This is a genomic window from Pseudocolwellia sp. G5-9 (assembly GCF_055808995.1).
Map to the genome: position 1 here is coordinate 3,171,931 of NZ_CM147893.1, position 922,746 is coordinate 4,094,676.

The window sequence follows — 922,746 nt, forward strand, 5'->3', positions numbered from 1 at the left end:
AAGCTTATCTTGACGACTTTAGACCAGCAGTAACAGCTGGTGAAGCAGTTAACCCTAATGAATTATATTTATTTGAAGGTGACGATCTTAATAACTGTATCGGATTAACAGCAACGGCTGGTTCACCATTCGATAAAAGTTTACCTATTCCTCTTTCAGATGATTTAGGTTTGTTATGTGATGAATATAATATTAATAAACGTATTAATGGTGACGGTGCTGAAATTACGGGTGTAGAGCTTGGTTACTCTCAAACGTATGACTTTTTACCAGGGGTTTTCAGTGGTCTAGGTGTATCAGCTAACTATACATATCAAGACAGTAGTTATGATGCTCAGATCGGCTCAAATGGCGAACCTTTACCTGAGTACCCAGTTGCAGATACACCTAAGCATTCTTATAACTTAACTACATTCTGGGAGAAGAATGGTCATCAAGTTAGGTTAAGTTATCGTGGTACTTCTGATTCATTGGTAGGAACTGATTTTAACACTGGTCAAAGTGGTAGAACTTGGAACAGAGGTAGCCTTTGGAATGAAGGGCGTAATTCACTAGATTTATCAGCGTCTTATAAAGTTAATGACGCAGTAACAATTAGTTTTCAAGCAGTTAATTTAACTGATGCCGAGTTTAGAACTTACTTTACAAGTAGAACGTTAAACGTGGAACGCGTTGCAGCTGATAATCTAGAGGGCTTCGAATATGTTGAATATAACGAAGGTAACCCATTAGAAGGTGATGCAACTAAATCGCGTACTTATACTCGATTTAAAACAGGCAGAACGTTCCGTTTAGGTGTACGCGCTAACTTTTAAAATTAATTAAAATAGGTGTGTAGCTCTGTGAAGTTTATACACCTTTTTAAAAAAAATGGTAATTTACTATGAAAATTATAAAAAAATCTTTACTAATTGGTGCTATATCTACAGCACTGTTTGGTTGTGGTGATGAATCCTATAAACCAGACGTAAAAACTTCAAATGTGGCTCCTGTTGTTTCAAGTAACATTCAATTTACCGCTCATGAAACAGATGATGGTGAACGAATTTATTTATTAGGGACTGCATCAGGAAAAGAGGCAAATACTAATAACGGCGCTGCAGGTGTTACTGACGCAGATGGTGACGTGTTATTTGTGACTAATTTTACTGCAGATACAGATGATTTGACTGGCTTTGAATTTTTAGGGAATGCAATATTTGTACGTCCTTCTGCGTTGGCTAGTACATTAGATACTGGTGAAACAAAAACTGTTGTATTTTCGTATGATGTTTCTGATGGAACTGAAACATCAACTCGAACAGCAACACTGTCTGTGACAGGTGAAGATGTCGCACCTATAATTATCGGTGATTTAGTGGGTAATTACACTAAGGATGCAGGTACTGGCACTTTAAACTTATTAATAAATGCTAGTGATGCTGATGGTGAGCCACTAACTGCATCTAACCTTGTCGCAAGTGCAGATAACCGCTTTGTTTTGCCTTCGTCACTCAATGAAAATAATGAGTTGGTGCTAGATATAGCAAGTATTGCTAGCCAAGTCGCAGATGGCGAAAAAGTAACACTTAATTATACATATCAAATTAGCGATCATAATCACGATTTAACTCGAAACTTAATGATTAATATTTTGGGTGTTAAAGATGTTCCTGGTGCACCATTAATTAGTAGTTATTTTTTAAATGATGAGTTAAACGAAACAGACACATCAAAAGTTTATGATCTAGTTGCTGATGTAGTTGACCGTGAAGGTGACGCTATAATAGTTAAAAACGTTAAATTAAATGGTGCTGAAGCTTTGATGTATGGCGCTAAATTAGAGGGTAATAATTTAACCTTTACTCCTAATGCATTTTTAACCGATATTGCAGCAGGCGCTAATATGTCGTTTGAATTTACTTACCAAATTGAAGATGCAAATGGAAACACTTCTGATGGTGAACGTTCATTAGCGATTGTCGTTAATGGTGTAGAGTCTAATATTTTAGTTAATAATGGCGCATCAGTAGATTTTGAAGGTTTACCAGCAGGTAATTTACCAAGCAATATTGGTTGGAGAAAAATCACTTATGATGGAGTGGTAGCAAACCCAGTTGTATCAACTAATTCAGCTCATTCAGGTTCTAATAGTATTTTTCTTGAAAAAGGACTGGGCCTTGAAATAAATTGGCCAGCTACGGCTGACCGTATTTATTACTACGGAGGTTGGACCCAAACAACTGAAGACATCAATGCTAATTTCCTTCATTTTAATGTTTACGGTGGTACTCGAGCATGGTGGCAAGCTGGGGTTAGACAGTGGGTAAATGACTCAACTCAATGGCTTGAAACGACAAAAGTATTCACAACGTTTGATTGGGATTTAGGGACTATTGTGCCGGATGCATTATTTCAATCATTAAATGGGCCAACTTGTTGTTCTGATAGCGATGCTTATGTAGATGATCTACGTATTGTTGATATTACTGATATCGACGGTTATGCCAATAACATGTTAACTATGAACGCCTCTTCATTTGAAGATGGTGTCGTACCTACTAACAATGGTGTTGGTGTTATTGGTGTTACTGATACGGCTACAGAGGTTACTAGTGGTACGTATGCTTTAACTGTTGATACAACGGATAATGCATCTGCCTCTGAAGTTGTGTTACCTGTTCAAGCAGGAGCTGTGAAAGCAGGTGGTCGTTACATGTTGCAATTAGACATACACCCAACTAATGCACCTGTTGATGTAGCTACAGGTTTTGAAGTTAAATTAGAAACAGCATCTGGTGAGGTTTATAACTTTTCTGCAAGTACATGGAGCAACACGGTAAATAGTGCTGTACGTGTAATGCTTAATACAGATAGTGCAACAGGTACACCTGATTGGGAAAACGAAGATGTTTCTGTTCGTTTAAGATTCCAAATAGCTGGTATTGTCTATCATATCGATAACCTAGCATTGTTTGCTATTCCATAATAAATACAATTGCTATTTATATTAAAAAAGACCTATCAATTATGATGGGTCTTTTTATATATAGACTGTATTATTAGTTTTTATCTCTATTTAGTAATGAGTTAAAGGAGTACTAATTATGAGTAACATAGTTAAATCTATCGTTATTGTTGGTGGTGGTACTGCCGGTTGGATAACAGCGAGTATTTTGGCTTCGCGTTTTCAAGCTAGAGTCGCTAATAATGAACTTGAAATTACACTTTGTGAGTCACCAAATATTCCTATTATAGGAGTAGGCGAAGGTACATGGCCTACAATGGCTGCAACATTAAAAAGTATTGGTGTTTCAGAAACTGATTTTTTTAAGGAATGCGAAGCTTCTTTTAAGCAAGGTTCAAAGTTTGTTGGTTGGGATAACGATCAAGGTGAAGGGTTTTACAGCCATCCTTTTGATGATCTAAAGCATTCAGTAGATGGTGTTTTTGCTGAATATTGGCTTGATCAATCTATTGAAGAGCCCTTTTCAAAGCATTTTTCTGTACAGCATGAAATTTTTGAGCAATCTTTAGCACCTAAAAAAATAACAGACCCTGAATATAAATCATCAACTAATTATGGTTACCATTTAAATGCGGGGCTATTCGCTGTTTTTTTACAAAAGCATGGCGTTAAAAATTTAGGTATTAAGCATGTATTAGCTGAAGTAGAGAAAGTGAATCAAGATGACAATGAAAATATCACTTCAGTCACTTTTGATAATGGTAATAGCATTGAAGGCGATCTCTTTATTGATTGCACTGGCTTTAAATCTTTACTATTGGGGCAAACATTAGGGGTTAAGTTTAAGAGTGTTAATGATATTCTTTTTGCTGACACTGCATTAGCTGCTCAAGTTCAATATACTGATGAAAATGCTCCTATCGCTTCTTATACGCAATCTACAGCGCAAGATGCAGGTTGGATATGGGATATAGGGCTACCAAGCCGGCGAGGTGTAGGATACGTATATTCTAGCAAACATGCTTCTAAACAGCAGGCAACAGACGATTTATTATCTTATATAAAATCTACAGGTGGCAATACTGACAACCTGTCTATAAGAGAGATTAATTTTAAATCAGGTTATAGAGAAAAATTTTGGCATAAAAACTGTGTAGCTGTCGGTTTATCTGCGGGTTTTCTTGAACCCTTAGAGGCTTCTGCATTAGTTTTAGTTGAGTTATCAGCTATGTTCATTGCTGAACAATTACCACTCACTACAAGTGTAATGGATATATCAGCCAAACGTTTTAACGATAAGTTTACTTATCGTTGGGGAAGAGCGATTGATTTTCTAAAATTACATTATATTTTAAGTAATCGAACAGCGCCTTTTTGGCAAGATAATAAAGCAGAAGCTTCTATACCTAAACGCTTGCAAGAATTAATGGTTTTATGGAAAAACAAAATACCTAATGGACATGATTTTGAAGCGACAGGAGAGCTTTTTCAAGCGACGAGTTATCAATTTATATTATACGGTAGTAAATTTCGTACTAAAGCATTGTTTGAACTTGAACCTTATATAAAAAATTATGTAAAGCAGCAAGTAATGCTTAATAAAGATAGGGAAAAACAGTTATTATCTACTCTACCTACAAATCGTGACCTACTAAATAAAATTTATAAATATGGTCTTTCAAAAATTTAATTCATTGAGATAAAGATGACAAAAAATACTATTGAATTACTCGATACGGTGAAGCATCGTAATATTAAAATTAATACATTATTAGTTGATGTTCCTGAGAATCAGATCAATACAGCTTACGTAACTGTAGGTGAGTTAAGTACACTTGTTCACGAGTACGCTATTTTTATAACAAAAAACCCTAATACTGGGCAGTTTCTTATGAATGCTTTATTAGGTATAGAATCAGCTGAGAACCTTTATATACAAAAGAATGTTTGGCAAGCAAGATATTTACCTCTTGAAATATTACGTAGGCCTTTTCATGCGATACTTTCAGAAGAAGGTGACTTTTCTGGTGGTCGTATTGCTTTGGATGTCGCTAATCCGCTAGTTCAAAAAGAGTTAGGTGAAAAAATATTTGATGAAAAAGGGCAAGCTACAGGGTATTTACAACGTATTCAAAATACTTTTGCTCAGCTAATGGCAGGCACGCAGCAAACGAATAAAATACTAGAAGCATTATCTAAATATGATTTATTAGAACCTATAACATTAGAGCTTGATTTAGGGGCTGAATTTCCTTCTAAAATGAATGGATTATACACTATCAATAAAGACAATTTAGCGAAGTTGAGTGGTGAAGCACTTGAAGATTGCCATCAAAAAGGGTTATTGCAAGTATGTCATTTAATAATGAGCTCAGGCGCACATGTTGAAAAGCTTGTTCGTTGGTCTAAAGAAAAGCATTTGTAGATGAACTTCTAAGAATAAAAAAGGCTTCGTAAAGTTAATTACGAAGCCTGAAACTGCTAAATACTCATTTGTATTAATAACATGCTTTTAATAAAGCGCCTTACGAAAGTTTACGCTCAGGCGATGTTTTAACATGCGTTAAATAAAGAGGTAAACCGACTAATAATAACCCACCCGCTAAATTACCTAAAACCGTCGGAATTTCATTCCACAATAAATAATCGTAAACGGTAAAGTCGCCACCCATTATCATAGAAAACGGGAATAAAAACATATTCACAATAGAATGCTCAAAACCCATAAAGAAGAACAGCATAACAGGCATCCACATAGCGGCCATTTTAGCACCGGCAGAAGTTGAAATCATCGCGCCAACCACGCCCATAGACACCATCCAGTTACACAACATACCGCGAATAAAAATCGTTAACCAACCACCAATACCATGTTCTTGATAGCCTAAGGTTCTCGATTCACCGATTGAAGCGACTTTAGCAGCAATAGCACCACCATCAGCCGAATAACCATAGGTTAAAATAAACGACATAAAGAAAGCGGTGGTCATCGCACCGGCAAAGTTCCCCACAAACACCAAGCCCCAATTGCGCATAACGCCGCCAAAGGTAACACCAGGTCGTTTATCCAATAAGGCTAAAGGCACTAACGTAAACACACCGGTTAATAAATCAAACTTCATTAGGTACAACATAATAAAGCCAACAGGGAATAAACAAGCGCCTAAAATAGGGCTGCCAGTTTTAGTGGCTACGGTAATAGCAAAAATAGCGGCTAAGCCAAGAATAGCGCCAGCCATAAAGGCACGAATAATAGTGTCTTTGGTAGACATGTAAACTTTCTGCTCACCAGAATCGACCATTTTGGTTACGAATTCACTGGGTTCAATATAAGCCATGATTATTTCTCACTTAATTTAGTTTTATTATTAATGGTTAGTAAGTTTTGTAAGGTAAAAACTTCCCGCTTAATAGAATTTGAACCCTATCGCCGTTCTCGTTAGGTTCTCGTTTTAAGTCCATATTAAAATCGATAGCACTCATGATGCCGTCGCCAAATTCTTCATGAATAAGTTCTTTAAACGTGGTGCCGTATACGTTAATTAATTCGTAAAAACGGTAAATAAGTGGGTCTGTAGGTACTGCAGTTGGTAATGAACCTTTATATGGAACCACTTGTAGTTGAATAATGGCGTCTTCAGGTAGGTCGAGCACTGCGCCGATTTTTTCAGCTTGATCCGCTGTTAATGTCATCTGGCCTAGCAAAGCGGCTGTTGTCCATTCTTTACTTAAACCGATTACTTCTGCTAAATCTCCCCACGAAACTTTTTTATAAAGCTTTTGAGTCACAATTAATTCGGTTACTTCGTTGCGTGTCATCGTCATGGTATTTCCTCGCTAAGTTTAAAATATGTATTGTTTGAATTTTTACCTAGATGCTTTTATTGATGCGTTGCACTTATTTAGAGCAAAACTCTTGAAATGCTATTAGCTTGGCTAATTTTTTCAAACATAAAACAAACCGTTAACCTGATATAGCGATAACTGTGCCATAGCATTTGTTTTTCTATTCATTTGATTGTTAAGGTAAAAAATTAAAAGTCATTGATTTTGAAGTCAACGATATTTCGTTGATAACGATTTTTCGTGGTTCGAGTAACGATAATTCGTTGTTTGGCCTAACAATTGTATAAATGACTAAGAAGTAATACTGAGGTATAAAGAAAATGCGAGATCATTTGTTTAGCAACGCCCCCACAGCCATGTTGTTAATAGACCCAACTAATAACCAAATTTTGCAAGCCAATAGCAAAGCCAAAAGGTTATTTGCTTTAAATAATAATAACTTAAAAAACTATAAGGTCACGCAGTTCTTTCATGAATGTTTAGAGCAGCTGATACATTTTACTCAGCAAGTACTTATTCAAAAAGATGCATGGTCGAGCGATTTAAGCATTAAAGTGAACAGCGAGATTATCCATTTAGAAATCAACGCAACGCAGATTGATGAACATATATTAATGAGTTGCCAAAAAAGTGTAGAAAGCTTTGCTCGTTATCATCAGGCCATTGTTGAATCTAATTACCAATCAGGTTTAGCGCATTGGCGTCAAAACGAAACCGCTTTTGAAGAAATAGAACGACAAAATCAGCTGTTATTAACCGCGGTAGGCGATGGTATTTATGGTGTTGACGATCAAGGCAATACAACCTTTGTAAACCTAGCGGCAGAAAAAATAACGGGATGGAAAAGAGAAGATATTATTGGTAAAAAAATGCATGAAGTGATTCACCATACTTATCCTGACGGAAGTCATTACCATGCGCACGATTGTCCTATTTACGCGGCATTTAACGACGGTGAAATACATAGCGTTGATAACGAAGTGTTTTGGTCAAAAGAAGGGAAACCTATCCCAGTAGAATACACTAGTACGCCAGTAACTGAACACGGTATATTAATTGGTGCGGTGGTAATTTTTAGAGACATTACCGAGCGTAAACGTATTCAACAAAAACTACTTAATGCTATGGAAGAAGTTGATTCATTAAAGCGTCGACTAGAAATGGAAAATGCTTATTTATTAGAAGAGCTAAACGCCGATTTTAATCATCACCAAATTATTGGGCAAAGTGCTCAAGTGCAGCATATGGTACAACAAATTGAATTAGTTGGGCCAACCAACGCCAACGTGTTAATTATTGGCGAATCGGGCACAGGTAAAGAACTTATTGCTCGAGCAATACATGAAGTAAGCGAACGTAAAGCGCGGCCACTTATTCGTGTTAACTGTGCGGCTATTCCTGCTGATTTATTTGAAAGTGAATTTTTTGGCCATGTAAAAGGAGCTTTTTCAGGTGCAATATCTGATCGAATAGGGCGCTTTGAATTAGCTGATGGAGCCACTATATTTTTAGATGAAGTGGGCGAAATACCGATCCAGTTACAAGGTAAATTACTGCGAGTTTTGCAAGAACAACAATACGAAAGAGTTGGCGACTCTCGTACACGAAATGTTGATGTTCGGGTTATTTCTGCCACCAATCAAGACTTAAGAGCCCTGATAAAAGAAAACAAATTCAGAGAAGATTTATACTATCGGCTTAATGTATTTCCTATTCAATCCCCAGCGTTGCGTGATCGTATCGACGACTTACCGCTACTCGTTAAACACTTTATTAATAAGGTGTGCCGACGTATTAACAAACCACAGCCTAAAGTCTCATTAGCGCAAATGCAGTTGTTAGAACAATACACGTGGCCGGGCAATATACGCGAGTTAGAAAATATAATTGAACGACAAATAATTTTAGCTAAAGGCGATAAAATAACCTTCGATATTTTAGCCAAGCAAACTAACAATATTCAGGTGCCAGTAAAAACAGTAGCGCTATCAGAACTCATGAGCGCAACACAACATAAAGCATTAGAAAAAAGTAATATTGAAAAAGCGTTACAGCAATGCAAAGGTAAAATTTATGGTAACGACGGCGCGGCAGAATTACTCGGTTTAAAACCAACAACACTCTCCTCTAAAATAAAGAAGTATGAGATCAGTCGACATGGGTTTATGTAAATATTACAAAAAACAATAAACAAAGATGGTAGACTTTTTATATTAGTATTACTTATCAGTAACTTACCGTGTGGTCTAGTACTTGCACCTTATTGAATATCGATTCTTAATAAAGGAACATATTCATGGCTATTCATTTTTATTATATTGCCTTAACGCTAATTTTTGCTGTATTGGGCTACTACAGTACATTTTTCATCTCATTTATTTTTTATTGGGCAAGTGCTTCGTTTTTAATTATCTCAACTGCTTATTTAATAAAGCAGCCAGAAATTTTTAGAAAAAACAGTGATGGCAGAATTCCTCTCTATATCAACATTCTATTATGGCCTTTTATTTCAGGCGTTTATGTTTATAACGCGGTTGCAAGACGTTTAGATAAAACCGATAAAATGCACAAAATAGATAAAGGTTTATACGTTGCTACTCGGTTAAACACGCAAGATTTTACCTCAGCTAATATCACCAATATTCATGCGATTGTAGACATGACCGCAGAGTTTAGTGCTTTAGATTGGGGGGCTTCAGCATTAGCGCTAGACTACTTAAATGTGCCAACGCTTGATCATCAAACACCAAATATTGAGTCTTTACGCGAAAGTGTTACATGGATCGATAATCATATTAAGCAAGGGCATAACGTTGTTGTACATTGTGCTTTAGGAAGAGGGCGCTCGGTATTTGTTGCAGCAGCTTATTTGTTAGTTAAATACCCTAAGCTAACGGTAAGAGAAGTACTAGAAAAAATAACCCAAGTACGTACCCAAGCAGGGTTGAACCCTTCACAGCTCAAGCAGTTAGTAAAGTACCGTGAAAATAATGAAATAGAAATTTATCCTAGCGCATGGTTAATTGTGAACCCTGCTGCAGGCGGCGGAAAATGGAAAAAAAACCAAGATAAGGTTATCAATCAGCTTTATAAACATTTTTCACTTACCATTAAAGAAACCACTTTAGAGCTGTCAGCTAAACAATTAACCCAACAAGCGTTATCAAACAATATTAAAACGGTTATTGCTGCAGGTGGCGACGGTACATTAAGAGAAGTTGCCGAGCAAGTGGTGAATAAGCCAATTAATTTTGGTTTTATCCCTATGGGAACAGCCAATGCGTTAGCTCATAATTTATATGGTCATCTTTCTAAAATTAACCCTGTAGAGCTAGCGTTATCGCATTTATGTAGCAAGCAAACCATTAAAATAGATACAGCAACCTGTAATGGAAAAACCGTATTGTTATTGGCTGGCATTGGTTTAGAACACGACATGATCAATTATGCAGACAGAGGTGTAAAAGACGACTTAGGACAATTTGCCTATTTAAGTGGCTTTTGGAAAGCTTACACCCAAGGCAGAGCTTACAAGCTTAATGTCGCGTTCGATAATAACTCTTTTGAAGTTATAGATACCACGAGCTTTATCGTGGCTAATGCAGCTCCCTTTACGAGTGTGCTTGCTCAAGGCAATGGCACGCCTAACTGCCAAGACGGTTTTCTTGATGTTACTTGGATTAACACGATAGAAAATGGTAGCAATAAACTGATGGGGTTGGGCGAGCTTATTTCAGCAGGCTTAAATATAAATAGCTCCAGTAACGCTAATAGTGAATTAACGTCTGTAGATCAAAACATACAAACTCAACGAGTTAAGAAAGTTACTATTAAAAGCGACGAGTTGATTAACTATGTGATTGACGGTGAATTATTTAATAGCGAAGAACTGGTTATTGATATTAATCCTAATGCCTTAACCACGTTTTTAAAACAGTAATAGTATGAAATTATCATAATGAATAACTAACAATTTATTTTGTAAAATTTACTCTATAGGGACATAAAGATAGTTTGAAATAAAATAAATCACTTATACATCAATAACCTATGTTTAGGCGTAAATGTTGCAACATCCATAATATTATTTTGATCGTAGAGGTAACTATGGATTTATTAAACATGGAGCTATTGAATGTAGATAAATATTGGGAGCTTATTGGAAGCAAACTCAGTCGCTGGTTAGAAACAGGTGTACAACACATACCTAACTTAATTGTTGCGCTTGTTTTTATTATCTTCTTTTCTTTTTTTGTACGTATAGCGGGCAAGGTTATACGTAATGTTTTAAGGCGTACATTCGATTCTCGACAAATAGCTGATTTATTATCCGCTATTATAAAAAGCTGTTTAATCATGCTGGGTATCTTTATATGCTTAGACTTTATCGGCTTAAAAGGTACCGTAACCTCGTTACTTGCTGGTGCAGGTATTATCGGCCTTGCTATTGGTTTTGCCTTTCAAGACATGACAGAAAACCTTATTGCTGGCATTGTGATGGGCATCAGAAAACCCTTTAAAATGGGCGATGTTATTGAAGCTAATGGTGTATTTGGTAGCGTTCAAACCATTAATTTAAGAAACACACTGGTTGAAACTTTTTCGGGTCAAATCGAAGTTATTCCAAACAAAATATTATTTCGTAATATTTTAACTAACTTTACTATTTTGGGAAGGCGGAAGGTCGAAGTACCCGTATCTATATCTTATGCCGATGACCCTGATGAAGCGGCTAATGTTATTGTTAGCGCATTAAATAAATGTGATTTTGTTATTAGAAAAAATGAAACCGCTGTTTTCGCTGAAAGCTTTGGCGACAGCGCTATTAATCTGCTAGTTTGGTTCTGGATAGATTACCCCGGCGAACCAGGTTATATGGCGGCTAGGCACGGGGCTATCTCTAGTATAAAAAAATCATTAGAAACAGCAGATATCTTAATTCCATTTCCTATTCGAACACTCGATTTTGGTGCTAAAGGCGGTAAAGAGCTAAGCACAGTATTAACCGAACAATTTCAAACAAAAAATCAAAAAAGCGAATCTTAATCATAATTTCTACATAACTAAGGGGGCAACATGTTAAAAGCTCACAAGAATAATGTTTGTGGTGATGTTTACGTAAAACTTATATACGTAGGTATGGTGTTTTGTTTTTTACTGTTAACTGCATGCTCATCAACCGAATCGATAAATCATAAACAAAACCTAGCTGTAACTCATAGTGTTCAAACGGCTGAAGTGCAAAAAGGGCCGTACGAAACCGAGGTGATGAATCAACCCAGCGTTGTCAGTTACACGGCTCCTGAAGATCCACTAAGATTTATTAACGAACCTATTTTTTCTTTTAACAACGCGGCGTACGAATATGTACTAAGCCCAGTAGCGGCGGGTTATGAAAAAATAATGCCTGAAGTGATTGATCAAGCCATTACTAATTTTTTCTACAATCTGCGCGAACCCCTTTACGCCTTAAATCACTTACTACAGGGTAACTTTGCTGAAAGTTGGGAAAGCATAAAGCGTATCATTATTAATAGCACGGTAGGCATTGCAGGGCTATTTGATGCCGCTGACGACTTAATGGACATAGAAAGAAACAAAACAACCTTTGGTAATACATTGCAATCTTATGGTGTGGGTTATGGCGCTTATATTGTTTTACCTTTACTTGGGCCGTCAGACTTTAGAGACACAGGTTCATTAACATTCAATTATTTTACTCATCCATTAAATTTTATTAATGATGAAAGTGCCGCTCAGCAATTATTAATAGTTGATGGTGTGCACGAGCAAGTTCCGGTGTTATCAAATTATCCGAAAGTGCTTGAAAACGTTGATAACCGCTATGAATTTGTTCGCAATTTATATATGCAAAACGTACAACGTGATGGACAAGAAATACGTAAAGAAGCCTTTAGCGTAAACAATAAAGGTGGCAAGTAATGTTTAAATTTTCTTTAAAAACCTCTGCGTATTTTATATGTATCGCTTTTGCCGTAATTACAGTGGCGTTAGCTTGGCAAGCGAAAGATTTTGAAATTAACGCCTCGGCAGATACTTTATTAGTTGACGATAATAAGCACTTTATTGCGACGCAACTTGCCGACCAGCGTTATGGTTCAGAAGAGTTTATTCTTATTGCTTATCAGCCTAAAACTGAAAGTGTTGTTGACGAAAAAACGTTACAAGCGGTTTCCGAAATAGGTAAAAAAATAGCGACTATTACACGTGTTAAAAAAGTAAATAGCATTGTAAATGTGCCTATTTTTACTGCGGCTAAATCGTTTATTGCTGAGGTAAACACCTTAACGTGGGAAGAGCAAAAATTTTCTAAAAATACGCTTTTACTCAGCTTAAAAAATCATCCCCTTTACGAAGATTTATTAATTAATAAAGAGCAAACGGCTTTATCGTTACAAGTTGTTTTTAAAGCTGATCCTGAACTCACACGCATTAATAACGACATTATTGATATTAAAAAGCACGTATTAACACGAGAGCTTTCTAAAAAAGAGCGAACTCAGCTTAATCAATTAAAAGATCAAAGTGCTCAACTCAATAAAAAATTAGAAACAAAACGTATTAGCGAAATTGAAGAAATACGTTCGATATTAAAGCCTTACCAAAACACAGGCGACTTTTATTTAGGTGGTAATAACTTACTTACGTACGAACTGATCAAAATAATACAAAACGATTTAGTGCTGTTTGGCTCAGCTATTTTTTGTTTAATTGTAATTATTCTTGCGTATTTATTTCGTCAAGTAAGTTGGGTGTTACTGCCTATCATTGGCTGTGCATCCAGTGTGGTTATTACGGTAGGTTTATTAACGGCGCTGGCGTTTAAAGTTACCGTTATATCAGCCAATGTATTTGCACTCCAAATCATTTTGTCGCTCGCCATGATCATTCACTTAATTGTGCATTACCAAGAGCTCGTGAAAAAGCATCAAGACTGGTCGCATCAAGCACTAGTCATAGCGACAATAAAACAAAAAATTAAGCCGTGTTTTTTTGCCGGCCTAACCACCACTATTGGTTTTGGTTCGCTTATTTTTAGTGGTGTACAGCCTGTTATTAGTTTTGGTTGGATGATGGTTGTTGCCATGCTGGTTAGCTTTATTGTGAGCTTGGTGTTTTTCCCTGCATTACTTATCGCTTTTTTTAATAAACAAACCTACGTGACCGAACACAAAGTGGTTGAAAAAAGTATGCAATGGTTTGCTCGTACGGTTATTCATAAACCTAAGCGCATTGTGGTGAGTTCGGTATTGCTAACGGTAATTGGTTTAGGCGGTTGTTTGTTATTAACGGCAGAAAATAGCTTTTTAAATTACTTTGACGAGTCTACCGATGTACGCAAAGAATTAACTTTTATCGACCAGCAATTTGGTGGTTCTACGCCATTCGACCTTTTGTACAATATTCCTGAAAACGAAACAAAAACCGATTTAGTTATTTCAGCCGATACCGTAAAAACCATTACGAACATTCAAAACATGTTGGTAAAAAACGAAGCGATTGGCGCCATAACATCGGTTGCTGACTTTACTAAAATAGCCCAAGTGGTTAATGGTAAACCGTTAACCGAATACGAGTTAACGGCATTGTATAACAGCCTGTCGCCTGACTTACAAAAAGACCTTTTTGGTGCGTATTTCTCTGAAAGCGATAATCAAGCACGTATTTCAATGCGAGTGCAAGACAGCACCGAAGGATTAAACAGGGCAGACCTACTGGCAAATATTCATAAAGAATTAAACACATTAGGCGTACAAAAAGATCAATACACATTAACCAGCTTATTCATATTGTACGAAGACATACTATCGCGCTTAGTTAATTCGCAAATTGTTACGTTAGCCATTGTGTACGGTGCAATGGCAATAACGTTAATGATCATATTTTCATCTTTTAAAGTGGCGATTATTGCCCTGATCCCTAACTTTATAACAACAGCCGTTATTATGGGAGTAATGGGGATTTTTTCGATACCACTCGATTTAATGACCATTACAATAGCAGCCGTCGCGATGGGGATCTCGATGGACGATACCATACATTATGTGCATCGTTATTTGGCCGAATTAAAAAGCAGTAACAACGACAATATCGACACCGAGAACAAACCGAACATTGTGCTAAAAACCAATAGTTCGGTAGGTTATGCACTTATCTATACCACCACGGTTATTGTTGTTGGCTTTGGCTCACTAGTATTCTCAAACTTTGTTCCTAGTATGTTGTTTGGCTTACTTACCAGTATCGCCATGATAGTCGCGTTAGTGACCGACATTACTATTTTACCTGTGCTTTTAAAAAAATATGTTAATGCGCAATCAGGTAAATAGAACTTGATGATGTAAGTAAAGCTTAGTTCGGCTCAAGTAATTCATTAAACGCCATTGTTGTAGCAACAATGGCGTTTTTATTTATCTAGTAAATACGAATGTAACTTTTACATTATGGCTTGTAAAAAGCGCTATAAATAATAACCTAACAAATCGCCAAAAATTAAATATCCTTTAAAAATCAATTTGTTATGGTTTGGCATGATAGTCGCAACAGTTAAAGTGAATTAATTTAAAGGAGAATATTATGAAAAACTCAATTCGTTCTATTGTTACAGTAACGTTATTAACTCTTGGTTCAACTGCAGCTTATGCAGACAACACATGGGAAGATAGATCTAAAGATGCATGGTTAGACGGTAAAGCCGAAAGCACTTTACTATTTAACGGTAACTTAAATTCCTTTGATATAAACACAGACGTTCAAAGTGGCGTTGTTATTCTTACTGGTAAGGTTGATAGCGAAGTAGATAAAGCCTTAGCTGGCGAGTTAGTTGAAAGCTTAGAAGGCGTAAAGTCAGTAGAAAACAAGCTTACCGTACTAGAGAAAGACAACGGTGAAGACGCGCAAATTTTAGTGTCGTTAACCGACTCGAAAGTTGAAGCGGTTGTTAAAACCAAACTGTTACTAGAGTCAGAAGTAAGTGGTACTAACATCGAAGTAGAAGTTGAAAACGGTGTAGTAACACTAATGGGTGAGGTGGATTCAGACAGCGCTAAAGAATTAGCCGTAGCCATTGCTACCAATACTAAAGACGTTAAGTCGGTTATTAATAAATTAGAAGTTGCATTAAGTTAATTTATTAAGCTTTTTAAAAAAGCACACTTCGGTGTGCTTTACTTTATTTAATGCTAAACCCAATACAACTATTCGTGATGAAGCTGATATAATGAGCAAGCGAACATTTTTACATTAAGGAGAATATAAAATGAAACGCCAAGCTTATTTAAAAGAGGATGTTTATCAATTGTCATCTACTCAAAAAAAACTGCATTTAGTATCAAGCACTGAAACTAAAACAAAGTTAACGCTATTGTTAGTGCACGAGTTTGAGCAGCAGTTAAATCAGTGGGTTGATATTTTTGATAATGATTACACCGTAAAAACGGCAGTTGATGCCATAGGTGCTTTAAAAATAATTTTAGATGAGAAAATTGATTTAATTCTATCATCTACCCATTTACCCGACATGTCAGGATTAGACGTGTGTAAATTTGTCAAACAACACGTTACCACCCAACATATTCAAGTTATTTTTGTGAGTGATCACTACAGCGAATTTGAAGAAGAAAAAGCCTTATCATTAGGCGCAATTGACTACATATCAAACGAAACAGGTTCTAATATTTTATTTAAACGTGTAAAAAATCACATGAAATTAGTAAAACGCAGTAAAGAGCTTGAGCAGGTTTCCAAAACCGATGCACTAACGGGTCTAGCCAATAGAATGTCGTTCGACACACAATTAAAAGAAGAATGGCAAGCCGCTATACGAGGCGAAAGTTCAGTTGCACTTATTATGATTGATATAGACAACTTTAAGTTTTACAACGACGAATTTGGCCATGTAAAAGGTGATGAATGCTTAGCACAAGTGGCACAATGTTTAGCCAGCACTAAACACCGTTCTAAAGACTTTGTAGCCAGATTTGGCGGCGAAGAATTTGTTATGTTATTGCCTTTTACCGATTTAGAAGGCGCGAAAAAAATCGCTAAAAATATTGTTGAGTCAGTTAACAACTTAAATATTCTTCATTCACCGAAAGCGCAACATCGCAATGTAACCATTAGCGCTGGCGTTACAGCCTATTCTCCAACCTATAAAAACAAAGCCGATTTAAACCCGTCAGACTTTATTAAAAAAGCAGATATAAAACTGTATCAAGCCAAAAAATATGGCCGCAATAAATACTGTTTTTAAGGTAAGTCATAAAAAAAACAGTAAACAATAATTAATAGAACACATCTAGAAATCCCCTCCAGCAGATCACCTCATTATATTTAGCTTGCCCATTAATTACATGGGTAATGCTGAAACCAATATTATGCCCTCGTAATCATCAGTTAAGTTTTTAAGCTTGGTAATTTATCAGATTGAATTTACTGTGATTTCTGGTAAGTTGTTAGATATGGAAGTGGGCGTTGCATTGAAGCGTTTATATAAGTTGTTGTGTGTCTAAGGAATTTCGACTATGGATTGTCCAAAGTGTAAAGAAAAAGCGATCAAGTTTACTGATTGGATTCGAGCTAAAAATGCATTCTCAACAAGCTGCACTAGCTGTGGTATTAATTTGAAAGCTAATAATTTTGTCTATCTCAACTTTATAATAACTTTACTCGTTATGTGCTTATTATTTCCTTATGTTGAAGATGTTTTAAGTTATTTAGATATACACATTGAAGTTTCAAAATTTAAGATTGTAGTTTTGCTACCTGTTATTTTTATTGGAGGTGTTTTAGGCTGGTGTTTTGGCGGGTACAAAGTTAAAACTTAACATGTTATTACAAAGGAAGGTGGTTGGCTTTTACTTCTTCGTTTCTAAGATTAGCTAACAAGTTTTTTGATTAACAATATTGTATAAGTCATAGGAAATAGGCTCTTGGAATTATATATTATAGTGATTATTCAGTTTTTAATTTTAATGGGTATTGGAAGTCTTTTTTTCTTTAGGAAATTTTTATTCTCTTACTCATCAGAAAAAGGTAAAAATTTAGCTACAAAAGAAGATATTGAAAGTATTACTAAAAAAATTGAGGATGTGAAGTTAGTTCATGCGAAGCAGTTAGAATCAACTAGAGCTGAATTATCCTCTCAAATCAATACTCACGGCTTCAGATATGAGAAAGAATATGAAGTTTTAGCAGAACTTTCAGCTCTTTTAGTGGACGTTCGAGATGCGAGTTTAAGTTTACGTCCAGCATTGGACTTTGTTGTTCCAAATAAGACGGACGAAGAAGTAAAAAAAGAAAGATTAACTCGATACTTTGATGCTTTAAGAGCGCTTTATGTCATTCGTGAAAAGAAAAGACCTTTCTATCCTAGCGAAATATATCAATCAATAAGAGCTATAGAAAAAGAGAGCCGATCGGAGTCTATAGCTTATCAATACGATGATCCAAATGAAGGAAATAAACAGATAGCTTATTGGGATAAGGCAAAAGAAAACCAAGATAAAATTACAGAATTGGCTGAAGATTCTATGGGTAAGATTAGGGAAAGAGTCACTAAGTGGGAAACTTTGACAAGTGGTTGATAACCACACATTCATAAGAACTTTTTCTACGTAGTTTTTAAAGGCTTAGTAAAGCATTACAATACTACTTAAAGGATTAAGGATAGTGCCACATATCGATGAATCGTCACCACGCATAGCCAAATCATCAATATCCCTAAATAAACTCGTTTTGTTGGTTTGTTTACTTGTGATTGCATACTTTGGGTATGACAGATTTACTTTGCATCAAACAGAGCAACAAGAAACCGCAGTTTATATTTTAGAGCCTCAATTTAATGATATTTATTTTTTAGATTTAAGGTTACTCAATGGTAAATTAGATCTTAAAAACAAATATCAATTAGCTAAAGTTGTTCGTGTTAGTGAGGACAATGTAGCTATAGTTTATGGAAAGTTTTTCTATCAATGGCAATATTAGTATTCGGTATGGTGATCTAAGTAATAGTAACTATTTTACGTTAATACCGGATTACATTCCTTTGAATAAAATCAAAGAAATGAAGAATAATGGGTCTATTTATTTAGTTAAACGACCTATTGGAAATAAACTCTATGGTCACGCTGTTAGTCATTAATAAAGCACAAGATAACACTGAACTCCAATCTAAAATTATCGTTAGCTTTTTTGTTATTTAAACCTCCTCAAAAACATAACCTCCCGTCTACATTCTTTAACGTTAATCTCTTCCGTGTAAATCTTTCACGTAGGGTGTGTACATCTTACGTCTGCAATTTATTGTTTTTTCCTATATTTTAATAATCCTCATGTTTTCAAGTGCTTACGTTTTTATTTTAGTTGGTACAGATATTGAACCTTATTAAGTGAACATTAAACGTTTAGGCGTAACGAGCGGTAACAAGGTATGGCATTTAATACTGACGTGGTTCGTTATTATTCTGAAATATGTACATTTTGTTGTTACCTAAACGTGAGAGATATTAGCTGAGTACATACAGGCTTATGACTTTAAACAAACGACTTGTAGGAGACCACATGAAGATATTTGAAGCATTACGTAATGATCACGATAAACAAAGGGCACTTATTAAATTGTTGCTAGACACTCATGGTGATTCAGACGTTAGAGCCGAATATTATCAACAGCTTAAAGCTGAATTAGAAACCCATGCCGTAGCGGAAGAAAGACATTTTTACGCGCCATTGATGCAATTAGACAATACGGTTGATCTGTCTCGACACGGTGTTGCCGAGCATCATCAAATTGATAAGTTTATTGCTGAGTTAGATGCGTTAGATATGAGTTCGCCACAATGGTTATTAACATTTAAAAAATTAGCTCACAAAGTAGATCACCATTTAGAGGAAGAAGAGCAAGAGTTCTTTCAGCAGGCAGGTAGAGCATTGTCTGATGGTGAAAAGGAAAAACTAGCGGATCATTATCTTACTGAAATGGCGTCTTAATACGTTATTGAACGAGCTTAAAAATACTTAATTTAATCTTAATTACATTCAACAGAAAAGGATAATTAACATGGCACAGTCAAAACAAGAAACTAAACCTGTAATCAAAAAAAATGTAGCACAAGAGCATCCAGTAGCGGATAAGTTACAAGGTACTTTACATGAGTCGGTAGACACTTTAGCCGAGAAAGTAGGCTCAGCAGAAGACACTTTGCGTGCAACCGCTCAAAGCAGCTCAGCAACGCTGGCGCAAAAGCAAAGTGAATTAAAAGAGAAATGGGATAAATCTGGCGTTAAGCAATATGCTATCGAAAATCCTGTTGCTACCGCGGGTATAGCGTTTACCGTAGGTATGCTGGTGTCGTCACTTTTAAAAAGAAGATAAGCGAGGCATAAATTAGCATGAGCATTCCAAAACAAGAGCATACCGTTAAAGAACATCACGAAGAGCGCATGGAGCAAAGTGCTTCTTTCAAGAAAACCTACGACAGTATTGAAGCTTTATTTGGAAGTAAAATTGCCAGGCTAATCGCCTCTAAAAACCTTGTAGTTGCTGAGGCTAAGCTTAGCCTTAGCGCTATTTTGTTATCGTTTGCTATTAGCTTAACGCTTGTTGTTATAGGAGCGGTAATATGGATACTGTTAAATATTGGCATAGGTTTAGTGGTTTATAAATTTATTGATTCTATAAGCCTGTCTATCATTCTGTTACTCGTTGTTAATACGTCTTTAGGTTTATGGTTATTTAAGCAGTTAAAAAGTATATGGAAATTAGTGGGATTCCACTCGACGGTTGCGCAAATTGTAGAAGGTAACTAGCATGAAATTTATTATTAAAGATGAAATAAAAGAGGTAGAAAACGCGAAGCAAATTTACACCGCAGCTTGTGCGTTTGACCAACATACCAGCTTAGTCGCCAAATCAAATATTAATACGTTATTAGCGTCTGAAGAAGGAATAGCCGCGGCTTTTGGTGCAGGTGTTGTTAAAGGAATGGTAAGCGATACAGGTACGTCTTCTCATTCTTCTTTATCTGGATTAATGCAGTTATTAATGAAGCTGTAGCGTTTTAGTTACCACGAATTTTTAACTCAGCACCATATTTTATAGTGCTTGCGATATCAATAATTAATAACCCAAAAAGCACCCGTAGGTGCTTTTTTAGTTTTTACATTTAATCAATAAGGTTGAATGAACTGGCGTTGATTTGGTGCTTTAGGCGCGGTTTTAAACGTTAGTGTTTTACTGTTTTGGCTGTTAGTATTTCATCTTCACGAAGGGTTAGTACTTCATAACCCGTTTGGGTAACTAAAATTGTATGTTCCCATTGAGCAGAAAGCTTTTTATCGCGAGTTACAACTGTCCAGCCGTCTTTTTTGGTTTTTATTTTTTTTGAGCCTTGGTTGATCATGGGTTCAATAGTGAATGTCATGCCTGCTTCTAATACCAAACCTGAATGAGGTTTTCCATAGTGCAGCACTTGAGGATCTTCGTGCATTTCTTTACCAATACCATGACCGCAATATTCTCGAACGACGCTATAACCAGCCGATTCTGCATGTTTTTGAATTGCATAACCAATATCGCCGAGTGTCGCTTTAGGTTTTACTGCTTTAATACCTTTCCACATAGACTCGTAAGTCGTTTTAACCAAACGTTTAGCTTCTGGGCTTGCTGCACTTAAAATATACATTTTACTTGAGTCACTGATAAAACCATTTTTTTCTAAGGTGATATCAACATTTAAAATATCTTTTGCTTTCAAAGGGAATTTATCATTGGGAACACCATGGCATACCACATCATTTACAGAGGTATTGAGTGAATACTGATAACCATATTGTCCTTTACTGGCGGGTCGGGCATTTAATTCATTAACAATATAACTTTCTACTTTAGTGTCAATCTCTAGTGTTGTTATACCTTCACAAATAAAGTCATCAAGCATTTTAAATACCTGGGCTAAAAGCTTGCCAGATTCCCTCATAAAATTAATTTCTGCATCAGTTTTTATCATGGTTTTATTCATGTAATAACTCTGCAATAGTAAGATTTTCTTTTAGTAATTGATTTTTAATTATTTCATGAAAAGTGAGTGTTGGGTTTAACTCGGCAAGCATTCCCATTTTGATCCAAAATTCAGCCTGTGAATTAATAGATCTAGACATTACATTACTCGATTTTCTGATTTCATCATGTAATTCGTCAGATATTTTAACTATTCCCATTATACGTTCCATATATGATTAATATACGAATCATATAGTCCATAATAGAAGATGTCAATTCTGACTCCTTGAATATAAAAAAGGGTATAAATAGTTATTAACCTATTTATACCCTGTGTTCTTATGGTTTATAGCTGTTTTGTGTAGCTATTTTTCAACCACATTTTTGGTGGTTGTTTCTATTTGAGCAACAACACGACGGTTTGCTTTATGGTCGGCAGCTGTATTGCCTTGAGAAAGAAGCTGAGTTTCTCCAAAGCCTTTTGCAGTTAGGCGGTTAGCACTAATATTGAAGTTATTAATCAATGCGTTTTTTACTGAATAAGCGCGTTTTTCTGATAAGGCTAAGTTGTAGTCTGCTTCGCCTGTTGCAGAGGTATGGCCTTCAATAACAACATCGGTATTTTTGTATTCTTTCATGAAGTCGGCTAAGCGTTGAATTTCTATCATTGAAGCAGGGCTTAATGCTGCGCTTTCCAAAGGAAAATTAACGTTTAATTTAATAGATACACTTTCTTCTGCATATAACGTACAACCTCTAGAATCTACTTTTACGTTTGCTGGCGTGTCTTTACACAAGTCATTTTTGTCAAACACACCATCTTTATCGCCATCTAGCTCTGTTTTCACGATAGGTTGAACATTTGCCGTTTTAACGGGTTTGTCTATTTTTGCAGGTGTGCTTTTTTTGGTGTCGCCAAAAGCATATTTATAACCCAGTTTGAAACCTTGGTCTGTATAGCCATAATCAACATCGCGATATACAACGGCTTCAGTATAAAATGAAGAACGATCACTTAATTTGAAGTTATAGCCAACACCAACATTAAGGGCGTTGTAGCTTTCTGCATTGTTGAAGCGTTTTACACCAGTAAATAGGTACATGTCAGAGTCTTCAGGTGTATAAATAGCGTCAACACCGTAACGATTACCATAAGATTTATCTGTACCGTTAAAAACATCGTAGCGAGTACGAGCAAGTTCTATTCTTACTTTCCAAAAGTCATTAACGGCTTTTTGTAAGTCAATACCTATTGATTTACCTGCTTCCATTTGTTGCCAATCTATTGAGCTTTCTTTAGCGGTACTTGATTTAATATAGTCGCCAAAAACACCTAATTCCCATGTTTTATCAATAGTTTCTTCTGCCATTGCTGAAGTACTTATTATTGCTGTTAAAAGAGATATTTTAAAAAATTTCATATGAATTCCTTGTATGAATTAAAAATTACTCTATGTATAAAGCAAATCACAGGCCAATTAATAAATCCTTATTATTCAATTTGTTATCTGTTTTTGTGTGTTTTGTTTTAAATAGAAAATTGTAAAAAAAACAGGGTGTAGGTAAATTTTACAATTACAGTGAAGTTTGATTATCAGGTATTTTTTCCGTAGTGAGTAAGTTTAAACAACTTATTAAAAAAAACTATTTACACCCCACATAGCTAAAATGATCATCGTTAAAACAATCATTGTTTTGGTTTTATGCTTACGGATGAGTTTTTCTGCTTTATCACCCGCGTAATAAACGATTATGGCTAAACCGAAATAACGAATAGAGCGGGCAATTGTTGCGGCAATTAAAAAAAGTGTCAGTGAATATTTAGTAGCACCGGCAGCAAGCATAGCGATTTGAAATGGAACAGGAACAATGCCTAAAGTTATTACAAACCAGAAGCCTTGGTTTTCCATTTTTTGCTTGACGCCTTCAAACTGTTCTGACGTTGAAAAAGTATTAATAATCCAATCACCCACGGCATCAAATAGATAATAACCTAAGGCATAACCAAATAAAGCGCCAATAATACAACCCAGTGTTGCCATAAGTGCAATAAGCCATAGTTTTTCACGGCGTGCTTGCATTAAAGGCACTAAAATAGCTTCTAGCGGAATGGGGACTATAGTTGATTCTAAAAAAGATGCTACGGTAAGGCTACTGAGCATATGTTTAGATTTAATGAATTTTTTGGTCTTTTTTTTAAGCTTTTTTTGAATAGACATAACCCTTCCTTCGTATACCTGTTATCAATAAATAGGCTGAAAACTTTAAAGTTAAGTGTTTTAGTTAGGCTTGCGGGTTAGGTGTAAAAAGAGCCCTAATGCGGTTAACAAAAGTGCCGTGGAAGTTATTATGGCTACTGGGTAGTATAGGTTACCTGCAAGATCTAGCTGGCTATATTTTATTACCATTATTAATCCTTCAAGCGATAAAGCAACGCATACCATACCTATAAATCTAGGCAATGTTCTTCTTAATACGGTAATCGCGTCATCTTCTTTTTTATCTGGCGTATTATTTACATATTCTTTATTTATCACGAGAGCGAGTTCAAATACCGCTAATCCAATGACTCCAGTATTTATACTACTTAAAAACATTTCCATAATATCGGAGCCGTTCAATATAGCCGTAGATATATTAATCACTAAAGAGAATAAAATGGCTGCAGCTAACCCTAAAAATATAAAGGTGAATAGGGTGGCAAAAGTGTTTTTAATAAGTAGGCTGACTGTATTGTTCATGAGTTATATTCCTGTTACTGATCAGGTGTTTGGTATGAACAGTGTGTTTTTAATGAAAAACACACTATGACCTAAAGGTGATAGTGTGTTTTAGGATGAAGCTAAAATTAACAGTCTTGATCTTTAGCTTTTAAACCTTCTTTTACATTTTCACAAGCATCTTCAATCGCGTTACCTGCATCTGTTGCAGCGTCTTTAATTGAGTCGCCTGCATCAGAGGCTGCATTTTTAGCGTCTAAAACTACTTCATCAACTTTTTCACCTGCTGTTTCTGCTTTTTGCTCTGTACAAGCACTTAAACCTAAAGCCGCGATAATTGTTAATAATAGTAATGATTTGTTTTTGTTAATAGTCATAGTCATTCTCCGTTAAAAAATAAATGTGTTTATGTTTAATATATTCAGTTAATACGTTACTTAAGCTTTTGGTGCTTTACCTCGTATAGCATTGGAAATTAATGAGATAACCAACAATACGACAAAAATAAAAAATATAATTTTTGCTACACCAGCTGCTGCTCCTGCGATGCCGCCAAAACCAAAGATAGCTGCAATAATTGCTATAACAAAAAAGGTTAATGCCCAACCTAACATATGTTTCTCCTTTTAGATTTGTTAATAAGTGTTTTCAATAATGATAATGCGAGAGTTATGCCAATGGTTAAGTTGTTGTTTTTTTAGCTGTTTTTGTTTTTATTTTGACGTGGCGTGAATATATAAAAGTAAACTTTACAGGGTGAAAATGTATAATTTTCACAATTGAGGTTTATTGGTGAATGAAGGGGGAGTTTTAAGTTATTTGTTTAAGCATAGTTAAGTTGATGGGTTTAAGCAGTGCTTGATCAATTGAAAATTCGGTTAGTACGTCTTGGCTGATTGCGTTGCCACTAATAATGGTGATTTTACTGTTAGGTGAGAGTATGCGTAATTGTTTAGACAAGGCTAAACCATTAGCGTCGGGTAGGTTTATATCTAATAATATTTGGTCGTATTGGTGGTTAGATAGCCCTTCGTTTTGTGTTAAAAGTGTTGTTGCTTCTGCTGCGCTGTGGGCAATACTTGCTTCAATATTTAAGTTATTAAGGAGTAAGGCGGTAACTTGTGCGGCGTCTTTATCGTCTTCAATAATTAAAAAATGTGTTGAGGGCGATGCGGCGTTTTCTGTTGCATTAGATACATTGTTTATCGGTTGTTCAAGCGATTTTATTTGCACTCTTGCATTTTTATTATTCGCTAAGCTTTGTGTTAACGATTGATATAAAACGTGTTTATCTATCGGTTTTGCAACTACGTCGTTAAAACCTAAGCTTTTCAGTTCTTGATGTACGCCTTTCATTGTTGCTGCTGTAACGGCAACTATTTGTGTGGTTATGCCCATTTCTCTTAGTTTTAAAATAGTACGTTTACCATCTAAAACAGGCATATGAATATCCATAAGTATGCTGTTAAAAGGGTTACCTTGTTCTTGAGCTTCTAAAATTTTAGTGATGGCATGTTCGCCATTAACGGCAAACGAGGTTTTTAAACCAAACGATCGGCAAATAAAACCAATAAGATTTCGAATATCTTTTAAGTCGTCAACAATTAATACGTGTCCGGTAATTTGAGGGAAGTTTTCTGTTGTGGCTTGTGAGTGTATTCGGTTAAAAGATAAAGGCGCAACGGTGGTATGAGATATATCGCCTAACTCAAGGGTAATAATAAATTTGCTGCCAACATTTTCTGTTGATTCTACCTCTATTGTTCCATCCATTTGTTTTAATAGTTCACAACAAATAGCTAAACCTAAGCCGGCTCCTTCTTCGTTACGTGAAACAATATCTTCCACTTGTTCAAAAGGTTTAAATATTGTGGCAAGTAAATGTGTAGGAATACCAATACCTGTATCGGTAATTGTAAAATGTAAGGTGTTTTTATTGTTGCTACGCTCTAACCATATATCTACAGTAACTGAACCTTTGTCGGTAAATTTTATAGCGTTATGGATAAGGTTAATAAACACTTGTCTTAATCGTATTGCATCAGCATTAATGTGTAGCGGTAGTGGTGTTTTAGCATTTATTTTTAGTACGATACCTTTATCTTGAGCGGTTACTGACATTAAGGCGTACAAGTCAATAATGAAGTTGTCTAATGCGATATGGGTGTAGTTGAGTTCAAGCTTATCGGCGGCAATTTTTGAAAGGTCGAGTACGTTATTTAATAAACCTAATAAATGTTTGCCATTGTCTAAAATAGTGCTTAATTCAGCATGAATATGGCTGTTTTCTTTATTGAATAATAAGAGCTCGGTATAGCCTAAAATAGAGGTTAATGGTGTACGTAGCTCATGACTAAGATGGGCAACAAATTTGTCTTTAGAACGACTACGGGTTTCGGCTTTAATACGCTCTAAGCGTTCGTTTTCAATTTCTTTTCGAGACAGTGCATAGCGAATAGCACGATGAAAACGTGTGGTGTTAAGCTCTGATTTTACAACGTAATCAACAGCCCCAGCATCTAGGGCGTCGTTATCAAGTTGATTGTCGGATTGGCCGGTTAACATAATGATAGGTATGGTACAGCCGGCATTAATCGCTTGTTTTAGTACCGACAAACCATTAATTGAGCCTAATTGATAGTCAAGTAGGCAGATGTCGTGCTTATTTTGTTTAAGTAACTCTAGCGCTTCAACGGAGCTGTCAGTCCATTGAATATCAAATTGATAGGTTGAAACTTGTTGAAGATAATCACTGGTTAATAGGTAATCGTCTTCGTCATCTTCTACTAACAATACGCTTTTTATTGGGTTATTCATAACTGATCATTATCGCCAAGTGGTTACTTAAATTGTTTAATTTATTACTTGTCTTCCGATACGGGAAACTCGACAAATTCAATCCAATATTTACCTAATGTTTTCATGAGATCAACTAGGCCTTCAAAATTAACCGGTTTGGTAATGTATGAAGCTGCACCTAAGTTGTAACCTTTAACTTTATCTTCTTCTTGCTTTGATGTGGTTAATATAACAACGGGAATGCCTTTTAGTTCTGGATTACTTTTTATTTCTTTTAACGCTTCTCGCCCGTCTTTACGTGGCATATTTAAATCAAGCAAGATCAGATTGGGCCTAGGTGATAAGGTTTTATCTTGATATTTTCCTTCTCGATTTAGGTATTCAAGTAGTTCTACGCCATCTTCAACGCTGTATAGCGTATTCAGTACGCGGCTTTCTGTTAAAGCGTCTTGTGTTAATAGCCTATCGTCTTCATCGTCGTCCGCTATTAAAATGGTTATTGCTTTAGTATTCATATTCGTGCTCTTAGCTGGTTGTGGTAAACGTGAAATTATGTGGGACTTTTATAGTGAATTCAGTGCCTGAATTTATTTCACTTTTTACGGATATCTCGCCGCCATGGCGTTCAACAATTCGTCTACATATTGCTAGGCCTATACCTGTTCCTTTGTATTGACTACGTGTGTGTAGTCGTTGAAACGGGATAAATATTTTGTCTTCAAACTCTTGTGAAAAACCAATGCCATTGTCTTTTATGGTTATTTCGTACCAGAGGCTGTCTTTTTTTAATATGGAATCGAATACAGAGTTTTCTTTATAACTGATGCTAATAATAGGGGGCGTATCGTCTTGTTTAAACTTAATAGCATTACTTAATAAGTTTAAAAACAACTGATTAAGCTGTGTTATGTCGCCATTAATCTCCGGTAAATGAGTTGTTTGAATGGTGGCTGAACTTTCATCAATGGCAACTTCTAAATCGTCTATTACATCGTGTATGACTTGATCAAGAGATACAACAACAAAAGCTTTTCCTCGCGTATTTATGCGTGAGTACTCTAACAAGTCGCTGATTAAGTTAGACATACGTTCGGCGGCATTATACATGCGTTTTAGGTAGTCTTGCCCTTTAGGATCTATCGTTGATGCGTAGCTGGTCATTAACCGGTCACCAAAAGCTCTTATTTTGCGTAACGGTTCTTGTAGATCGTGCGAGGCGACAAAAGCGAAGTCTTCTAATTCACGGTTACTACGTGCTAGCTCTTCTGCGTATAAGGTAAGTTCTTTGGTGCGTGCTTTTACTTCGTCCGCTAGTTTTATATTTTGTTCTTCTAAGGAGTTTTTGTATTGTTGTTCTGTTTTGTTGTTAACTCTAACCAACACCCATAAACCAAGCAATAATAAAAAACTGGTAATAGCTGATATGCTAAAAGTAAATTTTGCTTCTTTTTCAATAAGTTCTAGTTTTTGGTATAGATGATTTCGGTGTTTTATTTCAGCATTTTGTAATTTATCGAAATGGGCTTTTATTTCATTATAAAAGTTCTTTCCTCTTCCGGTCAGTACGGCACTAAGCGCGCGTTTTTCTTTATCGTTTAAGGCTAAATCAACAGTAAAGCTGAGCTCTATTAATTTTTGCTCAACTAAGCTTAGTAATTCAATTTGTTTGCTTTCTAGGCCAACCATATCTAAACGAAGTTTTTTAACTTCTTTGATTTGATTCATAACTTGAGAAATGGCTTCTTCGTAGGGCGCTAAATAGTCTTCGTTTTCAGTTAATAAGTAACCACGTTGCCCTGTTTCTGCCGATAAAACAAGAATATGTAACTTGTCTAAAGCCAAAATAACTTCGCCCGTATTGGTTAGGCCTTTTTGGGTTTTGGCTAGTTCGTCAATGGTTTTAATAGCAAGGGTTACATTAATACTAATAACCCCAATAACGATAACAAAAACTAACGCCCATGAAACCTTTTTATTATCTAATAATTGTTTGATGGTTGACATGTAAATACCTATTTAATGTGTATTACTTGTTTGAAATTTGTTCTAAGCATTGGCTACATTCTTGGCACGAGTCAATAATTTTATTGGCAGCTTCTAATGCTTTTTCAGGCGGCATTCCGTTTTCAAGTACCAATTTAATGAGTTCGGCTTGCATTGATATTCTATTCAACGGAGCTCGAGCATCATGAATAAGCTCGTTAATATTCTTTGATTGTACTTCGTTGTTTTGACTCATTATTAATACCTTTAATATTACTCTTTAAATTCGCCGTAAGCATGTAAGCGGTTGTAGAGTGTTTTAGTGCTAATGCCTAACATTTCTGCGGCTAAGGATTTGTTGCCGTCAACATCGGCTAGAGTAACTTTTATTAACTCTTTTTCAACATCTTCAATGGTTTGGCCCGCGGTTAAGCTGTGTTTTTGTTCGGATATTGAAGAGAAGGGCGAGCGGAAGTCTTTAGGTAACTCAACTGATGACGATTGTGGTTCAGACATTATAAAAGCACGATGAATAGTATGACGTAGTTCGCGTACGTTACCGGGCCAGTCGTAATCAACAAGTCGTTGTAATTGCGTTGCATCCCATTGATGGTTTCGATCGTATTCGTTATTCAATTCGTTTAAAAAGGTGTTGGCTAATAAGGGAATATCTTCTTTACGTTCACGTAGTGCAGGAATTGAAATAGGAAAAACAGCAAGTCGAAAATAAATATCTTCTCTCAGGTATTTTTTTTCAGCGATTTCAGCAACGGACCGATTAGATGCTGAAATTACGCGACAATTAACGTCTATTTCTTTAGTGCCCCCAACAGGTGTTACTTTTTTATTTTCGAGTACACGCAATAAGTTAGGTTGCAGGTCTATTGGCATTTCGGTGACTTCGTCTAAAAATAAGGTGCCGTTACCTGCTCGTTGAAAAACACCTTCTTTTTTCGCTATAGCGCCAGTGAATGCGCCTTTTTCATGGCCAAACAATTCGCTAGTAATAAGATCTTTTGAAATTGCCCCACAGTTGCTAGCGACTAGTTGATGTTCACTATTATTAGCTTTGTTGGTCGCGTAATGTATAGCTTGTGCTACTACCTCTTTACCTACGCCACTTTCACCCATCAGCATTACATTGGCTTGAGTTTGTGCTACACGCTCTACCATGGTGTAAAGTTCTTGCATTGCTTTTGACTCGCCAATTAAACAATCAAAATGCTTAGTGGGCATAGATGAATTATTTTTTTTGCTAGGGATTTTTTTAGCTTTATGCGATAGGGCTTGCTCTAAATCTTCGCGTTGTAATGGTTTAGCTAAATAACCGATTTTTGGACCACATAAACTACTGAGCATACCTTTAACAAGTGGATGCCCTGTGATTAGGGTGATATAGGGTGACTTTTCTGATTTGTTGATGTGATCAATTAAGTGTAAGCCACTCCCATCGGGTAGCATAAAATCTAAAAATATATGGTCAAAATCGTTAAATTCTAATACCTGATAAGCCTCTTCTAAAGAACTTGCCGTTGAAGTGTCATGACCTAGAAATTCAATAATGTGACATGCGACGTTGGTAAATTCCTCATCGTCGTCAACCAGTAATATATTTAACACGAGCATCCTTTTTTGTGGTTTAGCTTAATGCATTGGTTCACTCTATTTGCAGGGTGTTCAATTGGTATTAATACAATAAATATATAATACAGTGTTTAGGAAAAAAACGATCACTTATTCTTTTTGAAAGGTAAAAGTTTATGTCTTCTGAAATAATTTTAGGGAGGAAGCGTAATAGGAGATGGAAGTCGTGACGGTTTGTTGAGGCCGCCACGATGAACTTGTCTTGTTTTTATAAGTTAATATCTTCAGGCGCTGATATGTAACCTTGGTAGCCATCAGCTCTTAATGAGACAAAGTGTGCAAGTTGCTCTTGGTCTTCAATTCCTGTGATGATCACCTCAATTTTTAAGCCTTTAGCCACACTCATTAAGGCACGGCATAGTTCGTTGTTTTGATTTAACTTTTCATAAAAAGCAAAAGACTGATCTAATTTAATATAGTCAGGTTGAAGTTTACGTAAATAATCGAGAGAGCCAATTTGACGGCCACATTGATCTATTCCAACTTTTGCGCCTGCCGCTTTTATTATTTGGGCGATGTAATTACATTGGTCAAAGTTGTTGAGCAGAGCAGACTCGGGTATTTCAAATAAAATACGATCAACATGAGATGATTCTTTAAGAAACTCACCCAGCCATTGTGCAAAACCGGTGTCTAAAAGACTGTCGTGGGTTAAGTTTATAGCTACAGGTTGTTGAGATAAGCTTAAAATATTTTGTTTTTCAATGGTTTCTAGCAAGCACTTGTCGAGTTGGCTACCCAGTGATAACAATTCAATAAAGGGCATAAACTCTGCAGCGCTAACTGTTTGATCATCTATGTTTAGCCGACAATAAATTTCGCGTTGAATAATATCTTTCGCGGGCATGTTACATATTTTTTGCCACTGAAATACGAAGTGGTTGTTGTTAATGGCATCTTCTAATTTATTACGCCATTGTTCGCGACTATATTTTTGTGTTTGTTGCGTATCGATCCAGTGACTGATTTTATTCTCGCGGTGCGCTTGTTGTAGTGCATTATCTGTTTGCGACATTAAGTCTGAAGGTTGCATGTTTTCTATACGTTCACTAATACCTAAGTAAAAGTCAGTATTTGGCAAACAGCCAGCTTTGGTAATTTCTTGATTGATCAGTCGAATGAGTGTTTGCAGGTATTTTTCAATTTGGTGATGCTCGGCTTTGGTGATCAAAAATGCAAATTCGGTATTGGTAACACGCGTAATTATGCTGTCTGCAATTTCAGGTAACTCTGTTTTCATTCTATTAGATAACACTCTAATAATTTCATCGCGCCCCTGATAACCGTATTTGCTGTAAACCTCTTCTAACCAATCAAATTTCGCTAAAATAAGGCCGCCGTAACCAGGCTCGTTAAGCCAGTTATTCAGTTGGGCAGATAGGTATTGGCGGTTAGGTAGTTGAGATACTTGATCAATGAGCTTGTCTTCTTTTAGCTCGCTGACTTCTTGATCGAGTGTTGAAAATACTTGCTGTAGCTGAGATGACATTGAGTTAATTGCAATAACAAGTTCTTGTAATTCGGCAGTTTTAGGAAGTTTTATATCTTGGCCAAATTTTCGTTGTGCTATTTCTCTTGCTTGAACCGCAACACCATTTAATGGTTTTAAAATACGGTTTAGTCTGAGTCTTAGAGCAAAAATAGAAACGATAAAGAGGAAAGATAATACCATGATGGTATCATTCATTATGCGCCATAATTCTTGGTACCCATGGGCGGGGTGAGCTTCTATTTCAAGCTTGGCGAGTTGCATCCAGCCTGAGGTTATAACACTTTCTTTTTTTTGTACTTTAAATAAATTTAAATCAACAAACCATTGAGGTACGCCTTCAATAACGATAGGGTTTTCCCATACTTGCTCTTTACCATCAACTAACCATGTTAGGGTCACTTTACGATAAAACCCGCCTTCAAAAATAACATTAACGAGCGTTTCCGCAGATACCATATCGCCTGTTTCTATATGGGGTTGCAGCATCAAACCTAATGATGTCATGGTGTTATTGAGATCTGAGGCCATTTGCTGGCTCATAAAGTCTTTGGTTTGGTTAAACTGGAAGTAAACCAAGCTGGTCATTACTAAGAGAAATAATCCAAACAATAATGAGTTTATTTGTCTAAATAGGGTCATTGCTTTAAAACTCCAGCTTTAGCTTAGGTTGTTTAAGGGTTGAAGTATTTATACGTTGACGAAGATCGCGCCATCTTTTAAGTCGTGAAGATGTACCGCTAAGTACGCCACGACCTTTTTCTTTATTGAGCCATAACTGACTACCATTAAAACTGTATATTGGTACTAAGTCGTTACGTTGCGTTGCCGGCTTTATTCGTCCGTCAATATTATCTAAAATTAATGGGACAGAGCTGGGTGTATCGTAATAGGCTAAAACCATATGATATTGATTAAGGTTTACGGCTTTAACCATAGTGATCTTCATTTTATCGTCGGGAATACCGAGTTCCAGCAGTGTAAAATATTTAGCAATAGAATAATCTTCACAATCACCACCATTTACACCAATAAATTCGACAGGAGTCGCCCAATAATTTTTAACACCCCATAGTTTTATATCATCAATAAAGTGAAATAAATTAAAAAAGTTGTTCACCTTTTTTAATCGCTCTATTTCAGATTGATCTGGTGTTGGCGTCATTAATTTCATCCATGCTTTGCCGCGCTTTCCTGCTCGAGTTCCGTAACTTTTTTCTAAAGATTGTACGATTTTTTCACCGTCTAATGGCGCTAGAGGAGCCGCATAGAGCATAGATAGCAATAGCATACTAAAGAGTAATACTTGAATGAACTTTGATAACATTGCTGTTAAAAAGCAGCTTATCTTCATATTACTCTCAAAGGGTTACAATGCTTGATTAACGGTATAAATTGTCCATTTCATATCGTCAATACGTTTAACCGTGTTTACTTTTGCCATAATACGACGGTTAATAGCATGTGCTTCGGGCGTGTCTCCTTCTACTTCTAATCGATTAAAACCATAACCGAAAGAGGCAACACGTTTCTTATCAATATTAAATTCATTCACTAACACAAGTAGAATGGCGTTTGCTCGGTTTTCTGATAGTGTTTGATTAAGATCTTGCATACCCACTTTGCTGGTATGTCCTTCAATAACTACGTTAACATCTTCATTTTCAGTTAAAAAGTCAGCTAACGCTTTAATTTTACTATAGGCTGTTTGAGGTACTTCGTAAGAGTTATTGGCAAATTTGATATCAATATTTAAAGGATCATTGAATTGTTTTTGTGTGCCACATCCGTAATTATCGATACTGGCCCCCAATACGGTGTCAGCACATTTATCACGTGCTTCTATTACACCATCACTGTCATAATCATCTAAATTTTTTAGTTGCTTAACAGGGTCTTCTATAACGACTATAGGTTGAGTAGCACAAGAGGTTATCAACATTAGCGCTAACGACGTAATAAGCAGCTTGAGTGCGTTGTTGGATTTACTATGTATTGTTGTTAGCTTATTCATAGTTGTGCTCTCCTTGCCATGCTATTGAGCGTGTTACTCGTAGTGAATCAAGTAATTGGCCGGTAACATTGAGTAATCTATATTGCGCATTTAATTCATTAAAGTCAGCGTCTAGGTAGTCTTTTCTTGCTTCGAATAATTCGTTTTCTGTATCAAGTAAATCTAATAAGTTTCTTTGGCCTAAACTAAACTGATCTTGGTAGGCTAATTGTGTTTCTTTCGAGGTAATTATATGTTGTTTAATATATTTTTTTTGTAAAGCTAACATTTCAAAAGCATTCCACGCAAGTTCATAGCTTTCAGTTACTTGGCGATGAGCGCTGTAGTTTATTTCTCTTGCTTCACTTATTTTATAGGCGGCACTGCGTTCTTGTGCAACATCTTTACCACCTGAAAAAAAGTTATATTTTAAGCGTAACATGGCACTAACTTCATTACGGTGCCCACCAACATTAGGACCAAAACGGTTTAAGCCACTTTCGCCATCAATGTCGTTATATGAATTAGCGCCAAGTTCTAAAGCTAATTCAGGGTAGTAACTGGCTTTAACTGACTTTTTAAACGATTGTGCTGCGTTAATATCTTGCTGTGCAGATTTAATAACAGGATGGTTTTCAATGGCAAAGTCTAATCCTGTGCTTTTATCTTTAGGCAGCATGTCTGCATCTGGCACTGGAAGCACTAAGTCTTTAGGTAGATCATTGGTTAATCGAATAAATTGAGCTCTTGCATCTAATTGATTATTACGTGCTGCAATTAGGTTTGATTGAGCGCGAGCGACTCGGCCTGTTACTTGTGATAAATCAGCTATGCTGCCTAAACCTGAGTCGGTACGCTCTTTTATACGTTCATATATTTCTTGATGAGAAACTACGTTTTTTTCTGCTAAAGCGATCATTTCATCAGCTTTTAAGTAATTTATATAAGCTTTTGTTACTTCTAAAGCGAGATCTTCAGCTGTAGCTACTAATGCCCATTTTTCAGCATTGGCTTCGTGTTTGGTGCGATCTACTTCACTGCTGGTAAACATGCCATCAAAAATAACTTGTCTTAAGCTAACGCCAATTTCGCCACGTTTTAATTCTGTTTTTCCATCATCAAAATTAAGGGCGCTTCTACGATTTCCTGGGCTGTCGGTGTATTCATAACCGTATCCTGCGGTTAAATCTATTGTGGGTAAATATCCTGCCGATGCGCGATTAACATCTTCTTCTTTCGATTTAAAACGGGCAAAAGATTGGCGAATGTCAGGATGAGAATCTAATGCATGCGCAACGGCTGACTCTAAACTTTGGGAGTTGACTTGGAGAGAACATAATGTAGATAAGCTAATTAAACTTATAATGCCTACTTTGCTCATACTGAACTTGTTTATTTTCATAAATGTTCCATGTTATTAATGATTACCTATCGTTCTCGTAATGCTGATTGTTTTGCTCGTAATATAGGATTCAATATATATTCCAATACTGTACGTTTCCCGGTTATTACATCTACATCAGTCATCATGCCTGGAATGATAGGCATGTCTTCGTTATTGCTATTTTTTATACTTGAGGCATCAGTTTTTACTCTGATCAAATAAAAACTGTTACCTTCTTCATCTTGTGTGGTGTCTGCACTAATATGTACGACTTCTCCAGTTAAACCGCCATATCTTGCAAAATCATAAGCGGTTATTTTAACTACAGCGGGTAACCCAGGATAAATAAAAGCGATATCTCGAGGTTTTATTTTTGCTTCAACCATTAACATATCTTCGGTTGGTACTATTTCCGCAATAGTTTCTCCTGATTTTACAACACCCCCTAGCGTATTAATATGTATAGTTTTAATGGTACCTACAACGGGGGATACGATTAATGCTTTTGTGACTTTGTCTTGAGCGCCAACTTGCGATTCATTAATTCTAGAAAGTTTATTTTGTAGTTCATTAAGTTGAGCTCTTGCATCAGCACGATATTTTAATGCTGTTTCACGACGGTTTAAGATAGATTCTTGTAAAGAGGATTTTAATTTAGGAGAAAGTAAGCGAATGGCGCTTAATTCACCTTTTAACTCGTTTACACTGCGTTCTAATTTATATAATTCTATTTTAGACACTATGTTTCTTTCTGCTAATGGTCGAGTGAGATCAAGTTCTTTGGTGGCTAAATTATAGCTAATTTCCATGGTTTCTATTTTAGAGTCTAATTCGGCTATTTCTTGTTCTCTTTGTTGTATCTGTTGGCTTTGTATAGCGAGTTGATTGATTAGGTTGTCAAGTCTTCCTGTATATTCATCTTGTTGTCGTTGAACCATAAATTCGGCGTTAAGATTAAGATCTTCCGGATATTGTGGCACTTGTTTTTTTAAGTCTATTTGCAATCGCCAGTCGTCGTTTGTGCCAATAATGATGCTTGAAAGTTCGGCTCTTAAACGAATAATGTTGGCTCTTAAGCTATCAACTTCTTGTTTTTGTTCGGCAAAGTCAGAACGAAATCGGGTATCGTCAATTCTGGCTATAGGTTGACCTTTGGTTACTTGCATACCTTCTTGTACAAATAGTTTTTGTAATACGCCACCATCTAAACTTTGAATAATTTGTAGCTGAGACGAAGGTATTACTTTTCCTGAACCTGAGGTAACTTGTTCTAATGCCGCAAAATTTGCCCAAACAATAAAGCTAAAGAGTAAGCCAGCCATTGCCCAAATTGTTAATCGATGCAAACTGGGTACTTCAGTTAATAGTGCGCCGTATACATCGTCTGCCATGTCTAAATCTTGTTGGCTTACTTTCTTCAAAGTGAAACCTCCTGATCTATTTTTCCGCCTTTAAGTTGCTCCAATACAGTATTTTTAGGGCCATCAATCACTAATTTACCTTTTTCTAAAATAATAATACGGTCGACTAAGTGTAATAGATCCATTTTATGAGTAATGAGTAGTAATGTTTTGTCTTTTGCTGTTGCTGCAATTGATTGGATAAATTGTTTTTCGGCTCGAGCATCAAGGCTTGCGGTGGGTTCGTCTAACAATAATATTTGTGGTGCATTTAAAATGGCTCTGGCTAAGGCTATTGATTGGCGTTGTCCACGAGATAAAGCAATACCGTTTTCGCCTACTTGACGATCAAGCCCTTGAGATTCATTATCAGTAAAACTGCTGACTCCTGAAAGTTGCACTGCCCTGATCAGCTGATATTCGGTCACTTGTCGTGTGCCAAATAATATATTGTCGCGAACGGTACCATGAAAAAGTGTGATGTCTTGAGGTAAATAGCCAAAATTTCTACGTAAGTCACTTGGGTGAATTTGCTGATGGTTTAAACCATCGAAACGTATGCTTCCAGATGTAGTTTGGTAAAGGCCTAATAATAATTTAGCTAAGGTGGTTTTACCTGAGCCATTTCGACCCACAATGGCAATTTTTTCACCTTGTTTAATGTTAATCGATAATTGTTGTAATGCTTCATGATCAGCCGTTGGGTATTTAAATGCTATGTTTTCTGCTGATATATTTCCTGACAGTTTTGTACGGCTAGGTAGATGAGCTTTATCTTCAAACTCACCTTCTTGATCCATTAAGGTGGTGAGCTGCCTTAGTGCGCTGATGGTTTGATTAGAACGTGTCATTAAGCCTGCGAGTTTTGCTATAGGGGAGATTGCTCTACCTGTTAACATTACTGCGGCAATAATTCCCCCCATAGATATCAGGTTATCTGAAACACGATATACGCCTAAAACTACGACTGCTACAACCGAGATTTGTAAAATAAAGCTGGCAAAATTAATAACTGAATTTGTGATTATTTTTGATTTAAGTAACCAGGTTGATGTGTGGCCGATCATTTGTTGCCATGCGTTTTGTACTACACCTTCTGCACCATTGGCTTTAATTGACTCTAAGGCGCTAAGACATTCAACTAAGTGTCCGTGGCGTAATCCAGAAAATTTGTTACTTTCTTCTATGGCAGCTCGTAATTTAGGTTGCTTTATAATGGTGTAACCAATAATTAATATGGTGGCAATAATAGGGAAGAGCACAAGGTCTCCAGCAACTAACCATATGCAAAACATAAATAAAAAGGCGAAGGGTAAGTCAACTAAAGCGGTAATAGTGGCGGATGATAAAAACTCTCTGACGTTGTCAAATTCACTGAGTTGCTTAGCCATTCCACCAACACTTGGTGATCGCTTTTCGAGTGGGATACCAATGACTTTTGCAAAAAGTTTAGATGAGACTTCAATATCAATTTTTTTACCGGCTACATCAATAAGGTAGCCACGTAATTGTTTTAATATAAAGTCAAAAATATAGGCAATCCCTGCACCAATGGCGAGTACCCACAGTGATTCAAAAGCTAAGTTAGGCACCACTTTGTCGTAAATATTCATCACAAAAAGCGGTGAAACTAAAGCAAATATATTCACCATGATAGAGGCAATAATCACATCGCGATATATTGGAGCAGCCGCTTTAAGATGTTGTAATAGCCAATGTTCTGTAGAGTCGCTGATATGAACATCAAAATTTCGGTCACCACGATATTGTTGTTTAATTAAGAACAAATAACCAACAAAATTAGACTCTAATTCTTCAATGGTAAGTCGTTCTTCTCCACCTGTTTCAGGTAAGGTAACAATCGCTTTATTTTCTTCAATATTGAGTTCTTGTAAGACGCAGGATTTTTTATCTTTTAGCATTAAGATACAAGGCAACAACATTGATGGTAATTCGTTCAAACCTTTACGTACTAATTTTGCACTGAGTCCCGCTCTTGAAGCTGCTTGTGGAAGTAGCTCTGGAGTTATGTGATTACTGGAGAGGGGGAGCCCTGCAACGAGTGCTTCAGGAGAGCATGGGTTACCAAAATGCTCGGTAAGTAATACTAAGCTATCAAGCAGTGGATCAGAATTTAACCGCTGTGAGGCATTTATAGTCCATTGCGATGAAGGTTTAGCAGAGGGTTGCACTGAATTTACATTCCTTAAAACATAATCAGCAATAGGGTAAATACATTCCCTATTGCTGATTTTAATGGTAATTACATAATGTGAGTAGCTGTAATTTAACTATAAAATATCACTTGAATCTAGATCTGCAAGCGGAATTGTTGTTGGGGCTGTGTTATCGCTGATGATAACAGCCCCATCAACTAATAGGCCATTAGTTATACTTTGGTGTTCGGTTTTTTCTAGTACTACTTGTTCTATGGATTCAATTTGTTCATCTACTGGAGTTGGTTCTGTCGTTATTTCTTCATCTTCATTAGCAAATTGTAAAAATTGATCGATGCTGTTTGAACTTCCATCACTGATTAAATCACTTAAATCAAGTTCGTTCGTAGGAGCCGCTGTTTCTTCTTGTGTATTGAGTGTATCGATAGCACTGACTTTTTGTAAGTTGGATGTATCGATAGTGGCCGATTTACTAAAAGAAGCTCCTGCAATATCGTTGATGTTATTTATCAATAAAGGGCTAGGTGCTGGCGTAGGTACAGGATCAGGTACATCGATATGAATAGTTAGTGTTGTTGTATCTGAATCAGGCTTAACGGTATCACCATCTTGAATGGTATAACTAATAACATCACTAACGTCATTTGCGGGGAGTAACATACCGCTTTTACTTGTGTAAGTGTAAGCACCACTATCTTTAACAGTAAATGTGCCGTATTCAGCAACAATCTCAAAAGATGTATTAAGGGAGTTAAATATATAATCTGTACCGTTATAACTTACGTGAGTTAGCGTTATTATGCCATCAGGTGAGGTGTCGTTAACGTCACCTGAACTTCCTCTTGCTATTAAATTTCCTTTTACTCTGCTTACTGCAGCTGTTCCACTATCATTTTCCATTAATGTAATAAAATTATTGTCCGCGTTTGCAGTAGGGGCAGTATGAGAAACTTCAATGCTCACTGTTGCTGTGTCGGTGTCAGTACCATCACTGAGCGTATAATCAAAACTTGGGTGTATTACGGTACCACCTGTAAATCCGCTATTTTGGTAGGTAAAGTTACCTTGTGCGTTAATACGTAAAATTCCATCCTGAATGGCTATGGTTGCATAGCCATCAGCGGGATCAAATATTAAATTATTACCATTAACTTGTGTTACTGATAATGCCGCTCCATCACCACCGTCGGAATCAACTTTGCCATCGCCATCATTGTGTGTGATTACATTGCCAGAAACCATTTCACCTTCATGAACCGTAAAGCTGTCGTTTTCGGCAGTAGGAGGAATGTTTACTGATGGCGTTACGTCGATATTTAAGGTAGACGTATCAGTATTCACACCATCTGAAATGGTATAAACCACTTCAGGCACCGGACCGTTGTAATCAGCGGTTGGCACAAAGGTGAAGGTGCCATTTGGATTAATGGTTAATTCACCTTCCGCTAACCTTGTAGTTGTACCTAGTGGATCTACCGTAAAGGTATTGCCGCCCACCGTAAATTCCGTAATAACTGGTGTGCCGTCGGTGCTTGAAGCGTTTGTGAGCAAGTTACCGTTGAGCGTATTATCTTCACCGATCGTTAATGTTTCATTATCATCCGTTAAATCAGATTCCGGTGTTACGTCAATATTCAAGGTAGACGTATCGGTATTGACCCCATCGGAAATCGTATAAACCACTTCAGGAACAGGTCCGTTGTAATCAGCTGTCGGTACAAACGTAAACGTTCCATTTGGGTGAATGGTTAACTCACCTTCCGCTAATGTAGCAGTGGTACCCAATGGATCTACAGTAAAGGTATTGCCGCCTACCGTAAATTCAGTAATAACCGGCGTGCCGTCGGTGCTTGCTGTATTGGTAAGCAAGTTACCGTTTAACGTGCCGTCTTCTGGCACACTGAGTGTTTCATTGTCATCGGTGAGATCCGATTCAGGCGTTACGTCAATATTCAAGGTAGACGTATCGGTATTCACACCATCGGAAATGGTATAAATCACTTCAGGAACCGGACCGTTGTAATCAGCGGTCGGCACAAACGTAAACGTTCCATTTGGGTGAATGGTTAATTCACCTTCAGTAAGAGCCGTGGTGGTACCTAGCGGATCTACCGTAAAGGTATTGCCGCCTACCGTAAATTCCGTAATAACTGGTGTGCCATCAGTGCTTGCGGCATTGGTAAGCAAGTTACCTGAAAGATCTGTATCTTCAGCGGTGGTTAATACTTCATTGTCGTCGGTGAGATCTGACTCAGGTGTTACGTCGATATTTAAGGTAGATGTATCAGTATTCACACCATCTGAAATGGTATAAACCACTTCAGGCACCGGACCGTTGTAATCAGCGGTTGGCACAAAGGTGAAGGTGCCATTTGGATTAATGGTTAATTCACCTTCCGCTAACCTTGTAGTTGTACCTAGCGGATCGACGGTAAAGGTATTGCCACCGACGGTAAATTCCGTGATTGTTGGTGTACCGTCAGTACTTGCGGCATTGGTGAGCAAGTTACCTGAAAGATCTGTGTCTTCAGCGGTGGTTAATACTTCATTGTCGTCGGTGAGATCTGACTCAGGTGTTACGTCGATATTTAAGGTAGATGTATCGGTATTGACCCCATCTGAAATGGTATAAACCACTTCAGGCACCGGACCGTTGTAATCAGCGGTTGGCACAAAGGTGAAGGTGCCATTTGGATTAATGGTTAATTCACCTTCCGCTAACCTTGTAGTTGTACCTAGTGGATCTACCGTAAAGGTATTGCCGCCCACCGTAAATTCCGTAATAACTGGTGTACCGTCGGTGCTTGAAGCGTTTGTGAGCAAGTTACCGTTGAGCGTATTATCTTCACCGATCGTTAATGTTTCATTATCATCCGTTAAATCAGATTCCGGTGTTACGTCAATATTCAAGGTAGACGTATCGGTATTGACCCCATCGGAAATCGTATAAACCACTTCAGGAACAGGTCCGTTGTAATCAGCTGTCGGTACAAACGTAAACGTTCCATTTGGGTGAATGGTTAACTCACCTTCCGCTAATGTAGCAGTGGTACCCAATGGATCTACAGTAAAGGTATTGCCGCCTACCGTAAATTCAGTAATAACCGGCGTGCCGTCGGTGCTTGCTGTATTGGTAAGCAAGTTACCGTTTAACGTGCCGTCTTCTGGCACACTGAGTGTTTCATTGTCATCGGTGAGATCCGATTCAGGCGTTACGTCAATATTCAAGGTAGACGTATCGGTATTCACACCATCGGAAATGGTATAAATCACTTCAGGAACCGGACCGTTGTAATCAGCGGTCGGCACAAACGTAAACGTTCCATTTGGGTGAATGGTTAATTCACCTTCAGTAAGAGCCGTGGTGGTACCTAGCGGATCTACCGTAAAGGTATTGCCGCCTACCGTAAATTCCGTAATAACTGGTGTGCCATCAGTGCTTGCGGCATTGGTAAGCAAGTTACCTGAAAGATCTGTATCTTCAGCGGTGGTTAATACTTCATTGTCGTCGGTGAGATCTGACTCAGGTGTTACGTCGATATTTAAGGTAGATGTATCGGTATTCACACCATCTGAAATGGTATAAACCACTTCAGGCACCGGACCGTTGTAATCAGCGGTTGGCACAAAGGTGAAGGTGCCATTTGGATTAATGGTTAATTCACCTTCCGCTAACCTTGTAGTTGTACCTAGTGGATCTACCGTAAAGGTATTGCCGCCCACCGTAAATTCCGTAATAACTGGTGTACCGTCGGTGCTTGAAGCGTTTGTGAGCAAGTTACCGTTGAGCGTATTATCTTCACCGATCGTTAATGTTTCATTATCATCCGTTAAATCAGATTCCGGTGTTACGTCAATATTCAAGGTAGACGTATCGGTATTGACCCCATCGGAAATCGTATAAACCACTTCAGGAACAGGTCCGTTGTAATCAGCTGTCGGTACAAACGTAAACGTTCCATTTGGGTGAATGGTTAACTCACCTTCCGCTAATGTAGCAGTGGTACCCAATGGATCTACCGTAAAGGTATTGCCGCCTACCGTAAATTCAGTAATAACCGGCGTGCCGTCGGTGCTTGCTGCATTGGTAAGCAAGTTACCGTTTAACGTGCCGTCTTCTGGCACACTGAGTGTTTCATTGTCATCGGTGAGATCCGATTCAGGCGTTACGTCAATATTCAAGGTAGACGTATCGGTATTCACACCATCGGAAATGGTATAAATCACTTCAGGAACCGGACCGTTGTAATCAGCGGTTGGCACAAACGTGAAAGTGCCATTTGGGTGAATGGTTAATTCACCTTCAGTAAGGGTAGCTGCTGTGCCTAGTGGATCGACGGTAAAGGTATTGCCACCCACCGTAAATTCAGTAATAACTGGCGTGCCATCAGTACTTGCGGCATTGGTAAGCAAGTTACCGTTTAACGTGCCGTCTTCTGGCACACTGAGGATTTCATTGTCATCGGTGAGATCCGATTCAGGCGTTACGTCGATATTCAAGGTAGACGTATCGGTATTCACACCATCGGAAATCGTATAAACCACTTCCGGTACGGGACCGTTGTAATCTGCTGTTGGTACAAACGTAAACGTTCCATTTGGGTGAATGGTTAACTCGCCTTCAGTAAGAGTCGCTGTTGTGCCCAATGGATCGACGGTAAATGTATTGCCACCCACCGTAAATTCAGTAATAACCGGCGTGCCATCAGTGCTTGCTGCATTGGTTAATAGATTGCCTGAAAGCGAACCATCTTCTGGCACACTGAGTGTTTCGTTGCCATCTGTTAATTCAGAGGTAGGCGACTCAGGTGTTACGTCAATATTCAAGGTTGACGTATCGGTATTCACACCATCTGAAATGGTATAAACCACTTCAGGCACCGGACCGTTGTAATCGGCTGTTGGTACAAAGGTAAACGTTCCGTTAGGATTAATGGTTAATTCACCTTCCGCTAACGTTGCGGTTGTACCTAGTGGATCGACGGTAAAGGTATTACCACCCACGGTGAATTCCGTGATTGTTGGTGTACCGTCAGTACTTGCGGCATTGGTAAGTAAGTTACCGTTTAACGTGCCGTCTTCTGGCACACTGAGTGTTTCATCACCATCGGTGAGATCTGACTCAGGTGTTACGTCAATATTGAGTGTTGATGTATCGGTATTCACACCATCGGAAATCGTATAAACCACTTCAGGCACAGGTCCGTTGTAATCGGCTGTCGGTACAAAGGTAAACGTTCCGTTAGGATTAATGGTTAATTCACCTTCTGCTAATGTAGCCGTTGTACCTAGCGGATCGACGGTGAACGTATTGCCGCCTGCCGTAAATTCAGTAATAACCGGCGTGCCATCAGTACTTGCTGCATTGGTTAATAGATTGCCTGAAAGCGAACCATCTTCTGGAACACTGAGTGTTTCATCACCATCGGTGAGATCTGACTCAGGTGTTACGTCAATATTCAAGGTTGACGTATCGGTATTCACACCATCGGAAATCGTATAAAGCACTTCAGGAACAGGACCGTTGTAATCTGCTGTTGGCACAAAGGTAAACGTTCCGTTAGGATCAATGGTTAATTCACCTTCCGCTAACGTTGTAGTTGTACCTAGTGGATCGACGGTAAATGTATTGCCACCGACGGTAAATTCAGTAATAACCGGTGTACCGTCAGTGCTTGCGGCATTGGTAAGTAAGTTACCGTTTAACGTGCCGTCTTCTGGCACACTGAGTGTTTCGTTGCCATCTGTTAATTCAGAGGTAGGCGACTCAGGTGTTACGTCAATATTCAAGGTTGACGTATCGGTATTCACACCATCGGAAATCGTATAAAGCACTTCAGGAACAGGACCGTTGTAATCGGCTGTCGGTACAAACGTAAACGTTCCGTTAGGATTAATGGTTAATTCACCTTCCGCTAACGTTGTAGTTGTACCTAGTGGATCTACGGTAAAGGTATTGCCGCCCACCGTAAATTCAGTAATAACCGGCGTGCCATCAGTGCTTGCTGCATTGGTTAATAGATTGCCTGAAAGCGAACCATCTTCTGGCACACTGAGTGTTTCATCGCCGTCTGTGAGATCCGATTCAGGCGTTACGTCAATATTCAAGGTAGACGTATCGGTATTGATCCCATCGGAAATGGTATAAACCACTTCAGGCACCGGACCGTTGTAATCAGCTGTAGGTACAAACGTAAACGTTCCGTTAGGATTAATGGTTAATTCACCTTCCGCTAACCTTGTAGTTGTACCCAATGGATCGACGGTGAACGTATTGCCGCCCACCGTAAATTCAGTAATAACCGGTGTACCGTCAGTGCTTGCTGCATTGGTAAGCAAGTTACCGTTTAACGTGCCGTCTTCTGGCACACTGAGTGTTTCATCGCCATCGGTTAAGTCAGACTCAGGTGTTACGTCGATATTTAAGGTAGACGTATCAGTATTCACACCATCGGAAATGGTATAAACCACTTCAGGCACCGGACCGTTGTAATCGGCTGTCGGTACAAACGTGAAAGTGCCATTAGGATTAATGGTTAATTCACCTTCCGCTAACGTTGTAGTTGTACCTAGTGGGTCGACGATAAAGGTATTACCATCTACCGTAAATTCAGTAATAACCGGCGAACCATCAGTGCTTGCTGCATTGGTTAATAGATTGCCTGAAAGCGAACCGTCTTCTGGCACACTGAGGGTTTCATCACCGTCTGATAATTCAGAAGCCGATGATGTAGGTATTACAGGAGCGTTAATTTCGGTATTCTGAACGTCAGGGATTATAAAATCATTGGTTAACTCGATTGTGTCATAACCAGCTTGGGCGATTGTTTCTTCTGCATTTCTTGTTAATGTAGTAAAACTGCCACCACTATTGTTAAGAATATCTCCAGCGGCAGTATCTGGAAGTTCAACATCGTCGCCTGACTCAATGAGTTCCTGAATGGCATTAATATCATCGAGTACAGCATTTTGTGAATTGGTATCTGGTGTCTCATTACCTTCAGCACTGTTAATATCACCTTCGATATTTTCAATACTGAGAGTATCGCTTGAAACACGCTGTTGACTTCCGTCATTGAAAGTAAGGGTTATCTCACTATTTTCTGAAAAAACAATTTCGGTACCTGCAGTTATGTTATCACCAACATTCAACGGAATATCTGTACCTGAATCGATGTGAACGATTCCTTTGATATCAGTTATTTTTGCATTTTTTGAGGCTACAAAATTGTTCATGAACTACATCCCGAATAATTTATTTAATTAGTTGTTAAATGGTGATTTTTTACACTTGCAGTGGCGAACGAACATTATTTTTCTATCAATTGATGTGCAATTTATTCACGCAGTAAATACTTATTATAGATGACTATAACAGTATATGGAGGACTCATCTAGATAATCCATGTTTGTCATTATTTAGTAAGGAGTTTTAATATTAAGAGGAAAATAAAAAAGGCGATATTTTAAAATATCGCCTTTAAATAGAATTAAATATAGTACTATTTTCAGATACGAGCTTTAAAGCGTCGAGCGCTTAAGCCACACAATGCAATTGCAAAAATAATTAATGTTGAAGGTTCTGGAACATTAGCTACCTTTTTGAAAATGTAATTAATATAATCACCACTCAGAGCGCGATCATCAACCCAAACAGAAACATCTGCATTGCTATCGTATTTATTGTCGCCATTAGCATCGGCTGTAACATTTTCAGCAAGTCTTGATACCGCATTTAGGTTTCCATCATACCAAGCTAAATGGTTTACAATATTTGCACCTGCACTTATTGTTGATATATCAAAAGATAATGCAAAGGCTGCTAAAGCATAATCACTAGTATTACCACCTAAAAAGTAAACTGCTGCCTCTAATCCATTCACAGGGTCAGCATCGCTCCAATGAGGAGACTCTTCACCTTTTGGGTTATTGTTACCCACTAAATCAAAAAGATTTACGTATTCCCAACGTTCACCAGCTCCGTCTAAATAAACTTCTCCTGATATTAAATTTGCATGTACGTTACTTGCGGAAAATAAAACAACAATAGTCAACGCTATGCTTAATAATTTAGAAATCATGTTACTTCTCACTTTCTCAAATTTTATGGAAAAAATATTCCAACAACTAAATGTATACTAGCATAAAATAAGCCATAAAAATAAAAGCTTTTATTAACAATGATATATGAGCTTTTCATCTATTGAGTCAAATTGTTGCTGTAAAAATAGTTGACGTTCCATTTTAATAAGTCGTTAAGATTAAGTTAATGCAATGGGCTTTTTTTGTATTGTTAATCAAAAGCCTGTCTTAACCATGCTCTGCTCTGGCGTCCTGAAACTCGCACCTTGAGTGGTAACGGGTATCTATCTATAGAAGGATAAATATGACCGCTCGAGAAAATAGATAACCAGAATTAAGATTATATAGCTTATTGTTGAAGTACTGATTGTCGTGATTTTTCCCAAAATTTTTTGATAAAAAGGCATTAAAACCAATGTAAAGGTAAACTTACAACAAGAGAGCGATATATACCCGTAGCCAATCAAGCGCTTCTTCGATGGGTCTAAAAACAATTTATACTTCGTTATTAACTTTAGTCAGGTTCCTACATGGATGTAGGACATTAGGGTAACGCAGGAGCAGTTACCGAGAATAACCATGACGTAAACTTAATGCCTTGCATACATGGATGTAGACCTTAGATTTTGTTTGGAACGTAAAATCTGTGCCTAAATTGTTTTTAGTTCCCACTGAAACCTGCATCTTGAATGGTTACGGGTATAGAATGAAACATTTTGAAATATATAATTTAACTACATTTAAATAAAAAAATGATTTACTAGTCATTCAACTTAATAGTTACTGGAAATGATGATGTTAATGTATAAAAAATTGCTAAGCATACTTTTATTAAGCTCTACGTTTAGTTCAGCATTCGCGTTTGATAGATTAAATAACATTCAAATAAATGAACTACTATCCAATAAAAATAGGCCAACAGAAGATTTAGAAAAAGATCCGATTAGAAAGCCAGCAAAAATTATACATTTCACTGATATTGCAAAAGGCGATGTAGTTATCGATTTATTTGCAGGTGGTGGATGGTATACCGAATTGTTCTCTATGGCTGTAGGACCTAATGGCAAAGTTTATGCTCAGAATGATAATGTTATTTGGCAGTTTGCTAAAAAAGGTTTAACCGAACGTACTAAAAACAACAGGCTTGAAAATGTAACACGTTTAGACAAAATTGAAATTGCCGATATGGCAATGGCAGATAAATCCGTAGATCTTGTTTTTACTGCATTAAATTATCATGACATGTTTTTTACACACCGTATTAATGATGGAAAAGTTATACAAGTTAGAGAGCAGGTAGTAGATCATAAAAAGGCGTTAGCCAATATAAAGCGTATCTTGAAAGATGACGGACAAATCGTGATTATTGATCATGTTGCGCTAGCAGGCTCTGGATTTAATGCACCAAACGACATTCATAGAATTGATCCAAATATTGTTAAGTATCAAATGCAAGAAGCAGGCTTTGAATTAGTAGAAGAAGCTTTCTACTTACGTAATAGCCATGATGATTTAAATACCAGTGTATTCGCACCTAGTACAAGAGGAAAAACAGATCGATTTGTTTATAAATTTAAAAAATTGAAAGAATAAAAACTCTACAGTGTTAACTTGAACAGAGGCTGTTAATCAATTTCATACGCCTTAATTATTTTTATATTAAGGCGTTTTTATCATTGTACGTTTACGATTACCTTGGTTTAATTGTAAGTAAAATATGAATTATTTTTATCAATTATGCTCCATTTTTTATGACTCTATAAAAACTTAAGTCCCGATCCTTCAAACTAGCAAGATTATATATAGAACCCAAAAATCACCAGTAAAGTTAATTGTTAACAATGTAGCTTGTATCGTGTATTATCGACTAGATAAGAATTTTAGGGATTGATGAAGTAACTTTTTTCTTAAATTAATCCTTTGTCCGTTGATACTTGGCTAAACAGAGTAATCGATCTAACACTAAACGGAAGATTTATATGTCGTTTTTTGTTTTGTGAATTTTAAATTAGGTGAATGTATATGAAAATGACGTTACTAAAAGCTACCTTATTAGGTGGTGTATGTCTCAGCCAGATTGGTTGTGGTGATAACAAAGAAATAGAAGCAGCGGCAGCTCCAATTGAGCAAAAAACGCCTAGTTTTACTGATGTGTCACAGCAAATTGGTTTGATCACAGAAGCTCGTTGGAAATATGGTGGACCATCAATATCAGATATTAATAATGATGGGTATTATGACTTTTTATTAACTAATCATAACGCTACACCTGTACAGTTATACTTATCAAACGCAGATGGCACCTATGCAAAAAATCCAGATATTTTTCCTAAGGTAGACTTACATGGGATCGCTTCTGGCGATTACGACCAAGATGGCGATAACGATATTTTATTATCTGTTGGTGGCGGTAATGGCTTAAAACCATCACCACAAAGATTACTGAGAAATGACAACGGAAAATTTGTTGATGTAACGGTTGAGGCAGGAATCTCTGAAATGGGAGCCCGTGGTCGATCGGTGCGCTGGGTAGATTTAGATAACGATGGTGACTTAGACTTTCTTCAGCAAAATGCAGAAAAAATGATCAATGAAGAATTACCTAGAAACATCATTTTTGCAAACAACGGAGACGGCACATTTACTTATGTACCAAGCCCATCATTTGAAGAAATAGATTCAGAACGCGTATTAATTACCGATTTTAACAATGATAACATCCCTGATCTCTTCGCCTTCAATAGTTATGCTAAATCGGTATTATTAATAGGTAATGGCGATTTTAGCTTCACTAATGCGACAGACGATATGTTTCCAGCAGATTCAAATAATTACCCTGGAGTTATTTCTGTTGCACAAGCCGATATTGATAATGATGGCGATCTCGATTATTACTTAGCTAGAGGCAAGTTATACTACACTATTGCGGATAACAGTATTTCTTTTAATGAAGAGAAAGGTCGTTTAGATCTTCGAGACCAAGGCTCAAAAAGCCATGATGGTATTACTTTACTAGCAGATAAAGATATCGGCTTAACAGACTTCTATCATTTTCCATTCGGTAAAATTATGGACGCTATGCCGGTATTTATCGGTAAAAATAAAACACCACTTAAAACACCTACTGAAGAGGTTAAAATTACTCAAGAGCAAGGAGCTGGTTTCCCTGAAGAAATTACAGATACAGGTTGGTATTTGGGTTACTTAGGTGAAGGAAAATGGCGATTAGAGTGGATGCTGACAGAAAAATTAGCGTGGGATATTCGTTCTTCTATCACTGGATTAAGTGGATACATTCCAGACTGGACACCACAAAATAGAGGTATTCCTGATGTATTACTACGTAATGATAATGGTAAGTTAGTTAATCTATCTAATCAACTACCACCAGAAGCATTGAGTAACAACTGGGGAGTTACACCGGGCGATTTTGATAATGATGGCAATACAGATTTCTTCGTATATCGTTTTGGTGAGTTAAGAGAGCGAGTAGCTGATGTTATGTTACTAAACAACGGTAAAGGTGGATTTAAAACCGTTATTGAACATGGCGCTACAACCGAAATTGGCTTAGATTCACACGGCGATATGGGTACAGCATTTGACTATAACTTAGATGGAAAAATCGATATTTTAAGTGGTGATGACGACAATGGAAAATGGCACATGTATCGTAATGATATCGCATTAACCGATAGCAGCCATTATCTTCTTACTCATATTGGCTACTCTGAAACTGGAATAGACCCACTAGGAGCTAAAGTTACAATTACTACGGCTACAGGCCAACAATTTAAATTAATTGGTTCTTCTAGCGCATCACATTCACAAAGTGTATTGAATATTGCTCATTTTGGTTTAGGTAAAAATCAACAAATTAAATCAATAAAAGTAAGATGGCGTGACGGTACTGAAAGCATAAAAGAAAATGTTAAAGCCGATCAACTTATTGTTATTGGTAAAACAAAGTAATATCAAAGATATAACACCTATATTGCACAGTATAAAATGGCGCTAATTTAGCGCCATTTTTTTGATTTATTGAATACCTTAACTAGAAAGGGCTAGTTTTTATTAAGTGATATTTAAAGAAAGCTTACTCTTTTGCTGGTTTTGCGTTTTTTCTAAAGGCATCAAGGTTTATTACATTACTTGAATTACTCTGTAATGATTGCTCTGTTTCCTCAGTATCAATCTCTGTTTCTAATTCGTCATTTTTTAAAGCTTGTTGATAAAAATCGAATTCGTCTTGCTGAAATTGGTTGATTTTTTGGGTTATTTCTTTATCACTACAGTCTGAATAGTCAACTAGCCAGTTACGTAAAAACTCATGGTGGGGAGAAAAGTAATCTTTCTGATTTTTGTTTTTTCTTAATAGTTGATTAACAAAACCATCAAATTTGATTAACTCGTAGTCTTGTGGAATATAATCGTTTTCATCAACATTATTGTCAAAATACCAAGCAACATCATTAGTGGTTGCTTGTACTGATCGGTCACCACGTTGATGAAAAGTACATCCTGAATGAGCCGCGGCATAATGGTCTAAGCTCTCTTCAATATAGTCTTCATCATCAATAACCATTTGCATTAGTTGTTGAACATGCAAACCTAAATGATGATCAAACATATTCAAAAAGGCAATTTCATCGCCTTTTTTTAATCCGGTAAAAGTCATCGAAAAACGTGAGTGATAATCCATTACAATAATTGTTTTTTTACGTTTTACGGTAATTACATGCACTAACCAATGCCAATCTTTAAGGTTGCTGCCCACTTCTATTTCTTGCTGCTGTGCCTGTATTGATGCCTCTATCGTTTTATGTGTTGCAGGTTCAATAGGAGAGTATTTTTGACCTTTGATTGTTCGAATAAAAAACTCAGTTGCTGATTTAGTGCAATTAAAAATTAACATTTTTGTGTAGTGACAATTAAGTTAGCCCTCAACCTCTAATATTTCCCTTAAAGTTTGCCCGTAAGAGGGCTAGTCATCTTTAGGCCACCTTAAGTATGGTTCAGCGTATGCAAATTTTGCATGTTCTAAAGCTACTTTATACTTTCTATAAAAGTCCTTTCCCTTAAAGTCTGATAAAGCTTTCATCTTTTGTTTTAAAGACATTTTGTTAATAATCTTCTGACGCTTGCTATAGTTTGAAATGCCCATCTTTTCTAGATAATCCAACAATATCCATCGATTAACTTCGCACCTCTTTGTTAAGCGCTCATCAGATCTTGTGGGGATAATTGCTAAATTGGAGAAACAACGTAAATGCTTACAATTTTGGCAGTCTACTTTAGTGCTTTTATATATTTCTTCGGTTATTGTTTTGCGGTTTATAACTCCAGTATATATGTGTTTAATTTCTGCAAAATTATTCCAGAAATCTCTGAATTTCTTATATTTACTTTTTTTGGCTGATTCGTAGATTTGATTCATCATGTAAGGCTCAGTGAGGTAACTTTCTGATGCATAATTTTTATCTAACAGACCTTTAGGAAAATTTTTCCAATTTGCTTTTATGAACTCTTTAAGGTCGTCGGTTAAACAAGGAGCAATATAATCGCACTTTTTTTCATGCTTATATTTCCTAAAATCATGAAAATATTCGCTTCTATATCTAGGCCCTTCGTAAACTTTAGGGTGAACGCCCCTATAGATGTAACCTAGAGCTACAATAGCTTCATTACGGTTTGTGGGCTTGGCGATGTAAAGGTCAGTTTTGTGAATGGGACAAAAAGAGTTATGAGACCATGTAACATTGATTATCCCATAACCAAAATCCTGAATATGCTTTTTGATACACTTAGGACAATATTTTATTGATGAGCTACTTGTACTATTTCTTTTTTTATCCTTGTTTTTCCCAAAAAACCTCTCTAAATCATCTCTGTAAGCAACAGGTTCATCGAATGTTTTGTCTGTAATTTTTGCAAGTCCAATATCCCTTAGTAAATTAAGAATGATTGAATCTTCAATTGGCTTATATAAATGAATAGTATTATTTAAAATCTTAGGGAATGAAGCCCAGCCACCTTTAGTTGTAATAATATTTGAAAAATCAGAAACGCCATTAATAATATGAGTACGATAAATAATACTGTGGATAGATTCATCTTCTTGTACTTTTAACAACTTAATTATCCACTTTACTTATTATTGTATTAATTATTTAGTGTCGTATTGGTATTTAATACAAAAGGCCAGCGGCCACAAAAGTGACGGCTGGCTTTTCTGCCCACCCTATCCCGTATCACATGTTATTATTCGGCTAATCAGCAGTACCTTTGGCCTAGCTTAATTCAAAGCAATAACGATATGCTCCTCAAATTGTTTGAATAGCGCTGTGGTAGCGAACTGGCTATTCACAGGGCTTACCGAAATTGGTGCTTCAAACGGTTGTGGTTACCCACATGTTTTGGCGTTAAGGTGCCAACTTCCTATTTGGGTTTCTTAAACTTACCAAACAGCAGGGTATTCAACAACCCCATTAACTGCAAAGCCATGATTTAGTAATGCTTGTCGGGTTATGAATGGTAATGTGTTTGCGTCACTTGGATATTCAGCTAAGGATTTTTCCGCATAGTTATCAATAACATTAAGCAACTCAGATAATTCATACTGTTTTGAAATGATTGAACCCCAAATTGCATCTTCAACCATTGATTCTAACTCTAAATTGGAATTTTGAAATGCTAGGCGGCTCTGATAAATAATTCTAAACTTGTTTTCACCTTGATGATGAACTACAAGTTTTTGTTTTGGGATCTTCTTAATTAATTTGTACCCTGATCTTCTAGGATCATAAAATACTTGGTTTATAACAACCTTCCCTTCAACTTTATGGAAAGTCTTTTTCTTGGTTTCTGGATCAATGCACCAATAAACTCGAAAAGAATTTCGTCGTAATTTATGACCGTAAATTTCAAGAAGTGGCTTGAGCGCTTCCTCTGTCCCAAGCTTTGTTCCTTTACTCCATGCACTTACAACAGACTGTTGAGTCCTACAAGCATCTCTGATTTCGTTTTGAGTCCAACCATCATTTAACGCCAACCTTACTAACTGCTTGGTCTGTTTAAATTTCCGCTTACTCTTTTTGGGATTTGCTGTTGCTTCCATAATTATCCTTAAAATGAAGCAGGTGAATAACCACCTGCTTCTCCATTACCAGTTACTTTTTCTGGTTGGGGTTCATTTGCTTACCTTTATTACCATGTACTTTAGCATTGGCAGGGTTATTTCCTGAAGTGCCTTTATTATTATTTCCTTGATTAGCTTTGTGATTATTATTTTGAACAGACATTATTTTACTCCTAGTTGATTGCCTAATTGAATCTTATGAAAGGAGCAGAAAAATAAAATTGATATTATTATGATAAAACGTGATATCCAGTGATAAGTTATTTATTCATTTTAAATCAATAGGATACCAAACAAAAAAGATACGGCCATAAATTCGTATGGCCAGTACGATATAAAATAATTTCAAAAACTACTTGCGTAGTATTAAGCTAATAGTCTAATATCACCCCAACAAACAGATCGTACAGCAAAAACGAATGGAGGTAATAATGAAAACTATCGAACTATTATGTAAGGAATTAATAACAGGTGCAACAAATGCTCTTTTTGAAAAGAGTGAGCAGCAGGATGAAAATATAATTCACCTGTTAACAGGAAGCTCTTTAAACCTAAATGGTGAAATTGTTGAGCAACAACTTAGCAACGTTACCATCAAAGAGGGCAAAGATATTCAGCGTTTTCAATTAGAAGAAGGCGATGTTGTACTTCTTTCAAAAGGTAACTCAATCCGAGCAGGTTATGTTACGGCTAAAATAGCAAACCTCAATGTTATCGTCTCTACCAACTTTATTTTATTAAGACCAAACAAAGACAAATTAGTTGGAGAAGTATTAGTAGCCTACTTTAACTCCCCGGAAGGTCAAAATTTGCTTGATAGCATCAGCAGAGGTGCAGCAATAAAAAACATCAGCCTATCAAGTATTAAGAATCTTGAAATTGAATTACCTACATTGGAGAAGCAACAGGAGATCGCAGAGTTGTTCCATGCAAGTAATCAGGCTTATAAATCTACTCTAGACTTGGCTGCACAACAAAAGAAGGTTGCCACAGCTTGTATCAGCCAACTAATGCAAGGAGCAGCATAATGGAGAACTTAGAAAAACAGTTATGGCTTGCTATGCAAGAGTGCCGTGGCTCGATGGATATAACACACCTGATTGAGTTATTTTCCCATGTTGCTTTTATTGCAAAAGAGGCACCTGAATTATTTCAAACAATTGTGAATACAGGTCAAGCAAAACAGTTCGAAATGTTGATAGAAGCAGGAAGATCTCTAGAAGATAAACATCCAATAGAAATATGTGCTGCTCCAAATCAGTATCGAGTTGATACCCGAGTGCTCAGTGTAGCTATTTCGTTTATAGCAGAAGTTTCTGATTTAAATTTGCTTGCCAAGTTATTAAGAGGCTTTACTAATGATGCAGGAAAAATGGGAGTGGGAATTGCATCCAATCTTAACATGGAAAGAATTTTTACATCGCTAGTGGGTGACTGTAGTGACAAGTCTCTGTATGACGGAGTCTGCGGTTTAGCTAGAGTTGCTTCAAATTTAAATGCAGGAAAGTTCTACTTAGAAGAAAAAAACCAAAACACTTGGATTACGGCTTATCGCTTATTAACCATAGAAGATAAGTATTTTGAGCTAGTTTCTGGTGATTCGCTTTTAGAATCAGGCTTTGGGTATAAGCAACATTTTGATCTAGTAGTAATGGAGCCACCAATGGCTCTAAAATTTGGGGCTGAAGATCGTCGTAGACTTGCTGAATCACCTTTTATTACTGTACCAACAGGCAATACAGTATCTGCCAACTCTGGTGATAGTTTATGGATCCAACAAGCATTAAGTAACCTTAATGATACTGGTAAAGGGTACATATTGTTACCTCAAGGGCTTTTATTTAGAGGCGGTTACGATGCTAAGGTTCGCGAATACTTATTAGAGAATGAGTTATTAGAAGCAATTATTGGCTTACCAGCATCAATACTGGATTTCACCGGAATTTCACCCGTTATATTAGTGCTTAATAAGAATAAACCTGCTGGCTCCCCTGTAATTTTTGTCGATGCAAGTGAGATAGGCACACTTAATAGAAACAACATCGAGATATCAGAAGAAGATGCAAAGTTAATAGCAGATTTAGCCTCAGGTAAGCTTGCTGATGATGAACGCTACAGAGCAGTATTTATACCTGAAATTAGAGTTAACAATAACGAATTAAATATCGCTAAATACATTCATAAGAATATTGAAGTTGAAAAATTCGATATGGCTGAAGAGCTGAAAAAATTAAATAGCTGCCAAGTAAACTTTGAGCAGTCTCAACAAAAGTTAACATCGTTACTGAATAAATTTCAATAAGTTAGTAGTATAAGCAACTTATAATGTTGCTTCTCATTAATTAGTAACGGAACCAAATAAAAAGGACACAATACAATGACGCAACATGAAAAATTAACTCTCGAAAAATTAGAAACCTGGTTATGGGACAGCGCAGATATTATGCGCGGCAGCATCGACAGTTCAGATTTTAAAAACTACATCTTTGGCCTTATCTTTTTAAAACGCTTAAACGATGTTTTTCTTGAGCGTATTGCGCAAGAAATGGAAAAAGAAAATTGTACTGAAGCTGAAGCCATTGCAATTATTGAAGAAGATTACGCGAACGAATTTGTACCTGTAGATGCCCGTTGGGACAAAATTGTTAAAAAGACTGAAAACATTGGTGAAAGTATCGATGAAGCTTTTGCAGAAATTGAAGCACAAAACCCTGACTTAGAGCGTGTTTTAACGGCAATTAAATTTGGTGATAAAGAGCGCTTAAGCAACGATTTACTACAACGTTTATTACGACATTTCAACAAACATAAGTTAGGCAATAACAATTTATATAAAGCTGATATGTTAGGCGATGCTTATGAATACCTAATATCTCAGTTTGCTGATGATGCAGGTAAAAAAGGCGGTGAGTTCTATACCCCACATGGTGTGGTAGAGCTAATTGTTAAACTAATAGACCCTCAGCCTGGTCATGAGATTTATGACCCAACATTTGGTTGTGGCGGTATGTTGGTTGAAAGTGCCCGTCACATAGCTGAAAAGCCAAATGGCACATTATACGGCAAGCCAAACTGTGTGCTTTACGGACAAGAGCGAAACCTCGGTACTTGGGCGATAGGTAAACTGAATCTATTCCTCCATAACATGAAAGCCAAGTTAGAGCGTGGCGATACTTTAGTAGATCCAAAACACAAAGACGGCAATAGCATACTTTCGTTTGACCGAGTGATCGCTAATCCGCCATTTTCAGCCCTAGATTGGTGGACGCCATTAGAAGCGAATAAACAAACAAAAACGGATAAAGACGGTAACGTAAAAGATATACCACCTAAATACAATGAAGAGCTAAAAGATCCATATGGTCGCTTTAGCTATGGTATTGCACCACGTAAAAAGGCAGATTTTGCTTTTGTGCAGCATATGGTTTCAAGTCTTAAAGAAGATGGTCGTATGGGGGTGGTTGTACCGCATGGTGTGTTATTTCGCGAAGGCGCTGACGGTAAAATCCGCAAAGGAATGCTTAAAGGCGTTAATGATTTTAAAGGTGATTTAATTGAAGGTATTATCGGCTTACCAACAGGCTTGTTTTACAACACAGGTATCGCTGCCGCAATAATCTTAATCAACAAAAATAAACCTATAGGACTTAAAGATAAAGTGGTATTTATCGATGCTAGTGAAAGCTTTGAAGAAGGTAAAAATCAAAATAAACTGCGCGATACAGACATCAAAACTATTACCTCTCGATTCAACAAGGCCGTAGAGCAATTAGTTGAAGCAGGTGAACAAACGCAAGAGCAAACTCAAACACTATTAGAACAAATTGAAGTTAAAAAATATCTTCGTATTGTTGAAATGGGTGAAATTGAAAAAAATGACTTTAACTTAAACATCAGCCGCTACATTGACACCTCTGAACCAGAAAAGATCATTGATGTTAAATCTGTATTAAAAAGCCTTCAATTAATCGATGAAGAAATAATTGAGCTAGACAAAATATTAAAGCAGCACTTATCTGCAATCAACTTTAATGAGGAGAGCAGCCATGCTGGGGAATAATATTGAAAATATTCCTGAAGGTTGGATTGTTGCGAATATTGAAGACATTGCGGATATAAAAACAGGCTCCGGTGACACTCAGGACAAAGAAGAAGGCGGTAAATACCCTTTTTATGTTCGTTCAAATACCATTGAAAGAGTTAACAGTTATTCCTTTGATGGGGAAGGAGTCCTTACCTCTGGTGATGGTGTTGGCGTAGGAAAAATTTATCATTACGTAAATGGTAAAATTCATTACCACCAAAGGGTTTATAACATTCATAACTTTAAAGATAATGTTTTAGGTCGCTACTTCTACGAATACTTTAGACACAATTTTTACAGCCGTGTCATGCGCATGAGTGCCAAAGGTTCTGTAGATTCTGTTCGCCTCGACATGATTGCTAAAATGTCTGTACTTATTCCATCTATTGCTGAGCAGGAAAAGATTGCTGATATACTTTCTTCTATTAGTCAGAAAGTCGATTTAATTGATAGAAAAATTAAGAATACACACAAGCTAAAAAAAGGTTTAACACAAAAGTTATTCTTAGAAGGGGTTGGGTCTCAGAATGAACAAGGCGAGTGGATTTCTCATCTTGAGTTTTGTAAAGAAACAGGAAAGCCTGCATGCTGGAAGACAGGAAACCTTATTGAATTTTTAGAATTAAAAAGAGGATATGACTTACCCACTAAAGAAAGAAATGCAGGAAAAGTTGAAATTATTGGTTCAAATGGTGTTGTTGGAACACATTCTGAATCTATGGCCCAAGGGCCAGGAATAATTACAGGACGTTCTGGCACCATAGGTAAGGTTATCTTTTCTAAAGGCGAGTTCTGGCCTCTAAATACATCACTTTATGTAAAAAACTTTTACGGGAATGATGCTAAGTTTTGCTTCTACTTTTTAGAACAATTCGGACTAGCTAAACATGGAACAGGGACAGGGGTTCCGACTTTAAATAGAAATGTTGTACATAAAGAGCAAGTTAGTTTCCCAAATAGCATTAAAGAGCAAGAAAAAATCGCATCGATTTTAGATACCGTAGACCAGACGTTATTTCTTCTGAGAAAGCAAAAAGAGGAATTAACTGTTTATAGCAAAGGTTTGATGCAAAAGCTGTTATCTGGTGAATGGCGTGTCAACCTGAATAAGGCCGCATAAGGGCAAGCCACTATTGAAGCATAGTTAAAAGGAATGGGTTACAAATATGGAACAAGACGAATCACAACAAAGCAATAATCAACCAGAGTTAATTGGTGTTGAAAAACCTGCTATCGCATGGTTGGTTAAATTGGGCTACACCCATTTGCAGGGTAAAAGCATAAATCAGGAACATAGAACTGATGCTCCAATATTAGAAGATGTGCTGTCTAATCGCTTGCTTATGCTCAACCCTTGGTTGGCTGATATTACCAATGGAACAAAGCTAGCGATTAATCTGCTAAGGGGCATTTGGCTTGATGAAAGTTCTAATCTAATGTTGGCTAATCAGGCATTTTGGTTAAAAGTTTTGTTTCATAGTGATCTACAACTTAAAGATAAAGATGGAACCCATAAGAGTATCCGTTTTATTGATCAAGCATCGGCATCAGAAAATGACTTCCATGTTATCGATCAATATGTTGGTAAAAATGCTAACGGTGACCCGTTTAAGCCTGACCTTTTATTATTCATCAACGGCATGCCCTTAGGTGTTATTGAATGTAAAAAAAGCAGTATTAAGTTAGAAAAGGGAATTGCGCAAATTGATGGTTACATTAATACCTTCAAACCACACTTTGCCTTTAATATGGTATGTGCAGCCATAAATCGTACCGCTGCAAAATACGGTGCAATCTATGCACCAGAGCAATTTTACCTAACCTATAAGTTTGACCCTAAGCGCCCTGAAGAAAAGAAAATACTAGATGAAATTGAGGCCAAATTAGGTAAACAACCTACCGAACAAGACAAGCTTATTTGGGCACTGTTTGAGCCTGCCCGCTTTCTACGTTTAGTGTGCTTCTATCCTATATATGAACTAGAAGATGGCACTGTCATCAAAAAGCTGCCTCGTTATCAGCAATGGCGAGCCGTTGAAAAAACCTTAAACAGACTGAATGGCAAAGATCCTAAACATCCTAGTGAGCAACTAGGCGGAACTATTTGGCATACCCAAGGTAGCGGAAAATCGCTTACTATGGTTATGTTGGCAAGGTTACTAAGGGCTGAAGCTTCAGGGTTTGATAATCCTAGTATCCTCATTCTTACTGATAGAACCGATCTAGATAATCAAATATTTAACACTATTGACCATGTAGCTGGCATAACAGCGAGTAAAGCAAACTCGGTATCAGGCTTAGAAACTTTACTTGGAAATGACTATGGCATGGTATTTACCTCGACTGTTCAAAAATTCCAAGAGCGTGATGGTAAACCCATTAAGGCGGCTCAGGAAACAGAAAGTGCTGACAGTATTGAACGTCTAAAGTCGCGAGTTCGTCGTGTTTTAAGAAAAGATGATAAAGGTCGAGAAAGCTATTGGATAATTAAAGAAAATAACGAAAACATTGGTAAATTTGCTGACGATGGAGAGCCGTTAAAAGCAAAGTGGAAAGCAATAAGTGAAGAGCAAGTTGACTTTAAAGTGCTCTCTACCAAACACAACTTTATCGTGATGATTGATGAGGCACATCGCTCACAATATGGCTTCTTAGCTGCATTTATGCGAGCGAGTCTACCAAACGCCAAGTTCCTCGCTTTTACTGGAACACCTCTTGCGAAAGATGATAAAAACACCCTAAAAGAGTTTGGTGGTAACGACTACATTGATACTTACCGACTCGATGAGGCAGTGGCTGACGGTGCAACATTGCCGATTAAATATTTAGAAGGCATGAGTAACTGGTTTAGTGACGGAAACTTACAAAAAGAATTTGATGATAAGTTTGGTCAAGAGCCGCCTGAGCGTAAAAAAGCACTTAAACAACAGCTACTGAAAAAACGTCGAGGTGCAAAAGAGCGTATTACTGAAAATGCTAAACATTTAATTGAGCATTTTTTAACATCAGTAAAAGCACGTGGTTTTAAAGGGATGCTAGTGTGTGATGGCCGTGAGCAGGCTATCAAATACAAAGACACTCTTGATGTCTTGATGGAGGAAAGGGTTAAAGGCGGATTACCAACGTTTGAAAGCCGTGTTGTTATCTCACTTAATAGCATGACTGAAAAGCGCACTGGGGCGAGTGAGCAACAAAAAGCTGATAAAAAAGGTCTTAAGAAAAAGTTAGAGACTATTGAAGAGCGCGTTAAGCGTGAAGTGAAAGAAGGAAAAACTCCTGTTTGTGTACCAATGGATGATATTTCTACGCTAGTTAATGAGCTGTTTAAATTGCCTTATGGTGATGAGAAAGAAAATAAGGAAGATGAGAAAGCTAAAGTAAACAATATTGGCTTAATTATCGTTTCAGATATGCTATTAACAGGTTGGGATGCGCCTATTGTTAATACACTATTTTTAGATAAATCTCTTAAAGAACACACCTTATTGCAAGCAATAGCGCGGGTTAATAGAACGCGTAAAGGTAAGAAAGCAGGTTACATCATGGACTACTACGGCATAGTAGAAGCGCTTGATGAGGCTTTAAAAATATTTGCTGGTGATGTTAAACGCGAACAGGTGTGGACAGACGTAGAAGCAGAGCTACCAAAGCTAAAAGCCGCTATGCAAAAAGTGCTAGATATTTTGCCAAAGAAACACAACTTAGTTAAACAAGCAGAAGCTTATAAAGAAGATGCTGATCTATATTTAGACCCTGACACACGCTTAGATATCGTTGAAGACTTTTTAGCGGCTCTGGCCGAGTTTAACAGTAAGCTTGATATTGTGTTGCCCGATCAAAGAGGTGCTCCATACAAACCTTACTTTGCTGTATTTAACGAAATCAAATTAGCACTTCGCCAAAAGTTACCTGAATTTGCAGATAAAGCACGTGTAACAGAAGCTGAAACTGCCATTTTAAAAGAGCTGCTTGACGAACATATAGAAGCTAGCCCAGTAAAAAGCTTACTAGATAGAGAAATCTCTATTCTAGATGCTGCTGACATGGACTTACTGAAAAAGCAAAAAGGTGTAGGTAGTGCTGCTTTGGTAATGAAAAACCAACTTAAGCACACCATTAACACAGGTAAAAACAAAGACCCTGGTTTCTTTGGAGATCTGGAGAAAGAGTTAGAAAAGCTACTTCAAGATGAAAAGGAAGGCAGGATTGAACAAGCACAGTTCTTAGAGCAACTTGAGCTTTTCTCTCAGCGAGTTAGGAATAAAGATGCCCAAGCTGGAGATGTCGGGTTTACAACCGCAAGTGAAATAGCTGTTTTCAACTACCTAAAAACTCAAGTAGAAAATGCTGAAGCAGAAGCATGGACAAAAGGCATTTTTAAAGATGAAGAATTAGCAGAAGTGCTAGTTTCTAATCTCTGGAAGAAACAAGATGATATTCATGCCGCCATGAAAAAGTCTGTTCGTAGCGTACTTCGTGGGTTAGCGGGTTGGGACATGACAGTAGCAAGGCAGCATACTAATGAAATATTCAAAATTATGCTGAATAACTAAGGTCTAATAAAAATGCCTGTCTTTAATTATGGTGAAACAACAATAGAGTGGCTTTTTAAGCTAGATAATACGCTAAAAAGTCACTATATCACCGTAGAACGTGATAAAACCACTCTGCTCAGAGGCCCTAATGCTAGTGAACAACAGCAGAAAGAACTGATTAAGCAACGTGCTAGGTGGATTAAACAAAAGCTTGCTGAAGTCAATCAACCAATTAAAGAAGAGATCGTAACAGGCAGCAGAGCTGTGTATCGAGGGCGTTCCTATTATTGTGAGCTAATTCATGATGATTCGATTAAGCGAGTTGAGATTAATTTTAATCACAGTAAGTTTTATATCCGGTCACCCAAAAAAGGTCCTATTCCTTTAGCAGATTTTAAGCTTGAACTAGAACGCTTTTACTCAAGAAAAGCCTCTCAAAAATTGGGCACTAGAATCCGCTATTGGCAGAGAGAAACTGGCTTAGAAGCTCTTACTCATAAAATTAAAAAACTTAAAAGCAGATGGGGTAACTGTACTGAGAACAACGTTATTGAGTTTAATCCTAAAATTATGGAATTCTCAGGAAGCGTTATCGATTACATCATTATCCACGAACTTTGCCACACAGTTGAAAAAAAACACAATAAAGAATTTTGGAACCTAGTTGCAAGCCATTGCCCTGATTGGAAGAAACGCCATGAAGAAGTAGAACAAGCTGGGAAAATGGAATTATAAATAAGGAGGTAATATTGAAAACTATAGGAATGAGAGTTTCTCCGTCTGAAGTTACGTTTAGTATTTTCGACACAGTTGAAAACTCAATAATAAATATTGAAGAGATAGCTATACCCAACGCATTAACAGTCCCTGAAAGGCTTAAATATATACGTTGTAATATTTTAGATGTTCTGCGCGAGTATGAAGTTGAAAAAGCAGGAATTCGTCTTTCAGAGCCTTCAGCAAGGCAATTGAATATTGACAGAGTACAAATTGAGGGCGTTATTCAGGAAGCTTTTGCAAGTAGCAATTTAGATAACTATTACTATGGAGCTATCAGCACCATCGCCGCCAAAAACAATTTAGACCGACAAAGCATTAAACCGTTAGTTAAAGGTGATGTGAACCACGATGATATCGAAAATTGGCAAGAGTTGTCAGAAAAAGAAAGGGAAGCAGTATTAACTGCGATAGGTGCATCGAATGCTTAGTGTTAATACAGTTGCCGAGATTGAGTTTGAACTTAGAGAGGAGATAGGGCAAGAAGGGCGTAACTCACAAGTATTTAGGAGTTTTGATCAGGCTTTAGATGCTGAACTTGTAATAAAGAGAATTAATAAAAATAGTGTTGCTGATGCTCTGTTTGATGAAGCAAAGTTATTATATAAAAGCACGCACCCTTACGTTGTTCCAATAAATTACGCTTGCCAAGATAGCGATTTCATATATTTGGCTATGCCATACTTCCCTAACGGTTCACTAGCCCAACTAATGGAGCAGCGCTTTTTAACCGTAAGAGAAATAATAAAGTTTACTTGCCAATTTGTAAGTGGGCTTCACAACATACACTCTAAAGGGCTTATTCACTTTGATATAAAACCTGACAATATTTTACTAAGCCACCGTAGAGAAGCACTACTTTCAGACTTTGGGTTAGCTAAACATACAAACTCCTTAGGTTTGGCCAGGCCGAATCAAATGTATGTAAAACAGCTACCTCCAGAGTGCTTTGCGGCGAATGAATATACAACAGCATTTGATGTTTACCAAGTAGGGTTAACTCTATATAGAATGTGTGTGGGCAATGGAGAGTTCAATCGTCAATTTATGAGTTATGTTGTTGCTGGCACTTTTGATCGTGCTAGGTTTGTAAGTGCTTTAAGAAATGAGGCGTTTCCGAATAGAACAGCATACCCTGAACATATTCCTGAAAAGCTTAAACAAACAATTACCAAATGTTTGAAACCTTCCCCTGATGATAGGTTCTCAGCAGTGTTGGAAATAACTAATGCTCTTTCTTCTATTGATGAAAAACTATTAGATTGGCAGTTTGAATTGAACGGAAATCAAAAAAAATGGTCAAAAGAATTCAATGGTGCAATTAAGTACATTGCCATTGAAAATGGAAATTCAATCGCAAAACGCGTACCATCGACTGGCAGAGAAACGAATATTAACCAATACTGTACTAATAATATTGGAGTTAGAGACCTAAAACGGTTCTTCAAAATCTAAATGAAAAATAAAACAACTGTAAACAAAAAAAGTTTTAAAGGCAGAGCTTCTTTGACACAGAAGTCTGCTCAGTTGTCGTATGAAGAAAAGTTAAAGAAGTCTAAAACATCTCGACCCGCGTCAGACTATGACCTGGAGATCGACTCTAACTGGTATGGCTCATTTGTTTTAAAGAGCTAATTTACTTCTTAGCGCACTAGTTCTTTTTTAGAGCTAGTGGGTATAACTTTATCTTGCCTTCAGATTATTAAACACAGCCATTGTTAAAGGTAGTTTATGTTGCATGCGTATAAGCCAACCATGACCGCTAATCTCTTTATCTAATCTAATCAGAGATATAGTTCCATTATTACTTTTCATGACAGTACTAACTTTAACTGCTAACTCCACATCTCTTTTTCTCCAGTCTACCTTATAGCGAATTTGGGGTCTTGTTGGAGTAGGTAATGTTGATTTTAGCCAAGTTTTTTCATGAGTGTTAAGCCAATGAAAAGCTGCATAGCAAGATTGTTTAATTTCTTGTTTTATAGCTGATGGCTTTTCTTGCAATGCTCTTAATATTTGTACTTTATACCTGCGCCTTTTGGATTCAAATTTATATTGCCTTCTTAACTTAACCAAATTTGGTACGGATGATATTATTTGCTCTACGCTTCCTGTTGAGATATTGAAACGACTTGCGATAACTTTACGGTGAAAGCCTTTGTGGGCCATAGAAATAATAATGGCTATTATTTTATCTTTAATAACTCTGGGTTTTTTTGAGGTAGGAATATGCTTTTTCATTGCAATTGATTTTATATAACACCTGCTCTTACCTGTTAACCTACTAATTTCAGCCAAAGACTTTCTTTGTTTTAATAATCTTTCACATTCTTTTTCTATATTTTCTGATGTTTCTAAGTCTTTATTATTAAGATATTTTTTGTTTGCAGGAGGGGGTGGGACTTGGTTGAGCCAGAAATTAATAAGTAGGTATTTAAAAGGGTGTTGAGATACTTTTCCTGATAGTAGTTTTGACAAATATGTGTAGTCGAACTCAGAGTATGGTAATAGATTCATATCTATGTGCTCTAATCGTTTTGTGAAATTAAATAGATCGGATGTTAGCTCACTTCTTTTAAACCTTTTATCACTATACATATAATTATTATTACGTATTTTTGTTAACAAATCATTTTGGTTAAATGATTTGTTGTTGTAGATGACTTCCTTTAGAAAATTACTTGTGTAACTTGAAAACTTATAACTAAGATCTGAGCAGACTTTAGACTCTTGATACGTTATTGGTAATAGGCCGGGTTTAATGTGAGGTCTTTTTGGTAACTCTTTATGATAAAGCCATGTTTTATGTAAATGACAGGCTTCAATACCAGGTATTTGATGTGTTAGGTGCCAATAGGAAACACCATAACATTTAATATCTTCTTGGACACATATAGGGCAAAATTTTAGAGATAATACTTCTGATTCTTTATAGCTAACCAACTGACATGCACGAAATGCTACATTACCATCATCAGCAAGTATCGATCTATAAATGTCGCTTTCTCTATGTGGCATAAAATAAGAAAAGAGCCTACCTAACGTTTGTTCTTTAAATATCTTTAATGGGCTATTTTCTGATATTTCTGATGCTCTTCTGATTCCTATCGTTAAATATGGGTGAATACTGGCACGTGGTTTATTAAGTAATAATTTTAAGTAATCTTTTTCCTTCATACCTAAAATAGTCATATGCCGTACATATCGACTAAATAGAGTTTCATCAGGTAATGCGTTAGGGAGTTGCATCTTTGCACCAATAAAAATAATTAAGCATTTGGCTTATATTTTAGACTATCCTATTTGAACTGTTCTAAAGGGTCATTACACAATACATTATTATCTTTGAAATATTTCAGCGGATTCTTCTCATCTATTGCCCTTCGCAGTAGATCTGGATCGTTAATGCGAAGAGGTAAATCAACAGCATTGAGAGTGTCTCGAAGTTGATGTTCAAATTCGGGATGCTGAGGTCTAGTGATATCACCGATAATCATTTGATCAACTTTTTTTTGTTCTCTATTAGCTGTTGAATTTAGAATATCTGCTTTTTTATTTCTTCTGGGTAATGCATTTTCTTCGCGAAGTTGTCTAACTTCTTCAGTTTTAGATGATAGGCCACAAGCTGAAATGTGAGCTTGTTCTAGCACTGCGGTTGACATCCGTTCATCCCCAGACCCTATCACTAGCCTTTGGGCATCTCGATATATTCGATGTGCCATATCAAGATTTCCAACAGATAATTCAAACAATTTATCATTCAATTCAACACTTAGCTCTGTAGTAACATTTGTCCAATGTAAATCCCATAATTCGTGAACAAAACAATCCCAACCTTTACTATCACGAGTTAAAGTCTTCATCTTAAAATATCCGCCACTTTCAGCTCGTCTTGCTGCTTTTAAGGTCTTGGCAAGAGTGTCATTAAATGGAGGATTAGCACAGAAAAAAAGTGGAACCCCCAACTTGTTTACTAAGCTGTGTAAGAAGTTAAGTAAGTTATTCTCACCTCCTGTTCGCTTAAATTCAAGGCGCTGCATTTCATCGATCACTAATATACCGAGAAAGTTTGCCTTTATTTTTTGTTCTATTTGGCGAGTAAGTTTACCAATGGTTGGTTCAGGCTTTGTACGTTGATCCCCAATAGCTTGATCTAACGTTGCTAATATTTCTTCACATAAATCTCTAACGCTTGAATTATTAGGACAATCAACTTTTAGCCAAACAATTTGATTCCTATGCTCCATGATTTGACCGTTATAGTTATCATGCCCTATTACATTAGGAAAATAGTTTAGCACCTGCTCAAGCATACTGGATTTCCCGACACCACTTTCACCAACAAGCGTAATACCGTCACCCTTAGGTTCAAAATATCCAGTATGAGGCGGTATATCAGGTTTTTCATCTACAGGGTAATGTAAAAACTGTGCTGTTGTCGGGCTTAACGGGTTTTTAGCTGAGTATCCCGTTTTAATTGCCGTTTCAATAGCTCTGAACACTTTAAAGTATAACGGTAATGGTTGTCGTAAACTTTTAAGTCGTACCGTATATTCTTCTCTTACTAATGGGTCTACGTGCTTTCTTATTTCTTCATCTAATTCAGGATAATAGCTAAACGCTTCCATCACCTCTTCTTGGCTCGCTTTGGGTCGTAGAGCTTCAATGAATGGATTGCCTTGGTACTCTGGCAATATGGCCTTAGTGTATTTGGCTTTTTCTTTTCGCATTTGTTAATTACCTTTTTTAGGTCTTCTGCGAGGTAAATAAACAACTTCGCTTGATTTTACTTTTGGCTTGGGATGACCGCTATCCTGGCGTATTGGGCTAGTAATTTTTTCTACTTTACTAGCGTTAGTTTCAATTTCAATCTTGCGATGTTCTCGTGTATTCTTGGTTTTTTCAATAAATGTCAGGTCATCTTTTTTAGCTCTTAATTTCGCCTCTTTTTCTACACTTTTTCTTCTAGCTTTACTGTCAATAGACTCTACAGTAATAGGGGTTGCTTCATGGTTTGAGTCAAGCCAATCTAAAACGAATTCAGATTCATGCATTGGGTAACTCTTCAGCATATGACTTTTTCGAAGTAACTTACACTTAGTGAAGCCTTCACCCTTATTAAGTTTTACGTAAATATAGTTGGTCGTATTTTCATTTATTCTTGCATCCAACTGCCATTGTCCATGCGTCCTAGCTATTGAAGCCAGATTTTCTCTTACAACTCGATCACAAGAGTAATACATGTTGTTATGTTCTATGCCATCACGGGTCATACTAACTTTTGCAGGTGGGTATAAACGACTGATAACATCATCATAGTCTGCAAGTTTTAATGCATGCTTATGCTCAGATATGTGAGCCTTCCAGAAATTCAAAGGAGTGGGAGGTAAGTTCTTTTCGATTAAAAGAGGACTAGAAGTTGCCAGGCTATCATAGATAGAACGGTTCAATTCAAGCACTGCATCAATCAATAAAGTAGTAAATTCTTGTAAAGTATAAATTGCATCTTTTCTAGGATCTTTGTCCCCCCGAACCACTTTTCCACCTCTTGTAGTTCCGAGGAGTTTATGCACTATTTCATCGTTTAATAGACCATACCTTCGCTCAACCATTGCTTTAAAATCAGGTCTATAAGGAGGGGATAATTGTAACTCTGTAAGAGGAACTACTAATTTTTGAGGCTGTAAGCCTATCATTTCACCGTTGTCACACATTAACCGTAGAGGGATATGTGAGGAAGGCCAGTCAGAATCCTGGATATCAACATTAAACTCTTTACAGTATTCAGATTTAGGTAGAAATGCATTAGCTAATGCTTGTCTCGCAGCTCTCCATGATGCGTGATAAAGGGAAACATTTAACCCCACTATCAAAGCACTAGCTCGGTCAACGATAGAGTATATTGTTGGCCTGCCTAGTACATACTGCTTACCAAAGCTTGAAACAATGTGAACGTCAGCAACAGTTGCATCTATTTCAAAGCAACTACCAGGTACAGGCCACTTTTCTGTAACATTGCCGAGTAAAGCTCTTTTGTTTAGCAAAAAATCACGTTCTGTAGTTGATTTTTTTACAATTTCTTCTGGTGTAAAAAGTTTCCTCTTCCACGATAAAACCTGCTTATAACTTGGAACGTAGGGTAATTCACCTAAAGCTTCAGCTCGTTTTACTTCATCAGAATAATATGTTCTCAGTAGTTCTTTACGAGTTTCAGTTAAGCTTTTACCGTGGGGCTTTAAATGGTGTGTCTCAAGTGCCTTTCGAAGATTTTCTTTATCTATATCAGTAATTATAAATGTTTTCGACCTATTAATAGCTAAAGTTCTTGTAGTTTTAGGCGCCCCAAAAGGCTTGTCACTAATATTACGTTGCTTACCTGAACCTCCGCTATATTGATATGCAGGCAGTAAGGAATTTTTATCCTGCCCAAAGCGCCAAAAAGTGTCTAATAACCTTGCTATACTTTTTCGATCTTTTCCTTTTTTTTTCGCATAGTTAGCAAGAGTTGGTACTCTACTTTTTGTTGCATAATCAAATATAAATTCAGAATTATTAGCGATGCTCTTAATTAATTTATAATTTTGATCTCTTTTTAGTAAATGACTTTTATCTATCTCTTCTTCACTAAAAAATAAGTGCGGAGGTAACTTGAACTCTCCTTTGGATATTACTTTCTGTTTTATACCAAGGTTGAATTTTTGTAAGTCTATTGCTGCTGGCCTACTTAATCCCTGATTATTTTCAAGGTAAAAAATGACCAAACAAGATATTTCATCAAATATCTTAATAACACGGTAAAGCCCAGGCTTAATACCCTCAAAATTTTCAATTTTCCAGACACTATTATTAAGAATTTCCAATTGCTAAATCCTCCTGAGCAGTTTCTATACTTAATATGTTTATAAAATCAGAATTCTCTAATGGATATGAAATATCAACAATGAGTCTTTTTTCTCCAATAAGGCATCTCAAAATGTTGAGCGCCTCATCGTGTGCCACATTCATTTCACTTACAAAAAGGTTACAAATATCTCGTATAAAATGTTTACCTAGTGTCATAAGAGATAATGCTTCCTCTAAATTATTTGAATTGTAAGTATTACTCTCTGTTCGCAACGGATGAGTTGCCCAGTTGATATTACTACTTTGTACTTGTGTTAATTCAGTTCCCACAAAATAGGAAAACTTTATTCCTAATAGTTCCCACCAAACGCGTTCTATTTCTAATTTTTCCAAGACTCGGAGTTCATCCGATACATCTTCTGTCTTAACAGAAACAGCCTCAAAAACTATTTCGCCATTTATGATTCTAGTTAGAAGGAAATCTGTTGTAATAATTATGGGTACGTCTGTTTCTGGATGCGTCGGATGATCGACACCTAGGGCTTTAGCAATTTTGATAGACAAATTTATAGGGAAAAGAGGAAATTGCTCTCTAATATCAATTACGGAATCACAGTTTTCTGCGAGATAGAAAAACTCTGTTTCTATAGAGGAGAGGGTATGATGGATTCGCTCTGTTTTTAGGCCAAGTATTTGAGAACGAACTCCCCTAGATTTAACATCTTGAACTCGAAGCCAGGGTTTGTATGATTTACCTTCTCCTAAACCATATTTGTTTTTTAAAGATCTTTTAAAGTCTTCAAATGTCTTAAGCTTCCTTCCCGCCATATTTGTTACTCGTAAGAAAATATTGATTAAAATTATAGTCAATAAAAACATTACGGGCAAACTTTAAGGGAAATAAGACTGGTTATGGGCAAACTTTAGTAGCTACGGGCGAACTTTATTGTCACTACACAATTTTATACCTCCAACCCACACGCTACACCTGCAGCCCAACAAAAGGCAAAATTGTAGCCTCCTAACCAGCCAGTAACGTCGATTACTTCACCAATAAAATACAGATTAGGTACTTTTTTCGCTTCAAAAGTTTTTGAGCTAAGTTCGTCGGTATCAACACCTCCTAGCGTAACTTCGGCAGTTCTGTAGCCTTCAGTACCATTAGGTTTGATTATCCAAGTATGTAGGTATTTACCTACTTGTGTGATTTCTTCTTTGTTCAGCTGATTAATGGCTTTGTCGGTTATTTCATTTTTACTTACCATGGCTTCAATAAAGCTTTTAGGTAGTAAGGTGGCTAGCATGTTTTTAAGTGATTTTTTCGGGCTGTTTTCACGCCATTCTTCAATAAGCGAAGTGATTGATTGGTCTGGCAATAAATTTAATGTAACTGCTTGGCCAGCTTGCCAAAATGACGATATTTGTAAAATAGCGGGGCCTGATAAACCTCGGTGAGTAAAAAGAATATTTTCTTTAAAGGTAATGCCATTTTCGCTGGTAACTTCGGTAGGAATACTAATGCCTGAAAGTCCGTCGAAGCGTTCTTTGTCAAAATCGTGCAGGGTAAAAGGTACTAAAGCTGCGGTTGTCGGTAATACTTTTAGGCCGAACTGTTCTGCAATTTTATAACCTATTGGAGAAGCGCCCAGTTTAGGCATGGTTAATCCGCCAGAAGCGACAATTAATGAATTACATTGATATTGTTGGCTGGTGGTTGATACTAAAAAACCTTGCTCGTTTTTAGTAATGCTAGAAACTTCACTACGTAAATGTACTTCTACACCGGCCCAATCACATTCGGTCATCAAAACGTCTACAATGTCTTGTGCGCTGTTGTCACAAAACAGTTGGCCTAATGTTTTATGATGATATTCAACACCATGGCGCTCCACTAATTCAATAAAGCTTTGAGAGCCGTAACGGCTAAGGGCTGATTTTACAAAATGCGGATTGCTACATAAGTAGTTTTCAGGTGTTGCGTTTTCGTTCGTAAAATTGCAACGGCCGCCACCACTTATTAATATTTTTCTACCGGGCTTTTTACCCATATCTACAACAATCACTTTTTTGCCGCGATATCCCGCTGTAGCAGCAGCCATTAAACCTGCGGCACCAGCGCCAATAATAAGTACGTCAGTAGAAATCAAAATACAGCCTAATTAAGTGTTCAAAATTTTATGGCTTTATTATAAGTGAGAACAAGCCGTATAAGCGAATAAAGTTACTCACTACTTGATGTAACCATGTGTATCATTATTGTGAATAAGTGTAATTATTACATGTGTTTATAATCGTTTTTAGCTTTTAAAATTTCGGTAAATAATTAGCGGTCAGTTTATCGAAGTTAATCAATTTAAATATTTTATTGAGATTTGAAACGGATATTAACGCAGGGTTGGGTTATAGCGTAAAGCAAACTCAATAATACCATTGTAAATTCTGCTCGTAATTTAACGTTTGTCTTATATATTTCTTTGCATCTTTTAGCTAAAAATTATTTATTGGAAAAACAAAACATAGTGCATTGCTATACCAATACACTATGTTTTTAAGTCTCAATATGAATTTAACGATTAACCCAAGTTCAGGTATTCCAATATACAAACAAATTTATGATCAACTTGAACGTATGATTATTAATAAAAGTTTAGCCGCTAATAGCTTTGTACCTTCTGTTAGGCAGTTGGCTCTTGAATTAGAGGTTAATCCTATGACTATTTCGAAAGCATATAGTTTGCTAGAAGAGCGTGGTTTTTTACTTAGACTACGAGGAAAAGGCATGGCTGTAGCTGTAATTAATAACGTACAAAATCATGAAGAAAAACTTCATATTGTGAATAAAAATATTCAGGATTTAATTATAGAAGCTGCACAAATGGGCATTTCATTAAATGAATTACAACAACTGATAGAAAATAAATTAATAGATGATAGCAATGTCGTTTTATTTGCTAAGGGAGATATCTAATGAGTAAAACATGTATTCAAATAACTAATTTATGTAAAAGTTACGAAAGCGTACCCGTTCTTGTTGATTTGAATTGGACCATTGATCAAGGCGATATCATTGGTTTGTTAGGGAAAAACGGAGCAGGTAAATCAACATTATTAAATGCCATAGTGAATGTACACCCTGCAGACAGTGGTAGTGTAACCATTTTTGATCAAAACAATACGCAATTAACCGCAAGCCATAAAGCTAGAATAGGTTATGTATCACAAATAAATGACGAAGTTTCTTGGTTGTCGATAAAAGAATTAATCGCTTTTAAAAAGCAGTTTTATACCACATGGAACGACGAAAAAGTTAATGAGCTATTACAACGTTGGCAGTTAGATGTAAGCAAAAAACTAAACCAACTCTCGGTTGGCCAAGCACAGCGTATACAAATAATATTAGCCTTAGCACCAGAGCCAGACTTGATTATTTTCGACGAACCAGCGGCATCACTTGATCCTGCAGGTCGTCGAGATTTTTTAAGAGAGTTAGTGAATATTGCGAGTGATGATAATAAAACCATTGTTTTTTCTACACATATAACGTCAGATTTAGAACGCGTTGCTAATAAGGTGGCCATTTTACATGAAGGTAGAATTTGTCGTTTTGAAGAATTAGATGTTCTAAAAGAAGAGTCTCTACAAAGCCTAGAGGACATCTTTTTAGAGGTTATCGCATGATACTTTTACATGTGTTAACTAAGGGGAGATTGTTTCGTGTTTTTGTTATTTTGATCTTATTACTCACTATTTTTATGAGGGTTAAGATTTCAAGCAATAACAATGTTTTGCATATCGTAGGCGTATTTATTTTTTTTATAACACTTCTTTATTATTTAAAAATAGCTTTTCGGTTTTTCATTTTAATGCATGTGGATCAGGCTAAGTTAATTCCTCATTATTTTTTACAGCTAAAAAAAACACTAGCAGTTTTGATTATTTGTAGCTTAATACCTAGCTTATTACTATTACCAAATGTTCAAGCGGTAGCCACTTTATGGTCGTGGCAAATGGCGTTTGTGTTGTTAATAATGCTGTGCTTTAGGTATCAAAAAATAGCTTGGGCTTTAATTGTTATCCCTATTGTAAATATGATAGCTAATTCCTTGAATATAACGTTTCCGAAAGAACTTATCTTGTATGTATTATCAGATGTAATGACTTATTGTTTACCCGTGTTGTGTTTCTGTTTGTACTGGGCTGTCAGTCGTATTGAACAATTTACTATATCTCCAATACGTGTGAATAATATTATAAATTTATATGAAGCTAATATTCTTAAAACAAAAATAAGCAATATAAATTCTGACAAAAAACATGAAAACAATTGGATTAAAAATGTTTTCCAGCCCGATCATCAACTTGCCCAATCAGTAATAAGCAAGTTAAATAATTTACGACAATTATCTAAAGTAGAGTTGTTATCTATTGCTGGCGGAAATAGTTTAATGAATGTTCGTGGTGCAATTAATGTTATAGGCTTAAATTGTGTGATGTTTTTCGTGTTTTTTCAGTTAAAAGGCCTTGAATTCTCAATTATTATTCTTTTTCTAGTTCATAGTGGGGGTATTTTATCATTATTGATGTCGAAGTCTGTTATTAACTTTACTGCGAGTAAAAGTTACTTAGCGCGTTTACGACTTACACCGATATTTGAAAATGAACAACAATTTAATATGGCTTTATTAGGCGGATATTTACATCAGCAATTAATGGGTGCTGTTGTATCGTTGAGTATCGCGTTTATTTTTTTATACATCAACAATACAATGTCTCTAGACTTATTTTGGCAATTGATTGTTGCGAATGTATTATCATTTTCGGCATTAACAACTGTGTTGTTGTGGGGATTTTTTCAAGCTAATCCATCACGAAAATATATAATTTCGGTGCAAATAATTATTAGTTTATTTATTGGCATATGTAGTGCGGCAAGATATTTTGAAAATGATTTTTTAAGTAACCAAACATTAATATTCATTAGTGTGGGTATAATTATTAGTGCTTTAATTAGCTTATTTGTATGGATGAAAAAAGGCATTAATTGGAGTGTTGGCTAGATGCTTACACAGCAGAATTTATTTTTTCCCCAATAATTTCTTTTGATATTGTAGCGGGCTTAAGCCCGTTACTTTCTTAAATAATGTACTAAAATAACTATAGTTTTTAAAGCCAACAGCAATGGACGTTTCATTTACTGAATGTTCTTTTAATAAATCTTGTGCCAGCTGAATTCTATAGTTTGTAATATATTGGTGTGGAGTTTCACCCATCACCTTCTTAAATGTTCTAATTAAATAAGAGTCGCTAACATTACTATGTAGAGCTATTTCAGAAAGCTCTATATCTTCATGATAATGGTTTTCTATGTAGTTAATCGCTTTATCAATAAGCTCTTTATTGCGCTTTGTTGGTCGAATACCGTTGTTCGGTGAGGTTTCTAATGGATCATTTGTTTTTACGAGATCAATTTCATTAGTATTTTGATGAAATGTAAATACATCTGCTGAAATACTTTCTTTTTCTTTATTAGTTAATATTTGTTGTAACTCATTTTTTAGTTTTTTTGTCTGAGTTTTCATTTTCTTGATGTCTTGATAAATGATCCAATACCAGCATGAAACCGTAAGATAAGAAACAATATATAAAGGCCAAAATTGCTTGGAAAGTTCGCCGCCAATAAAGGATAGCCCAAATACAAGCGAGTGAATTAAAAAGAGTAATGTAGGTACCTTTTTCTCTTTTTTTATTAATTGATGATAAATAAGGTAGCTGTTGGGGATAACTAACAAGATGAGAGTAACAAATATTAATACATCGCTGTACGTTGTATCTGTAATCATGAGAGGCAAGATATAACCATACTTTACATCAACAAGAATTTGTAAGGTAGAACCATCTTTAACCACAATAAAAAGTAACGAACCCACTAAACCCACTAAATATGCGGATAGCGTAGTAACGCGATTTATCGTTATATTACAACAGAGTAAATTAACGATTAACATAGACGGAATACCAATAGAAAATAAAATTAAAAACCGAATATACATAATGGAATGAGCGGTATTGATATCACCGTAAAGCTGTAATTGACGGCCAATTAACCATATTGCAAAGCTGACTATTGTAATGGCATGAAGTGAAAAGTGACTAATAATATGTCGACGAACTACAGAGAAATATACCAATACCAACAGTAAAAATGGCCCTGTGATCATTGGCGTAATAGTGTAAAAAATTGAATCTAGGGGAATTGAAAAAAACATCAGCGTATTAAAAGCATGGCGTAAAGAACATGCTTATTTATCATGATAAACATATTATTTTTGCTTTTGAGGTAATAAGTGAAAAAAGTGTTTTTATATATGTCCATATGCCTAGTTTTTTGAATGAATCTATCTTATGTATAGCAAAGTAACTTCGTTGTGGTAGCCAATATCATCAAATTATTCTATTAAAAATAGTTTTTATCTGTATTTATGTCTGTGGATTAAATAACCCAATCAGTTCAGTTCATCCATTAAGTTGTTCTAATTTATCAATCTGAATTCCTTCTTCAAGATAGTAAATTATTTTCAATAAAATATCTCTATAAAAAGTGAACATTAAATTGTTAATTATGAACAAAAACATTATTTTTTTTGAATTTAAAATAGTGTTTTATGTGTTTTTATTTAATTAAGATGTTGTTATTTAAAGTTTAATTTTGTTTGTTCATTTTTGTTGATGAAATGAGTTATCTACTTTTATTGTATCTGTTTTTCACGTTTACTTTGATTTTTATTTAATGTAGTTTGACAAAAGACTGTTAGAAAATGAGTTAATAAATATCTTTCTGATGACCTGAAATTGATTTATGTATGATTATTTTTTGTATCGTATTTTTGTTTGTAAAAACATTTTTGTATAAAGAGACATAACTTATTAACTCTAAAGTAAGCGTATAAAGTTACTGTAGAGTTAACGATAAATAACCTGAGAGTTTTCAACTTAATTTGAGATATAAAATAAAGTGAAAATAATAAATATTAAAGTAACTGTTTTTGCTATTTGTTTGTTGTTACTCGTAGTAGCGAATACACAAAGCAATGCTAATGCCCAAATTGAGGTAAAGCAGCAGGTTGGTGTTGCTACAATTGAAGAAGAGGTTAAGGGTTATTTAACACTTATTGATGAAACTTCTCATATAAATACCACCTATATATCAGGTAAAACAATGTACGTATCCGTGGCTTTTGAAGCGGGTAGTGGTAATCAGGTTGATGGTTCGGGTATACAGTTTTTTTTACGTGAAATGACACCTGCTTGGGAGGTGGTTCATGATATTAACATTCACGATTCAACAGTTATTGGTGATCAAAATGGAACGTCAACTGTTGCAATTTCATTAAACGGCATTAAGCCTACGGCTGATCTCTCGGCGGGTAATTTCTATTTTTTATTTGCCTCATTTATAAGTTCAGATGGTATTACTCATAGTATTGATGGTGTTGGTAACATCAAAATTGAAGCAGATCCTACTATCGTATTAGCATCATTAACGCTAGATAATAAATATAAATATTATAAGCGCTACACGACTGATGGCACTATTGATGTTGTGGCTAATTATAATGCGGGTACCGGACATACAGTCGCCAATGTAAATGGTGGTGTACGTTTTATGTTACGTGAAATGACACCCGATTGGTTGGTGGTTAACGACTTCGTTGTGGCTGATAGCCACACTATAGGTACTCAGTCGGGCATTGCAATGGCGAGCATATCATTGGCAGGTGTAACACCAACAGCTGATTTACCTGATGATAATTTCTATTTAATATTCTCGGTGTTCAAATCTACAGATGGAAACTTATATAGCATTTCAGGTGTAGCACCTATTTATATTGTTGCTGGTGATGGTCGTTCAGACAATAAAATAGTGGAGCCGTTATTATCTCTTGATAACAATAATAAATACTATCAAACCTACCATACAGATAAGACGATTGATGTCGTAGCTCACTATAATGCAGGTAAAGGTCATACGGTAATGGGCACTCATGGTGGCGTGAGTTTTATGTTACGTGAAATGACATCAAATTGGACCGTTGTTAAAGATGTTGTTGTGAATGATATGCATGCAGTAGGCACTCAATCAGGTACAGCAAAGGCGAGTATTCCATTGAACAAGTTAACTCCCACCGCTTATTTACCTGCAGGAAACTTTTACTTTTTATTTGCTAGTTTTGAATCTTCAAATGGTAATAAATATGACATTCCTGGTATTACTCCAATTAATCTTGTTTCTGATAATGGAGATCATACTCCTTCGCTAACACTCAATGATAAGTACAAATATTATCAAACCTATTACACCGGCGGAACAATTGATGTTGCTGCTAAATATAATGCAGGAGAAGGACATAAAGTTACTAAAGCACGTGGTGGTGTACGGTTTTTATTACGAGAGATGACGTCGAGCTGGGTCGTTGTTAACGACATTGTTGTGGATGATAGCAGTGCTATAGGCAATCGCTTAGGCACAGCAAGAGGTAGTATTCCACTAGTGGGCGTAACACCTACGGCTAACTTACCTGAAGGCAACTTCTACCTTTTATTTTCTATTTTCGAATCAACAGATGGTAAAAAATATAGCATTTCAGGCATTACCCCAATCGAAATTGAAGCAGAAACTAATAGCCTCAAGCAGTGAGGTTAGCGATTAAGTATTTATTTAAAAAGAGTTTCATGACTCTTTTTATTAAAGGTCATTATTTTTTAGTGCGGTTACACTTTTAAGGAAACCGAGAGTAGCGTTTGATATTTTGTAGTTATTAGATCACCCACTGATTATTAATGAAATATAACTGATAGTTTTCATAGCTATGAATAAGTGTTTGTACCATAAAATAAATAGTTAACAATTAATTGTTAACTATTTGGTGTTTGTATTTAAATACGGCTAGGTAAAACTATTCAATAATAACGATAATTAAAATGATAAAGGTGTTATATGAAAAGGAACTATATAAGTCAGTTGATCATAGCTTCCTCATTAGGTTTTACTGTGAGCTCAATCGCAGTGGAATCTGTGAAAGTAGATATCAACTTAGATATTAAACATGAAGTTAGAGGTGTATCAGATTTCAATCGTAAAAAGCATATTACGGTACATGCAGCATTAACAGAAGGTGATTGGAAAGGCGAAGCTGACACCATGAACTACTTAATGAACGACCTAGATGTTTACTTTGGTCGTGATAACGGTATGGCATCGTGGATTTTTAAGGCTACAGGCCAAGATCCTAACAATCTAGGTAAGCCTGATATTGCTGATCTGAAAAATTTTGGCCAATGGCATAAAGATAATATGTACGACAATTTGCCAGAATCCATACGAGCATATGAATCTCGTTCTAATGAAATGATTATGGGTATTACCCCACATGGTCCATTTCCTACACAGTCATATTGGCCTAACGATTTAGCAGGTAAAGATGATGAAGCAGGTAAGTATGTACTTAGGCATATTGCCGATGGCGCAGAATGGGTGGGTGAATACCTAGATCAATTTTTTCGTAAAAATGGTGAAAGCAGCGGTGTGTTAATGCCTAAATATTGGGAAGTGATTAACGAACCTGATATGGATATTAACGTAGGTCGTACTTTTGTGATGTCGAGTTTTGAGCAACTTTTTGAATACCATAATCTTGTTGCTGAAGAAATTAAGAAAAAATTACCTGAGGGTCAACGTCCGCTTGTAGGAGGTATGACATGGGGACTTCATGATTTAGAGCAAGGCGATTTATCAGAACGTTTCCCTACGCAAGAAAGAGCCGTGAGATCTCGTTATGCATTTGAAGAGGGAGATTTAGAAGACTTTTTACAATCGATAACGTCTTCAAATTACTGGGCTACCCAAGATGAAAAATATTTTCAGTGGGATGCCATTTGGAAAGGCTTTATGGATGCTTCAGGCGAAAATATGGATTTTTACTCAATCCATTTATACGACTGGGCTCAAATGGGTGATAACCCACGACAAGGCAGTACCTTCCGTCGAGGTATGAAAACTGAAGCTATTTTAGATATGGTGGAATGGTACGACGCGCAAGTTAACGGTAAAGAAAACTTAAAACCTTGGGTTATTTCGGAATATGGTGCAATAGCATCTAAACATGCCAAATTAGAATTTATTGGTAACGATTATCGTTATGCCGATTGGCTGCATTTAAGAACATTTAACCAAATGTTCATGCAAATACTAACGCGTCCATCTCAAGTGCTTAAATCCATGCCATTTTCACCAATCAAAGGGGCGTGGGGGTTATTAACAGGTCCTAACGGTGAAGCTATTCGTTATGAAGCATCATTAATGCAAACCGATGAAGCGCTTGCTGAAAATTATGACAATGCTGATTGGTATGTAACTGATAAAATTCAATGGTATGAATTATGGTCAGACGTTAAAGGTACTCGTGTTGACACTCACTCAAGCGATCCCGATGTACAAGTTGACGCTTATGTTGACGGTAATCACACATACTTAATTCTAAATAACCTTGAATGGTACAACATTCCTGTAGATTTATCGTTCATGGGTAACAATAGCAATTCAGTAAAAAGTGTGAATATGAAACATTCATATTTAGCTGAAGGACTAAGTGCTGTAAATTTAGGTCGTCCAGTCTTGGCTAAAGCTACGCTAGATGGCTTGCCTGAAAGCGTAACATTAGAACCTGGTTCAACGATCATTTTAGATATTGAATACAATCAAAATGTATCAATAACATCAACAATGGTTGAGGAAAAATACTACGGAGAAAGTTTAGCTGGTGCAGGAAAAGGCGCTGCTGCTAAAGGTCAAATCCATCGTATTACTGGCACAAGTATGACGGGTAACATTAACGATGTGCCTGTACCTACAAATGGTGAAGCTACATTAAGAATTGCTGCTGAATTTTATCCATTTCATGCGTCAAAGCCCACTAATAATAGCTTTACCATTAACGGACATACACTTGATGTTCCAACGCAAATTAATCCAAATGCTAGCGGTGTAATGACCGAACATTTCGATTACATGGGACCTGAAGTTGATGAAGGTAGCGTATCATTAAATTTAATTGAGATACCTGTACCATTAGAATATTTATCTGAAGATAACGTAATTACGGCCAATGTAGCATCTGCACGAGCATTTACAGCAATAAGCCTTTCTTTATGGACTACAGATAAAAATCTAAACAGAACGACTCCTGAAAGTTGTGACCCTTGTACTATCGCAACTGATTTAACCATATCAGGCGAAAGTAATGTCTTTATTAAAGAGACTATTGCATTAACGGCGAACATTTTACCTATCGATGCGCAAAGTAAAACCGTTAACTGGACAAGTTCTAACGTTAACATTGTAGCGGTTGATCAAAACGGTCTTGCAACAGGTACAGGCGCGGGTACAACAACAATAACAGCAACAACTGCAGAAGGCGTATTGATTGCAGAGCATGAAGTTACTGTAGTTACGATTGAACTGAGCAGTGTTGATATTAGTGAAGAGAGCGCTGATTTAGGTCTGAATGAAACACTACAGCTTAATGTAAGTGTAGCGCCATTTAACGCAACTAATAAAAAGGTTACATGGTCTTCATCTAATGATGCTGTTGCTACTGTATCTACCAATGGATTAATTACAGCAGTTGGTACAGGTAATGCCATTATTAAAGCTGAAGCCGTTGGCGGAGGTGCTAGTGATACTGTTAGCGTTAATGTGACCAGTGTTGCGGTAGAGGCTGTCGACTTACCAAGCATCGGTGTAATTGTACTGCCAGGTAGTTATCAAGCTAATGTGAGCTTTACACCAAATAATGCAACAGATCTGTCTGTTAATTGGAAATCAGCGAATGCTGGTATTGCTTCAGTAGATACCTCTGGGCTTATTTCAGGCGTTTCTGCTGGCGCAACAACCGTTACGGTTACGTCAAACGATGGTAGTCATGAAGACAGTATTATTGTTAACGTGATTGATGAAATCGATGTTACTGCGACACCTGTAGAAATTGAAGCTGAAACTATGAGCAATACCGGCGGTGCATTTGCTGGATTTGTTGCGAGCGATGAAGGCATAAATACTAACCAAACGGGTGATTGGGCTGAATTTGAGGTTGAGTTTGAACAAGCCGGAGTTTACCGTTTTATTCTTGATGCAGGTACGCCTACTGCTAGCGGTACGGGCGTAGAAGTATTCATTAATGGTGTTTCTTCAGGATCGGCAGATATTCCTTCAACCACTAGCTGGGATATTATGCAAAGCACGATAGTGACTAACAATCTACTTGTACCTACTGTGGGTACGCATACTATCCGTATTCAAAGTATTGGTGAAGAAGGTCTGTGGCAATGGAATGCTGACAAAATAGCGTTTGTATTACTGAGTGGATTAAATCCCGCGCTAGACCCTGACGGAGAACCGACAGATCCAACTGACCCGTCTGATCCATCAGACCCTGCAACCCCATCACTAACCCTTGATGACGCCGCTAAATATTTATCAACCACTTATTATGTTGATGGTACGCTTGATGTAGCTGCTAATTTTCAAGCAGGAACAGGACATAGCGTAGAAGGTGAATTGAATGGTGTTAAGTTTTTCTTACGGGAAATGGACGCAAGTTGGGCAGTCGTTAAAGATACGTTAGCGTTTGATGCAACAACCGTAGGTAAACAATCGGGCACAGCTACCGCAAAAATATCATTAGCGGGTCTTACACCAACTGCTGATTTACCTACAGGTAATTTCTACTTCTTATTTGCCGCGTTTAAATCAAGCGATGGCATTACCTACAAAATTGGTGGTGTACAACCTATTACAATCAAAGCCGAAGCCACTCCTGTTGAAGCATCATTAACGCTAGATGATGATAATAAATATTTAACAACCACATATACAACTGGTGGAACACTGCCCGTAACGGCTAACTTTGAAGCAGGTAGTGGTCAAACGGTTGCAGCTGACTTGAATGGTGTTAAGTTTTTCTTACGGGAAATGGACGCAAGCTGGACATTAGTTAAAGACGTATTAGCCTACGATGGCACTGCTATTGGTAAACAAAGTGGTGTTGCGAGCGCGAATATCTCATTAGTGGATGTTTTACCTTCAGCTGAATTACCTAGTGGTAACTTCTACTTTTTATATGCCGCTTTTCAGTCGACTGACGGTACGTTATATAAAATTGGAGGCGTTCAGCCAATCAATATCCTTGCTGTTGATGAACCTACAGAGCCAGAAGAACCTGTGGATAATGGAGAGCCGGGAGTTACGGTTGATGATGTAAACCAATACATTAGTACGGTATATCCAAAAGGTGGAATATTAACATTAACCGCTAAATTTGAAGCTGGCGCTAATAATACCGTGGTATCAAGTTCATTTGCAGGTGTAACAGGTGGTATTCAGTTTATTTTGCAAGAACTACGAGAAAATGGTTCTCAAGTAAAACGCGTTGTTGTGGGCGAGTCATCTTCAATTGGCCAACAAAATGGCTGGTTAACAGTTGATATTCCATTAGTACATCCAACTCAAGGCGACTTAAAAGCGTCAGACGAGCTGAACGCCGGCCACTACTACAACCTAACTGCACGTTTTAAATCGTCTAATGGTAGTACTCAGTTTTTAAGTAATTTATCTCCTATTACTATCTCTGCAAATGTAGAGGTTTTAGGCGATATGGACAACGATTCTGATGTAGACACCTTAGACGTACGTTTGTTTACGACAATGGCCAGAAACAACGAAATAACAGATTTACGTTACGACTTTAACAACGACGGTGTTGTAAATACGCGCGATGTTCGTGGTATTACCGCGTTATGTACACGTAGCCGATGTTCAATTAATTAAGGGTATAGATAATGAAAAAAGTAATATTAACATTTTTAACGTTGTTAGCGTTCAACGTTAATGCAGGTTTAATCACCACCACAAGCGACCAAGTTACCTATAATGCAGGTGATACGGTATTAGTTGATTTATTTATTAATGAGGCTAATCCGAGTATTGATTGGTTACAAGTTGAATACTTGTTTAACAATACAGAATTGTCATTCGAAGGTTTTAGTATCACAAATGAAGTATTTGATAATACATACTATGACGATATTTTTGCCGATGTAGATTTACTCACCATTCAAGTCGGTTTTTTAGCTGACTGGAGTAACTTTTTAGGTACGTCATTCCAGTTAGGTCAGCTTGAATTTACGGCATTAAGTAGCAGTGTTAGTGCTGATTTTACACTGGCGGATGTTTTTGCTGAAGATAAAGACTTTAATCCTGTATCGGTACAAGCCGTGCCAGAGCCATCGGCAATTGCTTTATTTGCTTTAGGGTTATTGGCATTGCGTCGTTATCGTGTAAAAGGTTAATGATTAATAAGTAATGATTAATCATTCATTAAAAGGAGCCGTTAAAATGGCTCCTTTTAATCGTTATTTTTGTAGGAAAAACAATATCAAAAGATAGACTTGTTATTTTATTTAAAATTGATTGTATATTGTTGATTTTTTACTATGTAAGGCAAGTAAACACTAATAATCATTTAAGTTAAATAAAGAGATATAGTATGTTAAATAGTCGTTTTTTAGTTCAGTTGCTAGCGCTTAGTAGCTTGTTTTTTTCCTCATTTTATTCAATAGCAAGTGATGAACGACCGAATATTATTGTGATTTTAGCAGATGATTTAGGTTACAACGATGTGGGTTTTACTGGAAAAACAGATATACAAACCCCTAATCTTGATAAGTTGGCGAGCGATGGTGTTATTTTTAAAAATGGTTATGTTACTCACCCATACTGCGGGCCTTCAAGAGCAGGTTTAATAACGGGTCGATACCAAGCCCGATTTGGTATGGAAAATAATGTGTCGTACTCACCTAACGACAAATACATGGGATTACCGTTAACAGAAACTACATTTGCTAAACGTTTACAAAAAGTGGGTTATAAAACGTCTGTTTTTGGTAAATGGCATCTCGGCGGAGCACCTAAATTTCAACCGAACAAACGTGGTTTCGATTATTTTTATGGCTTTTTAGATGGCGGCCATAACTATATGCCAGAGCAAGTTCATGTAGGCGGAGATGGTTATTCACTACCTATCATGCGCAACCACAAGCCTGCTGAATTTGATGAATACTTAACTACAGCATTAAGCCGAGATGCCACGCGCTTTATCGCTGACAATAAAGACCAGCCATTTATGATGTATTTGTCATACAATGCGCCGCATTCTCCGCTGCAAGCACCTGAAGAAACAATCAAAAAATATAGCCATATTAAAAATCCAAAGCGTCAAATTTATGCAGCAATGGTTGATGAAATGGATCAGGGCATTGGTATGATTATCGATGCGTTAAAAGAAAGTGGTGAGTTTGATAATACGCTAATATTTTTCCTTTCAGATAATGGTGGCTTGTATCCTGATACTTGGTGGCCAACGTTTGATTGGGCAGATAATTCACCGTTTCGTCACGGTAAAGTGGCCTTGTTAGAAGGTGGTGTACACGTACCATTTATTGCGCATTGGCCTAACCAAATTAAAAAAGGTCAGGTTTTTGAAGGCCTAGTTTCTTCGTTAGATATTGCTGCAACTTCAGTTGCGTTAGCCGGCGCAGATGATTCTGATGGTTTATTAGATGGTGTTAATCTAGTACCTTTTGTTACAGGACAAAATAAGGGTACTCCACATAAAGCATTGTTTTGGCGTTTAGAAGAAGCTGATAATATTTGGGCTGTACGTACGCTTACAGGAAAATATATGCAGCAAGGTTTACCTGGTGTAGATCGCGCTTATTTTGATATGGTTGAAGATCCCACTGAGCAGCATAATATTGTTGATCAACGTCCTGATGAGCAAGCTAAGCTTGCCGTATTATGGAACGAATGGAATAAAAAGAATCAAAATAACCTACTGCATCAAGCAAACGAATATAAAAAAGCACGTGATGCTTTTTACGAACAACTTCATCAAAAAAATATTGCTGATGCTAAAAATCAAAAAATTTATACCATTAAATAACTGATAAATAATAAAGATAAACCATTTATTGAATGGCCGTAATCCTATTAGGTTACGGCCATTTTTTATCACCAAATTTTTATTAATAAAAAATTATTTAGATAAAAAATTCACATGCATGCTTATTGATGAGAATATAGTAAACAATTAACAATATTTTATGTGAATTATAATAAAGGTTATAAAATGAATAACTTTCAAAATAAAACGTGGCGCTATTATTCAATATTGCCCGCGACTCTAGTTTTAGTTACTGCATGTAATCAGCCAGACAATACACTTGTTCAAAATGCCACTATGCCTGAAGAAGTTAAGTTAATAGACTTTGAAGATGGAAAAATACCTAGCTACATTAAAGCTTATAACGGTAGCAGCGAATTAACCTCAGGTAATAAAGGCATCGCGGGCGATTATGCTTTAACTGTAAAACTATCTACCCAAGAAAATAAGAATGCAGGTTTGTCGTTAACACCTGAAAAAGCATGGGACTGGAGTCAATATAAAGATTTTCATATTGCTTTTGATGTGGCTAATTATGGCGATGAGTCTACAGAGCTAACCCTTGGTATGAGTGATATTAAAGGACAATCTTACAGCCGTGTAATGGTAGTGCCTGTTGGCGAGGCTATTACGGTTTACGCTAAAATGGACGGTCATGATCAATTTGACCCATCGTGGGGTGGTAAAAATGAATATAATTTTGAATCAGGTTTTCGTTCTAATCCTGTAACTTGGCAATCTAACGATCAACAAGTGGCTTCTTTATGGGGTAAAAAACATTTAGACCTAAGTGGTATTAAACGTATTTCTTTTAGCGCCAATGGCTTAAGTAGCGACCGACAATTTACGATTGATAATATTCGCCTCAGACCCAACCCTAAAATGGATACGGAATTTTTAACCGGCGTTATTGATAAATTCGGACAAAATGCAAAAGTTGAATACGAAGGTAAAGTGCATTCAGAGAAAGAGCTAATTGCCCAACGTGATAAAGAATTAGCCAGCCTTAAAGGTGAGTTAATGTCTGACCGTTCTAAATTTAGTGGTTGGAAAGATGGCCCTCGTTTAAAAGCGACAGGTTTCTTCCGCACAGAGAAAGTAGACGGGAAGTGGTGGTTAGTTGATCCAGAAGGTTATTTATACTTATCAACAGGTATCGATATTATTCGTTTATCAAATTCATCTACGATGACAGGTTACGATTTTGACCAAAAGCTTATTCCTCAACGCACCGCTGATATGTTGTTAGGAGAAGATGATCTACCACTAAACCCAGCACCTAAAGAAGCTTTACCCACAAGGCATATTGCTAACGAAATTCGTGCAAATGTTTTTGAATGGTTACCAAATTATGATGATGATTTAGGTAATCACTTTGGTTACCGCCGAGAAACACAATCAGGGCCATTAAAGCATGGTGAAACATTTAGTTTTTATAGTGCCAACTTAGAACGTAAATATGGTGAAACCACAAAAGAATCCTATTTAGACCAATGGAGAGAAGTTACCTTAAAACGCATGGTTGACTGGGGATTTACTTCGTTAGGTAACTGGGCTCAGCAAGAACTATACAGTAATACCCAAATTCCATTTGTAGCGTTCGCTGATATTATTGGTGATTTTGATACTCTATCAAGTGGCTTCGATTTTTGGCATGGCGTACCGGATCCATACGACCCTAAATTTAAAGAACGCTCTCTTGCTGCTGTTAATCATGTAGCGTCACAAATTAAGAACAGCCCTTGGTGCATGGGAGTTTTCTTAGACAACGAGCAAAGCTTTGGACGTAGTGATGGCGGCGAAGGTCAGTACGGTATTATCATCAATACATTAAAACTAGATGCTGAAAAAGTTTATGCGAAAGCCGCATTTACTGAAATAGTTAAGAAAAAATATGAAACGATTGATGCACTAAATACTGCTTGGAAAAAAGACATTGCGTCATGGGAAGCTTTTGCAAAAGGGATTGATTCAAGCTTTACCACAGAGCAACAAAAGCAAGATTATAGTGAATTACTTTATGCATATGGCGATCAATATTTTGATACGGTAAAACGCGCATTACGTTCGGTATTACCGCATCATTTATATTTAGGCTCTCGTTTTCCTGGTTGGGGACGACCTATTGAAATAGTTAAATCGGGTGCTAAATATATGGACGTAATTACCTACAATACATACGACGAAGGTTTAGTACCAAGCGAATGGGCATTTATGGAAGAAGTTGATGCTCCGGCCCTAGTAGGCGAATTTACCTTTGGTGCAACCGATGCAGGGCATGTACATGGTGGCCTTTCGTTAGCGGCAAACCAAGAAGATCGCGGCCTTAAATTAAAAAACTATATTTATTCAATCGCTGACAATCCTTATTTTGTTGGAGCACATTTATTTCAATATTCAGATTCACCTATTGCAGGGCGAGCTTATGATGGCGAAAACTATAATAATGGTTTTGTTAGCGTAACCGACATACCTTATAAGAGCATGGTTGCCGCTGCAAAAGAGATGCATCAAAATATGTACAAACGCCGTTATTACGGTAAAGACGCCATGAAAAATAAATAAGAAATTAAATAAACCTGAATTTGGTAACGGGTATAAACGTTATGGCTATGGAGATATAAACTTCATAGTTATAACGTTTTTTTATTTTCGTCGCTAAAAAATTAGCTCAATCGTTGTTCCTGTATTAGGCGTAGACTTCACAGAAATTTGTCCGCCATGTGCATGTATAATCTGCCTTGTTAAACTCATGCCAATTCCTGTTCCATTGCGTTTGGTCGTAAAAAATGGTGTGAATATGTGCTCTAATACTTTGTCTTCTATACCACTACCATTATCTTTGATCGCGATAACTATATGGTTATTACGCATAGTTGCTTTAATATTAATAATACCTATTGTGTTATTTTTACAAGCCTCTGCCGCGTTATTAATAACATTAATTAGTACTTGTTCTAGTTGTTGCTTATCTGCTTGCACGTTTAAATTTTCAGGGATGACTTGCGTATGCATTGTGATATTTAAATCAGTAAGCTTAGGTTGTTGTAATAGGGCTACGGAGGTTAACAACTCTGTTAAGTTAATGGTTTGAAGGGTAGGTGTTGGCAGCTTACTCAGTTGTCGGTAGCTATCAACAAAATCCATTATACCTTGGCTACGATTGGCTATAGTGTTTAACGCTCGCTTGGTGTCATCAAGCTCTTGCTCAAGTGTTTCGGCTGGTAAGGTCAGCAAATTGGGTTGTGTTAATATATCGCGGCAGTTATCCGCTAACGAAACAATAGGCGTTATCGAGTTCATCATTTCGTGGGTGAGTACACTAATTAAATTTCGCCATGCTAAATATTCTGCCTGATTAATTTCCTTGCCAATATTTTCAATAGTTACAATGGTTTGAGTTTTATTTGCTAACATAATTTGATTAGCGGATAGTTTTAAATTGTAAGCAACACCTTCGCGATACATTTTATGCAACGCATAATTATTATCAGCTAGGCTTTGTAATAACGGTGGTAGTTCGCTAAAACTTATGGCTAAGTCGTGAATAGTGGAGGGCGACTTAATTGCTAATAATCGACTTGCTGTATGGTTAAAAAGGGTTAATCGCTGCCTATCATCAAAAGCTAAAATAGCGATAGGTGCCTGCCTGATAATGCTTTTTAAAAAACTATTTTCTGTTTGTTCGTTAACACGATTTTTTTGAAATGTATCAACTATGGTGTTTAAGCTAGCGGCTAATTCTTCACTAAGGCTATTACTAGTATAGTGCTGAGAAAAGTCTTCATGACTGGCAGCTTGAAAAAACACTTCAAGTAGTTTTAATTGCTTTTCCCAAATATAAATTATGGTGATAATTAATAAAACCGCAATACCAATCAAAACAAGTTGGCTGAAATAATATTGAGGTTGTTGAACCAAGGTATATATTGCTAATAATACTAATGAATACAGTGTTATTAGACTGAGTAATTTTACGCGGTAACGCCAGCGGAATTTTAGTTTCATAGATTATACTTCTTAATGCGTCGGTAAAGAGAGGTGCGAGTAATACCTAGTTCATCCGCTGCATGGCTTATATTGCCACCGTGTTTTTCTATTGCGTGATTAACTGCAGATTTTTCGATACGCTCAAGGTTGCAGTCGGAAAAGCTGTCTTTATTTAAGGTTTTGTTGTGAGCGGTTAATAAAAAATCTTGTTCAGTAAGCTCTGAATTTTCAGACAAAATAAGTGCACGTTCTACCGCATGGGCAAGTTCTCGTACATTGCCCGGCCAACGATAGCGTTTTAGGTTTTTAAGGGCTTTAGCATCAAGTGATTTTTTGTCAAGTTGATACTTACGCGTATAGCGCGAAATAAAGTGTTGAAGTAAAAGCGGAATATCTTCTTGGCGTTCACGTAAAGGTGGTATTTGTAGTTGTACGGTGTTGATACGATAGAATAAGTCAGCACGAAACAAGCCTTCATCTACTAATTGTTGTAAAGGCATATTGGTAGCGCAAATAAGTCGTACATCCACTTTAATGACTTTGTTTGAGCCTAGCGGTGTTATTTCTTTTTGTTCAATAACGCGTAATAGTTTGGCTTGTAAATGTAAGGGTAGGTTGCCTATTTCATCAAGAAATAAGGTACCACCTGCAGCCGCTTGAAAACGGCCTGCGCGATCACTATTTGCGTCAGTAAATGCACCCTTCACGTGGCCAAATAATTCACTTTCAAATAAATTTTCGGGCACTGCGCCTAAATCAACACTGAGCATAAGATGGTCAGCTCGGTTTGAATGACGATAAATCTCATGGGCGATAACTTCTTTACCAGCGCCATTTTCTCCTAAAACCAGTACGTTAGCATCGGTTCTCGCTGCTTTTTTTGCAATCGTTAATAATTGCTGCCATGCGGGAGATTGGCCAATAACGTCTGGATTTTTTTGTTGCTGCTCTCGTTGAAGCGCTTGTTGGCTAATATTTAGCTGCTTAATTTGCTTTTTAGATTCACTCAGTAATAAGGCAGAATTTAAGGTGGCGAGTAGTTTAGTGTTTTTCCATGGCTTTAATACAAAATCAGCAGCACCTTGTTTTATTGCTTTAACTGCAAGTTCAACATCTCCGTAGGCGGTCATCAAAATAACAACAGCGTTTGGCTCAATGGTTAATATTTTATTAAGCCAATGTAAGCCCTCATCACCCGTATTTAAACCGATAGCAAAATTCATGTCTAACAGAAAAATATCGAATGGGGTTTCATTCATGTTTTTTTCTATTTGGTTTGGATCTGTCAGGGTAACTATTTTTTGGTAATGGCGTTTTAAAAATATTTCAGCCGCCAATAAAATATCGGGGTCATCATCAATTACCAAAATATTAGCCTGATTTTTATTCATTATGTTCCTTACTTATTTTATTAAAACCTAAAGTTGCTTTCTGAAAAATTAAGCTTTAAATAAGTGTACGCTATCGTACACATTACTGTATAGCTAGCGTACACTTTTTTAGATTTAAAAATAATATCTTGTTGATATTTAATGTTATTTTTAATGGCATGTTATTCGCTTTGTTACTTGCTATCTGGCTTATATAGTAAATAAATATGAATTTATTAGATTGTTTTTTAGGTATGAATGTAGGTAATAAAGCTTAGCATTATGGATAAAAAAATTGAAAAATCTAGCTTTGCTTCTTGGAAAATACTGATTATAGCTTTCATTGTTGCTTTATTAATTGGCGCATTTTGGCGAACTGAAACGTCATTAAAAAATGTTGTAGTCACACGAGAACGTATTATTACTTCGGTAGTAAGAAAAGCATCATTTGATGATTACATTCCTTTACGTGTAAGAGTTGAGCCCTTTAAAAGTGTTTACTTAGATGCAATAGAAGGCGGACGAGTAGAAGAGGTACTGGTTGAAGAAGGCGACATTGTAACTAAGGGGCAAGCGTTACTACGCTTAAGCAATACTAAATTACAGCTCGATCTTATTTCTCGAGAAGCTCAGGTGAGCGAGCAATTAAACAATTTACGTAATACTCAGTTAGATATAGAGCGTAATCGCTTGAGTTTGAAACGAGATTTAATTGAATTAGATCATCAAATAAAACAGTTAAACCTACAGCTTAAACGTCGGAAAACAATGGCTGACTTTATCGATCAAGAACAGTTAGAAACGTTAGGTAATGAACTGCATTATTTAACACAACGCCGAAACATAACATTAGAAAGCCAAGTGCAAGAAGAAAAAATGCGTTTAGCGCAAATTAAACAACTTGAAAGTAATGTATCTCAATTAGAAAAAAATTTAAAAATAGCACGCAGTAATTTAGACAACTTATTAGTAAAAGCTCCCCGTAGCGGTAGGTTAACCTCGTTTGATCTTGATGTCGGCGAAAGTAAAAGTGGTGGTGAGCGTTTAGGGCAAATTGATGATGTTGAGCAATTTAAAGCGACAGGTTTAGTGAGTGAGTTTTATTTAAATCGCTTAGTTATCGGACAACAAGCAATAGTGAATATTTCAGGCGAGCAATACACCTTAGTGTTAAGAAAAATTTACCCACAAGTAAAAAATAATGAGTTTGAAATAGACCTTCATTTTATTAACAAAACACCAGAGAGCATTCGCCGTGGGCAAACATTAACACCGCGTTTAATGCTGAGTGATAGTGAAGAAGTACTGCTTTTTGATAATGGGGCTTTTATGCAAGAAAGCGCAGGTACATGGGTGTATGTGCTTGACCCAACAGCAAGTTATGCGCAGCAGAGAAAAATAACTATTGGCAGACATACACCTGCCCAAATTGAAATATTGAGTGGTTTAAGTGCAGGCGAAACGGTACTTATTTCTAGCTATAGCAACCTTAAGAGTGCAGAAAAAATAACAATAGAGGACAAATAATGATTCGCTTACAAAATATTAATAAAGTGTACCGCACAAGTGATGTTGAAACATATGCATTAAAAGATGTAAATGTGCAAATTGAAAAAGGAGAATTCATTTCTATTATGGGGCCTTCAGGTTGTGGAAAATCAACCTTGTTAAATTTGTTAGGTATGCTCGATTCACCCACATCAGGTGACTATTTATTTAATGATGTAAACATTAGCCAGTTATCAGAAAGTCAGTTAGCCCAAAAGCGTAAAGGCCATATAGGTTTTATTTTTCAAAGTTTTAATTTAATTGACGAACTCACCGTTGCCGAAAATGTTGAACTGCCGTTGCTGTATCACAAAATCCCCGGTAGCGAGCGTAAGGCACGTGTAAATGAAGTGCTTGAACAAATGAATATTAGTCATCGTGCCAATCATATGCCGCAGCAATTATCAGGTGGCCAACAGCAAAGGGTGGCAATTGCTCGGGCATTATCAACCAAACCTGCGGTAATTTTAGCGGATGAACCCACCGGTAATTTAGATTCAAAACATGGTGATGAAGTTATGGAACTATTAAAAGACTTAAATGATAACGGTACGACTATTTTGATGGTAACGCACTCGGCTTACCATGCTGAATATGCCAGCCGTATTATTCATTTATTTGATGGTCAAATAGCGACACAAAATAATACGGTTGAGGCGGCTGAACATGCTTAAAAATTATTTGTCTATTGCGTTACGTAATATTTTAGCCAATAAGCTTTTTAGCGTAATTAATATTGTTGGCTTGGCCTTGGGGTTAGCCATTTGCTTTCTTATTTTAATTTTTGTTCGCTATGAAAGTTCGTTTGATGATTACTACAAAGAGGCTGATCGCACATACCGAGTTACTCGCCATTACAATGCTGACGATATTCATAGTGCTGGTATTGCTCCACCTTTTAAAGAAGCGCTTCAAAGTCAGTTTAGTGATATTGAAGCCATAAGCTTAATGGGGATGGGCTGGAAATTTACCCTTGGTAACGAAGAAACCACCGTAGTTATTGACGATATGCTAATGGCCGAAAGTGACATTTTCGATACCTTTAATTTTAAGGTATTAGCTGGTGATAAAGATAATGCCCTAACAAGACCTTCAACACTGGTGTTAACAGAGTCAATAGCGAAAAAATTTTTTGATGATAAAAACCCTGTCGGCGAATATATATTATTCAATAGTAATCCTATGGAGATTACCGCTGTTATTGCTGATCAGCCTGAAAATACGCATCTACAATTTAGGGTGTTGCTTTCGCTTGAATCAATGCGTCAGTGGACGCCTGCCGATTTAAAAAACTGGGATTTAAACTATTACTACATTTATTTACGTTTACAAGAAGGGGTTGATGCCAAGCAGTTAGAAGCAAAGTTTCCTGCCATGATGCAGCAATTAGGCGAAAATGTTACCGATACGCAATCACTAAAATTACAGAAAATTACCGATATTCACCTGTTTTCTGATTTGTCTTATGAAGTTACGACTAATGGTAGTTACCTTATTGTTTATAGTTTTTCCGTTATAGCGCTAGTTATTTTGCTTATTGCCTGCATTAACTTTATGAACTTAAGTACGGTACGTTCAACGCAACGAGCCAAAGAAGTGGGTGTGCGTAAAGTATTAGGCGCAAGTAAAGCACAGCTTGCTAGTCAGTTCTTAGTAGAATCTATTTTAATGACAACTATTGCCATGATATTAGCTTGTGTTTTGGTAGAAATAAGTTTGCCATGGTTTGCGGCTTTTATTGATCGCAGCTTAAACTTTGAGAGCTTTTATACTGCTGAAGTAATCGTGGGGAGTATTTTAACCACAATGTTAGTGGGTAGTTTTGCTGGTAGTTATCCAGCTTTCTATGTATCGCGTTTTGAAGCGGCGCAAGTACTAAAAGGTGCACTAGGACAAGGCCAAGGAAAAGGCGCTGTTTATTTACGTAAGGTTTTAGTGGTATTGCAATTTACTATTTCAATTACTTTAATTATTGCGACTCTTGTGGTGATTAAACAAACGGAATTTGCTCGACAAAGTAACCCCGGTTACGATCGTAATAACAATATTGTGCTCCCTTTAAGTAATGCTAAAGGCTTTGAAAGCCGCAATGCATTATATAAACACTTCCGTGAACGTTTGTTAGAACACCCTGGTATTCTTTCGGTAACCGCGGCACAACAATTACCCACTACACCATTGCGAGATATGTGGTCTTACGTGCGTGAAGATCAAAATATTGTTGCTGAAAACTTAGTAAGTTTACCCACTCTTAACGCCAGCTTTGATTTTTTTGAGCACTATAAAATACCGTTATTAGCGGGGCGTTATTTTTCACAATCCCAGGGTGATAATTATGTCATTGTGCCGACATCTGATAATCCAGTAGGCAGTGGTACTGCGGTGATAAGCCGTACGTCAGCAAAAATATTAGGTTACACACCAGAAGGTGCGGTAAATAAGGTTATTAAAATTCCTTTTCCGCCCGGTTATACCAATTACAAAATTGTTGGTGTGGTGGAGGATATTCATATGGGATCTTTACATGAAAACAAACAGCCACAGGTTTATCATCTTGTAAAAGGCGAAGAGCGCTATGTGAGTGTTCGTTTTGATCCGAATATGTTATCGCAAGTGCTTGAACATATTGACGCACTTCATTTGGAGCTTATGCCAACCATACCGAATGCCCGAACGTTTTTAGACGAAAATTTCTATGCAATGTATCAACAAGAAGACAAGCAAGCGCAAGTGTTTGGTTTTTTTTCGGGCTTAGCTATTTTAGTGGCTTCATTAGGATTATTTGGCTTAGCCTCTTTTACCGCAGAACGTCGACGTAAAGAAATAGGCATCAGAAAAGTGATGGGAGCTTCAGTGTTTGACATTGTATGGCTGCTCACTAGTGAGTTTTCGGTATTAGTTATACTCGCTAATATATTTGCGTGGCCTATTGCCTATTTTGCAATGAACACATGGCTAGACAGTTTTGCTGATTCAATAGAATTAAGTTTTGGATTATTTTTAGTTGCCGGTTTATTTCCATTGGTATTGGCGTGGTTAATTATTGCAACACAAGCAGCGTACAGTGCTACGGCTAAACCGATCACTAATTTAAGGTATGAGTAATATAGAACTAAGAGATTCGTTCACTACGAGTTTAGTAATATGGACTTTACTTTAGATAGTAACAGGGATGTTACTTTTTATTTATTGATGTTTATGCTCGTTACCAGTCAATATGCGTATTTCAGAGTACTTGAGTGATATCAATTCAAGGCAAGGTTTTGTAATAATGGTCGTGTCTTATAAAAAACTCACTGAATATGCTTTAAAGCAAATTCAGTGAGCTTTTAAAAATATAATCCAGCTTAAACTTAAGCGTTAGCTGGCGACATAATACTTGGTGAAGTGCCTGATTTTGCCATTTCAGCTAAATCTTTATCAACAAAGAATAATGCGTGTCCGTCGTGTCCTACTAAGTTAATTTTGTCTAATATACTTTTGAAAAGTGTTTCTTCTTCATGTTGCTCGGCGACATACCATTGTAAGAAGTTAAATGTTGAGTAGTCTTGATTGGTAAAAGCTTCATGCGCTAATGAATTAATACGCTCGGTAATTAAACATTCGTGCTCGTAGGTTTTTTCGAAAATGTCAGCTAAAGATTTAAATTCATGTGGTGGCGCATCAATAGCACCTAAAATAGGTAATGCACCTGTTTCACTTACGTAAGTGAATAGACGAGTCATGTGATCCATTTCTTCAGTAGCATGTTTACGCATAAACTGCGCAGCACCTTCAAAGCCTTTTTCTTCACACCAAGCGCTCATTTGTAAATAAAGGTTTGACGAATAAAATTCTAAATTAATTTGTGTATTTAGTTTTTCAACCATTGGAGCTTTTAGCATGATGTTTCTCTAGTGTTTTAAAGTTGAGTGGATCTTGCCTTGTTTAAGTTAATACTTCAAGTGAAAAGGAAAAGAAAACCATAATAAAAACAGTAACATATAATGATAATGGTTTTCATTTTCTTTACTAACCTGAATAGTGTTAGTATCGCTTATAAGCTCGCTAATACTGTTTCAGCTTTACTCGCTTCAAATTCTTTTGGTTTTTCAACAAGTAAGTTAGTTACTACGCCGTTGTCTATTACCATAGCGTAGCGCTGAGAACGTACACCACCAAAAGCTGCGGTATCAAGTTCTAAGCCGAGTAATTTTGTATAGCTAGCGTCGCCGTCTGCAACCATAGTTATGTGTTCTGCATTACTTGCTTTGCCCCAAGCGTTCATAACAAAAGCATCGTTAACTGATAAACAAACAATTTGATCAACACCTTTAGCTTTTAATTGGTCGGCTAATACAACATAACCCGGTAAATGTGATTCTGAACAGGTTGGTGTAAATGCACCTGGTACAGCAAACAAAACCACTTTTTTGTTAGCAAATAGCTCGTCGGTATTGTGCGTGATCATACCTTCGCTGGTTAATTCTTGTAGTTCGCCCGTTGGCATTTTTTCGTTTTGCTTGATCATGAATAGTCCTTAAGATTATTTAATTAGATAATGGTAATTTGACTGGTTTACAAAGAAACCCTTTGTCATGTGCTGCTCTTGCGCAATCTTTACAGACAAATCGGGGTTTATCAACAATATGTGCTAATTCATGAAGTCCTTTTTCAATTTCCCTTTTTTTCCACTTACATAAAGACTTACTCATTGGCTTGGCCTTCTCTGTGCTATCAATTCATTTTAGATGATTATGAGAGAGCTTGCCTAGCGGTAATTCATAATTTATTTGTTTTAGGATACTAATATCAAGTGATTACTTGATTGACGAGTGAGGGATAATTAAAAGGTATATACCCGTTACCATTCAAGATGCAGGTTTCAGTGGGAACTAAAAACTTCACAATAAATGGCTACGGGTATAATTGTTTAACTTTTTGTTAAAGCTTAATTACAGCTACTAATTAATGTCCATGAACCATCACTACCAGGTGTAGTACTTGTATACCAATTTGCTTCATATAGGTTACCTTGGTATTGCATTTTGTCATCAGCATTATTATGTGTAAACGGACCTGCAGGATAATCTTTTCTAACCCAATTAGGGTAAGTGTTAATATTACTACAATCGATACCGCTTGTTACTATACAGCCAGTAGCATCTACATTGGCTCCTGCTGGAGTATTTGGGCACTGGTCAATATTATCATTAACGCCATCAGCGTCGCTGTCTGTAACAGCACAGCCAGTAGCATCTACATTGGTTCCTGCTGGAGTATTTGGGCATTGGTCAATATTATCACTAACGCCATCAGCGTCGCTGTCTGTAACAGCACAACCAATAATGTCTACAGTTGTACCCGATGGAGTATTATCGCACTGATCAACATTATCATTTACGCCATCACCGTCGCTATCTAAAACAACAACACTACTCTGCCAGCCTTGAATAATTTCTTTAACTTTAGTGCCTGATGCTGTTAGAGAGTTCCAGCTGCCACCAGGTGTAAAAGTTGATGCACCTTCATTTTTATCATTAATTGACCAATTAGCGTGACTAATATTGTTTGCTTTAAAAAATGCCATCCATGCATCTGTTTCGTTAATGTTGACACTACCATTACCATCAGCATTCACTGCTCCCCATTCTGTGGCAAATAATGCTATGCCATTATTTAAAGCTGTTTGTGCTTTATTTCGCAACGAAGCTCCGTGAGTGCCGGCATAAAAATGAATGGTATAAGCTATATTGGCGCGATCTATTGGATCTGTAGATGCAACGTCTACATCTTGTGACCATGTAGGTGTGCCTACAACGATGAGATTGTCGGGGTCAATCGCTCTAATGGTATCAATAACAACTTCTGCGTAGGGTTTTATGTCATTAGCCCAAGAAATTTGTAGGGGTTCGTTATAAATTTCATAAATAACATTATCGTATTGACCATATTTAGTTGCTACTTCTTCAAAAAATTTAATAGCATTGGCTTGATCTGTATGTGCTTCATGGCTATGAAAATCAATGATTACATACATATCTTGTGCAATAGCAGCATTTACCACGGTATCAAGGCGATCCATGTTACCGTCCCAATCAAAATTCAAGCTACCACTTGTATTAACACCATGGCCTATTGCAGCTCTGATAATGGTTGCACCAAATTCTGATTTAGCACTGGCAACAGTTTCAGCAGTGTAAAATTTTTCAGCTCCCCAACCTGTATTACTCCAAAATAAGCTCGTACCCGCAAAGCTGGTGCTTTGTCCACCTGCTAATATCTGATTACCACTTACATTGAGTGGCTGAACTGCTGCATTAGCAATTGTTGAGCAGCCTATTAATAAAGCTAGATTTAGTGCCTTGAGTGTTCCCTTGATGTAATTATTTATATCGTTATTCATAATATTTCCTTGAGTTAAAGTTTGTAATGGCAAACCCGTAGCTGGGCGTATGAAATAGACCTGTAAATGATAATAAGTCTTATTCACTAATTTAGCGTAGCAGACTTTAATTAATATGAAAGGAACATATAAATAAAAACATTAGGGTGTGTTGAGTTTTTGGGTATAAATTTTCTTTAAATGAACCTGTAAGGTAGGGCTAGTTTGGCATTGATGCTGCGTTATCGCTTTCTTGAGTCGAATAACGACATATTAAAAACGCAGCCCTGCATAATGACTAAACGAGTTATTACACATTACAGAGATATACCAAGCGTATTATTAATATCTTTCACTTGTTCTGTAACGTCGTTAACAATAATTTCAGCGAGTTGTTTGGATTGTTCGACTTGTTGATTTACTTGATACATGGCTTTTTCAAAAATTGTGTACTGTTCACGCTGCAGTGTTATTTGGCCTAATGCGTCTTGCGCTACGGTTGCAGAGGCTTTTGCATGTTCTGATACTTGTATTGCATTACTTTGTAATTGAGTGGCAATGTTTTGCTGTTTGTTTGAGGCTAATTCAATACCTAAAATTGTTTCTTCAATGCTTCTACTCGCCGACTGTAGTTGTGTAAGGCGACCACTAATTTGTAATAAAGAATCTTGAGTTTTACTAGCAAGTTGCCTGACTTCGTCGGCTACTACCGAGAAGCCTCTCCCGTGTTGGCCTGCGCGAGCGGCTTCAATGGCTGCGTTTAATGCTAATAAATTTGTTTGATCTGCGATTGAGCTTATCACTTCAACAATACTACTTACGCTATTCACTGATTGAGTCAGTTTTAGAATTTCATTTTTACTTGTTTGCGCGGCAATATTGGTTAATTCGCTGGCTTTAATGACTTGTGACACATGTTCTTGACTGGAGGTCATGGCGTGTTGTGTATTGTTGGCGTTGTCTACAACTTGTTTTGACAGCTCATTTACCATGTTGGTTGCCTCACTCAGTGTTGCCATTAGGTGTTGTGCATTTTCAACCTGTTGGCTTGCTTCTCCTGATGTGTTGTTGATGGCAGTGGCTTGATTTTGCATGGTATGTAAAGCGTTAGATACTAAGCCAAGTTGCTCGGCTTTTTGCGTATCTTGTTTGTTGAGTATGCCAACCAGCTCGTTAAAGCTTGTAGATATTTCACCCAGCTCGGTTTTTTCATTAATGCCAGTAATATTATTTACATTGCCTGTTTGTACGAGTTGAACAAAGCTATTTCTTAAAAGCTGCAAAGGTTTTAGCACAATACGTTTTTGTAAAATAAAGTTACCTAATAAATAAACAAGTAAACCAATGACTAACCCGATGGTAATACGTTGCGTGTGTTGTTCGGTTGTTATTTGCTGTTCAACGATATTTTGTTCGCCACTTTCAACGATATTTTTTAGCTGGCTAAGCTGGCTTGAAAGTTGTTTTTTACCGTTAATTTGTTCAGCTTGATTGGCAAGGGTAGTGTTTAATTCATTTTTATACCTGTTGGTCAGCGATAGTAGTTCATCTAATACTTCTTCACTTAAATCTGTGGCATCGTCATCTTCGTCGAAACTTAATTCGTCATCATCTGTGCTCTTTTCAATAATGCCCAGTAAAGGAAAGGTTTGCAGTTTTCGGCTGCTGGTAGACAAATCGTCAATCGCTAAATCAACTGAGCTACGTACAGCATTATTCACCAGCACTTTTTCTCTAAGATTAACTAAGGTAGTTAACTCGTTAGAAAGGGTAAGTAATATATTGGTATATTGTTCTTTTTGATTCGTGGTAATGGTGTTTGAGTCATCTACATATTTTTTTAAATCAATAATAATAGCGTTGATGGTTTGTTCGTTATTACGTAAAAGTGCGGCAGGATCGCCACTGAGTTTACCTAACGCTCTTATTTTTGTAGAAAGCAGTAATTGTAGCTCTATCACTTTATTTTCAATATCTGACGATATGCCTGTGCTTGACATATTTTTTGCGTTGGTGATGATTTCTTCTAATGTGATATCTGCATCTGTAAGTAGCGTGGCATCACCTGTTTCTAAATAACGGGTAATAATATTGTTGAGTTTAATAGACACAAGATTTTTTATTATTTGATACTCATTACTGATCAATCTACTGGTTTTATAAGTATTTAAAACCCAGTACAAGGTGGCTGTAAAAGTTAATGCAAAGGCAAAAATGGTGATACTTGATAGTCTAAAAAACGAGGAAACACGCATGTTATTTTCTTAATTAATAAGTGTATTCAAATTATCGCATATGCAATGTGACGTTTTTATTACAAACCATTGTTAGAGCGTGTTATGTAAAGGTGACGTTATTGTATTTAACCCTTCTTTAACAATGCGCGTTAAATATAAATTTAATTTATTAATAGTTTGATTCTTTAAATTTGATAAAACTATAGGTGTGATACAAAATGAAATACTGAAAGTTTTACTGATTTATATTTTGGAGAACAAATATCATGTCGGGTTTTAATAAAGTGGTAAACAGCTATGAAGAGGCTATGTCTGGCTTAGAAGACGGCATGACACTGATAGCTGGTGGTTTTGGTCTTTGTGGTATTCCAGAAAATTTAATTAAAGAAATTAAAAATAAAGGTACTAAAAACCTTACTGTTGTATCAAATAACTGCGGAACAACAAATCATGGTTTAGGTATTTTGTTACACGACAAGCAAGTTAAAAAAATGGTGGCTTCTTACGTGGGTGAAAACGAAGAATTTGAACGCCAAATGATGAGTGGTGAGTTAGAAGTAGAACTAACACCACAAGGTACTTTAGCTGAAAAAATGCGTGCGGCAGGTGCCGGTATACCAGCCTTTTTCACGGCAACAGGCTACGGTACTCCCGTTGCTGAAGGTAAAGAGTCGCGTGAAATTAATGGCAGGCATTACATTTTAGAAGAATCTATTAAAGGCGACTTTGCCATAGTTAAAGCGTGGAAGGCTGATACATACGGTAATTTAGTTTTTCGTAAAACTGCACGTAACTTTAACCCTATGGCTGCAACGGCCGGTAAAATTACCGTAGTAGAAGTGGAAGAAATTGTTCAGCCTGGTGAGTTAGACCCAGACCATATTCATACACCAGGCATTTATGTTGATCGAGTTATTAAAGGTAGCTTCGAGAAAGTAATTGAACAACGTACTACACGTCCTTCAGCTTAAGGAGCATATATTATGGCTTTATCAAGAGAACAATTAGCGCAACGCGTGGCACAAGAATTACAAGATGGTTTTTACGTAAATTTAGGCATAGGTATCCCAACTTTAGTGGCGAATTATGTTCCTGAAGGTATTGAGGTAATGCTTCAATCTGAAAACGGTTTATTAGGTATGGGGCAATTTCCGACAGACGAAGAAGTGGATGCTGACTTAATAAATGCAGGTAAACAAACGGTAACCATGGCAACAGGTGCGTCGTTATTCGATAGTGCCGAGTCTTTTGCCATGATACGTGGTGGCCATGTAGACTTAACCGTTTTAGGTGCCTTTGAAGTGGATTGCCAAGGCAACATTGCTTCATACATGATACCCGGCAAGTTAATTAAGGGGATGGGTGGCGCTATGGACTTAGTTGCTGGCGCAGACAATATTATTGTAACCATGACGCATGCTTCAAAACATGGTGAATCAAAACTTTTAGCAGAATGCACCTTACCGTTAACAGGTAAAGGTTGTATTAAAAAAGTACTGACTGATTTAGCTTTTCTTGAGATTAAAGAAGGTAAGTTTCATTTGCTTGAACGCGCACCCGGTGTTTCAGTTGAAGAAATTGTTAAGCTAACCGCTGGTGAACTTGTAGTACCTAATCACGTACCTGAAATGCAATTTCCTGCTTAAATTATTGTAAAAAATGAACAAAGCCCTCAATACTACCATAATAGTATTGGGGGCTTTTTTTGTTTGAGGGCCTGTTGATCTTTTGGGTATAAATTAAACGCGAGTTAATTTAGGCGTTGCGATTATGGCCTAGTCATTCTATGTAAAAGAGCAACAACGAGTAAATTACGTTTAAATGAATAGCCCATATCCTTTTTAATTGTATAATCAAGCTATAGCAACTAAAGTATTAAATAATCTGAATTTGGTATAGCTATTATGCCTAATATTGCCATTTAATCACCTAACGTTGTTGCCTGCATGTACTTGGATTTTTCGAGAATAAAAAAGCCTTGTTAGGCGAATAAATTTCAACATGAGGAAACAATTAAAGTGTTATTTGAATAGCATTTATATTTATCATCTTTTATTAATAAATCAAAAGATTACAAAATTCATCATCCCGAATTTGGGTTAAATACTTTACCTTTTAAATGCACAAACGGAGTTTAAACATGAGTAAACCTGCGCCTGAAAAAAACGCACAAAATGAAACTACACAGTGGGTAAAGTTTAGCTTAAACGGTGAAAATTACGGTATTAGAGTGCTAAAGGTACAAGAAATTCAGCGCTACAGTGAAATATCTCCTATACCTGGTGCGCCGAGTTACGTCTTAGGTATTATTAATTTACGCGGTAATGTGATCAGTGTTTTAAATACACGTGAAAAATTTGCTTTGCCAGAACTCGAAGTTACTGACGATACGCGTATTGTTATATTAGAAGTAGGCACACAAGTTATTGGGATTTTGGTAGACAGTGTTGCTGAAGTTATCAGTATTCAATCAAAGGATGTTGATGTAGCACCTAATGTTGGCAACGATGAAACAGCGAAGTTTATTGATGGTGTTTATAATAAGGATGGCGAACTGCTTATTTTATTAGATGCTGAAAAAATTCTTAACGAAGATGAATGGCAAGATCTTAGTCATTTATAAACTTAATTCTACATCTCTTTTTAGGAGTAAAACGATAACCTATCGTTTTACTCACCTAGCTCATGTCGTGTTCTATACCCGTAACCATTCAAGATGCAGGTTTCAGTGGGAACTAAAAACAATTTAGGCACAGATTTCATGTTCCAGACGAAATCTAAGTACATACATCCATGTATGCAAGGCATTAAGTTTACGTCATGGTTATTCTCGGTAACTGCTCCTGCGTTACCCTAATGTCCTACATCCGTGTAGGAACCTGACTAAAGTTAATAACGCGGCATAAATTGTTTTTAGACCCATCGAAGAAGCGCTTGAGCAAAATCACTTCATCGTTAATGCTTTTTATAAGGGAACAACCATTATTACAAAGCATTGCCTTGAATTGATATTGCTCAAGTGCTCTGAAATACGCATCTTGAGTGGTTACGGGTATAAAGCGTTATTCTCTATTTGTTTCTTCACTACTTACCTGCATAGGGTCTATCTCTAATACCGGTGCAGCGTCTAAATCGTCAGCGTCCATCATAATAGCAATACGTTGCATCGAAGAAAGCAGTAACGACTGTTCCCATTCTTCTAAGCGGCAAAAATTCTTAATAAAGTGTTCTTGTAATGGCTTGGGAGCATCAATTAAACATTCTTTGCCTGCATCAGATAAAAACAAACTCACTCTTCTTTTATCTTCTGAGCTACGTACACGTTGAATTAAGTTTCGGCTTTCAAGTCTATCAAGAATATTAGTGACAGTTGCAGCACTTAAATTAATCGTTTTAGCTATTTGACTGGCGGTAATCGCTTGGGCTTTTTCAATTTCTAGCATTATCAATAATTGAGGGCCCGTTAAGCCAGAAGATTTAGTTAATTGCTTAGAATGCAGATCAATTGCTCGAATAACCTTTCGAATTGATATTAGTAGTTCGTCATATTTTTTCATTTAAATTTACATTATCTACACATTATTGAGCTAGTTTACCACTTTAGATATAGCTGTGAGTAGTCAGATACAGGATAAACTTTAATTAACTATTTTTTGATAAGTTTATAATTTTTTAGTTAATGTTTAACTTGTTGTTTTTTATTTAGATAAATTTATATTTCAACATTGAATTAGTCATAAAGATTAAACCCGAAAATTCCTTGTGGTGCTTTATAAAATTATTTTTAAACTGAAATATTAAGATAATAAGTAAAAGCTAGAATAGCTCTTAAGAGGTTATAATTGAAAAATTTAGTTAGAATTGATACTATTTCAATTCAAATGATTGGTTCGCTTTTTATGAGAAGGTTTTGTGAGTATTAATAATTGTATTTTTGAAGAGTATGTGAAGACCGCTGGTATTGAGTTTATACACGACAATATTGCAAACACATTAATTATTGAAGATGTCGGTAATACAGATTTAAATAGTTTTGTGCCGTTAGTGAAAGATTATGCGTTTAAGCGACAAATTGCCAAAATTAGTATTAAAGTAAAAGAATCGAGCGCGGTGTATTTTTTTCAACATGGCTTTAAAGTAGAGGCATCTATAATGGCTTACTACGGTTTGCAAGATGCCTTTTATATTGTTTATTATTTAAAAGATTCCTACCTAGAAAATCAGTTTGAAGAAGAACACGATGCTATTTTAGATGCTTCTTTTATCAACAATGATGAGCATCAAATTAATTTAGACAATAGTGATATTACAATATCGTCTGGTTCTATTGAGCCGTTAATAGAAGATAAAAAGCAGTTAGTTTATTCAGGCAGAAAGATTCCAACCCCTAAGCATAATGAAAGCAATCAGTTTTACGCACAAATAAATAATGAAATTGCTGCTACAGTTAATGCTTACCATTGTAAAAAAAGAAATGTTGTCGAGTTTTCAAATTTTACAGTAAATGCTGAATTAGAGACGAATGATGTTATTACCCATTTATTAACAGAAATGGAAAATCATTATGCTTCTATCAATTGTAAAACAGCATACACAACAGTGCCCGCGAGCAGTTTAATGATTAATGCTACATGCGCTGCAAATGATTTTGAGTTTGGAGGCCGACTGATGAATGAGTCGTTTTTTAAAGGAAAATTAGACAGTTTAAATGCTTGGTCTAAGCAATTATAAGAGATAGCCCAAATGTCTTTCGTTTCAAAAGAAACATCTGGAGTTGAATTACGCCAATATATTGCTAATTACACTCAGACACTAAATGAAAAATTTCATACTGACTCGATTCAATCTTTGCTGGAAAAAAGAGCTGAATTTTTTGATGAATTATTGATTTCACTCTGGATTTCGTTTGAATTACATAACTCACCTTTATCTATTAATGCAGTAGGTGGGTATGGCAGAAAAAGATTACATCCTCAATCAGATATAGATTTGGCGATTATAAGCGAAGGCGATATTTCTCAAAAAGTTGAAGAAACACTTTCTTGTTTTTTAACTAAACTTTGGGATTTAGGTACTGATATCGGCCATTCAGTCAGAACAACTGATGAATCTATTCAACTCTCACAAAAAGACATCACTATAGCAACAAACCTCTTGGATTTAAGACCTCTTCATGGTCCTCAAGATCATGCAAAAAAAATCAAAGAAGCGCTTTATGGCGACAAAATACTAACGAGTAAAGTGTTCTTTCAAGAAAAAATGCTAGAACAAGAAAACCGTCATCAACAAGCCAAAAATACCGCGTTATATTTAGAGCCAAATTTAAAAAATAACCCCGGCGGTATGCGCGATGTACAAACTATTCAATGGATAGCACAAAAACATTTTTTGACCGACACCGCCAGTACAATCAAATCTACCGGATTTTTAACCGCAGACGAAACCTCCGAGTTATTAGAGTCTTATGATTTTGTTTGTCGTGTTAGATGGGCATTACACTCAGTTGTTAATCGTCCTCAAGAAAACCTATTATTCGATTATCAATCGGCAGTCGCTAGGTTCATGCGTTTTGGTAGTGGTGAAAATACACAACACGCCATCGAGAGTATGATGGGCTTTTTGTTTAGGGCCATGACACGTATCCGCGAGCTTAATCAAATGCTCAAAGACTCTTTCCTGTTTGACATATTAAAGCATCAGCCTAATCAGCCAGAATGTATTATTGATGAGTATTTTTCTGTTTGTAATCACCTTATTCAAGTACGCTACGACGAAGCTTTTATTGATAAAAGACAGGTAATAAGACTCTTTTTATTGATAGCTGAACACGATAATATTCATGGAATTGCCCCTGAAACCATTCGCTTATTAAGACAAACGAGACGACGTTTATTAGGTGAACTTAGCTGTTACCAAGGCTGCCAAGAAGAATTTATTGCATTATTACAGCATCCGAAAGGACTTAAAACCGCGCTGAGTTTAATGCATAGATACGATATTTTAGCGTCTTATTTCTCCCATTGGGAACGTATTCAAGGCCAAATGCAATACGACATGCATAATGCTTACACAATAGACGAACATACTTTTAAAGCCGTGCAAGCTATTGATAGCTTTAGCCATGAGTTTGATAAAAAGAGCTTTGTTTATATTGTTAATCAATATGTTAAAGATAAAAACGCTTTGGTTATGGCGACACTTTGTCATCATATTTCAGGTAAGCAAGTTGGCGATGATCATCAACTGAGTGCTGTAATTGCTAAAGAATTTGCAGAATTACATCAACTTAAAAGCTCAAGTATTAAACTCATTTATTGGCTTGTTACGCATCAAGAGTTACTGATCACTACCATACAAAGTCATGACATTGCAGATCCTGAAATTATTAAACGCTTAGCCAAAACAGTCGGTTCAGTTGATAAACTTAACGCACTTTTTGTGTTTACAGTAGCCGACATGATCGCCACCAACGAACAATACTGGAATGAATGGCAAGAGTGCCAGCTAAAACAACTTTACTTATCAACCCGAACGGCTTTAAAGCAAGGTATAGAAAACATATTTGAATCGCGTACCTTAATTAGAGAAAACAAAAGTGAAGCCAAGTTATTACTCGCTAATATGAATGTAGAAGAAGCCCGCATTACTTCGTTATGGGCTAATTTACCTAATCATTTTTTCAGTAGTAATAGTGTTGATGAAATTGTATGTATTAGCGATCAAATATTAAATCATTCAGTAAATAATAATGTTGTTTATATACCAGAGGGAGTGTCTTCAGGTTCAACTAATTTAATTGTTTACACAAAAGACAGGCCTAAACTTTTTGTAGATATATTCAACGTATTAGCTGGCGCAAAACTCAGTGTAAAAGATGCGCAAATAATGCAAACTAAAGACGGGAATGTATTAGAAATTATTAAATTACTCGACAATAACAACGAACCCATTGTTGAAGAATACCGTTTATCTCAAATTGTTAAACGTGTTGAAAAGTCTATTCACAATGAAGTGTCTAATCACAATTTAACAACCCCAAGGTTTGTAAAACATTTTGAAAACACCACAGCTGTTGAGTTTTTAAAGTCGAGTAAAAAGAATAAATCATTATTAAAAATAAATACCTTAGACGACCCCTGTTATATGGAAAAAATCTGTTTGGTATTTTCGCAGCTCAACTTAACTATTCATTCAGCAAAAATAAGCTCGCTAGGTGAATCGACAGAAAATGTATTTTTAGTCTCTAAAAATGGTGACGAGCAATTATCGAATGAAGAACAAGGCGAGTTAACAGATCTTTTGGTAGAGCGTACCGCTTAATAGTCTTGTATACCCATTGCAACCAACATATGGAAGATTGCAACGGGGATAGAATCCACAGGTTACTTTTTCAATAATTTCATCACCACTTATAATTATTCTTACTTCTCTTTTGAAGAATATGCTCTAAAGTAAAAATAAAGTACCTAACCCTAAAAAGGCAACAAACCCGACAATATCAGTTACGGTTGTTAAAATAACCGAACCAGAAAGCGCAGGGTCAATTTTTAGTTTATCTAAAATAACGGGTACAAAAATTCCAGCGCAAGCTGCTGCAATAATATTTAATAAAATGGCAATGCCTATCACCATGCCTAGTAAAGGGTCTTTAAACCAAGCTACAGCTACTAAGCCTATTACTATTGCCCATATAATTCCGTTAAGACTACCCACTTTAAATTCTTTAACTAACAATATTTTAAAATTGGCAGGGTTAACTTGTTTTAGTGCTAACCCACGTATCATTAAGGTGAGTGTTTGGCTGCCCGCTATGCCTCCCATACTTGCCACAACAGGCATAAGAACAGCTAAAGCAACAACCTGCTGTAACGTAGCTTCAAACATACCAATAAAAGCACTGGCTAAGAATGCTGTAAGTAAATTAATACCTAACCAAATAGCACGACCTTTGGCACTTTTTCGCACAGGAGAGAATAAATCTTCATTCTCATCCATACCTACGCTACCCATTAATTGCCTTTCATTGTGTTCAAGCAAAAGTTCTGACGCGGTTGTTACATCTATTCGCCCGAGTAGCTTTTGATTTTCATCTACTACAGGTAATGAGCCAAAGCCGGATAACTGAACGTCTTTAGCTACAAGGTCGCATTCAGCGTTTGCCGATATCACTAAAAAATCATCTAATGAAATATCTACCAAGGGTAAATGTTCTGGTAATCCATATAGTTTAGCGATTGGCACGGCTTCAGAAAAATGCCCTGAACGGTTAACTAAAAAAATCATATCTGTATGTCGAGGTACTTCTCTGCGAATTAGTCGCATCGCGTCTCGCACTCTAGCATTAATAGGTAATACTAAAAAATCATGAGAAATCCAGTGACCTATTTGTTCTTCAGGGTATTGATTCGCTCGGGTAAAGTATTGTTTTTGTTTCCTATCCATTGCTTCATAGGCGCGTTCGACTAACTCAACAGGTAAAGAGTCTGCTAATTCGAGCAGGTCTTCAGAATCAATACCGACAAATAATTTATCCCATTGTTCTGGATTCGTCTCTTTAATAAGGACTTCTCTGGGATCACAACGCATCTGTAATAAAGTATTAAGTTGCTTATGTTCAGGAATTGTTTGCCATAAAATAATCCGTTCATCTATTGGCAAAGATTCTAATAATAAAGCCACTTCGTCTTCATTGGCTTGAGCAATAAATAATGAAGCATTATCTATATCTGCATTGAGATCAGAATGGCTAATAACCTCTTCAATTAAATCAGGTAAGGGTTCTGACATATTATGCACTCCAGCGGGTGGGTTGATTATTGGGTTATTTTGTACGAGTTATATTTTGACGAGAGTTATAACGTAAAAGTCACAATAAAAATATATTAATTTTTTTGTGACTTTTACGTTTTTGTATTCGTCTATAAGAACAATAACGTAAAAATAGGTTTACCGTGTGGATTAAGTCTGCAGGTTATTGCAAAAAGTTATTGCAAGAAATGAGTCAATTACAGGAAGAGAGTATAGCCGACGCATTGAAATGCTTATTTTTAACTTAAACAAAGCTCATACTTGAGAAACGAATAAGCGCTAAAATTAATAAAATTTAATCATAGGATACATAAATGAATTTAGATGAAGACGAACTTAAACTGATGTGGCAAGAAACAATTCCCACGACTAATGAAGATAAAGCCTTGAAGAAAGTGTTAGAAAAATCTTCAAAAGTAACAGCCGCTAAAGATGTTACCGGGTTATTTTTGGGTTGGATTTGGGTTGTATTCTTAGGTTTTGGTGCATCTATGTATTCTGCAAAACGCAAGTTTGATTTACATAATCAAAGCACGTTAAAAAAACGAAACGTAATAAAACAATCAACTACCACAAAATATGTAACTCAGTTAAATACTAATACCGGAGACTTAAAATGAATTTAGACGTTTGGACACAATCATTTAGTAACGCATTATCCAAATTTTGGACAGAAATAGCGGGCTTTTTACCTAATTTATTAGCGACCATTTTAGTTGTTCTGGTGGGATTATTTATTTCTAAAATAATAACTAAGTGGGTTGCTAAAATTATAGAAAAATTAGGATTCGATAAGCTTTGTACAAAATTGAATGTAAGTAAAATTTTAAAAACACTTGGACTCACATCTACTCCTTCAGAAATGATAGGACGTTTACTTCATGTATTTTTCGTTTTAATTATTCTTGTTGCCGGTTCTGAAACACTAGGTTTAGATAGGTTTTCAGCCATTTTAGATACCTTTGTTCAGTATTTACCTAAATTATTAGGCGCACTTGTTATTACTTTGCTGGGTTTATTTATAGCCAAATCAGGTAAAAGTAAAGTTGAAATCTCACTGAATAATATGGGTGTAGAGTATGGTTCGTCAGTAGGTCGTGTATTACAAATACTTGTTTTAGCTATTACTTTTTCGTTAGTGATAGCTCAACTTGAACTTGAAACAGAGTTATTAAATACAATTTTTACCGTGTTAATTGCAAGTTTAGGTATAGCACTTGCTTTGGCTTTAGGTTTAGGTACGAAAAGTATTGCGAACAGTATTGTTTCTGGTATTTACGCCAGAGAGCAGCTGTTGCCGGGCGACGAAGTAGAGTTTGAAGGTTTTGTTGGTAATGTTATCGCTGTAAGTACGGTAAATACATTACTTGAAAACAAAGAAGGTCGTAGATTAAGTGTGCCTAATCAAGATTTATTAACCCGCAAGTTTATTGTTACACCAATGAATGACTCGATTAAATAAAGTACTAACAATGAGTTAACTATGAAAACACCAGAGAACGAGAAAAGTCTTGTCTCTGATCGGTTATCACAATTAGATGATTTGGAGTTAGTACGTATTGCGAGCCTCCAATTACCCTATGTGACAACAGCTTACGAAGTGCTTTTTCATCGATATCATAGCAAGTTAATACAAGTATGTTATCGATACTTAGACTCGAAAGAAGAAGCAGAAGAAGCTGTTAATGACACCATGCTAAATGTTTTTAACAACCTTAAACGCTTTGAACAACGAGCGAGTTTTAAAACATGGATATACAGAATTGCCTACAATCAGGCGTTAACTAGGTTAAGAAAAAAGAAATTAGATCAAGTCGATTTAGATGAAGCTGAAAATGTAATTTTAGAAGAAGCCTCAGAAGATTTGACTGAGAGAAGTAGCCAACTTAATCATATGTTGGCTCGACTTAGCTTAGAAGAGCGTTCGATAGTTGTTTTTCGTATTGCTGGCGATCTTGAGTTTAATGATATTGCTCTCATAGTAGAGCAGAAGTTAAGCACAGTGAAGATGCGCTATAAACGAGCATTAGAAAAAATGGCTGGCAGTGTAAGCACTGACGATCAAGAGATAGATAGTGGTTAATTAAGTGGGGTGTAAGTTTTATTATAATGATTTTTAAGACTTACACTCAAAAAATAGGTAGATATAGATGATAAGTACTTTTAAAAAAAATATAACATTAGCAATCGGCTCATTTGTAAGTGTACTGGTGATCTATTTATTTGTATCAGATGATGGCCCAATACCGTTAATATCTGTTGCCAAAGCAAAAAGTTACGACAAGTTAAATAAACTGCCTGACTTTTCAAAAATAAAGGACGTAAAGGAAAAGAAAGAGCTCTTTTTTAATACGTTATATCCCATTATTAAACAAGAAAATGAACATGTTTTAAAGTTAAGAAAAATCGTTATTTTGTTTCAAGACGTACCGGCAGAAGAACTTTCTCATAAACAAAAGGTATGGCTAAATAAAGTGGCTACTCATTACAAGGTGGATGGTGAAAATGTAGATAAACATTTTTTCACTAATCTACTTGAAAGGGTAGATGTTATTCCTCCTTCTTTAGCTTTAACACAGGCGGCAATAGAGTCTGGTTGGGGATCTTCGAGATTTTCTAAACAAGGAAATAATATTTTTGGGCAATGGTGCTTTTCAAAAGGTTGCGGTATGGTGCCGTCTTCCCGAGATCTACAAAAATCACATGAAGTGGCTAAGTTCTCGTCTATTAATGAATCGGTTAGATCTTACATAAGAAATTTAAACACCAATGCATCTTATAAAGCCCTACGAAAAAAACGTGGGCAACTTCGCCAAAAAGAAGAAGCTGTTACAGGGCTGTTATTAGCACAAACTCTTGATAAATATTCTGAAGAGGGTCACTTTTATGTAGCTAAAATAAGCCAATTTATTAATCAAAATAAACTTCAACGGTTTACTGCACAATTTAATTAGTCACTTGGGTTGTAAGGTAATCTGAACATGTATTTTACGAATTAATAGCCTTTATTAGTTCGTAGGTTATACACAAACCTCCTTTTTTACATTGTAAAAATAACGTTGCCATTCCTCATATGTAACATACCTTCTTTTTTATACCCGCGACCAATCAATAATAAAATAATGAACTTAAATGTGACTTTTCAAGTATTGATGTCGTCTATCTTTATGAAAATAGTTTTATTAACTATATACCCGTTGTTATTCAAGATTTTTGAAATAAACACCCGATTGATAATGGGTATATAAACATGAATTAAAAGGTGAAGTTAAAATGAAAAAGAAATTTGTTGCATTAAATATGCTTGCTCTTATGTCGCACGGTGCAATTGCTGCTGATAACTCTGTAGATAAAGAATCTTGGTTTGGTGGTTTTGCTGAATATTACAATGCAGACAATGAGAAGTTTCTTCCTGCTCCTCAGTACAACGATGGTTTAGGTTTAGGTCTTGAATACGGTATTCGTTTTAGTCCTTCTTGGGCCGGTCGAATTGAATGGTCGCATTTGAATTTAGATACTAAAGGGCCAAAACAAACAATTGGCGGAGATAGAGGAGGTATTGATGTTCTATTTTTCCCTCAACAGTCTGATTACTACGTATTTACAGGATTAAAAATAGAAAAGTATGATGAAACACAGCGTCTTGTTAATGTGGGATTAGGCCGTCATTGGGAAACTAATTCTAATTTAAAAATAATAACTGAAGTTGCTGCTCATCACGATTTTGGTGAAGGTTTTAATGATTACAGCGTAAAACTAGGTTTTTCGTATGCTTTTGGAGGAGAGAATAAACCTACTCGTTCAGTAGCTCGAGTTGAAGATACAGATCAAGATGGCGTTCAAGACAGTAGAGATTTATGTCCTAACACGCCAGTAAATAGCCGTGTGGATAACACAGGTTGTGTTGTTTCTCAGCCGGTTGTTGCAGACAGTGATAATGATGGTATTCCAGATAATAAAGATGCCTGTGCTAATACACCGTCAATCGATAAGGTAGACAGTAAAGGTTGTAGTATATTTGAAGATAAAGAAGTAAGAATGCAGCTAGATATTAAATTTGCTCATAACTCTAGTATTGTTAATAAAAACGATATGTCTCAACTGGAAGAGTTTTCAACGTTTCTGAAACGCTTTTCTAATACGGAAGTCGTGATAGAAGGACATAGCTCGTCATTAGGTGATAAGCAATATAACGTATGGTTATCGAAAAAAAGAGCAGAATCAGTGAAAAATATACTGGTTAATCAATACAATATTAACACCGATCGTATTGATGTTGTGGGCTACGGAGATACTAAGTTAATAGATAACAGCGGTACGATTAAAGCACATACAATAAACAGACGGATCATGGCTAATGTATCGGCTATTGAGCGCAAAAAAATAACCAAATAAAAGATATGACTTAAGGGAGCAAATAGCTCCCTTTATTATTTTTAGGAAAGTAAATGAATAAATTGTATAAGAGTCTTATACTTATCTTGTTGGTATTGGTTGTAGTCTTTATTTATTCAAAATATGGAAGAAGTGAGCGTTTCTTTTTTATTTTGGGGATTTTCGATACCACGCGCAGTGTTAATTTGTTTGGTATTGTTTATACCCGCTACCACTCAAGATGCGTATTTCAGAGCACTTGAGCGATATCAATTCAAGGCAATGCTTTGTAATAATGGTTGTTCCCTTATAAAAAGCATTAACGATGAAGTGATTTTGCTCAAGCGCTTCTTCGATGGGTCTAAAAACAATTTATGCCGCGTTATTAACTTTAGTCAGGTTCCTACACGGATGTAGGACATTAGGGTAACGCAGGAGCAGTTACCGAGAATAACCATGACGTAAACTTAATGCCTTGCATACATGGATGTAGACCTTAGATTTCGTCTGGAACGTAAAATCTGTGCCTAAATTGTTTTTAGTTCCCACTGAAACCTGCATCTTGAATGGTTACGGGTATATAGGTTTGGCGTTAGGTTTTTTATTAAGTAATCGCCGTAGAGCAACGTTCAAAAAATAGGAAATACAAAAAGTGTTCTTTATTAATAAATGCACCGTTAGGGTTGTTTTCATTATTAACATTTTTTTTATTACTGCTGTAAAAGCAGACACAACCCCGCATAAAAATGTAATAGTTAACGATCCTCAAACGAGTCGTCATGCTGTATTTGAACATACTCAATCAACTCATTCAGAGAAAGCTTTTGGTTGGGATTTTCATATTTTAACTGAGAGTGATTACATTACTGAGGGCAGAGATAATTTGTCTGGTAGTGGTCTTTATTCAATATCTACCGAGTTTAACTATGGCGACTTTTATATAACGCCCTGGCTAGCTAAAGGTATAAGTGCCGATTATTCAGAGGTTAACTTTAATGTTAATTACGGGATTTATGCTTTTGATAAATTAGAGGTGTTTGTTGGCTATGGTTATTTAAAATCTTACGAAGATGATATTGGCGCTACAGACCATGAAGTGAATATCGACTTCTCTTACGATTACAGTAACGATATTCAAATATTAGCGAGCATCTATCATTCGTTTGATGCCGGTGGTTTATTTTCAGAAATTGCTTTTATAAAAAGTTATAAGTTTAACGAAGCCTTACTTGTAGATTTAAGTAGCTCATTTGGATTCAATTCAGGCTATATAGTAGACGGTCATAATGGCCTTAATTATGCTCAGTTGCGTATGCAGTTGTCATATCTTCTTAAAAATACAATAGAGTTACATGCTTATACCAGCTATAGCTTGGCAATCAACAAAAACGGCGAACGCTTTGCTGGGGATGAGTCGTTATCAAATTTGTTATGGGGTGGGCTTAAGTTACCGATTCTAAATAACCAGAGTTTAGGTTAAGGCTAAATAGTAAGAATAATAGAGAGCTGTTGATTTTATATGATTTTGCATAATCTGCCTACCTATACCCGCTACCATTCAAGATGTTCTGAAATAGCCTCTCGATTGGTTACGGGTATAAATATTGTTACAGGGTTTTATTATAAGGTTGCTGCAGATTGATCCAGTCTCATCTTTTGGCTATTACGAATAAAGTTAGTGCCTTGTTCAACCATTTGACGACCTTTTTCTATTTGTAGTTGGCCTTCACTTTCCGTCTTTTTAGATTGCGTTATCGCTTTTTTACCTTTGTTTACATTTGAAATTGCTTTTGCCCATTTTTCGCCAATAGCCTCTAAACGCTCAGCTTCGTATTCCACTTCTTGTGGGGTTGTTGATCTTCCTGATTTTGCTGCTTCTAATTGGTAATCTTGTCTTGCTCTTATTATCGCATCATTACTTGATTGAATAAGTGCTTCCCCTTTATTAGCGCTAATACGTGCATCTTCTATGTTTTTTTCACCTTTACTAATCAGTGCTTCACCTTTTTCTGATAATTTTTTACCTTCTGACCACATGCCATTTGGGTTATTGGCATAGTCTTCTAATTTTGATGTTGATGTACAACCCGTAAATAAAAATGCTAAACATGTAATAAGTAGTATGTGCTTCATATGTATTCCTTAATGTTAATTCTACCCAATTTTTGGGGATAAAACGTTACTGATTAATTAGATGCGTTGATAGGAGGAGAAGTCACAAAATATTTAAGTTATTTATTTTGTGACTTCTGGTGAGTTCAATCGTCTAACTCTTTTGAATATGAATAATACTTGCGGGTATTAGTAAATTTTGATTGGGAGATAACATGAAAACTATATTAAAGACGATTCTATTTTTTTTGTGTGCATTGTCAGTATTTGTTATTTTTCATAATGAATCGCTTGTAAACATAGCTTTATTTAAATGGTCTATTGAATTACCTATAGCCGCTATTATATGTTTTGCACTTTCAATGGGCATTAGTATTGGTATTGTATTATCAAACCCCGATGCGTGATCGAGGTTGAATATTTTGAATAGGATGTATTTGTTGTCTAACTTATTTTGTGTCGCTGTCAGCAAAGTATGGTTTCAGCGACATTAGCGACAAGTAGAGCCATTACGCTAAAGCTTTGGAATACCTTGATTCACATAAACGTCGAATCTGTTTTTTTTCATTTTAATACTGGTAGACGGCTTTTTATTGGCTAACGGTGGCGCGTAAGTTGGGCGTTTTACTACCACTCGGTATTTCGCTATTGCTAATGCTGGCGCGAGTAATGCGTCGGCATCTAAGTCTTCACCAACGAGGGTTTGAAATACTCGCATTTCCTTTTTTACAGCTGCTGATTTTTCTCTGTGTGGGTACATAGGATCTAAATAAACCACGTCAGGTTGTAGGTGTTCAAAGCTATTTTGGGTTAAACAACTGTGCACTAATTCCATTTTGCTAATAATATCTGCTACTTCGGTGTTTAGCGTTGCACGTGCTAAACCGTCTTCTAATAAGGCGGCTACAATGGGCATGCGCTCTATCATGGTCACTTGGCAGCCTAAAGATGCTAATACAAAAGAGTCGCGCCCGAGTCCGGCTGTGGCATCTAATACATGTGGGGTAAACCCGTGTTTTAAGCCTACGGCTTTGGCAATGTCTTGACCTCTGCCTCCACCAAATTTACGTCGATGTGCGGCAGCACCTTCTACAAAGTCGACTTTAATGGCGCTGAGTTTAGGTTCGTCTATTTTAATTAATTCAAGGGTTTGAAAATTAACTTGTAGCAAAAAGGTAAGTTGTGGGTGTTTGATTACTGACGCAACGTCGCCTATGTATTGTAGTCGCCATTTTTGCGCAATTTTTTTGGCTAATTCGGTATCGGTATTGTCTACATAACCAACGGCAACATGGGCAAAATTTTCATTTAATTCGGTCATTTAACTTACTCATTTTTGATTTATTCATGTTGCTAGGTTTTTGTATTAGGCAACTTGTATGTTGTTATCGCCAGTTGCATAAGCAACGAGTCGGCTTAATTGACCCAACGATAAATCGCATTCGGTTTGCCATTGGTTAAAACTGTCTTGGATAGCTTTTAAGCTCGATTTTGTTTGAATGCCGCCAGTTACAATGTCGTGGGCACGAAAGTAGGCTTCAATATCTCGCGTTAATAAAAAGGTGTCTATACCTAAAGCTCTTAATGCATAAGGGCCGGTGTTTCCACCTAAGCGTGCGCCATTTTGTTTAAGGTAAGCCCATAAACCAATGATGTTATCGGCGGGCCAATTAACCATAAACTCAATAAAAGAATGACCATTTTGTTGCTCGTTAAACATCATTTGAGCATTAGCTTTAATGGTTTTTACTTTGTTGTAATTACGAATTATTTTAGGATCTGTGGCTTTTCTCTCCATCATTTCTTCAGGCATCATTAATATTTTTTCTAAATTAAATTGGAAAAAACTTTCTTCAAAGTTATCCCATTTATTTTCAACTACACGCCATACAAAACCCGATTGAAATATTTTTTTGGTAAAGGCTGACAGTACTCGTTCATCAGTTAGCGTGTTTTTCAATTCAGACTTACTGAAGGGCGCAACATCAGATAACAAAAGATTCAGTGCTTGCTTACCACCTTTTCGGTCTGCGGCTCTTTGGTATAACGCTTTAAATGATTCTAATTTGTCCATGGAGTGAAATGGGTCTTGTTAGTTAAATGAAAAATGCACTGGCCAAAAAGCCAATGCATTTAAGTTTTGTTAGTATACTAAAATTTAACTTTTAGCGCGTACCTTTAAAGAATACCACTATGACGAAGTAGCGCGTCGATACTTGGCTCTCTACCTCTAAAAGCTTTAAATAGTTCGCTAGGTTCTTGTGAACCACCTTTTTCAAGAATATTAGTTAAAAAGTCGTGTCCTACTTGTTGGTTGAATACGCCTTCTTCTTCAAACCTTGAAAACGCATCAGCAGATAATACTTCAGCCCACTTATAGCTGTAATAGCCTGCAGCGTATCCGCCACCAAATATATGACCAAAACCATGTTGAAAACGATTAAAGCTAGGAGCTTTTGTTACTGAATATTCGGCCCTTACTTCATCTAAAATGTTTTGAATGTAGTTGGTGTTATCTTTTGAAGCATCAAAGTTTAAATGCATTTTAAAATCAAATAACGAGAATTCTAATTGACGAAGCATTTGCATAGCCGATTGAAAGTTTTTAGCGGCTAGCATTTTGTCTAACATTTCTTTTGGTAAGGGTTCGCCTGTTTCATAATGACCCGACATAAAGGCGAGTGCTTCAGGTTCGTAACACCAATTTTCTAAAAATTGACTAGGTAATTCTACCGCATCCCACGGAACGCCGTTGATACCCGATACGCCACTAGCATTAATTTGCGTAAGCATGTGGTGAAGGCCATGACCAAACTCATGGAATAAGGTGACTACTTCGTCGTGAGTGAATAACGCCGGTTTATCGCCAACAGGTTTGTTAAAGTTACAGGTTAGGTAAGCGACTGGGAGTTGAATGTTACCGTTAGGCAACTCTCTACGACCTATGCAGTCGTCCATCCAAGCGCCACCACGTTTTTTAGCACGTGCGTATAAGTCTAAATAAAAGCTACCGCGTAAGTTGTTGTTTGAATCAAACACGTCATAAAACTTAACGTCTTTATGCCAAGTATCAATATTGTTACATTCGGTAATAGTTAAACCAAATAGTTTGTGAACCACTTGAAATAAACCAGCAACAATTTTGTTTTCAGGGAAATAAGGGCGTAATTCTTCGTCGGAGATTGAGTATTTTTCTTGTTTGAGCTTTTCGCCGTAATAGGCTAAATCCCACGCTTGAAGATCGGTTGCTGATGCATCAACCGTTTTAGCAAACTCGGTAAGTTCAGCAAGTTCGGCTTCGCCTTGGCTTTTAGATTTAGCGGCTAAGTCTTCTAAAAATTGAATAACTTGGCTGGTTTGTGAGGCCATTTTAGTTTCAATAGATTTTTCAGCGTAGTTATTAAAACCTAATAATTGGGCAAGTTCATGACGAAGGTTTAATATTTCAAGCATATTTGAGCTGTTATCAAATTCTCCCGCATTGGGTCCTTGATCTGAAGCTCTGGTAGCAAAAGCTGTGTATATTTTTTCACGTAATTCGCGGTTGTCGCAGTAGGTCATTACTGGTAAATAACTTGGAAAATCTAGGGTAAACAACCAGCCAGATAAATTTTGTTCAGCGGCGAGTGCTTTGGCTGCTTCTTTCGCACTTTCTGGTAATCCTGAGAGCTCCTCTTCGTTAGTTATATTTACGGTAAACGCTTGGGTAGCATCTAATACGTTGTTACTAAATTGTGAGCTTAGATCTGACAAACGTGTGGCAATTTCGCCATAACGTTTTTGTTGTTCATCTGCTAATGCGATACCTGATAATGTAAAATCGCGTAAAGCATTATCGATCACTTTTTTTTGAGCTGTATTCAGGGTTTTGTAGTGCTCACTGTTGGCCAGTTGTTGGTAAGCTTTATAAAGAGGTTTGTGTTGACCAACAAAAGTACCGTATTCAGATAGTAAAGGTAAACATGATTCATAAGCCTCTCTGAGTTCATCACTACTGACTACAGAGTTCATGTGCGAAATAGGTGAAAACAATTTACCTAAGGTATCGTCAACATCATCAATAGGTTCAACTAAGGTTTTCCACGTGTATTCTGAGGTTGAGGAGAGCACATCTTCAATCACTTTTTTACAATTGTTGATGGCTTGTTCAACGTTAGATTTAATGTCTTTTGGTAAAATTTCTGAGAATACGGGTAATGAATGTGCCATAAGTGACGACCTATGTGATTAGTAGTAGGGTATATGTAATTACTCGAGGAGCATATTTCAAGGTTTATAACAAAATTTAAAACTTTGAATATAGAGCTAAGTATATACCCGTTACCACTCAAGCGCTTCTTCGATGGGTCTAAAAACAATTTATGGGGCTTATTAACTTTAGTCAGATTCCTACACGGATGTAGGACATTAGGGTAACGCAGGAGCAGTTACCGAGAATAACCATGACTAAAGTTAATGCCTTGCATACATGGATGTATGTACTTAGATTTCGTCTGGAACATGAAATCTGTGCCTAAATTGTTTTTAGTTCCCACTGAAACCTGCATCTTGAATGGTAACGGGTATATTCCCATTACCAATCAAGATGTGTATTTCAGAATGCTTGAGCGATATCAATTTAGGGCAACGGGTATTGATAATTTTGGTTTTTTTTACATTGTGGTTTGCTATAAAAAAGAATTGTGTGGTAGAAAGGAGTAAGTCATTTCGAAGTCTTTATTAAAAATTATTTTATTTATTTTGGGAAATGGAATTTTTTATAAATACTGACAAAATATGGGTTGTATGCTGAAACATTTAAAAACACGTTATTTTTTATTTATTATTTTAATCATCAATGGTTTATTGCCTAATGAACTATATGCGAATGTTAAAAATTTAAGTTTGTCTCAGCTAAGTGTTGATGAGGGGTTATCACAAGGTACAGTTAATTCTTTGTTGCAAGATTCTAACGGTTTTATGTGGTTAGGAACCGAAAGTGGCATAAATATTTACGATGGTTATTCTTTTAAAACGTTAAAAGGACCTGAAGGGGATTTTGATTCATTTGAAATAAGAGTGCTACTTGAAGATTCAGCAGGGCTTTTATGGATAAACGTATTAGACCAAGGTATTTATACTTACAACTCTAAAACCAATCAATACCAGCTTATTGTTGCTCAATCTTTACTCAATAAAAATGAATATATCTCTCATGTACTTGAAGACGACAATACGTTTTGGATCTCTTCTTCTAAAAAAATATTTACCTTTAAAAAAACAGAAAATAAGGCCGTAGAGGTATTAGACCTGTCGCTTGAATTAATCAATGAGAATTGGATACATCACATAGTTATCAATAATGATTATTTATTTTTAGCGACTGATATGGGACTTTTTGTTTATCACACTATTCAAAAACGATGGAAAAAATTACCAGATATTGGTAGTAAAGGACAAAGTGTAGCCGCCACGAAAGAGTCACAGGTTTATCAGTTACATGCTCATCAAAACAAGCTATATATAGGCACTTATATAAGCGCTTTAGTGCTAGACATTAGTAGTATTGATGCCTTTTTTCTGCAAGATGAAGATTTACCTTACTATCAGACATTAGCTAACGGAATATCAATATGGCAGTTTTATCAAGATGGTGAACAGCTCTATGTAGCTAGCCACCAAGGTTTGTCGGTTATTTCTTTACAAGAAAATAAGCTGAGTCACTTATTTGGTTTTACGGAAGCATTTGATTATGCTTCCGACAATATTATTCGCTCTATGACCAAAGACCGTAATGGTATGTTTTGGTTAGGTACTAATTCTTCGGGGGTGTATTTGTGGAACCCGTCAACAGAGTTAGTCACTAATTATCGTTATAATCAAAAGGATCTTGAAAGTTTAAGTTATAACGAAATATGGAAAATATTACCGCATCATGAAAATAAAGATTTGTTTTGGGTTGCCACCAGTAATGGATTAAATTTAGTTAATGATGCCACTAACAAGGTGACATCTTATTTAGCAGTACAAAATCGAAAAGAACTTTATGGCGAAAGTCATATTTTTCAAATGGCCTATTTTAATCACTATCTGATACTTGGCACTTTTCAAGGGGTAAACGTATTTGACGTTGCAACGCGTGAAATTGTACCTAATGCTTTCTCAGAAGAAATAAACAACTTGTTTAATACTGAAATAGTTAATTTTTTCGTAGATGAAAAAAATGTACTATGGCTAGCCAATCAGCAAGGTATATTTAAAGTTGTTATTGATGAATTAATGGTAGAGCAAGTTTTTGATGTAACTTTAGATAAACATTATAAAAGCGTGAAGCAGGATGTTAATAATCTGCTGGGTTTTTTACCTAATAGCACAATGTTGTTATTTTCAAATAATGATTCATTGTGGGCGTTTGATATAACCACCAGACAATCTCAGCTACTTTATCAACACCCTAGAACCAATATTTCAGAATGGTCTTATATTGATAATTGGGTTGTAGATAATAATCAAACATTGTGGCTAAGCTTTGTGGGTAAAGGTCTTATTGGTTTATCGCTTCCTGATTTTAAGTCAACTTACCATTATTCAAACAGTAATTCCCCCATTGATAATAATATTTATAATTTACAAATAGATCTCGATGGTGATATTTGGTTCTCAAGCCATGATGGTCTTTTTTTAATGGACGGAAAAGATCATTATTTTAGAAATTTTGGCGTAAAAGATGGCTTGGTAAATAAAGAATTTAATGGCGGTGCTGGCAGTATTGTTAAAGAAAACATGTTCGCTTATGGTGGTATGTCAGGCGTAAGCCTTTTTGATCCTTTGGAATTTAAAAAAGTACAATCCCATGATTCTTTTCAAGTGAGAGTCACTCATGTAAACGCCTTATCAAGAGAATTAAATGTACCTTTAATTGTTGAATCTAATCAAGAGATCTCCCTAAATTATGACGACGTAGGTATTAGAATAGATTTTTCAGCGTTTACGTTTGGTAGAAACAACGATATTAAATACCAGTTTAAACTGATGGGGCATGATGATGTTGAGTACCCACTTACTAGCGAAAACAGTATTACGTTTCCTACATTAGTTTCAGGTACTCATACGCTTGAGGCAAGAGTTAAGTCATCCGTAACTGGGCTATATTCAGAACCAACACGTATTGTTTTTTCAGTGAGTTATGCGCCTTGGGCATCGCCTTTAGCTTATTTTATTTATGTTATTTTGAGCTTAGCGTTTATTGGTGTGTGGTTATTTAAACGCAAAAAACAAAGAATAGAGCTGCTTAGCATACATGAAGAAGTTAAATATCGAGAAAACCGGTTACAGTTAGCGCTGATTGGTAGTGATAGTGAAGTATGGGACTGGCAAGCATATAACAATTTAATCTTTGCGAAGCGGGCGGTTCAAGAGTTGGGATTAGAAAACTACAGCGATTCGTACTCGTTTGACGAGCATGTTGCTCTTATTCATCCTGATGATCAAGAAAACTTTGTTGCGCGCTGGCAGTTATTTTTAAATCAAAAAAGCCCTGAAAATAATTTCAATTGTACTTACCGACTTAAAAGTGAAAGTGGTCAATGGTTTTGGTATAAAGACTTAGGGAAAATTGTCGAATTTTATAATGATGGTACGCCTTGTCGGGTAACAGGGGCATATACAAACATTACTGAAAGTAAAGCTGCAAAAGAACGTGCACTTTATTATGGCGACGCCTTTAAACACACCAAAGATTGGGTGCTTATTATCAGTGAAAACTTTAGCAGAGTAACAGCAAATCAATCATTATGTGACGTTTTTGGTTGGGAACAAGATGAATTTGATTTTAATAATGAACTCTTTGGTTTTAATAAAGATCAGCAGAGAAAATATCGAGAAGTTTTTACATCATTAAAAGAAGGTGAGCATTGGAGAGGAGAAGAACGAATCTCGATAAGCAACCTTGTAGACTACCATGTTATTTTAAATATAACGGTTAGCCGAAATGAAACGAATAATCAGCTTCACTACATTTGTGTTTTTACTGATATTACCGCACAAAAAACGGCAGAAAAAGAATTACGCTATTTAGCTAATTACGATCATTTAACCAATTTACCGAATAAGTCTTTTTTATTAGAGCGTATTCAAAATGCAATGGATTACTCACAAAAAAAGAAAACATCTATCGCACTTTTCTTTATTGATTTAGATAAATTTAAGCAGATAAATGATAGCTTAGGTCATGATTACGGAGACCTGTTACTCAAAGAAATTACCATAAGACTCAATTCTATTTTAAGAGCAAAGGATACTGTTGCACGTATAGGTGGAGATGAATTTGTGGTTTTACTTGAATATTTTAAAGGAGCAGCGCAACTTAGCCAAATTGCTCAAAAAATGATAGCAACCATTGGTGAGCCTGTTAATTTGAATGATAATATCGTGAGTGTAGGAGCGAGTATAGGTATTGCTTTATACCCAGACGATGCGAAAAATTCAGATGAATTATTCCATCATGCTGATGTTGCAATGTACTACTCTAAACAGTTAGGTAGAAATACGTATCAGTTTTTTACTGAGCGAATGAATCAAGAAGCTACAGCAAGATTACAGGTTGAGTCTAATTTAAAACAAGCAATATTCAATCAAGAGTTAATTAATTATTACCAACCTATTATTAATACATTACTTGATAAAACAATTGGTTTAGAGCTGTTAATGCGTTGGCAAAGTAAAGATGGCCTTATTTCACCTTTAGTTTTTATTCCCAAAGCAGAAGAGTTAGGCTTGATTATTGCCATTACAGAACAGGCTGTTGAACGTGGTTTGCGAGAATTAGTAGCGTGGAGAAAGCAAAGCAAAGATCTTTTTTTATCAATAAATATATCTCCATATCATTTTGTAAATGATGATTTATATTCATTTATTAAAGCGCAACTTCAAAAATACGATTTACCGCCAAGTGCAATAAAATTAGAAGTTACTGAAAGTGCATTAATCGCTGAACCTAAAAAAGCGATAAATACAATGAACGCTTTATCGGATTTAGGGATTTTAATGGCCTTAGATGATTTCGGAACGGGCTACTCATCACTCTCTTATCTCAAACAACTGCCACTACAAGTTATTAAAATAGATCGTTCATTTATTTCTGGTATTGGCGTAGACGATAAAGATGAAGCGATTGTAGATGCAACAATAGTGTTAGCTAAACGACTTAACATGACATGTATTGCTGAAGGTGTTGAAACAAAAGAACAACTCAGTTATTTAATCATGCATCAGTGTCATAATATTCAAGGGTATTTATTTAGCCGACCTATGGATGAAGTGGGTATAACTCAATATTTATTAACACATAATGGTCGGCAATGATGTTAAGAAATATAGAGTACTTGAATATTTTACATAACGTACCCATTTACCTTATACCGTGTAACTGATTCTAATTGGAAAGTGTTTTCTTATTTTTTCGGTCTGCACAGTTTACTTATTTAAATTTACTTATCGAGGCACTCATGACTCAACATTTTGATTACATTTCTATTGGTGGCGGCAGTGGCGGTATTGCATCTGCTAATCGTGCAGCAAAATTAGGCAAAAAAGCGGCGGTTATTGAAGCCAAATATATTGGTGGAACTTGTGTCAATGTGGGCTGTGTGCCTAAAAAAGCCATGTGGTATGCAGGACAAATTGCTGATGCACTTAACTATTCAGCAGACTTTGGTTTTAAAGCGCCATTACAAGGCTTTGACTGGGCTACACTTGTTAAAAATAGAGAAGCTTACATCGAACGTATTCATGCCGCTTATCAACGCGGTTTTGATGCAAATGATGTTACCGTAATTGATGGTTTCGCGAAGTTTGTTAATAAAAACACCGTAGAAGTTAATGGTGAATTATACACAGCCGACCATATTACTATTGCAACAGGTGGTCGCCCAAGTATTCCAAATATTGAAGGTGCAGAATACGGCATAGATTCAGATGGATTTTTTGCATTAACAGAACAACCTAAAAGCGTTGCTGTAATTGGCGCAGGTTATATAGCCGTTGAGCTAGCTGGCGTTTTTCATGCATTAGGTACAGATGCCCATTTATTAGTAAGAAAAGAAAAACCACTACGCGCTTTTGATGAAATGCTAAGTGATACTCTTGTTGAACAAATGGCGAAACATGGACCAACATTACATATCAACAGTACACCGAGCCGAATTGAAAAACATGACGATGGCCAAATTACCGTTCATCTAGAAAATGGTAAATCAGTTGGTCCTGTAGAAAAACTGATTTGGGCGATTGGCCGCGAACCTGCAACCGACAATATCAACATTGAAGCGACAGGAATCGAATTAGACAAGCGTGGTTTTATACCAACTGACAAGTACCAAAATACCAATGTAAATGGTATTTATGCCGTAGGCGATAACACAGGTCGTGCTCAACTTACTCCTGTTGCTGTAGCTGCAGGTCGTCGTTTATGTGAACGTTTATTTAACAACAAGCCCGACGAGCATTTAGATTATTCAAACATTGCTACGGTAGTATTTAGCCATCCGGTTATTGGTACTGTAGGTTTAAGTGAAAAAGAAGCGATTGCTGAACATGGCGAAGCAAACGTAAAAGTATATAACTCTCAATTTACAGCTTTATATCAGGCGATCACTGAAGACTACCGCGATCCAACACGCATGAAGCTTGTTTGCGTAGGTAAAGAAGAAAAAATTGTCGGTATTCATAGTATCGGTTTTGGTAGTGATGAGCTATTACAAGGCTTTGCTGTAGCGATGAAAATGGGCGCAACTAAAGCTGACTTTGATAATACTATTGCAATACACCCTACCTCTGCCGAAGAATTTGTCACTATGTAGCTTTTTAGAAAGCTAAACGGTAGTTTTTGAAATTTGGATGAATTATTACAAATTTAAAAGCCAGTTACTTATGTAACTGGCTTTTTAACTTTCGCTAAGTGATAAAAATTTAATGGACTTGGTATATACCCGTTATCATTCAAGATGCACTCTGAAATAGCCTCTTGATTGGTAACGGGTATAAAAGTGTTAAGCCACTTTTAACGCTAACTTTTTTAATAATAAAGGTTCACATAGCACTTCCATTAATTCTTGCTTAGTAAACCAATCAAGCGCTTCTTGCTGTAGGTTTGCATCATTAATTTTATATTCAGCACTTATTTTATTTATATTAGGTTGGCCTCGTTTAGGTTCGGGTGCCTGTCCTACCATATTAAAATGTGCTTGTTGAAGATCGTTATTATTTAGTAATGCAGCAATATCAAGATGTTCAATATTTTTTTGTAAAGCTTCAGAAAATTTATCGCGCTGCAGCATAATAGGTAACTCTTTCACTTCTTCTGGTATATTTAAAATACCAAAGAAACGAAACATTTTTGCTAATGTTCTACTACCACTTAGCGCGGATAATGGAATAGAAAAAACTAAGCCAATTACCGTAGGTGATAACCACACGAGCAACATAGGTGAGTAATAATACAAAACAGCGGTAATACATACCCCTATAACGGTATGCCAAAAGTGCTGCTTACATAACAACCCCCAAGGCGCTCCTTTGTATTGTCGTTGCTGAGTAGCCCAGCCTGAATCACGGCCTCTAAAAATATCATAAATATGTTTACTGTGAATCAGCATAAAAATAGGGGCATAGAGAATTGAAAAAAACATTTCAACAATAGCGCCTAGCGTAAGCCTAATAATACCAAGAGGTTTACGTAACGGGCTATGAAAAAAAGCTCTTAATAAGCCTAATGCTTTAGGTACTAATAATATACCCATAGTAAACATAAACAGTAAAAGCATGCGTTCAGAATCAAACAGCGGCCAGTTCGGAAATAGCGAATATTCGTCGGTAAAGTATTCAATATTGACATAGTGTATTTGTATTGCCATAACAATACCGACTAAAATTAGTGCTAACCAAAATGGCGAGGCCATATATCCCATAACGCCTGTTATCATATGAAAACGATTAGGCCAGCGAAGTCCTTTAGCTTTTAATACGGCTAAATGCTGAATATTTCCCTGTGCCCAACGTCGGTCACGAATAGCAACATCAGATAAACTAGGCGGGCTTTCTTCCCAAGAGCCTTTTAGTTCAGGCAGCATTCTCACCGACCAACCCGCTCTTCGCATGAGCGCAGCTTCAACAAAATCATGAGATAAAATATCACCTTTAAAAGGTTTAATACCGCCCAGAGTGGGTAAGCCGGCTGTGTCAGCAAAAGCTTTTACACGAATAATCGCATTATGCCCCCAATAATTACCATCGTCTCCTTGCCAAGCCGTTACGCCACGCGCCACAATGGGACCATAAATAGTCCCCGCAAACTGTTGTAATCGTGCAAACAAGGTATCACCACGATATAAGCACGGTAGGGTTTGAATAATACCGCTATTGTCATCAGTGGCCATTTCTTCCATCAACGTTTTTAATGTATCTACAGAGAGTAGGCTGTCTGCATCAAGCACTAACATATAGTCGTAACGTGCGCCCCAGCGGCTAACAAATTCATGAACATTGCCCGCTTTCTTGGCTTTGTTATCATGACGTCTTCGATACCAAACATTAACTTTACCAGCCAAAGCATTTTTTAACCGTTGAACAGCGGCCGTTTCTTTAACCCATACATCAGGGTTATTAGAATCAGAAATGATAAATATTTCAAACAAATCTCCTAGTCCTTCTGCTGCAATATTTTCACCCATACTATATAGAGCGGCACATGTTTCACTAGGATCTTCATTATATGTAGGCATTAAAAGAACCGTTTTTTTACCGGAAATGCTCGCTCTTTTTTTAAACTGAGATTTACCAGAAAAAACAAAGCCACACACTGCAGCACATGCCGCTAATGCAATCCAAACAAATGTTATAGCAAACAAACTTACCATCGCCCATTGAAGTGCGGTAACCATTCCTTCAGAAACAATTAATACCATTTGATAAGTTGCGTATCCGGTTAACGATAACGCGCCGCCAAAAGTGATAAGTCGAGCTACAATAGCTCTCCATCCCTGCCAGCGATGTTTCACATTAAGGTTTTTTTTAAAATCTTGTGCTGGCATATTTAGTTTTGCTTCGGGTGGTATCGCTTGGTCTTTCAAGTTTATCGTGTCCATCGGTAAAGCCATGTTTCACCCCATTGCTTATCTTTATTTGTTAACGAAACTCTCAGTTCAGAAACGTCTTGTTCACCGGCTTCAAACTTAACAACTACTCTTAAATGACCATTTTCAGGAATGACTTTACTGATAGTCCCTACAATTTTTCCGGTACTACTTGAAGCATTTATGATCATATCTGTGGGAATGTTTTTTCCTTCATAATCTATAACAAAGTCACGAACAGTATTAGAACCAAGAGCACGCCCAGAAGCGGTAGCTACAATTCGACCGTCATGTAATTCTGCTGGCACTGAGTTTCCCCAAGATACTTTGTAAGAAAAAGAGCGTTCTTCACCTGCTTTTAAAGGTTCTTTAGGTTGCCAAAAAGCCACAATGTTATCGTGAATTTCCGCATTTGTTGGAATTTCAATTAATTCAACATGACCTTTACCCCAATCAGATATAGGAGTAACCCAAGCCGATGGTCTTTTTTGATAATGTGCTTCTATATCTTCAAAGTTGGTAAATTTACGACTGCGTTGCATTAACCCAAAACCTTTAATAGCATCATCTTCAAATACGGATACTTCTAAACGACGAGGGTTTGCTAGTGGTCGCCATAATTTTTCGCCGTTACCTTTTATCATAAACAAGCCATCAGAATCATGAACCGCTGGGCGAAAGTCATCGAATCGAGTGGTATTGATAGGGTTAAATAAAAACATAGAGGTTAATGGTGCTACACCAAAAGAAGGTATGTCTTTACGAGGAAAAATAACGCTTTCTACTTTTATTTCCGTGTTTTTCCCTGGAGATGCGGTAAAAGTAAAAGCGCCAGTGGCAGAGGGGCTTTGCATTAAGGCATGAACAATTAAATATTTGTTCTTTTTACTCGGGCGCTCAATCCAAAACTCAGTAAATTCTGGAAACTCTTCACCAGACGGTTTTGCTGTATTAATTGCTAAACCCCGCGCAGATAATCCATACCAATTTGACTCTCCAACCGCTCTAAAATACGTGCCTCCTTGAAAAACCATAAATTCATCCCACTTTGTCGGTGTATTTATAGGATGAGTAACGCTGAAGCCTGAATAACCTTTAGCTTCTGATTTTTTAATATCTTGAAGTTCGTCATTGTAATTAAAAATATCGGTTGTATATAAAATGCGGCGAGAAATACCACCAACGACTAAATTCAATTTAACGGGAGTTTTAAACAAAAAACCTGGATGAAGAGGTGTAAGCCTAAAATTACGATCTTCACGAGACCATATAGTCGCACCACGTTCAAACTGTATTTTTTTATATTCGTCGTAACTCATTTTACTTAATGGGTTATCTTCAGGTATCCGTTGTAATTGATAATCTTGAGACGCAAACTCTTTTGCTTTATTTTTGAGCCATTCTCGGTCAAAGCGATAAGTAGGGCGTTCTTGTTTCTGTTTAGCTTCTTGAACTTTATTTGTATCGTTTTGTGCCAATACATTATAAGAGGACGTTATTGCTAGTGCGGCTAGTGCCGCTAACAAATTGATTCGCTTTTTCAAAGTTATTCCTTTTTACATTGATTAACTGATATTGAGTTGATAAATATTATTTAATTGTCAGTACGTAATAATAAATCAACCCGAACTCGGGATAATAAATTGCAGTAATTTACTGATTTATAGATAAAAGGTCGCAAATATAAAGAAATATTATCTAAATAACACGTTAATTATTTTTTAATGTTGAAATTTATTCGCATAACAAGGAATTTTTACTGCTAATTGCAGTATCAGTAACGACGTTATCCTTTATGATAACGGGTATATATCTTGATAATGCAGAACTTGTACCGATATTAACCATAAGATAATTATTAGGGAATAACTCGCTTAGTCCCCTTATTTTCGCTGGCGATTGATGTGTGGTTAAGTCATGTAGGTTTGTATTTTGTGGAGATTTTCTGTGTGTAACTGGAGCAATGGTTGAGTATGTTTTTCATAACTATGTGAAATATTTACACACTACTTTCTTTTAGGACGGGTAAGCGCTAATTATCTGGAACATGTTTCCTGACTTGCCTAGCAAAAATAATGAACACTTTAACATAGCTCGTTATACGCTTTATTCGATTGACTGAATAATGCAAAGAAGTGGCCGGTTAATTACTCTTCGATAAACAGTTGAAGTAAAAGTAATCTTTAGATTCTATTGTTTAGTATTAACTATCATTCATTTCTACATTATTAGGAAATTCTACCGAAAAACAACAACCTTCGCCGAGTTTTGATTCTAATGACACTTTGCCTTTATGTTTGTCCATTATGGTTCTTACAATGGTTAGCCCAACACCTGTTCCTTCATTTGTTGAAAGTCTTTCAAAAATACCAAAAACAAGTTTGTGATATTTAGGATCAATACCCGTTCCATTATCTTTTATATGTAGGGTTGTTGTGGCTTTTGCTTGCGTAGTATAAATATCAATAATTAATTGCTGAGTAGGTTCTCTGTACTTTAAGGCATTACTTAGTAGGTTTAATACGACTTCTGAAAATAGTCGGTAATTTGCGTTAATTGTATGTAGGTTATCGGCAATATTAATAATCGCCTTGTTTTCAATAATAGTGCTTTCAAGTACTAATAATTGTTCTTCTAATACTGTATTTACATCAACATCTTCTAATATTATTGCTTGTTGCACTATTTTTGATAACTCTAATAAGTCACCTAAAAGAGTTTCCATATTGTTAACATTTTCTATTATTCGCTTGAATCGGTACTGTTGTTTTTCTGTTAATTGTGCGGATAGTTCTGTTGCTAGGTTATTAGAGAAACCAGCAATTGTAACGAGGGGGGATTTAAGATCATGGGATACGGTATAGATAAACTGCTCCATTTCTTTATTTTTATTTATTAATTGCTCATTGAGTAGAGATGCTGCTTTTTTTTCGTTGTCAATATCTTGCATAATATTGAGTAAAACTTTTTGAGAGCGTTCAATATCAAGTTTATTATTGTGTAGTTTTTTGTTTAATGCTTTGCTTTTTATTAGTGCTACTCGTTGATCTTTAATCCAAAAATGCACTATAGCAATTAATGTCACCATTAATGCAGCTAGAATAATAAAACCACTTCTTAGACTATTGTTGAATATAGTTAAGGATTTAGCGTTTAAAGCAACAGAGAGCTGTTTTGAAACGGCTTCTATTTCGTCACGGGAAGGAATATCGTTGTATTTAACGTATTTGTCTAGTTCACGAGCAGAGACATTTTTTTGTATTAATTCAGGTAAGGTATCTAACCTATTTTTATAGGCGAGTAACATACCTTTTGTATGGGGCATTGCTAACTTACCTAAAATACTTGTTCCAAGTGTTTCCAGTGTATCTACTTGTTTTGATGCTCGCGAATAGTTTTCTATCGCGTTGTCTCTATATTCAGTATTTTTTGGTCTTAGCATGTAGTTTTTAAAATTATGAATAAGACCAACGTAACCAATTTGATTTTGTAATTGAAGGATTGTTTGATATACCTTTGCTCGTGTTTTATCCAACTCTTTTTCTTGAGCAATAAAGTCAAAGGTGATGAGTACTTCAAGTGTGAAGAAAAATACTAATATCGTCCACAGTAATATGTTTTTGGTTTTCATTGTTTAATCAAAGGCATAAATACCTACTTATTTTTGTTAAAAATAGTGTTTAAGTTGAATATCGTGCGTCACGACCAAGTTCAAGCATGAGTTTGTTAACTTCTTTTTTTAACTCAATAATATTTTCTTCTCTGTTAAGTGTTACAGAATAAATAGAGCTCATTAATTCATTTTGTTTTTTTAACGTTTTTAGTTCGGCTAAATTTTGTTGGTAATCTTCCTCAACACTTGATAGTCGAATAAGTTGCGGAAGTTTAGGAGCAAGAACAAATGCGGTTAATATTGAGGTAAATGCAGTTAGGGCTTTCAGCCATCCTTGATATTCGTACATAGGAAACCAGGTAACGTATATTTGTACAAAATGTGTGGTGCCACAGAAGAAAATAAACGCAATAAATAGCGCAAAAAGTTCTTTGTGAGGTAAAGCGTTCTTTCTTTTGTAAATTAAAATAGCTAACACGAGGGGGATCAGATAGTAGGCTATACCAATTGCAGCATCAGATAAAACATGTGTCCATAGTATATCTGAACGCCATAAATAACAGTGTCCATGTGGCATGAATGAAGGATTAATAAATTGTTGTAACCAATCGTGCATATCTGTTCCTTAATTAACATTTATTGGCTTATTGTGATTTTATCAACTACAAATAACTATAGAAGTTTTTAATTCTATTTACTAAATTCGATGCTAGGCTAGTGCGCATATTATCTACAATAAATATATGAATTTTTATAATAAAAATTATATTCAAGACCATATCTTGTTATTAAAGAGAGTCATTACTTTGAATGATTTCAAGTATAGCTTACTTTAGTTTTAATGAGGTTAATTGAGCTAGGCACCTTTTATTTAAATGAGTAAGTTATCTCGACAAGGAATACCATTTTGAAAGTACTTATTATTGAAGATAATCCAGATCATCGAGAATTGATCGAAGATGCTTTGAATTTAATAGAAGATGTACGCGTTAAAATATCGTCAGCCGATACCGCACAATTGGGTAAATCCATGTTGTTGGATGGAGAGTTTGATGTTTGTTTGTGTGATTTGCAATTACCTGATTCGAAGATAGAGGAAACGATAGAATGGTTAGGTTCTAAACATTTTTCTCTGCCTATTATTATTTTGACCTCGCTTAATAATTTACAAATTGCCAAAGACTTATTAAACCAAGGTATACAAGATTACATTCCTAAAAATGATATATCACCCCCGTTGTTATATCGGACTTGTCGCTATGCAATTGAAAGGTGGCGGCATCAGCAAAGTATTGAAGAGCATAATAAGAATATGAAGGCATTTTGTGCTAGCCTTTCTCATGACTTTAATGGCCAAATAAATCATATTAAATTGATTTCTGATATTTTAAAAACTGATTTAGAGGCTAGAGTTACTCTAACACCTGATGAAAAAAACTGGTTTAAATATTTAAATACCAGTACAACGGCCATTCATCAATTGATCTATAGCCTTCAGCAGTATTTATTAGTGGGTTCTGCAAAAAAATCTTTTGAATTGATTGACTTAACCGAGATAGTAAATGGCGTCGCTGAATCACTAAAGGAGTCAACAGAGACCGATTTTATACTTAACATCGATAATCCTCTTCCGGTTATTCAAGGTAATGCAGGTTTAATTCATCTTCTTTTTCATAACTTGATCAATAATAGTATTAAGTTCAACGAAAGAGTTCCTAATATCACCTTGTCCTCAATAGAGAACGGGCGTATTGTGAGTATATCTATACAAGATAACGGTATTGGTTTCGACCCATTAAAAACAAAAGAAATGTTTACCCCTTTTACAAGGCTTGCAGATAAAAGTAAGTACCCAGGTTCTGGCATAGGTTTAAGTATTGTGAAACAGGTGATAGAACACCATCGTGGGAGCATACAGGTTGAATCAGAGTTAGGCGTAGGGAGTCGTTTTATAATTAATTTTTTAAGGGATGGTTAGGGTCTGTTGACCTTGTAAGTCTGTTTTGTAGTAATGATACTAAGTTGATTAATTAACAGCTCATTTTTAATATAAGGGATATATATTGAATAACTTAAAACCTATTTCAGCGTTAATGGTTGAAGATAATGTAGATCATGCGCAATTAATGATGGATGCATTTCATGAATTTAACATCAAAAACTCCATTGAACATGTAATGGACGGTGAGCAAGCCATTAGTTATTTAAGAAATACCCCCCCCTACGAAGATACTAAAAAATATCCACGACCAGATATTGTTTTTTTAGATATTAGAATGCCGAGACAAGGCGGAATTGAAACCTTAAAAATAATTAAAAATGATGAAAAACTTCGTGACATACCGGTTGTTATGATCAGTACATCAACCATCACGCCAGATATTCAAGAATGTTATCGGTTCGGCGCAAGTGGTTATGTGATTAAGCCTTTACAGTTTGAAGAATTTTCTAAAAAAATGAAAGAATTAAATTATTATTGGGTGCTGACTTCAGAGTTACCAAAGTGATAATTTTTATATCAAAGTAATTCGAGTGTTTTCACATTATTTCAATTAGTATTAGAGCGTGTTGAGCTTTTGGGTATAAATTGTATTTAAATTAATCGCGCTTAAATGAATCTGTAAGGCAACGCTGTTTAGAAATTTCTGCTGCGTTATCGGTTTTAAGTAGAATACTGCATATTAAAAACGAAGCCTTGCACAATGACCAACTAGCTGTTGTAAAAAGATACCGCAAAGGTCTACACGCGCTAGGTGTTTAATCAATTAATTTGATTGAATCGTCTAAATTATTGCGTTAGCAATAAAAACAGTTCTTATTACAATAGCACTTTAATTGTTAGTAACAATTCAACATCATTCAAGAGTACACAGCGTGAAAAATAAATCTAATATGACACTTAATGGCTTAACTCTAGCTTTTATCTTATTGAGTATTTTTATTGCTACGTTAGCCTTAGCAGATGCAAACAATGAACCTGATAAGCAAGTTAAAGTAGCGTTTGGCACAATAGAACAAGAAATTATTCAGTTAAAGAGTCGTAATGAGTTTAATAACACTCAAATAAAAAAAATACTTAATCAACACTTATTACCTGAAATAAATACCCGTTATTTCGCTTTAAAGTCTTTAGGTAAGTACGCTAAAGATATGTCTGAAGAAATGAAGCTAAGTTATATCCAAGCATTACAAATTCAGTTGATCAATAGCTATGCGAATTTATTAAGTAACTATAACAATGAAAAAATTGTATTTAATAAAAACTCAATATCTGAAAGTGGTAAAATAGCGCAAGTGTATTTGAATATTGAAAGCCGAAATAAAACAAATACCGCAGTAATTAAATTAATGAAAATAACCGATGATGATTGGAAAATATTCGATATTGTTATTGAAGGGATTAGTTTAGTACAAACCAAACAAGCAGAATTAAGTTCAAGTATTACTAAAGTAGGTCTTGTTGGCACATTAGAAAAACTGCAAACTATTAATGCAAAAATAGAGTCAACTCAATAGCGTTTAAGGGTGTTTAGTCAAGTGTTTGATATGTTGTTATCCACAGGTTCGAATATTAGTTCAATAGTTGAGGTACTAATAGAAAACAAAGCTGTACTCTCTATCGGTTTGATTTTACTGGTTATGCTCACTAAGTATAGTTTAGTTAAACTTATTAAACGCAAAGATAAACAAAACAAACGATTAAAAATCAATATGGTTAATAATGCGGTTACCGTATTTATTATTATTGGTCTTTTTAATATTTGGTCGCTAGAAATTCAAAAATTCGCTTTTTCAATTGCAGCGTTTGTGGTTGCTATAGTTTTAGCAACTAGAGAATTTATTCAATGCTTCATCGGTTTTTTATATATTATTTCTACACGACCATTTCGTATTGGTGATTGGGTGCAAGTAGGTGACCATTATGGCGAAGTACATTCTACAGATTGGGCAAAATTAACGTTATTAGAAATTAATATTGATGCTTATGAATACACAGGTAAAACGCTTTATTTACCCAATAGTCAGTTAATAACCTCAGCGATTAAAAACTTAAACTTTTTAAAACGTTATGCTATGCACCATTTTACGGTGACTAGAGATGGCAGCGTAAATCCGTTTATTTTTTTAGACGAACTACATAAAAAAGCTTATGAATACTGTGCCGATTTTAAAGAAGTTGCCATACGCTATAATCAACTGATTGAAAGCCGCTTAGATATAAATATTGCAGGACCAGAGCCTCACATACACATAGCTACTTCAGATGTAGGTAATACGCAAATATTGTTTACTATTTTTTGTCCAACAGACCGAGCAATGGCTATAGAGCAAAAATTAACGGCTGACTTAATGAAGTTTTGGTTTGATCAGCAGCAAAAACAACTAAAGTAAATTCAAAATAGGGAGGTAAATGATAGCTCCCTTATTCTTTTTTAACGAATACCAATTGCAATAACTCCCCCAACAAGCAAGTGATTAAATTTATTGTTCGATAAACACTTTATTATTTGTTGGACTTTAATCTCATAGCTCCTTAAATTCCACTTCACGATTTATCTCTAGATAGTTAATACTATCATTACGTAATTATACAATTTGGAACATTCAATGAAAGAATACAATTCTCTCGATGCAGTAAGAGCATGCTACAACGTACGTCATTGGAGTCAGGGGTATTATGGGATTAACGATAAGGGTAACGTTTATGTTGCACCTATTAATGACAGTCCTGAAATTACAGCTGATTTGAGTGATATTGTAGAAAAAATTCAAGAGCAAGGGTTAACTTTACCTGCTTTAGTGCGTTTTCCTCAAATCTTACATCATCGTGTTCATAGTTTGTGCGACGCCTTTAATCAGGCGATTAAACGTTATAATTACGACGAAAAATATTTATTGGTATACCCAATTAAAGTGAATCAACAACGTGAAGTGGTTGATGAAATTATTTCGAGCCAATTTAACCATGAAACCAAGCAATTGGGATTAGAAGCCGGTAGCAAGCCAGAGTTATTAGCTGTATTGGCATTAGCGCAAAAAGCGTCTTCAGTTATTGTTTGTAATGGTTACAAAGACAGAGAATATGTGCGTTTAGCACTTATCGGTGAAAAGCTTGGGCATAAAGTACATATTGTTTTAGAAAAAGTGTCTGAATTAGCAATGATTTTAGCCGAAGCTAAAGCGTTAAACGTAGAACCAAGGCTTGGTATACGTGTACGACTTGCGTCGCAAGGGAAAGGAAAATGGCAAGCAAGTGGTGGTGAAAAGTCAAAATTTGGCTTATCGGCTACTCAAATTTTGCATGTAATTAATACATTGAAAGAGGCTAAGCAACTACATACATTGAAACTCGTGCATTTTCACTTAGGCTCGCAAATTGCCAACATTCGCGATGTTAGGTTAGGAGTGAGTGAAGCGGCGCGTTTTTATTGTGAATTAAGAGAATTAGGCGCTGAACTTTCATGTATGGATGTGGGTGGTGGATTAGCGGTTGATTATGACGGCACAAGAAGCCAGTCTCATAACTCTATGAACTATAGCCTAGCGGAATACGCGAATAACATCGTGTACACCATTGGTGATATTTGTAAAAGCTATGATCAACCTATGCCGATGATTATTTCTGAATCTGGACGTTCGTTAACAGCGCATCATGCTGTGCTTATTTCAAACGTTATTGGTGCTGAATGTTATGAGCCTGAAGAAATCGCTAAGCCTGTAAAAACAGTACCGTTGATACTCATTAATATGTGGGAGTCGTGGCAGCAATTACAAGAGCGTAATGATGACCGTGCACTAATTGAAATATATCACGATACACAAAACGATATTAGCGAAGTACATAATCAATTTGCGTTGGGTTTAATTAACTTAGAGCAACGTTCGTGGGCTGAGCAAGTTAACTTACGTATTTGTTTTGAATTGAATCAACTTATGGATTCTAAAAATCGTTTTCATAGACCAATTATGGATGAATTATCTGAAAAATTAGCCGCTAAGTTTTTTGTTAATTTTTCATTGTTTCAATCGTTACCAGATTCTTGGGGTATTGATCAGGTTTTCCCTGTGTTGCCACTGAATCATTTAGACAATGAGAAAAAACAACGCGCGGTTTTACTTGATATTACTTGTGATTCAGATGGTGCTATTAACCATTATGTTGACGGACAAGGTATTGAAAGTACTTTGTTAGTACCTGCTTGGACAGAAGACAAACCATATTACATGGGATTTTTCTTAGTAGGCGCTTATCAAGAAATACTAGGCGATATGCATAACCTATTTGGTGATACCCATAGCGTTGTTGTTAACCTAGCTGAAGATGGCAGTATTGACATGTCAGAGATTAATGAAGGCGATAGCGTTGAAGAGATGCTGGATTATGTGCATTTAGATGCTGAAATGTTTAAAGAAACATACAAAGAATTAGTAGACAGCAAATTACCAAGCCATGAACGCGATAGTATCTATAAAGAACTTGTTGCGGGCTTGAAAGGTTATACCTATTTAGAAGAGCTATAAGTGAGTACGAATAAAATGGCAGGTGTTTTTAACCAAGTAGATAATTCAATCTACTCTAATGCGATGACGTTTCTACGTCAGCCATTAGTGGTTGATCCAATCAACAGCGACTCAGACATTGTTGTATTGGGTTTTCCGTTTGATATGGCGACTACAGGACGTTCTGGGGCTCGAATGGGTCCCACTGCTATTAGACATGCGTCAGTGAATTTAGCGTGGGAAGGTAAGCGTTTTCCGTGGCCTTTTAACTTAACTAAGCATTGTAAAATAGTGGATGCTGGCGATTTGGTTTATAACTGTGGCGACTCTGAAGCGTTTTGTCAGCAAGTTGATGCCGCAGTCAGTACGTTATTATCAGCTGATAAGACGATATTAGCTTTAGGCGGCGATCATTTTATTACCTTGCCGCTATTAAGAGCGTACGCTAAAAAGTTTGGCAAAATGGCGTTAATACACTTTGATGCGCATACTGATACTTATAGTAATGGCAGCCGTTATGACCATGGCACTATGTTTTATCATGCACCTAAAGAAGGGCTTATTGATAAAGATGCATCAGTGCAAGTGGGTATACGTACAAACTACAAGCAGAAAGATCATGGTTTTAAGGTGATAAATGCCTCAGAAGCGAATGATATGCCGACAGATGACATTGTCTCTATTATTCGTGAAAGAGTGAAAGATATGCCTGTGTATTTAACTTTTGATATTGATTGTTTAGATCCTGCTTACGCGCCAGGCACAGGAACACCGGTATGTGGTGGATTAACCACAGATAAAGTATTAAAGATATTACGTGGTCTTTCAGGCATTAATATTGTAGGAATGGACGTGGTAGAAGTTGCACCTTCCTATGACAATAGTGAAATTACGGCGTTAGCTGCAGCCACTATAGGGTTAGAACTTATGCACTTATGGGCTGCTAAACACCTTTCAATCTAAAGTATTTAAATATCAACCCCGTTGTCTTGAAATAAGGCAACGGGGTTATTTTACTCAACAACCTTTTTAATCATTAACGAACCATCAATATGAACATCTCTTTGCGGAAAGGCGATAACAATATTATGTTGCGTAAATAATTCGTCAATCTGAAATCTTACTTCACTTCGAGCTGTTCGTAATCCTCCTTCAACATTAGAGTTTATCCAGAATATAGCTTCAAAAATTAAGGCATTGTCACCAAAGTCTTCAAAGGTAACGATAGGTTTAGGATCACTAAGAATGTTCTCTTGGTTATCAATAACTTGTTGTAGTAACTGAGCCACAAGTTTTGCTGATGTACCATAAGCTACACCTATACGCACAGAAGTACGTACAAGTCGGTCAACTAATGTCCAGTTTACAACGGTATTTTCTAACAGCTTACTATTCGGAATGAGTAAATGTACGCCATCTGTTCTTCTTATGCGTGTTGAACGCGTATTAATTTTTTCTACAATACCTTTTGCATTATCTACTTCAAGAAAATCCCCTATACGAATGGGTTTTTCCCACATTAATATCCAACCACTAATAAAATTATTAATAATATTTTGTGCGCCGAAACCAAATCCAATAGCGATGGCACCTGATAGAAATGCAAAGGCTGTAATAGGAACATTGATTAAGTCGAGTATGGTGATGACCAATATGGTAATAGCAACAACATAGAATAGACGTTGTAAAAGATGGATAACATTAGGATCGGTATGTCTTGATACTAAACGTCTTGAGATAAACTTAATCAGAATTTTGGTTAGCCATAAACCAAGCATTATCCAAACAGGTATGAGAATAATGCTTTTCAAGGTAAGAGGTTGTCCGCCTATTACTAAAATGCTTGTATTGAGGAAGGTACTTGCTTGCTCTAACGTCATAGGTTCTCCATTTATTTTAAGAGCACTTAACTATTTTTATTTTAGGTGCTCTTATATATTTTATTTTTTAGTTATTGTTTGTAAAAAAACAAGAGAAGGGTCAACTAAAAATTGATCGCCTAGCGCTTCTCTACCTAACAACATTAAATAGTTCATATCAGATCTATCGGTTAAGGTAATTTCAATCGCCCATGTTTTGTCACCGAGTGTTATTGGTGTTTTTATAACGTAGCGTTGTTCAGCTTCACCATTAGACGATTTTACTTTTCTGATATCGCTTAAAGGCGCTGTACAAGAAACCAGCCGGCTAACATTATGAATGTCAGGATGAATATCAAAAGTAACGTAAGGTTTACCTTTTTTCATTAATCTAACAATGTTATCCACATGCAGCGACGAAGTTTTTGCGCCGGTATCAACTCTTACTTGTAAATCAGTAATAGCAAGATCAGGTAAGTCGATCGACTCTAATCGGCCGATAATCGTTTTAGTATCACTATTCATAATATTCTCTAAATTGTCTTTATAACTAATAATGATTTATGTGTTAAAGGTATAAACCACTTTCAGGTAGTAATAAATCTTGTACTGTTTCTATGTGCTCAGCAATTTCTTCATCACTTTCTTTAAAGTAAGCGATATGAAACATTGCTTCGCCTTCTTGTACTAAAGGTATATTTTGTTTACCAATTAATATGCCTGAACGTGACGCGGTTACAACGCCCAACACATCACCATACGGGCTACCAATTTCGGCTAATAATTCACCTTTCGTTATTTGGTCGCCTAAATTGACTTTGTTATTTACTATGCCACTGGCATTGGCTCTATGCCAACCACTGCTATTAGCAATATAAGGGTCTGTTGGTTTCTTTTTACGTGGTTTTTTACGCATTAGACCTAAATGTTGTAATACATTTTCAATACCTCTTATACCTGCTCTAATAGAAAACTCATCAAAACGTAAGGCTTCACCGGCTTCGTAAAGTAGTACTTTGGTGTTGTTTTTAACTGCAGCATCTCTTAATGAGCCGTCAATAATGGTTGAGTGTAAAACAACGGGTACGCCAAACACTTGCGCAAGTAACTTTGTTTCTTCGTCTTCCATATCGCCTCGAATTTGAGGCAAGTTAGAGCGATGAATTGCACCCGTATGTAAATCAATACCATAGTCGCAATGTTTCACTATTTCGTTCAAAAATATATGTGCAACACGCGCAGCTAATGAACCTTTAGCTGAACCTGGAAAACAGCGGTTTAAGTCTCTGCGATCAGGCATATAGCGACTTTGGTTAACAACACCATATACGTTCACCATAGGAACAGCGATAACAGTTCCTCTAATAATTTTGAAATTCTTTTGGCTAATTAAACGTCTAATAATTTCGATACCATTTAATTCATCGCCATGTACAGCAGCACTGATAAATATAGTTGGACCGGGTTTTTTAGCGCGAATGATGTGAATGGGTAAAGAGACATCCGCGTCGGTATATAACTTAGCTACAGGGAGTTCAATTTTACGTTGTTCTCCGGGTAAAATTTCAAATTCACCTATTCGTAATACATCACTCATTGTTGATATTATCCTTGTCCGCGTGTTTTGTTATTCGATGTATTGTTTTCATTTTTTTCAATGAAGTCAAAAACCATACCGGCAATGTTTTTACCTGTCGCCGTTTCAATACCTTCAAGACCTGGAGATGAGTTAACTTCCATTACCATAGGCCCGTTAATTGATTGTAATAAATCTACACCACATACATTTAAGCCCATTGCTTTTGCAGCATTAACGGCTGTTTCTCTTTCAGCTTTACTTAATTTAACTACTTCGGCTGAGCCACCACGATGTAAGTTAGATCTAAACTCGCCTTCAGCACCTTGTCGTTTCATGGCTGCAACAACGCGTCCGCCAATCACTAAACAGCGAATATCAGCACCGCCAGACTCTTTAATATATTCTTGTACTAGTATGTTGGCTTTTAGTCCCATAAAGGCTTCGATAATACTTTCAGCGGCTTTAGCTGTATCAGCAAGTACAACACCTATGCCTTGAGTACCTTCAAGTAGTTTAATAACTAATGGTGCGCCACCTACATTTTTAATTAAATCTTTAATATTATCTGGCTTGCTCGCAAACCCAGTTCTTGGTAAGCCAATACCTTTTCTTGATAATAATTGTAGTGAGCGTAATTTGTCACGAGAGCGACTGATTGCTACTGATTCGTTAACATTAAATGTTCCCATCATTTCAAATTGACGCGCTACAGCGGTACCGTAAAAAGTAATAGAAGCACCAATACGAGGAATAATAGCATCGTATTTTGGTAACTCTTTACCGTGGTAACGAACTGTTGGACGACTACTCGTAATATCCATATAGCAATGTAATGTGTCTATAACATCCACTTCGTGGCCTTGTGCTTCACCTGCTTCTTTTAAGCGTCGAGTAGAGTATAGGTTTGGGTTTCTTGATAAAATGGCTATTTTCATGTTGTTCGTCTTCCTAATAAAAGTAATACCAGCTTCATTAATGAAGTTGGAATAAAGGGACATTCAATAGTAAGCGTGACACTAACAACCGCCGAAATGCATTAAATGCCTTAATGTGTGCCGCAGTGTATACACTACAAACTGGACAATAAAACTAAATATTTTATACTGTTTAACAAATATTTTTGATTAGACTGGTTTAAGCGTAGACGATGAAAATTGAATTGCTAAAAACATTTCTCGAGGTCAGCCGAACCTTACATTTTAGAGTTGCTTCTGAAACTTTATTTATAACCCAATCTGCCGTAAGTGCCAGAATAAAATTACTCGAAGATGATTTAGGTGTTTTGTTATTCGATCGTAGTCAAAAGCATTTAAAATTAACACCAGAAGGGCATAGGCTAATTAAACATGCCAATGAACTTATTTTTATGTGGCAAAAAACCAAACAAGATGTAGGGATTGCACAAAGTAATACAACTCAGTTGGTGATTGGCTCTATGATGTCTATTTGGGATATAGCCTTACAAGATTGGTTACAAAAACTGCATAAAAATATGGATGATTGTAGTTTATTAACGGCTACATATAGCCCTGTAGAATTGAGAAAAAGCCTGTTAAATCGGGTTATTGATATTGCTTTTTTATTTGAACCTTCTTTTGTTGAAGATTTGATCACAGAAAAAGTTGCGACAGTACCTCTGCATTTAGTATCAACTAATCCGAGCGATATAGATAATTCAGATCATCTTGAAAATTTTATTATGGTTGATTATGGAGAGTCGGTTAACGTGAAATATATGCGAGACTTTCAACATGCTCCGGCTGCTAAGCATCATATGAATCAACCGATTGTTGCTTTAAATTTTATACTTGATGTAGGAGGTTGTGCTTACTTACCAAGGCAAATGACTTTTGAATATGTGCGTAAGAAAAAGTTGTATATAGTGGAAAATTCGCCTGTTTACTCACGTGATATTTACGCAAATTATTTGGCTAAAAGCCAAAAAGTAGAAATGATCGAACAAGCTATTGAGTTGTTTCCTTTTGTAAAACTATAACTCATCTTATCCTGTCAGCTTTTTCAAACGAACAAAATAAAATGAGTTATTTAAATAAACTATCGAGTAGATTTTACTTCTCAAATATTGATTATTTTGCTGAAGGTAACGATTTTACTTCGTTATAACCATTCGATACTAAATCATCATTTACACACTCAAGTAAGTAAGCTTTTAACTCTTCGCTTGCTACTTCATCTTCTGCCGCGTCTTGTTTACACATTGCGAGAACAGATTGAATATAAGAAGCAGAAGCTTGCTCTGAACTTTCGTTGTCTTCATCAGCAAAAGTAAATGTGCTAACGGCTGTTAATAGAGTGATTAAAAGTAATTTTTTCATTTTGTTATCCTAAAATTAGTGTTCCCATTCGTCAATTAACGTGTTGGTTTCTTGATCTAACCAACGTTTTTCACGAAGCATATCAAGCCTCTTTTTTACAATAAGCTTATGTTTTGTTTTTTTCTTAATGGCGGTCTTATTTCCAGAACCATAGGCTATTTCAAAACCTGAAATGCCTGAATTAAAATACGAATCATCGTCTAAGCTTATATCTTCATCTAAGCTTGCGTCATCATATTCACTAACGTTCATTAATTTTTCCTCTAAAAAATTCACCATTGAATTTCGCTAGATATTGAGTTGAAAATAAGAATAAGAAAAGCTAAATGTTTTTGTTTCGAAGATAAAAAATTTTGATGAATAGAGGGAGGGGGGATATACCCGTTATTATTCAAGATGCAGGTTTCTGTGGGAACTAAAAACAATTATTAGTGACTCTGTATTTTAGTGTGACTGATGTTACTCACCATAAAAATTTTTAATGCGTAGGGTAAAAATTTAACGTTTTAATATTTCACCTTACCTAATATAGAATTTAACAATAGAGAAATATAAGTTAATCATCATTATGTTAATGCCTAAGCTACAGCCTTTCCCAATTAAAACCCAAAAACAGAGCTTTTTAACAAAGCTATTTAAACTACTAATACGCAAGCGTCAATGGCAAGTTATTGAAGATTGGCGTTATAAGTTACCGAATAACCGAACTATTATTATTCCCAAAGGGTTTGTGTTTGATGGTAGTTCATACCCTTGGATTGTTTGGCTGTTTTTTTCACCAACAGGTTTGTTGTTAGTTCCTGTGATCATTCATGATTTTTGCTTTAAATATAATTATTTATGGGCTATTCAAGATGAAAAAGTGTTTAAATTTAAGCAGAATAATGGCTTTTTTAATTGGTGTGCATTAATTAGAAATATTGGTATTAAAAGAAATGAATTAATGATGATCGATTATTTTATTTGGTTATTAACGCTATTTTTTGGTTGGATAAATTGGCTCTTGTTAAGAAGAGTAGAGCACAAAGAGATATGTCCACAAGGGCATCTAACCTCAGATAATTAATTGACCATATTAAGAGGAATAGGTCAATTAATTTGGTTACACCTATACTGTAAACGAATCAGCAGTTTATGCTTATCGCTAAATTTACTTGTAAAAAGGGATGTTTTTACAAGTATTTTACCCACCATTGAGTTGTTCTTTTTTTATAAAGAGAAAAGGCTTTCGTCGGAAAATAAAGTAATACAGCTAAAAGTAGTGCTGCCGCCCAAATTTGCCAAACAAAATTAAAACCTAAAATATCACCATTATTTGGCCCTACCAAGGTATAAAAAATGCGGTAACCTATCAATAATATATACAGGTGCACTATGTAAAAAAACATAGGTGCGGCACCAAACGATTCTACAACTTTACTGTACTTATTATCTACGTTCTCTAAACAACCGAGTAATAACCATGCAATACCTAGAGTCAGTAATAAATAGTTTAACGATGGTGGGTATTTACTGTAATTAACAAAAGACTTAATGGTTTCAATTGTATTTATACCTGTTGTCCAATCAAGCGTTTCGCCGTATAAATTAAACCCTCGTAGTATTATTAATAGTATTAAAGCGCTAAAGCCTGCGACGAATAATGTTTTTTGGCGCTTGGTTGACGATATGGCTTGTGAATATAAAGGGCCTGCGAAATACCCTAAGCAAATAACACCAATCCAAGGTAATACGGGGTAAGACGCTTTTACTTTAACCAAACCATCTGAAATAAGGTAGCCACGGTCGTGTAAAATAGTCCAAAGGGTATAGCCAAATTCATCAGGCGCAAAGCTAATTGGAGTTAATGCGTTATGACCAAATATAATCGCTAACCCCATAAAAGCAATGAGTTTTATATTCATTTTTACCGCAAGAGAAAGCACTATCATGCTCACTCCTATTGCCCACATTACTTGTAGATACAAAATATTGTATGTACCAAACCATGAAAAATTGATCAGTGTGCATTCAATAAAAATAATAAATAAACCGCGTTTAAATAAAAATGAGCTTGCTGAACGGGTAGGGTTATTATGTGGATGGGCATATAGCCAAGCCGAAAGTCCCGTTAAAAATACAAAAACAGGCGCACATAAATGAGCCGTCATTCGAGTAAAAAATAACTCTGTACTGGTTTCATTTAATGTCATTGGATCGGTAACATTTTGATGATAAAAAAAGCGCTCTCTTACATGATCTACCAGCATCAATAACATAACAAAACCACGTAATATATCGATAGAGGCAATACGTTTTTTAATCGTATCGCTTTGTGAACTTTGTATAGTCGTATTTACTTGAGTGTTATTTATAGTCATATTGTTAGTACATTAATTGATGTGAAAATATTATCGTGTCTAGTGATTAAAATTGATAATATACAGAACTGTGCAGCGCACTTCTTGTATTTTTTGTTTACTTGCCTCTTACTACTCATTAATAACTACCTTTGAAATACTAGATCAAATTTGATCATAGTATTTGGCTGTCACGACATATCTTAATTCGCTCTCACTTTTGAAGATATGTGTATAATCTTAAATGTTAATAAAAAGTAAAATAATACCATTAGCTGCTATTATTATTGATTGAAATCCTTCAAAATAGCGCCAGTGAAATTGATCAATCCTATTTTAGGGGAACGACATGGCAATGACAGAATCAACAATGATGGCGTTAGGTACTAAAGCTCCAGCATTCGCATTAAAAAATACTGAAGGCACAATGACATCGCTGTCAGACTTTGATAACGCGAAAGTATTGGTTGTTTTATTTATTTGTAATCACTGTCCTTATGTTATTCATATTGCACCTACATTAGCTGAGTTAGCTGAGCAATATAAAGAACAAGGCGTTCAATTTATTGCAATAAACAGTAACGATACAGATACCTACCCAGCTGACAGCTTTGATAATATGGTGAAAGAAAAAGCTTTACGAGGTTATTCATTCCCTTATTTATTTGATGAAACACAAGCGGTTGCTCAAGCATTTGATGCAGCATGTACACCAGATATTTTTGTGTTCGATCAACAACAGAAGCTTGCGTATAGAGGGCAATTTGACAATACACGCCCAACGCGAATTTCTTCAGGTAATTATGACTCAGGTAAATCACCAGCAACAGGCGAAGATTTAAAAGCAGCAATAAATGGCTTATTAGCAGGCAAGACACTAAGTGAAAACCAAATAGCTTCTATCGGTTGCAATATAAAATGGAAACAAGGTAACGAACCACAATATTAATAGAGTGAATTATTTCAGTAATACACTGGAAGCTCTCTGTTTTAACAATTCAAAGTAAATACAATTAAGGAATAACATGAAATTACGTACAATTTTAGTATCGTCATTATTAGTAACAACGTTTTCGGCTAACGCATTTGATTTTTTAGATACCATTAAAGAAGCTTTAGGTATGGGCGAAAAGCAATCAACTGAACAAGTTCAGACTGCAGCTGACGCAAAAGCAAAAGTTGAAGAGGTTAAAGAAGAGGCTGCGCAAACAAGTAATGATCTTGTAGGCTATGCATCTGAGAAATTAGGTTTATCTAAAGAAATGACATCAGGCGCATTAGGTGCTCTTTTTAAAGTCGCTAAAGATAATTTAGGTGATAACTTTTCTTCAATAAGTGAAGCTATACCGGGTGTAGAAAACTATATTCAAAATGCTCCTGAAGCGGCTAAATCTTCATTGGGTGGCTTAGCTTCTTCTTTAGGTAAAGGCAGTGAAGAAGGTCAAGCAGCTTTAAGCTTGGGTTACTTAGATTCAGCATTTAAAAAATTAGGTATTCCAAAAGAAACAGTTTTACCATTAGTAGATACGGTAACGAGTTATTTAGAACAAAATAATTATGGTACTGCTGCTGCAATGTTGAAAGAAGGTGTTAACTTTTTATAGTGCTTGCTAAAGGTTAGTAAGTCCTAATCTTGAAATGAGATTTTTGTATTTTATCGATTGAATAATGCACTTCATCGTAAACTACAAAGTCTCATTTTTTTATGTGAATTTTTTGTTAAATTAATTTGAACGAATATAAAATATCTACAAGCCTTATGTTTACTCGCTTATGTTTTTTTGTTATTTAAGCATGTCATATTTCTTTCAAAATAGTTTAATAATTGTCTGGTAATCATCAATAATTCTGGTAATCTTTTGTCACAATTAATTAGGTAGTTCACAAATTGAACAACACATTTAAAGCCTAATAATAAGTTTATCCACATAACGTATAAAAAAAATAATAAGTTAATCAAAGCCAATCTTTATTGATTTTGTTAATTAAAACATGAGTTTAACTATATTTTAGCGTATCGGTCATCAGATCCTTATGCGAACTCTCGATGTTTTCAACAAAGTTATCCACAATTAAAACTGACTTTTTACGTAATTTACTTCATATAGGTAGAGAGAATTAGCGGAATATGGCATTCTTGTTTCAAATTGTCTGTCAGTAAAAGATTATCATGCCAACATCATCACTATCTCCACTTATTTTAGTGGATGGTTCTTCCTATTTATTTCGTGCGTATCATGTTCCTTATTTACAAGCCTTGTCTACTTCTGATGGGCAAGCAACAGGTGCAATAACCGGTGTATTAAACATGCTAGGTAGCCTGAAAAAAGATTACCCTAATGGAAATATCATCGTTATTTTTGATGCAAAAGGAAAAACCTTCCGTAACGACTTATACCCAGAATACAAAGCAAATCGTCCACCAATGCCCGATGATTTACGCACCCAAATAGCGCCACTACATGAAATCGTGGAAGCCATGGGATTACCACTACTTGTTATTGAAGGCGTAGAGGCCGATGATGTTATTGGTACTTTAGCCCAACAAGCGAGCAACGCCGGAATAGAAACCGTAATATCTACCGGTGATAAAGACATGGCTCAGCTTGTTACCGAGCATGTGCGCTTAATTAACACTATGACTAACGTAGAGTTAGACGTTGAAGGCGTAAAAGAAAAGTTTGGTGTTCGACCTGATCAAATTATCGATTATTTAGCCTTAATGGGCGATAAGGTAGATAACATTCCCGGTGTTGAAAAATGTGGCCCTAAAACCGCCGTTAAATGGTTACTTGAGCATGAAACATTAGACAACGTAATTGCAAATGCTGACAGTGTTAAAGGTAAAATTGGTGAAAATCTACGTAATGCATTAACACAACTGCCATTATCTTATGAATTAGCAACAATAAAGTTAGATGTTGAATTAGACGTGAGTGCTACAACGTTAGCGCCTAAAGAGCGTAACGTTGAAAAGCTAACAGAGCTTTATACTAAATATGAGCTACGTCGTTTATTAGCCGATCTATCTAAAGGAGACACAAAAAGTAATGCAGGTGCTTCCACAGATGCAGTTGAAGCCGAAGAGCTTGTAACGGCATCAGATATTAAATCAGAATACGATACCGTATTAACTAAAGCTGCTTTTGAAGATTGGCTAAGCAAGCTCAAATCAGCAGAGTATTTTGCCTTTGACACTGAAACCACCAGTGTTAATTACATGAAAGCAAAATTAGTGGGCTTATCATTCTGTGTTGAAGCAGGCAAAGCGGCTTACGTGCCACTTGCGCATGACTATGAAGGTGCTCCAGAGCAACTTGAATTAGACTGGGTATTAGCTCAACTTAAACCATTATTAGAAGATAAACACCTTGCTAAAATAGGGCAAAATTTAAAATACGACGCCAATGTACTTTCTCATTATAATATTCAAATGCAGGGTATTAAATTCGATACCATGATTGAATCGTATTGCTTAAATAGCGTAGCAACACGTCATAACATGGATGCATTGGCCGATAAGTACTTAGGTTATAAAACCGTACATTTTGAGGATATTGCCGGTAAAGGTGCTAAACAGCTAACCTTTAATCAAATTGATATTGAAAAAGCCAGCCATTATGCTGCTGAAGATGCCGATATTACGTTAAGGTTACATCAAGCTATTTATCCTAAGTTAAGTCAATCTGCCGATCAGCTTAAAGTATTCAATGACATTGAAATGCCGTTATTACCTGTATTAGCACGAATGGAACAACATGGTGTATTGATTGATAGCTATTTGCTTGACGAGCAAAGCCATGCGCTAGGTATGCGTTTGAATGAATTAGAAATAGAAGCGCACAATATAGCCGGGCAAAACTTTAACTTGAGTTCACCTAAGCAATTACAAAAAATATTGTTTGAAGAGTTAAAAATTCCCGTTATTAAGAAAACGCCAAAAGGTGCTCCTTCAACCGCTGAAGAAGTGTTACAAGAGTTAGCGCTTGATTATCCTTTACCTAAAATAATTCTAGAAAACAGAGGATTAAGTAAACTTAAATCGACTTATACAGACAAATTACCTTTATTAGTTGGTGAAAAATCAGGGCGTGTACATACCTCATATCATCAGGCAGTTACCGCAACAGGTCGTTTATCTTCAACAGATCCAAACTTACAAAACATCCCGATTAGAAGTGAAGAAGGGCGTAAAATTCGTCAAGCCTTTATTGCGCCTGAAAATCATAAAATTGTCGCAATCGATTATTCTCAAATAGAATTACGTATTATGGCGCACTTATCTGATGATCCAGGCCTAGTGTCTGCTTTCAGTAAAGGGTTAGATGTACATAAAGCAACGGCGGCTGAAATATTTTCAGTACCATTAGATGAAGTAACTACTGACCAACGCCGCAGTGCTAAAGCGGTAAACTTTGGTTTAATTTATGGAATGTCGGCTTTTGGTTTAGCTAAACAACTTGATGTTCCGCGCCATAAAGCACAAGAGTATATGGACACTTATTTTGAACGATACCCTAATGTACAAAACTATATGGAAGATACTCGTCAAAATGCTACTGAAAATGGTTACGTAGAAACCTTGTTTGGCAGACGTTTATACCTACCGGATATTAAGTCTAAAAACGGTATGAGACGAAAAGGTGCTGAACGCGCAGCAATAAATGCACCTATGCAAGGTACAGCGGCTGACATTATTAAAAAGGCTATGCTAAATGTTGATGCTTGGATTGAAGAGCAAAATGATCCCCGTATAAAAATGACCATGCAAGTACACGATGAATTAATTTTTGAAATTCATCAAAATATTGTAAAAGAAACTACTGAAAAGCTTGTTCAGCTTATGAATGACGCGGTTAGTTTAAGTGTTCCATTGATTGCCGAAGCGGGTATTGGTAATAACTGGGACGAAGCACATTAGCTAAAGACTATAAATGGATTGATTTGGTGTAAAAGTACAAAAATGTAATTTATTTACATTTTTAGCTTTACTTATATAGAGCTCTTGCTCTATAATTCATTTTGTTCCCGATGTGAACACTTGTTGTAATAATTGTAATTTTAAGCTTTCCTCATAGCTACTATACCGATGACTCTGTTGTCGGTTTTTTTTTGCCTAAATTAAAGTTATATAAAGAAGTAGTCTGAATTAACTTTTATTTTTTATTCTTATTTCTCACTAGGCTTCTGTTTTTATTCGTTATAATTTATTTAGTTCCTTTTTCATAAGCCTAAGCTCTAGTGCTTCTATAAGTAATAAAATGATTTCTGAGTAATTTTTTATTTTGTTATCAATGAAAAATAAAGGGATAATTTAGCGATTCAAAGTAAATAAAATCGTCTAAGAAGTTAAAAAGAATAAAAATATACAATATGTAATAAAATTTCATAAATGGTGTTTTATTAGTTTTTGAAGAGGGAGTTAATTACTTTTTATGTTTCTGCCTTTCATTGCTTTTTATTTAAAATTAAAAAGCAATACAGTTACAGCGTGTTTTTAATAGCTATTTAAAATTTTCAATGCAGTGCAATGTAAAAAACTGAGTGATATCCAGAGAGGTTAATTTAGATTATTTATCGCTTACAGGATCTACAATAGGGGTTATTGTTGGGGGTTTAGATCGACCTGATTTACGTAGAGCATCTCGTAACACATATTCAATTTGCGCATTTAAACTACGTAGTTCATCGTCCGACCAACGTTGCATAGCATCTAAAATTTCTTCATTTATTCTAAGCGGGTACGCTTTCTTTGCCAAAACACATTCACCTTACGTCGACTAACGTCTTATACCAATCGCAATACCCCATTTATTCTTCGTATAAAATAGGTCCATTCGTTAATGCCTTTGGTATTATTTATTTCGATAGCGCTTTTAAATCTTAAGTAATATTTATAAAGTAATAAAAGCGCTATAAATTAAGAGTTAACAAAATACTTAGTACAAGCTACCAGCGTTAATTACAGGTTGTGCTGCATCATCGCTACATAATACAACAAGTAGGTTACTTACCATAGCGGCTTTACGTTCTGTATCTAATTCAACAATATTACGCTCTGATAATTTTTGTAGCGCCATTTCAACCATACCAACAGCTCCTTCAACCACTTTTTTACGAGCTGAAATAATTGCCATTGCTTGTTGGCGACGTAGCATAGCGTTAGCTATTTCTGGTGAATACGCTAAGTGACTAATACGTGACTCTATAACTTTTACACCTGCCTTTTCGAGTCGATTTTGTACTTCTATTTGTAAAGCATTTGAAATTTCTGCAGGGTGACTACGTAATGTTAGACCTTTATCATCTTCATCTTCATGATTCTCATAAGCATACGTTGTTGCTAAATTTCGTAATGCAGATTCACTCTGAATGGAGACAAAATCTTCGTAGTTATCTACCTGAAACACAGCTTCAGCAGTATCTACTACTTCCCAAACAATAATGGCCGCTATTTCTATTGGGTTACCATTTTTATCGTTGACTTTTAATTGGCCACTTTCAAAGTTGCGAACACGTAAAGAAACTCGCATTTTTGTATAAAAAGGGTTAGCCCATCGTAACCCTGGCTCATGTACTGTGCCAGCATACTTGCCAAAGAACTGCATAACTCGACCTTCTTTGGGGTTAACCATAAAAAATCCAGCCCAGCATATACCTATAATAATGTTAGCTATTACGCCAAGCAAAACAAGCAGAGCATCGGCATTTTTTAATGCAAAAAATGTTAATACCAATGCTGTTACTTGTAATAGTAGTAAAACAAAGATCATAGGGATCCCGCTAGGTGCTTTAATTTCATTTTCAGTAATCATAACTCTTCCTTAAAACCAAAAGTGATATCATAATGATATCACTTTTGGTTTTTGTCAATAATAGTTTTGAAAAGAAATTGCAAAAGTTTTAAAACTAAGTATTGGAAAATAAAGAAGGATGTTATTGCAAATTGAGCCTCACAAGGCTATTAAGAGGAGGGCATTTTTATTAAACAAGTAATTGTAAATAAAAATGTCTACTACTGGTTAATAGTGTGCTTTTCGGTTTTAATAAAGCTATTGCTATTCAAATCTCATTGATTGTTCTCTTTAGGAGCTTTAACGTTGAAAAAATGGACTCTGCCATTACTTATTACTTGCTTAGCCGCTTGTGAAAGCACATTACCTTATTTAGATTCAAAAACTGACAGCCACAAAGTTGCAGGCATTACCTTCGTTGAAGAAGTAAAAAAATCTGGTCATGAAACCGTGATCCCATATGAGAAATATATTTTAGATAACGGTTTAACATTAATTCTTCATACTGATAAATCAGACCCATTAGTGCATGTAGACATGACCTATCACGTAGGTTCAGGTAGAGAAGAGGCGGGTAAATCAGGTTTTGCTCATTTCTTTGAACACATGATGTTTCAAGGTTCTGAACATGTAGCAGACGAACAGCATTTTAAGTTAGTAACTGAAGCGGGCGGTACCATGAATGGTACAACTAATAACGACCGTACTAACTACTTTCAAACGGTTCCAGCCAATCAGTTAGAAAAAATGTTATGGCTAGAGTCTGATCGCATGGGCTTTTTAGTGGATGCAGTTACGCAAGAGAAATTTGAAGTACAACGCGAAACGGTAAAAAACGAACGTGGTCAACGTGTTGATAATCGTCCTTATGGCCGTGTAAATGAACGTATTTCACAAGCGTTATATCCAGAAGGGCATCCGTATTCTTGGCCTGTTATTGGTTATATGGAAGATTTAGATCGCGTTAACGTAAACGACCTAAAAGCTTTCTTTTTACGTTGGTATGGCCCTAATAACGCAACCTTAACTATTGGTGGCGATATCAATACTACCGAAACATTAGCATTGGTCAAAAAATACTTTGGTAGTATTCCTCGTGGGCCTGAAGTAAAAATGCCAGAAAAACCCACTTTTGAAATAAAAGAAGACCGTTACATTTCAATGGAAGATAATGTTCATCTGCCACTTATATATATGTCGTATCCAACGGTTTCAGTACGCGACGAAGATGAAGCGCCACTCGACTTATTATCAAGCATACTTGGTGGCGGTAAAACGTCATTGTTCTATAAAAACTTAGTTAAAAATCAACTCACGGTACAAGCATCGGTCAGTCATCCTTGTTCAGAGCTTGCCTGTACTTTTAATTTGTATGCTTTGCCTCATCCAGCTTCAGGTAAGTCGTTAGCGGATATAGAAAAAGTAATGAGAGACACATTAGTAGAATTTGAATCACGTGGCGTAGAAGACGATGATTTGATCAAAGCAAAAGCAAATATGGAAGCGAGCTTTGTGTTTGGCTTACAAAGTGTGCAAGGAAAAGTGAGTCAATTAGCTGCCAATCAAACCTTTAAAGGTAATCCTAACTATATTGAACAAGATATTGCTCGCTATGCTGGTGTCACTAAAGCTGATGTTATGCGTGTGTATAAAAAATATCTTAAAGGGAAGCATGGCGTAATTATGAGTGTTGTACCTAAAGGTAAGCTTGATATGGTTGCAGCACAAGACACCTTTAAACCAAAAGAGAGAACTTTTGATCGAACAGCCACCACTTCGGCAGACGCTATTAAAGTACGTAAGGTTAAAGACAACTTTGACCGGAACCTTATGCCTATAGCTAAAGCCAATAAACCTGTTGATGTTCCGCAAATGTGGCAAAGGGAATTAGCTAACGGCATTAAAATATTAGGTACTCAAAGCACAGAAACGCCCACCACATCGTTATTACTTAAAATTCCTGCGGGTCATTACTTTGAGTCTAAAGATAAAGCCGGTTTAGTAACGTTATTAGCCGCTATGTTAAATGAATCAACCACCACGCGTAGTGCCGAGGATATGAGTAACGAGTTAGAGAAATTAGGCAGTTCAGTTAATATTTCCTCAACGGATCATTACTTAACCATTAGTGTAAATGCATTAACTAAGCATTTAACTGAAACAATGGCGTTAGTTAATGAAAAGCTGATGCAGCCAGCCTTTATAGAAAGCGACTTTGTACGTAACCAAAATAATGCGATTCAAGGCGCTATAAACAATAAAAAAGATGCGGGTTACTTAGCTGCAACGGCTTACCGACAGCTGTTACATGCAGACAATATAGCAGCCACACCAAGTGGTGGTTCTGAAGCTAGCTTGAAAAACATTACTTTAGCTGACGTAAAAGCGTTTTATAACAAACAAATAAAACCTAAAGACGGGCAAGCTATTGTTGTATCTGACTTACCTGAAAAAGACATACTTAAAGTATTCGATGTATTTAAAACATGGCAAGGTAAAGGCGAAGAGCTTGATTTGACGTTACCTATATCTGATACAAAAATGGGCGTTATTTACCTTGTTAATAAAGACGATGCGGCACAATCCGTTATTCGAATAGGTAAGCGCTCAATTACTCAAGACATTACGGGTGAGTTTTATAAATCGTACTTAATGAACTTTCCTCTAGGTGGTGCTTTTAATAGTCGTATTAACCTAAATTTACGTGAAGATAAAGGCTATACCTACGGTGCTCGTTCATACTTCAGCGCAGACAAACTAGCCGGTGCTTATACAGCCAGTGCTGAAGTAAGAGCTGATGTTACCGACAAGTCGATTGTTGAATTTGTAAAAGAAATTAAAAATTACGCTGAAAACGGTATTACAGCAGAAGAGCTCGCTTTTATGCGTAAAGCAATAAATCAAAAAGATGCCTTAAAGTATGAAACCCCTCATGCAAAACTAGGCTTTTTAGCGCAAATTTTAGAGCATGATTTAACGCCAGATTTCGTAAAAAAACGTACCGAAATTGTAGAAAATATTACAGCTGAAGAAATTAACGCCTTAGCTAAAAAACACCTTAACCTGAAAGAAATGCTGATGGTGGTAGTAGGTAATGCTAGCGTATTAAAACCGCAACTTGAAGCATTGGGGTATGAAGTGATTGATTACGATATTTGATGGAGTGATTAAGTTAAATATTAAATACGTAATAGCTCAATTAAAAAACCTGCAATAATGCAGGTTTTTATTTATATAACAGTAAATTAACATCTATAAAATCGCATACCATGGAAAGTATATGCAGCATCGGTAACTTTATATGTCACATCAAATAGAATGCCTATGTTCATTATACTGCGCATCTAATATTCCACTATAAGAAACAAGGTTCCCCAAAAGAGGGTAAGTAAATGCAACATGGAATTTGTATTTCCCATTTTCAATCGTTTTAAATGCTTTAGACTTGGGGATTAGCCATAGTGGTATTGGAATACCAAATAATGAAATATGTAAACAACGCCAATACCAACCACCATTAATAATGTCTACTGTTAGTTTCATTGTTATAGGTCCTGTTTTTTCTAACCAATAGCCATTGGTAATATTATTAACAGGGGTAAATAATGATGCTACAAGGTTATTATCATTAAACCTTCTGTTCCAGTGTAGACCTTTCTTTGAGTGTGAAATAGCAACACGTAGTTTATGTACTCCTTGTTCAGGAAGTTCCATTTTTTTAGCTAATCGCTTACCTATAAAACCTGATAAGCCGGTGCCATAGATTATATCAACATCACCTAATAACTCTCCTCCAAATACATGAAGCTTCTGTAAAAGGGGATCTAAATTCACAAAATCTTTATCAAACCAGTGACTGACTATCTTGTTTTGCAAATGAACCTCTGAAACGGTAAATAACTAGGAAATATAAAAGGGTATAGAAACGTGAAAATGCGAACAACATTTATTTTTAATAAAATGTTTATACTGTCCATTTTTTTTACACAAATTTCATAATAAATAAAAAAGTATATTGAATACAATGCATTACAGTGTGGCTTGATTTGTGCTTTATATTTTATAAATACAACAAATAATTGGAACATAAACATGAAAAAATATTTAGCATTGATAGCTATGCTTATAATTTGCGGAACAGCAAATGCAGGACTAATAACTTTGTCTGAAACTCAATCACAAACAGTTGCTGGAGAAAATTTTGTTTTTAATTTTTCTGCTTTAGCGCCTTCTGATGGAAGTGGTGGTGTATTGGAGTTCTTAATTAGAGGTGATTTTACTATTGGTGCTACCCTTGGTGAATCCTTTGATTTTGATGTTGAATCTGTTCTAAGTGGTTCTGGAATTCAAGCGACAGCAAGTAATTTGGTTACAAGTTTTAGTAGTGATGATAATTTATTTAAAGTGTCTCAGAGCATATCTGCTGCAGATTTAAATTTATTGTTGAATGACTCTTTAATAGTTGTAAATGTGGATTTTGCAAGCGGTGTTAACCTAAACCTAAGCACAGCATTTATTACAACTAGTATTCAATATAACGACACACTTACATCTGTCCCTGCGCCAGCATCACTAATATTATTTGGTCTTGGTTTAGTTGGATTTGCTTTATCAAGAAGAAAGTAATTAAGATAAATTAAATATGTTATTTTTTAATAGGGCCAATTGGCCCTATTTTTATACATTATTTATAACTTTCTACCTAATCGCTTTTCTATTTGTTTTTTTTCCCATTCAGGGCTGAAAAAATTGAATACTTCAAATACAGAAAGCCCGTGTGAAACAATACCAATACCCCAGAAAATAGCGGTCCATATAAACCATATATGATTTGGGTTTGTAAACATATTCACTAAAAACAATCCCACGATTACACATACATAGGTAACTAAATGGGAGTAAAAGTCTTTAATATCTTTTACATGTTTAATGGCGCTTTCTTCTTCGTGTGAAATTGACGCATGGCCTGCTGCTGATTGTGGTTGAGCTGTATCGTTGTTCATATCGTTCTCCTGTGTTAAATCAGTTATCTCTACTTCAAAAACAGCAGCTAAAGACTTTAAAGATTCAACACTGGCATTTTGACCTCGTTCAATTCTCTGAATGGTGCGAATACTTAACCCGCTAAATTCAGATAATTGCTCTTGAGACCAGCCTTGTTGTAACCTTAATTTTCTAACTATCATTATTTCTTCCTTAGCTGTTATCTGTTTCGTAGTTTGACTGATAAATGATGCTTTGCACCACGTCACTAACACGTCAGACATATGACAATACTTTAATATCAATAAGTTACCATTTATCTGTGGCAGGTTAAAGTCATGTTTATTATTGTAAGTATTAAACAAACCATATAACTTTTTCAATATGTTGCATGTATATTGGTTTGCAAAAAGGATATTTTATGAAGTAAGTGTGACTTTATTGTTGGTATAAATAAACCACAATTAAATGTGTGCCTGTTAGGCTCGCGAAGATATTGTTTTGAGTTTGGCAGGCCGGCTGTATTTTTAATAAGTGATCCGCAGGTAATTTAATTACTTCTTTTGTATCACTAATGATCAACTCAGCATCACGATATAAGCTGTAAACAAAACATAAATCGGCTTGTTCTAGCGGATAATTAACTAGTTTATGTTCAGCTATTACGTTGGTATTAAAACCTTCTGTACGGGTAATAACATTAAAATCGGTAATGTCGCCTGAATGTAAATTACCTACAGTTTTATCGTCACCGTTAAAGGTAGCCATATCGAGTAGGTTATTTAGCTTATCTATTTTACTGTCGTTGTGCTGTAGGTTAATACCGTTACCGTCAATTAAAATTAGGTGACGGGTATAGCCAGCAAAGTTTGAAAATACGCCATCTTCAATCACACTGGCTATACTTAAACACCAATCAAAATCATCTAATGTTCCCCCTACATTTATCGCCAGTTCAGTGGTTTCACCTAAGCCGTTTTTCCACGGAACTGTTTTAAATTGTTTAGGGGGAATAATTTCTATCACATGTTTCTCAGTAAACTCATTAGATAATGTGTTTAGCATGAAAACGTAAATGGTTTTCAATAAAGCTGGCGATAAAAAAGTAGCTGTGATCATAGCCCTCATGCTGATTTAGCGTCAGGTCGTAGTTAACACTTTTCGCTGCTGCTAATAAGTTTTCAGGTTTAAGCTGTTCTACTAAAAAATTATCAGCTAAGCCTTGTTCAACTAACATGGGTAAGTGTTGTGCAGATTTTTTGATGAGTTCACATGTGTCGTATTCTCGCCAAGCTTCTACATTGTCACCTAAGTATGCTGTTAATGCTTTTTGACCCCAAGGGCAGTTAATAGGATTAACAATAGGGCTAAAAGCAGATACCGACGAATAGCGTGATGGGTTTTTAAGTGCAATAGTTAATGCGCCATGGCCGCCCATTGAATGTCCGCTAATGGATCGTTGTTGTGAAACAGGAAAATTAGCTTCAATTAAACCAGGTAACTCGTTTACCACGTAATCATACATTTGGTAATGATCCGCCCAAGGTGCTTGAGTTGCATTTACATAAAAACCAGCACCTTGTCCTAAGTCGTAACCTTCATCATTGGCGACATCTTCACCACGCGGGCTAGTGTCCGGACATACAATCGCCATGCCTAATTCAGCGGCAATACGCTGCGCTCCGGCTTTTTGTACAAAGTTTTCATCAGTACAGGTTAAGCCTGAAAGCCAGTATAAAACAGGAACTTTATTAGTTTCGCTGGCTTGGGGTGGCAAGTAAATAGCAAATTGCATAACACAGTTTGTGCTACTTGATTGATGAGTAAACTGCTGTTGTTTACCTTCAAAAATTTTAGTTTCGCTCGTTTTTGTTAAAGTAGAGTCAGTTAACATAATATTATTTTCAGCCATTTTATTTATGATCAAAGTGAATTACGCTGCGAATACTCTTACCTTCATGCATTAAATCAAAAGCATCGTTAATGCCTTCAAGAGACATAGTATGAGTAATAAAGTCGTCTAACTTAAATTCGCCCGCTAAGTAACGCTCTACATATTCAGGTAACTCAGTGCGGCCTTTAACCCCACCAAATGCTGTACCACGCCATACTCGACCAGTTACTAATTGGAAAGGACGTGTTGAAATTTCTTTACCTGCCCCCGCTACACCAATAATAACCGACTCGCCCCAACCTTTATGGCAACACTCAAGAGCTGAGCGCATAATGTCAACGTTACCAATACATTCAAACGAGTAATCTACGCCGCCATCGGTTAATTCTACGATAACGTCTTGGATCGGTTTGTCGTGATCTTTCGGATTAATACAATCCGTTGCGCCTAATTTCTTAGCAAGTTCAAATTTGCTTTCGTTAATGTCTATAACAATAATGCGTGAAGCTTTTGCCATGGTTGCGCCAATAACGGCTGAAAGGCCAATACCACCTAAACCGAAAATAGCAACCGTATCGCCTTCTTCAACTTTAGCGGTATTCATTACTGCGCCCATACCTGTAGTAACACCACAACCTAATAAACACACTTCTTCAAGTGGTGCTTTAGGATTTACTTTAGCGAGTGATATTTCAGGTAAAACGGTGTACTCAGAAAACGTTGAACAACCCATGTAATGATAAATAGGTTGGCCGTCTTTATAAAAGCGTGTAGTGCCGTCAGGCATTAAACCTTTACCTTGCGTTTCACGTATTTGCTGACACAAATTAGTTTTACCCGACAAACAGAATTTACACTCACGACATTCAGGTGTGTAAAGTGGAATAACGTGATCGCCAACCGCAACGCTAGTTACGCCTTCACCAACTTGTTCAACAATACCACCGCCTTCATGACCTAAAATAGCAGGAAAAATGCCTTCTGGATCTTCTCCCGAGAGGGTAAATGCGTCGGTATGACAAACACCCGAAGCAATAATTTTAACTAATACTTCGCCTTTTCGTGGCAGCATTACATCAACTTCTTCAATACTTAAAGGTTGATTAGGGCCCCATGCTATGGCGGCTTTTGATTTAATAAATTGGTCTGTCATGATTAATACCTTTAATCTGCTTATTACCTAATATATTTAATGTATTCACATAAAAATTAGGGTCTATGGTAATTGATGGATCTGCTGTTGTTAATTCAATTTCAGCCCACTCAGATGTAGGCGTGATCCATTTTTCTTTATTATTAATAAATATTTTAACAGGCATATTAAAATCTTTAACGGTATTACTCCATTTTATTTTTAATATTTTATCTTTAACAAAAAACTCAAAGGTAGGAATTCGTACATCTCTTAAGTATTGGTTAAATACTTTAGAAAAATCTAGGCCAGTATGCTCATTAATATAATGTTCTACTTGTTGAGTAGTCACCGTTTTATGGAAAAATTCTTTATTCAAACCGCGTAATAGATTACGCCAAGTGGTATCGTTATTCACGATTTGTCTTATGGTATGTAACATATTGGCACCTTTGTCGTACATATCGCTTGAACCTTCTTGATGAACATTATACTTGCCAATAATTGGGCTCGTATTTTGAATATTCAACCGTTGGCCTCTAACATATTCAAAGGCTTTTTCTTTGCCAAAATGATATTCAACAAATAGGTTTTCTGAGTAGCTCGTAAAGCTTTCATGTATCCACATGTCGGCAATATCAACACTGGTTATATTATTGGCAAACCATTCGTGTCCTGTTTCATGCACAATAATAAAATCAAACAGTAAGCCAACACCTGTTTGACTACGGTCTGAACCTAAATAACCGTTTTTATAGCCATTGCCATAAGTCACAGAACTTTGATGTTCCATACCTAAATAGGGCGCTTCAACTAGCTTGTAGCTATCTTCATAAAAAGGATAAGGACCAAACCAATATTCGAGTGCTTCAATGGTGCGTTTAGCTTCTGCAAATTGCTTTTTGGCCTTGGTTAAATTATCGCGTAAAACATAATAATTCATATCAAGTTTGCCGTTTTCGCCTTGGTAAACTTCATTAAAATTAACGTAATCGCCAATGTTAATATTTACGCCATAATTATTTATTGGATTAGTTACTTTCCAGTGATAAGTTTTCGTTTTAGCGGTTTTGTTATGTTCAATTTTAATTAATCGACCGTTAGATACATCAAACAAATGCTCAGGCACTTCAACACTTATTAATACGCCGTTATCAGGTTCGTCGTAGGCATGGTCTTTATTAGGCCACCAAATACTAGCACCTAAACCTTGGCAAGATGAAGCAATAAAATCGATATCGTTTTCGTCTTTATTCCACGTAATACCTCCATCCCAAGGTGCTTTTACCGCTTCTTTTGGAATACCTGAAAAATGCATCACTACTGCATATTCTTTACCTATTTCGGCATTAGGCTGAGTATTAATAAAATACGAATAACCTTGTTGAGTAAATTTTAAAGCTTGGCCATTTTGTGTGACTTTTTCTAATATCAAAGGTTGCTGAAGTTCTATTTGCAGAGGTTTTTGTTGGCTTAATACACGATACTTCATGGTGTTAGTGCCTGAAATAGATTTACTTGCAGGATCAACGTTAATATCAAGATGGTAATGAGTTAAATCCCACCACGCGCGTTCTGGTGTAATAGAACCACGTAAAATATCTTGTTGCGAAACTTCATCGGCAGCAGAAAAAAGTTGTTTGGCAAAAGCTTGTGGTGCAAAGCATAAAATAAAAATGAGCAGCGAGCTAAATAGAGTAGTTATTGTCATAGTTGTTACATATCAGTTGTTATCCTTTCAAGATAATATCAACGATATTGGGCATTACAACACCATAACCGTTGAAATAACATTTGCGTGCGCTTAAGTGTTCACGTTAGAATCATGCTACGTTTAGCTTAGGCTAACGTAGAAAACTTGTCGGAGTGCCAAAGGGCTGAGATCGCGAAAGCGGGAACCGTAGAACCTGATTAGATTAACATCTGCGAAGGGAACAAGTACAAACATCGAGTATCTATTGCTTGGTGTTTCACTCGTTTATACCAAAAATATACCCAATACAGCTCCGCCTATTTTTTATTGATTATAATTAAATAAGGTGAGAGAAATGACAACAGAAAACAAACCACAAACCAGACGCGAAAAACGTGAAGCTGCTGAAGCTTTTCTAAAAAACGTGTCAGATCAATCGTTTCCTAATTCAAAAAAAGTGTATGTGCAAGGCAAAATTCACGATATCAAAGTGGGTATGCGTGAAATTACCTTAACAGACACTTTATTGCCTGGTAGCGCAAAAGATAATCCTCAGTACGAAAAAAATGCGCCACTATGTGTTTACGATACCTCAGGTTTTTATACGGACGAAAACGTAGAAATTGATGTACACAAAGGTATTCCGCGTTTACGTGAAAGCTGGATTGAAGGCCGTAACGATGTTGAAGTACTTGATTCAAAAACATCGGTTTATACTCAGCAACGTTTAGCTGATGAAGGTTTAGACCACCTACGTTTTGAACATTTACCTAAAGTACTACGTGCTAAAAAAGGTAAAAACGTTTCGCAAATGCATTACGCCAAACAAGGTATTATTACGCCAGAAATGGAGTATATCGCCATTCGTGAAAACCTTAAGCGTGAAGAAGTTAAAGACGAAATGTTACTGCAACAGCACAAAGGTCAGTCTTTTGGTGCGAGCATTCCTGAGCAAATTACCCCTGAATTTGTACGTGATGAAGTGGCTCGTGGTCGCGCAATTATTCCTGTAAATATTAACCACCCTGAATGTGAGCCTATGATTATTGGTCGTAACTTTTTAATTAAAGTAAACGCCAACATTGGTAACTCAGCGGTAACTTCTTCCATTGAAGAGGAAGTTGAAAAGCTGGTTTGGTCAGCTAAATGGGGCGCTGACACCGTAATGGATTTATCAACAGGGCGTAACATTCATGAAACTCGTGAGTGGATTTTACGTAACTCGCCAGTACCAATTGGCACCGTACCTATTTACCAAGCGTTAGAAAAAGTAAACGGTGTAGCTGAAGACTTAACGTGGGAAATTTTCCGCGATACCTTAATTGAACAAGCTGAGCAGGGTGTTGATTACTTTACGATTCATGCCGGCGTATTATTACGTTACGTACCTATGACGGCTAAACGTGTAACAGGTATTGTTTCGCGCGGTGGCTCTATCATGGCTAAATGGTGTTTAGCGCATCATAAAGAAAACTTTTTATACACTCACTTTGAAGACATTTGTGAAATTTTAAAACAGTACGATGTGTCATTCTCATTAGGTGATGGTTTACGTCCCGGTTCGGTGGCAGACGCTAACGACGAAGCACAATTTGCTGAACTACATACGCTAGGCGAATTAACTAAAATCGCTTGGAAGCATGATGTTCAAACCATTATTGAAGGTCCAGGTCACGTGCCATTGCACATGATTAAAGCTAACATGGAAGAGCAACTTGAACACTGTGGCGAAGCGCCATTTTATACCTTAGGCCCATTAACGACTGACATTGCACCGGGTTACGACCACATTACTTCTGGTATTGGTGCGGCTAACATTGGTTGGTATGGCTGTGCCATGCTGTGTTATGTAACACCTAAAGAGCATTTAGGTTTACCCAATAAAGACGATGTAAAAGAAGGCTTAATTACTTACAAAATAGCGGCTCATGCTGGCGATTTAGCGAAAGGTCATCCGGGTGCTCAAATTCGTGATAATGCGATGAGTAAAGCGCGTTTTGAATTCCGTTGGTACGATCAATTCAATATAGGTTTAGATCCTGAAACAGCTAAGTCTTACCACGATGAAACCTTACCGCAAGAATCAGGAAAAGTAGCTCACTTTTGTTCAATGTGTGGCCCTAAATTCTGTTCAATGAAAATATCTCAAGAAGTGCGTGATTACGCCGCTGATTTAGAGTCAGGTCAAAAGATTGAAATTCAATTATTAGATGAAATGATTGTATTAGACGCATCTGCAGCAGCCCAATCTGAAGTAGAAAAGGGCATGGCAGAAAAATCAGCTGAATTTAAAGCCACAGGTAGTGAAATTTACCACCCTGCAAAAGCGTAATAATTGTTGTGAGCATTAATATAGCCATTATTGGCGCTGGCTTAATGGGAAGACTTATAGCCCTGTCGTTAATGCGACAAGGTTATAAGCCAACCTTGATAGATAAAGACGACACCAATGCACGTAATAGTGCAGCTTACGCGGCTGCAGGATTACTTACGCCACTAGGCGAAGCTATGCATTGCGAACCTAATATTGTTGAAATGGGGTTGGAATCTCTCAAGTTGTGGCCAGAGTTTTTAGCCACACTTGACGAGTATACTTTTTTTCAGCATGAAGGGGCTATAATGGTCAGCCATACGCAAGATCAAGGTGATTACTTACATGTGGCTCGTTACCTTAAAAACCATTACCCACAATACCCAACACAAGCATTAAATCGACAACAGCTTGAATCTCTTGAACCTGAATTAGGTCGTTCGTTTAACCAAGGACTGTATCTTCCACAAGAAGGTCAAATAGGTAATCGAAAGCTGTTAATTGCCTTAAAAACCCAATTACAACAATCATCCGTGCATTGGTTAAGTGAAACCGAAGTGGTTGATATTGAAAATGTTGAACGGGGTTGCCTGTTAACTTACCGATCTGTAAAAACTAAGGATGCTAAAGCAATTACGCAAACATTCGATTTAGTCATTGATTGTCGAGGTACAGGGGCAAAGTCGTTGTCGAGTTCGGCTAGCGGTAATAATAAAAGTAATTTGAAAGATTTACGTGCAGTACGTGGCGAGCTATTTCAGTTGTTCGCACCTAACGTAAATATTTCTCGACCTATTCGGTTGATGCATCCACGTTATCAATTGTATATAGCACCTAAAGGCAAAGGGTTTTATGTTGTAGGAGCAACCGAAATTGAAAGCGATGATACTTCTCCAATGACGGTTCGTTCAGCGATGGAATTACTGAGTGCAGCTTATAGTGTTCATCCGGGGTTTGCAGAAGCCAATATTCGACAGCACGTTAGCCAGTGTCGTCCAGCTTTTAGTGATAATCAACCTAAAATTATGACCAACCAGCGTCTTATTCAAGTAAATGGCTTATATCGTCATGGTTTTTTAATCGCTCCTGTTGTACTTAAGCAGCTTGAGTCTTTGATTAGTGTTTTAAAAGAAAGCTATAGCAAGGGTGAAGAACCTAATGAAAGTGAATACTCACATTTTAAGTATTCACATTTATTGCCTATTACTTGTAGTGAGCAAAGTCGGGTAAATGAGATAGAGAACATAATCTAAGATGAATATTTTTATTAATGGTGACCGATTTACCATCGAAAATAGTGAACACAGGAACGTTTTTGTTGCTAACGCATTGCAGCAATTTTTAAATGAAGATCAACAACAAACAACTTTTGCCGTAGCGCTGAATAGCGACTTTGTCGGTAGGGGTGATTATGGCAGAACCCCGCTTAAAGAAGGCGATAGCATTGATGTGCTATTTCCTATTCAAGGTGGATAACGCGTTAGGTATTAATTTATGTCATTAACAATTTACGGACAAACATTAAATAGTCGGTTACTTATTGGCAGCGCGCTGTATTCGTCGCCTCAAATAATGAAAGACGCCATTTTAGCCAGTGGTTCGCAAGTGGTTACTTTGTCGTTAAAAAGACAAAATCCAGCAGATAACTCAGGCGTTAAAATTTGGCAATACATACAAGATATTGTTGCCCAAACTAACGGATTTTTATTACCGAATACGGCTGGCTGTAAAAGTGCGAAAGAAGCCATAACACTCGCCAAAATGAGTCGAGAAATTTTCGATACTGACTGGATTAAGCTCGAAGTTATTGGCGACGATTACAATTTACAGCCAGATCCCATCGAATTATTAAAAGCAACCGAGCAACTGATTGCGGATGGCTTTAAAGTGTTACCCTACTGTACTGATGATCTAGTACTTTGCCAAAGGCTGAGTGATTTAGGTTGTGAGGTGGTTATGCCTTGGGCCTCGCCAATAGGAACAGGTAAAGGATTAATGAATCCTTATAACCTTGAAACTATACGTTTGCGCTTACCTAATACCACGCTGATTTTAGATGCTGGTATTGGTAAACCGTCTGACGCATGTTTGGCTATGGAAATGGGTTACGACGGCGTACTACTCAATAGCGCAGTAGCTTTAGCGGATAATCCGGTAGCGATGGCAAAAGCGTTTGCTTTGTCGTTACAGGCAGGGGAGTTGGCCTATGTAGGTGGTGTTATGCCAGAGCGACAGACAGCTCACCCATCGACACCGACATTAGATACGCCGTTTTGGCACCAAAATAGCTCATAAATACTGCGATAATTGACTATTTTGTTGGCTCACTACTTGCTGTATCAATTAATTAGAGTGATATTTTTTATTATAAACATTAAATAATTTGAGAGTTGAATATATGATGACATCTAATAAACCGATTGTTTGGACTATCTCTGGCAGCGATTGCTCTGGTGGCGCTGGAATAGCAGCTGATATTAAAACAGGTCATGCGCTTGGGGTTGATGTTTGTCATTTAAGTACAGCGAATACGGTGCAAAACTCTCAAACTTTGCTGTCGGTTAATCCTGTCGATGTAGACATTTTAGCGCAACAAGCACAGTTATTATTAAACGATAAAATGCCAAGTGTGATCAAAATAGGTTTGCTGGCGAATATTGAACAAGTTGCTTGGTTGGCCGATTTTTTGGCGACGTTAAAGCAACATCATCATTCCATTAAAGTGGTGTACGATCCTGTTGGTCATGCTTCGGTAGGTGGTAAGTTTTCTAATTTATCTGTAGTGGAACTTGCACCCTTATTGAGCGTTATCGATGTTATAACGCCTAATAGTCAAGAAGCACAATGGTTAGCAGGTTTAAATAGCGACAACATAAAAAATTTAGCTGAACGCATTATTGGATTAGGTGTAAAATCGGTCATCATAAAAGGTGGGCATCCATTAACAAAGTGTGTACCTAATAATATTTCTTGTTTAGATTACTGCTTACATACCTTAACAGATGTCGACTTAAGTAAAATGAGTCAAGACAAAACCATAGAGTACGGTTTACGCTCAATTAAAGTTGATACTGATTATAGCCATGGTGGCGGTTGTAGTTTTGCGAGTGCATTCGCTGCTTTTGTTGCTCATGGTCATTTGGTACGAGATGCTTTTACTTTGGCTAAAGCTTTTATTAATAAAGGGTTAAGTAAAAACAAAGGTAAACATGATCACTACGGCGCTTTTGAACAAACCACTTGGCCGATTCAAAAAGAGTATTTTCCCGTAGTTTCAACAGATATTAATGACAAATACTGCGAACTTAGCGCATTTAAATCGTTAGGTTATACACGAAACAAACAAAAGTTAGGTTTATATCCGGTTATTGATTCACTTTATTGGTTAGAGCGTTTGTTGCCGCTGGGGTTACATATTGTTCAGCTACGCATAAAAAATAAAACTGAAGCCGAGTTAGATGCAATTATTGCTCAAGCGGTCGAATTAGCAAAAAACTATCCTGATACTCGCTTATTTATTAACGATTACTGGCAGTTGGCAATAAAACATGGTGCTTATGGCGTACATATTGGTCAGGAAGATTTACAAACCACGCCGCTTGATCAAATACATAAAGCAGGTTTACGTTTAGGTATTAGCACCCATGGTTGTTACGAGTTTTTATTAGCACAACAGTTAAAGCCCTCGTACTTGGCGATTGGCGCTATTTATCCAACTAAAACTAAAAACATGACAGGGCAAATTCAAGGCGTTGAAAACCTAGCTGATATTTTAGCGTTAAGCACTGATATTCCAGTTGTTGCGATTGGTGGTATTAATCATGAAAGAGCGCCTGAAGTTTTAGCAACAGGCGTAGATAGTATTGCGGTGGTTACTGCTGTTACAGAAGCTGAAAGCCCTGAAAATTCAGTAAGATTCTTTCAAAATCTATTAGCCTAATAGGATTTATTATTAAGGAACTAACTGATAAATATTACCGCTAGCATAATCTGCTGTATATATTTCACCTTTGGAATTTAGTGCGAAAGTTGAAAGGTTAATACCTGTGGCATCAAATAGTTTGATCGGAGTGGAAAAATCCGGAAATCTTGTCGCCCAAACACCACCTAAAATAAAATCAGCATATATATAATGGTTGTGTAATTCAGGTATCAATTTGCCTGTATATACATAGCCGCCAGTAATCGATAGACCATCTTTATGTGTGTAAGTTACTTTAGGTAAAGTTAAACCTTTTTGGTTACAATCTTTTTCGGGTTTAAAGCATTCATCACCTTCCATTGTATTCCAGCCAAGGTTTTGTCCTTTTTCAACAACAGAAATTTCTTCAATTTTACTTTGGCCTACATCAGCAACAATTAATGTGTCGCCAGCAAATGAAAAGCGCCAAGGGTTTCTTAAGCCATAAGCCCATATTTCTGGCCTAAAGTTAGCCGTTGCAATGAAGGGATTATCTGTAGGAACAGCATAAGGGACTTTGTCACTGGTATTAATATCAATACGTAACATATTGCCGAGTAAGGTTTTAGTATTTTGACCATGCCCTTTTGGATCTCCGCCTGCGCCACCATCACCCATGCCAATATATAAAAAATTATCAGGCCCAAAAGCTAGTTGTCCGCCATTATGGTTTTGATAGGGCTGTTTAATTTCTAAAATAATTTTTTCGTTAGATAAACTATAATTTTCAGCGTTTTTGTTTAAAGTAAATCGAGAAACTCGAGTTCTACGTTCACCTTCTTTTGGAAAGTAGTTAATAAATAAAAAATTATTTTTTGTGTGATCGGGATGAAATGCTAGGCCTAATAGCCCCATTTCAGTGTCACTTTTTACAGCGAACTCATGTACGGTATGTATTTTTTTAGTTAATAGATCCGTAAATATTAGTTTTCCTTTTTTTTCTGCTATTAATAATTCTATATTTGAATCAGGAAAAAATTTTACATCTGTAGGTTGCTCTATGCCTGTTATCACTTCTTTTAACTGTACTGCTTGGGTGTAAAAAGAGATAAATAAGACGATAAAAATACTGAGTTTCATTTTTATTTCTTTAACTGTATGTACGGTGATTTGATATTACAGATAAAAAAAACATAAATAAAATATATATTGTTAATGTTCAACAAAAATGGTTTTTCATCATATTAAATTACTTAACCTCAACTCGGGTTAATGAATGTTAGATAATGAATTAAAATTATTATTTATCAAAACCTTAACCTGTACCGTTGTTTTCCTAAGTTATATTAGTCTCTCAACATTGATATTTTTGTGTATAACAAGGCGAATTTAGCATAAAAATAGCTTGTTGAGTAACTTTGCTTATCCCGAGCTGAGGTTACTTATTATTAATTACATACAGCTTAGCGAAACGTGGAACTTAAGGCTTCTAAGGCGTTAGCATTTTCATTCACTTTAATACTGCTTTCGTTAACATTTTCTGCACTTTCTGTGTTTTGTTTTGAGATAATATCAATAGCATGGATGTTTTTATTAATTTCATTGGCTACAGCACTTTGTTCTTCAGCGGCGGTTGCTATTTGAGCGGTAATATTACTCACGTTATCAATCATAGATTTTATACTATTCATGCTTGATTTCGCTTCGTTCGTGTTTAACACACAGTTGTTGGCATCATCACGACTGACAAGCATTATATTACTCCATGAAGTTAATGTGCTTTGTAATTCAACTACTGAGTTACGAATATGCTCAGTGGCTGATTGGGTTCGACTAGCTAATGTTCTTACTTCGTCGGCAACAACAGCAAATCCTCTACCTTGCTCTCCTGCTCGCGCTGCTTCAATAGCTGCGTTAAGAGCAAGTAAATTAGTTTGATCGGCTATACCTTCAATTTCATCCATTATTTTGGCTATATTGGCAGCATCTTGAGTTAAACTTTGCGCATTCGATGCAGCGTTTTCGACTTCTTGTGAAAGCTTACTAATTTTTATTTCGCTTTCATCAATCGTATTTATTGATTTATCACACTGTTCAACAATATCTACCACTTTATCATGCGCTTCAGCAGTACTCTTACTTACTTCATTTATTGTGGTACTCATTTGTGTAATGGCTGTAGCTAATTGATCAAGTTGATTATTTTCTTCAAGTAAACCATTTAATGTTTGTTCTGATGACTGAGAAAGTCCTGAAGCTAAACCGGTTAATACGGTGCCAGAGTCATGGCTGCGACCTAAAATAGTCCTCACTTTGGCATGTTGTAAAAGAGATGGGTAATTTAATAATGCGCCAATACCTTTACCTGCGAATAATAAGCGTGAAGGGCTGTCGTATTTTTCTTTAATATTTTTAACATGTTTGGGTAATACGAGCATTTCCTCAGTAAAAATAGCGATAAACAAAATAAAGCTAATAAGCTGAATGACTGCAGCTGAAACACTGTAATTTATACCTATAAACACGGTACTGAGTGTAATAAGTATTAAAGCGATAAGGCGTTTTAACGGAATGTTTATAGAGAATTCAACCGATATTTTTTTGTTATTTAATTTGTCGTACAATTTAGTCGCTGCAATTTTCTGTGCTTGACTAGGGCAGGTGCGTACAGACTGATAACCAATAATTGTATCGTTTTCATATACAGGTGTAACGTAGGCGTCTACCCAGTAATAATCTTTTTTGTTTTTACAAAGGTTTTTTACCATGCCTCGCCATGAATCACCTCGCTTTAATTTCGCCCATAAGTCTTCAAAGGCTGCTTTCGGCATTTCAGGATGGCGGACTATATTGTGATGCTGACCAATAAGCTCTTTGGGCGAATATCCCGATATTTGAGAAAAGTTGTCATTAACGTAGGTAATATCACCCTTTAAGTTAGTCATAGAAATTAATTGTTCTGATGATGCAAAGGTGACTTCATTGCCGAGTCCATTCATAAAAAGGGATCCACGTTTTGTGATGTATAAGGTTATTTTCTTAATACATTAAAATTATAGGGTTATCGTATAATACTAGCAGTTTTAATGGGGGTAGTATAAAATTGGAAAAATTTTTTTAATAAAAACAGTATGGTTTTGTAAGATAAATTTTACTTATAAAAAAACCACTATAAATAGTGGTTTTAATGTTGGTTGTGTTAGCTGTTTTACTTTAAAGAAGCAATATATTGCGTTAGTGCTTCAATATCAGCGTCTTCAAGTTTCATAGCAATATTGCGCATCATTTTTGCTTTGTCGTTTGCGCGTGTACCCGTACGGAATTTTTCAAGCTGAGATTTAATGTAAGCTGCACTTTGTTGGCCAATAACAGGGAAACCTGCTTTATCCATACCTTGACCTGTAGCACCATGACAAGCAACACAAGCAGTAATTCCACGAGAGGCATCACCACCTAAATAGAGTTTTTTGCCCTTTTCATTGGTTGTATCTGAACCAACAGCCATTTTTTGTGAAGCAAAGTATGCACCTAAGTCTGCCATGTCTTGTTCTGATAGCGCCATTGTCATACCACCCATGATTGGATCTGCACGACCTTCTTTACCACCCGACGACATACCTAATTTAAAATCAGCAAGTTGTTTAGCGATATAAGCTGCACTTTGTCCTGCTAATTTAGGGTATATGGCAACTGCTCCATTACCGTCTACGCCATGACATGCTGCACACATAGCTGACTTGCCTTTACCTGCGTCAGCGTCGCCTTCAATAGCTGATGCCGTGTTAAGTGCACCTAGTCCTAATAATAGTGTCAAAAGTATTTTTTTCATAAATGACTCTCTGTTTAACGCTAATAATTAGCGTGTCATGGGTTAAGTAATTCGATTGGTATCGCTAGATGAACGCATTTTACACTAATTTAATGATTGTTAAATATATTACCTTGTATATTCAACAAAATTAATAAAAATAGCGAGCGGCAAAGGCAAGTTGTCTTTCGGTTAAATTTATTGGGTTGTTGGTATACATTCGCCCTGGGCGGTAGCTATCAATCCAGGTAAATTCAGTAGATAAAAACCAAGGTTTTGATAAGCGATAGGTGTAGTTTAAGGTAAATGCTTTACCGCGTTCGGTGTTGTTGTCGCCTATTGTTTTATCGTTATCTTTTATGTTGAATCGTTCTATACGTGAGGTGATTCTATGGGCTTTAATGCGTTTTGAAAGGGCAATATAACCATTAGTGTAATCGTTATTTACAACATCGGTTTTTAAAGGGCTTTGCATGAGTGTATCACCATGTAATAATTGACTCGTTAGTACAATGCCTTGTGGTAATAACCACGTTAAATCAACATGAGTAAAGCGAGTTTTCCACGCATATTGACCATTGTCTACAATATAAGGTTTGCCGTTGTTGTTGTAATAGCCTGCAGAAATAGCGCCTTTGTTATGGAATTTAATTTCAGCTCGAACATGTCCTCCAACTCTATCGTCTAATTCTAAAAAAGGATCTGAGCTTGAGGCTTGTTCGTATAAGTCGTAGCCTTGCATTCTTGCTTTAAAGTATGGGAGTTGTATTTTTTCCGAGTAAAGGGTTTGCCGATTACTGATGGTCCAGCCATGCCAAGAGAGCATGCTGCCTGCGGGGTCATTATTTACAAAAGCGCTTACGGTTAACGATAAATCGAATGGGTCTTTATTTATTCTTCCTAAACGGGTCAGGGTAATTTCGTTACCTAACACTCTAATTTCTTCACCTATCCATGTATTTAAGCTTGATGAGTTTAAGGTGTTTTTACTGGCCCATGCGTATGCATTGTTTTCGAGAGATATTTTAGGATAAAACACGCCTAGTTTTGATTGCCACCGATAACCAGAAGCATTAGGTAAACCTGAATATTTAATATAGCCTTCGGTTAAGCCTAGTTTAAATTTGCCATTGTTTTTATAGGCGTTAGCTACGGCATGAACACTTAAACCATTATCCCAGCTTAAGGCTATTTCGCCCCCCGCTTGTGCAAGAGAAAGGCTTTCTCCGTCATTTAATGCAAACTTTCCGTAACCACCTTGTGTATAACTGCTTGTTAAGGAATCGGTTGCTGTTGCTCTTAAGTCTAGTACCCCATGAAATGTACTTTCCATTTCATAAGCGCTTGCTTGGTTTAGTACCGCTAAGCTTAAGGTAAATAAAAGAGTAATAAAGTGTTGTTGCACGCGTTAGCCTTTTTCAACGCTCAATACGTCTTGTTTTTTCATCCAAGTAGTAAAGTCGTTTGTGGGTTTAGGTCTGCTAATAAAATAACCTTGTCCAAGTTCACAGCCTTGTTTTGCTAACCAGCGTAATGCGAAGTCGTCTTCAATTCCTTCTGATACTACAGATAGGCCCATGTTATGAGCTAATTCAATGGTTGATCTTACAATAATTCGGTCGTCTTCATCTTCATGCAAATGTTGCACAAAAGACTTATCTATTTTTAATTCGTGTACAGGTAGCTGTTTTAACTGAGCTAACGATGAATAGCCTGTGCCGTAATCGTCTATCGATATTTTTATGCCAGCGTCTTTAAAACGTTGTAGTAGCATAATGGCAGATTCAGGATTATCAACAACTGCGCTTTCGGTAACCTCTAAGGTAACTTTATTGGCAGGCACTTTATTTGCTGCAATGGTGTTGCAAATAAATTCGTAAAAATCAGACTCTTTTAAATTTTCAGCTGAAATATTAACAGCCACGTTAATATCTATACCGTCTTCTCGCCAAATGGCTGATTGGCTAAGTGCTGTAGCAACAACCCAACGGGTTAGGCTGTTAATTTGACCTGTTTGTTCGGCAATATGAATAAAATTGTCTGGCGGTATCATGCCTAAGGTGGGGTGATACCAACGTACAAGGGCTTCAGCATGAGTAACAATATTGGTTTTTAAATCAAGCTTGGGTTGGTAATGCAATTCTAGTTGGTTGTCAGAAATAGCGTGTTTGAGGTCGTTAATTAGGTTCAGGCGTTCAACGCTATTTACATCTAACGACTTATCGTAACATTGGTAATTTTTATTGTTTTTTCTGGCATTTTGTAAGGCCGTGTCAGCCATTTGTAGTAGTGTTTTATCTACGTTGCTGTGTTCAGGAAACGACGAAATACCAATACGTACTTGCAGTTGTAAGTTAATTCCACCGTAGTCGCAGTGAGCTTCTAATGCGGTGTTAATATTTTTAACGAGTTCAGCAATTGAATGTTTATCTTGTTTTTCAAAAAGTAAAATAAATTCGTCGCCACCAAGGTGACACAATAGGGTGAATTGCGAGAGCTTTTTTAGTCTGTCAGCGGTTCGCTGAATAAGCCAATCACCTACGTCATGCCCGAGGGTTTCGTTTACGTCTTTCAATCGACTTAAATTAAGATGAAATAGCTGAAAGCTGGTTTTGTCGTTAATTAATTGGTTTAACGTTTTAACTAAAATATTTCTGTTGGGTAATTCTGTTAAAGGGTCGTGATTAGCTCTGTGTGTAAGTTCTTGCTCACGCGTAAGTACGGCTTGTTGCATGAGGTTAAATTCGTCAGCAAGCTGTCCAAGTTCGCTACTGTCTTTTAATTCGATTTTTTGTTGATAATCACCACGGGCGATCATTTTAGCTTGTTTTACTAAACGTTTAATGGGCTTGGTAATAGAAGCGGCAATAATATAAGCACTTGTTAATGAAAGTAATAGGGTGATGAAAGTAAGAATTAAAAACTGCCACCATTGTTCTTGCAGTAATTTAACAATATCGGCTCTTAAACCGTACATAGCTAAACCAAATTGTTGATCGTCAAACTCAGTAATTAACTCACCAATGGCTATGTATTGCTCAGGGGTTTGTCCGTTAACAATGTTTTTAGCAAAGTTAATGTCGGCATCAGGATTTGATGAGGCAATAAGTAACCATTGATTATTTTGGTTAAGAATAAAATCAACTTCTAAACGCGTAATGTCTAAAAAATGAGTCGCTAATGTTTGATTAATTTCAAAACCAAAAGCTAACCAACCAATAGTGCTAGTGCCTACAGAAAGTGGCGATAAACTTAATTGATACAAGATACCGTCAAGCATATACAAGTGCGATTTTTCTTGGCTTTCTAACCAATCAGTATGTTTAAATTGGCTACCGAGTTCAGAACCTTTTTGAACTTTAGTTTTTGCATTATCTAGATGAGAAACTTGTAGTTGGGCAGTTATGTCGCCGTTTGCTGAAATAGCCATAGCAAGATCGGCATTAATACGCTTACGGTGGTTATTTAAAGCAAATAGCAGGCTGCGTGTATCGTCTTCAAATACGTCTTTTATACCGTAATCTTTTGCGGCAGTTTCAGCAAAGGCCGCTAAATAATCGCGACGACTATTAAACTGCTCTGTAAATATGGTTTTAGCCGTAGTAAGCCTATTATTAATTTCTTGTTGTTCTTGTGCATTATTACCTTTAATTAAGGTCCATAATGCAATCGACTGCACGAGTAACAGTAATAAAACAAAAAATAAAAATATTTTTGTTTGTAAGCTTTTCACATTAAGCATAATTGCTTATCCCTAATTCGGGTTGTTTAATAATCAGACAAAAAATCGAAGTCGTCTCCATTTTGTTGGCTAGGAATTTCATCCATAGGTTTTGATAACTGCATCGTTACCGCCATAGAACTATCTAAGTTAATCGTTTTAGTTATTCTATTGTTAACCTCTGTCATTTGTGGATGCCAAACTACCACTTTATATTGACCTGATTTATCAATAACAATTTCAGTATTACCGTTTTTATCTGATTTTGCGAAAAAAGGCGTGTCCACAATAAGCATATAACCACTCATCCAGTCATGAATGTTGCACCCCATGGATACTTCGCCCGCTTCGTTAAAGTCGTTTTTTATCACTTCTTGACCTGAACGAATTTTAACTGAAAACTTATTGTCACCAACGGGTGAATAGATATGGTGGGTAATATTGTCTTGGTTATTAAATTTAACTTTACTACCCAATTGCATAACACTGATGTAAGGAATAAAGGCTTTATTTGCTTGGCCTATTTCTAAAGTGTTAGTGTTTTTTAATGTGGCTTGATGGCCAATCGGCTCAACATATACCACCATGTTTTCTAATGGTTTTTGGTTAGTATCAACAATGTTAACCGTAAGAGTGTTGGTAGCATTAGCAAAAAAAGAAGGCGCACAAATAATAAAAAAGCTAATAAATAAGAATTTTATTTGAATAGGTAACTTATTAAACAACAGCTTATTCCTTGTGGTTAAATAATTAAAACAGGTAAAGCAAATTATAGTAACAATACGCAGATAAATAACAACAAAGATTAAATATATAAATTTTAGGCATAAAAAAACAGCATATAAAATGCTGTTTTTTTAAAGTGAGAGACGCTTTATTTTAATGTAGCAATAAACTGCGCTAACTCATTAATGTCTTTTTCAGATAAGCTCATTGCAATGTTACGCATCATTTTTGATTTGTCGTTTGCACGCTCGCCTGACTTAAATTTAGTTAATTGAGACGTAATATACTCAACACTTTGGTTTGCTAATGAAGGGAAACCAGCGTTAGCCATGCCTTTACCCGTAGCACCATGACAAGCAACACAAGCGGTAACTGATTGGTTTACGTGGTTAACTTTACCACCGTAATAAATTTTACTACCAAGTTCAGAGCCTTTACCGTTTCCAGCCAATGGTTTTTGTGCTGAAAAGTATGCTGCTAGTTCAACCATGTCTTGCTCAGAAAGAGGAGCAGCCATACCCGACATAACAGGATCTTTACGGTCACCATTTTTAAGCTCTGTTAATTGCTTAACAATATAACTTGCATGTTGGCCAGCTAACTTAGGATAAATCGCCACTGTAGCGTTACCACCTGTACCATGACACGCTGCACATACAGCCGCTTTCTTTTCACCTGCTAATACTTCTTCAGTAATTGCCGCAACAGTAACCTTTTTCGGTTTAATGTTAGCAACAGCCTTTGTATCAGCGAAGTAAGCGCCAATATCTAAAATTTCTTCGTCAGTCATTTGGCCAGCAAATTGATTCATCGGATAGTTAGAACGATTTTCATTTGCTTTAAAGTTATGTAATTGTTTTTGAATATACTCAGGATGTTGTTTAGCAAGATTAGGGTAAATAAGTACTTCACTGTTACCGTCTTTACCATGACAACCAATACAAGCACCAATGCTACGAGATGCATCACCTAATTCGTATAAACTTTTACCTGCTACAGCATCAGGTTCGTATTTAGCTACTGGAGCTGCGGCACTTGCGCCTGCGTCCCCACCTGCAGCACTCGCGTCAGCTGCTGTACGAGGTAAACTATTATAATATGCACCAATGTCAGCCATGTCTTGTTCAGACAAACCTGCAGCCATAGGCCCCATTACAGGATCGCTACGGTCAGTACTATTTTTTAACGCTTTAAGTTGTTTAACAATGTAGTCAGCATGCTGACCCGCAAGATTAGGGTATGCGTCACTCGCACTAATACCATTTGCACCATGACATCCAGCACATAAAGCAACCTTGCCTTTACCTGCTTCAGCATCACCAGAAGCAACGGCAACATTCATACCTGTAAAAATTATTAATAGTGAAAAAATAAAACGTTTCATTGAATAGATCTCTTCTTGCCTTAACTAAGCAACTTACCTAATTAAAAAAAAGTGTTTAAAAAAACTGGCAGTATTTTACACAAATAATTGCACCGTGTAATAAACATAGTAAAAATAAGGTGATATTTTATCTATTTTTTGAATATAAATGAAAAAAATAGATATAATGGCGATAATTATTACAGTATTTGGAAACTACCTTGTCATCATCAAGCATAAATTTACACAGAGCGACGTTTACACTTAGCGCGCCAGACATTCGTCGGTTGCCTGATGATACGGGGATAGAAGTCGCATTTGCTGGTCGATCTAATGCCGGAAAATCGAGCGCTTTGAACACCTTAACTAATCAAAAAAGCTTAGCTAGAACCAGTAAAACACCTGGAAGAACACAGTTAATTAACGTGTTTGAAATTGCAGAAAACAAACGTTTAATCGATTTACCTGGTTATGGTTTTGCGCAAGTGCCATTAGAAATGAAAAAGAAATGGCAAAAAGCACTAGGCGAATACCTAGAAAAACGCGAATGCCTAAAAGGATTAGTGATCTTAATGGATATTCGTCATCCGTTAAAAGACTTAGATAAAGATCTTATTCAATGGGCTGTAGATAGCGAATTACCTATTTTAGCTCTATTGACGAAGTGCGATAAATTATCTTTAGGGCAAAGCGCGACTGAAGTACTTAAAGTGAAAAAAATACTAAAAGAACATAATGCTGATATTACTGTTCAAGCATTTTCATCATTAAAACGCACTGGTTCAGAACAAGCGACTGCGGTTATTCAAGCATGGTTTGAAGGCGACCTTAATGAAGACCTAGCGCAAGACGAACTTATTAAAGATTAGTTTGAGCATAATTAAACAATAAGGAATCATTAAAAACCTTATTAACACCAAAGCCTTGCAATAATACTGCAGGGCTTTTTTATGTCTTGCTTAAAGCGGGAATGATAAAGATAATTTTTATACCTACTTGATATTAAATAGAAAAAACTAAATTTTAGGCAAAAAAAAGCCGATAACAATAAGTACCGGCAAAATAAGAATAAGTTATGGGGAAAACTTACAATTCAATAAACTGTTCGCTAAGAACCCTCGCATTATAGAGCATGTACTCTAGTAAAGTAAAGCTTTTACTCTAAATAAAGGAGGGATTTGTGGAAATATGATTTAATCAGAAGTATTCAAGCATAAGTTTAAATGACTTAAATAGTTAAAAAAGCAAATAAATACTATTTTTATATGCAGCCATCGAGAAATTCTTCTTTCTACAAGAAAGCGGGATTAGATCCGCCTTTTACACATCCATCAGTTGTGTCTATATTTTTAAGTCATTGATCTAATGATAACAATCACGTAATGTCGATGTTAATTATAAATTAAAGGGATTAATGGCCTTTGTAGAAAGGCGGATTACATCCTCATATTAAACTTTTAGGCTTTTGACCAATACAAGGAGTTAAAATTGGAATTTGATTACGCAAAAATACTATTTGTGGTCGTTACTACAGTTGTAACAGTAGCAATTACTTTTTACCTTAAAGATTTCCTTCAAAAGAAAAATGAATATAAAAAGTTAAAAAATAAGCTTGAAGCAGTGGCTGGGAGAAACGCTTATATTGTATATACAGGTGCTGGCAGTGGAGTAGGATCTAATTTATATAAAATAACAGATATTGATGAAGGTGGTATTACGTTAAAAAATTCATTGCAGACTATTTTCATCCCACCTTTATTGCTTTTAAATTCACCAATGGTTGTTCCTGATGAAAATTATGAAACTCTTAAAAAGGAACATCAAGCTCGGGAAGTTGAAGCTGTTGCTCAATCAATGTTTCAGCCTTTACTTGATAAAATGATTGAGGGAATTGAAACTGATCTTAGTGATGATGAAGGTGAGTTAAGTTCACGAATAGAAGTTAGAGTAACTCAGATTTTAGAATCTAAAGGTGTTTTGTCGCAAGTTTCAACAGCGGAATTAAATAGACTTAAGCAATTAGCAAAAAAAGCCTAATAAGAAAATCAACTAGGACTAAAAACAGTGGGCTGTTCGCTCCGCTCCATTTTAGCCTGTTATTTAGGCGTTAGCCGTTTTGCAAATTTTGGAGGTAATCCACTAACTCGTGAATATGAGTTGAAGGGTTATCAGTAAAATTATTTTCGACTTCAATTAAAGCTCGTAGTGCATTTTTCTTAGCAAATTCAAGTTGTTGTAGTAATGTACAAAATACTTTTTCATCTCCTTTAGAATATTCAGGCATTACTTTTTTTAATTCTTTTAATACTTCGTTAGAAATACTTGAGTTACCTGAGGCACTGAATGGTTTCGTTGTATATTGAAAGTGGAGTAATAACCAATATTCAAAACAAGGAATTGAAACAATATGAAAAAATAACCCCGCTGGTTTTTTTAATGCTATTTTAGCTTTCGTTTCTTCATAAGTTTCATGGGAATCTTTATCAAAAACACAGTAAATTCGATCATAGCCATCTCCCTTATCTTGTTCAGTCTTTGCTAACTTTTCAGCTCTTCTAAGAACACTTTTAGGGCTAGAGCCACATGAACCATCAATTTCAACATTTGCAGAATTTAGTTTGTAATAATTTACAAGCTCAGTGAAGTAATTTGGTTCTGTTTTTTCACCTTCACAAACGATAAGTACTTTGTCGTATGAAGAACGTCTAGAAGCTCTACGTTTTAGATCTCGAGTAGCTTTCGCTTTCCTTTTATGGTGCAAATCTTCCGACCCCATTTTACGCTCCTAATTTATTAATGTTCTTAATAAATGGTAAAGCGCCATATCTCCCTGAGAGATAGCTCACTTCTAAATTTTCACGTTCTTTCCTAGGGCTAAAATCAGTTAAAGGGTAAATAGAAGTTTCTTGATGTTTATTTTTTTCACAAAACCAGATTTGATCGCGTCTAAACACATCTTGATTTAGAATAGATGTTTCATGAGTTGTAAAGATCAATTGAGCATTTTTAGGGTTTGTTTTGGTGCTGTGAAAAAGGTTCACTAAATATTTAACCATCTTAGGATGCAAATTATCATGTAGTTCATCAACAATTAAAATATATCCGTTTTGAAGGATATCGATCCAAGGACCAGCAAAAGAAAAGAACTTTTGTGTACCATCAGATTCTTCTGAAAAGTCTAAAGGAACTCTCTTACCTGATTTTGTTTTATGTACTGTCTTAATATCAATTACTTCCTTTCCTTTCATCTCTCTTGAGATTTGTTCTTTTACAATATCTGGTAATTCATCAGGAAGAGATTTAGGATCAAACTTCTCAGATTCAATTTCGATATCATCAATATTAAAATCAGCAGACTGTAAAAAATCTAAAACTTGTTTTTTTGTTTCATCATTTTCACACAAAGATGCGGTATAACTAGGCCCCCAACCACTAACATTAGTTGGACGTAATTTTTCTTTAAACCAATTAAAAATAGGTTTAAGTTGCTCACTATTTAATTGAACAGCAGTGGATAAAAATAATGCATTAGAGCGGGTGGAATTCATCCACACACTTTTTGTACCTAACAAGTGCTCACTAAATTTATAATCATATTGACCATTTTTTGTATCAAAAACTCTAGAAAACCATCTCTGAGGTCTAGCTTTAGGATATGCAATTAGCCACTCTTCTAACACTTTATATTTTGTAGCCGAAAAACCATATTGGAACTTAATCCCTTCACTAATAAAAATGACTTCAAACTCAGAAGCTTCATTCATTGTTTCTTCGTCAAAAAGGTAAGGCGTGATTGGTAAAGAGTCTCCTTCTTGGATATTAGAAGAGGAGTTTCTAACAATAAACTCCATTTCCATTAATGCTCGGATTATGTTTGATTTGCCAGCAGCATTCGCACCATAAATAACAGCCGAACGAAGTAGATAAGTATTAGTGGCTTCTGGCAAAAAAGAGTTATCTTTTTCTAACTCATCACCTTTTGCTTTTACCATGCTAAATACTTGCCTCTCTTTAATAGAGCGATAGTTTTTAACTGTAAATTCAATTAGCATTTTTAGGGTATTCCATAGTAATATTTCTAAAGTCATGGTAGCACTAATTCGTAATAGCCTTCCAGTTTTATGTGTTTTTTTGACAATAAAATACAAAATATCGACTTAAAGCGGCTAACAAGTTGCTTAAACGGAGAAAAAACAGTTGGCTTTTGCTCGTCCTTCGCTAATTTTAGCTAACATATTATTTGCCTATTAACAAGGCGCTGGTTCGAGGTAATTGAGTATATGGAAGCACTCATTAAATTTTCTAAAAATATTAGATGTATATTTGAAAGTAAAAAAGATCAAATTGATCTTCCTTTTTTCTATAGTTTTCCGAAAAATTCATGTCAAAGTGCAACCTGTTTCCACGCAATACTTGTTCGAGAAAAATTCCAACATATGCAAGTGGTGCATGGTTATAATCGAGAAGGGGACGAAAATCATTATTGGTTAGAGGTGGAGGGCTTAGTTTTTGATATAACATGTGATCAATTTGAAACAATCTCTATTCCAATTTATGGTGTGAAAGCACACCCAATGGCAGCTTACTTCAACCATGTCAATCGATTTTCGGTAGTTAACTTTGTCGTAAATTATCTTGAAAATGTTGCGGATATTGAGTTGTTCTATAAAAGCAAAATAAACATTCTGAGCTGGCTTGAAACAAACGGATAACAAGTGACTTTAACTTAAAGTCTTAATGATCAATCTATTTTAGCAACAATTAAATACTATTTTTAGTGTCACAATAATTATTTTCAGCGTCTGCTTTAGATCTGGTGTTGGCATAAAATCATGGAAAAATCGACAGGCTGCTTTGAGCTCAGACTGTGTGAAAACTATTTTTAATTGGCGTAATTCAATAATATCAGAGAGAAAATACTCTGTAGATTAAATCCTGTTGTAAGTTTGGTGCCAAGTTACTTATTAATTTACGTAGCGTGACATAAAAAATTTACGCAGGGAGTTCTCACACAGCCTGAGCTTAAACTAGCCCCATAGGTATGTAGTGAATTTGGGTTAGAATTGTCCTTAATATCATCATGGTTTCACAAAAACTTAATGACCGCTTATGGCTAGTTGAAGAAGTATCTAATGATCACTAGCTTAATGTTAACAAAGATACGAAAGCGGACATTAGTATCGATAGTTTTTTGGTCTATTTGCCAGTGTTAAGAATACGTTGAATAATACGCATTAAATAGCCGTTGTAACTTTACATGAAATTAGTTTGATAATATCCTATCGGTAATGGAATCAACTTAAACGGAACTTAGTATGTCTTGGACAAAACTCAATAAAAATATTACCCCTCATTCACTGATGGCATTAGATGCCAACACCTGTAGAGATTATGGGGTAAAATTAGATCATAACTTTCCTTTTCAAAGAGTTAAATTTACCTGCCAAGCTTTGGCAATGCTCGCCCAGTTAAACGATTACGACCAACACATGGTGGTAAGGGATATAGAGCAAATTTGCGCACACCCTAATGCTAAAAATTCATTAAAACACAGCCGCAACCCGTTACGTCGGTTATGGCGTACTAAGTACCCTTTTCGTAATTATCATTATTTGATTCAATACGATTTAAAAGATAATCAAATTAATATTGGTGATATCCTTTTTGATGAGCAATTACAGGGGAGAAAAAGTACCTTTTCGGCCGAGCGTACCATGCTGTATGAAGTAACACGAGAAACCTTAGCTACTTATGATAAAGCTAAGGACAAAGCAGGAATAAGGGAACTACAAGGCGCTTGGACTAATGAACCTCAAGCAACCACGCAGGTGAAGACTGCCCATGCTGCTGTTAATGGTATGCTAAACGATGTAGTAAAAGCGGCATGGTTAATGGGTACCCATTTAGATACTGCCTACCAAGGTGATGGTATAAAAGCCTACACGCTCTTTCATAACCCAACTGATAATATGGCCCTAGATGCTGCTGAATGTGTGTTTGATAAACGCTTAGGGCGTAAATCACATAATGCCCAACATTTAGCGGCGGTATTGGCGCAAAATAACCAGCAAGGTAAAAAAGTGAAATGGGTTGCCCATAGCCAAGGGGCTATTATATTTTGTGCGGCGTTAGAGCATTACCGTATTAAATACGGTAAACCTTTAACCACTCAACAATTAGCTATACATGGCTCGGGCGCTAATCTTGACCGACTTAAACGCATGGCGAACGGTGCAGGTTTAACTATTAACAACATACGCAATAATCCTTTTGACCTAGTACCAAATATTACTAACGATATTTCATCAAGTAGCTTAGCTCGTTCAGTTAAATTTATGGGATTGACATTTGGCGACGAAGTAGGCGCTAGCCCACATACCTTACCCTTTTTAGGTCTTGAAACGTATGCAGACCAACTACAGTTGCTAGGCAATATATCAAAAGCAACCACGGTAAGAAAATTTATTAAAACGCTGCCTAAAGGTGACAGTAGAATATAATGAATATCTTCAAATTAATGAAAGCTTATTGGCGAGGTTTTGTCGGTGGGCCTGATTTTGATCGTGACGTTAACCATCGCTTTATTTTAGAAGACAAGCAACTAAGTATTAAAGTGCCTGATAGTAATGTAGTGGCTTCTCCTAGTGATATGAATATGATTTTTCCGCATTCTTCAAAAAGTTGGTTTGCTGAAAAAGCTAAAAAATATCGTCAACATTCTTATGTACATATGATGACCGAAAACTGGATGTACATGCCACCTATTACCATATTCCCTAGTAGCGAATATGGCATGTTAAGTTGTCAATTACGCATTAAACAAGTTAATCACATTAATGTTTTAGATAAAGCTGCATTATCGCATTATGTGACGCAATCTTATATTGATTATCATAATGCCCCCAAGGGCGAAAATACGAAAATTCGTACTAGGGTTGAAGAACGATTAAAGAAAAGCCCTTACACTTGGTCTCAAGATGAAATAGAAGCAGAAATTGCAATGGTCATTGATCTTCATGGTAACCAACCATTAGCACCAGCCATCATTAAAAGCTTTAATAAAACCGATTGGGTATTTTATAGTGAAGTCAGAAACAACAGCTACTATCACAATGACTTTTATTGTTTGCCCCTAGGTGAACATAGCTTTTTAGAAGTGGAATTTGCGCACCGCGTTGACCGGTCTGATAAATATAAAAAATGGAAAAAAGATGCCTTAGCAGCACAAGAGCGTATTATAGCCTCAGTTTATCTTGATGATTTACCGCAAGAACCTTCGATTGAGCATAGTATTGATTAAACTCATTAAAGCTTATTGGCGTGGTTTTGTCGGTGGCCCTGATTTTGATCGTGACGTTAACCATCGCTTTATTCTAGAAGATAAACAACTAACCATTAAAGTACCCGACAGTAATGTAGTTGCTGCACCTAGCCCTGTCGATGTTAGTTTTCCGCACTCTTCAATTGACTGGTTTACTAAACACGCTAAAAAATACCATCAACATTGCTATGTACATATGATGACTGAAAATTGGATGTACATGCCACCCATTGCCCTATTCCCTAGTAGCGAATATGGCATGTTAAGTTGTCAATTACGCATTAAACAAGTTAATCACATTAATGTTTTAGATAAAAAAGCATTATCGCATTATGTTACGCAATCTTATATTGATTATCATTACGGCCCGGATGGCACCAACACAGAACTTCGAAGAAGAGTGGTAGAAGAATCGAGTAGGATGGCAATGCCATATGAACCAGATGAATTAGAAGAAGAAGTTGCAGAATATATTAAGCTTCAGGGTCGACAGCCATTAGCACCTGCCATCATTAAAAACCTCAATCAAACGGATTGGGTATTTTATAGTGAAGTCAGAAACAACAGCTACTATCACAATGACTTTTATTGTTTGCCCTTAGGTGAGCATAGCTTTTTAGAAGTAGAGTTTGCACACCGCGTTGACCGGTCTGATAAATATAAAAAATGGAAGAAAGATGCCTTAGCAGCACAAGAGCGTATTATTTCCTCTGTTTATCTTGATGATTTACCGCAAGCGCCATCTATTGAGCATGGCTCGGTCTCTAAATTAGAGGCTAAAAGTGATCATCAAGGTTGTTGACTGAATATCAGGTATTATGATTGAAAAACAAAAAATTAATAAACTCTCATTGTCTTGCATAAATACTAAACAAGCCATTGCAAAAATACAGTAAAGGTCACACGCTCTACTGTAATAAATAAAATGGCTAACAGCCTCATCTTTATGAGTAGAAATCAATATTTAACGTTTTTGAACTGAAGTCTTATAAAACCTGCATGTTAATGCACGTGTATAGTGTTAGATGAATGATGTGGATGAAAATTATCTAAATAACCTAAACTTGGCTTAATAAATGTTCTTCTAGCCGCTATTTTTAGTCACTTCTGCGTTAAATTCACTTGCAATAGGCCAGCTATTGACGCGTAAATTTTCCTTGAATTAAGTAAAACTATCAAGCTAGAAGCAACCGAGTTTTTAGTGATTACTTTTCAATGAGTTAACTATATCTTAAACCGAACTCAGGTTAAATAATACGCGCCATTCTGTAGGAGATTTTCCATTTAAACGCCTGAAAGCTGCAGAAAATTTACTTGGATTTGAATAACCTACTGCCATGGATATTTCGGTAACCGTATAACCTTTACCTAGCAGCTCTTTTGCGACTTCCATTCTGCGCATGGTTAGATACTCAAAAGGAGCATAACCCGTTGCGGCACGAAAAGTACGAGTAAAGGTACGAACATCTAAGTTTACTTCTTTGGCAAGGTTTGCCACACGTAAATTAGAATCTAACTTATTATCAATGAATTCAAGTGAGCGCTTCAAACGATTTCCAGAAAGCGGACTTACCGGGCGAGACAGTACAACTTTTTTACGGTAATTAACTAATTGATTAAAGATGACTAACAAGCCTTGTTCAAAAAAGGCACTGGTTAAACCGTTCATTTCAGCGTCTCGCCAAAGCGCTGTCATCACTGAAGTAATGAGGGGGTTTCTATGAAATTCAGATGCTGCAGGCAATAAGTCATTAACAGCTATTTTTTCCCCAACAACTTTTTCAAAAAGGGGTAAATCCACCGCAATACCCAACATTGATATAGTTGAATAGTAACCTGTTGCCTTTGAATGAGGGAGCGCAATCAGGGCATCACCTGCACGTATAATCCCCTCAAGATTAGCTTCGTCTGAAAACCTACCCAATTTAGCAACACCGCCAGTGCATAGATTTAGCATTAAACGCGGAGATGCTTCAAAGTTACCTTCAAAGGCATCGAATTGCCCATGGGCGATTTGCAACATGCCATTTGGATCGCTCATAGATATAGAAGGCGTTACACCCAAATTAGTTAACCTAAGATTAAAATCTGCATGTTGTTGTTGCCAAGTTTTAATATTCTCCAAAATAGACTCCCAAATAATACGCTAATGGAGCTACAAGCCCTCAATTGGAGTGGCTGGTATAAGACTCAAACAATACAATAAATACGAATCATTCTCAATTAAAATTAGTCACGTCACTCGTGTAGGAAAATTAAAATGAAGTTATTAGTGTTTGTAAATGTTTGTTGTGTCGCGACCACAATGTGCGCCTCTTTCGCATATTCTCAAGAGAATATCGTTACTGACAAGCCACAAACAATCGAAAAGATCACCGTCACAGGTGAATTACTTGAACGTACATTATTTAAAACAGCAAATAGTGTAGAAATATTAGATGAGGAAATACTAAGGAATCGTGCGGGTTTAAACACTCTGCGCGACGTTTTAGATTCTGCCGCCAATATATCTGTGGTAACCGGAACAGGTAAAGGTCCAAGTGTTCGGGGAATTGACGGAACAGGCGCAGCCGAAAATGCTAATGCATTTTTTGCTGGCAGTCGTTCACGATTAAGTTGGCAAATTGATAATCGTCCCGCTAGTTATAGTGAGGTGGTTTTTGGTGATGTTGGAGTGTTTGACTTAGAGCGGATTGAAGTACTGCGAGGTTCACAAAGTACTTTAGTTGGTCGTAATGCCATTGCTGGTACCGTTATTGTTAAGACTAATGATCCGACTTTTAATAGTGAAGGGGCTGTGCAAGTAGCAACGGGTAATCATCAACAGAGCCGAAGATCTGCCATGATTAACGTGCCCCTTATCGAAGATCAAGTCGCATTGCGTTTGTCAGGTGATTTATACAAACGTACATCAGTAGTTAATTACACAGCTTATGAAGGAGTTAGTAATCCAGCTGAAACAGAAGCACTTACATTACGTGGAAAAGTGTTACTTACCCCTGATTTTGCACCGAAAAGTAAACTACTTTTAACACTATCGCATACTGATTATACCAGCCCGAATAGTGAAATTATTGTTCAGCCTTTTGCTGAACATGTATCAAACTTTCCAAATCAACCCGTGCATAACCCAAAAACTACGTCTGTAGCGGCTGATTTTGAAACTGCATTGTCTGATACCATGCGCTTAACCCTCAATACCTCTACTACCAAGTTTAAATTTAAGCGAATGGCTGTGCCAAACTCAAGCAATGCCACTATTGATACTACAGACATTATTATAGAACCGCGTATTTATTATACCGGTGATACTGGGTTTTCTATGGTTAGTGGTTTGTATTATTATCAGGCCGATCAAGATGAATATATTGAATATTGGGGTGGCCAAAACTTTGAAGATAAATCAAACACTTTCGCGGCGTACTCTGAAGGTTTAATGCCATTAAGTCATGATTTTGATTTATCTTTCGGTTTACGTTACGAGCGAGATCATCATCAACGTAATGGTGGTGATGCAACTGGCGAACTGGTTCAAATTTCTAGCGACGAAACCTATACCGCACTTTTACCTAAAATAGGTATTAATTGGCAACAAACTAAAACAACGAGCTGGGGAGCGCAGATATCTCGAGGTTACAACGCAGGTGGTGGCGGAATTACATTCACATTCCCAATTGTTAATTATGAATACGACGCTGAGTACGTATGGACATCTGAACTATACGGTCGCCAAGAATTACTAGATGGCAAACTGTCCTTAACTCAGAATATTTTTTATTCTAATTATAAAGATATGCAATTACCTTTCGACCTAACGCCTGATGACTCTCGTGATGAAGCCTTTGTAGTGCGTAACGCTGATCGCGTAAACACTAGCGGTATTGAGTTAGGCGCCACGTTAGAGATCACATCAGACTTAAATGCTTTTATCAATCTCGGCTTATTAAATACAAAAGTTAGTGAATATTCTGATTCGGGGATTGAAGGTAATCAATTATTAACAGCTCCAAGCGTTACTTCAAGCATAGGTTTAACGTGGACTCACAATAACTGGTCAACAAGCTTAGTAACTCGTTATACCAGCGGTTACTTTACTGATGTTAATAACCGACCTGATGGTAAAACAGATGCTTATATTATTGGGAATGCAAAAATTTCTTATGACTTCGAACATTTACGTATTTATGGATCTATCAATAATATTGGTAATGTTGAAAAAGCCGTTGCCCGTTATCCTGGTAGCGCACCTGAAGGAAGCACAGAAGATGACAGCGCCTTTGATAATGCAGTATTAGTACAACCAAGAACATTCCTAATTGGTCTTGAAGCGAGGTTTTAATACTCATGTCCAATAAAAAAGTTCTAGCATGGTTACATGGCTGGTTAGGTGTGATTTCAGGTTTTTTTGTCATCCTTGTGGCTGGCTCAGGTGCTATGCTCGCTTTTGTTGGCGATCTGTTTCTTGTGCAATACGGAGATGTACTCAAGGCAACACCCAGCACGCCTAATACTCCAATGGTTAATGTCTCCACGTTAATTGCATCAGCGGTTAAAGGCTATGAGGATAATTTTCAAACGGTAGGGGTACTAATGCCCCATAGCCGTGTTGAAGAAGTAGAAACTGCCATGGTGTTTGTTATGCCCACTGGATCACAAGCCAGCGAAGGCATACGCATGTTAAGCGTTGACCCTTGGAATGCTCAATACAAGGGCGACTTTCCTTTAAGTGGAGCGTTTGCGCATGAATTAATAGATTTTCATCATTCATTATTGTTGGGTAATCCAGGCATTATTTTTGTTTGTGTGCTCTCTATATTACTAATCTTCTTTGCGTTGACTGGATTGTATTTATGGTGGCCAAAACACAATAATATTTGGCGTAAAGCAACCACATTAAATTTTCATGATGGAATAAAAAAGACATGTTTTTCATTACATGCATGGTTTGGTGTTTGGAGTTCATTATTAGTTATATATTTTTGCCTGACAGGCCTAGCGTTAGCAAAACCTGACTGGTTTAGCCCTTTATTATCACCACCTAGTTACGCACCTCCCACTAGCGCGGGTTTTGCAAAACAATGTGGTAATAATATTACACCTAGTGATGCTGAAGCTGCGGGTAATAAATATTTTCCTAATAAAAAACTAGCCACTTTTTTTATGCCTAATACAGAAAATGGCCCTTATATGCTGACTTATAAGTCTAACGACGATGAAAACAAGCGTGATGGTGATGGACGGATTTACGTTCATGCATCATGCAGCGATTTAGTACATATAGAAAGAGCAGAGTTGTCAAAAGCATCGGTGAGAATAACAGGCATGCTATTGTCATTACATGGGGGATACACTTTTGGTAAACCTATTGGCAATATGCTTGTGCTATTAACAGGTCTTAGCCTTATTATTTTGGTAGTAACTGGTATGGTGAAATTTTTCACTCGTACTAAAAGTAGAAGACGAAAAATATTACCTACTTCTCAATAGTAAAGCTTTGTCGATATAGTGAGGTTAGTTAATTCGTATACTTAGTTGTGACTTATTGCCTATTAGGGAGTAATACCAAGTCCATTAAGTTTTTTCCCACTCAGCGAGAGTTAAAAGGCTTAGAGGCAAGGCATTAATTGAAGAGAGTGGTTACTCCCTTGTCAAAACCAATAACGCCGCATATAAGCCTTTTAAAGTCGCCCTTGGGAGCTCATTAGCAAACTTATAACGACACAAAATTAATGAAATATAGAATAACTATGTTTAAATAATTTTGCTTGTTCTAAGCTCGCTAATGTAGCTCTGAGTTGAGAACAAACTGAATGGAATTGGTATAAGTCAATTTCTAATATGGATAGAATAATAACTGCTAGAGAAGCATTTATTTAGCCGAGTTCAGGTTATTTACTTTAAAATAAAAACATTAAGAATAGACTATGGCTTAAATAGTCAATAATATCTCGGTGCTTATGTCTATAAGTAGCCCAATATGGAATCCATTTACCTTACTAATAAGGACATTTATGAAATATCTTTTATTAACTATTAGTCTATTCATGCTGAGCGCTTGCGGCGGAGGAGATTCTGACGAAAAAGCTCCCGATACCAACAATCTTCCAGGTGATACAAATAGCTTTACCTTACAAAATATCAGATTTGATGCAAAAGATTTTTATGAAGGGGAGCTGGTTACTGTTACAAAAGGTACTAACTTTGAAGTTCAGTGGGTATCGCCTTCTTCAGCATCCTACAGAATAGATTTATATTTATCGGCTAACGGCGCAGAACATTCTGACAATAATAAAATAGTCGGTCTTAAATGTGGTGGCGCTTCTCTTTCACTTTGTCCGAACGCTACGGGTGAAGTTCAATGTGGAATTGATGATAACAAGTTATCTTGCTCTATTGGGAGTGACTTTTTAGGCAGTGAGAACTTTCTGGAGCAAAATATATCAAGCCTAAAGTTTATTATAAAAGGTTGTGATGCCAATAGTAACTGTGATGTAAAAACGTTTGATTTGTTGGTACAAAATAAAACAGATGATTAAGAATACTGTTGTTAAATATAGTTGTTGAAAAGTGAAACCTAATAAGCAACAACTATGAGTGGCTAGGGTGTCTTTCATTACTTCAATTCGTTATGGCATTAGCATCAATACTTCTGATCCCTAACGATCTATTTCGTAAGGTTTGGCTAGAATTACTCGATGTACCTGTGCTAGGTGCTAAACCCGGAACTAGAGTTGCCAGCAATGTTTGTAATTCATGCTAGAACTTTTTCAACAATTCAACTATCTGTAAGCATAATACGTTCTATATTCCTTTCATGAATATTTTCATCATTTGTAAGTGTTTCTGCACTAACACTCTGCACAATAAGTCGAGTGAGTAAGCTCAATCGAGTTTTAATCATTATCAATCCGTTAGAAAGTTAAAGGGCCGGAGGAAATATATTGATACAAATAATAATGCGAATAATTATTATTTGTAATTATTTTTGTGTGTATTATCTTGGGTAAAAAGATAGAGTTTTTTATAGATTTAGTTTTTCTAATTAATCTATTTATCACCCCAGTGGTATTCCTGTAAGCCTTGTTAAATATGGGATGTAATTATTTTAAATAAATAGGATATTACGAATTAATAAATATTTTTTCCTCCTGTAATTTAAAGTCTTCATGTGCCACAAATTATACGAAGTTAAGAAAATCCGACAATAAACTAGTTGACAATATCTACCAATATAAATATAGTAGATTTTATCAACTAGTTTATCGGGTTTTGTTATGTCAATTAAATTAAAAAATGTACCTATTATGCTTTCCTTTATGTTGCTGATGGTTGGCACCATAACGGCTATTATGACACTCATTAATTTGCAGCCTTCTCAGAGTTTTTTAAATACTTGGGTTGACACTTTTACTTTTGCATTTCTCGTTATGTTACCGGTAGGCGGGGCTATATTTATAACGATCAGTAAGTGTATTAATCAATTTTTTTCTACATGGTCAAGTCTGCAAAAAAACCTATTACAAGGTATTTTAATGGCGGTAATTATGGAGTCTTTAATGGCTGTGGTTAGTATATTAAATAGCCATAGTTATGAGTCAATTACTGAGTTTTCCGGTTACTTTTTGAATACATTACTTTATGCGTTACCTGTAGGTTTAGCCTTATCTTGCTTTATGTCTTTGGTTGTAAAACCAAAACTTGAAAAGCATTTAACAAAAGTTTCAGCTTAAATATTTAAACAACAAGAGGAAGTTATTATGGGTCCAACTATGCGTATGACACAGGTTTTATCAGTGTGTGATTTATCTCCGCACATGAAACGAATTGTATTAACGGGAGATGATCTTTCAGACTTTCCTGAAAAAAAGGAAGGGGGTCATGTTAAAGCTATTTTCCCTAACCCAGCGTCAAGCGATCAAAAGCCTAAGCTTGGCATGTACTTTGGTTTTAAAAAATGGATGCGTTCTTATACAATTAGATCGTTTGATAAGAAAAATTTAGAACTGACTATCGACTTTGCTGTAAATGATCACGAAGGATTAGCGAGTAATTGGGCGCTTCAAGCTAAAGTGGGAGATTATCTTGGTATAGCTGGTCCAGGTGAACCAAAGCACACTGATTTAGTTATAGATAATCATTTGTTTTTGGGTGATATAACGGCGCTACCGGCTATTGCAGCTACTATAGAAAAGTTGTCTGATACTGCTAGCGGGCATGCATATATACAAGTGCCAAACAAAGAAGATATTCAGTCATTAAAAACGCCAGAAGGGATTGAGGTTCATTGGCTTGTAACACCCAATAAGTTAACAGATGATTTTTTAAGTAGCCTTGAATCAAGAGGAAATAACTTGAATAATACGGCTATATTTATAGCGGCTGAAGCAAGTGTTACTAAACAACTAAAAGGTCACCTGAATGATAACTGTGATTATGATAAGTCAAAACTTTATGCTAGTGCTTATTGGAATCAAAAAAGGTAATGGCTTAATTTAACGATTAATGTTTGCTAGAAAAACATGAGTATAGCGTTTTATTATCATTTATTATTACAGGTAAACATTAATACAAGGTCAAGGTTTATGTCAGATTGGAAACAAAGCTTACAAAAAACACGTTACGTAATGGATGCACTATTACTTATTAGTTTTATGTTGGTTTCGGCGCCACAAGCTACAGGTGTTCCGCTACATGAGTGGTGGAGTTTAGTTTTTATTATCCCGTTTATTATCCATCTTTTATTGCATTGGGATTGGATCAAAAAAAGTGCAAGCCGATTAGTCTCTAAAATATCTGCAAGAGAGCGTTTTAATATTATTTGGGATTATTTAATTTACTTAATGATGTTATTGGCTTTTGTTAGTGGATTTTTGGTTTCTGTTGCGTTATTACCAACTGTGGGAATAGATCTAAATATTCAAGATTTTTGGTCTAAAATACATCACGATTCAGCTACGTTATTAATGCCTATGTTAGGTATTCATTTGGCTTTAAATTGGAATTGGATTATTCAATTATCAAAGCGCATGTTTGCTAGAGAGGAAAAAGCATGAAATATTTACAATATCGTTGGCAGTCTCGATTGTTTGTTGTTGCGCTAGTTTCATGTTTGCTAAGTGTTTTACTGGTAGGTTTAGAGTTTACAGGCTGGGCTGAGCAGATAAATCAATTAGGGTATTCTCATGGAGAAAATGAAGGAGGTGAACGTAATATTCCTGCTGCTATGATGTATATTCTACCTTTTATTAAGGAGTTTGTTTTAATTGGAGTACCGTTGTTGCTGACACTTTTATGGATTAAATTGTTTAAAAAGCGCAAGATGTAGTAAAAATACTTAATAGATGTTGTATTGCTTTTAATAATAACGGGTATAGAAGTTTTGTTTATAAGCGTTTAACCCGTAAAATCTTTCTTATTAACGTCAAACATTATTTTTAACCATCTTAGGTTTTCTGGACCAAGGTGTGCTTGTTCATGTAAAGCAGGGTTTTCGTAAGCTTCTTTGTAAACATGGCATATTGCAACTTCGGTTAGTTCTCGCCATCTTTCATCATCTAGTTCAGGAATACTACCATCTGCTAAATTAGGACCTGTTAATGGGTCATGTTGATATTCGCTTGTGCGTAGAGTTAGTTCTAATTCTTGTAAAATAGGGTTAATTACCTGAAGGGTATTGGCGTCTTCAAACTCTTTAGCTATATGCTCTTCGGCGTCTTTTATTGATTTATCGAGCTGATATTGGCTTAATTTTTCTCCGGTTGGTTTAAGGCCATATTTATTTAGAAGCCCGCCCACACTAGGTAATATTGCTTTAGCTGCAATGCCTGCGCCGAGTAGCGGATTTACTATAGCTGCTAACCCGCCAACCAATAACATGCCATAAGTTAATTTTTTATCGAGTGAGTCAATTTGGTTTGCTAGAGATTCTAAACTGCTTGGATTGTTATTTTTGTTTTTTCGAGCCATTTCTTCAGCCGATTGGCGCATATAGCCTTTAAGCATTTCTTCTGAATGTTCATTTGGAAAGTGAAAAATACGGCGTTTGGGTAGATTATTAATTTCGGGAATTGCATTAGGTAAACAACGCATAGTGTGCAGAGCAAATTTATACTCTGAAAGCTCGTAAGGTATAACAAAGTAATGTTTTTCGTCATATTGAATCCCCTTATATTTATCTGACTTTTCAGCAGAAACAAATATTGGTAAGCCATCTAGTTTTTCTTTTACGATGGCGTAATTAGAAGATAATTCCTCTGTTGCTTTGTCTGTTAAAGAACGCGCAGCATTAATTCCTTTTTTGAAGAAGTTTTGCATGAGTGATCGATTTCCTTTGCTTAGTCATTATAAATCAAAATAATATAAAACCCGTTAATCCGAGTTCAGACCATATACGAAAATGAGTAAAGTGATAATGTTTATTTATAACCTTCGCTCAAATACTCAGAATTACGCATACTGCTTGATGCAAGGTAAAGGGAGCAAATATTAAGTGTAGATAGTCGAGTTAATTCGTTTAATGTTTGACTACCAAGTAAGCGATAAAGATAATACGCGTTTTTAACTCTGGGTTAATTAATTTCATCAATGGTAGAAAATCTAAATCAGCTAAATAGTCATTATGAAGAGCAAGGTTATTTTGTGATTCGAAACTATTTTAATGTCACTGAAATGTCGTCTCTTAGAGAGGTGATATTAACGTTTCATGAGTGCTGGAAAAAAGACAATGCTGAGTTTTATCAGACGGAAGCGTTTAACTCTTCTTTAATTACTGGCAGCCAATATTTAAGTTTTGATGACCGAATAAAACTTTTTAACTTTATTAGCTCAAAAAAAGTAATGGATATTGTTAATTGTGTTCTCCCTATTAATCCTGCCTTTATGAATACTCAGTTGTTTTTTAATCCTGTTAACCCTCAACAGAAAGACTTTTGGCATCGAGATTGTCAGTATGATCATGATGTTGAATCACAAAAAAAAGTGATTCATGAAGATCAGGTTTTACATCTTAGAGTACCTTTATTTGACGAACTAGGCATGGAGTTAATTCCTGGTACGCATAAGCGCTGGGACAGCGAAGAAGAATTTAATGTACGAGATGAAAGAAAGGGCAGGTTGAGTAGCGATGATTTATCTAACGGTAAAAAAATTGAGTTAGCCGCGGGTGATTTACTCGTTTTTTCGGCTGACATGATACATCGAGGTTTGTATGGTTTAGACCGATTAGCGTTAGATATTTTAATTTTTGATTCAGCAGCGGATTATGTTGACTACGTAGATGATGATTGTTTACCTGATAGCACAATGCTGGATAAAATCAGTGACCCAACACTATTCATGAATACCATGCGTTTAAAATCGCTAGCACGTTAGTTATTATTTATCGGTACTATCTATCAGTATGAATCACAGGTACTAGCGAACGGTAAGCATCAATTATATGTTGTACTTTGCTGGTGTCACCTTGCTGAATGCGTTGGTAATGATTCAGCGTTTTATGTAAATAGCTTTCAACTACTTTAGCTTGTTGCGGTGAGTGTGCCTGCCATATTGTTTCGCCAACGGGCGTTATCGGCTTATGCTTGTTATGGGCAGATGAAACCAATAAAACTTCATAAAAACGTTTGTTATCTTCCACCAATACTTCTTGCTGCAAACTAAAGTTAAGTTCTATTAGCTTATGGCGTAATGCAAATTGGTGATGCACAGGGCATAGTAAAAAATCTATAGCTAGATTTTGGTGCTTTTGGTAAATAGCTTCAACAAACTGGATCATTAAATCGCCACCCACTCCGGCAATAATCACAAGGTGATTACCTTGGTATTTTTCTAAAGGCAATGTTGCTACATCAAGGCAATGTGTTTCCCATCTTGAAACCGCGTTTGAATAAAAGCGTTGTAGTTTAGTGTCTAGTTCAGCCATTAACTCAGGCACAATATCAACAAAATGAATATGAGTATCCGTTTGTCTATTTAATAGCGCCGCGCCCAAAAAGCCATGATCGCAACAGCAATCCCAAATGTGGGAATACTGTGCGCTAACCATTTTATCTATTTGTTTTAGTCTTTTACTGAGCTTCAAGAAAATGCCTGTTAGTGATTAATCCGTTTGCAATATCGTAAGTTTATTACAAGCCGCGCTCGGATAAACCAACGCTTTGGTTATTTTACCGTGCTGATATTTAATTAAAGGTCGGTTGAGGTAACCTTCAAACTTTCTAAACTGCCACTGCTCTAGCTGGGTGGGCGTTGTCGTTAAATTGGCAATAAACCCCGTACATTTCTGTGCTTTTACTTTGTTTTTCTTAAATATATTGTTATCGGTTTTATCAATAGGTGTTGCGGCTGCAAAGCTTTTTTCGCGACTCGCTGCCACAATGCAAATACGGTGCTCTGCGGCTTTAGCTATTAAGTTATATTCTACTTCGCACGGCTCTTGAATATCAAAAGGAACCAGTAATACGTGAATGTTATTTAACGCTGCAAGGCTAACTATTTCGGGTATGTTGGCATCGTCGGCAGTTAACATGGCTACGTTAATATTGCCTTGTTCTAAGGGTAATTGAATAATCTGTAAGTTATTTCCTAGCGCACTCCACGAATATCTTTGGCAATAATGCAATTGTTGTTGTGTAGCAAATACCCCTTGTTCGTTGATTATGACGGCTTGATGTATTCCTTCAATCACTAAGCTTGTACATACGTATTGAAACGGTCTGAGTTCAGCGCTTATTTGACTAATTAGTTGTGTACTTAAGTTTTCTATTTCAGCGAGTTGTTCGGTGTTATGAGTAATACTTTTATCTGCAATAAAAAATAACTCAGGTAATTGAATAATATCGCTGAGGTTATTTTCAATGTAATGGCATACATCTTCAATCGCTTGTTCGTTAGATTTATAGGTGGCGAATAGTGCAACATTAGCGGTTGCTGGAACCTTGTTATTATCTGTAGTTAAGGGTGTTGTTTTTATTTGTGATTGTAGCGTTTGATAAAGTTGAGGTCGTCGTTGTTCAATAATATTTGTTTCATCGGGTCGTAGTTTTTTAAGGGCGCCTTCCAAGTCTATATCAGCAAAAACAAAGCCTGTTTCATTGTGCGTTATTTTTGCTAATAACTGACCATTAGGGGCTACTACTTGGCTTTGACCAAGGCTAACAAGCGGTTCGTTTGTCTGCTTAGTTCCAGTTAAAAATGGCCCAATTTTATTTGCTGAAGCTAAAAACACCTTATTTTCACAGGCGCGAGCAGGACCATGAATATTATGTTGATCAAGTGAAAACGTGTTCATTGAATGGCATAACAACTGTGCGCCTTGCAAAGTTAAACCACGCGATGCTTCAAAGCTAGTATCTTGGCTGTTCGATAAAAGCCCAATTTTTCCCCAAGGTGTCGTTAATGCTTGTTGTTCTGCGGGATAAATAATTTCACCTTGCGGTGATAATAAGCAAGAAGTCGGATGCTTTTTGCTTGGCTGAATTAGGCTAAGAGTAATATAACAATGATGTTTTTTAGCTTGATCGACTATTTCTTGTAAAAAAGAGATGTTACCCAGTTCAGGAAGAACAATAAGTGATGGTTTACACGCTGCGGTTTGGCTTATTACGTTAATACAATTTGCTAAGGTTTCTTGCGGATCAGATGAAGTGGCAAGCTGAGTAACGGCTATTCGCATGATGTGTTTTTCCAGTCACGAATGATCTTTGAATTGAAATATGAAAGCATAACGCTTAATTGATTAGGCTATTATACCTAATCAATTTCAATGTGCGTGACTTATTCCTTTCAAATACTACGGGATAAATGCTCTTAGGATAAGCTATCGGGTCCAACGCGAACCACTAATTTACCAAAGTTTTTACCTTCAAGTAGGCCAATGAATGACGATACGGTGTTTTCAATACCTTCAACCAAATGCTCTTTGTATTGAATTTTTCCTTCTGTAATCCATTTCATCATAGCTTCGCTAAATTCATTATAACGATGGCCATAGTCATCAAATACAATAAAGCCTTGCATTTTTATACGTTTAACTAATAAAGCGCCCATTAAAGACGACATTCTGTCGGGACCGCTGGGTAATTCAGTCGCATTATATTGCGAAATTAAGCCACATAAAGGAACACGAGCACTTGAATTTAGTAGGGGTAATACAGCATCAAATACTTTGCCACCTACGTTTTCAAAATATACATCGATACCTTGAGGACAAGCTTGGCTAAGTTGTTCTGCTAAATCGCTTGAGTGGTGATCTAAACAGGCATCAAAACCGAGTGTTTCAACAGCGTATTGACATTTTTCAGCACCACCGGCTATACCAATAACTTTACAGCCTTTAATTTTTGCAATTTGCCCAACTAAACTTCCTACTGCACCAGTAGCTGCGGCTACTACAAGGGTTTCGCCTGCTTTGGGTTGTCCTATATCTAATAGGCCCATATAAGCGGTTAACCCCGGCATACCTAAAATACCTAAGGCATAAGAGGGGTTTGTTAAGTTATTGTCTAATTTAAGTAAGTTGACTCCGTCAGATATGCTGTAGTCTTGCCAGCCGCCAAAAGCAACAACCCAGTCGCCTTGTTGATAGTCAGCATGGTTTGACTCTTCTATCCGACAAACACTGCCCCCCACCATGACTTCATTTAATGCGACAGGATCAGCGTACGACTTTGCATCATTCATTCGTCCTCTCATGTAGGGGTCAAGCGATAGATATACTGTACGTAATAATACTTCGCCTTGTTTTGGCGTTGGTCTATCTGTTTGTAATAAGCTAAAGTTTTCGTGAGTAGGTGCACCAAAAGGTCGAGATGCTAATACAATTTGTCTATTGATTTTAGTCGTTTGTGTCATAATGAATTCCTTATTTTTTCTGATCCATAAATTAGATCAACTTATTCATAAAGCGATTAAGGCAATTTTAGTCTCAGCTCAAAGACAGTGGCTATTTTACTCTCGAATTGGTTTATTTAGAGTAACGAACTTACACACATTCTGCTTTATTAAAGAGTAAAATAGCCTATTACATAAAAATAATACAAAGGTCAGCAGGCCCTAATTATTTGGGTTTAATTGGCTTAGTAATTTTTTGGCTACTAGCGTTGAGCTTGCAGGGTTTTGTCCCGAAATAATAAGGCCATCTTGCACGGCAAAAGCATTCCAATCTTCAACTTTTTGATAATCGCCACCACGCTTAATTAACTCGTCTTCAAGTAAAAACGGTACGATATCGGTAAGCTCTACAGCGGCTTCTTCTGTATTGGTAAATCCTGAAATAGCTTTACCTTTAATGGCGTATTCACCAACGCTGTTTTTAACATTTAAAAAAGCGGCTGTTGCATGACATACCGCAGCTACAGGTTTGTTGCTTGCTAAAAAGCGCTCTATTAATTGAATAGAAGTCGTGTTTTCAGTTAAATCCCATAATGGTCCGTGACCGCCAGGGTAAAAAACGGCATCAAAATCATCTGCGTTTAATTCAGCTAAAACGCGTGTGTTAGCCACAAGGTTTTGTGTTTCTGGATCAGCAAAGTATTTTACCGTTGCTGGCGTTTGAAAATCGTCTAGTTCACTCTTCGGATCGATAGGTGGTTGTCCGCCAAGAGGCGACGCTAACGTGACTTCAATACCTGCATCTTTAAAGGTGTAATACGGAGCGGCAAATTCTTCTATCCAAAAGCCTGTTTTTTCGCCTGTGTTACCTAAATCAGCATGAGATGTTAATACCATTAATATTTTCTTTGTATTCATTTTATACCTCGATAATTTCAATTTGTTACATGTATTTTGCTAGTTGGGAGCAGTTTACTCTTGTTAGTTATAGCTAACAATGCAGACAAAATTGATATCATTGTATTAATAAATGATACAATGGCGATGTGTGTTTTTTAAAGCTAAGTCGAGTAAGTGATGGATATTTCATTTGAACAACTCAAAAGTATGGTGGTATTCGCGCAAGTCATTGAGCAAGGTACATTAAGCGGCGCAGCTAAACGTCTTGGCTTGTCGCGTGCGGTGGTGAGCTACCATATTAAGAAGCTTGAAGCGCACTTAGAGATAAAGTTACTCAATCGTTCAACCCGTACTATTTCTCTCACCGAAGCGGGTAGCGATTATTATCAACATTGTCGTGTTATTGCCGAGCAAGCGTCTGCGGCTAATCAGCAAATTGAAAACTTAAAACATGAACCTGTTGGCTTACTCAAAATTACTTGCCCAGTAAATGTTGGCTTACAAACTATTGTGCCAGCACTTAACGAATTCAGAACCCTTTACCCTAAAATTGAACTTGATGTGATGCTAACGGACGAGGTAGTTAATATCATGAAAGAGGGGATTGATTTAGCTATACGCGGCGCGCCATTAGCGGATTCCGGCTTACAAGCAACCAAGCTTTCTACGCTAGGCACTTGCCTTTGCGGCGCACCCTCGTATTTTGAAAAGTTTGGTGTACCTACTCATCCGACAGACTTAAATAAGCATCAATGGGTGGTGTATAAATTGACCTCGGGTACGCTTGAGCTAACAAAAGGCACTCGTTCGTTTAGTATTGAAATGAAAGGCACTATTACCACGAACAATGCCGCAGCACGCACAGCTTTTGTTGAAGGTGGACATGGTTTAGCAAGAATTCCAGTTTACGATGCCAAACCTAAAATTCAGCAAGGTACTTTAGTGTCGGTGCTTGATGACTATAAAATGAAAGACATTAATGTGTATGGCGTATTTCCCCCAGGTGGAGCAGAGTCTAAAAAGTTACGTTTGTTAATTGATTACTTAAAGGCGTATTTTGTAAAACCACGCCTTTTGTTAGATTAAAGGGATAGTTACCAGCAAAAGTATTATTACGCTGGCGATAAATTAAATGTCTGTTATTTTAGGGAGCGCTGCAAATGCACCTTTTTTCTGACAAGTAAACGCACCACATTTTGCAGCAAATAATATGGCAGCATAAATATGGTCAGGTTGTTCTATAACATCAAATAGTGTTTTTTTGTTTTCATTACTGTAAGTTTCTTGCGCTAAATAAAACAGAAAGCCTGAAATAAAGCTGTCGCCTGCACCTGTTGTGTCAATTGGTATTATTTTAGGCACTTCATGCATGGTTGAAAAATACTTACAGGTAGCCTGTACTGCATTTGAACCGTCGGTTACTACAATAAGTTTCGCGCCTAGAGATATTAAAGATCGTATGTAATCTTGAACATCAAGTTGTTGAATATTTGCTAAGTACTCCGCTTCGTCTTTACTTAATTTTATAATGTCGCTTTGCTTAATGCAGGCTTCAACTCTTTCAGGTAATAAAGCAAGGTCGTTCCAGAGTTGCTGGCGTAAATTTACATCAAAACTTATTAACACATTGTTAGCTTTGGCCTGTTTAATGGCATAAAGGGTGTTATCGCTCATTGATTCACTGGTTAACGTGTTTGAACAATAGTGAAATAAGCTAATGCCTTGCCACTCAATATTATCGATATGTGCTTTTGTATATAAAGTATCGGCTGTGTTGTGGCGATAAAAGTTAAAGTCTCTTTCGCCGTGCTCGTCTAAACTGACTAATACGAGAGCGGTATTAGCATTTTTTATTTTTTGAGTAAAACAGGTATTAACGCCTTCGCTTTCTAGTTGCTGTAGAAGCATATTACCAAAATTATCTTCGCTGATACCTCCAGCAAAGTAACTTTCTCCACCTAGTTTAGCGAAAGCTACTGCAACATTAGCAGGAGCACCTCCAGCAAGTGGAATATAGTTTGGGTTGTTGATTGAGGCGGGTAAAAAGTCGACTAATACTTCGCCATAACTGAGTAAAGAACACATAAATTCACCTTAAAAAAAGCCCATAAAAATGTAATGCCGTTCACTTAAGGTGAGCGGCATTTCTTTTTTTAACAGGGTACCTATTCTTAGAACACTTCAATTCTCGCGGATAACTCCGCTCTCTACGTGCTGGCAATACAAACTGTTTGGCACTTTTGGTTATATCCATAACAAATTTTGACACATTTCCTGGCGAACAAAATGGCAACATAGTCAGTTGATAAATTATGTGCATTGAAGCACCATGAAAACTTAATTGGTTTGGATGTATTGAATCGAGTGACTTCGCCATTAATACCATTTGATAACGGATCAGATTATAAGCGAGTAATATCCCCCACAACTCTTGTTTTATAAGCTCAGGTTGATTACTACGCAAGGTAAATTGGCTATCAAGTAGTGACTGCTTCATTTCTCTAAAACCAAGTTCTATCTCCCACCGATGTCCGTATAAATCGACAATATCAGCGACAGGAAACTTCATTGCATCCGTCATAGACGTTAACACTTCGCACGCTTTACCATTAACCTTTCTCGATACTAATCGAGCTTCAATTGATTCAGGTAATTCAGGAAACTTCTTTCGTGCTTGGGGACAGGCGGTTAAACGAACTATTTTATCTTGGCGTCCTAATGAACGAACAATGTCATATTGTACGTTCTTTTTTAGCGGTATCAGCCAATGACGTGATATTCCCGTGGATTGCCAACGATAAAGTAATCCAAGCGAGTAGAAGCCTCTATCAAATAGTGTCAAGCTATGATCTGGTGTTGTTTCAACTAGCGAGCCAGCTAATTTCATTTCGTTAATATCAACACTATCAAAAGCACTTTGTGTTAATAAATGACTTGTTAATTCCATCTGGCATACCATGCGCACTTGGGGGTAACTTGCCTTGCCATGAGAGTTTCCTGTACGTGCAAAATATTCATTATTTTCTTTTGAGTCAGGTGTTCGCCATACAACGCCATCAACACCTAATAGTGTCAACCCACACCATGTTGGGTGAGTAGACTCCTCATGCCATAGCGATTGTGTTTTATTAAAAATAGATTCTATTGCTTTATGACCAAGTTTCTTTCTTGCTTGTGTTACGGCACTAGGTGCAACATAGGGGTCACCGTTAGGTAGAATGATATCAAGCTGATTAACTAATTGGCGGATAGACATTTTACGAAATAAAGCCATACCAATAACAGCCCACACCATTTGCTCCATAGGAAGCTTGCGCTTCCTTATGGTCGCAATACCTGACTGAGCCAACGCTTCATCAACGATGCTTGGGTCTAATAATTCACTTAATCCTGTAAATTCAGTAAAACTATTTTGTGAAACTTGTGATAAGGCGGTAGAGAGTTGCAAAAGAAAAGGCTCCTGAATAAATTCAGAAGCCTTTATATACTAACCAGAAGATCGGTCAATGGATCGTTAAACATTTCTTAACTGATCGGCATTACCATAAAAATGGGCTTTTGATTGCTTTGACTAGAAAAAATTAAAAATCGTATTTAAGAGTAATACTGCTGGTTCTACCGTTAATTGTTCTAGCTCTGATAATGTCATTTACAGGAACAGTACCTTCTTCAGCTTCGGTAATACCTGTAGTATCAAATAGATTGTTAATGTTTAAAGCAACACTAAATGCGTCGGATAAATAATATTGAGCGAATGCATTTACTTGCGTGTATCCGTCGAATTTAAGAATATTATCTACACTTTGATCAAGGTTATCTTGAGCATAAGCATCAGTCGTTCCTATTAAACTAATACCTGCAGAGCCTTCGTCGAAGTTATAACGTGTTGTTAATGAATAAACTAAGTCAGCTTGTCTTCTTGGTGTATTGCCTACTTGATCTGGGTTTTTATTGTCTTTCGTAATTTCGGCGTCAGTCCATGTAAAGTTACCTCGAATATCAAAGTCGCCAATGTAGTAAGCGGCTTCAACCTCAACACCATACGACTCATATACTCGGTCAGTAAATCGTTGACTGCTTGCTTCAAAGTTTTGCTCTTGAGTTTCAGCAAAGAAAGCCGTAGCAAATACCGAAAGTCTGTCTTGACGATACTTAATACCCGCTTCGAATTGGTCAACTTCATCAACTGCATCTTCATCATTTACACTACCGTCAGTAGCAATTTTACCAAAGGCTAAACGGTCAGCGTTTGCTGTTCCACCATGACTTAAGCGAGCAAATACAGCCATATCATCATTTAGAATATAGTTAGCACCTAAAGAGTAAGAGGTGTAACTCCAATCGTAATTTACATAAGAAGGATTGCTGTTATCTAATACCGAAACACTTTGTTCAGCAACTGAAATTGTACCGTCTCTGTTCATATCTAATTCAGCTTGTACTGCACCCGTATAAGTACCGGTTGCTTCTCCGCTGTCATGACGAACACTTGCATCAATAGTTAAATCACCAAAGATTGAATTAACCGCAATATAAGGTGCGGTTACATCGTATTGAAGATCATAGTTACGTGTACAACAGTTGCCCCAAGCTGGCACACCATAAGCAATTAAGCCGTTATCAGAAAAACGAGTACCGTTAGCTGCGGTTACATCAACAAGTGCGGCGTTGTCGCCTTTAACTTCTTGCAGGTATGAATTCCAAAGCCAAGTTGTTTCAATGTTTTGTAATGACTTGTAGTAACCAAAAGTTACATTGGTATCGCCAAATGATTTTAATATTTTTAAATCATTAACCATAAAATCTAAGTTATTCATTTCAACATCAAACGTATGAATACGCATTAAGTTGTTACCCGTATAGGCTTGTCCTTCAGAAGGGCCGTTTGCGTAACTCAAGGTTGCACCTGTACCCGCTAAACTTTCAGCAAGTGTTTGGCTGTTTTGAATACTTTCAGGGATAGGTGAAGTAAAGCCACCTTTAGTGCTTGATGTTCTAAATCTGTTTTCAATAGACCAATCGTTGCCTAAATCAAATACGGCTTCAACACCTACAGAATCAACTTCTGGGCTCATGCCGTCGCGCATGTCTGAACGACGTAGATTGTTGTTAGCATCGGTTGTTAATAACGACGTAAAATAAGCTGAGTGTGGAGTATCAGAAGAAGGGTCAAAACTACCTACTGATTTGCCTTTTGATGTTGCCGGCATAGGTAAATATGCAATAGTTTTATCGTCTAAATGTTTGTAATAAAGTCTTACGTAGCCTTTATCAAACTCTTTAGTAATATTCGCTTTTATCTGCCCGCCTTGATTACCCGTGTAACCAGCTTCTCTTGGGCCTTCGCCTTGACGGTAAAAACCACCAATATGAAAATACAGGCTATCGCTAATTTCGCTGCCGTATTCAAAATCGGTACGCGTATGATCGTAATCTAGGCCAATGGTTGTTGCTACACTACCTGATTCAGATTCACCTGTTTTACTGATGATATTAATAATACCACCCGGTGAGTTGGTGGCTAAGGTTGAGGCAGAACCACCACGAATTGATTCGATAGATGCCATGGTGCTGTCTAATCTTAAAAAGATATCAGCGTTACCAAAAGCAATATCACCAAATTGTAAAAGTGGTAAGCCGTCTTCTTGAATTTGTAAAAACTTTGCACCACCAGCAGCAACGGGTAAACCACGTACTGCAATATTGGCATTACCTTCGCCACCAGAAGACTCTGATCGAATACCTGGTATAGATCTAAATGCTTCAGCTGAGCTTCTTGGTGTACTCACTTCTATTTGATCTGAAGATAAGCTACTGACTGAAACACTTGATGCCATAACGGTTGCGCCTTTACCCGCCGAACCTGTTACCACAATGCGTTCAAAGTCTAAGCCTTTCTTTTCTACTGCTTCTGATGTGGCGGTATCTGCTGCGCTTACGCTAGAACATATCGCCATGGCTAACGTGCTTAGTATTAATTTCTTATGTGTAATGTGTTTCATGTGTTCACCCCGTGTATCTATTTAGTATAGTTATTTTTAACTCGAACTTAATCGATTAAGTTAATGTTTAACTAAACGAGTGCATTTTGCAAATATTTTTTTTCTTAAACTGTGTTTCTTCTATTAATCTGATGAAAAATAAAACGATTTAGTTTGGATTTATATACAAAATTAATGTGCCACAAGACTGTAAATAACAAATAGGGCGTTAATAAACCCTAAAAAATCACTTAATAACATTGAGGCGCATAGTAAAAAATACATTACTTAGTAAAAGTGATGTATTTTTTGCAGAAACAATTCAGGTTAATTACGGCGCTGGGCCAAATCATTTTCAATCTGAGTTAATTGCGCCCGATCAATTTTGTAGAAGAGTATAAGAATAGCACCGAATAAAAAGAAAACGCCGGGTAATATGTTAAACATATAGCGAATACCTTCAATAGACTCTGGCGTTTGGGTTTCGTTAGCTATAAACCCGAAGGCTGCTAGTATAAAGCCAGGTAGTGCGCCACCCACAGCAGAACCAAACTTTAATGAGAACATAGAGGCGGATACCGTTAAACCGGCGCTATTATTACCTGTTTTCCATTCTCCATATTCCACACAATCGGTATACATAGTAAAGAGTAGAGTAATTGCTATACCAAAAGTAATAATGCCTAAGGTATGCACAATAATTGTCAGGGCAAGGTTGTCTGGGGAAATAGTAAATGCGAAGAAGAGCAATAATGCATGAATTAAATTAATGGTGAACATCAATTTGTGTTTTTCAAAAAGCGTTACTAATTTAGGGGTAATAAGTGCGCCAAATAGTTGACCGAGTAAACCACATGAAATAATTAATGTGGTTTCATCCATCCACAAGAATATATTAGTACCGTCGTCACCCATATAGTATTTAGTGTAATAGGCAATAGATGCAAAGCGAGCCACTAAGCCAACCACAACGAATATCCCGGTAAATACGAGTATTATCCACGACTTATTTTCTATTAAAGTAGCGAAATCTTCTTTAATACTCGATTCATGCTTTTTAGGTGTAACGCGTTCTTTAGTAACAGCAAAGGTATACCAAAATACAGCGACAGACAGAATAGCAAATAAAATAATGGTTAAGCGGAAACCTAATAACTCATCGCCGCCACCTAAATAATCAACCAAAGGTTTGGCTGAGGCTCCTACGACTAAAGATCCTACAGATGCAAAAATAAACCTAAATTGTGCCGCTTTTGTTCGTTCACCAGATTGTGGATGAATAACAGCCATCAAACCAGAATAAGGAACATTAATGGCAGTATAAGCCAGCATAATTAACGAATAAGTAATATAAGCAAAAATTAGTTTTCCGGTATCACCAAACTCAGGGCCTAAAAATAGAAGGTAACCCAGTAGTGCGTAAGGAATCGCCATCCAAAGCAAATAAGGACGATACTTACCCCATTTAGTTGTGGTTCTATCAGCAATTAATCCCATAGCGGGATCACTTACCGCATCAATAATTTTTGTTACTAATAGCATGGTTGCTGCAGCCGCAGCAGAAATACCATAAACATCGGTGTAGTAATACAGCAGAAATAGTGAAAAGAACCCCATGTAGAAGTTAGACGCCATATCTCCCATGCCATAGCCGACTTTTTCTTTGAAGGATAAGGGTGGTGAATTATATTTCGTTGTCATTTTGTTTTCCCCTGACTACATTCTATATATACCATGCACTTTGAGTTGATATAGATATATTACAATTTAAGCATGATTTAATTTTTATTATTGATTTATTCTTACTCACTTGAATGGCTATAAAAATAGTACTTTATAAAGCTGATAACTAAAGAAATTCTACCTTTTATTTCGCTCTGTTTTTCTTTCTTATTGTTTTACTAACTTAAATAAAATATAAAATTATTCTTGATTAAAATGAGATTGTATATAAAGATAGTTCTTAATCGATTAAGATGCAACTTAAAATTATACGGTAAACTTATGAAAAATAATGTTCAGCTAATGACCTATATAGACAGGTTAACGGGTTCAAATACTCAAACATTAAACAATCTTTTAAATGATCAGCTTGCTGACTTGTTTTCAGGTGTTCATTTGTTGCCATTTTATTATCCAATAGACGGCAGTGATGCAGGTTTTGACCCGATAGATCATACACAGGTTGATAGCCGATTAGGCGACTGGAATGACGTAAAAGCGTTAGGCGAGGGGCATGAGTTAATGGCCGACCTGATTGTAAATCATATGTCTGCGCAGTCTAAAGAATTTAAAGATGTACTTAAAAACGGTAAAAACTCTGCATTTTGGGATTTATTTTTAACCAAAGAAAAAGTATTTCCAAATGGGTTAAGTGAAGAACAGGCTGAAAAAATATACCGACCTCGTCCAGGAAGTTGTTTCACTGAATTTTCATTACCCAATAATGACAGTGCAAATTTTTGGACCACATTTACTGATAATCAAATAGATATTGATGTTACTTCTGAAATAGGCAAAGAATATTTATCACACATTTTAAAAACCTTTTCTGAAAACAATATTAAGATCATTCGTTTAGATGCTGCAGGTTACGCGCTTAAAAAAGCCGGAACCAGTTGCTTTATGCTTGATGAAACCTTCAAATTTATTGATGACCTTAGCAAAACCGCGAACGATTTAGGTATTGAAACCCTAGTAGAAATTCATTCGTATTATCAAACACAAATAGAAATAGCTAAACGTGTAGATCGCGTTTACGATTTTGCCTTACCTCCTTTAGTGTTGCACAGTATTTTTAGTCAAGATTTTACGGCTTTGACAAAGTGGTTAACTATTGCGCCAAGAAACTGCATTACCGTGTTAGACACACATGATGGTATTGGCATTATTGATGTAGGCCCTATGAATGGCAAAGCGGGATTACTTAACGAAGAGCAAATAGATAAGTTGGTTGAAACTATTCATGTGAATAGCGCTGGCGAAAGTAAAATGGCTACCGGCGCAGCGGCAAGTAATGTGGATTTATATCAAGTAAATTGCACATATTATGATGCACTTGGACAAAACGACTTTGATTATTTAGTGGCAAGAGCTATTCAATTTTTTGCTCCTGGTACGCCACAAGTTTATTACGCGGGTTTGCTGGCTGAAAAAAATGCCATGGAATTGTTATCAAAATCCAATATAGGAAGAGATATTAACCGACCTTATCTTGATACAAATAGTATTGAACAAGCGTTAAACAAGCCTTTTACTAAAGCGTTAATTCAGCTGATTAAACTGCGTAATAATTGTGATGCATTCAATGGTGAATTCACCATAACTAGTGGCCAATCTACTTTGAAAATGACATGGAAAAATAACGAACAAATGGCGACTTTAATTGTTGATTTAACCAATAGAAATGCATTGATCGAAATAAAAGAAGGCAACAACATCAGCACGACTAAATTAGATAAGCTTTTAAACAAGGCTTTAAATTGATTAGCAGGCGTAATTTTATCAGTTTAAGTGAGTAATTTGTTGATATTAATTAGTACTTAGGCCAAAGTAACCTTACTGAAATTAGTGTTATTTAAAAGCGCTTTCATTTTATATAAAGAACATATAAATAAAGTGTAATTTAAAAATCAATTTCATAATATTCAGATACTTTAGATAAATAAGAATATGAAAGGTGAACATGACAGATACAAAAGCTTGGACGCTAAAAAGTGTAGCAAAAGAACTCGGTGTTTCAAACGCTACCGTTTCTAATGCATTTAACCGACCTGATCAACTATCTAAAAAACGTAGAGATGAAATTCTCGCCTCGTGTAAAGAAATTGGCTATTCAGGTCCAAATCGAGCAGCTCAGTCTTTAAGAAAGGGGCATTTCAATATAGTTGCCTTAGTGCTGCCCGACAGTGTTGAATATATGGTTACCGACCCTGTTGCCAGTAATTTTGTAAAAGGCGTTTCGTCTGTATTAGAAAAAAGCAAAGTCAATTTATTATTGTTTTCAGGTGCTTCAGATAATATAAATTCAGTGGCTGACTTTGTTGATGGCTTTATTTGTTATGGCAGCCCGCGTAATACTGAATTAATTGAGCAGCTAAGAGCTACAAATAAAAAAGTGGTTACTGCTGATTTTGATATTGATCGTAAAGCATCCGTTGGCATTGATAACGAACAAGCCGCTTACGAAATAGCAAAACTTGCCTTGCATTCAAAAGACGATGCAGTGGCTATTCTCGGCTTAAGGCTACTTGAGTCAACTGTTACCTCACGTGTTTATGACTTACCGAGTTTAGATTATCAATGTTCTATTTCACACAAACGTTTGAATGGTTACAAAAGAGCGATAGAAGAAATAGGGGTTGATTTACGAGGCGACCGCGTGTGGAATATACCAGAAAACAAACATCATTTTGCTTTGATTGCCGCACGAGAAGCTCTAACCTCAATTCCACGTCCGAATGTTTTACTGTGTATGAGTGACCTTATTGCTTTAGCATCTATACAAGAAATTAATGCTATGGGGCTTAAAATTCCTGAAGATATAAGAGTTGTAGGATTTGATGGTATCGACGAAGCATTAAGATCTTCACCTAAACTTACCACCATACATCAAAATAATGAGAAAAAAGGTATTAAAGCTGCAGAGCTCTTTATTGAAAGGGCGATTGAGTCAGTCATCATCCCATTTCATATTGAACATGGCGAAACTAGCTAGTTTCACCATGTTCTATACTTAGGTTATACTCTAAGCATTGAGCTGTTAAGATTAGTCATAATGAATAACATAAAAATTAGAAATAACGTTAAAGTTTCAGGTAATAAAAATGCTCCAACCTTAATGCTTGCGCATGGATTTGGATGTGATCAGAATATGTGGCGGTTTATGCAACCCATATTAGAAAAACATTACCAAGTTGTGCTTTTTGATTATGTGGGATCTGGTAAGTCATTATTGACAGATTATTCGACTGAAAAATACGGAACGTTAGAAGGTTATACTGAAGATATAATCGATATTATCGACGAATTACAACTCACCAATGTTACTATTATTGGGCATTCAGTTAGCTCAATTATTGCTTCAATTGCCTCAATCAAAATTCCTGAAATAATTACTAATCTTATTATGATTTGTCCATCACCTTGCTTTTTAAATGTTCCCCCTGATTATGAAGGCGGGTTTGAACGAAGTGATTTAGAAGAGTTAGTTGAACTCATGGATAAAAACTATATTGGTTGGGCGAATTATTTAGCGCCACTTGTTATGGGAAGCTCTCAGTCGCCTGAATTGATCGCCGAGTTATCCGGAAGTTTTTGTAGTACAGATCCATTAATCGCGAAAAACTTTGCTAAAGCGACTTTCTTCTCTGATTACAGACATATTCTAAACGACATTGCATGTCCTTCACTTATTTTGCAAAGTGCATCTGATTCATTGGCAAATGTGCAAGTTGGAAAATACATGGCTGAAAATATAAATAACTGTGAACTTGAAGTGATTAATGCAGAAGGACATTGTTTACACATGACCAATCATGAAGATATTGTTCCTATTATTCTCCGCTTCATTTGAAAACATTAAATGCTATGAGTGCCACTCAAGATCTTAATGATTTTTGTTCAGGCCACATAATTGTTAATAAATATCGCAAGATTATTTTTTGTAATGACTATATTTGCAACTTAAGTTTTAAACCTAATAATGAATTGATTAATTCATCCATATCTACATGCTTTACTAAAGCGTCAAATATTTTTATTGATAGTTATATTTACCCACTTTTACTCGTTGAAGCCGTAGCACAAGAAATTCAGCTATCTTTTGTTGACCATAATAAACAAGTGGTACCGGTTGTTGTAAATATTAAATTAGGAGAAGAAGGCACATCTTATTGGTCGTTATACGAGTGTACCAATCGGAATAAACTTCATTCTGAATTAATAAAAGCTAAAAATAAGTTAGAAGAGCAATCTAAAGCGCTTTATCAGCTTGCTATAACTGATCCCTTAACCGGTTTAATGAACAGGCGCGAACTACAAAATCAGATAACGAGAATCATTAACTTGGTTGCTCGAAACCCTTCTACCTTTGCATTATTGTCAATTGATGTCGATTTTTTCAAACAGGTTAACGACACTTATGGTCATCACGTTGGCGATAAAGTATTAAAGCACTTAGCAACTATATTGCAAGAAGACCGCAGGGCAAACGACCTAGTCGCTAGAATTGGTGGCGAAGAGTTCGTATTACTATTACCTGACATAGATGAAGCTAATGCTTATAAATTAGCAGAAAATTTGAGAAAAAAGATTGAAAATGAAGCAATTGATAACATAAGCATTACGGTAAGTATCGGCTTGGTTGTTAGCCATAAAAATGAAAAAAACAGTTTGGATGCCCTTTTAAAATTGTCTGATGATGCACTTTACCGTTCGAAAAATGCAGGTCGAAATCAAACAACCGTGGCGCATTTATAATTGTTTTTTAGCGTGATAAACCAGAAAGTTAAGTAATACTAATGCTTTAAAAACGTTAAGGCGAGTTGCTTTGCTTTTAATGCAGCTTCTTTATCACCCATTACATAAGCGCAGTTAATAACGCCTTCTTTAAGCTGTAACAATAAATCAGTTAAACTATTTACTTGTTTTGTATCACTAATATTTATAGACAGTTGTTGTTGAAAAAACTGCTTAATATTAAGTTTATGCTGCAAACATAATTGATAAATTTCACTACCTGTATCGCCATATTCAGCAGCGGTATTGACAAAAAAACAGCCATCAAATTTTTCTAAAATCGTTTCGCGATTATTAATCCAATCATTCAATGCATTAAACAGATGTTCAATAAACTCAGCAGTAGACTTTGTATCGCTACAACGTGCTGTAAACCATTGCATAAAGCGTTTGTCGCGCTCTATTACACACGCTTGTATCAAAGCCTCTTTACTCGCAAAGTGGTTATATAAGGTTTTTTTAGCAATGCCTGACTTAGCCAATATTTCATTAATACCAATAGTATGAATACCTTGCTGATAAAACAGCTGTAAGGCGGTGTCAACTAATTGTGTGCGTTTATCATTGGCTTGTGCTACAGACATAAATTAATTCCAATTAAGGAGGGCGGTAAATAAAAATGTTGCGTAAGTATACAAAGTTGTCTACCATAACTCAATGGGTAGACAGAGTGTTCTACTTTTTGTTTTATTAATTTACTATTTGGAATGATTGCTATGGAAAATTCACGCCCACCTTTACCACCCTTTGATGCTGATAGCGCAAAAATAAAAGTAAGAGCCGCCGAAAATGGCTGGAACAATAAAGACCCGCTTAAAGTTTCTCTCGCTTATAGCGCAGATAGCCAATGGCGCAACCGCTCAAGCTTTATTAATGGCAGAGACGAAATCGTTGAGTTTTTAACAAGTAAATGGCAACAAGAGTTAGACTACAAGCTGATCAAAGAGCTATGGGCATTTACCGAAAACCGTATTGCAGTACGCTTTGCTTACGAATACCGAAATGCCGAAAACCAATGGTTCAGGGCTTACGGTAACGAAAACTGGGAATTTGACGAATTTGGCTTAATGCGTAAACGCTTCGCGTGTATAAACGACTTAGCTATTACTGAAAAAGAACGATTATTCAAATGGGAAGGCGCAGTTCGACCGGATGATTTTCCAAGCTTGTCTGAGTTAGGTTTGTAGGTTGCCTCTATATAATGCTAGTGCTAACATCTGTGTGTACAGTATTAATTAAAAGGTAACTTACGATGGACACTCGTATTCAATTTAGAGTTGATGAAGAAACTAAACGTTTAGCGCAGTTAATGGCTGAAAGCCAAGGCCGAACATTAAGCGAAGCATGCAGAGAGCTTACTGAAAGCTTAGCTGAGGAACAGCGAAAATCTATAAGTCATGATGTATGGCTATCAGAACAAATAAATGCTGCATTTAATAAATTTGATAGTGGTGATGCTCGTTTTGTCGAACATGACGATGCTAAACTTCAGATGGAAGATCGTAAAATGAAGATCCGTAATAGATGATTTTTTGGGAAGAAGAATCGTTAAATGACCGAGAGAAGATATTTGAATTTCTTTTTGATTTTAATCCTAGTGCTGCTGAACAAACGGATCAAATTATTGAAGTTAAAGTTAAAAGTCTACTCGAACACCCATTAATGGGTGTTCAAAGAGATCTATTTCGAGGACGATTATTCATTATTCCTGAAGTTTCAATGATTGTATCTTATTGGGTTGATGGAAAAACAATCCGAATTATGCGTGTTTTACACCAGAAGCAAAAATTTCCACAAGGATAATATTGTCAATTCAGACGTAATGGCTGATATCCACAAACCTTAGCTTGGCGGATCAATATTATTCGCGATACTGTTATTCAACCTAAACCAGCCGGCGATAGAATAACGATCTCTATTGGCTGGTAGTACTTCGTGTGGAAAGTCTTCACTTAAAAACACCACGATAGTACCAAAATTAGGGGTTACTTTAATCACGCTGTTATCAATAATTGTAGACGCTTCGGCTTGTTTATCGTAAATCACTAGTTCGCCACCATCGTCAGGCGACCAAAATTGATTAAGGTAAACCACCACCGATAACATGCGGTTATCTTCGCCTTTAAAAGCGTCTTTATGCTTTTTGTAAAAGTCGCCTTTGGCATAATGTGCAAAATGACTTTCAAACGAAAACAATCCAAGAAACAAGCGCTTGTTTAAAAAAACACGTAATGACTCTGTCCACTTTATCCAAGCGCTACCAGCTTCACTGTTACCTGTTATCCAACATATTTCGTCAGTGCGAACAAAGTCGTTAACGGTATGATCTTGAGCACGACCAATACCCGCACGTTTAAAATTTTCGTCAGACATAACCGTAACGTGTTGCAGTAACAATTGAGCTAAATTTTCAGGTAAAGCATAAGGGCGAATGCTATAGCCCTTATCAATAATATCGTTTGTGATTGATTCAAAAAGCGATGTTGTATCGCCAGAATGAATGGTATGAAGTAAGCTCAACAGCAGCCTGTCTTAGGTATTAAAACTAACATGAGTAGATAATTTAAGAGAATGTAATAGCTTATAATATCACTATAATGTTTTTAGTCATTATCATTATTTTCTTTGTATTGTTATAAATGAAGATTGAGTGTTTTTAAGTTATGGAATGACAACTTTTTCATTATACTTTTCTTTTTAATCGCCAACTCATCACAAAGTATATCGCTGCTCCTAATAAACCACTATACATGCAAATTTTATGTAGCATTTGCACGGTAATTAAGCCTAAAAATTGATTGTTTAATGTAAATGGGAAAAAAGGCTCAACGTCTGAGTGCATAATACTATCAAGTAATACATGGCTAAAACTGCCGATAAAAGCGCTGAGTAAAACTACCCACCATGCAATATTGATGGGATGCTCTTTTTTGGATAAACCTATTATTTTAAGCCCCAACTCAGATAGGTATTTACCCGTTAATGCTGCAAACAATGCAATCAATATTGCGCCAACATAAGTATGAGTAAAACCGTGCAGATGTCCCTCGCCGGAGATCAACACAATAAGTGGCTGAATATCCATAACGATTTGAGTCCAGCCAAATACCATTAAGCTAAAGCTACCTTGCAGTAGCGCTTTTATGAGTATTCCTGGACCCATGTGTATTGGTGTAAATGGCATTGAATAACCTTTTGCAATCAAAACTTGAAGATTACAATGTGTGTTTGGTGTTATATTAATTGTATATTGAAAGGCGCGTAAGCCACAGGAAAATAAAAATTTAACGGAGTATTATCTATGCACAAAGCTTGTAAATTAATTTTAAAGCTAGTTTTATTGTTGAGTATTTCAACTTCAGCATATGCTGAACAAGAAGAGTTAACCTCTACTCAAATTAAAAAATTGAAAAAAGGAATATTTGAAGTTGTTACATTGAAGTTAGAAGACAACGCGGTTTATAAAGAAGAATTCCCCAAAAATTTAATCCCATTTCATATTCGTAATGATAAACATCATAGTTTAGGTACTGCTTTTTTAATTAAAGAAAACACCTTAGTGTCAGCAGCACATGTTTTTGGCATTGGCAATTATTCGCTTTTTTCTAATAACTACGCGATACGTGACAGCAAAGGCAATATATTTAAAATTACTAAAGTTGAAAAGTATTCAAATTACCGCGATTTAATTCAATTTTCGGTTGAAGGTGATACTTCTAAATACCATAAGTTTGAATTTGCCCAAGACTACGAAGAAGGCGATGTAGTGTATGCCGCAGGTAATGCGTTGGGCGAAGGTGTTATTTTTAGGAAGGGTTCTTTAACTTCGTTTACCTATGAACCTATAGACGGACAATGGAAAAACATACGTTATTCTGCGGCAGCGTCACCGGGAAATAGTGGCGGGCCATTATTGAATTTAAATGGTGAAGTTGTTGGTATAGTTACGCAAAAATCGTCTAATGAAAATCTTAATTACGCATTACCAATAAAAGTGTTTTCTGATTTCACCTCTGAAACCGCTGAGTTTTATACAACTCAAATGGCTGAAATAGAGTCTTTACAAAGGTTAATGTATGAATGGAAATTTAGTGCAAAGTTACCACAAGATATTTTAGCGCTAAGAAAAGTGGCAGAAAAAAGCTTTTATGCGCGTTTTGTTGATGCGAGAAATGAATTTACGACTAAATTTGATAAAGATATTTTTCCTCAACATAAAAATGTAGATAAATATTTAAGAAACCAACCCAATAAAGAGATGCTGTCGATTATTGATATTAATGGTAATGGCGAGTGGTTGCTACATTACCCTGAAAACGAGCGTAGCATTACCATAACTAAAAACCAGTCGCTGTATTATGGTACTAATAAAAGCATGATGGGCAGTTATCAATTTATTTTAGATAAGCCTGAAAACGTTAAATTAGATGATTTTATTAAAGATAAAAAAACTATTTTAGACACGTTTTTTACTTCAGTTCAGTGGAACAGAAAAATATCAGGTACACCTGTTTATATATCGTCATACGGAGAACCTGTATACGAAGAGCAGCATGAAGATAAATACGGCCGAGTATGGCAAATGGCAACTTGGAATGATCAATATTCAGACCGCTCTGTTATGCTTTATTGTTTACCTATTCCAAGAGGTATTGCTTGCGACATGGTTGAAACAAGTGTCGGATGGCTTGAAGTACAGAAAAAAGCGTATAAAGATAACCTTCACCGAATGTTAATGTCTTATTCAGGTAAGTTAAGTGAATGGAAAGAATTTGTAGAGCTGCCAGATAAGTTGTTGCCTAAATATTTTCGTGATGCCTCGTTTGATATCACGAAAGGTAAGCTTGGGTTTAAAGTTGATGGTTTTTCTGGAAAGCTCGAAAACATAAAATTAACTAACGACAGTAGTTTATATGCGGCAATAGAAATTAACCCTGAAAACACAAATGAATTATTAGTTGGCTCGGTAGATTTTAGCCCTAATATGAATGAAGACGGAACTTTCTATATCTCTAAATATTATGATTTAGGTGACGATGCGACAGATAGCTATAAAGATTTTTGGAAAAAGTTTACTTCGTTAGAATCTCCTTATAATTTTGAGCTGTTAAACGAAGGTAAGTTAATAAGCAAATATACAAACCTAAGCGCTACCTTTAAAACGAAAAAATTAACCAAAGAAACTCCGAAAGGCGCAGCTTATTTAGTGGGTTGTCAGCTTCAATCAGAAGTTAAAGTAGAAGAGTTTAATCAGTCGTGTGATGCTTTTATTAAAGGTATTGATTAGGTATTCACAAAGCCGTTTATTAAACACTACTTTTGAAGCAACCCCCAATTATTGGTTAACTGCTCTGTAATAATATTCATCAGGGCAGTTAACTTATTAGTCCTTCAATAGGTAAGGGTAGGACAATAATCGGTGTCGCTTAGTATTACCATTTGGAATAACCATAACGGTAGAGCAAGCAATTGAGCATCAACTAGGCAGGCGGTATTTTCATAAAATACACAAATGAATATAGTCTGTTGAGTATTTGTGAGATAATTGCAACAGAAGAAACACACCAATGGTTAATTATGAAACTTTTAGTTCGTAACCTTTCTCGTTCAACCACTGAACAAGAAATTCGTATTTTATTTACTGCTCATGGTTCTGTTACAGAATGCACACTTGTTTTAGACCAAGAAACGGGTAAATCAAAAGGTTTTGCTTTTGTAGAAATGCCTAATGAAGGCGAAGCAAAAAAAGCATTATCTAGCTTGCATGAAACAAGAATTGCTAATAACAGAATTAGAGTAAAAGTCGCTCAGTAACCTTTAAAGTTATTGTGTAACGTTAAAGCCAGCTGCCATTAAGGTATATGCTGGCTTTTTTGTTTTCAGCTAATTGATATTACTGACTGTTAGTAAATAATTGTCTGAATTCATTGATCAGGTTTTCGTTAATATTGTTTTTTCGGTACACCATATAAATGGGTCTTTTAATTTGTATAGGGCTTTCAATTAAGTAGAGTTTCTTCTTTTTAACTAAGTCTGCAACAAATTCGTTAGGTAAATAGGCAAACCCGCCTTTTGATAAAATAACTTCTAATGCAATCATCGCCGTTGACGATTTAAAGCTTGGAATAATTTTGTGATGTAAAACATGTTCCTTTTGAAACGTTATTCCCCAATCTATTAAAATATAATCAGTTAATTCAGCGTCAAATTCAGGGCGAGAACCGACTAACGATAGATCAAAATGACCAATAAGCTCGTTGGTAAAACCATCGTCTTTAATGGGATCTGTGAGTAAACCTACATCCAGTGTTCGGTCATCAAGTTTGCGTTGAATCGCTTCTCTAACTGATATTTCTGTACCGAGCATCAAATTTTCAAAAAGATTAAGAGTGTCTTTAATTCTTGAACTAAAAAAAGCATCCCAAATATTAGGTGTTGCAGCAATGTTAAAACTGATTTTTTGTTGATTAGCGATAGACAGTGCCACTTTAGATTGCTCCATTTGACTCACCATTAAATGAGCATGAGAAAGCAAAGTTTCACCAGACGGCGTTAACCTAAGATTGTTTTTATCTCTTATAAGTAGTTGTGTAGAATAGAATTCTTCTAGTTGCTTAATTCTTGCGCTTACTGCTGCCTGCGTGATATAAAGCATTTCTGCTGCACGCCCAAAGTGTTTATTTTCTGCTACGGCAATAAAGGTTTTAAATACTCGGATATCCATCCAAATTCCTAATAATCGGTTATAACAATACTGTAAATAAATCTTATCTTATCGACAAATATTTTTTGTTTTTCAAATGGGAAAATATTTCATAAATTCAAGTAGCAAATACTGCGTAATAGGAATTTTAATGAAAACTATACCTTGTTTACTACTTTTAAGTTTGATTAGTTTTGGCGGGTATTCAAATGACCTTGAATCGCAGTTAAGTGAGTCAACGCCTGATTTGGATACTGTGCTTAATATTTACAACTTTTGTGTAGAAAAACAGTACTCAGACCAAGATGACTTTAATATGGAAACATACTTATTAGATTGCGTTAATGTAGATTTAATAACGGCAGCTTATCAAACTTTTAATTCATATAACGGTTTAATTGAATTTATCTCATCAGATAAAGGGGAATAGTATGAATACAACAATTCGTAAAGGCACTTTATTTTTTTATGGCGATCGAACGTTTGCTCGTGGTTTTTCTCGAAGCGGTTATTTTAATAAGCGTGAGTCGCTAGAACTTGAAGAATACGGACATACACTACAAGGCTTAGCTAATGGTTTATTACAACCAGAAAACGAAGAAGAAGCGCAATTTGTGCGTGATCTAGAATCAGTTCATGCGAGTTCTTTATATCCTGTGGCATTATGGAAGAAATATCTTGCGGCAGTGGAAAAAAGCAAAGTTCATCACGGTTTCGCTAAAAGCAGCCCAAGAAATAACGAAAACTTTAGCATGAGTGCGTAAGTTAATTTACCCATTTAAGCTAATTCACAGCATTAAATAATAAACATCAAACAATATGTAAACAGAGAGCTGAAACTCTCTGTTTATTTCTTCTATAAAAAAAAATTAATTTCACAAAAGCATAGCTGAAAGATCAACAGACCCTATTATAAATTTAAGGTAAACTCTCCTTTTCTTACTTTCTTTATCTTAAATTTAAGCTGATATGTCTACGTTAACTCAACCTGAAACTTATGTTGCTCAATCAAAACATAAATCTTTTTGGCAAGGTGTTATTGCCACGCTTCCGCTGTGTATCGCTGTTATTCCGTGGGGAATTTTAGCCGGTTCTTATGCCATTGAAGTTGGCTTAACATCGTTAGAGTCGCAAGCTATGTCGGCCATTGTTTTTGCGGGCGCTGCTCAGTTAGTTGCATTAGGCATGATCAAGGCAGGTATTGGCTTAACCAGTATTTTACTTACCACGCTGTTAATTACCTCTCGGCATTTGCTTTATAGTATGGCGCTAAGAAAAGACATCAGCCCTTTACCGCTAAAATGGCGTTTATCGTTAGGTTTTTTATTAACAGACGAACTCTTTGCCATAGTTACAACACGAAAAACACCTAATAAACAGCATACATTTGATCGCTGGTATGCATTTGGAGGCGGGTTAAGTTTTTATGTCTTTTGGAACATAGCTACGCTCATCGGTATTATTGCCGGACAAACCATTCCTAATATGGAAGAGTGGGGGCTCGACTTTGCTATCGCCTCTACTTTTATCGCGTTAATTATTCCTATGATCAAAGCTAAATCAATATTGGTTTGTGTATTAGTGTCGTTGGTAGGTTCGGTAGTATGTAGCGTGTTAAATATTGAAGCAGGTTTATTAATTTCAGCCCTTATTGGTATGGCATGCGGAACCTTATACGCCCAAATGACAGGTGAAGCATCATGATTTGGTTAACGTTAGGCTTAATGACCCTCATTATATTTATCAGCCGTTATTTGTTTTTAGAGCCCAAGCTGCCACTTAAATTAAACAAAAGCACACTACAATTTTTAAGTTATGCAGCACCGGCTGTACTTACCGCTATTATTGCGCCTTTAGTGTTTGTAAAAGAACATGCGTTATATATAAGTATTCATAACAGTTATTTAGTCGGTGCTATTATCGCCTGTTTGTTGGCTTACTTTACGCGCAATACCTTGTTAACCGTTGTAGTAAGTATGGGGATTTTCTTTTTTATATTATAAAAAATAGCTTATACCCGTTTCATTATTAGATCAGCTTAGCGCCATTAGGTACATTAAATTCAGGCATGGCTAATGCTATCGCGCCATTGCTGTCGTAAAAACCGGTGACTAAACATTCCGACATAAAAGGCCCAATTTGTTTAGGCGGGAAATTAGTCACGGCAAGTACTTGCTTACCTAATAAGTCTTCTAAGTTATATAACACCGTAATTTGCGCGCTCGACTTTTTAATGCCGACTTCTTCACCAAAGTCTATTTTCATTTTATATGAAGGATTACGTGCTTCGGGGAATTCGGTTACTTCGATAATAGTGCCAATTCTTAAATCGACTTTCTGAAAATCATCCCAGTTTATTTGCATTTTTTCGCCTTATATTTTTAATTGAAAAGTTTGTAATCGATTGAATACTTATGTTGGATATTAGCGCACCTAACAGTATTAAGCTTAACGAAATCAGTATATTTGAAGACCACATGTTAAGCCCTACAACGGCTAAAATAACAGAAGATATTAGCGGAGTACAAAAACTCAAAGACGCTAATAGCTTTTTGTTACCTTGTTTTAATGCAATATCCCATAAGTAAAAAGCACCGCCAACAGGACCTAAACCTAATAAAATAATACTTAACCATTGTTTACCCGTAAACTGCCAATTTAATGCGTTTAACGGATCACTCGCCTCTAATTGAAAATGTGCGATAAGAGAAAGCACAGCAACAACCAACGATAACCAACCAATATTATCAACCGTGTTAGTAGAATTGCTTTCTGACTTTGAAAAATACCAAGAATAAGTTGACCATAATAAGGCGCAACAAGCGGCCAATGTATAGCCTTTTACATAGGCGGGGTTATACATAAGATCAGCGTCACCCACTATAATAAAACTCACACCAATAAAACCGACTGAGCTACCTATTAATGCTTTAAATCGAGTCGCTTTAGTTGCTAAAAATAGCGCTAAAAGCATTGGCCATAAATAAGCAATTAGGCTAACTTCAATGGCTGGAGCTACTTTCAGCGCAGCAAAATAACAGTAATGAAAACCGAATAATCCAGCAATACCTACTATCCACTCCTTAATAGCTAAACTGGGTTGAGCAAATAAACGTTCTTTTAAAATGAGTCGCTTAATAAACATTAATAAAGCTGAAATAGCAAAGCACATCGACAACAACTGAAATGCTGGAATATCAGCGGTATTAACGCCTAATAAAGCTAAGCAGCTCCACATAATAATAGCTAAAATGCCAAAAAATGTTGCCATAATAATACGACTCAAAGGGTTTTATAAAAGATCTATTATCTGACTATTTATAAATTAAAGTGTGCAGAAAGGACGCTTTTTTTGTTTGAGAAGACGGGGTTATTAATGACTATTCTTTTTTAACCTTACCAACCTCTGTGGTTAATATTCAGTTTTTTCTACTTCCAACGACTAAACGCCTTTGGCGAATTACCAAAATAGGCTTTAAATTTTCGACTAAAAGCAGAAGGGCTTTGATAACCCACTTGCTCTGCAATTATGGCAATAGGTGTGTCGGTATGAGTCAGTAGCGTTTTAGCTTTGTCCATTCTTTGTTGAATGATGTATTGCTGAGTGGATAGCCCTATGTTGTCTTTAAATACTTTTTTAAATTGTGTAACGCTAAGAAAGGCGAGTTGCGCTAGCTGTGTATTGGTGATCTCTGTTGTTAGATGTTGGCTAATGTAACTGAGCACTTTGTTTAGACGTTTATCTATGTTGTTCGATAGCGGTTGTTGCGCTAAAAGCTGATAAAAAAACTGAAAAGTAAATGCTTCAATTTCTTGGTTAATATGATGATTTAATTGCGTTTCAATAAATTGTATAAAGGCGAGCAGCGGGGCGTTAATTGATACTTTCTCGTTAGGCGAAGCTGTAATGTTTTCAGGCAGAATGTGCGTATCTACCACAATAAATCGAGCATTTTCGTGCGCTTTAAATTGATGAGTTTCGCCCGATTTTATAATAACGCAATCACCCATACTCACTAAGCCAGAAAATTCACCCACGCTAATATCAATAGAACCATGCAAGGGTAACACGAGTTGATGATAGCTATGTGCATGGCTCTGAATGTTATTGGTGTAAGAGCGTATTGAAATACGGCTAATGTGATTCATTTAGCGGTACATCAATATGTCTGTTTAGGTTTATTTCGTTTTCTATTCCCTTAGCTATTTCATCATTCAACTTCATTTTACTGACCAGTTTTTGATACCAAAAAGACGCAGCTAAAATAAAGATACCAATCCCCATAAATAAAATAACTTTTTGCCAAAGTAGGGCGTTTGCAGCGTCTACTAAAGCGAGCTTACCTATACCCAATAATATGAGGGTGAAGCTGTATTTTACTGTGGTTATATGTCTGTTTTTCAAAAATAATATTGCAGCGCCATGTATGGCTAATGCTGGCGCAATAAATAACTCAAGTCGATATTGGTATAACGCAGTGAATAGCGATAAGTAAGTTATTACCCCTACAGAATGAAGTAATAAATGACTGTTGTTTTTGGTGAACTTAGTCATAAATGATTGCTGAGCAAAGTAACGTTGTTGGTACACCATTACGATTAAAAACAGCGCGGGTATTATGGTATATAGCGGGTCGAGTTGCGTTAGCACCCAACCTGATACCACCAACAAGCAGTTAATTATATAAACCAATGTTTGGTTGTTTTTTATGTGATCTGAACGGCGAGTAAGTGCTAAGCAAGCTGTCCAATAAATTATAGCGGTTAGTAAGGCCAGTAATAAGCTTTCGGTATGAAAACCTACGGCATTGGGCAACGCAAAACCTAATGAAACGAGTCCCCAAGTACAAATAAATTGATAGATCGGAGTGGTTTTTTTTCTATGTAATAAATAACTTACGCCATAAAAAGCGGTAAAGCCTAATAATGCTAATACACTGTTTATTAAACTAAGTTGACCAATAACCCCCATAAATAAAACGCTGGCTAAAACCGTTAATACTTTGGTTTCTTTGATCAGTAAATGATGTTTTATTTTTTGTGCAAAAAACAGTGCAAGTGCTGGCGATAGCCATAAAATAAGCAAAGCATTTTCGTCTAATTTACGTATCGCTGAGCCAACCCAGCAAATAGGGATCAGTAAATAAAAGAGGACTCTGGCGGCTTCTGCAATATTTTTGAGTGAGCTGTTAGGGTGATATTTTCGATAGAAGGCCGACCATAACCACAGTTGTGAAAATACTGAGATAACGGCTAACTTGGCAAATAAAGGTAAAGCTGAAAATCGGTAGCTGTCTACCAATAGTGCACTTTGTGCGATATAAAATACTGGAACGGCTATTAACAATGCGGCAAATAATTCAATAGACACTTGTTTACAGTAGCGTGCTCTAAATAATATAAAAACTTGTAAGCTTATTGTTGCAACGCCTGTCCAATCACCCAACCAAACAGAACTACAAGCAATAATTAATACCGAAAGCCAAACCACTTCAACTAACTGTAATAACGGCTTTATATGGTGTTGAGAACGTAGATCAAAACCTTGCGTGGCAATCATGCGTTGCCATATGGCGATTATTAATATGATTGCGGTTGAAAGTACCCAGCCGTCTACCGACTGTAAGGCAGGTACTGGGAAATACGGCGCAATAGCTGCCCATGAGTAGATTAGCGCGATAGCCAGTAAAGCTTGTGCTTGGTTACTAACAAAGCTAAGCGCATATTTACGGCCTACATATAATAGTAAAAGCCCTTCAACTGCCCACGATATTCCCCAATAAGCATTACTAATAGCGCTAATTATAGCGAGCACTCCCCAAAGGGCGGAAAGTAATATGATGAAAGGTGTTACGGGGTGTTTTACTTTATAAAAAAGTACCGCGGTAGCCACAGTAAGTAGCGCGTTAAACGTAAAACATACGCTCATTTGTGTGGTAAATAATTCGCTGGCTTGAAAAAACATTAATACGGTAGAACCTACTAATGCGGCAATAAAAAGTAAGCTTTTTTTAGCTGAAGGGGCTAGTAGGTTTTGCTGTAATTCTGCCTCAGATTTATTACTTAATTCTTCATTGTGTTCTTTGTCTGAAAAGAGCATTAATGCCCCGTAGATAAAGAAAATAATATAAAACAGGTTAACTGCCCAAGCTGATATTTGAATGCTTTCAACACCTATAATCCATTCTACCGAAGCAAGGGTAAAGGCAAGTGTTAAATTAGCGAGCCATTGTTCTTTGTTTTTAAAAGCAAAAATTAGGCTGCTTATTGCGACAAAAGACAAAGATAATAAATAATAAAGCGGTTCAATTTGTACGGTATTCGACATGTTATTAGATAAGATAGGCATAGTAGCAACACCGATAATGCCTAAGCTTGAAACAACTTTAGTGTCTAACCATTTGGCGATACCATGACACAGCAAAGCAATACCGAAATAGAGTGCGAGTACAACTAGGCTCGGCAATATACCGTAAACACTACCTGCAAAATATACGGTGCAATACGACAATAATATGCCTAAGGTAACAATTGCAGTGGCAAATTCATTAAAACGTGTTTTTATTTTTAGTCCTATACCTATGCCCATAACGAGTAGGGCGGCAAAACACATAAGTAATGATTTGGATCCTGCGCCTAGTTGGTCTATTAGCAATTGCATTAAATAACCAAAGCCTGCTAATACCAGCGCTATACCAGCAATGGTTAGAATGAAAATACCTAACATGCCTTTTTCTTTGTACGACTTATACATATTAGCCACAGGCGTTAGCCATTCAAACATCATCGACAATATTGTTTGAATAAAAGACTGTAAAAATAAATTGATAGCAGAAGGTTTAGCTGGTTTTAGTTTTTGAGGTTTATGTGTTTTATTTTGAGTCGTGTTTTGTGTTTTATTTGGGGCAACACCAGAACTAACTCCAGCAATGCTATATTCGTTAACTGCTAATGGTGGTTGTTCTAGCGGGTTATTTTCTTCTAAATAAAGTGTTTCTTGATGCGCTGTTACTGAAGCATCGTTTTTAGTATCACTTATTTCACTGGCACTATGTGGCTGTGACTTAGCCTGCTCAACTAAGGTGTTTAAGCGTTCTTCAACCTGATTTACACGCTCGCTAAACTGGAGTTTAAGTAATGCTAACTCCGACCTTAGTAGCTTAATTTCATTATTCATCCATAAACCCTAGCTAAAGAATATTTTTAGGTACAACTCTACGTAACTTTACTTTGATTCGTTTTAACAAGCCAACTTCGCCATCAGGGTTCCAATCTAATGTAGTTTGCCATGCGTTTTGTGGCTCCATCTCTTCAAGCATACCTTTTTTTACATCTTTGGTGACTGCTTTTGAAGGGATGATGGTAATACTTTCGGTATTTAAATTAGCGCTACGTGGATCTAAATTAAAAGTACCAATAACAGTAATTTCGTCGTCTATCACCATAGATTTCGAATGTAAGCCGAAAATAGGTGGTGTGGTCAGTTGTTTATCCATAACTTCCGACATGATTTTTTGTCGGATAGCTGCATCGGGTTTAAATTCGTAAATTTTAACGCCTGTTTTGAGTAACTTTTCTCTGTCGCGTTGGTAGCCACTAAAGGCTTCTAAATTGTCGTTAGAGGCTAAACTATTGGTGAGTATTTTTATGTCTACACCTTTATCGGTAAGTTTTTTAAATAAATTTCTACTGAGTTCTGTTGTTACTAAGTAAGGGGTTTGAATGATCACCGACTTTTTCGCATTACCCACTAGTTCAATAAGTTTGTCAGTAGAAAGTCCGCTACCACCTAAAAATTCATCTTTGTCATTTTTACCCGGAATATCGGATATGTATTCAACATTTTGTAGCCAATGTACTTTACCGTTTGCCGCTTGTTGTAAAAATGCTTCAGGAATTTTATTCATTTTTGCACGTACAGATGGAACATAATTTTCTGGATTACAAGCGTATTGATGAAGTGTATCGTAATTACCAAAATCAGAGTCAGCTTCATCAGTATAATCAAACTCACTTTTAACCAGTTCAGTTACGGGCACACTTAACGGATCATTCCAAAATTCTTCGAAAGATGATTCAATCGAGCTAACAGAGCCGCCGAGTAATAGCACATCGCGATCTCTAAAATTATATGCGTGGTCGTAACCAAAGTATTCATCGGCAACATTGCGGCCACCGGTTATTGATATTTTTCCGTCAACGGTAAAGGTTTTGTTATGCATACGCTGATTAAAACCATGAAAACTAGTGGTGAGATTGGCTATTTTTTGTAGAATATTTTTACCAATATTTGCTAGAGGGTTATATATTTTTATTGATAAATTTTTGTGCGCGTCGAGTTTTAATAGTTCATCACCCTCAGCGTCTACCATTAAGTCATCTACCAACAAACGTATTTTTACGCCTCTGTCAGCTGCTTGTATTAAGTAGTCAGCAGCAATTAATCCAATATTGTCAGCTGAAAAGATAAAGTACTGAATATCAATTGTTTTTTCAGCCTTATGAGTTAGCCAACCACGAGATAATAACGATTCAATACCTTCTTCAAGCACGTAAACACCTGTGCTGTTTTTCATTTTCTTTGAAAAAGGTGCTAAATGCTCAGATAAAGGTTTTGGATCTGGTTTATTGAGGGCTGCGCAAGATTCTGTGCTGATTGTATTCGTATTCTTAGGAGTATTTACTTGTAGCACGCTAGGCTGTGCAAAGGAGCAGGCAGTAATCAATAAGGTAAAGCTTAACGTGGTTGTTTTTATTACGCATAGAGCTTGTTTTTTTAATGATGAGGGTATTGAGAGTTTATTTATCATAAATGTTGATGATCCGTCAGGGGAATATACGGTGAATTTTAATACCTTCTCTTTGTATTATGAGAATAACGCTGCCGAAACGTGTTGAGCAGCGTAGTGAATAATAATGTAATGCAATTGGTATGGCTACCAATCAATTTTTTTACCATTTTCATCAAGAAACTTACCGCTATTTTCCATTGATAACATTTCTATTGTTTGAGTTAAGGTGCTAACCGCTTCGGTAATGGTCGCGGGAGCTTCTGGTCCGCCCATATCGGTTTGTACCCAACCAGGGCTAATGGCATTTACAATAATATTTTTATCAGCAAGTTTAGAAGCTAGTCGTCTAGTTAGCATATTAATAGCGGCTTTACTCATGCAGTAACCATCAAATCCTTCGAGGGGATTTTGGTTGTTGGAAATTGAGGCTAAGCCAGAAGATAATTGAATAACCTTTGAATGCTGGTTGAGCTGAGACGATAACGCTTGTGTTAATAATGCAGGCGCTACACTGTTTACTTGAAAGTTATTGGTTAAAGCAGCTTGTGACCATTCACCAAATACTTCATGTTCGGCCACACCTGCATTATTAATGAGTAAATCAATGCCGTTACACAAGTTGTTGATGCTTTTAGCTGTATTATTAATGCTTGATTCATCGAGTAAGTTTACTGTTAGGTGATGAAAGCATTCATCTATGTTGCGATTTAATGTTGCTTGATCAATAGCACTACGTGATAAGGCAATAACCTGCCAACCATTTGATAAATAATAATTTACAAAACCTAAGCCTATGCCGCGATTTGCTCCTGTAATAACAACCGTTTTCATGTAGTTTCCTTGTAATAAGCGTTTTTATAATAATAAACAATGTACAGATAACCTCCTAGTACAATTATTGTCAGTGAATAAGAAATTAGGAGAAATGAATACTTTTGATAGAAAACTCGGTCTTTTGTGCATAAGCTTGAATTTATATTTATTTTAGGACCTGTTGTTAGCGAACTTTATGAATAAAACCAATGAAAACATTTCCGATTTACGATTAGCGTCGCTACTACCAGATACCTTATTAGGCAATATATTAAGGCCTATTTCGCCCTTGCTAGATAAAATATTAGGTATTGATAAGCTTCATCAGCTTTATGTAAAAGGTGATTTATGGGGATTAGAAAAACAAGAATTCTCTGAGCGACTATTAAATCAATTAGGCGTTCAAATTGTTGGTGGCGCTGGTGTTGTATCGAAAATTCCTAAAGAAGGGCGCTGTATTGTTGTATGTAATCATCCTTACGGCATGGTAGAAGGTGTGATTATTGCTAAAATTTTAACTGCCTTTCGAGCTGATACAAAAATAATGGCGAATTTGGGATTAAAAGTTTTTAAAGAAATTGAAGATTATTTTATTTTTGCTAACCCGTTGAAACCTAAATCACCTATAAATACCTCTGCAATAAAAAAATGCTTTAAACATATTGAAAACGAAGGTTTGTTAGTGGTGTTTCCAGCAGGAAGAGTATCGTTTTTTCAGCCTGAAAAACAACGTATTGCTGACGCAGAATGGAACCGAATTGCCATTCAAATAGCTGTTAAAAAGCAAGCGCCAATTTTACCTGTATTTATTTCAGGTACTAACAGCAAACTGTTTCATAAAATGGGGCAAATTTATTACCGTTTTCGTTTGCTCATGCTAGCGAGAGAGATGGTAAAACTTCAGCAAGACCCAATTAATTTAGTAGTAAATAACTTAATTACGCCTGAACAGCTTAACGCATTTAGTGGTATTAAACGTATGAACGAGTTTGTAAGATTACAATGTTATTTAAATGACGAAACCTATTTAACACCTTGGGTAGAAGACGATGAAGTAACAGAATTTAAAGATATTATTCCTATGTCAGACCAAAGGTTAATGTCAAAAGAGTTAGCCGAATTACCTGAAGAACAACAATTAGTTAAGTTTAAATCGTTTACCGTGTATTACGGTTATCAGCATCAAATACCTACCTGTGTGAAAGAAATTACACGTTTGAGAGAAATAACCTTTCGAGAACTTAATGAAGGTAGCGGCGAAGCGTGCGATACCGATCACTTTGACGCAACTTACATGCACTTATTTATATTCGATCATCAAAATGAAGAAATTATTGGCGCTTACCGTATTGGCCAAACTGATTTGCTTCAAAAAGACGCGGATGTGTCTAAGCTGTATTTATCGCAAATGTTTAACTTTAAACCTGAGTTTATTAACCAAAATCAGCCGTGTTTAGAAATGGGGCGTTCGTTTATTGTTGCTGAGCATCAAAACAGTTTTCATGGCTTGTTATTACTTTGGAAGGGCATAGGCGCTTATGTGTGTAAAAACCCTCGATATAGAACCTTATACGGCACAGTATCGTTAAGTAAATTGTACGATCCAAGATCAGTAGCTTTAATTGACGAAATTGTGGTGACCAAACGCGAAGGTGTTGAAGCTAAAGCTCCGTTTAAAGGAAACTTACACCCTGAAGCACAAGATTTTTTACATGAAAATACTGTAAATTTAGATCAGTTATCAGCATTAGTTGAAGGCATAGAAGCTGACGGGAAAGATATTCCAGTATTGTTAAAACAATACTACAAGCTGGGAGCTAATTTCCATTGTACGGGGATAGACCTCAACTTTAATCACACACCGGGGTTATTGCTAAGTGTTGATTTACCTAACGCACCAGACAAATTGTTGAAGCTGTATTTGGGTAAAGACAGAGAAGCTTATTTAAGTTATAAGTCAGAGTAAATAACATTGCGATGAGTTATTTATAACTACTGAGCTACAGTGTTTTTCTCACGTAAATAAGTAGCGGTAGCTGGCGCAATACCAAATGCGGTGTTGGCGGTAGTGCTTTGTGCGAAGGTAATTTGGGTGATCATTGCGTAATGATGAACAGCATGACTACCTGCAAAAATAAGCTCTCTTGCCACAGTAGTTTGTACTACTTGTACTTTTTTATTGCTGGTACTTACTTCTGTTGATAAAGGAATCATACGGTTTAAATCGCTATTTGTTAAGTTTTGCATCCAAGCAGCTATTTCATCTAGTTTGTTAATAGCTAATTGCGGATTTTCTTCCACTTTGCTACCACGTAAACGTAAGTCGTAGTCGATAAGATCGGTTTCCATTCCCGTAATAACGGATTGGTAATGATCAATAATATGACGGATATGAGAACCTGCTGAACTGATAAAGTTTGGAGAAATAATTTCTACATAATCTTCTTGTGTAACACTGTTCAGATATAAGCGTCCTTGCTCAAGAATTTCTAATTGGCTAGTAAGCATGTGTATGGTTATTCCTCGTTATTTATGTAATACCTTTTTATGTACTTTTGAGATCATTCTCTCAAAGGTCTGTAAATAAGACCGCCTATCTTAAATAAATATTCATAATTTTTTACAATAGTTAATTTACTTGTATTTTAAGTCATCAACATGAAGTTAAGGTGACAAGTTTTTATTCTAAATTACCTTATGTATATCTATAGCGCTTGAGCGATAACAATAATAAACAAAATTACGCTTATGCCTTGCCAAAACATTACTGGATCTCGTTCCATTAAAGGAGGTTTAGTTTTAGCTAAATAGGTTTTATTCGGGTGACGAATATCGTGAATAAATTCTGATAACTCGGCATAACGTTTTAATGGGTTAATGTGTAGTGCTCGTTTTAAAGTGTAGTCTAACCATAAAGGAAGCTCTGAGTCTTTAGTGATCAGGCTACGATAAGTTAGTCTTTCTTGAGCCGATAGACTATTTGCTTGTGCAATGGCATTCCCGTAGGGGAACTCACCCGAGAGCATTTGATAGGTGATGGCTGCTAGTGAGTATATGTCTGATTGTTGCGTGCCTAGCTGCCCTAAAAAGTACTCGGGAGCTGAATATCGAATGGTACCGCGCATTACGTCTTCGGTGTTTGCATCGGTCACTCCTGCAATAAACGTTGAACCAAAATCAATGATTTTTACCGTATTGCTGCTATCAATCATGATGTTGTTAGGACGTAAATCTTGATGGATCATTTCTTGGCGATGGAAAGCCTGTAGTCCTTTTGCTACTTGTTCAATAATGTCGCGAACTTGCTCTAACTTTGGCTTAGGGTTGTCTATCATCCACTGGTTTAGCGAAATACCTTCAATGTATTCTGTCACTAAATATAGATAGTTACGCTTACGTTTGGATTCAATCGCTTTAGCTACATTGGGATTATTTACCCGTTTGGCTATCCATTCTTCCAACATGAATCGTTCTAAATATTTTGTGTCGTTTCGTAGTTCGGTTGAGGGGGTTTTGATAACAACCGTTTCGTTGGTGTCTTTATCGCGAGCTAAAAATACGTGGCTGCGGCTACTAATGTATATTTCGCGCAGTATTTCATAACCATCAAACTCCATTCGTGGCGTTAATCTTGGCGGTAACGGCAGCATGGTAAGTTGATGAACTTCGTCTAGCTGATATTCAGGTATGTTTTCAACACGTGCTATTTGTATACTGAGGTTGTCGTCGCTACCTAGTTGAAGGGCTTTATCAAGAATTAATTGTGCCGCGCTGTTTAACGAATCAGTATTGTTAATCGCTTGTGTAATATCAGAACTTTTAATGAATTCGTATATGCCATCTGTCGCTAAAACAAACGTGTCACCTTGCTCTATGGTGAGGGATTGGTAATCAATTTCTAAGGTTTGATCTATACCCAAAGCGCGCGTTAAATAAGTAACATCTGCCGACACTATACGACGGTGATCTTCAGTAAGTTGTTCTAAATTATCACCTGATAAACGATAAATACGGGTATCGCCTGAGTGGAATAGATGCGCAGTATTTGATTTAAAAACCAAGGCGCTAAAGGTGCAAATATAGCCTTTGTCTTTATCGAATCGGTAAGGGCTATTGCGTGTTTGTGCATAAAGCCAAGAATTAACTGACTTAACCACTTTTTGCACTGAGCTTTTAACTGACCAAGAGTCAGAGGTGCAATAGTAGTCTTGTAAAAAACTTGCTACGGCTGTTTCGCTAGCTATTTGACTTACTTTACTCGAACTGATGCCATCGGCCATAGCCAGTGCAATACCTTTAGCACTGAGCAAAGGTTCTTTAGGCGAAACACTACCTAGAAAATCTTGATTAACGGCTTTTACGCCCTTGTCGGTTGCCCCACCAATACTGACACTCAGTGATTTGCTCATGTATTATTCCTGAAGAAGATGGCTTAGTTTACCAGAGTCGCTTTGTTGTAAAAGATAAAATAAAAAAGGCTTCGTAAAGTTAATTACGAAGCCTGAAACTGCTAAATACTCATTTGTATTAATAACATGCTTTTAATAAAGCGCCTTACGAAAGTTTACGCTCAGGCGATGTTTTAACATGCGTTAAATAAAGGGGTAAACCGACTAATAATAACCCACCCGCTAAATTACCTAAAACCGTCGGAATTTCATTCCACAATAAATAATCGTAAACGGTAAAGTCGCCACCCATTATCATAGAAAATGGGAATAAAAACATATTCACAATAGAATGCTCAAAACCCATAAAGAAGAACAGCATAACCGGCATCCACATCGCCGCCATTTTAGCCCCAGCAGAAGTAGAAATCATCGCGCCAACCACGCCCATAGACACCATCCAGTTACACAACATACCGCGAATAAAGATAGTTAACCAACCACCAATACCGTGCTCTTGATAGCCTAAGGTTCTTGATTCACCGATTGAAGCGACTTTAGCAGCAATAGCACCACCATCAGCCGAATAACCATAGGTTAAAATAAACGACATAAAGAAAGCGGTGGTCATCGCACCGGCAAAGTTCCCCACAAACACCAAGCCCCAATTGCGCATAACGCCGCCAAAGGTAACACCAGGTCGTTTATCCAATAAGGCTAAAGGCACTAACGTAAACACACCGGTTAATAAATCAAACTTCATTAGGTACAACATAATAAAGCCAACAGGGAATAAACAAGCGCCTAAAATAGGGCTGCCAGTTTTAGTGGCTACGGTAATAGCAAAAATAGCGGCTAAGCCAAGAATAGCGCCAGCCATAAAGGCACGAATAATAGTGTCTTTGGTAGACATGTAAACTTTCTGCTCACCAGAATCGACCATTTTGGTTACGAATTCACTGGGTTCAATATAAGCCATGATTATTTCTCACTTAATTATTAATATGTTGGAAGGTATAGTGAGTAATAGAGCAATTCTAATACCAAATGATTAACTAACTGTTTTTATTGGAAAAGTTTATTTCATGATAAATGTAATGAAGGTGGATGCATTAAAATAGACGGAGGAATATCAATGTTGCACTAAAGCGGAACATAAAATAAGTGCCTTTATCTTTTTATGACAGATAGATAAAAGCATTTATTATTTGTTGCTATCGGTTTACTGGTATTTTTGAACATAGCGTTAAGTTTTTGTTTAATGCATTTAAAATGTCGTGTCTTGTTAACGTACCGATCAATTGTTTATTTTCAATGACTAAATATAAGCTTGATGTCTCTTTCAATAATTTAATGGCAATGTCTGATATACCGTGGTCAGGATTAATCGCTACAAAATTCGTATGTTGAATATCACCAACTGATACTGGATTATCGCAATGATAGCTGCTCATTAGCATGGCTTTATGACAATCATAATCAGAGATAAACCCTGTTACTTCATTTGTCTCATTAACCACAGTTAAACCGGCTAATTTCTTATTTATTAACAATTCAACCGCAATCACTAAAGGCGTATTACCTTTGATTGTTAGTGGATGCTCTAACATAAATTCTCTTACCGTTACTTCAGCCATAATATGTACCTCGTTTGTTTTAGTACGGTTATCATATGGCTTACTGTGGTATAGTTAAAATAGATTGATTTTATTTATGTGATAGGATTTAACTATCAATAAAGGCCGTTTTTAAAGTTGGAGCTACTATGATTAAAATTCGTGATTTAGAATACTTAGATGCTATTGATACACATAGACATTTTGGCCGTGCGGCAGAAGCATGCTTTGTTAGCCAACCGACGTTAAGTGGTCAAATTATGAAGTTAGAGGAGCAGCTTGGACTTGTTTTAGTTGAACGCCAAACCCGAAAAGTAATGTTAACACCCGCAGGTGAGCGTTTAGTGGCTGAAGCACGTAATGTATTAAGAGCCGCACAAAGTTTTGAAGCTTCAGCGAAAGCTTTGTTAGATCCCTTTTCAGGCGATTTACATATTGGGTTAATACCTACATTAGCGCCGTATTTATTGCCTCATATCATGAAAGATTTAAATGAAAAACTGCCGAAAATAAATTTTTATTTACATGAAGATAAAACCAAAAATCTTTTAAAATCGCTAGACGACGGCAAGCTAGATTTACTTATTTTACCTTGGTTAGACGAGATGGATAAGTTTGATAGATACGACTTATTTGAAGAACCTTTAGTTTTGGCTACTTCAAATGAACATCCATTGTCGGCTAAAAAAACGGTGAGTTTAGATCAATTAACTAATTACGAAATACTCACACTAGAAGATGGCCACTGCTTACGCGACCAAGCTTTAGGTTTTTGTTTTACTGCTGGCGCTAAAGAAGACCATAGATTTCAAGCCACTAGTTTAGAAACCTTAAGACATATGGTTTCAAGTAATATGGGGATCACCTTGCTACCAGAGCTGGCAACAATAAATACAGACTCAAACAGCACAATTAACTACGTACCTTTTACTCATCCTAAACCTCATCGACAAATATCGCTTATGCTTAGGTCTGGTTATTCAAGAATGGAATGTATTCGAGCGGTAGTGAGTAGCGTTAAAGCATCAATGAAAGGGGTGATATAATAAGAGTAAATAGGGTCTGCTTATTTCATTAAACAGACCCTAAGATATTTTGCTATTGGCTAAAGCTAGCTATTATCGATTTCTACCGTTACATGAGAAACATGTGGTAAAAATTTTAAGATGAGTTTCTTAAAATCTTGAGTATCTATAATTTCGGTAGAGCTCACTGTAAGAATGGCAGCTTGGTGCGATGTCGCTATTTTCCAAACGTGAAGATCTTTAACAATCGCATTTTTTTCACTTACGGCTTCGGCTATTTTTTCTAAGGTAGACACCTTAACTGATTTGTCTAACAGCACAGAGCTTGATTCTTTGATCAAACCGAAAGACCAATGAAAAATAACCAAGGCACCCACTATGCCCATTAAAGGGTCCATCCAAGTTAAGCCAATGTATTTACCAATTAATAGGGCAACAATGGCAAGTATTGAAGTTAATGTATCTGCTAAAACATGGAAGTAAGCCGCTTTGATATTGTGATCTTGGTGGCCATGTTTGTGGCCATGTTGATGAGCGTGATGGTCATGTCCGTGTTCATGGTGCTCATGGTCGTCATGATCGTGCCCGTGGTGGTGATGATGGTGATCATCTTTAAGAATAAATACTGATAGCACATTAACTGAAAGGCCAATAATAGCTACAATAATTGCTTCGTTAAAATGAATATTGTGTGGTTCGATAAGTCGTTGAACAGACTCAATAACCATCATAAGTGCAACAATGGCTAAAGCCACAGCACTGGCAAAACCACCTAAATAATTAACTTTACCTGTGCCGAAACTAAACGACTTATTTTGCGCATGCTTTTTCGCGTAGGTATAAGTAAAAATAGTAATAAGAAAAGCTGCTGAGTGAGTACCCATGTGCCAACCATCGGCAAGCAAGGCCATAGAACCTGTCCATGTGCCGGCGCCAATTTCGAGGAACATAACCACAGTAGTTAACCAAAAAACGATTTTAACTTTGTGCATGTTTTGTGAATTATTTACGCCAAGATCATGAGAATGACAGAATTGTGTATTAGACTCGCTCACTCTATTTCTTCCTTTATTTACCAATTAAAATAGCTAAGTTGATTAATGTTTAATGAAAGAAGTATACTACCCCCCAGTATATAATCATAGAAAATATATTATGGCACATACTCATAATCCAGCAGAAAACAAGAAACTACTCACGCGTATTCGAAAAATTAAAGGACAGTCGATTGCTCTTGAGAATTCGTTAGAAAACACGCCTGATTGTGTGGCTTTTTTACAACAAATAGCGGCATTAAAAGGTGCGGTTAATGGCTTGATGAAAGAAGTATTAGAAAGTCATTTACGAGAACATTTAGGGGCTGAAGATATAACTCCAGAGCAACGGGGAGAAGAGGTAGAACAAGTGATCTCAATTTTAAAAAGTTATATGAAATAATAGAAAATTTATTTAGTTCATTATTACTTACATTTGTTATTCATATTTTTTAAAACTTCTTGAACAATCATTCAAGAAATAATGTTAGTATTCTCACACATTTATTTTGTTTAATAATATTTACCCTGAGGTTTTATGAGATTACGTTTTTTATCGGTGCTAGCAACCGCTTTTTTTATGTTAAGTAGTAATGTGTTAGCCAATGATAACAACAAATTAGAGGCACAATTAGTTAAACCTAAAGTGATTATTTTTGATGTTAATGAAACACTATTAGATCTTGAAAATATGAAAGCATCAGTTGGCAAAGCGCTAAATGGTCGTGAAGATTTATTACCCTTATGGTTTTCAACTATGTTACATCACTCTTTAGTGGTTTCTGCTACTGGAGATTATCAAACGTTTGGTAATATCGGGGTTGCTTCATTACAAATGGTTGCTGAAATTAATGATATTACTATTACTAAAGAAGAAGCAAAAAATGCTATTTTAACACCACTACGTTCGTTACCTGCGCATCCTGATGTTGAACAAGGCTTAGCAAAATTAAAAGCGCAAGGTTATAAGTTAGTTACGCTAACGAACTCGTCGTTAAAAGGGGTTAAGCTACAGCTTAAAAATGCTAATTTAAGTCAGTATTTTTCTGAAAATTTAAGTATTGAATCTGTTGGTGTATTCAAACCACATTTAACTACTTACCAATGGGCAATTAAAAATTTAGGAATTAATGCTAATGAAGCATTAATGGTTGCTGCACATGGTTGGGACATTGCGGGTGCTGAAAAGGCGGGCTTGCAAACGGCTTTTGTACGTCGCCAAGGTAAGGTGTTATTTCCTCTGGCTGAAAAACCTGACTATAGCGTGCTTGATATAAACGAGCTGGCAAGTATTGTTAGTAAGTTTAAATAATAGTAATACTAAGGAAGCTTTTTAATTAAAAACTTAAGCTGTTTTATTCGATGAACTAAACCGCTTAAGTTTCCTTCTCCCCAACTATTTTATCTGCTGAATTCGAATAGTAAAAAATGCCAAGCATTAAGTGCTGTTGTTTACTTTTTATAGCGTAAATAAAATCGATTCTGGTATATATGATTAATGTTGGTATGCCTTTATATTTAAACCCGCGCTAAGCAATGGTTTTGCAATTAATTTGCATTTGAAATATTTGTTACTATATACTCGTTGCTTCACAAAAAGGACCTCTTTTTTAAGGATAATATTCTCAGATGCTCGTATTAAATCAGCGTCATTCTCGATTGTTTTTAGTTCTTTGTTTTATTCCCGTCGTTATATTTGCTGTTGTACATTTCATAAAAGGGAATTTTCTATTAGCGTTTTCATTAGTGAGTACTTCAATTGTTTTTGCTATTAACTTTAAAAATATTAAAGATAATAAAATAAGTAATAAAAATCTCACTAGCATTATTATTTCGATGTGGTGCTGCTTAGCATTAGCTAGTTATTATGTTGGTATCCATGGTATTTTTTATACGTTTCCGTCAATTGTAGGGCTTTTCTTTTTAGTTTCTATTCGGTTGGCGTTATTAATTTCAATACCTTCTATATTTGTCTTTTTGGCGCTGACTATTTTGCATGGGGAGGAGCTTGATACCTTAAAACTTGCTTCGTCTTTTATGTTAACTATTATTTTTACAGCATATTCTGCTTATTTTTCAAGGCATCAAAAAGATGCACGAGACCAAGAATCCAAAAAAGATCCGCTAACAGGTGTAGCCAATCGTCATGGGTATAATGAGTGGCTAGATGAATGTCATGTAAATACCAGCATTATGTCTATTACATCTATTACTTTAGATATTGATAATTTTCGTATAGTTAATGATACTTTTGGGTTTGATACAGGAGATAAGTTGATTCAGCAACTTGCAGGGAAATTGCTGAATATCATAGAAAAAGAAGCAACAATTCAACGCGCGAAATCACAATGTATAGCAAGGCTTTCTGGTGATGAATTTATCATTGGTTTAACCAACTTACCTGAAGAACTAGACATCATTCCACTTGTTGACGAGCTAAAATTAGCCGTTAGTCAGTTGTCAATTATGTCAGAGAACCCAACTAAAATTTTTGCTTCTGTTGCTGTTGTACGAACAAACCGTTTAAATGGAAAGTTTACGAATATCATAGATAACTTAGATATGACCATGAGACATGCTAAGCAGCTTGGTAAAAATAACGTACAAATATTTGAGGAGTCTTTAGGTCAACAGTTTGTAGAGCAAAAATATATAGTTAAGGAATTAGCTCAAGCACTTAAAAACAACCAGTTTCATATGGTTTTCATGCCAATATTTAGTAGTACTAAAAAAATTTCTGGGGCTGAATTGCTTCTTAGGTGTGATAGAGCAGAGCTTTCTGAATATGGTCCCGATATATTTATTCCTGTAGCTGAGTCTTATGGTTTAATAGAAGAAATAGATTTTTGGGTACTTAATGAATCATTTAATATTATTACTAAAATCGATGTATTAAAGTCATCAAACATTGATTTTTTCTCGATCAATATTTCATCCAATCAACTGCGCAATAAAGAGTTTGTACCTCGAATAAAAAAATTGGTTGACCTATATAGCATTGACCCATACAAAATAGAGTTGGAAATTACTGAAACGAGCCTAGTAGAGACTGATTTACAGGTAATAGAAATATTAGTATCGTTAAGAAGAATAGGCTTTAGGCTCTCTTTAGATGACTTTGGTACGGGTTTTACTTCGTTTAATCAACTTAAAAAATATCCCTTAAATTGTTTAAAAATAGATAGAAGCTTTGTGAGTGGAGATATGGAAAATTTATCTCCGCTTAGAGGAATGTCTGATGTTATTTTATCTATTGCTAAGCTTCATAATTTTGATGTAGTAGCCGAAGGTGTTGAGACGGAACAACAATACATTGAGTTGAAAAATAATGGCTGTTTGTACTTTCAAGGATATTGGTTTTCTAAACCGCTAACCGAACAAGATTTTGTGCATTTTCTCGTACATGCTGATACTTAATAATTATACCCGTTATCATTCAAGGTGCTCTGAAATAGCCTCTTGATTGGTAACGGGTTATATACCTTACTTCCATTAAAATAACGTTATAGCTATTGATTCCTTAGCTTAACTGAGCGAACTTAATTAAGCTGCTTGAGTTTCTTTTTCAATCACTATTTTTTCAGCTGCATTTGGCGTTCTAATTAAGTAATCAAAAGCGCCTAGTGCTGCTGTTGCACCACTTCCCATTGCAATAATGATTTGCTTGTAAGGTGTGTGAGTTACATCACCTGCCGCATAAACACCTGCAACGCTTGTTTCTCCATGGCTGTTAGTAATAATTTCGCCACGAGGTGTTAAATCTACCGTATCTTCTAAAAACTGCGAGTTAGGCACTAAACCAATTTGTACAAATATACCCGCTAGCTCAAGGCTTTTGGTTTCATTGGTTTGGCGGTCTAAATAGTTAAGGCCTGTTACATGATTGCCGTTACCTAATACTTCGGTGGTTTGTGCATTCATAATAATTTCCACGTTGCCTAATGATCGGGCTTTGTTTTGTAAAACCGCATCAGCTCGTAAACTTGAATCAAACTCTAAAACCGTTACATGGCTTACAATACCCGCTAAATCGATTGCGGCTTCTATGCCTGAATTACCACCACCAATGACCGCAACTGATTTACCTTTAAATAATGGGCCATCACAGTGTGGGCAATAGGCTACGCCTTTACCTTTGTACTCTTGCTCGCCCGGTACGTTCATTTCTCTCCATCTTGCACCTGTGGCAATAATGGCCGAACGAGTTTGAAGAATGGCGTTGTTTTCAAGCTGAATTTGGAGCAGTCCTCCCACTACATCACTTTTAATGATCTTTTTAACGCGTTGACCATTCATAATGTCTACGTCGTATTCTTTAACGTGTTCTTCTAAGCTGGCAACCAGTTTTGGACCTTCGGTTGCTTTAACCGAGATAAAGTTTTCAATGGCCATGGTGTCTTGTAGTTGTCCGCCAAAACGGTCGGCTACTACACCTGTTTTTATCCCCTTACGAGCGCTGTAAATAGCTGAAGATGCACCCGCTGGACCGCCACCTATCACTAATACATCTAATGCTTCTTTTTTATTAATAGCGTCTGCTTGGCGCGAACCTGCATTTACATCAACTTTGTTGAGTATTTCTATCACCGACATTCTGCCTTGAGCAAACGGCTGTCCGTTTAGATAAACCGCAGGTACAGATAAAATATCTTTACTGTAAACTTCTTGTGAGAATACAGAACCATCTATCATTACATTGGTAATTTGTGGATTAATTGCTGACATCATATTGAGTGCTTGCACAACATCAGGACAATTTTGACAGCTTAACGATACGTAGGTTTCAAAGGCATATTCGCCTTCTAAATTACGCACCTGTTCTATAATTTCTTCACTTAATTTTATTGGGTGTCCGCCACTGTGTAATAAGGCTAATACCAGTGAGGTAAATTCATGTCCCATTGGGATCCCAGCAAAACGTATTTCAGTGTTGTTGGTTACGGACCTTACTAGCATTGACGGAGCACGTTCGTTGCTACCATCGAGTTCTACTAGTTGGATAAGAGGTGACATGGTTGCTATTTCTTGCACTAATTCGTTTAATTCTTTTGATTTTGCGCCGTCATCTAGAAACACTGCTAATTCAACTGTCGACGTTAAATTTTGTAGGTAGTTCTGTAATTGGGCTTTTAATTTTGTATCTAACATGTTGAAAATCCTTAGCGAATGTTGCTATGTAAAGTAAAGATTCAAACCTTGTTTTACACACAGTAAACAAGGTTAAAACAAGGTTTGTAATTATTGGAAAAAAGACTAATTAAATTTTTCCAACTAAATCTAAAGAAGGTGCTAATGTTTCTAAACCTGGCTCCCAAGCTGCAGGACAAACTTCACCGTCGTGCGCTGCAACATATTGCGCTGCTTGAATTTTACGAACTAATTCTTTAGCAGAGCGGCCTATACCTAAGTCATGTACTTCAGCAATTTTAATTTCGCCTTCGGGGTTGATTACAAATGTACCGCGAAGTGCTAAACCGTCTTCTTCAATCATTACACCGAAGTTACGTGTAATTCTTCCTGTTGGGTCACCAATCATTGGGTATTGAATTTTGCCAATAGTGTCTGAGCTGTCGTGCCATGCTTTATGTGTAAAGTGTGTATCAGTTGATACTGAGTAAACTTCAACGCCCATTTCTTGAAGTTGTGCGTAATGGTCAGCCATGTCGCCTAATTCTGTAGGGCATACAAAGGTAAAGTCAGCAGGGTAGAAAAATACTACTGACCATTTTCCTGCTAAGTCAGCGTCACTTACTTCAATGAAATCACCGTTGCTATAAGCCGTTGCTTTAAATGGAAGTAATTTTGAGTTGATAATTGATTGAGTCATGTTGCTCTCCAAAGTTAATGTAAGTTTGAACGTTTTGTTCAGTGCTTTTGTTTAAGTTGGGATAAGTATATGGAATGATGTTTGATAGGTATAATTGAATAAAACAATATTAACGATAGTTTTTATCTATCGTTAAAGGAGTAACGAAGATAAAACCATTAGTAATGAGCTGGCCGTCATTAAATTAAAAATCTAGCCTTCTGTAGTTCTATTTTTAGCAAAGATTTAGTGAATTAATATAAGTTTAAGGGGCTTTTCTTTAATTGAGCTTTAGTGGTATGGAGCTAGCTCTTTGATATAGATATAAGGTGAGAACTCAACAGGCAAACGAGTTTGTTTGCCTGTAGGTTAAATAGTTTTTAAAATAACCAACCACTAGGGGCCGAAATTGCATGAAATTCTTGAAACGCGATGATACCTTCATAGCCTAAATTGCGACCAATACCACTATGTTTATGCCCTCCAAACGGAGCACGGCCATCTTGAGCTAATGGGCCATGGCCATTGAGGTAAGTATAGCCAGCTTGAAGTAAAGGTGCTATTTCAAGTGCTGTATTGCGATCTTCTGTCCAAATTGATGAACATAATCCAAATTCAGAATCATTAGCTAAACTGATGGCTTCTGCAATAGTGTCAAAGGGTATAATAGGTACAGCAGGACCAAATTGCTCCTCTTTGACTATACGTAAATTAATATCAGGGTTTAATACTAAGGTTGGTTTTTGAAAGTAACCTTTATTATATAGTGCTTGATCAGGTACTTGACCCAATTCAAGCACTTCTGCGCCAGCATCTTTCGCTTCTTGTATCATACTTGTAACAATACTATATTGTTTCTTATTATTTAATGGCCCCATAGTGGTTTCAGGCAAAGTACCATCACCAATAACCTGTTTAGAAGCAATAGCCGTTAAGCCATCTACCAATTCTTGATAGCGAGAACGATGAACATAGATACGTTTTAGCGCCATACAAATTTGTCCAGCAGACATAAATGAAGCAAGATACATTTTAGTTAAAGCCTCAGTATCTAATTTAGCATCTTCTAAAATTAATCCTGCATCGTTACCTCCTAGCTCTAGTGTGACTGGAACTAAGTTTTCTGCAGCAACTTTCATGACATGTTTGCCTATATTTATACTACCAGTAAAGTTGATCGTTCTGATCGCTGGATGACTTAATAGTGGGTCTCCAATGTTTTCAGAAGAGCCTGTAAGTAGATTAATAACTCCTGGTGGTAAAATTTCAGCCATTATACCTATAGCTTTGGCTGGAGCCATTGCTGCTTCTTTCGATAGTTTAATTACTACAGTATTACCTGCAATTAACGCTTGTCCTAGCTTGGCACCTAATATGGAAATTGGCCAGTTCCAAGGTACCACTAAAGCGGCTACACCTCTTGGCTGGCGCGTAATGATTGTATCAAAAGGAGGACCTGATAATTTTTCATCTTGGGATAAACGATCTGCGTAAGCTGCTACTTCTCGAAAACGGTCGCTAATACGAGTCATCTCTAAACCAGCTTCTTTAAGTATTTTACCGTGTTCTCGGGTAAATAATTGAATTCGATTTTGTAATTCGTTTTTATCAGCCATTAGCCTATCTGCTATTTTTAATAGGTAGTCAGCTCGTTCGTGATAGCTTAAACGCGCCCAAGTAGGCATAGCTGTTTCTGCTGCTTTACATGCTAAATTAACGTCTTCAATACCTGCACTTGCAACATGACCTACTAATTCATCAGGTTGCGCAGGATTATAAATTTTATATGTTTCACCTGAAATAGCTTGTGTGTACTGCCCGTTTATATACAGCTGGGTATGTGTTGTTTTTTGATTTGAAGTCATTATTTATCCCCTCTATTTATTATTCAACATGATTTTTATGTATTTTAGTAAGTAAATTTTTTTGGTCGTTTTATTTTTATTATCAAGGTAATAACAGTTTGTCTGAGAGTCCAAAATATCGTTCTCTTAAACAATAGAAGTTAAATATTAAATTTAAATAAACTCCTTTAATTAAATTAAAGTTAAACATTATTATTATTTAATGTCAATTAATAGACCTAGGTCCGCATGGTGGACCTTTTCTTTTTTTAGTATATAATTAAGTACGCTTAGATGTTTAAGTAGAATATGTCGAGTATATTTTTATAAAATAGCACGTGTTCTTAATGTCCTAGTTGTAAGGTACTCCTTAGAGTAAATAATATGTTGTATTATAATTTAAAATATTAATTTAATTTATTATTTGTTTTTTATTTCAATTATTTATGTTTTTCTTGGTGTGCTTTTAGAGTGATGTTTTTTAAATGAAAAACACTTTTTATCAAGAGGTTTTTTATTTGTATGTTCGATAAGTACCAATAAAATAATCATTGCTGCATTATTTTTAAAACTCTTTATTGCAATAATAGAGATATAATTAAACAACAACTGTACGGTGAAATATATGAAAAAGTTAAATACAAAAGTCGTCATAATTGGCTCTGGTCCAGCGGGTTTGTTCCTAGGACAACTATTACAAAATCAAGGTATTGATAACATAATTATCGATAATAAAAGTCAGGATTACATTCTTGGACGGATCCGTGCAGGTGTGCTTGAACAAAGTACGGTTAATATTGTTAGGGAAGCAGGTGTTAATCAGCGTATGGATCATGAAGGCTTGATTCATGAAGGTTTTACTATGGTCTGGGGAAATGATAACCAAAGGCAAAGAATACCTTTTACTGAGCTTACTAACGGTAAAATTATGATGGTATACGGCCAAACAGAATTAACTAAAGATTTTTTAGATGCCCGCAATGCCAGTGATGCTATATCTTTTTATGACGCTGAAAATGTTACTCCAGATAATATATACGGAGATACGCCAACAGTACGCTTTACCCATAACGGCGAAGAGTATGAAGTGAGTTGTGATTATATTGCCGGCTGTGATGGCTATCATGGTGTATCACGTCAATCAGTTCCAAGAGAAGAAATAACAGAATATGAATATGCTTATCCTTTTGGTTGGCTTGGTATTTTGGCTGATGTTCCGCCAGTAAGTCATGAGGTCTTATATCAACATCATGAAGATGGTTATGTTCTCTGTAGTATGCGTTCAAAAACCCGTAGCCGATATTATATTCAAGTACCTTTAGATGAAAAAATAGAAGATTGGTCAGCAGATAGGTTTTGGACAGAATTAAAACGACGATTACCCGATGATATTGCTGATAAAGTGGTTACTGGTCCTGCACTCGAAATGAGTATAGCGCCATTACGCAGTTTTGTTTGTGAGCCTCTTCGTTTTGGTAATTTATTTTTAGTAGGAGATGCCGCTCATATAGTTCCACCTACAGGTGCTAAAGGTCTGAATTTAGCAGCGAGTGATGCAAAAGAACTATTTGACGCATTGGTCGTACGTTACCAAAAAAATGACGCATCACATTTAGCTCAATATTCTGCTAAAGCATTGGATCGTATTTGGAAGGCAGAACGCTTTTCTTGGTCTATGACTAAATTGTTCCATCGACTTGATGAAAACCCTATTACCATGAAAATGCAATTAGCTGAAATTAGTTATTTGGCGAGCTCAAAAGCAGGCCAAACCACGATAGCAGAAAACTTTGTTGGTTTAGATTAATTGAACTAATATACCCTCCATTCTTAAGTAAATTAAGATAGTTTATCTTCGTTGCCAACATCATCATTTATATGATGTTGGCGCCTCACTTTAACTTTAAATTTTTTTGGGGTTATGCCCGTTTGTTTTTTAAAGAAACGTGAAAAATAGCTAACATCTTCAAATCCTAAGCGATATGCGACCTCTGATACAGATTGAAATGTATAAGCTAAATTTATTTTGGCTTCACTGATAATACGGATATGAATCACTTGTAAAGCCGACTTTCCTGCAATAGCTTGACAGATCCTATTGAGATGGGTTGCTGAAATTCGAAGTTGTGCGGCATATTCCGGTACTGATTTTTTTGCGACAAGAGGATAGCCAATCATATTTTGAAAACTTCGATAGAGCCACAGGCTTCTATCCTCTTGATAGGCGCCTTTATCATTATGAGCTCCTTGAAGTATTAATCGAGTTATGCGAGTTAAAATAAGTCCGAGTAAACATTGAATTGATAAGCTTCGATCTGGTTGACGACCAGAATATTCTGCTCGTAATTGTCTAAATAAGGGGGCAATAACCTCACTTAATTCTGGTTGTTCATCGTTATTAATATAGGAAGGTTGATCAAGTATTTTTTGACTTGATTTTGCATTAACTAACAGCTGATCCATATATATTTTTGATATTGTTATCATGATACCTTCAATATCATTTTGCACATTAAAGCGGTGCACATCGCCCGCAGGAATAATACAAAAACTTGGGGAGGTAATAGTGTAATTATTCCCGCGTATTTGCATTGAACCGCCACCTGAAAAAAAATAGCCTAGGTGGTATAGATCATCGTGGCGATGAGGTTCAATAATCCAGTTATTAAGCGCTGATGAGCTTTTAATATCATCAATATAAACAGGGTTTAACGAAAAATCGGTGTCAAAATCACCATAAATACGGTAGTTAGGAATGGCCTTTTGCATTTGACTCGCCTTTATTAAAAACTTTTAATATTAACACTAGTTCATTAGCGGGGGGAATTAAACGAGATGCAAGAAGTTAAATTAAGATTCTATTACATGATTATTAGTTGTCACAACAGGAGCTAAATTCATTATGTTACCGTGTTGGCTAAATAATCTAGAAATTTCTAGCGCTGTTTTACGTAACTGAGGTAAAAGAAAATCATTAAGTTGTTCTTCAGATACTGCATCACGAAGATATAAAATAGCTAAAGCGCCAAAAGGCACATTATCAGTAACTAAAGGGATTGCTGTTGCTCTAATTCCATCAATAGGAGAATGATAATCGGCTATTGCATAACCTCTCTGTTGAATGATCTCTATTTCTTGAACCGCCTTATCTACTAACTGTTTTGCTTCATCATCTGTTTTCATTAGAGAAGCGACCGCGTTTATCATTTTTTGTCTTTTAGTTATTGTTGTTGCTGATAAATAAGCTAGACCACTAGCAGATGATAATAAAGAAAAACGCCCTTGTTCGAATCGTTTTAGATAAATAGGTGCCGTATCTCTATTTGATGCTTGTACAACCATAGCAGCACCTTCCAGTATAAGAAGATCAGTCGGCCACTTCACTGTTTGAGCAAAATCATTGAGGTAATTTCTAGCGGCAACAGCAAAATTATTATCAGCAATCATAGGGCTGGCAAGAAGGCGAACTTTAGGTAGTGGCTTATATCCCCCAGCGGTGCGATCCATAGAGATATACCCTTCATTGCTAAGTGTTTTTAGTAAACGAATAACGGTAGCTTTTGGTAGACCAGTACTTGCAACAATTTGTGTTACAGTAGCCGGTGTTTTTTCATTTACAACTACTAAGATATTAAGTCCGCGAACTAAAGATTGTACACTTTTAGATTGTAGTTTTACGTTTTCATCTAATGTTTCAGTGTTTAGCTGATTGCGATCTTTTATCATTGCAATTTGATCTTTTTTAATTAATACAGTGAGCGCTATTATGCCTTTCATATTTTTTAATTTCAAACTAGAGTTGTTCTAAGTAGCTACTTTTCATATAAAAATATCATTGCTTATGAAATTAAAAAGAAATAGGTTTTGGGCTAGTAAATTGTGGGCTTAACGATATTTTTTTAACTTTTGGCTTGCTAATAAATCTGTTTTAAAAAGTAGTCATGGTTAGTAGTACAATGTAATAATTTATTCATTTAATTTTTTATTGAAATGTATTGAGTTATCTTAGAGAGTTTTACATAATTATTTTCATCAATCTTAGTGGAGATTAATATGAATGAATTTAATATTGAAAAGGTTGATTTAAACTTGTTAAAGTCATTGCAGGCTCTACTATCTGAGCGACATGTAGGTCGGGCTGCTAAACGTATGCATTTAAGTCAGTCAGCGATGAGTCATACTTTAAGTCGATTACGCAACACCTTTAATGATCCATTGTTTGTTCGAACGGCGAAAGGATTAGAACCTACAGCGCGGTTATTAGCTCTTTCTGGTGACCTCAATTCTATACTCAGTGATATAAGTACTTTGTTAGCGCCGAAATACTTTGAACCATCGAAAGTAAATAGTGTTTTTAGGCTGCAAACTCATAGTTTTATTATTTCTAGCTATTTAGCTCCTTTTTTTAAAAGGATCAATAAAGTTGCGCCTAATTTGATTTTTGAAACTCATGCTATTTCAGAATACAGTTATCAGCAGTTAGACAAAGGGGCTGTGGATTTAATTGTTGCCGCAGGGCATCAAGCACCTAACCAAATGATGCAACGTAAAATTGTAACAGAAGATCGTGTTTGCTTGGTTGATAAAAACCATCCTGCGATCTCTCATTGGAGTATCGACAATTTTTTAAAGTATCGCCATATAAAAAATACCTTATTAGAAGAGAAAGATGACCCTATTTCAAAAGCACTCAGTAAGTGTAAATTACCCGCTAGAGTGATTGGTTTTTATGCCGATGATATGCTTGCTCAGGGGGTTTTCCTAAAAGATTCTGAATTGATTGCTACCATTCCGCGTACTTTAGCTCAAATAGAGCAAGAGCAAAATGGTCATGTTATTCTACCATGTCCATTAGAAACTGATGCAGTAACAATCAAAGCAATTTGGCATGAGAGGAGCCAGAACGAACCACTACATCAATGGTTGCGAAACGAATTGGCTGCTATTAATTTTTCAGTTTAATTTGAAAAGCGTTTAATACTTATTTTGGTTTTTAAGTTTGTCCGACAGAATGCATGCAGAAAACATGTCTTCTCAGAAACATCGAGAATATTTTGTGCAAACTCATCAGATTCACTACTTTCTAAATATACATGGGTTTCTAATGGATCTGCCTGACCCAGCTTTCCGGTGCCACCGGAAGCACCTCCCAAAGTAAAATGTGAATCTTGCATAATACGGTAAGCACTAAGGTCTTTTTTATTCATTTTTGCATAGCGACCAAACTGGGTCATAAAGCAAAAGCCAATACCTGCGGAAATATAGCTTGTGGCATCAGGTGCTCTCCCTTGCCCCCCGTTTTCTGGGCCTTCTTCACAGAGTAAAGTAAATACAGAGCCATGTGGATTATAAAGGTACTGTACTATTTCTTTAATACCGTCAGGGCGTATAGTACATATACCTCTTAAATGTAATAACCGCTGTTGTTTATCTTGCAACGAAGCGCTTTTACCCGTAACAGAATGTTGATGTTTTGGTGTCATCGGTCCTTTAACACAATGCTTAGACCAATCACCTTCACAGGGGGTCACAATATCTAAGGTTACTCCCGGGTCTGGTTCGGCAGGTTGGCCCATAGTTAAAGCATTTTGTGTTTCTATTTCACTACCATTGTGAGATAAGGTGAATAAACTTTCATGCTGACCTCTCATTAAGCCATTTAATGGAGAGGCTGCCGTTGCATCTTGAACCAAGCGGAACAAGGTATTTTGATCAACATCGCTGTCTATTTGAACTTCCAAATCAACGTCATGTGCACTGGCTTCCATAGTACCTTTTACCATACTACCATCCATTCGATAATAATTGTCTTGGATTAATCGAATATTGTTGATGGTAATATCTCTAATTTTTGCTAGTGCGGTTATTTCGTTCATATAGGAGGCAACCATTCCAACAGTGAGATAACACAGTGGAGCAGGGGCCGTGTCAGTGCCGTCTAAATAGGCCCCTTCATCGCTGGCCATTCTCCAAGTATTGCCGGTTCGAGCAGAAGTTACTAAAGCTTCTTTTTGAAAAATTGTCATAGAATTTACTATAGTACGGAGATCTTCACCTAAGCGTGGTTCAGCAGCTTGCAATCCAATTTCTTCAGCATTGGATACTTTAAAGATTAGTGGTTTACCACATTCCAATAAAAGATTCTTCACCTTGTTTGACATGATTTTCTCCAAAGGTTTTAGTGTTTTTAATTTGATAAAATTTTACTTAAATAAGGAAATATAAAGTTGTTAATGTTTTACGTTAGACAACTTTATATTTAAGGCTTTATTATGTCTAAATGTTATTCGAAACTATAAGACAAGGTCACACCAAATTGGCGAGGGGCATTATAGGTAACAAATTGTTGTCCGCCACAACCTTCGCAATCCATAAATCCAATACCGCGTAAAATATTACCTTCTTGAACTTCGTCAGTTAGATTAGTAATATATAATTCAACTTTGTATTGCTGACTTGGACTGAACCAGAATAAACGAGCGTTAACGTTGTTATAGTCATCTGCTTTATCACCTGGTCTATTGGCAAAAGAGTAATATATTTCGTCTGTATATGAGGTTTCTAAACGGGTTCTAATAGCTCCACCATTTTCTAGGTCCCAATTACCAGTTAAGCTCAACGAATATGTTAATTCAGGAGAACGAGTTAATTGGTTGCCTGAGTAGTCAACACCATCGAAAATAAGATCTTTGTACTCGCTATCCATATAACCTAAACTGCTATCTAAGACCCAGTTATCGCCTAATAGCGCCACTACTTCCATTTCAATACCATTAACGGTAGCTTTACCAGCATTACCTGCAGCAGGACCGCTATTTTGGAAAATTTGGAATTGTAAATCTTCATAATTATTAGAGTAAACAGCTGCATTAAAACGAATGGTATCTTGCAAAAATTGGCTTTTAAACCCCACTTCAAAAGTGTTTACATACTCAGGATCATAAACCGCTTGGCGACCAGCTTGCACAATAGCCACTTGATTAATACCACCACTTTTATAGCCTCGTGCATATGAAGCATAAAGCAATGAGTTTTTTGCGTAGTTCCAATCTAGAGCAAATTTTCCAGTCACTTCTTGGGAATCTGTACCCACAGCGTCTTCAAATAATGGGCCAAATAATATATTTCTATTTGTGCCTTCTTTTTCGTCATCGGTATAACGTAAACCCAAGGTTGCAGATATATCGTCAGAAAAGTTATAGGTGCTTTGGGCAAATGCGGCCCATGAAGTGGTGGAGACGTCGCCACCTAATTTAACTCCTGCCTCTGTACCATTTACTGCTGCTAGTATATCAAAACGGCTTTCGAAAAAGGTGGAATACCTCTCCCCATCCTCGGTGAAATAATATAAACCCGCTAACCAGCGTAATTCGCTATTAGTCTCAGAAATAAATTGAATTTCTTGAGAGAATTGATCTGCTGTTTCAGTTAACACTAATTCACCAAGTGCTTTAGGTGAGCTATCAGTGTCTTGATGTGATTCATACTCAGACTCAGCATAAGCGGTGATTGACTTAATAGAAAAATTTTCAAATTCCCAATCGAGTGTACCTGATACTAAGAGAAAGTTGTTCTCTTGGCTTTCTTTAACATTTTTTCCTTCTTTAAAAGGACTAAGGTCATTTTCCAGCTTGTTACCATCAACAATAAAGTTATTGGTATCAGGTATTGGAGGACCGGAAAGCTCATCTGGGAACGGTGAGCGTACTTCGGCTTGTGTGCCAACTCCGCCATTTTTCACATAACTTGCACTTAGAGTGAAATCAAGTGAATTGTTAATATCGAAATAGAGGTGACCACGAAAACCACTAGAATCAGCGTCGTTGGCTTCAGTACCGCCAGCTACACTATTTTCAGTAAAACCATCACGATCTTCAGTAAAAGCAATAAAACGTCCTTGTACAGAGTCACTAAAAGGTAAGTTTACTGAAGCACGAACACGTCGCATATTATAATTACCTACCGTTGCATCTAAAGTACCACTTAAATAGTCTTGGGGTTTTCTGGTGATTAAGTTAATCGAACCGCCTGTAGCGTTTCGTCCGTACAGTGTGCCTTGTGGGCCTCTAAGAACTTCGACTCTTTCGGTATCAAATGCAGTAAATAATGTGCCGACAGGTCGACCAATATAGACACCATCTAAATGCATAGCGACGCCAGGATCTCCACCAGCAGTGGTATTTTCCATACCTATACCACGAATGGCGACAAAGGCGACGGGACCAAAGTTACCAAATTGTAATGAAGGCACTAAAGTACTTAAGTCACTAATACCGTCAAAACCGCTGTTTTCAAGATCTTCTTCACTTAATGCACTGACGGCGATAGGGATTTCTTGTAAATTTTCCGCTCGCTTTTGAGCGGTAACATTAATGACTTCAATTTTTTTATCTTCTGAGTCTTCTGCAAAGGCAGGAAGTGCGAAAGCTAGGCTAATAACGCTACTATATAGTGCAGTACGTATACCTGTTTGAACGGCACTTCTGATCATGTTTTTATTGTTGTTTGAACGATTGTTGTTTTGATTATTCATATTTCCCTCTTCAATTACTATTTATTGGTTTAAGTGAAAACCTTATATTTTATTTTTAGCATTGTTCTAAATCACCATATAGGAACAGTTATATTAGTTGTAATGAACAAATGTCCAACTCCATATGCATGATATTAATAATTAAGATATTTTATTATTTTTCAATTGCTTGTGTTTAAAATATAAGTGGTTAGACCCCTTTAAATATATAATTTCAATAGTTTGTTGGTTCTTATGGTGGACCTTGGTTCATTTATGTGGAATTATATATTCAGATAACAATATTATTGGTGGCGTCATAATCACACCTTTTGTATTTGAATATAAAAGATATCAGCACAGTAAAAATTCGCGTTATTGGTGTTACTTCAGGTCCTTGAATCAATAATGCTCTATTACCTGTTGAGTATGATGCTGCTTTGAATGCCAAAATGAACAAATGAGCATTTAAAATCAACGAAATAGATTAGGTAAGTATTATGAGTAAAAAAGTAGAAAACCTCCTAAGAGATAGTGGCAAACCTTTATTTTATAAAGTGGATAGTAATTCTGAATTAAACCTCAAAGCACCAGAGAAACGATTAGGAGAAGATTTACGGACTGCGGTGCGTTCATTAACTATTTTCCAAAAAGAAGCATTAGTTACTTCAGCAAAAACAGGGCAAACGTGGCGCTTAGCCAGCGATGAAGGTGCTTATCTTAATGGTACAGATTATGCCCCAGCACCATTATGTTTCTTAACCGTTGGTATGATTTCTTCTTATATGAATGAAGTCATTGCTCTTGCAAAAATACGCAATATAACGATTAAAAATATTCGTCTTATTCAAGATAATTATTACAGCATGGAAGGAAGTATGGTGCGTGGGACCATGATAGCCAGCGCTCATGATGTTGATTTAGAAGCTCAAATTGAATCTGATGCAAGTCGCAAAGATTTAATGCAATTGATGATGGATGCGATAGCAGCTTCACCACTTAATGGATTAATGAGAGGTAAGCACGAAAGTTTATTTACTCTTAGTCATAATGGTGAAGAGCTAGAACCTGAAAAAGCATTACCTATTGGTAAGCCTGTCTTGGTAGATCCAAAAGTATCAATGGATGAAGCGTTACCTGCTCAAGGTGACTGGAATGACATGTGTATAAAAGGAGGTCTGACACCTGAACATAAAAATTCTGTTAGTGGCGCAGGCTCTAGCCTTACTGATCACCAATCCCGACTACTGCATTTAAGAGCTTACTGTACATTACGAGACGATGGGATCAAAGAGATCACACAACACCTTTATAATCCACATGGTTCTGTTTTTACATTGTTATCTGAAGAAGGAGAAGGTAATGGTGGTAAAGGGCGTGCGCCAGATGCAACAACCTATATATCAGCAGGTATTGGTTTTTGTTTTATGACCCAATTTGGGCGTTACGCGAAAATGAATAATAAAAACCTCACGGATTATCGTATTGTGCAGGACTCCCATTTTACTTTAGGTGGTGCTTCAGGTGGTACGGGAGTCGCTGGTAAAGCAGATCCATTAGAGACACATGTTTATTTAAATAGTAGTGAAGATAATACCTTTGCTAAAAATATTCTTGATGTATCTGAGCAAACTTGTTTCTTACATGCCTTTTGTAAGACTGACTTAAAAACAAAAATCAAACTAGGTGATTATACACAAAGCAATACTGATTAGCTGCTAAGGAAAGGGGCTTATTCTATTTTCATTAAGATAAATTTAATCCAGATCCATTAACGTATTCTGGAATATTTAGGAGAATAATATGTTAGATAATAAAAAGATAGTTGTTACTGGTGCCGCATCAGGCATAGGAGCTAAAACTGTTGAACTTTTAAAGCAGCAAGGGGCCACTGTTATAGGTTTAGATATAGTTCCTGCTGCTAATGTTGATGAATTTATTCAGCTAGATTTAACAAGTAAGAGTTCTATTGATGCTGCAATTGATAAACTAGAAGGAATTGATGGTCTTTGTAACGTAGCTGGTTTACCACCTACCCAAGATAAAATAAAAGTAATGACAGTTAACTTAGTCGCATTACGTTATTTAACTGAAGGTGCTATTGCCAAGATGAATAATGGTGGCTCTATTGTAAATGTGGCTTCATTAGCTGGTATAGGATGGCCGAATTCAGTGGACGCTATTAAAGATTCATTAGCTAACATGAATTTTAATAATATCGAAGCATATTGTGAGAAACATGAAATTGTTGGACCACAAAGTTATTTCTTTAGTAAGGAAGCATTATTAGTTTGGACCATGTTAAATCGTTGGACTTGGCGCGAGCGTGGTATTCGTATGAATTGTGTAAGTCCCGGCCCTGTAAATACCCCTATTTTGAAAGACTTTATTGAAACACTTGGCGAGCGTGCTGAAGAAGACATGAAAGTTATGGATAGAACAGGTACACCTGAAGATATCGCCCCTGTAATTTCGTTTTTATTAAGTGACGCTAGCGCTTGGCTGCGTGGCATTAATATTCCTGTTGATGGCGGAATGTCATCTCATGTTATGGAAAAAATGCATGATCTAGCTTAAGTGAGTATCGCGCTCAATTTTAGCCTCTCTTATAAACTAATTATCAAGTAATAAGGCGAAAAATATGTCTAAATTAAGTATTAAAACTCTTATCAGCACTATTGTTGTCATGCTTTTTACTGTTGAAGGTAACGCTAGTGTTGAATCTGAAGCTACGCAATTATTAATTAAGCGTAATGCGGAGTTTGAAAAACAGATCATTCAACTTAGCGATAATATATATACCGCTGTTGGCTATGGTGTATCGCCTATCAGTATGATTGAAGGTGCAGATGGTATTATTATTATTGATACTGGAATTGATGCGAATATAGGTCAGCAAGTAAGGGAAAAATTTCGAGAGATTACCGTAAAGCCAGTAAAAGGTATTATTTTTACTCATGGACATGGAGATCATACAGGTGGAGCTATTGCCTTTAAAGATAATACAGATGTAGCTGTTTGGGCTCATCATGGATATGGACATGAAGCTAGCTTTGCTCATAAAGCTGGTCTTACTATTCAGCAGAAACGTGGAGCTAGGCAAGGTGGCTTTTTGTTATTACCTGAGCAACGAATCAATAATGGCGTTGCGCAAGCTTATTGGCCAAAAAGAAAAGGAGGCGCATTTGACGCTGCAAGCGACACTTACCCCACAGATTGGTTAAGGGATAACCGACAAACTATATCTATTGCAGGAATTGAACTTCAACTTGTTGCTGCTGCTGGCGAGACGGATGATCAGCTTTATGTATATTATCCTGGAAAGCGTGCTTTATTTTCTGGCGATAATTTTTATAAATCGTGGCCAAATATATACCCTATTAGAGGTGTTGCATATCGTGATGTTGGTCAGTGGATAAAATCACTTGAAGATATGTTAAAAGAGAAACCAAGTATATTAGTTGGCGGACATACTAGACCAATACTAGGTACAGAGAAGGTTGCTGAAACACTTAGCAATTATCATGAAGCAATCTCATTTTTATTTAATAAGACTATTGAAGGTATGAACTTAGGTTTAACACCTAACCAATTAGTTGATTATGTAATTCTTCCAGATAAATTCAAAAATGTAGACTATTTAAAACCATACTACGGTCACCCTGAGTGGGCTATTAGATCAATATTTAATGGTTATTTAGGATGGTTTGATGGTAATCCCAGTAATTTATTTCCACTTTCAGATAAAGAATTAGCCACTCGTACTGCTGAGTTAGCAGGTGGTGTGGATGTATTAATCAAGCGAGCAGAACAAGCATTACTGAAAAATGATCCGCAATGGGCTGCTCAGTTATGTGATCATATTTTGGCACTAGAACCTAATAATAAAGAGACTTTACAAGTAAAAGCTAAAGCCTTAACTAAGCTGGCTGAAAGCCTATTAACAGCCACAGGTAGAAATTATTACCTAACAGTTGCCAAAGAGCTAATAAATAAGGCGAATAAACTATAACAACTAAAAAAATATAACAATAAAGGGGAGAGGTTATGATTATATCTAAACCAACAATTAAAGTAAGCGACATATCTATTGCAGTAGCACTTTCTGTAAGTACATCATTTCCAGCATTGGCAGAACTGGAAATTATAGAAGTTAGATCAACAAAAAGGGTTGAATCTGTTCAATCTGTACCAATTGCCATGAATACACTGAGTGGTGAAGAGTTAGTTAAAAATGGTGTAGATGATATTAATGACATTACTACATTGTTTCCCAATATTAGTGTGTCATCTAACTCACAAGTTGTTGCTCAATACAGGATCCGTGGTGTTGGTACATCTAACTTTCAATCAAACGCGGTAAGTGCTGTTGGTTTATATTATGATGAAGTAGTACTACCCACACCATTCTCTAGTTCTATAGGAATTTATGATTTAGAACAAGTTGAAGTGTTAAGGGGTCCGCAAAATACTTTATTTGGACGAAATACCACTGGTGGTGCTGTTAACTTTATATCTAAAAAACCAGACGTAGGCACGGGAGAGGTTGAAGGTTATAGTCGATTGACGGTAGGCTCATTTGATAAGCGTGATTTTGAAGGTGCCGTAAATATACCGTTAGGAGATGACTGGGCTGCTAGGATTTCGATGCAATCGAACAACCGTGGAGATGTTTTTAAAAATTTAGTAGCAGAGCAGGATGACGTTGGCGGTATTGAACGTCATTCAGGTCGTATTCAACTTATATGGGAGCCTTCTGATAATACTAATTTATTGTTCAATATTCATTCTGGAGTAAATCGTAGTGATGCCGGTTATGGTAAAGCAAATGGTATTGTAGATCCTAACGGCGGTAATTGTTTTGAAAACGGGTTAGTTACCGTTTTACAACTTGCAGATTTTGAATCAGAAAATTCATGTGTGACACAGATTTCTGGTCCATTTGGTCCAGGTGAGCAGGCAAACACTTCTACTGATGATTGGCGTTCGCTGTATAGCGTTTCTTCTAATACCGGAAATATAGATATATTTGGTGGTTTCGTAAAACTTAAACATAATTTCAATGATATGTCTTTCACTTCTATTAGCTCATACGACAGTACCGAAGTTTATTTCCGTGAAGATGAAGGTGCCGCTCCTTTTGATACTTTTCATCCAACTCAAGATGTAGAGTTTGACTCATATAGTCAAGAGCTTCGTTTACAATCCGATGGCGATGGCCCATTTCGCTGGATGGCTGGTTATTATTATTTTTATGATAAGTCTGAACAGATGGTTGCAGCTACAGTCGCATTAAAAAGTGGCTCATTAGAACCTCTGCATACATCATTGAGCGCTGTTGTACTTGAACAAAAAAATACGGTGAATTCACTTTACGGTAAATTTGACTATGAATTTTCTCCAAAATGGGATTTAAGTTTTGGTTTACGTTGGACTGATGAGGAAAAGGAAGGAGATAGAACAGGTATAGTTACTGGTCCTGGTGTAGGTACAGGGAATTTTGGACATGATTACACACTTAATGAAGTATTGGCATTTGATAAGGTTATACGTACCGACTCTAATACACTTGTAAATGAGAAAGTAGGTTATAACTTAATGCTTACATATCAAGCGAGTCGAGATGTCATGTTATACGGTAGTATGGCAAACGGTTTTAAAGCAGGAAGTTTTGATATAAGAGCTTTAGCTATAACGACTTGGGGTACTGAAGATGAACAAGAAGTGCAACCTGAAACTCTCGATTCAATAGAAGTCGGTTTTAAATCACTATTGCTTGATCGAAACTTAAAGCTGAATGTTTCTTATTTTATGTACGACTTTCATGATTTACAGGTGTTTGCAGTACAAAATGGTATTCCTGGCCTATTCAATATACCTGAAACTGAGTTATCTGGCTTTGATGTTGAAATCACATATGTACCAGATCCTGATTGGCAAATTAATGCAGGGTTAGGTTATCTTGATTCAGAAATTGTTGATAATGGTAATATTTCAAGCTTCGAAGAAGGAGGAGAATTATCTCAATCACCAAAATTTACGGCTAATATGCAAATAGTTAGAGATATTGAGCTTGATTCTGGGTTGATTCAATTACAAGCTACATACCGTTATGTAGGCGAGCGTTTGAGTCAATTACCTGATACGGGTGTTGGTGATTTAGACAGCGAAAATTGGTTGAACTTACGAGGTAGTTATATTTTTGGTGATGATAGTCAATACGAACTGACATTATTTGTAGACAATGTAACAGGGGTTAAGTCCTGTAGTGAGTCACAGGCACTTAGTGGTCCATCAGGTGCAGGAGCCGGTGAACCAGGTCCAACTTGGGTTGTTAAGTGTACCCCTAATGAAGGTGAAGCCTTGTGGGGGATTTCGGGAAGTATAAACTTTTAAAGATAGTGATATCAGAAGGCAAACTGATAACCACTACGTTCTAAGTTCTATCGTGTTTGGGCATCTTAAATAGATGTCCAAGTTTCGTTATTCAATTTCTTTTGGTACTTTATTATGCAGACTTATTTTAATAAATGGCTATTATTATGTTTATTGTCCACATCATTTGGATGTTTATCTTATGAGAAGGAAAATACCCAGAAAAAAAATATAAAATCACCCAATATTATTGTCATCATGGCCGATGATTTAGGGTTTTCTGATATTAAACCATATGGCGGAGAAATTAATACGCCTTCTTTACAACAATTGGCTAACGATGGTGTTAAATTTGGTCGATTCTATACTTCGCTAACTTGCTCACCTTCGCGTTCAATGTTGTTAACAGGAAGCGACAACCATATCGTTGGATTAGGGAATATGGCCGAAACCATTGCTGATAACCAAGTGGGGTTACCTGGCTATGAGACACATTTGAATTTTTCAGCCAGTACGCTGCCCGAAGAGCTCAAAAAACGCGGTTATAATACTTTTATGGCAGGGAAATGGCATTTAGGATTAGAAAAAGCGTATAGTCCTACGGCGAGAGGCTTTGATAAGACTTTTGCTTTGTTATTTGGAGGAGGTAGTCATTATCAAAATGGATTTGGTATAGATATTTATCGTAAAAAATCACTATATAGGGAAAATGGACAATTAATCGAAAAACTACCTGAGGGTTTTTTTAGTTCTGATTTTTATACAAATAGAATTATAGAAAACATAAAAGCTGATCAATCTAGTAATAAGCCTTTCTTTGCGTATCTAGCGTTTACAGCTCCACATTGGCCTTTACAATTTCCACCTGACTATAATGGCAAATACAAAGATACATATACGCAAGGATGGCAATCAATTCGTAGCAAACGTATTACACGCCTTAAAAAATTAGGTTTATTGGCAAATAATATTGATCACGCAGCCTTATCATCTAACTTACCTAATTGGCAGTCATTAACCGAATCAGAACGTAAGCTCGCAGCAAAAGATATGGAAATATATGCAGCAATGGTTGATAACATGGATGTTAATATAGGTAGGCTGACTGATTTTTTAAAGGAAATAGGCGAATATGAAAATACTGCGATACTTTTTCTTTCCGATAATGGTGCTGATTCATGGGGCGCTAAAAAGATCCCTAAAGAAATAGAAGAGTTTGCTGATACTTTTGATAATTCTCTGGAAAACAGAGGAAATATAAATTCTTTTGTACTTTATGGCCAGCATTGGGCAAGAGTGAGTAGTACACCATTTAGAGCATTTAAAGGAAATACAACAGATGGTGGGATGAGAGTTCCAGCTGTTTTAAAGCTACCTAATAAACAAGTGGGTCTATATCAACAGTCTGTTGGTATTGAACAGATAAAATCTCTTATGCTGACACTTTCAGAACAGCCAGATATCACATTAAGAGAAGCTCTTTCGGTTAACCATAAAGTCAAGTATTTAGGCCGAGAGCTATGGGGGAAAGTCGGAGTGATAGATGAAAACTGGAAATTAATTAAGTTGCCACCACCAATAGGTTCAGGACAATGGCAATTATTTAATACCGATAATGACCCGAGTGAACTTAATGACTTATCGAAAATTAAGCCAAAAAAGATGAAGGAAATGTTAATGCTTTGGCAAGAATATATAGATGAAACTAAGCTCGTATTACCCCAAGGAAAGTTTAAAATTAGAGCAGGAGGCGAACTCCCTAAAGATTAATTATGCTAAGTTGGTTAATTATGTGAGCACTTAGCAATAATTAAAAGGTTATAGAAACAGGCTTATTTTGAATGTGAAGTTTGTACCTGACTAGCTTAATATCAAGTTGATGAATTTATTAATCAGCTTGGTATTAGCTTATTTCAAATCAGTGTATAAAGTTGTAAGCCATTTTTCTTCAGTGATGAAATTCCAATTGAAGCTTTTATACTTTTCGCCAATGCCTTGTTGGATTACTTGTTCTAACGTTAATTTATCTGCAATCGCTTTTTCTACACGGCTAATGCTAAATTCAAGCATGGTTATTAAGTCTTTTAAGCCGTTCATATCTGTTAAATTACCATGACCTGGAATAATTTTAGTGGTTTTAGGGAAACGATTTAAAATACTTTTTGCATTCGCTAAGTAGCCTTTAACTGAGCCACCATTGCTTAAATCTATAAACGGGAAACGACCTTGAAAAAATAAATCGCCCATATGTAATACATTCGCTTTTTTAAAATACACAACCGTGTCGCCATCGGTATGTCCGCTAGGGTAGTGTGATAGCTCAATTGTTTCGTCGCTTAAGTGAATAGTAATACCGTTTTCATAGGTAATCACAGGAAGTGAGGCCTGGTCATGATCACTTTTACTTGATAAACGCTTTCTTACATTATGGTGAGCAAATATAGGTGCATGATGTGAGAAGTAGCTATTACCTCCCGTATGGTCGTCATGCAAATGAGTATTTACAATATATTTTAAAGGCTTATCAATAATATTTTGCATGGCTGATTCTATTTTTTCAGCCAAGGGCTCAAATTGATCATCAACCATAAGTAGGCCTTCGGGGGTTGCCAATACACCTATATTACCCCCAGTTCCTTCTAGCATGTAAACATTGCCAGCGACTAATTGAGTGTTAATTATAACTTTGTCGAATTTATTTGCTTGAACGTTATAGCTTGTAAGATTGGTGATTAATAAAGTGATACCTAAGATAAATATTTTCATTTTATACCCGTCGATTATGCTTTTTATTGAGGTGATATAGTAAACGAGTAAAAGCTTTTATCAATACTGTTATTTAGTATATGACTTACAATATAAGCTTATATACCCGTAGCCATTCAAGATGCACTTTAAAATACACATCTTGATTGGTAACGGGTATAGATTAAATTGTAATTTAATGTAAATAGTGTATCTATCAATATACATAATCGATTACAATATTATGTATAAAGCTAACAACAGATTTGTTTTTAAAGTGGTACGGATAGATATATTCGTACAATAAAACATAATGTTTAATCTAAAGCTATTTACGGATGAATACTAAATCAATATTCCCTTCTAAAATTGTACACTCGAAAAATATTATTCGAGAACCTATAGTCGATCATCGTCATAATATCTTTGCTTACGAATTATTACCTGTACATTTAAGTACGAATATAGAGACCTTTCCTACTTTATCTGCTTCAGATGATCTTGAACATCTTAATAAATTAATGGTAAGTGAAATTGAAAAAATACCTGAGCATCTTGTCATTTTTACTCATTTTCCGGCGAGTTCATTTTTACATGTTCCTGCAATAGCTAATAGAGTCGTTGAAGAAGTGGAGTTTATAAATAGTTTCAAGTCTTTCGGCGATTCAATAACACGATTAAAAAGGTCACAAATAAGGTTTTGCAGTGATCATGATGTAAGCGCTTCCTCTGAAGTTGTTACCTATATAAAGTTCAAAGCAGAGCTACCTATTATTAGAACTTTGCTCAAAATAAAAAAGGTAAAACATAGCTACCCTAAAAGCAAAATCGTTGTGTCAGATATTGCAAGTGATAATGTTTTTTGTCAGTTACAAAATGCGGGATGTGATTATTTTCAAGGCAAGTACATATCTCGACAATTACTCAAAAAAGCAAAGAGCGAAGATAAGTCGAGCAATGTAAGCTTTAATTTACTTGTATTAGTATTAGATAAACAAGTGAGTTTTATTTCAGTTTTAAAAAAAACTATACAAGATACAGATTTAACGTTTAAGTTCTTACTGTTAATAAATGCTTTATTTAAAAAGAAAAAAATTGAATTTACTACACTAGAGCAGGCATTAAACCGTCTTGGGGAAAACGTACTTAGAAAGGTTGTTTTAATTACGTTGATGAGTGAATTAGATCATGAAGACATTAAACCATTGTCTATCACTAGCTTAACTCGAGCACATTTTATATCGGCTATGCTGAAAGCAAAACGTGTGAAATATGCTGGGAGTGGCTATTTAACAGGGTTACTTTCTTTGTTAGATAGTATGTTAGATGAAGATATAGAAACCATTGTTTTTCAACTACATTTACCTTCAGATGTTATGCGAGCTTTACTTGACCATCATGGTATTTTAGGAAATTTACTTTTAATTTGTAAAATGATGGAAAGTCATAAGTGGTTTGATGTGAACAAGCTGTGCCAAGAATATGATTGGTGTGTAGATCAAGTGATAAATAAGTACAGTAATGCGTTAAATTTTTCCAACGGTGTTTTTATGTACAAAAACATACTTTAAAGAGATTAAAAATTATTTGATAAATGTTAACAATGTAAATAAGTTGTTATCAGGTTTTTATATTTTAACTATTTGAAATATAGAATAAAGTTAAAGTTTTTTGTTTTGCTAGTAAAAATAAAGAGTAAATAAATATTTTGTAAATTCTTGTTTATGGGTTGTTTGTTTTTTATACTTTTGTCGGTTGGTAAATAGCATAAAATATACACTATGCGCAACATTTCAGTCAGAGTAATATTTTTTAAGTGATCCAATAATTAAATATGGTGTAATTAATCATCATATAAATTTTAATTATTAGCTGATAATGGAAGATCCACTAAATTTCACCCACTGCTTAGATACCCAATATATTGCTAGGCAGCGAATTGTTGATAATCAAAAAAATGTGTTCGCTTATGAATTACTGTACAGAAACTCTGAAAACAACTTTTTTCCATCATATTTAAGTGATTGTGTGGCGACGAGTCGCTTACTTTTGAATTCTTTACTAATACAAGAGGTTGAACGTATTTCAAATGGTGCGTTAATTTTTATTAATACCTCTAATTATTATTCTTTAAACCATATAGCAAGTACGTTAAACGTTGATAACCTTGTTGTTGAAATCGTTGAGCGTACTGAAGATATTGATAGTATTCATCATTCGGTTAAAGAATTAAAAAAGAAAAATGTTCGTTTTGCGTTAGATGATTACGACGGCACAGAGAAGTGGGATGCTGTTTTAGAAGATGTTGATTTTATTAAATTAGAGGTAGAAGATCCTCTTATTCGCACTATTTTTAAGATCAAAAAATTAAAGTATAAATATCCTAATAAAAAGATCATTGTAGAGCGCATTGAAAATTTTAAAACTTTTCGTCAACTTAACAATGCAGGTTGTGATTATTTTCAAGGATTCTTTTTTGAGCAACCTGAAATGTTGAAATTGAACAACATTATTCCCTCTAAAGATATCATGCTTGAGCTAGTTAATTTAGCAAAGAATAAAAACATTAACTTTCCACTCATTCATAAAAAAATAGCGAAAGACGTTGGTTTAACAACACGATTATTAAGGATCGCTAATAATGTATTAAAAAATAAAGACATTAATTTTAATTCTATAGGCCATGCAATTGCTTACTTAGGTGAAGACGTTATAAAGCAATTTGTGATGGTGATAATGATGAGTGAACCCGGCGGAAAAGACGTTTCACAATTGTCTATTTTGAGCTTAGCTCGCGCCAAATTTATTATTGAAATGCTTAATGATGAGCATGACGAATATGCAGACACGGGTTATTTAGTGGGATTAATTTCATTGTTAGATGTTATGTTGGAAACTGATTTTGAAACCTTGCTTTTTGAATTGAATCTATCATCCGATTGCGCTCGATCATTACTTTATCATCAAGGCGTTGTGGGCAATTTATTATTAATTTGTAAGATGATAGAAAAAAACAAATGGTTTGATGTAAGTAGTCTTTCTCGAGTGTATTGCTGGAACATGGACAAAATAATTAAAACGTTTGATAAAGCGTCAAAATTCTCTAATGAGGCTTTAAAAGTTAGTGTTTAAATGATCAGGAGCTTTAGATTTAAGGGATGATGCCAGGTATGGTTAGATGATTATTACATTCAAAAACAACTCTATTGAAAGTTATCAAGAGATGTTGAAGCAAGTAAAAATACAAACACTCGAAGTATTACAGCTATCCAATGGATTTTATAAAGATCAAACGTCCTGTCTTGTTTTACCTAATATGCGTTTAGCTATTCAAAGTAAAAACGAATGTACTATTTTACATAAAGGGAAGTTTTCTGACGATGAATTTGTAATACCTTTACGTATTGAAGGGCCATTACACGTTGTTAATGGAATATGTGTACATATTGATGGTCTTAATCTTATTGGTCCGGGTGAGTATGTTTATACGCAATCTTGTTGCGCACGTACAATTGCGACAATTGGTATATCAAAAAATCATTTAACGAGTTACTTAGGTGAAGAGAAGATAAGTCAGTTACTTGACGGACTTACTTTGATCCGCGATGGCAAAATAGAATTTTGCAAAATGAAAAAAATAAAAATAGAACTGTATCGTTATATCGTTAAGCTATTCCACAGGAAAGAAGAGTTTAGTTTACAATCGGTCATTGATATTGAAGAAAAAATATCACTAATGATTTGTCAGTTGTTAGAAATAAATTCAGACAAGCTTATACCTCAACCCTGTTTTAATCATCGTTTGGTTATTGTGCAAAGAGCCATTAATTATATTGATTCGGAGTCTAATATTAATATACCTATTCCTCGAATACTTGATTTTTCACATTGTAGTTTACGAAGTTTAGAGTATGCTTTTAATTCTATTATTGGCATTTCACCACAGCGTTATTTGAAAATTCGTCGCATGCATTTGATCCGCAGAGAATTAATACATAGGCAACAGTGCACTATTAAAGATGTGGTTTCTAAATATGGGATTGTAAATATCGGTCGATTTTCTCATGACTTTTATACACTATTTGGTAAATATCCAAAGGAAATGTAGATCACAAAAAACCGAGCACTCAGTAAGAAAGTAAGTACTCGGTGCCAACTTTTAGGCAATTCATGGAAATTTGTTCATATTCCATTGGTATTAATTTTGAGGTAATACTACTTGGTTGATGGTGTAATTAACCGCATCGCAGGCTTCACCCCCTGAATCTACAAAATATTGTTTTGGTGCTCCAATATCATGAAATGTGGGGGCTAATTTAGGGGTACTTGCGTGTAAGCCCGCTTCAATTGGTGTTAGCTCTAACTGTAAGTTAAGCGTTTGAAATAATTCATCTATAGTCATGTAATTATCGATATTAGTCAGAAACGTTTCGTTATCAATATCGTATACCGTATCAATGGCGTTGTTACTTACGGTGATTTTTACATTGGGTGTTGGGGCAAAGCTGGGGCAATCACTGTAACTCATGTTAAATTCAAACTGATAGTCTGATGCTTTCTTCGCTTTCCATGTAGTGTATTGATCGCTAAGTTGATTGATTAAGCCGTATTTTCTTACGTCTGAGATTACTTTAAATTCACATTGCTTATCAAGTTGAGCATCTGGTAAGTCAGACAGTTGAGAAAAACCTAAAGACTCTGCCTTGTGTAAGTCTTTAGTGTGTATGGTAAATATATTAATTGAACCGGTTTCTGAACCACATGACTCTGTATATGCCATGCCGTCATGGCCCTTTTGCGAGCAATGAATTTCAATATGTTCATCAACCAATAATTTACCATGAGTCGCTACAGAGACTTGTCCTGTATCTTGGCAAGCAATAGCTTTATCGTCTTGATATACCCGTACATGCTGCTCATTTTTTAAATCAATAATGTCGTTATCGCATGCGCTTAAACACAGGAAAACTAATCCTAGTGTTATTGCCGAATGTTTTTTCATTGTATTGCCCTCATCAGTCAATCAACAGTAAAGAAAGTGGATTAATTATAAGGGGGGGAATAAGGATATTCTGTTGTTAATTGATAATGAATGTAATCAATTGTAATGGAGTTATTGTGGCGTGTATCTCGCTGTTCTAATACTACCTTAAAATGCAAAACTCGTATTTTAAGGTAGTAAGATAATAAGGTGCTGTTAAGGTTCTGTTATGTTTCTTTGATAGTAAATTCACTAATATATTGATTTAATCGGACTTCTGTATCTTTCAAGTCATGTGCTGCTGAGACAGTGTCGTTTGTTTTATGAGTTATTTTATCTGCATCGTCTCTAATGGCATGTATACGCTCATTTATTTCATTTGAAACGCTAGTTTGTTCTTTAGAGGCTGATGTGATTTTTGCTGCCATTTGCATTATGTTATCGAGTTCGGCTTTCATTGTGTTAACGGCTTCAGCCCCTTCAATTACAATATTTACAGCTTTATTCCCCTCAATTTGTAAGCCTTCCATATTCATGGTGGCTGCTTCAGCGCCTTTTTGTAAGGCTTCAATTTGATGGCGAATTTGTTCGGTAGACTCTTGTGTACGTCCAGCTAAACTTCTTACTTCATCGGCAACTACAGCAAATCCTCTGCCCATTTCACCAGCACGTGCAGCTTCAATAGCTGCGTTTAAGGCGAGCAGGTTGGTTTGTTCTGCAATACCTTGAATAACATTTAAGACATTACCAATAAGATTACTTTCTTCATTAAGTGAATTAACAACTTGGCCTGTGCTTCCTAATTCAAGCGTAAGCTTCTCCATCATATCTCGGCTTAATACTGCATTATCTGAGCTTGTAACTGATATGTTGTAAGCCTTTTGAACCGCTTCTGATGTATGATGAGCCATGTTCTCAACGGCTTCTATTGTTGTTGTCATTTGGTTAATGGCCACTGAAATATTATCGGTTGCTTGTAGTTGATTGTTTGATAAAGCAAGCGATTCGTTCATTGAAGTTGTGACATCATTGGTAGTGCCATTAATTATTTTTGCTTCTTGTTTTACATGACTTAAGGTTGTGTTGAAGCTACTTAATAAACTATTAAAGGCGATACTTAATTCGGTAAGTTCATCTTTTCCTTTTTCATCAAGTTTTATTGTCATGTCTTTATTTTGAGCTAATTGGCTAAATGCTTGCACAATACTTTTAAGTGGGCTAGTTATGCTACGACCAATTAAATAAGACACAATGATAATCATAATAAGTAATATCAACATGATTGCCATAGTTTGATAAACTTTGTTTTGAGCTTCGTCAGCTAACTGGTTTTTAGTATCAATCAATTGCTTTAATACAATCGCTATGGTTTCTTGGTAGGTTTTAAATACTTTTGCCGTTGTGTCTCCCCAATCAATATCGTCGCTAATAACCAGTGGTTTGTTGACTGTGTTATATATATTACTGCGGGCTTGTAGTGCTACTTTATCAGCTTTAATAAAGAAGTCTTTTGCTCTCATATTGTCGTATGCGGCTCTGGCTTCCTTACTTGCATAACTAAAAAATAAGTTTCGGTGAATATCTGTTCTTGTTGCGCCGCTATATATTTCGCCAAAGATGTAGACATCTAAACTGTTATACATGGCGGTATAAATAAAACTATAGTGAAAAGTATTTTCTGTGTTGGCAGCTACTAGGTTGTAGTAGGCATTGGCCATTTTTCCTAACTCTGGGTTTTGTCCAGATAAAACGACGATTTCACTTAATGTAATAACGAGCTTTCTAATTAATACGCTCATTTCATACATAATATGTATATCGTGACCGTATTGTTTTGCGTACTGTGTTGAAATATGCTTTTTATTTAATACGCCTTTACGTACATATTCAAATTTCTTAATCATATTACGAAGAAAGTCTATATAACTATTTAATATGGTAAACTTTTTTAACGCTCCTTCATTTTTAGTAATAAAATCTATAAATTCTTTCTCTTTTTTAATGGACTCTTTTTGAGCGTCTTCCATTTTTTTACGGTATTGGCTTTCTGTGTCTGGAGTGCTGTCTATATAAAGTCTTGAGTAAAATGATTCATTGAGCATACTTGATATATAAGGAGAGGCAACATTACTGTAATCAAGAACGATATTGAGTTTTTCTAAATTTTCTTGCTCTGTATGAGCATTGTTTAGGCGTTCAGCGGATAATAAAAAAGTGACAAGGAGTGGGATCAAAACTAGAATAATAATACGAGTTCTTATTTTAATCCGATTAAGAAATAACATAATAAATTTACCCCGTCGATATAATGAATTGTTATAATGTTTATTGTTAACTATAGTGCAAGATGTTAATACTTAATACAATTAATTTAAGTAAACTCTTTTACACGAGTTCAATTTAACGAAATTTTATGTTATTCATCTCATTTTAATCCGCTAAATTACAGGCTTTATAGTTGCTGAAAAATATTAATTAAACTGAAAAATTTTATCCCAATGTTGATCTAATACAATTTTTGACGAGTTTACATCAATAGCTTGATAAACGTTTTCTTGTGATAACACTAAACCTAATTTTTCTAATTTACTTAAAGCATCATCCACTTCAAAATCTAAAGTACATTGATATTTATTTTTAAACCAAGCTTCTATTTCGTGATCTAACGCTTGTTCTGTTAGTCCATTTGGATGCTTTAATAAAAAGGTGTAAGCGATAAGGGCTTCTTTAAAGTCTTCTTCTTCGGCTTCGTTCACTAAGGTATGAAATACACCAGCGTTATTATCTAAATTTTTGTAATATAAGTTATCAGCAAGGGCCTTCATAAATTTAATTTTTCGATTCTTAAACTTACTCCATTCTTTAAAGATAAAACTACCAAATACGCCTACACCTAAAGCTAGCGCGATAAGTTGTTTTTGGTTAATTTCTACCGACTGGTCACTCATGCCTATCCAAAAAGCGAAAAGTGTTGCCAGTAAAATGAGTGACGCACCTAATTTAGTAATTAATACCACAGCACCGCCAACAATAGCTGAAGCGCCAATAATAACTTTATCGATAGGACGCATACGTATTTCACTATTAGGAAATAGCATTTCTAAATCAGCTTTAGGTACATTTTGAAATAACTTGATCACAGTTGCACCCGCTTCAAAACCTACGGGTAATTGTTTATTGATAAAGTGTTCTTTGTCTTTAAATTTTATATAAACAGCAACTCGGTCGTAATTGGTGAAAGTGAGTGACTTTTTCTTTAGCCCACAAAATTGGCGTAGCACTTCAGTTTTTTGAGATTCGCCACGGCGATAAAACACAATTTCGTCAAAGTCGTCGAAAGCAACCTCAAGCCTTACTTTAAATAACGACTCTTCATTTAGCGCTGCTTGAATATCGGCTTCTGTTATTTTTTCAAAATTCGCGGCGTTTAATACTTTTTCAAAGTTGTTGGCAAAACTCTGTTGATGCTCAGCAATTTGACTATCAGATAAGGTAATAAGCTGGCGCGTATCTGCATTGGGATCGAATGGCGTATATGAACGTTTAAGGTTTTCAAGCAAGTCGTGGTATTGAAAATGTAACAAGCTCGATAATATTTGGCATACCTGTGTGAATGAATCAACATCGTAAGAAGTACTTTCAGTGATTTCACGCGTACATAAAGTAATAACATCTTGCTTAGTAAAAGGAATAAATCGTTCTGCAGTCATAAGGTTTAAGTCGTGTTTTTTTCCATAGTACGGAGTTTACTTCTATTTTTAAACGTGTTTTTTCGTGATAAAGGGGAAATATCATCGGACTTAAAATGTTTTTATTTGTTTAGATATTATTAAAGTATTTTTTATTTTAACATTTTATTTACATTTGACGGATTTGCAGGCAAGTTGTTTACTGAATCTTCTTTATTACTAATAGGATAATAAAACCATGAATAAATTAGTGCTAATTATACTTTCAATCTTACTTCCACCTTTAGCTGTTTTTTTAAATAACGGTGCAGGTAAGCATTTATTGATTAATATTTTACTATGTATATTTTTCTATATACCGGGGATATTGCATGCTTTGTGGTTAGTTACACGAAAGTAGATAACTCTGTTTATACTGACTTAAAAGAAACACGTATAGTTGTTATTAATTTAGCAATATGTATGTGCTTTTTTGTTTTTAACCGTCTCTTAATAATAATTAACCTGAGTTCGGCTTAATAAATGTTCTTCTAGCAGCTACTTTTACTAACTTCTGCGTTAAATTCACTTGCAATAGGCCAGCTATTGACGCGTAAATTTGCCTTGAATTAAGTAAAGCTAGAAGCGAACCGAGTTTTTAGTGAGTACTTTTCAAGGTGTTAACAATATCTTAAACCGAACTCAGGTTAATTAATTTTTTGAAAGGGTAAGTAAATACATGAATAATAGTTGATAATATAGCGACAATATCAACTTACATATTTCAATATTATAAAGCACTATGGATTTAAATAAGCTACTCGCGAAAAAAAATACCACAGTACATCAGCAAAATGTTGATGGGCATATGCTAACGGTTAAAGAAACCGCAGAATACCGTTGGTTTGAATATGGCGGGCAAGCGGTGCAATCGTTAATGAATTTGCAAAACCCTGAAGAACTTGTTTTACCTATTCCTCAATCTATGTTGCTGTTTCTTTTATGGAAAAAAGCCCCATTAAAAGTACTTAACTTAGGCCTAGGTGGAGCGGCGTTTGAGCGTACATTGGCAACGATTCCTAGTGTGTTACTAACATCTATTGAAGTATCGAAACCTGTTCTTGATATTGCAAAAAAGTATTTTAAACTACCGCAAAAAGTACACGCACAATGCCAAAGTGCAGAACAGTTTATTGCTAATACACAAGCTAAATATGATGTTGTTTTGTGTGACATGTTTGTTGAAGAAAAAAGCCCGAGCTTTTTGTTTAACGAAGCGTTTTATCAGCGCTTAAAAACGATAACGTTAGATAAAAGTGTGGTGCTATTAAACATGTATGTAGAAACCGATGAGCAGTTATTGCTTGCCTTACACGAAATTAAAAAACATTTCCCTTACATTGCTTTGATTGATTTTGATGGGTATAAGAACGTTGTTGTTGTATGTAGTTTAAATATAATCCCTCCTCGAGAGGAGCTATTAAAGCGCTTCGTTCAATTTAATAAAATTAATTTAAGTGAGTTAAAACAGATCATTCCTAGAATTCGTTATATACCTTATAAAGCTTAACTTTCGCCGTATTAACTTTGTGGCAGATCACTAAAATTTGCCAGTAAAAACAACGCTGAGCTATTACTTACACAACACCTTAAAAATTTAGGTAAGTAATTCGCTTGAGCGATTAATTTTTCTGCTTCTGGACTGGTTGAACTAATTAGGTTGATTAAATGTTTAGGTACAGCAATACGAGTAGCAAGCAACATTCTATAGCCATGGCGTTGATGGTAAATATCTTCTAAAAAGAACATATCGTAGTAAATACCGGTTCGAGCCACTCTGTCGGGTGTTAATATGTATTCAGCTAATGCGATTGCAACAAAGGTAAATTTGGTTTTTTTATCTAGAGTAGGATTTAAAGAAATAACGGGTTTATCTTCCTCTCCTTCTAAATGTATTTCACATAAGTTTTTTAACTTTGGGCGAATGGCAATATTTACACCTAAAGCTTCACAAAAGGCTTTAATGTCAATGTGATCTTCTCGGGTACAACTTTCTATTAATTTTTCAACAAGGGATGGAAGCATAAAGTTATAAGTACATTTATCTTGAATGGTAGGTGTATATTTAATTGATTATAACGGAAATTTTTATTTCATCTACTTATCTCAATAATAGAATGGATATCATATGTTAAAAGCACATAAATTTATTGTGACTTGTTATATTAGTTTTTTCTAATATAATGAGTTCAACCCCATAAAATTGAAAGAGTAGATCATGTTAAAATCAATCCCTTTATTAGTTGATACCATAAAAGAAAGTGTTACCACAATAACAGCCAGTGCTGCTTTTAATGAAAGCAAAACCAATAATGGCATTGTTATTGATGTGCGAGAACCAGCTGAAATAATAGAAAGTGTTGTGCCAGGTGCTGTAAATATTCCAAGAGGGGTATTAGAAATGAAAATATTGCAGCTTTATCCTGATGCAACTCAACCTATCTATATTCATTGTGCTTCAGGTGTTAGAGCTTTATTTGCCGCTGAACAGTTACAGCGCTTAGGCTATGAAAATGTAAAAGCGATTTCTTGTACCATTACTGATATTCAAAAAGCCTGTATTTAATACCTCTTCTTATTCTCTATGTTGTAAATTTTGTTGTGAGTAAAAAAAACATTTGACCTTGGAGTAAAGACTAAGGTGTACAGTAGGTGTATTATCAACAAATAGTGCCCTGAGTTTATATTGAATTTTGGGCTGAGACATAGGCGAGTAATTATGTATCAAATAGGTGAGTTAGCAAAAAAACTGTCTGTAACAACAGATACATTAAGATATTATGAAAAGCATGGGCTGCTTTCACCGTGTTCTCGATCTGATACGGGCTATCGTTTATATAACGACGGTAACTTACGTAGTTTACAATTTATTATTAGCGCGAAAAAATGTGGCTTTACGTTAAATGATATTCAAGATCTTTTGTCTATTCAGGTAGATAAAAGTAGCCATAGTTGCCATGAGGTTAAGTCGTTTACTGAACACAAACTACAACAGGTTGAAGATAAAATAAGTGAGCTGGTTGCTATTCAATCTTCATTGAAAAAATTGGTTGAAGCTTGTTGCGGCGGTAACGAAAGTGCAGCACATTGCTCAATACTTTCTACCTTGGAGGATGATAATGGAATTACTCACTAATTTTGGTCAATTATTTTTAATATCAGCGCCTTGGTTGCTATTAGGTTTATTTATTGCCGGTTTAATTAATGTGTATTTACCTAAAGATTTTTTACTTAAACATTTAGGTGAAGAAGGCTTTTTAACAACCGTTAAAGCCGCTTTAATAGGTGCACCAATGCCATTGTGTTCTTGTGGCGTTATACCTGCGGCATTGGGATTAAGACGAGCCGGAGCGTCAAAAAGTGCGACTACGGCTTTTTTAGTTTCTACTCCTGAAACGGGCGTTGATTCTATATCCGTATCTTATGTGTTACTGGGCCCGTTTATGGCGATTATTCGTCCTATTGCTGCCATATGTAGTGCTATTGTTGCGGGTGTCTTGGTCGGTAGTGAAAAAATAATACCTGCTGAGCATAAAGATAGTAGCGGGACAACTGAAAGCACTTCTTGTTGTAGTAGTTCAAAGCCAGAACCTGTAGCACAATCTTGCTGTAGCAAAGAAATACCTGAACCTGTGAAAAAATCGTGTTGTGCTAAATCAGACATACCTTATCACACAGGTAAAAGTCATTGGAACAAGTTTAGCCAAGCGGTTGTTTACAGCAGTACGACTTTATTAGCCGATACGGCAAAATGGTTGATGGTTGGGTTATTTTTTGCGGCCTTGGTACAAACTTATATACCTGCTGATTTCTTTCTACAGTGGGGTAGTGGCATATTAGCTATGGTAGTAGTTATTTTAGTGAGTATTCCTATGTATATTTGCGCTACTGCCTCTACACCTATTGCTGCAGGGTTACTGTTGTCGGGAGTATCGCCCGGAGCTGTATTAGTATTTATGCTAGCAGGGCCGGCAACAAATATTGCTACCTTAGGCATAGTGGCAAATGAACTCGGTAGAAGAGCTGTTGTGGCTTATTTAGTTGGCGTTGTTGGTGTTGCGGTACTGTTTGGTTTATTAACCGATTATTTAGTTGAGCATTACCATATTCAAGTGGCTCCTATGTTGGGTGAACATCATGAAGTATTACCACTGTGGTTAACTTACTTAACGTCTATAATATTAGCCGTACTCTTATTACGTTTAGTGTTTGTTTATATCAGTGGTTTTAAAGCTAAAGCCGCCCATGTTCATGGTTGATTAATAACGGCTAAAGGTGGCAGTTTCCACTCTTCTAAAATGCCGTCGCTAGTACTACTTAGCACGGTATTTTCTTTAAAGGCGACACTTAAAACTGAAGCGCGTTTTTTAAGGTGAGTTGTTTGCCATTGTGCGATTAGTTTTCCGTCAGCTATACGCCAAAGTTGAAGGGTTTGTTTAGGTGAGGCAGTAAGTAATAAGGTTTTGTCTGCGGAAATTTCAGCGTCGTAAATTACCTTAAAGCGTTCGATTGAATCTAGCTCAGAGATAAGTTCACCCGTTTTTAAATTCCATATATTTTTGTCTTTAATCCCATCAATTGAAAAACCTACGCTGTTATCTGCACTGATTGCAACATGATTAACACGCGACATATGATTAAAAGTATGAATAGTTTCGCCTGTTAATGTACTCCAAAATTTAGCCGTTTTGTCGCTTGCTCCAGTAAAAGCCACCATGCCATCGTCAGAAATACTCACCGAATTAATATCAAGTTTATGTTTTTGATAAGTTGCCATTGCTTTAGTAAATGGATTAATTACGCTCACTTTTCCGCTTCTAAAGCCTAATAAAATAACATCAGAATTTTTAGATAAGGCTATGTCGTTAATGATGTGATCTTGCAGTGACCATTCACCCACTAATACACCAGTTCGTAATGAATACAAACGAACAGACACGCGATTAGAGGTAATAAAGTATTGATTGCTTTTAGCAATTTTTACTATTTCTATGTAGTCTTTTGCTTTGCCGACTAAGCAATTTAATTGCAGTTTTCGAGTAAGGTTATTCCATAAACATACGTGCTTATCGTCGGCAATAAGTGTGTATTTACCATCATAAGAAATATCAGACGTTTCAACTAATGTATCAGTTTGAGGCGTTGATGATAATGCCTCCGAAGTGTAAGTATCAGAGGCACCACAGCTTGCTAGTAGTAATAAGAATAAATAAACACTTGGTTGTTTCATGCCGCTGTATTCTATTTTTTAAGCACCGGAAAATTAACATGTACAATACCTGCTCTTTCAAATTCAAAATGAATTGTAACCGTTTCATTTTCGACTAAAGGCTTTTTGATACCCATTAACATTAAATGATAGCCACCAGGTTGTAGTATCAATTTTCCATTGGGTGGAATCGTTGTATTGTCGGCTTCTAGCATTTTTAAAAGGCCGTCCACCTCTTTAGTTTGATGCACAGATACACCATTTATAGTCGGGCTCCATACACTTAATAGCTTATCTGCTACCGTGCTTGAATTGTTAATTTCAACATACCCAGCGGTGCTCATTACGGTAGGAGGAAGTAGTCTTATCCAAGGTTTGGTAAACGTAATATGATCATTGTTGGGGTTATTTTCGGCGTGTGAATATGAACTAATAATGGTCAGTAAAAAAAACAATACAATTGTACTTATGTGAAATAAAAGCGGTTTAGTCTTGCGTTTGTATGTACCAAACATTTGAATACCTTATGACTGAATAAATTTTATAGTGTGTTGCAATAACAGCCTTCAGAGTTTGCCATTATCAGTTGAGCATTAAAACCTTTTTTATAATTTGATAATACTAAATCAATTATACCCTCACCTTTCCCACAAGCTAAACCTTCAGAGTAGGGGCCAAAATAAATAAGTTCGCTGTTATGATCTAATGCTAATACGGAAGGCGTTGAAGGGATAATACCGTTAAAGCGAGTCGGCAAAGTTATATTGATTACGGTCATATTATTGTTAATTGCATTGCGTTTTACATCAGCTAAATGCTCTCTGCTAATACGATTACAACGACAACCCTCATCAATAATATTGATGAGGGTATTTGGTAAATATTTTGGTAAATTTAGTTCCTCCAAAATATTTTTAACTAACATGCGTTGAGTTAAATTAGCGAGTTTCTCTTGAGGATCAAATAGCGTTAGGCGATCGCGAATGAAATAGCTTGCAGTAAAAATGGTAAATATTAACCAAATACAAATAACACCATAATGATACTTAGTGGCTTTAGCATTATGTGTTATTGAGTTATTTAAAGTTGGCAACACTCACACCCATTGCTGCTGCTGAGTCATTAATTTTTTCCGCCTCGTTAGCTAATACTATTACCTTTTCCGAATCTTGATGGCCCATTGCATTTAAGTTTTCTGTACTTTGAGCAATACTATTTGTAGTGGCTGATTGTTCTTCTACCGATGCGGCTAAATTAATTGCAATATTACTAGAGTCAGAGACGAGGCTAGATGCTTGATTAATTATTTCACTTACTTCTTGAGTTCGCGCAATAATAATATTAATTGCACTAATACTCATATCCATAGAGTCTGTAGAGCGTTTTGAATAAGATGATAGTTTATTAACAGTATCAGCTATTTTATCTGTACTTTCTTTAGTTCTATTGGCTAAAGCTCGCACTTCATCAGCAACAACAGCAAACCCTCGCCCTTGCTCACCAGCCCTAGCTGCTTCAATGGCTGCGTTTAATGCTAATAAATTGGTTTGTTCTGCAATGCTAGTTATTTCAGATAACACAGTAGCTATATCAGCACTAGAATTGACTAATTCACTAATTTCCTCGTTCGTTTTTTGTAATGAAGATGTTAGCTCTGAATTATTAATATTTACTTCACAGATTTGTTTATTCGCATCTAGTGTAAGAGTGTTTGCTTCTTGCATCTGTTGACTCAGTTGAGAGGCGTCTTGTGCAATTGATGCCACTGTTATTGACATTTCTTCAGCGGAAGTTGCAATAATTTCAGTTTCGACTTGGCGTTGTTTTATTGAATGATGTAATTCATTTTTAGCATCATTTAAAGCATAAGCATTTTTTTCGAGATCATTTGATATGTTTTTGACTTGGATGACCATAGAACTAAAAAGTGAGAGTAGTTTGTTAAAGTTAGCTAAAATCGCATTTGATTTTGCTTCTGCGCGAACATGTACGTCAATCGATTCAGGGTTATGAGTTATTATTTCAGAAACGTATGATAATTGTTTACCCACATAACTTTCGTCGTACATTAATTTTGCAACATAGCCTGCAATAAACGCTTCAATGACTGCATAAACGGCATGAATTAATACCGTACTGAACATAAGCCTATCTTGATCAAATATATAAACGCCGTAATTTTCTGTTTGTAAAAAATAGAAAGATAGGTGGTGCACAGCCACCAAACCCACTGCAGAAATAAATACGGTCCAATTACTAAATACAATGAGAAAGGCCATAAGTATAAATATTTCAAAGTGAATTTCTATTAGGCCACTTAATTGATGTATATGTAAGCAAGCAAATATCATGGTTGCTAATGCTGCGGTATGTTGAGTTAAAGATGAATTTGGGAGTTTTTTAAACATCCATATTGGTATTAATAGGCTAGGGAGACCAATAACAAAGGCTTCAGCGAATGTCTCGTTAATAGAAGCAAGTGCTAGTGACTCAATAAATAAAACGATTAAGAGGTAAGTGAATAATTGAGTTACTTTTGACATTTTATAGTGATCCTAATAAGAGAAGTAAAGCGCATAGAAAATATTGTTAAACGATTAATTTTATGATGACAGTAGAGTCGGCTTTTTTTAGTTAAACTTTAATAAATATAAGTAAAGTTTTTAATTGTGAAGACATAAGAGACTTATAAGTAAAATGTTGTTGTTAGTACGAGCAATGCCCCCGTAGTATAGCTTTTTTCTAAATTAAACCTTATTTTTGTATTGTAATATTTTGTAATCTCAAGTGTTATTTATATATAAATTAATAATTTTATGGTTAAGTGGTGTGTGATTGAAATAAATATGAGATGGGTTATGTATTATCATTTAATTAATAAGAATAGGATGTTAAATTTTTTAACGTGCTTACTGTTTTGTTGTACTTTAGTTTCTCATGCTGAAGATCTGATTCCCTTTCCATTTGATATGCCTGATAAAAAACCTGATATCCCCCTTAGCAAAGCAATGGAAAGAGCTTATAGCCAATACGAAGCTCCGTCGTATCGTGAAAATGAACTCCATAGCTTATTTCGTTACACACGTTTAAAAGGATTTGATTACAAACAAGGTAACGGAACCATTAGTCGTCGTGATCCCAGTAAAATTATCAAAGTAGATGGTGAATATTATGTTTGGTATACAAAGCGTGACACTCCTATACCGCCACGAGGGGCTAAAGGCGCTAGTGATGTTATTCCGTCTAGCGATTGGGATCTTGCCGAAGTATGGTATGCCACGAGCAAAGATGGGTTTACTTGGAAAGAACAAGGCGTAGCTATTAAGCGTCCTGATAAACCTAATGTGGGCTGGCGCTCTGTTTCTACACCTGATATTTTAGTGTGGAAAAACAAATACTACCTTTACTATCAAGCTTTTATGGAAATGTCAGGTAAGCGAGGAGATGATTGCCCTGTAACGGTTTCTGTAGCAGATTCACCTACAGGGCCTTGGACACCTACTCATAAAATTGTTATTCCTAATGGACCTGAAGGCGCTTGGGATTCAAAGTCTATACATGACCCTTATCCGCTAGTACATAATGGAAAGATTTATTTATATTATAAATCTGACTTCGGACAAAACAGTCAATTATATCGTGCGCAAGGTTTAGCAATTGCCGAAAATCCATTAGGCCCTTTTAATAAGCACGAACTAAATCCTGTATTAAATTCAGGTCACGAAACTACACTGTTTCCATGGAAAGAAGGTATAGCAGCCTTAAGTATTAGACACGGTAACGAGAATAACACGATTCAATACGCACCAGACGGCGTAAATTTTGAAGTAAAAAGCTCAGTGTCATTAATGCCTGTTGCCGCAGGCCCATACATACCAGATGCTTTTACTGATACCAAAAATGGCAAAGGAATTTTATGGGGACTTTCACACTTTGCTCATCAAGGTAGTCGACAACATAGGCACAGTATTTTGGCTCGATTTGATTGCGATCTTCACCAAGAGGTAAATGAACCCTCAATGAGAGATACAGAGTACTTTCTTAAATCTGATGTGTATTTTTCTCAAGGATTAGGCTCTGCTTTTGAAAAGCGTAAAAAAATGTCGACCCTTGATTAAGTTTAAAACTATCTAATAATTTGTACTTTACCACTTGCCAGTAACGATATTTTAATAAGGTAATAACGAGATTTTTCACTCATTATTATCTTATTTTTTTTCTCAAATAAAACTTCTTATAAAAAAGTTAAATTTATTTAACCCCTTTCCTGAATCCCAAACGTTATATACCTGAACATGACGGAACATGTTTACTATCAATTGTTGTGTGATCACACCTCTTTCATGTTTTATACCCGTTACCACTCAAGATGCGTATTTCAGAGTGCTTGAGCGATATCAATTCAAGGCAATGCTTTGTAATAATGGCGTTCCCTTATAAAAAGCATTAACGCAGAAGTGATTTTGCTCAAGCGCTTCTTCGATGGGTCTAAAAACAATTTATGCTTCGTTATTAACTTTAGTCAGGGAATAACCATGACGTAAACTTAATGCCTTGCTTAAATTGTTTTTAGTTCCCACTGAAACCTGCATCTTGAATGATAACGGGTATATAGAGGACTTAAAATGAAAAAATTACTGAGTGTTATATCGTTAGCGAGTATTGTTACTTTTAGTTTATTTGTATTTATGGCGTATTTAGTTAACAGCGACGAGGTTAATATTGTTGACCCATTACCTGATGTAATTGTTGACGTATACCAAACCAAACCTGAGAAACCTGTCATTGAAAGAAAGCCAGCATTACCTGAACCACCCAAAGCACCAGAGCCTATGCCTAAAGTAATGACTGAAATTGATCCAACTTTACCCACAGATGGAATAGGTGAAATACTTGTGAATGTAAAAGTACCATCAACAACATTAGGAACAGGAGATATTTTTACAAAGCCCGATCACGATGCTCGACCTATTGTACGTATTAGTCCTAAATATCCGATAACAGCAGCGCGAGATGGTATTGAAGGTTGGGTTAAGTTAGCATTCGATATTAACAAAGTAGGCGAAGTGGTTAATATTTCAATACTTGACTCTTATCCTAAGCGTACATTTGATAAAGCGGCCAAACAAGCATTAAAAAGATGGAAATATAAAGCAAAATCAGTGAACGGAGTAACCGTGTATCAAACACATCAAACGGTGCAATTAGATTTTAATATGGACCAACAAATTTAGATTGTTGACTTGCTAGGGAATCATTTGAATTTACCTTCAAAAATTAGAGGCTGGTTTAATTCTACACAAACCAGCCTAACAAATGTAGATATGAGCGCTAGCCCTGAAAAGGTGATGGCGAAATATATTACGACGGGTAAAAAACAGTACTTAAGCTTATTAGTAGCGGAGTTTAATCTTGCTCTGTATCACTATTTATTAAGCCAGTCAGACAAAGCGACTGCAGAAGATGTCGTACAAATAACTTGGCTTAAAGTCATGAAAACGCAAAGCTCGGTTACCCCAACTCACGTTAAAAGTTGGTTGTTTACCATAGCGAGAAACACCTTAATTGACGAACTACGTAAACAAAATCGATGGCAACATATAGAATTTGAAGACCAAATAGCCACTGAAAACAACCCTGAGCAACAACTTGAAAATCAAGATAAATTAGCACAATTTAATCACGCCTTAGCAACACTTCCTTTTTTACAAAGAGAAGCGTTTATATTGCAACAAGAAGGTTTTTCGTTATTACAAATAAGTGACTTAACGAGCGAGTCGCAAGAAACCATAAAAAGCCGATTACGATATGCACGTAATCATTTAAAAAATAAAATAGGAACCACATCATGAGTACCGAAAAGGGTAGCGATAAGTTTGATAAAGATATCGACGCTCTTTATTTACAGCGAAAAAATAACATTCAAGCACCTGATATAACTTTTGAAGGAGCTGTGGCAGACAATTCACCTAAAAAAAGGTATCGAATGAAAGAGGTTGTTTCGATATTAATGTTAGGAGGTGTTGCTTCGTTTGGAATTTTTGCTGTAATTAATCATTTAGCACAGCTTCCCGAAAATACACAACAGCCACCAAACGAATCAATAACACTTGTTGAAGTTATTGACATAGATAAATTTGATAAAGCCAATCAGCCTATTAATTTAACGCCGCCGAAAGAGCAAAAAAAGGTACGACAAACGCTAGCCGAGCAGCCAACAAGAAACTTTGAAATTAATACCGGCATTCAAGTTAAACCTAAACCTGCCAAGGCAATAAGCATAAACAGCCTTAATGTTGAAGCAATAGCCTTAGTGCCAAATAAATTACAGCCTCATCGCGTGCACCCTACATTTAAGGTGATGCCTGACTTAAGCCGACATAGTGCATCACGTCAGTCAGGAAGAGTTAAACTTACGTATACTTTGTCTGATGAGGGCACGGTAGAAAACATAGCTGTGGTAGAAAGTAACGTGAACCGAGATCTAGAAAGATCAGCTCAAGAAGCGTTATCACAATGGCGCTATGCTCCTAAATCTTCTTTAGGTAAAGCATTACAGGTAGAGTTTCAGTTTAATCGAAAATAATTGAAGGAAAAAGATGAACAAAGCCTGAATGAAATGTACAAATTGATACAATTGTTAAATGAATTCTAGGTTATAAAATAAGTCATAATTTATAAGATATTTAAGCATTAATAAAAAGGAAACACTATGCGATATTTACTGCGAAACACCATCATGCTTTTAGGTTGTATGAGCTTTTTTACTATGGCAGCTTCATTACCCAATGTGCCACATTTTTACGTACAAGGTACGGGGAAAATTACCGTAGTGCCAGATACGGCAAAAATATCCTTTGCAATTACTACGCGTGATAAAGACCTGATCAAAGCCAAAAAAGAAGCCGACACTTTATCAGCTAAAGTGATCAAAATAGCGAAAGATTATCGCCTTGATAAAAAAGACATTTCAGCGTCTGAGTTATATATTCAACGTGAAACTCAATACGACAACATAACACGTAAACAAGTATTTATAGGCCACAAAGTCACTCGTTCAGTTCAGCTATATCTTAAAGATTTAGAACGTTATTCACACCTAGTACAAAGCTTAGTGAATGCCGGTGTTACCGAAATGCATGGCGTACAACTTATTGCTTCTAATATGGAAGCGCTTAATAAAAAAGCCTCGCTACTGGCTATTGCTGATGCTAAACAGTCAGCAAAAGATCTAGCAAAAGGTTTTGAAGTAAACTTAGGGCAATTATATCGCGCATCAAAAGAGCCTATTCAAGGCGAAGCACCGTATTCAAGTAGGGGGATGATGGAAATGGCGAGCTTTAAATCGGCTCCAGCTAATGTTGTAGATGACGCATTCGAGGCCGGTTCGATTGATGTGGTTCAACATATCTATGCTGTTTATTTGATTGATTAGGTCATTCAAACCGTTTTTAGATTTAAAAAATCTATTTCATTAATTGAATGAAAAAGTGAGACATTTTGTCACATTTCAAATAGATCATAAGTAGATAACATAGCGTTAACTTTTTATTTCTCGTTAACTTGGTGTTGTTTACTTATAAATCAATCATTTAAACTCTTGTCGCTGTCTCTTATCCTTGTTCCATTATCTTTCTCTACATTGGCTTATGTTTCACCTAGTTATTGCTGATACCAATAAAACCAGTCAAATTGAGCGATTGACTGTTACGTCAAACCGTAAATAAATGTTAGATACAGACTTAGATCAAGAAACGGTGATAAAGCGCAATTTAATAATAAGTTGTAATTTATTTGTATTTTTTGGCGTTAATAACATTTATTCGTTTCGCTTTAAATTGCATAGGAAGTTAGGCTGTTATATGACTAAGTATTTTCTTTGTGTTTATATTTGATGTGTTTATTTAATATATAAAATATCATACAATCAATGAATCATTGAACTGTATTTTATATTAAAGAGATAACATGTATAGCCAAATAGTTTCATCTTTATTCAAACATATTAGACGCAAATTTCAATCATATAGTATTGTTATTATTTATTTTTTAACTTTTCTATTCTCTATTTCATTGTCTGCTGGAGAATTAATTGGTGTTAAAGAAAGCTTTAACTATGGTTGGATGTTTTCAAAAGGTACACAAGCGGGGGCGCAATCTCCCGCATTCGACGATAGTCATTGGCAAGCCGTTACTTTACCGCACGATTGGTCAATAGAAGGACCTTTTGATAAAAAATATAACGCAAGGAATGGCGGTTTACCTGTTTTTGGTGACGGTTGGTATCGTAAGAAATTTACCTTACCTAAAAGTGCGCAAGGTAAATATGTATCGGTAACATTTGATGCCGCAATGGATCATTCAAAAGTGTATATTAACGGACACTTATTGGGCGAACGCCCCTACGGATATATTGCTTTTGAGTACGATTTAACTCCGTATTTGTACTATGGGGAGAAACAAAATGTTATTTCAGTTAGCTTGTCGCCTAAAAATTTATCGGCTCGTTGGTATGCTGGCTCAGGCTTATATAGAAATACTTGGCTTGAAATTAACGATGCAATTCATGTGGCCAAATGGGGTACAAGTGTTACCACACCTAAGGTTTCAAAAGCTCAAGCCACCGTTAATTTAGACACAACCATTAATAACTTATCTGCTGAATCTACATCGGCAAAAATTACACAAACTATTCGTAATGCTAAAGGCAATATAGTTGCAACAAGTAGTAGTGAAGTTAATCAGTTATCAGCAAATAGCCAAAAACAGGTTAATCATCAGTTTACTATTAAAAATCCTATCTTATGGGATATTGAAAACCCACATTTATATCAAATAGAAACACAAATAGTGCGTAAAAATAAAGTGGTGGATCAATATTTTACACCACTAGGTATTCGTCATATTGAATACAAGGCGGATGACGGATTCTGGTTAAATGGTCGTAGAGTACAAATACAAGGTGTTTGCCTACATCACGACAATGGACCATTAGGCGCCATAGCTAATAAACGCGCGATTGAGCGTAAATTGCAAATAATGAAAGATATGGGGGCTAACTCTGTACGCACATCTCATAATCCACCATCGCCAGAGTTGGTACAACTGGCGGATGAAATGGGTATTTTATTACAAGTTGAAGCGTTTGATGTATGGAAAATAGAAAAGAAAACCGTGGTTAACGGCTACCAAAATCATTTTGATGAGTGGCACGAGCGTGACTTAAGCGACATGATTATTCAAAATCGTAATAGTCCATCTGTTATTATGTGGAGTATCGGTAACGAAATTATTGAACAATCAGACAAAAATGGTGGCAAGGTTGCTAAAAAGTTAACAGATATTGCGAAAAAAACAGACCCAAGCCGATTAGTTGCAGCAGGTTTTAATAATCCTACCGGTGCGATTAATAATGGTTTAGCAGACGCTGTTGAAATTGTTGGTTTAAATTACAAACCATTAAGCTATGAAAAACGACATAAAGACCACCCTACATGGCCACTCGTTGCGAGTGAAACCTCATCAATTACTAGCACACGTGGCATGTATCATTTTCCTATTGATAAATACAAAACACACCCATCACGTTATGTGACCAGTTACGACATTATTGGTCCGGTTTGGGCATATCCTCCTGATATTGAATTTGAATATTTAGCTAAAACACCTGCTGTTATGGGCGAATATATTTGGACTGGATTTGATTACTTAGGTGAGCCAACGCCATATGGTGGGCGTGATCACAGTGAAGACGGTTACTGGAATGGCGATTGGCCAGTAAGAAGCTCTTCTTTTGGTGCAGTAGATCTTGTTGGTTTTCCTAAAGATAGATTCTTTTTATACCAAAGCCAATGGACGAAAAAGCCGATGGTGCATGTATTACCTCATTGGAATTGGGAAAATAAAATAGGTGAAACTATTCCTGTATTTGCTTACACCAATGCCGAACAAGTTGAGTTGTTTGTTAACGGAAAATCAATGGGTGTAAAAACCAAAGGAGTTGATAAAGCTGAAATTCCTATCGACTTTTTACGTTGGAAAAAAGAAGAACGTAAAAATTATAAAACGCCTTACCGTTTACGTTGGGATGTTAAATATCAACCCGGTGAATTAAAAGTAGTGGCTTATACAAAAGGGAAAAAAGTTGCGGAAAAAATTATCAAAACAGCATCAAATCCAGCCATTGTTGAACTCGTGCCTGATCGCACTGAAATTACTGCCGATGGCGAAGATTTATCTTACGTTAGCGTACTGATCAAAGATAAAAACGGAAACATAGTACCAACAGCAGACAACCTTGTACGCTTTTTTGTGGAAGGTGCCGGCGTAATAGCCGCAGTAGGTAACGGCGATTCGGCAACGATAGCACCTTTTAAAGCAGATTATCGAAGAGCTTTTAATGGTAAAGCTATGTTAATTATTCGCAGTAAAAAAGGCGAGCGAGGGGCTATTAAAATATCAGCATATTCAGAACAACTGGAAAGCAACGAGGTTGTTCTTCATGCTAAATAAATTCGTGGGAACTAAACACATATTGAAAAGAGAGAGTACAGTGAAAATTATTCCTATTATATTGACTGCTGCTTTTACGTTGGTGGGGTGCTCAGAGCCAAGTAATACAAACGCTGCTAATGCTGAAAAAACGTCAGAGTTAAGTAAAGTGCCAAGTAAATCAACAAAACCGAATATTTTGTTTATATTTGCTGACGATCAATCGCCTAAAACAATAGGTGCGTATGGTAACACCGAAATACAAACCCCTAACTTAGATAAACTCGCGCAAAAAGGCGTTAACTTTACTAATGCTCATAATATGGGGGCTTGGAATGGTGCGGTATGTCAAGCATCGCGTACCATGCTAAATTCAGGTCGTTCAGTATGGCAAGCCCATAAAATGGACAAAGAGTTTAACCAAGGTAAAGGGATAGATAAAACATGGGCAAAACTGCTTGAAGCACAAGGTTATAATACCTACATGACCGGCAAGTGGCATGTTGCAGCAAAGGCAGACAAAGTTTTTAATACCAGCACTCATGTTAGACCAGGCATGCCAAAAGACCACTGGGACCATTATAAAATGGTGCAACTGTTTAGAGATTTTTATGCTGGAAAAACCCAATATAAATCTGTAGAAGAATTTATGCCGGTTGGATATAACCGACCATTAGGGCCTGAGGATAACTCATGGTCACCTACCGATACAACGCAAGGTGGTTTTTATCAAGGTGGTAAGCACTGGAGCGAAGTACTAAAAGATGATGCAGTAGCTTTTATTGAGCAAGCGGCCACTAAACCTGATCCATTCTTTATGTATATAGCTTTTAATGCGCCTCATGATCCAAGGCAAGCTCCGCAAGCGTATCAAGACAAATACACAGCAGCAGAGTTATCACTACCTAAAAGCTGGCAAGCCAATTACCCAGAAAAAGACCTAATAGGTAATGGGCCAAGCTTACGTGATGCTGCTTTAGCGCCATTTCCTAGAACGGAATATGCAACTCGTGCACACCTAAAAGAATACTACGCACTAATTACACATTTAGACACACAAGTTGGCGAGATAATGGCGGCTCTTAAAGCCAGTGGAAAAATGGATAATACTTATATTATTTATACCGCCGACCATGGTTTAGCGGTAGGCGAACATGGCTTATTTGGTAAGCAAAATATGTATGACGAAAGTATCAGAGCACCTTTTATTATTTGGGGGCCAGGTATTGAAGGTGGACAAAAAGTTGATGCCAATATTTACCTACAAGACGCAATGGCAACGAGTTTAGAACTCGCAGGAGTTGAAAAACCAGACTATGTATTTTTCAATTCAATTATTGATTTAGCTAAAGGACAAACTACAAAAAGTCATTACGACGCTATTTATGGCGCATACGTAAAAAGTCAAAGAATGATCAAAAAAGACGGATTCAAACTGATTGTTTATCCTGATGCTAATAAAGTTAAGTTATTTGACTTGAAGGCAGATCCTGACGAAATGCAAGATCTTGCTAATAACAATATGTACTTATCAAAAGTTAAAGACCTGTTTTCAGAATTGTTGAGATTACAAAACAGTTTTGAAGATCAAGTCGATTTAACGCAAATGTATAAGCAATACGTAAAATTTTAATTGTTACCTCTAAAAACAACCCTTACTAAGTTGTTGATATGTAATATTAATTGTGTTTTTTGTGTAAATAATTTTTTAGAAATAAAAAATCCGATGGGCTAAGGCTCATCGGATTTTTTCACATTAATAGTTAAAGGTAGTAATTACCCATGTAGTGTATCTTTAAAATACACGGTCAATAGCTTGTTTTGCTGCGGTGTATAAGGTTTTTATCATTAAACCTAATACCCAACGAATAAACTTAGCACTCATTTCAGTAACCGCTTGGGTTCTTTTTCCTACAAACACTAACATGTGTCCTAAAACTCCTCTTAACTCTTCGGCAACTTCAGGTGACTTAGCTATAGATTCATGTAAACAACGTGCGAGAATGTCGTAAAACGACAAGCCAACACCTAGAGCTGCTTGTCCAGCAATAACCCCATATTGGCCTGTTGTTTTTAATAGTGTTAATAATGCATCAGTAATAATTTGCTGCCAACGCTGTGAAAATGAAGTGTTGTAACGTTGTTCGTATTTAAGCACTGTATGATTATGATGTAAGGTTTTAAATGAGCCCCCATGCTAGTGTAATCTTTATAAGCTTTTACTGTATTAACATAACCCGGTGTTGATTTTGTCATAGAATGAGCTCCAAGACTAAAAGACGCACCACTATTCATTGCTGTTTGATATTCGCCTACCGTATGAGTAAAGGGCCAAACAGGTACACTGGGTACGGGATCTGCCCCATGAGTTACACGGTAATGCTCAATATTCATCGCTGCTCTGTGAACTGAGTTACTAAGTACTACGCGTGGGGAACCAAAGGTATAGAGCTTTGTTTTAATGCCCGATTCACTTGCCCAAATAGCCGTTAATTCAGCAATAGCACCACCTAAACTATGCCCAACAACGTGCAAGCAACGGGGTTTGTGTTGAGTTATATATTGATTAAATGCAGGGCGCATACTACTGAATGCTTTATGAAACCCAGCATGTACGGCTAAATTTTTAGGTCCAAGGGTAACTCCTACGTTTAAGTTAGTTAACCAGTCAGCAGGGGCGGAAAATTTAGTCCCGCGAACACCAATAATATGGTGTTTTTTAAATTGTGATGAGGTGCCTTCTGCGGTTAACGCAAACCCTGTACTACGATTTAATAGTTGGTTAACTAAGCCACCACTTATGCCTTGTATTTGATTATTAGTGATTTTGAAATTATTTTCAAAATCATTGTGAAAAACCTCGTTATAGCTTGTCGATTTTCTGATGTCATAGACTCTATCAGCAACGCTCGCTGCAGTGCTGGGTGATATTACTCCATTCATAATTTAACTGCCTTCCCTGTGCCTTGTTCTGTTAGTTTATTAAAATTACCATCATGGATGCGGTATTTTGTTTCATTATCAATATGTAACCAAGTTGGTATATAATCCTCATCCCAACGGCAAATGCTAGAGGCTGTATGGTTAAGGTGCTCATTCTTATTATTTTTGAACTGAAAACTCACGCGTTTATTGCTTAATTCGCAATTTAAAAAAGTGAGCTTTTTAGTAAATTCTGGTACTTCTTTATAATCCCGAGGAGTTGCTATCCAAAGGGGAATGGGAGCTCCGTCACGATCAATAGTAATTTGTTGCGATACCCTATCTTCTGAAAAAGGTTTACTCGGAATGGAAGAGCGAATATTTTTTTGTGGAAAATAAAAATGCCCTTTATTATCCGTAATAGCCGTGTCTATATGATCTTTGCCATCGATATACATTAACGAACGTTTAATCTCAATACTAGCAACAGGCTCACCATTTTCGGTGACTATGCCATTGACTTCAGAACATAAAAATACGTCTTGTTTTTTAAACCAACCAAACATATCAACTCCTTGACTTATAATAGGAAAAGCAAGCATACATGGAATAAGTAATAACAAGATAAAACGAGGGCGAGAAAGAGAAGTGCGTTTTCTGCGTTTATTCATTTGCTATCCTTGCTGAATATTTGCCGATATCTTATCCAAGAGATCCAAAGAAGTAAATATGGCTTACTTTATTTTACCTGACGTAGCTTTATAACAAAGACACTAATTTCACTATAGATTTGGCGTCTTATCTATAACCTGCCGCTTGTTTAACAAAGCTAAAATGGGTTAACACTTCTTCAAGTTCTAATTTTATTTGAGCGCGTGCTTTTTTAGTATCGTTTTGGGTATTTGAAACAATCGCCATGGTAGTTGGGTGCACTAATAAGTCTTTAGCGTAATAACAAATAGGTGAGTCAACTTCGGGTAGTTTACCGTCAGAATGATAATCGCGCTCAATGTCATCAAGCGAGATGGTGAGCATTTCATCAGAGGCAGATAAAACCGCAGATAAGTAGTTTTTACATGCACTTTCTTTATTCATAAATTCAGGTAACAGTTGCTTAGAAAGCTCAACAAGTTCAATGCTTTTTTCGGCTAATGTTTTAAATGAAGCACTTGCTATATTTACTTCAATTGTTTCTGCAAGCTGTTCGTATTGCTCCCAGTTATTTGTTTTAGTTGCGTTTGCACTTAAGGTAAATAACGCTGTGGATAAAGCAACAATTAATAAGGTCTTCATTTTACTTCCTGTAAAGTATTTAGTGATTTTTAAACATAAGCTTAAATAACAGGGGTAAACTATATCGTAATTGTACTTTTATATAAACGAATACCATCTTGAGAAATACTCATATCACCTCATAAAAAGGGTAATATTATTTATTTTTAACAAAGCTTTAAATTACTAACAGGAAGTGAAAATGCGCTTAAAAGGAAAGTTAATAAAATGGAATAACGACAAAGCGTTTGGCTTCATTGCACCTAATGGTGGTGGAGAACACGTTTTTATTCACAAAACTGCTTTTTCAAATCGTCAGCGTGATCCTCAAATAAACGATGTTATTACTTTTTCAATAAGTAAAGATAAGCAAGGCCGCTATTGCGCAGACGAAGCAACATATGCAGGTGAAAAGTTAAAGAAAAAACAAGCTAAAAGTATTAGTAAGTTTTCTATCTATTTATCGGTTATTTTTTTAGCAAGCATAGCATTAGCTTTAATGATGGGATATTTACCTGAAAATATTGTATTTATATATTTAGGTATGAGCTTTGTTACCTTTTTTGCGTATGCGCTTGATAAGTCTAAAGCAAAACGAGGGGCGTGGCGTACTCCAGAAAGCACCTTACACATTTTAGCTTTAGTTGGTGGCTGGCCAGGTGCTGCAATTGCACAACAAATGCTTAGGCATAAATCTCAAAAAAGAGACTTTAGAATTGTTTTTTGGTTAACGGTTATTATTAATTGCTGCGCGTTAGTATGGTTGGTGTCGTTTAATGGCAAACTTATTTTTTAACACTACACTAAGGTATAACTGCTAGTATTTAGCTTTTATACCCGTTACCAATCAAGATGCGTATTTCAGAGCACTTGAGCGATATCAATTCAAGGCAATGCTTTGCAATAATGGTCGTTCCCTTATAAAAAGCATTAACGAAGAAGTGATTTTGCTCAAGTGCTTCTTCGATGGGTCTAAAAACAATTTATGCTTCGTTATTAACTTTAGTAAGGGAATAACCATGACGTAAACTTAATGCCTTGCATACATGGATGTATGTACTTAGATTTTGTTTGGAACGTAAAATCTGTGCCTAAATTGTTTTTAGTTCCCACTGAAACCTGCATCTTGAATGGTAACGGGTATATACACCATCGAGCTAGCTAATCTTCCACGCTTTAAATATCGACTCGGTTACTCCCAAGCTTACCAGAGCGCCAGAATGTAGGGTTTCAATTTCTTGTAATACCATAGTAATAAACTTATCTGGCGAGGCTATATTATTTTCGTGACAATAACGTGTGATGGCAGGTTCAATTTTACTACCCTGAATTCTGCTACGAATGATTTGTGCAATCACTTCTTTTCGTTCGGCTCTGTACTGAATTCGGTAGCTGTCTATCTCTCCTAACGAGTCTTTAACTACATCATATTGCTCGCACGACTTTATATACGCCCATTGAAAAAGCTCTAACGCGGGAAGAACATCATTCATTCTTTTCATAAAAGTTACACAAACCCCAACAAAACCAACAGGGTTGCGTTTATTTACAGGCTGTATATACTAACAGTTATCACTGTTGAAAAACACAGGTTATAACCTAAGGAATATAATGCGCCCATTAACTCCCAGACAAGAACAAATATTTGATCTGATTAAAGAAAAAATATCTGAAACGGGTATGCCACCTACACGTGCTGAAATAGCTGACTTTTTTGGTTTTAAGTCGGCTAATGCTGCTGAAGAACACCTTAAAGCGTTAGCTAAAAAAGGTTATATAGATATGCTACCGGGCACTTCTCGTGGTATTCGACTTACTGAACAATTTGTAGAGCAAGATGGCTTGCCTTTAATTGGCAGGGTTGCTGCTGGTGAGCCAATTCTTGCGCAAGAGCATGTTGAAGAGCATTACAAAATTGATGGCACTATGTTTAAACCGTGCGCCGACTATTTACTCCGTGTAAATGGTGAGAGTATGAAAGATATTGGTATTCTTGATGGCGATTTACTCGCTGTGCATCAAACCACTGATGTAAAAAACGGACAGGTAATTGTAGCAAGAGTCGAAGATGATGTTACGGTTAAGCGTTTTAAGCGTGAAGGTAATGTTGTGTATTTACATGCTGAAAACGAAGAATTTTCACCTATTGTTGTTGATTTAACAACGCAACAATTTAATGTTGAAGGTATTGCTGTTGGTGTTATTCGTGCCGCTGATTGGATGTAATATTTATTTGTGTTTGTTACACCAAACTACTTAATACCATGAACACACAGAGTTTACTTTTTAAGCGTTTTTAATTTAAAGTAAATTCTGTTTTATCTCCTTTTAGTCCTATTTTTAACTTTAGTTCCTCGTTTTAATACTTCAATTCTCTCAATTCAGGTGATTGCTCACTCTTTGATCAAAAAATAATCACTTTGCTTTTCTTGAAATAAAATTATTAATTGTCTTAAATAATAGGGCTGTTTAAAAATAAAACAATCTTTAGCCTCATTACCTATAAGGCTTTCAGCATCTTAGAGTTGTTACTCTATTGTATTTGTTAATATTTATTAATGTAATAACTCTAATTTAAAATTTGACCTAGATTAATATTTGAGTAATTCTAGAATGGAAAGTATACAAAATGATATTGAGTTGAAGTTTGATACTTAACACTCGTAGAGCGAATAATAATAAATATAGAATAGCGAAAACGTTCAAAGTATGACTGTTCATTGAACAGGTTTTGCCTTTTTTGCGTTAACAGAGGAGTGAGGGAGATGTCGAGTTATGAGACGTAACCTATGTTGGCTGAGCTTGGGAAGTTTATTTTCGAGCTCAGTATTAGCAGATATGCAGTTAAATTTAACCAAGGGTGTAACTGAGGTAAGTAGAGATGTTTATGATCTACATATGTTGGTTATGTATATTTGTACTGTTATTGGTATCTTTGTTTTTGGTGCCATGTTCTGGTCAATGGTCTTTCACCGAAAATCTAAAGGCGCAAAGGCCGCATCTTTCCATGAAAGCACTAAAGTAGAAATACTTTGGACCGCTATTCCAATCGTAATTCTAATTGCCATGGCTATTCCAGCCACTAAAACGTTAATTGAAATGGAGAATAATGACGATTCAGACGTTACCATTCAAGTGACTGCGTCTCAGTGGAAGTGGCATTATAAATATTTTGATCAAAACATTGAATTTTATTCTGTTTTATCAACTCCACGCGATCAATACGAAAATCAATCAGGTACTTCAGCAGCTAAAGGCGAGAATTATTTACTTGAGGTAGATAAGCATCTTGTTATTCCTGCTAATAAAAAAGTACGTTTTTTAATTACGTCTGACGATGTTATTCATGCTTGGTGGGTGCCAGCGTTTGCTGTGAAGCAAGATGCTAACCCCGGTTTTATCAACGAAGCTTGGACAAATGTTGATAAGCCAGGTATTTATCGAGGCCAATGTGCAGAACTTTGTGGTAAAGATCATGGGTTTATGCCGATTGTGGTTGAGGTGAAATCTGAAGAAGATTATGCCAAATGGCTTGATGAGCAACATGAGTTACTTGCACAAGCTGCTGAAGCTGAAAAAGCCTCGTTAAATGCCTCTGTTCCTATGGAAGAGTTGATGACGTTAGGTGAAACAACTTATGTCGCTTATTGTGCTGCGTGTCATCAAGTGGCTGGTACAGGTCTTCCTCCTGCATTCCCTGCACTTAAAGGTAGTCCTGTTGCTACAGGTGATATAGCGACTCATATTTCAACGGTTTTTAATGGTAAAGCGGGTACTGGAATGCAAGGTTACGGCAAGCAGCTTTCGTTAAAACAAATTGCTGCTGTGGTTACTTATGAGCGTAATGCTTGGGGTAACAATACGGGTGATGCTGTGCAAGCGGCTGATGTTCAAGAGGCGGTTGGCGGTTCTACTGATAACGCAAAAGAAGCGGTTGCTGTAGTTGAAGACAAAGTTGCTGAAATAGCAGCGGTTGTTGAAGAAGCGGCTCCTGCAGAAGACCTATCAAAAGAATATTCCAAAGACGATTTGATGAAAATGGGCCAAGAAGTTTATACAGCTTCATGTGCTGCTTGTCATCAACCCACGGGGTCTGGTATTCCTCCGGCATTTCCTGCCCTTAAAGGTAGTGCTATTGCCCTTGGCGACGTAGCGGTTCATATCGATATGGTTGTTAATGGTAGTAAGAAAAACCCAGCGATGGCCGCGTTCGGTAGTCAATTAACTAAAACTCAAATTGCTGCAGTGGTCACTTATGAGCGTAATGCTTGGGGTAACGACACCGGTGATTTAGTGCAACCCGCAGCAGTTGATGCTGCCAGTGCGAAGTAGGAGGTAGACATGACAACAGAAAATATAACAACAGAACAGTCTGATCACGATTCGCACGACGAGCATCACGATCATAAAATGACGGGGATAAAACGTTGGTTGTATACCACTAACCATAAAGACATAGGAACGCTGTACTTATGGTTCTCGTTTATTATGTTACTTACGGGCGGTGCGTTAGCTATGGTAATTCGAGCTGAGTTATTTCAGCCCGGGTTGCAAATTGTTGAGCCTGACTTTTTCAATCAGTTAACGACGGTACATGGTTTAATTATGGTGTTTGGCGCCATTATGCCGGCCTTTACTGGTTTTGCTAACTGGATGCTACCTATGATGATCGGTGCTCCAGATATGGCTTTACCTCGTATGAATAACTGGAGCTTCTGGATATTACCTTTTGCTTTCGCTATTTTATTGAGTTCGTTTTTTATGGAATCAGGTGCGCCAAACTTTGGTTGGACTTTCTACGCTCCATTATCAACAACGTATTCAAATGGTAGTACAGCATTCTTTGTTTTTGCTGTTCATATTATGGGTATTTCATCCATCATGGGGGCAATCAATATTGTTGTAACCATAATGAATTTACGTGCTCCGGGTATGACTTACATGAAAATGCCATTATTTGTTTGGACATTTTTCATCACAGCTTATTTATTAATAGCGGTAATGCCGGTGCTTGCCGGTGTGGTAACCATGCTCTTAACCGATACTTACTTTGGCACCAGCTTCTTTGATGCTGCAGGTGGTGGTGACCCCGTAATGTTCCAACATATATTTTGGTTCTTCGGTCACCCTGAAGTTTATATTATGATCCTGCCAGCGTTTGGTATTGTATCTACTATCATTCCTGCATTTTCACGTAAAAAGCTGTTTGGTTATGCGTCAATGGTGTATGCAACCTCGTCTATCGCATTACTCTCTTTTATCGTGTGGGCTCATCATATGTTTACAACAGGTATGCCGTTATTTGGCGAACTGTTCTTTATGTATTGTACTATGCTGATCGCAGTTCCAACGGGTGTAAAAGTATTTAACTGGGTAGCAACTATGTGGCGCGGTTCATTAACTTTTGAAACGCCTATGTTGTTTTCGCTGGCTTTTGTTATTTTATTTACGATTGGTGGGTTTTCAGGGTTAATGTTAGCTATGACTCCTGTTGATTTTCAATATCACGATACCTATTTTGTTGTTGCGCATTTCCATTATGTATTGGTTACTGGTTCGTTATTCTCTATTTATGCAGGGGCTTATTATTGGTTACCTAAATGGACTGGGCATATGTATAGCGAGTCGTTATCTAAATGGCATTTTTGGTGCTCTCTTATCTCTGTAAATTTACTATTCTTCCCAATGCATTTCTTAGGTTTAGCGGGTATGCCACGTCGTATACCTGACTATGCTTTACAATTTGCTGATTTTAACAAGTGGGTAAGTATTGGCGGGTTCGCCTTTGGTTTATCGCAATTAATATTCTTAGCTGTTGTTATTAAGTGTATTAGAGGCGGAGCAAAAGCCGAGGCTAAACCGTGGGATGGAGCAGAAGGACTAGAATGGACTGTGGCTAGCCCAGCGCCATACCACACGTTTTCAACACCACCAAAAATTGATTAGTGATTGTTTGAATAGTAATTGATAAAGGTATTAATGTGACTGTAGAGCAAACTGAACAAAGTAAAAATAACAAGAAAGTATTATCTAAATTAATGCTTATTGTTTTTGGTATGTTTGGTTTTGGTTTTGCGTTGGTACCTTTATATGATGTTTTTTGTGACATTACAGGACTAAACGGTAAAACCAATGAGTCGGCAGCAACTACGTATACCGATGGTATTGATACAAGCCGCACTGTTAATGTGCAATTTATTAGTAGAACCGCTCAAGGTATTCCTTGGAAGTTTGAGCCGGTTCAACGAGAAATTACTGTTCATCCTGGTGAAACGAAATTTGTAAAATTTTACGCTAAAAATGAGTCTAATCGAGATATTATCGGGCAAGCTGTTCCTTCTGTATCACCGGGGTTGGCTGCGGCATACTTTCAAAAAATTGAATGTTTTTGTTTTACCCAGCAACCGTTAAAAGGTAATGAAGAAGTAGAAATGGGATTACAATTTTATGTGGATCCTGAATTACCTAAAGATATCTCAACGCTTACCTTGTCTTATACTTTGTACGATGTAACAGGCAAAGTTGACTCATAAAAAGAATATTGCGTTTTACGCATAAATGAGGGGAAATTTAATGACTAACAAAGAATATGAAAGTTATTACGTACCATCGCAAAGTCATTGGCCAATAGTAGGTGCTGTTGCGTTATTTTTGATCGCTATTGGTGCTGGTAATTACGTATCAACACTTAATACGGCGGAAGGTGGAATAGGTGGTTATCTGTTACTTGCTGGCATCTGTTTAGTTATTTACATGCTGTATGGCTGGTTTAGTAACGTGATAAATGAATCTATGGCGGGTAAATATAGCCATCAAATGGATAATTCGTTTAGGCAGGGCATGAGCTGGTTTATTTTTTCAGAAGTTATGTTTTTTGCAGCTTTTTTTGGTGCCTTGTTTTATGCACGCACATTGTCGGTGCCATGGTTAGGCGGTGCAGGTAATAATGAAATGACAGGCGCTGTGTTATGGCCTGAATTTACTGCTGCATGGCCATTACTTAAAACGCCTGATGGAACTGAAACGACTCAAATGGGTTGGTATGGTTTGCCATTAATTAATACTATATTGTTATTAACATCGTCTATAACAGCTCATTTTGCTCATTCTGCATTAGAAAAAAATAATAGAAAGGGTTTGAAAATTTGGTTGGGTTTAACCATTTTGTTAGGTGTAACTTTCTTGTTTTTTCAAGTACAAGAATATGCTCATGGCTATTCTGAAGAAATGAAACTGTACATGACCAGTGGTATTTATGGTTCAACGTTTTATTTACTAACGGGCTTCCATGGTATGCATGTAACCCTTGGTACTATTATGTTGATTGTGGTGTTTTTGAGAGTATTAAAAGGGCACTTTACATCAACTAACGCGTTCGCCTTTGAAGCGGCTAGCTGGTATTGGCATTTTGTTGATGTAGTTTGGGTAATGCTATTTGTGTTTGTATATATTTTATAAACAATTTTTATTTTAAAAACAAAGTACTTACTTGTTTCAAGTAGGTACTTTTTTAGTAAGGTGCAGGGTTAGGGGTAATAAGGCCAGTCATAATGCCTACCAGCATTAGAATAACAATAAATGCTGAAATCATAACTCTACGACCTATAAATTTAGACATTGAAGGCTGGTTAGGATCGTTTTTATTCATAATAAACAAAGCTCTAAAAAGGTTGTACACCATAAAAATTAAACAACCAACGAGTATTATTTTAATGATCAATGGTAAGTCTCCTGATCTTTTGCTGTAAGGAAGTAGTTGTTTGAAACATGTACTATCAAACATTCGTTTACCTTGGTTAATCTTTACCCTACTGGTTTTTTCTGCATTAGTAAAATTAGGGTTTTGGCAAAGTGCTAGAGCTGTCGAAAAAGAAAAACGCCTTCACAATATTACTCAACTGAGCAAAACTACCGCGATGTCTTTGTCAGAAATACAAAAGTTTCCGATAACTGATATTAATGATTTTCCTATTAAGCTTAAAGGTGAATTTGAAAAAGACGCGTTGTTTCTGTTAGACAACCAAACCAACAATGGTCAATTGGGTTATCGTGTTTATCAAATATTTAATGCGAATAATCAATCATTATTAGTGAATTTAGGTTGGATTGTAGGTTCAATCAATAGGAATGAATTACCTAATGTTAAAGCTATTACTGGTTCTTTTGAATTGAATGGGCATATACGTTTGATTGAAAAAGGGATACTGTTGATGGAGCAGCAATTTAATAACGTGTCGTGGCCGTTAAGAATACAACAAGTTGAAATTGATAAATTGTCGGTTGTTGCCCAAAAAACACTTTTACCTTTTGTTGTTTATGTTAATGAAGATGAAAGCTTAGGATATAAAAAAAATTGGCAGCCTATTGTTATGCCACCAGAGAAACATAGAGCTTATGCTTTTCAGTGGTTTAGTTTAGCCATAGTATGGTTAATATTGATGTTTTGGGCTTCAATTAAATTTAATAAAGCTGATAAAACCGATAGTAATAAAACAAAGAGTGAAAATAATAATACTAAGGATTTAGATGTATGAGTGAAACGCAAAAATCAAAATCTCGTCGTAATTTATTGATGGTATTAGGGGCGTTTGTGCTACCCATTGTTTTAGCCAAGCTCGCATTAACTCAAAATTGGCTAGATTATGGGGTTACTAATAAAGGGACGTTAGTTGAAAGTGAGTTAACCTTAAAAGATATAGGCATCAATAACTCTGAACTTGATAATAAATGGCTGATTTTATATGTGTTACCTGATCGTTGTAATGAGCAATGCGAACAAACACTACTGAGTGTAAACAATACTTTTATTGCTTTAGGGCGAGAAATGCCAAAAGTGAGAAACGTAGCCCTTTATAAAGCGCCTTTATTAGAAAAACAGTTAAGCCACTTAGAACCTTCAAAATGGTCAGTTATCCCATCGCCAAGTAATCCACATTCTCTTATTCAGCAACAAAAAGTTTTAATTGTAGATCCTCTCGGCAATATTATTTTAGAGCACCAACCCCCAGAATTATTTGAACAACAAACACTGTTTGGAAAAAACATTCTGGCAGACATGAAAAAGTTATTAAAGTATTCAAAAATTGGTTAAACATTAAAGTGGTTAAATAAGAATTTAGTTAATTATTAAGAAGTGGATAACAGTGATGAGTCGTAACATTAAAAATATAAGAAAATTAGTGTTGGTTAGTATTTTATTAGCGATTGTAGTTGTTAGTTTAGGTGCGTACACACGATTGACTCATGCAGGATTAGGTTGCCCAGATTGGCCAGGGTGCTATGGCTTTCATGATGTACCTCATACGAGTGAAGAAATTTTAAAAGCTCAAACGGCTTTCCCAGATAGAATCGTTGAGCCAGAAAAAGCGTGGAACGAAATGATCCACCGATATTTTGCTGGTACTTTAGGATTACTGATACTCGTTATTACTTTTTTATCGATTAAAAATAGGGAGGTTGGTACACCTGTTTTTCTGCCCATATTGATACTCGGAGTTGTTATTTTTCAGGCCGCATTAGGTATGTGGACGGTTACAATGAAATTAATGCCTATTGTTGTAATGGGGCATTTACTTGGTGGATTAACGACTTTAAGTTTATTATTTCTCTTATATTTAAGACTTAAACGCTTTCATGTACGAGAAGGTAATACTAGTTTAAGAAAATTTGCAAAATTTGGCTTTATTGGCATTGTTATATTAACAGGACAAATTGCGCTAGGCGGTTGGACATCTTCTAATTATGCGGCACTTGTTTGTACAGAGTTACCTATTTGTCAAGCAGGATGGGAGCAGGAGTTGACGTTTGAAGACTCATTTGATCTTATTCCTCCAGAGCGTGACACCTATGAATTTGGTCATTTAAATCATGCTTCTCGGCTCACTATTCATGTTATGCATCGCTTTGGTGCTATCGTAACCGCTGTATATTTATTATGGCTTGCCTTTACTGTTATGCGCAGGGCTTCTTCACAATTTTTTCAGCAGGCATCTTTAGGACTTATTACAGTTTTATTTTGTCAAATAGGCTTAGGTGTTAGTAACGTGTGGTTTTCATTACCACTTGGAGTAGCTGTTGCCCATAATGTTGTAGCAGCATGTTTAATGCTAACCTTGATCCTTCTCACGTTTGGCTTACAGCGCAAAATATAGGAGTTAATATGAACACAGCAACGTCCGACTTAGGTGCTAAACTTTCCCATGCTACATGGCGTGATTATTATGATATTACTAAACCAAAAGTTGTCGCCTTACTTGTTTTAACTGCCTTAGTAGGTATGAGCTTGTCTGTGCCGGGTACCATTCCGTGGCAATTATTACTCCCATCTATGTTAGGTATTGGTTTGCTCTCTTCAGCCGCCGCGGCCATTAACCACATTGTTGATGAAAAAATAGATAGTGAAATGGGGCGAACTTATAACAGGCCGTTACCCAATGGGCGTTTAACCTCAAAAAATGCCATTATTTTTGCTGTAAGTATGGCAGTCATCGGTTTTGTTGTTTTATATGGTTTGGTTAACCCGTTAACGGCTTGGCTTACTTTGTCGGGATTAGTTGGTTATAGCTTTGTTTATACTATGTACTTAAAGCGAGCGACTCCGCAAAACATTACAATTGGTGGCTTAGCCGGAGCAATACCACCCTTGCTAGGTTGGACAGCCATGACTAATGAAATACATCCTCATGCCTTATTATTGGTTTTACTCGTTTTTACTTGGACACCACCACATTTTTGGGCATTAGCTATCCATCGTAAAGATGAATACGCTAAAGTAAATATTCCTATGATGCCAGTTACTCATGGTGTAAGTTTTACCAAAACTCAAATATTACTTTATACCGTTTTGCTGTTTATAGTGGGCTTATTGCCTTATTTGGTTGGTATGTGTAATTGGTTGTATTTGATAGGCGCCGTAACGTTAAATTTAATTTTCTTTATGTACGCATGGAAACTTAAGTTTAATGCCGATGAAAATACCGCTATGGATACTTTTAAATTTTCTATCATACATTTAATGTTACTTTTTATTATTTTATTAGTAGATCATTACATGTTACCTATATCATAACCTTGATAATTTACTTAAAAAACATGACGAGAACTCGATAAGTTATGAATAAAATTTTATATGTTGTGGTTGCAGTTGCGGCTTTAATTACTGGTGTTTTATTATTTTCCCAGTTCAACCAACAAGCTAAGCCTGAACATGCTTTGTTTTATGAACAAGCAAGAGAAATAAAACCGTTTATTATGACAGATCACAACGGAAATGATTTTTCTAATGATAACTTTAAGGGCAAGTGGTCGTGGGTGTTTTTTGGATATACTTCTTGTCCTGATGTTTGTCCAACCACATTACAAGAGCTAAATTTTGTTTACGATGATATGAAAAACATAGCTAAAAATACGCAAGTTATTTTAGTTTCTGTAGATCCTAAACGCGACACAACAGAAAAACTAGCCGGTTATATAAAGTATTTTAATAAAGAATTTATTGCGCTGAATAGTGGGCATGAAGTGCTATTTCCATTCGCTCGTAACTTAGGGCTTATGTATGCCATGAATGATGGCGAGCGAGCAGAAAACAACATGTACACAGTAGATCATAGTGCGTCTATTGTATTAATTAACCCCAACGGAAATATTGCTGCAATTTTTCAGCCTCATCAAGTGCTAGGAAGGTTACCAACAGTTGAAGGTGATGACTTAGTAAGTGACTTCGCTAAAATAGTTAACCTGAGTGGTTTTAACGTTAATTAATTTATTCCCATCTTGCATAATTACAACGGATACCACGAACCATCGGTATTTAAAATAAACCAAGGTTGTGAAAACCAATAGTACCTTTCGGGGTTATTAATACTTGGGGCCGTACAATTACTACGTACTCGGCCGATAGGTAATGGCCCTGAAAATTCAATACTAAAACGTTCTTGGTTTAGCCATTTTATTTTTTGTTTTCCTAACCCTGATACATAGCAATTTAAAGATTTTGGATAAAAGTCTTTAGTTTGTACATCAAAGTTCACACTACTTATGGTGTTGTAACGTGCAATTGTTTTTGTTTCGCTTATTTTATTGTTAATAGTCTCATTAATAACCGATATGTTAAGGGGTAATGAATATAACTTATCTTTTAAGGTATCTAATTGATCGTAAGGTTGAGATGCCGGAAAGCGTGGAATAATAGTTAAGTCGGTATGTAAACCAACAGCACCTGATTGCTGAGTAAAAGCAGTAAACTTATTTTCTCTCAGCCATGTTTGTAGCTCTAGCGTATATTCACCGTAAGGGTAAGCGAATAATCGCCATGTTTGGCCTGTGTGTTTTTCGATGAGTTTTTCAGCTAGTAGTAAATCTTGCGTTTGTTGTTCAAACCATTCTTTATGAGTTTTATTTTCTGGTTTTCTTGCAAACGAATCATGGATTAAACCGTGGTTGGCTATAGTTACTTGTTTGTTTGGAAGCTTTGTTAATGAGGTTATTTGCTGCCAAGACAAATTATGGTTAGAGGTTTCATTAATGAGTTTAGGGTTGATAAAAATAGTGTAAGGGAAGTTAAACTTATCAAGCAGGGGTTTAGCTTGCGATACAATATCGCTGTATGCATCGTCAAAGGTAATAGCAACGGTTTTATCTGGTAGAGCTTGTTTGTTTTTAAGTGCATCAACTAAGCTAGGTAAAGAGATCACATTAAACTGATGATCGGTTAAGTATTGTAAATGACGTTCAAATTGTTCTGGTGAAATAGAGGTGCTTTTAGGTGTTGTATCACTAACGTGGTGATATTGTAAAATTACCGCAGCTTCACATGTTATAAGCAATGAAAATAATACTGAAGATATAAAAACAACGAATGTAGGTACTTTTGTGAACATGATTATCTCAGCTGGTAAATAAGAGGAAATACCTTTAAATTATATTACATATGAGTGGGACTTTTATATAAATAAACGTTACAGTTTATTTTCTTAGTATGTCAAATCTACATAATCTAATTAAGGAATGAAAATGGAAGTAAAGCTAGCTGATAGTCATTCAGATTTATATGGCATTGCGGTTGTTTTACAACAGTTACGTACTCAATTTCCCGTTGCCTATATTAAAACGCAAATTACTGAACAGATGAAAGAAGGTTACCAAATAGCCTACATTGAAGAAGATAACGAAGTAGTTTGTGTAGCAGGGTTTAGATTTGGACAAAAACTCGCTTGGGGTAAGCACATTTACGTTGATGATCTTATTACCAACGAACATACACGCTCTAAATCTGCAGGGGCTACTATTGTTAAGTGGCTTAAAGAACATGCTAAAGCGAATGGTTGTCAGCAATTACATATAGATTCAGGTGTGCAGCGTTATATGGCGCATAAGTTTTATTTACGTGAAGGCTTTATTATTGCGAGTCATCATTTTTCTATGAGTCCGCTATAAAGGAGTTATTACTATTTTTTTCTTTGAAAAATATTAAGCAGTCTATTGGCAAACATTCCTATGTATCCATAAGCGGCTAATAATATGGCAGGTACTAAAAAGCACAGTCCTAGTATTTGCCAGTAATAATGAAAGTAGTAACCAACAAAAATAAATAATGCGCCAATAGCAAAAAGGCCAAGCCCACGCATAAAAAATGACAAACTACGTTGTGGGTGTTGGCCTAATTTTTCTAATAGCTTGTTCAATGATATTGACAAGTTAATTAATGGTTAATAGTAAGAATGATCACCACGTTCGTGTTCGGTCATATCTTTAACACCTTTAATCTCACCAGCCATCATCTCGATTAACTGTTTTTCAATGCCGTCTTTTACCGTTACATCAATTTGGCTACAGCCATTACAACCACCACCAAACTGTAATACCGCATAACCGTCTTCGGTAATTTCCATTAACGTACATTCACCGCCGTGGCCCGCTAATTGAGGATTAACCTCTGCTTTTAAAAAGTAATCAACACGCTCAAATAATGGAGCGTCATCACTTACTTTACGTAATTTTGCATTGGGTGCTTTTAATGTAAGCTGAGATCCCATTTGGTCGGTAGTAAAATCTATTTCGGCATCTTCTAGGAAAAGTTTGCTATCGCCGTCTACATAAGCAGAAAATTTTTCAAAGGGTATTTCAATATCTTCAGGTTCGATAGCATCAGCAGGACAATAAGACACACCACATTCAGCACTAGCAGTTCCAGGATTTACAACAAATACACGAATACTTGTGCCTTCAGCTTGTTGTGATAATAGCTTAACAAAATGCTCTTGAGCGGTTTCAGAAATATTGATCATAACAGTGTTCTACTCTCTACATATACGTTAACAAAAAAGGTAAAAATACCCGAGTAAATTACTCAAGTATGTATATTTTACTCTTCAAAGGTGATTGGTGCTAGTGGTAGATTAAAATAAAAGCTCTAATTTAGTTTTTAGTTCTAGTTTCAAGGCTAATAGTTTGGTATTTTTATATAAACCCGTTACCAATCAAGATGCGTATTTCAGAGTACTTGAGTGATATTAATTCAAGGCAATGCTTTGTAATACTCAACTCTATAAAATTTGCGTTGAATAGAAACAACTTTATACACCTTCTATAAATACCACTTTAGGATAATTAGATGTCTTTTTTTCGAACCATTATATTAATGTTCACCCTCTTTTTTGTTTATTTTTCTCAAGCGGCATCAGTTACAACTTATCTTCCTGAAAATCATACATACAATAAAATAGTTCCTACCCCTAAAAGTATTATAGGCTTTGGTTTAGGTGACAGACATGTGCGTTACGACCAACTGTTAAACTATTTTGAAGCGTTAGATGATAGCTCTAAACGTTTAAAAATAACCTCTATGGGGCAAACGCATCAGCTAAGAAATCAAATACTGGTCACTATTTCAAGCGAAAAAAATATTGAGAACCTCAGTAGTATTTTAAATTCACGTGATAATTTATCGAGTAAAAATAACGATGAACCTCTCGTTATTTGGCTAGGTTATAGTGTACACGGTGATGAATTAAGCGGCGCTAATGCAGCAATGGTGGTAGCTTATTATTTAGCTGCAAGTGAAGATAAAAAAGTAAAGGCATGGCTAGATAATACCGTTATTGTACTAGAGCCGAGCATAAATCCAGATGGAATGGATCGTTTTGCCAGTTGGGTAAGCGATAATAGAGGAACAGCTCCTAATGCTGATCCTAATCATATTGAACACCACCAAGATTGGAGAACAGGGCGATCAAATCATTTTGGTTTTGATTTAAATCGTGACTGGTTACCACTTTCGCAAATTGAAACAAAAAATAGAATGGCATACTTTCAACGTTATCAGCCACATGTTGTTGGCGATTTTCATGAGATGGTGTCAGACAACAGTTATTTTTTTCAGCCAGGCGTTGCTACTCGTAACAATCCTTTAACGCCTAAAAACAATATTAAATTAACGCACTTACTCGCTACGTACCACGCCAAAGCTTTAGATAAAGAAAATCGTTTATATTTTAGTGAAGAAAATTTTGACGATTTTTATTACGGCAAGGGCTCTACTTACCCAGATATTAACGGTAGCGTAGGTGTTTTGTTTGAGCAAGCTACTAGCCGAGGTATGCAAACCGATACCATTAATGGTTTGTTAACGTTTGAATATGGCATAAAAAACCATGTATTAACTTCTTTATCGACAATAGAAGGGGCATGGAGTAATAAAGAACAATTTATTGAGCATAGAAAAACATTTTACAAAAATGCTAAAAAGCAGGCGAAAAAAGAAAATTTTAGCGGATATATCATTACAGAGAAAAATGATCATTACCGTTTAAATGCGTTTTTAGACAAACTGAAACAGCACAAAATAGAAGTCTACGGCTTAACGGAAAATTTTAAATTTAAGTCGAAAGAGTTTAGCCCATCATATAGTTATTACATTCCACTAGAGCAGCCAAAATATAAAGTAATTAAAGCGTTATTCGATACACCCAAAGAGTTTAAAGATAACACTTTTTATGATGTTTCTGGTTGGACATTACCTTTAGCAATGAATATTGAATATCATCAAGTTGATAGCACTTGGGGGTTAGAGTTAAGTAAAAATGCTTGGGATTTTAAAACAGAAGAACATCCTATCACTCAAACTGAAAACGACTATAATGCTTACGCTTATGCCTTTGAATGGCATGACTTTTTAGCGCCAAAGCTATTAAATCAATTACAGCAAAACAATATTAAAACCAAAGTTACTACGAAAAACTTCACGATTAAAGTTGCAGGAAAAGAGCGAGAGTTTAAAGCCGGCACAATTATTATCCCAACTAATATTCAAACACAAAATTATTGGCAAAAGCAGACGATAAACATAGCTCAAGAAAACAATATTGAGCTTGTTGCTTTATCGTCTGGTTATACAAGCCAAGGTGTAGATTTTGGTAGTCCGTCTTTAAAAATAATTCCCCCTGTTAAAGTGTTAATGATAGGAGGCAAAGGTGTTTCTGAATGGGAAGCCGCAGAAGTTAAATTTTATTTAGATGATACGCAGCATATACCACTTACAGTCGTTGAAAAAGATCGTTTAGGTGTTATCGATTTTAATACTTACACACATATTGTAATGGTAGATGGTAACTATCAATCACTAAACCCAAGTGTGGTTATTAAATTAGAAAGTTGGTTGAAGCTAGGCGGTGTTGTATTTGCCCAAAAACATGCCGCTAAGTGGTTGGCTGAAAAAGACATATTACGAGCCTCTTTTGTGAGTAATAATCAACTTCGTCAGTTATTTGATAGCTCTAATTTAAGTTATGAAGATAAAAGTGATTTGGCTGCTAGGCAGCGCATCGCTGGGGCAATTTATGAAACACAACTTGATATAACACATCCATTAGCCTTTGGTTTTTCTAAAAAAACATTACCTGTATTTAGAAATAATACTTTAATCATGGAACCACTTCATTACCCTTTTACTAACGTGGGGACATACTCGGTAGAGCCTTTATTAAGTGGGTATACCGACAAAAACTTAATTAAACGAATTGCTAATACCTCATCATTAGTTGCGCATAATGTGGGTAAAGGTCGTGTTATTGCTACCACTGACAATTTAGCTTTTAGAGGTTATTGGTACGGTAGTGTAAAAATACTAGCAAACAGTATATTCTTTGGAAAAGTTTTTAACGCTCCGGCAACACGATAAATGTTATCTTGTAAATAAAACAAGGCTTTAGATCGTTTCAGGTAATGCAATAGTGACACTCAGTACACTAACTGTTTGTACGCCATGTTTTTTTAGTAAAGATGAAATTTCATTAACCGTTGTGCCTGTTGTGACTACATCGTCAATTAATATGACATGTTTAGGTAACTTTATCGTATCGAGTTTTAAATCGAACGCATTTTTCATGTTGTTGCGTCGTTGGCTTCCCGATTTACCCACTTGGCTTTCAGTTTCTAATATTCGGCTAATAATATTATGTTGATAGTGAATACCACTGTATTTTGCGAATTTTTTGGCAATTAAATGCGCTTGATTATAACCACGATATTGCCATTTAGTTAAATATAAAGGCACTGACAATATAAGTTCTGGCATAGTGTTTTTTTCAAATGTATCTATGTCTTCAGAGCCTTTTTTCCAACTTTCATAAAGTAATTTACCTAATAAATCGGCAAGCTCAAATCGGCCTTTGTATTTTAATGAAGATATCCATTGTGTATAAGGCCAAGTATGGGGAGATAAGCTATGAAGGTGGTCGAATGATTTTATGGGGATTATTTTATTAATGGCTGGCCAATTAAGTAAGTCAGCTGAAATAAGTTGATAATTAAATTTTGGTAAATCACGTAAGCAAAATTGGCAAAGTAGGGGATGTTCTTCACATTGATTTCCACATAAGTCGCAAGACGATAAAGCGAGCTTTGAGGTATGAATCAGTTGTTTTATTTTATCTAAAAAGCTAAACGCGCCATGCTTAATATTTACAGCATCAAATTCCATTTCTAAGATCCTTCAAGTAAACTTAATTCCATTGTTAATCAGTATAGAAATAAAATGAGTAATTCGCTAATTACTAAACAATATATATCAGGAAATAATAGCCAGAAGGAAAAAAAAATTCCTTTAGTGTTGATTCATGGTTGGGGGCTTAATTCTGCTGTTTGGGAACCAAGCATTAAAAAATTACAGCAACATATTGATATTATTACCGTTGATTTACCCGGTTTTGGGCTAAACATAAATAAGCCACTGACAAATTATTCGTTAATCAATGTGGTTAACGAAATTCAGTCGACTATTAATACTCCTGCGATATATTTAGGTTGGTCTTTAGGTGGCTTAGTTGCCACACAATTAGCTTATAGTTTTCCTGAAAAAGTGGTTGCTTGCGTTACAGTGGCAAGCTCTCCCTGTTTTTTAAACAAAGCTGATGAAGAACCAGTATGGCCTGGAATATTACCTAACGTATTGAAAATGTTTTATCAGCAACTAGCACAGAATACACAAAAAACCCTTGAGGGCTTTTTAAAAATTCAAGCCATGGGTAGCCCTCATGTTAGGCAAGACATAAAAACTATTCGTGACTTAGTGATGCAACACTCGTTACCCACACAACAAACGTTGGCTGATTCGTTGCAATTATTAGAAACCGTTGATTTACGTGAGCAGCTACCATTACTAAAAATGCCTTTTTTACGATTATATGGAAAGCTCGATAGTTTGGTGCCTAAATCGGCAATCGAACCTATTGATGCTTTATTGCCTAATAGTCAAAAGCATATTTTTCCTAAAGCATCGCACGCCCCCTTTATTTCTCACCCTGAAGAGTTTAATGAGGTGCTTTTAGGATGGCTGGATCAACTGTAATACATCAAAAAATTAAATATTTTTTGGTTAAGGGCATTAATTATTGCGTTGCTTATTTGATAATTAGAACAGCGAGTTAGTTAAACAAACGCCTGTAGTGAGTGATTTTACCAGCATAATATAGGTTTTGTTTAATAAGGAAACGGGTTTAATTCATTTACTTTTTATCATATATGGTCAATAATTAAACATTAGCTTATATGTTTGTTTTGAGTGTTTAACACTCATGTTGTACGAAGGAGATAACCGTGGAAATTCAATCTGCATTTAACAGTGGAATACAAGGTTTTCAAAAAGCGACTGAAGACGCCAGTCAAGCAGCGTCTGATATAGTATCAAGTACTATTCTTGATCAACAAGCGGCCACTGAAAACCAACAAGCTATTCAACCTAGCTCTCAAATTAACTCACAACAAAGTACTCAACCTAACTTAACCGAATCTGTTGTTAATTTAAAAGTGGCGGAGCATCAAGCGAAAGGCTCTGCTGAAGTTATAAAAACAGCTGATGAAGCTTTAGGCACGCTATTAGACGTTAGAGTGTAAAATGAACATCACGCCGCATATTCAAAATTTACCTGTTGCTACAGCGGTTAATCCGCCAACAGATAACTTGCGTCGTGAAAATATTCAGCGACCTATCATTACTGCCCCCACAGCAACAAGTGGATCACCGGCAGAAAAAAGTACAGCAGAGAAAGAAAAAGCCTCAGGCCAAACGGGTGACCAATTTAACTTTGCTGAATTACAAAAATCTGCAGAAAAAAATGCTAGCCAAATAAATGGTAATGCAGAACAAGAGCATCAAGAAAATAATGAGCATCAACAACATGCTCAAGAAAGTGAGAAAAAGAGTAAGGAAGGAGATGGAGCAGAAAAAACATCTCCTGAACCTAATAGTTTAGAAGCCTTTCAGCATGAAAAAGAAATTCAGCAACTCAAACAACGTGATCAAGAAGTACGTTCGCACGAGCTCGCTCATGCTTCTGTTGGTGGAGCATCTACGGGGGCACCGTCGTATGAATTTCAAGTAGGACCTGATGGTAAAAAATATGCTGTAAACGGTGAAGTGTCTGTTGATTTATCTCCCGTTGAGGGAAATCCTCAAGCGACTATAGCTAAAATGCAGAAGGTGCACGCAGCAGCTTTAGCCCCAGCAAACCCTTCAGTTCAAGATACTAAAGTCGCAGCGAAAGCCGCAGAGTTAATTACTCAAGCACAAAGAGATTTAATTGCTTTGGGTTTAGAGTTTTCTGAAAGTGAAAATCAAGCAAGTGTATCGGCTCCATATAACGATGCCAGCGAAGTGTTTAATAAAGAAAAAAACACGAATGTACAAAGTAAGTCGTTTGATGAGCAAATAAATCAAACATTAAAAGCACAAGAAGAAATAGCTCCGTCAATTTCTAATGACGTAAAAGCAAGGTCTCAACGCATTGAAGGGTTTTATTCAGGAATAACGCAAGCCTACGAGAAACAAAGCTCGTATCAATTTGAATTAACCGCTTAGTACAATATTATTATTTATATAAAAAGAAACCCGCTATCTAGCGGGTTTTTTATTAGAAGTTCCGGTTAGTTAAATAACCTGGTCTCGGTTTAAGAAATAGTTAATTCCTTGAAAAATAAACATTAAAATTCGACTCGCTTCTAGTTTGATATTTCTACTTAATTCAAGGCAAATTTACGCGTCAATAGCTGGCCTATTGCAAGTGAATTTAACGCCGAAGTGACTAAAAATAGCAGCTAGAAGAACATTTATTAAGTCGAGCTCAGGTTAAATACCGTAGTTTTCTCTGTATTGCTTAATGTTATTTAAGCTATCAATTAAACTAGGCGTTTCCGTTACTTTTTCTTCTAAATAACTAATAAGATCCGCTAAGGTTACAATCGAAATAACTTGTGTTCCAAAGTCACGTTCAACTTCTTGAATAGCGGATAACTCACCTTGGCCTTTTTCTTGGCGATCTAACGCAATAAGTACACCTGATAATTCAGCTCCGTGATCTTTAATAATTTCCATTGATTCACGAATAGCTGTACCTGCCGTAATTACATCATCAACCAACATAACTTTACCTTGCAGCGGAGAACCAACTAAAGAACCGCCTTCACCATGTGTTTTAGCTTCTTTACGGTTAAAACAGTACGGTAAATCCATATTATGATGATCGGCTAATGCTACTGCTGTGGTTGTTGCAATAGGAATACCTTTGTAAGCAGGGCCAAAGAGTAAATCAAACTCAATGTTTGAATCAGCTAATGCCGAAGCATAATAACGGCCCAGCTTTGCTAAATCGCCACCCGTGTTAAACAAACCTGCATTAAAAAAATAAGGGCTAGTACGGCCAGACTTTAAAGTAAATTCACCAAAGCGTAATACATTTTTAGCTAAAGCAAATTCGATAAATTCGCGTTGATAGTTTTTCATGAATATCGTGTCCTAGTTAATTTAAAGCGGCTTTTTGTGCGTCAAATAATTCGTTAATGCCTGCTTTAGCAAGTGCTAGCATTTCTTGTAACTCATCAAAGCTAAACGGTTCTTCTTCTGCGGTACCTTGTACTTCAATCAGCTTACCTGTATCTGTCATCACTACATTTAAATCAGTTTCAGCGGCTGAATCTTCTGGGTAATCTAAGTCGGCTACGGCTTCGCCTTTATAAATACCAACTGATACAGCGGCAATCATATGTTTTAACGGATTTGTTTTAATAATATCTTTAGCGCGCATGTAGTTAAGGGCATCAACTAATGCCACACAAGCACCGGTAATAGACGCTGTACGTGTACCGCCATCAGCTTGAATAACATCACAGTCAATACTAATTGTATTTTCACCCAAGGCTTTTAAATCAATCGCTGCGCGTAATGAACGGGCGATTAAGCGAGAAATTTCTAACGTGCGACCACTTTGCTTACCGTTTGCAGCTTCTCTTCTCATACGCGTATGCGTTGAACGAGGTAACATACCGTATTCAGCAGTAACCCAACCTTTACCTTGGCCTTTTAAAAAGCGAGGAACACCTACTTCAACTGAGGCAGTACAAATAACTTTAGTATCGCCAAACTCAATTAAAACTGAGCCTTCAGCATGAGTAGTAAATTGACGAGTAATGGTAACAGGACGAATTTGCCCTAGAGTTCTGCCGCTTGGACGCATGTTTAAATTCCTAACATTAAATAATTGCTGGGCATTATAATCGTTCAATTAGAATTTTGACATAATGACGGTTAAGTATTTTCGTATATATAGAACTCAGTGGTAAATAAAAGTAAATTCACGCAAAGCTTATGTAAGGGTATAAAGCCTATGATTGCTAGGGATAACTGAGTTTTTCTTTTTTTACTGTGATTTTTGTAACCACATGAACATTATTAATGGTATAGGTACATTTGAATTTATCGCCACATTTTATAGTGTTTGATAGATCTGTTATTAGCGTTAAAGTGAGTTCTTTTTGTCTGAACGAACCTGAAGTCACTTGAGCAGCAGAAAAATCAAAGTATTCCCCTATATTTTTATATAAGGCTTTAAACAGGCTTTCTTTTGCTGAAAAAATAACGGTAAGGGCCTTATTCAGAGGTAAATGAGGTATCAAGGATTCATATTCTGAGCTAGCTGTAATTATAGAACTTTCAATATTTTGGCGATCATTTTCTGATATCCAATGTTCGATATCTAGGCCAATATATTGATAATATTTATTCTCGCTAATTATACACTGTGCAATATTTGATGAATGAGATATTGAGCCTATAATACCGCTTGGCCAAATAGGCTCTCTATTTTCACCAATAGGTATATGCCAAAAAGGCTTTCCCATTGTTTGTAATGCTACTTTAGCTAAATAACGGCCAGCTAAAAATTCAGCTTTCCTTTTAGGTACCGCTCCTTTCAAACTTTCGGGTAATTTTATATTTAAAAGCTCAAAATTTCCGTCATTAAATAGCTCAGGAAAAAAAAGGCACTCAGTGGTAATCAAGCCATTGTGACATTGAATAATTGTTGACTTTAAATCTACACAATGAGTGTTTGAGTTTACGTTAAATTTTAAATTATTAGCTAACATATTTATTAAGCCGAGTTCAGGTTACTTACCTAACGTAGCGCCACCATCAATAACAATGTCTTGTAATGTGATATGACTTGCGTTTGGCGAACATAAAAAAATAACGGTATCGGCTATATCTTCAGGCGTTGCCAATTTTCCTAATGGAATGCCTGGTTTAAATTGTTCAGGAAAACCATTAATGGTTTGTTCTTCTCCTTGAGAGTCATTCCAAAGCGACCATTGCATTGGTGTTTGTGTAGAACCTGGCGATATTACATTACAACGAATGCCATATTTGGCTAGTTCAATGCCTGCAACTAAAGTGAGGTTAGTTAAGGCTGCTTTAGATGCACTATACGCGCCCATTGACATGCGAGGCATATGAGTAGCATTTGACGATATATTAACGATAACGCCTTCTTTGTTTAACTTCATTTGAGGAATAACTTGTCGCATAAGATGAAAAGCACCTGACACATTCACATTAAATGAAGATGTCCATTGTTCGGTAGTCAAATCCATAATATCGCCCATTTCTAGTATCCCAGCAATATTGACCAAAATATCGACTCGACCATAATATTTTAATAATGATTTACAAGTATCTGTAATGGCTATTTCATCACTAATATCTAAAACTACTTGAGTTATTTTATGGTTAGGTAAGCTAAATTCTCGGTCAAAACCAATAACTTTTGCACCTAATTGCTGAAACTGTTTGGCTGTTTCTGCGCCAATTCCTTGATTAGCTCCAGTAACCCATACTATTTTATTTTGCCAGTCATTGTGGCCTGATAATTTAGAATACATATTGATCACACGTTTTGTTGTTGATTAGGATTTGATAGGATCGCCCAAAAACCATTAATACTTGGAGATTTAGCGAGCTCAACAAAAGTTACATTAATCCCTTGTTTTTGCCATTTAGACATTAAAGTCATCACTGAAACAGAATCTAACCCAAAATCTATTAAATTATCGTCATCATCTAAATCTTCAGCATCTTCAATTAAAGGCAGTATTTGTGAGCGAATGGTGCTTTTTGAGAGTAAGTTAATGTTAACAATGTCGTCTTTACATACGACTCGTCCTGCATTTTTTGAAATATATTTCAGTGCCATTAAATGGTCTTCTAAACTAAAGTCAGCAATTGCATCGGCAATTAAAAATGGCTTAATGTCATTCATAAAAGCATCTACGGCTGTTTGCATAACACCAATATGACCGTAAATTCCGCAAATTAAGAGTTGGTTCCTATTTTGTGATTGCATCATTTCGGCGAGCGGTGAACGACAAAATGCACTATAGCGCCATTTGGTTAATACAATGTCATGCTGATCAGGTGCTAGCTCAGAGATAATAGATTGCTTTTCTGGGTATTGTGGTAGTCCTTTCCCCCACATGTCGTTTAATAAAGCTCTATCTTCATCCGATTGTTCTTTAGGTTGAGCTGTATAATAAACGGGGATGTTGTGCACTTTACAAAATGATTTAAGTTCAACAATATGTTGAATGACCTGTTCAATTAACGGGTTGTTTTGGCCGTAAAATTCAATGAAATATTCCTGCATATCATGTATTAACAATGCCGATTGGTTTGGTTCAAAGTCCCAAGAAACTTTGTTTTGTGGGATATCAATTGATGACGGTAATTTGTAAGCTTCTAAAGATTTAATAGACATAATAATCCTGTTAACAAGTGCTTTCTGTGATAAGTGAATTACGTAGGCAGCGTTTGTCTATTTTGCCTACGGCTGTTTTGGGTAAGGTATCAACCATTGTGATGTGATCAGGTATTTTAAAACTGGCCACTCCATGTTCTCTGAGGAATCGACGAATATCTTTTTTCTTTATTAGAGAATTGCATACAACAAAAGCACAACTGCATTCACCCATAATGTCATCGGGTATTGCGACTAAAGCGACATCTATTATTTCGGGCATATGTAAGAGTAATTCTTCTATTTCTTGTGCATCTATTTTTTCACCACCGCGATTGATTTGATCTTTGTTTCGACCCATAACAATAAGGTGTCCTGATGGTGTTTGTTTAACAAGATCACCTGTACAGTAAAATCCATCTTTATCGAATGCTCGTTGATTGGCGATAGGGGAGTTATAGTAGCCTCTGAAAGTGTAAGGTCCTCGTGTCCATAACGCGCCGGTTTCCCCCATCGCAACAGGGGCCCCTGATTCGTCTACTATTTTTATTTCATCGCCGGGCGACATTGGCTTTCCTTGAGTGTTGTTAATATGCCAAATGTCATCGGTATAGTGTGTATAATTGACTAATCCTTCCGCCATACCAAATACTTGCTGTAGCGTACAATCCAGTTCGCTATTAACTTTTTCAGCAATAGCCGAACTAAGCTTTGCGCCGCCAACCTGTATGGTTTTTAATGTGTAAAGCTGCTGTCTTTGATTGTGACCATTGTGTCTATCAGCAATACTATTTAACCAAAGATGTAGGGCAGGCGGGACTAATGCTGTAAAAGTAACGTTATGTTGATAAATTAATGGGAAACAAATCGTAGGGCTAGGGTCTGCTGCTGTGACGACTGTTCCTCCAGCATAAAATACACCTAAGGCACCTGGCGAACTTAACGTAAAGTTGTGCGGTGCTGGTAAGGCACATAAATAAATAGTGTTGTTTGAAAGTTGGCAGATTTCAGCACTTTGTTTGACGCTATAATAGTAATCGTTATGAGTTCTGGGTATGAGCTTAGGCGTACCGGTACTTCCACCTGATAGTTGAAAGAATGCAACCTTATCTGCAGTCGTTTCTTCTTGAACTTTTTTACATTGATTATGTTTCCCAAATATAAACGCGGAATTTTCGTTAGCCCAATAAATTGGAGCTAATGTATTCTTATGTGGAGTATCACCCACAATAAGAATGTTTTGAGGCTGTTTACAGTTAGATTTAATTTTATCAATAAATTGAGTGTCGTCATTAGCAAGTAAGGGGTGCTGGCTTGATAAAATAACCAAAGAAGGTTTTACCTGCTGGCTAAATGAAAGTAATTCATATGAGCTATGATTAAATAATGCATTAATAGGGGCTATACCGCATTTTAATAAGGCAAAAAATACAATGTAAAATTCCGCACTATTAGGCAGGTGTACTAATGCTATGGCATCATTATCAATGTTCCGCATTAATAACTGCGCTGCGAGTTGGTTGCTAAGCACATCAATATCTTGATAGGTAAACGTTCTGTTATTACAAATTAGAGCAATTTTATTTGCATTGTTTGACAGTTGTTTTTGGATAATATGGGTTAAAGGTTTATTTATCCAATACCCACTATCTATATAGTGTTGCGCAATATCATTTGGCCATTGTGTAAAAGGAATACTCATGCGATATGTTCCACTTGTTTGGCTACATTTGGTTTTATCTGCTGAGACTCTAAGCCTAACGCTTTTAGCATAGTATTGAGCTTAGCTTCAGTTTCGTTAAATTCAGCTAAGGGATCAGACCCATCCACAATACCGGCTCCCGCATAAAGACGAATTTTATTTTGTTTAATAACACCACATCGAATGGTAACAACCCATTCACCGTTACCTTCTGAATCCATCCAACCAACGGCTCCACAAAATTGATCTCGCTCGTACCCTTCAATATGCTGAATAACTGATTTAGCAAGATCCGCCGGGGTACCACATATCGCAGGAGTTGGATGTAAAGCATATGCCAGCTCTAATACATTGGTGTTTTTAGATATGAGTGAGCCGTTAATTTTTGTTGATAGGTGTAACATGGTTGGTGTTTCAATAATTGATGGTTCATTAGGGGTATTTAGTGTTTGGCAGTATGGGGTAAGGCCACTCGATACCGCATCAGCGACCAATTTATGTTCGTATCTATCTTTTTTACATTGAAATAAATCGTTCGCAGATTCTTTATCTTTTTCCAGATAATTTACCCGTTTTCTTGAACCAGCAAGAGGATTGCTACTTATTTCAGAGCCTTGCTTTCTTACTAATAACTCTGGACTTGCTCCAATTAACGTAGTGCCGTTTGATTGTGGAATTGAAAAAATAAAAGCATTAAGGTTTTGCTGATATAAAGTGGCGGCCATGGTACTTGCATTAAGTGCAATATTTGTTTCAACATCAATAGCCCTTGATAAAACGACTTTATTTAAACCTGTATGTTTAGATAGAGAGAGGGCTTTATTTACTGCCACTTTAAAGTGATTTTCTCCAGTAACTTCTGAGATGGAACTTAACGGATTTACACCTTTGTATTTAGGTGAATTTAATCTTAGAGATGAAGAAAACTGAGTCTGTTTGGGTATAAATAACTCGGTTTCGCTTGATGTATCAAAAGGGATAGAACCAATGACAATAGGATTTTCATGCCCGCTTAATTTTAATGTATGTAAACGAGATTTTATCGTTTCTATAAAGGCGCTTTGACTAAGACCTTTATTTGATATTTTGCATTCAATTCCGTAGGCCGTTAATGATTGGCCTTTAGATGTAAAAATAAACTCAGGTTCTGATTTTAAAGAATATTGTTCTTTAATCGTATCGTTATTGCATTTCATCTTGAAGCTCCCTTTATAAATTAAAATCCAGATGAGATATATTCGCATGAGAATTATTTAAAAGTCAATATAAATAACAATGATTATCATTTGTGTTTATCTGGTTGATGTGTACAATTGCTCTATCGTAATTTTTGAGAGATTAAACGGCTCTCTATTTTTATTTCACAATGTCTCAGGAAGAGAATATGACTTTACCTAAAACTGAACAGTCAGCTCCAAATAAACTTGTTATTAGATTAGCCTTTTTAATAAATATTATTTCACTAGGTGGATTTATGATGGTTGTCCCGCTGGGACCCGACTTAGTTGACAGTATTAATTTTAACCCCGCACATATTGGCTATCTTATAGGTGGAAGTATGTTTGGTTCAGCATTAATGACGTGGTTACTAGCGGGGCATATTGATAAATATGACCGTAAAAATGTGCTGGTGATATTTCTGTTATTACGTGGTGTATGCTTAATTGCTTGTGGGTTTGCTATATCACCTCTGATACTTATTTTACTGTTTACATTATCAGGGTGTTTTACGGGGCCAGCGTCATCTGTATTAATGGCATCGGTTATCGATGTAACTCCACCGCCTCATAGAGGAAGAGTTATGGCTTTTCTAGGTAGTGCTTTTTCTATTGCTGCAGTTATTATGGTACCCATATCTTTGTGGATATCTCTTTATTTTTCTTGGCAAATAAACTTTTGGTTTTTTGGTTTATTAGGATGTGCGCTTGCTTTAGTGTGTGTCTTGATCTTCCCGAAAATGACCTCTCATATTCAACCACAAAAAAATGAGGTGAAAAATATTTCAGTTGTTCGTCAATTATTTTCTCAATTCAAAGTGAAAGTGGCGTTTTTAGTGGTTGGTTTACAAATTTTTGCGCATTTTCTTATTATTAGTAATTTTTCAGCTTACTTTCAGTTTAATTTATCATTCCCACGAGAACATATGTCGGCCTTATATTTTAGCGGTGGGTTAGCCAGTTTTATCATGCTGCAATTTTCTGGTAGGTTATTCGACCAAGGTATGCGCCATCAATTACATCTCGTGAGTGCTTTGTTAGCTGTTGTAACTATTTACTTTATTTTTATATCTACTCCTAAAACAGAATATTTATTTGTTCTTTTTGCCTTAATGATGACATTTAGTACTATTCGTACCAGTGTTACGGGAAGCATTGTTAGTCACTTACCTGCACCACCTCAACGAGCTGCGTTTATGTCTTTAAATAATACCGTGAGTAATATTGCATCAGGCGCAGCGGGTTTTTTATCTGTAGCCGTATTATCCGTAGATGAAAACAGCAATATACTGGGCATGGATGTCGTCGCCATGGTGAGCATTATTCTTACGGTTATTTCTCCTATTTTATTGTGGAAGTGGGTTAATCATAAAATGTTACTACCTAGCGCCAAACCTTGTTGATTGTATGAATACAGGTATTTGACTGCTATTGATAATAAAAAACCACCTTTGTTACAAGGTGGTTTTCTTAAACGTTCTTTCAAGTTTTAAAAAGTACTTTTGTTGTGCTTGTTCACACTTTATTTAATAACGGGTTGCAGAGACCATACGCTATCAGGCTCTCCATTTATTGCTCTTAACTTCGCTTTTTTAGTTAATACCAATAACACAATGCCTGTTATTAACGCGGTAATATCGACTCCCAATGTTGAATTGGAGAGTGATGACCATATAGGCAATAAATCGAACCAAGCGATAATTGATGTAATCGGAATAGCAAATGCTGCTATTGCGGTAAGGTAAAGTAATTCTATCCCTGCTCGGGCTGCACCCCTTATAAAAGCCCAACAAACAGCACTAATGAAAAAGCTATAATACAAGCCATAATAGTAATGATTTATGTTGTTTACATGCAGGTATAACCATTTGCCAACTACCATGGTTAATAACACGGCGGTTAAAGATCCCAAGCAAACGCCTACCGTAGCACTTGCCATGTTGTAGCAAGCTCTTGATTGCACAGGAGTAGGGGAGTTAGCCTTTTGTTTTATTCGACGTTTTTCTAACCAAAGAATATTCCCTGAATAAAATAAGAACGCACCGCTAATACCAAGAAAGAAATAAAGCCAGCGCACTAAATCACCTCCGTAGCTACCAAAATGTAAGGCAAAAAAAGTGGCGACAATTCTATTCCATAGCCCTTCGGGTGTAGGATTTAATGTACTGTTGAGTATCATGCCGTTGTACGGATGAATGAAAATATAATCGGTAATAGGCCCTCTCATTACATAGTCAGGGTTATAAACACCTAAGCGAACAACGGCTCTATCTCCTTGTAAACCTGTAAACATCATATTAGTTACTTGAAAATCTGGTGCGACAGACTTTGATTTTTGAAGTAACTCTTCAACGGATAATAAATTTTGAATTTCAGCAGGTACTTCTATTTTGGATACAGGTCGTGAAAACATAGGTTCTTCACCGTATACCATTGTTTGTAATCCGCCATATAAAACATCATGAAAGGCAAAAACAACAACGGTGACACTCATAATGATATGAAAGGGTAAGCTAGTTAGCCCAACAATATTGTGAGAATCAAGCCAAAACCGGCTCGTTGATTTGTTTTTTCTCAATGCTAAGAAGGTTTTTACTAAAGAAGGCAGTAAAAATATAACACCTGAAACTAACGCTAAAAAATATAAAACTGACGCGACACCTAGGATTAAAACGCCGAGTTCTTCATGGCCTACTTCTCCTGGAATTCCCGCTGTTCTATGTAACATATCAATTAGCTCAGCTAATACCGATGGTGTAACTTGTTGCGTTACTAAGTCACTAGCCTCGTTTAGTGTACCGTGCCATTGTGTTGTTTCTAATGTTAAGCCTCTACTTTGAGGCGTATCATGCCAAATAATAGGGGACTGATTTAATTCTTTAGCATTAAAAAATAATGTAAAACCTTGGTGAGCTGCTGGTTTTTGCTCAAGCACTTTATCCACTAACTGCTGATATTGCATTGCAGGAATGGGGGATAATATTTCAGCAGGGGGAGCCATCCAGCGATCTATGTTGGGTTTAAACATAGTTAACGAACCAGCATAAAACGCGATAAATAAAACAAGCCCAGTGACTATACCAGTCCAAATATGTATAGACTGATAAATTCTGAGAATATCACTACGTACTTTCATTTTTTTTCCTTACATTGATTCGTATCAATTAAAATTTAAGCCAAGTTAATATTAATCCTGCCACTATATTGCAGCTGCATAACCATAAAAAGGCTTGCTTCCCTGAAGGAAATAAATAGGTAAAACTCAGTATAAGAAGCCAAATAGGTGAGATGATCCACATAACAAATTGCACTTTATTTGGTGCTGTTATGCCTTGGTAACCCGCCCATGCAAAAATACCGCTGAGTAATATAGCTAACGACAATCCAAGTATTGAGCCTGACAAGCTTTTACTTAACCAGTCAGGCTTTATTTTTTTGTTTGTATTCACTTTATTTTCCTTTTGGTTTTATTGACGATAAAAATGGCAATAAGCCTAAAACGAACATTAATAGAGAGATACAGGTAAATATTGCTGTATTAGTTGGGTAAAGCGTTAAAAATCCAATAAAGGATATTATCAGCACCATATAACCAATGTAGCGCCAAGGTTTTATCAAAGGTTTTTTAAGCCAGTTTTGATGTTTTAGTGTGATATAAAATAGGCAACAACTCATAATAAATATGATGATTAATGTAATTTTCATTTTAGTTAAATTATTTAATAACTTGAGCTCGGTTTAATAGATATTTAACAAGTTGAAATATAAAAAATGATTTCATTGAAGCCCTAACTTGATATTTTTTCTTAATTCAAGGCAAATTTCGCGTCAATAGCTAGTTAGTCTATTGCAAGTAAATTTAACGCAGAAGTTAGGAAAATTAGCCGCTAGAGAAACATTTGTTAAGCCGAGTTCAGGTTTAATAGTCTTACGGAAAAAGGGACTCAAGTAATGAGTCCCTTAACGTTTTATATACTTTTTAGCAAAATGCTCATTAATTAAAAACTAAATGTGCCACCAATAAATAATGAACGACCTTGTAAAATAGCTTCTGAAGTGGGCTCATCTAAAACAGGCTGTTCATCTGTTACGTTAGCCATACCAGCTCTTAGTTGAATAGCATTACTCACTTTATAATTAACACCTAGATCAACCAGTGAGTAGCCAGACATTTCTTCTGTTCTGCTATTTAAATGTTCACCGTAATAATTAACATTGGTGTATAACGAAACTGAGTCAATGACTTGCCAGCTTACTTTTACATTCCCGGTATTTTCTGGACGATAAGGTAAAGATTGGCCATTTTCATCTTCAGTGGTTAAATAAGAGTAATTTAGGTCAACAGAAACTGTTTCGCTTAAAGCAGCAGAAGCCATAAGCTCTAAGCCTTGTAAGTCTACTTCTGTGCTGTTGAAATACAGTCGTGATGGGCTAACGCCATCCCAAGCACTTACTGCTATTAAGTTTTTCACTGTGTTATTAAAGATAGTGGCAGACATAGACCAGTTTTCTTTATTCACTAAAACAGATAATTCTGTATTAGTACTCGTTTCTTCTTTTAAGTCAGGGTTACCTTGAACTGTACAAGCCCCAGCACAACTTACTGAGCCAAATGATTTTGATGATTCAAATAACGTAGGTGCTCTAAAGGCTTTACCAACTCCACCTTTAATAACAACATCATCGTTGATTGAATACACTAAGTAAGCGCGAGGACTGGTATGTGTGCCATATTCTTCACTGTTTTCTATGCGGGCACCAAGGGTTGCTATTAATGATTCACCTAATTGGATTTCATCTTGTGCAAACACTGACGTTAAGCTAATGCTATCTCCACCGGTTTCAGGGTATTGAACTGGATCATCTATCTCTGTATCTAAATATTCAGCGCCTAATGTAATGTCGTGTTTATCTAATGGTAGAAAAACGGTTCCTCGAGCGGTTGTAAATGTTTCTTTTATGTCTCTACCCAGTGGAGGTTGAAGGTTGTAGCGAGAATTATAATCGTATAAATCCGCTTCAGAACGGTTAATTAAAACTTGCGTTCCGCCCCAATCAAATTCAGCTTTATGGGTTATACCAAAGGTAAGTCTGTCGATTGATTGTTCTCTAATCGCTCCACCATAATTAGTGGGTGGTACTTCATCTTCATCTTTAGAAAGATCGAAATCAATAGATTGATTTTTAGATATATTCCATTGAAGAGAGGTTGAAAATTTTAAGGTTTCGCGTTTTTCTATGGTGTCATGATTTGGTGTAACCTTGTCGTAATTCCAGAAATCTTGTTCTGCTTTTTCAGCAGAAAAAGTCAGTGACAATTCATCATTAATTTGTCCGCTTGTGTATACGTTAGCGCGGTAACGATCACCGCCATCACCTTTACTCATAAAGCCAGATTCAGCACTGACTGTTGTTTTCCACTCTTTAGAGGGTGACTTAGTGATGATGTTTATAACACCGCCAACAGCATCTGAACCATAAAGTGCAGACATTGGACCGCGAACAACTTCTACACTGCTGATTGATGATAATGGAATTGAAGTATTGTCAAAATTACCTCCTCGCCATAATCCATTACTTGAAGATACACGCTTACCATCTACTAGCATTAATACATAATCTTCGTCCAAGCCACGTAAATTAATTTCATTTCGTCCACCAGCCCAGTTGGTAATAGATACACCCGCTAAACCTCTTAATGCATCGCCAATGTCTTTAATTGGCATTCTTTCAATATCTTCAGGTGTTAGAACTGAAATGGAAGCAGGCGCAGTAATGGCAACGTGTTCATTACCTGTTGCCGTTACCACCATATGTTCAATATTTTTATGTTCATCAGCTAGTGCTGAAAATGAAGATATACCGCAACCAATTGCTATAAGAGTTTTTAGTGGGTAATTAGATTGATTGTGTTTTCTATGTTTCATGAAAGTCCTTTATTTTATTTTTTAAAAACATTTTTCTTAGTTATGCTAATCTTAACAATAATGATTCTTATTTACAATAATGTTTGGTTCTATTATATTATTAATCGCAGCTTATATTTTTAAATTTTTAGCTTAAGGAGGTTCTTTGTTGTTAAAAGGGAATGTTGGACATGATACTTGGTGGAAAAATATCGCAGAGATGGGAACGCCAATTATCGATTGTAAAGGCGATAAATGTACTGTCACCTTTTTTTGGCGAGATCCTGAAGGTAATGAAGAGAGCTCTTCAACATCAGCGGTTTATATTGAGGTTAATTGTATAACTGATCATCATAAATCTGAACCTGAGACTTTAACAAGGGTTACTGGTACAGATGTATGGTATTGGCAAACAGAGCTTTTATCTGACTGGCATGGAACCTATCAATTTATTCCTGTTACGTCTGATTATTTGCCTCCCGTTGTTCAAGTGAGCGGTACAAGTTATAACATTCAACAAATGAAACAAAATCACCGTCAATGGTGGCGTTCAATCTTACCTTTTTCAGTCGCAGACCCTTTTAATATATTAAGTCCTAAATATTGTATATGGGGGCAAAGTCGATCTCATTTATATCTTCCTAATGCTGAGTATTACAACATATGGAAAATATGGGATGCATCAGAAACAGACCAAACATTGCCTTATAAAAATAATTGTTCGTTGTTAGCGTCTTTGCAGTGGAAAAGTCAATTGCTTGGAAACGAACGCACGGTATGGGTATTTGAAACTCAAAATTCACACTCAGATTTACAAGGTGATAAGCCTTTAGTTTTATTACTTGATGGAGAGATTTGGGCGGAGTACATGCCAATTTTTTCTGCGTTACAACAGCTTACTGAAGAAAGAAAGCTGGCTCCTGCATTTTATGTTTTTGTAAATAATACGTCGCCGTCAAATAGGCAAGTTGATTTTGGCTGTAATTCTTTGTTTTGGCAGGCAATAAAAGATGAGCTTCTTCTTGATGTTAATCAGCGATTTAACCATCGAGTTTCATTAAAAAAACGTGCCGTAGTAGGGCAAAGCCTAGGAGGTTTAGCTGCCATGTATGCAGGGCTAAGTGGCCTTGGTATGTTTAGTCATGTGTTATGTCAATCAGGTTCGTTTTGGTGGCCTGACTCATCTTTAATGTCTCAATGGATGAAGGCAGATAAAAGCGTCAAGGAAGATGGTTGGTTAACTACGGAAGTATTAAACAGCAACATAGCTAATGTAAATACGCATATTGTTATGCAGGTAGGTGATCAGGAAAAACGGTTACTTGCACTGAATCATCATTTTTTTAAATCGCTAGTAAAAACTCATCATAAAGTCAGTTTCACCGAATATTGCGGTGGACACGATCAAATTTGTTGGCGAGAGGGGCTGGTTTCTTTTCTCTTGCAGTACCTAACTGTACCAACATTAATAGCAAATAAGAGAACAACTATTTTGTAAATCATAACGCAACTACATCGTAATTAAGGATAAATAATGAGCGAATACCAAAATCCATTTGATAATACGGATCACCAATTTTTTGTTTTAATCAATGAAAAGGCTCAACAAAGTTTGTGGCCAAATTCTATTCATATTCCCGATGGATGGAATGTTGTATTTGGTCCTGATGAAAGAGAGAACTGTATTACCTTTTTAGCTGAATGATATGTAATTTTTGATTGAAAACATGGCAATACATAATTCATTTAATAATGAAATAGGTATTGCATTTTACGCCACTTAATTAAAGGATTTACCTGTGCCGCATACTATTCTTACGTCTTCTTCTACAATAGAAACTTTCCCTATTATTGGTCCGCAGTTAGGTATTTGGTTAGCTGATCAATTCGCAACAGAGCAAAATACATTTACCGTAGCCCAATATGTTGAACTACGCGGTGATATCGACATAAAAACGCTACAAAAAGCCATTAAACTGGGATTATCCGAAGCCGACACCGTACATAGTTCATATAAAAATAAGCCAGAAGGTTCAATTCAAATTATACCTTCATTACCTGCTGTCGAAAAAATTGCTGATGTCGCGTTTGTTAATTTATCTAGCGTTCAAAATGATAAAGAAGAAGCTTTATTGTTAATGCAAAAAGATATACATCAAGCAAAAAGAGCAAGCGACTCCATCTGTTTGTATAAACATAAAATTTTTATGTTAGCGCCTAAAGAGGGTGAAAACCGCTTCTTTTGGTATCAACGTTATCATCACTTAGCGATAGATGGTTTTAGTTTTACTGCCTTAACGCAACGTATTGCCACTATTTATACGGCTTTAACTTCACAGCAACCCATAGGGAATAGCCCTTTTACAGCTTATGCTAATGTAATTAATGAATACATGGCGTATGAATCGTCAGAAAAGAAAGAAAAAGATAAAATTTTTTGGCAAAACTATTGTCAATATATTCCTGCTCAAGAATCTTTATCGTACCGTAAGTCATTAAATAATGATGGTTTAAATACCTCAGTTATCAGGCACAAACTTTCAGTGCCCACTGATATTGTGAAGCAAATAAATAGTCGAGTTAATTTATCTATTGCTGATATTACTAGTGCAGCAGTACTTGTTTATATCTCTAAAATAACTCAACAAAAAACCGTATGTATAGGATACCCATTAATGAGACGAATGGGGTCTGAAGCACTAAGTACATTAGGGACTACTGTTAACGTATTACCGTTAAGTTTGGAAATATCTCCTGAAAGCACGCTAGACGATATTACAAGGTTACTTAAAAATGAGATAAGAAAAATACGTCGCCATCAAAGGTATGAATCTGAACAAATTCATCATGACTTAGGAAGAACAGGCGGCAATAAGCGATTATATAGCGCCACATTAAACTGTAAATTATTTGATTATACACTCGATTTTTCTGGTGTTATTGGCAATACACATCAGCTTGCAACAGGACCCATTGAAGATATTGAATTTGGTGTGTATGTAAATCAAGGCGAATTATCTATTGAATTATCGGCCAACTCATCTCGCTATACAAAAGATGAATTAAATTTACATGGAGAACGCTTAACTCACTTGCTCACACAATACTGTATTGATAGTGCAAGCAACATCCAATCGTTATCGTTAATAACACCAAAAGAAATACAAAAAATAACCAAATGGTCTAAAGGAAATGACTTAAGCACTGCGCAGTATGGCTCTTCAATTATAGCGTTACTAGAAAATCAGGTTGAACATAATGCTTATGGAACAGCTGTTGTTTTTGGAGAAAACGAGCTTACTTTTGCTGAGTTATCTTGCCGTGTTAATCAATTAAGCCGCTTACTCTTAACTTATGATGTTAAACCAGGTGACTTAGTTGCCGTGGCTTTACCGCGCAGTATTGATTCTATTATTTCAATATTTGCAATTATGGCTGTTGGTGGCGTGTATTTACCTTTAGATTTAAATCATCCACCTGAACGTTTAGCTATGATGTGTGAGGATAAAGTACCTAGTATTGCGCTAACATTAGATGAACAACAACACTTATTACCTAACACTATTGAATGTGTATGCTTAAATAATAGCTATATTATTGAATTACTTAACGCATGTTATTCATCTCACTTAAAAGATTATACGGCTTTAATTGAAAAAAAAGATATTGCGTATGTATTTTATACCTCAGGTTCTACAGGTCGACCTAAAGGCGTAACGGTATCTCATGGCGGTCTCATAAATTTAGTTGCGGCCTTAGAGGAAGCTGTTTATTCGAGTGTTTATAGTCAGCAAGATGACAATGGTAAGTCTCTGGTGAATAAACAACTTAATGTCGCTTTAACTGGATCGTTATCATTTGATACATCATGGGATCCTATAATACTTATGCTGTTAGGGCATACATTGCATTTATATGCAGATGAAGTAAAACAAGACGTTTTTGAATTATTAAATTTAATTGAGAAAGATAAAATCGATACTATGGCCGTTGCGCCATCTTTAGCAACTCAATTAATTCAAGCGGGTTTATGTGAAAAAACTCAGCATAAACCCTTACTGATGACTATATGCGGCGAACCTGTCTCTCCCTTTCTTTGGCAAGCATTACAGCACTCGTCTATTTCTGCGCATAATATTTATGGTCCAACCGAGTTCACGGTTTATGCAACCTCTAAAGAAATTACACCGCAATCTTCAGAGGTTTTGATCGGTAAACCATTCGCGAATACTTATGCATATGTACTTGACCAAAATTTAAATTCGGTTCCTATTGGTATGAATGGGGAGCTTTATTTAGCGGGCGATAACATGTCATTAGGTTATTTAAACAGACCAGAAATAACAGCAACAAAATTTGTAGCAAACCCTTTTGTCGCTGGCGATGTTATGTATACCACGGGAGATATTGTTCGATGGTCTACAGAGGGCGAATTAGTATTTGTAGGCCGGTGCGATAATCAAGTTAAAGTTAGAGGATACCGTATTGAACTAGGTGATGTTGAGGCTGCGTTATCATGCCTTAACGTAATTAATGAAGTGGCTGTTATTGTAGATGAAACAGAAAATGGTAATAGGCTTTTAGCTTATTGCACAACCAGTGAGCATACTCTGTCAAAAGAAGAGGTGGTTGAATCTATTTATGACCAATTATCGGCGACACTACCCGCCTACATGGTGCCCGCTATTGTGACTGTTTTGGCTGAAATGCCGCTTACCGTAAGTGGGAAAATTAATAAGAAAATGTTGCCCAAACCAGAAGTTACGAGTGAAAGTTTATCGTTACCAACAACACACGAAGAAATTGTGTTGTGTGAAGAAATAGGCAATATTTTAGGGCTTGAAAGCGTAGGTATTGATAACGACTTTTTTAAAATGGCGGGAGATAGTATCAGCGCAATGAGGCTGAGTATTGCTATGCGTAAAAAAGGATTTGAATTAAAAGCCCAAGATATATTTTCTGAACGAACGCCCAAAAAAATGGCGAGTTTGATGAGTGACCTAAGCTTAAGTACAGAGCTTGATATTAATGCGCAATCTAATATAAACATGCCAACGTCTGATGAAGTAAAACTACTTGTAGAAAAGTATGGCGAACAATCAATTATATTGCCGACACTACCGTTACAAGCAGGCTTACTGTTTCATACACAATATGCAGAAGAGGGCAGCCAATATAGCTTTACCACTAAAATAACGTTAAAAGGCCAAGTCGATCCAAGTCAGCTGCAAAATGCTATTGCACATTTAATTGTAAAATATCCTCAATTAGCCGCTAAATTTGATGTTGATATCACAGGTAAGCCACTTCAGCTCATACCCAATATGTCGTTAGACGATGCGTATCACTATTGTCGTATTACCGAGCACGATTTTCGACATTTGGAACAAGAGCCAAAACAAAAAGCGCTACATGCTATAGAAATGAAAGAAGCTTATAGAAACTTTAGTTTTAGTCATAAAAAATACACACCTGACACAGATGAAGGACGTTTATTTTTTGTTAACTTAGTTAGAATGAGTGAGCTGCAATATGAGGTTGTGATCACCGCTCATCACCTTATTATTGATGGTTGGTCAACGCCTATACTATTACGTGATCTATTCAGTGCTTATCAACATATTGAAAGCTTAAAAACAAGTACTGAAAATGTATATCAAGACATTGTTTATCAAATGGTAAACCGAACAACGCAGCACGCAGAGCAGGCATGGAAAAAGGCTTTAGCGCAGGTAACTCCTACTATTGTGTATCCAAACAGCAAGCACTCATCACATGTTAGCGAGTTACATTGCCAACTTGATACAAACTTAACCACGAAAGTTAATGAATATTGTCAAGCGCATGGTATTACGTTAAATACATTAATCCAAGGTGCTTGGGCTGCGCAATTAGGGTCACTAACCAGTCGAGATAATGTTGTGTTTGGTAGCCCAGTATCAGGGCGATTTTCTGACATTAATGGTATTGATGAACAGGTGGGATTATTTAGTAATACATTACCCGTTAGCGTAAAACTAAATACTACAGAAACGATACTCTCTCAATTAATTAATTTACAGAACCAGCAAATTAATTTGATATCGCACGACTGTTTAGGCTTAGGCGAAATACAACGTTTGGTCAATACGGATAATTTATTTGATACCTTATTGGTTGTTGAAAACTACCCAGTACAAGAATCTTTATTAAGTCAGTCTTTTAACGGTCTGAGTATTGAACATGTAGAGAACAGGGGATATACCCACTACCCATTAACTATTCTTGTTTTACCCGGTGAACAAATTAGAGTTTTATTTGAATATAAAGAGGTTGTTACTGAGCCGAAAGGTCTAGCTGACGCTTTTATACAGATTATCGCGCAAATAGTAAATGAACCATCGTTACGTCTTCAGCAGTTAACTATGCAAACAGACTACGACACAGAAATCATTAATACCGCTAACGATACTTTTAGAGAAATACCTACTGATTCTTTACGTGACTTACTGCGAAATCAAGCCGCGCAATCACCTTCAGCTATTGCATTAAAAGATAATACTAAACATTTTACCTACCAAGAAATGCGCCATGTTGTTGAACATGTAGCATTACAGTTATTAGCGGATACGCCATTATCTGACAGTATTATCGGTGTTTCAATTCCACGAAGTTGCGAGCTAAGTATCGCCTTACAATCGGTTATAGAAGTTGGTGCTGCATATTTACCGCTGGATAGTACTTATCCGGATGAACGATTAGCTATGATGCTTCAAGATGCAAAAGTGAAGCTATTAATAACAACTCGCGAACAATTATCTCGTTTTACTGAAGGCGAATTTTCGCAACTTCCCATGAAAGTTATATTGATAGAGTCTTTAATCAATAATAACTATGAACAAGCTGCCTTAAATGATGTTTCGCCACTCACAGAAAGAGTAATTTCTGCAAGTACGCCAGCTTATGTTATTTATACCTCTGGCTCTACAGGACGACCTAAAGGTGTTGTGGTATCTCATCAAAGTATCGTTAATCGATTATTGTGGATGCAACATGAATATAACTTAGCGAGTAGCGATGTTGTTTTACAAAAAACACCATCAAGCTTCGATGTTTCTGTTTGGGAATTTTTCTGGCCACTTATTCAAGGTGCTTGTTTATACATGGCTCCACCAGAAGCACATCGCGACCCTCAATTGTTATTAAATACAATGATTACAGAAAATATTACTACATTACATTTTGTTCCTTCTATGCTCGCTGCTTTTATTGATAGCGTCGGCGAATCGCCAGAATTAGCTGAAATGAATAGAAAATTAAAACGAATTTTTTGTAGTGGTGAAGCTTTATCAACGGCACTTGTCGCTAAATTTAAATCAATAAGTGACGTTCCTCTACATAATTTATATGGGCCAACTGAAGCTGCTGTAGATGTTACCTATTTTGATACATCTATTCCCTTTGATTCAAAACTACAGGGTGTTCCTATTGGAAAACCTGTATGGAATACCGAATTAAAAATACTCGATCATCAACTTCGGGCCGTAGGTGTAGGTGCAACGGGTGAACTTTATTTATCAGGCACTCAATTAGCTAATGGATATTTACACAGACCAGAACTAACCGCCGATCGATTTATTGCTGACCCATTTAAACAGGGCCAAAGAATGTATCGAACAGGAGACTTAGCTAAATGGTTACCTAACGGTAACGTTGTTTATTTAGGCCGAACAGATGATCAACTTAAAATTAGGGGGCTAAGAGTTGAAATAGGCGAAATTGAGCAAGCCTTATTACAACTTACAGGTGTTAAACAAGCGGCAGTACATGCAAGAGAATTAATTTCATCAAATGTAATGAACTCGTTAGAAGATAATCGTCAATTAATAGGATACTTCAGCAGAGAAGGGGATGAAGAAACTCCATTAGCTCATAGTGAAGGGCATAGTGAAATGCTGGCTGAATTATCATTAGTTTTACCTGCTCATATGGTGCCGGTAACCTTGATAGAAGTACGGAAATTCCCTTTAAGTGCCAATGGGAAACTGGATCGAAAATCATTACCCGACCCAGAGCAAAGCCTTAATGTTGTAGGACGAACTCCTGATATTGGTGCTGAAACTATCATTGCCAAAGAGTTTGAAAAGTTACTCAACGTAGAAAAAGTTTTTGCAGAAGATAATTTCTTTAGTTTAGGTGGGCATTCTCTAATGGCGATGAAACTTGCTGCAAACTTAAGAGCAACATTGGTTTTACCCGTATCTGTAGGGCAAATTATGGTATCACCAACTGTAGCAGGATTAGCCGAAGTATTGCTTGATGAAACATTGCGACAAGATCCCGAAAAAGCAGGGTTTGGTCATGTTTTACCTATAAGACAAGGGCAAGGTAATCCGTTAATCTGTATTAACCCAGGTTCTGGTTTTTCATGGCAATATACAGGGTTTCCTAAATACCTTGTGGGTAATTATCCTATTATTGGTTTACAGTCTCCTCGACCTAATGGCGCTGTTGCTATTAGTGAAGATATGAATGCTGCCGTAATGCATTATTATAATGTATTAAAACAGGTGCAGCCTCATGGACCATACCATTTTCTAGGTTATTCGTTTGGTGGAACGGTCGCCATGGCTCTCGCTTCTAAACTTGAGCAACAAGGAGAAAAAGTAGCCTTTGTAGGGTTGCTTGATACCTACCCACCAGAAGGACAAGAGTGGAAAGGGCCAACAGAAGAAGAAGCTAACGAAGAAGTTGAAAGGGAAAAACGTCAGTTTTTAGCTTCAGCTGAAAGTAACCTATCAGATGAGGCATCATTAGCTGAACAAAATAAAATGTTTGGCGATATCGTTGCTAATTATGGCGATACTGTTAGATTGTTATCTAATGCCTCCACTCAAGTATATCAAGGTAAAGTGCATTTATTTGTTGCTGAAAAAACATTACCCAAAGGATGGAATGTTGAAAAATCTTGGGCACCGTTCATTAAAAAGTTAGTGCAATTTAGATTACCTTTTGCTCATGACAATATATTATCACCAGAGTCACTGCAATCTATTGGGCCTATGTTAAACGAACTTGTTATTAACGAGTTGGGCAAGGAAACAATAACAGAATATTAATAATAGCACTTGAACATGAGAGAAAGTAAATACGCCATACTATAATTTTCATTCTCTCGAGTTCAGGTGGTTCAAATAGGTATATACCCGATGCAGGTTTCAGTGGTAACGGGTATAAAACGAAATTGTGATACTTTTGTTAAGACTTAACGATTTTAATGGTTCACAATTTACTCATACAATCCTATAAATTGAGTCTGTTATGAAAAATAAATTAATACCATCTATTGTTATTGGCTTAGTTGTTTCCGCTTGTGGCGGCGGGGGCGATTCGGCTCCTAGTGTTACTCCAACGCCTCCTCCAGAAAAACCACCTGTTGTAACACCTCCACCAGCGCCTACCACTTATACGGGCGTTTTTATTGATTCTGCTGTAGAAGGCTTAACATACAAAACAGCAACTCAAGATGGAACAACCAACGAGCAAGGTGAGTTTATTTATCAACTTGGCGAAATGGTTACTTTCTCTATTGGTGGTATTAGCTTTCCGCCTGTAGCAGTAAAAGCAGAGTTAACACCTTTCGATATATTTGCTACTCAAGACTTATCTCATCAAGGTGTGGTAAACATGCTGAGATTACTTCAATCGTTAGATGAAGATGGCATGCCTGAAAATGGCATTAAAATTATAGGATTAGCTCATACCTTAACGGAAAATATCACGGTAAGTTTTACTGATAATAACTTTGAATCCCTAATTGATACCGCGTTAGCGTCATACACAGGTATCAACAATAGCTTAATAAGCGAAGAAAACGCCGTACTGCATTTTAGTAATACACTCATGTTAAACCAACCTACACCATCGGTTTGTGGTAACGATCATGCAAAAGTTGGTTACACAGGTACTTTTAGCACCTTTGCTCATAACGTTTCAGGCACAGTAACTATTATGGATAATTGCACTTTGCAGATTGAAAATTTTAACTATGATGCCAGCGCCCCAGTCGTTTATTTTTATGGTGATACAAGCAGTAACTTTTTATCAGACAACGCATTTACGATTGGAGAAATTTTAAGAGATAACAGCGTTGAATATGTTAATACCTCAATTACTTTAAAGCTGCCTAACAATAAAACATTAGATGATCTTGAATACCTTAGCGTTTGGTGCATCGACTTTAACGCTAACTTTGGTGATTTACAGTTTCAAGCCCCGTAAATACAGTACATTAACAAGGTAGATACTAGCGACATCTACCTTGTTCGGGCATAATTATACAAAATACTTTATTAGGTTAAATTATGATCCACAGTATGACCGCATTTTCACGCGTAGAAGTAAAAGGTGATTGGGGCAACGCCGTTTGGGAAATTCGTAGCGTAAATCAACGATTCTTAGAAACGTACTTTAGACTGCCAGAGCAATTTCGTAGCATTGAACCCGTATTAAGAGAACGTTTTAGAAAACAGCTTAATCGCGGAAAAGTTGAATGTAACCTACGTTTTAACTCTAACGCATCAGAAAAAAACAACTTAACACTGAACAAAGACCTTGCCCTGCAATTAATTGAACATGCTGGCTGGGTTAACGAACAAACACTAAATAGCCAACTTAACCCCGTTGATATAATGCGCTGGCCAGGTGTAATGGAAGCTGAAGAAGCTGACATGAGTAAAATTCAAACGGAAATACTCGCAGGTTTTGATCAAGCCCTTACCGACTTTATTGCGGCAAGAGCAAGTGAAGGCGAAAACATGAAAGTGCTTATTGAACAGCGCTTAGATGGAATAACGGCTGAAGCTGAAAAAGTTAAAACCTTCATGCCTGAAATTATTGAATGGCAACGCAATCGCATAATCGACAAATTTACCAGCGCTAAAATAGAACTAGAATCTACCCGAGTAGAACAAGAACTTGTACTGCTTGCACAAAAAATGGATGTAGACGAAGAAATAGATCGCCTATACAGCCACGTAAAAGAAACTAAAAGTATCCTTAAAAAGGGTGGCGCTCAAGGTCGTCGTTTAGACTTTATGATGCAAGAGTTTAATCGAGAAGCAAATACCTTAGGTTCTAAATCTATCAACTCAGACATTACCAATTCAGCTGTTGAATTGAAGGTGTTGATTGAGCAAATGAGAGAGCAGATTCAGAATATTGAATGATGCAATACACTGAATCTCTTTATATAAACCGCTAATTTGGTGGTTGTTTATTATTTTTCATTTTGCTTTTTAACACGCTGTTTTTGCTTACTTGATAAGCCAAATTGGTAGTGGTGAGCGGGTGTGTATTTATAATTATGTTTTTTCATTTCAGGATCGTCAACTTCTAGGCTTAAATCAGTGTCAAAGCGTGTTAATATGGAGTGATTTTTATCCCAACCGCTGACATTGGTAAAGTGTGACAAACCCCAAGTAACACCTTTACCGTATTTTGTATCGGTAAAGGCATCAGGTACATAAAAGCCTGCGGCGTTAGGCATTAACTCGACAACCGAGGCGATATTAAAATTAACCCAATCTTCAGCGTATTGAATGGTGCTTCGTTCATTACCATCACGAATGATTAAGGCGGCAACTCCTTCTTTAAACGGGAATAATGAAGTTTCATGACCAGAGTTTAAAACCGGATTTAACGGGTGTTTGGTAAATGGCCCTAAAGGATTATCGGCAATTGCTAAACCTTGCATGCGTACCGCTTCAGATCTGTCTTTGCTGCCACGAATACGATCAAAATCTGCTTTGTAATAAAGATATATTTTACCATCGTGGACAATTGGGTGGGGATCGTGAATAGCATTTTGATCCCATTCGCCTTTTTTACCATTGGGGATTACAACTTTATTAGCGGCTTGCCATGGGCCATCAGGTGAATCAGCCACCGAAACAGCAACCGGGCAGTCATTGTCTGTTAACCCACTTGGCGCCATAAATCCTTGATAATATAAATAATATTTGTTTTTCCATTTTAGAATATCTGGGGTCGCCACCGAACGCCAGCCTACTAACGGTTTTGCGGGGCGTGGTACGGCAATGCCTTGTTCTTGCCAAGTAAAACCGTCTTTTGAGGTGGCATACCAAATTTCCGCTAAATCCCAGTCAGCTGAAGGTATTTCATCAGTTGCTAGGTGCGCTCTACCTAAGCCAACAGGGATAAATTTGGTATCTCGTTTGGTATACCAAATATAATATTGTCCGTTTTCTTTAATAATTTTTGAAGGGTCACGACGAGAAACTGTGCCGTCGCCGCCACGGTAATCAAAACCTTTAAGCTCGGTGTACTTAAATAGCGAATACAGCTCATTTTCTTCTTGGCGTGGTGATAAATAGTTATCGTAATTTCGCGCAACCGCTGCGCTTAATGGGCGGTCTGGTTTTTCGCTGGGTAAATCATAAGGAAAAGCCGATGTTGGTGCTGCCAGCGTAGCACCACTAGTTATGGTTAAGCATAAAGCAGCAGCTATTAATTTATGTGTCTTCATATTATTTCACTTTGTATTCGCTAAAGATTAATATGCATATTTCTTATTAATCTGCATATATGAGCAGTTCTTAAATTAAAATAACACTAATTATTGTCAACAAACAACAAAAATTAGTGCTTAATTATAAAGTGAACGTTTTTATGGAAAGGAATATCGAACAAATAAACTTGTCTAGATCAACTGAGCTTAATTAATTTGATATTTTTTACGATAACTTAAAGGGGGTTGACCATAAGCACTTTTAAATACACGACATAAATGCGGGCCATGGCAAAAACCTGATAATTCGGCAATCTCTTCGATTTTTTCATTAGAATTTCTTAATAAGTTTTCTGCGGTTTTTAAGCGAAATTCTAATAATTTTTTATGTACTGTGGTATTTAAGTGCTTTTTAAAGCGGTGTTCTAAGTTACGTCGTGATATGGCTAAGTTGTCAGCAACGTCTTGCGTGCCAATCGGTTTAACTAAATTATCTTGTAAATATTCAAGGGCTTTTTTAATCACCATGTCACGTGCGGCTAGTGAATCAGAGCTTGCTCGAATAGTAATACCTGTCGGTTGTATATACTGCACATTTTTGGGGGCAGGCTCGCCATTAATTATCCGGTTTAATAACAGCGCACCTTCATAACCAATGCGTTCATGGTCATGATTGATACTCGACATCGGGACTGGCATATGTTCACAAATTAAATGATTATTATCGACACCGATAATCGACAAGTCTTCCGGCACCCGATAACCTGCAGATAAACAGGTATTTAACAGCCAAGAGGCGTCATTGTCATTAAATGAAAAAATAGCACAGGGTTTGTCCAAACTGTTTAACCAGCTTTCTATTTCTTCATAGTTTTGTGTGGGTTGGCCAACTAATTTTGCCGGTTTAGGTAAACCGCGACTGATTAACTCACGTTTAAAGCTTGCTAAGCGAGCATCTGCGACTGGGTTTTGCTGATGACAAAACCAGCCAAATGATTGATGACCATTTTCACAAAAGTGTACAGCAGCTAACCTGCCAATACATTCATTGTCACCAGAAATACGCGGTAAATTGAGATCTGAACGCCATACCGATAAATCAACACAAGGTAGCTGTGCATTAGTGACAAAAGACGATAATGCTTCGTTACTGTTTAATGAACAGATAATGCCATCGCCTTGCCAACGTGTTGGAATTTGGAATGGGCTCAGCATACTCACATTTAAATGCCAGCCTAAATCGCGCGATGCTTTAGCAATACCACGATGGGTGGCCGGATTATAATTTCCCAACAACATTAAAATTTTTTTTGGTGCTTTCATTTGCGCAATTCTGCAGTATATCTAGTAAAAAGTCATATATTACGATAAGACTCACTTATGTCATTGCGCAATAATATAATAAAAACGAAAAATATCACATTAATCTACAGCATTTTATCTTCTTAACAATGCCTGTTTACTTATTGATAGCAGGTAATAGGTCGAATTATTAGGTTTTTATTGTTTGCGTATTTATACATTTTTTAATCTTTATTGTGATTTTATGTTATGCGTTAATGTGCAGTTTATTGTAAATATTGCACATATTGTCATATTTATGTATTTCCTATATGATAAAAATAAGTATCGCTAAAAGTAAGTTTTATAGCTTTCTTTGTGTAATTAATTCAATAGGTTAGTGGTTTGAGTAAGTTTATAAACAATAATTTTTTATTACAAACTGATGTAGCGTTCACGCTTTATCATGAGTATGCCGCTGATATGCCGATTATTGACTATCATAGTCATTTGTCGCCGCAAGAAGTGGCTGAAAATAAGCAGTGGGATAATTTATCGCAAGTTTGGTTAAACGGTGATCATTACAAATGGCGACAAATGCGCACCAATGGTATTAATGAGCGCTATTGTACTGGCGATGCTTCAGATAAAGAAAAATTTGAGCAATACGCCAGCATTATGCCTTATGTTTTAAAAAATCCGCTGTATCATTGGAGTCACTTAGAACTAGCGAGATATTTTGATATCGATGATTGTGTGCTTAATAGCGAAACCGCAGAGAATATTTGGCAGCGCAGCCAAGAAACTTTTAAGCAGGGGCTTTCGGCGCGCCAGTTGTTAGTAAAAAGTAAAGTGAAATTAATTTGTACGACCGATGATCCTATTGATTCTCTTGAGCACCATAAAGCACTTGCCGATGAAAACTTTGTCGTAAAAATGCTACCGACTTGGCGACCCGACAAAGCGATGGCAGTAGAAAACCCAACAAGCTATAACGAATATATCAATAAATTAGCCACAGTGGCCGACCATCAAATAAGCACTTATCAAGATTTAGTGGCAGCGCTGCGTATTCGTCATCAATATTTTCATGATCACGGCTGTCGTTTATCTGATCACGGCTTAAGCACTTGTTATTTTGCAACTGTAACCGAGCGTGAAATAGAGCGTATTTTCAAAAAAGTGCGATCGGGTGATGCATTATTATCCTTTGAAATTGAAAAAATTAAAACTGCGTTGTTATTAGAATTTGGCCGCATGGACGCGGAAAAAAACTGGACCAAACAATTACACCTTGGTGCTATGCGTAATAACAACAGCCGCATGTTAAAAGCCGTTGGTGCAGATACCGGTTTTGATTCCATTGGTGATTATAGCCAAGGCGAAAAATTATCAGCCTATCTTGATGCTTTAGATGCCGAGCAATTATTGCCCAAAACCATTATCTATAATTTAAACCCTAGCGATAACGAATTAATCGCCACCATGATAGGTAATTTTCAAGATGGTAGCTCGGCAGGTAAATTACAGTTTGGCTCAGGTTGGTGGTTTTTAGATCAAAAAGACGGTATTGAACGACAAATAGAAGCACTTTCGCAACTTGGCAGTTTAGGGCGCTTTGTTGGTATGTTAACCGATAGCCGTTCATTTTTAAGTTTTACCCGCCATGAATATTTTCGCCGTGTATTATGTAATATTTTAGGTAATGATATAAAAAATGGGTTAATTCCTAATGACTTAGCGCTGATTGGTAAAATGGTGCAAGACATTTGTTATAACAATGCCGCTGAATATTTTGGTTTTGATTTATCATAAAACAACAGTAAATAAGTAAAAAGTAAGCGAGTTATTTAAAACGTCGCTTTAAATTATTGCAATAAAGAGAATAAATATAATGAGATATTTGATTACCTTCTTCATGTTAATAGGTTTGTCATGTAATGCTTTTGCTGTTTTAAATACAGATCTAAGCGCTGAAAGAATTTATTTATCTGGCAAAGGCCCTAGTGATGCTATTGCTTGGCAATTTATGTGTTCAGAAGGGCGCAAGTGTGGCCAATGGACAACTATTCCTGTGCCCTCTAACTGGGAACAACATGGCTTTGGTAATTACAATTATGGCCATGATTTACCTGCTGAAAAGCATGATGAAGTCGGTACTTATAAAACTACTTTTTTTGTTAAAAATGAGTGGAAAGAAAAACACATTCGTTTAGTGTTCGAAGGGTCGATGACCGAAACCACGGTTTACCTTAATGGTAAAAAACTGGGGATGTCGCATTTTGGCGGCTATGTGCCATTTCGCCATGATTTAACCAAAGAAAAAGACACTTTAAAATACGGTGAAAAAAATGAATTAACCGTTGTCGTCGCAAAAAAGCCAAGTAACGAAAGTTTAGATCATGCTGAGCGTAAAGCCGACTATTGGGTATTTGGCGGTATTTATCGTCCAGTTTATTTAGAAGTACAAAATAAAAGTTTTGTTAATCGTGTTGCCATTGACGCCAAAGCCGATGGTTCATTCGCTTTAGACGTATTTCCACAGTTAAATTACATCACTAAATTTAAAAAAACACCGTCAATTTACGTTGATGAAGTTTATGCACAAATCTACAGTTTAGACGGTAAAAAAATTGGCAAAGCTATGTCAACGCCAATGTTACATGGCAGCGGCCGTATTCGTTTTAATACTAAAGTAAATAACCACAAAATATGGTCCCCTGAATTTCCCAACTTATACACAGTAAAAGTTGAGTTACGTAAAGCTGGTCAAACTATTTCACAATATCAGCAAAAATTTGGCTTTCGCACCTTTGAATTAAGAAGACAAGACGGCTTTTATTTAAACGGTAAAAAATTACTTATTAAAGGTGTAAACCGTAACGGTTTTGACCCAATTAATGGTCGCGCGCTTGATAAAGAAAAAGTATGGAATGATGCCCGTGCGATTAAAGCGGCAAATATGAATTTAGTACGCTCGCATTTACCGCCTACTACTGAATTTATGCAAGCGTGTGACGAATTAGGTTTGTTGGTGATCACAGAATTAACGAACTGGCACGACCCATGGATCGATACACCAATTGCTCGTAACATCGCTTATGAAATTGTAACTAAGTACCAAAATCACCCATCGGTTATTTTATGGGCGAATGGTAACGAAAGTGGCTTTAACCTGGAAATTGACGACTTTTATCATTTAGTTGATTTGCAAGACCGTCCGGTTATTCATCCGTGGACTAATTTTGAAGATATTGAAACTTTTCATTATCCAAAATATAAAGAGTTATTAGAAAAGCTCGCCGCACCAACAGTATTTTTACCAACCGAATTTTTACATGGTTTATATGACGGTGGTCATGGCGCTGGTTTAGAAGATTACTGGGGCGCTATTCGTCAATCACCAACCGGTGCCGGTGGTGTTTTATGGTGTTGGGGTGACGCGGCGTTATCGCGCACCGATAAAAATGGTGAATTTGATACTGCTGGTAATATGTCGTCAGACGGCATTGTCGGCCCTAATGGTGAAAAAGAAGCGAGCTTTTATACGATCCGCGATATTTGGTCACCTATTCAACTTGGTCAACGTAAATTAAGCAAAAACTTCTCAGGTAAATTGCCAATAGAGAACCGCTATGCAGAAACTAACTTAAGCGCTTGTCATTTTACATGGCGTTTAGTGAATTATTCACAGGCCAAAGATCCTGAAGTTAATACCACTATTTTTGCACAAGGTGAGTTGCACGGCCCTGCTGTTTTAGCGGGTAAATCGGGGGTATTAAACTTAACTTTGCCAAATAACTGGCAACAAGCTGACGCTTTAGAATTAACTGCTTATCACCCACGTGGTGGTGAAGTTATGCAATGGTCGCTGCCGATAGAAAAAGAACAGCGTGCTATTACTAATAACAAAGTGATTGTTGAGCAAATCAATGGCAATCCATTTGAATTTAAAATTGGCCAACAAGTATGGAAATTTTCAGAAAAAACAGGTTTGTTAATTAGCAGCAGTGTTAATGGCCAAGCCTCTGGTTTAGCTAATGGCCCGGTATTATACGGCGCAACAGTTGAAGAAAAATTAAATTTTTCAACTGATTGGCAAGCAAGTGCTGAGCAAAAAAATGGTCAATATTTGATTAAATCATCGAATGGACAGGGTGACTTTTTTACCTGGATCATTGCCGACAATGGCTCTGTAACCCTTGATTATCAATTTGCTGAAATTGATAAAGCATTAAAGTATTTAGCCGTTGGTTTTGATTTACCAGAAAACAATGTTGTGGCAAAAACTTGGTTAGGCAACGGGCCTTATCGTGTTTGGGCAAATCGCTTAAAAGGTGCTAACTACGGTATTTGGCAAAATAACTATAACGATAAACTTACCGGCTTAAATTTATGGGGTACGCCTGAATTTAAAGGTATTTTTGCTGACGTTGACTGGATGAAATTAACCTTAAAGTCAGATACTTCATTAATTATTGATACGCAAGCTGAAAGCTATGTAGGTGTATTACAACCGAGCAATACCATTGCTACCACGCCGGTACATCCGAAAAAACTACCAAGAGAAGGTGATGCACCACTGCATGCAGTATGGAATTACCCCGATGCTGGTGGCTTACATTTTTTCCATAAATTACCTGGTGTCGGTACTAAATTTACCTATGCAGAAGATCTTGGCCCACAAGGTCAAGCGACAAAAGTGCATGGCGGTATTGCTGGTAAAGTGATTTTTCAACTTCACTAATTAGCAGAAATAACAGGTAAAAGCGCTGAACTTATATAACAAACAGTTTTGGCGCTTATTTCCTTTACAAGGTGAACATTATGAACAATAAAAACATCGTCAGCTTGCTTAAATCAGTACGTAAGGTATTAATTACTAGCTTAATGTTAATACCCGTTGTTGGTGGTGCTAATGTTCGTGCAGCAGAAACTTATCAAGCTAACTGGCAGTCGTTAGCCAAACATGAAGCGGCGCCAGAATGGTTTCAAGACGCTAAACTGGGTATTTATTTTCACTGGGGCCCTTATAGTGTGCCAGCATTTGGCAGTGCTTGGTATCCCGGTAATATGTACCGAAAAGGTCATCCGGTGAACAAACACCATATAAAAAAATACGGCCTAGTTGAAGAGTTTGGTTATGAAGATTTTATTCCAATGTTTAAAGCGGAAAAATTTGACCCCGCAGAATGGGCGCAATTATTTAAAGCCTCAGGGGCAAAATTTGCCGGCCCAGTAGCGCAACATCATGACGGTTTTGCCATGTGGAACAGCAAGGTAAACCCGTGGAACGCTGCTGACATGGGGCCAAAACGTGACATTTTAGGTGACTTATTCAGTGAGCTGAAAAAACAAGATATCAAAACCATTGCGACTTTTCACCATGCCCGCAATGGCCAGCGCAATAAAGCCCCTTTAGCGCCGGGGATGACTGACTTTAATAGCCATTATCCTTATTATCCAAGTTCACCAACCGCAACCACAGATCCTAAATTACGTAAATTATTTGGTAATTTTGAACATATCGAAGAATTTAACCAGTACTGGTTAGCACAAGTTAATGAAGTGGTGGATAACTATTCACCGGATATTATTTGGTTTGATTCTTGGTTAAATATGCTACCAGAGAGTTATCGTCAAAAAATGGCGGCGCATTATTTTAATCACGCCCACAAAACGAAACAAGAAGTGGTTACTGTGCACAAACATAACGATATGCCGATGTCGTTAAGTGTTTTAGATTTTGAACAAGGTGGTCGTCGCGACCTGCACCCGCAACCTTGGATGACCGATATCACCCTTGGTGAAAGCCGTTGGTCATATATTGAAGATGAAAAATACAAACCTGCCGAGCTGGTTATTCGTAACATGATTGATGTTTGGAGCAAAAACGGCACTGTGTTATTAAACATATCACCACGCGCCGATGGCGTAATTAATCAAACACAACGTGACTCATTAAAAACCATTGGTGACTGGTTAAAAGTGCACGGTGAAGCGGTTTACGATACTCGCCCGTTCGACACTTATGGTTATGGTAATGCTGGCAGTGACAATAGCTCACATGACGGCCAGTCAGCAACTATTCAATATTCAGCAGAAGATCTGCGTTTTACGGTCGCCAAAGACAATAAAGCGATGTATATCTTTTTCTTGGGTAAACCAGCTGCGGGTAAAAAGATAAAAATAAAAGCGCTCGGCCGCCATCGTTATACACCACGCTCAGCAGTGAAAAACGTTACTTTATTAGGTAATGGTGCCAACGTTGAATGGCTTGATGATGCCTACAGCTTTAATTTAATTATGCCTAAAACTGGCATGAACGACATTGCCACGGTATTTAAATTAGAGCTTGAATAGCTCACGCTGATTAAACACTTAAAAAATAAAATAACAGAGGTGCTTTTTTATGACCATTGAATATGAAACGCGTTATGCAATTAGCCCAACCGAAGCTAAGCAGTTTGACACTGAGCAGCTAAGAGAAGCTTTTATTGCTGATAATTTATTTACAAAAGACACGATAAATTTAATTTATACACATTACGACCGCTTTATTGTTGGTGGGATTTTACCGGTTGGCGTAACTTTAAAATTAGAGTCGTTTGAGCCACTTAAAAGTGAACATTTTTTAGCTCGCCGTGAACTTGGCATTGTGAATGTTGGTAGAAGTGGTGTGGTTAAAGTTGACGGTACAGAATACACAATCAAGCATAAAGAAGCGCTTTATATTGGTGCTGGCGCCGAAGAGGTGTTTTTTAGTAGTGTTGATCCGACCGCACCTGCACGTTTTTACATTAATTCAGCGCCTGCGCATCATCACTATCCAACGAAAAAAATAACGATGACGGAGGCGAATGTACTGAATATGGGGTCAGCAGCTACCTCAAATGAAAGAACCATTGCACAACTTATTGTGCAAGGCGTGGTTGATACTTGCCAATTACAAATGGGCGTGACTTCTTTAAAAAGCGGCAGTGTTTGGAATACTATGCCAGCGCATCAGCATGATCGCCGTATGGAAGCCTATTTATATTTTGATTTAGCCCTCGACCAAGCTGTTGCTCATTTTATGGGGGAACCAGAGCAAACGCGAGTGTTATGGCTAACTAATGAGCAAGTTGCAATATCGCCACCTTGGTCAATTCATTGTGGTTCAGGTTCAGCAAGTTATTCATTTGTATGGGGTATGGTGGGTGAAAACTTAGATTACAACGACATGGATAAATATCAAGCATCGCAATTACGTTAGTTTTGAAATATGCGAAAAAGCATAACTAAATCAATAATAAGCTTTTCAACACAGAGAAAACTATGTTTGTAAAAATGTTAAGTAAATGCGCGGGGCTGTTCTTTTTATTGCTCTTAACAAGTTGTAATAATATTAAAGAAGCTAGCGTATTACGTGTTGCTCATACCTTAGATATTCAACATTCTGTGCATAAAGCATTAACCTATATGAGCGAAAGGCTGGAACATTATTCGCAAGGTAAAATGCGTTTAAAAATTTATCCTAATGGTCAGTTGGGCTCTGAGCGTGAACTGGTTGAATTACTACAAATTGGCAGTTTAGCGATGACCAAAGTTTCTGCGGCAACCCTTGAAGGTTTTGTTGACGATATGCGTTTATTTGGTCTGCCTTATGTATTTACTAGTAGTGCGCAGCGCTGGCAAATATTAGAAAGTGATATCGGCCAAGACATTCTTAATTCACTTGAGTCTGCACGCTTATTGGGGCTTGGATATTTTGACGCGGGTAGTCGTAGTTTTTATACTTGTCATAAAATGGTGAATTCACCTGCTGATATTCAAGGGCTTAAAATTCGCGTATTGAACAGCCAAAATGCGGTAAATATGGTCAATGCTTTGGGTGGTTCAGCCACGCCAATCAGCTGGGGCGAATTATATGCCGCATTACAACAAGGCGTTGTCGAAGGCGCTGAAAATAACCCGCCTAGTTTTTATTCTTCCCGTCATTATGAAATATGTAAAAACTATTCACTCGATGAGCATACTGCTATTCCTGATATAGTCATTATCAGCCAGCATATTTTTAACAACTTAACAGAGCAGCAAAAAGGCTGGCTTAAATTGGCAATGCGTGATGCAGTGAGCAAGCAAAAAATGCTCTGGCAGCAAGCTGAAAACGACGCTTTAGCGGAAGTAAAAAAAGCAGGTGTTAGTGTGATTTACCCTGACAAAGCACCTTTTATCAAAGCGGTAAGTCACCTGCATGCTCAGTATAATAATACTGTTGTTGGGCAATATCTGCAGCGTATTCGCACATTAGAAAGGCAAGAGTGATCGATGTTTAAATTAAATCAATGGTTAGAAAAGCTTTTGGAAAATTGTTTAGCTTTGTTAATGGGGGCGACGGTGTTAACCGTGTTATGGCAAGTGTTTTCTCGATATATTTTGCAAAGCCCAAGTTCAGTTTCAGAAGAGGTGTCGCGGTTTTTACTGATTTGGTTAGGAATTTTAGGGGCGACCTACTGCTACCAAAAAAATTCTCATTTAAGTCTCGACTTGCTTGCTAGTAAATTGTCGGCGCGCGGCAAAATTAAACTAAATATTTTTACACATCTAGTGGTTTTTTCCTTCGCGCTAATGGCCTTAATTATTGGCGGTATTAATTTGATGATCACAACATTTGAACCTGTGCAAACCTCAGCGATATTAGGTTTAAAGGTGGCTTATGTTTATAGTGTTATACCATTGGCAGGTTTGTTATTTTGCTTAATCGCGGCGAATAATATTATAACGGCCGTTATTAAATTAATTAAACCACAAGTAGGGGCACAGCATGGAGTTTAGTGGCTTAATACTGATCATTGTTTTTTTCTTATTATTAGTACTGAATGTACCGATAAGTTTTTGTATTGGCATGTCGACTATCGCGGCAATGTTAATCAGTATCGATTTTTTACCAGCTACCACCACTATCGCACAGCGTATGATGAGTGGCTTAGACAGCTTCGCTTTGCTTTCTATACCACTGTTTGTGTTGTCGGGGTTATTAATGGGGCAAGGTGGGATTGCGCGCAAACTTATTGACTGTGCGCTGGCGCTCATTGGTATGTTGCCTGGTGGTTTGGCGTTAGTGAATATTGCTTCATGTACTTTATTTGGCAGTATTTCGGGCTCGGCGGTGGCGGCAACTAGCGCTATTGGCAGTTTTATGATCCCTGAGATGGAAAAAAAAGGTTATAATAAAAACTTTGCTACAGCAGTTACGGCAGCTGCGGCAACGACTGGGTTGATTATTCCGCCGAGCAATATTTTAATTGTTTATGCCATTGCTAGTGGTGGCGTTTCAATATCGGCGTTATTTATTGCTGGTTATCTACCCGGTATTTTATTGTCGCTGCTGTTAATGATGGTGTGTGCTAGTTATGCAATAAAACATAATTACCCAACCGAACTTGCTTTACCATTGGCGCTGGTGCTAAAAAAAATAGTGGCAGCGGTGCCTAGTTTATTACTTATTTTTATTGTGATTGGCGGCATTATTGGTGGTGTTTTTACCGCGACAGAAGCCGGCGCTATTGCTGTTTTATATTCATTAATCTTAGCTATACTGGTTTATAAACAAGTAAAGATATCAGAGTTAAAAGCGATATTAATCAAATCGAGTGAAATTTCAGCAATCGTTTTATTGTTAATCGCGACTTCTTCTGCGATGTCTTGGATGTTGTCATATGAAAACATTCCCGAAATTATCAGTAATGCGTTAATGACCATCAGTGAAAACCCGATCATTATTTTACTGATCATCAATTTAATTTTGATTATTGTCGGTGCGTTTATGGATATGAGCCCGGCGGTATTAATATTCACCCCGATATTTTTACCGATTGCAGAAAGTTTAGGTATGTCACCCATTCATTTTGGCATTATGTTGGTACTTAACTTATCAATTGGCTTATGTTCACCGCCAGTAGGTGCGGTATTATTTGTTGGCTGTTCAGTGGGTAATACCAGTATTGACAAAATTATCAAACCTATGATGCCATTATACTTTGCGATGTTTGTCGCGCTAATGTTAGTGACCTTTTTCCCGATGTTCAGCGAGTTTTTACCACGTGCTTTTGGCTTAATGTAAAAGGGTTAATATACATTTTATTTAAGGCATTAGATTATGATCTGATTTAATTAATCAGGACACTAAAATAATGGACAATAATCCAATATATACCTGTTACCAATCGATAGGCTATTTCAGAGCACTTGAGCGATATCAAGGCTAATGGTCGTTCTCTTATAAAAAGCATTGTTGATTAAGTGATTTTACTGAACAGCTTGCTCAAGTGGATGGTAATATTGTTGTTGATGCTCTTTAGTTTATTTTAGCCATAAACCCGATACCTGATGTGCAGGCGGCGCACAATATTGCCCAGAGCCTTTATGAATACTAACGCGAGACGAAAAGTTTTTCTCAAAAACAAAAAAGGTACTTACAATTATAAGTACCTTTTTTAATGTTTTATTTTTCTAGAATTTAACTTTGGCGGTTAAACCCACTTGTCTTCCTCTTGGTAAAAATACCATGTGAGCTCTAGAAAAGAAGCGGAAGTCGCCCGGATCAACGTAGCGGAAAATGTTACCTGCGGTATCGTCGTCAAGTAGGTTTTTCGCCCAAAGGGTTACTTCGTAGCTGTCGTTTTCAACTCCTGCTCTTAAGTTCACTTTAAAGCTGTCGCCGGTTTCTTGTAGGTTATGCACTTGTGCGTAACGAGACGATGCATAAATACCGTCTAATTTGGCTTTAAAGTTCCAGCTGTCAGAAATAGGAGCGTTATAAGCGGCACTCACTACACCGGTATTTTTAGATACTCTTGGAATTTCAAAGCCGACTAAACTTTCATCACCAAGGGTTTTTCCTTGCTCAGTGTCTGTACCCGCAGTAATCTCAGTATCTGCTAGCGTATAAGAAGCACTTAAAGTTAGATTTTGTGTTAAATAATAAGAAAATGAAGCTTCAACACCTTTGATTTCAGACTCACCAATATTTTGAACTACGGTAACTTGTACTTGGTCTGGTTGACCTTCACGCAATATGACGACTTGGCTTAATTGTTGGTCGCTTAAGTCAAGCGTGTATAGTGCTAAGTTGAAAAGACCTTTTTCGAATGAGTATTTCATTCCTATTTCATATTGAATCACAACTTCTTCATCAAAACTTAATAACGGGGCTTCGTCAGGATTGTTTTTATCTATTTCTGTGTTGAATCCACCTGCTTTGTGTCCGCGAGCAATATTGCCGTATAAGAACATATTGTCATTAACGTGGTATGAAGCAGTTAAGCGAAAGTCTGCTCCGTCAAAGGTTTCTGTTAGCTTTTCTCCATCAGGCCCAGCTGTAGCGGTTAAGGTATTTACATCTTCTTTATAGATACCAATTTCTGCAGTAAGGCTAAAGTCGTCAGTAAGTTTATATTCAGCTAAACCAAACAGTTTAATTTCTTCGTTTTCTGTTGAACCGTTAAACTCTAAGTCGGGGGCGGTAAGTTCTCGGTCGATGGTTTCTAACTGTTCGTTATAAAAAAATACTCCACCTAAAACGCTTAAGTTATCGGTAATATTGCCGTAGAACCTAAGCTCGTGTGAAAAATAATCACGTTCTGAGATGTTTTGTGAAGACCAATCGGCAGGAAATGAGCCAAAAGGGTTGCTTACAAATGCATCTGAGTATGATTGGTTGCTTACAACTTCTGTTTCTTCAGTTGTATAACCAAATAACCATTGTGCATAAAAAGTGTTTGATATTGCATAGGTAGCATCACCGGTAATACGTTTTACTTCACGGTCTAAGCCAGCTCTAAAGTCCCATTGTGCTGGCATGCCTCCGAAGAAAGTTGTAGTGTTTTCTCCTTTGTTGATTGAGGTGGCAATATTGGTAAAGTCAGGTACTGATACTTCACCACAAAAATATGAACGGAGAACATTAGAACACTCTGTTCCACCACCTGCTACGCTATTATTGTGTGTTGAGTCGAATAGATAGCCTGCAAATTGTCCGTCTTCGTCTTTTGAGTAATAGCCTCTTATGTTTAGTGCAAGTTCGTCGCTTGCTAGAATATTTAATGAGCCATGCAGGGCTGTAGTACTTTCTTCGCCTATATTTCTTGCGCCTGCTGTTTTTCCACTTTTGTTTTCGTATTCACCATCATAATTATATATACGTCCGCCGAATGAACCTTTTATGTTTTCTGATAAAGAACCTGAAATATTACCATTAATGTCTTGATGGCCATGTTGGCCAACTGTTCCTGTAAGGTTTCCACTTAATTCATTGGTAGGTTTTTTAGTTATGTAATTTATAACACCACCGTAAGTTGAGCGACCATATAAAGCAGATTGAGGACCTTTAAGTACTTCTACACGTTGAACGTTGTCTAAAATTGATGAAATAATACCAGTGCGTATGAATACGCCATCGATAAATAAACCAACAGGTTGAGGGGTTTCAGGTCTTAAGTTTGAAATACCACGTATTACCGGTCGTTCTGAATTTCGGCCAAAGTCACCACTTATTTGTAGCCCTGGTGTTAAGTCAGCAATGTCGCGAGCATCACTTAATCCTGAGTCGGCTATGTCGGAGGCAGAAAATGCAGAGATTGAAAGGGGAGAGTCTTGTAGAAATTCTTCTTTTTTACGTACTGTTACGGTGATTTTTTCTATTCGCGCTGTTGCTGATTCCTCAGAGGAAACTTCTTCAGCATGTGCGTAATGAACGGTTGTTAATAGTGCTAAGCTTATCCCAGTAGCCAATCTTTTTTTTATAAAAGTCATGGTTCTACCTCTCATTTTTAATTTGTACGTACAAACCTTTATGGTTTGTTTTTTATCAATCTAACACTGCGCAACGACAAGGTAATTGATAAATATCAAAATTTTAGGAGTAACTTGCTGTATCTTAATATAGAAACAGAAGCTATTTTGAGTATAGACCTAGATTTTAAATGGTGTACTCATTTTACTGAGAATATCCATTTCTTTAATATCCCCGTCGCCATTCAAGGAGCATTACGTATCTTGATTGGTGACGGGGTTAAATGGCTATTAAACCGATATAACCATTCTCGGTATAGCACCTTCACTATTATCTATTTGAGGTGTACAGAGTAATATTCGACCCGTTTCTATTTGTTTGTCTTGTACTACACTTGATTTGAATGCTCTTTCACGTTCATCACCTATTGTTTTTAGTGCTTTGATATCAGCTTCCGATAATTTGTGTTTAGCAGGTAAACCAATATCTGAAGGTGTGCTGATGGCACAAATTTTTACGCGGGTGTTCTTTTGATCTTTCATTACTGCAATAAATTGTTTTATGTATTCAGCCTGTTTTTCGTTGGGAGTGATTTGTTTAGGTTCATAAGGTAAATCTTCAAAGCGTAATTTTAATATAAACTCTCCGGCCGTCATTGCGACAGATACTATATTTGCGTAAGGCACAAAGGTTGTCATTAAGTAATCTTGAGTTGCTGACATTACGGCTTTTTTAGTAATAAGCGCAATAAAACTACTAATACCAAACGAAGGTGACGATGTTTTACCTGACAGTGGTACATCAAGTATTAAGTCGCCGTTGCCGTCTTTAAGCATACCTAAAGCTACGTTAAACGGTATGCCTACTTGGTCTTTTACTAAATTTGTTTCGTGGTTGTTGGCAGCAGCTGTTTCAAGGCCGTTAATGTTAATGCTTACATCACCATCTATATCGTCGTCTATTAAAGTAACATCAAGTTTTGTATTGAGTTGACCACTTTTTAATTCAAGTTTTAAGGCGTCTTTCATGTAGGTTGAAACATCAGGTAATGATAGTTCGTTTAAATCACCTTTAATGTGATAGATTTTTTTCTTTGCGAAAGGCTGAATAAAACCGTTAAACGCGAAGTTTGCATATTCGTTACTACGACCTTTTAATGTTATAGGTGTTTTAGCTTCTGTGTTTTCTTGTAAGTTGCTGAGTTTACCCATAGTAAGTTCATCAATCATGAAGCTGCGTTTGTAAATGGGATTGACACTGTTATCAATAAAGTCGATTTGGTTTTTATTAATGACATTGAAAGCGTTTACGCTAATGTAAAACGGCTTTTGAGTGGTTGTTTCAGGTGCTTTAGGAGAGCTTGTAGCTGCTCCCTCAGTTTTTGCTGTTTGTTCAACTTGCTGAGCTGCTTCGTTTTCTGCTTCGTTCGCTGGCGTTAAAGTAACAAGGTTTGCTAAGGCTTTTTCTTTATTTAAAATAATATGGCTTGCTATGCTATCAATATTAATTTCGTTGATCGACAGTGCTTCGGCTGAGCCTGTTATATCACTTATATTAATATTATTAATTGTTGCAACCGGTGGTAATTCGTTTGTTGTATTTTGAGAGAAAAGTAATTGGTTTAGATCAAGCGATTCAATAAATACTGATGGCGTTAATGTTAAGTCACTTTCTGACGCTGCAGATAGTTTAGGCGTAATGTTATTAACGTTAAGTTGTGCGAATGATAGTATTTGTTGTGATTTGTCGTTTTCGCTTTTCTCATTATTGCTTGGCAAGGCTTCAACTAAAGCATTTTTTAAGGTGAGTTGGGCTTTACCTGTGATAGCTTTGAACTGATTTTTTTCAAGCTCATTGTTAGCAATGTTCATTGAAAAATCGTTCATGCTATAAACTAAATTTTCTAAACTAATGTTTTGTTCTTTAGTACTTGTGATCACATTTTCAGTACTTAACTCGGCTTGTTTAACCGTAATATCCATACTTTGTGAGGTGATTTTTACGTTTTGAGTACTTGAAAATGAAAACAAACCGTCAAGTGATTCAACAGGTTCTATTAAATGTTTTATGTTGTTAAGTGAATACTTACTTACTATTAACTCACTGCTTATATCGCCTTCATTATTCTGTAAATTGAGCTCGCTGGTTAGCTTGATTGTTGCCTTATCAAATAAAGCGTTGAGTTTAAGGTTAGCCGATTGTTGAGTTTGGCTTGCGTTAATATTACTGATCAGTAGTTCTTTAATATCGAAAGTATGTGGTGAACCGTTTAACAAAATGTCGATAGTGGTATTAGATAAGACTAAGTTATCTAATACCACTTGGTAAGGTAATGGTTCTGTGGATGTGCTTTCTTTATTTTTTTCGGTGGTTGCTTCTATTTCAGGTTTGGTTTGCGGATCTAACTCGGTGCTTTTAGGTGTAAGGTTTACACCTGCTACCCATAAATCGTCGTTAGTTTTTTCAACATTAACGAGGACACCGCTGATAGAAAATTCTTCTAATTTAATAATATCAAAAGGAATTTTGTGTAGTGCAAGTTGTAAAGCTAAATGTTCAGCTTTTAACACGGGGCTGTTGTTTTTTAATAAGGCTAAATCAGCAACGGTAATACGTGTTAAAAACGGATTAAAGCTAATTGTAGAATCAGACGAAAGCGTTAACCCGTATTCAGCCAAAGGCTCTTTCGCAAAATGTTTAATAATAGGCGAAGAAAGCACCCAAATTAAACAGTAAAGCGCAAATATAAAAGCAAGTATTGTAAATAGTATGCGTTTATAAAGAGGTAATGATTTTGATGGCATGAAAGCTATCCTTGGCTGATTGAATAAAAGGTTTTAGAAGCTTAATTTTACCAAAGGCGATATTAAATAGCTTTATTCTTTTAAATAAAAGCTAGAAAATTGTTTAAAACAGTTCAGGGTATTTACGTTGGTAGCGGGGGAGCATGGTTTGATTACCCACTAATCCCCCCTGATGAATATAAAAGGTTGGAATAGTTGAGTTATTGTTTGATGCGTAGTTATTTGACAAGTAATCAAGTAAGCAATGCCAACCAATAGGATCGTAAAGTAATTCAAACTCAATACCTGTTTCTTTAAGTAGGCGTTGCCATAATAAATAGTGGTTTTTATTGAGTTGCCCAAAGTGAAACTTTTTACGGCTAGAAATGATGGTTGGCCATTGTGTTTGATTAGGATTTAGTTGATTAAATTGTTTTTTTAGGTAGGCATTATCACCAACACACGCACAGGTTAATACCTTAATGGGGTGGTTGTTTTCTTTAAACCAAGTTTGTAAAAATAACGCGGTAGTGCCAGTACCTGAAGGTAACATAACTTGTGCTTGGTTAGTTTTTGCAAAGGTATTTTCTTCAAAAAGCTTATGAGTATTGCAATAGTCAGCTATTTCTTTTGCTAAAGTGTAAACACCTATACGGGCGTGACGGCTTCGCCCACCTTCTGGAATAAATAATGAGGTTTCAGGTAAGGTTTCAGCATACTGATGCATATAGCCATCAAGGTTATTTGAGTCGGTAAGCAAGGAGCTATCAACTTCAATAATTTTTGCGCCTAAAGTTAAGGCTTGTCCGTAATTACCTAAGGTAGAATTTTTTAACCACTCAGGAATACGACTAACATAATAATCAAGCTGCCAACCTTTTATGTGGGCTAGTGCCGCTAGAGAATATAAAGAGTTGGCTTGAATTGAACCATAGCTAACGAGTTTAGTTGTGCTTGTTGAGCTGTGCTCAAGGTAATAAGCAAATTTACGCGCTTTATTACCTGAGAAATGAGGGTTAAGTAAATCGTCTCGTTTTATATAAATGCTGTGGTTATCAAGGCGGATTTTTTCAATAGGCGATTTTGATAAAGCAGCACTGACTTTCATATTAAGCTTTTGAACCACCTGCACATGCTGGCGATAGCGCTGCTTTTTGTTCTTTTTCTTCCCATTCTTTTGGGGTAAACGTATGTAGTGCTAATGCATGTATTTCGTTGGCAAGTTCATGGGCTAATAAGGAGTTTATTTTGCGGTGTCTGCCAATAAGTCGTAAGCCTTCAAAGGCGTCGGTTACGATAACAACTCTGAAGTGACTTGTAGTAGAACTACCACCATGATTATGACTTTCATTTTCAATTTCTAAAAAGAGTGGAGAGAATTCAGATTGTAGTTTTTCGCGTAAAGTATTTTCAATAGTCATAAGTTAAAACCAGTAGTAATGATGGGGCTATTATGACAGTTTGTTTTGGTTGGGGCAAAGATAGAGCAAAATAGTCAGGTCATTGTATTTACGCTAGTATGTTGGTTATTCTTGAACACTTCATTAATTTAGGGCATTCCATGCTAAATAAAGTTTTATTGTTATTGGTTATTTTATTTTCTCATACCTCATTCGCGTTTACTTTTATGGCTGTTAAAGATCCTAGTTTAGGGGGGATGAAAAACTTTAAAGCTAGCCAGTTGTGTGATGTTGCTGACAATACACAACACTATTTAAATACCTATGCTGAAGATACCTTTGCGGTAAAAGTAGGGCATGTATTTGAAGATAAAATATCACTACAGCAAGTTAAAGATACCTTAACGTTTATTTGCGACACTTATCGTGGTGATGTAAGAGCTAAAAGACAAAGTCGATTACATAATATTGAGTTTTTAAAACAGCATTTTACTTTTTACCGCTGGATGCCAGATGTTAAAACAGCGAAAGCTATCGCACAAAAAAGTAATAATGAGGTTAAATCAAGATTGTTGAATAACATTCCTAATGATCAAATATTTTTAACTAAATACTACACTAAAACATTATCAGCGAGTCCTGTAAAAACAGCGGAGTTTAATCAAGCTTTGTATGCTTTACCTTATGATGAAAAGGGGCTTTCACTTGAACAAGCAAATGAGAACAAAGCCCTAACGCGATTTAAATATACTCGACAAGAGGTTATTGCTGGCGCGTTATTAAAAAATAATTTAGCTAAACCTTTGGTATGGATAAACGAAGAGTCGTTACACGATGTGTTATTGCAGGGCACAGGCGTGCTGACGGTAAATAACGAAATACGTTATTTTAATGTACATCGTAATAACGGCATTGCTTATGATTATAGTATAGGTAAAAGAGAGCAAGCGCGTTACTGGTACTTTGCTGAAGTGCCTAGCATTATGGGGTACGGGAAAACATTGGCGAGTAAAATCGCTGTAAAACCTCATGTAACTTTTGCTGGTAATGTTAAAGACTTAGGCTTAGGAAAGCTTTTTTTAGTGAGCTTTATTCAAGAAGGTGAGCAGGTAAGTAGAATGGGCATTTTAGCGGATCAAGGCGGCGCATTTGACAATAACTTATTTCAGCTAGATTTATTGGTTGATAGTTACAAAGGTTGGGATGATTACCATCAGGCTAATAAAACCATGCCTGATTATGCTCAAGCATGGTTATTGATTAGAAAATAGCAGAGGAAGGAGTTCTGCTAAACAGCACCAATTAATTCTGGCTCTGGTATTTTAGGCTCTAGAATAGAAGGTGTGTCTGTAAATTGTGAAAGTGTTTGCTCTTTCTGTTTTGCTGTTGAAGGGTTATAACCTAATGGAGCATTGAGTAGTATTTGTCGAATTTGCTTGTCGTCTTCATTAGTAATGGCTTGGGTTAAATGCTCAAGGATAGTGATGACATCATCCCAAGGTATAGATTTTTCATTTGCCGTTAATATACGTTCGTGGGACGTTTGTTGGGCATGATCATCAATCAGTAACTCTTCGTAAAGTTTTTCTCCTGGTCTTAGGCCACTGTATTCAATAGCAATGTCTCCCATAGGGTTATCATCATTTTTGATGGTAAATCCCATTAAATGAGTCATTTTATGAGCTAGATCTACAATTTTGACTGGGCTACCCATGTCTAATACAAATACATCGCCGCCTTTACCCATGGCTCCTGCTTGAATAACTAACTGAGCAGCTTCAGGTATGGTCATAAAGTATCGAATAATATCGGGATGAGTAATGGTTATAGGGCCACCACGTTCAATTTGTTTTTTAAATAAAGGCACAACAGAGCCAGAAGAACCGAGTACATTGCCAAAACGCACCATGGCAAAGCGTGTTTCACCTTGTTTGTTTGCAAGGCCCTGTAATACCAGTTCTGCCATGCGTTTTGTTGCGCCCATAACATTAGTAGGTCTTACTGCTTTGTCTGTTGAAATAAGAACAAATGTTTCGACTTTACTCGCGACAGCGGCTTTTGCTATAGCATAGGTACCAAAAACATTATTACTAACGCCAGCTATGACATTACCTTCAACCATAGGAACATGCTTATAAGCAGCAGCGTGATATATAGTTTGGACTTGTTGTTGGTTAAAAATAAATTTCATTAAGGCGTCATTTTGCACATTTCCTATAAGCGGAACGATTTCCAAAGGATTATTAGTTTCGGCAAGGAGCTCAGTAAGTTCTTGATGAATTTCATACAAAAAAGCTTCGCTGATATCTAGTAAAACCAATTTTTTAGGTGTATTTAATAGTATTTGTCGGCAAAGTTCTTTACCTATTGAGCCGCCGGCGCCGGACACCATAACCACTTTGTTAGTCACGTTGGCCGAGAGTAATTCAGGCACAGGTTTAACGGATTTTCTTCCTAGTAATTCTTTAACAGATATTTCACGTAATTGATCAATACTTCGTTTACCTGAAACCATATCTGACATGGTAGGGACGGTTAGTAGCTCCAGTGCATGAGGCTCTAATGCTGTAACAATTTCTTTAAGTCGGTGTGGGTCAACATTAGAGACGGCAATAAGGACTTTGAATTTGCCAAACCTTTTAAGTAAGTTGCCTATTTTTTTATGAGAATAAACATGTAAACCTAAAACATTTCGGTTTTGGTAGCGCGCTTTTTCATCGATAAAAGCGAGAGGCTGATATTTTTTTCCTAGCGTTAAGGCATTAACAAGTTCTCGTCCTGTTGTACTTGCCCCGTAGATAACTACGCCTTCTCGTTCATTAAAGAGATTTTTTTCAAATATAATGCCAAATAAAGCCCGAACGCTGGTAATTTGTAAAATAGCGAGTACAAAAAATACAATAGGTACTGAGCGGGGAATAAAGGCATCAAAAATATAACCCGCTAGATAAAAAATAGCTGTAGTACATATTAATATGATGAATATTTTAAGAAAAGCTTTAGCGTTGAAGTAGCGTACAACAGACCGATATACATCGAAATAAGTAAAGAGTATGAGTGTAGATAAAGTAATTGTTAGATACACATAAAGTTCAGATAATGTAAATGCTGTGTTATTAAGGCCCATGCGTATAAAATAAGCCAAAAAGAACGCAATGGATAACGCTAAAAGGTCAAAACCAACACCCATAATAAATTTTAGATAACTCGGAATGAGATCTATTTTTCTGATCATGATACAACGCCTTTTTTATTGTTTTTATTAGTAAAATAGGACATCCATGTAACACTATAGTAACAATATCTTCACAATTTTTTAGGGTGTTGTCATGCTTTTTTTTCATATAAAAAAGTTAAAGTGATTGTATTTGATCGAAAACCTCTTTTAATACTTTGCAAGTTTTTGATATTTCATTGTTTTTTAATGTTGGGTGAACTAAGAACATTAATGATGTTTCACCAAGAATTTGAGCGTTTTTAAGGGAGTTTTTAGGTAAATAGGGGGTATTTTCAAAAGCCTTTTCTTTATAAACCTCTGAACAGCTCCCTGTATAACAGGGCACTCCGAGTTCTGTTATCGCACTAATAATTTTATCTCTACTCCATGCATTAGGTAATTTTTCAGGAGTTATCGTAATGTAACATTTATAAAAAGCGTGTTCGATATAATCAGGTATGTTGGGGACATTAATAAAGTTATAGCTCTCGCACACTTTAAAAATTTCTTTCGCATATTGTGTTCTGATTTTTGTCCATTGCGGCATGCGTTTTACTTGTATACGACCAATAGCCGATTGCATTTCAGTGAGACGCCAATTGGTACCAAAGGATTCATGTAACCACCGATATCCGGGAGGATGTTCGGTTTCGTATACGGCTTGATACGATTTTCCGTGATCTTTAAAAGCCCATGCTTTACGCCATAATTTTTCATTATTTGTTGTAAGCATGCCTCCTTCGCCACCTGTCGTCATTATTTTGTCCTGGCAGAAAGACCAAGCACCGATATGGCCAATACTACCAACAGAACGGCCCTTATACTTTGCTCCGTGAGCTTGCGCACAATCTTCAATTACAAACAGGTTATGTGTTTCGGCTAATGCCATAATGTCGTCCATTTCACATGGCCAACCAGCAAGATGTACGCAAATTATGGCTTTGGTTTTATCGGTTAATACCGTCGAAATTGTTGGAGCGCTAATGTTCTGATTATCAAGCTCTACATCTGCAAACACTGGCGTTGCGCCTGCATTTACAATACTACTAATAGATGCAATGAAGGTTCTTGAAGTAACAATAACTTCATCACCGTGCCCAATATTTAAAGCGTGTAATGCGAGATCTAATGCGAGAGTTCCGTTAGCAAGGGCTACCGCGTATTTACAGTCGGTATAAGCTGCAAATTCGGTTTCAAACTTTCTTCCTTCGTCTCCTGTCCAATAATTTACTTTATTAGAAGCAAGTACCTTAGATACTGCTGTTATCTCTTCTTCTGTAAAATTAGGCCAAGGTGAAAACTCAGTATTTAGCACGATTTTTCCTATAAATTATTTTTTGATGGAATAGATTTTTTAAAAACAGCAGGTACACCAGCGTATAGCGAATTTTTTTGTGTTGCTTTAATAATGCTTGAGCCGGCTGCAACTTGTGTATTGGGTGCCAGTGCAATGCTTTCTATAACGGATGCTCCAATACCAATCCATGAACGCTCACCAACGGTGACTCCTCCAGCAATATTTACTCCTGGGGATATATGTACCATAGCTTCTATTGTGCAGTCGTGGTCTATCGTTGCTCCTGTATTAATTATGCAACCGGTTTTAACGGTACTGCCAATGTTGATAACAGATTGAGCGAATACTACAACACCTGCTTCAATAGTTGAATGCGGGCTTATGTAAGCACGGGGGTGAATTAAAGAAGCAATTTTTGCGTTTGCGCTGATCAAGGTGTTTAGCATTTGTTGGCGAAGTTTGTTGTTGCCAAAGGCCACAATAAAATCAGCGTTATCAAGGTAACGAGTATATTTATCTATTTTGCCAATAATGTCCCAAATGCTATTGTTTTTACGTTCAGGGAAGCTGTCGTCTAAAAAGTATATTTCTTGATATGTATTTATTTGTTGTGCGCAATCGGCAACAACTCTTCCGTGACCACCTGCACCTATGATAATTAATGTACTCATATTTAATCCTTAGCCTTTAAATTTAGTCATAGTTGCTTCGCCAGATGCATTGATATCTGCTTGAGCAAAAACCTTTTTAATCGTCATAAATATAATTTTAATGTCTAGCCAAAGAGTTCGGTTATCAACGTACCAGACATCAAATGCGAATTTTTCTTCCCAAGAAAGGGTATTACGTCCGTTTACTTGTGCCCAGCCAGTGATACCGGGTTTTACGTTATGCCTACGAGCTTGTTCCGTTGTATATAAGGGAAGATATTCAACTAATAAAGGACGAGGCCCGACGATACTCATATCGCCCTTTAATACACTCCATAACCCAGGCAATTCATCGATACTGGTATTGCGTATTAATTTACCGAATGGTGTTAAACGTTCACTATCGGGTAATAACTCGCCGCTACTATCTGTCATGTCGTTCATTGAACGAAATTTATACATGTTAAATACTTGGTTGTTTAATCCAGGTCTAGGTTGTTTAAATAAAACAGGACGGCACTTAAGGCTAAATAATATGACCGCGGTAAAAAGTATCACAGGAAATAATAAAGATAAGGTTATTAATGAAATAATAATATCCATGGCTCTTTTGATCATAATTAATACCTAATATTTTGTTTTTATTGTTATTTATTTATCGGTGCATGTTTGCAATGAGTCAAACTATCGTGTAATCAGTTATTCATCCGCATCGTGATATGGCATCAGTATAGTACTTAGTAATACATGAATAAAAAAGCTTTTTGAGTGTAGGTTCTATTTTAGTCATACCAATCTCACTAATTAAACTGGTATGATTAATTTATTTTGTAAATTTATTCAGAGGACGCTTGGAAACTGTTGATACACTTATAGTGGGTGCAGGTGTTGTTGGTTTAGCTATAGCAGCTCAGCTGAGTAAAACTTTATCTAATGTATTAATTATTGATAAGAACACTTCTTTTGGTGAAGAAACCAGTAGTCGTAACAGTGAAGTGATTCATGCCGGTATTTACTACCCTGAAAATACACTAAAAGCCAAATTTTGTGTTGAAGGTAAAGAACAACTTTATCAATATTGCACGAGTCGAAATATCCCCTTTTCTCGTATCGGTAAACTTATTGTCGCAACTGACAATGAGCAAGATAGTTTACTTAGTGATATTTTATGTAAAGCAAAAGCGAATCATGTTTCAGACTTAAAAATATTAAGTCGTAGAGAGGTTAATAATTTAGAGCTTCAAGTAAAATCGACTACAGCACTATACTCCCCATCAACAGGTATTATAGATTCACATAGTTTTATGCAAAGTTTACTTGCGGAAACGGAAGCTAATGGCGCATTATTTTCACCATTGACCGAACTCATGAATGTTGAAGTGATCACAAATGGTTTTATAGTGAAGGTGAGTTGTCAGGGGGAAGCTTTTACATTTCAATGTAGGAACTTAATCAATAGCGGAGGCTTGCATGCTGATAAAGTTGCCAGATGTATTAGTTCATTACCTGAAGAGTTTATCCCTAAGGTTAATTTTTGCCGTGGACATTACTTTTCGTATTCAGGCGTAAGCCCATTCAAGCATTTAGTTTATCCTGTACCGTCTGAAAATGGCTTAGGTATTCATGCAACACTTGATATGTCAGGGCAATTAAAGTTTGGCCCAGATACCGAGTTTATTAACGAGATAGATTATACTGTTCCTGAATTGTTAAAAGGAGAGTTTGTACGAGCAATACAAAACTACTTTCCTTTAATTGATGGAAGTAAATTACAGCCTGCCTATGCGGGTATTCGACCTAAATTAAATAAAAATCAGTTTAATGACTTTATCATTCAAGATGAAACTAAACACGGTATTAAAGGTTTGGTTAATTTGTTTGGTATTGAATCTCCGGGACTTACGGCAAGTTTAGCGATAGCTAATTTGGTCAATAAAGCATTAGAAATTTAAGGTAAATATTTTGAATGAAATTAAGATTAATGGAAAGCCAGTAATACCTTCAAAAATTGTATGTATAGGAAGGAATTATGTAGAACATATTGCTGAATTAGGTAACGAAATACCAGAAAACATGGTGGTGTTCACTAAGCCTAACTCATCGATTAGCACAGGGTTAATTTCAGTACATGATGAGCCATTGCATTACGAGGGAGAAATTTGCTTTGTGTATGAAAAAGGGACGTTTACGGCAATAGGTTTTGGTTTAGACTTAACTAAGCGTAAATTACAGAGTCGCTTAAAAGAGAAAGGTTTACCATGGGAGCGAGCTAAGTCGTTTGATGGTGCGGCAGTTTTTAGTGAGTTTATCCTGATTGAGGATATGCGGAGTAATTACGAAGTTCAACTCACAATAAATAATGTATTAACTCAACAAGGATATGTTAGTTTAATGATGTATTCTCCTGCAGAAATATTAGCAGAGTTACAATCATTTATGACCCTAGAAGATGGAGATGTAGTGATGACAGGAACCCCAAAAGGGGTTGGGGTTATTAATGCAAAAGATTGTTTTACTGGAAGCATAATTCACCAAGGTAAAACCTTAGTGACTAATACTTGGGTTGCTTGTTAGTGTTAACGCTTTACTGAGCTAAAAGGTATTGTAATTCTTCTTCGTATTTTTTTTGTTTAGATTCAGTAAATCCTACGTGAGAGCTAACAAGTTGTCCTGCTTTACTATATATATAACTGCTCGGCATGCCTTTTAGTTTGTACTTTTTGGCTATTTTACCTTTGGGATCGTAAATGATAGGGAAGTTTGCCGGTACATTGCTTAGAAATTCTGTCGCTAGGTTTTTTTCATAATCAACATTAACGCTTATAATTTTTAAGTTTTCGTGTTTTTTTTGTATTTCATTCATCCATGGAAATGATTTACGACATGGGCCACACCAAGAGGCCCAAAAATCAACATAAATGACACTTCCTTTATGTTGCTGTAATAATTGCTGCAACTCTTCAGGTGCGTCTTGAGCAAAGCTACTGCTTGTTAGAGCAATAAAAATAAAACATGAAAGAATAACCCGTTTAAACATAATCGATTTCGCCTAAGATCTGTTTTACTAATGATATTGTGTTATTTAACCATGGGGTGCTATGAATGAGAAGTATCATTTATAAATTGGAATATGAACTTGTTCTTGTTTTTAGTAAAATAGTGGTAAGTTTTAATGGATAAGTTCTCATATGAAATTTTTTATATTAACGTTAACTATAATTGCAACATCACTTACCTTTAACTTTAAGGCTTTATCAGCTGAAGACCCCCAAAAAAAAGAGCTAACAGAGCATCAGCAGTGGTTAAAAAATAAGTTTAACGAACAGCATAATAATCTAATTCCAATAGTCGCTGTGGCAGATATTTTATTTGCATGTAATAACGCTAATAATAACGCTTACGGTAAATACACCTTAGATACGCTTATCACTAAAATGAGTAAAGAAAGATTAGCTGAGAAGCTTGAAAGTTGTTTGGGTGGAGAGTTAGTAAGTTCAGATACTGCTATTAATTACGGGCTATTAGGGTGCTTCCATGATCAGCTAGATGATTTACCTCAAGATGAAAAAGCAGCAAGAATTAAACTAGTGAAAAAGGCTATTTCTTCTTTATCTAAAGAAGAGCGGAAAAAAAGCTTTACTCAGTGTGTGACTGATCAATCTATAAGTTATTTGAAATAATATTATATTAGGTAATACAGGTGCTTATTTTGTTTTTTTATCTCGATTAAACGAGCTAGGTAAAATATCTACACCAACCATTTTCCCTACTTTAATAAGTATTGGTATGGTAATAGGTGCGAAAGGTAAAACCGCAAATACACCTAATCCTAAACCTTTTAATATATCTATAAATTGTTTATTAGCGTTTACCATTTCTTCAGGAGTGGCTTGTCTTCGAGTGTACTTTTTGTAAGTACTTAACATCTCTTTAGTTTCAGCTTTTTCTTGAGAAAGCGCTAATTTCAGCCCTACCATTTGGCGCTTTAGTTTTGAATGGGTACGCCTTTTACTTATGGATATTACGCGAATAGGCGCTCTAACAAAATGGATCCATACTTTCATAAAAATCTCGTAATATTCAAAGGCTGTCGATGCGTATTATAGCTAAGATAGGAGTAAAGGTGATTGCTAGTTATAAATTAAAAAGAGCTTAAAATTAAGCTCTTTTATCATGACTTTATTTTTTATCATCAAAATTTGTTTCAGCATACAGTCTATTTTTATGCTTAAGCAGTTTATCGACATACCTCGCCATTTTTATTTTTTGTTTAATTGAGGTTTCGAGTATTTCTTCAACTTCTCGCAAAATGTCTTTAATATTTTCTGCCTTATCAGGTGAATTAACAATAGCTTGTTGCTGTGACGGCTCATTACTTTCTAAAATATTATTGTTAATAGATCCAGTGAGCTCTACTTCCATCTCTAGAGCAACTTCATTAATTGCTTTATCATCAATACATGATAATTCTTCTAAAAAGCCAAAAAGTAATAAACGATCAACAAAGATATTGATTTTTCGTGGTACACCTAATGTTTTTTCATGAATAATGCCAAAGGCAGATTCAGAAAATACGTTTTCTTTAGTGCAGCCTGCTTGTTGAAGTCGATGGTTGATATACTCTTTAACTTCTTCAACTGTTAGTGGTTTCAAATGGGCTGAAGCGATAATACGTTGTCTAAATTGCTCCATTGATGGTGCTTGAATGATCCCCTTTAATTCTTCTTGCCCTAATAAAAAGCTTTGAATAAGAGGTTTGTTGTCTAGTTGAAAGTTAGACAACATTCTCAATTCTTCGACGGTTTCCAGTGGTAAGTTTTGTGCTTCATCCACTAACAGTAATGCCTTTTTACCTTGTTGATGTAAAGAAATTAAAAACTTCTCAATGGCTTGAAGTAATTCTGCTTTGCTGTTCCCTTTAGTTTGTATATTAAATTCTGAGATAACCAGTTCTAATAACTCTTGCGGATTAAGCTTGGTAGTAACAAGTTGTGCAGCAACAATTTTGGAGTCTTTAATATTATTTAAAAGATTACGGGCAAGTGTAGATTTACCTGTGCCTATAGGACCTGTAATAACGATAAATCCTTCACCTTGATCTAATCCATATTGTAGATAAGACATTGCCCGTTGATGATGATTAGATGCGAAGAAGAAACGCGGATCAGGACTAAGCTGAAAAGGGCGCTCTTTAAATCCATAATAACTTTCGTACATACTGCTATAAAACCTTTTTCAATTCTAAACTTATACGATTTTCTTTATACACAAATGCTGCAGGATCAGATGTTCTATTCAAATGGCTTATATTTATGTCAAATGAGAGTGTTTTATTGAGCTTTCTATTGTAATTAACCTTGTAATACCTATATTGATTATCTTGTGCTTGAGGTAAATTAAGGAAATTTCGAGTTTCAGTATATGCCACAGATAAATCGATAGTTGAATAACCACTGACTTTTCTAGATATTGAAAAATCTGCATTTTGTCGTAAATCTTCAATATCAGTCTGTAGATTTAAACGTTCATTTCTTTGTAGGTTTATTTTGATAGTTGTTCGGCTAAGGGTTAAAGAAGAAATCCAATTAAGCTTTTTATTTAAAGAAAACTCGTCGTCTTCAACAAGGCGTGTGCTGAATATTGCTGTTAGAGAGTCTGTATTTAATTCGTTAGCATTACTAATTAAGCATTGTGAGTAAGAGAAAGTCTCACTTTGCTGAGAGCATAGAAAAACCCCCTCATTTACAGGGGCGAAATTATCACGGGTAAATGTATCAATTGATTCTTTATATATTATTGTATTAGTAAAACGTTTATTGACATGGCTTAAGCTTAAGTCGTAACTATTCCCATAAAAACGTTGTGAAACACTAGCACTTAATGTTGTTCTTATTGTGGGCTGCCAATTTATTTTCAAGTCATAGTAATTGTCAATTTGCTTAGAATCTGGTTCAGACTCACTTAATTTATCTTTATTTAAAGGGACATTATACGATAAATCCACAATAAAACGTGGGGTTACTTGCCAACGTAAGCCAGCCCCATAAGAGTTAGATTCAATATTTTGGTTAGATCCTAAGTTACCTGAATTATCTTCATCATAATATCGAATAAATGGGTTAAATTTGTATGGTGTAATATAACCTATTTTTATTTCACTTTGATATGAGCGACTACTACGAGTATGACTCGTACGTTCGTTATAGTTATTGGTTAGGTCCCAGAAAATATAATTGGTATTAGTTCCATTTTTTGAATTTAGAGTTGCGGAGTAACCATCCTGCTCGCTAATATTGTCTTCCGCTTTGGTTGTGTTATAAATTAAATTTGAAGATAATTTATATTCGCTATTATCAATAGTATAACTTAGCCCACTTGAGTATTGTTCTACTTGCACCGTATTCCCTGATACTATATCAGCATAAGCATTTGTCATACTGTTTCGTGTTTGGTTTTCGATCGAAGCTGAGCCTACTAAAGATATTCCATTTGGCCATAATTGAATGTTAAAGTCGCCGTTTAGTGTTAGAAAGCTATCGTTATTATCACTATTATGACTATATGTTGCGTACAGTACGTCAGCGTCTAAATTATATGATGCATATAAAGCACGATATTCTGAATTTAAGCTTAACCCCGTCTGATTGACAAAACTCGATTCTTCATTTTGATTATCAAAATTAACATTATCGGAGTATGTTTCATTTATTTTAATTGCAGGATCAAAAGACCACTCATTAGATAAAACTAATGAGGGTGTTCCCAATAAAAGAGTAACTAATATATATTTATGCTTTCGAACCATATCCATAGCCATAGTAGCCATACATATCCTTATGGGATTTTATTGCTTTATTTAAAACTAAACCTAAAGCTAAATCGTCATTTAAATTTTCAGTAGCTTTTTGAATGTCTGATAAGTGTGTCTTAGATTCTTCTACAACGACAAGTGCTTGCCCCATTAAATTAGCAAGCACAAGTGTTTCTGTTACACCAATGAGAGGAGGACAATCAAAAATCACTATTCTATCAGGATACCGCTCAGCTAGCTCTTTAGCTAACGATTCCATTTTATCACTAGCTAATAATTCATTTGATAAGTGGTGGGGTTCCCCCGCAGGTATTATTTTTAATTTATCAATATTTGTATTATAAATTATGTCAGCAACCCCTTCTTTCTGGCCTAATAAATATTCTATTAGTCCAGGTACATTACCAACGCCTAGTTCTCTGTTTATACTAGGTCTTAATACGTCAGCATCTATCAATAAAACTGTTTTATCTTGTTCTAAAGCGATGCTGAGGGCAAGGTTAATTGAAACAAAGGTTTTCCCTTCATTAGGCTTTGAGCTACTGACCATAACAAGGTTACTATTATCTAAGGTTTTAGATGCTGATCCAAAAGCATTATTTAATAACTTTCTCTTTATCTGTCTAAATTCGTCTTTGATACTTTGTCTAGAACCTGTATCAATGAGATATCCTCGTTCAGCTAACGACGCTTTATCTATCTTTAATGGTTCTGACATATGTTCTAGAGAATGTGTAGAAGGTTCTACATACTTATTTTCTTGAACTGACACTTCAACTTTAGGAGTATCGACACTATTTTGTTTAGCTAAGGCTTTTTCTATAGTACTCATAAATTAAAAAATCCTTCTTAACGGTGCTTTAATCATTTCAGGATAAAGTGCATATGCAATAAAAACGCATAGCAAGAGTAATAATAAAGCATTAGAAAATATAAATATCAGTGTTTTCTTTTTATGCCATTTTTGTAGTCCTAAATGCTCTGACGCAGAAACCACACCAAAAATAGGGATGCCAGTTAATCTTGATACTTGACTACTTGAGGTCACCACTGGATTAATTTGACTAACCAATAACGATAAGCCAGTTCCTGCACCAACCCCTAAAACTAACATTGCAATTGTAAGTAACAATCTTTTTGGGCCTGTTGGTTCTGCAGGTGCACGAGGTGGTTCAATTACGTTGAATTTAATCTTACTATTAGAGTCATCAGCTTGTTTAGCTAATTGGGCTGTTTCTCTTCGAGTTAATAATTCTTCGTATTTCTCTTTTGTAATATTATACCCTCTGTTTAGGGCAACCAATTCAGCTTCTATCTCAGGAAGAATATGTATTTTACTCTCTAAATCAGCAACTTCTTTTCTGTAATTTTCTGCTCTAACTGTAAATGAAGCGACTTGGTTTTCTAATTGATTAATTTGCATGAGTATACCCTGAGTAACAGGACTTTGACTCAATGAATAATTAGCATTTTCATCCGTAGATGTGGCTAAATATTTTTCAATTTCATCACTTCGTTGCTTTTTAAGGTGCGATAATCTGTTTTGTATTTCAATAATATCTGGGTGTTTATTCGTATATCTAACAAGTAAACTATCAAGTGATGTTTCAAGTTCAGATATGCGTTCGTCATACGTAGTTTCAATAGAATTATTGTTTTTAATATTATCGGGTGCTTGATTTTTTTCTGTGTTTTTATCGGGTAATTGAGCTTTAGCGGATTTAAGTTGAGTCTGAGTTTCTAGTAAACCAAGTTCAATACCTTTTAACTGATCCTTTGCAATAGTCAGTTTTTGATAATACCCACCATATTGATTAGGTAAAACATCATTATATTTTTGTTTAAAATCAGTTAATCGGTTTTCTGCAGCTAATAATCTACTTTCATATTCATTAATTTGAGTAGTTAAGAATTTTTGTGCGGAATCAGAATCGTTTCTATTTTCACCTATCGTTGTTTCGATAAATACAGTAAGCACTGCTTGAACAACATCTCGAGCCATTTCAGGATCTTTATCTTCGAAAGATATTTTGAAAATATTTTGGCGTTTTCCACCCGTTTTCTTAATAATTATATCTTCTTTTAAATCGTCAATGAGCTCTTCATATTCTTTATCGTTTTTAACACGCACATCAAAGTCTGTCATACGAGTAATACGTTCTAAATTTGCACGGCTGAGTAAAGTTTTTACCATTAACTGAATTTGAGCTTCAGTATTAGTTTCAATTGTTATGCCTTTTAGCAATGGGCCTAGAATAGATTGAGTATCAGCAAAAACGATGGCTTCAGATTCATACACATCATCTAGCTGGGCAACAAATAGCCAACCAATAGGGCAAATAATCCAAGTCGATATCATTAAATATCTACGTTTTACCCAAATACCTTTCAGATAATCTAGTATCTGTTCAATTATTTCTTGCATTCCCTACCTCTAAATATGGGATAAAATAGTAGTAAATTTTATTCGTTATAATTATATTTAAAACCAAGTTTCAGGGATCACAATAATATCGCCGGGTAGAACGTCCACATTGGCAGATATTTCACCGTTTTTAATCAAGTCCTCAATGAAAACTTGATATTGTTTTTGCACGCCGTTTTCTACTCGAACTAGTAAAGCACCATTTCCATTTGCAAACTCTGTTAATCCGCCTACACCAATCATAACATCGAGCAAAGTCATATGTTGTTTATAGTTAATTGCGCGAGGTGATGTTGCTTCACCTATAACACGTATTTGCTCGCTGAAAGGTCCATTAAATTCGTTAACAGTAACTGTTACAACAGGCTCTTTAACGTAAGTGCTTAATACTGTTTCTATAGTTCTTGCTAATTCAGTAGGTGTTTTACCTGAAACTTTAATATCTTCAACTAAAGAAGTTGTTATCATACCATCAGGTCTAACAGTAAATGTGCCTGAAACCTCAGGCTCACGCCAAACAAAAATGTTAACAACATCACCAGCACCAATTAAATATTTATAAGATGATACATCTACTGTAGTAGAAGAATGTACCGTAGCTGGGGGAAGCGTGTTAGAGCTACAACCAGATAAGAACTGGGTTGAGCATATCAAAATTGTAAGTATTAATTTTTTAATCCAGCGATTTTCCATGGTGGTAACCTTTTTATCAAAATTTAAATAGTAGATATTCATGTGATTGTATTTTATTTTCGGTTGTGATGCACATTATTTAATTGATGTTAAATAATTAATTAAATTGATACTATAAGCAAGTTAGTATCTTTACATTTGTATTGCTATGAATTCTAATATGCACCAATTTCAGAGCATTATAAGCATATTTCATAAGGGAATGTTAATTTCATATGTCTAGTCCTAAGTTTCAAGATCTGTCTACGGGTAGTAAAACAATAGTATTAGTTGAATTGCTTTTATTTGCGGGAGCGTTATTACTTACCGTTTATATCAATGACTTTTTTCATTTTATTGATAATATAAATACTCCAATTAACACACTCTTTATTTATGCTTTTGTCTTCGCTCTAGTTGTTCAACTTTCTTCTCTAGCATTAGGTTTATACGATTCAAAACTTCGTGAGAATTTTCGTGGTGTAGCTAGGCGATTATTAGTAGCTGTTGCTATTGGTTTTTTTATCGTTACTTTGATTAATCCTTTTTATGGTAACAAATCTTTGCCTGTCGATATTTTAGCGATGTCTTCACTCATGAGTTTAGTTTTAGGAGGAGGGTTTCGTTATATTACATTAAAGCTGGACTTTTTTGGTTTCAATAAAAGAAAGATATTAGTTTTAGGCGCAGGCGAAAGGGCATCTATTATTGAAAAAAGAATGAGAAGAGATGTTGATCGACAAGGCTTTCATGTGCATGGTTTTATTGTGATGGAAGGTGATTTAGATGCAGGCGTTGTTAATGAAAATCGTATTGAGTTTGATGGTTCTTTAGTTAACTACGCATTAGAACATGAAATAGATGAAATTGTAGTTGCGAGTGATGAACGACGAAACAACTTACCCGTTGATGAGTTATTTGCCTGCAAAATACGCGGTGTTGAAATTACTGAAATTTTAGACTTTATAGAAAGAGAAACGGGGCAAATTGCTGTCAATCTCATATACCCTAGCTGGGTTATATACTCTAACGGTTTCTCTTCAGCTAATCATTTACGTAATACATTAGACTGGTTTTTTAATGCGAGTATGGCGTTTACTCTTCTTTTAATCACTTGGCCTGTGATGCTTATAACTACTATATTAATTAAACTTGATGAAGGGCTTAAAGCTCCTGTTTTTTATTTTCAAGAACGAGTAGGTTTAGATGGGCAAGCTTTTAATATTATAAAATTTAGAAGTATGCGAATTGATGCTGAAAAAGACGGCGCACAAATGGCCCAATTAAATGATGATAGAACAACTAAAATAGGAAAGTTTATTCGTAAATATCGAGTAGACGAATTACCTCAAATTTATAATGTGATTAGAGGCGATATGGGCTTTGTGGGACCTCGTCCTGAAAGACCTGAATTTGTTCAGCAGTTAATTAAAAATATACCTTATTATAATGAGAGACATAATGTAAAACCCGGACTTACTGGTTGGGCACAATTAAAGTACCCATATGGCTCAACAGAAAAGGATTCTTTAGAAAAGCTTAAATATGATCTTTATTATATAAAACATAGAAGTTTTTTATTAGATTTATTAATTTTAATTAGAACAGTCGAAATAGTTTTGTTTGGTAAAGGTCGATAATTTTAGTTTTGTACGTGGTTTTAAGGATTTCATTTGAAAGTTTTACACATATTAGAATATTCACGCCCCAATATCAGTGGTTATTCATTAAGATCTGATGCCATTATTAGACATCAAAGAAAACTTGGTATTATCACTAGCCAACTTACAAGTCAGAGGTATCAAGACTTTAAGGAAATGGAAGAGAATGTAGATGGAATTATATATGAACGTACTCAAGTATCTCGATCTTTTCTAACAAAAATCCCCTTTGTTAATTATCTTCATCACATTAATCACTTAGCTAAAAGAATAGAGCAAGCTGTGCTTGCTGATAAACCTGATGTTATTCAAACACACTCACCAATGTTTAATGCTTTGGCTGCAATTAAAATAGGTAAAAAATACAATATACCTGTGACTTACGAAGTCAGAGCTTTATGGGAAGATGCTGCTGTTGATACAGGAAAAACAACTGAAGGTAGCTTAAAATATAAAACAATTAAAGCCATCGAACAAAGCGCTTTTGATAAAGCTGATGCGGTAAGTTGTATATGTAATGGCTTAAAAGAAGATTTGATAAAGCGTGGTATTCCTGAATCTAAACTTTATGTAACACCTAATGCAGTTGATATCGATAACTTTAAGCCTTTATATAAACGTAATGCTGAACTTGAAAAGTCTCTTAATTTATCTGGCAAAAAAGTGGTTGCATTTATCGGCACCTTTTTTAAATACGAAGGCTTGTCATATGCTATCGATGCAATAAACATTATTTCGAAAACTCGAGATGATATTCATCTACTACTCGTAGGTGCGGGTAATGAGCTAGAGAGCTTAAAGAAACAAGTGTCATCATTGAACTTAGACAAATTTGTCACTTTTGTTGGCAGAGTACCTTTTGAAAATGTTGGAGACTATTATAGTCTGGCTAATGTGATGGTGTTTCCTCGTGAAAGTATCAGATTAACGGAGTTAGTGACACCTCTTAAACCGTTAGAGTCGATGGCACAATTCAAGCCAGTTATTGCTTCTGATATTGGTGGTCATCGTGAACTTATAGAGCACAATAAAACAGGTTTTCTATTTGAAGCTGATAACAGTGAAGCATTAGCTAATACAATTTTAAACGTGATTGATGATGAAGAGCTTTTAACCCAAATTAGTGAAACTGGATTGGATTTTGTGACCGAAGAGAGAAACTGGTTAAATACCGCAAAACAGTATATTTCTGTTTATGAGCGACTGGCTAAATAATGTCAGCACAAAGTAAAAATATTCTAATAATCACTAATTTGTATCCTGTACCTTGGGGACCTAATCGAGCAAGTTTTAATAAGCAACAGTTCGACTTATTAGCAACAAGTAATAATGTTCAAATTGTATTGCTACTCCCTTGGACTGAATGGTTCAAGAATAGAGGGGTCTGTAAGTCGAATAATAATCTGCAATATTGTCCATATTTTTATATCCCCAAAATAGGTCGACGGTTGGTTCCTTTTTTTCAATCTATTTCATTGTTTTTTAAACTACCTTGGATGAAAAAACAAAAATCAGATGTTTTATATTCATCTTGGGGATTTCCTGATGCAGTAGCTTCATCTATGATCAATAAATGGTTAAAATTACCTTTATTTGTAAAAGTACACGGTACTGATGTAAATGAAAACACGCTATTCTCTGCAAGACGTAAATTAATGAGAAAATGGCTCTCGAAATCTAATACTATATTCTGTGCCAGCCAAGCTTTAGCTAATTCACTTGAAAACACAGGCATTGCTAAAGAAAAATTACTTGTGAATTATAACGGTGTAAATCGAGATATATTTTATCCAAACACCCAATCAACTAATGAAAAGCGTATTATATTTGTTGGTAGTTTAATCCCCACGAAAGGCCTAAATGAGCTTGTATTAGCTTTTACCGAAGTGCAAAAATACCATCCTGATGCAATCCTAGATATTATAGGTGAAGGTCCGTTAAAAGAATCGATTAACCAATGTACTCAAGCAGAAAGTTTAAATATTAATGTACATGGTTCAATTCCATTAAATGTTGTGGCTGAAAAGATTAGAGCCAGTTCGTTGCTTGTTTTGCCAAGCTACCGAGAAGGCGTACCTAATGTATTACTTGAGGCTTTTGCATGCGGAGTTCCCGTTGTTGCTACTGCTGTTGGCGGTATACCGGAAGTAGTAACTGAGGATGTAGGATTGTTGGTTGAATCTAAAAATACAGCTCAACTAGAAAAAGCAATTACCGAAGCTCTAACTATTGAATGGGAAAAAAGTAAAATATTGGAGCATTCGAGAAGGTTTGATTGGCAAAAAAACGTAGAGTGTGTTCTACAAAGAATGGAAGTAGCCTAATGCAATACCTAAAAAGTGATATAAAACGTAAAAAACAAATTTTAATGGGCGAAGGATATCAAGTATCTACCTTTAGAACCTTAGTGAGTGACGGCACTTCGGCTAACTTTCTATACAGAATTACCCAGTTTTTAATGAAGTACCGTTTATCTCCTATTGCGTTAATTACCCTTTGGTTAAATAGAGTGATTAATGGCTGTGTTATTGGCGCTCAAGCAACGTTTGATAAAGGCTTTGTTATAATGCATCCTGTAGGTGTAGTTATAAATTCAAAAGTATGCGGTGGAATCGATATTACCGTTGAAAGTGGTGTAGTTATTGGTGACGAAAAAGGCAAAGCTCCGCTATTAGGGAATAACATTTTTATTGGAGCAGGAGCAAAGATTATTGGTGGTATTACTATTGGTGACAACGTTAAAGTTGGTGCTAATGCTGTTGTAATTAAAGACGTGCCGAGTAATGTAACTGTTGTTGGTATTCCCGCAAGAATAATTAATAAATCTCAGGAAAAAAAATGCTAACCCTATTTTGGATCTCTTTAGCGCTATTGGTATATTCGTATTTTATTTTCCCTTTATTGTTGAAGATATTTGTGACGCCAAAAAGTATTGTAAGTGCTGATCTTAAAGAATACCCTGATGTTGATATTATTATTGCAGCGTATAACGAAGAGTCATGTATAAAAGAACGTATTGAAAATGCTTTAGCTCAAAATTATAAAGGCAATTTAAATGTTCTTGTTGCATCCGACGGTAGTAAAGATAATACCGGTGCTATAATTACAAGTTTCACTGATCCCAGAGTTAAAGCCTTTAATTTTGAAGAGAACCGAGGGAAAATATCAATTCTTAATGATCTGGTTTCTGAATCAAAAGCAGAATTCTTAGTTTTCACTGATGCAAATACCGAATTTGAAACTAATGCCGTTAATATACTGATAAACAGTTTTTCTGAAAAAACAGGTGCAGTTTCTGGCGAGCTTATATTAATTACCGATGATGGTAACCAAAATAAAGATGGTCTCTATTGGAAGTACGAACAATTCCTTAAAAAATGTGAGTCTGCGCTAGGTGGTATATTAGGTGCAAACGGTGCTATTTATGCCATTCGAAAAGAGTTATATATCCCTTTATCTAAAGACACGATTGTTGATGACTTTTGTATTGCAATGAATGTTAAAAAGCAGGGCTATGAGGTTTTATATAATGATAAAGCAATAGCTTCTGAAGAGGTTGCCCCATCTTTATATGATGAAGTAGGTCGTCGAGTAAGAATTGGTGTTGGTAATTATAAAGCTTTTAATAGTAATTTATGGGCTTTATTGCCAACACAGGGGTGGTTTAGTTTTTGTTATTGGTCTCATAAAGTTTTTCGATGGTATGCGCCTCATTTAATGATTTTAGTATTCATATCTAACTTATTTTTATTAAGTAGCCCTTTATATATGATTTTATTGATTGGGCAAATCGCTTTTTATGCAACTGGATGGCATGGAACAAAAAAAATTAGTCAAGGTATTAAAGTTGGTAGTATAGTCGCTATTATTAGCTTCTTTTTATCTATGAATACGGCATTAGGCAAAGGCTTTTTATTATTTTTAAAAGGTCAAAAGAACGGCGGTTGGCAACGAACAGCAAGACAAGGGGAAACTAAATAATGTTAGGCTTTATCACGGTACTATTATTGTTAGCCGCAAGTACTTTATTTTGGCTAGTATTAAAAAAGAAGAATATGAATCTTTGGTTTTTTTCATATTTAAAAGGTCTTTTTAATAAACCTTACACGAACAAACCTATCCATGTTTTATTTTGTTTTGTTGATCATTATGAACCGCAGTGGAGGAATGATGATATTGAGATTGAACGTGCTAGAGTTGACCGGTGGTTTAAAGATTATCCTTTAATGGCTGAACAGCATAAAGATTCCGATGGAATTATGCCAAAGCATTGCTTTTTCTATCCACAAGAAGAATATCGCCATGAACATTTAGCTAAATTATCAGACATGTGCTTTAGAGGTTTTGGTGAAATAGAAATACATTTACACCATCATGACGATACTGCTGAAAATTTCTCTGCAGTAATGACAAGTTTTGCTCATACATTGCATCATGATCATGGTGCTTTACCTGTACATCCAGAAACAGGGCAAATAATGTACGCATTTATACATGGTAATTGGGCATTAGATAACTCATTACCAGACGGAAGCCAGTGTGGAATTGATAACGAGTTAAGTTTATTAAAAGAAACCGGTTGTTATGTGGATATGACATTACCATCAGCCCCGAGTCCAGCTCAAACAAAGAAAATTAATTCTATTTATTATGCAACTGGAAAACCAAACGAATGCAAGGCGCATGATGATGGGGTGGATGTTGAAGTAGGAAAAGATCCATCAGGAGATTTAATGCTTATACAAGGTCCTTTAGGACTAGCAATGAAATGGCGTACACCTAAAGGCTTACCGAGGATCGAAAATTCTGATATTCGTAAAACAATGCCACCAATTAAATCTCGTGTAGATCAATGGATAAATTCTCATATTCATGTAAAAGGTAAGCCTGAGTGGGTGTTTGTTAAAATTCATACGCATGGTACTCAAGAGGGAGATATGGATACTTTACTTGGGCAGCCCCGACATGAAATGCATACTTATTTAGAAACAAAATATAATGATAAAGAAAACTATTTTTTGCATTATGTATCGGCAAGAGAAATGTATAACATAGCTAAGGCCGCTGAAGCTGGTAAAGAAGGAAACCCAAACTTATATAGGGATTTCATACTTAATAAGCCATTATTTAAAGCACTATAAGTATAAAGCCATATGCTTCGACACAGACTGAAACAGATAACTAAAAAAACATTAAGATTAACAGGCTTATATAATATTTTGTGGAGGTTTATTCCGAATGGTGTATACGTTTTTAACTACCACCGAATAGGGGATAAAAACACCTGTGAATTTGACCGTGAAGTTTTTTCATGTACAGCTGAAGGTTTTGATCAACAATGCCAATTCATTAAAGCTAACTTTAAGGTTATTTCTTCAGAGGAGTTAATCAGTATTCGCAAAGAAGGTAAGTGTGAAAGCAATAAATACGCCTTGATAACATTTGATGACGGATATATAGATAATTACAGTGAAGCTTTTCCTATTTTAAAAAAATATAATATACCTGCTACTTTTTACGTGGCAACTAATTTTGTCAATAATGATTTAATACCTTGGTGGGATGAAATCGCTTATATTTTGAGGAAGTCTCAGGGTATGAGCTACCAATTGCCGACACAGTCTATTACTTACGAATTAAAGTCAGACGAAATAGAATCTGTTATTAGTCGTGTTATTTATGACGCTAAGCGATTACAGAGTGTTACAGTTATTGAAGTGCTAGACGATATACGATCGACATTTTCGTCGTATTTAGACGATTTTAAAAACCAAAAACATAATCTATTTATGAATTGGGAGCAGTTAATAGAGATGAGTTCATCAGGTATGAAAATTGGTTCTCATACGCTATCACATCAAATGTTATCGCAATTATCTGATGTATCCCAAGAGTACGAATTAATGCACTCTAAGAAAATAATAGAGGATAACCTCACGGGAAAAATTGAATCCGTCGTTTATCCTGTAGGGAGAAAGCATTGCTATACTGAGAGAACTTGTCAATTGGCAGCATTATCTGGGTATACATTTGGCTTTAATAACGAACCCGGCCGTATTACTAATACCTCTAACCCTCATGATTTAAATCGTTATTGTATCGGGTCTAATGATATTGTAGAGCTAAAATTGACCGTACTTTTTCACTTATAATGGTGTATCATTCACACTAACTTTATTGTACTAAATAATCGAAATATATTATTTTTTTAGGTGTGCAGATGCGTATTCTACATGTAGTTAGTAGCCTTAATGTTGGTGGGGCAGAACGATTTGTTATAGATTTAGCGATAGAACAAAATAATTCACTAAAACTCAAACCTAGTTTTTTGTCTATGGGGAAAAAAGATGAACCCCTAGAAAGAGAAATAGAAAAAACATATTTACACTTATTTCATGCAACAAGTATTAAAGAGCTAAAAATAATCCTCAAAAAATACGATGTTGTTCATGTACATAGTAGTCATTGTTTATTGCGGATTCTTTTAGCTAGCCTATTTAACCCTATTCGTGTTGTTTATACGCGCCATAATGAAAAAGTTCATACATCTATCAAATGGAGATTAGTTTACTTATTAGCTTATTATAAGCTTCATAAAATGGTGTTTGTAGCCGAAAAAGCTAAATCGAAATATCTCAAAGTATATCCTAAGTTTATAAGTAAAGCGCAAACTGTATTAAATGGTGTACTTCCCATAGATAAGACAAAAAACAAGAGTGATCGTATACGAATATCTCATGTCGGGCGTTTTGTCCCACTGAAATCACAGCATGTGCTTATCGAAGCTCTTGAGCAACTACCTGATAACCTTAAAAGCAAAATTGACATATATTTTTATGGTACAGGAGAGTTGTTAAATATAAATAAAGAACTCGCAAGCTTAAAAATACCAAACGTTACAGTGAACTTTAAAGGTTTTGTGACTGATCGTAATGAAATATACAAAAATACTGACATATTAGTTGTTACCTCTGAAACTGAAGGTTTATCTTTGGCTATTCTTGAAGCTTTAGCTAGCGGAACACCTGTTATTGCTAGTAATGTTGGTGGTAATCCTGAGCTAGTTAAAGATAATGTTAACGGATTCCTTTATGAATATTCGGATTATCATACTTTAGCAAGGAAGATTATTGCATTAATTGAAAATCCAGCGCTATATGAAAAATTTAGTATCGAGAGTGTCAGATTATATCGGCAGGGCTTTTCTATGAGTAAATGTGCAAAGCAATACTTTACTTGTTACCAATATGAATAATTTATAAAACATGAGAACTTCTGTACAAGCAGCAATGTCAGCAATTAATTTATATAGTGAGTATTTTTTAGGACTTATTATATCTTTAACAATCGCTCGCAATTTAACGACCGATGATTACGGCGTATATTCAAGTATTATATGGATTTCAGGATTAGTCACGCTCGCAATTAACTCAGGATTAGGTATAAATGCTACTAAGTTTATTGCAGAATTTACTAAGCGTGATCCCAAATCTCTGCCAGCTATAGTTGCGTATTTTTGGAGAATTCAGCATATTCGTATCCTTATTGTTAGTGCTATCGCCTTAGTTATATTGCTATCTAGTTACGGTAATACAAATATAGAGCCATGGTTATTAACTACGCTTTTCATTTGTGCAGTCATTAAAGCCGATTATATGTTTAGAATGGCTGTTTTTAAAGGAGTAAAAAAGTTTGATGTTATTGCTAAAACTAGTGTAATTGCAAATCCTTTTAACATTGCTTTAGTTTTATTATGTGCATATCTAGATGCAACATTGAATAATTTTATTTTAGTGTATTGTGTTGCATGCTTAATATACGGTGTAAGCGCTCGGCTTTATACAAAGCAATTACCGAGTAGACAATGGGACAATGGTATTGTTCAGGAGCATAAAAAAAGAATAGTCATTCAAATGTTATCTGCAACTGGAATAGTGTTTTTTGGTACATTGATATTTAAACAAAGTCAGGTGTTAGTTTTAGAAAAAAGTGACTTTTTTACTGAGGCAGGGTTCTTTAACATTGCTTTTCTATTGTCTACAGCCGCAATCACGCTGGTTCCTGGTATTTATCAAGAAATACTTCTACCTAAAATAACTGATGCAGTTGAAAATGGCGATGTTAAGAGTCAAGTAGAGCAAGCCGAACGTTATTTAATAACATTATCTATGGCAGTAGCTATACCTATGGTTATATATGCTGATGTAATTATTGAGGTGCTATATGGTGAACGGTATCAAGAGGCCGCTTTTAGTTTACAAATCATGGTCGTTCTGAAAGCAATTATGACATTAAATCAAGGTGCTAACTTAACGTTAATTAGTCATGATAAACAGTTTGATATGGTCAAAGTTAATGCTGGAATGTTTGTTTTTGCAATGATCCTTAGCCTTTTTATTGTGCCGTTTATGGGGCTAACAGGTGCTTTAATTGTGTACGGAACATTAGTGTTTATACTTCTATTTTCATATAGTATGTTGGCAAGAAGCTGTAAATACAAAATGATTTCTGTAAATAATTTATTAAGAATTATAGTTCCTGCACTTATTTCAACAGGAGCTCCTTTAATTATAAATCAATTTTTATCGGGGATTTTATCTTCTATTATCGGGTCTATTAGTTTTGTTGTTTTATATTTTTACTTGCTTTTTATTTTTAGAGGTTATGATAGGTCGGTAGTGTATATATTAAAGCAAATAGAGCCTAAATCTCCGAAAAAAATAAAGGTATACATTAATTGGGGAATAAAACAGCTAATGAATACAAAGTGACTCCTTTGACTGTTTTATCTATAGTAACCCTAATTCGGGATAAGTAATTATGCCTAATATTGATATTTAATCACCTACATCGTTGCCTACATGGATGCAGGTATTTGGTTTTTATCGGGAATAAAAATGCCTTATGCGAATAAACTCCAACATTAGGAAGCAATGAATGTATTATTTTGGATAAGTATTTATTTGAATTTTCATCTTTTACTTATAAATCATAAGATTAAAAAAATCATTATCCCGAGTTCGGGTTATAGTAGTCAATTGAAAGTAACTATTGAAGGGGAATTCTATAGGTATTATTCATGCTCGAATTTAAGCAGACAATATCCCCTAAAAATTGGGTAACTGTCAGATTAGGTCTGAGCTACTACAATGACACTATAACAAATCATTTTCGCGCTCGTAATAGCCTGTTTTATCACCAAAGCCTGCTTTAGCTATTACCTTTTGCATAGCAAAGTTATCTTCTTTAGTATCTATGAAAATATTTTCAATAGCGTATTTCGTAAATAATACTTGTATACAAGATTTCAAGCTATATGTAGCAATTCCTTTTCCTTGAAAATTAGGATCTGTGTTAACCGGGCCAATTACACAATCATTCTTTCTAATGGTGTAATGATTACAATACCCAAAAGTAACCTCTCCATCAGAAACTATATTATCACCCATACGAGTAAAGTAGATAACCTTACGAGTAATTAATGTTTTTAAAAATAATTTAAATAAGGTGTTAGATATCTTAAAATAATTTATAAGTGGAAATAGATGCAGAAAAAAATCTAAAAAATTTGAAATAGTAAAAAATGACAATTCTTTATTCTCTATGTCATTATCTTTTAGTTCGATTGTATTTACATTCAGCTTATAGATATACTGTTTTGGCATTATAGACTCCAAATAACGCGATGAGGTAAAAAGCTAAACTTTTTCTTAAACCTTTTCAATGTTGGTGATGCACCTATATAGCCCCCATAAGTATATGCCTTGATATGTGTGTGATTTTGAATTACATACTCAGCAATAGATGTTATCAAAAGTGGTGTAACACCATTTTTTTGGTGATCTGCATGACCATAGTAATGTGATAGCTCAATAACATCTCCTGCTAAAAAACACCCTGCGTAAGCAACTAATTCATTTTTTTCACTGAAGACTCCAAAATATGGATAATCATGAGTATTGGTTTTACTTTTTGGGTTGCTGTGTTTTGTTGGGCGTTTATTTACAAAGTCATCCGGCATTTTGCCTTGACGCACAGACGTAGATTTACGGATATCCCATACACCATCTAAATATTCATTAAAATTAATTCGCTCAAACGTATATCCAAGCCTTTTAGCTTTTTTAATATTGCGTCTACCTGAGCTTTCAATACCCTTTAAATAAAGTTCAAAATCACCATTTAATTCACAAACAGCAACACCTCTTGTTAGTTTACCAAATAAAGGCATTTTAGGGTGTTTAGCTGTAGCATCTTTATAATATTTGCGTGTCATTGACTCAAAGAAAGGCTCATTTCCTTTAGTTTTATCTAATTGAAGAGATAATTGAATTGTCGGGCTATTGAATACTATATGATATAAATTTTTAAAAGATTGATACTTTTCTGATAAATTCATTAAAATCTATTCCTAATTTGATTGTGAACCTAAATCATTTGAGTTGATATAAATAATTCAATTATAATGATATTTGAGTTGGGTGCACAAACTAAATATCACAAACCAATCTTTGATAAACATATACCCATTATCACTCAAGATGCGTATTTCAGAGTGCTTGAATTTATATCGTTCAAGCGCTTCTCCGATGGGTCTAAAAACAATTTATGCATCGTTATTAACTTTAGTCAGGGAATAACCATGACGTAAACTTAATGCCTTGCATACATGGATGCATGTACTTAGGTTTCGTTTGGAACGTGAAATCTGTGCGTAAATTGTTTTTAGTTCCCATTGAAACCTACATCTTGAATGATAACGGGTATATATCTACGTTATGCATCTTATATCCATTAAAATTAAAAAACGCGCTATTAATAATTGATAAGCCATAAAATATACGCTCATTATATATTATAAAGCGTACTTTTTGCTAAAGGCTTTGGAGCCATATAGATAAACATTGTAAAAATCTAGATGTATGAATAAAAATGAAGCTTTAGAATAAATTACTAAAAAACTTTGTTTAAGCTGACCTTTATTTAACCGGAAATTTGGTTCAAGTCTAAGCTACTGTAAACCATTCTTATAATCACTGGACAATGACTGTTCAGAAACTTATCCTCTATATTAATAGATAAATATAAGGGTAATAAATAATTTAATGCAAAAAAAAAATTTAAACGCTCAAACGTTCAGAATGCGTGATATTAACCTAGATGCTGTAAAAGGATTGTTAATCTTATTTATTGTTATAGAGCATAATTCACTTTTAACTGATAATTACCTTTGGATACGCCCTTTTAGCGATGCATTTGCTGCGGCCTGTTTTCTAACTTTTACTTTTATCTGGCCTATTAAAAATACTGTCTCATTCACTGCGTATTGTGATAAACATTTTTCATATTGGTGGCCTTTTTTTCTATTTGTCACATTTACAAGTATCTTAAATTTATTTTTTTATAATGTTAACTCTATTGATTTCTTTTCAATACAATACTTAAAGGCGTTATTCATTTCGTCACCTTCAGATATCAAAGTTGCTTCTGGCTTTATGTACTTTTGGTTTATACCGTGTCTTTGTGCTCTATATGTATTAAGATTTTTTGAACAAAAGGTGGGGAGCTATTCTTTCTTTATAACTATACCATTATGGGCAACAATTGGTTTAATCGATGAAAATATATTAATTAATATACCATTTTCTCTACATGTTATTGCCTTCATATTCTTTTTAGGCCAATTATATTCTCGGCTTAATGGCTTTTTATTATTGCGTAATAATAAAGTTAAATACATTATTGTTATTATCTTTTTGGGATTTTCGATTGCTACTCCTTTTGTTGGTTGGGAGTTGTTTTTAGCTGCAGGTGTAATTCCTTCATTTAAGGAGCCTTTACTTTTACTTTTTTATTCAATATTTATTTTGATTGCTATTCCCGGACTCTATCATTTAACATATATGTTACCTAAATTTTTAGTGAAGTTTTTCAGCTATTTAGGAGGGATTAGTTTAACTATATACTTAATACATCCAATATTATATATACTTATGACTCAGATATTAAAATTGATTAATCACCCAGAATTATCATTTTTAATCACCATTAGTGGATGCTTAATTATAGGGTACACTATTGAACAAACATCCACGTTTAAAAAAGTTTTATTTCCTAAAACATTAAGTTCTTTATCCAAAATTGGAAAGTATAAATGATGGGATATTTTATTCTCGCGCTTACAATTGTTATCTATCTCATACGTCCTGCTGAGTGGATTTCTGTATTGCATTTTAACTGGAATATGCTTCTTACTGCTTTCGGTATTATCATCATATTTTGGTCATTTCTAAATAAAAGTTACCAAGATAAATATGATAGAAGCACTCAATTTTTAATTTTATTTGTTTGTTCGATGTTACTTTCCAATATTTTTAATGGGCAGTTTTCAACTATCGGTAATTATTTGTCTCAGATGATATTTATTTTAGTGGTTTATTCTTTGGTGCAACTTTGCATTAATACAAGATCACAGGTTGATAATTTTATTTTATTAATTGTATTATTAATTTTATTTATTTGTTATCAGTGTTACCTACAAGTTACTGTAGGTATGAGCTGGGGAGGGTTAGAACCTCTTTCTCGAGGTTTAGTTTCGAGCATTGATTCAGAAACAGGAATAAGTACACAAAGAGAATTACAAGTTATTTGGTATGGGATACTTCAAGATCCAAATGATTTAGGAATGCTTTTAATCGCATTTTCACCTTATATATTTAATCGGATTTTTTATCAAAAACTTAGTTTTATCAAAAAAATGTTTTGGTTTATTACACTATTAATCACTTGTTACACTATCATTTTAACTAATTCTCGTGGTTCAATGTTGTCTCTTATAGGTGGCCTTGGATTCTTTTATATCCTTAAAAAACGTTCAATGACTGGATATATTTTAGCAGGGGTTGTTACTATTGCTCTATTGTCTTTAGCTCCATCAAGAATGGGAGAATTAGGCAGTGGAGATCATAGTGCTATGGGCCGTGTTTATGCCTGGATACTTGCTCTTGAACTGTTAGCTATGAATCCTTTATTTGGTATTGGAGCAACACACTTTTTAGATTACCATAGCCTTACAACACATAATAGCTATGTGTTAGCAATGGTTGAAAATGGTATTGTTGGTTTTTTTGGTTACTGTAGTCTGATTTCTATAGCTGTTTATACCATGATCAAAGTAGCCTATTCTTTGGAAGATAAACAACGTAGTACGGAAGTTATTTCGTTGGTGAGTGGTATGATAGGTATTCTCATATCTATATTCTTTATTTCTCGTACATACGCATTATTACCTTATTTATATATAGCGATTATGATGGTATATATTAGAGTTTATTGTCCTGAACTGCATAGTAAGCATATTAAATCTTTATCGTTTCTAAAGTTGGGAATTATAAGTTTCGGTTTTATTATATTTGTGTACATATTTAATCGATTGGCTACAAGTATATTAAGCTAAATTTTTACCTAATGGTTAAACAGCATTAAACCTAACAGCAAGTCGATAATCATTGAGCTTAGGGTTTATAGCTTTAACAGCTTTTACTGCGTATGAAAGTACGGCATGGAAGGCTAATACTGACATCTAGATTTAAATTGCTTTTAGCGTGCAACTTTTTTAAACGCCGATTTTTATCTTTGAGCTCTTCATTCTTGCCATATATGATGCCCTTCATACCACCGAATATAGAACAATGAGTTCTCAGGGGATGTTCACGGAATCGTCTGGAGGAGAGGGCTTATCTTCGTATAATTTATCTGGCAATCCTCGGCCTAATTGAGCAATAACTCAGGTATCGAGGACGTTCCCAGTAAACTTTTTTGCAACTATTTCATCTTTATAATTGATGCTAAAGTGAAATTTAAATCTATCCTCAAAGTGTCTTTATCTCGTAGTCTATAGCATGTGTTAGGGGGTTGACCTGAGCACTATTCTGTTAGTGTGAAGCCTAGACAATAAACTAATGAAGATTCAAAGCCTTTTGGACGTTTTATTCGTGCATTAACTATTGGGGTATTTGGATCTTTATTGAAAAGAATTATATATTTAGTTTGTGATGCTTCAATAGCCAATCCAGTAATATTTCCTTCTAGAATATAAGAATTTTCTGTTGTCATTTTAATAGGAGTTAAAATTAAGTCTTCTACTTTACTTGTATCGATAGATGCGAAGTTTAATGTAGTAATAAACTCAGTTTCTGATTTCGGAACTTTATTTGACAGTTCAAAATGCCATTTTCTCTGGTTATCAGGTGCTTGATATTGATTTGATGAATCCCAAAGATTTTTTTCATTAATAATATTTATTGTAGGGTTTTCAGGACTTATCACTTGATAAACTAGTGAGGTGTCTTGTGACTCAATATGATAACTGTTTAAGGCACTATCTATTACTTGAGGTTCTTCTTGAACGTGTTGAATCACTTTGACCCAACGACTATATGTAGAGTCTTCCGTTAGTATTACATTATTATAATGCTGCAGGTCTCTTACTTGTGTATTATCAGTAATTACATGGTCATATACTATTACAGTGCTTGGTTTGATAAATGCTAATTGCCTGTTAACTAAAGAGGTATAATCAGTTCCCCAATAACCAATCATATTATAAACATCAGTAGCTTCTGCGGATATCAGAGTGACATTATCATCATCATATAATGTATGGTATTTAGGATCACCTTTTGGTCTTCGAGTTGGGTTACTTGAACCATCATCCACATTTTCAATTAAAATTGTATTATGAGCGCGACTTGATTCGGAAACACCAGCGTAGCCGGTAGTTTCTTTTGTGATCCACTGACCTTTGTATGCTATATCAAAGCTTAATGCATCTTTGTGCTCATGATCCACTCTGATTTTTCGATTAATGAAAAATAAATTGGTCGCTTCATTCGTCCAGTCACTTCTAGATGAAATTAATCCAATACCTTCAGCATAGTTTAATGTACTTATTTGAGGAGCGGCTTCATAAGAAGTCAATTCAGGGGAGTGAAACAATAAACGGTTAAAAGATGTTACCATTGATCCTATTTTAAACCCTTCTTTATTAATTAACTTGTTGAACCAATTGTTTATTAAAGCTAAATCATTAGTATCCTCTAATATGGCCATCAAGGCTAATGCGAATTCATATCGATAATCATCAGATAATGAATCGTAATCAATAGCCTGTTCTTCAGAACCGTATTTATATACGCCACTTCCACTTGCTAAAGTTTGATGAATTAATGAGTGAGTGGCCTCTCGTGCATAGTTTATAGGGTAAGGTATACCTCGTTGTTCTTTATTAATTAAAAACGTTTCAATCCAATGTCTTTGTGTGTTAGGGCTATAGTCGCTTCCTTCAGCCCAAGCGCCTCCTTTCATTATATTTTTCATATAATAATTTACAACAAATCGTTCCAACATGTTGTCAGCAGCACTTAATGTTTTTTGGCCTAATAGATAATGCTCACTCGTATCTGATAATACGGTGCCGAGCAATGTAAGGTTGTGCGTTAAAGATGTGACATCATCGGTATCTTCGAGTCTAAGAGACTCAAAATTATTATCAATATCAGCGTAGCTTAACCAATATTCTGACCAGAGCTTTAAAATATTTTCTATTTTCTTTTGTTCTTCTAAAGAAATATGATCTTTAATCCAAGAGTACCCCATAACAGCCCAACGAGCACCCGATCTAAATAGATTTCGGCTTTGATAATATTCCCATCCTATATCTGGTTCTGAGAAGTATGCGTGCTGTAGCAATTCAGCAGCTCTATTTATGTACTTTTGATCTCCTGATACATAGTAGGCTAATGCGAATGCCGCGGCATATTCACCAGCATTATAAGGTACTTTTTCGTAGTAATTTGAGATTGTAGTGGTTAAAAGGTTCCATACAGTATTGTCTTGACGTATTTTTCTTGCCACCTCGTCAATTCTATTTTGGGTAAGTAAAATAGAATGAGGTGAAACTTCAACTACGTTAACTGGGACGTTAATTGGAGTGTTAACTGGAACGGTATCATTAACAGGAACTACAACTGTAGTTTTTATAAGTGGTATCGTTCTTTCCTTTGCTTCTATTGTAGTTGTCAATAAAAAGCTAAAAAAGCAAAAGAGAAATAAATGTTTTTTAAATAAAAATAACTGCATAGGTAATCCATTAATCATTAATATGAAAAGGAAGTGTTTTTAGTATAGGTAAATTAATAAATAGTACCATATTAATTGATATGAAATGCACCTATAGAATGGGGAGCTGTTCTAATTTTTCCTAATATATCCTTCTTTGGAAAATATCTTTTATTAACAGGCGATTGTACCGGTAATTTCTCTGTAGGTTTACCGTAAAATAAAACTAAACGTAAAAAAGCCTCTCTAATAGTAAACGAACCATCATCAAACTCCTGTTTTTCTTTTAACCATACTGGAGTTATTAGAGAGTTTACTTCAGGTAAATGAGGGTCATCATTAATAAGGAATTTATCATCACTTGGGTTTACTTTATCAAAGTAAGATGATGGGAGCTCATTGATACCATTAAAAATTATATTATTATTCATTGAAAAATCATCTAATTGATTAAATAAAACGTCAGAAAAATCATTTGTATCATTTGAACTTTGTTGTCCCATAGTTCCTGTTTTATCACTCCAAATATTATTAGAAAGCGTAAGGTTGGTATTTATTTTATTTGCTCCTTCTTTATTAACTCTAAGAGCATAGGCATTACTGGGTAAGTTACCTGTGATAGTATTATTGTAGAAGTTTATATTTTTAGCCCCTTTGAGACCAAGAGGGGAGCGCATAGGATAAGAACTATTACCTATCATTAAATTATTGTAAATATTTACATCTGAAGCCTCATAGTATGGTTTTCCATCTTCACCTATAAGCACAAAACCGTGTCCTTCACTCCCTTGCCAATTTAAAAAAACATTTCTTGTTAAAGTGATGTCCTTAGATCCTTTAAAACGATCTTCATTATCGTTGCTATCTTTAATAACTATAAAACTAGATGATTTTTTGGTAATTGTTCTATTGCTTTTTGCAAAATCATTAAAAAATATATTATCACTTACGGTAACGCTAGCAACGCTATTAATATCAATGTGTTCATCTGAATCCCCTTGGTTATAAAACATGTTACATTCAATATTAATATGTTCTGCGCCGTAGTTGATTTTTAATAAGTCGTTATTAAAACTATCATGGATAATATTATTTCGAATATTTATATGATGGACATTTTGAGTACCACCACCGTCGATATGTAAAACTAATGGTGAAGATAAATCAGAATTATGTGTTATTTCAAAACCTTCTATTGTTATGTTTGAGGCATTTCCAACAAATGCTATTACACGTTTGTCGTTAGTTAATTTTGCCTGATAAGGATATTCTGACTTTATTAATAATCCTTTTTCAAATGGCCTTTTAAATTTAAGAGAACCTTCATAGATGCCTTGGGTTACAATAATTATACTCCCATCAGGAACTCGGCTAGCAGCAACATCTATATTCTTCCATGGTTTTAATCGGCTACCATCCCCTTTATAATCTTTACCGTGAGGTGATATGAAGTAGATGTTATTACCAGATTGAAAATCTTGTTGGCAAATTTCAGATGATGATTCTGCGTTTGAATAAAAAGATAAAAAAAAGCAAAAAAAAGCAAAATTTCTATACCGTATAAAGTTACGTGATCTCATATTGAGTCTTTTTCGTCCTAATAGTAATTAGCATGAATAAAGGAAGTTGAAACAAGATCCGGCAGTTAGCCGAATCCGTAACTTATATGTTTTTAAAACGAATTAAGCCCTACTATTTAATATAGGAACGGAAAGATTGAGTGTATTGTAGCAAGTATGATCTGTTACCAAAATTACAATATCGGACCAACTGTCCACTTCAGAAAGTGATTTGATACGCTCACAGTTCCATGATGGTACATAAGGATCATGATATTTAACGTTTACACTTTGTTTCTTAAATTCCTCGAGTATATGTAGTGCTGGAGTTTCTCTACAGTCATCCACATTAGCTTTATAAGCAACGCCTAAAATGGTTATATTGTTTCCACCTGTGCTTTTTAAAAGCTTTATAGCTTGTGAAGCTACAATAAGAGGCCTCTCATCATTAATTTTACGTGCTAAACGAACAAATTCACCAGCCTTTGTACTTTCTACTAAAAACCATGGGTCAATTGGAATACAATGTCCTCCTACTCCTGGACCAGGGCTTAAAATATTTACTCTTGGGTGTCGGTTTGCTAAGCGAATAACTTCATGTACATTAACATCTAATTCAGTACATATTTCTGCTAGTTCATTAGCAAACGCAATACCTACATCACGAGAAGTATTCTCTACTAATTTAATGCATTCTGCGGTAGTTAAGTCAGTTAAAAATACTTCGCCATTTACAAAACTTTGATATATACGTTTTACTTTTTGTTGCGCTACTTCGTTAGATGCACCAACTATTCTGTCGTTATTTACTAGTTCAAATAATGTTTGTCCTGGTATAGCTCTTTCAGGGCAATGCACCACATCAATTGTAAGGCCTTTTTCAGCAAATCGTTTTTCTACAGCTAGGCTAGTTTGCGGAGAAATTGTTGATTCTACAATCACTATTTGTCCATTTTTAGCCACTTCAGCAATTGCATCAACAGCACTAAAAACATAACTGCGATCACAGCTGTTTTTTTTGTGTGGGGTTGGTACTGCTATTAGGTATGTGTCACTTGATGGGATTGATGTAGAGCCTTTTAAAAAGCCTTGTGATACAACTTTCTTTAATAGCTCAGGCATGCCTACTTCATCAAACGGACATTCAGCGTTATTGATAGCGTCTACTTTTTCTTGACTTAAATCTACTCCTGTAACCGAATATCCTGCTTGGGCTATTAAACTAGAAATGGGTAGGCCCATATATCCCATACCGATTACAGCTATAGTTTCGTTACGGGGGACAATAGTTTCCGCCTGGTCAGCGTCTTTACCTGTAACAACATCAATAATATACTCAGCCACGCGACCATCGCCAAAAGGGTTATCCCATGCAAGCTTTTCTTTAGCTGATAGCCATTTGTCCGCGGCAGCAATAGCTTTTTTTGCATTTCTGCCAACAAGAACATTTGCTCCTACTTCAATTGACTCAGGCCTTTCTGTATTTTCACGTAAGGTGATACAGGGGACACCCAATAAGCAAGCCTCTTCTTGAATACCTCCTGAATCAGTTAAAATTAACTGAGCATGTTTTTGTAATTGTATAAAGTCTAGATATCCAATTGGTGGAAGAAGTTTAAGGTAGTTAGGAATATCAATGTTAAACTCTTTTAGCTTAGATTGAGTCCTTGGGTGAATTGGCCAAACAATTGTTTGATTATATTTTTTGTGTAATTGATTAAATAATTCAAGTAATTCAAGTAGGTTAGCTGGTATGTCTACGTTGGAAGCTCGATGTGCAGTAACTAAAAAGTATTTTTTTGATTCTAAATTTAATTGGTTCAAAATATCACTTTTTGTTGCAGATATTTCTAAGTGCTGAAACAAAGAATCAGATACTGTATTTCCTACAGTGTAAATCTTTTCTTTATCAATACCTTCTTTTTGAAGAATGACTTGTTGATTAGGGCCTACAGCAAATAAATAATCACTTATGTGATCGGTCATAATTCGATTGGTTTCTTCTGGCATAGAGCGATCATAACTGCGCAACCCTGCTTCAATATGACCTACTTTGATACCAAGTTTTGAAGCTGCTAAAGCTCCTGCCAAGACCGTATTGGTATCGCCTTGGACTAATACAATATCAGGTTTTTCATCTACGAGTATGGGCTCCATTTTAATTAAAATGTTGCCTGTTTGGTTACTATGGAGACCTGAACCTACGCCTAAATTATAGTGGGGTTTGGGTAATTCAAGTTCTTTGAAGAAAATACTGTCCATTTCTTCAGAATAATGCTGATTTGAGTGAATAATGAAATATGGGATGTTTCTGTTTTTGCATTCCCGTATTACTGGTGCCATTTTTATAATTTCAGGACGAGTTCCTACAACAATACCTATTTTCATTTTTTTCTCTATCATTATATTTGAATGTAAATTAATCGTTTAAAAATAACGTTATATTATTAATAAAAATGATTATATAAAAAGTTCTACAAAGCTTATATGCTGTTATGTATGAGCTTAAACATAAAAAGACTATATTTAAAATTTTTTTAATTTATTGATAAGTTTCGTTAATCTTATTTTGAACTTATTCCGTATTAGTAAGATATTATACATCTTACTATTATGATTGCAGCCTAATTTAGCTTTATAGCTATTCTTTGGGTTACCCATCATTAAGTCGTAAAAAATTTCATTACTATTATTCATGCACCATATATGTAATGCAAAACTTGGAGATGTGTTAGCATATTTTTCTTCATCCCAACCACTTTGATAAAAACACAATGTATTATCTGATATAAAATAATAATGTATAGCTATGGGAGTGTTATTGATTATTACAGCACTTATTTTTATATTTTGGTTGTTTTTTTTTCTAAATTCATTGTGAAATTGAGAGAACTTAATATGGTTAAATGCTCCTTTCTTCCCTAGTTTAGTCCACCGTTTCTGATGGAATTTTTTCATCACTTCCCAGTAAATATCGTGGTCTTTTTCTTGCACCCATATATACTTAGCATTTAAAGCGGTTAACTTGTTTTTACATTTATTTAGTTTAGATTTATAGTTTTTACTTAATGCGGGGGGGGATGATTCCTCAGGCATATAAGTGTATTTAATACCAGCCTCGTTGATAGCTGAATTATCTATATATGAAAATAAAGCTAATAAATTAGCATCATTCAATAATGCTCTTATATTTACTTGATCAAAGTTTAATGACTCTAATTTTAAAGCTAAACTAGGAAGTAAGTATTCGTAATCGGGATGTAGGAGTATATCTTGATATTCTGAAGATACCTCACAAACTTCTGATTCACCTTGCCCTAAAAGTGTTAAAGTTTTAGTAAAAGGAAAAGTTGGCTGAGTATGAATGTAAAAAGGCGCAAAGAGCACACATTTTTCATTGTCTAACGCTATGAATAAATGTAGTGAATTTTTTTCCTTCCAAAAAGTATTTTTCCAACAGTTTATCCACTGTTGTGAGGAAAAAAGAGAAATACAGGTGTGCTTTATGCAATCTTGCCACAATAAATCGTAATGATTTAACTTTTCTATGTCAGTCTCATAGTGCCATTTTAAGGCTGAGGAGGTCATTAACTGTGTAATCATAAACTCCATCTTTATTATTTAGTGCGCCAATTTATACTTAAAATTGATTTATAATCAATTGATTAGTTCTATTTGTTTTTTAATGTTTATCAAGTTCGTTTCACAATTATCTATACATTGCAAAAAGCCCCAATGTAACTGTGTCTTTGACTGACCTTTAAGAGCTTTTAACAAACGATTAACTTTAAAATCTTTTATAGTAGACGTTTTTTGATTGTCTATTTCATATTGATAAAGAACTAAAGCGTTTTGTCTGTTTTTTGTGACTATATTTATATTCCAGTTGTTTAATAAGACGTGTTTTTTTATTTTCCAACCTAGAGGAATTAATTGATTATTAAAATGCGTAGGCTTTCCATCTAAATTAGCGCCATCAAAATGATAAGTAATTAAATTGATATTATTTACAGGGGGTAAATTTAATATACTAATTGATGTAGCATTAAATACTTCAGGTTGAGGCTGTTCTGTATTTTGAACGTGTTCAGATAAAGGTTGTTTATGTGATAACAAGTACTTTGCTGAAGTTGAAAAAATTATAAATGAAAACAAAACAAGTAAAACGTTAAATTTTACAGGTAAATAATTTTTTAAATTTACTGTAGATTTAGTGTTTAATAAATCAATCGTTGTGAGTTTATTACCCCACATAAATAGCAAGAACATAAACGGTATATATAAATACCAACCAAATGTATTATGATCTTCCATTAAACTACTTTGCATTTCGGTATAGTCACCAATAAGTATAAGAGCTGTTATTCGTATCCAATTAGTAATTAACGCCCCTAATATAGCAATTGATAAAAAGACTAATGCTTTTCTAACATTGTTAATATAAAGAAAAATAAACAGTGAACTGATAGCAAGAGAAACAATAATATAACGTAAGCCACTACAGCCATCAGCTATTTCAAAAACACCTGCAGGTATCGTTATATATTGCGCTTCTACATAAGTTGGTATTCCAGTAAAACTCATCATATAAGTAACAGCAATTACTGAAATTTCTTGCAATATGTTAGTGAGCAAGCCCCATAAAGGAAAAATGAATAATAAAAAGCAGGCAGGGAAAATAATATACCAATTAAATCGAAATAAAGTGTGAATACCCGCTACAGTAATAGCTAAAAAAGATAGCCAAAAACCAATACTTATTTGTGCATTAGAGGTAACAAATAAAGCGTAGCCTGAAGCCAATAATATGGTAATAGATAATGGAGATACTTTATCTCTATAAACCAGCTTACCAATTTCAGAAAGTTTAAAATAAAGATAAAGAACAATAAAAGGAATTAAATAAGCGTGTGAATAGGTCCCGTCATCAAAGCTGTGTCTCCATAATGTGGTTAAAATAGGGATATTTAACAGAGAAACTATTGTAAATAATAAAACTATGCCAACAAAAGGCTTATAATTGTTTGGTATATTCATGTTTTTTAGTACAACCGAGCTTTAGTGGAGAGGTTTATGAATATCTAAATTGGTGTAAAGCCATAGTCTTCTAGCTCTAATTACATCCATATCTAAAAAATATCATTTCCATTTTTAACTGTATGTTAACACTTTAACAATGTTTAACTGAAGTGACTATTAGTAATTTAATGCATATATAATTTTAGCTGTTCTTAAACTTGCTGTTATAGAAAAAGTTCTGTTAAATGTTCTATTTAGCGGTAGAATAATCAAATAAAAATTTTATGTGAATGCATTTTTCGCTTATATAATAAACTGATAAAGGAATTCGTAACAATGAAATTAGCAAGATTATTGATAAGTGTAGGGGTTATCTTAGCTTTAGCAGGGTGTGGAGAAAACGATACTGCACGTACTCATATTGAAAAAGCGAAAAGCTTTAAGTCTAGTGAAATTGATTCTAAATTAATCGAATTGAAAAATGCAGTAAAGCTGGAACCTAAAAATGGTGAAGCTCGGTTTTTATTAGGTGAAACTTATTTAAGCCAAGGCTTTGGTGTTGGTGCAGTGAAAGAGTTGAAAAGGGCTTATGATTACAAATTTGATGAGAATAAACTCATCCCATTACTTGCCCGTGCTTATATTCTTACTATCGCTGATGAAGACTTGTTAGATCTTGATGCAAAGGCCTCTAACTTGGCTGATGAAAAAAAGGTGCATTATTTAGCTTATAAAACTCTAGCTGCTATCCGTACGGGGAATATTGAACTTGCAAAAGAAAGTGTTGAATCGGCCAATCAATTACTTGCTAATAATACATACACACTATTAGCAAATGCTTATTTAGAAATGGCTGAAAACAAACTAAACCTTGCAAGAGGCCACATAAATAAAGCACTAGAAATATCACCATTACAAGTTGATTCAATTTTACTGTCAGGTCAAATAAGTACGGCTTTAGGTGAACATAAAGAGGCAACTGAAAGTTATTTAAAATATGCGAAATTACAACCTAAATCAAATGTAATAGTTTTATTTTTGGCACAGTCTTTATTAAAAGAAGAGAAGTTTTTAGAAGCAGAAAGATACGCTGATACCATTTTGAACGCCGCTCCTAATCAGCCTTTTGCCAACTATGTAAAGGCGATGTCTCAATTTGAATTAAAAAACTATCAAAAAGCAAAAGAACATGCTGAAACCGCACTTAAATCTCAGTTTAATCAAGGACCTTTAAAACTTATAGCAGGTGTTAGCGCATACTTTTTAGGTAATTATGAACAAAGTCATTACCATTTAGAGTCTATTGTTAAATATCTTGTTCCAGAACATCCAGCAAGAAAAATGTTTGCTGTAAGTCAATTACAATTAGGTTTGGTAGAAGATATATCTGAAACACTAGAAGGTTTTAATTCAACTACAGCAGAAGACGAAAAGTTCCTGTCATCATTAAGTTATCAATTAGCTGAATTAGGGGCTTTTGATAATGCTAAAGCTGTTGCAAAACAAGCTTTAACCAGCGCCCCTGAAGGCGCAGAACAAAACATGCGTGATGGTATTTTAAAGCTTATGCTAAATGACCCTTCAGGTATGCAAAATTTAAAAGATGCTGTTGCTTTAAAGCCTGACTTTTTAGGAGCAGAGTTAGCACTTGCTTATGCTGCTATTCAAGCTAAAGACTATGTTCAAGCTACAACGATTGCTGAAAAATGGAAAGAAAATTATCCTGATAAGCCTGGTGGATATAATGTGCTTGCTGCTGTTTATTTAAAACAAGGCTTAGCTGAAAAAGCTAAAGTTGAACTCAATAAAAGTTTAGCTATTCAAAATAATATATTTGCATTACTTGAATTAACCAATTTAGCAATAATTTCAAAGGAGTTGGATGAAGCCAAACGTATTTCTACTATTGGTGTTACGGCGTTTCCAAACAATGTAAATCTACTTCGTCAATATTATTCAGTTTTTAAAAATGATGAAGCTTTTGAAAAAATTAAAGATCTGTATAAATCAAATGAAAAAAACCAAACTGTAGGGATGTTATATACAGAGTTACTGATCAATGCGAAAAACTTTAATGAAGCGATTAACGTAATTGATGCTTATGAGACTACAGTAAAAACGCCTAAGAAATTATGGCAATTAAAAGTACTTAGCCACAGTGGGTTACAAAATATACATAAATCACAAACAATACTTGAGGACTGGATCAAGATTAATCCGTACCATATTGAACCTGTGGTCATGTTAGCTGATTATTATTCGCGTAGTAACAATATTGATAAAGCATTAAATTTATTAGATAAAGCTTTAAGAGGGCAGCACACTGATAATAAGATGTTACAAATGGGTAAAATGCAGCTTTTACTTGATAATAAAAATATAAAGGAAGCTAAGCGTTATTATAGTGAATTGAAAAAAGAAGGGATTAAACCTGAGATAACTCATGGAATAGAGGGCAAAATAGCTTTTCTTGAGCAAGATTATGCCAAAGCGAGTCTTTTATTATCTAAATTTTACACATCCTTCCCTTTGTCTAAAAATGCCATTCTCTTAGCTAACGCATATCAAGGTAACAAAGAAAAAAATAAAGCAGTTTCACTGCTAGAAAATTATCTACAAAAAAATGCTAGTGATAACAATGTTCGTGCAGTTCTTGCTAGTATTTATATAAGTGATAGTCCTAATAAAGCTATAGCTGCTTATAAACAGATTTTGGCGCAACACCCTAATAATGTTTTGGTATTAAATAATGTTGCCTGGTTAACAATGGAACAAGGTAATTTTGAGGAAGCATTAGCCTATTCTGAAGAAGCATATAAATTAGCCCCAGAATTTGTAAATGTTATAGACACTCAGGCAATGATATTGTTAAAGATGGATAAAAAGAGTGAAGCATTAAGTCTGCTAGTTAAGGCTTATGAACTGTCCGAAGGAAAAGACAATGATGTTACGTTGAATTACATTGAAGTGTTAATTGCGAATAAACGCTTGAAAAAAGCAGAGCAAATTATTAAATCAACAAATAATTTATCTAGCGTACAAAAACAGCGCATTACCGCATTACAAAATACGTTATAACCCTTAAGTTTTAATGACAATGAGAGCACAATTATAATGGAAAATAAGCATATTAAGATTTTAACGCTAACAGCAGTTATCGCTATGGCTAATTTAAGTGGTTGTGGAAAAAACTTGTCATATGAAGAGTATATTGTCGAAGCTAAATCTCAAATTGAACAAGGAGATCATGCAAGTGCAATATTATCTTTAAAAAACGCAGTTAGAATGGAGCCTAAAAATATAGAAGCACGCTATGAATTAGGTGCCGTTTATTTAAATGAAGGTGATTTGTTTTCCGCAGAGAAAGAGCTTGATAAGGCTTTAGAATTAGGTGCTGATTTTCCAGGATTATTACCTAAAATAGCTAAAGTTAAAATGCTGTTAAACAAGTACCAAGAAGTATATGAATTAGCTGATAATTCGGGGGGATATAATGATGAACAGTACGTCATGATCCTCACGTATGCAGGTTTAGCTGCTATTTCTGATGGTAAAATGGGGATGGCTGAAGATTATATTGGGCAAGCTTCAATGCTTAGTGAAGATTCATTATACAGTCAAGTCGGTCAGGCTTGGTTGAACTTTTCAGGTGAAAAGTTTGAAGATGTTTCCAACACGTTAAATAACATACTATCTCAATCGGAAGGTTTTTCTGAAGCATTACTACTTTCTGGGCATTTGCACCAAGCACAATTTCACTATGATAAAGCAATTGAAATGTATTCCGCTTATTTGAAGTTACACCCTCGACATTTTCAAGTGAAACTTTATTTGATTAATAGCTTATTAGGTGCCCAAGATTTTGAAAGTGCAGAAAAACATTTAGCTTTGCTTAATCAATTATATCAAGGTCACCCTATTGTTAATTTGTATAACGCTCAGGTTGAATATAACCATCAGAACTTCTCCGAGGCTAAGATATATGCTGAAAAAGCGATTGGTATAGATTCTTCACTCCATATGGGACAACTAATCGCAGGAATGAGTGCATTTAAACTAGGTGAGTTGGAATTAGCTTATAGCCATTTAAGTAAAATAGGGCAGTTTCTTCCTGATAATCATGAAGTCAAAAAGCTTTTAGCTATATTACAGTTACAGCTAGGCTTTGAAGATGAAGCTGAATTATCTTTTGCAGGGATGGATGCATCTAGTATTAACGATATCAATATCCTCAATGCAGCCAGTAAAGAATTTGCGAAAAAAGGGCAAAAGGATGCGGCTGAGAAACTTCTCAGTAAAATAGCAACAGCTAATCCTGAAAATAAAGATCTTGCTCTTCAATATAGCGCATTAAAATTATCTCAAGGGGATGAAAGTCAATTACCCTTGTTAGAGCAGTTAGCGCAGAGTGAGGATAAATCGGTTGGTGCGTCTCTAATCCTAGCCACTCATTATATTAACAATAAAGATTATGCCGGGGCTTTCAAAGTAGCAGAGCAACTCAAGGCAACAGAAACTGGAAAGATCAAAGGTGCTTTACTTGAAGGCTTTATTTTCGTAAGTAAAGGTGATCAAATGTTAGCTGAAAAAACATTTAATCAAATACTCATTAATGATAAAGGAAATGTTCCTGCTAATTATTACCTCGGTGAATTTGCATTTAACAGTAAAAATTGGGAAAAGGCTAAGTCGTATTTTACAACAATCCTGGAATTTGAACCTACGCATAAAGCTTCTGTAGCACGTTTGTCTTATATTAATGCACAGTTAAATAAAATAGATGAAACAATTGCTTACTTAAACGAATTACTTGAGAAATATCCAAATAATCAAGAGGTAATGATTGATTTATCTATCAATTTAAGCGCAAATGGAAAGGTTAAAGAAGCGATAAAACTGCTCGAAACCTCAGCTGTTGAGGAAAAAAGTCCTCGATATTTAAGAGGGTTAGCAAGGTTGTATGTAAGTAACTTACAGCTAAAAGAAGCTCGAGAGTTATATAAATCTTTAGTTGAACACAAACCTAAACCTATCGATCATAACATTTGGATAGAGTATGCAACCGTAGAAGAGAAACTTGGCAATGTAGAGCTAGCTTTAACCGTAATAAATAATGCGTTAAATGTTGCTGATAGCAAAGAGCAATTACTCTTATTGAAAGCTAATATGTTAATGGCTCTTAAGAGAGAGGATTCTGCTGCGACAATAATTAATGATCTATATTCTCAATACCCCAACAATAAAGATGTAATATATCTAAAAGCTCAGCTAAATTTATCAAAAAATAAAGCCAATGAAGCAAGCCAACAATTTTCTCAGTTATATGCTAAAAAACCTAGCAATGAGTTGGCGCTTAGTTGGGCTAAGGCTTCGATTCAAAGCGGAAACATTAATAAAGCTATTGAAATATTAGAAAAACATGAAAATTCATTTAGCTTGAATGATTCAAATCATGCTCTGTTAGCTGAATTGTTATTAAACGTTAATCCTGAAAAATCTCAAAAGCTATACCTCAGTTTAAAAGATAAATATCCTAATAATGTTGCGGTTTTAAATAATTTGTCATGGGCGCTTTATAATCAATCAAAATTTGAGGAGGCCTTACCTTATGCTGAAAAGGCCTACGAAATAACTAAATCAAGTACAACGATCGATACTCTTGGAACAGTATTAATAGCCAATAATACCGGCAAGTTGGCTGTTGAACTTATTAAAAACTCAGATAATAAGTCTTTTATAAATGAAAAGTTACAATTGATTTTAGTCGAAGCTTACCTTTTATTAGGGCAGAAAGCTGACGCTAAAGCCGAGCTAAATAAATTAACTAATATCCCTGAAAATCTAAAAGTTAAATATAATCATTTAGTCGGGCAACTTTAATCAAATAGGTGTCAGTATTCTTTACATGCTTTGTGTTTACTAAAAATAAAAAACATTCAATATATTGATAATTAAGTGATTTTTATTTGTGGTATGATATTTGCTTTACGTTGGTTATATGATATTTAGATTTAATGATAGCGACATCATTAATCATGATTAAACAAAAGGACATATCCATGAAAAAATTATTACTAGCTTCTTTGATCACTAGTGCTTCATTTGCTGCTTCTGCTGATGTAGTTACATTTAACGATTCATCTTTTAACGGAACTCCAGGTTCTGAAATCGTTTTTGATTTTATTGATTTTGATGCTGATTTAGCTGATGTAACACAAACTGATACAGACCATAGTGGTGATATTACAGGTACTGAAGCTTTCTCTGAGTTCGGTTCTACTGATATCGTAAACTTTAAACTTGGTGGTACACTTTTAGGTGTTGATGCTGCATATGAAGTATTTTACAACTATGCATTTTCAGGAACAGTAACAAACAATGGAACGGGTACATTAGATATCACATTCAATGCTGGTGCTTCTGGTTTATATGTTGATACAACGAATGTTGGTAACGGCATGTTTGACGGCGGAACAGAAATCGCTTCATTTGGTTTAAACACTGGCGGCTGTTCTATTAATATAACCCCAGGTGCATTACAAAACAAAGGTTTTTGTGGTATTGATTTAAGCCTTAACTTTGCTGCAGGTTACTTCTTTAACGCTAATGGTGATGATTTATCAACAACTTCAGGTGCTAAATCAGCTACTTTAATCGTAACTGTACAAGATATACTTGGTTTAAGCCCTACTTACCCAGCAATAGGTGGTACTCAAAACTTCCAAATTTCACATGACGGTAACATGACGTTAAGTGTACCAGAGCCAGCTTCAGTAGCTATCTTAGGTTTAGGTTTATTAGGTTTTGCTGGCGCACGTCGTCGTAAAGCATAATTAATCAGCTTATAAGTTAATAAAAAGCCGAACACAGTTCGGCTTTTTTGTGTCTGCTAAATAATTATGTGATTATGGCCTTATAAAAAGCGTATTAGTTGACTTATTTGTTTTTCTCTCATAATTACATATTTTTAATTCTGTTTATATTGAAATGAAATCTCATGTCTTAGAAACTTACTCAAAATAACCGAAAAAACACTATACACGCTCTAGGTTATTCCTGATTTTATTTAAGGCCGCTCCTTTTTAATTATAAAATTCAAGGCATAAAAAAGGCCAGTAACAAAAATTACTGACCTTATATTAAAAACCTTACTCTATTTAGCTAGAAGCTTTAGTTGAATAATTAACGAATGATCAGGTCATCTAATGGTTTTCTAATTGAGCGAGACTTAGGAGCCGTAGAACGTCCTAATCGAGCAAGAAATACGGTATTGTTAGCTTGTTCAAAAATAGACTCAAATAAGGCTTTCCCTTTGTTTGCATTATTAATAACGTTAATGTCTTCGGTAAATCTGATTTCATTATCAATATATCTAGAAAAAATAACAGGGGTTTGTTCTGGTTGAAAACCTAATTGTAATTTTGTAGCGGTGAGCCAAACTCTTTGCAGTATTCGGCCTACAGTAATGTATTCTTCGATAGTTTTTGGTGCTTTTTCTGCAATAATAGCAAAATGTGCTGAGCTTTTAAGGCTAGGAATAAAGTCTAACTGAAGTCGAGGTAATAAAGTACCGGCTAAATAAGTATTAGCAAACTTAACTCTTCCCCAGCTTTTAAATAACCACTGCATCATTCTGGCTGTTAGCCAGTCTACACCAAGAGCCTGTTCAGGTATTTTTGTTTCGCTGTACTGTTTATTCCAATCAATTATTTCTTTGTGTACCTTGTATGCTTCGTACATGGTTAATCGAGTTTTTGCATTACAAAAATTAAGCTTAGCGATGGCAAGTTTATCTTCTTTGCTTTCGAACCATTTAATTTTATATCCATCGGGCACTTCTTGTTCTAATTGTGCTTTTTCTGCTGCCGTTAAAGGTTGGGTTCCCATCGGCCGGCGTTGTACTGTGCGGGTTTTTATATACGGCGCTAGTTTACTCACATCAATCGTAGCGTTTTTAATTAAAGATACGTGGAACTTCAATTGAGTATCATCTGCGTAATCAGACTTGATGTCGACAGAAAAACCAAATTGACTCGCGGCAATTTCAATTGTTTCAAGTAGAGCGCCATGAGCCACATGGCTCGAGTGCCCATCTAAATCATAAACTACAGAGTCGCGTGTATCATTAGCTATAACAACAAAAGAGATGTCATTTATAAGCTGAAATTTCCAACATTGGGTGTTATCGCCACTTGGTGCCCACCTTGCTAAATTAATGATTTCTTCAGCGGTGGTTAAGGTTTGAATTGCAGCTTCAGGCGAAGCCATGGGGTTGTCAAGCAATCTTTTCTTTCCTATTTTATAAGCTAGCTTTTGTATGGGATTGTTGTTACCCATAGGTCGCCATGTTTTTTTGTATTGGTTTGTATAAGCATCAAAATGCAAGCCGTAAGGCACGTTTAAAACGTCTCCTCTATTTAAGAATATTTTTGCAACTTGAGCAGCTGTAACTCCAGCTGCAAGCTGACATCCTATAATAGTCGAGGGGCCTTTTTTATTGGCTAAATCTAATTTGGTGGGGTCTACTAAGTAAGCTTGTTGTAAAGCAGCAGGTGTTAATCCAAGAAAAAAACGTAAATATTGTTCATTTTCAGTATAGCCATCCAATTGAAAGTATTCTTCAAACGTCATTTTTCCAGGTAAGAAATTTAAGTATGCGGTTCCCATTCCAATGGGGGCGGCAGTCGTTGCAGGAATGCTTTTTTCTGCGCATAGCTTAAAAATAAGTTTTCTAGCTTCTAGAGCAAAAAAATCTAAAGAATCTACGTAGCAATCTACATCTTCAAGAAATTCGTTAGTATTCTCTGGATTTATTCCTTCTGGCCATAATTTGATTTCAATTTCAGGATTTATAGCTTTCGCCATTGATACCATAATATCAAGTTTCTTTTTATCATAAGAATTAATATTTGCGCCAGCTTGTCGGTTGGTATTTTCACAAGCGAATTCATCAAAATCAGAAAGATGGAATTTGGTTATACCAAGTCTTACAAGTGTTAATACATGAGACCCACCAACGCCTCCCATCCCAGCAATTGCGACGCGTTTAGTTTTTAATATGGCTTGTTCTTCTTCGGTAACCCAGCCAATATTACGAGAAAATGCAAGTTCGTAATTAAAAGAGTGGCTCATGTCTATTATCCTTGTTATTTATCCGTACTATCTGTAAACGGAATAAGGCTCATTTGCTGGGCTAGATCATTATAAATTATCTTATAAAGGGCAAGCAGTTCTTCTGAAAGTTCAGAATTAAACTTATCTTTTTCTAAATAAAACATTGCTCGCAATCCATGATAATCAATTTCATCACCCACTTGTTCAAAAGGCAAACCAAAGCGCTGTAATCTTTTATTTAACCGAGGTTCCATCATAACAAACATACCTCTATGATTACATATGTCAGCTAGCGCAACGGCAGCCAAATATAAGCCCATAGCGATATTTGGAAAATTTCTTCGCTCTTCTTCTGTATATACTGTTTCAGGATTAATATCCTGAAGAACAAAAGGTACGCTTTTCTCTTTAGCTCGACGTCTGAATGTATCGAGAACCGCTAATCTTGATATTTCTCCAAAACTGCCTCGATCGAAAGTAGTAGAATCTAAGATATCGGTTCTAGCACTATGTAAGCAATTAGCTTCGAAAGGGAGTGGGAGGTTTGGATTATTAACTGGCGGGATCACTAACCTTACACAACCCGCATAAGCATTAGTGCGTCGGTGCTCTAATAAGCAGTGATATGAATAATCATCACATTCATCTATTTCTAATTCTAATTCATTTTCAGGTTCCCAGCCTAATTCTCGGCTATAAACGCCGTAACGGATTTTGAAGGCTTCCTGCCTAAGTAGTTTATTATTGGCAAATTTAATTTTAAAAAAGTGATTAAAATTATCAGCAATGGAGTATGAGTTCATAATTTATAGCACTCTACTTAGATATGTATCGAATAGCTGTTTATAAATATAACAGTTTTACACAGATTAATACTAACTTTTTAAATGCAAAGCGTTGTTTTCCATGGAAGTAAAATTATTCTGTATACGTTTTCATTACAACTTTGGTATATCATAATTAATATAGTTTTAATTATGGCTAAAAATACTCATAAAGTAAGGCATAATTAATATTAAAATCTATTTATCTGCTAAGATATTGAAAATTAAAAGGGTCTCTAATGAATTATTTATTTAAATGTATCTCGCTTTTATCTTTCTTTTTACTTCAAACGGCGACGGCTGAATTAGCAGATACACTTGAAAGGGTTAAACCTTCTATTGTGGGAGTTGGTATTTATACGCCGACAGGTAATCCAAAAAATATATTAAAAGGAAGTGGTTTTGCCATTGGGAATGGCCGTTATATTGCTACTAATTACCATGTGGTTTCTGAAGAGTTAGATGAGAGATTATTGCAAGAAATGGCTGTTTTTGTAGGAACAGGCAAAGAAGCTATAGTGCGTAAAGCATCTCTTGTAGCTAAATCTCAAAAACACGACTTAGCCATTCTAAAAATTGAGGGAGCATCATTACCCCCTATATCTTTAGGAGTTGATGAGTATGTAAGAGAAGGTTCTTATGTGGCGTTTACGGGGTTTCCTATTGGCGCGGTTCTCGGTTTATATCCTGTTACACATAGGGGGATTATTGCAGCAATTACTCCAACGATAACTCCTGTGAATGATATAAAGCAATTAAGTATGAGAATGCTTAGGCAGTTACGCGATCCTTTTATGGTTTATCAACTTGATGCAACAGCTTATCCTGGCAACAGTGGTAGTGCTATGTACGATAGAGAAACAGGTGAAGTTGTAGGTATTATTAATAAAGTGTTTATTCAAGAAAGTAAAGAGGCTGTAATTAGTAAACCTAGTGGTATTACCTATGCAATTCCAGTGAAATATCTTCGTCAGTTATTGAAAGAAAATAATATTAAAATTTGAGATTCATAGGTTACAGTATAAAAATTGTATTAAGCTAGTCAGTCAATTGTTTACTTTTTTCGACTTGTTGTATGTTGAATAATTGAGAAATAGCAACTAACTCAATATTTTGTCTGGCTAATTGAGGCAGTAATTTATTTATTGAGTCTATACTTTCTGGGTGAGGATGCGCTATAGCAATGGCTATTCCATGTTTTTTAGCTTGTTTTATAAGTAATGAAAACTGTTTAGCTATGTAATGATATTCAAGGTTATTATCTAAAAAAACATCTCTTTGTAGCGTCGGAATGCCCAACTGTTTAGCGATTGCACCAGCCTTGCTGTTTGAAGAGGTTGCACTGTCGATAAAAATAACATTTTGCTCTTTAATGAACTTCATTACCCATGACATTGGTTGACGTAATGCAGTGAGTAAACTTCCCATGTGATTATTAATACCAATGGCAAAGGGAATTTCTGCGAACGCTTCTTTAAGGCTAGTACGGATCATTGATTCATTCATGTCGTTGGTTAATCCTCCTGGCCCTAAAAGCTTTCCATTTTCAGCCTGCATTGGGATATGCAACATTATTTCATGTTTATTCATGAAGCCTTGTTCAGCCAGCGATTTACCATAGGGGGTATGGGGTAAAATAGAAAATGTAATGTTTGAGGGAAGGTTTAGTATATTCACATCTGTTTTTCTGTAACCGATATCATCAATAATAATAGCAACTTTATCTTTTGCCGCAACAGAGTAACATGAGGTAAGGCTGAGTATTAATAGGATAAATATACGCAAGGTAAAAATCTGAAGTGATAGATAGGATGGGTTAGAATATTAACATTTTACGCATTGTAAATCGAATTGAAATATCATTATTTAATACTTACTTGGAGTTATCTACACCAAAGTTTTGGATTTTTTGCCTGACCCGCATGACGAATTTCAAAATAGAGTCCAGGTTGAGATTGCCCACCACTTTGCCCCACTAATGCAATAGGCTCGCCTTGTTCTACATATTCACCTACTTTTTTTAGTAACGTTTGATTGTAGCCGTATAAGCTCATATAGCCCTTACCATGGTCGATAATTGTGACTAAGCCATAACCTTTTAACCAATCAGAAAATAAAACTTTTCCGTTATATATAGACTTTACTTGTTCACCTAATTTTGCTCTTGTTAACACTCCCTTCCATTTTATGTAGCCATGTTTTTGGGTACCAAAACTATGTGCTATACGGCCTGATACTGGCCATTTTAATTTTCTTTTCAATTTAGCAAGCCCACTTAGGTTTTTACTGGCTTTAGCTAAAAGTTCAAGTTTGTTTAATGTGTCTTTTAAACTTTTTTCTTCTGAAATAAGTTTATCTAGTTGCTGCTGTTTGCTTAATTGCTCTTTTTTAATAAGTGTTAAAGTTTTAGTTCTTTTTTCTTTACTTTCTTCTAGCGATTTTTTGTTGGTAGCTAGTTCGTTAGTTATTTTATCTAATGCTATTGACTGTGTCTTATGTTTCTCTTCTACAACAACGAGTTCATCAATGGTTTTTTTAAAACTTTCAATTTCTTTAATTCGTGCATTATTCACATATTGATAATGAGTAATCGTTCGTTGAATAGTTGCTGGATTCTTTTGATTAAGTAATAATTTTATATAATCGTGATGGCCAGCTGAATAGGCGGCTCTTAGTTGTTTTGCTAGTAGTTTTTCTTGACGTGTTTTGTCGGTTATTAATCTGTTTTTGGTTTGTTCAAGCTCAACTAATTTATTTTGTATAGCTTGCTTATTGTGTGTGTTTTCTTGTATTTCTTGGGTAATTGATGAAATAGCAAGATCGCTATTTTTAAGTTGATTTTCTAATAAAGTTCTTTTTTTGTTAACAGCTTGAAGTGCTGATTTTGTTTGAGAAATTTCAGATTTTACATCCTTTAATTTTTTATTTGTTGATGATTGATTATCAAAGAAGGGATTTGCTAAACACGATAAAGAAAATACACAAAGTAATGCGCATAACCTTATCGTGTTTTTAACAAAATGAAGAAACTTCATTAATAACTAATTAATCTTTTAAATTCATTAAAACAGAACCTGTCATTTCTTCAGGTTGAGGTAACCCCATAAGTTTTAGGATTGTTGGTGAAATATCGCTTAACGTTCCTGTTTTTGCTGGCGTTGCATCTCTACCAACGTAAATTAATGGAACGGGTTCACAGGTATGAGCGGTATGAGCTTGACCAGTTATAGGATCAAGCATTTGTTCAGCGTTACCGTGATCAGCTGTAATTAAACATTCACTACCTGTTGCTCTTATAGCTTCAACAACTCGTTGAATTGCACCATCAACGGCTTCACAAGCTTTAACTGCAGCATCGAAATCACCCGTATGGCCTACCATATCGCCATTAGGGTAATTACAAACAATAAAGTCGTGCTTACCGCTTTCAATAGCACCTACTAGTTCATCTGTTAATAGTTTTGAATTCATTTCTGGTTGTAAGTCGTAAGTAGCCACTGAAGGAGACGGAACTAAAATACGTTCTTCACCAATAAACTCATCTTCTCGACCACCACTAAAGAAGAAAGTAACATGTGCATATTTCTCTGTTTCAGAAATGCGTAATTGCGTTTTATTGTTTTTTTCTAACCATTCACCCATAACATTATGTAAAGCTACTGGTGGAAATGCGCACTCGGCGTCAATATCTTCTGCATATTGAGTTAAGGTTACAAAGCTAGATAACTCTGGTGTTCTGTTTCGAGTAAAACCTTCAAAATTTTTCTCAGTGAAACAACGACTGAATTGTCTTGCTCTATCTGCTCTAAAGTTCATAAAAATAAGCGAGTCGCCATCGTTCACTTTAATAGTATTGCCGTCGGGATCTAAAATAGCGGATGCATCAACAAATTCGTCATTTTCATCTCTTTCGTAAGCGGCATTTAGAGCATCAATAGCGTTGTTGAATTGGTACTCGCCTTGTCCGTCAACTAATAAGTTATAGGCTTTTTCAACACGATCCCAGCGTTGATCTCTGTCCATAGCGTAATAACGGCCAATAATTGAAGCAATTTGACCTGTTGCTTCTGTACCTGAGAATAATTCTTCAAATTTATTTTGTGCTTTAGTTATAGGAGATTCTGCGCTTCTTGGAGGGGTATCTCTTCCATCTAAAAATGCATGTAAGTAAACCTTTTTGGCTCCTTTATTTTTAGCAAGCTCGATCATAGCTAAAATATGTTCGTCATGACTATGTACACCGCCTGGAGAGAGTAGACCAAAAATGTGAACAGCCTTATCTTTTTTTACGGCTTCATCAACAGCAGTTGATAAGGTTGGGTTACTATTAAACTCGTTATCAGCAATTGATTTAGTGATGCGAGTAAAGTCTTGATAAACTACACGGCCAGCGCCTAAATTTACGTGTCCAACTTCAGAGTTGCCCATTTGTCCATCAGGTAAACCTACAGCCATGCCTGATGTTTCAATAAGCATGCTTGGGCAAGTTGTCATTAAATTATCGATGAAAGGTGTTTTAGCATGGTAGATAGCATTAGAATCTTGATTTTCGCGATAGCCCCAACCATCTAAAATAATGAGTACAGTTGATTTTTTATGTGACATGAAGATTTCCTATAGAACTAAGTTTATATATCAATAGCCCAAATATTATAATGGTACGCTACGAAAAGATGAATAGTGCCACATTATACCAAGACGAAGATATAATTTCTTGTGTAGATGACCATGAAATGTTCCTTGTTAACTTTCATCAATGTAGTTTAAATAACTAACAAGTGGATCCTATTCTTTATTGCGGCAACAAGTTATTAGCCTGTATACTATGGGGAAATTTATAGAGAAAATGGTTTTTTATGGAACAACTTATTGCTTTTGCAAGTAATCACGCTTTATTGAGTGGTGCTTGGGGTGGAATTGTACTTTTACTTATATACACAACGATCAAAATTCAATTATCCCCTATAAAGAAAATCAGTACACAAGAACTGACTTTTTTGATGAATAGGGAGGAGGGGGTTGTTGTTGATATTAGGGCAGAAAAAGAATTTAATGCAGGACATATTCTTGACGCAAAGCGTTTAAGTAGCGAAAAAGCGAATAAGAGTGATTTCGCTACCCTTGAAAAATATAAAGATAAACCCATCATTGTAGTATGCGCTGCTGGTTTAACTGCGGTTAAAGTTGCCGATTCCTTGTATAAAGCAGGATTCACTAAAACCAGTTTGCTTAAAGGTGGTATGAATTCATGGCTTAGTGGTGGATTACCTGTTTCAAAATAATCAGTAGAGATATTATGGCTGTTGTAGACATTTATACTAAAGTAACATGCCCTTATTGTATGAGAGCGAAAGCGCTTCTATCACAAAAAGGTGTAACATTTAACGAAATTAAAATTGATGGTAATAATGACCTTAGAACTAAGATGATTGATCGTAGTGATGGCGCTTATACTGTTCCTCAAATCTTTTTTGATGATAATCACATTGGTGGTTGCGATGATTTATATGCATTGCACAACAGTGGCCAATTAGATGAGTTATTAAAGTAACCCCCGTATTATGTAAACTATCGACTATCGTGTTTTCATATCCAAATAAAATAAATTAGGTGCTGTTTTAGTGCCATTAAAATAGGAAGTATTTATTATGTCTGATGACATTCAAAGCAACGAAGCAGCAACATCTGAATCAGCACCTCAGTTTGCAATTCAACGTGTTTATACAAAAGATGTTTCATTTGAAACGCCTAACTCTCCAGCTATTTTTCAACAAGATTGGAAGCCTGAAGTAAAGTTAGATATTGATACTCGTTCAGATAAATTAGCTGAAGATACATACGAAGTTGTATTATCATTAACTGTTACTGCAATAGTTAATGAAAAAACAGCTTTCTTAGCGGAAGTACAACAAGCGGGTATTTTTACTATTGGTAATTTACCTGAAGCTCAATTGGCTCATGCAATTGGTGCTTTTTGCCCTACAACATTATTTCCATATGCACGTGAAACTGTTGCAAATCTTGTAAGTCGTGGTTCTTTTCCTCAACTAAACTTAGCTCCTGTTAACTTTGAAGCGTTATTTGCTTCTTATGTTCAACAAAAAGCTCAAGAAACTGCAGGAGCAGAAAGCGCTCCTTCAGGAATTGAGACACACTAGTTTTAATGTCATCTCTCAATAAAAGCATCTCAGTTATAGGAGCAGGCTCTTACGGCACTGCTCTTGCTGTTTCACTAGCACGTAATGGGCATCAAACCACTTTATGGGCTCGTGATCATGCACATATAATTGAAATGAAGAGAACAAGGGAGAATCATAAATACCTCCCGGATTGTTTTTTTCCTGAGTCTTTAATTTTAGAGAGCGATTTAGAGAAAACCGTTCGTTCAAGTGCAAATATCCTTATTGTTGTTCCAAGTCATGCATTTGCTGATACATTGAAACAAATAAAACCTTACCTTGATAAATTTTCTCGTGTAGCTTGGGCTACAAAAGGTTTAGAGCCAGATACAGGACGTCTTCTACAAGATGTAGCTCGTGAAGTATTAGGTGATAAAATCTCTTTAGCTGTTTTATCTGGGCCAACTTTTGCCAGAGAAATGGCTATGGGATTACCAACAGCAATTTCAGTTTCTTCAACAGACGACGAGTTTGTTAAAGACATTTCTAACTTACTTCACTGTGAAAAAACATTCCGCGTATACAGTAATAATGACTTTATTGGTGTTCAACTGGGTGGAGCAGTAAAAAATGTTATTGCTATTGGCGCAGGTATGGCTGATGGCATAGGTTTTGGAGCTAATGCTCGAACTGCACTCATCACTCGTGGGTTAGTTGAAATGACTCGGCTTGGCACAGCGCTTGGTGCTGAAGCTAATACTTTTATGGGAATGGCAGGTTTAGGTGACTTAGTATTGACCTGTACTGATGATCAATCAAGAAACCGACGTTTTGGTTTAGCCCTTGGTAGAGGCATTGATACTGAGCAGGCGATGAAAGATATTGGCCAAGTGGTTGAAGGTTATAGAAATACTCATGAAGTATATATGTTGGCGAAACGAATGAATGTTGAAATGCCAATCGTAGAGCAAGTTTATCAAGTACTATACTGTGATAAACCTGCAAAAATAGCCGCTGCTGATTTACTTTCGCGAGAGCGCACTTATGAATAATTGTATATGAGAGATTTATACAGCATTTGGAAAGCCTAGTTGTCTCCAAGCATCATATACAATTACCGCGGTTGCGTTTGATAAGTTCATACTTCTACTACCTTCTAGCATAGGTATGCGTATCTTATTTTGATCAGGTATTTGCTGTCTTACCTCTTCGGGTAATCCGCTAGTTTCAGAGCCAAAAAGCAAATAATCTCCTTTCGTAAACTTTACATCACCATAATAGTTATCTGTTTTAGTGGTTATTGCTAATATTCGTTTGGGGTTTTCTGTCGCTAAAAAGTCTTCAAAACTTGCGTGCCGTTTAGTTGCTGCAAACTCATGATAATCTAAACCTGCACGCCTTAGTTTTTTATCATCAAAATCAAACCCTAAAGGCTCAATTAAATGTAATCGAAAACCTGAGTTTGCACATAAGCGGATAATATTCCCAGTATTCGGTGGGATTTGTGGTTGAAAAAGTACAACGTCTAACATGCTAAAGCTCTTTATTTTGTCTAATATATTAATTATACGCATCTTACTCGTATTGCTAAAAGATATTTAACTTTAGTCGCATATATTAATTTATAATTAGGCTATTGGGCCAAGAAGTAGGGACTTATTTTGGATACAGTAACTCACGATAAAAAGTATAATGCTTTAGTGAAAATTGCAGCATACAGTGCAACAAGTGCCGCTTTGCTGCTGGTGATTATAAAGTTGTATGCTTGGTTTATTACCGATGCAAGCTCTATGTTGGCATCAACAACCGACTCTTTACTCGATCTTTTTGCGTCACTGATGAATGTGGTTATTTTGCGTTATGCGCTTGCTCCTGCAGATAATGAGCATAGATTTGGGCATGGAAAAGCAGAAAGTTTAGCAGGGTTAGTCCAATCAGCTTTTGTTATGGGGTCTGCTTTACTGCTTGTCTTTCATGGTGTAGGACGAATGATCACACCACAAGCCATAATTCGTTCCGATGTAGGTATAGGAGTTACTATTGCAGCCATCATTGTAACTTTGTGCTTAGTTGTTATTCAAAAATTTGTAATTAATAAAACTCAATCGGTTGCTATAAGTGCCGATGCTCTTCATTACCAATCAGATTTAATCCTTAATATTGGTGTGTTATTAGCCTTATTTTTGAGCCAAAGTATATGGAAGAATGCAGATGGTTTTTTTACCATTTTAGTTGGGTTGTTTTTATTATGGGGGGCTGGGAAAATAGTGTGGTTAAGTGTATATCACTTAATGGATCACGAGCTTACAGCAGATGAACAAAATATTATTACGAATATTGTTGTTAATCATAAAAAAACGTATGGTTTGCATGACCTAAGAACTCGACAAGCCGGGCCTGTAAAGTTTATTCAATTTCATTTAGAGCTAGATGATAACTTATCTTTATTTGAAGCTCATGCTATAGGAGAGTTAATAGAAAAAGAAATAGAGGAAGAATTATCACCGTGTGAAGTCTTTATTCATCATGATCCTAAATCAGTCGTTTAAGACTCGAAAAACTGTAGTGTTTTTGTGATGACTTGAGTTCTTATCTCATCTGTTTCAAATAATAGCTCATGCCAAGCGCCTTCAATAACTATAGGTGTTTTGGCGCTTAATTGAGGAGCGAGCTGATTTAATTCATCGCAAAATAAATTTTGCTTTTTATTATCTACAATATTGTCATTACCTGCCTGAAATACACATAAAGGTGTATGGATTTTATCTAAATTTGAGAAAATATTATGCTCTGCTTTCAGTGCTTCACTGAGCCAATGTATAGTGACACCACCGAGTTGAATACTTGTTTCTTCTTCATATAAATTAATGGTCTTCTGATAACGTTTTTTGCAATGAGTAAGTTGGTTATCATAAAAAGGTTTAGCTTTATACCTTGATAAACCTATAAAAAACCAAGGTTCATTTGAGAATATGTGGTTAATGACTCTACCTATATTTACGATAAAGCTCGCAAGAAAGTGAGGTAGAATACCCGTATTTATAGCTATCATTGGGGACAGTAAAACTGCTTTTTTAACCACTTGAGGAAAAAGTTGAAACATTCTTAATGATATTGCGCAGCCCATTGAATGAGCTAATAAATAAGGGGCTGAATCCACAGATGCGGGATTTACAATGGTGGTTATAAATTGATATAAATCGTGGGCATAATCATCAAAATCTTCAATATAACCTTTATGAGTATTGATGAGCATACGCTCTGATAGACCTTGTCCCCTATGATCTAAAATAAAAACACTATAACCCTGTTGGTAAAGTTCAAAAATGGTTTCTTTATACTTCAAATAACTCTCTGAACGACCAGAAGCAATTACAATTACAGGCGCTCCTATCTTGTTAAAGAAATGAGCATAATGAAGAGTGAGATTATTTTTCCCTATAAAAGATTGAAACTCTCCTTGAGACCAAAAGGCTTCTTGTTCATGTGCAGAGGTATCATTTTTGTGCAACTTATTCTTAGAGGATGTCATTTATACCATTAATCCTTTATATATTAAGTGGTCAAGTAATATAGTAACGAATGCATTTATATCACAAAGTTGAGTTCGCACTTAAATTTCACTTTTTTCAGGATTGTATTCTAATACATTCAGTAAAACATTATTAAAGGCGTTGGACAACAGATTGGGAGTTGATTCTATGATGTATTGATTATTTTCTACAATTATCATTTACCATTCTTTAGATGTTCTAAGTTAGGCATTTCAGTTAGGTTTATCTTTATTCTGATAGAGGAAGAGAGGTTACTAAAAAAGCAATGAATGATAATAATTAAGAGCAATTTTTTATTTAAACTATTAGATATCTATTTGTGTAAGCTGAAAGAAAAAATTTTAGACATTTTACTATTAATTGCTTCACCATTATTTTGTGCTGGCTTAAAGCGCCACTTTTCAATGGCTGAACGCACTGATGTCTTAAAGTAATTTATTTTATGTTTTACAGATGGAAAAATAATATCTGTTACATTACCTTTTTTATCTATTGTGAAGTCCACTTTAACTTCTAGTTCAATACCTTTACGCTTAGCTGTATAGGGGTATTTAGGGGGGACAGAATATATTAGCTCTGCTTCGGAAGATAGTTTAGTACTCTTTGTATAGAGGTTTGATGCACTATTTATATCTACTTTTCTAGCAGGTAATCTAGGTTCTTTATGGCTAGGTTCTTTCGCAAATTCTATTAATTGTTCAGAATAAGAGTTTTTGGTTAGTGATGTATTTTTGCTTGAATCTGTATTATCAAAAGCTATTTCGGAAATAGATTTCTTACTGGTATTGGTATATTTACCAATAGTAGATGTTTCTATTTTTGCTAATTTATCCTCAATTTCATCAGCAGGCGATTGAGTTGTTATTTCTGATTCCTGTTTATTATTTGAAATGGTTATGTTTTTTTTAGCCTTTGGTTGAATTTTCTTTTTTTGTTCAATAATTATATTATTAATTTCTTCAACATGTTCAGTGATCTGCTGTGGTGGAACTATTTTCTTGTGTTTTATAATGTGATTTTGTTCATTTGGAATAGAAATAGGGAGCCTTGTATTAAATAGTTCTTTTGTATCTAATACTTCAGTTTTATTCGTATAACTAGGTGAATTAAGCTCTATTTCAAATTGTGTAATAAGTTGCTGTGATGAAATAAAAAGTATGACCGACAATATAGTTAAAGATGCAAACCACTTACTTGCTTGATTACTTGAAGCGCAATGATGCTCGTTGACTAACCGTAGTACTCTTTGCGTAAGATCTCCACCAGAAGCAGCCATTGCCATATTGGGTATAGAATGATGTCGGTGTTTATTACACAGAGAGGCTGTATCAGCAAGAGTGTGGGCATATGCTATTGGGTTACCACAATGCCTAACAGCAATATCATCACTACAATATTCTCTTTCATTGCGCATTTGGTTTGAAACCCATAATACACAAGGATGGAAAAACAAAATAATTTCTACGATAGATTGAATAAAGTTCACAAAATAATCATATCTACGAATATGTGCTAATTCATGTAGCATTAACATATCTAATTGGGTAGGTGTAAGTCCGGTTAACATGCTTACAGGTATTAATACGATAGGTTTTATCCAGCCTATTGCCATAGGTACCGAAGTATTTAACGAGATCATTAAAGAGGGGGCTTTTTTTATACCTATTTGTTGAGATAGATTCTGAAAGCGAGTAAATAAATCTTCATCAGGTATTAAGGTATCTTGTTTAGGTAATTGATTTACAGAGTATAACTCGAATATCAACTTTAGAGATAAAACCGATATAACAGATAGCCAAGTAACGGTTAAGTAAGGTAAATAGTCTACAGCATTGGAATACCACTCACTTTCTGATGATATTATTTGAGTAAACTCGAAGCCAGTTATAGGGTTTTGTGATAAGTTTTGAGTTAACTGTAGATAATCAGGTTTAAAAATAATAAAGAAAGTCATCAGAGGCAATAGCAGGTTTAATATCATTGCTGCTGACGAAAAGGCGTACCTCAATTGTGACTTTTGATTTGGAGTAAAAACTAATGCGGTTTTTAAGGCAAGTGCAACGAGTACTCCTTGCCATAAAAAATGGATAAGAGTAAGTGCTATGCTATATATCAGTGGGCTGTTTAAAAAGCTTTCCTGCATTACACTTCCGTTAAATTGATTATTGTTCTTCTAATTTATTAAGTAATTTCCGAATATCAGCGATTTCTTCACTACTTGTTGAATCATCTAAAGCTCGCATAACAAGTTTAGATGTAGAGCCTCCAAATGCTTTAGAGACTAAATCTTTTAATAAAGATGATTGCGTTTGCATTTCACTATTTGCAGCAGCATATACATGTGCTCTATTACTTTCATCACGAATAACCAACGCTTTTTCATGCATAATTTGTAATATTTTTAAAACAGTTGTATACCCAGTGTTTTGAGTGCTGCTGAGGTGATCATGAATCTGTCTTACTGTTGCTGGCCCTAATTGCCATAAAATATTTAAAAGTGTTAGTTCTGCTTCAGTAGGCTTGAGACCAGACTTACTACGACTCATTGAATTTCCTCGAAATTTAAAATAGATACTAAGTTTTACAGTAAACTCATATCCTCTAATCCTATCTCTTGTTGCTAAAATGAGCAACAAAAAAGTATTAAACAATATTATTGCTTATGGTAATTAAGTAGCATTTTTGTTGTTTATTGCTATTTATTTACGCAATTCTTTATTTACGATGTGATTATTTATATACATTTTTACATATAAGTTAACTACAAATGTCCGCGTAATGTTCGCCCAGTCGCGTTACGGTTTCTGGTCCTGCTGATTTATTGAACTCAATCATATTAGGAGAAAAGGTTGAAACGACGGTAGAGCCAAGTTTAAACCGACCCATTTCATCGCCTTTTTTTAGGTGAATGGCGTCAACGCCTGCTGCAGGATAATTCCAAGTAAATACATCTTTACCTGCCGGAGGAGTTATAGTTCCTGCCCATATTGTTTCTATACTAGCAACAATGGTAGCGCCGACTAATACCATGGCAAGTGAGCCATGTTCAGTATCAAAAATAGTGACTACTCTTTCATTTCTAGCAAATAAGTCAGGTACGTTTTGAGCCGTAAGAGGGTTTACCGAAAACAAATCGCCAGGCACATATATCATTTTTCTTAATGTTGCTGCCATTGGCATATGAATACGGTGATAATCTTTAGGCGCCAAATAAATGCATGAAAACTTACCGTTCTCGAAAGGTTTAGCATCATTTACATCACCACCTAATAAACTCGTTAAACTATAATTAAAGCCTTTTGCTTGTATTAGCTGACCTTGTTCAATATCACCTTGTTGGCTTATTGCACCATCTACAGGATAACAAAGGGTGTTGCTGTTGTTATCAATATCACGAGCACCGTCTTCCAATTCACGAGTGAAAAAATCATTAAAGGTTTCAAAGTCTTCTGCATTTTTTAATTTAGCTTCGCTCATGTTAATGTCGTAAGCTTTTATAAACCATTTAATGGCTTTAGTGGTTAACCAACCCGCTTTTGCGGCTGCGAATTTTCCAACTAAACGCGAAATAGCATGCTTAGGCATTATGTATTGAAGTGCTATTTTTATTCTATCAATGATCACAGGTTTTCCTTTCAATATAGTATTTTTTTTACTCAATCGTTAAAACGAGAAGTTAGTGTGTTTTCGTCTAAACTGGCGAGTATTCTTTGAAAACTCGTCAATCTTTTTTTATGTATTTTTTGTTGTTCGGTCGCTTCAATCAGAGCACAGCCAGGATCGTTTTGATGTTTGCAATCTCTAAATTTACAAGTGCCAATGTAATCTGAAAACTCTATAAAACCAGAGCAAACTTGTTCAGGTGTTAAATGCCATAAGCCAAACTCTCTTATACCTGGAGAGTCAATAAGATCACCGCCATTATTAAAATGAAATAATCGGGCAACAGTTGTCGTATGCTGTCCTAATCCTGAGTTTTCAGAAACTTGTTTAGTTATTAATCCCAGCTCAGGCATTAAGCTATTGGTTAATGTCGACTTTCCTACGCCAGATTGTCCCACAAAAATACTAATGTTCTGATTGAGCTGCGCTTTTAAGGTATCTATACCTTCTTGTGTTTCATTACTTACGTAAAGTATTTGATACCCAATATCTTTATAGATGCTTAATTGTTTCTCAATGATGGTGCGGTTTGTATCATCAAATAAATCTGTTTTATTTAATACAATAATAGGTGTAATACCGGTTTGTTCGGCAGCCACTAAATATCGATCAATAATATCAGGATTAAATGCGGGTAAAACAGAAGACACAATAAGAATTTGAGTAATGTTAGCGGCAATGGGTTTTACACCGTCATATACATCAGGGCGGCTTAGTATAGAGGTTCGTTCATGCACAGCTTCAATAACGCCAGTAATGCTATGTTTTGTTTCTTTGCCTAAACGCCATAACACTTTATCACCACAGACTAAAGATTTAACACTTCGACGAATATTACAACGATGGCAATTTTGTTGTTCATCCTCTACATCGGCATGCTGACCAAATCGGCTGATAACAGTACCGGTTTGTGGTTCACCTAACTCATCATCTAGCCATTGTACGCTATCCGTTTTTTTACTGAGTTTTTTATCCTGATTCGCATTAATGCGTCTAACCTGACCTTTAGTCAGTTTTCTACGTTTAGTCACGAGAAGTAATCATATTTTATTGCTTATTATTCGCTTAAAGGGTTTTAAACATTATTTGTTCTCACGTATTATACTTAAAAATAGTAATTCATCTAACCCTTGTCTGATCATTAATAAATAATAAGTGAATTAGCATGGAACAAGGAAACATTTATGGCGCGTAATGATACAAATTTAATTTGGCTTGATCTCGAAATGACAGGCCTAGAACCCGAAACGGATGTGATTTTGGAAATAGCGAGTATCGTTACTGACAGTCAACTTAATATTTTGGCTGAAGGTCCTGTGTTTGCCATTCATCAGTCTAATGAAACCTTAGATAATATGAATCCATGGTGTATTGAACATCATGGACAATCAGGTTTAACAAAACGCTGTAAAGAAAGCACAACGGATATCGTGACTGCCACAGAAGAAACCCTTAAATTTGTTGAACAATATGTACCAAAAGGCAAATCACCTATGTGTGGTAACAGTATTGGGCAAGATCGTCGTTTTATTAATAAATACATGCCTGATTTCGAAGACTATTTTCATTATAGAAACTTAGATGTAAGTACAGTGAAAGAGCTTGCAAGACGTTGGAAGCCAGAAGTGCTAGATAAAGTAGTGAAAACTGGAGCACATTTAGCAATGGATGATATTCGTGAATCCATTGCAGAACTTAAAGTTTATCAAGAACATTTTTTTAAGTTGTAAGGTTTTTAATTACTCATTTCACTTTGTTTTTAAAAAAAAGGCTGTAATGCAATTACTTCAATGAGGTTACAGCCTTCCTATCATATTAATAAACATTGATTCTTATCTGTATTTAAATAAACTATGGCTCACAATAAATGAATTCAGAAGCGTATTTTATCTGTACGCATGAACAGAGAACTATATATTCATGAGTTTCAAGTCACATATACCTTTTCATCGTCAAATATCAGGGTCTTTAGTTTTTCTATTTTCATCTATTTTGTTAGTTGTGGGAATTATTTCGTTTTTGTTTTATCAACGTAATATTCAAGTGAATGACTTAGTAACAACACAAATACCTACACTAGAGTTTGCCTACCAATACGAACAATTATTGTCATTTAATCATGAATATCTTGTCACTTTACAAAGCAGCAAAACAGCAAATGAATTAAGTCGTTCGTTAAATATGATCGAAAAAAATATAGCTGATATATCAAAGTTGCCTTTTATTAATGTAAGGCAATCAGGGCTTTTGGCTACGGAAATTAGTGGAATAAAGGATATTGTTGATCGGATAAAAAATAATGAACCTAGAAATGATACTTTAAAGCAAACCTCCATTGCTCAACTACGTTTACTGATCAATACGCTTGTTGAAGAAATAGAAAAGAAAAACCAAGAGCAAATAGTATTTCATCACAAAGTTACCATTAATGGTGAAAATGGTTATATACCTGCAGGTAATGCCATTAAATATATTGAAGTTACTAGAATATTAGGTCAGTTAAATAAATCACTGTTATTATTTGATGAAGCCACTTTAGGGTTTGAATCGTTGAGTATTCATGATTCAGTAGATAGTTTTGATGAAATTACTAAAAAGATAGATTTAGCCATAAGTACTTGGTTAAGTGTATTAACCAGTGAGCCGCTAGATATAGAAATAAGAAGTAAAATTGAAGATCTACAAACATTATTTAATGTAGAGCAAAGAGTATTAGCTAAATGGTATAGCCATTTAAGGTTAGCAGAGGAAGTTTTTAATAGAATTAAAAAAGTTAATCAAACGCTCAATACGCTTTATGGCGAAAATAATAAACGCATAAACTTCACGTCTTCTCATTATATTGTTCCTCCTTTTATCACTCAAGTGTTAGAAAAAACGCCTTACACACTTTCAGAAAAATACTATTATTATGGTTTGATAGCTGGCGTTGCAGTTAGTTTGTTACTGATTTTAAGTATATTGTTGAGACTTAAAAGTAGAATCAAACAATATGGCGAAAATACCGTTAATTTATGTGAAAATTTATTAGCGGGAGAAGATAAAAAACAAGAGCAAAGTGATTACGTTAAAACTGCAGAACATCTTCGTATTGTTGGCTTGATTCACCAAATTCAAAAGCCAGAGCATAGTGAAAATCAGTATCAGTCATTAGTTCATTCTCACAAAGATGAATTAACGTTTATTCATAAAAATCATAGTGTCGCTCTTTGGCAATATCACCCATTTACGTCTTATATTGAAGTCAATGAAGCTATTTTAAGTTTAACTGGTTTTTCAAACAGTGACATAAGTCATTGGCGTAAGTTAATAACAACTCAATCGTTATCAGAAGTAATAACAGCAGCAAAAAGTGTTCGTGACTCTCAAATAACTCAAACTTGTCAAATCAAAACTAAAAGCAATATTCAATTAGACATTTGTATTGGTTTTGATGGCACTCGTTGGTTTGGCACATTAAGTCGAGATGAAAAAACAGAGCAATTTAAAAATACGATTTTGTTGCTTAAAAACAAATTAAAAAAGACAGAAGATCATTCAATTGATGAGTTATCAGCAACAACTGATAAATTTAGTAAAATGGTAGTAAGGGCAATGCTACAAAGCCAAGGTAGCTCTGTCGATATGAATAGTAGTTCGTTACCTGTTTACCGACAACTAACGCGTATCTTCGATTGGTGCCGCCAAAGTAATATTGTGATGAAATTACAAAAGAGCCCTCGTAACTTACAAAATATAGATATTAGTTTTAAAGATGAATTACACGCGATTATTTTTAACGCTATGTCAGAAGCTCACTTGCAACGAAATCAAATATACCTTCAAACAGATAGATTACTTCTCAATTTTGCCAGTGTAGAACATCGTTTATTCCATCGTATGCTGTTAGGTATCATCAGGGTAACTTTAGCTGAATTATTCAATGCTAAAATGCTAGTAGATTTAAAAGTAATTGATCGCGATACTGGCTCTCAAACGGTTCGATTTACATTAACAGTGTCGCCGGCTAAAAAATTAAAAAAACTTCCTGATTTGGTTAGTCGATTAGTGAACGAGGAAGTAAAGTCGACACCTACTTCAGATATTGTTTTTTATATTAAAACCTTAATGCAACGTTTTAATATCAATCAAGTAGAGAGTGAATTGCAAGACGATGGTTTTAAAGTGATGTTTGCTATGTCACTTGTTGAGCAAGAAATTCATTTATCAGACAAAACGATTAAAGCTAAAAGCTTGAAGCAAGTATCTATTGTTTCTGTGAGTGCTTATCCATTTTTACAAAAAGTGGTTAGCCATGCAATTCATGCTGCTGACGGCACTGTATCTACTGTAAATAGCATTGATGATTTCACTAAAGAGTATAGTGTTAAAACCCTTACCAATAAGCCTGTCGATTTGATCATTTTAGGTGACGATATTTCACGGGTTAACCTTGAAGATATTAAGAGTCATGTTGATAATCTGCCTGAAAATAAGAAACCTAAATTGTTTGTTATGCAGTCACCCGTAAATAGCGCTTATCATAAAGAGGGTTTGTACAATCAGGCTTCTATGCCTTTATGTCAAAACAGCTTTCAAGTAAAAATACTTGAACTTTTAGCAAGTGACTCAGTTGATAACAGACTCGTTGAGGCTGAAGTATTAAGCGAACATCAATATCAATCAACAAGAGTGGAAGTGTTATTGGCTGTTTCTGTACCCGAGGAACATCAATTATTGATCCGATTACTTCAATGGTTAGGTTTACAAGTACATGTTGTGTCTCAACCTATTGCTATGATTAAACACTGGCAGTCTGGTAGGTACTTAATACTCATGTCTGAGTTTAATCAATCTCCTTTTGTTATGTTATCAACAGGGCAGAATATTCTACGGGGTGTTTTTACATTTAAAGATATTTTATTTGATACGCCAGCAGGCAATCTTTCGAAGGCAATTAAACATTGGAAAGTATCAACCCTGCCACATGTATTAGATATAAAAGCGCTTATTCTTCTTCTTTCTCCATGGCTTAAAGCAAAAGCTATTCATATTGGTTCTAAAGAGAAGGCAGTTACTACTGTTAATATGGATCAATCATTTGACGCTTTTTTAAATGAAACAGATAAACTCGACAGCTCAGATAAAACATACCTTAATTATTCTCAGGCTTCTATTGCCGATGAAACTGATTTACCATCTAGCCATGTTTTAGATATGGAAAAATATGCTTTCAATCAAGGCTCTTCAGAGCTTGCCGCATATATGATTGATGAATATATTGATGATCTAGATAAATCGATAAGGTTTCTTGAACAAGCTATAGGAAAGCATGATTTTGCTAACACTGCTCAACCTATTCAAATTATATTAAAAGTATCTGAAGTGATGGCCGCCAAAGATATTCACACAGCATGTCTATCATTAAAAGAAATGCTAAATGATACTTCAGATAAAGCCAATATGGAAAAATATAGGGAAGCCATTACTAAGTTACGTTCACACTTGAAATCCCTTAAAGCCTATACTGATGCGATATAATGATTTTAATACAATATTTCAGAGGTAAAGTCAGTGATTGAAAGTCCGTGTGTTCGTAATTGTTGTTTAGATAAAGAAGATGTTTGTGTGGGTTGCTTTCGTCATATTAAAGAAATTGTTGGCTGGAAAAACCTGACTGATGAAGGTAAACAAAAAATATTAGCTAGTTGTGAAGCACGAAAAGTGAAGTCAAAAAATATAAAAGTAACACATGTTCATCCAGCTAAGCGTCTCTAGGTAAACCTTTTTCAATGGTTCTAATTAAGCGGCCGGTTAATCTTTCGTTTGTTGTGTGAGTTGTTATAGCAAGAGCCTCTTCGTGCTTTTTTTCTATTTGCTGCTGTAATGCCCACTCAATATGCTCTACAACCATAGGGGAACTGATAGTTAACTTTTCGCTTAATGCATTGATCACGTTTTCGTCATAAGGAGCATTGCCCAAAGCAATAGCGATATTTCGTTGCCAGCATTCATAGCCAATTCTTCTGATAGGTGAGCCTTCAGTTTTTCGAAGAAAATAAGTTTCATCCCATGCAAATAAAGATAAAAGTTTACTATTATCTAACGCTTCTCTGGCATTAAAGTCTTCCTCTTGTGTTATTTTTGCAAACTTATTCCACGGGCAAATGAGTTGGCAATCATCACAGCCATATATGCGATTACCCATCGGAGCTCTAAATTCAACAGGTATCGCCTCTTTTAGCTCAATGGTTAAATACGAGATACAGCGGCGAGCATCTACTACGTATGGTTCTATAATCGCACCGGTAGGGCAAATTTTAATGCATGAAACACACTTACCACATTCATTCGCTGGCGAGCTTGTTGTTGGTAGGGGAATATTAACTAATAGCTCACCTAAAAAGAACCAAGACCCAGCTTCTCTATTAATGATTAAGCTATGTTTACCTGTCCAACCTAACCCCGCTTTTTCAGCTAAAGGTCTTTCAAGTATAGGGGCTGAATCTACAAAGGGCCTAAAGTTAAATCCTTCACAATATTCGCTAATTTTATTACCTAACTGTTTTAGGCGCTTTCTCATGAGCTTATGGTAATCTCGTCCTAATGCATATCGGCTGATATAAGCATGATCGGGCTGTTTTAGAATTTGCGCAAATTTTGCATTTTCGGGTAAATAATCCATGCGAACACTAATACAACTAAGTGTTCCTTCTACCAGCTCCTCAGGCCTTGTTCGCATTGAACCGTGCCTAGCCATATAGTCCATATTGCCATGGTAATTATTATCTAGCCATTGAGTAAAGTTAGCTTCGTGTTCAGATAAATCAACGTCGGAAAACCCCACCTGAGAAAATCCTAGCTCTTTGCTCCATAGTTTTATTTTTTCTGTTAGTTCAGTGTAATTTATGGCATTAATTGTCATGGGGTATTAAAGCTAGTGTGCGTTTTTTATAGTTTATCATCGTTTTAATGGGATAAATAATACGATTAAGACGAAAATTTATATACGTAATAGCGATCTCTTATAATAAGAACAAAAAGTTACAGATAAATAACAATTTAACTTGATCTGTTATTGCGACAAAAGATCATTTAGGTAAACTAGCAAAATGAATATAAATATAATATTGAAATGAACTATTCGTAATGAATAATAAAACTGATGCATTAACCTACGACTTAGTAAACTCTGAAGCCACTATTGCTATGGGAAGTCTATTAGCAAAAATTATTAAAGATGATCTCAAACAAGGGCTTATTGTATATTTACATGGAGACTTAGGCGCAGGGAAAACAACATTAACACGAGGCTTTGTACAAGGTATGGGGCATCAAGGTAATGTAAAAAGCCCAACCTATACTTTAGTTGAACCTTATGAGTTAGAATTATGGAACGTATATCATTTTGATTTATATCGATTAGCCGATCCCGAAGAACTTGAATACATGGGAATTAGAGATTATTTCGGTGAGAATAGTTGTAGCTTTATTGAATGGCCAGAAAAAGGAGAGGGCTTTTTACCTGAAGCAGACTTAATCATTAATATTGAATATAAAAATGCCGAAAGAACTATACGCTTTGATGCTAAAACAACATTATCTCAGTTTCTTTTAGAAAAACTAACTCAATATAATTAATAAAAACACATTTACTATAGGACCTTCATGCTCTTTGCTGTAACAAAACGACAATTTATTTTATTGATGACTTTATTATGCCTATTGTCGACGCAGGTATATGCGGCTAATAATATTAAAGGTGTTCGTATTTGGCCAGCACCAGATAGTACTCGTGTTGTTTTTGACTTATCTGAAAAACCAGAATTTTCCTATTTTAGCTTGTCTAAACCTCAGCGATTAGTGATCGACTTTGCTAATAGTAAATCACTCGTTTCATTAACTAATGTTTTAAAAGATGATAATCGAATTAAAAAGATTCGTACGAGTCAACCTCCCAAAAAAGGTACTACCCGACTTGTTTTAGAATTAGCTGAAAACTACCAATTATCTATATTTCCTCTAGCGCCCGCTGGAACTTACGGTGATCGATTAGTTATAGATATTTATGATAAGAATGACTCAGACACCACAACACAGAGTCTTAATATATCAAGTAAAAGAGATATTGTTATTGCCATAGTTGCAGGGCATGGTGGTGAAGATCCTGGTTCTATAGGTGCTCGTGGTACTTATGAAAAACGAATTACGCTTAGCATAGCCAAAAAATTAGAAAAACTCATAAATCGTCAACCCGGACTTAAAGCGGTAATGATCCGAAAAGGTGATTACTATGTTAATCACGACAAAAAAACCGAGTTAGCGAGAAAAAGCAAAGCGGATCTTCTAATTTCTATTCATGCCGATGCTTTTACTTCCTCTAAGCCGAGTGGTGCTTCTGTACTCGTACAGTCAACTAGGCGAGCTAATTCTGAGTTTACCCGTTGGATAGCCAATCGCCAAAAAGAATCAGAGCTTTTGGGTGGTGCGGGTGAAACCATCAAAAAAACGAAAGATAAAAACTTAGCTATTACTTTAGCGGATATGAAAAAAGAATATACGATGGGGAGCAGTTACGCATTTGCCGAGCACGTAATACGTCAACTTAAAAAAGTAACAAAGCTGCATAAGAGTAGCCCTGAAGGCTTAAGTTTAGCGGTGTTAAAATCTTCTGATATTCCTTCAGTACTCATTGAAACAGGTTTTATTTCAAATCCACAAGAAGAACGTAACTTAACGAGCTTTGCTCATCAGCAAAAATTAGCTAGAGCTATTTATACTGCTGTGGATACTTACTTTAGTGATAACCCACCAGATGGAACTCTTTATGCTACTGGCCAGCTAAAACAACATAAAATACGTTCTGGTGAATCATTAAGTGTTGTTGCTAAACGATATAATGTCTCAGTGAGTAATTTAAAGAAAAAAAACAACTTGAAATCAAATGTCATTAAAATCGGGCAGACACTAATCATTCCGCGAGCTGAATAAAAATAATGCCTATAGAAATCCTTCCAGCCCAGTTGGCAAACCAGATTGCGGCAGGCGAAGTCGTTGAACGTCCAGCATCGGTAATTAAAGAGTTAGTCGAAAACAGCATAGATGCTGGCGCGACAACGATTAAAATCCAAATTGAAAAGGGGGGAGCTAAACGCATTAAAATAAGTGATAACGGAAGCGGGATATCGAAAGATGAACTGGCTTTAGCACTTAGTCGACATGCAACCAGTAAAATAAAAACATTAAATGATCTTGAAGGTATAAGTAGTCTTGGTTTTAGAGGAGAAGCTTTAGCTTCTATTAGCTCTGTTTCCCGCCTGACTTTAACTTCTAAACCTGCTGATCAAGAATCAGCATGGCAAGCTTCTGCGGAAGGTCGTGACATGGCGGTTGATATTAAGCCTGCAGCACACCCCAACGGGACTACTATAGATGTACAAGATCTGTTTTTTAATACACCGGCTAGGCGAAAATTTTTACGTACAGATAAAACAGAATTTACTCATATTGAAGAAGTGATTAAAAGAATCGCTCTTGCTTGTTTAGATATCACCTTTGTTTTAACACATAACGATAAGATCATACGTCAATATAGGGCTGCAACAACTAAAGCCCAATACACTAAGCGTGTTGCACAAATTTGCGGTCAAAAGTTTATTGATCATGCTATAGAAGTCGAATGTAGTCATGACGACCTACACTTTAGCGGTTGGCTAGCTAAACCCAGTTTTGCGCGTAATCAAAATGATTTATGCTACAGTTACGTTAATGGCCGTATGATGCGTGATAAACTCATTAATCATGCAATTAGACAGGCATACAGCGATTTATTGCCGCCAGATACCTATCCTGCATTTGTGCTTTTTTTAACGCTAAATCATCGGGATGTTGATGTAAATGTTCATCCGGCCAAGCACGAAGTACGTTTTCATCAAGGGCGCTATATTCACGATTTTATTTTTTCTGTTTGTCAAAGAGCCTTCAATGATGAGGGTATTGTTCAACATTCTTTAATGGATTTACATCATATTGATCAAAACGAAAACGATAAAACTAGCAGTTCAGAACCTGATAAACATACAAGCATACAATATCAACCATCATACCAACAGGCTGCCGTTGACCAAAGTTATATAAAACCCTTGTCGTATGTAAATGAAGGAAGCCCTTCTCAATATACGCCTTCTCATTCAAGTTATCATCATTCACGCCCTTCAACTAAAGGGAAAGATGCTTACTATCAGTTAATGAGTAATGAAGTTGACTTAGCCGAAAGTCAAACGCCGAAAGTTGGTGAAGACTTACATACAAGTGTTGCTAATGTTAATAAAGTTGTAAGAGGTGTATTAGTTCTTCATATTATTCAAGTAAGCTACGCATTAATTTTACTGGACCATGAATTACGTTTACTTTCTTTAACAAAGTTAGAAACTGATCTATTGGCCAATGAGTTAGCGTCAAAATGGGAAGCCGGCTTTATAAGTCAACCTTTGTTGCTGCCTGTAAAAATACAAAGTGAAAAATTACAATGTGTTTTTTTAGAAAAAAATAAGCATAATTTCGAACGCTTAGGTATTGCTTTTAATGTCATCAGTAAAAGCTCTGTGCAAGTTAGGCAATTCCCTGCCTGTTTACGTAATAAAGATGTTTGTAGTAGTTTCTTACATTTATTAAATGCACTTTTTAATAAAAATGAACATAACGAATTAGAGGATAAAGATTGGCTTTTAGCGCTTACTTCCTTGTTATTACAAGAAACTTATACCATAGAATCTACTAATATCTTATTGAGTAAAATACAAAACTTACAATCTGATATAAAAGAAAAACTTTTACTCTTGAATTCTACACCTGTAGACCTTACATCTGAATTAAATAAATTAATGTAACCTAGCGCTTTAATTATGCCAACTACCGCTGATATGAATAAATCTTTACCCATTATTTGTATCATGGGGCCAACAGCTTCCGGTAAAACCGCGTTAGCTATGGGACTGCAAGATCAGTTACCTGTTGATATTATTAGTGTTGACTCAGCTCTAGTTTATAAACATATGGATATAGGTACAGCAAAGCCTACATTTGAAGAGTTGCAAAAGTATCCTCATCAATTAATTAATATGATTGATGCAGCAGAAAGCTACTCTGCATCAGACTTTTGTAGTGATGCATCAACGGCAATTAAACGTTCACACGCCAACCAGAGAATTCCTGTGCTGGTTGGTGGAACAATGATGTATTTTAAAAGTCTTATTGAAGGGATATCGCCTTTACCTGCAGCTAATGCAGAAATAAGAAAAGAAATTGAATTGGAAGTTGCCGAAAAAGGCTGGGACAAACTTCATGAAGAATTAGACGCTATTGATCCTGTATCTGCGGCAAGAATTCATAAAAATGACCCTCAACGGTTATCAAGAGCATTAGAGGTTTATCGTTTAACAGGGAAATCTTTAACCGAATTAACACAGGTAAAAGGTGAGGGCTTACAAGGTAATGTATTGCAGTTTGCCTTAACACCAAAAAATCGTAGTACTTTGCATGATCGAATTGAATTACGATTTAATCAAATGATTACTCAAGGTTTTGAACAAGAGGTCGTTAAATTAAAAGAACGACAAGATTTACATATCGACCTACCATCAATGAGATGTGTAGGTTATCGGCAAATGTGGCAATATTTAGATGGAGATTATGATCACAAAGAAATGATATATAGAGGCATATGTGCAACTAGGCAATTGGCTAAACGTCAATTAACTTGGTTACGTAGCTGGCAAGGAGCAACCAATCTTACGATGGAAGATGAAAATAATTTGCAACAAATTATCTCAATCGTAAATAAACTTTAAATATTGATGTATAATTAATAACTTGGCTGAATACTCAGCTATAATTATTACAAAAATAGCAACAATCTATTAAAAATAACAAGAGGGCCAAAAAATGGCAAAGGGGCAATCGTTACAAGACCCGTTTTTGAATGCTTTACGTCGTGATCGCATTCCTGTAGCAATATACTTAGTAAATGGCATTAAATTACAAGGGCAAGTTGAGTCTTTTGATCAATTTGTTATATTGCTTAAAAACACGGTAAGCCAAATGGTTTACAAGCATGCAATTTCTACTGTAGTACCGTCACGTGCTGTGATTACTACACCAGCAGCATCGAATGAATCTGCGGATCAACAAGATTAATGATACTGATGGTACAAGTGGTTATAAATATTCTAGATTTGAAGACTCGCTGTTGGATTGAATATATTAATTTACTCAAAAGTTTCATTCAAAAAACTCAGTTACATGGTAGTAAATGATAATCATAACTGAGTTTTTTTCTTATCCTTTTAATTTCATAAATAGGTATTGTTTCATTGTTTGATCGTTACCAAGCAGGCGAACAGGCAATACTTGTTCATGTAGATTTTCCAGATGAAAACGCACGTGAAGACTTACAAGAATTTGAAATGCTTGTAAGCTCTGCGGGCGTTTCTGCGCTTACTGTTGTTACAGGAAAGCGAGACAAACCTCATACTAAGTATTTTGTTGGTAGTGGAAAAGTTGAGGAAATAGCCGAAGCTGTTCGTTTATTCGAAGCTAATGTTATTTTGTTTAACCACACTTTATCGCCCTCTCAAGAAAAAAACGTTGAAGCATTATGTCAATGTCGAGTCATTGATAGAACAACGCTTATTCTCGATATTTTTGCTCAACGTGCGCGTACGCATGAAGGTAAGTTACAAGTTGAACTCGCACAACTTAGGCATATGAGTACTCGGCTTATTCGAGGCTGGACCCATCTAGAAAGACAAAAAGGTGGTGTTGGCTTAAGAGGTCCCGGCGAAACTCAATTAGAAACGGACAGACGCTTATTACGTGAGCGTATGACCAGTATTCGTAAGCGACTCGAAAAAGTAGAGCGTCAAAGACAGCAAGGTCGAAGAGCAAGAACACGCGCAGAAATCCCAACAATTTCACTTGTTGGTTATACTAATGCGGGTAAGTCGACCCTATTTAACCATATTACCAATGCAGATGTTTATGCTGCTGATCAGCTTTTTGCGACACTAGATCCTACGTTAAGAAGAATTGAAGTTGAAGATGTAGGCCGTGTTATTTTGGCTGACACTGTTGGATTTATAAGGCACTTACCTCATGATCTTGTAGATGCATTTAAAGCAACATTAACTGAAACACGAGAAGCTGAACTTCTTTTACATGTTATTGATATAGCAGATGAAAGGCGTTCTGAAAACATAGAACAAGTTCAACATGTATTAGATGAGATTGAAGCGGGTGATGTTCCTCAACTATTAGTTTGCAATAAAATTGATAAGTTAGATGATATAGAACCTAGGATTGATCGAGATGAAACAGGTATGCCGATACGTGTATGGTTATCAGCCCATGCAGGAATTGGTATTGAATTGTTGTTTCAAGCGCTTGCTGAGCGTTTAGGTAAAGAAATTGTTACACAAAAAGTCACAATACCTCCTCACGAAGGTAAGCTACGTGGTATTTTGTATGAGTTAAACTGTATTACTGATGAATCATATGACGAATTAGGTAACTGCTTACTGAATATAAAATTACCTAGTCGTGAATGGAATAAATTATTAAAACAAGATAACGCGGCAATAGAACGCTTTATCATAGATTAACAGACTGATATATTAGCAACAATTGTATTTATTGGAGAACACCATGGCTTGGAATGAACCGGGGAATAATGATAAAGACCCCTGGAAAAATAAAGGTGGAAAAAATCAAGGTCCACCTGATTTAGACGATTTGTTTAAAGATTTAGGTAATAAATTTGGCGGAATATTTGGTGGTAATTCATCAAATGGTGGAAAGGCCAGTAAAAACTTTTCTAGTATAGGTATTAGTATTGCTCTTATTGTTGCGATTCTTGTTTATGTATTTAGTGGTTTTTACACCATTAAAGAAGCAGAGCAGGGGATTGTTTTACGATTTGGTCAATATACCGGTAATGTGGAGCCTGGCCTTCGTTGGAAATGGACATTTATCGATAAAGTCATACCTGTTGATATTCAAACAACTAGAAACTTACCAGCTTCAGGTTTTATGCTTACGCAAGATGAAAATGTTGTTCGTGTTGAAATGCAAATACAATATCGTGTAGTTAATGCACGTAATTATATTTTCAGTGTTACAAATGCTGACGACAGCTTAAGTCAATCCTTAGATAGTGCATTACGATATGTTGTAGGTCATGCCAAAATGGATGATGTTTTAACAAGTGGCCGTGAAGTCGTAAGACAAGCTGTTTGGAAAGAACTAGAAGAAATTATCGAACCTTATAACCTTGGTTTAATTGTTGTAGATGTTAACTTTAAGGATGCTCGTCCACCTGAAGAAGTTAAAGATGCATTTGATGATGCAATATCTGCTCAGGAAGATGAAGTTCGATATTTACGTGAAGCCGAAGCTTATGCTCGTGGTATTGAACCAAGAGCTCGTGGTCGAGTGAAACGTATGGAACAAGAAGCATTAGCTTATAAAGAACAAATTGTATTAGATGCAGAAGGTGATGTAGCTAAATTTAATAAATTACTTCCTGAATATCAGGCGGCTCCAGTGGTTACTAGAGAACGTATGTATCTTGCCACTATGGAAAAAGTATACGCTAATACGAGTAAAGTTATGGTTGATGTAGATGGTGGTAATAACATGATGTATTTACCATTGGATAAAATAATCCAAAACCAATCATCGCAGTCTAATAGCGTAACGTCACAACCTAATATTCAGCAGCCTATATCAACTAGCTCGTCAACGACTACTAATAGTAATCGAGCTGATAGATTTAACAGTGGGAGAAACTAAGCGATGAAAAACTTTATTATTGCTATTGTTGCAGCATTATTTTTGCTGACTGTTTCTTCAGTGTTTGTTGTATCAGAAGGACAGCGTGGTATCGTATTTGAATTTTCAAAAATTAAACGAGACTCGACGACTGGAGATATGCTTGTATATGATCCAGGACTTCACTTAAAGTACCCATTCATCAACACCGTTAAAAAAATTGATGCTCGTATACAAACACTTGATGAAGGCGCAGACCGCTTTGTTACTTCTGAAAAGAAAGATGTAATTGTTGATTCATTTGTTAAGTGGCGAATTGTTGATTTTTCAACTTACTACCTACGTACAACAGGTTCTATTGATAATGCGAGAGCACTATTAAAACAAAAAGTAAATAATGGTTTAAGAACTGAATTTGGTTCTCGAACGATTAAAGAAATTGTTTCAGGTGACCGAGATTCTATTATGGAAAAAGCACTTGTTAGTGCCAAAAGTAGTAGAGAAGATCTGGGTATAGAAGTGATTGACGTACGAATTAAGGCAATAAATTTACCTGCCGAAGTAAGTGCTTCAATATATGACCGTATGCGTGCTGAACGAACAGCTGTAGCTAAAGAGCATCGCTCACAAGGCCAAGAGCAATCTGAAATTATTCGTGCAACGATTGACGCTAAAGTAACAGTAATGTTAGCTGAAGCTCAAAAGAACTCGTTTGAAATTAGAGGTAGTGGTGATGCTTTAGCTGCTAAAGTATATTCTGATGCATATACTAAAGATGCAGACTTTTATAAGTTTTTTAGAAGTTTAGAAGCATATGAAAACAGCTTTAATAGTAAGAATGATATTATGGTGATAAAACCAGACAGTGATTTCTTTCATTATTTAAAAAATCCTGCAGCAGCTAAATAATACTTTAACTTTTAGCTAGTATTTTTTAAGGCCATGATTTATTCATGGCCTTATCGTTTCTACCTATTTTAAATTACTGATAATAAATATATACAATAATCACTATTCATATAGTGTTTCAGTAGTAAGTTAAAACAGCTTAAATAAATATTACCCTTCAAAGTTAAATCCAAATATTCATGTTGACGAATAGCGTAAATATAAGAACACTCATTGAATATTTAAGCGATCATACTTTTAATTGCTGCTTTTATCTTTGAGTAGTTAAATAAATAGAACCACTAATGCATTGCGGCTTCATACCTAACTTACTAAATTTAAAAGCTATAATTGAGAGCGCCAATAAATATTGATTTGTATATTTTATAAACTCAATGAAAAGCCGTATTTAGTACTTGGACTGTCATTTCATATTTGATAGAATCCTCGCCTAATTTTTTCTATTAAAAATTTTCTAACATGGGTAAAAACGTTGTAGTTCTAGGCACTCAATGGGGTGACGAAGGTAAAGGTAAGGTAGTTGACTTACTTACAGATAAAGCTAAATACGTAGTTCGTTATCAAGGTGGGCACAATGCTGGTCATACTTTGGTAATTGACGGTCAAAAAACCGTATTACATTTAATTCCTTCTGGTGTATTACGTGAAAACGTAAAATGCTTAATTGGTAATGGTGTTGTTTTATGTCCGAAAGCATTAATGACCGAAATTAGCATGTTAGAAGAACGTGGTGTACCGGTAAGAGAGCGTTTATTAATTAGTGACGCTTGTCCTTTAATTCTTCCTTATCACAATGCATTAGATGCAGCGCGTGAAATTGCTCGTGGTAATAAACCAATCGGTACTACAGGTCGTGGTATTGGGCCAGCATATGAAGATAAAGTTGCGCGTCGAGGTTTACGTGTTGGCGATCTAATTAATACAGAAACATTTGCTGCAAAACTTAAAGAAATTATGGAATACCATAATTTTGCATTAACGCAATATTATAAAGTTGATGCGGTAAGTTACGAAGAAGTACTTGCTGATGCTCTTGCCGTTCGTGAAATTATTATTGGAATGATTGCCGATATTCCTGAACTTTTAGATCAATCTCGCAAAGCGGGCGAGTCTATTATGTTTGAAGGGGCTCAAGGTACTCTCTTAGATATTGATCATGGTACTTACCCTTATGTAACTTCATCAAATACAACGGCGGGTGGTGTTTCTACTGGTTGTGGTTTTGGTCCTCGTAATCTTGATTATATTTTAGGTATTACTAAAGCTTACACAACACGTGTTGGTTCAGGTCCATTCCCTACAGAATTAGACGATGAAATTGGTGAACACTTAGGTACAGTAGGTCATGAGTTTGGTGCCACTACTGGACGTGAGCGTCGTTGTGGTTGGTTTGATGCTGTTGCTATGCACCGTGCAGTGCAAATTAATAGTATTACAGGTTTTTGTTTAACAAAGCTTGATGTTTTAGATGGCTTAAAAGAACTAAAAATTTGTACTGGTTATAAAAAACCAAACGGTGAAATTATTACGGTTTCTCCTACAGCTGCCGAAGGTTATGAAGAAATCACTCCTGTATATGAAACACTTTCTGGTTGGAGTGAAAAAACAGCAGGTGTAACTCAACGTGAAAACCTTCCAGCTAACGCCATTGCTTATATCAAGCGTATTGAAGAAGTAACAGGTGTCCCAGTTGATATTATTTCTACGGGACCTGATCGTAATGAAACTATTATTTTAGTTAATCCGTTTGACGAGTAACTAATAAGTTCCTTTTGATTGAAGCCACTTTTTAAGTGGCTTTTTTATTGCCTGCTAATATTTCCTTTTTAACTAAATCGTTATTCATCAAGCTACACTACGACTATTATTATAAAATTTTTTATTATAATGTTTGTCCACCTGTATCTTTACATACTCGATTACCTAATAATTCTGTTTGTTTGTTAATACTTTAGTTTTTAATAGAGCATCTAAGTATTTTATATAGTCAAAAACTATTTAAAATACAAAGCAAAAGCAAGAGTTTCATGTTATTTTGTTGTGTCATTAAGAATGAGTCATAATTCGTATAATTTGTTCTTTAATGTGAAGTATTACACCTTACCTTTTATGTATTAGGATGCAACCATGACAGATTTCCGCCAGCAAGCTCTCGATTATCATCAATTTCCAACACCAGGGAAAATTAGTGTTGAATTAACTACACCCGCTGAAACAAGTTTAGATTTGTCGTTAGCGTATAGCCCCGGTGTGGCTGAGCCTGTTAGGGAAATTGCGAATAATCCTGATGATGTATATAAGTACACTGGCAAAGGAAATTCAGTTGCTGTTATTACTAACGGTACAGCTATTTTAGGTTTAGGTAATCTAGGTCCTATGGCCTCGAAGCCTGTAATGGAAGGGAAGTCTCTTCTGTTTAAACGTTTTGCTAATATCAATTCTTTCGATATTGAAGTTAAACACAATACAGTTGAAGAGTTCATTAATACTGTCGCTAATATTGCTGATAGTTTCGGCGGAATTAATTTAGAAGATATTAAAGCGCCAGAATGTTTTGTAATTGAAAAAGCATTAATTGAACGTTGCAAAATTCCTGTCTTTCATGATGACCAACACGGCACAGCAATCGTTACAGCCGCAGGTATGATTAATGCGCTAGAAATTCAAGGTAAAGATATAAAGTCTGCAAATATAGTTTGTATGGGGGCGGGGGCTGCTGCTATTGCCTGTATGGAATTATTGATTAAGTGTGGAGCTCAACGTGAAAAAATTTACATGCTCGACACTAAAGGTATTGTGCATACTCGCCGTGACGATTTAAATGAATATAAAAAACTTTTCGCTAATAATACCGATAAAAGAACATTAGAGGATGCCATAGAAGGGGCTGATGTTTTTGTTGGGGTTTCTGGACCCAATTTATTATCGGCTGAGCATGTAAAATTGATGGGGCCAAACCCCGTTATTTTTGCGTGTTCAAACCCAGATCCTGAGATAAAACCTGAGCTAGCACATGCCACAAGAGATGACCTTATTATTGCTACGGGTCGTTCGGACTATCCAAATCAAGTTAATAACGTTTTGTGTTTCCCTTTTATCTTTCGTGGAGCTTTAGATGTTCGTGCAAGAACGATTAATGATGAAATGAAAATAGCAGCGGTTCATGCAATCAGAATCATTAGCAAAAGAAGAAGTTTCACAAGAAGTTTTGGTTGCTAGTGGCGTGAAGAATTTAGTATTTGGTAAAGAATATATTATACCTAAACCTATGGACCCGCGTTTATGTGCAAATGTAGCGCGAGCTGTGGCACAAGCAGCGATAGATTCAGGTGTAGCCGCTTTAGAATTACCTGATAATTACATGCTCTAATTATCAGTTATATCGTTATTTGTGTTGTGAATTTGAGATCTTAACCAGAGTTCAGATTATCTTACATAATGATTATATTAAAGAAGGGCTAAAGCCCTTTTTAGTTTCCACTGAACCTGCATCTTGAATAGTAACGGGTATATAATTAAGATCTTGTTTTTATTTAAAGTGAAAATTGATGGAAGACGACCTACCAATAAGTATTACGGCTAGCGAAAAGTTATTAGCTCATTATGTCAAATTAAAGGGCATTATTAATAAACAAGAAGCGCATGTTAATTTTCAAACATTAGCGGCAGGTTGGTATGAGGATGAAAATAACGTTTTAACTATTCAGTTTTATATAGAAAAAAATGATGAATATTTACAACAAGTATCTATTGAAAGGATAGGTGATAAAATTGAAGTTGCAGATGATGTTATGATTTATGTTAACAACAAAGATATAAGCTGTTTTGTTGCGATCACTGAATCAGAAATAGAGTTATTAGATAAAGAGCCTAAAATATTATCAGGCTACATTACAATGAAAGTAAAAAAAGTGATTAATGAGATTGCTGAAAAACAAGGGTTGTTAACCTTGCCTTCATAAATTTATGAATTAATCGTCTTCAGTTTCATAAGCACTAAAGTCTGTAATACCTTTAGCCTCTAATATTTTACGAACGCTAGCAGGTAGTTTTTCAGTATTGTCTTTAGCTAAATCGTTATCATCAGGTAAAGGTTGGCCGGTAAAAGCATGTAAAAAGGCTTCGCATAATAATTCGCTATTAGTAGCATGGCGAAGATTATTAACCTGTCGACGAGTTCTCTCATCAGTTAAGACCTTAAGAACACGTAAAGGAATAGAAACGGTGATCTTTTTTACTTGTTCACTTTTTTTCCCGTGTTCGGCGTATGGATTAATATACTCGTCATTCCACTCTGCCATAAATTACTTACCCTTTAATATGGAATATCTGATTGAACAATATCAACAGACACTAATTCACTAATTTTACTGTTTGTGGGCGCTGAGTCAATAACGAATGTGTAGAAGTTTAGATGTCTAAAATTTCTTGACCAAGTTTAGTAAACCGTTTAGAGTTTTAGACATCTAAACATCTATTTAAAATTATACCTAGCTGGAGTCTCAAATGACTAAGAAAAGTATGGCAACAATAGCGGCAAGAGCTGGTATTCGTAGTGACAAGCAACACGTCGGTGTAGTGCCTGCAATACATTTAGCAAGTACCTATGCTCTAAAAGGCTTCAATGAAAAGCGTGATTATGATTATTCACGTACCGGAAACCCAACACGCTCTACTTTTGCAGAAGCGGTTGTTGAGTTAGAAGAAGGTACAAAAGGCGTTGTAACAAGCACAGGTATGGCAGCTGTACACCTTATTTGTCAATTATTATGCACAGATGATGTACTTGTTGTACCACATGATTGTTATGGTGGTAGTTACCGATTATTCACGCATCTAGCAAAAAAAGGCAATTTTAAGTTAATTATTGTTGATCAAAACGATGAAAATGCTTTAGCTGAAGCCCTTAAACAAAAACCTAAATTAGTACTGATTGAATCACCGAGTAATCCATTATTACGTATTGTGGATATCGAGAAAGTCACCAAAGCAGCACACGCTGTAGGTGCACTTGTTGCCGTCGATAATACTTTTATGTCTCCTCTTTTACAAAAACCTTTGCTTTTAGGTGCTGATATTGTGTTTCATTCAACCACTAAATACATTAATGGTCATAGTGATGTGGTGGGTGGCGTGTTAATAACAAAAGATGAAGCTTTAGGCGATGAATTAGCTTGGTGGGCAAATTGTATAGGTATAACGGGATCTCCTTTCGATAGTTACTTAGCATTAAGAGGCTTAAAAACATTACCTGTAAGAATGAAGCAGCATCAAATTAATGCAGCTAAAGTGGCTGTGTTTTTAAATGAACACGATGCTGTTGATGCGGTTTATTATCCAGGTTTACCTGATCATCCTGGTCATGATATTGCTAAAAAACAGCAAGCTAGTTTTGGCGCAATGATGAGCTTTGAAGTTAAAGGCGGTGTTGAGTCTGTAAAAAAACTCTTTAAAAATCTTAATATGTTTACGCTAGCTCAATCTTTAGGTGGTGTGGAAAGTTTAATTAGTCACCCATCGACTATGACACATGCAGGAATGGAAATATCAGCTCAATTAGAAGCGGGTATTACTCAGTCGTTAGTGCGGGTTTCTGTTGGGATAGAAGACGTAGACGACTTAATCGCTGATTTATCGCAAGGCCTTTTAGCTTCACAAAAATAAGAATAAACACAATTGATGTTGGTAAATATGAACTCAGTAAATGATATTGAACAATTAGTTAGTGAAAAAAATCAATTAGCTAAACACGCTGTACATGTGCACAAATTTGGTGGCAGTAGTTTGGCTAATGTTGAGTGTATAGAACGTGTCGTTAACATTATTAAAAATCATTGTAAGCTAAATGATTTTGTTGTGGTTTCAGCTAATGGAAAAACAACTGATGCGCTAGTGGCTATATATCAGCAAGCCGTTGAATCGTCAGCAGCGTTAAATGATTCTATTGTTGCGTTGCAAAAGGCTCAATTGTCTTTAATTAAGAGTTTAGTATCAAGCCATGTAAGTCATTTGGAGCAATTACTGGCTCAAGATATTGAGGCGTTAAAAGGCTGGGTTGTTCATACTGACCTTAATCACGTAGAAAAAAATGAAGCGAATATACTTGCGCTTGGTGAAGTGTGGTCAGCACGTTTATTATCTGCGGTACTAAATGAGCGCGTATGTGCAAGTTATTATATTGATTCGCGCGATTTTCTTGTGGTAAATAATGATCAAAATTGTGTAGTAGACGATACCTTAAGTCATCAGCAATTTAATACCTTATTACAAACTAAACAATTAGCTGTAATAACTGGTTATATCGCTAAAAATGCAGCTGGAGAAAACTGTACATTAGGTCGAAATGGCAGTGATTACTCGGCTACTATTGTTGCTTCGTTAGTGGGGGCATTAAACGTGACTCTTTGGACAGATGTTGATGGCATTTATAGTGCTGATCCTCGTATTGTTCCGCTAGCAAGAAAATTACACCGCTTACCTAATGGTGTTGCCAAAGAACTAGGACGACTAGGTAATCCAGTATTACATGCTAAAACGTTACAACCCCTTGAAAATCATAGTACGCATTTACATATAGCGAGTAGTTATGATCCTCATACAAGTGGTACTGAAATAGGACGATTTGGTCAAATTGCTAAATCTGAACTTTCAGTCACTTATCTTAATGATTTAATTTTAGCTCAATCTACTAGCTTAACTGGATCGTATGGTGAGTTAGCCATCAAACAGTTTTCTGCAATTTGTTCAGATATCAGTACTGGTTTTGTTGTTATTACACAAGACAAACAAAAGGCATTAAGTCAGTGGTTAGCAAGTCATGATACGGAAGTGTCATTTACTCCTGTTTCAATTTTAGCCGTGGTAGGGCATGAAGTATCTAAACATGGTGATGTAAAAGCGAGATTTAAACGGGCATTGAAAAAATACCAGCCTATACATATTGTTAGTTCTACTAATGAGCATAGCTTAATTTCTATTTTACCTCAGGTATGTAGTGGAGAAATGGTGAATAACATTCATCACGACATAACAAAAGATGCTCGTCATATTGGTGTCGTTATTGCTGGGTTGGGTAACATTGGAGCACGTTTTTTAGAGATGTTACCTGCGCAAGTTGATCGTATTCCTGCACTTGAAAATGTTCATGTAGTCGGTTTGATCACGTCTAAAAAAGCATTAATTAAAAGTGACGGGATCGATGTGACTCAAGCCTTATCTCTGTATGAAAGTGAGGCTAAACCTTATGATCAGGATAATTTACTTTCGTGGCTAGCTAATCATCCCTATGATGAACTGATTGTTGTAGATATAACACCAAGTGAAACTTTTAGCTTGTTATATCAAGATTTTTTTGAACAAGGTATTCATGTTATTGGTGCTAATAAATGGGCCGCGTCGTCTTCGACATCTCAGTATAATAAATTAGTGAGTACGGCTAAAAAACATCATAGCTTATGGTTAGGAAATACGACCGTTGGTGCAGGGTTACCTGTTAACTTTGCTATTGCAAATTTATTAGAGTGTGGTGATTCTATTCAAGAAATCTCGGGTATCTTTTCAGGTACTCTTTCTTGGTTATTTGAAACTTATGATGGCTCCGTGCCTTTTTCTGAATTACTAAAATCAGCATTAGCACAAGGGATAACCGAACCCGATCCTCGTGAAGACTTATCAGGTAGAGATGTACAACGTAAGTTATTAATTCTAGCCCGTTTAGCTGGTTTTGAACTTTCGCTTGATGACATAGATTGCCAAAATTTAGTCCCCGAACATTTACAGCACTTAACCACCGAAGAATTTCTTAGTAAAGCCGAGCAGCTTGATACTTATTTTGCAGATAAACTGAAAGACGCCAATAGTAAAAATGCTTGTATACGTTATGTAGCATCGTTTGTTTGTGAAAATGATAATCAAGCCAATATTAAAGCCAAAGTCAGTTTAGAAGTGCTCCCTAAAACAGATGCTTTTGCTAATCTTACCCCTTGCGATAATATTTTTAAGATTGTTAGCCAATGCTATAAAGATAATCCTTTAATTATTCGGGGCGCAGGGGCTGGGAGAGATGTTACAGCAGCAGGATTACACTCAGATTTAGCGATTATTTGTAAACAGCTTATGCATAAACAACAGCAAGTTAAATTAAAAGGGATTGCTTTGTAAAGTGAATAATAAGTTAATTTACTTGTCTCTTTTCAAATATTTACTAGTCTTAATGTATTGTAAATATTTGAAGTTATTTTGTAAGCCATGTCTTTAAAGCATACTCAAGATACAAACTTTACCAAAAGTGTTAAAGAACTCTCTCGACAAATTTTTGGTAAAAGTTATAAAAAAGAATCTATGCTTGACCGAGCTATTGATTTCTTTGCTCAGCTGAGTCCTTCTCAGGGGCAAGAGGAACCTAAAATAAAGTCAGGTACTAAAGCGTGTAAAGAGCTTGAACTTAGAGAGTTAGAACGAGAACAAAGGCATGAACACTTAGACACTCTTTGCCGAGATATTATTGCATTATGTGAAGGAGAAAGTTTCGTAGAAGATAACCGTAAATCTTCTCAATTACTTGCTACCATTCAGCTTCTTAGTCCGAGTGAAGGGAGTAAGGTTGCACTATCTAACGAGTTAAATAAGCCTTTATATAAAGCAGTGTTATGCCTAAGATTACTCGATCGACTATGTATTGATAATGCGATTACCGAACCTTATATTAAAGAGCGCTTAGCTAATTTATCCCCTCTTCAATATCAGCGCTTTTCATTGATTGATGCCGTTGCTTATAAAAGGTTTGTTGATGAAGTTAAAATACCGTTAGTTAAAGCTGCATTGTTACAAGATATTGGTAATAATCATCCTGAAGCGCAACTTATACTAAAAGGGACAAACGGTACTAAAAACCCATTTAGAATGCTAGATTTGGAAGATAGAAGAAAATTACTTCAAATCAATTACCGAGAAACAGTTAAATATCTTGTTGAAGGTATTGGTGTAGCAAAGTATGTAGGGAATTTAAAAGAAGTTCGTGATGCTTTTAACGAAACGGAAAAGCGTAAATTACTTTTTATTAAAGGATTATTGAAAGCAAGCATTAATCCTAAAAAAGGCATAGGCAATTTACTTAAAGTTCCTCAAATTTACACATCAATCATCCTCTCTACAAAACCTAAATATGATTATAAGCTCTTGCCTAAAGTCTATCAGGTGCTCTATAAAAATGCGGAAAAGGGAATTTGTTATCACTTAGTTGTTGATGCGTTACGTACTATAACAGGGATTTTTCCTTTAGGTTATGGAGTCACTTACATTGTTGAGAACTTTCAAGGGGAAATAAAATACTCCTATGAATATGCCATTGTGAAAATGTTATATCCAGAAGATCCAGAGTTACCCATTTGTAGAACAGCCACTCGAAATTTGGCCTTTATTAACTTTGGGCAAGACATTATTGTGCCTAAAGAGCGTAATTTACATTTTCCTATGGCTGTTGAAAAACTCAACACAATGAGCAAAGAAAGATTATATGAAATATTAGCTTTATTATCGTCAAATTATGCAGAACGAAAAACACTTGATCTAATTCCTCGCTGTTGGTCGGCAAATGAATACTTTTCAATGCCAGCTCATCAAAAATTATGGAATAAGTAAGTCAAATCAGGGATAAGTCGTACTTATCATTATTACCGTGTCAATTTTCTATTTTAAGCAGTACTTTTTGATCATATTAATCAGTAATTCTTCTGTTTTTGTTATTTCAGATAATGCTAAAAATTCGTTAGGTTGATGTGCTTGGTCTATTGAACCTGGCCCCATAACGATGGTTTGACAACCTAATTCTTGAATAAAAGGAGCTTCAGTTGCGTAATTTACAGCACAGCATTTATGCCCTGAAAAATGTTCGGCAGACTCAATTAAATCACTCGGCTGAGTTTGTTCAAAGCTAGGTGAGCTCGGGTGCAGTTCATTAATCGTAATTCTTCCAGGGTATTTCTCAGCTAAAGGTTTTAGTGCGTCAGTTAAACAGGTTATTAATTCATCATCTGTCATACCCGGTAATGAACGCATATCTATATCTAAATCACAGTGTCCGCATATACGGTTAGAATTATCACCGCCTTTAATAGCGCCCATATTCAGTGTAGGAGCAGATACATCAAATGCCGTATTACTATAATTTAACGCCAGACTTTCTTTTAAGGTGAGTAGGGTACCAATAACTTGATACATTATTTCAATCGCATTTACACCTAAGCTTGGTTTACTTGAGTGGCCCGACTGACCTTCAACACTTATTCGGTGGGACATATGTCCTTTATGCATAATAATAGGCACTAAATTAGTAGGCTCTCCAATAATAGCGACATCAGGTTTGATCTCTTGGTTTTGTGAGAAAAAACGTGCGCCAGCCATGGTAGTTTCTTCATCTGCGGTAGCTAAGACATATAAAGGCTTTTTAAGGGTTTTAGCATCTAAGTCTTTACATGCTTGTAAAATAAAAGCGAAGAAGCCTTTCATATCACAAGTGCCTAAACCAAAAAATTTATTGTCTTTTTCTATAATTGAAAAAGGGTCGGATTGCCATCTGTTTTCATCAAAAGGAACCGTGTCACTGTGGCCAGCAAGTAATAATCCACCTTCTCCTGAACCTAGTTTTGCCAATAAATTATATTTATCACGAGTATTGGGCACTTTTTGAATACTAATGCTGAAACCTAAAGATTCAAACCAGCCAGATAATAAATGAATTATTTCCTTATTTCCTTGATCCCAACTTTCTTGACTCGAGCTAATAGATGGGCTTGAGATTAATTCTCGAAGTGCAGTCGTAAAATTAGGTAGATTTTTCATACTATTCGTCTCAAAAGTTATTTTTGGGTAGTTATGCTGATTTGTTGCATAACTAGTTATCGGATGATAATATGCTACCTTAGTGTAGATAACCTAAATCAATAACGCTACGGAAAAATACCGAGATAAAAATCCCACCTTGTTGTGAATTTTTAAAACCTTATTTAACATCCTGTTTTATTTGATAAAAATAAATGTTATTGCCTTTTCAGTTATTACGAATATTAAATAGTTTTAAGGAATAGTATGAAAGTCGCGATTATTGGAGCTAGCGGTTACGTTGGTGCTGAGTTAATTAATTTATTAACAGCTCACAATAAAATATCAATCGTTCATCTTTTGGTGTCAGAAAATAGCTCGTCTGAAGGTTTATTATTTTCAGACCTTCATGCTAAATATCAAGGTATTTGTGACTTGCCTTTGCAAGCTTTTTCTCCTGCCTGGTTTGATGAAAATATTAAAAATGCTGAAGATAAAATTGACGCGGTATTTTTTGCTACGCCGCATGAATATAGTGCAGAATGGGCACATGTATTTTTAGATGTTGGTGTAAAAGTATTTGATTTATCTGGTGGTTTCCGTTTAAAAGATGCGGCTGATTACCCAACTTATTATGGTTTTGAACATAAAAACTTATCTGTCCTTGAACAAGCTAATTATGGTTTAGCCGAATGGTTAGACGAGTCGTTTGCTGATTCTAAAATTGTTGCTGTTCCAGGTTGTTATCCAACAGCAAGTTTATTAGGTTTAAAGCCTATTACAGCGAATAACTTACATATTGAAAATTCTTTAATTGTTGTAAACGGCATTAGTGGTGTATCGGGGGCTGGCCGTAAAGCATCATTAGGTACTAGCTTTAATGAAGTGAGTTTAACGCCTTATAATATTTTACAACATAGACATCAGCCAGAAATTAGTCAGGAAGCTAATGCTCAAGTTATTTTTAATCCGCACTTAGCACCATATAAACGTGGGTTATTATCAACGGTAACTTTGCAATTAAAAGCTGGTGTTACTGAAGAACAAGTGAATCAAGCATACCATAATGCTTATGATGACAAACCATTAGTACGTATTGCCGCAACGTGGCCAAAAATTGATAATGTTGCTTATACACCTTTTGCTGATATTCATTGGAAATACGATGCTGAAAAGCAGGTTGTGGTGGTAAGCACAGCAATAGATAATCTTTTAAAAGGTGCTGCATCACAAGCTGTTCAATGTGCTAACTTAACGATGGGGTTACCAAGCGAATATGGCTTAATTCCTAATGTAGGTATTAAGTAATGAAGAAAGCTGTAATGAAACCTTTGGTCATTAAAATCGGCGGAGCTATTCTTGAAAAAACATCCGCATTAAACGCGTTATTTGTTGAATTAGCTAAATTAAAAGATCAATCAATAGTGCTAGTGCATGGCGGTGGTAGTTCTGTTGATACACAGTTAGCACAAGCGGGTTTTACAACACAAAAAAAAGACGGTAAACGCATAACCCCAGCTGAGCAGATGCCTGTTATTTCTGGAACTTTAGCGGGATATGTAAATAAAACTATTGTTGCTGAAGCAAATCAATTAAGTCTTGCTGCGGTAGGGTTATCATTAGGTGATGGCAACATGGTAAGCTGTACATTGGCTGATGCTGAATTGGGAAGTGTAGGTGATCCAAGCCCGAACAACAGCGCTTTGTTAAAAACGTTATTAGCTAATAACTTTTTCCCTGTTGTTTCTTCAATTGGCACGTTAGATAATGGTCAATTGGTTAATGTAAACGCTGACGATGCAGCGGTTGCTATTTGCCAATTATTAGAAGCAGAATTATTACTATTAACCGATGTGCCGGGCGTTAAAGGTGCTGAAGGTGAATGGTTAGTTGAACTTGGTAGTAAACAAGCTGCCCAATTAATTGAACAAGGTGTTATTGCTGGTGGTATGACAGCAAAAGTAAATGCAGCGTTATTAGCTGCTAATCAGTTACGACGAAGCATCGCGGTTGCCAGTTGGCAGTCTCCCGAGCAAATCGTCAATTTGATCAAAGGTGACAATATAGGCACCCGTATTTTATACCAAGCTGATTAAACATATTTTACTTATTGCGCGAATGTCATTGTACGTTACATAGCACTCAAAAGGTTACTCGTATGTCTTTACAGAATTTTTTAGCTGATGATCAGCTAAGCAAAGAGCAAATACTTGATCTAATCAAGCTTGCTAAAAAAATTAAAACAGCCCCTGCTAATTACTCTCAAGCTTTAGCAGGTAAATCAGTTGCTATGATTTTTGAAAAACCGTCGTTACGTACACATGTAAGTTTTGATATGGGTATCAATAAACTTGGTGGCCATGCTCTATATTTAGGGCAGCAAAACGGTAAATTAGGTGAACGTGAACGTATTAGTGATTATGCAAATAACTTGTCATGTTACGCTGATGCAATTGTTGCTCGTGTATTTAGTAATGCTTCAATTGAGGGCTTAGCTAAACATGCTAGTGTACCTGTTATTAATGCTTTGTGTGACGTATATCATCCCTGTCAGTCGTTAGCTGATTTTGTAACGTTATCTGAAAATTTTGATGACTTAGCAAAAGTAAAACTTGCTTATGTAGGCGATGGCAATAATGTATCTAATTCATTAATGTTAATGGCTGCAACGTTAGGTGTTGATTTTACGCTTATTTGTCCGGAAGGTCATGGGCCAAGTGATGCAATGCTGACTAAAGCGCAAGTATTAGCTGAAAAATCTGGATCTAAAATAGTCTTTAGTACGAATATAAGTAATATAGCTCAGCAAGATGCTATTTTTACTGATACATGGGTATCTATGGGTGATGAAGATCCTACGAAAAAAGCTGAAATATTAGCAAAATTCGCTCCATATCAAGTAAATCATGAATTAATGGAAAAAGCGCAGGCTAAAATAGTTTTACATTGCCAGCCTGCTCATTTAGGTGAAGAGATCACCGAAGAACTATTTGACGATAAAGACAAGTCAGTGGTTTTTCAAGAAGCAGAGAACAGAATGTGGGCACAGAATGCTGTACTCGTCACTCTTTTAGCTGATTGAATAAAATTCTAATTAATTGATACGATAACTAAGTTAAAAGCACTTATTGAACTATTTCAATTTCGTGCTTTTTTCTTGTTTTAGTATCAACTAAAATAGAGGCAGTATTCATTCAAAGATTAACAATATTTACTGGCTTTGAAATATTTAAAAGCCAGTAAATTTAAATTAAACAGTTTGTAATCTCAGTAGCCGGCATTTCAGCCGTATAAATGCCGATTACAAAGATTAAGGAATATAAAATGGCTTTAGCAGCAAAGAAAAAAATTAAAAAAGTAGTACTCGCGTACTCAGGTGGATTAGATACATCAGCAATCATTCCATGGTTGAAAGAAAACTATGAAGGTTGTGAAGTTGTAGCGTTTTGTGCTGATGTTGGTCAAGGCGAAGAAGAATTAGTTGGTATTCAAGAAAAAGCAATCGCTTCTGGTGCTTCTGAATGCCACGTTGTAGATCTTAAAGAAGAATACGTTAAAGACTACATTTATCCAATTCTTAAAACTGGTGCTGTATACGAAGGTCAATATTTATTGGGTACTTCAATGGCGCGTCCCGTTATTGCTAAAGCGCATGTTGAAGTTGCTTTAAAAGTAGGTGCAGACGCGGTATGTCACGGTTGTACTGGTAAAGGTAACGACCAAGTTCGTTTCGAATCTTGTTTTGCTGCATTAGCGCCAGAGCTAACTGTTATTGCGCCATGGCGCGAGTGGGACATGGTTTCTCGTGAAGACTTATTAGATTACTTAGCCGAGCGTAACATCCCATGTTCAGCTTCATTAACTAAAATTTATAGCCGTGATGCAAACGCATGGCACATTTCACATGAAGGTGGTGAGTTAGAAGACCCATGGTGTGAGCCGTCTAAAGAAGTTTGGACGATGACGGTAGATCCAATGGATGCTCCAGATGAAGCTGAGCGTGTTCAATTAAGCTTTGTTAAAGGTGAATTAGTTTCTGTTGATGGTAAAGACTTTACTGAAAATGGTTCTCCAGCTCACGATGCATTAATGTACTTAAATGCTAAAGGTGCTGCACATGGTGTTGGTCGTATCGACATCGTAGAAAACCGTTTAGTAGGTATGAAGTCTCGTGGTTGTTATGAAACTCCAGGTGGCACAATCTTAATGGCTGCATATAAAGGTTTAGAAACCTTAATTCTTGATAAAGAGTCATTAAAATACCGTGAATCAATTGGCCTAGAATTTTCTCATGTAATTTATGATGGTCGTTGGTTTACACCATTAGCTAAAGCACAACTAGCTGGCGCAGCATCTTTTTCTGAGCAGTTAACGGGTGATGTTGTTGTTAAATTATACAAAGGTGTTGCACAAGTTACACAACGTCGTTCACCTAACTCTTTATACTCAGAAGCCTTTGCTACATTTGGCGCTGATGACGTATACGACCAAAAACATGCTGAAGGCTTTATTCGTTTATTCAGCTTGTCTAGCCGTATCACTGCGCTTTCTCAAAAAGGCAGCAAGTTAGAAACTTCTCCTTCAGAAAAAAAGGATAGCTAAGCATGGCATTATGGGGCGGCCGTTTTAAAGGCGAAGCTAGCGTACAGTTTAAAAAGTTTAATGACTCATTGCCTGTGGATTACCGCATGGCAGTGCAAGATATTGTGGGTTCAATCTCTTGGGCAGGTGCAATTCATAGTGTTGGTGTGTTAAACGAAGATGAACATACCCGTTTAGTTGCAGCGCTTAATGAATTAAAAGCGTCAGTTGAAGCGGATCCAGAGCAAATTTTAACGTCAGATGCTGAAGATATTCATAGCTGGGTTGAAAGTAAGCTCATTGAAGCAACAGGTGATTTAGGTAAAAAAATTCATACTGGCCGTAGCCGTAATGACCAAGTCGCTACAGACTTAAAGCTTTGGTGTAAAGAAACGGGCGGCGAATTATTGTTTGCTTTAGTTAGCTTACAGCAAGCCATGTTGGAATTAGCTGAACGTGAAAAAGACACGGTATTGCCGGGGTACACTCATTTACAAAGAGCTCAACCCGTAACTTTTGGTCATTGGTGTTTAGCTTATGTTGAGATGTTTAACCGTGATATTGGTCGTTTAAAAGACGCTTTATATCGTGCTGATACTTCACCATTGGGCTCAGGAGCTTTAGCTGGAACGGCTTACCCAATTGATCGTGATTTGTTAGCGAATAACTTAGGTTTTCGTTGTGCAACACTCAATAGTTTAGATGCTGTTTCTGATCGCGACCATGTCATAGAGCTTCTTTCTACAGCAAGTATCAGCATGATGCATATGTCGCGCTTTGCTGAAGATTTAATATTCTACAACTCAGGTGAAGCCGGTTTTGTTGAAATGAGCGATTTAGTTAGCTCAGGCTCTTCATTGATGCCACAAAAGAAAAACCCTGATGCATGTGAATTAATTCGTGGTAAATCTGGACGTGTTATTGGTTCTTTAGCAGGTATGTTGGTAACAATGAAGGCTTTACCTCTTGCGTATAACAAAGATATGCAAGAAGACAAAGAAGGCTTATTTGACGCTTTAGATACTTGGATCGAAGTTATGCAAATGGCGGTGCTAGTTGCTGACGGTTTAAAAGTTAATCGCTCTCGTACATTAGCAGCAGCACAGCAAGGTTATTCAAATGCGACTGAATTAGCTGATTACCTTGTTGCTAAAGATATTCCTTTCCGCGAAGCACATCACATTGTGGGTGAAGCGGTACTGGCTGCAATTGATGCTGGGCATGCATTAGAAGACTTTACTTTAGCTCAATTACAAGAGTTTAGTGATAAAATTGAAAATGATGTTTATCAATATTTATCTATTGAATCGTGTTTAGATAAACGAGACTCTAAAGGTGGAACTTCACGTATTCAAGTGCAAAAAGCTTTAGATAACAACCAGTCAGGTGAAAACGACAACCTAAGCGCGCAAGTTATTGGTGCTCCAGGTAAAGTGCAAATTCAACATGCGTTAAAACAAGTAACACAACGTTTAAATGCACAGCGTGCTGCCGCATTATCAGTTCGTCGTGCCCGTATGTCTGATGTAGATAAGATTGCTGAACTTGTTGCTTTATGGGCAGATAAAGGTGAGATTTTACCTCGTAGTCGTGACAATATTATTCACGATATTCAAAACTTTGTTGTTGCAGAAATTGATGGCCAAGTTGTGGCAAGTGCGTCACTTTATATCTATCAAACGGGTTTAGCTGAAATACGTTCAGTGGTTGTTGATGCTGCTTTCCATAAGCAAGGTCATGGACAAGCCATGGTGCAATATTTATTAGAATTCGCTTATGAAATAGAATTACAAAAAATTATTGTATTAACTTATGTACCTGAATATTTTACTAGATTAGGCTTTGCTTTAATTGAAAAAAGCTCGTTAGCGGATAATATTATTGAAGATAGTGAACAAAGTCCTCATAAAAATCCTGAAGACGAAGTGGCAATGGAATATATTGTTCAACGCTCATAGCGGAAACAAAAGTAGTAGTGAACCTGTAAATGAATAACGACGATAAAAATAACGTTAAGTGGTTTAGAAATGCAGCACCATACATTAATGCGCACCGTGGCAAAACGGTCGTACTCATGTTTGGTGGTGAAGCGGTAGCACACCCTAATTTTGCTAATATCATTCATGATATTGCTTTGCTGAGAAGTTTAGGGGTGAAACTGGTGTTGGTACATGGAGCTAGACCACAAATTGAAGAGCGTATGCAACTTCTAAATGTTGAGCCTTTAATGGAAGACAATATTCGAATTACCGATGCGGGTACTTTATCTGCCGTTAAAGACGCTACAGGGTCACTACGACTTGATATTGAAGCATTGTTAACTATGGGATTAGTTAATTCTCCTATGCATGGCTCACAAATTAGAGTCAGTACAGGTAATTTTGTTATTGCTAAACCTATTGGTGTAAAAAACGGTGTCGATTTTAAACATACGGGTACGGTAAGAAGAATTGATACTGTAGGAATTAACACGCAACTAGATTTTGGCTCTATCGTATTATTGTCACCTGTAGGTTATTCATCTACGGGGGAGGTTTTTAACTTGTCGTTAGAAGATGTAGCAACACAAACTGTTATTTCTTTAAAAGCAGATAAATTAATTACGTTTACAGATGCTGATGGATTAATGAATGAGCAGGGGGAATTAATCAAAAGTTGTGGTGTAAGTACCGTTAAAGCGTTACTTGATGTAACGGAAGATCCCGTCAAACAATTACTTATGCGAGCTATAATACAAAGTAGTGAAAATGGTGTTGAACGTTGTCACTGCCTAAATTACGAAAGTGATAGCGCATTGTTACAAGAGTTATTTACTCGAGACGGTGCTGGAACATTAATAGCAAAAGACTATCAAGAGCAAATATCTACAGCAACAATTGATGATGTGGGTGGGATTTTAGAATTACTCGCACCATTAGAAGCCGAGGGTATTTTAGTAAAACGCTCAAGAGAGTTACTTGAAGTTGAAATTGAACGCTTTACTGTAATTAAAAAAGAAGACGTTATAATTGCGTGTGCAGCACTTTACCCTTACCCCAAAGAAAATTCAGGTGAGGTAGCTTGTGTTGCTATCCACCCTGATTACCGTAAGGGTAATAGAGGTGTACGATTAATTAATACGATTGAAAACTTAGCTAAAGAAAAAAAATTATCATCAATATTTGTACTTACTACCGTGAGTGCTCATTGGTTCCTAGAGCAAGGCTTTACGGAGCAGTCAGTAGATAGTCTTCCTGAAGATAAAAAGAAAATGTACAACTTTCAACGTAAATCGAAAGTTTTTTCTAAAAATATTTAGATCTTTCTCATTAATAGCAACAGACCCTAATCTAACATATAGCAATATTACTAATAAACTGACCATATTAGTTCAGTTTATTAGTGAAATTGATATTCATAATCAGTATTTTCCATACAAAACTCTATTTTCATCTCTTTTATTTACTAGATTGTTACAACAATGTTACTGTGTACTTGTCTTAAATTAAAGTTTAAGGTCAAATAGTCGAAACAGTAATATTCTGTGAAAGTAGGTTGTTTATGCGTTTTTTAATTTTACTGCTGTTATTAAGTCAGTTTGCTTTGGCAAGCGATTATAAGTTAGGCCCAGGCGATAAGATTCAAATTATTGTTTATGGTGAAGATGATTTAACAGCCAATGTGAAAATTGATAAATCAGGTTTTATCTCATTTCCTTTTTTAGATGATATTCAGGTAATAAATTTATCGGTTAAAGAATTAGAAAAAGTAATATATGATGGTTTGCTGGGAGATTATTTAATTTCGCCACAAGTATCAGTATCTATTTCTCAATACCGGCCTTTTTTCATACATGGTCAAGTTAATAGACCAGGCGGGTATCCTTTTCAAGACGATCTTACGTTTGATAAGGCTATTGCTGTTGCTGGGGGGTTATCATCTAGAGCTTCCTTAACAGATTGGACTATCACTAGAAAAGTGAATGGAAAAACAGTAAAAATAGAAGCTAATGTAGCAACTCAAATATTTCCTGATGACATAATAAAAATAGAGCAGAGTTTTTTTTGAACAATGTGAATAAAGATCAAGAAAGTATAAAAGCGCCTAATGAAGACATTGCGCTAAGTGAAGTACTCAGACCGCTATGGGTTAGGCGTTGGAAGCTTGTATTTTTTACTTTATGTGTAACCTTGTTTTTTTCTTTTTATGTTTCGTTGTTAAAACCAAGTTATGTTGCAACTGCAACTCTACAAATTGGTAATAATAAGCCGAGTAATACTTTATCGATTAATGACGCTTTCAATGAAACGAATGCCAGCGAAGAACAAATTAGAACCCAATATGAATTGTTGAAATCGCGTAAATTTGCTGAGAGAGTCGCGACACGACTAAATTTAGCGCGACATGAAGAGTTTAATAGTAATAAATATAATAATAAAATCCCTTATTTAGCAAATAGGGGCAAAAGCAATAATACACCATCGTTAAGTTCGGTAGTGGGAGCTTTCCAGCAGCGTTTATCAATTGAGCCTATTGGAAATACTGAACTTGTAAAAATCAGCTTCCGTTCATACAGTCCAGAGCTTTCAAAACAGGTTGCGAATCAAATAGGTGAAACATATTTACAATATCAAGATGAGATCCATAGCGCCTCAAAGGAATCTACGTCTCAATGGTTGGTTGATCAGCTTGAGGAATTAGGTCAAAAATTAGAATCATCAGAATTAGCCTTACAAGAATATAGGGAAGCTGAGGGGATTGTTGATATTCAAGGTGTCGTTGGCTTGGTTGCTTCTGAATTAACCGAATTAACTTCATCAGCTTTACAAGCTGAAAAATATAAAGATGACCTTAAGGTTACTTATGAATATATTCAGAACAACAAAGAAAACCTAAGTGGATTAATGGAGTTAAATGAGGTCAGTAGTCATCCAACTTATGTTCAATTACGTCGTTCACAAGAAGTTGTTGAACGAAAAGTATTCGAACTAGCAAAACGGTATGGTCCGAAACACCCTAAGAGAATTGCCGTCGAAGCAGAGTTTGAATCAATAGAATCTCGCATTAATATACAAATAAATGAAATTATCACCTCTATTGAAAAACAATATTCTTCTGCTATTCAAAAAGCTCAAGCGAATAAACAAAGATTAGCTGCAGCTAAAAAAGACTTTTTAAGATTAAGCCGACTTAAAAATAAATTCTTTCAGTTACAGCGAGAGGTGGACACTAATAAAGAATTATATGGCAATTATCTTGTTCGTTTAAAAGAAGCTGATGCAATGGGAAACTATAAAACAAATTTTTATGTACGTTTTATTGATAAAGCTATTTTACCCAAATCTCCAGTAGCACCCAACAAGCGATTGTATGTAGTCATTAGTTTTATACTCTCATTTTTAGCTATTTCAATCGTTGTGATCATGCGTGAATTATTGGTTGATACTTTAAATTCACGACGAAAACTTGATAATTTTCAAGAGGCCCCTATTTTAGCTGTATTACCTAAGTTTAAATTAAAAGCTGGTAGTTCATCTCATTCAGAAGTTAGTGATAACCATTTTACTGAAGCGGTTAGAACTTTAAGAACTTCACTTTTATTTAATGGAGAGAAGAAGCCACCTAAAGTTATCGCCATAACATCATCAGTACCAAATGAAGGAAAATCAACCGTTGCTTTACATTTAGCTCGCTCATTTAGTGAAATGGAAAAAGTGTTGTTAATTGAAGCTGATTTACGTCACCCAACGGTTGCTAAGAATTTAAACTTAGATGTTCACCGCCCAGGGCTCTCAAATTTATTAGCTAAAACGCATCAAATTAATGAATGTATCGTTAGAGATAAAAATGTAAAGTTAGACATTCTAACCTCTGGTATTTCACCCGCTAATCCGCTCGCTTTTTTATCAATGAAACGTTTTAGTATGTTAATTAAAGTTTTTGGTAATTTTTACGATAGAATTATTATTGAAACTCCTCCAGTAAATGCAGTAAGTGATGCAGTTATTATTTCAAAAATTGTTGATAGCGTTGTTTATATTGTTCATGGTTCAAAAACTAAACGAGATCAGATAACTCAAGGTTTGCGTATGCTCAAACAAGTTAACGCACCCATTGAAGGCGTTGTAATTAACCAAAGTGAAAACATTGATACCGATAAATACCAAAATAAATATTACAATGATATGGCTAATATAATTAAACTTCCTATTCGTAAACAGATGTAATCCATTTTACTTAAGTATTGTTATAATTAACGCTGATAAAATTTAGCGTAATATGTATGATACCCACATGAAAACACAATCCCCCTTTTCGGTAAAAAAAACTAACGGCTTTAATGTCGAGTCAGTTGCTTCTATTGCTTACTTTCCTCGAACGAATGAAGACTTGATTGAATTAGCAAACTTACCTTTATCTAATTTTTATATATTAGGTGAGGGTTTTAACACGCTTTTTGTTAGTGATACTGCACCTATTATCATAAAACCTGAATTTAAAGGGGTTGAAATAGATGAACAAGCTGATTGCACTATTGTAAAGGCAGCCGCAAGTGAAAACTGGCATAATTTTGTTGAGTTTTGCATAAGCCGAGGAATTAACGGTTTAGAAAATTTAGCGCTTATTCCTGGAAGTGTTGGAGCTGCGCCTGTTCAAAATATTGGAGCTTACGGTGTAGAGCTTGCTAATTATTGTCAGGAAGTGTTGTGGTTTGATTTTAAAACCAAAAAAAATGTGCTGTATAAACATGCTGATTGTCAGTTTGGTTATCGAGAAAGTATTTTTAAAAATAGACTGAAAAATACAGGTCTTATCATAAGTGTTACCTTTTGTTTTCCTAAAGTTTGGCGTGCTAACCTTTCATATGCGGGCTTAGATCATTTACCGTCTTCTGTTTCTGCCAAAATAGTAATGAATGAAGTCATTAAGGTTCGTCAAACAAAGTTACCTGATCCACACAAATTACCTAATGCGGGAAGCTTTTTTAAAAACCCTGTGATAGAAGCGACTCAATGGAAAATGTTAGTTGCTCAATATCCTAATATACCAAGCTATCCTCAAAGTAACGGTAAAGTAAAAGTGGCCGCAGGCTGGTTAATAGAAAAAGCCGGTTTAAAAGGGTATCAATACCAAGGGGTTGGCGTACACGAAAAACAAGCTCTAGTGTTAGTTAATTATAATACTGAGCAGGGTAAACACATTGTTGATTTAGCAATACATATAACTAATAAGATTAAGTCAGTATTCAATATTTATTTAGAGCCTGAAGTGAGAATGGTTTTCCCGCAAGGTGAAATGAATTTAGCAGAGTATAAAAATGGCTAAAGCAATTAAAGAATTATTAATTAATAAACTCGCTGCTGGTGAGTTTATTTCCGGACAAGCATTAGGTGAAGAAATAGGTGTGAGTCGAACAGCTATATCAAAACAAATTAATAACCTTTCAGAAATGGGATTGGATATTTTTAGAGTAACAGGTAAGGGCTATAAGCTTGTTACTCCTATTGAACTGTTAGATAAAGAGTTTATTTTACAGCAATTAATAGCCAATAATATTCATTGTATCGTTGAAACACATAATATTATTGATTCAACTAACGATTATTTAATGCGTCGAATTCCTAATCATGTCCAAAGTGGGCAAGTATGTATTGCCGAATATCAGAGTGCAGGTAGAGGAAGAAGAGGAAGGCAATGGATATCACCTTTTGGTTCGCACATTTATATGTCAATGTATTGGTTGCTTCCTCAAGGTATGACTGCTGCAATGGGGTTAAATACTATTGTAGCGTTAGCAATTAGTGATGCTATCGCTTCCCTTTATCAGATTAACGTTCAGTTAAAATGGCCAAATGATATTTATATTAACGGTTTAAAATTAGCGGGTATTTTAATTGATCTAGAAGGTACACCTAATGAGCCATGTCATGCTGTTATTGGTATAGGGCTCAATTTGAATATGCCAGATAAAAGTGGAGAAAAAGTTGATCAACCCTGGACAGACTTACAACAGCATACTTCAAAAATAATTAATCGAAATGAATTAGCCGCCACTATCATTCAATACTTAACATTTCGTTTAGAGCAACATAAAGATTCAGGCCTAGAACAAGTGGTAAATGAATGGAATCAACAAGATTACTTTTATGATCAACCTGTAACATTAATAACAGGTAATAATCAAACCCATGGCATATGTAAAGGGATAAACGAACAAGGAGCCTTGTTATTATCTGTTGATAACAATATTAAAGTCATTTACGGCGGTGAAGTGAGTTTAAGAGGTTCGAAATGATAATATTGGTTGATATAGGTAATACTCGGACTAAGTACCGAATAGAAGATATTGATATTAAAAATAAACGGATTGTTATTGAAAATAACCAAATTACCAAACAGTGGTTAACAGAGTATTGGGGGAAGGCGAATCAGATCATTGTTGGTAGTGTTAAATTAGGTGCTCTAACCGATTTAATTGCTACATGGGCAAAAGAAAATCATTCAAAGATATTTTTCATAGAAAGTGAAAAAGAACGATTTGGTATAATAAATAGCTATGAACAACCCAAGTCGTTGGGGGTTGATCGTTGGTTAACCTTAGTAGGTGCGTCGGCACTATTTCCAAAAACAGGCGTTGTTATAATTGATGCAGGTACAGCAACAACTTTTGATGTATTAGATCAAGACGGAAAGCATCAAGGAGGGTGGATATTATCAGGAATTGATTTATTACTTGCTCAACTTAGCAGTAATACATCAAAAGTTAAATTTGATGTCAGTGATTCAGCAGATACAGCATTTGGAAAAAGCACTTCAGAGTGTGTTAATAATGCTGCTTGGGCAGCCACTATTGCTATGATTAACTCAGGAATAAAAATAGCAGAGCATACTCAAGAGATAAAACATTGTATATTATTAGGAGGTAATGCAGAACGGATATTACCTTTTATTGAATTCCCAAAGGTTGAAATTATTCACGATCTAATATTTGAAGGCTTAAAGCGTTATTCAGCATAGAGGAGTAGGTGTTTTTAACGTTAATATGGATAAAAAACCATCAAACCTTAGTTAAACCTTAAACAAACATAAAAAAACATGAATTTTTTTGTTTTTTTCTATTGCAAGGTGGAAAACATTGCTCTAGAATTCGCTCCACTTAATGTAGTGCCGACTTAGCTCAGTTGGTAGAGCAACTGACTTGTAATCAGTAGGTCGCCAGTTCGACTCCGGCAGTCGGCACCATTAATACTTTTTATTTTATACGGATAAAAAGTAAATAAGAATTTGGAGGGGTTCCCGAGTGGCCAAAGGGATCAGACTGTAAATCTGACGGCTCAGCCTTCGGTGGTTCGAATCCACCTCCCTCCACCATTTTTAACAGAGATAAACTGATAGAGTTTAGCGGGTGTCGTATACTGGCTATTACCTCAGCCTTCCAAGCTGATGAAGCGGGTTCGATTCCCGCCACCCGCTCCAATCTTTAAATCGAATGCTGATATGGCTCAGTTGGTAGAGCGCACCCTTGGTAAGGGTGAGGTCGGCAGTTCGAATCTGCCTATCAGCACCATTCAAAGATTACTTCTATTAATTTATCTTAAACCATTAAACTTTTGTTAATCTACCCAAGGTATTTTAAAATGGCTAAAGCAAAATTTGAACGTAATAAACCACACGTAAACGTCGGAACAATCGGACACGTAGATCACGGTAAAACAACGTTAACAGCTGCAATCTCTGCGGTATTAACGAAAGTACACGGTGGTGAAGTAAAAGATTTCGCACAAATCGATAATGCTCCAGAAGAGCGTGAGCGTGGTATAACAATTAACACATCTCACATCGAATACGATACAGAAACACGTCACTACGCACACGTAGATTGTCCTGGCCATGCTGATTATATTAAAAACATGATCACAGGTGCAGCACAAATGGATGGAGCAATCTTAGTAGTTGCTGCTACAGATGGTCCAATGCCACAAACACGTGAGCACATCTTACTTTCACGTCAAGTAGGTGTACCATTCATCATCGTATTCATGAACAAATGTGACATGGTAGATGACGAAGAATTATTAGAATTAGTAGAAATGGAAGTTCGTGAACTTCTAAGTGAATACGAATTCCCAGGTGATGACTTACCAGTAATTCAAGGTTCAGCTTTAGGCGCACTTCAAGGTGAAGAGAAGTGGGAAGCTAAGGTTATCGAACTTGCAGAAGCACTTGATACTTATATCCCAGAGCCAGAGCGTGCAGTTGATGGAGCATTCATCATGCCTATCGAAGATGTATTCTCAATCTCAGGTCGTGGTACAGTTGTAACAGGTCGTGTTGAACGTGGTATCATCAAAGTAGGTGAAGAAGTAGAAGTTGTAGGTATTCGTGATACACAAAAATCAACGTGTACAGGTGTAGAAATGTTCCGTAAGCTTCTTGACGAAGGTCGTGCTGGCGAGAACTGTGGTGTACTTTTACGTGGTCTTAAGCGTGAAGACGTAGAACGTGGTCAAGTACTATGTAAGCCTGGTTCAATCTCACCACACACTAAATTCGAATCAGAAGTATACGTGTTAAGTAAAGATGAAGGTGGTCGTCATACTCCATTCTTCAAAGGATACCGTCCACAGTTTTACTTCCGTACAACAGACATCACAGGTGCAGTAGAGCTTCCTGAAGGTGTAGAAATGGTAATGCCAGGCGACAACTTGAAGTTTGTTGTAGAGCTTATCAACCCAGTAGCGATGGACGAAGGTTTACGCTTCGCTATCCGTGAAGGTGGTCGTACAGTAGGTGCTGGTGTAGTATCTAAAATCATTGACTAATATCGTTTAATCGATTGTTAATGTAGAAAGGTCGCGCAAGCGGCCTTTTTTGTATCTATAGTTTTCTAAGTGATACATGACGCATAACGAGATCCCATGCGTATAATGGTGAAAAGCTACCAGTATAGCGTTGCGTTGTAAATTTACAGGTTTAATGCTAATTTAAATCGATTTTGTATAGTTAACTAAAGAGTAAATATGTCTGAGAGCAATAAAAAAGAAAAAACTGACACTGAATTTGATAGGCGAAGCTTTTTAAATAAATACGGGAAGTTAGCAGTGTTAACACCTGTTGCCGTGACGAGTCTAATGAGCCCCGCAACTTCTGCGGCACCGAAATCATGCAGAGGTAATGGCAATAAAAAGTGCTAAGTTTATGTCAAAGATCTTTAACATAGTAATAAATCAAGCTATCTCTATCACCCTTTTCCATGTTTAATTTTACATTAGCTATTGTTACTTATTAGCTAAGATGGAATTCATGAATATACAAAAAATTCATTTAAACACTTCATTTTTATCTATGTATATAGAAAATGAACAGGGGCTTATTTTTGACCACCTTAAAAAAAGCTTATATAGCATATCCCCCGTAATAGTTGCGTTTATATTCGCGATAGATGAAAACTTGTCTGAGTCGGAAGCTATTGACGATGTGTCACAATATTTTAATTTTTCGCCAACAGATTTAATTTTTTATTATCAAGAAGCAAAATTGTTCTTTTCAAGCAGTAAATTCCCATTGAACTATATAGATAGTAGGTATCCTGAATTAACTAAATTGAGTGGGTATTCTAAGTTTGACGATCAAAAAAATGCAAAATCTTACACTGTTGGCGACTCATCATTTTCGATAACGTGTGAAAACCTATCTCTATTTAAAATAATAAATTCATTACTGCAGCCCATTGAAAAAAAATTAGATAAAGTTCATTTTCAAATTTTTATTAAAAAGTCAGTTTCTGATGACAAATATTTTGATGTTTTTTGTAATGAGCTAATTATCGAAGAACGACTCTTATTTCAAGAAGTACTTCCTTTAATTATTGACCGTATGCAAATTCTTACATTTCAACAGAGTGATTATTGCTTTTGTTTTCATGGTGCGGCCATACAAACATATGAAGGTGTCTTACTGTTGCCAGGGGTGTCAGGTGCAGGTAAGTCGACGTTGAGCGCTGTACTTGCAAGCAAAAGCAATAAGATTTATTCAGATGAATTGATCGTTTTAGATAAACATTTTAACGTTAACGCATTAAAATTACCTATTGCGATAAAGTCAGGAAGTTGGGATGTATTGTCTAAATATTACCCTCAGCTGAGCGAACAACCTGAATTTTTACGACTGGATGGTCGTAGATTGAAATATGTATGGCCAAATTCTTTTGCTACAAACATAAAGCAAAACCTTAAGCAGAAGTATCTTATTTTTAATCCAAAATTTAATAGTAAATCTCAAGCATCAGTAAGTCCTGAAAAACTATCGATAATAGATACAATCACTATGTTAGTTGAGGCTGGTTATCAGGTAGGTATTGAATTAAACGAAGAAAAACTAGAGTCTCTGTTAACTTTCATGGAAAGAGCCTATCGTTATCGCCATACATACAATACAAGTGCTCAAGCCGAGCTAGAGATAAAGAGGTTATGGGAAAGGCACTATGAATAACTTTTATAAAATTACTCAACAGGTTTTTTTTGATCTATCAACATGGTTACTTCACCCTGATAAATATTCAAGTGAACAGTTATCCCGTTTACAAAATGAAGAAGCATATTTGCCTATAATTTCTTTAGCTCATCAATATTGGTTAGTTGGGCCATTAACAAATAGACTAAAGTCTGCTGATGTCTGGAGGAAGCTTCCTGAGAAACTTCAAAGCTATTTAATTGATATTGAAAAACTTTATCTTAATCGAATAAATGCTATAAAAGCAGAAACTATTTTTGTAAGTCAATTATTAGTTGATGCAAATATTAAAGTTGTTGTGATAAAGGGAGCTGCAAGCATATTTAATGGCGTTGCAGATCCTATAAGTAATCGTTATATGAAAGATATTGATATACTCGTACCTGAGCAACTTCAGCAAAAGGCATATAATATACTCAGAAAAAATGGCTATAAAAAAGATATAAATTATTTTGATGTTAATGCTTCAGATGCACATCATGCCCCACCATTATTAAAAAATAATATTTGTTATATTGAACTTCATCGTTGGGTAGTAGCAAAACACTTAAAGAAAGTTTTAGAAACTGATAACGTATGGATAACCACAGTACCGCTTCATTTAACGGATGAGTTAATTGTAGAACAGTTAAACCCAACCAACCAAGTTATACTTTCGATAGTGCATAGTGAAATCCAGAATGGAGGATTTGATCAAAAACACATAGACTTGCATCAAATGTTTAATTTATTGACTATAGTTCAACACTTTTTTGGGAAAATTAATTGGCAACTAGTTAAACATTGTTTTGAAAAGTCAAACCAAGAAGATGTATTGACGACTACATTATATGTTTTATATCGTTTGTTTGAATTAGAAACCCCCATCACAAACAAACAAAGTATTTATGCTCAAAAACATTTTGATGAATGCTTAAGGCGCTATGTAAAAAATCAAGGAAGAAATAGTGGTTTTAGCGTGATTATGGAGCAATTGTATGGATATAAAAGCAGAAATATAAACTTGATGTACGGAAAAAAAGGTATTTTGGGTTATCCTATAGGAGTTATGAAACACCTATTTTTTCATTTTAGGAAAGTGTTTAGTTCCCCCCATATAAAGTCGTATGTTTTGAGAGTCATTAATAAAAGGCAGCATTCAGATGTTTCTTAGCTGTAATTTATATGAGCTATTTAAACGGAAGACGATAGAGGAATATTGTTTTTTATTGGATTTTGATATCAATTATCGAATATAGCTTGAGTAAAATCATTGACTCAGTATAATAGCGCCTCACTTCTAGAGTCTCTCTTAATTCCAAATAAACTAAGAATCACTCGATAAGTGCAGCTATTTAACAGTAAATTGTTGAATACAAAAGGGGTATAGTTCCAATTGGTAGAACAGCGGTCTCCAAAACCGATGGTTGGGAGTTCGAATCTCTCTACCCCTGCCAAATTTGATAAACATGTAAATGTTTGAAGTAAAATCTCTTTTGAGATTATTTCGTCTTAGTTTAGACGCGTAATTACAGGTTAAGAATATGAACGTAAGTACTGAAAGCCAGCCTAGTGGGTCTTTTGATTTTTTGAAATGGGGCTTAGTTCTCATTCTATTAGCAGGTGCAGTTGCAGGAAATTATATCTTCGGTGAAGAATCTGTTCTTTATCGTGCAATCGGTGTTGTAGTTGCTATTGCCGTTGCGGGCTTAATTGCTATGCAAACTGAAAAAGGGCGCTCTGCTGTTATTTTTGCTAAAGAGTCAAAAACAGAGATACGTAAAGTTGTATGGCCAACTCGTCAAGAAGCTATTCAAACAACAGCTATTGTACTAGTGGCGACACTTATTATGTCTATTGTAATGTGGGGCTTAGACTCAGTATTATTCTGGGTGGTTGGTTTTATTACTGGTTTAAAGGTTTAGATGATGACAGAAGAAAATTTAAACGAAGAACATGTTCCAAGTGAAGAAGAAATTGCAGCTGAAAATGCTGAGATAGAAAGAAGAAGTCATTTGCGTTGGTATGTAGTACAAGCTTTCTCTGGTTATGAAGGTCGTGTTCAAAAAACATTAATTGAACATATTGAAATCAATGGCTTAGAAGATAAATTCGGTCAAATCTTAGTGCCAACTGAAGAAATCGTTGAAATGCGTGCTGGACAGAAGCGTAAAAGCTCTCGTAAATTCTTCCCAGGTTATGTTCTAGTACAGATGGCTATGGATGAAGAAGCATGGCATTTAGTGAAAAGTGTACCTAGAGTATTAGGTTTTATTGGCGGTACGAGCGATCGTCCAGCCCCTATCACTCAGAAAGAAGCTGATCGTATACTTCAGCGTTTAGAAGATACTGATAAACCTAAACCTAAAACATTATTTGAACCAGGTGAAGTTATCCGCGTTATTGATGGTCCATTTGCTGACTTTAATGGTGTGGTAGAAGAGCTTGATTATGAGAAAAACCGAATTAAGGTGTCAGTACTTATTTTTGGTCGTTCTACACCAGTAGATTTAGAGTTTGGTCAAGTCGAAAAAGGCTAACATTAAACACTATAATATTTTTAAAAACCAAAGCAATGCTTTGGTTTTTTTGTTTTTAGAAGTAGTAATACCCTTCATAATAGAACTGTTCTGTTTAAAATAAAGGAAAACGGTCAAAGACAAAGTCTTTTATCCATTCTCTGTTAATTCAAACCTCTAAATTAATAATAGTTTAAAGGCGTTTTCAACTAGCAAAATGATCAATCTCTTAGTGAATATAGTAAAAGTTATAAATCGCTTGAATTTAGGCCGTTGATTAATATATAATCCGCTGCCGATTTTTTTTAAACTCAAGTAGTTAAATATTAAATATCGGTATTTTTATAACGGGGAGCTAGTTCAATTAAAGTAATTAGCGTTAGAACCCACACTATAGGTATTGAAAAATGGCTAAAAAAGTCCAAGCTCTAATCAAGCTACAAGTTGCTGCTGGTGCAGCAAACCCGTCACCGCCAGTTGGTCCTGCATTAGGTCAACACGGTGTAAATATAATGGAATTCTGTAAAGCGTTTAACGCAAAAACAGATTCATTAGAAAAAGGCGCTCCAGTTCCAGTAGTTATTACTGTATACAGTGACCGTTCTTTTACATTTGAAACAAAAACTCCACCTGCTTCATTCTTATTGAAAAAAGCGGCTGGTATTAAAAGTGGTTCAGGCCGTCCTAACACTGAAAAAGTTGGTACTGTTACAACAGCACAACTTGAAGAAATCGTTAAGACTAAAGAACCTGATTTAACTGCTGGTTCACTTGAAGCTGCAGTGCGTACCATTGCGGGTTCTGCTCGTTCAATGGGTTTAGTGGTAGAGGACTAATCAATGGCTAAATTATCAAAACGCGCTCGTCTTATCCGTGAAAAAGTAGACGTATTAAAAGAATATGAAATCAGCGAAGCAATTGCTTTATTAAAAGAATTTGCTACTGCTAACTTCCGTGAAAGTGTTGATGTTGCTGTAAACTTAGGCATCGATGCACGTAAATCTGACCAAAACGTACGTGGCGCAACTGTGTTACCAAACGGTACTGGTCGTGATGTTCGTGTTGCTGTATTTACACAAGGCGCTAACGCTGAAAAAGCTAAAGAAGCTGGTGCTGACATTGTTGGTATGGAAGATCTAGCCGAGTTAGTTAAAAAAGGCGAAATGAACTTTGACGTTGTAATCGCTACTCCTGACGCAATGCGCGTTGTTGGCCAATTAGGTCAAATTTTAGGGCCACGTGGTTTAATGCCTAACCCTAAAGTAGGAACTGTAACTCCTGATGTAGTAACTGCTGTTAACAATGCAAAAGCTGGTCAAATTCGTTACCGCAACGACAAAAACGGCATTATCCATACTACTATTGGTAAAGCTGATTTTGAAGAAGCGCAATTACAACAAAACCTTGAAGCATTATTGGAAGCATTGAAAAAAGCTAAACCAGCAAATGCTAAAGGCCAGTACATTAAGAAAATTTCTGTATCAACTACTATGGGTGCCGGTGTTTCCGTTAGCCAAGCAAGTTTAACAGTATAATTTTCAAAGCGCCTATTTTTAGGTGCTTTACAAGGGGTAGATTATAAACTATAATCTCGCCCCTTAAATTTTGGTAGATGTTGTTGATTTTAGCTATACAAAAATCAATGACCTCGTCAAAGACCGTAGGTGCTTTGTTGATACTTAGCTTAATTAAATGCCTACGTAGATGGTGATTACCCAGTATTTCCTAATTCTGGTCCTCGCCGTAATGGCCTGTAATTTATTAGTACTAAATAATAAATTACAGGGATAGTAAATACCGGCTTAGCCGGTGAACCAGGAGTTAAAGCCAATGGCTATCAATCTTGATGACAAAAAAGCAATTGTTGCTGAAGTTCAAGAAGCTGCTAGTGGCGCTCAATCAGCTGTAATCGCAGATTCTCGCGGTGTTTCAGTTGAAGCAATAACGACTTTACGTAAAGAAGCTCGTGAAAACGGTGTATGGATGAAAGTTATCCGTAATACGTTAGCACGTCGTGCTTTACAAGGTACTGATTACGAATGTGTTTCTGATACATTAGTTGGTCCATCGTTAATTGCATTTTCAAACGAGCATCCAGGTGCTGCAGCGCGTTTATTTACAAACTTTGCGAAAACTAATCCAGAGTTTGAATTAAAAGCAGCGGCATTTGAAGGTAATGTAGTTGATGTACAGGTACTTGCAAAACTACCTACATACGACGAAGCTATTGCACGTTTAATGAGCGTTATGAAAGAAGCATCTGCTGGCAAATTATGCCGCACGATTGCTGCAGTACGCGATCAGAAAGAGCAAGAAGCTGCCTAATTATTGTTTATCTTTTATATATAAGAAAACAATTTGCACTTTTTGTATTTATAGTTATTTATAACAATCATGAGATTGTTACTTAAACAGGAAATTTATAATGTCTATTTCTAAAGACGATATCCTAAACGCTATTGCTGAAATGTCAGTAATGGATGTAGTTGCTTTAGTTGAAGCAATGGAAGAAAAATTCGGCGTATCTGCTGCTGCTGCTGTTGCAGTTGCTGGTGGTGATGCTGGTGGTTCTGCTGAAGAGCAAACTGAATTCGACGTAATCTTAACAGGTTTCGGTGAGAAGAAAGTTGCAGTAATCAAAGCGGTACGTGGCGCAACTGGTCTTGGCTTAAAAGAAGCTAAAGACTTAGTAGAGTCTGCACCTAAAGCACTTAAAGAAGGTGTTGAAAAAGCTGAAGCTGAAGAACTTAAGAAAGCTCTTGAAGAAGCTGGTGCTTCTGTTGAGATCAAATAATCTGTTTTTAAATAGATTATTTGCCTGAAAAGGCAATGGCTGGTGATTTAAAAGTCACCGGCCTTTTTGCGCTAAAGAAAGTGGGTTTTTATAGCCCCAAACAGTGCATTATTGACGTCTAGACGTAGATGTCACTGTAATACTCTGCCAAATATAATGTATATAGGCAGTTCGGTCATAACCAGCTAGCTGAGGAACCCCATGGCTTACTCATACTTTGAGAAGAAGCGAATTAGAAAGGACTTTGGTAAAAGTACACAAGTAATGGATTATCCATTTCTGTTGTCTATCCAATTAGAATCTTTCCGCAAGTTTATAGATATTGATCCGACAGGTGAAACAGGCCTAGAAGCTGCGTTTCGTTCTATTTTTCCAATTAAAGCGTATTCTGGTAGTTCAGAATTACAATATGTTAGTTACCGTTTAGGTGAACCGTTATTTGACGTTAAAGAATGTCAAATTCGTGGTGTAACCTATTCTGCTCCATTACGTGTAAAGCTTCGTTTAGTTGTATACGATAAAGAAGCAGCAGCTGGTACGGTAAAAGATATTAAAGAACAAGAAGTATACATGGGCGAAATCCCATTGATGACTGAAAACGGAACGTTTGTTATTAATGGTACAGAGCGTGTAATCGTATCTCAATTACATCGTTCTCCAGGCGTATTCTTTGATCACGATAAAGGTAAAACTCATTCATCAGGTAAAGTGTTATATAACGCACGTGTTATTCCTTACCGTGGTTCATGGTTAGACTTTGAATTCGATCCAAAAGATAACTTATTTGTACGTATTGACCGTCGTCGTAAATTACCTGCGTCAATTTTATTACGTGCATTAGAATATTCTACTGAAGAAATCTTAGATATTTTTTACGATACTACATCGTACGAAATTAAAGGCGATAAGCTTATAATGGAGCTTGTGCCAGAACGTTTACGTGGTGAAACTGCAACGTTCGATATTAAAGTAGGTAAAGGCGATGTTATTGTTGAGCAAGGTCGTCGTATTACTGCTCGTCATATCCGTTCTTTAGAAAAAGAAAATATAACATCATTAGAAGTACCTGCAGAATATATTGTTGGTAAAGTTTTATCTAAAGCATATATTGATAAATCTACAGGTGAAGTTATTGCTGAAGCTAATGCAGAATTAACATTAGAATTGTTAGCTGAATTAAGCCAAGCAGGCCATAAGAAAATCTCTACGTTATATATGAACGAATTTGATGTTGGTTCATATATGTCGGATACATTAAGAGTAGATAGTTCAACTAACCGTCTAGAGGCGTTAGTTGAAATTTACCGAATGATGAGACCTGGCGAGCCACCAACTAAAGATGCTGCTGAAACATTATTTAATAACTTATTCTTTGCATTAGAGCGTTATGACCTTTCAACTGTTGGTCGTATGAAGTTCAATCGTCGCGTTGGAATTGCTGATGAAATAGGTGAAGGAATTTTATCTAAAGAAGATATTATTTCAGTCATGAAAACATTAATCGGTATACGTGATGGTAAAGGTGAGGTTGATGATATCGACCATCTTGGTAACCGCCGTATACGTAGTGTTGGCGAAATGGCCGAAAATCAATTCCGTGTTGGTTTAGTTCGTGTTGAAAGAGCAGTACGTGAACGTTTAAGTTTAGGTGACTTAGATGCGATAATGCCGCAAGATTTAATTAACGCTAAGCCTATTTCTGCAGCGGTTAAAGAATTCTTTGGTTCGTCTCAACTTTCACAATTTATGGATCAAAACAATCCATTATCTGAAGTTACACATAAACGTCGTATTTCAGCATTAGGCCCAGGTGGTTTAACGCGTGAACGTGCAGGTTTTGAAGTTCGAGATGTACATCCAACTCACTATGGTCGTGTTTGTCCAATCGAAACTCCAGAGGGACCAAACATTGGTCTGATCAACTCTCTATCATGTTATGCACGTACCAACGATTACGGTTTCTTAGAAACTCCTTACCGTAAGTTAGTTGATGGTGTTGTAACTGATGATATTGAATATTTATCAGCAATCGAAGAAGGTAATTTTGTTATCGCTCAAGCGAATGCTGAGATGGATAAAGATAATCGATTAACGCAAGAGCATGTACCTTGTCGTCATAAAAATGAATTTACGTTAAAAGCTGCTGATTCAGTTCAGTATATGGATGTATCTCCACAACAAATCATTTCAGTTGCAGCAAGTTTAATCCCGTTCTTAGAACACGATGATGCCAACCGTGCATTGATGGGATCAAACATGCAACGCCAAGCTGTTCCGACATTAAAAGTGGATAAACCACTTGTTGGTACGGGTATGGAAAAAATAGTTGCTGTTGACTCAGGTGTAACTGCAGTTGCTAAACGTGGTGGTGTTGTAACATATGTTGATGCTTCGCGTATTGTTGTAAAAGTTAACGAAAATGAAATGGTACCTGGTGAAGCCGGTATTGATATTTATAACTTAACTAAATACACACGTTCTAATCAAAATACCTGTATCAATCAACGACCAGTGTGTCGCATGAATGAACCTGTTACTCGTGGTGATGTGTTAGCTGATGGCCCGTCAACAGATATGGGTGAATTAGCGCTTGGTCAAAACATGCGTATAGCATTCATGCCTTGGAACGGTTACAACTTCGAAGATTCAATGTTGTTATCAGAACGTGTAGCGATAGAAGATCGCTTCACAACAATTCACATCCAAGAGTTAACATGTATTGCTCGTGATACTAAATTAGGCTCTGAAGAAATAACTTCAGATATCCCTAACGTTGGTGAATCAGCATTATCTAAACTTGATGAAGCGGGTGTTGTATATATTGGTGCTGAAGTTAAAGGTGGCGATATCCTTGTAGGTAAAGTAACACCTAAAGGCGAAACACAACTAACGCCAGAAGAAAAACTATTACGTGCTATTTTTGGTGAAAAAGCAGCTGATGTTAAAGACAGCTCTTTACGTGTACCAAATTCGGTTTCAGGTACAATTATCGATGTTCAAATCTTCACTCGTGACGGTGTAGAAAAAGATAAACGTGCTGTTGAAATCGAAGAAATGCAATTAAAAGAAGTTAAGAAAGATCTTGGCGATGAATTTAGCATTTTAGAAGATGGCATTTATGCACGTGCTAAGAAATTATTACTATCAGCTGGATTAAATGAAGCTGATCTTAATAGCATGTCTCGTGACAAGTGGTTAGTTCAAAATTTATCTGATGAAGGGCAACAGTCTGAATTAGAGCAAATTGCAGAACAATACGACAACATTAAAGCTGATTTTGATAAGAAGTTTGAAGTTAAGCGTCGTAAAATTACTCAAGGTGATGATCTAGCTCCAGGTGTACTTAAAATTGTTAAAGTATACTTAGCGGTTAAACGCCACATACAGCCAGGTGATAAAATGGCTGGTCGTCATGGTAACAAAGGTGTTATCTCAAACGTTGTTCCAGTAGAAGACATGCCATATGACGAACATGGTGTACCGGTTGATATCGTATTGAACCCGTTAGGTGTTCCATCGCGTATGAACATCGGTCAGATCTTAGAAACTCATCTAGGTATGGCGTGTCGTGGTATCGGTGAGAAAATTAACCGTATGCTTCAAGCACAGCAAGAAATTCATAAATTACGCAATTTCTTACAAGATGTATATAACGTAGGTGAATCTCGTCAAGAAGTAGACGTAGCAAGTTTTTCTGATGATGAAGTTATGCGTTTAGCATCGAACTTACGTGCAGGTTTACCTATTGCAACACCAGCATTTGATGGTGCAGCAGAGAAAGAAATTAAAGAACTATTTAAACTAGCTGATATGCCTGAAAGTGGACAATTTACGTTAACTGATGGTCGTACAGGTCGTGAATTTGAACGTCCAGTAACAGTTGGTTACATGTACATGTTAAAACTAAACCATTTAGTTGATGACAAAATGCATGCACGTTCTACTGGTTCATACTCACTTGTAACGCAACAACCTCTTGGTGGTAAAGCACAATTTGGTGGTCAGCGTTTTGGTGAGATGGAAGTATGGGCACTTGAAGCATACGGTGCTGCATATACTCTACAAGAAATGCTAACAGTTAAATCAGATGATGTTAACGGTCGCACTAAGATGTATAAAAACTTAGTAGATGGTGATCATCGTATGGAACCAGGTATTCCTGAGTCGTTCAACGTATTGTTGAAAGAGATTCGTTCGTTAGGTATTAACATCGAATTAGATCAAGAATAGCAAATAACTGATTTGCTGGCTTTTTGTTATAAAGGTTAGTACATGGAGAGAGTAGAAATACTCTCTCGCGTATTTAACTCCGACAGGAGAATAGTGTGAAAGATTTACTTAAGTTTCTTAAGCAACAAAATCAAACAGAAGAGTTCGATGGTATTCGCATCGGGCTAGCATCACCAGATATGATCCGCTCATGGTCATTTGGTGAAGTTAAAAAACCAGAAACAATTAACTATCGTACGTTCAAACCTGAGCGTGATGGTTTGTTCTGTGCGCGTATATTTGGACCAGTTAAAGACTACGAATGTCTTTGTGGTAAATATAAGCGTCTTAAGCACCGTGGTGTTATTTGTGAAAAATGTGGCGTTGAAGTTACATTAACTAAAGTTCGTCGTGACCGTATGGGTCACATCGAATTAGCAAGCCCAGTTGCGCATATTTGGTTCTTAAAATCATTACCTTCACGTATTGGTTTATTACTAGACATGACATTACGTGATATCGAACGTGTACTATATTTCGAATCATACGTAGTAACAGAACCAGGTTTAACGACTTTAGAAAAGAGCCAAATTCTTACTGAAGAAGAATACCTAGATGCTTTAGAAGAGCATGGCGATGAGTTTGATGCGAAAATGGGTGCTGAAGCAGTACTTGCATTATTGCAACAAATCGACCTTGACGGTGAAGTTGCGCAAATGCGTGAAGAACTTCCTGAAATTGGTTCTGAAACTAAACGTAAGAAAATCACTAAACGTTTAAAATTAATGGAAGCATTCGCTGCTTCAGGCAACAAGCCTGAGTGGATGATTATGTCTGTTCTTCCAATCTTACCACCTGATTTACGTCCTCTAGTTCCACTAGATGGTGGTCGTTTTGCTACGTCTGATTTGAACGATTTATACCGTCGTGTAATTAACCGTAACAATCGCCTTAAACGTCTTCTTGATCTGGTTGCTCCAGATATTATCGTACGTAACGAAAAGCGTATGTTACAAGAATCTGTAGATGCATTATTAGATAATGGTCGTCGTGGTAGAGCTATTACTGGTTCAAACAAACGTCCATTAAAATCGCTTGCTGATATGATCAAAGGTAAGCAAGGTCGCTTCCGTCAAAACTTACTAGGTAAACGTGTAGATTACTCTGGTCGTTCTGTAATTACCGTTGGTCCAACACTACGTTTACATCAATGTGGTTTACCTAAGAAAATGGCACTTGAGTTATTCAAACCATTTATTTACGGTAAATTAGAAGCTCGTGGTTTAGCGACTACAATCAAAGCGGCTAAAAAATTAGTTGAACGTGAAGGCGCTGAAGTTTGGGATGTACTTGATGAAGTTATCCGTGAACATCCAGTTATGCTTAACCGTGCACCAACACTTCATAGATTAGGTATTCAAGCTTTTGAGCCTGTTCTTATTGAAGGTAAAGCAATCCATTTACACCCATTAGTTTGTGCGGCATACAATGCCGATTTCGATGGTGACCAAATGGCGGTACACGTACCATTAACTATCGAAGCTCAAATGGAAGCTCGTACGTTAATGATGTCGACAAATAACGTACTTTCTCCAGCTAACGGTGATCCAATCATCGTACCATCGCAAGATGTTGTATTAGGTTTATATTACCTAACGCGTGATCGTGTAAATGGTAAAGGTGAAGGTATGGTTTTTGCTGACACTAAAGAAGCTGAGAAAGCATACCGTACTGATGTAGCTGAATTACATGCACGTGTTAAAATTCGTATTACTGAACATGTTCGTAATGCTGAAGGTGTATTAGAAGCTCGTACGTCATTACGTGATACTACAGTAGGTCGTGCTATTTTATGGCAAGTATGTCCAGACGGTTTACCGTATGACTTAATTGACCAACCACTTGGTAAAAAACCTATTTCGAAACTGATTAACCATGCTTACCGTAACCTTGGTTTAAAAGAAACGGTAATGTTTGCTGACCATATCATGTACACAGGTTTCCATTACGCAATGGTAGCTGGTGCATCTGTTGGTATTGATGACATGGTTATTCCTGCTGCTAAGTACACAATCATTGAAGACGCTGAAGAAGAAGTTGCTGAAATTCAAACACAGTTTGAACAAGGTCTTGTTACAGCGGGTGAGAAGTACAACAAGGTAATCGATATTTGGTCATCTGCTAACGAAAAAGTTTCGAAAGCGATGATGGATAACTTATCTAAAGAAACGGTTATAAATCGTGATGGTGAGCCGGAAGAACAAGACTCTTTCAACTCAATCTTTATGATGGCCGATTCTGGAGCTCGTGGTAGTGCCGCGCAAATACGTCAGCTTGCGGGTATGCGTGGTCTGATGGCTAAACCAGATGGTTCAATCATTGAAACGCCTATTACAGCTAACTTCCGTGAAGGTCTTAACGTATTACAATACTTTATCTCGACACATGGTGCGCGTAAAGGTCTTGCCGATACAGCACTTAAAACAGCTAACTCGGGTTACTTAACTCGTCGTTTAGTTGATGTTGCACAAGATTTAGTCGTAACTGAACATGACTGTGGCACATATGATGGTCTACTAATGACACCACTGATCGAAGGTGGTGATGTTGTTGAACCATTAAGAGAACGTGTACTTGGTCGTGTAGTTGCAGAAGATGTATTAAAGCCTGGTACTGAAGAAGTTCTTTTACCTCGAAATACACTTATTGACGAAGCATTTTGTGATTTCATTGAAGAAAATTCAGTGGATCAAATGATGGTACGTTCAATTATTACTTGTAAAACAGATTTTGGTATTTGTGCACATTGTTACGGTCGTGATTTGGCTCGTGGTCATATGATCAACCAAGGTGAAGCAATTGGTGTTGTGGCAGCACAATCAATTGGTGAACCAGGTACACAGTTAACCATGCGTACGTTCCATATCGGTGGTGCTGCATCTCGTGCATCAGCAGAGAACAACGTTCAGGTTAAGAATAACGGTACTTTAAAACTTCAAAATGCGAAGTATGTAACTAACTCTGAAAATCACTTAGTTATTACATCACGTTCATCAGAACTAACAGTAATTGATGAACATGGTCGTGAGAAAGAGCGCTATAAAGTTCCATACGGTTCTGTAATTTCTAAACAAGACGGTGAAGAGCTAAATGCTGGTGACATCATTGCTAATTGGGATCCGCATACGCATCCAATTATTACTGAGGTTGGTGGTAGAGTTCAATTTGTTGAATTGATCGACGGTGTAACTATGGTTCGCCAAACTGATGAATTAACAGGTTTATCTAGTATTGTTGTAACTGATGCTGGTCAACGTAACTCTGCAGGTAAAGAGATGCGTCCTATGGTTAAGCTAATTGATGCTAAAGGTAATGATGTAATGATTGCTGGTACAGAAATTCCAGCACAATACTACTTGCCAGGTAACGCGATTGTTAACCTAGAAGATGGTGCAGAAGTAAACATTGGTGACGCGTTAGCTCGTATTCCTCAAGAAAGCTCAAAAACTCGTGATATCACGGGTGGTCTACCTCGTGTTGCTGATTTATTTGAAGCACGTAAGCCTAAGCTACCAGCTATTCTGGCAGAGAAAACAGGTATTATCGGCTTTGGTAAAGAAACTAAAGGTAAAGTTCGTTTATTAATCACTCAACCAAGTGGTGAAGTATACGAAGAAATGATCCCTAAAATGCGTCAACTTACTGTGTTCGAAGGTGAATCAGTACTTAAAGGTGAAGTTATCGCCGACGGTCCAGAATCTCCACACGACATTTTACGACTACGTGGTGTAGCGCCTGTTGCTAATTACATAGTAAACGAAGTACAAGAAGTATATCGTTTACAAGGTGTAAAAATTAACGACAAGCACATCGAAGTTATCGTTCGTCAAATGATCCGTAAGTGTGAAATTTTAGACGCTGGTGATAGTGATTTCTTAAAAGGTGAACAGCTAGAAGTTGCTCATGTAAATATTGCAAATCGTGAATTGGAAGCACAAGGTAAAAAACCTGCTGAATACGAAATGCAAATGATGGGTATTACTAAAGCATCACTTTCTACTGATTCATTTATCTCTGCTGCTTCTTTCCAAGAAACAACACGTGTTCTAACTGAAGCTGCTGTAGCAGGTAAGAAAGATAACTTACGTGGCTTGAAAGAAAACGTAATTGTTGGTCGATTAATACCTGCTGGTACGGGTTATTCATACCACCAAGAAAGAGCACGTAAGCGTAATGCTGTACCTGTTGAAGAAGTAACAGTATCTGTTGATGACGCAGCGCAGGCGTTAACAGATGCATTGAATGCAGATTAATTAAGATCAGCATTTAAAGTAGAATATTAGGTAAAGTAAGCTGTAAAACTTGACAGCTTACTACTTGACCTATAGAATTCCGCGACCTTATATTCTGTACTAGTTATGTATAAAATATAAGGTCGCGGATTTTCACGTTTATAAGGGTATGAATTTCTTATTGATTGGGATTTATACAAGTTTAACTAATCGGGAGCTATTTAATGGCAACTATTAACCAATTAGTACGTAAACCTCGTGTAAGACAAGTAACAAAAAGTAATGTTCCGGCATTACAAGCTTGTCCACAACGTCGTGGCGTATGTACTCGTGTGTATACAACTACACCAAAAAAACCAAACTCAGCACTACGTAAAGTTGCTCGTGTTCGTTTAACTAACGGCTTCGAAGTTACTTCATATATCGGTGGTGAAGGTCACAACTTACAAGAGCATAGCGTTATATTAATTCGCGGTGGTCGTGTTAAAGATTTACCAGGTGTGCGTTATCACACTGTTCGTGGCGCACTAGATTGTTCTGGTGTAAGCGATAGAAGACAAGGCCGTTCTAAATACGGTGCTAAACGACCTAAATCTTAAGTTTCCCTATCTCTGCTCAATTTAAGTGGGCAAGATTAGAAACGTTAAGTAAGGCCAAATAATATATTACATTTTGGGTTAATCCTGAATACAACGGAGAATTAAGATGCCAAGAAGACGCGTCGTAGGGCAACGTAAAATATTGCCAGATCCTAAGTTCCATAACGAACTTTTAGCAAAATTCATCAACATCCTTATGGTTGATGGTAAAAAATCTACTGCAGAAAAAATTGTATATGGTGCACTAGACATTTTAGTTGAGAAATCTGAAAAAGATCAATTAGAACTTTTCGAAGAAGCGTTAGAAAACATCCGCCCACAAGTGGAAGTTAAATCGCGTCGTGTAGGTGGTTCTACTTATCAGGTTCCAGTTGAAGTACGTCCAGTTCGTCGTAATGCACTAGCCATGCGCTGGTTAGTTGACGCAGCTCGTAAACGTGGTGAAAAATCAATGGCTCAGCGCCTAGCTAACGAAATGTTAGATGCGTCTGACAGCAAAGGTTCAGCGGTTAAAAAACGTGAAGACGTTCACCGTATGGCTGAAGCAAACAAAGCATTCGCTCACTACCGTTGGTAGAAAAGTGATTGTCGTGATTACCGTTTGTCATAAAACGGTAATCACAACTTTTTATTATCTGGGTTAGAAGCTCAGAAAGAGGATGTAAAAGTGGCACGTACTACCCCTATAGAGCGCTATCGTAACATTGGTATCTGTGCTCATGTTGATGCCGGTAAAACGACAACTACAGAAAGGGTACTTTTTTATACAGGTCTTTCACACAAAATTGGTGAAGTGCACGATGGTGCAGCTACAATGGACTGGATGGAACAAGAACAAGAGCGAGGTATAACTATAACCTCAGCTGCAACAACTTGTTTTTGGAAAGGTATGAATGCTCAGTTCGAAGATCATCGCATTAATATCATTGATACTCCTGGCCATGTTGATTTTACTATCGAAGTAGAACGTTCTTTACGTGTACTTGATGGTGCCGTACTTGTATTATGTGGTTCTTCTGGTGTTCAGCCACAAACCGAAACTGTATGGCGTCAAATGGAAAAATATTCCGTTCCGCGTATTGTTTTTGTAAATAAAATGGACCGCACAGGCGCAAACTTCCTAAATGTAGTTAACCAGATGAAAACTCGTCTGGGTGCAAATGCAGTTCCTATTCATTTGGCTATTGGTGCAGAAGAAGATTTTAAAGGTGTAATCGACCTAATTAAGATGAAAGCAATCAACTGGAATGAAGCAGACCAGGGAATGACTTTCACTTACGAAGAGATCCCCGCAGAAATGCAGGATGAAGCCGAAGAGTGGCGTGAAAATTTAATATCTGAGGCTGCAGAAGCGTCAGATGAAATGATGGATAAATATCTTGAAGAAGGTGATTTATCCGAAGAAGAAATAAAAGCAGGATTAAGAGCAAGAACATTAAATAACGAGATTATTTTATGTTCTTGTGGTTCAGCATTCAAAAACAAGGGCGTTCAAGCTGTATTAGATGCAGTTGTTGAGTATTTACCGTCTCCTGTAGAAGTTGCTGCTATAACCGGTATAAATGACGATAAAGATGAAACTGAAGGAACGCGAGAAGCAGATGATAAAGCTCCGTTTTCTGCATTAGCTTTTAAAATAGCAAATGACCCTTTTGTTGGTACACTTACTTTCTTCCGTGTTTATTCTGGTGTTGTTAAAACGGGTGATACTGTTTATAACCCTATTAAGGGTAAAAAAGAACGCTTAGGTCGTATCGTGCAAATGCATGCAAACGATAGAAAAGAAATTAAAGAAGTGTACGCTGGTGATATCGCGGCGGCAATAAGTTTAAAAGACGTTACAACAGGTGAAACTTTATGTGATCCAAATCATGTAATTACACTTGAACGTATGGAATTTCCTGAACCAGTGATTTCAGTAGCAGTAGAGCCTAAAACATTAGCAGATCAAGAAAAATTAGCTATAGCATTAGGAAAACTTGCAGCAGAAGATCCTTCATTTAGAGTAGAAACAAATGAAGAAACAGGACAAACAATAATTTCAGGTATGGGGGAATTACACCTCGATATCTTAGTTGAGCGAATGAAACGTGAATTTAGTGTTTCATGCAATGTAGGTAACCCTCAAGTTGCGTATCGTGAAACTATCCGCTCAACAGTTAATGTTGAAGGGAAATTTGTTCGACAATCAGGTGGTCGTGGTCAGTATGGTCATGTATGGTTGAAAATGGAGCCTTTACCTGAAGGAAAGGGTTTCGAGTTTGTCGACGAAAGTGTTGGTGGTAGCGTTCCAAAAGAATATATCCCAGCAGTTGAAAAAGGCTGTAGAGAGCAAATGGACAGCGGTGTACTTGCTGGTTATCCTATGCTTGATATAAAGGTAACACTTTATGATGGCTCTTTTCATGACGTTGATTCAAACGAAATGGCGTTTAAAGTAGCTGCATCAATGGGCTTTAGACAGGGAGCTATCGAAGCTTCTCCTGCACTATTAGAACCTATGATGAAAGTTGAAATAACAACGCCAGAAGAAAATATGGGTGATGTCGTTGGTGACTTAAATCGTCGACGCGGCTTAATCGATGGCATGGATGAAGGACCTGCAGGTTCTAAAATAGTGAATGCTACGGTACCACTATCTGAAATGTTTGGTTATTCAACTGCTTTACGCAGTGCCACTCAAGGGCGAGCCTCTTACTCGATGGAATTTCAGCAATATAGTGAAGCTCCTCAGAAAGTACTCGACTCATTAACAAATTCTAATGGATTCTAATGGATTCTCGTAAGGCGCTCACTTAATATTTAGTGAAAGTCTAGCTCGGTCAACATGGCTGCGCTTTTAATAAACTTTAAGGTAATTGTAAAATGGCTAAAGCAAAATTTGAACGTAATAAACCACACGTAAACGTCGGAACAATCGGACACGTAGATCACGGTAAAACAACGTTAACAGCTGCAATCTCTGCGGTATTAACGAAAGTACACGGTGGTGAAGTAAAAGATTTCGCACAAATCGATAATGCTCCAGAAGAGCGTGAGCGTGGTATAACAATTAACACATCTCACATCGAATACGATACAGAAACACGTCACTACGCACACGTAGATTGTCCTGGCCATGCTGATTATATTAAAAACATGATCACAGGTGCAGCACAAATGGATGGAGCAATCTTAGTAGTTGCTGCTACAGATGGTCCAATGCCACAAACACGTGAGCACATCTTACTTTCACGTCAAGTAGGTGTACCATTCATCATCGTATTCATGAACAAATGTGACATGGTAGATGACGAAGAATTATTAGAATTAGTAGAAATGGAAGTTCGTGAACTTCTAAGTGAATACGAATTCCCAGGTGATGACTTACCAGTAATTCAAGGTTCAGCTTTAGGCGCACTTCAAGGTGAAGAGAAGTGGGAAGCTAAGGTTATCGAACTTGCAGAAGCACTTGATACTTATATCCCAGAGCCAGAGCGTGCAGTTGATGGAGCATTCATCATGCCTATCGAAGATGTATTCTCAATCTCAGGTCGTGGTACAGTTGTAACAGGTCGTGTTGAACGTGGTATCATCAAAGTAGGTGAAGAAGTAGAAGTTGTAGGTATTCGTGATACACAAAAATCAACGTGTACAGGTGTAGAAATGTTCCGTAAGCTTCTTGACGAAGGTCGTGCTGGCGAGAACTGTGGTGTACTTTTACGTGGTCTTAAGCGTGAAGACGTAGAACGTGGTCAAGTACTATGTAAGCCTGGTTCAATCTCACCACACACTAAATTCGAATCAGAAGTATACGTGTTAAGTAAAGATGAAGGTGGTCGTCATACTCCATTCTTCAAAGGATACCGTCCACAGTTTTACTTCCGTACAACAGACATCACAGGTGCAGTAGAGCTTCCTGAAGGTGTAGAAATGGTAATGCCAGGCGACAACTTGAAGTTTGTTGTAGAGCTTATCAACCCAGTAGCGATGGACGAAGGTTTACGCTTCGCTATCCGTGAAGGTGGTCGTACAGTAGGTGCTGGTGTAGTATCTAAAATCATTGACTAATATCGTTTAATCGATTGTTAATGTAGAAAGGTCGCGCAAGCGGCCTTTTTTGTTTATGGCAAGTACGACTACTTTCATGGACGTGATGACCGAGCAGGTTAAGGATCTATGCCCAAGGGCATGGATTGAATTAGCGAGGGCTAGGAGCTCAGCGACGAGTCGTATAGTAGATGAGATATAGTATCTAAAATCTTTGACTAACATTGTTTAATCTATTGTTAATGTAGAAAGGTCGCGTAAGCGGCCTTTTTTGTCTGTTTTTATGAATACAAACCCTGAGTAGTATTATTGATAAATGTAGATTTCGTCGACAATGAAAAGGTAGGAATGATCAATCTTATTTAATTGGGGGGAGGTATATTGGTTATACAAAAGTAGGTCGATATATTTTGGGTATTAAAAAGGGCGCCTAAGCACCCTTTGGAAGAAATTTTAAGAAACGTTATTTCTTAGCATTACGCTCTTTAACTTCAGATATTACAGTTTCAGCAACATTGTTAGGACAAGGCATATAGTGTGAGAATTCCATAGAGAATTGACCACGACCAGATGTCATTGTACGTAACGATCCTATGTAACCAAACATCTCTGAAAGAGGAACGTCAGCTTTAATGCGAACACCAGTAGAAGAAGGTTCTTGATCTTTGATCATACCACGACGACGGTTAAGGTCACCGATTACATCACCAACATGATCTTCAGGTGTGAATACATCAACTTTCATAATTGGTTCAATTAATTGAGCACCAGCTTTAGGAATTGATTGACGGAAAGCACCTTTAGCAGCAATTTCAAAAGCAACAGCAGATGAATCAACTGCATGGAAACCACCATCGTATAATTCTACTTCAACATCTAATACAGGGAAACCAGCAAGAGTACCGGTATCCATCATAGATTTGAAACCTTTCTCAACAGCTGGGAAGAATTCTTTAGGAACATTACCACCAACAACTGACGATTTGAAAACGAAACCAGAACCTGGTTCACCAGGACGAATACGGTAATCAATCTTACCAAACTGACCAGAACCACCTGATTGTTTCTTATGTGTGTAAGAATCTTCAATGGCTTGAGTAATCGTTTCACGGTAAGCAACCTGAGGTTTACCAACAACTAAATCAACACCGTATGTACGCTTAAGAATATCTACTTTGATATCTAAGTGAAGCTCACCCATACCACGTAGGATTGTTTCACCTGAATCAATATCAGTTTCAACTTGGAAAGTAGGATCTTCAGCAACCATCTTACCGATAGCAATACCCATCTTCTCAGATCCACCTTTATCTTTCGGTGTTACAGAAATTGAGATTACAGGAGCAGGGAATACCATAGCTTCTAATGTACAAGGATCTTTAGGATCACATAATGTGTGACCTGTTTGTACATTTTTCATACCTACGATAGCTAATATATCACCGGCTTGTGCTTCAGATAATTCAGTACGGTCATCAGCTTGCATTTCTACCATACGGCCAACACGTTCAGTTTTACCCGTAAATGAGTTTAATATGGTATCGCCTTTCTTAAGTTTACCTGAATAGATACGGATAAAAGTAAGTGCACCAAAACGGTCATCCATAATTTTGAATGCTAACGCTTTAAATGTTGCTTCAGTATCAACTACAGCAAATTTTCCTGTAGGCTCACCTAACTCATCTGTTAAAGGTTGAGGGTTAACATCAGTAGGACAAGGTAAGTAATCAACAACAGCATCAAGAAGAAGTTGCATACCTTTGTTTTTGAATGCAGAACCACAGTATGTAGGGAAGAACATTAATTCGTTTGTACCTTTACGGATACAAGCTTTAATTTGCTCTTCAGTAGGTGTAAGTTCGCCTTCTAAGTAATCCATTAATAGATCTTCGTCTGCTTCTAAAGCAGTCTCAATCATTTGCTCACGGTATATAGCCGCATCATCAACCATGTGAGCAGGGATATCTGTGATTTCGTAGTTTTCAGGAAGACCTGTATCATCCCAAACGTATGCTTTTTGACTTAGAACGTCAACAACACCAATGAAGTCATCTTCTTCACCAATTGGTAAAGTCATAATAAGTGGGTGAGCACCTAATACCTTTTTAACTTGATCTGTTACACGGTAAAAGTTTGCACCTAAACGGTCTAATTTGTTAACGAATATTAAACGAGCTACTTTAGAGTCGTTCGCGTAACGCCAGTTAGTTTCTGATTGAGGTTCAACACCACCTGAACCACAGAATACACCAACACCACCATCAAGAACTTTTAATGAACGGTAAACTTCTACAGTAAAGTCAACGTGACCAGGAGTGTCAATTACGTTAAAACGGTGCTTTTTCCATTCACAAGTAACGGCTGCAGACTGGATAGTAATACCGCGCTCAGCTTCTTGCTCCATGAAGTCAGTCGTAGACTCACCATCATGTACTTCACCAGTTTTATGAATTTTACCGGTTAATTTAAGGATACGTTCAGTTGTTGTGGTTTTACCAGCATCAACATGAGCGAAGATACCAATATTTCTGTATTTAGATAAATCTGCCATTACTTTACTCTATTTTAAGTTCTACTAAAAAAGCGGAATTGTTGAAAATTTGCGCGCGAGTATACCATTACTAAAAATAAATCTACATAAAAAAAATAGTTAACTTTAATTATTTGAGCGCATTCTATATCTAAGGTAAAAAATAGTTTGATAATTAATCACTTTATGATGTGCTTTACTTATTATCTGAGATAAGTGTTCAATCATTAAATTCATTAAATGATGAGAAGAACAAAATATATGGTTAAACACTTTTTAAGTGCTATTTAATCAAGTTATAAAAAGTCAGTTTACGTTATTGGTAGGTTAAAGCTTAAAACGGTAAAGCATAAATATAACTTTAGAAAAATTTATACAATGGATGAGTTGATATTAAAGCTTTACAGCATGCATGTAGTTATTACTAAATGACCTTACCCCGTGTCGAACAAAAAATGAATTCTTCTGCTTATATATAGGTACGATTAAACTGACACGTAATAAAAAGTTGCGTTAACTTAGTTGTTATGTATAATACGCGTCCACGTTGAGCATGCTTAACGTGATTATACTGAAATTTTATCGATTGAGTTTCAGATTACAGCAATCCCGATATGGGATTGAATGATATATATAGCGACACACCCCCCTTTAATATATTGAAAGGTGATGGGCTGTGTTTTGTTGTTCTTTAAAATGGGGATTTGATTCATGTCAAATCAAAGAATTCGCATTCGTTTGAAAGCGTTCGATCATCGTTTGATTGATCAATCAACAGCTGAAATCGTAGATACTGCTAAACGTACTGGCGCACAGGTTCGTGGACCAATTCCACTACCTACACGTAAAGAACGTTTTACTATCTTGACTTCACCACACGTTAACAAAGATGCTCGTGATCAATACGAAATTCGTACTCACAAGCGCTTAATTGATATCGTAGAACCAACTGAAAAGACTGTTGACGCTTTAATGCGTTTAGATCTTGCAGCTGGTGTTGATGTTCAAATCAGCTTGGGTTAATAGGGGGTTTTTAACATGACTATAGGTCTAGTTGGACGTAAAGTAGGTATGACTCGCATCTTCACTGAAGATGGTGTTTCAACGCCTGTTACAGTCCTAGAAGTTGAAGCCAACCGTGTTGCTCAGGTTAAAACTGTTGACAACGATGGTTATTCAGCGCTTCAAGTTACTACGGGTAGCAAAAAAGCTAATCGTACTAACAAACCAACAGCTGGTCATTTTGCTAAAGCTGGTATCGAAGCAGGTCGTGGCCTGTGGGAATTCCGTTTAGATGCAAATGAAGGTGAAGGTCTTGAATTAGGCAGTAACATTACTGTTGAATTATTCAACGACACTAAATTAGTAGACGTAACTGGAACTTCGAAAGGTAAAGGTTTCCAAGGCGGTATCAAACGTTGGAATTTTTCAATGCAAGATGCTACGCATGGTAACTCTATCTCTCACCGTTCAAACGGTTCTATCGGCCAGTGTCAAACACCAGGTCGTGTCTTCAAAGGCAAAAAAATGTCTGGTCACATGGGTGCTGTGAAAGTAACTACACAAAACCTTGAATTGGTTCGCGTTGACGCAGAACGTAACTTGCTCCTTATTAAAGGTGCAGTTCCGGGTGCAATCAACGGTAACGTAATCATTAAACCAGCTGTTAAAGCCTAACGTCCGGGAGATTTGTGATGGAATTAGCATTAAAAGACGCTTCAGGCGCTCTTCAAGTTTCTGAAACAACTTTTGGACGTGAGTTTAATGAAGCATTAGTACATCAAGTAGTTGTTGCTTACGCAGCAGGTTCTCGTGCAGGTACTCGTGCTCAAAAAACTCGTTCAGAAGTTAGCGGTGGCGGCAAGAAACCTTGGCGTCAAAAAGGTACTGGCCGTGCGCGTGCTGGTACAACTCGTGGTCCAATTTGGCGTTCAGGCGGTGTAACATTTGCTGCTAAACCTCAAGACCACAGCCAAAAAGTTAACCGTAAAATGTACCGTGGTGCTATCGCTAGTATCCTTTCTGAGTTAGTTCGTCAAGAACGCTTGATTGTGGTAGAAAATTTTGCAGTAGAAACACCAAAAACTAAAGAGTTAGTAGCTAAACTTAACGCTTTGGAGTTAAAAGATGTATTAATCGTAACTCCAGAAGTTGATGAAAATTTATTTTTATCAGCACGCAACTTATATAAAGTTGACGTACGTGATGTAGACGGTATTGACCCAGTTTCTTTAGTTGGTTTCGAAAAAGTTTTGATGACTGCTACTGCAGTTAAGCAAATTGAGGAGATGTTATCATGATAAACGAAGAACGTTTGTTAAAGGTGCTTTTAGCGCCGAACATTTCTGAGAAAAGCACTATGGCTGCTGAAGCAAACAACACTGTTGTTTTCAAAGTTGCTACTACTGCTACTAAAGCTGAAATCAAAGCAGCCGTTGAGAAGCTTTTCGAAGTTTCTGTCGAAGGTGTTCGTACGCTAAATGTTAAAGGTAAGACTAAACGTACAGGTGCTCGTATCGGTCGTCGTAACGACTGGAAAAAAGCATATGTAACTCTTGCTGAAGGTAGCGAAATCGACTTCGTCGGCGCGGAATCATAGGAGCAGTTAAAAATGGCTATAGTAAAATGTAAACCTACTTCTCCGGGTCGTCGCCACTTAGTTAAAGTGGTTAACGCCGAGTTGCATAAAGGTAAGCCTTACGCACCATTACTTGATACTAAATCAAAGTCTGGTGGTCGTAACAATAACGGTCGTATTACAGTACGTCATATCGGTGGTGGTCATAAGCAACACTATCGTTTGATTGACTTTAAACGTACTAAAGATGGTATCCCTGCAAAAGTTGAACGTTTGGAATATGATCCAAATCGTACTGCTAACATTGCACTTGTATTATACGCAGATGGTGAGCGTCGTTACATATTGGCTCCAAAAGGCCTAACTGCTGGTGATGTTATCCAGTCAGGTGTAGATGCTCCAATTAAGCCAGGTAATACATTACCATTACGCAATACTCCTTTAGGTAGTGTTGTACACGCAATTGAACTTAAACCAGGCAAAGGTGCTCAAATCGCACGTGCAGCTGGTGCATATGCTCAATTAGTAGCTAAAGACGGTGCGTATGTAACATTACGTTTACGTTCTGGTGAAATGCGTAAAATTGAGTCTGATTGTCGTGCTACTCTAGGCGAGATTGGTAACTCTGAGCACATGCTTCGCTCTTTGGGTAAAGCTGGTGCTTCAAGATGGCGCGGTGTTCGTCCTACTGTTCGTGGTGTTGCTATGAACCCAGTAGACCATCCACACGGTGGTGGTGAAGGTAAAACTTCAGGCGGTCGTCATCCGGTATCACCTTGGGGTGTACCAACTAAGGGTTACAAGACTCGTTCAAACAAGCGTACCGATAAATTTATCGTACGTCGTCGTACTAAATAGTACTAACTAAGTAAAGAGGATTCACCATGCCACGTTCTCTCAAGAAAGGTCCATTTATAGACCTGCACTTGTTGACGAAGGTAGAGAAAGCTCTGGAAAGCGGGAATAAAAAGCCAATTAAAACTTGGTCTCGTCGTTCAATGATCATACCTAATATGATCGGATTGACCATAGCTGTCCATAATGGCCGTCAACACGTCCCTGTATTTGTAACTGATGAAATGATCGGTCACAAATTAGGAGAATTTGCACCAACTCGTACTTACCGCGGCCATGTTGCGGATAAGAAAGCGAAAAGATAAGGGGAAATTAGATGGAAGCTATTGCTAAACATAAATTTGCCCGTGGTTCTGCTCAAAAAGCACGTTTAGTTGTGGATCAAATCCGCGGCTTACATGTTGAAAAAGCGCTTGAAATATTAACATACAGCAATAAACAAGCTGCAGTGTTAGTTAAAAAAGTACTTGATTCAGCAATTGCTAATGCTGAGCATAACGAAGGTGCAGATATTGATGAACTTATCGTAAAAACTATTATGGTTGACGATGGTCCAACAATGAAGCGTATTAGACCTCGTGCGAAAGGCCGTGCCGATCGTATAATTAAGCGTACAAGCCACATTACTGTGATTGTATCTGATAGCTAGGAGATATTAGTATGGGTCAAAAAGTACATCCAAACGGTATACGCCTAGGTATCACGAAACCTTTCGCGTCTACTTGGTTTGCAAGTAATAAAGATTTTGCTGCTAATTTGCACGGTGACCATTTGGTACGTGCATACTTAACTGAAAAGTTAAAACGTGCTTCATTATCTAAAGTTGTAATTGAACGTCCAGCTAAATCTATCCGCGTAACAATTCACACGGCTCGTCCAGGTGTTGTTATTGGTAAGAAAGGCGAAGACGTAGAAAAATTACGTTTACAAGTATCGAAAATTGCTGGTGTTCCAGCTCAAATCAACATCGCTGAAGTACGTAAGCCAGAAATGGATGCACAGTTAGTTGCTGAGAGTATCACAAGTCAATTAGAACGTCGTGTTATGTTCCGTCGCGCTATGAAGCGTGCAGTACAAAATGCAATGCGTTTAGGTGCTAAAGGTATAAAAGTTCAAGTGAGCGGTCGTTTAGGCGGAGCAGAAATTGCTCGTGCTGAATGGTATCGTGAAGGTCGTGTTCCATTACACACTTTACGTGCTGATATCGATTACGCAACAGCTGAAGCTAATACTACCTATGGTATTATCGGTGTTAAAGTTTGGATCTTTAAAGGCGAAATTATTGGCAATATGCCATTACAAGCAGAGCAACCAGCTGCTAAGCCTAAAAGAAAGAACAACCGCAAGCCTAAGTAGAGGAATAAGTAATGTTACAACCAAAACGTACTAAATTCCGTAAGCAATTTAAACTGCGTAACCGTGGTCTTGCACACACTGGTAGCGCTGTTAGCTTCGGTACTTTCGGGTTGAAATCACTTGAGCGTGGTCGTATGACTGCACGTCAAATTGAAGCAGCTCGTCGAGCTATGACTCGTCACGTTAAACGTCAAGGTAAAATTTGGATCCGTGTATTTCCTGATAAGCCAATTACTAAAAAACCATTAGAAGTTCGTATGGGTAAAGGTAAAGGTTCAGTGGAATATTGGGTATGTCAAATTCTTCCTGGTCGTGTTCTTTATGAAATGGAAGGTGTTCCTGAATCTGTAGCACGTGAAGCATTTGCATTAGCAGCTGCTAAACTGCCATTCAAAACAACCTTCGTAACTAGAACGGTGATGTAATGAAAGCTAGTGAACTTAAAAATAAAAGCATTGAAGAGCTAAACGCTGAATTATTAGGCTTACTTCGCGAGCAGTTTAATTACCGCATGCAAGCAAGCACTGGTCAATTAGCGCAAACTCACTTGCTTAGACAAGTACGCCGTAATATCGCGCGTGTTAAGACTATCATAACTGAAAAGGCAGGTAAGTAATGAGCGAAGTTAAAGTTCGTACACTACAAGGTCGTGTTATCAGTGACAAAATGGATAAGTCTATCACTGTCCTGATTGAGCGTCGTGTTAAGCATCCTATGTACGGTAAATTCATCACTCGTTCAACTAAGTTGAAAGCGCATGATGAAACTAACCAATGTGTAGCAGGTGATGTAGTAACTATTCGTGAATGTGCTCCAATCTCTAAGTCTAAAAACTGGACATTGGTTGACGTTATCACTAAAGCGTAATCTATCGTTTAGATAATTAACGTTAAGAAGTTACATAAAAAACCCTATCATTTATTTGATAGGGTTTTTTTATGCCTATAAATTCAAATTCATTAAAATGACTTTATTCTGTCACTAAAAATTAACGTTGTGGTCAATATAATCAAGCAACGAAAGATCCTTAAATCATGTTTCTTTTGGATTATGGCTTCTACAGGCAAGTTAAAAAGAAATGTCTCGTTTATTAAATAAAGACCTACTTTTTGCTGAAATGGGTATAACTGATTTTGTTAATTTAGTGATATTTTATCCATCTTTGTAGAAATGTGCCTTAAATTTAAAATAGGCCTTTTATATGAAAGTTCCCGCTATATTTGTTATCAATTTAGACCGTTCGCTTGATCGTTTAAAATCAAGTGAGTCACAGTTGAAGGATTGTGGGTTTAAATTTGAACGTATCTCAGCAGTTGACGGTAAAGAATTAGTCAGTGATGAAATACAAAAACATTATTGTAAAAAGAAAAATAACAAGGAATACCATAAAGAACTTACACGCGGGGAAATAGGGTGTTATTTAAGTCACCGTAAAGTTTGGCAAAAAATTGTAGATGATAAAATCGAATATGCCATCATTCTAGAAGATGATTTTGCAATAGAGGGGAATATCAATAAAACTATTTCTACTTTAAATCGGATAGATTTCGAGTGGGATTATATAAAATTAGCGACTTATAAAAAAAGAACAAGAAATATAGCATTTAGCCAACCAATTAATAATATGCATTTAGTACTATTCAATAAAGCGATGGCAGGAACATGCGCACAAGCCGTTTCATATTCAGGAGCAAAAAAATTATTACTCAATTCTGCTCAATTTGGGCGCCCAATAGATATTGATTTACAATACTGGTGGGAAAAGAACATAGAATTATTTGCTCTTCTGCCATATCCTTTTGCTCCTGATCTTAGTTTAGCAAGTGATATTGCTGCAATGAAACCTCATGATATTAAAATTAAAACTAAGTTTTGGAAAAGAAAACTTCAACAACTTGATTTTATATATAGAAATAATCGTGAGAGAACACAGTTAATTCAAAAATATAAATGAGTTAACTGACTTGAATAACATATATTGAATTAAAAATTCTTATGCAAGCCCCTATATCTAAAGATGTAATACCTATCTATACCGTGTTGTTTATTTTTTCTTAATTTAAGGTATCACTTTTTAACCTCTGGTGTTATAATCTCGCGCCCGCTCGTTGTGAGTGGGATTTAGAAGGCAGTGACGGGTCAAATTTCTGGCCTTGAATTTAATCTTTTATAAGATAATTTAGCGGAGACATATTAAATGATCCAAATGCAATCACAATTGAACGTAGCTGATAACAGCGGCGCTCGACGTGTACAATGTATAAAGGTTCTTGGTGGTTCGCACCGTCGCTACGCACGCATTGGTGATATCATTAAAATTGCAGTGAAGGAATCAAATCCTCGCGGTAAAGTTAAAAAAGGTGATGTTCTTACTGCAGTAGTGGTGCGCACTAAGAAAGGTGTTCGTCGTTCAGATGGTTCTACCATCCGTTTTGATGAAAATGCGGCTGTAATGTTAAATGCTAACTTACAACCAATTGGTACTCGTATTTTCGGTCCTGTGACACGTGAACTTCGTAATGAAAAGTTCATGAAAATTGTTTCACTTGCACCAGAAGTACTTTAAGGAGTCACGATAATGGCATCTAAAATTCGTCGTGATGATGAAGTAATCGTACTTGCAGGAAAAGACAAGGGCAAAACTGGTAAAGTAACCAAAGTTCTTGTAGAAGAAAGCAAAGTATTTGTTGAAGGTATTAACTTGATCAAAAAGCACACTAAGCCTGTACCTCAGTTACAGCAGCCTGGTGGGATTGTTGAAAAAGAAGCACCTTTAAATGTTTCCAACGTTGCGATTTTAAACCCAGCTACTGGGAAAGCGGATCGTGTTGGTTTTAGAGATGAAAACGGAAAGAAAGTACGTTTTTTCAAATCTAATAACGAATTAATTTAATTGGAGTAAACGATGGCGAAACTGCATGATTTTTACAAAGATACAGTTGTAGCTGAATTGCAAAAGCAATTTGCTTACAAAAGTGTCATGCAAGTCCCTCGGATTGAAAAGATCACCCTTAACATGGGTGTTGGTGAAGCTATATCTGATAAAAAGGTATTAGAACACGCCACGAATGATCTTACTGCAATCTCAGGTCAAAAGCCGGTCACGACAGTAGCACGCAAATCAGTTGCGGGCTTCAAAATTCGTGAAGGCTATCCTATAGGCACAAAAGTAACTCTACGCGGTGAGCGTATGTGGGAATTTTTAGAGCGTTTAATTTCTATCTCTATTCCACGTATTCGCGATTTTCGTGGCTTAAATCCTAAGTCATTCGATGGTCGTGGTAACTACAGCATGGGTGTACGTGAACAAATTATCTTCCCGGAAATCGAATACGATAAAATCGATAAAATTCGTGGATTAGATGTCACTATCACTACGAGTGCGAAGAATAACGAAGAAGGTCATGCTTTATTGACTGCTTTCAACTTCCCATTTAAGAAAAAGGTGTAGAGTTATGGCTAAATCGTCAATGAAAGCTCGTGAAGCTAAAAGAACTAAGCTTACAACTCAGTATGCTGAAAAGCGTGCAGCGTTGAAAAAAATCATCTCAGGTGTTAATTCTTCTGAAGAAGAACGTTGGGATGCGGTATTGAAACTTCAAAGTTTACCTCGTGATTCAAGCAGTAGTCGTCAACGTAATCGTTGTAATATTACTGGTCGTCCACATGGATACTTACGTAAATTCGGCTTAAGCCGTATTAAGTTGCGTGAAGCAACTATGCGTGGTGAAGTTCCAGGTCTTAAGAAAGCTAGTTGGTAATTCACGGGAGTAAATGGTTATGATGACTGATCCTATCGCGGACATGTTTACACGCATCCGCAACGGTCAATCTGCAGCTAAAACTGCAGTAACAATGCCATCTTCTAAGGTTAAAGTAGCAATTGCTAACTTACTTAAAGAAGAAGGTTACATCTCAGAGTATTCAGTATCAGGCGAAGCAAAACCTGAACTTGCTGTTACTTTGAAATATTTTGAAGGTAAAGAAGTAATCGAAACAATCAAACGTGTTTCACGTCCTGGTCTTCGTGTATACAAAGGTGCTAACGAGTTACCTAAAGTATTAGCGGGAATGGGTATTGCGATTGTATCAACTTCTAAAGGTCTTATGACTGATCGCGCCGCTCGCACTGCGGGTCTTGGTGGCGAAATCCTCGGTTTCGTAGAGTAAGGAGCAGAACTATGTCTCGTGTTGCAAAAGCACCTGTCCAAGTACCTGCTGGCGTTACTATTACGTTATCTGGTCAAGACATTAAAGTAAAAGGTCCTGTAGGTGAACTTTCACGTACTATCCATAGTTTAGTAGCGGTATCTTATGAAGATAACACTATTACAACGGGTGTAGTAAGTGAAGATAAAGCTGCTTGGGCTCAAGCCGGTACTGCACGTTCTTTAATCAACAATATGGTTGAAGGTGTAAGTAAAGGTTTTGAAAAGAAACTAGTTTTAAACGGTGTTGGTTACCGTGCAAAAGCTGCGGGTAAGAACTTAAACTTATCTCTTGGTTTTTCACATCCGGTTGACCACGCTATTCCAGAAGGAATAACTGTTGAAACTCCTAGCCAAACTGAAATCACACTGAAAGGTGCTGATAAACATTTAGTTGGTCAAACTGCAGCGAACATTCGTGAATACCGCAAGCCAGAGCCTTATAAAGGTAAAGGTATACGTTATTTAGACGAAAATGTTCGTCGTAAAGAAGCTAAGAAGAAGTAGGGTAATACGATGGATAAGAAAACATCTCGTTTGCGCCGCGCTAAACGCGCCCGTGCAAAAATTAGCGAGCTGGGTGCGAATCGTTTAGTCGTTCACCGTACTCCTCGCCACATTTACGCGCAATTGATTGCACCAACAGGTTCTGAAGTTATTGTAGCAGCGTCTACTTTAGATAAAGAATTAAGTGCTCAGTTAGAAAAAACAGGTAACGTTGAAGCAGCTATAGCTGTAGGTAAAGCAATTGCAGAACGTGCAGTAGCTAAAGGTATTACTACTATTGCCTTTGACCGTTCAGGTTTTCGTTACCATGGTCGCGTAAAAGCGTTAGCAGATGCAGCTCGTGAAGCTGGTCTACAGTTCTAGGGGTTGATGATGGCTAATCAAGAAAACTCACAACAAAGTGATTTAGCTGAAAAGTTAATCGCAGTTAACCGTGTTTCAAAAGTGGTTAAAGGTGGTCGTATTTTCAGTTTCACTGCACTAACAGTAGTTGGTGATGGCAACGGTCGCGTTGGTTTTGGTTACGGTAAAGCACGTGAAGTGCCTGCTGCAATTCAAAAAGCAATGGAAAAGGCTCGTCGTAACTTAGTAACAGTTGATCTGAAGGGTACTACTCTTCAACATCCTATCAAGGGTCGTCATTCTGGTTCTAAGGTTTACATGCAACCAGCTTCAGAAGGTACAGGTATCATCGCCGGTGGCGCGATGCGTGCAGTACTTGAAGTTGCAGGCGTACAGAACGTATTGTCAAAAGCATACGGTTCTACTAACCCAATTAACGTAGTTCGCGCTACTGTATCTGCTCTTGCGAATATGCATTCGCCGGAAGCTGTTGCAGCTAAACGTGGCAAAAGCGTTTCAGACATTTTGGGGTAATTGAGCATGGCTAAAACAGTTAAAATAACTCAAGTAAAAAGTTCTATAGGTCGTTTACCTAAACATAGAGCTACTTTAAAAGGTCTTGGATTACGTCGTATTCGTCATACAGTAGAGTTAGAAGATACTCCATCTGTACGCGGTATGATTAACCAAGTGTCTTACATGATTAAGGTGGAGGATTAATAATGCATTTAAATACTTTATCTCCTGCACCAGGTGCAAAGAAAGCTAAAAAGCGCTGTGGTCGTGGTATAGGTTCTGGTATTGGTAAAACAGGTGGTCGTGGTCACAAAGGTCAGAAATCTCGTTCTGGCGGTAGTGTACGTCCTGGTTTTGAAGGCGGTCAAATGCCATTGAAACAACGTTTACCTAAGTTTGGTTTCACATCACGTAAATCTTTAGTTCACGCTGAAGTACGTTTACATGAGCTAAACACAATCACAGGTGATGTGGTTGATATCTTTACTTTAAAAGATGCAAACTTAATTACACGTAACATCAAAACAGCAAAAATCATGCTTTCTGGTGAAATCACAAAACCTCTAACGGTTCGTGGTTTAAGTGTTACTAAAGGCGCACGTGCAGCTATTGAAGCTGCTGGCGGAAAAATCGAGGAATAGTACAGGCTATGGCTAAACCAGGTATGGATAACAAAGCGCAAGGCGGATTGTCTGAGCTTAAACAAAGATTATGGTTTGTATTCGGAGCACTTATAGTTTTCCGTTTAGGATCATTTGTGCCGATTCCTGGTATTGACGCCGCTGTATTAGCTCAGTTGTTTGAACAACAACAGGGTACCATTGTAGAAATGTTTAACATGTTCTCCGGTGGTGCTCTTGAGCGTGCCTCTGTATTGGCTTTAGGTATTATGCCGTACATTTCAGCTTCAATCATTATGCAATTGCTAACGGTTATTCACCCAGCAATGGCAGAATTAAAGAAAGAAGGTGAAGCTGGACGTCGTAAAATCAGTCAATATACTCGCTACGGTACTTTAGTACTTGCAATTGTACAATCTATAGCAATAGCAAAAAGCTTACCCGGTATGATGCCAGGTTTAGTGATGAATGCAGGAATAGGTTTCTATTTCGCGGCAGTAGTAAGTTTGGTTACTGGTACCATGTTCTTAATGTGGTTAGGTGAGCAAATTACTGAACGCGGTATCGGAAACGGTATTTCGGTTCTAATTTTTGCTGGTATTGTTGCAGGTATGCCATCAGCTGTTGGTCAAACGGCAGAAATGGCGCGTCAAGGTGAATTGCACTTATTAGTATTATTACTTATTGGTGTTATTGTATTTGCTACTACTTTTTTCGTTGTATTTGTAGAGCGTGGTCAACGACGTATCGTTGTTAACTACGCAAAGCGTCAGCAGGGCCGTAAGGTTTTTGCTGCACAAAGTACGCATTTACCGTTGAAAGTAAATATGGCAGGTGTAATTCCGCCAATATTTGCTTCAAGTATAATCTTGTTCCCAGGAACACTTGCAAGTTGGTTTGGTCAGGGTGAAGGAATGGTTGCAGACTTTTTACAAGAAGTTTCAATCGCGATGTCTCCAGGACAGCCATTGTATGTAATGTTGTTAGCAGCAGCGATTATATTCTTCTGTTTCTTTTACACGGCTCTTGTTTTTAATCCGCGTGAAACAGCTGATAACTTGAAAAAATCAGGTGCGTTTATTCCTGGGATTCGTCCTGGTGAACAAACGTCAAAATATATAGATAAAGTAATGACACGTTTAACCTTAGCTGGTGCGTTGTATATTACCTTCATCTGTTTAGTACCTCAGTTTATAATTATCGCTTGGGACGTCAATTTTTACTTTGGCGGAACATCTCTACTTATAGTAGTTGTTGTAATTATGGATTTTATGGCCCAAGTGCAAACACATATGATGTCTCATCAATATGATAATGTACTTAAGAAAGCTAATCTTAAAGGCTATGGCAAGTAAGATTAGCTTACGTTTATATAACGGAGTAGTAAGATGAAAGTTCGTGCATCCGTAAAAAAGATTTGTCGTAATTGTAAAGTTGTTAAGCGTGCTGGTGTTGTTCGCGTTATTTGTAGTGAACCTAAGCATAAACAACGTCAAGGCTAAATCTTTAGCAGTAGCATTATACAGATAACTCTGTATAATGCCGCTTCGATTGCAAGAAAGAGACGGGTTGAGTATCCTAACGGGCTTTTCAACCTGATGTAATTTTAATTAAGAATAGGAGATGTGTTAGTGGCCCGTATCGCTGGCATTAACATCCCTGATCGTAAGCATGCAGTAATCGCCATTACTGCGATCTACGGTATCGGAGCAACTCGCGCAAAGTCAATTTGTGCTGGTGCAGGTATTGCAGAAACAACTAAGATCAGTGAATTGGACGAAGCTCAAATTGACTTGCTTCGTGCTGAAGTGGATAAATTCACCGTTGAAGGTGATTTACGCCGTGAAGTTTCAATGAATATTAAACGTCTTATGGATTTAGGTTGCTACCGTGGTATTCGCCACCGTCGCAGTCTTCCTCTACGTGGTCAACGCACTAAAACTAATGCGCGCACACGTAAAGGTCCTCGTAAGCCAATTAAGAAGTAAGAGGAACTAGACAATGGCTAAAACACCTGTACGTACGCGTAAACGCGTAAAAAAACAAGTTGCTGATGGCATGGCTCATATCCATGCATCTTTCAACAACACAATCGTGACTCTTACAGATCGACAAGGTAATGCTTTATCTTGGGCGACTGCTGGTGGTTCAGGTTTCCGTGGTTCACGTAAATCTACTCCATTTGCTGCACAAGTTGCTGCAGATCGTGCGGGTAAAGCTGCACAAGAGTTTGGTTTGAAGAATATTGAAGTGTTCGTTAAAGGTCCAGGTCCAGGTCGAGAATCTGCTATCCGTGCCTTAAATGCTGCTGGTTTTAAAATCACCAACATTACTGACGTTACACCTATTCCTCATAATGGTTGTCGTCCTCCTAAGAAACGTCGCGTTTAATTGCACTTTTTTTAGGAATGTTGGAGAAAGAAAATGGCTAGATATTTAGGTCCTAAGTTAAAGCTTAGTCGTCGCGAAGGAACAGATTTATTCCTTAAAAGCGGTGTAAGAGCAATTGACACTAAATGTAAATTCGAAATGGTTCCAGGTCAGCACGGCGCACGTAAAGGTCGCCTTTCTGATTATGGTATTCAGCTTCGTGAAAAACAAAAAGTTCGTCGTATATACGGTGTTCTTGAAAAACAGTTCCGCAACTACTATAAAGAAGCGGCACGTCTAAAAGGTAATACAGGTGAAAACTTATTACAACTTTTAGAAAAACGTTTAGACAACGTTGTATACCGTATGGGTTATGCAAGTACTCGAGCTGAAGCTCGTCAACTTGTAAGCCATAAAGCTATTACAGTTAACGGTGTTGTTGTTAATATTCCATCTTTCACTGTAAAAGCCGAAGATGTAGTTTCTGTACGTGAAAAGTCTAAATCTCAAGCGCGTATTATCGCTGCTTTGGAATTAGCTGAACAACGTGAGAAGCCAGTTTGGGTTGAAGTAGATAACAAGAAATTAGAAGGTGTTTTCAAACGCATCCCTGATCGCTCAGATTTATCTGCCGAAATTAATGAACAGTTGATTGTTGAACTTTACTCTAAGTAAAGTTGCACTTTAAGAGAGGACATAATGCAGGGTTCTGTAACCGAATTCCTTAGACCACGATTGGTAGATATTGAAACACTTAGCTCAACTAGAGCAAAGGTAACTTTAGAGCCATTAGAACGTGGTTTTGGTCACACTTTAGGTAATGCGTTACGCCGCATCCTTTTATCTTCTATGCCGGGTTGTGCCGTAACAGAAGTAGAAATCGACGGCGTACTTCATGAGTACAGCAGTAAAGAAGGTGTTCAAGAAGACGTCATTGAAATACTGCTTAACCTTAAAGGACTAGCGATAAGTTTAGAAGGCAAAAATGAAGCCGTTCTTACTTTAACTAAGTCCGGTGAAGGCCCTGTAACGGCTGCTGACATTCAACATGATGGTGATGTAGAAATTGCAAATCCAGAACATGTAATCTGTAATTTAACAGGTGATGGTTCAGTAAATATGCGAATTAAAGTTGAAATGGGTAGAGGTTATGTACCTGCTTCAGCACGTCGCGATGCCGAGGAAGACGATCGTGCTATTGGCCGTTTATTAGTAGACGCGTCTTTTAGCCCCGTTGTAAGAATTGCTTATGATGTTGATTCTGCACGTGTTGAACAACGTACAGATTTGGACAAATTAGTTCTAGATATGGAAACTAATGGTACATTAGATCCAGAAGAAGCTATCCGTCGCGCTTCAACAATTTTAGCTGAACAGCTAGATGCGTTTGTAGAATTACGTGATGTGACTGAAGTAGAGCAGAAAGAAGAGAAACCTCTTTTCGATCCGATCTTACTTCGTCCTGTAGATGACTTAGAACTAACTGTTCGTTCTGCTAATTGTTTAAAAGCAGAAGCGATTCAATATATTGGTGATTTAGTACAACGTGCTGAAGTTGAGCTTCTTAAAACGCCTAATTTAGGTAAGAAGTCATTAACTGAAATTAAAGACGTATTAGCATCTCGTGGTTTGTCTCTAGGTATGCGCCTAGAAAACTGGCCACCTGAAAGCATTGCTGATAACGACTAATTCGATCATTGTTTTTTAAATAGTTGAGATAAGGATTAACTTATGCGTCATCGTAAAAGCGGTCGCCAGTTAAACCGTAATAGCAGTCATCGCCAGGCGATGTTCCGCAATATGGCAAGTTCTTTAGTAAAACACGGCGTTATTAAAACGACTGTTGCTAAAGCTAAAGAATTACGTCGCGTTGTTGAGCCACTAATTACATTGGCCAAAACCGACAGTGTAGCAAACCGCCGTTTGGCATTTGCTCGCACACGTGATAAAGAAGTTGTAGGTATTTTATTTAACGAACTTGGTGCTCGTTACCAAGAACGTCCAGGTGGATATACACGTATTTTAAAGTGTGGATTCCGTACTGGTGATAAAGCACCAATGGCTTATGTAGAGCTTGTAGATCGTCCAGTAATTGAAGATGCTGAGATTGTTGAAGAAGCTGTAGAAGCATAACTCTATTTTTGAGATGTTTTTACGTTAAAAACGGAGCTTAGGCTCCGTTTTTTATTATTAAAAATTTAATAATTTTCCTCCGATAGCTTGACCCCACAAAGTTTTATTCGTATAACAAATACCGACCTTTTTTTGGATACCATTTATGTCGTCAAGAAACCCTATAATAGCTGTTACTGGATCATCTGGTGCTGGTACATCTACAACAACAGATTCTTTTGAACATATTTTTCGTTCTTTAGGCATTTCATCGGCTAAAGTTGAAGGGGATAGCTTCCATCGCTATTCCAGACAAGAAATGGATTTAGAAAAAAGAAAAGCGAGAGAAGATAAACGTAATATCAGCTACTTTGGTGATACAGCTAATGATTTTGATGCGTTAGAAAACTTGTTTAAAGATTACTCTGAAACGGGTAAAGGTAAAATGAGAAGGTATTTGCATACTTTCGATGAGGCTGTACCTTATAACCAAATGCCGGGCACTTTTACACCTTGGGAAGAATTAGGTGAAGGAACAGATTTACTCTTCTATGAAGGCCTTCACGGTGGTGTAGTAACAGAAAAGAATGATGTAGCACAGCATGTAGACTTACTTATTGGCATGGTACCCATTGTTAATCTAGAATGGATTCAGAAAATAGTTAGAGATACAAACCAAAGGGGTCATACTAGAGAGGCTGTTACAGCAAGTATTGTAAAAAGTATGGAAGATTACATATCATTCATTACACCGCAGTTTTCACGCACGCATATTAACTTTCAGCGTGTACCTACAGTAGATACGTCCAATCCTTTTAGCGCAAAAGCCATTCCTACACTGGATGAAAGTTTTGTTGTTATTAGGTTCAGAGAAGGGACTAAGGTCGATTTTCCTTATTACCTTAATATGATTGATGGAGCATTCATGTCTCGAGTTAATACACTTGTTGTGCCGGGCGGTAAGATGGGGTTAGCTATGGAATTATTGTTAACACCACTTATTCAAGAGATTATGCGTAAAAAAGACAAAGCAAATAAGCAATTAGATTGGATGAGTGATTTATAAGCTCAAGCTTTTCAACTCAAGTTAAGCTGATTTAATTTCAAAACTATGTGTAATATTAACGCATTTGTTCAACATTAATGCAACAGAACAATACTTATCAGCAGATAAAGCAACTGCTCGTTCTACATGTTTCTCATTAATGTTTGTACCCGCGATAAAAAATGTTAAGTGAATATCTGAGAATAATCTAGGAACGGAGTTTACTCGTGTACCTTCAACTACAACTTCACAAGCATGTATATCCTGTTTAGCCTTTTTTAAAATACTTACTACATCGACAGATGAGCATCCCCCAAGAGATATTAATACATTCTCTAATGGCGTTGGGGCTAATTTACCATTATTAGCATCCATCAAAATGGAATGGCCTGATTCTGTATAACCAACAAATAATTCATCCTTTGCCCATTTTACTACAGTATTCATTAGGTTCCTTTATTGGAATTGGAAATTATCTAGAGTTAATTTCACTATCAAATAGATTTTTTATTAAGAGTGCAAATTCTTTAATAAATGATAATTGTTCAGTGGTTATAGGATTATTTATTACTGCAGATAGTATTTCTTCAAGGTCATATAAAATTGAATCGACTTCACGAACAATCGTATTACGTTCATTGAATGTTAAGTTGTTGTTTTGAAAGCAAACACTTATAATTTGATCGCCTAATTCTTCTTCAATTGTTTCAATGATAGAAGGTGAGGTGGAATGATGTAGCGGTGGCATGTTTTCAAATAAACTTAAATGTTCAGTTAAGTATTGAATTAAATCTATGTAGCCGTTTTTGTCTGTGACCATATAATTAAAAATTTAAGCTATAGTTAAGTACGTATTAAAAATACATGTTGCTCACCTAATAGAAAACTGAGGTGAGCAATGTAAGAAAGTATGTCTTGTAATATTAATCAAACTAAAAGATATGAGAAGATTAGTCAATGTAAAGTTAGTCATGTGTTTTTGCTGTTAATCGAGTTAAAATGCGAAAAACTAGTTAAAACAATATGTTGAAATTATCATTTATTTTAATCGTATTTAATTGCGCTTTCGTCTCAAAAAAATTGAATTAGCCTTGTCTTCACGGAAAGATGTCGGAGTTGTTACGATTTGTAACTTAGTTATAGATCGCAAAAATCTAATTATAATAATTTTATTTCTAGTCCAAAGAGAACTATAAACATGAAAAATAATTTATCTAAAACGTTTAAAAGGTCGGTAACTGCTGTCGCCGTTACACTATCGCTAGGTCTTACGTTACCTGCTATTGCAAGTGATGGGTTTGTTGCGGGTCATTCTGTTACAGGTTCTGGTCAAGTATTAGCAAATGTAGAAATTTCTATCACAAACAATGATACTGGTTTAACTCGAACAGCGACATCTGATGCAGATGGTAATTTCAAGTTTCCATTGCTACCCAGTGGCGTATATACAATGGAAGCTAAAAAAAATGGTTTTCTAGTTGTTAAGCAAGATGATTTGCATGTGAAACCATCTGGTAAAACAAATATTGATTTAACATTTGAAACTAGTGATGTTGAACGAATTACCGTTAGTGGTTCAGCTGTTTCTGCTATTGATGTTAGTTCAAGCGAAGCAAACATGGTAGTTGACTTAAATTTTATTAATAAAGTACCTGTCGCTAGAGATGTAACATCGATTGCTTTATTAGCGCCTGGAACAGTGAAAGGGGATGATGATTTCGGTGACGGTAATAATGCCTCTTTTGGTGGTTCTTCTGTTGGTGAAAATACTTACTATATAAATGATATCAATGTTACTAATTTCAGGAATGGCTTAGGTGGTTCTGAATTACCATTTGAAATGTATGAGTCCTTTGAAGTTAAAACTGGTGGCTATTCGGCTGAATTTGGTCGTTCTACAGGTGGTGTTGTTAACGCTAAAACTAAAAGTGGTAGTAATGAGTTCAAATGGGGCGTAAGTGCATACTTTCAACCATCGTCACTTCGAGCTAAAGCTCCAGATACAAAACGTACAGATGCTACAGACATAGCTGATACAGGTACAGAGTATTATGATGTGAATAGCCGCACAGATATTGGTGAGAATAATTATAATATTTGGGCAAGTGGTGCGTTGATAGAAGATAAACTTTTCTTTTTTGGTTTATTGAATCAAAAAGACACTCAAAGGGATGGCGTTGATCAAGATGCTGTTTCTACAAATAGAATGTTGTATGGAGAGTCAAGTGAAACTCTATATGCTGCTAAAATAGATTGGTATATTACAGATGATCATATTTTAGAATTAACAGCTTGGGATAACGGATCAGATCTAGATGTCGAAGCAGTAGAGTATAACCATGATACGAAAACTGAACTTTCTGATTTAGGTGAGTATGTAAGAAAACGTGGTGGATCAACTTACGGTCTTAAATATACAGGTATTTTGACTGATGACTTAACTATTAGTGCTCAATACTCAGTGAATAACGCTAATTATAGTGATTTAAATGTAGGTTCTAACCCTTTTGGTGATAAGCCAGCAGTTTATGAACGTTTTTCAAATAAAGAATTCGGTCAATATGGTCGTACAACACCTACTCTTCAAGAAGATAAACGTACAGCTTATCGATTTGATGTTGATTGGTACGTGCATGATGATCATACGCTTCGCTTTGGTATCGATTATGAAAAAATGGAAGCTACAGAAAATACTCAGCGTGCAGGTGGGGTAGCATATCGTTACGAAGATTGTGATTCTGTTGCTTTAGCAAATAATATACTCGATTGTGGGAAAGTTCGTGAAGAGATATATCTTAACGAAGGTGACTTCGAAACTGAAAGTTTTGCTTATTATATCGAAGATACATGGCAAGTAACTGATAATATCGTAGCTCGAATTGGTTTGAGAAATGAATCATTTGAAAACTATAACAAGTCAGGTGAAAAATTTGTTGATGTAACTGACCAATGGGCTCCAAGATTAGGTGTTAGTTGGGATATTGGTGGAGAAGGTACAACTAAAGTTTTTGCTAACTATGGTCAATATTATCTACCTGTAGCTACTAATACTAATATACGTCTTGCTGGTGACGAAACATACACAAGACAAACTTTTGCTGTTGAAAGTATTAATGAGGACTATACTCCAAATGTAGTGGCTGGTAGCGAAGGTACTTTACAAGTATTTGGTGATGGAACTCAAAAATCAACCGGAGAATCTGTTAACGCGGATATTGAACCTATGTATCAAGAAGAGTATATATTAGGTTTTGAACACGTAATAAATGATTCTTGGAGTTTTGGTGTTAAAGGTACTTATCGTAAATTAGCAAGTTCATTAGAAGATATTGCAATTGATAAAGGTTTCACTGATTACATTGAAGCAGAATTCCCTGGCGAAACTTGTACTCAATGTAGTGGTTTCCATTATTATGTATTAACAAATCCAGGTCAAGATGTGACGATTACGACTGATCCTGACGGTGATGGTCCAGTACCTTTTGATACATATACAATACCTGCTGATATTTTACGATACCCAGTAGCTGAACGACAGTATGCTGCTGTTGACTTTACATTACACCGTGCCTGGGATGATGTCTGGATGATGAATGCTACATATACTTGGGCACATAGTTGGGGTAATACAGAAGGTTCTGTTCGTTCTGATAATGATCAAGACGATGCGGGTTTAACAACAAACTTCGATCAACCTGGCTTAACTGATGGCGCTAACGGTAATTTACCTAACGATCGTCGTCACCAAGTTAAAATTTCTGGTTCATACCAAGTTATTGAAAACTTAAACCTTGGTGCTAACTTTAACTTTACCACTGGTCGCCCTAGAAACTCTTTTGGTTATCACCCGACAGATGTGTTTGCATCTTATTACGGTGCTGAATCATTTGTTAAAGATGGGGAGTTGGTTTCACGCGGTTCAGAAGGGCGTACACCTAACACATGGACATTAGATTTATCAGCTACCTATAATCTTGACTGGGAAGGAAACGATATAATGTTCCGTGCAGATATCTTTAACGTAACTAATAATGATAAAGCTACCCAACTAAATGAGATTAATGAGCGTTTAGACGGCTCAGATCCTGTAACAGGAGCTGACTTTGGTGAACATAATCCTACATATGGACTTGCATCATCATATCAAACACCACGTTATGTTCGTTTTAGTGTATCAGCAACGTTTTAATTTTTGTTGATAATATAATCCACTAAGTCATGCCGTTCTCTTTATTGTGAACGGCATTTTTTATATCTGAAATATTATATTTCAAATGGTTAGCTTAGCAGGGAGTTGTTAGCATGTTTTATTTAATGGGTTTAGAAAGTGATTACTCCTATAAATTAAATAATACCGAGCGTTCGCATAAATAATGGGGGTTGATAAACTTAAGTTAATATAAATAATTATTTCTGGTTTGATAATAATTCGTACCGAGTCGTAAAAGCACTAAGTTCTTCAGTGATAGTTTGGGCGCTATTCACAGAGTCTGTATTAATAGGATTTCTTACTTGTTTCACACTAGATGTTTGTACTAAGCTTTTCATTTTATAAAAAGATAACATTTCCTTTTCAAATGTTAGATCTATGTAGTTTAAGCATTTTGTTAATGTTTCTGTTGGATAGTTAACAAGTTCTTCGTATGAAACTTCAAGGATCCTGTTACTTAGTATATTTGACCAATGTTCGGCTAATCTATTTTCATGATAAAAGTATTCTGCAATACTTTCTAAATCATAGCTCCAAGATATTCCTTGGTTGAAAAAAGCTCTGTAGCATGACCAGGCTGTATCTTTTGAATCTCTGACAATTCGGATGATAGGGGCTTTAGGAAACGATTTTGTAATAACACCAATATGGTGGTTTAGGTCTAATGACTTATCTATACAGGGGGTTGTTGAATCAAGTTGTTGCTCTAAATAATAAAAGTAATCAGTTCTGATTTTATTAAATAAATGTTTTTGTTCTTCGCTATCTAAGTTATTTGAATTGTTAATATAAGATTGTCCAACTTCTGAAGTGGGGTAGTTTAAACATTTAAATTCACCGCCGTCATTCAATTTACTATGTGAGCTAAGTATTTGTTGAAGTAAAGTTGTTCCACTGCGAGGAAGACCAATTAGAAAGATCGGATCGGCTTTATCACTTTTCTCTATAGGTACTATATTTTCAAAAAATTGTCTATTTTGGTTTTCAATTATTTCATCAATAAATTTCCGGTGTTGGCTTGGGATATACTTAGTATTTCTCATTAGTTGGTTAGCTTTTTTAAAGTGTGAAAAAGCTAATTTTTCATCGCCTATATCTAAACATGCTTTCCCTAAAGCAAACCAATAGGGAGCCACTTGAGTTTGGGTGTTTTGAATTACATTTAATTGCGTAAATAATGCTTCTTGTTCATCAAAGTGATGAATTGCGGATAGGGTTAACCAAGATATACCTGAATTAGGTTTTTTTTCTAAAAGTTCTATAAGGTATTTTTTAGCTAAGTCTACTTGCCCAATTTGTGTGTAAACAGTTCCTAAAAAATGCAAAACGTCGGGCGTTCTATTTTTTTCTAAAAGAGGAAGAACCATGTTAATAGCAGTATCTGCTTGCCTTATCTCTGCTAATATAGCAGCACATTGAATAATCCGGTGAGGTTCATTTGGAGCAAGTTCTAGAAACTTTTGGCTAGCAGTTTTAGCTTGTTGGAATTCACCTATTGTTACAGCTAGACGAGTTATCCCCCCCCATTTTTCTTTAAGATCAGCGTTAGAATCTAAAAGGTATTGAATTTTTTTTGCAGCACTTTTGTAGTTTCTAGTTTGTACATCTTTTAAAACGCTATTTCCAATTTCAGTAATATTCAAAGTTTATCCTTTAATAAATCTGTTCATGCTAGGTTTCTATATTCAATATTTGAGGAATATAGCAATCTTTAGTACTTTAATGGCTAGTTGATTATTCAGCATTAGTACTTTCAAATATCTTATCAGCAGATGCAGCAACAAAACCTGTATATAGTTTACCATTAGACATTGGGTATCTTTTAGCAAATTCATAAAAACAACTTGGAATTAATACTGTTTGATCAGTAAATACTACTTCGGCTTTGTCAGCGATAGTTGATGATTGTTCTAGCATAACTGTTTTATCACCTTTGATCTCGCCTCCAGATGTATTTAAAGGGAATCCACCCTGTTTAACAGTGGTGTTCACACTTTCAATATCATTAAATTTTGCTAAGTGATTTATACTTACTGTGAAATGATTCGCTCGGTAACCCCATGCGGACATCCAAGCGGCATATTCACTTTCTGCTAACAATGTTTGGTACTCAGCATAACTTACTTGCCAGTGTGTTCCTGAGTATAAAAAGCTACTTTGATTAATTGAATCTGAATCTACAGCATCAACCATTTTATTAATAATATCTTGTATAGGTTGTGGAAATTTTTCTACGAGCAGTTCGCTAATAAAAACCTTTGGTAATGTACTGTCTGTATGTTCGAAATGTTTGGCGTAAAGCTTTTTAGCATCAAAGTGGTATTCGCCACATTCTTTATAACCTAGAGCGGTTAAATGAGAAGCGAGCTTTGCAATGTTCACTTTTGATGTATTAAAGGTTCTGTAAGCGACATGGTCGTTAATTAAATCATTACCTGAGCCTAACAGGTCGTGAATTTTTAAAGCTGAAGGTGTAACTTCTAGGTAGTTATTCCAGATGTGGGTAAATAGTGTTTTTACTGCTGCTACGTTGTTTTGTGTCATGATTATTATCCTATAAAATACGTTATAACAAATGAATGGTTAAATTAGTGGCGTTATAAGCACATTTTTATGCGTTTTTTTATAATAAAGGGTTACGCATTTAGCTATGTAAATAATAAATGATAGGTGTGTTTAATTCGCCATAAAGTTACGGCTAAAGTTGATCGATACTCTTGAAAAAGCTGGGACGGATCCCAGCTAATTTAATGGGGTTGCTTGCTTTCATTACTTTTATTTTTCGTAAAAATGATAAATAACGTTTATTTGATTGTGATACCTGGGCTTAATGTTGCTGGTAAACTTACTTTTTCTGCTTCAACAGAAGCAACAGGGTAAGAACAGTAGTCAGCGGCATAATAAGCACTTGCTCTATGGTTACCACTTGCTCCAATACCACCAAACGGTGCTGCACTGCTGGCGCCAGTAAGCGGCTTGTTCCAGTTCACAATACCTGCACGAATTCTCCGGAAGAAGTGTTGATAGGTTTCTTCGCTGTCTGACAATAAACCTGCAGATAAACCGAATGAGGTATTATTCGCTTCATTAATTGCAGCATCTAAGTCAGAGTATCGGTATACTTTTAATAAGGGGCCGAAGTGCTCGTCGTCTGGCATATTAGTAACGTTTGTTACATCAATAATACCCGGAGAAATAAAACCTGTACCTACTTCAAGGTGTTTCATTTCTAATAATGCTTTACCACCTAATTCAAGTAATTGAGTTTGAGCCGCAACTAAACTTAAGGCCGCTTTTTCTGAGATCATTGAGCCAATAAAAGGCTGTTCTTCATCATCAAAGTAACCAATTTTAATGGCTTGAGTTGATGCAATTAATTTTTCTAAAATAGCATCGCCAGCTGCATTGCTTTCTATGAACAAGCGTCGTGAACATGTACAGCGTTGGCCTGTTGATATAAACGCTGACTGAATGATGTCGTGAACAACGGCGTTAATATCGGCAACATCTTTAACAATTAATGGATTATTACCACCCATCTCTAAGGCTAAAATTTTACCTGGCTGACCACCAAATTGCTCATGCAATAATTGGCCTGTAGTTGAACTGCCTGTAAAAAACAGTCCGTCTATTTGCGGATGGCTTGCTAGTGCTTTACCTGTTTCAACTTCACCTTGAACTAAGTTAATCACGCCCTTGGGTAATCCCGCTTGTAGCCAAAGTTTTACAGTTTCTTCTGCTACTTTTGGTGTTAGTTCACTTGGTTTAAATACAAGCGTGTTTCCTGCGATAAGTGCTGGAATTATATGTCCGTTAGGTAAATGTCCAGGGAAATTATAAGGACCAAATACTGCAACCACACCATGAGGTTTATGGCGTATAAAAGCTTTTGCGCCGGGCATAGGGTTTTCAACGGTACCTGTTCTTTCTTCGTGAGCTTTAATTGATATATTAATTTTACCAATCATAGCGCCTACTTCAGTACGTGTTTCCCAAAGAGGTTTGCCTGTTTCTAAAGCAATGGTATGCGCTAAGCTTTCTTTGTTTTCAGCGAGTAATTCACCAAACTTATTAATAACAACTAGGCGATCATCTACTGTTAAATCAGCCCAAGATTCAAAAGTAGTACGAGCACTTAACACTGCTTCGTTTACTTGGCTTTGTGAAGCTGATTTACCTTGCCAGATGACTTCATTTTTAGCCGGATTTAATGATGAAACTTGATGGCCAAGGCCTTCTTGCCATTGGCCATTAATTAATTGTATTGCTTGCGACATGCTAGTTCCTCATTACCTTTTAAAAGGTCGTTTTTATTTTGTGAAATATTAAGTTTATTTAAATGTGTTACTTGCTTTAATAATTGTTTTTTAATTTTCTACTAGGCGAACCAAATCACCTTCAGATACCTGTAAAGCTTGTGCTGTACTTGCAGAAATAATCACATGATTTGTTTTTTCTTGAAAATTAATGGCTGCTTGTACAGCAACAAAATTTTCGATCTTGGTATTACAAATAATATAGTTATTTTCGCTATCTACATCACCGATAATGACTTGATGCCTTTTGCTGTCATTAATAGTTTTAATACTGTTAAGTTGGCTTTCCACTGTTGGGCCAGCGTCAAAAATATCAACATAACCACGGCGACAGAAGCCTTCAGCTTCCAATAGTTTTAATGCGGGTACAGTTTTATTGTGAACTTGATTAATTACTTCTTGTGCCGATTTACTCAGTAAATTCACGTAAATAGGGTATTTAGGCATAAGCTCAGCAATAAATGATTTCTTACCTATTCCCGTTAAGTAATCGACGGTAGGAAAGTCCATTGAAAAAAAGTGAGTTTCTAACCAATCCCAGAAAGGGGAACGACCACTGTCGTCTGAAACACCCCTCATTTCGGCGATAACGGTTTCGGCGAAGCGCTCTTGATGTTCAGCCATAAATAAAAATCGCACTCTTGATAAGAATCGACCATTTTTATTTTTACGGTGACTTTCACTTAAAAATAAAGTACAAATTTCAGAAGCACCGGTGTAGTCATTACATAAGGTTAGTGTTTCTACTGTGTTATATATATTAAGTTCTCTTGAGCTGTGTACTATTTTACCTAAATGATAGTGGTAAAAAGTATCCTCTAACCCTACTGCTGCCTCAATACCACTTGTACCTACAACGTCGCCTGTTTCTGTATCTTCCATTACAAACAAGTAGCCTTCAGTACCTGGCTTTGAAACTTCTTTTTTGAATGATTCTTCAGCAGATTCAATACGCTGTTTTAACAAGGCTTCATTTACGGGTAAGGACGTGAAACCATGTCCAGATTCTTCAGCGATACGATATAGGGCATCGTAATCTCGTTGTTGAATAGGGCGCACAATGATCATAATAATAACTCTACAAATATTTAGCTTGGTGAAATAACGTCATGGATCCATTGCTATATTAATATGGCAATGTGTTTGATTAACCCACTTAACTCTCTATAAGTATGAGGTTAAGTGGGTTATAGCAACAAAAGTTATGTTGTTGTTGGTATTTTAAAATGTAACTACTTAGTGAGTTTTGCTATGCCTTTTTCAAAGCGAGCTAAGCCTTCAATAATATCTTCATTAGGTATCACTAATGAAGGGGCAAAACGTATCACGTTTGCGCCTGCAACTAATACCATTGCTCCTTCGTCCATTGCCGCGTTTAAAAAGTCTTTTGCTTTGCCTGCGTAGTTTTCATTTAATACGGCACCAATAAGTAAGCCTTTACCTCTGATTTCAGAGAATACATTGTATTTGGCGTTAATGGCGTTAAGTGAATTCACAATTAATTGAGCTTTGTCTTTAACACCTTGCAATACTTCAGGGGTATTAATGGTATTTAACGTTGCTTCGGCTACTGCACAAGCTAATGGGTTGCCACCGTATGTACTACCGTGCGTACCAACTTTTAAGTGTTTTGCTATTGCTGTTGTGGTTAACATTGCACCAATAGGGAAGCCACCGCCTAGAGATTTTGCACTAGTTAAAATGTCTGGAGTTACATTAAGTCCCATATAGGCAAATAAATCGCCTGTTCTACCTGCACCTGTTTGTACTTCGTCAAAAATTAATAACGCGTTGTGTTGGTCACATAATTCACGAACACCATTTACAAACTCAGTTGTAGGAGAAATAACTCCACCTTCGCCTTGTAGAGGTTCCATTACAACAGCACATGTTTTGTCTGAAATAAGCGCTTTAAGGCTATCAAGATTGTTATATTCAGCATGGCTGATATTACCAGGCTTAGGACCGAAGCCATCTGAGTAAGCTTCTTGTCCACCAACAGTAACGGTAAAAAAAGTTCTACCATGGAAACCTTGTTTAAAAGCAATAATTTGCGATTTTTCAGCACCGTATTCTTCTAATGCCCAACGACGAGCAAGTTTAAATGCTGCTTCGTTTGATTCTGCACCTGAATTAGTAAAAAATACTTTTTCTGCAAAAGTGGCATCCACTAATTTTTTAGCGAGTCTTAATGCAGGTTCGTTGGTCATTACATTGGCTAAATGCCAAATTTTATTACCTTGCTCTAATAATGCTGATGTAAGTGCAGGGTGGCAATGGCCTAAACATGTAACAGCAATTCCGCCAGCTAAATCGATAAATTCACGATCGTTCTGATCCCAAACACGTGAACCTTTACCACGTACAGGAATTACGTCAGAAGGTGCATAATTTGGTACCATTACTTCGTCAAATAATGGGCGACTTACTGGAAATTGATTTGTCATTGCTTACTCCACTTTATTGGCGCTATGCCATTTAATAAGGTTCGATGATATTCAGTCGATTTTATATTGTTAATTAATACAAGTGTCGATTAATACAAGTATAGAAACTGGCTAATCAGTTTGGTACAAAGTTTAGCCTATTTAGTGAAGTTATTATGGCAGGAAATTTTCAGGTTGTCTTGTATAAAATGCTTCAAAGCCTTTTAAAATAAGCGCTTGGAGGGTTTTATTCATTTTAAATGAATAACTATATCTGGGTAAATGAATGGGAATATTTCCCATTCAGCTGTGGTACTGAAATTCGTGTTGAATTTATCTAAGTTTTATAATTGTGATAAATAGTCAAAAAAAAATAATATATTTTTACTTAAAAATTAGTTTTATGTGATCAATATCGCTTTTATTTAACAAAGTAATGCTTTTTGAGGTCATTTTTACTGAGGCGAATAGGGCTTTAGTTTCGTCTTTTGATATTAACTCTTCTTTAGCTAAGCTTCGAAAAGCAACAAATGTTTTTGCCTGTGCGACCACTTTAGCCATAGGAGACAAGTTTTTATATTCAGTGGTATATGCTAAATCAAATAGGGGTTCAGTTATTTGTAAGCGATCAAAACGCATCAACTCAATCATATCAGCTGTTACTTTGTCACTTTGAGACGTGAGCTGCGCTAAAAGTAGTTCAGGTGATGAATCAAATTCAGCTAGCGCATCGTGTAGTTTTTTATCTTTGTTATCGTAAGCTTTTTGTACGCTAACTCGGTGTAGCTCATTATAAGTTTGTAAACAACAGCGAGTCACGGCTAATAAACCTATATTACTAAGCATACCAGCAGTAAAAGCGGTAAATTTATCTAACCCTTCTTGTTCTGCAAGTATTGATGACGCGAGTGCAATAGAAAGGCTGTTGTTCCATAGTTTACGTTTAAGTAACGGGAAAGGGGAGGTGGTACTAGGTAGCCAATGTTTTAAAATAAAGGTTGGCATAACAAGTTTAAGGTTATCTAAACCGATATAGCTTAATGCTAAATTTGCATCACTAACTTGTACGTCAGCACGTTTTCTATATTGAGGCTTATTCACTAAACTAACAACTTCTGTTGATAACCATGGAAGTGAGTTAATTAATGGCGCAATACGCTTAATTGAGGTTGCCTTTAAACATAAAAGCTCGAGTACCGACGGGCCTGCTTCTTCAATTTTTAGAATGTCGTTATACAGACTATCTTTATTATCAAATAGGGCGTTAACTTGTTCGTTTACTTTGGTAAAAAACTGCTCCATGACTTGTGCTTTAAAATAATTTTGTCCATGGGCTTCAATAATTTTGTTTTTGTTTGCTTCTTCTTCTATAGCTAATAACTGTCTACGACGATTGAGTTGTTCGCTGTCTTGATTTTCAGACACTATAATTTTTCCATTGCGCTGCTCAGTAAAATCTTTACCAATGAGTAAGCTAATAGATTTATTGTATATCGTTAAAACGTGTTCGTTGTTATTAAATAGTTGCATGTTAAAAATTCTAGAATTCTTATTATATTAAATTTTTATTATCATCTATATCGGATATAGGGAGTTAATCATGAGTATTCAGAGTAAGTTATTCGTTGTATCACTTCGTATTATAGTCAACCAGAGTCATTAATCCGTTATTGCGTTAATATTATTTACATTACAGGTTATTACTCATAACTACATGCGTAATTTTTATATAAGGTAATAAAGTTGTTAAGTAATTGGTGCCCCTGCTCTGTTAAAACCGATTCAGGATGAAATTGTACACTTTCTATAGGAAGACTCGTGTGAGAAAGGGCCATTATTTCATCGCTATTATTATCATGGCTCCATGCGGTAATACTTAATTCTGCTGGTAAGGTATTTTTATTAACAATTAAAGAGTGGTATCGAGTAACCGTGAGCGGATTATTTAATGTTTCAAATATTCCACTGTTGTTATGGCTAATACTACTGGTTTTACCGTGCATTACTTTTGATGCTTTTTCAACACTCGCACCATAGTGCTGGGCTATACACTGGTGACCTAAGCAAACACCTAATAATGGTATTTTTCCGGCGAAATGTTCTATAACTGCTAATGAAATTCCTGCAGAATTTGGATCACAAGGACCAGGTGAAATAACAATGTAATGTGGGGCTAACGTTTTTATTTCTTTAATGGTTATTTGATCGTTTCTACATACTTTTACTTCTTGTCCTAGTGACTGAAAATAATGCACTAAATTGAATGTAAAAGAGTCGTAATTGTCGATCATTAATAACAAGCAGTTTGTCCTTTGTATTAGGTAAAAAAGAAGTTTATTACTATCGGCGCTTATTCTAATCATGTCAGTCTGACAATACACCTTTTATTTGCTTCAAATGAGTAATAATAAAGATAAGTTATGCTGGCGCTAAGGATGATTTAGGGTAAGTAATTTGAATTGTTATTGTTTAAAGTAACGTTTGAAAGAAAAATGCGCAGTAACTTAATAAATTAGTTACTGCGCTAAGTCGAGCATTATACTAATACTTGTACTTCATCATTTTGTAAACGAGTATCGTAGGTTTTAATGGCTACGTTTTCGTCGTCTAAGCATTTGCCGCTATTTAAAACAAAGCGTTGTTTGTATAAAGGTGAAGCAACATAAATATCTCCTTTTTTATCGCCAATTAATCCACGATATAAAACATTTGCTTCGCCAATGGGATCCCAGTTACCCACCGAAAATACTTGGTCTTTAACTTGAAATATCGCAATTTGCTCTTCGTTTTCTAGTAATGCACAAACACCAGAGTTTTTAACTAAATCATCTTTGTGGCAAATGGTTTGCCATTTTTTTTCAATTGTCATATTTGTGCTCCTTAAACGGTTTCTGCTTCTGGTTCTGAAATATCTACGGTGTGAATTTGCACACCTTTGTAGCGTTTTTCTTCGCCGCGTGCCGGTCGAATTTGATCACGTTCGGTAACAAATTCAATGTTCTCATCTGTTGCTTTAGAGTTTACAAATTGGCGGAAACGTTTTAACTGTTTTGGATCTTCAATGGTTGTTTTCCATTCACATTGGTAAGTTTCAACTACAGCTTCCATTTGGCTTTCAAGCTCAGCGTTTACGCCTAAGTGATCGTTAATAACCACCTTTTGCATATACTCTAAACCGCCTTCAAGGTTGTCTAGCCATACTGATGTACGTGTTAAACGATCTGCCGTACGTACATAAAACATTAAGTAACGGTCGATATATTTAACTAAGGTTTCGTCATCAAGGTCAGTTGCAAATAAATCACCGTGGCGAGGTTTCATACCACCATTACCACTAACGTATAAGTTCCAACCGTTTTCTGTTGCAATTACACCTATATCTTTACTTTGCGCTTCTGCACATTCACGAGTACAACCAGACACTGCAAATTTAATTTTATGAGGTGAGCGTAGGCCTTTGTAACGATTTTCTAAAAATATCGCCATAGCCATACTGTCTTGAACACCGTAACGACACCAAGTACTACCAACACATGATTTAACGGTACGTAAAGATTTACCGTAGGCGTGACCTGTTTCCATACCGGCAGCAATTAACTTTTCCCAAATATCAGGCAGTTGATCTACACGGGCGCCAAATAAATCGATACGTTGTCCGCCTGTTACTTTGGTGTATAAGTTGTATTCTTTAGCAACTTCACCAATCACGATAAGACGTTCAGGGGTTACTTCACCGCCTGGCATACGAGGTACGATTGAATAGGTACCATCTTTTTGCATGTTACCTAGGTAAGTATCGTTGGTGTCTTGTAGTGGTAAATGATCTTCTTTTAATATGTAGTCGTTCCATACTGACGATAAAATTGAACCTACAGCAGGTTTACAAATTTCACAGCCCATACCGCAACCATGTTTTTCAATTAAGGTATCAAAGTTTCTAATTTTTTCAGCTTTAACAATGTGAAACAGTTCAATACGGCTGTAAGCAAAATGCTCACAAATATCAGTACTTACTTCAACACCGCGTTTGGCTAATTCGTGGTCGGTTACCGTTTTAACTAATGCAGCACAACCACCACATCCTGTAGTTGCTTTTGTACAAGATTTTACAGCGGCTACATCACATGCTCCAGCGTCAATCGCGCCAATAATGTCGCCTTTTGTAACGTTTAAACACGAACAAATAGTAGCGCTTTCAGGTAAAGCATCAACGCCTAATGTTGGTTTTTCACCAGCACTTGGTAATATTAAGCTGTCTGGCTTTTCAGGTAATTCAATCGCATTTAATGCATATTGTAATAGTGAATCGTATTCGCTTGTGTCGCCAACAAGTACAGCACCTAAAAGTGTTTTTCCATCAGCACTGACTACTATCTTCTTGTATACATCATCTGGTTCGTTAAAGTAGGTATATGATTGCGCACCAGCAGTACGTGCGTGTGCATCACCGATAGAACCCACGTCCATTCCCATGAGTTTTAACTTGGTACTCATATCAGCACCCGTAAATTGTTGCTCGCCACCAATAATGTTATCAGCTGCTACTTTAGCCATGGTGTAACCCGGTGCTACAAGACCGTATATAAAGTTATTCCAAAGGGCGCATTCACCAATCGCATAAATGTTTTCATCTGAGGTTTGACACTCGTTATTAACAACAATACCACCACGCTCACCTATTTGTAGGTCAAAGTCGCGAGCTAAGTTATCGTAAGGGCGAATACCAGCAGAAAATAAAATAAGGTCGGTTTCTAAATGGGTTCCGTCAGCAAACACCATGCGATGTACGCAGTCTTCTCCGTCTATAATTTCTTGCGTGGCTTTTTGTGTATGAACTTGAACACCAATGCCTTCAATCATATTACGAAGTAATTCGCCGCCGTCTTTGTCAAGCTGAACACCCATTAACTGCGGTGCAAATTCAACAACATGTGTTTGTAAACCAAGCTCTTTTAATGCGTTAGCTGCTTCGAGACCTAATAAACCACCACCTACAACCACTCCTACTTTGCCTGAGCTTGCAGATGCTTGAATCGCATCAAGATCGTCAATTGTGCGATAAACTAAACAGTGATCTCTTTCTTTACCTGGAATAGGAGGAACAAAAGGGTAAGAACCTGTTGCTAAAACGAGTTTGTCGTAAGGGTATTTATCACCGGTTTCTGTACTAACTATTTTCTCAGCTTTATTGATATTCGTCACTTTAGCGTTAGTAAAAAACTTTACCCCTAATTCGTTGTAATGCTCGGGTGTTGTTAGGGCTAAATCATCAGCCGTTTTACCTGAAAAGTATTCAGATAAATGAACACGGTCATAGGCGAGTCTATCTTCAGCAGATAATACGGTAATTTCGTAACCTTCATACTTGGCCATTTCATCAACAAAGTGATGACCAACCATACCGTTACCTACTACAACAATTTTTTGTTTTGCGCTCATACTCACAATCCTACTTAACTATTTAATGCCGCATCGATGCGGAACTGAGGTGGGAAATACAGGACGTTGTAATTCACCTCGACTTAGTAAGGATATTGCAAACACAGTGCCATGAATTTTAAATTATATATATCAGTGCATTATGTTATTTTCATAGTGTTTATATTATGAAAGTGCACTAGTGTGAAGAGAAATGCGCACAAGACCTGTGCATGTTTAAATGCTATTACCTAATCGTGGAGTTTAAATTTTGGGAGCGCTTTTTGTAACCTGTGAACAAGCAGGTATATGTTTAGAGTGATAGTGAAATCATTAAAACCACAAACAATATAGCTGACATGCCTTGCCAAAACTGAATAGGATTACGCTGCATGATGGGTTGCTTTTTGTACTCTTGTAACGCGTTGATGTTTGGCTTACTCATATCAGCGTAAAATTCTGAAAATGATTGATATCTAAGAGCAGGATCTGCTTGCGTAGCTTTTTTAAGCGCTAAATCTAACCACAAAGGTAAGTCTTTTCTATAATGACTAATTTTTTTATATTGAAAATGCGCATAATCACTAAAGGTAACTTCAGCTCTCACCATAGGTTTATAAGGTAAATTTCCGCATAGCATTTCGTAAGCGATAACACCTAATGAAAACAAATCACTTTTATGATCTGCATGTAGTGTGAGTAAGGTTTCAGGGGCAATATAATTTAAAGAACCTTGTGGAACAGACTCAGCTACGTTATTGCTGTTTTCTTCTAACGAGGCCACAAGTACGGTACCGTAGTCAATAAGTGTTACTTTTCCGTACGTATCAATCATGATGTTGTCTGGTTTTAAATCACGGTGCACTAAGTCTAAACGCTGAAAGGTACGTAGGGCGTTGATCACCTGCTCTAGAATATCGCGCACTTGTGCAATGCTAGGATTTGGATTGTCGTGTATCCATTCAGATAATGTTTGGCCTTCAATATATTCGCACACATGGTATAAAAACTTGCTGTTAGTATCAGCGCTTTGTACACGCATAACATTACGATGGTTTACACGTTCACCAATCCAAGCTTCGCGCATAAAACCTTGTAGATAAAACATATCGTCAGCAAAGTTTTCAGAAGGGACTTTTAACACACGAAGTGTTGGGTCTGATTCATGCTGAACAAGGTATAAATGAGATCGTATGCTGGCGTGAATAACTTTACATACTTTGTAGTTGTCTATCTTCATTCCTACATCAAGGGCAGGAGGAATCGTTTTACTTAATAAATCTCTTTCTATTTCAGCGAGTTCGCGATTCGGTGTGCCGCCAATATACATCAGCAAACAACTAATATTGTCGTTACTGCCTACCTCTAAAGCAAAATTTACAATGCTTTTGCTAACCGTTTCTAAATCGTCACTGGTAGGATTTTGGGGTAAATCATTTAATTTTGATTGGATAGCCGCGTTTGATAAAAAATCGTGTACGCCATCGCAGGTTAATATATAAATATCGCCTGCTTTTACATCTATTTGATGTACGTCTACTTTCAAACGAAAATCTGCGCCTAAAGCACGTGTTAATACTAAATGATTACTACCATTACCACTTCTACGGTTATGATCTCGAGTAATTATTTCTATATCGTTTTGACGATAAACACTTAGACGTGTGTCGCCTACATGAAATACATATCCCGTTGACGACTTAACAATTAAAGAGGTAAAGGTGGTCAGCCATTGTAATGCTTCGCCACTGTCAGAATCAGTTTGAGAAGATAGCCACTGATTTAAACTAGTGAGTACTTTAGAGGCTGACTTTTGGGTAGACCAAGTGTCAGGTGTAGCGTAATAATCATTAATAAATTGAGTAACAGATACTTGGGCTGCATCAGCAGCACGACTGGCGCTAGAAACACCGTCTGCAATAGTAGCAACAACACCTTTCGATATTACTTCGCTGGCTTTTGGAACGAGTGCGGCAAAAGCATCTTGGTTTTCTGGTTTTTTTCCTGCAATGCTGTAACCACCAAAAGACACATTTAATTTATTTAATGCCTTTTGGCTGTTACGGGTTGAGCCTGTGGTATTAGGCTCATTTTTTTCTGAAGAATTAAGAGACATTAATTAGCTCAATGCTACCGTCTTCACGTACTTCGGTAATTGTACCTCTAGGTTCTTGCATAAATAATAATGCGATAAAACCAACAACTGCCGTAGCCGCAATAACTAAAAAGAATACTTCATAGCTTACCATTGATAATACGGTTAAATAAACCACTGCACCTACGTTTCCGTAAGCCCCAGTCATACCAGCTATTTGGCCTGTTAAGCGGCGCTTAATTAACGGTACTGCAGCAAATACTGCACCTTCACCCGCTTGAACGAAGAATGAACATGCCATAACAGTAAGCACTGCAATTGCTAAAGGCCACGAATTATCGATAAGCGACACGGTAAAGTAACCAATAGCTAAACCTGCTGTTAAAATAAGTAAGGTTTTTTTACGGCCAAACTTATCACTTAACCAACCACCACCAGGACGAGACATTAAGTTCATAAAAGCATACATTGAAGCCAGCATAGCCGCGTAAACCATATCAAGTTCAAAGGTTTCCGCAAAAAATAAAGGTAACATTGAAATAACCGCTAACTCAGAACCAAAGGTAGCAAAATAAAGTACGTTTAATACCGCAACTTGTTTAAATTTGTAACGATGCGCTTCAGGTACTTCTTTTTGAAATAAGTGCCCATTTACTTTGTAGGTTTGTTTTACTTCTATTGCGAATAAAATAACAAGTGCTAGGTAAGCTGCTAACGTTGTGTTTTCTGTTAATAGTTGAACGCCTGATGGTGAAAGTTTCCATGCAAGTAAAGCTAATGCGCCGTACATAGGTAATTTCATTAACAGTAATAAATAAAAATCAGGTACGCTCGTTACTTCCATTGCACCGGTTTGTTTAGGTTTAAAATAGGTTGAACCTTTAGGTGTATCGCTAACGTTTGCATACCAAATAAAACTAAATACTAAGCTTAAAATACCCGTTATTGCTATTGAGTATCTCCAGCCATCTTCACCACCAAATAATAAGGCAATAGTCGGTAAACTCATTGCTGCAGCGGCAGAACCAAAGTTACCCCAGCCACCATAAATACCTTCAGCAGTACCTAATTCGTTTGCCGGAAACCACTCAGATACCATACGAATACCAATAACAAAACCAGCACCAATAAAGCCTAATAAAAAGCGAGAAATAGCGGCTTGCTCAAAGCTATTTGCAAAAGCAAACATAAAACACGGAATACTACATACACCTAATAATAAGGCGTAAACTAAACGGGGTCCGTATTTATCGGTAAGCATACCTATAATAATACGAGCAGGAATAGTAAGCGCTACGTTAAGTAGCATGAGTGTTTTAAGTTCACTGCTTGTTAAACCTAAGCTATCGCCAATAACTGATAATAAAGGCGCGAAGTTAAACCACACCATAAAGGTGATGAAAAAGGCCATCCAACTTAAGTGGAGAACCTTCATTTTTCCTGTAAAAGATAATAAGTTAATGCCAGCTTGACCGCTCATTTCGTATTCACCATTCCATTTAAATTTGAAAATAAAAACTATTGGTATGATAAGAGCAAGCCTAGTGCCACTGATGTAAACTATTTTTGTTGTTAATTATCAGTTGTTTATTTTTTATGTGCGCTAGGTTTACGTGATGTGTTGCACTGTTCTTGAAATTTTGCACGCTTACAGTGCGAACTGAAATTAATGGTTTATACCCGTATCATTTACGATGCTCTGAAATAGCCTCTTGATTGGTAACGGGTATGGTTAATTAAATTTTTGATACAAAGCGCTTAGTTGCTGTTGTGCAAAGCTAAGTGTGGTTGGCATAAACTGTACTTTATTGCCGGAGCGCAACTGACTGAGTTTAAATAAATCAGTTTGAATAACACACCCTAAAACAGGGTAGCCGCCTATGGTTTGTCTTTCTTTCATTAAAATAATCGGTTGATTATTACTAGGGAGTTGAATTGCACCAAAAGTAACGGGTTTTGAAAGTGTAGGCTTAGGTAAATTAGTGACCGCTGTAATAACCTTTTCAGGTAACGTCGACAAGCGATATCCCATGCGATTACTCTCTGGTGAAATGGTAAAAGGGTGTTCACAAAGTAGAGCTTGCTCTTTACTGCTAAGCCTTAAAAATAAAGACTGTGGAATAAAACGTAATATTAATGTTTCTTGAATATTATTGTAAAAATGGCTTGGTGTTAGCTGGCGTTTATAGTTTATGTTAGTGGTATGTTGATTATGGTTTTTACTCGCAAAACAGGTGTTCGCTAACTCGATTTTACTCCCGTCAACAATTGCTGTTGCACCAAAACCTAAACGACTTTCGGTTGATGTTTGCGATTGGCTATTTAGCCATTGTTGACTTTGAATACCGCCAGTAATTGCTAGGTATGTGTGTAAGCCTACTTTAGGCTGGCCAAAACGTATTACATCGTTAGCACTAACTTGGTGAGCTTGCCAATTTTCAATAGGGTTGTCGTTTATAAAAACGCAGCAATCAGCTCCTGTAATCGCTATGGTGCAATCTTGTGCAGCTTTAAACGTTATTTGCCCTAAGGTGATTTCTAGCTGGGCATTGTTTTGGTTGTTGCCTAACAGATAGTTAGCAAATAAAAATGCGTATTCGTCTGCTGCGCCACCAGCACTAAATCCTAGGTGCTGACTTGATAATCGACCCAGATCTTGAATACTACACAATCCATTTTTTTTGATCACTGTTAAATAGTTATTAGCGTTATGTTTTACGCGCTTATTCATTAAGCTGGTTCCTTTATAAGCTCACCGCCTAAAGATAAAAATTCAGCTTGAGTAATAGATACAAATTTTACTGACTGACCAACACGAATAGTACTTTCAAACTCGCCATTTTTAACGTTATACATATCGAGAGGTGTTTGCCCAATAATATGCCAACCACCGGGACTGCTATTTGGGTAAACCGCTGTTTGTTGCTCGGCAATAGCAACGGCACCTTTAGGAACCGACAATCTCGGAGATGATTTTCGAGGTAACTGTAATCTAGATACAAGCTCACCTAAATAACAAAAACCGGGAGTAAAACCTAACGCATAAGCTCGATACGTTGTTTGTGTATGGTATTGAATAACTTCAGCACGAGTTAATTGCGTTTGTTGTGCAACGTTTTGAATATCCCAACCCGCTTCTTCACCGTAATAAACGGGTATTTCTATTTCGGTTTCTGACGTTTGTTTAGGAAGTGTTAAGTTTTTATTCAGTAAATTGTTTGTTTGCACCACATTGAGCAAAAGAGTGTTTAACGAGTCGTGAGTTATTTGATCAAATTTATAATAAATAATCAGGCTGGCATAGCTGGCAATTGAATCTATAACTGTGCTTTTAAGTACTAAACCAATTTGTTGCTGGCAATGCATTATATGCTGATGTTGCACCGCACAAACTTTTTCAGGCCACTCAAGTAATACCGCATTTTCACTCATATATGAAAGTGTAACTAAGGGTAAATCTTTTGTACTTTTAATATGTTTAGACATGTATTGTGAGTGGCTCTATTGAGTTTGTAGTAATTGATGAAGCTTTTTTACTACTTTAATTGCTGCGGGGTTATCGCCATGTACACAAAGAGAATCGACGGTTAAGGGTAATGTTTTTCCGTTAATACTGATGAATTGATTATCTTTGATTAGCTTTTCACATCGAGCGATAATTTTATCTGTGTCATGTATTACCGCGTTTTCTTCACTGCGAGATACGAGTAAACCATCGTCGGTATATTCTCTGTCAGCAAAGGCTTCAAATAATAAAGAAACATGGTACGTAGATGCTATTTTTTTTAGGGCGATAAAGTTTTTATCCGTATCAGGTAATGCTTGTATTAATAAAGGAAGAGAAGCATCAAGGCCTGAAATAGCTTGGCACACTTGTTCGAATATTACAGCGCTTTTCATCATGTCGTTATACAAAGCGCCATGAGGTTTTACATAACTAAGCTGAGCATTGTTGCTGACACATATCGCGTGCATTGCACCTATTTGGTACTGAATAAGAGCAATAAGTTCTTCGGCGGAATAACTTACTGTGATGCGACCAAAGTTGTCTTTGTCGTTATAACTAGGATGCGCACCAATAGTTACCTTGTGTGTAAGTGCTAACTTTATAGTGTTCAATATTGTTAAAGGATCTGAAGCATGAAAGCCACAAGCGATATTCGCCATGTCGATATAAGGCATAATTAACGCATCGTTATCATGCACTTTTTCACCTAAATCGCAGTTGAGTTTCATGGTTTACCTTTTCGGCCTAAGTGGTTTACTCAGCACTACATCTGATTTTGGAATAGCGCTACAAGCTAAAACATAACCTTGTTCTTTATCTTTTTCAGACAAACCATCTGTTGATAATTCTTCAACGTTGCCGCTATCAAGTTTTATTTTACAGCGTCCGCACATTCCACCTCGGCATGAGTAAGGTAAAATTAAACCCGCATCTTCAGCTTGTTCTAAAATAGTGCCTTTGTTGTTACCTACAACTTCTTTGTTCCAAGAGCTAAAGTTAAGCTTCGGTTTTTTATTTACTTTTACTGGCGTAGGATCTTGGCTAGCTTTATCTTTCATTTGTTTAGTCTCTTTTACTACAAAAATAGGAGGTTGTTTGGTTTCAATTATTTCAACTTTGTCGCCTATTTTAATTTGCCCTTGGTTCAGCGGTACCAAGTTTTGACCAAACATAACATCGCCATTTTCAACTTGTCGGAACGACTTCAATGTTTTTAAGGGTTCTTGTTGGCTATTCTTCTCAGCTGTTTCGGGATTTATTGTTGTGAAAATACAACGAGAACAAGGCTTAGTTACTTCAAACTCTACTTCACCTATTCGGATATGTTTCCATGTATCTTCATCAAAACCGTTGCAACCATCTACAACCAAGTTAGGTCTAAATTGTGCCATAGACGCAATATGATTTGTGCCTAGTTTTTGGTTTAAATGAGTAAGAGATTGCTGAGAAATAAGTAAAATAGGATAACCGTCAGCAAAACCTACTTGGCTATTTTTATTTTTAACAAAGCGTTCCGACTCGTCGCCAAAAAATAATAACTGGCAAGGCTTGTTTAAATATCGGCTAAACCACTGGTTATAATGTTCGGCACTTTTTTGACCGTTTAAGGCTGTGCTCCATATCGCTGTTTTTTGGTATTCGGTTGATAGCTTTGAATATTCAACCAACAAAACAGGCATACCCGGCGCCGTAATGTTAATTCCGTTTGCGGTTAAATTGGCTTGAATTAAACATAAGCGTGGTTCGGTTCTCGCGGTAAGCATTTCACCTTTTTCAGTAGCAACTAAAAAACGTCGGTCAAAAGCTAAGCCTAATTCTTCTACCCAGCTATTTGAAAGTTGAATATTTGACGATGATTTAATCGGATAAACTGAAATTGATTGTAATGCTATATTGGTCACGCTATTTCCTTATTTATTTTCATAACGTCAATGTAAGCCTAATTTACGCGTAACTCACTTGTGATTCAATCACAGATATAGAATAAAATGCATGTTCGGCTAGTGTTACCTATGGTGACTAAGGTATATTGCTATGATATTACAAGGTTGTTATTTTTGAGTTTTTGGTAGGCATATGCATATTCATATTTTAGGTATTTGTGGCACATTTATGGGCGGAATTGCCGCCATTGCAAAACAGTTAGGGCATCGAGTTTCAGGTTGCGATGCTAACGTGTATCCACCAATGAGCACTCAGCTCGAAGAGCTTGGTATTGAGCTAAAACAAGGTTACCAAATAGAGCATTTAAAAGACGAGCCTGATCTAGTGATAGTAGGCAATGCGATGTCACGCGGTAATCCTATGGTTGAATATGTATTAGACCGTAATATTGCTTATACATCGGGCCCGCAATGGTTACTCGAAAACGTGTTGAAAGATCGCTGGGTGCTGGCGGTTTCAGGTACGCACGGTAAAACCACCACCAGCAGCATGCTAACGTGGATTTTAGAATACGCCAAAATGGCGCCGGGTTATTTAATTGGCGGCGTACCACAAAACTTTGAAAGTTCAGCTCGACTAGGCGAGTCACCATTTTTTGTAATTGAAGCCGATGAATACGACACTGCCTTTTTTGATAAACGATCTAAGTTTGTACATTACCGACCACGTACTTTAGTGATCAACAATTTAGAGTTTGATCACGCTGATATTTTTGATGATTTAAGTGATATTCAAAAACAATTTCATCACCTTATTAGAATGGTGCCAAGTAACGGCTTAGTGCTTTATCCGCAAGGTGAGCAAGCGATTACTGAAACCATTGAAAAAGGCTGCTGGACACCTACGCAACAAAGTACTCTTAGCAATAGCGGCGATAAAAATAGCAACCAAGGCTGGTATGCCGAAAAACTTAAAGCAGATGGAAGCGAGTTTATCGTTAGCTTTAAAGGCGAAGTGCAGGGCACCGTTAAGTGGGATTTAATTGGCGACTTTAATATTGAAAACGGCTTAATGGCGATTGCTGCAGCACGACATGCTGGCGTACCAAGTGACGTAGGTATTGAAGCACTTGCTGAATTTGTTAATACCAAACGACGTTTAGAGCTTCGCGGCACAGTAAATGGCATTAAAGTGTTTGACGATTTTGCTCATCATCCAACGGCAATTACTAAAACACTGACAGGTGTTCGTGATCATGTAGGCGAACAGCGTATTATTGCGGTACTGGAACCTCGCTCAAACACCATGAAATCAGGCGTACATAAAGACACCTTAGCGGCTTCGCTCGATAATGCCGATTTTGTTTTTATTTACCAAGGTGATGGCGTTGACTGGTCGGTTGAAGACTTAATAAAAGACTGTAAAGCCCCTTGTGTTGTAAGTGCTGACTTAGCGGGCTTAGTTGAGAACATTACCGAGCAAGCACAAGCCAACGACACCATAGTGGTTATGAGTAACGGCGGTTTTGGCGACATACATAACAAACTTCTTAGTTCGTTAGCAGACAAACAGTAAAAGGTTTATACAATGAGTTCAGCCACCGAAAAAGATAAAATAAACAACACAACCTTTGATAAAAAAATCACCTTAGCCATAACAGGTGCATCAGGCTCAGCTTACGCGCTGCGTCTTATTGAATGTTTAGTGGCAGCCAATTATCAAATTTACCTATTATGTTCGAGTGCCGCTAAAGTGGTATTTGATACCGAAGTAGGGCTGAAAGTCCCATCATCTCCCGATGCCGCTAGCCAATTTTTTATCGACAAATTTAAAGGTAAGCCCGAGCAAATTATCGTATTTGGTAAAGAGCAATGGTTCTCGCCCGTAGCTTCAGGATCAGCAGCACCTAAACTTATGGTGGTTTGCCCGTGTTCAACCGGAACACTTGCCGCCATTAGCCAAGGCATGAGCGATAACTTAATAGAACGTGCAGCCGATGTGGTAATTAAAGAACGCGGACAGCTTATTTTAGTTCCGCGCGAAACCCCATATTCAACCATTCACCTACAAAACATGTTAACCCTGTCGCAAATGGGCGTAACTATAATGCCTGCGTCACCGGGCTTTTATCACAACCCTGAATCAATAAACGACTTAATCGATTTTATGGTAGGTAGAATGCTTGATCATATTGGTATTGATCAAAAAATTATGCCGCGTTGGGGATATCAGCGTGGTTGAGTGATGTATTTATACTTGCTGATATTTAAATGAAATATATTTAATATTGGTTTTGAGTGGTTTGTAGGAATAGTGTGTTTTGCAAACCAATAAATGGTAAGGGTTATAGGCAAGGAGTAGCATTTGAAAGAATATTCAATTTCTAGTATTTCTGAGTACATAAGTTGTATTGAAAGAATTAGAGTGGCAGAAAACTTATGGTTTAGAGGTGTTCCTAGTTCTCAACATTTATTGGTGCCAGGTATTATCTGGAGAGGTTTATCATTGCATGAAGGGAATTTAGAGCATGGTTTTTTAGAGGCTTATAAAAGTTATACGAATAATAGTGTTTTAAATGCATGGGAGATTTTTTCTTTGATGCAACACCATGGTTTGCCCACGAGATTGTTAGATTGGACTGAATCAGCTCTAGTTGCTTTATATTTTAGTTTGTCTTCTGATATAAATAATAAATCGAGCACAGTTTGGGCTATAAATCCTTTTTCCTTAAATGATTTGAGTATAAATCAACGTAGATTGTATTGTCCTGCAATTATGAATAACCGTACAGTTACTTCAGATAGCAATGATATAAATTTAGACTGTTACTTACCTCCCAACTTGAAGAATAAACCTGATATGCGTACTCCCGAACTCCCTATTGCAATTAAAGCAAATTATCATTCTCGTAGGATAGCATCCCAAAAAGGATGCTTCACAGTCCATGGAACTAACGTATCCTCAATCAATGAAATTATGAAAGATGATGTTGTGAGAATTAATGTTTGTGATGAGTCTAATTCTAAAAATTGTATGCTGGACGTTTTGTCCGAACTTGGAATCAATGAAGAATCTATTTATCAAGATTTAGATTCTTTATGTCGTAAATTAACAAGAGAATGGGCTAACGAAAAGCCAGATATGATTTTTAAACAGATACATAACAATTGACTTTTACTACATTATACTTTTAGTTTGTTAATATTCTACATTTTAATAGTGTGTTTTATATAGTAATGAAAAAATTGGATGTTTAAAATATTGTAGAGTAAGTAAAAGACTTATAACCTAATAATTATATAGATATAATTTAAGCTTAACGACATGGAGAGTCATATCAAAAAAATTACCATTATCACTATCATGCTTCTATCTGGTTGTTCGAGTAACTCTGATAAGATTACTGAACCAGACGTTATTACCAAAACAAGCATTCAATATGTTCCTGTTCAAAAAGAATATACTCCGCAGTTATGGTCTAGCCATAAAGTTTTAAATGAAACGCCTGCCCAATGTGCTAATAAAGGCGTTGGTATTCTTACCTCTTTAGGCTTCACTTCTGTTATTAAAAACGGTGACTATGTTTACGGCAACTTTAATAAAAATCGTGCGGCAATAAAATGTGTAGCTATTGAAAAGCAAACGTTTGTTTATTTTGCTGTAGCAGGTGCCAAAGTTAAGTTAGTTGAAGAATTAAGAAATAAAATAAGCTGGAAGTTATAAACGAAAAATTAATTTAAAGGAATTTTAGAATGGAAGTAGATGTATTTAAACGAACAGAAACAGATGATGAAATTATAAGCGCCTCTACTTATAACTTTGTTATCGGCTTAACCTTAATATGGGGCTTTTTTGTTAACTGGCTAATGGTGCAAAGTATTTCACCTGAGTCTATTAGTAGTGTAAATCCGATCATATTTTTTATTGGTTACTTCGCTTCTTGTTTTTTTGGTATATATCTTTTTAAAAAATCAAATAGTCCTGTTGTTAGTTTTGTTGGTTATAACTTTGTTGTTGTGCCTTTTGGTTTAATTATTAACTTAGTGGTGAGTCAATACAATCCTGATATTGTACAAGAAGCGATACGAGTGACAGGTTTAGTTACCTTTGTAATGATGCTTCTAGGTTCTATGTATCCGGCGTTTTTCAATAAAATAATCGGCGGACTTACCGTAGCTTTGATTAGTGTGATAGTTGTAGAACTTATTATGGTTTTTATTTTTAATACACATCATGGAATTTTAGATTGGGCGGTAGCAATAATATTTTGTGGTTATATTGGCTACGATTGGGCTAGAGCAAATGCTATACCTAAAACTTATGATAATGCGATAGACAGCGCAGCTGCATTATATATGGATATTATTAATTTGTTTTTACGTATATTACGTATTTTAGGTAGAAAGTAGTTTTAAAGAATTCTTTTCTTAAGCGAAAATTATTATGAAAACAATCGGCATGTTAGGCGGAATGAGTTGGGAATCAACAGCCAGCTATTACAAAGCCATTAACCAAGGCGTTAAGTCTGCTCTTGGTGGCTTATCTTCAGCAAAAATATGTTTATACAGTGTCAATTTTGCTGAAATTGAAAAACTACAACATGCTGGTAAGTGGAAAGAAACTGCGCTTATTTTAACTAAAGCTGCGCAGTCGGTTGAAGCCGGTGGCGCAGATTTTTTATTAATTTGTACTAACACCATGCATAAAGTAGCGGATGAAATTCAAGCCAATATTTCAATTCCTATTCTTCATATCGCCGATGCCACGGCAGCCAAATTAGTGTCTGACGGTGTTACTAAAGTAGGTTTACTTGGTACTCGCTTTACTATGGAGCAAGATTTTTATAAAAGCCGTTTAATAAATAAGTTTGGCATAAAGGTCGTTGTGCCAAATGATGATGAACGCACCATAGTTCATAACGTGATATATAACGAGCTTTGCAAAGGTGAAATAAAGCCTGACTCGAAAGAGCAATATATAGCGATTGTAAATAACTTGTTTGAACAAGGTGCTCAAGCGGTCATTTTAGGGTGCACCGAAATTGCTTTATTGATTCAGCAAAAAGACACTGATGTACCTTTGTACGATACAACTGAGATTCATGCAGCGAGTGCAGTTGAGTTAGTTGTTAAAGGTAAATAGTTTAGGAGTTAAAAATGATTTCAATTATTGATGCGCAAAAAGATATGAGAAATGCTTATTTTGATGGTGTTCCTGGTGTTGTTTCTTCTGGCTCTGTGTGGTTGATTGCAGGTATAGCTGCGCTTGTTTTTAAACCCATGACTGGGATTTTAACCTTGATATTTGGCGGAATGTTGATATTTCCGCTCTCTGTGCTTTTATGTAAACTTTTGGGGAGAAGTGGTAAGCATCATAAAGATAATCCTTTAGCTACACTTGCGATTGAAGGAACATTCTGGATGTTGCTTTCAATTCCCGTAGCCGTAGCTGCGGCGTTCTATAAACTGGAGTTGTTTTTTCCTGCTATGTTGATGGTGATTGCAGGCAGGTATTTAACGTTTAATACCCTATATGGTTCACGTGTTTTTTGGGTGTTCAGTATATGCCTAGTGATAGCCGCTATGCTTTTAGTTTTTCTAAAGTCTTCTGTTTATGTTGGTGGCATTACTGGTGGTTTAGTTGAACTGCTGTTTGCTCTGGTTATTTATATACGCGTTAGAACGTTGAAGAATAATGATGTAGCTTAAATACTGAGGGAGCTCCACAAATTTAGCCTGAGATATCATGTGTATCGTTAGACTATAACTGGCTATAGGCATAAACAATGATCAACTCATTGGGGTTATACTTCGGATCATCAACAACTTCTCTACCAAGACAAATATAGGGTAGCACTCGCTGCTTTTTCTCAGTATTTTCCTGTAAGATGTTTGGAAAAACATAAGTACGAATCAAGTCTTTAATATTATATACCCGTAACCATTCAAGATGCAGGTTTCAGTGGGAACTAAAAACAATTTAGGCAAGGCATTAAGTTTACGTTATGGTTATTCTCGGTAACTGCTCCTGCGTTACCCTAATGTCCTACATCCGTGTAGGAACCTGACTAAAGTTAATAACGAAGCATAAATTGTTTTTAGACCCATCGAAGAAGCGCTTGAGCAAAATCACTTCGTCGTTAATGCATTTTATAAGGGAACAACCATTATTACAAAACATTGCCTTGAATTGATATCGCTCAAGCACTCTGAAATACGCATCTTGATTGGTAACGGGTATAGATATTACAAAGGACGTTAATTTTTAATTTAAACAATGTAGAAGGGATAGTATGAAGACTAAGAATATAGTAGTAGGTAGCGTATTATTGGCGTGTAATTTTTATGCCGTAGCAAACGATAAAGCGATTAATGTGAGTGAAGTTGCTCAATATTATGATGAGAAAGTTATTCAATCTAATATTATTAATGAATGCACACAATTAGGAGCGCAGTTTTCAACTTCAACTAAAAAATATTTAGAAAAAAATGGTTGGTCTGTAAAACTTGAACCTGAGCTTGATGAATCTAATAAAGAGCAAACACTACAATTAGAAATTGTTAATGCATCAAGTAGCGGAAATGCCTTTATCGGACATAGAAAGTCGGTGTCTATTGAGGCTAAACTTTATCAAGATGGCAAGCTTGTAGATTCGTATCGTGGTATGCGTAATTCAAGTGGAGGTTTTGCAGGAGGTTTTAAAAGCTCTTGCTCTGTGCTTGCTCGATGCGTAAATACTTTAGGTAATGATGTTGCTAAGTGGTTAAAAAAAGTTTCAGATGAAAGCTAAGTAAAGACGAATTAAAAAATACGCCAATATCTTATTGATACTTAAATTGTGATATAACACAAACTTAAATGATAGGTAGTGTTTAGGTTGTTATGAATAAAAGTGCGATAGCAAAGTTTATAGGTGTATTTTTTAGCTTATTAGTTATTTGGAAAGTTAACGATGTATTGCTAATTACTCCTTGTATTGAGCAGGGCGGCGTATTTAAATTTGAAAAAGGCCAATGTATTTTAAGTGATGGTAGCCTTTATACAACAGGATTTGAAATGCCATTAGTTATTTTATATGTGGTTATTGGTTTTAGTGTTTCTTACTTTGTATCTAAACTTATTTGTAAAGTATTCAAAAGCGAATAGCTTCTGTAAACTATTCTATTTTATCTTTGTTATGGAGAGTATATGTCTATAGTTACTGGAAGTTGCTTGTGTGAAAGCATTGTATTTGAATGTGAAAATAGTTTTACGCAATTTCATTTATGCCATTGTGTTCAATGTCAAAAAGTAACTGGTTCTGCGCATGCGTCTAATTTGTTTATTGCTCCAAACAAAATAAAATGGCTAAAAGGTGAAAACCTAATAAAGCGTTACGACGTACCCAATCGATCTATATCAAGCGCTTTTTGTACTGAATGTGGCAGTGGTGTTCCGTATCTTTCTGGTTCAGGAAAAGCGCTTGTTGTGCCTGCTGGTTGTTTAGATGGTACGCCGAATATTGAAGCGCAAGATAATATTTTTTGTGACGAAAAAGCCCAATGGTACGATAAAGCGATTCATGCGAAGCAATTTTCTAAGTTTCCTGAATAAATAAGCCAAAGCGATTAATACCATTGAGGTATTACTCGTTTTTTAATAGCATATCTTTTAAATGTTTTTGTAACCGTAATTGAAGTAATAGGATTTAAAATGAAAACCATGACATGTAAACAGTTAGGCGGCGCTTGCGATAAACAGTTTCAAGGTAATACCTTTGAAGATATTGTTGAGCTAAGCAAAGCACACGGTATGGAAATGTTTCAAAAACAAGACCCTGATCATATGGAAGCGATGCAAAGAGTGATGGTGATGATGCAACAACCACAAGCAATGCAAGACTTTATGGAAGAAAAAAAGAAAGCATTTGAAGCGTTAGCCGAAGATTAAGTCTTATCGTATAAAACTAAATTAATTGGATTATTATGGAAGATATACTTGTTAGAACCTTACACTTTTTAGGTATTTTTACACTGGTGTCTGCGTTAGTGGCAGAGCATTTATTAATATCGAAACAAATGGATTTAAAAACCTTTAAAAAGCTTGTTACTGTTGATGGAATATACGGTTTAGGTGCCGTAATGACACTTACTGGTGGGTTACTTTTATGGTTTGTTGTAGGTAAGCCGCAAGAGTTTTATACCGCTAACTGGGTGTTTCATTTAAAAGTTACCTTATTTGTGGTTATCGGAATATTGTCAGTATTTCCTACGTATTATTTTTTACGTAATAGAAAAACAACGGCTGAATATATTGAAATACCCAAGTATATTGTTGTTATTCTTCGTGTTGAATTAACACTTTTAGTGGTTATGCCTTTTTTAGCAACGAGTATGGCTAGAGGTGTTGGCAGTTATTAATTTGATACGAATTAACATTAATTAATGTAAACAGTTAAGTGATAATAGGGCAGTATCTTATGCTAGAACTACGACCAAATTGTGAAAACTGCGATAAAGATCTTCCACCTGCATCGACTGAAGCATGTATCTGCACCTATGAATGTACTTTCTGTAGAACTTGTGTTGATAACCTTTTAAAAAATGTTTGTCCTAATTGTGGTGGCGGGTTTTCTGCTAGGCCTATTCGACCTACCCAAGATCGCAGAAAAGGGGTAAGCCTTCAGTATCAAGGCGCTTCAACCAAACGAGTGAATACCACATTAAGCGAAGCTGAAATATCAGGCTTTTCTGATCTTGTTAAAGATATTAAGCCTGAAGATAGGTAACCATTGATGGGGAACATTCAATATTTATAGCGATAAATTTTATTACCCGAATGTAAAGTCATGTAAATAAAGTTTTGTACCTTTATAGTTATGCGTAGTAAAGGTATAAAATTTTTTGAAGTTTTTCTTCATTTAACTATCTTTTTTCTAATTTTCTAGTGTTAATTCAATAAAATCTGTAAATTCATTTATTCGTCTGTATACATTTAAAATTAATGAAGGATAACCGATGATCTCACTCGAAACCTTGCTGCTTTTCTTTATGACTACGCTTGTAGTTGTACTATCACCTGGCCCTGCAGCTATTGCTGTTACAGCTGAAGCAGCATCGAATGGTTTTAAAAAATCAGCATTAGTTATATTGGGTATTGCAACCGCTAATATTGTATTTTTTGTGTTGTCGGCAACGGGTATTATTACGCTTATTATTGCATCGCATACTTTGTTTTCTGTCATTAAATGGATAGGTGTGGCGTATCTTTTATATTTAGGCTTTGGTGCTATTTTTAGTGAATCTGGCCCATTAAGTATAAATTCTTCTAAAAAACTCGAGAGTAAAGCGTACAAAATATTTTTGAGAGGTTTTATTTTAGAAATTTCTAACCCTAAAGCGCTTTTGTATTTTTCTGCTTTATTGCCGCAATTTATTGATATTACTAATCCTATTATTCCTCAACTTGTTATTTTGTGTTTGATAACGTTGATGTTAGATTTAGCGTGCTATTCGCTTTATGGCTATTTAGGCTTTAAATCGATAGGTAAGTTTATTAAGCCCATTATTATCAAAATCATTAATCGCTCGGCTGGCGCTATGCTTATTTTTGCAGGACTGAAAATGGCGACAGTAGAAAAATAGTAATATAGCCAATTTAAGCTTTTTATTTTTACACCCTACACTTATACAAAAGGTTAATAAATGAAACACACATTAAAAAAAATGTTATTTGTAACAGCTACCTTAATAGCAATTCCATCACATGCATTAGCTAAAAATACAGTTGAATTTTTAAATCCTAAAGAGGCTACACATAATTTACCTTTTTCTGAGGCTGTTCGTGTTGGTTCTACATTATTTCTTTCAGGGCAAATTGGATTAATTAACAACACGGAGAAGTTGATTTCAGGCGGTATTCAAGCTGAAACTAAACAAACGTTAGAAAATATAAATGCGACATTAGCATCATACGGTTATTCAAAAAATGATGTAGTTAAGTGTACGGTAATGCTGGCTGATATTGCCGATTTTGGTGAATTTAATAAAGTGTATAGCAACTTTTTTGCTAAACCTTATCCTGCGAGAAGTACCTTTGCAGTGAGTGGCTTAGCCTTTAATGCAAAAATAGAAATCGAATGTATTGCAGCTAAAAACTAATAAGTTAGTTTTAAGGCAACCGATACTGTACTCATTAATGAATTAATCATTCTTATTCATTAATGAGTGCTAATAACGAAATTGGTATTTACCTCAATCAGCATGTTTAGCGTCTTTAATAGCTCGAAACTCATGTTAAATATTCAACTTATTTAACTCTTAAATAAAGCTAACGCTCTCCTAGTCGCTATTTTTACGCGAGTAACTTGATCTACACCCGAACCTAACATGATATAGGCTTTTAGTTTGTCAGAGGTATCTGGACTACTCTCTTCATCACATCAGGTTAGGTATGTTTTTTAGGTGAGTTTACAAATTGTAAAGGTTGTGAGTTTAGTGTATTTATAGCCGATATAAAGAAAAGGAGAAAATATGAATTTCACACTCACCCAAATGGGACTAGCCGTATTCATCTTTATGGTGGTTATAGGTTTGATTAGTTATGTACTAGGTAAGCGCAAAACACTAACACCAATAAAGTCGGCGTTACTTGGTTTTGTTTTTTCGGTTATTCCTGTACTGGGTATTATTTACGTTGTTTACTTAGCTGCGAAAGAAGATGTGGTTATACCGTAAGTTATTATTTTTAGAATACAAAGTATTAAATTAGGGTGCAAAGTGAATAGAGAAATAGCTGACTATCACAAAGACGATGAAAATCATTGGGTAGCAAGGCTCAACTGCGGTCATTTTCAACATGTTCGGCATAATCCTCCTTGGACAAACCGACCTTGGGTTGAAACCTTAACAGGGCGCAAGTCTATGATCGGTCATGAGCTTAATTGTAAAAAATGCGATGAGGGCGCACCACTTGATTATCAGGTACTTTAGCGCTAAAAAACAGTAAAGCTTTTTGTAATAAGGAATAAAGTATGTCGGTATATTTTGCGCAAATCAACTGGTCGAAAAGCGATGATGAAGTTTATATAGATAACAAATACAGCAGAGGCCATACATGGTCGTTTGATGGTGGTGTAACAGTACCTGCATCTTCGTCTCCTCATGTTGTGCCTTTGCCTTATTCAGTTGAAGCTAATGTTGATCCTGAAGAAGCGTTTATTGCCTCAATTTCAAGTTGTCATATGTTATTTTTTCTTTCTATTGCCGCAAAAAACAAACTTGTTATTGAAAGCTATGAAGACAAAGCTGAAGGTATTATGGAAAAGGACACACAAGGCAATATCTCTATAACTAAAGTCACTTTAAAGCCTAAAGTGGTTTTTGCCGCGCATACTCAACCAGCCTATGAATTATTAGAAAAAATGCATCACCAAGCACATCAGCAATGTTTTATTGCTAACTCAGTAAAAGCTGAGATAGTTACTGAAATTGTAGAGTAAACATTACCAATACAGCTCAACTAAACAAGGAAAGCATAATGACAAATAACCTGAATCACGAAAAAATTAATTATGTAGAGTTTGCAGCTAACGACCTTAATGCCACGAAAGCCTTTTTCGAAGAAGCATTTGGCTGGAGCTTTCAAGATTTTGGGCCTGAATACACAGCGTTTAATCATCAAGGTTTAGATGGTGGTTTTTTTAAAGCGGAAGGGGCAAGTGTGCAAGCAAAAGGTGGCGCACTTATCGTTCTATTCAGTAACGATTTAGATAGCACACAGCAAAAAATAAAAGCAGCGGGTGGTGTTATTACACAAGACACTTATGAATTCCCTGGCGGAAAACGATTTCATTTTACAGAACCAAGCGGTAATGAATTTGCCGTGTGGGGTCAGCTTTAACTTGCTAAGCTAGTATTTTTACTTGAAACAGCTCGATTGAAAACCTAAAGGACAAAAAACTCATGGAATATAAAGAAACGTTATCACCACAGCAATGTAAGGGGATGGACGATATACGTACTGAAATTGACGTTATAGATCAAACCATTGTTGCTTTGTTAGGACGCCGCTTCCAATACGTTAAGTCTGCCGCACAATTTAAAACTTCGGAAACATCTGTTCGTGCTCCCGAACGTTTCTCATCAATGTTACAGCAGCGTAGAGTGTGGGCTGAAAAAGAAGGCTTAAGTCCTGACGCGATAGAAAAAATGTACCGTGATCTTGTTAACCATTTTATTAATGAAGAAATGGATAAGTGGAAACAAGGATCTTAGTCGACCAGTGCTTAAGTTAATGTTTAAGGTATATGTTTAAATATGAAAGCCATCTATATAGTTACTGACATTTTTGGTATTACACCTGCTTTAAAAGAGTTTGTGGCAACATTAACAGTTAGTTCAGGAGCTGCAATTAATATTGTTGATCCCTATCAAGGTAAGCAGATGAGCTTTGAAGATGAAGCGACAGCCTATGCTTATTTTGTTAAACACGTAGGTGTTGAACAATACGCACAGCATTTACATTCAATACTCGTCTCACAAAAAGATACTACCGTTATTGGCTTTAGCGTTGGCGCGTCAGCACTTTGGGCGCTATCTGCTAAAAATAATATCAGCGTAGAACACGCTATTTACTTTTACGGTTCACAAATTCGGCATTTGCTTGATATTCAGCCTCAAATTAAAAGTACGGTTATTCTTCCTAAAAAAGAAGAGCATTTTGATGTAGACGATTTACAAGGAAAACTTAAAAAGCTGTCAAAGGTGTCAATTAAACGTTGCAGTTTTTATCACGGGTTTATGAATAGACACTCAGTAAATTTTAACGAACAAGCGTACAGAACTTATACCGGTTGGCTTTGCGAGCAACTTACTTAAACAATCAGTCATACAAGTTAGTCTTATATTCTTTTTTGGAATAAAAAGGCAATTTCTAATCTTTTTCTTTTTTAGGCAGGACTATTACTATTTGCCTATTACTTCTAAATGGGCGAGTTGACATTATGTTGCCAGGTCAGAAAAATTTAAACCAAACAATGCTAGATGCAAACCAACTTGCATCTTTACAAGAAGCTATAGCGACTTACACACCTCTACAATTAGCGTGGACAAGTGGTTATTTAGCAGCGAAAAGTGAAGGTGGTTCAGTTGCTGTTCTACCTACGGCTACTGCGGGTGCATCTGCACAAGCTCAACCGACATTAACTATTTTATTTTCATCGCAAACAGGTAACGCTAAAGGCGTTGCTAAAAAGTTAGCTGAAAATGCGAAAGCTGCAGGTATTACTGTTAACTTTAAAAACGTTTCAGAGTACAAGCCAAAATCATTAAAATCTGAAACGCACCTACTTATCGTTACAAGTACTAACGGTGAAGGCGAGCCGCCAGATGATGCGATTGAATTCCATGAGTTTTTAGCCTCTAAAAAAGCGCCTAAGTTACCAAACTTGCAATACAGCATCTTGGCATTAGGCGACAGCAGCTACGAATTTTACTGCCAAACAGGTAAAGACTTTGACGAGCGCTTAAAAGCATTAGGTGCGACTGCAGTTACTCCTCGCGTTGATTGTGATGTTGACTATGAAGAAGATGCACAATCTTGGTCTGCAAACGTTATTGACACATTAAAAGACGATTTAACAAAATCAGGTGATGCAGGTTTAGCGCCGGTTGTTAGCTTGTCTGGCGCTACTGAAGTTGAAAGTCAGTACACTAAACAAAATCCTTACGCAGCTGAGTTATTAGTTAGCCAAAAAATTACCGGTCGTGACTCCGCTAAAGATGTTCGCCACGTAGAAATTGATTTAGGCGAGTCTGGCTTAACTTACCAAGTAGGTGATGCTTTAGGCGTATGGTTTGAAAACTCAGCAGCGTTAGTTGAAGAGTTAATTGCCACATTAAAACTAAGCGCAGACGAAAAAGTTAGCATTAAAGGCGAAAGCTTTACCTTAAGCCAAGCGTTAACGTCTGAATTAGAAATAACTCAAACTGCTCCTGCTTTCATTGAATTTTGGGCAAGTATTTCAGGTGATGCAAAACTTAAAGCTTTAGCTGAAGACAAAAACGCAGCGCGTGAATACGCTAGCGAACATCAAATTGTTGATATTGTAAAAGCGGCGCCAAGTGATGTAGCTGCACAAGTATTTGTTGATGCACTTCGTAAAATTACACCGCGTTTATATTCAATTGCTTCAAGCCAAGCCGAAGTTGAAGAAGAAGTTCACTTAACAGTGGGTTTAGTTAGCTATGAAGAAAACGGCGCTACACGTTTTGGTGGTGCTTCAGGTTTCTTAGCTAACGATGCAGAAGAAGGCTCAACGGTTAAAGTATTTGTTGAACATAACGATAACTTCCGCTTACCTGCTGACGGTAACACGCCAGTCATTATGGTAGGTCCAGGTACAGGTGTTGCACCATTTAGAGCATTCATGCAAGAGCGTGACGCAAGCGATGCTGAAGGTGATAACTGGATGTTCTTCGGTGATCAAACATTCACTCAAGACTTCTTATACCAAGTTGAATGGCAGGGTTACTTAAAGTCTGGCTTATTAACTAAAATGGACGTAGCTTTCTCTCGCGACCAAGCTGAAAAAGTTTATGTACAAGACCGTATTAAAGAAAACGCTAAAGAAGTGTTTGAATGGTTAGAGCGTGGTGCCCACTTATATATTTGTGGTGATGCAAACCGTATGGCGAAAGATGTACACAACACTTTAGTTGATGTAATCGCGACTCAAGGTGGATTAACGCCTGAGCAAGCTGAAGACTATTTGAAATCGTTACGCAGCAACAAACGTTACCAGAAGGACGTATACTAATGACAACTGAATTTAAAGACATTAAATCTACCGGTGATGGTCCAATTATTGTTGAAGGTAAACATGCGGATAACGAGCGTTTAAAGTTAGAAAGTAACTACTTACGCGGAACCATTGTTGAAGATTTAGCTGACAGAATGACAGGTGGTTTTACCCCTGATAATTACCAGTTAATACGTACCCATGGTATGTATCAGCAAGATGACCGTGACATTCGTGCTGAGCGTCAAAAGCAAAAATTAGAACCATTACATAACGTAATGCTTCGTGCTCGTATGCCTGGCGGTATTATTACGCCAACGCAATGGTTAGCAATTGATAAGTTTGCTGACGATTACACCTCTTACGGAAGTATTCGTTTAACAACGCGTCAAACGTTTCAATTCCATGGTGTTTTAAAGCCAAATATTAAGTTAATGCACCAAACGTTAAATAGCATTGGTATTGATGGTATTGCAACTGCTGGCGACGTTAACAGAAACGTATTATGTACAAGTAACCCAATTGAATCTGAACTTCATCAAGAAGCTTACGAGTGGGCGAAAAAAATCAGTGAACATTTATTACCAAAAACTAAAGCCTATGCTGAAATTTGGTTAGATGCAGAAAAAGTTGAAACCACTGAACATGACGAACCCATTTTAGGTAAAAGCTATTTACCTCGTAAGTTTAAAACAACGGTTGTTATTCCTCCAAAGAATGACATCGACGTGCATGCTAACGATTTAAACTTTGTTGCTATAGCTGAAAACGGAAAATTAATTGGTTTTAACGTATTAGTGGGTGGTGGCTTAGCCATGACGCATGGTGATAATTCAACGTATCCTCGTAAAGCGGATGACTTTGGTTTTATCTCAATCGATAAAACATTAGATGTTGCGGAAGCGGTTGTTACCACTCAACGTGATTGGGGTAACCGTGTAAACCGTAAAAATGCGAAAACTAAATACACATTAGATCGTGTAGGTATTGAAACCTTTAAAGCTGAAGTTGAAAAACGTGCTGGTGTTACCTTTGGCGAAAGTCGTTCATACGAATTTACTAGCCGTGGCGATAGCATTGGTTGGGTTGAAGGTTTTGATGGCAAGAATCATCTAACATTATTTGTTGAAAACGGTCGTTTAATTGATGGTCCAGACAGCCCTATCAAAACAGGTGTTGCTGAAATAGCTAAAGTTCACAAAGGTGACTTTAGAATGACAGCCAACCAAAACTTAATTGTTGCGGGTGTAGCTGCAGAAGATAAAGCCAATATTGAAACCTTAGCGCGTCAATACGGCTTAATTAAAGACGAAACCTCTAACCAACGTAAAAACTCAATGGCTTGTGTGGCGTTTCCTACTTGTCCATTAGCAATGGCTGAAGCTGAACGTTACTTACCCGGTTTAGTGACTGATGTTGAAGGTATTTTAGCTAAACATAAGGTAGCAGACGAACATGTGATTTTACGTGTTACGGGTTGTCCAAACGGTTGTGGTAGAGCAATGCTTGCCGAAATTGGCTTAGTGGGTAAAGGGCCGGGGAAATACAACATGTATTTAGGTGGTAACCATGCAGGTACTCGTGTACCTAAGCTATACAAAGACGGTGTTGACGAAGCTGGCATTTTAACTGAAATAGATCAGTTAGTTGGCCGTTGGTCTACAGAGCGTAACGACAACGAAGGTTTTGGTGATTTCACCATACGTGCCGGCATTGTTGCCGAAGTTAAAGTGAGTAAGCGAGATTTTCATGCTTAATACAAGTCAAGCAGCTGTTAATAACTATTCCGCGAGTACTGTTCCGGAGCCATTGCTAAACCAATGGAATGAGTTATTAGAGAAAGAATCGGCTGTTGCGCGTGTTGAATGGACATTAGAGAACTTACCTTCTCAGTTTGTATTATCATCAAGTTTTGGTATTCAATCTGCGGTAATGTTACATCTACTTACGCAGGTTGATCCAAATATTCCTGTGCTGATAACAGATACAGGGCATTTATTTCCTGAAACCTATCAATTTATCGATCAGTTAACTGAGCGTTTAAATTTAAATCTTCACGTATATAGCGCAAAAGAAAGCGCCGCTTGGCAACAAGCTAAATACGGTGAAGAGTGGGACAAAGGTGAAGCAGAGTTAAAGGCATATAACCGCCGTAACAAAGTAGAGCCTTTAGAACGTGGTTTAAATGACTTAAATGCAAGTACTTGGTTTACAGGCGTGCGTCGTCAACAAACTGCACACAGAGAAAACTTACCTGTAGTAAGTACCTTACGTGGTCGTTTTAAAGTACATCCAATTATTGATTGGACCAATAAAGACGTTCACCAGTACTTAACTAAGCATGGTTTGCCATATCACCCGTTATGGGATCATGGTTATGTTTCTGTAGGTGATGTACACAGTACTAAACCGCTAACATTAGGCATGGACGAAAGCGATACGCGTTTTTCTGGTGGCCAAAGAGAATGTGGATTACATACTGACGGTGATGGTATTTAGGTTAGCTCACTGAAAAATGAGCATGTAATGATGATTTTAATAAAGGCACTAAGTCTTCGTCAGGATTATCAGAAATAAGTAAAGCAAGTTCACTTCCAATGGGAGTGAACTTGTAAAAACGTAAACCACATTGGTTTGCTTTAGCGGTCAATGTTAGATTTTGGCCATTATAGTTAAAGACCACTTGTTCCCCTTTTTGTAACTCATTTGATTCCGCTTCTTGCAGAAAAATAAGATGGTTATCCGCAAGGCTTAACAGCTCGGTATAACTGAGCCCACATTGATTTAAATTCACTTTACTTTGCGTATTTTTACTGAAAAAGCTTAATAGCCCCGGTGTTTTATACGCACCAGACAGTATACGCATATTCTTCTTACTCGTGTCTTTAACCGCAAGGCTACAAATTTTAGCTAATAGTTTGGCATCGGTAATACTCATTGATTTGAATACGGTGAGTGATTTAAGTGAAAAAGAACCTGGATGCGTAATTTCACCCGCTAAAATCTTCGCCCACAAGTCTTGCATGGTATTGTTGCTAACGTCTTCTGCTAAATGGGTAAAACGACTAAACCAGTCAGGATCTGCTTTTGCTGAGTTGCTTGAATTAGGGCAATAGGCTAATGATTTTTTAACAATAGACTCTAAGTTTTGCTGCTGACGTAACCGAGAAAGTCGTTCTCTTCTTACTACTCGTTCTTCAAGTGGCATTTGCTTATCTTCAGGTAATAAAGCGCCATCGAGTACAAACTGTTTAGCTAAAGCCAGTAGTTGTTTTTGTGAAGTAAAACCTGAGGTGGATTTAGAGTTTGAATTTTTAGATTCTGTAGAAATATTTGTTGCATTAACCGTTGATGAAGCGACTAAGTCTGTTTGTGGTTCTTGAGGTGATTCATCTTGATCTTTGTTCACGGTTAATCCTTAATTTTTGTTTTAATTTAAACATATATTTGCATTTAGTAAAATAATAAGTGAAACCGTTATATATTAACTTCTTCTTTTTGTTTTAGTTCATGGCTTCGTAATTCAACCCCAATAGCGGGCGAATTAGGAATAAGTAAAGCTAAAATAAATGAACATGCGGCAAAGGCAGCACCAATATAAAATACCCATGCAGAATTAATAATCCATACCATGCCGAGTAAAGCTGGAATAACAACTGCGGCGATATGGTTAATTGAAAAGCTAACACCGGCGGTTGAGGCTATATCTTCAGGAGATGCTATTTTTTGAAAATATGTTTTAATGGCAATAGCAAAAGCAAATAACAAGTGGTCAACAACATACAAGCCTGCGGCTATATATTCGTTAGAAACCACGGCATAAGCGCAAAACAAAAGCAACAAACCAATATATTCAAACTTTAAAACAAATCGTTCGCCATACTTACCAATAAACTTCCCTATTTTGGCAGCAAAAAACCAATTAAAAATGTAGTTAATAAGGAATAAAGTACTAATATCAGCAACGCTATAACCAAATTTTTCTACCATTAAAAAGCCAGCAAACACGACAAATATTTGTCGGCGTGCACCACCAAAAAAGGTTAAGGCATAGTAAAGCCAGTATCTTTTTTTCAATATAAGTTTTTTACTTTGTTCTGTTTTTGGTTTGAAGTGTTTAAAGGATAATCCAATAAAAATCGTAAAGACTAAACCAAGGCCTCCAAACAATGCATAAGTTGCTTGATACGACCAAGAAAACTGTTCCATAAGTAGCCATATGGTACTAAAAGCAAGTAAAGATGCTGCTGCTTTTATTGACAATAATTGCCCCATAAAATGCGCTGTTTTATCTTTGTCAATCCACTGAAGTGTTAAAGACTGATTAACGGTTTCAAAATAATGAAAACCAACCGACATGATCATTGTGGTTATATATAAACCATAAACACTCGGGAAATAGCCTGTTGCAGCTACGCCAATGGCTGTAATTGCTAACGATAAAATAGCTAAACGTTGTTCTTTTATAAAAAGCAGAACGTAAATGGCGGTAAAAGCTAAAAAGCCAGGCACTTCACGTAAGCTTTGTAAAATACCGATTTCTACACCGGTAAAGTTAGCCTTTTCGATCACAAAATTATTAAGCAATACCATCCATACCGAAAAGATCAAAGGCATGATAAATGCCATGGCTAATAAAAGGTTTTCGGGTTTTTGAACAAACTTATTCAGTGTCATTAGGTGCCTAAAAAAGAAGGTGGTTTTGTGAGTTAAAACAGATTGTAGAGTATACGATTATTATTATAAAAAGGCTCATGAGTATTTTATGAATCAGCGTAAAATCTCTTTTAGGCTGTTTTATCTAAGATTGATACAGTCAATTAAAACGCTTGTTTAAATTTAGTTGCTTTCCTGTTTTTTTCAAGGCAAACTCAATACCAACAGACTTAAAATCAACTCATCGGATGAGATGGGAGGTTAATGTGATTATTGTGGTCTATTATATAGTCAATACAAGATAACCAATACAAGCGAAATTTTACGAGGAGAGCAGGCATGATCTATCAAGGCACTAGCCTTTCTGTACAATTACTAGAAGATGGCATTGTTGAGCTTAAATTTGATGCTCAAGGCTCAGTTAATAAGTTTGATACTCAAACTTTTATTGAATTTAGAGCAGCTATTGAAGCAATTAATAGCACTAAAGAGGCTAAAGGCGTAGTAGTAACATCAGGTAAGTCGACCTATGTTGTAGGAGCAGACATTACCGAATTTTTAGATACATTTAAAAAGCCGGTTGAAGAATTAATCCCTTGGATTAAAAAGTCTACGGATATTTTTAATGCTTTAGAAGATATTCAATTACCTACTATTGCCGCCATTAATGGTATTGCATTAGGTGGTGGATGTGAATTGACCTTAGCCTGTGATTATAGAATAGCAGACACAAATGTAAGTATTGGTTTACCAGAAGTTAAGCTGGGTTTAATTCCTGGTTTTGGTGGTACTGTACGTTTACCTCGCGTTATCGGCGCTGATAATGCTGTTGAGTGGATGTCTACAGGTAAAGCACATCGTGCAGACGAAGCCTTAGCTGCCGGATTATTAGATGCTGTTGTTGCACCAGAAGATTTAATGGTGTCAGCCGTTTCTATGCTAAAAGATGCTATTGCAGGCAAGCTTAATTGGAAAGCTAAACGTCAGCCAAAACTTGAGCCACTTAAATTAAGTGCGACAGAAAGCATAATGACCTTTAGCACGTGTAAAGGCATGATTGCTGCAAAAGCGGGTAAGCATTACCCTGCACCTATGATGATGGTAAATACTATTGAAGCATCGTCAAAATTAGATCGTGCTGGCGCAATGTCTATTGAAAACGAAGCTTTTGCTAGCTTATCTAAAACAGATTCAGCTACCGCACAAATTGGCTTATTTATGGCCGACCAAGTCGTTAAAGGCAAAGCGAAAAAAGCCGGTAAACAAGCTACAAAACAAGTAAACAAAGCAGCTGTACTTGGTGCAGGTATTATGGGCGGCGGTATTGCTTATCAGTCTGCTTACAAAGGTACGCCAATCGTAATGAAGGACATTAACGATGCGGCGTTAGATTTAGGTTTAAGTACTGCTGCTGGCATTTTAACAAAGCAAGTTGAACGCGGCCGTATGAATGTTAAAAAGATGGCAGCTACGTTAAATAACATTACACCATCATTATCTTACGATAGTGTAAAAGGTGTTGATATTGTTGTTGAAGCGGTTGTTGAAAACCCAAAAATTAAAGGTTTAGTGCTTGCTGAAGTAGAAAGCGTAGTGAGTGAAGACACCATTGTAACTTCAAACACCTCAACTATCTCAATTGATTTATTGGCTAAAAGTGTGAAACGCCCTGAAAACTTCTGTGGTATGCATTTCTTTAATCCCGTAAATAGAATGCCACTTGTAGAAGTTATTCGTGGTAAAGACACGTCTGATGAAACCGTTGCTACCGTTGTTGCATACGCAGCTAAAATGGGTAAGTCACCTATTGTAGTGAACGACTGCCCGGGCTTTTATGTAAACCGTGTTTTATTTCCTTACCTTGCAGGTTTAAGCCATTTAGTGATTGAAGGCGCAAACTTTACCGATGTAGATAAAGTGATGGAAAAAGAATTTGGTTGGCCAATGGGTCCTGCTTATCTATTAGATGTTGTGGGTATTGATACGGCAGATCATTGTACTGGCGTAATGTCTGACGGTTTTCCTACGCGTATGAAAAAAGTAGATAACGATCCAGTAAGTTTATTCTACAAAAATGAGCGATTTGGTCAGAAAAACGGCAAAGGTTTTTATGATCATGGTAAAGATAAACGTGGTCGCCCAACTAAAGTTGCTTCAGAAGCTGCTTATGAATTATTAGCTCCACATTGTGCTGAGAGTAAAGCCTTTTCGAAAGAAGATATTATTGCGCGTTTAATGATCCCTATGATCAACGAAGTCGTAAGATGTTTAGAAGAAGGTGTTGTTGATACTGCTGCTGAAGCGGATATGGGATTAATTTACGGTCTAGGTTTTCCTCCATTTAGAGGTGGCGCTATACGTTATTTAGAAACCGTAGGTTTAGATAACTATATTGCGATGGCGGATAGCTTTGCACATTTAGGCGAGCTATATCAAGTAACAGACAGCATGCGCGAAATGGCCAAATCTGGCAAATCTTACTTCACTACAGATGTAAAAACAGCTTAACCTGAGGAGAACACAATGAAAGAAGTTGTAATTATTGATTGCATACGAACTCCTATGGGACGTTCGAAAGCTGGCGTATTTCGTAATGTGCGTGCTGAAACATTATCAGCCCACTTAATGGAACAAATTTTAGCAAGAAACCCAGCCCTTGATCCAAACGACATCGAAGATGTTATTTGGGGCTGTGTTAAACAAACAAAAGAGCAAGGTTTTAATATTGCTCGTAATGCCTCGTTATTGGCAGGTTTACCAAAATCAATTGGTGGCGTAACCGTTAACCGCTTATGTGGTTCATCAATGCAGGCACTACACGATGCAACAACCAGTATTATTGCAGGCCAAGGCGATGTGTTTTTAATTGGTGGTGTTGAACACATGGGACATGTTCCTATGATGTACGATGTAGATTTTGCTCCGGGCTTAAGTAAGCACATAGCAAGAGCTTCAGGCAACATGGGCTTAACGGCAGAGCTACTTGGCAAGCAACACGGTATTAGCCGTGAAATGCAAGACGCTTTTGGCGCTCGTTCTCATCAACGTGCTCATCAAGCCATGTTAGAAGGGCGTTGGGATAATGAAATTGTTCCTACCTTAGGCCATGACGAAAAGGGTGCGTTAAAGCTTATTGAGCACGATGAAGTTATTCGTCCTGAAACAACGGTTGAAGGGCTATCAGCACTTCGTCCAGTATTTGATCCTGTTAACGGTACAGTTACTGCGGGTACTTCTTCAGCGCTATCTGATGGGGCTTCAGCTATGTTAGTGATGTCGGCTGATAAAGCGAAAGAACTTGGCTTGAAACCTCGTGTTAAAATTAGAGGAATGGCGATTGCAGGTTGTGATCCAGCGACTATGGGTTACGGTCCTGTCCCTGCTACTCAGAAAGCACTTAAGCGTGCCGGCTTAACGATTGATGATATTGAACTTGCTGAGTTTAACGAAGCGTTTGCTGCACAAGCATTGTCTTGTATTAAAGCTTTAGGTTTAGAAGATAAAGCCGATGATATGATTAACTTAAATGGTGGTGCAATTGCATTAGGTCATCCACTAGGTTGTTCTGGTTCTCGTATCTCGGGAACCTTAATTAACTTAATGGAAGGTCAAGATGTGAATATTGGTTTAGCGACCATGTGTGTAGGTCTTGGACAAGGTATTGCTACGGTGTTTGAAAGAGTTTAATTGTTGACACCAGATAAAAAGGTTTATACCCGTAACCATTCAAGATGCGCTCTGAAATAGCCTCTTGATTGGTAACGGGTATAGTTATTATTAACTAAGCCTTTTTTTATATGTAAATCTATCTTAAAAGTAATAATTGAATATCTTTACTCATTGCTTCAGCCCATATTTTATAAGCGAGAGCTGTTGGGTGTAAAAAATCAGCCATTATTTCTGTACTAATATCACCGTTACTCTCTAATAATAAATGCCCATAATATCGATAAGTGATCTTTTTATTCTCTGCTAGCGTTTTCAGCATATCATTTAAATTTTTGACATCAACTCGCCGTTTACTTTTGTGCGATTGTTCAAAAGGAAAAACACCATTAAGTAATATGTGGCTGTGAGGCATTATAGATTGGCATTGTTTAATCACTTCTTTTACGCCATTGAATACCTGAGAGGGCGTTTCATTCAAATGGCCGAAGTTATTAACGCCAATTTGTAATACGACCAGTTTAGGGGATAAATGTTGGTTGTCTAAATTTTTTAATCGCCATAATAAATTACCCGTATGGTCGCCACCAATGCCAAAGTTACTTGATTGGTAGGGTGAGAAATAATGCTCCCAAATAGCCTTATCCCAGTTTTCGGTTAATGAGTCACCTAAAAACAGTAATTGAGTTTGACCTTTTTTAGCTATGTTGTTGTGTTGATTAAATAGTGCCATCCATTCATCGGCTGTCATCCAATCAAATGAAACTGTACGTGGGTATGGCTTTGTACCGTTTTGATTTTTTATTATAGATAGTGGTGAAGTCATTAATTTATTCTTATATAAAAAACCCAGCAATAGCTGGGTTTAAAGAGGTTTATAAGTAAAATTTAATATTTAAGCTAAAGAATCTTGCAGCGCTGGAACCACTTGTTTCTTACGGCTCATAATACCGTCAATCCAAACTTTACCGTCAACGGCTGTTTTGCCATAAGCTTTATCAGTTAAATCGGCGTTGTCGCTAACGACTAATACTTCAGAACCTTCTTTCATAATGTCTGTTAAAAGTAACAGTACGCTATGACGTTCTCCTTCGGCTTTTAATGCGGCCATATCAGCTAAAAAGTCTTCTTTCATTTCATCAAATACAGCTAGGTCGATAACTTCTAATTGACCAATACCTACTTTTTTACCGTGCATGTTAAAGTCTTTAAAATCACGCATAACTAAGTCGCGAATTGGTGTACCTTCAACTGCCGATTTTACTCTGAACATTTCCATGCCTAGTTCTTTGTAATCTTCAATGCCTGCTATTTCAGCTAGCGCTTCAACACATTTAATATCAGCTGTTGTACACGTTGGCGATTTAAAAATTACAGTATCAGACAAAATTGCACACATCATAGCACCCGCAATATCTTTAGGGATTGCAACGCTATGAAAGTCGTACATCATTTTAATAATGGTGTTAGTACAACCTACAGGACGGATCCAACATTCAAGCGGAGTAGACGTTGTAATATCGCCTAATTTATGATGATCAATAATACCTAATACGGTTGTATCATCAATATCGTCAGGACCTTGAATGCGATCAGAATGATCAACTACATAAATACCGTCGGTATCGGCAAATGTCATTTTTAGTTCAGGTTGTTCAAAACCAAATTTTTCTAGAATAAAAAGGGTTTCAGGAGATAATTCACCTAAACGTGCAGGTTTAACGTCTTCACCTGTCGCATTTTTTAAATAAGAAAGTGCGATAGCTGAACAAATTGAATCTGAATCTGGAACTTTGTGTCCCACGGCATAAGCTGACATATAAAATTCTCTGTTAAAGGAGTTTGTTATTAAAATTTAATGGCGGCTATTCTAACAAAAAGTAATGCTGTTCGCATAGTGAGCATATTAAATGAGTAGAGGTTTTATTTAAGATGCTCTTTAATATCACCTTCTTTTTCTATGAAAAAATAATTGTCACGAGATTCTGGTGGATATTCATCTCGTAAAATTTTGAGGGCTTTAGAATGAAAGTCTCGGTGATATAATAACCCTGTGATCCATATTGTTGATGCAATAAATAACCATGGGTGAATAAACCAACCTAATGAAGCTATCCCATAATAATATGCTCTAATTCCTCTGTTAAACTCATTACCTGCTTGAGAGTTAATTCGCGCCATACGTTTAGAAATTCTCAACCAGTGCCCTTTATTTGGCATGTTTTTTTCGTAAACTGTTCCACCAATTAAAATGCATAAAAAATTAAACTGTCGTAATGACCAAGTAAATTTAAAATATGCACTAATAAAAATGAAAATAAGCAGTAGTAATTTTATCTGGATCAACTCACGGGAAACTTCTGCAGTTAAATGCATATCAAGCGTTATTATTTCTAATTTATCTATAGTTCCAAATAAAGCAAAGAGTCCTGCAATAATATAAATAGTGGTAGACGCATAAAAAGAAACACTATTCATTAAATTTCCTGTTAGAGAAGCACAGGCTACAGGTATTTCACGAGCGGTGGATTCCATCGCCCATTGTAAGCGATATTCATGGGTAATTCCCACTAAGCCTTCTCTACCTCGTTTGCCTAACTCAGCAAAATAACGATACCCAATCCAACAGCTAAAGAATACGATTAAAGCAATAATATCGATTAATGAAATAGCATCTCTAAATTCGTTCACTGTATACTCCGGCTTTTTGCCTATTAATTATTATTTTTATTTCAGTACAGTTTTAATCTATCATTTTTAAAAGGCATCGCCAAAGAATAAAAACAATATATTGCTTTTATTCTTTTAAAAAACAGCGGAGTAGTGTTTAGGGCGATTTATTAATGAAAGGTAATTTGAATGCTATTTAGTTGTGTAATAACTTAAACATTTATTTACTTCGTTTTTAGAACCTAGAATAACTTCCACACGTTGATGAATATCTGTTGGCTCAATATCCATAATTCTTTGTGTTGATGTAACACTTAAACCACCTGCTTGTTCAACTAAAAAGCTCATTGGGTTTGCTTCGTACATTAAACGTAATTTGTTTGGCTTAGCAGGATCTTTTGAGTCAGCAGGGTAAGTAAATAACCCGCCACGGGTTAGTACTCTATGAACATCGCCTACCATAGCGGCACACCATCTCATGTTAAAGTTTTTACCACGAGGGCCTTCAGTTCCTAATAGCAAGTCGTTAATATAATCTTGCATTGGGGATTCCCAAAAACGTTGATTTGACATATTAACGGAAAATTCTTGGGTGTCTTCTGATATTTGAACATTACGCTCTACTAATAAATAACCACCGTAGGTACGATCAAGTACATAAAAATGAGTACCTTTACCTGTTGTCATTACTAACATGGTTGAAGGCCCATATAAAACATAACCCGCACATATTTGTTTATTTCCAGCCTGTTTAAACATGTCAGGATCACTTGCATCCATGCCATCAATAGCAGGATGAATAGAGAAGATAGTTCCGATCAGCGAGTTTATCTCAATGTTTGAACTACCATCTAATGGATCAAATGATACGATATATTTACCGTCGGGGTTTCCTGCAACTGATGTATCTTCTTCTTCAGACGAAATAGCTTTTACAAAACCTGATTCTAATAAGATGTCTTTAAACAGTTCATTTGCTACCACATCAAGTTCTTTTTGAACTTCACCTTGAATGTTTTCATCTAAAGTTGATCCCATAAGGCCGCTTAAATGACCTTGACCAACACGGAAAGATATTTCTTTCGTTGCGGCTAGTACAGTTTTGATTAAGGAGATGAGATCAAGTGGAACATTGTCTTCGCGTAGAGCTGGTGCTAATCGTTGCATAGGGTTACCTAAAATGTATTTGAATGAATAAACAAAACTTTTGTTGTATAGCGTACTAATTATAAACCGTTTAGCGTGTGATTTAGAATAAATAATCAGATTAAATTGTCATTTTAGGCTGCAAAAATGATATATGGTGTGTTTTATTACAGCGTTATTTGCATTTGTTTTTTAATACCAATTAATAACGCTGTAACCCTATAAAAAGTACTATTTGTATTTGAATTATAAAGTTAAGAAGACGCTTTTTCTGGTGCTCTAATATGCTCGTTCTGTGTTGTATTTTTACTCACTTCAGATTGAACCTTGGTTTTAGATAAAACAATGATGTTTCCAAGAAAAATACAGCTTAAACCAACTACAGTAAAAGTACTCCACTGAAAGTCCTCCACAAATGACGAGATTAACACCGCTATGGCAGGAAACATGATATTGGCATACGAGGTTTTTTGAGCGCCAATACGATTTAATAACGTTAAATAACAACCAAAAGCGATAACAGATCCAAATATAGATAAATAAAGTAACGAGCTAATATAAGCCATATTCATGGGTAATATAAAAGCTTCACCATTAATAAATGCCCACAAGCCTAAGCAAGTAGCACCATAAGCCATACCCCATGCATTAGCTGCGTGAAGAGGTGCTTTTTTTTGTTGGTTTTTAATGGAAATCATATTTCCACAAGAAGCCAGTATGGTTCCCATTAAACAAAAACCTAAGCCGATCAGCGTTTGTTCACCCAAAGATATATTACTAACTTGTGGCCAAAATAACGTTGTAATTCCTGTTATACCTAACAATCCACCTATATAGAATTGCTTAGTTATTTGGGTTTTATACCAAATGCGAGCGTTAATCATGTTGAATATCATGATCATTGAAAATCCAATACAAGTGAGGGCTGAGTTAATGTGTTGTTGTGCGCTGTATAGGAAATAATAATTACAACCAAATAATGCTAAGCCAAATGCTAAAAATTGGACGTGTAACTTTAACGAAAACTTAAGTTGTATTTTTTGCTGTTTACAAAACATAAATAAAATAGCCGCGGCTAACGCAAAGCGATAGCTAAGGGATACGGCTGGGGAAACGTCACCTAATTGATAATTGATAGCAATCCAGGTTGAGCCCCAAATAAGAACAGTCACTATGTATAACAAGGTATTATTCATATGATTAAATCTGGTTTTTCTTAAGAAGTAATGACAGTTTAACTAAACTTTGATTTAATAACATATACAAAAAATAAAAAATGATACCTATACAGTTATGCAGCTACTTGATAAATCATCATCCAATTTTTTATACCAACAGGTTATTGACTATGTTGAAAAACAAGAGAAAAAAGGTGTTTTTCGAGCGGGCGATAAACTGCCTAGTTTACGTAAATTGAGTAAACAATTAGACATTAGTGTACCTACTGTAAAACAAGCTTATATTGAATTAGAACGACAAGGGGCTATTTATGCACGTCCTCAATCGGGCTATTACCTGAAGGCAAAACAAGTGCGTACTTTGTTACCTATGAGAGACCGTTGGTTACATTCTTCTCCCGCTGAATTGCAATGTAGGAGTCTTATTGAACAGGTTTACGCGGCTATTCATTTACCTAATACGGTTGCTTTAGGGCTTTCAAATCCAGTAAATACTCATCCGCCAGATAAGGCTTTATCTCGTTTAATGAAAGGTGTTTTGAGTCGAGTATCAGAAAAGTCGGTAAGCTATGGGCCTGTAAATGGTGATTCAAAATTACGGTTGAGCATCGCACTACGTTATCAAGAACAAGGTGTAGCTGTTAACTATGACGATATAATTATTACCAATGGTGCTCAAGAAGCGTTATCTATAGCATTGCAATGTGTTGCGTCAAAAGGTGATGTTATTGCCGTAGAGTCGCCTTGCTATTTTGGGCAATTAGAATTGATAGAAAGTTTGGGGATGAAAGTTGTTGAAGTATATACCTGTACTGAAAATGGTGTTTGCTCAACAGAATTAGAAAAGGTACTTAAAAAACATAAGGTTAAAGCCTGTTTATTTACAACTACGGTAAATAATCCTTTAGGTTCAATGATGACCAATGCTGAACGTAAGGACTTAGTCGAATTAGTTGAAAAATATAATATTCCGCTGATTGAAGATGAAGTTTACAGCGAGCTTTATTTTACCGAAGAAAAACCAAAACCTGCAGAGTTGTATTCAAAAAAAGGCTTGGTACTGACTTGTTCTTCTTTTTCTAAAACAGCTGCGCCAGGCTATCGTATTGGTTGGTTATTGGCAGGGCAGTACGAAGAAAAAGCAAAAGGCATTAAAAGGTCGCAATCTTGTGCCACCTCAATGCTACCGCAATGGACATTAACTGATTATTTAATGAGTGGGGAGTACGATAAGCATTTGCAGATTTTACGAAGAAAATTGCAATACAACAGCGAACGTATGCGAGCATTAATCACTGATAAATTTCCTAAAGAAGTGTGTATTTCGGAGCCTAAAGGCGGTGGTGTTTTGTGGGTGAGATGCCGTTCTCATGTTGATACAGAGAAGCTGTTTCATGAAGCGATTGAAAACGGAGTAAGCTTTGCTCCTGGAGCTATTTTTTCAGCATCTAGAAAATATAATAATTTTATGAGAATAAGTTTTGGGGTGCAGTGGAGTGATGAGGTTGTTAAAGCCATAACTACGTTAGGTGGTATTGTGAAAAAATACTCTCAAAAATAAAGTAGCCTGAGTTGAATAAATGCACAGCGGGAATAGGATGAGTTACTTTATATGCTCGACCTTTTAAGGTGTTTGAGTTTTATTATTTTCAGCGTCTTTTGCTAGCTGGGCTTGTTGTTCTTTCCAAGCTTTACGTTCTTCATAATAAAAATCCCATACACAGGGGCTACAACCACTTTCGCAACAAGCGCCATCTGCAGGCGGTATGGGCTTCTCTAATAATTTGGTCATAATTTACCTCAAAATAATGTCGACCTATTATAAATAAAAAACCCTGCAAAAGCAGGGTTTCAATAAAGCTTAATGTTGGTGTTTATTCACTTTCAGAAAGTTTCTTTTCTAAATAATGAATATTTGCGCCACCATTAACAAAACCTTGATCATTTAAAATGTCTTTATGTAAGGCTATGTTAGTTTTTATGCCGTCAATAACTAGCTCGCTTAATGCATTACGCATTCTAGCTATAGCTACGTCTCTATTGTCACCGTAAGTAATTAACTTACCAATCATAGAGTCGTAATAAGGCGGTACTGAATAATCTGCATAAATATGAGAGTCCCATCTTACGCCCATTCCCCCTGGAGGGTGGAAACGTGTAATTTTACCCGGTGAAGGTATAAAAGTACGTGGATCTTCAGCATTAATACGACATTCAATAGCATGACCAGAAATTTTAATATCATCTTGAGTGTAAGATAATGGCTGGCCAGCAGCTATACGCAATTGTTCTTTAATTAAGTCAACACCCGTGATCATTTCTGTTACTGGATGCTCAACTTGAATACGTGTATTCATTTCAATGAAGTAGAATTCGCCATTTTCATATAAAAATTCGAATGTACCTGCACCGCGATAGTTAATTTCGATACAAGCTCTACAACAACGCTCACCAATTTGCTGGCGCATTGCAGGCGTAATGCCTGGTGCTGGCGCTTCTTCAACAACTTTTTGATGACGACGTTGCATTGAACAATCACGCTCTCCTAGATGAATTGCTCCACCTTGGCCATCAGCCATTATTTGGATTTCAACATGGCGTGGATTTTCTAAATACTTTTCCATGTAAACCATGTCGTTGTTAAAAGTGGAACGAGCTTCACTTTTAGTTAACTGTATTGATTCAAGTAATTCATCTTCAGATCGAACTACTCGCATACCACGACCACCGCCGCCGCCAGAAGCTTTAATAATTACAGGGTAACCAATACGCTTACCATGAGCTAAGTTAGCTTTATCATCATCAAGTAAAGGTCCGTCTGAACCTGGAACACAAGGAACACCAGCCGCTTTCATTGCTTTAATCGCTGAAACTTTATCACCCATTAAGCGAATACTTTCAGCTAATGGTCCGATAAAAGCAAAACCAGATTTCTCAACTTGTTCAGCAAAGTCAGCGTTTTCAGCTAAAAAACCATAACCCGGATGGATAGCTGTTGCATCAGTAACTTCAGCCGCAGTGATAATAGCAGGGATGTTTAAGTAACTATCCATTGCTGAAGGTTTACCAATACATATTGTTTCATCAGCTAAAAGCACATGCTTTAGGTTTTTATCTGCAGTTGAATGAACGGCAACAGTTTTAATACCAAGCTCTTTACAAGCTCGTAATATTCTTAATGCAATTTCGCCTCTATTAGCGATAACTACTTTATCTAACATGAAAATACCCTTTTTGGTTGGGCTTATTCAATGATGAATAGCGGTTGGTCAAATTCGATAGCATCTTCGTTTTGAGCAAGTATTTCTTTGATAACACCTGATTTGTCTGCTTCAATTTGGTTCATCATTTTCATTGCTTCAACAATACATAAAGTGTCACCAGCGTTTACGTGCTGGCCTACTTCAACAAAGGCTGGTGAATCAGGTGATGCTGACGCATAAAATGTTCCAACCATAGGAGAACGAATAGTGTGACCTGATACAACTGGAGCTGCAGGTGCGGTTACTGCTGCAGGAGCCACAGGAGCGGCAGCAGCAGGAGCAGCAGAAGGTTGTGCATATTGAGGTGCTGCTGTATGTATAACAGATGCTCCACGGCTAATTCTTACAGATTCTTCACCTTCAGAAATCTCTAATTCATTAATGCCTGATTCTTCTACAAGCTCAATAAGTTTTTTAATTTTACGAATATCCATTGTTTGTACCTTTGTTCATTTTATAAATAAGTAAAAAGATAAATTGTAGTAAATCGTTACAAATTATCATTGAATTTTTAAGTGACTATTTAGCCGTTTTATTTGTGAGCCACGAATGAGCTGCGCTAAGGGCGTACTCATAACCATTTGTACCTAAACCACAAATGACACCAACGGCTACATCTGATAAGTAAGAATGATGTCTAAATTTTTCGCGCGCATGTACATTAGAAAGATGCACTTCGATAAAAGGGATGCTGACTGACAATAACGCATCTCTTAGTGCTACACTTGTATGAGTAAACGCTGCAGGATTTATAATAATAAAATCAATCTTGTTATGCGCGCTATGAATTGTATCAATAAGTTTATATTCAGCATTTGATTGTAAATGAGTTAGGTTTATATTTTTATCAGTTGCTGATTTTTTTAGCTGACCAACAATATCATCTAAAGTTGCAGAGCCATAAATTTCAGGTTCTCTTTTACCTAGCATGTTTAAATTAGGGCCATTCAGTAGTAAAACATTAAACTTTGTAGACATTGTCTTTAAAATAACCATGATATTGTAATATATGCTTATCATTACATACTTAACTACAGGGTTAAAGATAATTTAGTAAAAATTACTAACTTTCGGTATTTTGGCGAATATTGGCTATTTTTCGATGAAGTTAACCTGTAAGTACTGGTATAACCACTTAGCATAAAAAATAAAGTATATTGTTTTTGCTTTTATGTGTTTCTTTACTAAAATTATTAAAGGAATGTATAACCCTTAATCTATTGATTTATAATGTATTGCATTCATATTGATTGTCAGTGCATAATCTCAAATCCTATGTGTTTTTCGATAGTGATATTTATAAGGATATTGTTATTATTCAATTATTTCTTAAAATTAGCATGTTGTTACTAGCGTTGATTTGCTTTAAATCGCATAGCATGCATGTTATTACTCATCACTCGGTTAAGTTAGAATCTCTTTCTTCTTCACAACTTCGTAGAATTTATTCTATGAGACAAATACGTTGGCCAAATAATGAAGCGATTGTGGTATATGTTTTACCTAGTCAACATCCCGTTCATAAAGTTTTCTCAAAAGATATGCTACATATTTTTCCATACCAGTTAGACCGAATATGGAATAAATTAACCTTTTCGGGGTTAGGTGTTGCACCAAGAATAGTTAAATCTCAAGCAGAACTAATACATGCTGTTAGCACTACACGTGGTGCAATAGGATATGTTGAAATATTGGATAAGGAAAAACAGCATGTCAATGTTATTAACATTACGGAATAAGTGGGTAGAGTTTGTGAATAAAGGATTAATAACAATTGTTATTTCTGGTTATTTTATTATGACAGGCTTTGCTTATGCTAATGAAATTGGTGGTAGCGAAGATATTCAAGTGCATGGTTTTGTTGCACAAGGTGTTATTGATGTAGATGGCAGTGATTTTGTTAGTGATGATCAAAAAGTATCATTAAGGCTAACGGAAATAGGCTTGAATGCGTCTTATCAATTAACTTCAGATATCCGTTTGGCGGGTCAAGCTGTTTATCTTAATGGTGGAAATCGGTACGACGAGGGGGTAAGAGTTGATTATTTACTCCTTGAATGGGCTTTGCACAATACACAAAACTGGCAAACAAAATTATATTTAGGTCGCATTAAAAATTACCATTGGTTGTATTCAAGTACGCGCGATGTGCCTATGACGAGGCCTAGCATAGTACTACCTCAATCTGTGTATTTTGATGGTACGCGTGATATGTCTATTGGTGGTGACGGAGGCGCAATTGCTACACGCTATTCCCATGAGAGCTTAGGTGATATTGATGTTACTGCGAGTATAGGCATTTCTCCTATTTCGAAAAAACAAACTACGCTTTTAATGGGAAGTACATCAACAGGACTCTTGACTCAAGAGAATGATTTTCAAGGTAGTATTTATTGGACCCCTACGTTATCCCAATGGAAGTTTGGTTTAGCTACAACCAATGCTGATTTTACCTATGAAAACGGTATCAAGGATAGCTTTATTGATGGGGGATTAGACTTAGAAAGGTTTTATGCTAATGCTGAATATCAAGCTGAAAACTGGACATTCAGCGCAGAAATCCTGCAAGAAAACATAAAACTTCATGGTTTGCTCTTCCCTGAGTTTATCAACGACTCAAAGGGTCAAGGTGGTTATGTTCAAATGCAATATAATATTACACCTGAGTTGCAACTTTTAGGTCGATATGAACATTATTATGCTAATAAAGATGATAAACATGGCAGGCAACTTGAGTTGAACTCTGCTGGTGCGGTACCACACTATTTTGGTTATCAGTATGATATGACCGCAGGGCTTAAATATAGAATTGCATCCAAGGTTGAATTACAATTTGAACATCATTGGATGCAAGGCACTGCAAGACTAACACCTGTGTTAATACCTGAGCCGCGTATAAATAAAGAGGAATACTGGCAATTGTGGGCTCTGCAATTAATGTATTGGTTTTAAATAATGAAACAAATATTTATTCGGGTTCCTACTAAATTACTGCTACTCATTATTGGCACTTTACTGCTATTAAGTGCCGGTTTTTCTACTATATCGTTATCACGGTTAAATGCTGAATTTCAATCTTATCAAGCCGAAACCCTCATCCAAGGGCAAGAGCAATTTAAATTACATGAAAAAAACTTAAGAGAGAATCTGAGAGTATGGATTGAATCTTTTGCTGATGTAGTACATCTCCAAGAAAAAAATGATTTTATTGATTTAACAAAAGAAATATCAAAACAGTTTGATGCGCTTCAGTTACATCATAATGTTGAAAAGATGTGGTTAATTGATAGTAAGAAAAATGTTTTATATAGCTCTAGCATAACGCCAAACTATGTTTTAGATAGTGTAAATAAAACCTTAGATATTCAAGAGCCACAACATTTATTATATTGCCAGGTTTATTGTGAGCAATTGCTCACGGTTCCATTACTTAATAAAAAAGGTGACATGGTTGTTGTTGCTTTGGCCGTATCATTAGTTGATATGATTTACGCGATAAATCAATCAATAAAAAGTGAAATTGCTATTGTTAGTTTTTCAAAAAGTGATCAAGCAAAGTTACATGAAGCGCAATTTTTATCTGCTTCAGACATAAAATTAATGAGAACATTATTTGCTCAACAAGAACAGCAAATTAGTGTTGAAGAAATCAAAGCAATGGGGGTGCAAGTAGATGTAGACTCCCATAGTTATTTAATTAACTTAATGTCTTTAGCAACTAATAATCAACGAGCTTATTACATGGCGCTTATTGATGATGTAACGCCTATCACATCTGAATATAAACAATACCGTTATCAATTTTTACTTTCTGCCGTTTTAATTTTTGTTACCTTAGCTGGGCTTGTTTATTTTGTATCTAGTCCTTTAACTCATCGGTTAATTGTTTTATCTAACGCCTTACCATTATTAGCTCGTAAAGAATTTGACCAATTTAGACGTATTAAATTAAAACGAAAAAGCTTTTTTTCTGATGAATTAGATATTTTAGCTGATGCAACAAGTGAATTGAGTTATGAACTTGAGCAGTTAAACCTAGAGGTAGAGCAAAAAACTAAAGAATTAGAAAATATCGCCATGTACGATCTGCTCACAGGATTACCTAATCGTAATATGCTTAATTATCAATTACGTAAATCTGTAGCTAACCTTTCACAATTTAAACATAAAATTGCTGTTTTATTTTTAGATTTAGACGACTTTAAAAAAGTAAACGATAGTCATGGTCATGGTCAGGGTGACCGTTTATTGATTGAAGCTGCAAATCGAGTACGGTTAAGCATTCGTAACGTTGATGTTGCATGCCGCTTTGGTGGTGATGAATTTGTTGTTGTTTTAGGAAAAATAGACAACGTAGAAGAAGCCGAAGCTGTCGCTGAAGAAATTCTTCAACGCTTTAAAACACCTATAAAAATAGGCAGCAGCATTTTTTATGTTTCAACCAGTATAGGTATAGCCTTTACCGAAGACAAAATGATCAAGGCAGAAGAATTAATTAGTTATGCAGATATTGCCATGTACGAAGCGAAAGATAATGGCGGTGCTCAATATCATGTTTATCACTCTGAAATGTATCAACGAGTTGCTCATAGAGTAATGCTTGAGGGTGAAGTAAGGCAGGCATTGGCTAAGAATCAATTTAGTTTAAGCTTACAACCACAACTTGTAGCAAAAACTAAAAGAATATATGGCTTTGAAGCGCTGTTACGTTGGCAGCACCCTTCAAGAGGAATGATTTCTCCAGATGATTTTATTCCTATTTTAGAAAATTCAGCTCATATGATTGAGCTAGGTTATTGGATCATCCGTCGTTGTTTTGAATTGGCTGTTGCGATTAAAAAAAATGGGTTATCTGATGCAAGAATCGCTATCAATTTATCTGCAGGACAATTTGTTGATCAAAATCTGCCTAATTTTTTACAAGGTTTATTAGTTGAATTTTCAATTTCAGCTTCTCACTTTGAGTTAGAACTTACAGAGCAAACGCTCGTTAAAAACGTTGATCATACCATTCGCATGATGGAAGTATTAAAAGGGTTAGGCTTTAGTTTTGCGATAGATGATTTTGGTACGGGCTATTCGTCTTTGGCTTACTTAAAGCAAATGCCTGTTGATGTAATAAAAATAGATAAAAGCTTTATTTTTGGCATGTTAGAAAACCATTCTGATTATCAAATTATTATGTCGACAATTGCTATGGTTAAAAACTTAGGTTTAACTGTTGTGGCTGAGGGGGTTGAAACAAGTGCTCAGCTGAGAAGTTTAATGCAAAACGATTGTGATTTAATTCAAGGCTATTATTTCGCAAAGCCTATTCCAGAAGCTGAGATACTTGATTTTATTGACGCACATATTGTTGATAATCATTGGAAAACTAAAGCGGGATAAGTAAGGTTTCTTTATTGCTTTAAGACGCTATTTAACCTGAAGTCGATCTAAGAGATATTTAACGCAGAAATTAGGAAAAATAGTTGCTAGAGAAGTATTTGTTAAGCTGAGTTCAGGTTATTTATACATTAAAACGGTAAGCTAATAACACTTACCGTTACCTGTTTCAACACGCTACAATATTCTATTTACCAATGCAGAAAAGTCTTTGGCATCCATAAAGCCTGTTACTCGGTTTTGTGTTAACTCATCACCATTGGTATTAAAAAACAAAATAGACGGCAAGCCAAACACTTGGAACTTGTCCATCAATTCAACGCTCGAATCAGAACCTGTATCCGTTAAATCAATTTGTATTAACACTGTATTTTTAAGTGCTGTTTTCACAATAGGAGCACTAAAGGTATAGTGTTCAAACTCTTTACAGGCAATACACCAATCGGCATATAAATCTACCATGACTGTTTTACCTGCCGCATTAGCCTCTTTAACTTTTTCTTCAAGTTCTTTTAGGCTAGCCACCATAACAAACTTGTTTTCCTCATGAGATTGTTGAGCGCCTTGTTCTTCATTTGTTGAACTAACTGGCTCTTGAGATGAGCTAATAGGTGTCGTATCAATTAATTTATAGGCTTGCATAGCGCCATAAAATAACGCTAAGAAAATAAATAAAGAACGAACGCCGTGCCAAAAATTAACCGGTGTTGATTTATTGGTAACGTAAAAATAAGTCGCTGTTGAAAGTAATAACGCAATCCAAAGTATTTGAATAACAAGTTCAGGAACCATACGTTCTAATAAAAAAATAGGAACCGCTAACAGTAATAAACCAAATATATTTTTAATTACATTCATCCAAGCGCCAGCTTTAGGTAATAATTTACCGCCAGAGCTACCTAAAATTAATAGCGGTAAGCCCATTCCTAAACTTAAGGCATATAAAGCCGAGGCACCTAAAACAATGTCACCTGTTTGAGAAATATAAAGTAACGCGCCAGTCAAAGGCGCGGTTGTACAAGGTGAGGCAACTAAGCCTGAAATAATCCCCATAGATACAACACCTAAAATAGAACCACCTTTTTGGTTATTGCTCATGTCATTTAATTTGTTTTGCCAACTACTCGGTAAAGCTAAGTTAAATACACCAAACATTGAAAGGGCTAAAAATATAAATAAAATGCTTAAACCTATTAATACTGCAGGCGCTTGGAAAGCAGCTTGAAACTGAGCACCGGCTAGTGCGACAACAATACCTAATATAGTGTAAGTAACTGCCATGCCTTGTACGTAGAAAAATGACAGAGTAAATGCTTTTTTAGTGGTTAATTTATTGCCTTGGCCAACAATAATTCCCGTTAGAATTGGGTACATTGGAAACACACAGGGCGTAAAAGATAACAATAAACCACCAATAAAGAACGCCACTAAAGTTAGCCATAAGCTGTCTTGTTTCAGCATGTCAGCTAATTGATGTTGCTCACTTTTGTTTTCAGGTGTGTTGTTTGAGCTTGTAGTCGTTTGAAGGTTATCATTATATTGATTTAAATAAATCGTTTGCTTTGCTGGTGCATAACAAAGTCCTTTTTCTGCACAACCTTGATACCTTACGGTAACAATAGGGTTTTCTTGTGTACTTTCTACATCAATATTAAAAGCTAAGTTACCCGTAAATATCTTTTGTACACCAAAATATTCATCTTCATGGTCTTCGCCGGTAGGTAAAACTACATCAGAAATACTGGCTTCTTCAGTTTTAAATTTAAATTGATGACGATATAAATAATAACCTTCAGCTATGTCAAAGGTCACATTAACTTTGTTACCTTCTTGATGGAAATTAAATTGAAAAGCTTCATCAGGTAGTAAAAACTCATCGTCATTACTAAATAATGAGGGAGAAGAAACATCAAAAATAGATTCTTGTGCACTTACTTGTGCAGTTAACAGAAATAGGCTGATAAAACCTAGCAAGAAAGTGGAACTCATTTTTTTCATAATCACGATTCAGTAGACTCTTTAATCCAGTGTCCAATATTTTTTATTGCCTTGCTGGATGTTCATGGCAATAATCTTAAGTACTTTATAAAAACGGTTAGCTCAAAACTACGTCTTTTATATTAAGAAAAACTTAAGTTTTCTATTTTATTTCAATAAATAAAGTTTACGCTATTGTATTTACTCTGTGTAGTTACAAATGTAACAGACAATAACCTTGCTTGAAAAAGACCCGATAAGCCCCATATAAGTTTCATTAAATAATATTGAGGCTTCCATGTTTAGATTCTTATTCCTTTTGTTTATTGTTATTCCCATTATTGAAATAGCCTTGCTAATGAAAATAGGTGGGTGGATTGGTGTATGGCCAACGATCACTATTGTTATAGTAACAGCTTGGCTGGGCGCTAAAAATGTCAGGCAACAAGGGCTAGCAACGCTAAGCTCCTTACAAACTAAAATGGCCCAAGGCCAAGCGCCGTCTGAAGAAATAGTTTCAGGGCTTATGTTATTAATCGCCGGAATATTATTAGTTACCCCTGGTTTTGTTACCGACATATTTGGATTGTCGTTATTAATACCTGCCTTTAGAAAAAGTATTGCTAAAGCATTTCAAAAGGTTATGCCGGTTCAAACTTATGCGAGTGGTGGTTTTCAACAACAAAGTAACTATCATCACGAGCAGGCCGTGAATGACGATTTTTCTTCAGAAAGTGAGTCTCCATCAAAACCTTCAATTCATCAAGGTAAAATATTAGATGGTGAATTTGAACGTAAAGAATAAAAATTTTCAACGTGGACTTGTTAAGCATTAATTCGACCCCATCTTTGAAACAACAAAACTTATAACCCCTTATTAACCAAACAATCTCAGGAGAGAAAAATGAGTATTCGTCCATTACATGATCGCGTAATTATTAAACGTAAAGAAGTAGAATCAAAATCTGCTGGTGGCATTGTATTAACGGGTAGTGCGGCAGAAAAATCTACTCGTGGTGAAGTTGTTGCTGTAGGTAAAGGCCGTATATTAGAAAACGGTGAAGTACGTGCATTAGACGTAAAAGTAGGCGATCAAGTTATTTTTAGTGAAGGCTACGGCGTAAAAACTGAAAAGATTGACGGCGAAGAAGTATTAATTCTTAGCGAAGCTGACATTTTAGCGATTGTAGAATAAAACCAAAATTCAATGTTGTTACCTTTAAAGTAGCAGCATCGAGGGGCTAATTTACTCAAGTAAATTCAGCACTTCATCTTTGTAATTAAGCGAAAAAGAATATTCTCAAAGCGGCTTAACTACATAAATTTAAAATTAATTTTTTAATAAAATAAATTATAGGAATAAATAACATGGCGGCAAAAGACATATTATTTGGTAACGACGCACGAGTAAAAATGCTACGTGGTGTTAACATTTTAGCAGACGCAGTAAAAGTAACATTAGGCCCTAAAGGTCGTAACGTAGTATTAGACAAATCATTTGGTGGCCCAACAATCACTAAAGATGGTGTATCTGTTGCGAAAGAAATCGAATTAGAAGATAAATTCGAAAACATGGGCGCACAAATGGTTAAAGAAGTCGCGTCTAAAGCTAATGACGAAGCAGGTGACGGTACAACTACTGCAACTGTTTTAGCACAAGCTATTGTAAACGAAGGTTTAAAATCTATCGCTGCAGGTATGAACCCAATGGATCTTAAGCGCGGTATTGATCAAGCAGTTATCGCAGCTGTTGAAGAACTTAAAAAGCTTTCACAAGCATGTACTGACAACAAAGCCATTGAGCAAGTAGGTACTATTTCTGCAAACTCAGATGCAACTGTTGGTAAAATCATTGCTACAGCAATGGAAAAAGTAGGTACTGAAGGTGTTATTACTGTAGAAGAAGGTCAAGCACTAACAGACGAGCTTGACGTAGTAGAAGGTATGCAGTTTGACCGTGGTTACCTTTCTCCATACTTCATCAACAACCAAGAAAGTGGCAGCGTTGAATTAGAAAACCCATTTATCTTATTAGTTGATAAAAAAATCTCTAACATTCGTGAACTACTAACAACATTAGAAGGTGTTGCTAAAGCAGGTAAACCTCTTCTAATTATTGCTGAAGATGTTGAAGGCGAAGCACTAGCAACATTAGTTGTTAACAACATGCGCGGCATTGTTAAAGTTGCAGCTGTTAAAGCACCTGGTTTTGGTGACCGTCGTAAAGCAATGTTACAAGACATCGCAACATTAACTGCGGGTACAGTGATTTCAGAAGAAATCGGAATGGAACTTGAAAAAGTAACATTAGAAGATTTAGGTCAAGCGAAGCGTGTAGTTATCTCTAAAGACAATACAACAATCATTGACGGTATTGGCGAAGAAGTTGACATTCAAGCACGTGTTGCACAAATTCGCGCTCAAATTGAAGATACAACGTCAGATTACGACAAAGAAAAACTTCAAGAACGTTTAGCAAAATTAGCTGGCGGTGTAGCCGTAATTAAAATTGGTGCTGCTACAGAAGTTGAAATGAAAGAGAAAAAAGCACGTGTTGAAGATGCGTTACACGCAACTCGCGCAGCCGTTGAAGAAGGTGTTGTTGCTGGTGGTGGTGTTGCATTAGTTCGCGCTGCTGAAGCAATTAAAGATCTTGAAGGTATTAACGAAGATCAAACACACGGTATCAACGTAGCGATTCGTGCGATGTCAGCTCCATTACGTCAAATTGCAACTAACTCAGGCGACGAAGCTTCAGTAGTTCATAACGAAGTACGTAACGGAACAGGTAACTACGGTTACAACGCTGGCGATAGCACATATGGTGACATGTTAGCTATGGGTATCTTAGATCCAACTAAAGTAACTCGTAGTGCATTACAATTCGCAGCGTCAGTTGCTGGCTTAATGCTAACTACCGAAGCTATGATCACCGATGCACCAGTTAAAGATGCTCCTGCAATGCCTGATATGGGCGGCATGGGTGGTATGGGTGGAATGGGCGGCATGATGTAATTATGCTTGTTTAAACGGTTAACTTCATCGTTGCTTTATAGTTCGTTTAAGAAACACTAAACGTCACTATAAAGCGCCTTGAATTAAACCGTTTACTCGGCGCATAAATAGCACTAGCTACTTAAGCTTATATCTAAAAAAACCTGCTCCGGCAGGTTTTTTGTATTTAGGGTAAATTAAAGCAAGTGAATGAAGATAGAAGTGGAAGCTAACTTTCATGGCTTGTTATTTTATGAATGCGTTGAAAATCGTCTTGAGCGAGTTTGGAGAAATTGAATACAAGGTAAACATATTTGGTTAATGCTTTGGCTCAGGCAACAGCAATGTTGTGCTATTTGACGCCATCGAATTACCAAAACAACAGGGTGGAATATCCATCACATTGTTGAACGGGTAAAAGGTGGTAGTAATGAACTGAGTAACTTGGTGTTGTTGCACCCTAATTGTCATAGGCAATTGCATTGTAATAGGAGGTAAATGTTTCTGATCTGGATATTCTCTATGATTATTTGACTTTAAATAATACAGTCCAAGTAGAAAGAATAAATCAATAGGAAGCCATTTATGATGAACTACAAACTGAAAGATAAATATTATGACACGCTAACCTTTTTAATCTCTAAAGGAGAGTGTATTACAAAGCTTACTGGCAAAGATTCAGATAGTGTGGATAAAAATATACTAAATAATCTGCATAGAGAGAAGCTTATCAATGTGTCTTATCAGAATGGATACAGTGATATTATTTATTTTGAAAGTTTATCTGTATCGTTGAAAGGATACGACTTTGTGTCTCAATACGAGAAGGATAATGAATTTTGGTACAAGAAAGTTTTACGTTGGGAAAACCTTAAAAGAGGTATGGAACTAACTAAATTCTTTGGTTGGGTAATCATATTTTTAACGGGATTCCTATCGGGAAAATATTTCGGTTAAAGTCACTGGTCTCTACTCAGGTGCTTATTTATAAAGGCTTGAGCCGTATGCGGGGAAATTCGCACGTACGGTTCTTAGGGGAGGGGTGATTAGTAATGCTCGCTCCTTACCCGACATTTATGCTTGATTAAACGGTTAACTTCTTCGTTGCTTCATAGTTCGTTTAAGAAACACTAAACGTCACTATAAAGTGCCTTGAATTAAACCATTTATTCAGCGCCTAAATAGCAATTTGTTACTTAACGCTTTAATTAAAAACCTGCTTCGGCAGGTTTTTTGTATTTATTTTCTAATTATCAAACTTGAACTATGCGCATATCATACGCATAATGTGAAAGGGCAATAGTTGGAGTGTTAATTATGAATATTACTTTAGGTAAAGAGTTCGAACGAAGAATTACTGAAAAAGTATCTGAAGGTTTATATACCTCAGCAAGTGAAGTGATCCGTGATGGGTTGAGGTTGTTATTTGAAAAAGACAATATTCAAAATCAACAGCTTGAAATATTACGCGAAGAAGTCGCTAAAGGTTTTGAACAGCTAGCTGCGGGCGAATCGTCAAATCACAATGTCATGGATATATTTGAACAAGCCTCTCTTTCAGTAAAACAAAACTCTGAAAGTAAGAGCGATAATGCCAACCTATAGGCTTTCTCCTTTAGCAGAAGAAGATTTATATAAAATAATCTCTACGACGATTAGTTCATGGGGTACTTAGCAAGCAAAAGAGTACGCACAGAATATAGATGCCGCCTTAATAAAACTTGCACAATACCCTGACTTCGGTAGAGAAAGAAATGAAATTTACAATGGTGCTAAAAGCTTTCCTGTAGAAAAGCATATAGTGTTCTATCAAGTCAGTGATAACGGTCTTGATGTTGCTCGTATTCTTCATCAACGTATGGATCCCTCAAAGCCTTTGTAATGTAGTGGTCAACTAATTTTGGCCACGGATTTGTATGGTCACTTACTTACTATAGTCTGTGGGGAATGCTCGGACAACCTCAAAAGGTAAGCTTGTTTTTTAGAAAATATCCGTAGCGGCTTCTCTTTTTTAAATGCTAGAATAGTCGTCACGTATTGAGTGAAGTTTGTTCATTTATTTTGAGTATAACTTCAACAGGATTAGTTTTTTAAAGGAATAAACCATGCCAAATAATATAGCCTTATGCTACAGCAGTAGTAACAATAGCACCTACCCAGTAGACTCAAATAACAAACAAGCCTTTACCACTTTCCAACAAGATAACCCACACCTTAATGGCACTTTTATTTCTGCTGGTACGCCTTTTATTATGCGCACGGATAGCAGTAACGACAACACTAATGCCAGTAACTGGCGACAAGAAAGGCCTGATTTAGTGTGTGCGCTTAATCAAATGCAAGCTTTACCACAACACGCCAAACGAAATATTGCTGCAATGGACAATCTCTACGGCAGTGAAAACCTACAAGCTCTCGCCGACTTTTATCAAGCTGAATTAGCCCCTATGATACGTAATCAAAGTATAGGAGCAGTAGGTGCCGCTGCAACGGCCTTTGATACGCGATTAAGTAATTTCTCTAAAGCAGCGAATAAGCTTCAATAAGCACTAGAGAAAGTAAGAACGGGCGCACAAGCAAAAATCCCTAAAGTGCAAATGATGATGCTAGAGCAACACGCACGTACACTTGGTAAAGACTTTAATCTTAAATTTCAAGCGGAATTAAATAAATACGTGGGTCGTGTAAAAAGCAAACGAGGTTCTGTTTACAGTAATATTGAACGCGGTATCAATAAAGCAAAAAGTGGCAAAACCATAAAACCGATTCAGTTTACCTCTACCACTTCCTTTAATAATTTACGTGCTTTTCAAAAAGGCGTTAATGTCCTTGGTAAAGGATTAATTGTGCTTGATGCAGGTGTACGTGCAGGCCATGTACACACAGATTATTTAGCTGGGCGTAACTGGCAAAAACGCGCGGCGGTTGAAACGGCTGGATTTGGATTTGGTACTGCTGCTGGCTTAGTTGCAGGTGCAGCGACAATAAAAGCAGGTTTAGGTATTGCTTTGCTAGCCACACCTGTTGGCTGGGTGGTTATCATTGGCGCTTCGATAACAGTTGGTATTTTGGCGGCTAAAAGTGGTGATATCGCAGGGAAATGGGCAGCAAATGAAGCCTTTGATATAGGTGACTGGCTAAACAGCCTATAGAGGGAGTTATGTCAGAACTATCAACTGAAAATTGGATGGCTATATTGTTCTTTGTTGTTCTTTGTATGTGGTGTCTTACTACTTTGTTATTTGGCCGCATTAGCGTTAAGCATATCGAACGTGAAATGAAAAAAGAAGGCATACTTCCACCTGTGTGGGATAAAGGCATTGGTGGAAGAATTATTATGTATGCAATGGTGATCACGGCTAAAAAAGCAGTCAAAAAATCACCTGTAGATGATGAAGCTATACTTCGCCATATCCGTCCAATAGATAAAAAGCTGGCTTGGCTCTATCTTATAGTTACCACTACCATTTTTGTACTTATGTTTATTGTTGTTTATCTATATGGCCCTGAGAGTTAACAAAGTAAGCAGGTCTTTATATGATAGAAACTCAAGCTTTAATTGGTTTTAATTAATATGGGTGAGATTACTATAGAAGAATGGATGGCAATATTGTTTTTTATTGCCTTTCTCGTCTGGGGAGGGGCTACGTTTTTGTTTGGTCGTATTAGCGTTAAACATATAGAACGTGAAATGGAAAAAGAAGGTATATTACCACCTGAATGGGATAAAGGTATTGGCGCTAGAATGATTGCATATGCAGGAATTATTATTTTACCTAATCTCAAGCGGCATGCTTCTCTTGTTAACATAGAGGCGACTATGCGCTTTAGTCGAAAAAAGGACAAAAAGTACGCTTTATTATATGTAATTTCTATGCTTACCCTCCTTATCGTTGTTTTCACTATTGCTTATCTATACAGCCCAGATAGTTGATAATGTCGGTTGATAAGTGCATTAAATTCCCACGAATTTGATATTATAGCTGCTAATTAAACTTATGACTTAGGTAGTTGACTAAATAACTTGTAAGTGAGCATCTATGTCTGAATTATCAGCTGAAAATTGGATGGGGATTGTTTCGGTTTTTTCCATTTTTATGTGGGGTATTTCTGTTCTCTTATTCGGACGTATTACCCTAAGCATATAGATCGTGAAATGGTGAAAGAAGGGATATTAACACCTGAGTGGGATAAGGGGATCGGTGGAAGAATTATTATGTATGCAATGGTGATCATCACTAAAAAAGCAGCCAAAACATCACCGGTAGATGATGAGGCCATACTCCGTCATACTCGACCAAAAGATTATACGCTTGCTGCATTTCTTATTGTCTCTTCAGTATTTTTTTACTGTTTTGATTGTGTTTTATTTCTTTTTCGCGCCTGACGATATATGAAATTAATCGGTATTAATACGCAGGGCATGTAAAAATACGGCAGAATGATAAAGCTTATTCAACTTACTTCTATTGCTTCTTTTCAGAATTTTCGTGCTTTTGAAAAAGGCGTTAATGTCCTTGGTAAAAGGTTGATTGTGCTTGATGCAGGTGTATGTGCAGGCAATGTGCATACTAATTAACCTCAGCTCGGGATAAGCAAAGTTACTCAACAAGCTATTTTTATGCCTAACTTCGTTGAATTTATTACTAATAGCTAGCTATTAGATAGAAAAATTCGCCTTGTTATACAAAAAAATATCAATGTTGAGAGACTAATATAACTTAGGAAAACAACAGTACAGGTTAAGTCTTTGATAAATAAGAATTTTAATTCATTATCTAACATTCATTAACCCGAGTTGAGGTTAATTATTTAGCTGGGCGTAATTGGCAAAAACGCGCGGTAATTGAAACGGCTGGATTTGCTATGTGATTTCAGCCTTTATTTTATCTTATATTCGAAAAAAAAATTAAATAACCTCAGCTCGGGATAAGCAACGTTACTCAACAAGCTATTTTTATGCCTAACTTCGTTGAATTTGTTAGTAATAGCCAGCTATTAGATAGAAAAATCCGCCTTGTTATACACAAAAATATCAATGTTGAGAGATTAATATAGCTTAAGAGAATAACGATACAGATTAAGTTTTGATAAATAAGGGGTTTAATTCATTCTCTAACATTCACTAACCCGAGTTGAGGTTAAATAGTCGAAAAAATCGAGGTGTATGTTGTTATGTAGCTGTGTTTTCGACTACTCGCTTACTTATTGGCGGCATTAACAATTTCAAGAATTGCAGGGTGTTTTAACCTTCGCTCTGGAGAGATAATATAATAAGCTTCTTTAATTTCGTCTGTACGACCAATTATTTTAACTCCGTACTTATCTGCAACGTATTCTTCAATAAGTGTAGGGCTGCTAAACAGACCAAACCCCGTTTGACCAAAAGCTTTCATTAAAGCACTATCGTCAAATTCAGCAACAATATTCGGCGCAATATTATTCTTTTCTAACCAAGAGGATAAGCGTGTTCTCACCGCAGATTTTTTACTCTGCATAAGCCAAGGAAAATCAGATAAAATTTCAGGGAACGCTTTATTACAGTTTTTCAATAAGGATTTAGCGGCAAAAAAAGTAAAACCACTTTCAGTAAGTAGATGATTGTATGCTCTTACATAGCTGCCTAACTGAAGTGATTGATCGGTTAAGATACAATCAATCTTATTGACTGATAAATCTGCCAGTAAGTGATCTTGATCTCCTTCTACACATATTAGTCGAACGGATTCACTCATTTTTAGTACTGGTGCTAGTAATTCGTATGCTAATACTTTAGGTATAACATCGGTTATACCCACAGTGAATGTGTGCCATAGGCTAGGTTGTTTTCTTTTTAAAATATTTTTAACTTCATCTCCTAGTTGAAAAATCTCCTCAGCATAGCTGTAAATGAGTGTGCCCATTTCAGAAAGTGATAATGTCTTGCCTTTGCGCTCAAATAAGTTAACACCAACTTGCGCTTCGAAATTAGTAATTTGGCCGCTTATTGTTTGCGGTGTTAGGTTTAGCCTTACACTTGCTTTGGTGATACTTCCTTCGGTAGCGACAATATAGAAATAATAGAGATGATTATAATTTAGAGGACTCATAATTTATTGTCAGATTTATTCGATGATAAGTGAAATAATATTCGAATTTACCTACAATCACAAGTGGGCTATAAGTAATGTAAGGCTAATTAAACTAATCTCTGGATAATTATGACACTTTATAAAAAACGTTCTTTATCATTCGTTAATTTACAGTCATTTCCTATAATGAGTAGGTTAAAAAGTAGTAGTTTAGTTGTTGCTATAATGATGTTATTTCTACCTATTTCTTCGTTAGCTAATGAGGGAGATAAGCTAAATAAGGAACAAAACTTACTTAGCTCTTGTCATGCTTTTAAAACTGCTACGAATAATACTCAAACTTTACCCTGTATTAATTATATTGAGGGTTTCCTAAATGGTGTGTTGAACGCGAATAATAGCAATGTTGAAATTTTACTAGAAGACAATAATAAATCAGACACATTAGTCGAGAGAGCGTACGCTAACAGAGTAGGTAATAAAGCACGGACAAACTCTAAACCTATAGATTATGCTTGTTTATCAATGGAGAAGTCTAAAAAGTATATTATTGAAAATCTTTCCAATAGCTCATTGAGTACTATTCATACTCTCGAACAGCTAAATGCTCGTTTAGTTTATATTTTAGAAACATCATGCTCTGCTGAAAATAAAAAAAATAACTAATGAAAATCGATATACAAAATCGTTTAACCGAAGAAGAGCAATCGATGGAAGTGCATATTCAGCAAAAACTTAGATTGGCGCTGTCAAAGATGGCTTCGTATATCTCGTCGATCACCTTTATTTTATCTGACGTTGTTCAAAATGGAAAAGTTGAAAAGCATTGCTCGTTAACACTGTCACTTTACCGTATGCCAAATATAGTCATTGAGGAAACTCAAACTGATCTCTATTTCGTTATTGACCGTGTTATCCAAAAAGCGACTAGAAGCCTTTCACGGAAACTTTCATCGTAAAAAGTAGCTAATCATTATTTATTTTAACGAAGTAACGTTATGAAAATGGTTTTTATTGAGGGTTTATGAAACATACAATTAGTTTATTTATTACATTATTAGCGTTTTGGCTGCTTAATTCGGGTCATTACTCGCTATTGATTTTATCCCTTGGATTAGCATCTATAGTATTAACCTTAATTATTGCTCATAAAATGGATGTGGTTGATCAAGAATCGCAACCTCTGCACCTAACACGTAATATATTTGGCTACTATATATGGCTTATCAAAGAGATTATTCAAGCAAATATCACTGTTGTTAAACATATTTGGCTTGGAGAACAGAGTATATCACCCACCCTAAAGAAGATAAAAATCAGTCAGCAAACAGATATGGGAAAAGTAATATATGCCAATTCTATTACCTTAACTCCTGGTACTGTTGCTATCGACTTGTTTGAAGATGAAATTATTGTACATGCCTTGTTGTATAAGGATATTGAATCGTTAGAAGCCGGTGAAATGGATCGCCGCGTAACTATGTTGGAACGCTAATGTTAATTGCTGCTACGCTCGCTATTTTTGTCGCTATGATTTTAGCAATCATTAGAGGCATTGCTGGGCCAACTTTATACGACCGTATTTTAGCGGTAAATATGTTTGGTACTAAAACCGTGTTACTTATTTCTTTATTAGGTTTTGTAATGGGCAGACCTGAATTTGTGGATATTGCCATAGTGTATGCACTGATCAATTTCATCAGTGTTATCGGAGTATTACGTTACTCAGATACTAATCAATTTAAACATACGCCTAATGATGATGAATCGATAGAAAAGGAGCTTTAAATGGATATTGTAATAACTATAAGTAGTGGCTTCTTTTTATTAGTTGGTGGCTTTCTTTGTATTTCAGGCGGTGTTGGTCTTTTACGTTTTCCTGATTTTTATACGCGCATGCATGCCGTTGGTGTGACAGATACCTTGGGTGCCGGAATGATTTTGATAGGGCTTATGATACTTAGCACAGATTTATTAGTGCTTGCTAAGCTAGTTATGGTGTTGCTTTTAACATTACTTATTGGTCCTACAACAAGTCATGTTTTAGCTAAAGCCGCGTTTCATAATGGTTTAAAACCTCAAAAATTAAATAATCAGGAACAAAATAATAATAAGGAGATATCCTCATCGAACCCTTAATTAATATTATTTTACTTACCTTATTAGTCATTGTTGCAATTGCGATAATCCGATCAAAAGATCTGGTTGTAGTCGTTATGCTTTTAGGTATTTATGGACTTATATCTGCAAGCTTTTTTGTTGCTATGGACGCGGTAGATGTTGCTTTTACTGAAGCTGCTGTAGGTGCGGGTATTTCAACTTTACTCATGTTGGTTGTTATTGCTATGACTGGACGAAAAGAAAAAACTAATCGTCATAAGCCATTGTCTGCTCTGTTCATTGTTTTGATAACTGGAGGATTACTAATATACGGCACCTTAGATATGCCACATTTTGGCGACCCTGATGCGCCAGTTCACAAACATGTGGCGCCTCGTTATATCAATGAATCAATGGCAGAGGTTGGTGTACCTAATATTGTAACTTCTGTACTTGCTAGTTATAGAGCATTCGACACTTTTGGCGAGGTGGTGGTTATATTCACTGCGGGTATTGGCGTGTTAACACTATTATCAGTTGCACGTCGTAAAGAAGATGAAGAAGAAACTTCATTAATAAATGATTCTATGCATGAGCAACATTTGGTTATTCGTATTGTGGCAAAAATGTTGATCCCTTTTATTTTCTTATTCGCGCTATATGTTCAATTTCATGGCGATTTTGGTCCTGGTGGGGGGTTTCAAGCAGGTGTGATATTCGCTGCCGCTATTATTTTATATGCAATGTTATTTGGTTTAAGTACTGCACGTAAGGTTATCAATCAAACGTTTATACAGCTGATTGCTGCTATGGGCGTGCTGCTTTATGGTTGTGTTGGTATTGTTTCTTTAATGAGCGGTGGACATTTCTTTGATTATAATGTGTTAGCGAGTGACCCTATTGCGGGCCAACATTTGGGTATTTTATTAATCGAATGGGGCGTAGGTTGTACTGTTGCTTCAGTGATGATTATTATATTTTTCAACTTTGCTGGGCGACAAGAGTTGCATCAAAATAACGAGCACCTGAAGAATAAGGAGCCTTCGTAATGTTAATGGATCTTTTCAATCACTGGGTCGTTATCACTTTGATGATGAGTGGCTTATATATAGTTATTGCGCAAGGCAATTTAATTAAAAAAATTGTTGGTCTAGCGGTTTTTCAAACATCGGTATTCATATTTTATATCAGCATGGCCAAAGTTGAAGGAGGGACAGCCCCTATTTTAGCTGACAATATAACTCAATATTCTAACCCTTTACCTCATGTACTTATTCTTACTGCCATTGTTGTGGGTATTGCTACTACTGCTTTAGGTTTGTCATTAGTGGTTCGTATAAAAGAAGCTTACGGTTCAATTGAAGAAGAAATTATTCAACAACAAGATAATGAAGCCTTGGCCGAAAGTAACTTGGAGAAAAAAGCGTGATAGAACATTTACCTATTTTACAGGTGATTATTCCGCTTATGGCGGCACCTATCTGTTTGATTTTTAAACGCGCTCAACTGGTTTGGTTATTTTCACTCTTTGCTAGTGGTTTGGCATTTGCGGTAAGTATTTTGTTATTACAACAGGTAATGACATCAGGCGTAATTAGTTACGAACTAGGGGGATGGCAAGCACCATGGGGTATAGAGTATAGAGTTGATAGGCTCAACGCTTTTTTACTGTTGATTATTTCAGGCATAAGTACGGTTGTTTTATTTGCTGCTCAAGCTAGTATTGAAAAAGAAATACCTAAAGATAAGCACATTTATTTTTACGTTCTATATCTACTATCCCTTACTGGTATGTTAGGTATTGTAGCTACGGGCGATGCTTTTAATGTGTTTGTATTTTTAGAGATATCATCGCTATCTGCTTATGCATTAATCGGGATGGGGAAAAAAAGACAAGCGCTTTGGGCTTCGTATCAATATTTGATCATGGGAACCATAGGTGCCACATTTATTTTGATTGGTATTGGTTTGATGTATCAAATGACCGGCACACTCAATATGCATGACTTGTCGCAACGTTTACCTGAAGTCACACAAACTCGTACCGTACTAGCTGCGTTTGCTTTTGTGATTGTTGGTGTATGTTTAAAATTAGCTATGTTTCCACTACATTTATGGTTACCGAATGCTTACGCCTATGCACCCTCTATTGTAACTGCTTTTTTTGCCGCAACCGCAACCAAAGTCGCTGTTTATTTACTTATTAGATTTACTTTCTCAGTATTTGGTATCTCTTTTTCTTTTTCTACTATTCCATTACAAACTGTGTTCATGGCACTTGGCCTGATCGGTATTTTTTCCGCTTCAATATCTGCTATATATCAAAGTAATGTTAAGCATCTTTTTGCGTATTCAAGTATTGCTCAAATTGGCTATATGATTGTGGGTTTTAGTTTGAGTACCTTATCAGGTTTGACTGCAACATTATTGCACTTGTTCAATCACGCGTTAATGAAAGGCGCAATATTTTTAGCCTTAGCTGCGGTTGTTTATCGAGTAGGTAACGTTGAACTTAATAACCTTCGAGGCTTAGGTCGTAAAATGCCATTTACTATGGCGGCAATTGTTGTTGGTGGGTTAAGTTTAATTGGCGTGCCATTAACGGTTGGCTTTGTCAGCAAATGGTATTTACTGATAGCGTTAATTGAGCAAGGTTGGTGGTCTGTTGCTGTACTTATTCTTTTAGGATCAATGTTGGCGGTTATTTATGTGTGGCGAGTTGTAGAAGTCGCTTATTTTAAAGAACCACTTGATAACAACTTAACAGTTAAAGAAGCGCCTATGAGCTTTCTTATTCCTATATGGACGCTTGTCATCGCTAATATTTATTTTGGTATAGATACTCGCCTTAGTGTACAAGTAGCTGAAGCTGCTGCTCAGAGTTTATTTGGAGGTTCATTATGAATCTTTCCTTAGAATTAATGCTTCAACTCACCATTATTATCCCTTTTTTGGCGACGTTGGCTATTGCTGCAACAGGAAAATGGCCAAATGTTAGAGAAAGCGTAACTATTGCGGCTAGTTTAGCCCTGATATTTTTAGTTGTTAATTTATATCAAGGTTTATCAGCAGGAGAATCTATCAGTGTTTTCTGGTGGGAGCTTTTACCTGGTTTAACTATTAGCTTTGATATTGAACCACTGGGTATGTTGTTCGCGTTAATTGCTAGCTTCCTTTGGCTGGTTACAACGTGTTATGCCATTGGTTATATGCGCCACCACGAAGAAGATAATCAAACACGTTTTTATATCTGTTTCGCCATAGCAATAAGTGCGGTGATGGGACTGGCTTTTTCAGCGAATCTTTTCACCTTGTTTATTTTCTATGAAGTATTAACTCTATCTACTTATCCTTTAGTTACACATGCAGGTACTGAAAAAGCTAAAAAGGGTGGGCGAATATATCTTGGTATTTTGCTTACAACTTCAATCGTTTTCTTCCTACTGGCTATTGTTAGTACGTGGTTTGTTGCTGGCACATTAGACTTTAAACTTGGCGGTATTTTTGCTGATGATGTTGATAAAGTAGTTGCGGGTATTTTATTAGTACTGTTCATTTTTGGCATTGGCAAGGCTGCCATTATGCCATTTCATCGCTGGTTACCTGCAGCTATGGTTGCACCCACTCCCGTGAGTTCGCTCTTACATGCCGTTGCGGTGGTAAAGGCAGGTGTATTTACCGTGCTAAAAGTATGTATATTTATTTTTGGTTTAGATTTACTGGCTGTATTACCAACAACCCAGTTTTTACTATATTTAGCTGGCGCTTCAGTATTACTTGCCTCAATCATTGCTATGCGACAAGACAATTTAAAAGCAAGACTGGCATATTCAACGGTTAGCCAATTGGGGTATGTAACAATAGGCGCTTTATTGGCAACCACATCAGGTGTTATTGGGAGTTCTATGCATATCGCTATGCATGCTTTTGGTAAAATAACCTTGTTCTTTTGTGCAGGGGCAATTTTAGTCAGTTTACATAAATCAAAAATTAGTGAAATGCGCGGTATTGGTCGCCAAATGCCTTTAACTATGTTCGCCTTTTTTATTGCTAGCCTTAGTATTATTGGGGTTCCTCCTACTGGGGGAACATGGAGCAAATGGTATTTAATGATGGGAACAATAGAAACTGAACAATTTGTACTCATGGTAATTTTAATGCTGAGTTCTTTACTTAACATTGCGTATTTATTGCCTATTCCGTTCCATGCTTTTTTTCCTAATCTTATGTCTTTTAAAGCATCTATGAATGTTACTCACAATGAAACCTCTGACAATAAATTGTCGGGTTTTGATATAAAAGAAGCTCCTTTGCCTTCATTGATCGCTATCGTTGTAACAACAATGGGTTGCTTAATGTTATTTATTTACCCCCAACCTTTATTTGAGTTGGCCTCAGCCGTTTTGACCGGTAGGGAATAGTTCATGAAAGATGAAAAAAAATACCTATTTGATGATCCTAAAAACATAAAGCGTTTAATGCATATCTTCTATGCATGTTGTGTTTTATTGGTTGTTTTGGATTTCGTTATTCATCGTCATACCATGCACGAATGGGACAAGTTATGGGCTTTTTATCCTATCTATGGTTTTGTAGGCTGTGTGGTTTTAGTTATTGTTGCGAGTTGGATGCGAACTTTCCTTATGCGCCCTGAGGATTATTATGACAATCCCACTAAAACAACTAAAGACAATTTGATTAAAAAGGAAGAACAACATGTGGATGACTGAGCTTCCGCCATTTGTACCTTTTTTCATTGGTGCATTACTTTTATTATGTACTCGCGGTATGTTGCGAGGTGCAGTAATGATCGCAATACCGATCCTCAGTGGAATGCACTTATGGATGATCCCAGAAGGAATTCACTTACAGTTTGCTTTTCTTGATTATCAATTAACGCCCTACCGCGTAGATAAGTTGAGCATAATGTTTGGTTATGTTTTTCATATTGCGGCCTTAATCGGCATTATCTACTCGTTACATCTTCGCGATACGATGCAGCAAGTAGCAGCTATGTTATATGCAGGAAGTGCTTTAGGTGCAGTATTTGCTGGCGATTTGTTAACTTTATTCCTCTTTTGGGAGTTACTAGCATTTACTTCTGTATTTTTGATTTTGGCTCGCCGAACCCAGCGAGCTTATGATGCAGCGATGCGCTACCTTATTATTCAAGTGCTTTCCGGCGTTATATTACTTGCCGGTGCGCTTTTTTATGCACATGAAAACAATAGTTTAGCGTTTGGCTATATTGGCTTAGACAGCATTGCAGGCTGGCTTATTCTTATTGCAGTCGGTATAAAATGTGCATTCCCTTTTGCTCATAACTGGTTAACGGATTCCTACCCAGAAGCAACCGTAACAGGTACGGTATTTCTTAGTGCTTTTACCACAAAGGTTGCTGTTTATGCATTGGCACGTGCCTTCCCCGGTGCTGAAATATTAATCTATATTGGTGCGGCAATGACTTGTTTCCCAATATTTTTTGCGGTAATTGAAAATGATTTACGCCGTGTATTAGCATACAGCTTAATCAACCAAGTAGGTTTCATGGTTGTTGGTATCGGTATTGGTACAGCACTTGCGATTAATGGTGCTGTCTCTCACGCCTTTAATGATGTTATTTTTAAAGGCTTGCTCTTTATGTCAATGGGGGCCGTGTTACATATGACAGGCCGAATTAATGGTTCTGATCTTGGTGGTTTATATAAAACCATGCCCAAAACAACCATACTTTGTATCGTTGGTGCAGCATCTATTTCAGCTTTTCCTTTATTTAGTGGTTTTGTTAGTAAATCAATGGTGATGACTGCAGCCCTTGAAGAAGGCTTTAACTGGATTTGGTTAATGCTATTGTTTGCTTCAGCAGGTGTATTCCATCACGCAGGAATTAAGATCCCATATTTTGCCTTCTTTGCACATGATTCAGGTATTAGAGCAAGTGATCCACCAAACAATATGTTGTTAGCTATGGCAATTGCAGCGGCGCTTTGTATTGCTATTGGCATTTACCCACAAGCATTATATTCATTGTTACCTTACAACACAGGTTATAACCCATATGATGCAACTCATGTGTTGGCACAAACTCAATTATTATTCTTTTCTGCATTGGCTTTTGTTTGGCTTAATCTTAAAGGCATGTATCCACCAGAGTTACGTTCAACTCACTTAGATTTTGATTGGATTTATCGCCGTGCAATGCCAAATGTATTACAACAAATGTTTAGCGTTATCTGGAAAGCTGATCGTACATTACGAGATGGGGTGAAATTAAGACTTAATACCTGCTTAGGTTATTTTGCTGGTAAAAATGATCGACTAAGCATCTTACTCTCACGAAGCTACCCTATTGGTAGTATGGCTATGTGGGTTGCTGTAGTGTTAGCTGTATACCTATTACTGAGTTTTATCAAGTGAGAAGGCGTTTAGGTGGTGTATATATCCGTAAGCATTCAAGATGCAGGTTTCAGTGGGAACTAAAAATAATTTAGGCACAGGTTTCATGTTCCAAACAAAATATAAGGTCTACATCTATGTATGCAAGGCATTAAATTTACGTCATGGTTATTATCGGTAACTGCTTCTGCGTTATCCTAATATCCTACATCCGTGTAGGAACCAGACTAAAATTAATAAGCCCCATAAATTGTTTTTAGACCCATCGAAGAAGCGCTCTGAAATAGCCTCTTGAGTGGTAACGGATATATACTTTATTTATTCCAACTGATTAGGGGATTGGCGTTACTGTACTTCAGCATAAAAGCAACCGAAAGGCTGTAACTCAATGCTGTTACCAACGACTTTACCTACAGCGAGTTTATGGCCTGTTTGTTCAGTTAAGTTGTTAAATGAGCTTGTATTAAACGTTTGCGTTGTATCACTTAAGTTGAAGCATACAAGCAGATTTTGACTCTCGAAGGTTCGGGTAAATACTAATAAAGATTCATCTGAGTCTATAAATTCAATGTCGCCATAAAGTAGTGCAGGGTGCTGTTTGCGCCAATGGGTAAATGCCCTGTAGCTATTTAATACCGATGTAGGTTCAAGGTCTTGTTCGCTTACAGCTAGCGGTTTATGACTGTCGATCATAGGTAACCATGGTGTGTTTTCAGAAAACCCTGCGTTAGTCTCGTTTTTATTCCAAGGGTGAGGTGTTCTACAACCATCGCGACCTTTAAATTGTGGCCAAAAAGTTTTGCCGTAAGGGTCTTGAATGTCTTCAAAGGCAATTTCACCTTCAGGTAATCCTAGCTCTTCACCTTGGTAACTACAGACACTGCCACGTAATGATGATATTAAAGCAAATAGCATTTTGGCAAAATTTGGTGCAGCAGCTAGGTTGTTTTTAGCCCCCCAACGACTGACTACACGTTGCACATCGTGATTGCTGATAGACCAGCAAGGCCAGCCGTCAGATACGCTTGCCTCTAAAGATTTTACTACTTGCTTTATATAGCTGGCGGTAAAGTTGTCGGTTAATAAATCGAAGCTATAACCCATGTGTAATCGGCTATCACCTTGGGTGTACTCAGCCATGGTTTTAAGTGAGTCTTCAGACGATATTTCACCTAAAGCCACTGTACCTGGGTACTGATTAAGTAGTGATCTGATTGATTCAATAAAGCCTAAATTTTCATCTTGGGTATTATTAAAATAATGGTATTGATAAGCGTATGGGTTTTTCTCATCAAAACCTATGCTTTGTCTTAACTCTTTAGGTTTTGGCGGGTTGTCGCGCAGTTGAGCGTCGTGAAAACAAAAGTTAATCGCGTCTAATCTGAAACCATCCACACCACGTTTTAGCCAAAATTCAACATTGTCTAATACCGCTTGGCGAACCTCAGGATTATGAAAGTTTAAGTCAGGTTGGCTCGTTAAAAAGTTATGCAGGTAATATTGCTGTCTGCGTGGCTCCCATGTCCAACCCATACCACCAAAAATAGATAACCAATTGTTAGGCGCTGTTCCGTCTGGCTTAGCGTCAGCCCAAACATACCAGTCGGCTTTATCGTTAGTTTGGCTTTCGCGGCTTTCAATAAACCATTGGTGTTGATCTGAAGTGTGGCTTAACACTTGGTCGATCATTATTTTAATATTTAGCGCATGCGCTTTTGCGATTAGTTCATCAAAGTCGGCTAAGTTACCAAAAATAGGATCTATGTCTCGGTAGTCGCTAATATCATAACCAAAATCTTTCATTGGAGATTTGAAAAAAGGCGAAATCCAAATCGCATCTACACCTAAACTTGCAATGTAATCTAGCTTAGCAACAATACCTTGTAAATCACCAATGCCATCGTTATTGCTGTCATTGAAGCTTCGAGGATAAACTTGATAAATTACGGCTCCTCGCCACCACATTTGTTCTAACATTATTAAAGCTCCAACCGTTTGACTAAAGCGGCTTGAATTATTGCCACTCGTTATCGTATTCATATAATGTACTAAGAATACGCTAAGAAGCCCTACCTATCATAGGCTTTGCATACGTATGTATTGTGTAACATACGTATGCATTTATTTGAAAAAAAATAACCAATAGTTTGGAGAAATTAAGGAGATAAAAGAGGGGTAGAGGTAACCTACCGTTTATACCCGTTACCAATCAAGAGGCTATTTCAGAGTGCTTGAGCGATATCAATTCAAGGCAATGCTTTGTAATAATGGTCGTTCCCTTATAAAAAGTATTAACGCAGAAGTGATTTTGCTCAAGCGCTTCTTCGATGGGTCTAAAAACAATTTATGCTTCGTTATTAACTTTAGTCAGGTTCCTACACGGATGTAGGACATTAGGGTAACGCAGGAGCAGTTACCGAGAATAACCATGACGTAAACTTAATGCCTTGCCTAAATTGTTTTTAGTTCCCACTGAAACCTGCATCTTGAATAGTAACGGGTATATTTAACAGTAGGCTTTAAACCGTTAAGCTTGAAAGGGTTATTTCAGCATTGCTAATAATTTAGCATTATTAATAGGGCTATTTAATAGCAGAACTTTTACATCGTGAGCATTAACTTGCACGCTTAACTGCTTTTGTTCTGGGGTAATAGTTAACAGTTCTTTAGATTGAGCGTCTTGCCAAACTCCAGCGTTTAATAATTTATTAACAGTAATGGTTTCAGGGTTATCGCTTTTATTTAAAAAAACCAAAGCCGTTTGGTTAACGCCATCCTTTTGATAAACACGATAAAAAACAGCGGTGTTTTGCTTGAACTCTACATTCAGTTGTACACCTTTTTGTAGGGCGATGTTGTGTTTACGTATTTGGGCTATTTGGGTTAATTCTTGATGAATAATATGCTTTTTAGCGCGCTCTATATTCGCTTGTCCTAAGTAATTTCGGTTACCTTCATGCTCTGCTTTTCCAGTCATAAAGTTGATTTCTGAACCATAATAAATCACCGGAATACCACGAGAGGTAAACAACCAATTATTCGCATCAATAAAGCCATTATCGTTAGCGTTCATACGCGGCATATCGTGGTTGTCGTAAAAGGTCATTAACTCATAGGGATTTTGGTATAAACCATCAGTTAAATGTAAGTAAGAAAGCAGATCTGCATAGCTACTGTTAGGATTTTCAAACACACCCGTTATTGCTTTTTGTCCTGGAAAATCTAAAACGCTAACGCCGCCATTTTCTGGTTTAGTATGCTCTGCAATAAACGTTGCATCGTATGAAAAGCTTTCAGCAAAAATAAAGAGATCAGGATGTTGTGCGCGAAGATTGTCAGTTAATTTTTTCCAAAAATGGTGTGGCATATGTTTAATGGTATCAATACGAATAGAATCCGCACCTTGGTTTAACCAATATAAATAAGCTTTAGTAAAGTAGGCTAAAACCTCTGGATTATTTTCATTAAAGTCTGAGAGTTCACCAATGTCGGGTTTGTTATTAAAAAACAGATGCAGTGGTTCATTTTCATTAAGATCTTTTGGAGCAAGGTTTTGATGATTGGCCACTAAGGTATTGTTTTCATCATACAGCTTACCAAAAGATTTTTGATTAACCGGCATGGTATAAGAAGGTGAACCATGATTAGCAACAATATCAAGCACAAAATCTAGCTGGAAATCTTTGTTTAAACGTTGGGTAAATTCAGAAAAACCTAAGGCAGGGGAGGTTAAGTGTTCGTCTGTTTTAAAAAAGTTAACGCCCCAATAACCATGGTAACCAGTTTTTCCGCCGTCTTTAAATTTTCCGCCATAGGTAATAGGTGAACCACCTGAAAAGGCTTCATCAGGATTGTCATAAATAGGCGTTAACCACACAGAGGTAAAGCCCATATCTTTAATATATTGTGCGTTATTAATAACACCTTGAAAGTCGCCTCCAAGATAACCTACATTAGCTGTTTCGCCGTTCTCACCCACTAAAGGTCTATCAAATGTTGGATGTTCGCCGCCTTGATTTTCATGGTTATTACTTGGGTCACCATCTACAAACCTATCGGTCATTAAGAAATAAATAGCTTCTTTCGCGTAATCGTTTGTAGTGCCGTAAATGTTATTTGTGCTTTGTGTTATCGCCGCATTATTCGGTGTTTTATTGTTATCTACGGAAGAACAACTGATGGATAAAGCTCCAAGCACCATAATATTGATCAAGTTAAAAAATGGTGGCTTAGATAAGCGAACAGCATGTAAATAATTACGCATAAAAGGATCTCAAAATTGTTATTTAAAGCATGCTATGACGTTGCTAATAACTGTACAAGTTAGTGCATACGTATTCAAATAACAAACCTACTGATATGAATATTGTGGTTATATATTTCCAGCTAACTTTAATTTTTGAAAATTTATACTAGTATTATTTAAGTTGGTATAGATGAAATTTACTCGTTTGACAACAAAACAGCCACTAGAGATGATAAGCATGAAGCGTTAATTGATTGTTTATTAAAATAAATTTAAATTATTAAGTCTATACCCGTTACCAATCAAGAGGCTATTTCAGAGTGCTTGAGCGATATCAATTCAAGGCAATGCAATGCTTTGTAATAATGGTCGTTCCCTTATAAAAAGCATTAACGACGAAGTGATTTTGCTCAAGCGCTTCTTCGATGGGTCTAAAAACAATTTATGGGGCTTATTAACTTTAGTCAGGTTCCTACATGGATGAGGGCATTAGGGTAACGCAGGAGCAATTACCGAGAATAACCATGACGTAAACTTAATGCCTTACATACATGGATGTAGACCTTAGATTTCGTCTGGAACATGAAATCTGTGCCTAAATTTTTTTTAGTTCCCACTGAAACCTGCATCTTGAATGGTTACGGGTATATATATATAGGGTTTTGGATGGATTATTCTTGGCTGCTTACTACAGCTTTTTTAGTGTTTTTGATGCAAGCAGGTTTTTTGTGTTTAGAAAGTGGAAAAATCCGCAGTAAAAATAGTATAAATGTTGCCGCCAAAAATATTTCTGATTTTATTGTTGCTGTAACCGTTTATTGGACTATTGGCTTTGCTTTAATGTTTGGTGAATCTTTTTATGGTTTATTCGGCACAAGCGAGTTCTTTTTTGGTGATGATCAAACACCTTTTCAAATTAGCTTCTTTATTTTTCAAATGATGTTTTGCGGTACGGCTGCCACCCTTTTATCAGGTGCTGTAGCTGAACGTATGACATATCGCGGCTATATTTATGGCACATTAATTTTGTCTGCGATTATTTATCCTATATGTGGTCATTGGGCTTGGTCATCTATTTATTCAGACAATAATCAGGGGTGGCTGGAAAGTTTAGGTTTTGTTGATTTTGCCGGAGCAACGGTTGTTCATTCGGTTGGAGGAAGTGTGGCACTTGCCGCCGTATTAATTATTGGCCCTCGATTAGGGCGATTCAATCCTAAGAGAAAGTTTCCACAAGGAAGTAACTTACCTATTGCTGTATTAGGCGTTTTATTGATTTGGTTAGGGTGGTTTGGCTTTAATGGTGGAAGCACTTTAGCTCTTAATGAGCAAGTTCCAAGTATTATATTAAACACCTGTATATCTGCAGTATTTGGCGGCATATTTGCGTCAATGATTCACAACTATCATCATAAATTTATTGATGTGAGTTATATTTTAAACGGTGTTATTTCAGGCTTGGTTGCTATTACGGCATGTTGTAACAGCGTTAGCGCTAAAGAAGCTATGCTTATTGGTATTATCGCTGGTGTTGTTTTGTATTATGGAACATACGTTATTGAAAAGTTAAAAATTGATGATGCTTTAGGTGTTATTCCTGTGCATTTATTTGCAGGTATTTGGGGAACATTAGCGGTTGCTTTATTTTCCGATTTAACCGTATTAGATACAGGGTTATCACGCTTTGAGCAATTTAATGCTCAGCTTATTGGTATTTTTTCTATCTTCTCTTTCAGCTTCATTGTTAGTTTTATTTTGTTCAAAATAATTGATCATTTTGTTCCACTGCGTGTGTCAGCTAAAAATGAAATGATCGGTATGAATATTTCAGAGCATAGAGCCTCAACTGAGCTCATCGACTTACTTGATTCAATGCGTTTACAGCAAACGGAAGGTGAGTTTTCAGCTTCGGTACCCGAAGAGCCTTTTACAGAGGTTGGTCAAATAGCTAAGCAATACAATAAGGTTATTAAACGCGTTAATAATGAAATTACACAACGAGATAATGCTATTGATCAATTTCGTTCTAGCGAAAAACGCAAAAGTGCCATCTTAGATTCATCAATGGACAGTATTGTAACCGTTGATTTACATGGCAATATTCTTGAGTTTAATCCTGCGTCAGAAAAAATATTTGGCTATTTAAAAAGAAGTGTTATTGGAAAAAACTTTATCGAGCTATTTATTCAAGAAGATGAGCAAGAAGCAATTAAAGAAAGTTTAAAGCATCAATTTTCTACGGCCCAAGGACTTTTACATAATAGAAGAAATACCATCACATTAAATAGCCAAGCCAGTGGCGAATTTCCCGCTGAGGTATCGGTAACAAGAACCAATTTAGGTAGCGTTTTTAAAAATGAATTTACCTTACATATTCGTAATATTTCTAGGCAATTAAAATTACAAAATAAGCTAAAACAATTAGCATATAGCGATTCATTAACGGGCTTATATAACCGAACTTATTTAATGAACTGCTTAGAAAGTTTTATTAAAAAACCGGTCAATGATACACAACACATTATTCTTTTCTTTTTAGATTTAGACCGCTTTAAACAAGTTAATGACACTTTAGGTCATAAAGCAGGAGACATTTTGTTATGTGAAGTTGCTAGCCGATTAATTGAAGTAACACGTTCTTCAGACATTATTGCTCGCTGGGGAGGCGATGAATTTATTGTGATGATGGAAGGTGAGTTAAGTTCACTTGACGCAATAAATAAAGCGCAAGAAATATTAAGTGTGTTACGTAGCCCTATTGAATTAGAAGGGCATATGGTCAATATATTAACCAGTATCGGTATCGCTTTATCTAAAGTGGTAAAAGCCAATGCGCAAGAGTTAATAAAACAGGCTGATATGGCAATGTACCATGCTAAAAAAAATGGCCGTAACAATTTTCAATTATTCCAGCCTGACATGGAACATGTTGATATTATCAACTTTACTTATGAACAAGACATGAGAAGCGCAATAAATGATCCTGAGCAATTCCATTTTGTTTATCAGCCAAAAGTTAATGAACGTGATCATGTTATTGGTTTTGAAGCCTTAGCTCGTTGGCTACACTCTGATGGTAATTATATTTCGCCCAGTATATTTATTCCTATTGCTGAAAATTCAGAAGCCATTATTACGATAGGCGAGTTAGCCATAAAAAACGTTTTAGAACAACAGATGCAATGGAGTCAGCAAGGATTAAATATTGTGCCCATATCGGTGAATATTTCAGGAAAACACCTAATTTCAGGGCAACTGATTCCTTTTATAAAAGCGCAGTTATCAAAAAATAATATCTCGGGTGAGTTTTTAGAAATAGAAATAACAGAAGGCGTGTTATTAACAGAGGTTGAAGAGTGTATTAACGTTCTTTCGCAATTAAAAGAAATGGATATTAAAATATCAGTAGATGACTTTGGGACGGGTTATTCTTCATTGAGTTATTTAAAACGTTTACCTATTGATATATTAAAAATTGATCGCTCATTTGTTAATGAATGCGCATCAACCACCGAAGACGGACAAATATGTTCAACCATTATTAATTTAGCCAACAACCTTAGTTTATCAACTATAGCTGAAGGGGTTGAAACCGAAGAACAAAAAGCCTTTTTGTTAAAAAATGGCTGTTCAAATTTTCAAGGCTATCTCTTCTCAAAACCTATCACAGTAGAGCAAGCGACGCCTTTATTAAGGTTAAAAGATATTACATTTTAATTTTAGGTTTATACGGCACTAACTAAGTTTATTAAGTCAGGAAATTGTTATTTTAAGCATGCTATACGTTGCTAATAACTGTACAAGTTAGTGCATACGTATTCAGCTGCGGTACAAAGATATTTAACGTTACTATTCAGTCTATACTGAAACTGTACGCAAAAATAAATAGGTACCTACATGCACACTGGCTTTATTATTTTTAATATTAAACATCAGCTTACTTCTTATAAAAATAGCCTGTTACTGTCGTTACTTCTTTTTTTAGGTTGTGCTTTTAGTGCTTATGCTCTCGAACAAAAACCTAACGTTACTCTAGTCGATTATGAGTTTAATCATAGCGTATTAAAAATTAAAACGGAGGAGGGCAGTGTTTGGCTTACTGCCTACGGTGAAGAAGCTATTGAAGTGGTTTATCACAACCAAAGGAATAAGAATTTACCGTCGTTTGCTATAGCCCCCTCTACACAAAAACAAAAAACAAGTGTTATTAATAAAGTTAAATCTCTTACTTTTTCAGCCGGAAAATTATCGGCAGTTATTACTAAAGTACCTTTCAATATAAGTTTTTATAAAAACACTGAACAATTGATTTCTCAAGTCCCTCAGTATCTATTAGATGATAACAAAACGAATGAATCTGTAAATAAATCAGAAGTTAAGTTGAAGTTTACATTAAGTGATGAAGAGATATTACTCGGTGGCGGAGAAAGAATACTCGGCATGAATAGGCGTGGCCATGCTATGCCACTTTATAATAAAGCTCATTACGGTTACAGCACTGAATCTAACCAAATGTATTTTGGTCTACCAGCCGTTATGTCGAATAAAAAGTATATTTTGCTTTTTGATAATTCGGCTAAAGGAATGATGGATATAGGTAAAACACAGCATAATACACTTGAATTTAACGCGGTAGGTGGACGAAATGCTTACCTTGTTATTGCGGGTGATACTTACCCTAAGTTAATTGAAAACTATGTTCACGTTACAGGTAAACAACCTTTGCCAGCTCGTTGGACATTAGGAAGCTTTGCCTCTCGTTTTGGTTACCGAAGCGAGCAAGAAGTACGTAACGTTGTTAATAAATATCAGCAAGAAGATTTTCCCTTAGATGCGCTTATTTTAGATTTATATTGGTTTGGTAAAGATATTAAAGGCCACATGGGTAATTTAGATTGGGATAAAAACGCGTTTCCAACACCGATAAAAATGATTGAAGATCTGAAACGTAAAGGCGTAAAAACCATTGCGATAACAGAGCCTTTTATTTTAAGTTCTTCAAAAAAATGGCAATCTGCTGTTGAAAATAATGCCTTAGCAATGGATAAGAATGGCCATGCTAAAACGTTTGATTTTTACTTTGGTAATACTGGCTTAGTTGATGTGTTCAATAAAAGTGGTCGAGAGTGGTTTAATCAAAGTTATCAAAGGTTACACGAACAAGGTATTGCTGGTTGGTGGGGCGATTTAGGCGAGCCAGAAGTACACCCAAGCGCTAGCATACATAGGTTAGATAACGGAATGCATGTTACCGCTGATGAAATTCATAATGTGTATGGTCATCGTTGGGCACAAATGGTGTATAACCAACAATTAGCCATGGCTCCAAATACAAGGCCTTTTGTTATGATGCGCTCAGGTTTCGCAGGTTCACAGCGTTATGGCATTATGCCTTGGACAGGCGACGTAAGCCGAACATGGGGAGGTTTGCAATCTCAAGTTGAACTGAGCTTACAAATGAGTTTGTTTGGTTTAGCTTATACGCATTCTGATTTAGGTGGTTTTGCTGGCGGAGACACTTTTAATGCCGAGCTTTATACGCGTTGGTTACAGTACGGGGTTTTTCAACCTGTGTTTCGTCCTCATGGCCAAGATCATATTGCATCAGAACCTGTGTTTCATGATGAAAAAACGAAAAACATACTCAGAAAATACGTTAAATTACGCTACCAATTATTACCCTATAATTACACGTTAGCTTACCAAAATAGCACGACAGGAATGCCTTTAATGCGTCCGCTATTTTTTGAGAATGAAGATGATCTTAAGCTAATCAATAATACTAAAAGTTATTTATGGGGAGATGCTTTTCTTGTAACTCCCATCGTTGAAGCCGATACAAAAAGTGTAAACATACCATTACCCAAAGGTACTTGGACTGATTACTGGAACGGAACTGAGTATCAAGGTAATCAAGTTATCAATATGCCTGTTTCTTTAGAGCACATACCTGTACTGGTTAGAGGCGGATCTTTTATTCCTATGATTGATAGCATTCAATCAACCCAAAATTACTCGAGTGATGCTGTTAGCTTGCATTATTACGCAGACGAATCCGTTAATTTTAGCCAAGCTAAAATGTATGAAGACGACGGTGAAAGCAATCAAGCTTTGGAAAAAGGGCTATTTGAATTATTACAATTCAGTGCACAAAGACATGGCGCAAAAAATGAAGAATTGCATTTTGTTTTTTCAAAATTAAAAAATGGTTTTGATGCTTCACCTAAAATGAGAAAGATAACCCTAGTTATCCATAATTATAAAGGAGAAGCGAAAAACATAGCGCTTGTTCAAGGCGAAAATAAAACCATATTTAAACTAGAAAAACCAAGTTCAAACAGCGAGTTAAATAAAGAACAACCGTTACATAATAAAGTGGCTCGTTGGAATGAAGAAAAGCAAACACTTACGATGAGCTTTAATTGGCAACAGCAGGATATAAACTTGTTTGTGCGTTAAATTAAAATAAAAACGAATAAATGAGCAAATACAGCATACCTGTGAATACGTATGCAGGTGATAGCGATTTAGTTTTATTGTACGTATATTATTTATTCACTAGATACACCAATATTTGCTGTAACTTTTTGATCATATCTACTTACTATTTACTTTCCATAAGAGTCTAAAAATGAGTGAAACCACAACAACCTATAATAATAAACAGAAACCTCAACTTAGTTTTTGGCAAATATGGAACGTAAGCTTTGGCTTTTTAGGTGTGCAATTTGGCTTTGCTTTACAAAACGCCAATGTTAGTAGAATACTGTCAGACCTTGGGGCAGATTTACACTCCCTTTCCTTATTTTGGTTAGTGGCCCCTGTTATGGGGTTATTAATTCAGCCGATAGTTGGTGCAGCGTCTGATCGAACATGGAATAAGTTTGGCCGTCGTATACCTTATCTTTTATTGGGGTCTGTAGCTGCGGCAATCGGTATGATATTAATGCCTAATGCGCCTTTGGTGGTAACTTTAGTGCCACCGATATTATTTGGTGCAGTAATGCTGGCGATTATGGATGCGTCATTTAATGTGGCCTTTCAACCTTTCAGAGCGCTAGTGTCAGACATGGTACCTAACAACCAACGTAATATTGGTTATTCTGTGCAATCGTTACTTATTAATATTGGTGCAGTTATTGGTTCTCTTCTACCTTTTATTTTAACGAATGTGGTTGGGTTAGATAATACTTCTTCAAGCGGTGAAGTTGCGCCATCAGTTATTTGGGCGTTTTATATTGGTGCAACCGTATTATTAGGTTCGGTGCTGTGGACTGCCGTAATGACCAAAGAATATGCACCAGGTAGTTATTCTCTTCCTGAGCTTGAAAGCTCTGCAACAAGTACCGATACAAAAGAGTCACTTGTTAAACGTTTTTCTGGTTTTGTTGGTTTGGTTAAATCAATGCCAAGTACTATGAAGCAATTGGCTTTAGTGCAATTTTTCTCGTGGTTCGCGTTGTTTATTTTATGGGTGTATACCATGCCAGCGCTAGCGCAACATATTTGGGGAATTGATGCTAAATGGTTTGATTCTCAATATTTAAAACAAGTGGGCGAGGTGCCTGAAGCGATATTATTAGCCAAAGGTGCAGCAGGCGATTGGGTGGGTATTTTGTTTGCAGCATACTCGTTATTTGCTGCGGTATTTTCTGTGTTTTTATCTAAATTAGCTAATACGATTGGTCGTAAAACTACGTATTCGCTTGCTTTATTTGCGGGCGGTATTGGTTACGTTAGTATGTACTTTTTACAAGATCCAACACTAACAACCGTTAGCTTTTTTGGCGGACAAATTGATCTTCCTCAAGGAGCTGTAAATTTATTAATTCCTATGGCGGGTATCGGTATGGCATGGGCGGCAATTTTAGCTATGCCTTACGCAATATTAGCTGGCGCTTTACCGGTGAAACAAACGGGAGTTTATATGGGGATTTTCAACTTTACTATTGCTGCCCCACAAATACTTTCAGGTGTTTTAACGGGCTGGATTTTAACTACATTTTTTAATAATCAGGCTATTTACATTATTATATTAGCGGGTATTGCGATGTTTCTTGCGGCAATATCAGTGTATTTTGTAAAAGATGATCAAAGTTCATGATTATTTAACCAGACAATTTATTAGAATTTAGGTAGCCATTATTCCCATAGGATAATGGCTCTTTGCGTTATTAAGCACCACAAGATTTTCGTACCACAAGCTCGGTCGGCATTAAACTCGCTTCTACTTGTTCACCATGAATTAATTGCAGCAGCTTGGTCACTAAAATATCACCGGCTAATTGCGTGTTTTGCTTAACAGTGGTTAATGGTGGAAAGGTAAAACTGGCAATTGCTATATCATCAAAACCCACCACAGCAACTTGATCAGGAATAGTCATTCCTTTTTCTTGTAACGCTCGCATTGCACCTATGGCTATTAAATCACTAGCGGCAAAAATAGCATCAAAATTTTCACCACTTTCTATAAGTTTACAGGCTGCGTGATAGCCTGAGTCTTCGGTGAAAATAGCCGCGATTTGTAATTTCTCATTAACAGCTAAATTATTGTTTTTTAGTGCTTGGCAATGGCCTTGATAACGCGCTAAAAATTCAGGCGAATGGTTTGAAGCATCACCTAAAAAAGCAAAGTTTTTACGGCCTTGCTTAATAACATGTTCGGTAATTTTCATACCACCTTGAAAATTATCGCAACCAATCGAAATAATAGGTAGCTCTTTTACTTCTGCGCCCCAAAGCACAAAATGTGTGCCTTGTTCTATTAATGTACGTAGTTTTTCTTCGTAATCTTCGTAGTCGCCATAGCCAAGTAAAATAAGTCCGTCGGCTTTGTTACTATCTTCAAAATCGGCATGCCAGTCGTTACTTGATTGTTGAAAAGATACGAGTAAATCAAAGCCTTTATTCGAACATGCACGCGTTATGCTGCCTAACATAGATAAGAAAAAAGGATTAATTGATGAATCATCGTTACTCGGATCTTCGAACAGGAGCAAAGCTATGGTGTCACTTTGTTGCGATCTTAAATTACTCGCATTTTTGTCAACTTTATAATTGAGCTCTTTGGCAATCGCTTGAATTTTAGCGCGAGTTTCTTCATTTACTAGCGGACTATTTCTTAGCGCTCTAGATACTGTAGATTGCGATACACCTGCCTGATAGGCAATATCAAAAGATGTGGCTTTAGCTTTCACTAATGTTTTTCCGAAAAACAATATATACCTGAATATACCTCAGAGGGGCGTTTTATACAATGAAGTGTCGTTGCGCAATTTACCCTAATATTTCTTCTGTATTTTCTATTACTATCAATAAAATAGTGGATTTATACTCATCTCGCAACTTGGATGAGATCTTGTATAATAAAGCACGTATATTTTTTGGTAACAAAAGACTAAAAAAAGCTAACTTTATCGCTTATTTATTGTCGTTTTATCACTCATTAATTAAAGAGCTATTTATGATCACTCATGAACCTAATCCAAGCTACATTGCAGACGCTAACCGTTATAAAGAAATGGAATATCCTCGTTGTGGTAAAAGTGGTTTAAAGCTACCTAAAATTTCATTAGGCCTTTGGCAAAATTTTGGTGAAGTCGATTCACAATCAAATGCGGCTAATATTTTACAAAAAGCGTTTGATTTAGGTATTAATCATTTCGATTTAGCGAATAACTATGGGCCTCCGTATGGTTCGGCTGAATCGACTTTTGGTCAAATTTTTCAACGTAATTTTAAACATTATCGTGACGAACTTATTGTTTCTAGCAAAGCCGGTTACGACATGTGGGCTGGGCCTTTTGGTATTGGTGGTTCAAGAAAGTATTTAATATCAAGTTGTGAACAAAGCTTAAAACGTACAGGTTTAGATTACTTTGATATTTTTTATCATCATTGTCCAGATCCTGAAACACCTATAGAAGAAACAATGGCAGCGCTTGATTACCTTGTTCGTTCAGGCAAAGCACTTTATGTAGGCATTTCAAATTATCGTCCGGCTGATTGTATTAAAGCGATTAAAATTCTTAACGATTTAGGTACGCCGTTGTTGATTCATCAACCAAGATACAACATGTTTGATCGTTGGATTGAAGATGGCTTAACAGATGTGTTACTAAATGAAGGTGTGGGGTCTATTGTGTTTTCACCTCTTGCTCAAGGCTTGTTAACCGACAAATACCTTAATGGTATTCCGGCTAATTCAAGAGCTGCTCGTAACGAAATAATTCATTTTAATAGTGACCAAATAACACCTGAAAAGCTAACTAAAGTGAAAGCATTAAATGCTTTAGCGTTAGAGCGCGGACAAACTTTAGCGCAAATGGCTATCGCATGGAATCTTAACAATAAAGCGGTAACATCGTGTTTAATTGGTGCAAGCAGCGCAGCACAAGTTGAAGTGTCGGTAGATGCTTTAAAGCAACAAAACTTTAGCGCTGAAGAGTTACAGTTAATTGAGAAAATATTAGCCTCGTAATAGTGTTTATTATCTAATTAACCTCAACTCGGGTTAATGAATGTTAGATAATGAATTAAAATTATTATTTATCAAAATCTTAACCTGTACCGTTGTTTTCCTAAGTTATATTAGTCTCTCAACATTGATATTTTTGTGTATAACAAGGCGAATTTCTCTATCTAATAGCTAGCTATTAGTAATAAATTCAACGAAGTTAGGCATAAAAATAGCTTGTTGAGTAACTTTGCTTATCCCGAGCTGAGGTTAATTAGCTCTAATTTGAACTGAGATTAGTTAAAAAAAAGCCTCGTGAGCCATAAAACTCATGAGGCTTTTTTATACATGGTTACGGGTATATACCCATTACTCGTTGTCTTTGTTTCCGAGCCAATTTATTTTATATAAGTCGCGACGCCTGTCTAAATAATTTCTTACTGAGCCTTCATTTTGTAATGTACTGAGTTTTTCTAAGTCAAGATCAACAATTAACGTCATTTCTGTATTTGGTGTTGTTTCGGCCATAATTGCATCATGAGGGAAAGAGAAGTCTGATGGCGAAAATACGGCAGATTGAGCATATTGAATGTCGGCACCATCTACTTTAGGTAAATTACCCACACTACCGGCTATAGCCACATAACATTCATTTTCAATAGCTCGAGCTTGTGCGCAACAACGAACTCTTAAGTAGGCATTCTTTGTGTCTGTCCAAAAAGGCACAAATAATAATTGCATACCTTTTTCCGATTGAAGTCGAGCAAGTTCAGGAAATTCAATATCGTAACAAATTAAAATACCAATTTTTCCGAAGTCGGTATCAAAAACTCGTAAATTATCACCACCTTGCATAATCCAAGCGCGTTTTTCATGGGGGGTAGGGTGAATTTTATATTGTGATTCTAGTGTTCCATCACGGCGACAAAAATAAGACACATTATATAGCTGGTTATCTTCCATAACGGGTAATGAACCCGCAATGATATTGATATTATAGCTAACGGCTAGACGAGAAATTGCTTCAATTATTTCTTCAGAAAATTCAGATAACGCTTTAATTGAATCAATAGAGTTTTGATGCGCTTCAATTCCCATTAAAGGTGCATTAAAAAACTCAGGCAATAAAGCTAAATCACATTGGTAATCTGAGAGGGCATCAACAAAAAACTCTACTTGCTGAATAAGTTCTTCTACAGACTTAAGTGGCCTCATTTGCCATTGAACACAACCAACTCTTGCTGTTTTTTTGATAGCACCAAACAAGGGCGCTTTTTCATCATCGTAATATAAATTGGTCCATTCCAGCAGGGTGGCATAACCTTTCGATTCTTTGTCTTCAGGTAAGTATTTACTAAGAACGCGCCTTACTTCGAAATCGTTTGATAACTGAAAAGTTAAAATGGGATCATAAATTTCTTTCTTTTTAACAAGCTCAATATATTTTTGAGGTGACATGTCTTTTGCATGGTTTTGATAGTTGGGTATACGCCCACCTGCCACAATAGATTTAAGGTTTAAATTTTGGCAAAGTTCTTTTCTTGCTTCATACAATCGTCTACCAAGACGCATGCCTTGATAGTCTGGATGTACCACAACCTCAGCACCATATAATACATCGCCTAATGGATCATGAGTTGTTAGGTAGGCATCACCCGTAATTTCTTCGTAAGTGTGATGATCTCCAAATTTGTCATAATCTACAACAAGCGAAAAAGCTGCGGCAATCACTTTTCCATGATCTTCAATGCATATTTGGCCTTCTGGGAAAGTAGAAAGTTGCGCTTTAAATTTTTTTTCTGGCCCAGCGCCCCCCATGTCAGGATAGATGAGTTCCATGACTTCTTTTAAATCGTCAAAATCACTTAATTCTAAGTTGCGTAAATTTAGTTTGTGTTCCGATTCATCAGTAAAAGTATTATCGTTCATTTTTATACCAAATTTTTACAATTTTTAAGTTTATTAAACTTTAAAAATAACGCCACACTTAGTGGCAAAAATAGCTGACTATATGTGCGTGGTACGAAAAACAGTCAGATATGTGTACTCTGTTGAATTAATTGCTAAGTGCTTTTTATACCCGTTATCATTCAAGATGCAGGTTTCAGTGGGAACTAAAAACAATTTAGGCACAGATTTCATGTTCCAGACGAAATCTAAGGTCTACATCCATGTATGCAAGGCATTAAGTTTACGTCATGGTTATTCTCGGTAACTGCTCCTGCGTTACCCTAATGTCCTACATCCGTGTAGGAACCTTACTAAAGTTAATAAGCCCCATAAATTGTTTTTAGACCCATCGGAGAAGCGCTTGAGCAAAATCACTTCGTCGTTAATGCTTTTTATAAGGGAACGCATTATTACAAAACATTGCCTTGAATTGATATCGCTCAAGCACTCTGAAATAGCCTCTTGAGTGGTAACGGGTATATATACTCAAATTAACATTTAATATATAAACTAAAACTATTCTTTATGCATCATTTATTAGGCTTGATGTATGTGTATTAAACCTAATAGAACGATTATGTAAGTCATGAATGAACCTGTCAGAAATAATAAATAATTTGTCACAGCGAAAGAGTTTAGAAACAAAATTGATGAGTTCTTTAGTCAAACATTTCCTAAGATAGGTGTAAGCTATTACGTTTAAGTGAGTCAGTACTAAGTAACCTGAACTCAGGTTATTTATAAATAAGGGTTTTTATTTATTCGCTAACATTCATTAATCTGAGTTGAGGTTAAGTAGAGTAATGGGTAAGTTGAGTATCAATAAATAGCGAAATTTTAATCTTTAAAATCTCGCTATACACATCTTAATTTAAGAGCCCTTAGCGGTAATAGCCAAGGAATTCAGTAACATTTTTGTGAATACTGATTAACCGATAACCGTCATTTCGTTTAAGCTAAATTCTGCAATAGCACCTTCTGTAGCTGCAGAGTAATCAGCTAAATTTGGATTAGCCATATGAGCTTGCCATAATTCACGTGTTTCCCAATTTTCATAGAAAGTGAAATGTGCTGGGTTTTCGTTATCTTGATGTAAGTCGTAATTAATACAACCTTCTTCAGCACGAGTAGCATCAATAAGCTTTATTAGTTCAGCTTTTACTAATTCAATTTTATCTTCGTTTGCTACTATTTTTGCAATAACGGTTAACTGTGTCATTTTCTATATCCTTTAATATACTCTGAAATGCGTATCTTGATTAGTAACAGGTATAAGTAAGAGCTTAAAAGCCTGATAACACTATTTTTCCGATAGATGAGCCAGACTCTAATTCTTGATGAGCAGCTCTTAAGTTTTCAGCATTAATTTTACCTAAGTTTTTACCTATCGTTGTTTTGATCTTTCCTTGGTCGATAAGTTCAGATACGCGGCTTAATAATTTACCTTGCTCAACCATATCGTCGGTTTGGAACATTGAACGAGTGTACATAAAAGTCCAATGCAGCGATAAGCTTTTCATTTTTAATTTTTTAATATCAATTGCTTCAGGATCATCAATTAAGGCGATTTTTCCAAAAGGAATAAGTTGTTCAACATAAGCATCTATGTACGCATCGGTATTATTTAAACTGGCTACATGCGTTAATGGACCAATGTTTAATGCTTCAATTTGTGGGGATAATGGCTTCGAATGATCAACTACATAATCAGCCCCTAAATCAGTAACCCATTGTTTTGAGCTTTCGCGTGATGCCGTTGCAATAATCGTTGCATTAGTTAGTTTTTTAGCGAGTTGAATAAGTATTGAACCTACACCACCAGCAGCACCTACAACTAAAATTACTTCATCTTTTTGTGCTGGGTTAGACGTTTGTTGTTTTATTTCTAAATGTTCAAATAACATTTCCCAAGCGGTGATTGACGTTAAAGGTAATGCAGCTGCTTCAGCGTCTGAGATGTTTTTAGGTTTTAAACCTACTAGCTTTTCATCTACTAACTGAAATTCAGCATTGCTGCCTTGGCGTAGTAAATCACCCGCATAAAAAACGGTATCGCCTACATTAAAACGAGTAACATCATTACCTGTTTCAACCACTTCACCGACAGCATCCCAGCCAATAACTTTGTAGTTATCATCTGTTGGCGCCACGTTTTGACGAATTTTATAATCAACAGGGTTTACTGCTATTGCTTTAACTTTTATCAGTAAGTCGTTACCTGTTGCTGTAGGTTTAGTTAATTCAATATCTTGTAAAGAGTCTGCATTGGTAATAGGTAATGATTCTTTATATCCGATCGCTTTCATTGTGTTGCTCCAAAAATGGGTAGGTATTTATTACGTTGGAGACATGATAGAGGTTAATGAGGTTTTAATGAATAGGGTAATTGCAGAATCATTATCAAAAAATAATTGATAATAAAGGGCTATTACCCGCATATAATCAAAAAATGTGGTTTGTTAGCCACCACTAATTAAAATTAACTTTCCTGTTTTTGGATCTTTATAAACTTGTCCTAACGATTCTAACCCATTTGCTTTTGCATTCGTTGGGTTTGAAAGTGATTCAGGCGCATCAACTAATTCAGTTCCTGTCGTTACTTCAATGGTTTCTGTTTTATTAGATTCTATCGAGAACTTTTCTTGTAATTCTTTACTTTGGGCAACTAAAGCTAGCATTAAGCCAAGTGCAAAAACTAACATAACATCCATTATATTAGCGAAGCCTGCGAGTGGGTCGGTGTCTTGTTCAGCAAATTGAGATGATTGCCACGATGATTTATTAGACATAATATTCTCCTAAATTTACTCAGCAGTTGCAGAAGTGATTTTCTGCCATGTTTGATCGTACCAACGTCGACGAATTCGACCTAGGGTATAAGCTACTAAACCAATCAATAAGCCAACAACTGTGGTATCGAATGCTACCGTTAACGCTGTCGCTAAAATATCGATGTTGCCAGAACCTAAGGCCGTTAATCCCGGACCTAAAGGGATCAAAGTGCCCATTAAACCTAAGATAGGGCCTGATCGCGCAAATAAGTCAATACGTTCTAAGCGTTTGGTAGCATGAGCTTGAAACTCTTGTTCAATCTCTGTGTGGTTTAATTTTGTTACTGGTGTTTTAGTTGAAATTAAAGCAGAATCAGAAGCCGAACCTTTTCTTGAAACTGAAAGAGCCGCTTGAGTAAAGGCTTTTAAAATATAATAACGCTCTGCAAAAGCTAAACCTAGCTCCCATAAAACACCTATTACGGCTAAAGCTAAAACAAAAATAACAGGATAAAGTAACCACCCAACAAACTGATGCAATAGTCCTAATATTATTCCGTATTCCATGTGCATGTTATTGCTCTCCTGTTGAAGATCTATGGGTTAAGCTTTTGGCTTTTGTTACTCCGCGATAAAAACCGAACAGTATAAAGGCGACAAGTATTAGAGCCAGCCACCATTGCCATGTTGAGTTATTTTCCGTTTCGCTTTCAGCTGTTTCGTCTGCTGGCTTTTGTTCAGCGCTAGCGGTGTTTGTATCTGTTGTTTTATCACTATCTGCGTTTTCTGGCGCAAGCTCCTCTGCTTTTAGTTTCAGCTCCGCAACTCGATGAACTTCCTCAGGTTCAACTTGTGTATCGTTACCTTTGGCTAAGGCGATAACTTGCGCGAGATCTTGCCATTGCTCGGCAGATAAATGTTGTTCTAACCATGGCAACATAGGATTGTCAGGATCTGAATGCCCACTGCCCGGTAAACCATTGGCTTTTACTAAACGTACAAAGCTAGCGGCAAGTTGCTCGATTGTGGCTTTATCCGCATCCCAAAAGTCTTTTTGAACGGCCACTAACATAATCGCAAGCATGTTACTTTTAACATGAGCGTTGTGGCCTTTTTCTAAAAACTGATCTAATTGAAGATCGTATCGATCGTCTATATAAACCGCTTTAACTTCTTCCCATGCCCAATCTCCTACTAATGTTGGATTGGTGACTTGCCAGCCCCATAAGTATTCAAGAAACTCACTGCCCATAGTACGAGCACCGGCATAGTCATGTTCCATTTGCGCTTTTAACCAAGCAGGATTTAAGAAGCGACCGCGAAGTTCTTGTCGAAGTGCAGGCCCTAAACGTTTCGTTTTTACGTTGTCAGGATCGGCATGATCAATAATATAATTCTTTGGTGGTTTACCCGTTAAGGTTTCTACCGCTAAGCTTAAGCCGCCAAGATAATCGAAAGCATCGTTGTTATCGATTAAGCCATAAAGGTTACTTGAACGACCAAAGTAAGTATTTTCCACATCACGTAAAACACGCTTAAAGGTGTTTTGTGCTGGCGTACCAAATGATGACAAACCATAGCTGTGGCCTAAACGTCGGGTATAAACTTTAGCGAGTTCTTCACGTTTTTCCCATGCGCCTGAGCGTTCTACTAAACGGTTAATACCTGCGCCATAACTACCGGGAGCATCGCCAAATACGCGTAAACTTGCGCTAATACCTGCATCTTTTGCGTTAAAGCCAGCGGCAAGTAACTCTTTAGCTTGAATCACCCAGTTAGCGGCTACTTGGTTAATTTTAAGTGATTCGTTACCACCTATGGCTTCTTTACCTAATACTTCTAATGCGTTTGTTAGTGATAAACTTAGCGCAGGGTAATCAGTTCTGATAGTGTCAGCACTGGCATCTATCGCCATTAAGGTGGCTTTGTCTAACAGTAGCATTTGTTGGCCGTATAAGTCGCGGAATAAGCCTGACGTGGTAAATACCATATCGCGACGTACTCGCTTTGCTTCATCACTTTGATTTTGCAGATCTTGGCGCTTTAAGCCTTTAACTAAACCTCGACTGTTCCATACAGGTTCAAGTCCTAACATGTCTAAACCAAAGGCGATCATTACGCCTTCATCGCGCACTACGTCAGACGCCCAAAGAATTAGCGCTTCACGTTTATCGGCTGCTTTTTCGTTATTTTCTCTTGCTGATTTTGCCATTTCTTGACCAAGCTGCCATGCAACTCGACTTGGAATTAACGAGCTATCAAGGGCATAGAAGTTACGACCTGTCGGTAAACTTGCTGGGCTTCTTATTGGATCGTTGCCTTGCCCCGGTGTGATAAAACCACCTTTTAAGCCATTGAGTAGGGCGGTCATTTCAGCTTTTGGTGAAGCGACTAATCTTGCTGTTATGTCTTTTTTCAATACGCTATCTTGGCTGTCTGCTCGGGTAAGCATTGAATTTAGCATCATTTCTACCGCATTTTCTTGCCAGTCTTTACCAAAAATATGTAAGCCTAATGGCATGAAACGTTCTTGTAAGTCGGTAAGGTAATGACCCACTTCGTGCACCATCATATCGTCGTCAACTTCTTCAAAACTTATGCCCATTACGGCAAGTTCAGCTGACATAGCTTGGGCGAGTTCTTCTTTGAGTTCGAGCTTGTCGACTTTCTCACGTATTTGTTTTACGAGTCTTTTAGCCAGCACTTCGTTATCAGTACCGTGGCTAGTTTCAAAGCTTTCTATAAGTTGTCTAAGTTGTAGTAACTCGTCGTAAAGTGGTGTGCTAGCAAGAGGTGGCGTTAGGTGATCTACCATCACAGCTAAACCACGACGCTTAGCTTGAATACCTTCGCCAACACCATCAACAATATATGGATAAACACCCGGTACATCGCCTGCGATAATACGCGAGTAATCGTCTGGTGCTAAACCTACAGAGCGGCGCGGTAAAAACTCATAAGTTGAATGGCGGCCTAAATGCACAAACGCATCGGCTTTAAATTTGTTACGTAAAAAGTGATAAAACGCTAAATATTGATGCGGCGGTGGAAAAGCTAAATTTGCGTGTAATAGCTCTTCGTTAATTTCCCAACCTCTTGGTGGTTGCGGACCAATAAAAATATTGCCGAAAGTTAAACCGGGCAAAAGTAGCTCATCATTAAAGGTCATTACTTTACCGGGTGCTTTGCCCCAGCCACCTAATCCTTCAATGCCGGTTTTTTGTAGCGCGTCAATAATTTTAGGCGCGTCACTCATACAGGTTTGTTGTTCTGGTGTTTTGATGACGTTTAAGTAACAGGTTTCTAACTGACCTAATAAGGCTAATGCGCGAGTGCGACCTTTGTGATCAACCCCTTCAAGTAAATGATGCATTTCTTCAACGGTATGATGTAGTGCATCGGATGCGAGTTTGCCTTTGTTTTGGCTAATGGCAGCGGTAAGTTGCTCGTGTAATAAACCAAACGGGCCTTGTTCCATTTCGCGCCGAACACTGGCGGGTAAGGTTTTAAACCAAGCGCTGTATTCGGCACTTGTCATACGTTCAATATGTTGGCTCATGGAAGCGAGAGCACCAGAGTCGCGTGGTAAATTTACGCCACGAGCTTGCATCATATCGAGTAGGTCTTCTTGTGATTTAGGTAGCTCGCCGGTGTTATAACCTGCGGCTTTTAATTGATTTAATATTTGCCATAACGATGCGGGAACATCTAAGTTATCGGCACCTATGTTATGACGCCCTGGAGGATGATTGTAATAAATAATCGCCACTTTTTTATCGACATTTTCTTTTGTCTGGAGTTGGTTCCAACGCTGTGCACGCGTTAATAACGAATGAATCGAGCTGGTTTCAGCGGTAACACCTTGTACACGAATACCTGTTAGCGGATCGTTACTGGCGTTTCCTGCCGTTGCAATAACTAATGGTTGGCTAGCACCTTGTAGTTCAGGCATAGCTACTTGGTAGTAGACTTTGTCTTGTGCTAATCCGTCTGACGAAAGCTGACGTTCAATGGCAGTTCGGTCACGTAGTTTTATGGCTTTGATAACAGGAACATTAAGTTGTGTGAGTAATTCGGTAACTTCTGAACGACCATCGCCACCACCAATTACAAAGTCTTGCAGCATGATCACGGCACTTAAACGATCTTTAATGGGTACTAATTGTTTAATCGCATCTACACCGGCTTTACCCCAAGCGGCGATAGCGCCTAAACATTGATTGTTATATTGAGTAGTGGCGAGATCACATATTTCGCGTAGTAGCTTAGTATCAGCAGGGCGTGCGCCACCTGCGTGATCAATTATGGCAACAACTGGTTGTTGGTTAAGCTTTGATAGTTCGGTATGGGTGAGTTGATTATAAAAGCTATTATTAATAACCCAACGTAATTCAGGTGTAGGAACTGGCGCATTGAATTTGATGTTTTCGCCTAAGGCACTAAAAATTGAAGCGAACATTTCAGCGCTGTTGTTGGCACCGCCTGCTTTCCAGTAGCCTCGGGTTTGTAGCCATATTTCTTTATTTGGGTATTGCTGTATTTGCTCTGCAAGGTCTTGAAGGAAATTCTCACCGGGTTGATTCTTAGCTATTTCTCGCATTTGTTCAGCATCAGGAAATAGTGGTGAGTTCCCAAATTGGCTTAATATAACTAAACGATGGTCGCTGTTAATAAGTAATTTAGGCTTTTTAAATTGTGTTAATAACGACTTTAAATTAGGAACGCTAGCACCGTATAAACCAAAACCTAAAATAGCTCGACTGTTGTTAATTAATGCTGAACGTTCTTCGGGTGATAACTCCCATAACTGCACATCGCTGCGAGCTTTAATGGCTAGCTGTTTTTGCTTGGGATGCGCGATATAAAATAATCGCGCGGCTTCGGCTATGGTTTCAGAGTTGCGTTGTGAAGCGAGTACGAGTAAATACTCGTCTTCTGCAGCAGAGCAAATAGAAGTAATAAAGAGTAAAGATAAGATCAAAAAACGCATAAATTCTCAAAGCCAATTAAAAATAAGGGAGAGAATTAAATAAAGAACAGCGGGTGTTTATTTGGTTCTAGGATTGAAGTAACAGTCTAAGCTCTATATTCGGATGACATAGAGTAAAGGCTAAAAATCTAGAAAGTTGCTGTGCTAAATTGAGTATTCTCGCTCAAAACAGTAGGTATCAGCATCATGTGTCTGGCTTATGTTATTGAAAATACATATTTTCAATAACAAATACAGTTGCGAGGACAGCTCCAGATTTATAACAAAAAAAGTGTTACTACTGGATTCCATGAGGCGCATTTAAACGATTTAAACATCAATAAAAATGAGCATGCTGAGAACAATGCCTTTTTACAGACTTCAGCTATTATTGTCAATAAAGCTATTTTTACATTCTCTATTTTAGTGATGAATGAGCAGATTAACATTGTTATCTTTTACTGTTTTATCTGTGTTTATTATTTTAATAATTTTCACAATTCATTACGTAAGTGACGTCGAAGTCAATATTTTTTAAATTAATTTGTATTAGTAGTTTTGGTTTTATATTACTGTTTATTAGGGTTTTTATCTGATTTGTTGTTGTGAGCCTAGCGACTTCTTTATTTTGTGTTATTGATACACTCTTGACATAAAAATGATTCCGAAGTACAAATATGGGTAAGGGCAATAAATAATCATTAAAACAGCCCTATTATTGTTCGCACATTTAACATGAATTTTTTGTACTTATTATTTTAAGTAGAGGATGAGGAATAACACATGAAGCCAGTTATACGAAATAAGCTCTTGAAAACCACATTAGCACTAGCGATTGCTAATACTTTTTTGAGTCAAGCCGCTTTAGCTGAAGAAGCTAGCGTAGAGAAAGAATCACATAAAATTGAAAAAATTGTTGTTACTGCCAACAGACACTCGCAAGACTTACAAGAAGTGTCATCTTCAATTACTGCATTAGGTTCAGATGATGTTGAACGTGCAGGTATTATTGATATAACTGGTTTGCAGCAAGTTGTTCCAGGATTAAAAGTAGGTAGCTCTGGTGGTGAAGTTAGACCCGCTATGCGTGGTGCTCGTACTAACGAAGTAGGGGTTGCAGGTACAGGTATTGCTGAGCAAATAGTCGGTATTTTCCAAGACGGTATTTATGTACCAACAACAACAGCGGGCATGGGGGCTTTTGTTGATATTGAACGTATTGAAGTATTACGTGGTCCTCAAGGTACACTTTACGGCCGTAACACTTTTGCGGGTAGTATTAACGTTATTACTAATCGTCCGAACATGGATGAAGTAGAAGGTAATATTAAAATTACTACGGGTGCATACAATCGTAGCGCTTATGAAGGGGTATTAAATCTTCCTTTAACTGATCACTTAGCAACACGCGTTGTTGTCGCTTCAGACCGACATGATGGTTATATTGAAAACCACTTTGTACCTGGTCCATCAGATGACCTACGTGAGAAAAATTCTTTTTACGCTCGTTCAATCACTCGATATGAACCTAGCCAAAATTTTAATGCTACTTTCCGTTTAGATTACTCAAAGAAAGATGCTAACTCTGAAGCTATTTGGGGTTATCAACAAATTGCGGGTTATTCATTAACAGAAACCAGCCCTGGAATTTATGACCCTGTTGCAACTGTTACTGAAGGTCATACTTATCAACCCGCTGATGTTGAACGTAATGATATTGGCCCATACGATGTATACCGAAATGGTATGTCGCTTGATAAGCAGGAAGCATTCTCTGCTACAGCAACATTAGAGTGGTACACAGATATTGCTGATTTTAAGTGGACATCAAACTACTCTGAGTTAAGTGGTAAGCAGTATTATGACAGTGACTTTAGTGATGGCGGATTAGATTTTGTTGGTGGTTTTGGCCGTCAAGATGATCAAAAAACGATTTCAACAGAATTACAAATCTCTTCAAATAATGAAGGCCCTTTACAGTGGATTGCAGGTTTATATTATTTCGATCAAGAAGCTGATTGGGAGTGGTTGTCGAGCGCAGATACTACAGGAAATGGTGTTCCAGATTCAATCGTTGTGCCTAGTTGGGGTAATCCAACTCACGATCCTCATACGTCAGATTCAATCGCTGTATTTGGTCAATTACGTTATGAGGTATCTGAGGACTTACGTTTAGTCGGTGGCTTACGCTATAACAAAGATGAAAAGAGTTTTACAGGAGATGATATTCCTGATTGGGATGATTCAGCCGTATTGTGGAAAGCTGCTGTTGAGTTTGACCAAAGTGATGATTTAATGATGTACGCATCTGCCGCTACAGGTGTTCGCACAGGTGGTGCTAATGATGGTCGTGTTGTTTCTCGTGGTGCGGATCCTCTTTATGATAACGAAGAAGTAACTTCTTATGAAATAGGGATGAAAAGTACCTTACTTGATGGCGAAATGCGTTTAAATATTTCGGCTTTCGTTAATGAATACGACGATGTTAAAGCACAGTTATTTGCTGTTGCATGTAATGATACTACTAGTACAGATACCGTGTTGGAATGTGTTGAAGCAGGTCAAACTCAAACCTTTGAATATTACGAGAATGGTGGAAGTATTGAAACGACAGGTATTGAGATGGATATGCAGTGGTATCCAACAGATAGCTTATCTATTAACGGTACGTTAACTTGGCTTGATGCTGAATTTTCAGATGACTATGCGGTAGGTAACGATCAATTACGTCCTTTATTAGCCTTGGGTAATTTTGAAGGTCGTCAAGATATTAACGATAATAGCAGTCAATTTAGTTTTGCTGGCTGGTCTCCAGCAATGGCACCAGAATACACTGTTGGTTTAGGCGTGACTTATGAAGCTGAATTAGATAATGGTGGATTTTTAATTCCACATCTTCAAGCGACATACTCTGACGATTACTATGCTTTTGATGTGAATACACCTGAAACTCGAGTTGATGCTCATGCCATTGTTAATGCACGTTTAACATGGATTATTAAAGAAGACTTACAACTTGATTTCTTTGTTAAAAACTTAACAGATGAAGCCGTGCTAACACGTGCAGTTGTTCATTCTCAAATTTTAGATGGCCAACCAATTAACTCAGTACAAGCTAACTGGAATGACCCTCGTACATGGGGTGCAAGCCTTAAGTACACTTTCTAAGACTTATCTAAAGTTTATTAGTTAAGCCCTTAAAAAACCGCAGAATATCTGCGGTTTTTTATGGACAAAGAAAGTTAGCTCGTAAATTAAATATAAGTCGTTAAAAATCAAAGTTTACGTTGCTTTGAAAATTATTACCTCCTCAACAATACTGATTTAATAGGAATGAATATGTCAAATACACTTGAAGTTGCTCATCAATTTTTTGATGCATGCGAAACTGGAAAAGGCTGGGATTTTTGTAGCAAATTTTGTCATCAAGACGCAACATTTTCATCACAAACATCTGCATTAGAAGGTATATCGTCTCTTGATGCATATTGCGAATGGATGAAAAACTTATTAATTATAATTCCTGATGGAAAATATGAATTAAAATTTATTGCCGCTGATGAAGAGCGAAATTGTGTTGCTGCCTTAGGGATTATAGAAGGCACCCATACTGGTGAAGGAGGACCTGTTCCACCAACAGGTAACTCCTTTATTGCTGATTATGCTTATAATATGGAATTCGAGAATGGGCTGATCAAACACATGACAAAAATTTGGAACGACACCATTAGTTTGCAACAACTAGGCTGGGGCTAAACATTAGAGCATTATTTTCTCCAAATAATGCTCATTTATTAGTGGTATGGGTATATACCATCAGCAAGATGCAGTTTCAGGACTTCTGAGCTAATCATGATCAAGGCACATTTTTTATTAATGGTTGCTCTTTAAAAACAGATGTAACGAAGAGCGTTTTTTGCTCAGAAGTCCCTAAAAGCTTTGTTCAAAAATTTATTTCTATCCAATTAATAAAATATTTGAACACCGTTCATCGCTTAATAATATCTGGTACAACTCATTTACATTTAGGCGTGACGGCTCAATACATTGAAAAAAATAATTTCTATTAAAGTAAAGTATGGAAATAATTTTTCTTTTTAATGACTTATTCTTGTTTAGATAATATGTTCTCGATATCATAAGACGAACATTTTGATGTTGTAGTACTAGCGTAAATTTTCTAGCAAGAGGCTTTAATATATTCATAGTTAAGCTTCTAAAAAGATATGACTGCCGGACCCTTTATTGTATTTAAAAATGTCAAATAGCAATGATCTATTTTTCCCTCAACGTAGAGTAATTATCGATGAAACCAATATTATTTCTTTTAAAAATGCCATTCGAAGATGGGCCAGAAAAAAAAATGTGGATATGCCCACCCTGTGCGCTTGTTGAGGGAGCTTTATTGTCAAATAAGCACTGGGAGGATGTTGTAGATATTCGCCGAGTAGATTTCCCAAGACCAAGAAAAGAGGTGATTGATATGTTAGGTGAAGAAAATCAAGGGCTTCCTGCACTAATAGTGGATAATGAAAATTTCCTTACAGACGCAAAGGAAATAATTAATTATTTAGCAAATGAATTTGGTGGAGCGGCAGCACTTCCGTAATTTTTAGTAAGCCGAATATACAAATCTTATTAATATACCTAAGCGCTCTGAAATATGCATCTTGATTGGTAACAGGTATAAATCGAGTATGTGTTTTATTTTTTGTGGAAATCGTATTCTATTTAGCTGCGAATAGGCAGCTAAATAGACAGTAAATAAATAACTACTTACTCGCTGGGTGTGGCTCTATATCAAAGCCCCCACAGAAGCCTTTATGATAATATTGCAATTAGGTTACTTTCCAGTTTTCTCTATTTCTTTTATTTGTTTATGTATTTCTTCTGCTTCAAAGGTTAATTCTGAGTAACTTTTTATGTCGCCATTTCTTTGGGCCTGCATGGCTTTTTCTAGTTTAGCTTCATAAAGTTTATTGAGCTTTTTGGTTGGGTCTGATTTAAATAGTGAAAACATTAAGTTTCTCGATAGCGGTAGTTAAGTAGCAATACGATTGAATCACCATAATAGATTACTTGTGGTGAGAATTAAAAAGAATGGGTCAGTTTTTCCTCTAATCTTCTCTTTAGTTTTTCTCTGTGGTTTAAAATCATTGTTTAAAGAAGGGGAGCTGTACACGGATAAGTTAATAATGAATTCGGTCAATTAACGCTATACACCTTTCTCTTGAACTCTTCTCTGTGGTTTAAAATCATTGTTTAAAGAAAGGAAGCTGTACACGGATAATTTAAAAACAAATTCAGTGGGTTAACGCTGTGCACCTTTCTCTTGAACTCTTCTCTATGGTTTAAAATCATTGTTTAAAGAAAGGGAGCTGTACACGGATAAGTTAACAATGAATTCAGTCAATTAACGCTATGTATCTTTCTCTTAATCTTTTCTCTATGGTTTAAAATCAATGTTTAAATAAGGGGAGCTGTACACGGATAAGTTAACAATGAATTCAGTCAATTAACGCTATGTATCTTTCTCTTAATCTTTTCTCTGTGGTTAATAAATTTTTTAAAAAGTAGAATTTTTAGAAGGGGAGGCGTGCTTGAATGTATATCGCTCTAAATTAAGAGCGATATACATTTAATGTTGATTCAGCGTTTATATTTATACAAACGGATAACTAAGGCCATATTGCTTGTATAAAGCTAACCAGTCTATTTGTAATTGTTCTTCTACAATATGTTTATTTTCTATAGTCAGCACTGAAATAACCGGCACACGAATACGCTTAATTTTACCGTTATCAATATAGTCGCCATCAATATGCCACTTTACTGCAAGTGAGCTTTCTGCTTTATCAACACATATGTTTTCTAACTGGCAATAACTGCGGTTCATACGATTATGTACTTTCAGTTGAAAGTCGCGTAGTTGCTTAAAACCTTCATGAGAGCCAAAGCCTGCTATTTGTATATGTGCATTATCGCTATAAATGTTTTTAAAGCTAGCGAGTTGTTTTCCTTGCCATATATTCCACCATTGATTTACCGTTTCGCTAATGCTGTTAGGTAAGTCACATACATCGTTAGGCGTGGCATGATAACTTTTAGGGTGTAACTGATGATCAAATTGACTGAGTAACAAAGGATCTGGTGTTGGCAGCGCATCAATTAAAACACTAGGCTCTTGCTGTAATAATTTGGCAAGGGCTAAGGTATCTACTACACAATGCAAACGTTTAATATGCTCGTTGTTATGCTCAAAGAAAAAAGTGATAGAAACGTTTTCGTTGTTACTTGACGATTCTTTCGATAGTTCTATATATAGTGCTGAAAAATTATCGCCCTGTATTTCTTGCTGCTTAGTTACTTGTAAAAAGCCAAATTGCTCTAAGCTTTTAAGCCATAACTTGTTTATTTGCATACTACCGTAAGCGGTAAAGTCGTGCTGTTTCCATGCCGTGCTGTGCAAAATACGAGACGATAACTGTGCTAAATCACCTTCTGTGTATAACGAGATAAGTTGATTAAACATCATTAAACTCCTTGTGCTAATAATGGTAGTGAATGACCCGACTCGCGGATCATATTAGCGTATAAAGAAATTTCATCGAATACGGTAACTTCTTTAATTATTTTCTGATTTTTTACTCGCATATGGGTACAACCTAATACAAAAAAGCGGTTACCTTTTAATGATGATAATCTGTCGATATGTGGGTTAAAGGTTCCAGCTACCGACCATCTAATGGCAATATCTATTGTGTCGTCGTCAAAGCCTGTTACGCCAATATGATCAATCGTCATTTTGGCGTCAGGGCATTGTGCTAACCACTGAATTAAGGTGCCGCTAATTTGAGCTAAACCTGTTGATTGTCTACCTCCTGGCCATTGATGCGCAGCCGCAACATGATAAAACTGCGTTAAGGTAGAAAATTGTTTTTGATTAAATAAGGTTTGCGCCCAAGCATGAACAAAGCTTTCAGTTGTCCAACTACTTTCGGTAAAGCTTAACTCTGTTCTGTGTTTTGCTTCGAGTACACGATTGTATTCACTGTTATACCATTCGTTAAAGGTATCGTTAGGTGTAAGGGCTGAAAAATGAATAGCAGCATCAATAAGATCAAGCCCTAATTGGCTGATCAAAAAGCTATTATCTCGCACTAACCATTCTTTAATTATTTTGTTTTCAAAACAAACACAATCAGCAATAGTCGTTACTCGTCCTGTTTTATTGGTGGCTAAACCAAAATCAGAATTACCTGTGTTGGTCATAATACTGGTAATTAAATGTGACGAATAATAAGTGCCGTCAGCTTCTTCTTTCCATATAACGTTTTCGCCAATTAAGCTTCTGTCAGGGAAAGCTGCAATGGTTTTTAGAGTGTTTTGAACCACTTGCTCAACACATTCAGAATATCCACCCAAGGTAAATACTGGGCAAATTTCGCCGTAATATCGGTAGCATAATCCCACATTTTTTTGTTCCCAAATGCGGTGAGTTATACGAATAATGTAATCAACAATATCAACGAATTCATCATCGAACCCTGTAAGCGCTTGTTGCTTGGTACCTGCTGGCTCTAACAACGTTGTTAGAGGTTGCCAATGTACCTGTGTTATTGATTTGTTTAACTTAATACTCATAGTTTAACTCGTTACTTTAAATGAATAGCTCAAAAGAGAATAAAAATACTAGGGTGAAAATGAAGAAGCCAAAGAGTGAATAACAGACTTTGTCGACCTTGCCTGGTACTAAATACCAACCATTTTCTTTTTCTGGTTTGCCACTATCGGCAAAGGCTTTAATTTGACCTTTAACGCTATAAGGCGAGTATTCAGCTTGTTTACCATCAATGGCAATACTGGCAATAATCGTAATAACAACGTTAACGAAAGCGCCTATAGCTGCGTACCAAGGCCATGCTACATCGGTGTAAATGGCGGTATAAGCAACAGCTAATACACCAACAAATGTGCCTACTAATAGCCCACGCTCCGTTGCGTGTTTAGAGAAAAAACCTAAACCAAACATCCCTAATTGTGCACCAACGAAATACGAGCCGACTTTACTTAACACTTCTAAAATAGAGCCTGAGCTGTGTAGGTGGTACATAATGGCAGGGAAAACAATTACCGCAGCCCAAAACACCGTGAAAACGCGCGATACCTTGAGGTAATGCTTATCGGTTTCATTAGGTTTGAAATACTTTTTATAAAAATCTAGCGTTGATACGGTAGATAAAGAATTAAATGCGGAGTCTAAACTCGACATAGAAGCAGCCATAACTGCAGCAGCAATAATACCCATTAAGCCAGGCATTCCATATTGAGAAGCAAATTCTAAAATAATGGTGTTTTCGTTTTCAAACGGTTTACCTTGATAATAGTTGTAAAACAAAATACCTAAAATAATGAAAAAGAAGTAAACAAAGAAAGCTAAAAATCCCATTAATAAGTAAGACTTTTTAGCATCACCAATGTTTTTAGCCGCTAGCGTACGTTGCACCATCATTTGGTTAGTGCCGTATACGGTAATATGGTAAAGAGTCATTGCTAATATACCTGACCAAACGGTGGTGGTATTGGCAAAATCGAAATCGAAATTAAGTGGATTGGTTTTACCTTGAGCTTTCAGTTGTGCAAGGCTTTCCATCACTGGGGTTGTACTTGTGTCGATAAGTGCGTACATAATGATACCTGCACCTAAAAACAGTATGCCCGACTGAATAACATCGGTCCAAATAACGGCGGTTATTCCTCCCATTACGGTATAAATAAGGGCTATTATAGTCACAATAAATATGGCGGTAATTTCAGGAATACCCGTAATAAAACTCAGTACAATGGAGGTCGCATAAAGTACCGCCGCTGAGCTCATAGTTTGCGATATTAACCAAATTCCTGATATTAACCCACGTGCTTTCTTACCAAAGCGTTTTTCTTGGTATTCGTAAATCGAGGCAACGCCAGCGTTATAAAAGAATGGGAAGAAAAAAGTAATTACCGCAATAATAACAAGTGGGTAATTAAGGTGAATAGCAATAACCGATAGGCCGTCTTTGTATGCCCATGCTGGCGCACCTAAAAAAGTTAATGCACTCACGTAAGTGGCAATAACAGAAATACCTATTGCCCACCAAGGGGTTGTTTTTTGTCCGAGGTAAAAGTCGTCAGACGAACTCACTTTTTTACTGACCACATAACCAAGAAAAAGGTTACCGAGTATATAAACGATTAATATCGTCCAATTTAGCATTCCAAATTCTGTCATAGATATCTCTCTTTAAGATTATATTGAAGTCTTATATTGTTACTCATTCTTCGTTGACTTCGAAGTCATTTAAACATAGCATTGTTTAAAATAATATGAAAGTAGATATTCAGTAAATTGAGTGGAAACATTTCATTTTAAGCATAAAATTAACCCAAAGGTTTAATGTAGCTGATAATTTTAACCTTATTATTTTTTTAGCTGTATTGGAAAATTGAGACTATAAATGACAAACGAACAAGAAAATAAAAACTTTATACTTGAGTATTATCAGGCGTTAGAAGCATCAACATCTGAAACAGTAGGTGATGTATTAGCTCAATATATGAGTGATGATTGCCAATGGTATGGCGTGCATCCATTTAATGAACAAAAAGGGCCGCAAGCTGTCAATGAGGTGTTTTGGCAGCCTTTTATGCATGCCTTTAAAAGCATTCAACGTCGACAAGATGTATTCATGGCTGGAGTTAGTGGTAACGACAAAGCTAACTGGGTAACGAGTATGGGGCACTTTATGGTGCAGTTCGATAAAGACTGGTTAGGTATTCCGCGTTCAGGCAGAATGGCTATGGTGCGTTATGCTGATTTTAACTGTATTGAAAACGGTAAAATTATACGCTCTGGTTTTTTCTGCGACATTATTAGTGTTATGAATCAAGTGGGTATTAATCCTTTACCGCAAGCAACAGGGCATTCATTTATTTACCCCGGCCCAAGAACTCATGATGGAATTCAGTTAGACGATAAAGATCCTGCTGAAGCTGAAAAAACCATGGCATTGCTCAATCAAATGATTGAGGACTTCTCGCAACTCAATAAAACGGCTAATGATAATTATCCACCTGAAATTTTAGAAAAAACATGGTCTAAAGACATGGTGTGGTACGGTCCTGCAGGAATAGGCGCTACTTATACTATTCCTAAGTTTCAAGAGCAGCATTCTTACCCGTTTAGGCAAGGGTTAAAAGACAAGGTATTTAATGGCCATATTTGTCGATACGCAGAAGGTAACTATGCGTGCTTCTTTGGCTGGCCTAATTTAAGCAGTACGCCTATTGGGGGCTTTTTAGGTTTACCCGGTGGCGACATAAGAGCTGACATGAGAGTGGTTGATGTATATCGTCGTGAAGGTGATAAGTTAATGGAAAACTGGGTCTTAATTGATATTCCTTATTGGTTAAAACAACAAGGTTTAGATATTTTAGAACGTAGTAGAAAAATTAATAACCCAAGTTAACGAGCGTTTATGCTTATTAAAGATATAAAAAAGGAAGCTCAATGCTTCCTATTTTGATTTTTAAAACAGCTATTTATGGTAAAGATTAACAGGCTTTACCTTGTTTTTGTTCTCTCATCATGGCAAATACATCAATACCCATTTGCATGCACATATCAATAATATCAATAGCGACCCAGTTTTCTTTAAGTAACTCACCTTCGCGGCGCCATATGTCCATAACTCGTAGCGATAATTCTTTATTGGTAGGTGGTAAACCTAACCAGCCGCCAACAGAATGTGTACCGTGCATATGTGGCCAACCACCTGTTGATACATAATTATTGTGTGCTACCAAGGTGGCTTTATGATCAACACTTCTGTCAGGGAAACTAAATACAAATGGTCCTTGATGATTATCTCTAAAGCCTTCAATACCGCGTGTAGTGCCTATTCCTGCAGGACCATACCACATAAAGTCGCTGTGCCAAAAGTTTTGTAATTGCATGCTGGCTAACGACTTTCCGTCGAAACGGCCAAGCTCATCAAGCATATCAATAACTAATTGTTGAGACTTTTGTGATTCGCTTTCATCTGCTTTGTTTGAATCGCCGTAGCATAAACCGTCCATTGTTGATGGCGGCATAATTAAACCATCGTGACCTAGGCTTTTTCTTAACGGGTTAACGCCTGCTTGGTTCATGGCATCTAAAAAGTCGAGAATAATAAAGCATTCTTTAACTTTACCTTCTTCTAGCTTTACCAGTTCGGTATAACGTAAATAGAGGGTTCTATTGGTAGCAGGTATATCAAGTAAATCTTTTGCAAAAGTACCTACAAAATAACCTGTACCGGCAATCCATTGTGCGCCTTGGTATTCACTTTCAATGTGAATAAAGGGCTTTCTTTCAATATCGGGTAGGGCGGTAATTAAAGGTTGCCAAAACTGACTTAACATTTGTGCTTTGTTATGTAGCTCGTTAATTGGAGCACTAACATTCCATTGCACATCATCAGCTACGTAAGCTTCAATATTATCGGCAGAAGATTTAAGTTGTAGATATAATTTATCTAGCAATGTTGTCATTTTATTTCTCCATCAAAAGTTTTACTTGAAATACATTTTTTGCAGAGTATCATTGAATGACTTCGAAGTCATAGTGTTTTTTTAGTTGAATTTAAATATTATGGCAAAGAGCCACAAGAGAGAGCAGCAATGGAACAATTACATACAAATCATAAAGCATTACTTAAACCATTAAGGCAGGCTTTATATAATTTTGATCGCGTATCCGTTTTAAATGAGTTGAACCACGTGTTAGCGTCTGATGCAGTGGTGAAATTATCTTATCCGTTCGAAACGTTACATGGCGCTCAAACTTTTTTCGATATAGCTTACCAGCCTTTAAATAATGCTATACCCGATCTAGAACGTAGAGAAACTATAGTCATGGCAGGCGATAGTGAAGACGGTAGTCATTGGGTTGGTATGTGTGGATATTACACAGGCAGCTTTGAAAAAAGTTGGTTAGATATTCCGCCTACAGGCCATCAAGTCTCAATGCGTTTTCATGAGTTTTACCGCATTAAAAATAACAAAGTGGTAGAAATACAAGCTATTTGGGATGTGCCAGAAGTAATGATACAAGCCAAAGCTTGGCCTATGGTACCTAGTTTAGGAAGAGAGTGGCATGTGCCAGCTCCGGCGACACAAGATGGCTTAAGTATTCAAGAAAATCATTTGTCAGCTAGCAGTATTAAGTTAGTTGAAGATATGTGTAACTCGTTAGGTAACTATGCCACAGGCGGTGTTGAAGCGATGGAACTTGAAAAGTACTGGCATCCTAAATGTAGCTGGTATGGTCCGTCGGGTATAGGAACAGGGCGAGGCATTAAAGGCTTTAGAAATTGGCATCAAATTCCGTTTTTAAATGGCATGCCTAACCGAGTGGGTGATGTTGAAAAAGGCTATTTATTTGGTGATGGAAACTATGTAGGTTTTACCGCATGGCCCGGTATGCAAATGACGATTAGTAACGACGGCTGGTTAGGTATAGCACCGGCTAATCAACAAATTACTATGCGCAGTTTAGATTTTTGGCGCTGCGAAAACGGTGTAATAAGAGAAAACTGGGTGTTAGTAGACATACTACATGTTTATCATCAAATAGGGGTTGATGTATTAGCGCGTATGCGAGAATTTAATAAAGCGCGTTGTTAGCATACTGCTAGATTTGAAGAGTACTGCAGGTGCAGTACTCTTTGTGTTTTGATCAAAGGATGATTAACCAAAAATAGCGCGCATTAAACCAATAGCTTGTTCTACGCTTTTACCACCTTTTACTTGGTTAATAAGTGTATCGCGCTTGCTGTGTAAATATTCTGGAATATCTTCCGACTCTAGCGCTTTATCTACTAGCATTTCAGCAGATTCTTTACTGCGTTTTTTAGGTGTTGCTCTTGATTTAGTCGCTGCTTTATTTAGCGCTTTATCACGAAAACGAATAAAGTTAGAGTTTTGCGCTAAATCAGCATCAGCAAATAAAAATAAATCAATTAATACCGCGCGGTTTTTCCATAAAGTGAGTTCTTTATTTTCAGCATCTACTTCTGTGCTATCAGCAACTGTTGGCTCAGCCTGATTCCACCATGCGAAAGTGTGCAAGGTTGCTATCATGTCTTGCCAGTATGATGAAAAATCAGTATTTTTAAATTTAGGGATCGACATACCTTGGCATAAAATATCTATTTTATTATTGTTTAATGCAATAAATTGGTCGGGTCTACGCATAGCTAATAAGCGTGTTGCAGCAGCTAATGGCGCTTTGGTCTTTTGTGGTTTTTCCGGAGCATACTCTTCAAAAATTTTCTGATAATCGCTAACAAAACTTTGGTAGTTTTCGTAAGTTACATCACCCGTTAAAGGAATATGAGCTAATGCAATATCAAATTTTTCTGGCGACTGTTCAAGTAATACGTGAAAAGCTTTGGCACCTTTAGTACTCGCAAACCATTCAATATCAAAATTATAAATACTATGGTCGTGTTCGCTTGTATGTTTACCTGCAAAAGCTAAACGGTCTTCTATCAGTAATTCAGCTAAAGGTTTTTCACGTATGCCATCAATATAGGTGAGTAAAAGTAAGCGTTCATCTAAAGCATGTATAGTGTTTTGCTGCTCAATAAAATCAACAAATATTGGCCATGGTGCAATACGAGCCATTTTAAACTGGCTAAGGGTAAAGCCCGCTTCAAGTACATCTTGCATTTTTTTTAATGGGACTAATTGTTCATCTTCAACAAGATCCATATTAAGATCTTCACGACATAATCTGATTAATTCCCCACACCAGCCTAAAAAATCATCTGGCCAATGTTCAACTTTTATCGCCATCAAATTTAAGCTCAGCGGCGGAACATATTTAAGGAAATTTTGATAAACCTGATTTTCAGCTTCAGACAATGGCATTTCTACGGGTAAAGATAACAACTTTTTCATTAAATTCTACAAACTCTAGTAGGAGGACTATTTTCAGTCATATTGGCTACAACAATGAAAATACAAAGGGGAATATGGATCATACGCACTTATCAAGGCATTGCAAATAATAGTAAAGCATAAGACCACACGGAAAAATGAGATTTAGCCCGAAATGATTATTTGCAATGAATAAAAGGCTTTTATTAAGGAGTAATAAAAACATATTGAAAAATAAACTAATAGAATCATATGTTTAATTTTTATTTAAATTTTTATGAAAAAAATTTGGAATAAACATCATGCACCAACCGTTACCTTAGTGAATTTACTAAAAACTCTCTGAGGACAACATTATGATGAATTTAACTAAAACAGCTTTATATATTTCATGTGCACTAACAACAACTGTATTTGCAAATACTGACGCAAACTTAACTTTTTCAAAAAACAGCAATACACAAGCTGAATATCAAGCAGAGCAAACTCAACTTGATACTTCGTCAAATATGCAAAACGATGCGAGTGCGTCATCTGAGCAACAAGTTGCAACAGATACAAATCAATCAGCACAAGCAAGCGAATCAACGCAAAGTAATAACCAACTTATGCTTGCAGACAATAATAGTCTTGATGCAAATGCTGATAAAGAGAACGGTGCAGAAGGTGGTGGCTCAGTAACAAAAGAGTCAACCACAGAACCTAAAACGGAAACGAAAGAAAACACCAACACAGCCAAAGCTAATTCTGAAAGCGAAACGAGTAGTGAAACATCAATGTCGTTAGATAGCGCATTGTATACTGAAACGTTAACGAAAACGGGTACACAATTACAAACTCAGTTAGGTGAAAGTCAAACCTTGTTGCAAGAGTCGTTAACATCAGGTGTTACAACAAGTCAAAACGTGCTCTTAGCAAGTGGCGAAAAAATAGACCTTGCTGTAACCGGTAGTGCGCAACAAGCTACAGCAATAGGTAATAATTTGTCATCAAGTGTTGAACAAAACACAAGCGTTATTGTAGAGCAAGCGATTGATCATACCGTTAATGCCAATTTAGCTGGCGAGTTATTAAGTAGCACAGAAGCACTCACTAATGCGGAAGTAAACAATGTATTAACGCAAACTATTAGCGCGACAATTAATGCCACTACTGAGCAAAGTGTGAATAGCAGCCTGACTCAAAATATATCAGACCAAATTAACAATGCAGTTGCCTTAACGGTTGATAACTCAGTAGACAATGCGATTAACGCTAGCTCAGGCTTAGGTATCTAATTTACCTCATAAAAAGGCGAGTTCCCCTCTCGTCTTTTCTTTCACTTTTTTAATTTTATTTATGCCGTATTCTGGAGCATCCACATGAAAAAACTTAACCAACCTTTAATCATTAGCACATTATTCGTTTCAGCGATTGCTAGCGTAGTGCATGCCGATGCTGTTGGCCTAACTTGGGAAATTAACAGTGGCCTAAAACATGACGATACGTTAACCGTTGCCGAGCTTGATCAAGTAAGCGAACAATCGGATGTTGCATTAACCTTGCAAGGCGAAGCAAAAATAAAATGGAAAATATCGCCTAAATTAACCTTAAAATCTAACTTAAGTTATCAAGTAAACGACTACCAAACTTATAACGATTATGATTTAAATTTAGCAAAAATAGCTTTTGATTTAGATTATCGTTTTACCGATGCAACCCTAGGTACTAGTTATTACTTTGTAGATGCCGAATTAGCAAAGGAAGATTTTTTACAGTTTAGTCAAAACAGTATTTATTGGTCGAGGTTGTTTGACCAACGTTATTTATTACGTGTTTCAGCCGACTATAAAAAGAAAGAATTTGCGAATTTAACTGACAGAGACGCAACAAGTTTTGGAGTTAGTAATCAACATTTTTTCTTTTTTAACCAAGCCAAAAGCTTTGTTTCACTCAACTTAAATATCGACAATGAAAACGCAAACAACAACCAGTTTGATCACCAAGCCTTAGGTGCTCGCGTCATGTATTCACATAGTTTTGAAGGTTGGGATCATAAACAACAAATACAGTTTGGCTGGCAGTTTAACAAAAAAGATTATCAACAAATAACGACCAACGAACCGTTTAGCCCTACGGATCAATTTGGCTCTAACGAGCAACCTGAGAGTAACGCACAAGCGCAACGTAAAGATAAAAGCCAAGTAGTAGACGCGCAATGGATATTCAACATAACACCCAACTGGTCGCTCAATACTAAAGTGGAATACGGTCATTATGAATCAACAATTGCTTCGTTAAATTACGACGAAACAATTAGTACGTTATCGATAAAAGGAGTGTTTTAGTTATTGCTGAGCTGGAATCTGGTAAAGGAGTAGTACGGGAGCTTATTGAATAACGCTGATCTTCCCAACTAACGCATACGAACATTATTTTTAAAGGCAAACTACCGACAAAAAAATACTAAAACGCATTAACTTGCTTATTAAAGACATTCAAAGAACTCCCTATGAGGGAATTGGAAAACTGGAACCTTTAAAGCACGGCTTATCTGGATACTGGTCTAGGCGAATAAATGACGAACATCGAATTGTTTATAAACAATTCGATGATTCAATTCTAATTGCCCAATTGCGTTATCATTATGGGGTATAAGGTTTGGATAAATAGAATAAATTGTGAAGTAATAGCTTACTGCTTTAATCCCCTAATCGACCATAACCAAATAATGGATCGTGACCTTTCTCTCCTAAATCGACAGCTTGTTGGGTTAAAAGCTGTAACAAGTCATCTTGTTTATTTTTAAACTTTGCACACGCGGCATAAGCCGTTACTACGGGTGCAGCCATCGATGTTCCGCTTTCGTAGCCAAAGTCTCCAGACAAACGGGCCGTTTTAACTGAAACACCACGCGCTGAAAAATCAACATAATCACCTCGGTTAGCCCAGCGATATAATTTATTATTTTTATCAACAGCCGTTACGCCAATTACATTTTTATAAGCTGCAGGATATAAAGGTGGTGAGTGCGGTCCTTCATTTCCTACGGCCGCAACAATGGTAATGTTTTTGGCTAAAGCCGATTCAATTACCGTAGCTAAAATAGCGTTGTTTGGCCCAGCTAAACTCATATTAATCACTGAAACGTGTTGCTCTAATAACCAATTAATACCCGCCACTAAACTAAATAAATTCGCTCCTTGGCTAAAATCGCTTTGGCCATAAAACACTTCAGCGGCAAATAACTTAGCATTAGGTAATAAAGCGGGTAGTTGTGGCGAACTGCTTATTAACAAGGCTGAAACGGCTGTGCCATGAGCTTTAGGTGGGGTTAAATTAGTAGGAACAAAACGTTGTCGTGTTACCGACTTATTCTTAAATACAGGATGTTGAACATCTATTGCGGTGTCCACCATACCTATAGATAACGGTGCTAAACAAGCTGTACTTGTTATGTTAGTTTTATTTGCATAAGCAGGGATCTTAGTTTGGTTTAGCTCTTTTAATGATTGCGTTTGATACACGTAATCGCGTGTTAGTTTTTTATGTAACGATACAGGTAGTATGGAAACGATTTTTTCAGCGCTATCAAACGACGCTTGTACTTTAAATTGCACTAAGGTTAATGCCAAAGCATTAAAGCTTTTAGTGTTTACTATTTCAATACGGTTGTTTTGCGCGAGTTGCTTTAATTGTATTAACTCTTGTTGAGAGCTCATAACTAACCATTGGCGTTCTATGGCGCGCCAACCGTTTTCTACTTCAACATCTCTAAAGAGGATTTTGCCTGCGTTGTCTAAAATATTGAGGGGCTCGGTTAAATTACCCACGGGCAAAATTAAAGAACTTACTTCGCCTTCAGGTAATTTTATTAATAATTTATTTAGGTTAGTTTGTTGTGCTGCCTTCTTTCTTATTTCTTCTGCTTTTTTATTAATAATATTATTCTGGCGATTAATGACTCTATCGTTCAATATTGAATTTTCTATACTTGACAGCGGTTTACCTAATAATCCATCTGCCTTAAGTGAAGTAGGTAGTGTTATACTTATGCAGAATATTAATACGGCTTGCCTAATATTTATCATTGTTTTTCCTATAAAATTTGCGGGCTGTATTAAGAAAACGTATTAAAAGTAAAAAAATTCCAAAAATTTGGGAATAAACTTCATTGTCATTCGTCTACCTATTATACCCGTTATCATTCAAGATGCAGGTTTCAGTGGGAACGGGTATATAACGGAGAGATTAAATGAAAAATCAAATAATTGCTTTAGTACCTATGATACGTCGATTTGCTTATTCGCTAACGGGTAATCAACACGATGCAGACGATTTATTACAAAATACCATTGAACGCTTATTAACTAAAGGCGTGCCTGAAAACGTTGAGTTAAATAAATGGATGTTTCGGGTTTGTCGTAACTTATGGATTGATGAATATCGTTCTCGTAAAGTGAGGCAAACTGCGGCAGAATCACCAGAGTTAACCGATGGTCAAATAGTGAATGACGAAAAGCAGCAAACCGATAAAATTAGCCTACAAGAAGTTAATAACGCGATGGACATTTTACCCGACGAACAACGTTCAATTTTGTCTTTAGTGGCTATTCAGGGCATGTCGTATAAAGAAGTTGCTGAAACTTTAGAAATACCCATAGGAACCGTGATGAGTCGACTATCTCGAGCGCGAATTAGTCTTAGCCAATGTTTAAATAACAGCACAGGAGTAATGGCATGAATAACGATACCTTTAGCGATGAAACTTTATCTGCCTTTTTAGATGCTGAATTACCAGAGCAACAAATGGAGCGGATCAGAGCTGCATTACTTGAAGATGATAACTTAGCTAACCGCCTAGCTGATTTAGCTATGGTTGACGAAATGATTGCGAATGAATACGACAAAATTAATCAGCAACCATTACCTGCGGCTATTAACGAATTACTCGCGGCAATTCCTGAAGATTCAGCTCCAGTAGAATCAATAAAAGCTGCTGAGCAGTTTACTGATAAAGCGCAAGCGGCGAATAAAGCAAACCATACAAATAACGAAAGTAATGTGGTTAGCCTTTGGCAACGTACTAAAAAATCAACCAATAAACCTTTTGCTATTGCGGCAAGTGTTGCAGTTGCTGCTGGGCTTTTTGCAACAGTATTTACTCAAAGCAATACAGGTAATAGCTGGCAAGAGGTTGTTCAAATATTAGAACAACAAACCAGTGGTAATGAACAAGTATTATCAAATGGACAAACGATAAAAACACAGCTTACTTTTACAAATCAGCAAGGTGATTTTTGTCGTCAGTACGACATTAATAACGAGCAAGATGTTGAACATAGTATTGCTTGTAGAGTTAACCAACAATGGGAATTAAACTTAACGGTAATAGAACAAAAACACTCAACTCAAAATTACCAAACGGCTACGTCAACGAGTTTGTTACGAGAACAAATAGATAGCATGGCAGTAGGTGATTTTTTAGATAAACAGCAAGAACAACAATTTATTAATAACCGTTGGAAAAAATAACCAGATATACCCGTTACCATTCAAGATGCAGGTTTCAGTGGGAACTAAAAACAATTTAGGCACAGATTTTACGTTCCAAACAAAATCTAAGTACATACATCCATGTATGCAAGGCATTAAGTTTACGTCATGGTTATTCCCTTACTAAAGTTAATAACGAAGCATAAATTGTTTTTAGACCCATCGAAGAAGCGCTTGAGCAAAATCACTTCTTCGTTAATGCTTTTTATAAGGGAACGACCATTATTACAAAGCATTGCCTTGAATTGATATCGCTCAAGTGCTCTGAAATAGCCTCTTGATTGGTAACGGGTATAAATCACACGAGGAAAAAACAATGAAAAAAATTATCATGTTAGTCAGTATGGTCGGTTTACTTGCCGCTTGTGCGTCAAGCCCTGAATACAGAGCAGCAAAAAATAACGGTGTTGGTTATCAAGAGAGCATTTTGAACCAAGATAAAATACGCGTGCATTTTAAAACACGTACCGACAATAAGCTAAAAGCGATTGATTACACCTTTTTACGCGCTGCTGAATTAACGGTACAGCAAGGCTACGATTGGTTTGTTGTAACGAATCGCGATGTAATTATTGACGGACAAAATCAACCACGAAGCACTATACACACAGGTATTGGGACTCGTCGAGATTGTGGTATTTACGGTTGTAGCAATCAACCCAGTACACATTTAGGTATTGGCTTTAACTTAGGCGATCAAGGGCAAGAAATTGAAAGCATTATCGATATAAAACTAGGTAAAGGTGTTCGCCCAGAACAGCAAGAAAGCTACGAAGCCCGTGAGATAATCACAAACATGCGCGCTAAGTATGAGTTGAAAGGTGAGCAAACGAATTAATCTCTGTTCAGGATGATAAGTTGAACTAAACAGCTGTTTTATACCCGTAACCATTCAAGATACACTCTGAAACTGAATTTTGATTAGTAACGGGTATATGAGCGGATTTTTAAAGCAAAACAATTCAATCCTACAAAGGACAGGCATGAGGAAAGCTGTTTATTTAAATTTTTTAAAACTTTCAGCTTGCTTTATTGTTAACATTTAACTATTGATCTGTAATAGCAAGAAAGGCTATAGTCGAGAACAATATTTGTGCTTTATTTAAGCCATTCCAAGGTTAAATAACAAATTAGATTTACGAAAATAATCAAATAGAATTTATCTATAACAATAAAACTAGGAGAGTAATTATTATGAATCAAAGTAATCGGGGCGTTATTTATAAAGGACCAGGTAAAGTTGCTGTTGAGGGAATTGATTTTCCTAAGTTATCTATAGGTAAACGCAAGTGTAATCATGGTGTTATTTTACGTGTATTAACGACTAACATATGTGGTTCAGATCAACATATGGTGCGTGGTCGTACTACGGCTGAATCAGGGTTGGTATTAGGTCATGAAATTACTGGTCAAATTATTGAGTGTGGTAGTGACGTAGAGTTTCTTCATGAAGGTGATATTGTTTCTGTTCCATTCAATATAGCATGTGGTCGTTGTCGTAATTGTAAAGAAGGCTTAACAGGCATTTGCCTTAATGTTAATCCAGCTCGTCCTGGTGCCGCCTATGGTTATGTTGATATGGGTGGTTGGGTTGGTGGCCAAGCTGAATATGTTATGGTGCCATACGCAGATTTTAATTTGTTGAAATTTCCTAATTCAGATCAAGCCATGGAAAAAATACGTGATTTGACTCTATTATCTGATATTTTCCCTACAGGTTTTCATGGTTGTGTAACCGCTGGCGTTGGTCCAGGTTCTACAGTCTATATTGCTGGAGCAGGACCTGTTGGTTTAGCTGCAGCAGTGTCAGCACAGCTGCTAGGTGCCGCTTGTGTTATTGTTGGCGACATGATTGAAGATCGTCTAGCACAAGCAAGAAGCTTTGGTTGTGAAACCATTGATTTACGTGAAGATGGCGACATGGAAGATAAACTGGAAGTTATTTTAGGTGAGCGAGAAGTCGATGCTTTTGTTGACTGTGTTGGTTTTGAAGCACATGGTTGTGGATGTAATCATGGAAAAGAAGCTCCAGCTACTGTACTTAATTCAGCGATGCAAATTACGCGGGCAGGTGGTCAAATTGGTATTCCAGGCTTGTACGTAACCGAAGATCCAGGTGCACAAGATGATGCGGCTAAAATAGGAGCATTGAGCATGCGCTTTGGTTTAGGTTGGGCTAAGTCACATTCATTCCATACAGGTCAATGTCCAGCAATGCGTTATCAGCGTCCGTTGATGCAAGCTATTTTATTTGACAAAGTTAAAATAGCTGATGCTGTTAATGTACAAATGATATCTCTAGATCAAGCGCCTGAAGGCTACGCTGATTTTGATGGTGGGGCAGCGAAGAAGTTTGTTATTGATCCTCATGGTTCATTCATTTAAGACTTGTTGAGTTAGAATTACTTATCGAACGTAGTCATGTATTCTACGTTGTTACTAAAATAAAAAACGCCTCTCAGGCGTTTTTTATTTTATACGTTTAAAAATTTTCCATGAAATAAATATTATAGATATTGCCAGAGGCTAATAATTTAGACTGTTATTGAAATGACTTGAATATACTCGTTGCAGAATGCAACATAATCATTATGTTAACGGGTATATAATTAAAAATTGTGTAGAGAATATGGTTTGATTAAAAAAACTCATCTTATAATGGTTTGTTTAGCTCTAACGCTGACATCATGCACTTATCTAAAATATTCAGCCATTCAGGCTGAGTATACAAAGCTTCAAAATGCAGATCCCAGTCAAATTAATCTAAAGCATATGTTAGACCAAGAAACCTTTTTTGTTTGGGGGAAATCAATAGCTCATTCAAATAATTATGCTAATACCCCTATAGCTATTGCTGCGTATTCTAGCAAATTTAAAAACCGTGAGCGAGTTGACACAATGTTCTTTAAAAGAACCAACACGCATTATGGTTTAAACCTTCCTGAAGGTGAGTACACCTTACTTGTTTATGCCGATATAAATAAAGATGGATTGTTTCATCAATCTGAAATAGTTGGTGAGAAAGCGTTAGCTTTAAATACAACAAACTTTCCAGACAAACTTGCCAAGCAAATAGATATAAAGCTGATAACAAGTTCTAGTGTAGATTGGGCCGAGAATATTGTAACGCCTAAAATCATTGAGACAGAGCAATCCGCGTATTATCCAGCGGGAAGTATTCGCAGCTTAGATGACCCTATGTTTGATGAAAAAATTGCCACTATGGGTATGTACGATCCTGCTTCATTTTTAGAAAATGCAAAAACTATGTTTTATGCCTTAGAAGAAAATGTTGCACATAAAATTCCTGTTATTTTTGTTCATGGTATTGGCGGTAGCTCAAGATCGTTTAAACCCATTATTGAACACATGGATAAAAATCGTTATCAAGCGTGGTTTTTTTATTATCCTTCTGGTGGCGACCTTGATCAATTAGCCGACTTTTTTTACAACATTTTTCTCTCAGGAAACGTTATTCCTATGGGGGATATGCCTATGGTAATAGTTGCTCATAGTATGGGAGGCCTTGTAGTACGAGAAGCATTTAATCAATACGAAGGCAAAGTAAATGAAAATAAAGTTGAATTGTTTGTAAGTATATCAACTCCATTTGGTGGTCATCCTTCGGCAGCTGCAGGTGAAAAGCACGGACTTATCGTATTACCTTCTTGGCGAGATTTAAATCCAACAAGCAAATTTATAAAAGAACTCTATCGAAAACCATTATCTAGACTTGTAAATCATCAGCTTTTTTATACGTTTAATAACTCAGGTATGTTGAAGTTAGGCGAAAACAGTGATGGTGTTGTACCGTTATCAAGTCAGTTGCATCCTGAAGTACAAAAGCAATCGCGTGGGCAATTTGGCTTTAACAGCGGCCATGTAGATATTTTAGAAAATAAAGACATGATCTTACACCTATTGAAAAGCATGTCTGGTATTAAGAGTATTTTTCCTGAATCACATTTAAAGATACTCGTTAATGGTGGCTTCGACGTTAATTTAACAAATGATTACAGCCTTCGTAGCCAGCATTTAATTAGTTATGCGGGTAAATATATTGTGATGTTAGTTAAAGGCATGCTCAAACCTATTAATTCGCAGCAAGAGAGTTACATTAAAGCGATTAGGGGAGAAGTGGAAGCAACTACAGAAATGGAAAAAGAATTTATAAAGTTTATGAGGGAATACCCTGAAATAGTTGATAGTGTTTTATAAGAGTAACTTTGTACTTTAAATTAGAGCAAAAAGATAAAGCTAAATCTGAGTTTAATAAAATATTGCCAACGAACCTTTGTTTGTGCATCGCTATTTAAGCAACTATTATTTGCCTCTGAATGAGGCGTTAGGTTTACAAATTTTCAACTAAGGAGTGGTTATGTTAAAAAAAATAAATATCTTTATTTTAGTTATATTTATGTCTGGATTTTCATTTGCAGAGGGTGTGATTGATAAAGAACAAGTTCTTAATATTAATAGGGAGATATATCAAGCACTATTAGATGGAGATATATCTATTATCGAAAAATATATATCTCCAGAATCTAAGATTACTATTGATTTTGATCCTGCATTAGATAAAGGGGAAACAGAAGTCTCATATGATAACTATTTAAAAATGGCTAAAGTTACAATGTCTATGATGAAAAACCCTAATGTAAATATTGAATATAAGGAGGAGATAAAATCAGCCTTTTTAGATACCAAGAACAATCAAGTAATAGTCAAATCAAGAAGTACCACTATTAGTGAAATGATGGGGATGAAATTAGAAGATATATCAGAAGATGAAAGTGTTTATGGGATTGTTAATGAACAAATAAAGTTAATATTGTTCAAAAATAAATTGATTAGCTCTAAGCCAATGAAATAAACTTACAATTTACTCAAAAGGACTAAAATGGTTGGCAAAACGTTATGTGTTTTACCAATATTTATGGTTATTTAACCTAAGGATTTAAAAATGCTTAAGAAGATGATTTTATCGGTCAGTTTATTATTATCATGTAATGCATACTGTGCGGATTTCCCTAATGTAGCGCTTACTGCTGAGCAGTGTGAAGATTGGATTTATACCGAATATTTAAGTTTAACTGAAGATAATAAAAAGGTAGTTAAAAGCTCTTGCGCTAAACGATATTCTTCGGAAAATGGAATGAGTAATTGTACTGTTTTCGAAGGCGAAGATTTCATTAAACACTTAAAGAAGCTTGCTAAAGCACAGTGCAAGGAAGAGGAATAAACACTTAGCATCAACTTGGACATGATCAAAAAAGGAACATTTTTATGTTCCTTTTTTATTTTTAAAGCGATTACTTGTACATACTTTACTTTTTATTTGTTACTCTGCTCAATGGCTTTACTAAATGTTTGCTCTAACTGAGCAGCACCACTTAACATAAACCCATGATCTGAGCTTAATAAAAACAAGCTGACGCCGGCTTTTATCCAACGAGGTAACTCGGTTAAATCACCAACAAACATGCCGCAATTTTTATTGTGTTTTTTACATGCCGCTACTATTTTTTCTACCGCGACCATAACACTTGGGTGGCTAGCGTCTGTTTGTTGTAAGGCTACGGTTAAGTCCATTCTGCCAATAAAAATACAGTCGATTCCTTCTACTTGGCAAATTTCGTCAATGTTATCTACTGCTTCAAGATCTTCTATTTGCGCGATTACACAGGTTTCGTTTTTATTGGCTAATAAGTTTTCAGGGAGTTTATTCGTGGTGTATCCGGCAAAGCGTGTTGAGCCAGCATAGCCTCTACCATCTGGGCCAAAAAAGCATTTTTTAACAATTCGGCGAGCATGTTCAGCATTTAATACATGAGGAATAACGACGCCGTCGGCACCAGTGTCTAGCGCATTTAAAATGGTTGAGTTTTCACTGTCTGGAATACGAACTACCACAGGCTTTTTCTTCGACTTCGCTGCTAAAATACAAGTGTCTAAATCGCCACGATCAAAAGGAGCATGTTCGGCATCTAAGCATAATACGTCTAAATTAGTATGAGCTAATACTTCGGTATTATGAAAATGTGTGCTTTTGATAAAAGTACCTAATAATGGTTTTTTCTGCGCTAACTTTTCTTTTAAATTCATGATTATTTCCTAATGTTACGCGTTATCGGGTGATAAATACCAAAGTGTTAATGCATGAGATACTTTTTCAGCTTGCTCTAAAGGTGAAAAGTGTGCGCATTCATCCAATAATAATAAGTCACTGTTGGGTAATGATTTATGCATATATTGTTGATGCTCTACGGCACATATTTTGTCTTGTTTACCGCTAATAATAAGTATGTCGGCATTAAGTTGCTCAAGCACATTAAGCGTATCAGGTCTGTCTTCTATTGCCATAGCTTGTGCAGCAAAGCATTTTTCACCAAGAGATAATGCCATATCAAGAATTAACTTCTGATGATTTTCGTTTTGCTTATAAAGGTAGTTAGGCATAAAGGTATTTTTAATTAATTCGGTTAACTGCCCGTCGGTTGCTTGTTTTATTTGTGCGGCGCGTCCGGCTTTTCGTTCAGGTAAGTCGGCATGGCAATTTGAATTAACTAAAGCAAGTTTAACAATAAGATGAGGATGCGTTTTAGCGACTTCTTCAGCGACAATACCGCCCATTGAAAAGCCAATAATAGCGCAGGGTTGATCATTTGTTGCTTTTATAACGAGAGCGGCCATTTCTGCGAGAGTGGCTTCTTGCGTAAATTGCACCACAGATACATGGTTGCAATGCTTTTTTAATTGATTAATTTGGTGGGTAAACATGGCACCTGTACATAAGGTGCCGGGTAAAATTAATATAGGTAAAGAATGCATCTAAAATAACCTAGTTAAGGTCGCTTTACAGAATTCCCTTTAATTAAGGTGCCCGTTAATACACGAGCTTCTGGCGGCGAATCAGAGTTTTTAATATGCTCTAATAACATGTCTACAGCTGCTTTTACCAATTGCTCTACCGGTTGTTTTATGGTGGTTACTTGGTAACTCTGCCAAAACGAAGAGGCGATGCCGTCAAACCCTACAACAGACATATCGTTTGGAATATGTATGTTGTGGTTTTCTCTTATTTCGTCAATTACACCTATGGCCATTGTATCATTACTACATACTACAGCATCGGGAGCAGGGTGCTTTTTCAACCACTTAGCAAGGCAATCTCTGCCCGACTGGTAGGTGTAATCGCCGTAAAGAACATGAACGTTTTTTTCACCCATTTTTTCTAGTAAATCAAGGGTGATCTCTCTACGTTCATTGGCTACATCAGAATCTGTTGGTCCTGAAAGCACTAAATAAGACTGAGGATTATTCAGCTTTAATTCAGCAAGCAGTTGTTTAATACCTTGTTCGTGATTACAGCAAACTGTATTGGTTGACGCATCAGGAACATTACGGTTATAGAGCACAACGGGTACTTTATGTTGCTCAAATTGGGCTAAGCGTTGGCTTTCAAAATGAGCAGCAAGTGCGATAACGCCATCTACTTGGAAGGTCCAGATTTGTTCAAATAAATCATCTACACCATCGGCATCATCTAAGGTAAATAATAAAACTCGCTTATTGCGAGCCGCAAGTTGCTTACTGACTTGCGAAAGTACTTCAGGATAGTTTTCGTTTGCACGTGATGAAACAATTACAGCAACCATGCCAGACTGTTTAGTAATTAACATTCTGGCGATAGCATTAGGTCGATAACCCATTTTATTTGCGGTTGTCATAACCTTTTCACGTGTTTTTTGCGAAACACTTAACCCTGGTCGAAACACGCGTGATACGGCTGATTGTGATACACCAGCCTCACGCGCGACATCATAAGAAGTTACTTTTTTATTTTTACTCAATGTTTATCCTTTATATCTTCTCAAGCGAATATCTGCTTGCTCCTTGTGGCCAGCAAACCCTTCAACAGCACAAAGTCTTGAACAATACTCGCCCACAACAACTGATGCTTCTTCTGTAGCGCTTTGAAATGTACAGGTTTTGATAAATTTACCTACCCATAATCCGCCAGTATAACGCGCCGCTTTACGAGTTGGAAGCGTATGGTTTGTACCAATACATTTGTCGCCGTAAGACACGTTAGTTTCAGGGCCCAAGAATAGTGCGCCAAAGTTACGCATGTTTTCTTTAAAGTAAGGAATATTCTCTGTCATTATTTGTACATGCTCAAAGGCTAAGTCGTTAGCAACTTCGATCATTTCTTCGTAGGTGTCACATACAATTACTTCACCGTGATCTTTCCATGCTGCACCTGCAACTTCTGCCGTAGGTAGAATAGTTAATTGTCTTTCTATTTCTGCCATTGTATCGCGTGCTAGTTTTTCACTGTTGGTTAGTAAAATAGCTGGTGATGTAGGACCATGTTCAGCTTGGCCTAGAAGATCGGCTGCACATAATTCACCATCTACACTTTCATCTGCAATAACTAATGTTTCAGTTGGACCAGCAAATAAATCGATACCCACACGACCAAATAATTGACGCTTAGCTTCAGCAACAAAAGCATTACCTGGGCCAACAATCATATCTACTGGTGCAATGGTTTCTGTACCAATAGCCATTGCAGCAATCGCTTGTACGCCACCAAAACAATAAATTTCGTCAGCGCCGGCTAAGTCCATTGCTACAACGATAGCTGGTGAAGGTCTTCCATCAAATGGAGGAGCTGCAGCAATAACACGCTTAACGCCTGCTACTTTTGCTGTTACTACACTCATATGAGCAGACGCTACGAGTGGATATTTACCACCTGGTACATAACAGCCTACGCTTTCCATAGGAATATGCTTGTGACCTAAAATAACGCCCGGTATTGTTTCTACTTCAACGTCTTTCATTGAGTCACGTTGAATTTGAGCAAAGTTACGTACTTGTGTTTGTGCCCATTTAATATCTTCAATTATGCTGTCATCGAGTTCGTCGTAACAGGCTTTGATTTCTTCTGCACTCAATCTGAATGACTTCGGATTCCATTTGTCGAAAGTCGCAGAATATTTTGCAACCGCTTTATCACCATCAGTTTCAATGTCTTCGATTATGTTTTCAACAGTGTTTTTAACTGATTGTAAATAATCCTTTTTTTCTTCTTCTTGCTTGCCTTTTTTAAGGTATTTAATCATTTCAATATCTCCGGTTTTATTGACGTATATTAAGGTTTACTTAATTATTTTACTTGAACTTAAGTAAATCCTACGTAATAATGACTTCGAATGCAATAAATGATTTCAGGAAGTAAAACGATGGGTTTTGATAAAAATTTGTTCACTAATAAAAAAATACTAATTGCAGGTGCAGGTAAAGGCATTGGTTTAGCTTGTGCGGCTATGGCGGCTGAATATGGCGCTGATGTTATTGCTGTAGCAAGAACAGAAAGTGATTTAGATAAACTTGTTGCACGCTACCCTGAAAGAGTCACTCCATGGGTAATGGATGTTACCAGTGAAGATTTTTATCAAAAATTACGTGAATTACCGACTTTAGATGGCCTAGTAAATAACGCGGGTATTAATCGTGTTGGTCCAATGGAAGAGCAAAGTAACGAGAATATAGATGCGGTTATCGACTTAAATATTCGTACCCTTTATAAAATATCTCAAGCGGCTATTACGCCTATGAAGCATTCTAAAGCAGCATCTATTGTAAATATGTCGTCACAAATGGGTTTTGTTGGCTCACAAGGGCGTACCTTGTATTGCATGAGTAAACACGCAGTTGAAGGCGTAACTAAAGCCATGGCTGTAGAATTAGCCGATCATAATATTCGTGTTAATACCGTGGCGCCCACTTTTGTTTTAACTCCCATGACTGAGCCTATGTTTGAAGACGAAGATTTTAAAAACTTTGTGTTTAATATGATCCCTCTAGGCCGTTTAGCCAAAGTAGAAGATATAGCCAATAGCTGTACATTTTTGTTAAGTGATTTAGCGTCAATGATCACTGGCACTAGCATTAAAGTCGATGGCGGCTGGACAGCACGTTAATCAATAAAACAACAGATGAACATTGTTCATTATATTATTCCACATTAAAAATTAGGATATAAAAGATGAAGTTAGCAGATAGATTAATTAGATATGATGACTTAAAACCTTGCACTAATGCTTTTATTGATACGCGTAGCCCAGGCAGTGACAAAAAAGAAAACTTTACTTTAATTGGCCCCGGTGTGGCTGAAAACCCAGACCAACATATACATATTTCAATACCACATGGCTTTAATATTGGTGGTGCACGCCAACCAGCAGGGTGTTTAAATTCGCAACATAGTCATTTAACCGAAGAAGTTTTTATTATTCATAACGGTACTTGGGCTTTCATGAGTGGTGTTAATGGCGACGACGGAAAAATAATACTCACTGAAGGCGATATTATTTCAATTCCTACTGATATTTTCCGTGGATTTGAAAACGTAGGTAACGATACCGCTTACTTATATGCTGTGTTAGGGAGTGATGATCCAGGACGCGTATTATGGGCACCACAAGTATTTGATTTAGCTAAAAAGTACGGTTTGGTATTACTTGAAGATGGCAGTTTAGTGGATACCACCTTAGGTGAAGAGATACCTACAGACAAAAAACCAATGCCTGTAACCTCAAATGCACAAATTGCCGAACACCGTATTGTTGGTAGCGAAGCGATGGAAAGTATCGTGCAGCGCAGAGACACGTTTGAGTGGGCTAAAAATTCGTGCCTTGCTCAATTCGACGGCGTTGAAGAAGTACCACTCGCGGGACCTGAAAACCCCGCAGAAGATTTACCAGCAAGTAAATTAAATTGGGAACATGGTTTTGCTATACGTGCCTTAAAGCTTGAAGCAAAAGCTGTTATTCCTGCGCATATTCGTTTTGAAGAAGAGGTTATTTTTGTTCATCAAGGTCAAGTTGATATTACGGTTGATGGCGAGACACTTTCTTTAGGAAAAGGCGATACCTTTACTACGCCAATAGGTTCAACACGTACGTTTGCACAAAAAGGTGATGTTGAATGTATTTTGTATGTTACCAGACGAAATAATCAGCCGAGTGCACCTAAGTTTGTATAGTTAAAGTTAAGTATAAAGCTTTTGAACTTAGTGAGCTTTATCCGCCTAACCTGATAATTGGGTTAGGCGTTTTTAATAAACTATCAGGCATAAATTATTGTAGTTTTAGAATATTGATATAAAATATAAGCGTATTAACATTGAAGTGAGGACGACCTCACCGCTCTATCTTTATTAGGGGACGACCCCAGAATTAAAGAGAATGTTATATGTCTTGGTTTATTCTGTTTGTTGCAGGACTTTTAGAAGCTGGTTGGTTATACGGTATTCAAAAATCCGAATCTTTCACAAACATTCCTTCTGTAATCTTTGCCGTTGTTTCAATGGTACTAAGCCTAGTATTATTCTCTATTTCTATTAAAGATATCCCTATTGCTCACGCTTATTTGGTGTGGTTAGCTGTGGGCGTTATATCTATTTCTATTATAAATCATTACTTTTTTGACCAGCAATTAAAGCTACAACATTTGCTTTGCTTTGGCTTGATTTTTATTGGGGTTGCAGGACTGAAAGTTTTAAAGTAATGATTAATATAATAATTAACCTAAATTTATTTAATGTGAGGGTATAAAATGTCTGGTGAAAAAAACTTAGCAAAACTTATTACTTCAATGACTCCTATCTTACTAAGCGATGAGTATATTTTTGGTATGCTTGAGCAGGTAGATTATCAACAATTGAGCGTATTAGAGCCTGTAGGAACTTTCCAAGAAAAGGAAGGCTTAACGGTTATGCTAACAAAAGAAAAAGCTGACCTGCACAACATTGCTTACGAAGGTGTTTTTAAATGTATAACACTGAACGTACATTCTAGCCTTGATGCTGTTGGCTTAACGGCTGCGGTTTCTACTAAGTTAACGCAAGCTAATATTAGCGCCAATGTAGTAGCGGCTTATTATCACGATCATATTTTTGTTGCAGCCAAAGATGCTGACAATGCGTTGGCTGCTTTACAAGAATTAGTGCTTGAAGGTGTTTGAGGTTAAATAATAGTTGTAGAAATAGTATGAGTCATATTGGTTAAGCAGAATAATTTAAAACCTCTCTTATTACTAAGAGAGGTTTTATCATTTAATGATACCTTAGCTCTTGCACCTTGCCCCAAAACACACGATATGAAAACGCGGTGTAGCTAAATATTACTGGTACAACAATAATGGCACCCCATAGTATAAAGCTTAATGATTCTGGTGCTGAAGCCGCTTCCCAAATCGTAATTTTGTTTGGCACTATGTAAGGAAAAAAGCTAAAACCTAAACCAATAAAACACAATACAAATATGATTGCGGCAGCCGTGAAGGGCTTCCAACAACCTTTATCGTTTTCTGCGGGAAGTTTTTTTAATTGTACAAAACTGTAAACAAACAAGCTAAAGCAGAGTATAGGCAGCGGTAACATGAAAACCATGCTAGATGATTCAAACCAACGGTCAAATACATTAGGATTAATTATTGGGTTGATTACTGATACAGCTAATATGCCAATAAAACAAATAAGACCTGACTTTTTAGCCCAAGCAACGGCTTGCACTTGTAAATCACCTTCGGTTTTCATTATTAACCAGCAAGCACCAATATAGCTGTAAGCAGCAGCAACACCTAAAGCACTGAGCAAGCTAAAGCTGTAGGCAGCAAATGTACTTTCAAAGCCCATTACATACATGCCTAACATGTAACCTTGGCTCATAGAAGCGAGAAGCGATCCCATTTTAAACACTTTGTTCCATGTGGGTTTATGGCTAAACGCTGCTTTAGCTCTAAAATCGAAAGCGACGCCACGCAGTACTAAACTAATCAGCAGCACCGCAGTGGGTAAGTACAGCTCTTTAAATATATAGCTATGAGCTGCAGGAAAAGCGATCAGCAATAAACCTATCGCTAAAACTAACCAAGTTTCGTTAGCATCCCAAAAAGGGCCGATAGAGGCGATCATGGTATCGCTGTTATCTTCTTGTTTTAGGGGAAGTAAAATACCCACGCCTAAATCGTAGCCGTCTAATATGGCGTAAAGAAGAATTGAAAATCCCATTAAAGCGACAAATATTATGGCGAGTGCGTTAGCTTCAAACATTATTTTATTCCTTCTATTGCTGAAGTGATAATGGGTTTTGTAATTTCATCATCGCTGATTTCTTCAATTTCAACCGCTCTACCTGCCATAGTGAAAATAGTATGTAAGTAAGCAATCATTAACACGGTATACAAGATTAAATATAAGATTAACGATAAACCTACATTTGCGGGAGCTATATCAGTAGCAGCATCTTTAACACTTAATATCCCTGTTACTAGCCAAGGTTGGCGTCCTACTTCAGTAACGTACCAGCCAGCTAATGTGGCTACCCAACCTGAAAATGTCATGAACAATAAGGTTTTTAACACCCAAGGTGATAGCTCCTTTTTACGCCAGAGTTGAATACGCCCAGTCCATGCAACAAATAACATCAGAAAGCCGAGGCCAACCATAATGCGGAAAGAGAAGAACACTGGCATAACAGGCGGATGGTTACCTTCAAACTCGTTTAAGCCCTTGATCTCACCATTTAAGTCATGAGTTAAAATCAGGCTAGCCATATTGGGAATGCCTATTTCAAAATGGTTAGTTTTTTCTACGGCATCAGGTAAGGCGAAAAGTAACAAGGGGGCGCCTTTTTCTGTATGCCAAATACCTTCCATTGCCGCTATTTTTTGTGGTTGATGTTCTAAAGTATTTAATCCGTGAAAATCCCCTACTAATGCCTGTGTTGGCGCTAAAATAGCTGCCACCGTTAAAGCTATTTTTAAGGTAAGTTTAGGTGCGCGTTTGTCGTCACCTTTTAATAAACGATACGCACTGATGCCCGCAATTAAAAATGCAGCCGTTAACCCTGAGGCAATCAGCATATGTGTAAATCGATATGGGAATGATGGATTAAAAATAATGGCCAACCAATCAATAGGAAAAGCAACTCCATCACGCATTTCGTAACCTTGCGGTGTATGCATCCAAGAGTTAAGCGCTAAAATCCAAAAGGCTGATAACGTAGTACCAAAAGCAACAATAAAGGTAGAAAGGGTATGAACTAATGGTGATACGCGATTAATACCAAATAGCATAATGCCTAGAAAACCAGCCTCTAAAAAGAAAGCGGTTAGCACTTCATAACCTAATAATGGACCTGCAATATTACCGACAGTTTCCATAAATTTTGGCCAGTTAGTACCAAACTGGAATGACATGGTAATGCCACTTACCACGCCAAGAGCGAAAGTTAGAGCAAATATTTTTACCCAAAAGCGATAGGCTCGCATCCAAACTGGATCATTCGTTTGGACAAATCGTACTTTGAAAAAAAGTAAGAACCAACTTAATGCGATAGTGATAACGGGAAATAGAATATGAAAACTGATATTAGTTGCAAATTGAATGCGAGATAAAATCAAAGTATCTAACATTTTTTACTCCATTAGCCCTATGCAGCTCGCTGTGGGCCGTTGTTAAAATATGTGTAAAAAGATCGCTATGGCTTTGTAGCCAATAGCGATAAGGGAGGTTAATCGGCTTGGTTGTGCTATAAAATTAAAACTTATTAATTGCTCTTAAGTAATTTATCTTTAATATCAATTACTTTACTTACGCCTGCGCCCAGCTTCATTAAAGTATTCAATTTTTCTGGACTCATACTTTGTAGTTCACTTGCCCAATGAGTAATAGTTTCAAGCAATTCATGTATTTCATGCATTTTTACTTGTGCATATTGCTCTTCTTTATTAGCGGGTTCGTTTAATAAATTATCGCGTAATAAAGATAAGGTTGGGTCAACTTCGCGTTTACGACGTTCTTCAAATACACGTATAGCCATTTCCCAAATAGAACCAGCAGGAGAGTAATACTCTTTGCGATCTTTTGGCTTATGCTGCACCTGAACTAATCGCCACGATTGCAGTTCTTTAATACCCATGCTGACATTGCCACGAGAAATATTTAACGCTTCAGAAATTTGTACTGCGCTTAAAGGTTCTTGGCTAATCACAAGCAAGCCATACATTTGACCAACAGTACGGTTAAACCCCCAGCGACTGCCCATTTCTCCACAGTGCATTACAAACGATTCTATTTTATCTGTCATTATCATGATATGTATTTTCTGAAGTTTCAGTATTTTCTGAAAGTTTAAACCTTTGTTGATTTAAATCAATATTTATTTGAATATTTTTTAATTTATTTGAAGGTGAGTTAAGGAATATGAGGTTAGTTTTAAAAGTGCTAGTACATAAGTCATTTAGACCCATCGAAGAAGCGCTTGAGCAAAATCACTTCTTCGTTAATCCTTTTTATAAGGAACAACCATTATTACAAAGCATTGCCTTGAATTGATATCGCTCAAGCGCTCTGAAATACGTATCTTGATTGGTAACGGGTATATGAGCTGCTGAAGAACTAAAACTTAGGTTATTTAGCTTAAGTCTTTTGCATCAAATTAAGGGAGTCGTTAGAATAGCGCCAATAAAAACATCCCTCAAAAAATTCTCAAACAAAGAGCACTCACATGAAAAAAAAATTCCATTTACATGCAATTTCGCTTGCATTAAGTAGTTCATTTGTCGGTTTACCTGCTTTAGCACAAACACCAGCGGTTGAAACTGAAGAAGAAGTTGAAACCATCGCTATATTAGGTTCAAGGGTTTCAACGCGCACAGCAACTGAGTCTACTTCTCCTATTGATATTATTACGGGCGAATCATTAACTAAAGGGGGTTTTAGTGAGTTAGGCCAAAGCTTACAAGCCAGTGCACCGTCGTTTAACTTTAGCCGTACACAAGTCTCTGATGGTTCTGATTTATTTAGACCTGCGACTTTACGTGGTCTTCAGCCTGATCAAACTTTAGTGTTGATCAATGGTAAGCGTCGTCATAACCAAGCCATTTTTGGTTTAAATGGTACAGTAGGTGCTGGTGCGGCTGGAACCGATATGAACTCTATTCCTATGACTGCTCTTAAAAATGTACAGATTTTACGTGATGGTGCCGCAGCTCAATATGGTTCAGATGCGATTGCTGGCGTTATTAATTTAGAATTAAAAAATAGTACAAATGAAACCACTGGCTTTGTTCAAGCGGGATCGACAGGTGAGGGCGATGGCGACACGGTATCATTTGGTTTAAATACAGGTTTTGATATTGGAACTGAAGGCGGATTTATTAACCTTTCTGCTGAATATCGTGATGCTGATGGTACTAACCGAGCGCAACGAGATACAGGCGGTAGTTCTACCACTCCTGCTGGTACATTATCTGACGATGTTCGTTGGATCCAAGGTAACTCTGCTTCTGAATTTGGATCCGTTTTTTATAATGCGATGATCCCACTGAATGATATAGAACTGTATGCCTTTGGTGGCTTTTCAAATCGTACCGCTTTAGGTAATGGTTTTTATCGTGACTTTGGTGATGCTGTTAAAAACGTACCTCAAGTGTATGCGGATGGATTCTTACCAAGAATAGACAACGAAGCTGAAGATCTTTCAACAGCGGTAGGTGTTCGCGGTGAAATGAATGACGATTGGAGCTATGACGTTTCAGCTACTTACGGTCAAAACGAATATGACTTCCATTCTGCAAATACGATTAATGCTTCTTACGCTGCTGAATACTTAAGCTTAAATCCTAGTGCAACTGATGCTGATATAGCCGCTAATGCTGGACCTACTTCAGGCTATTCAGGAGGCTTTAGGTACGATCAATTAACCCTTAATGCTGATATTACGGGCTTAATTGAAATAGGCTTAGCAGAACCACTTTATATCGCTTTTGGCGCGGAATACCGTGATGAAGATTATGCTATTGTTGCTGGTGAAGAAGCTTCGTATGCTTGTGGACTTGCGAACCAAGATGTAGCGTTTCCATCGGTAATTGATGATTCAGTTTTTGCAGAATGTGGCTTTCAAGCCTATCCAGGATTAAGACCTAACGCAGCAAGCGGTGCGGATAGACATAGTTATGCCTTTTATGTAGATACAGAAATACAGTTAATGGAAGATTGGAATTTGGGTGCAGCCCTTCGTTATGAAGACTTTTCAGATGCAGGTGATAAATTAATTGGTAAATTATCAACACGTTTTAACATCACTGAAAATTTTGCATTGCGTAGTGTTGTATCAACGGGGTTTAGAGCACCTTCACTTCAACAAAGTGCGTACACGGCTTATACTGCTAATTTAGGTGCTGATGGCGTATTGTTACCGTCGTTTACTGCAACAGCAGGTTCAGATTTTCCATCCGCTTTAGGTGTTGATAGCTTAGGTCTAGAAACCTCGAAAAACTATAGTTTAGGCGCTGTTATCACTTTATTTGATGACATATCTGTAACGATTGATGCTTATCGTGTAGAAATTGACGATAGAATTACATTAGGCAGTTTACTTAATGCTGACGACGTAGCGTTTAATCCAGCAGCGGTTACAGCATTAGAGGCTAGCGGAGCAGTACAGGCTAACTATTTTTCAAACTCGGTTAACTCTATAACAGAGGGTGTTGATGTGATTGTTTCATACAATACTGACTTACTTTCTGGTGACTTTGGGGTAACTTTTGCAGGTAACATTAACGAAACGGAAATTGACAGTGTTAATACCCAAAACGGTATTCCTGAATCGGTAGCGTTAGACAACTTACAACGTAGTTTTTTAACTAACGGACAACCTAAAAAACGTGCAACCTTAACCTTTGATTACGCGCAAGATGCTTGGACAACCGTTGTAAGAGCGAATTACTTCGGTGAAACGGATGTAACTTACTTTGGTAATGATCATATTAACTTAGGCAGTGGGTTTAAGCCAACGAGTACCGTTGAGTCAGCCGTGTTGATTGATGTGAATCTTGATTGTCAAATTAATGAGACCTTTACTGCTTCTATTGGTATTAACAATATATTTAATAAAACACCTGATGAGTTAGGGCAAGATGAAGTGCTTGATGCTATTACTAATGGTGCGTTTAAATATCCAGTTAGAGCTTTACCATACGGCTTTGATGGCATGACTTATTACGCACGTTTGAACTTTAGGTTTTAATAGTTTTAGTTTTTTAGCGAGTAATTGCTATGTAAAATAATGGTTAAACGCTCAAGCATATAATATATGTTTGAGCGTTTTTTTATTATTATTTTTACATTAATACCGTTTAAATTCTTAAAATAAATCAATGCAGTAAGAATATTGAGTATCTGTAGTAGGCATGCGAGTCAACATATCTTTATAGTCTTATGCCCTATAATACTGGCCTAGAATAAAATAAACCTTGCTATTTTTTTCTATAAACCGATAATCTCGTCCGTAATTATAGCCAAAACATTGCAATACACATATTGCAATGTTTTGGCTATATATCATGTATTTTTCATATTTATTTCATTCAATTTTATCATTAAGCTTTGGCTTAGAAAGAAGAAATAAAACTGGGAATGTGGTGAAAATCCACAACTGTACCCGCAACTGTAAACAGAGCGACATACATACTATTTAGTAATACCACTGAGTTAACTTACTTGGGAAGGTGTATGTTGAGATGCTGTAAGTCAGGATATCAGGTGAAAATACATGAATTTTAAGGTCGAGCGGGTCTACTCGAACAATTCATATTTTTATCTGTTTTACTGAACAGATGAATGTGTTCTGCTTCCCCTCTTGTACCTATGTTTAATGATCATTTTAACTTATTGATACATTTTATAAGGAGACAGTATGGGGCAAGTACATTTAATTTTAGGCGGTGCGCGATCGGGCAAAAGCTCGCTTGCAGAGCAGTGCGCCAAAAAAATAAACCTACCTGTTACCTATATAGCTACTGCTCAAGCACTTGATAAAGAGATGGAAAACCGTATTGTACTTCATCAGAAGGACAGACCCACACAATGGAAAACGGTAGAATCACCTCTCTTATTAGCTGCTACGATTGACTCTCTTATTGAACTTATAACAAGTAATACTTCAAATAAGGGCCAATGTATTCTAATTGATTGCCTTACCTTGTGGGTTACTAATTGTTTATGTAATCACGATTTAGCGTATTTCCAACACGAAAAACAGCAATTATTAGCCAGCTTAATTAACAGTCAAAAATATAAAAATCTGCATATTATTTTAGTCAGTAACGAAGTAGGACACGGTATCGTTCCTATGGGCGATTTATCACGTGAATTTGTAGATCAATCAGGCTGGCTACATCAAGCTATTGCTGAAATAGCCAATAAAGTCGACTTTGTTATGGCGGGCCTTCCTTTAACCTTAAAGGGAGATAAGTAATGAAAACCATCATGATACAAGGCACAACGTCTGACGCAGGTAAAAGTACGTTAGTGGCGGGTTTGTGTAGAGCTTTAGTAAATCAAGGAATTAAAGTTGCACCATTTAAGCCACAAAATATGGCGTTAAATAGTGCGGTAACTAAAGACGGTGGCGAAATTGGTCGTGCCCAAGCATTACAAGCAATAGCAGCCAAAGTAGAAGCGCGTATAGATTTTAACCCTATTTTATTAAAGCCCAATAGCGATACTGGCGCCCAAGTTATTGTTCACGGCAAAGCTATTTCTAATATGGAAGCGGGTAAGTACCACGACTATAAAAAAGTAGCCATGCAAGCTGTGCTTAAATCGCACCAACGCCTTGCTAACGAGTACGATGTATTAGTGGTAGAAGGCGCAGGCAGCCCCGCAGAAATTAATTTACGCGCTCATGATTTAGCCAATATGGGATACGCTGAAGCGGTAGACTGTCCCGTAATTATTGTGGCAGATATTGATAAAGGCGGTGTTTTTGCACATCTTGTAGGAACGCTTGAATTATTGTCTGAATCGGAACAAAACAGAGTTAAAGGTTTTATTATCAACCGTTTTAGAGGTGATATTAAACTGCTTGAGTCAGGCTTAACCTGGTTAGAAGAACGCACAGGTAAACCTGTTTTAGGTGTTATGCCTTACTTACATGATTTAGCGTTAGACGCTGAAGATGCCGTTGCATTAAACAATAAAGTTAGCCAAGCCAAAGTTAAGATATTTGTTCCGCTACTACCTCATATGAGTAATCATACCGACTTTGATCCGTTACGCTTACAGCCTAATATTGATCTGCAATACATAAAAATAGGGCAGTCGTTACAAGGTGCTGACTTGATCATTATTCCGGGCAGCAAAAACGTGACTTCAGATCTTCAATTTTTAAAAGAACAAGGTTGGCAGCAAGAAATTAATCAACATTTGCGTTACGGCGGTAAAGTGATGGGGATTTGTGGCGGCTTTCAAATGCTAGGGAAAACGATATTTGATCCCCTACATATAGAATCTCATGTTGAAGAAATAACAGGACTGGGCTTACTTGATTTTACGACCACACTGACTCAAGAAAAAACCTTAACGCAAGTATCTGCTGTGATGAAATTAAATGATGAATCTTGCACATTGCAAGGCTACGAGATCCATTGTGGTGTTTCGACTGGCGAAGCATTAAGTCATCCTCTTTTGCATATTATGCATAACGATAACGCTATCGCAGATGGCTGTATTTCTGAAGACAATCAGATTATAGCCACTTACCTACATGGATTTTTTGATTGCCCAGAACCTACCCAGAAAGTTTTAGACTGGTTAGGGATCACAACTTTAGATCAACCTGTTATTGATATTAACCAACACAGAGAAGTGCAATTAGAGCGCTTAGCCGATGTTTGTGTGGATCACTTAGCACTAGAAAAAATTCAAAAAATTATCGAAGAAGGTGTTAATACTCCAGCTATTTTATAGTTTTTACGTATAAATAAAACTTAACTCTTTACTCATAACACGACAGTACTTACTGCTTATTTAAGTAGTAAGTACTGTTTACCATAATAAATTTAAGGAAAGAGGATGAAAATTCCTCGCTGCCCCCGCAACGGTAAATACATAAAAAATGTATGAGCCCGACCGCTTAAATTTATTTAATAAAGTCGTGAAACACGGCTGCCAAATGATGCGGAGGGCATCATTAACGAGGTAAAACATGAAAGCACTACAAACACATAAAGTTAAACAAACAAACACATTTAAAAAATCAGTTCTTTTACTAGCAATTACAACGGCTATTTCTATGCCTGCTATGGCGGTAGATAAAACCGTAGCTGAAAAAGATTTAGATATTATTACGGTAACGGCATCGCGTACAGCGATGAATATTGATGACTCATTGGCATCTCAAATTGTAATTAATCGTGCTGATATTGATGAAGTTCAACCAAAATCTGTTTTAGACCTTTTATCTACGGTTGCTGGTATTGATTTTTCAACTTCGGGTGGTAGAGGTCAGGCTTCATCTGTGTATATGCGAGGTGCTAATTCTAGTCACACATTAATTCTACTAAACGGTGTTCGTATTAGTTCTGCAACCTTAGGGTCAACTAATATCAATGATCTAGCTCCTGAATTAATTGAACGTATTGAAATCGTTAAAGGTCCTCGTGCTGCTTTATGGGGGTCTGATGCTATTGGTGGTGTTATTCAAATATTCACTCGTAAACTTAATGATGGAGAGCACTTTGTTCGTGCAAGTTTAGGGAGCGAAGGTTACAAAATGTTGAATGCTGGCGTTGGCATCGAACATGGTGATGGCCATACAAGTATCAATATTGATCATGAAGAAAGTAATGGCTTTGATGCTAAAGATGATGCTGAAACGGATGATGATGGTTATAGTTTTGATTCTATCTCTATAAATGGTCAACAAAAGATTACTGACACATTGAGTGTTGATTGGTTGACACAAGTGGATCAAGGCGATACTGAATATGATAGTTCATTTGGTGGCAATGAAAGTGCAATAAGTAATTACGTTTGGAAAATTGGTGCGAATTATCAATGGGACCTTGGTGATATAAAAAATGATACTCAATTTAACATTGGTCAAAATAGAGTGTCAGATATAAGACATGGAAATGGTACAAGTAAAGATGACGGTTCGTCATTTGATTCTAGAAGGAAGCAATATTCAGTAATTAATAGCAGTTTACTTTCTGAAGAATGGCTATTGAATTTAGGCGCTGACTTTTATAGCGAAACATTGAAAGGTGATGCTGAGTTTCCTGTAGACGAACGAGATACAACGGGCGTTTTTGCACATGTAATGTATAGCAAAGACAAATTATCTTATGAATTAGCAACACGTTATGATGATGTAGAAGGGGTTAAATCAGAGGTAACTTATAACTCAAGTATTGGTTATCAAGTGCTAGATAATACTCAAGTGAGTTTATCTGTAGGTACAGGATTTAAAGCACCAACCTTTAATGATTTATATTATCCTCTTCAATTTGGTTTTGTAGGTAATACGGATCTGGTTTCTGAATCATCAAAGAGTTATGAATTAAGTATAAAAAGTTCATTTGATAATTTATCAACTACATTTAATCTCTATAAAACAGATATCGATAATTTAATCGAGTGGACAGGTAAAGATGCAGACAATAACACTACCCCTGTAAATATTAGTGCTGCTGAAATAAAAGGTGCAGAGCTTGGCGTTATTTATAAAGGTTTGGGTGGTCAACATCAGTTTAATGTAAGTTACATTAAGGCCGAAGATGCTTCTACAGGTGAACAATTGGGCCGTAGAGCAAAACAGCAAGCAAATTATAAGTTTAGTAAACAAATGGAAAATACGAACATTTATGCAGATGTTCAATACAAAGGTAAACGCTATGATTACCCTTTTTCTGGTGACGCTGTAGTATTAGATAGCTATTCTTTAGTTAATTTAGGTATTAAATACGCCATATCGGAAAGTGTAAAAGTTACAGCAAAAATTAATAATGCTTTTAATGTGCAATATCAAAACTCTATGACTTATTTTACTCAAGATCGCGTTGTATATTTTGGTGTTACTTATCAAAACTTTTAAGCTGTGAATAAACGGTAGCGTTAAATTAATATAAACAGCGCTCTAAAAACACAACCCCAAAAATATTCTTTTGGGGTTTTTCTTAGTTTATTTCAAATAAACGCTTTACAATCTAAATAAGAATGATTATCATTAAGTTGTTGGTTAGGGATGAGTCCACTACTACTTACTCTAACCGATATTGATAAGCCTGAGTTTATGTTACAGGACGCGTAAACTCAGGCTCTCCCTCTATTATGATGTAGAACTTTTATCTCCGGTTATTAGCTATTCCCCAATAGTTAATAACCTTTTTTTTATTCTTTTTTACTTTATTGAATGACACACATTAAAAAGTTTATCTAATTTATCTTCTGTTGTGATACCAAATCTTAATTTATCTTTTTCGTCGGTTAGGCGAACGTAAACAGCTTGTTGGCATAATAATTCATATATTTTTTCAGCGCTTTTAGTGTTATTAAAGGTTAGGGTCAAAAATAAATCGCTTCCTTTAATTTCGGCTATCACTTCGCTACCAAAGGCTTGCCATAATAGGGCTTCTTGCTTTTTTCGCAATATATGTAGCTGTTGTTTTTGCTGTTGATGCCAATCGGTATCTTTTAGTGCGTGTTGGGCTACAACCTGCGCTGGGCCATTCACTTGCCAAGGCCCTAAATGCTCGTTAAATATATCGCACCAATTTTTATTCGCCACTAAAAAGCCAATACGGATACCCGCTAAACCAAAAAATTTCCCAAAAGAGCGAAATACTAATGTATTGCTGTTTTCAACCTGCGAGCAAATAGAATGATCATCTGTTATTACATCCATAAAAGCTTCATCAACCACTAACAAACCATTAAGCTCTTGCATTAATGTTTGATATTGCATGATTATTTTACGTGTAAATAACTTACCTGTGGGATTATTTGGGTTAATAATAACCAGCACGCTGTTCAGGTAAATAGTATCTATTGGTGGTAACTCATCTAAATAAAAATGTAACTCGTAGCCAGATTTTCTCCATGCTTGAGCATGTTCTTTGTAGCCATATTTGGGTAGGTAAACATGTTGAGAAGTGCTATTTTTTAGCTGCCACAATTCAGGCAGTGCTTTTATTATGGCTTGGCTACCGTTGGTTACGGTTACGTGTTTGCATTGGTAATAATGTTTAGCCGCAGCTAATAACTCGTTATTACTTTGGGGTAAATTTTGCCATATGCTTAATGGAATATTTGGAATAGGGTAGCTGGTTGGTGCAATGCCAGTGGATAGATCAAGCCATTGTTCTGCAGGTATTTTATATTGGTTAGCTATTTGCTGAAGCTGTCCGCCGTGGATAAGCGCCATGAAAAGTTCTCACTCATATTTGAATATTATATGATGTTTAAAAGTAGGTTAACTGTTTGCCATAACAATACGATTAACGTGAGTATTATAGCGGCTCGCTTCACAATTAAGATACTTTTAGGAATATCTTCAACTGTTATATTTTCACCACAACCTAAAGTAACCGATTCAACTATTTTACCATTATATTGCGCTGTGCCACCTAGCTTTTTATTCATCACGGTTGCACCGGCTGCCATAACCCAGCCGCCATTATGGCTTTTGTATGTATTACCTTGTTTATAGGCGTTTGCTAATGCTGTAAGGAATGTATCTTGAATGGCATATAACAAGGTGCATATTTTTGCACTAATAAATCCTAATGCATCATCAAGCCGAGCACTGGCGAAACCAAAAGAGTTAAATTGTAATGTACGATAGCCCCACATTGCATCTAACGTATTGGCAAAACGATGAAAAATAACTAGCGGTGCACCGCCAATAATAAAATAAACTATCGATGCGATAACCGAGTCGTGGCCATTTTCTAACATAGACTCAACCGTTGCTCGCGACATTTCAGTAGGCGTTAGTTCAGCCGTTTCTCTACTAACGAGGTAACCAGTAAAGTACCTTGCTTGTACTAAATTATTTTCTTTTAGCGGTTGGTAAACCTGCATAGCATGTTGATACAAACTGTTTAGGCCAATGGCTAAATAAAGCACGATAGCGTCTAATAATATTTGCCAGTACCAAGTTAAATGATTGAGATATAAACAATAAAGTAACGGAATAGGTAGCACTAAAATAGCCCATGCGAGTGAGCCTAATAATGCCTTTTTTATATTGAAGCGTAATGGCTGTGTTTCGTCTGATTTTTTATCGGTTTGAAAGGTGTTTAAACGTTTTTCGATTTGTTGAGCAAGCCAACCAAAGCCCACTAAGTAATGATACTGACGAGCTTCGCCTAAGTACTTATCAAGTAATAAAGCTAAAATAATTGTTAATGTTAGCGTATAAAAAGGCAGTGTAGAAAACAACCATAAAGTAAGTTCGTTAAATGTCACTTTCTTTCCTTTTTATAGAGCAATTTAGCTTAGGTCGATGGCGTTAAATGAAAACTTGAGGTGTTATGCTCATAAGTTAGTTTGTTAATAGAACCATTTTTAAATAAGTCGTAGGCATTCATATTCGAATTATTACCAATATAACCATAAAAACAACGCAGAGCCTCACCATGAAAAATCACTAAAATATGAGCTGTTTTATATTCTATCGCTATTTTTTCAAGTGCTTTGTAAATACGTTCGCCACAAGTTACAGCGCTTTCTCCACCTTGAGGTGTTAGCTCAGTAAATTTCTGCAATAGCTCAACATAATTAGGATCTTTCGATAAGGTTGTTATTTGCTTACCTTGCCAATAGCCTAAATGCCTTTCGGTAAGGCTAGATTTTACTTGGGTGTTTACGCCAAGCGTTTGTTTACATATTTGAGCACTGTTTACGGCACGTCCTAAATTTGAAGAGAAAATAACTTCGATATTATGCTTAAGCACGTTTTGAGCTATTTGCTCTGATTGGGTTTTACCTAACTCGGTTAAGTTGCTATCAAGCTGTCCTTGAAAACGTTGTATTTTATTCCACTGAGTTTCGCCATGGCGAGCTAAATATAAAGTTGTAATCATAGAGCCGTACTTTTGCTAATTGCAGCGCAGCATAACTAAATCAGCAACAGTGTTCAATGCACAATATTAATAGTGTGCATCATTTACTTTGATATGGGTATATGTTGTATAAACAGCTTGCTTCAGGTACTATTTCAGTCAGATTTAGGTGTCGAAATTAATGCTTATAATTTAATGAATAAGTATTAATTAAGATGAAACGTGAAACTGGTGAAATACCAGTACTGCCCCCGCAACGGTAACTGTGAGCAGCAATAAAAACCACTGTGTTTATACCAATCGCAATAACCAATTGATCATTTATACTTGTTTAAATGGCCAATTACATCGTTATTTATTTAATAATTAGAACAACTAGTTATTAAAATAAATGCCTTGTATTTGACCATTTATTCTTCATATAAAATAGTTCAATTCATTAATGCGTTTGGTATTCTTCATTCAATGAAAGCATGGGAAGGTATTGCAAAGCGATGAACAGGAGTCCGGAGACCGGCCTAATTTATACTCGACAACTGCGGTGGGCGGCTTTTCAGAGACTAGTAAATTTGTATTAGCCTATAACGTTCTTATTTATAGTTTTCACTTCTTTTACTAACTTTGATTTCTCCACCGTTAACTATTTAACGGGATTGTTATGAAATTAACTGAAGTAAAATCACCCCTTTCTTTGTTCTTAAGCATATGTGGCTTATTAACTTTGTTAATGATCGCTACACGTGGTAATCATTTTTCTACTTTCAATAGCCTGCCAAGTGCTTCTACAGCTGTGTTCTTTTTAGCAGGTATGTACTTGCGTAAAGTGAAAGACTTTTGGTTTTTTTATATTTTATCTATCACTATTGATTTAGCGTCTTCATTTCATCGAGGACAATTTGGTGATTGTTTAACCGCGTCTTATCCTGCTCTAGCTTTTAGTTATGTTGCTATGTTTGCAGCGGGTTATTACGTGCGTCCTGATTGGTCACAACAAAATATGATAACCAATATTGTTAAAGTGAGTGTAGCGTTAATTATTGCTAGCTCTATTGCCTTTTTCATCTCTAATGGTAGTTATTATGCCTTCTCGGGGAAATTTCCAGATTTATCGTGGGCTGAATATGCAACACGAGTAAATAAATACTTTTTTAAATCAGTTTCTAATCCTGTGTTTTATGTTGCTACAGGAATAGTAATGCATTGGTGTATCAATCGTTTTTTCACTGAAAAAACAACAGCTCAACTTTCATCATAAATTGTTGCTTACATCAACTTATTAATAAAAGGCGTTTACTTTGGCATTTGAAAATACTCCTGATAATGTAAAGGGCACAGGCACTATGTGCCCAGCATTAATTGTTGCTGCTCCTTCATCAGGCACCGGAAAAACAACAATTACTGCTGCTATCGCTAGGTATCATCGTAATCAAGGTAAAAAGGTTACCGTATTTAAAGTAGGACCTGATTTTATTGATCCTATGATTTTACGCCAAGCCAGCGGCGAATTAGTGTATCAATTAGATTTGTGGTTAGTGGGTGAACAAGACTGTAAACAGTTGTTATATAAAGCTGCGCTTGAGTCAGATCTCATTTTGATTGAAGGGGTTATGGGGCTTTTTGATGGTACGCCAAGTAGTGCTGATTTAGCTGAGTATTTTAATATTCCGGTATTAGGTATTATCGACGCTTCTGCCATGGCGCAAACCTTTGCAGCGGTTGCTTTTGGATTAGCTAACTATCGTCCTAATTTGCCATTTTCAGGTGTTATAGCAAATAGAGTTAACACGCCTAGACATACCGAAATATTACAAAATTGCTTGCCTGACGATTTACGCTTTTACGGTCGAATGCCTAAAGATGCAACCATTACGTTACCTCAACGTCATTTGGGTTTAGTACAAGCACAAGAGTTGGCTGATATTGATGTACAACTTGATCAAGCTGCGTCTCATATTGCCGCTACAGGTTTAGCTGAACTTCCTGCCAGTATAGAGTTTTTTCCTTGTGAAGAGGTTGAACACGAGTATCAACATGAAGGTGTTTTAAAAGGCACTCGTATTATTATTGTAAAAGACAAAGCTTTTAGTTTTATTTATGCGGCTAATATCGCTTTTTTACAAGAAACAGGCGCTGAGTTAGTTTATTGTTCAGCACTTACCGATGCTGAGTTACCAGCAGGTGATGTGTTATATATTCCCGGTGGTTACCCAGAATTATATGCTGAGCAACTTGTTCAAAATACAAGCTTTATATCGAGCGTACGATCTTTTGCTAAAACCAATAAACCATTGATTGCAGAATGTGGTGGTATGTTGTATTTACTTGAGCAGCTAACTGATTTACAAGATAAAAAGTTTTCAATGGTTGGCTTGTTACCGGGTAATGCCATTATGCAAAAAAAGCTAGCGGCTATTGGTTCTCAGTGGGTTGAATTACCTTTAAAAGGAACTGAAACGTTAGAGAATAATGTAATGCGCGGCCACAGTTTTCATTACTCAAGTGCCGACATTTCGTTAGAGCCTATTAGTCAAACTAAGCATCACCCCAGTGAACGCTTAGGCGAGTTTGTTTATCAGCACGGTAATATTATAGCGTCGTACATGCATTGGTATTTTCAAAGTAATCCTGAATTAACGGTAAAACTTTTTACTAAGTAATGGCTGCAGGGTAGTATGGTCAAATAAATTAAAACAAACTTCAAGGAAGTTAGGTGACAGAAAATACAGGAATAAAAGCAGCTATGGCATTAAGAACCATAGGTTTCCGTCCAATAAAAATTCCCTTAAAAACGTTTGCGGTGGTTCTTGCTCTTATTGCTTTGTATTTCAGCTTTACAGAATATATGGACTATAAGCATCAAAAAGATAACTCTTTGGCTATTATTTTAGAACCTAAAATTAACGACATTTACTTTATTGATTTTAGGCTGATTAAAAAAGATTTACGACCCCATGAAAAATACAGAATTGCTAAGGTAGTGGATATAACGGGCGACATTGTTACGCTTATGTATGGCGGTTTTTATTATCAAAGTAAGCATGCGGTTATTAATGCAATTTACTATGGGCAATTAGGTTTTAAAAAATACTTTGAAACTCGACGTTACGATATATCACATAATGAAATTAAGAATATGTTTAGCAACGGGGCTATCTATTTAGCTAATAGACCTATTCAAAATCTGCTCTATGGTAACGTGGTTGGGCCCATGAAAGAAAATTATCGTTCTAGTGGTTTAATATACGGTAAAAAAGAAAATAATAAAGGCGTAGCTTTTTTAAATGATCGTTTTAATGAAACGGGTTTAGAAAGCGCTTTTAACTTTTTTCAACAATCAGCAGAATTAGGTTACGCAAAAGGGCAAGTTAACTTGGCTCAAATGTATATTAATGGGCAGTTTGTTAGTAAAGATTTTAACAAGGCGTTACATTGGTTAAAGCTCGCTTCTTTACAAAGTAGTAAAACCGCTATTTTAAAATACGGTATTGTATGTAAGCAGGTTAAAGAGTGTAACCTTGCCGATTTTTATCAAGAACTCACAAAATCAGGCGTAAACATCAAAGTAAGAAAACTCGACTTTGAACTTAGCCCCTAGAAAGAAGACAATTATGACAGAACAACGTAATACCTTAACCGATGAAGAAAAACATAAAGCTCGCCAACAAAAAATTAAAGCTAATGTAGATGAGCGTGTAGCAAAAGCCACCGAAGAACGCGGTGTTTTAGTGGTTATTACTGGTAATGGTAAAGGTAAAAGCACCTCAGGTTTCGGTACTATATTACGTGCCGTAGGACATGGTTTAAACACAGGTGTTGTGCAATTTATTAAAGGATCAAAATGGGAATGTGGCGAAATGAACATTCTTAAACAATTTCCAGTAGAGCATCATGTGATGGGAACCGGCTTTACTTGGGAAACTCAGAGTAAAGAGACCGATATCGCTGCGGCAAAAGTCGCGTGGGAAAAGAGTAAAGCAATGTTAAGTAACCCAAACATAGATATGGTGCTGCTTGATGAAATGACCTACATGGTGAAGTACGGATACATAGATTTAGATGACATTATTGAAACATTAAATAATCGCCCCATAATGCAACATGTATTAATTACCGGTAGAGCTTGTCATCGACGCTTACTTGAATTAGCCGACACAGTATCTGAAGTTCAACCCGTAAAACACGCCTTTAAATCCGGTGTTAAAGCGCAAAAAGGTTTAGATTGGTAACTCGCTTTTTATGTGATTTATAAGTATTCATGTAAATATAAATATAAGGGAAGAACCGCCAGAGCTAAAGTAATAGCCATACCGAAAAGTCCAGGTTTTACCAAGTAGCTCTTTTTCGGGTTTTTAGGGTTATAAAATACATTGACCGTGCCATCTTCATTCTTTTGAATATAACTTAATTGTTTCGTAAGCAATGATTTAGCATTGTGGGAGGCGACTATTATCCAAGGTGATACTCTTGTTCCTTGGTATTCCTTTTCACACACCTGATATGTATACAAAGAATCAACTTTATAATCTTGCTCTGATACAATTAACTCAGCGTCTCCCCATTTTTTGACAGAAGCATTTTGTAAAACACCTTTTGCAACGGGCCATTGCTTTATTAATACTTGCCGAACAAGAGAGTATAAGCAAATAACTAATGCGTAAATTACTACAAAAAATAGCACTCCTTGCTTATCTCCTTCAGTAGCAAGTTCCCACATGTTTATTGTATATTCAATCATATTTTTAATACCTATTTACCAATCGCAATAACCCATTTCTCATTTATATTCTTTTAAATGAGTTTAACAACTCAGCTGTATATGAAAAAGTTTTGTTAGATTCAATAAAGTTTGGTACTGCTCTAGCGTTATCCACATTCCTTACATTCATTTAGGAACTTTATAGGAATTAATAAAGCATCAGTATTTATAAACCAGACGTTCTGAACTTACATTTTAAATGGTTTGGATATAAATATATTTATTTTTTCACGGCATCAGCGCAGTCTTTATCTAACCCACAATATCTATATCTTAAGTCCTAAATAAATAATTTCTTTTATATCATGTTGATAAAATTATTTTTTTAACGTCTCAAATCATGATTTAGGACGACCTGCATGCTTTACATCGTTAATTTCCCACTTTAAAAATTCTAATGTAGCGTAATATTTTATTTAAGGTTTGCTAAATATGCATAATTTAAACCCGCTTTTATCTTTGTTATACATAATGAAAAGATATAAAAAATTCATGATGTTTCTGGTAGTTTTTTGTACCGCTGCCAGTTCATATGCAATGGAGCCAGTTGCTGCTGTAAGGTTATTGCAACAAGCGACATTTGGCCCAACACAAGAACAAATAACTAAACTTGAAAAAATGAGTGAAGAAGCATGGATTGATGAGCAATTATCTAAGCCAGCGACTTTACATAGGTCTTATTATGATGCTGCTTTTGAGTATCCGCGAGCTAACTTTAGGCGTAATCAAGGATGGTTGAAAGCGGCATTACATGCGGAAGATCAGCTACGCCAACGTATGGCATTTGCATTAAGCCAAATATTTGTGGTTTCTCAGGTGGGCACAAGCTTAGAGCGTTACCAAGCAGGATTAGTTAACTATTACGATACATTGATTGATGGTGCTTTAGGTAATTATCGTGATCTTATGTACAAAGTTACTATGCATCCTGTTATGGGAACCTATCTCACTTACTCACCAAATTATAAAGCTAATCCTGAAGGTTCAAATGAGGCTGATGAAAACTATGCTCGTGAGATGCTACAACTTATGAGTTTAGGTACTTATTTGCTCAATCAAGATGGAAGTTATCAGGTTGATGAACGTGGTAAGCCGATTGAAACATACTCTCAAGCACAAATTAAAGGCTTCGCTAAGGTATTTACCGGTTTATGTTATTCGGGCCGTTGTGATTGGCGTTTTGGTGATTATACGAAACCTATGGCCATGAGTTATAACGCACATGATCTTACTGAAAAACAATTGCTTTCAGTAACACTGCCTGCAAATCCTAAGAGTGTAGAAGAGGATATTCAAGCAGCTCTTGATGATGTTTTTGCTCATTCAAATATAGCTCCCTTTGTTAGTCAACGATTAATTCAAATGTTAGTTACATCTAATCCTACACCTGGTTATATAGCTCGAGTTGCAGCGGTATTTAATGATAATGGGAATAATGTAAAAGGGGATTTAGCTGCTGTTGCTAAAGCTATACTTCTAGATGATGAAGCACGTAATGGCCATATGGGTGAAAATGCGCTGGAGTTTGGTAAGTTACGTGAGCCACTTATTATGATGACTCATTTTTTCCGAGCGTTAGATATGTATCAAAATACCGATACGCCTGAAAGTGGTTTTTATAAATTGGAAAATGATTTATACCAAGCTCCAATGATGGCCTCTTCTGTATTTAACTTTTATCATTTTGATTATAGTAATCCTAGATTATTACAAGCGGGATTAGTTGATGAATCAGAAGCTATAGATGAGCCTCAAAATACAGATACTCGTATAATAAGCTTGGAATCAGCAAACTATCCTGGACATTTTGTGCAGCATGTTGAAAGTAAAGTAAGAATTAGTGCTATAGAACCCGAAGAGGTAACTGCTCAGTGGAAAGTTGTTGAAGGTCTTGCGGGAGAAGGTACGTTTTCACTTGAGTCTGTAGATGTACCAGGTAATTTTCTTCGCCATAGGAAAGGCAATATTTTACTTCAGCCATTTGAAGATAAACAACTTTATAGAGAAGATGCTAGTTGGTTTTGGAAAGATGGATTTGTTGATCCTAATGCTATTTCTTTAGAGTCATTGAACTATTCTGATGAATATATCCGTCATCGTAACTATTTCTTAGACAGAACCGTTATTAATAGCGAGCTGGATAAAAATGATGCAACTTTCTTTGTGAAAGATCTAGTTAGTACAACCACAGGTACTAATAACCCAAGTAGTAATAAGCCAAATTTAGTTTTTCCTGTATTCGAACTTTCACCTGAAGACAAATTGCTTTCTCGTTTTAACTTTATTCATAGACATGTTGTTGGAGGATCTGCGGCAATGCGTGCATATGATAAATGGGCTGAAATTATTAATGAAGGTCAAACTAGAGAAGAAGGTATCAACAACTTAATTGATTACATTGATTTAATGTTTACTCAAGGTGAAATGTCAGATGCACTGAGAGAACAAATTCTATATATCATCAATATGGTTCGCCAAAATGATACTAATTTAAATGGGACTTTGAAAAATCAGCACAACGACTCTAACGCTTTGAATGCAGTAATGATGTTGCTGTTTACAAGTCCAGACTTTGCCATTCAACGATAATTAAAGGGGGAAAAAATGGAAAATTTAACAATGAATCGTCGTCGTTTTATGCGCAATATGCTAGTTAGTGGCTCTGCGGCTTACGCGGCAGGTGGGATGCAGTTGGTTAATGCTGCTACCGCGCAAGATCAAACGGATTATAAAGCATTGGTTTGTGTGTTTTTATTCGGTGGAAATGACTCATTTAACATGCTCACACCTTTGCATGGACAGGCAAGAACTGACTATGAAAATGTGCGAGGAGGGTTAGCTCGACCTTTAGGGTTAGAAATATTTCCTCGCGGTCAAAGTTTTGAGGGAGGGTTGGCTCTTGATATTGAAATGGCTGGATTAAAAGATTTATTTGATCAAGGGAAGTTAGCTATACAAGGTAATGTGGGGCCTCTTATTGAACCCGTATTAGATGAGCAAGGTAACATAAGACCTGATAGTTCTTATCCTAAAGGTTTATATGCTCATGATGCCTCTCAGCAAAACTGGATGCGTGGTGCTGATTTAGCGCAAAAAGGTACGGGGTGGGGCGGACGTGTATTAGATGCTGTGGAGGGCGAAAACTCTTCCAATCAAGCATTTATGAGTAATATTAGCTTAGCAGGATCTAATTTCTGGCAAGCAGGGGCACTTCATAGCCCATACAGTATTCCTCGAGATGGAAAAATACAGACCAATTTTATGGGTAACGGTAATATTACTTGGATCCGAACGAATGCTATTGAAAACTTACGTCGTAGTGAGAAAAGTAATCACAGACTTAAAGCCGCTTTTGGGAACCTATTTGAAAATGCGATGGATAACAATAGTAGCCTCGTTGAGCAACTCGCTGATGTTGAAGAAAGTACGATTGTTTTTCCTGGAGATAATGGTCTTGCGCAAGACTTAAAGGCTGTATCTAAAATGATTGAAGTAGGGCGTAATAATGGTTTAAGTCGTCAAGTATTCTTTGTTGGCTTAGGTGGTTTTGATACGCATAATAATCAAAGCAGTAGCCATCCTAATTTACTTAGAATATTAAGTGAAGCTATGGCAACATTTTACGATTACAGTGTAGAGAAAGGCCTGGAAAATAATATTACAACATTTACCATGTCTGATTTTGGGCGTTCAATACGATCTAACGGTGACGGTACAGATCATGGTTGGGCAGGACATCAATTTATCCTAGGTGGCGCAGTTGATGGTGGTCGAATATACGGAGATATGCCGCTTCAAAGTTCTTCAACCAATCCAGTACCTACTACATCGAATGAGCAGATGTTTGCTTCATTGGCCAAATGGTATGGCGTTACTGATGATCAAGCGCTTAAACAAATTTTTCCTAATTTGAAAAACTTTAATGCTAATCCAATTGACTATTTCGGATAAGTTTACTTCTTAAATACCTCTTCTACCTTGTAACTTTATGAGGTAGAAGAGGCATGTTTAATAGACAGAATACCTCAGTTCAGTCCATCCTTTTCTATACGTTGGTATAGCAACTTTTTTATTACGTTCAATATTATGTATAAACATGTGAAAGGAAACGTTTCGTTAATATTGGTATTACTGCTTCTGGGGGCTGTAATATTTAATCACTCTTTACATTAATGATAACGGGGTACGCTGATGGTAATTTGCAGAATATGTAGTATTAAATCATTTAATTATTATGCAAAGTAATGGAATAATCATGAAGCTTAAACTTTTTCAATATATGCTAATCGTCCTGATCACGATAAGTAGTATTAACTTGGCAAATGCCTCTTTGTTAACTTGGGACTTTACGAGTGTTGTTAAATGCATTATTCAAGATGGCTCTAATAAAATCGATGGTAGTATTACAGGGGGTTCTACATTGTTTGAAAGTATCCCTTATGACAGTAGATTTATGAAGTATTCACCAAGGATCTACTATTCGGATCCCATTGGTACTTTTACTCTTTCAGGTTTAGGATTGTATAGCTGGAACGCTGATGTTTCTGTGTTATATAACCGTGATGGAGATATTTATGATGTTAATAGAGATTATTATTTAAGTGAAATTCGCGAATCTATAGAGATTAGTTTCTTGGATTATAGCCAAAGTTATGTTGATGGTTTATTAACAGAAAACTGGTATATACCGCCGTTAGAATTTAGCAATATCGTTTTTGACTACACGTTAAAGCTTGATACGAGCCCATGCTGTAAGGATTCCCGTTTACAGGGGGATATTGAATTACATACATCACCATCACCGAACAATTCGCCAGAACCTTTTAAATTAGCTGTTTTTGCTGTTGGCTTGATGGGAATGGGATTACACCGTATAAAAAAGCGCTAAGTGAATATCAGTTTTATTAAATAACGGTAGTGGTTATTGATTCTTCTCGGTTGCTTAAATTGATCTGGATTAGCTTAAAATAAGGTATGTTATTTGAACAATTCCAATCAAGAAGAAATGTTGATAATGGTGTATCTATAATATAAAGTACTCCGCATTAAAGTTTTAACTCGGCTAATAAGGCAATAAGTGTGGGCAGACGAATAGCACTTATTTTACTCTTTATAGTCTAATAAGGAATGTCAGTGCTTCACTGGAGTATAAGGATATTAAGCGTATTTTTTGCGTTGTTTGCAAGAATGACTTTCGCTACGACTACAGATTTTATTGTATTAGAGGATCAGCACACCGTTACTTTCCCTACCTTAGAATATCAAGCGATAGAGGCCGATTTTGATACCATTAAAGAGCTTTCTACAGGTTGGGCAACTACAGAATCAGAATTATTTAATGTAGGCTTTTCTCCCTCTACTTTTTGGCTTAAGGTAAAATTAAAGAATCAAAGTAGAAATGATGAATGGTTTTTAACTTTAGATAATACTCGACTTGATTTTGTTGACTTTTACTTATTGAATGGTGAAGGCTTACAGTATCTTTCATCAGGCGACCATCGGCCTATTTCTGGGCAATCTTCATCTTCTCCAACGTTTAAATTCTACTTAGCCCAAAATCAATCTGCACAACTTTATATCCGAGTACGTTCTGAAGCAAAAATAGATTTTACCCCTAAAATACGCGGTAGTTTTAAATATGGGGAACATCTTTCTGAGGTCAAACAAATACATGTTTTTTATGTATTAATTTTATTAATGTTTGTAGTTTTTCAATTGGCTTTAAATCAGAGGATAATCAATAAAATTAATCTATATTATATAACTAGCTTATGTTTTGGATTTGCTTACAGCCTATTTTATTATGGCGAAGGTAATTTATTATTTTGGCCAGACAATATAATATTAAAAAATCGTGGTTTTTTTGTTTTTGCTATGATGTCATATGTGTTTTCAACCTTGTTTCTACAAAAGTACCTACGTAGTCGTATTATCTCTCCACATCTACATTATTTACTAAATTGTTTCTTGGTGTTTCTTGGGGTTAGTATCATTATTATATTATTTCCTGTAACAAATATGGTACGTGTAGTATTGGTTTTGCTAGCAACCTTTGCAATGTGTTTATTTATTCTTATTGGTACAGTGCGAACTATTCGTTACGATAGTTATTGGGCTATGGGGCTGGCAGTTCCGTTATTTTTTACTATCTTAGCCTTGATTATTTATACATTTACTTTTCTTGGTGTATTGCCTAGTACAACATTTACGTCGCACTTAATATTATGGTCTATGCCCTTAGATATATTGATGATATCGGTAAGTTTGGTGTTTAGACATTCGGCCTTACGTCGTGAAAGAGATGCTTTATTAGCTAAGATGCGAAATATCTCACTACAACAAAAGAATATGGATACGGGAGAGGTATTGTCGATAAAGCCGTCACTGATGGATAGTAATCAATGTGAGCCTAATAAACGACTTAGTAATATTAATACAGATTCAACTATTCTAAGATTAATTCAATATCTTGAGCATGATAAACCATTTTTGGAGCCAGGAATAAGTGTTGAAGATGTAGCATTGCATTTACAGGTGAGACCAGATCAACTATCAACTTTAATAAATAAAGAGTTGCATACCTCTTTTCCAACGTTGATCAATATTAAACGCTTAGAAGCCGCAGGTGAACAGCTTAAAACACAGCCAAATAAAACAGTTCTTGATATTGCTCTAGAGTGTGGTTTTGGTTCGAAAAGTAGTTTTAATCGGTTGTTTAAGGGGCATTTTAATACAACTCCTTCTCTTTATCGCAAATAAATAACTAAAGTTAAGGTATACGTATTACTGCCTGAGGTTAATTTATGTAATTGTTAACGATCAGATCGCTTTAGGATTAGGAAAATCTATTTGACTTTCAGGCTTTGCCTCATCAAATGCAGGCAGTTTATTGCAGTTGTTATAAACAGCTAAAATATTAGGGTAGAGTGTCATATCAAGCTTAAAACGCAGAGCATTATATACTTGTGGAACAAGGTATAAATCTACTAAGGATACTGTGTCGCCTAAGCTATAAGGTGTTGCCTTTATTTGACTTTCTAACGCGTTAAACCCTTTGTTTATCCAATGAAAATACCACAACATTTTTTCATCTTCATTCACGTTCAAGGTTTGTGTTAAATATTTAAGCACGCGTAAGTTATCGAGTGGGTGAATATCGCAGGCAATTAAATCAATCATGCTGCGTACTTCTGCTGCAGCAAACGCGTCAGTAGGAATCAGTGGGTGCTGCGGATACAGCGCTTCTATATATTGAATAATAGCGCCAGACTGGCTTAAAAACCGACCGTCGTCTGTTTCTAAACAGGGCACTAGGCCCTGAGGTTGTTTATCAGTATATGGAGCTTGTATATGCTCACCTGTTAGTAAGTTTACCGGTACTAGCGTGTGTGCAACGTCTTTTAAGTTTAATGCAATTCTTACACGGTAAGCCGCAGAAGAACGATGGTAGCTATAAAGTTTCATATTTACACCTGTTCATTAGCTAACATATTTATTTGCGACAGCAGGAAGTACCGTACCTACCACTTCACCAAAACCAATTCTAGCTGCGCCTTCACGTTGACATGAAGCGCGCATAATAATGGTATCGCCGTCTTCTAAAAAGGTACGTTTTTCACCGTTTGGTAAGCTAAACGCTTCTTTGCCACCTTTACTTAACTCTAATAAAGACCCCGCTTCAGGCTCGGTTGGGCCTGACTGTGTACCTGAACCTAGTAAGTCACCCGCGCGCATAGTACAACCGTTACTTGCATGGTGTGTTACTAGTTGTGCTGCGGTCCAATATGAGTGTTTAAAGTTAGACGTTGATAGCTGAACCATAGGTTGGTTAGCGTCACGCATTTTTTGTGTTTCAATGTAGCATTCAAGATTTATGTCTAAGTTACCTTGCGCTGAGTTTTTGTCAGAGCTTAAATAAGGCATAGGTGCAGGATCTGCTTCAGGGCGTGTGAACGAGTCGCGATACGGAGCAAGTGCTTCCATGGTTACAATCCACGGTGAAATAGTTGAGGCAAAGTTTTTCGCTAGAAATGGCCCTAAAGGTTGGTATTCCCACGCTTGAATATCGCGTGCAGACCAATCGTTAAAAACACATAAGCCGAATAAGTGATCTTCAGCATCGTCAATATCAATTTGCTCGCCTAAGCTTGTTTCTTTACCAATAAACAAGCCCATTTCTAGTTCGTAATCTAAACGCTTACAGGGGGCAAAAATAGGTGCTTCCATGTCAGGTGTTTTTGTTTGGCCAATAGGGCGATGAAACTCTTGACCTGAAATATCGATAGTTGAAGAACGACCGTGGTAGCCAATAGGGATCCATTTATAGTTTGGTAATAATGGGTTGTCGGGTCTGAATAATTTACCTACTGAGGTTGCATGATGAATTGATGTGTAAAAATCAGTGTAATCACCAATAACACAAGGCATGCCGTATTCAATATTGGCTTGGTCAATTAAACAGTCAGCAATTTTATCTTGTAAATTTGAACCAGTTCTAAGGGCTTGAGACAAGGCTAATCGTAATGCTGAGTTTGCTTCTTTACCCATAGCCATTAAGGTATTTAATGTAGTTTCGCTACTAGCTTCTAGCGCTTGTTGAGTAAGCCCAGTAAAGATGTTTTTTTGCGCTAATGCCGCTAAATCTACAACTTTTGAACCTATAGCAACTGCGCCACGAGGTGCTTCATTACTCCCTTTAGGTTTAACAATAGCAAAAGGTAAGTTTTGAATAGGGAAGTCGCTGTTTTCATTCGCGCAGCTTACCCAACTTGTTAAGTTTACGTCATGAGTTTCATTAATTTGTGTCATTACTTATTCCTATTATTGGGTATAACTATTTCTTACCATTAAAATGCTTTTTCATGTTGCCCCAGCAAGCTAAATAGTTTTCTTGTTTAGCGGGTGTGGTTAAGGAAAATTCGGTTGGTTCAATCACATAACGCGATTCGAACATAAAGGCTAATGTATTTTCGTATCGTTGCGGAGCAAGTTCTGCATTGCTGGCTTTTTCGAACACATCGGCTTCTGGACCATGGGGTGTCATGGTGTTATGTAAACTCATACCACCGGGCACAAAGCCTTTTTCTTTCGCGTCGTAAACACCTTCAATAAGTCCCATAAATTCACTCATAATATTACGGTGATACCAAGGTGGGCGGAACGTGCCTTCTGCCACCATCCAACGAGGAGGAAAAATTACAAAGTCTACGTTGGCTACACCTTCTTCACCACTAGGTGAAGTAAGTACGGTAAATATTGAAGGATCGGGATGATCAAAACTTACGGTGTTTATTACATTAAAGCGCGATAAATCATATTTATAAGGTGCGCTAGTACCGACCCAAGCAACTACATTCAATGGTGAGTGATCTAAAGCGGCTTGATGTAGCTCACCGCAAAACTTAGCAATAAGTTGGTAATCACCTTCTACGTCTTCAAACCATGCCGTAGGGTATTGAAAGTCGCGGTCGTTAGCATAACCATTGGCACCTACAGGGCCACGTTCTGCTAAGCTCAGTGCATGGCCATAGTTTTCACAAATGTAACCACGAATAGGGCCATCAACAGGGTCTATTTTAAAGGTGATACCACGAGGAATAACTAAAATTTCACCGGGTTTTACGTGCAAAATACCTAATTCAGTATAGGCAATTAATTCACCTTGCTGAGGTACAAACAACATTTCGCCATCAGCACTGTAAAAAAAGCGATTACCCATGCCTTTGTTTGCGGTATAAACATGAATACCAATACCTGCTTGGCCTTTGGCATTACCGTTAGCAGCCATGGTCGTTAAACCATCAATAAAATCAGTTGGCTTAGTAGGTAGTGGTAAAGCGTTCCAACGCATAACATTGGGCGGGCATGTTACTTCAGTAATCGGCCCAGTTCTTAATAAACCTTTATCAATAGGAGTAAAGTCACCCATACTGATTGAAGGCTGAATTCTGTACATCCAGGTTCTACGGTTTGTATTACGCGGTGCAGTAAATGCGGTGCTACTAAATTGTTCTGCGTATAATCCGTATGGACATTTTTGAGGATTAAATTGGCCAATAGGCAAAGCGCCTTTAAGTGCTTCTGACTCGTGCTCATTGCCAAAGCCGTTTGAATACTTAAGAGAATTAATATCTATCATTATTACCTCTTTTAACATTGACGTGGTTAATGCATAAGTTTATGTAAAGTAATGTACTTTTTGTGTTTTAGGTTGTTACTTATTACATAACCAGAGCTCAAGTTACTTTCTCATATGTATGATTAACTGTAGTTTACGGCGGTAAGACTGCTTGAGTAAATTGCACTTAAGCATTAATTCTTCAGGCGTTTGTACAGCTATGTTTACCGTTACTGTAAATGGTTTAAGTATTATTAAAGCCACTTTTTTAATCCATGATTTAATAGATTTTTTCTATATACGGTTATTGCCTGAATGAATACTTAACTATATTTTTAGCAGGATGAAAGGCTCTTGTTAAATATAAAAGGTGTTAATGAATTTTATTATTTTATCTATTAATCAAATGGTTATGTTTTTTATCGAAGGGTAGGTAAATATGTACTTCTTCACTTACGTTATTGAAAAAAGAATTGATGAAGTTTAGTTTTATGAGCATTTTTATTGTTATGTTGTTCTGCATTTGTATTTTTTGATAAATAGCAAGATTCATTAACTTTTTAAATGTATATTAACGTTTACATATTATTTAGGAATAGTGTGATGAACGTAACATTAAAACAAATTAGGGCTTTCGTTACCGTTGCAAAAAGCAATAGTTTTGCTGAAGCGTGTGAAATTCTTCATTTGTCTCAACCTGCTTTAAGTATTTCTATAAAAAACTTAGAAGCTACCGTTGGCGGCCCTTTATTTATTCGCTCAACGCGCAGCGTGTCTTTAACGCCTGAAGGTGAAAATTTTTTTCCGGTAGCTAAAAACTTATTAATTAATTGGGACGATGCCTTTAGCGACTTAGGTAATTTGTTCTCGTTAAATAGAGGTAAATTAACACTGGCGGCTATGCCTTCTTTTGCCAGTAGTGAATTACCGGTTCAATTGCAAAAATTTAAAGCAAGCTTTCCTAAAATTAATATTAAAGTACATGACGTAATCGCCGAAGATGCTGTAAATATGGTACACAATGGCCAAGTAGAACTGGCATTAACTTTTGATCCTGACGAAGCCGATTATTTGCATTTTGAGCCATTATTTACTGATAACTTTATTATTGCACTTCCACAAGAACACCCGTTATTAAAGCACGATATTATTACGTGGCAGATGGTGTCGCAATACCCTTTTATAACGCTACAGCGTCCATCGAGTATTAGACAATTACTTGAAACATCGTTAAGTGATGAGAATATTGATTTAAATATAGAGTTTGAAGCGAATCAGCTCGCCACTATTGGGCAAATGGTATCTATTAACTTAGGTATTAGTGCTATGCCGTCTTTATGTAAAACACAATTACAAGCGCAAGGCGTAATTTGTAGGCCGTTAACATCACCGCCTATTAGTCGTAGAGTAGGTATTGTTACTCGTAGGCGCTATCCTCTTTCAAGTGCAGCTAAAGCCTTTATTGATATTATTAAAAATGAATATCATTCTCGCACAATATAAATTTGTAACTCATTGTAAATATTTACATTTTATTAACTTTTGATTGTTTGTTTGTAATAAAACTGACATGAATGTTTTATAAAGTGTACAAAACCCTCCGCCTTGAAAAGTTACTTTGAAAAAGCAATTACAAACAATCATTGAAAATGAGCAATTAACGGCTTTATTTCAACCTATTTATAACACTAAAGAAACAGCTGTGTATGGATATGAAGCACTTATTCGAGGACCGTCTGATAGCCCATTGCATAGCCCGCAAGCTTTATTTGATGAAGCCGTAAATCACGGGCTTTTATCAGAACTTGAACTGGTTTGTAGGCGCATATCTATTGCGCGTTTTGTAGAATTACAGCTTAAAGGGAAGTTGTTTTTAAATGTTAGCCCTATGGTATTTTTACAGTCAGACCATCCACAGGCTGTTACCTTATCTTATTTAAAAGAACATAACTTATCGCCCGAGCAGGTGGTTATTGAGCTAAGCGAGAAATACCCGATTGATGCGTCAGATCTTTTACAAACGGCGCTACTGCATTATCGTAACTTAGGCTTTCAAATAGCGGTTGATGATTTGGGGGCAGGGTATGCAGGGCTTAAACTGTGGTCAGAAGTTAAACCTGATTATGTAAAAATAGATCGGTATTTTATTAATCAGTGTGATCAAGACCCAGTAAAAAGAGAGTTTATAAAAAGCATTCTTAACTTGGGGCAAAGTATTAACGCTAAAGTAGTAGCAGAAGGTATTGAAACCCAAGGTGAGTTTGAACAATTAGAAGAGTTAGGCTTGTCTATTTACCAAGGCTTTTTATTTGCAAGGCCTGCGTTATATCCTCCGTTAGAGCTACCCGTAATATTGAAAAATAGGCAGCGTTCGCAACTTTATCCTGTTCATTTTGAGCAAGTTGCTAGCTCGTTATTACAGCAATTAACTCCTTTAGATCATAACGAGTTAACAAAAAACGTTGTTGACTATCTTCATAAAAATCCAAAAATCAATTCAATTCCTGTGGTTAAAGATCATAAACCTATTGGAATGATCTTGCGGGATCATATTCTAGAATTGTTTTCTACGCCTTATGGTCGAGCGCTAAATGAGAAAAAACCGGTTGTAGAAACGATGTTGAAAAATCCGGTAATTGTTGATGTAGATGCAAGATTAGACGAAGTGGCTCAAATGGTGACTTCTGAACATAATGAAAAATTACTATGGCACTTTATTTTAACGCAAAAAGATAAATACATAGGCATTGGTTCTGTGCGTGATTTATTGCGACAACTTACGCAGTTGCAATTACAGCATGCTAGATACGCTAATCCATTAAGTTTACTACCAGGCAACGTACCTATTTATAGACACGTAGATAAATTGATTTCTCGTAAACAACATTTTCACTTTGCCTATTTTGATTTAAATAATTTTAAGCCTTATAACGACCAATATGGTTATGCTAAAGGCGACCAGATTATTCAGTTAGTGGCTAATCTTGTGCAGCTGCATTGTCAGGGACATGACTTTGTTGGTCATATTGGTGGTGATGACTTTGTTGCTGTATTTCAAGGAAAACACTGGAGAAGCAGCTGTGAAAAAATACTTGAAGATTTTGACCAGCAAATACAGCAGTATTACACCAAAGAACATTTACTCGCTGGGGGAATTAAATCTAAATCTAGAACGGGCGAATTACAGTTCTATCCTTTATTGAGTTTAGCTGTGGGGGTTGTAGAACCTAACCTCGATTTATGTTTATCGCACCATGACATTGCTGAAATGGCTACAGCCGCTAAAAAGCAAGCTAAGCAAGTAACCCATTCTTCTATCTTTGTGTGCCAGCGAGGTGCTCCTTCATATAGAGTAAGAGAAAATCATAAAAATAAAGTATTAGAAAGAGTACTGTAATTTCATATCCCGAAGAATAAACCTATTTGAATAATGAGTTAAATAACCTGAACTCTGGTTAAGTTATTTTACTCAGTAATGCTATTTAAGCGCCTATCTGCGTTGTTTTTACTTCCAATAACCTGTTAACTAAAGTTCAGGTTAAATAGGTATGATTTCCTGCTAAGTTTACAACGAGCTTTAATGTGATCTTACGACTAAAATATACTTTTATTATTGCCTCTGATATAACAGCAGCAGATATTGGGGAAGAAAATAATAATGAAAAATCCTTTTAAGGGGTTATCCATAGCAGAAACATTTCTCGGAAATGAGAAAATTTTAAAACAATTTTTGCGACGGTTTACCTCTAACAAACATGACATTGAAGATATTTGCCAAGAGACGGTAGTACGGGCTTTAGAGGCCGAGAAGTCTAAAAAAATCAACGAGCATAAAGCTTTTTTATTTGGTGTTTCACGTAACATTGTTAGAACAAAGCTTGATAAAGAGTCAAAATCTATTATCGACTTTATAGAGGATTGTACGCCGCAAGAGTACTTAATAAATGAACCAACCATAGAAGATAACTTAGATAGTCGAAAACGTATGTTATTATTTATGGAAGCGGTAACGACTTTACCTAAGCAATGCCAAAAAGTGTTTATATTAAATAAAGTTAAAGGCTATTCGCACAAAGAAATAGCGGTAGAGTTAGACATTTCAATAAGTACAATTGAAAAACATGTCGCCTCAGGGTTAAAGCGAATTAATCTGTACATGGAGAGCAAAGCGGTAGAAGCACAAGTAAATACCGATAGTAATATCCCAATGAGTAAATTTAAAACAGATGTGTAAGATATGAGCGAGCGTACAAATTTTAACGACACTACAGAGATCACCGCAGAAGCTTGTGCTTGGATGGCGCAGTTAAGCACGGGCGAACTTACCACGGCAGATGAATTGGCACTGAGAGAATGGATCCAACGTAGCCCTCGCCATGCCGCAGAATTAAAGAAAATAGCTAACCTTTCAATGGAAATTAATGTCTTAACTGAAATGGGAGATGCTATTGAAGAAGCCGCAACTGAGCAGCACTGTATTGTAAAATCTCAAGTGAAAAGAAAGAGTCGATTAATGCCCTTTGCACTTACTGCAATGGCTGCCTTTATCGTAATGGGCGTGTTATTTTTTAATGTTAATTCTCTTTCTGTAGTTCAGCCCATGCTCATCAGTACTGCGATAGGGGAGTTTCGTGAGGTTGAACTCCCAGATGGTTCTATTGTAAAAATAAACACTAATACCAAGCTGGAAGTTAATTATACCAAGCAGGTTAGAAAGGTACGTTTATTGTCTGGCGAAGCTCTTTTTGAAGTAAAACATAATCCTAATAGACCTTTCCTTGTTTATGCCGACGAGCAATACGTGCGTGCCGTAGGTACAGCTTTTACCGTGAGCTTATTAAGAGATAAACTTTCAGTTACCGTAGTAGAAGGTAAGGTTGAATTTGCTAAACTTGAGTTGTCTAAAGAAAATAATATTGATGAAGAACAATCTCAACTCAGCACACCTTCATTGTCTGTAAAACCGGTATTTTTAGAAGTGGGTCAACATATTTCAATTTCGGCTGATATTCCTATTGGTGTAGTAGAAAACATGCCAGAGAATGATTTTAAAAGAGAGCTTTCTTGGCAACATGAATTGTTCGATTTTTCAGATACCCCCCTTAAAGATGTTATCCAAGAGCTAAGTCGCTATTCTGATGTTAAGGTTGAAATAATAGATTCGTCTTTGTTTGATATTAAATTTGGTGGCATATTTCGTACAAACGATACCAAACCTTTATTTGAAGCATTAGAAACAACCTATGGTGTTGGTGTGACTTATCTCAATGATAAACATGTTCAATTAAGTAAAATTAATTAAACGACAACAAATATTAAATATAATTTTTACTAGTTACCTCGTTAAGTGGCACTTTCTCTTTCTCATTTTGAGCATTTTCAACGAGTACTTAAAAATAATTAACATTTCTTATAGAGGATTCTTGTGAGTAAAAGTACTTCCTATTTGAGGCCGCATGAGAAGTGTTTAATATTTTTAAACTTTTTGCTGGTTGATATAAAAAATAAAACAAAACTGTTATGTTTTTGTTTATTTGGTATGTGCTTTGTAACTACTCAGGTTTGTGCGAATAATATCAATAAAAAATACTCATTGAATATTCAATTAACACAAGCAAAAGTTTCAATTAAAGCCCTATCTAGACAAACAAAAAAATCAGTCCTATATCAATCAAAAGATGTTGAAAATATAAAAACAAATCCTGTAAATGGAGATTTTACCTTACAAGAGGCGTTAGGTATTTTATTTGCAGACACTTCTTTAACCGGCAGCCTTACGAAAAGTGGAGTTATTACAATTTCACGTTTGGATTCAAACAAGCTGGTAAATAATACTATGAGAAATACTACTACAATAAAAAAATCATTCTTTACAGGATTAGCCACATTTTTTGGGTTACTTGCAGGTACTCAAAATTTATCTGCTCAAGAGCAAAACCCAGAAAATAGTCAAGAAGAAAAAGAAGAAGCTAAGTCAGGAAAAAGCTTCGGTGTTGAAGTTATTACTGTTACTGCGCGTAAGCGTGTTGAGAGTTTGCAAGACACTCCTTTATCTATCACGTCTATTCAAGGTGACCAATTAGAAGAAATGGGGGTAGCTGATTTAACGGGGATTGCGAGTGTTGCACCTAATGTAAGTTTTAGTACATCTGGAGCGGTTTCTGGTTCATCTTCAAATGCGGTTGTTTATATTCGAGGTATAGGTCAAAACGATTATGTGCCTGTAGTTGACCCTGGTGTTGGTATATATGTTGATGATGTATACATGGGACGTACATTAGGTTCAGTACTTGATCTTGCCGACGTGCAAAGTGTCGAAGTTGTACGAGGGCCACAAGGAACATTATTTGGTCGTAATACTATAGGTGGTGCAATTTCACTTACCTCTAAAGATCCCGATCAATATGACAATGGCAAAGTACGTGTTTTGGTGGGCGATCAGGGGCGACTTGATGTGTTTGCAACCGTTGCTGGCGATTTAAGTGACAATGTAAGTGGTATTATGACGCTGATGTCGCGTGATAGAGACGGTACTGTTGAACGCGTTAACGTACCTGACAGCGAAAAACTCGGTAATACCAATGCTCAGGGTTTCAGAACCAAGCTACTTTATAACGCAACGGCTGATTTAAGTTTTAAGTTTATTGCTGATTACATAAGAGAGCGTGAAGAGTCATCTGCAGAAGTTAATGCTAAATATGTAGATAACAGAACCTTACCTGGCGCATGGAATGGCTTTAATGGTTTTTCTGGTTTTGCGCCTAACTCGACATCTCAAGGTTGTGTTGAAGGAAATAGTTCAGTCGGTACAGATTGTTATAATGAGTCGCAACAATTGGGCCCTTATAAAACGGGTGAAAACACATTATCTCAAAATGATATTGACGCTTGGGGCGTATCACTTGGCACCAATTATGTTGTAAACGAAAATATTGATGCGACCTTTATTGTTGCTCATCGTCAATTAGAAGCTAATATTGCTCGTCAAGTTGATGGAACAACGTTAAATATTTTTGAAAATCGTGAGTCTTTTGATTCTGAGCAAACCTCTTATGACTTTAGGCTAAATGGTATATCAGAAAAGTTAACTTGGGTTGCTGGCGCTTTTTATTATGAAGAAGAGTCAGATAATCAGCTTGATTTTGATGGTGCGCTACAAGGTACGTTGTATCCTATTCACATCGGTGGAATTACAGATAACTCAAACTACGCAGTTTACGCTGAAGGGACTTATGATCTAGATGAAAAATGGAGCTTAACACTTGGTGCTCGTTATACAAACGAAGAAAAAAATGCAACACCTAACGATTTCGCCTTTCCCGGTTGTTCTATAGATTTACGTCCTACTTCACCAACAACTGATTGTGATTCAACCACTGCAACTATTCCTCGTCGTTCAATAAATACAACGGATTACTTAATCGATAATGTAGAAAATACCATTTCATTCGACGAAACAACATGGCGAGTAAGTGTCGGTTATGATGCAAGTGAAGATGTTAAACTTTATGGTACAGTTTCTACTGGTTTTAAATCAGGTGGTTTTGAGTGGCGTATAACAAATACAAGTTTTACTACGCCTGAAGCACAAGCATTAATTGCTCAAGGTAATGGTGAATGTGGTGATGGTAATGAATGTTTGCCTACTTTTGATCCTGAAAAAGTTACAACCTATGAAATGGGAGTGAAAATTGATTTTAGTGATTCACTTCGCTTTAACTCAGCTGTTTTCTATAGTGATTATACCGATATGATCGTAGCTGCAAATAGAGGCGGTATTGCTACTTTCCAAACTAATGCTGCAAAAGCAACCATTAAAGGTTTAGAAACTGAAATTACATGGGTACCTGTTGATTCAATGCTGGTTAACTTAGCTTATGGTTTTACAGATGCAGAGTATGATGAAATATCAGAAGATGCTCAAGCAGCAGGTATTACTGTGGATGACGAGTTTGTATTTACGCCTAAACATAACGGTAGCTTAGGTGTTTCTTATATGTTTGAGTTAAACAGTGGAGCATATTTATCTACAAGATTAGACGCTGTCTATAAAAGCTCTCAAGAATTTGAGGCCGCTAACTCTGATTACGTAAGAGCAGAAGGATATGCTGCCTATAATGCTGCACTGGTGTATACCAGCTCAAATGATGATTATAAAATTACTCTCGGTGTTGAAAACCTAACTGATAAAATTTATAAATTAGGTGGTGATGCGAATAACGAAATTGGTTACGAAAACGTTATTTATTCTCGCCCGCGTAATTACTATTTATCTGTAGACTACGAGTTCTAACTTTTCTTCAGAAGTATTTATGATTTAAGCGCTTATATGTCAATTTACTAATAAATTTGATATATAAGCGTTTTTGCTTTTCAATTTATATATCGTCAATTTGTTTTTATTGTATTAGTTGACGGATAATGGTGAACATTATGAAACACTTAAACGCTAATGTTAGCGAATCCCCACCGAACTTCTTTGACTTTTTTATACAAATTAAAAATAAACTCGGTCCAGGTTTATTACTTGCTGCAACAGCAGTAGGAACATCTCATTTAATTCAATCAACAAGAGCTGGCGGAATGTACAGCTTAAGTTTGGCTATATTTATTTTATTAGCCTGTTTATTAAAGTATCCCGCTTTTAGATTAAGTACTGATTATGCTGCGGCAACAGGGCGCACTTTACTGCATAGTTACCGAGAGCAAGGTAAATGGTGCATTGCTATATATTTTATTGATGCAATTATTACTATGTTTGTGGCAACCGCTGCGTTATCAGTAGTTACCGCAGGATTATTGAAAAATATATTCTCGTTAGACTATAGCTATGTTTCTATTTCTGTTTGCTTATTAGCAACCATTGCGGCGGTATTAATATCGGGTAAATATCGTTTGTTAGAACGCATAGCCACTTTTTTTGTTGTGTTGTTTACTGTATTTACTTTTGCTGCTGTTTTTATGATCGCACCTGATTTTGCATGGCAAAGTGCTCAATATGTACCCGAGTTAAGTTTTGATACGACCCAAGTGCTTTTTTTAATTGCGTTAATTGGTTGGATGCCTACAGCTGTTGGTGTTTCTATTTTTCAATCGTTATGGGTGAATGCAAAGTCAAAAGAGTTAGGCAGAAGAGTAACAATGGCTGAAGCACGTTTTGACTTTAATTTTGGTTACTTTTTAACATTTATTTTAGCCATTTGTTTTTTATTTTTAGGTGCTGGCTTGCTTTATAATACCGGTACTGAAATGCCTTCTAGTGCCGCTGGTTTTGCTTCAATGTTAATCACTATGTTTGCTAATGCAATTGGCGATTGGGTTATTCCTCTTATATCTGCTGCTGCAATAGCGGTTATGACCTCTTCATTAATGACGGTTTTAGATGGTTATCCAAGAGCTTTTCAAGCCATGCAAAAAATAATATCGCCTGATTCAGCTGAAAATAATCGTTATTATTACGCAACATTGTTTATACAAATTTCAGGTGCTCTCTTACTCATTCTCTTTTTATTAAAGTCTTTCAAAACCTTCATTGATCTTTCAATTAGTGTCTCTTTTTTAACGGCGCCATTCATTGCGTGGCTAAACCATAGAGCAATGTACGCTGATGAAGTTGCTGAAAAAGACAGGCCCACTAAAGCAATGAGAAGGTGGAGTATATCGAGTATTGTTATTTTAGCGTTAACGAGCCAAGTTTATATTTATTATAATTTTTTCTTAGATTAGATAAACAAGTCTTCATTTGATGAAATAAAGCAAGTTGACATATTATGTCGTTAATTGATAGGGTAGAGTTAATTAACCCGAACCCGGGATAATCAATGCAAGGAGAAAAATATGGAAATAATTTTTGAGTATGTTTTAACTGTACCCTTCGCGATATTAATATTTGTTATTATTACCTTGAAGTCATCTATTAAGTTTGTTCCTCAAAATCGAGCTTGGGTTATTGAACGTTTTGGTAAGTATCAATCAACTAAAATTGCCGGATTAAACTTTATTATCCCTTTTGTAGATACAATATCAGCAGACCGTTCCTTAAAAGAGCAGGCTTACGATATTCCTGGTCAGTCAGCTATTACCAAAGATAACATTTCTTTGCATGTTGACGGTGTTTTATACTTCCGTGTGTTAGACCCATACAAAGCCACTTACGGCGTTGAAGATTATGTGTTTGCGGTAACACAAATAGCTCAAACCACTATGCGTTCTGAAATCGGTAAGATAGATTTAGATAAAACTTTTGAAGAGCGAGATATGCTTAATAGTCGCATTGTTACCTCTATTAACGAAGCCGCTGAAGTATGGGGTGTTGCAGTTTTACGTTACGAAATTAAAGATATTACGCCACCACAGTCTATTATGCATGCGATGGAATCTCAGATGAAAGCCGAGCGAGAACGTCGCGCTAAAATACTTGAATCTGAAGGTGAAAAACAGTCAGCGATTAATATTGCAGAAGGGCAAAAACAGGCGCAAGTACTGGCTGCCGAAGGTGAAAAACAAGAACAAATACTACAATCTGAAGGTGAAGCTAAAGCAATAATAGCGGTTGCTGATGCACAAGCATTGGCATTAAAAGTTATTGGTGAAGCTGCTTCAACAGATCAAGGACAAAAAGCCGTTCAATTAGATCTTGCCACCAAAGCGATTGCTGCAAAAGCTGCTATCGCTAAAGAATCGAGTATTGTTTTATTACCTGACAGTGCAACAGAGGCAAGTTCGCTCGTAGCACAAGCAACCACCATTATAAGTGCACTGAATGGGAGTAGATAATAATGAATGAGTGGCTTACACAATATTTAGCTGAAACCATAGTTGCCATAGGTTTGTTATTATTAACCGTTGAAGTAGTTATTTTAGGTTTTGCTACTTTTATATTGTTTTTTATGGGCTTAGCTATGGTGTTAACTGGAACTGCCCTCTGGTTAGATATATTACCTCATAGTTATAACAGTGTATTAATGTCTACTGCATTGCTCACGGCAATATTAGCTTTTAGTTTATGGAAGCCCTTAAAACGCATGCAAGGCGATACTGATAATAAAGAAGTTGATAGTGATTTTGTGGGTGTTTGTTTTATGACAGAAGAAGCGATAAGCCTACATGAAAACCCTGACTATAAGTTTTCAGGCATTATGTGGAAGCTAAAATCTGAACAAGAAATAGAAGCAAACACTGAGGTTAAAATCATTAAGGCAGAAGTGGGAACGTTATGGGTGAAGCCTGTAACTAAACACAACGCAGTGTGCTAAATTAATTAAGTGATATTGCATTGTATAATAGCCTGTAATACTGGTTATTACAGGCTTTTGATAAAGTGCAGATTAACACTGTTGCTTACTTGTGCTATTTAGGAAAATGAGCACTTAATAGTAACAAGAGTGGTTTGGGGATATTCATAATTCCCTCATTTATTTCTAATATTTCCGAATATATATCAAAATAAAAATCTAATGACTTTTTATCATACTAAACTAACAATGTTATGAGCTTGATAGTAAAGGGGGTATTTCAATCGTCCTTTTATTTTTTAATAATGTATTAGGTAAAAATGAATAGTAAACTACACTGTTTTACTATAGATTTTTGCTGATTATTAGTATTAAGGAAGTGTTACATACATGATTACTTTATATAGTTTTGGTCCAGCTTTCGGTGTTATGGATGCAAGCCCGTTTGTTGTGAAGGTTGATTTGTATTTACGAATTGCTAAGTTAGATTACCAAGTTAAAAGTGGTATAAATAACTTAAAAAAATCACCCAAAGGTAAACTCCCTTTTATTGAAGATGATAACCAAGCCATTGGTGATTCAGCTTTTATTATTGAATACCTCAATAATAAGTACGCGATAAATATCGACAAGTCTTTAACTCCTGAGCAAAAAGCAACGGCTTATTTATTAACAAAGTCGTTAGACGAAAATCTATATTGGTGTTTAGTGTATTCACGCTGGGCCGACGATAAAACATGGCCTATATGCAAAGAGACTTTTTTTGCGGGTATTCCTTTTCCAATCAACAATATTGCTGCTGGCGTTATTCGTAAAAAAACCATTAAAAAATTAGACTCCCAAGGTGTTGCACGCCACAGTCGAGATGAAGTGTTATCTATCACCGATCAATCTTTAGCGGCATTATCTAACCTATTAGGTGATAAGGATTATTTCTTTGGTGAGTCTATATCAAGTTTTGATGTAACGGCTTATTCAATTCTTTGCCAGTTTTTATTAGTAGACTATTCAAGTGACTTTAATTTATTAGCTAAAAAATATGATAACTTAGTGGGTTATTGCGCACGTATTCAAAGCCACTATTATTCAACTAAATAAATAGTCACTTTATTCGTTAATATGTATTTTTTCGTTATTTATAAATAAGGTCATTTTTTTGCAGTTACTTTCTAATTTAAAACAGGTTTTTGGTTTTGATGGCTTTCGAGAAGGACAAGAGCAAGCCATCAGGCAATTAATTGATGGGCAATCGTCTCTTGCTATCTTTCCTACAGGTTCAGGTAAGTCGCTTTGTTATCAACTAAGCGCCTTACACTTGCCTCATTTAACCTTAGTGGTATCGCCGTTATTAGCGTTAATTAAAGATCAACTCACCTTTTTAGAAGCTAAAGGTATTCCGGCTGCTAGCATTGACTCTTCTTTAAGTGCTGAACAGCATCAACAAGTTATTCAAAACGTAAAAGCAGGTAACATTAAAATACTTATGGTGTCGGTAGAGCGTTTTAAAAATGAAAGATTTAGGCGTTTTATCTCATCGGTAGCTATTTCACAGTTAGTGGTTGATGAAGCTCATTGTATTTCAGAATGGGGTCATAACTTTCGCCCCGATTACCTCAAATTACCTGCTTATAAAAACGAATTAAACATACCGCAAGTATTGTTACTTACGGCAACCGCCACCGCAAAAGTAAAAAAAGATATGGCAGCTAAGTTTGCTATTCAACCACAACATATAGTGCAAACAGGTTTTTACCGAGCCAACTTAAATTTATCGGTTGTACCTGTTGCTCAGCAACATAAAAACCAAGAACTAATTAATACCATTAATCAGCAAAGTGGCTGCGGTATTGTTTATGTTACTTTGCAGCAAACTGCTGAAGTTGTTGCGCAATACCTGCAACAGCAAGGTATTAATGCTCAAGCCTATCATGCGGGTTTTGCTGACGATAAAAAGCAAGATATTCAACAACGTTTTATGAGTGGTAATATTCCCGTAATGGTCGCCACTATTGCTTTTGGTATGGGGATTGATAAATCAGATATTCGTTTTGTAGTGCATTACGACTTACCTAAATCTATCGAAAACTATAGCCAAGAAATAGGAAGAGCAGGGCGAGACGGGCAGCAATCAAATTGTATTACCCTAGCTAATTTAGACAGCTTACATACCCTTGAAAATTTTGTTTATGGCGACACACCAACGCTAAATAGTATTGAGCTACTGCTCGAAAATATTAAAAAAGAAAGTCAGCACAACCAATGGGAAGTGCAAATAACAGGTCTTTCTAACGACACTAATATTCGTCAACTACCGTTAAAAACCTTACTCGTACAATTAGAGCTAATGGGAATGTTAACGCCTAAACATGCTTACTTCGCTGAATTTAAATATAAATTTTTAGCGAAAGAAAATGACATTGTAGCCATGTTTGAAGGAGAACGAAAAACCTTTTTACAAGCGGTTTTTGCTAATACACAGTTTAAAAAAATATGGGGGGAGCCTGACTTTCTCTCGCTACAGCAGCAGTATCAATGTGATCGATCTCGCGTAGTAACCGCTTTAGATTATTTACATGAGAAAAAATTAATCGAACTACAAACTAAAAAGATGACAGAAGTGTATCAAGTAGTTCCACAGCAACTTAATTCACCTGATTTAGCACAGCAAGTGTTTGTGTATTTTACTGAAAAAGAACAAAGTGAGATTAACCGCATAGCTGCACTCATTCGATTTTTTGAATTAGACCGTTGTTTAAGTAAAAACTTATCGCTGTATTTTGACGACAAACAAAGCCCTGAAAACTGTAATCATTGCTCCGTGTGTTTAGGCCAAGTCGCAAAATTAGCATATTCATCAACACCACAGTGGCCAGACGACAACACCATAAGTGATGCTTGTATACAGTTAACCGAGCACTTAAAAGCTGCTGGCATAGTCGATTTACCTATCAGTATTTATTGCCAATTTTTAGTGGGGTTAACCGTCCCTATGTTTACTAAACAAAAAGTGAAAAAGCTGTCAGGCTTTGCAATGTGTGAAGCGCTGAAATATGGAGAGGTGAAAGGGAAAGTGCAAGCGTTGATGGGGAGTTAGGTGAGGTTATAGAGTTTGTTGTGGCTGAGTTAATTTGGCTACAACATCATGGTTACACTCCATAAATCTGTATCCACAATAGTAGTAACAAGCTTATAGAGGATGTTGATTTATCATCATATGATGTTAACTTTGAGCCTAAATTCGTCTAAAACCACCTTAAGTAACAGAAATTAAAATAGGAAAGAGAATTTATTGTTGTCTATAAAAAAAAGGGTTAATATTATTTGGTAAATTAGGAAGATAGATTAAAAGGGATATAAATGAACAAGTCAAAATTACCATATATTTTACCAAAAAACCTACCTGAACAGCTCCGACACTTAGCTAAAATAACAAACATACCATTCTCTTTTGTTAAGGATGGAGGACAGTTAGAACTAGAAGCAATGTCAGGAGTAATATTATATAGACATCTTAATCGAATTCAAAAAACAGAGGCTATGTCTCTGATTAGGCAAGTTGGTAATAAAAATAAACCTTTAGAGGGACAGTTAGTGAATTTAATACTTGATATAAGTGTTAATCCTCAGTGGGGAGTTTGGTCTTTAAGTAATGATGAGTTATTAAATGACCGTAACTTTCATGATAGTATCAATCGTTATGCGGGTATTATTGGTTTAACGGCTTCCGCAGTAGGAGTTAAAACAATAATACAAGACACATGGAAAAGAAAAAGAATGACTAGAGGTGGGGTTGTAACATTAGTTCTTTGGGGAGCTTTCTTGTTTAACAGCTCAGAACTTGAAAAGGTCAATCAAGAAATAACAAACAGAAGTCAATTAAAAACCTCCCCCGTTTATTAAAAGTAGGTTTTATGTTATTTAATAGAATTTTTGCTGTCGTTTATTTGGTGGTGACCATTGTTGGAGGTATTACCTTTTTCAATAACTCAAGTATTCAAGATAAAGAATATATATTTTATGCTGTTTTTATTTTCTCTATTGTACAATTCGTTTATTCCACCTTTAAAATAGTTAGATTGGAGAATAAGCTAAATGAAAAGCGTTAATTTTTTATTTTTTTTTATATTATTCAATATTCAAACAACCTTTGCTGCTGACTCACTAACATGTAATGTCGAAAAATTTAAAATACCCAACGTTGATGTATCAACTGAAATCAATCAGGGTATAAAAAAGGCATCGGTCAACTTTATGTTACATGATAGTTACTGGAATTTGTCTATTTATGAATTGGATAAAAGTGATAATCTTCACCTATTAAAAGGTATTGAAGATTTAGATAAATCTCAAGATATTTATAAACAATTCTTTGATAATTATAGTTACAGGCTTAAAGACAAATTCTTTTACTCTAATAGGCTTGCAGAAGCTAGCCCTATTATTCTGTCAAATATTAATGGGTTAGAGTTCGTTCTTAAAGCTAATTTTAAGGAGTTGCATTCGGATATAAATAAGAATGAGGAGATTTTTATTATTCGGGTAGCAACAAAAGAAAATAAAATTTATTTTGCTGAATTTCATATAAACCATGTAAAACAGATGGAAGTAACAATTAAAAAAGCAAAAGAAATAATGAACAGCTTTTCAAACACTTGTCTGATCAATTAAATAAAACTTTGATCAAGTAGAGCGACTAGATTAATTTGGTCGTTCTCGCGTAGTAACCGCTTTAGATTATTTACATGAGAAAAAATTAATCGAACTACAAACTAAAAAGATGACAGAAGTGTATCAAGTCGTTCCACAGCAACTTAATTCACCTGATTTAGCACAGCAAGTGTTTGTGTATTTTACTGAAAAAGAACAAAGCGAGATTAACCGCATAGCTGCACTCATTCGATTTTTTGAATTAGACCGTTGTTTAAGTAAAAATTTATCGCTGTATTTTGACGACAAACAAAGCCCTGAAAACTGTAATCATTGCTCCGTGTGTTTAGGCAAAGTCGCAAAATTAGCATATTCATCAACCCCCCAATGGCCAGACGACAACACTATAAGCGATGCCTGTGTACAGTTAACTGAACACTTAAAAGCTGCGGGCATAATCGATTTACCTATCAGTATTTATTGCCAATTTTTAGTAGGGTTAACCGTCCCTATGTTTACTAAACAAAAAGTGAAAAAGCTGTCAGGCTTTGCAATGTGTGAAGCGCTGAAATATGGAGAAGTGAAAGGGAAAGTGCAAGCGTTGATGGAGTGATAGGTGAGGCAGAGTAGATTCTTTTGATTTTAAAGTGTTTCCATGGTGATTTTTAAAGTTGTTAGTCAATGAATTTTCATTATGAATTACTTTTAATTAAAGGATACATGATTATTGTTTGATGGGTTTTACATTCCACACAATTAATTTGTAATTGCTCTTCAAATTTAAGTTTTTTGAAAATATTGGTTGGTACTTCTAAGTCTTTTTTACACTCATTACACTGTAATTTAATACAACGTTTTGTAATTTTATACCTGCTTTCTATATCATGTTCTATGAGATAACTTTCATTACATTTAAGGTTAATACAATTAGCTATAATAGATGTCTTTATATACTTAACTGGTTTTTTTATTAAACTGTCGCAGGAATAACAATTAAAACAAAAATCTACTCCCTCCATGCCTCCCATCAAAAGGTTACCATCTTTTATTTTCGATAAATACGTTAAAAACTTTTCAAGTTTATTTTTTGTTTTACTTTTATCTCCATAAATTTCTATTTCACCGGAGCAGATAGTAGGAACAGGAATATGAAGAGCTAAACCAGAAAAGCTTTGCCAAAATCTGTTTAAGAGATTTAAATTAATTGCAGATTGTTCTCCTAAAGGAACGTATTCGATAGATTCATATTCTTCTTTTGTCGAAGGATGCTTACCTAGTATGGGGTCTTTTGAAATTGAGACAGTAAAACCTTTATCTACATTTTCATTAATTTCTTCCAATACCTGTTTTAATATATTTTTAGGTCTCCAATCTTTAAGATCTTCTGAAGATAAATGAGAATGTGAAAGCTTAAATCTTTCATAGAATATAAACTCAATTGTTAATCTACTTTCTAAAGCCGCATAAGTTAAACTTTGCGCAGTATCTTCTAATACTAGAGATTCTATGATTTGTATACGTTTGGCTATATTTAACAATTCAATTCCTTGATTCTTTATGCATAGACTAAATTAATGTTTGAAATAGTTAGGAACCATTTGTAAATAGTCGACTTGAGAAACTTAGCCAAGTTATGAATATAATCAATTGCTTAATTGATTTAGCCCTTTCTTTTCTGCTTTCTCAATTGGAATATCTTCTATTTTTCTAGGGCCTGCAATTAGCTCTTCATCCATATCAGCGAGTTCAGGAGGCTATCTTTACTGAAAACATCTTATCTATTAAATTGTCTTTCACAAGGAATGCCATCATGATCACCGTCCATTTTTGTATTAGGACAGTAACTGATAAAGTATTTTGCTTCTTCATATGATTTCATTTGAGAACAATGTTGTCTACCATCACATTTATAGGTGGCTTTGGGTTTAGTTATCTCTTTAGCTTGAGCTAATGTTTTTATAGCATCGCTATTTGATAATTCAGATATTATTTTTTTGTGAGTGGTTTCGACTGGGGCATTGTTTTTAAAGTAGAACTGCCATGCAGCCCCACAAATAACGATGAGAATTAATAAGTTTTTCAATTGAACACCATCCCTGATAAAACTTCTAATAACTTATAATGAAAATGTCTCGTAATGACATTCATTTCAATAGTCAGAACTTACCAGAAAACACCATGAATTCAATAAACCTTGAAAATAAAAATCCCACTATTTAAACCATTAAATAGCGGGATTTATGTTTCTGATTAGGTTGCTCTACAACACCTAATAAATCAGTTGCCTAGTGAGTATGTCCACAACCGCCTTCACCATGAACGTGGCCGTGAGTTAGTTCGTCTTCCGTTGCATCTCTTACTTCTAATACTTCAACTTCAAATTTTAATTCAATACCGGCTAATGGGTGGTTTCCATCAACGGTAATGGTGTCGTCTGTCATATCAACTACTATAACTGTTTGTTCGCCGTCGTCAGTTGTTGCACGTAGTTGTGCGCCAACTTCTAGATCATCAATTTCAGCAAACATTTCTTTTGGTACTGTTTGTACGTAGTCGTCAAAACGTTCGCCGTAACCTTCTTCAGGAGATACTGTTACTTCAAATTTATCACCTACTTCATGTCCTTCTAACGCATTTTCTAATCCAGGAATTAAGTAACCTGTACCATGAATGATAGATAGTGGTTCGTGATCGTATGAGCTATCAATTAATGTATCTTCACCATTTGATACAGCGTAATGGATAACGGCGACTTTGTTTGCAGTAATTTTCATAATAATGTCTGATTAAATCAGTCCTGAGTAGTTAAAGTGTAGGGTAAAGGTTGTATATGTAATGATGCTTCATTCGCGTCTTTAATGCGAAGGTTTGTTGTTTCATCGGTGTCGCTTGCTAATACGGCTTGCAGGTAATAGTCACCATTGTCGGCAGTATAACTTGTTAGTAGGTCGCCTGCTTTGCGCCAGTTTTCGCCCAGTTGTTTTTCAATAATGCTGTCGGCGCTAATTACTACGTCGCCATTGCCTTTTAAGCTATATAACGCGCGTTTATTTTTACCAAGGTATTGCATTCTTGCAACGGTTTCTTGGCCTAAGTAACAGCCTTTGGTAAAGCTAATGGCATTGACTGCCTGCAAGTTTAACATTTGTGGAACGTAAGCTGAAATTGAAGATTCGTTTAATGTAGGAAATCCTTCGCTAATTTCAAGTAAGTTCCAAACCGCATGAGCATAGGTGGTTATATTGAGTTTGCTGGCAAGCGCTGAAATTTTGTCTGCTTCGTTAATGATTATATATCGAGGTATTTGCCCTTCAATATAAACAAGCGTTGTAGAATCTATAGTTTCAACAGGAGAGCTTTCGCATGGTAAGGTTGAAAAATGTTGAGCTAATGTTGTTTTAGCCTCTTGCCCGCAAACGGCTATATAAGTTAGGTTTTCAACTGCTTCAATGGAGACCTTAGCAAATACGCCAAACTTTTTTAGCTCGGCAAGTGATGCGGCTAATGTTGCTTTTGGTTGTATTAATAAGTTGGCTTTGTTGCGCATAATAAAACGAAAAGCTGAAAATACTTTGCCTTTGGCATCGCAATGAGAGCCATTAAGTAAGCTATTTTCGTTAGCGCTATTAACATCACAAGTGACTTGCCCTTGTAGGTATTTATTTTGTTCTTCACCGGTTAAAGATATTGCGGCTAAATCATCAAGCGTAATAGCAAAAACACTAGGGAGTTGTTCAAGCGAAGGTAAAGATTGATCTATTTTTATAGTCATGAAATGTGGCATTTTTTGCGAAAAACATTAGTTAATTAATAAGGCCAATTAAAAAAAATACAAGCTTATATGAACTAAATTGTTAGAATAGGCGCATATCTTTACTTTTACTTTGAATTTTACTGGTGCTGTATGACCCTATTAGATAATAAACCAAGATTACGATGGGCTTGTCGTCGTGGAATGTTAGAGCTTGATGTTCTACTTTTACCTTTTGTAGATGAAGCTTACGACGATCTTTCTGAAGAAAATAAAGTTATTTTTGAACGTTTACTCGTTTGCCAAGATCCTGAGTTATTTGCTTGGTTTATGGGACATGAAAAGTGTGAAGACAGTGAACTTAACTCCTTGGTCCAACTTATACTCAACCGAGTTAAGCTTTAAGATAAAAATATACTCGTCGATATTCCCTAGGATCATTGTTTTTTCTGTGGTTTATTTATTAGCGGTAATGTTAACGAGTGTTTTATTATTTGAGCTTAACCCTGTTTTAATACAGCTACTTGCTACAACAGCTATTATATTTTTTATGGTTGTTATTAGCTTTTTTAGCGCGTCTTATTCTAAGGTGCGTTCAACACCTCAGTATTTTCTCAAAGAACTTATATTACTGCCTGATAATATTGTTGAATTAAATAAGCAACAGTATGAAATGGGTTTGAATAGCCGAGTAGGTATATTCGGTTGTTGGCTATGTTTAAGTTGTGAAAAGGATAATAAAGTAAAATCAGAAACCCACTTTATTTTTAAAAGTAGTGTTTCTGATTATCATTATTCTCAATTATGCCGTGTAATTAAGCGAAATGCCTTTCATGCTGACTAGGTGCGATACCACACCCAATAATTAATAGACCTTTTTTACTGGTTTAAATAGCTTAATTTATTAACGGAGTTGGTATTAAAATAGTTGTTTTAATTTCGTTACTTAATTCTGGGTAATCTAATGTGTAGTGCAGGCCGCGGCTTTCTTTACGTTCCATCGCACTTTTTATTATAAGCTCAGCCACTTGTACTAAGTTACGTAGTTCTAGTAAGTTATTACTTACTCTAAAGTTTTGATAATATTCGTCTATTTCTCTTTGCAATAATTCAACACGATGTAAAGCCCGTTCTAATCGTTTAGTTGTTCTTACAATACCCACGTAATCCCACATAAATAATCGTAGTTCATGCCAGTTATGTTGAATAACAACTTCTTCATCAGAATCCGTTACGCGGCTGTCATCCCAAGCTGGAAGGGCGATGTATTTAACTTTTCTTTTTAGGGTTTCTTCTATATCTTGCGCGGCACCACGCGCAAATACTAAGCATTCTAATAAAGAGTTACTTGCTAGCCTATTTGCGCCATGTAACCCCGTATAAGCAACTTCACCAATTGCATATAAATTGTTGAGATCGGTTTTTCCTTGTTTATCTATCATTACTCCACCGCAGGTATAATGAGCGGCAGGTACAATAGGAATAGGTTGTTTAGTTATATCAATACCGAGTTTGAGTATTTTTTGGTAAATGGTAGGGAAGTGTTGCTTGATAAAATCATCAGGTCTATGACTGATGTCTAAATACATGCAGTCTGCACCTAAGCGCTTCATCTCGTAATCGATTGCTCGTGCAACTATGTCTCTTGGTGCTAACTCGGCTCGCTCATCAAAGCTGGGCATAAAACGACTACCATCAGGACGTCGTAGCAATGCACCTTCACCGCGCAGAGCTTCCGTTAATAAGAACGTTCCTGCTTCTGCGTGAAATAAACACGTAGGATGAAATTGGTTAAATTCCATATTGGCTACTCTACAGCCTGCTCGCCAAGCCATAGCAATACCGTCGCCACTAGCAACGTCAGGATTAGAGGTGTATTGATATACTTTACTTGCGCCACCTGTGGCTAAAATGATTTTTTGAGCGGCAATACTTTCAACTTTTTCTGTGTTTCTATTCCAAATATAAGCACCAATACATTCAGATTTTTTATTTTTATCTGTTTTGGTGATCAAATCGATTGCATTATAACGTTCGAATAAACGTATTCTGTTATTGTTTTTGATTTGATCAACCAAGGTCGTTTGAATCGCTTTGCCTGTAGCGTCGGCTGAATGCAAAATTCTACGGTGGCTATGCCCGCCTTCACGAGTTAAGTGGTATTTTACATCGGTGTTTGTAGATTCTTCTTTATCAAAATTGACACCTTGGCCAATAAGCCATTCCATGCATTCTTTAGCATTTTCAGCGGTATAACGCACAACATCCTCATCACATAAACCCGCACCAGCAACTAAGGTGTCTGCTACATGTGAATCTATATTATCATTTTCATCAAATACCGCGGCTACTCCACCTTGTGCATAGTAGGTAGAACCTGCGTTTACTCGTGATTTACTGAGCACTACAACGTCAGCATTTTTGGATAAATGTAAAGCAAGAGATAAACCTGCTGCGCCACTTCCGATAATTAATACGTCACAGTTGTGTTGTTTGTTCATAATATTTCAATATTGATGTACTATATGATTTAAGATATTAACTTTTATTCAATGTCTATAACAGTAAAAATAAAGGCTTATAGCGCTATTCTTTAATTTATTGTTACATTTATTATTTTTTTTCGAACTTTTTCATATTAGGGCAGTCCTAATTAATGCGTTTGTCATGAGCCAGATGTTAAGAAGTTAAGTATTATTTAGAGGAAAGGGCTCGGATGGGTGAACAAAACGTTGACCAACAATTAGTTGAACGCGTACAGAGTGGTGATAAAAATGCTTTTAACCTTTTGGTATCAAAATACCAGCATAAGGTAGCAAATTTAGTTTCACGATATGTAAAAAACCAAAGTGATGTGCCTGATATTGTGCAAGAAGCCTTTATCAAAGCATATCGAGCATTACCTAATTTTAGAGGTGATAGCGCTTTTTATACTTGGCTTTATAGAATAGCCGTAAATTGTGCTAAAAATCACTTAGTAGCAACTGGACGTAAACCACCAGGTTCAGATGTTGAAATTGAAGATGCAGAGATTTATGATAGTGGAGATGCATTAAGAGAAAACGCATCCCCTGAAAAATTATTATTAACGAACGAAATTAAAAAAGTAGTATTTAATACAATTGAGCAGTTACCTGAAGATTTACGCACAGCGATAAATTTAAGGGAGCTTGAAGGATTAAGTTACGAAGAAATAGCCGTTATTATGGAATGTCCTGTTGGTACAGTACGTTCTAGAATATTTAGAGCACGTGATGCTGTAGATAAAAAAATACGACCATTACTTCAAAGTTAAGTAACTAATTTAGTTACAACGCTAATTTTAAGGTGCATGTATGAGTGAAAATAAGTTTGAGACAGTTTCTTCTTGTGTAGATAACTATATACAACAAGATGAATCTTTTGATGAAATTATCAAAGATAGTGAATTGTCTGATACTTGGGGACGTTATCAATTGATGGGTGACATCATGAGAAACGATGTACCTCAAACATTACAATTAGATTTATCTGCCAAAATTGCTGCCGCAATTGAAAATGAACCAACGGTCTTAGCACCTAAAAATACAGTTAAAAAGCAAAATTCGTTTAAAGCACGTATTGTGAGTTTTGTTAAACCTTTAGGGCAAGTAGCTATCGCAGCATCAGCTGCTGGTTTAATGGTATTAGGTGTTCAACAAAATAATGTTGTTCAATCTGACGATTTAGTTCCAGTGCAAAATATTCAAACAAGTCCTTTTGTTGGTATTGCTGAGCCAGTGAGTTTTAACTACCAACAACCAACGCAAATGTCTCAAAAGCAAGCCTATATTGAACAACAACGTCGTTTACAGGCTTTATTGTTAGATCATAAACAACAAATTAAATTAACTGCAGTTTCAAATATTGAAGCAAATGGAGCTGCAGAACCTACAATCGAAATTATCCCTGAAAATAAGGTTGAAAACTTGCCTAAATGAGAATATTAATTTGCGTACTTTTGTTGAGTACTGGATTTTCAGCACTAGCCGCAGAAATAGAGCAAGCTTCAACATGGCTTAATGCTTTATCTCAATCTTTAAAAACACGTAACTTTAGTACTTCATTCGTGGTTATTAAAAATAACCACGCTGAACCTTATCATTGGTTTCATGGTGTTGACGAAACAGGTAAAGAACTAGAAATTTTGTCTTTGCTTAATGGTCCGCGTCGAGACGTATTAAGAAAAAATGAAATTGTTAGTTATATCGAACCTGAATTACCTCCTTATTCCGTAGAAACGTCTCAAATTAGTGGTCCTATTCCAGCGATTTTTAGCGGAGATATTGTATCTTTAGAGAAAAACTATGACTTTATTTCATTAGGTAAAAGTCGTGTTTTAGGCCGCTCAGCACAAATTATTCGTATTGTTTCAAAAGATAAAAACCGATTTGGTTATCGTTTATGGATTGATCAAGACTCAAATATGTTGCTGAAAATGTCAGTAATTACCCGAGAAGGTATTGTTTTAGAACAAGTACAATTTACACATTTAGAGTTTTCACAAGACTTACCAGAGCCATTAAAGCAATTACAAAATACAGATTTACCACCGGTTGTTGATGTACCTCAGGGTGTTGTTGATAACGACTTACACTGGAAAGTTAATTGGTTACCTAATGGCTTTGAAAAAATAAGAGCTAATTATCATCGCCTATCAATTACAAAGCAGGCAACGGAGTTTATGTTGTTTTCTGATGGTTTAGTTGATGTATCTGTTTATATAAATAAAAGTGCCGTAAATCATCGAGAACCTGAATTTGTGATGAACGGGGCAACAGGAATTTTTAATCAAGTCATTAAAGGTGTTGAGGTGAGTGTAGTAGGTAAAATTTCATCAATTACCGCTAAAGACATTGCTGATTCTGTTAGCTTATTGCCAAGTAATCAAACACCATAATGGAAGAGTTAGCTACGGTAGTACATATTGAAAACCAGTCTATCTCCGTGATGAGTGAAGTAAAGTCTGCGTGCTCAGGATGTCAGCAAGTTGATAATTGTGGCAGTGGACAAGTTGCAAAAGCGTTTCCAACCAAAAAGTTGTCATTAGTGCTACAAAGCGACCTACCCGTGAAGGTTGGAGATACTGTTATACTTGGCCTTTCAGATGATTGTTTATTGCAAAGTGCTTGGCAAGTGTATTTATTTCCTCTCTTTGGCCTCATTACTTTTGGTGGATTAGGACAATACTTGGTTAATCATGGTGTTTTACCGCATGAATTATTTGGTGTGTTACTTTCTACGCTAGGTGGCTATTTAGGTTATGCTTTAGCCAAAAAGAAACAATCCTTACCTAAAAATAAAGCACGACTAACACCAAAGATTTTACGTATTCTTACAGAAAAAATACTCGTTACTGAAAGTTAATTGAGTATAAAGATAGCCCCCGTTCACTAAATTCGCTAAAATCCCGCTATTGTTAATTTTATAATTGTTATACTTGAACCTCCATCTATGAAAAATATCCGAAACTTTTCGATAATCGCCCATATCGACCATGGTAAATCTACTCTTTCCGATCGTCTTATCCAGCATTGTGGCGGTTTACAAGATCGCGAAATGTCAGCGCAGGTTCTTGATTCAATGGATATTGAGCGCGAGCGTGGCATTACGATCAAAGCGCAAAGTGTAACCTTAGATTATAAAGCTAAAGATGGTGAAATCTACCAACTTAACTTTATTGATACTCCGGGCCATGTTGATTTCTCTTATGAAGTATCACGTTCATTAGCGTCTTGTGAAGGCGCTTTATTAGTTGTAGATGCTGGACAAGGTGTTGAAGCTCAAACGGTGGCTAACTGCTATACCGCTATTGAGATGGAATTAGAAGTTATTCCTATCCTAAATAAAATTGATTTACCACAAGCTGACCCTGACCGTGTTTCAGAAGAAATTGAAGATATTATTGGTATTGATGCTACAGGTGCTGTGCAATGTTCAGCTAAAACTGGCATTGGTATTGAAGATGTACTAGAAACGATTGTTGCTAATATTCCACCACCTGTTGGTGAAAGAGACGCTCCTTTACAAGCGCTTATTATTGATTCGTGGTTTGATAACTATCAAGGTGTTGTGTCTTTAGTTCGTATAATGAATGGCGAAGTTAAAAAAGGCGATAAAATGGTGGTTATGTCTACAGGACAGACACATCTTATCGACAAAGTGGGTATTTTCACACCTAAGCAGACAGATACTGGCATTCTTAGAACCGGTGAGGTTGGCTTTATTATCGCTGGTATTAAAGAAATTCATGGTGCACCGGTTGGTGATACCATCACTATTTCTAAGAAAGAAGCAGCCAAGCAACTTCCTGGTTTCAAGAAAGTACAACCGCAAGTTTATGCAGGTATTTTTCCAGTAAGTTCAGAAGAGTATGAAAACTTCCGTGATGCGCTAAATAAATTAAGCTTAAACGATGCTTCATTACTGTTTGAACCGGAAAATTCATCAGCATTAGGTTTTGGTTTCCGTATAGGTTTCCTTGGCATGCTCCATATGGAGATAGTTCAAGAACGTTTAGAGCGTGAATACAACCTAGACCTTATCACAACAGCACCTACCGTAAATTATGAAATTGCGTGTACTAATGGCGATGTATTATCGATTGATAACCCAAGTGATTTACCACCTATTAATAACATTGAAGAAATTAGAGAACCTATTGTTCAAGCTAATATCTTAGTGCCACAAGAACATTTAGGTAATGTAATCACCCTTTGTATTGAAAAACGTGGTGTGCAAAAAGACATTATTTATCATGGTAATCAAGTTGCTGTAACTTATGAATTACCTATGGCCGAAGTGGTAATGGACTTTTTTGATAAGTTAAAATCTACCAGTCGTGGTTATGCTTCTTTAGATTACAATTTTGTACGCTTTGAACCAGCAGACATGGTTCGAGTTGATGTAATGATTAACGGCGACCGTGTTGATGCGTTAGCAATGATCACGCATAGATCTCATTCAATAGCTCGTGGTCGTATGTTAGTTGAAAAACTAAAAGAACTGATCCACAGACAAATGTTTGATATAGCGATTCAAGCCGCTATTGGTAACAACGTTATTGCACGTACAACAGTAAAACAGTTACGTAAAAACGTAACAGCAAAATGTTACGGTGGTGATATTTCTCGTAAGAAGAAATTACTACAGAAACAAAAAGACGGTAAAAAACGTATGAAACAGGTTGGTAATGTTGAAATACCGCAAGAAGCATTTTTATCAGTATTGAAATTAGAAAGTTAATTTCAATTTAACAGGAAAAAACGGAATCCCTATGGCAGTTTATTTTTCTATATTTTTAGTTGTTGTTACTATAGTAACTGGAATAATTTGGTTAGCAGATAAGTTTTATTTAGCTCCGCAACGAGAGCTAAAGTTAGCGAATGCTAAAGCGCAATGTGAAGGCGAGTTAGGTACTGAAGTAGAGGCCACTTTAATTGAACCATCAGCTATGGTTGATACAGCGGTTCAGATTTTTCCCGTTATTGCTTTTGTATTGATATTGCGTTCTTTTTTATACGAACCATTTCAAATTCCGTCAGGTTCTATGATGCCAACATTACTTGATGGTGACTTTATTCTTGTTAATAAATTTAACTATGGCTTACGAGATCCTGTTGCACGCAAAAAATTTATTGAAATTAATTTACCTGAGCGTGGCGATGTTGTGGTATTTAAATACCCCGTTGATCCGCAAGTTGATTACATTAAGCGTGTTATAGGCTTACCGGGCGATCGTATTATTTACCGCAATAAGTCGTTATATATTAAGCCAGTGTGTAAACCTGCAGATAAAGCCTGTTCTGACTTTGAGCAGGTTGTACAAACCTTTAGACCTGAAGATTCAACACCAGACGGTTCATATGGTTTAAGTCGTTATACTTCTGAAATGCCAAATAAAACTCACGATATACTCATCAATAATGGGATCACTCCTCGTATAGAACATTATTATAAGCAAGCAGGTACACAGCGAGATGAATTTGTTGTTCCTGATGGTCATTATTTTGTGATGGGTGATAACCGAGATAATAGTTTAGATGGTAGATTTTGGGGTTTTGTGCCAGAAGAGAACTTAGTAGGTGAAGCGGTAGCTATTTGGATGAGTTTTAATTTTGATAGAGCCGAAGATAGTGTTTTACCTCATTGGATCCCAACGGGAGTTAGGTTTGAACGTTTAGGTGGAATTAATTAATTGATCAAAAATACACCTCACGCCCTTACCGCTTTATCTAAACGTATTGGCTACACTTTCAATGATCAAAATTTATTGTTGCAAGCGTTAACTCATCGAAGTGCTAAAGGTTTACATAATGAACGCTTGGAGTTTTTAGGTGACTCTATTCTAGGTTTTGTTATAGCTGAAGCTTTATTTAATCAATTTCCTCAACATGATGAAGGCGATTTAACTCGTATGAGATCTAGCTTAGTTAAAGGCGTAACACTTGCTGAACTTGGTCGAAATTTTAAGTTGGGTGAACATTTAATATTGGGTGCTGGTGAATTGAAAAGTGGCGGTCATAAACGCGATTCAATTCTTGAAGATGCTGTTGAAGCTATAATAGGTGCCGTATATTTAGATTCTGATCAAAAAAGATGTAAAGCTTTAATTCTTGCATGGTTTAGTGAACGCTTAGCGAATATTAAACCGGGTAATGGACAAAAAGATCCGAAAACACGTTTACAAGAATACTTACAGGGCAGAAAAATAGAACTTCCTGAATATGAAGTATTAGAAATTACCGGGCAATCACATAATCAACAATTTACGGTTAAATGCATTACAAGTGTTATTAACACCGAAGTTGTTGCTAAAGGTACAAGCCGACGTAAAGCTGAACAATCAGCAGCTCAACAAGTATTGGACTTAATTCAAAAATGACAACAGAAATGAAACATTGCGGACTTATTGCTATTGTCGGCCGTCCTAACGTAGGTAAATCAACATTACTTAACAGCTTGTTAGGGCAAAAAATTAGTATTACTTCTAAAAAGCCTCAAACGACACGTCATCGTATATTAGGCATTTTAACTGAAAAGAATAACCAAGCCGTTTTAGTTGATACACCAGGTTTGCACACAGATGAAAAACGCGCTATTAACCGCTTAATGAACCGAGCTGCAAGTAGTTCTATTGCTGAAGTTGAGCTTATTGTATTTTTAGTAGAAGGCACACATTGGACAACTGATGACGAGCTTGTTCTGAGTAAAATTAAAAAAAGTGGCGCACCTTGTGTTTTAGTCGTTAATAAAATTGATAACGTACAAAACAAAGAAGATTTATTACCTCATTTACAAAAATTAGGTACTCGACATACATTCCAAGATATTATTCCGATCTCTGCCAGTAAAGGCGATAACGTTGATAAAATTCATGATCTATGTATGAATTCGTTACCAGAAGGTGAATTTTGGTTTCCTGAAGATTATATAACTGATCGCTCCAGCCGATTTATGGCATCTGAAATTATTAGAGAAAAGCTGATCCGCTTCACAGGTGACGAATTACCTTATTCAACGACTGTTGAAATAGAACAGTTTAAAATGGACGAAAAAGGTGTTTACCACATTAATGCACTTATTCTTGTTGAACGTGAAACTCAAAAAAGAATGGTTATTGGTAATAAAGGCGCAAGACTAAAAACAATAGGTCAAGAAGCTCGTAGAGATATGGAAGCTTTATTTGGTCAACAAGTATTTTTAGAAACTTGGGTAAAAGTTAAGTCGGGCTGGGCTGATGATGAAAGAGCACTGCGTAGTTTAGGTTATGGCGATGATTACTCAGGTTAATAATGTAAATTAAACACGATGGAAATATTTGAGCAACAAGCTTTTATTCTTCACAGTAGACCATTCAAAGATAATCAGTTAATCGTTGATTTGTTAACTGAACAAAGTGGTAAAGTTTCCGCTATTGTTTACACAGGTAAAACACAAAAATCGAATAAAAAAGGGCTGTTACAGCCTTTTTTGCCCTTACAAGTATTATTAAAGGGTAAAGGACAACTTAAAAATTTAAGTCGTATAGAAACGACTTCACGCTCTTATGCGCTTTCTGGAAATTACGTTTTTAGTGGCTTTTATCTTAATGAATTATTAGTCAAATTACTTGGTGACCATATAGAATGCCCTGAACTGTTTCATCAGTATAAGCGAAGTTTACAGGCATTAGCTGAGCAAACATCAATAGAAAGAACGCTCAGGAATTTTGAAATGATTTTGTTAGATGAACTTGGGCAAAGTTTTGATTTTAGTACTGTATTTGAGTCGCAAGCGCTATTCTTTTATTACGTTCTTGAAGAAGGCTTTATTCCTGCGATAAATAAGCTAACTTTACCAAAATACAGCAAAGAGCATCTTTTAGCTATTGCACAACAAAGTATTGAAGATGAACAGGTATTAAGAACATTTAAGTTATTAATGAGACAAGTGATCAATAACTTATTAGGTGGCAAACCATTAAATAGTAGAAAGTTATTTACTCGATAACAGTCATTTACAAAACGAAAAACACGTAAATTATTAATTATACAAACAGTAAAAATAAGAGTTAATTATGAATGATATTTTATTAGGCGTTAATGTTGATCATATTGCAACGTTACGACAAGCTAGAGGTACAAACTTTCCAGATCCTGTCTACGCAGCAACAGTTGCAGAACATGCCGGTGCAGACGGTATTACGGTTCATTTACGTGAAGATAGACGCCATATTCAAGACCGAGATATTCATGTACTTAAACAAACACTGAATACTCGTATGAATTTAGAAATGGCAGTAACAGATGAAATGCTTGATATTGCTTGTGATGTTAAACCTGTGTTTTGTTGTTTAGTACCTGAAAAACGTGAAGAGCTTACAACGGAAGGTGGTTTAGATGTTGTCGGGCAGTTAGATAAAATTACTCAAGCGGTTAGCCGCTTATCTGCGGTTGGTACGCAAACCAGCTTATTTATTGATGCCGATATAAAGCAAATAGATGCGGCTTTAGCCACTAAAGCGACGTATATTGAAATTCATACTGGTAAATATGCTGATGCGGTTAACGAAGAGGAGCAATTGACCGAGTTAGAACGATTAACCAAAGGTATTAAATACGCTCATAGCAAGGGTTTGAAGGTTAATGCGGGACATGGCTTAAATTACTTTAATGTTAAACCCATTGCCGCTATTCCTGAGATTATCGAGTTAAACATAGGTCATAGTATTATCGCTCGTGCGGTAATTGACGGATTAGATAAAGCGATCCGTGATATGAAGCGCCTAATGCTTGAAGCGCGTGGAATCAAATAAAGGTCTATAAAGAGCGTAGGGTAGAGTATGTCAGTTGTTGGTATTGGAACAGATATTGTAGAAATTAACAGAATTGCTGCAATGTCTGAAAAAGTGCGAAATAGTCTTGCCTTAAGAGTACTCACAGATGCTGAATACAAGCACTACTCTACTGTAAAACAACCTGAACGTTATTTGGCCAAAAGATGGGCAGGTAAAGAAGCTTTATCTAAGGCATTAGGTACAGGCATTGCAAAAGGTGTATCTTTTCAACATATCGAGATTCTATCGTTACCCTCTGGTCAACCTGTTTTACAATTAACCGATAAAGCCTTGGAAATAGCAAAGTCTTTAGGGGCTAGCAAATGGCATATTACCTTATCAGACGAAGTTAACTATGCAACTGCTTTTGTTGTTCTTTCTATTTAGGTATTTTTCATAGTTAAAATATACGTTATTTAATTTTGTTGTAGCAGAGCGTTATTAACGTGTTAATTTATTTGGTGTTTTGAACTGGTTTTTATAATAGATTGATAATAAAACTATTATTTCCATAGTTAACAGCTTCTTTCATTAATGTATATTTTTAATATATTCTTGAACAATTTTATTATTAAAGTCTATACTGAATATAATTATATTAAATTTATGGATAGCGGAGTTAGTTTATGGAAGAAAAGAAGTCTCCTACTACTGAACGACGTAATGAATCACCGGAAGCTTCTTCTTGGTGGGATAAATTAACTTTAGCGCAAAAGTTCTCTGCGAGTAGTTTAGGTAAGTTTGGTTACGAACTATTATGTATTCGTAAAGTAAAAGGTAAAAACCTTGCCATATTAAAGTGTAATGGTGGTATTGCTACAATAGCTGCTGATGGTGAAATAAATACATCAGCTAAAATAAAACTTAGGTCTGAAGAATAGAGTTATCGACAAATGCTACAGATTTATATTTAATTTTGCTATAGGCACATTCAATGAACTTAATACTTGAGGGGCTACTTTTATTATATTATCCAAGTGTTCAAAAAATTCAAAAAATTCAGGTTCTAATTCTTCAATACTCACACCTTGCTTAAGAGATGTCTCTATTTGATGAGTCACTTTACTTAAATTAGGCACTCCAGAATAGCAGCAAGCACCATTAAGTTTATGAATTAAGGTTTTTAATTGTTCTATATCTTGGGACGTTATCGCCTCGGTTATATGTATTTTAGCTTCAGGTAAGCTTTTGGTTAATCCAATTAACATTTCTTTCGCTAACTCTTCTTTGTTACCTGCTCTTTTTAACGCCAATGACCAATCTATAATAGCCGTTGTGTGTAGACTACTTACTACCTCTGGTGGATCTATGTCTACGTCATTACATTTATGCTCATTGAATTTAGCCATATCACAATATTCGTAAATAGCATGGCTTAACATAGATTCGTCTAGTGGCTTCGACATATAAAAATCAAAACCTTGCTCAATTAATTTGTCTTTTTCTCCGTGTAGGGCATGTGCTGTTACCGCTATGATCGGCGTAGAGTCATTGAATGTTTTAGCTTTAATCGCTAACAATGCTGATATACCATCCATTACTGGCATTTGTATATCCATAAATATTAAGGCGTATTTTTCTATTTTACATAACTCTAGTGCTTCTAAGCCATTAGTTGCCGTAATAACTTCAGCAACTTGTTCAAGTAATAAGGTTTTAATAAGTTTTAAATTAGCTTCATTGTCATCGACTGCTAATACCTTAATAGGCAGGTGATTTTTAAATTTATTTGGTAGGTATGTTTTTATAGATTTATGGTCTTTATGAGTAAAAGCTTTACATAATTTTATTGGTGTAATGGGTTTACTAATACAGTTTGAAGCACCACTGGCTATCAATGTTTCATAAATATGTGGTGAATTACTGTTAACCGCAAGATGAATAGATACCGCATTTTTATTACATTGACTTATTGAACTCTTCAGCTCATCTAAAGCAATTGGACTAATGTCATGACCGATTAATATATGATCATAACTATGTTGATGAGATAAAGCAGCTATCACTTGCTCAATACTAGTGACATGAGAAACTTCCATTCCCCAGTCTGACATGATCTGGGTAGTTGCCATTCTGCTGTGCATATGCGGTTCAAAGTATAATACTTTTTTATAAGCTAAAGATGATGTTTGTAATTGAGATATCAGTGGAATAGGGGTTACTTCAGACTGGAAAGTAAACCAGAAAGTTGAACCTTTACCTTCTTCACTAGAAAATCCTATTTTACCATGCATTTCAGAGACTAATCTTTGTGAGATAACCAAGCCTAAACCTGTACCTCCATATAAACGCGTAATACTATTATCTGCTTGGCCAAATGCTTCAAAAAGCGCTTCTTGTTGTTGGCTTTTTATTCCGACACCGGTATCAACTAACTCTACTTTTAATATTGCTGTTTTGTGATCGCTTTGCTCGCATTTTATATCAATATTGACCGAACCTTTTTCGGTAAATTTAATTGCATTACTGGCTAAATTAATGATGATCTGCTTAACTCGCATAGCATCACCAATAAGAGAATCAGGTACAGAGGAGGTGATATTGAAAGAAAGCTCTATGTTCTTTTGATGCGCACTGGGTGCTAATAAGGTTAAGGCTTCTTCAGTAGCTTCTCTTAATGAATAAGGGATTTTTTCCAGAACCATTTTTCCTGCATCTAATTTAGAAAAGTCTAAAATATCGTTAATGATGGAAAGTAAGTTAGCGGCAGAGCCCTCAATAGTGTACAAGTAATCTCGTTGAGTATCAGTAAGAGGTGTTTTAAGTACTTGTCGAGTAAAGCCTATAACACCATTTAGTGGAGTTCTTAATTCATGACTCATATTGGCTAAGAATTCAGATTTTACTTTATTAGCATCTTGAGCTTTACGTTTAGCAATGTTTAATTCAACGTTTTGTATTTCGAACTGCTCTAAACTTTCACGTAAATCTATAGTGGCTTGATCTATATGACGCTGCATCTCATCGTTAAAATCAACTAATGACTGGGCCATGGAATTCACACCATTTTTGAGAAAACTTAGCTCGCCAATTAATTGCCCACTTATACGACTTTCAAGTTTGCCTTCTCTTATTCTATCCACCATTTGCACCATAGATAAAATAGGGCTAGTGACATATTTAATGAGTTGTGATGCAAAAATAAAATTAATGAGCACGCCAAGGAGAACAATCGAAAAAGCGATAAGTACTTCACTTTGTTGATTAAACTGAATTTTATTTTTATCTATTTGAATAGAAACATAACCAATAGGGGATATTTTGCTATTTGATGAATTAAATTCGTCAATAATAGGCGCTCTGAAAATAACATAATCATCGTATTCAGTTTTTGATGTTTTTTCGGGGATCGCCTCTCCAGCATTTAGCCTCATTAAATTAATATCACCATGATATGAACTGGTTACAAATATTTGATTATCTTGAGTAAATAAAGCGATACTTTTAACGATGGAAGATTGGCTACGGTGTGCAAAACTAATTAAATGCCGTAATTTTTCTCGTTGTTCATTTAATAAAGGATCTGTGCTGGCTATCGCTAAAGGTTCGATAATACTCTGAGCTTGAGTCGTTAAAAAATCATCTAATTCACTGTATCGACTAAACGAGAAATAAGCAGCTACGGCTAAGCTGATCAAAGTCGTTGGTATGATAGTGAGTAAAATGACCCAGTCTTTAAGACTAATTTTATGCATGTATCTCTTAACTTAGTGTAGAATTACGAGTTTATATTCATTTGTATTCGTTTGTAATATACAAATATTATTTTCATATAATGTCATATACACACGCGAATTTGTAGCGTTGGATCGATGGCAACTCAATAAAGATAAAAACATGGCTAATTTTTTTAAACCCAGCACTAAAAAACAACCTACAGGACAAGTTATATCGATAGTTATTGATCGGCTTGATCATAATGGTATAGGTGTAGGGGAATATAATAAGAAGCCTATTTTTATAGAAAACACATTACCTAAAGAAAAAATAAAGGCTAAAATTGTTGAGGCTAAAGGTAAGTTTTATAAAGGGAGTGTTATTGAGCTAGTGAGTACTAGTGAACACCGTGTAAAACCGTCTTGTAAGCATTTTAAAACTTGCGGTGGTTGTGATTTACAGCACTTATCATTTGAAGAGCATTTAGCATTTAAACAACATAAACTTATCGATTTATTTTCGCGAAATAACATTAACGGTAATTTGCCTTGGCAAGAAAGCATCACTAGCGATGCACTGCACTATAGAAGAAAAGCCCGCATAGGTGTGCAATACAATAAGTTAGGCGAACCTATTGTGGGCTTTAGACAAAAATCGAGTAATAACTTAGTACAACTAAAAGAATGTATTGTATTGGTTGAACCTATCAAGCATGTGTTTACAATACTTACATCACTTATTAAATCGTTAAGCCTAGTTAAATCTATTGGGCATGTTGAAGTTATTTATACGCAACATATAAGTATAATTGTAAGACAGCTTATTCCGCTTAATGAACAAGATAAAACGTTATGGAAGAACATTGCAGAGCAACATCAATGGCAAGTCTATATTGATAACGGAAAAGAGGTTACTCTACTAACACCTGTTACACCTTTGTTTTATCAAATAAGTGAGCAGAGTGGAATATCTCAAAATCATGCTTCGGAATCGGTTATTAATATTTATTTTGAACCTAAAGACTTTATTCAGGTTAATCATCACGTTAATAATAAAATGATCATGCAAGCGTTAAACTGGTTAGATTTACAAGAAGATGATCAGGTATTGGATTTATTTTGTGGTTTAGGAAATTTCAGTTTACCCATAGCGAGAAAAGTTAAAAGTGTTGTGGGGGTTGAAGGTTTGCAAACCATGGTAGATAAAGCTACCTATAATGCTCAAATGAGTAACCTTGATAACACCGCGTTTTTTCAAGCGGATTTAAATAGTAACTGGGGTAAGCAAGCTTGGGCACATAAAAAATATTCGAAAGTTTTATTAGATCCTGCTAGAGCCGGAGCATACGAGGCTTTAATTCAGTTAATAGATTTGGATATTTCAAGTATTGTTTATGTAAGTTGCGACCCAGCAACGTTAGCTAAAGACAGTCAATTACTTATCAGTAATGGATATACTATAGAGAAAATAGCCATTATGGATATGTTTGCACAAACTAAGCACATTGAGACAATGATATTGTTTAAAAAGTAGGATTTTATGGTTTCTGTTCGTCGTTCACATCAAACATCAATGCCAACTTTTGAGCTATGGCTAAAAACACTTGAGCTAACTGGCCCTAAGCAAAGAGCACTAGAGGCTTTATGGAAAGAGGTGCATACTTTCTTTAATGATCAAGAAGAGTGCTTAATTAAGTCTAGAGAAATGGTTGAAATTCTTGCTGCTCTTAATCTTGATAAAGATTCGCTTTGTGCCGCTTTTTTATGTCCATTATACGAATATGATTGTATTGAACTTAGCTTTATAGAAGAAAACTTTAATAAGTCAGTTTTCAATTTATGCCATGGCGTTAACCAAATGGATGCCATTAAAATTTTGCAAAAAAGGCGTAGCGATCAAGTTTCAGGTACACACATAGATAACGTGCGTAAAATGTTATTGGCTATGGTTGATGATGTACGTGCGGTGGTGATTAAGTTATCTGAACGCTTATGTCATTTACGTTTAGTTAAAAACCTTGATGAAGAAACCAAAGTATTAACCGCCAAAGAAATTGTTAATATTTATGCACCTTTAGCTAATCGTTTAGGTATAGGGCAATTAAAATGGGAACTAGAAGATTTATCTTTTAGGTATTTACACCCGAATACTTATAAAAAAATTGCCAAGCTATTAGATGAAAAAAGATTAGACCGTGAACAATACATGGTTGATTTTGTTGAAAGTCTATCTTCTCAGCTAAAAAAACTAGAGGTGAGAGGAGAAGTGTTTGGTCGACCAAAACACATTTTTAGTATTTGGAAAAAAATGCAACAAAAGTCTTTAGACTTTGATCAGCTTTTTGACGTAAGAGCTGTAAGGATCATTGTAGAGAGATTACAAGATTGTTATAGCGCTTTAGGTGTTGTTCATACGAATTGGAAGCACTTATCGAGTGAGTTTGATGACTATGTTGCCACACCAAAAGCCAACGGTTATCAGTCAATTCATACGGTAGTATTAGGGCCAGAAGGCAAGTCGGTTGAGATACAAATAAGAACGCAACAAATGGATGATGATGCTGAATTAGGTGTTGCGGCTCATTGGCGTTACAAAGAAGGCACTGCTTCAGGTAAAACAACTGGCTTTGACGATAAAATTAGCTGGCTAAGAAAAATATTACAATGGCAAGAAGATGTAACCGAAAGTGGTGAATTGATTGATGAGTTACGAAGCCAAGTGTTTGAAGATCGTATCTATGTATTTACCCCAAGCGGTGAAGTTATTGATTTACCAGTTAATTCTACCCCATTAGATTTCGCTTATTATATTCACTCTAATGTAGGGCATACCTGTATTGGAGCGAAAGTTTTTGGTCGTATTGTTCCTTTTACACATAAACTAAAAACAGGTGATCAAGTTGAAATTCTTCGTAGTAAAAGCGCAACGCCTAGCCGAGACTGGTTAAACCCTAATTTACATTATTTACATACTGCACGAGCACGGTCTAAAGTGCAGCACTTCTTTAAGTTTGCAGATAAAGATAAAAACATTGCCGCAGGTAAAGAGTTACTAGACGCTGAATTAGGTAAAAATAATCTTACACAAATTGATTTTTCACAAGCATTCGACCGCTTTAATGTGGCCAGCGTAGAAGACTTATATGGAGCGATAGGCTCTGGTGGTGCTCGATTACAACAAGTGGTTAATTTCTTTCTACAAAAAGAAAACGAACTAAAACCTTTTGAAGAAATAGATCCTCAATCTTTAGTTAAAGAGCCCAATCCATCGCAAAAACTAAAAGCTGACTCCAATGGTGTTACTGTTTCTGGTGTAGGTAATTTAATGACACATATGGCTAAGTGTTGCCATCCTGTACCGGGAGATAATATTTTAGGCTTTATAACACAAGGGCGAGGGATTTCTGTTCACCGTATTGATTGTGAACAGCTTGCTAACTCGCTTGATTTACAACCCGAGCGTGAAATTGAAGTACAGTGGGGCGATGAGCAGAAAACAAGCTATCAAGTAACCGTTCAAGTGATAGCAAGTGACAGACAAGGCCTTGTACGTGACATTTCAACTATTATAGCGAACGAAAGAGTCAGTATTGTGGGTATGGATACACATTCAGATAATGTAAAACATACTACATCAATGTTATTGAAGCTTGAGTTAACCAACAATGAAATCTTAACAAGGTTGATTGATAAGTTACTACAGTTAGATGACATTATTAGCGCTAAGCGCATTTAGGTATAACTCAAACATTCGTTTTAAAATAATAAGTATAAAGTGAAATTCAAATATTCAAAAATAATTTATATAGTAGCGATCTTTCTTTTGTTCTGTATGGTGATCATGAGCAGCGCTTATATTAAGCGCTTTATTGTTCTTCTTAATACAGAACAAAATGAGTTAACTCGATATTATTATCAAATGGCAGCCTTTCACCAAAGGATCGATAATAATTTAACCCAAGGATATAATGTTTTTATTGGTGATAGTTTAATACAAGGATTAGCTGTTTCTGAAATTGATAATAAAACAGTTAATTATGGAATTGGTAATGACACAACATACGGTGTTATTAAAAGGCTTCCGTTATACAAATCTATTTCATATGCAAAAAATATCATTATCTCTATTGGCCATAATGACATCAGGCAGAGAAAGCAAAAAGAAATTATTCAAAACGTTCGAACAATAATTGAATACATTCCTCCTGATAAAAGCGTTATTATTTGCGCTATTTTTTTAGTTGATGAAAATATTCAGATGGAAGGAATAACGAACCTAAAAATACAAAATTTAAATAATAAAATTAAAGGTTTAACCCTAAAATATTCAAATGTCAGTTATTTAGATACCAACTCACTTGTGACTTTAGATGGAAACTTATCTCCTCAATATCATATTGGTGATGGTATTCATTTAAATAAAAAGGGGAACGAATTGTGGATCAGAGAACTCAAAAACGCGTTAAAACGTAAAGAGTAAGTTAAATTTATTAAAGGACCTTTCACTTGCAAAGAATTAACTACCTTGATGGACATCGCGGTATTGCTATTTTATTAGTCATGCTCTTTCATGCTTTTAGCCGATGGCCTGAATTGGTTCCATATACAAACGAGTATGCAGAATTTCCTTTATTTCAATTTGGCTTTTTAGGTGTACAACTTTTCTTCATATTGTCAGGGTTTGTTATATTAATGACCTTAGAAAAATGCACTAATTTTAAAGAATTTATTTATCATCGATGGTTAAGATTATTTCCAGCGATGCTTATTTGTTCTTTAATTATATATTTTTCAGCGAGTTATTTTTTTGAAAGACCTAACGGAGATCCATCTGTTAAAGATTTAATTCCAGGTTTAACTTTTATTGACCCTTATTATTTAAGTCGCTTAATAGGGGGGGTGAATAACCTTGAAGATGCTTTTTGGTCTTTATATGTCGAGTTTAAGTTTTACGTTATCTCTGCTTTGTTATACTTTTTAATTGGAAGTAAAAAACTTGTTGTGAGCTTGTTTGTACTTTTTGTTCTTTGGTTTTTTCTTACACAATTGCAGCAGCATACAGATAGCCGTTTAATATATTATGCATTATCTTTGACTAATCATCTCTCTTTGAAATATTTTGGTTGGTTCGCTGCTGGTGCCTCTTTTTACCTATATACAAAACATGATGATAAGCAGTGGTTCTGGTATGGTGTGGTTATATGTATTTTAAGCTCGTTGGCTGCGGCAATCGTAAGCCATAGTGTAGAAGTATTAGTAGCTATACTTATTATTTCTTTATTCTTTTCAGCTTCACTTATCAGTGTGAATATACAACAATTTTTAAGTAATAAGTTTTTGTTATTTTTGGGTTATGTTAGTTATCCTTTATATCTATTACACGAAAACATGATGATATCTTTTGTTATTAAATTTAATGATTTATTACCACAAAAGCTGAGTTTTCTTTTACCTTTATTTGCAATTACTATCATATCGAGTATTGCTTATGTCATAGCTAAATATATTGAGAAACCAGTAAAAAACATTATAAAAAACATATTTGATTTTAACAAAGCACAAAGCTTATCTTCAAAATAATATTATTAAACAACAAGGTAATCATTATTAATGCTAAACGATAAATCGTCTATTGAAAAACTTCGATGGATTATGGCCCAATTACGAGATCCTGAATATGGCTGCCCGTGGGATATTAAACAAACCTTTTCCTCTATTGTTTCTCATACTATTGAAGAAGCTTACGAAGTTGCTGATGCGATTGAACAGCAAGATTATGTTGAACTAAAAAAAGAATTAGGTGATTTACTGTTTCAAGTGATTTTTTATAGTCAATTGGGCGAAGAAGAAAAACTATTTGGTTTTGATGATGTAGTAGAAGCTGTTTGCGAAAAACTTATTAGGCGTCATCCGCACGTGTTCTCAGACGCATCATTAAGTACAGATGCTGAGATTAAAGCTAACTGGGAAAATGAAAAAGCTAAAGAGCGAGAGCTGAAAAATAACACGCAAAATAATGAAGAGCGTTTAAGTATTTTAGCCGATATTCCTAAAAACTTACCAGCATTATCACAAGCAGCTAAAATACAAAAACGTTGTTCACATGTAGGTTTTGATTGGGATAATGTTGATGATGTTTTTGCTAAAATTGAAGAAGAAGTGCAAGAGGTTAAAGCTGAGCTTCATCGTGATGAAGCGGCCTTGAGCGAAGAATTAGGCGATTTATTGTTTGCGGTAGTCAATTTGTGTCGTCATGCCAAGCAAGATCCTGAAACCATATTACGTAAAGCGAATCAAAAGTTTACTAAACGATTCCAATCTGTTGAAAGTAAAGTAAATCAATCATCTAAAGCATTTACAGACCATAAACTTGATGAGCTTGAAGTGTATTGGCAAGAAGTTAAACAAGAAGAAAGTAAGTAACTGTTTATTAAATAAAAGAGTTTGCTTTACAAAGAAGTAATACTAATTTAAATAATAAACATAAAAAAAGCATCTAACTTCATGAATAAGTAGATGCTTTTTGTTTATTCGCTTTACGTTATTCTTCAGCAGGTAACTCAGCATTGTGATAAACGTTTTGTACATCATCACAATCATCTAACATTGCCATAAACTTTTCAAAATTAGCAATGTCATCGGCATCAGTTAATTCTGTATAAGTTTGAGGAACAAAGGTAATTTCTTCAACTTCTAAGTCATATTCAGGCATGCTATCGGCAAACGCTGTTTTTATTTTGAAGAATTCGGTATGTGGAGCAAATACGGTAATGATCCCATCTTCAAGTTCAACGTCAGTTACGTCTATTTCAGCCATTAATAGATTTTCGAACACAGATTCGTCATCTTCACCTTTAAAAGCAAAAACAGCTTGGTGCGCAAACATATGAGAAACTGTGCCTGAAGAGCCGATTTTAGAATTTGTTTTAGTGAAACACTGACGAACATCTTTAATGGTTCTATTACCGTTATCTGTTAAACAGTCGATAATAACCATACAGCCACCGGGTCCGTAACCTTCATAGCGAGATTCACTATAATCTTCGCCACCAGTACCTTTAGCTTTTTCAATTGCTTTATCAATTACATGTGTAGGTACTTGGTCTTTCTTAGCTTTTTCAATTAAGCGACGAAGAGATAAGTTACTGTCAGGGTCTGTACTGCCGTTTTTAGCACATACGTAAATTTCTTTACCGTATTTAGAATAAACTTTAGTTTTGGCGCCTTGTGTCTTGGCCATTGATAATTTACGGTTTTGGTAAGCTCTTCCCATCTTAAATCTGTCTCTTTATTTATTTACAATAAACTTACCCTTAATTCTACCAGTGAAAGGCTAGTTTTGACTAGTGCATAGCCAAAAATTGCTTTAATTTAACAACTAAATTTCATCTGCAAAGGTTGATTTAACCCACTTAGCAAATATTTCGAGTTCTTTTTTGTTTTCCATGTTCTCATGTTGGACTAAGTAGTAGCGGTCATTTGTTACTAGTTCATCTTCAAATAATTTAACTAATGAACCTTCTTTAAACCAGGTCTCACTCATAGGTAAGGGAATTAATGCGATCCCCATGCCTTGTTGAGCTGCTCGAGCAACGCCGAACATACTATCAAATTGGATGATTTGTTTAGGGTCGAAATTACTACGGCCTGTTTTTTCAGCCCATTGATGCCAAGACCAAGGACGAGAGCGATGCAATAATAAAGGGATAGAATTTAGTGCATCTAAATCACTATCTTTCCATTTTTTATAAAGTGCCTTATTACAAGCTGGTGCGTAACGAATTGGGAATAAGTCGTGTACTATGCTGGCATTTGGTTTTCCATTCGCTAGTACAATTGATAAATCAGCAATTTGCGAAGGTTCTGAACCTGACTTTACTGTTTCAAGTTGTAAGTTGATTTTAGGGTTTTCTTCAGCCCACTCACTTAGCCTAGGTATAAAAAGTTCACTAGCAAAAAATTCAGGCATGCTAATGATGATATTTTTATTTTGCTGGCTGTTTGTGAAATCAGAAATTGTAGATTCTAATTGGTTAATCAATGGATTAACCGACTGATAAAACTGCTTTCCTGCGGAAGTGAGTTCAATTGCGCGAGTTTGGCGCTTAAATAAAGTGATGCCCAACTGTTCTTCAAGCTGTTTTATTTGATGGCTTACGGCAGAAGGTGTTAAAAAAAGCTGCGAAGCTGCATGTTTAAAACTTAAACATTTAGCGGCAATACAAAAAGACCTTAGGCCTCTAATAGGGGTTTGGATTGGCATATCATTTACAACAAGGTAGTTACGTCACAAACTGTAAAGCAATAATTAGACCTGCTAGTCAGTTTTTATTTTATCTTTTAAAACAATCGTTTAAATTTTTACTTTTAATTAAGAGTATTATTTGAAGTGTGTTGAACTATTGTGGTGCAGCGGTGTGATCTATTATGGTGCTTTGGTGAGTATAATACCTTAAGTAATCTAAGGTTATAATATTAAAGGCAAAAAAAATGGACGCCATAAGGCGTCCAAAACAACAAACATATGTTTTATCAATCGGGGAGATCTAAAAACAAGTTCATCTTATAAATACTTGACACATGTGACAAGTGTTAAGAAATCACCTGATAGTTGAATTTTATTCATTTATGGTTTTATCTAAAATAATACGCGCTTGGTTTAAGGCGTTTTATGACTCAGTGGTTTGAGGGAGGGATAAAAAGCCTTGTCATAAGGTTATTTATAACAAAGCTTAAAGGGAGGGGATGATATTTAAGTAATTTTAAAAACTGATACTTCTCTTTCTAAGTCAGTGGCTAGTTTGGCTAACTCGACACTCGATTCAGCAATATGTTCTGTTGCAGTACTGGTTTCTGCCACACCCATGTTAAGTGTTTCTACGCTTTCTAAAATAATTTTCACTACAACAGATTGTTCTTCTGCAGCCGTTGCTATTTGGGTACTTAAATCGTTAATTTGATTGATTTCTTCATTGATTATTTTATTAAGGTCGTTCACTTCTTGTGCGTGAGATTTAACGGTATTTGCTTGAATAACACTATTAGCCATAACTTCTACTGAAGAATTAGCACCCGCCATAATAGTATTGACCATATCGTTTATTTCTTTGGTTGAGTCTTGGGTACGCTGAGCTAATTGTCGTACTTCATCAGCTACAACGGCAAAACCTCTGCCTTGCTCGCCTGCTCGAGCAGCTTCTATAGCAGCATTTAGAGCAAGGAGGTTGGTTTGATCGGCGATACCTTTAATAACATCTAATACGGTAACCACTTGACTAAAGTCAGTACGTACTTTTTGAACGCTTTGCTCCGAATCTTGTATTTTGTCTGTCATTGAAAGAATTGCATTGTAGGTGTCGTCTATTTTATTCGAACTATCAGTAACCTTACTCTGAATTTCATGAACTGCAGAAGATGTTGTAGAGGCACTTGCGGCTACATCATTTACAGTCATTCCCATTTCTTGCATCGCGGTTTTAAGTTGATCTGATGCAACACTTTGAGCCGATAGTGTTTGGCTCGTTTGAGTGGTAATAGTAGCTAATTCTTCTGAAGTACTTGATTGTTGAAGAGAAACCATTTCAATATTTTTAACAATATTGGCTAAGTTATTTATCATTTGTTGAATGGCTATTTGTAAATGGCCGACTTCATCATTGGATGTTTTAGCAACTTTAATGGTTAAATCACCTTTGGCAACACGTTGTGCAGCTTCGGATACCACGATAATGGGAGATGCTATTTTACCCGCAAACAATATACCCACAAGCGCAATAACAATTACAAATACTACCATGAGGATTATCATGAAATTTGTATTTTTATTGATGGAAGCAAATGCTTCAGGTTCGTCTATTTCTGACAAAATAGCCCAGCTGAAGTTGTCAAAATCTATACGGTCAAAAGACGATAGCACGGGATTTCCATTATAATCAGTGATTATATTCGTGCCTTTTTTGCCAGCTAAAGCATCTCTTGTCGCTTGGGTATCAACACCGTTTTTATCAATAGTGCCTGCAAAGCTTGCGTTAACAGAATGCCCCTCGGGGTCTAAAAACGAATTACTTCTCATTTTTAAATCCATTCCTACAAGATAACTTTCACCGCTATCTCCCATACCTTCTCTTATGCCCATGATATTTTGTATGCCTTCAATAGGAAGCTGCAGGGCAATATATAATGAAACTTTTCCTTTGGCGTCTAATATAGGTTGGCCAATAAAAGCAGCAGGATCATTATTACTTGGAGCGTAAGGGGCAAAATCAACAAAGCCGTATTGTCCATTATCTTTAATTTGAGTAACTAAGGTACCTAAATTTGATGAGGCATACTTTCCACTTAAAATATTGGTTTGATAATCGGCTTCTTTTGCGACGGTATAAAAAATATAGCCGCTAGCATCAATAAGAAATAAATCATAATAACCGTATTGTTTTATATAGTTGTTATAAAACTCTTCATTTTTAAATGTGGTGGGATTAAATGCTTCGGCTATATCAACCTCAGAAATAATTGCCCAACGAATACCATTTGCTATTTCTAAATAATCCCAACTACTCACAACAGGGTTATTATTGTAATCATTGATTAGTTGAGTATCTTTATTGCCATTTAGTGCGTTAATTGCTGCGGTTGTTTCTACTTTATTGTTTGCAGCAAAAGAGGCTTTAACTGAATAATTTTTGGGGTTAAGGTAAGAGTTAGAACGCATTAGCTTGTCTGGCCCTACAAGATAAGACTCTCCGGTTTCTCCCATACCTACGCGATTGCCTAATATATTATTAATTTTTTCTATCGGCTGTTGAAAGGCAATGTAACCAATGCGCTTGCCATTAACGGTAACGGGTTTGACCGTAAATGCAGCAGGGTCATCGTTGCTTGGCGCATAAGGTTTAAAATCACCGAATTGAATGTCTGTAGATTTACTTTGTTGGGCTAAGATAAAAGCTTGATAAAATGAGCTTTCACTTAAGTCTTTTGGAATGTTTTGTCCTAAATCACTTTCTCTAGTGACAGAGTAAATAATCGTACCATCGTTGCTAATAATGAAAAAATCATACCAACCAAAATAGTTTAAAAGAGGTTTGTATGAAGCATCATACTTATCGAGTAAGGTTTTCCATTTATTTTTATCCGCAAAGCTAGAGAGTAAAGTGGTTAAATTGGTTTGTAATTCTATTTGTTTAGCCAGTAATTCAAGTTGGGTGTTGTTATTGGCTAAATAATCATTTAGCTGTGCTTTTTTTACTGAATTAATCGCAGAAAGTTTCATGAAAGCTTGTTTTTTCATGGTACTGGCTATATCCACGAGTACAGACATATCGCCTTTTCTTTCCTTAAAATAGGTTTCAATCGATTGCTTTTTTATTTGGTTAATAGCGGTGAGTTGGTTGTAAACCTTGTCTGAGACATCGTCCGAATTATTAAAGGTGGTAACAACACTAATGATAACTGCGGGGATAATACCAATAGCCACTAAAAGCAACATGATTTTAGTTTTCAAACTTTCCATTTTGAACATAATAATATCTCGTAGAGGTTAATCCGGCACTTTAAATGCTTATTTAATAATAGTGCATAATTATTTTATTTTTAATAATTATAACTTAAAAAATATTAATTACAGTCTTAGTTTATGTTTTTTATGGTTTTTTTTGTTTTCTGGACGGGAGGTTCTCTAACTATTCATGTTATTAACAATAAACCTACTATAAATTTACATATTGTTTACTGTTAACAATGTTTGCTTTGTACTGCGAAAATAATAAATACTATTTATACCTACCACTCAATATGCCTATTTCAGGGTGCTTGAGCGATATCAATTCAAGGCAATGCTTTGTAATAATGGTCGTTCCCTTATAAAAAGATATAACTGCCGTTAATCCTGTCTCTTGAAGTTGCATGAGAATCATAGGCTATATTTTATATACGAAACGCCGATTTTTTTACAAAATAAGGCGATTTCGTATTACCGCTATTTAAGTTAGTTTTATAAACTTCTTGGTATAGTCGATATAAGTATCTTCCTTTGTAGGGCATTATCTATATGAATTTATCCCACCGTTTAATTGTTTCTTTATTTCTTGTTTCTTTCACTTTTGTATTGAGTGGTTGTGGGGAGTCAGATAAGTCACCTAAAAAAATGAGTGTTGAGAAACCTAAGCACGTTTTAATTTTTAGTAAAACTAAAGGCTGGAGGCATAAATCTATTGAATTAGGTACTGAAAAGTTAACGCAAGCTCTTAGCAATAAAGGGATCAAAGCTACTGCTACAGAAGATGCGTCTATTTTTAATGATGCTAAACTTTCAACTTTTTCAACCCTAATTTTCTTAAATACCACAGGTGATATTCTTAATAAGCAACAGCAAGTTGCTATGGAGCGTTATATACAAGCAGGCGGTGGATTTGTTGGTATTCATTCGGCAACCGATACTGAATCGGGTGGTGATTGGTTTTGGTATAGACGTCTTGTAGGCGCCGTTTTCAAAAGTCACCCAGGTATTCCGTCAAATGTACAAACTGCAAAGCTTAAAGTACTTAGAAAAGATCATCCTTCTACTGCCGAACTTCCTGACTCTTTTAGTGTGGCTGACGAATGGTACGACTTTAAAAGTTTATCTGATCGCAGAATTGATTTAATAAGCGTTGATGAAGGCTCTTATAACGGTGGCGGGCATGGGGCGTATCATCCTATTGCTTGGTATCACGAATTTGACGGTGGCCGTTCTTTTTATACAGGTGTAGGACATAATGCTAATAACTTTAGTCATTCTATTTACATGGCACATTTATTAGGTGGTATCGAATACGCTATTGGTAATAATGAAAGAAATTATGAAAAATCGAGACCTGAACCTAACCGATTTGCGAAAGAAGTTTTATTAGATTCACTCAACGAACCTGTGAGTTTAGATATAACAAAAGATGGTAATACGCTCTTTTATGTTGAACGAAAAGGTCAAGTAAAGCGCGTTGAACTCTCTACAAACGCTATGATTGAAATCGGTAAAATTGATGTATATTCACCTGATGGGTTTGGTGAGTTTGGTTTATTGGCTCTGGCATTAGATCCTAATTTTGAGATAAACCAGCACATATATTTAATGTATAACGCTTCATCAACAAATTCTGATAAAGATTTAACACAACGCGTGTCTCGTTTCACACTAAAAAACGGCGAAATAGATCAATCAAGTCGAATTGATATGCTAGATGCGCCTAGTGAAGGTAATTGTTGTCATACCGGCGGTAATATGGAGTTTGATGCTAAAGGTAATTTATTTATTGCCTTAGGTGACAATGCTAATCCGTTTGAATCTCATGGTGTTGGGCCTTCAGATTTTAGAGAGGGTCGAGTTGCTCACGACGCATATCGTTCATCAGGAAATACGCAAGACTTTCGCGGTAAAATTTTACGTATTACCCCTCAACAAGATGGTTCGTACACTATTCCAGAAGGTAATTTGTTTACTAACTCAAGTATAGGGAAACCTGAAATTTATGTGATGGGAACACGAAACCCATACACTATTGCGTTTGATGATAAAGAACAAACACTCTATTACGGTGATGTAGGCCCAGATGCTAAAGGATATGATGAAAAATACGGTTCTAAGGGATTCGACGAAATAAACAAAGTTACACAAGCGGGTAATTTTGGTTGGCCTTCATTTATTGGCAATAATAAAGCTTATCGTCAGTTTGATTATGAGACACAAGAATCAGGTAAATGGAATAATCCTCTTTACCCAATAAATAACTCCCCTAGAAACACAGGGGCAAAAAATATTCCTCCAGCACAACCCGCTTATATTTGGTATCCCTATAGCAATTCTGATGTTTTTCCTGAATTAGGCGCAGGTTCTCGTAATGCTTTGGTTGCAGGGGTTTATCGTACTACAAAAGGTCCAAAAGCCTTACCTAGTTACTACGATGGGGGATTATTTATTTCAGACTTTATGCGTCGTTGGATCAAAGTGGTTTTTAGTGACAAAAATGGCGACATTTACAAAATAGAAGAATTTATTCCAGATGCTGAATTTACAGCTCCTATTGATTTAATGTTTAGCAGCAAAGGCGAACTTTATATTTTAGAGTATGGTTCAAAATGGCACTCAGGTAATATCGATGCCAAGTTATCGCGTGTTATTTATACCGGAGCAGGTAATCGATCGCCTAACGCTAAAATTAGTATTGAAAATACGCAAGGGGTTGTACCCTTTGCTGTTAAAGCTTCTGCAAAAAACTCTACGGATCCTGATAACGATCCCCTAACGTATACTTGGAAAATAACAAATTTAGATACAGAGCAAAGCCCTGAAAAAGCTGACTATACTCATGCTAAAGCTTTATCTGGGCGTGATGTTACATTTGATTTTACTGAAAAAGGACGCTTTGGGCTGCTTCTATCGGTAACCGATCATCAAGGTGAAAGTCGTAATGCTTATAAAATCATTGAAGTAGGTAATGCTCCTCCTACTATTAGTATTAGCGTAGAGGGGAACCAAGACTTTATTTGGCCTAATCAAATGTCACCAAAGTACAGTGTAAGTATTGGTGATTTAGAGGATGGCAATATCACTCAAACCTCTGAAAATTTCGAAAGAGTTGATATTACTTTCAATAAAGTAGAGGCAGGGAAAACTGAAAAAGCTGTAGGGCATTTAGCTAACGACCCCTATGGTCCAGGTCGTGCAGCCACTAAGAAACATTTATGTGCAGGGTGTCATCAAGAGCAAGATGCTTCTGTAGGGCCGGCTTTCCAAAAAGTGGCAGACAAGTATTCTTCAGTTAAAGATCCTATCGCTTATTTAAAGCAAACTATTGCTGCTGGTAGTACAGGTAAATGGGGCGATCATCAAATGCCAGCGCACGACTTTTTATCGGATGAAGTACGCGGAACACTTGCTCAATATATATTATTACTCAAATCAAAAGTACCTAGCTTACCGCTAGTAGGTCGCTTACCTAAAGTGACTAATGAAAGTGCTTATGTATTAAAAGCGAGTTATAGGGATAACGGGGCATTAGGACTGTCGGCTATTGAAAAATATAATGAGCATAACTTTATTGCACCTACTATTAATGCTAAAGCTTTGTTTGACAATGCAGGTAAGGTTGAAGGCGTGCGTTTTTCTGGTGGTAATATAAAAACTGTTGCTATGTCAGGTAAAGAAGTTCATTTTCCTCTTGGTGAGTATGATCTTAACCAAGTAACAGGTATCAAACTGCTGCAAAAATATAAGAAAGGGCTACCTGAAGGAAGTGTGTTTGAGTTGAGAATAGGGAGTGCGAAAGGCAATGCAATTACCAAAGGTCAATTCAGTTATAGTGGTTTGAAGCCTTATGATGATGCAATATTAACGTTAAACTTTGAGCCTATTACTAAAAAGACACTTATATTTTTAGTTGTGATTTCTGAAGGTGTTGATAAAGATGCCTTGACCGCTAATTTATATTCAATCACTTTTTTGAACTAGGGCCTGTTGATCTTTCGAGTATGATTTTTGTTCAATTTACAAGCTAAAAGGCCAGTGAATTTGCATTCACTGGTCTTTTTCATACTTTTAGTTATTACGATTGGTAACGGGTATATTATTCAAATAGGTATTATAAACTTTTTGTTAATTTAGCCGTTAAAACCGGTCCTCTGTTACTAAAACCTACCGATTCTTCATAACTGTTGTCTAATATATTATTTGCGCTAAACGCAAAGGTAAGTGACTTCTCAATTTTCCAACGTAAGGCAAGGTCAACGCGTGCAAAGCCTGCCATTTCAACAGTTCCTGTTGGTACAGAACTATCATAATAGCTGCCGTTAAAGGTAATACGAGACAATAACGAAACATTATTAAGTGGTGTATAATCTAACTGAAATCCACCTTTTAACTTAGGTCTTCTACGGAGTTTTATATCTGCATCAAAGGTGTCTAATTTAGCATAGCCAATATTCGCTTTAGCATATAAATCGTCATTCAATTTAATATTTAGTGCAAATTCAGCACCTTTAGCGCGTACTTTAGAACGGTTAACGTTTGTAAATGTTTCAGGATCAAAATCCACCAAGTTTTTGTACGTATTTTGATAAAGGTTAAAACGAGTGGTTAGCTTATTTTGATTAAATGAGCTATCTAGCCCAAGTTCATAATTCTCACTAAGCTCGGGTTTAAGATCTGGATTACCTACTAAAGGGTGTCCTATAGCGAAAAAACTCGGTAATTTAAAACCTTCACTATATTGAGCAGTAAAAGAATGAGCAGTTGATATTTGATAACGACTAAGTACACGATTAGTGGTTACTGAAATCTCATCGGCTTTATCATGACGAATACCGGCTGTTATATTTAGACCAGCTAATGGGGCTAAAGTGGTTTCAGCAAAAACAGCTTCATTGTGTCGAGATAATGTATAAACAGCAGGCAGGGGGAAGCCAAAATCAATAGTACTGTCCATTCCGCCATCTTCATCAGCTATCGATGCGCCTAAGGCCATTTGAATTTTGTTTGAGTAGGCGTAATTTGCCGTTAAGCTAAAGTCGGTTCTTTTGTAATGTGAGTCAACATCTAGTGCGGGTACCGCATCAAGTTTACCTTCTGCTATACCTGGGTTCATCGACGTTTCTTCACGTTTAGTTGTAGCGGCATTGAACTTAAGATTAAATGTATCAGTAAGGTTGTGTTGTATATTCGCGTTAGTATTTGTTTGTGTAAACTCTCTTACTTCTTGTAAAGGGAGTACAGCGAGGCGATCTCCTCCGCTGTCTTCTGGAAAGGTTTCTCCTTGTCCATCAACGTAAAATAAGCCAATATTCCAAAGCGTTGTGTCATTATTAATTGAACTTAATGAAGCATTTATAGCCGAACGATGAAACGCATCACCAAAGTGACTATCGTCATTGTTTTGATAAGATGCTAATAGGTTAAAATCAGCAATATCAGCAACTTCACTACCTAAATGAATACTTCCCACGGTAACACTGTTGGAACCCGCAGTAAGGCTTACGCTACCTAATTTATCAGCTGAATGTTTTTTGGTTTTTATACTAACAATACCCGCAAGTGCGTCACTACCTTGTACGGTTGAATAGCCGCCATAATAAACATTAACGCTTTCAACCATTTCAGGATCTATAGTACCTAAATCAAATGCACCGCCACGGCTATTGGTTGGGTCGTTTACTTTTACACCATCAACAAGAATAACAACAAAGTTCGCTTCACTGCCTCTTATTGACAAAAATGTTAACCCCGCTGCACCACCTTGTTCAGTGATATCAATACCGGGAACACCACGTAAAATATCAGCAAAGCTATTGGGAGTAAGTGCAGCTATTTCATCTGCACTTATTGAAACATTGGGGATATGTTCTGATGAACTTGTATCAGAGATATGCGTACCGATAACGGTCAGAGTTTCTATATTGTTTGCTTGGGCTAAACTGTTATTACAAAGAGGTAGCGCTAAACATAAAGTTGTTGCTTTTAATTTGAAATCGGCTAAAAAAATGTTGCGTAATGCGCCGAGTAAATTGCTTGGAAAGATGTTTTTTTTCATAATGAATTTCGAGAATAGTGATTAATACCAATGCTAATTTATTAATAGAACTAGTATGAAATATCCTTTAAGACCTTATATAGTTATTGAATGTGAGTAAGTGTTTTTTGTATTTTACATACAATCTACCCATTTTATTCATAATTTAAAAATAAATAATACTTACCTGTGTAAACATTTTAGGAAGAAAGTGAGTATAGCCAAAATAGCTGTACTGATTTTGTATTTATAAGGTTAATACTTGACGTTGACCAAATCCTTTTTTTGATGAGCATTTGGTCAACGTTATGGCTGTTATTAAGTTATAACTTATTATTTAATACCAAGAATTTTATTGTTAAGTACTTCATCAGCCCCCATGCCTGCAAAATCGTCAAAGGCTCTTTCGGTAGGGCGAATTAAATGTTTATTAACAAAATCTACACCTTCGCGTGCGCCATCTAAAGGATGCTTAATACAACATTCCCATTCAATTACCGCCCAACCATCAAAGCCGTGTTGAGTCAGCTTACTAAATATACCGTTGAAATCTACTTGTCCATCGCCTAACGATCTAAAGCGTCCTGGTCTATCTATCCAGCTTTGGTAGCCACCGTAAACACCACTTCGACCTGAAGGATTAAATTCAGCATCTTTTACATGAAACGCTTTAATGCGCTCGTGATAAATATCGATAAAAGCGAGGTAATCCAGCTGTTGCAGCACAAAGTGACTTGGATCATACAAAATGTTTGCTCTAGGGTGATTGCCTGTTGCTTCTAAAAAGCGTTCAAAGGTTACACCGTCATGTAAATCTTCTCCTGGGTGCAATTCGTAACAAACATCAACACCAGCGTCATCAAACGCATTTAATATGGGTAACCAACGGCCAGCAAGTTCTTTAAACCCTTGTTCTACTAAACCTTGAGGGCGTTGTGGCCACGGATACATAGTGTGCCATAGCAAAGCACCTGAAAAACTAGCATGGCCTTGTAAGCCTAATCTTTGACTCGCTTTTGCTGCTGCCATCATTTGGTTAACAGCCCATTGTGTGCGAGCGGCGGGGTTATTTTTTACTTCATCAGGAGCAAAGCTATCAAACATTTGATCGTAGGCAGGGTTTACAGCTACTAATTGGCCTTGCAAGTGCGTTGAAAGCTCGGTGATCACTAAGCCATGTTCAGCTGCTATGCCGGTAATTTCATCACAATAAACTTGGCTATCTGCTGCTTTTAGTAGGTCAAATAATCGACCGTCCCAACTTGGAACTTGTATACCTTTAAAGCCTAAACCACTGGCCCATTGGCAAATTTCAGTAAAATTATTAAACGGTGATTCATTACCTGCAAATTGTGCAAGAAATATAGCAGGGCCTTTTATTTGTTTCATATTTATTCCTCTATACTAAAGTCAGACCATTTAGTGTCTTCATTACTGGCTGATACAGCGTTACTAATAAATGCCATACCTCGTATTGCTTCATGTATTCCGGGTACGTCAAAACTTTCGTTGTCGCATGTTGCACCTGCATTAAATGCAGTAATTTGACGAGTAAAGTTCATATAAATATTCGCGAAAGCTTCTAAGTAGCCTTCAGGATGACCTGCTGGCGTGCGTATCGCTTGTTGAGCTGCTGGGCAAAGTTCACCTACACCTGTGCGAATAAGTTGTGTTGGCTCAGTATTACTACGTAACCATAAGCTATTAGGTTCTTGCTGAGACCAATCTATACTGGCATGTTCGCCATAAATACGTAGGCGTAAATTGTTTTCTTCACCCACGGCTATTTGGCTCGCCATTAATACACCTTTACAGCCATTATTAAATCGTAATAATACGGTGCCATCGTCATCGAGTGTTCTACCCTCTACAACTGAATTTAAATCTGAACAAAGTTGAGTGATTTGTAAGCCTGATACATATTCAGCCAAATTAGCCGCATGTACGCCTATGTCGCCCATACAACAACTAATACCAGATTGCTTAGCATTTAAACGCCAACTTGCTTGTTTACTGCCTTCATCTTCTTTTGAAGCTAACCAGCCTTGGCTGTATTCAACGACTATTTTACGTACAGCACCTAACTTTCCTGTAGCGACTAAATGACGAGCTTGTTTAACTAAAGGATAACCATTGTATGTATGAGTTAAACCGTAAAGGCGGCCTGTTTTTTCAACCACTTTACTTAGCGATAACGCTTCAGCTAAGTTGAGGGTGGCAGGTTTGTCTGAAAGTACATGAAAGCCATATTCCATTGCCATTTTAGCAATAGGGTAATGTAGGTGGTTTGGAGTAACGATTGCAAAAAAATCAACTTTTTCATCTGTAGGACGCTGAGACTCTAGCTCAAACATTTGTTGATAATTTGAATAACAGCGGTCTGCTGCAATGTGTAAACTTAGGCCTGAAGACAAACTCTTTTCAGAGCTTGAACTAAATGCTCCACAAACGAGATCTATTTTACCATCCATAAAAGCAGCAATTCGATGAACAGCTCCAATAAAAGCACCTTCACCGCCACCGATCATACCCATTCGTATTTTTCTATTTGAACTATTTACCATTCCAACTCCAACGAGTAATGAATTAACGTTTAATTAAGTCTATTAAAATTAGAGAAAATAGCAGTAGTATGAAATCGGTTTTTAATGTAATAATTTCGGCGTTTAGACTATCTTTGTAACTACTGTTAGTATGTTCAATCAGTGAATTCTATAGAAAATAATATGTCGACAGAACAACAATCTATAAAACCCACAGAAAAACAACAAATACTTCAAATGTTTAACTTGTTGCCAGATGTTTTGTTCTGGTTAAAAGATATAAACAGCCGAATAGAGTATGCAAATACAGTGTATTTAGAGCAAATTGGAGTTAAAAGCTTAGAACATGCATTAGGGAAAACAGACTATGATTTTTTCCCACCTCATATCGCTAAACAGTTTATTACCGACGACAAAAAGGTCATGAATGGAGAGCTTATTACCGATAGGCTAGAACTAAATTCAGACAAACAAGGCAATATTGCTTGGTTTTTAACCTCTAAACGTCCGATATTTGATGATCAAGGTAATATCACTGGTTCGTACGGTATTACACGACATTTAGAGAAAAACTCGCAAGTATTGTCAGATATTCAAGCGATTAATGCGCCAGTGAATTTTATTAAAGAGAACTTTAAGTCTGATATTAAAATTCAACAACTTGCTGATGCCGCATGTTTATCGGTAAGTGCACTAGAACGTCGATTCAAAAAATATTTAATGAAAACGCCTAAGCAGTTAATTAATCAAATACGTTTAGAGCATGCAAGACGATTATTGATTGAAACTCAATTACCTATTTCGGAAGTAGCTTATCAGTCAGGTTTTATTGAACATAGTTACTTTAGTAAACAGTTTAGATTATTGTTTGATGAACAACCCTCAGAAGTAAGAAGCCAAAATCAATCAATGAATGTGCAGCTATAATCTTTATACCCGTTATCATTCAAGATGCAGGTTTCAGTGGGAACTAAAAACAATTTAGGCACAGATTTTACGTTCCAAACAAAATATAAGGTCTACATCCATGTATGCAAGGCATTAAGTTTACGTCATGGTTATTCTCGGTAACTGCTCCTGCGTTACCCTAATGTCCTACATCCGTGTAGGAACCTGACTAAAGTTAATAACGTAGCATAAATTGTTTTTAGACCCATCGAAGAAGCGCTTGAGCAAAATCACTTCATCAACAATGATTTTTATAAGGGGACGACCATTATTGCAAAGCATTGCCTTGAATTGATATCGCTCAAGCACTCTGAAATAGCCTCTTGATTGGTAACGGGTATATACCAAGTCATAAAATTGTAATCATACATCGTTAGACTTCGCGGGTATTCTAATTATGAGTTCTTTGAACTAACGCTTTATCTATGAAAACTTCATTATCATCTATCCCTTTGCTGTCGCAAGCGTTACGTAAATATATACGTGGCCTTGTACACCAAGAAGGTGATGTAGACGATATATTACATGGCATTTATTTGAAAATGTCAGACTCTGAACACGCAATCAAACATCCTCAACAAAACGCAAAACGAGTTGCTAAAAATATTGAGCTCGATAAACATCCATTTAATCAATACGCAGAAATATTTCGAAATTCTAAGTTGTGAAAAAGACGCTCAAATTTAAGGCGAAACGTAGCGAAGATTAACTTCAACTAAGGAATGGTAATTGCTTTAGGTTTACACACGTCAATTTTTTGTTGAAAACCTATGATCAACAACATTAATTTATTCAACAGTTTATTTAATACTGGCCCAGCCTTATCGTCTAACACATCTGAAGTTGATGACATTGTTGCTGCACATATACAAGATGTTACAGTTAATACGGAAGATACGTCGAGTGATAGTCCAAACTTGTATTTGAGTACGCGAGCACAAAAAATAAGCTCATTAAGTAATGAATTTTTTGGGCAAGGAGGACTCAATTTTGAGGACGTAGACTCATTAAAAGAGCGTGTTTATCAACTCGGGCTAATTTCGAAAGAAGAATATGCCAATTTAACTCATACCCAATTGTCTGATGAAGAATTAGCGGCATCAAAAGATCTATCCAGCCAAAATCTTGCCTCTTTTATTGGTGACTTTTTAGAACGTTTAAATGCAGCTAACGTCGATGAAGTTGTGAATGCTGACAACGCAGATAATGATGAAGAAACAGAAGAAGAAAGTGAAACACTTACCGCTTTAAAAAGTGCATTATCGCAGGCAAAAACAATTTTAATTGATGTAGAAGAAGCAAAAAAAGACCCTGAATTTAAAGAGTCTTTGACGAATTCACTTTCTCTATTAACAGAGGTGATAAATACCAACGCTTTTGAAATTATGCCGCTCGATGACAAAGTAGGTTTAAGTAAAGTTTATCAAGCGCTTGAGATAGTTGATAAAATATCACCGCAAAGACTCACTAACGATAAACTTAATCGTTACATGCAAGTCGCGTTTGAGTGATTTACTCGGCATTTGTACTTTCTTCCCATTTAAATTGTTCTTCAATGGTTACGCCTTCAGCAAACATGTTAGGGTTAAAAGGAGTTATGGCAATATCGTTTTTTAATCGAGTTGGCCAATCAAAATTAGCCAAAGCTCCAGTGCCTAATGCCACTAAATCTGCATGTTTATTTTGAATTATACGGTTAGCTTCGTTCGGGTTATCTAAACCCCCATTCGCTATAATGGTTAACCCTGTAAGTTCTTTGGCTAATTTAGGTAAACTTTCGCCATTTCGAGTAAGGCATCCATGATTAAAGCCTTTTCCTTCACTTGCCATATGGATGTAATCGACACCCACATTTTTTAAAGCAGTAAAAATAATCTCTCCATCGCTGAGTCCATAAGGCCAAGTGTAGTTGAAGTCGTTTACTTTCCCTTGTGATATGCGAACACCAATAATAAAATTTTCGTGCACTACTTTTTTAATCGATGCAATAATTTCAACGGTTAAACGGCATCTGTTTTCTAAACTTCCGCCATATTGATCTTCTCGTTCATTGGTATAGTCAGTTAAAAACTGGTCAAGTAAATAACCATTGGCGGAATGAACTTCTATTCCATCAAAACCTGCTTTCTCTGCACGCATAGCTGCATTACAAAAGCCATTAATTACCTCATCAATTTCAGATAAATTCATCGCTTGCGGTAAAGGATAATGCCCTTGTTTTTTACTGTAACCTTCTAACATTCGTCTTATCGGTTGAATAGACGATGGGCCGCGCGTATTCGATAAATGTTGAGACAAAGCTCCTGCGTGCATCAGTTGCATTATAATTTTTCCACCAGCGGCATGAGTTGAATGAGTTATATTTTCCCAGCCTTTTTGCTGTTCATCATTTGTAATACCTGGTTGGTTCGGATATGACTGTGAAAACGTTCGATCAGTGTATGTACCTTCCGTTATTATTAGTCCGAAATCACCTTTGGCATAACGTTGATAATATTTTTCCATTTGTTGGGTGGGTATGCCATCGCCCTTCGTACTAACGCGAGTCATGGGAGCAACAACGGTTTTGTTTTTAAGTGCTAGTTGTTTAATTGCTGTGTTTTCTAAAATTAATGTTTTGTTAAGCATTGACGTTAATCTCTGTGATTGATGAGTTTGATTAGCTTAACGTAATGGTTTCTTTTTTATAAGAATGCACATTTTTGTGCTATACATACATTTTGTATACTGTAATGAGGTAAATTATGCCTAAAATATTAAAAGATGCTTGTCCAACTGAAACTGCATTGGATCTTATTGGTGGTAAATGGAAAGGGATGATTTTGTTTTATCTATGTTCTGATACGCGCCGTTTTAATGAACTTATGCGTCTTATTCCTGATATAACGCAACGTATGTTAACGAAACAATTACGTGATTTAGAGGCAAATGGCATTGTGCATCGCGAAGTGTATCCTCAAGTTCCCCCAAAAGTAGAATACTCTTTAACAGACCTAGGTAATACGCTTGAACCTGTTGTTAGAGAATTAGAAAAATGGGGGGATAGATATTTGAGAGCGTTGTGAGTTCTGAATACAAAAGTTATTAATTTTAACATAATAAACAATGTAGGTATTATTTGGATTTATCATCTTTTATTTTAAATCAACCGATTGGAAATATATTATCTCGAATTAAGATTAATGTACTGAGTGTTATTGGTATATATGTCTTTATTTGGAGAAGAAGCTAATGTCACGTTTTTTTACAAAAAGTAACGTTGAAATCTTTGGTAAACTTTTAAGTTGATGAAAGCAAGGTGTTTTTTGTTATTGGCTTAATATTTGCTGCCATTAAATTAAAATGGTTGCAACCATTAGTTTAAAAATAAGTGTAAATCATAAAAGGTAACTAAAGGGGGAATATATGAAATTTTTAAAAGTCGTATTAATTTTATCTGTTACATCATTTGCGAATATGGCAAGTGCGGGATTAGTTTTTTATACATCAGATCCTTCAAGTAATTCGGTAAATTGGACTTCTGACGTATTAGCTGATGGGTATCAAATTAATAATAATGTAAACTTTGACTCACATGCCCTTGGTTTACTAGATTCAGGTTTATATCTTGGTTCTGATGGCATATCAATTACCTCTACTGGATCTAATAATCAAACTATTAAAGATGGTGCTGGTGTTATTGATGGGAACATTATTGGTGCTATTCCTGGTGAAGGTGTTCATCAAAGTTCAAAATATTTAGAGATAAATAACACTGGCGTTTTAACATTAAGTTTTACAAGTGGAGCCTTTGCTGCAGGTATAGGTACATTTGATGTTTGGACAGGAGGTGACTTTACTATTTCAGTTTTTTCAGGGGTTAATGGTACTGGTTCACTTTTAGGTTCTTTATCTGGTGTTGCAGAAGGTTTAAACTTCCAAAACTTAGGTACGTTTTTCATGGGGGTTAAAACCGATGATGGCTCAAAATTTGGTTCTATAGCCTTTGACTTTAGTGCTGATGGTAATGATGATATAGGTTACGATGATATTCTATTTGCATCAAATTCACTTCAGGTTTCAGTCCCAGAGCCGTCAACACTTGTTATTTTTGCATTAGGTGTATTTGTTTTAACAACACGTAAATTACAAAAATAATGTCATTTACTTTTAAATAGTCGTTTTACACAAAGCACCAAACATCATTTTGGTGCTTTTTTTTAAATAAATTTTAGTATTCAAATGAAACTTGAGTAGCGCGAAGTATGCTACCGTTCAATATCCCTCAGCCACTGCTGTTCAAACAATGCCATTTGTTGATGCCTTTTACTAGCAATATGGTTTGTTCTATCTTGTTCGGTATGAAATGGGCCAACTCGACAGCCACTACAATAATGTTTACGTAGGTACTTGGGCATAGTTAGTTTGTTATCAAGCTCAGTAGCTATTAGGCGACTAAATACATGAGTAATACCTTGTGTGTCTTTCACGTGTTTATCTCGGTCAACATTTCTTATTTTATAACCAGGAAAGTTTTCTATTTCAAAGGGTATATAGCCAAGGTAATTAATATCGGTATTTAGCGTTAATGCTTGCTCAATATTCCATTGTCTATAGGGCTTTACATCTTTTGAGGTAATAAAAGCGAGTTGCGCGCCATTACTATCTAAAAACTCATTAAAACAATGTAATAGATACTGGCGAAGTAAACGACGATGTAAGGTATTCATACTCACGTTAGCACACTGTTGCTGATAATCTTCAGCGGAGTTGAATGCAGGTATTAGCGGAAATTGAAAAATAACCACATCAAATTGTTGTTTGTTTAGTTGTTCCCATGTTTGCTTGTTAGTTACATCAAAACCCGTAAGTACTTCGCATCTTTGAGCCTGTAATTGCTGAAAATGCTCTTCGCCGTATTTAGCTGTTAGCGAGGCATAGTCATCAAAAATAGTCGCTGTTAACGCTTTTGGACAATAATTTTTTAATAAAGAACAAGAAAACGATAAATCACCGTCTCCTATGGTTAATATGCGCCAAGCTGGATTGATGTACATAGAATCTTAAATTACAGAAAAACATTATTGTAGCGCTTATTGTAAGCGATAATACCGTGTTTTTGGAGAGAATCAGGCTTTTTTAATAAAACCTAATTCTTAATGACAACGGGTACAAAGGTGTAAATCAGTAGAATTGCTCAATTAATTATTGGTATAAGAAAGTCACAAATTATTAGATAGCTACAGGCTAGTATTAAGGCCATGCTAGGCCATTTTACCCAATGAGATTTAGTCCATAAAATACGTAAGCCACTTATATTATCAAGTGTTATCAAAGCGCTAGTTTGTCTTAATCTTAGTAAATACATATAAACACCTGTTAAGCTAAGCAAGGATAATGCGAGACCAAATCCAAACCATACGTAACGATATACCCAACTAGAAAAAGTGCCAAAATGCAATGGATCGGCAGCTTCAGATATCCGAAAGTGCCAATTTAGATCTTCTCCCTTGATTCCTCCTAGATAAGCTCCGCTAAAAGCATCAAATATTTTATTATTAGCTCTGTCTCTCACTAGTATTGCATGTTCTTGTCCTGCTATTTCGATGATATTTTTTTTAGTTATAAACCGTATTTGGTTAATAACGTACTTAGGATAATTGTTACGCATATATTGAATGGTATTGGATAGTGCTAGCGGTGAAGGCTGAGCATGGCGTTCAGACTGATGAGCAACTGTCGTTTTTACAATTTCATCATAACGAGCTGCACCACCCCAGCGTTCAATTAAATACCATACACCTGTAATACTAATAACAAGAAGGAACCACATACTCCATAAACCAACAATTTTATGTAGTTCAGACCAAAACTTACGTTTTTTCCCCGCTGCTTTACTTTTAACTTTGATTTGTGATGAGTTTGATGGCCACTTTATTCTCTTAAACGAAAAAAAATAGCGCCACCAATGTCGATAAGTATAAAGAGAGGTAATAAATATAAAAAACATAACTAAGCCAAAAAGGCCTACTATGGTTATACCGAGTTGAGTTTCTAACATTAAGTGGCGATGTACTTGTCGGAATAGGCGTTGCCAATTTAACCATCTACCTTGCCCTGTTATTTTATGGGTATAGGCGTCGAGATAAATTCTAAATCGATCACCTTGGCTATCGCGGGCAATAACTTCGATGTTATGCCACGGCATAGGAGGGCGATGAATGCTTAATATTTGTGCTTTAGGCACACTTTTATTGACAGAATTTAGTAAGGCTGGCCAATCTAAATTTTGTTTTTGGGTTAAATGCTTCTCTGCACGAATTGATGGGTTTGCTAACCAATCCATATCAGTAGAAATAGTCGCAAAAGTACCTGTTAATAAAATAAAGGAAAGCAGCAAGCTTAAATGAAAGCCTGCCCAGTGATGCAGCGAAAACCAATCTTTTTGTTTCATAAAACGATGTGTACTACTTTCTGTGAATAGCGACTTTTAAAGTAAAACGGGATGGTATCAAATTAATTGTTGAGCCATCCCAAAAGCATTAGAACTGATAGGTTAATTGAGCAATAACTTTTCTAGGGCTACCAGGGAAGTGGCCATTGCGTTCGCTAAAACCACTTACCGCATATTCTTTGTCGAAAAGGTTATCTACGTTAATGCTTAATAGCAATTCATCCCATCGACTTGTCCAGCTCATATCAAACACGGTAAATGGTTTAACTTTTTGACCAGCCAAACTGAGTTGTTCACTGACATAGTTCAAACCAAAAGCGATAGATGAATCAATCGATTCAAGTTCAAATCTATTCCAAAGCCCTACTTGATGACGTGGAGCATTAGCAAATTTGGTACCTTCACCAAAAGTATTTGTTATATTGACTCCAGTAACACCCTGAATTACGCGTGTATCGTTATAAGCGTAATTGGCGGTAATGGTCCAATTATCGGTAATATCTCCTACCATGGTTGTTTCAAAACCGTTACTTTCTACTTCGCCTATATTGAGTAGCGCAGGAATACCATCTCCAGTACCTGTGTCGTTAGGGTTTGCCATTACTACATTTTCTTTGTTTATACGATATATAGCAAAGGTATTCATTATTTTGCCATCAAGCCAAAAGTTCTTCATACCTATTTCAGTTTGTTTACCTTTTTCTGGTTGTAAGCTTCCATCGCTAATGACATCTTCTTGATCATTAGCAGAAGTAGGATTAAAGCTTTCTGAATAGTTAATATAAACAGATAAATCGTCTTTAGGTTGATAAGTTAAAGCAGCTCTGGGCGTAACATCATGATCAGAGTAGCTATAACCCGTTTCTTGATTGTATTCTTTAAAGTGATCGTATCTTAGGCCTGCGATTAGTGTCCATTTTTCATTGAACTTTATTACATCTTGTAGATAAATCCCAAAACGGTCTGAGTCGACACCATCACGTTCTTGATCAACTAAGTCATAAGTAGACGGATCAGTTAGTCCATAATTCAGAGTGAATATATTCAAATTCTTTATGCCTGCCGCTTCGTATTTAGCTAAGGCATAATCATATTCTGTATCAACGGTGTGTATATCTGTTCCAAACAATAATTGATGTTCTATATTGCCATTGTTAAGTAAATAGCCGAAATCAGTTGTTAAACTAAGTTCTTTATTCGCGCGATATTGTTTACGGTATTCGCGGCGAATAGTTTGATCGTCTATATTGGCAACGCCATCACCGTTTACATCAACCCAACTACGTGACTCATGATAACCTTGACTTCGCTCGTTATCTAAATAGCGCAAGGTTGAATCGACATAAAAATCGTCAGTAAAATAATGGTTTAACTTAGCTTGAAGCACTAAAGCTTCCATATTTTGATAATCGCCTTTTTCATTGGCATTATAAGAAGGAGGCACAAGGAAGTTGCCGTTGTCATCTACAGGAACGCCACGTAAACGATTGCCACCTAAGTCTTGTTTAATCCAATCAACAGTGGTTGTTAATGTTGTTGCGTCACCTAAATTAAAGGTTAGGCCACCAACAATTTCTGTATTTTTTGCGTCGGCGTTATTTCTAAAGCTGTCTTCTTGCTCGTAAAACCCTCCTAATCGGTAAGCGGTGTCTTCAGTAAGAGCACCTGTCATATCTAACGAGGCACCACGGGTAGCGTAATCACCCAATGTTAACTTAAGTTCACGTTTTTCATTAAAGCTTGGGCTTTTAGTTACGTAGTTGATCATACCTCCAGGTTCACCGCCACCGTATAAAGCTGATGCTGGCCCTTTAAGTACTTCAACTCGAGTTACATTGAATAATTGAGGAACACCAAAACCTGAATAAGGGTCACCTCGAACACCATCGTAAAATACATTGGCATCGTCGCGAAAACCACGGAAAGTAACGCCTGAATAACTAAATTCACTTACCCCTGCAATAGAGCGATAAAGGTCGGTTATGTTTCTTGCTGCTTGATCAATAATAAGTTGTTCGGTTAATACCTGTGCTGATTGAGGTAATTCGAGTAATGACATGTTAGTTTTAGTGCCGATCTTGCTTTCCGTTTCTAAATAGAACTGTTGTGCACGTCCTGTAACTTCTATTTTTTCAATGTCATCCGTGGATTGTTGAGCAGCTAAGTGACCTGAAACAATCAAAGAGGGGAGGGATAAACAAACAGCTAATTTATTTCTTTTAAACATCAAGAATTTCCTAATAATACTACAACATAAAATATTTTCGCAAATGATAACTGTTATCATTCGTGTTTTCAATGTAGATTTTTAATCAAGCCATTGTGGTTACGAGTAGAAGGGATGTTTTTATTGAAAAACGTTAAGGAAGGAGTGAACATGGCTTAAGTTGTATAAGGATAATTAGCTAACGTGCACGGCTGAAAATAAGAATACGAAAATTGTTTAGTTTTCTAAATTTTTCTTTAAATAATCTTGTATATTCTCAATTTCTATCGGTTTAGAGTAATAAAACCCTTGAAAGTAATGAACACCTAATTGTAATAAAGCTTGAGCTTGCTCGTGAGTTTCTATGCCTTCTGCAACAACTAAGAAGTTTAGTTCTGAGGATATATGCATAACGGCAGATATAATTGCTTTACCATTACTGTCTATTTTGTTCACAAAGGATCGATCTATTTTTACTATGTTTACGGCTAAGTCTTGTATGGCTGATAGTGAGGAATATCCCGTACCAAAATCATCAATAGAAACTTCAACTCCTATCGCTTGAAGGCATTTAATTTGATTCGATATAAGGGCTAAGTCGGAAGCGAAAACTGATTCGGTAATTTCTATATGTAGCAATTTGGCAGGTAGTAAGCTGTTAGATAGTGCACTTTCTACAATACAGATAAAGCGTTCATCTTGTAGTTGAAGCACTGAAACATTTACACACACGGCAACTTGTTGCTCGGCATTCCATTTACTGGCTTGTTCGCAGGACTTTCTTAGAATCCATTCGCCTATTTCAATAATTAAACCATATTGTTCAGCAATAGGAATAAATTCATCGGGCGGGATATCTTCATCATTAAGTTGCCAGCGAATAAGTGCTTCAAAGGCTGATATTTTAAGGTTTTTAGATAATACGATAGGTTGAAATACTAACCTGAGTTGATTGAGTGCAATTGCTTGGGTTAATGCATTTTTCAAAAATAGCTCATAACTAAACTTTTTCTCCATTTGCTCAGTAAATATCCCTACAGTCGATCGCATGTGCTTTTTTTGATAATACATAGCCATATCAGCTAATTGGATCAAGCGTTCTTCTGTGGTGGCATGAGTTGGGTAAAGTGCAATGCCTATAGTCGCACCTACAGACAAAACGCTATTTTCAGTATTATGGGGCTCTGAAAGAAGAGTGATTAACTGTTTAGATTTCTCAATTGCGGTAGCTTCAACAGTATCTTCAAATACAATTAAAAATTCATCGCCACCCCAGCGGCATAAAAGCTGATTATCTTGCGTAAATTGGTTAAGACGCTCTGCTGTTTTTCTTAAAATAACATCGCCAGCTTTATGTCCAATAGAATCATTTATTTTTTTAAAGCCGTCTAAATCAATAAACAATAATGCAAAAGGCGTTTTAGAGTGCTCTGTAATAAATTTTAACTTCTCTAAAAAAGCCGTTCTATTGAATAAGTGGGTAAGAGGATCAAGGTTTGAAAGCTCATAAATTTTTTGTGTACGGTGTTTTACTTTTTCTTCCATACGATGAATGAGTACCGAGTTCTCATTTTTTAAAAATAAGGTATGGCGAGTAAAGTTGGCAGATTTTCTTGAAATAATAAACATCACTAAAGCGAAAGATAAGCCCAAAATACCTAATAACTGAAGTGATGATTCTTTTGATAACAGTAAACCTATTGAACCTGGAGCAAGCAGCACGCAAGGATAAAACATAGCGGTAAATTTATGGCCAGCAAGAACAGTAGCAGAACCTCCAGCCATAGCGGCAATTGCAATAATGGTTGTTGTTAGCTGAACATCATTATGTTGTGTTGTGCAATAAACTAAATAAATTGCCCACATAATTGCCGTAATATTAGCGCCAATTGTAAAGTGAGTAATTGATTTCTGGCCATCAAACTCAGTGTTTTCTAATTTTATTTTCCACCATAAAACATCTAAAAACCTTAAAGTAAGCAATGTGAGCATTCCCCACCACCAGACTTTTTTAAGGGGATCAACCTGAGGGTAAGTAAACGCAAAAACAAGAAATGTAGAGGTTAATAAGCTTACAAAAATACCCGCAACAGCATTGCCATACAATAATACGGCAGCATCTTGCTGCATGCGCTTGTTTAATTTTGAATTATTTTTAATTAACAAATGCAGATACTTTTGATTTAGATATTTATATAAGAATAGACTAAATATTAATAACCTGCTTTTATCGTAGCGATTGATTTTTAAATAAAACTAAATAAATTTGATGTAGATAATACTGAATCGATAATCAATTTCAGGCTATTTTTTTATTGAGTTAATATCATTGAAAATCTGCGAAGTAGATACAGCATAATAAGTGGCAATTAAAACAATACGTTGTAATTCATGAGTAACGACTAACGCCTGCTCTTGAAAAATATCACCTATAGCCGGTATGAAAAGAGAGTAGTTGGTTTGATCTACGGCTTGTTGCTTACCTTCAATTTCTATTAAGGCCAATAAAGCGGTAAGTTCGTGAGTGGCTAACGGTGTTAAATTTTTATTGGTAAATAAATAAGCTTCAATAGGAGTTAGGTTTTGCTCATCACGTTGGCACAACCCATCACGTAAAGCGTTATTACTACCAAACAACATCATAGAGCGTAAATAATTAAAGGGCGGCTGACTGCGAGTAGAGAGCACTTTATTGTTAGTAAATAAGTAATGCAGAACATTACGCTGTTGCTGATCTGTTTTTTTAAAGTTATCGCCTATTTGTAACGCTGGCGTGAAAAAGTTTAACGTGCTGCTTGTTTTTATTTTGGTAATAAGCGAATTCGATAAACCTTTGGTTTCAATAAAGCCTGTCGCCAATTGCTGATAATAATCAAAATTAGCGTGCTTTATTTCCCCTTGTTGAAACATAAAAGCTAACTGAGCGGTGTTCTCGGTTTCACTCGAATCTACGTAATGTTGAAGCAAGGCTTTAAGGTCGTTCTTTTGCAATAAGTTGATCAATGTTTGTAAGTGTTGTTGCATGGTTTGCCTTGCTTATATTTTTGTTGGAGACGGTAAAAGTATATCAAAGAATTAATAGGGTGAACTGTCTTACTTGACCGTATTTTAGGTGTAAATTAATATCCATCTTTGATCCCAACTAAATTTCTATGTCTCATGTACACAGATTCTCCATCAGCGTTTTCAGGTAAGAAGGTTATAATAAGCTCTTCATTTTCTATCACAGCAATAAATGTTTTGTCACCAATAGCTGTAAGTGTTTTTTCATAGGGAGCATTGGATGCGTCAAGCTCTGGAATGGTGATATTGAGTTGATCATTTTCTTGATTCACAATAAGCGTAAACTGGCCAATATTAAAATTATATGTTCCTGCATGTTTTTCGTATAGATCAGGGTTTGATTCAGTAACAGGTATAGCTTGAGCAATAGGTAACTCTATAACAGCGTTTAACGCTGTTATCATGCTAGCTTCAAAATTATTGTAAGCACCACTGCTCATTATAGATACAGCAATATTTTTCTCCGGTAATATCCAAAACAAACTCGTATAAGCTGTTGTATTTCCACCATGTTGCCAAACTTTTTCAGGGTACCATTGGTCATTATGCATAAAACCATCATCAACAAAAACGCCATACCCATAATGCATAGGCAATCCAGCAAATTCAGTATTTACTTGAGGTGCGGTAATTTCAGTTCGCAACTGCTCTGATAAAATATTCGAATTTCCGTTAAGTAAAAAATCAGCCATTTTTAATACTTCTGTAGGCGTTGACCACGTTTCAGAACCAGCAGGTGAGGCGACAGGGGTTGCAGGTATTTGATTAATATTATTTATAAATATTTCGTTTACACCGTCTGTTTGAAAGCCTAGCGCATAATCACCATCAGAAATAACTCTATTGCGATTTATCGATGTACGTTGCATTCCTAAAGGTTCAAATACACTTTGCTGCATATGTTCGGTAAAAGATTTATGGCTGAGGTGTTCAATTATCGCACCTAAATACGACCAGTTAGGGTTGCTGTAATTATGGAAAAGTCCCGGTGGATTCATTTGCAAGTTTTGTAAAGGATAAGTAGAGGTCATATATTCAACGAGAGAACTATTAGGCTCACTGCCAATATAATTATCAAGAAATCCACCTTGATGCGTTAATAGGTGCTGAATATTTACATCTTGCCAGCTAAGTGTTTGAGCAGCGGGATATTGAATTTCAGGCAATGTATTTACGAGCTTGTCTTGTGTGCTTAACATACCTTGTTGTATAAATTGTAATGTAGCTAAACCCGTAAACATTTTAGTGGTAGAGCCCATCTGAAAAAGGGTATTTGGAGTAGGGGGCTCTCCGTTACCTTTTATTTTCTCTCCAAAAGCTTCAGCAAAAACGATTTCACCGTTTTGATATATAGCTACCGACACAGCAGCTGCATTATTATTAGCAAGGTCACTTTTTATGGTATCGCGTAGTTGTGTGAATTGAGTTGAGTCATTTATTGGCGTTTGATTCTCTTTCTCTGAATCAGAGCTACCGCAGGCAAAAAGCCCGCAAGTTATAATCATCATACCTAAAAATTTATGCATTATATTTACCTTCAAACTTATGTTAATGGTAAAAGTATATATTTTGGTATGCGTTGAAGTTGTTTGAAAAATGTTTTTGAAATGTTCAAAAGTGTAATGAGGCTATTTATAGTAGTAAGTTGTTTTATTATTTACGGATATTCAACTGAGTGTAACAAATGTAGATATAAAAAAGCCTCAATATTTCTGTTGAGGCTTCGGAATGAATGATGTCGACTGCCAGTGGTTAAACCGCTGGCGACCTACTGATTACAAGGCTGCTACGTGCTATAAGTAAAGCCACTGATTATGCGGGTTAACTATATGAATGATCTATTGGAATACAACAATAGCCCTATGATTTATTGAAAAGATTATCTACTGTTTATCTTATCTAAAATCAAAAGTTCAACATCAACTCTAACCCATCCTACCGAGCAATAAGATAAATGTATCGAGTTAGGAAACTCACCTTATTTTACCTAACTCATTAATTATAATATGTTTCTCTAAAGCACTTCATGAGGGGTTGTGACGTCCTGCCCTGAAATAGCCTCTTGATTAGTAACGGGTATATAAAGTTACTCTATTGGACTACCAAATATATTCAATTCAGTAACAGCCCAAGCCACTTTAGAACTACCATTTTTAAGCGTAAATTTAATAAACTTAGCTTGTTGTCCTAGCGTTTCACTTACTCTAGTTGTACTCTTTTCAATATTTGAATCAACGGTTTTCCAGTTTTTTCCGTCTATAGAGAATGTTAAATCGAAAGCGTTGGCACAGTGATGTTTCCACTTATTACACTCCATCAAAACTTGTGAAATCTGATAAACATTGGGCAGCTCTACCTGCAACCACATACCTATTTCTTGTAAACTTTCGCTTCCCCATTTAGCCCAATCTGCTTTGCCATCAATTAAAGCGTCGAAATTTTTAGGATTATGGCTAGCGCTAAATTTCCATTGAGTTTTATTAGTTAATTCATTCCCGTAGGTTTGGTTTAATTCACTTATTGTCCACGGAGTATTTCTCTTGTTTAAGGCTTTAAGTGTTTTAACGTGATTAGCGGTAACCATGGAAGCTTTGTTATTAAAATTATTTCTAACATACGTTAATACATCAGCTATCCATTGGTCGTCATTTGATGCGATTGAAGCCATTATGCCACCAACATAATTCTTTTCTTCAATAGGCCCCGTTAAGCCATGTAAAACAATACTGCCAAGACTCGCTAAATTACCATTAACACGAGCATTGTTATGAAATGATGGTGCAATTAACTGTTCACCTGCAGGTGTGCCTTTACCGTCTTTGCCATGACAACTTGCACATAATGAATTGTAGTTTTGCGCGCCACGTTTTAACGACATTGCCAATTCTTTGTTGCCTTTAGCTAAAGCAGCCGACTTTTCTTTTTCCATTATCTGATATGTAATCGCCTGATTAATCGCTGCTATGCTTTTATGCTTAGGATATTTAGCCATAATTTGTTTACGGATTTTGCTTTGCTGTGTAGTTGGCGTATCAACATAGAAGGTAGATAAAAATATTTGCTGTGTTAGTTCAATATCGGCTTTTGAAAGCAGTGATTGCCAAACATCAATAATGCTTTTATCTGATTTACTGACCAACTGTTCCGATATTCTTAAAGCTGCGGTACGAACATTACTATCAGTGTCTGAAAAAGATGACACCAATAAATCTTTATCGATTATACCTAGCCCTTCTAATGTCCAAAGCGCATGTAAACGTGCATGGCTATTTTTATGGTTTTTAACTATATTTTTAAGTTCTGGTACAACTGATTTATCTTGTGAAAGCACAATGAGTTTTTGCGCATTAATACGCCACCAATGATTGGCATGCGCTAGGTGTTTGGTTAATTCAATAGGTGTTTCAGCGTACATGTTCGGCTTTGCGCCTAACTTGATTTCAGGCTTAGTTATACGGTAAATTCGGCCACCACCAACGATATCTGCTAAGCCAAATTTATCGATTACCTTTCTTAGAAAGGAACCTTTTTTAGTCCAATTTCCTTCTTGAATAATTCCGCGGTACATATCAACAATATAAAGTGTGCCGTCTGGGCCTGTTTCACTCCAAACTGGGCGAAATGCAGTGTCAGTTGATGCAATAAATTCTTTACGTTCTGCCTGATAAGGATGGCTAATAGTGGTATAACCATCTTTACGTACTACTTCAGCGCGGCGAATTAAGTTGCCTACAGGTTCAGGTGCAATATAGTTTCCATATAACTCAGGCAGTTTATCACCTAAGTAAATATTTTGGCCGGCAATGCCAGTAATATGATTTAAGGTGTCATCTTCTCTTAAACGTTTTGGACCACCTTGTACATCAGGCGTTGTTTCAATCGGAAATACTTCGTTAAAACCCTCAGTTGTTTCACCATTAATAGGAATTATCCCGTAAACACTCGGAAACTGAAAACCAAATACAGGGTTTTCTCCACCAGCGGAAGAATAATAAAAACGTCCGGTTTCATCTTGCCCAAGACCCCATTGTCCTCCGCCGAAGAGTATTTCTTGGCGTGTTACTTTGCCATTTTTTATTCGGTAGCGTTGATTGCTGTAAGTAACATATAACCAGTTATCAATTCCCCAAATTAAACCGCTTGGTTGGTGTTCTAAATTACCGCCGCGAGGACCACCTTTAAAAATGGTGGTGCGTTTATCAGATATACCATCACCATCGAGATCTTCAATTAATAATAAATCAAAGGTATTGGTTTCTCGGGCTAATATTTTTCCATCTTCAAGTGGCAATATCATACGAGGTAAAAGTAAGTTTTCAGCAAATACCGTATAACTATCAACCACACCATCGTTATTAGTATCTTCAAGTCGCTTAATACGACTTACAGGGTTCATTTGCCCTGTACCGTCTGCATCTTGCATATAAGTCAGCATTTCAGCGACATACATTCGGCCTTTACCATCAAAGGTCATTAATACGGGTTCTTCAATGGTTGGTTCATGAGCAACAAGTTCAGTTATAAAACCGTCTTGCACAACTATTTTTTCATGAGATGCTTGTGGCGAAAGGCCAACAATTTTATCTAGATGTTTTTTGTATCCATCGCCATGTTTATGAACTTTTGAACTGTCAGTTTTACTTGGTTTTTCTGATGAATTAGTTGAATGTACGTCTTCACTGTCAGTTGGAGAGTTACAGCCTAGCTGTAAACAAAGGGTTAAATAGAGTAAAGGTCTACTGATTATTCTTATCATAGTTTGGCTCATTTGAATGGTTCATAAAATAGTGAAGAATATTGTTATATTCTAGCGTTAGCTATGCGATGAAAAATATCACATTTATGAGGAAAACGTTATATTTTATTAGTGAAGTCTTATTTTTGTTAGTAACGTGTGGAGTGGGTGAAATAGCTACCTGTAATTAATATGGATTTTAAGCTTTGTTCACTTATGCCACAAAGCGGGCATCAGCAACAGAAAATTAACGGAGCTTTTTTTTGGTCGCTTTGAGCCAACAGTGGACACTTAAATTTAACGTTGCTTTTAGGAAAGCTCAATCTTCTATGGGATTTATTGGTGGTAATGGACTGATAGCGAAAGAACAAATATAATTAGCATCAGGAATGTCTTTAGCATTATTATATCTTTTCAAGTTTCCAATAGAATTAATAAACGAATCATTTCCTAAAAAAATAGTGCCTTTATTATTACATTTATCTATAAGTAATTTAGCTTCATGAATATCATTCAAATAACCAGATAAGTATACTCTCTTAATTTTTAGTCGTATCTCAAAAACATCCAATTCATGTATTACACCTTTATCGTCAGATATTAATGCGGGATTTTCGTTAAAATCATGCTTATATGTTGCAGTTGTATTTTCTTTAAGTGTGGAAGTTTCTTCTCTCGATGTTAAACAAAAATCATTTAAATCATCTGGTTTAATAGTCTGTGTATTCCATAATTTTGGAAGCCATTCGTGTATGCCAATGCCATTTATGGTCGCAATTTGTGAAGTCTTGAATCCTATATATTCATTTGTATCTTCACCACTTCCCGCAATCCTCATACTGCATTCAAGTCCATTTACAACGTGCGTTACTAGCATTACTGGTATAGGTACTTCGATTTTCCATTTTTCTGAACCCGCTTGGTGAGCTGTACACAATGAAATGTTTAGGCGACGAGCTTTGTTTATGGCACTTTTTGAGAAGCCTTTACTTGAAACAATAACACCAGAATTGGCTCTAATATCAATCATTTTTGAATGAAATTCATCTACCTTTGCTACTCCTACCGTCCTTTTATAGTCTTTACATTCAATTACATGCCTAGCTGCATATAATCCAAACTGGTACTCAATAAGTACATCAATCTGACGTTTACCGTCGGGACCATCAATAAATACATCTTGTTTAAGTGTCGCTGATGGGAGGTCTTTTAGATATGATTTATGCAGTTGAGCTACTAATAACTCAAAGTCTTTCCCTGTGTTTTTCTTGACCATATATCAATAAAACCTGTCGCTTAAAATTTATATTTTAAATCTAGCAGAATCTCCATTCCTTTTATACATATATCATATTCTGTGATATTAATTGCCTATATAGCTAAGCTTTTATTATCTATTTTCGCCCTAAGAGGACATTAAATTTTTCTAAAAATAATTTCCGCTATGCGCACCAAGAAGTCTTTAGTTTTTGACCATTTGATAAGGTGTTTCAATTGCTTTTTTAGGTCAACTAATACAACAAAGAACAATAGCTAGTAATTTAAATTAGAGCAGAATAACCAGCCAGTAATTTACCAAACCAACTTTAATATAAAATTACCTAACGATTAATACATCAAACTTGTTTGATAATAATTCATCAATAGGTCAGTTTTTTAATACAAATAAAAAAGCCTCAACATTTCTGTTGAGGCTTCGTTATGAATGGTGCCGACTGCCGGAGTCGAACTGGCGACCTACTGATTACAAGTCAGTTGCTCTACCAACTGAGCTAAGTCGGCACACAAAGCTGTGTGCGATAAATTAATAGTTAACTAATCTATCTTGGCACCGAATAAAGGTTTATTGCTAATAAAAGCTAATTAAACATCTACTCTGTAAAATGGTGCCCCGACCCGGATTTGAACCAGGGACACGAGGATTTTCAATCCTCTGCTCTACCAACTGAGCTATCGGGGCTTTTTCTATTTCTTTCGTCTTTTTGGCTTTGCCTTGAAGACGGGCGCTATTAGACTGTTTTTCTTTTTATCAGTCAACACTTTTTTTATAAAAAAGTGTTGTTTGATTGTTTTTTCTACTTCTTGCTGTCTTAAACGTCTATCTTTAGGTGAAATTTACACAGCAGCTTGTTGGTTCTATATTTTACTGTTTATTTTTTTACAGGAACGTAACCTTCAATTTCTGGTTCTTTTCCTTCAAAAAGAAATTCAATCATGGCTTTTTCTAAAAAAGCACGGTCGTTTGCTTCCATCATGTTCATTTTTTTCTCATTAATTAGCATGATTTGTTTTTTCTGCCAAAGAGTCCATGCTTCTTTACTAATGTTGTCGAAGATTCTTTTACCTACCTCACCTGGGTAAAGTTGATAACCTAATCCTTCGGCTTCTTTGTTTAAGTGTTGACATAAAACGGTGCGGCTCATAATGATGTTCTCTTGGTTAATAAATTTTATTAATACGATTCAAGTGTTAGTTGGGTTATTAGCTTTTTAGTGGAAGCGGCTAATCCTACTGACGATTGTTTGGTTAGATCATACCATTGTTGCTGATCTATTTCGTTTATTTCATATTCTGTTATGGCGCTTATTCTTTCACAATCAACTATTACTGCGGTTATATCTAAATGAAAGTGGCTAAAGGTATGCCTAAATTCAGGTAGTGTTTGTTGGCTTGTGGCCTGTAAGTTTAACTTAGAAAGCAGGGGGGTAATGTTTTCTAACGCCTCAACTTCAACAAAACACCATAATCCGCCCCATATACCTGTAGGCGGGCGCTTTTCCATAAGTACTTTATTGTTAACGCGTGGAATTACCATAATGGTACTTTTTTCTGGCGTTACTTTTTTAGGTTTTTTTTGTGGGTAGTTAGCTTGTTCGTTTAACGAATGTGCTAAACAGCCAGACTGAAGAGGGCATTCGTTACATTTAGGTTTGCTGCGCGTACAAATAAGTGAGCCTAAATCCATCATGGCTTGGTTAAATTGTGCAACCGACTCTTTTGGGGTGAGTACTTCTGCAATAGGCCATAATGCTTTTTCGTACTTTGCTTGGCCGTTATGCCCGTCTACAGTGTAGCATCGCGCTAAAACACGCTTTACGTTGCCGTCGAGTATTGGATGATGCTTATTTAAGGCTAAGCTTAATATAGCGCCTGCGGTTGAGCGGCCAATACCGGGTAATGCTATTACTTCTTCTATTGTTTCTGGAAATTCACCTTGGTATTGCTCAGCCATTATTTTAGCTGCTTTGTGTAAATTTCTTGCGCGAGCGTAATAGCCTAAACCTGTCCAATGGTGAAGTACTTTGTCTTCATCAGCGTTTGCTAAGTGGGTAATAGTAGGAAAGCTTTCCATAAAGCGGTGATAGTAAGGAATTACAGTGGCAACTTGTGTTTGTTGCAACATAACTTCAGAAATCCATACGCGATAAGGGGTTTTGTTTTGTTGCCAAGGTAAGTGTTTTCTACCTTGTTTGTGATACCACTCAACAACTTGTGCGCCAAATTTTTTAGCGGAAGAAGGAGATATTTTTATAGTATTTGTCATAGGGGCGTAAGTGTAGCTAATAATGATGGGTGGCTCAATTTGTTATTGTGTCGCGTAAACGTTAAATAATCTTGCAATAATTTGGTTAACCATTATCCTCTCGCCCATGTACTGTAAATAATGCAGTAAAATACGAAATATTTAGGGGCTGTTGACCTTTGTTTATCATTTGAGCTGAGAGAAAAAATTCTCTTAGACAAGGCAAAAATAATGAAATTCAGTCGTCTAAATGAATTATTTTTAACGCTGTATAAGACAATTTTAGCCTCAGCCCGAAGGGCAATGGCTATTTTAACCTTTAACTTCATTAGAATGCGTTTATTTACGACCACATGGATGTGGAAGGTAGTGCGACGTTTGAACCCAAGCCGAGAACAACTAAACTGCACGCATTCTGCTTTGTTAAAGAGTAAAATAGCCTATTGCTCAAAAATAACACAAAGATCAACAGCCCCTAGAATAACTAAGGAATTATGATGAAAGTTAATGCAAAAAATAGAAACCGTCGTTTACGTAAAAAATTACGTGTTGAAGAGTATCAAGAGTTAGGTTTTGATATTGGCTTTAAATTAGATGAAAAAAGTACTGACGAGCAAGTTGATACATTTATGAATAACTTTTTTGCAGAAATTATTGAACCACAAGGTTTAGGTTTTGGCGGCGAAGGCGATACCTTATGGCATGGTTTAGTTTGTACACAAAAACTAGGTAAATGTACTGAAGAACACCGTAAAAGTGTTGAAAAGTGGTTAACTGATAATGGCGCTACAGCAGTTTCAGTTAGCGAGTTATATGATGTTTGGTGGGCTGTATAGTTACCAAATAAAGATTTATAATATATTTTTAACATACTCATTAATCCTTTAATAAATTAAGAAACGTTATGACTGAACAAAAAAACCATAAAACCATTGAGCAAGCACAGCAAGAAGGCAAGTACATAAGAAAAGTACGTAGCTTTGTTAAGCGAGAAGGTCGATTAACTAACGGCCAAGCGAAAGCTCTTGAGCAATTTTGGGATGTTATGGGGCTTAGTCATAACCAAGGTTTAATTAATCCTGAGGCGTTATTTGGTAATACTAACCCTGTTGTTTTAGAAATAGGTTTTGGTATGGGCAAGTCGTTAGTTGAAATGGCTAAGAACGCGCCTGAATTAAATTACATTGGTATTGAAGTACATAGACCTGGTGTTGGTGCATGTATTTCATTAGCGCAGGAAGAGGGCGTTAATAACCTTAAAGTTTATGAGCATGATGCGATTGAAATTTTAGCTGACTGTATTCCTGACGGTAGCTTAACTACGGTGCAGTTATTTTTCCCTGATCCTTGGCATAAAAAGAAGCATCATAAACGTAGAATTGTACAACCTGAGTTTGTTGAAACTATTCGTCAAAAACTCAAAGTGGGTGGCGTATTTCATATGGCAACCGATTGGGAAAATTACGCTGAATGTATGTTAGAAGATATGAGTACAGCGCCGGGTTATAAAAACTTATCTGAAACGAACGATTATGTGCCTCGTCCTGATTCTCGCCCGTTAACTAAATTTGAGAACCGTGGTCAGCGTTTAGGGCATGGCGTTTGGGATATTCAATTTCAGCGTGTAAATTAGTATAAAATATAATTAACCTGAGTTAGGGTTAATTAGAATAGAATGATAAAAGCTCTTTATTAAGTTAATCAACTGGGTATAAGAGTGGTTCACGGTTAGAACTTTATTTTACAAGGTAAAGGATAGAATAATGAATACAGTAGGTGGAAGCAGTTAATAAATACTAAGGGATGAGTTTACTGTTTTCCTATGAACAAAAACTTTAACTGAGCTCCCTTATGAATATTATGCTCCATCCCTCTAAAGCGGATCCTAAACGCTTTAGAGTTCAAGATAAAATACTAGGTGTACAAAAGTACTTTAGCTTAAATGATAAAGCGGCTGCTGATAAGTTTTGGCAAGAGTGCATGCAAAAGCGTAAATATAGAGCACTACGCTTAGAACTTCCAATCAATCAAATTTTTAATGACGATGGCTCTGTTAAAGGTTTACAGCGTAAAATTAGACATCGAAGTGATAGGCCTGCGTATGAATGCCTTGAAGTTCAGTTAAGCACTTCAAAAGGTCAGAAAAAAACAGAAATAACCCTAGCTAACAAAACATTTGAATGCGCCTATAAACAGGCGCAAGATAAAATACTTGCCATGCTCAATATTGAACGTACTTACGAAATAACTAAAATGTTTAACGAAACCAAAAGGCTTTATTGGTAACGGGTATAGAAAACTATAAATACTCTTGCTCTACATGAAAAAGGTGTTGGCTGTTGCGCAAGTTACCTGTGCTTATTAACCATTCTTCATCGATGATTTCGTGAATTAACGCGGCCTTTAAAATACGGCTTTTGTACTGTGTCCAATAGTAAAGTGTCGCTTGTTCGTGAATCTCATTATTGGGAAATAATTCACATCTATTTTCATTAAGATCTTGAATGATTTTTTCAATAACTTTAGGTTTTAACTCTTTTTCTATAAGTACTTTAAAGCGAGTAAATTGCTTTGCTTTAAACAGTTGCCAAATTAGCCAAGCTAATATTAATACGGCAATAACAACAATAAATTCCACACTATTCTCTTTTTACTGCTCAGATCTACTTGTAGATTTGACTGACTCAGTTTTAGTTATTTAAATGTTTACATAGATTAGCATCATACTAAATTAGCTAAGCAGGCGTTAAGTAATTTTCCAATCAATAGGTGTATGGTTGTTTTTGGTTAACCATGTATTTGCTTTTGAAAAATGCTGGCAACCAAAAAAACCTCGATAAGCTGAAAGTGGGGAAGGGTGAGGTCCAACTAATACTAAGTGTTTATTCTTATCTATATTTTTACCTTTTTTCTGAGCATGGCTGCCCCACAATATAAATACGCAACCTTGGTTTTGTGTATTTATTTCTTGAATAATATTATCGGTAAACGTTTCCCAGCCTAACTTAGCATGTGAGTTAGCATTCGCTTTTTTAACGGTGAGTACGGTATTTAACAATAATACGCCTTGTTCAGCCCAAGCTGTTAAGTTGCCATGGTTAGGTGTAGTAAAGCCTTCTATATCGGTTACTAGCTCTTTATACATATTGACTAATGAAGGAGGAACCTTAAAACCTTTAGCGACTGAAAAAGCTAAACCATGGGCTTGAGGTTCGCCTAGTTCATTACAGCCGTGATAAGGATCTTGCCCTAGTATTACGACTTTTACGTCAGATAAGTCAGTGAAGGTAAAAGCGTTAAATACGTCATCAACTTTAGGGTAAATTATTTCGCCGTTTTCACGTTGGTTTGTGATGGTTTGCGTAAGTTCTTTGAAATAGGGTTTGCTTTGTTCTTGGCTAATAATACTTTGCCATTGTGGGAGTATTTTCATGTGCTTGTAACCTTTCAAACATTTGGCTGATATAAAAAAGGCAACCAATAGGCTGCCTTAATCGTATATTTTTATCTAATGCATGCTTAAATCAATAATTTAAGGCTTAAGCTTTAGCTAATAAGTATTGACGTAATTCGCTGAAGTCAGCAGCCATATCAACTGAAAGAATAGTCTCACTTGCGCAATCAGCTAGTTCTTTAGGTAAACCAATTGGTTGGCCTAATGTGCTCTCTACTACGTCTTTAAACTTAGCAGGGTGAGCTGTACCTAAAAACACACCAAACTCATTATCTTGAGCGCCATATTGTAATGCTTTATAAGCAACGGCTGCATGAGGTTCGCTGATGTAACCTAATTTAGCTAATTGGATCATGGTAATTTGCGTTTGTTCTTCATCAATAGACACCGAACTTACGCTGTCTTTAGGCACTATACCTGTTTTAAGCATATGCTCTACACGTGGCCAGTTGTTAGGGTTACTAACGTCCATAGCATTAGAAATAGTAGCAACAGTGTCATGAGGTGACCATTCGCCAGTTTCTAAGTAACGAGGAACTGTATCGTTTTCATTTGTTGCGGCAATAAAGCGCTTAATCGGTAAACCTAATGCTTTAGCAAATAAGCCCGCTGTAAGGTTGCCAAAGTTACCACTTGGAATTGAAAATACGATGTTGTCTAATTTCTTAGTACCTTTTTGGCGAGTTAACTGAGCAACTGCTTCAAAGTAGTAACAAATTTGCGCTAATAAACGACTAATGTTAATTGAGTTAGCTGAGTTTAAGCCGATAGTGTTTTTAAGCTCTTCATCATCAAATGCTTTTTTCACTAACGCCTGACAGTCATCAAAATCGCCATCGATAGCAATGGTTTCAATGTTGTCGCCTAAGGTAGTAAACATCTTTTCTTGTAGTAAGCTGATTTTGCCTTTTGGATACATAATTACAACACGAATGTTGTCGATACCATGAAAAGCATGAGCTACTGCAGCACCAGTATCACCTGATGTAGCCGTTAAAATAGTGATTTTTTTGTCTTTGCTAAATGCTTGTAAACATTTAGCCATAAAACGTGCGCCAAAGTCTTTAAACGCTAATGTAGGACCATGAAACAATTCTAAAATTGCACGGTCTTCACTAATAGGTTGAATTTGAGCAGGGAAGTTAAAAGCAGAAGTTATTATGTCTGTAAGCTCTTTTTTTGTAAGATCTTCGCTAACAAAAGGGAATAAAACTTGAACGCTACGTTCTACTAATGGCATAGCAAGTAATTCTTCAATGTTGTCTAACTGAGGGATTTCTTGAGGGAAAAATAATCCCTGATTTTTACCTAAACCTTGTTTTACTGCGCCAGAAAAACTGATCACTTCATCGTTTTCTTTAAGATTATAAAATTTCACTATTTCTATTTCCTACTAATTTTTGTTGCTAACCCGCCGCGAAGGGCCGTTAGTATATAATAAGTTGTTGTACTATTCACTTCTGTAATCAAGAGCAACTTATAAAACGCATGCGCCTATATCATCTACTTTACAAACATGAACAAAACCTAAGTCTGTTTGTAGGTAGTTAACTTTAAGCCAGTCAGCCATTTTTTGCGCTAGCTCTTGAGATTCAAAAACACTGAAAAGTGTAGGGCCTGAACCTGAAATACCCGCAGCTAAGGCACCTTGCGACATTAAGTGTTTTTTAGCATCGCTAAACTTAGGGAGTAAGTGTTCTCTGTATGGTTCTGCTATTACATCTTTTACTACAGCAAATGCTTCGTGTTTGTCGCCTCTATGGCAAGCATCAACAAATGTTGCTAAATTTTGTGCAAAGGTTATGGCATCTTTTCTGCTGTAGCTAGTAGGTAAAACTTCTCTAGCAGCTTTAGTTGATACTTCAATACCTGGATAAGCCATTACATAATAACAAGCTTCAAAACCCGGTAAGGTTTTACAAATAATTTGCTCGTCTGGCACCATTAATTGTAAGTTACCTAAATAACATGGTGCTACATTGTCATAATGTAAACTACCACTTATTTGAGCTTCCATTTGGCCCATCATGAAAAGCATACTTTTTTTGCTAAAGTAAGCTTGGTTTAAGTTATGAGCTTTTTGGTAATAAGCATTTAAGCCTTCTAATGCTGCTACTACTGAACAAGCACTTGAACCTAGCCCACTACCTACTGGCATTTTTTTATCAAGCACCATTTTTACCGGTTCAACTTTATGGCCGGCTTTTTCCATTTCTTTGTTAAAAAGTAAAAGGCTGTGCCATACAATATTGTCGGTAGGTGCGCCGGGTAGCTTATTAGCAAATTCGCCAATAACTACTAAGCTATCTTCTTCTGCTGCTTCAACGGAAACAACATCACCTAATAATGTGCCATCAATAGGTCTTACTGCTAAACCTAAGATGTCAAAGCCAACACTTAAATTACCAATAGATGCTGGCGCGAAAACAGAAACAGACATTAGTGTTGTTGCTCCCATGCTAATGTTCTTAATATGTCACCAAATACACCCGCAGCAGTAACGGCAGCACCTGCGCCATAGCCACGTAATACAAATGGTAGTGGTTGATAGTAACTACTGTGAATGGCTAAAGCGTTTTCACCATCTTTTATACTGTAAAGAGGGTGGTCTTGGCCCACAGCTTCTATAGATACTTGGCATTTACCGTTTATGATATTACCAATATAACGTAGTACTTTGCCTTCAGCTTTCGCTGCTTGAACACGTTCATTAAACTTAGCATCGATAGACTTTAAGTTGCTCATAAATGTTGCAACGTCACCACTATCGTCAAAATCACTTGGTAATACAGGTTCAATGTTGATGTCTGAAATTTCTAATTGCATACCTGCTTCACGTGCCATAATCAGTAGTTTACGTGCTACGTCCATACCGCTTAAGTCATCACGTGGATCAGGTTCAGTAAAACCATTCTCTTTGGCAATAGCTGTTGCTTCTGAAAGAGGCATACCTTCTTCTAATTTACCAAACATGTAAGATAACGAGCCTGATAATATACCTTCAAAGCGTTGTAGTTCGTCACCTGCTTTAAGTAAGTTTTGGAAGGTGTCAATTACCGGTAAGCCAGCACCAACAGTTGTTTCGTATAAAAATCTACGGTTAGATTTTTGAGCGGCTGTACGAAGTGCTTGGTAGTATTCCCAAGAATCGGTATTGGCTTTTTTGTTTGGTGTAACTACGTGAAAGCCTTCTTCTAAAAAGTCTACATAGCTCATCGCTAATGCTTCATTAGAAGTAGAATCTACTAATACTGGGTTGATTAAATTGTTTTCGCGTACGAAAGCTTTTAGGTTTTCAGCGGTTACAGGAACGGCATCTTTACCTAGCGCATCTTTCCAGTTTTCTAGGTCGATACCTTCTTGGTTAAATACCATGCCTTTGCTATTTGCTAAGCCGTAAACTTTAATAACAATGTTTTGCTTTGTTAATTTAGCTTGTTGACGTGCTATTTGATTAATCAGTTCGCTACCAACAACACCACAACCTACCATGAAAACGTCGATGGTTGGTTTGTGAGAGAAGAAGTTTTGATGACTTACTTTCATTGCAGCGGTACATTTACGTTCTTCAATGACTACTGAAATACTTCTTTCTGAAGAGTCTTGTGCAATAGCTACTACATTAACTTGCGCTTGTGCTAATGAACTAAAGAATTTAGCAGCTACACCGCGTTGGTGGTGCATGCCATCGCCTACTAGAGAAACAATTGATAAGTTGCTCGTAAGTGTTAACGGCTCTAATAAACCATTAAGTAATTCTAATTCGAATTCGTTTTGTAAACTTGTTTTTGCTGCTTCTGCATCATGTGAATGAATACAAAAGCTAATGCAGTATTCGCTTGACGACTGACTAATAAGAATTAATGAGATGTTTTCACGGCTCATAGTTGCAAATACGCGGCTGGCCATGCCTACCATACCTTTCATACCTGGGCCAGAAACGTTAACCATAGTTAAGTTGTCTAGGTTTGAAATAGCTTTAACTTTTTTCTGTTGGTCGTTTTCGTTAGCGATTAAAGTACCTGGTGCTGATGGATTTCCCGTGTTTTTGATTAAACAAGGAATATGGTACTGAGCGATTGGACCAATTGTTTTAGGGTGTAAAACACTTGCACCGAAATACGAAAGCTCCATTGCTTCTTGGTACGATAGGTAATCAAGCAAGGTTGCTTCTTTTATTACACGAGGATCTGCGTTGTATACACCATCAACATCTGTCCATATTTCACAACATTCTGCTTGTGCACATACTGCTAAAACGGCAGCAGAGTAATCTGAACCATTACGACCTAATGTTGTTACTTGTTTTTCGCTATTTACACCAATAAAACCAGGCATAATCGCAATGTTATGTAAGTTAGGGTAAGTCGCTTGGAAAGCGGCTTTACATTTTTCTAATTCGGCAACAGCATTAAGTGAAACATTGTTGGTATATAAAAATTCTTCAGGCGCTAAAATTGATACTTTTTCATTTTGAGCAACAAGTACTGACTCAAGTAAAGCAACACTTAATCTTTCACCCATGCTGATGATTCTTGCTCTGATATGCTCAGGGCAGAATGAAAGCATGTTAGCACCTTTAAGGTATTGGCCTAAGCTATGTTCCCACTTTGCTAATGTTTGTTCTGAATGTTCACGGTTAAAAGTAGGTAATTGCGTATTTAAGTCTTCAATAATGGTATCAATAGCGTGTTTAAAAGAAGTTAAATCAGAGGCTAGTTTGGCTTCATCATTAATATTTTCAGCCATAGCGACTAAATGATTCGTTACGCCTTGAGGCGCAGAAACTACTACAGCTACTGGTGTTGTTGAACTTTGATCTTTGATGATTGAAGCAACTTGCAAAAACCTACCAGCATTTGCTAATGATGAACCACCAAACTTTAATACACGCATTTTACATTCCTCTTAATACAAAAAAGCCCGTGAGTGTTAGGTCACGGGCTTTGATAAAATCTTTCGTTTTTACATTAGCCAGCGACTACCGTCCAAATAATGGTAGTAGTGTTAGTCGTAATAATAATAGCGTTGCTGATTAATGTATTCATAGTGCGTAAAATGCCTGAATTAGCGGATTCTGTCAAGGGTAGTTTTGAATAAAGGTGAATCAATAATTGAATAAAAGAGATGATTTTTGAATAAAATATAGGGTATTTGCATAAGTAAGGGGAAATTGAGCGTAAAAAGCATACTATGGCTTAATTAACCTTTTTTACTATTTAATAGTATTAAAGCTAAACCATTTAATATACTAAGATATTTTGTATTAGCACCCTAAACAATAATTAAACAAATTGTCATTATTGAAAGTATGGTTGATACAATATAAATACCTGTAATTTTATAACTATGTGTATTGATTTTCATATTAAACTCACCCTAAAACACGCCTAACGAAAACATTCTCTATAATAATTAAAGCGTAAGCGATATTTATGCCAGAATGTTTTATGTTTAGATGGTTTTTTATACAAAAAGTTTAATATATTTTTTAAAATAATTGTTTGTATCAGGAGAAGGTTTACCAGTGCATTTTAGCTTGGTTTTGCTTTAACCATTGACTGGCTTTTTTATAGTTAGGCATGTGTTTTTCAACTAACCCCCAAAATTGAGCGGAGTGATTTAAATGTTTAATGTGGCAAAGCTCATGAACAATTACATAATCAAACACCCAAGCAGGTGCCATTATTAGTAAGTAGTTAAAACTTAATTCATGTTTGTTATTACAGCTTCCCCAGCGTGCCTTATAACGTTTTACTTGATACGAAGCCGGAGTAATATTAAGTTGCTTAGATAGTTCAGCTAACCGGTAAGCTAAATAATTTTCAGCTTGGCTTTTCATCCAACAGGCTAATTTTTTCTTAATTTGTTTTGATAAATAACTAAGGTCTTCCTGTTTTCTTTCTACCAGTAAAGGAAGTGTTAAGTTAACTTCCTTTTCAGTTATGTTGATTGAATTAGAGGCTTTGCTTCTTTGATATTGAACACACAGTTTTTTTTCAACCCCGTAAATAAGCAGGGTGCTGTTAGGAAGGTAAGTGGGTAATTCTGGGGGACAATGTTGCCTATGCGCGGCAAGTTTGTTGAGGATCCAAGAGGTTTTATTGGTTATAAGTGTTTGAATAAAATCAGGAGAGACACCTTTTGGTGCTCTCACAATAACTTCATTATTTTTTATTTGTAGTGCTATGGTTTTACGTTTGTCACTACGAATAACTTTATAATCAATGTTCACATTATTCACGATTAAAGGTTAATTTGTAGCGGTTGCTGTTTTTAAGCTGGGGTATTTGCAATTTCACTCGCGGTTTTGCTTTTTGTTTTTCTAACGGCTTTTTTAGGTGCAGGTTTTTCTTGAACAACTTCAGGCGTTTCATTTTCAGGTTCTGTGATAATAGTCTCTGCAACTGGAGCCGCTTCTACAGCAACTTCTGCTTTCGGTTCTATTTGAGCTTTTGGTTTAGCTTTAGGTGCCGGTTTAGCTTTTTTAGCTTGTAAGGCTACAAGAACATCTTCACGGTTTTGCGCTAAGTAGATACTTAATTCTTCTTTAACTTCATCACTAAGATCAAAAGGAGTAGAGTCTAACATGGCTGTTAAATTATCTGCCATATCAAGCATTTTATCGTAATCATCTGCTGCTTTTTTGTCCATGAATGTTTGAACCTCCACACCGTGTCGAATGACAACAAACCGACTTTCAACTGCCATTTTTTTCCCTTACTTAACGAATATTTATATTATTGAGTAAACTCGAGGATCTTTTGTATTAAACTAAAACGCAAAAAATCCTGTTAACAATATCATCTGTACATGTATATAACAACAGTGCTTTGTATCTTTTTTGTTATCGTGACTTGATATTAATCTAGCAACTGCCGTGTTCTTACGTTTCGGCCTTTTAATTTGTCTTGCGAGAGTTTCTTTAATGCTTTTTTAACAACACTTCTTTCTACAGCTACATAAGCCCACGTAGCGCCTAATTGAATTTTTCCAACTTGCGATCCTTCAATGCCATTATCTCCGGTTAATGCACCTAGAATATCACCGGGTCTAATTTTTTGTTTTTTACCTGCATCAAGTTGTATTGTTGTCATTTTAGGTTTTACGGGAGTTGTGTTTAATACGCTTGCATCGGGTAGTAATTCGCTTTCTATTGTTTTATTTAAGTAATCTTCAAGTAAGCCAAATTTATAAGATTCTTTATCGCTGTATAATGTACAAGCTATACCTTTGCTTCCTGCTCGACCTGTTCTTCCTATACGATGAACATGTACTTCACTGTCGTGTGCAATTTGGTAATTAAAAACGGCATCAAGATTATCTATATCTAGCCCTCTAGCGGCTACATCAGTTGCAACCATAATTGAAGCGCTATTATTTGAAAACCTAACTAAGGTTTGATCTCTGTCGCGTTGCTCTAAGTCTCCATGTAAAGCGACTGCGCTAAAACCGAAGTTGTTAAGGGCATCAGCAACCATTTGCACTTCTCTTTTGGTATTACAAAATACAATTGAGGTTTCAGGCTTATGTGCGAGTAGTAATAATCTAATAGCATCAATGCGTTGTACGTCATCTTCCACTTTGAAAAAATGCTGTGCAATAGTTTGTTCTGTATGCTCACCTTTGGCTTCAACCATTTCTGGTTTATTCATTATTTTATTTGAAATAGCTTCAATCTGTTTTGGGAAAGTTGCGCTAAATAATAACGTTTGGCGTTCGCTAGGTATTTGGCTAATGATGGCGTCAAGTGAAGCTTGAAAGCCCATTTCAAGCATTCTATCTGCTTCGTCTAACACTAAAGTGTCTACATCATTAAGTGTTAATGTACCTCGACCTAAGTGATCTTCAACTCGCCCAGGAGTTCCAACAATAATATGAGCGCCATGCTCAAGCGAACCTACTTGTGGTCCAAATGGAACACCACCACACAAGGTCAATATTTTTATATTGTGAATGGTTCTGGCGAGTTTTCTTAATTCTTTAGCGACTTGATCAGCAAGTTCGCGTGTTGGGCATAACACAAGCGTTTGGATACGAAATCGTTTAACGTTAAGTTTGTTTAGTAAACCTAAACCAAAAGCTGCTGTTTTTCCTGATCCTGTTTTACCTTGCCCGATAAGATCTTTACCTAATAATATATGAGGTAGGCTTTGGGCTTGGATCTCTGTCATTTCTTCATAACCAAGAGAAATGAGGTTATGAAGCAGATCAGGATTTAAATTTAAAGATGAAAAGGCATTGGCAGTCAATGGAAAGATCTCGTTGTAAACATATTGCGCTTATTTTACATGGTTTACTTTTTATTTGTCAGAGTTTTATTGGCTTTGTTTATTGCCTATACCTGTTACCAATTAATATGCGTATTTTAGAGCATTTGAGCAATATCAATTCAAAGCATTGTTGATGAAGTGATTTTGCTCAAGCGCTTCTACGATGGGTCTAAAAACCATTCTGAAATTGTATGAGCTAATAGTTGGGGTTGTTCTAACGGTAGCATATGACCCGTATTTTTAAGTATTTTTAAAGTTTTATTCTGTGTTATTGCTTCATCAATTTGTTTTTCAATACGTGACAATTTAACTAAACAATCGCTATCACCTACACAAAATTTTATTGGGCAATTCAGTTTGAATAATTCAGGTAATAAGTTTTTCCGTTGCGTTGTTACATCTAATTGATGGAGTAATACGTTTTTACCTAAGGTTTGATCCATTGCACGAATAGTTTGTTTTATGAGCTCATTAGTATGCGCTGAAGGATGCAATAAATGATGTATGCGCTTGTCAGGTATGCCGCTATATCCGTTAGATTTTATCCATTGAATGGTTCGAGCTCTTTCTTTTTTTTCTTTTTCAGGTAAGGCACTCGACATATTCGATACAAGTAATAACTTAGCTATTTTATCAGGATGTTTAAGAGCAATATTTGATGCTAGGTAACCACCCAATGAAAACCCTACGAGGTAGCTACTGTCAGAAATTGGTTGAGATAAATGTTCGGTTATTTCATCAATTGTTTTTAATGATGGTATAGGTAAATGAATAAATTCAGTACTTGCAGGGAGTAATGTTGATAGTGACTTCCATGCATTTGTCCATAAACGTTCATCACACATAGTGCCAGATATAAAGTAAATTTTTTTCGTTGTAATTGTCATAAAAGTTTATATAGTCAAATTTTTGTAAGGGTTATCTGTAGATAGTCTATTATTTTAATAGTGGACTATTCGTATTTACATTGCTTTTATTCAAAGTAGTTGATAAAAATAACAAGGTAATTACTTCAAACAGCAAAGGTTTTATTATCGATGGAAATAACAAGTAAAAGCGATTTAGATGATTTTGCTAATTTAAATGTGTTAATTATTGATGATAATAGACTTGTACACGATTTTTTAAAACATACTTTTTTCGATTTAGGGTTTAAAACCGTTCGATGTGCTGAAAATGCTTATCATGGTTTAAGTCTATGTGAAGAAACTCGCTTTCATATTATTATTTGTTCATTTAATGTAAAAAGTGATAAAGATGGGTTTCATTTATTAGAAGAGCTTAAATTTAAAGGGCATGTTAGTAAAACCACTATTCTTATTTTTCTGAGTTCTGAAACCAACGAATCTTTAGTGAATTCAATTGTAGAATTGCAACCGGATGATTTTTGGGTAAAACCTCTTTTACCTAAAACCGTTATCGCAAGGATTAAATACACTCTAGATATTAAAAAACACCTTTTTAGTTTGTATAAATCGATTGATCTTAAAGAGCCTTCTAAAGTTATTTACTATGCAGATCGTTTTTTATTAGATAAAACCTTGGCTAAATATCACCCTAATATTCAGCGTATGAAAGGTGAAGCCTTTATTAATTTACTTGAATATAAAGAGGCTGAAATTTTCTTCAAAGGCCTGCAATCTAAATATCGCTATGCATGGGTGTATTTGGGCTATGTAAAAGCGTTATTAAAACAAGGGAAAATGGAAGAAATTCAAGATTTATTGGAGGAGTTAGCAAATAAGCCTGATACACGTTTTGCTTTGCATGATTTATTAGCTCAATATTATATGGAACAAGAAAACTATGAGCGCGCTTACGAAGAAATTAAAAAGGCAACGAAACTATCACCTCGTAATATTGAGCGAAATAAGAAGTCATGGGATTTAGCGCGATTAAATCACGATCATATGGGGCAGTATATGGCAACGAAGAATATTGCAATTAATGCCAAAAATTCTATTCACGACTCTCCTGCATTAATACTAAATGTTATTCGTTCAGGCATTGATCTAGCTTGCACTATAACTGATGAGTCTTCTAATAAAGTACTAGGTGAAACAGATCAGTTTATTAAAAAATTAGAGCATGGATATAAAGATTTAAATTTATTTAAAGAGCAAATTACCGTGGTAAAAGCTCGCCTTCATAATGTGCGAAATGAAAATGTTAAAGCAAAAAAATTAGTAGAAATGCATTTAACTTTAAAGCCGTCGGAATCTATTGAAGATAACTTAGATAAAGTAAAAGTTTTTCATGAGTTAGGAATGAGAGAAGAAGCTTTTACATTACTTAAAGCTGTTAAAAATCAAGTGTCGGGTGACTCTTTAACCAGTGAAGTACTCAGTAAGTATGTCGAACAAGAAACCGACGAACGTTCAGAAATTAATTTTACCCCCAAGCAGCTTAATAGTATGGCTGTAGAATTTTTTCAAAAGAATAAACTTTTACCTGCCCTCAACTCTGTTATTCAAGCATTAAAATTAGCGCCTACAAACGTTAAACTACTATTTAGTTTGTTGAAAATTCTTATCGTGATGAAAAAACGTGAAGAAATCACCTCAGAGCAAACTAAATTAGCGGCAGATGCTATTGAAAAATTAGAGAAAACGCCTCTCGATGATAATAAACTACACGTTTTTAGCGGACTGAAAATAAAATGGCATAATGATTAACACTCAAGTTAGCATAGGTAAAAACAAGTGTTTATTATTTGTTTTGTCTAAGATTTTTTCATTTTACACTTTCTATTAAGGTCAGATAACTTTTCTCCGATAATCAACAGCGGAATATTTATCTCTGATTTATTAGCATTTTAAATTGCTAAGCCAGCAATAGCTCAATAATTAATGATTTTTGTATGAGCTAAATCACTTTCTATTAATTAAAATTAAGTATTTAACCTCAACTCGGGTTAATGAATGTTAGATAATGAATTAAAATTCTTATTTATCAAAGCCTTAATCTGTATCGTTGTTTTCCTAAGTTATATTAGTCTCTCAACATTGATATTTTTGTGTATAACAAGGCGAATTTTTCTATCTAATAGCTAGCTATTAGTAATAAATTCAACAAAGTTAGGCATAAAAATAGCTTGTTGAGTAACTTTGCTTATCCCGAGCTGAGGTTATTTAACCTTGAATTCGGTTTAATAAGTGCTTCTCTAGCAACTATTTTTCCTAACTTCTACGTTAAATTTACTTGCAATAGAGGAGTATTGACGCGAAATTTGCCTTGAATTAGGAAAAACTTGCAAGCTAGAGGCTCAGTAAAGCTATTTTTTTGTTATATTTCAATTTGTTAAGGAGCTCTTAAACCGAGTTCAGGTTAGTTAACCTTTTTAGTTATCAGTTTGTTTTATTCAGTAGAATTCAGAAATATTCTTTAATAAGATATGAAGTACTTTTACAAATGTTAAAAAAAGGTTAATATGAGGTTAACTTTTTAAGTGACAATAGAATACTTATATTCAAATTATTGAATATAATAAGTTTGTCTGTATATGTTTTTAGCATGAAATTTATATAGGCTCCATAATTTCAGGGAACGCAAATGTCCATTACGTATAAAACAAGAACTCAACTGGTTGTTGAAACTATTAGAGAAAAAATATTAAGCGGAGAAATAAAGGCTGGACAACCTTTACGCCAAGCGGCGTTAGCAACAGAATTAAATGTTAGCCGTATACCTATTCGTGAAGCTTTATTACAGTTAGAAGCTGAAGGCTTAGTTTCTTTTGAACCACATAAAGGCGCAACAGCAACCGAACTTAATGTCAGCAGGGTTGATGAATTATTTGAACTTCGTGCATTATTAGAGTCTGACTTACTGGCATCGTCTATCCCTCATTTATCAGAAGAAAAATTAGAAGAAGCAACTCATTTATTGCATCAGCTTGATCGTGCTTTAGGCACAGAAAATGCCGCTAATAAATGGAGTGAGTTAAACTCTAGTTATCATAATTGTTTGTATTCGGCATCAAACAAGCCGCAAACAATCGATTTAGTTAATACCCTTAATAAAAATGCAGACCGTTATATTCGAATGCATTTACTTTGGGCAGGTGGTATTTCAAAAGCAGAATCTGAGCATAATGAAATACTTACTTATTGCAAAAACAAAGACATTGAGAATGCTGTTGCTGTTTTGAAAAAACATATTTTAGGTACTAGAGATGAAATTAGATCTTTCTTACTTGAGCGTGAATTAGCTAATGCTTAATTTGAATATTTAAATACCTATTCAATAATTATTAAATAGGTATTATAAATTTTAATTCATAATAGGCTAAGTAGCCTGAACTCAGCTTAATAAATGCTTCTCTAGTAGTTACTTTTCCTAACTTCTGCGTTAAATTTACTTGCAATAGACTGGCTATTGACGCGAAATTTACCTTGAATTAGGAAAAACTAGCTAGAGGCTCAATAAAACTATTTTTCTTATATTTCAATTTATTAAGAATCTCTTAAACCAAGTTCAGGTTAAGTACTCAATGGTAAAACTTTTACGTGTACCTGCACTGTAAGATTTAATGTAAGTGCTTGTTTTATCTTTTCTGATTTCATGCCTAAAAAGTAAGCAGTTATTGACTTTTTTCATTCCTATCTATACTATTCACGCCGCTTTAACTCCCTGTATTTAAGGTTTAATTTCTTTTTAGTTTGTTTTTAAAGCTATTTTTTATACCGTTCCATAAATAATTTGGCCTTTTTATACAAAGGGTGCTTGGTCTTTTTAACGACTAGAAATGATCAATTAATTATTGGGATTGAAGATCTTAATTACCATCTTGCAACAGATAAGCTGGCATAAGTTAGAGAACTTAGGTAAAAGTATCTATACTCATACCACCTCAATATGCAGTTTCAGGACGTCTGAGGTGGCATGGGTATATGTGTTATAATTTATAGATATCTTTTGATCTTATTATTTATGTCAATTGCGTTAAGGTTCCTATGTGAGTATGCAATTAGAGTTTTTTGATGTTCCTAGTCCTTGTGTTGGAATTTGTCAGTCAAATGACAAAGGTCAGTGTTTAGGGTGTTTTAGAACAAGAGTAGAGCGTCAAACATGGACGAATATTAATTCGGATGAAAAACAAAAGGTTATCAAGCGCTGTATTCAACGTAAAAAACGTTTTGAAAATAAAGTGATAGCCAAAGTTAAAGTAGAAGAAGAAACTAAAGTTGTGCAACCTTCTTTACTTGATCCTCCTGTTAAAAAAACATTAGATACGTCTACAGATTTCGACTTTGACGATTTTGAATTGTAAATCATCAAGTTAAATAAGTTGCTAGCGAAACTAATAACTTATATGATGTGCGCTCTTTTAGAGCTTAAGCATATTTAAATGTTAGAATTGTATTAAGTCGCTAAATTGCCCCGATAGCTCAGTTGGTAGAGCAGAGGATTGAAAATCCTCGTGTCCCTGGTTCAAATCCGGGTCGGGGCACCATATAATATATTTGATATAAAATATAACTAAAGCCTGCATTGATGCAGGCTTTTTTATTTTTGTTCAGTGAATAACATAAATTGATGTAAGTAGTATTTAATTTTATTTATGTCAAATACATCAGCTGCAGCAAAAAGCTCTTGTGCGTATTCTTCTATAGAGTATTCTTCATTTTTTTTCGCCCAAACCTCTAGTTCTTGCGAAAACTTGATAATACCGTTGAGCTGATTATTTTTTTGTAATAGCAGGCAGATTGGAACATAGGTTTCAGTAAGCTCCTTTAATCGTTCTTTATTATGAAGCGCTATCGTTGTAGTGTTATGAGCCTCTTTTTTATTATTTTCACTTGATACAAACACATGATCTAAATGTTTTGTGAGTTCATCAATTAATTCTTTTTGTAATACGGGTTTACGTAGGTAACCATCAAAATTTTCTCGTCGTTGTCGTTCGTAATCACTTCTCATTACCGATGCAGTTAACGCTATTATAGGTAGGTTAGGGTTTGATGCTTTAATGATTTGTGCGGCTTCGTATCCATCCATTCCAGGCATTCTAATGTCCATTAATACTAAGCTAATATTATTGCTATGGGCTTTTTCGACGGCTTCTTCACCGCTTTTAGCTATCAATAGTTGAATAGAAAGAGAAGAGAATATTTCTATTAATAATTGCCTGTTGTCTTCAATGTCATCAACTATCAGTATGCTGGCTCCTAAAAAATCACATTTTTTGGTATCATTATTTTCTTTAGGAGATATGTCTTCGTTTGATAATATTTGTTCAATTGCGTGTAATTTTAAACTGAAGCAAGAGCCTTTATTGAGTATGCTAGTAACCGATAGGTCACCATTCATTAATTCGGTTAGTCTTCTACTAATTGTTAAGCCGAGGCCTGTACCACCATATTTTCTAACGCTTTGTCCTTCTCGTTGATTAAAGCTTTCAAAGATAGATTCTTGATCACTTTCAGAAATACCAATACCACTGTCTTGTACTGATATAATAAGGTTTTCTTGATTATTAGTACTTTTTTCTATTGTTGCTTTTAAGGTAATTAAACCAGAGTCCGTAAATTTAACTGCGTTGCCTACAAGGTTAAAAAGTATTTGCCTTACTCGTGCTTTATCTATTAATAAGTGACGGGGAATATCGTCTGAAACATCAATAATAAAGTCTATGTTCTTACTTTTAATTTTCATTAAAAAGACATTGCCTATTTCATCAAATAATCCGTTTATATTGGTAGGCTCTTTAATAATGGTTAGCTTACCCGCTTCTATTTTAGATAAGTCTAAAATATCGTTAATCAGCATTAATAAAGAGTTACCTGCTGATTGTATGGTGTTGACGAAAGTTTTTAATTTACGATCCGTAATCTGTTCGCTAAGTAGTTCTGTAAAACCAATAATTGCATTCATTGGGGTTCTGATTTCATGGCTCATATTGGCTAAGAATTCTGACTTGGCATTGTTTGCCATTTCAGCTGACAGCTTTGCTTGCTCTAAATTTTCTTCCATAGCGATACGCTCAGTTACATCAACGGCTATGGTTAATAAAACAGGCTTCCTTTTATAGGTAAGGGGAATTACCGAAATCATCATTGAATGTACTGAACCATCATAACGCTTGAAAGGAATCACAAGTTGTTCTATTTTTCCGTGCTTTTTAATTTCCTCGGCTACCGTTTCTCTATCATTCATATTGTGATAGAAATCAGCAATATTTAATTTTTTTATATCGATATTTTTAATATTATTGTCATGTTTAGCTTTTTTGTTCGCTGTAATAATATTGCCGCTAAGATCTGTTACTACAACATGTTGTGGAATATTATCGAGTAAAGCTTTTGTTTGAGTTTCTGCTTCTTTTCTTAAGAGTATTTCGTGTTTAAGTTTTCTATTCCAATAAATGATGAAAATCAGAATAAAAATAAAAACAGAGACAATTTGAGCGATTAACTGATAATCAATTTTAGTGACAAACTGAGAACGTCCCCATTTTTGGGCTATGCTTTGTTTTTCACTGGGGGGAATTTTTTTCAATGCTTTATTTAGAATAGGAATTAATGAAGATAATTCTGGGTTCACTCCAAAAGTGAGTTTTGTTTTAAATTCGGTTGTACCAACCACTCTAATATTGTTTATCCCCATTTCTGATATTAGGTAGCTAACTTGAGGTAGTGTGCCGAGAAAAGCATCTACTTTACCTGTGGATACAGCTGTTAAACCATCAGCTACGGTGTCTACTTTGTTAAATGGAATATAGGGATAGCGATTTAATATTTGATGGGTGTTGCCGTAATCTTTAACGATCGCTATTTTTTTTGATTTGATGCTATCAATATTTTCAATAAACCTTTGTTTACTTTTCATCACGATAACAATTGGGCTGGTAAGGTATTGTTCGGTAAATTCTAATTCGTTAGATAAAAATGTTTGTTCGGTTGTTGAAATAAGCCCTATTTCCCCTGATTTAGCCAGTGCAACCGATTCAGCCCAAGTATTTGTTGGTATGTATTTAAACGTTATATTAAGGGATTGGCTTAAAACATTTAAGTAATCAGACACCATTCCAATGTATTGGTTATTTTTATCTTTTGCTTCATAAGGCAACCAATGTGGATCACCTGCAAATGTAATAATAGGATGTTTTAGTAACCATTCTTTTTCATCTGTTGTGAGGTATTCTGTTGTTGAGTGCTTTTTTGGTTTATTACTTAGCCAACGTTGAGAAATGTTCTTTTTGTCACTTTCAGTAATTGCTAATAACCCTTTATTAATAATGCCTGCGAGTGTTTTATTTTTTTTCAAAGTAACAATGTGAATAGTGTGCATACCAATTGAGCGGGTTGATTTAAAGGGGACTATTGTATTTATACCTTCTTTTTCAAGTGTATAAATAAGGGCTCCGTAAGTATCGTAAAGTATATCTGCACGGCGTTCTAAAACCGCATCTATAGCTTCTCCAAAGGTATTAACTAAATAAATATTTATTTTGGGGTAATGTTTTTGCAATATTTCTATATGAGCATAGCTCTTAGGAATAGCGACTGTTTTACCATTTAGGTCTTGAATTGATTCAGCTTTTACAGATTGATGAATAAAAAAATAATCTAATGCTTCGAAGTAAGGTTGAGAAAAATTTAAGTATTCTTCACGTTTTTTTGTGTGGTATACCGCTGGTAATAAGTCTACTTCACCGGTTTTTATTTTAGCTAAATTATCGTCCCAAGTTGAAATCGAAATATTAAATGTTAAACCTGTATATTTTGTAATAAGTGATAGGTAATCGTTAGATATTCCTTGATGTTTACCTGAATCGTCAGCGAAATTAAAAGGTGTCCAATCCTTTGTTCCACCCACATTTACAACAGGGTTTTGTTTTATCCATAACAGTTCTGAAGGGGTTAGTATTTGATTATAAGTTGTGTGTTGTTCGGTGTTTTTTGTTTTATCGGTATTTTGAGCAATTGAAAAGGAACTAAGCAAGTATATACACAATAAAAAGTGAGTGATTAAGCTTGTTTTTTTCATTCGCTAGTTTGTTCCTATAGCAATAAATTCATCTAAATGCTCAATAAAAATATTAACCAGCGCGGGATCAAAATGAGAGCCAGACTGTGCTTGTATGTAAGCGACGGCTTCATCAATTGGCCAACTGTCTTTGTACTTGCGTTTATGAGTTAATGCGTCAAATACATCGGCTAATGCGACTATACGACCATATATGTGTATTTCATTGCCTTTAAGGCCTCTAGGGTAGCCACTACCGTCCCATTTTTCATGATGTTCATAAGCTATAATCCCTGCAGATTTAAATAATCGACGATGAGATTTTTTAAGAAAATCTTTTCCTCTTTCTGCATGGGTTTTCATTATGTCAAACTCGCTTTCTGTGAGTTTTCCTGGTTTATGGAGGATTTCTTCTGGAATAGCTATTTTGCCTATGTCATGCATGGGAGATGCGTGGAAAAGAATAATTTCGTCTTCTTCCGTTAAACTTTCAGTATAATGTGCTAATAGCCTGCATGACTCTGCCACACGTTTAATATGTTGACCTGTTTCATCCGATGTTAATTCCATCATTTCCATTAAAATGTAAATCATTTCACGCTGATTTTCTTCTAACTCGTTCGTTAATCTTTCTTGTTGAAAACCTGCCTTTACAGTTAACTTAATATTGGTTTGTTTTAATAAACTTTTAGCGCGGTGTAGTTCTAAATGATTTTTGACACGACAGAGAATTTCTTCAGCGTGAAAGGGCTTTATTATGTAGTCGGCACCGCCTAATTTGAAACCTTTAGATATTGAGTCTATATCGGATTTAGCGGTGAGAAAGATAATAGGGATATCTTTATGTTCTTCCATTAGCTTAAGCTGACGGCATACTTCAAATCCGTCTAGTTTGGGCATCATAATATCTAACAGAATAAGATCAAACGTTTCATGTTTGATGAGTTCAAGCGCTTCAAAGCCGTCAGATGCGAAAGATAATAAATAATTTTCTTCTTTTAAAATATTCATAGCCACTTGAATATTTTCAGGTACATCATCAACAATAAGAATTTTCATGTCTTGTAAATCCATTATTCTCAACTCCTTGTTATTGACATGCATAAATAAGCGGGAAGGGAATAGCTTATTTACTAATTTTTATATTTAAAAATTGCTTGTTATCTAAACTATAGCAGGTTTTTTGTACAGTAAAATCTAGATCAAGTTTTATCATGATCTTATTTTTATAAAAGGCATTATATCTTGTTAACTTCATGACTAAATTTTATAGTGAATATAGATAACCCGAATTCGGGATAAGCAATTATGCCTAATATTGCTATTTAATCACCTAACGTCGTTATTTTTATTGCTAATAGCCAGCTATTAGTCAATAAAAAATGCCTTGTTAAGCGAATAAATTTCAACATTAGGAAGCTAATAACGTGTTATTTGGATAATATTTATTTATGTTTATCATCTTTTATTTATAAATCAGTAAATTACAAAATCCATTATCCCGAGTTCGGGTTAAATTATATGTTCATGATATTAAGTCGTTTTATATGAAAGCAGATATTTGTTTGATCAGTATGCCTTATACCTCTCTTAGCACGCCTTCTTTGGCATTAGGTGTACTTGAAAACTATATTAGTCAGTATGGAAATACGGTGCATTCAGTTTATGGGAATTTAGAGTTTGCTAAAAAAATAGGTTTGGCAGAATACGAATTTATTAATAATGCTTTTAATGATTATTTGATAGGTGAATGGACTTTTTCTCAATCAGCATTTCCGCAACACGACTTAAAGGATGAAGGTTTTTTCGCACTATTTAGAGATTTAGATAAGCCTAAAAAACAAATGTTGTTATCTATTAGAGATAGCGCTACAAATTTTATAGACGATATGGCCAAAAGTGTTTTAGCTAAACAGCCGAGAATAGTAGGGTGTACGTCAACATTTCAACAAAATTGTGCGTCTTTAGCTTTACTGAGAAAAATTAAAAATGCAGATCCTTCTATTATTACTTTAATGGGAGGAGCCAATTGCGAAGGTGTTATGGGGCAAACCATCAGTGAAGAATTTACTTGGGTTGATTATGTTTTTTCTGGTGAATGTGATGATGTTATTGGCGAGTTTATTGATAAATTAGTTAAAGGTGATTCAATAGATAACCATAACCTACCTTATGGGTTTATTACCCAAAAAAATAAAGCTATTTTTACTGATGCTTCTACAAAAAAAAAAGCCCCCCGAGCGCATATGGAAGATATGTCGCTAGTGTCTTCGCCTATTTTTGATAGCTATTTTAATACGTTAAATAATCTTAATTTATCTGAATATATTTCTCCGGGGTTATTAGCTGAAACATCCAGAGGATGCTGGTGGGGAGCTAAACAACATTGTACTTTTTGCGGTTTAAACGGTGGAAGCATGGAGCATCGTTCAAAACTACCTGAAGTAGCTATTGAAGAAATGGACTATTTATCCACGCGATATAATGTGAACAAATTTTTTATTGTGGATAATATTCTCCCTGTAGAATATATGAACAGCGTACTACCAGAGCTTGCCGATAAATATGAATATAATATTTTTTATGAAACCAAAGCTAATTTAAAAAAAGGCCATGTAGAAAAACTCGCTAAAGCCGGTATAAAGTGGATACAGCCTGGTATTGAAGGATTACATGATGACTTTCTTAAAATTATTAAAAAAGGTACGACGGCTATTCAAAACGTTGCGGCTTTAAAATGGTGTAGAAGTTACGGTGTGAGGGTAACGTGGAATTTATTATGCGACGCTCCTTTTGAACAAGCATCGTGGTACGATGAAATGGCAGAATGGTTACCTTTGGTATCGCACTTACACCCACCTTTCGATCAAATGGCAAAAATTTGTTATCACCGTTTTAGTCCCTATTTTAATAATCCTGAACAGTTTGGTTTAACATTAGAGCCCACTAAAAGTTATCAGTATGTTTATCCGCTATCAAAAAATAAACTCTTTAATTTAGCCTATTTTTTTATTAAGCAAACAGATAACACACAAGGGATCTATACCTTAAACTTTACTTTTACATCTGAAACTGCAGCTCATGAAAAAGTACAAAATATCTTAAATGACTGGAGCAACTCTTGGTTAGAAGGGGCTTTACCTATGTTATTTATGGTTGACCAAGGGTCACAAATAATTATTATGGATACGCGTAAAGTCGCAACAAATTTTACTCATATACTTACGGGGTTAACCGCTACTATATACAGAATGATTGCAGAGCCAACACCTAAAGCAAGGTTGCTCGTTAAATTGACTGAGTATTATCAATCAGCAGAAGAAACATATACTGAAGAAGCATTAGAAGAAAGCATTGATTTTTTAATTAAAAATCATTTAATGATCCATTTAAGTAAATGTTATATGTCACTCGCTTTTATAGGAGAGTCAGCAGAGATGCTAGACAATCAAGATGCACCTAGCGGTTGTATTGATTTAGTTAAAGCGGCGAATGAATTATAAGGTTTCTCCAATAATATTACGTGTTTATCGTTACAAAGAAGATAAGCACCAATAGCTAAAAGTGTTATCAACTTCACCTTCAGCCGTATCGTAGCGGCTTAAAAAAAACAGATAAGGGATATAGCAATAGCCATTATCGCCAAAGGTATCACCGTACGAGTTTCTTACTATGAACACTTCTTTTTCATCATCAAAACCAACCGCTAACATGGCATGACCACCTAACCTAATCTCGTTTTTAGCTGGCATAGTCATTACGCCGTTATTGGTGATAAGAAAAAAACTTTTAGGTACCATCATACCAAAAATAAACGGTATACCTTTTGATAACGATAATTTTAGCTCGGTTAAATCATCCTTTACTGATAATTTGCAATAACGAATAATTTTGTATTGGTTTGCTTGCGCTATCGCTTTTGTAGAAGGTTTCTCGGTGATTGCTGCGTGTATTTCGGTTGCATTTTCTTTTAAAACTTTGGCTACTTCTAATTGAACATCTTGAAATGTTCCGGTTTTAACTACAGAGGCAATACTGCTCGGGTAGGCCATTTCAGGATAAGGCCATAGCGGTTCAGAACATACACCGTGTTTGTTTAAAACTTTAATGCCATCTCGAATAAAAACAGGTTTGTTGAAATCAACTTCGTTTGCTAATACGCGTTCGTGGTAATAAATAAACATAGGTGATGCGTTTAATGATTTTGCGGTTTGCTTAAGTTGATCTTTATGAATAGCGTTGGTATTTAGTAATGATCTATTTTCGTTAACAAAATAGAGTTCAGCGGCAACCGACAACGCACAAGCAGAGCAAGAATTTAATAACCCTTGATTAATTATGGGGGAATTTAATAAATGGCGTAAATCAACTTTTTCATGAATATGCTCAGCTATTTTAGTTTTTAATTGAACAGGACATGAAATATGAGAATAAGAGGAAGAGTTTTCTCCATGAAGATCACAAAAAAGGTGATCTCTATGATCATAACAATCAGGCTGTACCGTCGTTTTATATAACGCTTCCATAATATCTCTTCAATTATTGATTTTTTTGTATAAAAAAACCTTAATAACATGATTAAGGTTTTTTAAACTCATACCCATTTAAAATTACGTGCTTTTAGGTGCAGCTCTGCAAACATCTTCCATCACTAAAGCCACATAACGATAGGTTTGAAATGCGCTCATTTCAATGGCTCTAAAATGCGCTTCAGTTAGTGGTAAGCTGTTAATTGTATTTATTATATCTTGCCCATGCTGGCTGTCGATAACCGCATGCTCTAAAATAGTACTAAAACCTTCAGCGGGTAATCCTGATTTTTCAATTAAGCTATTAACATATTCAACGGTTGGGTGATTAACTTCTAAACAAGCTATATACCCTAAAAAGGCGATAGGGTGATGGTGGCGAATTAAATAATATTGTGAACCAACTAAAGCTGAAACATTGGAAGGAGGAATACGTGAAAAAATTTCTTCACGTGATACACCTAATTTTTCTAAATCGTTAACATACCATTGATCATGATCTGTTTCTTCAGCAATATGTTTTTCCATATACTTTATTAATGGTGCACAAACAGGATCATTTTCTATTGTATTTGCGCAATTAATAACTTCCTCCATCAATGGAACGGTTGCTCTAGCGACCATTTGATTGATAAATATGTGCTCTATACACACAGAAGGATGTATTGCCAGCTGAGTAAATTGGTTATTTATATCTGCAGCTCTAGCACTTAAAAAGCTTAAGTTAGCTTGTAAACGTTCAAAGTGAGTTGTTCCCTTATTTATTTTACCTATCACTTAAAGAATAATCCCAACGGGCTGACCACTTTGGTTCTGAATTTTTTTATTAATTGATTTTAAATGATCTACTTCTTCTTGAGATAATTGGTTTATCGCATTGACGTGATCTTCATGTAATCTATCTTTATCCAAAGCACCAGCTTCATGAAGTTGCTCAACATTGGTTTTTGTATTAGACATGTTAATTCCTTGTAAAATTATTGTTTTTTTTAAGTTATTTAAAGTTATTCAGTTAATTACGTTAACAGAATAAGGAATAAAGGTAATTGTTGTCAATCATTGATATTGATCGATAGTTCTTTTGTTATTTAATAAATATTGCCTTTACAAAAGATGATTTTTATTCACAAAATAAGCTATTAATATAAATTAAAAAAATTAATCAATTTTATGAATTCATCTAAATTCAGTTTCTCTAACATTTATATCATTCTATTTTTATTTCTTTTTACTGCTATCAGCAACATTGCACTCTCTATAGAAATATCTAATAAACAATTTTCTCACTTTTCATTAGAAGACGGTTTATCACAAGCGACAGCTCAAACAATGCTTTATGATAGTCAAGGTTTTTTGTGGGTTGGAACCACAGACGGTCTAAATAAGTATGACGGTTATCAGTTTAAGGTGTACAGACATAATCCAGATGATAATAAGTCAATATCAAGTAATGATTTGATATCAAGTATGGAAGATTCTGCTGGTAATTTATGGTTTGGAACAAACGGGCAAGGTATTACTTTATTTGATAAAAAGACTGAAGGCTTTACACATTTTAAATTTTTAGAAAATGAATCAACAAGTCTCAGTCATGGTGTAGTTAAGTCCATTGCACAAGACAAAAAAGGGGGGCTTTGGTTTGGTACTAAAAAAGGCTTAAACCATCTAATACGGCCATCTGATAAATTTATACATTTTAATCAGCCCCTAGAAAAGGGTATTAATGCTTCTGATTTAGATATCAATTATCTATTACCTGACAATAATAAAATTTGGATTGCTACGGCTAATAGTGGTCTATTTTATTTTGATTTGATTAACCAATCTTTTACGGCTATCCCAGTAGATAATGTTAGTTCTACTATTACCTCAATGGTTAAGTTTAACGATACTCAAATTATGTTAGGCACTGATGATGGGGTTGCCTTTTTAGATATTAATTTACTCAAAGTTATTGCTCATAAACCTTTATCTATTTTAAAAGCTCAATACATTAGTTCGCTCTTATTAGAAGATGATAACTTATGGATTGGCACTAAAAGTGGAGGGTATGTTTATAATGTTAAAAGTAAATCTCTCAGCCATTTTACTCATCAAGAAAATAAAAACAAAAGCTTAAGCCATGCAGAAATAACAACATTAACCAAAGATCGATTTGGAGGCGTTTGGGTTGGAACTTTTGTAAAAGGATTAAATCGTTTTGATAGATCTACTATACAGTTTAACCATAGCAATATAGAAAATACCAGTTTATCAAGTAATATCGTTTTAAGCTTTTTAGAGAAAAAAAATAGATTACTTATTGGCACCTATGGTGGGGGGTTAAACATATATGACAGAAAAAGTAATACTTATGAACTCCGTAAAACAATAATAGATAACACCAATAGTATTTCAAGTGATGTTATAACTGCGTTAGTTGCCGAAAATGATAATACTTTCTGGGTAGGTACTATTGGGGGAGGAGTAAATAAATTTAATATAGTTGAAAATACTATGTCTCATTATGTAAATACTCCCGATAATTTAAAAAGTTTAAGTAATAATAATGTATTAACTCTATTTAAAAGTAAAACTGGAGAGTTATGGGTTGGAACTTGGGGAGGAGGACTAAATAGATTTGACTATGAAGGCGATTATTTTAAACGTTATACCCATGAAGTAAATAATAAAAACAGTATATCAGATGATAGTATTTGGGCCATTTATGAAGACAATAATGGTTTTTTATGGCTGGGTACAGAATCAGGAGGGCTAAATAAATTTGATCCTCAAACGAATATATTTACGCATTATTTGAATGATGTAAATAATAAGAAAAGTTTAAGTCATAATTATGTTCTTTCCATTCTTCAAGCTAAAAATGGCACTTTATGGATAGGGACAAAAGGAGGGTTAAATAAATTTGATCCTATATCTGAGTCTTTTATTCATTACAGAGAAAAAGATGGTTTAGCTAATGACAGTGTTGTAGGGATTATTGAAGATCTTGATGGCAATTTATGGCTGAGTACAAATAAAGGACTTTCGAAGTTTAACCCTAAAACAGAACGTTTCAAGAATTATGATAATAACGATGGGGTGCAACATACTGAATTTAATGCATTAAGTTACTATAAAAGCAATAGTGGCGAGATGTTTTTCGGTGGTGTAAATGGCTATAATCATTTTTATCCAGAAAATATAAAAGATGATACAAGCATACCTCAAGTAGTGTTAACTGATTTTTTTCTATTAAATAAACCCGTTAAAATAGCTAATAAGCATCATTTATTAAACGACACTGAATTAAATAGAATAAGATCCAATAAAACAAAGCAACCAATAGAAGAAGATAACTTTTCTTTACCCGCCGCTATCAATGAACTAGATGAATTAACGTTAAGTTACCACGAAAAAGTGATCGCTTTTGAATTTGCTGCACTCCATTTTGCTGAACCTATGAACAATCAATATGCCTATAAACTTGAAGGTTTTGATAGTGAATGGATTTATACCGATGCTAAAAACAGAAGGGCAACTTACACCAATATACCGGCTGGTAATTATGTATTTAAAGTTAAAGCCAGTAACGGTGATGGATATTGGAATGAAGAAGGTAAAACGATAAAGCTCAACGTTTTACCGCCTTTATGGGAAACTTGGTGGGCTTATACGTTATATCTTTTCGCTATTTTAGGGATTATCTTTTTCCTTATTTACCGCCAACATATTAAACATCTACGAGAGCAAGCTATTAACATTCGTTTAACCCGCGTAGATAAGCTTAAAGATGAATTTCTAGCAAATACTTCACACGAGTTACGTACACCGTTAAATGGTATTATTGGGTTGGCCGAGTCGCTTATCGATGGCGTTGCGGGTAAGTTACCCGACAAAGCAACGCACGATTTATCTATGGTTGTATCTAGTGGCTATCGTTTGTCTAACTTGATCAACGATATTTTAGATTTCTCTAAATTAAAAAATCACAGCTTAACTTTGCAAACAAAACCCATTGATTTATGCAGTATGGTTAATGTTGTTATTGCACTTTCTAAGCCTACAGTAAAAAACAAAAAACTTTTGTTAGTTAATAATATATCTGCAGATTTTCCGCCTGTTATGGCGGATGAAGATAGAGTACAACAAATATTATTTAATTTGATCGGCAATGCTATTAAATATTCATTAAGTGGAGAGGTGACCGTATCTGCTAATGTAATTGGTAAAAAAGCTTTTATACGTGTTAAAGATACGGGGATTGGGATTGAAGCATCAGAGTTAGAAAGTTTATTTGACTCGTTTAAGCAAGCTGAGCACACAGAACTAAAATTAGAAGGTGGAACGGGGCTTGGCCTAGCTGTTACAAAGCAGTTGGTTGAATTGCATGGCGGCTCTATAGAGGTAAGCTCAATACCATTACCTGATGAAAACCATGGAAGTTGTTTTAGTTTTTATCTCAATTTAGCCAGTAAAAAGGAAAAAGAATTAGCGGGGGAAAATCTAAAGGAGGTAAATGCATTAGAGCAACCGTTGAACGTTTTACAGCCTTTAGACGATGAAATAGATTACTTTTTTAATATGAGTGACTTCGATTTATCTTCAGACATAATAGATAAAGAAGACCGCACGTTTAGCATACTTATCGTAGATGATGACCCAATAAACCGTCAGGTTTTAGCTAACCATTTAATGCCTAAAGGTTACCAGCTAACTCAAGCTATAGGCGGCCAACAAGCACTTAATGTTATTGAAAAAGAGAGCGAGAACCTATCATCAGGGCAGCGACCATTTGATCTTGTATTACTTGATGTCATGATGCCTAAAGTGGATGGGTATCAAGTTTGTCAAAAAATAAGAGAAACTTATTCTGTTAATGAGCTGCCGATAATATTCTTAACAGCAAAAAATCAGGTAGCTGATTTAGTCGAAAGTTTCTCAGCTGGCGGTAATGATTATCTAACCAAACCAATATCAAAATATGAACTGTTATCTCGGGTAGAAACACATTTGAAATTACTCGATATTAATAGAGATTTAGAACGACAAGTAAAAGAACGAACATTAGAGCTAGAGCATGCAATGGAAGCTAAAAGTGACTTTCTTGCAAAAATGAGTCATGAAATTAGAACTCCAATGAATGCTATTATTGGTTTAAGTCATATCACCTTAAAAACTGAGTTAGATAAAAATCAGCGAGATTTACTTGAAAAAACTCAAGATGCTTCCCACGCTTTATTAGGGCTTATTAATGATGTTTTAGATTTTTCAAAAATTGAAGCTGGTAAAATGGGCGTTGAATGTATCCCTATGACAATAGATACCCTCATCAGAAAAGCCAATAATATCTGTGCCTTGCGCGCTCATGCTAAAGAATTAGAATTAGTGGTTCAAGTACATAAAAATGTACCAGAACAAATAAAATCAGACCCCGTACGCTTACAACAAATATTGGTGAATTTAATTGGTAATGCGATTAAGTTTACTGAGCAAGGGCATGTTCATATTGAGGTTAAGCTGGTTGACGGTGATCGTATGCCAGTAATAACTCATCCCATTTATAATAATGAAATTGATATTAATAATTTACACATGCTTGAATTTAGTGTGTCAGATACCGGTATCGGAATTAATAAAGAATCAATTGAACAATTATTTAAATCATTTTCTCAAGCTGATAGTTCTATTACTCGTAAGTACGGGGGCTCTGGATTGGGCCTATCTATTTGTAAAGAATTAGCCGCTCTTATGGGGGGGAATATTTGGGTTGAAAGTGAAGAAGGTAAAGGAAGTAAGTTTAGCTTTACTGTGGCTTTTGAAGCACTTGAAAATTCAATCTTCGCGCCTCAAAACTTACACTTAATGGATGAATTGAAAATATTGGTCGTGGACGATAATCCTATATGTTTAGATATTATTAGCGATGCGTTAAGTGAATATAATTGTAATGTGAGTATGACTAACGATGCAGTTAGCGCATTACAATTATTAAAAGAGCAAAATCTAGCAGGTAACCCGTTTGAGATTGTTATTACTGATTGGAAAATGCCAGATGTTGACGGGATCGAGTTCGCTAAAATAATTAATCTAGAGCCTGATTATTATCATGTAAAAGCGGTGTTGATGGTAACCGCTTTTGATAAAAACAAAGCAATACCTATGGCTCAATCTGCGGGTATTGATGGCTTTATAGAAAAACCTGTTACTCCTACTTTATTATTAGAATCTATATTAAATGTACTTAAATTAACGCCTGAGCAACGTGTTAATTGTTTAGATGTGTCAAAAGTAGACTATTCAAATAAGCATATTTTATTAGTTGAAGACAATGAATTAAATCAACAAGTTGTTTTAGGCTTTTTAGAAGAAACAAAAGTAAATATAGATATAGCTAGTCATGGAAAAATAGCATTAGAGAAGTTAGCCAATAAAGCTTACGACTTAGTATTTATGGATGTTCAAATGCCAGTAATGGACGGAATAACGGCTACTCAAGAAATCCGCATTCAAGAGCAATTTAAAGATTTACCTATTATTGCAATGACAGCACATGTTGTACCTGAGGAATTGAATAAATGTTTCGATGCCGGTATGAATGAGTACTTTACCAAACCCATAGATCCTAAAGCATTAATATCGTTACTTGCTAAATGGTTTAGCGTGCCAGAATCTTCATATATACCTGTTATACAGGAGGATTCTTTAATTAAATCAAATATTACAGAGCTTCCACAAACCGAGCAAACACCGCACGATAAATTTATAAAGAATTTAACTGCGTTAAAAGTACTAAATGCAGATAAAGCTTTAACAAAAATGGAGGGGAGAGAAGAGATATTTAAAAAAATTGTCATTGGTTTTTATCAAAGTGCTCCCGATACCTTAAAATTAATTGAGCAGCAGTACAATGAACATTTATATAAAGATCTTTATATTACGATCCATTCTTTAAAGTCTAACGCGGCGTATATAGGTGCATATGTATTGTCTGAGCTTGCAGGTGAGTTTGAATTATTGTTAAGTAGCTATAACCCTGAGCTTAAGCTGGAGAAAACAAGTCTTATTGATATTGAAAAGTTGGTTAATCAAGTGTGCGCAGAGTTAAATATTATTTTGTTAGCTTGTTCACCTATTGTGGATGAGTATTTAAGTGCTTCAAAAGTAAGTTCAGAAACATTATCGGTACAAGACATTAGTTATAATATGCTAAAGTTATTAAGAGAAGAGAATGCTGAAGTAGAAGATTTATTACCTGAGTTTATTCAGTCTACTCGCAACACTGAGTTTGAAATTGAGGCGAACAATATTGTTGATTATATTGAAGATATTGAGTACTCGAAAGCGATAACCCGTGTAAACTCTTTGAGAGAAAAAATGCTTTGAATTTAATAACCCATATCAATGTGAATAAAGGTCAATTTTGGAACAATCAATTTTAATTGTAGATGACGACAAGTCGAATAGAAAAATTTTAAAAGACTTACTACAAGAGCAAGCTAAAATTATTTTTGCTAAAAATGGTATGCAGGCTATAGAGCTGGCTAAAAAACACTTACCAGACTTAATTTTACTGGATGTGATCATGCCTGATTTATCTGGTTTTGAGGTGATTGATGTTATTAAAAAAACACCTGAAACTATGAATATCTCGGTAATTTTTATTACCGGTTTAGCCAATAATGATGATGAAGCTAAAGGGTTTGATTTAGGTGGTTGCGACTACATTTATAAACCCTTTAAACCTAATATTGTTATTGCTCGTGTCATGATGCATTTAGAATTAATTAATCAACGTAAAATACTTCATGACATTGCCCATTTAGATGCGTTAACTGGTGTTTTTAATCGTCGTCAAATGGATGTAGTACTTAAAGATGAGGTTGTAAAAAATCAAGCTAATGAAGCAACCATGATGATAGCCTTGATTGATATCGACTTTTTTAAATTATATAACGATAACTATGGCCATGGAGCGGGCGATATAGCATTAAAGCAGGTGGCTACAGCGTTAAAAGAAGCTTGTACTTGTAGAGAGTACTTTGTAGCTCGTTATGGAGGTGAAGAGTTTGTTGTTATTTTTCCAAATTGCAATATGACGTCAGCACGAGAGCTGATCGAAAAAATGATGCAAGCTATTCATTTAAAAGCGATAAAACATGAATATTCAAATGTTGCTGAACAACTTACATTAAGTATTGGTGCTGTTTTACTTAATGGAAAAAATTCAAAACTTACGGAACTTGAAGCATTAAATAAAGCTGACGAATTATTGTACGACATTAAATCTAACGGCCGTAATAGAATTAATATCGTCCCTCTTAATTAGTTTTTTGGAGCCTGCCAATAAAGCACTAATCAATAAAAGCATTTTTGAAAAACTTCATCAGATCTAAATTAAATTCTTCAGGCTTAACACAACTTTCTATTTGGTCGTTGTATTTGGGTTTACTTAAATCTAACTCTTCCATTGTTATGACTTGATTTAAACGAGTATTGTAAAAAACACGTACAAAAGGATTAAGTGGTTTGTTTTTATTTAGCTGACTGATTAGCCCAACCTTACCACTGTTTAATTTTACTAGGGTACCTATAGGGTAAAGTCCTAAACATTGAATAAACTGCTCTACTAATGCTTTATCATAACTATTCGGCGACTCACTAATCAGAATTTTAAACGCTTTTATTGGATGCATTCCTGCTTTATAAACTCGTTCTGCTGTCATAGCGTCGTAACTGTCAACAATAGCTATCATTCGTCCATAAACAGATATTTCTTTAGCTGCGAGTTTGTATGGGTAGCCTTTGCCATCTAAACGTTCATGATGCTCTTTAACCACTGACATAACGATATCTGGAAGGTTTGGTGTGTCTTCAAGTACCTTTACACCCAGTAATACATGAGTTTTCATTATTTCGTATTCTTCGTCAGTAAATCTCCCAGGTTTATTTAATATATTATCAGGAATAAGTACCTTACCAATATCATGTAAAAATGCTCCTAAAGCTAATTCTTCCATCACTTTACGTTCTATATTCATGTGCTTGCAAAGTATAGTCATTAGTATCGAAACATTAAGCGAGTGCTCAACTAGATAGTCACCTTTAAACCTTAAACGAGACATACAAGAGAGGGCGTCTTGATTTCTAAATATTGAATCAACAATTGCGTTTGTACTTTCTTGAACTGCATCAGTATCTATAACTTTATTTAACGTAATATCGTGTAATATTTTTTCTTGTAAGAGTTTGGCGTTGTGATAAAGCTTGTTAGCTGTTTTTATTTCGGTATCGAGAGAAGTTGTCGATTCTTTAATAACTTTTTGGGGTGACGTTACTTCAGATGAGGCAATGTTATTCTTGTTTTTTTCTTCATCTTGTTTGGTTCTAGATGGATCTATTACTACGTAGTTAACATGAGATTTTTTCAGTTGCTCAATACTCGACTCTTTTAATATGTAGCCTTCAGATTTGATATTAACATCTTTATTTTTAGTAAAAATAGATAAAACATACATACCAATTTTTAATTGGCTTAAGGGGATTTTTTTTTGTTTTTCTAACACACTATCTGAGTTTGACATTTAAAATCCTAATTAAAACGTTTTAGTTATTATGAAACGAATCTTATTAATAAATAGGTCAATTCATAATAAATTAATTATTAGGTCAATTATAGTTCATGATTGATATTTTTGTGATGGAATTACTGTTGTAATTTAGTTGAGGAAAAATAGGGAATTATTATATGTATCAGGTTATTGTAAAAAGGCAACGTATCATTATAAATGAACGTTGCCTTTATTTATTTGTAGGGTATTACTCTTATTTTCTAAGCTAATTAATCATTGGAATTGTTATTAAGCCCAGCTTGGACGTTTAGACTCAAAGTCTTCAATCATGTCTATTTTGTTTAATGTCCAGCCAACACTATCAACACCTTCAGCTAAGCAATACTTGTGGAATGTATTCATCTGAAAGTTAAAAGTTAAATCGCCACATGAAACACTTTGGCTAGGAAGATCAACCGTAATATTGATGTTGTTAGCTTCTGCTGCTTCAAATAACTGCTGAATTTCATCATCAGTTAATTTAACTGGCACAATGCCTATGTTGATGCAGTTACCGTAAAAGATGTCAGCAAAACTTGGTGCGATAATTACATCAAAACCAAATTCTTGTAATGCCCATGGAGCATGCTCTCGACTTGAACCACAACCAAAGTTTTCACGTGTTAATAATATACTCGCCCCTTTATATTGCGGGTAGTTTAAAACAAACTCAGGATTTTCTTGTGTGCCGTTATTGTCTAAATAACGCCAATCATTAAATAAATGCTGACCAAAACCTATACGTTCTGTTTTTTGTAAAAATTGTTTTGGGATAATTTGGTCGGTATCTACGTTAGCCATATCTAACGGAGCAACTAAACCTGTATGTGATGTAAATTTTTCCATTATTTGCTCCTATTTAGCATTAAGGTCAACAAAGCGACCTTCAATTGCGGCAGCCGCTGCAACTTCAGGGCTAACTAAATGAGTACGACTATCACGACCTTGGCGGCCTTCAAAGTTTCGGTTTGATGTAGAAGCACAGCGATCACCAGGCTCTAAACGGTCATCATTCATACCTAAACACATTGAACAACCGGGTAAGCGCCATTCAAAACCCGCATCAATAAATATTTGTGATAAACCTTCTTCTTCTGCTTGTGCTTTTACGCGGTATGAACCCGGTACAACAATAGCATCAACAGTATCAGATACTTTTTTATTCTGTTTCGCGTAATCGCTAACGATACTGGCTGCAGCGCGTAAATCTTCAATACGTGAGTTAGTACAAGAGCCTATAAATACTTTATTAACGGTGACATCTGTTAATTTAGTACCTGCAGTTAATCCCATGTATTTTAATGCTTTAACACAAGATTCTTTTTCAACAGGGTCAGAAAAGTCGTCAGGAGATGGAACAACAGAATCAATCGATGTTACTTGTCCTGGAGTTGTCCCCCAAGTCATTTGTGACTTGATGTCTTCACCTTTTAAGGTTAATACATGATCAAATGTTGCATTATCATCTGTTTTTAATGTTTTCCAATAAGCGACAGCCTCATCCCAATCGTCTAGTTTCGGCGCGTATTCTTTATGTTGTAAGTAATCAAATGTTGTTTGATCTGGAGCTATTAAGCCAGCTTTAGCACCGAATTCAATACTCATGTTACAAATGGTCATACGCTCTTCCATGGTTAATGCTTCAATAGCTTCACCACAGTATTCAACAACATAGCCCGTTGCACCTGCTGAACCGGTTTTACCAATAATGGCTAAAATAATATCTTTAGCGCTAATACCTTTGCCTACTTTACCTGTTACTTCAATTTTCATGCTTTTAGCACGGTTTTGACGTAGTGTTTGAGTCGCTAATACATGTTCAACTTCTGAAGTACCAATACCAAAAGCTAATGCGCCAAAAGCACCATGTGTTGCTGTATGCGAATCACCACATACAATAATTTGACCTGGTTGAGTAATACCTAACTCAGGCCCCATTACATGAACAATACCTTGGTTTTTATGGCCCATACCAAAAAGTTTGATGCCGAACTCTTTACAGTTTTCTTCTAAAGTTCGTAACTGGTTAGCGCCCGCAGGACCAGCAGCATCAATATCAGCTTTACGCGTTGATATGTTGTGATCCATTGTTGCTATGGTTTGCTGAGGACGACGAACAACGCGGTTATGAAATTTTAAGTTAGCGAAAGCTTGTGGAGTAGTCACTTCATGAATTAGATGACGATCTACATATAAAAGTGGTGTTTCACCTTCTTTGCTTTCAACTAAATGTTGAAAATATAATTTTTCGTATAAAGTAGTTGCCATGATTACTGCTCCTTAATGTTAGCGCAGATGATTTCACCCATCTCCGCGGTAGTTTTTGCTGTAGCTGTACTTTCAGGTGTTAATAAATCACCGGTTAAGTAGCCGTCGTCTAATGCTTTTGATACGGCTTTTTCGATAGCTTGTGCAGCATCACCTTGGTTAAGGCTATAACGTAGCATAAGTGCAGCAGAAAGAATTTGTGCAATCGGGTTAGCAATACCTTTTCCTGCGATATCAGGAGCACTACCGCCTGCTGGTTCGTACATACCAAAACCTTCTTCGTTTAAGCTTGCCGAAGGTAAAAGCCCCATAGAGCCTGTGATCATTGCGCAAATGTCTGACAAAATATCACCAAAAAGGTTAGAACAAAGCATTACGTCAAACTGTGCCGGGTTTTTAACTAATTGCATAGCGGCGTTATCAACGTACATATGGTCTAATGCAACGTCAGGGTATTCTTTAGCAACATCTAATACCACTTCGCGCCACAATACTGAAGCTTGTAATACGTTTGATTTATCAATAGATGTTACTTTGTTATTACGTTTTTGCGCTGCTTTAAAAGCTAAGTGAGCAATACGACGTATTTCTTTACGCGAATACACCATAGTGTCGTAACCGTATTCGTCTTCACTACCGGCTTCGCCAGCACGACCTTTAGGTTCACCAAAGTAAATGCCACCGGTTAATTCACGCATAACTAGAATGTCAAAACCTGTGCCTGAAATATCAGCACGTAAAGGTGAAAGATGCGACATAGCAGAAATTAAGCTAGCAGGGCGCATATTACAGAACAAACCGAAATGGCCACGTAAACCTAATAATGAAGCGCGTTCTGGTTGTTCAGCAGAAGGTAAGTTTGCCCATTTAGGACCACCTACAGAGCCGAATAAAATAGCGTCAGCTTTTTCACACCCTTCAATAGTACTTTTGGGAAGTGCTTGACCGTCATTGTCGATAGCATAGCCACCCACATTATAATCGTTCAAGGTAAGGTCGAAATTAAATTTTTCAGCAACGGTTGCTAATACTTTCTTTGCTTCTGCCATGACTTCTGGGCCGATACCGTCACCAGCTAATATTGCTATGTTAGACATTTTTTACCTACTTTATTTTTACTTAATTTGTGAACTTACTACGGCATTGTTGTGCTTAATGTTTGAGTAAGTTCGTTTTAAATACTCTCAATATTTTTACTTGTTAGCTTTACGTTCTTCACGTAAGGCTGCTATGTGTTTTGCGCGTTGAATTGCGTTTAGTGCAGATATCAATGCTTGTCCTGACGCTTCAATAACATCAGTAGCAATGCCATAACCATGAAAGTTACGCTCTTGCCATTTTACCACTAAATTAGCTACACCTAAGCCGTCTTCACCTGCACCTTTATTGGATATTTTATAATCAGCAACTTCAATTTCTTCATCTACGGCTTTTTTAATGGCTTGATACAACGCATCAACAGGACCATTACCGGTAGCCGATTCTGTTTGGATTTTATCTCCTACACTTAATTTAACGCCAGCTGTTGCAAATTCACCACTACCTGATTGAACATTAATGTTTAGAATTTCGTAATGTTCTTGGCTGTCTTGTTGTTGAATATTAAACAATAATGCTTCTAAATCATCATCAAATACTTGGCCTTTTTTGTCTGCCAATTTTAAGAAATCTTCATACAATGCTTCAATGTCGAAATCGTCTTCGTTGTAGCCTAATGTACCCATTCTGTGTTTAATCACATGGCGACCACTTCGAGAGGTTAAGTTTAATTTGGTTTTGCTGATGCCGACACTTTCAGGAGTCATAATTTCGTAGGTGTTAGACGCTTTTAACATACCGTCTTGATGAATACCTGAAGAATGACTAAAAGCGTTACTGCCCACAATAGCCTTATTTGGCTGTATTGGCATGTTACATAAATGGCTAACTAGCTTAGAGGTACGAGCGATCTCTTGATGGTTAATATTGGTATGAACATTCATTAAATCTTGACGAGTTTTCATGATCATCGCAATTTCTTCTAATGAACAGTTACCTGCACGTTCACCAATGCCATTGATAGTACATTCAATTTGACGGGCACCAGCTTGTACCGCAGAAATTGAGTTAGCTACCGCTAAACCTAAATCGTTATGGCAGTGTACTGAAATTACAGCTTGATCAATATTAGGAACACGGTTGAATAATTGTGTGATAATTCCACCAAATTCGTTAGGTAAAGTGTAACCTACAGTATCAGGAATATTGATAGTTGAAGCGCCTGCTTTAATAGCATTTTCAACCATGCGACATAAGTTATCGATTGGTGTACGGCCAGCATCTTCACAAGAAAATTCAACATCATCGGTAAGGTTACGTGCATATTTAATCGCATGAAGCGCCATGGCTTCTACATCATCAAAACCTTTACGTAATTTTTGTTGTACGTGAACATCAGAGGTTGAGATAAATGTATGGATTCTAAACTGTTCTGCAACGCTCATTGAATCAGCACACGCTTGAATATCAGCTTCAACTGCTCGTGATAAACCACAAACAATAGAGTTCTTAACTGTACGAGCAATTTCTTGTACTGAGTGAAAATCACCCGGTGAAGATACAGGAAACCCCGCTTCAATAATATCTACACCTAAGCGCTCTAACGCTTGGGCTATTTGGATTTTTTCGTTTACTGATAAACTCGCAGTTAATGCCTGCTCGCCGTCTCTTAAGGTCGTATCAAATATTATTACTTTGTCATTCATGGTTATGTCCTTGGCGGTTATACACTTAAGTACGCGGGCAAAAAAAAACCCGCGAATTATAGCGCGGGTTTGATATTTATTCTTTATAAATTTTAAACAATAATAGACCATCCGCGTATTTTACATACGAGGAGAAGTAAGCTGTTTAATGAAAAATTTATATTTTGCATATTATATTTGGTTAAATGTCTTAAAAATAATCTGTTAACGTTTAATGCGTTTTTTAATTGGGTTATTAGTATCAAATTTATACATATATAGTCAAACAATAAATAATAAAAAAGTAGTTTAAATAGGAATATGAAATAACGATTAACTTTATTAAATTATAAATTGTATTCAATATTTAAAAATGCATTAAAGTCACTATCATCAGAAATATCATTATCAAAAGACGATTGGCTGTACTCACTCCCAAGTGTAAATCGCCAATTTCTATAGCTATGTTGTATTTTAGCTGAAAGTGTAATCATATCTTCTGCTATTGCTGTTAATGGATTACCAACGATAGGATTACTAGGTGCTTTGTCTGAATTGTCGTAGTTTAACGATAATTTTCGCAATTTCAATTCCATATGAGTATCGGTTTGTAATTCAGAGATAATACCTAATACCATTGCTTTAGCATCGTTATCGTATATATGACCTATAGTTCTTTGTTCATAGCGCATACCCGTTGCATAGGTGTGATGCTCATTGAAGCAATCACCTGTGTCAATATTGTTTGTATCCGTGCAGTCAGCGTAGGTATCACTAAACTCAAAATACATAGTTGAAGGTTTGTTGAAAGGTCGAATATGAGTATCTAAACCAATAAGAGTTACAGGCTCTGTTAAAAAGCCAAATGAAGAATGATTGTCGCCATCTTCAGCGTAGTATTGTCCGTAAAGGGAAAATGGCGTATCAAATGCGTTAAAAGTGTAACGTAAGTCATATCCTGCTTGTTGATTTCCCGGCTCTTGTGAAACCTCTCCAGAACAATCAAGTCCTCCAGCGCCACAATTATCTTTACCTATTAACACATTCCAAAAGGTTGATGCGTCTTTAGGTCGTCCTTCTCCACCCCATTGAGCGAGTCGAGTTATGCCTATTTCTAGGTTATCAAAAGGTTTGAAATTTAATCTAAATCCCCATAATAAAGTGTCTTTAATAACTCTGTCATCGTCCATCATGCCCATGAAAGAAGTTACTGTCCAAGGAATGCCATAATCAGTAAAAGGTATAATAAATGGGAGAGACTCTTTTCTGGTTAAGGAAATTGTAGGCATAGGTCTCGCATTATTTGTAAGACTTAAATTACTGTCCCAACCATTTCCCCACCAACGATCTTGCATGCCTATTGTCGCAACCCAGTTTCCGACAAAAGTTGCAATATAACTGCCGTCATATCTTATTTTTCCGTCATCTGAATGGTTGTAGCTTGTTGACAAGTTTAAAGCGAATGAGTCGGTCATCCATGAAGTGCGAATACCAATATTGTTTTTTTCACGAAAGCTATCACCAAAGCTAGTAAAACGTTTGTCTTTTAATGATGTATTTAGTTCTATAGTTTTTTGATTGTTTTTTGCTAGCTTAAATTGATGCATTACATAGTTGTAAGAGCTTTGTGCTTTTTCATCTAAAGCAGTTATTGGTGCTTTTTTGAGATCATTAACAATATTTATCCACATTAAGGGATATGTGGTTGTTGGTGTTTTGATCATGCCTAAATCTGCTAAGTGTTGAATGTTAGCTCGAAGAAATATATTTGATGTATCTACCCAAGGTTCTGCAAAGCTAGGCAGAGAGAATAAAGCTAAAAGATAAATGTATTTTTTCAATTTTTTAGTAGTCTTTAAGTTATTGAAGATGAAGAGAATGTATTTAAAAGCCTAAACTTGAAGAAGAATAGAATACAGTATTTGTGAGCTGTATTCTATCTTAGGAGGATAATATGAATAAAATAATAAATTGTTTTGAAATGTTACTTCCAGCTATTCATGCTACTTTTTTTATTTGAAGAAAGTCGAGGAAGAATCAAGCCTAAAACTAAGCCAATACATAAAACGATAGCACCATTAAAAAACCATTCTTTTTGTATGTTGGTATCTTGATCTTTTAGTTTGAGCTGTACTTCACTGAGGCTTTTGTTAAGTACTGAAATTTCGTTATTAAGTTGAGTTTTTTCACTGCTTAATCGGTCAACATTTTTGTTTGCACGTAAAAGACTCTCTGTAACTGAACCCGCATTACTTTCTAGGTCGGCTAATTTGGCATTGAGTTGAGCAATAACCACTCGAAGTCCTGCTTTCGTTGAAACGTATTGGCTTTCTAACCAAACAGTTCTCCCTTTTTCATCAATAACTTCTGAATATTCGTTACTGTTGTTACCTGTGATTTGAACTTCAGCACCTGAGGTTACTGTGCCTAAAATGCGGTAGTTTTTACCAGGCCCAGAGTGAACAAATATAGGGAGTTCGTCAGAAATATATCCTACAGTCGTATTTTCTTGCGAGTACACACTTGAAGAAAGAATAAATAATAAACAGGTAAAAAAAGTTCTTAACAATGTCATGCGGTAACCAAATGCTTAAGTAATCGAGAATGACTGAAAATATTAGGGGTTTGCATCTTTGATAGCAAGTAGAAAGGCAATTATTTTTGCTCTATTTCTGTATATTTTGTGTATACATGCTTAAACAGCTTAAATATGTGTAATTTAGTTGTTTAAGATGAGAGCATAATGTTGAAAAAGATTGCCTATAAGTACGAGCTTTTGTATTGTAGGGAGTTCATGAGTTATATGATTAATTACTTAACGTAGAAAATTAATATAGCGATTATAAATACTTAACTTGAGACATCATGGCGATAGAGATAGAGCTAAAATATTTAGTTTTTAGCGATAACACAACAGAAATCATTTCAACCTTATTATCAAAACAGAAGATTGACTATATTGAAAGCGTTACTCAATTGGGTAACTGCTATTTTGATACGCCAGATTTAAATTTAAGAAAACATGACATGGGCTTACGCATTCGTGAAAAAGACGGAATGCTAGAACAAACTATTAAAACAGCGGGTAAGCTGATAGGTGGTTTGCAGCAGAGGCCTGAGTTCAATGTACCTATTACGGTTAAGCAGCCTCAACTTGACTTATTTCCTACTGAAATTTGGAAATCAACCCAAAACCTTGAAAACATCCAAAAGCAATTAGTTTCATTATTTTCTACAGACTTTGAACGACACATATGGCTGATTAATACAGCAAAAGGTGGCGTAGTAGAGGTTGTTTTTGATCAGGGGGAAGTAACAAGTAACGGATTAGTTGATCCTATTTGTGAAATTGAATTAGAGCTGGTTCGAGGTGAGCTATCTGAATTGTTTGACTTAGCTGAATTATTTTTAACTGAACTCGAACTGAGGCCCGGTCTAAACAGTAAAGCCGCGAGAGGTTATGGATTGTGGAACGAAGCCAAAACCACGCTAGTATGCTCTCCGCTGGCTTTGTTACCGTTAAATCAAAATGAAAATATTAGCGAAGCTTTTCTGACTGGTTTAACTTCTGCCCTTAATCATTTACAAAAATCAGTAGAGCATTATATAGATGAGCCGGCTTTATCTGATTTAGCGGTAATTAAAGACACGTTAGCCTTGATGGAACATGGTTTTATCTTTTTTGAAGAACATTTATTAGAAGAGCTAGCTGAAATTAAAAATGAAATAGCTTATTTTGTTGGTGTTTTTTCATGGGTTGAACATCTTATTTACTTAAAAGAAATAGTTAATAAAACAGGTAACTACCGGAAAAAGCTTGATTACAGTACTGAACTTATTACTGAGTTGAAGTTAGAAAAAAGAAGGTTCCCTAATATAGATGAAGTAAAACAAGTTTTTCATTCTCAGCGATTTAATCAATTACAACTTACTATTCTTAAACTTTTGATGCCAAATCAGAAGCTATTTTCTAGCAGCGCAGCCAATATAAATATACTAACTTTTGCGACTAATCAGTTATCAAAAAGTTTAGATGATTTAGTTAAGGCAATGCCTGAGGCTAAGTCTTTAACGAGCGAGCAGTATTTAGAGCAAAGTCCGTTACTCAATATTAGTTTGCATACAGGAATTTGGTTTGCTGGATTATTTAACGAAGAAGAGCGAAGTAAATACAGAGCGCCTTGGTTAGATATTCGAGAAGGTATTACAGAGTTACAAGTGTTATGGCTTATTCAACAACAACTTCAACGTTTACCTGAGCAACCGGCCAAATTAATGAATTGGCAAAAAAGTAAGGTAGACAATTTATTACACGCTTTAGATCATTCTAAACATAGCGCAATGTCTCTTGTACCTTATTGGTTGTAATTATTTGTACCGTTATAAAAAACGTAAGCTAAATCAATGAACAAGCCGTTATTATCTTTTTTTCGGGCATTTATGGTTTGGGTACTATTACTACAGCTGTTTGTTTGGTGGATTGATGAGAGTACTAGGCTTGCGTTTTTTATTCAAAGCTATCTTGCTGAAGCGGCAGGTTATTTAGGGAGCTTTTTTTTAGATAATATAAGTGTTACGGATAACAAACTTATTCATGCTAATACGCAAAGGTTTGTGATAGTTGACCATCAATGTACGGCATTATCGTTAATTGCTACGTTATGGGCTGCCATTTTTGCCTTGCAGTATAGGTGGCGTTTAAAAATATTAATGGCGATTAGTGCATGTTTTTTGATCCAAATTGAAAATATTATTAGAATTGTTCACTTATTTAATGAAATTAAGCACCCAATAAATCAATTTGAACTTTACCATTTATACATATGGCAGTTAGTTAATTTTACTTCTGCATTAGCACTTTTCTTTTTAATGAATTTGCTGGCAGAAAAGTATGAAACTCGAAGCTCAACAGAGCAGATAAAGCAAAGGTAGAAAATGTTTAATAAAGTTGTTGTTATATTTTTTATGATGTTCGTTTTGTTTGTCTCTCACCCTGTTTTGGCCGTGGGTGGAGGCGGAGGAACAGGGGGAGGAGGAAGTAGCGCAAGTGTACCTTACATGCATCCATTGTTTCATGTAGTACTTGTTGCGGTAATTGCTTTAGTTTATAAATTTAAAAATAAATAATCTGTTTATTGGATTATTATTTCTTCAAATGAAAAATCAAAAACAAGCTTTTGATTTACTTCTAGTATTCTTAACTGTAGGGCTATTTTATTTAGCTTTTCCTAGTGGTGGGTATGGTTTTTTAGCTTGGATTGCTATAGTTCCCACACTTTTTGCTTTGTATGGCGCTAAACCTAATTATGCTTTTACTTTAGCTTTATTAGCGGCCACCTTTGGTTGGTTTTGTAGTATTTGGTGGGTGATTCCTGGTATTGCAGATATTACCTATAGCCATGCTAATTTAATTATTCCTTTTGTTTTTCTGTTCTGTGTTGCTTGCGCTTTGCCTTATGCTATTGGCGCATGGTTTTATGTCGCTTTAAAGTGGAATGAGAGTGTTTTCGGTGCACTTAAAGCAGCATGTTTGTTTACAGTGCTTGTTAATTATATTCCTCATATTCTGCCCGGTAATATTGTTCATTCATTATATTTGTCGCCTATGCAAATACAGCTTGCTGATATTGGTGGTGTTGGGCTTGTTTTTTTTATTATTCACGCTGTTAGTTTTTTACTTGCAGGGTGTTTGATTGAACGAAAACGTAATAAGCAAAAAAGCTTACAGTACCTAGGCGTGGCATTGCTGTTTTTTATGGGGAACTTGTTATACGGATTTGTTCAGTCGGCATTGATTGAACAAGAGGTTAAAAGGCATCATAGCAATCAATTAATTATAGCAATGGTGCAACCTAATATAGATGTAAAACTGAGAACACGAGATGACTGGTTAACCGTAGCTAAGCCATTGCAAACGCTTATTCATCAAACATTGTCAGAACAACACTCTGATAACCTATTATCAAATAAACCCGATTTAATCATTTTTCCTGAAGTGCCAGTGCCATTGTCTTTTGAGTTTTTTGATTATGATAAAAAATTATTTAATGAAGCTATAGGTAACACACCTTTATTATTAACAGCGATCGAACCTATAAATAAAACCTTAAATGAGAATAATGGCTACTTTAATACCATTGAATTAATACAAGATAATCAAGTAACGTCACGCTACCAAAAACAGAAGTTATTGCCTATAGGGGAGTATCTACCCTTTGAAAAACAACTGCCATGGTTACGTAAAATGTTACCTTATGCGCCTAATTACAAGTCAGGCGAACACTCCCAAACATTACCTTTGTTGATAAATAATAATACGATTAATATTATCCCTTTAATTTGTTATGAAGCCATTTTTACAGATTTGGTTGGTAAAAGTATCAATACTCTTAATAGTTTAATGATTAATACCGTTAACGATGCTTGGTTCGCTAATACCGCCGGTGTTAATGTACATTTAGCCTTGTCATTATTTCGTACCATTGAATATAGAACACCGTTAGTAAGAGCGACTAATACAGGGATCAGCAGTATTATAAATGCGCAAGGACAGATCGTAGAAGGTTCTCTTATTGAGTCGAATAAACAAGCTATTTCAATCACTCAGGTTTACATAAAAGATATAGAGTCGTTTTATCAAAAATATCCTAATACGAGTAAAGTTATTTTTATACTCATCACCTTATTATCATTAATTGTCGACTGGAAAAAGGTTAAATTAAGCAATGAACACAAGTAACGTTAGCTCACTTACTAAAGCTAAAATCATCGATATTGTTTCTGAATATACTACTGAAGATTTGAAGCAGGTTTCCCATAGTGATTCGTTAGATAGTATTGGAATTGATTCGCTCTCGTTGGTTGAAATTATTTTTGATCTGGAGGAAGCTTTTGATATTAACATTCCTAGTGAGAATGAATTAGAACAGCAAGGTTTTAATTTATCTAGCCTTGATGATGTGGTTATTTTGGTTGAAAGCCTTGTTCAACAGAATATTCAAAATAAAGTCGATAATAATGAGTAAACGCATTGTTGTTACAGGTATGGGCGCTATTTCAGCCGCGGGTAATAATGTTAGTCGCTTTAGCGAATACCTTTTTGAAAACAACAATAACCTGATAAATACAATTGCACCTATTAGCTTATTTACGCCTGAGCCTCATCATGTATCAATGGCGGCAGAAGTTAAACATTATGATCCAGCCAAGAACTTTTCAAAAGCAGAGTTAAAACATTTTGATCGTTTTACTCAATTTGCTTTACTGGCCACTGATGAAGCAATAACACAATCGAAACTCGCTTTTAATGATAGCCCGTTAGCTCAACGTACTTGTGTTGTACACGGTACCAGTATTGGCGGACAAGAAACTATTGAACAGTCGTATTCATTGTTGTTTGAATCAGACAAAAAGCGTGCTCATCCTTTTACTGTACCTAAATTATTACCGAGTTCAGCCACTAGCCATATTTCAATGAAGTATGGGATTAAAGGCCCCGCGTTTACTACTTCATCGGCTTGCTCATCTTCAGGACATGCGTTGATCATGTCTGTACTAATGCTACGCAGTAATATGGTAGATGTTGCAATAACAGGTGGAGCTGAAGCTTGTATCACTTCAGGTAATTTTCATGCTTGGGACGGATTACGCGTGTTATCTCACGACACATGTCGTCCTTTTTCAGCGAATCGAAGTGGTTTAGTTATAGGGGAGGGCGCAGCGACCTTAGTATTAGAAACGTTAGACCATGCAATAGCACGTGGTGCCGATATCTATGGTGAAATTGTTGGTGTAGGTATGAGCTCTGACGCGCACAATATGATACAGCCATTGGCTGAAGGCGCTGAAATGGCGATGAATTCAGCCCTTCAAGATGCCAACATTCAGCCGTCAGATATTGCTTATATAAATGCTCATGGCTCAGGTACTAAGCAAAATGACAAAACAGAAACCTATGCGATCCATCAAGTATTTAAAGCGCATGCACTTCAGTTAAAAGTGTCTTCAACTAAAGCGATTCACGGTCACGTGTTAGGTGCTGGCGCAGCATTAGAAAGTATTGCCAGTATTTTAGCGATAGAAAAACAGCAATGTCCACCAACTCAAAATTTTGAAGAAAATGATGATGAATGTAATTTAGACTATGTTCCTAACCGAGCTAAGCCTCATACCATTAATTACGCAATGAGTAACTCTTTTGCTTTTGGTGGACTAAATACTTGTATCATTTTTAAAAAGTATATACCTAATATTTAATACTATTCAACAAGGAGAATAACGTGAGCTCTTTATCAATACGAACAGCTGTAAAGGGTGATGCAGCAACAATTTTATATTTCATTCGTGAATTAGCTATATATGAAAAAGCTGAACATGAAGTACTAGCCACAGAGCAAACGATAGCAGAGTCTATATTTACTGAAGGTAGCCATGTAAATGCCTTAATTTGTGAGCTTGAAGGTAAAGCCATAGGCATTGCTATTTATTTTTATAACTACTCAACGTGGTTAGCAAAACCGGGTTTATATCTTGAAGATTTATATGTATCTCAAGAGTATAGAGGTAAAGGCGCTGGCAAGTTACTGTTGCAGAAAATGGCACAAATAGCCTTAGAAAAAGGTTGTGGCCGTTTTGAGTGGAGTTGTTTAGATTGGAATAAACCTTCGCGTGATTTTTACGAGTCTATTGGTGCTGTTTCACAAGATGAATGGGTAGGTTATCGAATGTCGGGCAAAATGTTAGTCGACTTTGCTGCGGGGAAATAACTTTCCTGTATTCTTTGATTATTTCCCTGCATTCCTCATGATTTGATGAAATGAAGCCTAAGGTTTATTCATTTCATCAATTTTCTTTTCAAGCTCTAATAATTTAGCGTAAATATCCGCATTTTGTTTACGTAGTTCTCTGTTTTTAATATTGGTATCTGCAAATCCAAAAATGCGATTAGCGAAAATAGCACCTAACGTACCTAATGTACCTACACCAAGTAAAAACATTGTATATACAGCGATACGCCCCATGGTGGTAATAGGATAAACATCTCCAAAACCTATGGTTGAGGCCGACATAACCATTAGCCATATAGCATCACCATAAGTTTTTACAGGGGAGTTAGCGTTTTCTATTTCAAAAATATAGGTGATATGACCGAGAGATAGGGTGAGACACGCCATGACTAAAAATAGAAAACAGGTTAACACTAAAAAATTGTAATTTTTAACACCAAAATCATCTACTTTATACAAGTGTGTTTTTTCCATAACGGATTCAAATATTAACACCGTTCATCTCCTTATTCTTATTTTAACAAAGCTTTAAATGGCTATTATTTTTCATCATTAACGTGTTGTATCAAATCGTCCATCAATTTCTTTTTAATGTCTAATTGTTGATCTGGTGATAAGTTGTATTTTTCAGCAAGAAGTTCGTAATCAGCGGGCGCTAAACTTACCGTTAAACGAGGGCGTTTAGGACGTTTACTTGTAGGTAAACCTAGAATGTCACGTATTTGATCAGAAGGGCTTAAACCTGCTTCTAAGGCTTCTTTTCTAATAGCTAGTTGAATTTTTTCATCCATGTCAAAAGCCACTTGAACGGCTTTAACTACTTTAACAGATGATTCCCATTTTTCGAGTATTTTACGCGCCACGTGTTAACTTCCTGGATACATGTCAATAATATCGGTTGTTGGTCTAAACAAAGTTAAAAACACTTCAGTATCGCCGTCTTGCCATACTTCGATATCAATACCTCTGGTATCTTCTTTATCGAATAATGCGTATAGCTCAAATTGCTCGCCAGCGTCTTTCCCTTCATACGATGAAAGAGATTCTACTCGATTATCCTTTCGGTGAAAATAGCCAACTTGTGAATAGGTTTGTTGTTGATATTGATCGCTACTCCACTGAGATGTGCTATCTGAATCAGCTTGTCTTTCCAAAAAGGCATTACCCGGTTCGTCAAAGATTGTGGCAAAATCATCTAAATTGAAAAGTGTTTCAACGTCATTACGTTCTATTTTTAAAGAGAATTTAAGGTAGGTTTCATCATCAATATCTAGGGTAAGATAAATTTGAGTGTTGTTAGTGCCTTTTAGTACCCATTCCGTTTCGGTTTTGCTTTCGTATTCGTAACAGTTAATAGCTGATACTTGAAACTCTTGACCACGTAACGTTTCAGGTAACCCAAAGCTATCGCTAAGTACAATAATATCGTTTTTTTTGAGTTGATTAGCGTGTGTTAATTTACGTTCTACTTCTGCTTCTTTTTTAAAAATGTTTTTTAAAAAGCTCATATTTATCACCATAAAAATCGCTTGTTATTTGCATAACAAGCGATTGAGTCAGTATCTTTTTAGTCTATTGCTATAAAGCGACTAAAGTCTATTTTTGTTTCGCTTTTAAACGATCAAGAACTGAACTTGCGCTTGCGTCAGTTGCACCAATGCCTGCTTCTTTTAACTTAGCTTCAAGCGAGTTATCAGAATTTTCAGACTCTAATACTTCCGCAGCTTTCATTTGGTCATCAAATTTTTGCTGTTTAGCTTTAATGCGCTCTAAAGAATCTTTAGCACTTAATAACTTAGAGTTACTTGAAGAGAAGTTATCAGTAATAGCTGATGTTGCTTTTTGCACACTTTCAGTAGTTTTTACCATAGAAAGTTGACGCTTGTATTCAGCTACTTGACGCTCACTTTTCTTCACTAAGTCTTTTAAGCGATTCGCGCTACCTTCAAAACTATCTAAAGATTGCTGTTGAGTAGCTAATTCGCTTTCTAAAGCAGCAATTTTTTCTGCAACTGCTAAGGCTAATGTTTCGTCGCCTTTCTCTAATGCTTGAACTGCGTAGCCTTCGTGCTCAGTAATTTCACGTTTAACGCGGTCTACTTCACGGCTTGAAGCCATTTGCTGTGCCATAACACCGGTAAGGTCACGTTTAGCTTTAGTTAAATGGTTTTCAGCATCGCGAATTTCTTGTTCGAAAATACGAGTAGCATTTGCATCTACAATCGATTCACCTACTTCAGATGCACCACCACGGATAGCCGTCATTATCTTTTTGAAAATACTCATTTTATTACTCCTAATAAGGTGGTCGTTTAAATTAAAAAATCACTCATGTCGTCGATAATTTCAACGGCATTATTACTTAATACAGCAAGCTCGTGCTCAATATCGCTGTATGTTGAATTAATAGATAAAGCACCAAAAATTACATATTTGTCGCCTATTTTTGAAAATGATGACAAAGGCATAGGTATGTTCATTTCTAGCATACTTTCGTGCATTTCATGCAGCTTGTCAGACTTAACTTCCTCTGCACCCCAAAGGTAAGTAATGCAAAGAATTTGATCGTCAGACACCGATAAAAATATAGGTAACTCTTCACGGTCAATGACTGAAATTTGTAAAACATCAACTTCACCTGAAATGGGTTGGCAATCAAAAACCATTCCTGTTTCTGAACTATCTGCCATTGTATTTAGGTGGTTTGCTATCGTATGAATATTCATGTTGTTCCTCTTCATGTTAATTCTTCGCATTATCAATTATTAAAGTGATAATAAACGATTTTGCTAATCGACATATTATGTCAACGGGGTTAATTTAACACTTAGACATAATATGTCAAGCATGTTTTTTACTATTTTTTAAATTTATCTATTTATTGTAAGTAGGAGTTATTAAGTCCTTGCTGATCTTGCCATGCATTTTGATGTAACTGATAAATGGCATGACTACCTAAATAGTTAACGGGTATGCTTTCCTTGTTTTTATAGAAATTATGAGGAAATTCAAACGCGTTTTTAATCATAGGTAACGTTAGCCAAAAATGCTCAACGGGTAAAGCCTCTAATGCATTTAAACGTTGTAATGGGCTTGCTCCCATTTTACTGGCAATTGTCCAACCCCATTCACCAAAGCTAGGTACATTATCGTGATATTGCTGCACGGACGAAAAGTTTGCTGCTTCTAAGGTTTTTTGAACCGATATAAACGATTTTTTAGCATGATAAGGGCTGGTTGATTGCACCCCTATTAAACCATCTCCCGCAAGTAGTTGTTTTAGGCGAGCGTAAAAGTTAACTGAGTACAATTTGTTTAAGTCAGGATGGCTAGGGTCTGGTAAATCAACAATAATAGCGTCGTATGACTTACCTTGTGCTAATAAATCATCTATGGCAATAAAGGCGTCGCTCTTAAATACTTGTACATTTTTATGCTGCAAACTTTTTTGGTTTAGTGCACTAATTTGTGCAGCTAAAGAGACGGGAAGTTTCTTTTCGGGAGTGGTGAATATATCGATAAGCTCGTCGTCTAAGTCAATAAGCGTAACGTGTTTAGGTGACCATTGCAGTACATCACGAAGCGCAAGGCCGTCTCCGCCACCAATAATTAAAATGTTATCTTGTCGGGCTGAGCCTGCCAATACAGGCGCAACTAAATAACTGTGATAAATAAACTCGTCTGAAGATGAAAACTGTAATCGTCCGTTGAGGTAAAAACCAATGACACTGCCTTGTTCTACGCCCATATATCGTTGAGTAAAAGTAAGTTGCTGAAATTTGGTTTTGTCTGAATACACCACTTTGTCGAGATAGAGCAGGTTATTCATTTGGTTTAACCAAGTATTACCTTGTTGATATACAACCCCTACAACAACAAATAACATAAGGTGAAAGGTAATAAGGGTTTTTTTCCACGTGAGTTTTTTCCAATAGTAAAGGATAAAAATACTACCCACGAATAAGTTCAACGCGGCAGTTAATGCACTGGCTTTACTAATATCAATTGTTAATAAAAATAGCACCCATACAGCAGCACCTATTCCTGCGCCAATGTAGTCGGCGCCATATATAGTGCCTATGTTATTTTTTAAATGTTTCTCGTGTATTTCTTCACGAATTCGAGCAATTAATGGAATCTCCATTCCTATAAAAAAGCCCAGTAATAAGCCAAAAAAATATGGGCTATTAAAAGCAATAAAACTCAGTTGTTTAAAAAGGCCACCACGGGGCATCGCATCGGGTGGTAAAGAAAACATATCTGAAATAAGCAACGGGAAGGTTTGGGTTATGGCAATAAAACCACCAATAATTAAAATAGATAAACTACCCAATATCGCAATAATAAGTTCTAACCATACAAATCCATTAAAAGCACAGGTGATTTTACGTGCTGCAAAAGCACCTAGCCCCATCGCGACAATCATTAAGCCGATCATGGCATAAATGGTACTTTCCATAGCACCTAATACACGCCCTGCATAATGAGAAAGTAAATACTCATATATAAGTCCGCAGCCAGCTAAAATCGCCATAGCTAATATAAGAAACGTGTCGTGCCAGAGTAAGGAGGTTTTATTGGTATTCATGAAGGCTTAATAGGTAAATGTAAGTTAAAAAAGTAAGCCGTATAGAAATTATACGGCTTTATTTGAAAGGAGAGAGCGTTAAACACAAACGTGTCGTTTTATTAACTTTTAGTTGCTATGCCATTAATCCGGTAAGGATCAAAGCAATTGAAATACTAATGGCCATTTCAACACTCGCCACACCAATATTATGTTGCTGATCAACTTCTTCTACTAAGTTAATGCCCCATAAAATCAGTTTTTTAGCTAATGTAGTAAGCACTGAAACTAATACAGTCATAACGATACTAAACACTAACCAACCAAAAAGGTTCGTTAGCAAAGTTTCAGAAGAATAAGTTAAGAAGTAACTTGCTGCGGTTACGGCTAGCGCTGTACTAATAACTTGACCAGCGTAGCGAATAGCTAATGCTGTTTGACCGTCTGCAAAAGCTTCTTGCATACTGTCGCCTTGATTATTGTTAGCGTATTGTTTTTCTTTAATACGTGTAACCATTACTAACATGGCCTGAGATACTACAAAACCAGCGGCAATAGCAACAAAGGTACTAATATTTAAACCATTTACCCAAATAAGTACGGCCCTAATAATAATGGCTGTAGCTATAGCTCCTGCGGCATCAACAATACCTACAGAAATATTATGTGCTTTAATTTGTTCTGTTTTATTAATTTGGTTTAATGCGATACGGTCGTGAACAATGCGACCAATTTTTATTAAAATTAATCCAAAAAGTCCGTAAGACAACATTCCTATTGCTTCAAGTAAATAGCTATCTGCGCTTTCACCCATAATAGCACCGCTTAGTGCAATACCCATCGCGGCAATACTACCTGCAACACTAATTCCAAAGGCAAAGTTATCTTCTTTAGATAATTCGTCAGTTGAATTAACTTTTGCTGTAAAGCCAGAAATAAAGCGCATTGCGCCAAGGAGTATAATAGCGATTGAAATATCAATGGCTAAATATATTAGTAAGTCTTGGTTGAGATTGGTTATATCTATTAATGTATTCATTATTTTTCCCTATTCTGCTACTCGCTATTTGCCGCGTTTAAAGCCACGAGAAGTAGAGCTTGAGCTATTTCTGAAACTGGCGTTTTTAGATGAACTTGAAGAACCTTTAGCGTACGAACTTTTTGATGAGCTCGTAGACTTAAACTTATTAGCACTCGTTTGTGCTGTTCGGCTTTGGCTTGATAATGACGAAGAACCTGTGCGATTTTTACTATAAGCACTGGTAAATTTTTGCCCACGACTTTCAAACGATTTACGAGTACGGGTTTCAAGTGAGTTTTGTTTACTTAATTGACTTGGAGAACTATAACGCTTTCTTCCATAGTCGTTATAATAACTATAGTTTCGGCTACGTCCCCAGTCATTGTAATAGGTACGACGAGAACCAAAAACATCACCCATCATAGAATACATGCCGTACCATGCCCAAAAAGACATACCATTACTGCCCGTAGTCCATTGACCATAGCTTGGGTTACCAATGAGCTGTTCACCTGTACCAAAGTCTTGCGCATTATTTGCTTTAGCACTCTGGCTTTTCGATAAAGAGTTTATTCTAGGTAGTTGTCCGTCAGACATATCTGCTAATACATTTAAAGGGTCGCTAAGGGCATCTGAAAATAACGTAGGATCAGCAGCCTGATAAATATTTAGTAACTCATCATACAAAGCTTGTTTGCTAGCAAACATATTAGGTTGATTTTTAGCTGTGTTAAGTCGATCAACTAACGCAAGGAACATAGGCCCTTCAACGGTTGCATCTTTTTTGAACTGCTCAATTAACGGGGCTAAATTCGGTTTCTGCTTAAGAACATGCTCAGCGTATTGATTAATAAGAACAGCATTTCTTACGCTGCCGTTTTTTAATCCATTGGCTAGTTGTTCAATACGTTGTTCCGAAATAGATGTTTGTTGTACTATTTGCTCATTAATAGGATCGCTACATCCTATTAAGCCAATCGTTAATATCAACAACAATATTTTTACGTGGTGCATTCCTGCCATAGGTGTCCTCAAAAATGCTTGATTATTATTTATTAATATCATCCTTGACATAATATGTCTAATGGTTTGATACGCTATTTACAAAAAGCATAAACGTTTATTCTTACAAGTCTATTTTATTACCATTACTGTAATCGAAAAATGAGTTATTAGTTTAAAATTTTAAGCAACAATCATTTTATTTTAATGAAGGTGATAATCAAAACTTCACACACGCTCAACTAAGTTACTGACTTGTATTTGAGCTACATTCAATGTAAAACATCTCTAAAGAAAAAACAGCCTCTAAAGTTCTCATTTCAATAGATTAATGAAAAATATGCCATTTATTTATGGAGTATATGATGCATAGCCATGTAAAAAAAGTAACTTCTGCTTGTTTAGTGCAGCAACAAGAAAAAAGTTGGATGCAATTTTCTGCTCAACACCCTAATGCAACAGAACAACTTTCAGAGATACAACTCGAACACTTTAAAAGCGCAATAATGTTAAGTGATTACATTTTAAAAAGTGCGCTTCAAGCTCCTGACATTGTAATAGGGTTATTTGTATCAAATTATGTTTATCAAAAAGAAACACCTAACTATCAAAAGTTATTAAGTGATTTTATAAGTGAATGTAGAACTGAAGAGGATTTACATAAAGCACTAAGGTTATTTCGATTACGTGAAATGGTGGCTATTGCAACGGCCGATCTTGTTTTAAATATTCCGTTAAATGAGTCATTAAAACGTTTATCAGAACTGGCTGATGTATTCGTGCAAGGTGCGTTAGATTGGCTAAGTCAATTTTGTTATGAAAAATGGGGAGAACCCAAAAATAGCGAAGGCGAAACTATTCCTTTATTGGTTTACGCCATGGGCAAATTGGGGGGAAAAGAACTTAACTTTTCATCCGATATTGATCTTATTTTTACTTATCCAGAATCAGGTGAAACCCAAGGCGCTAGACGTTCAATTGACAACCAACAATTTTTTACACGCTTAGGGCAAAAATTGATCACAGCACTTAATCAGCAAACAGCAGACGGATTTGTGTACCGTGTTGATATGCGTTTAAGGCCTTTCGGTGACAGTGGACCTTTAGTGTTAACCTTTAATGCAATGGAAGATTACTACCAAGAACAAGGTCGAGATTGGGAGCGTTATGCCATGCTCAAAGCTCGCCTCATTGGTGCAGGCAAGTATCACGATCAATTAGATAAAATGCTTAAACCTTTTGTTTATAGACGTTATATCGATTTTAGTGTGATAGACAGTTTACGCCGAATGAAAATGATGATTGCGCAAGAAGTTAGGCGTAAACAACTCATCAATAATATTAAATTAGGTGCTGGTGGTATCCGTGAAATTGAATTTATTGTACAAGTCTTTCAGTTGATCCGGGGCGGACAAGTTAAAAGTTTACAACAACGAAATTTGTTAACCGTACTTCCTTTATTAGTGGAAGAAGGTGAAGTGCCCGTTAAGAGTATGACAATACTTAAAAGTGCTTATGAGTTTTTACGACGTGTTGAAAACATTATTCAGGCGCTTGGCGATAAACAAACGCAAACATTACCTGACTCTGAATTAGATCAAATGCGAATTTTAGCTGCATTAGAGCAGGATGAGTTAAGTACGTGGCCATTATTTTTAGAGCACTTACAATTCCATATGTATGGTGTTCATAAAGAATTTATCGCGCTTATTGGTGAAGAGGGCTCTCATCATCATATTAAAGATTCACATTGGGTGACTTTATGGGACAGCGATTGGGATCATGAAGAAAGTTGTACGTGGATCAGTAAAGTTAATCAAACATGGAAAGTTGATAGTATTTGGCACCAAATAAGTGACTTTAGAGAGGAACTGACTAAAAAAGGTATTGGTAATCGCGGTCGTCAAACACTAGATAAATTGATGCCGCTACTCTTATTCTTTTTAAATGAAGACAATGTAGAAGATACAACATTAGAGCGCGTACTCTCTATTTTTAAGAAAATAGTTACACGAACAGCTTATCTTGAATTGCTTAATGAAAATGAAGGGGCGTTAAAGCATTTAATTAAATTATGTCGCTCAAGTTTATGGGTAACAGAGCATATTGCTAAGTTTCCTATTTTACTTGATGAGCTTATTGATCCTACCCTATTCAGTAATCCGCCCTTAGAAACTAGTTATGGATCAGAATTACGCGAAACAATGCTTCGTATTCCAGAAGAAGATCTTGAAGCGCAAATGAATATGCTACGTCAATTTAAACAGGTTCAGCATTTACGTTTAGCAGCTGCAGATATATCAGGTGTATTGCCTATCACTAAGGTAAGCGATCACTTAACTGCAATTGCCGAATGTATTATTACTGAAGTGATTAACCTAGCATGGGCACACGTTACACAAAGATTTGGGCAGCCGCTTTCTACTGTAGGTACTGATGATAAAGGTTTAGCTGTTATTGGCTACGGTAAAATGGGCGGGATAGAATTAGGATACGGTTCCGACCTTGATTTAGTGTTTCTACATAATAGTTTGCCAACCGATATGACCAATGGTGAAAAAGAAGTTCCTGCCAGTCAATTTTATGCCAAGTTAGCCCAACGTATAATGCACATTTTTAACACCAACATGGCCAGTGGTATTTTATATGAGCTAGATATGCGTTTAAGACCTTCAGGTAATTCAGGCCTTTTAGCTGTGCATATTGATACTTTTGAAGAATATCAAAAGCAAGATGCTTGGACATGGGAGCATCAAGCGCTGGTAAGAACACGTTGTGTTTATGGTACTGAGTTTTTTGTTAAGCGTTATGAAGAAATCAAACGTAATATTATTGCTAGCCCAAGAGATAATGCTGTACTGAAAAAAGATGTTGTAGAAATGCGTCAAAAAATGAAGTCTCATCTTGATAAATCAACAGAAGATCTGGTTGATATTAAGCAAGGAGAAGGGGGCTTAGTGGATATCGAGTTTTTAGCGCAATACTTAGTTTTATCTCATGGTCATAAACACCCTAGTTTAGGAAAATATTCAGATAATATTAATATTTTTAATGAGCTATGCGCGTTATCTTTAATTAGTGAAGAAGATAAAGATGCGTTAATTTCGAGTTATTGTCATTTACGAGATTTTGGTCATAAGGCGACTCTACAAGGTATTAATTCTTTGATAGCAAACAGCGAGTTTACCGAAGTAGCAAAAAATATAACATCAATTAAGCATAGGTATTTAGTATGAAATTAGCATTGCCGCACTACGAATGCTTATTTTCATCATACTGAATAAAGTACAATTAGTTGAAATCAAATTAAACTTTTAGGGTAATTAAAAAGGGAGACATTAGTCTCCCTTGTTTATTCAATAATATTAGGCTTAAAAGCGACCTGTTATACCAAATAATAATCCATCATCACTATTTTCTAATGAAACATACTCAAGACGAGCTGAAATCGCTGGAGTGAAAAAGTGTTGAGCACGAATGGTGCCGTTAATACCTTCCTCTGTTGAAAGGCTTAACCCTACACTTGATTGAGCAGTCCAAAAGTAGTCTGCTGCAGCTGTAAAGTCGTTATCTAAATTAAGGTAAGACACTTCTACATTAACAAAAGTACCGTTATTTAATGTAGCAATATATTTAGTGTTTAACGCTAAAGAATCAGAAAATTCTTCATCAGCGCCAGAAACTGAAACCATCCAGTTTTTATCAAAAAAGTAGCCGATTTCACCAACAAGTCCAGTGTCATCGCCTCCACCATCAACATCGAAATAAGTTACATCTAAACCAACAAAAAGGTCATTGTGGTAATAGTCAGCACCTAATACTAGTTGATAGGCATCACCATCGAAATCAGTGTAGCTAAGGTTAGCACTAGTGTTTCTACCCATAAACGCAGCTTCAGACCATGCTGTATTATTTGTAGTAACGTTGTTAAGGTAATATGTGCCTTCAAGTTTAATAGTATTGAAGCTATCAATGTTTAAATAATCTACATCAATTTGAGTATTGTAGTCATTAGCTATAGCAGCTGAAGAAAGTAAAGATAAACCGAAGAATACTGCATATGTTTTCATTATATAAATCCTTTATATGTTATGTAAATTCCTAAGAAAAATAGTAGGAAATCAATGGATATACACACAAACTAGTAGCACAAATATACAGTACTATTTGTGCGTAAAATCCATTTCGCGCGCACTATACTGGCCCATAAAAAAGAAAACAAGTATTTTGATATAATTTTTACGGCGTTGTTTTAGCATTGCGGAATAAATACTTTTTGAAAGTTGTCGACATCACAATATAAATCAACTAATTTCTTCATAACTGTTCCTTGTATGGTTCTTGGTAGAAAAAGTACATCGCGGAACGGGTATAGTTAAATTTCATCCCGAACAAGGGGCTTTATTATAATAAGAGAGATATATATGAATTTTTTAGATAAGTATAAAGAGCATACATATGCGGCTTTTCGTATAGTGCTAAGTTTTTTATTTATTTTTCATGGTACCCAAAAGTTACTTTCTTTTCCTATTGAATTTCCGTACCCGATAAATCCTATGATTATGAGTGCAGGAATTATAGAGTTAGTATGTGGGACGCTCGTCATGTTGGGCTTTTATGCTAGAGGGGCTGCATTTTTAGCTAGTGGCACAATGGCAGTTGCTTATTGGTTGGCACATGGACTTAATAATCCATTCCCTATTGCCAATGGGGGAGAGTTAGCCACTATTTATTGTTTTGGCTTTTTATTTATAGCAACTAATGGACCTGGTATGTGGAGTATAAATAAACGTTAAATTGAAAAGGCCTATAATACCAATCGCAATAAGGCATTGATGATTTATACTCGTCTAAATAGTCAATTCATTAATGCGTTTGGTATTATAAAACTAATACATACTGTGAATGCTAGGATAACCAAAAATTCGGTTTAATAACCAGAGTTTGACTTCAATAAGGCACATTCTTCGTCTAGATAAGACTTTGTACCTTCTATAACAACGATAGCACGTGATTGATAACAGAAATAAGTAGAAACACCATTTTGGAAATGCCCGCTAATTCCTTGGCTTAGTTGTAAGGCTGTTTTTAAAATATTTTTATTGATCCTAAAAGCATCTTTAACGACATAATCACGATTAAGTCGCCAATAAACTTCCAGTTTATCTTCTTTAGCATATTCAGATAATTTTTGAAAAACAGTTTCACCAAGTCTAAAAGGTCTTGATTCTGTGGTGCCTTGCCAGTTTCTAGGGTAAGCTCGAACCACTTTTTTGCGTGCATTTAATAGTAACTCTAGGTCACCTTTAGGATCAGGCAAATAAACAATATTATTACGAATAGTGGGTTTATCTATATCAGACTCGCCATTAATATTGGCGTAAAATGTTGATAAACCTGTTGCTGCTTTATTTTCACTTTTTTTCTTTTCTATAGGTTTAGCTTGTGTAGGAGAGGGAGGCTTGGTATTCATTTTGTTTGATGTTTTGTCCCCAATAGCTTGTGCTGGAACGCTAGCTGCGACAGGTTTTTCATCGCTAGCTAACGACATGAGTAAGTCTTGATTAGCAAAAAATAAATAGGCAAGAATAACTAATATCGTGCCAAATATAATATTTCGTATCCAAAAACCCATAAGACCTTACTCATTAATAATGTTAGATAATATATACCTTAACTAACAAATCCTATTTATACAAACTTGGGTCATTTTCATTAGGTCGTGTTTTAAATCTTCTGTGTAACCACATGTACTGTTCAGGCTTACGCATAACCGCTTTTTCAACTTCGTGATTAATGCGGGTCACGTCTTTAATATCATCGTCGGTAGGGAAATCGTCTAAAGCAGGTGTTATCTCAATAGTATAACCACTCCCATCGTCATTACGTTTGGGTATTAATACAAAGGTTTTAGTATTAGGTTGGCGAGCAAAAATAAGTGTACCAGTAGTACTAGCGGTTTCTTTTACATTAAAAAAAGGAACAAATACACTACGATTTCTACCATAATCTTGGTCGGGTAAATATAAGCTAGATTCACCTGTTCTGATGGCTTTAATTAAGCCTTTTACATCTCGCTTACCTAACATGTATTTATTCGATCTGCCTCGGCCTCTGTATTGGAAAAATTCCATTAACTGATTGTTATGCGGGCGATAAAAAATAACTAATTGATGATTAAGCCCAAAACCACGGCCAGCTATTTCAGCACATAAATAATGCATAGCTAACAAAAATACGTTGTGACCTTCTTGCTTAGCTTTTTCAATATGCTCTAAACCTGTAACGGTAAATTTTCGCTTAACACGCCAGTCAGGCCACCACCACCCCATGCCTGTTTCTAAAAGTGCTATCCCTGTACTTTCAAAGTTCTTACGTAAAAGTTGTTCGCGCTCATGTTCAGCCATATCAGGAAAACAGAGTGCTAAATTACGAGCGGCAACTTTTTTTCTGCTTGAACCTATTTTAAATAGAAGCTTACCAATTTGACGACCTAAAAAGAGTTGAAACTTATAAGGTAACCAGGAAATAGAGTACATAATGAGTACGCCAAGCCAAGTTAACCAGTATTTAGGTAATAGAAAAGACAGTTTAAAATCTGGTTGTAAAACTTTATTTTTACTCACGGTATAAATTCAACTCATAGTAATTCGTGTGATACACTATCGCGCATTATATCTGGTATAGGGTACAGGATGAAAGTAGATATTCCAGCTTTTAGCAAAGCACGTGTTTTAGTGGTAGGCGATGTCATGTTAGACCGTTACTGGCATGGTCCAACGCAACGTATTTCTCCAGAGGCCCCTGTGCCTATTGTTAAAGTTAACCATAATGAAGATCGTCCAGGCGGTGCTGCAAACGTTGCATTAAATATTGCCTCGTTAGGTGGAAAAGTCACTTTAGCGGGTATTACAGGTAACGATGAAGCGTCAGAGATTTTAGAAACACGCCTAGCTTCAATGGATATTAATTGCCAATTCGACAAGCAAGATAATACGCCAACCATTACTAAACTACGAGTACTCAGCCGAAATCAACAGCTTATTCGTTTAGACTTTGAAGAGTCTTTTGCTCAAGTTGATAAATCAGTTTTAGCACGCTCGGTAGAACAATTGTTACAAGAACACGATGTTTTACTTTTGTCGGACTACGACAAAGGTACTTTATCAGATGTTCAATCTCTTATTACCGCAGCGAAAAAACTCAATAAAGCTATTGTGGTTGATCCTAAAGGAACTGACTTTAGTAAATATCGTGGAGCAACGTTAATAACGCCTAATTTATCAGAGTTTGAAGCAGTGGTAGGGGCTTGCAATACAGAAAGCGAACTTGTTGCAAAAGGTAATAAATTACTTGAAGATTTAGAGCTTGAAGCGTTATTAATTACTCGTAGCGAACAAGGAATGACGCTATTACGTAAAAATGAAGAAGAATTCCATTTACCAACTCAAGCCAAAGAAGTTTACGACGTAACGGGGGCTGGCGATACCGTTATTGCAACGTTAGCTCTAGCTATTGCGGCTAATGCAGGGTATGACCAAGCAAGTGCGTTAGCTAACGTAGCTGCGGGGATTGTTGTGGGTAAAATTGGTACCTCTACTGTAAGCGAAGCCGAAATATTAAATGCATTATCAACCGGGCAAGAAAGCGGTTTTGGTGTATTAACAGAAGAACAATTGAAAATAGCGGTTGGTTTAGCCCAAGCTCGTGGTGAACAAATTGTAATGACGAATGGTTGCTTTGATATTTTACATGCTGGCCATGTATCTTACTTAGCAAACGCTAAAGCTTTAGGAACACGTTTAATTGTTGCCGTTAATAGCGACGACTCAGTTAGACGTTTAAAAGGTTCAGGCAGACCTGTAAATCCTAACGATAGACGTATGGCTGTGTTGGCTGGTTTAGGCGCTGTAGATTGGGTTGTTCCATTTACTGAAGATACGCCACAACGACTTATTGCTAACATTTTACCTAATGTTTTAGTAAAAGGTGGTGATTATAAAGTGGAAGAAATTGCTGGTGGAGCTGAAGTGATAGCAGCTGGTGGCGAGGTTAAAGTACTTAATTTTGAAGAAGGTATTTCAACAAGCGCTATTATAAATGCGATTAAACTCGAAGATTAATGATTAAATCTTGTTAATAAATGATCGTTATACCAATTAGTCTAATTATGTGATCTAATGTCATTTATTTACTCATAATAAATGACATTGAACACTCATAGCTCACAAGAATTAAAAATACTCTCCAACAAAGTAAAAGATCATCGAATGAGACTGCGCTTGCTAGCCGTTTCGCACTTTAAATCGGGTAAGAATAGATCAGAAGTTGCTAGAACACTTAATATAAGTAGAAGAATTGTTAATGATTGGGTTGCGAACTACATCAGCGAAGGTTTACTTGGTCTTGAGAGTAAAAAACCTACAGGGCGACCTAGCTATCTTACAGAGCAAGATAAAGAAATATTGAGTCAATATATAAAGGCTCAATGCCAATCCGATATGGGTGGACGACTAACGGGTGAGTGTATCCGACTATATATCAACGCTAATTTTGATGTTGATTATCACCCCAACGCCATTTATAAGTTATTAAAATCAATGGGGTTTAGTTGGATAACAAGTCGCTCACGACACCCAAAGCAGTCTGATGAAGTACAAGAAGATTTTAAAAAAATTCGAAAGTGAAATGATCCGCACGATCCCATGGAATGTGAGGCTTAAAGAGATAGATGTGTGGTTCCAAGACGAAGCACGTTTTGGACAGCAAAATACAACGACAAGGCTCTGGGCAGAGAAAGGAACAAGACCGAGAGCCGTTAGGCAACAACAGTTTGAATACGCTTACCTTTTTGGTGCTGTTTGCCCATCAACAGGCGCAACTGAGGCACTGATTTCTCCAGTAATGAACATGGATGTAATGGAACAACATTTGGCTTTAATTTCTCAAAAAACTCAAGAAGGACGACATGCAGTGATCGTTGTCGATGGTGCTGCATGGCACCAAGTTTACCTTGCTGATAAATTTAACAACGTAACGATCATTAAGTTACCACCGTATTCACCTGAGTTGAATCCAATAGAGCAAGTTTGGAGTTGGTTGCGCCAACATCATTTAGCGAATAGGTGCTTTCAAGGCTATGATGACATCCTCGATGCTTGCTCTGATGCATGGAACTCATTTGTGAGTGATGCAAAGCGGGTCATGAAAATGTGTAGTAGAGATTGGATTAAGGTGGGAAAAACTTAAGATGGAATGGTATTACTTTTAATGAGTGCAATAGAAAAGGCAGCGATAGCTGCCTTTTTTAGTTTTAAATATTTAAATACATTACTTAATCTCAACTCGGGTTAATGAATGTTAGAGAATGAATTAAAACTCTCATTTATCAAAAGCTCAACCTGTATCGTTATTTTCCTAAGTAACTTTGCTTATCCCGAGCTGAGGTTATTTACGTTGACGGTAATAAACCATTATTAATATCAACTAAGTCTTGCTCGGTAATTGTACCGGCTGCTTGCTTTAACGATAATATTGCTTGAATGTAGCTGTATCGAGTTGATGAAAGATTACGTTTAGCGTTATATAAATTACGCGTACTGTCTAATACATCAACAATAGTTCTTATCCCAACATCCATTCCTGCTTCAGTTGCACGTAAAGCACTTTCAGCACTAATTACCGATTGTTCTAACGATTTAATTGCTGAAACCGCTGCAATAACTGTGTTGTAAGCATTACGTGTACTTCTTACAACATTACGGTGTGTTTTAGATAAGTCTTGGCTTGCGGCAACATAATTACTTTGCGCTTGGCGTACTGAACTTGTAATAGCACCACCCGTATATAAAGGAACATTAATTTCAACACTGATTGATTGACTATTAAAATCAACCGTTGGTGACGGAATTAATTGATCGTCAATATCAGATTTTGAATAACGACCTTTTAAATCTATGGTGGGATAGTGGCCAGCACGTGCGGTATTAATACTATCTTTACTGATGTCTACACTGATTTTTTGTGAAATTAAGCTTAAGTTTTTCGCTTCTGCTGTTTGTTGCCAGTCGTTAGCACTATCTGGCGTTGGGCGAGAAGCACTAAATCGTTTAGTATTTAATACATCTAAATTACGCGGATAAATGTTGGTAATTTCTCTTAACGCTTCTTCAGCATTAAATACACTATTTTCAGCTCTAATTTCAGCTGTTACCGTGTTATCAAACTGTGCTTGCGCTTCGTGTACATCAGTAATGGCTGTTAAGCCTACTTTAAAGCGTTGTTTGGTTTGATCTAATTGACGTGCAATAGCTTTCTTTTCTGCTTTTGCGAACTCTAGATCGTCTTTTGCACTTAATACATCAAAATAAGCTTTTGTTACTCTAACAATCAATTCTTGTTGAGCCACTTGAAAAGCAATATCACTTTGATGCGCTATTTTTTTAGCGGTACCTAATTTTAACCAAGAAGCATGATGGTATAATTCCATTGATAGACTAGCACCAATCGTTTTGGTTTCCTCATCTTTAGATTTAATATCGTTGCTCTCGTTTTCTGATAATTCATAACTACCAAAAGCGTATAATTGAGGAAGTAAAACAGAGCGTGCTTGAATAATATTTTCTTTAGACGCCATAAATTGAGCATGGGCTTTTAATACTACAGGGTCGTTTGCCTGAGCTTGTTGATAAACATTAACCAAGTTTTCAGCGTTAGACGAGTGGCTAGTTACCATAACCGTTAAGCCAACAATGAGAGATATAATATTTTTTTGCATGGGTTCGTAATCCCTTAAGGTATAATCCGCTTATGAATATAATTTTCATAAACATTTTAATAAACTTATTCTATCTAGCTCAAGTTATTAGCTAAAAGAATTAAGTGTTAAATAATCTATTCTAGTGTAACAAAATATTTAGTGGCATTGATATACACCATTATATTTTAAATACAGCCTCTAGAAAAATGTAAAGCAGGAAGTAAAACCTATGAGTATTAAAAAATCATACCCAGATATTTTAAGATTTAGTCATAAAGATATGACGATAGTTAAAGTAGAATCAAAATTTAAAGGCTTTTTTACTATTAATGAAGTGCATGTGAACCATGCGTTATATGAAGGCGGAACAAGCATTACCCTTAAAAGAGAAATATTTGAAAGAGGCGATGCTGTTGTTTTATTACCGTATGATCCTATAGCCGACAAAGTCGTTATTATTGAACAGTTTAGGTTAGGTGCTATGAGTGGTGATACACCGTGGCAACTTGAATTTATTGCCGGTATGTTTGGGGAAAACGAACATCCCATTGATGTGGCTATTCGTGAAGCTAAAGAAGAAGCGAATTTAACCATTAAAGAAGACGACATTATTAAAATAAATCAGTTTTTCCCTAGTCCTGGTGGAACAAGCGAATGCATATATATGTTTGCGGCAAAAGTTGATGTAACAGAAGTAGGTGGGGTGTACGGATTAGAAGAGGAAGGCGAAGATATTTTAGTGCATGTTATGTCGCGAGAAGACGCTTTGAGTTTATTAGCTCAAGGAAAAATTACCAATGCTTCAACTATAATTGGGTTACAATGGCTTCAGCTAAATTATTCACAATTACAAAAGTCTTGGTCTGCTCTATGATGGTAAAAGCAAAAAAATATAAACCGCAATTAGCCGCATTACTCAATTTATGTGATGTAAACTATATGCTGTTAATTAAATTGCTAGCAGATAAAGAAGAAGTAGGGCAAGAACGTGAATTTTTTATTTCAGACTTTTTATCGTATGCCGTTTCGGTAGATGAAGTGACGCGTTATACCACCCTGATCACCATTAACCAAAATACAGTAGAAGTCGGAAAAGAATTATCTCACCTATTTCAGCCTAAAATGGTTATTCGTTTATACCACGATGCGCGTATGGCAGAAGTTATATCATCGCAAAATATTCGCCAAGTAAAACCTCGATACGACTACCCTAATAAAAATATGCATTTACCTGATGAAAAACAACAAATTAATATATTTTTGAAAGAGTGGTTACAATTATGCCACGAGCTTGGACAAGTTAAGCTGGCACTTGATTTAAAATAGTTTAGAAACGAATTTTTAGTATGAAACACGCCTTAAAAGTTGCACAAATTAGTGATACACACTTGTTTGCAGATAAAAACACATTGCATTGCGGAGCTAATGTTTATCAGCATTTAGTTCATGTATTAACACATATTCAAGGTGTAGAAAAACCTGATGTTATTGTGTTTACTGGCGACTTAACACAAGATCATACTGATGCTTCTTATCAGCAATTTGTTGAAATATTTCAGCAACTTGATATTCAAATTCCGGTTCATTTTATTGCGGGTAATCATGATGAACATCGTCAACTCGAACAGTATTTAACAAATAAATCGTTTAATTCATCAAAAATCATTACCCACAATGCTTGGCAGATACTCTTAATAAATAGCAAAAGCGAAACACCCTCAGGTTATGTATCTGAAGGAACATTAAATGAGCTAAGTAAAAATATAGACCCTGAAAAAAAACAGCTTGTTTTTATGCATCATCATCCTCTTGATGTAGGTTATTTTATTGATAAACATGGTTTAAAAAACAAAACCGAATTTTGGAATGCCATTCAACAGTTTCCTTCTATTCAAGCCATAGCGTGTGGACATGTACATAACGACTTATCGATACAACCCGAACAATCAGGATATAATATTCCCTTATATACGTGTCCAGCAACCTCTATTCAATTTGATCAAACAGCAAATACATCAGCATGTAATGGTCAAGGTGCAGGCTATCGAATATTTGAATTAAGTAACGATGGTACGTATACCACATGCACATATTTTGTAAGCGATTTAGCTCAAGGAAATCACGATGAGTAATTTACTTTTTATCCATGGATTTAATTCATCACCGTTATCGAAAAAAGCCCAACAAACTCAAAAATATATACAAGAACATTTACCTGAGGTTAAGTTTCATTGTCCTCAGTTAGCGACTAACCCTAAAGATGCTATTAACCAGCTTGAACAATATTTTGAAGCATCACCTGCTGAACATTGGGCGTTAATTGGATCTTCATTAGGTGGATATTTTTCTACATATTTAAGTGAAACCTACAATTTAAAAGCAGTATTAGTGAATCCTGCTATTAAACCTTACGAACTCTTATCAGGTTACGAAGGCGAACAAATAAACCCGTATACGCAAGAAAGCTACAGAGTTGAAAAGCGTTATCTTGAAGATTTAATTGCGATTGAAAAGCCCCGTGTCGTAAAAAATAATTATATGGTCATGGTACAAACAGGGGATGAAGTGTTAAATTACCAAGAAGCGGTTGATAAATTTCAAGACAGCCATTTAATTGTGCAGCCAAACGGCGACCATAGCTTTGTTAATTATGAAAAAATGCTACCTAAAATTGTAGAGTTTCTTCAGTTAACAGCGTAAATTGCTCTAAAACAAAGCATAAATAACTTTCTTTATTAAATACAACGAATAGATGACTCAAATGAACGAACAATATAATTCTGATTCTATCGAAGTTCTTAGTGGTTTAGACCCAGTAAGACATCGTCCTGGTATGTATACCGATACATCTCGTCCTAACCATTTAGGGCAAGAAGTTATCGATAACTCAGTGGATGAAGCTTTAGCGGGCTACGCTCAAAACATAACGGTAATTTTAGATAAAGATCAGTCGCTAGAAGTTATTGATGACGGTCGAGGCATGCCGATAGACATTCATCCCGAAGAAGGTGTAACAGGCATAGAGCTTATATTTTGTAAGTTACATGCGGGTGGTAAATTCTCTAATAAAAACTATCAATTTTCAGGTGGTTTGCACGGTGTAGGTATTTCAGTTGTAAATGCTTTATCAACACGAGTTGATGTAGCGGTAAGACGTGACAGTAAAGTCTATGAAATGGCTTTTGAAAACGGTGAAAAAGTTGAAGAGCTACATGAAACCGGCACAGTAGGGCGCAGAAATACAGGAAGCCGAGTTAAGTTTTGGCCAGATCCTGGCTATTTTGATTCACCTAAGTTTTCAGCACGCCGTTTAGCACATCTATTAAAAGCCAAAGCTGTATTGTGCCCAGGCTTAACCATTAAATTTCATGACAAAAATGAAGATGATAAATATGAATGGTGCTATGCAGACGGTTTAGTTGATTATCTAAAAGATTCAGTAAAAGATTACGAATCTTTACCTAAAGAACCTTTTGTTGGTACTTTTACCTCGCAACAAGAGGCTGCCGATTGGGCGGTAACTTGGTTACCTGAAGGGGGAGAAGGGGTTGGCGAAAGTTATGTAAACCTTATTCCAACGGTTCAAGGTGGTACTCATGTAAACGGTTTAAGGCAAGGGTTGCTTGAAGCCATGAGAGAATTTTGTGAGTTTAGAAACTTGATCCCTCGCGGTGTTAAATTAACGCCAGACGATGTATGGGACAAATGTTCATATATTCTTTCAGTAAAAATGCAAGACCCACAATTTGCAGGCCAAACCAAAGAGCGTTTATCATCTCGTCAATGTGCTGCATTTGTTACCGGTGTTGTTAAAGACTCTTTTAGTTTATGGCTGAATGAACATACTGAAATAGCTGAATCGTTAGCAGAATTTTGTATTTCAAACGCACAGCGTAGACTACGTGCAAGTAAAAAAATAATTCGTAAAAAAATTACTCAAGGGCCTGCACTTCCGGGTAAGTTAACGGATTGCGGTAGTCAAGATATAACTCGTACAGAGCTTTTTTTAGTGGAAGGTGACTCTGCTGGCGGTAGTGCAAAACAAGCACGAGATCGTGAAATTCAAGCCATCATGCCTCTTAGAGGTAAAATTCTAAATACATGGGAAGTTGATTCAGGACAAATACTTGCCTCGCAAGAGGTACATGACATTTCAGTCGCTTTAGGTATTGATCCTGACTCTGAAGATTTATCAGAACTACGTTACGGTAAAATTTGTATTTTAGCTGATGCCGACTCCGACGGACTTCACATTGCTACTCTATTATGTGCTTTATTTACCCAGCATTTCTTACCTTTAGTTCAAGCCGGACATGTGTATGTTGCCATGCCTCCTTTATATCGAATTGATGTGGGTAAAGAAGTATTTTATGCGCTAGACGAAGCTGAAAAAGACAGCATACTTGCTCGAATAGAAGCTGAGAAAAAACGTGGAAAAGTTAACGTACAGCGCTTTAAAGGCTTGGGTGAAATGAACCCTCTTCAACTGCGTGAAACTACTATGGATCCTAATACTCGCCGTTTAGTGCAGCTAACTATTGATGAGTTTGATACTACAATGGAATTGATGGATATGTTGCTTTCTAAAAAGCGTAGTGGCGATCGTAAAGAATGGCTACAAAGTAAAGGTAATTTGGTTGAGTTGTAAATTTTAAGCGTTAATTAAATATACCCGTTACCAATCAAGAGGCTATTTCAGAGTGCTTGAGCGATATCAATTCAAGGCAGTGCTTTGCAATAATGGTCGTTCCCTTATAAAAAGCATTGTTGATGAAGTGATTTTGCTCAGCACTTCTTTGATGGATCTAAAAACAATTTATGCCGCGTTATTAACTTTAGTCAGGTTCCTACATGGACGTAGACCTTAGATTTTGTTTGGAACGTAAAATCTGTGCCTAAATTGTTTTTAGTTCCCACTGAAACCTGCATCTTGAATGATAACGGGTATAGTTAGATCTAGGCGAATAATATGACCTATATTATTCGCTTATTATCCCGAATTCGGGTTTATTATTGTTTTACATAATCCTATCTATAATCTTCGTACTCTTAGTCATGATTACCGCAATTGATTTTAATATAAGTATTTGTTTTTAATTTTTATTTTTCGTGTTTTTCTTTGTGGTAATTTCAAAAAGGTAAACGAAAATCCTACATCGACTTATACATAGTCAGAATCTACAAAAGAAAATATTATAAATGTAGTTTATTTTAAATTGTTGATTTAAATATTTATTTTGTTTTTTTTATGTTTTACCTATTTTATCTACAAAATTAATAAAAACTTTGTGTTTGTTTTTTATTCGCCTATATTTCTTATAAGCTACTATTGTTAATTATAAATTTATAATTGTTAATTGTAGACAAAATGGCATTGCAAATATAAAGGTGCGGTGCATTCAGGATGAATTTAAACAGGATTTTTTTATGGAATTTATAAAACAACGTTCTCTACTCAATGCTTGTGTTGCATTGTCTCTTAGTACATTTTTAACACAAGCTTATGGTGAAACAGTGGTTGTTCAAGCGGAACAATTTAACAATTCAGGGGGAACATTCAATGACGGTCAACCTAATCCTATCTCTATATATTCAGTTAATGGCCAAGGAGCTATTAACTGGATTAATAATGGGGATTATGTCGATTATGATATTAATACTAATGGTGGTGAATATACCATTGAATATTTAGTCGGTACAAGTATCGCTTCTAATGCAAACATTGAATTATTTACGAATACAAATAATGCTTGGGTGAGCCAAGGAACAGTTGCTGTGCCATTAGGGAGTTGGGATGATTTTCAGCCATTAACCCATAGTAGTACCGTTACTTTACCTGCAGGTAGTTCAACTATTCGTATTCAAGCCGTAGGTGCTAACTGGCAGTGGAATTTAGAATCTTTTTCATTAGTAGCAGATGATATTGACACTGGTGGCGGAACGGGTGAAATCATTGTTCAGCTAGAAAACTTTGCTGGTACTGGCACAAATGGTCGCGTTGGTGGAGATACCGTAGAAGGCTTTGGACAAACTGCGACAGGTGTTAACTGGGTTACTAATGGTGACTACGGTGATTACAATGTTACTTTTGATCAAGCTGGTATTTACAAAGCATTTTTTACTTACTCTGCACTAAGTGCGGGTAGTTACGGGGCGCGTATTGACTTAAATAGCGCACCAGTTGCTTGGGGTTACTTTGCTGAAACGGGAAGTTGGAATGTTTCTGCTGAGGTTGAACTTTATGGTGGCGAGTTTGTTGTTGAGAATGCTGGGTCACATGTTTTACGTGTAGAGGCTATTGGTGGCTCAGATTGGCAATGGAGTGGTGATAATGTTCGCATTGTTCGTGTAGGTAATGTTACGTCAATTCCGACGCCTTTATACAATCCGAATGATCATAGCGTAGCGGAAATCGAAGGCCCTGTATTAGGCTTACCATTCTTGAAACAACCAGTTCAAATTCCTGTGGCTAACCAAGTATTGAAGTCTGATGTTTGGTATACCTATCCGCAAAATAATCAGCTAGCAGGTTTTGATAACTTTGGTGCCACAGGAGCATTTTGGGGGCATCCACCAGAGGAAAATTTTTACGATGAAACGACCATTGTTGATTGGACTGAGCTGGTTCGCGGTTACCAAGATATAGGTATTGAATATACAGCTCGAGGTGAATTTGATTGGGGATTCCGTTGGTTTACTGAATATGTTACTAACTCATCGCCTCACTATGTTCGTACGCTTGATGATCGTAATGTAAGAATGACTTTTATGGGATATCTTAGTTACGATGGTTATAACAATAATTGGTTGAGTAATCATAGCCCTGCGTTTGTACCATTTATGAAATCTCAAGTTGATCAAATATTAAAAGCGAATCCAGACCGCTTAATGTTTGATACGCAAACCAACTCAACACGTTCAACAGATATGCGCACTTTTGGTGGTGACTTTAACGACTATGCTATGGAGAACTTCCGTGTATGGTTAGGTAAGAAGTACAGTAGTTCTGAACTTTCAGCTATGGGTATTAACAATATTAATACCTTTAACTATCGAGATTTCTTGTTAGCGCAAGGTGTTACACATACTTCATTTACACAGGCAGCTGATACTATTTCTGGTGATGTGCCAATGCTTGAAGATTTCATTTACTTCAACCGTGATGTATGGAATCAAAAATTTGCTGAAGTATTAGATTACATTCGTGTGCAACGTCCTAATATTGAAATTGGTGCAAGTACGCATTTGTTCGAATCACGTGGCTATATATTCAACGAGAACATTACTTTCTTATCGGGCGAGTTGAATTTAGGTGCAAGAACAACGATTGCTGAATTACCAACTAATATTCTTGTTCACTTAAAAGGTGCACAAGCGGTTGGTAAAACACTGGCTTATTTTCCATATCCTTGGGAGTTCGATGAACTTCGTCTTACAAATTCTCCTCGTTTCGGCCGTGGTTGGGTTGCTCAGGCGTATGCTTATGGTGGTATATTCTCTATTCCTGCAAACGTTTGGGTAGGTGGTGATGTATTCACTTGGTCGCCAGGTGCAGATAACTACCGTGATATCTATCAATTCGTTCGTGCACAAGAGAACTTGTTTAATAACTACACCTCGTATTCGAAAGTTGGTTTAGTGCATGCTATGTACTCTTCAATGAAAGCAGGTTTTATTGACGGTGGAAATCAAGTTCAATCAAGTGTGAAACTTCTAACGCTTGATAATATTAACTTCGATATGCTGGTGTTTGGTGATGAAGGACATCCGGTTGTCCCACGTTCTGAAGACTTTGATAAATTTGATCATATTTTCTACGACGGTGACCTTAGCTATTTAACGGTTGAGCAAAAAGCTATATTAGATCAGCAAGGCAGTAAAGTTAGACATATTGGTCAACGTGGCACTATTGCAGGGATAGATATTAATGTGAGTATTAATGGAACACTTGCTAACGAAACAGTATCAGCCGTATCTCGTATTCATGAAACAAACGAGAATGCGCCGTATGTTGTGCACTTGGTAAACCGTCCGTTTGCTGGAGGAGTAACACCAACACTTAATGGTGTTGAGGTGGCTATTCCTCAGGGGTACTTCCCTGAAGATGTAACTTCCGCAACATTGCATTTACCGAACGGTACTAGTACTAATCTTACCGTTTCTACGAACGGCAATGGTGATGCTGCTGTAACGGTTAATAATCTTGAAGTATGGGGAATTATTGAATTTGGTCATTAATTCAATAATATTTTTTTGAGGCTAACTTAATAACCGTTTAATTAATTGAACTGTTTGATACGAAAGTGAATTATCAAATATTTAATGGTTTTAACCTATAAACATGATCAATAAATGATTGTGATTCATTTGGCCTCTAAAGGATAATGATGTAAATACATCATTATCCTTTTTTCTTAAATAATTCTATCAGATACTTCCGCTTTTTTAATGATAACCGCAATAGACTTTGACGTAGGCGTATCGCTTTCATCCCCTACACTTTTTAATGCCACTAAAGGGTTAGCTTCAGGGAAATAGGCGGCAATGTTACCTGCTGGTATGTCGTAACTGACTAACTTAAAACTATAAATTTTGCGTTCAATATCATCTGGCCATAAGCTTTCTACATCAACTAAGTCTTCATTTTTTAAGCCTAAGTCAGCTATGTCGCTTGGGTTCATAAAAATAATATCGCGTTCGCCACTAATACCACGGTAGCGGTCTTCAAAGCCGTAAATGGTGGTGTTGTATTGATCGTGAGAACGTAAGGTTTGTAGAACAAAAACGCGATTTTTTGTTAATGCTCTAATCGATGCGGGTACAATGTCATCAGGTAGTTGATTCGTACTAATTTGAGCTTTTTTAGTTGCAGTATTCCATGTGAATTCCGCTGCGCTATTACCTAAATAAAAGCCACCCGGTTGAGCGAGTCTTTCATTCATTTGATTAAACTCAGGCAAGGTTTGCCCAATATAGTCGCGAATTAAATCGTAATTGTTAGCTAGTTCTAACCATTTTACAGGGGTATCGCCTAATGTTGCGTGAGCAATGCCAGCAATAATTGCTGGTTCTGAACGCATGTTACTGCTGTCTGATTTTACGACACCTTTTGATTTGTGCACCATAGAGAATGAGTCTTCTACAGTAACTGACTGTTCGCCAGTGGCTTGTACGTCAATATCGGTACGACCTAAACAGGGTAATATAATTGAAATTTCACCAGGAAAGAGGTGAGTTTGATTCAATTTAGTAGCAATATTTACGGTAAGTTTACAGCGTGTTAAAGCTTGTTGTGTAAATTCAGTATCGGGGGTTGCAGAAACAAAATTACCTCCTAAGGCTGTGAACACCTTGCTCTCGCCTGAAAGCATAGCTTCAATCGCCTCAACAACATTATGACCATTTTCTTTAGGTGGAGTGAATGAAAACACTCGAGACAAATTATCTAAAAACTTAGCATCAGGTTTCTCATTAATGCCCATGGTTCGGTCACCTTGAACATTTGAATGACCTCTAACAGGACAAAGCCCTGCACCGGGTTTACCTATGTTGCCAAACAGTAATTGTAAGTTGGTGATCTCTTGAATAGTAGCAACGGAATGTTTGTGCTGGGTAATTCCCATCGCCCACGTAATAATAACGCTTTTGGCTTTTTGGTAAATGCTTGCTGCTTGCGTTAATTCTTCAATACTTAGGCCTGACTGCTGGGTAATATGTTCCCATGTTGTTGCTTCTACCGTTTGTAAGTAATCATCTAACCCTTGTGTGTGTTCGTTTATAAACTCAAGATCGAAAACACTTTTATTATCTTTTTGTGCGGCCTTGTGTTGTTCAAGTAACACTTTAACCATGCCTCGAACACACGCCATATCACCACCTAAATTAGGGGTGAAATAATGCTGTGAAATTTGAGTTGCGCCGCCTGATAGCATTTCAACCGGAGATTGAGGATTAGCAAATCGCTCTAAGCCTCTTTCCTTTAATGGGTTGAAAGTCACTATGCTAGCTCCTCGGCGAGAGGCATGGCTTAATGAATCAAGCATTCTTGGGTGATTTGTTCCGGGATTTTGCCCAAAGACAAAAATAGCATCGGCTTTTTCAAAATCATCAATTTTTATGGTGCCTTTACCAATACCTATTGATTGTTTAAGGGCAACGCCGCTGGCTTCGTGACACATGTTTGAACAATCGGGAAAGTTGTTAGTGCCAAATTTTCGAACGAAAAGTTGATATAAAAAAGCAGCCTCGTTGCTGGCGCGGCCTGAAGTATAAAATTCTGCTTGGTTGGGGCTTTCTAACGCATTAAGTTGTTGAGCAATAATGGCAAAGGCCTTGTCCCAAGATAATGGTTCGTAATGATCGGTTGTTCTATTATAAATAAGCGGTTCAGCTAAGCGACCTTGGTATTCTAAAAAGTAGCCCGTTTGTTTTTGTAACCAGCTAACTGAATGTTCTTTAAAAAATGCTTCGCCAATGCGGCGTGAGGTTGCTTCCCAGTTAACAGCTTTTGCGCCATTTTCACAAAAGCGGAATCGACCCGGTTCGTCTTTTTCACCCCACGCACAACCGGGGCAGTCAAACCCATGATCTTGATTTGTTTTAAGTAGGTTTTTAATGTTTTTAGCAATATTGTCACTTTTAAATAAGTGAGTTGCTGTGCTTTTTAATGCACCCCAGCCACCCGCGTGACCCTTATAATTTTTTACTGACATTTTATAACCTACTTGTTATGCGTTATGGTAATTATAATCAATGCGATGATTGCCATGATATACGTTAAATTTATTATTTTTAGTAAAACCAATTAAAGTAATATTGAACTGAATAGCGGCCGATATGGCTAAGCTTGAAGGCGCACCAATAGCTATTATTACAGGAATAGCGGCAGTAATGGCTTTTTGTATTAATTCAAAGCTTACTCGACCGCTGAGTACTAAAATTGATTGTGTTGTCATTTTTTCTTTAAGAAACACATCGCCAATCACTTTATCTACCGCATTATGACGACCAACATCTTCGTAAACGCATACCCATTGGTTATTGCTAATATAGCCAGCGCCATGCACCGCACCAGATAAATTAAATAGCGGCTGATGACTATTAAGTGCTTTTGCTATTTCAATAATCTTATCACTTTTTAACCATAAGTCAGTGTTATCGATAACACTATCCGTTTTAATTGCTAAGCCATTAAGTGAGGTTTTTCCACAAATTCCGCAACTTGACTGACTAGGGAAAGAACGTGTTATTTTTTGCCAATCAGGTTGTACGTTAGGTGCAAGTTTAACAATAAGGTGATTGTTAGTTATAGCTTCATCTGGAGGGGTAATATTTACAATATCGTGTATTGATTTAATAATTTGTTCGTTAAATAAGAAACCTGTGATCAGGGTATTATCGTGATCAGGAGTTCTCATTATTACGGTGAGATCTACCGTTTTGTATGTTTTTGATTCTTTATCTAAAAAAGACAGGCTGATCAATAAAGGCTCTTCAATAATAGCATAATCGTCGATAGCACTATGCGTACTGCCGTTATAGTGGCGTTGGTTAACTTTTTTTAAACCGCAGATCATTAATTGTTAGGCTTTATGAGGTAATTAGTCGCATTAGTATATAACTCTTCGTAGATTGGAATAAAGAATAAGAGGTCCAATTACATTAGTTTTCGAAAGAAGTACTTTTATCATCTTGTAAATTATTTTATAAAACCTTAACATATATGAAATATCATATATGTTAAGGTTGTTTTATGGATCCTGTTTTATTTTTTAAAAACCTAGCGGAAGAAACAAGATTAAAAATTTTGTTATTAACTTTAGCTGAAACAGAACTTTGCGTGTGTGAGTTAGTGCAAGCAATGGAATTATCTCAGCCTAAAATATCTAGGCATTTGGCACAGTTACGAAAGCATGGTTTGTTAACGGATAGAAAAGAAGGCAAATGGGTTTTTTATTCAATTGGTTCTGATATTCCTCAATGGCAAAAAGAGTCGTTAGCGGTATGTGCCGTAAATAATGAAGACTACATTAAATCAATAAAAGAAAAGTTAAATCATTGGGGTGACAGACCTAATAGACAGCAGCAATGTTGTTAACTGTCTCCATCATTGGTGTTAATGGTCGCTAAAAGCGATAAGTCGCTAACAACATAGCGAATAAAAGCTCTTATGAGTATAACCCTATTTAAGCAACTTCCACGGTAACTAAACAATTACCTTTAATGACAGGGCCTTTACCTTAACTGATTGTGCTTTGCGCATGCTTGTTGTGCTGCACTTTTATACCCTTAGGTATTCACCTTTAAACATTGCGATGTTGTTTTAATGGATGTAGGTTTTTATTAAATGGCTAATGCTATGGGGCGCTTATTAGATAAGGTATTATCGGGTGTTTTTTTTCAGTTTTACGGATTAACTTATTGCTTGTTAATATCTGCTTTTCTAGCCTTGTTGTCGGGAATTTTTATAAAAAAAGTGCAGATATAGCTTAATAAAATATTGAGTCATTAAATAAGCACTTTCTGCCGCTTGCAATTAGTTTTATACTAATGAACTTCATTAATTTACTGATAGATAAATATTTGTTTCAACTTTTTGTACAAAAAATAATTCAGCAAACACAAAAAACATGCTTAGCAAGTATGCTTTTTGTGTTTTTTATGTTCTCTTTTTATGCTTATTCAGAAGAACAAGAGCCTTTAAAATTTTCTGAAATAATTGAACAAATAGAATCTTTACAAAAGAAAGATTTATTAACTGCCATTAAACTCGCCTCGTTTTACGATAAAAACTTAAATCAATTTAGTCTTGAAGAACGTATTCATTTTAAAAGATTACAGGCTGAACTTTATAATGATAAAACAGCGTTTGATCTCGCAAAAGTTGTAGCAGAAGAGGGCTTAGAGCTAACCCAAAAACTATCGCATCCTTCCATTAACATGGCGAGGTTACTTAACTTAAGAGGTTATGCTATTGAAAGTGAGGGGCATTATGAATTGGCATTACAGGACTATATCGCGGCGTTAGAAATAGCTGAATCATTAGATGATCGAAAAGCGGTAATAGAAACGTTAACAAATTTAGGTGCAGTTTATTATATTACTGAGAAATTTGAACGCTCTATTATCGTGTTAAACGATGCGTTATTCCAAGCAAAAGCGTTAAACGATGATAAAATGTTAGGCTTAGTTTATTTGGAATTAGGCTCGCTTTACAGTTATCTAAAACAAGATGATAAAGTACAAGAGTTTAATAAAAAGGCACATTTTCATCTCACCAAAGCTAACGAACCTCATAAAGCTTTAATGAGTTTACAAAATATTGCTGTAACTCATGCAGCTAACGAAGAATATTTACTCGCCATAGAACTTTATAAAGAAATTATTGGCAAAGCCAAAAAGGCAGGTAATTTTTCTGCTTTATCGAATACCTACTCGGAAATGGCCGAAGCCTATTTAAAGAAAGATCCGAGTGATCCGCATACGGCATATCATTACATTATTATTGCTGAAAAATATGCGAAATCAGTCAAAGAAGCGAACTATGAAACGTTATTACTAGTGAATAAAGCGGATATTTTAAATCATTTAGAACGATATCAAGAAGCGCTCGTTACTATAGATAAAGCTGAAAATCTTGTGCCTGATCAAGCTGAAAACATTCAAACCTATTCCATTTTAGAGCTTTTACGTATTAAGTCCGAACTGTATTACGCACAAGGTTTATACGAAAAGGCGTACCAAACACAAAATGCTCGACATGAAAATACGAGAAAAATAAACTCACGTAATAATCTTCAGGCGCTTGAAGGTATTCGTATTCAATATGAAAGTAAGCAAGATGAACTTCAGGCTAAGGTCCTGAAAGAGAAACAAGTGGCTCAATCGTTAGCTTTACAAGAAACCAGTAAATCATATCGTAATAAAACATTTTATATTTTTATCGGTGTTATTACTGTGTTGGCACTGGCTTGGTTTTACGTGATTAATTTAAATAATCAGAAGAAATTATTAAATAGCCGAGAAACAGATCATTTAACTGACTTACCTAATAGACAAACATTATTGGCATTAGGATCTGCCCAGTTTAACCAAGTGACTAAAAATAAAAATGATTATAGTGTCTTAATCATTAAGGTTGATAACTTTACTAATATTAACCAAGTGAAAGGGTACGAGACAGGTAACAGTATATTGATTGAAATATCATTAATTATTACCAATATCATTGGAGAGAATACTCAGTGTGGTCGATATTCAAGTAATGAATTTATTGTGCTTTTACCTAATGTTAATGCTCAAATAGCTGAAGATATTGCGCACAAAATTCATAGTTATATTTATAGAAAATCTTGGGAAAAATACGGATTAAAAGTTATTTCGGTCAGTATAGGTATGAGCAATAACAATTCTCATTTATTCCGTTCATATGAATCATTAGTTAAACATGCAAGCGTTTTAAAGCAAAAATCCGTTGTTTCAGGAGGGAACATGGTATGCGTTTAATTAATATTATATTGCTATTTATTCTTACTTTTATTTATTCAACAAGTAGCTTTGCCTATGATGAAATTAAACCATCGTATGTGCCAATTGTTTCTATTACTGAAGACATTAACCGCTTGCTTTTTCAAAGCGAATCTAAACAATTGAATGCTGAACTTGCGTTAAAAGAAAGAGGTATCGACTTTGAGAAATTAAACCCAGCAGAGCAATATTTATACTTTCTGATTTTAGCTAATAGTGCTCTAGGTCTTAATCAGCACCATAAGGTTATAGCTTATTTATTACAGGCTAAAGCTTTAGAAGAAACAATCAATCAAGATCAATTAAGTCAGTTATCTTTTCTTAACTTATACAAAAAGTTAGCACAAAGTTATGCGGAAATAGGGCAGTTCAAAAAAGCTTACGACGCTAACCATACTTATATTACTAAGTATGATGCTTACATGAAGAGTGAAAGAGACAAGTATATTTTTGAGTTAGAAGATAAATACGAAACAAAAAGAAAAAAAGATATTAATACCTTACTCAATAATCAAACTGAGTTAAAAGCACTAGAAATTGATGAATCATTACATAATGAAATTCTTCAACGGCGTAATATTTATATTGTTAGTTTTTTGGTTGTTATATTTTTACTTTTGTTACTGCGTTTGCTTTCAATGAATAAGCGTATACATGAATTATCTAAAGAGGATATGTTAACAGGCGCTAGAAATCGAAAAACATTATTTCGTTATGGTAAAAGTGCCATTAAACGTTGCATCGAAAATAAGGTGAGCTTGTGTTTGTTAGCCATAAATATTAATGATTTTAAAGGCCTAAATGAAATTCATGGTGATTACATTGGAGATGAAATTTTAAAAAGATTTGTGTTGCTAGGCACTGAGTCTATGAGAACACGCGATATATTTGCACGTTTAGAAGATGCGACTTTTATTGTTGTATTACCTGAAGCTGCAGAAGGGGAAGCTAAAGCCATTGCTCAACATTTGAAAGAAAAAGTAGCCACTTTAAATTTTGATTATGTCGGTATACATCAACAACTCGATATTAGTGTGAGTATTGTGGAGTTGAGTGAATCGTTAAATAATTTTGAATTACTCTTAAATACAGCAATGAACGTTTTGTATGAAATGAGAGATGGTGAAGGCAAACAAATCAAAATTTATCAACAATAGTCTTATTATCTTAATAAAATAGTGGTTAATTCACTAAAAATTCAATCAAGTATTTTCCCTCTGCCAATAATCAGATAAGCTATCAGGTAGATGTTTATATCTATTTTTTTATTCGCAAAAACAATCATTCAAGTTAACTATTAACTCGCATTAGTGAGCTTTAGAAACTTTTTAGGAAACTTATTCATGTCCGATATGCTCGATTATAGTCTTGACGGTGTAGAACAAAAACCACTAAGAGAATTTACCGAAGAAGCTTATTTAAACTATTCAATGTACGTGATTATGGACCGTGCATTACCGCATATCGGAGATGGATTAAAACCAGTACAAAGGCGTATTATTTATGCCATGTCTGAGTTAGGTTTATCGGCACTTGCTAAATATAAAAAATCAGCACGTACCGTGGGTGATGTTTTAGGTAAATTTCATCCTCATGGTGATTCAGCCTGTTACGAAGCCATGGTATTAATGGCTCAGCCCTTTTCTTATCGCTACCCGCTTGTAGACGGGCAAGGTAACTGGGGCGCGCCAGATGATCCTAAATCCTTTGCGGCCATGCGTTATACCGAAGCGCGTTTATCAAAATTTAGTGAAGTTTTATTAAGTGAATTAGGGCAAGGCACCGTTGAGTGGACACCAAACTTTGACGGTACAATGAAAGAGCCTAAAACATTACCCGCACGATTACCTCACATTATGCTTAATGGTATTACAGGTATCGCCGTTGGTATGGCAACGGATATTCCGCCTCATAACGTAAGAGAAATCGCTTCAGCGTGTATTCATTTAATTGATAGTCCTAAAGCTGAAACTATTGATTTACTTGAATATGTGCAAGGGCCTGATTATCCAACAGATGCAGAAATAATTACCCCTAAAGCAGATATTGCCAAAATTTATGAAACAGGTCGCGGTAGCATAAAAATGCGCGCGGTTTACGATATTGAACATGGCGAAATTGTTATCACGTCTCTTCCTCATCAAGCTTCAGGTGGTAAAATACTTGAGCAAATAGCCAACCAAATGCAAGCTAAAAAATTGCCAATGGTGGTTGATTTACGTGACGAAGCTGACCACGAAACTCCTATACGACTAGTGATTGTTCCACGCTCAAACCGAGTAGATGTAGAGCAGTTGATGCAACATTTATTTGCAACAACAGACTTAGAAAAAAACTACCGCGTTAACCTAAATATGATTGGATTAGATAATAGTCCTGCCGTTAAAAATTTAGGCACCATATTAAAAGAGTGGATTGAATATCGTCGTGAAACCATCAGGCGAAAATTACAGTTTAGGTTAGACAAAGTATTAGCTCGTTTGCATATTTTAGATGGTTTACTTGTTGCCTATTTAAACATTGATGAAGTGATTGAGATCATTCGTACTTTTGATGATCCTAAAGCTGAATTAATGTCGCGTTTTGACTTGTCAGAGCGACAAGCTGAAGCCATTCTTGAAATTAAATTACGTCAGTTAGCTAAGCTTGAAGAAATTAAAATAAGAGCAGAGCAAGACGAGCTGAATATTGAACGCGAGTATTTAGAAAAAACCTTAAATTCTAAAGCGCGAATGAATACGTTAATGAAAAAAGAAATTCTTGAAGCAGCAGAAAAGTACGGTGACGAGCGTCGTTCTGTTCTTGTTGAGCGTGAAGAATCTAAAGCATTAACTGAAAAAGATTTAGTACCAAGTGAACCTGTCACGGTTGTTGTGTCTGAAAAAGGTTGGGCTCGATGCGGTAAAGGTCATGATATTGATCCGTTAACCCTTAGTTATAAATCGGGAGACGAATACCTTTGTTCAGCCAAAGGTCGAAGTAATCGCCCTGTAGTATTTATTGACTCATCAGGCAGAGCTTATGCCACAGAAGCACATAGCTTACCCACAGCAAGAAGCCAAGGTGAACCACTGACAGGACGCTTTAACTTATCTACTGGTGATACCTTTGAACATACCTTAATGGCAGATGATGACTGTAAATATTTATTAAGTAGTGATGCGGGTTATGGTTTTGTTGGTTCGTTTGACGATATGGTTAGCCGAAATAAAAATGGTAAAGCGCTATTAAGCCTACCAGCCTCAGCTAAAGTCATGCTACCTAAAGTCATCAATAATATTGATACAGCGCTTGTGGTTGCAATAACCAGCGAAGGACGAATGCTTATTTTCCCTGTTAAAGACCTACCGGTATTAAGTAAAGGTAAGGGGAATAAAGTGATAAACATTCCTTCTGCCCGTGCTAAAGCAAGAGAAGAATATTTAACTATTTTAGATATCATATCACCTACAAGTTCAATTACATTACATGCAGGAAAGCGTAAATTAACCCTTAAACCTAGCGATGTGGAACATTATAGAGGTGAACGTGGTCGTCGCGGCAGCAAGCTTCCTAGAGGCTTACAACGAGTAGATCGTATCGAGATAGAAAACCCTGTTATTGAAGCTGAACCGTTAGAAACACAAACGCCAGACGTGAGTGAATAAATTTGAAGTAAATAAGTTAGAGGCTTATTCTAAATTAGCCTCTAACTGTTTAATAAGCTGAACCAATTGCGTTATTTTGATATTTGATAATTGCCTGTAATCGAAATACGGGCAGATAATGATATTTTTAGTCGCGTTAATCGCAAAGCTTTCAGACAACCAATAACAGTGTTTGTCTATTCCTAATTTATTTGCGTAAGTTTTCCCCATTATTATTGTGATCATTTTACTTTCAGTAGAATGCACATCTTCAAGCTTAATCTCTTCAAAAGTAACACCTGAAAACAATAAACACGCATTACTTTGTTTTTGTAATAAAGACTCATCTCTTAAGTTCTGCCAAGTTACAAATTTTTCAGGATGATATTCAAATAACAATTTAGCAAAAACATTGAAAATTTTACGCCAATGGTTTCCTGTTAATTGTCCTATTTGTTGAATATCTCCATTTTGCATAGGGTTAACTAAGGTTAAATTTTGGTATTGGGGTAACGGGGGAATATTTTCAATATAAACACGTAAATTGGCATTAATGTTTCCTAAACCAATAATAGGTTCTGATGCGTTTTTAGTTTGTGGGAGAGACATGATAAACCTTAAATTATCGGCAATAAAAAACTCGGCAGAACCGAGTTTTAGTTAGACTATATTATTTATTTTATTTAGGAGTTAATAATCGTCAAACATATATTCTAATGAATCGTCGAACGCTTTGAGTTCTTTTTCTAGCTGGTGTTGATCTTTTAATAATTCTATTTCACGCCATTTTCTTTTTTTATTGCTTTTATTGGACTTAGCTTGTGTATCTAACGAGCCCAATGTTTCTTGAAATGTGTTCATGGAATGCTCCTTTGTAATTACAACAGCCCCTTTTAAATACCATAAGCTATGTGTAAGTTAAATATTTTTATTTTGATTTTTATTTAACTATTTGAATTATCATTAGATTTTGTTTTGAATATTTAACAAAAGTTTACAGTTGAATCCAATCTCATTAGGTAAAAAATGTATTCAGATAAATTTTGTTAAAGTTAATAAAAATAACTGATTAGCTATGTTATAGTGACGCATATAAATTATTTTAAACGCTTTAAAACCAAGGTCTTAACATGTTAATTGTTGTTTCTCCTGCAAAAAAATTAGATTTTGAAACGCCATCACCTACGAGTAAATTTACTCAGTCAAATTTATTAGAGCATAGTCAAGAGCTTATCAATCGTTGTGTAAAATTAACGCCTGCTGATTTGTCTTCTTTAATGGGGATTAGCGATCAGCTTGCAGGTTTGAATGCTGCCCGTTTTGGTGAATGGGCATTACCTTTTACAACCGATAATGCGAAGCAAGCGGTATTAGCTTTTAGTGGTGATGTTTATACCGGACTACAAGCTTATGACTTCGATGAACAGTCGTTTGATTTCGCACAACAGCATTTAAGAATATTGTCGGGTTTGTATGGTTTGTTAAAACCTTTAGATTTAGTGCAAGCTTACCGATTAGAAATGGGGACTAAATTAGATAATGATAGAGGCGCTAACTTGTATCAGTTTTGGGGCGATATTATTACGGATAATCTCAATACAGCTCTTGCAGAACAAGGTGACGATATACTCATTAACTTAGCGTCTAACGAATACTTTAAGTCGGTTAAGAAAAAGTCATTAAAGGCGACGATCATTACTCCTGCATTTAAAGATTGGAAAAATGGTCAATATAAAATGATCAGCTTTTATGCGAAAAAGGCGAGAGGTTTAATGGCTAATTACATTATTGAAAACAAAATTAGCAATATAAATGACCTGAAGAATTTTGATAGTGCGGGTTATGCTTATAGTGAAGACTTATCTAAAGGTAATGACTGGGTATTTACTCGTAAAGAAATGGATTAGTTAATACCAAGTTGATTGAAACAAAAAAGCACCATAATTTATGGTGCTTTTTTGTGTATACCATTTGACTGGTTTAGCTTATTTCGACTTTTTAGCTGATCTTTTAGCAACTTTTTTTGCTTTAGCTTTTTTCTGAGCTGTAGTTCTTTTTACTTTTGGTTTTTTAATCGCGACGCGGGCTTCTTTATGTTTTGGGCGTAACTCGTCAATGACACGACGTTGCAGTCTTTCATCAGCGTATCGTTCAATTTTACCTATAACTGCCATATCATGAGCTTCAACTAAAGATATTGCGGTACCTTTGTTACCTGCTCGGCCTGTGCGTCCAATTCTATGAATATAAATATCGGCTTTTCTTGGCATATCAAAATTAATAACATGAGTAATATCATCAATATCTAAACCACGAGCTGCTACATCTGTGGCGATTAAAATATTAACTTTGCCAGAACGTAAGCGATCAACTGAACTGTTGCGTTTATCTTGAGGCATTTTACCTTCAAGCCATGCGCAAGGAAGTTCGTCAGCATATAATTTACCTGATAGGTACTGAACCGTTTCACGTTTATTCGCAAATACTACAGCGCGTTTAACATCTTCTTGTTTAAGAATGTTTTCTAAAAGCTGATATTTGTGTTGAGCATTATCAGCAAGATGGATCCATTGATGAATTTTAGCTTTTTCTTTACGAGAAGGGTTTGATTCTAAAAATACAGGTTCGGTTAATACCTCTTTCGCACAACGAATAACACCCGCACCTTCTAATGTTGCAGAAAATAGCATGGTTTGTTTACGCCAGCGAGCCTCTGCAATAATGCGATTAATAACATCAGAAAACCCCATATCTAGCATACGATCAGCTTCATCAAGAATTAATATTTCAATGTCTCGGGCATCAAATTGCTCACTTTCAATATATTCCATTAACCGACCAGGGGTCGCAACTAATATATCCAGATTTGTGGTAAGTAATTCTTTATGGCTACCATAGTTAACACCACCGGTAATTACACCTGATTTAATATGAGTCAAAGCGGTTAATAATTCGCATTGCTCATGGATCTGTAAAGCAAGTTCACGGGTAGGAGACAAAATTAATACACGAGGAAATCCCGGGTTTTTTCTAGGGTAGTCAAGTAAATGTTGTGCAGCAGGAAGTAAAAATGCGGCTGTTTTACCAGTACCTGTTGGTGCTGAGGCTAAAATGTCTTTGCCTTTCATTGCCTCTGGTATAACAAGCTCTTGAATTGATGTTGGTTTTTTAAAACCTGCATTTTTAATACCGCCTAGAAGTTCAGAATCTAGGTCAAACTGCTCAAACATAGTTACTCTTAAATATTGAATTTATATGGCGGCATTATAATGCTAAATGCCCTTAGATCCTAAATACTATTGAATATTTCTTGTAATTCTTTTTCTAGGTTTTGGCACCATTGAGTGATTCTTTCATCAGATAAGTCATATTGATTATCTTCATCTAAAGACAAACCAACAAACTGGCTTTTGTCTTCGGTGAGGGCTTTTGACTGAGCAAAGTCGTAACCTTGATTTGGCCAGTAACCAATTACGTATGCGCCAACGGCTTGAACTTGTTCATGTAACATACCTAAAGCATCTTGAAACCATTCGGTATACCCTATTTGGTCACCCATTCCATATAAGGCCACAATTTTGTTTTCTAAATTAAGGTCGGCTATATCATCCCATTTTGCTTCCCAGTCTTCTTGTAATTCACCGTAATCCCAAGTAGAAATACCTAAAATAATAATATCAAAGTTAGCGATCTCAGCTAGAGAGGTATCTTTAATATTGTATAATTCAACGGAATAATGATTTAATGTAGATTGAATTTTTTCTGCTGCAATTTCTGTGTAGCAAGTGGTAGAGCCGTAAAATAAGCCAATTTTCATTGATAAGCCTTAGTGTCACTTAATCTTGATGATGTTATCGTTAAATTTTTGTGGGTAGTTTATCAGATATAAAACAAAGTTCGCTATGAGTAAGGTTTCTTTTAAGTAATTGCATTATAATTTTTATTCGTGTGTAATTCGTGCAATTTAATATGTTAGAGAACGGTCTAATAAAAAGCGGATGGTATAAGTCCACTCGATATTAACTGGTTCTTCTTTTTGGGTATGATAAATGAAAATGTTTAAGTCTGTTGTAATGTTAGTTTCCGCACTGTGTGTGAGTAGTTCTGTAATGGCATTAAGTGCTGATAGTCAAAGTGTTGCAACGAATGCTAAAGCATCGTTTGACGCTAAAGCCATTACTAATAAGTTGTCTAATACTTTAGGTTTAGAGGCGTCACAAATCAATGCTTCTCCTATGCCAGGTATTGCTGAAGTGATTACTAAACAAGGTATTTTCTATATAAGCCATGACGGTAATTATATTTTACAAGGTAAGCTGTTTGGTATAGGTGGTGAGGTTACAGACCTTACAGAATTAAGCTTAGCTAAAGTAAGGCTTGAAGGTATTAAACAGTTTGATAATGCCATGATCACCTTCCCCGCTAAAGATGAGAAACATGTTGTTACTGTTTTTACCGATATAACTTGTGGGTATTGTCGTAAGTTGCATGAACAAATTGGTGACTATAATGATCTCGGCATCACGGTTAGATATTTAGCCTATCCTCGTTCAGGTATTAGAGATCAAATGGGTAATTATTCACAAGGTTTTAAAGATTTACGTTCAATTTGGTGTAACGAAAAACCAAATGAAGCGTTAACTAAAGCGAAAAGTGGTTCTCAAGTAGCACAACGTATTTGTGAAAAACCGATTGAAGAAGAATTTAACTTTGGTCGTCAAATTGGTGTAAGTGGTACTCCTGCTATTGTGTTTGAAAACGGTATGATGATGCCAGGCTATCAACCACCTGAGCGTTTAGCTCAAATTTTAAATAGTTTATAAAAGCTACACGTTTTTTATAACTGTTATTTACAATTAAAGAGCTACTCAATAGAGTGGCTCTTTATCGTTATAGCTATACCTATTATCATTTTACAGGCAACACGTGATGCAAAAAAAAATTCTACGTAGGCCAATTCATCCGATAGATAATTTACCTCAATCTCTTCACCCTATTATCAAGCAAATTTATGCTAGCCGAGGAATAGAAGGGGACAACGAATTATTACTTAATGTTGCTCAACTTGCTCCTGTAGATTCTTTAAAAGATGTCACACTAGCGGCTCAAATATTACATCGAGCCTTTGTTGATAATTTAAGTATTTGTATTATTGGTGACTTTGATGCCGATGGTGCAACAAGTACTGCTCTAATGACCGAAGCGTTTAATATGTTAGGTTATGGTAATCATCAATTTATTGTGCCTAATCGATTTGAATTTGGTTATGGTTTAACGCCTGAGATTGTTGATATGGCAGCTGCGCAGGGGGCACAACTCTTAGTTACAGTTGATAACGGCATAAGTTGCCTAGCTGGCGTTAAACGAGCTAAAGCGCTCGGGCTACAAGTCGTTATAACCGATCATCATCTACCTGGAAAAGAATTACCTAATGCTGACGCTATTGTTAATCCTAATCAACCAGCCTGTACGTTTGTCAGTAAATCGATTGCTGGTGTAGGTGTCGCTTTTTATTTAATGCTAGCGCTACGTAAACATTTACGAGAGCAACACTGGTTTGAAACAAAGCAAATTAAAGAACCGAATATTGCACAATTACTCGACTTAGTGGCTTTAGGTACGGTGGCTGATGTAGTGACTTTAGATAACAATAACCGTATTTTAGTGTCTCAAGGTTTAAAACGAATTAGAGCAGGGCAAACCCGACCAGGTATTCAAGCGTTGTTAGAAATTGCAGGTAAAAATCAGCAACGTATTGTTGCAAGTGATTTTGGTTTTGCTTTAGGGCCACGAATAAATGCCGCTGGGCGTTTAGACGATATGTCGTTTGGTATTAATTGCCTATTAGCTAAAAATTTAATGACCGCACGTACAATGGCTGCTGAATTAGACGAACTCAATAAAGCCCGACGTTCAATTGAGCAAGGCATGCAGTTTGAAGCTGAAAAAATAATGGCAGTTTTAAATTACGAAGAAGGTAATTTACCTAACGCTATATCGCTTTTTCAAAAAGACTGGCATCAAGGTGTTATTGGTATAGTTGCAGGGCGCTTGAAAGAAAAATACCACCGCCCCAGTATTGTATTTGCCGCGGCAGATATTGATAACCCACAAAGTGAAATAAAAGGTTCTGCTCGCTCTATTCCCGGTTTACATATCAGAGACTTACTTGAGCATATCGATTCGCAACATCCTCAATTAATTAAAAAGTTTGGCGGGCATGCTATGGCGGCAGGCCTTTCAATTGATGCTAACGATTTTGAAACATTTCAAGGCTTGTTTAATCAATATGCAGGTCAGTGGATTGCTGAAGAAAACTTACAAGGCACCTTGTTGTCTGACGGTGAATTGAATTTACCCGAGCTGACATTAGAGTTTGCTGAATTGCTAAGAGAGTCAGGCCCGTGGGGGCAAAATTTTTCTGAACCTGTGTTTGATGACAACTTTTTAATTATTCAACAACGCATTGTGGGTGAAAAACACCTAAAAGTAGTTTTACAAAAAGATAATAAAGTGTTTGATGGTATTGCCTTTAACGTAGATATAACGCAATGGCCCAACCAAAAAGTCAATCAAGTGCATGTGGCTTATAAGTTAGATGTTAATGAATTTAGAGGCAAACAAAGCGTGCAATTTCTTATTGAAGAAATACAAGTTGTTTCTTAAATTACGTGTAAATTGTAACGTTTATTTACCCTTTAATTTACGTTACAATGCGCGACTATTTTCTTTCTTTAAATCAACTTTTTAAAAGTGCTAAATAACTCATGTTAGAAGTAAACCCTGTATTAAATAAAATCAAAGAAATGCGCGAACGTACGGAACTGTTACGGAGGTATCTTTGACTACGATCTGAAGTCAGAAAGATTAGTTGAAGTTACACGAGAGTTAGAGTCTCCAGATGTTTGGAATGATGCTGAACGAGCACAGGCATTAGGTAAAGAAAGAGCATCTCTGGAAATGGTCGTTGAAACTATTAACGATCTAGATGCAGGTTGTGAAGACATAGAAGGTTTAGTTGAGCTTGCCGTTGAAGAAAATGATGAAGATACCTTCAACGATGCACAAACCGAAACCAATGAGTTAGACAAAAAATTAGCAAAATTAGAATTTCGTCGTATGTTTTCTGGCGATAATGACGAGAACGGCTGTTACCTTGATATTCAATCAGGCTCAGGTGGTACAGAAGCTCAAGATTGGGCTGAAATGCTTATGAGAATGTATCTTCGCTGGGGCGAAGCAAAAGGCTTTAAAACTGAACTTATTGAAGTTACTGATGGTGATGTTGCCGGTATTAAAGGTTGTACTATTAAGTATTCAGGTGAATATGCTTTTGGTTGGTTAAGAACCGAAACTGGCGTACATCGTTTAGTGCGTAAATCGCCTTTTGACTCAAGTGGGCGACGTCATACATCGTTTGCGTCTGCATTTATCTATCCTGAAATAGACGACAATATTGATATAGAGATAAACCCTGCTGATTTACGTATCGACACTTTCCGTGCTTCAGGTGCTGGTGGGCAACACGTAAATAAAACTGATTCAGCCATTCGTATAACGCATGAGCCAACAGGTGCAGTAGTGGCTTGTCAGGCAGATCGTTCACAGCATAAAAACCGCGCAACAGCGATGAAGCTTTTAAAAGCTAAGCTCTACGAGATGGAAATTCAAAAGCAGAACGAAGATAAACAAGTATTAGAAGACGGTAAGTCTGATATAGGATGGGGCAGTCAAATTCGCTCTTATGTATTAGATGATAGTCGTATTAAAGATTTAAGAACTGGCGTTGAAAACCGTAATACACAAGCGGTATTAGACGGTGATTTAGACCGGTTTTTAGAAGCCAGTTTAAAATCAGGCTTATAAAAGCTTTCAACCAATTGAAAAATTAAGATAACTTTGAGAAATAAAATGACAGATAAAGCCGATAACACAGCTCCAGCACAAGATGAAAATAAACTTATTGCTGAGCGTCGCGTAAAACTTGAAAAAATTCGCTCTAATTCTTCTGCGAATGGTTTTCCAAATGATTTTAACCGTGAACATTTAGCTGCCGATATTCAAGCTGAGCATGGTGAAAAAACTAAAGAAGAACTTGAAGCTCTACAAGTAACTTATGCTATTGCTGGTCGTGTTATGGCAAAGCGTGGACCATTCTTAGTAATACAAGACTCGTCAGGTCGCATTCAAGGCTATGCTGAAAAAACAGTACAAAAAGAGATACGTGAAAAATGGGGTTCATTAGATATCGGTGATATCGTTGGTATTAAAGGTATTTTACATAAATCAGGTAAAGGTGATCTTTATGTGAATATGGACGAATACTCTTTACTAACTAAGTCGTTACGTCCGTTACCTGAAAAATTTCACGGTTTGTCTGATCAAGAAACTAAGTACCGTCAACGTTACGTTGATTTAATTATCAATGAAGATACACGTAATACCTTTAAAATTCGTTCAAAAATTGTTTCAGGTATTCGTAATTTCTTAGAGCAACGTGATTTCATGGAAGTGGAAACACCTATGTTGCAAATCATACCCGGTGGCGCAACAGCTAAGCCTTTTATGACGCATCATAATACCTTTGATCTTGATATGTATTTACGTATTGCACCTGAACTTAACTTAAAGCGTTTAGTGGTAGGTGGGTTTGATCGTGTTTTTGAAATTAACCGTAGTTTCCGTAACGAAGGTATTTCAACTCGTCATAACCCTGAATTTACTATGATTGAGTTTTACCAAGCATACGCTAATTATCATGACCTAATGAATACTACTGAAGAAATGTTACGTACTATTGCACAAGATGTATTAGGTACTACCACTATTCGTAATACCGTTAAAAATGCTGAAGGTGAAGTCGTAGAAGAGAAACTTTATGACCTTGGACAGCCGTTTGCTCGTTTATCTATGGTTGATGCAATTTTACAATATGGTAAAAATCATCGTGGTGCTGAGCAACTTAATGAAGCGGCTTTACGTGACCCAGAAAACAACTTTGATGCAATTAAAGCAATGGCAAAAGCTGTTGGCGTGAAAGAAGGTGATGCCGCTAAAGTTTGGGGGCCAGGTAAATACATTTGTGAAATCTTTGAAGAAGTCGCAGAGCATTTATTAGATCAACCAACATTTATTACAGAATACCCATGGGAAGTTTCACCATTAGCTCGTCGTAATGATGAAAACCCATTTGTAACTGACCGTTTTGAATTCTTTGTTGGTGGTCGTGAATTAGCGAATGGTTTTTCAGAGCTAAATGATGCAGAAGACCAAGCTGAGCGTTTCCAAAAACAAGTAACAGAAAAAGATGCCGGTGATGATGAAGCAATGCACTACGACGCTGATTATATTAATGCATTAGAATATGGTATGCCTCCAACGGCTGGTGAAGGTATTGGTATTGACAGGCTTGTGATGTTATTTACTGACTCACCAACGATTAAAGACGTTATTTTGTTCCCTCATATGCGTCCTGAAACTGATTAAATATCTGTTAAGTTAATTAATCCCAATAAAAACGCCGCTTAAATAGCGGCGTTTTTATTTCTATGTCATTAGAATGTTAACTTATTTATTACTATCGAATTTGTAATATCGTTTGGTTCAATTGATTATCTACTTCAAGGGATCTTGAGTTCGCTTGGAAGTTTCGTTGAGCTGATATTAAATCAATTAATTCAGTTGTTAAGTTAACGTTTGATTGTTCAAGTGCTGAAGAGTTTATTGTTCCGTATGTACCAGAACCCGCTTCGCCTGCTAAGGCTTCACCTGATAATATGCTTTCTTTCCAGTTAGTGTTACCTTGTTGACTTAAGCCTTGGTTATTAGCAAAACTAACTAAAGCAACACGAGATAAGGCTTGTGATGTACCATTACTGTATGTTGCTTGTACTAACCCATCAGGGCCAATATCTAAGCCTGTTAATCGGCCAACCGGTAATCCGTTTTGTTCTAGTGACGTTACTTCAAAGCTTGAAGCAAATTGCGTTGGCTCGTTTGTATTTGGGCCAGCAGTATCTAGATTAAAGTCAATAACAATGGTTTGAGTACTATCAGAACCGTTAGTTAGAATAGTGGCACCTAGAGGAGCCGTTTGGAAACCAGCTGCGGGTACTTGAGATACAAAGTCACCACTTGAATCAAAGTTCAAACGAGCACCATCAAAACCATTTATACCAACACCGGTAGCTACACCTGCAGGATCTGTTAAGTTAACTCTTTGGTTATCTACCGCTGCAGTAACAGTCCAAGGGTTATTACCACCAGAAGGAGCTTCCTTGATAAAGTAATATGTCATGATGTGACTATCACCTAACGAATCGAATACGGTAACTGAAGTTGAATGGTTGTAAGTTAAAGGATCTGTTAAATCAAAATTACCAGGTGAACCTGTTATAACCGTATCACCAGCGGGTAAGTTCATTCGAATATCTACTTCTGACGTTTTTTCAGGAGCACCCGATGCAGTCGGAATACGAATAGGCTCTGATGTACTTAAACTGACTGAAGAAGAGCTACCATCTGAGTTTACAGGGAAACCCAGTAAATGTTGTCCTGCTGAATTTACAATGAAGTTTTCTGAGTTTAACTTGAATTGGCCTGCGCGAGTGTAAGAAAACTCTAAGCTATCTAATTCAGGAACCACAGCAAAAAATCCGTTACCTGTAATCGCTAAATCTAGTGAATTTTGGGTAAATTGAATACTACCTTGTTGAAATTGTTGAGCAACATCTGAAGTTAATACACCATCACCTACTTTAGTGTTGCCTGCTGCAAGAAGTGAAGCTGCGTAAACATCAACAAATTCCGCGCGTGACTCTTTAAAACCAACGGTGCTTACGTTGGCAATGTTATTAGAAGTAACATCAAGATCTTTCTGTGCTGCGTTTAAGCCGCTTAATGCGATATTAAATGACATATATCCACCTTATAAAAAATTTGTTGGGTTAACCTTCAGATACTTCTACAACATCTTTCAATGCCATTGAACTACCACCATTAAGATTTAAAACTATATCTCCACCAGCGCCAGCGAGCGTTACACTGTCTACTTTACGATAGCTCATTGCTTGAAGTTCTGATGCTTGACCGTCGACTAAGCCTGCTACTCTAAAACGATATGCGCCTGTTGGAGCTGGATCTCCATTGCCATCAAGTCCGTTCCAAGTAAAACTTGCTTCACCAGCGGTCATATTGCCTACAGCTACCGTTTGAATAATTTCACCTGCTGTGTTTTCAACATAGATATTGACGTTACTAGCATCTTGATCCGTTATTATTTTACCATTAACGGTATCGCCTTCACTCATCCCGAAAGTATTGTCGTCGACTAATACGCTTCGTCCAACAAGAGATGAAGCCTGTAATGCTTGACTTGATGACATAGAAGCTGCAAACGAGGTAAAACTTTCGTTTAATTGAGCTACGCCATCTGTAGTAGAGAACGCCGTCATTTGAGAAATCATCTCATTATTATCTGTTGGCTTAGTTGGGTCTTGATGTGCTAACTCAGCAGTAAGTAAAGAAAAAAAGTCTTCTTGTGTTAACATGCCATTGTTATTTTCATCGGCAGTTTTTATGTCTTCTTGTTGCCAGCGTAAAGAATCTAATGCTGTACCACCACTAACAGTTTCCATTTCTTACTCCTAATCAGTAATTAGCGCTGACCTAACAACAACGTTTTATTCAACATGTTTTTAGCTGATTCAGCTAATTGCACATTAGTTTGATATGAACGCGACGCTGAAATCATATTGGTCATTTCTTCTATTACGTTAACATTGGGCTTATATATATAGCCTTCTTTATCTGCCATTGGATGATCTGGAGAGTATTCAATGTTTAAAGGTTTATTACTTTCAACTACACCTAATACTTGAACACCAACAGAGTTTTCTTGTCCTGCGGCAGCTTTTTGCATCTCTGCGGCAAAAACTGGATGTCTGGCTCTATACGTTTCGTCAATACTACTACTTACACTATCAGCGTTAGCAATGTTACTTGCTGTAGTATTTAAGCGTACTGATTGTGCGCTCATGCCCGTGGCACTTATGTTAAAGACGTTAAATAGGCTCATTATTATTGCCCTCCAGTAATTGCTTTTTTCAAGCCTTGAATTTTTCCAGTAAGGAATTGTAAGCTAGCTTGATAATGCATTGAATTATCTAAATACAAGTTTCGTTCCACTTGTACATCTACAGTGTTGCCATCACCTGTATCTGGTTGATTTGGAATACGAAATTCAAGACCGTTATTTGTTTCTATTCTCACATCTAGGTGTTTTTCGTGAGTACGCGTCATACCGGTTTGTTGTTTTTGAGCTGCTTGGGAAAGCATCTTTTGGAAATCCATCCCTTTGGCTTTATAACCAGGCGTATCTGCATTAGCAATATTACCTGCAATAACTTCAGCTTGTTTAGAACGCAGTTCTAAACTTTGGGGGTGCAAACCGAATGCTTTATCAAAACTAATAGCCATAACATCACCTTTTTTGTAATTAAAATGACATATTCAAGTATTATGCCAAGCAAAAGTGTCAATATTATGGGGAGGGGAAAGGATGATGAAATATACTTGTTCTACAAGGGGTTATTGCTTTTGATAAACAATGCCAGGGTTGCAACGTATCATATTAAAATCTTGACTGAGTCCAGATAATGACTCTGAAGCCCCTAAAAATAAATAACTTTTAGGGGTAAGAGTACCGTGTATTTGAGATAGAATTTTTGTTTTTATTTCTGGTGAGAAATAAATGAGTACATTACGGCAAAAAACCAAATCAAATCTTCCCATTAAACTATAGCTATTAAGCAGATTAAGTTGTCTGAAATTTACCATTTTTTTAACAGAATCTTTTACTTTCCACATGCCATTATCGCTTGCTTCGAAAAATCTTCTTTTTCGTTCGGCTGATAATCCTCTCGATAATGCCAAACTATCGTAATGTCCGTGTTTGCAATGGTCTAACATGGTTGTGGAAATATCGGTACCCGTAATTTGTACACCTAAGGGGAATGCTTTACTGTTCAATTGTTGAAATTCTTGTATTGCCATAGCAATTGAATAGGGTTCTTGGCCTGAAGAGCTGGCAGCGGACCATATTTTGAGTGATGAATTACGCTCAGCAAGATCGGGTAGTATTTTAGCTTTGAGCAATTCAAAGGGATATTCATCACGAAACCATAAGGTTTCATTTGTGGTCATAGCATCAATAACAGCAGCCCTAAGTTGCCGCTCTGCTGGACTTAAGGTTTTTTTGACTAATGTTGCTAATGAATCAATTTTGAATGTTGTCATTAGTGGAGCTAAACGGCTTTTTACTAAATATTGTTTATTTTCACCTAAAACAATTCCACACTGTTGCTCTAAAAATATTCTAAATTCGTTATAGCTTTTTTCATCAAGTTGCCTATCTGACACGTTTGATTTCCTTATTGTGAATGGTAGGCGTACTAATCATTAATTTTTAACCATTTTTTGACAGCGGTTGCTAATTCATCGGGGTGAAATTTAGGAATAAAATCATCCGCACCTACTTTTTCAACCATAGCATTATTAAAAACACCACTTAAGGATGTATGTAAAATAATAGGTAATGCGCGCATGTTTTCTGCCGCTTTAACTTCTGCTGTTAAGGTATAACCATCCATTTCCGGCATTTCAATGTCTGAAATCATTAAGGCGACTTTTTCAGTAAGGCTTGTATCGCAGGTTTCAGCAATCGCTTTTAATTGATCTAAAGCGTCTTGGCCATTTTTTGCTAAAATAAGATTTAATCCTAAAGGCTCAAGTGCTCGTTTTACTTGATTTCGAGCTACGGTAGAGTCATCTGCTATCATCACCAGTTTATCGCCTACTTGTTCCCCCATAGTTGAATCGGCAAGACCTTCAGTTAAGTCGGTAGATACAGGACTAATTTCATTGAGAATTTTTTCTACATCTAATATAGACACCATCTCGTTGTCTATTTCTGTAACCGCTGTTAGGTAACTTGATTTTCCTGCACCCTCAGGAGGAGGCATTACATCTTTCCAGCTTAGTGTGGTAATTCGCTCAACACTCGACACTAAAAAACCTTGAACACTTCGATTATATTCCGCAATGATAATAAAAGAATTTTCAGTTTGGGTGATTTCAGGGCCACCTGTTGCTTTGCTTAAATCAATAACTGAAATAGTTTGGCCACGAATATGCGCGATGCCTTTTATGAACTTATCTTGCTGTGGCATAGGGGTTAGCCTTGGGCATTGCAAAACTTCTCTTACCTTGAATACATTAATGCCAAAACGTTGTCGGCCAACTAGCTTAAACAGTAATAATTCAAGTCTGTTTTGCCCCACTAATTGAGTTCGTTGGTTTACTGAATCTAAGATACTTGCCATAAAAACCTCATTAGAAGTTATGCCTACTTAGTTCGGCATAGTTCTTGATAGTAATAGTTAATTAAACTTAGTGCCTATTATTTGACAATGAGTTTATATCTCTCGTCTTACTATAAGCATAGACGAGTATTCTTATTTACTAAAAAAGAAAACAATATTTATGATGTATACAAAAATATTGAGAACTTTACTCTTTATTATTCCATTAATATCATTTGAGAATTATGGAAATACAACAGATGAAACTAGTTTAGTTGATTTTGTAAAATCGGTTGTAAAAAATAATATCGATACACCTACTGATGGTAAAGTAGAAATTAGTGTTCCTGCAATTGATCCGCGTATTAATATAAAACCATGCATATCAACACTTAAAGCGAATATACCTGAAAACCATAATGGTAGAAACATCAATGTTAAAATTTATTGCGAAGATAGTACACCATGGCAGCTTTTTATTCCTGTTCGTATAAGTCAGGAAATCCCTGTATTAGTAACAACGAATATATTAGCTAAGGGTAGTATAGTAGATGCAAGCAATACAGAAATTGAATTTATTAATGTTAATAATATTAGAGGTGAGAGTGTTGATAATTTGGATCTTGTTGCCGGTGGACGATTAAAGCGACGATTATCTAAAGGGGCAGTAATATCACCTCGAAATATTTGCTTAGTGTGTAAAGGGGAGGCTGTGACTATTATCGCTAGATCTGATGATTTTATGATCAAAACAAGAGGGGTTGCACTCTCTGATGGAAGCCAAGGTGAACAAGTAGAAATTAAAAATTCTAAGTCAGGGCGAATGATCAATGCTAGAGTAGAGGCTGTTAATAAAGTTGTGATTAATTTATAATTCGACCTAAAGAAAAATGACACTAGGCCGATACCAAGGTTGAGATTATAACATATTGTTATTAGGAATTTATTATGGCCTTAAATATCAATAACTTGAATGGTTCAAATCAAGTTAAACAAAAAATAGAACAACAAACGCAAGTTAAACAGCAAGTTGTTCAGCAATCAAATACTGAGCAAAGCAAAGCTGCTCGTCAAGATTCTGTATCGTTAACTCCACAAGCTAAACAAATGAGTGAGTTACAGAAAAAAGCAGCAGATGCTCCAATGGTAGATCAAAAGAAAATAGATCAACTTAAAAAAGCGATTACGTCAGGTGAATATAAAATAGATCCTGAAAAACTTGCAGCTAATATTGCAAACTTTGAATTTAATATCGATTAACAGTTGAATATCGTAGTTAGGTATTTATCAATCTTCTATATCGATATTAACTAATAATTATAGAGGGTAGATCGTGTCTGATACCATAAATGTTTTAGAAATACTTAATCAACAAAACACTCAGCTGTGTCAATTAGAACGCTTATTAAAAGATGAGTATGAAGTTTTACAACATCATAATCCATCGAAATTAACCGATATTAATAAGTTAAAAGACGCGTTACTGACGCAAATAGATTCAACTGATAAATTATTAGCGAATACTAAGCAATTTGTTTCAGACAAGAAAAGTGGCCTTTACACTGATGAACTCCAAGCAATAGAAGCCATACTGTTGAGCTGTAAAGATTTGAATCAAATTAATGGTGAAATTGTTCAAAAATCTCAAATTTCTATCGAACGTATGCGAACCACACTATTAGAGAATAATACTAAATCAACAATGACTTACGATAGTAAAGGTAAAACAAGCGGTGGTTTAAACCGTGTAGGGATAAAAGCTTAGTTGTTATAATTGTCTTCTACCAATTTAAAAAACAAAAAAACTGCAATTAAGCAGTTTTTTTGATTATTGGGTATTAATAATATTGAACGCTTTTAATTTGTTTACCATTTGTAGAAGCAAGATATAGCTCATAAACATCTTTAAAATCTAGGCTTAGTTCTGTTGTATAGCTATCGCCGACTGGATAACTCTTCACTACTTTAGCGCCACGAATAATTCCTTTAATAGAGGCATCTAATTGTTGGTTGTTAATAAGTAAATTAGACATACTTGTTTTACCATCAATTTGTTGGCCGTATACCTGTTCAGCTAATTCCGCATAGGCGGCAAGTTTAGACGCATTTATTGCCATCAGCATTTGCTGCGTTTTATGGGGTGATTTTTGTAAGCTAATAGGCGCTTGTCCAATCGCATGAAGCACAGGGAAACTATCTGGTTTAGGTGTTTCCCATTGCACATGTTTATCATAAATCGTCGAACATCCATTTAAACAAAATAGCATTGCAGTAAAAAATAACGTTATGTAAGATTTATTCATCATCATGTACCATTATTGTTGAATTTCAACAGCTCTATTGTCTTTCTCTAACATTGTACTGTCGCGAATAATTAATCCGTCTTTTATATTAACTGTTTCATTATTGTTTAAGGTTTCGCCTAGCACCCAAGCAGGTATAAACGATTGTGCACTAGCCACAACAACTCGTGATTGCATACCAATCATACGAGCATTTACCATAACCCCACCGTCTTTTTCCATCATGGTGCCTGTTACCACATAGTCAATAATCTGGCGTTCAGGTAACTCTTTCCAATCTCGAGTAAATGCGTAATCGCCATCTTTGGTTACACGAATATGTCCAGTCGTTTTAAAGTCAATAACCACCATTCCATGCATTTGAAGTTCATGAATGAAGTTTTCAGATAATTGATTTCCCAACCAATTTGTTGACTCTAAATCTTTTAAGTCAACAAACGAGGCGACAGCTATTGGCGTTTTAGGGCTCACAAAAGAGCTACTCTCTAGCATTTGGTAAGCTAAGCCTTTTACCACGTCGTTTATAGCGTGTTTAGGTAATTCGAAACTGTTAATTTCGCTTTGATCTACATGAGTAGATTTATAAAAATTTTCATCTTTAGTGCTTGTACACGACAATAACGTCGGTAACAGTAATGGAATAAGCCACTTTTTCATTGAGCATCCCTCAGTTGTTCGTTACTTCTGACTAAAACTAAAGCATAATTCAAGCCAATATATAGGTCTTGAAATGTATAGCACTTAAATAATTAGCTAAATTAAGTCAGACCGTAAATGCTTTTATGGGCATAAAACGTGCATGCTAGCTTGAACTATAGAACAACCTACTAATATATTGGGATTTCATATGAAAAAATTGTTAATACTGTTAAGTTTTGCGTTAACTAGCTTTTCGGCTTTTACACAATGGTATGAAACTCAAGGGCAAGCTCATATTGCGAATGGAAATCATCAAAGTGCTCGTACAACGGCAATGGAAAATGCTCTTAAACGTGCTTTACTCGTTGCAGGGGCCTCTGTTTCTAGTGTTCAGCAGGTGATTAACGGCGTACTTACTCAAGATCAAATTAGTGTTCGAGCTTCTGGTACGGTGAATTCATTCGAATTAATAGAAGAAACTTATAAAGGCGACTTATTGACGGTAAAAATTAGAGCTGATATTTTTCCTCAAGAAAAACAATGCTTTTCAGCTGATTATCGTAAATCAGTATTATTAACGCGAGGCAATATTTTAAATCGTGAACAAGCGAATATTGGAAAGATTTATGCTTTAGATACTGAAGTTATACGTAAGTTGTCAGATAAAATAAATAAAGAAGGTTATTATTTAGATAGTAAATTAGCCATCAAAAGTAAGTCTGGTTTTTCTCGTTATAATGAAAGCATGCAGTACGAAAAAATTAAAAATCTCGCTATGTCGTTATCAGATCATACAGACACACAGTTTATTATGTTTATCGAGTTTCCTGATCTGTCTCTTACTCAGCGTACAAACAGCGAGTTAAAGTTTTGGCAAAAAGACCATTTTGATCGTCACTTTAAAATAAACTTATATATATACAATGGCAGTAATGGTGAGTTAGTGTTGGACAAACAATATCATAATACAGCACCGTGGACTTTCGATAAAAGAGAGCCAATAGACGTAACCAGTAATACTTTTTGGTTAAGTGAATATGGAAATAGTATTGATCGCACACTTGATATGATGATTTCAGACATTGATGAAAATATGATGTGTCAACCTACTCGAGGTAAAATAGTACAAGTTGCAGGCGATACCATTTTATTTAATTTAGGTGAAAATCAAGGCGTTAAAGTGGGCGACGAGTTTTCATTGCTTCATGCAAATAATTTTATTAGTGACTCAGGTAAAACTTATTCAGGTTTTAACGTGAGCCCTTATAAAGTTAAGGTTATTAGTACCTCTAAAGAAAGTGCTAAAGCTACAACACCAGATAATAACTTGTTAGGTAATATTCAAATAAATGATATTGCGGTAAGATATTAAAACTAATAATATTTATTAGTGCGTCTTGTTCCACAATACTCCTATTGGACCCCATAGCTCAGCTGGATAGAGCAATCCCCTCCTAAGGGATAGGTCGCAGGTTCGACTCCTGCTGGGGTCGCCATAGTTAAATTAAAATATTCATATTATTTTTTAATACAGTCTCATTTCTTCCCTTTCACTCTTACATTTTTTATACATATTGATACGGGTATTTGATTGACCCATAGCTTACTCAGTGTAAGATTGAGTTATAAAAAATATCTTTATTAAAATAGAGTATAGGGAATAACATGAAGCTTCTTTTTACATTGTTACTGTTGAGTTTTTTCACTATCACGCGTTTTAGTTACGCCTCAACTTTAGTTATCGCTGAAGAAGCAATTGATCTACTTATGTATCCAACACGTAGTTCACCAGCACGTGTTATCGCACTTAATCAAAGTTTAATTCCCGCTCAAACTTCAGGTGTTGTAACTAAGCTCTTGGTTAATGTGGGTGATAAGGTTGTTAAAGGTGAAATATTAGCGACTTTAGATTGTGATATAAATTTATTAACTCACAAAGTTCAAGCCGCAAAATACGAACAGTTCTATTCATTACTCCTATTTAATAAGCGCGAATTGGTAAGAGGAAGAAGCCTTTTAAAGCAAAAGAATATTGGTGAAGCGGAACTTGATCGTTTAAATAATGCAGTTGAAAATAGCAGGGCAATTATACAAACACAAAAAGCTGAAGTAGATACCGCTTTATTAAATGTTGAGCGCTGTAATATTAAAGCGCCGTATGATGGCGTTGTTACTATGCGTATCGCTAACTTAGGCGAAATGATTGATTTTGGTAAACCTGTAGTTGAATTAATTGAAGATAATCGTTTAGAAGTTTCCGCAAAAATAGCCACAAGCGATGAGCAAAGTTTTTATCAAGCTAAGGTGTACACGCTCGATATTGCCGATCACTCTTATAATGTAACGTTAAGATCTTCACTCCCCGTAATTGAACAAAATACGCGTAGTCGTGAAGCTAGATTTTTATTTATTGATAAACAAGCTATAGCAGGGAGCACCGGCCGATTACGTTGGAAAAGCCCTACTCCTTATTTACCTGCTCACTTATTACAAAAGCGAGAAGGGCAAAATGGCTATTTTATTATAGACGATAATAAAGCCAAATTTATTACTGTTGAAATGGCTGAAGAGGGCAGACCGATTCCTTATCATTTACCTCATACCTCTCAAATAATTACTGACGGACGCCACGGCTTAAATGATGGCGATACCATACAAAAAACGGTGACTAATAAAGCGCTTAAACAAGCTTTGGGTGGAGATAAGTCGTAATGTGGTTACGTAATCTTATTCAAAATCATGTGCTTACTAATTTAGTTTTTGTACTTATCTTATTTATGGGTATTGCTGTTTATCAACAATTACCAAGAGAGCAAGACCCTTCTATTAATTTTAACTGGGTACAAATAACAACCTTTTTACCTGGAGCTTCTGCTCGAGATGTTGAACAAAAAGTTACTGATATTATTGAAGAATCTGTAGAAAAAGTTCAAGACATTAAGTTTGTATCAAGTACCAGTCGTGAAGCTATTTCAAGTATTTTAGTGCGTTTTCACGATATGGATGAACGCAAGTTTGATAAACGAGTGGCTGATTTACGACGAGAAATAAATAACGTAGAAGATCAAATGCCAGAAGAAGCTGAGCGTCCTACAATATTTGAGGTAACCTCGGCCAACGCTTTTCCTACGGCAACTGTTGTCGTTTCAGCTTTGGCTGATGATGAAAACTTAAGACGACAAGCTCGCGCTTTAGAAAAAGATTTAGCCCGTATCTCTGGTGTTGACCGTGTGCAAGATACTGGATTGCGAGAGCCTGAAATTCAGGTTCGTTTTGATGTTGATAAAATTCAACAATTGGGTATTTCGCCAGTAACCGTTGCAAACTCAATTCGAACATTTTTTACTGATATATCAGCGGGTACTGCGCGTATTGCTAAAGATCAGTGGTTAGTGCGTATTCAAGGAACAACTACAGATCCTGAAATTTTAGCGCAACTCCCTATCTTAGCGGCTAACGGTGTAGCAACAGAAATACGGTTAAAAGACATTGCTCAAGTTGTTCGTGCACGGGCTAAAGCAGATCGTATTGTGAGTTTTCAAGGTCGTCCTGCGGTTTTATTTGCTGTTATGAAACAAGACAGCGCAAATACTTTAGCCTTGGTTGAGCGTGTAGATCAATTTATTAAAGACCGAAATGTGGTGAGTAAAGAATTAGGTGTTGAATTTACCTTGGTAGACGATCAAACGCTTATCACTAAAAATGCCCTTAACATTATGCAAACTAACGCCATATTTGGTTTGTTATTTGTATTAATTGTAACTTGGTTTTTTTTAGGCAGTCGTGTCAGTGTATTAGTAACTATAGGTATTCCGTTTACGCTCGCAGGTACTTTTATTGTTCTACAGGCGTTAGATCAAACACTTAACACATCAGTATTGTTAGCTATTGTAATTGCATTAGGTATGTTGGTTGATGATGCTGTTGTAGTGGTAGAGTCTATTTATTACAAGTTGCGTCAAGGCGTAAAAGGCATAGATGCTGCTTGGAGTGGCTTACAAGAGGTGATTAAACCCGTTACTGCTTCGGTGTTAACGACTATGGCCGCATTTTTACCATTAATGTTATTACCCGGTATTTTAGGTAAGTTTATGATGGTCATTCCTCTTGTGGTTACTGTCGCATTAGCTTTTAGCTTAGTTGAGGCTTATTGGATGTTACCAGGCCATATTATTGCCGCCAAAGTTAACTTTGATAAACCTAGTAAAATGGATGCATTTCGTCAAAAAACACTTCGCTTACTTAAAGTTAAGTATGGCTTCGGGTTAATCAAGGTGATGCGTAATCCTAAAAAAACCTTATCAGGCATGTTATTGCTATTAGTGTTGGCAGTAGGTGCAATCGCTGCTGGCTTAGTTAGAACTGATTTTTTTGCTGCTGATACCATACGCTTATTTTATATTAATGTAGAAATGCCCCCAACAAGTTCATTGCAAGACACCATGAAAAAAGTGCAAGATGTTGAAATACTGGTAAAACAAGAGCTTAAAGAAGATGAAACTCGTTCGGTTGTTAGTTACGCAGGACAAATGTTTACTGAAATGGCGCCACTATTTGGCGACCAATTAGGGCAAGTACTCGTTTCTCTTAAACCTAAACAAGGTGATATGAGAAGTGTTGAAGAGTTAATTGAAGATACACGTAAAGCTTTATCAGGCGTTGTTGGCCCTACCAATATTTCATTTTTAAAGCTAGCTGGGGGCCCACCAACAAGCAAACCAGTTAGTATTAAAGTAAGGGGGGATGATTACCAAGAGCTACGTTTAGCAACAGATGCACTCACCCGATTTATGAAAAAAGATGAACGCTATAAAGATATTATTGATGATGACTCTAAAGGGCGTTTTGGTTTACAGCTTACTTTAAATAACGATGCTATTAATCGTTTTGGCATATCACCAAGCGATGTTCAACGTTCAGTTAAAATGTTAATTGATGGTGAGATTGTCAGTTATATTCAAAGAGAAGGCGACAGAATAGCGTTACGCGTTAAGTCGGCGGCAGCTGAAATTAATCAGTTTGAAAATATAGATGCCTTATTGCAGTTAACCGTACCAACCCCTTCAGGAAGTAATATTGAACTAAGAGATTTAGTGCATATAGAAACAGTTCAGGTAAAAGGTAATTTAAGGCATTACAACTTTAAGCGAGCAATAACGTTAGAATCAGATATTGATAAAAACGTTATAGATACTGTAGAAGCGAATGAGTTAATTAAAGTGCATTGGGCAACTATAGCGACAGATTTCCCTAATACGTCTTTAGATTTTTCGGGTGAGCTTGATGATATTCAAGAAAGTATTGATGCAATGGGCATGCTATTTTTATTTGGTATTGGCTTAATGTATTTAATTTTAAGTACACAATTCCAAAGTTACTTTCAGCCTTTGATGATTTTATTAACGGTACCACTAGCATTCGTTGGCGTAATTCTTGGTTTACTCGTTTCAAGAGACCCATTAAGTTTGTTTACCATGTACGGTATTGTTGCGTTAGCAGGGATAGCGGTTAACTCATCTATTGTGTTAATTTCAACCGCCAATGAAAACATTAAAAAAGGTATGACATTAACACACTCTACCTTTTATGCTGCTAGACGACGTATGTTACCTATATTAATTACAACACTTACAACGGTTGCTGGCTTGTTTTCATTAGCTTCTGGTTTAGGTGGGCATTCACTTATTTGGTCGCCTGTTGCAACGTCAATTGTTTGGGGGTTACTGTTTTCATCAAGCTTAACTATGTTTGTTATTCCTGTTTTGTATCAACTTGTAATGGGTACGTGGTTTAAAAAATTAAAGCATTTTATTCGATTAAATCTTACTTTATTATTCAAGAAGATATCTTCAAGTCAGGCCAATTAGCTTGAATATAACGAGAGTAGGTTTACAGCCGTAGGCCTACTTTACATCATACCTCCTTATCTACCTTTCTTTTTTATGGCACTTATATTGCATTTCTAATATCAGATTAATTTGATAGAGATTCGTTATGGATAAAATGCTTTATATCGCTATGAGTGGAGCGAAGCAAAATATGCAGGCCTTAGCGGTTAATGCTAATAATCTGGCGAATGCAAAAACTACAGGCTTTAGGGCTGATTTAGCACAAGCGAGATCAATGCAAGCTTTTGGCGAAGGACTACCTTCTCGGGTATTTTCTATGACTGAAGTGGCCAGCCAAAACTTTGACAGTGGAGCTTTGTCATCTACAGGACGTTCGCTTGATATTGCTATTGAAGGTCCTGGTTGGTTAGCTGTTCAATCTAAAGATGGTTCAGAAGCATACACTCGAAATGGTCATTTACGCTTAACTGAAACGGGTGCGCTAGAAACAACAAATGGCGAGTTAGTCGTAGGCGATGCAGGGCCTATTTTTTTACCTCTACCTATAAATAATATTCAAATAAGTCGCGACGGAACCATTATGGTTCAGCCTGAAGGCGCTCCTGTTACTACACAAGAAGAAGTAGCCCGTATCAAATTCGTTAACCCAAATGTTCGTGCACTTGAAAAGGGTAACGATGGCTTGTTTAGACGAAAAGACAACAACATTGAAGAAGCAGATGTCAGCGTTAAAGTGATGAGTGGCATGCTTGAATCAAGCAATGTTAATCCTGTTGGTGAAATGACAGACATGATCGCATTACAAAGACAGTTTGAAATGCAATTAAAATTAATGAAAACCGCTGAAGAAGTAGACTCAAGTGCTTCTGCTTTACTCCGTGCTTTCTAAATGAATTTTGAGGTGATATATGAACGCAGCATTATGGATCAGTAAAACCGGCTTAGATGCACAAAACAAAGAAATTGCCGTTATATCTAACAACTTAGCTAACGCAAGTACGGTTGGGTTTAAAAAGAGTCGAGCGGTTTTTGAAGATTTACTGTACCAAACAATTAATCAACCTGGCGGTAAATCAGCACAAGATACTGAAATGCCATCAGGATTAATGCTAGGTGCGGGTACTAAAGTGGTAGCTACCCAAAAAATACACACGCAAGGCGATATGTTAACTACCGATAATTCATTAGATTTAATGATTCAAGGTGAAGGTTTTTTTGAAATATTAATGCCAGATGGAAGTTCGGGATACACACGTAACGGGCAGTTTACAATGGATGAGGAAGGTAATGTTGTTACGCCAGGTGCTGGCTATTTAATGCAACCTCAAATTACCATTCCGCCTGATGCTTTATCTATTACCGTATCTCAAGACGGTGAAGTTTCAGTAAAACTGCAAGGGCAAGCAGAACCAGCGGTTATTGGTCAAATTAATACCGTCAATTTTATTAATCCTACGGGGTTAGAGCCGATAGGGCAAAATTTATATTCAGAGACTGCTGTGAGTGGTGCTCCTCAACAAGGTGTTCCTGGTTTAGAAGGTTACGGCATGATTGTTCAAGGTGCTTTAGAAACCTCAAACGTAAATACCACAGAAGAATTGGTTAACTTAATTGAAAGCCAGCGTGTTTATGAAATGAATTCGAAAGTTATTTCTGCTGTTGATCAAATGCTGAGTTACATCAATCAACAATTATAGATTGTTGAGCTATTTAAAATTATTTCTATTGATACAAAGAAAGAGGAGAGGAGTCATGAAATATTTAATATTACTAAGTGTTTTACTTATTCAATTGTCAGGTTGTGCAAGTATTGAAAACGCAAAAATATTACCTAATGATCCTGATTTTGCTCCAATAATGCCTGAAATGGAAGAAGAACCTATTGTACCCACAGGGTCATTATTTAAAGAAAATTACGTCAATAATATTTATTCGGATTCTAAGGCGCATCGTGTCGGCGATATTATTTCTGTTGTGTTAAGCGAAAATACACAAGCACAGAAAAATGCAAAAACAGAGCTTAAAAAAGACAACAGTTCACTATTAGGTTCGGTTATTGGTTTAGGTGGAGCGCCTATCACTTTTAAAGGAGACTCGTTGGAATTTGGCTACAACCAAAGTTCAGACTTCTCGGGCGATTCTAAATCAGATCAAAGTAACAGTTTAACAGGCAATATTTCAGTTCATGTATTACGTGTTTTACCCAACGGAAATCTAATGATACGTGGTGAAAAATGGATGTCGTTAAACAATGGCGACGAATATGTACGACTAACCGGTATTATTCGCGCTCAAGATATCAGTTCAGGCAACACGATTATGTCAAGCAAAGTGGCGAATGCTCGTATTCAATATGCTGGTACAGGAGCTTTTGCTGACGCACAAGAACAAGGCTGGTTGTCTAAATTTTTCGGTAGCTCATGGTGGCCTTTATAAAGCTTAGCTTTATAAAATCATCCATAAATAAGGTATTACTATGAAGCAGTTAATTAAGCAGTTGTGTAAATTCAGTCTTATTATCGTGTGCTTATTTACACACTCGGTAAATGCTCAACGTATTAAAGATTTAGCCGATGTGGCTGGCGTAAGATCTAATCAGCTTTTAGGTTATGGTTTAGTGGTAGGTTTACCTGGAACAGGTGAACAAAGTCCATTTACCGAACAAAGTTTTAAAACCATGTTAAGTAATTTCGGTATCACTATGCCGGCAAACTTAAAGCCTAAAATTAAAAATGTTGCCGCTGTTGCCGTTCATGCAGAGCTTGAAGCTTTTGCTAAACCTGGTCAAAAAATCGATGTGACTGTTTCTTCTATGGGATCAGCACAGAGTTTACGTGGGGGAACTTTACTACAAACCATTTTAATGGGAGTAGATGGTAATGCTTATGCTGTCGCTCAAGGGAGTTTAGTTGTTGGTGGCTTAGGTGCTGAAGGTTTAGATGGCTCTAAAATTGTTGTTAATACACCCACTGTTGGGCGTATAGCAAATGGTGCTATGGTTGAGAAAGAAGTTATTTCCCCTTTTTCATCGGGTGATCATATAACCTTTAATTTACATCACTCTGATTTTACCACAGCTAAGCGATTATCTGACACCATTAACGATCTTATTGCTGGCTCAGCTCGAGCTATTGACGCAACTTCAGTTACGGTAACTGCACCGCGAGATATTGCCGACCGAGTAAGCTTTTTGTCCACACTTGAAAATTTAGAATTTGAACCGGATAGATCCTCTGCAAAAATTATTGTTAACTCACGAACAGGTACTATTGTTATTGGTTCTGATGTTCGATTATTACCTGCAGCGATAACTCATGGCGGAATTACGGTTACTATTAATGAGGTACAAGATGTTTCACAACCTAATGCTTTTGCAGAAGGTGATACCGCTATAACAACGCAATCTTCAGTAAACGTTAACGAAAGCGATGACCGTATGTTTGTATTCCAACCGGGAGTTACTTTAAATACTTTAGTACGTGCTATTAACGAAGTTGGTGCTGGCCCTGGCGATGTGATGGCGATTCTTGAAGCTTTAGATCAAGCGGGTGCCTTACGTGGGGAGTTGATTGTTATATAATTAACAATCAATAATGCTATGACTAGACTTACCGATGCGCAAAATTTTCTTGATGTAAACGGCTTAAACTCTGTTAGACAACAGTCTAAATCAACCGATAAAGCAGATAAAGAAGAAGCATTACAAAGTGCGGCTAAGCAGTTTGAAGCTATTTTTATGCAAATGCTATTAAAGAGTATGCGTAGCGCTCAAGAAGTTTTAGAGTCTGATAGTCCATTTAATTCAGAAAGCACAAAATTCTACAGAGACATGCACGATCAACAAATGTCGTTAGAATTATCAAATAATGGGTCGTTAGGTTTATCTGAATTAATTGTTAGACAGCTGGGGGGCGATAGCGAAAACTTTACTCCTCACACCGTATTAAGAAGTAATGGTAATTTAGACTCTCGTGGTAAAAACGTTTTTGATTTGCAAAACACAAGAGATCCTTTACCTAAAACGATCGAGTTGGATCGTCAAACAAATGACAAAAATGAAGTTACGATCCCTAAATATTTATCTAAAGATATTGATCAAAATGTTTCAAGCAATACGAGCTTCTTACCTGAATTTAATAATCCTCAAGACTTTGTTACCGCCATTACTGACTCAGCTAAACAAGTTGAAGCCAAGTTAAATATCCCGTTTGAAGTTGTTATTGCTCAAGCTGCTTTAGAAACAGGTTGGGGGCAAAAAATCATAAGAAATAATCAAGGCGAAAGCTCTAATAACCTGTTTAATATCAAAGCGGATTCACGTTGGAAAGGCGATAAAACCACAACTGAAACGTTAGAGTTTCAACAAGGCGCAATGGTGAAAAAACGAGAACCGTTCCGTGTGTATTCATCTATAGCAGAAAGTGTTAATGATTACGTTAATTTCTTATCCTCCAATGAAAGATATCAACCTGCCTTAAAAAATCCGTCCAATGTGGAACAGTTTTTGCAAAACTTACAAGGTGCTGGTTATGCCACCGATCCTAATTACGCAAAAAAAATATTAGGGACATTGAAAACAGTTACCAGCCTTATTGAAAAGTAATTCTCTTTAATTACTTCTCCTAATTATTATTCGTTAATGCAATCGTTGTGAGGCAATCATGTCTGTTAATTTATACAATACAGGGGTTAGTGGTTTACTAGCTGCTCAGCAGCAACTTGCTACTACTGGTAATAATATTGCCAATGTTAATACAGAAGGATATAACCGCCAACGCGCAGAACAAAATGCTGCAACGGGGTTATATTACGGAGGTAATTATATTGGCGGTGGCACTTATATAGAAGATGTAAGACGAGTTTATGACCAATTTTCATATAAAGAACAATTATTAAGTCAAACAAATTTAAGTAACGCAGATGAGTTACATGTTGACTTAAGCCAGCTTGATGAAATTATGACTTTTTCTGGTGGAGCCATTAATAATTCTCTTGATCAATTCTATCAAACCGTAAATGGTATTGCTGATAACCCAAGCGACTTAGGGTTAAGAAGTATGGCAATAACCCAAGCAGAAGTATTAAGTAGTAACTTTCAATCCCTCAATGCTGACTTTGACCAAATGGAAAAATCTATCAATGGTGAGATAGAGCAAATTGCAAGTCAGATTTCTCAAATATCAGTAGAGATTGGTAAACTTAATGAACAAATACTGCATACTAATAATTCAACATCTGGACAGCAAAATGATTTACTAGATACTCGCGATAATTTAGTAAATGAATTGAGTAAATACACAAGTGTTAATACTGTTGTTGATAATAATGGTGTTATGAGTGTAATGATTGGTAATGGCGCGACATTAGTAGCAGGAATAACCTCCTTATCCGTTGGTGTGCAAGCGGGTGATCCAGATCCTAACAAAACCACATTAACCATTGTTGGTGCTAATAGCTCTGTTAAATTAAGTGGGGCTTCAGTAGGAGGCGCACTCGCTGCGAAATATGAATTTAGAGACGAGCATTTAGCGCAAGTTAAAAGTGAAATAAACCGAATTGCTATGGTTGTTTCTGAAACATTAAATGAAGCTCAGCATGATGGGTTAGATTTAAATGAACAAGAAGGGTTAGATTTTTTTACCGATATTAATAGTACTACATTAGAAAGTGCACGTGTATTAGCTACCTCTAAAAATACAGGGAATTTACAAGCACGCGTAAATATTTCTGACGTGTCAAAAGTACCTACAGATGAGTTTGAAATTAAATATGATGGAGTAAATTTCATCATGAAAAATTTATCAGATAACTCAACCGTTAACTTAGGTGCTGCGGGGGCTTCACATAGTGCTTCTCTTGCTTTATATGGTTTTGAGTTTATTGAAGATTCAGGAACACCAAACGCAGGCGATACCTTTATTATTAGGCCAACTGAAAATAGTGCCTCATTAATGAAAGTTAATTTAACTGATGGGGCTGGGATTGCAGCAAGTACACCTATAGATGTTTCAACCTCTGATAATAATGTGGGAGGAGGTGGAGTCGCTATTGTTCAAATGAATGATCCATTAGCCGCACAAACATATGCAAGTACAACCAATACTTCTTTAACCGTTGATATTTATGAAAGTGCACCAGGTGTATTTGATTATCGTGTTTATGATGCTGCCGTTGTGCCAATTTCAAGTATAGCGTCAGGTTCATATTTGTCGGGTAGTAGCGTACTTGTAGATTTACCTCCTTCACCTGCTACAGCAGCATTTCAATTAGAAATTAAAGGTAGTCCAACAGGGGCAAGCGCTTTAGCACGAGAAGAGTTTTATATTGCTGATTCATTTGGTGTGGGTAACGGTAATAATGCAACCTTAATGGGACTAACCCAAGAAAAAGGCATTATTAATGGTGAGAAAGAAACCTTTAGTCAAAGTCTTGGAGTATCTACGGCTAGCGTAGGGTCAAAAGCAAAATCTGCAGAATTAGTGGAAACAACGGCGCAAGCTTTATATACACAGGCTTATAACCGTAACCAATCTACATCAGGTGTTAACCTAGATGAGGAAGCAGCGAACTTATTAAAGTTTCAACAAGCTTATCAAGCCTCTTCACAAATAATTTCTATTGCGAATACTATTTTTGACACGTTACTTCAAGCGGTGAGATAGGAGTAAATTATGAGAGTTTCAACTGCCCAGTTTTATCTTCAAAATAGCCAAACAATTGGTACCTTACAATCTCAAGTTAATCAACAGTCAGAATATTTATCAACAGGTAAGCGTATTATCACAGCTAAAGACGATGCGGTCGCATATGGTACGTTAGCTGGTTATAAAGATGAGCTGATGAATATTGAAAAATATCAGCGAAATATAACACAGGCTAATAATAGAAATAGCCTGCAAGATACCTCATTCGATAATGCTCAAAATTTAATGCAAGAATTAAAAAGTCTTTTTATTCAAGCAAATAACGGAACATTAGATGACGATGATCTTAATTCTTTAGCCGAGCTGGCAACGAATAGCCAATCACAACTGTTAGACATAGCGAATACAAAAGACGAAACCGGCGGTTATATTTTTGCTGGGTACCAAATAGATAAACAACCTTTTGTTTTACAACCTGACAATTCTGTTAATTACTTAGGGGATAGTGGTGTAAGGGAACTGCAAATAGCAAAAAATGTAATGGTTGATACTAACCAACCAGGTGACGAAGCATTTGAAAAAGTTGCTAATGCTATTGGTGATTTTAAGCCTAATTATATCTCTAATACCTCAGGAATTTCTGTAAACAGTGCGCTGATTAATAACCCTGCGGCTTATGACGATATAAGTAATCCACCCGGTTATCGCTTTACTTTTACTGCCCCATCCGATTTAACCGTTACTGATGTGAATGGTAGTGTTGTATATCCTACGGCGGCATATACCCCAGGGCAAACAATTGCCTTTAATGGTGTTGAAGTTCAGTTAGACGGCAATCCTTTGCCCGGCGATGAGCTTGTCTTAGAAGCCACTCAAACGATTAGTATTTTTGATACGATAAAATCAGCAATTGATTGGATGAATGTGGGTGCTACACCCGCTAATAATATTCAACATCAAGTTGATTATAACGAAATTTTGACTCAATTAGATCGAAGCCTTAATCATATGACTACACGTCAAACAGATGCAGGTATAAGAGTTCAACTCATTGAAACTCAAAGTGAAAATCATAAAGATAAAGAGTTAACTATATCGAAAAGCCAATCAAATATTGAAGATTTAGATTTTGCTAAAGCGGTAGCAAGCTTTGAGCAATCGCAAGTGGCATTGCAAGCAGCACAGCAAACCTTTGTACAAGTAAAAAACCTTACATTATTTAATTATATTTAACATTTTTAATGTTGGCATTAAAAATGTATTAAATAGTTAGCGTCAAAATTTATATTAAAGTGGTTCCAAGTAAATGTTGTTATCAGCAAATAGAACCACCACCTACTTAGGAGATGATAGCAATGGCATTAGTCGTAAATAGTAATATAGCGTCTTTAAACTCGCAACGAAGTTTAGGTACTGCAACAAACGAATTATCAACTAACTTTGAGCGTTTATCTTCTGGTAAACGGATCAATAGTGCGAAAGATGATGCGGCAGGTTTACAAATTTCAGCTCGTTTAACCGCTCAAATAAATGGTTTAAATCAAGCCACTCGAAACGCAAATGATGGTATTTCTTTAGCTCAAACAGCTGAAGGTGCATTAGATGAATTTACCAATGCTTTACAGCGTATGCGTACTTTATCTATTCAATCAGCTAACGGTTCAAATACCGATGCAGATAGAACCGCACTTGATGCCGAGTTCCAAGAACTAGCCACAGAAATAACACGTATTTCAGATCAGGCTAGTTTTGGTGGTGAAAATTTACTCGATGGTACTTATACAGGTAAAGATTTTCAAATTGGTGCTAATGGTGGGCAAACTATACGTTTATCTATATCACAAGATTTTGCAGCATCGGTTATTTTAAGTACACCAACAATATCATCTGCTGCTCAAGCTTCTACAGCTATTGGTAAAATTGATACTGCGTTACAAACTGTAAACAGTGTGCGTGCAGAGCTTGGTGCTAAACAAAACCGTTTTAGTTCTGTTATTCGAAGTAACGATAATACAGCGCAAAACTTATCAGCATCTCGTTCTCGTGTAATGGATACGGATTACGCAGCGGAAAGTGCTTCGCTCGCTAAGAGTACTGTACTGCAACAAGCAGCAAGCTCTATGCTAGCTCAGGCAAATCAACAGCCTCAAATAGCCTTGTCTCTACTGCAATAAAGAAAAACATATGTTTTATGCTTAAAGCCCTCATTTATGAGGGTTTTTTTTTAACTAAAATATTTTTAAATCAATGGTTAACGTTCTTATTCTAGGTTTTAAAAATAAAAGCTAAAAAAGTTTAAAGTTATTTGAAAAGTCACCGATATAGTTTTCAAGAAGCATTAAGTAAAAAATAATTACTTATACTTGCTTCACAAATTAAATAATTTTATGAGTATATTACCTAGGAGATCTTATCATGGCATTAGTTGTTAATAGTAATGTTCAATCTTTGAATTCACAGCGTCAACTTCAGAATTCAACCAATAGCCTAGCCGATAATTTTGAGCGTTTATCTTCTGGTAAACGTATTAACAGCGCAAAAGATGATGCTGCTGGTTTACAAATATCAAGTCGTTTAACGGCACAAATTAATGGCTTAAATCAAGCGTCTCGTAATGCTAATGATGGTATATCTTTAGCGCAAACCGCTGAAGGAGCGTTAGACGAATATACGAATACTTTACAACGTATGCGTACATTGGCTGTGCAATCGGCTAACGGTTCAAATAGTGATGCTGATAGAACAGCATTAGATGCTGAATTTGGTGAATTAGAACTAGAACTGACACGTATTTCAGATCAAACTTCATTTGCTGGTGAGAACCTATTAAACGGTTCTTTTACAGGTAAAGCGTTTCAAATTGGTGCTGACGGCGGACAAACTATTACGGTGTCTATAGGTCAAGACTTTGATGCATCTTCTATACTAGGTGCAGCTTCTACAAATATTTCTAGTGCTGGAGGTGCCTCTACAGCTATTGGTAATGTGGATGCAGCTTTGGTTAAAGTGAATACAGTACGAGCAGATCTGGGTGCAAAACAAAATCGTTTTTCTTCTGTTATTAGAAGTAACGATAATACCGCACAAAACTTGTCAGCTTCACGTTCACGTGTGCTTGATACAGATTATGCTGCAGAAAGTGCTGCATTAGCAAAAAGCTCAGTACTACAACAGGCATCAAGCTCAATGCTTGCACAGGCAAATCAACAACCACAAATAGCACTATCGTTATTGTAGTGATTTATTTTTTTATGGTGGCCTTTAAACCCTCTTTCTGAGGGTTTTTTATTATAGGAAAAATAAAATTTTCTTAAAAATCAATAAAAAATGCTGTTTTGAAATAAAAAGCTAAAAAAGATTAAAGTTATTTAAAAAGTAACCGATATAGTTTTTAAGAAGCAGTGAGTATCAATACTGATTATTAAATACTAGCTTCGTTAATCGAATTCATTGAAGGGTAATTTACCCAGGAGATATTATCATGGCATTAGTAGTTAATAGTAACGTTCAATCATTGAACTCACAGCGTCAACTGCAAAACTCAACCAATAGCTTAGCTGATAATTTTGAGCGTTTATCTTCAGGTAAACGTATTAACAGCGCTAAAGATGATGCGGCTGGTCTACAAATTTCAAGTCGTCTTACTGCCCAAATTAACGGACTTAATCAAGCATCACGTAACGCTAACGATGGTATTTCATTAGCGCAAACAGCAGAGGGTGCACTAGATGAATATACAAATACATTGCAACGTATGCGTACATTAGCGGTGCAATCAGCGAATGGTTCAAATAGTGACTCAGATAGAACTGCGTTAGATTCTGAATTTAGCGAGTTAGAACTTGAGTTAACGCGTATTTCATCACAAACATCTTTTGCTGGTGAGAATTTATTAGATTCATCGTTTACAAGTAAAGCTTTTCAAATTGGTGCCGATGGTGGTCAAACGATTACCATTTCTATTGCACAGAACTTTACTGCAGCGTCTATTTTAGGGAATGCTACAGCTACAATCTCTTCGGCTGGTGGCGCATCTACAGCTATCGGTAATGTTGATGCTGCTTTGGTTAAAGTGAATACAGTGCGCGCCGATTTAGGTGCTAAGCAAAACCGTTTCGCTTCAGTTATTCGTAGTAACGACAATACGGCACAAAACTTATCAGCATCACGTTCACGAGTATTGGATACTGATTACGCTGCTGAAAGTGCTGCATTAGCTAAGAGTTCAGTATTACAACAAGCATCAAGCTCAATGTTAGCTCAAGCGAATCAACAACCGCAAATAGCATTATCATTATTATAACAGCGAGTAATAGAGGCAGGTTATTAATAATCCATTAGCCTCTAATAAACTTTTGTACGTGTTATTGACGTTATTTACTAAAGTATATTTATGACGTGTCGATAACATAGGTATATGAAGTGAAGTTAAGTACATTCACTTTAAATTAATTCAGATAGGGCTTTGTAAGTCCGAAGGAGAATAACATGGCTTTAGTAGTTAATAGTAATGTTCAATCATTGAACTCACAGCGTCAACTTCAAAACTCAACTAATAGTTTAGCTGATAACTTTGAGCGTTTATCTTCAGGTAAACGCATTAACAGCGCAAAAGATGATGCGGCTGGTCTACAAATTTCAAGTCGTTTAACGGCGCAAATTAATGGCTTAAACCAAGCATCACGTAACGCTAACGATGGTATTTCATTAGCGCAAACTGCTGAAGGCGCGTTAGATGAGTATACAAATACATTACAACGTATGCGTACATTAGCAGTACAATCAGCTAACGGCTCAAACAGTACTGCGGATAGAACCGCACTTGATGCTGAATTTGGTGAGTTAGAACTTGAACTTACGCGAATTTCAGATCAAACTTCATTTGCTGGTGAAACGCTTCTCGATGGCAGTTTTACCAATAAAGCATTTCAAATTGGTGCTGATGGTGGGCAAACAATTACAGTATCAATTGGTCAAAACTTTGATGCAGCAACTATTTTATCAACAGGTGCTGCAACTATCGCTACAGATGTTGGCGCTACGTCAGCAATCGGATTAGTTGATAATGCGTTAGTAAAAGTGAATACTGTACGAGCTGATTTAGGTGCAAAACAAAATCGCTTTTCTTCAGTTATTCGTAGTAACGATAATACAGCGCAAAACTTATCAGCATCACGCTCACGTGTATTAGATACTGATTACGCGGCAGAAAGTGCAGCATTAGCGAAGAGCTCAGTGTTACAACAAGCATCAAGCTCAATGTTAGCTCAAGCAAATCAACAGCCGCAAATAGCATTGTCATTACTGTAGGTTTTACTTAAAAAGTAGTAACAGAATAATGACACTCCTACTTGAGTGTCATTTTCGTATATAAAATTTGAAATTGGAGGTGCCCATGTCTATTAATATTGCTAATAACAGCCCTATAAATATGGCAGATGATCTTAATCAATTGAATAAAAATACTAAATCATCCCCTGATTTAGCAATTGAAAAAGGCAAAGCATTTGAAGATTCAGCTACAAAAGAAACAACTTTAAAGCTTAATAAAGTTGCCGAATTACAAAGAGTAAAAGAGTTAGAAGAGCAATCAATTGAAGATAAATCTAGTGAAAGCTTAGCTGAAGAAGCGAGTATAGTTTCAGATGCAATGAAAACAATATCTGAATTTATTAACATGCCGATCAGAACAGTTAACTTTACTCAAGACGATGGCTCTGATAAGACCGTGATTAAAATTTTCGATTCAGAAAATAATGAATTGATAAAACAGTTCCCTTCAGAAGAAATTCTTTCTATTGCCCAACGAATTGTCGAGCTTAGAGAAGACGTAAGTAAAAAAACTGGTATACTTCTTGATGAGAGTATCTAAAACATTTAGATGATAGGTGTTTAATATATAGGAGACAGCATAATGAATATTACACAAGCAGGAATAGGCTCAGGATTAGATCTTGAATCAATTATAGAGGCTTTCGTAACCGCAGAATCTGTCCCACAAGAGATACGATTACAGGAAAAAGAAGATCGCTACAATACTGAATTATCAGGTATTGGTAGCTTAAAATCTGCTTTGTCTACTTTTGAAAGTAGCGTAAACGAATTAAAGGATATTGATAACTTTAATCAACAGACTGTTACAGTATCAGGCGATAATTTCTCTGCTACAACTAATGGTTTTGCTACATCAGGTTCTTTTGACGTTGAAGTCATACAACTTGCAAAATCCACAAAAATACAAACAACGAATTTTGCAGACTCCTCTACAACTGTTGGTGCAGGTACGTTAACCTTTAATTCTGCCAATGGTGATACTTTTGACGTTACTATAGACGCAGCTGATGATTTATCGACTATCCGCGATAAAATTAATCAAGGTACAGGAAATTTTGGTGTTAATGTTACTCTCGTTAATAGTGATAACGGTACATTTTTAACTTATACAGCAGCCGATACAGGTACAGATAACGCTTTAACGGTAACTTCTGGTGACGCAGCACTTAGCGGTTTATCTACATCTGCTTCTGAAATAGTAACTGCAGATAATGCTATTATTGAAGTTGATGGGAATGTTATTACAAACTCCACTAACGAATTTAAAAATAATATTGAAGATGTGACTATTGTAGCAACAAAGGTTAGTGATGCAGGCGTTACCTCAAAGTTAGATGTTACTCAAGACACTAGCGTAGCAAATACACTCATTACTGATTTTGTTGCTGGATATAATGCTTTAGTTGATAATATGATAGGGCTAGGAGCCCCTGTACAAGGGCGGTTAGCCTTTGATGCCGACTTACGTTCAATGCGCGGACAGTTGTCCGATATTGCTATTAATCAAGTAGCAAGTTTGGCAGGTAATTCTATTCAGTCGTTAAATGATATAGGTATATCATTTAATAAAGAAGGCCGACTCGAAATATCAACAGTTGCAACAGGTTCATTAAAGAGTGGTGCAGAGAAATTATCAGACGCTATTTCAAATGACATAAATGGAGTTGGCGAGCTTTTTGCTAGTACAGATGGTATCGTCAGCCAATTGACAGCGTTAATTGATAACTATAATGGTGGTGATGGTACATTAACTAAAAGACAAAGTGCATTGAATGAAAATTTATCTGGAATTGCAGATGAATATACCGCATTAGAGACTAAACTACGTGATTATGAAGATACACTACGTAAAAGGTTTTCTTTTCTTGATTCGTCGGTAGCTCAGTATAATGCAACAAGTGACTGGTTGACTTCAGCATTAGCGTTACCAGAGTCAAACAGCTAGTTTTATTTTAGTTATCTAACCACAATATAGGTAAAAGAGGTACTCAAAATGAGACAAAGTCTACAAGCATATAAAAAAGTTAATATTGACAGTAATATTTTAGCATCTGATCCTCATAAAATTATTGTGATGATGTTTGACGGCGTATTACAGAGTATGTCGCAAGCAAAAGGTGCTATTGAAAGAAAAGATTTTGCTTTAAAGTCTACAGCTATGACCAAAAGCATTAATATTCTAAATGCCTTACGTAATTCGTTAGACTTCACATCAGAGCCCGTTATTTCTCAACGATTCGATGATTTATATGCTTATTGTATCGATCAGCTACACGGCATCAGTGTAAATTTAAATGCTGAAGGTATTGATGAAGTGTTTAATTTATTAAAACCATTAAGAGACGCATGGTTTGATATGCCTGAAGAGTCTAAAAAAGAAGGCATATCATTACTTGAAGAACGTAATAAATTAACACAAGGTGCATAATGTGTTTTTTGTTGAGCTATCTGAAAAAATTATTGCGCTAACTGAGCAAGTAGAGCAGTTAATTGATAATAAAAATGAAGAACATTGTTCAGCGCTTTTATCTCAACGTCATAGTTTGCTTGTTGAGCTACATGAAAAGGTAACACAAGAAGCAAACAAAAATGATACTGTCGATATTGAAATGATGGATAATTATCATCATTTTTTAACTACCATTCAACAGCGAGATAACGTTTATCTCACCCATCTAGATGCTGCTAAAAAAGAAGTTATGAAAGCTCTTAGTCTTCAAGTTGTTGGTACTAAAGCTGTATCTGCATACAAAAATGTTATTATAGATTAATACATACTCTCAAAATTCTTATACCTATTTAGGTGATTATATCTATGAATAATAAAACTGTATTAATTACGGGGGCTGATGGGTTTATTGGCTCTCATTTAACCGAATTACTGGTTAAAGAAGGGTATAAAGTCAAAGCGCTTGTTCAATATAACTCTTTTACTTCTTGGGGATGGTTAGACGGACTTTCTTGTATTAATCAAATAGAGGTTATTTCCGGAGATGTTAGAGATCCTAGCTTTTGCCAAGCAATCACTAAAAATGTAGATATTGTTTTTCATTTAGCGGCTTTAATTGCTATTCCTTATTCTTATGTGGCCCCCCAAAGCTATGTTGAAACAAACGTTACAGGCACCTTAAATATATGCCAAGCCTGTAAAGATAATAATGTTGAACGAGTCATTCATACATCGACGAGCGAAGTTTATGGTACGGCGCATTATGTACCCATCGACGAGAAACATCCGTTACAAGCTCAATCCCCCTACAGTGCTTCTAAAATTGGTGCGGATGCTATGGCAATGAGTTATTTTAATGCTTTTGATTTACCTTTGACTATTGCTCGACCATTTAACACTTATGGTCCGAGGCAATCTGCACGTGCTGTTATTCCAACTATCATTACTCAAATAGCAAATGATGTTAAATCTATTAAGTTAGGTGATGTTTCACCTACTCGCGATTTTAATTATGTTGAAGATACTTGCCGTGGATTTTTGGCTTTAGCACGATCAGATAATACGATTGGTAAAACTTTAAATATTGGATCTAACTTTGAAATTAGCGTTGGCGATACGTTAAATTTAATTAAAAAAATAATGAAGAGTGACGTTGCCTTTATTCTTGATGATCAAAGACTAAGGCCTGATAAGTCTGAAGTGTTTAGGTTGTGGTGTGATAATAGTGAAATGATTAAACTTACAGGATTTAAACCGTCATATAATATTGAACAAGGTTTAGAGGCTACAATTGAGTGGTTTTCAAATCCAGATAATTTGAAAAAATATAAGCATAATATTTATAACGTGTAGTCAGTAGTCATCATTAATTCTTAAAAGGCTTTATACGAGTGAGTAATAAAAAAATAGCAGTATTTACCGGAACGCGTGCTGAATATGGTTTACTCTATTGGATCCTTAAAGGGATCTCAGCCTCAAAACATGCTGAGTTACAACTATTAGTTGGTGGAATGCATCTTTCTTCTGAGTTTGGTTACACGGTTAATCAAATTGAAAAAGATGGTTTTGATATAACAGATAAACTTGAGTTCTTACTATCTTCAGACAGTCCTGTGGGTATTTCAAAGTCTTTAGGATTAGCAGTAATAAGTGCAGCAGAGAGCTTTGCACGAAATAAACCAGATGTTGTTGTTATTTTAGGGGACAGATTTGAAGCTTTGGCCATTGCCCAAGCGGCAATGATTGCCGCTATTCCTATTGCCCATATTCATGGCGGAGAAATAACTCAAGGTGTCATTGATGATTCTGTTCGTCACGCTATTACAAAAATGTCTTATTTACATTTTACCTCAACCGAAATTTATCGTAAAAGAGTCATTCAATTAGGAGAGCAACCCCAAAATGTATTTAATATGGGAGCTCCAGGAATAGATAACATTAACAAACTAACGTTAATGGAGTTGGATGAACTCGCTAGCTCATTACAAATTCAATTAAGTCATCCATTCTTTTTAATTACCTATCATCCCGTCACTTTATTGGCAGATAAAGCCGATGAAGAACTAAAATGTTTACTGAGTGCTTTAGATAAATTTCCTCAATACCAAGTGATTTTTACTTATCCTAATGCTGACACCTACGGGCGTAATTTAATTGAAATATTAAAAGCATATCAGCAAATAAATCCCAAACGTACATTCTTGCTCGAATCCATGGGGCAATTACGTTACTTATCTGCCATGAAACTTGCTAGTTTGGTAATAGGTAATTCTTCAAGTGGAATTATTGAGGCTCCTTCGTGCAAAGTCGCAACAGTAAATATTGGCGATAGGCAAAAAGGGCGGTTATCAGCTGAAAGTGTTATTCACTGCAAAGGTGATGAAAGCTCTATTTATCAGGCTATTCAATATGCACTATCTGAAAAAATTCAAAGTACATTAGATCATGTTATTAATCCGTATGGAAATGGTCAAGCATCTGAAAAAATAGTACAGCAATTGGTTGACTGTGAATTAGTACAGCATACACAAAAAGTTTTTTATGACCTTAACTGATGATGTTTTCTTGGAATTAGATAGTGGCTTTTAATTGTGTTAGTTAAGCTTTGAGTGAATCAATGTTATTGAAAGAGATGAATTAATGGAAACAAGTAAGGTTTTAATTATTGCTGAAGCCGGTGTGAATCATAATGGTGATGAACACCGTGCTTTTGAACTTGTTGATCAAGCAGTCGCAGCTGGTGCTGACTGCGTTAAATTTCAAACATTTAAAGCTCATAACTTAGTAACGAAAACAGCTAGTTTAGCTGATTACCAAAAAGAAAATGGTGTTAAAGAAAACTCTCAATTTGCTATGTTGAAAAAGTTAGAATTAGGTTTTGATATCCATGTTAAATTGGTTGAGTATTGCCAACAAAAAAACATTACTTTTCTTTCAACAGCATTTGATTTTGAAAGCTTAGATTTCTTAATCAATGTTTTAAAATTACCTATGTTAAAAATACCTTCTGGCGAAGTGACTAATGCTCCTTTTGTATTAGCGCATGCTCATAGTGGGAAGCCGCTTATAATTTCAACCGGTATGTGTAGTTTAGATGAAGTTGCTAAAGCATTAAGCGTAGTAGCATTCGGGCTTTGTAATGTTGAAAATAATACATTAGATAATACGCCGAGTGAGAAAGCTTTTAAACAAGCCTTTGCATCAGAACAAGGTCAACGACTATTAAATCAACACGTTACCTTATTACATTGCACGACTGATTATCCTGCCGCCCCTAAAGATATTAATTTGCATGCTATGAATACACTTAAAGACTCGTTTTCAGTTAAGGTGGGCTATTCTGATCATAGCGAAGGAATTGTCGTGCCTATTGCGGCTGTGGCTAATGGTGCGTGCGTTATTGAAAAACATTTCACGACGGATAAAAATTTGCCAGGTCCTGATCATAAAGCATCGTTAGATCCCACTGAACTAAAAACAATGGTAGACGCTATTCGACTAGTAGAACAAGCGATGGGAACAGGAATTAAAGAAGCCACAACTTCAGAGCTAAAAAATAAGCTAGTCGCGAGGAAAAGCTTAGTTGCTGGGCAACGTATTAAGCAAGGGGATAAATTAACACCTGAAAATATTCATATTAAACGTCCAGGTTCTGGTAAATCACCATATGAATATTGGGATTTACTTAATACGCTTGCTACAAAAGATTATGAAATAGGCGACTTATTAATCTGAGTCGTTTTTTATAAATTTTCCTCTAAAATCTTCATCACTCTAGGTATAAAAAATGCTTAATAAATAGAATAAATGTATACCGTGTTTTATTTTCAGCGCTATACTTAAAATATTTATTAAAATCAGTGGAATAATACCTGTTCAATGATTGATATTGGTATAACTAACTCGTTATGACTGTAAATTGGTTTAGCGTGTTTATGATAAACATTGATAAAGAGGTTATATGACTCAACTTTGGAAAAACATCTTAGTTCCACCTTCTACAACGATGGAAGAAACCATTAAAGTTATTGATCTTGGTGCATTAAAATTAGCGCTAGTTGTTGATTCAGATGAAACCTTGTTAGGTGTTGTAACCGATGGAGATATCAGGCGGGCATTAATTCGACATCAAAGTATGGATACAGCCATTATCGATGTTATGAATAAAAGCCCTTTAGTTGCTGACGTAAATACGACAAAAGCACGCTTGTTATCGTTAATGAAAAAAAATTCCCTCATTGCTATTCCTTTAATTAAAAATAATAAATTAGTTGGTTTAGAAACATTAGAAAAAATTGTTTATAAACCGACTTATGAAAACCCTATATTTTTAATGGCGGGAGGTTTTGGTACCAGATTGCGCCCATTAACTAATGATTGCCCAAAGCCATTACTGAAATTGGGTGGAAAACCTATTTTAGAAACGATTATAGAAAATTTTGTCAATTCAGGTTTTCATAATTTTTATATCTCTACACACTTCCTATCTGAAAAAATAAAAGAACACTTTGGTGATGGCTCTGATTGGGGAGTCAATATTGAATATGTTTATGAGGAATCTCCTTTAGGTACAGCAGGAGCTTTAGGGTTATTGCCTGATAGTATGCCCAAATTACCTGTCATTATGATGAATGGTGACTTACTTACTAAAGTTGATTTTGAACATTTACTTTCATACCACTTAGATCAAAAATCTTTGGCGACTATGTGTGTAACTGAATATGAATATCAAGTGCCTTATGGAGTCGTAGAGTCTGTTGGAAATCAAGTGGTCAGCATGGTAGAAAAGCCACTTCAACGACATTTTATTAATGCGGGCATCTACGTAATTAATCCTGAATTAATTGCGCAAGTTGAAAAAAACCAAATCATTGACATGCCTACATTAATAGAGCAAAAAATAGCAGAAAACCACAAAGTTTCTATTTTTCCTATTCATGAATATTGGTTAGATATTGGAAAAATGAACGACTTTAATCAAGCACAAATAGATGTAAGAGATAAGTTTTAATGATACTAAAGAAACGTTTATTTGCTTTTATTGGTGCTAGAAGTGGCTCAAAAGGTTTGGTCGATAAAAACATTAAAATGTTTCATGGTAAACCCTTAATGGCATGGACGATTGAAGCTGCACTAAACTCTCAATATATTGATAAAGTGTTTGTCTCTACTGATAGTAAAAAGTACGCTGAAATTGCTAAACAATATGGTGCAGAAGTTATTGATAGACCTGAACACTTATCAAATGATGATTCCTCTTTAGCTGAAGCTCTACAACACGCTTATGAACAAATAAAAACATTACATGGAGAGTTTAATATAGCACTAAATCTGCAAGCGACGTCACCGTTAAGAACATGTAAGCATATTGACGAAGCCATTGAGCTTTATACATTGCGTGATAACGAAGAGTTACGTCTTTTTTCGTGTTATCAACTGGAACAAAAATATGCATGGATCATGAAAGGTGATAAGCAGGGTTATGCGCACTTTGTTGATAACAGTGAACAAATAAAAACGCATCATGCTCGACAAAAAAATGCTGCCATCTATATGCCTAATGGAGCTATATATATACTGCCGACGAATGATTTATCTAAGTTTTATAATGATACATCAATTCCATATGTCATGAATCAAGCAGAATCTATAGATATTGATACTATTCAAGATTTTGAGTTAGCTGAACAGGCTTTTTTAAGCATTCATTAATGAAACTTCTCAGCAGTATATTGCCCTTGTATTATCGCTAATTCTGACGTTTGATTTAATGTACCTAAAGGTAACAATGCTGGCCCTGTTGGTTCAGCTAAAAGATAGGTTGTGCCGTCTAACGTTATTGTTACTTCATCTTCTCTTGCCAATACATCTATGCCAATTAACGCATGGTTATCGATAAAAATTAACACCATTTTTATTCTTGGCATGAGGGATCTTAATATAGCTGCTGTGAGAGTCACTTTACTATCGCAATCTCCTTGGTTTTCCCACAATAGCTTTAAGGGGGGATTAAAACCTGAACCGGAAGATTCAACTCTTGAGTTTAGTGTTGAATAAGGAATATTTTGTACAAAAGCCAAAACATGATCTGTTGCTTTACGAATGTTTTGTATAGAAACCGTTTCTAAAATTAACGGTTTCATTGGTTTCAAGTCATCAGCTGATAACGAGGCAAAGGTTACATGATCAGGTTTTATTGCTTGTATATTATCGTAAGTTGTAAAGGTGTGATACCAATTAGCTTGTAGGTATTGTTGAGTAAACTCACTATGCAAAGTTAATATTTTTTCTTCGGTATCATTCACTAATGCTAGGTCGCTGCCTTTAACGGTAATGCTTCCTGCTTTCTTATCATAATTAATTTGAATGTTTGCAATAGGGTTTTTATTCAAATACCTCATGATTTTATTACTAATTTGCCGTGCAGCTAATTTAGGTTTATAGGTACGGAAGTTTCTAAACTTATTGAATAGGGCTGCCTTCTCTAACGAAAAGACTATAGATTGCGCTTTTTTCTGATGATCTTCCCATTGATAATTAAATTGGTAAAAATCACCTTTTTCTACTTTACTGAAATGAAGTTGTTTTGCTGCAGCGTTATAAGTAACACAACATAATAATATTAATATAAACAGTTGCTTGGGGTTACTCATCGTACATGTTTACTCATAACGCTATTTATCATTAATTTAAGCACTTGTTGTGATGCTAAGCAAGTCGTTATATCACGTGAAGTGTACTTTGCTTTTAATAAATATTTGGCGTAGTATTAAAACAGGTGTTTTAATTGCTTGTTTAAATATTGCGATTAATTATAAAAAACGTTTTATTTTCGGAGATGATTGTGGCTGATTACCAAGTACCTTTAAAAGATATGAATTTTTTGTTGTTTGATGTATTTAAGTCAGAAACGTTATGGCAAAACTTGCCTAAATTAGCTGATCATGTAGATCGTGAAACAACTGAAGCAATATTACAAGAATGCGCAAAAATAGCAGAACAAGAAATTGCTCCACTTTCACGAATAGGCGATGAAACAGGTGTTAATTTTAATAATGGCACAGTAACAACGGTTCCAGGTTACAAAGAAGCCTTTGCAACATACGTAGCGGGTGGATGGACTGCCTTAGGTGGTGATGTCAACTATGGAGGCATGGGAATGCCTAAAGTTGTAACAGCTTTCCACGAAGAAATGCTGTGCTCAGCCGACATATCTTTTTCATTATATCCAGGACTTACTGCTGGCGCGGGTTTATCGTTGGCTAAGCATGGTAGTGAGGAGTTGAAGGAAAAATATTTAACACGTATGTATTCCGGTGATTGGACCGCAACAATGTGTTTAACTGAATCTCATTCAGGTACCGATTTAGGTTTAATTAGAACCAAAGCAATACCTCAAGATAATGGTAGCTATAAAATCACAGGTAATAAAATATTTATTAGCGCGGGTGAGCATGATTTAGCTGAAAATATTATTCACCTTGTCTTAGCTAAGTTACCAGATGCACCAGCAGGACCTAAAGGTATTTCTCTTTTCTTAGTGCCTAAATTTAAGGTGAATGATGATGAAACCTTAGGTGAAGCGAATAATGTAACTTGTGGTTCTATTGAGCATAAAATGGGTATTCATGCTTCCGCTACCTGTGTAATGAACTTTGACGAAGCTGAAGGTTATCTTATTGGCGAAATCAATAAAGGCTTAAATTGCATGTTTACCATGATGAACTTTGAACGCATTGGCGTTGGTATTCAAGGTATAGGAGCTGCAGCTAAGTCTTATCAAAATGCTCTTGAATACGCTAAAGATCGTTTGCAAGGTCGTTCATTAACGGGTGTTAAAAACCCTGATGGCGTAGCTGATTCAATTATGGTTCATGGTGATGTGCGCAGAATGCTATTAAATATGAAAGCATTAACTGAAGGCTCAAGAGCTTTATCAACTTACATTTCAATGCAATTAGATATATCAACATACGGTGAAGGAGAGCCGCAGAAAAAAGGTGAAGCGTTAGCGGCGTTAATGACACCTCTTGCCAAAGCTTTTTTCACTGACATGGGATTTGATAGTACAGTTGCGGGTCAGCAAGTATTTGGTGGCCATGGTTTTATTCGTGAATGGGGGCAGGAGCAACTAGTTCGTGATACTCGTATTGCTCAAATATACGAAGGAACAAACGGCGTGCAAGCTATGGATTTACTCGCTCGTAAAGTTGCAGGTAGTAAAGGTGAGCTAATGAAGATCTTCCTTCAAGAGGTAAGGGATTATATTAACGCGACTAAGCATGAAAACATGAATCAATTTATTGCACCGCTTTCAACATCAATTGATGAATTAGAAGAACTCACTCATTATGTTTTAAGTGCCGCACATAAAAATCCTGAAGAATTAGGTACAGCAGCAAACGATTATTTACATGTGTTTGGTTATACAGCAATGGCTTTCATTTGGGCTAAAATGGCGGAAGAGGCTTTTAATAAAGAAAGTTCTGGCGATAGTTTTTACCAAAGCAAAATTAAAACCGCACAATATTATTTTGCAAAACTACTGCCTCGAAGAGCATCACTTATTGAATCAATAAAAGCGGGAAGTCATACCTTGTTTGATATAGAAGATGAACTTTTTTAAAAACTAAATGGTTGGTTATAATTTTAATGCTCATAAGTGATTCTTATGGGCATTTTTTATATACATTATAAACGAAGCTATGTACTCCTTAACATTGATATGCTTCTAGCCAAAAAGCGTAAATTTATTACTGTTAATACTCTTGCGAAAATAGTGTTATTAACTAATTCACTATTTGGATTAGTTAAGGGTTATACTAGCGCCCATAAATTTTATGTGAGATGTAACTTTGTTAGCGTTTTTTCGAATATTATTAGTAACCATTGCTTTGGTTTTTATATGTGTTGTTTCTTGTATTTTTTGCTTATTTAGACCTTTCCATAAAAATAATGCACATTTAACTTGTCGTTACTTAGCTAAAGTTACAACATTATTAGGTGTAGAGGTTGAAGTTAGGATCCCAGAGTCAGTTAAGCATATTGATTCTGTGGTGTATATTTGTAATCACCAGAATACTTGGGATATGTTTACGTTAGCAGGTGCTGTTAGGCCAAATACGGTAAGTGTTGGCAAAAAAAGCCTTATATGGATGCCTTTTTTTGGACAAATGTATTGGTTAACAGGTAACATTCTAATAGATCGTAAAAATAGTAATAAAGCTAAAAATACTATTGCACAAACGGCGAGTAAAATTAATGCAGACGGACTATCTGTTTGGCTTTTCCCCGAAGGTACTCGTAGTTATGGTAAAGGTATTTTACCTTTTAAAACAGGGGCTTTTAGAACAGCACAACAAGCCAATGTTCCTATTGTTCCTATTTGTGCAAGTAGTTCGGCTGATATAAAATTGAACCGCTGGAATAACGGAAAAATAATAATTCAATTTTTAGAACCTATTCACATAAATACACAAAATAGCGAGAGTATCAAATCTGTAACTCAAAAAGCCCAGCTAATGATCACTGAAAAATTTAATGAACTGAACGAAGAAGTACAACACAGTTATAGCAATGAGACTAAATAATGATTGAAGATGAATTACAACAATGGTTAACCCATACTGAAAACTTAATTGCAGATCTTATTGCAGACGAAACAAATGAAGACGTAGATCATACTATTGAACATCATTTTTCTAGTGCAAATTTTGAGTTGTTAGAAGCTGCAGCGGTAACAGCTTTTAAGAAAGGGTATGATGTAGAAGAGCCTGAAGAAGCAGAAACTGACAGTGGTGAAAAGGTATTTGCCTTTGATATTATTACAGAACAACCTCTTGAGGTAGATATCATTTCAGATGAGACTAAAATTATGTATCAGTTAGCTAAGCAGTGTAAAGTGGACTATGATGGTTGGGGTACATATTTCGAAGAATAGAATATACCAAGGAGTTATTCGATGGATTGGATTAATAATATTATAGACCCTGCGATTTTATCGCTTTTAATTCCAATTATTGCAATTGTAGGTGCGTTTAGTCTTTCTGCTTTTAAAGCACATCATAAGCATATTGAGAGAATAGAAAAAATAAAACAGGGAATGGATCCTGATTCTTAAATTTTAGATTAATATTAGTCTCACTACTGCGTTTCATGCCCCTTGATGAAGCGCTGAAATAAATATTTGCTATGGGACGAATTTTTCGTCGTATAAAGTAGTGATTTTATTACTGGGATTTGCATACATTTTTTAAGAAATAAAGGAGCTGATATTTCGCTCCTTTTTAGTTATTAATTACAGCTCATCAATCAACTTCTATGTTACCCCTACTATCAATATTCATTTTACTGAATAATTAATTTTTATACCAAACGCATTAATGAATTGACCATTTAAACGAGTACAAATGATCAATTGGTTATTGCGATTGGTATTACTCATGGAGCTTCGTAAATTCCTGAATTTCACTTCTTATCTTTTTTAACCAATAACCTCAAGTTATTGTCTTATAGCTTTTTATTTATTTTTAAATTGTATGCAATTTATTGCTAGTAATTTTTATTAAAATAGTTAACTATAAGTTCAAATTTTTAACTGCCTATGTATCCAAAACTATAGACTTGTCTATAATTAAAATAACCTAAAAGGATGTTCGCCTAGATATTTATTAGTTGTATAGCTGAAAAGTAACTCATTCAGCTAAGTAGATTAGGAACAATAATGACACATCCATCTCAACGAAAAGTTACTGTAATATATTATACTGAAGGATCGCTTGAGCTAAAACATGACGTTAAAACCTTTGAAGAAAACATGAATGGTAGGGTTATTATTCCAAATAACTTTAAAGAGAATAAATCTATTATTGCTGTATGTGATGGTGAAATAGAGATTTTAAATAAAGTAGGTGAACGTATTTTGTCAGTAAAATACACCGCCTAATCTTTAAAAATATGAAAGGTAATTGTGATGGTAAATATATAACCATAACAGTTACCTTTTTTAGTGGTTAATAACCTTTAGATTCAGTGTGAGGTGTAGTTGAGTCAGCTTCTAGTTCTTTAGGCATATAATTTTCATCATGTTTAGCTAACACCTCTGTGGCTTCAATGACATAACTATCAGTATTCAATACACCATTTGCGACAATACCTTGTCCTTCTCTGAATAGATCAGGCAATATTCCATCATACTTTACAGTAACCATAGGTTCATTTTCATCAAAAGTAATAGGCATTTTCATGTCTGCTAATTTAAACGCTATTTTTAAACTATTCTCATCTCTTTTAACGCTACCAGGTACGACTAACCCACCAATTCTTAAACGTTGTCCATCGATCGCTTTGATACCAGAACCTTCTTTACCATTATAAATTTCTGAAGGTTTGTAAAACAGATCAATGTTTTGACTTAATGCATATAACACGAGTCCTGAAACAACGCCTAAACCTATTAGGATAGAAGTGACAATAGTTAAACGTTTTTTACGGCGTGGATTCATTTTCTTCCTCGGATACAGCTAAAGGGGATAGGGATTCTTGCTTATTTTTTTGAGTTTTTTCTTGGGCGCTTTGTTGCAATTTAGCTGCTTCTTTACGCTTAATTTCTCTTAGATAACGTTGAGCAATATGCTGAACAGTTTGTTGGTGCTTTTGTTTGCTAAACACAATAAGTAATAAAATAGCTAACGCGGCAACACCATATGAAAGCCAAACGTAAAAGCCGTAACCGCCCATATCAAAAAAGGCGCTAATACTTTCAAACTGCATTATTTACCTCCTTCAGCGAGTACTAATTCTTTTACCCAAGGGCGCATACTGTTTCTTGATAAAATCTCACTTCTAAAGCGGATACACGTTATCACTATAATGAGAAAAATAAAGCCCATATAACAAAATATAAATGGCCATAGCATATCTATTGTCATAGAAGGTTTGCCCATTTTACTGACTGTTGCACCTTGGTGTAATGTATTCCACCATTCAACAGAGTACTTTATGATTGGAATATTGATAACGCCTACCAAGGTTAATATGCCAGCGGCTTTACCTGCTAACCCTTTATCCTCAAAAGCGTTATGAAGTGCTATTACACCTAAAAACAAAAATAATAAAATGAGTTGAGAGGTTAGTCTAGCATCCCAAATCCACCAAGTACCCCACATAGGTTTCCCCCACGCCGCACCAGTAACTAAAGACACAAAAGTAAACACAGCGCCAATCGGTGCTAAAGCAGCAGCAGAGGCATCAGCAAGCCTTAACTGCCAAACAATACTGCATAATGCTGCAATGGCCATCCCAACATATATTCCCATGGATAATGTTGCGGTGGGGACATGAATATAGAAAATTCTGAAACTATCACCTTGTTGATAATCTGCAGGTGAAAAAAGCAAAGCCCAAATTAAACCAACAGTAAGCAAGGCAATTGTTAAATAGCTAAACCACGGAATTAACCTACCCGTTAGGTGGTAAGTGGTTTCAGGGTTTGCGTAAGGGTGTAGCCATTTCCACATGTTAGTTTGTACTCACTTTTAAAGCTGATGATACGGCAAATGGTGCCAAGGTAAGGGTACTAAAAAATAGCGCGGCAATTATAGCAAGTTGCCCTGTAAAAGGTAAGTTCATCGACGCGCTATCAATTGCACTCGTTGCAAAAATTAATACTGGAATATATAAAGGCAAGATTAATAAACTTAACAACACGCCACCTTTTTTAATGCCTACCGTTAGCGCAACGCCTATCGCGCCAATCAAACTTAATACCGGTGTGCCTAATAAAAGCGTGAGCATTAAAGCACCATAACTGTGTTCGTTTAGGTGTAAAAGTACGGCGAGTAAAGGCGCAATAAAAATAAGAGGTAAACCGGTTAATAACCAATGTGCGGTAATTTTAGCTAACACTAAAACAAAAATAGGGTGTGGGCTTAATAACATTTGCTCTAACGAACCGTCATTGTAATCAGATTTAAACAATCGATCTAATGACAAAAGTGTTGATAACAATGCTGCAACCCAAATAATACCAGGAGCTATACGCGATAATGTATTTATTTCAGGACCAATTCCAAGAGGGAAAAGCGTAATAACAATAACAAAAAACAAGATAGGATTTAAAATGTCGTCTTTATGTCTAAACGCTATCGTGAGATCTCGTTTTAATACCAGCATAAACGCTGAACGATAAGATAAGCTATTTAAATGTTGAGTGTTATTTACCATTGATTGTGCCATTAATTGGGCCATTGCTCAGTTCTATGTATTATAAAAAACAACATTAGAAGAAACGATATTCTAGCGTGAGTTTTTTTACTCGTTCTTTAGGTAATGCTAAATCTTGATGTGTCGTTAAAATAATACAGCCTCCCTTATTAACATGAGTTAAAAATAGTGACTCTAATGCTTTTACGCCAATTTTATCTATAGCGGTAAAAGGTTCATCTAAAATCCATATAGGTGCTTTCGTTTGCCATAATTGAGCTAGAGCAATACGCCTATGTTGTCCTGCACTTAGGTGCGAAGCTAAAGAATCTTCAAAACCTAATAAGTTAACGTCTTTTAATGTGTCTTCTGCCAAGTTAGGGTTTAAACCTTGTAATGCCAGATTAAATGCTAGGTTTTCTTGAGCCGTCATTTCGCCTTTTACACCGGGAAGGTGACCTAGATAAAGTAAGTTTTGATGATAATCTTCACGAACTTTTTGAATGTCTTTTTCATTAAAATAAACAGTACCATCATACGGTACAGATAAACCCGATAAGATACGTAATAAGCTAGTTTTTCCTGCTCCGTTAGGGCCTTCAACTTGAATAATATCACCTGAATAAGCGTTTATATTTAACGCTTCAAATAAAATACGATCCTCTCTAATGCATGTCAGCATTTTGGCTGATAACAAAGGAGTTGAAGTGGTTTTATGAGTTGTTTGCAAGAAAAAATCCAAATAAAAAACGTTATACGAAGCGAGTATAACCTAATGTTTATACTTTAAAATTGATATAGAACAACTTCGATTTATGCGCATTATCATACTATATCGGCATGTAATTCAACAGTTCGAAATAATATTGAAGATTCACACTAACTTTAATGATTAATAATATGGGTTGATGCTAGAATAACGCCAATTTTTAGGTTTAAAAAAACTCAAAAATAATATATTGCATGGGCTATTTGTCATAACTTATTACACTTTTTGTGCCTGAAAATGATAAATACATTCTAAAATACGCATTCAAATGAATAATGTTATTAAAAATTAATTGAATAGCCCCACCTTTATTCGACTTTACAGCAAAGATCGAGAAAGAAAGATAAATCCGGAGAAATAAATGATACCTGAGTTAGGGCACTTCGCTCTCATAATTGGTTTAGCCTTTGCTATTTGTTTAAGTATTGTGCCTTTAGTTGGCATAGCAACTAAGCACCAACAGCTTATAACTTATGCTAAACCGCTAACGTTTGGTATGTTTGCTTTTATTGCTATTAGTATTATTACTTTGGGTTATAGCTTTGTAACCGATGACTTCTCCGTACTTTATATTGCAAGCCATTCAAATAGCCATTTGCCTTATTATTTTAAAATAAGTGCGGTGTGGGGCGGGCATGAAGGTTCATTATTGCTTTGGGTTTTTTCTTTAGCCGCTTGGACAGCCGCAGTTGCTAAATTTAGTGATGGTATTGAAGACGCGTTTATTGCACGCGTTTTAGCTGTGTTAGGCATGGTTGTGGTTGGTTTTGCGGTATTTACTTTATTAACTTCAAATCCATTTGAACGTTTATGGCCTAATGTGCCTGTAGAAGGGCGTGACTTAAATCCTTTATTACAAGACGTTGGTTTAATTATTCATCCGCCATTATTATATTTAGGCTACGTTGGTTTCTCTGTGTCTTTTGCTTTTGCTGTAGCGGCTTTAATGTGCGGTAAGTTAGATGCGGCTTGGGCTCGATGGGCTAGACCTTGGACCGTTGGAGCATGGGTTTTCCTAACTTGTGGTATTGCTTTAGGTAGTTGGTGGGCTTATTACGAACTCGGTTGGGGCGGATGGTGGTTTTGGGATCCAGTTGAAAACGCTTCATTTATGCCTTGGTTAGTGGGAACGGCACTTATTCATTCGTTAGCGGTTACTGAAAAACGAGGAGCTTTTAGAAACTGGACTGTTTTATTAGCTATTTTTGCGTTTAGTTTAAGCTTGCTGGGAACATTCATCGTTCGTTCTGGAGTTATTACCTCTGTTCATTCGTTTGCAGCAGATCCAGGGCGTGGATTATTTATCCTCATGTTATTAGCTATAGCTGTTGGAGGCTCCTTAACATTATTTGCTATAAGAGCTTCAAACGTTGCAAGTTTTAGCCGTTTTGCTTTTTATTCAAGAGAAACAGCATTACTTATTTGTAACGTTATTCTTGTTATTGCTGCTGTTACTGTGTTACTCGGTACTTTATACCCATTACTCGTTGATGCCTTAGGTTACGGTAAAATTTCTGTTGGGCCCCCTTATTTTAATGCGGTATTTGTTCCAATAATGAGTTTACTCTTTATTGTTATGGGTATTGGCCCGCTTATTCGATGGAAAAAAGCTAAAAAAGGTGAATTACGTAAACAATTATTTTCTCCATCAATTATTAGTATTGTTATTGGTATAGCTTTTCCTTTCCTATATGCCGGTGAGTTTAATGCTTGGATCACTATGGGGATTACATTAGCCTGTTGGGTTGAGCTCGTGGTATTGAAAGACTTATACAACAGAGCGAAAGGCCCAGATGGAAAATTATCAATATCTAGGATCAGCTTAAGTCAAATTGGTATGACATTAGCCCATAAAGGTATTGCTATCGCTATTGTAGGTGTAACGCTTGTTTCTACTTATGAAACCGAAACCAATGTGAAAATGTCACAAGGTGAAAGTGCACTTATTTCAGGATACGAAGTTAAATTTAACGGTGTTAAAGACGTAAAAGGTCCTAATTACTCGGCGGTGCAAGGCCAAATTGAGGTTTATAAAAATGGTGACTTTGTTAGCTTGTTACAGCCTGAAAGACGTACTTATTTAGTACAAACTATGGGAATGACTGAGGCAGCAATAGATCCCGGTTTGTTTAGAGACGTTTATGTTGCTCTGGGTGATCCATTACCAAATAATGCTTGGGCGGTACGCGTACATTACAAACCTTTTGTAAGGTGGATTTGGTTAGGCGCTATTTTCATGGCAGTAGGTGGCGTACTTACCATGTTAGATAAACGATATCGTAGAAAAAAAACAGTGAAAACAAAATCTTCGAGCTCAGAAAATAGCGAAATTCAGAGTGCAAAACCAAATTTAGCAGGAGCAGAGTAATGGGTAAGTTAATTCGATTTATTCCTCTTATATTGTTTGTTGTATTGGGTGTGGTTTTATATCGCGGGTTGTCGTTAAATCCGACTGAACTGCCTTCTGCTTTGGTTAATCAGCAATTTCCTGAATTTTCGTTATATGGTGTTAACGATGAGAAAACGTTGAAAACCAATGCAGATTTTAAAGCCGGTATTAAATTGGTTAATGTATGGGGAACGTGGTGTCCGTCGTGCAGAGCTGAGCATGAGTATTTACTAAAACTTTCTAAAACTGATCGCTTTACTATCTATGGTTTGAATTATGACGATGAAAGAGCAGCCGCTCAAAAATGGTTAGCTGCTTTAGGTAATCCTTACCAGTTTTCATTGTTTGATGAATTAGGCAAGTTAAGTATTAATTTAGGTGTGTACGCCGCACCTGAAACTTTTGTTATTGATCATAACAATATTATTCGTAAGCGTTTCGCTGGCCCCTTAAATGCCAATATTTGGCGTCATGAATTTGAGCCACTTATTGTGCAAATTGAATCTGAACAACAAGCGGGGAGATAGTTATTATGATCACCAAATTTTTAGCCTCATTAGTTTTAAGCATTACATTAACTTGTGCTTTTATAACAACTTCTATTGTGCATGCTAGCCCTGTTGATACATACGAATTTAAAGATGAAGTGACTAAAATACGTTTCAACGATTTAACCAAAGAGTTGAGATGTCCTAAATGTCAAAATCAGAATTTAGCTGACTCTAACTCACCTATTGCAGCTGATTTGCGTAGAGAAGTTTATGATTTACTTGAGCAAGGAAAAGCAGACAGTGAAATTGTTAATTTTATGGTAGCTCGATATGGCGACTTTGTATTATATCGCCCGAGAGTGAACAGCCTTACGTATATTTTATGGTTTGGTCCTGCGCTATTATTACTTATTGGTGTAATAGTTGTAGTGATGATTATTCGTAAAAAGCCGCAAGCTACAGTTGAAAAAACACTTTCTACTGAACAGCAAAGCAAACTTGATAACATACTAAAAGACAAATAAATTCATGCCAGAACTCATTATATTAATTGTTGCTTTTCTTCTCCTTATACTCGTTGTTATTTGGTGGCATTTTATTAAACAAAATAACAACGTGACTATTGTCAATAACTCACAACGTGACGATACTAATGTTAGGTTATATCACGAACATAAAGCTGAAATTGAAAACGATTTTAAACAAGGCAGTATTGATGATGAAAATTACCAATACTTAATTGCAGAATTAGATAAAAGCTTATTACAAGATATAGAAGAAAATAAGAAAGCTTCAGCTGAAGACGTGATTGAAAGCAAAACTATTTCGGTTATTTGGCCAATAATATTAACACTCTTTGTTTTGACCTTTAGTTTTGTTATGTACAACCATAATGGCGCTTACGAGCAACTGAGTCAGCCATTAAACAGTAACCAACATGCTGGTGCTGAAATGAGCGAGCAAGATCAAGCACAACAAATAATTGCTCAAATCAAATCCCTGATCGATTTAACAGTAAACGAACCTGATAATTCAGACGCTTGGTATGGCTTAGGTCAAGCCTTTATCAATATTGGTGAATTCGACAAAGCGATAGAGTCGTTTGATCAAGTTATTCGCATTGAAGGTGAATCTGCTGAGTTATATGGTGCTAAAGCTCAAGCTTACTACTATAAAGACAATCAAACTATCTCAAGTGATGTGCAAGAGTTTATTGATAAAGCGCTAGCATTAAATCCTGCTGATGCTTCAACCAATATACTCATGGGTATGCATAATTTTATGAAGCAAAATTATGCAATAGCGATTAAACATTGGGAAACGGTTATTAATGCCGGTAAACCGAATGTAAATACACAAGCGCTTAGTGAGGCGGTAGCTGAAGCTAAAAACAGGTTATTACAAGCCGCTAATGGACAAGGTATGGAACAAAGTCATCCTGTTTCAACAAATAACGATCAAACTGATACAGGGCCACAGTTAACAGTTAATGTTGATATAAGTGAAAATATTAAAGAACAACTGATCCAAGGTGAAGATAAGGTCGTATTTATCTACGCAGTATCATCAGATGCTAAACATGGCAGAATGCCTGTTGCCGCGGTTAAAATGAAAGCAAGTGATTTACCTGTAACTGTTGTGCTAAACGACAGTAAAGCAATGTCGCCACAAGCTAAAATTAGTGATGTTCCTGCCGTTAATATTTACGCGGTAATTTCTGCTAGTGGCAGTGTGGGTACTAAATCTGGCGACTTTAAAGCGGAACGGCTAAATACTGATGTGTTATCAACCGAACCCGTATCATTATTGATTGATACCATTGTTCCTTAACGAGTGTTTAGATAAATATTATGTCGAGATTTTTAGGCCGCAGTAAAGAACTTCACGATAAGAAAGCGAAAATAGGTGTGCTAGTGACTAATTTAGGTACACCTGAAGCGCCAACAGCTTCAGCATTAAGAACTTATTTAAGGGAGTTTTTATCTGATCCTCGTGTAGTAGAAATACCTAGAATATTATGGATGATTATTCTACACGGTATCATTTTACGTATTCGACCTAAAAAATCCGCCGCTTTGTATAAAAGTATTTGGACAGAGCAAGGCTCACCACTTATGGTGATCAGCGAAAAACAAAAAAGTAAAATTGAAAATGCGTTAACAGAAAAATATGGCGACAAGGTAACCGTTGCTTTGGCTATGCGATATGGTAATCCCTCAATTGAAAATGCCTTAAATACGATGCAGCAATCAGGTGTTAACGATATTATTGTATTACCTTTATATCCTCAATATGCAGGCCCTACAACAGCCTCAACATTTGATGCCGTTGTTAAAACACTTCAAAAGTGGCGTTGGATCCCAAGTTTACGTTTTATTAGCGGATACCACGACAATCCTAAATATATTCAAGCGCTTAAACATAGCGTAACTGAGCATATTAAATTATACGGTAAACCCGATAAGCTCATACTTTCATTTCATGGTATGCCTAAATACTTTTTAGAGCAGGGCGACCCTTATTATTGTTTTTGTAGTATGACCACGCGTTTATTAACAGAGTCTTTAGGTTTTGATAAAGATGACTTTGTAATGACCTTTCAATCGCGTTTTGGTAAAGCTGAATGGCTACAGCCGTACACTGATGTAACTTTAGAAAAACTAGCTAAAGAAGGCCATAAGCATGTTGCCATAATGAGTCCTGCTTTTAGTGCTGACTGCTTAGAAACATTAGAAGAGTTAGAGCATGAAAACCGAGCTGTTTTTATAGACGCTGGCGGTGAAACTTACCACTACATTCCTGCACTCAATGATGACGAACTTCATATCGAAGCTTTAGTTGATGTTATTAATGCTTCTATGCCTATTACCAAGTAAAAACGCATTTTGAGTATGCATCTACTTGGTAAAGGCTTTCTGAGTTTTAATGAATAACGGTTTAATCTCAATTTAGGCTACTTATCTAAAATTTTCGTTATTTGTTTTTCAAGTGCTTTAAGTTCTATTTTGTATTGATTCATGGGTAAACCAACAGGAAGTTTAGGGCGTGTGTGTCCTGTATAAGTTAACCACGCATCTCGAGTTAACTGCATTTTTTTGTTTGTTAGTGTAAGTAATTTTTGTGGTGATTTACTTAAGGTTTCAGCTAAAGATAGTGAGTTAGAAATATGTTGTTGATTCATTATAATTTTTTCGGGCTCAAAATAATTCATAATTAAGTCAGTTAAAAACCAGTATCCTTCGTCAATCATATGAATACCGTCATGTTGATAAAAATAATCAGGTTGGTCTTTTCTTAACGTTATAATTTGCCTGTTCATTTCGTTGTATAGGTCAATCACATGCCAACCATCTACTCTTTTTTGTAATAACCAATTAGAAAAAGATCTTAAGACTTTATCATTATAATCAAGGGCATCTATGCTCCCTTTTTGATGGTCATACATAGGCGGGGTTATATAAACTGCAGGAATATTGCGTTCGCTAATGGCTTTGTTTAACGCTAAATAACCTTGTTGGAAGCGTTTATCTTTTTTGTCGTTAAACGACTGGTATATACCACAGTTAATACCATACATAGCAATAATAAGATCAGGTTGTGTTTTATCTAAAACTGATATTAAACGGTCATGCACATACGGGCGAGGAAATGTACCGTTTGCATGTCCTGCTTCGCTTAACCCTGTAATCGTTTCGCTTGGTAAACCGACATTAATAATTTCGAATACTTTGTTCGGATAGAGCTTTTTTAACCATAACTCCGTATTAACAACCATACCGCCTTGAAAAGTAATACTGTCTCCAAGAAACACAATTCGTTTAGCTTGTTCAATAGAGGGCGCTTTTATGAATGATTTTGATGTAGATGGCTTTTGTATGGAAGTACAGCCAAAGCTGAACATTATCATAAACACATACATTAAAAATATTTTGAAGAAATATTTCATGCTGAATTCTTTATATGGATTTTATTAATTCATTCTATATGTAAACTCTGTTGTTTGTATATGATGTTTCGTATTGTTAGATAATTTGATTGGTAACGGGTATAGATTGTTATTAGACGAAGTAATTTGATGAGGAGGAACAAATAAAAAAGGTGAATCATTTCTGATTCACCTTTTTCGAATTTGTTTTAAGTGTTTAACTTAAAGAGCTGTTACGTTTTCAGCTTCAGGGCCTTTTTGGCCTTGTTTAACTGTAAAAGATACTGCTTGGCCATCAGTTAAAGTGCGGAAACCGTCACCTTGGATAGCGCTAAAATGAACAAAAACGTCAGGGCCGTTTTCTTGCTCAATGAAACCGAATCCTTTAGATTCATTAAAGAATTTTACTTTACCTGTTACTGAGTCAGACATACTTACATTTCTCACAAAAAATAGTTTAAAAACAGCCAAATGGCTACATACGGAGTAAATGCTCTCTACCTCAAAGTACAGACAGAGAAAGGTTTCCAATAACACAATAAAAGCGTTTAGGACAATCAACTATTACTAGCTAACCTTTCCTTCTTCCGAAACGCAAAAACTCAACGCGACAACATGTTATCACAAAGGTTCCCATTAATCTTTACTTTTTTATGACAAAAAAAAGCCAGCTAAGATGCTGGCTTTTAACAACTTTTTTACAAAAACGTATAGAGTTGTGTACGTTTATAACGCTTCGATTTGAGTAACTTGTTCTTGAAGCTTTTCAAGTGCTGACTCAGCTTCAGCTAATTTAGCTTTTTCTTTATTGATAACAGCTTCTGGGGCTTTACCAACAAATTTCTCATTACTTAATTTACTTCTTGTTTTATCCGCTTCTTTGTTCAGCTTCTCAATTGATTTAGTTAAGCGTGCTATTTCAGCATCTTTATCAATTAAACCTGCCATTGGAATAAGAACAGATAAATCACCAACAACCGCAGTAGCAGATAAAGGGGCTTCGTCATTGTCAGTCAATACAGTAATGCTTTCTAATTTTGCCAATGCACTTAAGAACTGCTGATTTTCATCGATACGACGTTGATCATTTGCACTTACGTTTTTAACTAACACAGGTAATGACTTACTTGGTGAAATGTCCATTTCGCCACGAATATTACGAATAGCAACAATGAACTGTTTAACCCACTCTAAGTCATCTATCGCTTGTTGATCGCATAGGTTTTCATCAAACACAGGGAATGACTGAACCATAATGCTATTACCTAATTGACTACCGTTATTTTCGATAAAGTTAGTTAATGGCACAACACGTTGCCAAATAGTTTCAGTAATATAAGGCATTATTGGATGCATTAAACGTAATAAGCTTTCCAGTACATTAACTAAAGTATGACGAGTTGCACGCTGCTGGGCTTCGTTTCCTTTGAAAAATACAGGCTTAGTGAGCTCTAAATACCAATCACAGAATTGATTCCATGTGAATTCGTATAGCGCTTGTGATGCTAAATCAAATCTAAAGGTTTCAAAGGCTTCATGTACCGTTTTAACCGTTTGTTGAAATTGACCTAAGATCCAACGATCGGCTAATGAAAACTCCATTTCCGCATTACTGTCTTTACCACAGTCATGCTCTTCGGTATTCATTAATACATAACGGCTGGCGTTCCATAATTTGTTAGTGAAATTACGGTAACCTTCAAGGCGTTTCATGTCCCAGCTAATATCGCGACCAGTAGTTGCAACAGAGGTTAAGGTAAAACGTAACGCGTCAGTACCATGTGCTTCAATACCATTAGGAAATTCTTTTTTGGTTAGCTTAGCTATTTTAGCGGCTAACTTAGGTTGCATCATGTTGCCAGTACGTTTCTCTAATAATTCATCTAAAGAAATACCATCAATCATGTCTAAAGGATCAATAACATTACCTTTAGATTTACTCATTTTATCGCCATTTTCATCGCGAATAAGGCCGGTAACATACACTTTTTTAAATGGAACTTGTGGTTTGCCACTTTCATCTTTGTTGAAGTGCATGGTCATCATGATCATACGAGCAACCCAGAAGAAAATAATATCAAAGCCTGTAACTAACACATCTGTTGAGTGGAAGTTTTTTAAGTCTTCAGTGTTTTTTGGCCAACCTAATGTAGAGAAGGTCCATAACGCAGATGAGAACCATGTATCAAGTACGTCGTTGTCTTGTTTTAAGCTGATATCTGCTGGAATGTTGTGTTTAGCTCTTACTTCTTCTTCTGTTCTGCCAACATATACATTTTCGTTTTCGTCATACCAAGCTGGAATTCTATGTCCCCACCAAAGTTGACGAGAGATACACCAGTCTTGAATGTCTTTCATCCAAGAAAAGTACATGTTTTCGTATTGTTTAGGCACAAACTCAATTTCACCTGACTTAACCGCATCTACTGCAGGTTCAGCTAAAGGTCCGGCTCTTACGTACCATTGGTCAGTTAATAGTGGTTCAATAATTACACCAGAACGATCGCCATATGGGGCCACTAAATCGTGCTCTTTAACTTCTACTAATAAGCCTAGTTCATCAAACTTTTCAACAATGGCTTTACGTGCAACAAAACGGTCTAAGCCTGCAAATTCAGCGGGTAAAGCAGTATCGTAAGCATCGCTTACTTCGCCCGTTCCGTTATAAACTTCAGCTTCTGCTAAAATTTCTGCATTTTTATTTAATATATTGATAAGTGGTAGGTTATGACGTTTACCTACTTCATTATCGTTAAAGTCGTGAGCTGGCGTTATTTTTACACAACCCGTGCCTTTTTCCATGTCAGCATGATCATCGCCAACAATAGGAATTAAACGATTAACTAACGGTAATAAAATATGCTTACCGATAAGATCTTTATAGCGTTCGTCTTTAGGGTTAACAGCTACGCCAGTATCACCAAGAACAGTTTCTGGTCGAGTAGTCGCTACAACTAAGTAGTCTTTACCCTCGGCAGTTTTTTCGCCGTTGGCTAATGGGTAACGTAAGTACCACATATGGCCTTTTTTATCTTTATTCTCAACTTCAAGATCTGAAATAGCCGTATGGAATTTAGGATCCCAGTTAACGAGTCTTTTACCACGGTAAATCAAGTCATCTTCAAATAATCGTACAAAAACTTCTTGTACGGCTTCAGACATACCATCGTCCATAGTGAAACGTTCGCGTGACCAATCGATAGAATTACCTAAACGGCGCATTTGCTTACCAATAGTGCCGCCAGATTCTTCTTTCCATTCCCAGACTTTGTCGATGAAGGCTTCGCGCCCGTAATCGTGGCGTGTTTTGTCTTCTTCTGCCGCTATTTTACGTTCAACTACCATTTGTGTTGCGATACCTGCATGGTCACAACCCGTTTGCCAAAGGGTATTTTTGCCTTGCATACGCTGATAACGAATTAACGTATCCATTATGGTTTGTTGAAATGCATGACCCATGTGCAAGCTACCCGTCACATTCGGTGGTGGAATAGCAATACAGTAGCCGTCACCTTCGCCTGTAGGGCTAAAGTAACCTTGGTCTTCCCAACTTTTATAAAGGGATTGTTCAATGTCAGAAGGAGTAAATGTTTTTTCCATCAGAATTTCCGTAAGAAGAGTGTCTTATAACTCGCTTTAGTTAAACATCGAGTTAAGTATTAATTTAAGTAATAACAGGGGCTGGTTGGCTTTCAACTAAAAATCCCCATTGCTTACAAGTTCTGTATCTGTCTCGAGCTTGCTGCTTTAATAATTCGTTTGTTGGTACAAAATCAACTACCGTTGAAAAATTATTCGTAAAATTAGGCACTGTAGTGGTTAAGTTAATAAGAACAGGGCGCCTAGTTGTTGGATTTTGCCAGCTAATTTCAACTGGAGAACCACCTCTTGGGCCTTCACCGACTAAATTATGAGCCACAAATGAATGAGGCTCAAAAGCCCATAACATTTCGTCAATATTATGAGCTTGTGCTTGATCTTGCGTATAAATAAACACTTTTTGGTTTTGTCTGTAAAAATAGGCAGCTTGCAAACAGGCTTGATGAATTAACGAGTTTGACTCGATATCAACAGTTGTATCGTTATGTACTGGCTCTTTAGAAGTGTTTTCTACTTCGGGAAGCACATAAAACATGACTTTTGTTTGCATTTAAATTACCGAATAGCTGTTAAATAATAACCTTAAGTAAAGCTAGCCGTATTCAACAACTAGCTTTAGGTTTATTCACCTTGTTCTGTACCTGATTTATTTAATAAATATTGCGTTAGCATACTTACAGGTCTGCCTGTTGAGCCTTTGTCTTTACCGCCGCTGCGCCATGCTGTACCAGCAATGTCTAAATGTGCCCAGTGGTATTTTTTAGTAAAGCGAGATAAGAAACAACCTGCAGTAATAGCACCCGCACCTTTGCCGCCTATATTGGCTAAATCTGCAAAAGGGCTTTCAAGTTGTTCGTAATATTCTTCCCATAAAGGTAAGCGCCATGCTCTATCGCCACTTTGCTCTGAAGCGTTAAGTAGTTCGTGAGCTAACGGATTATGTGTACTCATTAATCCTGTTGCATTTTTACCTAAAGCCACAACACAAGCACCTGTTAATGTCGCAACATCAATAACGGCTTCTGGGTCAAAACGTTCAACGTAAGTTAAGGCGTCACATAATACTAAACGGCCTTCAGCATCGGTATTTAATACTTCAACGGTTTGGCCTGACATAGTTGTTAATATATCACCAGGTCGATAAGCATTACTGCCTGGCATGTTTTCACACCCAGCAAGTACACCAATAACATTAATCGGTAAGTTTAATTCAGCAAGAGAGTGCATAGCACCTAAAACACCTGCAGCACCGCCCATGTCGTATTTCATTTCATCCATGCCTGCGCCGGGTTTTAATGAAATTCCACCACTATCAAAAGTTAAACCTTTACCTACTAATACAACAGGAGCTGAATCATCACCCGCGCCATTGTATTTAATGATGCTCATTAACGATTCGTTTTCTGAACCGCGACCAACGGCAAGGTAAGAACCCATGCCAAGTTCTTCCATTTCTTTTTCATCAACAACGGTTATTGTAATTTTTTCGTAATCGTTATCTAAAATACGTGCTTGTTCTGCTAGATAGGCTGGATTACAAATATTAGGTGGCATATTGGCTACATTTTTACAGGTAGAAATACCTTCAGCAATCGCTAAACCATGTGCTACTGCACGCTCTCCTAGAGGCAGTTCACGTCGAGTAGGAACGTTAAATACTATTTTACGTAGTGGGCGACGGGCTTCTGCTTTACGCGTTTTTAAACTGTTAAAGCTGTATAAACAATCTTGAGTTGCTTCAATCGCTTGGCGAACTTTCCAGTAAGTATCACGACCTTTAACATGCAGCTCAGATAAGAAGCATACAGCTTCCATTGAACCAGTTTCGTTTAAGGTGTTAATTGTTTTACTGATAATTTGACGATATTGACGTTCGTCTAATTCACGCTCTTTACCACAACCAACCAATAACACACGTTCACTTAATACGTTAGGAACATGATGAAGTAATAGCATTTGCCCAGACTTACCTTCAAGGTCGCCTCTACGTAACAAATTACTAATATAACCTTCGCTTATCTCGTCAAGTTGTTCAGCTATTGCAGATAAACGACGTGGTTCAAATACACCAACTACAATACATGCACTGCGTTGTTTTTCTGGGCTACCACTTTTTACACTGAACTCCATGGGTTCTCCTAATTGGCTATTATAAACGCTATTTTTAATTAAAAATGGTCGTTTAAACTGCTTAAAACATTAAATAATAAGGAAGATTACTTTTAAATCTATTCGCCTAAAGGCTATAATCGTCGCTGGCTTCAACAACATTATGCTTCTAGTGCACTTATTATTTAGTATGAAAACAACCAGTTTACTTAAAAATAGTGCGATTGTCAGAAAAAAACTAAGTTTTTATAGGATCTATTTGTGATTATTTTTCGCTATTTATTAAAAGAAGTCGCTAAAACGCAGCTTGCTGTATTTTTTGTACTGATGGCGATATTTATTAGTAACAAATTTGTACGTGTTTTGGACGATGCGTCTGAAGGTGGAATTCCTGGTCATTTAGTTATGATTTTCATTGGTTTAAAGGTGCCTGATTTAGCTGGAATGATTTTACCTTTGAGTTTATTTTTAGGGATTTTATTAGCTTATGGCAGGATATACGCTGACAACGAAATGGCGGTATTACATGCCTGTGGTGTGAGCGAATGGTATGTTGTTAGAGTTACGCTTATTCTTGGTTTGATCACCGCAATCGTTACGGGCGCTTTCACCTTATATTTATCACCATTTGCTTCTGAATACGAATACCAAGTTAAAGAAGATTTGGCGGCTGATTCTGGTTTAAGTTCGTTAACCGCAGGGCGGTTTCAAAAAACAGGTAACGAAAAAGCTGTGGTATTTATTCATGATAAAGACCGAGAATCTGGTGCTTTAAAAAAAGTATTTGTTGCTCAATTACCTGATAAAGAACATACCGCTGATAGTATAATTAACTCGAGTTTAGTTTATGCAGCTCAAGGACAAGTCATAGAAGAAGATACCGGCTCTCAACGACTTGTATTAACCGATGGTATTCGATACCAAAATGACGTTAAAAATAAAGAATTTCGAGAAGTCGCTTTTGGCAAATATTATATCCAGATACAAGATCAAAAAGTTGAGCATAAACGTCGTAAATTAAGTGCTATACCAACAGATAAATTATTAATTACTCAAGATGAAGAGTTTCAAAACGAATACCGTGCTGAAATGCAATGGCGAATGGCTTTTCCTATTGTATGTTTAGTGGTTACATTAATTGCTGTGCCACTGAGTACCGTTAATCCACGACAGGGCAAGTTTGGTAAAATGATCCCAGCGTTGATCTTATTTTTAAGTTATTTCTTATTATTAACGGCTTCTCGTTCAGCACTTGAAAGCGGTGCTATTCCTAATGTTATTGGTTTATGGCCAGTACACTTTTTAGCCTTTGTTTTAGGTGTTATTTTATTACTTCAAAATAGAGCGTCAGGACTAAAATTAAAATCACTTTTACCTTCTTTTCCACGTAAAAAAGCAGCTCAATAATGAAAATTCTTGATATATACATCGGTAAAATAATCGCATCGACTACCGCGACTACATTAGCGGTATTTGTAAGCTTAAGCGGTATTATTAAATTTGTAGAACAAATGAAAGCTGTTGGACGTGGTAATTATGACTTATCGCACGCGGCGCTTTATGTGTTGTATGCTATTCCCAGAGATATCGAAATATTTTTCCCGATGGCAACTTTGATTGGTGGCTTAATTGGTATTGGCTCACTTGCGAGTAATAGTGAATTAGTGGTTATGCAGGCTGCGGGCTGGTCGCGTTTAGATATTATTAAATCAGTAATGAAAAGCGCTGTTATTATGATATTGATTAGCATGGCAGTAGGCGAGTGGTTAGCACCAAGAGGTGAAGCAGCTGCGCGTGAAGTAAGAGCACAAGCCATATCAGGCGGTAGTTTAGTTTCTTCTAAAAACGGTGTTTGGGCAAAAGATGGTGACTATTTTGTTCATATCGGTGAAATTAAAGAACACGGTGAACTCACTAACATTCAAATTTATAAATTTAATAACAAACTTAAACTTTCTAGTTGGTTAGCTGCCGAAAGAGCACTTTACAAAACCGATGCTTGGGAGTTAAGCGGTGTAGTAGAAACCTTTGTAACTGATAACAATATATCATCTGAAAAGTTAGCGACAAAAGCATGGGATTCATCATTAACACCCGATAAATTAGGTGTTATTACGCCAGAGTCTTTATCTATTAGTGGCCTGTCAGACTACTTACAATATTTGGAAGATAACGATCAAGACTCAAGCCGATACTTGCTCGCCTTTTGGCGAAAAATAGTTCAACCCATTACTGTAGCTGTTATGTTATTGGTGGCATTGTCGTTTATTTTTGGCCCATTACGTTCTGTTTCTATGGGCGCACGAATAATGATGGGGGTTGCAACAGGTATACTCTTTTATATCAGTAACGAAGTGATGGGCTCAATGAGTTTAGTGTATCAATTACCGCCTATACTTGGCGCTGTGATGCCAAGCATAATATTTGTGAGTATTGCGCTGTACTTGATGCAGCGAAAACCAAATTAAATATCCATTAAGTAGGGCTAAATGTTTTTAGCTCTACTCACTTCAATAGGTAATAAAACCACCTCAGTTTGTGTAAAACGGTCTTGCAAGCTTAACTTGTTTTTTCTATCAAATATAACGGCCAAATTACCTAATCCCATTAATGTGGGTAACAATCTTTTAATGCCTGTTGTTTTAGAAATTAGCGAACCATCTTGATTTTGAACACGTAAACGCCATGCTTTCATACCAATAGTTTGACCACTTCTCGCCCAAAACCATACAAAGAAAAAAGCCACCCAAAAGAAATTCCAGAGATATATTAAACTGCTATATAAAAAGGAGTTTTCTTGTACATCAATCAAGTGCTCATATTCACCCATATCAATAAACCCCAAATGGTTAAAAAAGATAAAAATACAGAATGAGATCAGTCCAGCAACCATATAAACCGCTACAGCAGTTAAAAAATCGTATACCCAACAGGCAACGCGGCGTCTAAAGCCCGCACGAGGGAAGTCGTTATAATTAATTGAATTCATGAGAACACCTTTGAATATTTCGAATAGTTTACCAAAGTGTGTTGTTAAATCGCATTATTTTTTAGAGGATATTTATTAACGGTTAAATAAACAACATCTAAACACATTGTTTTATAAAAACTATTGCTAACACGGTGTTTTTTCGTATAATGCCGACCTCTTAATAATTTCATTGAGAAGTTGTTAAGAAAGAGTTTGTAAAGAAATAGGCTTTTACGTAAAAGATCATTTCTTTGTAAACTCACGTTTACTTCCCTTCATGCCGGTGTGGTGGAATTGGTAGACACGACGGATTCAAAATCCGTTGCCTTCGGGCGTGACGGTTCAAGTCCGTCTTCCGGTACCATTCTTTGCAAGAGACATTAAGCCGACCTAGAGTCGGTTTTTTTGTGTTTGAGATATAGTTAATTTATAGAATTAAAACCAATTTGAAGTCGCTTCAAATAATCATTCATCCCATGGAGGTCGATTGTATTTACCTTCAGCTCGCATTCTTTTTGTTTTCAATGGCTCTTCACTAACCGTGTTTTGCGGCGTTTTACTCTTTTCCTTGACGTGGTTTTTGTAGGCTCTTCGAGCGGCAGCCTTGCTTTCGAAACCTTTATGCTTGCATCCTGAGTAACCGTGAACTTGTTTATTAGTATCTTCCCAGTTGTCGTAAATGCCGGGTTGGCGGCCTTCGAAAACAACATAAGCTTTAAATCTGCTAAAATGGGTGTGTTAGAAAAATCACTTGCCATTAAAAACCACTGCAGTCCTTAGCAAAAAACAGCCTTAATGCGTATCTAAATCCGACTAGTCAATCAGAATAATAGGGCGTGACGAAGGATTCACATATTGCGTATTGATTACGCGATAGATAGGTAATTGTTCATTCACAATATGTTTATTAGACAACAAACGGTCGGCTCGTTTGATGCGATGTTTTTCATATGCTGAAGATGAAATCCTACGTCAGAGGTTACACTGGCTGTAGCTCCATTTAACAAACTGCTCACACAACTCGTTAATGACGCTCGTCTAACTTTATGCATTTTAGGCGTGACAGCTGTAAGAAATTTCTTCAAAATAACAACTTCATTCATGGTATTAGTCTTTAGTGATGTTTGGCGATTGATCTGATCACCAAATACCTTGAATGTTCCAAATTATTTTAACAATGACTCACCACCTTATTTCGTGGGGATACCTCAGACCCTGATCCCAGATACTTTAACCTCAGATACTTTTGACATTGATAAATCTTAAATAACAAGAGCAAGCAATGCATGCTCTTGTTTAAATAATGATTATCTTTGGCCTAACATACTCTCCTTATTTAAACACATATACGCCGGTAAAGCCTTGGGTACTACAATTACCATGATAATTGGCAATTGTGACAATACTGCCATTTATCATCGCCATTTGGAGTTGCGTTACAAATACTCTACCTACAGTATCATCCAAATCGTAACCATTAGAGTGAGCATTAAGATTATGCCTCTGTGTTAGGTCATTAACTGGCGATACCGTTATACTAAGAGCTGGATTGAGATGGTTGGATTGTGAAGAGCCGGTTCTTATTTCTTGAACGTACAATTTGTCTGTTCCGTTAAACTGACAGTTGTCAGCAAAGGCAGAATTATTCAATATAAGAGCTGAAAGCATGCCAGTTAAAATTTTAATTTTCATAGTATTTTCCTTTGATTAATAAATGTTAAATTTATATTAGTTCGCTAAAACGATCGTGGGTGGATTGGGTTGTAATTTCAATAGCGGCATTAATTTGCGCTGTAAAGCAATTGAATTTGTAAGTGAGTTATTCAGGATAGCATCTCTTGTTTCTTCTCTTAAGGCGAACATTACACGGTCTGCATCATCAATAGTCAGGATTTGTACCGATTTGAACTTATCAGCCAAACACCCGTAATTACTCACAGTTACCGCATATTTACCCAAGCCATCATCCTTAAAGTTATAACCAATCACAGCGCTGTTATCCAAGGATGCACCATCCAGACATTTGGCTATTTCCTGAACACCATACTGGTTAGCAAGCGCAAAATGCGAGTTACCTTTAAGATCGATCAGACTCTTAATATTAAAGAGATAAGAAGCAGAATAGTCACAATGTCCAGTTGATGGATAACAATATGGGTTAGTGTAGACCGAAAAATTCTCTGAAATTTGGCGAACATCCGGTGGACGCCATGAGGTCACCCCTAGTCCATTATTGATATTATAAGCATAGGTGGGTAATCCTTGGGTATCGGCTACTTCAAAACCAATAACAGCTGGTATAGGTTTTGAAGTATGTGAAGTTGTATTACTCAACCAGTTTTGCAGGTAATTTTGATTATTGACCTGGTCGGTAAGAGCCGGATAACCGTTAATCGTATTGGTATCCGGGCCAGGCAAACCGCCAGGATAAACCGTCGCTGAACCAGGTGTGACACCATACAGTAAACGGCTTGATAAAACCGGTATCCAATAATAATTGGCCCAAGCAGAAATGTGTGAGGCAAGGGTGTTTCCGTTCCCCGTCAGACCATCGGGATAAACATTGGCAAAGGGTTTTAATACAACCCAATGCTTAGCTGCCACCCCTTTACAATTATAAATGGAATCGATTGCTTTAATTGCCGCAGCCACCTCATCCTGATGGCGTAAGTCTAACACGACAACCATACCCGGATAATGTTGTCCTATAAAGTTGAGTGCTGTTGAAATATTAGTAATATATGCGGTACGACTGTTTGAAACAGAAAAAGCATGTGTATCCCGAGAAAATCCTCTTAGCCGATAGCTTATCGAGGTATCTATTAGTGCGGGATTGAAATTACTCATAGTGGATCTTGATACGGTAGTGGAAGTGTAAGGGGGGAGCTCCTTGGATGGGTAATAAGTGTATAGATCACTCGAATTATGACCAAGACCGCCACCACCTATATCATTAACGGTAAATACGCCCCCTGTATAAGTGTTATTGGCATTTTTAATAACTGGTGGATCAATTAACGGATCCCAATTGTATATTGTTGAGATGTATGACGTTCGGCCAATAGTATAATCGTGCATTAATACCAATTGATTGTTTAGGTCCATATGCACATCCAGCTCGATTAACTCAAAGTTTCTCACACCGGCTTCGATAATCGCCTGAATGGAATTTTCGGGTACCGCATGAGCATTCTCATATATTTTTCCATGTACTCCTCTATGGGCAGAAAGCAACCATTTTTCATTGTGTGCCTCTATGCTCTGGGAGTCATCAAAACGTTTATCCCAAGTACTTTTATCTTGGTTAATGAATTCAATGATTTTATCTTCATCAAACTGCGCATTACCCGGCCCATAATTACATTGGCCATTTTCAGGCTGCACTGCCCACTCGGTAAAACCAGGGCCTGATTGAGGTGCAGGCAGCATCTTAGGATCATTTTTTAATGTGGTGTAATAGCGCTTTGCGATGGTATCGGCTTCATTCGTCATAGAGGCCATCACAGGTAAAAGCCCTTGCACTGTAAAAATGCTGATTAAAGCAGTATATAACCACCTTTTTCGTTTATGTAACATAACACTTTCCTTTTAGTATTTTAGGGAGATTTTGTTTCTAATGATGTTTATCAAGGGTGTTTCACCTCCTGTTGCATGCAATCATCTGTTGATAGTTTGCGTTGTCTTTTCGATGTTAAATAATCAATTAACAGTTGTGGTTGATCGGTTTGGATAATGTTGACTTTGGCATTAGCAAAAGCGTTATATCCAGCTTCTGTGTCTACATCCGCCGCTATTTGATCTGGTCTGCCTAAAGCATTTACCCAAACGGCACTACCTTGCTTATTCAGCTTTTCACTCAGCTTGGCTGACGTATATGAGGGCCGTAAATGAACCATCTTGAAGCCATTTTTTACTAACAAATCCGCTTGCTCTGGACTCTCAGCCATTGGCATTAACCAGGCGTCAGGTAAATGGGGTAATATTCGCGCCAGTACAGCCGGTTGTTGGTGATAAAAAGAGAGTTGCTTATCCATTCCCGCCAATTTTGCTAGCTTGGCGATGGCCGCGAGGGTTTTATCACTGTAATCTTTTAAATCAAGATGGGTGATAACGCCCCTTTTAGCAGCTTCAAACACTTCAGCTAAAGTAGGGATTTTAAGTGCCGACACGCTGCCATCGTTATTCAGTAAATTAACCTGTTTTAATTCAGCTAGGCTCATCTTTGCCACTGCGCCCTGACCATTGGTAGTGCGATCAATCGTTTCGTCATGCATCAGCACCAATGTACCGTCTTTACTCAGTCGTACGTCTAGTTCGACAAAATCTACGCCTAATGCAATCGCATCTTTTATGGCTGACAATGAATTTTCAGGGGAATGCTGATGGGCCCCTCGGTGAGCAGCCACTAAGACATGTTTAGCTGATGGGTGATTTAATACTTTTAGAATTTGCTCAACACGGCAGTTGTTTTGCAAAGTAGAGACTACATGGGGTTGCGCACTAGTCGTGGCTGCAACGAATACTTGTAGATAAATTAACAATGCAATTTGTAGGATTTTATTCATTTTTATCTCTTTAAAAAGGCCTGTTAACTCAATAACAGGCCAGTGCTCTATTTATAATGGATTTAAAAATTGTAGCTAAGGCCCAGCTGAAAGGTTCTGCCGCTTTGTAATACACCTTTAATACGGGTTTTATCATCTTGAGTAAAAGAGCGAATTTGCTCGTTGCTTAGATTAAGCGCATCTAATCTGATTTGAAGGTGTTTAGAAATAGCGTAACCGGCTGAAAAATCGAGTTGACCATAGGCATCACGATAAAGTGGTTGTCCAGCAGTACCTGAAGCATTGAGTAAATAATCTGTACGCCAGTTATATGCTAGCTTCATCGAAACTGGCTCAGCGTCATAATACAAAATTGCGTTGTAACTACTTTTTGATAAGCCAGGCAATTGAGAAGCTAGAATAATGCTGCTCTGTGTTTGCTCATTAAATTCAGCTGAGCTATCGGTAAAGGTCGCGTTAAGTGAGATCCCAGCACCTTGGAAGTTCTCAGGTAAAAATCTAAATGGCGAAGTAAAACCAATCTCAAAGCCAGATATTTTGGCTGATTTTCCGTTTGTTGGGGCGCTGACATACACTGCATGTAAATTGCCATCTGGATCAGGTAGTTGAACTTCAGTAGTGGCAGACTCCACGAAACCATTTAGTTCTTTTTGAAAATAAGCCACGGTAAATGCCGCACCTTCAGCAAAATACCACTCTAAACCAATGTCATAATTAGCCGCGGTAAAAGGGTTAATATCGGGGTTACCAGATTTGCCGGTTAAAGTGCCAAAATTAACGTCAATGGCTGGCGCAATATCCGTTAGGTTTGGTCTAGTCAATGAACGATAAGCGGCAAAACGCGCAACCAATTCTTGGTTAATATCCCATTTCACATTTAAGCTGGGAAGCAATTCATTGTAATCTGTTTCGATACTGACAGGATATTCGCCTGTATCTGTATCCTTACCTGTACCGCTAGAAGTTTGGTTGGTTGCAACATAACGCAGACCCAAATTACCCGAAATATTATCGCCTAATACAAAATTAGTCATAACATAGGCAGCAGTAGTACTTTCTTCTATCTCAAAACTGGCTGTCGCCTTAATTTGTGGACTAAGAGGATTTGTATTCAGAACATCGTCTACTAATCTGCTGTAATCAATTGAGATGATGTTCGCTGGGTAACTAGCAGGGCTGCCGTCTACCGTGAAATCTTTGACTATCAAGTAGTCGGCGATATCGCCACCGAAATCTGGGGATTTTCTCTTATCTTCAAACTGTGAACTGCCTTTTTTTCTGTCACTTAAATGCAGTCCAAAATCAATTTGTTCAAAAAATTCAGAATCTAGTAAATAGCTAAAATCAAGATTGATATTTTGTTGTTTATCTTTGTTTAAGCTTGGTAGATTGCGAATTTCCTGCAAGATACTGTAAGAATTAACGTCACCAATAGCCATCCCTGATGTTGTTGGTGTGAAGGTAACAAAGTCACCAATCATCTCATAAAATATAGCTGTATTTGCACTTCGGATGTCTACAGCTGTCCAATCATAAAAATCTTCTTCAGCATCGGCATAACCGAGAGTCGTCGTCATCATTAACGCGTCGGTTAAGTCAGCATCTAGCTTAAAGCTAGTTTGAAACAAGTTAGTGTCTACGCCATACTCATAACCTAACACACGCATAAAATGAGATTGTTCAGGAAAAGTACCAGAAACAAAGCGTTGATCTTCACGTTGTAAGTCTTCAGGAATATAAGTCGCAGGGTAACCCTCAATCGGATAATCATTTCGGATCTGTTCACCGGTATGATCGGTTTTCGCGTATATTGCATCCCATGTTATTGATACATTGTCAGAGATCTCTCCTTGCAGGGTGAAGGTAGCATTTAATCTTTTTTGTTGGCGGTTATTGGCCATATTTCGAGGATCGCGTGGAATATATAAATCGGCAATGGCGTCAATTTCTTCTTGCGTATACGTACCATTTGCAGGGTCAGCATTAGCACCCATTGACATGGTTAAAGGCACCCAAGTAGAAGTATCAGCCATGTATTCTGTTTTAGTGGTATCTGAATATGCCAGCCCCAACGCTATACCAAATTTGTTGTCACTAAATTGATCGACATATAAAGCAGTAAACTTAGGATCCGTCTTTTCACCTAAATCGTTATAAACTGCTTTCGCACCTATGTTGATTAACTGCTTATCGTAATCAAGCGGTTTATAAGTGCTAAGTTTCACCGTACCTGCTAACCCTCCTTCAATATCTTTAGCCGTCAAACTTTTATTGACCACTGCGCCAGAAAAAAGCTCTGAAGCCAATAAGTTAAAGCTGAATCCCCGCTCTTGTGCAGGTGTAATTGTTTGAATGCCATTTACACTCACTCCTACAAACTCAGAACTTAAGCCTCTAACATTAATTGAACTGGCTTCACCAACCGCAGTTGATTGACCACCACCTTCAATGCGGCTTACTGTAATACCGGGAATACGTTGCAACGCTTCGGCTAAGTTCAAGTCAGGAAATTTACCAATGTCTTCTGCCACAAGTGCATCCGCGAAAACGTTTGATTCACGCTTGACATCCATCGCTTTGGCCAAACTGGCTCTTACCCCAGTGACTTCTATTCTCTCTACTTGTTCATCATTGGAAGTTTCTTTAGCCAGTAAAGGGCTAGAAGCAACTAAAGCTAAGCCACAAGCGAATGCAATTTTGTTTTTGTTAAACATTTCTTTGTCCATTTGAGTAATTGATTGGCAATATATTAATACTTACAACGAGTAGGTTTTATTAAGGTTTTGTGAATTTTACTTACACCGAGTAAATAGGTTGGATACTTGTCTCACTTTTGCTAAATTATGTTTTAAATAAATTTGATGAATGCATACCAATTTGAATACATTTTCACATGACCAATTAATTCACCCTCGTTTTTTTTCTCGAGGCCAACTGAGCCTTGTAAATGATAGTGAGGCCATTGTTTTAGGACAATTACTCCGATGCAAAGAAGCAACACAGGCGGGCTTAGGGGATGGACTAACATTTTCTCAGCAATCAATATCGAGAATGCTAACCACGTTACAAGCTCGAGGAATGGTGATTAAAGGAGCTGCCGGTAAAAATAACCGAAGGGGACAACCTAGTTTCAAATTTTATCTCAATCCACAATTTGCTTATTCGATTGGTATTTCGTTAATGGCTAAAGGAGTCTCATTGGCTCTCATTAATTTTGCCGGCGAAGCGATTGATTATTTCACACCATCGATTGATAACATGGCCAGAGACAATGTATTTTCTGTAGTAACTAAAGGTATAAGTACACTGCTAAATAACAATCAACTCGATTTAGACTGTATTTTTGGTATTGGTCTTAGCGTTACTGGTTTTTATACCGATTCTCAGTCAGCAATGTTTAATACACCGGATTCACTCAACGATTTTGCCCTAACAGATCTCAATGCACTTTTTTCGAAGGCACTTAATTTACCCGTGTGGTCTGATAATGATGGTAATGCAGCAGCTATTGCTGAAAGTATAGGTGGTATAGGAAAGACATTACAAAGCTTTGCCTATTTTTACTTTGCCACAGGAATTGGTGGTGGTGTGATAAATAAACGAGGTTTGTTTAAAGGTATTAATGGTAATGCTGGAGAGTTTCGCGCGATTTTGCCCACTGAAGGTTACCTATCTCCTACGTTAGAGTCTTTGAGAATGAGTGTAAATAAACACGGCAGCCACTTTAAAACAGTCAATGAGCTTGTTGACAATTACTCTGATTCTTTGGCAGGTATAGAAGAATGGATAAGTGATGTTACGCCATCACTTTCACTTATGGTATCAGCCACGTCGGCTGTGTTAGATACTGAAGCGATTGTATTTGGCGGTATTATTCCTAAACAATTGGCTGAGCGATTGATTGCTGAACTGAACTTTTTTGATATTAATCGGCGTGGTGTAAAACGTAAAACCGCGAAAGTAATCACCTCAGAATTAGATTTCGATGCCGCCACCTATGGTGCCGCACTATTACCTTTTACTCAGCGATTTTTTCATTTTTAATTTAACATGACATAATACTTTAATATTGTACTGGTAATGTTCTTCTCGCTACATTTTAATGAATTTGTAAAATGATTAGAACCCAAGTTTTGTACGCTAGTGGTAATATGGGGAAGTCGTCAGTCGCTTCTCTATTTGATATCTTTGCGTTGTTTTATTTTACTGATGTACTTGGTTTCTCTGGCATCGCGGCAGGGAATATTATTTTATTATCTCTAATTTGGGATGGCTTGACAGATCCATGGATTGCAGTCATTACTGATAAGCTTCGAGATAAGTTTACTACCGTCAAAATTTATTTCTTGATTGGAGTACCAGCAACAGCACTGTTTGCAGTTTTGTTTTTTCATTCTGGTTATATCCCTGAAAAATACCGATTTGTATTTGCTGTAACATCACTTTTCTTATTCAGAGCGGCTTATACTATTGTTGATATTCCCCATAATGGTCTATTAAGTTTTATTGTTAATACTCCAAAAGATAGAACGAATGTTGCGGGTATGAGAATTTTTTGTAGCGCATTAGGTCGAGCTCTTGTCACTATTACGTCTGTTCATATTATCGTTGGAATTGCCCCTAACGAATTAAACGCTCAATTTGGCCAAGCTTCACTTCTTTTAGCATTAGTATTTCTATGTATTATGACTTTGTGTTTAAGTTCAATAAAACACATACCGATAGTCCATGAAAACGAGAAACTAAGCGGTTTCAAGTTAACTGATATAATTAAGGAAATATTTCACAATAAACCCCTTGCAATCGTATTTGTGATGTCCGCTATATCTTCGTTGACCACCCATACAGTTAGCACAGTCATTATCTATTTTTCTAAGTATGGATTAAATAACGAATCAATAGGAGGAATGGCATTAACCGTTATGACTTTCGCTCAAGCTGTCTCGTTAATTTTTTGGGTGTTTTTCACCAATAAATTGACTGATAAAGCTTTAAGTGCTCAATTTGCTAATGGGCTATTAGTTATAGCAATGATGCTAGCTCTTCTGGGTATGTCATCTGATAAATCTCTGTATATCGTATGTATATTAACTGGGATAGCGACTAGTGGTATATCCATGCTGAATTGGTCTTTGCTGCCAGATGTATTAGATGCTAATTCAAAAAGTGAGGGTAGGAGATACGACATCAGTGTTTTTGGTTTTTTTACTCTGACAAACAAAATATGTAACGGTGTAGCAATTGCCTATGTTGGCTGGATACTTTCTTTATTTGAATACTCTGCTAATTCAAAAACTGCCTTTGAAGTCATTGACCAAATAATATTTTTTATCCTAATTACTCCATTTATTGGTGGAATTATTTGTTTTATTTTATTAGGAAAACTGAGAAAAGATCACAGGCTAATTCTAAAACTACTGAGTAGTTCGTGATATTTAGTTTTGCAATAGACTCACTGCATTAAAGGTCTGTTATCGCTTCACTTTTGCCAATTGACATATATTATTTATGTCCGCTTTTGGCCGATTGCTGACATTTCAATATTTCGTTTTTATGACTTCTTGGTGCGCAGAGACGACATTAACAGGTAGTTATAGCTAACGTCCGCTGCAAGCTCGCATAGCTGTCGTTTCAAGTATCAAAATTAAAAACAAAAATATACTTCAAACGCTCTGACCCCATTGATTACGTGACTGGACAAGTGTCAAATTATTTTACATTTTTTAATTTAGTGATTAACTAATTTTAACTACCACACTGAAAATAAATAGTTTTTATTCTTTGGTATGATATGTGCTCGTGTACAGTTAGAAGTAACAAAAACATTTACATTCTCTTTCAAGGAATGTATTACAAAGGAAAATACGATGAATATAAAAATGTTAAAAGCGGCTTTGGTTGGTTTGGTTTTATCTGTTAGTGGTTTTGCTAATGCTGGAATTATTTATGACTTTCAATGTAACGACGCGACATGTGGAGGAGTAGATGATTGGGGCGGTTATTTTGAAATAATAGAATCAGCTGTTGCAAACCAAAGTTTAACGGGTACTTCTGAAATTATTGATTTTGTATTCATGAGTCCTGACAAAGGAGGTTTAACATTTGTTTTGGCTGGCTTGTCAGACGATATTAAAATAACATTTTCTGCTGATGGAAACCTAATAACATCCATTACTGATAACGGCGTGAACGCAGATTGTAATGCAAGCGGACCAGAGGCGTGTTTTACTAATGGTCTTGATGCATTATTTGTAAGTGAAACCTTTGTAAATGATGTAGGTTTTAACAGCCAACAAGGGCAGTGGATAGCAAGAACTCAAGTACCAGAACCATCTACCCTTGCCATCCTCGCATTAGGCGTTATGGGTTTAGCATCACGTCAATTTAAGAAACAATCTTAATAATTTCTTTGTAGCAAATTCTAGAAAAACATCAATTGTCAATATTGGTGTTTTTTTGTGTTTGGAGATTAATAATCTATTTTTTTCATCAATAAACCATCAGCATAGGATACTTAATCCTATGCTATACCATGAATATAAAACCTTCTAAGGCTTTAATTTACGATTAAGCACTACTAGCATCATTTTTATAGTTTTTGACAACAATTCATTCCCGTAAAATATTTCCTTTATCGAATAGCTACGAAAGAGTTGTAGTTAGATAAACAAAGAATAATGTCAGCTTTCTAACTTTAAGCAGGCTATTTCAATGTCATTATTTTATAATGGAAAGGGTCTTCAGTGTGGCAGTAGTTATCCTTTCAAACTAAGCCTGAATCTCCGCTTTTGGCTAACTCAAGAAGTATCTAATGATCACTAGCTTAATGTTAACAAAGTGGCATTACTTAGCATTAATATGTTAAATACCAACGGCAGGAATGAGCTTAAACCAGCCCTACAGGCTTGTAGTGAATTTGGTTAATGTCAGCTTTTGGCTATAAGTTGACCTAAAGAAGAATTAAACGCTAACGTCAACAAAGCGCACAAAGTGATCGTTAATATTTCAAACGTGAACGACGGCAATGGTGGCACACTAGTCTGTTGAGTTTAGGAGTTAAGCTATAGAAGATACTCTAGATAATTTTATTTAAGATTCTTACTTAGTATTATCCATCTCCTTAAACGTTAGGTGATACAAATGACAAAGAAAAAGCGTCCCGGTTTTAGTCCTTAATTTCGTTTAGAAACAGCATGATTAGTGATTAATAATGGTTATATTCTCGAAGATGAAGCGAAAGCGATGGGGTTGCTTATTCCACCGTTAGCAAATGGGTTAAGCAGTTAAAAGAAGAGTGAAAAGGTAAGTAACCTAAGCGACTTATATGTTCCCTGAGCAATTAAAAATAAGTGAATTTGAAAAAAAGTTTGAACGTATTGAATGAGAAAAGGGTATATTAAAAAAGGCTACCGCTCTGTTGATGTAGACTCACTGAACAATTATTATTAACTTGAGAGGGCTTAAGCGACGACTCTTAAGCGACAACCATAGTGTTTAGCTTTAGATCAGGTCGATTAAGGCTTGGCTTGTTTTCTTTAAAACAACAAACCATTAATCCCGTCATTAAAAGTAAGCATTAAGCCATTCATATTCCTATGTTTTGAGTGTTCAATAAACGAAGTATTCTTTAATTGGTCGTTTATAATATCTACTCGTCATTCGATTGTTTTAACATTTGTTAAATTATTTCTCATACCTAGTTCGATATTGCTGACAATAAACTAGGTATGAGTCGGTATGTGGCTAATAATTAGGTCGTTGCAAATGCTTTATATTTTTTGCAGGAATTAAATCCATTGGAATGTCGATACGCTTGTCATCGGCACCGGCAGCAAAGTTGCTGATGTTATAGCTATTTAACGTCGACCAGTCCATTTCAACTCGACCATCCCCTAAGACAATATTACCAAGCTTCTCTCTAAACCAATTTGCTAATGGTAAGTATTGAATGGTATATGCGATGTTGTTACGCTCAAGTGGGTCATTGCGTAAATCATATAAGGCAAGATCTACTTTTAAAGGCTCTGCTGTTAATGCCCAAGTAATGTTGTCGTTCAGTAGTGGTGTTTTCGCTACCGTTCGGCGATCACGAGTACGCATTGAAAAAGCGAAATCTTTTGTGCGTAAATAAGCACGATGGCCTGATACTAAATTCATTTCGCCGACAATATAATCACGTTTAAAATGAGTGTCATTGGCGACAACCTCTAAATCGCTACCGTCTAAATAGTTATAGCGTGCTTGATTAATGTCAATATCGGCTGCCGCCATCATAGTTGGCGCAAAATCAACATATTCAACTAATTTATCGACGATTTTACCTGCAGGGTATTTTTTCTTATCCGAAGAAACGACAATCACGGCGCCATTTAAAGATTCACGCCACGATCCAAATTTTGCCATGATCCCTTGTTCTCCTAAATGCCAACCATGATCGCCCACGGTGAAAACAATTAAATATTCACGGCCTTGTTGTTTCGAATGTGCCTTAAATGCCTCTACAGCCTCACCAATTAATGCATCGCCGAAAGCGGTAAACGCATAATAATCACGAATCGCTTGTTGTTTTTCATCAACGCTCATCATATCGGTTTTTGATTCATTATAAATTTGCATTTGTTGCGGATTAAATGTTGATAATTCATCGCTATCAAATGCCGGTAATTTGTATACTTTATCTTTAAATTGATCACGGAATTTTTTCGGTGGCATCACGGGGGTATGCGGTAAATGAAAACCTAGATTGACGAATACTGGCTTATTTTTATCAGCACTTTTTACTTTTCGGCCGGACAGGGTTTTATAATTTTTCCCTGTATTGGTTAAATAATTTTTAAACTCTTCTACGATGCGTGCATCAACAGTTTTATCAGCAGGTTGAGGGTTAACACCACCTAGAATTAAGCCTTTATTAATACGCGTATAAGCACGTAGAATATCAAATTCTTCTTCTACTTCATCAACAACTTGTTGTTCTTGTTTGGTTAACTGGCGATGTTGTTTTGACAACACATACGTTTTTTTACGGCCGTCAGGATAATAAACCGTTTCAGTGCTATCTCGGCGCAATAATAAGCCATCAATCAAACCATAAGCGCCAGTTTGATAAAATCCGCCAAAGCCCTGGCTATATAGATCTCGATTAAATTCAATTTCCAAATCAAAAATATTACTTTTGCCTTTAAACTTTTCTCGAATACCGTGATGAGTTTTACCTATAATTGCTGTGCTATAACCGGCATCTCGTAAGCTTTGTGAAACAGCCGGTGTGGCAATATCAGTTTGTTGATGCACTTGTTCCCATGCAAATTTTCCGCTGCGAAACGGATATTTACCAAGATGCATAGAAGTACGCGACGGCCCACAAGCTGGAGATTGATTATACGCTTTGGTATATAGCACACCTTCAGCTGCGAGCTTGTTAATATTGGGGGATGATACATAGCCTAATGGGCTTTCACTTTTACCTATGGTAGCGCGGTTATAAGCTTCGATAGAGTCTGGTCGATGGTCATCAGTAATGATCCAAAGGATATTCGGTTGAGATTCTTTAGCCAAACTTGACTGACTAATTAAAAAAGTAGTTAACAATAAGAGTTTGCTAAAGTTTTTATGCATATTCATTCCTTAATTGATAAAATCTGAACTCAAGAGTTCAATGTATTATGTTTGGCGTTATTCTTTTGCTATTACGCCTTGTTTGAGGTCGTCGCAAAACAGTAATACGAGAAGTCGATATTGTTGCTTTCAAATACCTGTTTTTAATTTAGCTATCCGTATTAACGGAATTTAAGTACACTAGATTAACCACTGTTTTATTTATTTGTAAGTAAAATTAAGCTACTAACTATGGGTTAACACGTTAAGTTAACGGTTACCAAAGATGACTCAAAAAATATCAAATAACTCAATTCCAGATAACGCACTAATCTCGGCGCAACTCAAGCGAATCATGAATAGTAGCACCTTTAACCGTTCAAAAGTTAATAGTAATTTACTCCGTTACCTAGTTGAGTACGCGTTGGTAACGAGAGAAAAAGAAGGGAAAATAAAAGGCCCAAAAGAAATTGAAATTGCAATGGAAGTTTTTGATAAAGGTGATAATTATAACCCCGTGGAAGATTCGTTCGTCAGGGTTTATATTTCAAAACTACGCAAAAAACTAGAAGTCTTTTATCAAACAGAAGGGCAACAAGAAGCGTTTCAAATAATTATTCCTTCGGGAGGTTATGAACTTTCATTTGTCGTGAAAACGCCCCCTGTAGAAAGTGATAGCAACACATTGATTAGCGCAACAGAGCAACCGCAAGATGTTCGGTTAGACTTGGCTAACAGTACACCAGAACAAGGAAACTTTTGGCAACGAGGTTTTCGGTATCAAACCATTCTCACCATTTTATTAGTGTTTTCTCTATCTATACATATTTATGCTTTTTTTGGCCGTTCTGCGGACCAAAATGACAATTTTGAAGCGGTTAAGGAGCATCCGATTTGGCGTGATTTACTTAATCATCAAAAACCAATCTTGATTGTTGTAGGTGATTTTTTTGTTATGGCCGAGTTAGATTCATACTCAAAAAATTGGCGAGCAGTGATCGATTTTCAAGTGAATAATGAGCTAGATTTAAAACGATATTTTGAGCGCTACCCAGCAAAGAAAGAGGTGATGCATAAAACTAACATCACTTACTTATCGAATAAAAGTGTCTTTTCAATGAAGCACTTGCTTCCACTATTCGACGATGTGGCGGAAATAGATATACGCTTGGTCTCGGAACTATCTGCCAGTGATTTACGTGAATATAACTTAGTCTACCTTGGTGAGTTTAAAATGCTTGGCCCTTTAGCTACTTACTTTAAAGGATCGAATTTTCAAATAGCACCCCGTTCTTTAACACACCGTCAGACCAAAAAAGTTTATGATGTTAAAGGCGTTTTTGAGGAGTACTATACTGATTATGGTCTATTTGCTAAATTCGCTGGACCCAATGAAAACCTAATCTACACATTTGCGGGTTTTTCAGATGCTTCTATTAGCCAAATGACTAAATTTGCTACAACGTTAGAGCATTTGAACTCTGATGAGTTTGAAAATAATATCAAAGAGAAAACTTATTCGAATATAGAATTATTATTTTCAACTACGAGTTTTAATCGAACCGGTTTAGGCGTCAACATTGCTGAAGGCGGAAAAATTAATCCTGACAACATATGGGTTAATACTGACTCAAAATTATAACCCACATTAATTACCATGCTCTTCGATATTAGTACTATGCATTCGTATTCACTGCTGAATCGTTTGAGACACCTTTGCCTATCGTATAGTATTTAGCGATAAACAAAGCTGTCAAGAGAACCTTAGAATACTTATGAAAAAGTCTTTAATAATCATTTGGGTATTACTAATATTATATGGATGTGGCGCCGAGCAAGCTGTATATATTGATTCTGAGAACAAGCTAAACGCTTCGACTGAGTCTAAATTACTGCTCCATGTTCCTTCCCCTGAATGGCAAGATCAAATCATCTATTTTTTGATGACGGATCGCTTTGCCGATGGTAACCCTAATAACAATGATTTAGGTGCTAACGAATACAATCCAAACAAAGAAAGTCATTATAGTGGAGGCGATTTACAAGGTGTTATCAATCAGCTTGACTATATTCAAAATCTCGGAGCGACAGCGGTCTGGACTACTCCGGTTGTTGCTAACCAATGGTGGGCAACGGCGGAAAATTATGGCGGCTATCACGGTTACTGGGCTATTGATTTTAGTAATGTAGACGCTCATTTAGGGACAACAGATACCTTCAAACAACTATCGGATCAACTACACCGCCGTGGCATGTATTTAATTCAAGATATTGTGGTGAATCACACGGGTAACTTTTTCAATTATAAAGGTGGTGTAGACGGCTACGATCCAAACAACACAGCCAAAAATTTTTTCTTAATCGAGAAACCTAACTCTTTACAGTCGGCACCAATCCAAGCCCCGTTTGACTTAATCGACAGAAATAATGCGGAACACGTGAAGGCTGACATCTACAATTGGACACCATCAATTAAAGATTATAACGATACCTCTCAGCAGTTTACATATCAACTGGCAAGCCTTGCTGATCTCAACACCAAAAATCCTGTGGTGATCAATAAATTCAAACAAATCTACGGTGATTGGATTAAAAGTGTCGGCATAGATGCATTCAGAATCGATACCGTAAGATACGTCGACCATGAATTTTTTCATAAATTTATGCATGATGAAGATGGTATTCATGCAGTAGCAAAGTCAACGGGAAGAAATGATTTTTTAGCCTTTGGTGAAGTGTTTGATACTTCAAAAGCTTATCAAAATGACGCAGAACATAGGGTTGCTAGCTATCTAGGAAGCGAAGAAAAGCCAGAATTAAATTCGCTTATTTCTTTTCCTCTTCACCATGAGCTTAAAACTGTTTTTGCCCAAGGTTTTCCTACTGAACACTTATCATATCGTATTAAGCAACATATGGAGGTTTATAACAATCCTTATGTCATTCCTACGTTTATTGATAACCATGATATGGCTCGTTTTTTGGCAAGTGGTGATGTGGCAGGATTTAAACAAGCCTTAGCCACTATTTTAACTATCCCTGGGATCCCTGTCATATATCAAGGTTCGGCCCAAGCAATGATGGAGTCTCGTCAGGCTATGTTTAAAGGGGGCTTTATGGCAAGTAAAGACTACTTTAATCAAGACACTGAACTTTATAAGTTTATTGCCGAGCTCACCCATCTTCGTACCAGCGATAAATTATTTACTCGAGGTTCTTTGCAGATGATCGCAGCGAATAAAAACGGGCCTGGGTTACTCGCATATAAACGTGAATATCAAGGTAGAACTGTGCTGGTTATGTTTAATACTTCTCGCGACGATATCCTAGTTAATGGTATGAAAGCGTCAAATCAATCGGGCACTTTGCGGGCACTATTTGGTGATGTAAGTGGTATGTCTTTAGATGCTTCAGGTTATCTTACCACTCAATTACCGGGTCGTAGTATCGTCATAGCAGAACTTGAAAGTAATGATGAAAATGTTGCACAAGTGTCCGGAAATATAGCAATCAACACTTCAAGGCCAGTGCAAACCGTCACACAGGACATTGTAATAACAGGACGCTCTAGCTACCCAAATAGCAAATTACTGTTGATAAAGAATACTTACTTAAAATCAGCACGAGAGATTTTGACAGACGAAACAGGAAGTTGGCAGATCACTTATCCAGTGAACAACTTGGGACAAGAAAAAGTGTCACTTGTGGTCTATCATCCTGAAAAAAATACCTCAAGCGACGCATTCTCCTTTGAGACTTTTGTTGAGCACCCTGAACGCACGTTTACCTTCAGCGACCCTATAGGTGACGATATAGGTTTAGATGGTAAACTTAGCGCTCCAACACATAGCCAAAGCATTGGTCAGCAAGACATCATAACGGCCAAAGCAGAAATTGGTGGTGAAGTACTGAAACTAACCTTAACTATGAAACAGCTCACCAATGACTGGCTACCAACCAATGGATTTGACAATGTTGCCTTCAGCCTCTTTTTCGATTTAGCTGAAAAGAAAGGATCTAAAATTCTTCCGATGATCAACGCTGAAATGCCATATGACTGGACATGGGATCTAGGTCATGTGATTTATGGTTGGGGTAACACAACATTTTCAACCCAAAATGCAAATGCATATCACCAAGGGGATAAGTTTGGTATTGCACCACTAGTGACCGTAGATAAAAGTCTCAAAACAATAACTTTCTCCTATCGTGCTAATGACTTTGGAGTAACCTCATGGCTGAACAGTCACATATATATCACCACTTGGGATATCACTGGTGAAGGAGCTTATCGAGAGCTAACCCCTACGCCAGAACTTTGGAGCTTTGGTGGTGGCAACCATGACGATGCTAAAATTATCGACTTTTTAGAAATAACCCTACAATAATGAGAAACAGATTATGAAAACTAAATTAATTACGACTCTACTGCTATTTTGCACAATTCTTGTGGCTAAGGCTGCTGAATATCAAGTGTTCTACTTAGGTGGACAATCAAATATGGACGGTTATGGCTACAACAATGTTTTGCCTGCCGATTTATTAAAACCACAAGACGTAATGATTTTTCATGGTAATGGCGTACTTGATAATAAACAAGGTGGTAGTGAAGGGGTTTGGAGTAAAATTCAACCAGGCCATGGCACAGGGTTTAAATCAGATGGTAATAAAAATACCTACTCTGATCGATTTGGCCTTGAGTTGACCTTTGCTGATACCCTGAGTAAAAAAATGCCAAATAAGAAGATTGCTATTATCAAATATTCTGCTGGCGGTACAGGGTTAGCGCTAAAAACTGGTTATGGTAACTGGTCTCCTGATTTTGCAGAAGGAGAAGGTAAGAACCAATATGATTACGCATTAAAAACTATTCAAAATGCCTTTGCCACAAATGACATAGATGGTGACGGTGAACCAGACACTCTTATTCCTGCAGGTATCATTTGGATGCAGGGAGAAGCCGATGCACACACAAGTACACATTCTGCCAATGCTTATTTAGATAACCTTACCCGTTTGATGTCCTTATTGCGTGCATCACTGAGAAAAGACGATATTCCCGTGGTGATAGGTAAAATCACAAATTCAAACTTAGAAGAGGGGATCATGCCATATATCAAACGTGTTCAAACGGCTCAGCGCCTATTTACCGAACAAGATATCTGTGCCAGCTATATGACTAAAACCAGTAATTACGATTACACCCCAAAAGATGCTTGGCATTATGCAAGTGATAGCTATATAAGCATGGGGAAAGACTTTGCAACTGCATACCTTCAGCTTGCAAAACAATGTCAATAAACATGTAAGATGTTATGACCCTATGAATGCTGACAAGATTGAGTGTGTGAAGTGATTTAAACACATCATGATCTTATTAATGTGAAAAACTGCGTCATCGAAAGGGCTGTAAAGTTTCTATTACCGCCTGATGGCGCAGTGTTGGTATTCTGTTCTTTCGGCAAGCTTATTGCTGCTACTGAGCTTCCATCTTGGAGCACATATTACCTCAGCCAACTTATAATAATTCATTGCTGTAAATATTGTTTTTTAAGAAAGCTTAAGCTCTTTTTCAAGACTATTTTGTGGGTATAAATAGTGTTGTATTAGGGGCTGTTGACCTTTCAGGTATGTTTGATGTTTATAAGGGAGAAGGCTCTCATTGTCTTTACCCTTATAGTCATACTATTGAATTGGACCATGCTCAGCCTTGTGCATGTATAGGTATTAAGTTCAAAGTGGGCGCATTATATTCATTAAATAAGATCCCATTTACTCAAGTATTACTAAACACAGCCAATATAATGAATTTTGATATTTTTGAAGGTGCCGCTGACATTAGTGAAAATGAGCTACTTGTTATGGCGAAGAATGAACATGAAAAATGTATCGCGATATTAGATAAAATGATTTCATCTTTATTAGCTAATTGCTACGAAGATAAACATAGCGAAATCACAAGAAAAGCGCTTCCTTTGCTAACCGATAAGCCTATTAATGAGTTAGGCGATATGCTGTTTTGTTCGCAGCGTACTCTTGAACGAAGTTTCTTAAAAGTAACAGGTTTCACGCTTAAGCAATGTCAGTCGATGAATAAACTTGAGACTATTTTAGAATATCTTTATCAACGTCAACCATGTGATATTAACTGGGGTGATATTGCTTATCAATTTGGTTTTAGCGATCAACCGCATTTGATTCGTTACTTAAAAAAACACATTAATCTAACACCAAATAATTATGCTCAACAGCGTGGCTTTACTATTGATGTTTATGGCGGTGTGGGAGCTAAATAACGTTGTCTGTTTTGTTCAATGATATCAACTATGATCATTAACATATGCTTATACAAATGTATGGTTAAACCTGTTACTCCTAATATTAGTGATGCACTAGATCATTACCTATACAGATATTGAGCGTAAGGAAAGTGTATATTCTTTTTCTGTTGATAACGTTAAAAATACAGTTAATACACAAGTTATTTATAACTACGAGTAAAATAGTTAAGCCTTTGTTTTATTTGTTATTTTCATGTTTTACTGAGAGGGGGTAAATAGTGTGAGACGATCAATGATTATTTATTGAGCTAAGTTACGTTTTTCAGCTATAGTTATATTAGTTACGGTTGAATCATGATTCATGTCATTTTACCTGTTAACGAATATTAAACTTTTTTGGGACTTATTAACTTTTAGTGTTTTTAAAATAAAAAATAAAAAATAATAAATGATAAAACGAACACACACTTATATTTTGTCTTTTTTGATAACATTATGCTTATTATTGGGTGGCATTGCCTATGCTAACCAATCAGTTTTGGTTTTACATTCTTATCATGCTGAACATATATGGGTACAAATGATTAAGAGAGGGATAGATAAAAGCCTCGGTAATTCAACTGATTTATCTGTATATCATGAGTATATGGATACAAAACGTTATCCTTTATTTTCTCACAAAACGAAGTTTCTTGAGTATATTCAAGATAAATATGCCGATACTGTGCTCGATGTCATTATTGTTTCAGATGATGCGGCCTTAGCATTGGTGAGAGAAAACAGAGTTACATTATTTGAAAATATTCCTATAGTTTTTTTAGGAATAAACAATGTCGATAATCAGCTGATTAATACGCCTAATATTACAGGTGCATTTGAGAATAGAGATGTTGCCAGTGCAGTGTTTGATATTAAAAATTTAACACAAATCGATGAATTAATTATTATTACCGACAGTAGTAAGCCTGGACAAGCTAATTTATCTAAGCTTAATAAAGTTAAACATAGCAAGAATGCACCTAGTAATATTCACGTATTGATTGACTTAAAGAAAGATCAAATTATAAATAAGCTGAGGCAATACTCTCCAAGAGTACCCATTTTTAAAATAGGTCAAATAGTTAAATCGTCTACAAATAATTCTTTATTATCGTGGGATGAAGGCACATCCATATTAACTTCTAATATAAAAAACCCTCTATTTACCCTTTCAAGTACATCAATAAAATATGGTGCATTGGGAGTGCATATGCTCAATGGTGAAAAGCACGGTGAACAAGGGGCGTTATACGCTCGTCGTATTTTAGAAGGTACAAAAGTCACTGAACTACCACCTATCATTAAAGCGAAATCAATTTGGACATTTAACTGGCCATTAATTCAACATTACAAGTATGCCAATGGTCATATTCCTGCTGGTAGCCTGTTTATTAATAAAGAAGAATCTTTTTATGAAAAAAACAAAGAGTTAGTTTTTGGAGCGTTAACGGTATTTACCATTGCATTGTTAATTATTGGGCTTTTAATTGAGCTGGTTCGCCGTGGTCGTCAAACACAAGCTATTCTCACTAACAACGAAAACAGATATAAACAACTTGCGCAGGCGGGGGCGAATGTTTTTTGGGAAATAGATACAAATCATAAAATAACGTATTTATCAGGTAACACTGAGGTGCTTCTTGGTAAGTCTATAGAAGAGCTAAAAGGGCATTACTTTGGCTATATTTTTCAAGATGAAAATATTAATGAATTTCCATTAGAAAAAGCTAAAAACGTATTTAAACGTAAGCTACCAATTGAACGCTTTATATTTAAAAGAAAAATAGCACGAGATCGAGTGAAGGTATTGGTTATTAATGGCGGCCCAATGTTTAATAAGTCTGGCGAATATATTGGATATAGAGGAATATGTAACGACGTAACCATGGAGCAGCAACTTACAGAAAAACTGGCCTATCAAGCTGAATACGATGTGCTTACAGGGCTCATTAATAGAGGGAGTTTTCTTGTACAACTTAAAAAAGAAATTAAGAAAGTACCTAAAATATCCTCATTTATCTGTTTTTTAGATTTAGACCGCTTCAAGCTGGTTAACGATACGGCAGGTCATTTAGTGGGTGATGCTATGCTCACCAAAATAGCGGATGAAATTAGTTCATGTATTGAAGAAGAAGATGTTTTAGGTCGATTTGGCGGTGATGAATTTGGATTGTTACTCGTTGATAAGTCACAGGAAAAAGCATTAGCTTTATGCGAAAATATCGTAAAAAAAATCAATCAATTTCATTTTCAATGGAATGATAAGAAAATTGCGGTAGGTATGAGTATAGGCATGGTGCCACTAGATCGTGATTTATCAGAAATCGAATTATTAAGTAAAGCAGACCTTTCATGCTATAAAGCCAAAGACTTAGGTCGAGACAGGGTTTATTTTGCTGACCCTAATAACATGGAATTACACGCTGAAGCTATTCAAATGGGATATATAGCCAATATAACGCAGGCACTCAAGAACAATCAGTTCTATTTAGTTAAGCAGCCCATAGCCAATGCAAGTTACGATGATTCGCATTTACATTACGAGATTTTACTTCGTTTTAAAGACGACAATGGTGTAAATGTTTCACCGGCTTCATTTATTCCCGCAGCTGAAAAATATGGTGTTATTACGTTAATTGATTCATGGGTTGTACAGAATGTTTTTGACAATTACAGTAACTATTTTTCACCAGATACACTCGTTTCTATAAATTTATCAGGACTAAGTTTAAGCAACGAAGAGTTTATTAAAAAACTTACAACACTCGTACTTAACTCTTCAATCGATTGTCGTAATATATGTTTTGAAATTACGGAAACTGCGGTTATTTCAAACCTATCGAGTGCGCTGTTATTTATCGATAAAATGAAAAAGCTAGGTATTAAATTTGCTTTAGATGATTTTGGCAGCGGTGCGTCTTCGTTTGGGTATTTAAAACAGCTTCCTGTGGATTATCTTAAAATTGACGGTAGTCTGATCACAAGTATGCTTTGTGAACCCATTGATAGAGCTATTATCAAATCAATTCATGAAGTGGCTAAAATGATGAATATGCAGACTATCGCCGAGTTTGTTGAGAATGATGAACTGAGAGTTGCATTAGCCGATATGGGAATTGACCTAGTTCAAGGATATGGCATTGGTAAGCCTATACCGTGTCAGTTGGTTCAAAAGGTTGCTTAATCACTATCTATCTGAGGGTTTCTCATCTTTATTAAAACGTTACGAATTTCCCGTTTTTAATACTTTATTTATTGCTTGGCATAGAGTTACAGCCACATATTCTTCAAAATTTTCTGCAGGATCAAATGAACGCTCGTGAGCAATATTAATAGACTCCAATTGGGCTATTAGTTTTTCTATAGTGTTTTCGGTTAATGCTTCAGATTCGTTTAATTTATCACTGATTGATAAGAGTTGATTCCAGATAATATGATTCATTTTAGTTACATCGTCGGGTTGAGTCGTAAAAATTTAACGACAATAAAAGGGAGAAGATTAAGCTGAATATGTTAATGCACTTTTTTGGTGAGACTTTAAAGGGTATTTATACAAATTTCTAGTTTAGTTTATACAATATTTAATACCTAACCTGAACTTGAAATAATGGATTTTGAATCTACTTATCTTTAATTTTGCTTATTTACCTAATAATGGGCTTTTAAAAGAAAAAATTAACTAACACTAAAAAAGGGAAATAGAGCAATTAAAATATATTGTTTTATCTCTATTATTACACTCGCTATTAAGTTTTTAATTGGTATGATTGTCTATTACTTTAAATTAATGCATTTATATGGAGTTACACCTAATGCAAAAGCCAAATATCACAATATCTTCGATTGATGCTGAAAGGCTAGATCGATTAATTGATACTCTTGATGAAAAGTCTTACCCTAATTTAGATGATTTAATCGTAGAGTTATCAAGAGCTAATATCGTTTTGCCAGAGCAGGTACCTGCTAATGTGGTAACGATGAATTCAACTATTGTGTTTACGGTTGCTTCAACAGAAAAAGAGTTTTCTTTGACGCTTGTTTATCCTAAAGATTTGGCTAATAAGGGGAATAATATTTCTATATTAGCTCCAGTAGGAAGTGCTTTACTGGGTTTAAGTGAGGGGGATGAGATCTCTTGGCCTAAACCAGGAGGAGGAAATTTATTAGTGAAGGTAAGTAAAGTGACATATCAACCTGAGCGTTCAGGACATTTTCAACTTTAACTGATTGATGCTGTAGTGAATATTACAGCATCAAGTATTTATTCAGTAGTACGCTATGCTACTTGTTAATAAATTACTACCAGTAATCAATGTATTATCTTTTTAAATAATCTGAACTAGCTGTCAAAATTTTCTGTAAATATTGCTATGCTTGATTTACGCGTTCAATTTGATTTTCTACATCAACTAAGTGGCCTGTTTTTATCCAAACTTTTGCGCCATTACTGCCTGCTGTAATGTTGACGCTATGATTTATAGGTAGTCTGGCCCAACTGTGTTTTACTAAGTTATCTTGTTGTTCATTAATATCGCCCTCTAGTACAAAAAGCTCTGTTCCACCTGCAGGTGTGAAGTTAAGTTGAGCGTTTCCATCAAAATGCAGTAACGATACTTCTTCAATGTGATCTTTATACAAGGGTGTTATTTGAACGTCTGCTTCATTGGGGATTGCTACTTTTCCCATAGCATTCATTTGTAAACGAACATGTGTTCGGTCTTCAGGTTGGAATTGCCAAAGTTTAACCATTATTACGCAGCCATCTTTTGAGCTAGGTGTATGACTTGATTGTGGAGGGTTGCGAATATAAGAACCAACAGGGAAGTCGCCATGCTCGTCTTGAAATACCCCTTCGAGTACTATAAATTCTTCACCACCTGTGTGTACATGGGGTGAGAATTTACTACCTGGGGCATAACGAACTACGGTAGTTGCTCTAGCAACTTCATCGCCAGCACGATCAAGGGCACGTCGGTCTACACCTACCATTGGTGATGCTACCCAAGGTAGAGTGTTGCTGTGTACTATTTCACGTTTACTAAAGTCGGCGGCAATTTTCATGTTGAGTTCCTATTATTTGGTTTGTAATTAAGCTGCTATGCTAGGACGAGTAGCTATACGAGCTTGCCATGCTATTACGTTTACTAATTCTTTAGGTACGTCAATTTGTGCAAAACCAGCAAAGACTAAACCCGCATGTAGTGTGATATCAGCAACGGTGAATTCGTCGCCAGCGAGAAACGCACTATTTGCTAATACAGAATCAAAATAGGCTAAGCCAGCCAGTGCTTTTTCCATTTGTTTTTGACCCCATTCTTTGTTTTGATATGTTTCAAGTACTGGGCCTAATCCGTCTGTTGCATGATGGAAGTACGTTGCCACGGCATCTAATACCATAGACTCTGCTCGACGTTGCATCATACTGATAACCGCTCGGCTTTTAGGTGTGTTACCCGTTAAAGATGGGCCTGCAAACTCGTGGTCAATATATTCAATAATAGCAGAGCATTCCGAAATAAAAGTACCATCATCAAGCTCTAAAACAGGAACGCCACCGGCAGGATTTTTTGCTAAGAATTCAGCTGAACGATGTTTGCCATTCATTAAGTCTACAGGAATAAATATCGCTTTATCAGCTGCATTTTTTTCTGCCAATGCAATACGTACACGAAGCGGGTTAGGGAAGTTTTCTACGTCATATATTTTCATTATGTTTTCTCTTTATTTTAAAAAGTGTATTGAACAGTTAAAGGTGGTTGTTTGTTCAAGCTTAGAGTGATGCTATATATAAAACCCAAACTATCTACTGGTAGGTATCTTGATAGGTTAAATAAAATAAGTCAATTACCTTTATAGTCTTAAATATCTATATTGTTATGGTGTTAATTTAAACTATAATATTTTCAGTGGGTTATCTTGTGATGTAATGTAAAAATTACTTTTAGGGTATTTTGTTTATTACATCATTAACGGCACACACAGCGCCTTCAAGGTATCCCGCATCTATTGTCGAAAACTCGCTCCCAACTAAAAATATCTTTTTCTCTGTGAGTTCTTTTTGATGATACTTACTATCAAAGTAAGGGTGTTGTGGTGGTTCATTAAGATCTAACTCTGATGTTATATATTCACTTGTGGCCCAATCTTTAAAGTAGGTATTTTCTACTTTTTTGGCTTGCTCTCCGTACAATAGCGCTAATTGGCTTAAGCATGCTTGTTTTATTTGTGCTTCACTGTACTGGCTACGTGATATTGCTGGAATACCAATAAAACCAAATAATGCATAAGAAGGTTCATTGTTTGCGCAAGCATCGTGTATTTCTTGCATTGGACCCTGTTGGCTAAAAGCCTGGCCTGATAATGATTGTTCGCGCCAAAAAGGAGTGGGATAAGTTGCAATAAATTTCGCTTGTGCAGCCATCCATGTGGGGACTTGCTTTAATGCCTTTTGTAACGAGATTGAAGCCCAATTTGTGGGAGTTAGGTGTTGTATTATCATACGTGGGGGTAATGCCAATATCAGATTGTTTGCTTTAAAAACAACAGTGTTACCTTGTTGTTTTACTGTTACAGTCCAACTTCCATTTTCTTGCTTTACCTGTATTACAGCATGGCTTGTTTTGATGTTGTTAGGATTGAGTTTATTGTAAAGGGTGTTAATTAGGGCGGTAATCCCCCTTGTATTCGATACATACTCATGGCTCCCGCACCAACTGTACGTGTAACACCTTGATTACCTTGTTTTTGAAATAATGCATCGCCTTGTGTGTATTGCTCAAAATAAGACAACTCTAGTTCAGTTAATAATGCTTGTATATTATGTTGATGTGGAAAAATCCATGTTGGCCCTAAGTCGTGGTGATGTTCAGTATTATTGTCTTTTACACCAATAATACGGCCGCCTAGCTCAGCATTAGCTTCTAGTAATATGTAGGGTAAGCCTTTTCTTTCCAACGCCCGTGCAGACAAAAGCCCCGCTAAACCTCCCCCAATAATTATATTTGAAGTTTTCATGCTGTTTCCTATTCTCTTAGCTATCTATCGATAGGAAGTTTTATGTGTATAATGTTTCTTGTCAACCCATTTATCCTCATGGATAATTGGTTTAGGTCATTAAAGGTAAGTATATATGTCAAGAAAACAAGAACTTTTACAGCTAGCACAAAACAAAGTGCGCGAGGGCGGATATAACAATTTTAGTTTTAGAGAGTTAGCAAAAGATATAGGAATTAAAAGTGCAAGTGTGCATTATCATTTTCCAACTAAGGCTGATTTAGGTGCTGAACTTGCCAAACTTTATACTGATAATTTTATCAATGCTTTAGGTGACCCAAAAATCCATAAAGACTCAGGTAAAAACCCTGTGGCTATTTATGTTGAGCAATTTAGGCAAGCGCTACATCAAGATAAAAAAATGTGTTTATGTGGGTTACTAGGTGCGGAGTCTGATGTTTTACCCGAGCAAGTTAGGGGAGAAATAAAACGTTTTTTCAAGAAAAACTTAGCATGGCTTGAACAAGCTTATTTATGTGTAAAAACAACGGATGCTGTATCCGCTAAACAGCTTGCTATTAAAACAATATCAGTATTAGAAGGTGCTATGAT

General features: G+C 36.2%; 786 protein-coding genes, 10 tRNA genes, 5 pseudogenes and 4 riboswitches (2 of these 805 cut by a window edge). Of the genes and pseudogenes, 471 read left to right on the forward strand and 330 right to left on the reverse strand.

The genetic code is table 11. The annotated features are described in order from the left end of the window. The 4 genes from AC0L5Q_RS13750 to AC0L5Q_RS13765 form a co-directional block, all read left to right on the forward strand. Nucleotides 1-815: the 3' end of a TonB-dependent receptor domain-containing protein gene (locus tag AC0L5Q_RS13750; RefSeq protein WP_473609655.1), read on the forward strand. It extends 2,902 nt beyond the left edge of the window; the window shows 815 of its 3,717 coding nt (coding positions 2,903-3,717); the start codon falls outside the window, past its left edge; its stop codon occupies nucleotides 813-815. A gap of 68 nt (nucleotides 816-883) precedes the next feature. Beyond that, complete coding sequence (locus tag AC0L5Q_RS13755; RefSeq protein WP_473609658.1) at nucleotides 884-2,968, forward strand: Ig-like domain-containing protein; 2,085 nt, start codon at nucleotides 884-886, stop codon at nucleotides 2,966-2,968. Between the two features lie 118 nt (nucleotides 2,969-3,086). After that, nucleotides 3,087-4,637, forward strand: coding sequence for a tryptophan halogenase family protein (locus tag AC0L5Q_RS13760; RefSeq protein WP_473609662.1), 1,551 nt, complete (start codon nucleotides 3,087-3,089; stop codon nucleotides 4,635-4,637). Between the two features lie 15 nt (nucleotides 4,638-4,652). Beyond that, on the forward strand, nucleotides 4,653-5,372 hold the full coding sequence (locus AC0L5Q_RS13765) for a SapC family protein (RefSeq protein ID WP_473609666.1): 720 nt from the start codon (nucleotides 4,653-4,655) through the stop codon (nucleotides 5,370-5,372). A gap of 100 nt (nucleotides 5,373-5,472) precedes the next feature. Here the strand turns inward: AC0L5Q_RS13765 and AC0L5Q_RS13770 are convergent, their stop codons facing one another. Beyond that, nucleotides 5,473-6,285: a formate/nitrite transporter family protein gene (locus AC0L5Q_RS13770; RefSeq protein ID WP_473609669.1), complete on the reverse strand. Its 813-nt coding sequence runs from the start codon at nucleotides 6,283-6,285 to the stop codon at nucleotides 5,473-5,475. Nucleotides 6,286-6,322: 37 nt separating this feature from the next. Beyond that, a complete protein-coding gene (cynS, locus tag AC0L5Q_RS13775) occupies nucleotides 6,323-6,772 on the reverse strand; it encodes a cyanase (protein WP_473609673.1) in 450 nt (149 codons plus the stop codon). Between the two features lie 341 nt (nucleotides 6,773-7,113). Here cynS and AC0L5Q_RS13780 point away from each other — a divergent pair, with 341 nt between their 5' ends. The 14 genes from AC0L5Q_RS13780 (at nucleotide 7,114) to AC0L5Q_RS13845 (ending at nucleotide 20,870) form a co-directional block, all read left to right on the forward strand. Then, nucleotides 7,114-8,964: a sigma-54 interaction domain-containing protein gene (locus tag AC0L5Q_RS13780; RefSeq protein WP_473609677.1), complete on the forward strand. Its 1,851-nt coding sequence runs from the start codon at nucleotides 7,114-7,116 to the stop codon at nucleotides 8,962-8,964. Between the two features lie 125 nt (nucleotides 8,965-9,089). Further along, nucleotides 9,090-10,733, forward strand: coding sequence for a diacylglycerol kinase family protein (locus AC0L5Q_RS13785; protein WP_473609681.1), 1,644 nt, complete (start codon nucleotides 9,090-9,092; stop codon nucleotides 10,731-10,733). Between the two features lie 182 nt (nucleotides 10,734-10,915). Next, nucleotides 10,916-11,839: a mechanosensitive ion channel family protein gene (locus AC0L5Q_RS13790; protein ID WP_473618308.1), complete on the forward strand. Its 924-nt coding sequence runs from the start codon at nucleotides 10,916-10,918 to the stop codon at nucleotides 11,837-11,839. Nucleotides 11,840-11,869: 30 nt separating this feature from the next. Then, the gene (locus AC0L5Q_RS13795; protein ID WP_473609684.1) at nucleotides 11,870-12,736 is read left to right on the forward strand and encodes an MlaA family lipoprotein; all 867 of its coding nucleotides are present in this window, start codon (nucleotides 11,870-11,872) and stop codon (nucleotides 12,734-12,736) included. Continuing rightward, nucleotides 12,736-15,144 carry an efflux RND transporter permease subunit gene (locus AC0L5Q_RS13800; RefSeq protein WP_473609688.1) on the forward strand — a complete coding sequence of 803 codons (2,409 nt, stop codon included), beginning with the start codon at nucleotides 12,736-12,738 and terminating at the stop codon, nucleotides 15,142-15,144. Before AC0L5Q_RS13795 ends, AC0L5Q_RS13800 begins: the two co-directional genes overlap by 1 nt. 247 nt (nucleotides 15,145-15,391) lie before the next feature. Further along, entirely contained in the window at nucleotides 15,392-15,943 is a 552-nt protein-coding gene (locus tag AC0L5Q_RS13805) for a BON domain-containing protein (protein ID WP_076420688.1), read from the forward strand. Between the two features lie 130 nt (nucleotides 15,944-16,073). Then, nucleotides 16,074-17,066, forward strand: coding sequence for a GGDEF domain-containing protein (locus AC0L5Q_RS13810; protein ID WP_473609693.1), 993 nt, complete (start codon nucleotides 16,074-16,076; stop codon nucleotides 17,064-17,066). Nucleotides 17,067-17,337: 271 nt separating this feature from the next. Beyond that, nucleotides 17,338-17,640, forward strand: coding sequence for a hypothetical protein (locus AC0L5Q_RS13815; protein ID WP_473609697.1), 303 nt, complete (start codon nucleotides 17,338-17,340; stop codon nucleotides 17,638-17,640). A gap of 105 nt (nucleotides 17,641-17,745) precedes the next feature. Beyond that, nucleotides 17,746-18,399, forward strand: a complete 654-nt coding sequence (locus AC0L5Q_RS13820) for a hypothetical protein (protein WP_473609699.1) — start codon at nucleotides 17,746-17,748, stop codon at nucleotides 18,397-18,399. Nucleotides 18,400-18,484: 85 nt separating this feature from the next. Beyond that, nucleotides 18,485-18,799, forward strand: a complete 315-nt coding sequence (locus AC0L5Q_RS13825) for a hypothetical protein (RefSeq protein ID WP_473609703.1) — start codon at nucleotides 18,485-18,487, stop codon at nucleotides 18,797-18,799. A 576-nt stretch (nucleotides 18,800-19,375) separates the two neighbouring features. Continuing rightward, the gene (locus AC0L5Q_RS13830) at nucleotides 19,376-19,804 is read left to right on the forward strand and encodes a hemerythrin domain-containing protein (protein ID WP_473609707.1); all 429 of its coding nucleotides are present in this window, start codon (nucleotides 19,376-19,378) and stop codon (nucleotides 19,802-19,804) included. Between the two features lie 70 nt (nucleotides 19,805-19,874). Then, nucleotides 19,875-20,189, forward strand: a complete 315-nt coding sequence (locus AC0L5Q_RS13835; RefSeq protein ID WP_473609711.1) for a DUF883 domain-containing protein — start codon at nucleotides 19,875-19,877, stop codon at nucleotides 20,187-20,189. Nucleotides 20,190-20,206: 17 nt separating this feature from the next. Next, entirely contained in the window at nucleotides 20,207-20,623 is a 417-nt protein-coding gene (locus AC0L5Q_RS13840) for a hypothetical protein (RefSeq protein ID WP_473609715.1), read from the forward strand. A 1-nt stretch (nucleotide 20,624) separates the two neighbouring features. Then, nucleotides 20,625-20,870, forward strand: a complete 246-nt coding sequence (locus AC0L5Q_RS13845; RefSeq protein WP_077343120.1) for a hypothetical protein — start codon at nucleotides 20,625-20,627, stop codon at nucleotides 20,868-20,870. A gap of 169 nt (nucleotides 20,871-21,039) precedes the next feature. On the opposite strand, the gene map is transcribed toward AC0L5Q_RS13845, so the two are convergent. From map to AC0L5Q_RS13945, 20 genes are all read right to left on the reverse strand, one after another. Further along, complete coding sequence (gene map, locus AC0L5Q_RS13850; RefSeq protein ID WP_473609722.1) at nucleotides 21,040-21,834, reverse strand: type I methionyl aminopeptidase; 795 nt, start codon at nucleotides 21,832-21,834, stop codon at nucleotides 21,040-21,042. Beyond that, a complete protein-coding gene (locus AC0L5Q_RS13855) occupies nucleotides 21,827-22,033 on the reverse strand; it encodes a ParD-like family protein (RefSeq protein ID WP_077343124.1) in 207 nt (68 codons plus the stop codon). The genes map and AC0L5Q_RS13855 overlap by 8 nt, the downstream gene beginning before the upstream one ends. Before the next feature lie 147 nt (nucleotides 22,034-22,180). After that, nucleotides 22,181-23,236 (reverse strand): OmpA family protein, encoded by a 1,056-nt coding sequence (locus tag AC0L5Q_RS13860; protein ID WP_473609728.1) that lies wholly within the window; start codon nucleotides 23,234-23,236, stop codon nucleotides 22,181-22,183. Between the two features lie 213 nt (nucleotides 23,237-23,449). Beyond that, complete coding sequence (locus tag AC0L5Q_RS13865) at nucleotides 23,450-24,034, reverse strand: YqaA family protein (RefSeq protein WP_473609731.1); 585 nt, start codon at nucleotides 24,032-24,034, stop codon at nucleotides 23,450-23,452. Between the two features lie 60 nt (nucleotides 24,035-24,094). Further along, the gene (locus tag AC0L5Q_RS13870) at nucleotides 24,095-24,556 is read right to left on the reverse strand and encodes a hypothetical protein (RefSeq protein WP_473609735.1); all 462 of its coding nucleotides are present in this window, start codon (nucleotides 24,554-24,556) and stop codon (nucleotides 24,095-24,097) included. 107 nt (nucleotides 24,557-24,663) lie between these two features. Continuing rightward, complete coding sequence (locus tag AC0L5Q_RS13875) at nucleotides 24,664-24,912, reverse strand: hypothetical protein (RefSeq protein WP_473609738.1); 249 nt, start codon at nucleotides 24,910-24,912, stop codon at nucleotides 24,664-24,666. A gap of 60 nt (nucleotides 24,913-24,972) precedes the next feature. Next, nucleotides 24,973-25,149, reverse strand: a complete 177-nt coding sequence (locus AC0L5Q_RS13880; protein WP_076420663.1) for a DUF1328 family protein — start codon at nucleotides 25,147-25,149, stop codon at nucleotides 24,973-24,975. A 196-nt stretch (nucleotides 25,150-25,345) separates the two neighbouring features. Continuing rightward, complete coding sequence (locus AC0L5Q_RS13885; protein ID WP_473609743.1) at nucleotides 25,346-27,352, reverse strand: response regulator; 2,007 nt, start codon at nucleotides 27,350-27,352, stop codon at nucleotides 25,346-25,348. A 44-nt stretch (nucleotides 27,353-27,396) separates the two neighbouring features. Further along, on the reverse strand, nucleotides 27,397-27,849 hold the full coding sequence (locus tag AC0L5Q_RS13890) for a response regulator (protein WP_473609747.1): 453 nt from the start codon (nucleotides 27,847-27,849) through the stop codon (nucleotides 27,397-27,399). A 10-nt stretch (nucleotides 27,850-27,859) separates the two neighbouring features. Then, nucleotides 27,860-29,338 (reverse strand): sensor histidine kinase, encoded by a 1,479-nt coding sequence (locus AC0L5Q_RS13895; RefSeq protein ID WP_473609750.1) that lies wholly within the window; start codon nucleotides 29,336-29,338, stop codon nucleotides 27,860-27,862. 22 nt (nucleotides 29,339-29,360) lie between these two features. Continuing rightward, the gene (locus AC0L5Q_RS13900; RefSeq protein ID WP_473609754.1) at nucleotides 29,361-29,573 is read right to left on the reverse strand and encodes a histidine kinase; all 213 of its coding nucleotides are present in this window, start codon (nucleotides 29,571-29,573) and stop codon (nucleotides 29,361-29,363) included. Nucleotides 29,574-29,590: 17 nt separating this feature from the next. Beyond that, nucleotides 29,591-30,937, reverse strand: a complete 1,347-nt coding sequence (locus AC0L5Q_RS13905) for a sigma-54-dependent transcriptional regulator (protein WP_473609761.1) — start codon at nucleotides 30,935-30,937, stop codon at nucleotides 29,591-29,593. Between the two features lie 232 nt (nucleotides 30,938-31,169). Then, on the reverse strand, nucleotides 31,170-33,092 hold the full coding sequence (locus tag AC0L5Q_RS13910; RefSeq protein WP_473609766.1) for a bifunctional diguanylate cyclase/phosphodiesterase: 1,923 nt from the start codon (nucleotides 33,090-33,092) through the stop codon (nucleotides 31,170-31,172). Between the two features lie 4 nt (nucleotides 33,093-33,096). Continuing rightward, a complete protein-coding gene (locus tag AC0L5Q_RS13915; RefSeq protein ID WP_473609770.1) occupies nucleotides 33,097-33,804 on the reverse strand; it encodes a transglutaminase-like cysteine peptidase in 708 nt (235 codons plus the stop codon). Between the two features lie 15 nt (nucleotides 33,805-33,819). Further along, nucleotides 33,820-34,464: an OmpA family protein gene (locus AC0L5Q_RS13920; protein ID WP_473609775.1), complete on the reverse strand. Its 645-nt coding sequence runs from the start codon at nucleotides 34,462-34,464 to the stop codon at nucleotides 33,820-33,822. After that, complete coding sequence (locus AC0L5Q_RS13925; RefSeq protein WP_473609779.1) at nucleotides 34,457-35,845, reverse strand: TolC family outer membrane protein; 1,389 nt, start codon at nucleotides 35,843-35,845, stop codon at nucleotides 34,457-34,459. Before AC0L5Q_RS13925 ends, AC0L5Q_RS13920 begins: the two co-directional genes overlap by 8 nt. Before the next feature lie 26 nt (nucleotides 35,846-35,871). Next, nucleotides 35,872-37,218 carry an HlyD family type I secretion periplasmic adaptor subunit gene (locus tag AC0L5Q_RS13930; RefSeq protein WP_473618309.1) on the reverse strand — a complete coding sequence of 449 codons (1,347 nt, stop codon included), beginning with the start codon at nucleotides 37,216-37,218 and terminating at the stop codon, nucleotides 35,872-35,874. Nucleotides 37,219-37,244: 26 nt separating this feature from the next. Beyond that, nucleotides 37,245-39,419 (reverse strand): type I secretion system permease/ATPase, encoded by a 2,175-nt coding sequence (locus tag AC0L5Q_RS13935; RefSeq protein ID WP_473609783.1) that lies wholly within the window; start codon nucleotides 39,417-39,419, stop codon nucleotides 37,245-37,247. A 99-nt stretch (nucleotides 39,420-39,518) separates the two neighbouring features. Next, nucleotides 39,519-46,640, reverse strand: a complete 7,122-nt coding sequence (locus AC0L5Q_RS13940) for a retention module-containing protein (RefSeq protein ID WP_473609787.1) — start codon at nucleotides 46,638-46,640, stop codon at nucleotides 39,519-39,521. A 272-nt stretch (nucleotides 46,641-46,912) separates the two neighbouring features. Beyond that, nucleotides 46,913-47,485, reverse strand: coding sequence for a PEP-CTERM sorting domain-containing protein (locus AC0L5Q_RS13945; protein ID WP_473609790.1), 573 nt, complete (start codon nucleotides 47,483-47,485; stop codon nucleotides 46,913-46,915). A gap of 802 nt (nucleotides 47,486-48,287) precedes the next feature. On the opposite strand from AC0L5Q_RS13945, the gene AC0L5Q_RS13950 reads away from it, so the two are divergent. Together AC0L5Q_RS13950 and AC0L5Q_RS13955 are read left to right on the forward strand one after the other, a co-directional pair. Then, a complete protein-coding gene (locus AC0L5Q_RS13950; RefSeq protein WP_473609794.1) occupies nucleotides 48,288-49,079 on the forward strand; it encodes a class I SAM-dependent methyltransferase in 792 nt (263 codons plus the stop codon). Between the two features lie 435 nt (nucleotides 49,080-49,514). Then, on the forward strand, nucleotides 49,515-51,458 hold the full coding sequence (locus tag AC0L5Q_RS13955) for a CRTAC1 family protein (protein ID WP_473618310.1): 1,944 nt from the start codon (nucleotides 49,515-49,517) through the stop codon (nucleotides 51,456-51,458). Between the two features lie 124 nt (nucleotides 51,459-51,582). On the opposite strand, the gene AC0L5Q_RS13960 is transcribed toward AC0L5Q_RS13955, so the two are convergent. From AC0L5Q_RS13960 to AC0L5Q_RS13975, 4 genes are all read right to left on the reverse strand, one after another. After that, on the reverse strand, nucleotides 51,583-52,401 hold the full coding sequence (locus AC0L5Q_RS13960; protein WP_473609798.1) for a DUF6933 domain-containing protein: 819 nt from the start codon (nucleotides 52,399-52,401) through the stop codon (nucleotides 51,583-51,585). Between the two features lie 69 nt (nucleotides 52,402-52,470). Continuing rightward, on the reverse strand, nucleotides 52,471-53,619 hold the full coding sequence (locus AC0L5Q_RS13965) for a hypothetical protein (RefSeq protein ID WP_473609802.1): 1,149 nt from the start codon (nucleotides 53,617-53,619) through the stop codon (nucleotides 52,471-52,473). Nucleotides 53,620-53,943: 324 nt separating this feature from the next. Further along, complete coding sequence (locus tag AC0L5Q_RS13970; protein ID WP_473609805.1) at nucleotides 53,944-54,603, reverse strand: hypothetical protein; 660 nt, start codon at nucleotides 54,601-54,603, stop codon at nucleotides 53,944-53,946. 52 nt (nucleotides 54,604-54,655) lie between these two features. Further along, a complete protein-coding gene (locus AC0L5Q_RS13975; protein ID WP_473609810.1) occupies nucleotides 54,656-54,787 on the reverse strand; it encodes a hypothetical protein in 132 nt (43 codons plus the stop codon). 268 nt (nucleotides 54,788-55,055) lie between these two features. Between AC0L5Q_RS13975 and AC0L5Q_RS13980 the strand changes: the two genes are divergently transcribed. The 8 genes from AC0L5Q_RS13980 to AC0L5Q_RS14015 all read left to right on the forward strand — a co-directional run bounded on the left by AC0L5Q_RS13980 (nucleotide 55,056) and on the right by AC0L5Q_RS14015 (nucleotide 65,475). Then, a complete protein-coding gene (locus AC0L5Q_RS13980) occupies nucleotides 55,056-55,652 on the forward strand; it encodes a restriction endonuclease subunit S (protein ID WP_473609813.1) in 597 nt (198 codons plus the stop codon). After that, nucleotides 55,652-56,926 carry an N-6 DNA methylase gene (locus AC0L5Q_RS13985; RefSeq protein WP_473609816.1) on the forward strand — a complete coding sequence of 425 codons (1,275 nt, stop codon included), beginning with the start codon at nucleotides 55,652-55,654 and terminating at the stop codon, nucleotides 56,924-56,926. Before AC0L5Q_RS13980 ends, AC0L5Q_RS13985 begins: the two co-directional genes overlap by 1 nt. Nucleotides 56,927-57,001: 75 nt before the next feature. After that, the gene (locus AC0L5Q_RS13990) at nucleotides 57,002-58,684 is read left to right on the forward strand and encodes a type I restriction-modification system subunit M (protein WP_473609821.1); all 1,683 of its coding nucleotides are present in this window, start codon (nucleotides 57,002-57,004) and stop codon (nucleotides 58,682-58,684) included. Further along, nucleotides 58,671-59,828: a restriction endonuclease subunit S gene (locus AC0L5Q_RS13995; protein ID WP_473609824.1), complete on the forward strand. Its 1,158-nt coding sequence runs from the start codon at nucleotides 58,671-58,673 to the stop codon at nucleotides 59,826-59,828. The genes AC0L5Q_RS13990 and AC0L5Q_RS13995 overlap by 14 nt, the downstream gene beginning before the upstream one ends. Nucleotides 59,829-59,874: 46 nt before the next feature. Further along, nucleotides 59,875-63,261, forward strand: a complete 3,387-nt coding sequence (locus AC0L5Q_RS14000) for a type I restriction endonuclease subunit R (protein WP_473609826.1) — start codon at nucleotides 59,875-59,877, stop codon at nucleotides 63,259-63,261. A gap of 12 nt (nucleotides 63,262-63,273) precedes the next feature. Next, the gene (locus tag AC0L5Q_RS14005; RefSeq protein WP_473609828.1) at nucleotides 63,274-63,978 is read left to right on the forward strand and encodes a M48 family metallopeptidase; all 705 of its coding nucleotides are present in this window, start codon (nucleotides 63,274-63,276) and stop codon (nucleotides 63,976-63,978) included. A gap of 14 nt (nucleotides 63,979-63,992) precedes the next feature. Beyond that, complete coding sequence (locus AC0L5Q_RS14010) at nucleotides 63,993-64,451, forward strand: hypothetical protein (protein WP_473609832.1); 459 nt, start codon at nucleotides 63,993-63,995, stop codon at nucleotides 64,449-64,451. Further along, nucleotides 64,444-65,475 (forward strand): serine/threonine-protein kinase, encoded by a 1,032-nt coding sequence (locus tag AC0L5Q_RS14015; RefSeq protein ID WP_473609836.1) that lies wholly within the window; start codon nucleotides 64,444-64,446, stop codon nucleotides 65,473-65,475. Before AC0L5Q_RS14010 ends, AC0L5Q_RS14015 begins: the two co-directional genes overlap by 8 nt. A gap of 228 nt (nucleotides 65,476-65,703) precedes the next feature. Here the strand turns inward: AC0L5Q_RS14015 and AC0L5Q_RS14020 are convergent, their stop codons facing one another. The 5 genes from AC0L5Q_RS14020 to AC0L5Q_RS14040 form a co-directional block, all read right to left on the reverse strand. Then, nucleotides 65,704-67,269: a TnsD family Tn7-like transposition protein gene (locus AC0L5Q_RS14020; RefSeq protein ID WP_473609840.1), complete on the reverse strand. Its 1,566-nt coding sequence runs from the start codon at nucleotides 67,267-67,269 to the stop codon at nucleotides 65,704-65,706. Between the two features lie 50 nt (nucleotides 67,270-67,319). Continuing rightward, complete coding sequence (locus AC0L5Q_RS14025; protein ID WP_473609844.1) at nucleotides 67,320-68,750, reverse strand: ATP-binding protein; 1,431 nt, start codon at nucleotides 68,748-68,750, stop codon at nucleotides 67,320-67,322. Between the two features lie 3 nt (nucleotides 68,751-68,753). After that, the gene (locus AC0L5Q_RS14030) at nucleotides 68,754-70,880 is read right to left on the reverse strand and encodes a transposase (RefSeq protein WP_473609848.1); all 2,127 of its coding nucleotides are present in this window, start codon (nucleotides 70,878-70,880) and stop codon (nucleotides 68,754-68,756) included. After that, a complete protein-coding gene (locus AC0L5Q_RS14035; RefSeq protein WP_473609852.1) occupies nucleotides 70,867-71,742 on the reverse strand; it encodes a TnsA endonuclease N-terminal domain-containing protein in 876 nt (291 codons plus the stop codon). Before AC0L5Q_RS14035 ends, AC0L5Q_RS14030 begins: the two co-directional genes overlap by 14 nt. A gap of 83 nt (nucleotides 71,743-71,825) precedes the next feature. After that, on the reverse strand, nucleotides 71,826-73,010 hold the full coding sequence (locus tag AC0L5Q_RS14040; protein WP_473609855.1) for a BaiN/RdsA family NAD(P)/FAD-dependent oxidoreductase: 1,185 nt from the start codon (nucleotides 73,008-73,010) through the stop codon (nucleotides 71,826-71,828). A 413-nt stretch (nucleotides 73,011-73,423) separates the two neighbouring features. On the opposite strand from AC0L5Q_RS14040, the gene AC0L5Q_RS14045 reads away from it, so the two are divergent. The 3 genes from AC0L5Q_RS14045 (at nucleotide 73,424) to AC0L5Q_RS14055 (ending at nucleotide 75,920) form a co-directional block, all read left to right on the forward strand. After that, entirely contained in the window at nucleotides 73,424-73,831 is a 408-nt protein-coding gene (locus tag AC0L5Q_RS14045) for a GntR family transcriptional regulator (protein WP_473609859.1), read from the forward strand. Further along, nucleotides 73,831-74,541 carry an ABC transporter ATP-binding protein gene (locus AC0L5Q_RS14050; protein WP_473609863.1) on the forward strand — a complete coding sequence of 237 codons (711 nt, stop codon included), beginning with the start codon at nucleotides 73,831-73,833 and terminating at the stop codon, nucleotides 74,539-74,541. The genes AC0L5Q_RS14045 and AC0L5Q_RS14050 overlap by 1 nt, the downstream gene beginning before the upstream one ends. A gap of 185 nt (nucleotides 74,542-74,726) precedes the next feature. Next, nucleotides 74,727-75,920, forward strand: a complete 1,194-nt coding sequence (locus tag AC0L5Q_RS14055; RefSeq protein ID WP_473609867.1) for a hypothetical protein — start codon at nucleotides 74,727-74,729, stop codon at nucleotides 75,918-75,920. Between the two features lie 18 nt (nucleotides 75,921-75,938). Here the strand turns inward: AC0L5Q_RS14055 and AC0L5Q_RS14060 are convergent, their stop codons facing one another. Beyond that, on the reverse strand, nucleotides 75,939-77,129 hold the full coding sequence (locus AC0L5Q_RS14060; protein ID WP_473609869.1) for a helix-turn-helix domain-containing protein: 1,191 nt from the start codon (nucleotides 77,127-77,129) through the stop codon (nucleotides 75,939-75,941). Nucleotides 77,130-77,875: 746 nt separating this feature from the next. Here AC0L5Q_RS14060 and AC0L5Q_RS14065 point away from each other — a divergent pair. The 5 genes from AC0L5Q_RS14065 (at nucleotide 77,876) to AC0L5Q_RS14085 (ending at nucleotide 89,483) form a co-directional block, all read left to right on the forward strand. After that, nucleotides 77,876-79,558 carry a hypothetical protein gene (locus tag AC0L5Q_RS14065; RefSeq protein WP_473609873.1) on the forward strand — a complete coding sequence of 561 codons (1,683 nt, stop codon included), beginning with the start codon at nucleotides 77,876-77,878 and terminating at the stop codon, nucleotides 79,556-79,558. A gap of 300 nt (nucleotides 79,559-79,858) precedes the next feature. Beyond that, nucleotides 79,859-84,745 (forward strand): Ig-like domain-containing protein, encoded by a 4,887-nt coding sequence (locus tag AC0L5Q_RS14070; RefSeq protein ID WP_473609876.1) that lies wholly within the window; start codon nucleotides 79,859-79,861, stop codon nucleotides 84,743-84,745. A gap of 11 nt (nucleotides 84,746-84,756) precedes the next feature. Continuing rightward, nucleotides 84,757-85,266 (forward strand): PEP-CTERM sorting domain-containing protein, encoded by a 510-nt coding sequence (locus AC0L5Q_RS14075; protein WP_473609880.1) that lies wholly within the window; start codon nucleotides 84,757-84,759, stop codon nucleotides 85,264-85,266. Between the two features lie 197 nt (nucleotides 85,267-85,463). Further along, on the forward strand, nucleotides 85,464-86,918 hold the full coding sequence (locus AC0L5Q_RS14080) for a sulfatase-like hydrolase/transferase (RefSeq protein WP_473609884.1): 1,455 nt from the start codon (nucleotides 85,464-85,466) through the stop codon (nucleotides 86,916-86,918). A gap of 186 nt (nucleotides 86,919-87,104) precedes the next feature. Further along, nucleotides 87,105-89,483 carry an agarase gene (locus tag AC0L5Q_RS14085; RefSeq protein ID WP_473609888.1) on the forward strand — a complete coding sequence of 793 codons (2,379 nt, stop codon included), beginning with the start codon at nucleotides 87,105-87,107 and terminating at the stop codon, nucleotides 89,481-89,483. Nucleotides 89,484-89,576: 93 nt separating this feature from the next. Here the strand turns inward: AC0L5Q_RS14085 and AC0L5Q_RS14090 are convergent, their stop codons facing one another. Together AC0L5Q_RS14090 and AC0L5Q_RS14095 are read right to left on the reverse strand one after the other, a co-directional pair. Then, nucleotides 89,577-90,926, reverse strand: coding sequence for a sensor histidine kinase (locus AC0L5Q_RS14090; protein WP_473609892.1), 1,350 nt, complete (start codon nucleotides 90,924-90,926; stop codon nucleotides 89,577-89,579). After that, nucleotides 90,923-92,299, reverse strand: coding sequence for a sigma-54-dependent transcriptional regulator (locus AC0L5Q_RS14095; RefSeq protein WP_473609895.1), 1,377 nt, complete (start codon nucleotides 92,297-92,299; stop codon nucleotides 90,923-90,925). The genes AC0L5Q_RS14090 and AC0L5Q_RS14095 overlap by 4 nt, the downstream gene beginning before the upstream one ends. Nucleotides 92,300-92,560: 261 nt before the next feature. Here AC0L5Q_RS14095 and AC0L5Q_RS14100 point away from each other — a divergent pair, with 261 nt between their 5' ends. From AC0L5Q_RS14100 to AC0L5Q_RS14110, 3 genes are read left to right on the forward strand one after another with little or no spacing between them, the layout of a single operon-like run. Then, the gene (locus AC0L5Q_RS14100) at nucleotides 92,561-93,805 is read left to right on the forward strand and encodes an efflux RND transporter periplasmic adaptor subunit (protein WP_473609899.1); all 1,245 of its coding nucleotides are present in this window, start codon (nucleotides 92,561-92,563) and stop codon (nucleotides 93,803-93,805) included. Beyond that, nucleotides 93,805-94,500, forward strand: coding sequence for an ABC transporter ATP-binding protein (locus AC0L5Q_RS14105; protein ID WP_473609903.1), 696 nt, complete (start codon nucleotides 93,805-93,807; stop codon nucleotides 94,498-94,500). The genes AC0L5Q_RS14100 and AC0L5Q_RS14105 overlap by 1 nt, the downstream gene beginning before the upstream one ends. Next, nucleotides 94,493-96,931: an ABC transporter permease gene (locus AC0L5Q_RS14110; RefSeq protein WP_473609907.1), complete on the forward strand. Its 2,439-nt coding sequence runs from the start codon at nucleotides 94,493-94,495 to the stop codon at nucleotides 96,929-96,931. The genes AC0L5Q_RS14105 and AC0L5Q_RS14110 overlap by 8 nt, the downstream gene beginning before the upstream one ends. A 248-nt stretch (nucleotides 96,932-97,179) precedes the next feature. On the opposite strand, the gene ftnA is transcribed toward AC0L5Q_RS14110, so the two are convergent. From ftnA to AC0L5Q_RS14130, 4 genes are all read right to left on the reverse strand, one after another. Then, on the reverse strand, nucleotides 97,180-97,710 hold the full coding sequence (ftnA, locus tag AC0L5Q_RS14115; RefSeq protein ID WP_473609910.1) for a non-heme ferritin: 531 nt from the start codon (nucleotides 97,708-97,710) through the stop codon (nucleotides 97,180-97,182). Nucleotides 97,711-97,862: 152 nt separating this feature from the next. Then, nucleotides 97,863-98,336 (reverse strand): redoxin family protein, encoded by a 474-nt coding sequence (locus tag AC0L5Q_RS14120; protein ID WP_473609914.1) that lies wholly within the window; start codon nucleotides 98,334-98,336, stop codon nucleotides 97,863-97,865. 420 nt (nucleotides 98,337-98,756) lie between these two features. Next, on the reverse strand, nucleotides 98,757-100,211 hold the full coding sequence (locus AC0L5Q_RS14125) for a cellulase family glycosylhydrolase (protein ID WP_473609918.1): 1,455 nt from the start codon (nucleotides 100,209-100,211) through the stop codon (nucleotides 98,757-98,759). A 296-nt stretch (nucleotides 100,212-100,507) separates the two neighbouring features. Beyond that, nucleotides 100,508-102,445 carry a methyl-accepting chemotaxis protein gene (locus AC0L5Q_RS14130; RefSeq protein WP_473609922.1) on the reverse strand — a complete coding sequence of 646 codons (1,938 nt, stop codon included), beginning with the start codon at nucleotides 102,443-102,445 and terminating at the stop codon, nucleotides 100,508-100,510. A gap of 248 nt (nucleotides 102,446-102,693) precedes the next feature. Here AC0L5Q_RS14130 and AC0L5Q_RS14135 point away from each other — a divergent pair, with 248 nt between their 5' ends. From AC0L5Q_RS14135 to AC0L5Q_RS14145, 3 genes are all read left to right on the forward strand, one after another. Continuing rightward, on the forward strand, nucleotides 102,694-103,398 hold the full coding sequence (locus AC0L5Q_RS14135; protein ID WP_473609926.1) for a CoA transferase subunit A: 705 nt from the start codon (nucleotides 102,694-102,696) through the stop codon (nucleotides 103,396-103,398). Between the two features lie 12 nt (nucleotides 103,399-103,410). Then, on the forward strand, nucleotides 103,411-104,073 hold the full coding sequence (locus AC0L5Q_RS14140) for a 3-oxoacid CoA-transferase subunit B (protein WP_473609930.1): 663 nt from the start codon (nucleotides 103,411-103,413) through the stop codon (nucleotides 104,071-104,073). 494 nt (nucleotides 104,074-104,567) lie between these two features. Continuing rightward, nucleotides 104,568-105,050 (forward strand): chemotaxis protein CheW, encoded by a 483-nt coding sequence (locus tag AC0L5Q_RS14145; protein WP_473609934.1) that lies wholly within the window; start codon nucleotides 104,568-104,570, stop codon nucleotides 105,048-105,050. A gap of 439 nt (nucleotides 105,051-105,489) precedes the next feature. On the opposite strand, the gene AC0L5Q_RS14150 is transcribed toward AC0L5Q_RS14145, so the two are convergent. Continuing rightward, on the reverse strand, nucleotides 105,490-105,984 hold the full coding sequence (locus tag AC0L5Q_RS14150; protein WP_473609938.1) for a MarR family winged helix-turn-helix transcriptional regulator: 495 nt from the start codon (nucleotides 105,982-105,984) through the stop codon (nucleotides 105,490-105,492). A 355-nt stretch (nucleotides 105,985-106,339) separates the two neighbouring features. On the opposite strand from AC0L5Q_RS14150, the gene AC0L5Q_RS14155 reads away from it, so the two are divergent. Continuing rightward, nucleotides 106,340-107,158, forward strand: a complete 819-nt coding sequence (locus AC0L5Q_RS14155; protein ID WP_473609941.1) for a hypothetical protein — start codon at nucleotides 106,340-106,342, stop codon at nucleotides 107,156-107,158. Between the two features lie 12 nt (nucleotides 107,159-107,170). Beyond that, complete coding sequence (gene glnD / locus AC0L5Q_RS14160; protein WP_473609946.1) at nucleotides 107,171-109,747, forward strand: [protein-PII] uridylyltransferase; 2,577 nt, start codon at nucleotides 107,171-107,173, stop codon at nucleotides 109,745-109,747. Nucleotides 109,748-109,873: 126 nt separating this feature from the next. Here the strand turns inward: glnD and AC0L5Q_RS14165 are convergent, their stop codons facing one another. After that, a complete protein-coding gene (locus AC0L5Q_RS14165; protein ID WP_473609950.1) occupies nucleotides 109,874-111,214 on the reverse strand; it encodes a magnesium transporter in 1,341 nt (446 codons plus the stop codon). 335 nt (nucleotides 111,215-111,549) lie between these two features. On the opposite strand from AC0L5Q_RS14165, the gene AC0L5Q_RS14170 reads away from it, so the two are divergent. The 6 genes from AC0L5Q_RS14170 to AC0L5Q_RS14195 all read left to right on the forward strand — a co-directional run bounded on the left by AC0L5Q_RS14170 (nucleotide 111,550) and on the right by AC0L5Q_RS14195 (nucleotide 117,089). Next, the gene (locus tag AC0L5Q_RS14170; protein ID WP_473609954.1) at nucleotides 111,550-111,855 is read left to right on the forward strand and encodes a hypothetical protein; all 306 of its coding nucleotides are present in this window, start codon (nucleotides 111,550-111,552) and stop codon (nucleotides 111,853-111,855) included. Next, complete coding sequence (locus AC0L5Q_RS14175; RefSeq protein ID WP_473609958.1) at nucleotides 111,852-112,697, forward strand: mechanosensitive ion channel family protein; 846 nt, start codon at nucleotides 111,852-111,854, stop codon at nucleotides 112,695-112,697. Before AC0L5Q_RS14170 ends, AC0L5Q_RS14175 begins: the two co-directional genes overlap by 4 nt. 21 nt (nucleotides 112,698-112,718) lie before the next feature. Next, a complete protein-coding gene (locus AC0L5Q_RS14180; protein WP_473609962.1) occupies nucleotides 112,719-113,318 on the forward strand; it encodes a sigma-70 family RNA polymerase sigma factor in 600 nt (199 codons plus the stop codon). Between the two features lie 67 nt (nucleotides 113,319-113,385). Beyond that, nucleotides 113,386-114,189: a glucosaminidase domain-containing protein gene (locus AC0L5Q_RS14185; RefSeq protein ID WP_473609963.1), complete on the forward strand. Its 804-nt coding sequence runs from the start codon at nucleotides 113,386-113,388 to the stop codon at nucleotides 114,187-114,189. Between the two features lie 319 nt (nucleotides 114,190-114,508). Then, the gene (locus tag AC0L5Q_RS14190) at nucleotides 114,509-115,630 is read left to right on the forward strand and encodes an OmpA family protein (RefSeq protein WP_473609967.1); all 1,122 of its coding nucleotides are present in this window, start codon (nucleotides 114,509-114,511) and stop codon (nucleotides 115,628-115,630) included. A gap of 631 nt (nucleotides 115,631-116,261) precedes the next feature. Then, a complete protein-coding gene (locus AC0L5Q_RS14195) occupies nucleotides 116,262-117,089 on the forward strand; it encodes a hypothetical protein (RefSeq protein WP_473609971.1) in 828 nt (275 codons plus the stop codon). Nucleotides 117,090-117,229: 140 nt separating this feature from the next. Here the strand turns inward: AC0L5Q_RS14195 and AC0L5Q_RS14200 are convergent, their stop codons facing one another. Then, nucleotides 117,230-117,742 carry a hypothetical protein gene (locus AC0L5Q_RS14200; protein ID WP_473609974.1) on the reverse strand — a complete coding sequence of 171 codons (513 nt, stop codon included), beginning with the start codon at nucleotides 117,740-117,742 and terminating at the stop codon, nucleotides 117,230-117,232. Nucleotides 117,743-117,936: 194 nt separating this feature from the next. On the opposite strand from AC0L5Q_RS14200, the gene AC0L5Q_RS14205 reads away from it, so the two are divergent. Further along, nucleotides 117,937-118,128 (forward strand): hypothetical protein, encoded by a 192-nt coding sequence (locus AC0L5Q_RS14205; protein WP_473609978.1) that lies wholly within the window; start codon nucleotides 117,937-117,939, stop codon nucleotides 118,126-118,128. A gap of 107 nt (nucleotides 118,129-118,235) precedes the next feature. On the opposite strand, the gene AC0L5Q_RS14210 is transcribed toward AC0L5Q_RS14205, so the two are convergent. From AC0L5Q_RS14210 to prlC, 3 genes are all read right to left on the reverse strand, one after another. Then, nucleotides 118,236-119,042 (reverse strand): class I SAM-dependent methyltransferase, encoded by an 807-nt coding sequence (locus AC0L5Q_RS14210; protein ID WP_473609982.1) that lies wholly within the window; start codon nucleotides 119,040-119,042, stop codon nucleotides 118,236-118,238. Nucleotides 119,043-119,087: 45 nt separating this feature from the next. Then, on the reverse strand, nucleotides 119,088-119,795 hold the full coding sequence (locus AC0L5Q_RS14215; RefSeq protein ID WP_473609987.1) for a DNA-3-methyladenine glycosylase I: 708 nt from the start codon (nucleotides 119,793-119,795) through the stop codon (nucleotides 119,088-119,090). A 104-nt stretch (nucleotides 119,796-119,899) separates the two neighbouring features. After that, complete coding sequence (gene prlC, locus AC0L5Q_RS14220) at nucleotides 119,900-121,930, reverse strand: oligopeptidase A (protein ID WP_473609990.1); 2,031 nt, start codon at nucleotides 121,928-121,930, stop codon at nucleotides 119,900-119,902. 576 nt (nucleotides 121,931-122,506) lie between these two features. On the opposite strand from prlC, the gene AC0L5Q_RS14225 reads away from it, so the two are divergent. Together AC0L5Q_RS14225 and gorA are read left to right on the forward strand one after the other, a co-directional pair. Further along, nucleotides 122,507-127,063, forward strand: coding sequence for an EAL domain-containing protein (locus tag AC0L5Q_RS14225; RefSeq protein WP_473609994.1), 4,557 nt, complete (start codon nucleotides 122,507-122,509; stop codon nucleotides 127,061-127,063). Nucleotides 127,064-127,206: 143 nt separating this feature from the next. Then, entirely contained in the window at nucleotides 127,207-128,559 is a 1,353-nt protein-coding gene (gene gorA, locus AC0L5Q_RS14230) for a glutathione-disulfide reductase (protein WP_473609997.1), read from the forward strand. 189 nt (nucleotides 128,560-128,748) lie between these two features. Here gorA and mdoH read toward each other — a convergent pair whose 3' ends face one another. The 4 genes from mdoH to AC0L5Q_RS14250 all read right to left on the reverse strand — a co-directional run bounded on the left by mdoH (nucleotide 128,749) and on the right by AC0L5Q_RS14250 (nucleotide 135,059). Continuing rightward, complete coding sequence (mdoH, locus tag AC0L5Q_RS14235; RefSeq protein ID WP_473610001.1) at nucleotides 128,749-130,854, reverse strand: glucans biosynthesis glucosyltransferase MdoH; 2,106 nt, start codon at nucleotides 130,852-130,854, stop codon at nucleotides 128,749-128,751. Further along, nucleotides 130,830-132,374, reverse strand: coding sequence for an OpgD/OpgG family glucan biosynthesis protein (locus tag AC0L5Q_RS14240; RefSeq protein WP_473610005.1), 1,545 nt, complete (start codon nucleotides 132,372-132,374; stop codon nucleotides 130,830-130,832). The genes mdoH and AC0L5Q_RS14240 overlap by 25 nt, the downstream gene beginning before the upstream one ends. Before the next feature lie 659 nt (nucleotides 132,375-133,033). Beyond that, entirely contained in the window at nucleotides 133,034-134,461 is a 1,428-nt protein-coding gene (locus tag AC0L5Q_RS14245; protein ID WP_473610009.1) for a sensor histidine kinase, read from the reverse strand. Between the two features lie 49 nt (nucleotides 134,462-134,510). Beyond that, entirely contained in the window at nucleotides 134,511-135,059 is a 549-nt protein-coding gene (locus AC0L5Q_RS14250; RefSeq protein WP_473610012.1) for a hypothetical protein, read from the reverse strand. A gap of 291 nt (nucleotides 135,060-135,350) precedes the next feature. Between AC0L5Q_RS14250 and AC0L5Q_RS14255 the strand changes: the two genes are divergently transcribed. The 6 genes from AC0L5Q_RS14255 (at nucleotide 135,351) to speB (ending at nucleotide 141,907) form a co-directional block, all read left to right on the forward strand. Continuing rightward, nucleotides 135,351-136,421 (forward strand): sensor histidine kinase, encoded by a 1,071-nt coding sequence (locus AC0L5Q_RS14255; RefSeq protein WP_473610016.1) that lies wholly within the window; start codon nucleotides 135,351-135,353, stop codon nucleotides 136,419-136,421. Between the two features lie 85 nt (nucleotides 136,422-136,506). Continuing rightward, nucleotides 136,507-136,950, forward strand: coding sequence for a response regulator (locus AC0L5Q_RS14260; RefSeq protein ID WP_473610020.1), 444 nt, complete (start codon nucleotides 136,507-136,509; stop codon nucleotides 136,948-136,950). Between the two features lie 367 nt (nucleotides 136,951-137,317). After that, complete coding sequence (locus AC0L5Q_RS14265) at nucleotides 137,318-137,959, forward strand: MlaC/ttg2D family ABC transporter substrate-binding protein (RefSeq protein WP_473610023.1); 642 nt, start codon at nucleotides 137,318-137,320, stop codon at nucleotides 137,957-137,959. A gap of 30 nt (nucleotides 137,960-137,989) precedes the next feature. Then, a complete protein-coding gene (locus AC0L5Q_RS14270; RefSeq protein WP_473610026.1) occupies nucleotides 137,990-138,835 on the forward strand; it encodes a mechanosensitive ion channel family protein in 846 nt (281 codons plus the stop codon). A 216-nt stretch (nucleotides 138,836-139,051) separates the two neighbouring features. Next, nucleotides 139,052-140,965 carry a biosynthetic arginine decarboxylase gene (speA, locus tag AC0L5Q_RS14275; protein WP_473610029.1) on the forward strand — a complete coding sequence of 638 codons (1,914 nt, stop codon included), beginning with the start codon at nucleotides 139,052-139,054 and terminating at the stop codon, nucleotides 140,963-140,965. Between the two features lie 15 nt (nucleotides 140,966-140,980). Further along, entirely contained in the window at nucleotides 140,981-141,907 is a 927-nt protein-coding gene (speB, locus tag AC0L5Q_RS14280; protein WP_473618311.1) for an agmatinase, read from the forward strand. A 50-nt stretch (nucleotides 141,908-141,957) separates the two neighbouring features. On the opposite strand, the gene AC0L5Q_RS14285 is transcribed toward speB, so the two are convergent. The 4 genes from AC0L5Q_RS14285 to rimK are packed head-to-tail and all read right to left on the reverse strand — an operon-like array spanning nucleotide 141,958 to nucleotide 145,317. After that, the gene (locus AC0L5Q_RS14285) at nucleotides 141,958-142,824 is read right to left on the reverse strand and encodes a mechanosensitive ion channel family protein (RefSeq protein ID WP_473610032.1); all 867 of its coding nucleotides are present in this window, start codon (nucleotides 142,822-142,824) and stop codon (nucleotides 141,958-141,960) included. Between the two features lie 60 nt (nucleotides 142,825-142,884). After that, entirely contained in the window at nucleotides 142,885-143,328 is a 444-nt protein-coding gene (locus tag AC0L5Q_RS14290; protein ID WP_473610035.1) for an ATP-dependent zinc protease family protein, read from the reverse strand. A 43-nt stretch (nucleotides 143,329-143,371) separates the two neighbouring features. Continuing rightward, nucleotides 143,372-144,400: a succinylglutamate desuccinylase/aspartoacylase family protein gene (locus AC0L5Q_RS14295; RefSeq protein WP_473610038.1), complete on the reverse strand. Its 1,029-nt coding sequence runs from the start codon at nucleotides 144,398-144,400 to the stop codon at nucleotides 143,372-143,374. A gap of 8 nt (nucleotides 144,401-144,408) precedes the next feature. Next, nucleotides 144,409-145,317 (reverse strand): 30S ribosomal protein S6--L-glutamate ligase, encoded by a 909-nt coding sequence (gene rimK, locus AC0L5Q_RS14300; RefSeq protein ID WP_473610042.1) that lies wholly within the window; start codon nucleotides 145,315-145,317, stop codon nucleotides 144,409-144,411. A 212-nt stretch (nucleotides 145,318-145,529) separates the two neighbouring features. Between rimK and AC0L5Q_RS14305 the strand changes: the two genes are divergently transcribed. Next, nucleotides 145,530-146,378: a LysR family transcriptional regulator gene (locus AC0L5Q_RS14305; RefSeq protein ID WP_473610045.1), complete on the forward strand. Its 849-nt coding sequence runs from the start codon at nucleotides 145,530-145,532 to the stop codon at nucleotides 146,376-146,378. Between the two features lie 91 nt (nucleotides 146,379-146,469). On the opposite strand, the gene AC0L5Q_RS14310 is transcribed toward AC0L5Q_RS14305, so the two are convergent. Together AC0L5Q_RS14310 and AC0L5Q_RS14315 are read right to left on the reverse strand one after the other, a co-directional pair. Continuing rightward, nucleotides 146,470-146,718, reverse strand: coding sequence for a hypothetical protein (locus AC0L5Q_RS14310; protein ID WP_473610048.1), 249 nt, complete (start codon nucleotides 146,716-146,718; stop codon nucleotides 146,470-146,472). 15 nt (nucleotides 146,719-146,733) lie between these two features. After that, nucleotides 146,734-146,970 (reverse strand): hypothetical protein, encoded by a 237-nt coding sequence (locus AC0L5Q_RS14315; protein ID WP_473610052.1) that lies wholly within the window; start codon nucleotides 146,968-146,970, stop codon nucleotides 146,734-146,736. A gap of 316 nt (nucleotides 146,971-147,286) precedes the next feature. Between AC0L5Q_RS14315 and AC0L5Q_RS14320 the strand changes: the two genes are divergently transcribed. Beyond that, complete coding sequence (locus tag AC0L5Q_RS14320; RefSeq protein WP_473610056.1) at nucleotides 147,287-147,784, forward strand: DUF1353 domain-containing protein; 498 nt, start codon at nucleotides 147,287-147,289, stop codon at nucleotides 147,782-147,784. A gap of 106 nt (nucleotides 147,785-147,890) precedes the next feature. On the opposite strand, the gene AC0L5Q_RS14325 is transcribed toward AC0L5Q_RS14320, so the two are convergent. Then, nucleotides 147,891-149,078: an acetyltransferase domain-containing protein gene (locus tag AC0L5Q_RS14325; RefSeq protein ID WP_473610059.1), complete on the reverse strand. Its 1,188-nt coding sequence runs from the start codon at nucleotides 149,076-149,078 to the stop codon at nucleotides 147,891-147,893. Nucleotides 149,079-149,412: 334 nt separating this feature from the next. Here AC0L5Q_RS14325 and AC0L5Q_RS14330 point away from each other — a divergent pair, with 334 nt between their 5' ends. The 3 genes from AC0L5Q_RS14330 to polA all read left to right on the forward strand — a co-directional run bounded on the left by AC0L5Q_RS14330 (nucleotide 149,413) and on the right by polA (nucleotide 153,978). Continuing rightward, nucleotides 149,413-150,006 carry a thioredoxin family protein gene (locus AC0L5Q_RS14330; protein ID WP_473610063.1) on the forward strand — a complete coding sequence of 198 codons (594 nt, stop codon included), beginning with the start codon at nucleotides 149,413-149,415 and terminating at the stop codon, nucleotides 150,004-150,006. A 76-nt stretch (nucleotides 150,007-150,082) separates the two neighbouring features. Continuing rightward, nucleotides 150,083-150,661, forward strand: coding sequence for a DUF2780 domain-containing protein (locus tag AC0L5Q_RS14335; protein WP_473610067.1), 579 nt, complete (start codon nucleotides 150,083-150,085; stop codon nucleotides 150,659-150,661). A 566-nt stretch (nucleotides 150,662-151,227) separates the two neighbouring features. Continuing rightward, the gene (gene polA / locus AC0L5Q_RS14340) at nucleotides 151,228-153,978 is read left to right on the forward strand and encodes a DNA polymerase I (protein ID WP_473610071.1); all 2,751 of its coding nucleotides are present in this window, start codon (nucleotides 151,228-151,230) and stop codon (nucleotides 153,976-153,978) included. A 649-nt stretch (nucleotides 153,979-154,627) separates the two neighbouring features. Here the strand turns inward: polA and AC0L5Q_RS14345 are convergent. Together AC0L5Q_RS14345 and AC0L5Q_RS14350 are read right to left on the reverse strand one after the other, a co-directional pair. Further along, the gene (locus AC0L5Q_RS14345; protein ID WP_473618312.1) at nucleotides 154,628-154,765 is read right to left on the reverse strand and encodes a type II toxin-antitoxin system antitoxin; all 138 of its coding nucleotides are present in this window, start codon (nucleotides 154,763-154,765) and stop codon (nucleotides 154,628-154,630) included. Between the two features lie 231 nt (nucleotides 154,766-154,996). Beyond that, entirely contained in the window at nucleotides 154,997-155,872 is an 876-nt protein-coding gene (locus AC0L5Q_RS14350; protein ID WP_473610075.1) for an SPFH domain-containing protein, read from the reverse strand. 285 nt (nucleotides 155,873-156,157) lie between these two features. Here AC0L5Q_RS14350 and AC0L5Q_RS14355 point away from each other — a divergent pair, with 285 nt between their 5' ends. Next, a complete protein-coding gene (locus tag AC0L5Q_RS14355; protein ID WP_473610078.1) occupies nucleotides 156,158-159,010 on the forward strand; it encodes a M16 family metallopeptidase in 2,853 nt (950 codons plus the stop codon). Nucleotides 159,011-159,160: 150 nt separating this feature from the next. Here the strand turns inward: AC0L5Q_RS14355 and AC0L5Q_RS14360 are convergent, their stop codons facing one another. Further along, nucleotides 159,161-159,727, reverse strand: a complete 567-nt coding sequence (locus AC0L5Q_RS14360) for a DUF4166 domain-containing protein (RefSeq protein WP_473610082.1) — start codon at nucleotides 159,725-159,727, stop codon at nucleotides 159,161-159,163. A 216-nt stretch (nucleotides 159,728-159,943) separates the two neighbouring features. Here AC0L5Q_RS14360 and AC0L5Q_RS14365 point away from each other — a divergent pair, with 216 nt between their 5' ends. Continuing rightward, nucleotides 159,944-160,477: a PEP-CTERM sorting domain-containing protein gene (locus tag AC0L5Q_RS14365; RefSeq protein ID WP_473610085.1), complete on the forward strand. Its 534-nt coding sequence runs from the start codon at nucleotides 159,944-159,946 to the stop codon at nucleotides 160,475-160,477. A 62-nt stretch (nucleotides 160,478-160,539) separates the two neighbouring features. On the opposite strand, the gene AC0L5Q_RS14370 is transcribed toward AC0L5Q_RS14365, so the two are convergent. From AC0L5Q_RS14370 to AC0L5Q_RS14390, 5 genes are all read right to left on the reverse strand, one after another. Next, the gene (locus tag AC0L5Q_RS14370; RefSeq protein ID WP_473610089.1) at nucleotides 160,540-161,037 is read right to left on the reverse strand and encodes a 2TM domain-containing protein; all 498 of its coding nucleotides are present in this window, start codon (nucleotides 161,035-161,037) and stop codon (nucleotides 160,540-160,542) included. A gap of 235 nt (nucleotides 161,038-161,272) precedes the next feature. Then, nucleotides 161,273-161,899: a HutD/Ves family protein gene (locus tag AC0L5Q_RS14375; protein WP_473610092.1), complete on the reverse strand. Its 627-nt coding sequence runs from the start codon at nucleotides 161,897-161,899 to the stop codon at nucleotides 161,273-161,275. Next, a complete protein-coding gene (fghA, locus tag AC0L5Q_RS14380) occupies nucleotides 161,880-162,728 on the reverse strand; it encodes an S-formylglutathione hydrolase (protein ID WP_473618313.1) in 849 nt (282 codons plus the stop codon). The genes AC0L5Q_RS14375 and fghA overlap by 20 nt, the downstream gene beginning before the upstream one ends. 19 nt (nucleotides 162,729-162,747) lie before the next feature. Beyond that, on the reverse strand, nucleotides 162,748-163,881 hold the full coding sequence (locus AC0L5Q_RS14385; RefSeq protein WP_473610094.1) for an S-(hydroxymethyl)glutathione dehydrogenase/class III alcohol dehydrogenase: 1,134 nt from the start codon (nucleotides 163,879-163,881) through the stop codon (nucleotides 162,748-162,750). Further along, complete coding sequence (locus AC0L5Q_RS14390) at nucleotides 163,862-165,571, reverse strand: M1 family metallopeptidase (RefSeq protein ID WP_473610099.1); 1,710 nt, start codon at nucleotides 165,569-165,571, stop codon at nucleotides 163,862-163,864. The genes AC0L5Q_RS14385 and AC0L5Q_RS14390 overlap by 20 nt, the downstream gene beginning before the upstream one ends. Before the next feature lie 141 nt (nucleotides 165,572-165,712). Further along, a riboswitch (TPP riboswitch) is annotated at nucleotides 165,713-165,811 on the forward strand. Nucleotides 165,812-165,908: 97 nt separating this feature from the next. Between AC0L5Q_RS14390 and thiC the strand changes: the two genes are divergently transcribed. The 5 genes from thiC to thiE all read left to right on the forward strand — a co-directional run bounded on the left by thiC (nucleotide 165,909) and on the right by thiE (nucleotide 171,804). After that, entirely contained in the window at nucleotides 165,909-167,885 is a 1,977-nt protein-coding gene (thiC, locus tag AC0L5Q_RS14395; RefSeq protein ID WP_473610102.1) for a phosphomethylpyrimidine synthase ThiC, read from the forward strand. A gap of 8 nt (nucleotides 167,886-167,893) precedes the next feature. Continuing rightward, a complete protein-coding gene (locus AC0L5Q_RS14400) occupies nucleotides 167,894-169,117 on the forward strand; it encodes an FAD-dependent oxidoreductase (RefSeq protein WP_473610106.1) in 1,224 nt (407 codons plus the stop codon). Nucleotide 169,118: 1 nt separating this feature from the next. Further along, nucleotides 169,119-169,340, forward strand: a complete 222-nt coding sequence (gene thiS / locus AC0L5Q_RS14405; protein ID WP_473610110.1) for a sulfur carrier protein ThiS — start codon at nucleotides 169,119-169,121, stop codon at nucleotides 169,338-169,340. 18 nt (nucleotides 169,341-169,358) lie between these two features. Beyond that, nucleotides 169,359-170,159 carry a thiazole synthase gene (locus AC0L5Q_RS14410; RefSeq protein WP_473610114.1) on the forward strand — a complete coding sequence of 267 codons (801 nt, stop codon included), beginning with the start codon at nucleotides 169,359-169,361 and terminating at the stop codon, nucleotides 170,157-170,159. 103 nt (nucleotides 170,160-170,262) lie between these two features. Next, a complete protein-coding gene (gene thiE, locus AC0L5Q_RS14415; RefSeq protein WP_473610118.1) occupies nucleotides 170,263-171,804 on the forward strand; it encodes a thiamine phosphate synthase in 1,542 nt (513 codons plus the stop codon). Nucleotides 171,805-171,816: 12 nt separating this feature from the next. Here the strand turns inward: thiE and AC0L5Q_RS14420 are convergent, their stop codons facing one another. The 7 genes from AC0L5Q_RS14420 to AC0L5Q_RS14450 form a co-directional block, all read right to left on the reverse strand. Beyond that, complete coding sequence (locus AC0L5Q_RS14420; protein WP_473610121.1) at nucleotides 171,817-172,905, reverse strand: PQQ-dependent sugar dehydrogenase; 1,089 nt, start codon at nucleotides 172,903-172,905, stop codon at nucleotides 171,817-171,819. A gap of 323 nt (nucleotides 172,906-173,228) precedes the next feature. Then, nucleotides 173,229-174,764 carry a methyl-accepting chemotaxis protein gene (locus AC0L5Q_RS14425; RefSeq protein ID WP_473610125.1) on the reverse strand — a complete coding sequence of 512 codons (1,536 nt, stop codon included), beginning with the start codon at nucleotides 174,762-174,764 and terminating at the stop codon, nucleotides 173,229-173,231. 209 nt (nucleotides 174,765-174,973) lie between these two features. Further along, nucleotides 174,974-175,594, reverse strand: a complete 621-nt coding sequence (locus tag AC0L5Q_RS14430; protein ID WP_473610127.1) for a c-type cytochrome — start codon at nucleotides 175,592-175,594, stop codon at nucleotides 174,974-174,976. A 130-nt stretch (nucleotides 175,595-175,724) separates the two neighbouring features. Next, on the reverse strand, nucleotides 175,725-176,978 hold the full coding sequence (locus AC0L5Q_RS14435; protein WP_473610131.1) for a hypothetical protein: 1,254 nt from the start codon (nucleotides 176,976-176,978) through the stop codon (nucleotides 175,725-175,727). A gap of 3 nt (nucleotides 176,979-176,981) precedes the next feature. Continuing rightward, nucleotides 176,982-179,315, reverse strand: a complete 2,334-nt coding sequence (locus AC0L5Q_RS14440) for a bifunctional diguanylate cyclase/phosphodiesterase (RefSeq protein WP_473610135.1) — start codon at nucleotides 179,313-179,315, stop codon at nucleotides 176,982-176,984. Between the two features lie 26 nt (nucleotides 179,316-179,341). After that, nucleotides 179,342-180,019 carry a cupredoxin domain-containing protein gene (locus tag AC0L5Q_RS14445; protein ID WP_473610140.1) on the reverse strand — a complete coding sequence of 226 codons (678 nt, stop codon included), beginning with the start codon at nucleotides 180,017-180,019 and terminating at the stop codon, nucleotides 179,342-179,344. A 149-nt stretch (nucleotides 180,020-180,168) separates the two neighbouring features. Continuing rightward, the gene (locus tag AC0L5Q_RS14450) at nucleotides 180,169-181,404 is read right to left on the reverse strand and encodes a c-type cytochrome (RefSeq protein WP_473610143.1); all 1,236 of its coding nucleotides are present in this window, start codon (nucleotides 181,402-181,404) and stop codon (nucleotides 180,169-180,171) included. Nucleotides 181,405-181,604: 200 nt separating this feature from the next. Between AC0L5Q_RS14450 and yihA the strand changes: the two genes are divergently transcribed. Together yihA and AC0L5Q_RS14460 are read left to right on the forward strand one after the other, a co-directional pair. Then, a complete protein-coding gene (gene yihA / locus AC0L5Q_RS14455) occupies nucleotides 181,605-182,252 on the forward strand; it encodes a ribosome biogenesis GTP-binding protein YihA/YsxC (protein ID WP_473610147.1) in 648 nt (215 codons plus the stop codon). A 619-nt stretch (nucleotides 182,253-182,871) separates the two neighbouring features. Continuing rightward, nucleotides 182,872-183,420 (forward strand): hypothetical protein, encoded by a 549-nt coding sequence (locus AC0L5Q_RS14460; RefSeq protein WP_473610151.1) that lies wholly within the window; start codon nucleotides 182,872-182,874, stop codon nucleotides 183,418-183,420. 70 nt (nucleotides 183,421-183,490) lie between these two features. On the opposite strand, the gene AC0L5Q_RS14465 is transcribed toward AC0L5Q_RS14460, so the two are convergent. Then, the gene (locus tag AC0L5Q_RS14465) at nucleotides 183,491-184,159 is read right to left on the reverse strand and encodes an RloB family protein (protein ID WP_473610154.1); all 669 of its coding nucleotides are present in this window, start codon (nucleotides 184,157-184,159) and stop codon (nucleotides 183,491-183,493) included. 1 nt (nucleotide 184,160) lies between these two features. Further along, nucleotides 184,161-185,471, reverse strand: a complete 1,311-nt coding sequence (locus AC0L5Q_RS14470; RefSeq protein WP_473610158.1) for an AAA family ATPase — start codon at nucleotides 185,469-185,471, stop codon at nucleotides 184,161-184,163. A 192-nt stretch (nucleotides 185,472-185,663) separates the two neighbouring features. Here AC0L5Q_RS14470 and AC0L5Q_RS14475 point away from each other — a divergent pair, with 192 nt between their 5' ends. The 4 genes from AC0L5Q_RS14475 (at nucleotide 185,664) to AC0L5Q_RS14490 (ending at nucleotide 189,506) form a co-directional block, all read left to right on the forward strand. After that, the gene (locus AC0L5Q_RS14475) at nucleotides 185,664-186,095 is read left to right on the forward strand and encodes a hypothetical protein (protein ID WP_473610162.1); all 432 of its coding nucleotides are present in this window, start codon (nucleotides 185,664-185,666) and stop codon (nucleotides 186,093-186,095) included. A gap of 603 nt (nucleotides 186,096-186,698) precedes the next feature. Next, nucleotides 186,699-187,883, forward strand: a complete 1,185-nt coding sequence (locus tag AC0L5Q_RS14480; RefSeq protein WP_473610165.1) for a hypothetical protein — start codon at nucleotides 186,699-186,701, stop codon at nucleotides 187,881-187,883. Further along, nucleotides 187,883-188,683 (forward strand): hypothetical protein, encoded by an 801-nt coding sequence (locus AC0L5Q_RS14485; protein WP_473610170.1) that lies wholly within the window; start codon nucleotides 187,883-187,885, stop codon nucleotides 188,681-188,683. The genes AC0L5Q_RS14480 and AC0L5Q_RS14485 overlap by 1 nt, the downstream gene beginning before the upstream one ends. Continuing rightward, entirely contained in the window at nucleotides 188,676-189,506 is an 831-nt protein-coding gene (locus tag AC0L5Q_RS14490) for a hypothetical protein (RefSeq protein ID WP_473610173.1), read from the forward strand. The genes AC0L5Q_RS14485 and AC0L5Q_RS14490 overlap by 8 nt, the downstream gene beginning before the upstream one ends. Before the next feature lie 429 nt (nucleotides 189,507-189,935). Here the strand turns inward: AC0L5Q_RS14490 and AC0L5Q_RS14495 are convergent, their stop codons facing one another. Continuing rightward, the gene (locus AC0L5Q_RS14495) at nucleotides 189,936-190,829 is read right to left on the reverse strand and encodes a helix-turn-helix domain-containing protein (protein ID WP_473610176.1); all 894 of its coding nucleotides are present in this window, start codon (nucleotides 190,827-190,829) and stop codon (nucleotides 189,936-189,938) included. A gap of 135 nt (nucleotides 190,830-190,964) precedes the next feature. Between AC0L5Q_RS14495 and AC0L5Q_RS14500 the strand changes: the two genes are divergently transcribed. From AC0L5Q_RS14500 to AC0L5Q_RS14510, 3 genes are all read left to right on the forward strand, one after another. Beyond that, complete coding sequence (locus tag AC0L5Q_RS14500) at nucleotides 190,965-193,043, forward strand: TonB-dependent receptor (protein WP_473610182.1); 2,079 nt, start codon at nucleotides 190,965-190,967, stop codon at nucleotides 193,041-193,043. Between the two features lie 5 nt (nucleotides 193,044-193,048). Beyond that, nucleotides 193,049-194,191, forward strand: coding sequence for a PepSY-associated TM helix domain-containing protein (locus AC0L5Q_RS14505; protein WP_473610186.1), 1,143 nt, complete (start codon nucleotides 193,049-193,051; stop codon nucleotides 194,189-194,191). Nucleotides 194,192-194,715: 524 nt separating this feature from the next. Further along, on the forward strand, nucleotides 194,716-195,240 hold the full coding sequence (locus tag AC0L5Q_RS14510; protein ID WP_473610189.1) for a hypothetical protein: 525 nt from the start codon (nucleotides 194,716-194,718) through the stop codon (nucleotides 195,238-195,240). Between the two features lie 239 nt (nucleotides 195,241-195,479). On the opposite strand, the gene AC0L5Q_RS14515 is transcribed toward AC0L5Q_RS14510, so the two are convergent. After that, complete coding sequence (locus AC0L5Q_RS14515) at nucleotides 195,480-195,605, reverse strand: hypothetical protein (protein WP_473610192.1); 126 nt, start codon at nucleotides 195,603-195,605, stop codon at nucleotides 195,480-195,482. A 373-nt stretch (nucleotides 195,606-195,978) separates the two neighbouring features. On the opposite strand from AC0L5Q_RS14515, the gene AC0L5Q_RS14520 reads away from it, so the two are divergent. From AC0L5Q_RS14520 to AC0L5Q_RS14535, 4 genes are all read left to right on the forward strand, one after another. After that, on the forward strand, nucleotides 195,979-196,434 hold the full coding sequence (locus tag AC0L5Q_RS14520) for a DUF2798 domain-containing protein (protein WP_473610196.1): 456 nt from the start codon (nucleotides 195,979-195,981) through the stop codon (nucleotides 196,432-196,434). 27 nt (nucleotides 196,435-196,461) lie between these two features. Next, nucleotides 196,462-197,187 (forward strand): siderophore-interacting protein, encoded by a 726-nt coding sequence (locus AC0L5Q_RS14525; protein ID WP_473610199.1) that lies wholly within the window; start codon nucleotides 196,462-196,464, stop codon nucleotides 197,185-197,187. Nucleotides 197,188-197,286: 99 nt separating this feature from the next. Then, nucleotides 197,287-197,757: a DUF4405 domain-containing protein gene (locus AC0L5Q_RS14530; RefSeq protein WP_473610202.1), complete on the forward strand. Its 471-nt coding sequence runs from the start codon at nucleotides 197,287-197,289 to the stop codon at nucleotides 197,755-197,757. Then, the gene (locus tag AC0L5Q_RS14535) at nucleotides 197,754-198,029 is read left to right on the forward strand and encodes a hypothetical protein (protein ID WP_473610206.1); all 276 of its coding nucleotides are present in this window, start codon (nucleotides 197,754-197,756) and stop codon (nucleotides 198,027-198,029) included. The genes AC0L5Q_RS14530 and AC0L5Q_RS14535 overlap by 4 nt, the downstream gene beginning before the upstream one ends. A 68-nt stretch (nucleotides 198,030-198,097) precedes the next feature. Here AC0L5Q_RS14535 and AC0L5Q_RS14540 read toward each other — a convergent pair whose 3' ends face one another. Continuing rightward, the gene (locus AC0L5Q_RS14540) at nucleotides 198,098-199,018 is read right to left on the reverse strand and encodes a hypothetical protein (RefSeq protein ID WP_473610210.1); all 921 of its coding nucleotides are present in this window, start codon (nucleotides 199,016-199,018) and stop codon (nucleotides 198,098-198,100) included. Between the two features lie 270 nt (nucleotides 199,019-199,288). Here AC0L5Q_RS14540 and AC0L5Q_RS14545 point away from each other — a divergent pair, with 270 nt between their 5' ends. Continuing rightward, complete coding sequence (locus AC0L5Q_RS14545; protein WP_473610211.1) at nucleotides 199,289-200,074, forward strand: phytanoyl-CoA dioxygenase family protein; 786 nt, start codon at nucleotides 199,289-199,291, stop codon at nucleotides 200,072-200,074. 16 nt (nucleotides 200,075-200,090) lie between these two features. On the opposite strand, the gene AC0L5Q_RS14550 is transcribed toward AC0L5Q_RS14545, so the two are convergent. The 4 genes from AC0L5Q_RS14550 to AC0L5Q_RS14565 all read right to left on the reverse strand — a co-directional run bounded on the left by AC0L5Q_RS14550 (nucleotide 200,091) and on the right by AC0L5Q_RS14565 (nucleotide 204,451). After that, nucleotides 200,091-200,783: a tRNA (adenine(22)-N(1))-methyltransferase gene (locus tag AC0L5Q_RS14550; protein WP_473610214.1), complete on the reverse strand. Its 693-nt coding sequence runs from the start codon at nucleotides 200,781-200,783 to the stop codon at nucleotides 200,091-200,093. Between the two features lie 18 nt (nucleotides 200,784-200,801). Then, on the reverse strand, nucleotides 200,802-202,376 hold the full coding sequence (locus AC0L5Q_RS14555; RefSeq protein ID WP_473610219.1) for a nitrilase-related carbon-nitrogen hydrolase: 1,575 nt from the start codon (nucleotides 202,374-202,376) through the stop codon (nucleotides 200,802-200,804). Between the two features lie 134 nt (nucleotides 202,377-202,510). Further along, entirely contained in the window at nucleotides 202,511-203,554 is a 1,044-nt protein-coding gene (locus AC0L5Q_RS14560) for an NADP-dependent oxidoreductase (protein ID WP_473610222.1), read from the reverse strand. Nucleotides 203,555-203,755: 201 nt separating this feature from the next. Beyond that, a complete protein-coding gene (locus tag AC0L5Q_RS14565; RefSeq protein WP_473610225.1) occupies nucleotides 203,756-204,451 on the reverse strand; it encodes a type 1 glutamine amidotransferase domain-containing protein in 696 nt (231 codons plus the stop codon). A gap of 159 nt (nucleotides 204,452-204,610) precedes the next feature. Between AC0L5Q_RS14565 and AC0L5Q_RS14570 the strand changes: the two genes are divergently transcribed. Next, nucleotides 204,611-205,519 carry a LysR family transcriptional regulator gene (locus tag AC0L5Q_RS14570; RefSeq protein WP_473610228.1) on the forward strand — a complete coding sequence of 303 codons (909 nt, stop codon included), beginning with the start codon at nucleotides 204,611-204,613 and terminating at the stop codon, nucleotides 205,517-205,519. A gap of 42 nt (nucleotides 205,520-205,561) precedes the next feature. Here AC0L5Q_RS14570 and AC0L5Q_RS14575 read toward each other — a convergent pair whose 3' ends face one another. The 4 genes from AC0L5Q_RS14575 to AC0L5Q_RS14590 all read right to left on the reverse strand — a co-directional run bounded on the left by AC0L5Q_RS14575 (nucleotide 205,562) and on the right by AC0L5Q_RS14590 (nucleotide 212,115). Beyond that, nucleotides 205,562-206,518, reverse strand: a complete 957-nt coding sequence (locus AC0L5Q_RS14575) for a carbohydrate kinase family protein (RefSeq protein ID WP_473610232.1) — start codon at nucleotides 206,516-206,518, stop codon at nucleotides 205,562-205,564. 40 nt (nucleotides 206,519-206,558) lie between these two features. Further along, the gene (locus tag AC0L5Q_RS14580) at nucleotides 206,559-207,881 is read right to left on the reverse strand and encodes an IS4 family transposase (RefSeq protein ID WP_473607552.1); all 1,323 of its coding nucleotides are present in this window, start codon (nucleotides 207,879-207,881) and stop codon (nucleotides 206,559-206,561) included. Nucleotides 207,882-208,014: 133 nt separating this feature from the next. Continuing rightward, entirely contained in the window at nucleotides 208,015-210,435 is a 2,421-nt protein-coding gene (locus AC0L5Q_RS14585) for a TonB-dependent receptor domain-containing protein (protein ID WP_473610236.1), read from the reverse strand. Between the two features lie 306 nt (nucleotides 210,436-210,741). Beyond that, nucleotides 210,742-212,115 carry an MFS transporter gene (locus AC0L5Q_RS14590; protein WP_473610239.1) on the reverse strand — a complete coding sequence of 458 codons (1,374 nt, stop codon included), beginning with the start codon at nucleotides 212,113-212,115 and terminating at the stop codon, nucleotides 210,742-210,744. Nucleotides 212,116-212,418: 303 nt separating this feature from the next. Between AC0L5Q_RS14590 and gtfA the strand changes: the two genes are divergently transcribed. The 4 genes from gtfA (at nucleotide 212,419) to AC0L5Q_RS14610 (ending at nucleotide 216,894) form a co-directional block, all read left to right on the forward strand. After that, nucleotides 212,419-213,900, forward strand: coding sequence for a sucrose phosphorylase (gene gtfA / locus AC0L5Q_RS14595; protein ID WP_473610243.1), 1,482 nt, complete (start codon nucleotides 212,419-212,421; stop codon nucleotides 213,898-213,900). A gap of 199 nt (nucleotides 213,901-214,099) precedes the next feature. Beyond that, entirely contained in the window at nucleotides 214,100-215,131 is a 1,032-nt protein-coding gene (locus AC0L5Q_RS14600) for a LacI family DNA-binding transcriptional regulator (protein WP_473610247.1), read from the forward strand. A 60-nt stretch (nucleotides 215,132-215,191) separates the two neighbouring features. Then, nucleotides 215,192-215,989 (forward strand): alpha/beta fold hydrolase, encoded by a 798-nt coding sequence (locus AC0L5Q_RS14605; RefSeq protein WP_473610251.1) that lies wholly within the window; start codon nucleotides 215,192-215,194, stop codon nucleotides 215,987-215,989. Next, entirely contained in the window at nucleotides 215,986-216,894 is a 909-nt protein-coding gene (locus AC0L5Q_RS14610) for a GGDEF domain-containing protein (RefSeq protein ID WP_473610255.1), read from the forward strand. The genes AC0L5Q_RS14605 and AC0L5Q_RS14610 overlap by 4 nt, the downstream gene beginning before the upstream one ends. Before the next feature lie 38 nt (nucleotides 216,895-216,932). Here the strand turns inward: AC0L5Q_RS14610 and AC0L5Q_RS14615 are convergent, their stop codons facing one another. Then, nucleotides 216,933-217,517, reverse strand: coding sequence for a TetR/AcrR family transcriptional regulator (locus AC0L5Q_RS14615; protein ID WP_473610258.1), 585 nt, complete (start codon nucleotides 217,515-217,517; stop codon nucleotides 216,933-216,935). Between the two features lie 132 nt (nucleotides 217,518-217,649). On the opposite strand from AC0L5Q_RS14615, the gene AC0L5Q_RS14620 reads away from it, so the two are divergent. The 3 genes from AC0L5Q_RS14620 (at nucleotide 217,650) to AC0L5Q_RS14630 (ending at nucleotide 218,736) form a co-directional block, all read left to right on the forward strand. Further along, nucleotides 217,650-218,120 carry a nuclear transport factor 2 family protein gene (locus AC0L5Q_RS14620; protein ID WP_473610262.1) on the forward strand — a complete coding sequence of 157 codons (471 nt, stop codon included), beginning with the start codon at nucleotides 217,650-217,652 and terminating at the stop codon, nucleotides 218,118-218,120. Between the two features lie 65 nt (nucleotides 218,121-218,185). Beyond that, the gene (locus AC0L5Q_RS14625; RefSeq protein WP_473610265.1) at nucleotides 218,186-218,461 is read left to right on the forward strand and encodes a damage-inducible protein J; all 276 of its coding nucleotides are present in this window, start codon (nucleotides 218,186-218,188) and stop codon (nucleotides 218,459-218,461) included. After that, nucleotides 218,458-218,736, forward strand: a complete 279-nt coding sequence (locus AC0L5Q_RS14630) for a type II toxin-antitoxin system RelE/ParE family toxin (RefSeq protein ID WP_473610269.1) — start codon at nucleotides 218,458-218,460, stop codon at nucleotides 218,734-218,736. The genes AC0L5Q_RS14625 and AC0L5Q_RS14630 overlap by 4 nt, the downstream gene beginning before the upstream one ends. 39 nt (nucleotides 218,737-218,775) lie before the next feature. Here AC0L5Q_RS14630 and AC0L5Q_RS14635 read toward each other — a convergent pair whose 3' ends face one another. Together AC0L5Q_RS14635 and AC0L5Q_RS14640 are read right to left on the reverse strand one after the other, a co-directional pair. Then, entirely contained in the window at nucleotides 218,776-219,459 is a 684-nt protein-coding gene (locus AC0L5Q_RS14635) for a 2OG-Fe(II) oxygenase (protein WP_473618314.1), read from the reverse strand. A gap of 157 nt (nucleotides 219,460-219,616) precedes the next feature. Further along, nucleotides 219,617-220,117, reverse strand: coding sequence for a metal-dependent hydrolase (locus tag AC0L5Q_RS14640; RefSeq protein ID WP_473610273.1), 501 nt, complete (start codon nucleotides 220,115-220,117; stop codon nucleotides 219,617-219,619). Nucleotides 220,118-220,234: 117 nt separating this feature from the next. Between AC0L5Q_RS14640 and AC0L5Q_RS14645 the strand changes: the two genes are divergently transcribed. Next, nucleotides 220,235-222,220, forward strand: a complete 1,986-nt coding sequence (locus AC0L5Q_RS14645; protein WP_473610276.1) for a S1 family peptidase — start codon at nucleotides 220,235-220,237, stop codon at nucleotides 222,218-222,220. Nucleotides 222,221-222,510: 290 nt separating this feature from the next. After that, nucleotides 222,511-222,747, forward strand: a complete 237-nt coding sequence (locus AC0L5Q_RS14650) for an RNA recognition motif domain-containing protein (RefSeq protein WP_473610280.1) — start codon at nucleotides 222,511-222,513, stop codon at nucleotides 222,745-222,747. Nucleotides 222,748-222,826: 79 nt separating this feature from the next. On the opposite strand, the gene AC0L5Q_RS14655 is transcribed toward AC0L5Q_RS14650, so the two are convergent. Then, a complete protein-coding gene (locus AC0L5Q_RS14655; protein ID WP_473610284.1) occupies nucleotides 222,827-223,657 on the reverse strand; it encodes a LysR family transcriptional regulator in 831 nt (276 codons plus the stop codon). 130 nt (nucleotides 223,658-223,787) lie between these two features. Between AC0L5Q_RS14655 and AC0L5Q_RS14660 the strand changes: the two genes are divergently transcribed. The 4 genes from AC0L5Q_RS14660 (at nucleotide 223,788) to AC0L5Q_RS14675 (ending at nucleotide 225,639) form a co-directional block, all read left to right on the forward strand. After that, a complete protein-coding gene (locus AC0L5Q_RS14660) occupies nucleotides 223,788-224,066 on the forward strand; it encodes a hypothetical protein (RefSeq protein WP_473610289.1) in 279 nt (92 codons plus the stop codon). Nucleotide 224,067: 1 nt separating this feature from the next. Continuing rightward, nucleotides 224,068-224,400: a DUF413 domain-containing protein gene (gene maoP / locus AC0L5Q_RS14665; protein ID WP_077339076.1), complete on the forward strand. Its 333-nt coding sequence runs from the start codon at nucleotides 224,068-224,070 to the stop codon at nucleotides 224,398-224,400. 205 nt (nucleotides 224,401-224,605) lie between these two features. After that, nucleotides 224,606-225,340, forward strand: a complete 735-nt coding sequence (locus tag AC0L5Q_RS14670) for an AzlC family ABC transporter permease (RefSeq protein WP_473610297.1) — start codon at nucleotides 224,606-224,608, stop codon at nucleotides 225,338-225,340. Further along, the gene (locus tag AC0L5Q_RS14675) at nucleotides 225,337-225,639 is read left to right on the forward strand and encodes an AzlD domain-containing protein (RefSeq protein ID WP_077339074.1); all 303 of its coding nucleotides are present in this window, start codon (nucleotides 225,337-225,339) and stop codon (nucleotides 225,637-225,639) included. The genes AC0L5Q_RS14670 and AC0L5Q_RS14675 overlap by 4 nt, the downstream gene beginning before the upstream one ends. A 25-nt stretch (nucleotides 225,640-225,664) precedes the next feature. On the opposite strand, the gene AC0L5Q_RS14680 is transcribed toward AC0L5Q_RS14675, so the two are convergent. The 6 genes from AC0L5Q_RS14680 to AC0L5Q_RS14705 all read right to left on the reverse strand — a co-directional run bounded on the left by AC0L5Q_RS14680 (nucleotide 225,665) and on the right by AC0L5Q_RS14705 (nucleotide 233,259). Further along, nucleotides 225,665-226,000, reverse strand: coding sequence for a tRNA-binding protein (locus tag AC0L5Q_RS14680; protein ID WP_077339073.1), 336 nt, complete (start codon nucleotides 225,998-226,000; stop codon nucleotides 225,665-225,667). Continuing rightward, a complete protein-coding gene (locus AC0L5Q_RS14685) occupies nucleotides 225,981-226,907 on the reverse strand; it encodes a DMT family transporter (protein ID WP_473610307.1) in 927 nt (308 codons plus the stop codon). The genes AC0L5Q_RS14680 and AC0L5Q_RS14685 overlap by 20 nt, the downstream gene beginning before the upstream one ends. Before the next feature lie 158 nt (nucleotides 226,908-227,065). Next, complete coding sequence (locus AC0L5Q_RS14690; RefSeq protein ID WP_473610311.1) at nucleotides 227,066-227,785, reverse strand: AraC family transcriptional regulator; 720 nt, start codon at nucleotides 227,783-227,785, stop codon at nucleotides 227,066-227,068. Continuing rightward, nucleotides 227,772-230,813, reverse strand: coding sequence for a DUF2339 domain-containing protein (locus tag AC0L5Q_RS14695; protein WP_473610315.1), 3,042 nt, complete (start codon nucleotides 230,811-230,813; stop codon nucleotides 227,772-227,774). Before AC0L5Q_RS14695 ends, AC0L5Q_RS14690 begins: the two co-directional genes overlap by 14 nt. Before the next feature lie 13 nt (nucleotides 230,814-230,826). After that, a complete protein-coding gene (locus tag AC0L5Q_RS14700; RefSeq protein WP_473610318.1) occupies nucleotides 230,827-232,446 on the reverse strand; it encodes a phospholipase D family protein in 1,620 nt (539 codons plus the stop codon). Between the two features lie 126 nt (nucleotides 232,447-232,572). Continuing rightward, nucleotides 232,573-233,259, reverse strand: a complete 687-nt coding sequence (locus tag AC0L5Q_RS14705; protein WP_473610322.1) for an SDR family NAD(P)-dependent oxidoreductase — start codon at nucleotides 233,257-233,259, stop codon at nucleotides 232,573-232,575. Nucleotides 233,260-233,437: 178 nt separating this feature from the next. Here AC0L5Q_RS14705 and AC0L5Q_RS14710 point away from each other — a divergent pair, with 178 nt between their 5' ends. Further along, nucleotides 233,438-235,207, forward strand: a complete 1,770-nt coding sequence (locus tag AC0L5Q_RS14710) for a lysophospholipid acyltransferase family protein (RefSeq protein ID WP_473610325.1) — start codon at nucleotides 233,438-233,440, stop codon at nucleotides 235,205-235,207. 26 nt (nucleotides 235,208-235,233) lie between these two features. Here AC0L5Q_RS14710 and AC0L5Q_RS14715 read toward each other — a convergent pair whose 3' ends face one another. The 4 genes from AC0L5Q_RS14715 to AC0L5Q_RS14730 all read right to left on the reverse strand — a co-directional run bounded on the left by AC0L5Q_RS14715 (nucleotide 235,234) and on the right by AC0L5Q_RS14730 (nucleotide 239,266). Next, nucleotides 235,234-235,749, reverse strand: a complete 516-nt coding sequence (locus tag AC0L5Q_RS14715) for a hypothetical protein (RefSeq protein WP_473610329.1) — start codon at nucleotides 235,747-235,749, stop codon at nucleotides 235,234-235,236. A gap of 197 nt (nucleotides 235,750-235,946) precedes the next feature. Next, nucleotides 235,947-237,650 (reverse strand): bifunctional protein-serine/threonine kinase/phosphatase, encoded by a 1,704-nt coding sequence (locus AC0L5Q_RS14720; protein ID WP_473610332.1) that lies wholly within the window; start codon nucleotides 237,648-237,650, stop codon nucleotides 235,947-235,949. Between the two features lie 145 nt (nucleotides 237,651-237,795). After that, a complete protein-coding gene (locus AC0L5Q_RS14725) occupies nucleotides 237,796-238,608 on the reverse strand; it encodes a formate/nitrite transporter family protein (protein WP_473609669.1) in 813 nt (270 codons plus the stop codon). A gap of 235 nt (nucleotides 238,609-238,843) precedes the next feature. Then, the gene (locus AC0L5Q_RS14730) at nucleotides 238,844-239,266 is read right to left on the reverse strand and encodes a CBS domain-containing protein (protein WP_473610336.1); all 423 of its coding nucleotides are present in this window, start codon (nucleotides 239,264-239,266) and stop codon (nucleotides 238,844-238,846) included. Nucleotides 239,267-239,394: 128 nt separating this feature from the next. On the opposite strand from AC0L5Q_RS14730, the gene oxyR reads away from it, so the two are divergent. Further along, a complete protein-coding gene (gene oxyR, locus AC0L5Q_RS14735; RefSeq protein WP_473610340.1) occupies nucleotides 239,395-240,291 on the forward strand; it encodes a DNA-binding transcriptional regulator OxyR in 897 nt (298 codons plus the stop codon). Between the two features lie 65 nt (nucleotides 240,292-240,356). Here the strand turns inward: oxyR and dmeF are convergent, their stop codons facing one another. Continuing rightward, the gene (gene dmeF, locus AC0L5Q_RS14740) at nucleotides 240,357-241,325 is read right to left on the reverse strand and encodes a CDF family Co(II)/Ni(II) efflux transporter DmeF (protein WP_473610343.1); all 969 of its coding nucleotides are present in this window, start codon (nucleotides 241,323-241,325) and stop codon (nucleotides 240,357-240,359) included. Nucleotides 241,326-241,425: 100 nt separating this feature from the next. Here dmeF and AC0L5Q_RS14745 point away from each other — a divergent pair, with 100 nt between their 5' ends. From AC0L5Q_RS14745 to AC0L5Q_RS14755, 3 genes are all read left to right on the forward strand, one after another. Next, nucleotides 241,426-241,707, forward strand: coding sequence for a metal/formaldehyde-sensitive transcriptional repressor (locus tag AC0L5Q_RS14745; RefSeq protein WP_473610347.1), 282 nt, complete (start codon nucleotides 241,426-241,428; stop codon nucleotides 241,705-241,707). A gap of 177 nt (nucleotides 241,708-241,884) precedes the next feature. Next, nucleotides 241,885-242,616 carry a haloacid dehalogenase type II gene (locus AC0L5Q_RS14750; protein ID WP_473618315.1) on the forward strand — a complete coding sequence of 244 codons (732 nt, stop codon included), beginning with the start codon at nucleotides 241,885-241,887 and terminating at the stop codon, nucleotides 242,614-242,616. A 317-nt stretch (nucleotides 242,617-242,933) separates the two neighbouring features. Next, on the forward strand, nucleotides 242,934-244,721 hold the full coding sequence (locus AC0L5Q_RS14755) for a putative bifunctional diguanylate cyclase/phosphodiesterase (protein WP_473610351.1): 1,788 nt from the start codon (nucleotides 242,934-242,936) through the stop codon (nucleotides 244,719-244,721). 126 nt (nucleotides 244,722-244,847) lie between these two features. Here the strand turns inward: AC0L5Q_RS14755 and ahpF are convergent, their stop codons facing one another. The 3 genes from ahpF to AC0L5Q_RS14770 all read right to left on the reverse strand — a co-directional run bounded on the left by ahpF (nucleotide 244,848) and on the right by AC0L5Q_RS14770 (nucleotide 248,975). Further along, nucleotides 244,848-246,452 (reverse strand): alkyl hydroperoxide reductase subunit F, encoded by a 1,605-nt coding sequence (ahpF, locus tag AC0L5Q_RS14760; RefSeq protein ID WP_473610355.1) that lies wholly within the window; start codon nucleotides 246,450-246,452, stop codon nucleotides 244,848-244,850. A gap of 109 nt (nucleotides 246,453-246,561) precedes the next feature. Continuing rightward, entirely contained in the window at nucleotides 246,562-247,131 is a 570-nt protein-coding gene (ahpC, locus tag AC0L5Q_RS14765) for an alkyl hydroperoxide reductase subunit C (protein ID WP_473610358.1), read from the reverse strand. A 359-nt stretch (nucleotides 247,132-247,490) separates the two neighbouring features. Further along, nucleotides 247,491-248,975, reverse strand: coding sequence for an aldehyde dehydrogenase family protein (locus AC0L5Q_RS14770; protein WP_473610361.1), 1,485 nt, complete (start codon nucleotides 248,973-248,975; stop codon nucleotides 247,491-247,493). Nucleotides 248,976-249,579: 604 nt separating this feature from the next. Here AC0L5Q_RS14770 and pobA point away from each other — a divergent pair. Then, a complete protein-coding gene (gene pobA, locus AC0L5Q_RS14775) occupies nucleotides 249,580-250,761 on the forward strand; it encodes a 4-hydroxybenzoate 3-monooxygenase (RefSeq protein ID WP_473610364.1) in 1,182 nt (393 codons plus the stop codon). A 32-nt stretch (nucleotides 250,762-250,793) separates the two neighbouring features. On the opposite strand, the gene AC0L5Q_RS14780 is transcribed toward pobA, so the two are convergent. Continuing rightward, nucleotides 250,794-251,723 (reverse strand): helix-turn-helix domain-containing protein, encoded by a 930-nt coding sequence (locus tag AC0L5Q_RS14780; RefSeq protein ID WP_473610368.1) that lies wholly within the window; start codon nucleotides 251,721-251,723, stop codon nucleotides 250,794-250,796. An 81-nt stretch (nucleotides 251,724-251,804) separates the two neighbouring features. Beyond that, entirely contained in the window at nucleotides 251,805-252,680 is an 876-nt protein-coding gene (locus AC0L5Q_RS14785) for a helix-turn-helix domain-containing protein (RefSeq protein ID WP_473610372.1), read from the reverse strand. Nucleotides 252,681-253,007: 327 nt separating this feature from the next. Between AC0L5Q_RS14785 and AC0L5Q_RS14790 the strand changes: the two genes are divergently transcribed. Further along, a complete protein-coding gene (locus tag AC0L5Q_RS14790) occupies nucleotides 253,008-253,916 on the forward strand; it encodes a LysR family transcriptional regulator (RefSeq protein WP_473610376.1) in 909 nt (302 codons plus the stop codon). Here AC0L5Q_RS14790 and AC0L5Q_RS14795 read toward each other — a convergent pair. Then, nucleotides 253,913-254,980 carry an OsmC family protein gene (locus AC0L5Q_RS14795; protein WP_473610380.1) on the reverse strand — a complete coding sequence of 356 codons (1,068 nt, stop codon included), beginning with the start codon at nucleotides 254,978-254,980 and terminating at the stop codon, nucleotides 253,913-253,915. The genes AC0L5Q_RS14790 and AC0L5Q_RS14795 overlap by 4 nt on opposite strands. Before the next feature lie 257 nt (nucleotides 254,981-255,237). Next, nucleotides 255,238-257,487: a TonB-dependent receptor gene (locus tag AC0L5Q_RS14800; protein WP_473610384.1), complete on the reverse strand. Its 2,250-nt coding sequence runs from the start codon at nucleotides 257,485-257,487 to the stop codon at nucleotides 255,238-255,240. Nucleotides 257,488-257,966: 479 nt separating this feature from the next. On the opposite strand from AC0L5Q_RS14800, the gene AC0L5Q_RS14805 reads away from it, so the two are divergent. From AC0L5Q_RS14805 to AC0L5Q_RS14825, 5 genes are all read left to right on the forward strand, one after another. Further along, complete coding sequence (locus AC0L5Q_RS14805; protein WP_473610388.1) at nucleotides 257,967-259,181, forward strand: OsmC family protein; 1,215 nt, start codon at nucleotides 257,967-257,969, stop codon at nucleotides 259,179-259,181. An 88-nt stretch (nucleotides 259,182-259,269) separates the two neighbouring features. Further along, a complete protein-coding gene (locus AC0L5Q_RS14810) occupies nucleotides 259,270-260,043 on the forward strand; it encodes a coniferyl-alcohol dehydrogenase (protein ID WP_473610391.1) in 774 nt (257 codons plus the stop codon). Nucleotides 260,044-260,107: 64 nt separating this feature from the next. Next, nucleotides 260,108-261,478: an alkyl sulfatase dimerization domain-containing protein gene (locus AC0L5Q_RS14815; protein WP_473610395.1), complete on the forward strand. Its 1,371-nt coding sequence runs from the start codon at nucleotides 260,108-260,110 to the stop codon at nucleotides 261,476-261,478. A 35-nt stretch (nucleotides 261,479-261,513) separates the two neighbouring features. Then, on the forward strand, nucleotides 261,514-263,862 hold the full coding sequence (locus tag AC0L5Q_RS14820; protein WP_473610398.1) for a TonB-dependent receptor: 2,349 nt from the start codon (nucleotides 261,514-261,516) through the stop codon (nucleotides 263,860-263,862). A 114-nt stretch (nucleotides 263,863-263,976) separates the two neighbouring features. Further along, nucleotides 263,977-265,611 carry an arylsulfatase gene (locus AC0L5Q_RS14825; protein WP_473610402.1) on the forward strand — a complete coding sequence of 545 codons (1,635 nt, stop codon included), beginning with the start codon at nucleotides 263,977-263,979 and terminating at the stop codon, nucleotides 265,609-265,611. A 138-nt stretch (nucleotides 265,612-265,749) separates the two neighbouring features. Here AC0L5Q_RS14825 and AC0L5Q_RS14830 read toward each other — a convergent pair whose 3' ends face one another. Beyond that, nucleotides 265,750-266,607, reverse strand: a complete 858-nt coding sequence (locus AC0L5Q_RS14830; protein WP_473610405.1) for an MBL fold metallo-hydrolase — start codon at nucleotides 266,605-266,607, stop codon at nucleotides 265,750-265,752. Between the two features lie 317 nt (nucleotides 266,608-266,924). On the opposite strand from AC0L5Q_RS14830, the gene AC0L5Q_RS14835 reads away from it, so the two are divergent. From AC0L5Q_RS14835 to AC0L5Q_RS14845, 3 genes are all read left to right on the forward strand, one after another. Further along, on the forward strand, nucleotides 266,925-268,157 hold the full coding sequence (locus tag AC0L5Q_RS14835; protein WP_473610410.1) for a YuxH family protein: 1,233 nt from the start codon (nucleotides 266,925-266,927) through the stop codon (nucleotides 268,155-268,157). 307 nt (nucleotides 268,158-268,464) lie between these two features. Next, nucleotides 268,465-269,718, forward strand: a complete 1,254-nt coding sequence (locus AC0L5Q_RS14840) for an EAL and HDOD domain-containing protein (RefSeq protein ID WP_473610413.1) — start codon at nucleotides 268,465-268,467, stop codon at nucleotides 269,716-269,718. A gap of 46 nt (nucleotides 269,719-269,764) precedes the next feature. Then, a complete protein-coding gene (locus tag AC0L5Q_RS14845) occupies nucleotides 269,765-270,694 on the forward strand; it encodes a helix-turn-helix domain-containing protein (protein ID WP_473610417.1) in 930 nt (309 codons plus the stop codon). A gap of 90 nt (nucleotides 270,695-270,784) precedes the next feature. Here AC0L5Q_RS14845 and AC0L5Q_RS14850 read toward each other — a convergent pair whose 3' ends face one another. The 3 genes from AC0L5Q_RS14850 to AC0L5Q_RS14860 all read right to left on the reverse strand — a co-directional run bounded on the left by AC0L5Q_RS14850 (nucleotide 270,785) and on the right by AC0L5Q_RS14860 (nucleotide 275,277). After that, entirely contained in the window at nucleotides 270,785-271,588 is an 804-nt protein-coding gene (locus AC0L5Q_RS14850; protein WP_473610421.1) for a DUF6174 domain-containing protein, read from the reverse strand. A 206-nt stretch (nucleotides 271,589-271,794) separates the two neighbouring features. Next, nucleotides 271,795-273,852 carry a methyl-accepting chemotaxis protein gene (locus AC0L5Q_RS14855; RefSeq protein ID WP_473610425.1) on the reverse strand — a complete coding sequence of 686 codons (2,058 nt, stop codon included), beginning with the start codon at nucleotides 273,850-273,852 and terminating at the stop codon, nucleotides 271,795-271,797. Nucleotides 273,853-274,038: 186 nt separating this feature from the next. Further along, complete coding sequence (locus AC0L5Q_RS14860; protein WP_473610429.1) at nucleotides 274,039-275,277, reverse strand: TMEM143 family protein; 1,239 nt, start codon at nucleotides 275,275-275,277, stop codon at nucleotides 274,039-274,041. Between the two features lie 217 nt (nucleotides 275,278-275,494). Here AC0L5Q_RS14860 and AC0L5Q_RS14865 point away from each other — a divergent pair, with 217 nt between their 5' ends. Both AC0L5Q_RS14865 and AC0L5Q_RS14870 read left to right on the forward strand, forming a co-directional pair. Next, a complete protein-coding gene (locus AC0L5Q_RS14865; RefSeq protein ID WP_076417636.1) occupies nucleotides 275,495-275,656 on the forward strand; it encodes a YqaE/Pmp3 family membrane protein in 162 nt (53 codons plus the stop codon). 381 nt (nucleotides 275,657-276,037) lie between these two features. Next, nucleotides 276,038-276,805, forward strand: coding sequence for a spermidine synthase (locus tag AC0L5Q_RS14870; RefSeq protein WP_473610435.1), 768 nt, complete (start codon nucleotides 276,038-276,040; stop codon nucleotides 276,803-276,805). 11 nt (nucleotides 276,806-276,816) lie between these two features. Here AC0L5Q_RS14870 and AC0L5Q_RS14875 read toward each other — a convergent pair whose 3' ends face one another. Then, on the reverse strand, nucleotides 276,817-277,320 hold the full coding sequence (locus AC0L5Q_RS14875; RefSeq protein ID WP_473610438.1) for a hypothetical protein: 504 nt from the start codon (nucleotides 277,318-277,320) through the stop codon (nucleotides 276,817-276,819). A 193-nt stretch (nucleotides 277,321-277,513) separates the two neighbouring features. On the opposite strand from AC0L5Q_RS14875, the gene AC0L5Q_RS14880 reads away from it, so the two are divergent. The 3 genes from AC0L5Q_RS14880 (at nucleotide 277,514) to AC0L5Q_RS14890 (ending at nucleotide 279,554) form a co-directional block, all read left to right on the forward strand. Further along, nucleotides 277,514-277,861, forward strand: coding sequence for a rhodanese-like domain-containing protein (locus AC0L5Q_RS14880; RefSeq protein WP_473610442.1), 348 nt, complete (start codon nucleotides 277,514-277,516; stop codon nucleotides 277,859-277,861). A 153-nt stretch (nucleotides 277,862-278,014) separates the two neighbouring features. After that, nucleotides 278,015-278,431, forward strand: coding sequence for a Zn(2+)-responsive transcriptional regulator (zntR, locus tag AC0L5Q_RS14885; protein WP_473610445.1), 417 nt, complete (start codon nucleotides 278,015-278,017; stop codon nucleotides 278,429-278,431). Further along, complete coding sequence (locus AC0L5Q_RS14890; RefSeq protein WP_473610447.1) at nucleotides 278,415-279,554, forward strand: SO_0444 family Cu/Zn efflux transporter; 1,140 nt, start codon at nucleotides 278,415-278,417, stop codon at nucleotides 279,552-279,554. The genes zntR and AC0L5Q_RS14890 overlap by 17 nt, the downstream gene beginning before the upstream one ends. Here AC0L5Q_RS14890 and AC0L5Q_RS14895 read toward each other — a convergent pair. The 4 genes from AC0L5Q_RS14895 to AC0L5Q_RS14910 are packed head-to-tail and all read right to left on the reverse strand — an operon-like array spanning nucleotide 279,545 to nucleotide 283,047. Next, nucleotides 279,545-280,525, reverse strand: a complete 981-nt coding sequence (locus tag AC0L5Q_RS14895; RefSeq protein ID WP_473610451.1) for a WD40 repeat domain-containing protein — start codon at nucleotides 280,523-280,525, stop codon at nucleotides 279,545-279,547. The two genes, AC0L5Q_RS14890 and AC0L5Q_RS14895, sit on opposite strands and share 10 nt — an antisense overlap. Before the next feature lie 11 nt (nucleotides 280,526-280,536). Beyond that, complete coding sequence (locus AC0L5Q_RS14900) at nucleotides 280,537-281,019, reverse strand: copper chaperone PCu(A)C (RefSeq protein ID WP_473610454.1); 483 nt, start codon at nucleotides 281,017-281,019, stop codon at nucleotides 280,537-280,539. Between the two features lie 26 nt (nucleotides 281,020-281,045). Beyond that, the gene (locus tag AC0L5Q_RS14905) at nucleotides 281,046-281,597 is read right to left on the reverse strand and encodes a DUF6436 domain-containing protein (RefSeq protein WP_473610458.1); all 552 of its coding nucleotides are present in this window, start codon (nucleotides 281,595-281,597) and stop codon (nucleotides 281,046-281,048) included. Then, nucleotides 281,581-283,047, reverse strand: a complete 1,467-nt coding sequence (locus AC0L5Q_RS14910; RefSeq protein ID WP_473610461.1) for a methyl-accepting chemotaxis protein — start codon at nucleotides 283,045-283,047, stop codon at nucleotides 281,581-281,583. The genes AC0L5Q_RS14905 and AC0L5Q_RS14910 overlap by 17 nt, the downstream gene beginning before the upstream one ends. 345 nt (nucleotides 283,048-283,392) lie before the next feature. Here AC0L5Q_RS14910 and AC0L5Q_RS14915 point away from each other — a divergent pair, with 345 nt between their 5' ends. The 7 genes from AC0L5Q_RS14915 (at nucleotide 283,393) to AC0L5Q_RS14945 (ending at nucleotide 292,628) form a co-directional block, all read left to right on the forward strand. Then, nucleotides 283,393-284,622 carry a glycoside hydrolase family 117 protein gene (locus AC0L5Q_RS14915; RefSeq protein WP_473610465.1) on the forward strand — a complete coding sequence of 410 codons (1,230 nt, stop codon included), beginning with the start codon at nucleotides 283,393-283,395 and terminating at the stop codon, nucleotides 284,620-284,622. A 507-nt stretch (nucleotides 284,623-285,129) separates the two neighbouring features. Continuing rightward, nucleotides 285,130-285,738: a TonB family protein gene (locus AC0L5Q_RS14920; RefSeq protein WP_473610469.1), complete on the forward strand. Its 609-nt coding sequence runs from the start codon at nucleotides 285,130-285,132 to the stop codon at nucleotides 285,736-285,738. Nucleotides 285,739-285,762: 24 nt separating this feature from the next. Next, entirely contained in the window at nucleotides 285,763-286,356 is a 594-nt protein-coding gene (locus AC0L5Q_RS14925) for an RNA polymerase sigma factor (RefSeq protein WP_473610472.1), read from the forward strand. Then, entirely contained in the window at nucleotides 286,353-287,090 is a 738-nt protein-coding gene (locus AC0L5Q_RS14930; protein ID WP_473610474.1) for an energy transducer TonB, read from the forward strand. Before AC0L5Q_RS14925 ends, AC0L5Q_RS14930 begins: the two co-directional genes overlap by 4 nt. 126 nt (nucleotides 287,091-287,216) lie before the next feature. Next, nucleotides 287,217-287,939, forward strand: a complete 723-nt coding sequence (locus AC0L5Q_RS14935; RefSeq protein WP_473610478.1) for an SIMPL domain-containing protein — start codon at nucleotides 287,217-287,219, stop codon at nucleotides 287,937-287,939. Between the two features lie 533 nt (nucleotides 287,940-288,472). Next, nucleotides 288,473-291,016, forward strand: coding sequence for a glycoside hydrolase family 2 TIM barrel-domain containing protein (locus AC0L5Q_RS14940; protein WP_473610481.1), 2,544 nt, complete (start codon nucleotides 288,473-288,475; stop codon nucleotides 291,014-291,016). Further along, entirely contained in the window at nucleotides 291,006-292,628 is a 1,623-nt protein-coding gene (locus AC0L5Q_RS14945; RefSeq protein ID WP_473610483.1) for a sulfatase family protein, read from the forward strand. The genes AC0L5Q_RS14940 and AC0L5Q_RS14945 overlap by 11 nt, the downstream gene beginning before the upstream one ends. A gap of 162 nt (nucleotides 292,629-292,790) precedes the next feature. Here AC0L5Q_RS14945 and AC0L5Q_RS14950 read toward each other — a convergent pair whose 3' ends face one another. The 4 genes from AC0L5Q_RS14950 to AC0L5Q_RS14965 all read right to left on the reverse strand — a co-directional run bounded on the left by AC0L5Q_RS14950 (nucleotide 292,791) and on the right by AC0L5Q_RS14965 (nucleotide 295,210). Beyond that, the gene (locus AC0L5Q_RS14950) at nucleotides 292,791-293,153 is read right to left on the reverse strand and encodes a hypothetical protein (protein WP_473610487.1); all 363 of its coding nucleotides are present in this window, start codon (nucleotides 293,151-293,153) and stop codon (nucleotides 292,791-292,793) included. Continuing rightward, nucleotides 293,078-293,938 carry a lipase family protein gene (locus AC0L5Q_RS14955; protein ID WP_473610490.1) on the reverse strand — a complete coding sequence of 287 codons (861 nt, stop codon included), beginning with the start codon at nucleotides 293,936-293,938 and terminating at the stop codon, nucleotides 293,078-293,080. Before AC0L5Q_RS14955 ends, AC0L5Q_RS14950 begins: the two co-directional genes overlap by 76 nt. Beyond that, nucleotides 293,935-294,588 carry a DUF6795 domain-containing protein gene (locus tag AC0L5Q_RS14960; protein ID WP_473610494.1) on the reverse strand — a complete coding sequence of 218 codons (654 nt, stop codon included), beginning with the start codon at nucleotides 294,586-294,588 and terminating at the stop codon, nucleotides 293,935-293,937. Before AC0L5Q_RS14960 ends, AC0L5Q_RS14955 begins: the two co-directional genes overlap by 4 nt. 127 nt (nucleotides 294,589-294,715) lie before the next feature. Next, complete coding sequence (locus tag AC0L5Q_RS14965; protein WP_473610498.1) at nucleotides 294,716-295,210, reverse strand: hypothetical protein; 495 nt, start codon at nucleotides 295,208-295,210, stop codon at nucleotides 294,716-294,718. Nucleotides 295,211-295,391: 181 nt separating this feature from the next. Between AC0L5Q_RS14965 and AC0L5Q_RS14970 the strand changes: the two genes are divergently transcribed. After that, complete coding sequence (locus AC0L5Q_RS14970; protein WP_473610501.1) at nucleotides 295,392-295,985, forward strand: DUF1294 domain-containing protein; 594 nt, start codon at nucleotides 295,392-295,394, stop codon at nucleotides 295,983-295,985. Between the two features lie 361 nt (nucleotides 295,986-296,346). Here AC0L5Q_RS14970 and AC0L5Q_RS14975 read toward each other — a convergent pair whose 3' ends face one another. Next, nucleotides 296,347-296,691: a hypothetical protein gene (locus AC0L5Q_RS14975; protein WP_473610505.1), complete on the reverse strand. Its 345-nt coding sequence runs from the start codon at nucleotides 296,689-296,691 to the stop codon at nucleotides 296,347-296,349. A gap of 109 nt (nucleotides 296,692-296,800) precedes the next feature. On the opposite strand from AC0L5Q_RS14975, the gene lexA reads away from it, so the two are divergent. The 5 genes from lexA (at nucleotide 296,801) to AC0L5Q_RS15000 (ending at nucleotide 302,647) form a co-directional block, all read left to right on the forward strand. Then, entirely contained in the window at nucleotides 296,801-297,415 is a 615-nt protein-coding gene (gene lexA / locus AC0L5Q_RS14980; protein WP_473610509.1) for a transcriptional repressor LexA, read from the forward strand. 549 nt (nucleotides 297,416-297,964) lie between these two features. Continuing rightward, complete coding sequence (gene coxB / locus AC0L5Q_RS14985; protein ID WP_473610512.1) at nucleotides 297,965-299,521, forward strand: cytochrome c oxidase subunit II; 1,557 nt, start codon at nucleotides 297,965-297,967, stop codon at nucleotides 299,519-299,521. Between the two features lie 78 nt (nucleotides 299,522-299,599). After that, on the forward strand, nucleotides 299,600-301,135 hold the full coding sequence (gene ctaD / locus AC0L5Q_RS14990; protein ID WP_473618316.1) for a cytochrome c oxidase subunit I: 1,536 nt from the start codon (nucleotides 299,600-299,602) through the stop codon (nucleotides 301,133-301,135). A gap of 35 nt (nucleotides 301,136-301,170) precedes the next feature. Then, nucleotides 301,171-301,722, forward strand: a complete 552-nt coding sequence (locus AC0L5Q_RS14995) for a cytochrome c oxidase assembly protein (protein WP_473610516.1) — start codon at nucleotides 301,171-301,173, stop codon at nucleotides 301,720-301,722. A 40-nt stretch (nucleotides 301,723-301,762) separates the two neighbouring features. Continuing rightward, nucleotides 301,763-302,647, forward strand: coding sequence for a cytochrome c oxidase subunit 3 (locus tag AC0L5Q_RS15000; RefSeq protein ID WP_473610519.1), 885 nt, complete (start codon nucleotides 301,763-301,765; stop codon nucleotides 302,645-302,647). 52 nt (nucleotides 302,648-302,699) lie between these two features. Here AC0L5Q_RS15000 and AC0L5Q_RS15005 read toward each other — a convergent pair whose 3' ends face one another. Beyond that, nucleotides 302,700-302,972, reverse strand: a complete 273-nt coding sequence (locus AC0L5Q_RS15005; protein WP_473610523.1) for a DUF2909 domain-containing protein — start codon at nucleotides 302,970-302,972, stop codon at nucleotides 302,700-302,702. On the opposite strand from AC0L5Q_RS15005, the gene AC0L5Q_RS15010 reads away from it, so the two are divergent. Genes AC0L5Q_RS15010 through AC0L5Q_RS15030 form a run of 5 tightly spaced genes read left to right on the forward strand, consistent with a single transcriptional unit; the run spans nucleotide 302,950 to nucleotide 306,949 of the window. Next, entirely contained in the window at nucleotides 302,950-303,723 is a 774-nt protein-coding gene (locus tag AC0L5Q_RS15010) for an SURF1 family protein (RefSeq protein ID WP_473610526.1), read from the forward strand. The genes AC0L5Q_RS15005 and AC0L5Q_RS15010 overlap by 23 nt on opposite strands. Beyond that, nucleotides 303,720-304,280 carry a hypothetical protein gene (locus AC0L5Q_RS15015; protein WP_473610529.1) on the forward strand — a complete coding sequence of 187 codons (561 nt, stop codon included), beginning with the start codon at nucleotides 303,720-303,722 and terminating at the stop codon, nucleotides 304,278-304,280. The genes AC0L5Q_RS15010 and AC0L5Q_RS15015 overlap by 4 nt, the downstream gene beginning before the upstream one ends. 55 nt (nucleotides 304,281-304,335) lie before the next feature. Continuing rightward, the gene (locus AC0L5Q_RS15020; RefSeq protein ID WP_473610533.1) at nucleotides 304,336-305,340 is read left to right on the forward strand and encodes a COX15/CtaA family protein; all 1,005 of its coding nucleotides are present in this window, start codon (nucleotides 304,336-304,338) and stop codon (nucleotides 305,338-305,340) included. Nucleotides 305,341-305,348: 8 nt separating this feature from the next. Beyond that, nucleotides 305,349-306,257, forward strand: coding sequence for a heme o synthase (gene cyoE / locus AC0L5Q_RS15025; protein WP_473610536.1), 909 nt, complete (start codon nucleotides 305,349-305,351; stop codon nucleotides 306,255-306,257). Between the two features lie 44 nt (nucleotides 306,258-306,301). Continuing rightward, entirely contained in the window at nucleotides 306,302-306,949 is a 648-nt protein-coding gene (locus AC0L5Q_RS15030; protein WP_473610540.1) for an SCO family protein, read from the forward strand. A gap of 20 nt (nucleotides 306,950-306,969) precedes the next feature. Here AC0L5Q_RS15030 and AC0L5Q_RS15035 read toward each other — a convergent pair whose 3' ends face one another. Continuing rightward, nucleotides 306,970-308,067, reverse strand: coding sequence for a polysaccharide deacetylase family protein (locus AC0L5Q_RS15035; protein WP_473610544.1), 1,098 nt, complete (start codon nucleotides 308,065-308,067; stop codon nucleotides 306,970-306,972). A 133-nt stretch (nucleotides 308,068-308,200) separates the two neighbouring features. Between AC0L5Q_RS15035 and AC0L5Q_RS15040 the strand changes: the two genes are divergently transcribed. After that, nucleotides 308,201-308,623, forward strand: coding sequence for a GNAT family N-acetyltransferase (locus AC0L5Q_RS15040; protein WP_473610548.1), 423 nt, complete (start codon nucleotides 308,201-308,203; stop codon nucleotides 308,621-308,623). 11 nt (nucleotides 308,624-308,634) lie between these two features. On the opposite strand, the gene AC0L5Q_RS15045 is transcribed toward AC0L5Q_RS15040, so the two are convergent. Together AC0L5Q_RS15045 and nfuA are read right to left on the reverse strand one after the other, a co-directional pair. Beyond that, nucleotides 308,635-308,871 (reverse strand): hypothetical protein, encoded by a 237-nt coding sequence (locus AC0L5Q_RS15045; RefSeq protein ID WP_473610552.1) that lies wholly within the window; start codon nucleotides 308,869-308,871, stop codon nucleotides 308,635-308,637. 24 nt (nucleotides 308,872-308,895) lie between these two features. Further along, nucleotides 308,896-309,474 (reverse strand): Fe-S biogenesis protein NfuA, encoded by a 579-nt coding sequence (gene nfuA / locus AC0L5Q_RS15050; protein ID WP_473610555.1) that lies wholly within the window; start codon nucleotides 309,472-309,474, stop codon nucleotides 308,896-308,898. Nucleotides 309,475-309,800: 326 nt separating this feature from the next. Between nfuA and AC0L5Q_RS15055 the strand changes: the two genes are divergently transcribed. Beyond that, a complete protein-coding gene (locus AC0L5Q_RS15055) occupies nucleotides 309,801-312,365 on the forward strand; it encodes a M14 family zinc carboxypeptidase (protein WP_473610559.1) in 2,565 nt (854 codons plus the stop codon). 27 nt (nucleotides 312,366-312,392) lie between these two features. On the opposite strand, the gene AC0L5Q_RS15060 is transcribed toward AC0L5Q_RS15055, so the two are convergent. Then, nucleotides 312,393-313,166 carry a ComF family protein gene (locus tag AC0L5Q_RS15060; protein WP_473610562.1) on the reverse strand — a complete coding sequence of 258 codons (774 nt, stop codon included), beginning with the start codon at nucleotides 313,164-313,166 and terminating at the stop codon, nucleotides 312,393-312,395. A gap of 54 nt (nucleotides 313,167-313,220) precedes the next feature. Between AC0L5Q_RS15060 and bioH the strand changes: the two genes are divergently transcribed. The 3 genes from bioH (at nucleotide 313,221) to AC0L5Q_RS15075 (ending at nucleotide 315,542) form a co-directional block, all read left to right on the forward strand. Continuing rightward, nucleotides 313,221-314,033, forward strand: a complete 813-nt coding sequence (gene bioH / locus AC0L5Q_RS15065; protein ID WP_473610565.1) for a pimeloyl-ACP methyl ester esterase BioH — start codon at nucleotides 313,221-313,223, stop codon at nucleotides 314,031-314,033. Between the two features lie 248 nt (nucleotides 314,034-314,281). Then, nucleotides 314,282-314,578, forward strand: a complete 297-nt coding sequence (locus AC0L5Q_RS15070) for a hypothetical protein (protein ID WP_473610568.1) — start codon at nucleotides 314,282-314,284, stop codon at nucleotides 314,576-314,578. A 1-nt stretch (nucleotide 314,579) separates the two neighbouring features. Beyond that, nucleotides 314,580-315,542: a putative metalloprotease CJM1_0395 family protein gene (locus AC0L5Q_RS15075; protein WP_473610573.1), complete on the forward strand. Its 963-nt coding sequence runs from the start codon at nucleotides 314,580-314,582 to the stop codon at nucleotides 315,540-315,542. A 267-nt stretch (nucleotides 315,543-315,809) separates the two neighbouring features. Here AC0L5Q_RS15075 and pyrE read toward each other — a convergent pair whose 3' ends face one another. The 7 genes from pyrE to AC0L5Q_RS15110 all read right to left on the reverse strand — a co-directional run bounded on the left by pyrE (nucleotide 315,810) and on the right by AC0L5Q_RS15110 (nucleotide 322,644). After that, nucleotides 315,810-316,463, reverse strand: a complete 654-nt coding sequence (gene pyrE, locus AC0L5Q_RS15080) for an orotate phosphoribosyltransferase (RefSeq protein ID WP_473610576.1) — start codon at nucleotides 316,461-316,463, stop codon at nucleotides 315,810-315,812. Nucleotides 316,464-316,479: 16 nt separating this feature from the next. Further along, on the reverse strand, nucleotides 316,480-317,193 hold the full coding sequence (rph, locus tag AC0L5Q_RS15085; RefSeq protein WP_076417697.1) for a ribonuclease PH: 714 nt from the start codon (nucleotides 317,191-317,193) through the stop codon (nucleotides 316,480-316,482). A 157-nt stretch (nucleotides 317,194-317,350) separates the two neighbouring features. Then, the gene (locus tag AC0L5Q_RS15090) at nucleotides 317,351-318,103 is read right to left on the reverse strand and encodes a 4'-phosphopantetheinyl transferase family protein (protein WP_473610582.1); all 753 of its coding nucleotides are present in this window, start codon (nucleotides 318,101-318,103) and stop codon (nucleotides 317,351-317,353) included. A gap of 21 nt (nucleotides 318,104-318,124) precedes the next feature. Further along, entirely contained in the window at nucleotides 318,125-318,895 is a 771-nt protein-coding gene (gene dhbA / locus AC0L5Q_RS15095; RefSeq protein ID WP_473610586.1) for a 2,3-dihydro-2,3-dihydroxybenzoate dehydrogenase, read from the reverse strand. A 5-nt stretch (nucleotides 318,896-318,900) separates the two neighbouring features. Further along, the gene (locus tag AC0L5Q_RS15100) at nucleotides 318,901-319,767 is read right to left on the reverse strand and encodes an isochorismatase family protein (protein WP_473610589.1); all 867 of its coding nucleotides are present in this window, start codon (nucleotides 319,765-319,767) and stop codon (nucleotides 318,901-318,903) included. Nucleotides 319,768-319,777: 10 nt separating this feature from the next. Further along, nucleotides 319,778-321,448, reverse strand: a complete 1,671-nt coding sequence (locus AC0L5Q_RS15105; RefSeq protein WP_473610592.1) for a (2,3-dihydroxybenzoyl)adenylate synthase — start codon at nucleotides 321,446-321,448, stop codon at nucleotides 319,778-319,780. Then, nucleotides 321,445-322,644: an isochorismate synthase gene (locus AC0L5Q_RS15110; RefSeq protein ID WP_473610595.1), complete on the reverse strand. Its 1,200-nt coding sequence runs from the start codon at nucleotides 322,642-322,644 to the stop codon at nucleotides 321,445-321,447. Before AC0L5Q_RS15110 ends, AC0L5Q_RS15105 begins: the two co-directional genes overlap by 4 nt. Before the next feature lie 188 nt (nucleotides 322,645-322,832). Here AC0L5Q_RS15110 and AC0L5Q_RS15115 point away from each other — a divergent pair, with 188 nt between their 5' ends. Beyond that, entirely contained in the window at nucleotides 322,833-324,068 is a 1,236-nt protein-coding gene (locus tag AC0L5Q_RS15115) for an MFS transporter (protein WP_473610599.1), read from the forward strand. Between the two features lie 119 nt (nucleotides 324,069-324,187). On the opposite strand, the gene AC0L5Q_RS15120 is transcribed toward AC0L5Q_RS15115, so the two are convergent. From AC0L5Q_RS15120 to AC0L5Q_RS15130, 3 genes are all read right to left on the reverse strand, one after another. Next, nucleotides 324,188-325,801, reverse strand: a complete 1,614-nt coding sequence (locus AC0L5Q_RS15120) for a PepSY-associated TM helix domain-containing protein (RefSeq protein WP_473610602.1) — start codon at nucleotides 325,799-325,801, stop codon at nucleotides 324,188-324,190. A gap of 28 nt (nucleotides 325,802-325,829) precedes the next feature. Next, nucleotides 325,830-326,114 carry a hypothetical protein gene (locus AC0L5Q_RS15125; RefSeq protein WP_473610606.1) on the reverse strand — a complete coding sequence of 95 codons (285 nt, stop codon included), beginning with the start codon at nucleotides 326,112-326,114 and terminating at the stop codon, nucleotides 325,830-325,832. A 549-nt stretch (nucleotides 326,115-326,663) separates the two neighbouring features. Further along, nucleotides 326,664-328,592: a TonB-dependent receptor domain-containing protein gene (locus AC0L5Q_RS15130; protein WP_473610610.1), complete on the reverse strand. Its 1,929-nt coding sequence runs from the start codon at nucleotides 328,590-328,592 to the stop codon at nucleotides 326,664-326,666. 145 nt (nucleotides 328,593-328,737) lie between these two features. Between AC0L5Q_RS15130 and fes the strand changes: the two genes are divergently transcribed. The 5 genes from fes to AC0L5Q_RS15155 all read left to right on the forward strand — a co-directional run bounded on the left by fes (nucleotide 328,738) and on the right by AC0L5Q_RS15155 (nucleotide 339,778). Continuing rightward, complete coding sequence (fes, locus tag AC0L5Q_RS15135) at nucleotides 328,738-330,069, forward strand: enterochelin esterase (RefSeq protein ID WP_473610614.1); 1,332 nt, start codon at nucleotides 328,738-328,740, stop codon at nucleotides 330,067-330,069. 36 nt (nucleotides 330,070-330,105) lie between these two features. Next, entirely contained in the window at nucleotides 330,106-330,276 is a 171-nt protein-coding gene (locus AC0L5Q_RS15140) for an MbtH family protein (protein ID WP_076417708.1), read from the forward strand. A 94-nt stretch (nucleotides 330,277-330,370) separates the two neighbouring features. After that, complete coding sequence (locus tag AC0L5Q_RS15145) at nucleotides 330,371-337,669, forward strand: amino acid adenylation domain-containing protein (RefSeq protein ID WP_473610620.1); 7,299 nt, start codon at nucleotides 330,371-330,373, stop codon at nucleotides 337,667-337,669. Nucleotides 337,670-337,871: 202 nt separating this feature from the next. After that, nucleotides 337,872-338,831 carry a DM13 domain-containing protein gene (locus AC0L5Q_RS15150; protein ID WP_473610624.1) on the forward strand — a complete coding sequence of 320 codons (960 nt, stop codon included), beginning with the start codon at nucleotides 337,872-337,874 and terminating at the stop codon, nucleotides 338,829-338,831. Between the two features lie 83 nt (nucleotides 338,832-338,914). Then, nucleotides 338,915-339,778: a YicC/YloC family endoribonuclease gene (locus AC0L5Q_RS15155; RefSeq protein ID WP_473610628.1), complete on the forward strand. Its 864-nt coding sequence runs from the start codon at nucleotides 338,915-338,917 to the stop codon at nucleotides 339,776-339,778. Between the two features lie 50 nt (nucleotides 339,779-339,828). Here AC0L5Q_RS15155 and AC0L5Q_RS15160 read toward each other — a convergent pair whose 3' ends face one another. Continuing rightward, a complete protein-coding gene (locus AC0L5Q_RS15160) occupies nucleotides 339,829-341,097 on the reverse strand; it encodes a glycoside hydrolase family 117 protein (protein ID WP_473610631.1) in 1,269 nt (422 codons plus the stop codon). Nucleotides 341,098-341,286: 189 nt separating this feature from the next. After that, complete coding sequence (locus AC0L5Q_RS15165) at nucleotides 341,287-342,402, reverse strand: XylR family transcriptional regulator (RefSeq protein ID WP_473610635.1); 1,116 nt, start codon at nucleotides 342,400-342,402, stop codon at nucleotides 341,287-341,289. 363 nt (nucleotides 342,403-342,765) lie between these two features. On the opposite strand from AC0L5Q_RS15165, the gene uxaC reads away from it, so the two are divergent. From uxaC to AC0L5Q_RS15200, 7 genes are all read left to right on the forward strand, one after another. Then, nucleotides 342,766-344,175 carry a glucuronate isomerase gene (uxaC, locus tag AC0L5Q_RS15170; protein ID WP_473610638.1) on the forward strand — a complete coding sequence of 470 codons (1,410 nt, stop codon included), beginning with the start codon at nucleotides 342,766-342,768 and terminating at the stop codon, nucleotides 344,173-344,175. 79 nt (nucleotides 344,176-344,254) lie between these two features. Then, nucleotides 344,255-347,107: a glycoside hydrolase family 2 protein gene (locus AC0L5Q_RS15175; protein ID WP_473610642.1), complete on the forward strand. Its 2,853-nt coding sequence runs from the start codon at nucleotides 344,255-344,257 to the stop codon at nucleotides 347,105-347,107. An 80-nt stretch (nucleotides 347,108-347,187) separates the two neighbouring features. Continuing rightward, nucleotides 347,188-348,723, forward strand: coding sequence for an alpha-L-fucosidase (locus tag AC0L5Q_RS15180; RefSeq protein ID WP_473610645.1), 1,536 nt, complete (start codon nucleotides 347,188-347,190; stop codon nucleotides 348,721-348,723). Between the two features lie 49 nt (nucleotides 348,724-348,772). Next, a complete protein-coding gene (kduI, locus tag AC0L5Q_RS15185; protein ID WP_473610648.1) occupies nucleotides 348,773-349,615 on the forward strand; it encodes a 5-dehydro-4-deoxy-D-glucuronate isomerase in 843 nt (280 codons plus the stop codon). Nucleotides 349,616-349,677: 62 nt separating this feature from the next. Then, nucleotides 349,678-350,667 (forward strand): TRAP transporter substrate-binding protein, encoded by a 990-nt coding sequence (locus AC0L5Q_RS15190; protein ID WP_473610652.1) that lies wholly within the window; start codon nucleotides 349,678-349,680, stop codon nucleotides 350,665-350,667. 3 nt (nucleotides 350,668-350,670) lie between these two features. Beyond that, entirely contained in the window at nucleotides 350,671-351,177 is a 507-nt protein-coding gene (locus AC0L5Q_RS15195; RefSeq protein ID WP_473610655.1) for a TRAP transporter small permease, read from the forward strand. Beyond that, on the forward strand, nucleotides 351,167-352,465 hold the full coding sequence (locus AC0L5Q_RS15200) for a TRAP transporter large permease (protein WP_473610658.1): 1,299 nt from the start codon (nucleotides 351,167-351,169) through the stop codon (nucleotides 352,463-352,465). The genes AC0L5Q_RS15195 and AC0L5Q_RS15200 overlap by 11 nt, the downstream gene beginning before the upstream one ends. 389 nt (nucleotides 352,466-352,854) lie before the next feature. On the opposite strand, the gene AC0L5Q_RS15205 is transcribed toward AC0L5Q_RS15200, so the two are convergent. The 4 genes from AC0L5Q_RS15205 to AC0L5Q_RS15220 form a co-directional block, all read right to left on the reverse strand. Beyond that, the gene (locus AC0L5Q_RS15205) at nucleotides 352,855-355,155 is read right to left on the reverse strand and encodes a TonB-dependent receptor (protein WP_473610662.1); all 2,301 of its coding nucleotides are present in this window, start codon (nucleotides 355,153-355,155) and stop codon (nucleotides 352,855-352,857) included. Nucleotides 355,156-355,425: 270 nt separating this feature from the next. Continuing rightward, nucleotides 355,426-357,939, reverse strand: a complete 2,514-nt coding sequence (locus AC0L5Q_RS15210) for a DUF748 domain-containing protein (RefSeq protein ID WP_473610665.1) — start codon at nucleotides 357,937-357,939, stop codon at nucleotides 355,426-355,428. A 103-nt stretch (nucleotides 357,940-358,042) separates the two neighbouring features. Next, on the reverse strand, nucleotides 358,043-359,026 hold the full coding sequence (locus tag AC0L5Q_RS15215; RefSeq protein WP_473610668.1) for a 1-aminocyclopropane-1-carboxylate deaminase/D-cysteine desulfhydrase: 984 nt from the start codon (nucleotides 359,024-359,026) through the stop codon (nucleotides 358,043-358,045). Nucleotide 359,027: 1 nt separating this feature from the next. Further along, a complete protein-coding gene (locus AC0L5Q_RS15220; RefSeq protein ID WP_473610670.1) occupies nucleotides 359,028-359,339 on the reverse strand; it encodes a BolA family protein in 312 nt (103 codons plus the stop codon). 140 nt (nucleotides 359,340-359,479) lie between these two features. On the opposite strand from AC0L5Q_RS15220, the gene AC0L5Q_RS15225 reads away from it, so the two are divergent. After that, nucleotides 359,480-360,589, forward strand: coding sequence for an MltA domain-containing protein (locus tag AC0L5Q_RS15225; RefSeq protein WP_473610674.1), 1,110 nt, complete (start codon nucleotides 359,480-359,482; stop codon nucleotides 360,587-360,589). 17 nt (nucleotides 360,590-360,606) lie between these two features. Here the strand turns inward: AC0L5Q_RS15225 and AC0L5Q_RS15230 are convergent, their stop codons facing one another. From AC0L5Q_RS15230 to AC0L5Q_RS15245, 4 genes are all read right to left on the reverse strand, one after another. Beyond that, complete coding sequence (locus AC0L5Q_RS15230; protein ID WP_473610677.1) at nucleotides 360,607-362,553, reverse strand: polysaccharide biosynthesis protein; 1,947 nt, start codon at nucleotides 362,551-362,553, stop codon at nucleotides 360,607-360,609. A gap of 118 nt (nucleotides 362,554-362,671) precedes the next feature. Continuing rightward, nucleotides 362,672-363,850, reverse strand: a complete 1,179-nt coding sequence (locus tag AC0L5Q_RS15235; protein ID WP_473610681.1) for a DegT/DnrJ/EryC1/StrS family aminotransferase — start codon at nucleotides 363,848-363,850, stop codon at nucleotides 362,672-362,674. A gap of 8 nt (nucleotides 363,851-363,858) precedes the next feature. Continuing rightward, entirely contained in the window at nucleotides 363,859-364,503 is a 645-nt protein-coding gene (locus AC0L5Q_RS15240; RefSeq protein ID WP_473610685.1) for an acetyltransferase, read from the reverse strand. Nucleotides 364,504-364,512: 9 nt separating this feature from the next. After that, the gene (locus tag AC0L5Q_RS15245; protein WP_473610688.1) at nucleotides 364,513-365,100 is read right to left on the reverse strand and encodes a sugar transferase; all 588 of its coding nucleotides are present in this window, start codon (nucleotides 365,098-365,100) and stop codon (nucleotides 364,513-364,515) included. A gap of 233 nt (nucleotides 365,101-365,333) precedes the next feature. Here AC0L5Q_RS15245 and AC0L5Q_RS15250 point away from each other — a divergent pair, with 233 nt between their 5' ends. Further along, complete coding sequence (locus tag AC0L5Q_RS15250; protein ID WP_473610691.1) at nucleotides 365,334-366,434, forward strand: NAD(P)/FAD-dependent oxidoreductase; 1,101 nt, start codon at nucleotides 365,334-365,336, stop codon at nucleotides 366,432-366,434. A gap of 10 nt (nucleotides 366,435-366,444) precedes the next feature. Next, nucleotides 366,445-367,056 carry a fumarylacetoacetate hydrolase family protein gene (locus AC0L5Q_RS15255; RefSeq protein WP_473610696.1) on the forward strand — a complete coding sequence of 204 codons (612 nt, stop codon included), beginning with the start codon at nucleotides 366,445-366,447 and terminating at the stop codon, nucleotides 367,054-367,056. A 10-nt stretch (nucleotides 367,057-367,066) separates the two neighbouring features. Here the strand turns inward: AC0L5Q_RS15255 and AC0L5Q_RS15260 are convergent, their stop codons facing one another. After that, nucleotides 367,067-367,519, reverse strand: coding sequence for a TlpA family protein disulfide reductase (locus AC0L5Q_RS15260; RefSeq protein ID WP_473610699.1), 453 nt, complete (start codon nucleotides 367,517-367,519; stop codon nucleotides 367,067-367,069). A gap of 151 nt (nucleotides 367,520-367,670) precedes the next feature. On the opposite strand from AC0L5Q_RS15260, the gene AC0L5Q_RS15265 reads away from it, so the two are divergent. Further along, on the forward strand, nucleotides 367,671-368,162 hold the full coding sequence (locus AC0L5Q_RS15265) for a hypothetical protein (protein ID WP_473610703.1): 492 nt from the start codon (nucleotides 367,671-367,673) through the stop codon (nucleotides 368,160-368,162). A 24-nt stretch (nucleotides 368,163-368,186) separates the two neighbouring features. On the opposite strand, the gene AC0L5Q_RS15270 is transcribed toward AC0L5Q_RS15265, so the two are convergent. The 6 genes from AC0L5Q_RS15270 to AC0L5Q_RS15295 form a co-directional block, all read right to left on the reverse strand. After that, on the reverse strand, nucleotides 368,187-368,546 hold the full coding sequence (locus AC0L5Q_RS15270) for a hypothetical protein (protein WP_473610706.1): 360 nt from the start codon (nucleotides 368,544-368,546) through the stop codon (nucleotides 368,187-368,189). 115 nt (nucleotides 368,547-368,661) lie between these two features. Beyond that, nucleotides 368,662-369,699 carry an XrtA/PEP-CTERM system-associated ATPase gene (locus AC0L5Q_RS15275; protein ID WP_473610710.1) on the reverse strand — a complete coding sequence of 346 codons (1,038 nt, stop codon included), beginning with the start codon at nucleotides 369,697-369,699 and terminating at the stop codon, nucleotides 368,662-368,664. Between the two features lie 4 nt (nucleotides 369,700-369,703). Further along, nucleotides 369,704-371,308 (reverse strand): TIGR03016 family PEP-CTERM system-associated outer membrane protein, encoded by a 1,605-nt coding sequence (locus AC0L5Q_RS15280; protein WP_473610714.1) that lies wholly within the window; start codon nucleotides 371,306-371,308, stop codon nucleotides 369,704-369,706. Next, nucleotides 371,271-372,125 carry an XrtA-associated tyrosine autokinase gene (locus tag AC0L5Q_RS15285; protein WP_473610717.1) on the reverse strand — a complete coding sequence of 285 codons (855 nt, stop codon included), beginning with the start codon at nucleotides 372,123-372,125 and terminating at the stop codon, nucleotides 371,271-371,273. Before AC0L5Q_RS15285 ends, AC0L5Q_RS15280 begins: the two co-directional genes overlap by 38 nt. A 3-nt stretch (nucleotides 372,126-372,128) precedes the next feature. Beyond that, the gene (locus tag AC0L5Q_RS15290) at nucleotides 372,129-373,718 is read right to left on the reverse strand and encodes an XrtA system polysaccharide chain length determinant (RefSeq protein ID WP_473610721.1); all 1,590 of its coding nucleotides are present in this window, start codon (nucleotides 373,716-373,718) and stop codon (nucleotides 372,129-372,131) included. Nucleotides 373,719-373,775: 57 nt separating this feature from the next. Then, nucleotides 373,776-374,411, reverse strand: a complete 636-nt coding sequence (locus AC0L5Q_RS15295) for an XrtA/PEP-CTERM system exopolysaccharide export protein (RefSeq protein WP_473610733.1) — start codon at nucleotides 374,409-374,411, stop codon at nucleotides 373,776-373,778. 215 nt (nucleotides 374,412-374,626) lie between these two features. Between AC0L5Q_RS15295 and AC0L5Q_RS15300 the strand changes: the two genes are divergently transcribed. From AC0L5Q_RS15300 to AC0L5Q_RS15340, 9 genes are all read left to right on the forward strand, one after another. Then, complete coding sequence (locus AC0L5Q_RS15300; protein WP_473610736.1) at nucleotides 374,627-376,030, forward strand: TIGR03013 family XrtA/PEP-CTERM system glycosyltransferase; 1,404 nt, start codon at nucleotides 374,627-374,629, stop codon at nucleotides 376,028-376,030. A gap of 33 nt (nucleotides 376,031-376,063) precedes the next feature. Next, entirely contained in the window at nucleotides 376,064-377,266 is a 1,203-nt protein-coding gene (locus tag AC0L5Q_RS15305; RefSeq protein ID WP_473610740.1) for a TIGR04063 family PEP-CTERM/XrtA system glycosyltransferase, read from the forward strand. Next, a complete protein-coding gene (locus AC0L5Q_RS15310; protein WP_473610741.1) occupies nucleotides 377,266-378,375 on the forward strand; it encodes a glycosyltransferase in 1,110 nt (369 codons plus the stop codon). The genes AC0L5Q_RS15305 and AC0L5Q_RS15310 overlap by 1 nt, the downstream gene beginning before the upstream one ends. After that, nucleotides 378,375-378,896: a serine O-acetyltransferase gene (locus AC0L5Q_RS15315; RefSeq protein ID WP_473610745.1), complete on the forward strand. Its 522-nt coding sequence runs from the start codon at nucleotides 378,375-378,377 to the stop codon at nucleotides 378,894-378,896. Before AC0L5Q_RS15310 ends, AC0L5Q_RS15315 begins: the two co-directional genes overlap by 1 nt. Nucleotides 378,897-378,967: 71 nt before the next feature. Continuing rightward, the gene (locus AC0L5Q_RS15320) at nucleotides 378,968-380,032 is read left to right on the forward strand and encodes a glycosyltransferase family 2 protein (protein WP_473610748.1); all 1,065 of its coding nucleotides are present in this window, start codon (nucleotides 378,968-378,970) and stop codon (nucleotides 380,030-380,032) included. Next, the gene (locus AC0L5Q_RS15325; protein WP_473610752.1) at nucleotides 380,032-381,192 is read left to right on the forward strand and encodes a hypothetical protein; all 1,161 of its coding nucleotides are present in this window, start codon (nucleotides 380,032-380,034) and stop codon (nucleotides 381,190-381,192) included. Before AC0L5Q_RS15320 ends, AC0L5Q_RS15325 begins: the two co-directional genes overlap by 1 nt. Before the next feature lie 12 nt (nucleotides 381,193-381,204). Beyond that, nucleotides 381,205-382,203 carry a polysaccharide deacetylase family protein gene (locus AC0L5Q_RS15330; protein ID WP_473610756.1) on the forward strand — a complete coding sequence of 333 codons (999 nt, stop codon included), beginning with the start codon at nucleotides 381,205-381,207 and terminating at the stop codon, nucleotides 382,201-382,203. A 68-nt stretch (nucleotides 382,204-382,271) separates the two neighbouring features. Further along, complete coding sequence (locus tag AC0L5Q_RS15335) at nucleotides 382,272-383,306, forward strand: glycosyltransferase family 4 protein (RefSeq protein ID WP_473610760.1); 1,035 nt, start codon at nucleotides 382,272-382,274, stop codon at nucleotides 383,304-383,306. A 10-nt stretch (nucleotides 383,307-383,316) separates the two neighbouring features. Beyond that, on the forward strand, nucleotides 383,317-384,822 hold the full coding sequence (locus AC0L5Q_RS15340) for an oligosaccharide flippase family protein (protein WP_473610764.1): 1,506 nt from the start codon (nucleotides 383,317-383,319) through the stop codon (nucleotides 384,820-384,822). A gap of 384 nt (nucleotides 384,823-385,206) precedes the next feature. Here the strand turns inward: AC0L5Q_RS15340 and AC0L5Q_RS15345 are convergent, their stop codons facing one another. Next, entirely contained in the window at nucleotides 385,207-385,716 is a 510-nt protein-coding gene (locus AC0L5Q_RS15345) for a GNAT family N-acetyltransferase (protein ID WP_473610768.1), read from the reverse strand. Next, nucleotides 385,716-386,450, reverse strand: coding sequence for a hypothetical protein (locus tag AC0L5Q_RS15350; protein WP_473610772.1), 735 nt, complete (start codon nucleotides 386,448-386,450; stop codon nucleotides 385,716-385,718). The genes AC0L5Q_RS15345 and AC0L5Q_RS15350 overlap by 1 nt, the downstream gene beginning before the upstream one ends. 706 nt (nucleotides 386,451-387,156) lie before the next feature. On the opposite strand from AC0L5Q_RS15350, the gene AC0L5Q_RS15355 reads away from it, so the two are divergent. Beyond that, nucleotides 387,157-388,209, forward strand: coding sequence for an acyltransferase family protein (locus AC0L5Q_RS15355; protein WP_473610776.1), 1,053 nt, complete (start codon nucleotides 387,157-387,159; stop codon nucleotides 388,207-388,209). Beyond that, entirely contained in the window at nucleotides 388,206-389,507 is a 1,302-nt protein-coding gene (locus AC0L5Q_RS15360; RefSeq protein WP_473610779.1) for an O-antigen ligase family protein, read from the forward strand. Before AC0L5Q_RS15355 ends, AC0L5Q_RS15360 begins: the two co-directional genes overlap by 4 nt. A 470-nt stretch (nucleotides 389,508-389,977) precedes the next feature. Here the strand turns inward: AC0L5Q_RS15360 and AC0L5Q_RS15365 are convergent, their stop codons facing one another. The 5 genes from AC0L5Q_RS15365 to xrt all read right to left on the reverse strand — a co-directional run bounded on the left by AC0L5Q_RS15365 (nucleotide 389,978) and on the right by xrt (nucleotide 398,766). After that, the gene (locus AC0L5Q_RS15365; protein WP_473610782.1) at nucleotides 389,978-392,191 is read right to left on the reverse strand and encodes a hypothetical protein; all 2,214 of its coding nucleotides are present in this window, start codon (nucleotides 392,189-392,191) and stop codon (nucleotides 389,978-389,980) included. A gap of 71 nt (nucleotides 392,192-392,262) precedes the next feature. Beyond that, nucleotides 392,263-393,750 (reverse strand): right-handed parallel beta-helix repeat-containing protein, encoded by a 1,488-nt coding sequence (locus AC0L5Q_RS15370; protein ID WP_473610785.1) that lies wholly within the window; start codon nucleotides 393,748-393,750, stop codon nucleotides 392,263-392,265. Between the two features lie 102 nt (nucleotides 393,751-393,852). Continuing rightward, nucleotides 393,853-396,117 (reverse strand): non-hydrolyzing UDP-N-acetylglucosamine 2-epimerase, encoded by a 2,265-nt coding sequence (wecB, locus tag AC0L5Q_RS15375; RefSeq protein ID WP_473610790.1) that lies wholly within the window; start codon nucleotides 396,115-396,117, stop codon nucleotides 393,853-393,855. A 138-nt stretch (nucleotides 396,118-396,255) separates the two neighbouring features. Next, the gene (locus AC0L5Q_RS15380) at nucleotides 396,256-397,332 is read right to left on the reverse strand and encodes a GNAT family N-acetyltransferase (RefSeq protein WP_473610794.1); all 1,077 of its coding nucleotides are present in this window, start codon (nucleotides 397,330-397,332) and stop codon (nucleotides 396,256-396,258) included. Nucleotides 397,333-397,386: 54 nt separating this feature from the next. Continuing rightward, complete coding sequence (gene xrt / locus AC0L5Q_RS15385) at nucleotides 397,387-398,766, reverse strand: exosortase (RefSeq protein WP_473610797.1); 1,380 nt, start codon at nucleotides 398,764-398,766, stop codon at nucleotides 397,387-397,389. 318 nt (nucleotides 398,767-399,084) lie between these two features. Here xrt and prsT (AC0L5Q_RS15390) point away from each other — a divergent pair, with 318 nt between their 5' ends. The 3 genes from prsT (AC0L5Q_RS15390) to pepA (AC0L5Q_RS15400) all read left to right on the forward strand — a co-directional run bounded on the left by prsT (AC0L5Q_RS15390) (nucleotide 399,085) and on the right by pepA (AC0L5Q_RS15400) (nucleotide 405,581). Then, a complete protein-coding gene (prsT, locus tag AC0L5Q_RS15390) occupies nucleotides 399,085-401,826 on the forward strand; it encodes an XrtA/PEP-CTERM system TPR-repeat protein PrsT (protein ID WP_473610801.1) in 2,742 nt (913 codons plus the stop codon). Nucleotides 401,827-401,862: 36 nt separating this feature from the next. After that, complete coding sequence (gene prsT / locus AC0L5Q_RS15395; RefSeq protein ID WP_473610805.1) at nucleotides 401,863-404,628, forward strand: XrtA/PEP-CTERM system TPR-repeat protein PrsT; 2,766 nt, start codon at nucleotides 401,863-401,865, stop codon at nucleotides 404,626-404,628. Between the two features lie 179 nt (nucleotides 404,629-404,807). Further along, nucleotides 404,808-405,581 (forward strand): flocculation-associated PEP-CTERM protein PepA, encoded by a 774-nt coding sequence (gene pepA, locus AC0L5Q_RS15400; RefSeq protein WP_473610809.1) that lies wholly within the window; start codon nucleotides 404,808-404,810, stop codon nucleotides 405,579-405,581. A gap of 349 nt (nucleotides 405,582-405,930) precedes the next feature. Here pepA (AC0L5Q_RS15400) and AC0L5Q_RS15405 read toward each other — a convergent pair whose 3' ends face one another. Together AC0L5Q_RS15405 and AC0L5Q_RS15410 are read right to left on the reverse strand one after the other, a co-directional pair. Next, entirely contained in the window at nucleotides 405,931-407,880 is a 1,950-nt protein-coding gene (locus tag AC0L5Q_RS15405; protein WP_473610813.1) for a ThiF family adenylyltransferase, read from the reverse strand. Between the two features lie 14 nt (nucleotides 407,881-407,894). After that, entirely contained in the window at nucleotides 407,895-408,665 is a 771-nt protein-coding gene (locus AC0L5Q_RS15410) for a PEP-CTERM/exosortase system-associated acyltransferase (protein WP_473610816.1), read from the reverse strand. A 260-nt stretch (nucleotides 408,666-408,925) separates the two neighbouring features. On the opposite strand from AC0L5Q_RS15410, the gene AC0L5Q_RS15415 reads away from it, so the two are divergent. Next, nucleotides 408,926-409,690 carry a S1 family peptidase gene (locus AC0L5Q_RS15415; RefSeq protein WP_473610821.1) on the forward strand — a complete coding sequence of 255 codons (765 nt, stop codon included), beginning with the start codon at nucleotides 408,926-408,928 and terminating at the stop codon, nucleotides 409,688-409,690. A gap of 34 nt (nucleotides 409,691-409,724) precedes the next feature. Here AC0L5Q_RS15415 and AC0L5Q_RS15420 read toward each other — a convergent pair whose 3' ends face one another. The 3 genes from AC0L5Q_RS15420 to gpmI form a co-directional block, all read right to left on the reverse strand. After that, nucleotides 409,725-410,471, reverse strand: coding sequence for a divergent polysaccharide deacetylase family protein (locus AC0L5Q_RS15420; RefSeq protein ID WP_473610825.1), 747 nt, complete (start codon nucleotides 410,469-410,471; stop codon nucleotides 409,725-409,727). A gap of 98 nt (nucleotides 410,472-410,569) precedes the next feature. Further along, on the reverse strand, nucleotides 410,570-411,721 hold the full coding sequence (locus tag AC0L5Q_RS15425) for a murein hydrolase activator EnvC family protein (protein ID WP_473610829.1): 1,152 nt from the start codon (nucleotides 411,719-411,721) through the stop codon (nucleotides 410,570-410,572). Nucleotides 411,722-411,731: 10 nt separating this feature from the next. Then, nucleotides 411,732-413,291, reverse strand: a complete 1,560-nt coding sequence (gene gpmI / locus AC0L5Q_RS15430; protein ID WP_473610833.1) for a 2,3-bisphosphoglycerate-independent phosphoglycerate mutase — start codon at nucleotides 413,289-413,291, stop codon at nucleotides 411,732-411,734. Between the two features lie 251 nt (nucleotides 413,292-413,542). Between gpmI and AC0L5Q_RS15435 the strand changes: the two genes are divergently transcribed. The 4 genes from AC0L5Q_RS15435 to gpsA all read left to right on the forward strand — a co-directional run bounded on the left by AC0L5Q_RS15435 (nucleotide 413,543) and on the right by gpsA (nucleotide 415,857). After that, a complete protein-coding gene (locus AC0L5Q_RS15435) occupies nucleotides 413,543-413,968 on the forward strand; it encodes a rhodanese-like domain-containing protein (RefSeq protein WP_473610835.1) in 426 nt (141 codons plus the stop codon). A 14-nt stretch (nucleotides 413,969-413,982) separates the two neighbouring features. Then, nucleotides 413,983-414,237: a glutaredoxin 3 gene (gene grxC / locus AC0L5Q_RS15440; protein WP_473610838.1), complete on the forward strand. Its 255-nt coding sequence runs from the start codon at nucleotides 413,983-413,985 to the stop codon at nucleotides 414,235-414,237. Nucleotides 414,238-414,334: 97 nt separating this feature from the next. After that, on the forward strand, nucleotides 414,335-414,844 hold the full coding sequence (gene secB / locus AC0L5Q_RS15445; RefSeq protein ID WP_473610842.1) for a protein-export chaperone SecB: 510 nt from the start codon (nucleotides 414,335-414,337) through the stop codon (nucleotides 414,842-414,844). Between the two features lie 5 nt (nucleotides 414,845-414,849). After that, nucleotides 414,850-415,857: an NAD(P)H-dependent glycerol-3-phosphate dehydrogenase gene (gene gpsA / locus AC0L5Q_RS15450; RefSeq protein ID WP_473610846.1), complete on the forward strand. Its 1,008-nt coding sequence runs from the start codon at nucleotides 414,850-414,852 to the stop codon at nucleotides 415,855-415,857. 15 nt (nucleotides 415,858-415,872) lie between these two features. On the opposite strand, the gene trmL is transcribed toward gpsA, so the two are convergent. Beyond that, the gene (trmL, locus tag AC0L5Q_RS15455) at nucleotides 415,873-416,337 is read right to left on the reverse strand and encodes a tRNA (uridine(34)/cytosine(34)/5-carboxymethylaminomethyluridine(34)-2'-O)-methyltransferase TrmL (RefSeq protein WP_473610850.1); all 465 of its coding nucleotides are present in this window, start codon (nucleotides 416,335-416,337) and stop codon (nucleotides 415,873-415,875) included. Nucleotides 416,338-416,466: 129 nt separating this feature from the next. Between trmL and AC0L5Q_RS15460 the strand changes: the two genes are divergently transcribed. Further along, nucleotides 416,467-417,354, forward strand: coding sequence for a cation diffusion facilitator family transporter (locus AC0L5Q_RS15460; RefSeq protein ID WP_473610854.1), 888 nt, complete (start codon nucleotides 416,467-416,469; stop codon nucleotides 417,352-417,354). Here AC0L5Q_RS15460 and AC0L5Q_RS15465 read toward each other — a convergent pair. The 5 genes from AC0L5Q_RS15465 to rsgA form a co-directional block, all read right to left on the reverse strand. Next, nucleotides 417,351-418,337 carry an alpha/beta fold hydrolase gene (locus tag AC0L5Q_RS15465; protein ID WP_473610857.1) on the reverse strand — a complete coding sequence of 329 codons (987 nt, stop codon included), beginning with the start codon at nucleotides 418,335-418,337 and terminating at the stop codon, nucleotides 417,351-417,353. The genes AC0L5Q_RS15460 and AC0L5Q_RS15465 overlap by 4 nt on opposite strands. A 335-nt stretch (nucleotides 418,338-418,672) precedes the next feature. After that, nucleotides 418,673-420,502: a M56 family metallopeptidase gene (locus tag AC0L5Q_RS15470; protein WP_473610861.1), complete on the reverse strand. Its 1,830-nt coding sequence runs from the start codon at nucleotides 420,500-420,502 to the stop codon at nucleotides 418,673-418,675. 19 nt (nucleotides 420,503-420,521) lie between these two features. Then, nucleotides 420,522-420,905 (reverse strand): BlaI/MecI/CopY family transcriptional regulator, encoded by a 384-nt coding sequence (locus AC0L5Q_RS15475; RefSeq protein ID WP_473610865.1) that lies wholly within the window; start codon nucleotides 420,903-420,905, stop codon nucleotides 420,522-420,524. Nucleotides 420,906-421,116: 211 nt separating this feature from the next. Next, nucleotides 421,117-421,944 carry an archaetidylserine decarboxylase gene (asd, locus tag AC0L5Q_RS15480; protein WP_473618317.1) on the reverse strand — a complete coding sequence of 276 codons (828 nt, stop codon included), beginning with the start codon at nucleotides 421,942-421,944 and terminating at the stop codon, nucleotides 421,117-421,119. A gap of 71 nt (nucleotides 421,945-422,015) precedes the next feature. Beyond that, nucleotides 422,016-423,053, reverse strand: coding sequence for a small ribosomal subunit biogenesis GTPase RsgA (gene rsgA, locus AC0L5Q_RS15485; protein ID WP_473610869.1), 1,038 nt, complete (start codon nucleotides 423,051-423,053; stop codon nucleotides 422,016-422,018). 153 nt (nucleotides 423,054-423,206) lie between these two features. Between rsgA and orn the strand changes: the two genes are divergently transcribed. The 3 genes from orn to AC0L5Q_RS15500 all read left to right on the forward strand — a co-directional run bounded on the left by orn (nucleotide 423,207) and on the right by AC0L5Q_RS15500 (nucleotide 427,779). Then, nucleotides 423,207-423,752: an oligoribonuclease gene (gene orn / locus AC0L5Q_RS15490; RefSeq protein ID WP_473610873.1), complete on the forward strand. Its 546-nt coding sequence runs from the start codon at nucleotides 423,207-423,209 to the stop codon at nucleotides 423,750-423,752. A 190-nt stretch (nucleotides 423,753-423,942) separates the two neighbouring features. After that, entirely contained in the window at nucleotides 423,943-427,542 is a 3,600-nt protein-coding gene (locus AC0L5Q_RS15495) for a hypothetical protein (RefSeq protein WP_473610877.1), read from the forward strand. Between the two features lie 33 nt (nucleotides 427,543-427,575). Then, complete coding sequence (locus AC0L5Q_RS15500; protein WP_473610881.1) at nucleotides 427,576-427,779, forward strand: DUF1289 domain-containing protein; 204 nt, start codon at nucleotides 427,576-427,578, stop codon at nucleotides 427,777-427,779. Here AC0L5Q_RS15500 and queG read toward each other — a convergent pair. Then, a complete protein-coding gene (gene queG, locus AC0L5Q_RS15505; RefSeq protein WP_473610885.1) occupies nucleotides 427,766-428,926 on the reverse strand; it encodes a tRNA epoxyqueuosine(34) reductase QueG in 1,161 nt (386 codons plus the stop codon). The genes AC0L5Q_RS15500 and queG overlap by 14 nt on opposite strands. A gap of 224 nt (nucleotides 428,927-429,150) precedes the next feature. Here queG and tsaE point away from each other — a divergent pair, with 224 nt between their 5' ends. The 11 genes and pseudogenes from tsaE (at nucleotide 429,151) to AC0L5Q_RS15560 (ending at nucleotide 441,698) form a co-directional block, all read left to right on the forward strand. Continuing rightward, a complete protein-coding gene (gene tsaE, locus AC0L5Q_RS15510) occupies nucleotides 429,151-429,642 on the forward strand; it encodes a tRNA (adenosine(37)-N6)-threonylcarbamoyltransferase complex ATPase subunit type 1 TsaE (protein ID WP_473610888.1) in 492 nt (163 codons plus the stop codon). 27 nt (nucleotides 429,643-429,669) lie between these two features. Continuing rightward, nucleotides 429,670-430,992, forward strand: a complete 1,323-nt coding sequence (locus AC0L5Q_RS15515) for an N-acetylmuramoyl-L-alanine amidase (protein ID WP_473610893.1) — start codon at nucleotides 429,670-429,672, stop codon at nucleotides 430,990-430,992. Nucleotides 430,993-430,997: 5 nt separating this feature from the next. Beyond that, a complete protein-coding gene (mutL, locus tag AC0L5Q_RS15520) occupies nucleotides 430,998-432,890 on the forward strand; it encodes a DNA mismatch repair endonuclease MutL (RefSeq protein ID WP_473610898.1) in 1,893 nt (630 codons plus the stop codon). A gap of 15 nt (nucleotides 432,891-432,905) precedes the next feature. Next, a complete protein-coding gene (gene miaA / locus AC0L5Q_RS15525) occupies nucleotides 432,906-433,850 on the forward strand; it encodes a tRNA (adenosine(37)-N6)-dimethylallyltransferase MiaA (RefSeq protein ID WP_473610903.1) in 945 nt (314 codons plus the stop codon). A 94-nt stretch (nucleotides 433,851-433,944) separates the two neighbouring features. Beyond that, nucleotides 433,945-434,196, forward strand: a complete 252-nt coding sequence (hfq, locus tag AC0L5Q_RS15530; protein ID WP_473610906.1) for an RNA chaperone Hfq — start codon at nucleotides 433,945-433,947, stop codon at nucleotides 434,194-434,196. 176 nt (nucleotides 434,197-434,372) lie between these two features. Beyond that, nucleotides 434,373-435,659 (forward strand): ribosome rescue GTPase HflX, encoded by a 1,287-nt coding sequence (gene hflX / locus AC0L5Q_RS15535; RefSeq protein WP_473610910.1) that lies wholly within the window; start codon nucleotides 434,373-434,375, stop codon nucleotides 435,657-435,659. Between the two features lie 43 nt (nucleotides 435,660-435,702). Beyond that, nucleotides 435,703-436,848, forward strand: a complete 1,146-nt coding sequence (hflK, locus tag AC0L5Q_RS15540) for an FtsH protease activity modulator HflK (RefSeq protein WP_473610913.1) — start codon at nucleotides 435,703-435,705, stop codon at nucleotides 436,846-436,848. A 3-nt stretch (nucleotides 436,849-436,851) separates the two neighbouring features. Then, nucleotides 436,852-437,736 (forward strand): protease modulator HflC, encoded by an 885-nt coding sequence (gene hflC / locus AC0L5Q_RS15545; protein WP_473610916.1) that lies wholly within the window; start codon nucleotides 436,852-436,854, stop codon nucleotides 437,734-437,736. A 459-nt stretch (nucleotides 437,737-438,195) separates the two neighbouring features. Next, the gene (locus tag AC0L5Q_RS15550) at nucleotides 438,196-439,494 is read left to right on the forward strand and encodes an adenylosuccinate synthase (RefSeq protein ID WP_473610919.1); all 1,299 of its coding nucleotides are present in this window, start codon (nucleotides 438,196-438,198) and stop codon (nucleotides 439,492-439,494) included. 369 nt (nucleotides 439,495-439,863) lie between these two features. Beyond that, nucleotides 439,864-441,106, forward strand: a pseudogene (locus AC0L5Q_RS15555) (malic enzyme-like NAD(P)-binding protein). Between the two features lie 178 nt (nucleotides 441,107-441,284). Continuing rightward, nucleotides 441,285-441,698 (forward strand): hypothetical protein, encoded by a 414-nt coding sequence (locus AC0L5Q_RS15560; RefSeq protein WP_473610923.1) that lies wholly within the window; start codon nucleotides 441,285-441,287, stop codon nucleotides 441,696-441,698. Between the two features lie 9 nt (nucleotides 441,699-441,707). Here the strand turns inward: AC0L5Q_RS15560 and metJ are convergent, their stop codons facing one another. Then, nucleotides 441,708-442,037 carry a met regulon transcriptional regulator MetJ gene (metJ, locus tag AC0L5Q_RS15565; RefSeq protein ID WP_077338895.1) on the reverse strand — a complete coding sequence of 110 codons (330 nt, stop codon included), beginning with the start codon at nucleotides 442,035-442,037 and terminating at the stop codon, nucleotides 441,708-441,710. A gap of 205 nt (nucleotides 442,038-442,242) precedes the next feature. Between metJ and metB the strand changes: the two genes are divergently transcribed. The 3 genes from metB (at nucleotide 442,243) to AC0L5Q_RS15580 (ending at nucleotide 447,375) form a co-directional block, all read left to right on the forward strand. Continuing rightward, complete coding sequence (gene metB, locus AC0L5Q_RS15570; protein ID WP_473610929.1) at nucleotides 442,243-443,400, forward strand: cystathionine gamma-synthase; 1,158 nt, start codon at nucleotides 442,243-442,245, stop codon at nucleotides 443,398-443,400. A 27-nt stretch (nucleotides 443,401-443,427) separates the two neighbouring features. After that, entirely contained in the window at nucleotides 443,428-445,896 is a 2,469-nt protein-coding gene (gene metL / locus AC0L5Q_RS15575) for a bifunctional aspartate kinase/homoserine dehydrogenase II (protein WP_473610932.1), read from the forward strand. 87 nt (nucleotides 445,897-445,983) lie between these two features. Continuing rightward, nucleotides 445,984-447,375: a hypothetical protein gene (locus AC0L5Q_RS15580; RefSeq protein ID WP_473610935.1), complete on the forward strand. Its 1,392-nt coding sequence runs from the start codon at nucleotides 445,984-445,986 to the stop codon at nucleotides 447,373-447,375. Between the two features lie 48 nt (nucleotides 447,376-447,423). Here the strand turns inward: AC0L5Q_RS15580 and argE are convergent, their stop codons facing one another. After that, on the reverse strand, nucleotides 447,424-448,575 hold the full coding sequence (gene argE, locus AC0L5Q_RS15585) for an acetylornithine deacetylase (RefSeq protein ID WP_473610937.1): 1,152 nt from the start codon (nucleotides 448,573-448,575) through the stop codon (nucleotides 447,424-447,426). A 246-nt stretch (nucleotides 448,576-448,821) separates the two neighbouring features. On the opposite strand from argE, the gene argC reads away from it, so the two are divergent. The 32 genes from argC to tuf (AC0L5Q_RS15745) all read left to right on the forward strand — a co-directional run bounded on the left by argC (nucleotide 448,822) and on the right by tuf (AC0L5Q_RS15745) (nucleotide 484,069). Next, the gene (argC, locus tag AC0L5Q_RS15590) at nucleotides 448,822-449,862 is read left to right on the forward strand and encodes an N-acetyl-gamma-glutamyl-phosphate reductase (RefSeq protein ID WP_473610941.1); all 1,041 of its coding nucleotides are present in this window, start codon (nucleotides 448,822-448,824) and stop codon (nucleotides 449,860-449,862) included. Then, nucleotides 449,862-450,650, forward strand: a complete 789-nt coding sequence (gene argB, locus AC0L5Q_RS15595; RefSeq protein WP_473610946.1) for an acetylglutamate kinase — start codon at nucleotides 449,862-449,864, stop codon at nucleotides 450,648-450,650. The genes argC and argB overlap by 1 nt, the downstream gene beginning before the upstream one ends. Before the next feature lie 62 nt (nucleotides 450,651-450,712). Further along, nucleotides 450,713-451,636 (forward strand): ornithine carbamoyltransferase, encoded by a 924-nt coding sequence (locus AC0L5Q_RS15600; RefSeq protein ID WP_473610949.1) that lies wholly within the window; start codon nucleotides 450,713-450,715, stop codon nucleotides 451,634-451,636. Nucleotides 451,637-451,878: 242 nt separating this feature from the next. Continuing rightward, nucleotides 451,879-453,156: an argininosuccinate synthase gene (locus AC0L5Q_RS15605; RefSeq protein ID WP_473610954.1), complete on the forward strand. Its 1,278-nt coding sequence runs from the start codon at nucleotides 451,879-451,881 to the stop codon at nucleotides 453,154-453,156. Between the two features lie 2 nt (nucleotides 453,157-453,158). Then, nucleotides 453,159-455,093 carry an argininosuccinate lyase gene (gene argH / locus AC0L5Q_RS15610; protein ID WP_473610958.1) on the forward strand — a complete coding sequence of 645 codons (1,935 nt, stop codon included), beginning with the start codon at nucleotides 453,159-453,161 and terminating at the stop codon, nucleotides 455,091-455,093. Between the two features lie 29 nt (nucleotides 455,094-455,122). After that, nucleotides 455,123-456,433, forward strand: coding sequence for an amino-acid N-acetyltransferase (argA, locus tag AC0L5Q_RS15615; RefSeq protein ID WP_473610962.1), 1,311 nt, complete (start codon nucleotides 455,123-455,125; stop codon nucleotides 456,431-456,433). Nucleotides 456,434-456,675: 242 nt separating this feature from the next. Continuing rightward, nucleotides 456,676-457,182, forward strand: a complete 507-nt coding sequence (locus tag AC0L5Q_RS15620) for a polysaccharide biosynthesis/export family protein (protein ID WP_473610965.1) — start codon at nucleotides 456,676-456,678, stop codon at nucleotides 457,180-457,182. Nucleotides 457,183-457,187: 5 nt separating this feature from the next. Then, a complete protein-coding gene (locus AC0L5Q_RS15625; RefSeq protein WP_473618318.1) occupies nucleotides 457,188-459,341 on the forward strand; it encodes a GumC family protein in 2,154 nt (717 codons plus the stop codon). 67 nt (nucleotides 459,342-459,408) lie between these two features. Continuing rightward, on the forward strand, nucleotides 459,409-460,440 hold the full coding sequence (murB, locus tag AC0L5Q_RS15630; protein ID WP_473610968.1) for a UDP-N-acetylmuramate dehydrogenase: 1,032 nt from the start codon (nucleotides 459,409-459,411) through the stop codon (nucleotides 460,438-460,440). Continuing rightward, nucleotides 460,427-461,410, forward strand: a complete 984-nt coding sequence (gene birA / locus AC0L5Q_RS15635; RefSeq protein WP_473618319.1) for a bifunctional biotin--[acetyl-CoA-carboxylase] ligase/biotin operon repressor BirA — start codon at nucleotides 460,427-460,429, stop codon at nucleotides 461,408-461,410. The genes murB and birA overlap by 14 nt, the downstream gene beginning before the upstream one ends. Beyond that, nucleotides 461,407-462,132 carry a type III pantothenate kinase gene (locus tag AC0L5Q_RS15640; protein WP_473610972.1) on the forward strand — a complete coding sequence of 242 codons (726 nt, stop codon included), beginning with the start codon at nucleotides 461,407-461,409 and terminating at the stop codon, nucleotides 462,130-462,132. Before birA ends, AC0L5Q_RS15640 begins: the two co-directional genes overlap by 4 nt. Nucleotides 462,133-462,281: 149 nt before the next feature. Beyond that, nucleotides 462,282-462,357, forward strand: a tRNA-Thr gene (locus tag AC0L5Q_RS15645). A gap of 44 nt (nucleotides 462,358-462,401) precedes the next feature. Then, nucleotides 462,402-462,486: transfer RNA gene (locus tag AC0L5Q_RS15650), tRNA-Tyr, on the forward strand. Nucleotides 462,487-462,516: 30 nt separating this feature from the next. Beyond that, a tRNA-Gly gene (locus AC0L5Q_RS15655) sits at nucleotides 462,517-462,591 on the forward strand. A gap of 15 nt (nucleotides 462,592-462,606) precedes the next feature. Then, nucleotides 462,607-462,682: transfer RNA gene (locus AC0L5Q_RS15660), tRNA-Thr, on the forward strand. Between the two features lie 70 nt (nucleotides 462,683-462,752). Then, complete coding sequence (gene tuf, locus AC0L5Q_RS15665) at nucleotides 462,753-463,937, forward strand: elongation factor Tu (RefSeq protein ID WP_473610976.1); 1,185 nt, start codon at nucleotides 462,753-462,755, stop codon at nucleotides 463,935-463,937. Between the two features lie 198 nt (nucleotides 463,938-464,135). Beyond that, nucleotides 464,136-464,309, forward strand: a complete 174-nt coding sequence (locus tag AC0L5Q_RS15670) for a hypothetical protein (RefSeq protein ID WP_473610981.1) — start codon at nucleotides 464,136-464,138, stop codon at nucleotides 464,307-464,309. A gap of 109 nt (nucleotides 464,310-464,418) precedes the next feature. Next, the gene (locus AC0L5Q_RS15675; protein WP_473610987.1) at nucleotides 464,419-465,606 is read left to right on the forward strand and encodes a hypothetical protein; all 1,188 of its coding nucleotides are present in this window, start codon (nucleotides 464,419-464,421) and stop codon (nucleotides 465,604-465,606) included. Beyond that, nucleotides 465,599-466,780: a nucleotidyltransferase family protein gene (locus AC0L5Q_RS15680; protein ID WP_473610991.1), complete on the forward strand. Its 1,182-nt coding sequence runs from the start codon at nucleotides 465,599-465,601 to the stop codon at nucleotides 466,778-466,780. The genes AC0L5Q_RS15675 and AC0L5Q_RS15680 overlap by 8 nt, the downstream gene beginning before the upstream one ends. A gap of 206 nt (nucleotides 466,781-466,986) precedes the next feature. Next, nucleotides 466,987-467,063, forward strand: a tRNA-Trp gene (locus AC0L5Q_RS15685). 87 nt (nucleotides 467,064-467,150) lie between these two features. Then, nucleotides 467,151-467,531, forward strand: coding sequence for a preprotein translocase subunit SecE (gene secE / locus AC0L5Q_RS15690; protein ID WP_473610995.1), 381 nt, complete (start codon nucleotides 467,151-467,153; stop codon nucleotides 467,529-467,531). A 3-nt stretch (nucleotides 467,532-467,534) separates the two neighbouring features. Beyond that, nucleotides 467,535-468,146 carry a transcription termination/antitermination protein NusG gene (nusG, locus tag AC0L5Q_RS15695; protein WP_473618320.1) on the forward strand — a complete coding sequence of 204 codons (612 nt, stop codon included), beginning with the start codon at nucleotides 467,535-467,537 and terminating at the stop codon, nucleotides 468,144-468,146. A gap of 386 nt (nucleotides 468,147-468,532) precedes the next feature. After that, nucleotides 468,533-468,961, forward strand: a complete 429-nt coding sequence (gene rplK / locus AC0L5Q_RS15700) for a 50S ribosomal protein L11 (RefSeq protein ID WP_033092461.1) — start codon at nucleotides 468,533-468,535, stop codon at nucleotides 468,959-468,961. A gap of 3 nt (nucleotides 468,962-468,964) precedes the next feature. Beyond that, entirely contained in the window at nucleotides 468,965-469,660 is a 696-nt protein-coding gene (rplA, locus tag AC0L5Q_RS15705; protein ID WP_077343591.1) for a 50S ribosomal protein L1, read from the forward strand. 295 nt (nucleotides 469,661-469,955) lie between these two features. Further along, entirely contained in the window at nucleotides 469,956-470,450 is a 495-nt protein-coding gene (gene rplJ / locus AC0L5Q_RS15710; RefSeq protein ID WP_473611001.1) for a 50S ribosomal protein L10, read from the forward strand. 100 nt (nucleotides 470,451-470,550) lie between these two features. Further along, nucleotides 470,551-470,919, forward strand: coding sequence for a 50S ribosomal protein L7/L12 (rplL, locus tag AC0L5Q_RS15715; RefSeq protein WP_076421056.1), 369 nt, complete (start codon nucleotides 470,551-470,553; stop codon nucleotides 470,917-470,919). Between the two features lie 201 nt (nucleotides 470,920-471,120). Then, nucleotides 471,121-475,149 (forward strand): DNA-directed RNA polymerase subunit beta, encoded by a 4,029-nt coding sequence (gene rpoB, locus AC0L5Q_RS15720; RefSeq protein WP_473611006.1) that lies wholly within the window; start codon nucleotides 471,121-471,123, stop codon nucleotides 475,147-475,149. Between the two features lie 95 nt (nucleotides 475,150-475,244). Further along, a complete protein-coding gene (rpoC, locus tag AC0L5Q_RS15725; RefSeq protein ID WP_473611010.1) occupies nucleotides 475,245-479,441 on the forward strand; it encodes a DNA-directed RNA polymerase subunit beta' in 4,197 nt (1,398 codons plus the stop codon). A gap of 203 nt (nucleotides 479,442-479,644) precedes the next feature. Then, complete coding sequence (gene rpsL / locus AC0L5Q_RS15730; protein ID WP_011045492.1) at nucleotides 479,645-480,019, forward strand: 30S ribosomal protein S12; 375 nt, start codon at nucleotides 479,645-479,647, stop codon at nucleotides 480,017-480,019. A gap of 106 nt (nucleotides 480,020-480,125) precedes the next feature. After that, complete coding sequence (gene rpsG / locus AC0L5Q_RS15735) at nucleotides 480,126-480,596, forward strand: 30S ribosomal protein S7 (protein WP_077343577.1); 471 nt, start codon at nucleotides 480,126-480,128, stop codon at nucleotides 480,594-480,596. Nucleotides 480,597-480,686: 90 nt separating this feature from the next. Next, on the forward strand, nucleotides 480,687-482,792 hold the full coding sequence (fusA, locus tag AC0L5Q_RS15740) for an elongation factor G (protein ID WP_473611018.1): 2,106 nt from the start codon (nucleotides 480,687-480,689) through the stop codon (nucleotides 482,790-482,792). 92 nt (nucleotides 482,793-482,884) lie between these two features. Continuing rightward, nucleotides 482,885-484,069, forward strand: coding sequence for an elongation factor Tu (gene tuf, locus AC0L5Q_RS15745; RefSeq protein ID WP_473610976.1), 1,185 nt, complete (start codon nucleotides 482,885-482,887; stop codon nucleotides 484,067-484,069). A 442-nt stretch (nucleotides 484,070-484,511) separates the two neighbouring features. Here tuf (AC0L5Q_RS15745) and fusA (AC0L5Q_RS15750) read toward each other — a convergent pair whose 3' ends face one another. After that, nucleotides 484,512-486,599 (reverse strand): elongation factor G, encoded by a 2,088-nt coding sequence (gene fusA / locus AC0L5Q_RS15750; RefSeq protein WP_473611022.1) that lies wholly within the window; start codon nucleotides 486,597-486,599, stop codon nucleotides 484,512-484,514. A 690-nt stretch (nucleotides 486,600-487,289) separates the two neighbouring features. On the opposite strand from fusA (AC0L5Q_RS15750), the gene rpsJ reads away from it, so the two are divergent. From rpsJ to AC0L5Q_RS15900, 30 genes are all read left to right on the forward strand, one after another. Beyond that, a complete protein-coding gene (gene rpsJ / locus AC0L5Q_RS15755; protein ID WP_019026497.1) occupies nucleotides 487,290-487,601 on the forward strand; it encodes a 30S ribosomal protein S10 in 312 nt (103 codons plus the stop codon). 15 nt (nucleotides 487,602-487,616) lie between these two features. Then, complete coding sequence (gene rplC / locus AC0L5Q_RS15760) at nucleotides 487,617-488,255, forward strand: 50S ribosomal protein L3 (protein WP_077340502.1); 639 nt, start codon at nucleotides 487,617-487,619, stop codon at nucleotides 488,253-488,255. Between the two features lie 17 nt (nucleotides 488,256-488,272). After that, nucleotides 488,273-488,878 carry a 50S ribosomal protein L4 gene (rplD, locus tag AC0L5Q_RS15765; protein WP_077340501.1) on the forward strand — a complete coding sequence of 202 codons (606 nt, stop codon included), beginning with the start codon at nucleotides 488,273-488,275 and terminating at the stop codon, nucleotides 488,876-488,878. Continuing rightward, on the forward strand, nucleotides 488,875-489,177 hold the full coding sequence (rplW, locus tag AC0L5Q_RS15770) for a 50S ribosomal protein L23 (RefSeq protein ID WP_076420819.1): 303 nt from the start codon (nucleotides 488,875-488,877) through the stop codon (nucleotides 489,175-489,177). The genes rplD and rplW overlap by 4 nt, the downstream gene beginning before the upstream one ends. Before the next feature lie 12 nt (nucleotides 489,178-489,189). Further along, nucleotides 489,190-490,014 (forward strand): 50S ribosomal protein L2, encoded by an 825-nt coding sequence (rplB, locus tag AC0L5Q_RS15775; protein WP_473611033.1) that lies wholly within the window; start codon nucleotides 489,190-489,192, stop codon nucleotides 490,012-490,014. A gap of 26 nt (nucleotides 490,015-490,040) precedes the next feature. Next, a complete protein-coding gene (gene rpsS / locus AC0L5Q_RS15780) occupies nucleotides 490,041-490,316 on the forward strand; it encodes a 30S ribosomal protein S19 (RefSeq protein WP_076420823.1) in 276 nt (91 codons plus the stop codon). An 11-nt stretch (nucleotides 490,317-490,327) separates the two neighbouring features. Then, nucleotides 490,328-490,660, forward strand: a complete 333-nt coding sequence (rplV, locus tag AC0L5Q_RS15785) for a 50S ribosomal protein L22 (RefSeq protein ID WP_077340499.1) — start codon at nucleotides 490,328-490,330, stop codon at nucleotides 490,658-490,660. A gap of 11 nt (nucleotides 490,661-490,671) precedes the next feature. Next, nucleotides 490,672-491,367 (forward strand): 30S ribosomal protein S3, encoded by a 696-nt coding sequence (gene rpsC / locus AC0L5Q_RS15790; RefSeq protein WP_473611042.1) that lies wholly within the window; start codon nucleotides 490,672-490,674, stop codon nucleotides 491,365-491,367. A gap of 11 nt (nucleotides 491,368-491,378) precedes the next feature. Further along, on the forward strand, nucleotides 491,379-491,792 hold the full coding sequence (rplP, locus tag AC0L5Q_RS15795) for a 50S ribosomal protein L16 (RefSeq protein ID WP_077340498.1): 414 nt from the start codon (nucleotides 491,379-491,381) through the stop codon (nucleotides 491,790-491,792). Further along, nucleotides 491,792-491,983 (forward strand): 50S ribosomal protein L29, encoded by a 192-nt coding sequence (rpmC, locus tag AC0L5Q_RS15800; RefSeq protein ID WP_077340497.1) that lies wholly within the window; start codon nucleotides 491,792-491,794, stop codon nucleotides 491,981-491,983. The genes rplP and rpmC overlap by 1 nt, the downstream gene beginning before the upstream one ends. Continuing rightward, a complete protein-coding gene (gene rpsQ / locus AC0L5Q_RS15805; RefSeq protein ID WP_473611049.1) occupies nucleotides 491,983-492,234 on the forward strand; it encodes a 30S ribosomal protein S17 in 252 nt (83 codons plus the stop codon). The genes rpmC and rpsQ overlap by 1 nt, the downstream gene beginning before the upstream one ends. Before the next feature lie 334 nt (nucleotides 492,235-492,568). Continuing rightward, complete coding sequence (locus AC0L5Q_RS15810) at nucleotides 492,569-493,321, forward strand: glycosyltransferase family 25 protein (RefSeq protein WP_473611053.1); 753 nt, start codon at nucleotides 492,569-492,571, stop codon at nucleotides 493,319-493,321. A 243-nt stretch (nucleotides 493,322-493,564) separates the two neighbouring features. Next, a complete protein-coding gene (gene rplN / locus AC0L5Q_RS15815; RefSeq protein WP_070375069.1) occupies nucleotides 493,565-493,933 on the forward strand; it encodes a 50S ribosomal protein L14 in 369 nt (122 codons plus the stop codon). A gap of 12 nt (nucleotides 493,934-493,945) precedes the next feature. Next, nucleotides 493,946-494,260: a 50S ribosomal protein L24 gene (rplX, locus tag AC0L5Q_RS15820; RefSeq protein WP_076420837.1), complete on the forward strand. Its 315-nt coding sequence runs from the start codon at nucleotides 493,946-493,948 to the stop codon at nucleotides 494,258-494,260. 12 nt (nucleotides 494,261-494,272) lie between these two features. Then, on the forward strand, nucleotides 494,273-494,818 hold the full coding sequence (rplE, locus tag AC0L5Q_RS15825; RefSeq protein ID WP_076420839.1) for a 50S ribosomal protein L5: 546 nt from the start codon (nucleotides 494,273-494,275) through the stop codon (nucleotides 494,816-494,818). A gap of 4 nt (nucleotides 494,819-494,822) precedes the next feature. Further along, complete coding sequence (rpsN, locus tag AC0L5Q_RS15830) at nucleotides 494,823-495,128, forward strand: 30S ribosomal protein S14 (protein ID WP_077340493.1); 306 nt, start codon at nucleotides 494,823-494,825, stop codon at nucleotides 495,126-495,128. A gap of 19 nt (nucleotides 495,129-495,147) precedes the next feature. Continuing rightward, a complete protein-coding gene (gene rpsH / locus AC0L5Q_RS15835; RefSeq protein ID WP_473611063.1) occupies nucleotides 495,148-495,537 on the forward strand; it encodes a 30S ribosomal protein S8 in 390 nt (129 codons plus the stop codon). 11 nt (nucleotides 495,538-495,548) lie between these two features. After that, nucleotides 495,549-496,082, forward strand: a complete 534-nt coding sequence (gene rplF / locus AC0L5Q_RS15840) for a 50S ribosomal protein L6 (protein ID WP_473611068.1) — start codon at nucleotides 495,549-495,551, stop codon at nucleotides 496,080-496,082. Nucleotides 496,083-496,091: 9 nt separating this feature from the next. Next, the gene (gene rplR / locus AC0L5Q_RS15845; protein WP_077340489.1) at nucleotides 496,092-496,445 is read left to right on the forward strand and encodes a 50S ribosomal protein L18; all 354 of its coding nucleotides are present in this window, start codon (nucleotides 496,092-496,094) and stop codon (nucleotides 496,443-496,445) included. Between the two features lie 9 nt (nucleotides 496,446-496,454). After that, entirely contained in the window at nucleotides 496,455-496,958 is a 504-nt protein-coding gene (gene rpsE, locus AC0L5Q_RS15850; RefSeq protein WP_076420850.1) for a 30S ribosomal protein S5, read from the forward strand. Between the two features lie 6 nt (nucleotides 496,959-496,964). Further along, entirely contained in the window at nucleotides 496,965-497,144 is a 180-nt protein-coding gene (rpmD, locus tag AC0L5Q_RS15855) for a 50S ribosomal protein L30 (protein WP_076420853.1), read from the forward strand. 2 nt (nucleotides 497,145-497,146) lie between these two features. Then, entirely contained in the window at nucleotides 497,147-497,581 is a 435-nt protein-coding gene (gene rplO / locus AC0L5Q_RS15860) for a 50S ribosomal protein L15 (RefSeq protein ID WP_473611077.1), read from the forward strand. Between the two features lie 8 nt (nucleotides 497,582-497,589). Then, nucleotides 497,590-498,915 (forward strand): preprotein translocase subunit SecY, encoded by a 1,326-nt coding sequence (gene secY / locus AC0L5Q_RS15865; protein WP_076420857.1) that lies wholly within the window; start codon nucleotides 497,590-497,592, stop codon nucleotides 498,913-498,915. 33 nt (nucleotides 498,916-498,948) lie between these two features. Further along, on the forward strand, nucleotides 498,949-499,062 hold the full coding sequence (gene rpmJ / locus AC0L5Q_RS15870) for a 50S ribosomal protein L36 (RefSeq protein ID WP_009839384.1): 114 nt from the start codon (nucleotides 498,949-498,951) through the stop codon (nucleotides 499,060-499,062). Nucleotides 499,063-499,191: 129 nt separating this feature from the next. Further along, nucleotides 499,192-499,548, forward strand: coding sequence for a 30S ribosomal protein S13 (rpsM, locus tag AC0L5Q_RS15875; RefSeq protein ID WP_077340487.1), 357 nt, complete (start codon nucleotides 499,192-499,194; stop codon nucleotides 499,546-499,548). Nucleotides 499,549-499,561: 13 nt separating this feature from the next. After that, on the forward strand, nucleotides 499,562-499,951 hold the full coding sequence (gene rpsK, locus AC0L5Q_RS15880) for a 30S ribosomal protein S11 (protein ID WP_076420861.1): 390 nt from the start codon (nucleotides 499,562-499,564) through the stop codon (nucleotides 499,949-499,951). A 33-nt stretch (nucleotides 499,952-499,984) separates the two neighbouring features. Continuing rightward, complete coding sequence (rpsD, locus tag AC0L5Q_RS15885; RefSeq protein ID WP_076420863.1) at nucleotides 499,985-500,605, forward strand: 30S ribosomal protein S4; 621 nt, start codon at nucleotides 499,985-499,987, stop codon at nucleotides 500,603-500,605. 24 nt (nucleotides 500,606-500,629) lie between these two features. Continuing rightward, a complete protein-coding gene (locus AC0L5Q_RS15890; protein WP_473611091.1) occupies nucleotides 500,630-501,619 on the forward strand; it encodes a DNA-directed RNA polymerase subunit alpha in 990 nt (329 codons plus the stop codon). Between the two features lie 42 nt (nucleotides 501,620-501,661). Beyond that, nucleotides 501,662-502,063 (forward strand): 50S ribosomal protein L17, encoded by a 402-nt coding sequence (gene rplQ / locus AC0L5Q_RS15895; protein WP_473611096.1) that lies wholly within the window; start codon nucleotides 501,662-501,664, stop codon nucleotides 502,061-502,063. A gap of 145 nt (nucleotides 502,064-502,208) precedes the next feature. Beyond that, a complete protein-coding gene (locus AC0L5Q_RS15900) occupies nucleotides 502,209-503,108 on the forward strand; it encodes a phosphoribulokinase (protein WP_473611099.1) in 900 nt (299 codons plus the stop codon). Nucleotides 503,109-503,129: 21 nt separating this feature from the next. On the opposite strand, the gene AC0L5Q_RS15905 is transcribed toward AC0L5Q_RS15900, so the two are convergent. Further along, nucleotides 503,130-503,534, reverse strand: coding sequence for an OsmC family protein (locus AC0L5Q_RS15905; protein ID WP_473611103.1), 405 nt, complete (start codon nucleotides 503,532-503,534; stop codon nucleotides 503,130-503,132). A 25-nt stretch (nucleotides 503,535-503,559) separates the two neighbouring features. After that, nucleotides 503,560-503,907 (reverse strand): DUF3802 family protein, encoded by a 348-nt coding sequence (locus AC0L5Q_RS15910; RefSeq protein WP_473611106.1) that lies wholly within the window; start codon nucleotides 503,905-503,907, stop codon nucleotides 503,560-503,562. 378 nt (nucleotides 503,908-504,285) lie between these two features. Here AC0L5Q_RS15910 and AC0L5Q_RS15915 point away from each other — a divergent pair, with 378 nt between their 5' ends. Next, nucleotides 504,286-507,276 carry a TonB-dependent receptor gene (locus AC0L5Q_RS15915; protein WP_473611109.1) on the forward strand — a complete coding sequence of 997 codons (2,991 nt, stop codon included), beginning with the start codon at nucleotides 504,286-504,288 and terminating at the stop codon, nucleotides 507,274-507,276. A gap of 218 nt (nucleotides 507,277-507,494) precedes the next feature. Here the strand turns inward: AC0L5Q_RS15915 and AC0L5Q_RS15920 are convergent, their stop codons facing one another. From AC0L5Q_RS15920 to AC0L5Q_RS15990, 15 genes are all read right to left on the reverse strand, one after another. Continuing rightward, complete coding sequence (locus AC0L5Q_RS15920) at nucleotides 507,495-508,940, reverse strand: tetratricopeptide repeat-containing sulfotransferase family protein (RefSeq protein WP_473611114.1); 1,446 nt, start codon at nucleotides 508,938-508,940, stop codon at nucleotides 507,495-507,497. A 91-nt stretch (nucleotides 508,941-509,031) separates the two neighbouring features. Further along, the gene (locus tag AC0L5Q_RS15925) at nucleotides 509,032-509,841 is read right to left on the reverse strand and encodes a 2-oxoadipate dioxygenase/decarboxylase family protein (protein WP_473611118.1); all 810 of its coding nucleotides are present in this window, start codon (nucleotides 509,839-509,841) and stop codon (nucleotides 509,032-509,034) included. A 260-nt stretch (nucleotides 509,842-510,101) separates the two neighbouring features. After that, nucleotides 510,102-511,574: a succinylglutamate-semialdehyde dehydrogenase gene (gene astD, locus AC0L5Q_RS15930; RefSeq protein WP_473611122.1), complete on the reverse strand. Its 1,473-nt coding sequence runs from the start codon at nucleotides 511,572-511,574 to the stop codon at nucleotides 510,102-510,104. 90 nt (nucleotides 511,575-511,664) lie between these two features. Beyond that, entirely contained in the window at nucleotides 511,665-512,681 is a 1,017-nt protein-coding gene (gene astA, locus AC0L5Q_RS15935) for an arginine N-succinyltransferase (protein ID WP_473611126.1), read from the reverse strand. 164 nt (nucleotides 512,682-512,845) lie between these two features. Continuing rightward, nucleotides 512,846-514,060, reverse strand: a complete 1,215-nt coding sequence (locus tag AC0L5Q_RS15940) for an aspartate aminotransferase family protein (protein ID WP_473611129.1) — start codon at nucleotides 514,058-514,060, stop codon at nucleotides 512,846-512,848. Nucleotides 514,061-514,423: 363 nt separating this feature from the next. Further along, nucleotides 514,424-515,569, reverse strand: coding sequence for an HDOD domain-containing protein (locus tag AC0L5Q_RS15945; protein WP_473611133.1), 1,146 nt, complete (start codon nucleotides 515,567-515,569; stop codon nucleotides 514,424-514,426). Between the two features lie 170 nt (nucleotides 515,570-515,739). Further along, nucleotides 515,740-516,339 (reverse strand): anthranilate synthase component II, encoded by a 600-nt coding sequence (locus tag AC0L5Q_RS15950; RefSeq protein WP_473611137.1) that lies wholly within the window; start codon nucleotides 516,337-516,339, stop codon nucleotides 515,740-515,742. A gap of 236 nt (nucleotides 516,340-516,575) precedes the next feature. Then, nucleotides 516,576-516,908, reverse strand: a complete 333-nt coding sequence (gene nirD, locus AC0L5Q_RS15955) for a nitrite reductase small subunit NirD (RefSeq protein ID WP_473611140.1) — start codon at nucleotides 516,906-516,908, stop codon at nucleotides 516,576-516,578. Between the two features lie 11 nt (nucleotides 516,909-516,919). Beyond that, nucleotides 516,920-519,478, reverse strand: a complete 2,559-nt coding sequence (gene nirB / locus AC0L5Q_RS15960; protein ID WP_473611145.1) for a nitrite reductase large subunit NirB — start codon at nucleotides 519,476-519,478, stop codon at nucleotides 516,920-516,922. Between the two features lie 292 nt (nucleotides 519,479-519,770). Continuing rightward, complete coding sequence (locus AC0L5Q_RS15965) at nucleotides 519,771-521,573, reverse strand: bifunctional protein-serine/threonine kinase/phosphatase (protein WP_473611149.1); 1,803 nt, start codon at nucleotides 521,571-521,573, stop codon at nucleotides 519,771-519,773. Then, nucleotides 521,563-523,032, reverse strand: coding sequence for a NarK family nitrate/nitrite MFS transporter (locus tag AC0L5Q_RS15970; protein WP_473611153.1), 1,470 nt, complete (start codon nucleotides 523,030-523,032; stop codon nucleotides 521,563-521,565). The genes AC0L5Q_RS15965 and AC0L5Q_RS15970 overlap by 11 nt, the downstream gene beginning before the upstream one ends. A 252-nt stretch (nucleotides 523,033-523,284) precedes the next feature. After that, a complete protein-coding gene (locus AC0L5Q_RS15975) occupies nucleotides 523,285-524,283 on the reverse strand; it encodes a 5-oxoprolinase subunit C family protein (RefSeq protein WP_473611157.1) in 999 nt (332 codons plus the stop codon). Next, nucleotides 524,283-525,038 carry a 5-oxoprolinase subunit PxpB gene (gene pxpB, locus AC0L5Q_RS15980; protein ID WP_473611161.1) on the reverse strand — a complete coding sequence of 252 codons (756 nt, stop codon included), beginning with the start codon at nucleotides 525,036-525,038 and terminating at the stop codon, nucleotides 524,283-524,285. Before pxpB ends, AC0L5Q_RS15975 begins: the two co-directional genes overlap by 1 nt. Before the next feature lie 15 nt (nucleotides 525,039-525,053). Further along, on the reverse strand, nucleotides 525,054-525,788 hold the full coding sequence (locus AC0L5Q_RS15985; protein WP_473611165.1) for a 5-oxoprolinase subunit PxpA: 735 nt from the start codon (nucleotides 525,786-525,788) through the stop codon (nucleotides 525,054-525,056). Between the two features lie 3 nt (nucleotides 525,789-525,791). Beyond that, nucleotides 525,792-526,961, reverse strand: a complete 1,170-nt coding sequence (locus tag AC0L5Q_RS15990) for a YcbX family protein (RefSeq protein ID WP_473611168.1) — start codon at nucleotides 526,959-526,961, stop codon at nucleotides 525,792-525,794. Nucleotides 526,962-527,136: 175 nt separating this feature from the next. Between AC0L5Q_RS15990 and mpl the strand changes: the two genes are divergently transcribed. The 24 genes from mpl to AC0L5Q_RS16110 all read left to right on the forward strand — a co-directional run bounded on the left by mpl (nucleotide 527,137) and on the right by AC0L5Q_RS16110 (nucleotide 544,222). Then, a complete protein-coding gene (mpl, locus tag AC0L5Q_RS15995) occupies nucleotides 527,137-528,519 on the forward strand; it encodes a UDP-N-acetylmuramate:L-alanyl-gamma-D-glutamyl-meso-diaminopimelate ligase (RefSeq protein WP_473611172.1) in 1,383 nt (460 codons plus the stop codon). A gap of 12 nt (nucleotides 528,520-528,531) precedes the next feature. After that, nucleotides 528,532-529,185: a flavin prenyltransferase UbiX gene (locus AC0L5Q_RS16000; RefSeq protein ID WP_473611176.1), complete on the forward strand. Its 654-nt coding sequence runs from the start codon at nucleotides 528,532-528,534 to the stop codon at nucleotides 529,183-529,185. Between the two features lie 123 nt (nucleotides 529,186-529,308). Beyond that, on the forward strand, nucleotides 529,309-530,115 hold the full coding sequence (locus AC0L5Q_RS16005) for an FRG domain-containing protein (RefSeq protein WP_473611181.1): 807 nt from the start codon (nucleotides 529,309-529,311) through the stop codon (nucleotides 530,113-530,115). A 153-nt stretch (nucleotides 530,116-530,268) separates the two neighbouring features. Next, a complete protein-coding gene (locus tag AC0L5Q_RS16010; protein WP_473611185.1) occupies nucleotides 530,269-530,667 on the forward strand; it encodes a hypothetical protein in 399 nt (132 codons plus the stop codon). Between the two features lie 29 nt (nucleotides 530,668-530,696). Then, nucleotides 530,697-531,353: a Bax inhibitor-1 family protein gene (locus AC0L5Q_RS16015; RefSeq protein WP_473611189.1), complete on the forward strand. Its 657-nt coding sequence runs from the start codon at nucleotides 530,697-530,699 to the stop codon at nucleotides 531,351-531,353. Between the two features lie 34 nt (nucleotides 531,354-531,387). Next, nucleotides 531,388-532,086: an aspartate/glutamate racemase family protein gene (locus tag AC0L5Q_RS16020; protein WP_473611193.1), complete on the forward strand. Its 699-nt coding sequence runs from the start codon at nucleotides 531,388-531,390 to the stop codon at nucleotides 532,084-532,086. Nucleotides 532,087-532,100: 14 nt separating this feature from the next. Next, entirely contained in the window at nucleotides 532,101-532,652 is a 552-nt protein-coding gene (locus tag AC0L5Q_RS16025; RefSeq protein WP_473611197.1) for a DUF7010 family protein, read from the forward strand. A gap of 584 nt (nucleotides 532,653-533,236) precedes the next feature. Next, nucleotides 533,237-533,734, forward strand: coding sequence for a hypothetical protein (locus AC0L5Q_RS16030; RefSeq protein ID WP_473611201.1), 498 nt, complete (start codon nucleotides 533,237-533,239; stop codon nucleotides 533,732-533,734). A gap of 92 nt (nucleotides 533,735-533,826) precedes the next feature. Continuing rightward, a complete protein-coding gene (locus AC0L5Q_RS16035) occupies nucleotides 533,827-534,090 on the forward strand; it encodes a hypothetical protein (protein WP_473611204.1) in 264 nt (87 codons plus the stop codon). 42 nt (nucleotides 534,091-534,132) lie between these two features. Next, a complete protein-coding gene (locus tag AC0L5Q_RS16040) occupies nucleotides 534,133-534,537 on the forward strand; it encodes a GFA family protein (RefSeq protein ID WP_473611208.1) in 405 nt (134 codons plus the stop codon). Between the two features lie 99 nt (nucleotides 534,538-534,636). Further along, complete coding sequence (locus tag AC0L5Q_RS16045) at nucleotides 534,637-534,873, forward strand: hypothetical protein (RefSeq protein ID WP_473611211.1); 237 nt, start codon at nucleotides 534,637-534,639, stop codon at nucleotides 534,871-534,873. 35 nt (nucleotides 534,874-534,908) lie between these two features. After that, nucleotides 534,909-535,343 (forward strand): DUF2214 family protein, encoded by a 435-nt coding sequence (locus tag AC0L5Q_RS16050; protein WP_473611215.1) that lies wholly within the window; start codon nucleotides 534,909-534,911, stop codon nucleotides 535,341-535,343. 59 nt (nucleotides 535,344-535,402) lie between these two features. Beyond that, on the forward strand, nucleotides 535,403-535,711 hold the full coding sequence (locus AC0L5Q_RS16055; RefSeq protein ID WP_473611218.1) for a DUF1272 domain-containing protein: 309 nt from the start codon (nucleotides 535,403-535,405) through the stop codon (nucleotides 535,709-535,711). Nucleotides 535,712-535,940: 229 nt separating this feature from the next. Then, entirely contained in the window at nucleotides 535,941-536,567 is a 627-nt protein-coding gene (locus tag AC0L5Q_RS16060) for a LysE family translocator (protein WP_473611221.1), read from the forward strand. Nucleotides 536,568-536,627: 60 nt separating this feature from the next. Then, entirely contained in the window at nucleotides 536,628-537,083 is a 456-nt protein-coding gene (locus AC0L5Q_RS16065; protein ID WP_473611224.1) for a RidA family protein, read from the forward strand. Between the two features lie 372 nt (nucleotides 537,084-537,455). Continuing rightward, nucleotides 537,456-537,659, forward strand: a complete 204-nt coding sequence (locus AC0L5Q_RS16070; RefSeq protein ID WP_473611228.1) for a hypothetical protein — start codon at nucleotides 537,456-537,458, stop codon at nucleotides 537,657-537,659. Between the two features lie 42 nt (nucleotides 537,660-537,701). Next, the gene (locus AC0L5Q_RS16075) at nucleotides 537,702-537,914 is read left to right on the forward strand and encodes a DUF3565 domain-containing protein (protein WP_473611231.1); all 213 of its coding nucleotides are present in this window, start codon (nucleotides 537,702-537,704) and stop codon (nucleotides 537,912-537,914) included. Between the two features lie 41 nt (nucleotides 537,915-537,955). Then, nucleotides 537,956-538,423 carry an OsmC family protein gene (locus AC0L5Q_RS16080; RefSeq protein ID WP_473611234.1) on the forward strand — a complete coding sequence of 156 codons (468 nt, stop codon included), beginning with the start codon at nucleotides 537,956-537,958 and terminating at the stop codon, nucleotides 538,421-538,423. Nucleotides 538,424-538,461: 38 nt separating this feature from the next. After that, nucleotides 538,462-538,824, forward strand: a complete 363-nt coding sequence (locus AC0L5Q_RS16085; protein WP_473611238.1) for a VOC family protein — start codon at nucleotides 538,462-538,464, stop codon at nucleotides 538,822-538,824. Between the two features lie 62 nt (nucleotides 538,825-538,886). Continuing rightward, nucleotides 538,887-539,198, forward strand: coding sequence for an isochorismate lyase (locus AC0L5Q_RS16090; protein WP_473611242.1), 312 nt, complete (start codon nucleotides 538,887-538,889; stop codon nucleotides 539,196-539,198). Between the two features lie 42 nt (nucleotides 539,199-539,240). Continuing rightward, nucleotides 539,241-539,801 carry a dienelactone hydrolase family protein gene (locus tag AC0L5Q_RS16095; protein ID WP_473611246.1) on the forward strand — a complete coding sequence of 187 codons (561 nt, stop codon included), beginning with the start codon at nucleotides 539,241-539,243 and terminating at the stop codon, nucleotides 539,799-539,801. A gap of 125 nt (nucleotides 539,802-539,926) precedes the next feature. Beyond that, nucleotides 539,927-541,741 carry an assimilatory sulfite reductase (NADPH) flavoprotein subunit gene (locus AC0L5Q_RS16100; protein WP_473611250.1) on the forward strand — a complete coding sequence of 605 codons (1,815 nt, stop codon included), beginning with the start codon at nucleotides 539,927-539,929 and terminating at the stop codon, nucleotides 541,739-541,741. Then, a complete protein-coding gene (cysI, locus tag AC0L5Q_RS16105) occupies nucleotides 541,741-543,480 on the forward strand; it encodes an assimilatory sulfite reductase (NADPH) hemoprotein subunit (RefSeq protein WP_473611254.1) in 1,740 nt (579 codons plus the stop codon). Before AC0L5Q_RS16100 ends, cysI begins: the two co-directional genes overlap by 1 nt. Then, entirely contained in the window at nucleotides 543,473-544,222 is a 750-nt protein-coding gene (locus AC0L5Q_RS16110) for a phosphoadenylyl-sulfate reductase (RefSeq protein WP_473611257.1), read from the forward strand. Before cysI ends, AC0L5Q_RS16110 begins: the two co-directional genes overlap by 8 nt. A 1-nt stretch (nucleotide 544,223) precedes the next feature. Here the strand turns inward: AC0L5Q_RS16110 and AC0L5Q_RS16115 are convergent, their stop codons facing one another. After that, on the reverse strand, nucleotides 544,224-545,132 hold the full coding sequence (locus tag AC0L5Q_RS16115) for a TIGR03899 family protein (RefSeq protein WP_473611262.1): 909 nt from the start codon (nucleotides 545,130-545,132) through the stop codon (nucleotides 544,224-544,226). Nucleotides 545,133-545,200: 68 nt separating this feature from the next. Then, a complete protein-coding gene (locus AC0L5Q_RS16120; RefSeq protein ID WP_473611266.1) occupies nucleotides 545,201-546,400 on the reverse strand; it encodes an MFS transporter in 1,200 nt (399 codons plus the stop codon). Nucleotides 546,401-546,718: 318 nt separating this feature from the next. Between AC0L5Q_RS16120 and fadB the strand changes: the two genes are divergently transcribed. Further along, nucleotides 546,719-548,887 (forward strand): fatty acid oxidation complex subunit alpha FadB, encoded by a 2,169-nt coding sequence (fadB, locus tag AC0L5Q_RS16125; RefSeq protein ID WP_473611269.1) that lies wholly within the window; start codon nucleotides 546,719-546,721, stop codon nucleotides 548,885-548,887. Nucleotides 548,888-548,902: 15 nt separating this feature from the next. Beyond that, complete coding sequence (fadA, locus tag AC0L5Q_RS16130; RefSeq protein WP_077340421.1) at nucleotides 548,903-550,066, forward strand: acetyl-CoA C-acyltransferase FadA; 1,164 nt, start codon at nucleotides 548,903-548,905, stop codon at nucleotides 550,064-550,066. 118 nt (nucleotides 550,067-550,184) lie between these two features. Here fadA and AC0L5Q_RS16135 read toward each other — a convergent pair whose 3' ends face one another. From AC0L5Q_RS16135 to AC0L5Q_RS16155, 5 genes are all read right to left on the reverse strand, one after another. Next, the gene (locus tag AC0L5Q_RS16135) at nucleotides 550,185-550,871 is read right to left on the reverse strand and encodes a GDSL-type esterase/lipase family protein (RefSeq protein WP_473611275.1); all 687 of its coding nucleotides are present in this window, start codon (nucleotides 550,869-550,871) and stop codon (nucleotides 550,185-550,187) included. 69 nt (nucleotides 550,872-550,940) lie between these two features. Next, nucleotides 550,941-551,864 (reverse strand): manganese-dependent inorganic pyrophosphatase, encoded by a 924-nt coding sequence (locus AC0L5Q_RS16140; RefSeq protein WP_473611279.1) that lies wholly within the window; start codon nucleotides 551,862-551,864, stop codon nucleotides 550,941-550,943. Nucleotides 551,865-551,968: 104 nt separating this feature from the next. Continuing rightward, nucleotides 551,969-552,736 carry a DUF599 domain-containing protein gene (locus AC0L5Q_RS16145; RefSeq protein ID WP_473611283.1) on the reverse strand — a complete coding sequence of 256 codons (768 nt, stop codon included), beginning with the start codon at nucleotides 552,734-552,736 and terminating at the stop codon, nucleotides 551,969-551,971. A gap of 171 nt (nucleotides 552,737-552,907) precedes the next feature. Then, nucleotides 552,908-553,882 carry a class 1 fructose-bisphosphatase gene (locus AC0L5Q_RS16150; protein ID WP_473611287.1) on the reverse strand — a complete coding sequence of 325 codons (975 nt, stop codon included), beginning with the start codon at nucleotides 553,880-553,882 and terminating at the stop codon, nucleotides 552,908-552,910. A 233-nt stretch (nucleotides 553,883-554,115) separates the two neighbouring features. Then, the gene (locus tag AC0L5Q_RS16155) at nucleotides 554,116-555,057 is read right to left on the reverse strand and encodes a DMT family transporter (RefSeq protein WP_473611291.1); all 942 of its coding nucleotides are present in this window, start codon (nucleotides 555,055-555,057) and stop codon (nucleotides 554,116-554,118) included. Nucleotides 555,058-555,154: 97 nt separating this feature from the next. Between AC0L5Q_RS16155 and AC0L5Q_RS16160 the strand changes: the two genes are divergently transcribed. Beyond that, nucleotides 555,155-556,600 (forward strand): aminotransferase-like domain-containing protein, encoded by a 1,446-nt coding sequence (locus tag AC0L5Q_RS16160; RefSeq protein ID WP_473611294.1) that lies wholly within the window; start codon nucleotides 555,155-555,157, stop codon nucleotides 556,598-556,600. A gap of 63 nt (nucleotides 556,601-556,663) precedes the next feature. Here the strand turns inward: AC0L5Q_RS16160 and AC0L5Q_RS16165 are convergent, their stop codons facing one another. From AC0L5Q_RS16165 to aroQ, 4 genes are all read right to left on the reverse strand, one after another. Continuing rightward, nucleotides 556,664-556,831: an oxidoreductase-like domain-containing protein gene (locus AC0L5Q_RS16165; RefSeq protein WP_473611298.1), complete on the reverse strand. Its 168-nt coding sequence runs from the start codon at nucleotides 556,829-556,831 to the stop codon at nucleotides 556,664-556,666. A gap of 82 nt (nucleotides 556,832-556,913) precedes the next feature. Beyond that, the gene (gene accC / locus AC0L5Q_RS16170) at nucleotides 556,914-558,260 is read right to left on the reverse strand and encodes an acetyl-CoA carboxylase biotin carboxylase subunit (RefSeq protein ID WP_473611302.1); all 1,347 of its coding nucleotides are present in this window, start codon (nucleotides 558,258-558,260) and stop codon (nucleotides 556,914-556,916) included. A 23-nt stretch (nucleotides 558,261-558,283) separates the two neighbouring features. After that, nucleotides 558,284-558,736, reverse strand: coding sequence for an acetyl-CoA carboxylase biotin carboxyl carrier protein (gene accB / locus AC0L5Q_RS16175; RefSeq protein ID WP_473611305.1), 453 nt, complete (start codon nucleotides 558,734-558,736; stop codon nucleotides 558,284-558,286). Nucleotides 558,737-558,821: 85 nt separating this feature from the next. Continuing rightward, the gene (aroQ, locus tag AC0L5Q_RS16180) at nucleotides 558,822-559,280 is read right to left on the reverse strand and encodes a type II 3-dehydroquinate dehydratase (RefSeq protein WP_473611309.1); all 459 of its coding nucleotides are present in this window, start codon (nucleotides 559,278-559,280) and stop codon (nucleotides 558,822-558,824) included. 473 nt (nucleotides 559,281-559,753) lie between these two features. Between aroQ and AC0L5Q_RS16185 the strand changes: the two genes are divergently transcribed. The 3 genes from AC0L5Q_RS16185 to AC0L5Q_RS16195 are packed head-to-tail and all read left to right on the forward strand — an operon-like array spanning nucleotide 559,754 to nucleotide 563,690. After that, nucleotides 559,754-560,041: a hypothetical protein gene (locus AC0L5Q_RS16185; RefSeq protein ID WP_473611312.1), complete on the forward strand. Its 288-nt coding sequence runs from the start codon at nucleotides 559,754-559,756 to the stop codon at nucleotides 560,039-560,041. After that, nucleotides 560,013-561,254: a porin gene (locus tag AC0L5Q_RS16190; protein WP_473611316.1), complete on the forward strand. Its 1,242-nt coding sequence runs from the start codon at nucleotides 560,013-560,015 to the stop codon at nucleotides 561,252-561,254. Before AC0L5Q_RS16185 ends, AC0L5Q_RS16190 begins: the two co-directional genes overlap by 29 nt. 3 nt (nucleotides 561,255-561,257) lie before the next feature. Beyond that, nucleotides 561,258-563,690, forward strand: coding sequence for a putative bifunctional diguanylate cyclase/phosphodiesterase (locus AC0L5Q_RS16195; RefSeq protein ID WP_473611320.1), 2,433 nt, complete (start codon nucleotides 561,258-561,260; stop codon nucleotides 563,688-563,690). 174 nt (nucleotides 563,691-563,864) lie between these two features. On the opposite strand, the gene AC0L5Q_RS16200 is transcribed toward AC0L5Q_RS16195, so the two are convergent. Then, a complete protein-coding gene (locus AC0L5Q_RS16200) occupies nucleotides 563,865-565,685 on the reverse strand; it encodes a protein-disulfide reductase DsbD (RefSeq protein ID WP_473611324.1) in 1,821 nt (606 codons plus the stop codon). A gap of 277 nt (nucleotides 565,686-565,962) precedes the next feature. Here AC0L5Q_RS16200 and AC0L5Q_RS16205 point away from each other — a divergent pair, with 277 nt between their 5' ends. The 12 genes and pseudogenes from AC0L5Q_RS16205 (at nucleotide 565,963) to AC0L5Q_RS16260 (ending at nucleotide 573,045) form a co-directional block, all read left to right on the forward strand. After that, entirely contained in the window at nucleotides 565,963-566,469 is a 507-nt protein-coding gene (locus AC0L5Q_RS16205) for an FxsA family protein (protein ID WP_473611328.1), read from the forward strand. A gap of 99 nt (nucleotides 566,470-566,568) precedes the next feature. Next, the gene (locus AC0L5Q_RS16210) at nucleotides 566,569-566,859 is read left to right on the forward strand and encodes a co-chaperone GroES (protein ID WP_076419823.1); all 291 of its coding nucleotides are present in this window, start codon (nucleotides 566,569-566,571) and stop codon (nucleotides 566,857-566,859) included. A 173-nt stretch (nucleotides 566,860-567,032) separates the two neighbouring features. Continuing rightward, entirely contained in the window at nucleotides 567,033-568,679 is a 1,647-nt protein-coding gene (gene groL, locus AC0L5Q_RS16215; protein WP_473611332.1) for a chaperonin GroEL, read from the forward strand. A gap of 348 nt (nucleotides 568,680-569,027) precedes the next feature. After that, the gene (locus tag AC0L5Q_RS16220; protein WP_473618321.1) at nucleotides 569,028-569,156 is read left to right on the forward strand and encodes an HNH endonuclease; all 129 of its coding nucleotides are present in this window, start codon (nucleotides 569,028-569,030) and stop codon (nucleotides 569,154-569,156) included. Nucleotides 569,157-569,243: 87 nt separating this feature from the next. After that, nucleotides 569,244-569,615: a hypothetical protein gene (locus tag AC0L5Q_RS16225; RefSeq protein ID WP_473611335.1), complete on the forward strand. Its 372-nt coding sequence runs from the start codon at nucleotides 569,244-569,246 to the stop codon at nucleotides 569,613-569,615. 360 nt (nucleotides 569,616-569,975) lie between these two features. Continuing rightward, on the forward strand, nucleotides 569,976-570,263 hold the full coding sequence (locus AC0L5Q_RS16230; RefSeq protein ID WP_473611339.1) for a type II toxin-antitoxin system ParD family antitoxin: 288 nt from the start codon (nucleotides 569,976-569,978) through the stop codon (nucleotides 570,261-570,263). Nucleotides 570,264-570,345: 82 nt separating this feature from the next. Beyond that, nucleotides 570,346-570,540: pseudogene (locus AC0L5Q_RS16235) on the forward strand (type II toxin-antitoxin system RelE/ParE family toxin); the annotation flags it as partial. 223 nt (nucleotides 570,541-570,763) lie between these two features. Further along, the gene (locus tag AC0L5Q_RS16240; protein ID WP_473611343.1) at nucleotides 570,764-571,204 is read left to right on the forward strand and encodes a hypothetical protein; all 441 of its coding nucleotides are present in this window, start codon (nucleotides 570,764-570,766) and stop codon (nucleotides 571,202-571,204) included. 45 nt (nucleotides 571,205-571,249) lie between these two features. After that, a complete protein-coding gene (locus AC0L5Q_RS16245; protein ID WP_473611346.1) occupies nucleotides 571,250-571,810 on the forward strand; it encodes a hypothetical protein in 561 nt (186 codons plus the stop codon). An 8-nt stretch (nucleotides 571,811-571,818) separates the two neighbouring features. Next, the gene (locus AC0L5Q_RS16250; RefSeq protein WP_473611350.1) at nucleotides 571,819-572,175 is read left to right on the forward strand and encodes a hypothetical protein; all 357 of its coding nucleotides are present in this window, start codon (nucleotides 571,819-571,821) and stop codon (nucleotides 572,173-572,175) included. 57 nt (nucleotides 572,176-572,232) lie between these two features. Further along, a complete protein-coding gene (locus tag AC0L5Q_RS16255) occupies nucleotides 572,233-572,592 on the forward strand; it encodes a hypothetical protein (RefSeq protein ID WP_473611353.1) in 360 nt (119 codons plus the stop codon). A gap of 222 nt (nucleotides 572,593-572,814) precedes the next feature. Next, entirely contained in the window at nucleotides 572,815-573,045 is a 231-nt protein-coding gene (locus AC0L5Q_RS16260) for a hypothetical protein (RefSeq protein ID WP_473611357.1), read from the forward strand. 814 nt (nucleotides 573,046-573,859) lie between these two features. On the opposite strand, the gene nhaR is transcribed toward AC0L5Q_RS16260, so the two are convergent. Next, nucleotides 573,860-574,747, reverse strand: a complete 888-nt coding sequence (gene nhaR, locus AC0L5Q_RS16265; protein WP_473611360.1) for a transcriptional activator NhaR — start codon at nucleotides 574,745-574,747, stop codon at nucleotides 573,860-573,862. Between the two features lie 111 nt (nucleotides 574,748-574,858). Here nhaR and AC0L5Q_RS16270 point away from each other — a divergent pair, with 111 nt between their 5' ends. The 11 genes from AC0L5Q_RS16270 (at nucleotide 574,859) to AC0L5Q_RS16320 (ending at nucleotide 583,246) form a co-directional block, all read left to right on the forward strand. Further along, complete coding sequence (locus AC0L5Q_RS16270; RefSeq protein ID WP_473611364.1) at nucleotides 574,859-575,395, forward strand: hypothetical protein; 537 nt, start codon at nucleotides 574,859-574,861, stop codon at nucleotides 575,393-575,395. Then, a complete protein-coding gene (locus AC0L5Q_RS16275; protein ID WP_473611368.1) occupies nucleotides 575,395-575,688 on the forward strand; it encodes an HPF/RaiA family ribosome-associated protein in 294 nt (97 codons plus the stop codon). Before AC0L5Q_RS16270 ends, AC0L5Q_RS16275 begins: the two co-directional genes overlap by 1 nt. A gap of 65 nt (nucleotides 575,689-575,753) precedes the next feature. Then, nucleotides 575,754-576,224 (forward strand): Na+/H+ antiporter subunit E, encoded by a 471-nt coding sequence (locus AC0L5Q_RS16280; RefSeq protein ID WP_473611371.1) that lies wholly within the window; start codon nucleotides 575,754-575,756, stop codon nucleotides 576,222-576,224. Further along, nucleotides 576,224-576,517 carry an MrpF/PhaF family protein gene (locus tag AC0L5Q_RS16285; RefSeq protein ID WP_473611374.1) on the forward strand — a complete coding sequence of 98 codons (294 nt, stop codon included), beginning with the start codon at nucleotides 576,224-576,226 and terminating at the stop codon, nucleotides 576,515-576,517. Before AC0L5Q_RS16280 ends, AC0L5Q_RS16285 begins: the two co-directional genes overlap by 1 nt. After that, a complete protein-coding gene (mnhG, locus tag AC0L5Q_RS16290; RefSeq protein ID WP_473611377.1) occupies nucleotides 576,518-576,868 on the forward strand; it encodes a monovalent cation/H(+) antiporter subunit G in 351 nt (116 codons plus the stop codon). 29 nt (nucleotides 576,869-576,897) lie between these two features. Next, entirely contained in the window at nucleotides 576,898-577,878 is a 981-nt protein-coding gene (locus AC0L5Q_RS16295) for a Na(+)/H(+) antiporter subunit B (RefSeq protein ID WP_473618322.1), read from the forward strand. Then, on the forward strand, nucleotides 577,878-578,258 hold the full coding sequence (locus tag AC0L5Q_RS16300) for a cation:proton antiporter subunit C (protein WP_473611382.1): 381 nt from the start codon (nucleotides 577,878-577,880) through the stop codon (nucleotides 578,256-578,258). The genes AC0L5Q_RS16295 and AC0L5Q_RS16300 overlap by 1 nt, the downstream gene beginning before the upstream one ends. Beyond that, nucleotides 578,255-579,733 (forward strand): monovalent cation/H+ antiporter subunit D family protein, encoded by a 1,479-nt coding sequence (locus tag AC0L5Q_RS16305; RefSeq protein WP_473611386.1) that lies wholly within the window; start codon nucleotides 578,255-578,257, stop codon nucleotides 579,731-579,733. Before AC0L5Q_RS16300 ends, AC0L5Q_RS16305 begins: the two co-directional genes overlap by 4 nt. Continuing rightward, the gene (locus tag AC0L5Q_RS16310; RefSeq protein WP_473611391.1) at nucleotides 579,730-581,250 is read left to right on the forward strand and encodes a monovalent cation/H+ antiporter subunit D family protein; all 1,521 of its coding nucleotides are present in this window, start codon (nucleotides 579,730-579,732) and stop codon (nucleotides 581,248-581,250) included. The genes AC0L5Q_RS16305 and AC0L5Q_RS16310 overlap by 4 nt, the downstream gene beginning before the upstream one ends. Before the next feature lie 3 nt (nucleotides 581,251-581,253). After that, nucleotides 581,254-581,559 carry a hypothetical protein gene (locus AC0L5Q_RS16315; RefSeq protein WP_473611394.1) on the forward strand — a complete coding sequence of 102 codons (306 nt, stop codon included), beginning with the start codon at nucleotides 581,254-581,256 and terminating at the stop codon, nucleotides 581,557-581,559. After that, the gene (locus tag AC0L5Q_RS16320; protein WP_473611398.1) at nucleotides 581,546-583,246 is read left to right on the forward strand and encodes a Na(+)/H(+) antiporter subunit D; all 1,701 of its coding nucleotides are present in this window, start codon (nucleotides 581,546-581,548) and stop codon (nucleotides 583,244-583,246) included. Before AC0L5Q_RS16315 ends, AC0L5Q_RS16320 begins: the two co-directional genes overlap by 14 nt. Before the next feature lie 324 nt (nucleotides 583,247-583,570). On the opposite strand, the gene AC0L5Q_RS16325 is transcribed toward AC0L5Q_RS16320, so the two are convergent. Further along, nucleotides 583,571-585,202, reverse strand: coding sequence for an alpha-glucosidase (locus AC0L5Q_RS16325; RefSeq protein WP_473618323.1), 1,632 nt, complete (start codon nucleotides 585,200-585,202; stop codon nucleotides 583,571-583,573). 565 nt (nucleotides 585,203-585,767) lie between these two features. Then, nucleotides 585,768-587,489 carry an alpha-amylase family glycosyl hydrolase gene (locus AC0L5Q_RS16330; RefSeq protein WP_473611401.1) on the reverse strand — a complete coding sequence of 574 codons (1,722 nt, stop codon included), beginning with the start codon at nucleotides 587,487-587,489 and terminating at the stop codon, nucleotides 585,768-585,770. A 648-nt stretch (nucleotides 587,490-588,137) separates the two neighbouring features. Between AC0L5Q_RS16330 and amt the strand changes: the two genes are divergently transcribed. The 3 genes from amt to AC0L5Q_RS16345 all read left to right on the forward strand — a co-directional run bounded on the left by amt (nucleotide 588,138) and on the right by AC0L5Q_RS16345 (nucleotide 595,575). Beyond that, nucleotides 588,138-591,188 carry an ammonium transporter gene (amt, locus tag AC0L5Q_RS16335; protein WP_473611406.1) on the forward strand — a complete coding sequence of 1,017 codons (3,051 nt, stop codon included), beginning with the start codon at nucleotides 588,138-588,140 and terminating at the stop codon, nucleotides 591,186-591,188. 180 nt (nucleotides 591,189-591,368) lie between these two features. Next, entirely contained in the window at nucleotides 591,369-593,930 is a 2,562-nt protein-coding gene (locus AC0L5Q_RS16340) for a glycoside hydrolase family 31 protein (RefSeq protein WP_473611410.1), read from the forward strand. A gap of 172 nt (nucleotides 593,931-594,102) precedes the next feature. After that, complete coding sequence (locus tag AC0L5Q_RS16345; protein WP_473611414.1) at nucleotides 594,103-595,575, forward strand: MFS transporter; 1,473 nt, start codon at nucleotides 594,103-594,105, stop codon at nucleotides 595,573-595,575. A 70-nt stretch (nucleotides 595,576-595,645) separates the two neighbouring features. On the opposite strand, the gene AC0L5Q_RS16350 is transcribed toward AC0L5Q_RS16345, so the two are convergent. Then, nucleotides 595,646-596,668 (reverse strand): LacI family DNA-binding transcriptional regulator, encoded by a 1,023-nt coding sequence (locus AC0L5Q_RS16350; RefSeq protein WP_473611418.1) that lies wholly within the window; start codon nucleotides 596,666-596,668, stop codon nucleotides 595,646-595,648. A 59-nt stretch (nucleotides 596,669-596,727) separates the two neighbouring features. Here AC0L5Q_RS16350 and AC0L5Q_RS16355 point away from each other — a divergent pair, with 59 nt between their 5' ends. Continuing rightward, a complete protein-coding gene (locus tag AC0L5Q_RS16355) occupies nucleotides 596,728-597,951 on the forward strand; it encodes an aldo/keto reductase (protein WP_473611422.1) in 1,224 nt (407 codons plus the stop codon). A 345-nt stretch (nucleotides 597,952-598,296) separates the two neighbouring features. On the opposite strand, the gene AC0L5Q_RS16360 is transcribed toward AC0L5Q_RS16355, so the two are convergent. The 6 genes from AC0L5Q_RS16360 to AC0L5Q_RS16385 form a co-directional block, all read right to left on the reverse strand. Beyond that, nucleotides 598,297-599,856, reverse strand: a complete 1,560-nt coding sequence (locus AC0L5Q_RS16360) for a bifunctional GNAT family N-acetyltransferase/carbon-nitrogen hydrolase family protein (RefSeq protein WP_077340364.1) — start codon at nucleotides 599,854-599,856, stop codon at nucleotides 598,297-598,299. Between the two features lie 949 nt (nucleotides 599,857-600,805). Then, nucleotides 600,806-601,096: a putative quinol monooxygenase gene (locus tag AC0L5Q_RS16365; protein ID WP_473611428.1), complete on the reverse strand. Its 291-nt coding sequence runs from the start codon at nucleotides 601,094-601,096 to the stop codon at nucleotides 600,806-600,808. A 64-nt stretch (nucleotides 601,097-601,160) separates the two neighbouring features. Continuing rightward, nucleotides 601,161-602,183, reverse strand: coding sequence for a zinc-binding alcohol dehydrogenase family protein (locus tag AC0L5Q_RS16370; protein ID WP_473611430.1), 1,023 nt, complete (start codon nucleotides 602,181-602,183; stop codon nucleotides 601,161-601,163). Between the two features lie 153 nt (nucleotides 602,184-602,336). After that, the gene (locus tag AC0L5Q_RS16375) at nucleotides 602,337-602,666 is read right to left on the reverse strand and encodes a DUF2149 domain-containing protein (RefSeq protein WP_473611433.1); all 330 of its coding nucleotides are present in this window, start codon (nucleotides 602,664-602,666) and stop codon (nucleotides 602,337-602,339) included. A gap of 15 nt (nucleotides 602,667-602,681) precedes the next feature. Further along, on the reverse strand, nucleotides 602,682-603,221 hold the full coding sequence (locus tag AC0L5Q_RS16380) for a MotA/TolQ/ExbB proton channel family protein (RefSeq protein ID WP_473611437.1): 540 nt from the start codon (nucleotides 603,219-603,221) through the stop codon (nucleotides 602,682-602,684). Between the two features lies 1 nt (nucleotide 603,222). Beyond that, complete coding sequence (locus tag AC0L5Q_RS16385; RefSeq protein WP_473611441.1) at nucleotides 603,223-607,638, reverse strand: cobaltochelatase subunit CobN; 4,416 nt, start codon at nucleotides 607,636-607,638, stop codon at nucleotides 603,223-603,225. Between the two features lie 762 nt (nucleotides 607,639-608,400). Here AC0L5Q_RS16385 and AC0L5Q_RS16390 point away from each other — a divergent pair. Both AC0L5Q_RS16390 and AC0L5Q_RS16395 read left to right on the forward strand, forming a co-directional pair. Beyond that, nucleotides 608,401-610,785, forward strand: a complete 2,385-nt coding sequence (locus AC0L5Q_RS16390) for a TonB-dependent receptor (protein WP_473611444.1) — start codon at nucleotides 608,401-608,403, stop codon at nucleotides 610,783-610,785. A 171-nt stretch (nucleotides 610,786-610,956) separates the two neighbouring features. Next, nucleotides 610,957-611,373, forward strand: coding sequence for an ester cyclase (locus AC0L5Q_RS16395; RefSeq protein WP_473611448.1), 417 nt, complete (start codon nucleotides 610,957-610,959; stop codon nucleotides 611,371-611,373). Nucleotides 611,374-611,574: 201 nt separating this feature from the next. On the opposite strand, the gene AC0L5Q_RS16400 is transcribed toward AC0L5Q_RS16395, so the two are convergent. Beyond that, nucleotides 611,575-611,823, reverse strand: a complete 249-nt coding sequence (locus tag AC0L5Q_RS16400; protein WP_473611452.1) for a BLUF domain-containing protein — start codon at nucleotides 611,821-611,823, stop codon at nucleotides 611,575-611,577. 100 nt (nucleotides 611,824-611,923) lie between these two features. Here AC0L5Q_RS16400 and AC0L5Q_RS16405 point away from each other — a divergent pair, with 100 nt between their 5' ends. Continuing rightward, complete coding sequence (locus AC0L5Q_RS16405) at nucleotides 611,924-612,226, forward strand: DUF3088 family protein (RefSeq protein WP_473611455.1); 303 nt, start codon at nucleotides 611,924-611,926, stop codon at nucleotides 612,224-612,226. Between the two features lie 234 nt (nucleotides 612,227-612,460). On the opposite strand, the gene AC0L5Q_RS16410 is transcribed toward AC0L5Q_RS16405, so the two are convergent. From AC0L5Q_RS16410 to AC0L5Q_RS16425, 4 genes are all read right to left on the reverse strand, one after another. Continuing rightward, on the reverse strand, nucleotides 612,461-612,637 hold the full coding sequence (locus AC0L5Q_RS16410; RefSeq protein WP_473611458.1) for a DUF6435 family protein: 177 nt from the start codon (nucleotides 612,635-612,637) through the stop codon (nucleotides 612,461-612,463). Nucleotides 612,638-613,279: 642 nt separating this feature from the next. Next, entirely contained in the window at nucleotides 613,280-614,152 is an 873-nt protein-coding gene (locus AC0L5Q_RS16415) for a nuclear transport factor 2 family protein (RefSeq protein WP_473611462.1), read from the reverse strand. Continuing rightward, nucleotides 614,152-615,261 carry an ester cyclase gene (locus AC0L5Q_RS16420; protein ID WP_473611466.1) on the reverse strand — a complete coding sequence of 370 codons (1,110 nt, stop codon included), beginning with the start codon at nucleotides 615,259-615,261 and terminating at the stop codon, nucleotides 614,152-614,154. Before AC0L5Q_RS16420 ends, AC0L5Q_RS16415 begins: the two co-directional genes overlap by 1 nt. A 16-nt stretch (nucleotides 615,262-615,277) precedes the next feature. Next, a complete protein-coding gene (locus AC0L5Q_RS16425; RefSeq protein ID WP_473611470.1) occupies nucleotides 615,278-616,888 on the reverse strand; it encodes a sodium:solute symporter family transporter in 1,611 nt (536 codons plus the stop codon). 226 nt (nucleotides 616,889-617,114) lie between these two features. On the opposite strand from AC0L5Q_RS16425, the gene AC0L5Q_RS16430 reads away from it, so the two are divergent. Next, nucleotides 617,115-618,125, forward strand: coding sequence for a nuclear transport factor 2 family protein (locus AC0L5Q_RS16430; RefSeq protein WP_473611474.1), 1,011 nt, complete (start codon nucleotides 617,115-617,117; stop codon nucleotides 618,123-618,125). An 85-nt stretch (nucleotides 618,126-618,210) separates the two neighbouring features. On the opposite strand, the gene AC0L5Q_RS16435 is transcribed toward AC0L5Q_RS16430, so the two are convergent. Continuing rightward, the gene (locus tag AC0L5Q_RS16435) at nucleotides 618,211-619,191 is read right to left on the reverse strand and encodes an ester cyclase (RefSeq protein ID WP_473611478.1); all 981 of its coding nucleotides are present in this window, start codon (nucleotides 619,189-619,191) and stop codon (nucleotides 618,211-618,213) included. A gap of 129 nt (nucleotides 619,192-619,320) precedes the next feature. Between AC0L5Q_RS16435 and AC0L5Q_RS16440 the strand changes: the two genes are divergently transcribed. After that, nucleotides 619,321-620,325: an ester cyclase gene (locus AC0L5Q_RS16440; RefSeq protein WP_473611481.1), complete on the forward strand. Its 1,005-nt coding sequence runs from the start codon at nucleotides 619,321-619,323 to the stop codon at nucleotides 620,323-620,325. A 63-nt stretch (nucleotides 620,326-620,388) separates the two neighbouring features. On the opposite strand, the gene AC0L5Q_RS16445 is transcribed toward AC0L5Q_RS16440, so the two are convergent. After that, nucleotides 620,389-621,603, reverse strand: a complete 1,215-nt coding sequence (locus tag AC0L5Q_RS16445; protein WP_473611485.1) for a hypothetical protein — start codon at nucleotides 621,601-621,603, stop codon at nucleotides 620,389-620,391. Nucleotides 621,604-621,938: 335 nt separating this feature from the next. On the opposite strand from AC0L5Q_RS16445, the gene AC0L5Q_RS16450 reads away from it, so the two are divergent. The 3 genes and pseudogenes from AC0L5Q_RS16450 (at nucleotide 621,939) to AC0L5Q_RS16460 (ending at nucleotide 624,219) form a co-directional block, all read left to right on the forward strand. Then, nucleotides 621,939-622,859, forward strand: coding sequence for a hypothetical protein (locus AC0L5Q_RS16450; RefSeq protein WP_473611489.1), 921 nt, complete (start codon nucleotides 621,939-621,941; stop codon nucleotides 622,857-622,859). Nucleotides 622,860-622,943: 84 nt separating this feature from the next. Next, nucleotides 622,944-623,909: a hypothetical protein gene (locus AC0L5Q_RS16455; RefSeq protein WP_473611492.1), complete on the forward strand. Its 966-nt coding sequence runs from the start codon at nucleotides 622,944-622,946 to the stop codon at nucleotides 623,907-623,909. Between the two features lie 49 nt (nucleotides 623,910-623,958). Further along, nucleotides 623,959-624,219 (forward strand): annotated as a pseudogene (locus tag AC0L5Q_RS16460) (Txe/YoeB family addiction module toxin). 44 nt (nucleotides 624,220-624,263) lie between these two features. Here the strand turns inward: AC0L5Q_RS16460 and AC0L5Q_RS16465 are convergent. Continuing rightward, on the reverse strand, nucleotides 624,264-625,652 hold the full coding sequence (locus AC0L5Q_RS16465; RefSeq protein WP_473611496.1) for a S8 family serine peptidase: 1,389 nt from the start codon (nucleotides 625,650-625,652) through the stop codon (nucleotides 624,264-624,266). Between the two features lie 164 nt (nucleotides 625,653-625,816). On the opposite strand from AC0L5Q_RS16465, the gene AC0L5Q_RS16470 reads away from it, so the two are divergent. The 7 genes from AC0L5Q_RS16470 (at nucleotide 625,817) to AC0L5Q_RS16500 (ending at nucleotide 632,359) form a co-directional block, all read left to right on the forward strand. Beyond that, nucleotides 625,817-626,305, forward strand: coding sequence for an RNA polymerase sigma factor (locus tag AC0L5Q_RS16470; RefSeq protein ID WP_077340299.1), 489 nt, complete (start codon nucleotides 625,817-625,819; stop codon nucleotides 626,303-626,305). After that, nucleotides 626,302-627,096 (forward strand): anti-sigma factor family protein, encoded by a 795-nt coding sequence (locus AC0L5Q_RS16475; RefSeq protein ID WP_473611501.1) that lies wholly within the window; start codon nucleotides 626,302-626,304, stop codon nucleotides 627,094-627,096. The genes AC0L5Q_RS16470 and AC0L5Q_RS16475 overlap by 4 nt, the downstream gene beginning before the upstream one ends. Nucleotides 627,097-627,433: 337 nt before the next feature. Next, nucleotides 627,434-627,955 (forward strand): CC0125/CC1285 family lipoprotein, encoded by a 522-nt coding sequence (locus AC0L5Q_RS16480; RefSeq protein ID WP_473611504.1) that lies wholly within the window; start codon nucleotides 627,434-627,436, stop codon nucleotides 627,953-627,955. 356 nt (nucleotides 627,956-628,311) lie between these two features. After that, complete coding sequence (gene fdhA / locus AC0L5Q_RS16485; protein ID WP_473611508.1) at nucleotides 628,312-629,502, forward strand: formaldehyde dehydrogenase, glutathione-independent; 1,191 nt, start codon at nucleotides 628,312-628,314, stop codon at nucleotides 629,500-629,502. Nucleotides 629,503-629,751: 249 nt separating this feature from the next. Then, the gene (locus AC0L5Q_RS16490; RefSeq protein WP_473611510.1) at nucleotides 629,752-631,335 is read left to right on the forward strand and encodes a lipase family alpha/beta hydrolase; all 1,584 of its coding nucleotides are present in this window, start codon (nucleotides 629,752-629,754) and stop codon (nucleotides 631,333-631,335) included. A gap of 160 nt (nucleotides 631,336-631,495) precedes the next feature. Continuing rightward, nucleotides 631,496-631,990, forward strand: coding sequence for a hypothetical protein (locus AC0L5Q_RS16495; protein ID WP_473611513.1), 495 nt, complete (start codon nucleotides 631,496-631,498; stop codon nucleotides 631,988-631,990). A 90-nt stretch (nucleotides 631,991-632,080) separates the two neighbouring features. After that, nucleotides 632,081-632,359, forward strand: a complete 279-nt coding sequence (locus AC0L5Q_RS16500) for a hypothetical protein (protein WP_473611517.1) — start codon at nucleotides 632,081-632,083, stop codon at nucleotides 632,357-632,359. A 92-nt stretch (nucleotides 632,360-632,451) separates the two neighbouring features. On the opposite strand, the gene AC0L5Q_RS16505 is transcribed toward AC0L5Q_RS16500, so the two are convergent. From AC0L5Q_RS16505 to hisD, 4 genes are read right to left on the reverse strand one after another with little or no spacing between them, the layout of a single operon-like run. Further along, a complete protein-coding gene (locus AC0L5Q_RS16505; RefSeq protein ID WP_473611519.1) occupies nucleotides 632,452-633,222 on the reverse strand; it encodes an HpcH/HpaI aldolase family protein in 771 nt (256 codons plus the stop codon). Nucleotides 633,223-633,237: 15 nt separating this feature from the next. Then, a complete protein-coding gene (locus tag AC0L5Q_RS16510) occupies nucleotides 633,238-633,948 on the reverse strand; it encodes an alpha/beta fold hydrolase (protein ID WP_473611524.1) in 711 nt (236 codons plus the stop codon). 14 nt (nucleotides 633,949-633,962) lie between these two features. Further along, a complete protein-coding gene (locus AC0L5Q_RS16515; protein WP_473611528.1) occupies nucleotides 633,963-634,970 on the reverse strand; it encodes a LacI family DNA-binding transcriptional regulator in 1,008 nt (335 codons plus the stop codon). A gap of 3 nt (nucleotides 634,971-634,973) precedes the next feature. Next, entirely contained in the window at nucleotides 634,974-636,248 is a 1,275-nt protein-coding gene (hisD, locus tag AC0L5Q_RS16520) for a histidinol dehydrogenase (RefSeq protein ID WP_473611532.1), read from the reverse strand. A gap of 120 nt (nucleotides 636,249-636,368) precedes the next feature. Here hisD and AC0L5Q_RS16525 point away from each other — a divergent pair, with 120 nt between their 5' ends. The 4 genes from AC0L5Q_RS16525 (at nucleotide 636,369) to AC0L5Q_RS16540 (ending at nucleotide 639,153) form a co-directional block, all read left to right on the forward strand. Continuing rightward, nucleotides 636,369-637,109, forward strand: coding sequence for an SDR family NAD(P)-dependent oxidoreductase (locus AC0L5Q_RS16525; protein WP_473611536.1), 741 nt, complete (start codon nucleotides 636,369-636,371; stop codon nucleotides 637,107-637,109). A 65-nt stretch (nucleotides 637,110-637,174) separates the two neighbouring features. Next, nucleotides 637,175-638,173 (forward strand): cupin domain-containing protein, encoded by a 999-nt coding sequence (locus AC0L5Q_RS16530; protein ID WP_473611540.1) that lies wholly within the window; start codon nucleotides 637,175-637,177, stop codon nucleotides 638,171-638,173. Nucleotides 638,174-638,382: 209 nt separating this feature from the next. Continuing rightward, entirely contained in the window at nucleotides 638,383-638,697 is a 315-nt protein-coding gene (locus AC0L5Q_RS16535; protein ID WP_473611544.1) for a DMT family transporter, read from the forward strand. Between the two features lie 48 nt (nucleotides 638,698-638,745). Then, a complete protein-coding gene (locus AC0L5Q_RS16540) occupies nucleotides 638,746-639,153 on the forward strand; it encodes an ACT domain-containing protein (RefSeq protein WP_473611547.1) in 408 nt (135 codons plus the stop codon). A 91-nt stretch (nucleotides 639,154-639,244) separates the two neighbouring features. Here AC0L5Q_RS16540 and cydB read toward each other — a convergent pair whose 3' ends face one another. The 3 genes from cydB to AC0L5Q_RS16555 form a co-directional block, all read right to left on the reverse strand. Further along, nucleotides 639,245-640,243, reverse strand: coding sequence for a cytochrome d ubiquinol oxidase subunit II (gene cydB, locus AC0L5Q_RS16545; protein WP_473611551.1), 999 nt, complete (start codon nucleotides 640,241-640,243; stop codon nucleotides 639,245-639,247). After that, on the reverse strand, nucleotides 640,243-641,607 hold the full coding sequence (locus AC0L5Q_RS16550) for a cytochrome ubiquinol oxidase subunit I (protein ID WP_473611555.1): 1,365 nt from the start codon (nucleotides 641,605-641,607) through the stop codon (nucleotides 640,243-640,245). Before AC0L5Q_RS16550 ends, cydB begins: the two co-directional genes overlap by 1 nt. Nucleotides 641,608-641,741: 134 nt before the next feature. Continuing rightward, the gene (locus AC0L5Q_RS16555; protein WP_473611559.1) at nucleotides 641,742-642,287 is read right to left on the reverse strand and encodes a GbsR/MarR family transcriptional regulator; all 546 of its coding nucleotides are present in this window, start codon (nucleotides 642,285-642,287) and stop codon (nucleotides 641,742-641,744) included. Between the two features lie 414 nt (nucleotides 642,288-642,701). On the opposite strand from AC0L5Q_RS16555, the gene AC0L5Q_RS16560 reads away from it, so the two are divergent. The 4 genes from AC0L5Q_RS16560 to AC0L5Q_RS16575 all read left to right on the forward strand — a co-directional run bounded on the left by AC0L5Q_RS16560 (nucleotide 642,702) and on the right by AC0L5Q_RS16575 (nucleotide 650,075). Beyond that, nucleotides 642,702-645,224, forward strand: a complete 2,523-nt coding sequence (locus AC0L5Q_RS16560; protein WP_473611563.1) for a TonB-dependent receptor plug domain-containing protein — start codon at nucleotides 642,702-642,704, stop codon at nucleotides 645,222-645,224. 338 nt (nucleotides 645,225-645,562) lie between these two features. Continuing rightward, nucleotides 645,563-645,758, forward strand: a riboswitch (cobalamin riboswitch). Between the two features lie 135 nt (nucleotides 645,759-645,893). Next, nucleotides 645,894-646,454 (forward strand): bifunctional adenosylcobinamide kinase/adenosylcobinamide-phosphate guanylyltransferase, encoded by a 561-nt coding sequence (cobU, locus tag AC0L5Q_RS16565; RefSeq protein WP_473611567.1) that lies wholly within the window; start codon nucleotides 645,894-645,896, stop codon nucleotides 646,452-646,454. Then, nucleotides 646,454-647,947, forward strand: coding sequence for a cobyric acid synthase (locus tag AC0L5Q_RS16570; RefSeq protein ID WP_473611570.1), 1,494 nt, complete (start codon nucleotides 646,454-646,456; stop codon nucleotides 647,945-647,947). Before cobU ends, AC0L5Q_RS16570 begins: the two co-directional genes overlap by 1 nt. 55 nt (nucleotides 647,948-648,002) lie before the next feature. Then, a riboswitch (cobalamin riboswitch) is annotated at nucleotides 648,003-648,131 on the forward strand. 54 nt (nucleotides 648,132-648,185) lie between these two features. After that, entirely contained in the window at nucleotides 648,186-650,075 is a 1,890-nt protein-coding gene (locus AC0L5Q_RS16575) for a TonB-dependent receptor domain-containing protein (RefSeq protein WP_473611573.1), read from the forward strand. Between the two features lie 306 nt (nucleotides 650,076-650,381). On the opposite strand, the gene cobD is transcribed toward AC0L5Q_RS16575, so the two are convergent. From cobD to AC0L5Q_RS16590, 3 genes are read right to left on the reverse strand one after another with little or no spacing between them, the layout of a single operon-like run. Beyond that, nucleotides 650,382-651,404 (reverse strand): threonine-phosphate decarboxylase CobD, encoded by a 1,023-nt coding sequence (gene cobD, locus AC0L5Q_RS16580; RefSeq protein WP_473611577.1) that lies wholly within the window; start codon nucleotides 651,402-651,404, stop codon nucleotides 650,382-650,384. 26 nt (nucleotides 651,405-651,430) lie between these two features. Further along, nucleotides 651,431-652,450 carry a cobalamin biosynthesis protein CobD/CbiB gene (locus AC0L5Q_RS16585; RefSeq protein ID WP_473611581.1) on the reverse strand — a complete coding sequence of 340 codons (1,020 nt, stop codon included), beginning with the start codon at nucleotides 652,448-652,450 and terminating at the stop codon, nucleotides 651,431-651,433. Nucleotides 652,451-652,479: 29 nt separating this feature from the next. Beyond that, complete coding sequence (locus AC0L5Q_RS16590; protein ID WP_473611585.1) at nucleotides 652,480-653,067, reverse strand: histidine phosphatase family protein; 588 nt, start codon at nucleotides 653,065-653,067, stop codon at nucleotides 652,480-652,482. A gap of 129 nt (nucleotides 653,068-653,196) precedes the next feature. Then, nucleotides 653,197-653,582, forward strand: a riboswitch (cobalamin riboswitch). A 122-nt stretch (nucleotides 653,583-653,704) separates the two neighbouring features. Between AC0L5Q_RS16590 and AC0L5Q_RS16595 the strand changes: the two genes are divergently transcribed. From AC0L5Q_RS16595 to cobO, 4 genes are read left to right on the forward strand one after another with little or no spacing between them, the layout of a single operon-like run. Next, entirely contained in the window at nucleotides 653,705-654,301 is a 597-nt protein-coding gene (locus AC0L5Q_RS16595; protein ID WP_473611588.1) for a hypothetical protein, read from the forward strand. 40 nt (nucleotides 654,302-654,341) lie between these two features. Next, nucleotides 654,342-655,703 carry a cobyrinate a,c-diamide synthase gene (locus AC0L5Q_RS16600; RefSeq protein WP_473611592.1) on the forward strand — a complete coding sequence of 454 codons (1,362 nt, stop codon included), beginning with the start codon at nucleotides 654,342-654,344 and terminating at the stop codon, nucleotides 655,701-655,703. Between the two features lie 53 nt (nucleotides 655,704-655,756). Continuing rightward, nucleotides 655,757-656,641: a tetratricopeptide repeat protein gene (locus tag AC0L5Q_RS16605; protein WP_473611596.1), complete on the forward strand. Its 885-nt coding sequence runs from the start codon at nucleotides 655,757-655,759 to the stop codon at nucleotides 656,639-656,641. Between the two features lie 13 nt (nucleotides 656,642-656,654). Then, nucleotides 656,655-657,272, forward strand: coding sequence for a cob(I)yrinic acid a,c-diamide adenosyltransferase (gene cobO / locus AC0L5Q_RS16610; RefSeq protein ID WP_473611600.1), 618 nt, complete (start codon nucleotides 656,655-656,657; stop codon nucleotides 657,270-657,272). 17 nt (nucleotides 657,273-657,289) lie between these two features. Here cobO and AC0L5Q_RS16615 read toward each other — a convergent pair whose 3' ends face one another. Next, nucleotides 657,290-657,781: a DUF3592 domain-containing protein gene (locus AC0L5Q_RS16615; RefSeq protein ID WP_473611604.1), complete on the reverse strand. Its 492-nt coding sequence runs from the start codon at nucleotides 657,779-657,781 to the stop codon at nucleotides 657,290-657,292. A gap of 513 nt (nucleotides 657,782-658,294) precedes the next feature. Between AC0L5Q_RS16615 and AC0L5Q_RS16620 the strand changes: the two genes are divergently transcribed. The 4 genes from AC0L5Q_RS16620 to AC0L5Q_RS16635 all read left to right on the forward strand — a co-directional run bounded on the left by AC0L5Q_RS16620 (nucleotide 658,295) and on the right by AC0L5Q_RS16635 (nucleotide 664,561). Beyond that, nucleotides 658,295-660,391 (forward strand): DUF1800 family protein, encoded by a 2,097-nt coding sequence (locus tag AC0L5Q_RS16620; RefSeq protein ID WP_473611608.1) that lies wholly within the window; start codon nucleotides 658,295-658,297, stop codon nucleotides 660,389-660,391. Nucleotides 660,392-660,406: 15 nt separating this feature from the next. Next, the gene (locus AC0L5Q_RS16625) at nucleotides 660,407-661,753 is read left to right on the forward strand and encodes a DUF1501 domain-containing protein (protein WP_473611611.1); all 1,347 of its coding nucleotides are present in this window, start codon (nucleotides 660,407-660,409) and stop codon (nucleotides 661,751-661,753) included. 304 nt (nucleotides 661,754-662,057) lie between these two features. Beyond that, nucleotides 662,058-662,690, forward strand: coding sequence for a hypothetical protein (locus tag AC0L5Q_RS16630; RefSeq protein ID WP_473611615.1), 633 nt, complete (start codon nucleotides 662,058-662,060; stop codon nucleotides 662,688-662,690). 245 nt (nucleotides 662,691-662,935) lie between these two features. Then, a complete protein-coding gene (locus AC0L5Q_RS16635) occupies nucleotides 662,936-664,561 on the forward strand; it encodes a 7TM-DISM domain-containing protein (RefSeq protein ID WP_473611619.1) in 1,626 nt (541 codons plus the stop codon). A 60-nt stretch (nucleotides 664,562-664,621) separates the two neighbouring features. On the opposite strand, the gene maiA is transcribed toward AC0L5Q_RS16635, so the two are convergent. The 3 genes from maiA to hmgA are packed head-to-tail and all read right to left on the reverse strand — an operon-like array spanning nucleotide 664,622 to nucleotide 667,940. Then, nucleotides 664,622-665,266, reverse strand: coding sequence for a maleylacetoacetate isomerase (maiA, locus tag AC0L5Q_RS16640; protein ID WP_473611623.1), 645 nt, complete (start codon nucleotides 665,264-665,266; stop codon nucleotides 664,622-664,624). A gap of 15 nt (nucleotides 665,267-665,281) precedes the next feature. Continuing rightward, nucleotides 665,282-666,610, reverse strand: coding sequence for a fumarylacetoacetase (gene fahA, locus AC0L5Q_RS16645; RefSeq protein ID WP_473611627.1), 1,329 nt, complete (start codon nucleotides 666,608-666,610; stop codon nucleotides 665,282-665,284). A 25-nt stretch (nucleotides 666,611-666,635) separates the two neighbouring features. Next, a complete protein-coding gene (hmgA, locus tag AC0L5Q_RS16650; protein WP_473611631.1) occupies nucleotides 666,636-667,940 on the reverse strand; it encodes a homogentisate 1,2-dioxygenase in 1,305 nt (434 codons plus the stop codon). Between the two features lie 582 nt (nucleotides 667,941-668,522). On the opposite strand from hmgA, the gene AC0L5Q_RS16655 reads away from it, so the two are divergent. The 13 genes from AC0L5Q_RS16655 (at nucleotide 668,523) to AC0L5Q_RS16715 (ending at nucleotide 684,413) form a co-directional block, all read left to right on the forward strand. Beyond that, nucleotides 668,523-669,422, forward strand: a complete 900-nt coding sequence (locus AC0L5Q_RS16655) for a LysR family transcriptional regulator (protein ID WP_473611635.1) — start codon at nucleotides 668,523-668,525, stop codon at nucleotides 669,420-669,422. 115 nt (nucleotides 669,423-669,537) lie between these two features. Then, nucleotides 669,538-671,316, forward strand: a complete 1,779-nt coding sequence (locus tag AC0L5Q_RS16660) for an EAL domain-containing protein (protein WP_473611638.1) — start codon at nucleotides 669,538-669,540, stop codon at nucleotides 671,314-671,316. Nucleotides 671,317-671,577: 261 nt separating this feature from the next. After that, complete coding sequence (locus AC0L5Q_RS16665; protein WP_473611642.1) at nucleotides 671,578-672,153, forward strand: RNA polymerase sigma factor; 576 nt, start codon at nucleotides 671,578-671,580, stop codon at nucleotides 672,151-672,153. Nucleotides 672,154-672,156: 3 nt separating this feature from the next. Beyond that, nucleotides 672,157-673,221: a FecR family protein gene (locus AC0L5Q_RS16670; protein WP_473611646.1), complete on the forward strand. Its 1,065-nt coding sequence runs from the start codon at nucleotides 672,157-672,159 to the stop codon at nucleotides 673,219-673,221. Nucleotides 673,222-673,512: 291 nt separating this feature from the next. Next, complete coding sequence (locus AC0L5Q_RS16675; RefSeq protein ID WP_473611650.1) at nucleotides 673,513-676,212, forward strand: TonB-dependent receptor; 2,700 nt, start codon at nucleotides 673,513-673,515, stop codon at nucleotides 676,210-676,212. Between the two features lie 140 nt (nucleotides 676,213-676,352). Further along, nucleotides 676,353-677,645 (forward strand): NRAMP family divalent metal transporter, encoded by a 1,293-nt coding sequence (locus tag AC0L5Q_RS16680; protein ID WP_473611655.1) that lies wholly within the window; start codon nucleotides 676,353-676,355, stop codon nucleotides 677,643-677,645. 111 nt (nucleotides 677,646-677,756) lie between these two features. Then, entirely contained in the window at nucleotides 677,757-678,695 is a 939-nt protein-coding gene (locus AC0L5Q_RS16685; protein ID WP_473611659.1) for an SPFH domain-containing protein, read from the forward strand. A 2-nt stretch (nucleotides 678,696-678,697) separates the two neighbouring features. Beyond that, nucleotides 678,698-679,174, forward strand: a complete 477-nt coding sequence (locus AC0L5Q_RS16690; RefSeq protein WP_473611663.1) for an NfeD family protein — start codon at nucleotides 678,698-678,700, stop codon at nucleotides 679,172-679,174. A gap of 369 nt (nucleotides 679,175-679,543) precedes the next feature. After that, entirely contained in the window at nucleotides 679,544-680,251 is a 708-nt protein-coding gene (locus tag AC0L5Q_RS16695) for a glutathione S-transferase family protein (RefSeq protein ID WP_473611667.1), read from the forward strand. A gap of 52 nt (nucleotides 680,252-680,303) precedes the next feature. Continuing rightward, nucleotides 680,304-682,247 (forward strand): RecQ family ATP-dependent DNA helicase, encoded by a 1,944-nt coding sequence (locus AC0L5Q_RS16700; protein ID WP_473618324.1) that lies wholly within the window; start codon nucleotides 680,304-680,306, stop codon nucleotides 682,245-682,247. A 263-nt stretch (nucleotides 682,248-682,510) separates the two neighbouring features. Beyond that, nucleotides 682,511-683,053, forward strand: a complete 543-nt coding sequence (locus AC0L5Q_RS16705) for a hypothetical protein (protein ID WP_473611672.1) — start codon at nucleotides 682,511-682,513, stop codon at nucleotides 683,051-683,053. Nucleotides 683,054-683,245: 192 nt separating this feature from the next. Next, nucleotides 683,246-683,821 (forward strand): hypothetical protein, encoded by a 576-nt coding sequence (locus tag AC0L5Q_RS16710; RefSeq protein ID WP_473611676.1) that lies wholly within the window; start codon nucleotides 683,246-683,248, stop codon nucleotides 683,819-683,821. 109 nt (nucleotides 683,822-683,930) lie between these two features. Continuing rightward, complete coding sequence (locus tag AC0L5Q_RS16715; RefSeq protein WP_473611680.1) at nucleotides 683,931-684,413, forward strand: RecQ family zinc-binding domain-containing protein; 483 nt, start codon at nucleotides 683,931-683,933, stop codon at nucleotides 684,411-684,413. Nucleotides 684,414-684,492: 79 nt separating this feature from the next. On the opposite strand, the gene AC0L5Q_RS16720 is transcribed toward AC0L5Q_RS16715, so the two are convergent. From AC0L5Q_RS16720 to ygfZ, 4 genes are all read right to left on the reverse strand, one after another. Beyond that, nucleotides 684,493-685,338 (reverse strand): hypothetical protein, encoded by an 846-nt coding sequence (locus AC0L5Q_RS16720; RefSeq protein WP_473611684.1) that lies wholly within the window; start codon nucleotides 685,336-685,338, stop codon nucleotides 684,493-684,495. Nucleotides 685,339-685,574: 236 nt separating this feature from the next. Then, on the reverse strand, nucleotides 685,575-685,883 hold the full coding sequence (locus AC0L5Q_RS16725; RefSeq protein WP_473611688.1) for an excalibur calcium-binding domain-containing protein: 309 nt from the start codon (nucleotides 685,881-685,883) through the stop codon (nucleotides 685,575-685,577). Nucleotides 685,884-686,085: 202 nt separating this feature from the next. Further along, nucleotides 686,086-686,574, reverse strand: coding sequence for an FKBP-type peptidyl-prolyl cis-trans isomerase (locus tag AC0L5Q_RS16730; protein ID WP_077340209.1), 489 nt, complete (start codon nucleotides 686,572-686,574; stop codon nucleotides 686,086-686,088). Between the two features lie 17 nt (nucleotides 686,575-686,591). Next, nucleotides 686,592-687,572: a tRNA-modifying protein YgfZ gene (gene ygfZ, locus AC0L5Q_RS16735; RefSeq protein ID WP_473611693.1), complete on the reverse strand. Its 981-nt coding sequence runs from the start codon at nucleotides 687,570-687,572 to the stop codon at nucleotides 686,592-686,594. 132 nt (nucleotides 687,573-687,704) lie between these two features. On the opposite strand from ygfZ, the gene AC0L5Q_RS16740 reads away from it, so the two are divergent. Both AC0L5Q_RS16740 and AC0L5Q_RS16745 read left to right on the forward strand, forming a co-directional pair. After that, the gene (locus AC0L5Q_RS16740) at nucleotides 687,705-687,956 is read left to right on the forward strand and encodes an FAD assembly factor SdhE (protein ID WP_473611697.1); all 252 of its coding nucleotides are present in this window, start codon (nucleotides 687,705-687,707) and stop codon (nucleotides 687,954-687,956) included. A gap of 46 nt (nucleotides 687,957-688,002) precedes the next feature. Then, a complete protein-coding gene (locus AC0L5Q_RS16745; protein WP_473611701.1) occupies nucleotides 688,003-688,395 on the forward strand; it encodes a hypothetical protein in 393 nt (130 codons plus the stop codon). 52 nt (nucleotides 688,396-688,447) lie between these two features. Here AC0L5Q_RS16745 and nadB read toward each other — a convergent pair whose 3' ends face one another. Next, a complete protein-coding gene (gene nadB / locus AC0L5Q_RS16750) occupies nucleotides 688,448-690,052 on the reverse strand; it encodes an L-aspartate oxidase (RefSeq protein ID WP_473611704.1) in 1,605 nt (534 codons plus the stop codon). A 215-nt stretch (nucleotides 690,053-690,267) separates the two neighbouring features. Between nadB and rpoE the strand changes: the two genes are divergently transcribed. From rpoE to AC0L5Q_RS16810, 12 genes are all read left to right on the forward strand, one after another. Then, a complete protein-coding gene (rpoE, locus tag AC0L5Q_RS16755) occupies nucleotides 690,268-690,846 on the forward strand; it encodes an RNA polymerase sigma factor RpoE (protein WP_076420332.1) in 579 nt (192 codons plus the stop codon). A gap of 40 nt (nucleotides 690,847-690,886) precedes the next feature. After that, entirely contained in the window at nucleotides 690,887-691,510 is a 624-nt protein-coding gene (locus AC0L5Q_RS16760; protein WP_473611709.1) for a sigma-E factor negative regulatory protein, read from the forward strand. Continuing rightward, nucleotides 691,507-692,469, forward strand: coding sequence for a MucB/RseB C-terminal domain-containing protein (locus tag AC0L5Q_RS16765; RefSeq protein ID WP_473611713.1), 963 nt, complete (start codon nucleotides 691,507-691,509; stop codon nucleotides 692,467-692,469). Before AC0L5Q_RS16760 ends, AC0L5Q_RS16765 begins: the two co-directional genes overlap by 4 nt. Further along, nucleotides 692,469-692,936 (forward strand): SoxR reducing system RseC family protein, encoded by a 468-nt coding sequence (locus tag AC0L5Q_RS16770; RefSeq protein WP_473611717.1) that lies wholly within the window; start codon nucleotides 692,469-692,471, stop codon nucleotides 692,934-692,936. The genes AC0L5Q_RS16765 and AC0L5Q_RS16770 overlap by 1 nt, the downstream gene beginning before the upstream one ends. A gap of 87 nt (nucleotides 692,937-693,023) precedes the next feature. Continuing rightward, nucleotides 693,024-694,814, forward strand: coding sequence for a translation elongation factor 4 (gene lepA / locus AC0L5Q_RS16775; protein ID WP_473611721.1), 1,791 nt, complete (start codon nucleotides 693,024-693,026; stop codon nucleotides 694,812-694,814). 31 nt (nucleotides 694,815-694,845) lie between these two features. Continuing rightward, nucleotides 694,846-695,766: a signal peptidase I gene (lepB, locus tag AC0L5Q_RS16780; RefSeq protein ID WP_473611725.1), complete on the forward strand. Its 921-nt coding sequence runs from the start codon at nucleotides 694,846-694,848 to the stop codon at nucleotides 695,764-695,766. Beyond that, nucleotides 695,767-696,453: a ribonuclease III gene (gene rnc / locus AC0L5Q_RS16785; protein WP_473611729.1), complete on the forward strand. Its 687-nt coding sequence runs from the start codon at nucleotides 695,767-695,769 to the stop codon at nucleotides 696,451-696,453. Beyond that, entirely contained in the window at nucleotides 696,450-697,361 is a 912-nt protein-coding gene (gene era, locus AC0L5Q_RS16790) for a GTPase Era (protein ID WP_473611734.1), read from the forward strand. The genes rnc and era overlap by 4 nt, the downstream gene beginning before the upstream one ends. 18 nt (nucleotides 697,362-697,379) lie before the next feature. Then, nucleotides 697,380-698,060, forward strand: coding sequence for a DNA repair protein RecO (gene recO / locus AC0L5Q_RS16795; RefSeq protein ID WP_473611738.1), 681 nt, complete (start codon nucleotides 697,380-697,382; stop codon nucleotides 698,058-698,060). A gap of 67 nt (nucleotides 698,061-698,127) precedes the next feature. Next, nucleotides 698,128-698,865 (forward strand): pyridoxine 5'-phosphate synthase, encoded by a 738-nt coding sequence (gene pdxJ / locus AC0L5Q_RS16800; protein ID WP_473611742.1) that lies wholly within the window; start codon nucleotides 698,128-698,130, stop codon nucleotides 698,863-698,865. A 27-nt stretch (nucleotides 698,866-698,892) separates the two neighbouring features. Next, nucleotides 698,893-699,273 (forward strand): holo-ACP synthase, encoded by a 381-nt coding sequence (acpS, locus tag AC0L5Q_RS16805; RefSeq protein WP_473611746.1) that lies wholly within the window; start codon nucleotides 698,893-698,895, stop codon nucleotides 699,271-699,273. A 239-nt stretch (nucleotides 699,274-699,512) separates the two neighbouring features. Continuing rightward, nucleotides 699,513-699,767 carry a hypothetical protein gene (locus AC0L5Q_RS16810; RefSeq protein ID WP_473611749.1) on the forward strand — a complete coding sequence of 85 codons (255 nt, stop codon included), beginning with the start codon at nucleotides 699,513-699,515 and terminating at the stop codon, nucleotides 699,765-699,767. Nucleotides 699,768-699,782: 15 nt separating this feature from the next. Here the strand turns inward: AC0L5Q_RS16810 and barA are convergent, their stop codons facing one another. After that, nucleotides 699,783-702,581, reverse strand: coding sequence for a two-component sensor histidine kinase BarA (barA, locus tag AC0L5Q_RS16815; RefSeq protein ID WP_473611753.1), 2,799 nt, complete (start codon nucleotides 702,579-702,581; stop codon nucleotides 699,783-699,785). A gap of 142 nt (nucleotides 702,582-702,723) precedes the next feature. On the opposite strand from barA, the gene rlmD reads away from it, so the two are divergent. From rlmD to mazG, 5 genes are all read left to right on the forward strand, one after another. Next, a complete protein-coding gene (gene rlmD / locus AC0L5Q_RS16820; RefSeq protein ID WP_473611757.1) occupies nucleotides 702,724-704,076 on the forward strand; it encodes a 23S rRNA (uracil(1939)-C(5))-methyltransferase RlmD in 1,353 nt (450 codons plus the stop codon). 6 nt (nucleotides 704,077-704,082) lie between these two features. Beyond that, nucleotides 704,083-706,278 carry a GTP diphosphokinase gene (gene relA / locus AC0L5Q_RS16825; protein ID WP_473611761.1) on the forward strand — a complete coding sequence of 732 codons (2,196 nt, stop codon included), beginning with the start codon at nucleotides 704,083-704,085 and terminating at the stop codon, nucleotides 706,276-706,278. A gap of 105 nt (nucleotides 706,279-706,383) precedes the next feature. Next, entirely contained in the window at nucleotides 706,384-707,022 is a 639-nt protein-coding gene (locus AC0L5Q_RS16830; protein WP_473611765.1) for a GDSL-type esterase/lipase family protein, read from the forward strand. A 26-nt stretch (nucleotides 707,023-707,048) separates the two neighbouring features. Beyond that, nucleotides 707,049-708,122, forward strand: coding sequence for an acyltransferase family protein (locus AC0L5Q_RS16835; RefSeq protein ID WP_473611768.1), 1,074 nt, complete (start codon nucleotides 707,049-707,051; stop codon nucleotides 708,120-708,122). A gap of 30 nt (nucleotides 708,123-708,152) precedes the next feature. Then, nucleotides 708,153-708,965, forward strand: coding sequence for a nucleoside triphosphate pyrophosphohydrolase (gene mazG, locus AC0L5Q_RS16840; RefSeq protein WP_473611772.1), 813 nt, complete (start codon nucleotides 708,153-708,155; stop codon nucleotides 708,963-708,965). Between the two features lie 118 nt (nucleotides 708,966-709,083). Here mazG and AC0L5Q_RS16845 read toward each other — a convergent pair whose 3' ends face one another. From AC0L5Q_RS16845 to AC0L5Q_RS16855, 3 genes are all read right to left on the reverse strand, one after another. After that, nucleotides 709,084-709,815 carry a YebC/PmpR family DNA-binding transcriptional regulator gene (locus AC0L5Q_RS16845; RefSeq protein ID WP_473611776.1) on the reverse strand — a complete coding sequence of 244 codons (732 nt, stop codon included), beginning with the start codon at nucleotides 709,813-709,815 and terminating at the stop codon, nucleotides 709,084-709,086. Nucleotides 709,816-709,920: 105 nt separating this feature from the next. Continuing rightward, nucleotides 709,921-710,799: a LysR substrate-binding domain-containing protein gene (locus AC0L5Q_RS16850; protein WP_473618325.1), complete on the reverse strand. Its 879-nt coding sequence runs from the start codon at nucleotides 710,797-710,799 to the stop codon at nucleotides 709,921-709,923. Nucleotides 710,800-711,294: 495 nt separating this feature from the next. Then, nucleotides 711,295-714,045, reverse strand: a complete 2,751-nt coding sequence (locus AC0L5Q_RS16855; RefSeq protein WP_473611780.1) for a methyl-accepting chemotaxis protein — start codon at nucleotides 714,043-714,045, stop codon at nucleotides 711,295-711,297. A gap of 546 nt (nucleotides 714,046-714,591) precedes the next feature. Between AC0L5Q_RS16855 and AC0L5Q_RS16860 the strand changes: the two genes are divergently transcribed. Beyond that, entirely contained in the window at nucleotides 714,592-718,026 is a 3,435-nt protein-coding gene (locus AC0L5Q_RS16860) for a ThuA domain-containing protein (RefSeq protein WP_473611783.1), read from the forward strand. Between the two features lie 130 nt (nucleotides 718,027-718,156). Here AC0L5Q_RS16860 and AC0L5Q_RS16865 read toward each other — a convergent pair whose 3' ends face one another. The 3 genes from AC0L5Q_RS16865 to AC0L5Q_RS16875 form a co-directional block, all read right to left on the reverse strand. Beyond that, nucleotides 718,157-720,100 (reverse strand): TonB-dependent receptor plug domain-containing protein, encoded by a 1,944-nt coding sequence (locus AC0L5Q_RS16865; protein WP_473611787.1) that lies wholly within the window; start codon nucleotides 720,098-720,100, stop codon nucleotides 718,157-718,159. 312 nt (nucleotides 720,101-720,412) lie between these two features. Beyond that, nucleotides 720,413-721,468: a sugar phosphate isomerase/epimerase family protein gene (locus tag AC0L5Q_RS16870; protein WP_473611790.1), complete on the reverse strand. Its 1,056-nt coding sequence runs from the start codon at nucleotides 721,466-721,468 to the stop codon at nucleotides 720,413-720,415. A 2-nt stretch (nucleotides 721,469-721,470) separates the two neighbouring features. After that, nucleotides 721,471-722,643, reverse strand: coding sequence for a Gfo/Idh/MocA family protein (locus AC0L5Q_RS16875; RefSeq protein WP_473611793.1), 1,173 nt, complete (start codon nucleotides 722,641-722,643; stop codon nucleotides 721,471-721,473). Nucleotides 722,644-722,805: 162 nt separating this feature from the next. Between AC0L5Q_RS16875 and AC0L5Q_RS16880 the strand changes: the two genes are divergently transcribed. From AC0L5Q_RS16880 to AC0L5Q_RS16890, 3 genes are all read left to right on the forward strand, one after another. Further along, nucleotides 722,806-723,549, forward strand: a complete 744-nt coding sequence (locus AC0L5Q_RS16880; RefSeq protein ID WP_473611796.1) for a helix-turn-helix domain-containing protein — start codon at nucleotides 722,806-722,808, stop codon at nucleotides 723,547-723,549. A gap of 446 nt (nucleotides 723,550-723,995) precedes the next feature. Further along, on the forward strand, nucleotides 723,996-724,238 hold the full coding sequence (locus AC0L5Q_RS16885; protein WP_473611800.1) for a hypothetical protein: 243 nt from the start codon (nucleotides 723,996-723,998) through the stop codon (nucleotides 724,236-724,238). 102 nt (nucleotides 724,239-724,340) lie between these two features. Then, nucleotides 724,341-725,081 (forward strand): hypothetical protein, encoded by a 741-nt coding sequence (locus AC0L5Q_RS16890; protein ID WP_473611804.1) that lies wholly within the window; start codon nucleotides 724,341-724,343, stop codon nucleotides 725,079-725,081. 1 nt (nucleotide 725,082) lies between these two features. Here AC0L5Q_RS16890 and AC0L5Q_RS16895 read toward each other — a convergent pair whose 3' ends face one another. Next, entirely contained in the window at nucleotides 725,083-726,198 is a 1,116-nt protein-coding gene (locus AC0L5Q_RS16895; RefSeq protein WP_473611808.1) for an oxidoreductase, read from the reverse strand. A 116-nt stretch (nucleotides 726,199-726,314) separates the two neighbouring features. Between AC0L5Q_RS16895 and AC0L5Q_RS16900 the strand changes: the two genes are divergently transcribed. Together AC0L5Q_RS16900 and AC0L5Q_RS16905 are read left to right on the forward strand one after the other, a co-directional pair. Next, the gene (locus AC0L5Q_RS16900; RefSeq protein ID WP_473611812.1) at nucleotides 726,315-726,635 is read left to right on the forward strand and encodes a winged helix-turn-helix transcriptional regulator; all 321 of its coding nucleotides are present in this window, start codon (nucleotides 726,315-726,317) and stop codon (nucleotides 726,633-726,635) included. 340 nt (nucleotides 726,636-726,975) lie between these two features. Continuing rightward, nucleotides 726,976-727,707, forward strand: a complete 732-nt coding sequence (locus AC0L5Q_RS16905) for a PEP-CTERM sorting domain-containing protein (RefSeq protein WP_473611816.1) — start codon at nucleotides 726,976-726,978, stop codon at nucleotides 727,705-727,707. Nucleotides 727,708-727,817: 110 nt separating this feature from the next. On the opposite strand, the gene AC0L5Q_RS16910 is transcribed toward AC0L5Q_RS16905, so the two are convergent. The 12 genes from AC0L5Q_RS16910 to mutY form a co-directional block, all read right to left on the reverse strand. Beyond that, nucleotides 727,818-728,606 (reverse strand): class I SAM-dependent methyltransferase, encoded by a 789-nt coding sequence (locus AC0L5Q_RS16910; protein WP_473611820.1) that lies wholly within the window; start codon nucleotides 728,604-728,606, stop codon nucleotides 727,818-727,820. Between the two features lie 140 nt (nucleotides 728,607-728,746). Then, entirely contained in the window at nucleotides 728,747-730,003 is a 1,257-nt protein-coding gene (locus AC0L5Q_RS16915) for a PepSY-associated TM helix domain-containing protein (protein ID WP_473611823.1), read from the reverse strand. A gap of 88 nt (nucleotides 730,004-730,091) precedes the next feature. Then, nucleotides 730,092-732,230, reverse strand: coding sequence for a TonB-dependent siderophore receptor (locus tag AC0L5Q_RS16920; RefSeq protein ID WP_473611827.1), 2,139 nt, complete (start codon nucleotides 732,228-732,230; stop codon nucleotides 730,092-730,094). A 216-nt stretch (nucleotides 732,231-732,446) separates the two neighbouring features. After that, nucleotides 732,447-734,375: a putative bifunctional diguanylate cyclase/phosphodiesterase gene (locus AC0L5Q_RS16925; protein ID WP_473611831.1), complete on the reverse strand. Its 1,929-nt coding sequence runs from the start codon at nucleotides 734,373-734,375 to the stop codon at nucleotides 732,447-732,449. Between the two features lie 138 nt (nucleotides 734,376-734,513). Continuing rightward, complete coding sequence (locus AC0L5Q_RS16930; RefSeq protein WP_473611835.1) at nucleotides 734,514-735,233, reverse strand: hypothetical protein; 720 nt, start codon at nucleotides 735,231-735,233, stop codon at nucleotides 734,514-734,516. Between the two features lie 95 nt (nucleotides 735,234-735,328). Beyond that, nucleotides 735,329-736,798, reverse strand: coding sequence for a serine hydrolase domain-containing protein (locus AC0L5Q_RS16935; protein WP_473611839.1), 1,470 nt, complete (start codon nucleotides 736,796-736,798; stop codon nucleotides 735,329-735,331). A 560-nt stretch (nucleotides 736,799-737,358) separates the two neighbouring features. Next, nucleotides 737,359-740,028 (reverse strand): DUF7133 domain-containing protein, encoded by a 2,670-nt coding sequence (locus AC0L5Q_RS16940; RefSeq protein ID WP_473611845.1) that lies wholly within the window; start codon nucleotides 740,026-740,028, stop codon nucleotides 737,359-737,361. A gap of 298 nt (nucleotides 740,029-740,326) precedes the next feature. After that, nucleotides 740,327-741,283 (reverse strand): restriction endonuclease, encoded by a 957-nt coding sequence (locus AC0L5Q_RS16945; RefSeq protein WP_473611852.1) that lies wholly within the window; start codon nucleotides 741,281-741,283, stop codon nucleotides 740,327-740,329. A 430-nt stretch (nucleotides 741,284-741,713) separates the two neighbouring features. Continuing rightward, a tRNA-Thr gene (locus AC0L5Q_RS16950) sits at nucleotides 741,714-741,789 on the reverse strand. A 102-nt stretch (nucleotides 741,790-741,891) separates the two neighbouring features. After that, nucleotides 741,892-741,967, reverse strand: a tRNA-Phe gene (locus AC0L5Q_RS16955). A 190-nt stretch (nucleotides 741,968-742,157) separates the two neighbouring features. Then, nucleotides 742,158-742,430, reverse strand: a complete 273-nt coding sequence (locus tag AC0L5Q_RS16960; RefSeq protein WP_076419522.1) for an oxidative damage protection protein — start codon at nucleotides 742,428-742,430, stop codon at nucleotides 742,158-742,160. Between the two features lie 29 nt (nucleotides 742,431-742,459). Then, complete coding sequence (gene mutY, locus AC0L5Q_RS16965) at nucleotides 742,460-743,551, reverse strand: A/G-specific adenine glycosylase (RefSeq protein ID WP_473611862.1); 1,092 nt, start codon at nucleotides 743,549-743,551, stop codon at nucleotides 742,460-742,462. A gap of 473 nt (nucleotides 743,552-744,024) precedes the next feature. Between mutY and AC0L5Q_RS16970 the strand changes: the two genes are divergently transcribed. The 3 genes from AC0L5Q_RS16970 (at nucleotide 744,025) to AC0L5Q_RS16980 (ending at nucleotide 745,816) form a co-directional block, all read left to right on the forward strand. Further along, on the forward strand, nucleotides 744,025-744,366 hold the full coding sequence (locus AC0L5Q_RS16970; protein ID WP_473611866.1) for a 50S ribosome-binding protein YggL: 342 nt from the start codon (nucleotides 744,025-744,027) through the stop codon (nucleotides 744,364-744,366). A gap of 68 nt (nucleotides 744,367-744,434) precedes the next feature. Then, nucleotides 744,435-745,163: a tRNA (guanosine(46)-N7)-methyltransferase TrmB gene (gene trmB / locus AC0L5Q_RS16975; RefSeq protein WP_473611870.1), complete on the forward strand. Its 729-nt coding sequence runs from the start codon at nucleotides 744,435-744,437 to the stop codon at nucleotides 745,161-745,163. Between the two features lie 218 nt (nucleotides 745,164-745,381). Further along, the gene (locus AC0L5Q_RS16980; protein ID WP_077343270.1) at nucleotides 745,382-745,816 is read left to right on the forward strand and encodes a hypothetical protein; all 435 of its coding nucleotides are present in this window, start codon (nucleotides 745,382-745,384) and stop codon (nucleotides 745,814-745,816) included. Between the two features lie 13 nt (nucleotides 745,817-745,829). On the opposite strand, the gene AC0L5Q_RS16985 is transcribed toward AC0L5Q_RS16980, so the two are convergent. The 9 genes from AC0L5Q_RS16985 to AC0L5Q_RS17025 all read right to left on the reverse strand — a co-directional run bounded on the left by AC0L5Q_RS16985 (nucleotide 745,830) and on the right by AC0L5Q_RS17025 (nucleotide 756,144). Next, nucleotides 745,830-746,168 (reverse strand): hypothetical protein, encoded by a 339-nt coding sequence (locus tag AC0L5Q_RS16985; protein ID WP_077343268.1) that lies wholly within the window; start codon nucleotides 746,166-746,168, stop codon nucleotides 745,830-745,832. A gap of 108 nt (nucleotides 746,169-746,276) precedes the next feature. After that, the gene (gene ung, locus AC0L5Q_RS16990; protein WP_473611880.1) at nucleotides 746,277-746,963 is read right to left on the reverse strand and encodes a uracil-DNA glycosylase; all 687 of its coding nucleotides are present in this window, start codon (nucleotides 746,961-746,963) and stop codon (nucleotides 746,277-746,279) included. A gap of 106 nt (nucleotides 746,964-747,069) precedes the next feature. Next, nucleotides 747,070-748,362, reverse strand: coding sequence for a threonine synthase (gene thrC, locus AC0L5Q_RS16995; RefSeq protein WP_473611883.1), 1,293 nt, complete (start codon nucleotides 748,360-748,362; stop codon nucleotides 747,070-747,072). 99 nt (nucleotides 748,363-748,461) lie between these two features. Then, complete coding sequence (gene thrB, locus AC0L5Q_RS17000; protein ID WP_473611887.1) at nucleotides 748,462-749,424, reverse strand: homoserine kinase; 963 nt, start codon at nucleotides 749,422-749,424, stop codon at nucleotides 748,462-748,464. Next, nucleotides 749,424-751,880, reverse strand: coding sequence for a bifunctional aspartate kinase/homoserine dehydrogenase I (thrA, locus tag AC0L5Q_RS17005; RefSeq protein WP_473611891.1), 2,457 nt, complete (start codon nucleotides 751,878-751,880; stop codon nucleotides 749,424-749,426). The genes thrB and thrA overlap by 1 nt, the downstream gene beginning before the upstream one ends. A gap of 625 nt (nucleotides 751,881-752,505) precedes the next feature. Further along, nucleotides 752,506-753,219 (reverse strand): M48 family metallopeptidase, encoded by a 714-nt coding sequence (locus AC0L5Q_RS17010; protein ID WP_473611895.1) that lies wholly within the window; start codon nucleotides 753,217-753,219, stop codon nucleotides 752,506-752,508. Between the two features lie 41 nt (nucleotides 753,220-753,260). Beyond that, nucleotides 753,261-753,695 (reverse strand): YebG family protein, encoded by a 435-nt coding sequence (locus AC0L5Q_RS17015; RefSeq protein WP_473611898.1) that lies wholly within the window; start codon nucleotides 753,693-753,695, stop codon nucleotides 753,261-753,263. A gap of 152 nt (nucleotides 753,696-753,847) precedes the next feature. Next, nucleotides 753,848-755,236, reverse strand: a complete 1,389-nt coding sequence (gene dbpA, locus AC0L5Q_RS17020) for an ATP-dependent RNA helicase DbpA (protein ID WP_473611902.1) — start codon at nucleotides 755,234-755,236, stop codon at nucleotides 753,848-753,850. A gap of 179 nt (nucleotides 755,237-755,415) precedes the next feature. After that, nucleotides 755,416-756,144 (reverse strand): alpha/beta fold hydrolase, encoded by a 729-nt coding sequence (locus AC0L5Q_RS17025; protein WP_473611906.1) that lies wholly within the window; start codon nucleotides 756,142-756,144, stop codon nucleotides 755,416-755,418. A 150-nt stretch (nucleotides 756,145-756,294) separates the two neighbouring features. On the opposite strand from AC0L5Q_RS17025, the gene AC0L5Q_RS17030 reads away from it, so the two are divergent. The 4 genes from AC0L5Q_RS17030 (at nucleotide 756,295) to AC0L5Q_RS17045 (ending at nucleotide 760,712) form a co-directional block, all read left to right on the forward strand. After that, the gene (locus tag AC0L5Q_RS17030; protein ID WP_473611909.1) at nucleotides 756,295-757,932 is read left to right on the forward strand and encodes a response regulator; all 1,638 of its coding nucleotides are present in this window, start codon (nucleotides 756,295-756,297) and stop codon (nucleotides 757,930-757,932) included. Nucleotides 757,933-758,809: 877 nt separating this feature from the next. Then, nucleotides 758,810-759,478 carry a GntR family transcriptional regulator gene (locus AC0L5Q_RS17035; protein ID WP_473611913.1) on the forward strand — a complete coding sequence of 223 codons (669 nt, stop codon included), beginning with the start codon at nucleotides 758,810-758,812 and terminating at the stop codon, nucleotides 759,476-759,478. A 742-nt stretch (nucleotides 759,479-760,220) separates the two neighbouring features. Next, nucleotides 760,221-760,529 carry a DUF1289 domain-containing protein gene (locus AC0L5Q_RS17040; RefSeq protein ID WP_473618326.1) on the forward strand — a complete coding sequence of 103 codons (309 nt, stop codon included), beginning with the start codon at nucleotides 760,221-760,223 and terminating at the stop codon, nucleotides 760,527-760,529. A 107-nt stretch (nucleotides 760,530-760,636) separates the two neighbouring features. After that, nucleotides 760,637-760,712, forward strand: a tRNA-Phe gene (locus tag AC0L5Q_RS17045). Nucleotides 760,713-760,765: 53 nt separating this feature from the next. Here the strand turns inward: AC0L5Q_RS17045 and AC0L5Q_RS17050 are convergent. Then, nucleotides 760,766-764,248, reverse strand: coding sequence for a transporter substrate-binding domain-containing protein (locus AC0L5Q_RS17050; protein WP_473611917.1), 3,483 nt, complete (start codon nucleotides 764,246-764,248; stop codon nucleotides 760,766-760,768). A gap of 3 nt (nucleotides 764,249-764,251) precedes the next feature. Further along, nucleotides 764,252-765,301: an HD domain-containing phosphohydrolase gene (locus tag AC0L5Q_RS17055; protein WP_473611920.1), complete on the reverse strand. Its 1,050-nt coding sequence runs from the start codon at nucleotides 765,299-765,301 to the stop codon at nucleotides 764,252-764,254. Nucleotides 765,302-765,774: 473 nt separating this feature from the next. On the opposite strand from AC0L5Q_RS17055, the gene AC0L5Q_RS17060 reads away from it, so the two are divergent. Then, a complete protein-coding gene (locus tag AC0L5Q_RS17060; RefSeq protein ID WP_473611923.1) occupies nucleotides 765,775-767,730 on the forward strand; it encodes a RiPP maturation radical SAM C-methyltransferase in 1,956 nt (651 codons plus the stop codon). 30 nt (nucleotides 767,731-767,760) lie between these two features. Here AC0L5Q_RS17060 and AC0L5Q_RS17065 read toward each other — a convergent pair whose 3' ends face one another. The 3 genes from AC0L5Q_RS17065 to AC0L5Q_RS17075 all read right to left on the reverse strand — a co-directional run bounded on the left by AC0L5Q_RS17065 (nucleotide 767,761) and on the right by AC0L5Q_RS17075 (nucleotide 769,716). Further along, the gene (locus AC0L5Q_RS17065; RefSeq protein ID WP_473611927.1) at nucleotides 767,761-768,753 is read right to left on the reverse strand and encodes a C1 family peptidase; all 993 of its coding nucleotides are present in this window, start codon (nucleotides 768,751-768,753) and stop codon (nucleotides 767,761-767,763) included. A gap of 84 nt (nucleotides 768,754-768,837) precedes the next feature. Continuing rightward, nucleotides 768,838-769,533 carry an iron-containing redox enzyme family protein gene (locus tag AC0L5Q_RS17070; RefSeq protein ID WP_473611931.1) on the reverse strand — a complete coding sequence of 232 codons (696 nt, stop codon included), beginning with the start codon at nucleotides 769,531-769,533 and terminating at the stop codon, nucleotides 768,838-768,840. Further along, nucleotides 769,534-769,716: an aroma-sacti cluster domain-containing protein gene (locus AC0L5Q_RS17075; protein WP_473611935.1), complete on the reverse strand. Its 183-nt coding sequence runs from the start codon at nucleotides 769,714-769,716 to the stop codon at nucleotides 769,534-769,536. A 210-nt stretch (nucleotides 769,717-769,926) separates the two neighbouring features. On the opposite strand from AC0L5Q_RS17075, the gene AC0L5Q_RS17080 reads away from it, so the two are divergent. Both AC0L5Q_RS17080 and AC0L5Q_RS17085 read left to right on the forward strand, forming a co-directional pair. Then, entirely contained in the window at nucleotides 769,927-776,121 is a 6,195-nt protein-coding gene (locus AC0L5Q_RS17080; protein WP_473611939.1) for a response regulator, read from the forward strand. Nucleotides 776,122-776,158: 37 nt separating this feature from the next. Next, on the forward strand, nucleotides 776,159-777,064 hold the full coding sequence (locus tag AC0L5Q_RS17085) for a GGDEF domain-containing response regulator (protein WP_473611942.1): 906 nt from the start codon (nucleotides 776,159-776,161) through the stop codon (nucleotides 777,062-777,064). A gap of 25 nt (nucleotides 777,065-777,089) precedes the next feature. Here the strand turns inward: AC0L5Q_RS17085 and AC0L5Q_RS17090 are convergent, their stop codons facing one another. The 7 genes from AC0L5Q_RS17090 to AC0L5Q_RS17120 form a co-directional block, all read right to left on the reverse strand. Next, a complete protein-coding gene (locus AC0L5Q_RS17090) occupies nucleotides 777,090-778,319 on the reverse strand; it encodes an HD-GYP domain-containing protein (protein WP_473611947.1) in 1,230 nt (409 codons plus the stop codon). Nucleotides 778,320-778,595: 276 nt separating this feature from the next. Beyond that, a complete protein-coding gene (leuD, locus tag AC0L5Q_RS17095) occupies nucleotides 778,596-779,192 on the reverse strand; it encodes a 3-isopropylmalate dehydratase small subunit (RefSeq protein WP_473611951.1) in 597 nt (198 codons plus the stop codon). Between the two features lie 9 nt (nucleotides 779,193-779,201). Beyond that, the gene (leuC, locus tag AC0L5Q_RS17100) at nucleotides 779,202-780,614 is read right to left on the reverse strand and encodes a 3-isopropylmalate dehydratase large subunit (RefSeq protein ID WP_473611955.1); all 1,413 of its coding nucleotides are present in this window, start codon (nucleotides 780,612-780,614) and stop codon (nucleotides 779,202-779,204) included. Nucleotides 780,615-780,616: 2 nt separating this feature from the next. Then, nucleotides 780,617-781,711, reverse strand: a complete 1,095-nt coding sequence (gene leuB, locus AC0L5Q_RS17105; protein ID WP_077341540.1) for a 3-isopropylmalate dehydrogenase — start codon at nucleotides 781,709-781,711, stop codon at nucleotides 780,617-780,619. A gap of 96 nt (nucleotides 781,712-781,807) precedes the next feature. Then, entirely contained in the window at nucleotides 781,808-783,358 is a 1,551-nt protein-coding gene (leuA, locus tag AC0L5Q_RS17110; protein WP_473611960.1) for a 2-isopropylmalate synthase, read from the reverse strand. Nucleotides 783,359-783,684: 326 nt separating this feature from the next. Then, complete coding sequence (locus AC0L5Q_RS17115) at nucleotides 783,685-785,178, reverse strand: capsule assembly Wzi family protein (RefSeq protein ID WP_473611962.1); 1,494 nt, start codon at nucleotides 785,176-785,178, stop codon at nucleotides 783,685-783,687. A 143-nt stretch (nucleotides 785,179-785,321) separates the two neighbouring features. After that, the gene (locus tag AC0L5Q_RS17120) at nucleotides 785,322-785,912 is read right to left on the reverse strand and encodes a TIGR04211 family SH3 domain-containing protein (RefSeq protein WP_473611966.1); all 591 of its coding nucleotides are present in this window, start codon (nucleotides 785,910-785,912) and stop codon (nucleotides 785,322-785,324) included. 290 nt (nucleotides 785,913-786,202) lie between these two features. Here AC0L5Q_RS17120 and AC0L5Q_RS17125 point away from each other — a divergent pair, with 290 nt between their 5' ends. The 7 genes from AC0L5Q_RS17125 to AC0L5Q_RS17155 are packed head-to-tail and all read left to right on the forward strand — an operon-like array spanning nucleotide 786,203 to nucleotide 792,102. Next, on the forward strand, nucleotides 786,203-787,705 hold the full coding sequence (locus tag AC0L5Q_RS17125) for a CYTH domain-containing protein (protein WP_473611970.1): 1,503 nt from the start codon (nucleotides 786,203-786,205) through the stop codon (nucleotides 787,703-787,705). 36 nt (nucleotides 787,706-787,741) lie between these two features. Continuing rightward, nucleotides 787,742-788,269 (forward strand): hypothetical protein, encoded by a 528-nt coding sequence (locus AC0L5Q_RS17130; protein WP_473611973.1) that lies wholly within the window; start codon nucleotides 787,742-787,744, stop codon nucleotides 788,267-788,269. A 3-nt stretch (nucleotides 788,270-788,272) separates the two neighbouring features. Beyond that, nucleotides 788,273-788,464, forward strand: a complete 192-nt coding sequence (locus AC0L5Q_RS17135) for a hypothetical protein (protein WP_473611977.1) — start codon at nucleotides 788,273-788,275, stop codon at nucleotides 788,462-788,464. Between the two features lie 28 nt (nucleotides 788,465-788,492). Further along, nucleotides 788,493-790,076 carry an apolipoprotein N-acyltransferase gene (lnt, locus tag AC0L5Q_RS17140; protein WP_473611981.1) on the forward strand — a complete coding sequence of 528 codons (1,584 nt, stop codon included), beginning with the start codon at nucleotides 788,493-788,495 and terminating at the stop codon, nucleotides 790,074-790,076. Continuing rightward, the gene (locus AC0L5Q_RS17145; RefSeq protein WP_473611985.1) at nucleotides 790,063-790,362 is read left to right on the forward strand and encodes an acyl carrier protein; all 300 of its coding nucleotides are present in this window, start codon (nucleotides 790,063-790,065) and stop codon (nucleotides 790,360-790,362) included. The genes lnt and AC0L5Q_RS17145 overlap by 14 nt, the downstream gene beginning before the upstream one ends. Next, on the forward strand, nucleotides 790,355-791,593 hold the full coding sequence (locus tag AC0L5Q_RS17150; protein ID WP_473611988.1) for a beta-ketoacyl-[acyl-carrier-protein] synthase family protein: 1,239 nt from the start codon (nucleotides 790,355-790,357) through the stop codon (nucleotides 791,591-791,593). The genes AC0L5Q_RS17145 and AC0L5Q_RS17150 overlap by 8 nt, the downstream gene beginning before the upstream one ends. A 23-nt stretch (nucleotides 791,594-791,616) precedes the next feature. Next, entirely contained in the window at nucleotides 791,617-792,102 is a 486-nt protein-coding gene (locus AC0L5Q_RS17155; protein ID WP_473611992.1) for a GNAT family N-acetyltransferase, read from the forward strand. A gap of 57 nt (nucleotides 792,103-792,159) precedes the next feature. Here the strand turns inward: AC0L5Q_RS17155 and AC0L5Q_RS17160 are convergent, their stop codons facing one another. The 8 genes from AC0L5Q_RS17160 to AC0L5Q_RS17195 form a co-directional block, all read right to left on the reverse strand. Continuing rightward, nucleotides 792,160-792,618, reverse strand: coding sequence for a potassium channel family protein (locus AC0L5Q_RS17160; RefSeq protein ID WP_473611997.1), 459 nt, complete (start codon nucleotides 792,616-792,618; stop codon nucleotides 792,160-792,162). Between the two features lie 44 nt (nucleotides 792,619-792,662). Next, nucleotides 792,663-792,986: a hypothetical protein gene (locus AC0L5Q_RS17165; RefSeq protein WP_473612001.1), complete on the reverse strand. Its 324-nt coding sequence runs from the start codon at nucleotides 792,984-792,986 to the stop codon at nucleotides 792,663-792,665. 3 nt (nucleotides 792,987-792,989) lie between these two features. After that, a complete protein-coding gene (locus AC0L5Q_RS17170) occupies nucleotides 792,990-793,631 on the reverse strand; it encodes a hypothetical protein (RefSeq protein ID WP_473612005.1) in 642 nt (213 codons plus the stop codon). An 88-nt stretch (nucleotides 793,632-793,719) separates the two neighbouring features. Then, nucleotides 793,720-794,409, reverse strand: a complete 690-nt coding sequence (locus AC0L5Q_RS17175; RefSeq protein ID WP_473612009.1) for a PspA/IM30 family protein — start codon at nucleotides 794,407-794,409, stop codon at nucleotides 793,720-793,722. Nucleotides 794,410-794,435: 26 nt separating this feature from the next. Further along, nucleotides 794,436-794,849, reverse strand: coding sequence for a YjfI family protein (locus AC0L5Q_RS17180; RefSeq protein ID WP_473612013.1), 414 nt, complete (start codon nucleotides 794,847-794,849; stop codon nucleotides 794,436-794,438). A gap of 152 nt (nucleotides 794,850-795,001) precedes the next feature. Continuing rightward, the gene (locus tag AC0L5Q_RS17185) at nucleotides 795,002-796,711 is read right to left on the reverse strand and encodes a polyamine aminopropyltransferase (protein ID WP_473612017.1); all 1,710 of its coding nucleotides are present in this window, start codon (nucleotides 796,709-796,711) and stop codon (nucleotides 795,002-795,004) included. 115 nt (nucleotides 796,712-796,826) lie between these two features. After that, nucleotides 796,827-797,729: a DUF350 domain-containing protein gene (locus tag AC0L5Q_RS17190; RefSeq protein WP_473612021.1), complete on the reverse strand. Its 903-nt coding sequence runs from the start codon at nucleotides 797,727-797,729 to the stop codon at nucleotides 796,827-796,829. Nucleotides 797,730-797,753: 24 nt separating this feature from the next. Further along, complete coding sequence (locus AC0L5Q_RS17195; RefSeq protein ID WP_473612025.1) at nucleotides 797,754-798,734, reverse strand: hypothetical protein; 981 nt, start codon at nucleotides 798,732-798,734, stop codon at nucleotides 797,754-797,756. A 341-nt stretch (nucleotides 798,735-799,075) separates the two neighbouring features. Between AC0L5Q_RS17195 and glnE the strand changes: the two genes are divergently transcribed. Further along, nucleotides 799,076-801,949 (forward strand): bifunctional [glutamate--ammonia ligase]-adenylyl-L-tyrosine phosphorylase/[glutamate--ammonia-ligase] adenylyltransferase, encoded by a 2,874-nt coding sequence (gene glnE, locus AC0L5Q_RS17200; protein WP_473612029.1) that lies wholly within the window; start codon nucleotides 799,076-799,078, stop codon nucleotides 801,947-801,949. Between the two features lie 135 nt (nucleotides 801,950-802,084). Here glnE and AC0L5Q_RS17205 read toward each other — a convergent pair whose 3' ends face one another. Further along, nucleotides 802,085-802,783 carry a putative porin gene (locus AC0L5Q_RS17205; RefSeq protein ID WP_473612033.1) on the reverse strand — a complete coding sequence of 233 codons (699 nt, stop codon included), beginning with the start codon at nucleotides 802,781-802,783 and terminating at the stop codon, nucleotides 802,085-802,087. Between the two features lie 354 nt (nucleotides 802,784-803,137). Here AC0L5Q_RS17205 and AC0L5Q_RS17210 point away from each other — a divergent pair, with 354 nt between their 5' ends. Beyond that, complete coding sequence (locus AC0L5Q_RS17210) at nucleotides 803,138-803,509, forward strand: DoxX family protein (protein ID WP_473612037.1); 372 nt, start codon at nucleotides 803,138-803,140, stop codon at nucleotides 803,507-803,509. 134 nt (nucleotides 803,510-803,643) lie between these two features. Here the strand turns inward: AC0L5Q_RS17210 and AC0L5Q_RS17215 are convergent, their stop codons facing one another. Both AC0L5Q_RS17215 and lpxL read right to left on the reverse strand, forming a co-directional pair. Beyond that, a complete protein-coding gene (locus AC0L5Q_RS17215) occupies nucleotides 803,644-804,348 on the reverse strand; it encodes a TcpQ domain-containing protein (RefSeq protein WP_473612041.1) in 705 nt (234 codons plus the stop codon). 52 nt (nucleotides 804,349-804,400) lie between these two features. Continuing rightward, on the reverse strand, nucleotides 804,401-805,339 hold the full coding sequence (lpxL, locus tag AC0L5Q_RS17220; RefSeq protein ID WP_473612045.1) for an LpxL/LpxP family Kdo(2)-lipid IV(A) lauroyl/palmitoleoyl acyltransferase: 939 nt from the start codon (nucleotides 805,337-805,339) through the stop codon (nucleotides 804,401-804,403). 69 nt (nucleotides 805,340-805,408) lie between these two features. Here lpxL and hldE point away from each other — a divergent pair, with 69 nt between their 5' ends. Together hldE and AC0L5Q_RS17230 are read left to right on the forward strand one after the other, a co-directional pair. After that, the gene (gene hldE, locus AC0L5Q_RS17225; RefSeq protein ID WP_473612049.1) at nucleotides 805,409-806,836 is read left to right on the forward strand and encodes a bifunctional D-glycero-beta-D-manno-heptose-7-phosphate kinase/D-glycero-beta-D-manno-heptose 1-phosphate adenylyltransferase HldE; all 1,428 of its coding nucleotides are present in this window, start codon (nucleotides 805,409-805,411) and stop codon (nucleotides 806,834-806,836) included. A gap of 81 nt (nucleotides 806,837-806,917) precedes the next feature. Further along, a protein-coding gene (locus AC0L5Q_RS17230) for an IS630 family transposase (RefSeq protein WP_473612053.1) occupies nucleotides 806,918-807,962 on the forward strand; the annotation gives its coding sequence in 2 pieces (ribosomal slippage) (nucleotides 806,918-807,390 and nucleotides 807,389-807,962; 1,047 coding nt in all). Nucleotides 807,963-808,164: 202 nt separating this feature from the next. Here AC0L5Q_RS17230 and tolC read toward each other — a convergent pair. Beyond that, the gene (gene tolC / locus AC0L5Q_RS17235; RefSeq protein ID WP_473612057.1) at nucleotides 808,165-809,490 is read right to left on the reverse strand and encodes an outer membrane channel protein TolC; all 1,326 of its coding nucleotides are present in this window, start codon (nucleotides 809,488-809,490) and stop codon (nucleotides 808,165-808,167) included. A gap of 211 nt (nucleotides 809,491-809,701) precedes the next feature. Between tolC and AC0L5Q_RS17240 the strand changes: the two genes are divergently transcribed. From AC0L5Q_RS17240 to AC0L5Q_RS17265, 6 genes are all read left to right on the forward strand, one after another. Continuing rightward, nucleotides 809,702-810,346 (forward strand): NUDIX domain-containing protein, encoded by a 645-nt coding sequence (locus tag AC0L5Q_RS17240; RefSeq protein ID WP_473612061.1) that lies wholly within the window; start codon nucleotides 809,702-809,704, stop codon nucleotides 810,344-810,346. Next, nucleotides 810,343-810,798, forward strand: coding sequence for a DUF1249 domain-containing protein (locus AC0L5Q_RS17245; protein ID WP_473612065.1), 456 nt, complete (start codon nucleotides 810,343-810,345; stop codon nucleotides 810,796-810,798). Before AC0L5Q_RS17240 ends, AC0L5Q_RS17245 begins: the two co-directional genes overlap by 4 nt. A gap of 20 nt (nucleotides 810,799-810,818) precedes the next feature. Further along, on the forward strand, nucleotides 810,819-811,604 hold the full coding sequence (locus AC0L5Q_RS17250; RefSeq protein WP_473612068.1) for a metallophosphoesterase: 786 nt from the start codon (nucleotides 810,819-810,821) through the stop codon (nucleotides 811,602-811,604). Further along, nucleotides 811,597-812,172: a YqiA/YcfP family alpha/beta fold hydrolase gene (locus AC0L5Q_RS17255; RefSeq protein WP_473612071.1), complete on the forward strand. Its 576-nt coding sequence runs from the start codon at nucleotides 811,597-811,599 to the stop codon at nucleotides 812,170-812,172. Before AC0L5Q_RS17250 ends, AC0L5Q_RS17255 begins: the two co-directional genes overlap by 8 nt. Before the next feature lie 61 nt (nucleotides 812,173-812,233). Next, nucleotides 812,234-814,120 (forward strand): DNA topoisomerase IV subunit B, encoded by a 1,887-nt coding sequence (parE, locus tag AC0L5Q_RS17260; protein WP_473612075.1) that lies wholly within the window; start codon nucleotides 812,234-812,236, stop codon nucleotides 814,118-814,120. 779 nt (nucleotides 814,121-814,899) lie between these two features. Beyond that, nucleotides 814,900-817,710, forward strand: a complete 2,811-nt coding sequence (locus AC0L5Q_RS17265) for a carbohydrate-binding protein (RefSeq protein ID WP_473612079.1) — start codon at nucleotides 814,900-814,902, stop codon at nucleotides 817,708-817,710. Between the two features lie 176 nt (nucleotides 817,711-817,886). Here the strand turns inward: AC0L5Q_RS17265 and AC0L5Q_RS17270 are convergent, their stop codons facing one another. Together AC0L5Q_RS17270 and fdhD are read right to left on the reverse strand one after the other, a co-directional pair. After that, nucleotides 817,887-820,184: an FdhF/YdeP family oxidoreductase gene (locus AC0L5Q_RS17270; protein ID WP_473612083.1), complete on the reverse strand. Its 2,298-nt coding sequence runs from the start codon at nucleotides 820,182-820,184 to the stop codon at nucleotides 817,887-817,889. Between the two features lie 15 nt (nucleotides 820,185-820,199). Continuing rightward, nucleotides 820,200-821,048: a formate dehydrogenase accessory sulfurtransferase FdhD gene (gene fdhD / locus AC0L5Q_RS17275; RefSeq protein WP_473612087.1), complete on the reverse strand. Its 849-nt coding sequence runs from the start codon at nucleotides 821,046-821,048 to the stop codon at nucleotides 820,200-820,202. 176 nt (nucleotides 821,049-821,224) lie between these two features. Here fdhD and AC0L5Q_RS17280 point away from each other — a divergent pair, with 176 nt between their 5' ends. The 4 genes from AC0L5Q_RS17280 to parC all read left to right on the forward strand — a co-directional run bounded on the left by AC0L5Q_RS17280 (nucleotide 821,225) and on the right by parC (nucleotide 827,645). Further along, the gene (locus tag AC0L5Q_RS17280; protein ID WP_473612092.1) at nucleotides 821,225-821,569 is read left to right on the forward strand and encodes a metalloregulator ArsR/SmtB family transcription factor; all 345 of its coding nucleotides are present in this window, start codon (nucleotides 821,225-821,227) and stop codon (nucleotides 821,567-821,569) included. Between the two features lie 452 nt (nucleotides 821,570-822,021). Further along, nucleotides 822,022-823,977, forward strand: coding sequence for a diguanylate cyclase domain-containing protein (locus AC0L5Q_RS17285; protein ID WP_473612096.1), 1,956 nt, complete (start codon nucleotides 822,022-822,024; stop codon nucleotides 823,975-823,977). Continuing rightward, entirely contained in the window at nucleotides 823,968-825,155 is a 1,188-nt protein-coding gene (locus AC0L5Q_RS17290; protein ID WP_473612099.1) for a GGDEF domain-containing protein, read from the forward strand. The genes AC0L5Q_RS17285 and AC0L5Q_RS17290 overlap by 10 nt, the downstream gene beginning before the upstream one ends. Nucleotides 825,156-825,341: 186 nt before the next feature. Continuing rightward, nucleotides 825,342-827,645 carry a DNA topoisomerase IV subunit A gene (parC, locus tag AC0L5Q_RS17295; protein ID WP_473612104.1) on the forward strand — a complete coding sequence of 768 codons (2,304 nt, stop codon included), beginning with the start codon at nucleotides 825,342-825,344 and terminating at the stop codon, nucleotides 827,643-827,645. A 24-nt stretch (nucleotides 827,646-827,669) separates the two neighbouring features. Here the strand turns inward: parC and AC0L5Q_RS17300 are convergent, their stop codons facing one another. Together AC0L5Q_RS17300 and AC0L5Q_RS17305 are read right to left on the reverse strand one after the other, a co-directional pair. Further along, the gene (locus AC0L5Q_RS17300; protein ID WP_473612107.1) at nucleotides 827,670-828,233 is read right to left on the reverse strand and encodes a DUF6942 family protein; all 564 of its coding nucleotides are present in this window, start codon (nucleotides 828,231-828,233) and stop codon (nucleotides 827,670-827,672) included. Between the two features lie 81 nt (nucleotides 828,234-828,314). Further along, on the reverse strand, nucleotides 828,315-828,485 hold the full coding sequence (locus AC0L5Q_RS17305; protein WP_076419589.1) for a DUF3545 family protein: 171 nt from the start codon (nucleotides 828,483-828,485) through the stop codon (nucleotides 828,315-828,317). Between the two features lie 269 nt (nucleotides 828,486-828,754). Here AC0L5Q_RS17305 and yaaA point away from each other — a divergent pair, with 269 nt between their 5' ends. Beyond that, a complete protein-coding gene (gene yaaA / locus AC0L5Q_RS17310) occupies nucleotides 828,755-829,531 on the forward strand; it encodes a peroxide stress protein YaaA (RefSeq protein WP_473612112.1) in 777 nt (258 codons plus the stop codon). Nucleotides 829,532-829,609: 78 nt separating this feature from the next. Here yaaA and srmB read toward each other — a convergent pair whose 3' ends face one another. Together srmB and fldB are read right to left on the reverse strand one after the other, a co-directional pair. Next, nucleotides 829,610-830,854 (reverse strand): ATP-dependent RNA helicase SrmB, encoded by a 1,245-nt coding sequence (gene srmB / locus AC0L5Q_RS17315; RefSeq protein ID WP_473612116.1) that lies wholly within the window; start codon nucleotides 830,852-830,854, stop codon nucleotides 829,610-829,612. 59 nt (nucleotides 830,855-830,913) lie between these two features. Continuing rightward, nucleotides 830,914-831,441, reverse strand: a complete 528-nt coding sequence (fldB, locus tag AC0L5Q_RS17320) for a flavodoxin FldB (RefSeq protein ID WP_473612120.1) — start codon at nucleotides 831,439-831,441, stop codon at nucleotides 830,914-830,916. Between the two features lie 232 nt (nucleotides 831,442-831,673). Here fldB and dsbC point away from each other — a divergent pair, with 232 nt between their 5' ends. The 4 genes from dsbC to lysS all read left to right on the forward strand — a co-directional run bounded on the left by dsbC (nucleotide 831,674) and on the right by lysS (nucleotide 837,110). Continuing rightward, complete coding sequence (gene dsbC / locus AC0L5Q_RS17325) at nucleotides 831,674-832,447, forward strand: bifunctional protein-disulfide isomerase/oxidoreductase DsbC (RefSeq protein WP_473612123.1); 774 nt, start codon at nucleotides 831,674-831,676, stop codon at nucleotides 832,445-832,447. A 106-nt stretch (nucleotides 832,448-832,553) separates the two neighbouring features. Next, nucleotides 832,554-834,290 (forward strand): single-stranded-DNA-specific exonuclease RecJ, encoded by a 1,737-nt coding sequence (gene recJ / locus AC0L5Q_RS17330; protein ID WP_473612127.1) that lies wholly within the window; start codon nucleotides 832,554-832,556, stop codon nucleotides 834,288-834,290. A gap of 101 nt (nucleotides 834,291-834,391) precedes the next feature. Continuing rightward, nucleotides 834,392-835,490 (forward strand): peptide chain release factor 2 gene (prfB, locus tag AC0L5Q_RS17335; RefSeq protein ID WP_473612131.1). Its coding sequence is split into 2 segments (ribosomal slippage): nucleotides 834,392-834,466 and nucleotides 834,468-835,490, totalling 1,098 coding nucleotides; the frame shifts between segments, so codons are not numbered across the junction. 45 nt (nucleotides 835,491-835,535) lie between these two features. Then, on the forward strand, nucleotides 835,536-837,110 hold the full coding sequence (gene lysS / locus AC0L5Q_RS17340) for a lysine--tRNA ligase (RefSeq protein ID WP_473612134.1): 1,575 nt from the start codon (nucleotides 835,536-835,538) through the stop codon (nucleotides 837,108-837,110). Nucleotides 837,111-837,201: 91 nt separating this feature from the next. Here lysS and flgE read toward each other — a convergent pair whose 3' ends face one another. From flgE to AC0L5Q_RS17370, 6 genes are all read right to left on the reverse strand, one after another. Next, entirely contained in the window at nucleotides 837,202-838,542 is a 1,341-nt protein-coding gene (gene flgE, locus AC0L5Q_RS17345) for a flagellar hook protein FlgE (RefSeq protein ID WP_473612140.1), read from the reverse strand. 28 nt (nucleotides 838,543-838,570) lie between these two features. After that, nucleotides 838,571-839,260, reverse strand: coding sequence for a flagellar hook assembly protein FlgD (locus AC0L5Q_RS17350; RefSeq protein WP_473612144.1), 690 nt, complete (start codon nucleotides 839,258-839,260; stop codon nucleotides 838,571-838,573). Nucleotides 839,261-839,280: 20 nt separating this feature from the next. Then, complete coding sequence (gene flgC / locus AC0L5Q_RS17355) at nucleotides 839,281-839,700, reverse strand: flagellar basal body rod protein FlgC (RefSeq protein ID WP_473612148.1); 420 nt, start codon at nucleotides 839,698-839,700, stop codon at nucleotides 839,281-839,283. 2 nt (nucleotides 839,701-839,702) lie between these two features. Next, nucleotides 839,703-840,101 (reverse strand): flagellar basal body rod protein FlgB, encoded by a 399-nt coding sequence (gene flgB / locus AC0L5Q_RS17360; RefSeq protein WP_473612153.1) that lies wholly within the window; start codon nucleotides 840,099-840,101, stop codon nucleotides 839,703-839,705. Nucleotides 840,102-840,212: 111 nt separating this feature from the next. Beyond that, a complete protein-coding gene (locus AC0L5Q_RS17365; RefSeq protein ID WP_473612156.1) occupies nucleotides 840,213-841,043 on the reverse strand; it encodes a CheR family methyltransferase in 831 nt (276 codons plus the stop codon). A 32-nt stretch (nucleotides 841,044-841,075) separates the two neighbouring features. After that, the gene (locus tag AC0L5Q_RS17370; protein ID WP_473612160.1) at nucleotides 841,076-842,005 is read right to left on the reverse strand and encodes a chemotaxis protein; all 930 of its coding nucleotides are present in this window, start codon (nucleotides 842,003-842,005) and stop codon (nucleotides 841,076-841,078) included. A gap of 160 nt (nucleotides 842,006-842,165) precedes the next feature. On the opposite strand from AC0L5Q_RS17370, the gene flgA reads away from it, so the two are divergent. The 3 genes from flgA (at nucleotide 842,166) to flgN (ending at nucleotide 843,749) form a co-directional block, all read left to right on the forward strand. Next, entirely contained in the window at nucleotides 842,166-842,858 is a 693-nt protein-coding gene (gene flgA, locus AC0L5Q_RS17375; protein ID WP_473612165.1) for a flagellar basal body P-ring formation chaperone FlgA, read from the forward strand. Nucleotides 842,859-842,932: 74 nt separating this feature from the next. Then, nucleotides 842,933-843,244 carry a flagellar biosynthesis anti-sigma factor FlgM gene (gene flgM / locus AC0L5Q_RS17380; protein ID WP_473612169.1) on the forward strand — a complete coding sequence of 104 codons (312 nt, stop codon included), beginning with the start codon at nucleotides 842,933-842,935 and terminating at the stop codon, nucleotides 843,242-843,244. Between the two features lie 73 nt (nucleotides 843,245-843,317). Further along, nucleotides 843,318-843,749, forward strand: coding sequence for a flagellar export chaperone FlgN (gene flgN, locus AC0L5Q_RS17385; protein WP_473612173.1), 432 nt, complete (start codon nucleotides 843,318-843,320; stop codon nucleotides 843,747-843,749). Nucleotides 843,750-843,822: 73 nt separating this feature from the next. Here the strand turns inward: flgN and AC0L5Q_RS17390 are convergent, their stop codons facing one another. Then, on the reverse strand, nucleotides 843,823-844,293 hold the full coding sequence (locus AC0L5Q_RS17390; RefSeq protein ID WP_473612176.1) for an LPP20 family lipoprotein: 471 nt from the start codon (nucleotides 844,291-844,293) through the stop codon (nucleotides 843,823-843,825). A 6-nt stretch (nucleotides 844,294-844,299) separates the two neighbouring features. Further along, nucleotides 844,300-844,944, reverse strand: a complete 645-nt coding sequence (locus AC0L5Q_RS17395) for a FlgO family outer membrane protein (protein WP_473612180.1) — start codon at nucleotides 844,942-844,944, stop codon at nucleotides 844,300-844,302. A gap of 190 nt (nucleotides 844,945-845,134) precedes the next feature. Between AC0L5Q_RS17395 and AC0L5Q_RS17400 the strand changes: the two genes are divergently transcribed. The 24 genes from AC0L5Q_RS17400 to AC0L5Q_RS17515 all read left to right on the forward strand — a co-directional run bounded on the left by AC0L5Q_RS17400 (nucleotide 845,135) and on the right by AC0L5Q_RS17515 (nucleotide 870,914). After that, nucleotides 845,135-846,298 (forward strand): flagella assembly protein FlgT, encoded by a 1,164-nt coding sequence (locus AC0L5Q_RS17400; RefSeq protein WP_473612183.1) that lies wholly within the window; start codon nucleotides 845,135-845,137, stop codon nucleotides 846,296-846,298. A 47-nt stretch (nucleotides 846,299-846,345) separates the two neighbouring features. Further along, nucleotides 846,346-846,422 (forward strand) — tRNA-Arg (locus tag AC0L5Q_RS17405). Nucleotides 846,423-846,591: 169 nt separating this feature from the next. Then, nucleotides 846,592-847,638 (forward strand): efflux RND transporter periplasmic adaptor subunit, encoded by a 1,047-nt coding sequence (locus tag AC0L5Q_RS17410; RefSeq protein WP_473612187.1) that lies wholly within the window; start codon nucleotides 846,592-846,594, stop codon nucleotides 847,636-847,638. Next, a complete protein-coding gene (locus AC0L5Q_RS17415; RefSeq protein ID WP_473612191.1) occupies nucleotides 847,638-850,793 on the forward strand; it encodes an efflux RND transporter permease subunit in 3,156 nt (1,051 codons plus the stop codon). Before AC0L5Q_RS17410 ends, AC0L5Q_RS17415 begins: the two co-directional genes overlap by 1 nt. 127 nt (nucleotides 850,794-850,920) lie before the next feature. After that, entirely contained in the window at nucleotides 850,921-851,664 is a 744-nt protein-coding gene (flgF, locus tag AC0L5Q_RS17420) for a flagellar basal-body rod protein FlgF (RefSeq protein ID WP_473612195.1), read from the forward strand. A 19-nt stretch (nucleotides 851,665-851,683) separates the two neighbouring features. Next, a complete protein-coding gene (gene flgG / locus AC0L5Q_RS17425) occupies nucleotides 851,684-852,472 on the forward strand; it encodes a flagellar basal-body rod protein FlgG (RefSeq protein ID WP_473612198.1) in 789 nt (262 codons plus the stop codon). 55 nt (nucleotides 852,473-852,527) lie between these two features. Next, complete coding sequence (gene flgH, locus AC0L5Q_RS17430) at nucleotides 852,528-853,211, forward strand: flagellar basal body L-ring protein FlgH (protein ID WP_473612201.1); 684 nt, start codon at nucleotides 852,528-852,530, stop codon at nucleotides 853,209-853,211. A gap of 40 nt (nucleotides 853,212-853,251) precedes the next feature. Next, a complete protein-coding gene (locus tag AC0L5Q_RS17435) occupies nucleotides 853,252-854,355 on the forward strand; it encodes a flagellar basal body P-ring protein FlgI (RefSeq protein WP_473612205.1) in 1,104 nt (367 codons plus the stop codon). A gap of 18 nt (nucleotides 854,356-854,373) precedes the next feature. Continuing rightward, nucleotides 854,374-855,378 carry a flagellar assembly peptidoglycan hydrolase FlgJ gene (gene flgJ, locus AC0L5Q_RS17440; protein ID WP_473612209.1) on the forward strand — a complete coding sequence of 335 codons (1,005 nt, stop codon included), beginning with the start codon at nucleotides 854,374-854,376 and terminating at the stop codon, nucleotides 855,376-855,378. Between the two features lie 58 nt (nucleotides 855,379-855,436). Continuing rightward, nucleotides 855,437-857,437, forward strand: a complete 2,001-nt coding sequence (flgK, locus tag AC0L5Q_RS17445) for a flagellar hook-associated protein FlgK (protein WP_473612214.1) — start codon at nucleotides 855,437-855,439, stop codon at nucleotides 857,435-857,437. A 9-nt stretch (nucleotides 857,438-857,446) separates the two neighbouring features. Further along, nucleotides 857,447-858,652, forward strand: coding sequence for a flagellar hook-associated protein FlgL (gene flgL / locus AC0L5Q_RS17450; RefSeq protein ID WP_473612218.1), 1,206 nt, complete (start codon nucleotides 857,447-857,449; stop codon nucleotides 858,650-858,652). A gap of 122 nt (nucleotides 858,653-858,774) precedes the next feature. Continuing rightward, complete coding sequence (locus AC0L5Q_RS17455; RefSeq protein ID WP_473612221.1) at nucleotides 858,775-859,593, forward strand: flagellin N-terminal helical domain-containing protein; 819 nt, start codon at nucleotides 858,775-858,777, stop codon at nucleotides 859,591-859,593. 241 nt (nucleotides 859,594-859,834) lie between these two features. Next, a complete protein-coding gene (locus AC0L5Q_RS17460; RefSeq protein WP_473612224.1) occupies nucleotides 859,835-860,656 on the forward strand; it encodes a flagellin N-terminal helical domain-containing protein in 822 nt (273 codons plus the stop codon). A 244-nt stretch (nucleotides 860,657-860,900) separates the two neighbouring features. Next, on the forward strand, nucleotides 860,901-861,722 hold the full coding sequence (locus AC0L5Q_RS17465) for a flagellin N-terminal helical domain-containing protein (RefSeq protein WP_473612227.1): 822 nt from the start codon (nucleotides 860,901-860,903) through the stop codon (nucleotides 861,720-861,722). Between the two features lie 185 nt (nucleotides 861,723-861,907). Then, nucleotides 861,908-862,729, forward strand: coding sequence for a flagellin N-terminal helical domain-containing protein (locus AC0L5Q_RS17470; RefSeq protein WP_473612231.1), 822 nt, complete (start codon nucleotides 861,908-861,910; stop codon nucleotides 862,727-862,729). Between the two features lie 85 nt (nucleotides 862,730-862,814). Further along, a complete protein-coding gene (locus tag AC0L5Q_RS17475; RefSeq protein ID WP_473612234.1) occupies nucleotides 862,815-863,291 on the forward strand; it encodes a flagellar protein FlaG in 477 nt (158 codons plus the stop codon). A gap of 42 nt (nucleotides 863,292-863,333) precedes the next feature. After that, nucleotides 863,334-864,698: a flagellar filament capping protein FliD gene (gene fliD, locus AC0L5Q_RS17480; RefSeq protein ID WP_473612237.1), complete on the forward strand. Its 1,365-nt coding sequence runs from the start codon at nucleotides 863,334-863,336 to the stop codon at nucleotides 864,696-864,698. A gap of 48 nt (nucleotides 864,699-864,746) precedes the next feature. Further along, nucleotides 864,747-865,181 (forward strand): flagellar export chaperone FliS, encoded by a 435-nt coding sequence (gene fliS / locus AC0L5Q_RS17485; RefSeq protein ID WP_473612241.1) that lies wholly within the window; start codon nucleotides 864,747-864,749, stop codon nucleotides 865,179-865,181. A 1-nt stretch (nucleotide 865,182) separates the two neighbouring features. Then, nucleotides 865,183-865,524, forward strand: a complete 342-nt coding sequence (locus tag AC0L5Q_RS17490; protein ID WP_473612245.1) for a hypothetical protein — start codon at nucleotides 865,183-865,185, stop codon at nucleotides 865,522-865,524. A gap of 44 nt (nucleotides 865,525-865,568) precedes the next feature. Then, the gene (locus tag AC0L5Q_RS17495; protein WP_473612249.1) at nucleotides 865,569-866,555 is read left to right on the forward strand and encodes an NAD-dependent 4,6-dehydratase LegB; all 987 of its coding nucleotides are present in this window, start codon (nucleotides 865,569-865,571) and stop codon (nucleotides 866,553-866,555) included. A gap of 38 nt (nucleotides 866,556-866,593) precedes the next feature. Next, nucleotides 866,594-867,757, forward strand: coding sequence for a UDP-N-acetylglucosamine 2-epimerase (gene neuC, locus AC0L5Q_RS17500; protein ID WP_473612252.1), 1,164 nt, complete (start codon nucleotides 866,594-866,596; stop codon nucleotides 867,755-867,757). 85 nt (nucleotides 867,758-867,842) lie between these two features. Continuing rightward, nucleotides 867,843-868,937, forward strand: a complete 1,095-nt coding sequence (gene neuB / locus AC0L5Q_RS17505; RefSeq protein WP_473612255.1) for an N-acetylneuraminate synthase — start codon at nucleotides 867,843-867,845, stop codon at nucleotides 868,935-868,937. A 226-nt stretch (nucleotides 868,938-869,163) separates the two neighbouring features. After that, the gene (locus tag AC0L5Q_RS17510) at nucleotides 869,164-870,213 is read left to right on the forward strand and encodes a nucleotidyltransferase family protein (RefSeq protein WP_473612258.1); all 1,050 of its coding nucleotides are present in this window, start codon (nucleotides 869,164-869,166) and stop codon (nucleotides 870,211-870,213) included. Further along, the gene (locus tag AC0L5Q_RS17515) at nucleotides 870,213-870,914 is read left to right on the forward strand and encodes an acylneuraminate cytidylyltransferase family protein (protein ID WP_473612262.1); all 702 of its coding nucleotides are present in this window, start codon (nucleotides 870,213-870,215) and stop codon (nucleotides 870,912-870,914) included. The genes AC0L5Q_RS17510 and AC0L5Q_RS17515 overlap by 1 nt, the downstream gene beginning before the upstream one ends. On the opposite strand, the gene AC0L5Q_RS17520 is transcribed toward AC0L5Q_RS17515, so the two are convergent. After that, the gene (locus AC0L5Q_RS17520; protein WP_473612265.1) at nucleotides 870,911-871,855 is read right to left on the reverse strand and encodes a hypothetical protein; all 945 of its coding nucleotides are present in this window, start codon (nucleotides 871,853-871,855) and stop codon (nucleotides 870,911-870,913) included. The genes AC0L5Q_RS17515 and AC0L5Q_RS17520 overlap by 4 nt on opposite strands. Nucleotides 871,856-872,040: 185 nt before the next feature. Here AC0L5Q_RS17520 and AC0L5Q_RS17525 point away from each other — a divergent pair, with 185 nt between their 5' ends. From AC0L5Q_RS17525 to AC0L5Q_RS17545, 5 genes are all read left to right on the forward strand, one after another. Continuing rightward, on the forward strand, nucleotides 872,041-873,828 hold the full coding sequence (locus AC0L5Q_RS17525; protein ID WP_473618327.1) for an acyl-CoA dehydrogenase C-terminal domain-containing protein: 1,788 nt from the start codon (nucleotides 872,041-872,043) through the stop codon (nucleotides 873,826-873,828). 229 nt (nucleotides 873,829-874,057) lie between these two features. Then, nucleotides 874,058-874,792, forward strand: a complete 735-nt coding sequence (locus AC0L5Q_RS17530; protein ID WP_473612268.1) for a 1-acylglycerol-3-phosphate O-acyltransferase — start codon at nucleotides 874,058-874,060, stop codon at nucleotides 874,790-874,792. Continuing rightward, nucleotides 874,792-875,142 (forward strand): ribonuclease E inhibitor RraB, encoded by a 351-nt coding sequence (gene rraB / locus AC0L5Q_RS17535; protein WP_473612271.1) that lies wholly within the window; start codon nucleotides 874,792-874,794, stop codon nucleotides 875,140-875,142. Before AC0L5Q_RS17530 ends, rraB begins: the two co-directional genes overlap by 1 nt. A gap of 21 nt (nucleotides 875,143-875,163) precedes the next feature. Then, complete coding sequence (locus AC0L5Q_RS17540) at nucleotides 875,164-875,322, forward strand: hypothetical protein (RefSeq protein ID WP_473612275.1); 159 nt, start codon at nucleotides 875,164-875,166, stop codon at nucleotides 875,320-875,322. 603 nt (nucleotides 875,323-875,925) lie between these two features. Next, nucleotides 875,926-876,147 carry a TIGR02922 family protein gene (locus AC0L5Q_RS17545; RefSeq protein WP_473612278.1) on the forward strand — a complete coding sequence of 74 codons (222 nt, stop codon included), beginning with the start codon at nucleotides 875,926-875,928 and terminating at the stop codon, nucleotides 876,145-876,147. Nucleotides 876,148-876,214: 67 nt separating this feature from the next. On the opposite strand, the gene ccmE is transcribed toward AC0L5Q_RS17545, so the two are convergent. From ccmE to ccmA, 5 genes are read right to left on the reverse strand one after another with little or no spacing between them, the layout of a single operon-like run. Then, nucleotides 876,215-876,706: a cytochrome c maturation protein CcmE gene (gene ccmE, locus AC0L5Q_RS17550; RefSeq protein WP_473612281.1), complete on the reverse strand. Its 492-nt coding sequence runs from the start codon at nucleotides 876,704-876,706 to the stop codon at nucleotides 876,215-876,217. Next, nucleotides 876,690-876,974, reverse strand: a complete 285-nt coding sequence (gene ccmD, locus AC0L5Q_RS17555; RefSeq protein ID WP_473612283.1) for a heme exporter protein CcmD — start codon at nucleotides 876,972-876,974, stop codon at nucleotides 876,690-876,692. Before ccmD ends, ccmE begins: the two co-directional genes overlap by 17 nt. Continuing rightward, a complete protein-coding gene (locus AC0L5Q_RS17560) occupies nucleotides 876,974-877,720 on the reverse strand; it encodes a heme ABC transporter permease (protein WP_473612285.1) in 747 nt (248 codons plus the stop codon). Before AC0L5Q_RS17560 ends, ccmD begins: the two co-directional genes overlap by 1 nt. A gap of 1 nt (nucleotide 877,721) precedes the next feature. Continuing rightward, the gene (gene ccmB, locus AC0L5Q_RS17565) at nucleotides 877,722-878,426 is read right to left on the reverse strand and encodes a heme exporter protein CcmB (protein WP_473618328.1); all 705 of its coding nucleotides are present in this window, start codon (nucleotides 878,424-878,426) and stop codon (nucleotides 877,722-877,724) included. A gap of 55 nt (nucleotides 878,427-878,481) precedes the next feature. Beyond that, complete coding sequence (gene ccmA, locus AC0L5Q_RS17570) at nucleotides 878,482-879,135, reverse strand: cytochrome c biogenesis heme-transporting ATPase CcmA (protein ID WP_473612288.1); 654 nt, start codon at nucleotides 879,133-879,135, stop codon at nucleotides 878,482-878,484. 400 nt (nucleotides 879,136-879,535) lie between these two features. Between ccmA and AC0L5Q_RS17575 the strand changes: the two genes are divergently transcribed. Genes AC0L5Q_RS17575 through hemH form a run of 5 tightly spaced genes read left to right on the forward strand, consistent with a single transcriptional unit; the run spans nucleotide 879,536 to nucleotide 884,930 of the window. Next, the gene (locus AC0L5Q_RS17575) at nucleotides 879,536-881,542 is read left to right on the forward strand and encodes a heme lyase CcmF/NrfE family subunit (protein ID WP_473612292.1); all 2,007 of its coding nucleotides are present in this window, start codon (nucleotides 879,536-879,538) and stop codon (nucleotides 881,540-881,542) included. Beyond that, nucleotides 881,542-882,090, forward strand: coding sequence for a DsbE family thiol:disulfide interchange protein (locus AC0L5Q_RS17580; RefSeq protein WP_473612295.1), 549 nt, complete (start codon nucleotides 881,542-881,544; stop codon nucleotides 882,088-882,090). The genes AC0L5Q_RS17575 and AC0L5Q_RS17580 overlap by 1 nt, the downstream gene beginning before the upstream one ends. Before the next feature lie 5 nt (nucleotides 882,091-882,095). Beyond that, a complete protein-coding gene (locus tag AC0L5Q_RS17585; protein ID WP_473612299.1) occupies nucleotides 882,096-882,578 on the forward strand; it encodes a cytochrome c-type biogenesis protein in 483 nt (160 codons plus the stop codon). A gap of 4 nt (nucleotides 882,579-882,582) precedes the next feature. Further along, the gene (gene ccmI / locus AC0L5Q_RS17590) at nucleotides 882,583-883,884 is read left to right on the forward strand and encodes a c-type cytochrome biogenesis protein CcmI (protein ID WP_473612302.1); all 1,302 of its coding nucleotides are present in this window, start codon (nucleotides 882,583-882,585) and stop codon (nucleotides 883,882-883,884) included. Nucleotides 883,885-883,904: 20 nt separating this feature from the next. Then, entirely contained in the window at nucleotides 883,905-884,930 is a 1,026-nt protein-coding gene (gene hemH, locus AC0L5Q_RS17595) for a ferrochelatase (protein ID WP_473612305.1), read from the forward strand. A gap of 77 nt (nucleotides 884,931-885,007) precedes the next feature. Here hemH and AC0L5Q_RS17600 read toward each other — a convergent pair whose 3' ends face one another. From AC0L5Q_RS17600 to pepA (AC0L5Q_RS17620), 5 genes are all read right to left on the reverse strand, one after another. Then, on the reverse strand, nucleotides 885,008-886,000 hold the full coding sequence (locus AC0L5Q_RS17600; RefSeq protein ID WP_473612309.1) for a GDSL-type esterase/lipase family protein: 993 nt from the start codon (nucleotides 885,998-886,000) through the stop codon (nucleotides 885,008-885,010). Nucleotides 886,001-886,201: 201 nt separating this feature from the next. After that, on the reverse strand, nucleotides 886,202-886,411 hold the full coding sequence (locus AC0L5Q_RS17605; protein WP_077341370.1) for a cold-shock protein: 210 nt from the start codon (nucleotides 886,409-886,411) through the stop codon (nucleotides 886,202-886,204). Between the two features lie 294 nt (nucleotides 886,412-886,705). After that, nucleotides 886,706-889,579 carry a valine--tRNA ligase gene (locus tag AC0L5Q_RS17610; RefSeq protein ID WP_473612314.1) on the reverse strand — a complete coding sequence of 958 codons (2,874 nt, stop codon included), beginning with the start codon at nucleotides 889,577-889,579 and terminating at the stop codon, nucleotides 886,706-886,708. Between the two features lie 64 nt (nucleotides 889,580-889,643). Continuing rightward, nucleotides 889,644-890,129, reverse strand: coding sequence for a DNA polymerase III subunit chi (locus AC0L5Q_RS17615; protein WP_473612317.1), 486 nt, complete (start codon nucleotides 890,127-890,129; stop codon nucleotides 889,644-889,646). Between the two features lie 71 nt (nucleotides 890,130-890,200). Continuing rightward, the gene (gene pepA, locus AC0L5Q_RS17620; RefSeq protein WP_473612321.1) at nucleotides 890,201-891,709 is read right to left on the reverse strand and encodes a leucyl aminopeptidase; all 1,509 of its coding nucleotides are present in this window, start codon (nucleotides 891,707-891,709) and stop codon (nucleotides 890,201-890,203) included. Nucleotides 891,710-891,949: 240 nt separating this feature from the next. Between pepA (AC0L5Q_RS17620) and lptF the strand changes: the two genes are divergently transcribed. Both lptF and lptG read left to right on the forward strand, forming a co-directional pair. Further along, on the forward strand, nucleotides 891,950-893,095 hold the full coding sequence (gene lptF, locus AC0L5Q_RS17625; RefSeq protein WP_473612325.1) for an LPS export ABC transporter permease LptF: 1,146 nt from the start codon (nucleotides 891,950-891,952) through the stop codon (nucleotides 893,093-893,095). Next, the gene (gene lptG, locus AC0L5Q_RS17630) at nucleotides 893,092-894,156 is read left to right on the forward strand and encodes an LPS export ABC transporter permease LptG (protein WP_473618329.1); all 1,065 of its coding nucleotides are present in this window, start codon (nucleotides 893,092-893,094) and stop codon (nucleotides 894,154-894,156) included. Before lptF ends, lptG begins: the two co-directional genes overlap by 4 nt. A gap of 17 nt (nucleotides 894,157-894,173) precedes the next feature. On the opposite strand, the gene AC0L5Q_RS17635 is transcribed toward lptG, so the two are convergent. Next, nucleotides 894,174-894,677, reverse strand: coding sequence for an RDD family protein (locus AC0L5Q_RS17635; RefSeq protein WP_473612328.1), 504 nt, complete (start codon nucleotides 894,675-894,677; stop codon nucleotides 894,174-894,176). Nucleotides 894,678-894,938: 261 nt separating this feature from the next. Between AC0L5Q_RS17635 and AC0L5Q_RS17640 the strand changes: the two genes are divergently transcribed. Continuing rightward, nucleotides 894,939-895,023, forward strand: a tRNA-Leu gene (locus tag AC0L5Q_RS17640). 101 nt (nucleotides 895,024-895,124) lie between these two features. On the opposite strand, the pseudogene AC0L5Q_RS17645 reads toward AC0L5Q_RS17640, so the two are convergent. The 5 genes and pseudogenes from AC0L5Q_RS17645 to AC0L5Q_RS17665 form a co-directional block, all read right to left on the reverse strand. Further along, a pseudogene (locus AC0L5Q_RS17645) lies at nucleotides 895,125-895,364 on the reverse strand (RNase H1/viroplasmin domain-containing protein); the annotation flags it as partial. Between the two features lie 627 nt (nucleotides 895,365-895,991). Next, the gene (locus AC0L5Q_RS17650; RefSeq protein WP_473612332.1) at nucleotides 895,992-896,351 is read right to left on the reverse strand and encodes a hypothetical protein; all 360 of its coding nucleotides are present in this window, start codon (nucleotides 896,349-896,351) and stop codon (nucleotides 895,992-895,994) included. 36 nt (nucleotides 896,352-896,387) lie between these two features. Then, the gene (locus AC0L5Q_RS17655) at nucleotides 896,388-898,235 is read right to left on the reverse strand and encodes a glycerophosphodiester phosphodiesterase family protein (protein ID WP_473612336.1); all 1,848 of its coding nucleotides are present in this window, start codon (nucleotides 898,233-898,235) and stop codon (nucleotides 896,388-896,390) included. Between the two features lie 50 nt (nucleotides 898,236-898,285). Next, entirely contained in the window at nucleotides 898,286-899,224 is a 939-nt protein-coding gene (locus AC0L5Q_RS17660; protein WP_473612339.1) for a glycerophosphodiester phosphodiesterase family protein, read from the reverse strand. A gap of 62 nt (nucleotides 899,225-899,286) precedes the next feature. After that, the gene (locus AC0L5Q_RS17665) at nucleotides 899,287-901,938 is read right to left on the reverse strand and encodes a TonB-dependent receptor (protein ID WP_473612343.1); all 2,652 of its coding nucleotides are present in this window, start codon (nucleotides 901,936-901,938) and stop codon (nucleotides 899,287-899,289) included. Between the two features lie 163 nt (nucleotides 901,939-902,101). Between AC0L5Q_RS17665 and AC0L5Q_RS17670 the strand changes: the two genes are divergently transcribed. The 3 genes from AC0L5Q_RS17670 to AC0L5Q_RS17680 all read left to right on the forward strand — a co-directional run bounded on the left by AC0L5Q_RS17670 (nucleotide 902,102) and on the right by AC0L5Q_RS17680 (nucleotide 905,625). Next, complete coding sequence (locus AC0L5Q_RS17670) at nucleotides 902,102-903,268, forward strand: ROK family transcriptional regulator (RefSeq protein ID WP_473612347.1); 1,167 nt, start codon at nucleotides 902,102-902,104, stop codon at nucleotides 903,266-903,268. A gap of 71 nt (nucleotides 903,269-903,339) precedes the next feature. Next, nucleotides 903,340-904,656: an MFS transporter gene (locus AC0L5Q_RS17675; protein ID WP_473612351.1), complete on the forward strand. Its 1,317-nt coding sequence runs from the start codon at nucleotides 903,340-903,342 to the stop codon at nucleotides 904,654-904,656. A gap of 435 nt (nucleotides 904,657-905,091) precedes the next feature. Then, complete coding sequence (locus tag AC0L5Q_RS17680; RefSeq protein ID WP_473612354.1) at nucleotides 905,092-905,625, forward strand: PEP-CTERM sorting domain-containing protein; 534 nt, start codon at nucleotides 905,092-905,094, stop codon at nucleotides 905,623-905,625. A gap of 1,073 nt (nucleotides 905,626-906,698) precedes the next feature. On the opposite strand, the pseudogene AC0L5Q_RS17685 reads toward AC0L5Q_RS17680, so the two are convergent. Together AC0L5Q_RS17685 and AC0L5Q_RS17690 are read right to left on the reverse strand one after the other, a co-directional pair. Then, nucleotides 906,699-906,876: pseudogene (locus AC0L5Q_RS17685) on the reverse strand (IS982 family transposase); the annotation flags it as partial. A gap of 91 nt (nucleotides 906,877-906,967) precedes the next feature. Further along, on the reverse strand, nucleotides 906,968-908,842 hold the full coding sequence (locus AC0L5Q_RS17690; protein WP_473612358.1) for a sulfatase-like hydrolase/transferase: 1,875 nt from the start codon (nucleotides 908,840-908,842) through the stop codon (nucleotides 906,968-906,970). A 265-nt stretch (nucleotides 908,843-909,107) separates the two neighbouring features. Between AC0L5Q_RS17690 and AC0L5Q_RS17695 the strand changes: the two genes are divergently transcribed. From AC0L5Q_RS17695 to AC0L5Q_RS17715, 5 genes are all read left to right on the forward strand, one after another. Beyond that, nucleotides 909,108-910,463: a hypothetical protein gene (locus AC0L5Q_RS17695; RefSeq protein WP_473612362.1), complete on the forward strand. Its 1,356-nt coding sequence runs from the start codon at nucleotides 909,108-909,110 to the stop codon at nucleotides 910,461-910,463. 133 nt (nucleotides 910,464-910,596) lie between these two features. Further along, entirely contained in the window at nucleotides 910,597-913,209 is a 2,613-nt protein-coding gene (locus AC0L5Q_RS17700) for an alpha-amylase family glycosyl hydrolase (RefSeq protein WP_473612366.1), read from the forward strand. A gap of 13 nt (nucleotides 913,210-913,222) precedes the next feature. Continuing rightward, nucleotides 913,223-914,122, forward strand: coding sequence for a sialate O-acetylesterase (locus tag AC0L5Q_RS17705; protein ID WP_473612369.1), 900 nt, complete (start codon nucleotides 913,223-913,225; stop codon nucleotides 914,120-914,122). A 284-nt stretch (nucleotides 914,123-914,406) separates the two neighbouring features. Next, nucleotides 914,407-915,117, forward strand: a complete 711-nt coding sequence (locus AC0L5Q_RS17710) for a helix-turn-helix domain-containing protein (RefSeq protein ID WP_473612373.1) — start codon at nucleotides 914,407-914,409, stop codon at nucleotides 915,115-915,117. 631 nt (nucleotides 915,118-915,748) lie between these two features. Further along, nucleotides 915,749-918,325 (forward strand): EAL domain-containing protein, encoded by a 2,577-nt coding sequence (locus AC0L5Q_RS17715; protein ID WP_473612376.1) that lies wholly within the window; start codon nucleotides 915,749-915,751, stop codon nucleotides 918,323-918,325. Between the two features lie 39 nt (nucleotides 918,326-918,364). Here the strand turns inward: AC0L5Q_RS17715 and AC0L5Q_RS17720 are convergent, their stop codons facing one another. Further along, a complete protein-coding gene (locus tag AC0L5Q_RS17720) occupies nucleotides 918,365-918,583 on the reverse strand; it encodes a hypothetical protein (RefSeq protein WP_473612379.1) in 219 nt (72 codons plus the stop codon). Between the two features lie 370 nt (nucleotides 918,584-918,953). On the opposite strand from AC0L5Q_RS17720, the gene rnk reads away from it, so the two are divergent. Beyond that, complete coding sequence (gene rnk, locus AC0L5Q_RS17725; RefSeq protein WP_473612384.1) at nucleotides 918,954-919,364, forward strand: nucleoside diphosphate kinase regulator; 411 nt, start codon at nucleotides 918,954-918,956, stop codon at nucleotides 919,362-919,364. Nucleotides 919,365-919,509: 145 nt separating this feature from the next. Here the strand turns inward: rnk and AC0L5Q_RS17730 are convergent, their stop codons facing one another. The 4 genes from AC0L5Q_RS17730 to AC0L5Q_RS17745 form a co-directional block, all read right to left on the reverse strand. After that, on the reverse strand, nucleotides 919,510-920,202 hold the full coding sequence (locus tag AC0L5Q_RS17730) for a cupin domain-containing protein (protein WP_473612388.1): 693 nt from the start codon (nucleotides 920,200-920,202) through the stop codon (nucleotides 919,510-919,512). Between the two features lie 27 nt (nucleotides 920,203-920,229). Beyond that, nucleotides 920,230-920,850: a glutathione S-transferase family protein gene (locus AC0L5Q_RS17735; RefSeq protein ID WP_473612391.1), complete on the reverse strand. Its 621-nt coding sequence runs from the start codon at nucleotides 920,848-920,850 to the stop codon at nucleotides 920,230-920,232. A 232-nt stretch (nucleotides 920,851-921,082) separates the two neighbouring features. Further along, nucleotides 921,083-921,814: an FAD-dependent oxidoreductase gene (locus tag AC0L5Q_RS17740; protein WP_473618330.1), complete on the reverse strand. Its 732-nt coding sequence runs from the start codon at nucleotides 921,812-921,814 to the stop codon at nucleotides 921,083-921,085. Then, the gene (locus AC0L5Q_RS17745; protein WP_473612394.1) at nucleotides 921,802-922,155 is read right to left on the reverse strand and encodes an NAD(P)-binding protein; all 354 of its coding nucleotides are present in this window, start codon (nucleotides 922,153-922,155) and stop codon (nucleotides 921,802-921,804) included. Before AC0L5Q_RS17745 ends, AC0L5Q_RS17740 begins: the two co-directional genes overlap by 13 nt. A gap of 115 nt (nucleotides 922,156-922,270) precedes the next feature. Here AC0L5Q_RS17745 and AC0L5Q_RS17750 point away from each other — a divergent pair, with 115 nt between their 5' ends. Beyond that, nucleotides 922,271-922,746: the 5' portion of a TetR/AcrR family transcriptional regulator gene (locus AC0L5Q_RS17750; RefSeq protein WP_473612397.1), read on the forward strand. It continues 61 nt past the right edge of the window; 476 of the gene's 537 nt are visible here — the first part of the coding sequence; the start codon lies at nucleotides 922,271-922,273; the stop codon falls past the right edge of the window.

What these genes read in the sequence shown, in the direction of transcription:
- rpsG (WP_077343577.1), top strand. Translation starts at nt 480,126, where the DNA reads ATGCCAAGAAGACGCGTCGTAGGGCAACGTAAAATATTGCCAGATCCT.
- AC0L5Q_RS17460 (WP_473612224.1), top strand. Translation starts at nt 859,835, where the DNA reads ATGGCATTAGTTGTTAATAGTAATGTTCAATCTTTGAATTCACAGCGT.
- AC0L5Q_RS14170 (WP_473609954.1), top strand. Translation starts at nt 111,550, where the DNA reads ATGAATTTAGATGAAGACGAACTTAAACTGATGTGGCAAGAAACAATT.
- AC0L5Q_RS14370 (WP_473610089.1), bottom strand. Translation starts at nt 161,037, where the DNA reads ATGATAGTTAGAAAATTAAGGTTACAACAAGGCTGGTCTCAAGAGCAA.
- speB (WP_473618311.1), top strand. Translation starts at nt 140,981, where the DNA reads ATGGCAGGTGTTTTTAACCAAGTAGATAATTCAATCTACTCTAATGCG.
- AC0L5Q_RS13950 (WP_473609794.1), top strand. Translation starts at nt 48,288, where the DNA reads ATGTATAAAAAATTGCTAAGCATACTTTTATTAAGCTCTACGTTTAGT.
- accB (WP_473611305.1), bottom strand. Translation starts at nt 558,736, where the DNA reads ATGGATATTCGTAAAATTAAAAAACTTATTGAGCTTGTAGAAGAATCA.
- argC (WP_473610941.1), top strand. Translation starts at nt 448,822, where the DNA reads ATGAAAGTCGCGATTATTGGAGCTAGCGGTTACGTTGGTGCTGAGTTA.
- AC0L5Q_RS16575 (WP_473611573.1), top strand. Translation starts at nt 648,186, where the DNA reads ATGAAAGCACTACAAACACATAAAGTTAAACAAACAAACACATTTAAA.
- AC0L5Q_RS14175 (WP_473609958.1), top strand. Translation starts at nt 111,852, where the DNA reads ATGAATTTAGACGTTTGGACACAATCATTTAGTAACGCATTATCCAAA.
- AC0L5Q_RS16285 (WP_473611374.1), top strand. Translation starts at nt 576,224, where the DNA reads ATGTTAATTGCTGCTACGCTCGCTATTTTTGTCGCTATGATTTTAGCA.
- AC0L5Q_RS16670 (WP_473611646.1), top strand. Translation starts at nt 672,157, where the DNA reads ATGAGCGAGCGTACAAATTTTAACGACACTACAGAGATCACCGCAGAA.
- AC0L5Q_RS15620 (WP_473610965.1), top strand. Translation starts at nt 456,676, where the DNA reads ATGCGTTTTTTAATTTTACTGCTGTTATTAAGTCAGTTTGCTTTGGCA.
- AC0L5Q_RS14880 (WP_473610442.1), top strand. Translation starts at nt 277,514, where the DNA reads ATGTTAAAATCAATCCCTTTATTAGTTGATACCATAAAAGAAAGTGTT.
- AC0L5Q_RS15245 (WP_473610688.1), bottom strand. Translation starts at nt 365,100, where the DNA reads ATGATCAAAAGAGCCATGGATATTATTATTTCATTAATAACCTTATCT.
- argE (WP_473610937.1), bottom strand. Translation starts at nt 448,575, where the DNA reads ATGAAAAATCTACCTAATTTTACGACTGCACTTCGAGAATTAATCTCA.
- ygfZ (WP_473611693.1), bottom strand. Translation starts at nt 687,572, where the DNA reads ATGACTATAAAAATAGATCAATCTTTACCTTCGCTTGAACAACTCCCT.
- AC0L5Q_RS15340 (WP_473610764.1), top strand. Translation starts at nt 383,317, where the DNA reads ATGAGAACTTCTGTACAAGCAGCAATGTCAGCAATTAATTTATATAGT.
- AC0L5Q_RS14480 (WP_473610165.1), top strand. Translation starts at nt 186,699, where the DNA reads ATGTCTTGGACAAAACTCAATAAAAATATTACCCCTCATTCACTGATG.
- AC0L5Q_RS14945 (WP_473610483.1), top strand. Translation starts at nt 291,006, where the DNA reads ATGCTAAATAAATTCGTGGGAACTAAACACATATTGAAAAGAGAGAGT.
- rplP (WP_077340498.1), top strand. Translation starts at nt 491,379, where the DNA reads ATGTTACAACCAAAACGTACTAAATTCCGTAAGCAATTTAAACTGCGT.
- AC0L5Q_RS15475 (WP_473610865.1), bottom strand. Translation starts at nt 420,905, where the DNA reads ATGAGTCGTAGTAAGTCTGGTCTCAAGCCTACTGAAGCAGAACTAACA.
- AC0L5Q_RS14060 (WP_473609869.1), bottom strand. Translation starts at nt 77,129, where the DNA reads ATGTTTTTTTCAATTCCCCTAGATTCAATTTTTTACACTATTACGCCA.
- AC0L5Q_RS17650 (WP_473612332.1), bottom strand. Translation starts at nt 896,351, where the DNA reads ATGAAAATTAAAATTTTAACTGGCATGCTTTCAGCTCTTATATTGAAT.
- AC0L5Q_RS14700 (WP_473610318.1), bottom strand. Translation starts at nt 232,446, where the DNA reads ATGATAAATAAACTCTCAATACCCTCATCATTAAAAAAACAAGCTCTA.
- AC0L5Q_RS13915 (WP_473609770.1), bottom strand. Translation starts at nt 33,804, where the DNA reads ATGAAGATAAGCTGCTTTTTAACAGCAATGTTATCAAAGTTCATTCAA.
- AC0L5Q_RS15260 (WP_473610699.1), bottom strand. Translation starts at nt 367,519, where the DNA reads ATGTTTAAACGGGTTATTCTTTCATGTTTTATTTTTATTGCTCTAACA.
- AC0L5Q_RS14150 (WP_473609938.1), bottom strand. Translation starts at nt 105,984, where the DNA reads ATGAAAAAATATGACGAACTACTAATATCAATTCGAAAGGTTATTCGA.
- AC0L5Q_RS15100 (WP_473610589.1), bottom strand. Translation starts at nt 319,767, where the DNA reads ATGTCTATTAAATCTTTAGAAGCTTACAAATTACCGTCATCAATTGAT.
- AC0L5Q_RS14130 (WP_473609922.1), bottom strand. Translation starts at nt 102,445, where the DNA reads ATGCGTGTTTCCTCGTTTTTTAGACTATCAAGTATCACCATTTTTGCC.
- AC0L5Q_RS17525 (WP_473618327.1), top strand. Translation starts at nt 872,041, where the DNA reads ATGATTGTGGCTGATTACCAAGTACCTTTAAAAGATATGAATTTTTTG.
- AC0L5Q_RS16385 (WP_473611441.1), bottom strand. Translation starts at nt 607,638, where the DNA reads ATGCGTTTTTTGATCTTATCTTTACTCTTTATTACTTCTATTTGCTCT.
- AC0L5Q_RS14100 (WP_473609899.1), top strand. Translation starts at nt 92,561, where the DNA reads ATGGATAAAAAAATTGAAAAATCTAGCTTTGCTTCTTGGAAAATACTG.
- grxC (WP_473610838.1), top strand. Translation starts at nt 413,983, where the DNA reads ATGGCTGTTGTAGACATTTATACTAAAGTAACATGCCCTTATTGTATG.
- AC0L5Q_RS16760 (WP_473611709.1), top strand. Translation starts at nt 690,887, where the DNA reads ATGAGTGAAAATAAGTTTGAGACAGTTTCTTCTTGTGTAGATAACTAT.
- barA (WP_473611753.1), bottom strand. Translation starts at nt 702,581, where the DNA reads ATGCATAAAATTAGTCTTAAAGACTGGGTCATTTTACTCACTATCATA.
- hfq (WP_473610906.1), top strand. Translation starts at nt 433,945, where the DNA reads ATGGCAAAGGGGCAATCGTTACAAGACCCGTTTTTGAATGCTTTACGT.
- AC0L5Q_RS16300 (WP_473611382.1), top strand. Translation starts at nt 577,878, where the DNA reads ATGTTAATGGATCTTTTCAATCACTGGGTCGTTATCACTTTGATGATG.
- AC0L5Q_RS16410 (WP_473611458.1), bottom strand. Translation starts at nt 612,637, where the DNA reads ATGTTTTCACTATTTAAATCAGACCCAACCAAAAAGCTCAATAAACTT.
- AC0L5Q_RS16860 (WP_473611783.1), top strand. Translation starts at nt 714,592, where the DNA reads ATGAATTTATCCCACCGTTTAATTGTTTCTTTATTTCTTGTTTCTTTC.
- AC0L5Q_RS15470 (WP_473610861.1), bottom strand. Translation starts at nt 420,502, where the DNA reads ATGCAGGAAAGCTTTTTAAACAGCCCACTGATATATAGCATAGCACTT.
- mnhG (WP_473611377.1), top strand. Translation starts at nt 576,518, where the DNA reads ATGGATATTGTAATAACTATAAGTAGTGGCTTCTTTTTATTAGTTGGT.
- AC0L5Q_RS14215 (WP_473609987.1), bottom strand. Translation starts at nt 119,795, where the DNA reads ATGGACAAATTAGAATCATTTAAAGCGTTATACCAAAGAGCCGCAGAC.
- AC0L5Q_RS16200 (WP_473611324.1), bottom strand. Translation starts at nt 565,685, where the DNA reads ATGAAAAAAATGAGTTCCACTTTCTTGCTAGGTTTTATCAGCCTATTT.
- AC0L5Q_RS15160 (WP_473610631.1), bottom strand. Translation starts at nt 341,097, where the DNA reads ATGAAGACACATAAATTAATAGCTGCTGCTTTATGCTTAACCATAACT.
- neuB (WP_473612255.1), top strand. Translation starts at nt 867,843, where the DNA reads ATGGAAACAAGTAAGGTTTTAATTATTGCTGAAGCCGGTGTGAATCAT.
- thrB (WP_473611887.1), bottom strand. Translation starts at nt 749,424, where the DNA reads ATGTCTGTTTCTGTTTTCGCGCCAGCATCTATTGGTAATTTAAGTGTT.
- lysS (WP_473612134.1), top strand. Translation starts at nt 835,536, where the DNA reads ATGACAGATAAAGCCGATAACACAGCTCCAGCACAAGATGAAAATAAA.
- hisD (WP_473611532.1), bottom strand. Translation starts at nt 636,248, where the DNA reads ATGATTAAATACCTTAAAAAAGGCAAGCAAGAAGAAGAAAAAAAGGAT.
- AC0L5Q_RS17075 (WP_473611935.1), bottom strand. Translation starts at nt 769,716, where the DNA reads ATGTCTAATACAAAAACCAATGTTGAGCAACTTCATGAAGCTGGTGCT.
- AC0L5Q_RS16150 (WP_473611287.1), bottom strand. Translation starts at nt 553,882, where the DNA reads ATGCAACGATTAGCACCAGCTCTACGCGAAGACAATGTTCCACTTGAT.
- AC0L5Q_RS14940 (WP_473610481.1), top strand. Translation starts at nt 288,473, where the DNA reads ATGTATAGCCAAATAGTTTCATCTTTATTCAAACATATTAGACGCAAA.
- AC0L5Q_RS15040 (WP_473610548.1), top strand. Translation starts at nt 308,201, where the DNA reads ATGGAAGTAAAGCTAGCTGATAGTCATTCAGATTTATATGGCATTGCG.
- AC0L5Q_RS16040 (WP_473611208.1), top strand. Translation starts at nt 534,133, where the DNA reads ATGTCTATAGTTACTGGAAGTTGCTTGTGTGAAAGCATTGTATTTGAA.
- orn (WP_473610873.1), top strand. Translation starts at nt 423,207, where the DNA reads ATGGCGCGTAATGATACAAATTTAATTTGGCTTGATCTCGAAATGACA.
- AC0L5Q_RS17615 (WP_473612317.1), bottom strand. Translation starts at nt 890,129, where the DNA reads ATGCAAACAAAAGTCATGTTTTATGTGCTTCCCGAAGTAGAAAACACT.
- nirB (WP_473611145.1), bottom strand. Translation starts at nt 519,478, where the DNA reads ATGAGCGCAAAACAAAAAATTGTTGTAGTAGGTAACGGTATGGTTGGT.
- rpmJ (WP_009839384.1), top strand. Translation starts at nt 498,949, where the DNA reads ATGAAAGTTCGTGCATCCGTAAAAAAGATTTGTCGTAATTGTAAAGTT.
- AC0L5Q_RS14825 (WP_473610402.1), top strand. Translation starts at nt 263,977, where the DNA reads ATGCAGACTTATTTTAATAAATGGCTATTATTATGTTTATTGTCCACA.
- AC0L5Q_RS16475 (WP_473611501.1), top strand. Translation starts at nt 626,302, where the DNA reads ATGAATAACGATACCTTTAGCGATGAAACTTTATCTGCCTTTTTAGAT.
- AC0L5Q_RS16050 (WP_473611215.1), top strand. Translation starts at nt 534,909, where the DNA reads ATGGAAGATATACTTGTTAGAACCTTACACTTTTTAGGTATTTTTACA.
- AC0L5Q_RS15285 (WP_473610717.1), bottom strand. Translation starts at nt 372,125, where the DNA reads ATGAGTACTATAGAAAAAGCCTTAGCTAAACAAAATAGTGTCGATACT.
- AC0L5Q_RS13760 (WP_473609662.1), top strand. Translation starts at nt 3,087, where the DNA reads ATGAGTAACATAGTTAAATCTATCGTTATTGTTGGTGGTGGTACTGCC.
- AC0L5Q_RS16210 (WP_076419823.1), top strand. Translation starts at nt 566,569, where the DNA reads ATGAGTATTCGTCCATTACATGATCGCGTAATTATTAAACGTAAAGAA.
- ccmB (WP_473618328.1), bottom strand. Translation starts at nt 878,426, where the DNA reads ATGGTAAATAACACTCAACATTTAAATAGCTTATCTTATCGTTCAGCG.
- hmgA (WP_473611631.1), bottom strand. Translation starts at nt 667,940, where the DNA reads ATGATAGATATTAATTCTCTTAAGTATTCAAACGGCTTTGGCAATGAG.
- mutL (WP_473610898.1), top strand. Translation starts at nt 430,998, where the DNA reads ATGCCTATAGAAATCCTTCCAGCCCAGTTGGCAAACCAGATTGCGGCA.
- AC0L5Q_RS17395 (WP_473612180.1), bottom strand. Translation starts at nt 844,944, where the DNA reads ATGAAAAAGTGGCTTATTCCATTACTGTTACCGACGTTATTGTCGTGT.
- AC0L5Q_RS15215 (WP_473610668.1), bottom strand. Translation starts at nt 359,026, where the DNA reads ATGAAAGTCAGTGCTGCTTTATCAAAATCGCCTATTGAAAAAATCCGC.
- AC0L5Q_RS15030 (WP_473610540.1), top strand. Translation starts at nt 306,302, where the DNA reads ATGAATAAAATTTTATATGTTGTGGTTGCAGTTGCGGCTTTAATTACT.
- AC0L5Q_RS13815 (WP_473609697.1), top strand. Translation starts at nt 17,338, where the DNA reads ATGGATTGTCCAAAGTGTAAAGAAAAAGCGATCAAGTTTACTGATTGG.
- AC0L5Q_RS16440 (WP_473611481.1), top strand. Translation starts at nt 619,321, where the DNA reads ATGGAACAATTACATACAAATCATAAAGCATTACTTAAACCATTAAGG.
- flgK (WP_473612214.1), top strand. Translation starts at nt 855,437, where the DNA reads ATGTCTGTTAATTTATACAATACAGGGGTTAGTGGTTTACTAGCTGCT.
- AC0L5Q_RS14375 (WP_473610092.1), bottom strand. Translation starts at nt 161,899, where the DNA reads ATGCTAAACACATTATCTAATGAGTTTACTGAGAAACATGTGATAGAA.
- AC0L5Q_RS15970 (WP_473611153.1), bottom strand. Translation starts at nt 523,032, where the DNA reads ATGAGCGGTCAAGCTGGCATTAACTTATTATCTTTTACAGGAAAAATG.
- AC0L5Q_RS14105 (WP_473609903.1), top strand. Translation starts at nt 93,805, where the DNA reads ATGATTCGCTTACAAAATATTAATAAAGTGTACCGCACAAGTGATGTT.
- AC0L5Q_RS14805 (WP_473610388.1), top strand. Translation starts at nt 257,967, where the DNA reads ATGAGTAAAAAAGTAGAAAACCTCCTAAGAGATAGTGGCAAACCTTTA.
- pepA (WP_473612321.1), bottom strand. Translation starts at nt 891,709, where the DNA reads ATGGAGTTCAGTGTAAAAAGTGGTAGCCCAGAAAAACAACGCAGTGCA.
- AC0L5Q_RS14090 (WP_473609892.1), bottom strand. Translation starts at nt 90,926, where the DNA reads ATGAAACTAAAATTCCGCTGGCGTTACCGCGTAAAATTACTCAGTCTA.
- AC0L5Q_RS14780 (WP_473610368.1), bottom strand. Translation starts at nt 251,723, where the DNA reads ATGCAAAAGGCCATTCCTAACTACCGTATTTATGGTGATTTTGACACC.
- AC0L5Q_RS14640 (WP_473610273.1), bottom strand. Translation starts at nt 220,117, where the DNA reads ATGCCATTTACACCAATACACATGGGTCCAGGAATACTCATAAAAGCG.
- AC0L5Q_RS16310 (WP_473611391.1), top strand. Translation starts at nt 579,730, where the DNA reads ATGAATCTTTCCTTAGAATTAATGCTTCAACTCACCATTATTATCCCT.
- AC0L5Q_RS15035 (WP_473610544.1), bottom strand. Translation starts at nt 308,067, where the DNA reads ATGTTCACAAAAGTACCTACATTCGTTGTTTTTATATCTTCAGTATTA.
- AC0L5Q_RS17455 (WP_473612221.1), top strand. Translation starts at nt 858,775, where the DNA reads ATGGCATTAGTCGTAAATAGTAATATAGCGTCTTTAAACTCGCAACGA.
- AC0L5Q_RS15940 (WP_473611129.1), bottom strand. Translation starts at nt 514,060, where the DNA reads ATGACAAATCAATTTCCAGTAAGTCGCCCATTATTTGACGAAGTAATG.
- AC0L5Q_RS16465 (WP_473611496.1), bottom strand. Translation starts at nt 625,652, where the DNA reads ATGATAAATATTAGGCAAGCCGTATTAATATTCTGCATAAGTATAACA.
- AC0L5Q_RS17545 (WP_473612278.1), top strand. Translation starts at nt 875,926, where the DNA reads ATGACACATCCATCTCAACGAAAAGTTACTGTAATATATTATACTGAA.
- AC0L5Q_RS16865 (WP_473611787.1), bottom strand. Translation starts at nt 720,100, where the DNA reads ATGAAAAAAAACATCTTTCCAAGCAATTTACTCGGCGCATTACGCAAC.
- AC0L5Q_RS17680 (WP_473612354.1), top strand. Translation starts at nt 905,092, where the DNA reads ATGAATATAAAAATGTTAAAAGCGGCTTTGGTTGGTTTGGTTTTATCT.
- AC0L5Q_RS17030 (WP_473611909.1), top strand. Translation starts at nt 756,295, where the DNA reads ATGGAAATAACAAGTAAAAGCGATTTAGATGATTTTGCTAATTTAAAT.
- AC0L5Q_RS16470 (WP_077340299.1), top strand. Translation starts at nt 625,817, where the DNA reads ATGAAAAATCAAATAATTGCTTTAGTACCTATGATACGTCGATTTGCT.
- pobA (WP_473610364.1), top strand. Translation starts at nt 249,580, where the DNA reads ATGAAAAAGTTAAATACAAAAGTCGTCATAATTGGCTCTGGTCCAGCG.
- AC0L5Q_RS13975 (WP_473609810.1), bottom strand. Translation starts at nt 54,787, where the DNA reads ATGTCTGTTCAAAATAATAATCACAAAGCTAATCAAGGAAATAATAAT.
- AC0L5Q_RS16920 (WP_473611827.1), bottom strand. Translation starts at nt 732,230, where the DNA reads ATGTTTAAAAGAAATAAATTAGCTGTTTGTTTATCCCTCCCCTCTTTG.
- rplK (WP_033092461.1), top strand. Translation starts at nt 468,533, where the DNA reads ATGGCTAAAAAAGTCCAAGCTCTAATCAAGCTACAAGTTGCTGCTGGT.
- AC0L5Q_RS16510 (WP_473611524.1), bottom strand. Translation starts at nt 633,948, where the DNA reads ATGCATTCTTTACCTATATTAATTTTACCCGGCACCTTATGTACAGGT.
- AC0L5Q_RS16945 (WP_473611852.1), bottom strand. Translation starts at nt 741,283, where the DNA reads ATGGTCAAGAAAAACACAGGGAAAGACTTTGAGTTATTAGTAGCTCAA.
- AC0L5Q_RS15175 (WP_473610642.1), top strand. Translation starts at nt 344,255, where the DNA reads ATGAGATATTTGATTACCTTCTTCATGTTAATAGGTTTGTCATGTAAT.
- AC0L5Q_RS14350 (WP_473610075.1), bottom strand. Translation starts at nt 155,872, where the DNA reads ATGATTACTGAAAATGAAATTAAAGCACCTAGCGGGATCCCTATGATC.
- AC0L5Q_RS14975 (WP_473610505.1), bottom strand. Translation starts at nt 296,691, where the DNA reads ATGAAAAGAATGAATGATGTTCTTCCCGCGTTAGAGCTTTTTCAATGG.
- AC0L5Q_RS14560 (WP_473610222.1), bottom strand. Translation starts at nt 203,554, where the DNA reads ATGACACAAACGACTAAAATCAATAGACAAATTGTATTAGCATCTCGA.
- AC0L5Q_RS14865 (WP_076417636.1), top strand. Translation starts at nt 275,495, where the DNA reads ATGAATAAATTAGTGCTAATTATACTTTCAATCTTACTTCCACCTTTA.
- AC0L5Q_RS17205 (WP_473612033.1), bottom strand. Translation starts at nt 802,783, where the DNA reads ATGAAAACATATGCAGTATTCTTCGGTTTATCTTTACTTTCTTCAGCT.
- AC0L5Q_RS15270 (WP_473610706.1), bottom strand. Translation starts at nt 368,546, where the DNA reads ATGAAAGTATGGATCCATTTTGTTAGAGCGCCTATTCGCGTAATATCC.
- AC0L5Q_RS16395 (WP_473611448.1), top strand. Translation starts at nt 610,957, where the DNA reads ATGTCAAATACACTTGAAGTTGCTCATCAATTTTTTGATGCATGCGAA.
- AC0L5Q_RS14620 (WP_473610262.1), top strand. Translation starts at nt 217,650, where the DNA reads ATGGAAAATTCACGCCCACCTTTACCACCCTTTGATGCTGATAGCGCA.
- AC0L5Q_RS17185 (WP_473612017.1), bottom strand. Translation starts at nt 796,711, where the DNA reads ATGAATACCAATAAAACCTCCTTACTCTGGCACGACACGTTTCTTATA.
- AC0L5Q_RS16375 (WP_473611433.1), bottom strand. Translation starts at nt 602,666, where the DNA reads ATGTCTAATAAATCATCGTGGCAATCATCTCAATTTGCTGAACAAGAC.
- AC0L5Q_RS15155 (WP_473610628.1), top strand. Translation starts at nt 338,915, where the DNA reads ATGATCCACAGTATGACCGCATTTTCACGCGTAGAAGTAAAAGGTGAT.
- AC0L5Q_RS17660 (WP_473612339.1), bottom strand. Translation starts at nt 899,224, where the DNA reads ATGAATAAAATCCTACAAATTGCATTGTTAATTTATCTACAAGTATTC.
- AC0L5Q_RS14830 (WP_473610405.1), bottom strand. Translation starts at nt 266,607, where the DNA reads ATGAAAATATTTATCTTAGGTATCACTTTATTAATCACCAATCTTACA.
- AC0L5Q_RS14565 (WP_473610225.1), bottom strand. Translation starts at nt 204,451, where the DNA reads ATGAATACAAAGAAAATATTAATGGTATTAACATCTCATGCTGATTTA.
- AC0L5Q_RS14110 (WP_473609907.1), top strand. Translation starts at nt 94,493, where the DNA reads ATGCTTAAAAATTATTTGTCTATTGCGTTACGTAATATTTTAGCCAAT.
- gorA (WP_473609997.1), top strand. Translation starts at nt 127,207, where the DNA reads ATGACTCAACATTTTGATTACATTTCTATTGGTGGCGGCAGTGGCGGT.
- AC0L5Q_RS15210 (WP_473610665.1), bottom strand. Translation starts at nt 357,939, where the DNA reads ATGCCATCAAAATCATTACCTCTTTATAAACGCATACTATTTACAATA.
- AC0L5Q_RS13945 (WP_473609790.1), bottom strand. Translation starts at nt 47,485, where the DNA reads ATGATTTCTAAATTATTAAGCATAGCGTTGACTATTGTTGTTTTATTT.
- AC0L5Q_RS13880 (WP_076420663.1), bottom strand. Translation starts at nt 25,149, where the DNA reads ATGTTAGGTTGGGCATTAACCTTTTTTGTTATAGCAATTATTGCAGCT.
- rplJ (WP_473611001.1), top strand. Translation starts at nt 469,956, where the DNA reads ATGGCTATCAATCTTGATGACAAAAAAGCAATTGTTGCTGAAGTTCAA.
- cysI (WP_473611254.1), top strand. Translation starts at nt 541,741, where the DNA reads ATGACAACTGAATTTAAAGACATTAAATCTACCGGTGATGGTCCAATT.
- AC0L5Q_RS15115 (WP_473610599.1), top strand. Translation starts at nt 322,833, where the DNA reads ATGACTTTACCTAAAACTGAACAGTCAGCTCCAAATAAACTTGTTATT.
- AC0L5Q_RS15415 (WP_473610821.1), top strand. Translation starts at nt 408,926, where the DNA reads ATGAATTATTTATTTAAATGTATCTCGCTTTTATCTTTCTTTTTACTT.
- AC0L5Q_RS15465 (WP_473610857.1), bottom strand. Translation starts at nt 418,337, where the DNA reads ATGACATCCTCTAAGAATAAGTTGCACAAAAATGATACCTCTGCACAT.
- AC0L5Q_RS15915 (WP_473611109.1), top strand. Translation starts at nt 504,286, where the DNA reads ATGAAAAATAATTTATCTAAAACGTTTAAAAGGTCGGTAACTGCTGTC.
- AC0L5Q_RS17150 (WP_473611988.1), top strand. Translation starts at nt 790,355, where the DNA reads ATGAGTAAACGCATTGTTGTTACAGGTATGGGCGCTATTTCAGCCGCG.
- AC0L5Q_RS14330 (WP_473610063.1), top strand. Translation starts at nt 149,413, where the DNA reads ATGACAGAATCAACAATGATGGCGTTAGGTACTAAAGCTCCAGCATTC.
- AC0L5Q_RS14605 (WP_473610251.1), top strand. Translation starts at nt 215,192, where the DNA reads ATGAATAACATAAAAATTAGAAATAACGTTAAAGTTTCAGGTAATAAA.
- AC0L5Q_RS16405 (WP_473611455.1), top strand. Translation starts at nt 611,924, where the DNA reads ATGAAACCAATATTATTTCTTTTAAAAATGCCATTCGAAGATGGGCCA.
- AC0L5Q_RS16430 (WP_473611474.1), top strand. Translation starts at nt 617,115, where the DNA reads ATGACAAACGAACAAGAAAATAAAAACTTTATACTTGAGTATTATCAG.
- flgC (WP_473612148.1), bottom strand. Translation starts at nt 839,700, where the DNA reads ATGAGCCTATTTAACGTCTTTAACATAAGTGCCACGGGCATGAGCGCA.
- lnt (WP_473611981.1), top strand. Translation starts at nt 788,493, where the DNA reads ATGAAAAATCAAAAACAAGCTTTTGATTTACTTCTAGTATTCTTAACT.
- AC0L5Q_RS14505 (WP_473610186.1), top strand. Translation starts at nt 193,049, where the DNA reads ATGTCCAATAAAAAAGTTCTAGCATGGTTACATGGCTGGTTAGGTGTG.
- AC0L5Q_RS15240 (WP_473610685.1), bottom strand. Translation starts at nt 364,503, where the DNA reads ATGAGTACATTAATTATCATAGGTGCAGGTGGTCACGGAAGAGTTGTT.
- AC0L5Q_RS16080 (WP_473611234.1), top strand. Translation starts at nt 537,956, where the DNA reads ATGTCGGTATATTTTGCGCAAATCAACTGGTCGAAAAGCGATGATGAA.
- AC0L5Q_RS14625 (WP_473610265.1), top strand. Translation starts at nt 218,186, where the DNA reads ATGGACACTCGTATTCAATTTAGAGTTGATGAAGAAACTAAACGTTTA.
- AC0L5Q_RS15280 (WP_473610714.1), bottom strand. Translation starts at nt 371,308, where the DNA reads ATGGCTACTATGGCTATGGATATGGTTCGAAAGCATAAATATATATTA.
- AC0L5Q_RS17410 (WP_473612187.1), top strand. Translation starts at nt 846,592, where the DNA reads ATGAAGCTTCTTTTTACATTGTTACTGTTGAGTTTTTTCACTATCACG.
- AC0L5Q_RS16730 (WP_077340209.1), bottom strand. Translation starts at nt 686,574, where the DNA reads ATGAAAATTACTGCAAACAAAGTCGCCGTTATCCATTACGCTGTATCA.
- AC0L5Q_RS15495 (WP_473610877.1), top strand. Translation starts at nt 423,943, where the DNA reads ATGAGTTTCAAGTCACATATACCTTTTCATCGTCAAATATCAGGGTCT.
- AC0L5Q_RS15295 (WP_473610733.1), bottom strand. Translation starts at nt 374,411, where the DNA reads ATGGAAAATCGCTGGATTAAAAAATTAATACTTACAATTTTGATATGC.
- AC0L5Q_RS14135 (WP_473609926.1), top strand. Translation starts at nt 102,694, where the DNA reads ATGTCGGGTTTTAATAAAGTGGTAAACAGCTATGAAGAGGCTATGTCT.
- nfuA (WP_473610555.1), bottom strand. Translation starts at nt 309,474, where the DNA reads ATGATCAATATTTCTGAAACCGCTCAAGAGCATTTTGTTAAGCTATTA.
- AC0L5Q_RS15345 (WP_473610768.1), bottom strand. Translation starts at nt 385,716, where the DNA reads ATGCCAAAACAGTATATCTATAAGCTGAATGTAAATACAATCGAACTA.
- AC0L5Q_RS14750 (WP_473618315.1), top strand. Translation starts at nt 241,885, where the DNA reads ATGTTAAGTAGTAATGTGTTAGCCAATGATAACAACAAATTAGAGGCA.
- fahA (WP_473611627.1), bottom strand. Translation starts at nt 666,610, where the DNA reads ATGACACAAATTAATGAAACTCATGACGTAAACTTAACAAGTTGGGTA.
- AC0L5Q_RS15180 (WP_473610645.1), top strand. Translation starts at nt 347,188, where the DNA reads ATGAACAATAAAAACATCGTCAGCTTGCTTAAATCAGTACGTAAGGTA.
- AC0L5Q_RS14365 (WP_473610085.1), top strand. Translation starts at nt 159,944, where the DNA reads ATGAAAAAATATTTAGCATTGATAGCTATGCTTATAATTTGCGGAACA.
- AC0L5Q_RS13785 (WP_473609681.1), top strand. Translation starts at nt 9,090, where the DNA reads ATGGCTATTCATTTTTATTATATTGCCTTAACGCTAATTTTTGCTGTA.
- rplW (WP_076420819.1), top strand. Translation starts at nt 488,875, where the DNA reads ATGATAAACGAAGAACGTTTGTTAAAGGTGCTTTTAGCGCCGAACATT.
- AC0L5Q_RS17190 (WP_473612021.1), bottom strand. Translation starts at nt 797,729, where the DNA reads ATGAATACATTAATAGATATAACCAATCTCAACCAAGACTTACTAATA.
- AC0L5Q_RS16770 (WP_473611717.1), top strand. Translation starts at nt 692,469, where the DNA reads ATGGAAGAGTTAGCTACGGTAGTACATATTGAAAACCAGTCTATCTCC.
- AC0L5Q_RS17470 (WP_473612231.1), top strand. Translation starts at nt 861,908, where the DNA reads ATGGCTTTAGTAGTTAATAGTAATGTTCAATCATTGAACTCACAGCGT.
- AC0L5Q_RS14050 (WP_473609863.1), top strand. Translation starts at nt 73,831, where the DNA reads ATGAGTAAAACATGTATTCAAATAACTAATTTATGTAAAAGTTACGAA.
- AC0L5Q_RS14875 (WP_473610438.1), bottom strand. Translation starts at nt 277,320, where the DNA reads ATGCTTCCATCCCTTGTTGAAAAATTAATAGAAAGTTGTACCCGAGAA.
- AC0L5Q_RS16505 (WP_473611519.1), bottom strand. Translation starts at nt 633,222, where the DNA reads ATGAATTTAAAAGAAAAGTTAGCGCAGAAAAAACCATTATTAGGTACT.
- fdhA (WP_473611508.1), top strand. Translation starts at nt 628,312, where the DNA reads ATGAATCAAAGTAATCGGGGCGTTATTTATAAAGGACCAGGTAAAGTT.
- AC0L5Q_RS17600 (WP_473612309.1), bottom strand. Translation starts at nt 886,000, where the DNA reads ATGAAATATTTCTTCAAAATATTTTTAATGTATGTGTTTATGATAATG.
- AC0L5Q_RS16255 (WP_473611353.1), top strand. Translation starts at nt 572,233, where the DNA reads ATGGGTGAGATTACTATAGAAGAATGGATGGCAATATTGTTTTTTATT.
- AC0L5Q_RS16365 (WP_473611428.1), bottom strand. Translation starts at nt 601,096, where the DNA reads ATGACACAGTTAACCGTTATTGCAAAAATAGTAGCAAACGAAGATAAA.
- AC0L5Q_RS16400 (WP_473611452.1), bottom strand. Translation starts at nt 611,823, where the DNA reads ATGAATATATTAAAGCCTCTTGCTAGAAAATTTACGCTAGTACTACAA.
- AC0L5Q_RS14790 (WP_473610376.1), top strand. Translation starts at nt 253,008, where the DNA reads ATGAATGAATTTAATATTGAAAAGGTTGATTTAAACTTGTTAAAGTCA.
- trmB (WP_473611870.1), top strand. Translation starts at nt 744,435, where the DNA reads ATGACTGAACAAAAAAACCATAAAACCATTGAGCAAGCACAGCAAGAA.
- AC0L5Q_RS17690 (WP_473612358.1), bottom strand. Translation starts at nt 908,842, where the DNA reads ATGCATAAAAACTTTAGCAAACTCTTATTGTTAACTACTTTTTTAATT.
- AC0L5Q_RS14715 (WP_473610329.1), bottom strand. Translation starts at nt 235,749, where the DNA reads ATGCTTACTAGCCAATTAGAAATTCTTGAGCAAGGACGCTTATATCTG.
- ctaD (WP_473618316.1), top strand. Translation starts at nt 299,600, where the DNA reads ATGACGGGGATAAAACGTTGGTTGTATACCACTAACCATAAAGACATA.
- hldE (WP_473612049.1), top strand. Translation starts at nt 805,409, where the DNA reads ATGAAAGTAGATATTCCAGCTTTTAGCAAAGCACGTGTTTTAGTGGTA.
- rimK (WP_473610042.1), bottom strand. Translation starts at nt 145,317, where the DNA reads ATGAAAATAGCCATTTTATCAAGAAACCCAAACCTATACTCTACTCGA.
- AC0L5Q_RS16320 (WP_473611398.1), top strand. Translation starts at nt 581,546, where the DNA reads ATGTGGATGACTGAGCTTCCGCCATTTGTACCTTTTTTCATTGGTGCA.
- AC0L5Q_RS17035 (WP_473611913.1), top strand. Translation starts at nt 758,810, where the DNA reads ATGTCCATTACGTATAAAACAAGAACTCAACTGGTTGTTGAAACTATT.
- tolC (WP_473612057.1), bottom strand. Translation starts at nt 809,490, where the DNA reads ATGCAAAAAAATATTATATCTCTCATTGTTGGCTTAACGGTTATGGTA.
- AC0L5Q_RS16240 (WP_473611343.1), top strand. Translation starts at nt 570,764, where the DNA reads ATGCCAAATAATATAGCCTTATGCTACAGCAGTAGTAACAATAGCACC.
- AC0L5Q_RS16845 (WP_473611776.1), bottom strand. Translation starts at nt 709,815, where the DNA reads ATGGGAAGAGCTTACCAAAACCGTAAATTATCAATGGCCAAGACACAA.
- rpsC (WP_473611042.1), top strand. Translation starts at nt 490,672, where the DNA reads ATGGGTCAAAAAGTACATCCAAACGGTATACGCCTAGGTATCACGAAA.
- AC0L5Q_RS15220 (WP_473610670.1), bottom strand. Translation starts at nt 359,339, where the DNA reads ATGACTATTGAAAATACTTTACGCGAAAAACTACAATCTGAATTCTCT.
- rplE (WP_076420839.1), top strand. Translation starts at nt 494,273, where the DNA reads ATGGCGAAACTGCATGATTTTTACAAAGATACAGTTGTAGCTGAATTG.
- AC0L5Q_RS17675 (WP_473612351.1), top strand. Translation starts at nt 903,340, where the DNA reads ATGATTAGAACCCAAGTTTTGTACGCTAGTGGTAATATGGGGAAGTCG.
- AC0L5Q_RS13900 (WP_473609754.1), bottom strand. Translation starts at nt 29,573, where the DNA reads ATGAGTCAAAACAACGAAGTACAATCAAAGAATATTAACGAGCTTATT.
- AC0L5Q_RS16195 (WP_473611320.1), top strand. Translation starts at nt 561,258, where the DNA reads ATGAAACAAATATTTATTCGGGTTCCTACTAAATTACTGCTACTCATT.
- AC0L5Q_RS14745 (WP_473610347.1), top strand. Translation starts at nt 241,426, where the DNA reads ATGGCACATACTCATAATCCAGCAGAAAACAAGAAACTACTCACGCGT.
- rpsD (WP_076420863.1), top strand. Translation starts at nt 499,985, where the DNA reads ATGGCTAGATATTTAGGTCCTAAGTTAAAGCTTAGTCGTCGCGAAGGA.
- AC0L5Q_RS14685 (WP_473610307.1), bottom strand. Translation starts at nt 226,907, where the DNA reads ATGGCAACATTTTTTGGCATTTTAGCTATTATTATGTGGAGCTGCTTA.
- AC0L5Q_RS14085 (WP_473609888.1), top strand. Translation starts at nt 87,105, where the DNA reads ATGAATAACTTTCAAAATAAAACGTGGCGCTATTATTCAATATTGCCC.
- AC0L5Q_RS17285 (WP_473612096.1), top strand. Translation starts at nt 822,022, where the DNA reads ATGAACTTCATTAATTTACTGATAGATAAATATTTGTTTCAACTTTTT.
- AC0L5Q_RS14920 (WP_473610469.1), top strand. Translation starts at nt 285,130, where the DNA reads ATGAAAAAATTACTGAGTGTTATATCGTTAGCGAGTATTGTTACTTTT.
- AC0L5Q_RS14575 (WP_473610232.1), bottom strand. Translation starts at nt 206,518, where the DNA reads ATGTGTTCTTTACTCAGTTATGGCGAAGTATTAGTCGACTTTTTACCC.
- AC0L5Q_RS16830 (WP_473611765.1), top strand. Translation starts at nt 706,384, where the DNA reads ATGAGCAGCGCTTATATTAAGCGCTTTATTGTTCTTCTTAATACAGAA.
- thiS (WP_473610110.1), top strand. Translation starts at nt 169,119, where the DNA reads ATGAATATTTTTATTAATGGTGACCGATTTACCATCGAAAATAGTGAA.
- AC0L5Q_RS15640 (WP_473610972.1), top strand. Translation starts at nt 461,407, where the DNA reads ATGATAATATTGGTTGATATAGGTAATACTCGGACTAAGTACCGAATA.
- AC0L5Q_RS16085 (WP_473611238.1), top strand. Translation starts at nt 538,462, where the DNA reads ATGACAAATAACCTGAATCACGAAAAAATTAATTATGTAGAGTTTGCA.
- AC0L5Q_RS17560 (WP_473612285.1), bottom strand. Translation starts at nt 877,720, where the DNA reads ATGTGGAAATGGCTACACCCTTACGCAAACCCTGAAACCACTTACCAC.
- AC0L5Q_RS14140 (WP_473609930.1), top strand. Translation starts at nt 103,411, where the DNA reads ATGGCTTTATCAAGAGAACAATTAGCGCAACGCGTGGCACAAGAATTA.
- ccmI (WP_473612302.1), top strand. Translation starts at nt 882,583, where the DNA reads ATGCCAGAACTCATTATATTAATTGTTGCTTTTCTTCTCCTTATACTC.
- dhbA (WP_473610586.1), bottom strand. Translation starts at nt 318,895, where the DNA reads ATGTATTCTAAATTATCAGGCCACAATGACTGGCAAAATAAAATAGTA.
- AC0L5Q_RS16045 (WP_473611211.1), top strand. Translation starts at nt 534,637, where the DNA reads ATGAAAACCATGACATGTAAACAGTTAGGCGGCGCTTGCGATAAACAG.
- AC0L5Q_RS15120 (WP_473610602.1), bottom strand. Translation starts at nt 325,801, where the DNA reads ATGAAAGTACGTAGTGATATTCTCAGAATTTATCAGTCTATACATATT.
- bioH (WP_473610565.1), top strand. Translation starts at nt 313,221, where the DNA reads ATGAGTAATTCGCTAATTACTAAACAATATATATCAGGAAATAATAGC.
- AC0L5Q_RS14680 (WP_077339073.1), bottom strand. Translation starts at nt 226,000, where the DNA reads ATGCAAATAAACTGGGATGATTTTCAGAAAGTCGATTTAAGAATTGGC.
- AC0L5Q_RS14810 (WP_473610391.1), top strand. Translation starts at nt 259,270, where the DNA reads ATGTTAGATAATAAAAAGATAGTTGTTACTGGTGCCGCATCAGGCATA.
- AC0L5Q_RS17305 (WP_076419589.1), bottom strand. Translation starts at nt 828,485, where the DNA reads ATGAACACATTTCAAGAAACATTGGGCTCGTTAGATACACAAGCTAAG.
- AC0L5Q_RS14430 (WP_473610127.1), bottom strand. Translation starts at nt 175,594, where the DNA reads ATGAAAAAAATACTTTTGACACTATTATTAGGACTAGGTGCACTTAAC.
- flgB (WP_473612153.1), bottom strand. Translation starts at nt 840,101, where the DNA reads ATGGCTATTAGTTTTGATAAAGCATTCGGTTTGCACCCCCAAAGTTTA.
- AC0L5Q_RS16185 (WP_473611312.1), top strand. Translation starts at nt 559,754, where the DNA reads ATGAGACAAATACGTTGGCCAAATAATGAAGCGATTGTGGTATATGTT.
- AC0L5Q_RS14570 (WP_473610228.1), top strand. Translation starts at nt 204,611, where the DNA reads ATGGATATTTCATTTGAACAACTCAAAAGTATGGTGGTATTCGCGCAA.
- AC0L5Q_RS16155 (WP_473611291.1), bottom strand. Translation starts at nt 555,057, where the DNA reads ATGAATAATACCTTGTTATACATAGTGACTGTTCTTATTTGGGGCTCA.
- AC0L5Q_RS15380 (WP_473610794.1), bottom strand. Translation starts at nt 397,332, where the DNA reads ATGATTACACAGTTAATGACCTCCTCAGCCTTAAAATGGCACTATGAG.
- AC0L5Q_RS13765 (WP_473609666.1), top strand. Translation starts at nt 4,653, where the DNA reads ATGACAAAAAATACTATTGAATTACTCGATACGGTGAAGCATCGTAAT.
- rplD (WP_077340501.1), top strand. Translation starts at nt 488,273, where the DNA reads ATGGAATTAGCATTAAAAGACGCTTCAGGCGCTCTTCAAGTTTCTGAA.
- AC0L5Q_RS15425 (WP_473610829.1), bottom strand. Translation starts at nt 411,721, where the DNA reads ATGAAGTTTCTTCATTTTGTTAAAAACACGATAAGGTTATGCGCATTA.
- flgG (WP_473612198.1), top strand. Translation starts at nt 851,684, where the DNA reads ATGAACGCAGCATTATGGATCAGTAAAACCGGCTTAGATGCACAAAAC.
- astA (WP_473611126.1), bottom strand. Translation starts at nt 512,681, where the DNA reads ATGATCATTGTGCGCCCTATTCAACAACGAGATTACGATGCCCTATAT.
- AC0L5Q_RS16110 (WP_473611257.1), top strand. Translation starts at nt 543,473, where the DNA reads ATGCTTAATACAAGTCAAGCAGCTGTTAATAACTATTCCGCGAGTACT.
- AC0L5Q_RS16325 (WP_473618323.1), bottom strand. Translation starts at nt 585,202, where the DNA reads ATGTTAGAACAAATGTGGTGGCGAGGAGCCGTAATTTATCAAGTTTAT.
- AC0L5Q_RS14800 (WP_473610384.1), bottom strand. Translation starts at nt 257,487, where the DNA reads ATGAATAATCAAAACAACAATCGTTCAAACAACAATAAAAACATGATC.
- wecB (WP_473610790.1), bottom strand. Translation starts at nt 396,117, where the DNA reads ATGAAAATAGGTATTGTTGTAGGAACTCGTCCTGAAATTATAAAAATG.
- AC0L5Q_RS15325 (WP_473610752.1), top strand. Translation starts at nt 380,032, where the DNA reads ATGTTAGGCTTTATCACGGTACTATTATTGTTAGCCGCAAGTACTTTA.
- AC0L5Q_RS15810 (WP_473611053.1), top strand. Translation starts at nt 492,569, where the DNA reads ATGAAAGTTCCCGCTATATTTGTTATCAATTTAGACCGTTCGCTTGAT.
- rplB (WP_473611033.1), top strand. Translation starts at nt 489,190, where the DNA reads ATGGCTATAGTAAAATGTAAACCTACTTCTCCGGGTCGTCGCCACTTA.
- AC0L5Q_RS15195 (WP_473610655.1), top strand. Translation starts at nt 350,671, where the DNA reads ATGTTTAAATTAAATCAATGGTTAGAAAAGCTTTTGGAAAATTGTTTA.
- secB (WP_473610842.1), top strand. Translation starts at nt 414,335, where the DNA reads ATGTCTGATGACATTCAAAGCAACGAAGCAGCAACATCTGAATCAGCA.
- AC0L5Q_RS17475 (WP_473612234.1), top strand. Translation starts at nt 862,815, where the DNA reads ATGTCTATTAATATTGCTAATAACAGCCCTATAAATATGGCAGATGAT.
- flgE (WP_473612140.1), bottom strand. Translation starts at nt 838,542, where the DNA reads ATGTCATTTAATATCGCATTAAGCGGCTTAAACGCAGCACAGAAAGAT.
- AC0L5Q_RS17050 (WP_473611917.1), bottom strand. Translation starts at nt 764,248, where the DNA reads ATGAAAAAAACAAGCTTAATCACTCACTTTTTATTGTGTATATACTTG.
- AC0L5Q_RS14630 (WP_473610269.1), top strand. Translation starts at nt 218,458, where the DNA reads ATGATTTTTTGGGAAGAAGAATCGTTAAATGACCGAGAGAAGATATTT.
- AC0L5Q_RS17145 (WP_473611985.1), top strand. Translation starts at nt 790,063, where the DNA reads ATGAACACAAGTAACGTTAGCTCACTTACTAAAGCTAAAATCATCGAT.
- rpsL (WP_011045492.1), top strand. Translation starts at nt 479,645, where the DNA reads ATGGCAACTATTAACCAATTAGTACGTAAACCTCGTGTAAGACAAGTA.
- AC0L5Q_RS15600 (WP_473610949.1), top strand. Translation starts at nt 450,713, where the DNA reads ATGTCTTTACAGAATTTTTTAGCTGATGATCAGCTAAGCAAAGAGCAA.
- AC0L5Q_RS17700 (WP_473612366.1), top strand. Translation starts at nt 910,597, where the DNA reads ATGAAAAAGTCTTTAATAATCATTTGGGTATTACTAATATTATATGGA.
- AC0L5Q_RS17290 (WP_473612099.1), top strand. Translation starts at nt 823,968, where the DNA reads ATGCGTTTAATTAATATTATATTGCTATTTATTCTTACTTTTATTTAT.
- AC0L5Q_RS14520 (WP_473610196.1), top strand. Translation starts at nt 195,979, where the DNA reads ATGTCAATTAAATTAAAAAATGTACCTATTATGCTTTCCTTTATGTTG.
- AC0L5Q_RS14535 (WP_473610206.1), top strand. Translation starts at nt 197,754, where the DNA reads ATGAAATATTTACAATATCGTTGGCAGTCTCGATTGTTTGTTGTTGCG.
- cynS (WP_473609673.1), bottom strand. Translation starts at nt 6,772, where the DNA reads ATGACGATGACACGCAACGAAGTAACCGAATTAATTGTGACTCAAAAG.
- AC0L5Q_RS13810 (WP_473609693.1), top strand. Translation starts at nt 16,074, where the DNA reads ATGAAACGCCAAGCTTATTTAAAAGAGGATGTTTATCAATTGTCATCT.
- AC0L5Q_RS13940 (WP_473609787.1), bottom strand. Translation starts at nt 46,640, where the DNA reads ATGAACAATTTTGTAGCCTCAAAAAATGCAAAAATAACTGATATCAAA.
- rpsH (WP_473611063.1), top strand. Translation starts at nt 495,148, where the DNA reads ATGATGACTGATCCTATCGCGGACATGTTTACACGCATCCGCAACGGT.
- AC0L5Q_RS14910 (WP_473610461.1), bottom strand. Translation starts at nt 283,047, where the DNA reads ATGTCAAAAGTAACTCAATTATTCACTTACCTCTTAATCGTTTTATTT.
- cobO (WP_473611600.1), top strand. Translation starts at nt 656,655, where the DNA reads ATGACAGAACAACGTAATACCTTAACCGATGAAGAAAAACATAAAGCT.
- AC0L5Q_RS15335 (WP_473610760.1), top strand. Translation starts at nt 382,272, where the DNA reads ATGCGTATTCTACATGTAGTTAGTAGCCTTAATGTTGGTGGGGCAGAA.
- metL (WP_473610932.1), top strand. Translation starts at nt 443,428, where the DNA reads ATGAACTCAGTAAATGATATTGAACAATTAGTTAGTGAAAAAAATCAA.
- AC0L5Q_RS14590 (WP_473610239.1), bottom strand. Translation starts at nt 212,115, where the DNA reads ATGACAACGAAATATAATTCACCACCCTTATCCTTCAAAGAAAAAGTC.
- AC0L5Q_RS17720 (WP_473612379.1), bottom strand. Translation starts at nt 918,583, where the DNA reads ATGAATCATATTATCTGGAATCAACTCTTATCAATCAGTGATAAATTA.
- hemH (WP_473612305.1), top strand. Translation starts at nt 883,905, where the DNA reads ATGTCGAGATTTTTAGGCCGCAGTAAAGAACTTCACGATAAGAAAGCG.
- AC0L5Q_RS14070 (WP_473609876.1), top strand. Translation starts at nt 79,859, where the DNA reads ATGAAAAGGAACTATATAAGTCAGTTGATCATAGCTTCCTCATTAGGT.
- rnk (WP_473612384.1), top strand. Translation starts at nt 918,954, where the DNA reads ATGCAAAAGCCAAATATCACAATATCTTCGATTGATGCTGAAAGGCTA.
- AC0L5Q_RS17210 (WP_473612037.1), top strand. Translation starts at nt 803,138, where the DNA reads ATGAATTTTTTAGATAAGTATAAAGAGCATACATATGCGGCTTTTCGT.
- AC0L5Q_RS16595 (WP_473611588.1), top strand. Translation starts at nt 653,705, where the DNA reads ATGAAATTAACTGAAGTAAAATCACCCCTTTCTTTGTTCTTAAGCATA.
- AC0L5Q_RS15300 (WP_473610736.1), top strand. Translation starts at nt 374,627, where the DNA reads ATGTCTAGTCCTAAGTTTCAAGATCTGTCTACGGGTAGTAAAACAATA.
- rplR (WP_077340489.1), top strand. Translation starts at nt 496,092, where the DNA reads ATGGATAAGAAAACATCTCGTTTGCGCCGCGCTAAACGCGCCCGTGCA.
- AC0L5Q_RS16625 (WP_473611611.1), top strand. Translation starts at nt 660,407, where the DNA reads ATGGAAAATTTAACAATGAATCGTCGTCGTTTTATGCGCAATATGCTA.
- ahpC (WP_473610358.1), bottom strand. Translation starts at nt 247,131, where the DNA reads ATGACTCAATCAATTATCAACTCAAAATTACTTCCATTTAAAGCAACG.
- AC0L5Q_RS17080 (WP_473611939.1), top strand. Translation starts at nt 769,927, where the DNA reads ATGAATTCATCTAAATTCAGTTTCTCTAACATTTATATCATTCTATTT.
- AC0L5Q_RS16120 (WP_473611266.1), bottom strand. Translation starts at nt 546,400, where the DNA reads ATGACACTGAATAAGTTTGTTCAAAAACCCGAAAACCTTTTATTAGCC.
- AC0L5Q_RS16380 (WP_473611437.1), bottom strand. Translation starts at nt 603,221, where the DNA reads ATGCACATGGAATACGGAATAATATTAGGACTATTGCATCAGTTTGTT.
- AC0L5Q_RS16960 (WP_076419522.1), bottom strand. Translation starts at nt 742,430, where the DNA reads ATGAGCCGCACCGTTTTATGTCAACACTTAAACAAAGAAGCCGAAGGA.
- gtfA (WP_473610243.1), top strand. Translation starts at nt 212,419, where the DNA reads ATGAAAAATAATGTTCAGCTAATGACCTATATAGACAGGTTAACGGGT.
- AC0L5Q_RS15140 (WP_076417708.1), top strand. Translation starts at nt 330,106, where the DNA reads ATGAGCGAATACCAAAATCCATTTGATAATACGGATCACCAATTTTTT.
- AC0L5Q_RS15265 (WP_473610703.1), top strand. Translation starts at nt 367,671, where the DNA reads ATGAAATTTTTTATATTAACGTTAACTATAATTGCAACATCACTTACC.
- AC0L5Q_RS15890 (WP_473611091.1), top strand. Translation starts at nt 500,630, where the DNA reads ATGCAGGGTTCTGTAACCGAATTCCTTAGACCACGATTGGTAGATATT.
- AC0L5Q_RS16160 (WP_473611294.1), top strand. Translation starts at nt 555,155, where the DNA reads ATGCAGCTACTTGATAAATCATCATCCAATTTTTTATACCAACAGGTT.
- AC0L5Q_RS14820 (WP_473610398.1), top strand. Translation starts at nt 261,514, where the DNA reads ATGATTATATCTAAACCAACAATTAAAGTAAGCGACATATCTATTGCA.
- AC0L5Q_RS17390 (WP_473612176.1), bottom strand. Translation starts at nt 844,293, where the DNA reads ATGATGATGAATAAATCTTACATAACGTTATTTTTTACTGCAATGCTA.
- AC0L5Q_RS14305 (WP_473610045.1), top strand. Translation starts at nt 145,530, where the DNA reads ATGAAAATTGAATTGCTAAAAACATTTCTCGAGGTCAGCCGAACCTTA.
- AC0L5Q_RS14965 (WP_473610498.1), bottom strand. Translation starts at nt 295,210, where the DNA reads ATGAAGACCTTATTAATTGTTGCTTTATCCACAGCGTTATTTACCTTA.
- AC0L5Q_RS14120 (WP_473609914.1), bottom strand. Translation starts at nt 98,336, where the DNA reads ATGATCAAGCAAAACGAAAAAATGCCAACGGGCGAACTACAAGAATTA.
- AC0L5Q_RS14670 (WP_473610297.1), top strand. Translation starts at nt 224,606, where the DNA reads ATGTCTACGTTAACTCAACCTGAAACTTATGTTGCTCAATCAAAACAT.
- AC0L5Q_RS16910 (WP_473611820.1), bottom strand. Translation starts at nt 728,606, where the DNA reads ATGTACATCAATCCAGCTTGGCGCATATTAACCATAGGAGACGGTGAT.
- AC0L5Q_RS14095 (WP_473609895.1), bottom strand. Translation starts at nt 92,299, where the DNA reads ATGAATAAAAATCAGGCTAATATTTTGGTAATTGATGATGACCCCGAT.
- AC0L5Q_RS13995 (WP_473609824.1), top strand. Translation starts at nt 58,671, where the DNA reads ATGCTGGGGAATAATATTGAAAATATTCCTGAAGGTTGGATTGTTGCG.
- AC0L5Q_RS17540 (WP_473612275.1), top strand. Translation starts at nt 875,164, where the DNA reads ATGGATTGGATTAATAATATTATAGACCCTGCGATTTTATCGCTTTTA.
- AC0L5Q_RS16280 (WP_473611371.1), top strand. Translation starts at nt 575,754, where the DNA reads ATGAAACATACAATTAGTTTATTTATTACATTATTAGCGTTTTGGCTG.
- coxB (WP_473610512.1), top strand. Translation starts at nt 297,965, where the DNA reads ATGAGACGTAACCTATGTTGGCTGAGCTTGGGAAGTTTATTTTCGAGC.
- AC0L5Q_RS15090 (WP_473610582.1), bottom strand. Translation starts at nt 318,103, where the DNA reads ATGTTAGCTAATAATTTAAAATTTAACGTAAACTCAAACACTCATTGT.
- cydB (WP_473611551.1), bottom strand. Translation starts at nt 640,243, where the DNA reads ATGTTTGAAGCTAACGCACTCGCCATAATATTTGTCGCTTTAATGGGA.
- AC0L5Q_RS14600 (WP_473610247.1), top strand. Translation starts at nt 214,100, where the DNA reads ATGACAGATACAAAAGCTTGGACGCTAAAAAGTGTAGCAAAAGAACTC.
- AC0L5Q_RS16205 (WP_473611328.1), top strand. Translation starts at nt 565,963, where the DNA reads ATGTTTAGATTCTTATTCCTTTTGTTTATTGTTATTCCCATTATTGAA.
- AC0L5Q_RS14855 (WP_473610425.1), bottom strand. Translation starts at nt 273,852, where the DNA reads ATGTTATTTCTTAATCGGATTAAAATAAGAACTCGTATTATTATTCTA.
- astD (WP_473611122.1), bottom strand. Translation starts at nt 511,574, where the DNA reads ATGTCGCAAGCAATACAATTAATTAATGGCCAATGGCAAGAAGGCCTT.
- AC0L5Q_RS17510 (WP_473612258.1), top strand. Translation starts at nt 869,164, where the DNA reads ATGACTCAACTTTGGAAAAACATCTTAGTTCCACCTTCTACAACGATG.
- mdoH (WP_473610001.1), bottom strand. Translation starts at nt 130,854, where the DNA reads ATGGCTTTACCGATGGACACGATAAACTTGAAAGACCAAGCGATACCA.
- fldB (WP_473612120.1), bottom strand. Translation starts at nt 831,441, where the DNA reads ATGAAAATTGGCTTATTTTACGGCTCTACCACTTGCTACACAGAAATT.
- AC0L5Q_RS14705 (WP_473610322.1), bottom strand. Translation starts at nt 233,259, where the DNA reads ATGAAAACGGTTGTTATTACAGGAGCAAATCGCGGCATAGGCTTAGGT.
- AC0L5Q_RS16535 (WP_473611544.1), top strand. Translation starts at nt 638,383, where the DNA reads ATGTCTTGGTTTATTCTGTTTGTTGCAGGACTTTTAGAAGCTGGTTGG.
- AC0L5Q_RS14470 (WP_473610158.1), bottom strand. Translation starts at nt 185,471, where the DNA reads ATGACTTTAGAAATATTACTATGGAATACCCTAAAAATGCTAATTGAA.
- thiC (WP_473610102.1), top strand. Translation starts at nt 165,909, where the DNA reads ATGACAACAGAAAACAAACCACAAACCAGACGCGAAAAACGTGAAGCT.
- AC0L5Q_RS16875 (WP_473611793.1), bottom strand. Translation starts at nt 722,643, where the DNA reads ATGGTAAATAGTTCAAATAGAAAAATACGAATGGGTATGATCGGTGGC.
- ccmD (WP_473612283.1), bottom strand. Translation starts at nt 876,974, where the DNA reads ATGCAGTTTGAAAGTATTAGCGCCTTTTTTGATATGGGCGGTTACGGC.
- rlmD (WP_473611757.1), top strand. Translation starts at nt 702,724, where the DNA reads ATGGCTAATTTTTTTAAACCCAGCACTAAAAAACAACCTACAGGACAA.
- AC0L5Q_RS13920 (WP_473609775.1), bottom strand. Translation starts at nt 34,464, where the DNA reads ATGAATAAGCTAACAACAATACATAGTAAATCCAACAACGCACTCAAG.
- AC0L5Q_RS16135 (WP_473611275.1), bottom strand. Translation starts at nt 550,871, where the DNA reads ATGACTTCACCACTATCTATAATAAAAAATCAAAACGGTACAAAGCCA.
- AC0L5Q_RS13930 (WP_473618309.1), bottom strand. Translation starts at nt 37,218, where the DNA reads ATGGCAGACGATGTATACGGCGCACTATTAACTGAAGTACCCAGTTTG.
- glnE (WP_473612029.1), top strand. Translation starts at nt 799,076, where the DNA reads ATGATGCATAGCCATGTAAAAAAAGTAACTTCTGCTTGTTTAGTGCAG.
- AC0L5Q_RS15275 (WP_473610710.1), bottom strand. Translation starts at nt 369,699, where the DNA reads ATGTACGAAAGTTATTATGGATTTAAAGAGCGCCCTTTTCAGCTTAGT.
- AC0L5Q_RS16705 (WP_473611672.1), top strand. Translation starts at nt 682,511, where the DNA reads ATGAACAAGTCAAAATTACCATATATTTTACCAAAAAACCTACCTGAA.
- AC0L5Q_RS13885 (WP_473609743.1), bottom strand. Translation starts at nt 27,352, where the DNA reads ATGAATAACCCAATAAAAAGCGTATTGTTAGTAGAAGATGACGAAGAC.
- AC0L5Q_RS16740 (WP_473611697.1), top strand. Translation starts at nt 687,705, where the DNA reads ATGACCCTATTAGATAATAAACCAAGATTACGATGGGCTTGTCGTCGT.
- tuf (WP_473610976.1), top strand. Translation starts at nt 482,885, where the DNA reads ATGGCTAAAGCAAAATTTGAACGTAATAAACCACACGTAAACGTCGGA.
- rpsN (WP_077340493.1), top strand. Translation starts at nt 494,823, where the DNA reads ATGGCTAAATCGTCAATGAAAGCTCGTGAAGCTAAAAGAACTAAGCTT.
- AC0L5Q_RS16900 (WP_473611812.1), top strand. Translation starts at nt 726,315, where the DNA reads ATGCCTAAAATATTAAAAGATGCTTGTCCAACTGAAACTGCATTGGAT.
- AC0L5Q_RS14845 (WP_473610417.1), top strand. Translation starts at nt 269,765, where the DNA reads ATGATTATTACATTCAAAAACAACTCTATTGAAAGTTATCAAGAGATG.
- AC0L5Q_RS13755 (WP_473609658.1), top strand. Translation starts at nt 884, where the DNA reads ATGAAAATTATAAAAAAATCTTTACTAATTGGTGCTATATCTACAGCA.
- AC0L5Q_RS14465 (WP_473610154.1), bottom strand. Translation starts at nt 184,159, where the DNA reads ATGGGGTCGGAAGATTTGCACCATAAAAGGAAAGCGAAAGCTACTCGA.
- AC0L5Q_RS14190 (WP_473609967.1), top strand. Translation starts at nt 114,509, where the DNA reads ATGAAAAAGAAATTTGTTGCATTAAATATGCTTGCTCTTATGTCGCAC.
- AC0L5Q_RS15190 (WP_473610652.1), top strand. Translation starts at nt 349,678, where the DNA reads ATGTTTGTAAAAATGTTAAGTAAATGCGCGGGGCTGTTCTTTTTATTG.
- AC0L5Q_RS14320 (WP_473610056.1), top strand. Translation starts at nt 147,287, where the DNA reads ATGTTAATGCCTAAGCTACAGCCTTTCCCAATTAAAACCCAAAAACAG.
- AC0L5Q_RS16915 (WP_473611823.1), bottom strand. Translation starts at nt 730,003, where the DNA reads ATGAAACAAAAAGATTGGTTTTCGCTGCATCACTGGGCAGGCTTTCAT.
- ung (WP_473611880.1), bottom strand. Translation starts at nt 746,963, where the DNA reads ATGAAAATACTCCCACAATGGCAAAGTATTATTAGCCAAGAACAAAGC.
- AC0L5Q_RS17175 (WP_473612009.1), bottom strand. Translation starts at nt 794,409, where the DNA reads ATGAGTATTTTCAAAAAGATAATGACGGCTATCCGTGGTGGTGCATCT.
- AC0L5Q_RS14475 (WP_473610162.1), top strand. Translation starts at nt 185,664, where the DNA reads ATGGAAGCACTCATTAAATTTTCTAAAAATATTAGATGTATATTTGAA.
- AC0L5Q_RS15055 (WP_473610559.1), top strand. Translation starts at nt 309,801, where the DNA reads ATGTCTTTTTTTCGAACCATTATATTAATGTTCACCCTCTTTTTTGTT.
- AC0L5Q_RS15200 (WP_473610658.1), top strand. Translation starts at nt 351,167, where the DNA reads ATGGAGTTTAGTGGCTTAATACTGATCATTGTTTTTTTCTTATTATTA.
- flgA (WP_473612165.1), top strand. Translation starts at nt 842,166, where the DNA reads ATGATGTATACAAAAATATTGAGAACTTTACTCTTTATTATTCCATTA.
- AC0L5Q_RS16055 (WP_473611218.1), top strand. Translation starts at nt 535,403, where the DNA reads ATGCTAGAACTACGACCAAATTGTGAAAACTGCGATAAAGATCTTCCA.
- argA (WP_473610962.1), top strand. Translation starts at nt 455,123, where the DNA reads ATGAATAACGACGATAAAAATAACGTTAAGTGGTTTAGAAATGCAGCA.
- AC0L5Q_RS15130 (WP_473610610.1), bottom strand. Translation starts at nt 328,592, where the DNA reads ATGAAACATAGAAAACACAATCAATCTAATTACCCACTAAAAACTCTT.
- AC0L5Q_RS17270 (WP_473612083.1), bottom strand. Translation starts at nt 820,184, where the DNA reads ATGTCAGTAAAAAATTATAAGGGTCACGCGGGTGGCTGGGGTGCATTA.
- AC0L5Q_RS14270 (WP_473610026.1), top strand. Translation starts at nt 137,990, where the DNA reads ATGTTGTTATCCACAGGTTCGAATATTAGTTCAATAGTTGAGGTACTA.
- AC0L5Q_RS15910 (WP_473611106.1), bottom strand. Translation starts at nt 503,907, where the DNA reads ATGGTCACAGACAAAAACGGCTACATAGATTTAATTCAATACTTAACT.
- AC0L5Q_RS14645 (WP_473610276.1), top strand. Translation starts at nt 220,235, where the DNA reads ATGCACAAAGCTTGTAAATTAATTTTAAAGCTAGTTTTATTGTTGAGT.
- recJ (WP_473612127.1), top strand. Translation starts at nt 832,554, where the DNA reads ATGCAAAAAAAAATTCTACGTAGGCCAATTCATCCGATAGATAATTTA.
- AC0L5Q_RS14145 (WP_473609934.1), top strand. Translation starts at nt 104,568, where the DNA reads ATGAGTAAACCTGCGCCTGAAAAAAACGCACAAAATGAAACTACACAG.
- prsT (WP_473610805.1), top strand. Translation starts at nt 401,863, where the DNA reads ATGGAAAATAAGCATATTAAGATTTTAACGCTAACAGCAGTTATCGCT.
- AC0L5Q_RS15405 (WP_473610813.1), bottom strand. Translation starts at nt 407,880, where the DNA reads ATGAGCCACTCTTTTAATTACGAACTTGCATTTTCTCGTAATATTGGC.
- AC0L5Q_RS14310 (WP_473610048.1), bottom strand. Translation starts at nt 146,718, where the DNA reads ATGAAAAAATTACTTTTAATCACTCTATTAACAGCCGTTAGCACATTT.
- AC0L5Q_RS14345 (WP_473618312.1), bottom strand. Translation starts at nt 154,765, where the DNA reads ATGCAACGTTGGTCGGACGATGAACTACGTAGTTTAAATGCGCAAATT.
- AC0L5Q_RS16330 (WP_473611401.1), bottom strand. Translation starts at nt 587,489, where the DNA reads ATGCGTAATTATTTACATGCTGTTCGCTTATCTAAGCCACCATTTTTT.
- AC0L5Q_RS17665 (WP_473612343.1), bottom strand. Translation starts at nt 901,938, where the DNA reads ATGTTTAACAAAAACAAAATTGCATTCGCTTGTGGCTTAGCTTTAGTT.
- AC0L5Q_RS13890 (WP_473609747.1), bottom strand. Translation starts at nt 27,849, where the DNA reads ATGAATACTAAAGCAATAACCATTTTAATAGCGGACGACGATGAAGAC.
- AC0L5Q_RS16550 (WP_473611555.1), bottom strand. Translation starts at nt 641,607, where the DNA reads ATGTTAGATACTTTGATTTTATCTCGCATTCAATTTGCAACTAATATC.
- zntR (WP_473610445.1), top strand. Translation starts at nt 278,015, where the DNA reads ATGTATCAAATAGGTGAGTTAGCAAAAAAACTGTCTGTAACAACAGAT.
- AC0L5Q_RS14655 (WP_473610284.1), bottom strand. Translation starts at nt 223,657, where the DNA reads ATGGATATCCGAGTATTTAAAACCTTTATTGCCGTAGCAGAAAATAAA.
- tuf (WP_473610976.1), top strand. Translation starts at nt 462,753, where the DNA reads ATGGCTAAAGCAAAATTTGAACGTAATAAACCACACGTAAACGTCGGA.
- AC0L5Q_RS15900 (WP_473611099.1), top strand. Translation starts at nt 502,209, where the DNA reads ATGTCGTCAAGAAACCCTATAATAGCTGTTACTGGATCATCTGGTGCT.
- AC0L5Q_RS14900 (WP_473610454.1), bottom strand. Translation starts at nt 281,019, where the DNA reads ATGTTTGGTACATACAAACGCAAGACTAAACCGCTTTTATTTCACATA.
- AC0L5Q_RS15350 (WP_473610772.1), bottom strand. Translation starts at nt 386,450, where the DNA reads ATGAATTTATCAGAAAAGTATCAATCTTTTAAAAATTTATATCATATA.
- AC0L5Q_RS16000 (WP_473611176.1), top strand. Translation starts at nt 528,532, where the DNA reads ATGAGTTCAGCCACCGAAAAAGATAAAATAAACAACACAACCTTTGAT.
- AC0L5Q_RS17610 (WP_473612314.1), bottom strand. Translation starts at nt 889,579, where the DNA reads ATGGAAAAAACATTTACTCCTTCTGACATTGAACAATCCCTTTATAAA.
- AC0L5Q_RS17350 (WP_473612144.1), bottom strand. Translation starts at nt 839,260, where the DNA reads ATGGAAACTGTTAGTGGTGGTACAGCATTAGATTCTTTACGCTGGCAA.
- murB (WP_473610968.1), top strand. Translation starts at nt 459,409, where the DNA reads ATGAAAACACAATCCCCCTTTTCGGTAAAAAAAACTAACGGCTTTAAT.
- era (WP_473611734.1), top strand. Translation starts at nt 696,450, where the DNA reads ATGACAACAGAAATGAAACATTGCGGACTTATTGCTATTGTCGGCCGT.
- AC0L5Q_RS14615 (WP_473610258.1), bottom strand. Translation starts at nt 217,517, where the DNA reads ATGTCTGTAGCACAAGCCAATGATAAACGCACACAATTAGTTGACACC.
- AC0L5Q_RS14025 (WP_473609844.1), bottom strand. Translation starts at nt 68,750, where the DNA reads ATGCGAAAAGAAAAAGCCAAATACACTAAGGCCATATTGCCAGAGTAC.
- AC0L5Q_RS16450 (WP_473611489.1), top strand. Translation starts at nt 621,939, where the DNA reads ATGATGAATTTAACTAAAACAGCTTTATATATTTCATGTGCACTAACA.
- AC0L5Q_RS17580 (WP_473612295.1), top strand. Translation starts at nt 881,542, where the DNA reads ATGGGTAAGTTAATTCGATTTATTCCTCTTATATTGTTTGTTGTATTG.
- AC0L5Q_RS14795 (WP_473610380.1), bottom strand. Translation starts at nt 254,980, where the DNA reads ATGACAATTTTTCAAAAAGAAGCTTTAGTAACTTCTGCTCGAACCGGC.
- AC0L5Q_RS14385 (WP_473610094.1), bottom strand. Translation starts at nt 163,881, where the DNA reads ATGACAGACCAATTTATTAAATCAAAAGCCGCCATAGCATGGGGCCCT.
- hflC (WP_473610916.1), top strand. Translation starts at nt 436,852, where the DNA reads ATGAAAAACTTTATTATTGCTATTGTTGCAGCATTATTTTTGCTGACT.
- AC0L5Q_RS16435 (WP_473611478.1), bottom strand. Translation starts at nt 619,191, where the DNA reads ATGACAACATTGCTAGATAAATTATATCTACAACTTAAATCTTCTGCC.
- nhaR (WP_473611360.1), bottom strand. Translation starts at nt 574,747, where the DNA reads ATGAGTCCTCTAAATTATAATCATCTCTATTATTTCTATATTGTCGCT.
- AC0L5Q_RS14410 (WP_473610114.1), top strand. Translation starts at nt 169,359, where the DNA reads ATGTCATTAACAATTTACGGACAAACATTAAATAGTCGGTTACTTATT.
- AC0L5Q_RS16880 (WP_473611796.1), top strand. Translation starts at nt 722,806, where the DNA reads ATGTCGACAGAACAACAATCTATAAAACCCACAGAAAAACAACAAATA.
- AC0L5Q_RS16165 (WP_473611298.1), bottom strand. Translation starts at nt 556,831, where the DNA reads ATGACCAAATTATTAGAGAAGCCCATACCGCCTGCAGATGGCGCTTGT.
- AC0L5Q_RS16895 (WP_473611808.1), bottom strand. Translation starts at nt 726,198, where the DNA reads ATGCTTAACAAAACATTAATTTTAGAAAACACAGCAATTAAACAACTA.
- map (WP_473609722.1), bottom strand. Translation starts at nt 21,834, where the DNA reads ATGAATAAAACCATGATAAAAACTGATGCAGAAATTAATTTTATGAGG.
- AC0L5Q_RS14870 (WP_473610435.1), top strand. Translation starts at nt 276,038, where the DNA reads ATGGATTTAAATAAGCTACTCGCGAAAAAAAATACCACAGTACATCAG.
- AC0L5Q_RS14850 (WP_473610421.1), bottom strand. Translation starts at nt 271,588, where the DNA reads ATGAAAAAACATTCGGCAATAACACTAGGATTAGTTTTCCTGTGTTTA.
- AC0L5Q_RS14725 (WP_473609669.1), bottom strand. Translation starts at nt 238,608, where the DNA reads ATGGCTTATATTGAACCCAGTGAATTCGTAACCAAAATGGTCGATTCT.
- accC (WP_473611302.1), bottom strand. Translation starts at nt 558,260, where the DNA reads ATGTTAGATAAAGTAGTTATCGCTAATAGAGGCGAAATTGCATTAAGA.
- mutY (WP_473611862.1), bottom strand. Translation starts at nt 743,551, where the DNA reads ATGACAAATACTATAAAAATATCTCCTTCTTCCGCTAAAAAATTTGGC.
- AC0L5Q_RS17435 (WP_473612205.1), top strand. Translation starts at nt 853,252, where the DNA reads ATGAAGCAGTTAATTAAGCAGTTGTGTAAATTCAGTCTTATTATCGTG.
- pdxJ (WP_473611742.1), top strand. Translation starts at nt 698,128, where the DNA reads ATGAATGATATTTTATTAGGCGTTAATGTTGATCATATTGCAACGTTA.
- AC0L5Q_RS13840 (WP_473609715.1), top strand. Translation starts at nt 20,207, where the DNA reads ATGAGCATTCCAAAACAAGAGCATACCGTTAAAGAACATCACGAAGAG.
- AC0L5Q_RS16715 (WP_473611680.1), top strand. Translation starts at nt 683,931, where the DNA reads ATGACAGAAGTGTATCAAGTCGTTCCACAGCAACTTAATTCACCTGAT.
- AC0L5Q_RS14000 (WP_473609826.1), top strand. Translation starts at nt 59,875, where the DNA reads ATGGAACAAGACGAATCACAACAAAGCAATAATCAACCAGAGTTAATT.
- AC0L5Q_RS17170 (WP_473612005.1), bottom strand. Translation starts at nt 793,631, where the DNA reads ATGAGCTTTTTAAAAAACATTTTTAAAAAAGAAGCAGAAGTAGAACGT.
- AC0L5Q_RS14485 (WP_473610170.1), top strand. Translation starts at nt 187,883, where the DNA reads ATGAATATCTTCAAATTAATGAAAGCTTATTGGCGAGGTTTTGTCGGT.
- AC0L5Q_RS15075 (WP_473610573.1), top strand. Translation starts at nt 314,580, where the DNA reads ATGAACATCACGCCGCATATTCAAAATTTACCTGTTGCTACAGCGGTT.
- AC0L5Q_RS17250 (WP_473612068.1), top strand. Translation starts at nt 810,819, where the DNA reads ATGAAACACGCCTTAAAAGTTGCACAAATTAGTGATACACACTTGTTT.
- AC0L5Q_RS14835 (WP_473610410.1), top strand. Translation starts at nt 266,925, where the DNA reads ATGAATACTAAATCAATATTCCCTTCTAAAATTGTACACTCGAAAAAT.
- prlC (WP_473609990.1), bottom strand. Translation starts at nt 121,930, where the DNA reads ATGGCACATTCATTACCCGTATTCTCAGAAATTTTACCAAAAGACATT.
- polA (WP_473610071.1), top strand. Translation starts at nt 151,228, where the DNA reads ATGCCAACATCATCACTATCTCCACTTATTTTAGTGGATGGTTCTTCC.
- AC0L5Q_RS16665 (WP_473611642.1), top strand. Translation starts at nt 671,578, where the DNA reads ATGAAAAATCCTTTTAAGGGGTTATCCATAGCAGAAACATTTCTCGGA.
- AC0L5Q_RS16190 (WP_473611316.1), top strand. Translation starts at nt 560,013, where the DNA reads ATGTCAATGTTATTAACATTACGGAATAAGTGGGTAGAGTTTGTGAAT.
- AC0L5Q_RS17055 (WP_473611920.1), bottom strand. Translation starts at nt 765,301, where the DNA reads ATGGATTTACAAGACATGAAAATTCTTATTGTTGATGATGTACCTGAA.
- AC0L5Q_RS17735 (WP_473612391.1), bottom strand. Translation starts at nt 920,850, where the DNA reads ATGAAAATATATGACGTAGAAAACTTCCCTAACCCGCTTCGTGTACGT.
- flgF (WP_473612195.1), top strand. Translation starts at nt 850,921, where the DNA reads ATGGATAAAATGCTTTATATCGCTATGAGTGGAGCGAAGCAAAATATG.
- AC0L5Q_RS13795 (WP_473609684.1), top strand. Translation starts at nt 11,870, where the DNA reads ATGTTAAAAGCTCACAAGAATAATGTTTGTGGTGATGTTTACGTAAAA.
- AC0L5Q_RS16070 (WP_473611228.1), top strand. Translation starts at nt 537,456, where the DNA reads ATGAATTTCACACTCACCCAAATGGGACTAGCCGTATTCATCTTTATG.
- AC0L5Q_RS15560 (WP_473610923.1), top strand. Translation starts at nt 441,285, where the DNA reads ATGGAAGACGACCTACCAATAAGTATTACGGCTAGCGAAAAGTTATTA.
- AC0L5Q_RS13770 (WP_473609669.1), bottom strand. Translation starts at nt 6,285, where the DNA reads ATGGCTTATATTGAACCCAGTGAATTCGTAACCAAAATGGTCGATTCT.
- AC0L5Q_RS15680 (WP_473610991.1), top strand. Translation starts at nt 465,599, where the DNA reads ATGAATAACTTTTATAAAATTACTCAACAGGTTTTTTTTGATCTATCA.
- leuA (WP_473611960.1), bottom strand. Translation starts at nt 783,358, where the DNA reads ATGAATGACAAAGTAATAATATTTGATACGACCTTAAGAGACGGCGAG.
- AC0L5Q_RS14500 (WP_473610182.1), top strand. Translation starts at nt 190,965, where the DNA reads ATGAAGTTATTAGTGTTTGTAAATGTTTGTTGTGTCGCGACCACAATG.
- AC0L5Q_RS13845 (WP_077343120.1), top strand. Translation starts at nt 20,625, where the DNA reads ATGAAATTTATTATTAAAGATGAAATAAAAGAGGTAGAAAACGCGAAG.
- lepB (WP_473611725.1), top strand. Translation starts at nt 694,846, where the DNA reads ATGGCAGTTTATTTTTCTATATTTTTAGTTGTTGTTACTATAGTAACT.
- amt (WP_473611406.1), top strand. Translation starts at nt 588,138, where the DNA reads ATGGATTATTCTTGGCTGCTTACTACAGCTTTTTTAGTGTTTTTGATG.
- AC0L5Q_RS13835 (WP_473609711.1), top strand. Translation starts at nt 19,875, where the DNA reads ATGGCACAGTCAAAACAAGAAACTAAACCTGTAATCAAAAAAAATGTA.
- AC0L5Q_RS14815 (WP_473610395.1), top strand. Translation starts at nt 260,108, where the DNA reads ATGTCTAAATTAAGTATTAAAACTCTTATCAGCACTATTGTTGTCATG.
- AC0L5Q_RS13980 (WP_473609813.1), top strand. Translation starts at nt 55,056, where the DNA reads ATGAAAACTATCGAACTATTATGTAAGGAATTAATAACAGGTGCAACA.
- mazG (WP_473611772.1), top strand. Translation starts at nt 708,153, where the DNA reads ATGCTAAACGATAAATCGTCTATTGAAAAACTTCGATGGATTATGGCC.
- ftnA (WP_473609910.1), bottom strand. Translation starts at nt 97,710, where the DNA reads ATGCTAAAAGCTCCAATGGTTGAAAAACTAAATACACAAATTAATTTA.
- AC0L5Q_RS16885 (WP_473611800.1), top strand. Translation starts at nt 723,996, where the DNA reads ATGAAAACTTCATTATCATCTATCCCTTTGCTGTCGCAAGCGTTACGT.
- dsbC (WP_473612123.1), top strand. Translation starts at nt 831,674, where the DNA reads ATGAAAATGTTTAAGTCTGTTGTAATGTTAGTTTCCGCACTGTGTGTG.
- AC0L5Q_RS14540 (WP_473610210.1), bottom strand. Translation starts at nt 199,018, where the DNA reads ATGCAAAACTTCTTCAAAAAAGGAATTAATGCTGCGCGTTCTTTAACA.
- AC0L5Q_RS17705 (WP_473612369.1), top strand. Translation starts at nt 913,223, where the DNA reads ATGAAAACTAAATTAATTACGACTCTACTGCTATTTTGCACAATTCTT.
- AC0L5Q_RS13960 (WP_473609798.1), bottom strand. Translation starts at nt 52,401, where the DNA reads ATGTTAATTTTTAATTGCACTAAATCAGCAACTGAGTTTTTTATTCGA.
- AC0L5Q_RS15985 (WP_473611165.1), bottom strand. Translation starts at nt 525,788, where the DNA reads ATGAAACTCAACTGCGATTTAGGTGAAAAAGTGCATGATAACGATGCG.
- AC0L5Q_RS17635 (WP_473612328.1), bottom strand. Translation starts at nt 894,677, where the DNA reads ATGAATTCAATTAATTATAACGACTTCCCTCGTGCGGGCTTTAGACGC.
- AC0L5Q_RS16035 (WP_473611204.1), top strand. Translation starts at nt 533,827, where the DNA reads ATGAATAAAAGTGCGATAGCAAAGTTTATAGGTGTATTTTTTAGCTTA.
- AC0L5Q_RS17515 (WP_473612262.1), top strand. Translation starts at nt 870,213, where the DNA reads ATGATACTAAAGAAACGTTTATTTGCTTTTATTGGTGCTAGAAGTGGC.
- AC0L5Q_RS14840 (WP_473610413.1), top strand. Translation starts at nt 268,465, where the DNA reads ATGGAAGATCCACTAAATTTCACCCACTGCTTAGATACCCAATATATT.
- AC0L5Q_RS14690 (WP_473610311.1), bottom strand. Translation starts at nt 227,785, where the DNA reads ATGAATCACATTAGCCGTATTTCAATACGCTCTTACACCAATAACATT.
- AC0L5Q_RS13895 (WP_473609750.1), bottom strand. Translation starts at nt 29,338, where the DNA reads ATGTCAACCATCAAACAATTATTAGATAATAAAAAGGTTTCATGGGCG.
- AC0L5Q_RS16445 (WP_473611485.1), bottom strand. Translation starts at nt 621,603, where the DNA reads ATGAAAAAGTTGTTATCTTTACCCGTAGAAATGCCATTGTCTGAAGCT.
- AC0L5Q_RS15580 (WP_473610935.1), top strand. Translation starts at nt 445,984, where the DNA reads ATGTCTTTAAAGCATACTCAAGATACAAACTTTACCAAAAGTGTTAAA.
- AC0L5Q_RS16100 (WP_473611250.1), top strand. Translation starts at nt 539,927, where the DNA reads ATGTTGCCAGGTCAGAAAAATTTAAACCAAACAATGCTAGATGCAAAC.
- miaA (WP_473610903.1), top strand. Translation starts at nt 432,906, where the DNA reads ATGCCAACTACCGCTGATATGAATAAATCTTTACCCATTATTTGTATC.
- AC0L5Q_RS16370 (WP_473611430.1), bottom strand. Translation starts at nt 602,183, where the DNA reads ATGAAAGCGATCGGATATAAAGAATCATTACCTATTACCAATGCAGAC.
- AC0L5Q_RS14695 (WP_473610315.1), bottom strand. Translation starts at nt 230,813, where the DNA reads ATGAATAATGAAATTAAGCTACTAAGGTCGGAGTTAGCATTACTTAAA.
- AC0L5Q_RS16230 (WP_473611339.1), top strand. Translation starts at nt 569,976, where the DNA reads ATGAATATTACTTTAGGTAAAGAGTTCGAACGAAGAATTACTGAAAAA.
- AC0L5Q_RS13870 (WP_473609735.1), bottom strand. Translation starts at nt 24,556, where the DNA reads ATGAACAATACAGTCAGCCTACTTATTAAAAACACTTTTGCCACCCTA.
- AC0L5Q_RS13855 (WP_077343124.1), bottom strand. Translation starts at nt 22,033, where the DNA reads ATGGGAATAGTTAAAATATCTGACGAATTACATGATGAAATCAGAAAA.
- AC0L5Q_RS17245 (WP_473612065.1), top strand. Translation starts at nt 810,343, where the DNA reads ATGATGGTAAAAGCAAAAAAATATAAACCGCAATTAGCCGCATTACTC.
- AC0L5Q_RS16270 (WP_473611364.1), top strand. Translation starts at nt 574,859, where the DNA reads ATGACACTTTATAAAAAACGTTCTTTATCATTCGTTAATTTACAGTCA.
- AC0L5Q_RS16250 (WP_473611350.1), top strand. Translation starts at nt 571,819, where the DNA reads ATGTCAGAACTATCAACTGAAAATTGGATGGCTATATTGTTCTTTGTT.
- AC0L5Q_RS15925 (WP_473611118.1), bottom strand. Translation starts at nt 509,841, where the DNA reads ATGACACAAAACAACGTAGCAGCAGTAAAAACACTATTTACCCACATC.
- AC0L5Q_RS13800 (WP_473609688.1), top strand. Translation starts at nt 12,736, where the DNA reads ATGTTTAAATTTTCTTTAAAAACCTCTGCGTATTTTATATGTATCGCT.
- AC0L5Q_RS14015 (WP_473609836.1), top strand. Translation starts at nt 64,444, where the DNA reads ATGCTTAGTGTTAATACAGTTGCCGAGATTGAGTTTGAACTTAGAGAG.
- flgL (WP_473612218.1), top strand. Translation starts at nt 857,447, where the DNA reads ATGAGAGTTTCAACTGCCCAGTTTTATCTTCAAAATAGCCAAACAATT.
- pxpB (WP_473611161.1), bottom strand. Translation starts at nt 525,038, where the DNA reads ATGTCTAAACATATTAAAAGTACAAAAGATTTACCCTTAGTTACACTT.
- AC0L5Q_RS17065 (WP_473611927.1), bottom strand. Translation starts at nt 768,753, where the DNA reads ATGGAAGCGTTATATAAAACGACGGTACAGCCTGATTGTTATGATCAT.
- AC0L5Q_RS14210 (WP_473609982.1), bottom strand. Translation starts at nt 119,042, where the DNA reads ATGACCGAATTAAATGAAAATTTTGCCCATGTTGCCGTTGGTTATGTA.
- AC0L5Q_RS14200 (WP_473609974.1), bottom strand. Translation starts at nt 117,742, where the DNA reads ATGAAGCACATACTACTTATTACATGTTTAGCATTTTTATTTACGGGT.
- AC0L5Q_RS14515 (WP_473610192.1), bottom strand. Translation starts at nt 195,605, where the DNA reads ATGATTAAAACTCGATTGAGCTTACTCACTCGACTTATTGTGCAGAGT.
- oxyR (WP_473610340.1), top strand. Translation starts at nt 239,395, where the DNA reads ATGATTAAAATTCGTGATTTAGAATACTTAGATGCTATTGATACACAT.
- AC0L5Q_RS17605 (WP_077341370.1), bottom strand. Translation starts at nt 886,411, where the DNA reads ATGTCTGACTCAGTAACAGGTAAAGTAAAATTCTTTAATGAATCTAAA.
- rpsQ (WP_473611049.1), top strand. Translation starts at nt 491,983, where the DNA reads ATGAGCGAAGTTAAAGTTCGTACACTACAAGGTCGTGTTATCAGTGAC.
- AC0L5Q_RS17520 (WP_473612265.1), bottom strand. Translation starts at nt 871,855, where the DNA reads ATGAGTAACCCCAAGCAACTGTTTATATTAATATTATTATGTTGTGTT.
- queG (WP_473610885.1), bottom strand. Translation starts at nt 428,926, where the DNA reads ATGACAATTAATGCCATAAATTACACTGAACTAACAGAAAAAATAAAA.
- AC0L5Q_RS17585 (WP_473612299.1), top strand. Translation starts at nt 882,096, where the DNA reads ATGATCACCAAATTTTTAGCCTCATTAGTTTTAAGCATTACATTAACT.
- nadB (WP_473611704.1), bottom strand. Translation starts at nt 690,052, where the DNA reads ATGAACAAACAACACAACTGTGACGTATTAATTATCGGAAGTGGCGCA.
- AC0L5Q_RS14180 (WP_473609962.1), top strand. Translation starts at nt 112,719, where the DNA reads ATGAAAACACCAGAGAACGAGAAAAGTCTTGTCTCTGATCGGTTATCA.
- AC0L5Q_RS15515 (WP_473610893.1), top strand. Translation starts at nt 429,670, where the DNA reads ATGCTCTTTGCTGTAACAAAACGACAATTTATTTTATTGATGACTTTA.
- leuD (WP_473611951.1), bottom strand. Translation starts at nt 779,192, where the DNA reads ATGGAAAAATTTACATCACATACAGGTTTAGTTGCTCCGTTAGATATG.
- AC0L5Q_RS14675 (WP_077339074.1), top strand. Translation starts at nt 225,337, where the DNA reads ATGATTTGGTTAACGTTAGGCTTAATGACCCTCATTATATTTATCAGC.
- AC0L5Q_RS13780 (WP_473609677.1), top strand. Translation starts at nt 7,114, where the DNA reads ATGCGAGATCATTTGTTTAGCAACGCCCCCACAGCCATGTTGTTAATA.
- AC0L5Q_RS14545 (WP_473610211.1), top strand. Translation starts at nt 199,289, where the DNA reads ATGGTAGAAAATCTAAATCAGCTAAATAGTCATTATGAAGAGCAAGGT.
- AC0L5Q_RS16560 (WP_473611563.1), top strand. Translation starts at nt 642,702, where the DNA reads ATGAAAAAAAAATTCCATTTACATGCAATTTCGCTTGCATTAAGTAGT.
- rpsS (WP_076420823.1), top strand. Translation starts at nt 490,041, where the DNA reads ATGCCACGTTCTCTCAAGAAAGGTCCATTTATAGACCTGCACTTGTTG.
- parE (WP_473612075.1), top strand. Translation starts at nt 812,234, where the DNA reads ATGAACGAACAATATAATTCTGATTCTATCGAAGTTCTTAGTGGTTTA.
- maiA (WP_473611623.1), bottom strand. Translation starts at nt 665,266, where the DNA reads ATGAAACTTTATAGCTACCATCGTTCTTCTGCGGCTTACCGTGTAAGA.
- AC0L5Q_RS17280 (WP_473612092.1), top strand. Translation starts at nt 821,225, where the DNA reads ATGGATCCTGTTTTATTTTTTAAAAACCTAGCGGAAGAAACAAGATTA.
- rpsE (WP_076420850.1), top strand. Translation starts at nt 496,455, where the DNA reads ATGGCTAATCAAGAAAACTCACAACAAAGTGATTTAGCTGAAAAGTTA.
- AC0L5Q_RS13790 (WP_473618308.1), top strand. Translation starts at nt 10,916, where the DNA reads ATGGAGCTATTGAATGTAGATAAATATTGGGAGCTTATTGGAAGCAAA.
- AC0L5Q_RS16140 (WP_473611279.1), bottom strand. Translation starts at nt 551,864, where the DNA reads ATGTCAGCTTATGCCGTGGGACACAAAGTTCCAGATTCAGATTCAATT.
- AC0L5Q_RS15005 (WP_473610523.1), bottom strand. Translation starts at nt 302,972, where the DNA reads ATGTTTGATAGTACATGTTTCAAACAACTACTTCCTTACAGCAAAAGA.
- AC0L5Q_RS16225 (WP_473611335.1), top strand. Translation starts at nt 569,244, where the DNA reads ATGATGAACTACAAACTGAAAGATAAATATTATGACACGCTAACCTTT.
- AC0L5Q_RS17695 (WP_473612362.1), top strand. Translation starts at nt 909,108, where the DNA reads ATGACTCAAAAAATATCAAATAACTCAATTCCAGATAACGCACTAATC.
- rplN (WP_070375069.1), top strand. Translation starts at nt 493,565, where the DNA reads ATGATCCAAATGCAATCACAATTGAACGTAGCTGATAACAGCGGCGCT.
- AC0L5Q_RS16355 (WP_473611422.1), top strand. Translation starts at nt 596,728, where the DNA reads ATGAAGTGTCGTTGCGCAATTTACCCTAATATTTCTTCTGTATTTTCT.
- AC0L5Q_RS15105 (WP_473610592.1), bottom strand. Translation starts at nt 321,448, where the DNA reads ATGAGTATTCCTTTTACACAATGGCCAAATGATATTGCGCAACACTAT.
- rplA (WP_077343591.1), top strand. Translation starts at nt 468,965, where the DNA reads ATGGCTAAATTATCAAAACGCGCTCGTCTTATCCGTGAAAAAGTAGAC.
- AC0L5Q_RS17300 (WP_473612107.1), bottom strand. Translation starts at nt 828,233, where the DNA reads ATGTCTCTCCCACAAACTAAAAACGCATCAGAACCTATTATTGGTTTA.
- AC0L5Q_RS17180 (WP_473612013.1), bottom strand. Translation starts at nt 794,849, where the DNA reads ATGAATATTCATACGATAGCAAACCACCTAAATACAATGGCAGATAGT.
- AC0L5Q_RS14650 (WP_473610280.1), top strand. Translation starts at nt 222,511, where the DNA reads ATGAAACTTTTAGTTCGTAACCTTTCTCGTTCAACCACTGAACAAGAA.
- rpmD (WP_076420853.1), top strand. Translation starts at nt 496,965, where the DNA reads ATGGCTAAAACAGTTAAAATAACTCAAGTAAAAAGTTCTATAGGTCGT.
- AC0L5Q_RS14125 (WP_473609918.1), bottom strand. Translation starts at nt 100,211, where the DNA reads ATGAATAACGATATAAATAATTACATCAAGGGAACACTCAAGGCACTA.
- rplV (WP_077340499.1), top strand. Translation starts at nt 490,328, where the DNA reads ATGGAAGCTATTGCTAAACATAAATTTGCCCGTGGTTCTGCTCAAAAA.
- gpmI (WP_473610833.1), bottom strand. Translation starts at nt 413,291, where the DNA reads ATGTCACATAAAAAATCAACTGTACTCATTATTTTAGATGGTTGGGGC.
- AC0L5Q_RS16690 (WP_473611663.1), top strand. Translation starts at nt 678,698, where the DNA reads ATGAATGAGTGGCTTACACAATATTTAGCTGAAACCATAGTTGCCATA.
- AC0L5Q_RS16590 (WP_473611585.1), bottom strand. Translation starts at nt 653,067, where the DNA reads ATGATTACAACTTTATATTTAGCTCGCCATGGCGAAACTCAGTGGAAT.
- AC0L5Q_RS14895 (WP_473610451.1), bottom strand. Translation starts at nt 280,525, where the DNA reads ATGAAACAACCAAGTGTTTATTTATTCTTATTACTACTAGCAAGCTGT.
- fghA (WP_473618313.1), bottom strand. Translation starts at nt 162,728, where the DNA reads ATGTTAACTGACTCTACTTTAACAAAAACGAGCGAAACTAAAATTTTT.
- AC0L5Q_RS16025 (WP_473611197.1), top strand. Translation starts at nt 532,101, where the DNA reads ATGATTTCAATTATTGATGCGCAAAAAGATATGAGAAATGCTTATTTT.
- AC0L5Q_RS15330 (WP_473610756.1), top strand. Translation starts at nt 381,205, where the DNA reads ATGCTTCGACACAGACTGAAACAGATAACTAAAAAAACATTAAGATTA.
- acpS (WP_473611746.1), top strand. Translation starts at nt 698,893, where the DNA reads ATGTCAGTTGTTGGTATTGGAACAGATATTGTAGAAATTAACAGAATT.
- AC0L5Q_RS14165 (WP_473609950.1), bottom strand. Translation starts at nt 111,214, where the DNA reads ATGTCAGAACCCTTACCTGATTTAATTGAAGAGGTTATTAGCCATTCT.
- AC0L5Q_RS14890 (WP_473610447.1), top strand. Translation starts at nt 278,415, where the DNA reads ATGGAATTACTCACTAATTTTGGTCAATTATTTTTAATATCAGCGCCT.
- AC0L5Q_RS16570 (WP_473611570.1), top strand. Translation starts at nt 646,454, where the DNA reads ATGAAAACCATCATGATACAAGGCACAACGTCTGACGCAGGTAAAAGT.
- AC0L5Q_RS14660 (WP_473610289.1), top strand. Translation starts at nt 223,788, where the DNA reads ATGAAAACTATACCTTGTTTACTACTTTTAAGTTTGATTAGTTTTGGC.
- AC0L5Q_RS16530 (WP_473611540.1), top strand. Translation starts at nt 637,175, where the DNA reads ATGAAGTTAGCAGATAGATTAATTAGATATGATGACTTAAAACCTTGC.
- AC0L5Q_RS17125 (WP_473611970.1), top strand. Translation starts at nt 786,203, where the DNA reads ATGGCGATAGAGATAGAGCTAAAATATTTAGTTTTTAGCGATAACACA.
- argH (WP_473610958.1), top strand. Translation starts at nt 453,159, where the DNA reads ATGGCATTATGGGGCGGCCGTTTTAAAGGCGAAGCTAGCGTACAGTTT.
- AC0L5Q_RS16415 (WP_473611462.1), bottom strand. Translation starts at nt 614,152, where the DNA reads ATGATGTTTAATCAACTTATCTCGTTATACACAGAAGGTGATTTAGCA.
- AC0L5Q_RS16890 (WP_473611804.1), top strand. Translation starts at nt 724,341, where the DNA reads ATGATCAACAACATTAATTTATTCAACAGTTTATTTAATACTGGCCCA.
- AC0L5Q_RS16340 (WP_473611410.1), top strand. Translation starts at nt 591,369, where the DNA reads ATGCACACTGGCTTTATTATTTTTAATATTAAACATCAGCTTACTTCT.
- AC0L5Q_RS14055 (WP_473609867.1), top strand. Translation starts at nt 74,727, where the DNA reads ATGCATGTGGATCAGGCTAAGTTAATTCCTCATTATTTTTTACAGCTA.
- AC0L5Q_RS15605 (WP_473610954.1), top strand. Translation starts at nt 451,879, where the DNA reads ATGGCTTTAGCAGCAAAGAAAAAAATTAAAAAAGTAGTACTCGCGTAC.
- yaaA (WP_473612112.1), top strand. Translation starts at nt 828,755, where the DNA reads ATGTTAATTGTTGTTTCTCCTGCAAAAAAATTAGATTTTGAAACGCCA.
- AC0L5Q_RS15230 (WP_473610677.1), bottom strand. Translation starts at nt 362,553, where the DNA reads ATGATCAGAAAAATAGATCTCATTCCGAGTTATCTAAAATTTATTATG.
- groL (WP_473611332.1), top strand. Translation starts at nt 567,033, where the DNA reads ATGGCGGCAAAAGACATATTATTTGGTAACGACGCACGAGTAAAAATG.
- AC0L5Q_RS16930 (WP_473611835.1), bottom strand. Translation starts at nt 735,233, where the DNA reads ATGCAACAACACTTACAAACATTGATCAACTTATTGCAAAAGAACGAC.
- secE (WP_473610995.1), top strand. Translation starts at nt 467,151, where the DNA reads ATGAACGTAAGTACTGAAAGCCAGCCTAGTGGGTCTTTTGATTTTTTG.
- AC0L5Q_RS14075 (WP_473609880.1), top strand. Translation starts at nt 84,757, where the DNA reads ATGAAAAAAGTAATATTAACATTTTTAACGTTGTTAGCGTTCAACGTT.
- AC0L5Q_RS14245 (WP_473610009.1), bottom strand. Translation starts at nt 134,461, where the DNA reads ATGAAAACCAAAAACATATTACTGTGGACGATATTAGTATTTTTCTTC.
- AC0L5Q_RS14960 (WP_473610494.1), bottom strand. Translation starts at nt 294,588, where the DNA reads ATGAATAAACGCAGAAAACGCACTTCTCTTTCTCGCCCTCGTTTTATC.
- srmB (WP_473612116.1), bottom strand. Translation starts at nt 830,854, where the DNA reads ATGTTTGAGCAGTTTGACCTAGATTCTGAACTTCTAGGCGGTATTAAA.
- AC0L5Q_RS17135 (WP_473611977.1), top strand. Translation starts at nt 788,273, where the DNA reads ATGTTTAATAAAGTTGTTGTTATATTTTTTATGATGTTCGTTTTGTTT.
- cobD (WP_473611577.1), bottom strand. Translation starts at nt 651,404, where the DNA reads ATGGCGCTTATCCACGGCGGACAGCTTCAGCAAATAGCTAACCAATAT.
- AC0L5Q_RS16275 (WP_473611368.1), top strand. Translation starts at nt 575,395, where the DNA reads ATGAAAATCGATATACAAAATCGTTTAACCGAAGAAGAGCAATCGATG.
- AC0L5Q_RS14770 (WP_473610361.1), bottom strand. Translation starts at nt 248,975, where the DNA reads ATGACTTCAAATCAAAAAACAACACATACCCAGCTGTATATAAACGGG.
- AC0L5Q_RS13830 (WP_473609707.1), top strand. Translation starts at nt 19,376, where the DNA reads ATGAAGATATTTGAAGCATTACGTAATGATCACGATAAACAAAGGGCA.
- AC0L5Q_RS17575 (WP_473612292.1), top strand. Translation starts at nt 879,536, where the DNA reads ATGATACCTGAGTTAGGGCACTTCGCTCTCATAATTGGTTTAGCCTTT.
- AC0L5Q_RS16870 (WP_473611790.1), bottom strand. Translation starts at nt 721,468, where the DNA reads ATGAAACAAATAAAAGGCCCTGCTATATTTCTTGCACAATTTGCAGGT.
- AC0L5Q_RS16060 (WP_473611221.1), top strand. Translation starts at nt 535,941, where the DNA reads ATGATCTCACTCGAAACCTTGCTGCTTTTCTTTATGACTACGCTTGTA.
- AC0L5Q_RS16935 (WP_473611839.1), bottom strand. Translation starts at nt 736,798, where the DNA reads ATGCATAAATTTTTAGGTATGATGATTATAACTTGCGGGCTTTTTGCC.
- AC0L5Q_RS16390 (WP_473611444.1), top strand. Translation starts at nt 608,401, where the DNA reads ATGAAGCCAGTTATACGAAATAAGCTCTTGAAAACCACATTAGCACTA.
- AC0L5Q_RS16420 (WP_473611466.1), bottom strand. Translation starts at nt 615,261, where the DNA reads ATGAGTATTAAGTTAAACAAATCAATAACACAGGTACATTGGCAACCT.
- AC0L5Q_RS13805 (WP_076420688.1), top strand. Translation starts at nt 15,392, where the DNA reads ATGAAAAACTCAATTCGTTCTATTGTTACAGTAACGTTATTAACTCTT.
- AC0L5Q_RS16695 (WP_473611667.1), top strand. Translation starts at nt 679,544, where the DNA reads ATGATTACTTTATATAGTTTTGGTCCAGCTTTCGGTGTTATGGATGCA.
- AC0L5Q_RS15365 (WP_473610782.1), bottom strand. Translation starts at nt 392,191, where the DNA reads ATGCAGTTATTTTTATTTAAAAAACATTTATTTCTCTTTTGCTTTTTT.
- AC0L5Q_RS15975 (WP_473611157.1), bottom strand. Translation starts at nt 524,283, where the DNA reads ATGAATAAGCGCGTAAAACATAACGCTAATAACTATTTAACAGTGATC.
- AC0L5Q_RS14005 (WP_473609828.1), top strand. Translation starts at nt 63,274, where the DNA reads ATGCCTGTCTTTAATTATGGTGAAACAACAATAGAGTGGCTTTTTAAG.
- AC0L5Q_RS16480 (WP_473611504.1), top strand. Translation starts at nt 627,434, where the DNA reads ATGAAAAAAATTATCATGTTAGTCAGTATGGTCGGTTTACTTGCCGCT.
- argB (WP_473610946.1), top strand. Translation starts at nt 449,862, where the DNA reads ATGAAGAAAGCTGTAATGAAACCTTTGGTCATTAAAATCGGCGGAGCT.
- xrt (WP_473610797.1), bottom strand. Translation starts at nt 398,766, where the DNA reads ATGAATATACCAAACAATTATAAGCCTTTTGTTGGCATAGTTTTATTA.
- AC0L5Q_RS17400 (WP_473612183.1), top strand. Translation starts at nt 845,135, where the DNA reads ATGAAAAAATTGTTAATACTGTTAAGTTTTGCGTTAACTAGCTTTTCG.
- nusG (WP_473618320.1), top strand. Translation starts at nt 467,535, where the DNA reads ATGACAGAAGAAAATTTAAACGAAGAACATGTTCCAAGTGAAGAAGAA.
- recO (WP_473611738.1), top strand. Translation starts at nt 697,380, where the DNA reads ATGGAAATATTTGAGCAACAAGCTTTTATTCTTCACAGTAGACCATTC.
- AC0L5Q_RS16540 (WP_473611547.1), top strand. Translation starts at nt 638,746, where the DNA reads ATGTCTGGTGAAAAAAACTTAGCAAAACTTATTACTTCAATGACTCCT.
- AC0L5Q_RS15000 (WP_473610519.1), top strand. Translation starts at nt 301,763, where the DNA reads ATGACTAACAAAGAATATGAAAGTTATTACGTACCATCGCAAAGTCAT.
- AC0L5Q_RS16940 (WP_473611845.1), bottom strand. Translation starts at nt 740,028, where the DNA reads ATGATAAGAATAATCAGTAGACCTTTACTCTATTTAACCCTTTGTTTA.
- AC0L5Q_RS16015 (WP_473611189.1), top strand. Translation starts at nt 530,697, where the DNA reads ATGGAAGTAGATGTATTTAAACGAACAGAAACAGATGATGAAATTATA.
- AC0L5Q_RS14555 (WP_473610219.1), bottom strand. Translation starts at nt 202,376, where the DNA reads ATGCGAATAGCCGTTACTCAGCTTGCCACTTCATCTGATCCGCAAGAA.
- AC0L5Q_RS14315 (WP_473610052.1), bottom strand. Translation starts at nt 146,970, where the DNA reads ATGAACGTTAGTGAATATGATGACGCAAGCTTAGATGAAGATATAAGC.
- rpsJ (WP_019026497.1), top strand. Translation starts at nt 487,290, where the DNA reads ATGTCAAATCAAAGAATTCGCATTCGTTTGAAAGCGTTCGATCATCGT.
- AC0L5Q_RS17655 (WP_473612336.1), bottom strand. Translation starts at nt 898,235, where the DNA reads ATGTTACATAAACGAAAAAGGTGGTTATATACTGCTTTAATCAGCATT.
- AC0L5Q_RS16630 (WP_473611615.1), top strand. Translation starts at nt 662,058, where the DNA reads ATGAAGCTTAAACTTTTTCAATATATGCTAATCGTCCTGATCACGATA.
- AC0L5Q_RS14585 (WP_473610236.1), bottom strand. Translation starts at nt 210,435, where the DNA reads ATGAAACACATTACACATAAGAAATTAATACTAAGCACGTTAGCCATG.
- nirD (WP_473611140.1), bottom strand. Translation starts at nt 516,908, where the DNA reads ATGACAATTGAAAAAAAATGGCAAACCATTTGCCACAAAGATGATTTA.
- rraB (WP_473612271.1), top strand. Translation starts at nt 874,792, where the DNA reads ATGATTGAAGATGAATTACAACAATGGTTAACCCATACTGAAAACTTA.
- fdhD (WP_473612087.1), bottom strand. Translation starts at nt 821,048, where the DNA reads ATGATCTGCGGTTTAAAAAAAGTTAACCAACGCCACTATAACGGCAGT.
- AC0L5Q_RS17465 (WP_473612227.1), top strand. Translation starts at nt 860,901, where the DNA reads ATGGCATTAGTAGTTAATAGTAACGTTCAATCATTGAACTCACAGCGT.
- AC0L5Q_RS14525 (WP_473610199.1), top strand. Translation starts at nt 196,462, where the DNA reads ATGGGTCCAACTATGCGTATGACACAGGTTTTATCAGTGTGTGATTTA.
- AC0L5Q_RS16455 (WP_473611492.1), top strand. Translation starts at nt 622,944, where the DNA reads ATGAAAAAACTTAACCAACCTTTAATCATTAGCACATTATTCGTTTCA.
- AC0L5Q_RS17195 (WP_473612025.1), bottom strand. Translation starts at nt 798,734, where the DNA reads ATGGCAGGAATGCACCACGTAAAAATATTGTTGTTGATATTAACGATT.
- kduI (WP_473610648.1), top strand. Translation starts at nt 348,773, where the DNA reads ATGACCATTGAATATGAAACGCGTTATGCAATTAGCCCAACCGAAGCT.
- AC0L5Q_RS15370 (WP_473610785.1), bottom strand. Translation starts at nt 393,750, where the DNA reads ATGAGATCACGTAACTTTATACGGTATAGAAATTTTGCTTTTTTTTGC.
- AC0L5Q_RS16970 (WP_473611866.1), top strand. Translation starts at nt 744,025, where the DNA reads ATGATGAAAGTTAATGCAAAAAATAGAAACCGTCGTTTACGTAAAAAA.
- AC0L5Q_RS14335 (WP_473610067.1), top strand. Translation starts at nt 150,083, where the DNA reads ATGAAATTACGTACAATTTTAGTATCGTCATTATTAGTAACAACGTTT.
- fliD (WP_473612237.1), top strand. Translation starts at nt 863,334, where the DNA reads ATGAATATTACACAAGCAGGAATAGGCTCAGGATTAGATCTTGAATCA.
- AC0L5Q_RS16765 (WP_473611713.1), top strand. Translation starts at nt 691,507, where the DNA reads ATGAGAATATTAATTTGCGTACTTTTGTTGAGTACTGGATTTTCAGCA.
- AC0L5Q_RS14720 (WP_473610332.1), bottom strand. Translation starts at nt 237,650, where the DNA reads ATGAGCAAATCACTGAGTGTCAGTATTGGTGGGGCAACCGACAAGGGC.
- prsT (WP_473610801.1), top strand. Translation starts at nt 399,085, where the DNA reads ATGAAATTAGCAAGATTATTGATAAGTGTAGGGGTTATCTTAGCTTTA.
- AC0L5Q_RS16680 (WP_473611655.1), top strand. Translation starts at nt 676,353, where the DNA reads ATGAAACACTTAAACGCTAATGTTAGCGAATCCCCACCGAACTTCTTT.
- flgM (WP_473612169.1), top strand. Translation starts at nt 842,933, where the DNA reads ATGGCCTTAAATATCAATAACTTGAATGGTTCAAATCAAGTTAAACAA.
- AC0L5Q_RS15670 (WP_473610981.1), top strand. Translation starts at nt 464,136, where the DNA reads ATGTCTGAGAGCAATAAAAAAGAAAAAACTGACACTGAATTTGATAGG.
- thrA (WP_473611891.1), bottom strand. Translation starts at nt 751,880, where the DNA reads ATGCGTGTATTAAAGTTTGGTGGTTCATCATTAGCAAATGCTGGTAGG.
- AC0L5Q_RS14710 (WP_473610325.1), top strand. Translation starts at nt 233,438, where the DNA reads ATGAATAAAACCAATGAAAACATTTCCGATTTACGATTAGCGTCGCTA.
- AC0L5Q_RS16555 (WP_473611559.1), bottom strand. Translation starts at nt 642,287, where the DNA reads ATGATAATGACAGATAAAATAGAATCGTTTGTAATGCACTGTGGAGAA.
- AC0L5Q_RS16315 (WP_473611394.1), top strand. Translation starts at nt 581,254, where the DNA reads ATGAAAGATGAAAAAAAATACCTATTTGATGATCCTAAAAACATAAAG.
- AC0L5Q_RS14915 (WP_473610465.1), top strand. Translation starts at nt 283,393, where the DNA reads ATGTTAAATTTTTTAACGTGCTTACTGTTTTGTTGTACTTTAGTTTCT.
- AC0L5Q_RS14755 (WP_473610351.1), top strand. Translation starts at nt 242,934, where the DNA reads ATGCTCGTATTAAATCAGCGTCATTCTCGATTGTTTTTAGTTCTTTGT.
- AC0L5Q_RS15965 (WP_473611149.1), bottom strand. Translation starts at nt 521,573, where the DNA reads ATGTCTCTTAATTCTTCAGAAAAAAATGAGCCTAATACCACAGGCTCA.
- rpsK (WP_076420861.1), top strand. Translation starts at nt 499,562, where the DNA reads ATGGCTAAAACACCTGTACGTACGCGTAAACGCGTAAAAAAACAAGTT.
- AC0L5Q_RS15945 (WP_473611133.1), bottom strand. Translation starts at nt 515,569, where the DNA reads ATGCAACTATTTAATAACAACGAACACGTTTTAACGATATACAATAAA.
- AC0L5Q_RS14250 (WP_473610012.1), bottom strand. Translation starts at nt 135,059, where the DNA reads ATGCACGATTGGTTACAACAATTTATTAATCCTTCATTCATGCCACAT.
- AC0L5Q_RS15360 (WP_473610779.1), top strand. Translation starts at nt 388,206, where the DNA reads ATGATGGGATATTTTATTCTCGCGCTTACAATTGTTATCTATCTCATA.
- AC0L5Q_RS17240 (WP_473612061.1), top strand. Translation starts at nt 809,702, where the DNA reads ATGAGTATTAAAAAATCATACCCAGATATTTTAAGATTTAGTCATAAA.
- AC0L5Q_RS15435 (WP_473610835.1), top strand. Translation starts at nt 413,543, where the DNA reads ATGGAACAACTTATTGCTTTTGCAAGTAATCACGCTTTATTGAGTGGT.
- AC0L5Q_RS16260 (WP_473611357.1), top strand. Translation starts at nt 572,815, where the DNA reads ATGGTGAAAGAAGGGATATTAACACCTGAGTGGGATAAGGGGATCGGT.
- AC0L5Q_RS14860 (WP_473610429.1), bottom strand. Translation starts at nt 275,277, where the DNA reads ATGACTGCAGAACGATTTATTCCTTTTACTAAGCAAGATGTTATTACT.
- AC0L5Q_RS13860 (WP_473609728.1), bottom strand. Translation starts at nt 23,236, where the DNA reads ATGAAATTTTTTAAAATATCTCTTTTAACAGCAATAATAAGTACTTCA.
- AC0L5Q_RS16500 (WP_473611517.1), top strand. Translation starts at nt 632,081, where the DNA reads ATGCTTAAGAAGATGATTTTATCGGTCAGTTTATTATTATCATGTAAT.
- AC0L5Q_RS16360 (WP_077340364.1), bottom strand. Translation starts at nt 599,856, where the DNA reads ATGAACGATAATACTTTTACTGATGAATCGGAACACAAACTAAATTTA.
- rpoB (WP_473611006.1), top strand. Translation starts at nt 471,121, where the DNA reads ATGGCTTACTCATACTTTGAGAAGAAGCGAATTAGAAAGGACTTTGGT.
- AC0L5Q_RS16685 (WP_473611659.1), top strand. Translation starts at nt 677,757, where the DNA reads ATGGAAATAATTTTTGAGTATGTTTTAACTGTACCCTTCGCGATATTA.
- hflK (WP_473610913.1), top strand. Translation starts at nt 435,703, where the DNA reads ATGGCTTGGAATGAACCGGGGAATAATGATAAAGACCCCTGGAAAAAT.
- leuC (WP_473611955.1), bottom strand. Translation starts at nt 780,614, where the DNA reads ATGGCAACTACTTTATACGAAAAATTATATTTTCAACATTTAGTTGAA.
- AC0L5Q_RS16615 (WP_473611604.1), bottom strand. Translation starts at nt 657,781, where the DNA reads ATGATTGAATATACAATAAACATGTGGGAACTTGCTACTGAAGGAGAT.
- AC0L5Q_RS17745 (WP_473612394.1), bottom strand. Translation starts at nt 922,155, where the DNA reads ATGAAAACTTCAAATATAATTATTGGGGGAGGTTTAGCGGGGCTTTTG.
- AC0L5Q_RS13990 (WP_473609821.1), top strand. Translation starts at nt 57,002, where the DNA reads ATGACGCAACATGAAAAATTAACTCTCGAAAAATTAGAAACCTGGTTA.
- AC0L5Q_RS14285 (WP_473610032.1), bottom strand. Translation starts at nt 142,824, where the DNA reads ATGACGTTAGAGCAAGCAAGTACCTTCCTCAATACAAGCATTTTAGTA.
- rpoE (WP_076420332.1), top strand. Translation starts at nt 690,268, where the DNA reads ATGGGTGAACAAAACGTTGACCAACAATTAGTTGAACGCGTACAGAGT.
- AC0L5Q_RS14420 (WP_473610121.1), bottom strand. Translation starts at nt 172,905, where the DNA reads ATGAAACTCAGTATTTTTATCGTCTTATTTATCTCTTTTTACACCCAA.
- AC0L5Q_RS14450 (WP_473610143.1), bottom strand. Translation starts at nt 181,404, where the DNA reads ATGAAACGTTTTATTTTTTCACTATTAATAATTTTTACAGGTATGAAT.
- ccmE (WP_473612281.1), bottom strand. Translation starts at nt 876,706, where the DNA reads ATGAATCCACGCCGTAAAAAACGTTTAACTATTGTCACTTCTATCCTA.
- thiE (WP_473610118.1), top strand. Translation starts at nt 170,263, where the DNA reads ATGATGACATCTAATAAACCGATTGTTTGGACTATCTCTGGCAGCGAT.
- AC0L5Q_RS15110 (WP_473610595.1), bottom strand. Translation starts at nt 322,644, where the DNA reads ATGAAATGCAATAACGATACGATTAAAGAACAATATTCTTTAAAATCA.
- AC0L5Q_RS15060 (WP_473610562.1), bottom strand. Translation starts at nt 313,166, where the DNA reads ATGGAATTTGATGCTGTAAATATTAAGCATGGCGCGTTTAGCTTTTTA.
- lexA (WP_473610509.1), top strand. Translation starts at nt 296,801, where the DNA reads ATGCGCCCATTAACTCCCAGACAAGAACAAATATTTGATCTGATTAAA.
- tsaE (WP_473610888.1), top strand. Translation starts at nt 429,151, where the DNA reads ATGAATAATAAAACTGATGCATTAACCTACGACTTAGTAAACTCTGAA.
- AC0L5Q_RS14955 (WP_473610490.1), bottom strand. Translation starts at nt 293,938, where the DNA reads ATGAATGGAGTAATATCACCCAGCACTGCAGCGAGCGTTGCTGATAGA.
- metJ (WP_077338895.1), bottom strand. Translation starts at nt 442,037, where the DNA reads ATGGCAGAGTGGAATGACGAGTATATTAATCCATACGCCGAACACGGG.
- AC0L5Q_RS14325 (WP_473610059.1), bottom strand. Translation starts at nt 149,078, where the DNA reads ATGACTATAAATAACACTCAAGTAAATACGACTATACAAAGTTCACAA.
- AC0L5Q_RS15675 (WP_473610987.1), top strand. Translation starts at nt 464,419, where the DNA reads ATGAATATACAAAAAATTCATTTAAACACTTCATTTTTATCTATGTAT.
- AC0L5Q_RS14930 (WP_473610474.1), top strand. Translation starts at nt 286,353, where the DNA reads ATGAGTACCGAAAAGGGTAGCGATAAGTTTGATAAAGATATCGACGCT.
- flgJ (WP_473612209.1), top strand. Translation starts at nt 854,374, where the DNA reads ATGACTAGACTTACCGATGCGCAAAATTTTCTTGATGTAAACGGCTTA.
- metB (WP_473610929.1), top strand. Translation starts at nt 442,243, where the DNA reads ATGACTAAGAAAAGTATGGCAACAATAGCGGCAAGAGCTGGTATTCGT.
- AC0L5Q_RS17415 (WP_473612191.1), top strand. Translation starts at nt 847,638, where the DNA reads ATGTGGTTACGTAATCTTATTCAAAATCATGTGCTTACTAATTTAGTT.
- rplC (WP_077340502.1), top strand. Translation starts at nt 487,617, where the DNA reads ATGACTATAGGTCTAGTTGGACGTAAAGTAGGTATGACTCGCATCTTC.
- speA (WP_473610029.1), top strand. Translation starts at nt 139,052, where the DNA reads ATGAAAGAATACAATTCTCTCGATGCAGTAAGAGCATGCTACAACGTA.
- AC0L5Q_RS16095 (WP_473611246.1), top strand. Translation starts at nt 539,241, where the DNA reads ATGAAAGCCATCTATATAGTTACTGACATTTTTGGTATTACACCTGCT.
- AC0L5Q_RS15015 (WP_473610529.1), top strand. Translation starts at nt 303,720, where the DNA reads ATGAGTGAAACGCAAAAATCAAAATCTCGTCGTAATTTATTGATGGTA.
- fusA (WP_473611022.1), bottom strand. Translation starts at nt 486,599, where the DNA reads ATGGCAGATTTATCTAAATACAGAAATATTGGTATCTTCGCTCATGTT.
- AC0L5Q_RS17715 (WP_473612376.1), top strand. Translation starts at nt 915,749, where the DNA reads ATGGATACAAAACGTTATCCTTTATTTTCTCACAAAACGAAGTTTCTT.
- AC0L5Q_RS17015 (WP_473611898.1), bottom strand. Translation starts at nt 753,695, where the DNA reads ATGGCAGTTGAAAGTCGGTTTGTTGTCATTCGACACGGTGTGGAGGTT.
- cobU (WP_473611567.1), top strand. Translation starts at nt 645,894, where the DNA reads ATGGGGCAAGTACATTTAATTTTAGGCGGTGCGCGATCGGGCAAAAGC.
- AC0L5Q_RS15020 (WP_473610533.1), top strand. Translation starts at nt 304,336, where the DNA reads ATGAGTCGTAACATTAAAAATATAAGAAAATTAGTGTTGGTTAGTATT.
- AC0L5Q_RS15410 (WP_473610816.1), bottom strand. Translation starts at nt 408,665, where the DNA reads ATGAACTCATACTCCATTGCTGATAATTTTAATCACTTTTTTAAAATT.
- AC0L5Q_RS14390 (WP_473610099.1), bottom strand. Translation starts at nt 165,571, where the DNA reads ATGACAATAACTACTCTATTTAGCTCGCTGCTCATTTTTATTTTATGC.
- AC0L5Q_RS16810 (WP_473611749.1), top strand. Translation starts at nt 699,513, where the DNA reads ATGGAAGAAAAGAAGTCTCCTACTACTGAACGACGTAATGAATCACCG.
- AC0L5Q_RS13875 (WP_473609738.1), bottom strand. Translation starts at nt 24,912, where the DNA reads ATGACTATTAACAAAAACAAATCATTACTATTATTAACAATTATCGCG.
- AC0L5Q_RS16065 (WP_473611224.1), top strand. Translation starts at nt 536,628, where the DNA reads ATGAAACACACATTAAAAAAAATGTTATTTGTAACAGCTACCTTAATA.
- leuB (WP_077341540.1), bottom strand. Translation starts at nt 781,711, where the DNA reads ATGTCTAACATAGCAATATTAGCTGGTGACGGTATCGGCCCAGAAGTC.
- AC0L5Q_RS17495 (WP_473612249.1), top strand. Translation starts at nt 865,569, where the DNA reads ATGAATAATAAAACTGTATTAATTACGGGGGCTGATGGGTTTATTGGC.
- aroQ (WP_473611309.1), bottom strand. Translation starts at nt 559,280, where the DNA reads ATGTCTACAAAGTTTAATGTTTTACTACTGAATGGCCCTAATTTAAAC.
- ahpF (WP_473610355.1), bottom strand. Translation starts at nt 246,452, where the DNA reads ATGTTAGATACAAAATTAAAAGCCCAATTACAGAACTACCTACAAAAT.
- AC0L5Q_RS13985 (WP_473609816.1), top strand. Translation starts at nt 55,652, where the DNA reads ATGGAGAACTTAGAAAAACAGTTATGGCTTGCTATGCAAGAGTGCCGT.
- AC0L5Q_RS17025 (WP_473611906.1), bottom strand. Translation starts at nt 756,144, where the DNA reads ATGACAATTACAACGAAAAAAATTTACTTTATATCTGGCACTATGTGT.
- AC0L5Q_RS14935 (WP_473610478.1), top strand. Translation starts at nt 287,217, where the DNA reads ATGCGATATTTACTGCGAAACACCATCATGCTTTTAGGTTGTATGAGC.
- AC0L5Q_RS16020 (WP_473611193.1), top strand. Translation starts at nt 531,388, where the DNA reads ATGAAAACAATCGGCATGTTAGGCGGAATGAGTTGGGAATCAACAGCC.
- AC0L5Q_RS17215 (WP_473612041.1), bottom strand. Translation starts at nt 804,348, where the DNA reads ATGGGTTTTTGGATACGAAATATTATATTTGGCACGATATTAGTTATT.
- AC0L5Q_RS15205 (WP_473610662.1), bottom strand. Translation starts at nt 355,155, where the DNA reads ATGACTTTTATAAAAAAAAGATTGGCTACTGGGATAAGCTTAGCACTA.
- lepA (WP_473611721.1), top strand. Translation starts at nt 693,024, where the DNA reads ATGAAAAATATCCGAAACTTTTCGATAATCGCCCATATCGACCATGGT.
- AC0L5Q_RS16425 (WP_473611470.1), bottom strand. Translation starts at nt 616,888, where the DNA reads ATGACAGAATTTGGAATGCTAAATTGGACGATATTAATCGTTTATATA.
- AC0L5Q_RS16710 (WP_473611676.1), top strand. Translation starts at nt 683,246, where the DNA reads ATGAAAAGCGTTAATTTTTTATTTTTTTTTATATTATTCAATATTCAA.
- AC0L5Q_RS14020 (WP_473609840.1), bottom strand. Translation starts at nt 67,269, where the DNA reads ATGCAACTCCCTAACGCATTACCTGATGAAACTCTATTTAGTCGATAT.
- asd (WP_473618317.1), bottom strand. Translation starts at nt 421,944, where the DNA reads ATGCCTAAGCATGCTATTTCGCGTTTAGTTGGAAAATTCGCAGCCGCA.
- relA (WP_473611761.1), top strand. Translation starts at nt 704,083, where the DNA reads ATGGTTTCTGTTCGTCGTTCACATCAAACATCAATGCCAACTTTTGAG.
- trmL (WP_473610850.1), bottom strand. Translation starts at nt 416,337, where the DNA reads ATGTTAGACGTTGTACTTTTTCAACCACAAATCCCACCGAATACTGGG.
- AC0L5Q_RS17090 (WP_473611947.1), bottom strand. Translation starts at nt 778,319, where the DNA reads ATGTCAAACTCAGATAGTGTGTTAGAAAAACAAAAAAAAATCCCCTTA.
- secY (WP_076420857.1), top strand. Translation starts at nt 497,590, where the DNA reads ATGGCTAAACCAGGTATGGATAACAAAGCGCAAGGCGGATTGTCTGAG.
- fadA (WP_077340421.1), top strand. Translation starts at nt 548,903, where the DNA reads ATGAAAGAAGTTGTAATTATTGATTGCATACGAACTCCTATGGGACGT.
- AC0L5Q_RS14185 (WP_473609963.1), top strand. Translation starts at nt 113,386, where the DNA reads ATGATAAGTACTTTTAAAAAAAATATAACATTAGCAATCGGCTCATTT.
- AC0L5Q_RS15315 (WP_473610745.1), top strand. Translation starts at nt 378,375, where the DNA reads ATGCAATACCTAAAAAGTGATATAAAACGTAAAAAACAAATTTTAATG.
- rplQ (WP_473611096.1), top strand. Translation starts at nt 501,662, where the DNA reads ATGCGTCATCGTAAAAGCGGTCGCCAGTTAAACCGTAATAGCAGTCAT.
- AC0L5Q_RS14785 (WP_473610372.1), bottom strand. Translation starts at nt 252,680, where the DNA reads ATGATAAAAGATCGCAATCAGCTAAACACTGAAACATTAGATGAAAAC.
- rplF (WP_473611068.1), top strand. Translation starts at nt 495,549, where the DNA reads ATGTCTCGTGTTGCAAAAGCACCTGTCCAAGTACCTGCTGGCGTTACT.
- mpl (WP_473611172.1), top strand. Translation starts at nt 527,137, where the DNA reads ATGCATATTCATATTTTAGGTATTTGTGGCACATTTATGGGCGGAATT.
- AC0L5Q_RS13910 (WP_473609766.1), bottom strand. Translation starts at nt 33,092, where the DNA reads ATGACCCTATTTAGACAAATAAACTCATTATTGTTTGGATTATTTCTC.
- AC0L5Q_RS16525 (WP_473611536.1), top strand. Translation starts at nt 636,369, where the DNA reads ATGGGTTTTGATAAAAATTTGTTCACTAATAAAAAAATACTAATTGCA.
- AC0L5Q_RS15355 (WP_473610776.1), top strand. Translation starts at nt 387,157, where the DNA reads ATGCAAAAAAAAAATTTAAACGCTCAAACGTTCAGAATGCGTGATATT.
- fliS (WP_473612241.1), top strand. Translation starts at nt 864,747, where the DNA reads ATGAGACAAAGTCTACAAGCATATAAAAAAGTTAATATTGACAGTAAT.
- AC0L5Q_RS13925 (WP_473609779.1), bottom strand. Translation starts at nt 35,845, where the DNA reads ATGAAAATAAACAAGTTCAGTATGAGCAAAGTAGGCATTATAAGTTTA.
- AC0L5Q_RS14425 (WP_473610125.1), bottom strand. Translation starts at nt 174,764, where the DNA reads ATGAATGGACTCGGCAATGAAGTCACCTTTGCATCATCAGAACAATTA.
- glnD (WP_473609946.1), top strand. Translation starts at nt 107,171, where the DNA reads ATGTCTTTCGTTTCAAAAGAAACATCTGGAGTTGAATTACGCCAATAT.
- AC0L5Q_RS16495 (WP_473611513.1), top strand. Translation starts at nt 631,496, where the DNA reads ATGTTAAAAAAAATAAATATCTTTATTTTAGTTATATTTATGTCTGGA.
- AC0L5Q_RS14225 (WP_473609994.1), top strand. Translation starts at nt 122,507, where the DNA reads ATGCTGAAACATTTAAAAACACGTTATTTTTTATTTATTATTTTAATC.
- AC0L5Q_RS16345 (WP_473611414.1), top strand. Translation starts at nt 594,103, where the DNA reads ATGAGTGAAACCACAACAACCTATAATAATAAACAGAAACCTCAACTT.
- AC0L5Q_RS17040 (WP_473618326.1), top strand. Translation starts at nt 760,221, where the DNA reads ATGCAATTAGAGTTTTTTGATGTTCCTAGTCCTTGTGTTGGAATTTGT.
- cyoE (WP_473610536.1), top strand. Translation starts at nt 305,349, where the DNA reads ATGAACACAGCAACGTCCGACTTAGGTGCTAAACTTTCCCATGCTACA.
- AC0L5Q_RS14045 (WP_473609859.1), top strand. Translation starts at nt 73,424, where the DNA reads ATGAATTTAACGATTAACCCAAGTTCAGGTATTCCAATATACAAACAA.
- AC0L5Q_RS17730 (WP_473612388.1), bottom strand. Translation starts at nt 920,202, where the DNA reads ATGAAAATTGCCGCCGACTTTAGTAAACGTGAAATAGTACACAGCAAC.
- AC0L5Q_RS16655 (WP_473611635.1), top strand. Translation starts at nt 668,523, where the DNA reads ATGAACGTAACATTAAAACAAATTAGGGCTTTCGTTACCGTTGCAAAA.
- AC0L5Q_RS15225 (WP_473610674.1), top strand. Translation starts at nt 359,480, where the DNA reads ATGCTAAATAAAGTTTTATTGTTATTGGTTATTTTATTTTCTCATACC.
- AC0L5Q_RS15290 (WP_473610721.1), bottom strand. Translation starts at nt 373,718, where the DNA reads ATGCAAGAAATAATTGAACAGATACTAGATTATCTGAAAGGTATTTGG.
- AC0L5Q_RS15165 (WP_473610635.1), bottom strand. Translation starts at nt 342,402, where the DNA reads ATGAAAGCACCAAAAAAAATTTTAATGTTGTTGGGAAATTATAATCCG.
- AC0L5Q_RS13955 (WP_473618310.1), top strand. Translation starts at nt 49,515, where the DNA reads ATGACGTTACTAAAAGCTACCTTATTAGGTGGTGTATGTCTCAGCCAG.
- AC0L5Q_RS16620 (WP_473611608.1), top strand. Translation starts at nt 658,295, where the DNA reads ATGATGTTTCTGGTAGTTTTTTGTACCGCTGCCAGTTCATATGCAATG.
- rplX (WP_076420837.1), top strand. Translation starts at nt 493,946, where the DNA reads ATGGCATCTAAAATTCGTCGTGATGATGAAGTAATCGTACTTGCAGGA.
- AC0L5Q_RS15905 (WP_473611103.1), bottom strand. Translation starts at nt 503,534, where the DNA reads ATGAATACTGTAGTAAAATGGGCAAAGGATGAATTATTTGTTGGTTAT.
- flgH (WP_473612201.1), top strand. Translation starts at nt 852,528, where the DNA reads ATGAAATATTTAATATTACTAAGTGTTTTACTTATTCAATTGTCAGGT.
- rplL (WP_076421056.1), top strand. Translation starts at nt 470,551, where the DNA reads ATGTCTATTTCTAAAGACGATATCCTAAACGCTATTGCTGAAATGTCA.
- AC0L5Q_RS14730 (WP_473610336.1), bottom strand. Translation starts at nt 239,266, where the DNA reads ATGGCTGAAGTAACGGTAAGAGAATTTATGTTAGAGCATCCACTAACA.
- AC0L5Q_RS16905 (WP_473611816.1), top strand. Translation starts at nt 726,976, where the DNA reads ATGAAATTTTTAAAAGTCGTATTAATTTTATCTGTTACATCATTTGCG.
- pepA (WP_473610809.1), top strand. Translation starts at nt 404,808, where the DNA reads ATGAAAAAATTATTACTAGCTTCTTTGATCACTAGTGCTTCATTTGCT.
- AC0L5Q_RS16980 (WP_077343270.1), top strand. Translation starts at nt 745,382, where the DNA reads ATGAATATTATGCTCCATCCCTCTAAAGCGGATCCTAAACGCTTTAGA.
- AC0L5Q_RS17130 (WP_473611973.1), top strand. Translation starts at nt 787,742, where the DNA reads ATGAACAAGCCGTTATTATCTTTTTTTCGGGCATTTATGGTTTGGGTA.
- AC0L5Q_RS17255 (WP_473612071.1), top strand. Translation starts at nt 811,597, where the DNA reads ATGAGTAATTTACTTTTTATCCATGGATTTAATTCATCACCGTTATCG.
- AC0L5Q_RS13970 (WP_473609805.1), bottom strand. Translation starts at nt 54,603, where the DNA reads ATGGAAGCAACAGCAAATCCCAAAAAGAGTAAGCGGAAATTTAAACAG.
- AC0L5Q_RS14290 (WP_473610035.1), bottom strand. Translation starts at nt 143,328, where the DNA reads ATGAATAGTGATACTAAAACGATTATCGGCCGATTAGAGTCGATCGAC.
- rpmC (WP_077340497.1), top strand. Translation starts at nt 491,792, where the DNA reads ATGAAAGCTAGTGAACTTAAAAATAAAAGCATTGAAGAGCTAAACGCT.
- gpsA (WP_473610846.1), top strand. Translation starts at nt 414,850, where the DNA reads ATGTCATCTCTCAATAAAAGCATCTCAGTTATAGGAGCAGGCTCTTAC.
- AC0L5Q_RS15550 (WP_473610919.1), top strand. Translation starts at nt 438,196, where the DNA reads ATGGGTAAAAACGTTGTAGTTCTAGGCACTCAATGGGGTGACGAAGGT.
- AC0L5Q_RS15310 (WP_473610741.1), top strand. Translation starts at nt 377,266, where the DNA reads ATGTCAGCACAAAGTAAAAATATTCTAATAATCACTAATTTGTATCCT.
- AC0L5Q_RS16090 (WP_473611242.1), top strand. Translation starts at nt 538,887, where the DNA reads ATGGAATATAAAGAAACGTTATCACCACAGCAATGTAAGGGGATGGAC.
- rph (WP_076417697.1), bottom strand. Translation starts at nt 317,193, where the DNA reads ATGCGTCCAAGCGGCAGAACTCTAGGGCAAATTCGTCCTGTTACCATT.
- AC0L5Q_RS14970 (WP_473610501.1), top strand. Translation starts at nt 295,392, where the DNA reads ATGCGCTTAAAAGGAAAGTTAATAAAATGGAATAACGACAAAGCGTTT.
- AC0L5Q_RS14295 (WP_473610038.1), bottom strand. Translation starts at nt 144,400, where the DNA reads ATGAGTGATGTATTACGAATAGGTGAATTTGAAATTTTACCCGGAGAA.
- AC0L5Q_RS14530 (WP_473610202.1), top strand. Translation starts at nt 197,287, where the DNA reads ATGTCAGATTGGAAACAAAGCTTACAAAAAACACGTTACGTAATGGAT.
- AC0L5Q_RS14035 (WP_473609852.1), bottom strand. Translation starts at nt 71,742, where the DNA reads ATGTTTTTATTGACTATAATTTTAATCAATATTTTCTTACGAGTAACA.
- pyrE (WP_473610576.1), bottom strand. Translation starts at nt 316,463, where the DNA reads ATGAAAAACTATCAACGCGAATTTATCGAATTTGCTTTAGCTAAAAAT.
- AC0L5Q_RS15150 (WP_473610624.1), top strand. Translation starts at nt 337,872, where the DNA reads ATGAAAAATAAATTAATACCATCTATTGTTATTGGCTTAGTTGTTTCC.
- fadB (WP_473611269.1), top strand. Translation starts at nt 546,719, where the DNA reads ATGATCTATCAAGGCACTAGCCTTTCTGTACAATTACTAGAAGATGGC.
- AC0L5Q_RS17265 (WP_473612079.1), top strand. Translation starts at nt 814,900, where the DNA reads ATGGAATTTATAAAACAACGTTCTCTACTCAATGCTTGTGTTGCATTG.
- maoP (WP_077339076.1), top strand. Translation starts at nt 224,068, where the DNA reads ATGAATACAACAATTCGTAAAGGCACTTTATTTTTTTATGGCGATCGA.
- AC0L5Q_RS16030 (WP_473611201.1), top strand. Translation starts at nt 533,237, where the DNA reads ATGAAGACTAAGAATATAGTAGTAGGTAGCGTATTATTGGCGTGTAAT.
- AC0L5Q_RS14440 (WP_473610135.1), bottom strand. Translation starts at nt 179,315, where the DNA reads ATGCTTAATGTGAAAAGCTTACAAACAAAAATATTTTTATTTTTTGTT.
- AC0L5Q_RS16010 (WP_473611185.1), top strand. Translation starts at nt 530,269, where the DNA reads ATGGAGAGTCATATCAAAAAAATTACCATTATCACTATCATGCTTCTA.
- AC0L5Q_RS14510 (WP_473610189.1), top strand. Translation starts at nt 194,716, where the DNA reads ATGAAATATCTTTTATTAACTATTAGTCTATTCATGCTGAGCGCTTGC.
- parC (WP_473612104.1), top strand. Translation starts at nt 825,342, where the DNA reads ATGTCCGATATGCTCGATTATAGTCTTGACGGTGTAGAACAAAAACCA.
- AC0L5Q_RS17370 (WP_473612160.1), bottom strand. Translation starts at nt 842,005, where the DNA reads ATGGCAAGTATCTTAGATTCAGTAAACCAACGAACTCAATTAGTGGGG.
- AC0L5Q_RS14205 (WP_473609978.1), top strand. Translation starts at nt 117,937, where the DNA reads ATGAAAACTATATTAAAGACGATTCTATTTTTTTTGTGTGCATTGTCA.
- AC0L5Q_RS13865 (WP_473609731.1), bottom strand. Translation starts at nt 24,034, where the DNA reads ATGTCTATTCAAAAAAAGCTTAAAAAAAAGACCAAAAAATTCATTAAA.
- rplO (WP_473611077.1), top strand. Translation starts at nt 497,147, where the DNA reads ATGCATTTAAATACTTTATCTCCTGCACCAGGTGCAAAGAAAGCTAAA.
- AC0L5Q_RS14080 (WP_473609884.1), top strand. Translation starts at nt 85,464, where the DNA reads ATGTTAAATAGTCGTTTTTTAGTTCAGTTGCTAGCGCTTAGTAGCTTG.
- AC0L5Q_RS17120 (WP_473611966.1), bottom strand. Translation starts at nt 785,912, where the DNA reads ATGACATTGTTAAGAACTTTTTTTACCTGTTTATTATTTATTCTTTCT.
- AC0L5Q_RS17060 (WP_473611923.1), top strand. Translation starts at nt 765,775, where the DNA reads ATGAAAGCAGATATTTGTTTGATCAGTATGCCTTATACCTCTCTTAGC.